Annotated in this window: 841 protein-coding genes, 2 tRNA genes, 3 rRNA genes and 14 pseudogenes (2 of these 860 running past the window's edge); 449 read left to right on the forward strand and 411 right to left on the reverse strand. The window is 71.5% G+C overall.

Annotated elements, in window-relative coordinates; translation table 11 throughout:
- The 4 genes from O7635_RS21970 to O7635_RS21985 form a co-directional block, all read left to right on the forward strand.
- A protein-coding gene (locus O7635_RS21970; protein ID WP_278082334.1) for a DHA2 family efflux MFS transporter permease subunit crosses the window boundary here: on the forward strand, positions 1-914 show its 3' portion. The gene continues 511 nt to the left of window position 1, outside the view; the window shows 914 of its 1,425 coding nt (coding positions 512-1,425); its start codon lies off the left edge, out of view; it ends in the stop codon at positions 912-914.
- Between the two features lie 10 nt (positions 915-924).
- Positions 925-1,284, forward strand: a complete 360-nt coding sequence (locus O7635_RS21975) for a PadR family transcriptional regulator (RefSeq protein ID WP_278082335.1) — start codon at positions 925-927, stop codon at positions 1,282-1,284.
- Positions 1,285-1,337: 53 nt separating this feature from the next.
- Complete coding sequence (locus O7635_RS21980) at positions 1,338-1,478, forward strand: hypothetical protein (RefSeq protein ID WP_278082336.1); 141 nt, start codon at positions 1,338-1,340, stop codon at positions 1,476-1,478.
- A gap of 65 nt (positions 1,479-1,543) precedes the next feature.
- Positions 1,544-2,308 carry a 5-formyltetrahydrofolate cyclo-ligase gene (locus O7635_RS21985; protein WP_278082337.1) on the forward strand — a complete coding sequence of 255 codons (765 nt, stop codon included), beginning with the start codon at positions 1,544-1,546 and terminating at the stop codon, positions 2,306-2,308.
- Here the strand turns inward: O7635_RS21985 and O7635_RS21990 are convergent.
- Positions 2,295-3,239 (reverse strand): NAD(P)-dependent alcohol dehydrogenase, encoded by a 945-nt coding sequence (locus tag O7635_RS21990; RefSeq protein WP_278082338.1) that lies wholly within the window; start codon positions 3,237-3,239, stop codon positions 2,295-2,297. The two genes, O7635_RS21985 and O7635_RS21990, sit on opposite strands and share 14 nt — an antisense overlap.
- A gap of 108 nt (positions 3,240-3,347) precedes the next feature.
- Between O7635_RS21990 and O7635_RS21995 the strand changes: the two genes are divergently transcribed.
- The 7 genes and pseudogenes from O7635_RS21995 to O7635_RS22025 all read left to right on the forward strand — a co-directional run bounded on the left by O7635_RS21995 (position 3,348) and on the right by O7635_RS22025 (position 14,963).
- Positions 3,348-3,986, forward strand: a complete 639-nt coding sequence (locus O7635_RS21995) for an FKBP-type peptidyl-prolyl cis-trans isomerase (protein ID WP_278082339.1) — start codon at positions 3,348-3,350, stop codon at positions 3,984-3,986.
- 42 nt (positions 3,987-4,028) lie between these two features.
- Positions 4,029-5,288 (forward strand): tyrosine--tRNA ligase, encoded by a 1,260-nt coding sequence (gene tyrS / locus O7635_RS22000; RefSeq protein WP_278082340.1) that lies wholly within the window; start codon positions 4,029-4,031, stop codon positions 5,286-5,288.
- Between the two features lie 530 nt (positions 5,289-5,818).
- Positions 5,819-7,334 (forward strand): 16S ribosomal RNA (locus tag O7635_RS22005).
- 352 nt (positions 7,335-7,686) lie between these two features.
- Positions 7,687-10,797 (forward strand): 23S ribosomal RNA (locus O7635_RS22010).
- Positions 10,798-10,887: 90 nt separating this feature from the next.
- Positions 10,888-11,004, forward strand: a 5S ribosomal RNA gene (gene rrf, locus O7635_RS22015).
- The 16S, 23S and 5S rRNA genes sit together here, the layout of an rRNA operon.
- A 1,815-nt stretch (positions 11,005-12,819) precedes the next feature.
- Positions 12,820-13,428: pseudogene (locus O7635_RS22020) on the forward strand (Replicase polyprotein 1ab); the annotation flags it as partial.
- A gap of 533 nt (positions 13,429-13,961) precedes the next feature.
- Positions 13,962-14,963: an HAD-IIA family hydrolase gene (locus O7635_RS22025; RefSeq protein ID WP_278082341.1), complete on the forward strand. Its 1,002-nt coding sequence runs from the start codon at positions 13,962-13,964 to the stop codon at positions 14,961-14,963.
- Here O7635_RS22025 and O7635_RS22030 read toward each other — a convergent pair.
- Positions 14,960-15,295, reverse strand: a complete 336-nt coding sequence (locus O7635_RS22030; RefSeq protein WP_278082342.1) for an alkyl sulfatase C-terminal domain-containing protein — start codon at positions 15,293-15,295, stop codon at positions 14,960-14,962. The genes O7635_RS22025 and O7635_RS22030 overlap by 4 nt on opposite strands.
- Positions 15,296-15,443: 148 nt before the next feature.
- Between O7635_RS22030 and O7635_RS22035 the strand changes: the two genes are divergently transcribed.
- Genes O7635_RS22035 through O7635_RS22050 form a run of 4 tightly spaced genes read left to right on the forward strand, consistent with a single transcriptional unit; the run spans position 15,444 to position 18,156 of the window.
- On the forward strand, positions 15,444-16,217 hold the full coding sequence (locus O7635_RS22035) for a hypothetical protein (RefSeq protein WP_278082343.1): 774 nt from the start codon (positions 15,444-15,446) through the stop codon (positions 16,215-16,217).
- Entirely contained in the window at positions 16,214-16,441 is a 228-nt protein-coding gene (locus tag O7635_RS22040) for a hypothetical protein (RefSeq protein ID WP_278082344.1), read from the forward strand. Before O7635_RS22035 ends, O7635_RS22040 begins: the two co-directional genes overlap by 4 nt.
- Positions 16,442-16,450: 9 nt before the next feature.
- Positions 16,451-17,272 carry a TlyA family RNA methyltransferase gene (locus O7635_RS22045; RefSeq protein WP_278082345.1) on the forward strand — a complete coding sequence of 274 codons (822 nt, stop codon included), beginning with the start codon at positions 16,451-16,453 and terminating at the stop codon, positions 17,270-17,272.
- On the forward strand, positions 17,269-18,156 hold the full coding sequence (locus O7635_RS22050) for an NAD kinase (protein ID WP_278082346.1): 888 nt from the start codon (positions 17,269-17,271) through the stop codon (positions 18,154-18,156). Before O7635_RS22045 ends, O7635_RS22050 begins: the two co-directional genes overlap by 4 nt.
- On the opposite strand, the gene O7635_RS22055 is transcribed toward O7635_RS22050, so the two are convergent.
- Together O7635_RS22055 and O7635_RS22060 are read right to left on the reverse strand one after the other, a co-directional pair.
- The gene (locus O7635_RS22055; RefSeq protein WP_278082347.1) at positions 18,153-19,625 is read right to left on the reverse strand and encodes a hypothetical protein; all 1,473 of its coding nucleotides are present in this window, start codon (positions 19,623-19,625) and stop codon (positions 18,153-18,155) included. The two genes, O7635_RS22050 and O7635_RS22055, sit on opposite strands and share 4 nt — an antisense overlap.
- On the reverse strand, positions 19,622-20,674 hold the full coding sequence (locus O7635_RS22060) for a glycosyltransferase family 2 protein (protein ID WP_278082348.1): 1,053 nt from the start codon (positions 20,672-20,674) through the stop codon (positions 19,622-19,624). The genes O7635_RS22055 and O7635_RS22060 overlap by 4 nt, the downstream gene beginning before the upstream one ends.
- 165 nt (positions 20,675-20,839) lie before the next feature.
- Between O7635_RS22060 and recN the strand changes: the two genes are divergently transcribed.
- The 22 genes from recN to O7635_RS22170 all read left to right on the forward strand — a co-directional run bounded on the left by recN (position 20,840) and on the right by O7635_RS22170 (position 47,664).
- The gene (gene recN / locus O7635_RS22065; protein WP_278082349.1) at positions 20,840-22,546 is read left to right on the forward strand and encodes a DNA repair protein RecN; all 1,707 of its coding nucleotides are present in this window, start codon (positions 20,840-20,842) and stop codon (positions 22,544-22,546) included.
- A gap of 201 nt (positions 22,547-22,747) precedes the next feature.
- The gene (steA, locus tag O7635_RS22070) at positions 22,748-23,929 is read left to right on the forward strand and encodes a putative cytokinetic ring protein SteA (RefSeq protein WP_278082350.1); all 1,182 of its coding nucleotides are present in this window, start codon (positions 22,748-22,750) and stop codon (positions 23,927-23,929) included.
- 37 nt (positions 23,930-23,966) lie between these two features.
- Positions 23,967-24,914: a copper transporter gene (locus O7635_RS22075; protein ID WP_278082351.1), complete on the forward strand. Its 948-nt coding sequence runs from the start codon at positions 23,967-23,969 to the stop codon at positions 24,912-24,914.
- Positions 24,911-25,747, forward strand: coding sequence for a hypothetical protein (locus O7635_RS22080; protein WP_278082352.1), 837 nt, complete (start codon positions 24,911-24,913; stop codon positions 25,745-25,747). The genes O7635_RS22075 and O7635_RS22080 overlap by 4 nt, the downstream gene beginning before the upstream one ends.
- A gap of 5 nt (positions 25,748-25,752) precedes the next feature.
- On the forward strand, positions 25,753-27,387 hold the full coding sequence (locus tag O7635_RS22085) for a lipid II flippase MurJ (protein WP_278082353.1): 1,635 nt from the start codon (positions 25,753-25,755) through the stop codon (positions 27,385-27,387).
- A gap of 338 nt (positions 27,388-27,725) precedes the next feature.
- A complete protein-coding gene (locus O7635_RS22090; RefSeq protein ID WP_278082354.1) occupies positions 27,726-28,844 on the forward strand; it encodes a glycosyltransferase family 4 protein in 1,119 nt (372 codons plus the stop codon).
- Positions 28,841-30,985, forward strand: a complete 2,145-nt coding sequence (locus tag O7635_RS22095) for a hypothetical protein (protein ID WP_278082355.1) — start codon at positions 28,841-28,843, stop codon at positions 30,983-30,985. The genes O7635_RS22090 and O7635_RS22095 overlap by 4 nt, the downstream gene beginning before the upstream one ends.
- 75 nt (positions 30,986-31,060) lie before the next feature.
- The gene (locus O7635_RS22100; protein ID WP_278082356.1) at positions 31,061-32,788 is read left to right on the forward strand and encodes a CTP synthase; all 1,728 of its coding nucleotides are present in this window, start codon (positions 31,061-31,063) and stop codon (positions 32,786-32,788) included.
- Complete coding sequence (locus tag O7635_RS22105) at positions 32,785-33,387, forward strand: NUDIX hydrolase (RefSeq protein ID WP_278082357.1); 603 nt, start codon at positions 32,785-32,787, stop codon at positions 33,385-33,387. The genes O7635_RS22100 and O7635_RS22105 overlap by 4 nt, the downstream gene beginning before the upstream one ends.
- Before the next feature lie 173 nt (positions 33,388-33,560).
- Positions 33,561-34,676 carry an alanine dehydrogenase gene (ald, locus tag O7635_RS22110; protein WP_278082358.1) on the forward strand — a complete coding sequence of 372 codons (1,116 nt, stop codon included), beginning with the start codon at positions 33,561-33,563 and terminating at the stop codon, positions 34,674-34,676.
- Positions 34,673-35,653 (forward strand): site-specific tyrosine recombinase XerD, encoded by a 981-nt coding sequence (locus O7635_RS22115; RefSeq protein ID WP_278085550.1) that lies wholly within the window; start codon positions 34,673-34,675, stop codon positions 35,651-35,653. Before ald ends, O7635_RS22115 begins: the two co-directional genes overlap by 4 nt.
- A gap of 114 nt (positions 35,654-35,767) precedes the next feature.
- Entirely contained in the window at positions 35,768-36,697 is a 930-nt protein-coding gene (locus tag O7635_RS22120) for a ParA family protein (RefSeq protein WP_278082359.1), read from the forward strand.
- Positions 36,698-36,834: 137 nt separating this feature from the next.
- The gene (locus O7635_RS22125; protein ID WP_278085551.1) at positions 36,835-37,779 is read left to right on the forward strand and encodes a ScpA family protein; all 945 of its coding nucleotides are present in this window, start codon (positions 36,835-36,837) and stop codon (positions 37,777-37,779) included.
- Between the two features lie 518 nt (positions 37,780-38,297).
- The gene (gene scpB / locus O7635_RS22130; RefSeq protein ID WP_278085552.1) at positions 38,298-39,122 is read left to right on the forward strand and encodes an SMC-Scp complex subunit ScpB; all 825 of its coding nucleotides are present in this window, start codon (positions 38,298-38,300) and stop codon (positions 39,120-39,122) included.
- Positions 39,109-39,834, forward strand: coding sequence for a pseudouridine synthase (locus O7635_RS22135; RefSeq protein ID WP_278082360.1), 726 nt, complete (start codon positions 39,109-39,111; stop codon positions 39,832-39,834). Before scpB ends, O7635_RS22135 begins: the two co-directional genes overlap by 14 nt.
- Before the next feature lie 47 nt (positions 39,835-39,881).
- Positions 39,882-40,550 carry a (d)CMP kinase gene (gene cmk, locus O7635_RS22140; RefSeq protein WP_278082361.1) on the forward strand — a complete coding sequence of 223 codons (669 nt, stop codon included), beginning with the start codon at positions 39,882-39,884 and terminating at the stop codon, positions 40,548-40,550.
- Positions 40,547-41,935, forward strand: a complete 1,389-nt coding sequence (der, locus tag O7635_RS22145) for a ribosome biogenesis GTPase Der (RefSeq protein ID WP_278082362.1) — start codon at positions 40,547-40,549, stop codon at positions 41,933-41,935. The genes cmk and der overlap by 4 nt, the downstream gene beginning before the upstream one ends.
- Before the next feature lie 12 nt (positions 41,936-41,947).
- Positions 41,948-42,361 (forward strand): OsmC family protein, encoded by a 414-nt coding sequence (locus O7635_RS22150; RefSeq protein ID WP_278082363.1) that lies wholly within the window; start codon positions 41,948-41,950, stop codon positions 42,359-42,361.
- 25 nt (positions 42,362-42,386) lie between these two features.
- Positions 42,387-42,920 carry an FUSC family protein gene (locus O7635_RS22155; protein ID WP_278082364.1) on the forward strand — a complete coding sequence of 178 codons (534 nt, stop codon included), beginning with the start codon at positions 42,387-42,389 and terminating at the stop codon, positions 42,918-42,920.
- Between the two features lie 416 nt (positions 42,921-43,336).
- Positions 43,337-44,917 carry a Na+/H+ antiporter gene (locus tag O7635_RS22160; protein WP_278082365.1) on the forward strand — a complete coding sequence of 527 codons (1,581 nt, stop codon included), beginning with the start codon at positions 43,337-43,339 and terminating at the stop codon, positions 44,915-44,917.
- Positions 44,918-44,932: 15 nt separating this feature from the next.
- Positions 44,933-46,276, forward strand: coding sequence for an FAD-binding oxidoreductase (locus O7635_RS22165; RefSeq protein ID WP_278082366.1), 1,344 nt, complete (start codon positions 44,933-44,935; stop codon positions 46,274-46,276).
- Positions 46,277-46,449: 173 nt separating this feature from the next.
- Complete coding sequence (locus tag O7635_RS22170) at positions 46,450-47,664, forward strand: alcohol dehydrogenase catalytic domain-containing protein (protein ID WP_278082367.1); 1,215 nt, start codon at positions 46,450-46,452, stop codon at positions 47,662-47,664.
- A 54-nt stretch (positions 47,665-47,718) separates the two neighbouring features.
- On the opposite strand, the gene O7635_RS22175 is transcribed toward O7635_RS22170, so the two are convergent.
- A complete protein-coding gene (locus O7635_RS22175; RefSeq protein WP_278082368.1) occupies positions 47,719-49,734 on the reverse strand; it encodes a hypothetical protein in 2,016 nt (671 codons plus the stop codon).
- Positions 49,735-49,910: 176 nt separating this feature from the next.
- Positions 49,911-51,278 (reverse strand): hypothetical protein, encoded by a 1,368-nt coding sequence (locus O7635_RS22180; RefSeq protein ID WP_278082369.1) that lies wholly within the window; start codon positions 51,276-51,278, stop codon positions 49,911-49,913.
- A gap of 119 nt (positions 51,279-51,397) precedes the next feature.
- Between O7635_RS22180 and O7635_RS22185 the strand changes: the two genes are divergently transcribed.
- Complete coding sequence (locus O7635_RS22185) at positions 51,398-51,889, forward strand: hypothetical protein (RefSeq protein WP_278082370.1); 492 nt, start codon at positions 51,398-51,400, stop codon at positions 51,887-51,889.
- The gene (locus O7635_RS22190; RefSeq protein WP_278082371.1) at positions 51,886-53,055 is read left to right on the forward strand and encodes a zinc-dependent alcohol dehydrogenase; all 1,170 of its coding nucleotides are present in this window, start codon (positions 51,886-51,888) and stop codon (positions 53,053-53,055) included. Before O7635_RS22185 ends, O7635_RS22190 begins: the two co-directional genes overlap by 4 nt.
- On the opposite strand, the gene O7635_RS22195 is transcribed toward O7635_RS22190, so the two are convergent.
- Positions 53,045-54,181 (reverse strand): sigma-70 family RNA polymerase sigma factor, encoded by a 1,137-nt coding sequence (locus tag O7635_RS22195; RefSeq protein ID WP_278082372.1) that lies wholly within the window; start codon positions 54,179-54,181, stop codon positions 53,045-53,047. The two genes, O7635_RS22190 and O7635_RS22195, sit on opposite strands and share 11 nt — an antisense overlap.
- A 197-nt stretch (positions 54,182-54,378) precedes the next feature.
- Here O7635_RS22195 and O7635_RS22200 point away from each other — a divergent pair, with 197 nt between their 5' ends.
- Entirely contained in the window at positions 54,379-55,047 is a 669-nt protein-coding gene (locus O7635_RS22200) for a glycerophosphodiester phosphodiesterase (protein WP_278082373.1), read from the forward strand.
- 474 nt (positions 55,048-55,521) lie between these two features.
- Here O7635_RS22200 and O7635_RS22205 read toward each other — a convergent pair whose 3' ends face one another.
- Genes O7635_RS22205 through O7635_RS22215 form a run of 3 tightly spaced genes read right to left on the reverse strand, consistent with a single transcriptional unit; the run spans position 55,522 to position 57,024 of the window.
- A complete protein-coding gene (locus tag O7635_RS22205; RefSeq protein WP_278082374.1) occupies positions 55,522-55,935 on the reverse strand; it encodes a hypothetical protein in 414 nt (137 codons plus the stop codon).
- A 46-nt stretch (positions 55,936-55,981) separates the two neighbouring features.
- Positions 55,982-56,812 carry a glucose 1-dehydrogenase gene (locus tag O7635_RS22210; RefSeq protein ID WP_278082375.1) on the reverse strand — a complete coding sequence of 277 codons (831 nt, stop codon included), beginning with the start codon at positions 56,810-56,812 and terminating at the stop codon, positions 55,982-55,984.
- A gap of 23 nt (positions 56,813-56,835) precedes the next feature.
- Positions 56,836-57,024, reverse strand: coding sequence for a hypothetical protein (locus O7635_RS22215; protein WP_278082376.1), 189 nt, complete (start codon positions 57,022-57,024; stop codon positions 56,836-56,838).
- A gap of 90 nt (positions 57,025-57,114) precedes the next feature.
- Here O7635_RS22215 and O7635_RS22220 point away from each other — a divergent pair, with 90 nt between their 5' ends.
- The 3 genes from O7635_RS22220 (at position 57,115) to O7635_RS22230 (ending at position 59,607) form a co-directional block, all read left to right on the forward strand.
- On the forward strand, positions 57,115-58,200 hold the full coding sequence (locus O7635_RS22220; RefSeq protein WP_278082377.1) for an NAD-dependent epimerase/dehydratase family protein: 1,086 nt from the start codon (positions 57,115-57,117) through the stop codon (positions 58,198-58,200).
- A 34-nt stretch (positions 58,201-58,234) separates the two neighbouring features.
- Complete coding sequence (locus O7635_RS22225) at positions 58,235-58,840, forward strand: NAD(P)H-dependent oxidoreductase (RefSeq protein ID WP_278082378.1); 606 nt, start codon at positions 58,235-58,237, stop codon at positions 58,838-58,840.
- A 146-nt stretch (positions 58,841-58,986) separates the two neighbouring features.
- A complete protein-coding gene (locus O7635_RS22230; protein ID WP_278082379.1) occupies positions 58,987-59,607 on the forward strand; it encodes a hypothetical protein in 621 nt (206 codons plus the stop codon).
- 3 nt (positions 59,608-59,610) lie between these two features.
- On the opposite strand, the gene O7635_RS22235 is transcribed toward O7635_RS22230, so the two are convergent.
- The 4 genes from O7635_RS22235 to O7635_RS22250 form a co-directional block, all read right to left on the reverse strand.
- On the reverse strand, positions 59,611-60,990 hold the full coding sequence (locus O7635_RS22235; RefSeq protein ID WP_278082380.1) for an MFS transporter: 1,380 nt from the start codon (positions 60,988-60,990) through the stop codon (positions 59,611-59,613).
- 72 nt (positions 60,991-61,062) lie between these two features.
- A complete protein-coding gene (locus O7635_RS22240; protein WP_278082381.1) occupies positions 61,063-61,644 on the reverse strand; it encodes an alkylhydroperoxidase AhpD family core domain-containing protein in 582 nt (193 codons plus the stop codon).
- Positions 61,634-61,948 carry a hypothetical protein gene (locus O7635_RS22245; RefSeq protein ID WP_278082382.1) on the reverse strand — a complete coding sequence of 105 codons (315 nt, stop codon included), beginning with the start codon at positions 61,946-61,948 and terminating at the stop codon, positions 61,634-61,636. Before O7635_RS22245 ends, O7635_RS22240 begins: the two co-directional genes overlap by 11 nt.
- 13 nt (positions 61,949-61,961) lie before the next feature.
- Positions 61,962-62,708, reverse strand: coding sequence for a class I SAM-dependent methyltransferase (locus tag O7635_RS22250; protein WP_278082383.1), 747 nt, complete (start codon positions 62,706-62,708; stop codon positions 61,962-61,964).
- A 49-nt stretch (positions 62,709-62,757) separates the two neighbouring features.
- Between O7635_RS22250 and O7635_RS22255 the strand changes: the two genes are divergently transcribed.
- The 3 genes from O7635_RS22255 (at position 62,758) to O7635_RS22265 (ending at position 66,669) form a co-directional block, all read left to right on the forward strand.
- Positions 62,758-63,168 (forward strand): VOC family protein, encoded by a 411-nt coding sequence (locus tag O7635_RS22255; RefSeq protein WP_278082384.1) that lies wholly within the window; start codon positions 62,758-62,760, stop codon positions 63,166-63,168.
- Between the two features lie 76 nt (positions 63,169-63,244).
- Positions 63,245-64,930, forward strand: coding sequence for an ABC transporter ATP-binding protein (locus tag O7635_RS22260; protein ID WP_278082385.1), 1,686 nt, complete (start codon positions 63,245-63,247; stop codon positions 64,928-64,930).
- Entirely contained in the window at positions 64,927-66,669 is a 1,743-nt protein-coding gene (locus O7635_RS22265) for an ABC transporter ATP-binding protein (RefSeq protein ID WP_278082386.1), read from the forward strand. The genes O7635_RS22260 and O7635_RS22265 overlap by 4 nt, the downstream gene beginning before the upstream one ends.
- On the opposite strand, the gene O7635_RS22270 is transcribed toward O7635_RS22265, so the two are convergent.
- The 5 genes from O7635_RS22270 to O7635_RS22290 form a co-directional block, all read right to left on the reverse strand.
- A complete protein-coding gene (locus tag O7635_RS22270) occupies positions 66,666-67,439 on the reverse strand; it encodes an ABC transporter ATP-binding protein (protein ID WP_278082387.1) in 774 nt (257 codons plus the stop codon). The genes O7635_RS22265 and O7635_RS22270 overlap by 4 nt on opposite strands.
- Complete coding sequence (locus tag O7635_RS22275) at positions 67,436-68,506, reverse strand: iron chelate uptake ABC transporter family permease subunit (protein ID WP_278082388.1); 1,071 nt, start codon at positions 68,504-68,506, stop codon at positions 67,436-67,438. Before O7635_RS22275 ends, O7635_RS22270 begins: the two co-directional genes overlap by 4 nt.
- Positions 68,507-68,508: 2 nt before the next feature.
- The gene (locus O7635_RS22280; RefSeq protein ID WP_278082389.1) at positions 68,509-69,546 is read right to left on the reverse strand and encodes an iron ABC transporter permease; all 1,038 of its coding nucleotides are present in this window, start codon (positions 69,544-69,546) and stop codon (positions 68,509-68,511) included.
- A complete protein-coding gene (locus tag O7635_RS22285) occupies positions 69,539-70,552 on the reverse strand; it encodes an ABC transporter substrate-binding protein (RefSeq protein WP_278082390.1) in 1,014 nt (337 codons plus the stop codon). Before O7635_RS22285 ends, O7635_RS22280 begins: the two co-directional genes overlap by 8 nt.
- A 101-nt stretch (positions 70,553-70,653) precedes the next feature.
- A complete protein-coding gene (locus tag O7635_RS22290; RefSeq protein WP_278082391.1) occupies positions 70,654-70,941 on the reverse strand; it encodes a YiaA/YiaB family inner membrane protein in 288 nt (95 codons plus the stop codon).
- Between the two features lie 117 nt (positions 70,942-71,058).
- On the opposite strand from O7635_RS22290, the gene O7635_RS22295 reads away from it, so the two are divergent.
- From O7635_RS22295 to O7635_RS22305, 3 genes are all read left to right on the forward strand, one after another.
- On the forward strand, positions 71,059-71,385 hold the full coding sequence (locus tag O7635_RS22295; protein WP_278082392.1) for a hypothetical protein: 327 nt from the start codon (positions 71,059-71,061) through the stop codon (positions 71,383-71,385).
- Positions 71,386-71,477: 92 nt separating this feature from the next.
- On the forward strand, positions 71,478-72,809 hold the full coding sequence (locus tag O7635_RS22300) for an FAD-binding oxidoreductase (RefSeq protein ID WP_278082393.1): 1,332 nt from the start codon (positions 71,478-71,480) through the stop codon (positions 72,807-72,809).
- 33 nt (positions 72,810-72,842) lie between these two features.
- Entirely contained in the window at positions 72,843-73,607 is a 765-nt protein-coding gene (locus tag O7635_RS22305; RefSeq protein ID WP_278082394.1) for a hypothetical protein, read from the forward strand.
- Here the strand turns inward: O7635_RS22305 and O7635_RS22310 are convergent.
- Genes O7635_RS22310 through O7635_RS22325 form a run of 4 tightly spaced genes read right to left on the reverse strand, consistent with a single transcriptional unit; the run spans position 73,604 to position 76,078 of the window.
- The gene (locus O7635_RS22310; protein ID WP_278082395.1) at positions 73,604-74,152 is read right to left on the reverse strand and encodes an isochorismatase family protein; all 549 of its coding nucleotides are present in this window, start codon (positions 74,150-74,152) and stop codon (positions 73,604-73,606) included. The two genes, O7635_RS22305 and O7635_RS22310, sit on opposite strands and share 4 nt — an antisense overlap.
- Before the next feature lie 50 nt (positions 74,153-74,202).
- Positions 74,203-75,000, reverse strand: a complete 798-nt coding sequence (locus tag O7635_RS22315; protein ID WP_278082396.1) for an ABC transporter permease subunit — start codon at positions 74,998-75,000, stop codon at positions 74,203-74,205.
- On the reverse strand, positions 74,988-75,719 hold the full coding sequence (locus O7635_RS22320; RefSeq protein WP_278082397.1) for an ATP-binding cassette domain-containing protein: 732 nt from the start codon (positions 75,717-75,719) through the stop codon (positions 74,988-74,990). Before O7635_RS22320 ends, O7635_RS22315 begins: the two co-directional genes overlap by 13 nt.
- Positions 75,716-76,078, reverse strand: coding sequence for a hypothetical protein (locus tag O7635_RS22325; RefSeq protein WP_278082398.1), 363 nt, complete (start codon positions 76,076-76,078; stop codon positions 75,716-75,718). The genes O7635_RS22320 and O7635_RS22325 overlap by 4 nt, the downstream gene beginning before the upstream one ends.
- A gap of 91 nt (positions 76,079-76,169) precedes the next feature.
- On the opposite strand from O7635_RS22325, the gene O7635_RS22330 reads away from it, so the two are divergent.
- Positions 76,170-76,700, forward strand: coding sequence for a helix-turn-helix domain-containing protein (locus O7635_RS22330; RefSeq protein ID WP_278082399.1), 531 nt, complete (start codon positions 76,170-76,172; stop codon positions 76,698-76,700).
- A gap of 31 nt (positions 76,701-76,731) precedes the next feature.
- Here the strand turns inward: O7635_RS22330 and O7635_RS22335 are convergent, their stop codons facing one another.
- Positions 76,732-77,355 (reverse strand): dihydrofolate reductase family protein, encoded by a 624-nt coding sequence (locus O7635_RS22335; RefSeq protein ID WP_278082400.1) that lies wholly within the window; start codon positions 77,353-77,355, stop codon positions 76,732-76,734.
- Positions 77,356-77,430: 75 nt separating this feature from the next.
- Here O7635_RS22335 and O7635_RS22340 point away from each other — a divergent pair, with 75 nt between their 5' ends.
- The 3 genes from O7635_RS22340 (at position 77,431) to O7635_RS22350 (ending at position 80,173) form a co-directional block, all read left to right on the forward strand.
- Positions 77,431-78,294 (forward strand): LysR family transcriptional regulator, encoded by an 864-nt coding sequence (locus O7635_RS22340; protein WP_278082401.1) that lies wholly within the window; start codon positions 77,431-77,433, stop codon positions 78,292-78,294.
- Between the two features lie 114 nt (positions 78,295-78,408).
- Complete coding sequence (locus tag O7635_RS22345; protein ID WP_278082402.1) at positions 78,409-79,605, forward strand: glycosyltransferase; 1,197 nt, start codon at positions 78,409-78,411, stop codon at positions 79,603-79,605.
- Positions 79,606-79,615: 10 nt separating this feature from the next.
- Entirely contained in the window at positions 79,616-80,173 is a 558-nt protein-coding gene (locus tag O7635_RS22350) for an AAA family ATPase (RefSeq protein ID WP_278082403.1), read from the forward strand.
- Here O7635_RS22350 and O7635_RS22355 read toward each other — a convergent pair.
- Positions 80,131-80,721 (reverse strand): class I SAM-dependent methyltransferase, encoded by a 591-nt coding sequence (locus tag O7635_RS22355; RefSeq protein ID WP_278082404.1) that lies wholly within the window; start codon positions 80,719-80,721, stop codon positions 80,131-80,133. The two genes, O7635_RS22350 and O7635_RS22355, sit on opposite strands and share 43 nt — an antisense overlap.
- Before the next feature lie 67 nt (positions 80,722-80,788).
- On the opposite strand from O7635_RS22355, the gene O7635_RS22360 reads away from it, so the two are divergent.
- A complete protein-coding gene (locus O7635_RS22360) occupies positions 80,789-81,238 on the forward strand; it encodes a MarR family transcriptional regulator (RefSeq protein ID WP_278082405.1) in 450 nt (149 codons plus the stop codon).
- 37 nt (positions 81,239-81,275) lie between these two features.
- Complete coding sequence (locus tag O7635_RS22365) at positions 81,276-81,947, forward strand: DNA alkylation repair protein (protein ID WP_278082406.1); 672 nt, start codon at positions 81,276-81,278, stop codon at positions 81,945-81,947.
- Here the strand turns inward: O7635_RS22365 and O7635_RS22370 are convergent.
- From O7635_RS22370 to O7635_RS22380, 3 genes are read right to left on the reverse strand one after another with little or no spacing between them, the layout of a single operon-like run.
- A complete protein-coding gene (locus tag O7635_RS22370) occupies positions 81,944-82,249 on the reverse strand; it encodes a hypothetical protein (protein WP_278082407.1) in 306 nt (101 codons plus the stop codon). The two genes, O7635_RS22365 and O7635_RS22370, sit on opposite strands and share 4 nt — an antisense overlap.
- A 27-nt stretch (positions 82,250-82,276) precedes the next feature.
- A complete protein-coding gene (locus O7635_RS22375) occupies positions 82,277-83,155 on the reverse strand; it encodes a hypothetical protein (protein WP_278082408.1) in 879 nt (292 codons plus the stop codon).
- Positions 83,148-83,663: a sigma-70 family RNA polymerase sigma factor gene (locus O7635_RS22380; protein WP_278082409.1), complete on the reverse strand. Its 516-nt coding sequence runs from the start codon at positions 83,661-83,663 to the stop codon at positions 83,148-83,150. The genes O7635_RS22375 and O7635_RS22380 overlap by 8 nt, the downstream gene beginning before the upstream one ends.
- Positions 83,664-83,886: 223 nt before the next feature.
- Between O7635_RS22380 and O7635_RS22385 the strand changes: the two genes are divergently transcribed.
- A complete protein-coding gene (locus O7635_RS22385; RefSeq protein ID WP_278082410.1) occupies positions 83,887-86,091 on the forward strand; it encodes a hypothetical protein in 2,205 nt (734 codons plus the stop codon).
- 57 nt (positions 86,092-86,148) lie between these two features.
- On the forward strand, positions 86,149-86,571 hold the full coding sequence (locus O7635_RS22390; RefSeq protein ID WP_278082411.1) for a hypothetical protein: 423 nt from the start codon (positions 86,149-86,151) through the stop codon (positions 86,569-86,571).
- 6 nt (positions 86,572-86,577) lie between these two features.
- Here O7635_RS22390 and O7635_RS22395 read toward each other — a convergent pair whose 3' ends face one another.
- Entirely contained in the window at positions 86,578-87,330 is a 753-nt protein-coding gene (locus O7635_RS22395; protein ID WP_278082412.1) for a metallophosphoesterase, read from the reverse strand.
- A gap of 42 nt (positions 87,331-87,372) precedes the next feature.
- Here O7635_RS22395 and O7635_RS22400 point away from each other — a divergent pair, with 42 nt between their 5' ends.
- Positions 87,373-87,888, forward strand: a complete 516-nt coding sequence (locus O7635_RS22400) for an AAA family ATPase (protein WP_278082413.1) — start codon at positions 87,373-87,375, stop codon at positions 87,886-87,888.
- On the opposite strand, the gene O7635_RS22405 is transcribed toward O7635_RS22400, so the two are convergent.
- Together O7635_RS22405 and O7635_RS22410 are read right to left on the reverse strand one after the other, a co-directional pair.
- Positions 87,885-89,045, reverse strand: a complete 1,161-nt coding sequence (locus tag O7635_RS22405; RefSeq protein ID WP_278082414.1) for an MFS transporter — start codon at positions 89,043-89,045, stop codon at positions 87,885-87,887. The genes O7635_RS22400 and O7635_RS22405 overlap by 4 nt on opposite strands.
- Positions 89,045-89,596 (reverse strand): Chromate resistance protein ChrB, encoded by a 552-nt coding sequence (locus O7635_RS22410; RefSeq protein ID WP_278082415.1) that lies wholly within the window; start codon positions 89,594-89,596, stop codon positions 89,045-89,047. Before O7635_RS22410 ends, O7635_RS22405 begins: the two co-directional genes overlap by 1 nt.
- 67 nt (positions 89,597-89,663) lie before the next feature.
- Between O7635_RS22410 and O7635_RS22415 the strand changes: the two genes are divergently transcribed.
- Positions 89,664-90,338, forward strand: coding sequence for a VOC family protein (locus tag O7635_RS22415; RefSeq protein ID WP_278082416.1), 675 nt, complete (start codon positions 89,664-89,666; stop codon positions 90,336-90,338).
- Here the strand turns inward: O7635_RS22415 and O7635_RS22420 are convergent.
- Positions 90,335-91,105 (reverse strand): EAL domain-containing protein, encoded by a 771-nt coding sequence (locus tag O7635_RS22420; protein ID WP_278082417.1) that lies wholly within the window; start codon positions 91,103-91,105, stop codon positions 90,335-90,337. The genes O7635_RS22415 and O7635_RS22420 overlap by 4 nt on opposite strands.
- 172 nt (positions 91,106-91,277) lie before the next feature.
- A complete protein-coding gene (locus O7635_RS22425; RefSeq protein ID WP_278082418.1) occupies positions 91,278-94,031 on the reverse strand; it encodes a LuxR family transcriptional regulator in 2,754 nt (917 codons plus the stop codon).
- 105 nt (positions 94,032-94,136) lie between these two features.
- On the opposite strand from O7635_RS22425, the gene O7635_RS22430 reads away from it, so the two are divergent.
- A complete protein-coding gene (locus O7635_RS22430) occupies positions 94,137-94,688 on the forward strand; it encodes a hypothetical protein (protein ID WP_278082419.1) in 552 nt (183 codons plus the stop codon).
- Here O7635_RS22430 and O7635_RS22435 read toward each other — a convergent pair whose 3' ends face one another.
- Entirely contained in the window at positions 94,689-95,123 is a 435-nt protein-coding gene (locus tag O7635_RS22435) for a hypothetical protein (RefSeq protein ID WP_278082420.1), read from the reverse strand.
- A 124-nt stretch (positions 95,124-95,247) separates the two neighbouring features.
- On the opposite strand from O7635_RS22435, the gene O7635_RS22440 reads away from it, so the two are divergent.
- From O7635_RS22440 to O7635_RS22450, 3 genes are all read left to right on the forward strand, one after another.
- Positions 95,248-96,201, forward strand: coding sequence for a HAMP domain-containing sensor histidine kinase (locus O7635_RS22440; RefSeq protein WP_278082421.1), 954 nt, complete (start codon positions 95,248-95,250; stop codon positions 96,199-96,201).
- Between the two features lie 2 nt (positions 96,202-96,203).
- On the forward strand, positions 96,204-96,854 hold the full coding sequence (locus tag O7635_RS22445; RefSeq protein WP_278082422.1) for a response regulator transcription factor: 651 nt from the start codon (positions 96,204-96,206) through the stop codon (positions 96,852-96,854).
- Between the two features lie 138 nt (positions 96,855-96,992).
- On the forward strand, positions 96,993-98,285 hold the full coding sequence (locus O7635_RS22450; protein ID WP_278082423.1) for an ArsB/NhaD family transporter: 1,293 nt from the start codon (positions 96,993-96,995) through the stop codon (positions 98,283-98,285).
- On the opposite strand, the gene O7635_RS22455 is transcribed toward O7635_RS22450, so the two are convergent.
- Positions 98,282-99,916, reverse strand: coding sequence for a Na+/H+ antiporter (locus O7635_RS22455; protein WP_278085553.1), 1,635 nt, complete (start codon positions 99,914-99,916; stop codon positions 98,282-98,284). The two genes, O7635_RS22450 and O7635_RS22455, sit on opposite strands and share 4 nt — an antisense overlap.
- Positions 99,917-99,918: 2 nt before the next feature.
- Positions 99,919-100,158 (reverse strand): hypothetical protein, encoded by a 240-nt coding sequence (locus tag O7635_RS22460; protein ID WP_278082424.1) that lies wholly within the window; start codon positions 100,156-100,158, stop codon positions 99,919-99,921.
- 108 nt (positions 100,159-100,266) lie between these two features.
- Between O7635_RS22460 and O7635_RS22465 the strand changes: the two genes are divergently transcribed.
- The 4 genes from O7635_RS22465 (at position 100,267) to O7635_RS22480 (ending at position 102,451) form a co-directional block, all read left to right on the forward strand.
- Positions 100,267-101,250 carry a HAMP domain-containing sensor histidine kinase gene (locus O7635_RS22465; RefSeq protein ID WP_278082425.1) on the forward strand — a complete coding sequence of 328 codons (984 nt, stop codon included), beginning with the start codon at positions 100,267-100,269 and terminating at the stop codon, positions 101,248-101,250.
- Positions 101,251-101,284: 34 nt separating this feature from the next.
- Entirely contained in the window at positions 101,285-101,599 is a 315-nt protein-coding gene (locus O7635_RS22470; RefSeq protein ID WP_278082426.1) for a hypothetical protein, read from the forward strand.
- Between the two features lie 170 nt (positions 101,600-101,769).
- The gene (locus tag O7635_RS22475; protein WP_278082427.1) at positions 101,770-102,273 is read left to right on the forward strand and encodes a hypothetical protein; all 504 of its coding nucleotides are present in this window, start codon (positions 101,770-101,772) and stop codon (positions 102,271-102,273) included.
- A gap of 40 nt (positions 102,274-102,313) precedes the next feature.
- Entirely contained in the window at positions 102,314-102,451 is a 138-nt protein-coding gene (locus tag O7635_RS22480; protein ID WP_278082428.1) for a hypothetical protein, read from the forward strand.
- Between the two features lie 2 nt (positions 102,452-102,453).
- On the opposite strand, the gene O7635_RS22485 is transcribed toward O7635_RS22480, so the two are convergent.
- The 6 genes from O7635_RS22485 to O7635_RS22510 form a co-directional block, all read right to left on the reverse strand.
- Positions 102,454-103,806, reverse strand: coding sequence for a DUF808 family protein (locus O7635_RS22485; RefSeq protein WP_278082429.1), 1,353 nt, complete (start codon positions 103,804-103,806; stop codon positions 102,454-102,456).
- A 102-nt stretch (positions 103,807-103,908) separates the two neighbouring features.
- Positions 103,909-104,565 carry a GPP34 family phosphoprotein gene (locus O7635_RS22490; RefSeq protein ID WP_278082430.1) on the reverse strand — a complete coding sequence of 219 codons (657 nt, stop codon included), beginning with the start codon at positions 104,563-104,565 and terminating at the stop codon, positions 103,909-103,911.
- Positions 104,558-105,313, reverse strand: a complete 756-nt coding sequence (locus O7635_RS22495) for a MerR family transcriptional regulator (RefSeq protein ID WP_278082431.1) — start codon at positions 105,311-105,313, stop codon at positions 104,558-104,560. The genes O7635_RS22490 and O7635_RS22495 overlap by 8 nt, the downstream gene beginning before the upstream one ends.
- Positions 105,310-106,029 carry an ABC transporter permease gene (locus tag O7635_RS22500; protein WP_278082432.1) on the reverse strand — a complete coding sequence of 240 codons (720 nt, stop codon included), beginning with the start codon at positions 106,027-106,029 and terminating at the stop codon, positions 105,310-105,312. Before O7635_RS22500 ends, O7635_RS22495 begins: the two co-directional genes overlap by 4 nt.
- 20 nt (positions 106,030-106,049) lie before the next feature.
- Entirely contained in the window at positions 106,050-106,946 is an 897-nt protein-coding gene (locus O7635_RS22505) for an ABC transporter ATP-binding protein (protein WP_278082433.1), read from the reverse strand.
- 67 nt (positions 106,947-107,013) lie between these two features.
- On the reverse strand, positions 107,014-107,985 hold the full coding sequence (locus tag O7635_RS22510) for an aldo/keto reductase (RefSeq protein WP_278082434.1): 972 nt from the start codon (positions 107,983-107,985) through the stop codon (positions 107,014-107,016).
- A 108-nt stretch (positions 107,986-108,093) separates the two neighbouring features.
- Between O7635_RS22510 and O7635_RS22515 the strand changes: the two genes are divergently transcribed.
- Positions 108,094-108,732 carry a TetR/AcrR family transcriptional regulator gene (locus tag O7635_RS22515; RefSeq protein ID WP_278082435.1) on the forward strand — a complete coding sequence of 213 codons (639 nt, stop codon included), beginning with the start codon at positions 108,094-108,096 and terminating at the stop codon, positions 108,730-108,732.
- A gap of 15 nt (positions 108,733-108,747) precedes the next feature.
- On the opposite strand, the gene O7635_RS22520 is transcribed toward O7635_RS22515, so the two are convergent.
- Positions 108,748-109,101: a nuclear transport factor 2 family protein gene (locus O7635_RS22520; RefSeq protein ID WP_278082436.1), complete on the reverse strand. Its 354-nt coding sequence runs from the start codon at positions 109,099-109,101 to the stop codon at positions 108,748-108,750.
- Positions 109,102-109,185: 84 nt separating this feature from the next.
- On the opposite strand from O7635_RS22520, the gene O7635_RS22525 reads away from it, so the two are divergent.
- Positions 109,186-110,349, forward strand: a complete 1,164-nt coding sequence (locus tag O7635_RS22525; protein ID WP_278082437.1) for a S8 family serine peptidase — start codon at positions 109,186-109,188, stop codon at positions 110,347-110,349.
- Here the strand turns inward: O7635_RS22525 and O7635_RS22530 are convergent.
- Positions 110,336-111,142, reverse strand: a complete 807-nt coding sequence (locus tag O7635_RS22530; RefSeq protein WP_278082438.1) for an arylamine N-acetyltransferase — start codon at positions 111,140-111,142, stop codon at positions 110,336-110,338. The two genes, O7635_RS22525 and O7635_RS22530, sit on opposite strands and share 14 nt — an antisense overlap.
- A 157-nt stretch (positions 111,143-111,299) precedes the next feature.
- Here O7635_RS22530 and O7635_RS22535 point away from each other — a divergent pair, with 157 nt between their 5' ends.
- A complete protein-coding gene (locus O7635_RS22535; protein ID WP_278082439.1) occupies positions 111,300-112,052 on the forward strand; it encodes a methyltransferase in 753 nt (250 codons plus the stop codon).
- Between the two features lie 50 nt (positions 112,053-112,102).
- Here the strand turns inward: O7635_RS22535 and O7635_RS22540 are convergent, their stop codons facing one another.
- Both O7635_RS22540 and O7635_RS22545 read right to left on the reverse strand, forming a co-directional pair.
- Positions 112,103-112,846: a 3-keto-5-aminohexanoate cleavage protein gene (locus tag O7635_RS22540; protein ID WP_278082440.1), complete on the reverse strand. Its 744-nt coding sequence runs from the start codon at positions 112,844-112,846 to the stop codon at positions 112,103-112,105.
- A gap of 20 nt (positions 112,847-112,866) precedes the next feature.
- Positions 112,867-114,009: a DUF5925 domain-containing protein gene (locus tag O7635_RS22545; protein ID WP_278082441.1), complete on the reverse strand. Its 1,143-nt coding sequence runs from the start codon at positions 114,007-114,009 to the stop codon at positions 112,867-112,869.
- An 88-nt stretch (positions 114,010-114,097) separates the two neighbouring features.
- Here O7635_RS22545 and O7635_RS22550 point away from each other — a divergent pair, with 88 nt between their 5' ends.
- The gene (locus O7635_RS22550; protein WP_278082442.1) at positions 114,098-115,489 is read left to right on the forward strand and encodes a hypothetical protein; all 1,392 of its coding nucleotides are present in this window, start codon (positions 114,098-114,100) and stop codon (positions 115,487-115,489) included.
- Positions 115,490-115,505: 16 nt separating this feature from the next.
- On the opposite strand, the gene mnhG is transcribed toward O7635_RS22550, so the two are convergent.
- Genes mnhG through O7635_RS22580 form a run of 6 tightly spaced genes read right to left on the reverse strand, consistent with a single transcriptional unit; the run spans position 115,506 to position 121,281 of the window.
- Positions 115,506-115,835: a monovalent cation/H(+) antiporter subunit G gene (gene mnhG, locus O7635_RS22555; protein ID WP_278082443.1), complete on the reverse strand. Its 330-nt coding sequence runs from the start codon at positions 115,833-115,835 to the stop codon at positions 115,506-115,508.
- Complete coding sequence (locus O7635_RS22560; RefSeq protein WP_278082444.1) at positions 115,832-116,080, reverse strand: monovalent cation/H+ antiporter complex subunit F; 249 nt, start codon at positions 116,078-116,080, stop codon at positions 115,832-115,834. Before O7635_RS22560 ends, mnhG begins: the two co-directional genes overlap by 4 nt.
- Entirely contained in the window at positions 116,077-116,616 is a 540-nt protein-coding gene (locus O7635_RS22565; RefSeq protein ID WP_278082445.1) for a Na+/H+ antiporter subunit E, read from the reverse strand. Before O7635_RS22565 ends, O7635_RS22560 begins: the two co-directional genes overlap by 4 nt.
- Positions 116,613-118,115 carry a Na+/H+ antiporter subunit D gene (locus O7635_RS22570; RefSeq protein ID WP_278082446.1) on the reverse strand — a complete coding sequence of 501 codons (1,503 nt, stop codon included), beginning with the start codon at positions 118,113-118,115 and terminating at the stop codon, positions 116,613-116,615. Before O7635_RS22570 ends, O7635_RS22565 begins: the two co-directional genes overlap by 4 nt.
- On the reverse strand, positions 118,112-118,525 hold the full coding sequence (locus O7635_RS22575; protein ID WP_278082447.1) for a Na(+)/H(+) antiporter subunit C: 414 nt from the start codon (positions 118,523-118,525) through the stop codon (positions 118,112-118,114). The genes O7635_RS22570 and O7635_RS22575 overlap by 4 nt, the downstream gene beginning before the upstream one ends.
- The gene (locus O7635_RS22580) at positions 118,522-121,281 is read right to left on the reverse strand and encodes a Na+/H+ antiporter subunit A (protein ID WP_278082448.1); all 2,760 of its coding nucleotides are present in this window, start codon (positions 121,279-121,281) and stop codon (positions 118,522-118,524) included. Before O7635_RS22580 ends, O7635_RS22575 begins: the two co-directional genes overlap by 4 nt.
- 139 nt (positions 121,282-121,420) lie before the next feature.
- On the opposite strand from O7635_RS22580, the gene O7635_RS22585 reads away from it, so the two are divergent.
- The gene (locus tag O7635_RS22585; protein WP_278082449.1) at positions 121,421-122,050 is read left to right on the forward strand and encodes a DivIVA domain-containing protein; all 630 of its coding nucleotides are present in this window, start codon (positions 121,421-121,423) and stop codon (positions 122,048-122,050) included.
- A gap of 10 nt (positions 122,051-122,060) precedes the next feature.
- Here the strand turns inward: O7635_RS22585 and O7635_RS22590 are convergent, their stop codons facing one another.
- The 3 genes from O7635_RS22590 to O7635_RS22600 are packed head-to-tail and all read right to left on the reverse strand — an operon-like array spanning position 122,061 to position 124,728.
- Positions 122,061-123,377, reverse strand: a complete 1,317-nt coding sequence (locus tag O7635_RS22590; RefSeq protein WP_278082450.1) for a lanthionine synthetase LanC family protein — start codon at positions 123,375-123,377, stop codon at positions 122,061-122,063.
- Positions 123,378-123,386: 9 nt separating this feature from the next.
- Positions 123,387-123,770 (reverse strand): DUF6069 family protein, encoded by a 384-nt coding sequence (locus O7635_RS22595; RefSeq protein ID WP_278082451.1) that lies wholly within the window; start codon positions 123,768-123,770, stop codon positions 123,387-123,389.
- Positions 123,763-124,728, reverse strand: coding sequence for an RNA polymerase subunit sigma-70 (locus O7635_RS22600; RefSeq protein WP_278082452.1), 966 nt, complete (start codon positions 124,726-124,728; stop codon positions 123,763-123,765). The genes O7635_RS22595 and O7635_RS22600 overlap by 8 nt, the downstream gene beginning before the upstream one ends.
- Before the next feature lie 120 nt (positions 124,729-124,848).
- Between O7635_RS22600 and O7635_RS22605 the strand changes: the two genes are divergently transcribed.
- Entirely contained in the window at positions 124,849-125,406 is a 558-nt protein-coding gene (locus O7635_RS22605; protein WP_278082453.1) for a hypothetical protein, read from the forward strand.
- On the opposite strand, the gene O7635_RS22610 is transcribed toward O7635_RS22605, so the two are convergent.
- Together O7635_RS22610 and O7635_RS22615 are read right to left on the reverse strand one after the other, a co-directional pair.
- On the reverse strand, positions 125,403-126,362 hold the full coding sequence (locus O7635_RS22610) for a DUF4034 domain-containing protein (protein ID WP_278082454.1): 960 nt from the start codon (positions 126,360-126,362) through the stop codon (positions 125,403-125,405). The genes O7635_RS22605 and O7635_RS22610 overlap by 4 nt on opposite strands.
- Before the next feature lie 74 nt (positions 126,363-126,436).
- Positions 126,437-127,639 carry a winged helix DNA-binding domain-containing protein gene (locus tag O7635_RS22615; protein ID WP_278082455.1) on the reverse strand — a complete coding sequence of 401 codons (1,203 nt, stop codon included), beginning with the start codon at positions 127,637-127,639 and terminating at the stop codon, positions 126,437-126,439.
- Between the two features lie 54 nt (positions 127,640-127,693).
- Between O7635_RS22615 and O7635_RS22620 the strand changes: the two genes are divergently transcribed.
- The 5 genes from O7635_RS22620 (at position 127,694) to O7635_RS22640 (ending at position 133,450) form a co-directional block, all read left to right on the forward strand.
- Positions 127,694-128,548 carry an alpha/beta hydrolase gene (locus O7635_RS22620; protein ID WP_278082456.1) on the forward strand — a complete coding sequence of 285 codons (855 nt, stop codon included), beginning with the start codon at positions 127,694-127,696 and terminating at the stop codon, positions 128,546-128,548.
- Between the two features lie 78 nt (positions 128,549-128,626).
- Complete coding sequence (locus tag O7635_RS22625; RefSeq protein ID WP_278082457.1) at positions 128,627-129,940, forward strand: sugar ABC transporter substrate-binding protein; 1,314 nt, start codon at positions 128,627-128,629, stop codon at positions 129,938-129,940.
- Positions 129,937-130,809, forward strand: a complete 873-nt coding sequence (locus O7635_RS22630) for a sugar ABC transporter permease (RefSeq protein ID WP_278082458.1) — start codon at positions 129,937-129,939, stop codon at positions 130,807-130,809. Before O7635_RS22625 ends, O7635_RS22630 begins: the two co-directional genes overlap by 4 nt.
- Positions 130,806-131,642 (forward strand): carbohydrate ABC transporter permease, encoded by an 837-nt coding sequence (locus tag O7635_RS22635; RefSeq protein WP_278082459.1) that lies wholly within the window; start codon positions 130,806-130,808, stop codon positions 131,640-131,642. The genes O7635_RS22630 and O7635_RS22635 overlap by 4 nt, the downstream gene beginning before the upstream one ends.
- The gene (locus O7635_RS22640; protein ID WP_278082460.1) at positions 131,639-133,450 is read left to right on the forward strand and encodes a beta-L-arabinofuranosidase domain-containing protein; all 1,812 of its coding nucleotides are present in this window, start codon (positions 131,639-131,641) and stop codon (positions 133,448-133,450) included. Before O7635_RS22635 ends, O7635_RS22640 begins: the two co-directional genes overlap by 4 nt.
- On the opposite strand, the gene O7635_RS22645 is transcribed toward O7635_RS22640, so the two are convergent.
- From O7635_RS22645 to O7635_RS22655, 3 genes are all read right to left on the reverse strand, one after another.
- Complete coding sequence (locus O7635_RS22645; protein WP_278082461.1) at positions 133,439-134,512, reverse strand: LacI family DNA-binding transcriptional regulator; 1,074 nt, start codon at positions 134,510-134,512, stop codon at positions 133,439-133,441. The genes O7635_RS22640 and O7635_RS22645 overlap by 12 nt on opposite strands.
- 28 nt (positions 134,513-134,540) lie before the next feature.
- Positions 134,541-135,227 (reverse strand): hypothetical protein, encoded by a 687-nt coding sequence (locus O7635_RS22650; protein ID WP_278082462.1) that lies wholly within the window; start codon positions 135,225-135,227, stop codon positions 134,541-134,543.
- Positions 135,228-135,404: 177 nt separating this feature from the next.
- Positions 135,405-138,773 carry an indolepyruvate ferredoxin oxidoreductase family protein gene (locus O7635_RS22655; protein WP_278082463.1) on the reverse strand — a complete coding sequence of 1,123 codons (3,369 nt, stop codon included), beginning with the start codon at positions 138,771-138,773 and terminating at the stop codon, positions 135,405-135,407.
- Between the two features lie 78 nt (positions 138,774-138,851).
- Here O7635_RS22655 and O7635_RS22660 point away from each other — a divergent pair, with 78 nt between their 5' ends.
- The 7 genes from O7635_RS22660 to O7635_RS22690 all read left to right on the forward strand — a co-directional run bounded on the left by O7635_RS22660 (position 138,852) and on the right by O7635_RS22690 (position 144,282).
- Entirely contained in the window at positions 138,852-139,610 is a 759-nt protein-coding gene (locus O7635_RS22660) for an alpha/beta hydrolase (RefSeq protein WP_278082464.1), read from the forward strand.
- Between the two features lie 45 nt (positions 139,611-139,655).
- Positions 139,656-140,045, forward strand: a complete 390-nt coding sequence (locus O7635_RS22665; RefSeq protein ID WP_278082465.1) for a VOC family protein — start codon at positions 139,656-139,658, stop codon at positions 140,043-140,045.
- A 133-nt stretch (positions 140,046-140,178) separates the two neighbouring features.
- Positions 140,179-140,481 carry a hypothetical protein gene (locus O7635_RS22670; RefSeq protein ID WP_278082466.1) on the forward strand — a complete coding sequence of 101 codons (303 nt, stop codon included), beginning with the start codon at positions 140,179-140,181 and terminating at the stop codon, positions 140,479-140,481.
- Positions 140,478-142,061, forward strand: coding sequence for an amidase (locus tag O7635_RS22675; RefSeq protein WP_278082467.1), 1,584 nt, complete (start codon positions 140,478-140,480; stop codon positions 142,059-142,061). Before O7635_RS22670 ends, O7635_RS22675 begins: the two co-directional genes overlap by 4 nt.
- A 49-nt stretch (positions 142,062-142,110) precedes the next feature.
- A complete protein-coding gene (locus tag O7635_RS22680) occupies positions 142,111-142,281 on the forward strand; it encodes a hypothetical protein (protein ID WP_278082468.1) in 171 nt (56 codons plus the stop codon).
- 56 nt (positions 142,282-142,337) lie between these two features.
- Positions 142,338-143,936: a ubiquinol-cytochrome c reductase cytochrome b subunit gene (locus O7635_RS22685; protein ID WP_278082469.1), complete on the forward strand. Its 1,599-nt coding sequence runs from the start codon at positions 142,338-142,340 to the stop codon at positions 143,934-143,936.
- Between the two features lie 19 nt (positions 143,937-143,955).
- Entirely contained in the window at positions 143,956-144,282 is a 327-nt protein-coding gene (locus tag O7635_RS22690; RefSeq protein ID WP_278082470.1) for a hypothetical protein, read from the forward strand.
- Here O7635_RS22690 and O7635_RS22695 read toward each other — a convergent pair.
- The 9 genes from O7635_RS22695 to O7635_RS22735 form a co-directional block, all read right to left on the reverse strand.
- A complete protein-coding gene (locus O7635_RS22695) occupies positions 144,231-145,046 on the reverse strand; it encodes a class I SAM-dependent methyltransferase (RefSeq protein WP_278082471.1) in 816 nt (271 codons plus the stop codon). The genes O7635_RS22690 and O7635_RS22695 overlap by 52 nt on opposite strands.
- A gap of 41 nt (positions 145,047-145,087) precedes the next feature.
- The gene (locus O7635_RS22700) at positions 145,088-145,867 is read right to left on the reverse strand and encodes an SAM-dependent methyltransferase (RefSeq protein WP_278082472.1); all 780 of its coding nucleotides are present in this window, start codon (positions 145,865-145,867) and stop codon (positions 145,088-145,090) included.
- A gap of 42 nt (positions 145,868-145,909) precedes the next feature.
- The gene (locus tag O7635_RS22705; RefSeq protein WP_347405340.1) at positions 145,910-146,254 is read right to left on the reverse strand and encodes an MmcQ/YjbR family DNA-binding protein; all 345 of its coding nucleotides are present in this window, start codon (positions 146,252-146,254) and stop codon (positions 145,910-145,912) included.
- Between the two features lie 15 nt (positions 146,255-146,269).
- On the reverse strand, positions 146,270-146,554 hold the full coding sequence (locus O7635_RS22710; protein WP_278082473.1) for a DUF427 domain-containing protein: 285 nt from the start codon (positions 146,552-146,554) through the stop codon (positions 146,270-146,272).
- Between the two features lie 15 nt (positions 146,555-146,569).
- Positions 146,570-147,739, reverse strand: coding sequence for an ROK family transcriptional regulator (locus O7635_RS22715; protein WP_278082474.1), 1,170 nt, complete (start codon positions 147,737-147,739; stop codon positions 146,570-146,572).
- A gap of 49 nt (positions 147,740-147,788) precedes the next feature.
- Complete coding sequence (locus O7635_RS22720) at positions 147,789-149,285, reverse strand: glycoside hydrolase family 36 protein (RefSeq protein WP_278082475.1); 1,497 nt, start codon at positions 149,283-149,285, stop codon at positions 147,789-147,791.
- A 70-nt stretch (positions 149,286-149,355) separates the two neighbouring features.
- Positions 149,356-150,708, reverse strand: a complete 1,353-nt coding sequence (locus O7635_RS22725; protein WP_278082476.1) for a sugar ABC transporter substrate-binding protein — start codon at positions 150,706-150,708, stop codon at positions 149,356-149,358.
- A gap of 25 nt (positions 150,709-150,733) precedes the next feature.
- Positions 150,734-151,618, reverse strand: a complete 885-nt coding sequence (locus tag O7635_RS22730; protein WP_278082477.1) for a carbohydrate ABC transporter permease — start codon at positions 151,616-151,618, stop codon at positions 150,734-150,736.
- A gap of 11 nt (positions 151,619-151,629) precedes the next feature.
- The gene (locus tag O7635_RS22735) at positions 151,630-152,511 is read right to left on the reverse strand and encodes a sugar ABC transporter permease (RefSeq protein WP_278082478.1); all 882 of its coding nucleotides are present in this window, start codon (positions 152,509-152,511) and stop codon (positions 151,630-151,632) included.
- Between the two features lie 133 nt (positions 152,512-152,644).
- Between O7635_RS22735 and O7635_RS22740 the strand changes: the two genes are divergently transcribed.
- From O7635_RS22740 to O7635_RS22765, 6 genes are read left to right on the forward strand one after another with little or no spacing between them, the layout of a single operon-like run.
- Positions 152,645-154,009 (forward strand): DUF4832 domain-containing protein, encoded by a 1,365-nt coding sequence (locus O7635_RS22740; protein WP_278082479.1) that lies wholly within the window; start codon positions 152,645-152,647, stop codon positions 154,007-154,009.
- 48 nt (positions 154,010-154,057) lie between these two features.
- A complete protein-coding gene (locus tag O7635_RS22745; RefSeq protein ID WP_278082480.1) occupies positions 154,058-156,724 on the forward strand; it encodes a fibronectin type III domain-containing protein in 2,667 nt (888 codons plus the stop codon).
- A 12-nt stretch (positions 156,725-156,736) separates the two neighbouring features.
- Positions 156,737-159,244: a DUF4832 domain-containing protein gene (locus O7635_RS22750; protein ID WP_278082481.1), complete on the forward strand. Its 2,508-nt coding sequence runs from the start codon at positions 156,737-156,739 to the stop codon at positions 159,242-159,244.
- 42 nt (positions 159,245-159,286) lie between these two features.
- Positions 159,287-160,573 carry an alpha-glucosidase/alpha-galactosidase gene (locus tag O7635_RS22755; protein ID WP_278082482.1) on the forward strand — a complete coding sequence of 429 codons (1,287 nt, stop codon included), beginning with the start codon at positions 159,287-159,289 and terminating at the stop codon, positions 160,571-160,573.
- Positions 160,570-161,484: a carbohydrate kinase family protein gene (locus O7635_RS22760; RefSeq protein WP_278082483.1), complete on the forward strand. Its 915-nt coding sequence runs from the start codon at positions 160,570-160,572 to the stop codon at positions 161,482-161,484. The genes O7635_RS22755 and O7635_RS22760 overlap by 4 nt, the downstream gene beginning before the upstream one ends.
- The gene (locus O7635_RS22765) at positions 161,484-162,533 is read left to right on the forward strand and encodes an amidohydrolase family protein (RefSeq protein ID WP_278082484.1); all 1,050 of its coding nucleotides are present in this window, start codon (positions 161,484-161,486) and stop codon (positions 162,531-162,533) included. Before O7635_RS22760 ends, O7635_RS22765 begins: the two co-directional genes overlap by 1 nt.
- On the opposite strand, the gene O7635_RS22770 is transcribed toward O7635_RS22765, so the two are convergent.
- From O7635_RS22770 to O7635_RS22780, 3 genes are all read right to left on the reverse strand, one after another.
- Positions 162,522-164,549 carry a prolyl oligopeptidase family serine peptidase gene (locus tag O7635_RS22770; RefSeq protein WP_278082485.1) on the reverse strand — a complete coding sequence of 676 codons (2,028 nt, stop codon included), beginning with the start codon at positions 164,547-164,549 and terminating at the stop codon, positions 162,522-162,524. The genes O7635_RS22765 and O7635_RS22770 overlap by 12 nt on opposite strands.
- A gap of 33 nt (positions 164,550-164,582) precedes the next feature.
- Positions 164,583-165,245 carry a pyridoxamine 5'-phosphate oxidase family protein gene (locus O7635_RS22775; protein WP_278082486.1) on the reverse strand — a complete coding sequence of 221 codons (663 nt, stop codon included), beginning with the start codon at positions 165,243-165,245 and terminating at the stop codon, positions 164,583-164,585.
- A gap of 91 nt (positions 165,246-165,336) precedes the next feature.
- The gene (locus O7635_RS22780; protein ID WP_278082487.1) at positions 165,337-165,897 is read right to left on the reverse strand and encodes a hypothetical protein; all 561 of its coding nucleotides are present in this window, start codon (positions 165,895-165,897) and stop codon (positions 165,337-165,339) included.
- Between the two features lie 156 nt (positions 165,898-166,053).
- On the opposite strand from O7635_RS22780, the gene pstS reads away from it, so the two are divergent.
- From pstS to O7635_RS22805, 5 genes are all read left to right on the forward strand, one after another.
- Positions 166,054-167,157, forward strand: coding sequence for a phosphate ABC transporter substrate-binding protein PstS (gene pstS / locus O7635_RS22785; protein WP_278082488.1), 1,104 nt, complete (start codon positions 166,054-166,056; stop codon positions 167,155-167,157).
- On the forward strand, positions 167,157-168,116 hold the full coding sequence (gene pstC / locus O7635_RS22790; protein ID WP_278082489.1) for a phosphate ABC transporter permease subunit PstC: 960 nt from the start codon (positions 167,157-167,159) through the stop codon (positions 168,114-168,116). The genes pstS and pstC overlap by 1 nt, the downstream gene beginning before the upstream one ends.
- 163 nt (positions 168,117-168,279) lie before the next feature.
- Entirely contained in the window at positions 168,280-169,329 is a 1,050-nt protein-coding gene (gene pstA / locus O7635_RS22795) for a phosphate ABC transporter permease PstA (protein ID WP_278085555.1), read from the forward strand.
- 26 nt (positions 169,330-169,355) lie between these two features.
- Positions 169,356-170,132 carry a phosphate ABC transporter ATP-binding protein PstB gene (gene pstB, locus O7635_RS22800; RefSeq protein WP_278082490.1) on the forward strand — a complete coding sequence of 259 codons (777 nt, stop codon included), beginning with the start codon at positions 169,356-169,358 and terminating at the stop codon, positions 170,130-170,132.
- Positions 170,133-170,907: 775 nt separating this feature from the next.
- A protein-coding gene (locus O7635_RS22805; RefSeq protein WP_278079640.1) for an IS3 family transposase occupies positions 170,908-172,076 on the forward strand; the annotation gives its coding sequence in 2 pieces (ribosomal slippage) (positions 170,908-171,157 and positions 171,157-172,076; 1,170 coding nt in all).
- 914 nt (positions 172,077-172,990) lie between these two features.
- Here the strand turns inward: O7635_RS22805 and O7635_RS22810 are convergent.
- Positions 172,991-174,037 (reverse strand): phosphotransferase, encoded by a 1,047-nt coding sequence (locus tag O7635_RS22810; RefSeq protein ID WP_278082491.1) that lies wholly within the window; start codon positions 174,035-174,037, stop codon positions 172,991-172,993.
- 90 nt (positions 174,038-174,127) lie between these two features.
- On the opposite strand from O7635_RS22810, the gene O7635_RS22815 reads away from it, so the two are divergent.
- From O7635_RS22815 to O7635_RS22835, 5 genes are read left to right on the forward strand one after another with little or no spacing between them, the layout of a single operon-like run.
- The gene (locus O7635_RS22815; RefSeq protein WP_278082492.1) at positions 174,128-176,512 is read left to right on the forward strand and encodes a response regulator; all 2,385 of its coding nucleotides are present in this window, start codon (positions 174,128-174,130) and stop codon (positions 176,510-176,512) included.
- A gap of 12 nt (positions 176,513-176,524) precedes the next feature.
- Positions 176,525-177,559 carry a PIG-L family deacetylase gene (locus tag O7635_RS22820; RefSeq protein ID WP_278082493.1) on the forward strand — a complete coding sequence of 345 codons (1,035 nt, stop codon included), beginning with the start codon at positions 176,525-176,527 and terminating at the stop codon, positions 177,557-177,559.
- Entirely contained in the window at positions 177,556-178,515 is a 960-nt protein-coding gene (locus O7635_RS22825; RefSeq protein WP_278082494.1) for an ATP-grasp domain-containing protein, read from the forward strand. Before O7635_RS22820 ends, O7635_RS22825 begins: the two co-directional genes overlap by 4 nt.
- Positions 178,512-179,168, forward strand: coding sequence for a PHP domain-containing protein (locus O7635_RS22830; protein ID WP_278082495.1), 657 nt, complete (start codon positions 178,512-178,514; stop codon positions 179,166-179,168). The genes O7635_RS22825 and O7635_RS22830 overlap by 4 nt, the downstream gene beginning before the upstream one ends.
- The gene (locus tag O7635_RS22835; RefSeq protein ID WP_278082496.1) at positions 179,165-180,640 is read left to right on the forward strand and encodes a glycosyltransferase family 2 protein; all 1,476 of its coding nucleotides are present in this window, start codon (positions 179,165-179,167) and stop codon (positions 180,638-180,640) included. Before O7635_RS22830 ends, O7635_RS22835 begins: the two co-directional genes overlap by 4 nt.
- Positions 180,641-180,726: 86 nt before the next feature.
- On the opposite strand, the gene O7635_RS22840 is transcribed toward O7635_RS22835, so the two are convergent.
- From O7635_RS22840 to O7635_RS22850, 3 genes are read right to left on the reverse strand one after another with little or no spacing between them, the layout of a single operon-like run.
- Positions 180,727-181,824 (reverse strand): hypothetical protein, encoded by a 1,098-nt coding sequence (locus O7635_RS22840; protein WP_278082497.1) that lies wholly within the window; start codon positions 181,822-181,824, stop codon positions 180,727-180,729.
- A 43-nt stretch (positions 181,825-181,867) separates the two neighbouring features.
- Positions 181,868-182,533 (reverse strand): response regulator transcription factor, encoded by a 666-nt coding sequence (locus tag O7635_RS22845; RefSeq protein WP_278082498.1) that lies wholly within the window; start codon positions 182,531-182,533, stop codon positions 181,868-181,870.
- Positions 182,530-183,630, reverse strand: a complete 1,101-nt coding sequence (locus O7635_RS22850) for a sensor histidine kinase (RefSeq protein WP_278082499.1) — start codon at positions 183,628-183,630, stop codon at positions 182,530-182,532. The genes O7635_RS22845 and O7635_RS22850 overlap by 4 nt, the downstream gene beginning before the upstream one ends.
- A 172-nt stretch (positions 183,631-183,802) precedes the next feature.
- On the opposite strand from O7635_RS22850, the gene O7635_RS22855 reads away from it, so the two are divergent.
- Positions 183,803-184,222, forward strand: a complete 420-nt coding sequence (locus tag O7635_RS22855; RefSeq protein ID WP_278082500.1) for a DUF6069 family protein — start codon at positions 183,803-183,805, stop codon at positions 184,220-184,222.
- Positions 184,223-184,382: 160 nt separating this feature from the next.
- Here O7635_RS22855 and O7635_RS22860 read toward each other — a convergent pair whose 3' ends face one another.
- Positions 184,383-187,286 carry an EAL domain-containing protein gene (locus tag O7635_RS22860; RefSeq protein WP_278082501.1) on the reverse strand — a complete coding sequence of 968 codons (2,904 nt, stop codon included), beginning with the start codon at positions 187,284-187,286 and terminating at the stop codon, positions 184,383-184,385.
- 363 nt (positions 187,287-187,649) lie between these two features.
- On the opposite strand from O7635_RS22860, the gene O7635_RS22865 reads away from it, so the two are divergent.
- On the forward strand, positions 187,650-188,636 hold the full coding sequence (locus O7635_RS22865) for a helix-turn-helix domain-containing protein (RefSeq protein ID WP_278082502.1): 987 nt from the start codon (positions 187,650-187,652) through the stop codon (positions 188,634-188,636).
- Here O7635_RS22865 and O7635_RS22870 read toward each other — a convergent pair.
- Genes O7635_RS22870 through O7635_RS22885 form a run of 4 tightly spaced genes read right to left on the reverse strand, consistent with a single transcriptional unit; the run spans position 188,597 to position 191,299 of the window.
- Positions 188,597-189,316 carry a DinB family protein gene (locus O7635_RS22870; RefSeq protein ID WP_278082503.1) on the reverse strand — a complete coding sequence of 240 codons (720 nt, stop codon included), beginning with the start codon at positions 189,314-189,316 and terminating at the stop codon, positions 188,597-188,599. The genes O7635_RS22865 and O7635_RS22870 overlap by 40 nt on opposite strands.
- Positions 189,317-189,327: 11 nt before the next feature.
- Positions 189,328-189,849, reverse strand: a complete 522-nt coding sequence (locus O7635_RS22875) for a hypothetical protein (RefSeq protein WP_278082504.1) — start codon at positions 189,847-189,849, stop codon at positions 189,328-189,330.
- Positions 189,849-190,643, reverse strand: coding sequence for an SAM-dependent methyltransferase (locus tag O7635_RS22880; RefSeq protein WP_278082505.1), 795 nt, complete (start codon positions 190,641-190,643; stop codon positions 189,849-189,851). The genes O7635_RS22875 and O7635_RS22880 overlap by 1 nt, the downstream gene beginning before the upstream one ends.
- Before the next feature lie 47 nt (positions 190,644-190,690).
- A complete protein-coding gene (locus tag O7635_RS22885) occupies positions 190,691-191,299 on the reverse strand; it encodes a CatB-related O-acetyltransferase (protein ID WP_278085556.1) in 609 nt (202 codons plus the stop codon).
- A gap of 45 nt (positions 191,300-191,344) precedes the next feature.
- Between O7635_RS22885 and O7635_RS22890 the strand changes: the two genes are divergently transcribed.
- The 3 genes from O7635_RS22890 (at position 191,345) to O7635_RS22900 (ending at position 194,782) form a co-directional block, all read left to right on the forward strand.
- Positions 191,345-192,484, forward strand: coding sequence for an epoxide hydrolase family protein (locus O7635_RS22890; RefSeq protein WP_278082506.1), 1,140 nt, complete (start codon positions 191,345-191,347; stop codon positions 192,482-192,484).
- A gap of 751 nt (positions 192,485-193,235) precedes the next feature.
- Positions 193,236-193,565 carry a YciI family protein gene (locus O7635_RS22895; protein ID WP_278082507.1) on the forward strand — a complete coding sequence of 110 codons (330 nt, stop codon included), beginning with the start codon at positions 193,236-193,238 and terminating at the stop codon, positions 193,563-193,565.
- Complete coding sequence (locus tag O7635_RS22900; protein WP_278082508.1) at positions 193,565-194,782, forward strand: DUF6596 domain-containing protein; 1,218 nt, start codon at positions 193,565-193,567, stop codon at positions 194,780-194,782. The genes O7635_RS22895 and O7635_RS22900 overlap by 1 nt, the downstream gene beginning before the upstream one ends.
- A gap of 1 nt (position 194,783) precedes the next feature.
- On the opposite strand, the gene O7635_RS22905 is transcribed toward O7635_RS22900, so the two are convergent.
- A complete protein-coding gene (locus O7635_RS22905) occupies positions 194,784-195,758 on the reverse strand; it encodes an alpha/beta hydrolase fold domain-containing protein (protein WP_278082509.1) in 975 nt (324 codons plus the stop codon).
- A 65-nt stretch (positions 195,759-195,823) separates the two neighbouring features.
- On the opposite strand from O7635_RS22905, the gene O7635_RS22910 reads away from it, so the two are divergent.
- Together O7635_RS22910 and nadE are read left to right on the forward strand one after the other, a co-directional pair.
- Positions 195,824-196,366, forward strand: coding sequence for a TetR/AcrR family transcriptional regulator (locus O7635_RS22910; RefSeq protein WP_278082510.1), 543 nt, complete (start codon positions 195,824-195,826; stop codon positions 196,364-196,366).
- Positions 196,367-196,412: 46 nt separating this feature from the next.
- A complete protein-coding gene (nadE, locus tag O7635_RS22915) occupies positions 196,413-197,255 on the forward strand; it encodes an ammonia-dependent NAD(+) synthetase (RefSeq protein ID WP_278082511.1) in 843 nt (280 codons plus the stop codon).
- Here nadE and O7635_RS22920 read toward each other — a convergent pair.
- The gene (locus tag O7635_RS22920) at positions 197,252-198,034 is read right to left on the reverse strand and encodes an SDR family oxidoreductase (protein ID WP_278082512.1); all 783 of its coding nucleotides are present in this window, start codon (positions 198,032-198,034) and stop codon (positions 197,252-197,254) included. The two genes, nadE and O7635_RS22920, sit on opposite strands and share 4 nt — an antisense overlap.
- Positions 198,035-198,091: 57 nt before the next feature.
- Here O7635_RS22920 and O7635_RS22925 point away from each other — a divergent pair, with 57 nt between their 5' ends.
- From O7635_RS22925 to O7635_RS22935, 3 genes are all read left to right on the forward strand, one after another.
- Positions 198,092-198,709: a winged helix-turn-helix transcriptional regulator gene (locus O7635_RS22925; RefSeq protein ID WP_278082513.1), complete on the forward strand. Its 618-nt coding sequence runs from the start codon at positions 198,092-198,094 to the stop codon at positions 198,707-198,709.
- A 25-nt stretch (positions 198,710-198,734) separates the two neighbouring features.
- The gene (locus tag O7635_RS22930; protein ID WP_278082514.1) at positions 198,735-198,956 is read left to right on the forward strand and encodes a hypothetical protein; all 222 of its coding nucleotides are present in this window, start codon (positions 198,735-198,737) and stop codon (positions 198,954-198,956) included.
- Positions 198,957-199,528: 572 nt separating this feature from the next.
- On the forward strand, positions 199,529-199,990 hold the full coding sequence (locus tag O7635_RS22935) for a hypothetical protein (protein ID WP_278082515.1): 462 nt from the start codon (positions 199,529-199,531) through the stop codon (positions 199,988-199,990).
- 13 nt (positions 199,991-200,003) lie between these two features.
- Here the strand turns inward: O7635_RS22935 and O7635_RS22940 are convergent, their stop codons facing one another.
- A complete protein-coding gene (locus O7635_RS22940) occupies positions 200,004-201,122 on the reverse strand; it encodes a hypothetical protein (RefSeq protein WP_278082516.1) in 1,119 nt (372 codons plus the stop codon).
- Between the two features lie 163 nt (positions 201,123-201,285).
- Between O7635_RS22940 and O7635_RS22945 the strand changes: the two genes are divergently transcribed.
- Positions 201,286-203,055 carry a CocE/NonD family hydrolase gene (locus O7635_RS22945; protein ID WP_278082517.1) on the forward strand — a complete coding sequence of 590 codons (1,770 nt, stop codon included), beginning with the start codon at positions 201,286-201,288 and terminating at the stop codon, positions 203,053-203,055.
- Between the two features lie 65 nt (positions 203,056-203,120).
- Here the strand turns inward: O7635_RS22945 and O7635_RS22950 are convergent, their stop codons facing one another.
- A complete protein-coding gene (locus O7635_RS22950) occupies positions 203,121-204,380 on the reverse strand; it encodes an EAL domain-containing protein (RefSeq protein WP_278082518.1) in 1,260 nt (419 codons plus the stop codon).
- 114 nt (positions 204,381-204,494) lie between these two features.
- On the opposite strand from O7635_RS22950, the gene O7635_RS22955 reads away from it, so the two are divergent.
- Entirely contained in the window at positions 204,495-204,674 is a 180-nt protein-coding gene (locus O7635_RS22955; protein WP_278082519.1) for a hypothetical protein, read from the forward strand.
- A 77-nt stretch (positions 204,675-204,751) separates the two neighbouring features.
- Positions 204,752-206,365 carry an alcohol dehydrogenase catalytic domain-containing protein gene (locus O7635_RS22960; protein WP_278082520.1) on the forward strand — a complete coding sequence of 538 codons (1,614 nt, stop codon included), beginning with the start codon at positions 204,752-204,754 and terminating at the stop codon, positions 206,363-206,365.
- Positions 206,366-206,379: 14 nt separating this feature from the next.
- Here O7635_RS22960 and O7635_RS22965 read toward each other — a convergent pair whose 3' ends face one another.
- On the reverse strand, positions 206,380-206,712 hold the full coding sequence (locus tag O7635_RS22965; RefSeq protein ID WP_278085557.1) for a helix-turn-helix domain-containing protein: 333 nt from the start codon (positions 206,710-206,712) through the stop codon (positions 206,380-206,382).
- Between the two features lie 164 nt (positions 206,713-206,876).
- Here O7635_RS22965 and O7635_RS22970 point away from each other — a divergent pair, with 164 nt between their 5' ends.
- Complete coding sequence (locus O7635_RS22970) at positions 206,877-208,271, forward strand: MFS transporter (protein WP_278082521.1); 1,395 nt, start codon at positions 206,877-206,879, stop codon at positions 208,269-208,271.
- A 45-nt stretch (positions 208,272-208,316) separates the two neighbouring features.
- On the opposite strand, the gene O7635_RS22975 is transcribed toward O7635_RS22970, so the two are convergent.
- The gene (locus tag O7635_RS22975) at positions 208,317-208,592 is read right to left on the reverse strand and encodes an SDR family NAD(P)-dependent oxidoreductase (protein WP_278082522.1); all 276 of its coding nucleotides are present in this window, start codon (positions 208,590-208,592) and stop codon (positions 208,317-208,319) included.
- 143 nt (positions 208,593-208,735) lie between these two features.
- On the opposite strand from O7635_RS22975, the gene O7635_RS22980 reads away from it, so the two are divergent.
- Positions 208,736-208,888, forward strand: a complete 153-nt coding sequence (locus O7635_RS22980) for a hypothetical protein (RefSeq protein ID WP_278082523.1) — start codon at positions 208,736-208,738, stop codon at positions 208,886-208,888.
- Here O7635_RS22980 and O7635_RS22985 read toward each other — a convergent pair.
- Positions 208,885-209,064 carry a hypothetical protein gene (locus O7635_RS22985; protein ID WP_278082524.1) on the reverse strand — a complete coding sequence of 60 codons (180 nt, stop codon included), beginning with the start codon at positions 209,062-209,064 and terminating at the stop codon, positions 208,885-208,887. The two genes, O7635_RS22980 and O7635_RS22985, sit on opposite strands and share 4 nt — an antisense overlap.
- A 98-nt stretch (positions 209,065-209,162) precedes the next feature.
- On the opposite strand from O7635_RS22985, the gene O7635_RS22990 reads away from it, so the two are divergent.
- On the forward strand, positions 209,163-209,612 hold the full coding sequence (locus O7635_RS22990; protein ID WP_278082525.1) for a VOC family protein: 450 nt from the start codon (positions 209,163-209,165) through the stop codon (positions 209,610-209,612).
- Here the strand turns inward: O7635_RS22990 and O7635_RS22995 are convergent.
- A complete protein-coding gene (locus O7635_RS22995) occupies positions 209,609-210,151 on the reverse strand; it encodes a GNAT family N-acetyltransferase (RefSeq protein WP_278082526.1) in 543 nt (180 codons plus the stop codon). The two genes, O7635_RS22990 and O7635_RS22995, sit on opposite strands and share 4 nt — an antisense overlap.
- A 131-nt stretch (positions 210,152-210,282) precedes the next feature.
- On the opposite strand from O7635_RS22995, the gene O7635_RS23000 reads away from it, so the two are divergent.
- From O7635_RS23000 to pepN, 3 genes are read left to right on the forward strand one after another with little or no spacing between them, the layout of a single operon-like run.
- Positions 210,283-210,900 carry a dihydrofolate reductase family protein gene (locus tag O7635_RS23000; RefSeq protein ID WP_278082527.1) on the forward strand — a complete coding sequence of 206 codons (618 nt, stop codon included), beginning with the start codon at positions 210,283-210,285 and terminating at the stop codon, positions 210,898-210,900.
- Between the two features lie 32 nt (positions 210,901-210,932).
- Positions 210,933-211,949, forward strand: coding sequence for a DUF5937 family protein (locus tag O7635_RS23005; RefSeq protein WP_278085558.1), 1,017 nt, complete (start codon positions 210,933-210,935; stop codon positions 211,947-211,949).
- 23 nt (positions 211,950-211,972) lie between these two features.
- Positions 211,973-214,357 (forward strand): aminopeptidase N, encoded by a 2,385-nt coding sequence (gene pepN, locus O7635_RS23010; protein WP_278082528.1) that lies wholly within the window; start codon positions 211,973-211,975, stop codon positions 214,355-214,357.
- 2 nt (positions 214,358-214,359) lie between these two features.
- On the opposite strand, the gene O7635_RS23015 is transcribed toward pepN, so the two are convergent.
- From O7635_RS23015 to O7635_RS23025, 3 genes are read right to left on the reverse strand one after another with little or no spacing between them, the layout of a single operon-like run.
- Positions 214,360-215,133 (reverse strand): ABC transporter permease, encoded by a 774-nt coding sequence (locus tag O7635_RS23015; RefSeq protein WP_278082529.1) that lies wholly within the window; start codon positions 215,131-215,133, stop codon positions 214,360-214,362.
- Entirely contained in the window at positions 215,130-216,653 is a 1,524-nt protein-coding gene (locus tag O7635_RS23020; RefSeq protein ID WP_278082530.1) for an ABC transporter permease subunit, read from the reverse strand. The genes O7635_RS23015 and O7635_RS23020 overlap by 4 nt, the downstream gene beginning before the upstream one ends.
- On the reverse strand, positions 216,650-217,582 hold the full coding sequence (locus tag O7635_RS23025; protein ID WP_278082531.1) for an ATP-binding cassette domain-containing protein: 933 nt from the start codon (positions 217,580-217,582) through the stop codon (positions 216,650-216,652). The genes O7635_RS23020 and O7635_RS23025 overlap by 4 nt, the downstream gene beginning before the upstream one ends.
- Before the next feature lie 145 nt (positions 217,583-217,727).
- On the opposite strand from O7635_RS23025, the gene O7635_RS23030 reads away from it, so the two are divergent.
- Positions 217,728-218,861, forward strand: a complete 1,134-nt coding sequence (locus tag O7635_RS23030; protein WP_278082532.1) for a sensor histidine kinase — start codon at positions 217,728-217,730, stop codon at positions 218,859-218,861.
- Positions 218,858-219,523, forward strand: a complete 666-nt coding sequence (locus tag O7635_RS23035; RefSeq protein WP_278082533.1) for a response regulator transcription factor — start codon at positions 218,858-218,860, stop codon at positions 219,521-219,523. Before O7635_RS23030 ends, O7635_RS23035 begins: the two co-directional genes overlap by 4 nt.
- Before the next feature lie 346 nt (positions 219,524-219,869).
- Here O7635_RS23035 and O7635_RS23040 read toward each other — a convergent pair whose 3' ends face one another.
- Positions 219,870-220,328, reverse strand: coding sequence for a hypothetical protein (locus tag O7635_RS23040; RefSeq protein ID WP_278082534.1), 459 nt, complete (start codon positions 220,326-220,328; stop codon positions 219,870-219,872).
- A gap of 70 nt (positions 220,329-220,398) precedes the next feature.
- Between O7635_RS23040 and O7635_RS23045 the strand changes: the two genes are divergently transcribed.
- On the forward strand, positions 220,399-221,502 hold the full coding sequence (locus O7635_RS23045) for an NAD(P)/FAD-dependent oxidoreductase (RefSeq protein WP_278082535.1): 1,104 nt from the start codon (positions 220,399-220,401) through the stop codon (positions 221,500-221,502).
- Here O7635_RS23045 and rho read toward each other — a convergent pair.
- Complete coding sequence (rho, locus tag O7635_RS23050; protein ID WP_347405298.1) at positions 221,416-222,591, reverse strand: transcription termination factor Rho; 1,176 nt, start codon at positions 222,589-222,591, stop codon at positions 221,416-221,418. The genes O7635_RS23045 and rho overlap by 87 nt on opposite strands.
- A gap of 264 nt (positions 222,592-222,855) precedes the next feature.
- On the opposite strand from rho, the gene O7635_RS23055 reads away from it, so the two are divergent.
- Entirely contained in the window at positions 222,856-224,058 is a 1,203-nt protein-coding gene (locus O7635_RS23055) for an acyltransferase (RefSeq protein WP_278082536.1), read from the forward strand.
- 88 nt (positions 224,059-224,146) lie between these two features.
- A complete protein-coding gene (locus O7635_RS23060; protein ID WP_278082537.1) occupies positions 224,147-225,430 on the forward strand; it encodes a serine hydrolase in 1,284 nt (427 codons plus the stop codon).
- Here the strand turns inward: O7635_RS23060 and O7635_RS23065 are convergent.
- Positions 225,399-226,292, reverse strand: a complete 894-nt coding sequence (locus tag O7635_RS23065; RefSeq protein ID WP_278082538.1) for a cysteine synthase family protein — start codon at positions 226,290-226,292, stop codon at positions 225,399-225,401. The genes O7635_RS23060 and O7635_RS23065 overlap by 32 nt on opposite strands.
- Positions 226,293-226,397: 105 nt before the next feature.
- Between O7635_RS23065 and O7635_RS23070 the strand changes: the two genes are divergently transcribed.
- A tRNA-Pro gene (locus O7635_RS23070) sits at positions 226,398-226,471 on the forward strand.
- Positions 226,472-226,524: 53 nt separating this feature from the next.
- Here the strand turns inward: O7635_RS23070 and O7635_RS23075 are convergent.
- Positions 226,525-226,935, reverse strand: coding sequence for a Rid family detoxifying hydrolase (locus O7635_RS23075; RefSeq protein ID WP_278082539.1), 411 nt, complete (start codon positions 226,933-226,935; stop codon positions 226,525-226,527).
- A 16-nt stretch (positions 226,936-226,951) separates the two neighbouring features.
- Here O7635_RS23075 and O7635_RS23080 point away from each other — a divergent pair, with 16 nt between their 5' ends.
- The 4 genes from O7635_RS23080 to O7635_RS23095 all read left to right on the forward strand — a co-directional run bounded on the left by O7635_RS23080 (position 226,952) and on the right by O7635_RS23095 (position 229,460).
- On the forward strand, positions 226,952-227,779 hold the full coding sequence (locus O7635_RS23080; RefSeq protein WP_278082540.1) for a hypothetical protein: 828 nt from the start codon (positions 226,952-226,954) through the stop codon (positions 227,777-227,779).
- 22 nt (positions 227,780-227,801) lie between these two features.
- Positions 227,802-228,311: a SigE family RNA polymerase sigma factor gene (locus O7635_RS23085; RefSeq protein WP_278082541.1), complete on the forward strand. Its 510-nt coding sequence runs from the start codon at positions 227,802-227,804 to the stop codon at positions 228,309-228,311.
- Positions 228,304-229,026 carry a hypothetical protein gene (locus O7635_RS23090; protein ID WP_278082542.1) on the forward strand — a complete coding sequence of 241 codons (723 nt, stop codon included), beginning with the start codon at positions 228,304-228,306 and terminating at the stop codon, positions 229,024-229,026. Before O7635_RS23085 ends, O7635_RS23090 begins: the two co-directional genes overlap by 8 nt.
- A 65-nt stretch (positions 229,027-229,091) precedes the next feature.
- Positions 229,092-229,460 carry a hypothetical protein gene (locus O7635_RS23095; protein ID WP_278082543.1) on the forward strand — a complete coding sequence of 123 codons (369 nt, stop codon included), beginning with the start codon at positions 229,092-229,094 and terminating at the stop codon, positions 229,458-229,460.
- A gap of 5 nt (positions 229,461-229,465) precedes the next feature.
- Here the strand turns inward: O7635_RS23095 and O7635_RS23100 are convergent, their stop codons facing one another.
- Positions 229,466-230,635 carry a glycoside hydrolase family 3 N-terminal domain-containing protein gene (locus O7635_RS23100; protein ID WP_278082544.1) on the reverse strand — a complete coding sequence of 390 codons (1,170 nt, stop codon included), beginning with the start codon at positions 230,633-230,635 and terminating at the stop codon, positions 229,466-229,468.
- Between the two features lie 64 nt (positions 230,636-230,699).
- A complete protein-coding gene (locus O7635_RS23105; protein WP_278082545.1) occupies positions 230,700-231,161 on the reverse strand; it encodes a hypothetical protein in 462 nt (153 codons plus the stop codon).
- Positions 231,162-231,292: 131 nt separating this feature from the next.
- Between O7635_RS23105 and O7635_RS23110 the strand changes: the two genes are divergently transcribed.
- The gene (locus tag O7635_RS23110; RefSeq protein WP_278082546.1) at positions 231,293-233,554 is read left to right on the forward strand and encodes a tetratricopeptide repeat protein; all 2,262 of its coding nucleotides are present in this window, start codon (positions 231,293-231,295) and stop codon (positions 233,552-233,554) included.
- A gap of 13 nt (positions 233,555-233,567) precedes the next feature.
- On the opposite strand, the gene O7635_RS23115 is transcribed toward O7635_RS23110, so the two are convergent.
- The 3 genes from O7635_RS23115 to O7635_RS23125 all read right to left on the reverse strand — a co-directional run bounded on the left by O7635_RS23115 (position 233,568) and on the right by O7635_RS23125 (position 235,570).
- The gene (locus tag O7635_RS23115; RefSeq protein WP_278082547.1) at positions 233,568-234,299 is read right to left on the reverse strand and encodes a DUF2470 domain-containing protein; all 732 of its coding nucleotides are present in this window, start codon (positions 234,297-234,299) and stop codon (positions 233,568-233,570) included.
- Between the two features lie 81 nt (positions 234,300-234,380).
- Positions 234,381-234,677, reverse strand: a complete 297-nt coding sequence (locus O7635_RS23120) for a DUF1540 domain-containing protein (protein ID WP_278082548.1) — start codon at positions 234,675-234,677, stop codon at positions 234,381-234,383.
- A 215-nt stretch (positions 234,678-234,892) separates the two neighbouring features.
- The gene (locus O7635_RS23125) at positions 234,893-235,570 is read right to left on the reverse strand and encodes a phosphatase PAP2 family protein (protein WP_278082549.1); all 678 of its coding nucleotides are present in this window, start codon (positions 235,568-235,570) and stop codon (positions 234,893-234,895) included.
- A gap of 131 nt (positions 235,571-235,701) precedes the next feature.
- On the opposite strand from O7635_RS23125, the gene O7635_RS23130 reads away from it, so the two are divergent.
- The gene (locus O7635_RS23130; protein WP_278082550.1) at positions 235,702-237,258 is read left to right on the forward strand and encodes a SpoIIE family protein phosphatase; all 1,557 of its coding nucleotides are present in this window, start codon (positions 235,702-235,704) and stop codon (positions 237,256-237,258) included.
- Here the strand turns inward: O7635_RS23130 and O7635_RS23135 are convergent.
- From O7635_RS23135 to O7635_RS23145, 3 genes are all read right to left on the reverse strand, one after another.
- Positions 237,248-237,643 (reverse strand): ATP-binding protein, encoded by a 396-nt coding sequence (locus O7635_RS23135; RefSeq protein ID WP_278082551.1) that lies wholly within the window; start codon positions 237,641-237,643, stop codon positions 237,248-237,250. The two genes, O7635_RS23130 and O7635_RS23135, sit on opposite strands and share 11 nt — an antisense overlap.
- Positions 237,636-237,971 carry an STAS domain-containing protein gene (locus tag O7635_RS23140; RefSeq protein ID WP_278082552.1) on the reverse strand — a complete coding sequence of 112 codons (336 nt, stop codon included), beginning with the start codon at positions 237,969-237,971 and terminating at the stop codon, positions 237,636-237,638. Before O7635_RS23140 ends, O7635_RS23135 begins: the two co-directional genes overlap by 8 nt.
- A gap of 67 nt (positions 237,972-238,038) precedes the next feature.
- A complete protein-coding gene (locus O7635_RS23145) occupies positions 238,039-239,349 on the reverse strand; it encodes an MFS transporter (RefSeq protein ID WP_278082553.1) in 1,311 nt (436 codons plus the stop codon).
- 69 nt (positions 239,350-239,418) lie between these two features.
- Between O7635_RS23145 and O7635_RS23150 the strand changes: the two genes are divergently transcribed.
- Both O7635_RS23150 and O7635_RS23155 read left to right on the forward strand, forming a co-directional pair.
- Positions 239,419-239,793, forward strand: a complete 375-nt coding sequence (locus O7635_RS23150) for a DUF2255 family protein (RefSeq protein ID WP_278082554.1) — start codon at positions 239,419-239,421, stop codon at positions 239,791-239,793.
- 241 nt (positions 239,794-240,034) lie between these two features.
- A complete protein-coding gene (locus tag O7635_RS23155) occupies positions 240,035-240,595 on the forward strand; it encodes a dihydrofolate reductase family protein (RefSeq protein WP_278082555.1) in 561 nt (186 codons plus the stop codon).
- 6 nt (positions 240,596-240,601) lie between these two features.
- Here O7635_RS23155 and O7635_RS23160 read toward each other — a convergent pair whose 3' ends face one another.
- The 4 genes from O7635_RS23160 to O7635_RS23175 are packed head-to-tail and all read right to left on the reverse strand — an operon-like array spanning position 240,602 to position 243,312.
- Positions 240,602-241,402, reverse strand: a complete 801-nt coding sequence (locus O7635_RS23160) for a hypothetical protein (protein WP_278082556.1) — start codon at positions 241,400-241,402, stop codon at positions 240,602-240,604.
- The gene (locus O7635_RS23165) at positions 241,399-241,998 is read right to left on the reverse strand and encodes an RNA polymerase sigma factor (RefSeq protein ID WP_278082557.1); all 600 of its coding nucleotides are present in this window, start codon (positions 241,996-241,998) and stop codon (positions 241,399-241,401) included. The genes O7635_RS23160 and O7635_RS23165 overlap by 4 nt, the downstream gene beginning before the upstream one ends.
- Positions 241,999-242,035: 37 nt before the next feature.
- Positions 242,036-242,983: a hypothetical protein gene (locus O7635_RS23170; protein ID WP_278082558.1), complete on the reverse strand. Its 948-nt coding sequence runs from the start codon at positions 242,981-242,983 to the stop codon at positions 242,036-242,038.
- The gene (locus O7635_RS23175; RefSeq protein WP_278082559.1) at positions 242,980-243,312 is read right to left on the reverse strand and encodes a PadR family transcriptional regulator; all 333 of its coding nucleotides are present in this window, start codon (positions 243,310-243,312) and stop codon (positions 242,980-242,982) included. The genes O7635_RS23170 and O7635_RS23175 overlap by 4 nt, the downstream gene beginning before the upstream one ends.
- A gap of 68 nt (positions 243,313-243,380) precedes the next feature.
- On the opposite strand from O7635_RS23175, the gene O7635_RS23180 reads away from it, so the two are divergent.
- The 3 genes from O7635_RS23180 (at position 243,381) to O7635_RS23190 (ending at position 246,337) form a co-directional block, all read left to right on the forward strand.
- Entirely contained in the window at positions 243,381-244,385 is a 1,005-nt protein-coding gene (locus tag O7635_RS23180; protein WP_278082560.1) for a class I SAM-dependent methyltransferase, read from the forward strand.
- Between the two features lie 62 nt (positions 244,386-244,447).
- Positions 244,448-245,176, forward strand: a complete 729-nt coding sequence (locus O7635_RS23185; protein WP_278085559.1) for an aminoglycoside phosphotransferase family protein — start codon at positions 244,448-244,450, stop codon at positions 245,174-245,176.
- A gap of 60 nt (positions 245,177-245,236) precedes the next feature.
- Positions 245,237-246,337 carry an S-(hydroxymethyl)mycothiol dehydrogenase gene (locus tag O7635_RS23190; RefSeq protein ID WP_278082561.1) on the forward strand — a complete coding sequence of 367 codons (1,101 nt, stop codon included), beginning with the start codon at positions 245,237-245,239 and terminating at the stop codon, positions 246,335-246,337.
- Here O7635_RS23190 and O7635_RS23195 read toward each other — a convergent pair.
- A complete protein-coding gene (locus O7635_RS23195) occupies positions 246,334-246,774 on the reverse strand; it encodes a hypothetical protein (protein ID WP_278082562.1) in 441 nt (146 codons plus the stop codon). The genes O7635_RS23190 and O7635_RS23195 overlap by 4 nt on opposite strands.
- A 197-nt stretch (positions 246,775-246,971) precedes the next feature.
- Here O7635_RS23195 and O7635_RS23200 point away from each other — a divergent pair, with 197 nt between their 5' ends.
- Positions 246,972-248,435: a von Willebrand factor type A domain-containing protein gene (locus tag O7635_RS23200; protein WP_278082563.1), complete on the forward strand. Its 1,464-nt coding sequence runs from the start codon at positions 246,972-246,974 to the stop codon at positions 248,433-248,435.
- Here the strand turns inward: O7635_RS23200 and O7635_RS23205 are convergent.
- On the reverse strand, positions 248,428-249,486 hold the full coding sequence (locus tag O7635_RS23205) for a Gfo/Idh/MocA family oxidoreductase (protein ID WP_278082564.1): 1,059 nt from the start codon (positions 249,484-249,486) through the stop codon (positions 248,428-248,430). The two genes, O7635_RS23200 and O7635_RS23205, sit on opposite strands and share 8 nt — an antisense overlap.
- 33 nt (positions 249,487-249,519) lie before the next feature.
- Between O7635_RS23205 and lpdA the strand changes: the two genes are divergently transcribed.
- The 3 genes from lpdA to O7635_RS23220 all read left to right on the forward strand — a co-directional run bounded on the left by lpdA (position 249,520) and on the right by O7635_RS23220 (position 254,457).
- On the forward strand, positions 249,520-250,908 hold the full coding sequence (gene lpdA, locus O7635_RS23210) for a dihydrolipoyl dehydrogenase (RefSeq protein WP_278082565.1): 1,389 nt from the start codon (positions 249,520-249,522) through the stop codon (positions 250,906-250,908).
- A 107-nt stretch (positions 250,909-251,015) separates the two neighbouring features.
- Positions 251,016-254,009: a pullulanase-type alpha-1,6-glucosidase gene (pulA, locus tag O7635_RS23215; RefSeq protein WP_278082566.1), complete on the forward strand. Its 2,994-nt coding sequence runs from the start codon at positions 251,016-251,018 to the stop codon at positions 254,007-254,009.
- A gap of 67 nt (positions 254,010-254,076) precedes the next feature.
- Complete coding sequence (locus O7635_RS23220; protein ID WP_278082567.1) at positions 254,077-254,457, forward strand: nuclear transport factor 2 family protein; 381 nt, start codon at positions 254,077-254,079, stop codon at positions 254,455-254,457.
- Between the two features lie 31 nt (positions 254,458-254,488).
- Here O7635_RS23220 and O7635_RS23225 read toward each other — a convergent pair whose 3' ends face one another.
- On the reverse strand, positions 254,489-255,133 hold the full coding sequence (locus O7635_RS23225) for a M15 family metallopeptidase (protein WP_278082568.1): 645 nt from the start codon (positions 255,131-255,133) through the stop codon (positions 254,489-254,491).
- 162 nt (positions 255,134-255,295) lie between these two features.
- Here O7635_RS23225 and O7635_RS23230 point away from each other — a divergent pair, with 162 nt between their 5' ends.
- Genes O7635_RS23230 through O7635_RS23240 form a run of 3 tightly spaced genes read left to right on the forward strand, consistent with a single transcriptional unit; the run spans position 255,296 to position 257,499 of the window.
- The gene (locus O7635_RS23230) at positions 255,296-256,336 is read left to right on the forward strand and encodes a LacI family DNA-binding transcriptional regulator (RefSeq protein ID WP_278082569.1); all 1,041 of its coding nucleotides are present in this window, start codon (positions 255,296-255,298) and stop codon (positions 256,334-256,336) included.
- Positions 256,337-256,393: 57 nt separating this feature from the next.
- The gene (locus tag O7635_RS23235; RefSeq protein WP_278082570.1) at positions 256,394-256,933 is read left to right on the forward strand and encodes an NUDIX domain-containing protein; all 540 of its coding nucleotides are present in this window, start codon (positions 256,394-256,396) and stop codon (positions 256,931-256,933) included.
- Complete coding sequence (locus tag O7635_RS23240; protein WP_278082571.1) at positions 256,930-257,499, forward strand: DinB family protein; 570 nt, start codon at positions 256,930-256,932, stop codon at positions 257,497-257,499. Before O7635_RS23235 ends, O7635_RS23240 begins: the two co-directional genes overlap by 4 nt.
- Here O7635_RS23240 and O7635_RS23245 read toward each other — a convergent pair.
- From O7635_RS23245 to O7635_RS23255, 3 genes are read right to left on the reverse strand one after another with little or no spacing between them, the layout of a single operon-like run.
- Positions 257,463-258,392 carry an RNA polymerase subunit sigma-70 gene (locus O7635_RS23245; RefSeq protein ID WP_278085560.1) on the reverse strand — a complete coding sequence of 310 codons (930 nt, stop codon included), beginning with the start codon at positions 258,390-258,392 and terminating at the stop codon, positions 257,463-257,465. The two genes, O7635_RS23240 and O7635_RS23245, sit on opposite strands and share 37 nt — an antisense overlap.
- Before the next feature lie 2 nt (positions 258,393-258,394).
- Positions 258,395-259,276, reverse strand: a complete 882-nt coding sequence (locus O7635_RS23250) for an alpha/beta hydrolase (protein ID WP_278082572.1) — start codon at positions 259,274-259,276, stop codon at positions 258,395-258,397.
- Positions 259,194-260,534, reverse strand: a complete 1,341-nt coding sequence (locus O7635_RS23255; protein ID WP_278082573.1) for an MFS transporter — start codon at positions 260,532-260,534, stop codon at positions 259,194-259,196. Before O7635_RS23255 ends, O7635_RS23250 begins: the two co-directional genes overlap by 83 nt.
- A gap of 59 nt (positions 260,535-260,593) precedes the next feature.
- On the opposite strand from O7635_RS23255, the gene O7635_RS23260 reads away from it, so the two are divergent.
- On the forward strand, positions 260,594-261,583 hold the full coding sequence (locus tag O7635_RS23260; protein WP_278082574.1) for a DUF5937 family protein: 990 nt from the start codon (positions 260,594-260,596) through the stop codon (positions 261,581-261,583).
- Positions 261,584-261,597: 14 nt separating this feature from the next.
- Here the strand turns inward: O7635_RS23260 and O7635_RS23265 are convergent, their stop codons facing one another.
- The gene (locus O7635_RS23265; RefSeq protein ID WP_278082575.1) at positions 261,598-262,569 is read right to left on the reverse strand and encodes a sugar kinase; all 972 of its coding nucleotides are present in this window, start codon (positions 262,567-262,569) and stop codon (positions 261,598-261,600) included.
- A gap of 44 nt (positions 262,570-262,613) precedes the next feature.
- Between O7635_RS23265 and O7635_RS23270 the strand changes: the two genes are divergently transcribed.
- The gene (locus tag O7635_RS23270; RefSeq protein ID WP_278082576.1) at positions 262,614-263,207 is read left to right on the forward strand and encodes a bifunctional 4-hydroxy-2-oxoglutarate aldolase/2-dehydro-3-deoxy-phosphogluconate aldolase; all 594 of its coding nucleotides are present in this window, start codon (positions 262,614-262,616) and stop codon (positions 263,205-263,207) included.
- Positions 263,208-263,211: 4 nt separating this feature from the next.
- Here the strand turns inward: O7635_RS23270 and O7635_RS23275 are convergent, their stop codons facing one another.
- Positions 263,212-263,490 (reverse strand): hypothetical protein, encoded by a 279-nt coding sequence (locus O7635_RS23275; RefSeq protein ID WP_278082577.1) that lies wholly within the window; start codon positions 263,488-263,490, stop codon positions 263,212-263,214.
- A 59-nt stretch (positions 263,491-263,549) separates the two neighbouring features.
- Here O7635_RS23275 and O7635_RS23280 point away from each other — a divergent pair, with 59 nt between their 5' ends.
- From O7635_RS23280 to O7635_RS23290, 3 genes are all read left to right on the forward strand, one after another.
- Positions 263,550-264,746, forward strand: a complete 1,197-nt coding sequence (locus O7635_RS23280) for an amidase (RefSeq protein WP_278082578.1) — start codon at positions 263,550-263,552, stop codon at positions 264,744-264,746.
- Between the two features lie 95 nt (positions 264,747-264,841).
- Positions 264,842-266,434, forward strand: coding sequence for an ABC-F family ATP-binding cassette domain-containing protein (locus tag O7635_RS23285; RefSeq protein WP_278082579.1), 1,593 nt, complete (start codon positions 264,842-264,844; stop codon positions 266,432-266,434).
- Between the two features lie 4 nt (positions 266,435-266,438).
- Positions 266,439-267,464, forward strand: a complete 1,026-nt coding sequence (locus O7635_RS23290) for an aldo/keto reductase family protein (protein ID WP_278082580.1) — start codon at positions 266,439-266,441, stop codon at positions 267,462-267,464.
- A gap of 133 nt (positions 267,465-267,597) precedes the next feature.
- Here O7635_RS23290 and O7635_RS23295 read toward each other — a convergent pair whose 3' ends face one another.
- From O7635_RS23295 to add, 5 genes are all read right to left on the reverse strand, one after another.
- Entirely contained in the window at positions 267,598-268,086 is a 489-nt protein-coding gene (locus O7635_RS23295) for an integrase core domain-containing protein (RefSeq protein WP_278082581.1), read from the reverse strand.
- Positions 268,083-269,251, reverse strand: a protein-coding gene (locus O7635_RS23300) for an IS3 family transposase (protein ID WP_278082582.1) whose coding sequence is annotated in 2 segments (ribosomal slippage) — positions 268,083-269,002 and positions 269,002-269,251 — 1,170 coding nt in all. Because the reading frame shifts where the segments join, the coding sequence is not laid out codon by codon here. Before O7635_RS23300 ends, O7635_RS23295 begins: the two co-directional genes overlap by 4 nt.
- 62 nt (positions 269,252-269,313) lie before the next feature.
- Positions 269,314-269,661 (reverse strand): leucine zipper domain-containing protein, encoded by a 348-nt coding sequence (locus O7635_RS23305; protein ID WP_278082583.1) that lies wholly within the window; start codon positions 269,659-269,661, stop codon positions 269,314-269,316.
- A 227-nt stretch (positions 269,662-269,888) separates the two neighbouring features.
- A complete protein-coding gene (locus O7635_RS23310) occupies positions 269,889-270,110 on the reverse strand; it encodes a cold shock domain-containing protein (RefSeq protein WP_278082584.1) in 222 nt (73 codons plus the stop codon).
- Positions 270,107-271,072 (reverse strand): adenosine deaminase, encoded by a 966-nt coding sequence (gene add, locus O7635_RS23315; RefSeq protein ID WP_278082585.1) that lies wholly within the window; start codon positions 271,070-271,072, stop codon positions 270,107-270,109. Before add ends, O7635_RS23310 begins: the two co-directional genes overlap by 4 nt.
- A 23-nt stretch (positions 271,073-271,095) precedes the next feature.
- Here add and O7635_RS23320 point away from each other — a divergent pair, with 23 nt between their 5' ends.
- The 5 genes from O7635_RS23320 (at position 271,096) to O7635_RS23340 (ending at position 275,957) form a co-directional block, all read left to right on the forward strand.
- On the forward strand, positions 271,096-272,427 hold the full coding sequence (locus O7635_RS23320; RefSeq protein ID WP_278082586.1) for an aldehyde dehydrogenase family protein: 1,332 nt from the start codon (positions 271,096-271,098) through the stop codon (positions 272,425-272,427).
- 154 nt (positions 272,428-272,581) lie between these two features.
- A complete protein-coding gene (locus O7635_RS23325; protein WP_278082587.1) occupies positions 272,582-273,397 on the forward strand; it encodes a hypothetical protein in 816 nt (271 codons plus the stop codon).
- Positions 273,394-273,801 carry a phage holin family protein gene (locus O7635_RS23330; protein WP_278082588.1) on the forward strand — a complete coding sequence of 136 codons (408 nt, stop codon included), beginning with the start codon at positions 273,394-273,396 and terminating at the stop codon, positions 273,799-273,801. The genes O7635_RS23325 and O7635_RS23330 overlap by 4 nt, the downstream gene beginning before the upstream one ends.
- Positions 273,798-274,448, forward strand: coding sequence for a DUF3618 domain-containing protein (locus O7635_RS23335; protein ID WP_278082589.1), 651 nt, complete (start codon positions 273,798-273,800; stop codon positions 274,446-274,448). Before O7635_RS23330 ends, O7635_RS23335 begins: the two co-directional genes overlap by 4 nt.
- A gap of 81 nt (positions 274,449-274,529) precedes the next feature.
- Positions 274,530-275,957: an MFS transporter gene (locus tag O7635_RS23340; RefSeq protein ID WP_278082590.1), complete on the forward strand. Its 1,428-nt coding sequence runs from the start codon at positions 274,530-274,532 to the stop codon at positions 275,955-275,957.
- Here O7635_RS23340 and O7635_RS23345 read toward each other — a convergent pair.
- Positions 275,954-276,985 carry a hypothetical protein gene (locus tag O7635_RS23345; RefSeq protein ID WP_278082591.1) on the reverse strand — a complete coding sequence of 344 codons (1,032 nt, stop codon included), beginning with the start codon at positions 276,983-276,985 and terminating at the stop codon, positions 275,954-275,956. The two genes, O7635_RS23340 and O7635_RS23345, sit on opposite strands and share 4 nt — an antisense overlap.
- A gap of 283 nt (positions 276,986-277,268) precedes the next feature.
- Here O7635_RS23345 and O7635_RS23350 point away from each other — a divergent pair, with 283 nt between their 5' ends.
- From O7635_RS23350 to O7635_RS23360, 3 genes are all read left to right on the forward strand, one after another.
- Positions 277,269-280,976 carry an alpha-L-rhamnosidase gene (locus tag O7635_RS23350; protein WP_278082592.1) on the forward strand — a complete coding sequence of 1,236 codons (3,708 nt, stop codon included), beginning with the start codon at positions 277,269-277,271 and terminating at the stop codon, positions 280,974-280,976.
- Positions 280,977-281,056: 80 nt separating this feature from the next.
- Positions 281,057-282,121 (forward strand): LacI family DNA-binding transcriptional regulator, encoded by a 1,065-nt coding sequence (locus O7635_RS23355; RefSeq protein ID WP_278082593.1) that lies wholly within the window; start codon positions 281,057-281,059, stop codon positions 282,119-282,121.
- Between the two features lie 13 nt (positions 282,122-282,134).
- On the forward strand, positions 282,135-282,344 hold the full coding sequence (locus O7635_RS23360) for a hypothetical protein (protein ID WP_278082594.1): 210 nt from the start codon (positions 282,135-282,137) through the stop codon (positions 282,342-282,344).
- Positions 282,345-282,397: 53 nt separating this feature from the next.
- Here the strand turns inward: O7635_RS23360 and O7635_RS23365 are convergent, their stop codons facing one another.
- The 9 genes from O7635_RS23365 to O7635_RS23400 form a co-directional block, all read right to left on the reverse strand.
- Positions 282,398-283,795 carry a cation:dicarboxylase symporter family transporter gene (locus tag O7635_RS23365; RefSeq protein ID WP_278082595.1) on the reverse strand — a complete coding sequence of 466 codons (1,398 nt, stop codon included), beginning with the start codon at positions 283,793-283,795 and terminating at the stop codon, positions 282,398-282,400.
- Between the two features lie 39 nt (positions 283,796-283,834).
- A complete protein-coding gene (locus tag O7635_RS23370; RefSeq protein ID WP_278082596.1) occupies positions 283,835-284,344 on the reverse strand; it encodes an LURP-one-related family protein in 510 nt (169 codons plus the stop codon).
- A gap of 17 nt (positions 284,345-284,361) precedes the next feature.
- Positions 284,362-284,976: a CE1759 family FMN reductase gene (locus O7635_RS23375; protein ID WP_278082597.1), complete on the reverse strand. Its 615-nt coding sequence runs from the start codon at positions 284,974-284,976 to the stop codon at positions 284,362-284,364.
- Positions 284,973-286,079, reverse strand: coding sequence for an LLM class flavin-dependent oxidoreductase (locus O7635_RS23380; protein WP_278082598.1), 1,107 nt, complete (start codon positions 286,077-286,079; stop codon positions 284,973-284,975). The genes O7635_RS23375 and O7635_RS23380 overlap by 4 nt, the downstream gene beginning before the upstream one ends.
- Before the next feature lie 64 nt (positions 286,080-286,143).
- Positions 286,144-286,587 (reverse strand): DUF5709 domain-containing protein, encoded by a 444-nt coding sequence (locus O7635_RS23385; protein ID WP_278082599.1) that lies wholly within the window; start codon positions 286,585-286,587, stop codon positions 286,144-286,146.
- A gap of 123 nt (positions 286,588-286,710) precedes the next feature.
- The gene (locus O7635_RS38150) at positions 286,711-287,709 is read right to left on the reverse strand and encodes a hypothetical protein (protein ID WP_347405299.1); all 999 of its coding nucleotides are present in this window, start codon (positions 287,707-287,709) and stop codon (positions 286,711-286,713) included.
- A 320-nt stretch (positions 287,710-288,029) separates the two neighbouring features.
- Positions 288,030-288,188, reverse strand: coding sequence for a hypothetical protein (locus tag O7635_RS38155; RefSeq protein ID WP_347405300.1), 159 nt, complete (start codon positions 288,186-288,188; stop codon positions 288,030-288,032).
- A gap of 52 nt (positions 288,189-288,240) precedes the next feature.
- Positions 288,241-289,098: a tetrahydrofolate dehydrogenase/cyclohydrolase catalytic domain-containing protein gene (locus O7635_RS23395; protein ID WP_278085561.1), complete on the reverse strand. Its 858-nt coding sequence runs from the start codon at positions 289,096-289,098 to the stop codon at positions 288,241-288,243.
- A gap of 110 nt (positions 289,099-289,208) precedes the next feature.
- Entirely contained in the window at positions 289,209-290,603 is a 1,395-nt protein-coding gene (locus O7635_RS23400) for a PLP-dependent aminotransferase family protein (RefSeq protein WP_278082600.1), read from the reverse strand.
- A gap of 46 nt (positions 290,604-290,649) precedes the next feature.
- Between O7635_RS23400 and O7635_RS23405 the strand changes: the two genes are divergently transcribed.
- The gene (locus tag O7635_RS23405; RefSeq protein ID WP_278082601.1) at positions 290,650-291,591 is read left to right on the forward strand and encodes an aldo/keto reductase; all 942 of its coding nucleotides are present in this window, start codon (positions 290,650-290,652) and stop codon (positions 291,589-291,591) included.
- On the opposite strand, the gene O7635_RS23410 is transcribed toward O7635_RS23405, so the two are convergent.
- Positions 291,588-292,115, reverse strand: coding sequence for a S1 family peptidase (locus tag O7635_RS23410; RefSeq protein WP_347405341.1), 528 nt, complete (start codon positions 292,113-292,115; stop codon positions 291,588-291,590). The genes O7635_RS23405 and O7635_RS23410 overlap by 4 nt on opposite strands.
- Before the next feature lie 210 nt (positions 292,116-292,325).
- Between O7635_RS23410 and O7635_RS23415 the strand changes: the two genes are divergently transcribed.
- The gene (locus O7635_RS23415) at positions 292,326-295,724 is read left to right on the forward strand and encodes a family 16 glycoside hydrolase (RefSeq protein ID WP_278082603.1); all 3,399 of its coding nucleotides are present in this window, start codon (positions 292,326-292,328) and stop codon (positions 295,722-295,724) included.
- A gap of 46 nt (positions 295,725-295,770) precedes the next feature.
- Here O7635_RS23415 and O7635_RS23420 read toward each other — a convergent pair whose 3' ends face one another.
- Both O7635_RS23420 and O7635_RS23425 read right to left on the reverse strand, forming a co-directional pair.
- Complete coding sequence (locus tag O7635_RS23420) at positions 295,771-296,562, reverse strand: hypothetical protein (protein ID WP_278082604.1); 792 nt, start codon at positions 296,560-296,562, stop codon at positions 295,771-295,773.
- Positions 296,563-296,597: 35 nt separating this feature from the next.
- On the reverse strand, positions 296,598-297,218 hold the full coding sequence (locus O7635_RS23425; RefSeq protein WP_278082605.1) for a hypothetical protein: 621 nt from the start codon (positions 297,216-297,218) through the stop codon (positions 296,598-296,600).
- Between the two features lie 120 nt (positions 297,219-297,338).
- Between O7635_RS23425 and O7635_RS23430 the strand changes: the two genes are divergently transcribed.
- The 5 genes and pseudogenes from O7635_RS23430 (at position 297,339) to O7635_RS23450 (ending at position 300,772) form a co-directional block, all read left to right on the forward strand.
- Positions 297,339-298,130: a class I SAM-dependent methyltransferase gene (locus tag O7635_RS23430; protein ID WP_278082606.1), complete on the forward strand. Its 792-nt coding sequence runs from the start codon at positions 297,339-297,341 to the stop codon at positions 298,128-298,130.
- Positions 298,131-298,133: 3 nt separating this feature from the next.
- Positions 298,134-298,756, forward strand: a pseudogene (locus tag O7635_RS23435) (DUF6596 domain-containing protein); the annotation flags it as partial.
- A 67-nt stretch (positions 298,757-298,823) separates the two neighbouring features.
- The gene (locus O7635_RS23440) at positions 298,824-299,030 is read left to right on the forward strand and encodes a hypothetical protein (protein ID WP_278082607.1); all 207 of its coding nucleotides are present in this window, start codon (positions 298,824-298,826) and stop codon (positions 299,028-299,030) included.
- Between the two features lie 132 nt (positions 299,031-299,162).
- Positions 299,163-299,774, forward strand: a complete 612-nt coding sequence (locus O7635_RS23445) for a hypothetical protein (protein WP_278082608.1) — start codon at positions 299,163-299,165, stop codon at positions 299,772-299,774.
- 35 nt (positions 299,775-299,809) lie between these two features.
- Positions 299,810-300,772: a hypothetical protein gene (locus tag O7635_RS23450; RefSeq protein WP_278082609.1), complete on the forward strand. Its 963-nt coding sequence runs from the start codon at positions 299,810-299,812 to the stop codon at positions 300,770-300,772.
- Here O7635_RS23450 and O7635_RS23455 read toward each other — a convergent pair.
- On the reverse strand, positions 300,708-301,952 hold the full coding sequence (locus tag O7635_RS23455) for an MFS transporter (protein WP_278082610.1): 1,245 nt from the start codon (positions 301,950-301,952) through the stop codon (positions 300,708-300,710). The genes O7635_RS23450 and O7635_RS23455 overlap by 65 nt on opposite strands.
- Entirely contained in the window at positions 301,949-302,416 is a 468-nt protein-coding gene (locus O7635_RS23460) for a MarR family transcriptional regulator (protein WP_278082611.1), read from the reverse strand. The genes O7635_RS23455 and O7635_RS23460 overlap by 4 nt, the downstream gene beginning before the upstream one ends.
- A gap of 65 nt (positions 302,417-302,481) precedes the next feature.
- On the opposite strand from O7635_RS23460, the gene arfB reads away from it, so the two are divergent.
- From arfB to O7635_RS23475, 3 genes are read left to right on the forward strand one after another with little or no spacing between them, the layout of a single operon-like run.
- Positions 302,482-302,907 carry an alternative ribosome rescue aminoacyl-tRNA hydrolase ArfB gene (arfB, locus tag O7635_RS23465; RefSeq protein WP_278082612.1) on the forward strand — a complete coding sequence of 142 codons (426 nt, stop codon included), beginning with the start codon at positions 302,482-302,484 and terminating at the stop codon, positions 302,905-302,907.
- Between the two features lie 25 nt (positions 302,908-302,932).
- On the forward strand, positions 302,933-303,979 hold the full coding sequence (locus O7635_RS23470) for an ROK family protein (RefSeq protein ID WP_278082613.1): 1,047 nt from the start codon (positions 302,933-302,935) through the stop codon (positions 303,977-303,979).
- Between the two features lie 17 nt (positions 303,980-303,996).
- Positions 303,997-304,728, forward strand: a complete 732-nt coding sequence (locus O7635_RS23475) for an enoyl-CoA hydratase/isomerase family protein (protein WP_278082614.1) — start codon at positions 303,997-303,999, stop codon at positions 304,726-304,728.
- A 476-nt stretch (positions 304,729-305,204) separates the two neighbouring features.
- On the opposite strand, the gene O7635_RS23480 is transcribed toward O7635_RS23475, so the two are convergent.
- A complete protein-coding gene (locus O7635_RS23480) occupies positions 305,205-306,398 on the reverse strand; it encodes a DNA polymerase domain-containing protein (protein ID WP_278082615.1) in 1,194 nt (397 codons plus the stop codon).
- A gap of 13 nt (positions 306,399-306,411) precedes the next feature.
- Positions 306,412-307,401 (reverse strand): NADPH:quinone reductase, encoded by a 990-nt coding sequence (locus O7635_RS23485; protein WP_278082616.1) that lies wholly within the window; start codon positions 307,399-307,401, stop codon positions 306,412-306,414.
- A 164-nt stretch (positions 307,402-307,565) separates the two neighbouring features.
- On the opposite strand from O7635_RS23485, the gene O7635_RS23490 reads away from it, so the two are divergent.
- Positions 307,566-308,936, forward strand: a complete 1,371-nt coding sequence (locus tag O7635_RS23490; RefSeq protein ID WP_278082617.1) for a glycosyl hydrolase family 18 protein — start codon at positions 307,566-307,568, stop codon at positions 308,934-308,936.
- Positions 308,937-308,994: 58 nt separating this feature from the next.
- On the opposite strand, the gene O7635_RS23495 is transcribed toward O7635_RS23490, so the two are convergent.
- On the reverse strand, positions 308,995-309,615 hold the full coding sequence (locus O7635_RS23495; protein ID WP_278082618.1) for an NAD(P)-binding domain-containing protein: 621 nt from the start codon (positions 309,613-309,615) through the stop codon (positions 308,995-308,997).
- Between the two features lie 72 nt (positions 309,616-309,687).
- Here O7635_RS23495 and O7635_RS23500 point away from each other — a divergent pair, with 72 nt between their 5' ends.
- Together O7635_RS23500 and O7635_RS23505 are read left to right on the forward strand one after the other, a co-directional pair.
- A complete protein-coding gene (locus O7635_RS23500) occupies positions 309,688-310,287 on the forward strand; it encodes an iron transporter (RefSeq protein WP_278082619.1) in 600 nt (199 codons plus the stop codon).
- 42 nt (positions 310,288-310,329) lie between these two features.
- The gene (locus tag O7635_RS23505; protein WP_278082620.1) at positions 310,330-311,301 is read left to right on the forward strand and encodes a phosphotransferase; all 972 of its coding nucleotides are present in this window, start codon (positions 310,330-310,332) and stop codon (positions 311,299-311,301) included.
- On the opposite strand, the gene O7635_RS23510 is transcribed toward O7635_RS23505, so the two are convergent.
- Entirely contained in the window at positions 311,298-312,074 is a 777-nt protein-coding gene (locus tag O7635_RS23510; RefSeq protein WP_278082621.1) for a class I SAM-dependent methyltransferase, read from the reverse strand. The genes O7635_RS23505 and O7635_RS23510 overlap by 4 nt on opposite strands.
- A 26-nt stretch (positions 312,075-312,100) precedes the next feature.
- Here O7635_RS23510 and O7635_RS23515 point away from each other — a divergent pair, with 26 nt between their 5' ends.
- A complete protein-coding gene (locus O7635_RS23515) occupies positions 312,101-312,682 on the forward strand; it encodes a TetR/AcrR family transcriptional regulator (RefSeq protein WP_278082622.1) in 582 nt (193 codons plus the stop codon).
- A gap of 302 nt (positions 312,683-312,984) precedes the next feature.
- Here the strand turns inward: O7635_RS23515 and O7635_RS23520 are convergent.
- The 5 genes and pseudogenes from O7635_RS23520 to O7635_RS23540 form a co-directional block, all read right to left on the reverse strand.
- A pseudogene (locus O7635_RS23520) lies at positions 312,985-314,610 on the reverse strand (glycosyltransferase); the annotation flags it as partial.
- Positions 314,610-314,993 (reverse strand): hypothetical protein, encoded by a 384-nt coding sequence (locus O7635_RS23525; protein ID WP_278082623.1) that lies wholly within the window; start codon positions 314,991-314,993, stop codon positions 314,610-314,612. The gene O7635_RS23525 and the pseudogene O7635_RS23520, both read right to left, overlap by 1 nt.
- Positions 314,990-315,538: a hypothetical protein gene (locus O7635_RS23530; protein ID WP_278082624.1), complete on the reverse strand. Its 549-nt coding sequence runs from the start codon at positions 315,536-315,538 to the stop codon at positions 314,990-314,992. Before O7635_RS23530 ends, O7635_RS23525 begins: the two co-directional genes overlap by 4 nt.
- Positions 315,535-316,122 carry an RNA polymerase sigma factor gene (locus O7635_RS23535; RefSeq protein WP_278082625.1) on the reverse strand — a complete coding sequence of 196 codons (588 nt, stop codon included), beginning with the start codon at positions 316,120-316,122 and terminating at the stop codon, positions 315,535-315,537. Before O7635_RS23535 ends, O7635_RS23530 begins: the two co-directional genes overlap by 4 nt.
- Before the next feature lie 37 nt (positions 316,123-316,159).
- Positions 316,160-317,251: an IS630 family transposase gene (locus O7635_RS23540; protein ID WP_278080110.1), complete on the reverse strand. Its 1,092-nt coding sequence runs from the start codon at positions 317,249-317,251 to the stop codon at positions 316,160-316,162.
- A gap of 138 nt (positions 317,252-317,389) precedes the next feature.
- Between O7635_RS23540 and O7635_RS23545 the strand changes: the two genes are divergently transcribed.
- Positions 317,390-318,865 carry a long-chain fatty acid--CoA ligase gene (locus O7635_RS23545; RefSeq protein WP_278082626.1) on the forward strand — a complete coding sequence of 492 codons (1,476 nt, stop codon included), beginning with the start codon at positions 317,390-317,392 and terminating at the stop codon, positions 318,863-318,865.
- A gap of 85 nt (positions 318,866-318,950) precedes the next feature.
- On the forward strand, positions 318,951-320,099 hold the full coding sequence (locus O7635_RS23550; RefSeq protein WP_278082627.1) for a sigma-70 family RNA polymerase sigma factor: 1,149 nt from the start codon (positions 318,951-318,953) through the stop codon (positions 320,097-320,099).
- Here the strand turns inward: O7635_RS23550 and O7635_RS23555 are convergent.
- From O7635_RS23555 to O7635_RS23565, 3 genes are all read right to left on the reverse strand, one after another.
- Complete coding sequence (locus O7635_RS23555) at positions 320,077-321,099, reverse strand: DNA topoisomerase IB (RefSeq protein WP_278082628.1); 1,023 nt, start codon at positions 321,097-321,099, stop codon at positions 320,077-320,079. The two genes, O7635_RS23550 and O7635_RS23555, sit on opposite strands and share 23 nt — an antisense overlap.
- 21 nt (positions 321,100-321,120) lie before the next feature.
- Positions 321,121-321,795, reverse strand: a complete 675-nt coding sequence (locus O7635_RS23560; protein WP_278082629.1) for a DUF6766 family protein — start codon at positions 321,793-321,795, stop codon at positions 321,121-321,123.
- 81 nt (positions 321,796-321,876) lie between these two features.
- Positions 321,877-322,281 (reverse strand): hypothetical protein, encoded by a 405-nt coding sequence (locus O7635_RS23565; protein ID WP_278082630.1) that lies wholly within the window; start codon positions 322,279-322,281, stop codon positions 321,877-321,879.
- 124 nt (positions 322,282-322,405) lie between these two features.
- On the opposite strand from O7635_RS23565, the gene O7635_RS23570 reads away from it, so the two are divergent.
- A complete protein-coding gene (locus tag O7635_RS23570) occupies positions 322,406-322,822 on the forward strand; it encodes a CBS domain-containing protein (RefSeq protein WP_278082631.1) in 417 nt (138 codons plus the stop codon).
- Positions 322,823-322,829: 7 nt separating this feature from the next.
- Positions 322,830-323,234 (forward strand): ChaB family protein, encoded by a 405-nt coding sequence (locus O7635_RS23575; protein ID WP_278082632.1) that lies wholly within the window; start codon positions 322,830-322,832, stop codon positions 323,232-323,234.
- Between the two features lie 49 nt (positions 323,235-323,283).
- On the opposite strand, the gene O7635_RS23580 is transcribed toward O7635_RS23575, so the two are convergent.
- From O7635_RS23580 to O7635_RS23595, 4 genes are all read right to left on the reverse strand, one after another.
- Positions 323,284-324,204, reverse strand: a complete 921-nt coding sequence (locus tag O7635_RS23580; RefSeq protein ID WP_278082633.1) for a carbohydrate ABC transporter permease — start codon at positions 324,202-324,204, stop codon at positions 323,284-323,286.
- Positions 324,201-325,127, reverse strand: coding sequence for a sugar ABC transporter permease (locus tag O7635_RS23585; RefSeq protein ID WP_278082634.1), 927 nt, complete (start codon positions 325,125-325,127; stop codon positions 324,201-324,203). The genes O7635_RS23580 and O7635_RS23585 overlap by 4 nt, the downstream gene beginning before the upstream one ends.
- On the reverse strand, positions 325,127-326,476 hold the full coding sequence (locus O7635_RS23590; RefSeq protein ID WP_278082635.1) for an extracellular solute-binding protein: 1,350 nt from the start codon (positions 326,474-326,476) through the stop codon (positions 325,127-325,129). Before O7635_RS23590 ends, O7635_RS23585 begins: the two co-directional genes overlap by 1 nt.
- 92 nt (positions 326,477-326,568) lie before the next feature.
- On the reverse strand, positions 326,569-327,786 hold the full coding sequence (locus O7635_RS23595) for a cytochrome P450 (protein ID WP_278082636.1): 1,218 nt from the start codon (positions 327,784-327,786) through the stop codon (positions 326,569-326,571).
- Between the two features lie 76 nt (positions 327,787-327,862).
- Here O7635_RS23595 and O7635_RS23600 point away from each other — a divergent pair, with 76 nt between their 5' ends.
- Both O7635_RS23600 and O7635_RS23605 read left to right on the forward strand, forming a co-directional pair.
- The gene (locus O7635_RS23600) at positions 327,863-330,181 is read left to right on the forward strand and encodes a nitrate reductase (RefSeq protein WP_278082637.1); all 2,319 of its coding nucleotides are present in this window, start codon (positions 327,863-327,865) and stop codon (positions 330,179-330,181) included.
- A gap of 1 nt (position 330,182) precedes the next feature.
- Complete coding sequence (locus O7635_RS23605; RefSeq protein ID WP_278082638.1) at positions 330,183-330,638, forward strand: hypothetical protein; 456 nt, start codon at positions 330,183-330,185, stop codon at positions 330,636-330,638.
- Between the two features lie 43 nt (positions 330,639-330,681).
- On the opposite strand, the gene O7635_RS23610 is transcribed toward O7635_RS23605, so the two are convergent.
- Together O7635_RS23610 and O7635_RS23615 are read right to left on the reverse strand one after the other, a co-directional pair.
- A complete protein-coding gene (locus O7635_RS23610) occupies positions 330,682-331,176 on the reverse strand; it encodes a hemerythrin domain-containing protein (RefSeq protein WP_278082639.1) in 495 nt (164 codons plus the stop codon).
- 62 nt (positions 331,177-331,238) lie between these two features.
- Positions 331,239-332,030: an SDR family NAD(P)-dependent oxidoreductase gene (locus O7635_RS23615; protein WP_278082640.1), complete on the reverse strand. Its 792-nt coding sequence runs from the start codon at positions 332,028-332,030 to the stop codon at positions 331,239-331,241.
- Between the two features lie 165 nt (positions 332,031-332,195).
- Here O7635_RS23615 and O7635_RS23620 point away from each other — a divergent pair, with 165 nt between their 5' ends.
- Positions 332,196-332,399 carry a hypothetical protein gene (locus tag O7635_RS23620; RefSeq protein WP_278082641.1) on the forward strand — a complete coding sequence of 68 codons (204 nt, stop codon included), beginning with the start codon at positions 332,196-332,198 and terminating at the stop codon, positions 332,397-332,399.
- Here O7635_RS23620 and O7635_RS23625 read toward each other — a convergent pair.
- The 4 genes from O7635_RS23625 to O7635_RS23640 form a co-directional block, all read right to left on the reverse strand.
- A complete protein-coding gene (locus tag O7635_RS23625) occupies positions 332,396-332,842 on the reverse strand; it encodes a nitroreductase family deazaflavin-dependent oxidoreductase (protein WP_278082642.1) in 447 nt (148 codons plus the stop codon). The genes O7635_RS23620 and O7635_RS23625 overlap by 4 nt on opposite strands.
- A gap of 63 nt (positions 332,843-332,905) precedes the next feature.
- Complete coding sequence (locus O7635_RS23630; RefSeq protein WP_278082643.1) at positions 332,906-334,078, reverse strand: monooxygenase; 1,173 nt, start codon at positions 334,076-334,078, stop codon at positions 332,906-332,908.
- Between the two features lie 49 nt (positions 334,079-334,127).
- Positions 334,128-334,250 carry a hypothetical protein gene (locus O7635_RS23635; protein ID WP_278082644.1) on the reverse strand — a complete coding sequence of 41 codons (123 nt, stop codon included), beginning with the start codon at positions 334,248-334,250 and terminating at the stop codon, positions 334,128-334,130.
- A gap of 74 nt (positions 334,251-334,324) precedes the next feature.
- Positions 334,325-334,864, reverse strand: coding sequence for a GNAT family N-acetyltransferase (locus O7635_RS23640; RefSeq protein ID WP_278082645.1), 540 nt, complete (start codon positions 334,862-334,864; stop codon positions 334,325-334,327).
- A 75-nt stretch (positions 334,865-334,939) separates the two neighbouring features.
- Here O7635_RS23640 and O7635_RS23645 point away from each other — a divergent pair, with 75 nt between their 5' ends.
- Positions 334,940-335,389 carry a MarR family transcriptional regulator gene (locus O7635_RS23645; RefSeq protein WP_278082646.1) on the forward strand — a complete coding sequence of 150 codons (450 nt, stop codon included), beginning with the start codon at positions 334,940-334,942 and terminating at the stop codon, positions 335,387-335,389.
- A gap of 160 nt (positions 335,390-335,549) precedes the next feature.
- Here O7635_RS23645 and O7635_RS23650 read toward each other — a convergent pair whose 3' ends face one another.
- On the reverse strand, positions 335,550-335,948 hold the full coding sequence (locus O7635_RS23650) for a nuclear transport factor 2 family protein (protein ID WP_278082647.1): 399 nt from the start codon (positions 335,946-335,948) through the stop codon (positions 335,550-335,552).
- A gap of 59 nt (positions 335,949-336,007) precedes the next feature.
- Between O7635_RS23650 and O7635_RS23655 the strand changes: the two genes are divergently transcribed.
- A complete protein-coding gene (locus O7635_RS23655) occupies positions 336,008-336,586 on the forward strand; it encodes a TetR/AcrR family transcriptional regulator (RefSeq protein ID WP_278082648.1) in 579 nt (192 codons plus the stop codon).
- 257 nt (positions 336,587-336,843) lie between these two features.
- Here O7635_RS23655 and O7635_RS23660 read toward each other — a convergent pair whose 3' ends face one another.
- Positions 336,844-337,224, reverse strand: coding sequence for a VOC family protein (locus O7635_RS23660; RefSeq protein ID WP_278082649.1), 381 nt, complete (start codon positions 337,222-337,224; stop codon positions 336,844-336,846).
- A gap of 27 nt (positions 337,225-337,251) precedes the next feature.
- On the opposite strand from O7635_RS23660, the gene O7635_RS23665 reads away from it, so the two are divergent.
- Positions 337,252-338,277 carry a D-2-hydroxyacid dehydrogenase gene (locus tag O7635_RS23665; RefSeq protein ID WP_278082650.1) on the forward strand — a complete coding sequence of 342 codons (1,026 nt, stop codon included), beginning with the start codon at positions 337,252-337,254 and terminating at the stop codon, positions 338,275-338,277.
- A 6-nt stretch (positions 338,278-338,283) separates the two neighbouring features.
- Here O7635_RS23665 and O7635_RS23670 read toward each other — a convergent pair whose 3' ends face one another.
- Together O7635_RS23670 and O7635_RS23675 are read right to left on the reverse strand one after the other, a co-directional pair.
- The gene (locus tag O7635_RS23670; RefSeq protein WP_278082651.1) at positions 338,284-339,162 is read right to left on the reverse strand and encodes an RNA polymerase sigma-70 factor; all 879 of its coding nucleotides are present in this window, start codon (positions 339,160-339,162) and stop codon (positions 338,284-338,286) included.
- Between the two features lie 26 nt (positions 339,163-339,188).
- Positions 339,189-339,932 carry an SDR family oxidoreductase gene (locus O7635_RS23675; RefSeq protein ID WP_278082652.1) on the reverse strand — a complete coding sequence of 248 codons (744 nt, stop codon included), beginning with the start codon at positions 339,930-339,932 and terminating at the stop codon, positions 339,189-339,191.
- A 192-nt stretch (positions 339,933-340,124) separates the two neighbouring features.
- On the opposite strand from O7635_RS23675, the gene O7635_RS23680 reads away from it, so the two are divergent.
- The 6 genes from O7635_RS23680 to iolD are packed head-to-tail and all read left to right on the forward strand — an operon-like array spanning position 340,125 to position 346,376.
- Positions 340,125-341,072 carry a Gfo/Idh/MocA family oxidoreductase gene (locus O7635_RS23680; protein ID WP_278082653.1) on the forward strand — a complete coding sequence of 316 codons (948 nt, stop codon included), beginning with the start codon at positions 340,125-340,127 and terminating at the stop codon, positions 341,070-341,072.
- Positions 341,069-341,902, forward strand: a complete 834-nt coding sequence (locus tag O7635_RS23685) for a TIM barrel protein (protein WP_278082654.1) — start codon at positions 341,069-341,071, stop codon at positions 341,900-341,902. Before O7635_RS23680 ends, O7635_RS23685 begins: the two co-directional genes overlap by 4 nt.
- Complete coding sequence (gene iolC, locus O7635_RS23690; protein WP_278082655.1) at positions 341,899-342,840, forward strand: 5-dehydro-2-deoxygluconokinase; 942 nt, start codon at positions 341,899-341,901, stop codon at positions 342,838-342,840. The genes O7635_RS23685 and iolC overlap by 4 nt, the downstream gene beginning before the upstream one ends.
- A complete protein-coding gene (locus tag O7635_RS23695) occupies positions 342,833-343,708 on the forward strand; it encodes an aldolase (protein ID WP_278082656.1) in 876 nt (291 codons plus the stop codon). Before iolC ends, O7635_RS23695 begins: the two co-directional genes overlap by 8 nt.
- Positions 343,705-344,538, forward strand: a complete 834-nt coding sequence (iolB, locus tag O7635_RS23700) for a 5-deoxy-glucuronate isomerase (RefSeq protein ID WP_278082657.1) — start codon at positions 343,705-343,707, stop codon at positions 344,536-344,538. Before O7635_RS23695 ends, iolB begins: the two co-directional genes overlap by 4 nt.
- Entirely contained in the window at positions 344,535-346,376 is a 1,842-nt protein-coding gene (gene iolD / locus O7635_RS23705; protein ID WP_278082658.1) for a 3D-(3,5/4)-trihydroxycyclohexane-1,2-dione acylhydrolase (decyclizing), read from the forward strand. Before iolB ends, iolD begins: the two co-directional genes overlap by 4 nt.
- A 4-nt stretch (positions 346,377-346,380) precedes the next feature.
- On the opposite strand, the gene O7635_RS23710 is transcribed toward iolD, so the two are convergent.
- Positions 346,381-347,424, reverse strand: coding sequence for a serine/threonine-protein kinase (locus O7635_RS23710; RefSeq protein WP_278082659.1), 1,044 nt, complete (start codon positions 347,422-347,424; stop codon positions 346,381-346,383).
- Between the two features lie 79 nt (positions 347,425-347,503).
- On the opposite strand from O7635_RS23710, the gene O7635_RS23715 reads away from it, so the two are divergent.
- The 4 genes from O7635_RS23715 to O7635_RS23730 all read left to right on the forward strand — a co-directional run bounded on the left by O7635_RS23715 (position 347,504) and on the right by O7635_RS23730 (position 351,147).
- A complete protein-coding gene (locus tag O7635_RS23715; RefSeq protein ID WP_278082660.1) occupies positions 347,504-348,976 on the forward strand; it encodes a glycosyltransferase family 39 protein in 1,473 nt (490 codons plus the stop codon).
- Positions 348,977-349,026: 50 nt separating this feature from the next.
- The gene (locus O7635_RS23720; protein ID WP_278082661.1) at positions 349,027-349,533 is read left to right on the forward strand and encodes a cupin domain-containing protein; all 507 of its coding nucleotides are present in this window, start codon (positions 349,027-349,029) and stop codon (positions 349,531-349,533) included.
- A 19-nt stretch (positions 349,534-349,552) separates the two neighbouring features.
- Positions 349,553-349,843 (forward strand): antibiotic biosynthesis monooxygenase family protein, encoded by a 291-nt coding sequence (locus O7635_RS23725; RefSeq protein WP_278082662.1) that lies wholly within the window; start codon positions 349,553-349,555, stop codon positions 349,841-349,843.
- A gap of 233 nt (positions 349,844-350,076) precedes the next feature.
- On the forward strand, positions 350,077-351,147 hold the full coding sequence (locus O7635_RS23730; protein ID WP_278082663.1) for a helix-turn-helix domain-containing protein: 1,071 nt from the start codon (positions 350,077-350,079) through the stop codon (positions 351,145-351,147).
- Here O7635_RS23730 and O7635_RS23735 read toward each other — a convergent pair.
- From O7635_RS23735 to O7635_RS23745, 3 genes are all read right to left on the reverse strand, one after another.
- Positions 351,083-351,598, reverse strand: coding sequence for a hypothetical protein (locus tag O7635_RS23735; protein WP_278082664.1), 516 nt, complete (start codon positions 351,596-351,598; stop codon positions 351,083-351,085). The two genes, O7635_RS23730 and O7635_RS23735, sit on opposite strands and share 65 nt — an antisense overlap.
- A 92-nt stretch (positions 351,599-351,690) precedes the next feature.
- The gene (locus tag O7635_RS23740) at positions 351,691-355,155 is read right to left on the reverse strand and encodes a S8 family serine peptidase (RefSeq protein ID WP_278082665.1); all 3,465 of its coding nucleotides are present in this window, start codon (positions 355,153-355,155) and stop codon (positions 351,691-351,693) included.
- A gap of 123 nt (positions 355,156-355,278) precedes the next feature.
- Positions 355,279-356,385, reverse strand: a complete 1,107-nt coding sequence (locus O7635_RS23745; protein ID WP_278082666.1) for an AI-2E family transporter — start codon at positions 356,383-356,385, stop codon at positions 355,279-355,281.
- 182 nt (positions 356,386-356,567) lie between these two features.
- On the opposite strand from O7635_RS23745, the gene O7635_RS23750 reads away from it, so the two are divergent.
- The 10 genes from O7635_RS23750 to O7635_RS23795 all read left to right on the forward strand — a co-directional run bounded on the left by O7635_RS23750 (position 356,568) and on the right by O7635_RS23795 (position 367,417).
- Positions 356,568-357,140 carry an LPXTG cell wall anchor domain-containing protein gene (locus tag O7635_RS23750; protein ID WP_278082667.1) on the forward strand — a complete coding sequence of 191 codons (573 nt, stop codon included), beginning with the start codon at positions 356,568-356,570 and terminating at the stop codon, positions 357,138-357,140.
- 113 nt (positions 357,141-357,253) lie between these two features.
- Complete coding sequence (locus O7635_RS23755) at positions 357,254-357,577, forward strand: hypothetical protein (protein WP_278082668.1); 324 nt, start codon at positions 357,254-357,256, stop codon at positions 357,575-357,577.
- A gap of 127 nt (positions 357,578-357,704) precedes the next feature.
- Entirely contained in the window at positions 357,705-359,783 is a 2,079-nt protein-coding gene (locus tag O7635_RS23760) for a galactose oxidase early set domain-containing protein (protein ID WP_278082669.1), read from the forward strand.
- Positions 359,784-359,803: 20 nt separating this feature from the next.
- The gene (locus O7635_RS23765; RefSeq protein ID WP_278082670.1) at positions 359,804-360,322 is read left to right on the forward strand and encodes a hypothetical protein; all 519 of its coding nucleotides are present in this window, start codon (positions 359,804-359,806) and stop codon (positions 360,320-360,322) included.
- Positions 360,323-360,369: 47 nt separating this feature from the next.
- A complete protein-coding gene (locus O7635_RS23770) occupies positions 360,370-361,917 on the forward strand; it encodes a glycosyltransferase family 39 protein (protein ID WP_278082671.1) in 1,548 nt (515 codons plus the stop codon).
- A complete protein-coding gene (locus O7635_RS23775; RefSeq protein WP_278082672.1) occupies positions 361,914-363,452 on the forward strand; it encodes a glycosyltransferase family 2 protein in 1,539 nt (512 codons plus the stop codon). The genes O7635_RS23770 and O7635_RS23775 overlap by 4 nt, the downstream gene beginning before the upstream one ends.
- A complete protein-coding gene (locus O7635_RS23780; RefSeq protein ID WP_278082673.1) occupies positions 363,449-364,579 on the forward strand; it encodes a hypothetical protein in 1,131 nt (376 codons plus the stop codon). Before O7635_RS23775 ends, O7635_RS23780 begins: the two co-directional genes overlap by 4 nt.
- 104 nt (positions 364,580-364,683) lie before the next feature.
- On the forward strand, positions 364,684-365,034 hold the full coding sequence (locus O7635_RS23785) for a hypothetical protein (protein WP_278082674.1): 351 nt from the start codon (positions 364,684-364,686) through the stop codon (positions 365,032-365,034).
- A 5-nt stretch (positions 365,035-365,039) separates the two neighbouring features.
- Positions 365,040-366,911: a RiPP maturation radical SAM C-methyltransferase gene (locus tag O7635_RS23790; protein ID WP_278082675.1), complete on the forward strand. Its 1,872-nt coding sequence runs from the start codon at positions 365,040-365,042 to the stop codon at positions 366,909-366,911.
- Positions 366,908-367,417: a DUF5825 family protein gene (locus tag O7635_RS23795; protein WP_278082676.1), complete on the forward strand. Its 510-nt coding sequence runs from the start codon at positions 366,908-366,910 to the stop codon at positions 367,415-367,417. The genes O7635_RS23790 and O7635_RS23795 overlap by 4 nt, the downstream gene beginning before the upstream one ends.
- Here O7635_RS23795 and O7635_RS23800 read toward each other — a convergent pair.
- From O7635_RS23800 to O7635_RS23830, 7 genes are read right to left on the reverse strand one after another with little or no spacing between them, the layout of a single operon-like run.
- A complete protein-coding gene (locus tag O7635_RS23800) occupies positions 367,405-368,031 on the reverse strand; it encodes a TenA family protein (RefSeq protein WP_278082677.1) in 627 nt (208 codons plus the stop codon). The two genes, O7635_RS23795 and O7635_RS23800, sit on opposite strands and share 13 nt — an antisense overlap.
- A complete protein-coding gene (locus tag O7635_RS23805) occupies positions 368,028-368,603 on the reverse strand; it encodes a hypothetical protein (RefSeq protein WP_278082678.1) in 576 nt (191 codons plus the stop codon). Before O7635_RS23805 ends, O7635_RS23800 begins: the two co-directional genes overlap by 4 nt.
- Positions 368,604-368,613: 10 nt before the next feature.
- Positions 368,614-369,120, reverse strand: coding sequence for a hypothetical protein (locus O7635_RS23810; RefSeq protein ID WP_278082679.1), 507 nt, complete (start codon positions 369,118-369,120; stop codon positions 368,614-368,616).
- Complete coding sequence (locus tag O7635_RS23815; protein ID WP_278082680.1) at positions 369,117-369,695, reverse strand: hypothetical protein; 579 nt, start codon at positions 369,693-369,695, stop codon at positions 369,117-369,119. Before O7635_RS23815 ends, O7635_RS23810 begins: the two co-directional genes overlap by 4 nt.
- Positions 369,696-369,720: 25 nt before the next feature.
- Positions 369,721-370,440, reverse strand: coding sequence for a helix-turn-helix transcriptional regulator (locus tag O7635_RS23820; RefSeq protein ID WP_278082681.1), 720 nt, complete (start codon positions 370,438-370,440; stop codon positions 369,721-369,723).
- A gap of 20 nt (positions 370,441-370,460) precedes the next feature.
- A complete protein-coding gene (locus tag O7635_RS23825) occupies positions 370,461-371,216 on the reverse strand; it encodes an SDR family oxidoreductase (RefSeq protein ID WP_278082682.1) in 756 nt (251 codons plus the stop codon).
- 44 nt (positions 371,217-371,260) lie between these two features.
- Positions 371,261-372,145 carry an erythromycin esterase family protein gene (locus tag O7635_RS23830; RefSeq protein ID WP_278082683.1) on the reverse strand — a complete coding sequence of 295 codons (885 nt, stop codon included), beginning with the start codon at positions 372,143-372,145 and terminating at the stop codon, positions 371,261-371,263.
- A gap of 80 nt (positions 372,146-372,225) precedes the next feature.
- On the opposite strand from O7635_RS23830, the gene O7635_RS23835 reads away from it, so the two are divergent.
- Positions 372,226-372,900 (forward strand): TioE family transcriptional regulator, encoded by a 675-nt coding sequence (locus O7635_RS23835; RefSeq protein WP_278082684.1) that lies wholly within the window; start codon positions 372,226-372,228, stop codon positions 372,898-372,900.
- On the opposite strand, the gene O7635_RS23840 is transcribed toward O7635_RS23835, so the two are convergent.
- From O7635_RS23840 to O7635_RS23860, 5 genes are read right to left on the reverse strand one after another with little or no spacing between them, the layout of a single operon-like run.
- On the reverse strand, positions 372,897-373,286 hold the full coding sequence (locus tag O7635_RS23840) for a VOC family protein (RefSeq protein WP_278082685.1): 390 nt from the start codon (positions 373,284-373,286) through the stop codon (positions 372,897-372,899). The two genes, O7635_RS23835 and O7635_RS23840, sit on opposite strands and share 4 nt — an antisense overlap.
- On the reverse strand, positions 373,283-373,564 hold the full coding sequence (locus O7635_RS23845; protein WP_278082686.1) for a metalloregulator ArsR/SmtB family transcription factor: 282 nt from the start codon (positions 373,562-373,564) through the stop codon (positions 373,283-373,285). Before O7635_RS23845 ends, O7635_RS23840 begins: the two co-directional genes overlap by 4 nt.
- Positions 373,565-373,598: 34 nt before the next feature.
- On the reverse strand, positions 373,599-374,183 hold the full coding sequence (locus O7635_RS23850; RefSeq protein WP_278082687.1) for a dihydrofolate reductase family protein: 585 nt from the start codon (positions 374,181-374,183) through the stop codon (positions 373,599-373,601).
- A gap of 12 nt (positions 374,184-374,195) precedes the next feature.
- Positions 374,196-374,420 (reverse strand): hypothetical protein, encoded by a 225-nt coding sequence (locus O7635_RS23855; protein ID WP_278082688.1) that lies wholly within the window; start codon positions 374,418-374,420, stop codon positions 374,196-374,198.
- Between the two features lie 9 nt (positions 374,421-374,429).
- Positions 374,430-375,167: a GntR family transcriptional regulator gene (locus tag O7635_RS23860; protein WP_278082689.1), complete on the reverse strand. Its 738-nt coding sequence runs from the start codon at positions 375,165-375,167 to the stop codon at positions 374,430-374,432.
- A gap of 126 nt (positions 375,168-375,293) precedes the next feature.
- On the opposite strand from O7635_RS23860, the gene O7635_RS23865 reads away from it, so the two are divergent.
- Genes O7635_RS23865 through O7635_RS23890 form a run of 6 tightly spaced genes read left to right on the forward strand, consistent with a single transcriptional unit; the run spans position 375,294 to position 380,736 of the window.
- Positions 375,294-376,298, forward strand: coding sequence for a Gfo/Idh/MocA family oxidoreductase (locus O7635_RS23865; protein ID WP_278082690.1), 1,005 nt, complete (start codon positions 375,294-375,296; stop codon positions 376,296-376,298).
- A 56-nt stretch (positions 376,299-376,354) separates the two neighbouring features.
- The gene (locus O7635_RS23870) at positions 376,355-377,344 is read left to right on the forward strand and encodes a sugar ABC transporter substrate-binding protein (RefSeq protein WP_278082691.1); all 990 of its coding nucleotides are present in this window, start codon (positions 376,355-376,357) and stop codon (positions 377,342-377,344) included.
- The gene (locus tag O7635_RS23875) at positions 377,341-378,384 is read left to right on the forward strand and encodes an ABC transporter permease (protein ID WP_278082692.1); all 1,044 of its coding nucleotides are present in this window, start codon (positions 377,341-377,343) and stop codon (positions 378,382-378,384) included. Before O7635_RS23870 ends, O7635_RS23875 begins: the two co-directional genes overlap by 4 nt.
- Positions 378,381-379,202: an ATP-binding cassette domain-containing protein gene (locus O7635_RS23880; RefSeq protein ID WP_278082693.1), complete on the forward strand. Its 822-nt coding sequence runs from the start codon at positions 378,381-378,383 to the stop codon at positions 379,200-379,202. Before O7635_RS23875 ends, O7635_RS23880 begins: the two co-directional genes overlap by 4 nt.
- Positions 379,199-380,152 (forward strand): Gfo/Idh/MocA family oxidoreductase, encoded by a 954-nt coding sequence (locus O7635_RS23885; RefSeq protein ID WP_278082694.1) that lies wholly within the window; start codon positions 379,199-379,201, stop codon positions 380,150-380,152. The genes O7635_RS23880 and O7635_RS23885 overlap by 4 nt, the downstream gene beginning before the upstream one ends.
- Before the next feature lie 8 nt (positions 380,153-380,160).
- Positions 380,161-380,736 (forward strand): class I SAM-dependent methyltransferase, encoded by a 576-nt coding sequence (locus O7635_RS23890; protein WP_278082695.1) that lies wholly within the window; start codon positions 380,161-380,163, stop codon positions 380,734-380,736.
- On the opposite strand, the gene O7635_RS23895 is transcribed toward O7635_RS23890, so the two are convergent.
- On the reverse strand, positions 380,717-381,130 hold the full coding sequence (locus O7635_RS23895) for a RidA family protein (protein WP_278082696.1): 414 nt from the start codon (positions 381,128-381,130) through the stop codon (positions 380,717-380,719). The genes O7635_RS23890 and O7635_RS23895 overlap by 20 nt on opposite strands.
- 124 nt (positions 381,131-381,254) lie before the next feature.
- Between O7635_RS23895 and O7635_RS23900 the strand changes: the two genes are divergently transcribed.
- A tRNA-Leu gene (locus O7635_RS23900) sits at positions 381,255-381,338 on the forward strand.
- Here O7635_RS23900 and O7635_RS23905 read toward each other — a convergent pair.
- The 5 genes from O7635_RS23905 to O7635_RS23925 form a co-directional block, all read right to left on the reverse strand.
- Positions 381,294-382,997, reverse strand: coding sequence for a recombinase family protein (locus tag O7635_RS23905; protein ID WP_278085562.1), 1,704 nt, complete (start codon positions 382,995-382,997; stop codon positions 381,294-381,296). The genes O7635_RS23900 and O7635_RS23905 overlap by 45 nt on opposite strands.
- Before the next feature lie 285 nt (positions 382,998-383,282).
- Complete coding sequence (locus tag O7635_RS23910) at positions 383,283-385,043, reverse strand: FtsK/SpoIIIE domain-containing protein (protein ID WP_278082697.1); 1,761 nt, start codon at positions 385,041-385,043, stop codon at positions 383,283-383,285.
- A complete protein-coding gene (locus O7635_RS23915; RefSeq protein WP_278082698.1) occupies positions 385,040-385,354 on the reverse strand; it encodes a hypothetical protein in 315 nt (104 codons plus the stop codon). The genes O7635_RS23910 and O7635_RS23915 overlap by 4 nt, the downstream gene beginning before the upstream one ends.
- Positions 385,351-386,091, reverse strand: a complete 741-nt coding sequence (locus O7635_RS23920; protein ID WP_278082699.1) for a DUF2637 domain-containing protein — start codon at positions 386,089-386,091, stop codon at positions 385,351-385,353. Before O7635_RS23920 ends, O7635_RS23915 begins: the two co-directional genes overlap by 4 nt.
- Positions 386,092-386,130: 39 nt before the next feature.
- Positions 386,131-386,325 (reverse strand): hypothetical protein, encoded by a 195-nt coding sequence (locus O7635_RS23925; protein ID WP_278082700.1) that lies wholly within the window; start codon positions 386,323-386,325, stop codon positions 386,131-386,133.
- Between the two features lie 501 nt (positions 386,326-386,826).
- Here O7635_RS23925 and O7635_RS23930 point away from each other — a divergent pair.
- The 3 genes from O7635_RS23930 to O7635_RS23940 are packed head-to-tail and all read left to right on the forward strand — an operon-like array spanning position 386,827 to position 388,374.
- Positions 386,827-387,420, forward strand: a complete 594-nt coding sequence (locus O7635_RS23930; RefSeq protein ID WP_278082701.1) for an XRE family transcriptional regulator — start codon at positions 386,827-386,829, stop codon at positions 387,418-387,420.
- A gap of 8 nt (positions 387,421-387,428) precedes the next feature.
- Positions 387,429-387,905: an NUDIX domain-containing protein gene (locus O7635_RS23935; RefSeq protein WP_278082702.1), complete on the forward strand. Its 477-nt coding sequence runs from the start codon at positions 387,429-387,431 to the stop codon at positions 387,903-387,905.
- A 7-nt stretch (positions 387,906-387,912) separates the two neighbouring features.
- On the forward strand, positions 387,913-388,374 hold the full coding sequence (locus O7635_RS23940) for a hypothetical protein (RefSeq protein WP_278082703.1): 462 nt from the start codon (positions 387,913-387,915) through the stop codon (positions 388,372-388,374).
- Here the strand turns inward: O7635_RS23940 and O7635_RS23945 are convergent.
- Both O7635_RS23945 and O7635_RS23950 read right to left on the reverse strand, forming a co-directional pair.
- The gene (locus tag O7635_RS23945; RefSeq protein ID WP_278082704.1) at positions 388,371-388,919 is read right to left on the reverse strand and encodes an HD domain-containing protein; all 549 of its coding nucleotides are present in this window, start codon (positions 388,917-388,919) and stop codon (positions 388,371-388,373) included. The genes O7635_RS23940 and O7635_RS23945 overlap by 4 nt on opposite strands.
- Before the next feature lie 26 nt (positions 388,920-388,945).
- Complete coding sequence (locus O7635_RS23950; RefSeq protein ID WP_278082705.1) at positions 388,946-389,398, reverse strand: GntR family transcriptional regulator; 453 nt, start codon at positions 389,396-389,398, stop codon at positions 388,946-388,948.
- 68 nt (positions 389,399-389,466) lie between these two features.
- Between O7635_RS23950 and O7635_RS23955 the strand changes: the two genes are divergently transcribed.
- From O7635_RS23955 to O7635_RS23985, 7 genes are all read left to right on the forward strand, one after another.
- Complete coding sequence (locus O7635_RS23955; protein WP_278082706.1) at positions 389,467-389,595, forward strand: hypothetical protein; 129 nt, start codon at positions 389,467-389,469, stop codon at positions 389,593-389,595.
- A gap of 407 nt (positions 389,596-390,002) precedes the next feature.
- Positions 390,003-390,482 (forward strand): hypothetical protein, encoded by a 480-nt coding sequence (locus tag O7635_RS23960; RefSeq protein ID WP_278082707.1) that lies wholly within the window; start codon positions 390,003-390,005, stop codon positions 390,480-390,482.
- A gap of 601 nt (positions 390,483-391,083) precedes the next feature.
- Entirely contained in the window at positions 391,084-392,685 is a 1,602-nt protein-coding gene (locus tag O7635_RS23965) for an AAA family ATPase (protein ID WP_278082708.1), read from the forward strand.
- A 135-nt stretch (positions 392,686-392,820) separates the two neighbouring features.
- Positions 392,821-393,231 (forward strand): hypothetical protein, encoded by a 411-nt coding sequence (locus O7635_RS23970; RefSeq protein ID WP_278082709.1) that lies wholly within the window; start codon positions 392,821-392,823, stop codon positions 393,229-393,231.
- Positions 393,228-394,283 carry an ATP-dependent helicase gene (locus O7635_RS23975; protein ID WP_278082710.1) on the forward strand — a complete coding sequence of 352 codons (1,056 nt, stop codon included), beginning with the start codon at positions 393,228-393,230 and terminating at the stop codon, positions 394,281-394,283. Before O7635_RS23970 ends, O7635_RS23975 begins: the two co-directional genes overlap by 4 nt.
- Positions 394,284-394,461: 178 nt before the next feature.
- Positions 394,462-394,911, forward strand: a complete 450-nt coding sequence (locus O7635_RS23980; RefSeq protein ID WP_278082711.1) for a 3'-5' exonuclease — start codon at positions 394,462-394,464, stop codon at positions 394,909-394,911.
- Positions 394,912-395,268: 357 nt separating this feature from the next.
- On the forward strand, positions 395,269-398,073 hold the full coding sequence (locus tag O7635_RS23985) for an NACHT domain-containing protein (protein ID WP_278082712.1): 2,805 nt from the start codon (positions 395,269-395,271) through the stop codon (positions 398,071-398,073).
- Between the two features lie 215 nt (positions 398,074-398,288).
- Here the strand turns inward: O7635_RS23985 and O7635_RS23990 are convergent, their stop codons facing one another.
- The 4 genes and pseudogenes from O7635_RS23990 to O7635_RS38160 form a co-directional block, all read right to left on the reverse strand.
- Entirely contained in the window at positions 398,289-398,801 is a 513-nt protein-coding gene (locus O7635_RS23990; protein ID WP_278082713.1) for a hypothetical protein, read from the reverse strand.
- 200 nt (positions 398,802-399,001) lie between these two features.
- A protein-coding gene (locus O7635_RS23995) for an IS5 family transposase (protein WP_278078570.1) occupies positions 399,002-399,873 on the reverse strand; the annotation gives its coding sequence in 2 pieces (ribosomal slippage) (positions 399,002-399,513 and positions 399,513-399,873; 873 coding nt in all).
- Between the two features lie 743 nt (positions 399,874-400,616).
- Entirely contained in the window at positions 400,617-401,318 is a 702-nt protein-coding gene (locus O7635_RS24000) for a zinc ribbon domain-containing protein (protein WP_347405342.1), read from the reverse strand.
- Positions 401,301-401,711 (reverse strand): annotated as a pseudogene (locus tag O7635_RS38160) (recombinase family protein); the annotation flags it as partial. The gene O7635_RS24000 and the pseudogene O7635_RS38160, both read right to left, overlap by 18 nt.
- Here O7635_RS38160 and O7635_RS24005 point away from each other — a divergent pair.
- Positions 401,634-402,059 (forward strand): bacterial transcriptional activator domain-containing protein, encoded by a 426-nt coding sequence (locus O7635_RS24005; protein WP_278085563.1) that lies wholly within the window; start codon positions 401,634-401,636, stop codon positions 402,057-402,059. The pseudogene O7635_RS38160 and the gene O7635_RS24005 sit on opposite strands and share 78 nt — an antisense overlap.
- A 1,294-nt stretch (positions 402,060-403,353) precedes the next feature.
- Here O7635_RS24005 and O7635_RS24010 read toward each other — a convergent pair.
- Positions 403,354-403,980 carry a TetR/AcrR family transcriptional regulator gene (locus O7635_RS24010; protein ID WP_278082714.1) on the reverse strand — a complete coding sequence of 209 codons (627 nt, stop codon included), beginning with the start codon at positions 403,978-403,980 and terminating at the stop codon, positions 403,354-403,356.
- Positions 403,981-404,058: 78 nt separating this feature from the next.
- Here O7635_RS24010 and O7635_RS24015 point away from each other — a divergent pair, with 78 nt between their 5' ends.
- Positions 404,059-404,904, forward strand: a complete 846-nt coding sequence (locus O7635_RS24015) for an alpha/beta fold hydrolase (RefSeq protein ID WP_278082715.1) — start codon at positions 404,059-404,061, stop codon at positions 404,902-404,904.
- Positions 404,901-406,073: a YbfB/YjiJ family MFS transporter gene (locus O7635_RS24020; RefSeq protein WP_278082716.1), complete on the forward strand. Its 1,173-nt coding sequence runs from the start codon at positions 404,901-404,903 to the stop codon at positions 406,071-406,073. Before O7635_RS24015 ends, O7635_RS24020 begins: the two co-directional genes overlap by 4 nt.
- Before the next feature lie 260 nt (positions 406,074-406,333).
- Here the strand turns inward: O7635_RS24020 and O7635_RS24025 are convergent, their stop codons facing one another.
- From O7635_RS24025 to O7635_RS24040, 4 genes are read right to left on the reverse strand one after another with little or no spacing between them, the layout of a single operon-like run.
- On the reverse strand, positions 406,334-406,849 hold the full coding sequence (locus tag O7635_RS24025; protein ID WP_278082717.1) for a hypothetical protein: 516 nt from the start codon (positions 406,847-406,849) through the stop codon (positions 406,334-406,336).
- A gap of 50 nt (positions 406,850-406,899) precedes the next feature.
- Entirely contained in the window at positions 406,900-407,217 is a 318-nt protein-coding gene (locus O7635_RS24030; RefSeq protein ID WP_278082718.1) for a sodium-independent anion transporter, read from the reverse strand.
- Between the two features lie 40 nt (positions 407,218-407,257).
- Positions 407,258-407,923: an STAS domain-containing protein gene (locus O7635_RS24035; RefSeq protein WP_278082719.1), complete on the reverse strand. Its 666-nt coding sequence runs from the start codon at positions 407,921-407,923 to the stop codon at positions 407,258-407,260.
- Between the two features lies 1 nt (position 407,924).
- Positions 407,925-408,260 (reverse strand): STAS domain-containing protein, encoded by a 336-nt coding sequence (locus O7635_RS24040; protein WP_278082720.1) that lies wholly within the window; start codon positions 408,258-408,260, stop codon positions 407,925-407,927.
- 147 nt (positions 408,261-408,407) lie between these two features.
- On the opposite strand from O7635_RS24040, the gene O7635_RS24045 reads away from it, so the two are divergent.
- Genes O7635_RS24045 through O7635_RS24055 form a run of 3 tightly spaced genes read left to right on the forward strand, consistent with a single transcriptional unit; the run spans position 408,408 to position 411,000 of the window.
- Positions 408,408-409,091, forward strand: coding sequence for a response regulator transcription factor (locus tag O7635_RS24045; RefSeq protein WP_278082721.1), 684 nt, complete (start codon positions 408,408-408,410; stop codon positions 409,089-409,091).
- Between the two features lie 26 nt (positions 409,092-409,117).
- Positions 409,118-410,446 (forward strand): HAMP domain-containing sensor histidine kinase, encoded by a 1,329-nt coding sequence (locus O7635_RS24050; RefSeq protein WP_278085564.1) that lies wholly within the window; start codon positions 409,118-409,120, stop codon positions 410,444-410,446.
- Positions 410,443-411,000 (forward strand): GerMN domain-containing protein, encoded by a 558-nt coding sequence (locus tag O7635_RS24055; protein ID WP_278082722.1) that lies wholly within the window; start codon positions 410,443-410,445, stop codon positions 410,998-411,000. The genes O7635_RS24050 and O7635_RS24055 overlap by 4 nt, the downstream gene beginning before the upstream one ends.
- A 135-nt stretch (positions 411,001-411,135) precedes the next feature.
- On the opposite strand, the gene O7635_RS24060 is transcribed toward O7635_RS24055, so the two are convergent.
- Both O7635_RS24060 and O7635_RS24065 read right to left on the reverse strand, forming a co-directional pair.
- Positions 411,136-411,405 (reverse strand): hypothetical protein, encoded by a 270-nt coding sequence (locus tag O7635_RS24060; RefSeq protein ID WP_278082723.1) that lies wholly within the window; start codon positions 411,403-411,405, stop codon positions 411,136-411,138.
- A 103-nt stretch (positions 411,406-411,508) separates the two neighbouring features.
- Positions 411,509-411,787, reverse strand: coding sequence for an adhesin (locus O7635_RS24065; protein WP_278082724.1), 279 nt, complete (start codon positions 411,785-411,787; stop codon positions 411,509-411,511).
- A gap of 130 nt (positions 411,788-411,917) precedes the next feature.
- Between O7635_RS24065 and O7635_RS24070 the strand changes: the two genes are divergently transcribed.
- Positions 411,918-412,250: a hypothetical protein gene (locus O7635_RS24070; RefSeq protein ID WP_278082725.1), complete on the forward strand. Its 333-nt coding sequence runs from the start codon at positions 411,918-411,920 to the stop codon at positions 412,248-412,250.
- A gap of 34 nt (positions 412,251-412,284) precedes the next feature.
- On the opposite strand, the gene O7635_RS24075 is transcribed toward O7635_RS24070, so the two are convergent.
- The gene (locus O7635_RS24075) at positions 412,285-412,554 is read right to left on the reverse strand and encodes a hypothetical protein (RefSeq protein ID WP_278082726.1); all 270 of its coding nucleotides are present in this window, start codon (positions 412,552-412,554) and stop codon (positions 412,285-412,287) included.
- Between the two features lie 664 nt (positions 412,555-413,218).
- Here O7635_RS24075 and nhaA point away from each other — a divergent pair.
- Positions 413,219-414,529: a Na+/H+ antiporter NhaA gene (nhaA, locus tag O7635_RS24080; RefSeq protein ID WP_278082727.1), complete on the forward strand. Its 1,311-nt coding sequence runs from the start codon at positions 413,219-413,221 to the stop codon at positions 414,527-414,529.
- Positions 414,530-414,555: 26 nt separating this feature from the next.
- On the opposite strand, the gene O7635_RS24085 is transcribed toward nhaA, so the two are convergent.
- The gene (locus O7635_RS24085) at positions 414,556-414,996 is read right to left on the reverse strand and encodes a response regulator (RefSeq protein ID WP_278082728.1); all 441 of its coding nucleotides are present in this window, start codon (positions 414,994-414,996) and stop codon (positions 414,556-414,558) included.
- 149 nt (positions 414,997-415,145) lie between these two features.
- Here O7635_RS24085 and O7635_RS24090 point away from each other — a divergent pair, with 149 nt between their 5' ends.
- The 6 genes from O7635_RS24090 (at position 415,146) to O7635_RS24115 (ending at position 422,433) form a co-directional block, all read left to right on the forward strand.
- Positions 415,146-416,414, forward strand: a complete 1,269-nt coding sequence (locus O7635_RS24090; protein WP_278082729.1) for an EAL domain-containing protein — start codon at positions 415,146-415,148, stop codon at positions 416,412-416,414.
- A gap of 36 nt (positions 416,415-416,450) precedes the next feature.
- Positions 416,451-418,814, forward strand: a complete 2,364-nt coding sequence (locus O7635_RS24095; RefSeq protein WP_278082730.1) for a glycosyl hydrolase family 65 protein — start codon at positions 416,451-416,453, stop codon at positions 418,812-418,814.
- Positions 418,815-419,031: 217 nt separating this feature from the next.
- The gene (locus tag O7635_RS24100) at positions 419,032-420,330 is read left to right on the forward strand and encodes an ArsB/NhaD family transporter (protein WP_278082731.1); all 1,299 of its coding nucleotides are present in this window, start codon (positions 419,032-419,034) and stop codon (positions 420,328-420,330) included.
- A complete protein-coding gene (locus O7635_RS24105) occupies positions 420,327-421,235 on the forward strand; it encodes an ABC transporter ATP-binding protein (RefSeq protein ID WP_278082732.1) in 909 nt (302 codons plus the stop codon). The genes O7635_RS24100 and O7635_RS24105 overlap by 4 nt, the downstream gene beginning before the upstream one ends.
- A complete protein-coding gene (locus O7635_RS24110; RefSeq protein ID WP_278082733.1) occupies positions 421,228-422,031 on the forward strand; it encodes an ABC transporter permease in 804 nt (267 codons plus the stop codon). The genes O7635_RS24105 and O7635_RS24110 overlap by 8 nt, the downstream gene beginning before the upstream one ends.
- A gap of 54 nt (positions 422,032-422,085) precedes the next feature.
- Positions 422,086-422,433: a hypothetical protein gene (locus tag O7635_RS24115; protein WP_278082734.1), complete on the forward strand. Its 348-nt coding sequence runs from the start codon at positions 422,086-422,088 to the stop codon at positions 422,431-422,433.
- Between the two features lie 3 nt (positions 422,434-422,436).
- Here O7635_RS24115 and O7635_RS24120 read toward each other — a convergent pair whose 3' ends face one another.
- The 6 genes from O7635_RS24120 to O7635_RS24145 all read right to left on the reverse strand — a co-directional run bounded on the left by O7635_RS24120 (position 422,437) and on the right by O7635_RS24145 (position 427,308).
- On the reverse strand, positions 422,437-422,853 hold the full coding sequence (locus tag O7635_RS24120) for a hypothetical protein (RefSeq protein WP_278082735.1): 417 nt from the start codon (positions 422,851-422,853) through the stop codon (positions 422,437-422,439).
- Positions 422,837-423,307: a PRC-barrel domain-containing protein gene (locus O7635_RS24125; protein ID WP_278082736.1), complete on the reverse strand. Its 471-nt coding sequence runs from the start codon at positions 423,305-423,307 to the stop codon at positions 422,837-422,839. The genes O7635_RS24120 and O7635_RS24125 overlap by 17 nt, the downstream gene beginning before the upstream one ends.
- A 43-nt stretch (positions 423,308-423,350) precedes the next feature.
- Positions 423,351-424,742, reverse strand: coding sequence for an RNA polymerase sigma factor (locus O7635_RS24130; protein ID WP_278082737.1), 1,392 nt, complete (start codon positions 424,740-424,742; stop codon positions 423,351-423,353).
- Positions 424,743-424,822: 80 nt separating this feature from the next.
- Positions 424,823-425,902, reverse strand: coding sequence for a serine hydrolase domain-containing protein (locus O7635_RS24135; protein ID WP_347405343.1), 1,080 nt, complete (start codon positions 425,900-425,902; stop codon positions 424,823-424,825).
- A 21-nt stretch (positions 425,903-425,923) separates the two neighbouring features.
- On the reverse strand, positions 425,924-426,781 hold the full coding sequence (locus O7635_RS24140; RefSeq protein ID WP_278082738.1) for a hypothetical protein: 858 nt from the start codon (positions 426,779-426,781) through the stop codon (positions 425,924-425,926).
- A 155-nt stretch (positions 426,782-426,936) separates the two neighbouring features.
- The gene (locus tag O7635_RS24145) at positions 426,937-427,308 is read right to left on the reverse strand and encodes a DUF1330 domain-containing protein (protein WP_278082739.1); all 372 of its coding nucleotides are present in this window, start codon (positions 427,306-427,308) and stop codon (positions 426,937-426,939) included.
- A gap of 105 nt (positions 427,309-427,413) precedes the next feature.
- Here O7635_RS24145 and O7635_RS24150 point away from each other — a divergent pair, with 105 nt between their 5' ends.
- The 6 genes from O7635_RS24150 (at position 427,414) to O7635_RS24175 (ending at position 430,954) form a co-directional block, all read left to right on the forward strand.
- The gene (locus tag O7635_RS24150) at positions 427,414-428,220 is read left to right on the forward strand and encodes a potassium channel family protein (protein WP_278082740.1); all 807 of its coding nucleotides are present in this window, start codon (positions 427,414-427,416) and stop codon (positions 428,218-428,220) included.
- Between the two features lie 77 nt (positions 428,221-428,297).
- Positions 428,298-428,648: a GntR family transcriptional regulator gene (locus O7635_RS24155; RefSeq protein WP_278082741.1), complete on the forward strand. Its 351-nt coding sequence runs from the start codon at positions 428,298-428,300 to the stop codon at positions 428,646-428,648.
- Entirely contained in the window at positions 428,645-429,592 is a 948-nt protein-coding gene (locus O7635_RS24160) for a DUF1648 domain-containing protein (RefSeq protein ID WP_278082742.1), read from the forward strand. The genes O7635_RS24155 and O7635_RS24160 overlap by 4 nt, the downstream gene beginning before the upstream one ends.
- Positions 429,593-429,694: 102 nt before the next feature.
- Positions 429,695-429,967: an adhesin gene (locus tag O7635_RS24165; RefSeq protein ID WP_278082743.1), complete on the forward strand. Its 273-nt coding sequence runs from the start codon at positions 429,695-429,697 to the stop codon at positions 429,965-429,967.
- Between the two features lie 13 nt (positions 429,968-429,980).
- Positions 429,981-430,277 carry a BON domain-containing protein gene (locus O7635_RS24170; RefSeq protein ID WP_278082744.1) on the forward strand — a complete coding sequence of 99 codons (297 nt, stop codon included), beginning with the start codon at positions 429,981-429,983 and terminating at the stop codon, positions 430,275-430,277.
- 17 nt (positions 430,278-430,294) lie between these two features.
- Positions 430,295-430,954 carry a DUF998 domain-containing protein gene (locus O7635_RS24175; protein ID WP_278082745.1) on the forward strand — a complete coding sequence of 220 codons (660 nt, stop codon included), beginning with the start codon at positions 430,295-430,297 and terminating at the stop codon, positions 430,952-430,954.
- Here the strand turns inward: O7635_RS24175 and O7635_RS24180 are convergent.
- Positions 430,904-431,368 (reverse strand): DUF6069 family protein, encoded by a 465-nt coding sequence (locus tag O7635_RS24180; protein WP_278082746.1) that lies wholly within the window; start codon positions 431,366-431,368, stop codon positions 430,904-430,906. The two genes, O7635_RS24175 and O7635_RS24180, sit on opposite strands and share 51 nt — an antisense overlap.
- Before the next feature lie 157 nt (positions 431,369-431,525).
- Positions 431,526-431,936, reverse strand: a complete 411-nt coding sequence (locus O7635_RS24185) for a PRC-barrel domain-containing protein (RefSeq protein WP_278082747.1) — start codon at positions 431,934-431,936, stop codon at positions 431,526-431,528.
- Between the two features lie 101 nt (positions 431,937-432,037).
- Between O7635_RS24185 and O7635_RS24190 the strand changes: the two genes are divergently transcribed.
- Positions 432,038-432,526: a nitroreductase family deazaflavin-dependent oxidoreductase gene (locus tag O7635_RS24190; protein WP_278082748.1), complete on the forward strand. Its 489-nt coding sequence runs from the start codon at positions 432,038-432,040 to the stop codon at positions 432,524-432,526.
- 109 nt (positions 432,527-432,635) lie between these two features.
- Here O7635_RS24190 and O7635_RS24195 read toward each other — a convergent pair.
- Positions 432,636-433,665: pseudogene (locus tag O7635_RS24195) on the reverse strand (cation:proton antiporter).
- Positions 433,666-433,775: 110 nt separating this feature from the next.
- Here O7635_RS24195 and O7635_RS24200 point away from each other — a divergent pair.
- Positions 433,776-434,261 (forward strand): hypothetical protein, encoded by a 486-nt coding sequence (locus tag O7635_RS24200; RefSeq protein ID WP_278082749.1) that lies wholly within the window; start codon positions 433,776-433,778, stop codon positions 434,259-434,261.
- Positions 434,262-434,318: 57 nt separating this feature from the next.
- A complete protein-coding gene (locus O7635_RS24205; protein WP_278082750.1) occupies positions 434,319-435,149 on the forward strand; it encodes a sigma-70 family RNA polymerase sigma factor in 831 nt (276 codons plus the stop codon).
- A 38-nt stretch (positions 435,150-435,187) separates the two neighbouring features.
- Here O7635_RS24205 and O7635_RS24210 read toward each other — a convergent pair whose 3' ends face one another.
- The gene (locus tag O7635_RS24210; protein ID WP_278082751.1) at positions 435,188-435,448 is read right to left on the reverse strand and encodes a BON domain-containing protein; all 261 of its coding nucleotides are present in this window, start codon (positions 435,446-435,448) and stop codon (positions 435,188-435,190) included.
- A 504-nt stretch (positions 435,449-435,952) separates the two neighbouring features.
- Here O7635_RS24210 and O7635_RS24215 point away from each other — a divergent pair.
- Both O7635_RS24215 and O7635_RS24220 read left to right on the forward strand, forming a co-directional pair.
- Positions 435,953-437,752, forward strand: a complete 1,800-nt coding sequence (locus O7635_RS24215) for a GGDEF domain-containing phosphodiesterase (protein ID WP_278082752.1) — start codon at positions 435,953-435,955, stop codon at positions 437,750-437,752.
- Between the two features lie 68 nt (positions 437,753-437,820).
- Positions 437,821-438,033 carry a hypothetical protein gene (locus O7635_RS24220; protein WP_278082753.1) on the forward strand — a complete coding sequence of 71 codons (213 nt, stop codon included), beginning with the start codon at positions 437,821-437,823 and terminating at the stop codon, positions 438,031-438,033.
- Here the strand turns inward: O7635_RS24220 and O7635_RS24225 are convergent.
- Positions 438,019-438,357, reverse strand: coding sequence for an STAS domain-containing protein (locus O7635_RS24225; protein WP_278082754.1), 339 nt, complete (start codon positions 438,355-438,357; stop codon positions 438,019-438,021). The genes O7635_RS24220 and O7635_RS24225 overlap by 15 nt on opposite strands.
- Positions 438,358-438,511: 154 nt before the next feature.
- Here O7635_RS24225 and O7635_RS24230 point away from each other — a divergent pair, with 154 nt between their 5' ends.
- Complete coding sequence (locus tag O7635_RS24230; RefSeq protein ID WP_278082755.1) at positions 438,512-439,018, forward strand: MarR family transcriptional regulator; 507 nt, start codon at positions 438,512-438,514, stop codon at positions 439,016-439,018.
- 55 nt (positions 439,019-439,073) lie between these two features.
- Here O7635_RS24230 and O7635_RS38165 read toward each other — a convergent pair.
- Positions 439,074-440,294 (reverse strand): annotated as a pseudogene (locus O7635_RS38165) (NF041680 family putative transposase); the annotation flags it as partial.
- A 210-nt stretch (positions 440,295-440,504) separates the two neighbouring features.
- Here O7635_RS38165 and O7635_RS24245 point away from each other — a divergent pair.
- Together O7635_RS24245 and O7635_RS24250 are read left to right on the forward strand one after the other, a co-directional pair.
- Entirely contained in the window at positions 440,505-440,756 is a 252-nt protein-coding gene (locus tag O7635_RS24245; protein ID WP_278082757.1) for a hypothetical protein, read from the forward strand.
- Positions 440,757-440,954: 198 nt separating this feature from the next.
- Positions 440,955-441,533 carry a sigma-70 family RNA polymerase sigma factor gene (locus O7635_RS24250; RefSeq protein ID WP_278082758.1) on the forward strand — a complete coding sequence of 193 codons (579 nt, stop codon included), beginning with the start codon at positions 440,955-440,957 and terminating at the stop codon, positions 441,531-441,533.
- A 68-nt stretch (positions 441,534-441,601) separates the two neighbouring features.
- Here O7635_RS24250 and O7635_RS24255 read toward each other — a convergent pair whose 3' ends face one another.
- Positions 441,602-442,030 carry a RidA family protein gene (locus O7635_RS24255; RefSeq protein WP_278082759.1) on the reverse strand — a complete coding sequence of 143 codons (429 nt, stop codon included), beginning with the start codon at positions 442,028-442,030 and terminating at the stop codon, positions 441,602-441,604.
- The gene (locus O7635_RS24260) at positions 442,030-442,488 is read right to left on the reverse strand and encodes an Hsp20/alpha crystallin family protein (protein WP_278082760.1); all 459 of its coding nucleotides are present in this window, start codon (positions 442,486-442,488) and stop codon (positions 442,030-442,032) included. The genes O7635_RS24255 and O7635_RS24260 overlap by 1 nt, the downstream gene beginning before the upstream one ends.
- 217 nt (positions 442,489-442,705) lie before the next feature.
- Between O7635_RS24260 and O7635_RS24265 the strand changes: the two genes are divergently transcribed.
- Genes O7635_RS24265 through O7635_RS24280 form a run of 4 tightly spaced genes read left to right on the forward strand, consistent with a single transcriptional unit; the run spans position 442,706 to position 444,443 of the window.
- The gene (locus O7635_RS24265) at positions 442,706-443,137 is read left to right on the forward strand and encodes a DUF2267 domain-containing protein (protein ID WP_278082761.1); all 432 of its coding nucleotides are present in this window, start codon (positions 442,706-442,708) and stop codon (positions 443,135-443,137) included.
- A 19-nt stretch (positions 443,138-443,156) separates the two neighbouring features.
- Positions 443,157-443,591, forward strand: coding sequence for a thioredoxin (trxA, locus tag O7635_RS24270; RefSeq protein ID WP_278082762.1), 435 nt, complete (start codon positions 443,157-443,159; stop codon positions 443,589-443,591).
- A 32-nt stretch (positions 443,592-443,623) separates the two neighbouring features.
- A complete protein-coding gene (locus tag O7635_RS24275; RefSeq protein ID WP_278082763.1) occupies positions 443,624-444,187 on the forward strand; it encodes a type 1 glutamine amidotransferase domain-containing protein in 564 nt (187 codons plus the stop codon).
- 22 nt (positions 444,188-444,209) lie between these two features.
- On the forward strand, positions 444,210-444,443 hold the full coding sequence (locus O7635_RS24280) for a hypothetical protein (RefSeq protein ID WP_278082764.1): 234 nt from the start codon (positions 444,210-444,212) through the stop codon (positions 444,441-444,443).
- Positions 444,444-444,451: 8 nt separating this feature from the next.
- Here O7635_RS24280 and O7635_RS24285 read toward each other — a convergent pair whose 3' ends face one another.
- Complete coding sequence (locus O7635_RS24285; RefSeq protein ID WP_278082765.1) at positions 444,452-445,480, reverse strand: FUSC family protein; 1,029 nt, start codon at positions 445,478-445,480, stop codon at positions 444,452-444,454.
- Positions 445,481-445,605: 125 nt separating this feature from the next.
- The gene (locus tag O7635_RS24290; RefSeq protein ID WP_278082766.1) at positions 445,606-448,104 is read right to left on the reverse strand and encodes a LuxR C-terminal-related transcriptional regulator; all 2,499 of its coding nucleotides are present in this window, start codon (positions 448,102-448,104) and stop codon (positions 445,606-445,608) included.
- Between the two features lie 194 nt (positions 448,105-448,298).
- On the opposite strand from O7635_RS24290, the gene dnaK reads away from it, so the two are divergent.
- From dnaK to O7635_RS24325, 7 genes are all read left to right on the forward strand, one after another.
- Entirely contained in the window at positions 448,299-450,209 is a 1,911-nt protein-coding gene (gene dnaK, locus O7635_RS24295; RefSeq protein ID WP_278082767.1) for a molecular chaperone DnaK, read from the forward strand.
- A gap of 7 nt (positions 450,210-450,216) precedes the next feature.
- A complete protein-coding gene (locus tag O7635_RS24300) occupies positions 450,217-450,744 on the forward strand; it encodes a nucleotide exchange factor GrpE (protein WP_278082768.1) in 528 nt (175 codons plus the stop codon).
- Between the two features lie 3 nt (positions 450,745-450,747).
- Positions 450,748-451,686, forward strand: coding sequence for a J domain-containing protein (locus O7635_RS24305; protein WP_278082769.1), 939 nt, complete (start codon positions 450,748-450,750; stop codon positions 451,684-451,686).
- The gene (locus tag O7635_RS24310) at positions 451,671-451,976 is read left to right on the forward strand and encodes a chaperone modulator CbpM (protein WP_278082770.1); all 306 of its coding nucleotides are present in this window, start codon (positions 451,671-451,673) and stop codon (positions 451,974-451,976) included. The genes O7635_RS24305 and O7635_RS24310 overlap by 16 nt, the downstream gene beginning before the upstream one ends.
- Before the next feature lie 20 nt (positions 451,977-451,996).
- Positions 451,997-454,588 (forward strand): ATP-dependent chaperone ClpB, encoded by a 2,592-nt coding sequence (gene clpB, locus O7635_RS24315; RefSeq protein ID WP_347405344.1) that lies wholly within the window; start codon positions 451,997-451,999, stop codon positions 454,586-454,588.
- Positions 454,588-456,267 carry an FAD-dependent oxidoreductase gene (locus tag O7635_RS24320; RefSeq protein ID WP_278082772.1) on the forward strand — a complete coding sequence of 560 codons (1,680 nt, stop codon included), beginning with the start codon at positions 454,588-454,590 and terminating at the stop codon, positions 456,265-456,267. The genes clpB and O7635_RS24320 overlap by 1 nt, the downstream gene beginning before the upstream one ends.
- A 66-nt stretch (positions 456,268-456,333) precedes the next feature.
- Positions 456,334-457,443: a hypothetical protein gene (locus tag O7635_RS24325; RefSeq protein WP_278082773.1), complete on the forward strand. Its 1,110-nt coding sequence runs from the start codon at positions 456,334-456,336 to the stop codon at positions 457,441-457,443.
- Between the two features lie 22 nt (positions 457,444-457,465).
- Here O7635_RS24325 and O7635_RS24330 read toward each other — a convergent pair whose 3' ends face one another.
- On the reverse strand, positions 457,466-457,621 hold the full coding sequence (locus O7635_RS24330; RefSeq protein ID WP_278082774.1) for a hypothetical protein: 156 nt from the start codon (positions 457,619-457,621) through the stop codon (positions 457,466-457,468).
- Positions 457,622-457,812: 191 nt separating this feature from the next.
- On the opposite strand from O7635_RS24330, the gene O7635_RS24335 reads away from it, so the two are divergent.
- From O7635_RS24335 to O7635_RS24350, 4 genes are all read left to right on the forward strand, one after another.
- Positions 457,813-458,724 (forward strand): SRPBCC family protein, encoded by a 912-nt coding sequence (locus tag O7635_RS24335; protein WP_278082775.1) that lies wholly within the window; start codon positions 457,813-457,815, stop codon positions 458,722-458,724.
- Positions 458,721-459,896: a zinc-dependent alcohol dehydrogenase gene (locus O7635_RS24340; RefSeq protein ID WP_278082776.1), complete on the forward strand. Its 1,176-nt coding sequence runs from the start codon at positions 458,721-458,723 to the stop codon at positions 459,894-459,896. The genes O7635_RS24335 and O7635_RS24340 overlap by 4 nt, the downstream gene beginning before the upstream one ends.
- Before the next feature lie 215 nt (positions 459,897-460,111).
- Positions 460,112-460,468 carry a hypothetical protein gene (locus O7635_RS24345; protein ID WP_278082777.1) on the forward strand — a complete coding sequence of 119 codons (357 nt, stop codon included), beginning with the start codon at positions 460,112-460,114 and terminating at the stop codon, positions 460,466-460,468.
- A gap of 211 nt (positions 460,469-460,679) precedes the next feature.
- On the forward strand, positions 460,680-461,510 hold the full coding sequence (locus O7635_RS24350; protein WP_278082778.1) for an alpha/beta hydrolase: 831 nt from the start codon (positions 460,680-460,682) through the stop codon (positions 461,508-461,510).
- A 15-nt stretch (positions 461,511-461,525) separates the two neighbouring features.
- Here the strand turns inward: O7635_RS24350 and atpB are convergent, their stop codons facing one another.
- Complete coding sequence (gene atpB, locus O7635_RS24355; RefSeq protein WP_278082779.1) at positions 461,526-462,323, reverse strand: F0F1 ATP synthase subunit A; 798 nt, start codon at positions 462,321-462,323, stop codon at positions 461,526-461,528.
- Between the two features lie 116 nt (positions 462,324-462,439).
- Positions 462,440-462,604 (reverse strand): zinc-binding dehydrogenase, encoded by a 165-nt coding sequence (locus tag O7635_RS24360; RefSeq protein ID WP_278085567.1) that lies wholly within the window; start codon positions 462,602-462,604, stop codon positions 462,440-462,442.
- 29 nt (positions 462,605-462,633) lie between these two features.
- Between O7635_RS24360 and O7635_RS24365 the strand changes: the two genes are divergently transcribed.
- From O7635_RS24365 to O7635_RS24390, 6 genes are all read left to right on the forward strand, one after another.
- The gene (locus O7635_RS24365; protein WP_278082780.1) at positions 462,634-462,879 is read left to right on the forward strand and encodes an HNH endonuclease; all 246 of its coding nucleotides are present in this window, start codon (positions 462,634-462,636) and stop codon (positions 462,877-462,879) included.
- Between the two features lie 13 nt (positions 462,880-462,892).
- On the forward strand, positions 462,893-463,375 hold the full coding sequence (locus O7635_RS24370; RefSeq protein ID WP_278082781.1) for an SMI1/KNR4 family protein: 483 nt from the start codon (positions 462,893-462,895) through the stop codon (positions 463,373-463,375).
- A 461-nt stretch (positions 463,376-463,836) separates the two neighbouring features.
- Entirely contained in the window at positions 463,837-464,745 is a 909-nt protein-coding gene (locus O7635_RS24375) for a hypothetical protein (protein ID WP_278082782.1), read from the forward strand.
- A gap of 427 nt (positions 464,746-465,172) precedes the next feature.
- Positions 465,173-466,078, forward strand: coding sequence for an IPT/TIG domain-containing protein (locus O7635_RS24380; protein WP_278082783.1), 906 nt, complete (start codon positions 465,173-465,175; stop codon positions 466,076-466,078).
- Positions 466,079-466,184: 106 nt separating this feature from the next.
- The gene (locus O7635_RS24385; RefSeq protein ID WP_278082784.1) at positions 466,185-467,060 is read left to right on the forward strand and encodes a hypothetical protein; all 876 of its coding nucleotides are present in this window, start codon (positions 466,185-466,187) and stop codon (positions 467,058-467,060) included.
- 883 nt (positions 467,061-467,943) lie between these two features.
- Positions 467,944-469,335: a protein kinase gene (locus O7635_RS24390; protein WP_278082785.1), complete on the forward strand. Its 1,392-nt coding sequence runs from the start codon at positions 467,944-467,946 to the stop codon at positions 469,333-469,335.
- Here O7635_RS24390 and O7635_RS24395 read toward each other — a convergent pair.
- Positions 469,332-470,132 carry a zinc ribbon domain-containing protein gene (locus tag O7635_RS24395; protein WP_278082786.1) on the reverse strand — a complete coding sequence of 267 codons (801 nt, stop codon included), beginning with the start codon at positions 470,130-470,132 and terminating at the stop codon, positions 469,332-469,334. The genes O7635_RS24390 and O7635_RS24395 overlap by 4 nt on opposite strands.
- A gap of 466 nt (positions 470,133-470,598) precedes the next feature.
- On the opposite strand from O7635_RS24395, the gene O7635_RS24400 reads away from it, so the two are divergent.
- The 3 genes from O7635_RS24400 (at position 470,599) to O7635_RS24410 (ending at position 472,925) form a co-directional block, all read left to right on the forward strand.
- Entirely contained in the window at positions 470,599-470,814 is a 216-nt protein-coding gene (locus O7635_RS24400; protein ID WP_278082787.1) for a hypothetical protein, read from the forward strand.
- Positions 470,815-471,048: 234 nt separating this feature from the next.
- Positions 471,049-471,354 carry a hypothetical protein gene (locus O7635_RS24405; RefSeq protein WP_278082788.1) on the forward strand — a complete coding sequence of 102 codons (306 nt, stop codon included), beginning with the start codon at positions 471,049-471,051 and terminating at the stop codon, positions 471,352-471,354.
- A gap of 1,025 nt (positions 471,355-472,379) precedes the next feature.
- Positions 472,380-472,925: a MauE/DoxX family redox-associated membrane protein gene (locus O7635_RS24410; RefSeq protein ID WP_278082789.1), complete on the forward strand. Its 546-nt coding sequence runs from the start codon at positions 472,380-472,382 to the stop codon at positions 472,923-472,925.
- Here O7635_RS24410 and O7635_RS24415 read toward each other — a convergent pair.
- Genes O7635_RS24415 through O7635_RS24425 form a run of 3 tightly spaced genes read right to left on the reverse strand, consistent with a single transcriptional unit; the run spans position 472,863 to position 475,835 of the window.
- Positions 472,863-473,447, reverse strand: coding sequence for a S26 family signal peptidase (locus O7635_RS24415; RefSeq protein ID WP_278082790.1), 585 nt, complete (start codon positions 473,445-473,447; stop codon positions 472,863-472,865). The genes O7635_RS24410 and O7635_RS24415 overlap by 63 nt on opposite strands.
- Positions 473,444-475,306, reverse strand: a complete 1,863-nt coding sequence (locus O7635_RS24420) for an ABC transporter ATP-binding protein (RefSeq protein ID WP_278082791.1) — start codon at positions 475,304-475,306, stop codon at positions 473,444-473,446. Before O7635_RS24420 ends, O7635_RS24415 begins: the two co-directional genes overlap by 4 nt.
- The gene (locus O7635_RS24425) at positions 475,275-475,835 is read right to left on the reverse strand and encodes a TlpA disulfide reductase family protein (RefSeq protein WP_278082792.1); all 561 of its coding nucleotides are present in this window, start codon (positions 475,833-475,835) and stop codon (positions 475,275-475,277) included. Before O7635_RS24425 ends, O7635_RS24420 begins: the two co-directional genes overlap by 32 nt.
- Before the next feature lie 675 nt (positions 475,836-476,510).
- Between O7635_RS24425 and O7635_RS24430 the strand changes: the two genes are divergently transcribed.
- The 5 genes from O7635_RS24430 (at position 476,511) to O7635_RS24450 (ending at position 483,326) form a co-directional block, all read left to right on the forward strand.
- Positions 476,511-478,433 carry an AfsR/SARP family transcriptional regulator gene (locus tag O7635_RS24430; protein WP_278082793.1) on the forward strand — a complete coding sequence of 641 codons (1,923 nt, stop codon included), beginning with the start codon at positions 476,511-476,513 and terminating at the stop codon, positions 478,431-478,433.
- Between the two features lie 435 nt (positions 478,434-478,868).
- Positions 478,869-479,084 (forward strand): hypothetical protein, encoded by a 216-nt coding sequence (locus O7635_RS24435; protein ID WP_278082794.1) that lies wholly within the window; start codon positions 478,869-478,871, stop codon positions 479,082-479,084.
- Between the two features lie 157 nt (positions 479,085-479,241).
- Entirely contained in the window at positions 479,242-480,810 is a 1,569-nt protein-coding gene (locus O7635_RS24440; protein WP_278082795.1) for a VCBS repeat-containing protein, read from the forward strand.
- A gap of 94 nt (positions 480,811-480,904) precedes the next feature.
- On the forward strand, positions 480,905-482,638 hold the full coding sequence (locus O7635_RS24445) for a GH25 family lysozyme (protein WP_278082796.1): 1,734 nt from the start codon (positions 480,905-480,907) through the stop codon (positions 482,636-482,638).
- A 79-nt stretch (positions 482,639-482,717) separates the two neighbouring features.
- Positions 482,718-483,326: a GNAT family protein gene (locus tag O7635_RS24450; protein WP_278082797.1), complete on the forward strand. Its 609-nt coding sequence runs from the start codon at positions 482,718-482,720 to the stop codon at positions 483,324-483,326.
- Positions 483,327-483,934: 608 nt separating this feature from the next.
- Here the strand turns inward: O7635_RS24450 and O7635_RS24455 are convergent.
- From O7635_RS24455 to O7635_RS24475, 5 genes are all read right to left on the reverse strand, one after another.
- Complete coding sequence (locus O7635_RS24455) at positions 483,935-484,495, reverse strand: GNAT family N-acetyltransferase (protein ID WP_278082798.1); 561 nt, start codon at positions 484,493-484,495, stop codon at positions 483,935-483,937.
- Positions 484,492-485,916 (reverse strand): glycoside hydrolase family 16 protein, encoded by a 1,425-nt coding sequence (locus tag O7635_RS24460; protein ID WP_278082799.1) that lies wholly within the window; start codon positions 485,914-485,916, stop codon positions 484,492-484,494. The genes O7635_RS24455 and O7635_RS24460 overlap by 4 nt, the downstream gene beginning before the upstream one ends.
- 49 nt (positions 485,917-485,965) lie before the next feature.
- The gene (locus tag O7635_RS24465) at positions 485,966-486,574 is read right to left on the reverse strand and encodes a hypothetical protein (protein ID WP_278082800.1); all 609 of its coding nucleotides are present in this window, start codon (positions 486,572-486,574) and stop codon (positions 485,966-485,968) included.
- Positions 486,575-486,649: 75 nt separating this feature from the next.
- Positions 486,650-487,264, reverse strand: a complete 615-nt coding sequence (locus tag O7635_RS24470; protein ID WP_278082801.1) for a response regulator transcription factor — start codon at positions 487,262-487,264, stop codon at positions 486,650-486,652.
- Positions 487,261-488,424: a histidine kinase gene (locus tag O7635_RS24475; RefSeq protein WP_278082802.1), complete on the reverse strand. Its 1,164-nt coding sequence runs from the start codon at positions 488,422-488,424 to the stop codon at positions 487,261-487,263. Before O7635_RS24475 ends, O7635_RS24470 begins: the two co-directional genes overlap by 4 nt.
- A 296-nt stretch (positions 488,425-488,720) precedes the next feature.
- Between O7635_RS24475 and O7635_RS24480 the strand changes: the two genes are divergently transcribed.
- Positions 488,721-490,076 (forward strand): S8 family serine peptidase, encoded by a 1,356-nt coding sequence (locus tag O7635_RS24480; RefSeq protein WP_278082803.1) that lies wholly within the window; start codon positions 488,721-488,723, stop codon positions 490,074-490,076.
- A gap of 669 nt (positions 490,077-490,745) precedes the next feature.
- Here O7635_RS24480 and O7635_RS24485 read toward each other — a convergent pair.
- Positions 490,746-492,050: an MFS transporter gene (locus O7635_RS24485; RefSeq protein ID WP_278085568.1), complete on the reverse strand. Its 1,305-nt coding sequence runs from the start codon at positions 492,048-492,050 to the stop codon at positions 490,746-490,748.
- Between the two features lie 58 nt (positions 492,051-492,108).
- Here O7635_RS24485 and O7635_RS24490 point away from each other — a divergent pair, with 58 nt between their 5' ends.
- Positions 492,109-493,116, forward strand: a complete 1,008-nt coding sequence (locus O7635_RS24490; protein ID WP_278082804.1) for a winged helix-turn-helix domain-containing protein — start codon at positions 492,109-492,111, stop codon at positions 493,114-493,116.
- Here the strand turns inward: O7635_RS24490 and O7635_RS24495 are convergent.
- Positions 493,057-494,424 (reverse strand): MFS transporter, encoded by a 1,368-nt coding sequence (locus O7635_RS24495; protein ID WP_278082805.1) that lies wholly within the window; start codon positions 494,422-494,424, stop codon positions 493,057-493,059. The genes O7635_RS24490 and O7635_RS24495 overlap by 60 nt on opposite strands.
- On the opposite strand from O7635_RS24495, the gene O7635_RS24500 reads away from it, so the two are divergent.
- Complete coding sequence (locus O7635_RS24500; protein WP_278082806.1) at positions 494,423-495,295, forward strand: winged helix-turn-helix domain-containing protein; 873 nt, start codon at positions 494,423-494,425, stop codon at positions 495,293-495,295. The genes O7635_RS24495 and O7635_RS24500 overlap by 2 nt on opposite strands.
- Positions 495,296-495,644: 349 nt before the next feature.
- On the opposite strand, the gene O7635_RS24505 is transcribed toward O7635_RS24500, so the two are convergent.
- The gene (locus O7635_RS24505; protein WP_278082807.1) at positions 495,645-496,571 is read right to left on the reverse strand and encodes a LysR family transcriptional regulator; all 927 of its coding nucleotides are present in this window, start codon (positions 496,569-496,571) and stop codon (positions 495,645-495,647) included.
- A 96-nt stretch (positions 496,572-496,667) separates the two neighbouring features.
- Between O7635_RS24505 and O7635_RS24510 the strand changes: the two genes are divergently transcribed.
- Positions 496,668-497,837, forward strand: coding sequence for a nuclear transport factor 2 family protein (locus tag O7635_RS24510; protein WP_278082808.1), 1,170 nt, complete (start codon positions 496,668-496,670; stop codon positions 497,835-497,837).
- A gap of 405 nt (positions 497,838-498,242) precedes the next feature.
- Here the strand turns inward: O7635_RS24510 and O7635_RS24515 are convergent.
- Positions 498,243-499,081, reverse strand: a pseudogene (locus tag O7635_RS24515) (IS5 family transposase).
- Positions 499,082-499,195: 114 nt separating this feature from the next.
- Here O7635_RS24515 and O7635_RS24520 point away from each other — a divergent pair.
- The 3 genes from O7635_RS24520 to O7635_RS24530 all read left to right on the forward strand — a co-directional run bounded on the left by O7635_RS24520 (position 499,196) and on the right by O7635_RS24530 (position 501,326).
- Complete coding sequence (locus tag O7635_RS24520) at positions 499,196-499,573, forward strand: GNAT family N-acetyltransferase (protein WP_278082809.1); 378 nt, start codon at positions 499,196-499,198, stop codon at positions 499,571-499,573.
- Positions 499,574-499,634: 61 nt separating this feature from the next.
- Positions 499,635-500,573 carry a sigma-70 family RNA polymerase sigma factor gene (locus O7635_RS24525; protein ID WP_278082810.1) on the forward strand — a complete coding sequence of 313 codons (939 nt, stop codon included), beginning with the start codon at positions 499,635-499,637 and terminating at the stop codon, positions 500,571-500,573.
- A 3-nt stretch (positions 500,574-500,576) separates the two neighbouring features.
- Positions 500,577-501,326 (forward strand): alpha/beta hydrolase, encoded by a 750-nt coding sequence (locus O7635_RS24530; protein WP_278082811.1) that lies wholly within the window; start codon positions 500,577-500,579, stop codon positions 501,324-501,326.
- Positions 501,327-501,377: 51 nt separating this feature from the next.
- Here the strand turns inward: O7635_RS24530 and O7635_RS24535 are convergent, their stop codons facing one another.
- The 4 genes from O7635_RS24535 to O7635_RS24550 all read right to left on the reverse strand — a co-directional run bounded on the left by O7635_RS24535 (position 501,378) and on the right by O7635_RS24550 (position 504,479).
- Positions 501,378-502,085: a carbon-nitrogen hydrolase family protein gene (locus O7635_RS24535; protein ID WP_278082812.1), complete on the reverse strand. Its 708-nt coding sequence runs from the start codon at positions 502,083-502,085 to the stop codon at positions 501,378-501,380.
- A gap of 69 nt (positions 502,086-502,154) precedes the next feature.
- The gene (locus O7635_RS24540) at positions 502,155-502,511 is read right to left on the reverse strand and encodes a LacI family DNA-binding transcriptional regulator (RefSeq protein WP_278082813.1); all 357 of its coding nucleotides are present in this window, start codon (positions 502,509-502,511) and stop codon (positions 502,155-502,157) included.
- 18 nt (positions 502,512-502,529) lie between these two features.
- On the reverse strand, positions 502,530-503,405 hold the full coding sequence (locus tag O7635_RS24545) for an aldo/keto reductase (RefSeq protein WP_278082814.1): 876 nt from the start codon (positions 503,403-503,405) through the stop codon (positions 502,530-502,532).
- A 12-nt stretch (positions 503,406-503,417) separates the two neighbouring features.
- Entirely contained in the window at positions 503,418-504,479 is a 1,062-nt protein-coding gene (locus tag O7635_RS24550; RefSeq protein ID WP_278082815.1) for a hypothetical protein, read from the reverse strand.
- Positions 504,480-504,734: 255 nt separating this feature from the next.
- Between O7635_RS24550 and O7635_RS24555 the strand changes: the two genes are divergently transcribed.
- Together O7635_RS24555 and O7635_RS24560 are read left to right on the forward strand one after the other, a co-directional pair.
- A complete protein-coding gene (locus O7635_RS24555; protein ID WP_278082816.1) occupies positions 504,735-505,877 on the forward strand; it encodes a sugar efflux transporter in 1,143 nt (380 codons plus the stop codon).
- A 148-nt stretch (positions 505,878-506,025) separates the two neighbouring features.
- Positions 506,026-506,604 (forward strand): TetR/AcrR family transcriptional regulator, encoded by a 579-nt coding sequence (locus tag O7635_RS24560; protein ID WP_278082817.1) that lies wholly within the window; start codon positions 506,026-506,028, stop codon positions 506,602-506,604.
- Here O7635_RS24560 and O7635_RS24565 read toward each other — a convergent pair.
- Both O7635_RS24565 and O7635_RS24570 read right to left on the reverse strand, forming a co-directional pair.
- Entirely contained in the window at positions 506,601-509,078 is a 2,478-nt protein-coding gene (locus tag O7635_RS24565; protein WP_278082818.1) for a helix-turn-helix domain-containing protein, read from the reverse strand. The genes O7635_RS24560 and O7635_RS24565 overlap by 4 nt on opposite strands.
- A gap of 404 nt (positions 509,079-509,482) precedes the next feature.
- Positions 509,483-510,241, reverse strand: coding sequence for an SAM-dependent methyltransferase (locus O7635_RS24570; RefSeq protein ID WP_278082819.1), 759 nt, complete (start codon positions 510,239-510,241; stop codon positions 509,483-509,485).
- Positions 510,242-510,973: 732 nt separating this feature from the next.
- Here O7635_RS24570 and O7635_RS24575 point away from each other — a divergent pair.
- The 9 genes from O7635_RS24575 to O7635_RS24615 all read left to right on the forward strand — a co-directional run bounded on the left by O7635_RS24575 (position 510,974) and on the right by O7635_RS24615 (position 531,733).
- Positions 510,974-511,663, forward strand: a complete 690-nt coding sequence (locus O7635_RS24575) for a nucleotidyltransferase domain-containing protein (protein ID WP_278085569.1) — start codon at positions 510,974-510,976, stop codon at positions 511,661-511,663.
- Between the two features lie 230 nt (positions 511,664-511,893).
- Positions 511,894-513,639, forward strand: coding sequence for an ABC transporter substrate-binding protein (locus O7635_RS24580; protein WP_278082820.1), 1,746 nt, complete (start codon positions 511,894-511,896; stop codon positions 513,637-513,639).
- Between the two features lie 227 nt (positions 513,640-513,866).
- The gene (locus O7635_RS24585) at positions 513,867-515,393 is read left to right on the forward strand and encodes an AfsR/SARP family transcriptional regulator (RefSeq protein ID WP_278082821.1); all 1,527 of its coding nucleotides are present in this window, start codon (positions 513,867-513,869) and stop codon (positions 515,391-515,393) included.
- 947 nt (positions 515,394-516,340) lie between these two features.
- Positions 516,341-520,489: a LamG-like jellyroll fold domain-containing protein gene (locus O7635_RS24590; protein ID WP_278082822.1), complete on the forward strand. Its 4,149-nt coding sequence runs from the start codon at positions 516,341-516,343 to the stop codon at positions 520,487-520,489.
- 310 nt (positions 520,490-520,799) lie between these two features.
- Positions 520,800-526,790: an RHS repeat-associated core domain-containing protein gene (locus O7635_RS24595; protein ID WP_278082823.1), complete on the forward strand. Its 5,991-nt coding sequence runs from the start codon at positions 520,800-520,802 to the stop codon at positions 526,788-526,790.
- A 197-nt stretch (positions 526,791-526,987) separates the two neighbouring features.
- Entirely contained in the window at positions 526,988-527,509 is a 522-nt protein-coding gene (locus O7635_RS24600; RefSeq protein WP_278085570.1) for an RNA polymerase sigma factor, read from the forward strand.
- On the forward strand, positions 527,506-528,138 hold the full coding sequence (locus O7635_RS24605; RefSeq protein ID WP_278082824.1) for a hypothetical protein: 633 nt from the start codon (positions 527,506-527,508) through the stop codon (positions 528,136-528,138). Before O7635_RS24600 ends, O7635_RS24605 begins: the two co-directional genes overlap by 4 nt.
- A gap of 119 nt (positions 528,139-528,257) precedes the next feature.
- Positions 528,258-529,958, forward strand: a complete 1,701-nt coding sequence (locus tag O7635_RS24610; RefSeq protein WP_278082825.1) for a VCBS repeat-containing protein — start codon at positions 528,258-528,260, stop codon at positions 529,956-529,958.
- Between the two features lie 71 nt (positions 529,959-530,029).
- Entirely contained in the window at positions 530,030-531,733 is a 1,704-nt protein-coding gene (locus O7635_RS24615; RefSeq protein WP_278082826.1) for a VCBS repeat-containing protein, read from the forward strand.
- A gap of 42 nt (positions 531,734-531,775) precedes the next feature.
- On the opposite strand, the gene O7635_RS24620 is transcribed toward O7635_RS24615, so the two are convergent.
- The 4 genes from O7635_RS24620 to O7635_RS24635 form a co-directional block, all read right to left on the reverse strand.
- Positions 531,776-532,495 carry a BTAD domain-containing putative transcriptional regulator gene (locus O7635_RS24620; protein WP_278082827.1) on the reverse strand — a complete coding sequence of 240 codons (720 nt, stop codon included), beginning with the start codon at positions 532,493-532,495 and terminating at the stop codon, positions 531,776-531,778.
- Between the two features lie 182 nt (positions 532,496-532,677).
- Entirely contained in the window at positions 532,678-535,200 is a 2,523-nt protein-coding gene (locus O7635_RS24625; protein ID WP_278082828.1) for a helix-turn-helix domain-containing protein, read from the reverse strand.
- 131 nt (positions 535,201-535,331) lie between these two features.
- Positions 535,332-536,909 carry an MFS transporter gene (locus tag O7635_RS24630; RefSeq protein WP_278082829.1) on the reverse strand — a complete coding sequence of 526 codons (1,578 nt, stop codon included), beginning with the start codon at positions 536,907-536,909 and terminating at the stop codon, positions 535,332-535,334.
- Between the two features lie 2 nt (positions 536,910-536,911).
- Positions 536,912-537,412 (reverse strand): pyridoxamine 5'-phosphate oxidase family protein, encoded by a 501-nt coding sequence (locus O7635_RS24635; protein WP_278082830.1) that lies wholly within the window; start codon positions 537,410-537,412, stop codon positions 536,912-536,914.
- Positions 537,413-537,570: 158 nt separating this feature from the next.
- Between O7635_RS24635 and O7635_RS24640 the strand changes: the two genes are divergently transcribed.
- The 4 genes from O7635_RS24640 (at position 537,571) to O7635_RS24655 (ending at position 544,660) form a co-directional block, all read left to right on the forward strand.
- Positions 537,571-537,981: a helix-turn-helix domain-containing protein gene (locus tag O7635_RS24640; protein WP_278082831.1), complete on the forward strand. Its 411-nt coding sequence runs from the start codon at positions 537,571-537,573 to the stop codon at positions 537,979-537,981.
- 1,054 nt (positions 537,982-539,035) lie between these two features.
- Positions 539,036-543,766, forward strand: coding sequence for a caspase family protein (locus O7635_RS24645; protein ID WP_278082832.1), 4,731 nt, complete (start codon positions 539,036-539,038; stop codon positions 543,764-543,766).
- Positions 543,753-544,061 carry a hypothetical protein gene (locus O7635_RS24650; RefSeq protein ID WP_278082833.1) on the forward strand — a complete coding sequence of 103 codons (309 nt, stop codon included), beginning with the start codon at positions 543,753-543,755 and terminating at the stop codon, positions 544,059-544,061. The genes O7635_RS24645 and O7635_RS24650 overlap by 14 nt, the downstream gene beginning before the upstream one ends.
- Positions 544,058-544,660, forward strand: coding sequence for a hypothetical protein (locus O7635_RS24655; protein WP_278082834.1), 603 nt, complete (start codon positions 544,058-544,060; stop codon positions 544,658-544,660). The genes O7635_RS24650 and O7635_RS24655 overlap by 4 nt, the downstream gene beginning before the upstream one ends.
- On the opposite strand, the gene O7635_RS24660 is transcribed toward O7635_RS24655, so the two are convergent.
- The 3 genes from O7635_RS24660 to eccCa are packed head-to-tail and all read right to left on the reverse strand — an operon-like array spanning position 544,648 to position 549,208.
- Positions 544,648-544,929, reverse strand: coding sequence for a WXG100 family type VII secretion target (locus tag O7635_RS24660; RefSeq protein ID WP_278082835.1), 282 nt, complete (start codon positions 544,927-544,929; stop codon positions 544,648-544,650). The genes O7635_RS24655 and O7635_RS24660 overlap by 13 nt on opposite strands.
- Positions 544,926-545,255 carry a WXG100 family type VII secretion target gene (locus O7635_RS24665; protein WP_278082836.1) on the reverse strand — a complete coding sequence of 110 codons (330 nt, stop codon included), beginning with the start codon at positions 545,253-545,255 and terminating at the stop codon, positions 544,926-544,928. The genes O7635_RS24660 and O7635_RS24665 overlap by 4 nt, the downstream gene beginning before the upstream one ends.
- 17 nt (positions 545,256-545,272) lie before the next feature.
- Positions 545,273-549,208: a type VII secretion protein EccCa gene (gene eccCa, locus O7635_RS24670; RefSeq protein ID WP_278082837.1), complete on the reverse strand. Its 3,936-nt coding sequence runs from the start codon at positions 549,206-549,208 to the stop codon at positions 545,273-545,275.
- A 156-nt stretch (positions 549,209-549,364) separates the two neighbouring features.
- Between eccCa and eccD the strand changes: the two genes are divergently transcribed.
- The 4 genes from eccD to O7635_RS24690 are packed head-to-tail and all read left to right on the forward strand — an operon-like array spanning position 549,365 to position 553,144.
- The gene (eccD, locus tag O7635_RS24675) at positions 549,365-550,693 is read left to right on the forward strand and encodes a type VII secretion integral membrane protein EccD (RefSeq protein ID WP_278082838.1); all 1,329 of its coding nucleotides are present in this window, start codon (positions 549,365-549,367) and stop codon (positions 550,691-550,693) included.
- Between the two features lie 5 nt (positions 550,694-550,698).
- Positions 550,699-552,114 carry a type VII secretion protein EccB gene (gene eccB, locus O7635_RS24680; protein ID WP_278082839.1) on the forward strand — a complete coding sequence of 472 codons (1,416 nt, stop codon included), beginning with the start codon at positions 550,699-550,701 and terminating at the stop codon, positions 552,112-552,114.
- The gene (locus O7635_RS24685) at positions 552,111-552,470 is read left to right on the forward strand and encodes a hypothetical protein (RefSeq protein WP_278082840.1); all 360 of its coding nucleotides are present in this window, start codon (positions 552,111-552,113) and stop codon (positions 552,468-552,470) included. The genes eccB and O7635_RS24685 overlap by 4 nt, the downstream gene beginning before the upstream one ends.
- Positions 552,467-553,144 (forward strand): hypothetical protein, encoded by a 678-nt coding sequence (locus tag O7635_RS24690; RefSeq protein ID WP_278082841.1) that lies wholly within the window; start codon positions 552,467-552,469, stop codon positions 553,142-553,144. The genes O7635_RS24685 and O7635_RS24690 overlap by 4 nt, the downstream gene beginning before the upstream one ends.
- Positions 553,145-554,663: 1,519 nt before the next feature.
- On the opposite strand, the gene O7635_RS24695 is transcribed toward O7635_RS24690, so the two are convergent.
- The 12 genes from O7635_RS24695 to O7635_RS24750 form a co-directional block, all read right to left on the reverse strand.
- Positions 554,664-557,432 (reverse strand): glycoside hydrolase family 38 C-terminal domain-containing protein, encoded by a 2,769-nt coding sequence (locus O7635_RS24695; RefSeq protein WP_278082842.1) that lies wholly within the window; start codon positions 557,430-557,432, stop codon positions 554,664-554,666.
- Entirely contained in the window at positions 557,429-558,556 is a 1,128-nt protein-coding gene (locus O7635_RS24700; protein ID WP_278082843.1) for a Gfo/Idh/MocA family oxidoreductase, read from the reverse strand. The genes O7635_RS24695 and O7635_RS24700 overlap by 4 nt, the downstream gene beginning before the upstream one ends.
- Positions 558,553-559,464 carry a sugar phosphate isomerase/epimerase gene (locus tag O7635_RS24705; RefSeq protein WP_278082844.1) on the reverse strand — a complete coding sequence of 304 codons (912 nt, stop codon included), beginning with the start codon at positions 559,462-559,464 and terminating at the stop codon, positions 558,553-558,555. The genes O7635_RS24700 and O7635_RS24705 overlap by 4 nt, the downstream gene beginning before the upstream one ends.
- Positions 559,455-560,663, reverse strand: a complete 1,209-nt coding sequence (locus tag O7635_RS24710; protein ID WP_278082845.1) for a CehA/McbA family metallohydrolase — start codon at positions 560,661-560,663, stop codon at positions 559,455-559,457. The genes O7635_RS24705 and O7635_RS24710 overlap by 10 nt, the downstream gene beginning before the upstream one ends.
- 2 nt (positions 560,664-560,665) lie before the next feature.
- On the reverse strand, positions 560,666-561,802 hold the full coding sequence (locus tag O7635_RS24715) for an ABC transporter ATP-binding protein (RefSeq protein ID WP_278082846.1): 1,137 nt from the start codon (positions 561,800-561,802) through the stop codon (positions 560,666-560,668).
- A complete protein-coding gene (locus O7635_RS24720; protein WP_278082847.1) occupies positions 561,802-562,671 on the reverse strand; it encodes a carbohydrate ABC transporter permease in 870 nt (289 codons plus the stop codon). Before O7635_RS24720 ends, O7635_RS24715 begins: the two co-directional genes overlap by 1 nt.
- Positions 562,668-563,615: a sugar ABC transporter permease gene (locus O7635_RS24725; RefSeq protein ID WP_278082848.1), complete on the reverse strand. Its 948-nt coding sequence runs from the start codon at positions 563,613-563,615 to the stop codon at positions 562,668-562,670. Before O7635_RS24725 ends, O7635_RS24720 begins: the two co-directional genes overlap by 4 nt.
- On the reverse strand, positions 563,590-564,993 hold the full coding sequence (locus O7635_RS24730; RefSeq protein ID WP_278082849.1) for an extracellular solute-binding protein: 1,404 nt from the start codon (positions 564,991-564,993) through the stop codon (positions 563,590-563,592). Before O7635_RS24730 ends, O7635_RS24725 begins: the two co-directional genes overlap by 26 nt.
- Positions 564,994-565,145: 152 nt before the next feature.
- A complete protein-coding gene (locus O7635_RS24735) occupies positions 565,146-565,883 on the reverse strand; it encodes a GntR family transcriptional regulator (protein WP_278082850.1) in 738 nt (245 codons plus the stop codon).
- A 163-nt stretch (positions 565,884-566,046) separates the two neighbouring features.
- Positions 566,047-567,417: an FAD-dependent oxidoreductase gene (locus O7635_RS24740; RefSeq protein ID WP_278082851.1), complete on the reverse strand. Its 1,371-nt coding sequence runs from the start codon at positions 567,415-567,417 to the stop codon at positions 566,047-566,049.
- A complete protein-coding gene (locus tag O7635_RS24745; RefSeq protein WP_278082852.1) occupies positions 567,414-567,539 on the reverse strand; it encodes a hypothetical protein in 126 nt (41 codons plus the stop codon). Before O7635_RS24745 ends, O7635_RS24740 begins: the two co-directional genes overlap by 4 nt.
- Positions 567,526-567,993 (reverse strand): hypothetical protein, encoded by a 468-nt coding sequence (locus tag O7635_RS24750; RefSeq protein WP_278082853.1) that lies wholly within the window; start codon positions 567,991-567,993, stop codon positions 567,526-567,528. The genes O7635_RS24745 and O7635_RS24750 overlap by 14 nt, the downstream gene beginning before the upstream one ends.
- A 153-nt stretch (positions 567,994-568,146) precedes the next feature.
- Here O7635_RS24750 and O7635_RS24755 point away from each other — a divergent pair, with 153 nt between their 5' ends.
- Positions 568,147-568,875 (forward strand): DUF1772 domain-containing protein, encoded by a 729-nt coding sequence (locus O7635_RS24755; RefSeq protein ID WP_278082854.1) that lies wholly within the window; start codon positions 568,147-568,149, stop codon positions 568,873-568,875.
- A gap of 82 nt (positions 568,876-568,957) precedes the next feature.
- Positions 568,958-569,809: a metallophosphoesterase gene (locus O7635_RS24760; RefSeq protein ID WP_278082855.1), complete on the forward strand. Its 852-nt coding sequence runs from the start codon at positions 568,958-568,960 to the stop codon at positions 569,807-569,809.
- Positions 569,810-569,817: 8 nt separating this feature from the next.
- Here the strand turns inward: O7635_RS24760 and O7635_RS24765 are convergent, their stop codons facing one another.
- From O7635_RS24765 to O7635_RS24775, 3 genes are read right to left on the reverse strand one after another with little or no spacing between them, the layout of a single operon-like run.
- Entirely contained in the window at positions 569,818-570,468 is a 651-nt protein-coding gene (locus tag O7635_RS24765; RefSeq protein ID WP_278082856.1) for a response regulator transcription factor, read from the reverse strand.
- A complete protein-coding gene (locus tag O7635_RS24770) occupies positions 570,465-571,688 on the reverse strand; it encodes a histidine kinase (RefSeq protein WP_278082857.1) in 1,224 nt (407 codons plus the stop codon). The genes O7635_RS24765 and O7635_RS24770 overlap by 4 nt, the downstream gene beginning before the upstream one ends.
- The gene (locus O7635_RS24775; RefSeq protein ID WP_278082858.1) at positions 571,688-572,740 is read right to left on the reverse strand and encodes an NAD(P)/FAD-dependent oxidoreductase; all 1,053 of its coding nucleotides are present in this window, start codon (positions 572,738-572,740) and stop codon (positions 571,688-571,690) included. Before O7635_RS24775 ends, O7635_RS24770 begins: the two co-directional genes overlap by 1 nt.
- Positions 572,741-572,919: 179 nt before the next feature.
- Here O7635_RS24775 and O7635_RS24780 point away from each other — a divergent pair, with 179 nt between their 5' ends.
- Positions 572,920-573,402, forward strand: a complete 483-nt coding sequence (locus tag O7635_RS24780; RefSeq protein WP_278082859.1) for a hypothetical protein — start codon at positions 572,920-572,922, stop codon at positions 573,400-573,402.
- A gap of 1 nt (position 573,403) precedes the next feature.
- Here O7635_RS24780 and O7635_RS24785 read toward each other — a convergent pair whose 3' ends face one another.
- Positions 573,404-573,820: a DinB family protein gene (locus tag O7635_RS24785; protein WP_278082860.1), complete on the reverse strand. Its 417-nt coding sequence runs from the start codon at positions 573,818-573,820 to the stop codon at positions 573,404-573,406.
- 622 nt (positions 573,821-574,442) lie between these two features.
- Between O7635_RS24785 and O7635_RS24790 the strand changes: the two genes are divergently transcribed.
- Both O7635_RS24790 and O7635_RS24795 read left to right on the forward strand, forming a co-directional pair.
- Positions 574,443-575,087, forward strand: a complete 645-nt coding sequence (locus tag O7635_RS24790) for a thioredoxin domain-containing protein (RefSeq protein ID WP_347405301.1) — start codon at positions 574,443-574,445, stop codon at positions 575,085-575,087.
- 11 nt (positions 575,088-575,098) lie between these two features.
- On the forward strand, positions 575,099-575,662 hold the full coding sequence (locus O7635_RS24795) for a vitamin K epoxide reductase family protein (protein WP_278082862.1): 564 nt from the start codon (positions 575,099-575,101) through the stop codon (positions 575,660-575,662).
- 5 nt (positions 575,663-575,667) lie between these two features.
- Here O7635_RS24795 and O7635_RS24800 read toward each other — a convergent pair whose 3' ends face one another.
- The gene (locus O7635_RS24800) at positions 575,668-576,468 is read right to left on the reverse strand and encodes an aminoglycoside phosphotransferase family protein (protein ID WP_278082863.1); all 801 of its coding nucleotides are present in this window, start codon (positions 576,466-576,468) and stop codon (positions 575,668-575,670) included.
- Between the two features lie 50 nt (positions 576,469-576,518).
- Positions 576,519-577,490, reverse strand: a complete 972-nt coding sequence (locus O7635_RS24805; RefSeq protein ID WP_278082864.1) for a DJ-1/PfpI family protein — start codon at positions 577,488-577,490, stop codon at positions 576,519-576,521.
- 149 nt (positions 577,491-577,639) lie between these two features.
- On the opposite strand from O7635_RS24805, the gene O7635_RS24810 reads away from it, so the two are divergent.
- The 6 genes from O7635_RS24810 to O7635_RS24835 all read left to right on the forward strand — a co-directional run bounded on the left by O7635_RS24810 (position 577,640) and on the right by O7635_RS24835 (position 585,287).
- Positions 577,640-578,332: a DJ-1/PfpI family protein gene (locus tag O7635_RS24810; RefSeq protein WP_278082865.1), complete on the forward strand. Its 693-nt coding sequence runs from the start codon at positions 577,640-577,642 to the stop codon at positions 578,330-578,332.
- Positions 578,332-579,327: an ABC transporter substrate-binding protein gene (locus tag O7635_RS24815; RefSeq protein WP_278082866.1), complete on the forward strand. Its 996-nt coding sequence runs from the start codon at positions 578,332-578,334 to the stop codon at positions 579,325-579,327. Before O7635_RS24810 ends, O7635_RS24815 begins: the two co-directional genes overlap by 1 nt.
- Positions 579,328-579,419: 92 nt before the next feature.
- Complete coding sequence (locus tag O7635_RS24820; protein ID WP_278082867.1) at positions 579,420-580,391, forward strand: iron ABC transporter permease; 972 nt, start codon at positions 579,420-579,422, stop codon at positions 580,389-580,391.
- Complete coding sequence (locus O7635_RS24825; RefSeq protein WP_278082868.1) at positions 580,388-581,227, forward strand: ABC transporter ATP-binding protein; 840 nt, start codon at positions 580,388-580,390, stop codon at positions 581,225-581,227. Before O7635_RS24820 ends, O7635_RS24825 begins: the two co-directional genes overlap by 4 nt.
- Positions 581,191-583,416 carry a heavy metal translocating P-type ATPase gene (locus O7635_RS24830; protein WP_278082869.1) on the forward strand — a complete coding sequence of 742 codons (2,226 nt, stop codon included), beginning with the start codon at positions 581,191-581,193 and terminating at the stop codon, positions 583,414-583,416. Before O7635_RS24825 ends, O7635_RS24830 begins: the two co-directional genes overlap by 37 nt.
- Positions 583,413-585,287 (forward strand): cytochrome c oxidase assembly protein, encoded by a 1,875-nt coding sequence (locus O7635_RS24835; protein WP_278082870.1) that lies wholly within the window; start codon positions 583,413-583,415, stop codon positions 585,285-585,287. Before O7635_RS24830 ends, O7635_RS24835 begins: the two co-directional genes overlap by 4 nt.
- Before the next feature lie 24 nt (positions 585,288-585,311).
- On the opposite strand, the pseudogene O7635_RS24840 reads toward O7635_RS24835, so the two are convergent.
- Positions 585,312-585,534: pseudogene (locus O7635_RS24840) on the reverse strand (MFS transporter); the annotation flags it as partial.
- Complete coding sequence (locus O7635_RS24845; protein WP_347405302.1) at positions 585,500-586,054, reverse strand: pyridoxamine 5'-phosphate oxidase family protein; 555 nt, start codon at positions 586,052-586,054, stop codon at positions 585,500-585,502. The pseudogene O7635_RS24840 and the gene O7635_RS24845, both read right to left, overlap by 35 nt.
- A 113-nt stretch (positions 586,055-586,167) precedes the next feature.
- Here O7635_RS24845 and O7635_RS24850 point away from each other — a divergent pair, with 113 nt between their 5' ends.
- Complete coding sequence (locus O7635_RS24850; protein ID WP_278082871.1) at positions 586,168-586,779, forward strand: helix-turn-helix domain-containing protein; 612 nt, start codon at positions 586,168-586,170, stop codon at positions 586,777-586,779.
- Here O7635_RS24850 and O7635_RS24855 read toward each other — a convergent pair.
- From O7635_RS24855 to pgi, 3 genes and pseudogenes are all read right to left on the reverse strand, one after another.
- Entirely contained in the window at positions 586,695-587,060 is a 366-nt protein-coding gene (locus O7635_RS24855; RefSeq protein WP_278082872.1) for a hypothetical protein, read from the reverse strand. The genes O7635_RS24850 and O7635_RS24855 overlap by 85 nt on opposite strands.
- 79 nt (positions 587,061-587,139) lie before the next feature.
- Positions 587,140-588,087 (reverse strand): annotated as a pseudogene (locus tag O7635_RS24860) (glucose-6-phosphate dehydrogenase); the annotation flags it as partial.
- A gap of 91 nt (positions 588,088-588,178) precedes the next feature.
- Complete coding sequence (pgi, locus tag O7635_RS24865) at positions 588,179-589,807, reverse strand: glucose-6-phosphate isomerase (protein WP_278082873.1); 1,629 nt, start codon at positions 589,805-589,807, stop codon at positions 588,179-588,181.
- 215 nt (positions 589,808-590,022) lie between these two features.
- Here pgi and O7635_RS24870 point away from each other — a divergent pair, with 215 nt between their 5' ends.
- The 6 genes from O7635_RS24870 to O7635_RS24895 all read left to right on the forward strand — a co-directional run bounded on the left by O7635_RS24870 (position 590,023) and on the right by O7635_RS24895 (position 595,985).
- On the forward strand, positions 590,023-590,397 hold the full coding sequence (locus tag O7635_RS24870) for a hypothetical protein (RefSeq protein ID WP_278082874.1): 375 nt from the start codon (positions 590,023-590,025) through the stop codon (positions 590,395-590,397).
- 55 nt (positions 590,398-590,452) lie between these two features.
- Positions 590,453-590,914, forward strand: coding sequence for a hypothetical protein (locus tag O7635_RS24875; RefSeq protein WP_278082875.1), 462 nt, complete (start codon positions 590,453-590,455; stop codon positions 590,912-590,914).
- A 61-nt stretch (positions 590,915-590,975) separates the two neighbouring features.
- Entirely contained in the window at positions 590,976-591,389 is a 414-nt protein-coding gene (locus O7635_RS24880; protein ID WP_278082876.1) for a hypothetical protein, read from the forward strand.
- Between the two features lie 230 nt (positions 591,390-591,619).
- Positions 591,620-592,192 (forward strand): hypothetical protein, encoded by a 573-nt coding sequence (locus O7635_RS24885; RefSeq protein ID WP_278082877.1) that lies wholly within the window; start codon positions 591,620-591,622, stop codon positions 592,190-592,192.
- Positions 592,193-592,793: 601 nt separating this feature from the next.
- On the forward strand, positions 592,794-595,598 hold the full coding sequence (locus O7635_RS24890; protein WP_278082878.1) for a BTAD domain-containing putative transcriptional regulator: 2,805 nt from the start codon (positions 592,794-592,796) through the stop codon (positions 595,596-595,598).
- A gap of 96 nt (positions 595,599-595,694) precedes the next feature.
- Positions 595,695-595,985 carry a hypothetical protein gene (locus tag O7635_RS24895; protein ID WP_278082879.1) on the forward strand — a complete coding sequence of 97 codons (291 nt, stop codon included), beginning with the start codon at positions 595,695-595,697 and terminating at the stop codon, positions 595,983-595,985.
- Positions 595,986-595,996: 11 nt separating this feature from the next.
- Here O7635_RS24895 and O7635_RS24900 read toward each other — a convergent pair whose 3' ends face one another.
- From O7635_RS24900 to O7635_RS24915, 4 genes are all read right to left on the reverse strand, one after another.
- Positions 595,997-597,274: an MFS transporter gene (locus O7635_RS24900; protein WP_347405303.1), complete on the reverse strand. Its 1,278-nt coding sequence runs from the start codon at positions 597,272-597,274 to the stop codon at positions 595,997-595,999.
- A gap of 17 nt (positions 597,275-597,291) precedes the next feature.
- Positions 597,292-600,069: a BTAD domain-containing putative transcriptional regulator gene (locus O7635_RS24905; protein WP_278082880.1), complete on the reverse strand. Its 2,778-nt coding sequence runs from the start codon at positions 600,067-600,069 to the stop codon at positions 597,292-597,294.
- A gap of 178 nt (positions 600,070-600,247) precedes the next feature.
- The gene (locus O7635_RS24910) at positions 600,248-601,309 is read right to left on the reverse strand and encodes a nucleoside hydrolase (protein WP_278082881.1); all 1,062 of its coding nucleotides are present in this window, start codon (positions 601,307-601,309) and stop codon (positions 600,248-600,250) included.
- A 137-nt stretch (positions 601,310-601,446) separates the two neighbouring features.
- Positions 601,447-604,293 carry an AfsR/SARP family transcriptional regulator gene (locus O7635_RS24915; RefSeq protein ID WP_278082882.1) on the reverse strand — a complete coding sequence of 949 codons (2,847 nt, stop codon included), beginning with the start codon at positions 604,291-604,293 and terminating at the stop codon, positions 601,447-601,449.
- Between the two features lie 308 nt (positions 604,294-604,601).
- Here O7635_RS24915 and O7635_RS24920 point away from each other — a divergent pair, with 308 nt between their 5' ends.
- Together O7635_RS24920 and O7635_RS24925 are read left to right on the forward strand one after the other, a co-directional pair.
- Entirely contained in the window at positions 604,602-605,279 is a 678-nt protein-coding gene (locus O7635_RS24920; protein WP_278082883.1) for a hypothetical protein, read from the forward strand.
- Between the two features lie 95 nt (positions 605,280-605,374).
- The gene (locus O7635_RS24925; RefSeq protein ID WP_278082884.1) at positions 605,375-606,151 is read left to right on the forward strand and encodes a maleylpyruvate isomerase family mycothiol-dependent enzyme; all 777 of its coding nucleotides are present in this window, start codon (positions 605,375-605,377) and stop codon (positions 606,149-606,151) included.
- 114 nt (positions 606,152-606,265) lie between these two features.
- On the opposite strand, the gene O7635_RS24930 is transcribed toward O7635_RS24925, so the two are convergent.
- On the reverse strand, positions 606,266-606,439 hold the full coding sequence (locus O7635_RS24930; protein WP_278085573.1) for a CsbD family protein: 174 nt from the start codon (positions 606,437-606,439) through the stop codon (positions 606,266-606,268).
- Positions 606,440-606,491: 52 nt separating this feature from the next.
- Entirely contained in the window at positions 606,492-606,752 is a 261-nt protein-coding gene (locus O7635_RS24935) for a hypothetical protein (RefSeq protein ID WP_278082885.1), read from the reverse strand.
- A gap of 308 nt (positions 606,753-607,060) precedes the next feature.
- Between O7635_RS24935 and O7635_RS24940 the strand changes: the two genes are divergently transcribed.
- Positions 607,061-608,530 (forward strand): multicopper oxidase domain-containing protein, encoded by a 1,470-nt coding sequence (locus O7635_RS24940; protein WP_278082886.1) that lies wholly within the window; start codon positions 607,061-607,063, stop codon positions 608,528-608,530.
- Positions 608,531-608,547: 17 nt separating this feature from the next.
- Positions 608,548-609,078 carry a hypothetical protein gene (locus tag O7635_RS24945; RefSeq protein ID WP_278082887.1) on the forward strand — a complete coding sequence of 177 codons (531 nt, stop codon included), beginning with the start codon at positions 608,548-608,550 and terminating at the stop codon, positions 609,076-609,078.
- A 22-nt stretch (positions 609,079-609,100) separates the two neighbouring features.
- On the opposite strand, the gene O7635_RS24950 is transcribed toward O7635_RS24945, so the two are convergent.
- The 3 genes from O7635_RS24950 to O7635_RS24960 all read right to left on the reverse strand — a co-directional run bounded on the left by O7635_RS24950 (position 609,101) and on the right by O7635_RS24960 (position 616,714).
- Positions 609,101-610,120: a DUF3068 domain-containing protein gene (locus O7635_RS24950; protein ID WP_278082888.1), complete on the reverse strand. Its 1,020-nt coding sequence runs from the start codon at positions 610,118-610,120 to the stop codon at positions 609,101-609,103.
- 64 nt (positions 610,121-610,184) lie between these two features.
- Positions 610,185-615,035, reverse strand: a complete 4,851-nt coding sequence (locus O7635_RS24955) for an alpha-(1->3)-arabinofuranosyltransferase family protein (RefSeq protein ID WP_278082889.1) — start codon at positions 615,033-615,035, stop codon at positions 610,185-610,187.
- Positions 615,032-616,714, reverse strand: coding sequence for a substrate-binding domain-containing protein (locus O7635_RS24960; protein ID WP_278082890.1), 1,683 nt, complete (start codon positions 616,712-616,714; stop codon positions 615,032-615,034). The genes O7635_RS24955 and O7635_RS24960 overlap by 4 nt, the downstream gene beginning before the upstream one ends.
- Positions 616,715-616,850: 136 nt before the next feature.
- On the opposite strand from O7635_RS24960, the gene O7635_RS24965 reads away from it, so the two are divergent.
- Positions 616,851-618,062: a glycosyltransferase family 4 protein gene (locus tag O7635_RS24965; protein WP_278082891.1), complete on the forward strand. Its 1,212-nt coding sequence runs from the start codon at positions 616,851-616,853 to the stop codon at positions 618,060-618,062.
- Here O7635_RS24965 and O7635_RS24970 read toward each other — a convergent pair.
- Genes O7635_RS24970 through O7635_RS24985 form a run of 4 tightly spaced genes read right to left on the reverse strand, consistent with a single transcriptional unit; the run spans position 618,047 to position 622,547 of the window.
- Positions 618,047-618,205, reverse strand: a complete 159-nt coding sequence (locus tag O7635_RS24970) for a hypothetical protein (protein WP_278082892.1) — start codon at positions 618,203-618,205, stop codon at positions 618,047-618,049. The two genes, O7635_RS24965 and O7635_RS24970, sit on opposite strands and share 16 nt — an antisense overlap.
- Before the next feature lie 38 nt (positions 618,206-618,243).
- Positions 618,244-619,923, reverse strand: coding sequence for a hypothetical protein (locus tag O7635_RS24975; RefSeq protein ID WP_278082893.1), 1,680 nt, complete (start codon positions 619,921-619,923; stop codon positions 618,244-618,246).
- 3 nt (positions 619,924-619,926) lie between these two features.
- On the reverse strand, positions 619,927-621,792 hold the full coding sequence (locus O7635_RS24980; protein WP_278082894.1) for a hypothetical protein: 1,866 nt from the start codon (positions 621,790-621,792) through the stop codon (positions 619,927-619,929).
- Positions 621,789-622,547 carry an FkbM family methyltransferase gene (locus O7635_RS24985; RefSeq protein ID WP_278082895.1) on the reverse strand — a complete coding sequence of 253 codons (759 nt, stop codon included), beginning with the start codon at positions 622,545-622,547 and terminating at the stop codon, positions 621,789-621,791. The genes O7635_RS24980 and O7635_RS24985 overlap by 4 nt, the downstream gene beginning before the upstream one ends.
- A gap of 104 nt (positions 622,548-622,651) precedes the next feature.
- On the opposite strand from O7635_RS24985, the gene O7635_RS24990 reads away from it, so the two are divergent.
- The 4 genes from O7635_RS24990 (at position 622,652) to O7635_RS25005 (ending at position 626,063) form a co-directional block, all read left to right on the forward strand.
- Entirely contained in the window at positions 622,652-623,851 is a 1,200-nt protein-coding gene (locus O7635_RS24990; RefSeq protein ID WP_278082896.1) for a nucleotide sugar dehydrogenase, read from the forward strand.
- Entirely contained in the window at positions 623,848-624,642 is a 795-nt protein-coding gene (locus O7635_RS24995) for a glycosyltransferase family 2 protein (RefSeq protein WP_278082897.1), read from the forward strand. Before O7635_RS24990 ends, O7635_RS24995 begins: the two co-directional genes overlap by 4 nt.
- Positions 624,635-625,660, forward strand: a complete 1,026-nt coding sequence (locus tag O7635_RS25000) for an NAD-dependent epimerase/dehydratase family protein (protein ID WP_278082898.1) — start codon at positions 624,635-624,637, stop codon at positions 625,658-625,660. Before O7635_RS24995 ends, O7635_RS25000 begins: the two co-directional genes overlap by 8 nt.
- A gap of 106 nt (positions 625,661-625,766) precedes the next feature.
- Positions 625,767-626,063, forward strand: a complete 297-nt coding sequence (locus O7635_RS25005) for a DUF1330 domain-containing protein (protein ID WP_278082899.1) — start codon at positions 625,767-625,769, stop codon at positions 626,061-626,063.
- Positions 626,064-626,238: 175 nt separating this feature from the next.
- Here O7635_RS25005 and O7635_RS25010 read toward each other — a convergent pair whose 3' ends face one another.
- Genes O7635_RS25010 through O7635_RS25040 form a run of 7 tightly spaced genes read right to left on the reverse strand, consistent with a single transcriptional unit; the run spans position 626,239 to position 634,352 of the window.
- Complete coding sequence (locus O7635_RS25010) at positions 626,239-627,489, reverse strand: iron-containing alcohol dehydrogenase (protein WP_278082900.1); 1,251 nt, start codon at positions 627,487-627,489, stop codon at positions 626,239-626,241.
- Position 627,490: 1 nt separating this feature from the next.
- A complete protein-coding gene (locus tag O7635_RS25015; RefSeq protein ID WP_278082901.1) occupies positions 627,491-628,966 on the reverse strand; it encodes an NAD-dependent succinate-semialdehyde dehydrogenase in 1,476 nt (491 codons plus the stop codon).
- Positions 628,967-628,989: 23 nt separating this feature from the next.
- Positions 628,990-630,066, reverse strand: coding sequence for an ABC transporter ATP-binding protein (locus O7635_RS25020; RefSeq protein ID WP_278082902.1), 1,077 nt, complete (start codon positions 630,064-630,066; stop codon positions 628,990-628,992).
- The gene (locus O7635_RS25025) at positions 630,066-631,133 is read right to left on the reverse strand and encodes an ABC transporter ATP-binding protein (RefSeq protein WP_278082903.1); all 1,068 of its coding nucleotides are present in this window, start codon (positions 631,131-631,133) and stop codon (positions 630,066-630,068) included. The genes O7635_RS25020 and O7635_RS25025 overlap by 1 nt, the downstream gene beginning before the upstream one ends.
- On the reverse strand, positions 631,133-632,044 hold the full coding sequence (locus O7635_RS25030) for a carbohydrate ABC transporter permease (RefSeq protein ID WP_278082904.1): 912 nt from the start codon (positions 632,042-632,044) through the stop codon (positions 631,133-631,135). The genes O7635_RS25025 and O7635_RS25030 overlap by 1 nt, the downstream gene beginning before the upstream one ends.
- Positions 632,044-632,994: a sugar ABC transporter permease gene (locus O7635_RS25035; protein WP_278082905.1), complete on the reverse strand. Its 951-nt coding sequence runs from the start codon at positions 632,992-632,994 to the stop codon at positions 632,044-632,046. The genes O7635_RS25030 and O7635_RS25035 overlap by 1 nt, the downstream gene beginning before the upstream one ends.
- Positions 632,991-634,352, reverse strand: a complete 1,362-nt coding sequence (locus O7635_RS25040) for an extracellular solute-binding protein (RefSeq protein WP_278082906.1) — start codon at positions 634,350-634,352, stop codon at positions 632,991-632,993. Before O7635_RS25040 ends, O7635_RS25035 begins: the two co-directional genes overlap by 4 nt.
- 212 nt (positions 634,353-634,564) lie before the next feature.
- Here O7635_RS25040 and O7635_RS25045 point away from each other — a divergent pair, with 212 nt between their 5' ends.
- The 3 genes from O7635_RS25045 to O7635_RS25055 all read left to right on the forward strand — a co-directional run bounded on the left by O7635_RS25045 (position 634,565) and on the right by O7635_RS25055 (position 636,894).
- Positions 634,565-635,422, forward strand: a complete 858-nt coding sequence (locus O7635_RS25045; protein ID WP_278082907.1) for a GntR family transcriptional regulator — start codon at positions 634,565-634,567, stop codon at positions 635,420-635,422.
- A gap of 78 nt (positions 635,423-635,500) precedes the next feature.
- Positions 635,501-636,064 carry a DJ-1/PfpI family protein gene (locus tag O7635_RS25050; RefSeq protein ID WP_278082908.1) on the forward strand — a complete coding sequence of 188 codons (564 nt, stop codon included), beginning with the start codon at positions 635,501-635,503 and terminating at the stop codon, positions 636,062-636,064.
- Complete coding sequence (locus O7635_RS25055; RefSeq protein ID WP_278082909.1) at positions 636,061-636,894, forward strand: alpha/beta hydrolase; 834 nt, start codon at positions 636,061-636,063, stop codon at positions 636,892-636,894. The genes O7635_RS25050 and O7635_RS25055 overlap by 4 nt, the downstream gene beginning before the upstream one ends.
- On the opposite strand, the gene O7635_RS25060 is transcribed toward O7635_RS25055, so the two are convergent.
- The 8 genes from O7635_RS25060 to O7635_RS25095 all read right to left on the reverse strand — a co-directional run bounded on the left by O7635_RS25060 (position 636,888) and on the right by O7635_RS25095 (position 646,472).
- Positions 636,888-637,808, reverse strand: a complete 921-nt coding sequence (locus tag O7635_RS25060) for a bile acid:sodium symporter family protein (RefSeq protein ID WP_278082910.1) — start codon at positions 637,806-637,808, stop codon at positions 636,888-636,890. The two genes, O7635_RS25055 and O7635_RS25060, sit on opposite strands and share 7 nt — an antisense overlap.
- Before the next feature lie 119 nt (positions 637,809-637,927).
- Positions 637,928-640,318, reverse strand: coding sequence for an RICIN domain-containing protein (locus O7635_RS25065; protein WP_278082911.1), 2,391 nt, complete (start codon positions 640,316-640,318; stop codon positions 637,928-637,930).
- A 148-nt stretch (positions 640,319-640,466) separates the two neighbouring features.
- On the reverse strand, positions 640,467-641,228 hold the full coding sequence (gene kduD, locus O7635_RS25070; RefSeq protein ID WP_278082912.1) for a 2-dehydro-3-deoxy-D-gluconate 5-dehydrogenase KduD: 762 nt from the start codon (positions 641,226-641,228) through the stop codon (positions 640,467-640,469).
- Complete coding sequence (locus O7635_RS25075; protein WP_278082913.1) at positions 641,225-642,253, reverse strand: alcohol dehydrogenase catalytic domain-containing protein; 1,029 nt, start codon at positions 642,251-642,253, stop codon at positions 641,225-641,227. Before O7635_RS25075 ends, kduD (O7635_RS25070) begins: the two co-directional genes overlap by 4 nt.
- Positions 642,250-643,440 (reverse strand): mandelate racemase/muconate lactonizing enzyme family protein, encoded by a 1,191-nt coding sequence (locus O7635_RS25080; protein WP_278082914.1) that lies wholly within the window; start codon positions 643,438-643,440, stop codon positions 642,250-642,252. Before O7635_RS25080 ends, O7635_RS25075 begins: the two co-directional genes overlap by 4 nt.
- A gap of 1 nt (position 643,441) precedes the next feature.
- Entirely contained in the window at positions 643,442-644,269 is an 828-nt protein-coding gene (locus O7635_RS25085; protein WP_278082915.1) for a carbohydrate ABC transporter permease, read from the reverse strand.
- Positions 644,269-645,243 carry a sugar ABC transporter permease gene (locus O7635_RS25090; RefSeq protein ID WP_278082916.1) on the reverse strand — a complete coding sequence of 325 codons (975 nt, stop codon included), beginning with the start codon at positions 645,241-645,243 and terminating at the stop codon, positions 644,269-644,271. Before O7635_RS25090 ends, O7635_RS25085 begins: the two co-directional genes overlap by 1 nt.
- A gap of 2 nt (positions 645,244-645,245) precedes the next feature.
- A complete protein-coding gene (locus O7635_RS25095) occupies positions 645,246-646,472 on the reverse strand; it encodes an extracellular solute-binding protein (RefSeq protein ID WP_278082917.1) in 1,227 nt (408 codons plus the stop codon).
- A 187-nt stretch (positions 646,473-646,659) separates the two neighbouring features.
- Between O7635_RS25095 and O7635_RS25100 the strand changes: the two genes are divergently transcribed.
- On the forward strand, positions 646,660-647,427 hold the full coding sequence (locus tag O7635_RS25100) for a FadR/GntR family transcriptional regulator (RefSeq protein WP_278082918.1): 768 nt from the start codon (positions 646,660-646,662) through the stop codon (positions 647,425-647,427).
- Positions 647,428-647,431: 4 nt separating this feature from the next.
- Here O7635_RS25100 and O7635_RS25105 read toward each other — a convergent pair whose 3' ends face one another.
- Genes O7635_RS25105 through O7635_RS25120 form a run of 4 tightly spaced genes read right to left on the reverse strand, consistent with a single transcriptional unit; the run spans position 647,432 to position 651,688 of the window.
- Entirely contained in the window at positions 647,432-648,589 is a 1,158-nt protein-coding gene (locus O7635_RS25105; protein WP_278082919.1) for a serine hydrolase domain-containing protein, read from the reverse strand.
- The gene (locus O7635_RS25110) at positions 648,586-649,410 is read right to left on the reverse strand and encodes a carbohydrate ABC transporter permease (RefSeq protein ID WP_278082920.1); all 825 of its coding nucleotides are present in this window, start codon (positions 649,408-649,410) and stop codon (positions 648,586-648,588) included. Before O7635_RS25110 ends, O7635_RS25105 begins: the two co-directional genes overlap by 4 nt.
- Complete coding sequence (locus O7635_RS25115; RefSeq protein ID WP_278082921.1) at positions 649,407-650,339, reverse strand: sugar ABC transporter permease; 933 nt, start codon at positions 650,337-650,339, stop codon at positions 649,407-649,409. The genes O7635_RS25110 and O7635_RS25115 overlap by 4 nt, the downstream gene beginning before the upstream one ends.
- Positions 650,336-651,688 (reverse strand): extracellular solute-binding protein, encoded by a 1,353-nt coding sequence (locus O7635_RS25120; protein ID WP_278082922.1) that lies wholly within the window; start codon positions 651,686-651,688, stop codon positions 650,336-650,338. The genes O7635_RS25115 and O7635_RS25120 overlap by 4 nt, the downstream gene beginning before the upstream one ends.
- Positions 651,689-651,872: 184 nt before the next feature.
- Between O7635_RS25120 and O7635_RS25125 the strand changes: the two genes are divergently transcribed.
- Genes O7635_RS25125 through O7635_RS25135 form a run of 3 tightly spaced genes read left to right on the forward strand, consistent with a single transcriptional unit; the run spans position 651,873 to position 654,931 of the window.
- Positions 651,873-652,904 carry a LacI family DNA-binding transcriptional regulator gene (locus tag O7635_RS25125; RefSeq protein ID WP_278082923.1) on the forward strand — a complete coding sequence of 344 codons (1,032 nt, stop codon included), beginning with the start codon at positions 651,873-651,875 and terminating at the stop codon, positions 652,902-652,904.
- Between the two features lie 35 nt (positions 652,905-652,939).
- On the forward strand, positions 652,940-653,896 hold the full coding sequence (locus O7635_RS25130) for a glycoside hydrolase family 68 protein (RefSeq protein ID WP_278082924.1): 957 nt from the start codon (positions 652,940-652,942) through the stop codon (positions 653,894-653,896).
- Between the two features lie 21 nt (positions 653,897-653,917).
- On the forward strand, positions 653,918-654,931 hold the full coding sequence (locus O7635_RS25135; protein ID WP_278082925.1) for a LacI family DNA-binding transcriptional regulator: 1,014 nt from the start codon (positions 653,918-653,920) through the stop codon (positions 654,929-654,931).
- Positions 654,932-654,961: 30 nt separating this feature from the next.
- On the opposite strand, the gene O7635_RS25140 is transcribed toward O7635_RS25135, so the two are convergent.
- Complete coding sequence (locus O7635_RS25140) at positions 654,962-656,782, reverse strand: RICIN domain-containing protein (RefSeq protein ID WP_278082926.1); 1,821 nt, start codon at positions 656,780-656,782, stop codon at positions 654,962-654,964.
- A gap of 186 nt (positions 656,783-656,968) precedes the next feature.
- Between O7635_RS25140 and O7635_RS25145 the strand changes: the two genes are divergently transcribed.
- From O7635_RS25145 to O7635_RS25185, 9 genes are all read left to right on the forward strand, one after another.
- Complete coding sequence (locus tag O7635_RS25145; protein ID WP_278082927.1) at positions 656,969-658,216, forward strand: extracellular solute-binding protein; 1,248 nt, start codon at positions 656,969-656,971, stop codon at positions 658,214-658,216.
- 7 nt (positions 658,217-658,223) lie between these two features.
- On the forward strand, positions 658,224-659,126 hold the full coding sequence (locus O7635_RS25150) for a sugar ABC transporter permease (RefSeq protein WP_278082928.1): 903 nt from the start codon (positions 658,224-658,226) through the stop codon (positions 659,124-659,126).
- Positions 659,123-659,941, forward strand: coding sequence for a carbohydrate ABC transporter permease (locus O7635_RS25155; RefSeq protein ID WP_278082929.1), 819 nt, complete (start codon positions 659,123-659,125; stop codon positions 659,939-659,941). The genes O7635_RS25150 and O7635_RS25155 overlap by 4 nt, the downstream gene beginning before the upstream one ends.
- A 28-nt stretch (positions 659,942-659,969) precedes the next feature.
- Entirely contained in the window at positions 659,970-661,685 is a 1,716-nt protein-coding gene (locus O7635_RS25160; protein ID WP_278082930.1) for a trehalase family glycosidase, read from the forward strand.
- Positions 661,686-661,915: 230 nt separating this feature from the next.
- Entirely contained in the window at positions 661,916-663,211 is a 1,296-nt protein-coding gene (locus tag O7635_RS25165; protein WP_278082931.1) for a PHB depolymerase family esterase, read from the forward strand.
- 110 nt (positions 663,212-663,321) lie between these two features.
- Entirely contained in the window at positions 663,322-664,293 is a 972-nt protein-coding gene (locus tag O7635_RS25170) for an ABC transporter substrate-binding protein (RefSeq protein WP_278082932.1), read from the forward strand.
- Between the two features lie 4 nt (positions 664,294-664,297).
- Positions 664,298-665,089 (forward strand): ABC transporter permease subunit, encoded by a 792-nt coding sequence (locus O7635_RS25175; protein WP_278082933.1) that lies wholly within the window; start codon positions 664,298-664,300, stop codon positions 665,087-665,089.
- Positions 665,086-665,856: an ABC transporter permease gene (locus O7635_RS25180; RefSeq protein ID WP_278082934.1), complete on the forward strand. Its 771-nt coding sequence runs from the start codon at positions 665,086-665,088 to the stop codon at positions 665,854-665,856. The genes O7635_RS25175 and O7635_RS25180 overlap by 4 nt, the downstream gene beginning before the upstream one ends.
- 25 nt (positions 665,857-665,881) lie before the next feature.
- Complete coding sequence (locus O7635_RS25185) at positions 665,882-666,760, forward strand: PaaX family transcriptional regulator C-terminal domain-containing protein (protein ID WP_278082935.1); 879 nt, start codon at positions 665,882-665,884, stop codon at positions 666,758-666,760.
- On the opposite strand, the gene O7635_RS25190 is transcribed toward O7635_RS25185, so the two are convergent.
- The 13 genes from O7635_RS25190 to kduI all read right to left on the reverse strand — a co-directional run bounded on the left by O7635_RS25190 (position 666,675) and on the right by kduI (position 683,567).
- On the reverse strand, positions 666,675-668,186 hold the full coding sequence (locus O7635_RS25190) for a long-chain fatty acid--CoA ligase (RefSeq protein WP_278082936.1): 1,512 nt from the start codon (positions 668,184-668,186) through the stop codon (positions 666,675-666,677). The two genes, O7635_RS25185 and O7635_RS25190, sit on opposite strands and share 86 nt — an antisense overlap.
- Before the next feature lie 24 nt (positions 668,187-668,210).
- Positions 668,211-668,663, reverse strand: a complete 453-nt coding sequence (locus tag O7635_RS25195) for a MaoC family dehydratase (protein ID WP_278082937.1) — start codon at positions 668,661-668,663, stop codon at positions 668,211-668,213.
- Positions 668,663-669,556, reverse strand: coding sequence for an amidohydrolase family protein (locus tag O7635_RS25200; RefSeq protein WP_278082938.1), 894 nt, complete (start codon positions 669,554-669,556; stop codon positions 668,663-668,665). The genes O7635_RS25195 and O7635_RS25200 overlap by 1 nt, the downstream gene beginning before the upstream one ends.
- A 149-nt stretch (positions 669,557-669,705) precedes the next feature.
- Positions 669,706-670,554, reverse strand: coding sequence for a PaaX family transcriptional regulator C-terminal domain-containing protein (locus tag O7635_RS25205; protein ID WP_278082939.1), 849 nt, complete (start codon positions 670,552-670,554; stop codon positions 669,706-669,708).
- A gap of 108 nt (positions 670,555-670,662) precedes the next feature.
- A protein-coding gene (locus O7635_RS25210) for an IS5 family transposase (protein ID WP_278078570.1) occupies positions 670,663-671,534 on the reverse strand; the annotation gives its coding sequence in 2 pieces (ribosomal slippage) (positions 670,663-671,174 and positions 671,174-671,534; 873 coding nt in all).
- Positions 671,535-671,572: 38 nt separating this feature from the next.
- Positions 671,573-675,817, reverse strand: a complete 4,245-nt coding sequence (locus O7635_RS25215) for a LamG-like jellyroll fold domain-containing protein (protein WP_278082940.1) — start codon at positions 675,815-675,817, stop codon at positions 671,573-671,575.
- A 70-nt stretch (positions 675,818-675,887) separates the two neighbouring features.
- Positions 675,888-677,375: an aldehyde dehydrogenase family protein gene (locus O7635_RS25220; RefSeq protein ID WP_278082941.1), complete on the reverse strand. Its 1,488-nt coding sequence runs from the start codon at positions 677,373-677,375 to the stop codon at positions 675,888-675,890.
- Between the two features lie 18 nt (positions 677,376-677,393).
- Positions 677,394-678,359: an ABC transporter permease gene (locus O7635_RS25225; protein ID WP_278082942.1), complete on the reverse strand. Its 966-nt coding sequence runs from the start codon at positions 678,357-678,359 to the stop codon at positions 677,394-677,396.
- Positions 678,356-679,873, reverse strand: a complete 1,518-nt coding sequence (locus O7635_RS25230) for a sugar ABC transporter ATP-binding protein (protein WP_278082943.1) — start codon at positions 679,871-679,873, stop codon at positions 678,356-678,358. Before O7635_RS25230 ends, O7635_RS25225 begins: the two co-directional genes overlap by 4 nt.
- Positions 679,870-680,871 (reverse strand): ABC transporter permease, encoded by a 1,002-nt coding sequence (locus tag O7635_RS25235; RefSeq protein ID WP_278082944.1) that lies wholly within the window; start codon positions 680,869-680,871, stop codon positions 679,870-679,872. The genes O7635_RS25230 and O7635_RS25235 overlap by 4 nt, the downstream gene beginning before the upstream one ends.
- Positions 680,868-681,959 (reverse strand): sugar ABC transporter substrate-binding protein, encoded by a 1,092-nt coding sequence (locus tag O7635_RS25240; protein WP_278082945.1) that lies wholly within the window; start codon positions 681,957-681,959, stop codon positions 680,868-680,870. Before O7635_RS25240 ends, O7635_RS25235 begins: the two co-directional genes overlap by 4 nt.
- A 40-nt stretch (positions 681,960-681,999) precedes the next feature.
- Positions 682,000-682,755, reverse strand: a complete 756-nt coding sequence (kduD, locus tag O7635_RS25245) for a 2-dehydro-3-deoxy-D-gluconate 5-dehydrogenase KduD (protein WP_278082946.1) — start codon at positions 682,753-682,755, stop codon at positions 682,000-682,002.
- The gene (gene kduI / locus O7635_RS25250; RefSeq protein WP_278082947.1) at positions 682,752-683,567 is read right to left on the reverse strand and encodes a 5-dehydro-4-deoxy-D-glucuronate isomerase; all 816 of its coding nucleotides are present in this window, start codon (positions 683,565-683,567) and stop codon (positions 682,752-682,754) included. The genes kduD (O7635_RS25245) and kduI overlap by 4 nt, the downstream gene beginning before the upstream one ends.
- A 188-nt stretch (positions 683,568-683,755) precedes the next feature.
- Here kduI and O7635_RS25255 point away from each other — a divergent pair, with 188 nt between their 5' ends.
- Positions 683,756-684,547: an IclR family transcriptional regulator gene (locus tag O7635_RS25255; RefSeq protein WP_278082948.1), complete on the forward strand. Its 792-nt coding sequence runs from the start codon at positions 683,756-683,758 to the stop codon at positions 684,545-684,547.
- Positions 684,548-684,568: 21 nt separating this feature from the next.
- Here O7635_RS25255 and O7635_RS25260 read toward each other — a convergent pair whose 3' ends face one another.
- From O7635_RS25260 to O7635_RS25270, 3 genes are all read right to left on the reverse strand, one after another.
- Positions 684,569-684,793: a tautomerase family protein gene (locus O7635_RS25260; RefSeq protein ID WP_278082949.1), complete on the reverse strand. Its 225-nt coding sequence runs from the start codon at positions 684,791-684,793 to the stop codon at positions 684,569-684,571.
- A 149-nt stretch (positions 684,794-684,942) separates the two neighbouring features.
- Positions 684,943-686,397, reverse strand: coding sequence for a glycoside hydrolase family 76 protein (locus tag O7635_RS25265; protein ID WP_278082950.1), 1,455 nt, complete (start codon positions 686,395-686,397; stop codon positions 684,943-684,945).
- A 74-nt stretch (positions 686,398-686,471) separates the two neighbouring features.
- On the reverse strand, positions 686,472-689,948 hold the full coding sequence (locus O7635_RS25270) for a discoidin domain-containing protein (RefSeq protein ID WP_278082951.1): 3,477 nt from the start codon (positions 689,946-689,948) through the stop codon (positions 686,472-686,474).
- A gap of 259 nt (positions 689,949-690,207) precedes the next feature.
- On the opposite strand from O7635_RS25270, the pseudogene O7635_RS25275 reads away from it, so the two are divergent.
- A pseudogene (locus O7635_RS25275) lies at positions 690,208-691,046 on the forward strand (IS5 family transposase).
- A gap of 15 nt (positions 691,047-691,061) precedes the next feature.
- On the opposite strand, the gene O7635_RS25280 reads toward O7635_RS25275, so the two are convergent.
- Positions 691,062-692,228 (reverse strand): PP2C family protein-serine/threonine phosphatase, encoded by a 1,167-nt coding sequence (locus O7635_RS25280; protein ID WP_278082952.1) that lies wholly within the window; start codon positions 692,226-692,228, stop codon positions 691,062-691,064.
- Positions 692,229-692,498: 270 nt separating this feature from the next.
- Positions 692,499-692,861 carry a DUF1801 domain-containing protein gene (locus tag O7635_RS25285; protein WP_278082953.1) on the reverse strand — a complete coding sequence of 121 codons (363 nt, stop codon included), beginning with the start codon at positions 692,859-692,861 and terminating at the stop codon, positions 692,499-692,501.
- Positions 692,862-692,992: 131 nt separating this feature from the next.
- On the opposite strand from O7635_RS25285, the gene O7635_RS25290 reads away from it, so the two are divergent.
- The 5 genes from O7635_RS25290 (at position 692,993) to mraY (ending at position 698,111) form a co-directional block, all read left to right on the forward strand.
- Positions 692,993-694,528, forward strand: coding sequence for a hypothetical protein (locus tag O7635_RS25290; RefSeq protein ID WP_278082954.1), 1,536 nt, complete (start codon positions 692,993-692,995; stop codon positions 694,526-694,528).
- 46 nt (positions 694,529-694,574) lie between these two features.
- Entirely contained in the window at positions 694,575-694,862 is a 288-nt protein-coding gene (locus tag O7635_RS25295; RefSeq protein WP_278082955.1) for a hypothetical protein, read from the forward strand.
- The gene (locus O7635_RS25300; RefSeq protein ID WP_278082956.1) at positions 694,859-696,259 is read left to right on the forward strand and encodes a hypothetical protein; all 1,401 of its coding nucleotides are present in this window, start codon (positions 694,859-694,861) and stop codon (positions 696,257-696,259) included. Before O7635_RS25295 ends, O7635_RS25300 begins: the two co-directional genes overlap by 4 nt.
- Positions 696,246-696,791, forward strand: coding sequence for a hypothetical protein (locus tag O7635_RS25305; protein WP_278082957.1), 546 nt, complete (start codon positions 696,246-696,248; stop codon positions 696,789-696,791). The genes O7635_RS25300 and O7635_RS25305 overlap by 14 nt, the downstream gene beginning before the upstream one ends.
- Before the next feature lie 216 nt (positions 696,792-697,007).
- Positions 697,008-698,111 carry a phospho-N-acetylmuramoyl-pentapeptide-transferase gene (gene mraY, locus O7635_RS25310; RefSeq protein ID WP_278082958.1) on the forward strand — a complete coding sequence of 368 codons (1,104 nt, stop codon included), beginning with the start codon at positions 697,008-697,010 and terminating at the stop codon, positions 698,109-698,111.
- 309 nt (positions 698,112-698,420) lie between these two features.
- Here mraY and O7635_RS25315 read toward each other — a convergent pair whose 3' ends face one another.
- From O7635_RS25315 to O7635_RS25325, 3 genes are all read right to left on the reverse strand, one after another.
- Complete coding sequence (locus tag O7635_RS25315) at positions 698,421-699,110, reverse strand: LPXTG cell wall anchor domain-containing protein (protein WP_278082959.1); 690 nt, start codon at positions 699,108-699,110, stop codon at positions 698,421-698,423.
- 435 nt (positions 699,111-699,545) lie between these two features.
- Positions 699,546-700,058 (reverse strand): flavodoxin, encoded by a 513-nt coding sequence (locus O7635_RS25320; protein ID WP_278082960.1) that lies wholly within the window; start codon positions 700,056-700,058, stop codon positions 699,546-699,548.
- Positions 700,059-700,165: 107 nt separating this feature from the next.
- Positions 700,166-701,023 (reverse strand): aldo/keto reductase, encoded by an 858-nt coding sequence (locus O7635_RS25325; RefSeq protein ID WP_278082961.1) that lies wholly within the window; start codon positions 701,021-701,023, stop codon positions 700,166-700,168.
- A 104-nt stretch (positions 701,024-701,127) separates the two neighbouring features.
- On the opposite strand from O7635_RS25325, the gene O7635_RS25330 reads away from it, so the two are divergent.
- A complete protein-coding gene (locus tag O7635_RS25330; protein ID WP_278082962.1) occupies positions 701,128-702,024 on the forward strand; it encodes a helix-turn-helix transcriptional regulator in 897 nt (298 codons plus the stop codon).
- A 113-nt stretch (positions 702,025-702,137) separates the two neighbouring features.
- Positions 702,138-702,749, forward strand: coding sequence for a TIGR03086 family metal-binding protein (locus tag O7635_RS25335; RefSeq protein ID WP_278082963.1), 612 nt, complete (start codon positions 702,138-702,140; stop codon positions 702,747-702,749).
- 67 nt (positions 702,750-702,816) lie between these two features.
- Here O7635_RS25335 and O7635_RS25340 read toward each other — a convergent pair whose 3' ends face one another.
- The 4 genes and pseudogenes from O7635_RS25340 to O7635_RS25355 form a co-directional block, all read right to left on the reverse strand.
- Positions 702,817-703,461, reverse strand: a complete 645-nt coding sequence (locus tag O7635_RS25340; RefSeq protein ID WP_278082964.1) for a nitroreductase — start codon at positions 703,459-703,461, stop codon at positions 702,817-702,819.
- A gap of 25 nt (positions 703,462-703,486) precedes the next feature.
- Positions 703,487-704,449 (reverse strand): hypothetical protein, encoded by a 963-nt coding sequence (locus O7635_RS25345; protein WP_278082965.1) that lies wholly within the window; start codon positions 704,447-704,449, stop codon positions 703,487-703,489.
- A 75-nt stretch (positions 704,450-704,524) separates the two neighbouring features.
- Positions 704,525-705,460, reverse strand: coding sequence for an NAD(P)-dependent oxidoreductase (locus tag O7635_RS25350; RefSeq protein ID WP_278082966.1), 936 nt, complete (start codon positions 705,458-705,460; stop codon positions 704,525-704,527).
- Between the two features lie 86 nt (positions 705,461-705,546).
- Positions 705,547-706,235: pseudogene (locus O7635_RS25355) on the reverse strand (sigma factor).
- A gap of 125 nt (positions 706,236-706,360) precedes the next feature.
- Here O7635_RS25355 and O7635_RS25360 point away from each other — a divergent pair.
- The 7 genes and pseudogenes from O7635_RS25360 (at position 706,361) to O7635_RS25390 (ending at position 713,433) form a co-directional block, all read left to right on the forward strand.
- Entirely contained in the window at positions 706,361-707,221 is an 861-nt protein-coding gene (locus O7635_RS25360) for a phosphatase PAP2 family protein (protein WP_278082967.1), read from the forward strand.
- A gap of 9 nt (positions 707,222-707,230) precedes the next feature.
- Complete coding sequence (locus O7635_RS25365) at positions 707,231-709,567, forward strand: ATP-binding protein (protein WP_278082968.1); 2,337 nt, start codon at positions 707,231-707,233, stop codon at positions 709,565-709,567.
- A gap of 73 nt (positions 709,568-709,640) precedes the next feature.
- The gene (locus O7635_RS25370) at positions 709,641-710,429 is read left to right on the forward strand and encodes an alpha/beta fold hydrolase (protein ID WP_278082969.1); all 789 of its coding nucleotides are present in this window, start codon (positions 709,641-709,643) and stop codon (positions 710,427-710,429) included.
- Positions 710,426-711,604 (forward strand): M20 family metallopeptidase, encoded by a 1,179-nt coding sequence (locus O7635_RS25375; protein ID WP_278082970.1) that lies wholly within the window; start codon positions 710,426-710,428, stop codon positions 711,602-711,604. Before O7635_RS25370 ends, O7635_RS25375 begins: the two co-directional genes overlap by 4 nt.
- A 95-nt stretch (positions 711,605-711,699) precedes the next feature.
- A pseudogene (locus tag O7635_RS25380) lies at positions 711,700-712,092 on the forward strand (trehalase-like domain-containing protein); the annotation flags it as partial.
- Positions 712,093-712,339: 247 nt separating this feature from the next.
- Positions 712,340-713,044 carry a glycoside hydrolase family 15 protein gene (locus O7635_RS25385; RefSeq protein WP_278082971.1) on the forward strand — a complete coding sequence of 235 codons (705 nt, stop codon included), beginning with the start codon at positions 712,340-712,342 and terminating at the stop codon, positions 713,042-713,044.
- A gap of 206 nt (positions 713,045-713,250) precedes the next feature.
- Positions 713,251-713,433, forward strand: a complete 183-nt coding sequence (locus O7635_RS25390) for a hypothetical protein (RefSeq protein WP_278082972.1) — start codon at positions 713,251-713,253, stop codon at positions 713,431-713,433.
- Between the two features lie 42 nt (positions 713,434-713,475).
- Here O7635_RS25390 and O7635_RS25395 read toward each other — a convergent pair whose 3' ends face one another.
- Positions 713,476-714,201 (reverse strand): SDR family oxidoreductase, encoded by a 726-nt coding sequence (locus tag O7635_RS25395; RefSeq protein WP_278082973.1) that lies wholly within the window; start codon positions 714,199-714,201, stop codon positions 713,476-713,478.
- Positions 714,202-714,258: 57 nt separating this feature from the next.
- On the opposite strand from O7635_RS25395, the gene O7635_RS25400 reads away from it, so the two are divergent.
- Positions 714,259-714,639: a MerR family transcriptional regulator gene (locus tag O7635_RS25400; protein WP_278082974.1), complete on the forward strand. Its 381-nt coding sequence runs from the start codon at positions 714,259-714,261 to the stop codon at positions 714,637-714,639.
- On the opposite strand, the gene O7635_RS25405 is transcribed toward O7635_RS25400, so the two are convergent.
- Entirely contained in the window at positions 714,636-715,037 is a 402-nt protein-coding gene (locus O7635_RS25405; protein ID WP_278082975.1) for an ester cyclase, read from the reverse strand. The two genes, O7635_RS25400 and O7635_RS25405, sit on opposite strands and share 4 nt — an antisense overlap.
- A gap of 162 nt (positions 715,038-715,199) precedes the next feature.
- On the opposite strand from O7635_RS25405, the gene O7635_RS25410 reads away from it, so the two are divergent.
- Both O7635_RS25410 and O7635_RS25415 read left to right on the forward strand, forming a co-directional pair.
- Positions 715,200-715,562, forward strand: a complete 363-nt coding sequence (locus O7635_RS25410) for a metalloregulator ArsR/SmtB family transcription factor (RefSeq protein ID WP_278082976.1) — start codon at positions 715,200-715,202, stop codon at positions 715,560-715,562.
- Positions 715,559-716,041 (forward strand): SRPBCC family protein, encoded by a 483-nt coding sequence (locus O7635_RS25415; RefSeq protein ID WP_278082977.1) that lies wholly within the window; start codon positions 715,559-715,561, stop codon positions 716,039-716,041. Before O7635_RS25410 ends, O7635_RS25415 begins: the two co-directional genes overlap by 4 nt.
- 134 nt (positions 716,042-716,175) lie before the next feature.
- Here the strand turns inward: O7635_RS25415 and O7635_RS25420 are convergent, their stop codons facing one another.
- Positions 716,176-717,651 (reverse strand): sugar transferase, encoded by a 1,476-nt coding sequence (locus O7635_RS25420; protein WP_278082978.1) that lies wholly within the window; start codon positions 717,649-717,651, stop codon positions 716,176-716,178.
- Between the two features lie 132 nt (positions 717,652-717,783).
- Between O7635_RS25420 and O7635_RS25425 the strand changes: the two genes are divergently transcribed.
- Complete coding sequence (locus tag O7635_RS25425) at positions 717,784-718,887, forward strand: LCP family protein (RefSeq protein WP_278082979.1); 1,104 nt, start codon at positions 717,784-717,786, stop codon at positions 718,885-718,887.
- Positions 718,888-718,910: 23 nt separating this feature from the next.
- On the opposite strand, the gene O7635_RS25430 is transcribed toward O7635_RS25425, so the two are convergent.
- The 11 genes from O7635_RS25430 to O7635_RS25480 all read right to left on the reverse strand — a co-directional run bounded on the left by O7635_RS25430 (position 718,911) and on the right by O7635_RS25480 (position 731,150).
- Positions 718,911-720,434: a glycosyl hydrolase family 28-related protein gene (locus O7635_RS25430; protein WP_278082980.1), complete on the reverse strand. Its 1,524-nt coding sequence runs from the start codon at positions 720,432-720,434 to the stop codon at positions 718,911-718,913.
- A complete protein-coding gene (locus O7635_RS25435; protein ID WP_278082981.1) occupies positions 720,431-721,642 on the reverse strand; it encodes a hypothetical protein in 1,212 nt (403 codons plus the stop codon). The genes O7635_RS25430 and O7635_RS25435 overlap by 4 nt, the downstream gene beginning before the upstream one ends.
- Positions 721,639-722,892 carry a hypothetical protein gene (locus tag O7635_RS25440; protein ID WP_278082982.1) on the reverse strand — a complete coding sequence of 418 codons (1,254 nt, stop codon included), beginning with the start codon at positions 722,890-722,892 and terminating at the stop codon, positions 721,639-721,641. The genes O7635_RS25435 and O7635_RS25440 overlap by 4 nt, the downstream gene beginning before the upstream one ends.
- Positions 722,889-724,010, reverse strand: coding sequence for a glycosyltransferase family 4 protein (locus O7635_RS25445; RefSeq protein ID WP_278082983.1), 1,122 nt, complete (start codon positions 724,008-724,010; stop codon positions 722,889-722,891). The genes O7635_RS25440 and O7635_RS25445 overlap by 4 nt, the downstream gene beginning before the upstream one ends.
- Positions 724,007-725,041, reverse strand: a complete 1,035-nt coding sequence (locus O7635_RS25450; protein ID WP_278082984.1) for a glycosyltransferase — start codon at positions 725,039-725,041, stop codon at positions 724,007-724,009. Before O7635_RS25450 ends, O7635_RS25445 begins: the two co-directional genes overlap by 4 nt.
- Before the next feature lie 6 nt (positions 725,042-725,047).
- A complete protein-coding gene (locus O7635_RS25455) occupies positions 725,048-726,148 on the reverse strand; it encodes a glycosyltransferase (RefSeq protein WP_278082985.1) in 1,101 nt (366 codons plus the stop codon).
- Between the two features lie 134 nt (positions 726,149-726,282).
- On the reverse strand, positions 726,283-727,338 hold the full coding sequence (locus tag O7635_RS25460; protein WP_278082986.1) for a hypothetical protein: 1,056 nt from the start codon (positions 727,336-727,338) through the stop codon (positions 726,283-726,285).
- A 170-nt stretch (positions 727,339-727,508) separates the two neighbouring features.
- Positions 727,509-728,978 carry a sensor domain-containing diguanylate cyclase gene (locus tag O7635_RS25465; RefSeq protein ID WP_278082987.1) on the reverse strand — a complete coding sequence of 490 codons (1,470 nt, stop codon included), beginning with the start codon at positions 728,976-728,978 and terminating at the stop codon, positions 727,509-727,511.
- Position 728,979: 1 nt separating this feature from the next.
- Positions 728,980-730,155 (reverse strand): FIST N-terminal domain-containing protein, encoded by a 1,176-nt coding sequence (locus O7635_RS25470; RefSeq protein ID WP_278082988.1) that lies wholly within the window; start codon positions 730,153-730,155, stop codon positions 728,980-728,982.
- Between the two features lie 106 nt (positions 730,156-730,261).
- On the reverse strand, positions 730,262-730,564 hold the full coding sequence (locus tag O7635_RS25475) for a hypothetical protein (protein ID WP_278082989.1): 303 nt from the start codon (positions 730,562-730,564) through the stop codon (positions 730,262-730,264).
- 37 nt (positions 730,565-730,601) lie between these two features.
- Positions 730,602-731,150 (reverse strand): hypothetical protein, encoded by a 549-nt coding sequence (locus O7635_RS25480; protein ID WP_278082990.1) that lies wholly within the window; start codon positions 731,148-731,150, stop codon positions 730,602-730,604.
- Positions 731,151-731,250: 100 nt separating this feature from the next.
- Between O7635_RS25480 and O7635_RS25485 the strand changes: the two genes are divergently transcribed.
- Positions 731,251-731,847: a TetR/AcrR family transcriptional regulator gene (locus tag O7635_RS25485; RefSeq protein WP_278082991.1), complete on the forward strand. Its 597-nt coding sequence runs from the start codon at positions 731,251-731,253 to the stop codon at positions 731,845-731,847.
- On the opposite strand, the gene O7635_RS25490 is transcribed toward O7635_RS25485, so the two are convergent.
- Both O7635_RS25490 and O7635_RS25495 read right to left on the reverse strand, forming a co-directional pair.
- Positions 731,844-733,124 carry a M1 family metallopeptidase gene (locus tag O7635_RS25490; RefSeq protein ID WP_278082992.1) on the reverse strand — a complete coding sequence of 427 codons (1,281 nt, stop codon included), beginning with the start codon at positions 733,122-733,124 and terminating at the stop codon, positions 731,844-731,846. The two genes, O7635_RS25485 and O7635_RS25490, sit on opposite strands and share 4 nt — an antisense overlap.
- 1 nt (position 733,125) lies before the next feature.
- Entirely contained in the window at positions 733,126-737,028 is a 3,903-nt protein-coding gene (locus O7635_RS25495; protein ID WP_278082993.1) for a Pls/PosA family non-ribosomal peptide synthetase, read from the reverse strand.
- A gap of 107 nt (positions 737,029-737,135) precedes the next feature.
- On the opposite strand from O7635_RS25495, the gene O7635_RS25500 reads away from it, so the two are divergent.
- Positions 737,136-737,888: a 4'-phosphopantetheinyl transferase superfamily protein gene (locus tag O7635_RS25500; RefSeq protein WP_278082994.1), complete on the forward strand. Its 753-nt coding sequence runs from the start codon at positions 737,136-737,138 to the stop codon at positions 737,886-737,888.
- Here the strand turns inward: O7635_RS25500 and O7635_RS25505 are convergent.
- The 3 genes from O7635_RS25505 to O7635_RS25515 all read right to left on the reverse strand — a co-directional run bounded on the left by O7635_RS25505 (position 737,879) and on the right by O7635_RS25515 (position 740,954).
- Positions 737,879-738,955 carry a glycoside hydrolase family 19 protein gene (locus O7635_RS25505; protein ID WP_278082995.1) on the reverse strand — a complete coding sequence of 359 codons (1,077 nt, stop codon included), beginning with the start codon at positions 738,953-738,955 and terminating at the stop codon, positions 737,879-737,881. The two genes, O7635_RS25500 and O7635_RS25505, sit on opposite strands and share 10 nt — an antisense overlap.
- A 132-nt stretch (positions 738,956-739,087) precedes the next feature.
- Positions 739,088-739,843: an NAD(P)-dependent oxidoreductase gene (locus tag O7635_RS25510; RefSeq protein WP_278082996.1), complete on the reverse strand. Its 756-nt coding sequence runs from the start codon at positions 739,841-739,843 to the stop codon at positions 739,088-739,090.
- Between the two features lie 91 nt (positions 739,844-739,934).
- A complete protein-coding gene (locus tag O7635_RS25515) occupies positions 739,935-740,954 on the reverse strand; it encodes a glycoside hydrolase family 11 protein (RefSeq protein WP_278082997.1) in 1,020 nt (339 codons plus the stop codon).
- Positions 740,955-741,432: 478 nt separating this feature from the next.
- Between O7635_RS25515 and O7635_RS25520 the strand changes: the two genes are divergently transcribed.
- Both O7635_RS25520 and O7635_RS25525 read left to right on the forward strand, forming a co-directional pair.
- Complete coding sequence (locus O7635_RS25520; protein ID WP_278082998.1) at positions 741,433-741,987, forward strand: DUF6529 family protein; 555 nt, start codon at positions 741,433-741,435, stop codon at positions 741,985-741,987.
- 74 nt (positions 741,988-742,061) lie between these two features.
- A complete protein-coding gene (locus O7635_RS25525; protein ID WP_278082999.1) occupies positions 742,062-743,867 on the forward strand; it encodes a glycosyltransferase in 1,806 nt (601 codons plus the stop codon).
- Positions 743,868-743,882: 15 nt separating this feature from the next.
- Here the strand turns inward: O7635_RS25525 and O7635_RS25530 are convergent, their stop codons facing one another.
- The 3 genes from O7635_RS25530 to O7635_RS25540 all read right to left on the reverse strand — a co-directional run bounded on the left by O7635_RS25530 (position 743,883) and on the right by O7635_RS25540 (position 746,995).
- A complete protein-coding gene (locus O7635_RS25530; RefSeq protein WP_278083000.1) occupies positions 743,883-745,100 on the reverse strand; it encodes a DUF3592 domain-containing protein in 1,218 nt (405 codons plus the stop codon).
- Positions 745,101-745,246: 146 nt separating this feature from the next.
- On the reverse strand, positions 745,247-746,359 hold the full coding sequence (locus tag O7635_RS25535) for a serine hydrolase domain-containing protein (protein WP_278083001.1): 1,113 nt from the start codon (positions 746,357-746,359) through the stop codon (positions 745,247-745,249).
- A 3-nt stretch (positions 746,360-746,362) separates the two neighbouring features.
- A complete protein-coding gene (locus O7635_RS25540; RefSeq protein ID WP_278083002.1) occupies positions 746,363-746,995 on the reverse strand; it encodes a dihydrofolate reductase family protein in 633 nt (210 codons plus the stop codon).
- Between the two features lie 228 nt (positions 746,996-747,223).
- Between O7635_RS25540 and O7635_RS25545 the strand changes: the two genes are divergently transcribed.
- The 3 genes from O7635_RS25545 to O7635_RS25555 all read left to right on the forward strand — a co-directional run bounded on the left by O7635_RS25545 (position 747,224) and on the right by O7635_RS25555 (position 749,265).
- Entirely contained in the window at positions 747,224-748,090 is an 867-nt protein-coding gene (locus tag O7635_RS25545) for a M15 family metallopeptidase (protein WP_278083003.1), read from the forward strand.
- Between the two features lie 144 nt (positions 748,091-748,234).
- A complete protein-coding gene (gene panD / locus O7635_RS25550) occupies positions 748,235-748,669 on the forward strand; it encodes an aspartate 1-decarboxylase (protein ID WP_278083004.1) in 435 nt (144 codons plus the stop codon).
- 35 nt (positions 748,670-748,704) lie between these two features.
- A complete protein-coding gene (locus tag O7635_RS25555) occupies positions 748,705-749,265 on the forward strand; it encodes a DM13 domain-containing protein (protein ID WP_278083005.1) in 561 nt (186 codons plus the stop codon).
- An 18-nt stretch (positions 749,266-749,283) separates the two neighbouring features.
- On the opposite strand, the gene O7635_RS25560 is transcribed toward O7635_RS25555, so the two are convergent.
- Positions 749,284-750,582 (reverse strand): ArsB/NhaD family transporter, encoded by a 1,299-nt coding sequence (locus tag O7635_RS25560; protein WP_278083006.1) that lies wholly within the window; start codon positions 750,580-750,582, stop codon positions 749,284-749,286.
- A complete protein-coding gene (locus O7635_RS25565) occupies positions 750,579-751,025 on the reverse strand; it encodes a CBS domain-containing protein (protein ID WP_278083007.1) in 447 nt (148 codons plus the stop codon). The genes O7635_RS25560 and O7635_RS25565 overlap by 4 nt, the downstream gene beginning before the upstream one ends.
- A gap of 341 nt (positions 751,026-751,366) precedes the next feature.
- Here O7635_RS25565 and O7635_RS25570 point away from each other — a divergent pair, with 341 nt between their 5' ends.
- Both O7635_RS25570 and O7635_RS25575 read left to right on the forward strand, forming a co-directional pair.
- The gene (locus tag O7635_RS25570) at positions 751,367-752,281 is read left to right on the forward strand and encodes an ABC transporter ATP-binding protein (protein ID WP_278083008.1); all 915 of its coding nucleotides are present in this window, start codon (positions 751,367-751,369) and stop codon (positions 752,279-752,281) included.
- A complete protein-coding gene (locus tag O7635_RS25575; protein WP_278083009.1) occupies positions 752,278-753,855 on the forward strand; it encodes an ABC transporter permease in 1,578 nt (525 codons plus the stop codon). The genes O7635_RS25570 and O7635_RS25575 overlap by 4 nt, the downstream gene beginning before the upstream one ends.
- A gap of 9 nt (positions 753,856-753,864) precedes the next feature.
- Here the strand turns inward: O7635_RS25575 and O7635_RS25580 are convergent, their stop codons facing one another.
- On the reverse strand, positions 753,865-754,716 hold the full coding sequence (locus tag O7635_RS25580; protein ID WP_278083010.1) for a helix-turn-helix transcriptional regulator: 852 nt from the start codon (positions 754,714-754,716) through the stop codon (positions 753,865-753,867).
- Positions 754,717-754,895: 179 nt separating this feature from the next.
- Here O7635_RS25580 and O7635_RS25585 point away from each other — a divergent pair, with 179 nt between their 5' ends.
- Positions 754,896-755,828, forward strand: coding sequence for an SDR family oxidoreductase (locus tag O7635_RS25585; protein ID WP_278083011.1), 933 nt, complete (start codon positions 754,896-754,898; stop codon positions 755,826-755,828).
- Here the strand turns inward: O7635_RS25585 and O7635_RS25590 are convergent.
- Entirely contained in the window at positions 755,825-756,100 is a 276-nt protein-coding gene (locus O7635_RS25590) for a hypothetical protein (protein ID WP_278083012.1), read from the reverse strand. The two genes, O7635_RS25585 and O7635_RS25590, sit on opposite strands and share 4 nt — an antisense overlap.
- Before the next feature lie 238 nt (positions 756,101-756,338).
- Between O7635_RS25590 and O7635_RS25595 the strand changes: the two genes are divergently transcribed.
- A complete protein-coding gene (locus tag O7635_RS25595; protein ID WP_278083013.1) occupies positions 756,339-757,340 on the forward strand; it encodes a ThuA domain-containing protein in 1,002 nt (333 codons plus the stop codon).
- A 13-nt stretch (positions 757,341-757,353) separates the two neighbouring features.
- Positions 757,354-760,014, forward strand: a complete 2,661-nt coding sequence (locus O7635_RS25600) for a PQQ-binding-like beta-propeller repeat protein (RefSeq protein WP_278083014.1) — start codon at positions 757,354-757,356, stop codon at positions 760,012-760,014.
- Positions 760,015-760,062: 48 nt separating this feature from the next.
- Here the strand turns inward: O7635_RS25600 and O7635_RS25605 are convergent, their stop codons facing one another.
- Together O7635_RS25605 and O7635_RS25610 are read right to left on the reverse strand one after the other, a co-directional pair.
- On the reverse strand, positions 760,063-760,863 hold the full coding sequence (locus O7635_RS25605) for a citryl-CoA lyase (protein WP_278083015.1): 801 nt from the start codon (positions 760,861-760,863) through the stop codon (positions 760,063-760,065).
- A complete protein-coding gene (locus O7635_RS25610) occupies positions 760,860-762,038 on the reverse strand; it encodes a CoA transferase (protein ID WP_278083016.1) in 1,179 nt (392 codons plus the stop codon). The genes O7635_RS25605 and O7635_RS25610 overlap by 4 nt, the downstream gene beginning before the upstream one ends.
- A gap of 120 nt (positions 762,039-762,158) precedes the next feature.
- Between O7635_RS25610 and O7635_RS25615 the strand changes: the two genes are divergently transcribed.
- The 5 genes from O7635_RS25615 (at position 762,159) to O7635_RS25635 (ending at position 768,240) form a co-directional block, all read left to right on the forward strand.
- Entirely contained in the window at positions 762,159-763,613 is a 1,455-nt protein-coding gene (locus O7635_RS25615; protein WP_278083017.1) for an aldehyde dehydrogenase family protein, read from the forward strand.
- Entirely contained in the window at positions 763,613-765,373 is a 1,761-nt protein-coding gene (locus tag O7635_RS25620) for a thiamine pyrophosphate-binding protein (RefSeq protein ID WP_278083018.1), read from the forward strand. The genes O7635_RS25615 and O7635_RS25620 overlap by 1 nt, the downstream gene beginning before the upstream one ends.
- A gap of 11 nt (positions 765,374-765,384) precedes the next feature.
- A complete protein-coding gene (locus O7635_RS25625; RefSeq protein ID WP_278083019.1) occupies positions 765,385-765,831 on the forward strand; it encodes a type II 3-dehydroquinate dehydratase in 447 nt (148 codons plus the stop codon).
- A gap of 2 nt (positions 765,832-765,833) precedes the next feature.
- Positions 765,834-766,883: a Gfo/Idh/MocA family oxidoreductase gene (locus tag O7635_RS25630; RefSeq protein ID WP_278083020.1), complete on the forward strand. Its 1,050-nt coding sequence runs from the start codon at positions 765,834-765,836 to the stop codon at positions 766,881-766,883.
- Between the two features lie 67 nt (positions 766,884-766,950).
- Positions 766,951-768,240 carry a family 43 glycosylhydrolase gene (locus O7635_RS25635; RefSeq protein ID WP_278083021.1) on the forward strand — a complete coding sequence of 430 codons (1,290 nt, stop codon included), beginning with the start codon at positions 766,951-766,953 and terminating at the stop codon, positions 768,238-768,240.
- A 9-nt stretch (positions 768,241-768,249) separates the two neighbouring features.
- Here O7635_RS25635 and O7635_RS25640 read toward each other — a convergent pair whose 3' ends face one another.
- Together O7635_RS25640 and O7635_RS25645 are read right to left on the reverse strand one after the other, a co-directional pair.
- The gene (locus O7635_RS25640) at positions 768,250-768,897 is read right to left on the reverse strand and encodes a TetR/AcrR family transcriptional regulator (RefSeq protein WP_278083022.1); all 648 of its coding nucleotides are present in this window, start codon (positions 768,895-768,897) and stop codon (positions 768,250-768,252) included.
- A 125-nt stretch (positions 768,898-769,022) separates the two neighbouring features.
- Positions 769,023-769,832: an IclR family transcriptional regulator gene (locus tag O7635_RS25645; protein ID WP_278083023.1), complete on the reverse strand. Its 810-nt coding sequence runs from the start codon at positions 769,830-769,832 to the stop codon at positions 769,023-769,025.
- A gap of 203 nt (positions 769,833-770,035) precedes the next feature.
- On the opposite strand from O7635_RS25645, the gene O7635_RS25650 reads away from it, so the two are divergent.
- From O7635_RS25650 to O7635_RS25665, 4 genes are all read left to right on the forward strand, one after another.
- Entirely contained in the window at positions 770,036-770,596 is a 561-nt protein-coding gene (locus O7635_RS25650; RefSeq protein ID WP_278083024.1) for a TRAP transporter small permease subunit, read from the forward strand.
- Entirely contained in the window at positions 770,593-771,873 is a 1,281-nt protein-coding gene (locus O7635_RS25655) for a TRAP transporter large permease (protein ID WP_278083025.1), read from the forward strand. Before O7635_RS25650 ends, O7635_RS25655 begins: the two co-directional genes overlap by 4 nt.
- 40 nt (positions 771,874-771,913) lie before the next feature.
- Complete coding sequence (dctP, locus tag O7635_RS25660) at positions 771,914-772,951, forward strand: TRAP transporter substrate-binding protein DctP (RefSeq protein WP_278083026.1); 1,038 nt, start codon at positions 771,914-771,916, stop codon at positions 772,949-772,951.
- Positions 772,952-773,013: 62 nt separating this feature from the next.
- Positions 773,014-773,877, forward strand: coding sequence for a shikimate dehydrogenase (locus O7635_RS25665; protein WP_278083027.1), 864 nt, complete (start codon positions 773,014-773,016; stop codon positions 773,875-773,877).
- Positions 773,878-773,881: 4 nt separating this feature from the next.
- Here the strand turns inward: O7635_RS25665 and O7635_RS25670 are convergent, their stop codons facing one another.
- The gene (locus O7635_RS25670; RefSeq protein WP_278083028.1) at positions 773,882-776,593 is read right to left on the reverse strand and encodes a TIM barrel protein; all 2,712 of its coding nucleotides are present in this window, start codon (positions 776,591-776,593) and stop codon (positions 773,882-773,884) included.
- Positions 776,594-776,710: 117 nt separating this feature from the next.
- Here O7635_RS25670 and O7635_RS25675 point away from each other — a divergent pair, with 117 nt between their 5' ends.
- The 4 genes and pseudogenes from O7635_RS25675 (at position 776,711) to O7635_RS25690 (ending at position 780,484) form a co-directional block, all read left to right on the forward strand.
- Positions 776,711-778,630: a hypothetical protein gene (locus tag O7635_RS25675; RefSeq protein WP_278083029.1), complete on the forward strand. Its 1,920-nt coding sequence runs from the start codon at positions 776,711-776,713 to the stop codon at positions 778,628-778,630.
- 98 nt (positions 778,631-778,728) lie between these two features.
- Positions 778,729-779,523 (forward strand): annotated as a pseudogene (locus O7635_RS25680) (SLC13 family permease); the annotation flags it as partial.
- 67 nt (positions 779,524-779,590) lie between these two features.
- Positions 779,591-779,923 (forward strand): SLC13 family permease, encoded by a 333-nt coding sequence (locus O7635_RS25685; RefSeq protein ID WP_278085574.1) that lies wholly within the window; start codon positions 779,591-779,593, stop codon positions 779,921-779,923.
- A gap of 18 nt (positions 779,924-779,941) precedes the next feature.
- On the forward strand, positions 779,942-780,484 hold the full coding sequence (locus tag O7635_RS25690; RefSeq protein WP_278083030.1) for a GNAT family N-acetyltransferase: 543 nt from the start codon (positions 779,942-779,944) through the stop codon (positions 780,482-780,484).
- A gap of 49 nt (positions 780,485-780,533) precedes the next feature.
- On the opposite strand, the gene O7635_RS25695 is transcribed toward O7635_RS25690, so the two are convergent.
- The 9 genes from O7635_RS25695 to O7635_RS25735 all read right to left on the reverse strand — a co-directional run bounded on the left by O7635_RS25695 (position 780,534) and on the right by O7635_RS25735 (position 791,080).
- A complete protein-coding gene (locus tag O7635_RS25695; protein WP_278083031.1) occupies positions 780,534-781,379 on the reverse strand; it encodes an SMP-30/gluconolactonase/LRE family protein in 846 nt (281 codons plus the stop codon).
- Entirely contained in the window at positions 781,372-782,328 is a 957-nt protein-coding gene (locus tag O7635_RS25700) for an ABC transporter permease (protein ID WP_278083032.1), read from the reverse strand. Before O7635_RS25700 ends, O7635_RS25695 begins: the two co-directional genes overlap by 8 nt.
- On the reverse strand, positions 782,325-783,257 hold the full coding sequence (locus tag O7635_RS25705; protein WP_278083033.1) for an ABC transporter permease: 933 nt from the start codon (positions 783,255-783,257) through the stop codon (positions 782,325-782,327). Before O7635_RS25705 ends, O7635_RS25700 begins: the two co-directional genes overlap by 4 nt.
- Positions 783,250-784,800, reverse strand: coding sequence for a sugar ABC transporter ATP-binding protein (locus O7635_RS25710; RefSeq protein ID WP_278083034.1), 1,551 nt, complete (start codon positions 784,798-784,800; stop codon positions 783,250-783,252). The genes O7635_RS25705 and O7635_RS25710 overlap by 8 nt, the downstream gene beginning before the upstream one ends.
- The gene (locus O7635_RS25715; RefSeq protein ID WP_278083035.1) at positions 784,797-785,921 is read right to left on the reverse strand and encodes a sugar ABC transporter substrate-binding protein; all 1,125 of its coding nucleotides are present in this window, start codon (positions 785,919-785,921) and stop codon (positions 784,797-784,799) included. The genes O7635_RS25710 and O7635_RS25715 overlap by 4 nt, the downstream gene beginning before the upstream one ends.
- Before the next feature lie 151 nt (positions 785,922-786,072).
- Entirely contained in the window at positions 786,073-787,260 is a 1,188-nt protein-coding gene (locus tag O7635_RS25720) for an ROK family transcriptional regulator (RefSeq protein WP_278083036.1), read from the reverse strand.
- A 187-nt stretch (positions 787,261-787,447) separates the two neighbouring features.
- Positions 787,448-789,595 (reverse strand): SulP family inorganic anion transporter, encoded by a 2,148-nt coding sequence (locus O7635_RS25725; protein ID WP_278083037.1) that lies wholly within the window; start codon positions 789,593-789,595, stop codon positions 787,448-787,450.
- A gap of 262 nt (positions 789,596-789,857) precedes the next feature.
- The gene (locus O7635_RS25730) at positions 789,858-790,805 is read right to left on the reverse strand and encodes an alpha/beta hydrolase (RefSeq protein ID WP_278083038.1); all 948 of its coding nucleotides are present in this window, start codon (positions 790,803-790,805) and stop codon (positions 789,858-789,860) included.
- Positions 790,805-791,080, reverse strand: coding sequence for an antibiotic biosynthesis monooxygenase (locus O7635_RS25735; protein ID WP_278083039.1), 276 nt, complete (start codon positions 791,078-791,080; stop codon positions 790,805-790,807). The genes O7635_RS25730 and O7635_RS25735 overlap by 1 nt, the downstream gene beginning before the upstream one ends.
- A 121-nt stretch (positions 791,081-791,201) precedes the next feature.
- Between O7635_RS25735 and O7635_RS25740 the strand changes: the two genes are divergently transcribed.
- The 8 genes from O7635_RS25740 to O7635_RS25775 all read left to right on the forward strand — a co-directional run bounded on the left by O7635_RS25740 (position 791,202) and on the right by O7635_RS25775 (position 799,320).
- Positions 791,202-792,104 (forward strand): AraC family transcriptional regulator, encoded by a 903-nt coding sequence (locus O7635_RS25740; RefSeq protein WP_278083040.1) that lies wholly within the window; start codon positions 791,202-791,204, stop codon positions 792,102-792,104.
- Positions 792,105-792,223: 119 nt separating this feature from the next.
- Positions 792,224-793,936: a GAF domain-containing protein gene (locus O7635_RS25745; protein WP_278083041.1), complete on the forward strand. Its 1,713-nt coding sequence runs from the start codon at positions 792,224-792,226 to the stop codon at positions 793,934-793,936.
- 71 nt (positions 793,937-794,007) lie between these two features.
- Entirely contained in the window at positions 794,008-794,868 is an 861-nt protein-coding gene (locus O7635_RS25750) for a class II fructose-bisphosphate aldolase (protein WP_278083042.1), read from the forward strand.
- The gene (locus tag O7635_RS25755) at positions 794,865-795,644 is read left to right on the forward strand and encodes an HAD-IA family hydrolase (protein ID WP_278083043.1); all 780 of its coding nucleotides are present in this window, start codon (positions 794,865-794,867) and stop codon (positions 795,642-795,644) included. The genes O7635_RS25750 and O7635_RS25755 overlap by 4 nt, the downstream gene beginning before the upstream one ends.
- Positions 795,641-796,279: a dihydroxyacetone kinase subunit DhaL gene (gene dhaL, locus O7635_RS25760; protein WP_278083044.1), complete on the forward strand. Its 639-nt coding sequence runs from the start codon at positions 795,641-795,643 to the stop codon at positions 796,277-796,279. The genes O7635_RS25755 and dhaL overlap by 4 nt, the downstream gene beginning before the upstream one ends.
- 11 nt (positions 796,280-796,290) lie before the next feature.
- Positions 796,291-797,286 (forward strand): dihydroxyacetone kinase subunit DhaK, encoded by a 996-nt coding sequence (dhaK, locus tag O7635_RS25765; protein ID WP_278083045.1) that lies wholly within the window; start codon positions 796,291-796,293, stop codon positions 797,284-797,286.
- A gap of 930 nt (positions 797,287-798,216) precedes the next feature.
- On the forward strand, positions 798,217-798,852 hold the full coding sequence (locus tag O7635_RS25770; RefSeq protein WP_278083046.1) for a hypothetical protein: 636 nt from the start codon (positions 798,217-798,219) through the stop codon (positions 798,850-798,852).
- 63 nt (positions 798,853-798,915) lie between these two features.
- Positions 798,916-799,320, forward strand: coding sequence for a hypothetical protein (locus O7635_RS25775; RefSeq protein WP_278083047.1), 405 nt, complete (start codon positions 798,916-798,918; stop codon positions 799,318-799,320).
- Between the two features lie 4 nt (positions 799,321-799,324).
- Here O7635_RS25775 and O7635_RS25780 read toward each other — a convergent pair whose 3' ends face one another.
- The 11 genes from O7635_RS25780 to O7635_RS25830 all read right to left on the reverse strand — a co-directional run bounded on the left by O7635_RS25780 (position 799,325) and on the right by O7635_RS25830 (position 810,920).
- On the reverse strand, positions 799,325-800,128 hold the full coding sequence (locus O7635_RS25780; protein WP_278083048.1) for an SDR family oxidoreductase: 804 nt from the start codon (positions 800,126-800,128) through the stop codon (positions 799,325-799,327).
- 12 nt (positions 800,129-800,140) lie between these two features.
- Positions 800,141-801,328, reverse strand: a complete 1,188-nt coding sequence (locus O7635_RS25785) for an MFS transporter (protein WP_278083049.1) — start codon at positions 801,326-801,328, stop codon at positions 800,141-800,143.
- The gene (locus tag O7635_RS25790) at positions 801,325-801,735 is read right to left on the reverse strand and encodes an OB-fold domain-containing protein (RefSeq protein WP_278083050.1); all 411 of its coding nucleotides are present in this window, start codon (positions 801,733-801,735) and stop codon (positions 801,325-801,327) included. The genes O7635_RS25785 and O7635_RS25790 overlap by 4 nt, the downstream gene beginning before the upstream one ends.
- Complete coding sequence (locus O7635_RS25795) at positions 801,732-802,871, reverse strand: acetyl-CoA acetyltransferase (RefSeq protein ID WP_278083051.1); 1,140 nt, start codon at positions 802,869-802,871, stop codon at positions 801,732-801,734. Before O7635_RS25795 ends, O7635_RS25790 begins: the two co-directional genes overlap by 4 nt.
- Positions 802,868-803,986 (reverse strand): ABC transporter substrate-binding protein, encoded by a 1,119-nt coding sequence (locus O7635_RS25800; RefSeq protein ID WP_278083052.1) that lies wholly within the window; start codon positions 803,984-803,986, stop codon positions 802,868-802,870. Before O7635_RS25800 ends, O7635_RS25795 begins: the two co-directional genes overlap by 4 nt.
- 19 nt (positions 803,987-804,005) lie before the next feature.
- Positions 804,006-805,169: an acyl-CoA dehydrogenase family protein gene (locus O7635_RS25805; protein WP_278083053.1), complete on the reverse strand. Its 1,164-nt coding sequence runs from the start codon at positions 805,167-805,169 to the stop codon at positions 804,006-804,008.
- A gap of 17 nt (positions 805,170-805,186) precedes the next feature.
- Positions 805,187-807,286, reverse strand: a complete 2,100-nt coding sequence (locus O7635_RS25810; RefSeq protein ID WP_278083054.1) for an acetate--CoA ligase family protein — start codon at positions 807,284-807,286, stop codon at positions 805,187-805,189.
- Positions 807,287-808,081, reverse strand: coding sequence for an enoyl-CoA hydratase-related protein (locus O7635_RS25815; RefSeq protein ID WP_278083055.1), 795 nt, complete (start codon positions 808,079-808,081; stop codon positions 807,287-807,289). It lies immediately after the preceding gene.
- Between the two features lie 81 nt (positions 808,082-808,162).
- Positions 808,163-809,254 (reverse strand): ABC transporter ATP-binding protein, encoded by a 1,092-nt coding sequence (locus O7635_RS25820; RefSeq protein WP_278083056.1) that lies wholly within the window; start codon positions 809,252-809,254, stop codon positions 808,163-808,165.
- Complete coding sequence (locus tag O7635_RS25825; protein ID WP_278083057.1) at positions 809,251-810,141, reverse strand: ABC transporter permease; 891 nt, start codon at positions 810,139-810,141, stop codon at positions 809,251-809,253. Before O7635_RS25825 ends, O7635_RS25820 begins: the two co-directional genes overlap by 4 nt.
- Before the next feature lie 5 nt (positions 810,142-810,146).
- Positions 810,147-810,920, reverse strand: a complete 774-nt coding sequence (locus O7635_RS25830; RefSeq protein ID WP_278083058.1) for an ABC transporter permease — start codon at positions 810,918-810,920, stop codon at positions 810,147-810,149.
- Between the two features lie 355 nt (positions 810,921-811,275).
- On the opposite strand from O7635_RS25830, the gene O7635_RS25835 reads away from it, so the two are divergent.
- The 4 genes from O7635_RS25835 to O7635_RS25850 all read left to right on the forward strand — a co-directional run bounded on the left by O7635_RS25835 (position 811,276) and on the right by O7635_RS25850 (position 816,247).
- Positions 811,276-812,538: a helix-turn-helix domain-containing protein gene (locus tag O7635_RS25835; RefSeq protein ID WP_278083059.1), complete on the forward strand. Its 1,263-nt coding sequence runs from the start codon at positions 811,276-811,278 to the stop codon at positions 812,536-812,538.
- 114 nt (positions 812,539-812,652) lie between these two features.
- On the forward strand, positions 812,653-814,077 hold the full coding sequence (locus O7635_RS25840; protein WP_278083060.1) for an aldehyde dehydrogenase family protein: 1,425 nt from the start codon (positions 812,653-812,655) through the stop codon (positions 814,075-814,077).
- The gene (locus tag O7635_RS25845; protein WP_278083061.1) at positions 814,074-815,714 is read left to right on the forward strand and encodes a thiamine pyrophosphate-binding protein; all 1,641 of its coding nucleotides are present in this window, start codon (positions 814,074-814,076) and stop codon (positions 815,712-815,714) included. The genes O7635_RS25840 and O7635_RS25845 overlap by 4 nt, the downstream gene beginning before the upstream one ends.
- A 17-nt stretch (positions 815,715-815,731) precedes the next feature.
- A complete protein-coding gene (locus O7635_RS25850; protein ID WP_278083062.1) occupies positions 815,732-816,247 on the forward strand; it encodes a nitroreductase family protein in 516 nt (171 codons plus the stop codon).
- Positions 816,248-816,251: 4 nt separating this feature from the next.
- Here the strand turns inward: O7635_RS25850 and O7635_RS25855 are convergent, their stop codons facing one another.
- The 3 genes from O7635_RS25855 to O7635_RS25865 all read right to left on the reverse strand — a co-directional run bounded on the left by O7635_RS25855 (position 816,252) and on the right by O7635_RS25865 (position 818,958).
- Positions 816,252-816,989 carry a VOC family protein gene (locus tag O7635_RS25855; RefSeq protein ID WP_278083063.1) on the reverse strand — a complete coding sequence of 246 codons (738 nt, stop codon included), beginning with the start codon at positions 816,987-816,989 and terminating at the stop codon, positions 816,252-816,254.
- A gap of 80 nt (positions 816,990-817,069) precedes the next feature.
- The gene (locus tag O7635_RS25860; RefSeq protein WP_278083064.1) at positions 817,070-818,089 is read right to left on the reverse strand and encodes an aldo/keto reductase; all 1,020 of its coding nucleotides are present in this window, start codon (positions 818,087-818,089) and stop codon (positions 817,070-817,072) included.
- 14 nt (positions 818,090-818,103) lie between these two features.
- Positions 818,104-818,958, reverse strand: coding sequence for a helix-turn-helix transcriptional regulator (locus O7635_RS25865; protein ID WP_278083065.1), 855 nt, complete (start codon positions 818,956-818,958; stop codon positions 818,104-818,106).
- Positions 818,959-819,097: 139 nt separating this feature from the next.
- Between O7635_RS25865 and O7635_RS25870 the strand changes: the two genes are divergently transcribed.
- A complete protein-coding gene (locus O7635_RS25870; protein WP_278083066.1) occupies positions 819,098-820,114 on the forward strand; it encodes a zinc-dependent alcohol dehydrogenase family protein in 1,017 nt (338 codons plus the stop codon).
- On the forward strand, positions 820,114-820,518 hold the full coding sequence (locus tag O7635_RS25875) for a cupin domain-containing protein (RefSeq protein ID WP_278083067.1): 405 nt from the start codon (positions 820,114-820,116) through the stop codon (positions 820,516-820,518). Before O7635_RS25870 ends, O7635_RS25875 begins: the two co-directional genes overlap by 1 nt.
- A 36-nt stretch (positions 820,519-820,554) precedes the next feature.
- On the opposite strand, the gene O7635_RS25880 is transcribed toward O7635_RS25875, so the two are convergent.
- Positions 820,555-821,589 carry a LacI family DNA-binding transcriptional regulator gene (locus O7635_RS25880; protein WP_278083068.1) on the reverse strand — a complete coding sequence of 345 codons (1,035 nt, stop codon included), beginning with the start codon at positions 821,587-821,589 and terminating at the stop codon, positions 820,555-820,557.
- Positions 821,590-821,832: 243 nt separating this feature from the next.
- Here O7635_RS25880 and O7635_RS25885 point away from each other — a divergent pair, with 243 nt between their 5' ends.
- The 7 genes from O7635_RS25885 to O7635_RS25915 all read left to right on the forward strand — a co-directional run bounded on the left by O7635_RS25885 (position 821,833) and on the right by O7635_RS25915 (position 832,634).
- Positions 821,833-822,663: a sugar ABC transporter permease gene (locus O7635_RS25885; RefSeq protein WP_278083069.1), complete on the forward strand. Its 831-nt coding sequence runs from the start codon at positions 821,833-821,835 to the stop codon at positions 822,661-822,663.
- Complete coding sequence (locus tag O7635_RS25890; protein WP_278083070.1) at positions 822,660-823,481, forward strand: carbohydrate ABC transporter permease; 822 nt, start codon at positions 822,660-822,662, stop codon at positions 823,479-823,481. The genes O7635_RS25885 and O7635_RS25890 overlap by 4 nt, the downstream gene beginning before the upstream one ends.
- Positions 823,478-826,150 (forward strand): alpha-L-rhamnosidase, encoded by a 2,673-nt coding sequence (locus tag O7635_RS25895; protein WP_278083071.1) that lies wholly within the window; start codon positions 823,478-823,480, stop codon positions 826,148-826,150. The genes O7635_RS25890 and O7635_RS25895 overlap by 4 nt, the downstream gene beginning before the upstream one ends.
- 26 nt (positions 826,151-826,176) lie before the next feature.
- A complete protein-coding gene (locus tag O7635_RS25900; RefSeq protein WP_278083072.1) occupies positions 826,177-827,445 on the forward strand; it encodes an extracellular solute-binding protein in 1,269 nt (422 codons plus the stop codon).
- Entirely contained in the window at positions 827,442-828,650 is a 1,209-nt protein-coding gene (locus tag O7635_RS25905) for a family 1 glycosylhydrolase (RefSeq protein WP_278083073.1), read from the forward strand. The genes O7635_RS25900 and O7635_RS25905 overlap by 4 nt, the downstream gene beginning before the upstream one ends.
- A gap of 27 nt (positions 828,651-828,677) precedes the next feature.
- A complete protein-coding gene (locus O7635_RS25910; RefSeq protein WP_278083074.1) occupies positions 828,678-831,860 on the forward strand; it encodes an alpha-L-rhamnosidase in 3,183 nt (1,060 codons plus the stop codon).
- Positions 831,861-831,995: 135 nt separating this feature from the next.
- Positions 831,996-832,634, forward strand: a complete 639-nt coding sequence (locus O7635_RS25915) for a DedA family protein (protein WP_278083075.1) — start codon at positions 831,996-831,998, stop codon at positions 832,632-832,634.
- On the opposite strand, the gene O7635_RS25920 is transcribed toward O7635_RS25915, so the two are convergent.
- Both O7635_RS25920 and O7635_RS25925 read right to left on the reverse strand, forming a co-directional pair.
- Entirely contained in the window at positions 832,603-834,054 is a 1,452-nt protein-coding gene (locus O7635_RS25920; protein WP_278083076.1) for an alkaline phosphatase PhoX, read from the reverse strand. The two genes, O7635_RS25915 and O7635_RS25920, sit on opposite strands and share 32 nt — an antisense overlap.
- 106 nt (positions 834,055-834,160) lie before the next feature.
- Complete coding sequence (locus tag O7635_RS25925) at positions 834,161-835,405, reverse strand: prolyl oligopeptidase family serine peptidase (RefSeq protein ID WP_278083077.1); 1,245 nt, start codon at positions 835,403-835,405, stop codon at positions 834,161-834,163.
- Between the two features lie 124 nt (positions 835,406-835,529).
- On the opposite strand from O7635_RS25925, the gene O7635_RS25930 reads away from it, so the two are divergent.
- The 4 genes from O7635_RS25930 to katG all read left to right on the forward strand — a co-directional run bounded on the left by O7635_RS25930 (position 835,530) and on the right by katG (position 841,887).
- A complete protein-coding gene (locus O7635_RS25930) occupies positions 835,530-836,579 on the forward strand; it encodes an SDR family oxidoreductase (RefSeq protein ID WP_278083078.1) in 1,050 nt (349 codons plus the stop codon).
- 10 nt (positions 836,580-836,589) lie between these two features.
- On the forward strand, positions 836,590-839,052 hold the full coding sequence (locus O7635_RS25935) for an excinuclease ABC subunit UvrA (RefSeq protein WP_278083079.1): 2,463 nt from the start codon (positions 836,590-836,592) through the stop codon (positions 839,050-839,052).
- 127 nt (positions 839,053-839,179) lie between these two features.
- Positions 839,180-839,617 (forward strand): Fur family transcriptional regulator, encoded by a 438-nt coding sequence (locus O7635_RS25940; protein WP_278083080.1) that lies wholly within the window; start codon positions 839,180-839,182, stop codon positions 839,615-839,617.
- Positions 839,617-841,887 carry a catalase/peroxidase HPI gene (gene katG / locus O7635_RS25945; RefSeq protein WP_278083081.1) on the forward strand — a complete coding sequence of 757 codons (2,271 nt, stop codon included), beginning with the start codon at positions 839,617-839,619 and terminating at the stop codon, positions 841,885-841,887. The genes O7635_RS25940 and katG overlap by 1 nt, the downstream gene beginning before the upstream one ends.
- A gap of 69 nt (positions 841,888-841,956) precedes the next feature.
- On the opposite strand, the gene O7635_RS25950 is transcribed toward katG, so the two are convergent.
- The 3 genes from O7635_RS25950 to O7635_RS25960 all read right to left on the reverse strand — a co-directional run bounded on the left by O7635_RS25950 (position 841,957) and on the right by O7635_RS25960 (position 844,197).
- Entirely contained in the window at positions 841,957-842,664 is a 708-nt protein-coding gene (locus O7635_RS25950; RefSeq protein WP_278083082.1) for a GNAT family N-acetyltransferase, read from the reverse strand.
- Between the two features lie 87 nt (positions 842,665-842,751).
- On the reverse strand, positions 842,752-843,285 hold the full coding sequence (locus O7635_RS25955; RefSeq protein WP_278083083.1) for a phospholipase: 534 nt from the start codon (positions 843,283-843,285) through the stop codon (positions 842,752-842,754).
- A 192-nt stretch (positions 843,286-843,477) separates the two neighbouring features.
- Complete coding sequence (locus O7635_RS25960; RefSeq protein ID WP_278083084.1) at positions 843,478-844,197, reverse strand: ABC transporter permease; 720 nt, start codon at positions 844,195-844,197, stop codon at positions 843,478-843,480.
- A 60-nt stretch (positions 844,198-844,257) separates the two neighbouring features.
- On the opposite strand from O7635_RS25960, the gene O7635_RS25965 reads away from it, so the two are divergent.
- A complete protein-coding gene (locus tag O7635_RS25965; RefSeq protein ID WP_278083085.1) occupies positions 844,258-844,758 on the forward strand; it encodes a DUF4395 domain-containing protein in 501 nt (166 codons plus the stop codon).
- Positions 844,759-844,826: 68 nt separating this feature from the next.
- Here O7635_RS25965 and speB read toward each other — a convergent pair whose 3' ends face one another.
- Complete coding sequence (speB, locus tag O7635_RS25970; RefSeq protein WP_278083086.1) at positions 844,827-845,939, reverse strand: agmatinase; 1,113 nt, start codon at positions 845,937-845,939, stop codon at positions 844,827-844,829.
- Between the two features lie 125 nt (positions 845,940-846,064).
- Here speB and O7635_RS25975 point away from each other — a divergent pair, with 125 nt between their 5' ends.
- Positions 846,065-846,940, forward strand: coding sequence for a pentapeptide repeat-containing protein (locus tag O7635_RS25975; RefSeq protein ID WP_278083087.1), 876 nt, complete (start codon positions 846,065-846,067; stop codon positions 846,938-846,940).
- Positions 846,941-846,997: 57 nt separating this feature from the next.
- Here O7635_RS25975 and O7635_RS25980 read toward each other — a convergent pair whose 3' ends face one another.
- On the reverse strand, positions 846,998-847,573 hold the full coding sequence (locus O7635_RS25980; RefSeq protein ID WP_278083088.1) for a DinB family protein: 576 nt from the start codon (positions 847,571-847,573) through the stop codon (positions 846,998-847,000).
- Positions 847,574-847,701: 128 nt separating this feature from the next.
- On the opposite strand from O7635_RS25980, the gene O7635_RS25985 reads away from it, so the two are divergent.
- Entirely contained in the window at positions 847,702-848,472 is a 771-nt protein-coding gene (locus O7635_RS25985; RefSeq protein WP_278083089.1) for an aminoglycoside phosphotransferase family protein, read from the forward strand.
- Here the strand turns inward: O7635_RS25985 and O7635_RS25990 are convergent.
- On the reverse strand, positions 848,469-849,122 hold the full coding sequence (locus tag O7635_RS25990; RefSeq protein ID WP_278083090.1) for a response regulator transcription factor: 654 nt from the start codon (positions 849,120-849,122) through the stop codon (positions 848,469-848,471). The genes O7635_RS25985 and O7635_RS25990 overlap by 4 nt on opposite strands.
- Positions 849,119-850,288, reverse strand: a complete 1,170-nt coding sequence (locus tag O7635_RS25995; RefSeq protein WP_278083091.1) for a histidine kinase — start codon at positions 850,286-850,288, stop codon at positions 849,119-849,121. Before O7635_RS25995 ends, O7635_RS25990 begins: the two co-directional genes overlap by 4 nt.
- A 164-nt stretch (positions 850,289-850,452) precedes the next feature.
- Between O7635_RS25995 and O7635_RS26000 the strand changes: the two genes are divergently transcribed.
- From O7635_RS26000 to O7635_RS26010, 3 genes are all read left to right on the forward strand, one after another.
- Positions 850,453-851,724 carry a hypothetical protein gene (locus O7635_RS26000; protein WP_278083092.1) on the forward strand — a complete coding sequence of 424 codons (1,272 nt, stop codon included), beginning with the start codon at positions 850,453-850,455 and terminating at the stop codon, positions 851,722-851,724.
- A gap of 145 nt (positions 851,725-851,869) precedes the next feature.
- Positions 851,870-854,020: a sensor domain-containing diguanylate cyclase gene (locus O7635_RS26005; protein ID WP_278083093.1), complete on the forward strand. Its 2,151-nt coding sequence runs from the start codon at positions 851,870-851,872 to the stop codon at positions 854,018-854,020.
- 24 nt (positions 854,021-854,044) lie between these two features.
- Entirely contained in the window at positions 854,045-854,398 is a 354-nt protein-coding gene (locus tag O7635_RS26010) for a DoxX family protein (protein ID WP_278083094.1), read from the forward strand.
- 57 nt (positions 854,399-854,455) lie between these two features.
- Here the strand turns inward: O7635_RS26010 and O7635_RS26015 are convergent, their stop codons facing one another.
- Complete coding sequence (locus O7635_RS26015; protein ID WP_278083095.1) at positions 854,456-854,920, reverse strand: hypothetical protein; 465 nt, start codon at positions 854,918-854,920, stop codon at positions 854,456-854,458.
- Positions 854,921-854,962: 42 nt separating this feature from the next.
- Between O7635_RS26015 and O7635_RS26020 the strand changes: the two genes are divergently transcribed.
- The gene (locus O7635_RS26020) at positions 854,963-855,379 is read left to right on the forward strand and encodes a hypothetical protein (RefSeq protein ID WP_278083096.1); all 417 of its coding nucleotides are present in this window, start codon (positions 854,963-854,965) and stop codon (positions 855,377-855,379) included.
- Positions 855,380-855,382: 3 nt separating this feature from the next.
- Here the strand turns inward: O7635_RS26020 and O7635_RS26025 are convergent, their stop codons facing one another.
- A complete protein-coding gene (locus tag O7635_RS26025; RefSeq protein WP_278083097.1) occupies positions 855,383-856,045 on the reverse strand; it encodes a GntR family transcriptional regulator in 663 nt (220 codons plus the stop codon).
- 50 nt (positions 856,046-856,095) lie between these two features.
- On the opposite strand from O7635_RS26025, the gene O7635_RS26030 reads away from it, so the two are divergent.
- From O7635_RS26030 to O7635_RS26065, 8 genes are read left to right on the forward strand one after another with little or no spacing between them, the layout of a single operon-like run.
- Positions 856,096-856,887: an FAD binding domain-containing protein gene (locus O7635_RS26030; protein ID WP_278083098.1), complete on the forward strand. Its 792-nt coding sequence runs from the start codon at positions 856,096-856,098 to the stop codon at positions 856,885-856,887.
- Between the two features lie 16 nt (positions 856,888-856,903).
- The gene (locus O7635_RS26035; protein ID WP_278083099.1) at positions 856,904-857,401 is read left to right on the forward strand and encodes a (2Fe-2S)-binding protein; all 498 of its coding nucleotides are present in this window, start codon (positions 856,904-856,906) and stop codon (positions 857,399-857,401) included.
- Positions 857,401-858,789 carry a molybdopterin cofactor-binding domain-containing protein gene (locus O7635_RS26040; RefSeq protein WP_278083100.1) on the forward strand — a complete coding sequence of 463 codons (1,389 nt, stop codon included), beginning with the start codon at positions 857,401-857,403 and terminating at the stop codon, positions 858,787-858,789. Before O7635_RS26035 ends, O7635_RS26040 begins: the two co-directional genes overlap by 1 nt.
- On the forward strand, positions 858,786-859,802 hold the full coding sequence (locus O7635_RS26045) for a molybdopterin cofactor-binding domain-containing protein (RefSeq protein ID WP_278083101.1): 1,017 nt from the start codon (positions 858,786-858,788) through the stop codon (positions 859,800-859,802). Before O7635_RS26040 ends, O7635_RS26045 begins: the two co-directional genes overlap by 4 nt.
- The gene (locus O7635_RS26050; protein ID WP_278083102.1) at positions 859,799-860,668 is read left to right on the forward strand and encodes a MoxR family ATPase; all 870 of its coding nucleotides are present in this window, start codon (positions 859,799-859,801) and stop codon (positions 860,666-860,668) included. The genes O7635_RS26045 and O7635_RS26050 overlap by 4 nt, the downstream gene beginning before the upstream one ends.
- Positions 860,655-861,809 (forward strand): VWA domain-containing protein, encoded by a 1,155-nt coding sequence (locus O7635_RS26055; protein ID WP_278083103.1) that lies wholly within the window; start codon positions 860,655-860,657, stop codon positions 861,807-861,809. The genes O7635_RS26050 and O7635_RS26055 overlap by 14 nt, the downstream gene beginning before the upstream one ends.
- Positions 861,802-862,728 carry an amidohydrolase family protein gene (locus tag O7635_RS26060; RefSeq protein WP_278083104.1) on the forward strand — a complete coding sequence of 309 codons (927 nt, stop codon included), beginning with the start codon at positions 861,802-861,804 and terminating at the stop codon, positions 862,726-862,728. Before O7635_RS26055 ends, O7635_RS26060 begins: the two co-directional genes overlap by 8 nt.
- A gap of 7 nt (positions 862,729-862,735) precedes the next feature.
- Positions 862,736-863,011 carry a YciI family protein gene (locus tag O7635_RS26065; protein ID WP_278083105.1) on the forward strand — a complete coding sequence of 92 codons (276 nt, stop codon included), beginning with the start codon at positions 862,736-862,738 and terminating at the stop codon, positions 863,009-863,011.
- Positions 863,012-864,358: 1,347 nt separating this feature from the next.
- On the opposite strand, the gene O7635_RS26075 is transcribed toward O7635_RS26065, so the two are convergent.
- The 4 genes from O7635_RS26075 to O7635_RS26090 all read right to left on the reverse strand — a co-directional run bounded on the left by O7635_RS26075 (position 864,359) and on the right by O7635_RS26090 (position 873,549).
- On the reverse strand, positions 864,359-867,466 hold the full coding sequence (locus O7635_RS26075; protein WP_278083106.1) for a glycoside hydrolase N-terminal domain-containing protein: 3,108 nt from the start codon (positions 867,464-867,466) through the stop codon (positions 864,359-864,361).
- A 19-nt stretch (positions 867,467-867,485) separates the two neighbouring features.
- The gene (locus O7635_RS26080) at positions 867,486-869,813 is read right to left on the reverse strand and encodes a beta-L-arabinofuranosidase domain-containing protein (protein WP_278083107.1); all 2,328 of its coding nucleotides are present in this window, start codon (positions 869,811-869,813) and stop codon (positions 867,486-867,488) included.
- Positions 869,814-869,827: 14 nt separating this feature from the next.
- On the reverse strand, positions 869,828-871,879 hold the full coding sequence (locus O7635_RS26085; RefSeq protein ID WP_278083108.1) for an RICIN domain-containing protein: 2,052 nt from the start codon (positions 871,877-871,879) through the stop codon (positions 869,828-869,830).
- Positions 871,880-872,130: 251 nt separating this feature from the next.
- Positions 872,131-873,549, reverse strand: coding sequence for a sigma-70 family RNA polymerase sigma factor (locus tag O7635_RS26090; RefSeq protein ID WP_278085575.1), 1,419 nt, complete (start codon positions 873,547-873,549; stop codon positions 872,131-872,133).
- A gap of 238 nt (positions 873,550-873,787) precedes the next feature.
- Between O7635_RS26090 and O7635_RS26095 the strand changes: the two genes are divergently transcribed.
- The 3 genes from O7635_RS26095 (at position 873,788) to O7635_RS26105 (ending at position 878,553) form a co-directional block, all read left to right on the forward strand.
- Positions 873,788-875,257: an endo-1,4-beta-xylanase gene (locus O7635_RS26095; RefSeq protein WP_278083109.1), complete on the forward strand. Its 1,470-nt coding sequence runs from the start codon at positions 873,788-873,790 to the stop codon at positions 875,255-875,257.
- Between the two features lie 10 nt (positions 875,258-875,267).
- The gene (locus tag O7635_RS26100) at positions 875,268-876,908 is read left to right on the forward strand and encodes a ricin-type beta-trefoil lectin domain protein (RefSeq protein WP_278083110.1); all 1,641 of its coding nucleotides are present in this window, start codon (positions 875,268-875,270) and stop codon (positions 876,906-876,908) included.
- Between the two features lie 142 nt (positions 876,909-877,050).
- Complete coding sequence (locus tag O7635_RS26105) at positions 877,051-878,553, forward strand: non-reducing end alpha-L-arabinofuranosidase family hydrolase (RefSeq protein ID WP_278083111.1); 1,503 nt, start codon at positions 877,051-877,053, stop codon at positions 878,551-878,553.
- Between the two features lies 1 nt (position 878,554).
- On the opposite strand, the gene O7635_RS26110 is transcribed toward O7635_RS26105, so the two are convergent.
- Positions 878,555-879,448: an intradiol ring-cleavage dioxygenase gene (locus O7635_RS26110; RefSeq protein WP_278083112.1), complete on the reverse strand. Its 894-nt coding sequence runs from the start codon at positions 879,446-879,448 to the stop codon at positions 878,555-878,557.
- Between the two features lie 224 nt (positions 879,449-879,672).
- On the opposite strand from O7635_RS26110, the gene O7635_RS26115 reads away from it, so the two are divergent.
- The 4 genes from O7635_RS26115 to O7635_RS26130 are packed head-to-tail and all read left to right on the forward strand — an operon-like array spanning position 879,673 to position 884,233.
- On the forward strand, positions 879,673-880,233 hold the full coding sequence (locus O7635_RS26115; RefSeq protein WP_278083113.1) for a DoxX family membrane protein: 561 nt from the start codon (positions 879,673-879,675) through the stop codon (positions 880,231-880,233).
- 56 nt (positions 880,234-880,289) lie between these two features.
- Positions 880,290-881,183, forward strand: a complete 894-nt coding sequence (locus O7635_RS26120) for a nitroreductase (protein ID WP_278083114.1) — start codon at positions 880,290-880,292, stop codon at positions 881,181-881,183.
- A 7-nt stretch (positions 881,184-881,190) separates the two neighbouring features.
- The gene (locus tag O7635_RS26125; protein WP_278083115.1) at positions 881,191-882,507 is read left to right on the forward strand and encodes a cytochrome P450; all 1,317 of its coding nucleotides are present in this window, start codon (positions 881,191-881,193) and stop codon (positions 882,505-882,507) included.
- Between the two features lie 22 nt (positions 882,508-882,529).
- Positions 882,530-884,233 (forward strand): GAF domain-containing protein, encoded by a 1,704-nt coding sequence (locus tag O7635_RS26130; protein ID WP_278083116.1) that lies wholly within the window; start codon positions 882,530-882,532, stop codon positions 884,231-884,233.
- Here the strand turns inward: O7635_RS26130 and O7635_RS26135 are convergent.
- Positions 884,223-885,176 (reverse strand): nitroreductase, encoded by a 954-nt coding sequence (locus O7635_RS26135; protein WP_278083117.1) that lies wholly within the window; start codon positions 885,174-885,176, stop codon positions 884,223-884,225. The genes O7635_RS26130 and O7635_RS26135 overlap by 11 nt on opposite strands.
- Before the next feature lie 110 nt (positions 885,177-885,286).
- On the opposite strand from O7635_RS26135, the gene O7635_RS26140 reads away from it, so the two are divergent.
- Positions 885,287-885,922 carry a response regulator transcription factor gene (locus tag O7635_RS26140; protein ID WP_278083118.1) on the forward strand — a complete coding sequence of 212 codons (636 nt, stop codon included), beginning with the start codon at positions 885,287-885,289 and terminating at the stop codon, positions 885,920-885,922.
- On the opposite strand, the gene O7635_RS26145 is transcribed toward O7635_RS26140, so the two are convergent.
- The gene (locus tag O7635_RS26145; RefSeq protein WP_278083119.1) at positions 885,908-886,582 is read right to left on the reverse strand and encodes a CBS domain-containing protein; all 675 of its coding nucleotides are present in this window, start codon (positions 886,580-886,582) and stop codon (positions 885,908-885,910) included. The genes O7635_RS26140 and O7635_RS26145 overlap by 15 nt on opposite strands.
- Positions 886,583-886,774: 192 nt before the next feature.
- On the opposite strand from O7635_RS26145, the gene O7635_RS26150 reads away from it, so the two are divergent.
- Both O7635_RS26150 and O7635_RS26155 read left to right on the forward strand, forming a co-directional pair.
- On the forward strand, positions 886,775-887,620 hold the full coding sequence (locus O7635_RS26150) for a universal stress protein (protein WP_278083120.1): 846 nt from the start codon (positions 886,775-886,777) through the stop codon (positions 887,618-887,620).
- Positions 887,621-887,709: 89 nt separating this feature from the next.
- The gene (locus O7635_RS26155; RefSeq protein ID WP_278083121.1) at positions 887,710-888,612 is read left to right on the forward strand and encodes a universal stress protein; all 903 of its coding nucleotides are present in this window, start codon (positions 887,710-887,712) and stop codon (positions 888,610-888,612) included.
- 127 nt (positions 888,613-888,739) lie between these two features.
- On the opposite strand, the gene O7635_RS26160 is transcribed toward O7635_RS26155, so the two are convergent.
- Both O7635_RS26160 and O7635_RS26165 read right to left on the reverse strand, forming a co-directional pair.
- Positions 888,740-890,104: a sodium:proton exchanger gene (locus tag O7635_RS26160; protein WP_278083122.1), complete on the reverse strand. Its 1,365-nt coding sequence runs from the start codon at positions 890,102-890,104 to the stop codon at positions 888,740-888,742.
- Positions 890,105-890,114: 10 nt separating this feature from the next.
- The gene (locus O7635_RS26165) at positions 890,115-891,005 is read right to left on the reverse strand and encodes an RNA polymerase subunit sigma-70 (protein ID WP_278083123.1); all 891 of its coding nucleotides are present in this window, start codon (positions 891,003-891,005) and stop codon (positions 890,115-890,117) included.
- Positions 891,006-891,085: 80 nt separating this feature from the next.
- On the opposite strand from O7635_RS26165, the gene O7635_RS26170 reads away from it, so the two are divergent.
- A complete protein-coding gene (locus tag O7635_RS26170) occupies positions 891,086-891,790 on the forward strand; it encodes a DUF899 family protein (RefSeq protein ID WP_278083124.1) in 705 nt (234 codons plus the stop codon).
- A 56-nt stretch (positions 891,791-891,846) separates the two neighbouring features.
- Here O7635_RS26170 and O7635_RS26175 read toward each other — a convergent pair.
- From O7635_RS26175 to O7635_RS26215, 9 genes and pseudogenes are all read right to left on the reverse strand, one after another.
- Positions 891,847-892,374 (reverse strand): annotated as a pseudogene (locus O7635_RS26175) (CbiX/SirB N-terminal domain-containing protein); the annotation flags it as partial.
- Positions 892,371-893,462, reverse strand: a complete 1,092-nt coding sequence (locus O7635_RS26180) for a uroporphyrinogen-III synthase (protein ID WP_278083125.1) — start codon at positions 893,460-893,462, stop codon at positions 892,371-892,373. The pseudogene O7635_RS26175 and the gene O7635_RS26180, both read right to left, overlap by 4 nt.
- On the reverse strand, positions 893,459-893,782 hold the full coding sequence (gene nirD / locus O7635_RS26185) for a nitrite reductase small subunit NirD (protein ID WP_278083126.1): 324 nt from the start codon (positions 893,780-893,782) through the stop codon (positions 893,459-893,461). The genes O7635_RS26180 and nirD overlap by 4 nt, the downstream gene beginning before the upstream one ends.
- The gene (gene nirB / locus O7635_RS26190; protein ID WP_278083127.1) at positions 893,779-896,232 is read right to left on the reverse strand and encodes a nitrite reductase large subunit NirB; all 2,454 of its coding nucleotides are present in this window, start codon (positions 896,230-896,232) and stop codon (positions 893,779-893,781) included. Before nirB ends, nirD begins: the two co-directional genes overlap by 4 nt.
- Positions 896,229-897,629 (reverse strand): FAD-dependent oxidoreductase, encoded by a 1,401-nt coding sequence (locus O7635_RS26195; RefSeq protein ID WP_278083128.1) that lies wholly within the window; start codon positions 897,627-897,629, stop codon positions 896,229-896,231. The genes nirB and O7635_RS26195 overlap by 4 nt, the downstream gene beginning before the upstream one ends.
- Positions 897,626-899,641 carry a molybdopterin oxidoreductase family protein gene (locus O7635_RS26200; RefSeq protein ID WP_278083129.1) on the reverse strand — a complete coding sequence of 672 codons (2,016 nt, stop codon included), beginning with the start codon at positions 899,639-899,641 and terminating at the stop codon, positions 897,626-897,628. The genes O7635_RS26195 and O7635_RS26200 overlap by 4 nt, the downstream gene beginning before the upstream one ends.
- 96 nt (positions 899,642-899,737) lie before the next feature.
- Positions 899,738-901,036: an MFS transporter gene (locus O7635_RS26205; RefSeq protein WP_278083130.1), complete on the reverse strand. Its 1,299-nt coding sequence runs from the start codon at positions 901,034-901,036 to the stop codon at positions 899,738-899,740.
- Positions 901,037-901,136: 100 nt separating this feature from the next.
- Positions 901,137-902,162, reverse strand: coding sequence for an alpha/beta hydrolase-fold protein (locus O7635_RS26210; protein WP_278083131.1), 1,026 nt, complete (start codon positions 902,160-902,162; stop codon positions 901,137-901,139).
- Between the two features lie 14 nt (positions 902,163-902,176).
- The gene (locus tag O7635_RS26215; protein WP_278083132.1) at positions 902,177-903,547 is read right to left on the reverse strand and encodes an MFS transporter; all 1,371 of its coding nucleotides are present in this window, start codon (positions 903,545-903,547) and stop codon (positions 902,177-902,179) included.
- 36 nt (positions 903,548-903,583) lie between these two features.
- On the opposite strand from O7635_RS26215, the gene O7635_RS26220 reads away from it, so the two are divergent.
- The 6 genes from O7635_RS26220 to O7635_RS26245 all read left to right on the forward strand — a co-directional run bounded on the left by O7635_RS26220 (position 903,584) and on the right by O7635_RS26245 (position 910,626).
- A complete protein-coding gene (locus O7635_RS26220; protein ID WP_278083133.1) occupies positions 903,584-904,783 on the forward strand; it encodes an NAD(P)-binding domain-containing protein in 1,200 nt (399 codons plus the stop codon).
- The gene (locus O7635_RS26225) at positions 904,780-905,586 is read left to right on the forward strand and encodes an SDR family NAD(P)-dependent oxidoreductase (protein ID WP_278083134.1); all 807 of its coding nucleotides are present in this window, start codon (positions 904,780-904,782) and stop codon (positions 905,584-905,586) included. Before O7635_RS26220 ends, O7635_RS26225 begins: the two co-directional genes overlap by 4 nt.
- A gap of 542 nt (positions 905,587-906,128) precedes the next feature.
- Positions 906,129-907,277 (forward strand): zinc-dependent alcohol dehydrogenase, encoded by a 1,149-nt coding sequence (locus tag O7635_RS26230; RefSeq protein WP_278083135.1) that lies wholly within the window; start codon positions 906,129-906,131, stop codon positions 907,275-907,277.
- A gap of 17 nt (positions 907,278-907,294) precedes the next feature.
- On the forward strand, positions 907,295-907,861 hold the full coding sequence (locus tag O7635_RS26235) for a hypothetical protein (protein ID WP_278083136.1): 567 nt from the start codon (positions 907,295-907,297) through the stop codon (positions 907,859-907,861).
- Positions 907,862-907,953: 92 nt separating this feature from the next.
- The gene (locus O7635_RS26240) at positions 907,954-909,156 is read left to right on the forward strand and encodes a zinc-dependent alcohol dehydrogenase (RefSeq protein ID WP_278083137.1); all 1,203 of its coding nucleotides are present in this window, start codon (positions 907,954-907,956) and stop codon (positions 909,154-909,156) included.
- Positions 909,157-909,165: 9 nt separating this feature from the next.
- Positions 909,166-910,626, forward strand: coding sequence for an aldehyde dehydrogenase family protein (locus tag O7635_RS26245; RefSeq protein ID WP_278083138.1), 1,461 nt, complete (start codon positions 909,166-909,168; stop codon positions 910,624-910,626).
- Between the two features lie 3 nt (positions 910,627-910,629).
- Here the strand turns inward: O7635_RS26245 and O7635_RS26250 are convergent, their stop codons facing one another.
- Complete coding sequence (locus tag O7635_RS26250; RefSeq protein WP_278083139.1) at positions 910,630-911,616, reverse strand: hypothetical protein; 987 nt, start codon at positions 911,614-911,616, stop codon at positions 910,630-910,632.
- A 103-nt stretch (positions 911,617-911,719) separates the two neighbouring features.
- Positions 911,720-911,887 carry a hypothetical protein gene (locus tag O7635_RS26255; RefSeq protein ID WP_278083140.1) on the reverse strand — a complete coding sequence of 56 codons (168 nt, stop codon included), beginning with the start codon at positions 911,885-911,887 and terminating at the stop codon, positions 911,720-911,722.
- A gap of 81 nt (positions 911,888-911,968) precedes the next feature.
- Here O7635_RS26255 and O7635_RS26260 point away from each other — a divergent pair, with 81 nt between their 5' ends.
- Together O7635_RS26260 and O7635_RS26265 are read left to right on the forward strand one after the other, a co-directional pair.
- Positions 911,969-912,202 (forward strand): DUF2795 domain-containing protein, encoded by a 234-nt coding sequence (locus tag O7635_RS26260; protein ID WP_278083141.1) that lies wholly within the window; start codon positions 911,969-911,971, stop codon positions 912,200-912,202.
- Between the two features lie 116 nt (positions 912,203-912,318).
- On the forward strand, positions 912,319-914,316 hold the 5' portion of the coding sequence (locus O7635_RS26265; RefSeq protein ID WP_278083142.1) for a glycoside hydrolase family 9 protein. Its footprint extends 273 nt past the window's final position; 1,998 of the gene's 2,271 nt are visible here — the first part of the coding sequence; its start codon is at positions 912,319-912,321; its stop codon lies off the right edge, out of view.

Below are 914,316 nucleotides of genomic sequence, written 5' to 3' on the forward strand. Positions count from 1 at the left end.
TGGCCGAGGGCCTGCACTGGACCTGGATCTTCTGGCTCAACGTGCCGATCGGCGTGCTGGCCATCGTCGTGGCGCGGCTGGTGCTGACCGAGTCCCACGGCGGCTCCCGCCGGCTCGACCCGCTCGGCCTCGTCCTCGTCTCGCTCGGCATGTTCGGCCTGATCTGGGGCGTCGTGCACGGCGCGGACGACGGCTGGACCTCGTTCGGGGTGCTCGGCACGCTGCTCGGCGGCGCCGCCCTGCTGGTCGCGTTCGTGGCCTGGGAGCGGCGGGCGCCCGCGCCGATGCTGCCGCCGCGGCTGTTCCGCTCGCGCGGCTTCTCGGTCGTCAACGTGGTCGCGTTCCTGTTCTCGGTCGGCGTCTTCGGCTCGGTCTTCCTGCTCGCGCAGTTCTTCCAGGTGGTCCAGGGGCTCGGGCCGTTCGGCTCCGGTGTCCGCACGCTGCCCTGGACGGCGGCGCCGATGGTGGTCGCGCCGATCGCGGGCCTGCTGGTCGGCCGGGTCGGCAGCCGGGCGCTGATCGTGCTCGGCCAGGTGCTGCTCGGCGCCGGCCTGCTCTGGATCGCACTGCAGTCCGCGGTCGACGTCGGCTTCGGCTCGCTGGTCCCGGCGTTCGTCCTCGCCGGCATCGGCATGGGCCTGACCTTCGCGCCGTTGAGCACGGTCGCGCTGGCCAGCGTCGACACCGGCGCGCAGGGCGTCGCGTCCGGGACGCTCAACATGGTCCGCGAGTTCGGCGTCGCGGTCGGCGTCGCCGCGCTGGCGTCGGTCTTCGCGAGCCAGGGCAGCTACGGCACACCCATGTCGTACGTGGACGGCCTCGTGCCCGCCGTCCTCGTCGGCGCCGCGGTGGTCGGCGGGGCGGCGCTCACCGGCCTCCTGCTCCCCGGCCGTCGCCAGGAGACCACTGTTTGAAATCTCTCGCATGACACCGGTCGAGGGCGCCGAGCGGCAGACGCAACTGCTGCGCGGCGCCCTCGACAGGTGCATGCTGGCGCTGCTGGCCAAGGAGCCGGCGCACGGCTACGAGCTGGTCCGTCGGCTCGACGAGGCGGGCCTCGACGCCGGCGGCTACGGCACGGTCTATCCGCTGCTGACCCGCATGCGCCGGCTCGGTCTGGTCGTCGACGAGCTCCAGGCCAGCCCGAGCGGGCCGCGCCGCAAGGTCTACGCGGTCACCCCGGCCGGCCACCGCCGGCTGGCGGTCTGGCGGCAGCAGTGGCAGCGGTTCGTCACCACCGTCAACGCGACCCTCGCCGACCCGCCCGGAGGCGGCCATGACTGAGTTCCAGATCGACCAGTTGGTGACGACCGCCGAGCGCGAATGGCGCCGCCTCCATGTGGTCCCCGCCGACCTCGACCGGGCTGAGCCGCGACCTCCGCGACGACCTCACCGCCGCGGCCGCCGACGGCATCGACCTGCGCGGCTGGGGCACGCCATCGCCGCGCCAGGCCACCACCCCGCCCGCCACGGCCTGACGACCCGCGCCGGACGGTTCCGGAGATTCCCGCGGCGGGCGTAGCGTCGTCGGCGGGGGTGGCCGATGGCGAGGCGGGTGCGGCGGCACGACGGTGACGCGGGAGGGTCGGCCGGCCTGCTCGCGGCCAAGGCCGCACTGCGCGACGAGGTCTGGGCCGCCATGCGGGCGGCCAAAGTGGCCCGGTTTCCCGGCGCCGAGGGGCGCATCCCCAACTTCGTCGGCGCCGAGGCCGCCGCGGAGCGGTTGCGTGGGATGGCGCAGTGGCGCCGGGCCGGCACGGTCAAGTCCAATCCGGATAGTGCGCAGCTGCCCGTACGCCAGCGGGCGCTCGAAGACGGCAAGGTCGTCTACATGGCGGTGCCGCGGCTCACCGACGCCGACCCGTTCTTCCTGCTCGACCCCGACGACCTGGCCGAGCCGCCGCGCCGGGCCGCCTCGATCCGGGGTGCCGCCCGCTCGGCCCGGCGGGTCGCGGTGGCCGACCTCGCGCCCGTCGACCTCGTGGTGATGGGCTGCGTCGCGGCCGGTGCGGACGGTGCCCGGCTCGGCAAGGGCGGCGGGTTCGCCGACCTCGAGTTCGCCGTCGCCGCCGGGGCGGGGCTGATCGGGCGCCGCACGGTGGTCGTGACGACCGTGCACGAGATCCAGGTGAAACCCGCCGGCGCGATTCCGACCGGCGCGCACGACGTACCCCTGGATTTCGTCGTGACGCCCGACCGGGTCATCGCCTGCCGGCCCGACCGACCTGCCGCCGGCATCCGCTGGGACGAACTGACCGAGGCGAAGATCGCCGCGATCCCGCTGCTCGGCGCGCTCAGGGGACCGTGACGACGACCTTGCCCAGCGCGCGGCCCTCGCCCACGTGGCGCAGCGCCGCCGGCACCTCGTCGAGCGGGTAGCGCCGGTCGATGTGGGTGACCAGCGTGCCGGCCGTGCACAGGGCCGCCATCGTCAGCAGGTCCGCCGTGCTCGCCCGCACGACCAGCAGCCGCTGGCGGCCGACCAGCGGCCCGGCGATCAGCACCTGGAACAGTGTCCCGACCGAGCCGCCGACCCAGAGATAGCGTCCGCCCGGGGCCAGGGCGCGCCGGTGGGCCAGCACCGAGCGGTGGCCGGCAAGGTCGAGCACGAGGTCCCAGCGCTGCCCGGCCCGGGTGTAGTCGACGCGCGTGTAGTCGACGACGTGGTCCGCGCCGGCCGCGCGCATGAAGTCCTGCTTCGCCGTGTTGTCGACGCCGGTGACTTCGGCGCCCGCGCGCTTCGCGAGCTGGATGGCGTACGCGCCCGTCCCGCCGCCGGCCCCGTTGACCAGCACCCGCTGGCCGGCGGTGACCCGACCCCGGATGCCCTGCAGCGCGATGACGGCAGGCTGGGGGAGCGCGGCGGCGTCGGCGAACGACAGCTCCGGCGGCTTGACCGCGAGGACCTTCTCACGCGCGACGGCGTACTCCGCGAAGCCGCCCTTGCGCTCGAGGTTGTCGCCGAAGACCTCGTCGCCGACGGCGAGCCTGGTCACATCGGGGCCGACCGCCTCGACCCGGCCGGCGACGTCGGAGCCGAGCGTCGGGATCCGTGGGCGGCGCAGCCCGCCGACCCGGGAGTAGAGCGGCCGGCCGACCAGCGTTTCCCAGTCGGACGCGTTGACGCCGACCGCATGCAGCTTGACCAGCACCTCGTCGGCCCGGGGCTCGGGCCGGGGCACATCCGCCAGGCGGAGAACCTCGGGCGGCCCGTACTCGTCGTACACCCACGCCTTCATGGCACCGCAGTATCTCGTCCTTTCGGCGTTCCGGTGGCCCGCTACCGCGGGTAGCGTGTCCGGAGCGGTCCGGGCCGGCCGGGCGCACACCGTGAGGATGCGAACACTGTGAGCAACCGCGTCGTCGAGACGAAGAACGATCGCCGGGTCGCCGCCAAGGCCGCCCGCAAGGCCGCCGCCGAGCGTGCGGCCAGGGCCAAGCGCCGCCGCCAGCAGTTGGCGATCGTGCTGGCGGGGCTGGCCGTCGTCGCCATCGTGGTGGCGATCGTGCTGTTCGCCCGCGGCGGTGACGACGACTCGGGCCAGCAGGTCGCCTCGGCGCCCGGCGCGTCGGCCTCCGCGGCGCCGCCGGCGGGCGGGATCCCGGCCGACGCCGACCCCGCGCTGAAGACCAAGCCGGTCGTCCAGAAGGGCGAGGGCACGGTCACCGAGCTCAAGGTGACGCCGCTGATCGAGGGCACGGGGCCGGCGGCCCAGAACGGGCAGACCGTCACGGTCAACTACGTGGGCGTCACGTACGCCGACGGCAAGGAGTTCGACGCCTCCTGGAACGGCGGGAAGCCGTTCCCCGTGCAGCTCGGGTCCGGCGGCGTGATCGAAGGCTGGGACAAGGGCCTCGTCGGGGCCAAGCAGGGCAGCCGGCTGCAACTCGACATCCCGGCCACCATGGCGTACGGGGAGCAGCCGCCGGCCGGCTATCCCCCGGGCGCGCTGCGGTTCGTGGTCGACGTGCTGTCCGTGCAGTAAACCGGGTGCGGACCGCGCCGGGTGGTGGGAGACAATCCAGGCGTGAGCGAATTCATCGACGACCTGCTGTGGCGGGGCCTGCTGCAGGACTCCACCGACCTCGACGAGCTGCGCAAGCATCTGGACTCGGGGCAGGTGACGTTCTATGTCGGCTTCGACCCGACGGCCGCGAGCCTGCACCTCGGTCACCTGATGCAGGTGCTCACCGCCCGCCGGCTCCAGCTGGCCGGCCACCGGCCGCTGCTGCTCGTCGGCGGGGCGACCGGGCAGATCGGCGACCCGCGGGAGAGCAGCGAGCGCACGCTCAACTCGCCCGAGGTGGTGGCCAGCTGGGTCGACAAGATCCGCGAGCAGGTGCGGCCGTTCGTGACCTACGAGGGTGACAACGCCGCCACGCTGGTCAACAACCTCGACTGGACCGGCTCGATGTCGGCGATCAGCTTCCTGCGCGACGTCGGCAAGCACTTCCCGGTCAACAAGATGCTGGCCCGCGAGGTGGTGAAGGCCCGGCTCGAGACCGGCATCAGCTTCACCGAGTTCAGCTACCAGCTGCTCCAGTCGCACGACTACTACGAGCTGCACGAGCGGCACGGGTGCACGCTCCAGTTCGGCGGCTCCGACCAGTGGGGCAACATCACCGCGGGGGTCGACTACATCAGGCGGCGGGGGGCCGGGCCGGCGCACGCGTTCGTGACTCCGCTCGTGACCAAGGCCGACGGCACCAAGTTCGGCAAGACCGAGGGCGCCTCCGTCTGGCTCGACCCGCAGCTGACCAGTCCCTACGCGTTCTACCAGTTCTGGCTCAACACCGACGACCGCGACGTCATGCGCTACCTGCGCTACTTCAGCTTCCGGCCGCACGCCGAGATCGAGGAGCTCGAACGGGCGACGGTGGAGCGGCCGGGCGCCCGGGAGGGGCAGCGGGCCCTGGCGGCCGAGCTGACCACGCTCGTACACGGGGAGGCGGAGACCGCCCAGGTGCTCGCGGCGAGCCAGGCGCTGTTCGGGCGGGGGTCCCTCGAAGGGCTCGACCCGGGCACGCTGCGGGCCGCGTTGGCGGAGGCCGGTCTGGTCGAGGTACGCGGTGAGCTGCCCCCGGTCGCGGTCCTGTTCCGCGACGCCGGGTTGGTCGGCAGCCTCAACGAGGCCCGGCGGGCCATCACCGAGGGCGGTGCCTACGTCAACAACGAGCGGGTGTCCGATGTGGAGGCCGAGGTCGCGCCGGATGCCTTGCTACACGGGCGATTCCTGGTGCTGCGGCGTGGCAAGCGCACGTTCGCCGGCGTCGAGCTCGTCTCCTGACCGAGCTCTTTGATCATGTGACGCGGGACGCAGCCCCCCGATTTGACGATCAACTCGGGGGCTGCGTATCTTTCTTTCTGCACGGCGGGAGCAACACGGAACGATCCGGACAACGGGTCGATTTGGTGAGGCGAAACCGACGGGGTAAGCTTTGCGAGCCGGTAGGGAACCGGGCGAGCACGCGGCGAGAGCCGCGGCGGCCGGCCTACCAATCCCTTGAAGCGACGTTCAGCAGGTTGACTGCTGCGCGCCCGCGGACGGGGAACCCGCCCAAGGCGCGACAAACCGGGAAACACCGGGTTGACAACGCCGAAAGGACCGGGTAACGTAGTAAAAGTGCCCAGCGCGAGAGCGCCGGACACGGAGCACCAAAACAAAAGCCCCGACGATGGGCTCGGAAATCGAGCCGGTTGCTTGGTGTGTGTTTGTTCTTTGAGAACTCAACAGGGTGTTTGATAAGCCAGTGCCAATTGTGATTGTTTTTGGCATCCGTTAATAATGGTTGCCGGGACACTTTTTAACAAAGGTTTTTGTTGGAGAGTTTGATCCTGGCTCAGGACGAACGCTGGCGGCGTGCTTAACACATGCAAGTCGAGCGGAAAGGCCCTTCGGGGTACTCGAGCGGCGAACGGGTGAGTAACACGTGAGTAACCTGCCCTGGACTTTGGGATAACCCTCGGAAACGGGGGCTAATACCGGATACCTCCTTCTGGCCGCATGGTTGGTTGGGGAAAGTTTTTCGGTCTGGGATGGGCTCGCGGCCTATCAGCTTGTTGGTGGGGTGATGGCCTACCAAGGCGACGACGGGTAGCCGGCCTGAGAGGGCGACCGGCCACACTGGGACTGAGACACGGCCCAGACTCCTACGGGAGGCAGCAGTGGGGAATATTGCACAATGGGCGGAAGCCTGATGCAGCGACGCCGCGTGAGGGATGACGGCCTTCGGGTTGTAAACCTCTTTCAGCAGGGACGAAGCGTAAGTGACGGTACCTGCAGAAGAAGCGCCGGCCAACTACGTGCCAGCAGCCGCGGTAAGACGTAGGGCGCGAGCGTTGTCCGGATTTATTGGGCGTAAAGAGCTCGTAGGCGGCTTGTCGCGTCGGCTGTGAAATCCCGTGGCTCAACTGCGGGCTTGCAGCCGATACGGGCAGGCTAGAGTTCGGTAGGGGAGACTGGAATTCCTGGTGTAGCGGTGAAATGCGCAGATATCAGGAGGAACACCGGTGGCGAAGGCGGGTCTCTGGGCCGATACTGACGCTGAGGAGCGAAAGCGTGGGGAGCGAACAGGATTAGATACCCTGGTAGTCCACGCTGTAAACGTTGGGCGCTAGGTGTGGGGGGCCTCTCCGGTTCTCTGTGCCGCAGCTAACGCATTAAGCGCCCCGCCTGGGGAGTACGGCCGCAAGGCTAAAACTCAAAGGAATTGACGGGGGCCCGCACAAGCGGCGGAGCATGCGGATTAATTCGATGCAACGCGAAGAACCTTACCTGGGTTTGACATCACCGCAAAACTTCCAGAGATGGGAGGTCCTTCGGGGGCGGTGACAGGTGGTGCATGGCTGTCGTCAGCTCGTGTCGTGAGATGTTGGGTTAAGTCCCGCAACGAGCGCAACCCTCGTTCGATGTTGCCAGCGGGTTATGCCGGGGACTCATCGAAGACTGCCGGGGTCAACTCGGAGGAAGGTGGGGATGACGTCAAGTCATCATGCCCCTTATGTCCAGGGCTTCACGCATGCTACAATGGCCGGTACAATGGGCTGCGATACCGTGAGGTGGAGCGAATCCCAAAAAGCCGGTCTCAGTTCGGATCGGGGTCTGCAACTCGACCCCGTGAAGTCGGAGTCGCTAGTAATCGCAGATCAGCAACGCTGCGGTGAATACGTTCCCGGGCCTTGTACACACCGCCCGTCACGTCACGAAAGTCGGCAACACCCGAAGCCGGTGGCCCAACCCTTGTGGAGGGAGCCGTCGAAGGTGGGGCTGGCGATTGGGACGAAGTCGTAACAAGGTAGCCGTACCGGAAGGTGCGGCTGGATCACCTCCTTTCTAAGGAGCACCTCCCGGCGAAGGTCGGGTAGGAGCCCGCGGACCGCGAATGACGGTCCGGGGTGCTCGATGGCGGAGACACTGGCGAGTTTTGGTCGGCAACGGCCACCTTCTCTAGTACGGCCTCTTGAGGCATGGAACGAGTGTGGGGTGGTGCGGCCGGCCGGGATGATGAACACCCTGTTGGGTCCTGAAGGAACAAGCATTGTGCTTGTTTTTTCGGATCGGAGCTGCCAGGCATGGCCTGGCTCCACATACCGCTGGCGCCTGTGGGTGCTGGGTTTGGTGTGGGGTCTGGGGTTGTGGGTTGGTTGTTTGTTGAGAATTGCACAGTGGACGCGAGCATCTTTGTGGTCAAGTTGTCAAGGGCGAACGGTGGATGCCTTGGCACCAGGAGCCGATGAAGGACGTGGGAGGCCGCGATAGGCCTGGGGGAGCTGTCAACCAAGCTGTGATCCCAGGGTGTCCGAATGGGGTAACCCGGCACCAGTTATGTGGTGTCACCTGCACCTGAATTCATAGGGTGTGTGGAGGGAACGCGGGGAAGTGAAACATCTCAGTACCCGTAGGAAGAGAAAACAACAGTGATTCCGTGAGTAGTGGCGAGCGAAAGCGGATTGAGCCTAAACCGGTTGCGTGTGATACCTGTCAGGGGTTGCGTGGTCGGGGTTGTGGGACATCACGGACTGGGCTGACAACCAGTCAAGGAGTTACAAAGCCAGTTGCTAGTCGAATGGTCTGGAAAGGCCGACCGTAGACGGTGATAGTCCGGTAGGTGAAAGTGGCTGGTCTTCTGTGGTTGTTCCCGAGTAGCGGCGGACCCCTGTAATCTGCCGTGAATCTGCCAGGACCACCTGGTAAGGCTGAATACTTCCTGGTGACCGATAGCGGACGAGTACCGTGAGGGAATGGTGAAAAGTACCCCGGGAGGGGAGTGAAATAGTACCTGAAACCGTTCGCCTACAATCCGTCGGAGCCTTGAGGGGTGACGGCGTGCCTTTTGAAGAATGAGCCTGCGAGTTAGTGGCATGTGGCGAGGTTAACCCGTGTGGGGGAGCCGTAGCGAAAGCGAGTCCGAATAGGGCGTTTGAGTCGCATGTTCTAGACCCGAAGCGGAGTGATCTAGCCATGGGCAGGCTGAAGCGCGGGTAAGACCGCGTGGAGGGCCGAACCCACCAACGTTGAAAAGTTGGGGGATGACCTGTGGTTAGGGGTGAAAGGCCAATCAAACTCCGTGATAGCTGGTTCTCCCCGAAATGCATTTAGGTGCAGCGTCGCGTGTTTCTTGCCGGAGGTAGAGCACTGGATGGTCTAGGGGGCCTACAAGCTTACCGAAATCAGCCAAACTCCGAATGCCGGTAAGTGAGAGCGCGGCAGTGAGACTGCGGGGGATAAGCTTCGTAGTCGAGAGGGAAACAGCCCAGATCACCAGCTAAGGCCCCTAAGCGTGTGCTAAGTGGAAAAGGATGTGGGGTCGCTTAGACAACCAGGAGGTTGGCTTAGAAGCAGCCACCCTTTAAAGAGTGCGTAATAGCTCACTGGTCAAGTGGTTCCGCGCCGACAATGTAGCGGGGCTCAAGTACACCGCCGAAGCTGTGGCATTCACACATGAACCCCGCCCAAACTTTCGGGTTTGGGTGCAGGTGTGTGGATGGGTAGGGGAGCGTCGTGCCGCGGGTGAAGCAGCCGAGTGATCGAGTTGTGGACGCGGTGCGAGTGAGAATGCAGGCATGAGTAGCGCAAGAAGGGTGAGAAACCCTTCCGCCGGATGACCAAGGGTTCCAGGGCCAGGCTAATCCGCCCTGGGTGAGTCGGGACCTAAGGCGAGGCCGAGAGGCGTAGTCGATGGACAACGGGTTGATATTCCCGTACCCGCGAAAGAGCGACCCTGATGAACCTCACTGTGCTAACCACCCGAGCCTTGGAAGGTCTTCGGACTGACTGAGGGGAGCGTGGGAACCTGGTGGGTAGTAGTCAAGCGATGGGGTGACGCAGGAAGGTAGCTGATCCCGGCCGGTGGTTGTGCCGGGGTAAGCGTGTAGCCCGCGCCATAGGCAAATCCGTGGCGCATTGAGGGTGAGACGTGATGCCGAGCCGATTCAGGTGAAGTCAGTGATCCTATGCTGCCGAGAAAAGCCTCTAGCGAGTTCTTAGCGGCCCGTACCCCAAACCGACACAGGTGGTCAGGTAGAGAATACCGAGGCGACGGGCGAACTGTGGTTAAGGAACTCGGCAAATTGCCCCCGTAACTTAGGGAGAAGGGGGGCCGGACACGTGAAGCAACACGCTTGTGGAGCGTGGTATGGCCGCAGAGACCAGGGGGAAGCGACTGTTTACTAAAAACACAGGTCCATGCGAAGAAGTAATTCGATGTATATGGACTGACGCCTGCCCGGTGCTGGAACGTTAAGGGGACCTGTTAGCTCTTCGGGGCGAAGCGGAGAACTTAAGCGCCAGTAAACGGCGGTGGTAACTATAACCATCCTAAGGTAGCGAAATTCCTTGTCGGGTAAGTTCCGACCTGCACGAATGGCGTAACGACTTCCCTACTGTCTCAACCACAGGCCCGGCGAAATTGCATTACGAGTAAAGATGCTCGTTACGCGCGGCAGGACGGAAAGACCCCGGGACCTTTACTATAGCTTGACATTGGTATTTGAGTTAACTTGTGTAGGATAGGTGGGAGCCGGTGAAGCTCTAACGCCAGTTAGGGTGGAGGCAATCTTGAAATACCACTCTGGTTGATTCGGGTATCTAACTTCGGACCGTGATCCGGTTCAGGGACAGTGTCTGGTGGGTAGTTTAACTGGGGCGGTTGCCTCCTAAAGAGTAACGGAGGCGCCCAAAGGTTCCCTCAGCCTGGTTGGCAATCAGGTGTTGAGTGTAAGTGCACAAGGGAGCTTGACTGTGAGACTGACAGGTCGAGCAGGGACGAAAGTCGGGACTAGTGATCCGGCACCGGCATGTGGAAGCGGTGTCGCTCAACGGATAAAAGGTACCCCGGGGATAACAGGCTGATCTTCCCCAAGAGTCCATATCGACGGGATGGTTTGGCACCTCGATGTCGGCTCGTCGCATCCTGGGGCTGTAGCAGGTCCCAAGGGTTGGGCTGTTCGCCCATTAAAGCGGTACGCGAGCTGGGTTTAGAACGTCGTGAGACAGTTCGGTCCCTATCCGCCGTGCGCGTAGGATACTTGAGAAGGGCTGTCCCTAGTACGAGAGGACCGGGACGGACGAACCTCTGGTGTGCCAGTTGTCCCGCCAGGGGCACGGCTGGTTAGCTACGTTCGGAAGGGATAACCGCTGAAAGCATCTAAGCGGGAAGCTCGCTTCAAGATGAGGTATCCCACCCACGTTCGCGTGGGGTAAGGCCCCCAGCTAGACCACTGGGTTAATAGGCCGGAAATGTAAGCCCGGTAACGGGTTCAGTTGACCGGTACTAATAGGCCGAGGACTTGACCTACAAAGCTGCTACGCGTCCACTGTGCAACTCCCGACAAACAAACACCCGAGACCAGCACCTCTGGTCGGTTGTTTGATATGTCGATAGAGTTACGGCGGTCATGGCGGAGGGGAAACGCCCGGAAACATTCCGAACCCGGAAGCTAAGCCCTCCAGCGCCGATGGTACTGCACCCGGGAGGGTGTGGGAGAGTAGGACACCGCCGGACATTCATTCCAGTCGAGGGCCGACCCATAGGGGCGGCCCTTGACTGCGTGTGCCGGTAAATTCGGCATCAGGAAGGATGTGCCCCGTGAGTGCAGACCAGGGCGGCGACGGCCCGCGCGATCGTCGCGACGACGAACGCGGCGGCGAGGGCCGGCGCGACTCGGGCGACCGGGGTAACCGCGACGACCGCGGCTTCCGTCCCCGGCGCGACGACGACCGGGGCGGTTACCGGTCCGGTCCCCGTGACGGCGGCGCCGGCGGGCGCGACCGGGGCTATGGCGACCGTGGTGACCGTGGCGGCTTCCGCTCCGGTCCGCGCGACGGCGACCGGCCGTCCCGCGATCGGGGTGACCGGCCCGGCTACGGCGACCGCCCCAGCTATGGCGACCGGCGCGGCTCGGGCGACCGGCCCTATCGCGATCGCGACGACCGCGGCGGCTTCCGTTCCGGCCCGCGCGACGGCGACCGCGGTGGCTTCCGCCCTGGGCCGCGTGACGGCGACCGGGGTGGCTTCCGCTCGGGTCCGCGCGACGGCGACCGGGGTGGCTTCCGCTCGGGCCCGCGCGACGGCGACCGGGGTGGCTTCCGCTCCGGCCCGCGTGACGGCGACCGGGGGGGCTTCCGCTCGGGGCCGCGCGAGGGCGATCGGGGCAACTTCCGGTCCGGTCCGCGTGACGGCGATCGGGGTGGCTTCCGTTCGGGTCCTCGCGACGGCGGCCGGGACGACCGCGGCGGCTTCCGCGGCGGTCCGCGTGATGGCGACCGGCCTTACCGCGACCGTGAGGACCGTGGCGGCTTCCGCTCCGGCCCCCGCGATGGCGACCGCCCTTACCGCGACCGTGACGACCGGGGTGGTTTCCGCTCCGGCCCGCGTGACGGCGATCGGCCCTACCGCGACCGCGACGACCGGGGCGGCTTCCGCTCGGGTCCGCGCGACGGCGGCGGCCGCTCCTACGGCGACCGCGACAATCGTGGCTTCCGTTCCGGACCCCGCGACTTCGACCCGCGCTCCGGCTCGGGCCGGCCCGACGACCGCGGTGCCTCGGGCCCGCGTGGCGACCGGCCGTTCCGCGGGCGGGACGAGGGCTTCCGTCCCGGCCAGCGCGGCGACCGCCCATACCGGGACCGGGACGACCGTGGCTCCCGCGACAGCGGTGGCCGGGGCGACCGGCCCTTCCGGGGTCGCGACGAGGGCTTCCGCCCCGGCGACCGGGGCGACCGCCCGCAGCGCGACCGCGACGACCGGGGCGGGTTCCGCTCGGGTGGCCCGGGCCAGCGCGGCGACCGGCCGTTCCGTGACCGGGACGACCGCGGCGGTTTCCGGTCCGGTCCGCGCGACGGCGACCGCGGTGGCTTCCGCGGCGGCCCGCGCGACGGTGACCAGCGTGGTTTCCGCGGACCCCGCGACGGCGACGACCGTGGGTTCCGTTCCGGGCCACGCGAGAGCTTCCGCGGCCCGCGGGACGGCGACGACCGCGGCTACCGCGGCCCGCGCGACGGTGACCAGGGTGGCTATCGCGGACCCCGCGACAGCGACGACCGTGGCGCCCGGGGACCCCGCGACGGCGACGACCGTGGCTTCCGGTCCGGCCCGCGTGGTGGCGACGACCGTGGCTTCCGGTCCGGCCCGCGTGGCGACCGCGACCAAGGCTCCTACCGCGATCGCGACGACCGCGGCCGTGGGCCGGCCGAGGGTGGGCACGACGAGCGCTCGACGGTCACGGGTCCGCAGATCCCTGACGAGATCAGCGCGAACGACCTCGACAAGGACGTGCGGGCTGAGCTCCTCGGCCTCAATCGGCCCGTGGCCGACACCGTGGCGCGGCACCTCGTCGCGACCGGCCAGCTGATCGACGAGGACCCGGACGAGGCGCTGGCGCACGCGCTGGCCGCCCGCCGGCTCGCCTCGCGGATCGCGGCGGTGCGGGAGGCGGTCGGGCTGGCCGCATACCACGCCGGTGAGTGGCAGGTGGCGATCGGCGAGCTGCGCACGTACCACCGGATGACCGGGCGCCAGGACCACCTGGCCGTGCTCGCCGACTGCGAGCGCGCGCTCGGCCGGCCGGAGCGGGCGATCGACCTCTACCGGGGCGCCGACCGGGCCGCGATGCCGCCGGCCGAGGCCGTCGAGCTGCTGATCGTGGCCGCCGGCGCCCGTGGCGACCTCGGCCAGAAGGACGCGGCCGTGGCGATGCTCCAGGTCCGCGAGCTGACCAGCGGCAACGAGGAGCCGTGGGCGGGGCGGCTGCGCTATGCGTACGCCGACGCCCTGCTGGCCGCCGACCGGCGCGACGAGGCCCGCGAGTGGTTCGCCCGTGCGGCCGAGGTCGACGAGGACGGCGAGACCGACGCGGCCGAGCGGCTGCTGGAGCTCGACGGCGTCGCCATCGAGGGCGACGACGAGGACGAGTCGGACGACGCGGCCGGCACCTACGCCGCGCTGGGCGACGACCCCGAGGCGGACGACGAGATCCTGGCGGAGGCCGAGGAAGCCGACGACGCCGACGACGAGATTCTCGCGGAGGCCGCCGAGGCCGAGGAAGCCGACGATGCCGACGACGGGGACGACGACGTCCTGGCCGAGGCGGCCGAGGTCGAAGAGGCCGACGACGACGCCGACGACGAGGACGACGAGGCGGGCCTCGAGCTCGACTCCGAGGGCCTGATCGACGACGACGCCGCCGTGGACGCCGAGATCGACGAGGAGGCCGACGACAACGACCTCCCGGTCGAGGCCGTCGTGCCCGCGGACCGCCCCGCCGGGATGCCGGCGGAGGTCGGCGCCGACGACGTGCCGGTCACGGCCGCGACCGAGGCCGACGACCCGACCGTCGAGGTCGACGCCGAGGGGCAGCCGGACGAGGAGGTCCCCGTGGACGCGGAGATCGACGCGGACCCGGACGCCGACCTCGACGCCGACGACCGCAAGGTGCTCCCCGAGATCGACGACGACCGGCGATGACCACGTCGCCGCCGGCGTCGGGCCGGCTCGCTGACGCGTACGACCTCGTGATCTTCGATCTCGATGGCGTCATCTACCTGTCCGACAAGGCCGTGGCGGGCGCGGTCGACGCGGTCAAGCGGCTGCACGGCGAGGGGCGCTCGATCGCGTACGCGACCAACAACGCCAGCCGCCGCGCCGCCGAGGTGGCCGACCTGCTGGTGGGGCTCGGTGTGCCGGCCGTGGCCGACGAGGTGCTGACCTCGGCCGCGGCCGCCGCGCGTCGCCTGGCCGACCGGCTGGAGCCCGGCGCGCGGGTGCTCGTGGTCGGGGCCGACGCGCTCCGGGCCGAGGTCACCGAGCGTGGCCTCACGCCGGTGAGCAGCGCCGACGACCAGCCCGTGGCCGTCGTCCAGGGCTACGGCCGCGAGGTCGGCTGGGTCAGCCTGGCCGAGGCGGCGCTGGCCGTGCGGGCCGGCGCGCTCTGGGTCGCCACCAACACCGACCGCACGCTGCCGAGCCCGCGTGGCCCGCTGCCCGGCAACGGGTCGCTGGTGGCGGTGCTGCGGACCGCGCTCGACCGCGAGCCCGACGAGGTCATCGGCAAGCCGGAGGCCGTGCTGTTCGAGGAGGCGGTCAAGCGCGACGCCGCCACCCGTCCGGTGGTCGTCGGCGACCGGCTCGACACCGACATCGAGGGCGCGGTGCGGGCCGGGCTCGACAGCCTGCTGGTGCTGACCGGCGTGAGCCAGCCCCGCGACCTGGTCGCGGCGGCGCCGCACCAGCGCCCGACGTACGTGGCCCGGGACCTCAGCGGACTCTTCAAGGACGTGGAGACGCTGGCCATCGGCGCCGAGGGCACGGGCTGGCGGGTCGCCGACGGCCGGCTCGAGGGCAAGGGCGACCCGATCGCCGCCCTGCGCACCATCACCGCCGCCGCCTGGGCCGGCACGGACGTCAGCGAGCTGAAGGCCGCCGGCGACGACGCCCGCGCGGCGCTGGACGAGCTGAAGCTCTAAATCAGCTTGCGCAGCTTGAGCAGGTCGAACGGGTTGGCCTTGATCCGCATCTGACCGCCGGCCAGCGCGCGGGCGAGGTCGAGGTCGCCGCGGACCAGCGCGAGGAAGTCGTCGCTCTTGAGGGTGAGCGCGATCTTCGCCTTGGGGTCGTCGCCGTCGGTGATGTCGACCAGGTTGCCGTTGTGCAGGCGGCCGTGGAAGGCCGCGCCCAGGTCGGTCAGCCGGCAGGCCACGGTGCGCTCGAGATCGAGCCGGCTCTGCGCCTCGGCGTTGCTGGCGAGCCGCGCGGCAAGCTGGTGCATCGCGTCCCGGCACTCGTCGACGGTGGCCAAACCACTGCTCCCCTCGCGCCACGTGATCTCCCGGCACGGTACCGCACAAGCCCGACATTGGCGCCCGGTAGCGTGGAGCCGGAGCCGACGGATTCCGGTTCCCCCACGTGAGCGAGTGAATCCGGACCATTGGGAGAGGACGCAGACGATGCAGGACGCGTGGCGGGCATACCTCGAACTGGCGCTGGGCGCGACGGAGACGTCGCGCAAGAAGGCCCAGAAGGTCGCCCGCAAGCTCGTCGGCAAGAGCGGCGCCACGGCGGCCCAGCTGACCGCCATCGCCGAGGAGATGGTCACCACGAGCGCCGCCAACCGCGAAGCGCTCGTCAAGCTGATCCGGTTCGAGATCGACCGGACCCTCGGCCGGGTGGGCCTGGCCACCGCCGACGAGGTCGCCGAGCTGAACACCCGGGTGCGTGACCTCGAGGTCGAGCTGCGGGCCGAGCGGGCCCGCGCCGACGCGGCGGAAGCCGCCACGACCACGACCCCGTCCGCGGCCCTGGCCGAGAGCGCCGCGTCGGCGGCAGCGGCGGCGGCCCCGGCCAAGAAGGCGCCCGCGAAGAAGGCGCCGGCCAAGACGACCGGCACGACCACGGCCGCGCCGCCGGCCCCGGCCCCGGCCGCGGCGCCGGCGCCGGCGAAGAAGGTCGCCGGGAAGAAGACCGTCGCGAAGAAGACCGCGGTCAAGAAGACGGCGCCGCCGGCGGCCGAGTCGATCGCGGCCGACCTCGAACGCGACGAGCCGGTCGCCACCCCGGCGCCTCCGCCGGCCAAGAAGGCGGCCACCAAGGCGACCAAGGCCACCCCCGCGACCAAGGCCACCCCCGCGACCGCGACCCCGGCGACCAAGGCCGCCGAGGCGGCGAAGGCCACCAAGGCGGCCAAGAAGACGCCGGGCAAGAAGGCGGGTGGCACGTCATGACGGCGCCCGTCCCCAACCCCGGCATGTTCGCGCGACCGGCGCCGCCGGCCGCGCCGGTCGAGCTCACCCCGCCGGCCGACGGCCTCTCCGGGCACCCGGCCGTCGACGCCGCGATCCGCTCGATGACCAACGCGGCCGAGCTGTCTCCGGCCGACCAGATCGCGGAATACGAGGCGGCCTACCGCACCCTGCAGGAGACCCTCGCCACCATCGACCAGGGCTGACCCACCCCCATGGCTCGTCGAAACCGACTCGACACCGAGCTGGTCCGGCGCGGGCTGGCCCGGTCGCGCGAGCAGGCCGGGGAGCTGGTCGACGCCGGCCGGGTCAAGGTGCGCGGCGTGGTGGCCCGCAAGGCCGCCGCGATGGTCGACCCCGCCGACCCGGTGCTGGTCACCGGCGACGACCCGAGCTGGGTCTCCCGCGGCGCCCACAAGCTGCTCGGCGCGCTCGCCGGCTTCGGGCCGCGCGGGCTGACCGTCTCGGGTCGCCGCTGCCTCGACGCGGGCGCGTCCACGGGCGGGTTCACGGAGGTGCTGCTGCGCGCCGGCGCCGCCGAGGTGGTGGCGGTCGACGTCGGCTACGGCCAGCTCGCCTGGTCGTTGCGCACCGATCCCCGGGTACGCGTCCGCGAGCGCACGAACGTGCGTACCCTCGAGCCCGATCAGATCGGTGGCCCGGTCGCGTTGACCGTCGCCGACCTGTCGTTCATCTCGTTGCGCCTGGTCCTGCCGGCGCTGGCCGGCTGCACGGAGCCCGGGGGAGACCTGGCGCTGATGGTCAAGCCGCAGTTCGAGGTCGGCAAGGAGCGGGTCGGCGCCGGCGGCGTCGTCCGCGAGCCGGAGCTCCGGGCCGAGGCGGTGCTGGACGTCGCCGCCACCGCCGCCGACCTGGGCCTGGGCGTGGCCGGCGTGGTCGCCAGCCCGCTGCCCGGCCCGAGCGGCAACGTCGAGTTCTTCGTCTGGTTCCGGCGCGCCGCGCCACCCGTCGACCCCGACGAGGTGCGCGCCGTCGTCGCCGCCGGACCCGCCGCGGTCCGTGAGGAGGCCGTATGAGTCGCATCGCGCTGCTGGTGACGCACACGGGGCGGCGGCGGAGCACGGAGCATGCGCGTACGGTCGCGAATGACCTGATCCGGGCCGGGTTCGAGGTGCGGGTCGTCGCGGACGAGGTCGACGACCTCGAGGTGCCGGGCGTGGTGCCACGCAGCGACCTCGACGCCGCCGACGGTGCGGAGATCGTGTTCGCGCTCGGCGGCGACGGGACGTTCCTGCGCGCCGCGGAGCTGGCCCGCCCGGCCAAGGCCCCGCTGCTCGGCATCAACCTCGGGAAGGTCGGCTTCCTCGCCGAGGCCGAGATCGACGACATCGATCAGGCCGTCCGGGACGTGGTCAACCGGAACTACACAGTGGACGAGCGGCTCACCCTCGACGTGCGGGCCGAGCTGACACCGGGCGGCCGGGTGGTCGAGTCGTGGGCGCTCAACGAGGTGAGTGTCGAGAAGGGACAGCGGGCCCAGATGCTCGAGCTGCTGGTCGACGTCGACGGCCGGCCGCTGTCCCGCTACGGCTGCGACGGCGTGGTCTGCGCGACCCCGACCGGTTCGACGGCGTACGCCTTCTCCGGTGGTGGCCCGGTCGTCTGGCCCGAGGTCGAGGCGCTGCTGCTGGTGCCGATCAGTGCCCACGCGCTGTTCAGCCGGCCGCTGGTGACCGCGCCGACGTCGACGTTCACGCTCACCGTCGACCCGTTCACCACCCTCGCCGTGCTGTGCTGCGACGGCCGCCGCGTCTACGACCTGCCGCCCGGCGCCCGGGTGACGGTCAACCGGGGCACGCTCCCGGTGCGGATCGTCCGGCTCAGCGACCGCCCGTTCACCGACCGGCTCGTCGCCAAGTTCGGCCTGCCCGTCGACGGCTGGCGCGGGGGCCGAATCTAGGCCAACCCGTCCGGCGGGATGGCGGACCAGGTCGCCGAAGCGTTGCGCAGGAAGTACTCCTCGCCCGGATCCCAGGTGTGGCCGGTGGCCCGGCGGTGGTAGACGTAGCCGAGCGGGTGGGTGCGGTAGATCGTCCCGCCCGCGCGGGTGAGCCGCTGGATCAGGCCGAGGTCGACCGAGCGGGGCACCGGCCGCCAGCCGCCGACGGCCTCGACGTCGCCCTTGGCCAGCAGCATCGTGCCGCCGGAGACCATCTCGCCGAACTGCTCGGGCACGCCCGACCGGCGCCGCAGCACGGTGCCCTTGTCTTCCAGGAAGACCAGCTCGCTGCCCTTGCCGACCAGCGTCGCGCCGGAGTAGTGCCGGGCCAGCACGAGGTCCCAGACGTGTTCCGGTCCGTAGGTGTCGTCGTCGTCCACTTTGGTCACCAGGGTGCCGGACGCGCGCGCGGTGGCCAGCCCGAGCACCGTGCCGAAGCTGGCGTCGCCGGGCACCTCGACGATCTGGTGCGGCCGGTCGCCGAGCGCCGCCGCCAGCCCGGCCGGCGCGGCCACGCCGTGCAGGCAGAGCACGACCTCGAGCCGGGGGTACGTCTGCCCGGCGAGCATCGCCAGCGCCGGCCCGAGCAGTTCGGGGCGGCGGGTGGCGAGGATGGCCGTGACGGTCGGCGGCTCGCCGAGCGCGGCCGCGTGGTGGCGCAGGGCCTCCCGGCGCTGCCGCACGCTGCGGGCCTCGATGGCGAGCGGGTCGGCGGCCGGCGCCGGTTCGTCGAGCACGGCCACCAGTTCCGGCGCCAGCAGCGCGCGGGTCGGTGCGGGCAGGGCGGCGGCGTCGACCAGCACGCCGGTCGCGCAGAGCGCGGCGACGGATGCGGCCCCGGCCCGAGCGCCGACGGTCACGGTGCCGGTGTCCCGCAGCTTCGCCAGGGTGGCCGCGTCGAAGCGGGGCACGTCGAGCACCAGGCTCGCCGCGTCGGGGAGGTAGGCGACGGGGCGCCGACCGCGGGGGTTGACCCGGGTCGCATCGAACCTCGCGGCCGACTCTCGGTCGCGAGGGTTGATTCCGGTGTCACCGAAGCGGGCGGGAGCGGTGGAGACCGGCGCCCGAAGCGGTGCGGTGGGTGCCAGCGCGGTCAGGGCGCTGCGGACCGCGTCGCCGAGCGGCACCGGCCGGTCGTAGCGCAGCGACACCACGGCCGACCCCCGGCGCAGGTGTGGCCGGGCGACCCGGTGCCGCACCAGGTGGGGCGCGGGCGCGACCGGCGCCGACCACGGGGTGTGCCGCCAGTACGCGACGACGACCCGGACCCGGCGGGCCGGCTCACCGGCGTAGGGGCCCGTGGCCACGTCGCGGAGCTGGTCGGTGGAGCCGGCGACGACCAGCGCGGTCTCGCCCACCCGGACCACCCGGGCGCCGACCGCGCCGGCGAGCCGCTCGGGGCCCGTGGTCCGCAGAGCGGCGGGGATCAACCGGGGACCCGTTCCCGTGGCGGCGGCGCGACGGCCGGGGCGGCCGCGACGGGCGCCGGCCGGCGGTTGCCGGACAGGCGCTTCCCGGCGCTCCAGGCGGCCATCAGACCCTCGTAGAGGTTGTAGGCGCCGGCGGCGACCAGCCGCTGCTTGACGCCCTCGTTGCCGCCCGGCAGCGGGGCGCCGGCGGCCGGCTGGTGGCGGTGGTACTGCGCGCTCACCCGAAGAAAGTACGCCCGCCGGCGGCTGCGCGCGATCCGCTGCTCGTGCCCGAGGACCTGCAGGCAGTGCCAGATCATCCGGCGGAAGACGGCCGGGCGGACCGCGGCGTGCCGGCCGGGGTCGGCGTCCATGAACGCGAACACCCGGTCCCACTGCGTGAACACGTCGAAGTGCCGGTCGTCGACGGTACGGGTGATCTGCCGCTCGCGCTGCCGGTAGGCGTAGCAGTCGCGGTCGAGCAGGGCGATCCGCTCGGCGGCGAGCAGGGCGGGCAGGACGAAGGCCACGTCCTCGTACCAGCCGGTCGGGAAGGCCACCGGCAGGAACGCGCGGCGGAAGACCTTGGTGCAGGCCAGCCACAGGTGCTCGACCAGGCGGGGCGCGGTGGCCAGGGTGACGGCGCCGTCGGTGGCCACGCCGGCCTCCACGCCGGGCAGGTGCGTCTCGACCCGGCCGTCGGCGTAGACCCGCCCGTAGCCGAGGACCAGGACGTCGGGCTCCGTGGCCCGCAGCCGCCGCGTCACGGCCGCCACGCTGCCGGCCGGCAGCCAGTCGTCGCCGTCGACGAACCAGACGTAGTCGCCCGTCGCGGCCGCGACGCCGGCGTTGCGGGCCGCGCCGAGGCCGGCGTTGTGGGCCAGCGTGACCACGCGGACCCGGTCGTCGCGTGCGGCGTACCCGGCCAGGATCTCGGCGGACCCGTCGTCGGAGGCGTCGTCGACGGCGATCACCTCGACGTCGCCGGGCTGGCCGAGCACCGAGTCGAGGCAGTCCGCCAGGTAGGCCTCCACCCGGAAGACCGGGATGACGACGCTGATCAGAGCCATGACGACAGAGCATCCGCAACCCGCCCGGCAGGATCGTGAGCGACAGACGAACGGCGGGTGACGAGGCGGCTGCCATACGGTTTACCGGCAAAGCGTGCTACCACTTTCGGCTGACAACGGGCACGGCTGGTCAACTGTCGGACCCCGCCACTACTGTCGTGTCCTGTGCTGGAAGAGTTGCGGATAACCGGTCTCGGGGTCATCGACGACTCCACGCTGCCCCTGGCCGGCGGCATGAACGTGATCACCGGTGAGACCGGCGCCGGCAAGACCATGGTGGTCACCGGCCTCGGCCTGCTCTTCGGCGGCCGGGCCGACGCCGGCCGCGTGCGGGCCGACCCGGGTCGCGCCGTCGTCGAGGGCCGGCTGCGGCTCGCGGGCGCGGTGGCGACCACTGTGCACACCCGCGTCTCCGACGCCGGCGCCGAGCCCGACGACGACGGCTCGCTGCTGCTCAGCCGCACCGTGACCGCCGAGGGTCGGTCGCGGGCCCATGTCGGCGGCCGCTCGATGCCGGTGGCCACGCTCGGCGAGATCGGCGAGCAGGTCGTCGCCGTGCACGGCCAGTCCGACCAGCTCCGGCTGCTCCGCCCGGCCGAGCAGCGCGCCGCGCTCGACCGGTTCGCCGGTCCCGAGCACGAGAAGCTGCTGGGCGAGATGCGCGAGACCTACACCCGCTGGCGGGCGGTGGCCGACGACCTGGCCGACCGGCGGCGCAACGCCCGCGAGCGCAACCAGGAGGCCGACCTGCTCCGGCTCGGCCTCGACGAGATCACCCGGGTCGATCCCCAGCCGGGTGAGGACGACGACCTCAAGGCCGAGGCCCAGCGGCTCGAGCACGCCGAGGGGCTGCGGGTCGCCGCGATCGCGGCCTACCAGGCGGTGGCCGGCGACGGCGCCGACGAGGCGCCCAACGCCACCGGCCTGCTCGGCGCGGCCAAGCGGTCGCTCGAGGGCCAGTCGAGCGTCGACGCCAAGCTGGGCGACCTGGCCCTGCGGCTAGACGAGGCCGCCACCCTGATCGGCGACGTGACCGCCGAGCTCTCCTCCTACGTCGACAGCCTCGACGCCGACCCCGCCCGGCTCCAGACCATCTACGAGCGGCGGGCCGAGCTGCGGGCGCTGACCCGCAAATACGCCGACGACGTGGGCGGGGTGATCGCCTGGGCCGACCGCGCCCGCGGGCGGCTGGGGGAGCTCGACACCTCCGACGACCTGCTCGACGAGCTCGACCGCGAGCGACAGCGGCTCGAAGACGAGGTGACGGCGCTGGCCACCCGGGTCACCGCGGCCCGCAAGGAGGCCGCCGGCCGGTTCTCCGAGCAGGTCAGCGTCGAGCTGGCCGGCCTCGCCATGCCGCACTCCAGGGTGGAGGTGGCGGTCGTGCCGGCCACGGCGACCAGCGCCGAAGGCGCCGACGACGTCGAGCTGCGGCTGCTCGCCCACCCCGGCGCGCCCGCCCTCCCGTTGCAGAAGGGCGCCTCCGGCGGCGAGCTGTCCCGGGTCATGCTGGCGATCGAGGTGGTGTTCGCCGGCGCCGGCGGGCCGCCCACGCTGGTCTTCGACGAGGTCGACGCCGGTGTCGGCGGCCGGGCCGCGGTCGAGATCGGCCGCTGCCTGGCCCGCCTGGCCCGCACCCACCAGGTGCTGGTGGTGACGCACCTGCCCCAGGTCGCCGCGTTCGCCGACCGGCACCTGGTGGTGGCCAAGGACACGGGCGGCGCGGTGACCACCAGCGGCGTGCGGGTCGTCGAGGACACCGAGCGCGCCCGGGAGCTGGCCCGCATGCTCGCGGGTTTGCCCGACTCCGATCTGGGTATCGCGCACGCGGAAGAACTGCTCGCGGTGGCGGCCCGGGAACGCCGCGCTTGAGGGGCCGGATCGCACAGCGTGGGTGGGCGGACACGACCGCGAAAGGGCAAGGTGTGACGGGGGCCACCGCCGCGGGTGGCGTCCGCATGGTTCGCTAAAGAGCCGGCGCGCAGCCGCGACACCACGCGTGCCACAGCTAGCACCCCTGCTCAGGCATGTCGCGACCGCAATTGGCTCGCCGGACATGCCAGGATGGTCACGATGCGTCTACCCACCTTGCGCCGGACCCGGAGCGCCGAACCGGGCACAATCACCGGCACCGCGCGCCTCGACCGCCGGACCAAGCGTCTGGTCGGTCGCCTGCGCCCGGGCGACGTCGCCGTCATCGACCACGTCGACCTCGACCGGGTGGCCGCCGACTCGCTCGTGGCCGTCGGCGTCACCGCGGTGCTCAACGCGAAGCCCTCGATCTCCGGCCGCTACCCCAACCTCGGGCCCGAGGTGCTGGTCAAGGCCGGCATCCCGCTGATCGACGACCTCGGCGAGGGCGTCTTCCAACAGATCCGCGAGGGCGAGACGGTCCGGATCGACGGCAACACCGTGTTCGTCGGCGCGGAGCCGATCGCGCACGGCACGCGGCAGGACACGGAGACCGTCGTCAAGGCCATGGCGGACGCCCGCGAGGGGCTCTCCGTGCAGCTGGAGGCCTTCGCGGCCAACACGATGGAATACCTCAAGCAGGAGCGCGACCTCCTGCTCGACGGCGTCGGGGTGCCCGAGATCGAGACCAGCATCGCCGGGCGTCATTGCCTGATCGTGGTGCGGGGTTACGAATACAAGGACGACCTCGACGTGCTCCGCCCGTACATCCGGGAGTTCAAGCCGGTCCTGATCGGTGTGGACGGCGGCGCCGACGCGCTGGTCGAGGCGGGCTACACGCCCGACATGATCATCGGCGACATGGACTCGGTCACCGACGACGTGCTGCGCTGCGGCGCCGAGGTGATCGTCCACGCCTACCCCGACGGGCGCGCGCCGGGCCTGGCCCGGGTGCACCAGCTCGGGCTCTCCGCACTCACCTTCCCGGCCGCCGCGACCAGCGAAGACGTCGCGATGCTCCTGGCCGACGAGAAGGGCGCCACGCTCATCGTGGCGGTGGGCACCCACAACAACCTGGTCGAGTTCCTCGACAAGGGGCGCGGCGGAATGGCCTCCACGTTCCTCACCCGCCTCAAGGTCGGTGGCAAGGTGGTCGACGCCAAGGGCGTCAGCCGCCTCTACCGGCAGAGCATCTCCGGCTCGTCGCTGCTGTTGCTGGTGCTCAGCGCCGTTTCCGCCATGGCCTCCGCAGTGGCCGTCTCCACCGTGGGCAAGGCCTATCTCGGTGTGCTTTCGGAGTGGTGGAACAATTTGGTCTTCCAACTGGGACAGCTCTTCAGCTAAGGGCGGGGCCTCCCGACCGAATCAGAAGGCAAACAGCGTGATCAATTTCCGGTACCACGTGGTGTCACTCACCGCGGTGTTCCTGGCACTCGCCATCGGGCTGGTCGTCGGCACCGCGGCGCTCAACGGCCCGGTCGCCGACTCGCTCAACCAGCGCGTCTCCGAGCTGCGCAAGGACAACACCCAGCTACGGGACTCGGTCTCCAGCCTTCAGGAAGAGGTCAAGCGCGAGGAGGACTTCGCCACCGAGATGGCCCAGGTCGCCCTCCCGGGCCGGCTGACCGGCCGCAAGATCCTCATGGTCACCCTGCCGACCGGCCGTGACCAGGCCGACCAGGTCCGCACGATGCTGACCACGGCCGGCGCGACCATCACGGGCCGGATCGACATGCAGGACTCCTTCTTCGACCCCAACAACGCCGAGGAGCTGCTCTACCTGGCCGCCTCGGCCGCCCAGCCCAACATCCCGACCACGGGCCTGCCGAGCAACAGCGACGGCGTCGAGACCGCGAGCGCCCTGCTGGCCAGCGCCGTCCTCGACCGCACCCAGGGCGTCGCGCCGCCGGCCGCCGAGCTGACCGCGCTGCTCACCGCCTACGAGAAGGCCAAATACCTGGGCTACGCGGACGCGGGCAAGGACAAGGTGACCGAGCCGGCGCAGGCCGTCGTGATCGTCAGCGGGCTGCCCTACGTCGACAAGGACTCGGCGCAGAAGGACCAGGCCGTCGTCACGATGGTCAGCCAGTTCGACAAGCAGGGCGCCGTGGTCGTGGCCGGCAACGGCGCGAGCGACGGCAACGTGGTGGCCGCGATCCGCAGCGACGGCGCGCTGGTCAAGTCGATCAGCACGGTCGACAACGCCAACACGCCGCAGGGCCAGCTCGTCGCCGCGCTGGCCACCGCCGAGATGGTCAACCAGGGCAAGGCGGGTCAGTACGGCCTGGGCGCCGGCGCCGCGTCGATGATGCCCCAGCAGCCGCAGTGAGCGCCGTCCGTTCGCTGGCGCTGGCGACCGCCGGCGGGCTGGTCGCCCGGGCCGCCCTGCGCGTGCTGCGGGCCGTCCCGGGTGTCGACGCGCTCGACCGCACCAACTTCCGCGGCAACACGGTGACCTTGGCCGCCGGCCCGGCGCTCGCGATCGGCGCCGCGACCAGCGCGGCCGCCGGGGCGGGCAGCGTCCCCGCGGCCGGCGCGGCGCTCGTCGCCGGTCTCGGCTCCGGCGCCGTCGGCTTCTACGACGACGTCGTCGGCGGTCGGCCCGAGCACAAGGCCAAGGGCTTCAGGGGCCACCTCGGCGCCCTCCGTGAGGGGCGGGTCACCAGCGGCTTCGTCAAGATCGCCGGCGTCGGCGCGGCCGCTCTCGGCGCCAGCGCGCTGCTCGCCGCCGACCGGCCCGCCCGCGGTCGGCTCGGCACGGTCGTCGACGTGGCCCTGGGCGCGGGCGTGATCGCCGGCACCGCCAACCTGTTCAACCTGCTCGACCTGCGCCCCGGCCGGGCGATCAAGGCCGGCGCGCTGGTCGCGGCCCCCTTGGCCGGCGGACCGGCGGGCGGGCTGGTGGCCGGCCCGATGGGCGCCGCCGCCGGCATCCTCCCCGACGACCTCGACGAGCGGGCGATGCTCGGCGACGCCGGCGCCAACGCGTTCGGCGCGCTGCTCGGCGTGGCGCTGGCGGCCCGCACCGGCCCGGCCGGCCGGGCCGCGCTGCTCGCCGGGCTGGCCGGCCTCACCGCGGCCAGCGAGAAGGTCAGCTTCACCCAGGTGATCCAGCGGACCCCGGTGCTGCGCGAGGTCGACGCGCTCGGACGGCGCCCCTGACCGACGTGAGCGCGTCCACCCCTCCCAGCACCGCCGCACCCCCGCCGGTCCCTGGCCCGCGCCTCGCCCGCGCCGCCGGTCTGATCGGCGGGCTCACCGTGCTGAGCCGGATCGCCGGCTTCGGGCGGACCGCGGTGCTCGGCTGGTTCGTCGGCTCCACGGTGCTCGGCAGCGCGTACGTCACGGCCAACACCGTCCCCAACATCATCTTCGAGATCGTCGCCGGCGGCGCGCTCGCGGCGCTGGTCGTCCCGCTGCTGGCCGGCGCGGTCGCGGCCGGCGACCGGCGCACCGAGGCGGGCACCGTCGCCGCCCTGCTCACCTGGACGCTGACGGCGCTGATCCCGCTCGCGGTGGTGGTGGCCCTGCTGGCCGGCCCGATCATCGACGGCCTCGCCGGCGACCTGTCGACCCCGGCCCGCGACGCCGGCGTGCTGATGCTGCGGATTTTCGCGCCCCAGCTACCCCTGTACGGGATCGGCATCGTGCTGACCGGCGTCCTGCAGGCCCACCGCCGCTTCGCCTGGCCCGTCATCGCTCCCTTGCTGTCCAGCGTGGTCGTGGCGGCCACCTACGGGCTGTTCGCGGCCGTCGAAGGGGCCCGGGCCGACGTCCCCGCCGTCGGCGTGGGCGGCCAGCTCATCCTCGCCGTCGGCACCACCCTCGGCGTGGTGGTGCTCTCGCTCTCGCTGGTCATCCCGGCCCGGGGCCTCGGCCTGCGGCTGCGCCCGACGTGGCGGTTCCCGGGCGACGCGGGCCGGCACGCGGTCAAGCTGGCCGGCGCCGGCGTGGTCACCGTCGGCCTGCAGCAGGTCGCCGTCCTGGTCACGCTGAAGCTGGCCAACCTGGGCCCGCAGGGCACGGTCGTGGTCTTCACCGTGGCCCAGGCCGTCTACCTGCTGCCGTGGGCGATCCTCGCCGTCCCGGTCGCGACCGCCGTCTACCCGGCCCTGGCCACCGCGCACAGCACCGGCGACCACAGTGGCTACCGCGACCGGCTGGCCCCCGCCGCCCGCGGCGTGCTGCTGCTCAGCTGCCTGGGCGCCGCCGCCCTGGCCGCCGTGGCCGAGCCGGTCGCCGGCTTCTTCGCCCTGTCCGGCCTGGCCGCCGCCGTCGCCGGCTTCGCGCCGGGGCTGCTCGGCTACGGCCTGTTCGCGATCCTCACCCGCGCCCTGTACGCCCGCGGCCTGCCCCGCCCCGCCGCCACCGCCACCGCGATCGGCTGGGCCACCGTCTCCGTCGCGGCCGTGGTGCTCTCGCTCGCCCTGGCCGACCGCGACCGCCTGCTCGCCCTGACCCTGGCCAACTCGATCGGCATGCTCGTCCTCGGCGCCCTGCTGGCGCTGGCGGTGCACCGCCGGGCCGGCGCGGCCGCCCTGGCCGGCTTCCACCGGGCGCTGCTCGTCGGCCTCACCGCGGGCGCCGCGGCGGCCGCGGCCGGCTGGGCGGTGGCCGAGGCGCTGGGCAGCGGCGCCGCCGCGAGCAAGCCGGCCTCCCTCTGGCACGGCGCGGTGGCCGGCCTGGTGGTCCTGCTGGTCTTCGCCGCCGTCGCCTACCCGCTGGACCGGCACGACGTCCGGCCCGCGGTGGCCGCGGTCCTTCGCCGCCTGCGCGGCCGCCGCCGCCGCGCCACCGGTTAGATCCGTGCCTCGCCGGGCATGCCCGGCTGATCCGGCACCGCTGCTCCGCGTCCATCGGCGCAACGCCCGGGGACCGGACACGCCCGCCTCTGCTCTGCAGCCATATACGCAACACCTTCGCGCCAGGGTGTTGCGTATATGGCTGCAGAGCAAAGGCTGGCGAAACCGGGTCCGGGTACGGGCGGCCCAGCGCATCACCGACAATGAACGGCGGGCGGCGTACGAATGACCGAACACCGACAGCGATCGGCCCGGACCCGCCGCATCGGCGCCGTCAGCGGCCACGGTCCCGATAGCATCGCCGCACGCGGCAGGGCACGGGGGAGGGAGTTGGGGGCGTGACCGACGCCGAACGGGGGCAGCGCTGGACCGGCGCCATCTGCCTGGTGCTGGCCAGCAGCACCGGCGGTGTGGGCCAGCACGTCGTGTCGCTCGTCCGTGGGCTCACCGCGGCCGGCGCCACCGTCACCGTGGCCGGACCGGCCGCCACCGAGGCGCAGTTCCACTTCACCGCCGCCGGCGCCGCCCGGTTCGTGCCCGTCGAGATCCCGGCCAACCCGACCCTCAACGACCGCCGGGCCATCGGCGCCCTGCGCGCCGCTCTCAACGCCGACGGCGTCGACCTCGTGCACGCGCACGGCCTGCGCGCCGGGCTGGTCGCGGTGCTGGCCAAGCCGCACCAGCCGGTGGTGGTCACCTGGCACAACGCGGTGCTGGCCCGGCGGCTGCGCGGCTACGCGTCGCGGTTCGTGGAGCGGATGGTCGCCCGCAACGCCGACGTCTGCCTCGGCGCCTCCGAGGACCTGGTCGAGCGGGCCCGCGCCCTCGGCGCCCGCGACGCCCGGCTGGCCCCGGTCGCCGCCCCCGAGTTGCCGGAGCCGCGCCGCGGGCGGGCCGCCGTCCGGGCCGAGTTCGGCCTCGTCAAGAACCAGGCGATGGTGCTCTCGGTCGGCCGGCTGCACCCACAGAAGCGCTACGACGTGCTGGTCGAGGCGGCCGCCACCTGGCGCGACATCCGTCCCGCGCCGGCGGTGCTGGTAGCGGGCTCCGGCCCGGCCTACCTGCCGCTGGCCGCGCTGATCTCGCAGACCCATGCGCCGGTCACCCTGCTCGGCCACCGCGGCGACGTCGCCGACCTGCTCGAGGCGGCCGACGTGGCGTTGGTCACCAGCGACTGGGAGGCCCGCCAGCTGTTCGCCCAGGAGGCGCTGCGGGCCGGCGTGCCGCTGGTCGCCACCGCCGTCGGCGGGCTGCCGGACCTGGTCGGGGACGCCGCCGTGCTGGTCCCACCGGGTAACGTCGCGGCCGTGTCCGATGCGGTGCGTGACCTGCTGGGCGACGAGGCGAAGCGCGCCGAATACCGGGCGCGCGGGTTCCAGCGCGCCAAGACGTGGCCGTCCGAGGAAGCCATGCTGAGCCAGCTCGAGGGGATCTACGGAGAGCTCGTGCCGACATGATCCGCCGGCTCGCCCCGTACCTCCTCGTGGTCCTGTCCCTCGCCGGTGGCCTGGCCGCGCTGTCGATCCGGCCCGCCACGGCGGAGCCCAAGCGCTCCGCCGACTACGTGGTCGTCGTCGGCATCCCCGGCCTGCGCTGGGAGGACGTCACCGAGCAGGGCACGCCCAACCTGTGGCGGCTGGCCGGGCAGGGCTCGATCGGGTCGCTGTCGGTGCGCTCCGCCCTCAAGCCCACCTGCCCGGTCGACGGTTGGCTGACCCTGGGCGCCGGCAACTTCGCCGGCTGGCGGCGCGGCACCCCGGTCACCGGGGCCTGCCCGCCGCTGAGCGTCGACGTGCAGCGCCCCGACGGCATCGGCGCGTTCCTGCCCGACCTCGACAAGCAGGCCGTGCAATACAACCAGCAGTCGCTGACCTGGGGCGCCGTACCGGGCGCGCTGCCCGAGGCGGTCCGCTGCACGGTGGCCGTCGGTCCCGGCGCCGCCGTCGCCGCGGCCCGGCCCTACGGGCGCGTCGACAACTACGAGCCCCAGCTGCCCGCCGACGCCAAGAAGCTGCTCGAGCGGTGCACGCTCAGCATGGTCGATCTGGGCACGGTCAGCGGCGACGATCCGGCCGTACGCCAGACCGCCGCGGCCCGGGCCGACGCCGCGCTCGCCCGGGTGCTGGCCGCCCGCCCCGACAAGTCGCTGCTGCTGGTCGCCGGCCTCGCCGACACCGACCAGGCGAGCCGGCTGCACGTGGCGATCGCCGACGGCCCCGGCTGGCAGGGCGGCTGGCTCACCTCGCCGAGCACCGGCCGCGACGGCTACGTGCAGCTCGTCGACCTGGCGCCCACCGCGCTGACCGCGCTCAACAAGCCGCGACCCGGCCGGCTGTTCGTCGGCCAGCCCGCGACCTCGGTGCCGGGTCGCCCGGAGCAGCTGCCCGACGCCGTGACGTTCCCGGCCGACGCCGACCGCGAGGCCGGCGCCCAGGAGACCGTGGCGACCTGGTTCTTCGGCGTGCTGGCGGTGGTGCAGCTGGGGCTCGCGATCGCCGTGGTGCCGCTGTTGCGCAAGGCCCGCCGGCACGTCGGCGACGAGGAGCACGTCCACCGGCCGATCACCGGCATCGTGGAGATCCTGCTGGTCGCCTCGGCCCTGGCGATCCCGGCCGCCCTGGTCGCCGACCTGGTGCCCTGGTGGCGGGGCAGCCAGCCGGGCTGGCTGTTCGCCGCCGTCCTCGCGTTCCTCCTGGCGGCCGGCACGGCCGCGGTGCGGTTCGCGCCGGGCTTCCGGCGGACCCTCGGCCCGCTGGCGATGGTGGTCACCGTCGCCGCGGTGGTGGTCGGCCTCGACCTGTGCACCGGCGCGCGCCTGCAGCTCAACGGCGTGGCCGGCTACTCGGTCCTGGAGGGCAACCGGTACGCCGGCGTCGGCACCGTCGGTCTGGGCGTGTTCGTCACCGGCGTCCTGCTCGGCTCCGGCGCGCTGGCCCAACGGTTCGCCCGCCCGTGGCGCCCGCTGGTCATGGTCGCCGCCGGCGGGATCGGTGTCTTCCTCGTCGGCAGCCCGTTCCTGGGTGCGGACCCGATCGGCGCGGTCGCTCTGACCGCCGGCGTCTGCATCGCCACGGCGCTGAGCACCGGCGGCTGGCTGACGCTGGGCCGGCTGGCCGCGGCGACGGTGGCCGGGGTCGCGGTGACCTCGGTGTTCGCGTGGATCGAGATGCACCGCCCACCCGCCGAACGGGGCAGCCTGGGCCGGTTCGTCGAGGCCCTCGGCGGCGGCACCGGCGGCACCACGCTGCAGCGCACTAGCAAGTCGATCCTCGACGCGCTCGTCGGCAGCCCGTTGACGCTCCTCGCGCTGATCGGCGCCGGCCTGCTGTGGCTGGCCCTGCTGCGCACCTGGGGCGGGCTGCGCCGGGCCTACGGGCTCTATCCGTCCGTGCGGGCCGGCGCGATCGGCATCGGGGTCGCCGTCGTGCTCGGCGGGGTGCTCGGCGGCACCGGGCTCGACCTCGCGGGCGCGGCCGCCGCGGTGGCCGTGCCGATGGCGGCGCTCACCGCGCTGCGTGTTCTCGACCACGCGACCGACTTCACCAGGCCACCCGAGCCGGTGCCGGAGGTCGATGCCCAGGGTGTCGGCGCGGCATGACCGCGACGACGTGTTACCGTGGAATCCCGTGGATCGCATGATCTCGACTTTGACAAACGACCACGGGAGCAGGCCTTGGCCCCTTCAGGACGGCTGACCAAGCACATCTTCGTCACCGGGGGTGTCGCCTCCTCTCTCGGCAAGGGCCTCACCGCCTCCAGCCTCGGCAACCTGTTGAGCGCGCGCGGCCTCCGGGTGGTCATGCAGAAGCTGGACCCCTACCTCAACGTCGACCCCGGAACGATGAACCCGTTCCAGCACGGTGAGGTGTTCGTCACCGAAGACGGTGCGGAGACCGACCTCGACGTCGGCCACTACGAGCGCTTCCTGGACCGTGACCTGTCCGGGAAGGCCAACGTCACCACCGGCCAGATCTACTCGGCGGTGATCGCCAAGGAGCGGCGCGGCGAATATCTGGGCGACACCGTCCAGGTGATCCCGCACATCACCAATGAGATCAAGGCGCGGATCCGGGCGATGGGCGACCCCGACGACGAGGGCCGTACGCCGGACGTGGTGATCACCGAGGTGGGCGGCACCGTCGGCGACATCGAGTCCCTGCCGTTCCTCGAGGCGATCCGCCAGGTGCGCCACGAGGTGGGTCGTGACAACTGCTTCTACCTGCACGTGTCGCTGGTGCCCTACCTCGCGCCGTCGGGCGAGCTGAAGACCAAGCCGACCCAGCACTCGGTCGCGGCCCTGCGCAACATCGGTATCCAGCCCGACGCGCTGGTCTGCCGCTCCGACCGGGAGATCCCCGACAAGCTCAAGCACAAGCTGTCGCTCTACTGCGACGTCGACCGCGAGGCGGTCATCGCCGCCCCGGACGCGCCGAGCATCTACGACATCCCCAAGGTGCTGCACCGCGAGGGTCTCGACGCGTACGTGGTGCGCCGCCTCGGCCTGTCCTTCCGCGACGTCGACTGGTCGGCCTGGGACGACCTGCTGGAGCGGGTGCACCACCCGAAGCACACCGTCACCGTGGCGCTGGTCGGCAAGTACGTGGACCTGCCCGACGCCTACCTGTCGGTGAGCGAGGCGATCCGCGCCGCCGGCTTCCACCACACGGCCCGGGTGCAGATCCGCTGGGTGCCCAGCGACGACTGCAAGACCCCGCAGGCCGCGGCGGCCGCGCTGGCCGGCGTCGACGGCATCGTGATCCCCGGCGGCTTCGGCGTCCGCGGCATCGAGGGCAAGATCGGCGCCGCGCACTTCGCCCGCGAGAACGGCATCCCGACCCTGGGCCTGTGCCTCGGCCTGCAGTGCATGACGATCGACGTGGCCCGCAACCTGTCCGGTCTCGCCGACGCCAACTCGCTGGAGTTCGACGACACCGCCGGCCACCCGGTGATCGCCACGATGGCCGACCAGGAGCAGATCGTCGCAGGCAAGGGCGACATGGGCGGCACGATGCGGCTGGGCGCCTACCCGGCCAAGCTCACCCCGGGTTCGCTGGTCGCCGAGGCGTACGGGACGACCGAGGTGTCCGAGCGGCACCGGCACCGTTACGAGGTCAACAACGCGTACCGGGACGCGCTGACCAAGGCCGGCCTGCAGATCAGCGGCACCTCACCGGACGGCCGGCTGGTCGAGTTCGTCGAGCTCGACCGGGAGATCCACCCGTTCTTCGTGGCCACCCAGGCGCACCCGGAGCTCAAGAGCCGGCCCACCCGGCCGCACCCGCTGTTCGCGGCGTTCGTGAAGGCGGCGGTCGGCTACTCGCTGGCCGACCAGCTGCCCGTCGACCAGCTCACGGCCGAGCCGCAGCCGGAGTTGGCCGGCAACGGGCGGGCGGGCGCGTGACCTCGGCGCACGCGTACGCCGTGCTGGACCGGATCGAACGGTTCCAGGGCAAGATCTTCAGCGTGGTCACCGACCGGGTCACCATGCCCGGCGGTGGCCAGGCCGAGCGCGACTACGCGCGGCACGTCGGCGCGGTGGGCGTGGTCCCGCTCGCCGACGACGGCCGGGTGCTGCTGGTCCGCCAGTACCGGCACCCGGTCGGCAAGGTGCTCTGGGAGCTGCCGGCGGGCCTGGTCGACGTGGCGGGCGAGCCGCCGGCCGACACCGCCCGGCGCGAGCTGGCCGAGGAGGCCGACCTGCGCTGCGAGCGGCTGGACCTGCTGCTCGACCTGCACACCTCGCCGGGCTTCACGGACGAGCTGATCCGGATCTTCCTCGCCCGCGGGCTGTCCGCCGTGCCGGACGCCGACCGGTTCGCGCGCTCCGACGAGGAGGCCGAGCTGACGGTCGAGTGGGTGCCGCTGGACGACGCGGTCGCGATGGCGCTGCGCGGCGAGATCACCAACGCGGCGGCGGTGGGCGGCCTGCTCGCCGCGGCCCGGGTCCGCGACGAGGACTGGCACCCCCTGCGCGCGGCGGACACCCCGTTGGTCCGCTGACACCACGCGGATCACACCGGGCGCACGGCCCGTGTGCCGATCGGCGACGCCGGGCAATACTGAACGCGCGGAGGCGGTGCGGGCCCGTGACCCGGGCACCCTAGACTCGCCGCCGACGCGGCTGACGACCCTGTCAACGGTGACCGGGCGCACGCGGGAGAGAAGGTGTCGATGTGAAGGTCGGAATCCCACGCGAGGTGAAGAACCACGAGTACCGCGTGGCGATCACGCCGGCAGGCGTCCACGAGTTCGCCCGCGCGGGCCACGAGGTCTTCGTCGAGTCCGGCGCCGGTCTCGGCTCGTCCATCACCGACGACGAGTTCGCCGCCGCCGGCGCCACGATCCTGCCCGGGCCCGACGAGGTCTGGGGCACCGCCGACCTGATCCTCAAGGTCAAGGAGCCGATCGCCGAGGAGCACCACCGGATGCGCGCGGGCCAGGTGCTCTTCACCTACCTGCACCTCGCCGCGTCCAAGGAGTGCACCGACGCGCTGATCGACCGCAAGGTCACCGGCATCGCCTACGAGACCGTCGAGACCGCCGACCGCGCGCTCCCGCTGCTCGCCCCGATGTCGGAGGTCGCCGGTCGGCTGGCCCCGCAGGTCGGCGCGTACACCCTGATGCGCCAGGGCGGTGGGCGCGGCATCCTGATGGGCGGCGTCTCCGGCGTCTACGCGGCCAAGGTCGTCGTCATCGGCGCCGGCGTCTCCGGCATGAACGCCGCCGCCATAGCGCTCGGCATGCAGGCCGAGGTGCTGCTGCTCGACCGCAACATCAACAAGCTGCGCCAGGCCGACGCGATCTACCAGGGCCACCTGCAGACCGTCGCGTCCAACGCCTACGAGGTCGAGCGGGCCGTGCTCGACGCCGACATGGTGATCGGCGCAGTGCTGGTCCCCGGGGCCAAGGCGCCGACGCTGATCTCCAACGAGCTGGTCAGCCGGATGAAGCCCGGCAGCGTGCTGGTCGACATCTCGATCGACCAGGGCGGCTGCTTCGAGGACTCGCGCCCGACCACGCACGCCGACCCGACCTACAAGGTCCACGAGTCGATGTTCTACTGCGTGGCCAACATGCCGGGCGCGGTGCCGCACACCAGCACGTACGCGCTGACCAACGTCACGCTGCCGTACGCGCTGGAGCTCGCCAACCGCGGCTGGCGCGACGCGCTGCGCCGTGACCCCGCCCTCGCCCTGGGCCTCAACACCTACGACGGCCAGGTCACCTACGGCCCGGTCGCCGAGGCCCACGGCATGAAGCACCTCCCGCTCGCGGAGGCGCTGGCCTGACCTCCTCGACCGCGACGTCCGGCGCCGGTGACGGGCCCGAGCCCGCACCGGCGCTGCGGCGCGCGGTCCGCACCTACCTCGACCACCTCACCGTCGAGCGTGGACTCTCCGGCAACACGCTCGCGTCGTACCGCCGTGATCTGGATCGCTATCTCGTGACGCTGGCCGCGCGCGGGGTCGAGGACCTCGCGGCGACGACGCCGGCCGAAATCGCGGGGCACGTGGCGGCGCTGCGCGACGGCGACGAGGCGCACCCGCCGCTGTCGGCGGCCTCCGCGGCCCGGGCCACCTCCGCGGTCCGCGGCCTGCACCGGTTCGCGGTACGCGAGGGCCTGGTCGCCGACGACGCCAGCCGCGACGTGAAGCCGCCCAGCCTGCCCCGCCGGCTGCCCAAGGCCCTCGAGGTCGACGAGGTGCTGCGCCTGCTGGACTCGGTCGGCGGCGACGGGCCGCTGGAGCTGCGCGACCGGGCGTTGCTGGAGTTCCTCTACGGCACCGGCGCGCGGATCTCCGAGGCCGTCGGCGCGGCGGTCGACGACCTCGACCTGTCCGCGGGCGCCGTGACGTTGCACGGCAAGGGTGGGCGGACCCGGATCGTGCCGGTCGGCGGCTATGCGCGCGCGGCGCTCGACGCGTACCTCGTGCGGGCCCGGCCCGGGCTCGTCGCCGCCGGCCGCGGGACACCTTCCGTGTTCGTCAACGCGCGGGGCGGCCCGCTGTCCCGGCAGAGCGCGTGGGCGATCCTGCGCAAGGCGGCCGGCGTCGCGGGGCTGCCGGTCGACGGCGCCCGGGCGGTCTCGCCGCACACCCTGCGGCACTCGTACGCGACGCATCTGCTCGACGGCGGCGCCGACGTTCGGGTGGTCCAGGAACTGCTCGGGCACGCGTCCGTGACCACGACGCAGGTATACACGTTGGTCACGGTGGAACGGCTGCGCGAGGTCTACGCCACCGCTCATCCGCGGGCACATAGCTGACACGCGCTTCTTGGCGTGTCGACACGCCGATATGGTGCACCCGGGGCTCGTGGGACGTGGCGTACAGTCGGGGCTCCGGCGCGGGACGTTCGTCGGGAGGGGGTAGGCAGGGACATGGCTGGCAACGGTGACCGTGCCGAGGCATGGACCTCGCAGCTCCGCGAGCAGCAGTCTGCGCTCGATCTCGGCGCGGAGCTCGGCCCCGCCGACCCGGCGGCCTACACGATGCGCAAGCCGATCCCCGAGCCGATGCCGACCGACCGGCACGGCCCGGCGCGGATCATCGCGCTGGCCAACCAGAAGGGCGGCGTGGGCAAGACCACGTCGACCATCAACCTGGGCGCCGCGCTCGCCGAATACGGCCGCCGCGTGCTGCTCGTCGACTTCGACCCGCAGGGCGCCCTCTCGGTCGGCCTCGGCGTCAACCCGCACAACCTCGACCTGTCCGTCTACAACCTGCTCATGCAGGACGACGTGACCGCCGAGGACGTGCTGATCAAGACGGACGTCGCCGGCCTGCACCTGCTGCCGGCCAACATCGACCTGTCGGCCGCCGAGATCCAGCTCGTCAACGAGGTCGCGCGCGAGATGGCGCTGGCCCGCGTGCTGCGGTCCGTGCGCAAGGAATACGACTTCATCCTGATCGACTGCCAGCCGTCGCTCGGCCTGCTGGCGATCAACGCGCTGACCGTGGCCCACGGCGTGCTGATTCCGCTGGAGTGCGAGTTCTTCAGCCTGCGGGGCGTCGCGTTGCTGCTCGACACGATCGACAAGGTCCGCGAGCGGCTCAACTTCGACCTCGAGCTCGAGGGCATTCTGGCGACCATGTACGACAGCCGCACCACCCACTGCCGCCAGGTGCTGCAGCGTGTGGTCGAGGCGTTCGGCGACAAGGTCTACCAGACCGTGATCACCAAGACGGTGAAGTTCCCCGAGTCGACGGTGGCCGGCGCGCCGATCACCACCCTCGACCCGGCGTCGTCCGGTGCCCGCAACTACCGTCAGCTCGCTCGAGAGGTCATCGCCGCCCAGTCCGAGCGGTGATCTTCGGTCGTTGTCGCTGGTGCTGATGGTGTTCGTGAGGTGTGGGCGTGAACGTCGCCGTTCCGGCGGTGGACTACGGTCGAACGGTGAGTGAACCCGGCGCGGCTGACCTGTCGCCCGTCGTCGTCTCGGGGACGGTGCCGGCTGATGCCGTTGCCTCGGCCGACGCGCCGACCACCGGCTTCACCGTGCGGCTGGCCAACTTCACCGGCCCGTTCGACCTCCTGCTGCAGTTGATCGGCAAGCACAAGCTCGACGTCACCGAGGTGGCGCTGAGCCGGGTCACCGACGAGTTCATCGCCTACATCCGCGCGATGGGCGACGACTGGCCCCTCGACGAGGCCAGCGAGTTCCTGGTCGTGGCCGCGACGCTGCTCGACCTCAAGGCCGCCCGCCTGCTGCCCGCCGCGTCGGTCGAGAACGAAGAGGACCTGGCCCTGCTCGAGGCCCGCGACCTGCTGTTCGCGCGCCTCCTGCAATACAAGGCGTTCAAGGAGGCGGCGGCCCACATCGCGGTGCTCGAGCAGGAAGGCGCCCGCCGCTACCCGCGGGCGGTGACCCTGGAGCCGCGCTACGCGGAGGCGCTCCCCGAACTCGTCCTCGGCATCGGCCCCGACCGCCTGCTGAAACTGGCGATCAAAGCGATGACCCCGAAGTCGGCCGGCGCGCAGACGGTCTCGATCGCCCACATCCACGACGTGAAGGTCAGCGTCCGCGAGCACGCGATCATCCTGCGGGACCGCATCCGCCGCTCCGGCACGGCGACGTTCCAGGTGCTGACACTGGATTGTCAGAGCACGCTGGAGGTGGTCGCTCGGTTCCTGGCGTTGCTGGAACTCTATCGGGAGAACCTGATCGGGTTTGAGCAGGTGCAGGCGTTGGGGGAGCTGACGGTCCGCTGGATCGGCGGAGACAAAAACGTCGAAATCAAGGTCGACGAATACGCGGGTACGCCGGAGCAGCCGACCCAACCGGACCAGCCGCCTGGAGCGGGGGCGCCGTCTGACGCGGAGCAGCCGCGTGAAGCGGGGGAGCCGCTTGATGCGGAGCAAACGGCACAATCTGAGGAGCAGCCGAAATGACCGACCGCGGCGGCGCCGAGCCGAGCCGCGAGGCCTCCCTGGCGGAACAGGCCGCAGCCTGGGTTCCCCCGTGGGAACGAGCCCGCCCCGCCAAGCCGGAGGCGGACGAACCGGCTTCCAAGGGCACACCTCCTTCTCCGGCTGCATCCGACATTTCGGATTTGTCCGAAGGTGAGGATAGGCAGCCGGCCATTGCCGAGGGCGGGGATGGGCAGTCGGCCAGTGTCGAGGGCGGGGCTGGGCAATCGGGCACTACCGAAGTCGGCGACGCAGCTGAGCCGCAGCCGGCCGGGCTGTCCGAGCTAGCGGCTGAGGCCGAGACGATTGAGGCTGCCCAGGCGACGGAGCCAGAGCTGGCTACCGAAGAGAAGGCGGCGCAAGGTCTCCTCGCCACTCCTTCCTCTTCCAGCCACCCGAGCAAATCCGATTTGTCCGACTCGTCGGCAGATCGAGAAGAGCAAGTTTCCGCCGCCGAGTCCGACGGCACAGCGGATCCCGCGCCGACCGGCGAGCCGGATCTGGAGACCGAGGCCGAGACGGTCGAGGCGGCGCGCGCGGCTCAGCCGGCGGAGCCGGAGCTGGCGGCCGAGGCCGAGACGGTCGAGGCGGCCCAGGCCATCGGCTCGGTCGAAGACCTCACCCGGATCGAAGACCAGGACCCGCTGGCCGAGGCGCCATCGGACACCGCCGACCTCGCCCAGGCCGCGGCCGCCACGGACCGGAGTGCGGCCGAGGCCGCCGGTCCCGCGACGGCGCGCGTATCCGATGGGGATTCACCCGCCGCCGTGGCCATGATCGATGAGGATGAGCTGCGCGGCGCGTTGGAGGCGATCATGCTCGTCGTCGACGAGCCCGTGCAGGAGATCGTGCTGGCCCAGGTCCTCGAGCAGCCCACCGAACGCGTGGCCGCGGCCCTGGAGGCGATCTCGGCGGGCTACACCCGGGACGGGCACGGGTTCGAGCTGCGCCGCGCCGCCGGGGGGTGGCGGCTTTACACGCGCCCCCAGTACGCGGGCTATGTCGAGCGTTTCGTCCTCGACGGCCAGTCCGTGCGGCTGACCCAGGCCGCGCTGGAGACGTTGGCGGTGATCGCCTACAAGCAGCCCGTCACCCGCGGCCGGATCTCCGCGATCCGGGGTGTGAACTGCGACGGCGTTGTGCGCACGCTCACCTCGCGCGGTCTGATCGAGGAGGCCGGCACGGAGCCGGAGACGGGCGCGTACCTTTACCGGACGACGGCGTTGTTCCTGGAGAAGCTCGGCCTCGACTCGGTCGACCAGCTACCCGACCTGGCGCCGTTCCTTCCGGACGACGTCGACGAGGTGGCAGATGGCGAACGCTGAGCGCCTGCAGAAGGTGCTGGCCAGCGCCGGTGTGGGGTCCCGCCGGGCCTGTGAGGACCTGATCTTCCGTGGTCGGGTGACCGTGGACGGCAAGGTCGCCCAGCTGGGTGACAAGGTCGACGCGGACACGGCGGAGATCTACGTCGACGGGCAGCGGGTGATCGTCGACCAGAACCTGGTCTACCTGGCCTTCAACAAGCCGCGTGGCGTCGTGTCGACCATGGCCGACGAGAAGGGGCGCACCGCCCTGGCCGAGTTCCTCGATCGGGTCGACCAGCGGGTTTACCACGTCGGCCGCCTCGACACCGACTCCGAGGGGCTGCTGCTGCTGACCAACGACGGGTCACTGGCCCACAAGCTGATGCATCCGTCGTACGGAGTGCCGAAGACCTACGTGCTCGAAGTGCCGGGCCCGCTGCCCCGGTCGGTCGGCCGGCAGCTCCTGGCCGGCGTCGAGCTCGACGACGGGCCGGCCAAGGTCGACAAGTTCCGGCTCATCGACGCGTTCGGCCGGTCGGCGCAGATCGAGGTCGTGATCCACGAGGGGCGCAACCGGATCGTGCGGCGGCTGATGGACGCGGTCGGGCACCCGGTCAACCGGCTCGTGCGCACCGCGATCGGGCCGATCCGGCTCGGTGACCTCAAGCCGGGCCGCACCAGGCGCCTCACGAACGCCGAGGTCGGGGCACTGTTCAAGGCCGTCGGCGAGTGATTCTGCCCGACCAGGCAGAATAGGAGCCGACGGCGCGAGGAGGAACGGTGGCAGACGAGTTGGCGAACGGTCGGTGCGTGGTGGCCGTGGACGGACCGTCGGGTTCCGGCAAATCCACCGTTTCCCGGCGGCTGGCGACCGCCCTGGACGCGCAGTACCTCGATACCGGCGCCATGTACCGGGCGGTGACCTGGGCCGTGCTGCGCTACGGCGTCGACCTGACCGACACCGAGGGCATCGCCAAGGTGGCCGGGGCGCTCGACCTGGTGATCGGCACCGACCCGGCCGCGCCGCACGTGCGGGCCGACGGGGTCGACGTCGACGCCGACATCCGCGGCCCCGAGGTGACCGCCGCGGTGTCCGCGGTGGCGGCCGTTCCCGCCGTGCGCCAGCTCCTGGTCGCCGAGCAGCGCGCGTTGATCGACGCGGCCGGCCGGATCGTGGTCGAGGGCCGCGACATCGGCGCCGTGGTGGCGCCCGACGCCGACCTCAAGGTCTATCTGACCGCGTCGGCCGACGCCCGGGCCCGGCGCCGTTCGCTGGAGACCGCCGCGTCCGTCGACGACACCCACGCCGACCTGCTGCGCCGCGACACGCTCGACTCGACCCGGGCCACCGACCCGCTCCAGCAGGCGCCCGACGCGGTCGCGCTGGACACCACGACGATGGGCATCGACGAGGTCGTCGAGCGGTTGCGCGCCATGGTGACGGCATGACCTCCTCCTACCCGGAAGTGTCCGACGTGGACACTGCCGACGGCCCGGTGCCCGTGGTGGCCGTCGTCGGCCGCCCCAACGTCGGCAAGTCCACATTGGTCAACCGGATCATCGGCCGGCGCCAGGCCGTCGTCGAGGACACGCCGGGCGTGACCCGCGACCGGGTGCCCTACGACGCCCAGTGGAACGGCCGGCAGTTCACGGTCGTCGACACCGGCGGCTGGGAGCCCGACGCCCGCGACCGGGCCCGGGCCATCGCCACCCAGGCCGAGATCGCCGTGCAGACCGCCGACGTGGTGCTGTTCGTGGTCGACGCCACCGTCGGCGCCACCGACGTCGACGAGGCCGCGGTGCGGATGCTCCGGCGCAGCAACAAGCCGGTGATCCTGATCGCCAACAAGGCCGACAACCAGACGATCGAGATGGAGGCCGTCTCGCTCTGGTCGCTCGGCCTCGGCGAGCCGCACCCCATCTCCGCCCTGCACGGCCGGGGCAGCGGCGACCTGCTCGACCTGATCCTCGACGCGATGCCGGCCCCCGCGCCGCGCATCCAGGAGGAGGGGCCGCGCGGCCCGCGCCGGGTGGCCCTGGTCGGCCGCCCCAACGTCGGCAAGTCCTCGTTGCTCAACAAGCTGGCCAAGGAGGAGCGGGCGGTCGTCGACTCGGTCGCCGGCACCACCGTCGACCCGGTCGACTCGCTGGTGGGCATCGGCGGCGAGACCTGGCAGCTGGTCGACACCGCGGGCCTGCGCAAGCGGGTCAGTCACGCCAGCGGCACCGAATATTACGCGTCCCTGCGTACCGCCGGCGCGATCGAGGCCGCCGAGGTGGCCGTCGTGCTGCTCGACGCGTCCGAGCCGATCAGCGAGCAGGACCAGCGGATCCTGTCGATGGTCGTCGAGGCCGGGCGGGCCCTGGTCATCGCGTTCAACAAGTGGGACCTGGTCGACGACGACCGGCGCTACCAGCTCGAGCGCGAGATCGACCGCGAGCTCAAGCGCATCCCGTGGGCGATCCGGGTCAACATCTCGGCCAAGACCGGCCGGGCGGTCGACAAGCTGGCTCCGGCGCTGCGCAAGGCGCTCGCGTCGTGGGAGACCCGCGTGCCGACCGGCCAGCTCAACCAGTGGCTGGCCGCCCTCGTGCAGGAGACGCCGCACCCCGTCCGGGGCGGGCGGGCGCCGCGCGTGCTCTTCGCCACCCAGGCCGGCACCCGGCCGCCGCGCTTCGTGCTGTTCACCACCGGCCCGCTTGACGCCGGCTACCAGCGCTTCGTCGAGCGCCGCCTCCGCGAGGAGTTCGGCTTCGAGGGCAGCCCGGTGTCGGTGACGGTCAAGCCGCGCAAGAAGACCGGGCCGGGCGGCCGGGGTCGCGCGCACGGGTGACATGATCCAACGATGGGTTACCACGTTGAGGTCGAGCGCACCGACGACGGCGGCTACGTCGCCCGCAACGGGCGCGGCGCCGAGATCCGCTTCGGCACCAAGGACGGCGCCGACTTCACGCCGGTCGAGCTGCTGCTGGCGGCGCTCGGCGGCTGCAACATCGTCACGGTCGAGCCGCTGACCGCCCAGCGCGGGCACCGGCTGGCCCGGCTGGCCGCGGTGCTCGAGGCGGAGAAGGTCAAACCCAACCGGCTCGGATCGATCACCATGACGTACGACGTGACCCTGCCGCCCGACGACGCCGAGGCCGAGCCGGTGTTCCGCGCCGTCGCGGAGCGGGTGCACGAGCGGCACTGCACGGTCAGCACCGCGCTGCGCGAGCAGACCACAGTAGACGTCGAGATTCCGGGAACCCTGACGGCGTAACGCTTCCCGGCGGTAGCCTGCGGGCATGCCGGGATGGCGGGCGCCCACGCCGGGGCAGGCCCGGGTGGCGATCGTCGAGAGCACCGTGCTGGGCCTGGCCAGCGTGCTGACCTTCTGGCTGGCCAGCGACGTCTTCACCCAGGTCTACGTCGACAGCCGCGACAGCGACCTGCTCGGCGGGATGTGGGCCGCGCTCTCGACGATCTTCGTGAGCCGGGCCACCTTCCGCGACAGCCTGTCCGCCGGCCTGTCCCGCCTGTCGGCCACCTTGATCAGCTTCGTGATCTGCCTGGTCTACCTGGTCTTCCTGCCGTTCCACCTGTGGGCCTTCGGCCTGCTGATCGGCCTCTCGGCCCTGGTCGGCCTCCTCCTCGGCCGCCGCGGCGACGCCACCACAGCCGCCATCACCACGGCGGTGGTGCTGGTGGTGGCGGCGATCAGTCCGGCAGCCCCGTGGCAGCAGCCCATCCTCCGCCTCGCCGACACCGTGATCGGCGCCGTGGTCGGAGTGGCCACGGCCTGGCTCTCCCTCCGGTTGATCCACTCACACCTCCGCTGAACCTCGACCGCCCCTCATGCCCGCATTCGGCGCGCCGGCCGGCGCCCGGCTCGCATCCGCGCGCGGGCTGGCGCCCGGCTCGCATCCGCGCGCGGGCTGGCGCCCGGCTCGCATCCGCGCGCGGGCTGGCGCCCGGCTCGCATCCGCGCGCGGGCCGGCGCCCGGCTCGCATCCGCGCGCGGGCCGGCGCCCGGCTCGCATCCCCGCGCGGGCCAGCGCCCGGCCCGCATCCCCGCGTGGGCCAGCGCCCGGCCCGCATCCCCGCGCGGGCTCGCATCCGGCGTGCGCGGCCACGGCTGGCGGTCGCCAGACCCAGCCGGTGCGGCGACGGTGCGCTTGCGCGAGATCACATCTGGTCATCGTCCCTTTCGCGGCATTCTGGACTCGGGTCCAGCACGCGTGCGGGGGGAGAAGCGGTGTTGGAAGGGTTGTTGGTGGTCGTCACGCTGGCCGCGACGGTCATCGTCGGCACCACCATCGGGCGCCGTTACAGCGTGGCCCCGCCCGTACTCCTGATCGTCATGGGTGCGCTGCTGGCCCTCATTCCCCAGCTCTCCGACATCCGGTTGCCGGCCTCCGCGGTCCTGTTGATCTTCCTCCCGGGCATTCTCTACTGGGAGAGCCTCAACACCAGCCTGCGCGAGATCCGGGCCAATATCAGGGTCATCTTGCTGTCCGCCATCGGCCTGGTCATTGCAACCATGGTCATCCTGTCCTACTCGCTGCAGGCGATCGGCGTCGCCGCGGCCGCCGCCTGGATCCTCGGTGCGGTGCTGGCGCCGACGGACGCGGCCGCCGTGGCCGGCCTGGCCAAGCGGATGCCCCGGCGCAACCTCACCACCCTGCGGGCCGAGAGCCTGATCAACGACGGTACGGCCCTCGTGCTGTTCGCGGTCGCCGTCGGCATGCTGGTCGACGGCACCTCGCCCAGCCTCCTCGCGATCACCGGGGACCTGATCTGGTCGATCGTCGGCGGCCTGATCGCCGGCCTGGTCACCGGGGGCTTCCTGATCTGGATCCGCCGCCGCATCGACGACCCGCTGCGCGAGGGCGGCCTGTCGATCCTCACCCCGTTCGCGGCGTTCTTCGTGGGCGAGCTCATCCATGCCAGCGGGGTCGTCGCGGTCGTCGTGGTCGGGCTCGTCATCTCGTACGCCGGACCGCGGGTCATCCGGGCCCGGTCCCGGGTGCAGGCGTTCGCCTTCTGGAACCTCTCCACCTTCATCGTCAACGGCAGCCTCTTCGTGCTCGTCGGCCTCCAGATCCCCGCCGCCGCCCGGCGGATCGACGGCGATCAAATGAGTCGGGCGGTGGGCATCGCGTTCGCCGCCGCCGCGGTCGTCATCGTCACCAGGCTGGTCTGGATCCACCTGATGGCCGTGCTGATCCGCATCTTCGACCGGCGGGCGGTGCAGCGCACCCGGCGTCTCAACTGGAAGGTCCGCACGGCGTACGGCTGGGCCGGCTTCCGTGGCGCCGTATCGCTGGCCGCCGCCCTGGCGGTGCCCTCCGTGCTGAGCGACGGCACGCCGTACCCGGATCGGGATCTGATCGTCTTCGTCACCTCGATCGTGATCCTGGTGACGATCCTGCTGCAGGGCCTGACTCTGCCGATGGTGGCCCGCTGGGCCGGGCTGGCCGGCGACCGCGCCCGGATCGACGAGGCCCGGCACGCCCGGGTCCGCGCCGCCGAAGCCGGCCTGGCCGCGCTGCCGGCGGTGGCCCGCTCGTTGCACGCGCCCGCCTTCATGACCGACCGGGTGCGGGCCGACTACGAGGCGGCGGCCAACGAGGCGCGCGGCGGCGACGGGCGCGCCGAGCTCACCAACGCCGAGCAGCTCGAGCGGCGGCTGCGGCTCGGGGTGCTGGAGCACGAGCGGCTCGCGGTGACCGCGATGCGCGACCGGCGGGAGATCGACGACATCGTCATGCGCGAGTTGCAGGCGGGACTCGACGCGACGGAACTGGCGCTGCTGGGGCCGCCGCAGAACGACTGAGAAAGGAGCCAGCAGATGAGCACGAACCTAGCCGACAAGGTCGGCGGCACGGTGTACGAACGCGGCGACGACGGTTTCGCCGCCGCGGCGGCCGGTTTCAACCTGGCCCTCCAGCCCAGCCCGGACGTGGTGGTCGCGGCCGGCTCGGTCGCGGACGTCGTGGAGGCGGTGCGGTTCGCCCGCGCGGCCGGCCTGCGGGTGTCTGTGCAGAGCACCGGACACGGGTTGGAGAAGCCGATCGACTCGGGCCTCCTGCTGACCACCGCACGTCTCGACCACGTGCGCGTCGACCCCGAGACCCGGACGGTGGCGGTTGGCGCCGGCGTGCGCTGGACGGCCGTGGTCGAGGCCGCGGCCGCCTACGGGCTGGCCCCGGTCACGGGTTCCTCGCCGGTGGTGGGCGCGGTGGGCTACCTGCTCGGTGGTGGCGTCGGTCCGCTCGCCCGCAGCCACGGGTTCAGCTCCGACTACGCCATCGGCTTCACGGTCGTGACGGGCACCGGCGAGGTCGTCGAGGCGGACGAGCATCGCAACCCGGACCTGTTCTGGGCGCTGCGCGGCGGCAAGTTCGGCCTCGGCGTGGTGACCGAGATGCGGTTGCGACTCGTCGAGCTCACGTCTGTCTACGGTGGATCGTTCTTCGTGGACAGTCCTGACATCGAGCGGATGCTGCGGGCGTGGGTCGACTGGACCGACGGGGCCGACGACCGGGTGACCACGAGCGTCCAGGCGGCCGCGTACCCGCCGCTGCTCGAGGTGCCCGAGCCGATGCGGGGCCGGCGGCTGCTCAGCGTGCGGTTCGCGTTCCCCGGCGACCCGGTCGAGGGGGAGCGGCTCGTGGCGCCGTTGCGCGCGGCCGCGCCGGTTTACCTCGACATGCTGGGCGAGCTGCCGGCCACCCAGCTGGGCCGCATCCACAACGACCCGACCGACCCGATCCCGGCGTACCTGCACGGAACGATGGTCGACCGGGTCGACCAGGGCTTCGCGACCGTCTTCCTGTCGGCGCTGACGGGCGACTCGCCGTTCTTCGCCGGCGAGCTGCGCCACCTCGGGGCGGCCACCGCCCGCGACGTGCCGGGCGGCTCGGCAGTTGGCGGGCGCGAGTCGGAGTACGCGGCCGCGCTCGTCTGCGCCCAGCCCGAGCTGTTCGACACCGTGGCGCCCGCGGCGGCCGCGCACTGGGACAGCGTGGCGGCACCCTGGATCTCCGAGGTCAACAACGCCAACGTGGTGACCCAGCCGATCACCCCGGAGCGGGTCGCGGCCTGCTGGCCCGACGACATCCGCGAACGGCTCGGCCAGGTGCGCCGCCGCTACGACCCGGACGGCGTCACGCTCGGCTGGTGGTCACCGTGAAAGGAACGGCCCGTTCCTAACGTTGGGAGGGCGCGACCGGCGACGACCTTCGCCCAATCGCCGGAACGGTGGGCAGGGGCGTGACATGGTGGGGGAGACGGGCCCGCCCATCGCGCCCCGTCGACGTGATGCGGTCGGCCCGCCCCGAAACCCGATTCGAGAGGCGGTCGACGATGAGAGGCGTCGTGTTCCACGGCGTGGGCGACATCCGCGTGGACAACGTGGCCGATCCGAAGCTGGAGACACCGTCCGACGCGATCGTGCGGATCACCACCGCGGCCATCTGTGGCACGGACCTGCACTTCGTGCGCGGTACGGCCCCCGGCATGCGGCCCGGGACGATCCTCGGGCACGAGGGCGTCGGTGTGGTCGAGGAGGTCGGTCAGGGCGTGCGCAACCACGTGCCCGGCGAGCGGGTCCTGCTCTCCGCGGTGCTGGGCTGCGGCTCGTGCGTCTACTGCCGCGCCGGCTATTTCGCCCAGTGCGACGAGATCAACCCCGCCGGCCGGCGGTCGGGTACGGCGTCCTACGGCTCGCCGGCCGCGATGGGTCCGTTCGACGGCACGCAGGCCGAATACATCCGGGTGCCGTGCGCGCACACCAACATGTTCACGCTGCCGGACTCCGTCTCCGACGACCAGGCGATCCCGCTGTCCGACATCTACCCGACCGGCTACTTCGGCGCGGTGATCGCCAACGTCTCCGACGGCGACGTGGTCGCCGTCTTCGGCTGCGGCCCGGTCGGGCAGTTCGCGATCCTGTCGGCGTTCCAACGCGGCGCCAACCGCGTCATCGCGGTCGACCACCACCCGGACCGCCTCGAACGGGCCCGGGCGCTGGGCGCCGAGGTCGTGAACTTCGACGAGGAGGACCCGGTCGAGGCGCTGCTCGACCTGACCCTGGGAATCGGTCCGGACAGGGCGATCGACGCGGTGGGCGTGGACGCGCAGAGCGCCCAGGCGGGGCCGGCGGCGGCGCAGGCCCGGGCCCACGACGCCGTGCACCGCGACGAGCTGCGGGAGATCGCGCCGGTGACCAACGCGCACGACGGCCAGTGGCAACCGGGCGACGCGCCGTCGCAGGTCGGCGAGTGGGCGGTGGAGAGCCTCGCCAAGGCCGGCACGCTCGGCATCGTCGGGGTCTATCCGACGACCGACCGGTTCTTCCCGATCGGCGCCGCGATGAACCGCAACCTCAAGGTCAACATGGGCAACGCCAACCATCCGCGCTACATCCCGCGGTTGCTGTCCATGGTGGAGCAGGGCGCGGTCGACCCCGAGCGGATCCTCACCCAGCACGAGCCGCTGACCGACGCGCTGACCGCCTACCGCGAGTTCGACCGGCGCAGCCCCGGCTGGCTCAAGGTGGCCGTCACGCCGGCGGCCTGAGACAGTCGCCGCCCGCGGCGCCGGACGGCGACCGCGGGCGGCGGGAGTGCGGGTCTAGCCGACCGCGGGCTTGGCCGCCTTCGCGGTCTTCGCGGTCTTGGCCTTGGCGGCCTTGGCCGCCTTGGTCTTGGTGGCCTTCTTGGCCGGCGCCGCCTCGGCGTCGCTGTCGCGGCCCGCGGCGCTGGGCAGCCAGCTGATCGCGCCGGGCTCTTCGGTGCGGGTGGGCTCGATCACCTGGATCGGCTCGGCCGGGGCGGGCTCTTCGGCCGCCCCGGGCTCGGCCGGATCGACCGGCGCGGGCGCGACCTGCACCGGCTCGGCCGCGGCCGGCTCGTGCTGCGGTGCCGGCTCGTGTCGCGGTGGGTCGTCCGCATAGGACTGCTGCGGTACGTACTGCGGCTCGGCCTGCTGCGGCGCCGGCTCGTGCCAGGTCTGCGGCTCCTGGGTCTGCGGCGCCGGCTCGTGCCAGGTCTGCGGCTCCTGGGTCTGCGGCGCCTCGGACTGCGGCTCCTCGTAGTACTCCTCGGCTTGGTACTCCGGCTCGGCCAGGCCGAACTCCTCCAGCGCCGCCTGGTAGCCCGCGTCGTAGCCCTCGCTGTAGCCGTGGCCGTAGGGGTCGGTCCACATCTCCGCGTGCGGGTCGGTGTAGGGGTCGGCCGGCGGCTGGCAGGCGTCGCCCGTCGGCGCCTGGAACGAGTCGACGGACGGCGCGCCACCGGCCGCCGGGCCCTCACCGGCCCAGACGTGGCCGGTCGCCGGGTCCTGGCTCCAGCCGTTGTCGTCCGGCTGCGCCGACCAGCCCTGGGCCGGCGCGACGGGCGCGACGGCGTCCGGGCTCGCGTAGGGGTCGACCGGCGTGCCGAGGTCCGCGGCGGCGGCCGGCGGGGCGCTCGGGATCGGGCCCGACGGCTCGGGCGTGACGGTCACACCGTGGGCGGCGCCTGGCGCGACCGGGGCCAGGGCCGGATCGGTGGGCGCCGGAACGGCGTCGGCCAGCGGCGGCACCGGCTCGGGCGTGGCGGTGACCCCGTAGCCGGCACCGGGCGCGGCCGGGGCCAGGGCCGGGTCGGTGGGCACCGCAGCGGGGTCGGTCAGCGCCTGTGCCGGGTCGGGCGTCGCCGTGACTACGGGCAGCGGCTCAGGAGTGGCGGCGCCGGCGGCGAGCGGGTCGGGTGCCACGGCCATCGGGTCCGGCACCGCGGCGCCCGCGGCCAGCGGGTCGGGTGCCGCGGCCAGTGGGTCGGACACCCCGGCGCCCGCGGTCACCGGGTCGGGTGCGACGGCCAGTTGGTCCGGCGCCACGGCGCCCGCCGCCGGCGAGTCAGGTGCCACGGCCAGCGGGTCAGCCACCCCCGCGCCCGCGGCCAGCGGGTCAGGAGCGCCGGGCACGGCCGGCTGCGCGCCCGGAACGCGGACGCCGCCGCCTGTCCCGCCGGGCACCGCGCTCGGGTTCGGCACGGTCAGACCGGGCACAGTCGTGGCGCTCGGCAACGTCAGGCCCGGCAGCGCGGACGGATCCGCCAACCCGGACGGACCCGGCAGGGCAGACGGGTCCGCGGTCGCCTCGGGCGCGAGCGGGTCGACCGGCGTCGACGGCGCCACGGAGGCCTCGGGCGCCAGCGGGTCGACCGGCGCGGACGGCTCCGGAGTGGGTGAGGCATCGGGCGCGAGCAGCACCGGCGGGGCCGACGGGTCCGGGGTGACGGTCGGCGCGGGCGCCACGGCCGACGGCGCCACCGCGGGCGCCGCGGTCGCCGACGGGTCGACGGTGAGGCCCGGCACCGCGGGCGCCGCCGACGGGGTCGGCGCTGGAAGCTGGCCGCTCGGCGCGGGCGCCGGCACGGCCAGGCCAGGAGCGGGGGAGGCGGCGGCGGGCGGGGTCACGGCCAGCGGCGGCACCGGCACGTCGGTCGGCGCGGGATCGACGGGGACCTCGCCGTCGCCGGCCGGTTCGGCCTGGTCGGCGGCCGGCGCGTCCGTGGTCGCGCACTGGTCCGTGCCCGTGCCGCTCATGTGGGTCTGGACCCGCGCGAACGCCGGGACCTGGGCCAGCAGGCCCATGGCGCTCATCACTGCCACGGCACCGAGCCGCGCTCTTCTCTTCATCCTCATCCCCCGGTAGTCGGCCCGCGTCACTCGGGTCCCGAGCCGGACACTCCGCCCGCTCAGGCCCGTAGGCCCGATGTTGCCGGACCGAAGTCGCAAAAGATGAGAATCCGGAGAATCTGTCTCACATCCGGCGCAGGCTACAGAACGAGCATTCCCTGGCCGAGAGTGGCCAGCACGTCGGCCAGCCGCGGGCGGGGCACCTCGCGGCGCGGCTTCGCCAGCCGGCGCAGCGCCTGGGTCGCGTGGCTGGTCGGCAGCGGCAGCTGCGGATAGCGGCGCAGGGCGGCGTTGTCGACCAGCCCTTCGCGGCGGGCGAACCAGGTCAGCGCCCGCCACTGCGCGGCCGCCGCGAACGCCGGACACGTGGAGCCCGGCGGCGCGGGGAGCACCCGCAGCCGGTCGAAGCGGCGGCTGCCGGCCAGCCACCACTCGGCGCCGGCGACGGCCCGCCGCGACGCCGACTCGCACCAGTACGGGACGATCCCGTGGCGCAGCGCCAGCCAGGGATCCAGCAACCCGTCGCACTCCACCACACAGGCCGCCCCGCGATCACCCCCGAACCACTCGCGGTGCAGGTCGGCGACGTACCCGCTGAGCGTCTCGGGCCGTGGATAGATCACGCGGTGCACCCGCCGACCCGGCGTCTCCCGCAGGTGCTGCTCGAAGGCCGGCTCACCGGCCAGCTCGGCGTAGTGCCGGGGCAGCTCGGCGTCGGGATCGGCCCAGTCGAGGCAGCCCGCGTGGTGCAGCACGTGCCGGAACGCCGCGTGCTCGGCGCGGTAGTCGCCGGGCTGCCAGCCGGTGGTCGGGCTGCCCACCTGGAACGAGTGCCCGTCGGCGACGGTGGACACGGGCCAGGTCCGGGCGTCCCGGAACACCACGGCCGGGCCGCCGGCGCGTACCCGCTGGTCCAGGAACTCGCGATAGGCGGCGGGGACCCGGCGCCAGCGCACGTGGAAGGTCAGCGTCGTGGCGCACAGCCGGCCGCGCAGCACGGGATCGTGCACCTGCCGGACCGTCACCGACGGGTTGCTGGCGAGCAGCCGGCGCGCCACCTCCCGGCCCGCCTCGCGGGCGGCCCGCCAGTCCCGCCCGGCGCCCGCCGGCCAAGCCACGCTGAGCACGAAGCCGGTGGGCAGCCACGGCGCGCCGAGCGCGGCGGCGAGGTGCACGACGCCGCCGTGCGGCGAGCCGAACAGCACAGCGGGAAAGTCGTCGCCCGTGTAGCGCCCGCAGATCCACGACGCCACGGCCTCCGCGTCGACCGCGCCGGCGTCCTCCGGGCGGATCGCCTCCGCCAGCGCCTCCCGGTCGACGACCTCGGGCCGCAGCAGGCTCACGATGTGCGGGTTACGACCGCGGACCGGGACCCGGTCGAGCCCGGCGCAGTCCCGTTCGGCGACGGCCAGGACGGCGGCGTCCAGCAACCGCCGTTCGATGCTCTCCGGACTCATCACCCGGCTGACCGCGACCCGCGCCGCGGCGGTCGAGAGGCCATCCGCCATCCCGCACCTCCTTCGTGGTCCGGTGGCGTTCCCGGCGGCGGCCGCACGTAACACCGAGTCGCCGGTTTAGCCGGCCCCCTTCCTGGTATGCACCCCGAACCGACGGAGGGGAGTGGCGGATGAGATCGACGGCACGGCTCGTGCTGGTGACCGGCGCGGTCGGCGGCGCGCTGGTCGGCGTGGTGCGGGCGGCCCGCCGCACCGGCGCCGGAAACGGTTGGCGGTCGCCGGTCGGCACCCCGGACGTGCGGCCGCGCTGGCACGTCGCGACCGTGGCGCGGCCGGCCGATCAGGTCATGCCCGACGGTCGTCCGCCGGAGCCCCTGGCCGACCTCGGCGACAGCGTGGAGGTCCAGGTGCGGCCGGCGCCGGGTGACAAAGGCACGGAGCTGGCGGTACGCCTGCGCGACGGCGACCGCCCGGGCCCACTGGCCCGGCTGCGGGGCGAGGACCCGGACCAGCACCTGCGACGGGCGCTGCGGGAGGCCAAGGCCCTCCTGGAGGGCGGCGAGGTCGTGCTGCCGTCGCGGCCCGCGACCACGGAGCGGACCCTGCTCAACCGCCCACTGGAATGGGCCACCACGCACGGCCGCGAGGAGGGGCTGCGATGAAGGCGTTGCAGTGGCACGGGGTCAACGAGGTCGTGGTCGGCGACGTGCCCGAGCCGGAGCTCGTCAACGACCACGACGTGCTCCTCAAGGTGCGCCGGACCACCACCTGCGGCTCCGACCTGCACCTGCTCGGCGGCTACATCCCGTTCATGCGGCGCGGTGACGTGCTCGGCCACGAGTTCCTCGGCGAGGTCGTCGAGGTGGGCCCGGAGGTGCGCCGGCACCGGCTCGGCGACCGGGTCGTCGTCAGCTCGTTCATCTGCTGCGGCGGTTGCTGGTACTGCCGGCAGGGCCTCTTCTCCGCCTGCGACAACACCAACACCAACCCGGCGATCACCGAGGTCGCCTGGGGCCAGGCGCCCGGCGGCTGCTTCGGCTACTCGCACGCGATGGGTGGCTTCGCCGGCAGTCACGCCGAGTACGTCCGCGTGCCGTTCGCCGACGTGGGCGCCTTCCGGGTGCCCGACGGGGTCAGCGACGAGCGGGCGCTGTTCGCGTCCGACTCCGCCTCGACCGGGTGGATGGGCGCCGACCTCGCCGGTGTCGCCCCGGGCGACGTGGTCGCGGTGTGGGGCGCCGGCGCGGTCGGCCAGCTGGCGGCGCGGGCGGCGATGCTGCTCGGCGCCGAACGGGTCATCGTGATCGATCGCTACGACTACCGGCTGCGGATGGTCGAGCAGCACGTGGGGGCGGAGACGCTCAACTACGAGCGGGTCGACGTGCAGGGCGAGCTGCGTGAGGCGAGCGGCGGCCGCGGCCCCGACGTGTGCATCGAGGCGGTCGGCATGGAAGCGCACTCGCCCGGCCCGCAGTTCGCGTACGACCAGGTGAAACAGCAGCTGCGGTTGCAGACCGACCGGCCGACGGCGGTCCGGGAGGCGATCTACGCCTGCCGCAAGGGTGGCAGCGTGTTCGTGCTCGGTGTCTTCGGCGGCGTGGTCGACAAGTTCCCGCTCGGCGCGTTGATGAACAAGGGACTGACCGTCCGCGGCGCGCAGATGCACGGCCCGCGCTACATCCCGATGCTCCTCGACCGCATGGAACGCGGCGAGCTGGTCACCGAGCACCTCGCCACGCACGTGCTGCCGCTGTCCGACGGCGCGCGCGGTTATCAGATGTTCAAGGACAAGGAGGACGACTGCCTGCGGGCCGTCTTCACTCCGTGACCAGGTGGGGGCCCAGCCCCGTCAGCGCCAGCACGCGCCGGACGTAGGGCTGGGCGCCCAGCACCCGGATGCCCACCCCGGCCGTCCGGGCCGCGGCCATCCCGGCGACCAGGGCGTTGACGCCGGCGACATCGAGCAGCGGTACGCCGTGCAGGTCGACGTCGACGCGGCTGATGCCGGCGACCGCCGTCGCCCGGACCAGGCCCCGGCGGAGGCGGTCGGCGCAGTCGACGTCCACCTCGCCGCGCACCCGCAGGACGACCGTCGGGCCCTGTCGCTCCTGCTCGACGGAGAGCGAGTCCCACTCGTCGCGCGGCGGCCACGGTGGCGGGTTGTCGGTCAGCAGCGCATGCCGCAACCATCCCAGAGCCCGGCCCAGCAACCGGGAGACGTGCATCTGGGAGACGGCGAACTCCTCGGCGATCTCGGCCTGGGTGCGGTTGCCGTAGAACCGCATCACCAGCATCCGCCGCTCGCGGTCGGGGAGGCGGCGCAACAGCCGGGTCAACGCCACGTGGTCGTCGACCGCGTCGAGGTCGGCGTCCCGCTCGCCGACCAGCTCGCCGAGCTCCGCCGCGTCGGCACCGACCCGCGCGTTGAGTGAGCCAGGGTGGTAGGCCGCGGTGGAGGTGATCGCCTCGCGCACCTCGGCCACCGTGGTGCCCAGCTCCTCGGCGAGCTCGGCCTCTGTCGGGTGCCGGGCCAATGTGGACGTCAGCAGCGCCGTCGCCCGGCGGACCTCCACCGACCGGTCGCGCAGGCGGCGCGGGACGTGGAAGCTCCACGAGCAGTCGCGGAAGTACTTCTTGATCTCACCGTGGATCGTGGTGGCGGCGTAGGCCGTGAACGAGCCGCGTTCCGGGTCGTAGCCCTTGACCGCCTTGACCAGCGCGAGGCGGGCGACCTGCTCGAGGTCTTCGACCGGCTCGCCGCGGTCGCGATATTGCCGGGCCAGCCGGCCGGCGAACGGCAGCGCGAAGGTGGCCAGCTCGTCGCGGGCGGCCCGCAGGCGCGCCGGCGTCTCGGCGCCGTCCCACAGGCGGCGGGCGGCGCCGTCCAGGTCCTCCAGCCCGCGATCGGCGGCGCGCGCTCTCGCGTACGCCGCGGGTCTTTCGTCGCTGGTCACGAGCGTCTCCCTCGGTTCGCGGTGCCGTGGGCTACGGAGCACCGCCGGTCGACGGTGGACCAATCACTGTGGCGTTACCCCCGCGGCTCACGCTAAACCCTTCCAGGGCCATCGGCACCGGTGGTTCGCCCGCTGCTCAACCGCCGGTCGCCCGCACATCGGCGATTGGGCATCTCTCGACCGCTAACCTCCCGGTCATGAGCCTGCTCTCCGTCGCGCACCGCGCCGGCAACTCGCTGACCGACCTGCGGGCCGCGCTGGCGGCCGGGGTCGACCTCGTCGAGGCCGACGTGCACCTCTACCGCGGGGTGCTCGAGGTCCGGCACCGCAAGGCGATCGGCCCGCATCTTTACTGGGAGCAGTGGACGCAGGTCGACCGCCGGCGCGACCTCGTGGTGCCGACGCTGCCCGAGGTGCTGGCCACGGCCGCCGGCGACCCACGGCTCATGCTCGACCTCAAGGGCCCGTCACTCGCCGTCGCGCCCCAGGTCGCCGAGACCCTGCGGGCGTACGCGCCGGGCGTGCCGTTGGCGGTGTGCACCAAGCAGTGGGCGATGCTCGACGCGTTCGCCGGGCAGCCGCACGTGCGCCGCGTCCTGTCCGCCAGCGACCCGGTGCAGCTGGCCCGCCTGCGCGCCCGGCTGCGCCGCGGCCGCGTGGACGGCGTGTCGATCCGGCTGCGGCTGTTGACCGAGGCGGTGGTCGAGGAGCTGCGCCGGTCCACCGACACCGTGCTGGCCTGGCCGGTGGACACGCCGGCGGCGCTGGAGCAGGCGCGGCGGATCGGCGTGACCGGCGTGATCAGCAAGAGCCTGCCGCTGCTGGCGGAGCTGCGGCCGCGCCGCAACGTCGACCTGGCCGCCTGAGGTCAGCGGCGACCGCGCGAGCCCCCAGGCCCCGGCCAGCAGCAGCACGGCGGCGCCGGCCAGCGCGGCCCGCGGCGCGGTGCCGTGCGGGAGCGCCGCGTGGAACGCCACGACGCTGAGCAGATAGCTGGCCACCGGGTTGGTCACCGAGCCCGCGGTCACCGCCGCGGTCAGCGAGCCGGAGGCGAACGCCTGCTGGCCGAGCAGCAACGCGCCGAGGGTCGCGCCGAGGAGGGCGTACGGCGGCCAGCTCTGCGCCGTGGCCGCGACGCCGCGCTCCGTGACGCCTTCCGCGGTCACCTTGAGGAGGACCGCCGCCAGGGCCGAGCAGAGCGCACCGCCGATGGCGAGCAGGGTGGCGTACCCGAAGCGGGTGGTGGTGGCCACCGTGGCGAGGAGGACGGCGGCCGACAGGCCGAGCAGCACGACGAGAAGCATCCGCACCTCCTCGCCGCGAACGATCTCACAGCGGGTTCACTCGGCGCCCCATCGGTGCTGATCGGTCATCCGATGTTCATCCGGTGCCGCCGGGTCGGCGTAGTCGCCGCTCAGCCCGGTCGCCTCGTCGCCCTGCGGGTCGTAGACGACGAGCCCGTGCTTCTCGGCCAGCCGCAGCACGAGGTCGACGGCGTCGTCGCCGACGGGGGAGTGCGCGATCGACAACGCGACGTGGTCGACACCGACGACGACAGGCGTCACCCAGGGCGACTCGCCGTCGTCCGTCAGGTCGTCGGCGGCGCCGGCCCGCAGGTCGGCGTAGAACGCGGCGATCCGCGGGTCGGGTTCACCCTCGACCCGCGGTCGCCCGACCGATCGGTCCGCCATCGCCCGCACGTCGTCCAACGTCGCCGCGCCCGCGGTCGCCAGCACCACAAGATCGAAACTCACGACCCAATGATCCCTGACGGACCGCGGCGACGGTCACGGCGGGTGGTCAGAGGATCGGCTTGCCGCCGGTCACCGGCACGACCGCGCCGGAGATGTAGCTGCCCTCGTCGGAGGCGAGCAGGACGTACGCGGGCGCGACCTCCTTGGGCTGCCCGGGGCGGCCCAGCGGCGTGTTCTTGCCGAACTCCTCGACCTGCTCGGGCGGCATCGTCGAGGGGATCAGCGGTGTCCAAATAGGACCCGGCGCCACCGCGTTGACGCGGATGCCACGGTCGCCCAGCATCTGCGCCAGGCCGGCGGTGAAGTTCGCGATCGCGCCCTTCGTCGTCGCGTACGGCAGCAGGGTGGGCTTGGGCGTGTCGTAGTTGATGGAGCTGGTGTTGATGATCGACGCGCCCGACGTGAGGTGCGGGAGGGCGGCCTTGACCAGCCGGAACATCGCGGTGATGTTGATGTCGAAGGTGCGCGTCCACTCCTCGTCGCTGACCTCTTCGAGGGTCTCGTGGGTCATCTGGAAGGCGGCGTTGTTGACCAGCACGTCGATGCCGCCGAGCTCCGCGACGGCGCGGTCGACGACCTCGCGGCAGTGCGCGGGGTCGGCCAGGTCGCCGGAGACCAGCACGGCCTTGCGCCCGGCCTCCTCGACCAGCTTGGCGGTCGCCCGGGCGTCGTCGTCCTCGCTGAGGTAGGCGATCAGCACGTCGGCGCCCTCGCGGGCGAACGCGATCGCGACGGCCCGGCCGATGCCGCTGTCGCCGCCGGTGACGACGGCCCTCTTGCCCTCGAGCCGGCCGCTGCCGCGGTAGCTGTCCTCACCGTGGTCCGGCTTCTCGCGCATCGCGGTGAGCGTGCCGGGTGGCTGCTGCTGCGGTTCCATGGTCTCCCCCTGGTGGTTCCGGCTCAGAAGAATCGGCGGCGGCGCTGGCGGCGGCCCGCGTTGAGCAGGTCGGCGACCTGGCGCATGCCCTTGGTCACGCCGCTCGGTCCGCGACGGGCCTCGACGACCTGGCTGACCTTCCGGATGCCGGCGGCGGCCAACGGCAGCGCGACCGCGACGACGGCCCAACGCCGGACTACGGTGGCGAACATTTGCCTGTCTCCTTCCCGTCGAAGTGCTGACCCTTCCGCATACCCGCGCAGCGGGCGATTACGCGCGGGTGTGCGGGGTAGCCCGTAGGCATGAAGGTCGTGGTGGTGGGCGCGTCCGGAAACGTCGGCTCGGCGGTGCTGCGACGCCTGGCCCAGGAGCCGGACGTGACCGGCATCGTCGGTGTGGCCCGGCGGGTGCCCAAGGACGCGGCCGGGCCGCCGTACGCCGGTGTCGACTGGTGGTCAATCGACGTCGCCGGGCCCGGGGCCACCGGAGCGCTGACCGAGGCGGTGCGCGGCGCGGCCGTGGTGATCCACGTGGCCTGGCAGATCCAGCCGAGCCACGATGCGCAGCGGTTGCGGCGCACCAACGTGCAGGGGACCGCCAACGTCGCGGTGGCGGCGATCCGGGCCGGCGTGCCCGCGCTGGTCGTCGCGTCCTCGGTCGGCGCGTACGCCCCCGGTCCCAAGGACGAGCGGGTGGGCGAGTGGTGGCCGGTGACCGGGGTGCGCTGGTCGAGCTACAGCCGCGACAAGGCGCATGTGGAGCGTCTCCTCGACGAGGTGGAGCGCGGCTACCCGGCCCTGCGGGTGGTGCGGATGCGACCTGCGCTCACCTTCCAGCGGGCGGCGGCGTCCGAGATCGCCCGGCTGTTCATCGGACCGTTCGCGCCGCTCGGACTGCTGCGCTACGGGCGGCTGCCGGTGGTGCCCGGCGGGCCGCGGCTGCGGGTGCAGGGCGTGCACGCCGACGACGTCGCCGACGCCTACGTGCGGGCGGCGCTGGCCGACGTGCGCGGGGCGTTCAACCTGGCCGCGGACCCTGTGCTGGACGGGCCGGCGCTGGCCCGCCGCTACCACGGCCGGGTCGTCCCGCTGCCGGTGCCGCTGCTGCGGGCCGCGGCCGGCGCGACCTGGTGGGCCCGGCTGCAACCGATCGAGGCCGGCTGGATCGACCTCGCCACCGGCGTGCCGCTGCTGTCGTCGGACCGCGCGGCGGCCGAGCTGGGCTGGACGCCCCGGATCGACGCGCTGTCGGCGATCGACGAGCTGTTCACCGGGATGGCCGACCGGGCGGGCGCGCCGACGGCGGCCCTGCGGGAGCGGCTGCCGTTCCCGGCCCGGCTGGCCGCACTGGCCGCGGGCCGCCTGCCCGGCCACGGCGACCCGTACTGAGTTTCGCTTCCGCGGCGTGGGGTACGCCTCGGGCATGAAGGCTCTGGTGATCAACTGCACGCTCAAGCCCAGCCCCGCGCCGTCGAACACCCAGGCGCTGGCCGACGTCGTCATCGAGCAGCTGCGCAGGTCCGATGTGGAGGTCGAGGTCGTCCGCGCCGTCGACCACGACATCCGCCCCGGCGTCGAGGACGACATGGGCGACGGCGACGAGTGGCCGGCGATCCGGGCCAAGGTGCTCGCGGCGGAGATCCTGGTGATCGCGACACCGACCTGGGTCGGCAAGCCGTCGTCGATCGCCCAGCGGGTCATCGAGCGGATGGACGCGCTGATCAGCCAGACCGACGACGACGGCCGCCCGGTCGCCTACAACAAGGTCGCGGGCGTGGTCAACACGGGCAACGAGGACGGCGCCCACCACGTGATCACCGAGATCTGCGGCGCGCTGGTCGACATCGGCTACACGATCCCGGCGCAGGCGTGGACCTACTGGCACCTGGGCCCCGGCGCGGGCCCGAACTACCTCGACGACGAGCGCGGCCACGAGTGGTCCGACAAGACCGGCCGCGCGATGGCCGCCAACCTGGCCACCGTCGCCCGCGCCCTGCAGGCCAACCCGCTGGGCGCACCGCCGAGCTGAGCCGCGTTGCCGCAGGGGTGTTGGGGGCCCGCTGGTGCCGGTGAGGTCGCGGCTTCGCCTGCGCCGGCGCGGCGGTTCGGAGGACGCTGGAGATGAACCCGCGGCGCCGCGGGATAGCGCCGCGCCGAACCTCGTACGGGGGAGTCATGTTCGCGCGTTCTTCCACCATCAACGCCCAACCGTCCTCGATCGACCCCGGCATCACGTTCGTGGGTGACGAGTTGATGGACGAGATGCTCGCCATCGACGGCTGTGTCGGACTGTCCCTTCTGGTCGATCGCCGGTCGGGCCGGTGCATCGCCACGTCGTCGTGGGCGGACGAGGCGGCCATGCACGCCAGCGAGAGCCGGGTGCCGCCGCTGCGGCAGCGCCTCATGTCGGCCTTCGGCGCCACGGACATCACCAACGAGGAATGGGACGTCGTGGTCATGCACCGCGCCCACCGCGCCCCCGACGGCGCCCAGGCGCGGCTCGGCTTCATCCGCAGCGACCCGGCGCGGACCGAGGAGTCGATCGACATCTACAAGTCGGTCCTGCCGGACCTCGAGGCCTTCGACGGCTTCTGCAGCGCGAGCCTGCTGCTGAACCGCTCCTCGGGCCGGGCGGTCTCGAACGTGATCTACGACAGCGGCGCCGCCCTGGCCGCGTCCGCGGACCGGGCGCAGCAGCTACGCACCCGCGCCACCGGCCGGATGGGTGCCGACGTCACCGAGGTCGCGGAGTTCGAGCTCGCCTTCGCCCACCTCCGCGTGCCGGAACTCGTTTAGGGCCTATGCGGACGCGCGGTGGCCGGCTATGACGTCGGTGGTCGCGGCGGCCAGGGCGATGGCCATGAAGCCCATCGTCACGAAGACGCCCGTGCGGAACGCCACCTCATAGTCGCCGCCGCTGGCGGCCAGTTGGCTGAAGAAGACCGCGCCGATGGCGGCGATGCCGACCGCCGAGCCGATCCGTTGGCCGGTCTGCAGCACGCCGCCCGCGCTGCCCGCCTCGGCCACCGGCACCTGGCTCAGCGTCAGGTTCTGGTTGGGGCTGATCACCAGGCCGCTGCCGATGCCCGCCCACAGCAGCGGCAGCGCCGTCGCGAAGCCCGCCCCGCGGCCCGTGACGATGTGCAACGTGAGGAGCACCAGCGCCAGCCCGCTGAGCACCATGCACAGGCCGGTGACGACCAGGACCCGCCCGTAGCGGTTGACGATCCGGCCGCCCAGCATCGCGCCGGAGGCCGAGCCGAGCGCGAACGGCGTCACCGACAGGCCGGCCTCCAGCGGCGAGTAGCGCAGCCCGTTCTGCAGGAACAGCGTGAAGATGAAGAACGTCGTCGTGAAACCCGCGAAATAGGCCAGGGCCACGAGCGATCCGAGGGCGTACGAGCGCCGCCTGAACAACCGCAGGTCGACCAGCGGCGACCCGCCCCGCCGGAGCTGGCGCACCTCCCACGCGACGAAGAGCCCGAGCACCACCAGGCCGGCCAGGATCAGCAGCCAGACGATCGCGCCGTGCCACTGGCGTTCCTGCACCAGCGGGAGCAGCACGAGGGCGACCCCGCCGCCCAGGAGCACGACGCCGAGCGGGTCGACGCCGCGCCGCGGGCGCTCCTGCGCGGGATGGCCCGGGATCCACCGGGAGCCGAGCACGATCGCGACCACGCCGACCGGGATGTTGATGTAGAAGATCCACCGCCAGCCGTCCTCCACACCGGCGATCGCGATGACCGCGCCGCCGAGCAGCGGCCCCAGCGCCGTCGAGACACCGATCGTCGCGCCCAGCGCGCCGAACGGCTTGCCGCGTTCCCTCGGCGTGAACATTTGTTGGACGAGCCCGGACACCTGCGGGTTGACCACGCCGGCCGAGGCGCCCTGGACCAGCCGGGCGCCGACCAGCCACAGCTCGCTCTGCGCGAGGCCGGCGGCGGCGCTGGCCACCGTGAAACCGGCCAGCCCGAGCACGAACAGCCGCCGCCGGCCGTGCGCGTCGCCGAACCGGCCGGCCGGCACGAGCACGAGACCGAACGCGAGCGCGTACCCGGAGAGCACCCACTGCAGGCCCCCGGAGCTGAGCCCCAGGTCGTCCTGGATCGACGGCAGCGCCACGTTGACGATGCTCACGTCGAGCAGAGTCATGAAGGCCGCCATGAGCGCGACCGTCATCGCCCGCCAGCGTGCGTCCACCGCACCCCCCCGCCGTGTCCCGAATGGGACATTACCGGCGGGGCGGGGAGCTCAGCGGTATCCGCGCTTGAGGAGATACTTCGCTCCCGCGTCGAAGCCTTCCGGGCTCAGCACCTCGAAGCCGAACGCGTCGGCCAGCCGGTCGGTGATGTTGAACGCGGCGCAGACCGCCAGCGCGTCCTCGATCTGCCGCGGTGTCACGCCGGCCGCGAGCACGGCTCGCATGTCGTCGGCGCCGACCGTGCCGTCGCGGGTGAGCGTGCCGAGCATCCGCAGCGTGGCCCGCAACGGCTCGGCGATCGGCGCGGTGTCGAGGTCGGCCAGCACCGCCGCGACCCGCGGGCCGTCCCGCAGCGCCAGGCGGGAGGTCGCGGAGTGCGCGGCGACGCAGAACGCGCTGTCGTTCACTGTGGACACATAGGCCGCCATCAGCTCCCGGTCGCCCACGGACCACTCCGACGGGCCGCGCATCGCCTCGTGGGTGAACTCCTTCGCCCGGTCGCCGTAGAAGTCGGGGCGGTAGAAGACCAGCTTGGCGGCGTCCGGCACGGGTTGCCGGGTGACCAGCTTGATGACCGCGAACAGCGCCTTCGCGCGCCGGGTGTAGCCGCTGTTGAGAATCTCAAGCCGCATCGTCCGGCCCTCTCGTCGCCTCGGCCAGCGCCGCGAGCCCCGCCTCGTACTGCCGGGTCGCCTGGCCGACCGCCGCGCACACCACGAGCTCGAAGATCTGGTCCTCGGTGAGACCGGCGGCCCGGGCGGCCGCGAAGTCCGCCGCGGCCGGCCGGTCGGCGACCGTGTCGACCAGCGTGGCCAGCGGCGCCGGCAGGCCGTCGTTGGCGAACGCCCGGGCGCGTTGGTCGGGAGACGTCCGGCCGTCCCCGGTCAGGAGACGGTCGACCAGGGCGCGATGGGCCGCGCGTTTGTCATCCGGCACGACGGGGTTCCTTTCAGTGGCGGCGGGCGGTGACGAGCCAGGCGCGGGAGTCGAACCACACGCCGTCGTCGGTCAGGTGCGCCGAGAGCATCGCGCGCAGCCGGTCGACCGCTCGCGCGGCGGCCGCGGGGTCGAGGCGGTTCAACAGCTCGCTGGTGCAGGTGAAGCCGCGGACCCAGGCGAGCGCGGCGGCCACGTCAGCACCGTAGTAGACCGGCTCGTCGACGTCTGTGAAGCCGACGTCGGTGAAGCCCGCGCCGGCCAGCAGCCGCCGCACCGCGGTCGGGTCGGCGAGCGTGAACGGGTCGGGGCCCTCCGCGGCCGTGCCGCCGAGGACGTCGTGCAGCGCGACGTCCCACTCGTTGCGGTCGTGGGCCTGCCAGACCAGCATCACGAGGCGGCCGCCCGGGCGCAGGGCCCGGTGGATGTTGGCGAACGCGGCGGCGGGATCGGCGAAGAACATGGTGCCGAACCGGCTCATCGCCAGGTCGAAGCGCGCGGGTGGGAACGGGTGGACCTGCGCGTCGGCCGCCACGAAGGTGACGTTGTCCAGTCCGGCGGCGAGCTCGCGGGCCCGTTCGACGGCGCGCGCGGAGATGTCGACGCCCAGCGCGGCCCGGGCGGTGCGGGCAGCCTCCCGGGTCGTGTGCCCGGTCCCGCAGCCGATGTCGAGCACCTGCTCGTCGGGTGCCACGCCGCAGGCCGCGCGCAGCACCGCGTCGTGCCGCCGCAGCTCGGCGTCGTAGTCACACGCGGTCACCGTAAGATCGTGCAACCGGCGCGTTCCCGACCGCAAGCGAAGGAGCCAGATGAGGACCTTGCACTTCGGCCTGATGGTCGCCGACCTGGACCGCTCGCTCGCCTTCTACACCGCGGTCGGCTACCGGGTGCTGGGCACCGTGCCGGAGACCCCGTTCGGCAGCCTGACGATGATCAAGCTGCCCGGCGACGACTACGTCACCATCGAGCTCGTACACGACCCGGCCAAACCGCCGAGCGGCCGCAACATCAACCACTTCGTCATCCAGGTCGAGTCGATGGCCGACACGGCGGCCCGCCTCGCCGGCGAGGGCGTCGAGGTCGAGGGCCTGTCGTCACCGGACGGCTCCGCCGACTTCCTGACGGCCTGGATCACCGACCCCGACGGCAACCGCATCGAGCTGGTCCAGTGGCCGCCCGGCCACGCCGACGGCCTGACCGAGGCCGACATGAGGGCCTGACGCCGCTGGGAACCGGCTTGACGGCTGCCCCGACCCGCAAGTTAGCCTCTCCTAACTTGTCGTAGGTGGGGTGGGAATGGCAGCGGCGAAATCCCCGGCCCGCCGGCTGATCGGTGAGATGTTCCGGCGTCAGCGCCGTGGGGTCGCGCTGACCGCCGGCTTCTGGTCGATGCATCAGGTGTGCGAGGCGCTCGTGCCCGTGGCCATCGGTCTGGTCGTCGACCAGGCGGTCGGCACCGGCTCGGGCTGGGCCATGGTCGCCTCGGTGCTCGGCATCTTCGGTCTGTTCACGGCGCTCACCATGGGTTGGCGCACCGGGCTGTGGTTCGTCACCAGAGCCGAGCTCGACGAGGCCCACCTGCTGCGCATGCAGGTGGTCCGCCGGGTCGTGACCGGGCGCGGGATCAGCACCGACCGGCAGACCGGCGAGCTGCTGTCGATCGCGACCTCCGACACGGCCGCCTCGGCCGAGCTGCTGGAGCTGGGCAGCCGGGTGGTATCGGCCTCGCTCGGGCTCGTGGTGTCGACCGTGGTGCTGCTGCGCATCGACTGGTCGCTCGGGGTCGGCCTGGTGGTCGGCATCCCGATCCTGGTGCTGGCCCTCAACGCGCTCGGGCCGATCGTCGAGCGGCACGTCTCGGCGCAGCAGGAGGCCCTCGGCCAGGCCGCGGGCACCGCCTCGGACCTGCTCACCGGGTTGCGTCCGCTGCGCGGGTTCGGCGGGGTCGACGAGGCGGCCCGGCGCTACCGCGGCGCCAGCCGCACCTCGCTGCGGGCCAACATCGGCGCCATCAAGGCGGGGTCCGCGTTCGTCAGCGTCTCGACGTTCACCACCAGCCTGCTGATCGCGGTGGTGGCGGCCCTTTCCGGTTGGTACGCGCTGCGTGGCCGGATCACCATCGGCGAGCTGATCACGATCGTCGGCCTGGCCGCCTTCATCACCGACCCGGTGCTCAACCTCGCCGACTGCGTCTTCCGCCTCGCCACCGCGCGGGCCAGCGCGGCCCGGGTCGCCGAGGTCCTCGCCGCGCCCGAGCGGGCCGCGCCCGGGCACACCACCGCGGTCCCCGGCCCGCTGGTGCTCGACGAGGTGCACACGCCCGGCCTCGACGGGCTCAGCCTCACCGTCGCGCCCGGCGAGCTGCTCGGCGTGGTGACCGCCGACCTGGCCGCCGCCGAAGCCGTGACCGACCTGCTCGCCGGCGCCCGGGCGCCCGATCGCGGCCGGGTGACGCTGGCCGGCACGCCACTGCCCGAGCTCGACATCGCCTCGCTGCGCCGGGCCGTGCTGGTCGAGCCGCACACCGTCGACCTGTTCGGCGAGACCGTCGGCGAGGCGTTGCGCACCGACGACGCCCAGACCGACGAGCACGCGATGGCGGCCGCGATGACGGCGGCGTCCGCCGGTGAGCTGCTGGCCGCCGACGGGCTCGACCACGCCCTGCTCGACCGCGGCGCCAACCTCTCCGGCGGCCAGCGGCAACGGGTCGCGGTGGCCCGGGCGCTGCTCGCCGACCGCCCGCTGACCGTCTTCCGCGACCCGACCACGGCCGTCGACGCCGTCACCGAGCACGCCATCGCCGAGGGCCTGCGCGCCCACCGGGCCGGCGACGGGCGGGCCACCGTGCTGGTCACCACCAGCGCGCCGTTGCTCGACCGCTGCGACCGGGTGGTCTTCGTCGACGCCGGCCGGGTCGCGGCCGGCGGGCGCCATCGCGAGTTGCTCGACCTCCCGGCGTACGCGGATGTGGTGCTGCGATGAAGGCCATCCTGCCGATCGCGAGCCGGCGCGCCACCGCGGCCGCGTTCGGCCGCAAGCTGCGCCGCTATCCGCTGCTCGGCCTGACCGCCGTGCTCGTGTCGGCGGCCGCCAGCGGGGCCGCGGTCTGCGTGCCGATCCTGCTCGGCCGCCTGGTCGACCTGGTCGCCGACCGGGGGAGCACCGGCGCCATGCTCGGCATCGCCGCCTGGATCCTGGCCGCCGGGCTGGGCGCCGCGATGCTCACCGGCGCCGCCCGGTGGCTGGTCGCCGAATGGGGCGCCCGGGCCAGCGCCGACCTCCGCGAGGAGGTGCTCGACCACGCGCTGCGGATGGACGCGGCCCGGCTCGAGGCGGCCGGCGCGGGCGACGTCGCCTCCCGGGTCACCGACGACGTCGAGAAGGTCACCGACGCCACCCAGCTGGCCGCCGACGTTTTCGGCGCACTGGTCACGGTGGCCATCACGTTCGCCGGCTTCGCCACCCTGGACTGGCGGATCGCGCTCGCGTTCCTCGCCGTCTTCCCGGTCTACGCGGTCAGCCTGCGCCGGTTCCTGCCGCAGGCCGAGACCCGCTACGCCGTCGAACGGCGGGCGGTCGCGGTGCAGACCCAGAGCCTACTGTCCACATTCCACGGTGCCCGCACGGTCCACGCGTACGGCATGGAGGACCGGCAGGGCGCCCGCGTCGAGCAGGCGTCGCGCGGCGCCGTCGATGCCCGCCTCAAGGCGGTCCGGGGTTTCCTCTGGTTCGCCAACTCGATGAACTACGCCGAGGCGACCGGGCTGACCGCGGTGCTGCTGGCCGGCTTCCTGCTGGTCCGCGCCGACGCCAGCACCGTGGGTGAGGTGACCGCCGCGGCCCTGCTGTTCCACCGCCTGTTCGGCCCGCTCGGCCTGCTGCTGTTCTCCTTCAACGACATCCAGTCCGCCGGCGCCGCGCTGGCCCGGCTGGTCGGCGTGGCCGACCTCGCGCTGCCCGCCTACGCCGGCGTCGACCGCTCGGCGCCGCGCCCGCCGACCGGCGTCGTGGCCACCGCGGTGCGGCACCACTACCTCGACGGCCCCACCGTGCTGCACGACGTGTCGCTGGAGGTGCCGCCGGGGCGGTCGCTGGCCGTCGTCGGCGAGAGCGGCGCGGGCAAGACCACGCTCGCCGCGATCCTCGGCGGCGTGTTCCCGGCCACCGGCGGCGAGGTGCGGCTGGGCGGCCGGCTGATCGGCGAGCTGGCCCCCGACGAGCTGCGCCGGCTGGTCGGCGTGGTCACCCAGGAGGTGCACGTCTTCGCCGGGACGCTCGCCGACGACCTGCGCCTGGCCGTGCCGGACGCCTCGGACGACGACCTGCGCGCGGCGCTGAAGCTGGCCGGGGCCGACGAGTGGGTGGCCGCGCTGCCGGACGGGCTCGACACCCGGGTCGGCGACGGTGAGCACAAGCTGACCGCCAGCCAGGCGCAGCAGCTGGCGCTGGCCCGGATCGCCCTGGTCGACCCGCCGGTGGTCATCCTCGACGAGGCCAGCGCCGAGGCCGGCAGCGCCGGCGCCCGCCAGCTCGAACAGGCGAGCGCGGCGCTCCTGCAGGACCGCACCGCGATCGTGGTGGCGCACCGGCTGACCCAGGCCCAGGCCTGCGACCGGATCGCCGTCATGGCCCAGGGCCGCATCGTCGAGATCGGCACACCGGCCGACCTCATCGCCGCCGGCGGCGCGTACGCCAAGCTATGGGCAGCCTGGCACAGCTAAGCGGGGACAATCATCGGGGTCCCCGCGACCGGGTCCGGGACTACCAGGCAGCTCAGGCCGAAGACGTCCTCGACCAGGTCCGCGGTGACCACCTCGGTCGGTGGGCCCTCGGCGACGATGCGGCCGCCGGACATGGCGATCAGGTGGTCGCAGAAGCGGCAGGCGAGGTTGAGGTCGTGCAGGACCACCACGATGGTCTTGCCGGACTCGGCGTTGAGCTCGCGCAGCAGCCGCAGCAGCTCCACCTGGTGGTTGATGTCCAGAAAGGTCGTCGGCTCGTCGAGCAGCAGCAGGTCGGTGTCCTGGGCCAGCGCCATCGCCACCCAGACCCGTTGCCGTTGCCCGCCGGAGAGCGAGTTGATCGGCCGGTCGATCAGCTCGGCCGTGCCGGTCGCCGCCAGCGCCTTGGTCACCGCCTCGTGGTCGGCGTCGGTCCACCGCCGGAACCAGCCCTGGTGCGGATAGCGGCCCCGGGACACCAGGTCTGCGACCGTGATTCCGTCCGGCGCGATCGGCGACTGGGGCAACAGGCCCAACACCTTGGCCACGTCCTGCGTACGCACGTCCGCGAGCGACCTGCCGTCGAGGTAGACCGCACCGCCGCGGGGCGTGAGCAGGCGGGCCAGGCCACGCAGCAAGGTGGACTTGCCGCAGGCGTTGGCGCCCACGATCGCGGTGACCCGGCCGTCCGGGATGGTGACGTCGAGGTCCCGCACGACGTCCCGGTTCTCGTAGCCCAGGGTCAGCTCGCTCGTGCGCAGTCGGCTCATCCGCCCGCTCCTTGCCGGTTCGTGGTGGCCAGTAGCCACAGCAGATAGGGTGCGCCGACGGCGCCGGTGACCACGCCGGTGGGCAGCGCGGTGGGCAGCAGGTGCACGGCGACCAGGTCGGCGGCCAGCAGCAGCGCGGCGCCGACCAGCCCCGCGGCGACGATCCCGCCGGTGGCCGGGCCGAGCAGGCGGTTGGCGATCGGGCCCGCGACCAGGGCGACGAACGCGATCGGGCCGGCGACCGAGACCGCGAGGGCGACCAGCACCAGCGCCACGCCGAGCAGGGCGGCGCGGTTGCACTCGGCCCGCGTGCCCAGCGTGCGCGCCGTGTCGTCGCCGAGCTCCAGGGCGCGCAGCGGGCGCTGCAGCAGGACGGCCAGTGGCAGCAGGACGACCAGGCCGCCGAAGAGGAGCTTGAGCTCGGTGTCGCTGGCCTGCCCGACCGAGCCGGTCAGCCAGTGCATCGCCTGCCGGGCCTCGAACAGCTGGGCCCGGGTGAGCACGAAGCCCACCAGGCCGTCGAAGAACGCGGCGATGCCGATGCCGATCAGGATGAACCGGTAGCCGCTGACGCCGTCGCGCCAGGCCAGCACGTACATCAGGGTGGCGGCGAGGATCGCGCCGCCGAGCGCGAGCCCGGTCACCACGAGGCCACCGGCCTGCAGCAGGACGATCCCGAACACCGCCGCGAGGCCGGCGCCGGAGGTGATGCCGACGAAGTCCGGCGAGGCGAGCGGGTTGCGCAACAGCTGCTGGAAGATGGTGCCCGACGCGCCCAGCGCGAGGCCGACGCCGACGGCGGAGGCGGCGGTCGGCAGGCGCAGCCCGCGGACCACGAAGTCGACGCCGGTGTTGTCCGACAGGTGCAGCACCGAGGCGATGACGTCCAGGGCGCCGATCCGGAAGCTGCCGACCATCATCGTGACGACGAAGAGGGCGAAGGTGAGCAGCGCGAGGGCGCTGAGCACGGTGGTGGATCGAGCGGCCCGGCGGCGCCGGTTGCGGCGCAGCGCGGCGCCGACGTCAGGTGTCGTCCTGGTGTCCTCTTTGGACATCGTCACGGTCATCGTCAGACCTCCGACAGGCGCGCGTAGCGGACGATCGCGACGAAGACCGGCGCGCAGACCACGCCGAGGACGACGCCCACCTGCAGCTCGTCGGGCGCGGCGACGACCCGGCCGAGCACGTCGGCCAGCAGCAGCACGACAGGACCGAGCACCATCGAGTACGGCAGGATCCAACGGTAGTCGGGCCCGCAGATGAACCGGGCCAGGTGCGGCACGACGAGCCCGATGAAGACGATCGGTCCGCAGGCGGCGGTGGCCGCGCCGGCGAGCACCGCGACGACGGCGAACGCGGCCATCCGGGTGCGGCCGACGTGCTGGCCGAGGCCGCGGGCGACGTCCTCGCCGAGCGCGAGGCCGTTGAGCGAGCGGCCGAACCCGAGCGCGGCGACCAACCCGAGGACGAGGAACGGCGCGACGCCGGTCAGGATCGGGGCGTAGCGGCCGGCCAGCGAGCCGACCTGCCAGAACCGCAGCTCGTTGAGCGCGTCCACATTGGTCATCAGGACGCCGGTGGTGACGGAGGCGAGCCCGGCCGTGACCGCGGCGCCGGCCAGGGCCAGCTTCACCGGGGTCGCTCCCTCGCGACCCAGCGAGGCGATCGCGTAGACCAGCACCAGCGCGACGATCGCGCCGGCGAAGGCGAACCAGACGTAGACGCCGACCCCGCGCAGGCCGAGCACGGTGATGGCGAGCACCACGAAGGCGGCGGCGCCGGAGTTGATGCCCATGATGCCGGCGTCCGCGAGCGGGTTGCGGGTGACGCCCTGCAGCATGGCGCCGGCCACGCCGAGCCCGGCGCCGACCAGGATGCCGAGCAGTGTGCGGGGCACCCGCAGCTCCAGCGTCACCGTGCTGTTGATGGAGCCGTCGTTGCTCAGGTCGCGCAGGGCGTGCAGCACCTCGGACAGGCCGATGTCCCGCGAACCCTGCGTGACGCTCAGGAACGCGACCGCGGCGAGCACGGCGCAGAGCGCGACGAGCCCCGGCCCGAGGGCGGAGGCTCGCCGCGCGCGGCGCGTGGTCGCCGGTCGGCTAACCACCGACATTCGGATCCGCGGCCTTGACGGCTTCGGTCAGCTTGTCGAGCTCGGTGGCGAAGTCGCCGTAGGTGTGGAGCCAGAACGCCGGCCACGCCACGGTCGCGCCGGCCTTGGCCGCCTTGATCTTGAACCAGGTCGGCTGCTTCTTGCCCCATTCGTCGTTCGCGGTCGGGGTGTACGAGCGGCCGTCCCACAGGATCAGGTCCGGCTGGTATTTGTCGGCGTTCTCCCAGCTGAGGTTCTCCCAGTAGGGGAAGGCGGGGTCGGGGCTCTTCGGGTTGAGCACGTCCATGCCCCAGCTCTGCAGGTCGAGCAGCTCGGGAGCGTACTCCGGGTTGGCGACGTAGACCTTGTCGTCGGCCGGCGACATCGCCGCGATGCTGAGGCCGGGCTTGGCCGCCACCGCCTCCTTGAACTTGGCGACCGACTCCTCGAAGCGCTTCTTGTTGGCCGCGATCTCCGGCTTGTCGACCTCGGCGCCCAGGCTCTCGGCCAGGTCCTCGTAGCCCTCGGCCAGCGCGACGATCGACTTGCCCTGCGAGACGCCGGTGATCGGGGCGAGCTCCTTGAGCTTCTTGCTCTTCTCGTCGACGCCTTCCTCGAGGCCGCTGTGCGCCTTCTCCGCCGGCCACCAGTCACCGACGATCAGGTCCGGCGCCAGCGAGGCGGCCTTCTCCACGTCGATCTTGCCCCACTCCTCGCCGAGGATCGTGATGCCGGAGAGGTCTAGGTTCTTCAGGTTGGGGTCGGTCTTGACCGACTCGTCCGCATAGATGCCGACCGGCTTGATGCCGAACGACATCAGCGCCGCCGCCTCACCGGCGTGCGCGATGATCCGGGTCGGAGTCTTGTCCGCCTTGACGACCTCGCCGGAGCCGCCGGTGAACGACCAGGGGCCTGCGGCTTTCGCGGATTCGTCGCCGCCGTTGCTGTCGGTGTTGCTGCCACAACCCGCGAGGGCGGCGCTCAGCACCGCCACCGCGAGGACCGGACGCCACGCACGCATGAGGGGTTTTCCGTTTCTCGATCCGACAGGCTCCAGCGGCCCGACGGTTAGGGTAGGCTAACCATCGCTTCCGCTGTTGGCTAGTCGGGGTGCGACGTCTCTCAGGACGGCACCTTGTAGGGATCGTGTTCGGACAGCAGCTTGTCGAGGCGGGCCTGGTCGACCCGGCTGACCACCTCCGATGTCTCCTGGTTGTCACGGATGCACTTGGCCAACGTGAACGCGGACGTCACGACGTAGAGCAGGCTGAGCGCCAGGAACGCGCGGATCCACGCGCCGGCCGGCAGGTAGGCGATGGCGGCCGCCGCCGCGAACAGCGAGAGGCCGAAGGACAGGGCCGCCTGCACGAAGAACGCGGTCGTGGGCTTGCGAACAGGAGTGCTCGTCATGCCCTCCGACTCTGGCCTCCCGCCCGCGCCCGCGCCTGAGCCGCCGTACTCAAGCCCTGTAACGTTTCCGCCCCTGTCGACGCTGGATGGGTGGGCGTCTGCGACGGGGAGGAAAGAGTGCGGAAGCTGTGGTGCGCGCTGGCCGCCGCGCTGGTGGCCGGTTTGCTGGTCGCGGGCCCGGCCGCGGCGCGACCGGTGAGTGCGGAGGCGGCGCGCGGCACTGTCCACATCAGCATGACCACGGCCCCGCCGGGCGGCACACCGGCGGCGGCGCCCGAGGTGACGATGGCCGATTCGGTGCGTGACGCGCGGCTCGCGGCGACCCTGCTGCGGGACGGCACCTTCGTGCGGCGGGCGCTGATCGCCGCGGGAATCCTGATGCTGGTCGGCGCCGTCGTCCTCTGCCTCGTGATCGCCGGCGTCCTCCGCCACGTCCGCCGCTGAGCGGGGAGACCCGCGTCACCCTCGCGGCGCCTCACAAATCGCCACCGCACTTCGTCAGAGGAGTGTTGTCGGTCTGTGTGGGGGTAAAGATCATGAGTTCTGAGCAGCTTCGCCGTGAGTTCGGTGGGGACGTCATCGAGCCGGGTGCGGCCGACTACGCGGCGGCCAGCCGGTCGTTGCTCGCGTCGGGCAGTCCGGCCGTCGTGCTGCGGCCCAAGACCGTCGAGGACGTACGGGCGGCGGTCAGGTTCGCGGCCGGGGCGGGGCTCGTGCTGTCCGTACGCGGTGGTGGTCATGGTTTTCCGGGTTTCGGCACCAACGACGGGGGCGTGGTCATCGATCTCGGCGCGCTCGCGGACGTCGCGGTCGTCGACCCGCAACGGCACGTCGTCCGCATCGGCGGCGGGGCCACGTGGGGTCAGGTCGCGGTCGCCCTGGCGCCGCACGGGCTGGCGATCTCGTCGGGCGACACCCGCAGCGTCGGCGTCGGCGGGCTCACGCTGACGGGCGGCATCGGTTGGAAGGTCAGGAAGTACGGGCTGGCGCTCGACAGCGTCGTCGGCGCGGAGGTGGTCACGGCCGACGGGGGTGTCGTGCACGCGTCCGCGACGGAGCACCCGGACCTGTTCTGGGCGATCCGCGGCGGCGGCGGCAACTTCGGCGTCGTGACGGCCTTCGAGTTCGTGGCGCACCCGACGACCGAGGTCTTCCACGGCCGGATCGCCTTCCCGGCCGCGGAGGTCGGCGCGGTGTTGCGGGGCTGGGCCGACTACCTGCGCACCGCGCCCGAGGCGCTCACCTCGATCGCGAGCTTCGCCAACCCGTTCGCCGGCGGGGCGCAGGCGCCGCTCGAGGTGTTCGTGGCCTTCGACGGCGACGACCTATCCGCGGCGGCGGCGGCCGTTGACCCGATCCGCCGACTCGGCACGGTGCTCGACGACGACGTGACCCGCAAGGCGTACGCCGACGTGCTCGTCGAGGGAATGGTCCCGCCGCCGGGAGTCCAGCTGGTGACCCGCAGCGGCTTCGTCGGCACGGAGTCGGTTCCGGAGGTGCTGCGCATCCTGACCGAGGCCGGCGCGTCGGGGCGGTCGCCCTACATCGCCGTCCGCAGCGTCGGCGGCGCGGTGGCCCGGGTCGCTCCGGAGGCGACGGCCTACGCCCATCGCCAGGCGGAGCTGATGGTCGCGACGACGACGGGCGGACCGCAGCCGGTGATCGACGCGGCCCGGCCGGGCCTGACGGCGCTGTGGGACCGGCTGGCGCCGCACCTGGACGGCCTCTACGCCAACTTCCTCTCGTCGGCCACGGAGGACGACGTCGCGGGCATCTATCCGGCGGAGACCTACGAACGGTTGGCGGCGGTCAAGCGCTCCTACGACCCGGAGAACCTGTTCTCCCGCAACCACAACGTCCGTCCTTAGTGGAATGCGCCTGCGGGCGGTAGGGTACGGCGCGTGTCCGATGCGCGTACCGTCGCGGTCGAGTTCGTCGACGCCGCGACCGGCCAGCCCTTCGCCCGCAGCGACATCCCGGTCGGGCAGCTACCCGAGACCTTCGCCGTGCACACGAACCTCGATCTGGCCGGCCAGTCGTGGACGGTGGTAACGGCGGAGCCGCCTACCGCGGCGGAGTTCCGCGCCAGCGGCCGGCTCGTGCTGACGCTGAGCCGCGCGATCCTCTACTCGTTGCCGACGCTGTGCGCCGAGTTGCCGCCGATCGGCCCGGCGGCGCCCGACGCGCTCGTCCTCCACGAGGACGACTGGCGGCAGGTGGAGCTGGTGACGGCCGGCCTGGCCGAGGTCGTGACGGCCGAGCTCGCCGAAGTCCGCCGGGTCTGGGAGGAGGAGGCGGTCGGCCACGGGTTCCGCAGCCTCCATGTGCGTGCGGCACCGGTGGCGCCGTTGGTTCCGCCGCTGCCGGAGGGTGAGCTTCTCGGCCTGCTGCCGCGCGGCCGCCGCCGGGCCGGCGTCGCCTTCGGCGGCGCGGACGGGATCGTGGTCGACTCGTTCGCCGTCGACTGCGGTCCGCTGCGCGTCTACGGACTGACCGCCGGCAGCCACGTCACCGTGCTTGGCCTGCAGATCGGCGGACCCGGCCCGGTGTCCGGCGACACCGCGGCCGCGCTGGCCGGTGTGCTGCGCCGGTTCGACCTGAACCTGGTCGACTGGTGCCGCTGCGCTGTGGTCGGCCCGGACTCGCTCGCCGCCTACCTGACCTAGAACTCGACCTCCTTGGTCGTGAGCGTGCCGGCCGTGCGGCCCGGGGCCCGGTGGGAGCCCCAGTAGAGGTTGGTGAAGGCGATCACCTGGTCCGGCGGGGGATGGCCCCACGCGCTGTTGTCCTCGGTCGTGTGCGCGTCGCTGACGAGGGTGGCGTCGTATCCGCGGACGACGGCGCCGTGCAGCGTGGCCCGGATGCACTCGTCGGTCGACGCGCCGACCACGACGAGCCGCCCGACGCCCAGGGCCGCCAGCGTCGTCTCGAGCGTGGTCTCCTCGAACGAGTCGGCGTAGCGCTTGCGGACCGTCGGCTCGGCCCCGGCCGGGGCCAGCTCCGGCACGATGCGCCAGTCGTCGCTCTCCTCGGCCAGGTGCTCGTCGGAGTGCTGCACCCAGACGACCGCCGTCCCGTGGTGACGGGCCTTGTCGACCAGGGCGCCGATGTTCGCGACCACGGCGTCGCGCTCGTGCGCCTGCGCGACGACGCCGTTCTGCACATCGACGACGAGCAGCGCGGTCTGCGGCCGGTTCGTCAGTGTGGTCATGCGCCCCACCCTAGCCGCGGGACGGGCCCGCACGCCGCCCGGACCGCAGCTCACCGGACGTCCCGGCGCAGCGGCAGCACCATCGCCACCAGCGACGCGAGCGCGGCATAGCCGAACAGCACGAGGCCGCCCTGCAGCGTGCCGAGGAGATCGGTCGCCGCGGCGCCGGTCTGGGCCGACACGCTCTCGGTGACGTAGTCGAACCGCAGCAGGGACGAGGTCGCCCCGCCGGGCAGGAACGGGTAGGCCAGGTTGACGCCGGGGATGAGAACGAGGAGGAGCTCGAGGAAATAGAAGTAGCCGACCACGACGGCCAGCGCGACGAGCTGGTGCCGCGCCAGCGCCCCGACGCCGACACCGATCAGGGTGTAGACGGCGCAGGCGGCGACGAGGCGCAGCGTGAAGCCTGCCACCTCCGAGGGCGGCAACCCGAGGGAGGTGCCGTGCGTCGCGGCGGCCAGGTAGAGCGTGGCCGTCGCCGTGCAGGCCAGCACCACGCCGTAGCCGATCCCGGCCGCGGTGTGCACCGCCAGCTTGGCCACGAGCACCTTCCACCGCACCGGCGAGAACAGAAACGTGGTGGTGATGGAGCGGTGCCGGTACTCACCGGTCACGGCCACCGTCCCGAACAGCGCGGGCAGGAAAAGGGTGACGCTGACGAGACCGAGCACCGCACGGGCGCCGTCCGGCGTGTCCAGCCCCGGCAACGGCGGATCGACGTGCTGCGGCCCGATCCCGGCCACGAGTCCGACGAGCCCGCCACCACCCAGCACCGCGGCGACCAGCGCACCGACCCACAGCCGCGTCGAGAACAGCCGGACGGTCTCCGCCCTGATCAGGTCGCGCATGCCGGCTCCACGGTCGAGGCGGTCAGGTCCAGGAATGCCTGTTCGAGGGTGCGGTCCGGGCCCGTCAGATCGCGCAGCGGGCCGGCGGCCAGCAGCCGTCCCGCGGCGATCAGGATGACGTCGTCGGCGGTCTGCTGGACCTCGCTGAGCACGTGGCTGGAGACCAGGACCGTGCGACCCTCGGCGGCCAGCGTGCGCAGGAAGCCGCGCAACCAGGCGAGTCCCTGCGGGTCGAGGCCGTTGGACGGTTCGTCGAGCAGGAGCACGCCCGGGTCGCCGAGCAGCGCGACGGCGAGGCTCAGCCGCTGGCGCATGCCGGTGGAGAAGCCGCGGGTGCGCCGGTCCGCGTACGTCCCGAGGTCCAGCAGGTCGATGACCTCCTCGATCCGGGACGCGCGGTGGCCGCCCATGGCCGCGTAGATGCGCAGGTGGTCACGCGCCGTGCAGGCCGGATGCGCGTCGGAGGAGTCGAGCACCGCCCCGACCACGCGCGACGGGCTGGCCAGAGCGGCGTAGCGGGAACCGCCGAACGTCGCCTCGCCACGGTCGGGGCGGATCAGTCCGAGCATCGCCCGCAGCGTGGTCGTCTTGCCGGCCCCGTTCGGCCCGAGGAACCCGGTCACCAGCCCCGGTCGCACCCGAAATGTGAGGTCCGAGACGGCGGTGACCGTCCCGAACCGCTTCGTCAGCCCGGCCACGCCGACCTCGACGCCGGTCATGGCACCCGGTGGGTGTTGAGCGCGTCGGCCGCCGACCGGGCGTCGGGCGTACCGATCAGAAGCTCGTCAAAGTGCCCACCGGACCGCCGCCGGTCGACGGTGACGCGCAGGATCGGCTCCCCGCGCCGGATGCAGACCAGCCGGGTGATGCCGGGTGACCGCCAGGTGCCGACCTTGAGCAGGCCGCTGACGACGAGGCCGGCCCGGACGCCCAGCGGTCGGTAGAGCCACCCCTCGACGACGTCGGCGCCCGACACCGCCGCGAGCGGCACCACCTCGATCGCGCGGCGCACGAACAGCTGCTCCCACCCGGAGAACCGCAGGGTCAACCCCTCGTTGTGGACAGATACAGCGCTCACGCCACACTTCCTTCCGTCGTCCCACTTCGCTCGTGAGACGAATGCTATCACTCACGATATTAATATCAAGCGCGATAACGATGGAGGCGGCATGGCCGATTCGCGTACTCCCTTGGCCGACCTGCTGCTCCACCCCGTCCGCTGGCGGATCCTGCACACGGTGATGGGCCGGGAGGTCACCACCACGCAGCTGAAGGAGGACCTGCCGGAGATCCCGCCGGCGACCCTCTACCGGCATGTGGCGGCCCTGATCGAGGGCGGCTACCTGGTGGTCGTCAGCGAGCGGCGGGTACGCGGCACCACTGAGCGGACCCTGGCGCTCAACGACACGGCGGCCCGCATCGGCGACGACGAGGCGCGCACGATGACCGAAACCCAGCACCGCCAGGCGTTCCTGATGCTGCTGGCCCGGCTCGCGGAGGAGTTCGACCGGTTCGTGGACCGCGGGGAGCTCCGCGACCGCATGCCCCAGTTCAACTACAACCAGGTGCCGCTGTACGTCGACGACGCCGACGTGGCCGCGATCGGCCAGGGCTTCCTCGAGGTGCTGCAGCCCTACCTGGAGGAGAACCCCGCGAAGTCCCGCGTCATCCTCTCCCTCATCTCCCTGCCAACGGCCTGATCACCCCCACGGGGGTACGCGTTCGGGCGCGCTAGCGGGTGAAGGTCAGGTGGGTGACCGCGCTCGGCGACGACGTGGCCTCCACGCGGTAGTCCTTCTCGACCCCCTCCAGGCCGTCCCAGAGGCGCACGCCCCGGCCGAGCACGATCGGGACCACCACCACGTGCAGGTGGTCGACGAGGCCGGCCGCGAGGAAGTCGCGGATCATCGTCGGGCCGCCGCCCAGGCGGATGTCGCGGTCGCCCGCGGCCTGGCGGGCCGTGGCGAGCGCTTCGGCCGGCGGCGCGTCGAGGAAGTGGAACGTCGTGCCGCCTTCCATCTCGATCGACTCGCGCGGGTGGTGGGTGAGCACGAAGACCGGCGTGTGGAACGGCGGGTTCGGGCCCCACGCGCCCTTCCAGTCCGGGTCCTCGTGCCAGCCCGGGTGGCCGAACTTGCCCGCGCCCATGATCTCGGCGCCGATCCCGTCGTCGAAGCGTCGGACGAACGCGTCGTCGACGCCGCCGCTCCCGCCGGCCGCCCAGTAGCGGGTCGCGAACATCCATTGGTGCAGCCGGTCGCCGGCGTGACCGAAGTGCGCGTCGGCGCTCTGGCCCGCGCCGGTGCCGTAGCCGTCGAGGGAGATGGAGAAGTTCTGGACGCGTACGAGTGACATGACCCGATGCTGGCAGGGCCGCGGTCATGACGTCCAATGCCAACTCACCGCAAGTCTCATAGATAAACTTGATCGATGCTGAACGTGACCCACCTCAGGGTGTTGGAGGCGGTCGCCCGGCTGGGCTCGGTGACCGAAGCCGCGAAGGAGCTTCGCTACTCCCAACCGTCGGTCAGTCACCACTTAGGACGGTTGGAGGCCGCCACCGGCGCCAAGCTGATCCAGCGCGTCGGCCGCGGCGTCCGGCTCACCCCGGAGGGCGAGCTGCTGGCGCGGCGGGCGGCCGAGATCCTCGGGCGCCTCGACGCCGCGTCGGTCGAGCTGGCCGCCCGCGTCGGTCTGCGCGCCGGCCGCGTGCGCCTCGCGGGTTTCCAGACGGTGCTCAGCACCCTGGTGCCGAAGGCGGCCGCCGTGCTCGCCCAGTGCCACCCCGGGATCGAGCTCAACATCGTCGACGCCCACCCGGCCGACGGCCTGCGGATGCTGCGGGCCGGCAAGGTCGACATCGCCCTGATCTTCCGCAACGCCGACACCCCGCCGGACGAGGCCGACGGCTTCCGCCTCACCCACCTGCTGGACGACCCGCTGTTCCTGGTCAGCGACCGGCCGCGGCAGCGGCTCGAGGACCACCGCGACTCGGCCTGGGTCGGCGGCTGCGAGCGCTGCCGGGCCGCCACGACCGCCGCCTGCGCGCGCGCCGGCTTCACGCCGCGCATCGCCTACTTCTGCGACGACACCGTCATCACCCAGGCGCTCGTCGCCGCGGGCATGGGCGTCGCGATCGTCAACGGCCTCGCCCTGCGCGCCCACCGATCGCCGGGCGTCCATGCCACGCCGCTCCCGGACACACCCCGAAAGATCTACGCCGCGGTGTACGGGGATCCGCCCGACCCACCCGCCACCACCGCGCTGATCGACATCCTGGCGGCGCTGCCCTGATCGTGGCCCCTCTTCAACATATAGCGGACCCCCGGCCTTGCCGCAAGACCGGGGTCGGGGCGCAGAATCGCTGCTCGAAGCCCACAACAGCAAGCAATCCGGGGGGATGCAGACATGCGTGTTGTCCTGTCCACGTTCGACTCGCGCGGGGGAGTCGAGCCCTACGCGGCGCTCGCGCGGAAGCTGCGGGAGCTCGGCGCCGAGGCGGTGGTGTGCGCACCGCCGGACTGCGCCGACCGGCTGGCCGAGGTGGGCGTGCCGTTCACCCCGATCGGTGACCCGGTCCGGACCCTCGTGCACACGACGCCGCCCCCGTCGGTCGCCGAGGTCGCGGCCAAGCTGATCGCCACCCAGTTCGACGCCCTGGCGAAGGCGGCCGAGGGCTGCGACGTCATCGTGGGCAGCGGGGTCCTGCCGGCCGCGGCCGGCGCCCGCTCGGTGGCCGACCTGCTCGGCGTGCCGTCCGTCCACGTGACCTACTGCCCGATCTTCCTGCCCTCGCCGCACCACCGCCCGCAGCCGCTGCCCGGCCTCCCGGTGTCGGCCGACGTGACCGACCCGGCGGCCCTGGAGCAGCTGAGCATCGACAACTACAACGCGTTCCTGCGCGAGCCGCTCAACGCGGCCCGGCTCGGCGCGGGCCTGCCGCCGGTCGACAACGTGCGCGACTACATCCACACCGCCCGTCCGTGGTTGGCGGCCGATCCGGTGCTGGCGCCGTGGCCGGGCGACGGGGTCGACGTGCTGCAGACCGGCGCCTGGGTCGCGCCCGACGAGCGGCCCCTGCCGGCCGACCTCGCGGCGTTCCTCGCGGACGGCCCACCGCCGGTCTACGTGAGCTTCGGCAGCATGGTCGCGCCCGACGGCATCGCGGGTCTGGCGATCGAGGCGATCCGGGCCCAGGGCCGGCGCGTGATCGTCGGTCGCGGGTGGGCCGAGCTGGACGGCGTCGACGACCGCCCTGATTGCCTCGTCGTCGGCGAGGTCAACCAGCAGCAGCTGTTCCGGCGCGTGGCCGCCGTCGTCCACCACGGCGGCGCGGGGACCACGACGACCGCCACGCTGGCCGGCGCGCCGCAGGTGGTCGTGGCGCAGTGGGCCGACCAGCCGTACTTCGCCGACCGGGTCGCCGCCCTGCGCATCGGCGCCGGCATCACCGTGGGGCACGGTCCGGGGCCGACCGCGGAGGCGTTCGCGGCCGCGCTGGCGACGGCGTTGGCGAGCCGGGAGCGGGCGACCGCCGTGGCCGCCACGATCCGCACCGACGGCACGACCGTCGCGGCGGAGAAACTGCTGGAGCTGGCTGCGTAGGGTTGGCACGGTGGCGCGACTCGTACACCTGAACGGCCCGCCCGGGATCGGCAAGTCCACCCTGTCCGGGCGCTACGCGGATCGGCATCCCGGCGTGCTCAACCTCGACGTCGACGCCGTGCACCGGCTGGTCGGCGGGTGGGCGGACGACGACAACCGGACGTGGGACGTGGTGTGGCCGCTCGTGCGGGCGATGGCGGCGGCCCACCTGGACGGCGGGCGGGACGTCGTGCTGGCGCAGTACTTCGGCCGTCTCGACGAGGTGACCGCGTTCGCGGAGCTGGCCCGTGCGCACGGGGCCGGCTTCGTCGAGGTCGTCCTGGTCGACGAGCGGGCGGCCGCGATCGAGCGGTTCGCGCGCCGGGCCCGCCGGGACGCCGACGATCCATGGGTACGCCACCACCACCGGCTCGTCGGCGCGCGCGGCGGGCCGGCACTGCTCGGGAGGATGTACGACGACCTGATGACGCTCGTGCGACCGGACACGGTGGTGGTGTCCAGTGTGGAGGGCGCCGTGGCGGAGACCTACGCCCGCCTGGTGGAGGCGCTGCGCGAGCCGGGCGCCTGAACGACGAACCGGGTGAACCCGCGGAGGATCGGGATGCCGGTGCGGAAGCGGTCCCGCTGCGCCGCACCGGCCCGGTCAAGGGCGGAGAACGGCGCGAACGGCATGTCGTAGATCTGGATCCGGCCACCGGGCCGCAGCGTCCGCGTCAGTTCGGGCGCCGCGGCCTCGGGGTGGTCCCAGTGGTGCAGGCTCAGCGACGACACGATCAGGTCGAACGACCCGTCAGGGAACGGCAGGTCGGTGACGTCGGCGGTGCGGACCCGCGCCCGGTCGCCGAACGGCGCCAGGTGACGGCCGGCCGTGGCGACCATGTCGGGCGACAGGTCGATGCCGGTCAGGTCGAGGTCCGGCCGCAGCCGGGCGAGCTCGAGCAGCAGGATCCCGGGCCCGGTGCCGACGTCCAGCACGCGGGCGCCACGGGGTGCCGTGGCGTCGACGTCGGCCGCGATCCGCCGGTACATGCGCCGGAACACCCGGCGGGCCATGAAGTCGTAGAACCGGCTGGGATGGCCCATGAAGAACGTGGGCAGGTTGCGGTGACCGGCCATGGAGACCCACTCCTAGATCAGTTGTAAGCTACAACTCTCCCGACCCACTGTAGGATGTCGAGTTGCAATGCGCAACTCTGAGTCCGACGCCCGCCGCCTGCATGAACTGATCATGGAGTTCATGCGGGTCGGTGGCGCGCTCCAGCCCGACTACCCGATCGCCGGATTCCAGGTCTCGATGACCCAGGCGTTCGCGGTGCACGTGCTCGACACCGACCCGCCGCTGTCGCAGCGTGACCTCGTCGACCTGCTCGGCCTGGAGAAGAGCACGGTGAGCCGGATGGCCGCCGAGCTCGAACGCAAGGGCCTGCTCGTCCGTGAACGCGACGCCCGCAACCGCAACTTCTACGTGCTGCGCCTGACCGACGAGGGCCGCCGCCTGCACGCCGCGATGGCGGAGGGCTTCCACCAGCAGTACGAGCGGTGGGTCGCCGCGATGACCACAGCGGAGGTCGACGCGGCCCTGGTCGGCCTGTCCGCCCTGGTCCGGGTGATGACCGGCGAGCGGTCGCCCTGACCCGGCCGCTAGGCTGCTGCACTGACGGGAGGTCGAGGTGGCCGGGACGACGGTTTCCGAGGTGATGGCCGAGCTCGCGGAGCTCGAGGACCCCAGGGCCTGCGAGGTCAACGAGCGCCACGGCGACGACCACGGCGTCAACCTCAGCAAGCTGCGGGCGGTCGCGAAGCGGCTCAAGACCCAGCAGGACCTGGCCCGCGAGCTCTGGCGCACGGGCGACAGCGCGGCCCGGCTGCTGGCCCTGCTGATCTGCCGCCCGAAGGCGTTCGACCGGGCGGAGCTCGACACCATGCTCCGCGAGGCCCGCACGCCCAAGGTGCACGACTGGCTCGTCAACTACGTCGTCAAGAAGAGCCCGCACGCCGAGGCGCTGCGGGTGGCCTGGTTCGCCGACCCGGACCCGGTGGTGGCCAGCGCCGGCTGGGCCCTGACCACCGAACGCGTCACCGCCGAGCCGGAGGTCCTCGACCTGACCGGCCTGCTCGACGTGATCGAGGCCGACATGAAGGGCGCCCCGGCCCGGCTGCAGTGGGCGATGAACCACTGCCTGGCGCAGATCGGCATCGACCACGCCGCCCACCGCGCCCGTGCGCTGGCGATCGGCGAACGCCTCGAGGTGCTCAAGGACTATCCGACCTCGCCGGGCTGCACGTCGCCGTACGCCCCGATCTGGATCACCGAGATGGTCCGGCGGCGACAGGACGCCTAACGCCGGAGCACCGGTGTGTCCAGCTGTGACCAGGAGCGGCCGTCGGTCGACAGCCACAGCCCGACCTCCGGCTTGAGACCGGTCGCCAGGTAGCCGCCGCCGGGCACGGGCAGGATCCGGGCGTACGGCCGAGGACCGTCGCGTACCTGGCCCAGCGACCGCGCATCGACGCGCCACAGCTTCTCGGACGCGGACAGGTAAGCCGTGCCGTCGGCCGTCCCGAACATCCGGGTCCGGCCGGAGGGCAGCGGCACGTCGGTGCCCTCGTCCCAGGTCCGGCCGCCGTCGGCGCTGCGGTACAACCGTTGCTCGTACGCCGCGTTCGTCTGCTAGATCGCGTATGCCCGCCGGCCGTCGGCGACCGCGACGTCGGCGAACACGTCGTCCTTGGGCAGCTTGCGCACGCTCCAGGTGCGCCCGCCGTCGCGCGTGACGGCGAGCGACTTGCCGACGTAGCGCAGCTTCCCGCGCCTGGCCGTCGGCTCCGTGCCCGTGTAGCCGAACACCCAGCGGTCCGTCGCCGTCCCCACCACGCGGGCCTCCAGGAGCGGCAGCGCGACGCCGGCGAGGTCACCGGTGCGCGGGTCGACCGCGATCAGCCGGTCGCCCCGCGCCTCGACCGACACCCAGTCGGCGGGCAGTGCGGCGACCTCCGCGACCGGCGCCGGGCGCCAGGTGCGGCCCGCGTCGGTGCTGGTGCGGTAGTCGTCCGGCCGGTCCGCTCGGCCCCGGACGACGGCGACCACCGTGGCGCCCGCGGCCGCGACGACGAACCGGGACGAGTTGATCCCGCCACCCGGAAGCTCCGCCGCGCTCCAGGTGCGGCCCCGGTCGGCGGTGGCGGCGACCATGTCGACGCACCGGCCGCGGCAGTCACGAACCGGCACGTAGAGATGGTCGAGGTCGCCGGCGACGGCGTACGAGGTCACGGAGATCTGGGGGATGGGGCTGCCGCCGGGCTTCGGGTTCTCGGCCGCGTGCCGCAGCGCATAGGGGCTGCCCGCCGGGGTCGGCGTCGGCGTCGGGGCGCCGCCCAGGGTGCCGGTCGCCAGCCCGCCGCCGGCGGCGACCACCGCGGCCACCACGGCCGCCCCGAACGCCCGCAGGAGCCGGCGGCGGCGGGCGGCCTTGGCCACCACGTCGGCCCAGTCGGGCCGGAACGCCTGCCGGGCCGCCTCGGCCAGCCCGGCGAAGTCGGGTTCACGCACGGGTCGCCTCCTGGTCGGTGATGGCCGCGGCCAGGGCCCGCCGGCCCCGCGACAGCCTGGTCTTGACCGCCTCGACGCTGCAGCCGAGCGTCCCGGCCACCTCGGCCACCGGCTGGTCGGCGATGTAGTGCAGCACCACCGCCTCCCGGATCGGCCGCGGCAGGGTCTGCAACGCCGCGACCAACGCGACATGGTCCGGTGAAAGGGGCGCGACCACGTCGTCCCGGCGAAGCCGCCCCGTCCGGGCCAACCGCTCGAAGAGCACCCGCCGCCGGTGCCGGGACCGTGCCACGTTCAGCGCCACGGTCCGCAGCCACGCCTCCGGGTTGTCGACGCCCCGCAGCCGTCCCGGCCGGGCGAGCACGCGCGCGAACGCCTCGTGCACCGCGTCCTGCGCCTCCGCGTAGTCGCCGGTCACGCCGAACAGCTGCGCCGTGAGCCGGGCCGCCGCCACCCGGTAGAGCTCGTGCAGGTCGACATCGCCGTCCACCGTCACCTCCGTCTTCACCCCCTACGACCCACGGCCGGCGCCGGAGGTGACAGGTCGCGTCCGCTCCAGATGGCGAAAACTCCGTCCATTCAGGACGGGTTCCGGCGAACATGACAACCCGTGGTCGGGCGGTCACATGGTGGCCACGGTTGCCGCATACGCTCCCGTCGTTCGGTCGACAGATGGGAGTACGTGTATGCGAGCTCATGCTGGTCCACGACGAAGAAGCCTGGCCGCGGCGGTGGCGATCGCGGTCGTGGCGCAGTTGGCGATGTTCGCGGGCGAGGCGTCGGCGGAGGAGACGCCTCGTTGGCAGGACGGCGTCGCCGCGATTCCGACCACCGAATACACGCGCGACGCGCGCCAGTCGATCACCGATGCCATCGACGCCGTACGGCCGTACCTCGGTGACGGGTTGGGCGAGAGCCGCGTCGACGCGGTGGCGGCCGACGTGGCCAACCGCTACTTCGACGGCGCGCGCTTCAAGGGCGCCGGCGACGGCGGCGCTTCGTTCGACAACCTGAAGCACCTGGCGTCCTATCTCAAGAGCCGGCTCAGCGGCAACCAGGTGCCGGACGGGCCGGCCACGGAGGCGCACGCCACGGCGCTGGTCAACGTGCTGACCGCGATCCGGCTCCTGGCCGACGCGGCGATCCAGGACGCCGAGGCGACCATCGGGCCGTTCCGGCGCACCCCGCCGCCCGCGCCCGCGCCGCCCGGCCTCAGCGCGGCGTTCGGCGACCTCGACGCGGCGCGGTCCGGCCTCGACAAGGCCGACAAGATGCTGGAGAAGGCCAACCCCACGTCCGCCACGGTGCACGCGGAGAAGGCCTGGGCCGACGGCTTCCACGTGCTGACCCGCCTCGGCATCACCTACGACGGCGACCACGACGGCGACGGCGTGGTCGACGTGGTGGAGCTGCGGTTCGGCGCCAGCCCGCTGCTCGTCGACTCCGACGGTGACCAGCTGACCGACAAGTTCGAGATCACCGAGCTGGCCGGCCTGGCGATGCCCGGCCTGGCCGACACCGACCGCGACGGCGTCTCCGACGCGGCCGAAGACCCCGACAACGACGGCCTGACCAACCTGCAGGAGCAGGAGCTGGGCACCAGGCCGACCGATCCCGACACCGACGGTGACGGGGCCAGCGACGGCGCCGAGGTGGCTCAGGGCAGCAACCCGCTCGTGGCCGACCAACCGCGCGCCCCGCCGGCGCCCGGCGACGTGCCGCCGATCGTGGCCACGCCCAACGCGACGGACACCGACGGCGACGGGCTCATCGACGTCGCCGAGGAGGAAGCCCTCACCGACCTCAACAATGTGGACAGCGACGGCGACGGCCTGTCCGACGGCGACGAGGTCAACGAGCGGGGGATCAACCCGCTGGCGCAGGACACCGACGGCGACGGCCTGCGCGACGACTACGAGGTCCAGCACGCCGAAGACCAGGGACTCGACCCGGCCCAGCCGGACGAGCAGATCGACAAGTGGACGTACGTCAGCGACTTCCTCCTCGGCATGTTCGCGGGCGACTTCGCGCCGCGCGACTCGATCGCCTGGCTCGCCGGCAACCTCTGCTCGGGGGGCCTGAGCGCCATCCCGGTCGTGGGCTGGATCCTCGGCGGCCTGGCCGACCTGCGCGACACCATCGCCGGCCTGATCCACGGCGACTGGGTCGGCGCGGGGCTGAGCATCCTCGGCGTGGTGCCCTACGCGGGCGACGCGATCGCGATCCCGGGCAAGGCGGCCCGGTTCGTCATCCGCTTCGCGCACCGGCTCGAACAGGTCGTGCTGATCGTCGCGACCTACGACAGCATCCCGGACAGCATCAAGGAGTCGGCGCTCGAGCTCATCCTGGGCGACGACTGGACCGCGATCCAGGAGGCCGGCACCGCGGCGGCCCGCGCCGACGTCGGCATCATGGCGGTCCGGCCGGGCATGCTGCGGCTGGCCAAGGGAAAGCGGACGAGCTTCGCGCGACTGCGGGCGGCGTACCAGAACCCGTTGCACGTGCCGGGTCCGCGGGTGCGCTACATGTTCAACTGGCGCGACGGCGAGAACTTCGTCGCCGACAACCTGCTGACCGGCGTACGCCATCGGGACCTCCGGGTGTCCACACCGCAGGTGCCGACGCCTCGGTCGGTCGCCCGCAAGCCGGACATCGCGGTCGAGGATCCGCCGGGCGAGCTCACGCTGCACGAGGTGAAGACCGGCGTCCCCGACTACGGCGGCGAGGTCGCGGAGTGTGAGAAGGACGCCTGGATGATGAAGCAGGCGAGCATCGACGCGAAGGACGCGACCGGCACGACGAAGAAATACAAGGTCCGTGCGGTGCACTGGCACTTCCTGCCGCACAATGCCTACGACACCCTGGGCCCCACCCAGGACGTGCTCGACTGCCTGATCCGAAACGGCATTCCTTACACGTTGCACTTCCCCGAGTGATGCGCTGAGGAGGTGAGCGGGTCGGGCCGGCCGCGAGGCCGACCCGACCCGGCTCCTATGGGTGACCAACTGGTCGTCATGCGATTCGACGAGACCGGCAAGCCAGGCACCGACCTGCCGACCGACACGGTGGTACGCCACCTGCGCGAGCTGTTCGACGATGATCCAGAGCTGGACCTGCCGATGGCCGACGGCGACATCGTCGAACTGGAACGGACGGGCTCACGGGCGGGCCTCGACGGGTTCGTCTACGTGGGGTCGTCCGGCATCCAACGGGTGGTCATCGAGTTCAACGACACCTCGTGGGACGAGCCGGTGGAGGGCTTCCGCCAGGAGATCAGGCGGTGGCTCGAGGCGCTGGTCGCACTGGCGGCGGAGACCGACGCCCGCCTGTTCGACGTCGCGGACCCGGACACGACCAACCTGACCACGTCCCGCGCCCTCGACCTGCTGGCCCCGACCATCCCGCCCGACGCCTGAGGTCGCTCAGGCCAGCAGGGTCGCGTCGGGGAGGGTCAAAGGTGACCAGGTGGGGGCGCCGGTGCGGCCGTGTTTCGGGTCTATCGCGTGGAAGTGGCCCGTGCCGATGCGGGTGACCGTGTGGCGCGCTGCCCAGTCCACGGTGGAGCGTTGGCGGATGCGTTCGCCGCAGGTCCAGGTTCGGTGGCGGTAGTTGACGATCGTCGAGTGGCCGTGGATCTGCGAGAACGGCATCGGTTGCGAGGCGTGCAGCCAGCCGTCGTAGAGGTCCGGGCCGGCTTCCGCCCACAACGGGCCCCGGTCGTGCCAGAGGAGGTCCGCCGGCCGCGTGTTCAGCAGATCCGCCGCCGTCGTGGCGGTGACCGGCTCGCCCAGCTCCCGCCACGCCGCCGGGGTGAGGCCGGCGTGGGTGACCAGGAACTCCTCGCCGTCCGCCGTGCGCACCGCCGCGGCCACGCGCAGCTGTTCCGTGAGCCACCACTCGCCCAGCAGCCGCGCGTCGCCCTCCGCGAGCGGATGCGGCCAGAACGGCTCCGCGCCCACGTACGGCGCCTCGTGGTTGCCGATCAGTTGGATCCAGCGCCGCCCCGGCAGCTGGTCGCCGACGAAGGCCAGGACACCCGGACTGTCCGGACCGCGGTCGACGAGGTCGCCGACCTGGATGAAGACCGCGTCCGGATCGGCCAGCAGCGGCGCGACCACCCTGGTGAGCTCGGCCGCGCAGCCACCGACGTCGCCGATGAGCACGATCTTCGGCATGCTGCCTCCTGGAGTGCGGTCGTGTTGCTCGGCGGTGGCACGATGCTCGCCATGATTGTCTGGGTCAACGGCGCGTTCGGGGCGGGGAAGACGACGACCGCCGGTCTGGTGGTCAAGGGGCTGGACGGGGCGACGCTGTTCGATCCCGAGTACGTCGGTTTCATGCTGATGCCGTTCGTCAAGTCGCCGACCGGGGACTTCCAGGACCTTCCACTGTGGCGTCACCTCGTGGTCGAGACCATGGTCGGCCTGGCGCAGCAGTACCCGCATCCCTGGGTCGCGCCGATGAGCCTCATCAACGCCGGATACCGCGCCGAGATCCTGGGTGGCATCCGGCGGGCCGGGGTCGACGTGCGCGAGTTCGTGCTGGCCGTCCCGGAGGAGATCCTGCGCCCGCGGATCGACGCCGACCAGGTCGAGGCCAAGGCGCGGCAGTGGCGGCAGGACCATGTCGCGCAGGCCCTCACCACGTTCGCCGCGCTGACCGACGCCACCTTCGTCGACGCGACACGGCCGCCCGAGCGCGTCGCCGACGACATCCTGACGCGCCTGCGCTAGGCGCCCACCGCCCCGGTCCGGGCGCGCGGCGCACGCCGGCTGCGGGCCAGCGCGAGCCCGGCGCCCGCGGCGACGAGGGCGGCCAGCACTCCGAACCCGGAGGACAGGGAGAACGCCGAAGCGACCCCCGCGACCAGCAACGGCCCGCCGGCGTCGCCGAGCTCCCGACCGAGCTCCGCCGTGCCCATCGTCTGCCCCAACCGGGCGGCCGGTGTGCTGGCGGCCAGCGCCGCGAAGCCGACCGGGGTGATCAAGCCGGTGCCGACGCCGATCAACGCGGCCGCCGACAACACCCCGGCCAGGCCGGGCAGCATCGCGCACGCCAGGCCCGCCGCCGTGACGAACAGGCCCACGGTCAGCCCGCGCGCGGTCGAGATGCGCCCGGCGTCCAGCGCGCGGCCGGTCCACGGCTGGACGAGCGCCGCGCACGCCGCCAGCAGGGAGACGGCCGCGCCGGTGGCGATCGTGCCGAGGTCGGCGGCGCGGCCCGTGACCGGGAGGAACCCCACGCCGACCGAGAGGGCGGCCGTGGCCGCGGCCAGCGCGCCGGTCGGGGCCAGGAACGCCGGGTCCGCCAGGCGACGGGCGAGGTCGACCACGTTCTGGCGGCGCTTGGGCAGCGGCGGCACGACGGGCACCGCCACCGCCGCCCAGATCGCGACCGCGACGCCGAGCCCGGCCAGCACCGCGAACAGCAGCCGCAGGTCGCCGAGCCACACCAGCAGACCGCCGAGCAGCGGGCCGAGCGTGTAGCCGATCGACTTCCAGAAGCCGTACGAACCGTACGCCCGGCCGTGCGAACCCGCCGGATTCAGCCGGGCGACCAGCGCCGACGCGGCGGGGGAGAAGGCGGAGGCGGCGGCGCCCTGCGCGAAGCGGGCCACCCACAGCCAGGCCGGGCCGTCGGCGACCACGTACACAGTGGACGCCGCGGCGAACGCGACCAGGCCGCCGAGCAGCACCGGGCGGGCGCCGATCCGGTCGGCGAGCGTGCCGAAGAGCGGCTTGAGGAGCACCTCGGCGCCGTCGTAGAGGGCGAGGAGCCCACCGAGCACGAGCAGCGAGGTGACCGCGTCGTCGGAGAAGCCGCCGAGGTTGGCGGCGATGCCGTGGGCGCCGAAGGCGGTGACGAAGCCCGCCGCATAGAGCGGCCACATCACGGCCCGTCCTCCGGTGTGGCGTGCAGCGCGGCGAAAACCCGCTCGGCGTAGTCCTCGCAGGCCGCCGTCACCTCCTTGAGCCGCGCCGTGGCCGCCGCCGCCTCGGGCGCGCCGAACACGTCGCGGGCCGTCAGGTCGCGGTGCCAGCGCCGGAGCCGCTCCAGCGACTGCTCCTCCTCCTCGAGCTCGGCCAGGGTGAACTTGGCGATGCGGATCTCCTTGGCCAGCTCCTGCGCGTATTTCTCGCAGTCGGCGCGGAACTCGGTCCAGTCGGCCGTGCGGGCCGCGGTGAACAGGGCCTGGAACGCGGCGGCGTCGGAGGGGGAGCGGCCGGTCGCGTCGAGGGTCATGGCCCGGCCGCCGGCCTGCTCGGTCAGCGCGATCGCCCGCGCGACGCCGTCGGCGAAGACCGGCAGGTCGGGCACCGCCCAGACACCGGCGCCGAGGGTGATCGCCCCGAGCTTGCGCAGCTCACGCCACACCGCGACCCGATGCCGGGACGGCGTCGCGGGCACCTTGAGCACGAGCAGCAGCCAGCGCGTCGACACATCCGAGATTGTAGCGACGGTTACAAATACATCGACAGCGGCGACGGAAGCGTCCTACCGTACGACGATGATCTCCGGACCGCTCACCATCGTCCTGGACGCGCACGATCCGGCCCGGCTGGCGCGGTTCTGGGCGGACCTGCTCGGTCGGGAGGTCGTCGACGACGCGCTCGTGCCGGGTGACGAGACCCAGATCGGCCTGCGGTTCGTCGCGAGCGAGAGCGAAAGGGAAGGGCTCGACCGCCTCCATCTCCACCTGACCAGCGCGGTCGAGGCCGACCAGCAGCGCACGGTGGAGCGGGCGCTCGCGCTCGGCGCCCACCACCTCGACGTCGGCCAGCTGCCCGAGGAACCGCACATCGTGCTGGCCGATCCCGAGGGCAACGCGTTCTGCGTGATCCCGGCGGGCAACAAGTTCCTCGCCGGCTGCGGGTTCCTCGGCGAGGCGTCCTGCGACGGCACCCGGGCGGTCGGCCTCTTCTGGAGCGCGGCGCTGGGCTGGCCGCTGGTCTGGGACGACAACGAGGAGACCGCCGTCCAGTCGCCGGCCGGCGGCACGAAGGTCTCGTGGGGCGGCCCGCCCGTCGCCCCGAAGACCGGCCGCAACCGGCAGCGCCTCGAGTTCACGGTCGACGACCCGGCAGACCTCGACCGGCTGGTCGCGCTCGGCGCCACCCGGCTGGCGGACGACACCCTGGCCGACCCCGACGGCAACGAGTTCCACGTCCACGTCGCCGGCTAGCCGGCCAGCACGGTGCGCGTCAGCTCGGTGAGCGCCAGCGGCGGCGCGAGATGATAACCCTGCACATTGGACACACCCAGGCGCGCGAGCGCGGCCAGCTGCTCGGCGCTCTCGACGCCCTCGGCCGTGACGTGCAGGCGCAGGCTGTGCCCCAGGCTGGTGAGCAGCGTGACGATGGCGTGGTCGCGCGGGTTGTGCAGCATGCCGGCGACGAACTCCTTGTCAATCTTGATGCCGTGCACCGCGAGCCGCGACAGGTAGCGCAGGTCGGTCGCCCCGGTGCCCATGTCGTCGATCGCGACCGCGACGCCACGTTCGATCAGGCGGGAAAGGCGCGGTCCGGCCCGGGTCAGGGTGGCCAGGTCGGCGCCCTCCGACAGCTCCAGCTGCAGCCGCCGGGCGCACAGTCCATTGTGGTCGAGCGCCGCGGTGACGAGCTCGGTGAAGTCAGTGGCCAGCGTCTGCGCCGAGAGGTTGACGTTGACGTGCGCCGGCCGGTGCACGGCATCGCGCAGTGACGCCATGTCGCGGCAGGCCTGGTCGAGCACCCACCGGTCCAGCAGCGGCAGGTGTCCGGCCTCGTGGCCGGCCGGGAGGAACTGGTCCGGCGTGATCAACCCGCGGACCGGATGCTGCCAGCGCACCAGGGCCTCCACGGCGACGACGGCGCGGTCGGCTATCCGCACGATGGGTTGGTACAGCAGCCGCAGCTCGTCCTGCGCGACGGCTTCGGCGACGGTGGGATCCGTGGGCAACTGGCAGGTCATCACCTGAGGGCTCCTGGGGATCGGCTGTGGCGGGGTCGCCAACGACGGACCCCACTGTCGCCGCGCGCCCACCGCGTCGGGCCTGTCGTCGACCCGGGTGGCGGCAGGCCCCGGGTACCCGGGGATCGCGCCGGGGCCGTCCCGAAGGCGCCCAAATGTCCGGCGCCAGGGACTACCGGGGGGCGGCCGCGGTGACCAGGTCCGCGTCCCGCAGCTCCCGGCGCGACCCGATGGCGAGCTTCGCGAAGACCTTGCGCAGGTGCCACTCGACCGTCCGCGGGCTGATGAACAGCTCGGCCCCGATCTCCTGGTTGGTGCGGCCGTCCCGGGCCAGCGACGCGATCAGCGACTCCTGTGGCGTGAGGTCCAGGGCGGTGTCCGAGGTGCGCTTGCGGACGGTCTCGCCCGTGGCCTGCAGCTCGTTGCGCGCCCGTTCGTCGAACGCCTCCGCGCCCATGGTGGCCAGCAGGTCGTGCGCCCGGCGCAGCTGGTCGCGGGCGTCGGCGCGGCGGTCGCGGCGGCGCAGCCACTCACCGTAGACGAGGTGGGCCCGGGCGAGGTGGGCGTTCATGTGGCACTCGGTGAGCCGGTCGATCGCCATGCGATAGAGCCCGTCCGCCTCCGGTCCGTGGCTGAGCAGCGCCCGCGCGCGGGCCTGCGTGCCCAGCGCCCACGGCGTCCCGCTCGCCCGCGTCCGGTCCACCAGCTCGTCCAGCGCCGCCTCGCCGACGTCCCACCGCTCCAGCCGGGCGGCCGCCTCGACCAGCTCCCCGAGCGCCCAGGACTTGGCGACGAGCTGGTCCCCGCTGGTGGCCCGCTGGGCCGCGGCCAGCGCCGTCTCGTAGCGGCCGAGGCCGTTGTTGAGCAGCGCGGCCGCGTACTCCGTCAGCACCAGGGCGCTGCCCTCCCCGCGCGGGAACGCGTCCTGGACGCCGATCTCGGTCAGCCTCGCGGTTTCCGGCTGGTCGCCGCGCCAGGCCGCCAGCATGATCGGGGTGTACGGCGGCGGCACGACATGCAGAGCGGCGTTGAGCGCGGCGGCCTCCTCCGTCAACGCCGCGGCGGTGACGAAATCCCCGACCTGGAGGTGGAAGCTGCCGAGGTAGTCCAGTGCCATCGGCAGCAGGCTCAGCGTGCCGGTCTCGCGGGCGCCGCGGACGTTCCGCGTCAGCAGGTCGAGCCAGGCCGGCCCTTCCCACAGCTCGGCCGCGACCAGCGAGGCGATCAGGCAGATCAACGTGTTGCCGTCACGGGCCCGGATGACCTGCACCGCCTGGCGCAACGTGGGCGCGCCGGCCGCGTACCCCTGGGTGAACTGCGCCGACAGCCCGTCGAGCAGGAGGTCGACCGGGTCGCGCGAACCGGGGTGGCCGGGCGCCGCGCGAGCCGCCTCCGCGACGGTACGCACGCCGTGGTCGGGCTCCAACCGGCCGGCGCCCGCGAACACGGCCGCCAGCAACGCCTCCAGGTAGGTCTCCCGGGCCAGCGGCACGTCGAGCGGGGTCAGCCGGCGCGCCGCGTCGAGCAGCAGCACCGGAGCGTCGGTGCCCCGGCTGCGGGTGAAGACGAGCTGGGCGCGCAGCCGTTCCAGGCGGGCCTTCTGCAGGCCGTCGAGCTTGGCCAGCTCGGCCGTGGCGAGCAGCTCCTCGGCCCCGTCGGCGGCGCCGGCCGCCAGCGCGGCCTCGGCGGCGGCCAACGCGCGCTGCCCACGCCGGGCCGGATCGGGCGTGAGCTCCGTGGCCCGGCGCAGGAACGCCGCGGCGGCCGCCGCGCCACCCCGGGCCCGCGCGCGGTCGGCGGACCGCTGGAGCTCCCCGGCCAACTCCTCGTCCGGCGCCGTCGCCGCGGCGGCGAGGTGCCAGGCGCGCCGGTCGGGGTCTGTCGGCGGGCACACGTCGGCCAGCGCGCGGTGCGCCCGCTGGATGTCCGACCAGTCGGCGGCCCGGTGCACGGCGGACCGCATCAGCGGATGGCCGAACCGCACGCGGATCGCCACGGTGATCAGCCCGGCCGCCTCGGCGGGCGCCGCGACGTCGTCGCCGAGGCCCAGCTTGGCGGCGGCGCGCCACAGCACGGTCGGGTCGCCGACGGGCTCGACCGCGGCCAGCAGCAGGAACAGCTGGGTCTCCGGCGGCAGGGCGCGTACCCGCCGCACGTACGCCTGTTCGATGTGGACGGTCCGGCTTTCCGTCTGCCAGGTCCTCGACGAGCCGAACCAGCCGCCGAGCTCCGTGGCGGTGAGCTCGGCCGGCAGCTCCAGCAGGGCCAGCGGGTTGCCGCGGGCCTCGGCGAGGATCCGGTCCCGCAGACGCTCGTCGCGCAACGCGGGCGCCACCGAGTCCAGCAGGGCGCGCGCGTCGGCGTCGTCGAGCCCGGTCAGCACGAGTTCCGGCAGCCCGAACAGCTCGCGGTCGTCGCTGGGCTCGAGCTCCGCGAAGACGAGGCCGATGGGGTCGGCGCCCAACCGCCGCGCCACGAAGGCCAACGCCTGCACCGAGGCCCGGTCCAGCCACTGGACGTCGTCGACGAGGCAGATCAGCGGGCCGCTGCCCGCGGTCTCGGAGAGCAGCGTCAGCACGGCCAACCCGACCAGGAACCGATCGGGCGCGGGCCCGTCGACGAGCCCGAACGCGACCCGCAACGCCTCCCGCTGCGGCGCCGGCAGGTCGTCCAGGCGGTCGAGCATGCTGACGCAGAACTGGTGCAGACCGGCGTACGCCAGCTCCATCTCGGACTGCACGCCCGTCACCCGGATGAAGCGCCCGCCGGGGTCCTTGTCGCCCAGATAGTCGAGGAGAGCGGTCTTGCCCTCACCGGACTCACCGCGCAACACCAGCACCATGTGCCGGCCGGCCTGTACTTCTCCGAAGAGCTGATCGAGCACCCCACGCTCGGCGCGCCGACCATGAAGCCCATGCCCTGCCATGCGGACATCTCCCTGGAGCGGTTCGCGGTGGTTCGAGCCTAATCCGCCGAGCCCCGTCCCTCTCCCGTGCTGGCAGGATCGCACCGAGAGAGAGGACCGGCGCGGATGCTCACCGACGCACAGCGCACCGCGGTGTGGGACTTCCTGCTGGCCCGGACCTCCGAGGCCGAGTTCGTCGCGGCCGTCGGCGCGGACCCACGGACGGACGCGGACTTCCTGCCCGGTGTGCTGTCCGACGCCGTCCGGCGCGCGGACGGGGACCAACTCGAGGCCGCGCTGAGCCTGATGGTGTTCTTCGACCAGTTGGGCGCCGACCCGGTGCCGCTGCTGTGCCGGCTGCTGGTCGCCGATTGGCACCGTGACCACGAGAACATCGCGAGATTCCTGCAGGAGTACGCGGATCCGCGTGCCGTGCCGGCGCTGCGGCGCGCCGCCGACATGGAGTTCGCGTACCGCGACTTCGACGACTCTCGGGCGCTGTCGCGCAAATGCATGTGGGCGCTCAGCGACATCCGCACCGCCGAGGCCGTCGCCGCGCTCGAGTCGTTGACCGGCTCGGCCGACGAACGCGTCCGCGACCTGGCGGCCTACCACCTGGCCAAGGTGCGCGACGGCGAGCCGCCGTCACGCGTGAGCGGCCGTAGGCGGGCGCGTTGATCAAGCACCGGTAACGGTGTGGATCAAGGCGTCGACGGCGGGGCGGGTGGCGACGACGAGGAGTTCGTCTCCTGGCCGTGGGATCGGGTCCTGGACCGGGCGGCCCGACCGGATCACGACCAGCGCCGGCAGGTCGTGGGGGAGCGGGCGGCCGGTGTACGCGGCCGGGACGCGGATCCGGCAGACCGTCAGCTCCGGGGCCGGGGCGGTGAGGTGGTCGACGACGACCGCGCCGGTCAGCAGGTCGGCGACGTGGTGGGCCTCCCGCCCGTCCAGCGTGACCGTGGCCGCGGCCCGTGTCGGGTCGTCCGGGTCGTAGAGGACCACGTCCCGCCGGCCCGTGTGGTGCAGGACCACGCCGATGCGTTGATGTCGGGTTGTGGTGACGGCGTGGCAGACGCCGATGCCGGGCAGCGGGGTGCGTTCGACGATCATGGCGTCCTTTCCGCCGGGAGCTTCCCACCATCGCCCGCCGGGGGAGCGCGGCGCCATCCGTGTGGACACCCAATGGGTGCCAGCCCCGATGCACGGCGTCGCCCGCGCACCGCAGGCTTGCAGCGTGTCCTTGTTCTGGCGGATTTTCCTGCTCAACGCCGCCGTGCTCACCGTGGCGACGGCGCTGGTCCTCGCCGGGCCCGTGACCGTCTCCACACCCGTGCTGCTCACCGAGGCCGTGGTGCTCTCGGCCGGGCTCGGCGCCATGCTCGTCGCCAACGCCGTGCTGCTGCGGGTCGGGCTGGCGCCGCTGTCCCGGCTGACCCGCACGATGGCCACCGTCGACCTGCTCCGACCCGGGCACCGGCTGGCGGTCGGTGGGCGGGCCGGCGGGATCGCGGAGCTGATCCACACGTTCAACGCCATGCTCGACCGGCTCGAGGCCGAGCGGGCCGCCAGCACCGGGCTCGCCCTGCGGGCGCAGGAGGACGAGCGGCGGCGGATCGCCCAGGAGTTGCACGACGAGGTCGGGCAGACGCTGACCGCGGTGCTGCTGGAGCTGAAGCGCGTGGGTGGGCACGTTCCGCCGGACGTACGGGCGGAGTTGCGCGAGGTGCAGGAGACGACCCGCAACAGCCTCGACGAGATCCGCCGGATCGCCCGCCGGCTGCGGCCCGGCGTGCTGGCCGAGCTCGGGCTGGAGAGCGCGCTGCGGTCGCTGGCCACCGAGTTCTCCACCGGCGGGCTGCACGTGCGCCACCACATCGACACGGACCTGCCCGACCTGGGCGACGACCGGGAGCTGGTGCTCTACCGGGTGGCCCAGGAGGCGCTGACGAACGCGGCGCGGCACAGCGGCGCCCGTACCATCGAGGTGTGCCTGCGCCGGCACGGTGGCGAGGTGCGGTTGCGGATCAGCGACGACGGCCGGGGCTTCGGCCGTGCGCCCGAGGGCGCCGGGATCCGCGGCATGCGGGAGCGGGCGTTGCTGGTGGGCGCCGCCCTGAGTCTGGGTTCCGCCGTGGGCGGCGGCGCCGACGTGCGCCTGCGGGTGCCCTGCGACGCGGGAGGTCGCTGACGATGTCCGAGACCCGGATCCTGCTCGCCGACGACCACGCCCTGGTGCGGCGCGGTGTGCGGCTGATCCTCGACGGCGAGCCCGACCTGACGGTGGTGGCGGAGGCCGCCGACGGCGGGGAGGCGATCGACCTGGCGCTGGAGCACCGGCCCGACCTGGCGGTGCTCGACATCGCGATGCCGCGGCTGACCGGCCTCCAGGCCGCGCGGGAGCTGTCCCGCTCGTTGCCGGAGCTGCGGATCCTGATCCTGACGATGTACGACAACGAGCAGTACTTCTTCGAGGCGCTCAAGGTCGGCGCGTCCGGCTACGTGCTGAAGTCGGTCGCCGACCGCGACCTGCTCGCCGCGTGCCGGGCCGCGATGCGGGGTGAGCCGTTCCTCTATCCCGGTGCGGTCAACGCGTTGGTGCGCCACTACCTGGAGCGGGTACGCGACGGCGAGGGCGTGCCGGCCCGCGCGATCACCGATCGGGAGGAGGAGGTGCTGAAGCTGGTCGCCGAGGGCCACTCGTCGCGCCAGATCGCCGACCTGCTCTACATCAGCGTGAAGACGGTCGAGCGGCACCGGGCCAACCTGTTGCAGAAGCTGGGTTTGCGGGACCGGCTCGAGCTGACCCGCTACGCCATCAGGGTCGGACTCATCGAGCCATAGGGGTCGCCGCCCCGCCGATGTGGGTGTCCGCACCGATGTTCCGCGAGCGCCGCCGCGCGCGATCGTGTCGGGCATGGCCAACACCTCTTTCGAACAACACGGCAACGCGTCCGAGACCGGTCCGCCGGGGCGCCGCGCGTGAGCGGGCTCGCGCCCGTCGCGGCCATCGTCATCTTCTCCGTCGCGTTCTTCCTCATCGCCACCGAGCGGCTCCACCGGGTCGCGGTCGTGCTCGGGGCCGCCGGGTTGATGGCCGCCCTGGGGCTGGTGCCGGGCCACGACGTCTTCTACTCGGAGCACGCCGGCATCGACTGGGGTGTGATCTTCCTGCTGCTCGGCATGATGATCATCGTCGGCGTGATCAAGCAGACCGGCGTCTTCGAGTACCTGGGCATCTGGGCCGGAAAGCGGTCGCGCGGGCACCCGTACCGGCTGCTGGTGCTGTTGATGGTGATCACCGCGGTGGCGTCGCCCTTCCTCGACAACGTCACCACCGTCATGCTGGTCGCCCCGGTCACGATCGCCGTCTGCCAGAAGCTGCACCTGCCGGCCGCGCCCTATCTGATCGCCGAGGCGCTGGCGTCGAACATCGGCGGCGCCGCGACCCTGGTCGGTGACCCGCCCAACATGATCATCGGGACCCGGGCCGGGTTGACCTTCAACGACTTCATCGTCCACATGAGCCCGATCGTCGTCGTGCTGTTCGTGCTGTTCGTCGTCATGTCCCGCTTCATGTTCCGCAAGGCCTTCGTTCACTATCCAGATAGGATAGACGCGGTCATGCGGCTCGACGGCAACGCCGCCATCAAGGACAAGCCGCTGCTGTGGCGCTGTCTCGCCGTGCTGCTGCTCGTCACCGTCGGGTTCGCGCTGCACAGCGTGCTGCACCTGGAGCCCGCCATCATCGCGCTGCTCGGCGCCGGCCTGATGGTGCTGGTTTCCGGCGTCCGCGCCTCCGACTACCTGGCCGAGGTCGAGTGGACGACGCTCGTCTTCTTCATGGGCCTGTTCGTGATGGTCGGCGGCCTCGTCGAGACCGGCGTCATCCACGCGCTCGGCGGTTGGGCGGTCGACGCGATCGGCGACAACTACTTCGTCGCCGCCACGGGGCTCGTCTTCGGCTCGGCGATCCTGGGCGCGTTCTTCGACAACATCCCGTACGTGGCGACGATGGCGCCCGTGGTCGAGGACCTGGTGGCCCGCGCGCCGGATCCGCGGACCGGCGAGTCGCTGTGGTGGGCGTTCGCGCTCGGCGCGGACCTCGGCGGCAACGGCACCGCGGTCGCCGCGAGCGCCAACGTGGTGGTCATCGGCATCGCCGCCCAGCACGGCCATCCGATCTCGTTCTGGCAGTTCACCAAGTACGGCATCGTCACCACCGCGGTGACCGTCGTCGTCGCCTGGGGCTACGTATGGCTCCGCTATTTCTAACGCCGCTCGGGCAGCAGCCCCTCCTCGTGGTCGAGCTCGCGCTGCAGGACGCGCAGGCCCTCGTCGGGGAGGCGGCCGGCGTCGCGCCAGCGGATGACCTCCTCGCGCTGGGCGTCGATGGCCGAGCGCCGCACCCGCAGCGCGGCCTCGTAGCGCTCCGAGACCGGCAGCTCCGTCGAGTCCGCGTCCCGCAGCAGGTCCAGCCGGCCCTGGTAGCGGGCCAGCCGGGCGCTCAGCTGGGCCCGGGTGACCTCGACCGCGCGTACCTCCTCGGCATCGCCTTCCAGCGCGATCTCGTCGAGCCGCTCCAGGGCCGCCTCGACCGAGGCGGCCCGGGCCTCGTTGCGCAGCCGCGCCTGGTCGGCCCGGTTGGCCCGCAGGCCGAGCATCCGCACCAGCGGCGCGAAGGTCAGGCCCTGCCCGACGAGCGTGACGAGCACGACGATGAACGTGCAGAACAGCAGCAGGTCGCGGTCCGGGAACGGCGCGCCCGCGTCCGTGGTCAGCGGCAGCGCGAAGATGGCGGCCAGGCTGATCACGCCGCGGGTGCCGGCCCAGCTCAGCGCGACCACCTCCCGACCGGCCAGGCCCCGGCGCGGCTCGCAGTCCTCGGCCTCGTCGGCCTCGTCGCGGATCAGCCGGGTGTGCAGCGAACGGGGCAGCGACTGGGTCAGCAGCAGCCACAGCGGCCGCAGCAGCAGCACCACGCCGACGCTGATCGAGACGGCGATGACGATCGTGGAGAGCGCGTACTGCTCGAGGCCGCGGATCACCCGGGGCAGCTGCTGGCCGATCAGCAGGAAGACGAAACCCTCGAGCAGGAACTCGACCAGCCGCCAGACCGCCGTGGTCTGCAGCCGGCTCGCGCCCGACGACGCCGGCGCATGGTGGCCGAGGATCAGGCCGGCGATGACCACGGCCAGCACGCCGGACACGTGGATCTCCTCGGCCAGCAGGTACGCGCCGAACGGGGTGGCCAGCGAGATCGCGTTGGCCGTGAGCGGGTCGTCGCGGAGGCGGCGGAGGAACCGCACGAGGTACGCGACGGCGACGCCGACCAGCACGCCACCGACGGCCGCGAACACGAACTGGCTGACCGCCGAACCCCACGAGAACCCGTCGCCGACGGCCGCGGCGACCGCGACGCTGAGGATGGTCAGCGCGGTCGCGTCGTTGAGCAGCCCCTCGCCCTGGATGATCGTGAGCATCCGGGGCGGCAGCCCGACCTTGCGGCCCACGCCGAGGGCGGCGACCGGGTCGGGCGGCGCGATCGCGGCGCCGACGGCGATGCCGGCCGCCAGCGTGGCGCCCGCGACGAACCAGTGGAAGCCGACCCCGATCACCAGCGCCGTGATCAGCACCAGCACCACCGACAGGCTGACCACGATGCGCAGGTTGCGGCGGATGGCCAGCAGCGACGAGTCCAGGGCGGCGCTGTAGAGCAGCGGCGGGATGATGAACGTCAGGATGATCTCGGGGTCGAGGCTCAGGTTCGGCCCGGGGAGCACGGAATAGAGGATGCCGATGAGCGGCAGCAGCGCGGCCGCCGGCAGGCCGGTGCGCTCGGCCACCCACCGCACCGCGACGACCACCGCGACCGCGGCGAGGACGAAAATCAGGATCGTTTCCATGCTCACCGGTTGAATTCTCCAGACGGCGGCCGAACCGGCCGATGGGCGCGGGCCGCGCGACGGCCCGCGGACGTGGTGACGATCACGGCGACAACCGACGCGACCAGGGCGACGGACCCGGCGAGCAGCGCGAGCGGGTCAGGGTCCGGCCGGGCGGCCAGCAGGCCGATGGCGGCGGCGTCCGCGGCGGCAGCGGCGAGGACGGCGGACACGGCGGCGGCGCCGATGTGGATCCTGCGCACACCTGTCCCTTCGTCGCACCCATCAAACGTGATCAAGGGCGGCCGCCGCCATGGGTGCCACCACCCATTTCGTGGACGACGGGCCGGTCGGCCCCGCAAGCTCGTCGGGTGACCCTGTTCTGGCGGATCTTCCTGCTGAACGCGGCCGTGCTCACCGCGGCGACCGCGCTGCTGCTGTTCACCCCCGCGACCATCTCCACGCAGCCCAAGGCCGGCGAGGTCGCGGTGGTCTTCGCGGGGCTCGCGGCGATGCTGGTCACGAACGCCGCGTTGCTGCGGCTCGGCCTCGCCCCGCTGTCGCGGCTGACCCGCACGATGGCCACCGTAGACCTGCTGCGGCCGGGGCGCCGCCTGGCCGAGGCCGGCAACCCGGGCATCGGCGCGCTGGTCCGCACGTTCAACACGATGCTGGAACGGCTGGAGGCCGAGCGGGCGACGAGCGCGGGCCGGGCGCTGTCGGCGCAGGAGGCCGAGCGGCGGCGGATCGCGCAGGAGCTGCACGACGAGGTCGGCCAGAGCCTGACCGCGGTGCTGCTGGAGCTCAAGCGGGTCGGCGGCCACGCGCCGGCGGAGGTGCGGGCGGAGCTGCAGGAGGTGCAGGAGACCACCCGCATCAGCCTCGACGAGATCCGCCGGATCGCCCGCCGCCTGCGGCCCGGTGTGCTGCACGAGCTGGGCCTGACCAGCGCCGTGCGCTCGCTGGCGACCGAGTACTCGACGCGGGGCCTGAGCGTCCGCGCGCGGATCGGGTCGGACCTGCCGGCGCTGGGCGAGGAGGCGGAGCTGGTCGTCTATCGCGTGGCGCAGGAGGGGCTGACCAACACGGCCCGGCACGCGCGCGCAGAACTGGTCGAGCTGAGCCTCCGGCGTACGCCCGGCGCGGTGGAGCTGGTGGTCCGCGACGACGGCCGCGGCCTGCGTGGCGCGCCCGAAGGGGCCGGCCTGCGCGGGATGCGCGAGCGGGCCCTGCTCGCGGGCGCCGACCTCACCGTCGGCCCGGGGCCGGGCGGCGGCACGGAGGTGCGGCTGCGCGTACCCGTCGATATGGGTGTCGCCACCGATGCGGCGCCCGCCCATCGACCGGGAAGCTGAAGGTGCGTTCATCCCCTCGATCGGGAGGCCCACCATGACCGTGTCAGCGGAACCCCTGATCGGCCGCGACCTCCGCGACCGTGACAACCGTCCGTCGGGCAAGATCCGCGCGATCTACCGCTATCCGGCGGACCTCGGCATGCCCTGGGGCGTGGCGGCGGTGGCGAGCGGCTGGCTCATGCGCACGATGCACCTGGTCGACCTCAAGGACGCCGACATCGACCCGGACGGCGTACGCGTGCCGCATGCGCGCCAGACCATCACCAGCGCGCCGCACTTCAGCCCGCTGGTCGGCGACACCCTCTCGGAGGGCCACGCGGCCCAGGTCCGGGACCACTATCTCGGCTGATCCCCTCCCCAGCTCAGTCACTGAGCCGCGGCTGTCGCTGCCGCGGCTCAGTGACTGAGCCTAGTGGTAAGATGTCCACTTTGGACCTTCGTCGGTGGAGGTCGCGGTCTGCGCCCGGGCACTTAATTGATGCAGCCCAGTTTCGCCGTTACTGGTAGCGTGCCCCCGACATGACGATCATGGGGGAAGCATCAATGTTCAGGAACCGGCTCGTCCTGACCGGCGCGGCCGTCGTGGCGGTGCTCGCGATGTCGGCGTGCGACACGGAACCGGCGGCGGAGAGTGCCGCGACCTCGGCGCCAGCGGCGCCGACGAGCGCCGCGCCGACCACGGCCGCGGCCACCACGGCCCCGGCCGTCGACGGCGTCACGGCGAAGGCCTGTGCGGACATCAAGAAGGACATCGAGGACAACGCGGACAAGGTCGCCGAGGCCGAGAAGATCGGCCCGCCGGCCGGGCACATCGCGGTCAGCGCACAGTGGACCGCTGGTTCGGCCGCGGTCATCGCCCACGCGATCGGCGCCAACCCGACGGTCAGCGCCGCCGCCGACAAGGTGCAGCAGGAGATGATGGCGCTGGGGGACGCGTACAACAAGTCCGCGAAGGCCAAGCCCAGCAAGAAGAAGCTCGAAGCCGCCATCAAGGAGCTGAACATCGCCTGCTCGGCGGCATGACCCTTCGGGCCGGCGTCTGGATCGCAGGCCGTGTCCGCGCGTGAGCTCGGACCCAGGTCTACCTCGCCGGCGGCCCGGGCTCGACGTCGGCCTGCAGGCGGCCGACGTCGACGGGTGGCCCGGGTTGCTCGGTGAGGTGCTGGACGAGGCCGGCCGGGTCGGCGTCCTCGCGCCGTAGGGCTACTCCTCGGTCTCGGTCCCCGCTCGGCTGCGGGCCGTCTTCGCCGTCGGCGGCTCGGTCGCGAGCGCGGCCTCCTCGCGGGGCTCGCCCTTGTCGCTGAGCTCCGCCGCGTCGCCCGGCCGACCCGCGTCGTGGGGTGCGGCGGCTTCGCTGGGCCGGGCCGCGTTGTGGGGTGCGGCGGCGTCGCTGGGCCGGGCCGCGTCGTGGGGTGCGGCGGCTTCGCTAAGCCGTTCTGCGTCGTTGGGCGCGGCGGCCTCGCTGGGCCGGGCCGGGGTGTCGCCGGCCGGGGCCGCGTCGTGGGGTGCGGCGGCGTCGCTGGGCCGGGCCGGGGTGTCGCCGGCCGGGGCCGCGTCGTGGGGTGCGCCGGCGTCGCTGGGCCGGGCCGTGGCGTCGCCGGCCGGGCCCGCGTCGTGGGGCGCGGCGGTGTCGTGGGACTTCTTGCGGTGGAAGGTCACGCTCATGATCGCGACGATCACCGCGCCCACGATCAGACCGAGGATCGCGCTGGCCACCGTGTTGACGATCCAGCCCACCAGGCCACCGAGCGGGCCCGTGGCGTCGTGGGCGGCTTCCTCCAGGTGGTGGACGGCCTCGTACAACGCGTGCAGGCCCAGCTCGTCCGCACCGACCAGCAGGATGTGGCCGCCGACCCACAGCATCGCGGCCGTGCCGACCACGGTGAGCACGCTCAGGACCCGCGGCATCGCCTTCACCAGGCCCCGCCCGAACCCGGCGGCGCCGCCCTCGCGCTGCGCCAGGCGCAGGCCGACGTCGTCCATCTTGACGATCAGGCCGACCGCCCCGTAGACCAGCACGGTCATCGCCAGCGCCACGATCACGAGGATCACCAGGCGGGACACGAACGACTCGTCGGCGACCTCGTTCAGCGAGATCACCATGATCTCGGCCGACAGGATCAGGTCGGTGCGGATCGCGCCGGACACCAGCGTCTTCTCGTCCGGCTGCCGCTCCTCGGCCGCGCTGTGGTCACCACGATGCGCGATCTTGTGCCAGACCTTCTCGGCGCCCTCGTAGCACAGGTAGGCGCCACCGATCATCAGCAGCGGGGTCAACAGCCAGGGGAGAAACTGGCTGAGCACGAGGATCACGGGCAGGATGATCAGGAACTTGTTGCGCAGCGAGCCCACCGCGATGCGCTTGACGATCGGCAGCTCGCGCTCGGCCGCCAGGCCACGCACGTACTGCGGGGTGACGGCCGCGTCGTCGATCACGACCCCGGCGGCCTTCGACCCGGCCTTGGCCGCAGCCAGACCCACATCGTCGATGGACGCGGCCGCGGCCCGCGCCAAGACCGCCACATCATCCAGCAGTGCTGCGAGTCCCGCGCTCACCGAAGCTCCTTTGCGATCGACACGTGCGTGTGCCGGCTATTCTCGCCCGCCACCGCAAGACACGCAGAACTCGCCCCACCGCACGCGTCGGTCAGCCGCGGGTCAGCCGCGCGGGATCACCGCCGTGGCGACGACGACGTTGTTGACGATCGTGGCGGTGACCGTGCGGGTGACCGCTTCCGCCGCGGCGCCGGCGCCCCAGTTGCCCCGTTCGAGCTCCTTGGCGCGGGTGATGACCGGAGTGGTCCATGGGATCTCCGGGTCGAACTGGGGGAGCGTGCCGCTCGCCGAGAGCAGCGCACCGAGCACCGCGACCCGGGGCTGCGGTTCCGCGCCGTTGACCAGTACGTCCCGGACGTCCGCGAGCAGGCCGGCCCGGCGCCCGCCGTCCTCCAGCACCGTCCGGTTGAACAGGCCCAGCGTGCGGCGGCGCGTCCGGCGGAGGTCGCCGCGGGCGACCAGCCGCTCGAGCAGCGGCCCACGCAGGCGCGGCCCGACCGCGGCGAGCACGGTCTGCACGTTCCTCGGCTTCTCGGCGACGTAGTCCCACGCGGAGCGCAGGATGTCGTCCGACGGGGCACGGTCGGCGACGGCGCTCACCTTGGCGCCGTTCGCGTCCACCCGCCCGTCCAGGGCCAGCTCGGCGACCACGGCGCCGCCGAGCACGTAGAACAGGGTGTTCTCCCCGGCGATCGTGCCGGAGCGCGGCTGGAAGAGAAGCAGCAGAAGATCTTCGGCGAGTGTCGGCGACTCAGTCATCGGTGGTGCCTTCCTCGGTCGTGCGCAGCTGCTCGTTGGCGAGCCCGCTGGCGCGGGCCAACACATCCAGCTGGGCGGGGTTGTAGAGCTCGACGATCGCCTTCACGAACGTCTCCTGCGCGACGCTTTCGCTCTTCGACAGGTGCTTTCCAGGATCGGTCAGCCACGGGTACGCGGCCAGGTTGCGCGCCAGCGTCGGCGCGAGCCGCTCGGCGAGGCGCTGCCGGGTCGCCTCGTCCGCGTCGGGTGGCATGGCGTCGATGTCCGCGCTGACGTCGTCGTCGGCCTCCACCATGCGCCGGAGGTCCGCCATGGCGTCCTCGTCGTAGAGCTGGGTGTAGATGTGGATGATCGAACTGTCCGCTTCGGACAGTCGTGATGCGACGGACTCGAACCCGGGCGGCGTGTCGGCCGGAGCGCCGTCGCGCAGGATGACCGCGATGGCGGCCCGGGCCTTCTGGAGGCGCTCGATGCCGGCCGCGAGCTCCGCGTCGAGGCGCCGCAGCGCGTCCGGGGCGCTGTCCGCGCCGTCGGCGACCGCGCCGATCTGCGACAGCGGCACGCCCAGCTCGGCGAGCCGCCGGATGCGGAGCAGGCGCACGAGGTGCCGCACGCCGTACTCCTTGTATCCGTTGGTCCTGCGTTCGGGCTCGTCGAGCAGGCCGAGCCGGTGGTAGTGCCGGATGGTGTTGACGGTGGTCCCGGCGAGGTCGGCCAGCTCGCGCGTGCTCCACCCGCCGTCGCTCATCGGCCCGGCTCCCAGCGGAACATGCGCGTGGCGAGCGCGACCGCCACGACTACCCAGGCGAACGTCGGCCCCAGCAGCGCCAGCGACTCCGTGACCGGGACCCCGCCGTTCCAGGTGTCCATGACCAGCTCGGTGGCCGCGCCGCCGGGCAGCAGCCGCTTGACCAGGGTGAGGCTCTCGGTGCCGGTGATGCCCACCCAGTTGGCCACGGCGATGGTGCCCAGGCTCAGCGGCAGGGTGGTCACCTGGGCGTGCTCGGGCGACCGGGTCAGGCCGGCCGTGGCCATCGCGAGCGCGAGCAGCATCGTGAACGACGCCACGATGGCCACCACGAGCAGGGCGGGGTTGGCCGGCCCACCGCCGACCGCGGCGAACACCGCGAGGATCACTCCGACCTGGACCAGCGCGATCGCGCTGACCGGCAGCACCAGGCCGGACAGGATGGCCTGGTCGCCGGCCGTGGTGGAGCGCAGGCGCTTGAGGAACAGGTCCTGCCGGCGCGCGGCCAGGGTGGTCACGGCCGTGGTGTAGAGGCTGAACGCGCCGATGGTGAAGACGATCACGGCGGCGACGTACCCGAGGCTGCCGAGCTGTGCGAACGCGTCGCGGTTGTAGATGAAGAACGCGCTCGCCAGGACCGGCATGACGAGGTTGGTGACCAGCACGGCCCGGTTGCGCAGGATCTGGACGAGCTCGCTGTGCGCGATGGCAAGCACGATGGCTCCTTTCGGCGTGGTCAGGCGACGGGTTCGGCGTCGATGGCCCGGAAGACGTCGTCCAGCCGGGTGGGCGCGGCGGACAGGCCGGCCAACTCGACTCCGTGCGCGTCCGCCCAGTCCAGCAGCCGCTTGAGGTCCGCCTGCAGGTCGAAGGTCTCGACGAGGTACGTCGGCCCGGGCAGTTCGGCGGCCCGCATCGGCAGCGCCGGCGCGGCCGCCGGCAGTCCGAAGTGGATGGACGCGGGCAGGGCGCCGGTCAGCTCCGACACCGTTCCCTGACGGTGGAAGGTGCCACGGTGCATCAGCCCGATGCGGTCGGCCCGCTGCTGCGCCTCCTCCAGGTAGTGCGTGGTCAGGACGATCGTGGAACCGTCCTCGCGCAGCTGCTCCACGGCGGCCCAGAGGGCGTCCCGGGACGCGATGTCCAGGCCGGTCGTCGGCTCGTCGAGGAAGAGCAGCTCCGGTCGCCCGTACACCGCGGTGGCGAAGTCGAGTCGGCGCTTCTCGCCGCCGGACAGCTGCGACACCCGGTTGGCGGACTTGCCGGTGAGGTCGACGAGGCCGAGCACCCGCTCGACCGAGTCGGTGCGCCCGCTGAGCCGGCCGATCAGCCGCACGGACTCGGCGACGGTGAGGTCAGGCGAGAACCCGCTCTCCTGGAGCATGATTCCCATCCTGGCCCGCACCGCCCGCCGGTCCGTCGGGCTCGTGCCGAAGACGCGCACCGTTCCCGACGTCGCCTTCCGGTGCCCCTCGATGATCTCCAACGCCGACGTCTTGCCGGCCCCGTTCGTGCCCAGCAGCGCGTAGAGCTCCCCCCGCTCGACCTGGAACGACAGGTCCTTGACGGCATGGAAATCGCCATATGTGAGGTTCAGCCGATCGACCTCGATGACGGGTGACTGACGCATCATCGTTCTCTCCCCGTGTGCGGAACTGCGGCGACTGAACACCCTGTTCCTGGAACAGGGTCAAGTCCCGTCAGCGATCGATGGCGGCCATGTTGCCCATGTCATAGCGCTCGCCCTTCGCCGCGGCCAGGTTGCTCAGCCGGGCGATCTGGTCCGCGCTGAGCGCGATGCCGTCGACGGCGGCGTTCTCCTCCACCCGGGCGACCCGCTTGGTGCCCGGAATGGGGGCGATGTCGCCGCCCTGGGCGAGCAGCCAGGCCAGGGCCACCTGTGCGGGCGTGGCCGCCACCTCGGCCGCGACGGCCCGTACCTCCTCGACGATATGCAGGTTGCGTTCGAGGTTGCCGTCGGCGAAGCGCGGGTTGGTGCGGCGCCAGTCGTCGGTGTCGAGGTCGGCCAGCGAACGCATGTGGCCGGTGAGAAAACCGCGACCCAGCGGGGAGTACGGCACGAAGCCGATGCCCAGTTCCCGCAGGACCGGCAGGATCTCGGCCTCGGGGTCGCGGGTCCACAGCGAGTACTCGGTCTGGACCGCGGCCACCGGGTGCACGGCGTGCGCGCGCCGGATCGTCGCCGGGCCCGCCTCCGACAGCCCGATGTGCCGCACCTTGCCCTCGGCGACGAGCTCGGCCAACGCCCCGACCGTGACCTCGATGGGCGTGTCGGGGTCGACCCGATGCTGGTAGTAGAGGTCGATATGGTCGGTGCCCAGCCGGCGCAGCGACCCTTCGACGGCCAGCCGGATGTTGGCCGGGCTGCTGTCGGCGCCCGGGCGGCCCAGGTGCGAGACGAGGCCGAACTTGGTGGCCAGCACGACCTGGTCCCGGCGCCCCTTGACGGCCCGGCCCACCAGCTCCTCGTTGACGTAGGGGCCGTAGAGCTCCGCGGTGTCGAGGTGCGTGACCCCGAGGTCGATGGCGCGGTGGATGGTCCGGATCGACTCGTCGTCGCCTTGGCCGGCGCCGGTGTAGTAAGCGGACATGCCCATCGCGCCGAGTCCGATGCGCGAGACGTCGAGTCCGCCGAGCGAGACGGTTCGCATGATGGTGGCTCCTTGCGGTCGCTGATTAAGTACCGATCGGTACACAACCGTAGCACCCTTCCCGACCGATCGGTACGGAAGTCGCTGACCTCGGCGTACGCTGATGCCATGGGTGATGTCCGTGGTGCCGTCGTCGGCCGGCCCAGAGGATTCGACGTCGACGAGGCGCTGGAACGCGCGATGCAGGTGTTCTGGGCGCGCGGCTACGAGGGCGCGAGCCTCACCGACCTCACCGGCGCCATGGGAATCACGAAGACCAGCATGTACGCGGCGTTCGGCAACAAGGAGCAGCTGTTCCGCAAGGCGCTGGCGCGATACGCGGAGGGGCCGGCGTCGTACGCGACCCGCGCGCTGGCCGAGCCGACGGCGCGCGCGGTGGCCGAGGCGTTCCTCCAGGGAGCGGTCCGGACGACGACCCGCCCCGGTGGCCCGGCCGGCTGCCTGACGGTGCAGGGCGCGCTGGCGGCGAGCGACGAGGGGCGATCGGCGCACGACGTGCTCGCGGACTGGCGCAACGAGGCCACCGCCCGGCTCGCGGAACGCTTCCAGCGGGCGGTGGACGAGGGCGACCTGCCGAGCGACACCGACCCGGCGCGGCTGGCCCGCTACATCATGACGGTGGGCAACGGCATCGCGGTCCAGGCCGCCGGCGGCGTCACCGCCGCGGAGCTGCTCGAGGTGGCCGACACGGCGATGCTCAGCTGGCCACTGTCGCCACGACCGCGGCGGCGATCCGGCCCGCGCTGAGCGCGGGTTCGGTCGTCAGCTCGGCAGTTCGACGGTGTACGAGGTGATGGCGACCAGCTGGTTCTCCGCGAAGCGGTAGATGTCGCAGGACGCCACGACGGATGGTGGTTCGTCGGCGGTCACGTATTCCGCTGTGGAGTCGACCACGACGAAGTCGGGCCCGGTCAGGACGTCGAACTTCGTGAAGGTCGTCCTGGCGTCGGCGAGCCAGGCGGCCGACGCCTCGCAGGTTTCGCGTACCGCCGCGCTGCCTTCGTGGGTCCGGTCGCCGACGACGTCCCAGCGGACGGTCGGCGCGAGATGGGCGTAGGTCCGGTGGAACTCGTGGCGGGAGAACGCCTCCGCCACCTCGGCATCGACCTGGGTCATGTGACCGAGCCTCTCATGGTGCGGCGCCCGGCCCTCGCTCCTCACTAGACTGGGCCGCCGCGGCACCCATAGGGGAGGGTTCACATGGTTACGCGTCAGCTGCGGAGCACGGCCGTCCTGGCGATCGTCCTGCTGTCGATGGTCATCGCGACGCCGGCCGCGCACGCCGACGACGACGTGCGCGGGCTCTCCTGGCACCTCGACGCGTTCAAGATCAGTCAGGTGCACCGGGTCAGCCAGGGCGAGGGTGTGGTCGTCGCCGTCGTCGACACCGGTGTCAACGCCAACCACCGCGACCTGCGGGGCCAGGTGTTGCCGGGCAGGGGATTCGGGCCGGCCGCGGGCACGGACGGCCGCACCGACGTCGACGCCGCGGGCAGTCACGGCACGTCGATGGCCAGCATCATCGCGGGCAAGGGCGGCGGGTCCGGCCACATGTTGGGCATCGCGCCCAAGGCCCGGATCCTCCCGGTCAACGCCGGCGCCGGCAGCAGCGGCGCGGGCTCGGAGGCGCTGGTCGAGGCCGTCCGGTGGGCCACCGCGCAGAAGCCCGACGTGCTCAACCTGTCCATCGGCACCGACGCCACCGGCACGCCGGACCCGGAGCTGCTCGCCGCCATCGCCGAGGCGGTGCGCCAGGACATCGTGGTGGTCGCGGGCGCCGGCAACAGCGGTGCCGACGTCGCCGACACGGCCAAGGTCCCCGGCGTCATCTCCGTCAACGCGGTCGACTCGCGCAACGAGGTGTCGCCGCTGACCAACCACGGTCCGTCGCTGGCCATCGCGGCGCCGGGCGCGAAGATCCCGGTCGCCGTCAACCGCGGCGCCACCAACTACGCCTACATCACGGACGCGGCGACCAGCCCCGCGACCGCGATGGTGTCCGGCGTCGCCGCACTGGTGCGCGCCCGCTACCCCGACCTGGACGCCGCGAACGTGGTCAACCGGCTCGTCGAGACGGCGACGGATCGAGGGCCGAAGGGACGCGACGAGTCGTACGGCTTCGGCGTGGTCAACCCCCTCGCGGCCCTGACGGCGGAGGTGCCCACGGTCGACGAGAACCCCCTCGGCACGCCGGCGGCGGCCACCACGGCACCCGCCACCGACCCGGCGGTGGCCGCCGACGAGGACGACACCGGCTTCCCCACGCTGCTCATCGCGATCGCGACAGCCGCCGTCGTGATCCTCGCCCTGCTCGTCCTCGGCGCCGTCCTCCTGCTGCGCCGCAGATCCGTCAGCGGGCGCTGAGGATCCCGTCAACCCTCGCCAGCAGTCGGGTGGTCTCGTCCGCCGTCAGTCCCGCTTCGACGTCCGCGAGCAGCTTCTCCAGCTCGCCCGGCTCGAGCGTCCGGTGTTCGGTGGGTTCGCCGGGCCGCCGGACGGTCACCGTCTCGTGCGTGATCGAGATGTGGCGGTCCGGCCGGTGGCGCGTCAGCATCAGTCCACTTCGGAAGTGCGAGCTCGGGTACGTGCTGGTGAAGTGATGCCCCACGCGCACGTCGACCTGGTGCACGGGAAGCTCGTCGACCGTGTGCATCGCCTCCCAGGTGCCGCCGCGGAACCGCTCCAGCCGCCACGCCCGCCCGGTGTCCGGCGTGTCGACGGCGGCGAGGCGGAACGGCCACCCGCGGTAGTCGTCCTGCGCGCCGTCGGCCAGCAGGATCGGGCGCAGCAGGCTGTGCCCGAACCCCGGATCCGCCAGCCATCGCGCTCCCTCCGCCGAGACGATGACGACGCAGTGCGTACGCGGGGCCGTGCGCACGTCCCCGACCCGCCCCAGCCGGCGCTCGACCTGGTAGCCCAGCGCTTCCAGCACGGCGGCGAAGAGCGTCGCGTGCTCGAAGCAGTAGCCGCCCCGCCCGCGCCCGACGAACTTGGCCTCGAGCGCCGGCAGCTCGACGCCCGGATGCTGGTCGAGCAGCACATCGATGTTGTCGAAGGTGAACGTACGCACATGCGCCTCGTGCAGGGCCCGCAGGAACGGCAGCGTCGGCGCCGACCGGTCCAGTCCGACCCGCTCGAGATATGCCTCGAGATCCACGATCGCCTCCTCGCTCATGGGTTGACGGCGGCCTCTGCCACGGCGATCCTCCACCGGGCCGGTTCGCCGCGTCCTCCCGGAGGTTAGACGGTCGACGTCACGCGTGGGCCCCGGCCGCGAAGGATGGCCCACGTGCGCGGTTCGTAGACTTCGATCCATGAGCATCGGGTGGTACGGCGGTCTGGTCGCGCTGGAGTTCGGGCTCGCCGTCGTGACCGTGGTCGCTCTCTTGTGGATCCGCGCGCCGTACGGCCGTTATCAACGCGGCGGTTGGGGTCCGACGGTTCCGGGCCGGGTCGGGTGGGTGGTGATGGAGTCGCCCGCGGTCCTGGTCTTCGTCGCCGTGTTCGCCGCCGGATCGCGTTGCGCGGACCTGGTCCCCCTGGTGCTCCTGGCGCTGTGGCTGTGCCACTACGTCTACCGGGCCTTCGTCTACCCGGCGTTGATGCGCCCGGGCGCCCGCATGCCGTTGCTGGTCGTGGCGCTCGCGATGGTGTTCAACGTGCTCAACGCGACCGTCAACGCCTGGTGGGTGGCCGACCTCGGCGGTTACGCCGACGGCTGGCTCACCGATCCGCGCTTCCTCGCCGGGGTGGTGCTCTTCTTCGCCGGGCTGGTCGTGCACGTGCGCTCGGACTCCACGTTGCGCCGGCTGCGTGGGCCGGGCGAGACCGGCTACCGCATCCCGTACGGGGGCGCGTTCCGCTGGGTCAGCAGCCCGAACTACGCCGGGGAGATCGTGCAGTGGTTCGGGTGGGCGTTGGCGACCTGGTCCCCGGCGGGACTGGCGTTCGCCGTCTACACGACCGCCAACCTGGCCCCGAGGGCGATCGACCACCACGCCTGGTACCGCGAGCGCTTCCCCGACTACCCGGCCGAGCGGCGGGCGCTCGTACCCCATCTGCTGTAGCGCAGCACGAGCAGGTCCAGGGCGTCGATCACCGGTCGCGGGCAAGGGACTCAGGCGGCGGCGTTCCAGACCGTCAGCGCGTGCCGGACCAGGTCGGCGTTGTCGCTGATCGGTTGGCCGGCGGGGCCCGTGAGGGTGTCCTCGAGTCCGATGCGTGTCGGCAGCCCGAGCCGACCGGCGTGGGCGACCATCGGCCAGCAGGTCTCGTCCTCGCCGTGCAGCAGCCGTGGCCCGCCGACGCGACCCTCGTCGAGGATGGCGAGGATCGCGTCGGCTGTCTCGGCGGTGCCGTCCATGATCTCCACCAGGACGCGGGTCCACGAGCGGCGGGCGGCGGTGGCCAGCGTCCGTGCGTCGGCGGTCGACCACACGCCGGCCTCGACGCCGATCCCGGCTCGGTCCAACGCCTCGACCAGGTCGTGGAAGCCTGGCTCGCTGACGTTGACCGACGCGAAGTCCGGTCGGGCTGCCGCGGGCAGGTCGGTCCACCTGGTCACGGTCGCCAACCGTCGGCCGGTGTCGCCGTCGCTGATCCACAGGCCGGTGGTCACCCCGACCGGCACGCCTGGACAGGCCCGGCGGACGGCGGCGACGGCCGCCGCCACGTCGTCGGGCTCCAGCGACTGCGCGCCGTCCCGGTCGCGCGGATGCAGGTGCACCGCCTCGGCGCCGGCGGCGACCGCTGCGGCCGCCGCCGTGGCCAGCTCGTCGGGCGCGGTCGGCACGGCCGGGTGCTCGTCGCGGCGCCGGCCGCCGTTGACGCACGCCTTGATGCGGGTGATCTCGGGCCGCACGAGGATCCTTTCGCAGGTGGCTAGAGATAGAGGCCGGTGGCGACCGGCTCCCGGCCCTCCGTGCCGCCGTAGCCCTCGCGCAGCGCGTAGAGCTCGGCCAGGGTCGCGCCGCCGGCGGGCACCCCGGCCGACGTGCCGAGCCAGGTCGTGGCCTCGCCGAACGGCAGCGCCGGCACCTCGACGCGGGCCAGGCACCGCCCGGGCCGCACGACGGCCGGGTGCAGGCGGGCGAGGTCCTCGTTGGTCGTGATCGCCACGAGCACCTTGCGTCCCTGGCCGAGCAGCCCGTCGGTGAGGTTGAGCAGCCGCGAGAGCGCCTGGCCGGTGTTGTGCTTGGCCTCGCCGCGGATCAGCTCGTCGCAGTCCTCGAGCAGCAGGAGCCGCCACTTGTCGTGCCGCTTGTCGGGGCACCGGCAGTCACCGGAGCTGCTGAGGGCCACTTCCATCAGGTAGGCCGGGCTGCTGAACAGCGACTCCGGGTCGAGCACGCAGTCGAACTGGCACCACTCGTGCCACTCGCGCGCGAGCGCCCGCAGCACCGTGGTCTTGCCGGTGCCGGGCGGGCCGTGCAGCAGCAACAGCCGGCCGTGGACGGACTCGCGGTCGACCTTCATGAGGCGGTCGAAGCTCGCCGCCGCGACACCGGCGTAGTTGGCCCGGATGTCGGCCCACGAGCCCGCCGTGATCGGTCGGGGGTGGCGCTGCGGGCCCTGCGTCCCGGCGTACCAGAAGCCCATCTGCACCGCTTCCTCGACCGGCGCGGGCTCCTCGGTCATGCCGTCGAGCGCACGCTCGAGGATCTCGGCGCCCAGCTCGGCCGTGACGGCGGTGACCGAGACCTGGGCGCTCTTGTTGCGTGGCCAGTGCACGGACCGCAGCGTCCAGCCGTCGCCGGAGGCCAGCCGGGCGTGCTCGGTCGCACTGACGCTCTCGCGCAGCGGGCTGACGCCGGCCGGCAGCAGCGTGGCGTCCGCGCGCACGTCGGTCAGGTCGCGCGTCGTCGCGTGCGGCTGGTGACCGGCGACGAACGCGGTCAGCGCCAGCGCGTCGATGACGTCCCGAGGGGAGTCGGTGTCGTCGACGGTGAGCACGACGGGCAGCACCGACTCCGGCGCGACGCCGGGGGCGCCGAGCTCGAACGGAAACTGCCGCGGGATACGCACCCCTCAATGATCACCGCTCAAAGCCCTTGTGGATAGCGGATTTCCCGCAGCGTCGCACGGACTTGACATTCATCCCGATGATGAGCCGGTGAAGCTGCGTCGTCGCCGGGCCGACCGGGCCTTCGTCGCCATCGTCGGTCTGCTCCTGGTGGCCGGCGTGACGGTGACCGCGCTGCTGTCCCTGCGGGCCGCGGGGTCGGACGGGGACTGGTTGGGCTGGGTCGCGCTCGCTGCCTGGCTGGTGCTGTTCTTCGTGCTCGGGCTCCGGTTGATCCGGCGCGCTGCGAGCCGGTTCGCCGTCGATGTCGACGCCGACGGCTGGTCGTTGCGCCTGCCGTCGCTCGAGCGCCGGCTGGGGTGGGGCCAGATCGCGGCGGTGGTCGTGGCCGACGTCCCGGACAGCGGCGGGCGGCACGGCGGCGCGCCGGACGCGCGGCTGCTCCTGGTGCCGGCCGACGCGGTCGGATTTCAGGACGCGGCCGCCGAACGCAGCCCACTCGACGGGCGGCCGGCGCTGAACCTGTGCCGGGTGGACGAGGTGACCGGGGACGCGGACCGTTTCGTCGAGGAACTGGCGGCGTTGGCGGGCGGTCGGCTGCACGACCTGCGCAGTGCCCGGCCGCCGGAGGGAGCGGTGCGCCTGAGCGAGTTTCCCGCCGGGTCCGACCTCGCGCGGTGGCACCTGCGGCTGGACCGGCGCAAGGCGGTGGTGTTCGCAGGGTGGTATCTCATCGTCCTCGTACCCGTCCTCGTTCTGGTGGTGCTGGCGACCCGGTGGCACCAGGCGGTGGGGTTCGTCGTCCTGTTGACCGGCGGGGTCGCGTTGATCCTCGGCTTCTTCGTGGCCATGGACCTGTACGGCGACGGGCGGTTCCTGACCGACCGGGCCGCGCTGGTCGACGGGTCGACGCTGCGCATCACGTCCGAAGGTTGGGGGACCTCGGTCGACCTGCATTCGGGGACGATGCTCGTGCTGCCGCCGGGGAGGCTGAAGGGAACCGGTCGGGCCTGGGTGCTCGCGCACCGAGGTCCGAAGGGCAACCCCATCCCGGATCTCCTGCTGACCGATCCGCGCACCGGCCGCCCCCGTCGGCGGGCCGATCTCACCGCGCTGACCGAGGCCCTGCGCGCCTCACCACACGAGCCGGACCGGGTCGCCGGCCGAGACCTGGCCGACCTGGCCACGCGGACCTCGTACACCGACGCGCCCACCCCACCGTGGGAGGCCGACTCGCGGACGCGGATCGCATGGGACCTGTGGCGGGCGGTCAAGGGCCTGATCCGGACAGTGCCGCTGGCCCTGGTGGTCGCCGCCGTGGCGATGGCCGGCGGCGCGGTGTTGGACGCCGCGCCGTTCACCGGGCCGGCGATCCTCATCACGGCGACGGTCCTGGGCAGCGTGTGGCTCGCCTACGCGCTCTACCGCGTGTACGCGTTCGTGACCCAGGTCATCTGGACGGTCGCCCAAGCGTTCCGCTGAGGGTGGCTGCAGCGCACTACCCACGGTCCGCGAGCTCGTCGATGACCAGGAGGTCGTCGCGGCGGAGGCCCGAACGGTAGGCCACCCGGCCGACCATGTGGGCCGCCACCGGCGCCGTGGTCAGTTGGAACGCGCCGATCAGCACGAGCGTCGTGATGTCGACCGTGTTGCGGAAGCGCAGCGCGCACCCGAGCAGCACCAGCAACAGGCCCAACACCTGGGGCTTCGTCGCGGCATGCATGCGGGACAGGATGTCCGGGAACCGGTTCAGGGCAACCCCGGCCGCCAAACTGAACAGCGCCCCTGCGATCAGGCACGCCGACGCGGCCGCGTCCAGGGCGCTCATTTCATGTTCCGCGCGACGCTGACCGACCCCACGAAGCCCAAAATGGACAGCACGACGAGCACCGGCAGGGCGGTGGCGTCCTGCGTGTAGGCGGCCTCCGCGGCGATGGCGGAGACGATGACGGCCAGCACCACGTCGGTGGCGACCACGCGGTCCAGGATGGACGGTCCGCGCACGATGCGGACCAGGGCGAGCAGCGCGGCGACCGCCAGGATGACGGTCACGGTGATGGCGACGATGGTCATGGGACAACTCCGTTGGAGACACGGGCGACCTCGGCCGGCGCGCCGATCGCCTCGACGATCCGGCGTTCCAGGGCGAGCACGTCGCGGTGGAAGTGTTCGGCGTCCACCCGGTCGCGGACGTCGAGGACATGGACGTAGAGCACCCCGGCCGCGCGGTCGACCTCGAGGATCAGGCTGCCGGGGAGCAGCGTGAGCGCCTCCGCCGTCAACGTCAGGTTGAGGTCCGTGTTGACGCGCAGGCGCACGCCGATGATGGCGCTGCGGGGCGGCTCGCCGGGCCGGAACGCCAGCGCGGCCACTTGGACGCTGGCCAGGACCAGGTCCCACAGGAACAGGGCCGCGAAGCGCAGCAACGGGATCGGGCGGAGGCGGCCGCCGAAGACGACGGGCGGCAGCGGGAAGGCAATCAGCACGACACCGGCGACGAGCAGGCCGCCGATCAGGTTCGCCCAGCTGAACGTGCCCCACAGCAGGATCCAGACGAGGGTCATGCCGAGCAGGGCACCGATGGTGTTGTTGCGCCGGGTCCGGTTCACCGCGCGGCCCCGCGGACGGCCTCGACGTAGGGCACCCGGTCGAGCAGGTCGCCGGCCGCGTCGGTGGTGACGTCGAACAGCGGACCGGCGACGACCGTCAGCCCGACGCCGAGCACGACGAGCACGACGGTCGAGCCGAGCATCAGCAGTGACATCGGCCCGCGGTCGGTCGGCGGCGTGGCGGGCGGGCGGCGCCAGAAGGCCAGGTTCCAGACGCGGGCGATGGCGTACAGCGTCAGCAGGCTCGTCGCCAGTGCGGCGGCGACCAACGCCCAGCGGAGCCCGCCCCCGGCCGCGCTGCCGGCCTCGATCAGGCCCAGCTTGCCGAGGAAGCCGGAGAACGGCGGGATGCCCGCGAGGTTGAGCGCCGGCACGAAGAACAGCACCGCCAGCATCGGCGACAGGGTCGCGAGGCCGCCGAGGCGTTCGAGGGCCGTGGTGCCGCCGTACCGCTCGACCAGGCCGACGACGAGGAACAGCGTGGTCTGGATGGTGATGTGGTGCACCACGTAGAAGATGGCGGAGGAGAGCCCGAGCTGGTTGGCCAGGCCGATGCCGAACAGCATGTAGCCGATGTGACTGACCAGGGTGAACGAGAGCAGCCGCTTGACGTCGGACTGCGCGATCGCGCCCAGGATGCCGACCAGCATCGTCAGCAGGGCCAGCACGAGCATCAGCTCGCGGGTCGGGCCGCCGGGGAAGAGCAGGGTCTCGACGCGGATGATGGCGTACAGGCCGACCTTGGTCAGCAGGCCGGCGAAGACGGCGGTGACCGGCGCGAGCGCGGTCGGGTAGCTGTCCGGCAACCAGAACGCGAGCGGGAAGACCGCCGCCTTGATGCCGAACGCCAGCAGCAGCACGCAGTTGAGCATCAGCCGCAACCCGTCGGGCAGCGCGTCGAGCCGGCCGGCGAGCTGGGCCATGTTGAGGGTGCCGGCCGCGGCATAGACCAGGCCGACCCCGGCCAGGAAGATCAGGGACGAGAGCAGACTGACCACGACGTACGTCGTGCCGGCGCGCACCCGGTCCTCGGTCGCGCCGACGGTGATCAGCACGTAGCTCGCGACGAGCAGGATCTCGAAGCCCACGTAGAGGTTGAACAGGTCGCCGGAGAGGAACGCGTTGGTGACGCCGGCCGTCAGCACCAGGTAGCTCGGGTGGTAGATCGACAGCGGCGTGTCCTCGCTGCCGTCGGCCATGCCCTGGCCGATCGAGTAGACGAGCACGCACAGCGTCACCGCGGCCGAGACGACCAGCATGAGCGCGGAGAACTGGTCGGCCACCAGCACGATGCCGGTCGGCACCGGCCACGCGCCGACGGCGACGACCAGCGGTCCGTCGGCCGAGACGATCGCGAGCAGCGCGATGGCCACGCCGAGCACGCCGGCCAGCGCGGCCAGGCTGACCAGCCGCTGCGCCTGCGGGAACCGGGTGAGCATGAGGGTGATCGCCGCGCCCAGCAGCGGGATGACGACCGGCAGCGGGACGAGCGCGGTCACGGCGCCACCTGCGGCTCGTCGTCGTCGAGGTCCTCGACCTCGGGGCCGGCGTCGCGCTCGGCGAGCTCGACGATCCGGCGGTCCTCGACGTCGTCCTGCACCTCGTCGTGGCCGACCAGCCGCCAGCTCCGGTAGGCCAGCGCCAGCAGGAACGCCGTCAGGCCCAGCGTGATGACGATCGCGGTGAGGATCATCGCCTGCGGCAGCGGGTCGGCCATCTCGCCGTCCGGTGTGGTGCCGACGATCGGCGGCCCGCCGAACCGCCCGCCCGCGAGGATCAGCACGTTGACGCCGTTGGCCAGCAGGACCACGCCCATCAGCACCCGGGTCAGGCTGCGCTCCAGCAGCAGGATCACGCCGGCGGCGACGAGCACCCCGACCACCGCGACGTACGTCAGGTTCGGCGTCATCCGGCGGCCACCCCCTGCCGGTCGATCTCGCCGCCGAGGCTGCGCAGCACGTCGAGCATGAGGCCGACCACGACCAGGTAGACGCCGATGTCGAAGAAGATCGAGGTGACCAGGTGCACGTCGCCGAGCACCGGGACGTGCCGGTCGACGATCGCCGACTGCAGCACCTGGCCGCCGGCCAGCATCGCCAGCACGCCGGTGCCGACCGCCACGACGAGCCCGGCGCCGAGCACCGCGCCCGCGTCGACCGGCGCGGCGGCGTGCAGCTCGGCCTGGCCGCCGGCGAGATAGCGGACCGCGAGCGCGAGCCCCGCCACCAGACCGCCGGCGAAGCCGCCGCCGGGGGCGTTGTGGCCCGAGAACAGCAGGAAGATCGAGAACAGCACGATCGTGTGGAAGACCAGGCGGGTGACGACCTGCAGGATGATCGACTCCCCGCTGGGACCGGCCCGCAGCCAGCCCGGCGGCGCCTCCGGCCCGGGCACGCCCCGGCGGCGGCGCAGCGCCTCACTGCGCCGGAAGATCAGGCTGGCCACACCGGTGGCCGCGACGACCAGCACCGCGATCTCGCCCATCGTGTCCCAGGCCCGGATGTCGACCAGGATCACGTTGACGATGTTGTCGCCGCCGCCGAACGAGGGGGCCAGCTCCGCGTACACCTCGGAGACGGGCGCCGCCTCGCGGGCGCCGACGGCCACGTAGGTCATGCCCGCCGCGACCGCGCCGACCCCGATGCCGACCGCGATCCGGCCGAGCCGGCTGGTGCGGATGGGCCGCTCCGAGAACTTAGCCGGCAGCCGGCGCAGCACCAGCACGACCATCGCGATCGTGGCGGTCTCGACCAGGAACTGGGTGAGCGCCAGGTCCGGCGCGCCCTGCAGGATGAACAGCACGGCCACGCCGTAGCCGGACACGCCGACGAGGATCATCGCGGTCAGCCGGCGCAGCGCGCGCACGGCGGCCACGGCCGCGACGACGATCCCGCCACCGACGATGACCTGCAGCGACGTGTCCCAGGCCCGGGCGTCGTCGGGCCACGGCGCGGCGCCGATCAGGATGCCGCCCAGCCCGGCGACCAGCGCGAGCAGGATGACGACGAGATAGAACGGGAGCGAGCCGCGCTGGGTGGCGCCGGTCAGCTCGACGGCGGTCCGGTCGAGACCGCCCATCACCTTCCAGTACGCGGTGTCGCCGTCGAACGGCAGCGCGGCGCGCGGGATCCGGTGGCGGACGGCGAACAGCGCGGCGCCGGCGACCAGCGCGAGGACGCTCAGCCCCAATGGGCCGTTGAAGCCGTGCCAGACCGCGAGGTGGTAGTCGCCGCCGTCCGGGAACAGGTCGGCGTAGGGCGCGAGGGTGCCGCCGAGCGGCGCGGCGGCCGCGCCGACACCGAGGCCGGCCACGGCGAGCACCGCCGGACCGGCCAGCCAGTCGGACGCGATGGGCCGCGGGGTGGTCGTGGCGACGCCGGGTTTGTCGGCGAAGGCGCCCCAGAGGAACCGCAGGGTGTAGGCGACGGTGAGCACCGAGCCGAGCACCAGCGCGGCCAGCACCACGAGGTCGCCGGCGCCGTTGCCGTGCAGGAAGGCGGCGTACGCGGCCTCCTTGCCGACGAACCCCGCGAACGGCGGCAGCCCCGCCATCGACGCTCCGGCCAGCACCGCCACGGCGGCCAGCCAGGGCGCCCGGCGGCCGAGACCGGAGAGCTCCCGCAGGTCGCGGGTGCCGGTGTTGACGTCGATGATGCCGACCACCAGGAACAGCGTCGACTTGAACAGCGCGTGGGCCAGCAGCTGGGCGGCGCCGGCCAGGCCCGCGTCGTGGGTCGCCCCGCCGAACACCGCCGTCAGCAGGCCCAGCTGGCTGACCGTGCCGTACGCCAGGAGCAGTTTGAGGTCGTGCTGGCGCAGCGCGGTCCAGCCGGCCAGCAGCATCGTGACCACGCCGGTGACCAGCAGCAACGGCCGCCAGGGCTGATCGGCGCCGAGCGCGGGACCCAGCAGCGCGACCAGGAAGACGCCGGCCTTGACCATGGCCGCGGCGTGCAGGTAGGCGCTGACCGGGGTGGGCGCGGCCATGGCACTCGGCAGCCAGAAGCTGAACGGGAAGATCGCCGACTTGCTGAGCGCGCCGATCACGATCAGCACGACCGCGGCCGCGATCAGGCCGCCGCCCGGCGGTGGGTTCCGCTCGATCTCGGACCAGCGGAAGGAGCCGGCGACCTGGCCGAGGATGACGAAGCCCGCCAGCATCGCCAGCCCACCGAGCGTGGTGACCAGCAGCGCCTGGGTCGCCGCCCGCCGGTTCTTGCGCCGGGTCGGGTCCTGGGCGATCAGCAGGTACGAGAAGATCGTGGTCAGCTCCCAGAACACGTACAGCAGGAGCAGGTTGTCGGACACCACCAGGCCGAACATGGCGCCGGCGAACGCGACGAAGACACCCGCGTACCGGCCGAGTCCTGGTGTCCCGGCCGGGAAGTAGCGGGCGCTGTAGATCAGCACGAGCGCGCCGATGCCGCCGACCAGGACCACCATCAGCCAGGACAGGGTGGCCATCCGCAGGTCGACCGCGAGGCCGAGGTCGGGCACCCAGGTGTAGGTCTCGACGACGGCGGCGCGGTTGGTCAGGGCCAGTGCCCAGCAGAGGGCGGCCAGGGGTGCGAGCGCGACCAGGTAGAGCGCCCTGCGGCCCAGCCAGCGGACCAGCGCCGGGGCAGCCACCGCCACGACGGCGTGGACCACCACGAGCGCGAGCACACGCCCAGGGTAGGCGCAATGCCGCATTTAGGACGTTAGGTCGGCTCATGACGCGTGTGTCGCGCTGGCGGGTGGTAGTAGGCTCGGCACGTACGAGACGTCCCCGTCATGGCGTCTGTCCATGGTGGAAGGAGTCTCGATGCCGCTCACTCCGGCCGACGTCCACAACATCGCCTTCAGCAAGCCCTCGATCGGCAAGCGCGGCTATGACGAGGAGGAGGTCGACGCGTTCCTGGACTCGCTCGAGCAGGAGCTCGTCCGCCTCATCGAGGAGAACCACCGGCTGCGGGCCCTGGCCGCTCGCGAGCCGGCGGGCGTCGATCCGCGGCTGGCCGAAGCCGTCGACGAGGCCGCTGCCGATCTTGGCCGTGCCCAGCGGGCGGCCCGGGCGATGGAGGCCGAGCTCCACGAGGCGCGTTCCGCGCGGCGGGGCCCGGACCGTCCCGCGGTGTCGCCGCAGGTGCTGACCATGGCCGAGCGCAGCGCCGACAGCCACGTCGGCGAGGCCCGCCGGGCCGCCGACGACCTGCTGTCCGAGGCCCGCGCGACGGCGCGGCACATCACGGACGAGGCGCTGGCCGCGGCCGCCACCTTGGACCTGGACGCCCGCCGCCGGCACCAGGAGGCCATCGACGCCGTCGACGCCGAGCGCGCCGCCACGCTCGCTCAGATCGAGGAGCTGGAGGCCCTGGGGGGTCAATATCGTGCCTTGCTCCGCGGGCACGTGGAGAGCGAGATGCGGCGCCTCGGCGGTCGCGAGGCGCCCTGAGCCGCCAGCGTCAGCCGGATCGGGTGACGCACAGCCGTTCGGGGACGGTCCACCACTGGTCCGGGCGGTCGATGACGGGGGCGGTCGGGCCGTCCTCCAGGACGCGGGCGAGACGCAGCAGGAACGCGGCGATGCCCGCCGCACCCTGCATCCACGCGGTCCCCGGCGGCAGCAGCGGCGGATCCTGCCGGTGCTCGACGAACCGCCAGCGCGCCCCGTCGCCGTCGCGCACGGCCCGCTCGACCAACGCGTCGGCCATCGTCTCGGCGCCGCGCAACAGCCGTGCCGCGTACGCTTCGTCGGTCGTGTCCTGGGCGGCGTCCAGCAGGATGTCGCCGACGCCCGCGGTGCCGCAGCAACGCCCGTCGTTGTCCCAGAAGCCCGGCCGGAGGCGCTGCGGCACGCCCGACGTCAGCACCGAGTGGAGGCAGCGCCGCCGCAGCTCGCCGACCTCGTGGCCGCCGACCTGCTCGACCCCGGCCCGGGCCAGCGCGGCGAACACCTGCGAGGTGCCGGCCGGGCCGTGGCACCAGTTCCAGGTCACCGGCTCCACCTCGCGCGTCGACCGGGGGATGGTGTGCTCCACGACGAACCCGCCGTCGTCGAGGGCCGCGATCCGCACCAGGTGCTCGGCGCCCCGGCGTGCGGCGGCCACGAAGTCGGCCCGGCCGAGGGCGTGCCCGGCCACCGCGAGCGCCGCGGCCACACCGGCGGTGCCGTGCGAGAAGTTGGGGTTGCTCGAGCGGTAGCCCGGCCACATCCGCCAGTCCAGGCCGCCGCCTTCGGTCGGCTCGGCCACCCGGAGCAGCGCCTCGCCCCCGGTCGTCATGATCTCGGTGGCCGTGTCGCCCCCGGCCCAGGCGGCGGTCAGGACCACCCCGGCGCTGCCGGAGACGACGTCCGTGACGGGGCCGTGCGACTGCTCCCGCATGGCGGGCGCCGGTTCCCAACCCGCGGGGGTACGCAGCTCCGCGAGCCGCGCCATGGCCGGCCGCTCCCGGCCCCGGTCCAGCAGGCGTAGGGCCGTCACGTCACCGCCGAGGCCGTCGTACAGGGAGGGGTCGACGCGGTCCGATCTCGCGAGCCGGTCGACGATGGCCGCCCGCAGGGCCTGCTCCCCGTCGTCGAGCGCGCGCGTGCGGGTGAGCTCGACGAGCACGGGCGCGAGCCCGGCGATGCCCGCGTAGAGGGAGTCGCGGTCCTCGGCGGGTCGCGCCGGTTCGCCGTCGACGACCTCGGGGAGCCACGGCCCGTCCTTGTCCCGGACCTGGCGACGGACCCAGGCCCAGCCGGCCTCACCCAGCTCGCGATACGTCTCACCAGACACGCCGCCAACCTAGCGGGGTGTCCCGAGGCGTCGCGTCAGGGTCGGGATCATCACCGCCGCGGCGACGAGGTGGAGCCCGAGGAGGGTCGCGACGGTGGCGGTGTCCGCTCCGGAGAGGAAGGGCGGGACCAGCGAGATCGCGGTCAGCGACGCCGCCGTCCAGGCGAACCGCTCGGCGGGGCGGGCGCTCCACCGGCGCAGGGCGACGGCGATGGCGACACCGACGAGCGAGAAGAAGCCGGTCACCACGGCGAACCCGGGCAGCGGGATGGTCTCACCGCCGTCGGGGATCTGGAAGTCGACCCCGGCGGCCCTGGCGATGGCGGCGGCGAGCGTGGTGGCCACCATCGCCGCGAGCGTGGCGACGATGCCGGTGGCGGCGAGCCTACGCATGCAGCCGCTCCGGCAGGTCGAGCCGCGCGAACTGGTCGGCGTCGAACGTGACGATCTCGGTGATCGCTCCGCCGGTGACGCGCAGGACGTCGAGCGTCAGCGGCAGGTAGGCGCCCTCCTGCGGCCGCCAGTGATAGAACGCGACGGCCGGCTGCCGGTTCACCGACGTGGGAATGGCGCGCAGGCCCGTCATGCCCGGGAAGCCGCTCTCGACCCAGTCGCCGATCACGGCGTCGCGGCCGATGTGCAGGCCCGGCGTGGGTGGCATCGAGCAACGGACGTCGTCCCGCAGGAGCGCGGTGAGCGCGTCGATGTCCGCGGCCACGCTGGCCTCGGTGAAGCGCCGCACGAGCTCGCGTGTCGCGGCGTCCTCCTCCTCGGCGCCGGTCCAGTCCTGCCGCTCGGCGGGCAGGTGCTCCCGCATTCCGGCGCGGGCCCGCTGCAGCGCGCTGTTGACGGAGTTGACGGAGTCACCGAGGAGCTCAGCGACCTCCTTCGCCGACCAGCCGAGCAGGTCCCGCAGGATCAGCACGGCCCGCGGGCGCGGTGCGAGGTGCTGGACCGCGACGACGTACGCCAACTCGATCGTCTCCCGCGCGACGGCCAGGGTCTCGGGCTCGTCCGCGTCGCGCGCGGGCAGCTCGTCGAGCAGCCGATCCGGATAGGGCTGCAACCACCGCACCTCGCCGCCGCTCGCGGGCTCGGGTCGGCACGTGGCGAGCAGGTCGAGGCAGGCGTTGGTGGCGATCCGATAGAGCCAGGCCCGGAACGTCGACCGCCCCTCGAACGTCTCCCGCCGCCGCCAGGCCCGGAGGAACGTCTCCTGCACGGTGTCCTCGGCGTCCTCGAACGAGCCCAGCATCCGGTAGCAGTGCACGTGCAACTCCCGCCGGTGCCGCTCCGCCAGCCCGACGAACGCCGGCTCGTCGATCTCGCGCAGCCGCGTGTCCGTACCCATCACGTCATCCTTCCGCCTCGTCGTCTCCCGTCTTAGGTGTGACGGGTGCGAGCACGAAAACTCATCACCGCCGCCGCCCCGGTTGGCCTTTACGATCTTCTCGCCGACTAGGAGGGCGTGTTGAGCGGTCAGTTGACGAAGCGCCTCGCGCTGATGGCGGCGTTGCTCGTGGTGGGTTCGGCGATAACCGTCTCCACGATGTTCGGGCCGAACGACGTCGCTCGGCGGGGGAGCGCGATCCGGGAGACGGACCCGGGCACCATCTCGGTGCGGAACCCGCGCGTCGGCGACGTCGTGATGTTCCACATGGACATGCCAGACATCAAAGACGGCAAGGCCATCCGTGTCACCGAGGTCGCCGCGCCCGACAACGACTTGAAGCTTCTCGGCGCACGCGTCTATCACCGGCGGGACTTCGGCGGCGCCGCTCTGCTCGGCTGGCAGACCAGCAACGGCGGCGACCAGGATCCCCACCAACAGCCCTCGACTGACCTGGTGGGCGCCACCCTCAGCGGCAAGCGGAATCCGGAGCGCTTCGTGCTGTTCGAATTCACCGTCGGCGCTGCCGGCAACCATGCGATCGAAAGGATCGACATCCGGTACGAGTCGGCGTCCACCACGTACCAGCAGAGCCTCAAGGTTTCCTTCGAGGTTCGCGACGCGTTGCCTGACAGCTAAGCGCGGTTGGCGTACGCCGCCTTTCGGGCTTCGGTGAAGGCCTTGACCGGGTCGCCGAGGTATCGCCAGGTCCACCCGCCGACCTGGTCCCCGAGCAGGTCGAAGACCCGCGCGGCGGCGTCGAGCTCGCCGGCCATCCGCAGCCCCATCGCGAAGGCGTTCGTGCGGGGCACCCAGCCGAAGTCGGGCGTGAAGGCCGGATGGAGGACCGACCTTTGCGCCGCGGCCAGGATCTCGGCGCGCACCTCGGGCGAGCGGAGGTAGGCGTCGTCCTCGCCCCGCGGCAGCGACAGCCACTTCTCGAGGTGGGCGATCACGACTAGCTCCGGCAACAGGCTGCCGTCGGGCGCCTGCGCGGTGGCCTCCCGGGCCAACGCGAACATCTGCTCGTGGCTGCCGAACCACTTGGCGCACAGGTACTGCAACCGGTGCTCGTGCGCGACCACGTGGCCGGGGTGTCGCTTCACCACCTCGTCGAACCGGGCCTGGGCCTCCTCCGCGGCGACCTGGCGCCCCCGCGACGACATGACCAGCCAGGTCCAGCCGGCCACCTCGTCCGGATCGCGCGCGACCACCTCGTCCAGCAGGTCCTCCGCGATGCGCAGCCGGCGGAAGAACGCGCGGAACTGCTCGTCCTTGGTGCGATCGGCGCCCTGGGCGCCCCGGGCCGCCCAGGCCCAGTAGACCGCGTGGCTGCCCCGCACCAGCAGCGGAAGCGTCGACCCGGGCTCGGCCTGCGCCCATTCGCCGATCCAGTCCTGCACACCGTCGACGTCGCCCGCGATCTCCAGCAGGTAGGCCCGCGTATCCGGATCCGTCGCGGCGGCGAGGATGTCGCGGGTCGCCTGCCAGTCCCGGGCGCCGAGCGCGTCGATGAGCGCCCGCGCCCGCGGATCACCCTGCGCCGGATCGATGACGAGCCCGGCCTGCTGCCGACGCTTGCCGAACGGCCACATCTGGACCACCCTCCCCGTTTCAGGCGCGTGAGTCTACGGCTGCGCCCGAGCCCTTGGGGGGCACGGTCAAAGGGTCAGCCGGGCGGGTCCACGTCGCTGGCGGGCCGCATGGCCGGTGACGGGTAGACGGTGAAGACACGCTGGCCGTCCAGCCAGGCGGTGAGACGCCGGGCTTCGGCAAGCAGCGCCTCGTGGGCTGTGGCGGGGACGTCCTCGAGCAGGCGCAGCCGCACCGCGCCGGTCGGGTCCTGGACCCATGCGCCGACCACGCGGCCGTTCACCCAGGCCGTGGTTCCGGCGTTGCCGGCGCTGTCGAAGAGGTGGGGTGCGTGTGGGCCCAGGTAGAACGCGCGTGCCTGCCAGCCCATGACGGTCGGGTCGAGCAGCGGTAGGAGCGCGACCCATGGCTCGGGCGCGGCGACCGGCTCGAGATCGTCGGCGCGCAGCCAACCGACCGCACCGTCGGCGAGGGACACCGGCGAAGCGCCGACGTCGTCGAGGGCCGTCCGCACCACGGACTTGGTGGCGCCGAGCCACCAGGCGATGTCCTCGACCGTGCCCGGTCCGTAGGACCACAGCCACCGGCCCACCAGCTCCGCGTAGCCCTCGCGCGACGTGAGCGCGCCGGGCACCCGCTGACCCCACCACGCCTGCGTCGTCGTCCAGGTCGGGCGGCTCGTGTGCCAGGCGCCGGCGTTGCCTGCCCGGGCCACCGCGCCGTCGAGGCTCAGCTGGGTGAGGATTTTGGGAGCGATCGCCACCCGTCCGCCCCAGGTCCTGCCCGGCGCCTGTTCCAGGACGCCGCCGGCCTCGGGCACCGACTCGCGGATCTGCTTCGACGACCGCGGCTCGCCGTCGGCGAGCCGGGCCAGCACCGCCTTCTCCACGGTCGCGAGCCAGGCGGCCCCGTGGGAGGCGCCGTTCGCCGCCCATCGTTCGAGGTCCTTGAGGAGTCGTTTGCGATGGACCGCGGCCACCCGGGCCGCCGCGCTTCCCCACACCGCCGGCACCAGGTCGCGCGGGAAGACGAACAGCGTCTCGCGCATCGACTGCTGCCTGACGAGGGTGCGGGTCTCATACAACGCCCGCTCGACGTCGTCGACGGTGACGCCGTCGACCCGCGCCCAGCACGACAGGTGCACGCTCGGCGGCTCGGTCGCGTGCAGGCACACCACCGCGCGGGCCGCCTCCTCGGGCGAGCTCACCCTGGCCGACCCCGCGAGTGCGTGCCGCACACCCAGCCGGGCGCGGCGCTCCTCATCCGTCACGGTGCGCACGAGCCCCATTCTGGCCGACGCGGCAGACTAACCCGCGACGAAGGAGCGGCCGGAGTGGACGTCAGGACGGACGACGGGTGTCGGTTGTGGGTCGAGCGGACCGGTGTCGGGCCGCCGCTGGTGTTCTGTCACGGCGGGCCAGGATTGTGGGACTACTTCGAGCCCGTCGTCGCGCAGCTCGGCGACGTCGCCACCTGCGTGCGCTGGGACCAGCGCGGCTGTGGCCGGTCGCAGCGCCGCGGCCCCTACACCGTCGCGCGGTCCGTCGCCGACCTCGACGCCGTGCGTCAGACGCTCGACGAAGACCGGATCGACCTCCTCGGCCATTCCTGGGGCGCCATGCTCGCCCTGCGGTACGCCCTCGCGCATCCCGATCGCGTACGCCGGCTCGTCTACGTCTCCGGCACCGGCGTCGACCCGGGGGAGACCTGGCGGCCCGCGTTCGCCCGCGCCTTCGCGCAACGCATCGGCGCCGACGGGCCCCGCTGGCGCGAGCTGCTCGACCGCGACCCGAGGACACCCACCGAAGATCGGGAGTACGCGGTCCTGCAGTGGTCCACCGACTTCGTCGACCCGACCACCGCCCACCAGCACGCCAGGGAGCTCGGCTGGCTCGGCATCGGCTGGGAGTGCGCGACAGCCATCAACGCCGAGATGCGCCGCTACCTGGACCAGACTGATGTCCTGACCCTGTGCCGCGGCCTGCGGACACCCACCCTGATCGTCGACGGCGATCACGACCTGCGCCCACGCGCCGCGGTCGACTCGCTGGAGCAGGCCCTCCCCGACGTGCGCCGGGTTCACCTCGCCGACGCCGGCCACATCCCCTGGGTCGAGGATCCGGACGGCTTCCGCAGAGCCGTCGCCGGCTTCCTGACGGACCACACCACATCGAACATCTCAACTTGAAAACGAATGAGTGCAATCGTATGCAGTAGCGGGTAGCGTTCCGAGCCATCCGGACCCCCTCGGCATGGAGGAGGCGTGATGGTGACCCGTTCCTGGCGGCCCGTCCTGGCCGCCGTGGCGACAGTCGCTCTGGTCGGAGCCTGCGGCTCCGGCGACGAACGCTCCGAAGAGGAAGTCGTCCAACCCGCCACGACGTCGTGCGCGAGCAGCGGCGAGCTGACCATGTGGGAGCGATCGGGCGGCAACAAGCAGATGGTCGACCTGCTGGTCGAGGCCTGGAACACGAAGAACCCCGACTGCAGGATCAACCTCACCTACATCCCGCACACGGAGATGGTCGGCAAGATCGCCCAGGGCATCGCCTCCGGCGAGGTGCCGGACCTGATGGGGATGGACCTGATCTACGCACCGCAGTTCGAGAAGGCGCAGCAGCTCGTCGACCTGACCGACCGGATCAGGAGCTGGCCGGAGCTGGCCACCGCGAGCAAGGGCCACATGACCGTGGCGACCTTCGAGGACCGGCTCTACGGCGTGCCGCTCTACGCCGACGTCTCCGCGCTGTTCTACAACAAGGACCTGTTCGCCCGGGCCGGGCTCGACCCGGAGAAGCCGCCGACCAGCCTCGCCGAGCTGCGGGCGTACGCGGACAAGATCACCGCGCTCGGTGGCGACGTCAAGGGCTACTACCTGCCCGGCAACTGCGCCGGCTGCAACATCTTCACCGTCGGACCGCTGATGTGGGCCTCCGGCGCGAAGATCGAGGCGACCGACGCCGGTGACGAGCCGCTCACCGGCGACGGCGTCAAGCAGGTGCTGCAGTTCGCCCGCGACATGGTCCAGGCCGGCAACGTCCACGATGGAGACCGGGCGGAGAACGGGGAGACCTTCCACCTCCAGTTCGGCACCGGCAAGGTCGGCATGATGGGCACCGGCAACTTCAACATCACGCTGGCCCGCCAGCAGAACCCCGGCATGAAGTTCGGCATCGGGCTGCTGCCTGGTGTCGCGCCGGGCTCGTCGGCCTCGTTCATCGGCGGCGACCTCGTCGTCGTGCCGCGGGGCAGCGAGCGGGTCGCCGACGCGGTCAACTTCATGAAGTTCCTGCTCTCCGACGAGGTGCAGGTCGAGGTCTACGCGAAGGCGCTCAACCTGACGACGCGTACGGACATGGTGCGGAACAGGTACTTCGAGGCGGAACCGCTGGTGCAGGACGTGGCGAAGGCGCTCGACGTCGGTCGCACGCCCTACACCCTCACGTTCTTCGAGCAGATCAACTCCCCGCAGGGGCCGTGGCTGCAGATGCTGCAGAAGGCCTACTACTCCGACGAGAACCTCGACACCGTGATCGCCGACGCCAAGACGGCCATGAAGGCCGTCGCGAAACAGGGATGAGGCGGCGCGACAGCCTGGTCGGGCTGGCGTGGGTCAGCCCGGCCCTGCTGTTCGTGCTGGTGTTCACGGTCTATCCGCTGCTGCGGATGGCGTGGATGTCGCTGCACAACTGGTCGCTGATCACACCGCCGAGGTGGGTCGGCCTCGACAACTACACGCGCGCGTTCGACGACCGGCAGTTCTGGGTGTCGTTCGGCTTCACGCTCGAGTACACGCTGATCATCACGCCGATCCTGATCGTCGGCGGCTACCTGCTCGCCCTGCTGACCGCCACCAACACGCCGGTACGGCGGCTGACCCGCACCGTGGTCTTCACCCCGGTGGTGATCGGCCTGGGCGTGTCCAGCCTGCTGTGGTACTGGCTGTTCAGCACCGACTTCGGCTTCGTCAACCGGCTGCTGCTGGACGTCGGCGTGATCGACGCTCCGGTGGTCTGGCTCGGCGTCGACGCGGACCGGTCCAACATGGCCATCATCGCCTCGGTGGTGTGGAAGGTGATCGGCTTCGGCATGGTGCTGTTCGTCGGCGCCATCCAGGCCATCCCGCACGAGATCACCGAGGCCAGCCTCGTCGACGGGGCCGGCTGGCGGCACCGCGTCACCCGGATCGTCCTGCCGCTGACCCTGCGCACCGTGCTGCTGGTGACCCTGCTGAGCGTCATCGGCTCGCTGCTGGCCTTCGACCAGTTCTACATCATGACCGCCGGCCAGCCGCAGAACGAGACGGCGACCTCGGTCTTCTTCGTCTACCTCAACTCGTTCCCCTATCTCAGGCTGGGCTACGGCGCGGCCCTGTCGATGGTGCTCGCCCTGACGATCCTCGCGTTCACGGTCGTCCAGCTGCTGCTGACCCGGCGGAGCCACGCATGACCCGGCGACGCGGCGCCTATCTGGTCGGCGCGGTGTGCCTGGCGATCTGCGCCGTGATGCTCGCGCCGCTGCTGCTGTCGGTGCTCGCCTCGCTGAAGCCGACCGCCGAGGCGGCCGCGTCGCCGCCGACCTACTGGCCCGACGCGTTCAGCCTCGACAGCTACCGGCGGCTCTGGGACTACCAGCAGGGGCTCCCGGTCTACTTCTTCAACAGCCTCGGCACCGCCGCGCTGACCATCGCGTTCACGCTGCTGCTGACCGTGCCGGCGGCGTACGGCCTGGCCCGTTTCCCCGTGCCCGCCAAGGAGTTCATCTTCGTCGTGCTGCTGCTGGCGCTGATCGTGCCCTACCAGGCGCTGCTGACACCGATGTTCCTGATGTTCGCCGATCTCGGCCTGACCAACTCGCTGGTCGGCCTGGCCATCGTGCACACCGCGATCCAACTGCCGTTCAGCCTGTACGTGCTGCGCAACAGCTTCGCGGCCGTCCCACGCGAGCTGGCCGAAGCGGCCATTGTGGACGGAGCGTCGTCCGGGCAGGCGCTGCGCCGGGTGTTCCTCCCGGCCTCCGTCCCGGCCGTGGTCACGGTCGCCCTGTTCGCGTTCATCATGAGCTGGAACGAGTTCCTCGGCGCGCTCGTGATGATGAGCAAGAGCTCGAAGTTCACGCTGCCGGTGGTGCTCGCCGCGGCCCGCACCGAGACGAGTTTGGGCGGCACCGACTGGGGCATGCTGCAGGCCGGGATCACCATCTCGATCATCCCGTGCGTCGGGGTCTACCTGCTGCTGCAGCGCTACTACGTGTCCGGCCTGATGAGCGGAGCTGTCAAATGACCGAAAGCGCGGTGTGGCCGGCGCGGTCGCGGATGCGTCCGTTGGGCGGCGACCAGACCACCATCCACGATGGATTCTGGGCGGAGCGGCTGCGCGTCAACCGGGAACGCACGATCCCGCACGGGCTCGGTCAGTTGCGCCGGGCCGGCACGCTCGACAACCTGCGGCTGGCCGCCGGCGCGGCGGCGGGGGACTACCGCGCCGACGCCGACTCCGGCGGCGCCGTCCTGCCGTTCCTCGACTCCGACGTCTACAAGTGGCTCGAGGCGGTCGGCTGGGCCGGCGACGACGGCCTGCGCGCCGCGGCCGACGAGGTGATCGCGGTGGTCGCCGCGGCCCAGCGGCCCGACGGCTACGTCAACAGCTTCGTGCAGGTCGTCCGCGACGGGCGGCCCTACCAGGACCTGGCCTGGGGGCACGAGCTCTACTGCCTCGGCCACCTGGTGCAGGCCGGCATCGCCTGGCACCGGGCCCTGGGCGACGACCGGCTGTTGGACATCGCGACGCGGGCCGTGGACCACGCCTACGACGCGCTTGGCGAGGAGGGGATCGACGGTCACCCGGAGATCGAGATGGCGCTGGTGGAGCTGGCCCGGGTGCGGGGCGAGCCGCGCTACACGGAGTTCGCGGCGCGGATGCTCGACCGGCGCGGCCACGGCCGGCTCGGCGAGGGGCGGTTCGGGCCGGCGTACTGGCAGGACCACGCACCGGTGCGCACGGCGACCGAGGTGGCCGGGCACGCGGTGCGGCAGCTCTATCTCGACTGCGGGGCCGTGGACGTGGCCGTCGAGCGCGGCGACACCGAGCTGCTCGACGCGGTGCGGCGACGGTGGGACGACATGGTGCGGACCCGGCGCTACCTGACGGGCGCGTTGGGCAGCCGGCACCGCGACGAGGCGTTCGGCGACCCCTACGAGCTGCCACCCGACCGGGCGTACGCCGAGACGTGTGCGGCGATCGCGAGCGTGATGCTGGCCTGGCGGCTGCTGCTGGCCACCGGCGAGCCGGCCTACGCCGACGACATCGAGCGCGCGATGTTCAACGGGGTGCTCTCCGGCCTGTCGCGCTCGGGCACCGAGTTCTTCTATACCAACCCGTTGCACCGCCGGACCCACCGGACCTACGAGCCGGCCGGGCACGGGCAGCGGGCGCCCTGGCAGGCCTGCGCGTGCTGCCCGCCCAACCTGATGCGGCTGCTCAGCTCCTGGCCGCACTATCTCGCCACCGGCGACGAGACGGGCCTGCAGATCCATCAGTACGCGACCTCGACCATCCGGGTGGGCGAGGCCGAGATCGCGGTGCGGACCCACTATCCCTGGGACGGGCGGGTGGACGTGTCGGTGATGCGGTCGCCGCAACGGCCGTGGACGCTGGCGCTGCGGGTGCCGGGCTGGTGCGCCGGCGCCACGCTCGCGGTCGCCGGGCAGGAACCGCTGCCGGTGGCGGCCGGCTACGCGGAGCGGACCCGGGTGTGGGCGCCCGGCGACCGGGTCACGCTCGACCTGCCGCTGCCGGCGCGGTGCACCGAGCCGGATCCGCGGGTCGACGCCGTGCGCGGCTGCGTGGCCTTCGAACGCGGCCCGATCGTCTACTGTGTCGAGTCGGCCGACCTGCCGGAGACGGTCGACGTCGACGACCTGCGCTGGGATCCGGCGCGCGAGGTCGTCGCGGTGCCCCGGCCCGAGCTGGGCGAGGAGTGGGTGGGCCTGGACGTGCCGGTCACCGGCGGCGGGGTCGCGTCCGCGATCCCCTACCACGCCTGGGCCAACCGGGGCCCCGGCGGCATGCGCGTCTGGCTACCCCGCTGAGCCGGCGGGCGGGGCGGTCGAGTCGCGGACGACCAGCTCCGGCGTGAAGATCTCCAGGCCCGGCTCGCGGGTGGCGGCCGGGTCGCGGGCCAGCGCCACCGCGAGGTTGATCGCGTGGCTCACGATCCTGGCCGTCGGCATCCGCGACGTGGTCAGGGCCGGCACCGTGTGACTGGAGATCTGGATGTCGTCGAAGCCGACCACGGACAGCCGGTCGGGCACGGTCGCGCCCAGGCTGTGCGCGGCGTGCAGCACCCCGACCGCGATCAGGTCCGTGGACGTCGCGATCGCGGTGGGCGGCTCCGGCAGCGCCAGGAGCCGGCGCAGGGCCGCGTCGCCGCCGGCCATCGTGTTGGGGCACCGCTCGACATAGCCCGCCGGGACACCGCCGAGCCTTGACCGCATGAAGTCGGCGTACGCCGCCTCGCGGACCCAGAAATCGCCGGGCAGTTCCGCGCTGACGAAGGCGATCCGGCGGTGCCCGAGCGCGACGAGGTGGTCGAGGCCGGCCTGGATGCCCGCCCGGTCGTCGGTGTCGGCGCTCGGGAACTCCAGCGGGCTCGTGCCCTGCCAGAGCGCCACCACCGGCACGCGCGACCCGCGCAGGTCGTCCAGCAGCTGCGGGTGCACGCGCACGTCGCCGAGCAGCACGATCGCGTCGGTGTGCCGGGTCTCCAGCACGGAGGTGAGCGGGATGGCCTCCTCGAGGCCCGGGTGCACGTGGCCGAGCACGACGTTGTAGCCGTGCGCCATCGACTCCTTGACCAGCGCCTCGATCGCCTCGGCGAAGAACGGGTCGCTGAAGTCGCGCACGACGACGCCGATCAGGTTGGTCGACGCGCCGCGCAGGCCGCGGGCGAGCGGGTTCGGCCGGTAGCCCAGCCGGCGGGCCGTCGCCAGCACCCGCTCCCGGGTCGCGGCCGCGATCGGCACCCGGGTCTCGACGCCGCTGAGCACCCGCGAGACCGTGCTCTGCGAGACCGCGGCCGCGTCGGCGATGTCCTGCATCGTCGGCACGGCGCCATGCGTGGTCGCCGGACGGCGGGGACGCGGCGGCGGCATGGGAGAACCGTACCGCGCCGTGTTGCGGTCATACGATTGCGCGCACGCGCCCGAACCGGAAGGTCACGTCCGGCATGCGGCGCAGGGAGCGGATGCCCCAGGCCGCGCAGACGGCGACCATCACCGCGGTCAGGATGCCGCTGAACACGCCGCGCGACAGCAGGGCGAAGTCGACGCCCATGTGCAGGAACCCGATGCTCATCCCGGCGTCGATCAGCCGGCCGAGGCCCCACAGCGCCGCGGTCTGGGTGAACACGCGCTGCAGGCCGCGGTGGTCGCGCAGGCCGGCCGGCAGGGCCACGAAGTCGCGGGCCAGCCGCATGGTGATCGGGCGGCCGAGCAGGGCGCTGCCGAGGAACAGGACCGCCATGAACAGCGAGCCGATCACCGGCTGGACGAGGTAGACCAGGGCGCTGGACAGGGCCAGGGCCACGGTCGCGCGGGCGCACAGCGAGCCGGCGCAGACCAGCAGCGTGCCGGGCAGGTGCCGGCCGGCGATCCAGCGGATCGTCACCGTGATCGCGCACCAGCCGAGCACGGCGATCAGCGCGGGGAACAGCCCGGCCGTGTGCAGCAGGATGTAGAGCAGGCCGGTGGGCACGAGCACGGTCTCCGCGAAGAGCCGGGCCGCCCGCACGAGGGCCGGCTTGAGCTCGCCGACCTCGATGACGTGAGGCGCCGCTATGACAGGGGTGGCTTCATCACTGACAGTCATTTTTCCCGGGGGGATCGGGGGCGGGAGCCTCACCGTAACCCAGCTACCTGAGCCGCGCGAGTGGGGAAGGGGCATCTTGACGGAGCTCTGACCAGCGCCGGGAGGGTCTCGACCCGTCTGGGTAGTTCAGCACTCTGTGCACGACGACGATTCGCCGATGCGCACGGAGAGTGCGACTCAGCCGACGGGCGTCAACGGTTCCGTGGTCCATCGCGACCGCAGGGCGGCCAGCTGCGCGCGATAGCGGGCGGCCGCCTCGACCTTGATCTCCTCGTAGCCGCGGACCTGCTCCGGCAGCCCGGCGATCTCCACGGCCAGCGGATGGTTTGCGGCGGTGAGCCCGGCGAGCAGCTCGCCGACGACGGCCACGTACTCGGCGACCAGCGACCGTTCGAGCCGCCGGACCCGGGCGTAGCCGAACACGTCGAACGGCGTGCCGCGCACCGACCGCATGGCCCGCAGCGCCCCGAACGCCGGCCGGAACCAGCGACCGAGGGTCAGCTTCCGCCGCAGGCCCAGCGCCCGGAACACCGGGGGATGCAGCCGGTACGCGTAGCGGGCCCCGGGACCGAACTCGGCCGCCACCGCCGCGTCCACCGCCGGGTCGAGGCTGAGCCGGGCCACCTCGTACTCGTCCTTGTAGGCCATCAGCCGGTGCAGCTGCCGGGCCACCGCCCGGGCCAGCTCGCCGTCGCCGCCGACCGCCTGCTCGCGCTCGCGTACCCGGGTGACGAGGTCGAGGTAGCGACGGGCGTAGCCGGCGTTCTGATAGGCCGCCAGGTCCGCGACCCGGACCTCCAGCAGCCGATCGAGCGAAGGCTCGACCTCGACAGCGCCCGGCGACACCGCCGCCCGCACGGCGGCCGGGTCGGCGACCACCGCCCGACCCCAGCGGAACGCGGCCAGCGACGGCTCCGGATCGCGGACGCTCTCCTTGATCGCCCGCTCCAGCGACTCCCGTGACACCGGCAGCAGGCCGCGCTGCCAGGCGGCGCCCAGCACGATCAGGTTGGCCGGCAGGCCGTCGCCGAAGAGCCGCTCGGCCAGCGACTCGGCGTCGAGATAGACGTTGCGGTCGGCGTCGGTGCGCTGGTCGACGGCGCCGACCAGGGCGTCCAGCTCCGGGAACCGCTCGGCCGGCGAGATGACCATGGCGCCCGTCGGCACGGCGCTGGTCGAGACGATCGCGACCGAGCGTTCCGGTGACAGCACGGCCAGGTTGTCGGCGGCCGTCGCGCCGAGCAGGTCCAGCGCCAGGTAGACGTCGGCGCCACCGGCCGCGGCCCGGTTGGACCGCGGTGCGCCATCGGCGTGGATCCGCACGTCGGACACCACCGGCCCGCCCTTCTGGGCCAGCCCGGTCTGGTCGAGGCCGCGCACGTGGTGGCCGTCGAGGTGTGCCGCGGTGCTGAGCAGCCGGGCGGCGGTGACGACGCCGGTGCCGCCGATGCCCACGAACCGGACCGTCGCGTCGGCCTCCGCCGGCAGGTCGGGATCGGCGACCGACGGCGGCGCCACGGCCATGGGCTCCCGGGCGCCCGGCGTGACGGTCACGTCCAGGAAGGCCGGGCAGTCGCCGTGCACGCACGAGTAGTCGGTGTTGCACGACGACTGGTGGATCTGGGTCTTGCGGCCGAACTCGGTCTCCACCGGGCGCACCGACAGGCACTGCGACTTGTGCCCGCAGTCGCCGCAGCCCTCGCAGACCCGCTCATTGATCATGACGCGCCGGGTCGGCGCCGGGAGGTCGCCACGGCGGCGCAGCCGGCGCTTCTCGGCGGCGCACTGCTGGTCGTGCACGAGCACCGTCACGCCGGGCGTGGCGGCCAGGTCCTCCTGGGCCCGCATCAACTCGGCCCGGTCGCGCACCTCGGCGATGCGGGCGAGTCGCACGCCGCGATAGCGGCCGGGTTCGTCGGTCGTCACGATCACCCGGCGTACGCCCTCCGCCTCCAGCCACCGGGTCAGGTCCGGCACCGACAGCGCGGGCCGGACCTCCTGGCCGCCGGTCATCGCGACCGCGGCGTTGTAGAGCAGCTTGTAGGTGATGTTGGTGCCGGCCGCCACGGACGCCCGCACGGCCAGCGAGCCCGAGTGGTGGAACGTGCCGTCACCCATGTTCTGGAAGATGTGCCCCGTCCCGACGAACGGCGCCTGCCCGATCCACTGCGCGCCCTCGCCACCCATCTGGGTCGCGCTGACCACCTGGTCGCGCCGCTCCGGGTGCAGCAGCACCATCGTGTGGCAGCCGATGCCGGCGCCGACCAGGGCGCCGTCGGGCGCGGCGGTCGACAGGTTGTGCGGGCAGCCCGAGCAGTAGAACGGCGACCGGGCAGCGCCGGCCGCGACCAGCGGCAGCGCGACCCGCCGGCGCACCGGGGTGGCCGCGGGCAGCAGGCCGCGCCGGCGCAGCCGGGTGGCCACGGCCCGGGCGATGGTGTCGCTGTCGAGCCCACCGCCGGCCGGCAGCAGCGGCGTGCCGTCCTCGTCCCGCTTGCCGCGGACGACCGGTCGGCGTTCCAGGTCGTACAACAGGTCCCGGATCGCGGTCTCGACGAACGGGCCCTTCTCCTCGACGACCAGGATCTCGTCGAGGCCGTCGGCGAACGCGCGGATCGCCTGCGGCTCCAGCGGCCAGACGACGTCGAGCTTGAGCACCCGAACGGGCGCCGGCACGTCGAGCCGGCGCAACGCGTCCCGCAGCTCCAGGTAGGCCGCGCCCGACGCCACGATGCCGAACCGGTCGGCGGGCGAGCCCAGCACGGTCCGGTTGAGCCCGTTCTCGCGCAGATAGGCCAGGAGCACCGCCAGGCGCGGGCCGACCAGCGTCGCCTCCTTGTCCAGCGACGCCTTGCCGAGGACGTCGGCGCTGGGGCGATGGACGTACGGGCGGCCGTCGTGCAGCACGGTCGGCCGCACCGGCCGGACGCGGTCGGGGCCGGCCAGCACCGACTCGACGCCGTCGGCGACCTGGGTGGTGACCTTCAGCGCGGTCCACAGCCCGCTGGCCCGGGACGCGGCGATCGCGTGCCGGCCGAGGTCGAGGATCTCCTGCACGTCGGCCGGCTGGAAGACGGGCATGCCGAGCGCGGCCAGGATGCCCTCACTGGCCGACGGCAGCGTCGAGGACTTGTTGGTCGGGTCGTCGCCGCAGAGCGCGAGCAGGCCGCCGAGCGGGTGGGCGCCGGTGAAGTTGCCGTGCCGCAGGGCGTCCGCCGCGCGGTCGACGCCGGGCGCCTTGCCGTACCAGACGCCGAGCACGCCCTGCCGGCGCGGGTTCGGCAGCAGCGGGGCGAGCTGGCTGCCCCAGACCGCCGTCGCGCCGAGCTCCTCGTTCTGCGCCGGCTCGTGCACGACGTCGAGGTCGGTCCAGCCGCGCCGGGCGCGGGCGATCTCGAGGTCGAAGCCGCCGATCGGCGACCCCGGATATCCGGAAACCAGCGCGGCCGTGTCCAGGCCGGCGGCGGCGTCCGCGCGAAGCTGGTCGGCGACGAGGCGGACCATCGCCTGGGTGCCGCTGAGCACCGTGCTGCCCTCGGGTGTCACGAGACAATTCCTAACCCATAGCGGCCCTACCAGGCTATTTGAGTAAACGTTAACTTCAGCCGGGCTACCGTCGGTGGCGTGACACTCTCCTACGAGGTCGTCGGTTCGGGCGCGGGCCTGGTGCTCGTGCACGGCACCGGCAGCACGGGCCGGAAGAGCTGGGGGACGGTCCTCGACGGCCTCGCGGCGGGGCAGACGGTCGTGCTGCCCGACCTCCCGGGCTCGGGCGCCAGCCCGCTGCCGGACGACCCGCTCGACGTCGCCGCGCTGGCGGACGAGATCGTGGCGACGGCGGACGCGGCCGGCCTGGACACCTTCGCCGTCGTCGGCGCCTCGCTCGGCGCCCCGATCGCGGTCACGGTCGCGGTCCGCCACCCCCAACGGGTGACCCGCCTGGCCACCGTGGTCGGCTTCGCCCGGGCGCGACCGACGTTGCGCCTCAACCTCGAGGTGTACGCCGCGATGTTCGCGCGCCAGGCGCCGGAGCTGAGCAAGCTGTTGGTCAACCTGTCGTTCGCCGAGCACTTCCTGGCGGCGCTCTCCGCCGAACAGGTGGAGCAGTACGGCGCGCTGCTGACCAACGACCCGGCGCCGGGCACGCTGGCGCAGATCGACCTCGGCCTGCGCCTCGACGTGCGTGCCGACCTGGCCGCGGTGCGGGCGCCCACGCTGGTGCTGGCGGCCACGGGGGACCGGTTCGTGGCGCCGGCCCACTCGCGGGAGATCGCGGAGGGAATCCCCAACGCCCGCCTCGTCGAGGTGCCCGGCGGCCACGCGGCCCGCTTCGAGGACCCGGGCCCCACGCTGACGGCCCTGCTGTCACACCTCGCCGGTTAGCTCCGTCAGCCTGGTGTAAGGGTTTCCCAAGCGAAGGAGTTCACCGTGTCGATCGCGGTTACCACGATCATGCTCGGCGTGCAGGACCTCGACCGGGCGAAGAAGTTCTACACCTCGGGCCTCGGCGCGACGGTCAAGCAGGACTACCCAGGGTTCGTCCATCTCGACCTCGGCGCGGGGTCGTCGTCGCTCGCGCTCTACGACCGGGCGGCGGCGGCCGCGGAGGTCGGGATGTCGCCCGAGGGCACCGGCTTCCGGGCGGTCTCGTTCCACCACATCGTGTCCTCCCGGGCCGAGGTCGACGAGGTCATGGCGGCGGCGGAGGCGGCCGGCGCCGAGGTCGTCAAGGCCGCGGTCGCGGCCGAGTGGGGCGGCTACGACGCCTGGTTCGCCGACCCCGACGGTCACCTGTGGAAGGTCGCCACGGCGTCCTGACGCCGGCCCTCGCGGGGTGGACCGGGCCACGGACCGTGAGCGCGGTTCACCCCGCCGTGATCTTGGCGTAATCGATCCGAGATGGACGGATCGGAGATTGGCTTGCACCTGTCCTTCGGTGCAAGGAGAGCCAATGGCGCCCACCCCGCCCACCGACGCCGAGCTGGATGTGTTCATCCGGGCCCGGCTCGCCTCCCTCGGAATCGACCTGGACCAGCTGCCGCCCGGCACCGCCGACGACCCGGAGACCGGCGCGCCGGGCCGTGACTCCGTGCTCGCCTCGCTGCGCTCGTTCGTGCGCTCCACGATCGGCACGCTCGCCGCCTACCAGCTGCCCACGCCGGCCGGCACCGACCCGGCCGTCGCGCGGGCGCTGTCGCAACAGCCGGCGCCGCTGCTGTACCCGTCGATCAGCACCGCCTGGCGGCAGTCATGAGCCTGGCGCCGACCGACCGCACCGTCGACCGCCGCGCGTTCCTGGCGCGGGTGGGGACCCTGGCCGCCGTCACCACCGCCGGCGGGGTCGCCCGGCCGGCCGTCGCCTCGGCGGCCGCGAGGCACCGCCCCGGCGACGGGCTCGACAACCCGAACGCGTACGTCCGGCCCCGGCCCGAGGCGCTCGCCGACCCGACCGAGCTGACCATCGCCGAGGCGGCCTGGCTGATCCGGGAGCGTCGGCTGCGGCCCGAGGAGCTGTTGGCCGCCTACCTGGCCCGGATCGCCGCCTTCGACGACACGTACCAGGCGTTCAACCTGGTCGTCGCGACCACCGCCGCCCGGGCCGCCGGCGGGCGGGGCGCGCTGCGGGGCATCCCACTGGCCATCAAGGACAACTACTGGACCCAGGGCGTACGCACGACCGCGAACTCGTGGCTGTTCCGGGAGTTCGTGCCGCCGCAGGACGCGACCGCGGTGGCCCGGCTGAAGGCGGCCGGCGCGATCGTGCTCGGCAAGACGCAGATGGGCCCGCTGGCGACGACGCGAGCGACCACACCGGACGGTGTCGTCACCACGGTCAACGCGTGGACCCCGACCAACCCCGACACCGACCCCGGCGGCTCGTCGACGGGCACCGCGACCGCGGTCGCCGGCCGGATGGCCACCTCGGGCATCGGCACGCAGACCGGCGGCTCGATCACCGCGCCGTCCAACGCGCAGAACCTGACCGGCCTCAAGCCGACCATGGGCCGGGTGTCGCTGCACGGCATCATCCCGCTCAGCTACACGCGGGACCACCCCGGCCCGCTGGCGCGGGACGCCAAGGACGCGGCGATCATGCTGACCGCGATGGCGGGGGAGGACCCGGCGGACCCGCGTACGCAAGGGTTGCCGGACGTGCCGAACCTGATCGACGCGGCCACCCCGGTCCGCCGCCGGGGCGCGGTGCGGCTGCGCTGGGAAACCCGGATCGGTGTGCCGCCCGGGTTCGCCACCGGCACGTCGGCGACCGCGCTGGCCCGGCAGGCCTTCCTCACGGCGCTGGATGCGATCCCCGGCGCGACGCTGGTCGAGGTGCCGCTGCCCGACGACTGGGCGCTGCTCACCGGGAACGCGTTCAACAACGTGCGGTTGCCGGAGCGCAGCGAGCCGTTCATGCCCTACCTGCGGGACGACCTGCGTGGCTTCGGCGTCTCGCTGACCGGCTGGCTGCAGGGCGCGCTGTTCGGCGCCAACGAGTTCCTGACCGGCCAACGGGCCAAGGTGCTGCTGCTGGAGCGGGTGCTCGACCAGATCTTCGGCCAGTGCGACGTGGTGCTGCAGACCGGCCCGGTGCCGTTCGACATCGTCGGGCTGCCGGAGATCGCCTTCCCGATCGGCTTCACCGCCGCCGGGGTGCCGATCGGCACGATCCTGGGCGGCCTGCCCTACGCGGAGGACCGGCTGCTCTCGGTCGTCGCGGCCTACCAGGCGGTGTCCGACTGGCACACCCGCCGCCCGGCCGACCCGCCGGCCTCGGCGGCCCGCATGGCCCGCCCCCGCCTGACCGCCGACCAGGTCGCCGACCTGTCCCAGTGACCACGATGGACCGGGCCGCGCGCGCGGCCCGGTCCTATACTCGTTGGCCGTGGACGCCTTGGATCCGAAGGCGATCGCCGCGAAGCTGCTCGGCGAGCCGATCGCCGCTGACGACGACGCCCGCGCGGCCGACGCCCGCCGGCGCTTCGACCGCCACCAGCGCGAGCGCGAGAACCTGCGCCGGCAGGCCGAGAAACCCGCTCCCCACGACAGCGTGTAGTAGAGTAAGCTCCGCCACGACAGCGTGTAGTAGACGGTCTGCGGACGGAGTCAGCGATGCGACGTCGGGCGAAGTCTCTTGCGTCCCTGCCGGCCAAGGCGGGCAACGAGGTCGAGGACCGGCTGGGTGTCGCGACGCCGCTGCGGGGGATTCTCAACAAGGTCTTCCCCGACCACTGGTCGTTCCTGCTGGGCGAGATCGCGCTGTTCTCGTTCATCGTCCTGCTGTTGACGGGCACGTTCCTGACGCTGTTCTTCGACCCGTCGATGCGGGAGGTCGTCTACGACGGCAGCTACACGCCGTTGCGGGGCGTGCACATGTCCGCCGCGTACGCCTCGTCGCTGGACCTGTCGTTCGACGTGCGCGGCGGCCTGGTGATGCGGCAGATGCACCACTGGTCGGCGCTGCTGTTCATGGCGTCGATCGTCGTGCACATGCTGCGGGTCTTCTTCACCGGCGCGTTCCGCAAGCCGCGCGAGATCAATTGGATCATCGGCTCGCTGCTGTTCTGGATCGGTTTCCTCGCCGGCTTCACGGGCTACTCGCTGCCGGACGACGCGCTGTCCGGCACCGGCCTGCGCATCGCCTCGGGCATCCTGCTGTCGATCCCGGTGATCGGCACCTGGGTGACGTCGTCGCTGTTCGGCGGCGAGTTTCCCAGCGACATGATCATCGGCCGGTTCTTCATCCTGCACGTGCTGCTGATTCCGGCCCTGCTGGTGGCGCTGATCTCGGTCCACGTCGGCCTGGTGTTCAAGCAGAAGCACACCCAATGGCCGGGACCCGGACGCACGAACTCCAATGTGGTCGGTGAGCGGATGTTCCCCCGCTACGCCATCAAACAGGCCGGTTTCTTCGTCACGGTCGCCGGCGTGATCGCCCTCCTGGCCGGGCTGCTCCAGATCAACCCCATCTGGCTCTTCGGCCCGTACGAGTCGGCGGTGGTGTCCGCGGCGACCCAGCCGGACTGGTACGTGATGCTGCTCGACGGCGCCATCCGCCTGATGCCGGCCTGGGAGATCGTGCTGCCCATCGGGGACGGTTACGTCATCCCGCCGATGTTCTGGCCCGCCATCGTGCTGCCCGGCCTGTTCACCACGCTGCCGATGGCGTACCCGTTCATCGAGGCCCGGCTGCGCGGGGACACCCTGCGGCACAACCTGTTGCAGCGCCCGCGTGACGTGCCCGCCCGCACGGCGCTGGGCGCGATGGCCGTGACCTTCTTCCTGGTGCTGACCCTCTCCGGCGGCAACGACGTGATCGCCGACAAGTTCCAGATCAGCCTCAACGCGCTCACCTGGGCCGGCCGGATCGGCATGCTGGTCCTCCCGCCGATCGCCTACTGGGCCACCTACCGGCTCTGCCTGGGCCTCCAGCAGCACGACCGTGAGGTGCTGGCCCACGGGGTCGAGACCGGCATCATCCGCCGGGCCCCCGACGGCCGCTTCTACGAGGTGCACCAAACCTTGGACTCCGAGGAGCTGGAGTACGTCGGCTGGGTCGTACCGAAGAAGATGAACCGGCTCGGCGCCCTCGGGCCGGCCCTCAAGGGCTTCTTCCGCCCACTGGAGCGGCCGGTGGAGGCACCCGTCTCACCGGGCCACCCGCCGGTCGAGCCGCGCGACGCACGGCGCGAGATCTCCCACCGTCCCTGAGATGCCGAGGACTCAGACGATGACAGAAGCGGCGGTCACGGGCGCGCGGCCGACGGCGTCGATCCGGCACAGGAGAACACCGGCGGCGCCGGGCGCCTCGCGGTTCACCGTCATGGACCCGTCCGGCAACTCCATCGTGTTCATCCAGCGCGACGAGCCGGCAGAGCTGGACTACGGCGGCGACTTGGCGATGGCGCTGGCCATGCTGGTCGAGCTGGCGGTGGCCCTGGGCGAGCCGGACGCGGACTGGCGCGCCCGGTTGGCCGGGTTGACCCTCACCGCCGAGGAGCGCGATCAGGTCAGGGCCGTCGTGGCCGATCCGGCGCTGCTCGACCGGGCGGTGTAGACGACCGTCAGCCGGGGGTCGTCGACCTGGCCGCCGGGTTCGTCGGCGACGAGCGCCGCGAGGCGGCTCAGGAACTCCTCCCGGGCCGGCGGCGCCAGCTCGCGGATGTTCGGGAAGGTCGACCAGAGCGCCCGCGCGCCCTCGGGCGTCAGGGTCTGCGACCACCTGATGACGTCGACGGTCACGTCGGCGAACCAGCCGCCGGCGGTCAGCACACCGGTCCACCGGTCGGTGTCGAGCATGTGGGAACGGCTCTCCCGGTAGCCGGGCTCACCTGGCAGCCGGTCGTGATAGACCACGTCGAGCCGGTCCCGGAACCGCGACGGTCGCTCGACGTCGCCGAAGTCCGTCCACCACGCGGCCAACCACCCGCCTGGGCGCACGAGCGTGCCGAGCTTGGGGATCGTGACCGCCGGGTCGAGCCAGTGCAGCGACGTCGCCGCCACCGCGAGGTCGAACGGGCCGTCGACCTCGGCCGTCTCGAAGTCGGCGACCCGCACCTCGAGGCGGTCGCCGGCGTGCTCGGCGGTCAGGATCTCGGCGAGGTCCGCGCCGGGCTCCACCGCGAGCACCCGCGCGCCGGCAGCCAGGAGCGGCCCGGTCGCCAGGCCGCTGCCGGCACCGATCTCCAGCACCCGCGCGCCGGGCCCGAGCCCGCAGCGGCGCTCGAGCAGCGTGAACACCGCGTCCGGATAGGGCGGCCGACCGCGCCGGTAAACCTGGGCGGCGGCGTTGAACGACATCCGGCGGTGGGCAAACGTCACGGCCGCCAGCCTGCCGCCGCGGCCGCCGCCCGGCAACGCGTTTACGGCTTGCGGGCCACTCCGCAGAACCCGTCGAGAGTGGGCGCGTCGGTCTCGCCGGTCGGCCGCCAGCGGGTCGTCGGCACCAGGCCGGGCTCCTCGAGGTCGAGACCCGTGAAGTAGCGCGCGAACTCGTCGGTCGTGCGCAACGCGTAGGCGTGGCCGCCCTGGCTGGAGACCTGGGCGCCCGCGGCGATCTCCGCACTGGCCGCGGTGCCGTCGTTGACGACGAGGTAGCTGCCCGACGGGATCGCGTCGACGAACGCCCGCACCACCGCGCACGCCTCGTCGTAGTCGGGGATGTTGCCGAGGATCCCCAACATGACGACCGCGACGGGCCGGTCGAGGTCGAGCACCTTCCCGGCCTCGCGCAGGATCGTCTCGGGATCGCGCACGTCGGCGTCGACGTAGTCGGTGACACCCTCGGGGCTGCTGGCCAGCAGCGCGCGGGCATGCACCAGCACCAGCGGGTCGTTGTCGACGTAGACCACCCGGGACTCCGGCGCCACGGACTGCGCGATCTCGTGGGTGTTGTCGGCCGTGGGCAGCCCGGTGCCGAGGTCGAGGAACTGCCGAACGCCGCGCTCGGCGGTCAGGTGGCGGACGGCCCGCCCGAGAAAGGCCCGCTGCGCGCGGGCGTTGTCGACGATCGCGGGGAACACCTCGCGCACCCGGTCGCCGGCCGCCCGGTCGGCGGCGAAGTTGTCCTTGCCGCCGAGCCAGTAGTTCCAGATCCGCGCGCTGTGCGGCACGCTGGTGTCCACCTCAGGCACCTGGTCCATGGCGGGCAGCATAGTCCTTCGTGGACGGCCCGCGATGCCCCGTCAGCGGCCGTCGTGGGCCGCGGCGACGCGCTTGGGGACGCGGTGCCGCCAGGCGTGCTCGATCAGCTCGCGCAGCCGCGGGCCGTCGACGCGGGCGAGGTCGACCCGCAGCCCGACGAAGATGCGGCCGTGCTCGCGCCACACCTCCTCGAAGACCTGCGGCTCGCCGGCGGCCGCCGCCTGAGCCTCGGCCTTGGGAACGCAGACGATCGCGTGCGCGTCGCCCTTCTCCAGGTGGACGATGAGCTTGTCGGCCGCCCGGAAGCCGGGGAGCCGGAAGTGCGTCTTCTCCTCGACCGCCGGAAGCGCCAGGGCGTACCGCCGGATCTCGGCCAGCTCGATCAGGGTGCCCCCAAGGGGTCAGTCGACGACCTTGACATCCTTCCAGAACGCCACGCGGTCGCGGACCATCTCGGCGTCGGGCTTGGGCTCCGGGTAGTACCAGACGGCGTCGGCGGAGCGCCGGCCCTCGTGCTCGAGCGTGTAGTAGGACGCCGTGCCCTTCCACGGGCAGACGGTGTGCGTGTCGGAGTCCTTGATCAGGTCGTCGCGGAGGGCCGCGCGGGGGAAGTAGTGGTTGCCCTCGACCATGACGGTGTCCGCGGACTCGGCGATGACGATCTCGTTCCAGACAGCTTTAGGCATGAACCCAACGTACGTTCACTTGCGCCGAGGTGCGACCGGGGCCGAGAGGCCGGCGCTGAACAGGCGGGTGTCGACCTCGTTGAGCGACAGCTTGAGGGCGCCCAGGGCGACCGAGTCCGCGCCCAGCGTCGAGGCCCGCACCTCCGGCATGCGCAGGCAGAGCCGCTCGAGCTCGGTGCGCAGCGGGTCGAGCACCAGGTCCGCGGAGCGGGAGAAGCCGCCGCCGAAGATGACCACCTGCGGGTCCAGCGTGAGGACCAGCGCGGCCGCGCCGACGGCCAGGTCCTTGACGTAGCGGTTGACGGCCGCCCGGGCGGCGCGGTCGCCCTCGCGCGCGGCGTTGAACACCCAGGCCGCGGCGTCGTCGGGGGAGACGGTGTCGGGCACGCCGCGGCAGTTCTGCAGGTGCTCGGGCGCGTTGAGCCAGCGGACCTGCTTGAGCGCCCCGATCTCGCCGGCCGCGCCGCCGTAGCCCCGGCGCAGCACGCCGTCGATGATCAGACCGGCGCCGTTGCGCATGCCGGCCAGCAGATAGACGATGTCGTCGGCGTCGCTGGCCGCGCCCTTCCAGCGTTCGGCCAGGGCGGCGAGCTTGCAGTCGTTCTCCACCACGATGGGGCAGGAGAACCGCTGGCCCAGGTGCGTGACCAGGTTCACGCTCTTCCAGCCGGGCAGCGGGGTGAAGAAGCTGGTCTGGCCGGCCGCGTCGACGGCGCCGGTGACCGCGACCGTGACGGCCCAGATGTCGGCGGGGGCCTTGCCCGCCTCGGCCACGCACGCGTCGATGACCTCGTCGACCTCCGCGAGCCGCTCGGCCGGGCCGGCGTCCGCGGCGACGGAGTGCCGGACGCTGTGCACGATGTTGCCGTCGAGGTCGGCCAGCAGCGCCAGGATCTTGTGGGCGCCCACGTCGACGCCGAGCACGTGGCCGGCGCCGGACCGGAACTGGTAGCGCCGGGCCGGCCGCCCGACCGCGCTGCTGGCGCCGGGCTCCAGCACGCTGGCCCACCCGTCGGTGACCAGACCCTGGGCGATCACGTCGACGGCGGGACGGGACAGCCCGGTGCGCTGGGAGAGCTCGGTGACGGTGGACGGCGGGTGGTCACGCAACGCCCGCACGATGGTCAACGAGTTGAGCTCGCGCAGGCGCGACAAGTCGGTGCCGGTCGTCGCCAGTTCTGTCACGTCTGTCCCTTTTCAAAATACACTTTGACCTTTACAAAATAGCCGAGCCTCAGCTGATCGGGTACGCCGCCGAGGTGGGCGAGATCGCCGGGGTGAAATCCGCCTCGCGTCCGTCGACCGTCCACACGTAACGGCCGCGCCGCCGGACCTCGGGCCGGGCCGCCAGGTAGGTGGTCATCGCGTCCAGCTCGGTCGGCGTAAGCCAGCTCGGCGGGTCCGACACGGCCCGGAAGCGGCAGACGTCGGCGAGGTCGCGCAGCCACGCCAGCTGTTGGTCGGTCAGCAGGTTGAGCCGGCTGCGGAAATAGACGACGTCCGGGTCGACCTCGGCCAGCGGCTGGTGCCACAGCCGGTGGAGGCTGTTGACGACGGCGTTGCGCGCCATCGCGTCCGACGGGTCGTCGCTCGCGTAGTTCTGCCACATCGGCGCGACGTCGGGCCCGCTGCGCAGCCCGTCGAGGATGCCCAGCGACGGCAGCAGCATGGCCCCGCTGCCGAGCAGGTAGACGTCGTCGCCCGCGACCCGCCGGATCAGCGTGAGGGCGTCGCGGTAGACCTGCTCCCGCTCCGCGCCGTCCGCCCGGGCGCCCGGCACCGCCCCGGCGTTGACGAAGTCCAGCTTGAGATAGCGGAACCCCCACTCGTGCACCATCCGGTGGGTCAGCTCCGCCACGTGGTCGAGCGTGGCCGGCCGCGACAGGTCGAGGGCGTGGTAGCCGGTGCCCCAGTTGTGGCCGGCGACCACGAGCTCGCCGCGGGCGTCGCGCAGCAGGAGGTCGGGCCGGCGGCGGGCGAACTCCGAGTCGGGCAAGGCGATGAACGGGGCCAGCCACAGCCCGGCGGTCATCCCGGCGTCCTCGATCCGGTCGACCAGCGACCGCATGCCCGACGGGAACTTGTGGTTGGGCTCCCAGTCGCCCACCATCCGCTCCCAGCCGTCGTCGATCTGCACGACGTCGAACGGCAGGCCGCGCAGGTCGGCGATGTCCTTGGTGAGCTGCTGCTCGGTGATGGTCTCGTAGTACGCGTACCAGGAGCACCAGACGTTGCCCGCCCGCCGGGAGCTGCTGCCCAGCCGCGTCGCCAACTCCCGGGTGTAGGCGGCGAACACCTCCTCCTCGGGCCCGTACGCCGCGAACCAGGGCTGCCCGCCGTGCTCGTACCAGCCGGCGAGGGTGTCGCGGTCGGCCGCGAGGCGGGGCGTGCCCAGCCCGAGCGCGCCGAGCAGAAGCACGTTGCCGTCGCCGGCGTCGAGGGCGGCCACGGCGGAGGAGTGGTGCCGGGCCGGGTCGTCCCAGACGTCGTCGTCGGCCGTGACGCGGCGCTGCGGGTTGGCGATGCGCAACGGCGGCTCGCTCAACCGGCGCCAGCCACACGGGCTCCACGAGTTGTGCCCGTGCCGGTAGAACAGGGCGTCGCCCAGTCCGTGCAGCAGCGCGACGCGTCCTGGGGGCAGGATCAACCCGCCGTCGGCTGGCTGCGGGCCGCCGGAGCCGTCGTGTTCGAGGGCGAAGGTGCGGCCGGCCAGCTCGATGAGCAGTGCCATTGTTCTCCTTGGCGGGTACGGGGGTGCGGCGGGCCAAGGCGGTCCCGCCGCACCGGATCGTGGGTCTGTCCTACTTGAACAGTGCGTTCACCTGTTCGTTGGCCTTCTTCAGCGCGGTCGCCGAGTCGGTCTGGCCCAGCACCGACGACTGGATCGCGTCCTCGACGATCTTGCTGACCTCGCTGCCGTGGTCGGTGATCGGCAGGAAGAACGTGCCGCCCTGCGCGGTGGCCTCGTCGATGAACGGCCGCACGTCCCGGCCCTTGGCCTCGTGCGCCGCCAACGCCTTCTCGCTCGCGGTCTTGATGGCCGGGAAGACGACGGCGTTCTTGGCGACGATGTCCTGGCACTCGCTGGACGCCAGGAACTTGACCCACTTCCAGGCCTCGTCCTTGTGCTCGGTGCCCGACCAGATCGCGTCCGAGAGGCCGTTGATGGCGGACTTGCGGCCCTGCGGGCCCGCCGGCAGCGGCGCGAACGCGAACTTCACCTTCGCCGTGTCACCGAGGTAGCTGTTGATCATCCAGGAGCCGGTGACGGTGATGGCGCCGGCGCCGGCGTTGAGCAGCGCGTCGCGGGCGAGCGTGGAGGACTTGTCGAGCGCGGGGCTGTAGCCCTTGGCGATCAGCGACTTCAACCAGTCGATGACCTGGGCCAGCCGCGGGTCGTCGTACTTGTACTGCGTGCCCCACGGGTTCTTGTCGAGATAGGTGAAGCCGAGCATCGCGGCCAGGTTGCCCCAGCCGTTCTGCCCCTGCGAGCCGTCCTTCCACTCCGGCAGGAAGCCGTACGTCTTGACCTTGCTCTTGTCGAACGCGGGGTCCAGGCCGTTCTTGCCGTTCTTGTCCACAGTGGCCTTGGCGATGACCTGTTCGAAGGTGCCGCCGTCGGTCGGGTTCCAGGTCAGGTCGGCGAGCGCCGCCGCGTCGATGCCCTGGGCCTTGAGCTGCTCGGTGTTGTAGACCAGGGCCATCGTGTCCCAGTCCTTGGGGAGCCCGTAGCGCTTGCCGTCCTTCTCGAACAGCTCGGCCAGCCCCGCCTGATATTGCGTGAGGTCGACCTTGTCGGCGTCGACGTAGGGCTGCAGGTCGAGGATCTGGCCGGCGGTCACGAACTGCGGGTAGTAGGAGCCCTGGTTGGTCCACACGTCCGGCGCCTCGCCGGCGGCCACCTGGGTGGTGAGGTTCTGCCAGTACTGGTCCCACGCGGACTGCGTGATCTTGATCGTGATGTTCGGGTTGGCGGCGTGGAACGAGTCGGCGCACGCCTGGTACGACGCCTTCTGGTTGTCGTCCCAGAGCCAGTAGTCCAGGGTGACGGCGTCGCCGCTGCCGGCGTCGTCACCCGATTTCGAGCAGGCGGCCAGGCCGGCCACGACGGCCAGTGACAGGAGTGCTGCCCCGGCACGTGATCTGCGGATCATCTCATCCTCTTCTCTGCGGGGTGGGTCACTTGCTACCGGTGAAGTTCAGCGACTGGACCAGCCGCTTGCCCATGAAGACGAGCAGGACCAGGACGGGCAGGACCGACAGCGTCGAGGCGGCCATCAGCCCGGTCCAGTCCGGTTGGGTGTTGGGCGACTGCTGGAGGAACACGCCGAGCGCGACCGTGACGAGCCGGTTGTCCTCGCTGCGCCCGACCAGCAGGGGCCAGAGGTAGTCCTTCCAGGCCCAGACGATGGTGGTGAGCCCGATGGTGATGAGCGGACCGCGGCTCATCGGCAGCGCGATGCGCCAGAAGATGCCCCACGGGCCGTTGCCGTCGAGGATCGCCGCCTCCTCCACGTCGCGCGGCAGCGAGAGGAAGAACTGGCGGAGGAAGAACACCGCGAACGGCGTCATCAGGATCGTGGGCGCGACCATGCCGGCCATCGTGTTGATCAGGTCGAGCTCCTTGACCAGCACGAAGTTCGGCAGCAACGTGAAGATCGGCGGCACCATCAGGGCACTGATCAGCACGCCGAACAGCACGTCGCGGCCGGGGAAGCGCAGCCGGGCGAAGGCGTAGCCGGCCATCGCGCAGAACAGCGTCTGGAACCCGGCGATCAGCGAGCAATAGATGATCGAGTTGAGCAGGTAGCGCGCGAAGTCGACGTGCGCGCCGGAGCCGCCGGCCGCGCGCGCCTCGGCCTCGCTGGTCAGGCCGAGCACCCGGGTGAAGTTGACGAACGTCGGGTGCTGCGGCAGCAGGCCGGTGTGGTCGGTGTACATGTCGGCGGCCGGGGTGAGCGCCGTGCGGACCATCCACCAGAACGGGAAGACCGTCGCGACGACGATGACGGCCAGCACGACCCACGCCACCAGGCGGCTGGGAGTGAGATTCCTCCGGCGCACGCGTCCGCCCTTCATGCCAGGTCCGACCGGGAGGCGCGCAGCAGCCGCATCTGCACCGCGGTGAGCACGCCGAGGATGAGCGCGAGGCAGATCGCCGCCGCGGCGGCGTAGCCCAGGTGGAAGAACCGGAACGCCTCTTCGTAGATGAAGTAGTAGATGGCCCGGGTCGCCGATACCGGGCCGCCCTTGGTGGTGACCGCGATGGTGTCGAAGATCTGGAACGACCCGATCAGCGAGACCACCAGCACGAGCGCGAGCACCGGCCGCAGCAGCGGCAGCGTGATGCGGCGGAACATCCGCCACTCGGTGGCGCCGTCGATCGCGGCGCTCTCGTAGAGGTAGTGCGGTATCTGCAGCATCCCGGCGTAGAGCAGCAGCGCGGTGTAGCCGGTGTAGGCCCAGGTGTTGATGGCCGCGATCGACGGCATCGCCCACGTCGCGTCGGTGAGGAAGCCGACAGGTCCCACGCCGACCACGCCGAGCAGGTGGTTGAGAAACCCGAGGTTGGTGTCCAGCAGCCACATCCAGAGCAGGCCGATGGTCACGTTGGGCACCAGCCACGGCAGCAGCAGCGTCGCCCGCAGCACGACCGAGCGGGTCAGCCGGTGCATCAGCGCGGCGATGCCGAGGCCCAGCAGGGTCTGCGAGCCGATGTTGAGCACCACGTACCAGGCGGTGACCAGCAGCGAGTGCCAGAACTCGCCGTCGCGCAGCAGCTCGGTGTAGTTCTCGGCGCCGACGATCGACGGGGTGTTCAGCATCGTGTAGTCGGTGACCGAGTACCACAGGCCGCGGACGGCCGGGTAGCCGTAGAAGACGGCGAACCCCACCAGCACGGGCAGCAGGAACCACCAGGCAGCGCGCCGGTCGTCGCGCCGTTTCGTCGTACTCATCGATCGCCTCTGATCTTTCTCCCGGGTTGGCTCTTGCCAGCCGGCCCGTTCCCGAATAATGATGTAGACCTTCGAAATTTTGTCAACACCTCTTCGTATTACGTGAGAAACCCGCCGGGGAGGACGACCTGTCATGATCCGCCGTGCCCTGCGCCTGTCAATCGCCCTGCTGGCGACGCTCGCCGTCGCCGCGGGAACGCCCGCCTCAGCCACGCCCGCACGCACTCCACAATGGACGCAGCTCGACTACGCGCCCGCGCCCGCCGACAACCCGCTCAAGGGCTTCCTGCCGTACGCCGGCAGCTACCAGACGTTCCCCTACAGCATGGAGTGGTTCTATCTCCCGCTCCGGGACGTGATGACCGGGCCGCGCCAGTTCCGCTGGGACGCGCTCGAGCGCCAGCTCAACGACATCGCGGCCCGCGGCCACCAGGCCGTGTTCCGCTTCTACCTCGACTATCCGGGCAAACCGACCGGCATCCCGCAGTACCTGCTGGACCAGGGTCTCGTCACCCGCCCCTACCCGGACTTCGGCAACAACGGCGTCAGCGTCTCGCCGGACTACAGCGACCCGCGGCTGGTCGCCGCGCTGGAGAACTTCATCACCGCGTTCGGCCGGCGCTACGACGGCGACCCGCGGATCGGCTTCGTCACGCTCGGCCTGATCGGCTTCTGGGGCGAGTGGCACACCTGGCCCTACGACGGCTGGACCCAGCCCGAGAACTGGATGCCGAGCAACGAGATCCTGACCCGCGTCCTGAGCCGTTACGACGCCGCCTTCGACGAGACCCGGCTGCTGGCCCGCTATCCCAGCCCGGAGAACAAGGAGCTCGGCATCGGCTACCACGACGACTCGTTCGCGTTCGAGACGCTGCCGCCCACGTCGTGGCACTTCGTGCAGCGCCTGATCGACCAGGGCGTGACCGAGAAGTGGCGTCAGGAGCCGATCGGCGGCGAGCTGCGCCCCGAGATCCAGTCGTGTTTGTGGGACGAGCCGGTCAGCTGCGGCCAGTACGAGGACTTCGCCGAGTCCGTGGCGCAGACCCACGCCTCGTGGCTCATCAACCACGCGGCGTTCGCCGGCGCCGGCTACACCGGGGACAACTACTTCCGCGCGCTGGCCGCGACCCGTTCGCTCGGCTACGAGCTGACGGTCACCGAGGCGGCGCTCGACCGTGACCGCGTCTCGGTGCGCATCGCCAACCGCGGCGTCGCCCCGTTCTACTACGACTGGCGGGCCGAGCTCGCCGCGGTCGACGGCCAGGGCCGCGTCGTGCGGCGCTGGCGCACGCCGTGGACCGTCGCCGGCATCCAGCCCGGCCAGGACCCCGCGCAGCTCTCGACCCGCATCGACACCCACGGACTGCGGGCCGGCAGCTACGACATCGTCATGCGCGTCCCCAACCCTCTGCCCAACGGCATCCCGTTGCGGTTCGCCAACACCAGCCAGGACAACCACTCCGGCTGGCTGCGCCTCGGCACCGTCTCCACCCGCTGACGGCGCCGGCTGTTGTTCCTGCACTCCGCCCAGAAGGGAACACGGTTCATGCCATCCGCACGCAAGCTGCTCGCCGCCCTCGCGGTGACAGCACTGACGCTCGTGCTGGCCCCGGCCGGCGCGGTCGCGGCGCCGGCCGGTCCGCCGCCGCGCCCGCCGGCCGGGCCCGGCCCCGACACGAGCCTGACGACCCGCACCTACGCGTACGCCGACGCACCGCTCGGCCAGCCGTTGAAGGGCTTCGCGCCCTACTACTTCCCCGGTGACAACCTGTCGACGAAGTACCCCGGCGGCCTGGTCTGGAGCTACTTCGCGCTCAACGAGGTGATGAAGGATCCCAGCAGCTGCGGCGTGTTCGACTGGAGCGTCTTCGAGAAGGCGCTCGACGAGGCCGCCGTCTGGGGCCGCCAGGTCGCCTTCCGCTTCTACGTCGAGTATCCCGGCGGCAGCGGCACCCACCCCGGCAACGGCATCCCGCCCTGCCTCAACGGCAAGATGGCGTTGCGCACCAACGGATTCTGGGGCACGGTCAGCCCCGACTACGACGACCCCGACGTCATCGCCGCGCTGACCAGCTTCATCAACGCCTTCGCGGCCCGCTACGACCACGCCGGCGCCGGCGGCACGGCCGATCCCCGCATCGGGTTCATGACGATGGGCCTGGTCGGGCTGTGGGGCGAGTGGCACACCTGGCCCTACGACCGGGACACCGCTGACGGCTACCCCAACCTGATGCCCACCGACGCCACCATCCGCACGCTGATGGGCGCGTTCGACAGCGCCTTCGACAACATCCAGCTCGAGGTCCGCTACCCGCTGGCCGGCACCGAGAACGCCAACATCGGCTTCCACGACGACTCCTGGCCCTACAAGGAGATCCGCGGCGGTCAGCTCAAGGGCATGACGCTGCCGATGTCGATGAACGGCTGGGACGACGCGTTCCTCCAGCTCCAGCTCAACACCGGCACCGAGAACCGGTGGGTCACCCAGTCGATCGGCGGCGAGGCCCGACCGGAGATCCAGGGCAGCCTCTACACGAACTGGCCCGGCGGCTCGGGACAGGTCGACGACGTGCTGGCCGCGACCGAGCTGACCCACATCAGCTGGATGATCAACCAGACCGGGGCCGGCGGCTACAGCACCGGCGACGCGAAGGTCGCCGCGGGCGTCCGCAAGATGGGCTACAACCTGCACATCCCGCAGGCCAACTTCAACGCCACCGCCGGCGGCTCGTCGTTCAAGGTCGGCGTCACCATGCAGAACAACGGCGTCGCGCCGTTCTACTACCCGTGGACGACCGTCGTCGGCCTGCGCAACTCGGCCGGCGCGATCGTCAAGACCTGGGACACCAACTGGGACCTGCGCCAGGTGCAGCCGCTGAAGATCCGGGCGTTCCCGGACTGGAACGTGGGCGCGGACCCGACGTACCTCGACTTCGGTCGTCCGGTGAACTTCTCGGCCACGCTCAGCACCGCGGGCGTCCCCGCCGGTTCCTACAGCCTCGTGCTGAAGGTCCGCAACCCGCTCGAGGCGGTCACACCCGAGGTGCTGCGGGCCCGGCCCGCCGCGAGCCGGCTGACCGACTGGATCATCGACCAGTGGCGCCCCGCCCTGCCGCTGTCGTTCGCCAACGCCAACCAGGGCACGGACGGCTGGGTCAACCTGGGCGCGCTGACCACCGGCGGCTGCACGGGCGACTGCACCGCGCCGTCGGCGCCCTCGGGTCTCGCGGTGTCGGGGGTGACGAACACGTCGGTGTCGCTGTCGTGGTCGCCGTCCACCGACAACGTGGGCGTGACCGGCTACCAGGTGTCGCGGGACGGCGCGCTCGCCGGCACCGTCACGGGCACGTCGTTCACGGACACCGGGCGCACGGCCGGCCGCACCTATCAGTACTCGGTGCGGGCGGTGGACGCGGCGGGCAACGTGTCGGGGCCGTCGGCGACGGTGTCGGCGACGACGACCGGGTGCTCCGGTGACTGCACGGCGCCGAGCGCGCCGACGCTGTCATCGCCGGCGAAGACCGACACGTCGGTGTCCTTGTCGTGGTCCGGCGCGACCGACAACGTCGGCGTGACGGGCTACGAGGTGTTCCGCGGCACGACGCTCGTGGGCAGTCCGATCGGAACGTCCTTCACGGACAGTGGGTTGACCGCGTCGACGGCCTACAGCTACACCGTCCGGGCCCGGGACGCGGCCGGGAACCGGTCGGCGGCCAGCAACACGGTCACCGTGACGACGAACGCCACCACTCCGCCACCGACGGGCCTGGTGCTGGACAACTTCGACGGCACGCCCGCCTATCCGTCCCAGAACGACCTGGGCAAGTGGACCGGCGGCAACTGCTTCCTCGACGGCGGCGGTTCGGGTGTGGTCACCGGTGGGGCGTTGAGCCTGCGCTACAACAACTGTGGCTGGTTCGGCTCGGATGTCGGGGTCGACCTGAGCAACCGCACGTACCTGGTGGTGCGGATCAAGGGTGCCGCCGGCGGCGAGCAGGCCCACTTCAACCTCGGCCTGGGTGGCGCCACCAAGGTGTTCGGCGACTTCACCTTGGACGGCGGCGCACGTCCGGTGATCACCACGTCCTATCAGGACATCAGGATCCCGATGGCCGCCAACGGCATCAACCGCAACTCGCCGTCCCAGCTGGCCATGGGCTTCTGGTACGGAGGCAGTTCGACCATCTCCATCGACCACATCTCCTTCCAGTAGGGGAAGGCCATCATGCTCGCTCGCACGCTGCGGCTGCTCGCCGTGACGACGCTGATCGCGGGCCTGGGTGTGGTGGCGGCCGGCGCTCCGGCGCAGGCCGCCACCGTCACCTACCAGGCCGATCTCGCCACCGCGTTCCCCAACCCGGAACGCGGCTACCACAACCGTTACGAGATCATCAACGACCCGGCGGTCAACGACTACGTCAACGCCGCCACGATCCCGGGCTTCAACCCGGACCTGCTGGACCGGACGTTCGCCCGCGCGCGGGCCAACGGCAACCGGCTGATCCACAGCTACGTGCACCTCGACAAGTACCGGACCGCCCCGTTGCCGCAGGCGCTGCTGGACAACCTGGCCTCCGGGCTGGCCGCGGTGCGGGCCGCCGGCATGAAGGCGGTGCTGCGGCCGGCGTACACCTGGGACGGTTATGTCAGTGTCGACGAGGCGCGGATCCTCGCGCACATCGAAGCGCTCAACGCCGTCATCGCCGCCAATGCCGACGTGGTGCTGCACCTGGAGGTCGGCTATCTCGGGGCGTGGGGTGAGTGGCACACCGGCGGGCTCACCAACCCGTCGGCGGTCGAGGAGGCGCCGGCCCGCTACCGCATCATGAAGCGGATCGCCGACACCACCCCGGCCACGGTCCCGCTGGCGATGCGCTATCCCATCTACATCAAGGAGGTCGTCGACCCGACGTCGTGCGTCGTGCCGACCGGCTGCACGCTGACCCAGGCGCAGCGGGACCGCATCGGGTTCCACAACGACTGCTTCCTGGCCGACTACAACGACATGGGCACCTACGACAACCCGTCCTGGATGGGTTGGTACACCATCGAGCAGAAGAAGCAGTGGATGTACGACCTGGCCACGTCGGCCGGGCACAACAAGATGGTCGGCGGGGAGACCTGCGGCGCCGACGGCTACAACGACGCCGCCTGTGTCAACGCGCAGACCGAGATGCAGAAGCTCAACTTCACCGAGATCAACGAGGACTACGCGGCCGTCAACACCGACAAGTGGAAGGCGACGACGCTGGCGGCCGGCGGCAACGACCCGGCCGAGACCTGCTTCGTGCGGATCAAGCGTAAGTTGGGCTATCGGTTGCGGTTGCTGGACGCCACGTTCCCGACGACCGTCGCGCCCGGTGGCGCCCTGAGCTTCACGGCGCGCCTCCACAACGACGGCTGGTCGGGGCTGGTCAAGACGCGACCCGTCTATCTCGTGCTCGACAACGGCACCAACCGCTACAACCTGCCGCTGTCGGGCGTCGACCCGCGCAGCTGGCTCGCCGGCCCGGCGACGGTGACCGCGAACGTCACCGTGCCGGGCGGCGCGGCGGCGGGCGCCTACAAGCTGGCGCTGTGGTTGCCGGATCCGGTGGCCGCGCTGCAGTCGCGGCCGGACTACTCGATCCGGCTGGCCAACACGGGCACCTGGGACGCGGCCAAGGGCTACAACGTGCTGGCCTCCTCGGTCACGGTCGGATCGTGCTCCGGCGACTGCGCCGCGCCGTCGGCGCCGACGGGTCTCGCGGTGTCGGGGGTGACGAACACGTCGGTGTCGCTGTCGTGGACGGGCGCCACCGACAACGTCGGGGTGACCGGCTACCAGGTCTGGCGCGGCGGCACCCAGGTCGGCACCGTCACCGGCACGTCCTTCACCGACACGGGCCGTTCGCCGGGACAGACCTACCAGTACTCGGTGCGGGCCGTCGACGCGGCCGGCAACGTGTCCGGACCCTCCGCCACCGTGTCGGCCACGACGACCGGGTGCTCCGGTGACTGCACGGCGCCGAGCGCGCCGACGCTGTCGTCGCCGGCCAGGACCGACACGTCGGTGTCGCTGTCGTGGACAGGCGCCACGGACAACGTCGGGGTGACCGGCTACGAGGTGTTCCGCGGCACGACCCTGGTCGGCAGCCCGACGGGCACCTCGTTCACGGACACCGGCCGCACCCCGTCCACCGCCTACAGCTACACGGTGCGGGCCCGCGACGCGGCGGGGAACCGGTCGGCGGCCAGCAACACGGTCACCGTCACCACCGATGCCACCCCGCCTCCGCCGACCGGGTTGGTGTTGGACAACTTCGACGGCACACCGGCCTACCCGTCACAGAATGACCTCGGCAAGTGGACGGGTGGCAACTGCTTCCTGGACGGCGGCGGTTCGGGTGTGGTCAGCGGTGGGGCGTTGAGCCTGCGCTACAACAACTGTGGCTGGTTCGGCTCGGACGTCGGCGTGGACCTCTCGTCCCGTACCTATCTGGTGGTGCGGGTCAAGGGCGCCGCCGGGGGAGAGCAGAGCCACTTCAACCTGAGTTTGGGTGGCGCGACCAAGGTGTTCGGGGACTTCACGTTGGACGGTGGTGCGCGCCCCGTCATCACCACGGCCTATCAGGACATCAGGATTCCCATGGCGGCGAACGGCATCAACCGCAACTCGCCGTCGCAGCTCGCGATGGGTTTCTGGTACGGCGGCAGCTCGACCATCACCATCGACCACATCACCTTCCAGTAAGCACGACCGCGACGCTGGCCGCGTCGGATCCACGGAGGACAGTTGACCACCATCGTCTTTCTCGGCGCGGGCAGCGTCGTCTTCACCCGCGAGCTGTTGACCGACATCTTCGCCTTCCCGGAGCTGGCCGACGCCCGCATCGTCCTGCACGACATCGACAACGAACGGCTGGAGACCGCGTCGGCCCTGGCCGCCCGGGTCGCCGAGGCCAGCGGCGCCCGCCCGGAGGTCCGAGCGACGACCGACCGCCGGGCCGCGCTCGACGGCGCCGACTTCGTGATCAACACCATCCAGGTCGGCATGTACGCGGCCACCCGCACCGACTTCGACGTGCCCGCCCGGTTCGGGCTGCGCCAGACGATCGGCGACACGATCGGCGTCGGCGGCATCTTCCGCGGGCTGCGCACGTTCCCGGTGCTGGCCGGCATCGCCGCCGACATGGCCGAGCTGTGTCCCGACGCCTGGCTGCTCAACTACACCAACCCGATGGCCATGAACGTCACCTACCTGGCCCGGGTGGCGCCGCGGCTGCGGGTGCTGGGCCTCTGCCACTCCGTCCACTGGACGGTGCACGGCCTCTGCGAGCTGATCGGCGTGCCGTTCGAGGAGGTGTCCTACGACAGCGCCGGCGTCAACCACCAGGCGTGGATCCTGCGCTGGGAGCGGGACGGCGCCGACCTCTACCCGGCCCTGGACGAGGCGATCGCGGCCGACCCCGAGCTGCGCCGCCGCGTCCGCGTCGACCTCTACCGGCGGCTCGGCTACTACCCGACCGAGACCAGCGAGCACTCCGCCGAGTACGTGCCGTGGTACCTGCGCCACGACGCGGAGATCGCACGGCTGCGCATCCCGGTCGGCGCCTACCTGGGCATCTCCGAGGACAACCTGCTTGTCTACGCCGCCACCCGCGCCGATCCGGGGCCGGTCGAGCTGCGCCGGGACGCGACGGAGTACGCGCCGCAGGTCATCCACAGCATGGTCACCGGCACGCCGCGGCGGATCGTGGCCAACGTGGCCAACCGCGGCCTGATCGGCAACCTGCCCGACGGCTTCGCGGTCGAGGTGCCGGCGGTCGTCGACGCGACGGGCGCCCGGCCGCAGCCGATGGGCGACCTCCCACCGCAGCTCGCCGCCGTCAACCGCCCCTACGCCAGCGTCGGCGAGCTCACCGTCGCCGCGGCGGTCACCGGTGACCCCCGGCTCGTCCGCCAGGCCGCGATGGTCGACCCGAACACCGCGGCGTCGCTGACCCTCGACGCGATCTGGGCGATGTGCGACGCGCTCACGGAGGCCCACGGCGACCTGCTGCCCGAGGCGCTGCGGGCATGACGGCCGACCTGCTCGTCGTCGGGGACGCGAACCCCGACGTCGTGCTCTCGGGGGCGCCGGCCGCGCTGCCCTACGGGCAGTTGGAGCGGCTGGTCGCCGGCGGCGCGCTGACGCTGGGCGGCTCCGCCGCGATCACTGCCTGCGGCGCGGCACGGCTCGGCCTGCGCACCGCCTTCGTGGGCCGGGTCGGCGCGGACCCGGCGGGCCGGTTCTGCCTGGACGCCCTGCGCGAGCGCGGCGTCGACGTCGCGGGCTGCGTCGTGGACCCGTCGGCGCCGACGGCGCTGACCGTGGTGCTCGCCTGCGGCGACGATCGCGCGATCCTCACCGCGCCCGGCTGCCTGCCGCTGCTGGACACGTCCGATGTGGACGCCGCCGGCGCCCGGCACGTCCACGTCGGCTCCTACTTCCTGCAGCCGCGGTTGGCCGCCGGCCTGCCGGCGTGGTTCGCCGCCCTGCGTGCCACCGGGACGACCACGTCGCTGGACACCAACGACGACCCGTCGGGTGGGTGGGACCGCGCCGGCGTCGCGGCCACGCTCGCGCACACGGACGTCTTCCTGCCTAACCAGGCGGAGGCGCTGGCCCTGACCGGCGCCACCGACGTGGCCGCGGCGGCCCGGTCCCTCGCCGCCCTGACGCCCGGCATCGTCGTGGTCAAGCGCGGCGCGGAGGGCGCGCTGGCCTGGACGGCTGACGGCCCGGCGCGCGTGCCCGGCCTGCCCGCGGCGCCGGTCGACACGGTCGGCGCGGGCGACAGCTTCAACGCCGGCTTCCTCGCGGCGCGCCTGGCCGGGCGGGACCTCGGGTCGAGCCTGCGCCTGGCCGCCGCCTGCGGCGCCCTCTCCACCCGGTCCGCCGGCGGCACCGCCGCCCAACCGACCCTCGACGAAGCCCGCGGAGCGCTGTGATGAGCCTGGCCGACCTGCGACTGCGGGACTACACGCCCGTGGCGGCCATCCGCCGCGAGCTGACCCACGTGCCGCGGGCCGCGGTGCCGGCCGTCGATGTGCACAACCACCTCGGACGGTGGCTGGGCGACGGGGACTGGCTGGCGCCCGACGTCCCGGCGCTGATCGACCTGATGGACGAGGTGGGCGTCCGCACGATCGTCAACCTCGACGGCCGCTGGGACGTCGAGCTCGACGCCAACCTCGCCCGCCTCGACCGGGCGTACCCCGATCGGTTCGTGACCTTCTGCCATCTCGACTGGTCGCTTCTGCACGGCCCCGACCCGACCGGCAAGCTGATCGCCGGCCTGCGCCGCGCCCGCGACGCCGGCGCCCGCGGCGTCAAGGTCTGGAAGGACCTCGGCCTCACGGTGACCGACGCGAGCGGCGCGAAGGTGCTGCCCGACGACCCGCGCCTGTCCGACGTGTTCGCGGCCGCGGGCGAGCTCGGCCTGCCGGTGCTGATCCACACGGCGGACCCGATCGCGTTCTTCGCCCCGCTCGACGCCCGCAACGAACGGCTCGAGGAGCTGGCCGCCAACCCCGACTGGTGGTTCGGCGCGCCGGGTTACCCGAGCTTCGACCGCCTGATGGCCGCGCTGGAGGCGGTGGTCGCCCGGGCGCCCGGCACGACCTTCGTCGGCGCGCACGCCGGCTGCGCCGCCGAGGACCTGGCCTGGGTCGACGGGATGCTGACCCGCCACGCGAACTTCCACATCGACCTCGGCGGCCGCCTCGCCGAGCTCGGCCGCCAGCCGCGCGCGACCCGCCGGCTGATCCTCGCGCACCCGGACCGGGTCCTCTTCGGCTCGGACGCCTTCCCGCCGACCCGCGCGGCCTACGAGCTGTGGTGGCGGTTCCTGGAGACCGAGGACGAGTGCTTCCCGTACGCCCCCGGCGAAGCCGTGCCACCCCAGGGGCGCTGGGACATCTCGGCGATCGGCCTGCCACCCGAGATCCTGCCGCGCGTCTACGCCACCAACGCGCTCCGGGTCATGTCACCCCAGTAGCTCCGGGCGTTGCCACTTCTCGCCTCGCACGTGGGTCGCCAGGAAGGCCAGCACGGTCTCGTACCAGATCCGGGCGTTGCCGGGTTTGAGGATCCAGTGGTTCTCGTCCGGGAAGTAGAGGAACTTGTGCGGGGTCGCGCCGTCGTCGTCGGCCGACCGCGACAGCAGGTCCCACCAGAGCCGCAGCGCCTCGCCGATCGGGACGCGGTAGTCCTTGTCGCCGTGGATGACCAGCATCGGCGTCGTGACGTTGTCGAGGAACCGGTGCGGCGAGTTGGCTTCGAGGCGCTCCGGGGTGAGCTCGCGCTCCCAGAAGAACGGCGCGTCGGTGGTCGTCATCATCTGGTCGAGCGCCCAGAGCGACGCGTGCGTGACGATCGCGGCGAAGCGGTCCGTGTGCCCGGCGATCCAGTTGGCCATGTAGCCGCCGAACGAGCCGCCCATCGCCGCGGTCCGGGTCCCGTCGACGGCGGCGTGCTCCTGCGCGGCGTCGGTGAGGGCCAGCAGATCGGTGTACGGCGCGTCGCCCCAGTCACCCCAGCCGCGCTCGATGAAGCCCTGCCCGTATCCCGTGGACAGCGCCGGGTCGGGCAACAGCACCGCGTAGCCGTGCGCCACCGCGATCCACGGGTTCCACCGCCACGTCCACGAGTTCCACGAGCCGACCGGGCCGCCGTGGATCCATAGCAGCAGCGGCGCCGCCGGGCCGTCGGCCGGCAGCGCGAGCCAGGCCCGCAGCGGTGTGCCGTCGACGGCGGTCGCGGTCACCTCGGTCAGCCGGCCGGGCACGGACAGCGTGGCGCCGGGCGGACCGGGCAGCGGCTCCGGGGCGCCGCCGGCCCCGTCCAGCGCGACCCGGACCGGCCCGGGCGGGCTGTTGATCGCGCTGCGCAGCGCGTAGACCCAGGCCCCGTCGGGCGAGATCCGGACGTCGGTGTAGGCGCCGTCGTCGTCGGTCAGCCGGGTCACGGCCCCGGTCGCGCCGTCGACCCGCCAGAGCGGCGCACGGCCCTGGTCGTCGGCCGCCACCACCAGCGCCGCGCCGTCCGGAGTCCACCGTGGACTGCCGGGCAGCCGGTCCCAGGCCCGGGTCAGGTCCCGCGCCGGTCCGCCGGCCACCGGCAGCACGGCGAGCCACGCGTCCTCCGGCACGTCCAGAGTGGACCGGCGGCGCACGACGACCGCCACCTCCTCGCCGGAGGGCGACACGCGCGGCGCGCCGTACTCGTGGTCGGCGTCGTCGGCCAGCACGCGCCGCTCGCCGGTGGCGACGTCGATCGCGACGAGCGTGACCCGTTCGGACCCGCCCCGCTCGGCCACCGTCCAGGTGGTGACCACGGTGCGGCCGTCCGGCGCGACGTCCCACTCGCCCTCGTCACCCAGCGCGCGGCCGGCGTAGCCGGTGAGGTCGCGCAGGGTGAGGTCCGCGTCGTCGGTGCCGAGGTCGGCGGCGAGGTCGGCGGCGAGCAGGCGCGGCCGGTCGGGACCGAGGTCGTGGTCCCAGAACCGGACCGGATATTCCTCGTGCAGGATCGCCGAGACGCCGGCCTCCTTGCGCCGGGTGCGGAGCTCCTTGTCGCCCGCCAGGTCGGCCGAGGGCAGGAGCGCGGCGCCGGCCACCACCGTTCCGCTCGCGCTGACCACCACGCCCTGGATGCCGCCGGGCGGCTTGGCGATCACCCGCGCGTCGCCGCCGCCGGCGGGCTGCAGCCACAGCGCCGGCCCCGCGTCGTCGTCGTCCTCGCCCTCGGCGCCGGGCCGGGTCGAGGTGAACAGCAGGTCGCCGGCAGGGGTGAAGGCGGCCGCCGCTTCGCCCTTGCCACTGCGGGTCAGGCGCCGAGCCGGCCGCTGACCGTTCGGGTCGACCTCCCACAGCGCCGTGCTGTAGCGGGCGTTCTTGGCGTCCGGGGTCGCCACGCCCACGACGAGCCGGCGGCCGTCGGGGGAGAGCCACAGCCCGGCCAGTCGCGGCAGCCGCACGTACGCGTCGAGGTCCAGAAAGGGGTTGGCGGTCATCGGGCCTTTCTACCACCGTGCCGCCGCGCGGGTTCAGATCCGCAGCCGGTGCCACCAACGACGGGGTCCGGTGTCCGGCGCCGGCGGCGGGGCGCCCGGGTCCCGGTCGCGGGCCGCGTCGAAGTAGTCGCCGCCCTTGGACCGGACGTTGTCGGTGCCCCAGTTGCGATCGCGGGGCACCTTGACCATGCGCGGGATGTGCTTGCGGCAATGGATGAAGGCCTCGTCGACGTCGAGCCGCACCCACCGCTCGGGCGCGCGCCCGGCGTCGTCCACCCAGGGGTACGCGTCGCGCATCTCGCCGTTCTCCACGATGGTCGCCCGGCCGTTGACGTGCAGGCCGATGAGCTCCTGGAAGTCGACGAAGAGGAGGCCGGCGTGCCGGTTGGTCGAGATGTTGCCGAGCCCGGCCATGACGCCGTTGCCCCGGTATTCCGGCCAGGCCAGCTGGCCCTCGTTGAGCACCACGACGAAGCCCGGCGGCCCCGCCCGGAACGTCGCGTCGCAGTTGCCGCCGCGGTCGGCGGTGGCCACGAACATCATCTCCTGGCGGCCGACGAACTCCCGCATCGCGTGGTTGAGGTGGTCGAGCAGCTGCGTGTCGTAGAAGCGCCGGGCCCGTTCCTCGGTGCCGTAGACGACCTGGAGCAGCCGCTCACCGACCAGGTCAGTGCTCACGTCCGTGGAACCCCGCACGCCGCCTCCCCGCCACCAGCTCCCTGACCAGCAGGTTCGCATCCGAGGCGGCCGGCGGTCGCACACCGTGTGCGATGCCGCCTGATCGGCGTCAGAGGTGCGCCACGACCAGGGTCGCCAGCTTCGTGGTGTCGGCCTGACTGCGCGCGTCCTGGGGTGCGTCCCGGACGCCCGTGGAGATCAGCAGCAGGTCGTCGCCGACCAGCACGAGGATCTGGCCGTTGGGGGTGTCCCAGTAGGCGTCGCTGCCGAGGCCCGGGATGGCCACCGCGTCCGCGGTGCGCTGGCTGGCGAACTGCCCCTTGTTGTCGGCGGCCCCGGCCGGCGTCAGCGCCGCCCGGTGACCCACGTTGGCGTAGCGGGTGTCGTCGGCGGTCCAGTAGACGCACGAGAGGAACTCGGTGTCGGTGGCGTCCGGCTCGACCTCCTTCGTGCGCGGCGTGGGGTTCATCGGCGCGTTCAGCACCGCGGCCGCGTCCTCGAAGCGGTGGAAGCCGCAGCCGGCCGCCGGCGAGGCTGGGGTGGCGGGGGCGGCCGTGGTCGCGACCGCCGCGGTGGTGGCCGGAGCGGCGGTCGGGTCGGCCGCCTCGCCGGCGCAGGCGGTCAGGGCGACGAGCGCCACCACGGGCACCGCGAACCTGATCGATCGCATGGGTCCTCCGTCCGTTGGGGACCGCCACGGTAGAGAGCGCGGAGGCCGGCGCCACGGATCAGTCGGCAGCCCGACGGCGTACGCGATGAATGTTGCAATTTGTCCAAAACCCGGCGGCCCCGTCCGCGTCTGCTCTTAACTGCGAACGTGGCAGGGATGAAGCTCCAGCGGCACGGCACCGTGGTCTCCGTGGCGCTGACCGCGGCTCTCGCGCTCGCCGCGTGCGGCTCGGACGGCGGTGAGACCGACGCGACGGTGGGCGCCGGCGCGGCGCAGGCGATCAACTGCGCGACCGGCACCCTCAACGCCCAGGGCTCGTCCGCCCAGAAGAACGCGATGGACGAGTGGCGCAAGAACTACCAGCAGCAGTGCAGCGGCTCGACGATCAACTACGAGCCGTCCGGCTCGGGCGCGGGCGTCCAGGCGTTCATCTCCGGCACCGCCGACTTCGCGGGCTCGGACACGGCGCTCACGTCGGCCCAGCAGCCGCAGGCCAACGGCCGCTGCGGTGGCAACCCGGCGGTCAACCTGCCGATGGTCGTCGGGCCGATCGCGGTCGCGTACAACCTCTCCGGCGTCGACAACCTCCAGCTCGCGCCGGCCACGCTGGCCCGGATCTTCAGCGGCGACATCAAGCAGTGGGACGACGACGCGATCAAGGCCGACAACCCCGGCGCCTCGCTGCCCTCGTCCCAGATCCAGACCGTGCACCGGTCCGACGAGTCCGGCACGACCGGCAACTTCACCTCCTATCTGACGGCGGCCGCCGGGTCCGCGTGGACGTTCGGGTCGGGCCAGGCGTGGAAGGCGCCTGGCGGCACCGGATCCAAAGGCTCCGACGGCGTCGCGCAGTCCGTGAGCAGCACCGACAGCTCGATCGGCTACATGGAGCTGTCGTTCGCCGAGAACGCCGGGCTCACCATGGCCAGGATCCGGAACGGCGCCGGCCAGTTCCAGGAGCTGACGCCCGAGGCCGCCAGCAGGACCATCGAGGGCGCCCAGATCACCGGCACCGGCAACGACGTCACGCTCAGCATCGACTACGCCACCACGACGCAGGGCGCGTACCCGATCGTGCTCGTGACCTACGAGATCGTCTGCAGCAAGGGCGGGCCGGCCGACAGGACCGCGTTGATCAAGGGCTTCCTCGACTACACCGCCAGCGGCGACGGGCAGGGGCTGCTCAACGGCCTCGGCTACGCGCCGCTGCCGGGCAACGTCCAGAGCCGCGTGCAGTCCTCGGTCAACAACATCTCCTGATGAGCCGCCCGGTCGGTGGGTGGCTGCCCCGCCGCAGAGGTTTCGGCGCGGAGTCGGTCTTCGGCGCCCTCACCTTCGCGGCCGGCACGATGGTCCTGCTGATCATCGTCGCGATCACGGTCTTCCTGATCACGAAGGCGATCCCGGCGCTGCGGGCCGACGAAGCCAACTTCATCACCGCGACGGAGTGGTTCCCCAACGAGGTGCCGCCGATGTTCGGCATCGCGGCGATCGCCTGGGGCACGCTCGTCACCTCGGTGATCGCGCTCGTGGTGGCCGTGCCGGTCGCGCTGGGAATCGCCCTCTACCTGTCGCACTACGCGCCGCGGCGCATCGCGACCACCTTCGGCTTCCTCATCGACCTGCTGGCGGCCGTGCCGAGTGTCGTGTTCGGCCTGTGGGGGTTCACCGTCTTCATCCGGCCGGTCCGGGAGTTCTCGATCTGGCTCAACCAATTATTCGGCTGGCTGCCGTTCTTCGGCGGCGAGGGCCCGTTCGGCCGCTCGTTCCTGCTCGGCGGCCTGGTGCTGGCGATCATGGTGCTGCCGATCATCACGGCGCTGTCCCGCGAGGTGTTCCTGCAGACGCCGACCGCCAACGAGGAGGCGGCCCTGTCGCTCGGCGCGACCCGCTGGGAGATGATCCGGACCGCGGTGCTGCCGTACGGGCGACCGGGCGTCATCGCCGCGGTCATGCTCGGCCTCGGCCGCGCCCTCGGCGAGACCATCGCGCTCGCGTTGACGCTCGGCTTCATCAACGAGATCACATTCAACATCATCAAGAACGGCGGCAACTCGATCGCGGCCAACATCGCCAACGGGTTCGGCGAGGCCGGCGAGATCGGCCGTTCCGCGCTGATCGCCTCGGGCCTCGTGCTGTTCGCCATCACACTGCTGGTCAACGTGGCGGCGCGAGCGATCATCTATCGGCGCCGCGAGTTCACGGAGGCCGCTGCATGACGCCGGCGCAGGCCGCGGTCGATCGGGGCGGGGGCTGCGGCATGACGCCGGCGGGGGCCGCGGTCGATCGCGGCGGAGGCTGCGGCATGACGCCCGCTGAGGCGCTGCGCATCGGGGCGGAGGCCGCCGCATGACGCCGGCGCAGGCGCCGCCGACCGCGCCGATGCCGAGCCCGCCGCTGCGTGGCCGGCGGCTGTCGCCGCTCGTGCTCGTCGGCATCGCCGTCGTCGCGCTTGGGGTGGCGGCCGCGATCTGCTACGGCACGGGCATCGGCGGCTGGGTGCTCATGCTGGTCATGGGCCTGGCCCTCTACCTGGTCGGCGTCTACGTCGTCGTCCGCCGGTTCCAGGGCAGACGGGCCGCGCGCGACACCACCTGGAGCGCCCTGATCCACTCGGCGTTCGTACTCGCGCTGCTGCCGCTCGTCTCGGTGGTCTGGACGTTGATCTCCAAGGGCTACGAGCGGTTCGACCTCAACTTCTTCACGACCTCGCTCAACAACATCGGCGCCCGCGACCCGGACGGCGGTGCCGTGCACGCGATCATCGGCACGCTCGAGCAGGTCGCCATCGCCGCCGCGTTGACCATCCCGCTCGGCATCCTGGCGGCCATCTACATCGTCGAGTACGGCCGCGGCCGCTACACGTTCCTCATCCGGTTCTTCGTCGACGTGATGACCGGCATTCCGTCGATCATCGCCGGCCTGTTCATTCTCTCCTTCTGGGTCTTGATCATCACGCCGCTCTACAACGACGGCCAACCGGCGTTCTCCGGGTTCGCGGCGGCGCTGGCGCTCAGCGTGCTGATGCTGCCCACGATCGTCCGCTCGACCGAGGAGATGCTGCGCCTGGTGCCGGCGCCCCTGCGCGAGGGGGCGTACGCGCTGGGTGTGCCCAAGTGGAAGACCATCCTGCGGGTCGTCCTGCCCACCGCGTTACCAGGAATCGTCACCGGCATCATGTTGTCCATAGCACGTGCCGCGGGCGAGACCGCGCCGGTACTTTTAGTGGCAGGCGGCAGTTCCGCCGTCAATATCAACCCATTCCAAAACAACCAGTCGTCGCTGTCCCTTTTCGTGTTCCAGCAGGCCAGCGAGGCTTCGCGGTTCGCACCGGCACGCGCCTGGACGGCGGCGCTCACGCTGGTCGCACTGGTGCTGATCCTCACCATCACCGCCAAGCTCTTCGCCCGGCGCAACCGAATAGCTCGTTGACATCTGTCACGGAAAGTGCGCAAGCCATGGCCAAGCGCGTCGAAGCGAACGGGGTCTCCGCCTACTACGGCTCGTTCAAGGCGATCGACACCATCAACCTCACCGTCGAGCCGAAGACGATCACCGCGCTGATCGGCCCCTCCGGCTGCGGCAAGTCGACGTTCCTCCGCACGATCAACCGGATGCACGAGGTGCTCCCGGGCGCCCGGGTCGAGGGTTCCGTGACGGTCGACGACGAGAACATCTACGACAAGGACGTCGACGTCACGGCCGTACGCCGGATGATCGGCATGGTCTTCCAGCGGCCCAACCCGTTCCCCACCATGTCGATCTTCGACAACGTGGTGGCCGGACTCCGGCTCAACGGCGTCCGGCGCAAGCCGGTGCTGCAGGAGGCGGCGGAGAAGGCGCTGCGCTCGGCCAACCTGTGGGACGAGGTCAAGGACCGCCTCGGCAAGCCCGGCGCGGGCCTGTCCGGTGGCCAACAGCAGCGGCTCTGCATCGCCCGCACCATCGCCGTCGAGCCCCAGATCGTGCTCATGGACGAACCCTGCTCAGCGCTCGACCCGATCTCCACGCTGGCGATCGAGGACCTGATGATCAAGCTGAAAGACAGCTACACGATCATCATCGTCACGCACAACATGCAACAGGCGGCCCGCGTCAGCGACCGCACGGCATTCTTCTCGATCGACCGCACGGGCGACCCGGGACGCCTGATCGAGTACGACACGACCCAGAAGATCTTCAGCAAGCCGGGCCAGCGCAAAACCGAGGACTACATCACGGGCCGCTTCGGCTGATCACACCCGCCCGAACCACGCGCCTGCAGCGGGCGGTGCCGCGCGAGCGGGCGGTGCCGCGCGAGCGGGCGGTGCCGCGCGAGCGGGCTGCGCTGCCGCGCGGCACTGCCCTGCCGGCGGTTCCCTGCGGGCGGTGCCGTGCGGGCCTTGCGGGCGGTCCCGTGCGGGCCTTGCGGGCGGTGCCGTGCGGGCCCTGCGGGCGGTGCCCTGCGGGCGCGTTGCCCTGCGGGCGCAGCCTGCCCTTGCGGGCGCGGTGCCCCGCGGGCCCTTCGGGCGGTGCCGTGCACGCGGTGCCGTGCAGGCGCTGCTCTGCGGGCTCTTCGGGCGGTGCCGTGCGGGCGGTGGCGTGCGGGCGGTGCTCTGCGGGCCCTTCGTGCGGTGCCGTGCGGCGGTGCCGTGCGGGCGGTGGCGTGCGGGCGGTGCTCTGCGGGCCCTTCGTGCGGTGCCGTGCGGCGGTGCCGTGCGGGCGGTGGCGTGCGGGCGGTGCTCTGCGGGCCCTTCGGGCGGTGCCGTGTGGCGGTGGCGTGCGGGCGGTGCTCTGCGGGCGCTTCGGGCGGTGCCGTGTGGCGGTGCCGTGCGGGCGGTGGCGTGCGGGCGGTGCTCTGCGGGCCCTTCGGGCGGTGCCGTGTGGCGGTGGCGTGCGGGCGGTGCTCTGCGGGCGCTTCGGGCGGTGCCGTGTGGCGGTGCCGTGCGGGCGGTGGCGTGCGGGCTGAGCTTGACCCGCTTTCCCGGACACCTGATCTGAGGCGAGACTGTCGCCGAGGGAGGAGTTCGGATGCCTGCACCACACCCGCCGGAGTTCCGTGAGCGTGCGGTCGAGTTGGCCCGGTTGAGGGAGCAGCCGATCGCGCAGGTCGCGAAAGGCTTGGGGATCTCCGAGTCGTGCCTGCGTAACTGGTTGGCCCAGGCTGACCGGGACGCCGGCAGGCGTGAGGGGTTGACCAGCGAGGAACGCAAGGAGCTGGCCGCGCTGCGTAAGGAGAAGCGGCGTCTGGAGGTGGAGAACGAGATCCTGCGCCGGGCCGCGGCCTATTTCGCGCGGGAGAACGTCCTCCCAAAATGATCTACCCGGTCGTCGTAGAGCTCACCGCCGACGGCATACCGGTGGCGGTGTGCTGCCGGGTGCTGGGCGTGTCGAGGGCCGGGTTCCACCACTGGCGCCGGCGTGGGCCCAGCCGGCGGGCGATGGCCGATGAGGCGCTCACCCGCACGATCCGCGAGATCCATCAGATGTCCCGCGGTAGCTACGGCGCGCCGCGGGTCCATGCCGAGCTGCGCCTGGCGGCCGGGGTCCGATGCGGCCGTAAACGGGTCGCTCGGCTGATGCGCGCCGACGGCCTCGAAGGGGTGTATCGGCGGCGGCGAAGGGGTTGCACCGTCAGGGATCCGGCCGCCACACCCTCAGCGGATCTGGTCAACCGCCGGTTCGTCGCCAACCGTCCAGACGCGCTGTGGGTCACCGACATCACCCAACACCGCACCGGGCAGGGCTGGGTCTACTGCGCGGTCGTCCTGGACGTGTTCGCCCGCCGGGTCGTGGGCTGGTCGATCGCCGACCACCTACGCACGGAGCTGGTCGTCGACGCCCTGGACATGGCCCGCTGGCGCCGCCGACCGGTGGCCGGACAGACCGTGGTCCACTCCGACCACGGCACCCAATACACCAGTTGGGCGTTCGGGCACCGGCTACGCACGGCCGGGCTGCTCGGCTCGATGGGCTCGATCGGTGACTGCTACGACAACAGCCTGGTCGAATCGTTCTTCGGCTCCATGCAGCTCGAGCTCCTCGACCGCCAACCTTGGGGCAACCGTCAGGAGCTGGCCAACGCCATCTTCGAGTGGATCGAGGCCTGGTACAACCCACGCCGACGGCACTCGGCCCTTGGCAACCTGTCCCCGATCGACTACGAACGACACCACACCGATCTAGCCACCGCGGCGTGATCACCACACCAGAAGTGTCCGGGAAACCGGGTCAAGCTCAGGCGGTGCTCTGCGGGCCCTTCGGGCGGTGGCGTGCGGCGGTGCCGTGCGGGCGGTGCCGTGCGGGCCCTGTGGGCTGGCCGACGGGCGGCGCGGGCGAGGTCTTTCGAGCGCTCCACCCCGTTGTTGACGGCGCCGCTAGGGAGGTGCTCGGCTCGCGGCCCTTGCTGGCGGCGTCAGGCGGTGGCCTTCGAGCCGGGCGCGCGAGTGCGGGTCTTGCTGGCGGGGTTCGGGCGGTCGCCTCTGACGCGGCGCTCCGGCGGGGGTTCTTCCGATGATGTTCGAGCGGTGGCCTCCGCGCGGGCTTGCCAGCGGCGTTCGGGCGGCGCCTTTGGCGCGGGTTCGCTGGAAGTGTTCGGGTGGTCGACTCTGACGCGGCGCTCCCGCCCCGGTTTTTCCGGTGGTCTTCGGGCGCTGGCCTGTGACGGGCGGTCGGCCTCGGCGGGCGCGCGGGCGTGGCCTACATGGGCGGGGGCGCTCGGACCCGAGCATGCCATTGAGCCTGTGCGCGTCGCGAAGGGCGGAAACGCCACGCGGCGTCGGGACCGCGGCCGTTATCCGTATGCCTCTTCGCCGATCGCTGGGCCAGCCTCCGAATCGCCGCACCTCGAATGCAGATCTTCTGCCTGAGCGGTGCGGATGACATTCTTTGATCGGTTTGTGTTTGTTATCCTTCGGCATCTCGGTCGCGGTCGGCCTCGTCTTATGTGTTTCATCGCCGCCCGCCCGGGTCGTGCAACAGGGACGAGCGGCGGAGCACGCCCGAGAGCTACCGCAGCGCGGCGTAGCTCAAGCGACCGGACCCGGCGACGCCGCATCGGGTACGAGTCGGCACAGAGGATCTTCCGTGGGGACGAGGACTACGTGAACGGCCGCTATCGACCCCGCCACCGCCGCGCGAGCGATGCGCCGCGCGCCCGGACGCGGGCGACGCCCTCCTGGCTGTTGTACGCAGCGAACGGCGGCCACAGGAACACCAGCGTGGCGAGCTCCTCGGTCAGCACCGCGCGGCGCAGCCCCACGGGATCCGAGCTCGGATAGGCGTCGAGGAACGCGTCCGGCATGGTCACGCCGGCCGGGGTGGCGCGCACGCTGACGAACGCCAGATCGGTCGCCGGCCGGCCGAGGCCCGCCGACTGCCAGTCACAGAAGATCAGCGCGCCGTCGACCACGGTGATGTTCTCGGTGTGGCAGTCGCCGTGGATCAAGGCCGAGGGTCGCCCCGGTGCGGCGGCGCGCAGCCGTGCCACGAGATCGTCCAGCCCCGGCAACGATTCGGCCCAGAACGCGCGGATCGCCGCCAGGTCCGGCGCGGCCAGGGCAGCGCCCAACGGGTCCGGCGCGACCCAGCTCGGCGGGGCCGGGTTCGCGGCCGACGGGTCCGGGACTGCCCAGCTCGGCGGGGCCGGGTTCGCGGCCGACGGGTCCGGCGCGACCCATCCCGGAGAAGTTGGGTCCGCGGCCGACACGTCCGGCGTCGCCCAGCCCGGGTCGGCGGCCGACAGGTCTGGCGCGATCCAGCCCGGCGTGGACGGTGACGTGTGCAGAGCCGCCAGGTCGCGGCCCAGCGACGCCCACATGTCGATCGTCCAGGTGCGGACGTCGCGGGTCCGGCCGGCGTCCGCCAGTAGCAAGGCCACGCCGGCCGCGGTGTCGACGTGATCCAGCAGCGCCGGGGTGCGCACCGGCGCGGTCGGTGCCAGCTCGCGGTAGAAGCGCAGTTCGCGGCGGGCCGCGGCGAGTGCGTCCGGGCCGAGCGCGGCCGGCACGAGCTTGGCGTAGGCGGCCGCCCCCGCGGCGGTCGTGACCGGACGGACGCCCGCGCCCGATCGCGACTCGAGGAGCCCGTCCGCGCGGCGCGGCGTAACCCGCCAGGCCCGCAGCGTCTCGTCAGCGAAGCGGGGGTGAGGGGAGTCGATCATGCTGAAAACAGGATAGCGAGGGCAGTGGTCGACCGAGGATTCCGGCGATGTCCGCGAACCGTCCGGTGATCGACACATACGGTGACCATCATGAGCGTGACCACCGCCGAGGCGATCGTGGTGCTGGTGCTGCTGATCGCCCTCGCAGCCGTCGTCGCGCTGCTGTCCGTGCTGCTGCGTCGCCAGCGCCGCGCCGAGCGCACCTTGCGCCTGCTGATCGACACGGCCCGCGACCCGTTCATCAGCGCCGACGACAACGGTGTCCTGACCGAGTGGAACCGCAGCGCCGAGCGGACCTTCGGCTGGACCCGGTCCGAGATGGTCGGTCGGGACGCCGAGCTGCTCGCCGCGCCGGGCGAGGTCGACCGGCACCGCGAGATGGCCGAGGCCGCCCGCCGCGGCGAGGCTGACACCGTGGGGCCGCCGATGGAGGAGGAGGTGCGGCACCGCGACGGCCGGATGGTGCCCATCGAGGCGACGATCTGGTCGGTGCCGGGCGGCGGGCGGTTCGCGCACAACGCGTTCCTGCGCGACATCACGGTGCGTCGCCAGGTGGAGGAAGCCCTGCGCGCGGCCCGCGACGAGGCGGTCGCCGCCTCCCGGCTCAAGTCGGAGTTCCTGGCGACGGTCAGCCACGAGATCCGTACGCCCATGAACGGGGTCATCGGCCTCTCCGGGCTCCTGAAGGACACCACCCTCGACCAGACGCAGCGGCGCTACGTCGACGGGATCGCGCTGGCCGCCGAGGCCCTGCTGACCGTCATCAACGACATCCTCGACTTCTCCAAGCTGGAGTCCGGCGGCATCGAGTTCGAGGACGCCCGGTTCGACCTCGACGACCTGGTCGACAACGTCGTGGAGATCGTCGCCGGGCGGGCCGACGCCAAGCGGCTCGACCTGCTCAGCAACCGGGACCCGGCGCTGGCGCCCACGCGCCGGGGCGATGCCGGCCGGCTCCGGCAGGTGCTGGTCAACCTCGTCGGCAACGCGGTCAAGTTCACCGCCGAGGGCGAGGTCGTGCTCAGCGCGGAGCCGGCCGCGGACGGCTGGGTGCGCTTCGAGGTGCGGGACACCGGTGTGGGCATCGCCGAGGCCGACCAGGAACGCATGTTCGACGCGTTCACCCAGGCCGACTCGTCGACCACCCGGCGGTACGGCGGCACGGGGCTGGGCCTGGCCATCTCCCGCCAGCTCGTGGCCGGCATGGGCGGCCGGATCGGCGTCGACAGCACACCGGGGGTCGGCAGCGTCTTCTGGTGCGAGCTGCCGCTGCCGGAGGCGCCCCGCGCCGCGCCCGTCCGGGGCGACCTGGCGGGCACCAGGGTCCTCGTGGTCGACGACAACGCCACCAACCGGCTGGTGCTGGTCTCCGAGCTGACCATCTGGCGGACCAGCGCCGAGGCGGTGGACTCCGGCGAGCACGCGCTGGCCGAGCTGCGGGCCGCGGCCCGCGTCGGCACGCCGTACGACCTGGCGGTGGTCGACGGCGCGATGCCGGGCATGGACGGGCTGGAGCTGGTCCGCCGGATCCGCGCCGACGCCGACCTGCCCCAGCCGGCGGTGGTGCTCTGCACCTCGATGGCGGGCGTGGATGCCGAGGAGGCGGCGGCCGCCGGGATCGCCGCGTCGCTGACCAAGCCGGTGCGCCGGTCGGTCCTCTACGACGCGCTCGTGACGGCGCTGGGGGCGCGTCCCGCGCCGGCACCGGCGGCCCCCGCAGCCCGGGCAGCCGCGGTGGCGGCCGGCGAGCGTGGGCACGTCCTGCTGGCCGAGGACAACGAGATCAACCAGGAGGTGGCGGTGGCGATCCTCACCCGGCTCGGGTGGACCGTCGACGTGGCCGGGGACGGCGCGGCGGCGCTCGCCCGGGCCGCGCGGCGCCGCTACGACGCGATCCTGATGGACGGGCACATGCCGGAGCTCGACGGGTACGACGCGACGGTCGCGCTCCGCGGCCGGGACGGGCCCAACCGGGCAACGCCGGTGATCGCGCTGACCGCCAGCGCCGCGGCCGCGGACCGCGACCGGTGCCTCGCGGCCGGGATGGTCGACTACCTCACGAAGCCCGTGACGCCGGACGCGCTGCGGGCGGCACTGGACCGCTGGGCGCCGGCCGACCCGGTGCGGGCGGCGGTGCTGCGCCGGCTCGACCAGGTGACCGGGGGCGACCCCGACGCCGCCCCGCTCGTCACCGCGCTCGTCGGCTCGTTCCTCGCCCGTGGCCCCGGAGACCTGCTCGACGCGGTCGACCGGTGCAACCTGCCGGCGGTGGCGGCGTGCGCGCACAAGCTGCAGGGCGCGGCCGCCAACATCGGCGCCGACGAGCTGGCCGCGGCCTGTGCCGACCTGTGTGCGGCGGCCCGCGCCGGACGGCTCGACGAGGCGGCCGCCGGGCGGATCCGCGACGCGTACGCCCGGGTCGAGCCTGTGCTCCAAAGCCTGGTCAAAGGCCGGACCGACCTGAACGAAGCATGACAAACTGGTCCCGTGCGGGGGACTGACGGCGACGCGAAGCCGCTGCGGGCGCTGCTGATCGACGACGATCCGGACGCGTTGCTGTTCATGCGCGACGTCCTCGATCGGCGCGGCGGCATGGACGTCGCGACCGCGGGCGACGCCGAGACGGCGCTGCGGTCGCTCGACGGCGTCGACGTCGTGGTGACCGACGTCGAGATGCCCGGCATGACCGGGCTGGAACTGCTGACCCGCATCCGGGCCGCGCGGCCGGACCAGCCGGTCGTCGTGGTGACCGCCCACCCGAGCCTCGACTACGCCGTGGAGGCGCTGCGCGGTCAGGCCGCCGAGTTCCTGCGCAAGCCGCTGGACCCGGCCGAGCTCCTGCGGGTGGTGACCGACCTCGGCCGGACCGCCCGGGAGGCGGCGGCCGCCGCGCGGCACGTGGTCCTGGCCGTCGGCGCGCACCCGGACGACGTCGAGATCGGGGTCGGCGGGCTGCTGAGCGCCCACGCCGCCCGCGGCGACGAGATCGCCATCGTCACGCTGACCCGGGGTGCCCGCGGCGGCACCACCGCCACCCGCGAGGACGAGTCCCGGGCGGCCGCCCGGATGCTCGGCGCCCGGCTGTTCCTGGAGGACGGCGAGGACACCCGGCTGCCGGTCAACGACCCGACGCTGAGCGCGGTCCAGCGGGTCATCGAGGAGGTCCGTCCGCAGACGGTCTACGTGCACTCGTTCCACGACCTGCACCAGGACCACCGGGCGGTGCACCAGGCGACGATGGTCGCGGCCCGCAAGGTGCCGACGATCGCGTGCTACCAGAGCCCGTCGGCCACTGTGGACTTCAAGCCCAACCGGTTCGTGGGCATCGACGACTACGTCGAACGCAAGCTCGACCTGTTGGCCTGTTTCGGCTCACAGGTCAAGACCCGCGACTACCTCGAGTCCGAGGTGATCGTGGCGACCGCCCGCTACTGGTCCCGCTACGGCGGGGGTCGCTACACCGAGCCGCTCGAGGTGGTGCGGGACCGCACCGACGCGATGCCCGTGGTGGAGGAGCGATGACACCGACGAGGGTGCTGGTCACCGGGGCGGGCGGGCCGGCCGGCATCGCCGTGATCCGCTCGTTGAGCCGGGTGCCGGGCGTGACGCCGGTGGCGGCCGACATGGACCCCTACGCGGCCGGTCTCTATCTCGTCGACGACCGCGCGCTGGTGCCCGCCGGCGCCGCGCCGTCGTTCGTGCCCGAGCTGCTGGACCTGTGCCGGCGCGAGCGGGTCGACGTGGTGGTGCCCACCGTCGACGACGAGCTGCTGCCGCTGGCCGGCGCCCGCGGCATCTTCCGCGACATCGGCGTGCGGCTCGCACTGACCGGCACGCCGGCGCTGGAGTGCACGCTGGACAAGCTCGCGCTGGCCCGGCGGTGCGCCGCGACCGTCCACACGCCACGGACGGAGATGCTCTCGGCGGCGTTCGACCCGGCCGCCTGGGAGTTCCCGGTCATCCTCAAGCCCCGCCGGGGCAGCGGCTCCCGCGGCGTCCGGCTCGTCACCGAGCCCGACGCGCTCGGGCCGCCCGACGAGGCGCTGATCGTGCAGGAGCACCTGCCCGGCGACGAATATTCCTTGGACGTGCTGGCCGACGTCGAAGGCCGGGTGGTCTCCGTCGTGCCGCGCCGGCGCACCCGGGTCGACTCCGGCGTCTCCGTGGCCGGCGAGACGCTGCACGACCCGGAGCTCGACGCGCTGGCCCGCGGGGTGTTCGCGGCCGTCGGCCTGAGCCTGGTCGCCAACGTCCAGTGCCGCCGGGACCGGTCCGGCCGGGCGGCGCTCCTGGAGGTCAACCCGCGGTTCTCCGGAGCGATGCCATTGACCATCCACAGTGGCGTCGACATGCCACTGCTCTGCCTGGACGCGGTGCTCGGCGGCGAGCTGCCCGACGCGGTCCCGCACCGCCCCGTCACGATGGTGCGCTTCCTGGAGGAGCGGTTCCTGGGCGCGACGGAGCTGGTGACGGTGTGACGGCGCCGCTCGAGGACCATCACGTGCACTCGCGCTGGTCGGACGACGCGGTCGACACGGTCGACGACAACCTGGCCGCCGCGGCGGCGCGCGGGGTGCGGGTCGTCTGCATCTCCGACCACGTCCGCCGGGCCACGACCTGGGTGCCGGACTACGTGGCCGACGTCCGCCGGGCGGCCGCGACCAGCCCGGTCACCGTGCTGTGCGGGGTCGAGGCGAAGCTCCTCGACGCCACCGGCCGCCTGGACCTCCCGCCGAACCTGCCCCCGCTCGACCGGGTGCTGATCGCGGACCACCAGTTTCCGGGGCCGGACGGTCCGGTGCCGCCGGAGTCGGTCCGGCTGCCGCCGGCGGCGGCGATCGACGTGCTGGTGGGCGCCACGGTCGCGGCGATGCGGCGTACGCCCTGGGCGCAGTTGGCCCACCTGTTCAGCCTGCTGCCCAAGATGGGGATCGACGAGGACGAGGTCGGCGCGGACCACCTCGCGCTGCTCGCCGCGACCGCGCGCGACACCGGCACGGTCGTCGAGGTCAACGAGAAGTGGCGGTGCCCGGGCCCCGCGGCCGTGGCGGCGTTCCGGGCCGCCGGCGTGACGGTGGTGACCAGCACCGACAGCCACCGCGCGGCCGACGTGGGCGTCTACGGGCCGTGAGCGTCGTCCTCCTGGCGTTCGTGTTCGCGGGCCTGGTCCCGGTGGTGGCCGGCGCCTACCAGATCCTGCTGGCGGCGCTGCACGGCTGGCGGCACCACTACGACCGGTGGGGCCCGTTCCAGCCCAACATCGCGGTGCTCGTGCCCGCCTGGAACGAGGCGCCCGTGCTGCGCGCCTCCATCGACCGGCTGATGGCGCTGGACTACCCGCCCACCCGGCTGCGGGTCTACGTCGTCGACGACGCGAGCACCGACGACACGCCGGCGGTGCTGGCCGCGGCGGCGCGGGAGTACCCGGGCCGGGTCGTGCACCTGCGCCGCGAGAAGGGCGGTGAGGGCAAGTCGCACACGCTCAACCACGGCCTGGCCCACGTGCTCGCGGACTCGTGGATGGAGGCGCTGCTCATCATGGACGCCGACGTCATCTACGCGCCGGACTCCGTCACCCTGCTGGCCCGGCACCTCGCGGACCCGGCGGTCGGCGCGGTCACCGCGTACATCCGGGAGGGCAGCCATCCCGGCACGGCGGTCAACCGGTTCATCGGCTTCGAGTACATCGCGGCCCAGGCGGCCGCCCGCCGTGGCCAGAACGTGCTGGGCGTGCTGGCCTGCCTGGCCGGCGGCGCCCAGCTGCACACGCGGGCCAACCTGGAGGCCATCGGCGGCCGGATCGACACCACGTCGCTGGCCGAGGACACGTTCACCACGTTCGACACGCAGCTCGCCGGGCACCGGGTGCTCTTCGAGCCACACGCGACGGTGCTGGCCGAGGAGCCGGGCGGGATCCGCGCGCTGTGGAAACAGCGGCTGCGCTGGGCCCGCGGCAACCTGCAGGTCACCTGGCACTACCGCCGCGTCTGGTTCCGGCCTACGCGGGCCAACGGCGGCCTGGGCGGCATCGCGTTCGGCGTCATCTGGTGGGGCCTGCTGCTGCAGCCGGTGCTGATGGTGCTGGCGGCGGCCGGGCTGCTCACGCTCCACTACACCGACGCCGACCTGGCGGCCCGGGCGTTCGAGGTGCTCTGGGTCGGCACGGGCCTGGCGTTCGTGTTCACCACGACGTTCGTGCTGTCGGTCGACCCGTCGACGGCGCGCCGGGTGTGGCCGCAGGCGTTGCTGTTCCCGGGCCTGGTGGCGCTGGCCCAGATCGCCTACGCGCTGTTCACCGGCCCGCTGCGGTGGGCGGCGACCCAGGTGTGGGACGCCCTCGGCACCTCACCGGGGCGCGGGGTCGCGGAGGCGGTGATCGTCTTCACGTACGCCTGGGTGGCCGCCTCGATGCTCGTCTCCTATCTCGCCAAGGTGGTCGAGGGGCGGCGGTTCGTCGGCTGGCTCGCGCCGGTGCTCCTCTACCTCGGCGGCTACGGCTCGCTGCTGTGCGCGGTGACGGCGACGGCGTACCTCAATCAGCTGCGCGGCGCGGAGATGCGCTGGGACAAGACCGAGAAGAGCGGCAAGGTGCTGGTCCGATGAACTTCGTGGCGTACGAGCGGCGCCTGCTCTGGAAGGCGTTGCTCTGCCTGCTGTTCGTGGCGCTGCTAGCGGCCGGCCGGATCTGGCTATGGGGCTAGCGGGTTGACGCCGGCGGCGGCGAGCAGGTACCAGGCGGTGGCGCCGGTGTGCAGCGAGGCGTAGTGGTCGGTCGTCGCCTCGTCCCGGGACGCCGCCAGGACTCCGGGGCCGTGCGCCCGCTGGACCTTCTCGATGGTGTCGAGGAGCGCGGGATCCGGGTCGCCACGCAGTCGCCGGGCCAGCGCGAGGTGGGCGGTGCCCTCGAACCACACCTGGTCGTGCACGCCCTGCCGGGACGAGATGCCGCGGTAGGGTCCGTCCACCGCGGACATCTCGCGGGCGGCGTAGTCGAGGGACGCGGCGAAGCGGTCGTCGCGCAGGGCGAGATATGTCCAGGTCTGCGCGTCCGCGGGGACGAAGGCGCGGTTGGGCGTGACACCGTCGACGTCGGTGCCGGTGTGGAAGTGGTCACCGTCCCACATGGAGCTGACGAACCCGCGGGCGGCGTCGGCCCGCTCGCGCCATTTCCCGTCGCCGGCCGCCAGCCGTTCGAAGAGGGCCACCAGATCGGTGTTGTGCTCGGTCGCCTTCCACGTGAGCGGCGTGCCGTCGGCCCGGAGCCCGCCGGTGTAGCCGCCGGCGCCGCGGGTGTCCCGCGCGGTCCGCTCGACCCACTCGCCCATGGCGACGGCGGCGTCGAGATAGCCACCGCCGCCGAGCGTGGCGAGGGCATGCGCGGCCCACGCGACGGCCCCCACATCACTGGCGGCGTTGGTGGCGGTCGTGAACGGCGGATCGGGACTGTAGGCGGCCCGGACCCGCCCGTCGGCGGCGGGGTCGGCGGCCTGTGCGGCGACCAACCCGTCACCCAGCACCCGGGCCCGTCGCTCGTCACCGGCGGCCAGAAACGCGTGCAGCATCACCGCGTTGTCGTAGGTGGTCGCGTCGGTGAACCCCCGCGCCCCGAGCGCCCCGCCGAGATAACTCCGCGCGAGCCGCGGCGTGGACCCGGTGACACGCAGGTCCATCATCCGCCGCAGAAACCCGAGGGCCTCGTCCCGCGGCGTCCGCCCACCAACCCCGAGGACGGCCGCCACCACAGCCCCGACGGCCAACCCACCCACCGACCGCCGCGTCCACCCCACCACCCGAGCCTCGCACGCCCATCGACGGCGCGGGCGCTGATCGTCAGCTCGGGGCGCCGGGGCGGACGAGGCCGCTCTCGTAGGCGAAGACCGCTGCCTGCAGGCGGTCGCGGAGGCCCAGTTTCGTCAGGATGGCCGAGACGTGGGTCTTGACCGTGCCCAGGCTCAGGAAGAGCGTCTCGGCGATCTCCGTGTTCGAGCGGCCCCGGGCCACCAGCGTCAGCACCTCCTGCTCCCGCGCGCTCAGCTGGCCCAGCGCCCCCGCCAGCGCCGGCGGTGCCGCGGCCTGGCCCGCGAACCGGTCCAGCAGGCGGCGGGTGACCGGTGGCGCGAGCATCGCGTCGCCGCGGGCGACCGCGCGGATGCCGTCGGCTATCTCGGTCGGGCGCATGCTCTTGAGCATGAAGCCGCTCGCGCCCGCCTGGAGCGCGGCGTAGACGTGCTCGTCCAGGTCGAAGGTCGTCAGCATGACCACCTTCGCCGGGTTGCCGCTCGCGACGATGCGCCGCGTCGCCTCGATGCCGTCCATGCCGTCCATCCGGACGTCCATCAGCACCACGTCCGGCCGCTTCTCCTCGGCCACCGCGACCGCCGCGTGGCCGTCGGCGGCCTCGCCGACCACCGACAGGTCGTCGCGGGCGTCGACGATCAGCACGAGCCCTTCGCGGACGGCGTGCTGGTCGTCGACCACCACCACCCGGATCGTCATGCCGCCGCCCGCAGGGGCAGGCGGGCCGAGACCTGGAAGCCGCCGTCGGCCAGTGGCCCCGCGTCCAGCGTGCCGCCGAGCAGCCGCGCCCGCTCGCGCATCCCGGTCAGGCCGTGGCCGTCACCGCCGCCGCGGCGGGCGGTGACGCCGGCGCCCGGTCGGCCGTCGTCGACGATCTCGACCCGCAGCTCGGCGGCCGAGAACCGGAGCCGGACGTCGGCCCGCCGCGCCCCGCCGTGCCGCAGGCTGTTGGTCAACGACTCCTGCACGATCCGGTACGCGGACAGCTCCACGTCCGGCGGCACCGGCCGGGCCGGGGCGCCGCTCCGGTCGACCGCGACCCGCAGGCCGGTGGCGGTGAGCGTGCGGGCGAGCGAGTCGAGCTGGTCGAGCCCCGGCTGCGGCGCCCGGGAGGACTCAGTGTCGGAGGGGCGCATCGTGCGCAGCATGGCATGGAGCTCGTCGAGCGCCGTACGCCCGGCGTCCTGGATCGTGTCGAGCGCCGCGCGAGCCTTGTCGGGGCGGGTGTCGAAGACGTCGGCGGCGGCGCCGGCCTGCAGGAGCATCACCGACACCGTGTGGGCGACCACGTCGTGCAGCTCCCGCGCGATCCGGGCCCGCTCCGCGTCGATGATGCGCCGGCGTTCCTCGTTCCGCCGGATCACGCGGGTGCGGCCCAGCTCGCCCCACGCCCAGCCGAAGCCCGACGCGAAGACCGCCAGCATCAGGTCGCGCCAGCCCCCGGTGACCAGCGTCCACGGCGACAGCCCGACCAGCACCGCAAGCGCCCACAGCGACACCCGCGGCGGCCGCAGCCATGCGTAGTAGCTCAGCGGCGCCGCCGCCAGCCCGAGCCAGCCGACGTGCGGCGCGAGCGCCTGGAGCCCGGCGCCGGCCGTGAGCGCGGTGATCATCGCGATCTCCGGCGCGCGGCGCATCCACAGGACGGTGCTGGCCTGGGCCGCGGCCAGCGCGAGCGCGGCGGCGAGCGGAACCGTGGAGTCGGGGCCCACGACGACGATCAGCGCACCGAGCCCGCCGGCCATCGCGACCGCGACCACGACGTCGACCCAGCGCAGGAGGGGAGGACAGGACATGCCACGAACGTACGTGTCGGCCCGGCGCCCGGTCATCGGTCGCGAGACCGACCCCCGGGCCGCGGCGCACCGGTCGCGCGACCGAGCCACGGTCCGGTCCGTGGCCCGATGTGGGCCGACCCCGCGCCGGCGGAGGGTGGTCACCGACCGATCCGCTCGGAAGGAGCACTCCATGTCGACCATCGCCCGCCCCCGCACCGACTGGCGCGCCACGCGCCGCACCCGCGTCGTCGCCGTCTTCGGCACGGTCGCCGCCAACCTCGTCGTCTGGGCGGTCGCCGTGCCGGTGCTCGGCGTCGACCTCGCCGTCCGCAGCGGCGACGGCACCACCGAGATCTCGCCGGCCGCCGTGGCGGTGACCACGATGCTCGCCGGCCTGCTGGGCTGGACCCTCCTGGGCCTCCTGCAACGCCGCACCCGCCGCCCGGGGCTCGTCTGGACGTGGATCGCCTGCGCCGTCCTGGCCGTATCGCTGCTCGGCCCGCTCGGGGCCGCCTCGGCCGCCGCGGGAGCGACCCTGGCCGCCATGCACCTGGTCGCCGGCGCCGGCCTGGTCCCGGCCCTCGCCCGCACCGCGGCGCCAAGGGCCTAGGGTCTGTCCTGCCGATCAACGCGGCCTGCGCCGGGCCCAGCCGCCGCCTGGCGGCGCCCCGGAATCACCCGGATACAACACCGGTATCCGGCCAATTCCGGGCCACCACCAGACGACACCTGGACTCCGTCTCGGCTCACGTTGATCGGCACGACAGACCCTAGCCGTCGGTGAAGGACCAGTGGGCGGCCGTCTCGACCGGCAGCGGGGCGCTGAACAACGGGCCCTGGGCGTACGTGCAGCCGAGCTCGGCCAGCATCGCCCGGGCCGCGTCGTCCCGTACGCCTTGGGCCACCGGCTCGAGGCTCAGCGCGGCGGCCAGGTCGGTGACCGCCTGCACCAGCCGGCGGGAGCGCGGCGATGCCGTGTCGGCGATGAACGACGCGTCGAGCTTGATGACGTCGATCACGGGCTGGCGCAGGTGGCTGAGCGACGCGCTGCCGGTGCCGTAGTCGTCGATCGCCACCCGCACGCCGGTGTCCCGCAGGGCGCCGAGCTGGTTCCACGCGCGGTCGGCGTCCTCGCCGAGCTCGGCCTCCGTGATCTCGAGGACGAGCCGGCGCGGGTCGGCCCCGGACCGGTCGATGGCGTCCTGGACGCGGTCCGCGAAGTCGGGCAGCCGCAGGTGAAGGGCCGCGACGTTGACGGTGACGAACGGCCGGCGGCCGTTGGGAGCGTCCAGCCGGTGCAGGTCGGCCAGCGCGCGGGCCAGCACCCAGTCGCCCAGCTCCACCGTGAGCCCGCTGGCCTCGGCCGCCCGCGCGATCTCGGCCGCCGACATCGGCTCACCGCCGTCGTCGAGGCGGGGCAACCCTTCGAAGCCGGCCACGGTGGCCGAGGAGGTGGCGACGATCGGTTCGTAGTGGAGGCTCAGCCGGCGGGCCGCGAGGGCCGTGGCCAGCCGGCCCTGGATGCCGGGGCGCTGCCGGCTCGGGGTGGGCATGCCGGGCGCGAACTGCCGCCAGCGGCCCTTGCCGGCCGCCTTGGCCGCGTACAACGCGGTGTCCGCGTCGCGCAGCAGGGTGTCGGCGTCGGCACCGGCCGACGCGATCGCCAGCCCGATGCTGGCCTGGGTGCTGACCATGGCGTCGGCCAGGGCGGCGGGGCGGCCCAGCGTGTCGGAGATCCGCCGCGTGATGCCCGCGGCCCCCGCGGCGTCGACGTCCCGCAGCAGCACCGCGAACTCGTCGCCACCGATCCGGGCGGCCAGGTCGATGTCCCGGATCCCCGCCGCGATCCGCGCGGCCACGACGGTCAGCAGCTCGTCGCCGACCTGATGGCCGTACGTGTCGTTGACGAGCTTGAAGTCGTCGATGTCGATGATGAGCACGGCGCGGGCCCCGGCCGCCCGCAGCGACTCCCGGAACAGCGCCGCGTTGGCGAGCCCGGTGAGCGGGTCGTGGGTGGCCCGGTATTCCAGATCCCGGCGCAGCTCCCGTTCCGCCGTGACGTCCCGCAGCGTGGTGATGACGCCGCGGATGGTCTGGTCGTGGGTGAGGTCGCGCCGGTGGACCAGCGCCGTCGCCCGGGTCCCGTCGGGCCGCTCGACCACGGCCTCGTCGCCGTCCCCGGTGTCGGCCCAGTCGCGGCGGCTGCCGGTCGGCGTCCGCACGAGGTCGTCGAACCGGTCCCCGCGCACGTCACGCCCGAACATCCGGGTCGCCGACGGGCTCACGTAGACGATCCGGTCGTCGCGGCTGATCAGGATGACCTCCTCGCTCGACGCGACGATCCGCTGGAAGAACTGCTCGCGGTCCTTCTCGTTGAGGCGGTTGGCGAGGTCGATGCGGGCGAGGCTCGCGCCCGCCTGGTCGAGCAACGAGACCATCGACGCGTAGATGTCGTCGAGGTCCTTCGGGGGCGCCGTCACGTAGGCGATGCGGCGCGGCGCCGTTCCCGGCTCGGTCGAGCCCGTGTCGAGCGGGTAGACGAGCTCGCCCTGCTTGTCGCTGAGCACGTGCAGTTGACGTTCGACGCCGGGCTGGTCCGTGGGGGACAGGTGGATGCCGGACCGGGTCCCGGGCGGCAGCATCCCGTCCAGCGCGTCGCGCAGCGCGTCGAGGATCTGCTCCTCGGTGGCGGCGAACGCGAGGCGGCGCAGCCCCGACCGGGCGACGGCGATCCGCGCGGCTCTGCGCCGGCTTTCGGCGACGGCGATGGACAGCCGGGTGAGCACGAGCACCGCCTCGATGATGGCGATCGCCGCGATCGCGGTCGCGGTGTTCACCGATCCCGTGGTGGCCTCCACGAGCAGCACCGTCGGGGCGACCAGCAGCGCGGCGGCGATCGTGACGAGGCTGGCGGGGCGCAGCGTGCGCCGGGCCCGGGTGACCTGGACCGGCTCAGGTTCGGGGAGCAGGGCGGCGACGCCGGCCGCGACGACGCCGGCCAGGAGCAGGAACCCCGCGGCCACCGAGGCGCCCCACGAGTCGAGCACCCGAGCCCGGATGAACACCAGATTGGCGACGAGGAACGAGGCGACTCCGATGGCGATGACGAGCACCGGCAGCCGACCCCGCGCGGACGCCAGCGCGCCTATCGCGGCGGCCAGCACGGCGACGTAGCCGACGCACGAGGCGATCGCCACCGAGACCGAGAACGTGCTCTCGGCCTCGCTGGTCAGGGCCGGCCGCAGCACCGTGATCCAGATGAGCAGGGAGCCGGCCAGGCTGAGCAGGCAGACGTCGATGATCGTCGGCGCGGAGCGGTAGGCCGGTGGCCCGGCGAGGCGCAGCACGCCGATGGCGAGCGGGAAGTAGGCGAGCAGGAAGAACAGGTCGGTCCGGCCCGGGAAGTCGGCCGCCTCGACGGTGCCGGTGGTGGCGACGCCGAAGATCGCGTCACCGACCGTCATCAGCGTCGCCGCGACGGCGATCAGTATCCAGCCGGACCTGGCCCGCGGCGGCGCGCGCGTGATCCGGACGATGACGACCAGGACGCTGGAAACGCCTGCGAGCAGCACACCGGCCACCCGCGTCTCGGCGAAGAGATAGAGCACAGGGGCGACCAGGATGATGGCCACGAGGTACGACAACCGGGCCACGCCAAGAGTCAGCAACGGCACCCCACAGACCAAAACGTCCGCAATTGTCCGTGTTCAGGCTAGCACGGTCGGGGAGTGTGCGCCCAGGTCCAAGCATCGAGCACGGTGCCCCAACGACGCCCGCGCCGGCGGCGCCGACACTGGGCTCGGCGTCGATGTCTGGAGGCCCGCATGCTGACGGTGGTGTCCTGTCCGGAGCCGGGTTGTGGTGTCCCGGCTGAGGTCCTCGACCGGGTCGCGGTGCCGTCGACGGCCGGCCCGGTGGAACACGCGAAGGTCCAGTGCGTGCGCCGGCACGTCTTCTTCATGCCGACACCCGGCGCGGCTGTCGTTGACCGGACCACACCGGTGACACGCGCCGTGTCCTAGTGGTACGCAACCTCCATGGCGTCGGTGTGGCGCGCGGCCGGCCTGGCACCGTCCGAACGAACGGACTCGTTCGTCGATCTCGTCTGCCGGTCGATCGTCCCCTATGGAGACCCGGTCGGGATGGTGCTGGGCCCGCGCGACGAGGTGCGCACGGCCGAGGTCGGCGCCCTGCGGATCCTGACGCTGGCCTGGACCCGGGGTGCGGCGTCCCGGGCGGTCCGGGAGCTGCGCCGGTCGGACCCGGAGCTGTGCAAGATCGACGTTTCGCTCGCCGGGCGGTTCGCGCTGGAGCAGTCCGACCGGCAGGCCGTCCCGGGCGCCGGCTCGTTCACCTTCGTCGACCTGTCGCGGCCGCACCGCGTCGCGGCCCGCCGGTGCGAGCTGACCGTCGTGATGTTCCCCCGCTCGGCGCTGCCGCTGCGCGACCGGGACATCGGCGACCTGGCCGGGACCACCTTCGACCGGACGCAGCCCGGCGCCGCGCTGGTGAGCAGCGTCGTCCGGGAGATGACCGACAACCTCGACGCCTACGAGGGCCCGACCGGCGCCCGGCTCGGCGCGGTGCTGCTCGACCTGATCGGGGCGACGCTCGCGGGCCGGGTCGACCGGCCGCCGGCCGCGCCCTCCGAGTCGCGGCGCCGGGCGCTGGTGGTCGCGATCCGCGCCTACATCGAGGAGAACCTGTCGTGCCCGACCCTGGGTCCGGCGGCGATCTGCGCCCGGCACCACATCTCGCCGCGCTACCTGCACAAGCTCTTCGAGGACCAGGGCACGACGGTGGCGGCGCTGATCCGGTCGCGCCGCCTCGAACACTGCCGGCGGGACCTCCTCGACCCGGCCCTCGCGGCCACGCCGGTCAGCGCGATCGCCCACCGGTGGGGCTATCCCGACCCGGCCTATTTCAACCGGGTCTTCCGCGCCGAGCACGGGCTGCCGCCGGCGGAGTTCCGGCGGGTGACGGGTCAGCCGGCCGCGACCGCGTCGAGGTCACGCTGGGCGTAGCGGAGGTGCTCCCACTCCTCCTCCAGGATCACGTGCAGGCAGGAGAGCGTGGTCTCCGGCTCGTCCGGGGCCCAGGGGTTCCGGCGCTTCGCGGCCAGGTCGTCCGGCGTGACGGTGGCGAGGAAGTCGCGGACCATCGCCACCCGCCCCGCGCGGGCGTCGACCACCTCGGCGTACGACGGAGTGGTGGTCGTGAAGACCGACATGTCGAGCCCGTCCTCCGCGGCGTGGGGGCCGGCCAGGCCGACGGGGTGGAAGGGTTGCTCGACCTCCAGGATCCCGCGGCGCAGCCAGGTGTCGGTGGCGAGCACGAGATGCCGCAGCGTCTGTGCGAACGACCACTCGCCGTCGACGGACACGTCCACCGAGCCGGCCGGCATCGCCGCGGCCCGGTCCATTGTGGTCGCCCACGCGCGCTCGAGCGCCGCCCAGGCGGCGCGCAGGCCGTCGGGGTCCGTGGCGCGCCGGTCGGCCCGGCCGGGGAAGCGGCGGTTGAGCTCCGCCTCGACGAGGGGGATCACGTCGACACCGTTGACGCGCAGGAACGTCTCGCCGTTGGAGAGCCACGGCGCGTCGATCTCGGCGCCGCGGATCTCGACCCCGCGCATCACGACGCCGGACAGGTCGGCGCCGACGAACCGGGCGCCGCTCAGGTCGGTGTCGACGAACTCCTTGGTCATGGCTTCCTCCTTCATCGGTGGCGGAGGGCGCGCAGCAGCCCGTGCCGCTTCAGCAGCCACACCAGGCGGCGGGCGGGCCGGTGGCGGGCGAGCAGGGCGACCACGTCGCCGATCATCCGCAGGCGGCGGTCGCGGTACTGGTCGTCCACCGCCCGCCACACGGTAGCGCGCAACGGCTCGGACTCGAGGGCCGCGGCGAGCTCGGCCCGCACGGCCGGGTCGTCCAGAGCGGACGCGATCGCGCGGGCCAGCTCCGGACGGTCGGCGAGCGCGTCCGTGATGATGGGCAGCACGTCCTGGCGGACGTCGTCGGTGTCGACCAGCAGCAGCACCGCCCGCCGGATCTCGGCGGTGTCCAGGGCCGAGCGCAGCAGGCCGCGCACCCGCTGGTCGACCTCGTCGGCCCGGTCGTCGACGGCCAGCGCAGCGAGCAGGGCCGTCACCTCGTCGAGGTCGATGAGGTGCTGCAGGCCGTCCCGGAACGCCGGCCGATCCCAGACGGACAGCAGCGCCCGGACGATATTGCGATCCATCAGGGTTTGCGCGCGACGGCGCCGTACGCGTCGGTCTGCTCGGTGTCGCCGTCGGCGTGCCAGGCGGTGATCTGCGCGAGCCCCGGCTCGACCAGCTCCAGCCCGGTGAAGACCGAGGCCAGCTCGTCGCGGCTGCGCAGGTGGTATTCGGCGCCGCCGCTCTCGACCAGTCGTTGCGCCCCCTCGACCGCGGTCGGGGTGCTGTCGGTGCTGTCCCAGAACACCAGGTAGCTCCCGGACGCGGTCGCCGCGACGACGGTGTCCACGATGGACCGTACGACCGCGAGGTCCGGCTCGTAGCCCATCACGCCCATGAACATCACGGCGATCGGCTGCGTGAAGTCGAGCGTCTTCGCGGCCTCGGCGAGGATCGTCTCGGGCTCGTAGTAGTCCGCCTGCAGGTAGGTGACCCGCCCGTCGGAGCCGGCGTCACCCAGCAACGCCTTGGCGTGCACGAGCACGAGCGGATCCTTGTCGACGTAGACGATCCGCGTCTCGGGGGCGATCTCCTGCGCGATCTGGTGCGTGTTCTGCATGGTGGGCAGGCCGGTGCCGATGTCGAGGAACTGCCGGATCCCGCGCTCGGTGGCCAGGAACCGCACGGCCCGGTCCAGGAACCGCCGCGAGTGGCGGGCCATCAGCCGGATCTCCGGGTAGACCCCGGCCACGGCGTCGCCGGCCGCCCGGTCCGCCGGATAGTTGTCGGTGCCGCCCATCCAGTAGTTCCAGATGCGGGCCGCGTGCGGGATGTCGGTCCGCAACTGGGCCGCGAGCTCGGACTCGGAGGTTGTCATCCACGATCTCCTATGGCGAGGCAGAGCTCGATCGTACGGGTGCGGTGTCATCCCCGCGTTGGCGCTGCGGCCTCCAGGTCGTCGACCGTGCCGGACATGATCGTGCGCACGTGGGCGGTGATGTGCTCCGCCGGCCAGTCCCACCAGGCGACCGCGAGCAGGCGGGCGATCTCGTCGGCGTCGTACCGCAGGCGGATGAGCTTGGCGGGGTTGCCACCCACGATGCCGTAGTCGGGGACGTCGTCGACGACCACCGCGCCGGAGGCGACGATCGCGCCGTGGCCGATGCGCACGCCGGGCATCACCGTCGCGTGATAGCCGAGCCAGACGTCGTTGCCGACCACCGTGTCACCCCGGCCGGGCAGCCCGGTGATCAGGTCGAAGTGCTCCGCCCAGGCGCCACCCATGATCGGGAAAGGGAACGTGGACGGGCCGTCCATGCGGTGGTTGGCGCCGTTCATGATGAACCGCACGCCCTCGCCGATCGCGCAGAACCTGCCGATGACCAGCCGCTCGGGCCCGTAGTGGTAGAGCACGTTCCGGGTCTCGAAGGCGGTCGGATCGTCCGGGTCGTCGTAGTAGGAGAAGTCGCCCACTTCGATCAGCGGCGACGTCACCAGCGGCTTGAGCAACACCACCCGCGGCTGGCCGGGCATGGGATGCAGAACGTTCGGGTCGGCCATCGTCCTACCGTATAGATCATGCTCCAGTCATTTTCCCCGCACGCGGACCCCGCCGTCCTCGACGACCTGCGGGCCCGGCTGCGCGCGACGCGGTGGCCCGACGCGCCCGAGGACGCGGGCTGGTCGATGGGCGCCGACGTGGCCTACCTGCGTGAGCTCGTCGCGTACTGGGCCGACGGCTTCGACTGGCCGGCGCAGGAGGCGGCGCTCAACCGCCTGCCGCGCTTCCGGACCACGGTCGGCGGGCACCGCATCCACGTGGTCCACGCCCGCGCGCGCGGCGGGCCGGCGCTGCCGCTGATCCTCAGCCACGGTTGGCCCGACTCGTTCTGGCGCTACACCAAGGTCATCCCGCTGCTGACCGACCCGGGCGCCCACGGCGGCGACCCCGCCGACGCCTTCGACGTCGTCGTGCCGGACATGCCCGGCTACGGCTACTCCGACCGCCCCGTCGGCCCGCCCCTGGACACCGTCGCGGTCGCCGGCCTGTGGGCGGAGCTGATGAGCGGCCTGGGCTACGACCGGTTCGCCGCGGCCGGGGGCGACATCGGCAGCGGGGTGAGCCGCTACCTCGCCCTCGACCATCCCGCCCGGGTGGTCGCCGTGCACCGGATGGACGCGGGCCTGCCCGTCTACACCGGCGACCGTGCCGACCTCGCGCCGGAGGAGCGGGCGTTCCTGGACACCGCCGCGGGTTGGGGGGCGACCGAGGGCGCGTACGCCGCGATGCACCGCACCCGACCGCAGACGGCCGCCGTCGGGCTCACCGACTCACCGGCCGGCCTGGCCGCCTGGATCGTGGAGAAGCTGCGCGCCTGGAGCGACTGCGGCGGCGACGTCGAACGCGCCTTCACCCGCGACGAGATCCTCACCAACATCACCGTCTACTGGCTCACCGGCACGATCGGCTCGGCCATGCGCATGTACCACGCGAACGGCGCCATCCCGCCGGCCCAGCACGCGCGCCGGGTCGAGACCCCGTCGGGCTTCTCGCTGTTCCCCGCCGATCTCGTGCGCGCACCGCGGGCGTGGCTCGACCGCATCGCCAACACGGTCCGCGTCACCGAACACCCGCGCGGCGGCCACTTCGCCCCGATCGAACAACCCGAGGCGTACGCCGAGGAACTGCGCGCGTTCTTCCGCCCCTACCGAACCTGACGACCGAGCGTTCCGGCCGCCCACGTGGGGTGGGCGGCCGGACAGCTCTGTCAGTCGAGGAACGAGTTGATCCAGGCGAGCACCGGCGCGAGGTCGACGCGGGCCGCGTACGTTGACGGCCAGGACGGTGTCACCGAGCAGGATCGGGCCGCCCGAGTCGCCGAAGCAGGTGCCGCCGCTGCCGCCGCCCGGGTTGGCGCGGAGCTTGGGGAACTCGTCGCCGGTCTTCTGCTGTCCGCCGAAGACCTCGCTCGGCGCGTAGAGGCGGACCCGCGGGCCCGTCCACACCGGCTTGCCGCCGCCGCGCTGGTTGACCTGCACCCCGTAGCCGACGATGGCGACGCCGGTGCCGTTGGCGAGCGTGTCGACCAGGTCGACCGACGGCAGCTGGCCGTAGCGGCTCACCACCGACGTCGGGACCGGCTCGGAGAGCACGATCAGGCCGACGTCGAAGTGCGCGAAGTTGGGCAGGCCGTTGCCACACGGCGAGTCGCAGTAGCCGGGGTACGTGTACGGCGTGCCGTCGTACGACGTGGTCCCGCTGTTCGGGTACGCGGTGTTGCTCTGGACGTCCTCCGACAGCCACACGCGCGCCCGGACCGCGCCGTCGGTGCAGTGGCCGGCGACGAGGAACAGGGGTGTGGTCGAGGGATAGCCCTCGGCGTGCTCGAAAATGGTGGGGAAGACCCTGTCGGATCGGGGCGGCGGCGTTCGTAGCAGGGTCGAAGCGACGACAGGAGAGATGATCACGATGGCGCAGTACCTGATGTCCGTGCTCGACAACCGCACCCCGTCGGCCACCGACGAGGAGATGGCCGCGATCGACGCCTACAACGAGCGGCTCCGGGCCGACGGCAACTGGGTCTTCGGCGGTGGCCTCGGCGCGCCGAGCACGTGCGCGGTCGTCGACGGCCGCCCCGAGGAGCCGGTGTTCACGGACGGGCCCTACCTGGAGTCCAAGGAATACGTCGGCGGCTTCTGGATCATCGAGGCGCCCGACCTCGACACGGCGCGCCGGCTCGCCGCCGAGGGGTCGAAAGCCTGCAACCGGCGGGTCGAGCTGCGGCCGTTCCTGGGCTGATGACCGACGTCCACGAGGAGATCACGGCGGTCCACCGGGCGGAGTGGTGCCGGGTGGTCGCGACGCTGGCCCGGCGCTTCGGTGACCTCGACGTCGCCGAGGAGATGGCCGCCGAGGCGTTCGCGACGGCGGTCGAGCGCTGGCCGGTCGACGGCGTGCCGCCGAACCCAGGCGCGTGGCTGACCACCACCGCCAATCGCAAGGCCATCGACCGGCTCCGCCGTGAGGTCAAGCGCGAGGAGAAGCAGAAGGAGGCGCTGATGCTGGCCGACACCCCGGAGCCGCTCGGCGTCATCGACGACGACCGGCTCCGCCTGGTCTTCACCTGCTGCCATCCCGCGCTGGCCATGGAGGCGCGGGTCGCGCTCACGTTGCGGCTGGTCGGCGGGCTCACCGTGGCCGAGATCGCGCGGGCGTTCCTCGTGCAGGAGGCCGCGATGAGCCGGCGGATCACGCGGGCCAAGGAGAAGATCAAGGCGGCGCGGATCCCCTATCGCGTGCCGGCCCGGGCCGACCTGCCGGCCCGGCTCAGCGGCGTGCTCGCCGTCCTCTACCTGATCTTCAACGAGGGCTATCTGGCCTCCGACCCCGAGCGGGAGGCGATCCGCGGCGACCTGACCGCCGAGGCGATCCGGCTGACCCGGCTGGTCCGCGACCTGCTCCCGACGTCCGGCGAGGTCGCCGGCCTGCTGGCGCTGATGCTGCTGACCGAGGCGCGCCGTCCCGCGCGGCTGTCGGCCGGCGGTGAGCTCGTCACCATCGACGAGCAGGACCGCGGCGCCTGGGACCGGGAGCTGATCGCCGAGGGCCACGCTCTGGTCCGCGCGCGGCTGGTGTCGGGGGAGGCGCCCGGGCGCTACCAGATCCTCGCCGCGATCAACGCCGTGCACACCGACGCCCACGACGCCCGGGCCACCGACTGGTCGCAGGTCGTCGCGCTCTACGACCAGCTGGTCCGCGTCGACCCGTCGCCGATCGTGCGGCTCAACCGGGCCATCGCGGTCGCCGAGATCGACGGGCCGCAGGTCGGCCTGGCCGAGGTGGACGCGCTGCCGCTGGACGGCTACCACGCCTTCCACGCGACCCGGGCCGACCTGCTGCGCCGGCTGGGCCGCAGCGCCGACTCGCGGGCGGCCTACGACCGGGCGATCGCGCTGGCCGGCAACAGCGCGGAGACGGCCTATCTCACCCGGCGCCGCGACCAGCTCGGTCGCTGAGTCACCCCGCCAGGTGGCGGCCGAGGAACGCGGCGATCTGGGCCCGCGCCGCCTTGGCCTGCGCGGGCACCATGCCGGGCATGCTCAGGAACGCGTGCCCCGCGCCGGGGTGCACGTGAAGCGTCGCCGACGTGCCGGCCGCCCGCAGCGCCCGCGCGTACGCCCGTCCCTGGTCGGCCAACGGGTCGAGGGTCGGCACGACCACCAGCGCCGGGGCGAGCCGGCCCAGGTCGTCGGCGTGCAGTGGCGACACCGCGCCCGCGTCGGCGCCGTCGGGCACGGCCAACCGGCGGAGCAGCGTCAGCTGCGCCAGGGTCAGCGTGGGGCTGTCGCCGTGCGCGGCCATCGACGGGTAGTCGAGCGCCGTGGCGGTGAGATCGACGCAGGGGTTGACCAGCACCTGGGCCGCGACGTCCAGATCGGACTCGCGTGCCCGGATGGCGCTCACGGCGGCGACCGCCCCGCCGGCGCTCTCGCCGAAGAGCGCCACGCGGGAGGGGTCGACTCCCCAGCGCGCGGCGTCTCCCACCACGTGCCGCAGCGCGTCCCAGCCGTCGTCGACGGCGGCGGACATCGGCACCCCGGGCGCGACGAGCCGGTGCTCCACCGACACCACCACCGCGGGCAGCCGCCCGGCCAGGTGACTGTTGATCCAGTCGCTCTGCGCCGCGGTCCCGACGAAACCGCCGCCGTGCACGTGCAGCACCAGCGGCAGGGCGTCGGCGCCGACCCGGGCCGGGGACGGCCGGTAGACCCGGACCCGCAGCACCCGGTCGGGCAGCGGCAGGTCCTGCCAGGTGATCATGGTGCCGCGGTCCGGGAAGCCGGTGACGACGCGCATCAGCGGGGAGGAGCGCCGGCGGTTCTCGGCCTCGCGAAACGCGTCGAGCGTCGCGGCCGGCATGGTCAGCCAGTCCGGCTCCTTGCGCACGGCCTGGAGCAGTCGCACACCCAGTGGTGGTTGATGGGTTCCCATGACGCCTCCCTTTTCGATACCGGCAGTATCGAAACCGACGGTAGCATAATTGGTAGGGTGTGGCCATGCCGAAGTCCCCGGGCCGCCCGCGGTCGAGCGTCGACGACACGGTCTTCGCGGCGACGCTGCGCACGATCGACGAGCTGGGCTACACGCACGCCACGGTCGACCGGATCGCGGCCGCGGCCGGCGTCGCCAAGACGACGATCTATCGCCGCTGGCCGTCGAAGGGCGCGCTGATCGCCGCCTGCCTCCTGGACGCGTTCGGCCCGGTGCCGGTGCAGGGGCAGACCCGGGAGGAGCTGATGTCGTACGCCATCCGCTGGGCCGCGGCGAGGATCAGCGAACCGGGCGTCGGCGCGGCCTTCGCGGGCGTCTTCACGGACGCGATCAACGACCCGGGGCTCCGCGAGATCCTGTCGACGCAGTTCCAGGACCCCTACCGGGTGGCGCTGCAGGAGGCGCTGGACGAGCCGGAACAGCGGGTGCTGTTCTTCATCGACGTCATCGTGGGCACCCTGCTGCACCGCATGGGCATGACCGGCGAGCCGATGGCCGAGGCCGACGTCGACGCCCTGGTCGACCTGGTCCTGCCCGCGCTTGGTTAGCCGGCTCGAGGTGCGGGAGCCGCCGGGCACTCCGTACCCTGTGTCGGTGGCGGAAACCCGGCAGCGCATCCTGGCCGAGCTCGGTGTCAGGGCGACCATCGTGCCCAAGGTCGAGATCCGGCAGCGGGTCGAGTTCCTCAAGGACTACCTGCGGTCGACGCCGGCCGCGGGTTATGTGCTCGGGGTCAGCGGCGGCCAGGACAGCACGCTGGCCGGCCGGTTGTGCCAGGTGGCGGTCGAGGAGCTGCGGGCCGAGGGGCGCGAGGCCGTGTTCGTGGCGGTCCGGCTGCCCTACGGCGTGCAGGCCGACGAGGACGACGCGCAGGTCGCCCTGCGGTTCATCCGGCCCGACCGGTCCGTGGCCGTCAACGTCAAGCCAGGCGCGGACACCGTCGCCGCAGAGACGGCGTCCGGCCTGGGTGAGCTGCTGGGCGGCGAGCCGAAGCTGCGCGACTTCGTGCGGGGCAACATCAAGGCCCGCGAGCGCATGGTCATCCAGTACGCGATCGCCGGCCAGCTCAACCTGCTCGTCGTCGGCACCGACCACGCGGCCGAGGCGGTGACGGGCTTCTTCACCAAATACGGCGACGGCGGCGTCGACCTCACCCCGCTGACCGGCCTCACCAAGCGCCAGGGCGCCGCGTTGCTGCAGGAGCTGGGCGCGCCGCCGAGCGCCTGGCAGAAGGTGCCGACCGCCGACCTGGAGGACGACCGGCCCGCGCTGCCCGACGAGGTGGCGCTCGGCCTGACGTACGCCCAGATCGACGACTATCTCGAAGGTCTCGACGTGCCGCCCGAGCTGGCGGCGAAGGTCGAGGCGGTCTACCTCGCCTCGCGGCACAAGCGCGCCGTCCCCGTCTCACCGCTAGACGACTGGTGGCGACGCTAGTCGACCAAGGCCCCCGCTGACAGGTTGGCGATCGTCCCGGTCATGACGCCCGCGCGATCCGACGCCAGGAACGCGGCGGTCTCCGCGAGCTGGTCCAATGTGGGCAGTCGCTTCAGCAACGTCCCCTGCGCCAGCCCGCCCTCGAGGAACTGCTGGACCGACTGGTCGCCGGCCATGCGCGTGAAGAGCTCCCCGGTGTAGGAGCCGGCCGCGGGACCGTCGGCGAGGGCGTGTGGCCGGATGCCGATGACCCGGATGTCGCGCGGCGCCAGCTCGGCGGCCAGGACGCGGGCGAAGGCCTCCTTGGCGGCCGCGCTCGCGGCGTGCCCCGAGATGCCGGGCACCGCCAGCTTGGCGCCGGGCTCCGACAGCACGAGGATGACGCCCTTGGCGCCCATGTGTGCCGTCACCGCCTTGGTGGTGATGAACAGCGTCCGCATGAATCCGTCGATCGGCCGCATGAACTCGTCGAGGGTCAGGTCAGTGAGCAGTGTCCCCTGGTCGTGCATCACGCTCGCGGCGTTGAGGGCGATGTCGACGCGGCCGACCGCGGCGGCGTGCTTCTCGACCGCCGCCTGGTCGAAGACGTCCACCTGCGCGGTCTCCACGATGCCGCCCGCGGCCTCGATGTGCCGGGCCACGGCGTCGAGCTTGGCCTGCGTGCGCCCGGCGATGAAGACCCGTGCCCCCTCACGGGCGAACACCCGCGCGACAGCGCCGCCGACCGCGCCACCGCCCCCGTAGATCACAGCGTTCCTGTCCTGCAGCAGTCCAGTCATTCCTGAATGCTAACCACGATTGGTTGTTAAAAACAACCAAGTGGTACGGTGGTGCCCGTGCCGACGACCCGCAGCTACCGCGACGAGTGCGGGATCGCCCGCGCCCTCGACGTCGTCGGGGAGCGCTGGGCCCTGCTGGTCGTCCGCGAGCTTCTCCTGGCGCCGCAACGCTTCTCGGAGCTGCGGCGCGCGCTGCCGCACGTGAGCTCCAACCTGCTCGCGGACCGCCTGCGCGAGCTCGAACACAACGGGGTCGTCCACCGCGGCCCTTCGTCGGTCTACGAGCTCACCGACCGGGGCCGGCGGCTCGAACCGGTGCTGCTGGCGCTGGGCGAGTGGGGGATCGAGGTCCCGCAACCGCCGGCGCCGACGGCGCTGAGTGCGACCTCGGTGCTGATCTACCTGCGGCACGCCGCCCGCCCCGACCCGGCCGGGCCGCCTCTGGTGTGCCGCCTGGAGCTCGACGGTCGAGTGTGGACGGTGAGCGTGGCCTCGGGCCGGCTGTCGGTCTCGGCGGGCGAGCCGCCGGCGGCCGACGTGTCGCTGCGCACGGACGCCAAGACGTTCAGCGCTCTGCTGGCCGATCCGTCGTCGCTCGACACCGCCGGCGGCGTCACCGTCGTGGGCGACCGGTCGGTCCTCGACCGCCTGCTGCGCACGGTCTCCGGTCCCTGATGGCGGGTGCGCCATACTTGGCGCCGTGCGTTCGCCGCTGGAGACCTTCGCCGGACTGCTCGACCGGTCCGTTCACGAGATCGCCGCGATGGCCGCTGACGCTCGTGGCTTCGAGGTCGGCCGCGTCGGCCTGATCGCCGACATCTGGGACAACAACACCCTCCCGCTGGTCGGGGCGGCGGTTGCCCCGCGGCCCCTGCGCGCCCGCCGTGCCCGCGCGGCCTCGGGGCGGCAAGGCGGGCGCTGATGGTGGACCTGGACCCGACGCTGGACGCGATCGTGCCTCCTGTGGCGCCTGACCGCACCGTGCGTCGTGACTACCGCGGGCAGGTGCGCCCGGGGTGTTCCCGGTCACCGCGGAGGTCATCGCCGACCTGGTCTCCGACTACGACGTCACGGCCACGAGCGTGCACCATCTCGCCGTCCAGCGGACCCGATCCAATCTGCGGGTCGCCATGACGCTCGCCGCTCCGCGCCGTATCGTGCCGAGCACCGGTCGCGTGGCGGGGGACGGGTCCCGGAACCATGGCCGCCCGCGCCGCTGCGGTTCACCTTCGGCGGCGTTACGGATCTTCGGTTCGACGCGCACGACCGGCGCGGGATCGCCGTCAGCGTTGCCGAGCACGGCGTGACCGTGTCGCTCGGGCGGCGCGGCGGGATCCTGGTCGCCACGAGTGCCACTGTGTGGCCCGACGATCCGCTATGGCACGAGTCCGCCGCCGGCCGCGCCGCCGACGTGGTGACACCCCACATTCCGCGGCCGCCGCGGGACGATTCCGGCCCTCGCTTGGTCTCGAGCGGGCCGCCGCGCGAGCGCTGATGGACCTGATGCTCCACAGCAGACTCGCGTACTACTATCCCCAGCTGGCCGCCCGGACGCCCGTCCGCGAAATGTGCCGGATGGCGACGGGCGCCGGCACCGCGATCCTGTCCGCGGGCGCCAGCCTCGCACGCGACCGTGCATTCGCGGCACTCGAGCAGCGCTGGCAACCGGTTCCCGACGAGCGCCAGCCGGCACCGATCCCCACCGGCCCGGTCCAGCTGCGCTACGTCAGCTACACCGAGCCGCACGAGGACTACGACGTCCACCGCGAAGGCTCGGCCGTCGTGCTCGCGGCGGCGCCGGAAAGCGACCTGGCGGCACCATGGCGCCTCGCCGGTCAGGAGATCACGGACCCATCCCGGCTCGCCTTCAGGGCCACCGCCCTCCACGGTGTCCAGGAAGCCCGCCGAGCGGCCGGCAGCCTCTCGGTCGGGGATCTCCTGGCCGAAGCACGCTAGCCGGGCACGCGCATCAGAACTCGCGCTCGTCGTCTAACCAGCTCAGTGCGACGTTCTCGTCGATTCCCGCCCTGGCGGCGAGCTGAGCGACGGCTTCGCCGGCGTCTTCCCGTTCGATCGTCTCGATGCCCGGAAGGCCGTTGATCACCCGGGCGAAGGCACGGATTCCAGCTTCGGGGTCGGGGTTGGTTTCGGCGGCCCGGAATGCCGTGACCGCACGGCGTCCGTTCGCGGTGGACCACTCCCCGAATGGCAGTCCGGATTCGTTCTCGAACCAGTCAGCCGTCCGCAGGCGCGTCACCGACGCCTTCGGCAGCGGCTGGCTCTTCAACTGCGACCGCAGCGCGGTCCCCGCGCGCTGCTCGATGTTCGACGCGTGGAATTCGGTAAGGCGTGGCCAGTTCGTCAACGGCGGAAACTCGCGAAGGTCCGGACAGTCGCCGAGTTGTATGCGCTCCAACTGCGGAAGGTCGGCGATCGCGCGCAGGTTGGCGAGCTGACCGAAGAGCCGCAGGTCCGTCACGTGCGGGAACTGCAGCAGGCTCGCGCAGTCGAATGGCTGGCGCAACGGTTTGGCCCCAACGTACACCGACTCGGCCCCGCCCAGCGCGTCGAGATGCGGCAACACCAGCGGTGTCGAATCTCGGGATGGGAGGGTTGCCGGATAGAAGAAGAGCATGGGGACGGATGCGCCGCTCGCCAATGTGGCCCGGAGAGTCGACACGTTTCCGGATGCCGTGAACGACCTGGCCTCGGCCGGTAGTTCCATCCGCCATGACTGGCCGCCGAGCGTCACCGAGATATCACTGATGCGCGCATGTCCGGCGTCGACGGCCGTCGCAGCCGTGGGTATCCAGTGAAATCGCTCTATGGGGCGGCGTTCGGACCAGCGTAGGAATCCGGTGTCGTTGCCCCGATAGCGAAAGCCCCTGGGCCAGGGTGTGCCCGATGGAGTCGCGAATGCGTCGAAGGTGGACGAGTCGAGCACGTCATCGACCGCCACCACCACATCGGGGCGGGGGGCGCCGGCGACCACGGGTCCGATGCTGAGCCTGCCGTGGCCGGGCGAGCGCTCGATCTGGTGACTCGCGGCTCCTGTCAGCGACAGCACGACGGTTTGGGAGCTGGGCACCGACGAATCATGGCACCGGACGCGGGTACAGAAAACCACTTCGCGGGCGGTCGAACAGGACCATGACGCGATAGCGTCAACGGGCGCAGAGATACTGCTCTATCGCTCGGGAGGTCAAGTGACCATACGCAGGCGGACAACAGCCGCTGCCGGTGCGCTGATCATGGCTGTGACGCTCACCCTCAGTGGCACGGCGAACGCCGCCACCGCGGCGCCGGCCCAGACGGGGATCACCCACGACGAGAACCCCCGCGTCCCCGAGGGCGCGGTGTGGACGGAGGCCTACTTCCCGTCCGCCGACCACAGTGGCGTCGAGCTGCACGCCGACGTGCTCCGGCCGGCCAACCTGTCACCGCGCGCGAAAACGCCGGTGATTCTCGCCGTCGGGCCCTACTTCAGCCACGCCGGCCAGACCGGGCCGGAAGGGTGGACGCAGACCGGGCCGTCCAGTCGCTTCGCCGACTTCACCAGTGGCACCGACCTCTTCGCCCGCGGCTACACCTACGTCATGGTCGACCTGCGCGGCTTCGGCGGCAGCACCGGCTGCCTCGACTGGGTGGGTCCCGGCGAGCAGGCGGACGTGAAGGCCGCGATCCAGTGGGCGGCGAGCCAGCCGTGGTCGACGGGCAAGGTCGGCATGTACGGGAAGTCGTACGACGCCGTGACCGGTCTGGTCGGCAACAACCTGCGTCTGGGCGCCCTGAAGGCCGTCGTCGCCCAGGAGCCCGTGTGGAACATGTACAACTACCTGTTCAGCAACGGTGTCCCGCGACCCAACGTGACCGGCACGCCCAACGCGTACAACAGCATCGCGACCTTGGCGCCGTTGGCCGACGACACGGAGCGCTACCAGGCCAACGCGACTTACGAGGCGAGCCACCCGGAGTGTCTCGCCGACAACCTGACCAACAACAACAATCCTGACCTGGACTCGCGCTACTGGCGGGCGCGCAACCTGGCGGAGCGGGCGCGGGGCACGAACACTCCGCTGTTCGTCACGCAGGGTTTCATCGAGAACAACACGAAGCCCGAGGACATGCAGGAATACCTCGACAACCACCACGGCGTCGAGCGCGGGTGGCTCGGGCAGTGGGAGCACGTCCGCGGCAACGAGACCAACGAGCAGGGTCAGCTGCTGATGGGCCGCGCCGGGTTCTTCGACGAGGTCATGCGCTTCTACGATCGCTACCTCAAGGGCATCAAGCCCGCGATCGACGACCCGGCGTACGCCATCGAGGACAACACCGGCGCATGGCGCGCGCAGCGGACGTGGCCGACGCCCTCCGCGCGCACCGCGGCGAAGCTGGCGGACGGACAGTATGTCGACGACGGGATCGCCTCGACGCTGGCCGCGCCCGCCGGCCAGCGGTGGGACATGGAGCACTACACGGATCCGGCCCCGCCGGCCGCCCGCGGCCCGGCCCCGCCGGCCGCCCGCGGCCCGGCCCCGATGGCCGCCGGCGACACGCACAGCTACTTCAGCTGGTCCACGCCGGTCACGTCCCGGGTGCGGATCACCGGAACCCCGCGGGTCAGCCTGCACGCCGGCGCGCCCGGCAATGTCATGGTGCGCCTGTGGGACGTCGCACCGGACGGGACCGCGGTCATGTTCGACGAGAACGTGGCCCTGATCGAGCGGGCCGGCCGGGTCGCGTTCGACCTCAAGTCCACCGACTGGACGTTCGAGGTCGGCCACCAACTCGGCGTGCAGCTCGGCACGATCGGCAGCGGCAGCTGGCGCGACACCCCGAGCGGCAACACGATCCAGGTCACCCGGGCGCGACTGGACCTGGCGCTGCAGAACCCCCGGTTCGACGTGCCGACCCAGGGCGACCGGTCGCCGTTCCTCGACACCTACCTGCGGCAGTACACGCGCACCCTGACCGAGGTCGGCGAGGGCACCTTCCCGCTCGGCGTCCGCGGCCACCACTGACCGACCCGGACGGCCCGGCCCCGCGGCCGGGCCGCCCGGCCACTGCCTACCGCGGCCGAGCCCGCTCAGGTTCGCAGCGGCGGGAGGCGGCGCGCGAGGGTGGCAGCGGCCGAGAGGACCAGGTCGCGGTCCTCGGAGGTGACGACGTCGTAGGTGTCGGTGTCGCGTTCGCGGCCGAACACGCCGCCGGCGAAGCGGCTGCTGACCACGATGACCGTCCACTCGTCGCTCAGCGGGTCGCCGGCCGGGACGGCGCAGCCGCGTACCCGGCCCGCCGGACGCGGTGGCATGTCGCGCCCGAAGGCGGCGGTGACGACGCCTTCCGCGGCGATCTCCGCGTAGCGGCGGCGCGTGTGGCCGTCGAGCCTCCGCGCGTCCTGGAAGGACGTCAGGATCAGGGCCGGCTCGGTCGCGCCGACGCCACGGTCCTCCAACGTGCGGCTGAGCCGGAGCATGGCCACCCGGGACGCCTGCTCGACCCGGCGCTGGGCGGAAGCGACGCCGAACGGTGTCGTGCCGGCCGGCGCGTGCCGGGCCGGACGCCCCGGCGGCAGCGCCACCGGCGGCGGCGCGAGACGGGCCGGCAGCGCGCCCGGGCGGCCCAGCAGCCAGCCCTGCCCCAGTGCCGCCCCGACTGCCCGTACCGCGGTCAGTTGCTCTGGTGTCTCGATGCCTTCGGCGAGGATCAGCGCGCCGGTGTGGGCGGCCTCGGCACGGGCGGCGTCGACCACGCGCTGCGCGTGCGGCGTCGTCAGGTCGCGGGTCACGGTGCGGTCCAGCTTGATGATGTCGGGCCGCAACAGCGGCATCATGGCCTGGCTCTCCGCGTCGGCGCCGACGTCGTCGAGCGCCATCCGGTTGTCGTCCGACCGCCAGTCCTGCAGGGCGGCCAGCAGGCCGGCCGTATCGTGCGACACCGACCTCTCCGTCACCTCCGCGACCAGCCGCAACCGCTCCTCCGCCTGCGCGAGCACGGGGGCCAGGTCCGGCGGGCATTCGGCGCGGGCGGCCGCCGGCTCGATGTTGACGAACAGCGGCAGCGTCGGCGGGAGGCCGGCGGCGAAGGCGCCGCGGAAGGCGGCGGCGCGGCACACCCAGTCGAGCTCGTCGAGCCGGCCCACGGCCTGCGCCGCGTCGAGCATCGTCTGCGGACTGCTCCAGGGGGTGCCGTCAGGGCCACGGGCCAGCGCCTCGTACGCCACGACCTCGTCGCGGGCCAGGTCGACGATCGGCTGGTACACGCTGTGCACCGCGCGCTCGGCCAAGATCACGTCAAGGTCGGCCACCCGCGCGTGCGATGGCCGGTCGCCGGCAACAGACGCCATACCCCCCGCACCCCCGCAGCTGGTCCCGTCGCCGACGCTACCCGCATCCCCGCCGGCGACCGGGGCGCAAGGTGCCCTTGACATCGATGCGATCCGTGTCGTGCACTGTCGCGCATGGGCCGCAAAGGGACCGTCGTCCTGCTCGCCGTCGCGGCCGTCGCCGGGCTCGCCAGTCTCGCGTTGGGTCTGCTGGAGCCGGCCCGGGTCACGCCGTGGGCGATCGCCTTCGCCATGAGCTGCCTCGTCCTCGCCCAGCTCATGCGGCTGCGGGAGCTGCGGAAGCGCGACGGTTGACCGACGGTGCACCCGTTCGGGCAGACTTTCGGCGTTCGCTCGTCGGCGATCGGTGCGATGGGCTTACGGTTCGGCGGGTGGGGGATCTTCTTGCCGAATACCGCAGTGCGGCCGGCCCGCTGCCCGGGCAGCACCGGCTCTGGCGACTGACCGGCCCGGGACTGTCCGATCTGGATGCTCCGGTGACCGAGCCGCTGCCCGTGCCCGGCCGCTCCGAGCTGCTCGTGCGGCACGACGCCGTCGGCGTGTGCCATTCCGACGTCACGATCGCGCGGCTCGGCCTGGACCACCCGCGTATCCACCGCTTCCCGGTCGTCCCGGGCCACGAGGTGAGCCTCACGGTGGCCGCCGTCGGAACCGACCTGCGCGACGCGTACGCCCCGGGTGATCGCTTCGTCGTCCCGGCCACCATGGCCGAGCGCGCCTACGGCTGCGACATCCCCGGCGGTCTCGCCCAGTATGCCGTCCTGGGGCAGGAGCTGACACCCTGGCTCCTGCCGCTGCGCCCCACCACGGGGTACGCCGAGGCGGCGCTGGCCGAGCCGTGGGCCTGCGTCGAGGCGTCTTACGCCGCGTCCTATCGCACCACCTGGCGTCCCGGCGGCACGGTCTGGCTGACCGGTGACGGCGCCGGGGTCGCGCTCGGTGCGGCCGCCGCGTGGCGCCCCGGGCGGGTGCACCTCGACGTGCACGACGCCGCCTTCGCCGCGCAGGTGACCGACTGGGCGCGGGCGGCCGGCGTCGAGATCGTCGCGGGGCCGCCGGAGTCCGCGGACGACGCGGTGGTTCTGGGCCCGGAACCCGCGCTGGTCGAACGGGCGCTGGCCGTGCTGGCGCCGCACGGGACCTGCGCGCTGGTCACCACCCAGCCGCTGCCTCGCCCGGTCCAGGTCGACGTCGGGCGGCTGCACCACGACGGCCTGGCCCTGTTCGGCACGGCGGGCGGCGACCTCGCGGCGGCGTACGCCCCGATCCGCACGGAGCTCACCCCCGGCGGACGCCTGTGGGTGCTCGGCGCCGGCGGCCCGATGGGCCGGATGCACCTGCGGCGGGCCGTGCAGCGCCCCGGGGGACCGGCGCGGATCGTCGCGACCGACCGCAGTGGACGCGCGTCGAAATGGTTCGGCCGCGTCGCGCCCGGCGTCCTGACCTTCCTGTCCGAACGCGAATGCGGCGACGCCGAAACGCTGGCGAAGCGGCTCAACGACGAGACGGCCGGGCTCGGCTTCGACGACATCGTGGTGACGGCGCCGGCCGTCTCGGCTGCCGAGCAGGCGTTCGAGCACCTGGCCGACGGCGGCGTGATCAACCTGTTCGCCGCGCTCCCGCGGGGCACGATGTGCGCCTGGGACCTGACCGCCGTGGCGCACCGCGGCGTGCGCGCCGTCGGCACGAGCGGTTCGTCGGCCGACGACCTGCGCCGCGTACGCGACCGCATCGAGAACGGCATCATCCAGCCCAACCGCTCGGTGGCCGCGATCGGCGGGCTGGAAGCGGCCCCGGACGCCCTACGCGCGGTAGCCGAGGGCCGCTTCGGCGGCAAGGTGGTCATCTTCCCGAACCTGCGGGCGCCGCTGCCGCTGACGGCGCTGACAGATCTGGCGAGCGTGCTCCCGGAGGTCGCGAGCCGCCTCGAGTGGGGCCACTGGAGCCAGGCGGCCGAGGAGGAACTCCTCCGCACCCTGACCTGACGGGCTCCCGTCCGTCAGAGGGTGGCGGCCTCGGCTTCGCGTTTGTCGTAGGCCGCTCGCGCGGCCGCGATCTCGCGTTGGTTCGCGTCCGTCCAGGCGACCAGGGTCTGCACCGTCGCGTGCAGGGTGACGCCCAGCGGCGTCAACTCGTAGTCCACCCGCGGCGGCACCGTCGGGTGGACCGTGCGGCGGACCAGACCGTCGCGCTCCAGGTGGCGCAGCGTCACGGTCAGCATGCGCTGGCTGATGCCGTCGATCTCGCGGCGGAGCTCGGTGAAGCGCAGCTTCCGGTTGTCGAGCAGCGCCACCACGAGCAGCGACCACTTGTCGGCGATGCGGTCGAGGATCTGGCGTACGTCGCAGTCCTCCCGCGTGTCCCATTGAAAGGCGTCGTTGAAATCGCCGTCGGTATCGCAGCAGTAACCAGGTGACGTTGAAGTGCCTTCTTCCACAGTTCCCAATAGTGACCAACCATGGACTCAGTTACAAGAGGTAACTGAGGGGGGACCACGTGCCGACGAAGGCAAAAGCGCTGCTGCTCGTACTCTGCGGAGCGATCTTTCTCGAGGGCGTCGACATCTCGATGATGGGCGTCGCACTGCCCGCGATCCGCGCCGACCTCGGCCTGTCGACCGCCGCGCTGCAATGGGTGGTGAGCGGCTATGTGCTCGGGTACGGCGGGTTCGTGCTGCTCGGCGGTCGCGCGGCCGACCTGCTCGGGCGGCGGCGGATGTTCATCGGCTGGCTGGTCGTGTTCATCGCGTTCTCGGGCCTCGGCGGGCTCGCCACCGAGGGCTGGATGCTGATCCTGGCCCGGTTCGCGACGGGGGTCGCGGCCGCGTTCCTCGCCCCGGCCGGCCTGTCGATCATCACGACAACGTTCCCGGAGGGACGGGCCAGAGACCGGGCGGTCCTGGTGTATGCCGGTGCGGCCGCCGGCGGTTTCTCGCTCGGCATGGTGGTCGGCGGGCTGCTGACCAGCGTCGACTGGCGCTGGGTGTTCTTCGCGCCGGTCGTCATGGCCGCGTTGCTGCTGGCCGCGGCGGTCCCGCTGGTCCCACGGGACACGCCCGCCACCGGCCGGGCCCGCTTCGACGTGCCGGGCACGCTCGCGCTGACCGGGGCGATGCTGCTCCTCGTCGTGACCGTGGTGCACCTGCCCGAGGTGGCGCTGTCGGTCACGGTCGCGACGCTGGCCGGCAGCGTGGCGCTGTTCGCCGCGTTCGTGGCCGTCCAGCGCCGGTCGGCGGCGCCCCTGATGCGGCTGGGGATCCTGCGCTCGGCGCCGCTGCTTCGGGCCAACGTCGGCGCGTTCCTGCTCGTCGGCGGGTTCATGGGCTTCCAGTTCGTCGCGGTGCTCTACCTCCAGGAGCTGCGCGGCTGGTCCGAGATCGAGACCGGCCTGGCACTCGCGGTGATCGGCATCGACGCGGTCCTCGCCCCGACGCTGACGCCGCGCCTGGTCGCCCGCTACGGCAACCAGCGCGTGATCGCCGCCGGGCTGGTGCTGGTCGCGCTGGCGTTCGCCTGGTTCCTGCCGCTCGGCCTGACCTGGAGCTTCGTGACGCTGCTGCCCGGGCTGCTGGCGATCGGGTTCGGCTTCGCGCTGGCGTACGGTCCGCTCACCATCGCCGCCACCGACGACGTCGCCGCCGGCGAGCAGGGGCTGGCCAGCGGCATTCTGACCACGTCGTTCCAGTTCGGCTCGGCGCTGGGCCTGGCGGTCACGACCGCGGTGGTGGTCGCGAACGGCTCGTCCACGCTGGACAGCTATCGGGCTGGTCTCCTGGTGCCGGTGGTGGCGCTGGCCATCGCGAGCCTGGTCGCTCTTGCGGGCCTGCGGCGGGTGTCCACAAAGGTGGATCAGCCGGTCGCTGTCACCACGGCACCGGGCCGTCCGCACTGAGGAAGGCGGCGGTCGGCTCGTCACCGTCCACAGTGGCCGGCGTGCCTATTCGGGCGCCACGGCGTTGATCAGGAAAACGTCGTTGCGCAACTCGTTGGCGTACTGGACGGTCAGCGAGTTCAACGCAGCCTTGGACGGGGTGTAGGCCGCCGACGCCGGCAGCATCGTCGCCATGGGGTTGGCCGGGTCGCTGGCCAGCGCCAGCGAGGCGGCGCCACTGCTGACGTTGACGATGCGCGGCGCCGGCGACCGCCGCAGCAGGGGGAGCATGGCGTTGGTCACCGCGATGACGCCGAACCAGCACGATGGCGTACGCGTCACCGCCCGCGCCCCGTATCGCCGCAGCCGCCTCCGCTCCGCGCCGACCGTCCCGCGCGCCGACGAGGACCGTCATTCCCAGCCCGGCTTGCTGCTCGGCGACCGCGCTCGACATTTCGCGTTGCATCGGCTACACGGACAACGGGGTGAGCCTCACCGCGTCCGGGCGCGGCCTGGTCGAGGTGCGGCACATGCGGATGACCGCCGAGCAGTGGCAGGCGGCCGGACCCGGCGGCAAGGTGTCCGTCTCCGGGCTCCGGGCGTGCCTTCCCTGGTTCGGCCTTGAGGTTGACGGCTAGTCAGGCTCCTGTTGCTCGGCGGTGTGGGCGCGGTAAAGGGTGCCCGCGGCGAGTGCGGCGCTGCCGAGCAGACCTGAGGTCTCCCAGCTGATCCACCCGACCCACCAGGCGGCCAGGACGGCGACGGCGGCCGCCGGCGCGCCGTAGGTGGCGGCCAGGTAGGCGAACCGTCGCATGTGAAGAATGGTCGCACCGGCCGGCCCTTTCATGTTGCCTTGGCCACTCGGTGGGGATGAGCCGTCACGTGGACCGGGTGCGGGGCGGTCTTTGCGTCATGACCGATGACATCGCGACCGCCGGGGATCCGGCGCCCGACGAGGGCTTCCTCGTGACCCTGTTCATCACCGTCCGCGACGTGGCGCGGGCCCGGGACTTCTACTCACGTGTGCTCGGCGGCACTGTCGTCGTCGACGAGAACCCGTGCATCGTCAGGCTCGCCAACTCGTGGATCATCATGAATCCCGGTGGCGGGCCGACGCCTGACAAGCCGGGCGTCTCGGTGGTCGAGTACGAGCCCGGCGACACCACGTCGATCTTCCTCAACCCGCGGGTCGCGGACGTCCAGGCGCGGTACGCCGAGTGGAGCGCGAAGGGCGCCGAGTTCCTGACGCCGCCGATCGACCGTGGGGCGGAGATCCGCTGCTACCTGCGTGACCCGGACGGCTATCTCATCGAGGTCGGCCAGTCCACCGGGCTGCTGCGCGGCCGGCACGCGGCGACCTAGTCGTCGGTCAGCGCCTTCGTCACCGCGGGCGGCAGGTCGCGGTCGGCGTAGAGCAGGCGCACGGCGTGCGGGTCGGGGTTGCCGGCGTCAGGGCCGCGCCACACCAGGCGCAGGCCCGCCCGCTCCGTCGTGCGCTGGGAGCGGGTGTTGCCCTCGACCAGGTACGCGGTCAGCGGCAGGTCCGGGCGCACCTCGCCGGCCCGGTCGACCGCGGCCCGGATGAGCTCCTGCGCGTAGCCCTGCCCCCAGAAGGCCGGCACCAGGCGAAATCCCAGGTTCCACGCCACCCCGTGCCGGATGAAGCAGCCGCCGATGCCGACCAGCCGGCCCTCCGTCGCGGGCAACGCGCTGCGGGCCACCCACATGCCCAGGCCGTCGCGTTCCCACGCCGCGCGCCAGCGGTCGACCATCGCCTCCGTCTGCGCCCGGGTCTCGTGGCGGCTCACCGGGTCGTCGCGCCACACCCGCGGGTCCGCGTACAACTCGTGCAGCTCCGCCACATCGTCGGAATGCGGCACCCGCAAGGAGAGGCGGTCCATGCGGTAGATCCTCACGGCGACGCGGCCGGCGCGCCACCGCATTTGTTCGAACCCGCTCGAATGTCTTGCGGCGACGGCCGATCCCCACGACCGTGGTGGGGACAACGGCGACGGGGACCGGGAGGACAGCGGTGGGGACACCAGGCAAGGTGATCGTCAACCAGACGATATCGACCGACGGGTACGTGGCCGGGCTCAACCAGAGCGAGCAGCGGCCGTTCGGCGAGGACGGCGGCGACGGCTGGGGCGGCGGGCTGCACGCCTGGATGTTCGACACCGGCGACGAGAACAAGGCCGAGGTCGACCAGATCAACGCCGCCGCAGCGGTGATCATGGGACGCAACATGTTCGGTCCCGTACGCGGCCCGTGGGATCGCCCCTGGAACGGCTGGTGGGGCGACGACCCGCCGTTCCACGCACCGGTGTTCGTCTTGACCCACCACGCGCGCGACCCGGAGCCGATGCGGGGCGGCACGACCTACCACTTCGTGACCGACGGCATCGAGTCGGCGCTGGAGCAGGCCCGGGCCGCGGCGGGCGATGGCGACATCTCCATCCACGGCGGCGCGGAGACCATCAACCAGTACCTGACCGCCGGCCTTGTCGACGAGCTGCGGCTGCACATCGTCCCGCTCACCATCGGCGCTGGCCCCCGCCTGTTCGAGGGCGTCCCGCCGCTGAAGCTGGAGCAGGTGGCGGCCCGGGCCGCCAGCACGGTCGTCCACGTCACCTACCGCGTGCTGTCCTGAGCCCGATCCGGATCCGCACCGACGTCGCCACCCTGGCCCGGTCCCGGTTCGCCACGTCGCCCGCGTTCGAGGTCGCGGCGACGCTGCGCGGCCGGGCGACGGCCGGCGACCAGCACTGGCGGCACTGGTACCCGCGGGCCCGCGCGCGCCTCGACGCCGCGACCATGGATCTGCTGCACGCGCTCGTCCCGTTGGACCACCCGTACGTCCCCGACTTCCTCACCCCGCATCCGCAGCAGTCGCGCGAGACCCGCGACCGCATGGTCGAGGCCATCGCCGCCACGGCCGCCGACGAGCTGGCGCTCCAGCTCGACTTCGCCTTCGACGGCCGTCCGGTGCACGAGGAGTTCGCGGCGTCCTTCGGTGGCGAGGCCGCGTACCGCCGGTGGCGCCGGCGCCCACCGCCGTTGCTGCGGGGCCTGCTCGACGCCGGAGACGCGGTGCTGGCCGAGGAGGCCGCCGCCGCGTTCGGGCGGTTCTTCGACGCCGCGATCGCGGAGGACTGGCCGCGCGTGTCCGCCGTGCTGGACGCCGACGTCGCGTACCGCGCCGAGGTCATGGCCGCCCACGGCATCGCCGCCGTGCTCACCGACCTGGGCCCGGAGATCTGCTGGGACGGTCTCGACCTGACCCTGCCGCGGCCGTACGACGTGCTGGTGGACTGGGCCGACGACGGCGTCCTGCTGGTCCCCTGCACCGCGCACACCGGCCCCGTCCTGTTCGTCGCCGAACGACCCCGGACGCCCGTCCTCACCTACGCCGCCCGGGGCACGGCCGCCCTGGGCGTCCCACCGTCCCGGTCCTGCCATGAGGCGCCCGTCGGCGAGCTCATCGGCCCCACCCGGCTGAGCATCCTGCGGCACCTCGCGGAACCCCGCACGACCACCGCCCTGAGCCGGCTCGACGGGCATTCGACGGCGACCATCTCCTACCACCTGGGGGTGCTGAGCCGGGCGGGGCTCGTCACCGGCCGCCGGGGCAGCCGTGGCGTGCTCTACCGCCGGACGGCGCTCGGCGACGCGCTTCTGCACGGCGAGCTGCCGGCGTGATCTCGGGACAGTAGCCTGGCCGGATGTCGCTGACCCTCGACGAGGCCCGCGCGCGGGCGGCCATGCTGTCCGCCGTCTCCTACGACCTCGCACTCGACGTGACCTCCACCCAGACATTCCGTAGCCGGGTCGCCGTGCGGTTCGAGTGTGGCGGCGGCGACACGTTCCTGGAGCTGCATCGGGCCGAGGCGCTCGAGGTGACGATCGACGGCAACACCGTGGCACCGGCGTACGACGGTCGTCGGGTCCCGTTGGTGGGACTGGCGCCGGGCGCCCATGAGGTCGTCGTGGACGCGACGATGCGTTACGTCACCGACGGCGAGGGCATGCACACGTTCACCGATCCGGCGGACGGCGAGCGCTACGTCGGCGCGTACCTCGGTCTCGACATCACCCAGCGGTTGTTCGCCTGCTTCGACCAGCCCGACGTCAAGGGTCCGATCACCGTGACGGTGCAGGCCGATCCAACGTGGACGGTGCTGTCGAACGGGCGGCTCGTCAAGGCCGACGGTGGCACGTCCGTGTTCGCGGCCACCCCGCCGATCCCGTGCGCGCTGTTCGCCGTCGTGGCCGGTCCGTACCATTCGGTGCGGTGGGAGCACCGCGGTCTGCCGATGGGCTGGCACGCCCGCCGCTCGCTGGCCGCCGAGCTCGAGCGCGACGCCGCCGAGCTGCGGCAGCTGACCGAGGTCTGCTTCGACCACTTCGCCGAGATCTTCACGGAGCCCTTCCCGTTCGACTCGTACGACCAGGTCTTCGTGCCCGAGCTCAACTGGGGCGCGATGGAGTGCCCGGGCTGCGTCACGTTCGACGAGTCGGTGCTGCCGCGCGTGCGGATCACCGACGACCAGCGCCGGCGGCGCGCGATGGTCATCGCGCACGAGATGTCGCACATGTGGTTCGGCGACCTGGTCACCCCGGTGTGGTGGGAGGACGCGTGGCTCAACGAGTCGTTCGCGGACTACATGGGGTTCGAGGTGGCCGAGACCGTCGCCGGGTACGCGGGCACGCGCGCGTCGTTCGAGGCCGCTTACAAGCCCAACGCGCTGCTCGCCGACCGTCGCCGTTCCACGCACCCGGTCGCGCCGGCCACCACCGACGTGCCCGATGTGGACACCGCTACGACCATTTTCGACCACATCTCGTACGGCAAGGGCAATGCGGTCCTGCGCCAGCTGGTGACGTGGCTCGGCCCGGACGACTTCCTGGCCGGGGTGAACGCGCACCTGACCCGGCACCGGTTCGCCAACGCCACCCTCGAGGACCTGCTGTCGGCCCTCGACGCCGCCTCGCCGCGTGACGTGCGGGGGTGGGCGCAGGTGTGGCTGCGCCGGTCGGGCCACGACACGATCCGGGTCGGCCGCGAGGGCGACGTGCCGGTGCTGACCCGCGACGGCGTGCGCCCGCACCGCTTCACCGTCGCCGCCTACTCGCCGTCGCTGGAGCTCGTCGGCACGCTGCTGGTCGACCTGGCGGACGAGCCGGTGGCGCTGCCGGACTGGGCGGGCCTGGTGGTGGTGCCCAACGCGTACGGCGAGACCTTCGCCCGCCTCCAGCTGGACCCGCTGTCCCACGAGGTCCTCACGCGCGACCTGGCGGCGCTGCCCGACCCGCTCGTGCGAGCCGTGCTGTGGGCGGCGCTGCTCGACCGGGTGCCGCCGCCCACGCACCTGGACCTGCTGGCCCGCCAGCTCCCCCGCGAGACGTCGGCCACCCTGGTCGGCGCGGCCCTGGCGCGGACCGCGAAGGACCTGGTCCGCCGTTTGGCGCCGGGCGAGGTGGCCGGCGCGCTGGAGGTCGTCGCGTCGGCCTGCGCGGTCGACGCCGACCAGGACGAGCAGCGCGCGGTGGCACTGGCCCGCGGGCTGGCCTGGTCCACAAGGGACGCCGGCCTGTTGCGCCGCTGGCTGGACGCGAACGCGACCGACAACGGTCTGACGCTCGACCCGGAGCTGCGCTGGGCGGTCGTGCACCGGCTGGCCGAGCTGGGCACGCTCGACGGCGACGAGATCGAGGCGGAGCGGCGCCGGGACGGCACCACCACGGGCGACCTCGGCGCCGCCACGGCCCTGGCGGCCCGCCCGACGGCCGACGCGAAGGCGGCCGCGTGGCGGGAAATGACCGAGGATCCGGAGGTGTCCGTGCGCCGGTTCCGGGCGCTGGCCACCGGACTCTGGTCACTGTCGCAGCGCGAGCTGGTCACGCCCTATGTCGCCGCCTATGTCGAGGCGGCGCCGGCCCTGGCCCGGCGGGGATCGGCGTTCGCGGCCGCGGTCGGCGCGGCCTTCCCGGCGGTGCCGCTGTCGGCCGAGGAACTGGACCTGGTCCGAGACCGCCTGGGCGGCGACGTCCCGACGGTCCTGCGCCGCTTCTGGGACGACGAGCTCGACGACCGCTCGGCCGGCTGAGCTCACCGGGCGTCACGCAACGCGAAGACGAGCAGGCCGAGCAGCAGGGCGCCCCCGGCGTACGCGGACAGCATGCCCAGGCCGGCCCACGGTCCGATGTGCTCCGCGGCGAAGTCGCGGGTGGCCTGGATCGACAGGCCGGCGTCCATCGGGGAGAACCGGAGCAACCGGTGCTCCCAGCGCGGATCGCTGACCAACGACGCCGCGACCGGGGTGCCGTAGAGTACGAGCAGGCCGGTGGTGATCGCGCCGGCCGTGTCGCGCAGCAGGAGCCCGAGACCGGCCGAGAAGGCCGCGATCAGTCCTAAGTAGAGGACCGTGCCGACGGCGGCCCGCTGGTCCAGGCGATCCGACCACGTGGGTACGTCAAAGCCGCTGCCGTCCAGTGCGAGGCCGGCCGCGGCGTAGGACGCGGCGACCCCGAGCGCCCCGGCGGCCAGTGTCAGCGTGACGAGGACCACGGCCTTCCCTAGCACCACCAGGGCGCGGCGGGGCACGGCCGCCAGCGTCGGTTGGATCGTGCGTGTGGCGTACTCGGCGGTCACCGCCAGCACCGCCAGGATCACCACCGCGACCTGGCCGAGGCGTACGCCCGCCAGGCTGAGCTTGACCGGGTCGGTCAGGCAGGGGGCGGCGCAGTGGCGCTGGTCCAGGGAGGCCGTGATGGCCAGGCCCAGGGCCACGGTCCCGACCACCACGCCGACCAGGAGCCACCCGGTGCTCGGCAAGGTGCGCAGCTTTGTCCACTCGCCCCGCACCGCCCGCAGCGCCGTCATGCGTCGGTCCGCCGCAGGCGCCACCAGGCCAGCCCGAGGGCGGCGCAGGTGTAGGCGGCGACGATGCCGATGCCGGCCCAGGGTCCGATCATGGCCCACGGCTCGGCCAGGGTGACGGTCGGCGGCTTGGCCCGTTGGGTGGCCATCCCGCCGGCCAGCGTGGTGTACATGAGCCAGCGGGGCGACGTCCCCGGCAGCACCATGCCGACGATCAGCGGCAGCAGGACCAGCACGATGGTGGTGGTGATCGCCGCAGCGCTGCGGCGCACGAGCATCCCCACCGCCATCGCGAACAATGCCACCAGGGTCATGAAGGCCGCGCTCAGCAGTAGGGCCCGCAGCACCGGGCCGTCCGAAAAGGATGGTGTGGGGAAGGCCGGCGGCGCGAAGCCGTGCTGCTTCATCGTCGGCAGCGCCAGCGCCAGCGCCGTGACGACGCCGACGAGGCTGACGGCGTACGCGGTCGCGCCGAGAACGACGGCCTTGGCGGCCAGGACCCGTCCCCGCCGCGGGGTGGCCGCGAAGGTCGTGCGGATCATGCCCCGGCGGTATTCCGACGTCGCGAACAGGGCGCCGACCGCGACCAGCGCCATGAGTCCGGCGATCACGCCGATGAGAGCGCCCTCGACGATGTCGTCGTCCGGCGCCTGGGGGCCGACCTTGCCGGTGCCGGTGACCGTGAAGCCGGCCCCGGACCCGGCCCCGGTGGCGGCGAACCGGCCGCCGGCGACACCGCCCTTGCCCATGCGGCCGTCCGCGTTCGCGTCGACGACCTGGGTGCCCCGCCACTGCCCCGACCCGGTCAGCGTCACGTTGTCGAAGGTCGCGTCCGTGCTCGTCGGGCGCTCGCCGACCGACGAGCTAGCGCCGCCGCGGGAGACGTAGACCGCCGGCGCGGACGACACGTAGAAGCCGATCTCCGCGGTGGCCGGCAGGTTGCGCGGCGTGACCGAGCCGACCGGCGTCCACGTGGCGCCGTCGGCCGACTCGTACCCGGTGATCGTGCTCCCCGCCCGGACCAGCCGCAGCCAGCGCGTGCCACTGCTCGCGCTGCCCTCGTGGTCCTGCGTGAAGTCCGACTGCACGCGTACGCCGCGATCCTTGGTCAGCAGCACCGAGGCGTACGACGAGCCGGACCGCGTGCCGTCCTTGATCATGATTCCGGCGGCGGGCGCGGCGTACGGGCTGGGGTCGTCGAGCAGCGTCGTCGGCTCCCCGTCCACGCGCCGCTCGTCCGGCTGCCGCGTCGGCGCCAGCGACGCGACCCGGACCGTCATCGTCGTGTCCCCGGTGACCGACTGGTGCACGAAATAGAACATGTCGGACACCGGGTCGTTGTGCGGGCCGACGACGAAGTTGCGGTGGACGTTGGCGTCGCTGCGGTTGGCCGAGGCCAGCAACGCGCTCAGGCCGATGGTCAGCGCCATGGCCGCGAGGAACGTGATGACCCACCGGGACACCGACCGCAGCTTGGTCCATTCGCTGAGCAGCAGGCGGGGAAACGACTCGCGGGCGTTCACCGGGCGCTCCCCTCGACGGCCTCGGGCGCGTACTCGATCGATCCCCGGGTCAGGTCCATGTAGGCCTCTTCCAGCGAGGCCCGGTGCCGGCGCAGCTCGGAGAAGGGGACACCGGCCTCGGTCAGCAGCGTCGAGACGCGGTCGCCGGGCAGGCCCTCGACGGTCATGGTTTCGCCGCCGATGACCGTCACGGTCGCGCCCGCGCGGGCCAGCACGGTGGTGGCCTCCTCGCGCCGCACGGTGACGACCTCGGTGCGCTCCTTGGACGCGGCGGCGAGCAGCTCGGCCACGCTGGTGTCGGCGACGAGCCGGCCGCGGCCGATGACGATCAGGTGGTCGGCGGTGCCTTCGAGCTCGCCCATGAGGTGGCTGGAGACCAGCACCGCCCGCCCCTCCGCCGCCAAACCCGCGAGCAGGCCGCGGATCCAGACGATGCCGTCGGGGTCGAGCCCGTTGACCGGCTCGTCGAAGATCAGCACCGGCGGGTCGCCGAGGAGGGCCGCCGCGATGCCCAGCCGCTGCTGCATGCCGAGCGAGAACCCACCCGCGCGACGCCGCGCCGCCGCGCCCAGACCGACCTCTTCGAGCACCTGGTGTACGCGACGCCTGGGGATGCCGTTGCTGTGGGCCAGCCAGAGCAGGTGGTCGCGAGCCCGGCGGCCGGGGTGCACCGCCGACGCGTCCAGCAGCGCGCCGACCTTCGTCAGCGGGGTGCGCAGCGATCGGTACGGCTTGCCGCCGACCAGGGCCGCGCCGCCGTCCGGTGAGTCGAGCCCGAGGATCAGCCGCATCGTCGTGGACTTGCCGGCCCCGTTGGGCCCGACGAACCCGGTCACTTCGCCCGGACGGACCGTGAACGACAACCCGTCCACGGCCACGGTGGTCCGGTAGCGCTTGTGCAGGTCGCGTACCTCGATGGTGGGTTCCATGGCACGCAGACTAGGCAGCGCGACCCGATCGGCGCGTCACGGCGGAGAGGGGTTCCGGTGGCCGCCCCGCCTCCCCAAAACGAGGGAGAGCCGCTCCCCGACGGGACGGACGACGGACGGCGGCGGGCCCGTCACAATGACTGGTGTGACAGGGCTGCGGGTACGGCCGGGCACGCTGGTCGGCGCGGCGACGGCGGTCCTCGGCGTGGGCGCGGCCATCGAGTCACTCGGGTCCACCGGCGGTCCGCTCGCGCCCGCCCTGCACGCGCTCGTCGCCTGCGCCGTGGTGGCGCCGCTGGCCCTCGCGCGACTCTGGCCCGTCATCGCCGCCGTCCTGTCGACCATCGCCTGCCTGTCGGGAGTGCTCCTGGCGACCCCGGCCACGGTCGCCGGGACGCTCGCGTTGATGGCCCTGTTCTGGACGGTCGGCCACGTACGGCCGTTGCCGTGCCCCGCCCTGTTGGTGCTCCCGTACGCGCTTCTCCTCTTTGTGGCCGATGGCGCCGGTGACCGGGTGAGCGCGGTCGTGTTGCTGGCGCTGGTTCTCGGCGCGGCGGCGGTCGGGGCGGCCATGCGGCTGCGGGCCGAGACGCGTCGCCGGCAGGTCTCGGCGCGATCGGCGGAGGCGTCGCTTCTGGAGTACGCGGCCCGGGGCGAACGGGCCCGCATCGCCCGCGAGCTGCACGACGTGGTGGCGCACCACATCACCATGATCGCGCTGCAGGCGGACGCGGCCCGGCTGGCGACGCCGGGCCTCCCGCCCGACGGCGCCCAGCGGCTGACCGCCATCGGCGACACCGCCCGGACGGCGCTGAGCGAGATGCGCCGGCTGCTGGGCGTACTCCGGGAGGATGTCGACGCGGAGGACGAGCTTCGGCGGCCGCAGCCGGGGTTGCGGCAGCTCTACGCGTTGCTCGACGAGGTGCGCGACGCCGGCTCGGTCAGTGTGCGGCTGATCGTGTCGGGGCCGGTGCAGCCGCTCGACCAGGGGCTGGAGCTGACCGCGTACCGCATCGTGCAGGAGGCCCTGACCAACGTGCGGCGGCATGCGCCGGGCGCGTCCGTCGACGTGGAGCTGCGCTACTGCGCCGACGAGTTGTGGGTGCGGGTGCACGACAACGGACCGGGCGCGCCGCCCTCCGGTGCGGCTGCCGGCCACGGGTTGACGGGAATGCGGGAGCGGGCCGCCATGGCCGGGGGAACGCTCGTTGCCGGGCCGGGGCCGACGAGCGGATTCCTGGTCGAAGCGGTCCTGCCCAGGAAGGGAGCGGCGGCGTGATCTCGATAGTCGTCGTCGACGACCAGGACGTCGTCCGGTCGGCCTTCGAGGTGTTGCTGGGCACACAGCCGGACTTCGCCGTGGTGGGATCGGCGGCGGACGGGGAGCGGGCGGTGCGGCTGTGCCGGGAGCTGCGTCCGGATGTGGTGCTGATGGACATCCGCATGCCCGGCATGGACGGCATCGAGGCGACGCGGCGCATCCTGGCGGCCCGGGTCGACGACCGGCCCCGCATCCTGATACTGACGACGTTCGACCTGGACGAGCACGTCTACGACGCGCTGGACGCGGGCGCCAGTGGCTTCCTGCTGAAGGACGCGACCGCGGAGCGGCTCTTCGACGCGGTCCGCGTGGTCGCGTCGGGGCAGGCGCTGCTCGCCCCCACGGTCACCCGGCGCCTGGTGTCGGAGTTCTCGCGCCTGCGCCGCCGCCGCCAACGACACGACGGCACCCTGCGTACGCTGACCGCGCGCGAGACAGAGGTGCTGCGCCTGCTGGCGGAGGGCCTGTCGAACACCGAAATAGCCGCGCGCCTGGTGGTCGGCGAGGAGACTGTCAAATCCCACGTGAGCCGCCTCCTGGCCAAACTGGGCCTACGCGACCGAACCCAGGCGGTCGTCGTCGCCTACGAATCAGGCCTGATCGTCCCGGGCGACCGCTGAGCCCGGTCGCTGCGGCGCCGACCAGAGTGCGGCCGGTGCGCGTCGACAAACGCTGCGGCAGCGTCGCGGACGTCTGTGCTGACGTGCTGCTCAGACAGTGGCGCCCTGCGGAGGGCCTCGGCCAGTTGGTGGCGTTGCTCGGCGGCATCACGCCAAGCCGACTCCGGAAGCCTTACGACGGCATGAAGCAGGTCACCGCAGTAGTGGTCGCCCTCCGCGATCGGATCGTCGACGAGAACCTTCACGGCCAGGGGAAGCAGAATGGACCCAAACTCCGTCGCCCTTCGAGGGGGAGAACGACACACGGCGACAGCTCAACCGCAGGCCGAACAGCGGCCACTCGAAATCAGCCGTAACTCGCCAGGAACTCCTCGACGGCGTGGGGGCTGCGGAGGATGTGGAGGTCGGCCTGGCCGGCGTAGCGGTCGACGGCCGCCAGCACCACCGGCAGGCTGTGGCGGCGATAGCCGACCAGCCACCGCCAGAACGCGACATTCTCCCGCGACCGCCGCAGCGCCCGCCAGGCGCACCGCCACAGCGGAAAGTCCAACACGACGACCAGGTCCGCGACCCGCAACCGCACGTCGAGGACGTCGTACGGCCCCAGATCGCCGTCGATGACCCACGCCGCACCGGCGACGAGGTCAGCCTGGACCCGCGCCCACCGCTCCGGCGGCAGCGGCCTCAGCGACGGCGACCAGAAATGCGCGTCGAGCTCGATCACCGGCAACCCGGACAGGGCACCGAGCCGCGCGGCGAGGGTGGACTTCCCCGCCGCCCCACGGCCAAGGACGACGATCCGCACCGCGACAGGCTAACCGTGTGACAAAGGCCCCACGGGGATGGCGCGGGCGGCGCGCGGCGTTGCAGACAGCGTGCCGGATACCGATGTCGTGGTGATCGGAGCGGGGCAGGCGGGGCTTTCCAGCGCCTACCACCTGCGCGGCTCCGGGCTGGACCACGTCGTGCTCGACGCCAACCGCGGTCCCGGCGGCGCCTGGCGCCATCGCTGGCCGACGCTGCGGATGGCCACCGTGCACGGCATCTTCGACCTGCCCGGCATGCGGTTCGAGCCGCCCGACCCCGACGAGCGGGCCGCCGACGCCGTCCCCGCTTACTTCGCCGAGTTCGAGCACCGGTACGACCTCCCCGTGCGCCGTCCGGTGAAGGTCGACGCCGTACGCGAGAACGGCGACGGCCGGCTCCTCGTCGAGTCCGACGCCGGGGCGTGGCGGACAAGGGCGCTGGTCAACGCCACCGGCACCTGGACCCGGCCGTTCCGGCCCTACTACCCGGACCAGGAGACGTTCGCCGGCTGGCAGCCGCACACCGCCGACTACCGTGGGCCGGCCGCGTTCGCCGGGAAGCGGGTCGTGGTGGTCGGCGGCGGCACGTCGGCCGTCCAGAGCCTGCTGGAGATCGCCGAGGTCGCCGCGGAGACCACCTGGGTCACGCGCCGCGAGCCGGTGTTCCGGGAGGGACCCTTCGACCACGAGTACGGCCGTGCGGTGATCGCGAAAGTCGAGGCCCGAGTGCGCCAAGGGCTGCCGCCGCGCAGCGTGGTCAGCGTCACCGACCTGCCGTGGACGCCCGAGACGGCGGCTCTCCAGGCGCGCCGGCGGCCGATGTTCGCGCGGATCGTGCCCGACGGCGTCGTCTGGGCCGACGGCGAGCACCGCGCGGCCGACATCATCCTGTGGGCCACCGGCTGGCGGGCGGCGCTGGACCACCTGGCCCCGTTGCGGCTGCGCGGACCCGGCGGCGGCATCGTCATGGCGGGCACGCGGGTGGCCGCGGACCCGCGGATCCACCTCGTCGGGTACGGCCCGTCGGCCAGCACGGTCGGCGCGAACCGGGCCGGTCGCGTGGCGGTGCGGGAGCTGCGGACGCTGCTAGGCGACCCGGGCGTGGCCGGCGGTGCGGAGCAGGAACTCGGCGTTGCTGCCGGTGCGGGCGAGCTGCTCGAGCAGCTGCGGTAGGGCCTGCACGGTCTCCCGGCCCGCGAGCGCGCGGCGCAGCAGGTGGGTGGCGGCCAGCTCGTCCGGCGGCAGCAGCAGGTGCTCGTTGCGGGTGCCGGAGGCGTTGAGGTCCACGGCGGGGAAGATGCGGCCGTCGGCGCTGGCGCGGTCGAGGGTCAGCTCGGCGTTGCCGGTCCCCTTGAACTCCTCGTAGATCAGGTTGTCGCCGCGCGAGCCGGTATCGATCAGCGCGCTGGCGATGATGGTCAGCGAGCCGCCGCCGTCGATCGCGCGGGCCGCGCCGAGCAGCCGCTTGGGCGGGCCGAGGGCGGAGGCGCCGACACCGCCGGAGAGCGTACGGCTGTTGCCCGAAGCGCTGTTGTTGTAGGCGCGGCCGAGCCGGGTCAGCGAGTCGAGCACGATGACGACGTCGCGGCCCATCTCGACGAGGCGCTTGGCCCGCTCGACGGCGAGCTCCGCGACCGCGGTGTGGTCCTGCGGCGGCCGGTCGAACGGCGACGCGATGACCTCGCCGCGGACCGAGCGGCGCATGTCGGTGACCTCTTCGGGCCGCTCGTCGACGAGCAGCATCATCACGTGGCACTCGGGGTTGTTGCGCAGGATCGACTGGGCGGCGGCCTTGAGCACGATGGTCTTGCCGGCCTTCGGCGGTGACACGATCAGCGCCCGCTGGCCCTTGCCGATCGGCATGACCAGGTCGATGACGCGGGTCGTGAGCAGCCGCGGGTCGGTCTCCAGGCGCAGGCGCTCGTGGGGGTGGACCGGCGTCAGGTCGTAGAAGTCGGGGCGGCGGCGGGCCCGCTCGGGGTCGAGCCCGTTGACGGTCTCGACGCTGTCGACGGGGCGGGGGCGGTCCTTGCCCGGTTGCTTGCGCTGGCCCTTGGCGGCGGCGTCGGCCTTGAGCGTGCCGGTGATCCGGTCGCCGGGACGCAGTCCGAGCCGGCGGACCAACGGCGGCGGCAGGTACGCGTCGCGCGGACCGGGCGCGTAGCCCTGCGTACGCACGAAGAACTGGTCGCCGCGCTGGTCGACGATCCCGTCGACGGCATCGTCTGTCTCTTGTGGATCGGTTGATGGGGTAGCGCGCACGCGCGTCTCCTCATGGGGATGAACTCGCCCCTGGCTCCGGGGCGGTGGGCGTCGATCGGCGGTGCGATCATGAATAGCCTCCCCGGGGGGCAGCAGACAGCTGCGCACATCCGCGGGTTGGAACGGCCTGGATCAGACGGTAGCGCGCTGTGACCAGCTACCGCAAGCACCCCGGGCTTTCCCCCTACGGGTGGGGCTGGCACCACCACGGATCCGGTTGGCCGCCGGATCGATCCTCCCGGGGTCGAAACCTAGCGTCGAGGCATGACCGTGACGGCTTCCCCCTCGCCGGTCGCCACCGCCGCTCCGGTACGCGAGCGCGCCATCGACGGCTTGCGGGCACTGGCGATCCTGGGTGTCGTGTGTGGACACTGGCTGGTCGGCGGGCTGAGCCCCGGTGCCGCCGGCGGCCTCGTCGTCGACAGCCCGCTGCGTACCGCGGAATGGCTCGCGCCCTTGACCTGGGTGCTGCAGATGCTCGGCGTGTTCTTCCTCGTCGGCGGCTACGCCGCGGGCCAGAGCCTGACCCGCTGGCGGGCCGGCGGTGGCGGCGACCTGGGGTGGCTGCGGCGGCGGTTCCTGCGGCTGGCCTGGCCGGTGGTCGCCGCTGTCGCGCTGGTCACCACCGCCCTGCCGCTGGCCGCGCTGGCCGGCGCGGCGCCGGCGACCCTGCGCACCTGGGCGGTGCTGCTGGTGCAGCCGTTCTGGTTCATCGGCATCTACGCGGTCGTGACGGCGCTCACGCCGGTGGCGATGTGGCTCGACCGGCGCTGGGGCTGGGCGGCCGCGCTGCCGATGGCGGGCGCCGTCGCGGTGGTCGACATCGCGCGGTACGGGCTGCACGTCGTGCCCGACTGGGCCGGCTACCTGACCGTCGTGCCGGCCTGGATGTTCACCTACCAGCTCGGCGTGGCGTGGGCCCGGGGCGGCGTCACCCGCACCACGGCGTGGCGGCTGCTGCTCGGCGGCGCCGCCCTGTTCGCGGCCCTGCTCGTGGTGGCGCGCTATCCGGCCAGCATGGTGACCGTGCCCGGCTCGGGCCGGTCCAACTCCAACCCGCCGTCGCTGCTCGTCCCGGCCCTGGCCGCGGTGCAGTCGGGCGCCGCCATCCTGCTTCGGGAGCGGTTCGACCGGCTGCTGCACCGCCGGGCCGGGCTGTGGACGGCGGTCGCCGTGCTCAACCTCTGCGCCATGTCGATCTTCTGCTGGCACCAGACCGCGCTCGTCGCCGTGTCGGCCGGGGCGGCCCGGCTGGGCAGCTTCGCCGGCCTGACCGACCCGCCGTTGACGGACTGGTGGGTGGCGCAGCGGCTCGGCTGGTTCCCGGTGCTGGCGCTCGCGCTCGGGCTGCTGGTCGCCCTGGTCCGGCGGTTCGAGCGGCCGGCCACGGTGGTCACCGCCCGGCACCGGGCGTTCGCGGTCGCGGCCACGGCGGCCTTCACGGCGTACCTCGTCCTGGTCTATTGACCCTGACCCTGCGGCGTGCCGCCCTCCGAAGAACTACGCTTCGTGTTCTTGTGAGCACGTAGCGTCGTTCTTCGTCTCGGGGGTCCGGATGACGCGGTGGTACGCGGCCCTGGTCGCGCTGATCGTCCTGATCGCGCCGCAGCCGGCGCTCGCCGACGAGCGGCCCGGCGGCGGGCCTCGGGCGGCCGACCTGGTGTGGATGCCGGCCGGCGACGGGATCTTCTCGCTCGACGCGTCGGCGCGGACGGTGCGCTTCCGGTCGTGCTCGGTCGACACGGGGCGCGTCTACAACCCGGGAATGCGGGTGGCCGGGGGAGTGGCGAGCGGGCGGATCTCGTACGAGGGCACGGTTTACCGCTTCCGGGTCCCGCTCGTGGGGCGGTCGACCGGGCTGCTGGAGATCGGCCGGCGGCGGCTGACCGGGCCGACGGTGACCAGCCCGCAGCCGCCGACGGATCCGGCCCGCGGGCGCCGGCTGCGGCCGCTGACCGACCGGCTGCGGGCGATCGTCGACGCGGCGCCGGTCACCGCCGGCGTGTCGGTCCGCGACCTGTCCGGCCGCTACGGCGACCAGCAGATCGGGGTGGCCGGGCGGCTGCGGCCCAAGGCGGCCAGCCTGATCAAACTGTGGGTGATCGCCGAGCTCATGCGGCGCGTCGACTGCGGCCAGGCCGCGTACACCGACACGGTTCTGGTCCTGCCCTCCGATGTCGTCGGGGGCACCGGCGAGCTGCAGCACGAGGAGTTCCCGCAGTACGTGACGCTGTTCCGGCTCGCGCAGTACACGATCAAGTACAGCGACAACACGGCGACCAACGTGCTGATCGACTACCTCGGCGGGTTCGCGCCGGTCAACGCGCTGATCGACTCGATGAACCAGCGCGAGACCGTGCTGGCCCGCAAGATGGTCACGCCGGGTCCGGAGAACTACACGAGCCCCGACGACGTGATCTCGCTGCTCGGCGCGGTCTGGGACGGCGACGTGCTGCGGCAGGTCAACCGCGACCTGCTGCTCAGCTTCATGCTCGAACAGACCCTCAACGGCAAGATCCCCGCGGCGCTGCCGTCCGGGGTGCCGGTCGCGCACAAGACGGGCGAGCTCACGGACGTGTCGCACGACGTGGGTTACTACCTCATCCCGGGTACGGAGATCGCGGTCGCCTTCCTGACCGCCGGCCCTGAGCCACTGGGGTCGGAGACGGTGCGCGAGCTGGCGCGGGCGGTCTACGACTACGTCGAGGAACCGCCGCCGGTGGGTTCGCTGCCGATCACCGGCGCGCCGTTGGCGCCGCTGTCCCTGGCCGGTTCGGCGCTGGTGTTGTGCGGGCTGCTGCTGGCCTTCAGCTGTAGAGGTCGCCGGTCAGGTACTTGAGTCCACTGTCGACCTGCACGGTGACGACCGTTCTTTCGTGCGCCAGCCGCAGGGCGGCGAACAGGTTGGCGCCGGTGGACGGGCCGCTGAAGATGCCGTGGACGCGGGCGGCGTGGCGAGCGGTGGCGAAGGCCTCCTGCTCCGGGACGGCGACGACCTCGTCGAAGTCGTCCGCCGTGAGCTGTGGCGGCCAGTAGCCGATGCCGCCGCCCTCGATGTGGTGGGTGCCGGCCGCGCGCCCGGACAACACGGCCGACTCGGCCGGCTCCACGGCGACCCGATGCGTGTGTGGAAGCCGTTCCCGGATGGCCCGGGTGACTCCGAGGAACGCGCCCGCCGTGCCCACGTACCCGGCGAAGGTGTCGAAGGTGTTGACCTGCTCGAGGATCTCCTGACCCATCCGCCGGTAGCCGTCGGTCATGTCGGTGTTGTGGAACTGGTCGGTCCAGTAGGCGCCGGTCTCGGCCGCGATCTGCCGCGCCCGCTCGACCATCGCGGGGATGAGCCCCGGCGTGATCCCACCCGGGCTGTGGATCAGCTCGACCTCGGCCCCGAACGCCCGCATGGTCCTGATCTTCTCGTCCGCGAAGGCATCGGACGACACGATCCTGAGCGGGTAGCCCTTGACGGCACACACGAACGCGAGCGACGACCCGGTCGACCCACCGGTGTATTCGACGACGGTCTGGCCGGGTCGCAAGCGCCCGTCGCGCTCGGCCGCCTCGATCATCGCGAGCGCCATGCGGTCCTTGTAGGAGCCGGTCGGGTTGGCGGCCTCGAGCTTGACCCAGATAGCCCCGTCCCGGTCGCCAAGGTCGAGCGCGACCAGTGGCGTGTTGCCGATCCCGTCCAAACCGCCCATGAGGCCCTCCCACCCCTCCACCCGCAGCCGACACTACGGACCGCGCCGCACGCCCGGCACCCCCGGTGCGCTACTCTGTATCGGCTGCCGCGCAACACGCGGCAACGGGACGTGGCGCAGCTTGGTAGCGCACTTGACTGGGGGTCAAGGGGTCGTGGGTTCAAATCCCGCCGTCCCGACAGCGTGAGGGTTTCCGCAGGTTGCGGGAGCCCTCTTCTCTTTAGCCCGCTCCTCAGGTCTGCTGGAGCGGTTCGTCGGTCGGGCCGGGTAGCGCGGCCGTGGCCTCGATCGATACGAGCAGGCCGTGGGGGAGTCGGACGTTGGCCGGCGCGGAGCGGGCCGGCGGCGGGTCCGGCATGTGCCGCGCGTAGACGGCGTTGAGCTTCGCGAAGTCGTCCACGTCGGCGTAGAAGATCGTGGTTTTGACGAGGTCGGCCATGGACGCGCCGGCGGCGGCGAGGACGGCGCTGAGGTTGACCAGCGCCTGCTCGGTCTGGGCTTCGATGCCCTCCGGGATCGTGCCGGTCTCGGGGTCGATCCCGGCCATGCCCGAGCAGAAGACGAATCCGCCGGCGACGATCGCCTGGCTGTACGGCCCGAGCGCGGCCGGCGCCTGCTCACTCGAGATCGCTTGTCGCGTCATGGTTTCCTCCTCGGTCGTGTCCGCACCGGTCACCTTGCTGCAGGAAGGTGGGCACCTACAAGTAGCCGTTCTCCTGAGCGCGCGTCCGGAACGAGGCCCTGCCGCCGCCGTTCTTGACCATTTCGTGATCGTCAGCTTGCAATCAACCGCAGCCTTTCCGACGTGTACGGGGCACAGTTCGCCTTTCGATGGGGGAAGCACGATGCCTCGCACCCGACTGTTCGTCCTCGGAGCGGTCGCGTTCCTCACGGCCGCGCTCGCGGCCTGCGGCGCCGACCCGCAGCCCCGGGTGCCCGCCGCAGCACCGACGCCTGTCTCGCCCGCCGGCGGAACCGGCGCAGCGGCCGCGGACCCCGTCGCGTCGGCCACCCCGGCGCGGCGCGCGCCGGCAAGGGGAACCTCCGACCTCGCCGCGCTCGAGCGGGCCGGAATCGACCTCGGCGTCACGGTTCTCATCGACGTCGCCGACGACGGCGTCGACAAGTTCCTCGAGGTCGGGACCGATCGTGTCGTCGACTTCACCGGTCACGCCCGGACGCCGTCGACGATGATGTCGCTCTGGGCCGCCCCCGTCCTGGCGGAGAACCATGTCGTGATCAAGCCCTCCTACTGGAACACGAAGCCCGGCGACGACAACTGCGTCGCGGACACGCTCGCGAAGCCCCTGGTGCTGGAAACGTGCGAGCCGGGCAAGGCGTCGCAGATCTGGCGGGTCTCGCTCGCCGGCGACTCAGGCCAGTTCGAGCTACACGGCGCGTACGGGGTCATCCGAGTCCAGGACGGCGCGATCAACTCGGCGGACGGCGGTCGTACCGGTCTGCAGACCGTTCCTTTCAGAAAATGACGAGCGGCTAGTGTCGCGCTCGATGCACGACGAAGACTTCGACGCGTTCTACGCGGCGTCCGCCAGCCGGGTGGTCGCCCACGTCTCCGCGATGGTCGGCAGCCAGGGCGAGGCGGAGGATGCGGTCGCGGAGGCCTACATGCGGGCCTGGAACAGATGGAAGAAGATCCGGGAGTACGACGATCCGGAGGCCTGGGTACGCCAGGTCGCCTACCGGCACGCGGTCAGCACCTGGCGCAAGGCCGTCAACAGCCTGCACGCCCACCGCCGCAACGTCACCGACCGGCCCGTCGAGGCGCTCAACCCGGACCACGTGGCGATCGTCGGCGCCCTCCGCAAGCTCCCGGCCGGCCAACGCAGGGTCATCGTCCTGCACCACCTGGTCGGGCTGACCGTCGCGGAGATCCACGACGAGACCGGCATCGCGCCCGGGACCATCAGCAGCTGGCTCGCCCGGGGGCGCCGCGCGATGGCCGAGCACCTGACCGACAGGGACGACTACGCCATGGGCGGGGAGCGCCGGGATGTCTGACGAACGCATCGAGGAGGACCTGCAGGCGTACGCCGGGCACGTGCGGCGCACCGCCGTCATCCCGCCGGCCGAGCGGATCCGCCGCCAGGCCGGGCTGCGCCGCCGTCGCCGCGCCACCGCCCTCGCCTTCACCGGCGTCCTGGCCGCCGCGGGCGTCGTCGGCATTCCGCTGGCGCTTGTCCCGGCCAGCCCGTCGGTTCCGGCCGGGCCGATGGCGAGCGCGTCGCCGACGGTCAGCGCCGCGCCCTCGCCCAGCGCCACACCGCCACCCTCGAGCACCGTCGAGTCCGACCTCACCCAGTTGACCGCGATCGGAATCGACCTCGGGACCGGCGTGCTGCTCGACGTCGCCGACGACGGCTTGGACCTGTTCCTCGAGGCCCGCGACGACGGCTCCGTCGACTTCACCGGCACGCCGAGATCCCGATCCACGACGATGGAGTTGCGCCCGGCCCAGGTCACCGCGCGGAACCGGGTCGTGATCATGCCGCCGTCGCACATCGGCTCCTGCGTCACCGACACGCCGGGCTCAGCGCTGACGCTGGCCCCGTGCGTGCCCGGCGACGAATCCCAGACCTGGCGCATCGTTCCGGCAGGGGACTCCGGCCAGTTCGAGCTCGAGGGCCGCTACGGCATCATCCACGTCGGCGACAGGGGCATCACCGCTGACGGGTCCGGCCGCACGGGCCTGCAGACCATCATCGCCGACCGATAAGGCGTCGAGGCAGTCAGTGGGACTGCCCGCCGCTGTGACGCCGGGGCTCCGCATATGATCCCGCGATGGCTCAGAAGGCGTTGGTCGCGCGCGGCGGACTTACCTATCTCGATCGCCGCGACTACGACCGTGGCGAGTCGACCGTCGTCAAGCGGATGCGCTGGCCGTCGGTGAGCCTCTGGGTCGCGGCCAGCACGCTGACCTTCTCGTCGCGGGCCGGATCCGACGCCCTGCACCACCACGAGGTCACCGCGGTGCCGCACGGGCCGGTCATCGCCCGCTGGCTGCCCAGCCCTGCCTTCGCCGTCGAGTTCTCCACCGACGAGCGTGATCAGGTCCTGCTCTTCTGGACACATCGGGCGCGCGCGGTCGTCCGGGAGCTGGCTCGGCTCGGATGGGACGCCGACCCCCGCGCCGACGACTTCGTGAGCTAGCCAGGTCAGCGCGGTGGGCGAAGCGTGTCCACCCGCGCCACCGCCTGGTCGATCTGGGCCTGCGTGATGCGTCCGTCGCGGACCAGGTTGACGACGTTGTCCAGGGTTTCCTCGACGATGTTCGGGTTGTAGACCTGCTGGTTCGCGAACACGAGCAGATCGAGCCCGGCCGCCAGCCCCAGCGCTACCGCTTCGTTCTGGCCGTACCGGTTCAGGATCGCCGCCGCCTGCATGTCGTCGCTGACCGTCGGGCCCGTGAAGCCCAGCTGGCCGCGGAGCAGGTCCGTGACGACCGCGCGGGACAGCGACGCCGGGAGGGTCGGGTCGAGTTGTCTGTTGAGCAGGTGGGCGACCAGCACGGAGTCGGCCATGCCGGTGCGGATCAGTTGTTGGAACGGTTCGAGCTCTCGGCGCTGCCACGTGTTGCTGACGTCGACGACGGCGAAGTCGGTGTTGCCGGTCGCGGTGCCGAAGCCGGGGAAGTGCTTGATCGACGTCTTGACGGCGGCGGCCCGGTGGACCTGGATCTCCTCGGTCGCGTTCGTGACGACGACGCCGACGTTGTCGGAGAAGCTGCGGCCGAGTTGGCCGATCGCCGGGTTGTTCGGGTTGATGTCGAGGTCGACGACCGGCGCGTAGTTGAGGTTGGCGCCGATCGACGTCAGGCTGCCGACGATCTGCTGGGCCCAGGCCCGGGTGGCGGCGGGGGAGTTCCGCGCCCCGATCTCGGCCTCCGACTGCGTCGCGGGGAAGCCGTTGGCCGGGTTGAGGCGGGCGACCTGGCCGCCTTCCTGGTCGATCGAGACGATGAGCCGGCCGGGCGAGGCCTGGCGCAGGCTCCGCACGAGCGCGGTGACCTGCGCCGGCGAGACGATGTTGCGCGGGGCGTTCGTCGGCAGGTCGCGGTCGAAGAGGATGACGCCGCCGAGGCCGTCCCGGATCGCCCGCACGATCCAGTCGTTGTCGTCGACCGTCTCGCCGCGGAAGCCGACCACGAGCAGGCTGGCGATCTTGCGTCGGAGCGCGGCCTCGTCGAACGTGGGCGATGCGGTCGGGCTCGCCGGCTGCCGCGGCGGAGTCTCGGCCGTGCTGGCGCCGCAGCCCGCGAGCCCCGCCACCACGGCCGAGCCGACGCCCGTGAGCAGCCGCCGCCGGGTCACGGATACATCCTTCACCCGATCAACGCTACGGCCGATCTTTGTGCCCAGCGGGCAATATCGATGGACTCCAGCCCTGTCGTCAGCCGTTGTTCTCGCGGGTGGCCTCGGTGGAGCAGAATCCGGCGCAGACGTACCACCGCAGCCGGCTGCCGTGGCCGCCGAACTCGTTCTCGTTCGAGCTCTCCCAGTAGTCCATGTTGCACACGCCCCACCGGCCGCGCGCCAATTCCGAGCCCTCGCAGGTGCCACGCCGGTGCTCGCGGTAGGTGCCGTTGTAGTCCCGCAGTTCGTTGACCCAGGTGATCGTCGCCGGCCAGTTGCTGTCGCTCTTGAGCCACCACTGGTCGCCGTACCACTTGAAGCACGACTGCGCGTCGGGACTGTCGTTGCACGTCCACCCGCCGGACGGCGGGGTGCCCGGCGTCGCCGTGGTCGGCACGCTCGCCGCCGCCTGCGCCGGCCCGGCGACTCCGGCGACCCCGGCGACCGCGCCCAACGTCGCCAACACCGCGGCCGCGGCCATTCGTCGTAGCGCCCGCATCGCTGCCCTCCGATCGTCATGAGGCAGGCCGTCCCACCCCGTGGTCGCAGCATGACGGCGTGCCGTTCCAGGATCCGGGCGGCCTGGACGGTTCTGGATGCTTCTGGACGGCACATGCGAGGCTGACATCCATGGTCGCGAATCGACCCGACCCGCGGGCCGCGGCCGATCTCCGGGATCTCCTGGCCGCGCTCGACCGGCTGCGGATCGCGGCGGCGCGTCGGCGCGGCAAGGTCCGGCTCTCGCTGGTCGACCTGCAGGCGTTGACGGGCATTCCCAAGAGCAGCCTCGCCAACTACCTCGCTGGCCGCACGGCGATGCCGGCGGACGTGCTCGACCGCCTGGTGCTCGCCCTCGGCGTCCCACCGGCGGAGGCCGGCGCCTGGGCGGCCGCGTGGGAGCGGCTGACCGTGCCACCGGCCGGTCCGGTGCCGCGCCAACTGCCGCCCCCGCCCGGGCTCCTGGTCGGCCGGGACGAGACCGTCGCCGAACTGCGCGCCGCCTTGGCCGAGCCGTGGGCGCTGTGCCTGCTGGAAGGCTCCGGCGGCATCGGCAAGTCGGCGCTCGCGCTGCATGTCGCGCATCTGGAGGCGGGACGCTTCGACGGCGGTTGCCTCTACGCCGACCTGGCCGGGGCCGGCGACGAGCACGACATCGGCGTGGTGCAGGGCCGGTTCCTGCGCGCGCTGGGAGTGACCTCGGCGCCGGCCGCGCCGGAGGAGCGGACCGCGCTGCTGCGCACCGTGACCGCCGACCGGCGAGTGCTGGTGGTGCTCGACAACGCCGCCGCGGCAGCCCAGGTGCGGCCGCTGCTGCCGGCCGGACGGGCCTGCGCGACGGTGGTGGCCAGCCGCCGCGCCCTCGTCGACCTCGACCGGACCGCGGCGGTCGCCGTCGCGTTGCTTTCGGACGATGCGGCACGGGAACTGCTGACGCGGCTGGTCGGCGCCGGACGGGTCGCGGCCGACGAGTCCGCCGCCACCGGCATCGTCGCCGCATGTGGCGGGCTGGCCCTCGCGCTGCGGATCGTCGGCGCCCGGATCGCCGCGCGTCCGGCCGTGCCGCTGCGGGAGTTCGCCCAGCGGCTGGCCGACCAGCGCCGCCGGCTCGACGAACTCGAGGTAGGCGAGCTGTCGGTGCGTAGCAGCTTGCGCGTCTCCTACCGCGGCCTCACCACGGACTCGGCCTCGGCCGCGCGGGTCTTGCGACTGGCGGCGGAGCCCGACTGGGAGGACTTCACGGCCCGCTCCTGCGCCGCCCTGATGGCGGTCACGCCGCGCGAGGCGGGGCGGGCGCTGGACCAGCTTGTCGACGCGCACCTGCTGGAGGCCGGTGGTGAGGGCAGGTACCGCTTCCACGACATGGTGCGGCTGTTCGCGCGTGAGGTCGCCGCCGAGGCCGGTCCGGATGACGCCGCCGCGCCCGACCGGCTCGTCGCCGCCCTCGTCAGCACCGCCGCGACCGCCCACGGACAGCTGTTCCCGCACGACCCTCCGGTGTACGACGGCGACGCGCCGCACGGGCCGGCGGCGTGGCCGGCCGACGATGTGACCGCGTGGCGCTGGTTCGATCAGGAGTTGCCGAACCTCGTCGCCGTGGCCCGCCAACACCTTGCCGCGCGGCGCTCGCTCGCGGAGGTGCGTGACCTCGCCACCGCGGTCGTGCGGTTCACCCAGTCCGCCGGCTACGTGGCGGAGCAGGAGGAGTTCGGCCGGCTCGCGGTCGAGGCGGCGGAGCTGCTCGGCGACAAGCCGGGCGTGGCCCGATCTCTCATGATCCTGGCGGTGGCGATGCTGCGCTGCGACCGCACCGCCGCGGGCATCGACCTGTTGCGGCAGGCCCTCGCGGTGCAGATCGAGCTCGACCACCTGCCTGGCCAGGCGGCCTGCCTCAACAATCTCGGCAACGCGCTGCGCGACGCCGGCGACCTCGACGGCGCGGTGGAGTCCCTGAGCGAAAGCCTCGCCCTGCGCCGCCGGCTCGGTGACCGGCACAAGGTCGCGTCCACACTGGACAACATCGCCCTGGTGCGGCGGCGCATGGGCGCGTTCGAGGCGGCGCTCGTTTACCACCGCCAGGCGTTGGCGATCAACCGCGAGCTCGGCGACCGGCGACGGGAGGCCCTCATGCTCACCAACTTCGCCGAGACCCTCGTGCACGCCGGGCGCCCCGAGGAGGCGGCTGAGCGGGCGCGGGAGGCGGTGGCGCTGGCCGGCTTCGTCGGCAACACCTACGGCGAAGGGCTCGCGCTGGCCGTCCTCGGCCATGCCAGCGCCGCACTGGACCGTCCGAGGGAGGCCGCCGCCCATTGGCGCCGCGCACTGCCGCTGCTGGCCGGTCGGGACCCGTCCGCCCACGCCGCCGTGGCTGAGACGCTGTCCCGGCGCGACTGAGCGGCGAAGGCCCTCAGCGGGGAAGCGGGGCTCCGAGCAGCGCCAGTTCCCGGGCCAGGTCCGCCTCCGCGGACACCGGGCAGGCGAACGGCAGGCGTACGTCCTGGTGCTCGCCGCTGGTCTCGGCCCGCACCGTCAGCCCGTCGCGGTCGATTGCGACCGCCACGAGCCGGGCGTTCGGGGAGGAGATCGGGATCGCCAACCGCTCGATGCCCGGGCGCCGGGCGAGCTGATGCAGATGGGTGGCCTCGACGGCGGCCACGGGGTCGGGCCGGGCGGCCCGGTACGCGGTGAGCGCCACGTCGCCGGCGGTCGAGTGGCGGCGGAGGTGCACGGTGATCGGCTCGACCGCCCACAGCGCGACCGGGGGCAGCTGGAGCAGGGACTCGATGGTGCCGGCGTCGCAGCCGTCCAAGGCGGCCGGGTCCAGCGCCCGGACGGTTCCGGTGATGGTGACCCGGGCCCGCACCCGGCACCGCACCGGCACGGGCACGACCGAGGTCACGTCGAGGCGCACGCCGCCGGGCCGGCCGCGGGCGGCGACGAGGTGGCCGCCGGCCGGCGTCATCGGGTCGACGGCGACCGCCACCGAGCCGTCGGGCAGCACCGCGTGCGCGGCCAAGAGGTCGCAGGACGTGTCGCCGATCGTCATGCGCAACGAGTCGGCGACCGCCAGGACGGAACGCGTCGCGACCGCGTCGCACACGGGCATGCCGTCGGCCGTCCGACAGGCGTCCGACGCCATGCGGCCTCCTTCGAGGGAACAGGTAGAGGCATCTAGGGTAGCCTTACCTAATTCCCCCTGTGAAGGAGGCCGGCGCGCTGGTCAGGCGGGCTGGTATGTCAGGCAGTCGCTCGTCGTGGCGCCGGGGCCGACGCGGACCGACTCCGCGGTGCAGGCCAGCTTCTTGTTGTGGACACAGTCAGTGCGCGCGCACGCACCGACGGTGCCGGTGACGTCGGCGATGCCGCCGCGCACCGACGACTCGACGAATGTCGCGCACGACGCCGCGTCGCCGGCGGAGGCGACGGTCACGGCCGGCGCGTGACACCCTCCGTCGTTGAAGCTGCACGCCGTGGCGGCGCATTCACGGACGGCGGGCATCTGCAGAAGAGTTCTCATGGCGTCCTCCGTATTGCTTTATGTCGATGGATTCGCCTTTCGTCAAGCGTAGCAATAAATGGCCGGCCGCTCCCGCCCAACGATGCCGGTGCCGGTGTGTCGCATGGGATATCCGCAGGTCAGAGCCCGATTCAAAGGAATTCGGAAAAGCCTTCTGCGGGGACTAAAGGTTAGCCTGCACTAATTCGCAATAGGTTAGCCTAGGCTAATGGCACCTACCGAATCAGCTGCCGAGGGCGAAAGCGGGCGTCCGACGGTTTCCGCAGCTGCCCGCGGGCGTCGTCGAGCGGCAGGAGGCCGCGCAGCGCGGCGCCGAGGAACACGCCGGCCACGCAGTCGGTGACCCAGTGGTAGCCGAGATAGGTCACCGCGGCGAAGACGATCAGCACCGGGCCCAGCAGCACGGCCCGCCGGATCCCCGCGGGCAGCGTGCGGCGCAGGGTCAGCTCGACGAGCAGCAGCAGGACCGGGTACCAGATCAGCGTGTTGACGACGTGCCCGGACGGGTAGGACCAGCCCGCGTCGTGGGCGAACAGGTCGACCGCCCGTGGCCACGGCGCGTGCGGCGCGGACCGGTCGGTCCAGATCTTCAGGGGTACGACCACCGCGTAGCTGACGGCCGCGGTGCCCACGACCAGCAGGGCGGGCCGCACCGTGCGGTCCCGAAGACCCAGCAGCACCGCCGCCACCAGCAGGATCGCGGCGATGAGGTTGGCCGAGCCCAGGAAGTAGAGGGCCTTGGCGACGTGGAACGCCGACTCGGGCCGGTGCGCGTCGCTCCAGTCGCGGACGGCGACGTCGAGGTCGAGGAACGCGCCGCCCGCCAGCAGTGTGGTGAACACCGCGAAAGCGGCGAACCAGGCCGCCGCCGACCGCCACCGCCGCTCGCGCATCCGCACTCCCCGGTGTGCCCGCGCCCGTCATCGGATCAGCAGCCCGTAGCGTACCAATCGACGGTGGTCCACATTGTCCCTTCGAGAGACGGGCCTCGGCCGGCGCGCGCCGCCGCACTAGGCTGCTGCCCATGGCACCCAGCGGCGCCGGCTCGACGCGGGTCGACCAGGAGGAGATCACCTCGGTCGTCCGCGAGCTGCTGGCCGCCGTACCCCCGGGGTGTTCGTGGCTTCTGCCCGTGACGAACGCCGACGGCGACGTGGCCGACTTCGTCGTGGCGGCGGTCAGCGACGACGGCGCGGACCTGCACCGCCGCGGTTCGAGCCGGGTCGGCCAGCCGTTGAGCCAGCTCTACCCGAGCATGGTCGACGGGCCGCTGTGGGACCTCTACCGGCGCGTCCTTTCCACCGGCAGACCGATGGACGGCGTGGACTTCCGCTACGCGGAGCGGCGGGCCGGTGTCGTCGCCGACGCGGCGTTCGAGGTCAGCGTCTATCGCGTGCTGGGCGGGCTGCTGGTCCGGTGGCAGCGGGTCGACGAGGCCCGGCAGCGGCTCGAGCGCACGGAGCTGCTGGGGCGGCTCGGCTGGGCCGAGTACGACCTGGCCACCGGGCGCAGCGACTGGTCACCGGGCATGTTCCGGATCTTCGAGCGCGACCCGTCGGCCGGTCCGCTGTCGCGGGCGGAGCAGGGCGCCGCGATGCTGGCGGAGGACCGCGGCGTCGCCGAGACCGCCTGGCAGACGCTCGACAGCGGCACGGCGTCCGACGTGACGGTCCGGTTCCGGGTCGGCGCCGCGATCAAGCACCTGCGGATCCTCTCCGACGTCGTCCGCGACGGCGAGGGGACGCCGCTGAAGATCAACGCGGTCGTGCAGGACGTCACCGCCCGCGAGAACACCCGCTCGGCGATCGAGCTGCTGACCGACCAGCTGCGCCGGCGCGAGACGACCGCCGTGGCCGAGCACCGACTCGCCGCCCAGTTGCAGAACCTCATCCAACCGGTGCCACGCCAGCCGTTGCGGATCGGCAATTTGCGGGCGATGGTGACCTACCTGCCGGCGGAGAGCGCGATGAACGTCGGCGGCGACTGGTACCACGCCGCCGCGCTCGCCGACGGTCCCGTGGTGCTCGCCGTCGGCGACGTCGCCGGCCACGGCCTGCAGGCGGCCAACGGCATGGCCCACCTGCGGTTCTCGTTGATCGCCTGGCTCTCGATCGGGATCCACGATCCGGGCAGGCTGCTCGGCCACCTCAACCGGCTCTGCGCCCAACTCAAGATCACCGCCACGGCGCTGGTCGCGGTGTACGACCCCGCGGGCTCGACCCTGACCTGGTCGCGGGCCGGGCACATGCCGCCGATGCTCGGCCGGGCCGGCACGGCGCACGACCTCGGTGGGCCGGCCCAGCTCCTCCTGGGCGCCGAGGACACCACGCTCTATTCGAGCGCCTCGGTGCCGCTGCGGGCCGACGACCTGGTGCTGCTCTACACCGACGGGCTGGTCGAACGGCGCGACGGTGGCACGGCCGGCCGGGTCGAGGAGCTGCGGCAGGCGCTGTCGGACGTGTCCGGTCGCGCCGAGGCCACGCGGCTCGACGGGCTGCGCGAGGTGCTCCAGGTCGCGAGCCCCGACGACGACACCTGCGCGCTCACGGTGGAGATCCTCCCGCCCGACGTCACAGGGTGAGGCCGAGCCGCACCACGGTCCCGTGCGCCCCGGTCGTCGACGACACGTCGTCGCACACCCGCTCCACGATCGCCAGCCCGCGCCCCCGAACGGCGTCGGCCGGCGGCATCGCGCGGCCGAAGTCCCGCGCCGGGCCCTGGTCGAGGACCTCGCACACGAGCTGCCCGTCGCGCGCCCACACCGTGACCCGGCCGCCACCGGTGCCGTGCTGCAACGTGTTGGTCGCGAGCTCGCTGACCGCCAGCACCAGGAGATCCGCCCGGTCCGGCGCGAGCCCGTGCGCCTCCGCCCGGGTCCGTACGAACGCCCGCACCGCCGCCAGATCGCCGGCCTCGGAATAGTCGACCTCGGCGGTGTGCCCGCCGGGCCGGCGCACGTCAGACATCCTCCACCCCGACGCGGCCGTCGAGCGGCGGCCGCAGCAGGTCGGCGAGCCCCGTCAGCGCCAGCACGCGGGCCACCTCGCCCGCCGCGTTGACGACATAGAGTCGGCGCCCTTTGTCACGGGCGGCGTGATGCCCGACCACCAGGCCGTGTACGCCGCTGGAGTCCATGAACCGCAGGTCGGCCAGGTCGACGACCACGACGGCGGCCTGGTCGACGGCGCCCACGAGCACCGACGTGAACTGGTCACGAACGGTCAGGTCGCACTCGCCGGAGACCGCCACGACCGTCCGGCCGGGTTCGGCGAACGTCCGCGTCTCGAACTGCATCGCCCTCCGTTCGCGCGCCGCCGGGCAGCGGTCGTCATCATCGCATCCAAGCCGCCCGAACTGTAGATCACCGCTCGACTGCCACCCGGACAGCGTCGTCGTCGCCCACCTCGGCCGGGCCGGCGGCTGCGGTGCGCCCGTCCTGCTCGGCGGTGATCACCTTGCGCAGCGAGGCCGCCAGCACCGCCGCCGTCAGACAGCCGGCCACCGTGAGGGCCAGCCAGATCGAGCTGTGGCCGCCGCCGATCAGCGGCGCCGCGGTGATCGGGCCGACGATGCCGCTGGCGCCCCAGACCATCGAGCCGAGCGCATTGAACCGGCCGCGTAGCTCGTCGTTGGCCAGCGCGTTGAGCAGGGTCGGGTTGATCGGCGACAGCAGCGTCTCGCCGACCGCGAACACCGCGGCGCAGGCGATCACCGCCACGGCCGACGCGGCCGCGTGCCGGCCGTCGATCGCGCCGGCCACGCCGAGGATCAGCCACGACGCGGCCATGATGACGCCGACCACGGACAGCAGGATCGTGCGGCTGCGGCCCTGGATCACCCGCACGACGAACAACTGGGCCAGCACGATGACGAGCGTGTTGGCGGTGAACGCGTAGGCCACCGTTTGTGGGCCGACCTGCGCCACGTCGATCGCGAAAGCGGTGAAGCCGACCTCGATCTGGGCGTAGCCGCTGATCGTGAGCACGATGCTGAAGGCCAGCAGCCGGCGAAAACCACGGTGGGCGAACACCTCGCGGTAGCCGGGCTGGCGTAGTCGCGTCGCCTGGTCGTCGGTCGTGGCCGGGGCGAGCCGCCGCCCGACGCCGGGCATCGTCAGGAGGTTGACGAACGGCACCAGGTAGAGCGCCGCGTCGATCAGGTAGATGACCTGGAACGTGCCGGGCCGGTCGAGGTCGACGATCGCGCCCGCGATCACCGTGCCGGTGCCGATGCCGAGGTTGAGCAGCGCGAAGTTGAGGCCGAACGTCTTCTGCCGTTCGAGGCCGTCGGTCACCGACGACAGGATCGTCGTGTTGGCCGCCCAGATCACGCCGCCGCCGGCGCCGATCAGCGTGACGGACAGGAGCGCCTGCCAGTGCGTGTGGGCGAAGCCGACGCTGCCCACGCCGACGGCCTCGACGAGCAGCATCGGCAGGACGATCCGGCGTGCGCCGAACCGGTCGACCGCCCAGCCGCCCACCGGCCCGATCACCAGCGCGCACACGGCCATCCAGGCGATGATCAGGCCCGCCGTGCTGGCCGGCACGTCCCTGACCTTCGTCAGGTAGATGAACATGAACGGCAACGTCAGGCCGCGTCCGGTGGCCGAGAACAGGGTCGCCGCCAGCAGCCGGCGCGCCTCGGGCCGACGGGGAAGAGCATCACCGAACATGGGGCCCATCCTGACGTCCGGGTACGACAATCCGCCTCGCATTTACCGGCGGCGGGTAGCGTCTGGATCATGACTGCCGGTTGGTCCGCCGACGACCTGCGCCTGATCGACGCGAGCGCCGAGTTGCGGATCGCCGTGCGCGGCGTCGACGGCAGCCTGCGGCGGGCGGTCCCGATCTGGGTCGTGACGACCGGGGGACGGGTGTACGTGCGGAGCTGGCACCGCCGCGACACCGGCTGGTTCGGTCGGGCGGTGCGGTCCGGCCGGGCCCGGATCAGCGTGCCGGGTCTGGCGGCCGACGTCACGGTGACGGACCTCGGCGACACGTCGGCCGACGTGACGGCGGCCGTCGACGCCGCCTACCGCACCAAGTACGGCGGCGGCGCCGACTCCATGGTCACCCCCACGGCCGCGACGACCACCCTCCGCCTCGACCGCGCCTAGCTAGACGTACCAGACGCGCGGGCTGGTGTAGAGGCCGTGCGGACTTCTGCTCTGCGTGTAGACCTGCACCTTCCCGACCGCCGACCCCTGGCTCGGCAGGCCCTTGCTGGTGATCGAGCAGTAGTGGCGCCCGCTGCTGCCGACGTGGCGCTGGATAGATCGGTGACAGGTCTTCGGCGGTGGTGTCGAAAGGCGGTGGGCGGCTCCGACGTAGCCGTGACCGCACAGAGGGAGGCAGGCAATGGGCAAGATCATCTACTGGGTGCACACGTCGGTGGACGGGTTCGTCGACGGGCCAAACGGGGAGTTCGACTGGCCGACGATGGGGCCGGAGCTGTCCGCGTACTCCGACGGTTTGGATCGTCGGGTCGACACGCTGCTGTTCGGGCGGCCGGTCTGGGAGATGATGGTCGGCTTCTGGCCCAATGCCGAGTCGATGTCGGACGACCCGCACGTCACCGCGTTCGCGCCGTTCTGGCGGGCGACGCCGAAGATCGTCTTCTCCCGCAGCTACGAGGGCGACGAGTGGACCAGCCGGGTGATCAGCGGCGACCTGGCCACGGAGGTGGCGGCGCTCAAGGCCCGACCCGGCCGCGACCTGCTGCTCACCGGCGGCACCGCGCTGGCGGCCGCGCTGACCGAGCGCAGGCTGATCGACGAGTACCACGTGGCCGTGCATCCGGTGGTGCTCGGCGGCGGCCGGCCGCTGTTCGGCGCGCCCGAGCAGCGCAGGAACCTCCGGCTGGTGGAGACGCAGACTGTGGACGGCCAGGTCGTGGTGTCGCACTACCAGCTCGGCTGAGCGTCGTCAGCCGAAGTGGAGGCGCACGGTGTCGGGGTCGATCGTCGCCGTCCCGCCGCTCGTGCGCACCTCCAGGACGCACCCGTCCGGCTCGCCGCGGTCGCTCGGCCACCACACGCCCCAGATGCCGCCGCGCAGGGAGGCGGTGACCCGGAGGCCGTTGGCGAGGACGAGGTCGACGCCGGTCACGTCCGGTCCGCTCAGGCCGTACAGCTGGAAGACCTCGAGGCTGTCGACCCCGGGCTCCCGAGGTGGGTTCGCCAGGCTCGCGCCCAGCACGAGCACGTCGGCGGCGCCGGGTCGGGTGAACGGTTTGTCGTAGACGGTGGCCGCCGCCGCGCTGAGACCGCCGCGCGCCTTGATCCCGGAGAGGGCGATCAGCGGGTCCCGGGCGGTGCCGCGGCCGAGCGACACGTCGACGCAGTAGGTGAGGTCGCCGCGCCGGTCGACGAGCACCTGGCGGCGGTCCGCCTCCGCCCGGCGGGCCGGCACGCCCTCGATCGCCACGCCGCCCACGCCGAGGTCGGTGCACTGCGACGCCCACTCCTCGATGTCGTCCGACGAGCTTTCCGGCGGTGGGGCGGCCTGCGGCACGGCGGTCCAGCCGGCGTAGCTCGGCGGCGGATCCTGGGCATCGGCGAGGACGACGGACCCGGCGACGACGACCGCCGCCGCGGCGACCGTGGCCAGTCCGGCCCGCCGGTTCCGCTGCCACGCCGACACGGGTGGGGCCGATGCGGTGGTCACCAGCAGCTGCCGGATGTCGGCCTGGCGCACGGGGTCCATCCCGGACCGCAACGACGTCATGGCGTCTCCTCTCGTGGTGCCGGGCTGATCAGGTTGGGGGTTCCGCCGGCGAGCGCGTCGAGCCGGGCCCGCGCCCGCGACAGCCGCGACCGCACGGTCCCGACGGGCACGCCGAGCGCGACCGCGGCGGCCGCGTAGCTCAGGCCCTCCCAGACGCACAGCAGGAGCACGTCGCGGTCGGCGGGCGTAAGCCGTGCGATGGCGGCGCGGAGCTGCTCCAGCCGCCGCTCGTCGTCGAGGCGGGCGGCCACGTCGTCGGCGTGGTCCGGCACGGCCGGCGCCGCGGGCAGTCGGGACAGCGCCCGCCGATGCCGCAGGGCGGTGCGCCAGCGGTGGTGGATGGTGTGGCGGGCGATGCCGTAGAGCCACGGCAGCGCGGCCCCGTCGACGAGCTCGACGTCGGCCCGCCGCCGCCAGGCCTCGAGGAACACGATCGAGACCAGGTCGTCGGCGGCGTCCAGGGAGCCGGTGCGGCGGGCGCAGAAGGCGCGTACCGCCGCGCAGTGCCGGTCGAAGAGCACGCCGAAGCACTCGGCCTCGCCCTGGACGGCCCGCCGCCACAGCTCGCCGTCGCTCGTCTCGCTCGTGTCCGCCACACCCTCCTATGCCCGCAGCGGCGGTCGAGTTCCCTCGCTAGATCCGGGCCTGGCGGCGCAGGACGAGGGTCCCGCTGACGACCAGGGCCAGCGCGCCGACGACCAGGGTCCAGAAATATCGGCTGGGGGAGCTGTCCGGCTGGTCCCAGGCGCCCAGGGCGTGGAGCCCCAGCAGGGCCAGCATGATCGGGACCAGCAGCACCCCGGCGGCGATGGTCGCGCGGGCGTCGACGGCGACCCACAGCAGGAACCCGGCCATCACGACGGCGGTGGCGGCGGGTTGCAGGCCGATCGTCACGTCGTAGTCGGTCGGCAGCAGGACCACCGCGACCGGGACGGCGAGCAGCCACGCCCCGGGGCGGCGGGCGCCGGACGCGGGCCAGCGCAGCAGTGGCATGAGCAGCAGCGCGGCCAGCGGCAACGGCCAGATCGTCGGCTCGGTCATCACGAAGGCGCGGGTGGACGCGAACTCCGGGTAATAGCGGGCGCCGGTGACGACGTCGATGCCGACGAGGCTCAGGTGCGTGACGATCAGTGTGGCGGCGAGCGCGGCCACGGTCGCCAGCAGCCCGAGCACGTAGCGGCCTCCGGCGACCAGGACGACCGCGGCGGCGGCCAGCACTGTCGCGAGTGGATGGATGAGGTCGCTGGGGTAGGCCACGGTGCGGTCGGCGACGATGGGCACGAGGATCCTGCCGGTCTCGGCGAGGCTGCCGGCCGCGGCGTAGGCCACCAGCATCAGCACCGCCAGCCGCAGCGCCCCGCGGAAGCCCCGGCCGTCGGCGGGCAGGTCGTGTGTCCCGGCGCGGGCCTGGAGCCCACGCAGGACGAGAGCGGTCGCCTCCCGGACCGTCGGGCGTCGCTGACCGTCGCCGGCGGCCTCCATCAGCGTGCCGATCATCTCGGCGCCGCGCTCGCGCCGGTAGCGCTTCGGATAGGCTCGCAGCAGCCGCCGGTAGCGCGCCTCCAACATGTCCGCGGTCATGCCGGCTTCACCGCCCGCAACCGCCGCGCCGGCCGCTCCGTCACGACGCGGGCCGCCTCGACCATCCGGTCGGCCTCGGCACGCAGCGCGGTCACCCCCGCGTCGGTGAGGTCGTAGTAGCGTCGCGCCCGCCCGTTGACCACCTCTTCGTCGACCACGCCGACGAGTCCCTCGGTGCTGAGCCGGTCGAGCGCCGCGTAAAGAGTGCCGGCCGCCATCCGCACCCGACCGCCCGACAGCTCCTCGGCCCGCCTGATGATCGCGTAGCCATGCAGCGGACCGTCCATCAACGAAGCCAGCGCGTAGTAGCTCTGCTCGCGCATAGTCATGTCAACAGAGTATGCAGCCAGGCTCCCTATGGCAACGGCCCCACGCCGTGCTCCTTAAGATCCAGATCATGGCCAGCGTGTACGACAGCGAGCGGCTGGCGGCCGCCTATGCGTTCGATCGGCCTCCGTTGCATCCGCGGATCCTAGGGTCCGCCGGGCTCGCCGGCGGCGCGCGGCGGGCGTTGGACGTCGGCTGCGGCGCCGGGCTGTCGACCGCTGCCCTGGCGCCGTACGCCCGTGACGTCGTCGGTGTCGAACCCGTGCCGGCGATGCTCACCCACGCCCGGACGGTCGCGCCGCACGCCCGGTTCGTCGTCGCCGCCGCCGAGTGCCTGCCGTTCGCGTCGGGCTCGTTCGACCTGGTCACCGCGGCCGGTTCCCTCAACTACGCCGACCTTCCCGTCGCGTTCGGTGAGGCCGGCCGGGTCCTCACCCCGGATGGGCGACTCGTCGTCTACGACTTCTTCGACGCCCGCCGCACCGGCACGGGCGACGCCCTCGCCAACTGGTTCGCCGCCTTCGAGGCCCGGTTCCCGTTCCCGCCGGGTTGGCGACCGCTGGACGTCCGCGAGCTGCCCCTGACCGACTGGGGCTGGCGGCTGGTCGGCCACACGCGGGTCGAGGCCCGACTGCCGATGACGTACGACGCGTACCTGCGCTACACCTTCAGCGGGGTCAACGTCGACGACGCCATCGCCCGTGGCGTGTGCACCGCGCGGGAAGCGCACGAATGGTGCCGCGACACACTCGAACCGGTGTTCGCGCGCGGGGCGTTGACCGTGCTCGTCCCCGGCTACGTGGCCAGTGCCGTTAAGCTGGGCGGCGACCCGTCACCGCGAACCATCTCGGGAGAGCTCATGTCCGCCGACGACGAAGCCGCCACGCCGGACGAGACCGCTACGCCCGAAGAGGGCGCCGAGGAGGAGACGCCGGTCTTCGCCAACCGGGCCGAGCGCCGCGCCAAGGGCAAGAGCAAGGGCAGCAACCCGCGCGGCCAGGGCTCGGGCGGGTTCGTCGGCAAGGGCGGCACGTTCCAGCCGCCCCGCAACTACGGCAACCGCCGCAGCGGCTGAGCGCGCTGCGCCGGCTGCTGGGCCGGCACCTGCCCGACCTTGACGTCCGCGCGGTCCGGCCGCTGGGGGCGGGCTACGACCACGCCGCCTACGAGGTGAACGCCGAGCTGGTCGTCCGCCTCGCCCGGACGCCGGACCCGGCACAGGTGGACCGCGAGGCCGCGATCCTGGCCGCCGTGCGTGCGGCGACCGACGTGCCGGTCCCGGAGCCGATCGTGGTGGACCCGGATGCCGGGCTGCTCGTCTACCGGAAGCTCCAGGGCGTTCCGGCGGCGACCCTGCCCGACCCGAGCCGCGTGCCGCCGACCCTGATCGCGGCGCTCCGCCGGCTCATGCGCGACATCGAAGCCATCACCGGCGCGAAGGACGACGACGCGCCGCCGAGCGAGTGGCTCGACGAGGCCCGCACCCACTACGGCGACATCCGGCACGCGATCCCGGCGACCCACCACCGCGCCGTCGAACTGTTCCTGAGCCAGGCGCCGCCACCGCCGTACGCCGGTGAGCCGGTCTTCTGCCACAACGACCTCGGCATCGAGCACGTCCTCGTCGACCCGGCGACCCGGACGCTCACCGGCGTCATCGACTGGGCGGACGCCGCCCGCACCGAGCCGGCCCACGACCTCGGCCGCCTCTTCCGGGACCTCGGCCCGCGACTCGGCACCGTCGACGACCGGGCGCTCTTCTTCGCCCGCTGCACGACCCTGGAGGACCTGCACTACGGGCTGAGCGAGAACCAGGAGACGTACGCTAGGAACGCCCTGGCGGCGCTGGGCCGGGTCTTTCCGTAGAGCGCCACGTTACGGTGGTGTCGTCCGCGCGCGTCGTCCGTGCAGCAAGGGGGCAACAGAATGCAGCAGGTCCGGGGTGTGATCGCCCGCGAGAAGGGCGCGCCGGTCGAGATCGTGACGGTCAACGTGCCCGACCCCGGCCCCGGCGAGGCCGTCGTCAAGGTGCTCTCCTGCGGCGTCTGCCACACCGACCTGCACTATCGCGAGGGCGGCATCAACGACGACTTCCCGTTCCTGCTCGGCCACGAGGCCGCCGGCATCGTCGAGTCGGTCGGTCCGGACGTCTCCGGCGTCGCGCCCGGCGACTTCGTGGTGCTCAACTGGCGGGCCGTCTGCGGTGAGTGTCGCGCCTGCAAGCGCGGCGACCTGCACTACTGCTTCGCCACCCACAACGCGAAGCAGAAGATGACGCTGGAGGACGGCACCGTGCTCTCGCCGGCCCTCGGCATCGGCGCGCTGGCGGAGAAGACGCTCGTCGCGGCCGGGCAGTGCACCAAGGTCGACCCGGAGGCGCGACCCGCGGCCGTCGGGCTGCTCGGCTGCGGCGTGATGGCCGGCATCGGCGCCGCGATCAACACCGGCGGGATCACCCGCGGCCGGAGCATCGCCGTCATCGGCTGCGGTGGCGTCGGGGTGGCCGCGGTCGCTGGCGCGGCGTTGGCCGGCGCGAGTCCCATCATCGCGGTCGACATCGACGCCCGGAAGCTGGAAACCGCCACGAAGCTCGGCGCGACGCACACCGTCGACTCCTCCCGGGTCGACCCGGTCGCCGAGATCAAGCGGATCTGCGCGGAGACGTTCGAGGGCGCGGACGGCGCCGACGTCGTGGTCGAGGCGGTGGGCCGCCCGGAGACCTGGCAGCAGGCGTTCTACGCCCGCGACCTCGCCGGCACGCTGGTCCTCGTCGGCGTGCCGACACCCGACATGAAGGTGCCCGACCTGCCGCTGATCGACGTCTTCGGGCGCGGCGGGGCGTTGAAGTCCAGCTGGTACGGCGACTGCCTGCCGAGCCGCGACTTCCCGATGCTGGTCGACCTCTACCGGCAGGGCCGCCTGGACCTCGACGCGTTCGTCACCGAGGAGATCGGCCTGGCCGACGTCGAAGCCGCGATCGACACCATGCACCACGGCAACGCGCTGCGGTCCGTCGTCATCTTTTAGAGCCGCTCCGCGCAGACGTACGTGTAGTCGCTCGTCGACGACGGCAGCAGCGGGCTGATCGTGAACGTGATGTGCCGGTCGTCGTCGGGGCACTCGGCCCGATCGCCGAGGTTGACCACCTTCCACGCGTTGGGCCGGTCGGCCATCGCCTCGCGGCACGACCGTTCGCCGTAGTTGATCCGCTCCAGCACGCCGCTCGTCGACCGGGACGTCTCGATCACGCAGTCGCCGAACACCAGCGGCGGCGTGCCGTCGCCCGGCTCCGCGCGGGGCACCGTGGTCCGGCTCGGTGTCGGGCGGCTCAGGATGCTCACACCCGGTCCCGGGGTCAGGCCGATCTCCGGGGCCGTGGCCGGCGGGTCATCGGTGGCGGAACAGGCCAGCAGCGCGCCGAGCGCCAGCGTGCCGGCGACGACCGTCGATGCGATTCGCCTCACCCGCGGCACCGTACCAAGCGGTGTCAAAGGTCTCGGGCCGGCGGCGTAACGGTCTCGGCGGCGACTCGCCGCGATCACGAAAGGACACGCCCCGGTCACGGTTGTCGCGCTTGCGCAACGGCTCGGCCACAACGGGAGCGCCCGCCGCGCCTCGTTTGTCCAATGGCGAGAGTGACCACGACATGCGGGGAGGAACGATGAGGCGCAGGACGATAGCGGTCGCGCTGGCGGCGTTGCTGGCACTGGCCGGCTGCACGGCCGGCGGCGGTGACGCGACGGGCCGGGAGGCCTCGGCACCGAACCACTCGACCGCCGAGCGCGACAACCAGGGCGGCGACCGCAACCCGCTCGAGGATCCACAGTCGACATTTGCGGTCGACGTCGACACCGCCTCCTACGGCTATGCCCGCCGGGTCATCACCGAGGGCAGCCTGCCCGACCCGACGATGGTCCGGCCGGAGGAGTTCGTCAACGCCTTCGACCAGGACTATCCGGAGCCGCGCGGCGACGGCTTCGCGATCCACGCCGACGGCGCGCGTCCACCCGCCGCGCACGAAACGGGCGACGACGTGCGCATCATGCGCGTGGGCCTGCAGACCCGCGGCGAGGAGGCGGCCAGCCGCCCGGACGCGTCCCTGACGTTCGTCGTCGACGTCTCCGGCTCGATGGCCGAGCCCGGCCGCCTCGACCTGGTCCGGGACGCCCTGCACACGTTGGTCGACCAGCTGCGGCCGACCGACTCCGTCGCGATCGTGGCGTTCAGCAGCGAGGCGGACGTGCTGCGGGAGATGACCCGCGTGTCCGAGAAGGACGACCTGCACGCCGCGATCCGCCGGCTGCGGCCCGATGCCAGCACCAACCTCGCCGCCGGCCTGACGCTCGGCTACCGGGTGGCCCGCGACGGCTTCCGCGAGGGCACGTCCAACCGGGTGATCGTCCTGTCCGACGGCCTGGCCAACACCGGCTCCACCGACGCCGACACGATCCTGCGGCGCGTACGCGACGAGGCGGCCAAGGAGATCGCCCTGCTCGGTGTGGGCGTCGGCAGCGACTACGGCGACGCGCTGATGGAACGGCTCGCCGACGGCGGTGACGGGTTCGCGGTCTACGTCAGCGAGCCGGACCAGGCCCGCGACGTCTTCGTGCACCGGCTGCCGGCCACGCTCGAGGTGCGCGCGCTGGACGCCAAGGTCCAGGTGACGTTCGACGGGCGGACGGTGCGGGACTACCGGCTCATCGGCTACGAGAACCGGGCGGTCGCCGACGAGGACTTCCGCGACGACCGGGTCGACGGCGGCGAGGTGGGACCGGGCCACAGCGTGACCGCGCTGTACGAGGTGCGGCTCGCCGGCGACACCGACCTGCGCGCGCCGGTGGCCACCGTCCGGGCGCGCTGGCTCGATCCGGCCACGCGCGAGCCGTCCGAGGCGTCCCGCCCCGTCACCGTGGCCGACCTCGACGCGGGGTTCGAGGCCGCGGCGCCCCGGTTCACCGTCGACTACGTGGCGGCCTACCTGGCCGTGGCGTTGCGCGGCGACCGCGGGTCGGCGATCGCCCTGGCCGAGCTGCGCCGGATCGCCGACCGGGCCGCGGACCGCACCGAGGACCCGGCCGTGCGGGAGCTGGCCGACCTGGTCGACCGGGCCGCGTCGCTCAACTGAGGAACGGCGAGGGGCGCTCGACCGTCGTCGCGACCGGCAGTCGGGCGCCCCGGGCCGCCGCCGCGTGCACCGTCTCCATCGTGTCCAGCACGTGCAGGGCGAGCGCGGCCGACGCCCGGTGGTCGCGGCCCTCCTCGATCGCGGTGACCATCTCGGCGACGCCGAGGCCGCGGGAGTTCGCCGACCACGGCGTGCGCAGCGGCGCCTCCCGCCAGTCGGTGTCGGCCGGGCCGCGGACGAGCACCGGTCCGCCGAAGTGGTTGGGGTCGTGCACCGCCAGCGTGCCGGAGCTCCCGTAGAGCTCGATGCCGTGCGGGATGGTCGAGGCCGGCACGTCGAAGCTGAACACGGCCGTGACCGCGGCCCCGCTCGCGAACTCGAGCACCGCGGTCACGTGCGTCGGCACCTCGACCGGGATCTCCCGGCCCTGCGGGGTCACCCGGGTCGGATAGCCGGCACCGGCCGCCGCCGTCACCGCCGCCACCGGGCCCAGCAGGGTCACCAGCGCGGTCAGGTAGTAGGGCCCCATGTCGAAGAGCGGCCCGCCGCCTGGCTGGTAGTAAAAGTCCGGCGCCGGATGCCAGTGCTCGTGGCCGGGGGAGAGCATGAACACCGAGCCGGCCAGCGGCCGCCCGATCGCGCCCTCGTCGACCAGGGCCCGGGCGGTCTGCAGGCCGGCGCCGAGGAAGGTGTCCGGCGCGCTGCCGACGCGTACGCCGTGGTGGGTCGCCGCTTCGAGCAGCTGGCGGGCGTCGGTGACCGTCAGGGCCAGCGGTTTCTCGGCGTAGACGTGCTTGCCGGCCCGCACCGCGGCCAGCCCGACCCCGACATGGGCGGCGGGGATGGTGAGGTTGACCACAAGCTCCACGGATTCGTCGGCCAGCAGCTCCTCGACCGTGCCGGCGGCGGCTATCCCGTGCCGCTCGGCCGCTTCCTTCGCCCGCGCCACATCCAGATCCGCGCAGCGTACGACCTCGGTCTGTGGCAGTCGGGTCAGGTTCTGAAAGTAGATCCCACTGATCCGCCCGCAACCCACCACACCGATCCGCATGGCCGGATGCTAACCCCGGCCTAGGCTTCAGTCATGACAGAGCATTTCGATCTCGTCGTTCTCGGCGCGGGCCCGGGCGGCTACACCGCCGCGGTCCGTGGCGCCCAACTCGGCCTGCGGACCGCGGTCGTGGAGGAGCGCTACTGGGGCGGCGTGTGTCTCAACGTCGGCTGCATCCCCTCGAAGGCGCTGCTGCGCAACGCGGAGCTCAACCACATCTTCACGGCCGAGCGGAAGACCTTCGGCATCAACGTCACGGGCGAGGTGACGTTCGACTACGGCGCGGCCTTCACCCGCAGTCGCAAGGTCGCCGACGGGCGCGTGCGGGGCGTGCACTACCTGATGAAGAAGAACGGCATCACGGAGATCAACGGTCGGGGTACGTTCGTCGACGCGCACACCCTGGCGGTGGGCGACCAGACCGTGACGTTCGACAACTGCATCATCGCGACCGGCGCGTCGACCCGGCTCATCCCGGGCACCTCGCTCTCCGACCGGGTGGTCACCTACGAGGAGCAGATCCTCAGCTCTTCGCTCCCCGCTTCGATCGTCATCGCCGGCGCCGGGGCGATCGGCGTCGAGTTCGCCTACGTGCTGCACAACTACGGCGTCAAGGTCACGATCGTCGAGTTCCTCGACCGGATGCTGCCGCTGGAGGACGCCGAGGTCTCGGCCGAGCTGCTCAAGCGCTACAAGCGGCTGGGCATCGAGGTGCTGGTGTCGACCAAGGTGGAGTCGGTGTCGTCGTCGTCCTCCGGTGTCACGGTGACCGTGTCGTCGACCGAGGGGGAGACCCGGGAGCTGTCGGCCGACAAGCTGATGCAGGCCATCGGCTTCCAACCCAACGTCACGGGGTACGGGCTCGAGAACACCGGCGTGGCGCTCACTCCGCGCGGTGCGATCGCGGTCGACGGGCGTGGGCGCACCAACGTCCCGGGCCTCTATGCGATCGGTGACGTGACCGCCAAGCTGATGCTCGCGCACGCCGCCGAAAGCATGGGCATCATCGCCGCTGAGACGATCGCGGGCGCGGAGACCATGGAGCTCGACTTCGTGATGATCCCGCGGGCGACGTTCTGCCAGCCGCAGGTGGCCAGCTTCGGCTACACGGAGGAGCAGGCGCTGGCGGCGGGGTACGACGTGCAGGTCGCCAAGTTCCCCTTCACCGCCAACGGGAAGTCGAACGGACTGGGTGACACGGTCGGGTTCGTCAAGATCTTGTCGGACGCTCGTTACGGCGAGCTGCTGGGCGCCCACTTGATCGGGCCCGAGGTGACCGAGCTGTTGCCGGAGCTGACGTTGGCGCAGCAGTGGGATCTGACCGTGCACGAGGTGGGGCGCAACGTGCATTCGCATCCGACGCTGAGCGAGGCGGTGAAGGAGGCGGTGCACGGTCTGGCCGGGCACATGATCAATATGTAGGTTCCCTCTTCCCTCGGCGCGACTCGCCGGTAGCGGGTTGACGCTCGGTCGCGGGGCGACTCCAATGCGAGGAGCGTCAATGTTGTCGCTGCCTTGGGGAGGGTCCGATGCGTCGTGCTCGCCGGCGGGTTGCCGTTGTCGGTGTGGTCGGTCTGCTGCTGTCGCTCGTCGCGGCGCCGGCGTTCGCCGACCACACGCCGCTGCCGTCGCAGGTCACGCTGGTGGGCTCGCTCCAGTCGGAGCTCGGCTGCCCCGGTGACTGGCAGCCGTCGTGCGGCGAGACCGGGCTCGCTCCGGTGGCCGGGTCGCCGGGGCTGTTCCGGGCGTCGTTCACGGTGCCGGCGGGCGCGTGGGAATACAAGGTCGCGCTCAACGGGTCGTGGGACGAGAACTACGGCGCCGGCGGCGCGCCGGGCGGGGCCAACATCCCGCTGACGGCGCCCGGCGGCGTGCTGACCTTCACCTACGACCACGCGACCCACCGGATCGTCGACGACGCGCCGCGGGCGTTGGGCGCCGAGTCGGCGGCGCACTGGGTGCGGCGGGGGCTGATCGCCTGGCAGCCGCCCGCGAGCGCGGTGCGGTTCGCGCTCTACACCGCGCCGTCGGGCGGCATGTCCGTGGCCGACGGCGCGGTGGTCGGTGGTGTCGCTGTTCCCTTGGCCCCGGCCGGCGGGTTGCCCGGCTTCGTGGTGCGCGACTTCCCGCATCTGGCCGAGCTCTCGGGCTTCACCGTGCCGGCGTCGGTGCCGGTGCCCTCCGTGCTGACGGGGCAGGTCGCGGTGGCCGCCTTCGACGCTTCCGGCGCGCTGGTCGACGCGACCGGGGTGCAGATCCCGGGGGTGCTCGACGATCTCTATGGTGGGGCCGCCCGGCGGTCACTGGGCGTTGCCTGGTCCCGTGGTGGGGTGCCGTCGTTCGCGTTGTGGGCGCCGACGGCGAAGTCGGTCTCGCTGGTGGTTTCCGGCGCCGGCGTCGTGCCCATGCGGCGCGACCGCGACGGGGTCTGGACGGCGGTCGGCTCCCGGTCCTGGCGTGGGCTGTCCTACGTCTACGAGGTGCGGGTGTACGCGCCGACCACCGGGCGGGTGGAGACCAACACGGTCACCGACCCGTACTCGGTGGCGCTGACGGCCGACTCGACCCGGTCCGTGCTGGCCTCGCTGGCGGATCCCGCGCTGGCGCCGTCGGGCTGGAGCCGGTTGCGCAAGCCGGCCGCGCCCGCCTTCACGGCGTCACACGTCTACGAGCTGCACGTGCGCGACTTCTCGATCGATGACACCAGCGTGCCGGCGGCGCACCGGGGCACCTACGCGGCCTTCACCGACCGGTCCAGCGCCGGCGTGCGGCACCTGCGGTCGCTGTCCTCGGCCGGGGTCACCCACCTGCACCTGCTGCCGGTGTTCGACTTCGCGACGGTGCCGGAGCGGCGGGCCGCGCAGTCGGTGCCCGCGTGCGACCTGGCCGCGCTGCCGCCGGCGTCCGAGGAGCAGCAGGCGTGTGTGGAGCCGGTGCGGCCGACGGACGGGTTCAACTGGGGTTACGACCCGTGGCACTACACCACGCCGGAGGGTTCCTACGCGGTCTCGCCCGACGGCGCGGCGCGTACCCGTGAGTTCCGGTCGATGGTGGCCGGGATCAACGGCGCCGGGCTGCGGGTCGTGATGGACGTGGTCTACAACCACACCACCGCCTCGGGCCAGTCGCCGAAGTCGGTGCTCGACCGGATCGTGCCGGGCTACTACCACCGGCTCACGCTCACCGGGCAGCAGGAGACGTCGACCTGCTGCGCCAACACGGCGACCGAGCACCGGATGATGGAAAAGCTGATGGTCGACTCGGTCGTCACCTGGGCCCGCGACTACAAGGTCGACGGCTTCCGCTTCGACCTGATGGGCCACCACTCCAAGGCCAACATGCTGGCGGTCCGGCGCGCCCTCGACCGCCTGACGCTGTCGCGCGACGGCGTCGACGGCCGGTCCGTGCTCCTCTACGGCGAGGGTTGGAACTTCGGCGAGGTGGCCGACGACGCGCGTTTCGTGCAGGCGACCCAGGCCAACATGGCCGGCACGGGCATCGCGACGTTCTCGGACCGCCTGCGCGACGCGGTCCGCGGCGGCGGCCCGTTCGACGAGAACCCGCGCCTGCAGGGCTTCGGCTCGGGCCTGTTGACGGACCCCAACGGCGACCCGGTCAACGGATCGCTTGACGAGCAACGCGCCCGGTTGCTGCTTTACCAGGACCAGATCAAGGTGGGCCTGGCCGGCAACCTGCGCTCCTACCGGTTCCCGTCGCGGACCGGCGCCGTCGTCTCGGGCGCGGAGGTCGACTACAACGGCCAGCCGGCGGGCTACGCGGCGTCGCCGGCCGAGACGGTGACCTATGTGGACGCCCATGACAACGAGACGTTGTTCGACAACCTGCAATACAAGCTGCCGCAGTCACTGCCGATGGCCGACCGAGTCAGGATGAACACGCTGTCGCTGGCCACCACGACGCTGTCGCAGGGAGTCGGCTTCTGGCACGCCGGCACCGACCTCCTGCGCTCGAAGTCCCTGGACCGCAACTCGTTCGACTCGGGCGACTGGTTCAACCGCGTCGACTGGACCGGGACGTCCTCGACGTGGGGCTCGGGCCTACCCCCGCGCGGCGACAACGAGGCCAAGTGGCCCTACATGCGGCCGCTGCTGGCCGACCCGGCGCTCGAGCCGGGCCCGTCGGACATGGCCGCGGCCAGGGCCGGCGCCGCCTCTTTCCTGCGGATCGGTTCGTCGCCGTTGTTCGCGCTGCCGTCGGCGGAGGAGGTGCAGCGGCGGGTCGCGTTCCCGCTGGGCGGCCCGGCCCAGACGCCGGGCGTCATCGTGATGACCCTCGACGACACGGTCGGCAAGGATCTTGATCGGCGCTGGGAGCGGATCGTGGTGGTCTTCAACGCGACGCCGTCGGCGACGACCCAGACGGTTCGGGGGGCGGCTGGCCGGACCTATTCGCTGCATCCCGTTCAGGCGGGCGGCTCGGACCCGGTGGTCAAGACCGCCCGCCACACGGGAGGCGGCACCTTCACGGTGCCGGCCCGCACGGTCGCCCTCTTCGTGTCCTAGGCGATTGTGCTGGTTCGCTGAGCTGCCGGGGCGCGGCGAGGCGGGTGGCGGGCGTAGCCTCCCTCGCGTGACGGAAGACGAGTTCTTCGCCCTCCTGGCCAAGCTGGCCGACGCATGGACCGCCGGACGATCGACCGAGGCCGCCGACTGTTTCACCGACGACATCATCTACATCGAGCCGCCCGACCGGCAGCGCTACGTCGGCCGCGCCGCCATCTATGAGCTCTCCGGCGGCGACGCGCCGCCGCCGATGTGGATGACCTTGCACAATCTGGCGTTCAACGAGGCCACGCAGTCCGGCTTCGCCGAGTACACGTTCCGCGGCCGCCGCCAGTACCACGGCATCACCTTCGTCTCCGTCCGCGACGGGCGGATCCATCGCTGGCGCGAGTACCAGTACGCCAACGACCAGGACTGGCCGGCCTTCGCGGGTGAACCGAAGCCCTAGCCGCCCTTCACCGTTCGGAGATGAGAGACGCTCACCCGAACTCGACCGGCCCGTAGCGGGTCTCGGCCGCGCCCGTGCCGAGGGCCCAGTACCGGTCGCCGTAGGACCAGTGCCACCACTCCGTCGGGTAGTTCACGAAGCCGGCCGATCGCAGCGCGGCGCCCAGGACGTAGCGGTTCCGGCGGGCGGGCGGCGAGATGTGCACGGCCGCGGTGAAGCAGGCGTTGCCGCTCGCCACCGGGCTGTCGTTGACCGCGGTGCCCATGTCGAGCTCCCGCCCGTCCGGGCCGGCCAGCGTCAGGTCGACCGTGCCGCCGGAGCTGTGCGGGGCGACCGACGGCGGCGACACGAACTTGCTGGCCTCGACGTGCAGCCGCTCCTCGTCCCAGTCGGGGAAGCGGGCCCGCAGCTGGTCCTGGTAATCCGAGAAGTACGCGCGTTGGAGCCGCAGCGGCCGGTACGCCTCCACGACCAGCAGCCGCAACCCGCGCGGGAGCGCCCGTTGCGCCGCCAGCAGCCGGTCGACGGCGCCGGCGCGCAGGCGGGCGTACGCGCCGGATGGATCGGCCAGCCGGTCGTCGACCCGGAGGCCCGGGACGGCGCGCAGGTCGACCAGCGGCTCACCGTTGTCGCCCACGGGCACGGCGGCGACCCGCGGATCGGAAATCAGGATCATCTGGGCTCCAGTCGGTGCGGGGGGACTACCGCAAAGCTCGCAGGACCATGTCCCCGACCCATCCGCACATTGTCACGAGCCGGTAATGGCCGTGCGTGACGACCGCCACAGCCGTACGTCGCTGTCACATTGATCGCCGGCTGTGGCACCCTGGTCACAGCTATGACGGACCTCAATGGCGGTGTGCGGATCAAGGACGTGGCGGCGGCCGCCGGCGTCTCCGTCGGCACCGTGTCCAATGTGCTCAACCGGCCGCATCTGGTCGCCCTGCCGACCCGGCGCCGGGTCAGCGCGGTGATCAGCCGGCTCGGGTTCGTCCGCAGCGAGTCGGCCCGCCAGCTGCGCAGCGGATCCAGCCGCACCGTGGCAATGCTGGTGCTCGACGTGGCCAACCCCTACCTGACCGACGTCGTGCGCGGCGTCGAGGACGAGGTCAACGCGGCCGGCCTGGCCGTCATGCTGGCCGGCAGCGGCGGCCTGCTCGGCCGCGAGCAGCGCTATCTGGAGATGTTCCAACAGCAGCGCGTACGCGGCCTGCTGTGGAACCCCACCAACCTCGAACCGCCGGCCGCGGCGGCGTTCGACCGGCTCGGGATTCCGGTGGTTTTTCTCGATCGGCACCTGGCCCGCACCCACTCCAACGTCGCGGTCGACGACGTCGCCGGCGGCCGGATCGCCGCCGAGCACCTCCTCGCCCGCGGCCACCGCCGGATCGCCGTGGTCGGCGGCCCCGCCACGCTCGCCCAGATCGAGGACCGCCGCGACGGCGCCTACGACGCGATCCGCCGGGTCGACGACGCCGCGACCACCTTCTCGACCATCCCGACCCCCGACCTGACGCTCCGCTCGGGCCGCGGCGCCGCCGACCAGCTCCTCGCCATGCACCCGGCCAGCCGACCGACCGGCGTCTTCGCCGCCAACGACCTGGTCGCCATCGGCCTGCTGCAGGGCCTGCTGGCCCATGGCGTACGCGTGCCCGACGAGGTGGCCATCGTCGGCTTCGACGACATGGAGTTCGCCGCCGCCGCGGCGGTCCCGCTGACCTCGGTGCGGGCGCCCCGCGCGGACCTGGGCCGGCACGCGGCCCGGCTGCTGCTCGCGGAGATCGAGGCCCGCGAAACCGGCGCGCCGATCACCCCGCGCCACCTGCGCTTCGCACCCGACCTCGTGCCCCGCGCCTCCACGGCGATCCGACGCCGATAGCCGAGCCGGCCGCTCGCCTCGCACCGTTTTGTCGTACCTCGCTCGTAAGATGCCCGGGTGATCTCACGAGCCCACGTCGCCGAGGTCGTCCAGGCCTACCTCGCCCGGCATCCGCAGGAGAGCGACCGCCTGCGACCGCTCACGACCGCGCTGGCCGCCGAGGCCGACCTCACCTCACGAAAGACGTTCACGCCCGGCCACGTGACCGCCTCCGCGGTGGTGCTCGACCCCGCCGGCCGGATGCTCCACGTGCGGCACAACGTGTTCAACCGATGGCTCCAGCCCGGCGGCCACCTCGAGCCCGGCGACCCGACGCTGCTCGACGCCGCCCGGCGTGAGGTCGAGGAGGAGACGGGCATCGACCCGGCCCTGCTCACCCTGGCCGACTACGTGCCCTGCGACATCGGCGTCCACGCCATCGCCGCCAACCCCGCCAAGGGCGAGGCCGCGCACCACCACTTCGACGTCCGCTACCGTTTCACCACGCGAGCCGATCCGGAGACGCGGGTCCAGGCCGACGAGGTGCACGGCATCGCCTGGCTGCCACCCGACGAGGTCGACCTCGACTTCCGCCACAAGGTGCGGGCCTGGGCATGACCGTCGACTATGGACGCCTGCTGATCGGGCAGCTCGAGTTCTACTGGGACAACCGCCTGCGGCCCAGGCTCGACGGCCTCACCGACGACGAATACCTGTGGGAGCCCGTCGCCGGCTGCTGGACGGTCCGCCGCCACGCCGACGGCCGGCGCCGCGCCGACGGGCCGTGGCCCGCGGAGCGGCAACCGCCGCCGGTCACCACGATCGCCTGGCGGCTCACCCACATCGCGGTCGACTTCCACACCCGGGTCAGCACGTTCTTCGAGGAGAACGACGACGACGCCGACATGTTCGACCCGCGGCACGTCCCGGCCGACCTGCCGGTGACGGCCGCCGCCGCGACGCGCTTCCTCGACGACGCCTACGGCCGCTGGCACCGCGCCGTCACCGGCCTCGACGCCGACGACCTCGCCCGCCCGCTCGGGAAACGCGGCGTCTACTTCGCCGACGAGCCCATGGCCGCGCTGATCGTCCACGTCAACCGCGAGACCATGCACCACGGCGGCGAGATCGGCGTCCTCCGCGACCTCTACCGCGCCGGTTTCGCCGGCGACACCGCCGGATAGCCGCACCGCGCCACCTGGTCCGCGCCCGTGAACAGCACAATCCCGGCGAGCCCGGTCGGCGTCGGCGACAGCAGCACCACCCCGAACGCCGCTCCATCGCGATAGACCACCACCGCCGGCTGGTCGTTGGCGGTGACCGGGAACATCGCCCACTCGCCGGGCGAGCCCAGCACCGACGCCAGGTAGGGCACACACGTCGCCTTGCCCGCGAACCAGGTCCGCGACGGCACGACCTCCAGCGTCGCGTCCTTGCGCAGCGCCGCCTCCAGCGCCCGCAGATCACCGTTGACGAACGCCGACATGTAGGCAGCCAACTGTGCCCGGGCCTCCGGCGAGGAGGGATCGGACAGCGGCTCCCCACGCGCCGCCGCCAACCGGGAACGGGCCCGCTGCAACGCACTCTTCACCGCCGCCACAGACATGTCCAACATGGACGCCACCTCGGCGGCGGGAAACTCCAGCACCTCCCGCATCAACAGCACGGCCCGCTGGCGCGGCGGCAGCAACTGCAGGCTGGCCACCAACGCCAGCCGCAGGCTCTCGCGCCGCGTCACCACATCGGCCGGATCGTCGGGCAAGGGCTGCAGCCACGGCACGGAGAGATCGACCTCGGCCGGCGCGTCGATGGAAGCGGCCGGCGCGCCGAGGCCGGACGGCAGCGGCCGCCGGGACCGCTGCGCGAGCGCGTTCAGGCAGGCGTTGGTGGCGATCCGGTAGAGCCAGACCCGCACCGACGCCCGCCCCTCGTAGGCCGCGAAGCCCCGCCACGCCCGCAGGAACGTCTCCTGCGCCACGTCCTGCGCCTCCTCGGCCGAGCCGAGCATCCGGTAGCAGTGCGCGACCAGCTCCCGGCGGTGCGGCTCGGCCGCCGCGGCGAACTCCGACGCGTCCATCCTCACCGCTCCAGTCTGGGCCGTACCCACGACGCGAAGCGCGCGATCGCGTCATCCGCCTCCGGCGCGCGCCCGGCCGCCATCTGGAAGGTGTGCTGCTGCTCCGGGAACACGTCGCGCCGCACCTCCACACCGAAGTCCCGGGCCTGCTTCTCCAGCATCCGGCTCTCGTCGAGCAACGTCTCGTCGGCACCGACCTGGATGTACATCGGCGGCAGCCCGGCCAGGTCCGCGTACAACGGGTTGATTGCCGGATCACGCGGGTCCCGCCCGGCGAGATACATCGCCGCCAGCCCTTCCACCACCTCCCGGTAGAAGAACCCGTCGCGCGCCGCGTTGGTGGCGAAGCTCTCCCCGCTGACCGCCATGTCCACCCACGGCGAGATCAGCAGCAGCGCGACGGGTGCCGGCAGGGCCGGTGGGGCGGCGAGAGTCGTGGTCACCGCCAGCCCACCGCCCGCCGAGTCACCGACCAGCACGACCCGATCGAAACCCTGCCCCACCAACCAGGCGTACGCGGCCAGCGCGTCCTCCTGCTGCGCCGGGTACGGATGTTCCGGTGTGTGCCGCTGGTGCGCGATCAGGGCCGGCACGCCGACGGCCTTGGCCAGATGCCCGTACAGCTTCCGGTGGGTGAACACCGACCCGCTCACGAACCCGCCGCCGTGCAGGCAGAGCAACGCGGTGCCCTCGAAGGACAGCGCCTTGGGCGCCAGCCGGAGCCCGTGCTCGACCTCGGTGTAGTCGACCCCGCGCGGCTCGGCGGTCAGGTCGCCCCAGTGGTCGTCGGTCTCCCGCGGCTCAGGCTCGGGCGGCGGGTCGCGCCGGTCCTGGGTCCAGGTCCGGTACATGCGCTCCACCGCGCGCGACTGCGTGCTGGCCATCGTGCTCCTCCTTCTCGGCGCCCTCGACGTTCCCGATACCGGTGTTGACCGGTCGTGGGCCGAGAAGGAATCGGTGCGCCGGCACCAACAGCGCGGTGGTGACCGTCGTCACGCCGGCGAGCGCCACCGCCCAGCGCGGCGCGCTCAGCGCGGCGACCGCGCCGAACACCGCCGGCCCGACGCCCTGCAGCGTCATCAGGCCCGTGGACAGCAGCCCGAACGCCTGTCCACGCCCGCGTTCCGGCACGGCGTCGACGAAGGCCCGCTGCAACCCGAGGGAGTACGCGAACCCGCAGCCACTGGCGACCATCAGCGCCGCGCACACCGCGAGCGGCGGGTCGAACGCGAAGCCGACCGGCGGCAGCCCGAGCAGCAGCACCAGCGGCGCGACCAGCCGGGTCCGCGCCTCCGGGGACACCAGCCGGCCGATCACGAGATGCCCGACCAGCATGCCGAGCGGCGAGCCGGCCATCAGCAGCCCGACCGCGCCGGCCGGGAAGCCCCGGGTCGACGCGTACGCCACCATCAGCGCCTCCGCGCCCACCACGAACGCCGACGGCAGCCACTGCAGCAACAGCAGCCGCCGCACCCACGGGTCGGCCAGCAGCGTGGCGTTGGTCGACCAGCTCTGCCGCACCGCGCCGCCGCCGGCCGTCGGCACCGCCGGCAGGTCGGCCAGCCCGACCCGGACGATCAGAGCGGCCAGCAGGTGGCTTCCGGCGGTCACCAGCAGGGCGTGCTGCGCGCCGAGCGCCGCGACCGCGACGCCGCCGACCGCCAGGCCCAGCAGCTGCGCGCCGCCCGAGGCCATGCTGGTCAGGGAACGGCCCAGGACGTACGCGTCGCCGGTCAGCACGTCGGCGACCAGCCGGCTGGAGGCGCCGTTGAACACGGGCGTGCCGATCGCGACGGCCGCCACCAGCGCCAGCCGGGCCCACGTGGGCAGCGGCGCCAGCGCCAGCGCGAGCGCCGCCAGGCATTCGGCGCCGTAACCGGCCACGATCAGCGGCCGCGGCCGGAGCCGGTCGGAGAGCGAGCCGAACAGGGCGCCGCCGAGCACCTGCGGCAGGAAGCCGATCCCGAACGTGATCGCGGACAGCCAGGCCGACCCGGTGGCGGTGAACACCAGCACGGACAGCGCGACGATGCGCAGCGCGTCGGCGGCGATCGCGATCGTCCGGCTGGCGAACAGGACGCGGAAGGCCGGCACCGCGAACACCTCGCGGTAGGTGGCGGTCTGGGTGCTCACACCAGGCATCCTGCGGCGACGGCTGCCAGGCTGGCCAACGTTACGGCCCACACCGTAACGTCGGGGCCGTGCTCCGCTATCTCGTCGACCAGGCCGACCTGCTGCACAGCCGGTTCGCGCTGTCGCCGAGCTTCGAGGTGGAGAACCTGCTGCGGCTCTTCGACGGCACCGGCCGGCACGGCCCGCTCCCCACGGGGGTGGCGGCCCGGCTGCGTCCCGCCTTCGAGCACCTCCGCCGCACCGACCCCGCGATGCGCGCCCTGCTCGCCCTGCACCACCCGCAGGGCGGCGCCGACTTCGTGGCCCCACCGCCGACCAAGGGGATGCTCCAGACCATCGACGACGACATCGCGGCGGTACGCGCGGCCCCGCTCGCCGTGGCCCGCGCCGAGATCGCCGTCAGCCTGGCCGCCCGGCCGGCCGCCGATCCCGACGCCCGCGCGATCCTGGCCTCGCCGGACGTGACCGACCTGCTCGCCGACGGCCTGCGGCGGGCCTGGGACGCCCTGCTCGCCGCCGACTGGCTGCAGCTGCGGGCGATCTGTGAGCGCGACATCGTCTACCGGTCGGGCCTGCTGGCCCGGCATGGCTGGGCGGCCGCCGTCGACGGGCTGCACTCCCGGCTGCGCTGGCGCGACGGCGGCATCGAGGTGAGCCGGATCGCCGACCGCGAGGTGGTGGTCGGCGGCCGCGGCATGACGTTCGTCCCGTCGGTGTTCATCTGGCCCGGCATCGCGGCGCACTTCGACGACCCGTGGGACCGCTGCGTGATCTACCCGGCCCGCGGCATCGGCGAGTGGTGGGGCGCGCCGGCCGCCCCGCCGTCGTCGGCCCTGGAGGAGCTGATCGGCCGGACCCGGGCCCGGATCCTGGTCGCGTTGCGGGAGCCGGCCAGCACCACCCAGCTCGCCCGCGCGCTGGCCCTGCCGGTCGGCTCGGCCGGCGACCACCTCCGTGCCCTGCGCCGCGCCGGCCTGCTGGACGCCGCCCGCTCCGGCCGCTCGGTGCTCTACCACCGCACGCCCCTCGGCGACCTCCTCGCCGGCGCGGGCGGTTGATCAGCCGGCCCCCGTCACCGTGGAGAGGATGCGCGCTCGGCCGAGCTGAGCAGCTCTCGGGCCTGCTCGGGCGTCGGGAGGCCCTCGCTGTCGCCCGGCGCGGCCACCACGCCGGCCGCGAACTGGCTGCCGAGCCAGGCCGCGCCGCGGGTGCCGACGCCGGCCAGCCGGGCGGCGAGGTAGGCGCCGGCGAACGCGTCGCCCGCGCCGACCGGATCGACGACCCGCACGGCCGCGGTCGGCAGGTGCGCCGGACCGTCCTCCGTGGAGTGGTAGCAGCCGTCGGCGCCGGCCTTGAGCACCACCTCGCCGACGCCCGCCGCGCGGGCCTGGGCGAACACCTCGGCCGGATCCTCCGTGCCGAACAGCACCGGCGCCTCGTCCTGCCCCAGCACCAGGAAGTCGGTGTGCGGCAGCAGGCCGACCAGGGTCTCGCCCACCGGCCGCAGGCCCGGCCGGAGGTTCGGGTCGAGCGCGACCGCGATGCCGCGCGCGTGCGCCTCCCGGGCCAGCCGCACCACCGCGCGCTCCGGACCCTCGCCGAGCGCCGCGGTCAGGCCCGACACGGCCACCAGCCGGGGCGCGACGGCCAGCGCGCGGTCGGCGTCGGCCTCGTCCATCGTGGACGCCGCCGAGCCGGCGCGGTAGTAGTGCACCCGGCGCGCGCCGTCGGGGCGCACGTCCTTGAAGTAGACGCCGGTCGGGAAGCGCTCGTCGACGGCCACCAGCTCGGTCGCGACCCCGAGCTCGGCCGCGGCGGCGACGACCCGGCGACCGAAGGGATCGGCGCCGACCCTGCTGCAGTACGCCGCCCGCGCCCCGGCCCGGGCCGCCGCGGCCAGCAGGTTGAGCTCGGCCCCGGCCACGTGCACGGACGCCGTCGTGCAGCTGTCGAGCGGCGCGCCGTCGGACGGCTGGAAGAGCACCATCGGCTCGCCCAGACCCAGGATGTCGACGGCGGGGGCGGCATTGACCGGGTCGGGCATGCGGGTTACTTTGCCATCTCCCGCACCGCGAGACCACGGTTGAGATGACGGACTTCCCGACGCTGCTCCACGGCAGGCCACTGCTGGCCATCCTGCGCGACGTGCCGGTCGAGCGGGCGGTGGCGCTCGCCGAGACCGTCTGGGACAGCGGCCTCGGCGCCGTCGAGGTCCCGATCCAGACGCCCGAGGCGGTCGCCTGCCTGCGCGCCGTGGCGGCCGCGGCCGCCAACCGCGGCGCGGTGGTCGGCGCCGGCACCGTGGTGACGGTCGAGCAGGTGCGGGTGGCGGCCGACGCCGGCGCGGCGTTCACGGTGGCGCCGGGGCTCGACCTCGACGTCGTCGCGGCCAGCGCGGCCGCGGGCCTGCCACACCTGCCGGGGGTGGCGACGCCGTCCGAGGTGCACCACGCGGTCAAGGCGGGCTGCGGGTGGCTCAAGGCGTTCCCGGCCGCGTCGCTCGGGCCGGGCTGGTTGCGCGAGCTGCGCGGGCCGTTCCCCGACGTGCGGTTCGTGGCCACCGGTGGGATCGGCGCGCACAACGCCCGCGACTTCCTGGCCGCGGGCGCGAAGGCGGTCGGTGTCGGCGGCGCGGTGACCCGCGCGGGCGGGCTCGACGAACTGCTCGCGGCCTTGCGTTAAGGCGTTAAGGCAGCACGTCCTCGCCGGTGCGCAGGCGGCGGCCCCAGGTGAGGTAGGCGACCGCGCCGACCGGCTGCACGAACAGCGCCGGCCACCACAGGGCCTTGGGGCCCCGGACGAGGTGCTGCGGCCGGCGCATGAGGTCGAGCGCGGCGGCGGTCGTGCAGACCACCTCGAACGCGGCGAGCGTGACCACGCCGGCGCGCTGGAACGTGCCCAACCCCGCCCAGAACTCGCGCAAACCGTCGGCCTGGCTCGGGCCCAGCTCGGTGTCGTCGGCCATGTCCCGAACGTACCCCCGGATCGGCCCGCCATCCGCCCGCTCGCGTAGTTTGGTGCCCGATGGCACGCAGCGACCTGGTCCGGCCGCGGTCGTTGGGCGACCCGGTTCCGCTGGCCGCCTGGCTCGACCGCATCGACGCCGTCGACCCGGAGGTGCACGCGTTCCTGCCCGACCCGGGACGCCGCGCCCGCGTCACCGAGGGAATGCCGCTCGGTGTGAAGGACATCTTCCGCGTCGACGGGCTGCCGACCCGGGCCGGTTCCGCGCTCCCGCCCGAGGTGTTCGAGGGCCCGGAGGCATCCCTGGTGACCCGGCTCAGGACCGCCGGCTATGTGGTGGTGGGCAAGACCGTGACGGCCGAGTTCGCCAGCGCGGCGCCCGGACCGACCCGCAACCCGCACGACCTCGCGCACACGCCCGGCGGATCCAGCAGCGGCTCCGCCGCGGCGGTCGCGGCGGGGATGGTGCCGGTGGCGCTCGGGTCGCAGACGCTGGGCTCGGTGGTGCGGCCGGCCGCGTTCTGCGGCGTGGTGGGCTTCCGGCCGACGCACGGGCGGGTGCCGGCGGACGGGATGGTCCCGCACTCGCCGTCGCTGGACACGGTCGGCTGGTTCACCGCCGACGTCGCGAGCGCGGCCACCGTGGCGGCCATCGCCTGTCCATCGTGGACACCGGCGCCGCCGCGCGCGCCGGTGCTGGGCGTCCCGGCGCCGGCCTACCTGGAGCGCGCCGAGCCGGTGGCGCGGGCCGCGTACGACCGGACGATCGACGCCCTGCGGGTGGCCGGCTTCGACGTGCGTACCACTCAATGGTTGTCCGATGTGGACGCGCGAGCGATGTGGGTGATCAACCGGTTCGAGCTGGCCCGCACCCACGCCGAGTGGTTCGGGGCCTACGGCGACCGCTACCGCCCCCAGACCGCGGCCGCCGTCCGCGAGGGTCTCGCCCTCAGCGCGGACGACTACGCCGCCGCCCGACGCTGGCGGCGGGACTTCGTCGCGCGGTTCGACGCGACCGGCACCGACGTCTGGGTCACCCCGGCTGCGCCCGGACCGGCGCCCCGCGGCCTCGACCACACCGGCGACGCCGCCATGTCGGTGCCGTTCAGCGTCGTCGGCGCCCCCGCGCTGAGCGTTCCCGCAGGTCAGGCCGGTGGTCTGCCGCTCGGCCTCCAGCTGGCCGGCGCTCGCGGCGCCGACGAGGCGCTGCTCGCCTGGGCCGCCACGATCGCACCGGTGGTCGCGGACCCGCTATAGTGGTCGGCGATGTGAGCCGCTGACACCACCCGCGCCCGCGACCGAGGCCCTCTGCCCGGCGGGCGAAAGCTCCCATTTCTCCCGGTGGTGCCGCCATGTCCAAGTCTCCTCTGCTCGCCCATGACCTCGTCCGCACCTACGGCGGTCGCCGCGTGCTCGACGGCGTTTCGCTGACCGCCGCTCCCGGTGACCGGATCGGCCTGATCGGTGAGAACGGCACCGGCAAGTCGACGCTGCTGCGGCTGCTCGCCGGCGTCGACGAACCGGACGGCGGCACCGTGACCCGGCCGCCCGACCTTGGCTACCTGCACCAGGAGATGCCGTTCGACCCGGCCGCGACGATCGCCGACGTGGTCGACGACGCCCTCCGCGAGTCCCGCACGCTGCTGGCGGAGCTGGATCGGCTCAGCGCCGCGCTGGTCGACGACCCGATCGGCCCGCTGGAGGCCTACGGCGAGCTGCTCGACCACGCCCAGGAGACCGACGCCTGGGACGCCGACCGGCGGGCCGGCATCGTGCTGGCCGGCCTCGGCCTGGGCGACCTGCCGCTGGACCGCACGCTCGGCGCCATCTCCGGCGGGCAGCGCGGCCGGCTCGCGCTCGCCGCGATGCTGATCCGCCGCCCCACGGCGCTGCTGCTGGACGAGCCGACCAACCACCTCGACGACGCGGCGGCCGCGTTCCTCGAGGAGCAGCTGACCGGCCTGCCGGGCGTGGTGGTGCTGGCCAGTCACGACCGGGCGTTCCTCGACGCGGTCTGCACCGATCTGGTCGACCTCGACCCGGCCGTCGACGGACCGACCCGGTTCGGCGGCAACTACACGGCCTACCTGGCGGAGAAGCGGGCCGAGCGCGACCGGTGGGAGCGCCGGTTCGCCGACGAGCAGGCGGAGCTGGCCGAGCTGCGCCAGGCGGTGGCGGTGACCGCGCACCAGGTCGCGCACGGCCGCCCGGCGCGGGACAGCGAGAAGATGGGCTTCGGGCGTACGACCGGCCGGGTCGAACAGCAGATCTCGCGGCGGGTGCGCAACGCCCGGGGCCGGCTCGAGGACCTGGAACGGTCGCAGGTGCGCAAGCCACCGGAGCCCCTGCGGTTCCGCGCGCCGGCGCTGGCCAGCGCGGGTGCCGATGGGTTGCTGGTCTCGGCCCGCGACCTCGTGGTGCCCGGCCGCCTGCGGCTCGACCGGCTCGACGTGTCCGCCACCGACCGGTTGCTGGTCACCGGGGCCAACGGCACCGGCAAGTCCACCTTGCTCGCCGTGCTCGCCGGGGCGCTGACCGCACAGGGCGAGCTGCACCGGCGGCGCGGCCTGCGGGTCGGACTGCTCACCCAGGACACGGTGTTCGACCGGCCGGACCGCACGGCGCTGGAGACCTATCAGGACGTCCTCGGTCCGGATAAGGCCGAGGCGGTGCCGCTGCGCGCGCTCGGCCTCGTCGGCCCGCGCGACGCGGCCCGCCCGGTCGGTGAGCTGTCGGTCGGCCAACGCCGCCGGCTCGCGCTGGCGCTGCTGCTCGCCGACCCGCCGGAGCTGCTCCTGCTCGACGAGCCGACCAACCACCTGTCGCCGCGCCTGGCCGACGAGCTGGAGGACGCGCTCGGCCCGGGCCCCGGCGCGGTCGTGGTGGCCAGCCACGACCGCTGGCTGCGCGAGCGCTGGCCCGGCCGCCGGCTTTCGCTAGATTGATCCGATGGAGCATCGCGCGCTCGGCCGGTCGGGCCTGTGGGTCAGCGAGATCGTCTACGGCAACTGGCTGACCCACGGCGAGACCGTCGACCGGGCGGCCGCCACCGCGTGCGTGCGGGCGGCGCTCGATGCCGGGATCACCACGTTCGACACCGCCGACGTCTACGCGATGGGCGAGGCCGAGTCGCTCCTCGGCGCCGCCCTGCGCGGCACGCGGCGGGACGCGGTGGAGATCGCCACGAAGGTCTGCCTGCCGACCGGCGACGGCCCCAACGACCGCGGCCTCTCGCGCAAGCACGTGCTCGAGTCGTGCCACGCGTCGCTGCGCCGGCTCGGCACCGACCACATCGACCTCTACCAGGCCCACCGCTTCGATCCGCGTACGCCGCTGGACGAGACTTTGATCGCGTTCGACGACCTGGTCCGCCAGGGCAAGATCCGCTACATCGGCGTCTCGGAGTGGACGGCGCCGCAGATCGCGCAGGCGCTGGCCGTGGCCGACGAGCTCGGCCTGGCCCGCCGCATCGTCGCCAACCAGCCGCAATACAACATGCTGTGGCGGGTCATCGAGCCCGAGGTGCTGCCGCTGTGCCGGCGCGAGGGCATCGCCCAGATCGTTTTCCAGCCGCTGGCCCAGGGCGTCCTGACCGGCAAGTACGCGCCCGGCGCGGCGCCACCGGCCGGCTCACGGGCGGCCGCCACCGGCCGCGCGCCGCGCTTCATCGGCCGCGTCCTCGGCGCGACGCTTCTGGAGCGGGTGCAGGCCCTGCGCCCGCTCGCCGACGAGGCCGGCCTGACGATGGCCCAGCTCGCGATCGCCTGGACACTGGCCACCGACGGCGTCAGCGGCGCCATCATCGGCGCCACCCGCCCGGAACAGGTCACGGAGAACGCGGCCGCCGCGGGCGCCCGCCTCACCCCGGACCTGCTGGCCGCCATCGACCGGACCCTCGGCGACCTGATCGACATGGACGCCACCAAGACCGCCGACATGTTCGCCGTCAAACCCGAATGGCAGGCCGCGGCCTGAATCATGTGCGCCGGATCCGGTACCGAGGTGGGCGCCCTCAGATTCGTGCCCGGTGAGATCTAGGTAAAGAAATGTCGCTATAGGAGCTGTCATGTCCCGGGAGATGTGTCAAGGGTGTGTCCCGGTTGATGTGTCACGGTTTTGATGTTGGTTGGGTTGGTTGTAGGGGGACGTAGGTTTTGCCGGGGGTCAGGGTGGCGGTGCCGATGGGGTGGCCGTCGGGGTCGTAGATGGTGGCGTGGCCGTTGTGGCGGATGACGGTCAGGGTTTGGCCGAGACGGGCTATGCCGACGCCGATGCGGTGGGAGCCGGCGTTGATTTTTCCGTAGTCGGTGACGCGGCAGCGGTGGACGGTGGCGTCGGTCTGGATGGGCAGGGCGGCGGGTCCGCCGTGGCGGGTCGCGGAGGTCCAGGCGTGGTGTGGGGTGGTGCGGCGGGCGAGGGCGGAGTGGGCCCGTCGGGTGTGGTAGTAGTCGCGGTAGTCGTCGAGTAGGCGTTGGAGCTGCGCGATGGTGGTCGGGATGCGGTGGTGGGTGAGCCATTTCTTGAGGGTTTGGTGGTGGCGCTCGACCTTCCCGTGAGCTTGACCCGGTTTCCCGGACACTTCCGGTGTGGTGATCACGCCGCGGTGGCTAGATCGGTGTGGTGTCGTTCGTAGTCGATCGGGGACAGGTTGCCAAGGGCCGAGTGCCGTCGGCGTGGGTTGTACCAGGCCTCGATCCACTCGAAGATGGCGTTGGCCAGCTCCTGACGGTTGCCCCAAGGTTGGCGGTCGAGGAGCTCGAGCTGCATCGAGCCGAAGAACGATTCGACCAGGCTGTTGTCGTAGCAGTCACCGATCGAGCCCATCGAGCCGAGCAGCCCGGCCGTGCGCAGCCGGTGCCCGAACGCCCAACTGGTGTATTGGGTGCCGTGGTCGGAGTGCACGATCGTCTGCCCGACCGCTGGCCGGCGGCGCCAGCGGGCCATGTCCAGGGCGTCGACGACCAGTTCGGTGCGTAGGTGGTCGGCGATCGACCAGCCCACGACCCGGCGGGCGAACACGTCCAGGACGACCGCGCAGTAGACCCAGCCCTGCCCGGTGCGGTGTTGGGTGATGTCGGTGACCCACAGCGCGTCTGGACGGTCGGCGACGAACCGGCGGTTGACCAGATCCGCTGAGGGTGTGGCGGCCGGATCCCTGACGGTGCAACCCCTTCGCCGCCGCCGATGCACCCCTTCGAGGCCGTCGGCGCGCATCAGCCGAGCGACCCGTTTACGGCCGCATCGGACCCCGGCCGCCAGGCGCAGCTCGGCATGGACCCGCGGCGCGCCGTAGCTACCGCGGGACATCTGATGGATCTCGCGGATCGTGCGGGTGAGCGCCTCATCGGCCATCGCCCGCCGGCTGGGCCCACGCCGGCGCCAGTGGTGGAACCCGGCCCTCGACACGCCCAGCACCCGGCAGCACACCGCCACCGGTATGCCGTCGGCGGTGAGCTCTACGACGACCGGGTAGATCATTTTGGGAGGACGTTCTCCCGCGCGAAATAGGCCGCGGCCCGGCGCAGGATCTCGTTCTCCACCTCCAGACGCCGCTTCTCCTTACGCAGCGCGGCCAGCTCCTTGCGTTCCTCGCTGGTCAGACCCTCACGCCTGCCGGCGTCCCGGTCAGCCTGGGCCAACCAGTTACGCAGGCACGACTCGCTGATCCCCAAGCCTTTCGCAACCTGCGCGATCGGCTGCTCCCTCAACCGGGCCAACTCGACCGCACGCTCACGGAACTCCGGCGGGTGTGGTGCAGGCATCCGAACTCCTCCCTCAGCGACAGTGTCGCCTCAGATCAGGTGTCCGGAAAAGCGGGTCAAGCTCACCCGCAGGTTTGTGGGTGGTAGGGGCTTGAGTGGATCAATCGGGTGCCCCGGCCGTTGAGCGTGGACGCGAACTGTGACGCTGCGGTGGTGGCGCAGGACCAGGTGTTGGTGAACGCGGCGCCGTTGTCGCAGAGCACGATCGCACGTAACTTGCGGATCCACGCGTCGAGGTCCGGGCCGGCCATGCCCGGGCTGTGGTGTGGGCGGCGGGACCGTTCTCGCCACGCCCCTTCGGCGGCCACGCGGGCCTTGTGTCGGTAGAACGTCCGCGTCGTGACGCCGTTCTCACGGCACCACCGCGCCACATTGTCGATCTTCACGCCAGCGGCCAGGACCGCGTCCATCGCGTTCAGCATTTGACGCCGTATCGCCATCCCGCAGTCAACCCGGTGTGACACATCTACCGGGACATCAAGTGCGACAGATGTCATGGGACTGAAGAGTCGCTATAGGAGCAACTTTTTACCAAGATCTCCATGCGTTGGCCGCGCGGCGGCGGGTCGCTCGCGACGCGGCGGTGTGCCGGGGGCCGCACCGGGCCTCCCGAGCGGACCCGGAGGGCAGAAGATCGTTAGGGCACGACGCGGACGGCGCGGTAGGCGTAGCCGTCCTGGCCCGGGGACTCCCAGTCGAGGCGGACCCGTTGGCCGGCGGTCAGGGCGCGGTAGCCCGGCATCTCGATCGCGCTGAAGTGGGCCCAGCAGCCGCCCGGGGTGTCGGGGGAGTCGAGGACGCCCCAGCCCTCTTCCTCGCGCCACTCGCGGGTGGTCGCCGTCGTCGTGCCCGTGCTCACGGGACGATCGTAGGTGCCCACCCCGCGATCCCGGCCAGCAGGCGGGCCTTGACGTCGGGCGGGGCGGCGCTGGCCGTCACCGCGCAGCGGGCCAGGTCGGCCTGCTCCGCCGGGTCGGCGGTGACCAGCGTGTACTGGGTCGTCAGGTCGCCCCCGAACAGCAGCGGGTCGTCGGTGCCCAGCGCGACCGGCACCCCGGCCGCGCGCAGCGCGCCGATCGGCAGGTCGGCGATCGTGGCGACACCCAGCGGGGGATAGGACGTCGGGCAGACCTCCAGCGCCACCCCGCGCGCCGCGAGCAGGTCGCGGGTCGCCGGGTCGCGCATCGCTGCCAGGCCGTGGCCGATCCGGTGCGCGCCCAGCAGCCGCACGCAGTCGGCGACGTGCGCCGGCGGCGTGTAGAAGCCCCCGTGCGGCACGATCCGCAGGCCCGCCTCGGCCGCCGCCCGGCACGCCGGCGCCAGGTCCGCCACCGTGCCCAGACGCTCGTCATTGGACAGTCCAAACCCGACAACACCGCGCCCGGCGTACGACGCGGCGAGGCGGGCCAGGCGCAGCGCGTGGTCGGGCGGGGCGGCCCAGCTGGCCGCGACCACCACGCCGACGGGGATCGGCGCGGCCGCCGCACCGGACAGCGCCGCCTCGACCGCGCCGGCCAGGCCGCCCGCCACACCGGCGTACGACGTGGGGTCGATCTGCAGCTCGATCCAGCCGGCGCCGCAGGCCGCGTCGTCCTCGGCCGCCTCGACCACGACGCGCGCGATGTCGGCCGGGCCGCGGATCGCCGCCCGCGCCAGGTCGTAGCGCTCCTGGAAGGCCGCCCACTCGTGCACCGCGTCGGCCACGAACGGCGGCGGCAGCGGCAGGCCGTCGCGGGCCGCGAGCTCCGCCAGGGTGGCCGGTCGCATCGCGCCCGTGAGATGCAGGTGCAGGTTGGTCTTGGGTAGCGTCGCGACCGTCACCCCGCGAGCCTACGGAGGCAGTCATGTCGCTAGAGAGCAGCACCGCCGCGGCCGGGGTCGCCGCGCGTGAGCTGGCCACCTGGTCCGGCGCCCGCCGCCGGGACGCCCTGCACGCCGCCGCCGACGCGCTGTCGGCCGCGGCCGATCGCGTGCTCGACGCCGCTGTCGAGGAGACGGGCCTGACCCGCCAGCGGCTCGAGGGGGAGATGGCCCGCACCACCGGTCAGCTGCGGCTGCTCGGCGACTTCGTGGCCGACGGCCGGGACCGGCCCGTGGTCCGCTCGGCCGGCGCGGCGCCGGGCGGTGGCGACATCGTCGCGGTACGCGTGCCGATCGGTCCCGTGGCCGTCTTCGCCGCCTCGAACTTCCCGCTCGCGTTCGGGGTGCTGGGTGGCGACACCGCATCGGCGCTGGCCGCCGGCTGCCCGGTGGTGGCCAAGGCCCACCCGGCGCAACCCGAGACCGCCCGGCTGATCGAGGAGGCGGTCGTGCCCGCGCTCGGCGGTCCGGCCGGCACGTTCGCCGTCGTGCACGGCGGCGCCGACGTCTCGCTGGCCCTCGTGCGCGCCCCGGAGATCCGCGCGGTCGGCTTCACCGGCTCCGCGGCCGGCGGCCGGGCGCTGATGGACGCGGCCGCCGCCCGACCCGACCCGATCCCGGTGTACGCCGAGATGGGCGCCCTCAACCCCGTGTTCGTCTTTCCGTCGGCGCTCGACGACGAGCGCTGGCCGGCGACGCTGGCCGCTGCCGTCACCGGCTCGGCCGGTCAGCTCTGCACGAAGCCGGGGCTGGTCGTCGTGCCGGCCGGCGAGGCGGGCACCGCGTTCGCCGACAAGCTCGCCGCCGAGGTCGCCGAGACACCGGTGTTCGACCGGATGCTGACGCCGTCGATGGCCTCGGCGCACGCGGCCTGGCGGGACCGGGCCCCGGGCGCCGACGGCGAGGCGACCGCGCCCGACGGCGGGGCCGCGCCCTTCGCCGTCCGGGTCGACGGCGCCGCTCTCGACGGCGAGCTGCTGGAGGAGCACTTCGGCCCGACCGTCGTGATCGCACAGTCGACCGTGGCCGGCTACGGCGAGCTGGCCGCCCGGTTGGAGGGCAGCCTGACCGCGACCGTGCTGGCCGGCGACGGCGACGACGACGCGGTCCGCGCCCTGCTGCCGGCGCTGGTCGACCGGGCCGGTCGGGTGATCTACAACGGCGTGCCGACCGGTGTCGCGGTCGTCGACGCGATGCAGCACGGTGGGCCCTGGCCGGCGGCTTCGGGCGCCTTCACCTCGGTCGGCACCGCGTCCGTCGAGCGGTTCCTGCGCACGGTGGCGCTGCAGAACCTGCCGGAGCGGCTCGCGCCCTGAGAGCACGGCCTTACCCAGCGGGTGGGCGGTGAAACTGGTTGCCGGCAAGCAATTAATTAGGGTGATTGCTGGCATTGATCGGCCGTGACCGGGTACCGACCGGCAATCGGCACCCCTTCAGCACGGGTGCTCCATTCCGGAAGGGATCCCCCCGATGACGGACATCGCCACCTCCCGGTCGCCGTCCGGCGATCAGGAGTCGACCACACAGAAGGCGAAGGACGAGGCCAGGGACGTGGGCCAGACGGCGGTCGCCGCCGGTGGCAACGTCGCGCAGACCGCCAAGGAGCAGGGCAAGGAGGTCGGCCGGGAGACGGCGCGACAGGCCCGCAACCTCTACGGCGAGGCCCGCGGGCACCTGCGGCAGCAGGCCGGTGACCAGCAGCGGCGGGCCGCGGGCGGCATCCGCACGCTCGGTGACGAGCTGCGGTCCATGGCCGAGAACAGCAACGGGTCGGGTCCGGCGAGCGAGCTCGCCCACCAGGCCGCCAGCCGCGTCTCCGGCGTGGCCGACTGGCTCGAGTCGCGTGAGCCCGGCCAGCTGGTCGACGAGGTCAAGCAGTTCGCGCGGCGCCGCCCGGGCACGTTTCTGGTCGGTGCGGCCGTGCTCGGCATTCTCGCCGGCCGGCTGACCCGTGGGCTGGTCGCCGACGCGCACGACCAGAGTGACGCGACGGCGGCGTATCCGACGACCGAGCCCTCCGGTGTGTACGGGAGCGGCTACCAGGCTGGTGACCCCACCGCCGCGTACCCGACGACCGCGGCCCCGACCGGCGGCGCCGCCACCACGTACCCCGGTGGCGCGGACCCGATGGTCGGTGCGCCCGCGTACCCGACGGTCGCCGACGTCGAGCCGGACAGCACCGTCTACCGTGGCTCGACCGTCGACCCCGGCGTCGTGCCGGAGCAGCCGATCGAGCGCGGCCCGTGGGACGGCGGCACCAACGGCACCACCGGGAACCGGCCATGACCGCCGCTCCCGAATCACCGGCCGAACGGTCGTTCGGTGACCTCATGGGTGAGGTCACCCGCGACCTGTCGACGCTGGTCCGGCAGGAGGTCGAGCTGGCCAAGGCCGAGCTCAAGCAGGAGGGCGCCAAGGCCGGCAAGGCCGCCGGGATGTACGGCGGCGCCGCGCTGGCGGGCTACATGGTCCTGCTGTTCCTCTCGATCGCGCTCTGGTGGGGTCTGTCCAACGTGATGGACCAGGGCTGGGCCGCGCTCATCGTCGCCGTGATCTGGGCGGTCGCCGCCGCGGCGCTCTACGTGGTCGCTCGCAACCAGATGCGCGAGGTCCGCGGCCTGCCGCGCACGGCCGAGACCGTCAAGGACATTCCCCCAGCCCTCAAGCCCGACACGGGAGGCTACTCATGAGCACCGACCCGGACCAGATCCGGCGCGAGATCGAACAGACTCGGTCCAACCTCAGTGACGACGTCGACGCGCTGGCGTACAAGGCGAGCCCACGCCGCATGGTCGACGACCGCAAACGGAAGGTCCGCAACATGTTCAGCAGCGCCCGCGACAGCGTGATGGGCACGGCGTCCCACGTGGCCGACCGCACCGGCAACGCCGCGTCGTCGCTCAAGTCGACGGCGTCGGACCAGGCGTCCACCGTCTCCGACAAGGCCTCGGACGCGGCGTCCACCGTGTCCGACGCGGTCCAGGAGGCGCCGGCCGCGATCCGCCGGCAGACCGAGGGCAACCCGCTCGCGGCCGGGCTGATCGCGTTCGGCATCGGCTGGCTGGCCTCGTCGCTGCTCCCGGCGACCGATCGTGAGCAGCGGGCCGCCGGCGCGGTCAAGGAGAAGGTCCAGGAACACGCCGACACGATCAAGGAGGAGGCGCGCGAGCGCGTGCAGGAGGCCAAGGAGAACCTGGCCCCCACCGCGCGCGACGCGGTCGACTCCGTCAAGTCCACGGCGCAGGACGCCGCGTCGACGGTCAAGGACGAGGGCCGTTCGGCCGCCGACGACGTGAAGGTTCGTGCCCAGGAGGCTCGCGACGAGGTGCGCTCGTAACGCGGGCTCGCGAGGCCGGCCACCGGTTCGGTGGCCGGCCTTTCGCGTCGTGGGCCCGGTCCCGGCAATTAGGGTGGAACGGTGCAGCAACTGCGCGGACGTTCGCTGCTGGTCCTGCTGATCTGCTGCTGCAGCATCTTCATCGTCGGCCTGGACACCAGCGCGCTCAACGTGGCGCTGCCGTCGATCCAGCGGGAGCTGGACGCGTCGATCCAGGGCGCCCAGTGGACGATCGACGCGTACACCCTGGTCCTCGCGTCCTTCCTGATCCTGTCGGCATCGACCGCGGACCGGGTCGGGCGCAGGCGGGTGTTCCAGGTCGGGCTGGCGGTCTTCGGTCTCGGCTCGCTGCTCTGCGGGCTCGCGCCGTCGCTCGGGTGGCTGATCGCGTTCCGGGTGCTGCAGGCCGTCGGCGGCAGCATGCTCAACCCGGTCGCAATCTCGATCATCACCAACACGTTCACCGAGCCGGGGGCGAGGGCGAAGGCGATCGGCGTGTGGGGCGGCGTCGTGGGCGTCAGCATCGCCGCCGGCCCGGTGCTCGGCGGCCTGCTGGTGCAGGCGTTCAGCTGGCGGGCGATCTTTTTCATCAACGTGCCCATCGCGCTCGCCGCGATGATCCTGGCCGGACACTTCGTCGAGGAGTCGCGGGCTGCCGGGCACCGCCGCTTCGACCCGTTGGGCCAGCTGCTGCTGATCACCGCGGTCGGCTCGCTCACCTTCGGGATCATCGAGGCGCCGATGCGCGGCTGGGGCTCGACCGCGATCATCTCGTGCTTCGGCCTGGCCATCGCCGCCTTCGTGATGCTCGTGCTCTGGGAGCTCCGCCACCGCGAACCGTTGATCGACCTGCGGTTCTTCCGGTCTCCGCCCTTCAGCGGGGCCGCGGCCATCGCGCTGCTCGCGTTCACCGCCCAGGGCGGCTTCCTGCTGCTCAACACGCTCTACCTGCAGGACGCGCTGGGCTTCTCGCCGCTCGAGGCCGGGTTGGCCATCCTCCCGATGGCGGCGGTGATGGCCATCGTCGGACCGGTCTCCGGCCGGTTGGTGGCCCGCTACGGCCCCCGTCCCTCACTGGCCCTGGGCGGCTCGTCGGTGCTGCTCGCCGGGCTGATCACCGTCATACCGCGCGGCGACCCGGCGTACTCCCGGCTGTTCGTGGTCTACACGCTGATCGGGTTCGGTCTCGGCTGGATCAACGCGGCGATCACCAACACGGCCGTGGCCGGCATGCCCAACCGCCAGGCGGGCGTCGCGGCCGGCATCACCTCGACCATGCGCCAGCTCGGCCAGACACTCGGCGTCGCGATCATCGGGTCGATCATCGCGGCGCACGTGACCCAGGTGGCGGAGACGCCCGCCTTCATGTCGGCCTACCACGTCAGCTGGGCCGTGATCGCCGGCATCGGGCTGGCCAACCTGGTCATCGGCCTGGTCACCACGTCACCGCGCGCCCAGCGGTCGGCGGCGCGCAACGCCGATCGCATGGGCGCGGCGGCCCGGGACTAGCGCACCCGCAGCGTGGCCTTCGCGGTGTCGGACTTCCCGTCGACGGTCAGGCGGTAGACGAAGCTGTCGTCGTGCTTCGTCGTGTTGCGATAGACGAAACCCTTGCTGGTGGTACGCACGATCGTGCCGTACGCCGGCGGGGTCACGATCTCCAGCGTGGCCGCGCTGGTGGCGGCGTCGTTGACCAGCACGCTGATCGTCTTCTGCTCGAGGTGGCGCACCTGAACCGTGTCGTCGACCGCGGTCGGCGCCTCGGTGAAGTGCCCGCGCCCGTCGCCGATGAAGTGCGACACCACATTCCCGGCGGGGTCGTAACGCTCCAGACGCACATCCAGCTTGTGGTCGCCGTTGGCGTCGAGCGCGTCGACCTCGTAGACGTCGTCGTCGCGCAGGACGATCCGCTCACCGTCGTCGAGGACGACGACCGCGCCGAAGCCCGGCGTCTCCGGCCACGCGCCGTCGAACCCGGCGACGAGGTCGGTGGCGCCGTTGCGGTCGAAGTCGGCGAACTCGAAGTCCATCGAGATCCCGCCCTGGTGGACCGGACCCGCCACGAGCTGACCGGACGGTGTGTTGAGCCAGGTGACGACGCCGTCGCTGTCATCGGTCCACTCGTAGACGTCGACCAGGGCGTCGGTGTTGAAGTTCTCCAGCCCGATGTAGCTCGGCCGCGTGATCGCGTCGAAGCCACCGGTCGGCGTGAAGCTCTCGAGGATGATCACGTCGCTGTCGACACCCGGCGTGCGGCCGTTGAAGTACGCCAGCAGCAGCTCGGCCGTCCCGTTGCCACCTAGATCGACGATCACGCCCAGGTCCGGGCAGTAGCCGACCTCGGACGGGTCCGGCCACGTGTATCGCGTCGCCGGGCCGAAGCCCCCGCCGGCCTGGCCGAGCTCGACGTCGACGCCGCAGTCGCCTTCGAGGTCCACGAGCGTGGCGCGGTCGGTGCGGCCATCCGCGTTGACGTCCCCGAGCAGCGGTTCGTACTGGCCACCGGCGAACGCCGGCTGAGCCAGAACCATGGTCATCGCGGCCGCGGTCGCGCATGCCGCAAGAAGTCGCTTAGCCCTCAATTCCGCTTCCTCCCCGTGACGATTCCGGCCTCTGCGGACCGGGACGATGGCGGACCGTAGCGCACTCCACGCGGCGGGTGACACCGCCCTGACCGGATTCCGACTCCGGGCAACCGCGACCGGACATGGATGACCGTCATTGCACGCCGACCCACAGATCCGTAGCATGACGTTTACGGCTGTCAATGAAACGTTTCACAGCCGAGATCCGCCCGTCCCCGGATCGGTTGGAGGAACCATGCCACCCACCACACCGCGCCGCCTCGCCGGCGCGGCCACCACCCTCGTCTGCGCCGCCGCACTGCTGGTCGCGGGCGCCGCGCCCGCGCACGCCGCGCCGGTCAACCTGGCCGGCGCCAACTGGATCTGGTACCCGGAGGGCAATCCGGCCGACAGCGTGCCGGCCGCGACCCGCTACCTGCGCCGCACGTTCACCGCACCGTCCGGTGTGGTCAGTGAGGCCCAGCTCGTCGTGACCGGCGACGACAGCGTCGACGTGTGGCTCAACGGCGTCCCGCTGGCCAGCTCGGCGCAGGCGGTCGACTCGTGGCAACGCGCGCTCTACGTCGACCTGGCCAGCGCGCTGCGGCCCGGCGCCGCCAACACGCTCGCGATCGCCGCCCGCAACACCGCCGCCGGACCGGCCGGCGTGCTCGGCCGGCTCCGGGTGGTCGCCGCGGGCGGCACCGTCGAGCTCGTCACCGACAGCGCCTGGAAGGCCGCCAACAGCGTCGGTCCGGATTGGACGGAGCCGGCGACCAGCGACGCCGCCTGGCCCGCGGCCCGGGTCGCGGCCGGCTACGGCGCGGGACCCTGGGGGAGCGCGGTCGCGGGCCCCGACGTCGCCGCCGCCTCGCCGCTGGCGGTGACCGCGCCGACCACGGAGCGCCGGGTCACGCCGATCGGCATCGACGCCGCGCGGCCGCGGTTCGGGTGGAAGGCGGGCGCGCCGGCGACCAGCGAGCTCGTGCAGGGCGCCTACCAGGTGATCGTCTCGAACACGGAGGCCGCGGTCCAGGGCGGCACCGGTGACGTGTGGGACAGCGGCCGCGTGGTGTCCGGCCGCTCGGTCGACGCGACCTACGGCGGTCCGGCGCTCGCGTCGCGCGCCCGCTACTGGTGGCGGGCCCGGGTCTGGGACACCCAGGGCCGGCAGGGCGCGTGGGGACCGGTGAGCTGGTTCGAGACCGGGCAGTACAACCCGGCCACCGGCTGGCAGGCCGCTTTCGTCGGGTCGAGCGCCGGTGCGCCGGCCCTCACCGGCGCGAGCTGGATCTGGTATCCCGAGGGCGATCCGGGCGCGAGCGCGCCGATCGGCGCCCGCTACCTGCGGCGGACGTTCACCCTCCCGGCCGGCACGACCCGGGCCACGCTGACCGTCACCGGCGACGACACCGCCGACGTGTGGGTCAACGGCACGCAGGTGACCACCTCGCCGCGGGTCTACGAGTCGTGGAAGAGCGCGGCCGTCGTCGACGTGACCGCCCGCCTGCAGACCGGTAGCAACACGATCGCCGTGGCGACCGAGAACACGACGGTCTCGCCGGCCGGCATGGTCGCCGCGCTCGAGGTGACCGGCGCGACGCCGACCCGGGTCGTCACCGACGGCGCGTGGAAGGCGAGCCAGACCGCGCCCGCGGGCTGGCAGAACCCCGGCTTCGCCGACGGCGGCTGGCCGGCGGCGCGGGCGATCGCGGGCTACGGCGCCGGGCCGTGGGGAAGCCAGGTCTCCGTCGCGCGCGGTGCGCCGTACGTCCGGAAGGGTTTCTCGCTCGCCAAGCCCGTGGCCAGCGCCCGGCTGATGGTGACGGCGCTCGGGTTGCACGAGACGCGGATCAACGGCGCCAAGGTCGGCGGTGAGGCGCTCGCTCCAGGGTGGACGGACTACAACCGGCGCGTGCAGTACCGGATCCTCGACGTGACGGGGCAGGTGCGGCAGGGCGACAACGCGATCGGGGCCTACCTCGGCAACGGGTGGTACTCCGGCTCGCTCGGCATGGGCGGCAACCAGCGTTACGGGACCCAGCCCTGGTATTCGGCCGATCTGGTCGTGCGGCACACCGACGGCACCACGACGACCGTGCGGACCGACGGGTCCTGGAAGACGGCGGCGAGCCCCATCCGATTCGACGACATCTACCACGGCGAGGAGTACGACGCCCGGAGCGCGCAAGCGGGCTGGGACCAGCCGGGCTTCGACGACGGCGCCTGGGCGGCCGTGACCGTCCGCGGTGGAGCGAAGCCGAACCTCGTCGCCGCCGTCGACCCGGGCGTCGCGGTGCAGGCGTCCGTGCCCGCCGTGTCGGTGGCCCAGCCCAGGCCGGGCGTCTGGGTGGTCGACCTCGGGCAGAACTTCGCGGGCTGGAACCGGCTGCGCGTGCGCGGTCCGGCCGGCACGACGGTGACGATGCGGCACGCCGAGGTGCTCAACCCGGACGGCACCGTCTACACCGCCAACCTGCGGGCGGCCCGGGCCACCGATCGGTTCACCCTGGCCGGCACCGACGCCGACGAGGTCTGGGAACCGCGGTTCACGGTCCACGGCTACCGCTACGTCGAGCTGACCGGGTTCCCGGGCACGCCGACATCGTCGACCGTGACCGGGCTGGCGGCGTGGACCAACGGGGCCTCCTCAGGCACGTTCACCACCTCGAACGCGTTGGTCAACCAGGTGCAGCGCAACATCCTGTGGGGACAGCGGTCCAACATGCTGACGATCCCGACGGACTGCCCGCAGCGCGACGAGCGGCTCGGCTGGACCGGTGACATCGCGGCGTTCGTGGGCACGTCGACGTTCAACATGGACGTGCACGGGCTACTCGACAAGTTCACCGACGACCTGACCGACGCACAGCGGGCCGACGGGGCGTTCACCGACGTGGCGCCGGCGGTCTGTTGCGGCGCCGGCACGGCGGGTTGGGGCGACGCGGGCGTGATCGTCCCGTACACCGTGTGGCAGCGCTATGGCGACCTGCGCATCGTCGACGAGAACTTCGAGGCGATGCGGCGCTGGGTCGACTTCTCCCGGGCCACCTCGGGCGCCGACCTGATCCGCAACCAGTGGACCTACGGCGACTGGCTCAACGTCAACGACAACACCGCCAACGACCTCATCTCGACCGCGTACTTCGGCTACACCGCGCGGCTCGTCTCGCGGATGGCGGCGGCGACGGGCCGCACGGCGGAGGCGTCCTCCTACGGCGCCCTGGCCGACCAGGTGGCGGCGGCGTTCACCAACCGGTTCGTCGCGGCCGACGGCACGGTCTCGGGCAACACCCAGACGGGGTACGTGCTGGCGCTCTCGTTCGGGCTCGTGCCGGCGGCCCGGGTGCAGGCGGTGGCCGACAAGCTGGCCGCGAAGGTGGCCTCCCGCAGCGGGCACCTCAGCGTCGGGTTCCTGGGCGTCGAGAACCTGCTGCCGGTGCTGGCCGAGAACGGGCACCTCGCGACGGCGTACCAGGTGCTGCTGCAGCCCGACTATCCCGGCTGGGGTTACATGAGCGCGCGCGGCGGCACGACGATCTGGGAGCGGTGGGACGGGATCCGCACCGACGGGTCGTTCCAGGACGCGGGGATGAACTCGTTCAACCACTATGGACTGGGCTCGGTCGGTGACTTCCTCTACCGGTCGGTCGGTGGCGTCGGCCCGGATCCGCGGGACCCGGGCTACCGGCGGTTGGTGATCGCGCCGCGGCCCGGTGGCGGGCTCACGTCGGGGCGGGCCGACCTCCAGACGCCGTACGGGCGGGCGTTGTCGGACTGGTCCCTCGCCGGCGGGACGCTGACCCTGCGCGTGGAGGTGCCGCCGAACAGCACGGCCACCGTCCGGGTGCCGGCGGCGTCGCCGGGGGCGGTGACGGCGCCGGCCCAGGCGGTGCCGATGGGCTACGCGTCCGGCGCGGCGGTGTTCCACGTCGCGGCGGGGTCCTACACGTTCACGGCTTGAGGGGTTGCGCTTCTCCGCGAACGGCGTACTGTATCGATCCAGAGGCGCTCTGGATCGATACAGTACCGGAGGTGGTTGCGGTGCGGCCCACGTTGCAGACCGTCGCGGACGCCGTCGGGGTGTCCCGCAGCACGGTGTCCAACGCCTACAGCCGGCCGGACCAGCTCTCCGCCGACCTGCGTGACCGCATCCTGTCGGCCGCGGCCGACCTGGGTTACGCCGGTCCCGACCCCACGGCCCGGTCGCTGCGCAAGCGCCGGGCCGGGGCGATCGGCGTGCTGTTCACCGCCACCCTGTCGTACGCGTTCACCGATCCCTACGCCGTGCAGTACCTGCGCGGTCTGGCCGGCGCGGCCGAGGAGGGCCGCACCGGCCTGCTGCTCCTGCCGCTGTCGATGGACGACGAGGAGGCGGCGGTCGCGGCGGTCAACGACGCCGTGGTCGACGGGTTCTGCGTCTACTGCATGCCGGAGTGGCACCCGGCGCTCGCCGCGATCCAGGCGCGCGGGCTGCCCGTGGTGGCGGGGCAGCGGCGCCCGGAGGACGGCCCGCAGACGTCGTTCGTCGGCATCGACGAGGCGGCGGCGACCCGGGCCGCGGGCGACCACCTGGTCGCGCTCGGCCACCGGCGGCTCGCGGTGCTGGGTGAGTACTTCACCGTGGCCCAGGTGACCGGGCCGGCGCGGATCGCGTCGCCCGGCGACGTCCCCTACTACTCCGACCGGGAGCGGCTGCGCGGCTACGCGGAGGCGCTCGCCTCGGTCGGCGTGCCGTGGTCGGCGGTCAGCACGGTCAACGCCGCCCGCAACGGCCGCGCCGAGGGCGCCGCGGCGGCCGCCCAGCTGCTCGACCGGGCGCCGCGACCGACCGCGATCGCGGCGCTGAGCGACATCCTGGCGCTCGGCGTGCTGGACGCGGTGCGGGCGCGCGGCCTGCGACCCGGGCACGACATCTCGATCGTCGGCTTCGACGACATCCCGGACGCCGCGACCGAGGGACTGACCACCGTCCACCAACCGGCGGCCGAGCGCGGGCGGCGCTCCGGCCTGCTGCTGCTCGACCCGCCCACCGATCCCGCCGACCGCACGGTCGTGCTGCCGACGAAGCTCGTCGTCCGCGCGACCACCGGCCCGGCACCGTCCTGAGAGGAGCACGCTCATGTGGGAAGTGTCCGGCATGGTCCAGGCCATGAACGAGACCCGGCGCGAGGTCAACTCCGCGCGCCCGAACGCGCCCGTCGTCACACCCCGCCAACGCGGCCAGGGCCGCGGCGACCCGTTCCGGCTGGGCGCGGCGGCCCTGCTGCGCCGCCTCGCCGACCGGGTCGAACCCCGCCGCCGCCAGCCCTGCTCGACCGCCGCGGCCTAGCGCGACCTGAGAACCAAGGAAGGGCCCTTCTCGTCGGAGGGGCCCTTCCTTCGCTAGATCGGTTCAGAAGCGGGGCGGTCCGCGGCGGTGCGTTGGGCGGCGACCACCGGCTCGCGGTCGGTGGGGGGTTCCGGGTCCTCGTCGAGCATGGTGGTCTCGTCGAAGGGGTCCTCGCCGTGCAGGACCCGGTGGGCGCGGTCCTTGTCGAGCTCGCCCGCCCAGTGGCCGACGAGGAACGTCGCGACCGCGTTGCCGGCGAAGTTGGTGAGGGCGCGGGCTTCCGACATGAAGCGGTCGATGCCGACGATCAGCCCGACGCCCTCGACCAGGTCCGGGCGGTGGGACTGGAGGCCGCCGGCCAGGGTGGCCAGGCCCGCTCCCGTCACGCCGGCGGCGCCCTTCGAGGCGATGATCATGAAGAGCAGCAGGCCGATCTGCTCGCCGACCGCGAGCGGCTTGTTGAGCGCGTCCGCGATGAAGATGGAGGCCATCGTCAGGTAGATGGCCGTGCCGTCGAGGTTGAACGAGTAGCCGGTCGGCACCGTGATGCCCACGACCGGCCGCGAGACGCCGACGTGCTCCATCTTGGCGATCAGCCGCGGCAGCGCCGACTCCGACGACGACGTCGAGAGGATCAGCAGGAACTCGCGGCCGAGGTAGCGCAGCACCGCGAAGATGTTGAGCCCCGTGACCAGCTTGAGCAGCAGGCCGAGCACCACGAACACGAAGATGAGGCAGGTCAGGTAGAAGCCCAGCATGATCTGCAGCAGCCCGGCCAGCGCCTTCCAGCCGGTCTCGCCGACCACGGCCGCGATGGCGCCGAACGCGCCGATCGGGGCCACCCACATGATCATCGCGAGGATCCGGAACACGAGCTTCTGCAGGTAGCCGACCGCCCGCAGGATCGGCTGCCCGGTCGCGCCCATCGCCTGGATCGCGAAGCCGACCAGCAGCGCCACCAGCAGGGTCTGCAGCACCTGCGAGTTGGTCAGCGCGGAGAACAGCGTGGTCGGGATGATCCCGAGCAGGAAGTCGACCGTGCCCTCGGACTCCGAGGTGTCGGGCGCCTCGCCGCCGGACAGGTCCAGGCCGCTGCCCGGGTGCAGGATGTTGCCGACCACCAGGCCGATCGCCAGCGCCACCGTGGACATCACCAGGAAGTAGCCCAGCGCCAGCCCGCCGACCTTGCCGACCTTGGCCGCCTGCCGCACCGACCCGATCCCGAGCACGATCGTGCAGAAGATGATCGGCGAGATCATCATCTTGATCAGGTTGACGAAGCCCTCGCCGAGCGGTTTGAGCGACTCACCGACCCCGGGCGCGACCAGCCCGACCAGGATGCCGGCCAGCACCGCGACGATGACGGCGAGATAGAGGTACTTGGTCCGGTCCGGCCGGCGCGGCGCATCAGCCTCGGGCGACTGCTGGGCGATCGACATGTGGGCATTCATGCCCGCACGTGACCGCCCTCACACGCCATACTTCAGAGGTCAGTCGCGGCCGGCGTCTTCGGCGCGCTTGCGCTCGGCCCGCGACTCGGCCAGGTCCAGCGCCAGCACGCCGGCCAGGATCAGCAGGTCGTTCTGCCCCGGCGCGATGTCCACGGCGTACGTGTCGCGAATCGAGAACCACTTCTTGGACACCGTTGCCACCCGCTGCCCGCCCAGCTCCACCTCGTATTCGTGGTCGAGCAGGTCGCCCTTCATCTCCAGGTCGTCCGGGCCCGGCACGTCGATCGTGTACTTGTCGCGGAACGGCGTGAACAGCTTCTTGCGCACCTCGGCCGCCTCTTCGCCGCCGATGCTGATGCGGTAGGTCGGCCGCAGCGCGACCAGCTTGCGGTGCACCGCCGCGACCTCGCGGCCGGACAGGTCCTCGATGACCAGCTTGTCGCGGACGCTGAGCACCTTGCCGTCGACGTGGAGCACCTTGTTGCCCGCGTCGTCGTGGATGTCGAAGTCGTCGCCGATGTCGAAGAGCTTCTCGCGGATGAGGTACATGACCCCATCCTCGCGCATCACTCGCCGGCCAGCAGGTCCTCGAACGAGGTCCGGAGCGCGAACGGGTCCTCCGGCGTGGCCGGGGGGCGCCGGGCGACCTCGGCCGCCAGCTCCGCCGCCGCCTGCCGTACCCGCTGGTCCAGGCGCTCCGCGGCCTCGTCGCCACCCCAGTCCTCGGGCGCCGCGAACACGCCGGTCGGCATGACGATCGACCGGGTGTACGCGAACAGGGGCCGCATCGCGTGGTCCAGCGCGAGCGAGTGCCGCGCGGTGCCGCCGGTCGCGCCGATCAGCACCGGCTTGCCGGCCAGCGTGCCGTCGGGCAGCAGGTCGACGAACGACTTGAACAGCCCGCTGTACGACGCCGTGAAGATCGGTGACACCGCGATCAGCCCGTCGGCCCTCGCCACCGTCTCGACGACGCGCGCGAAGGCGCTGGCCGGGAACCCGGTGAGCAGGTTGTCGACGATCTCGTGGGCGTGGTCGCGCAGCTCGACCGTCTCGATCTTCGGCGTCACGCCGAGCCGGGTCAGCTCCTCGCCGGCCGCGGCCGCCAGCTTGTCCGCCAGCAGCCGGGTCGACGAGGGCTGACGCAGGCCACCCGAGACCACCGCCAGGGTGCGCTCGGTCATGCCGTCACCGGCGCCTCGCCCGCCGTGGCGGCCGCGGCCGCGGCGACCAGCGACTCGTGCGTGGGCGCGTCCGGCACGTCGGCCGGCCGGTTCTTGGCGAACTCCTTGCGCAGCACCGGCACGACCTCCTCGCCGAGCAGGTCGAGCTGCTCGAGCGCGGTCTTCAGCGGCAGGCCGGCGTGGTCGATCAGGAAGAGCTGCCGCTGGTAGTCGCCGACGTAGTCACGGAAGCCGAGCGTACGGTCGATGACCTGCTGCGGGCTGCCGACGGTCAGCGGCGTCTCGCGGGTGAAGTCCTCGAGCGACGGACCGTGCCCGTAGACCGGCGCGTTGTCGAAGTACGGCCGGAACTCCCGTACCGCGTCCTGCGAGTTCTTCCGCATGAAGACCTGGCCGCCGAGGCCGACGATGGCCTGCTCGGCCGAGCCGTGGCCGTAGTGCGCGTAGCGCTCCCGGTAGAGCCCGATCATCCGCTGGGTGTGCTCCTTCGGCCAGAAGATGTGGTTGGCGAAGAAGCCGTCACCGTAGAACGCGGCCTGCTCGGCGATCTCCGGGCTGCGGATCGAGCCGTGCCAGACGAACGGCGGCACGCCGTCGAGCGGGCGCGGCGTCGAGGTGAACGACTGCAAGGGGGTACGGAAGCGGCCCTTCCAGTCGACCACGTCCTCGCGCCACAGCTGCCGCAGCAGCGCGTAGTTCTCGATGGCCAGCGCGATCCCGTTGCGGATGTCCTGCCCGAACCACGGGTAGACCGGGCCGGTGTTGCCGCGTCCCATCATCAGGTCGACCCGGCCGTCGGCCAGGTGCTGCAGCATCGCGTAGTCCTCGGCGATCTTCACCGGGTCGTTGGTGGTGATCAGCGTGGTGGCGGTGGAGAGCAGCAGCCGCTCCGTCCGCGCCGCGATGTAGCCCAGCATGGTGGTCGGCGACGACGGCACGAACGGCGGGTTGTGGTGCTCGCCGGTCGCGAAGACGTCCAGGCCGACCTCCTCGGCCTTGAGCGCGAGGGCGACCATCGCCTTGATCCGGTCGCGCTCGCTGGGGGTCGTGCCGTTGGTCGGGTCCGGCGTCACGTCGCCGACGGTGAAGATCCCGAACTGCATGTCTGCACACCTCTCTTCGTCCGTCACCGACAACTTATTTGACGCGGCAACTATTCCGGAGGGGTCAGCGGAGAGGTCCGTCACCTTCGTCGTCAGGACCGTCGACCACGTGGATCGCGGCCTCCTCGGCGCTGGCGCCCCCGGCGTCGATCCCGGCGTCCCACGCTACCGAGTCGGCCTGCTCGTCCTCGCCGAAGCCCTCGTCGTCGGCGACCAGCCGGCCGGCGCGCGGGTCCTGCTCGTAGCCCCGGCGGCTGATCTCGTCCTCGTCGTCGGCCACCTCGGCGTACGGGTCGACGTCGGGCTCCTCCTGCGCCAGGTACTGCTCGAGCGACTCGCCGGCCCGCTCCTCGGCGGCCGTGGTGCCGAAGCGGTCGGCGCCGCTCCACCGGTCGGCCGGCGCGATGCCCACGTCCAGCGGGTCGGCGACGCGGTCGTCGTCGAGCGTGTCGGACGCGTCGAGGACCCCCTCGTCCTCCACCACCTCGTACTGCGGCTCCTGGCTCATGTTTCTCCCCCAACCTCGACTGGATCGGGTGTCAGCCTAAGGACCCGGCGCGCGGTGCCCGGTCGCGGTCCGGCCGTCGGCTAGCCTGCCCCCATGCCGAGGGTGATACGTCCGCTTCTGGGCTCAGTGCCCGGAATCGTGTGGTTGATCCTCGTCGCGCACCTCGCCGTCGTGCTCTGGCACACCGCGCTGTTCCCCAACTTCCGCTCCCCGGACGAGCGGCAGCACGTCGACCTGATCGCCGCCGTCCAGCGGGGCACCGCCTGGCCGTGGCCCGATCCGGGCCGGCTGCCGGTCGCCCAGGGCAGCGCGGCGGGTGGCTTCACCGAGGCCGACCGGATCGACCAACCGCTGGCGCTCGCGGAGCAGCCGTTGCCGCCCCGGGCGGACCGGCCGTCGTACGCCTCCGCCGGTGGCGCCGCGCCCGACCCGGACCAGCGGGCCAACCAGCTGGTCCAGCACCCGCCGCTCTACTACCTGCTCGGCGCCGCCGCCCTGGGGCCCGGCTGGGACCGGGTTCCGTTCGACCGCGCGTACCTGGCCCTGCGGTGGTGGAACGTGCTCTTCGCGGCCGCGTTGCCGCTGCTGCTCTGGGCGGTGGCGCGCCGGCTGGGGCTGCCCGATCCCGTGCCGGTGGCGGCCGCGCTGGTCCCGCTGGCGATCCCGGAGCTGACCCACACCGAGTCCGCGGTCAACAACGACAACCTGCTGGTGCTGCTGTTCGCCGTGCTCACCCTGCTGCTGGCCCGGGTGCTGACCGGCGACACCACCCGGCGCACCGCCCTGCTGGTCGGCGCGGTCGGCTCGCTCGCGTTGCTCACCAAGGGTTTCGCGTTGCTGACGCCGGTCTGGATCGGCCTGGCGTACGCCGTCCGCCGTGAACGGGCCGCGCTGCTCCCGCTCGCCGTCGCGTGGCTGGCCTGCCTGCCCGGGCTGGCCTGGTGGATCCGCAACCGGATCGTGTACGGGTCGGTGCAGCCACACGGTCGCTACACCGGTATTCCGGAGCTCCCCGCCCGCCACTCGTTCGCCGACGGCGGCCCGACCTGGCTGCTGCGCCTGCTCGAACGGGTGAACACCCTGTTCTTCGTGCACGACCAGACCGGTGACCGGCTGCACCACTGGCCGTGGAAGCTGGCGGTGGTGGCCGCGCTGCTGATCGCCGCCGGCATCGCCGTGACCCTGTTCCGCCGGGTGCTGCCGCGGGGCACCACGCTGGTGCTGCTCGCGCCGACCGTGCTCCTGCTGGCCATCGTGACCAAGGGCTCCTACGAGCAGTTCGCGGCCAGGCACAGCTACGCCGGCATGCAGGGCCGCTACCTCTACGGCGGCCTGGTCGGGTTGGCCGTGGTCGCGATGGCGGCCACCGCGCGCCTGCCGGACCGCTGGCGGCGCGCCACCCCGCTCGCGGTGCTGCTGTTCGCGGCGCTGATGCAGGCGGTCTACGTCGGATACACAGTGGACCTGTTCTGGACGCCGGCCGACGGTGACCGGGTGGCGGCGCTGGCCGCCATCGTCAGCTGGTACGCCTTCCCACCGGCCGTGCTCGGCCTCGTGGTCGCGACGCTCCTGGCCGCGTCCGCTGCGACGCTGGTGGGCACGGTTCGCCTCCTGACGCCTCGTGGCGGCTCGGCGCGCGGAGGGTGCGGGCGCTCAGGCCGTGGCGCGTTCGGCGGCGCTGACCGCGTTGCGGAACAGCATCGCCACCGTGGTCGGGCCGACACCGCCGACCCGGGGCGTGATCGCGCCCGCGACCTCGGCGACCGACTCGTCGACGTCGGGCAGCAGCCGCCGGCCCTCGTAGCGGACGCCGCCGCCGATGACCGTCGATCCTGGACGGACGTGCTCGGGCTGGATGATGCCGGGCACGCCGGCCGCCGCGATCAGGATCTCGGCCCGCTGGGTGTAGCGGGGCCAGTCCTTGACACCCGTGTGCACGACGGTGACCGCGGCGTTGGCGGTGGGCCGCTTCTGCGCGAGCAGCATCGCCAGCGGACGGCCGAGCGTGGCGCCACGGCCGAGGATGACCACCTCGCGGCCCGAGACCGGGATCTCGTGGAAGGCGAGCAGCGCCTCGATGCCGGCCGGGGTGCAGGGCAGCGGCCCCGGCAGGCCGAGCGCGAGCCGGCCCATGTTGACCGGGTGCATGCCGTCGACGTCCTTGTCGGGATCCATGACGGCGAGGGCCTGGTCGTAGTCGAGGTGGCCGGGCACCGGGTGCTGCACGAGCAGCCCGTGCACGGCCGGGTCGCCGCTGAACTCGGCGATCACCCGTTCGAGCTCGGCCTGGGTGGTGTCGGCCGGCAGGTGCGCGTGCGGCGAGACGAAACCGAGGTCGGCCGCCTGCCGCTGCTTGATCCGGATGTAGCCGGCGCTGGCGTCGTCGTCACCGACCAGGATTGTGGCCAGGGCCGGCGTGACGCCCTTGTCGCGCAGCACGCGTACCCGGTCGGAGACGTCGGCCAGGATGCTCTCGGCGACCGGACCACCGGGCAGAAGACGCGCGGACATGCTTGATCCCCCCTCGACCGAGGGCACCCAGGCGGTCGATGCCCACGGGCGGGCTCCCCGATGGTCGATGCCATCCCGTGCCGCCAGTCGCGCTCCACTCCCAATATGCCCTATCTCCGGTCGAGCGTCCGCCGGAGGGTGGCCACCGCGGGCGCGATCTCGCCGTCGGCGAGGTTGCCGTAGCCGAGGACCAGCACGGGGGCCGGACGGGTGGACGGCTCGGCCCGGTAGGCGTCCAGCGCGACCAGCTGCAGCCCGGCCCGGGCGGCGCGGCGGACCACCGCTGCGGTGTCGGTGCCGTCCGGCAGGCGCAGCAGCACGTGCAGGCCGGCGGCGGTGCCCTCCAGCCGGCCCTCCGGGATCGCCTCGCGCAGGGCGGCCAGCAGCAGGTCGCGGCGGGTGCGGAAGCGGCGGCGGGCGGCGCGGAGGTGGGCGTCGTACCAGCCGCGGTCCACGAAGGTGGCCAGGGCCAGCTGGTCGAGCACGGGCGGGGCGGTGGCCACCGGGTCGGCGGCCGCGGTCAGCCGGCCCGGCGCCAGCAGCCAGCCGAGCCCGAGGGCGGGGGAGAGGGTCTTGCTGACCGAGCCGAGCAGGGCCACCCGGCCGGGGTCGAGGCCCTGCATCGCGGCGATCGGCCGCCGGTCGTAGCGGAACTCGGCGTCGTAGTCGTCCTCCACCACGAAGCCGTCGACGGCGCGGGCCCAGCGCACCAGCGCCGCCCGGCGGGCGGGAGAGAGCACCACGCCGCTGGGGAACTGGTGCGCGGCGCCGGTGACGACCGCGCGTACGCCCGCCAGCGCGTCGACCCGCAGGCCCTCGTGGTCGAGCGGCACCGCGCGCACGTGGAGGCCGGCGCCGGCGAGGGCCGCCCGGACCCGCGGCCAGCCCGGCTCCTCGACCGCGACCGCGTCGACGCCGAGCCGGCGCAGCGCCCGGGCCACCCGGGTCAGGCCGTCGGTGATGCCGGCGCAGATCGTGACCGTGTCGGCCCTGGCCACCGCGCCGCGAGACCGCTGGAGGTATTCCGCGATGGTCCGCCGGGCCCGCGGGTGGCCGCGCGGGTCGGGCAGGCCGAGGTCCGCGACCGAGACGTCGCCCGTGACGGCCGCCACGCTGTCGGCCCACCGGCGCCGGGGGAAGGCGCGCAGATCGGGCAGGCCCGGCGCCAGGTCTAAGCGGGGCGCGGGGGTCTTCGCCCGTTGGCGGGGCGGGCGGCGGTTCCCGGCGGGCGGGTCGTCGGGAACCCAGGCGACGCGGGTCGCCGACCCGACGCGGGCGGCCAGGTAGCCCTCGGTGACCAGCTGCCCGTACGCCTCGGTGACCACCCAGCGCGAGCAGCCGAGCTCCTCGGCCAGCGCCCGGCTGGGCGGGACGGCGGACCCGGTGGGCAGCCGGCCGGACCGGATCGCGCCGCGCAGGGCCCGGGCCAGCCGCTGGTGGGTGGGACCGGCGCCGGAGAGGTCGAGCAACGTCGCCCACGCAGAATTGGTCTGGGAATCCGCCACGACATTGGAGCGTACGGCCTGACCGATCGTCACTAGCGTCGAAGCCATGATGGATCAGCTGGTACTCGGAGCGATGATGTTCGGCACGACCACCGACGAGCGGCGTGCCTTCGCGATCCTCGACCGGTTCGTCGACGCGGGCGGCCGGTGGATCGACACGGCGAACTGCTACGCGTTCTGGGCCGACGAGAGCGGCTTCGGCGGGCAGAGCGAGGCGCTGCTCGGCCGCTGGCTCGCCCGCCGCCCGGGGGTGCGCGACCGGGTCTCGATCGCCACCAAGGTCGGCTGCGAGCCGCTGGAGGCGAACCGGTTCCCGGAGACGGCCGAGGGGCTCGGCGCGCAGACGATCAAGACCGCGATCGAGGGCAGCCTGCGCCGGCTCGGCACCGACCGGGTCGAGATGTACTGGGCGCACCGCGACACCCGGCGCACCCCGGTCGAGGAGACCGTCGCCGCGTTCGGCGAGCTCGTGTCGGCCGGGCTGGTCGGGCGGCTCGGCTGCTCCAACTTCGCGACGTGGCGGCTCGAGCGGTCACGGCGGGCGGCGGCGGACGCGGGCGTGGCCGGCTACACGGCGGTGCAGCAGCACGCGACCTACCTGCAGCCGCGGCCCGGCACCCGCCCGACGGTGGTGCACCGGTTCGGCTTCCTCTCCGACGAACTGGTCTCCTATGTGGAGAGCCACGACGACATGGAGATCTGGTCCTACACGCCGCTGCTGTCCGGCGCCTACACCCGACCCGACAAGCCACTGGCGCCGGAGTACGACCACCCGGGCACCGTGCGCCGGCTGGCCGCCCTCGACGCCGTGGCCGCCGAGACCGGCACGACCCGCAACCACGTCGTGCTGGCCTGGCTGACCGGCGGCTGCCCGGCGATCAAGCCGATCGTCGGTCCCAGCACGGTCGCCCAGCTCGACGACGCGATCGCCGCGATGCCCCTGCGGTTGACGGCGGCGCAGCGGTCCCTTCTGGACAGTGCGGCCTAGTAGGTGCTGACGCCGTAGGTGGTGGCGGCCGCGCGGGCCGAGGCGTAGTAGCTGGTGCCGCCGGTCGTGCAGGAGCCGCTGCCGCCCGAGGTGATGCCGATGCCGACAGTGGCGGCGAACAGGGGGCCGCCACTGTCGCCGGGCTGGCTGCAGATCGTGGTGCGGATCAGCCCGGTGACGGTGCCGTCGGCGTAGTTGACGGTCACGTTCAACGCCGTGACGGTGCCGGAGCGCACGCCGCTCGGGCCGCTGCGGTGGACCCGCTGCCCGACCGTGCCGGGCCCGAACGAGGTGATCGGTTGCAGGCCAGGGTAGGTGTTGACGGCGCTCGGCTTGGCGATCGTCGCGTTGGTGTAGCGGACCAGGGCGGTGTCGCGGCTCGGGGTCACGGCGGCGACCACGCCCAGCGGGACGGTGGCGGCGGCATCCGCGTGGACGCTGGCGCCGACCGCGCCGACGCAGTGCCGCGACGTGATGGCGGCGGTGACGGCGAGGACGCGGGCTAGGCGCATATCGATGACTATCCCTGAATGGGCCGTCGTCCGGCAACCCTTTCGGCAGCATCGGTGCTACTTCTGCTGGGTTCGACGGAAGTTCTGTCGCATCGAAGTTTAGATATGGACAGACGAACGGAAGACCCCTACCGTGTGCGCAACGCGGTGACCCGCGTCGATCCCCCCTTCGCTTTGTCCCTCTCCCGTCCCGGAGGAACAATGAGCAGACAATTACGTCCCTTGTCCTGGTTCGCGGCGGCCGGCCTGCTCGTCGGGGGCCTGCTGATGGCGCCGACCACCGCCACGGCCGCCCCGCCTCCCCAGGAGCCCGGCGTCACCCTGCGGGTCTTCGACGTGCAGGTGCCGCTCAACGAGATCTGTGACCTGAAACCGGGCCAGACGCCCAATGTGGACAAGCTGATGCCCACGATCAACTGGACGACGACCGCCGACTTCGGCGGGTTCAGCGACAACTTCGTCAGCCAGGTGATCGGCAACATCAACATCGCCACCGCCGGCAGCTACACGTTCCGGTTGACCAGCGACGACGGCTCCCGGTTGCTGATCGACAACGCCGTCGTCATCGACCATGACGGGCTGCACAGCGCCCAGCCGCCCAAGGAAGGCACGGTCAACCTCACCACCGGCTACCACTCGCTGCGGATCGACCACTTCGAGCGCAGCGTCGACCAGCAGATCACGCTGGACTGGCGTACGCCCGGCTCGTCGTCGTTCGTCCTCGTGCCCAACAGCGTGCTCTCCACGGACGCCGGCGTCGTGCGGGTGACCGCGCCCGGCCGCAAGGAGTGCGAGGGCGTCACCGACGCGCCCGGCGACGGTCTGCCGCTCACCGGCGTGCACCCCAACTACACGCTGACCAACCTGCGGCCCACCGGCTTCCAGCCGCAGGTGTCCGCGATGGACTGGCTGCCCGACGGCCGGCTGGCCATCACCACGTGGGGCGGCACCGACAACGTGCTCGGCGAGGTCTACCTGCTGTCCAACGTGCAGACCGCGACGTCCCCGTCGCAGGTGACCTATCAACGGATCGCCACCGGGCTGCGCGAGCCGATGGGCATCAAGTACGTCGACGGCAAGCTCTACGTGTCGGAGAAGCACCGGTTGACCGAGCTCAACGACACCAACGGCGACTGGGTGACCGACAACTACCGGCAGGTGGCGACCTGGCCGTGGGGCGGCAACTTCCACGAGTTCGCCTTCGGGCTGCTCTACCAGGCGCCGTACTTCTACCTGAACCTGTCGATCTCCATCAACTACGGCGGCGCCACGACCAACCCGCAGCCTGCGCCCAACCGGGGCAGCACGATCCGGGTCGACAAGAACACCGGCGCGGTGCACTACGTGGCGGGCGGCCTGCGTACGCCCGACGGCATCGGTTGGGGTCCCGAGGGTGGCATCTTCGTCACCGACAACCAGGGTGACTGGCTGCCGTCGTCGAAGCTGGTGCACATCAAGCAGGACCGGTTCTTCAACCTCTACATGAACCCGGCGGGGCCGTTCCAGAGCCAGCCGGTGACCCAGCCGGTGCTGTGGATGCCGCAGAACGAGATCGCGAACTCGCCGAGCACGCCGGTGATGGTCCAATCAGGACCGTTCGCCGGGCAGATGCTGATCGGCGACGTGACCTACGGCGGCCTCCAGCGGGCGTTCCTGGAGAAGATCAACGGTGAGTACCAGGGCGCGCTGTTCCGGCACACCCAGGGCCTCGAGATGGGCGTGCTGCGCACGTCGATCGGTCCCAACGGCGCCATCTACGTCGGTGGCCTCGGCGCGGACGGCAACTGGGGCCAGGCCGGCAAGCTGAAGTACGGCCTGCAGAAGCTGACCCCCAACGGCGGCAACGCGTTCGACATCCTGGCGATGCGGGCGGTGGCCGGCGGCTTCGAACTGGAATACACGCAGCCGCTGTCGGCCGCGACGCTCGCCTCGCTGGCCACGAAGTTCACGGTCAAACAGTGGCGCTACGTGCCGACGCAGAACTACGGCGGCCCGAAGGTCGACGAGCAGACGCTGTCGGTGACCTCCGCCACCGCGTCGGCCGACGGCAAGAAGGTGACGCTGAAGATCAACGGCCTCCAGGCCGGCCGTGTGGTGTACGTGCGCTCGCCGCGTCCGTTCACCGCCGCCAACGGTCAGGAGCTGTGGAGCACGGAGGCCTGGTACACGCTCAACGCGCTCGTCGGCGGCCCGCAGCAGCCGGGCGGCGTGCTCGAGGCCGAGTCGGCGGTGCTGAGCGGTGGGGCGTCGGTCGCCAACGACCACCTGAACTACACGGGTTCGGGCTTCGTCGCCGGCTACGGCACCCAGGGCGCCACGACCACTTTCTCGGTGTCGGCGGCGGCCGCGGGCTCCCACAACGTGAACCTGCGCTACTCCAACGGCCCCGACGGCGGCACGGGCACCAAGACGGTGTCGCTCTACGTCAACGGCGCCAAGGTGCGGCAGGTCGCCCTGCCGACCACCAACAACTGGGACACGTGGGCGATGAAGACCGACGCGGTCAACCTCAACGCGGGGACGAACACGATCGCGTACAAGGTCGATCCTGGCGACATCGGGCACGTGAACCTGGATCACATCACGGTCACGGGCGGCCCGTCGACGGTCAACCTGGCGCTCAACAAGCCGGCGACGTCGGACAGCTCGTGCAACGCCAACGAGGGCGCGGCCAAGGCCGTCAACGGCAGCGTCACCGGTGGCAACACCGACAAGTGGTGCTCGCTGGGTTCGTCGAAGTGGATGCAGGTCGACCTCGGCGCGGCCACCTCGGTGAGCCGGGTGGTGCTCAAGCACGCGGCGACCGGTGGTGAGAACGCGGCGTGGAACACCCGCGACTTCACCGTCCAGGTGTCGACAAACGGCACCTCGTGGACGACGGTGGCGACGGTCACGGGCAACACGGCCGCGACCACGACCCACACGTTCACGGCGGTCCAGGCACGCTACGTCCGGCTCAACGTGCAGACTCCGGCCAGCGACGGCAACGGGGCGGCCCGGATCTACGAGCTCGAGGTCTACGCCTCGGCGTCGGGCCCGACGCGGACGGTGCTCTTCGACGGCACCGCGGCGTCGATGACCGCGAACTGGCAGCACACCGACGGCCGCAACCCGACCTGGACCATCACGGGCGGCGGCATGCAGGTCAACGGCGGTGACATCCGCACGCGGCAGAGCTACGGGGACTACAAGCTGCACGTGGAGTTCTGGTTGCCGTTGTACGGTCCGGACGTGACCGGCCAGGCGCGCGCCAACAGCGGCGTCTACCAGCAGGACCGCTACGAGCTGCAGGTGCTGGACTCGTTCGGCGACACGTCGCTCGGCAACGACGAAGCGGCGGCCATCTACCAGAAGAAGGCGGCGGACACGAACGCGGCGACCGCACCGGAAACCTGGCAGACCTACGACATCACCTTCCGCGCGGCCCGCTTCAACGGCACGACGAAGACCGAGGACGCCCGGATGACGGTGGTCTGGAACGGCGTCACGGTGCACAACAACGTAGCGGTCAACGGACCCACCGGCGGCGGCGCCGCCGAAGCCAACACCCCGGGCCCGATCCGCCTGCAGGACCACACGAACCCGGTCCGCTACCGCAACATCTGGATCGAACCGATGTAACGGGACGCTCGGGCGCCGGTTCCGTGAAAGGGCCGGCGCCCGACCGTCAACGAGGGGCGAGCGCCCAACACGTGATGTTGAAGACGGCCGACTGGCGTTCGGCGTCGTAGTCGACGAACTCCAGGATCGCGACGCGACCCTCGTCGGTCTTCACGCAGATGGCCACCGAGGACGCGAGGTCGACCGCATCGACCGGACGCGTGCTGGGGATGGCCTGGCGACACCCCTCATAGGACACCGCGTAGACCCCGTCCGTCACCGTCGCCCGGTCGACGACCGATACGGTGACCGAAGCTTGCGCCGCTTCCAGTTGGCTGGCGCGCATCGACAGGTCGGCGCCCTTCTTCGGGTTCGCGGCACGCGTCGACGTGTCGTCGATGTCGATCGACTCGCCGTCGGCGATGGAGTGGCGCTGGCAGTCGTGTACCCGCCGTGCCGGTTCCGACTTGTATGGCTTGATCTCACACGCGCCCGGATTGGCCACTTCGGTGGTCTGTCGGTTGGCCGAGCCGAACGCGAAGCCGCCGAGGGCCGCAAGCAGCGTCGCACCCCAGACGAAGAACGTAATTGTGCGATGGCTTCTCCAGTAGAGCAGCGCCGAAGCGCCCACCGGCAGCGCGACCAACCCGCCGCACAGGACCCATTGGGTCGGTCCGAACTCCTCTGACTGGATCACGTCGAGGATCTGCAGGAAGTCCGCCGCGACGCCGAGGACGGCGATCAAGGCGAAGGCCGCGGCCAGATGTCCGGTCACCTGCCGCAGGCGTTCCGCCGCCGCGGTTGCCGGATCGGTCTGCGTCGACGTCGCCTGACCGCCGTTGGGCGGCGGGGACTGCATAGGTATCTGCGACCCACCCGAATTGGTGGCTCGGGTCAACTCTTGTTCCAGACCGTGAGGCGGACGCTCGCCTGGTCGCTCCCGGCCGTGACCGTCTCCGGCTGGATGATGCCGATGCGACCTTCGTCGGACCGGACACAGATCGTGTGCCCGGGCAGTTGCGACAGGCTCAACCAATAGCTCTTCGGGAGGAGATCCGAACCGCATTTGCGGAACGTCGGTTGCTCGTCGGGATCCAACACGACGAACCAGGACCGCTCGCCGGCGGTGAGGATGCCTCGATCAGCAATCACGTCCGCGGATCGCTCGGCGTCGGGGGGATAGTCGAGATCCAGGCCGCGGTTGCGGAGTTCGACCTTCTCGCAGTCGACGAGCAGCGCGGGGTCCGTCTCGACCACCCTGATCTCGGCGCAGATGCCGTTCTCGCCGACCCCGGCGACGCCGTATGCGGGTGCGTAGGCAGGAGCGCTCGCGGACGTCCGTGGTGCCCGAGCCTCCTCGGTGTGGTTGGCGATGCGGGCGACCCAGTAGCCGGTCAGCGTCATCAGGACAGCAGCGAGTGCGGCGCCGAGGCTCGTCCATTCCTGACGGGTCGCGAACGTGCCTTGCCTGCCGTTGAGCGAACTCACTTCCCAGCCTCGGTTCTGATCATCCAAAAAGGTGCGAACGCCATGTTAACCGGCGTTCCATGGTCGAATCCGTCGTGGGTCGGACAGCTGAACGAGCCTTCACTCGTTGGGGTCAATTGATGGCGGTGAGCGGATATCGTTGCTGCCGTGGTGCCGGAGCGGTGGTCCGAGCGGGACGCGTACGAGGCCTATATGGGCCGATGGAGTCGGCGTGTCGCGCCGTTGTTCCTGCGGTGGTTGACCGCGCCGGTCGGGCTCTCGTGGGTCGACGTCGGGTGCGGGACCGGGGCGTTGAGCGGCGCCGTCGTCGCGGGCGCTGCGCCCGTCGAGGTGACCGGGGTCGACAGTTCACCCGCGTTCGTGACCGCGGCCGCCGAGCGGGTGGGTGATCCGCGGGCCCGTTTTCGGGTCGGTGACGCCCGTGAGCTTCCGCTCGCCGATCACGCCGTCGGCATCGCGGTCAGTGGGTTGGCGCTCAACTTCGTGCCCGAGCCCGCGCGGGCCGTCGCCGAGATGGCGCGGGTGACCGCGCCCGGTGGGACGGTCGCCGCCTATGTCTGGGACTACGGCGACGGGATGGAGATGCTGCGATATTTCTGGACCGCCGCCACCACGGTCGACGCCGCCGCGCCGGACGAGCTCGACCGGTTCTCGGCCGTGTGCCGGCCCGATCCGCTCCGGACAATGTGGACCGGCGCCGGGCTGCAAGGGGTCACCGTCGACGCCGTCTCCATTCCGACGACGTTCACCTCGTTCGACGACTACTGGACGCCCTTTCTCGGTGGTCAGGGGCCTGCGCCGGGGTTCGTCGCCCGGCTCGAGCCCGTCGACCGCAACCGGCTCCGCGACCTCCTGCGCTCCCGGCTCCCGGCCGCTCCCGACGGCTCGATCAGGCTCACCGCCCGCGCCTGGACCGTGCGCGGTACGACCCCGGCCTGACTGTCCGGAACGCGGCTGCACCGGCCGGAGCTGTCGCGCGAGGCGATCCGGCTGACCCGGATGGTGCACCGGCTGCGCCCCGACGATCCGGAGGTGGCCGGCCTGCTCGCGCTGATGCTGCCCGCGCGGCCGCCGACGGCGAGCTCGTGCCGCTGGCCGAGCAGGACCGCACCCGGTGGGACCGCGGCATGATCGCCGAGGGCACCGCGCTCGTGGACGCGGCGTTCGGGCGCGGCGCGGTGGGGGAGTACCAGCTCCAGGCCGCGATCGCCGCCCTGCACGGCCGGGCCGACCGCGCGGCCGACACCGACTGGCCACAGATCCGCGCGCTGTACGGCGTGCTCGAACGGATGACCGGCAGTCCCGTGGTCGCGCTCAACCACGCGGTGGCGACCGCGATGGTCGACGGGCCGCGGGTCGGCCTGGCCCGGTTGGCCCCGCTGGACGAGCGGCTCCCGGGCCACCAGCGGCTGCACGCGGTCCGCGCGCACCTGCACGAACTGGCCGGCGACGAGGCCGCCGCGCTCGACCACTACCGGGCCGCCGCGGCCCGCGCGACCAGTGCCGCGGAGCAGGGCTACCTCACCCTGCGGGCGGCCCGATTGGCTCGGCGCGCCGGTTCGTGAGCGGCGGCGAAATCGGATCAAATGGAGACACGACGCCCCGCCGGCGTCGCGGTAACGAACGGGGGCGGTGCGGATGCAGGCGAACGGCGCGGCGAGCGATCTCCGCTGGGTCTACCGGCCACCTCGCGGCCGCCGCTCACCCGAGTCCACCCTCGCCGGCGCCCCGGTCTTCGGCGTCAGCGCCGCCGACGCGGCAGGCCTGGTCGACGTCATCCTCGCCGACGGCACCCGCCTGACCGCGCCGGCCGCCGACGTGGTCGCCGAACCGATCTAGCGGACGCGTACGTCTCCCCGGCGGGGGTACAGACGCGGCATGGGAGTCCTCGTCGCCGGTGCTTTTCGGCTGCTCGCGCGGGTGCGGCGCGGGCGGGCCGTGCATCCGAAAGGTGGCACGCACGATGCGACCGTGACCACCGTCGGCGGTCGTCGCCTCGGAGTGGCGTTGTTCGACGAGCCCCGTGAGTACGCGGCCCTGGTGCGGCTCTCCCGCGGCGCCGGGTTGCCGCGCGGGTGGCCGGACGTCCTGGGGGTCGCGGTGCGCATCCGCGACGGTGGCGGGCCGGGGCGCGACCTGGACCTGCTGTTCTCGACCGCCGCCGGGGCCGTGCCGCTGCTGCGGCAGGTGCCGTTTCCGCGGCGGTCGCCCGTGACGTTCTACAGCAGCGTCGCCGGCTATCGGACCGCGCGGGGCCGGTACTACCTGGCCGCGCTGCCCTGGCCCGGCGTCGGGCCCGAGCAAGGGTTCCGGATCGCGGCGGCGCGGCGGTTCGGCCGGTGGCGGACCGTGGCGCTGGTGACGCTGGGCGCGCCGGTGCCCGCGGCGGTGGATCGGGCGGTCGGCTTCGACGCCGTCCGCCACGCGGCGCCGGGGCTCGACCCCGACGGCTGGCTGTGGGGAGTGCGGCGGGCGGCGTACGGGGGCAGTCGTCGCGGCCGGGACCCCGTGGCGCCCGTCGAGGACGAGCCGGGTGACGCCCCGACCCGGTGGCGCGTCCGGCCGGTAACGCGAAACCGGTGATGGCCGCCGGGATTGCCCCGGATAATCCCATTGTGATGATCGGGCTACCGTGGGAGGTCACCCCGACGCTCGCGGTCGGGCCGGACCAATCGGTGCTGGGCGCCGGTCGGCACGCCTGGGTGAGCGAGGTCGCGGACCCGGACGGCGCCGTGCGCGATCTCACCGCCCGGTCCGGCGTCACGCCGGAGGTGGTCGCGGTCGACCTGCATCCCGCCGCGGCGCACGCCGTCCGCGGGCTGGGCCTGCCGATCCGCGCGGTGGGTCGGCACCACGCGCTGGTCGCGGCCGTCCTGGCGGCCCACGGGCTCGGCCCGGACGACCAGGTGATCGGGTTCGCGTTCGACGGCGGCGGCTACGGTCCGGACGGCGCCACCTGGGGCGGCGAGGTGCTGGTGGCCGGCTACAAGGGCTTCCGCCGCTTCGCCCACCTCGACTACGTGCGCTGCGCCGGCGCGACCGCCGGCCGGCCGCACCGGGCCGCGCTGGCGCACCTGCACCACGCGGGCGTGCCCTGGGACCTGGATCTGGCGCCGGTGCGCGCCTGCTCGACCCGCGAACGCCGCGTCCTGGCCCGCCAGCTGGAAACCGGCTACGGCTGCGCCACCACCTCCAGCGCCGGCCTCCTCCTCGCCGCCATCCGCTCCCTCCTCGGCCTCCCCGACGATGTCATCGCTCGAACGGGCCCCGGCGGTGCGCGCCCCTATGCGGTCCGCGGGCTCGACCCGGCGCAGCTGGTGCGGGCCGTCGTAGCGGATCTCCGCGACGGTCGGGGCGAGGCCGAGATCGTCGCTCGCGTCGACGCGACCGTCGTCGCGCTGGTCGCCGACGAGGCGCGGCGGTGTGCGGAGGAGACCGGGTTGCGGACCGTCGTCCTGGCCGGCGACGTGTTCGACGACCAGGTCGCAGCCGCGGTCACGGCCGAGCTGACGGGGCTCACGGTGCTGGCTGGGCCGTCGTCGCCGGCGTTGGGGCGGTTGCTGTGCGCAGCGGCCGGATGAAGACCGCCAGCAAGGACGTGCCCACGACGCACGTCAGGCCGCCGATCGCCATGGCCGCGCCGCCCGTGGTCACCGAGGCGACCAGGCCCGCGCGGAGGTTGCCCAGCTCCGGGCCCGCAACGCCGACCACGTGTTCCAGGGCGGCCACCCGCCCCAGGTAACCGTCCGGTGTGGACGACTGCACGACCGTGCCACGGGCGACCACCGCCCACGTGTCCGCCGCGCCGGCCACCGCCAGGCAGGCCAGCACCGCGGGAAGGGAGCCGACGAGGCCTGCGGCGCCCAGCGCGAGACCCCAGATCCCGCCGCACGCCAGCAGCACCACGCCGGGTCGGCGGCGGCGCGTCGACAGTCCGGAGAGGACGGACGCGATCGCGCCGCCGACGCCGATGGCGGTCAGGAACAGGCCCAGGCTCGCCGGCGATCCATTGAAGCGCTCCTGGTTGACCACCGGGAACAGCGCCACCGGCATGGCCAGCAGTGTGGCGCAGAGGTCCGCGAGCAGCGCGCCGGCGACCGGGCGGGTGCGCACCGCGAACCGGATCCCGTCGGCCACCGCCCGCAGGCCCGCGCCGCCGCCGGGCGTGCCGGTGACCCGGGGGAGGCCGGCGATCCCGGCCAGCGCCGCGCCGAAGGAGACCGCGTCCACCACGAAGCACGCGGTCGGGCCGGACAGGGCCGTGAGCAGGCCGGCGGCCGCTGGGCCGAGCAGCATCGCCAGTTGGAACGACAGGTGGTTGAGGGCCAGCCCGGCGGCCAGCCGCTCGGGTGGGAGCAGCACGGGGGTGAAGGCGCGCAGCGCCGGGTACGCGAGGGCGGCCAGCGCCGAGTGCACCGCCGACAGCGCCAGCATCACCCCGACCGGGCTGGCCGTCGCCGCCGTGACCGCCATCAGCAGGCTGGTCGCCAACAGGCCCCAGGTCGCGCCGCTGGCCAGGCGGCGCCGGTCGACGTGGTCGACGAACGCGCTGCCGAGCAGCGCCACCGTGACCAGCGGAACCGCGGAGACCAGGCCGAGCAGGCCGACCAGCGCGGGGTTGTGGGTGCGGTCCCAGACGTAGAAGACGACGGCGAAGCCGCCGAACTGCCCGCCGAAGCCCGACAGCGTGCTGCCGAGCCAGAGCCGGCGGAACGTGGGATGGTCGCGCAGCGGACGCAGGTCGGCGAGCGCGCCCCTCACAGTTGGAAGTTGGCGCGCAGCCGGTCCCGGAACGACCGCCGCTCCAACGCCCGCCGGATGTCCTCGACCACAGTGGACAACGCGTACGGCAGCTCCGCGTCGAGCTGGCGCACCGTCGCCTCGGTGGCCCGCCACTCCGCGGCGAGGAACGGCACGAGCTCGCGGCCGCGGTCGGACAGCCGGATCCGTCGGGTGCGGCCGTCGACGTTGGGCGCGTCGTCGACCAGCCCGGCCCGGCGCATCGCGGCCACGGTCTGGCTCATCGCGGAGTGCGTGACGGCGATCCGGTCGGCCAGCTCCTGGATCGACTGAGGCTCCTGCCGGGAGAGCTGGATCATCGGCCCGACGAACCGCGTACGCACGTCCCCGATGCCGGCCTCGGCGTAGAGCTCGGCGATCTCCCGGTCCATGCCGTGCAGGAGGGCCCAGACCGGTCCCCAGTGACTGCTGTCGAGAAGGTCCACGACGTACGATGTAACAGCACTTATATAAGCACTGTCAAACTCGCTGTGGTCCTATCCTGGGCGGCATGGCGCCACTGATGATCAGACCCGGCGTGGAGATTCCCGAAGCCGAGCTGCGCTGGCGCTTCTCCCGCTCCTCCGGCCCGGGCGGTCAAGGGGTGAACACCTCCGACTCGCGGGTCGAGCTCTCCTGGGATCTCGAGGCCACCACCGCTCTCGGCCCCGTGCTCAAGGACCGCGCCCGGGAGCGGCTGGCCAACCGCCTGGTCGACGGCGTGCTCACGATCGCCGCGTCCGAGCATCGGGCCCAGCTGCGCAACCGCGAGGCGGCCCTCGCCCGGCTGGCGGCCCTGGTCGCCGGGGCGATCGCGGCCCCACCGCCACCACGCCGGGCGACCAAGCCGTCGCGCGGCGCGAAGGAACGGCGGATCGCGGCCAAGAAACGCCGCGGCGAGGTCAAGCGCCTCCGGCGACCGGACGAGGGCGGTTGACCCGCAGCCGTGACAGGATCGCCTCATGAACGACAGCGTGCGGGCGGTCGAGGGCTGGGTCGTCGTCGGTCTCGACAACGGCGGCAACGCCAACAACGCGACCGTGGTCGACTCGGCCGGCGGTTTCCTGGTCGACGGGCTGCTGGAGAGCCCGAGCCGGGTCAAGGAGGGTCCCGTCGTCGCCGTCGAGGCGCTGGCCGAGGCCTTCGACAACGTGCTGACCCACACCCGCGTCCCGCGCGCGGCGGTACGCAGCGTCGGGCTGGACACACCCGGCCCCGCCAGCGCGACCGGCGTGATCTCGGCGAAGGGCTCGACCAACTTCGTCGACCCGGCCTGGCGCGGCTTCGACGTGCGCGGCGCGCTGGAGGAGCGGCTGGGCCTGCCGGTCGTCTACAACAACGACGGCAACGCGGCGGCGCTCTACGCCCACCACGTCCACTTCGGACTCCTGGGCGCCACCCGGTCGTCGGTGTCGGCGATCGTCGGCACCGGGCTGGGCGGGGGAGTGATCGAGGCCGGCCGGATCGTCTCCGGCGCGGCCGGCATGGCCGGCGAGCTGGGCCACGTGCATATCCCGATGCGGGGGCTGCTCGACGGCGACCAGCCGATCCCCAGCTGCAACTGCGGCTTCGAGGGTGACGCCGAGAGCATCGCCTCGCTGACCGGCATCGAGCGCAACCTGCTGCCGTACTGGTTGGCCCAGCACCCCGACCACCCCCTGGCCGCGGAGGCGTCGCCGGCCACGGCGGCCAAGCTGGTCCGCGGGCTCGGCGAGGCCGGCGACCCGCTGGCCCGCGCCATCTTCGAGCAGCAGGCGATGGCGATCGGCCGGCTGTTCACGATCGCGGCCAACTTCACCGACCCCGACGCCTACTTCGTGGGCGGCGGCGTCGTGCAGGCCTCCGCGGAGTTCGGGCAGTGGTTCCTCGACCGGGTCCGGCACCACACCCAGCTCCGCGACGAGCAGCGCCGGGTCGCGACGTTCGCGCTGGTGCCCGACCTCGACATGGCCGGCGCCCGGGGGGCCGCCCTGGCCGCCCGGCAGGCGGTGCCGCGCGACACCATCTGAGATGCGATGATCCCGAGGTGATCAGCGTCGAGGAACGCGGTGCGGTGTCGGTCGTACGGATCGAGAACGGTCCGGTCAACGTGCTCGACCTGGAGACCCTGCGCGAGCTGACGTCGACGCTCGCGGGGCTGGAGCGGGCGCCGGCCCTGGTGGTCACCGGCGCGGGCCGGGCGTTCTCGGCCGGCGTCGACCTGAAGCGGCTGGTCGAGGGCGGCGAGACCTACACGCGGGAGTTCCTGCTCGCCCTCGGCGGCGTGTTCCAGGCGGTGTTCGACCACCCCCGGCCGCTCGTCGCGGCGGTCAACGGCCACGCGATCGCCGGCGGCTGCGTGATCGCCGCCGGCTGCGACTACCGCTTCATGTCGGCCGGCACGATCGGCGTCACCGAGCTGCTGGTCGGCGTGCCGTTCCCGGGGGCGGCCCTGGAGGCGATCCGGTTCGTGCTCGGGCCACGCACGGCGTCGCTCGTGCTCACCGGCCGCACGCTGGCCCCCGCGGACGCGCAGGCCGTCGGCCTGGTCGACGAGGTGGTCGCGCCGGCCGACCTGCTCGACGCGGCGGTGGCCCGGGCAGAGGCGTTCGCGGCGATCCCGGCGGCCAGCTTCACGATGACCAAGGTGGCGCTGCGCGCCGACGCCAGCCGCCTGATGGCCGGCGGCTCCATCGACGAGATCATCGACGCCTGGACCAGCCCACCCGTCCGCGAAGCCATCACCGCCTACCTGACCCGCCTGGCCAACCGCGCGTAGCTCCGCCGGCCTTGCCCGCGGCGGGCCCTGCCCTGCGTGGCGGGTCCTGCCTGTGTGGCGGCCCTGCCCTGCGTGGCGGGCTTTGTCCCGCGTGGCGGGCCTTGCCCTGCGGCGGGCTTTCCCCCGGCAGGCCTCCCCCCGCCTCGCCCCCGGGGGGGAAAGCCTCCGGGGGGAAAGCCTCCGCCACCGCCCGGCGGCCCCTTCGCCAGGCGGCCCGTGCCGCCCGGCTGGCGGGTCGCTGGATCTCGGGCGTGTCGCTGTAGCCGGAGGGTGGTTGTTCGGGCGCACATGCCAAAGCATGTGCGCACATGCTTTGGCATGTCGGCTCCGGGAGTGACCCACGGCGGACCCGGCAAGCGCAGCGAAGCGGAGCGGACCCTGGCGGGAGCGACGGTCGCGCCCACCGCGAGCCCGAGCAGGGTCAGAGCTCTTTCACGATCCCGCCCACCGCGAGCCCGAGCAGGGTCAGAGCTCTTTCACGATCCCGCCCAGGGGTTGTAGTCGACTTCCAAGGGCTCCTGGTCCGGGCGCTCCGCTTCGGGGACGTGTTGGAGGTTGACGCGGATGCGGTACCAGATGGAGCTGCGGCCGCGCATGCCGTCGACCAGGATGTCGGCGGGTTGCAGGTAGCCGACGATCGCGGCGTGGCGGGCCTTCCAGCGGTCGAGGGCGGCCAGGGACTCGTGCTTGGTCTTCGAGCGGGCGATCTCGATCAGTGGCCGGGTCTGTAGGCGGCGGCCCTCGCCCTTGGGGGGTTTCTCAGCCGGGCCCAGGCGTTTGGCCAGGTCGAGCAGGGGTTCGAGAGAGCCGCGGGCGTGTTCGATGCCCGTCCAGGCGTCGCCGCGTTCGGCCCAGCGGGTGAGCACGGTGGTCAGGGTGAAGTCGGCGGGCCGGCAGTCGGGAACCTCGTCCCAGGTCAGCGGCGTCGACACGCGGGCGTCGGGGAGGGGGCGCACCGAGTAGGCCGACGCGACCGTGCGGTCCTTGGCGTTCTGGTTGAAGTCGACGAAGACGCCCTCGCGCTCCTCTTTCCACCAGCGGGCGGTGGCCAGGTCGGGGACCCGGATCTCGACCTCGCGCGCCACGGTCTCGGCGGCCAGCCGCACCTCGCGGTAGGTCCAGTGTGGATCGATGCGGGCGTAGATGTGGAAGCCGCGCGAGCCCGAGGTCTTGGGCCAGGCGGTGAGGCCGTGCTCTTCGAGCACCTCGCGGGCGACCAGGGCGACGTCGACGATCTGCCCCCACTCGACGCCGGGCATCGGGTCGAGGTCGACCCGCAGCTCGTCGGGATGGTCGAGGTCCTCGGCGCGCACGGGGTGTGGGTTGAGGTCGATGCACCCGAGGTTGACCACCCAGGCGAGCCCGGCCGCGTCGCGGACCACGGTCTCCTCGGCGGACGTGCCGCGCGCGTAGCGCAGCTCGACCGTGTCGATCCAGTCGGGCCGCTTGGCCGGCGTGCGCTTCTGCCAGATCGCCTCTTCGGAAAGGCCCTTGACGAAGCGCTTGAGCACCATGGGCCGGCCCTCGACGCCGCGCAGCGCGCCCTCGGCCACGGTCAGGTAGTAGCGGACCAGGTCGAGCTTCGTGTGGCCGGCCTCGGGGAACACCACCCGGTCGGGGTTGGTGATCGTCACCTCGCGCCCACCGACCTCCAGCTTTTCAGACGCCACAGGCCCACCCTAGCTAGGTCACGTCGGGGTCGACGGCGATCAGGACCTTGCCGACCGCGCCGCCTTCGACAGCGTCGTGGGCCGCGGCGGTGTCGTCGAGCGGGAAGACCGTGGTGGGCGGGGGCGTGAGGAGGTTGGCGGCCAGGGCCGCGGTGAGGTCGGCGGCCGCCTGCCGGAACGCCTCGTCGGGCATCGTGTAGAGCAGCACGAAGCGCAGCAGCAGGTTGCGGTTCATCAGCTCCCGGACGGGCAGCTCGGCCGGCCGCGGCTCGGCGGCGTAGCTGGCGATCACCGCGTTCGGCGCGGCGACGTCGAGGTCGAGGCGCAGGTTGCTGGCCAGCGCCACCTCGACGAACCGGTCGACGCCCTCGGGCGCGATCGCGCGGATCTGGTCGGCCGCGTCGGGCGACCGGTAGTTGACCACGTGCGGCGCGCCGGCCTCGCGGGCGAGCGTGGCCTTGGCGTCGCCGGAGACGGTGCTGATCACCGTGGCGCCGGCGGCGACGGCCTGCTGGATCGCGTAGCGGCCGACCGCGCCCGCGCCGCCGGCCACCAGCACAGTGCGGCCGTCGAGCGGGCCGTCGGCGAAAAGGCACCGGTGCGCGGTCACGCCCGGGACGCCCAGGCTGGCGCCGAGCGCCATGGACGCGTTGTCGGGCAGCGGGATCGCCTGGTCGGACGGCAGCACGGTGAACTGCGCGGCGGTGCCCCACGGCCGGCCGTGGGCGGCCAGGTAGAGCCAGACCCGCTGGCCGATGCGGCCGGGGTCGACGCCCGGGCCGACCTCGTCGACGACGCCGGCGCCGTCCATGTTGGGCACCTGGAGATGGGCTGACCGGTTCTGCGGGACCGCGCCCGAGCGGGCCTTCCAGTCGGTCGGGTTGACGGCCGAGTAGGCGACCCGCACCCGCACCTCGCCGGGGCCGGGACTCGGCGTGTCCACCTCTTCGATCCGCAGCACCTCGGCGGCGGGGCCGTGGTCGCGGTAGACGACTGCGCGCATGGTCGCCAGCTTAACGATATGCCCAGACATCCATTGACTTGAATAGTAAAGTTTCCTAAGCTTTTGCCACCTCGAGGCCCATCGGCGGGACACCCACCGCCGCCCCACCAGCGCGCCCTCCGCACGACTCCACGCACATCGCCCGTGCCTCGAAAGGTCCGACCATGACCAAGAGACTCGCCGCGGCCGCGTTCGCCGCCGTGACCGCGGTGGCCGCCGGAACGCTCGCCGTGCTGGCCGCACCGTCGCCCGCCCAGGCCGCCGTGCTGCCCAACGGTTTCAAGAGCGTCGGCTACATGCCCTCCTGGGCCGGCAGCGCCGGCAACATCCAATATTCGAAGCTGACCCACATCAACTACTCGTTCGTGCTGCCCACCGCCGGTGGCGGACTGACCGCCGTCGACAACCCGAGCAAGCTCCAGCAGATCGTCAGCTCCGGCCACGCCGCCAACACCAAGGTGCTGATCGCGATCGGCGGCTGGAACGACGGCAACGACTCCGGTTTCGAGCAGATGGCCGCCAACGCCGGCGCTCGTAACACATTCGTCACCAACGTGGTCAACCTGGTCAACCAGTACAACCTTGACGGTGTCGACATCGACTGGGAATACCCCGACCCGGGCACCTCCGGCAACAACTTCACGACACTGATGTCGCAGCTCAGCTCGGCCATGCACAGCCGCGGCAAGCTGCTCACCGCCGCGGTCGTCTCCGGCGGCGGCACCGCGCAGGGTGTGCAGCCGGCCGTCTTCGGGATGGTCGACTTCCTCAACATCATGACGTACGACGGTGGCTCGCCCCACGCCAACTACAACTGGACGATCAGCAGCATCAACGAGTGGAAGTCCCGCGGGCTGCCGGCCAGCAAGGCGGTCGTCGGCGTGCCGTTCTACAGCCGGCCGGGCGGCATCCCGTACAACCAGATCATCGCGCAGAACCCGGCGTTCGCGAACCAGGACTGCGCGACGATCAACGGCGTCCAGCAGTGCTACAACGGCCTGCCGACCGTGCGCGCCAAGACGCAGTGGGCGATGGCCAACGCCGGCGGGATCATGAACTGGGAGCTGTCCCAGGACCCCAACAACGCCAACTCACTGGTCAGCGCGATCTATTCGGTGGCGACCGGTGGCAGCAACCCGAACCCGCCGACCGGGCGCACCGGGCGGATCACCGGCCTGGCCGGCAAGTGCGTCGACGTCGCGGCGGCCAGCACGGCCAACGGCACCGCGGTGCAGCTCTACACCTGCAACGGCACCAACGCCCAGACCTGGACGGTCAGCTCCGACGGGACGCTGCGGGCGCTGGGCAAGTGCATGGACGTCGCCAGCGGCTCGACCGCCAACGGGGCCAACGTGCAGCTGTGGGACTGCAACGGCTCCGGCGCGCAGGTCTGGCAGGCGCAGTCCAACCAGACGCTGCGTAACCCGCAGTCCAACAAGTGCCTCGACGTGCGCGACAACAGCAGCGCCGACGGGGCGCGCCTGCAGATCTGGGACTGCTTCGCCGGCGCCAACCAGCGCTGGGTGCTTCCCTGACGAAGATCCGGCATCGGGTACGGCGGGAGCACCCTCCCGCCGCACCCGATGCGTCAGCTCAGCGGACCGCGGCGGCCAGCGCCTCGCGGGCGCCGTCGGCGTCGCGGTTCGCGCCGTACACCGGCGTGCCGGGCTCCTGACGCCAGCTCTCGTCGAGCGAACCGGTGTCGACGGGATCGAACCCGAGCTGGTCGATCAGCTCCGCGACGACCTGCTTGGCGTTGGCGTCGTCGCCGGCCAGCGGCAGGGCGATGCGGCCCGGCGTGCCGGCCGGCTGCCCGGCCGCACCGAGCGGCTTCCAGTTGATCGTGTTGAACGCCTTGACGACGCGCGCGCCCGTCAGGTGGTCGGCCGCCCAGCGCGACGAGGCGGTCCCGCCGTCGATCGCCGCGATCTGCCCGTCCCGCTGCGGGTAGTAGTTGTTGGTGTCGACGACGACCTTCCCGGCGAACGCGTCGCCCGGCAGGTCAGGCACCGCCCTGGTCGGAATGGAGATGACGACCAGGTCGTGGTCGGCCGCCTGCGCGACCGTGCCCACGCTGACCCCGGGCTCGGCGGCCAGCTCGTCCAGCGTGTGCGGGCCGCGGGAGTTGGCCACCACCACGCGGTGACCCAGTGCGCCGAGCCGCCGGGCAAGGGTGCCGCCGATCAGACCGGCGCCGATTATTCCGATATCCATATGAACGGGAACGCGTACGGCGGCGATGATCTTCCCGGGTTATCCGGTTCGTTCCGTGGGTAGGTGGCGGCCATGACCACCGAACCGACCTATCCGCCGATGGAAGAGAGCAACGAGGCGACTCGGGACGAGCTTCGGGTCGCGCGGGAACAGGGTGACGCCTACGGGCACGCGATCGGCGCGATGGCCGACGAGGACGGCGCGGCGACCGCCCGGGCCGGCGACTATCTCGTGGCGCTCGTCAACGAAGAGGCCGAGGGCATGTACATGCTCGACGACGGCGTGCTGGTCTGGCGCGAGGCGGCCCCCGACGCCAACGTGCACCTGGAGGTCGCGGTGGCCGACGCCGGCGACGGCCGGTTCGTGCCGGGCCTGCGGGTGCACGTCGACGTCGAGCGCGCCGGGAAGCCGATCCTGACCAACGTCGAGCTGCCGTTCCTGTGGCATCCGTTCCTCTACCACTACGGCGGCAACGCCAAGGTGCCCGACGCGGGGCCGTTCGAGGTGACGGTCCGCATCGCGGCGCCGACGTTCATGCGGCACGATCCGGTCAACGGCAAGCGGTACGACTCCCGGGTCGACGTGCGCTTCGAGAACGTGACGTTCGCCAACGGTCGCAAGGAGAGCCCGGAGGCGTCGCCGCGCGGGGCGGACGCGCCGACCGCGGGATAATTCCGGTGCCGGCCGGGCCGGGCGTAGCTAGGGTTGGCGCCCGTGCGGACGGCGATTTCCACCATCGACGGCAACGACTGGCTCGACCCGGTCTGGCGGGCTGGCGCCGAGGCCTGGGCGACCGAGCGGCTCGCCGCCCATGGCACGCCGGTCACCGGCCCGTTCGAGCAGACCCGGGTGCGGCCCTGGTCGGTGAGCCTCAGGGTGCCGACCACCCGCGGCGTGCACTGGTTCAAGGCCAACACCCACGGCTGCCGCTACGAGGCGGCCCTGGCGTCGGCGCTGGCCTGGTGGGCGCCGTCCGAGGTGCTGGTGCCGGTCGCGGTCGACGCCGATCGGGGCTGGCTGTTGACGGCCGATGCCGGGCAGATCCTCCGCGAGACCGCGCCGACGCTCGACGACTGGGCGCGGATGCTGGCCGCCTATGGCGCGCTGCAGCGGGTGCTGACCGAGCGGGCCGACGAGATGGTGGCGTTGGGCGTGCCCGACCTGCGCCCGGAGCGGCTGCCGGCGCAGTTGGCGGGCCTGCTCGACGACCCGGCGGTCCGCGCCGACCTGGGGGAGCAGCGCCTGGCCGCGGTCTCGGCGGTGGCGCCCGCCTATGCGGACTGGTGCGCCGAGCTCGCCGCCGATGGTCTCGCCCCGTCGCTGCAACACGACGACCTGCACGACGGCAACGTCTTCGTCAACGGCCGCTTCTTCGACTGGGGCGACGCCAGCGTGGCCCACCCGTTCGGCACGCTGCTGGTCACGCTCTCGTCGGCGGGCCACACGTTCGGCCTGCGGCCCGGCGCGCCGGAACTGCTCCGCCTGCGCGACGCCTACCTGGCCGACTGGCCGGGCGACCCGGCGGCGCTGCGCCACTCGGCCACCCTCGCCTGCCGCGTCACCCGGGTCAGCCGGGCCCTCTCCTGGCGCCGGTCGCTCGACCGCTCGTCGCTGCCGCTGGACGACGACGTCCGCACGGCCCCGGCCGAGTGGCTGGGCGAGCTGACCGAGGCCGACGTGATCTAAGGCCGCACCGCGGTGACGGTCACGGCGCTGTAGTGCACGGTGAGGGCGCCGCCGAGCTCGTCGATGGCGGCGCCGGTCTCCGACAGCAGCGGCCCGAGCCGGTCCGCGGGCAGCCGGGTGAAGATGCCCTGCGTCGGCAGCACGTCGAGCCACTCGTCGCGGGTGTAGGTGTGCTGCCAGTCGTCGCGCCAGTGCTCCACGGCTTCGAAGCCGGCTTCCGTCAGGCCCGCGGCCGCCGTGTCGGCCATGGACCCGTAGGCGGCCAGGGCGTCCGCCGGCATCGCCGGCAGCTCCGGGACCAAGCGGGCGGCGATCCCGGCGAAAGCCGTTCCCGCGTCGGGCGTCGGCTGTCCCGCGTTCCAGAAGAGCGCGACGCGACCGCCGGGACGTAGCACGTCGAACGCGGCGTGGGCGCCGGCCCGCGGATCCACCCAGTGCCAGGCCTGCGCGGCCACCACCGTGTCGAAAACGCGGCCGGCCGGGTCCCAGCCCTCGATCTTCGCCACCTCGACCTCGACACCGTGCCGGCGGGCGTGGGCGGCCATCCGCGGGTCGGGCTCGACGCCGAGCACCCGGCAGCCGACCGCCTGGAACTGGCGGGAGGCGATGCCGGTGCCGCAACCGACATCGAGCAGGTCGGAGCCCGGACTCGTGGCGACGATCCGCTCGATCAGGGCGGCGGGGTAGCGGGGCCGGGCGCGGTCGTAGCGTTCCGCGTCCACTCCGAACGACTCGGCGACCTCACGATGGTGATGCACGGGTAGAGTGGGCATGCGCCCACTCTAAAGGAAATGACGATTTGCCGACCGGTGTGTTCCTCCGTGACCCGCGCGAGCAGCTGTTCGGCGCCGCCGAGCGGGTCCTGCTCCGGGCCGGCCCGAGTGCCCTGACCAGCCGCGCAGTGACCGACGAGGCCGGCGTGGCCAAGGGCGTGCTGCACCGGCACTTCGCCGACTTCGACGACTTCCTCGCCGACCTCGTCCGCGACCGGATCGTCCGCCTCGAGACCGACGCCGCGGCGCTGCAAGCGGCCGCGGGCACCGGCAGCGTGGTGGACAACCTGACCCGGGCGCTCACCGACCTGTTCGGCTCGGTCGCCGTCGGCATCATCGCGTTGATCACCTTCCGCGACGGGCTGCGAGCCCGGTTGCGCCGTGACCGGCCGCACGGGCTCCCCCTGCTGAGCGAGGCGGGCGCGATGATCGCCGACTACCTGGCGGCCGAGCGCGACCTGGGCCGCCTGCGGGCGGACGCCGACCTCGACACCCTCGGCCTCACCCTGATCGGCAGCGGCCATCTGGTCTTCGCCGGCGGTGACGCGCCGGAGCCCGGCGCGGTGCGGCGGATGGTCAGCGAGGCGATTCGGGGAGCGGTCCCGTGACCTCCGGCGCGAGCGCCGCCGCGGCGCCCGTGCGGGCCATCCGGTGCCAGCGCAGCCGGCTGCCGAGCACGGCGGTGACCACGGCCTGCACCACCACCAGGTACATGATCTGGCGGTAGAGCACCTGCTGGAACGGCAGGCTCCACAGTGGCCCGAGGGACTCGCCGTCCAGGCGCAGGGCGTACCCGGCGGTCAACGCCTGGAGCAGCAGCAACAGCAGCCAGCCCGTGGCCAGCTTCGAGGGTGCCGTATCCCCAGCGGTAGCGCTGCCGCCACAGTTGCCGCAGCGTGGTCGGCGCCTCCGTCCAGGCGATCGCCCGCTCCGCGTAGGCGACCTCCCAACCCGCGCGGTGCACGGCCATCGTCAGGTCGGTGTCCTCGGCGAGCGTGTCACCGGGTACGCCGCCCGTGTCCCGCAACGCCGCCCGCCGGAACGCGCCGACCGCGCCGGGGATCGTCGGCATGCAGCGCAGCATCGCGTACATCCGGCGGTCGAGGTTGAAGCCGATCACGTACTCGAGGTGCTGCCAGCGGCCGAGCAGCCGGCCCCGGTTGGCCACCTTGGCGTTGCCCGACACCGCGCCGACCCGCGGGTCCGCGAACGGCTGCACGAGGCGGTGGATGGTGTCGGGCTGGAACACGGTGTCGCCGTCGACGAGCACGAGCAGGTCGGAGCGGGCCGTCCGGATGCCGGTGTTGAGGGCCGCGGGCTTGCCGCCGTTGCGCTGCCGGACCACCCGGACCCGGGGCAGCCGCATCCGCTCGACGATGTCGGCCGTGCCGTCGGTGGAGCCGTCGTCGACGACGATCACCTCGACCGACGGGTGGTCGCCGCCGAGCAGCGAGAGCACGGTCGCGCGGATGTTGGCGGCCTCGTTGAACGCCGGCACGATGACGGAGACCGGCGCCCACACGCCGCGCAGCGGGGGCCGGCGCCCCCGGGCGTGCCGCCAGGCGCAGCCGAACTGGAACGCCAGCCGGCCCACGCCGAGCACCAGGGCCACGCCCAGCAGCCAGGTCATCGCCGTCGAGAGGCCGGCCCCGAGCGCCTGGAACCAGCGCAGCGCCGTGCCCCGCAACCGGTCGCCGGTCGGCGCGGCGGGCGCGGGCACGCCCAGCGCGGCCGACACGGTGGTGAACCGGTAGCCCGCCTTCCGCAGCCGGGGGATCAGCACGTCCAGGGCGGCGACCGTTTCCGACCGGTCGCCGCCGCCGTCGTGCAGCAGGAGGACCGCGCCGGCGCCCCGGGCGGGCAGGCCGGCGCGCACGATGGCGTCGACGCCGGGGCGGCGCCAGTCGTTGGTGTCGAGGTCGGCCAGCACCGCGATCTGGCCCTGGTCGGTGGCCGCCCGCAGCGCCTCGACGTCGTCGGGACCGGTGGCGGTCGGCAACGACGAGTACGGCGGCCGGAACAGCGCCGCCTGCCGGCCCGTGGCGCCGGCGATCGCGTTGCGGGTCAGGGCCAGCTCGAGGCGGCGGCGCCACGGGGCGGCGGTGGCGAGGTCGGCGTGGGTGAAGGTGTGCGACCCGAGGTCGTGGCCCTCTGCCACGATCCGCCGGGCCAGGGCCGGCTCGGCGTCGACCCGCGAACCCACCGCGAAGAAGGTGGCGGGCACCCGGTGCCGGCGCAGCACGTCGAGCACCCGCGGCGTCCACTGTGGATCCGGGCCGTCGTCGAAGGTGAGCGCCACGGTCCGCGCCGGCAGGGCCCGGGTCACCAGCTTGTCGCCGTCGGCCCGGATGAACGGGCCGTCGAGCGGGGACGACGTGGCGGGCGCGCCCGGCCGCCCCGAGCCGCCGCCCCCGCCCTGCGCGTACCCGTCGAAGGTCCGCGCGGCCAGCAGCACGACGAGGGCCAGGCCGAACAGCACCCAGTGCGCGCGCGGATCACGCCGCGCGACGTGGCGCGGCCGGTGGGCGGTGGTCATCAGCCCGCCTTGGGTCTCGGGTGGCTGGGCTTGGCGGTCGGCCGGTTCCCGCGTCCGTTGCCGCGTCCCGGCCGCTCGCCGGTGGTGGGGATGGCGGTGGCCGGAGTGCCGGTGGCCTGCGGCCGGCCGGTCGGCGCGGTCGTCGAGCGGGGGGCCGGGGGCGCCGCGGGCTCGGGCGCCGGGCCGATGACGGCGGTCTCCGCGGCCGGGGTCGTCTCGGCGCCACGGTCGGTCCAGCCGCTCAACGGCACGGGACCGCCGCCGAACAGGCCCGCGCCCAGCAGGCCGAGGGCGCCGACGAGCACGGCCGCCGCCACGACCGCCAGCCAGGTGAGCGCCCGCCGGCGCCGCCCGGTCCGGTCGACGAAGACCTCCGTGCTCACCGGCGGGTGCTCCCGGGAATGACGGTCTGGTTCTTCCGGCGCGGCGTCTGGGGCGCGGTGTTGCCGTGCGAATGCGGCGACCGCGTGTGCTCGTTCGGGCCCTTGCCGTGCCCGGTCGGCGAGGCGGTCGGCGGCGGGCCGGGCGTGCGGGGCGCGACCGCGGGCCGGCTGCGCTCGTCGCGGACCTCGCTGGACCGCTCTGGACGGACCGGCCGCTCGGCGGGCGCCGGCCGGGGCGGGTCGCGGGGTGGTGGGCCGGGCAACGTGCCGGTCACGCCGGCCACCGCGAGACCCGAGCCGGTCAGCAGGACGCCGGCGACCGCCACCTTCACCGCGAGGACCCGGGACACCGCCCGCCGCCCCCGGGCCGGCGCCGGCGCGTCGCGACCCGCTCGGAACACCGCCGCGGCGTCGACCTCGCCGAGCAGCTCGTGGGGTGCCGCGGGCCCGCGGGCGTGCGTCAGCACCCGCCCCAGCGGCGTGTCGGTGTGCTCGCCGTCGAGGAGGCGTTCCGCGGTCGCCCGGTCGGGCCAGCGCGTCGTCACGGCGCCTCCTCCGGCGGCATGAGCTCGGCCAACCGGCGCAGCCCCCGGTACGCCGCGGTGCGTACCGCGCCGGGCCGCTTCCCGAGGATCCGCCCGACGGTTTCCGCGTCGAGCCCCATCACGACCCGCAGCAGCACGGCCTCGGCCTGCTGGGCGGGCAGCGACGCGAGCAGCGCGACGGCGGCGCCGGTGGCCACCGCGTCGGCGGCCTCGTGCTCGGTGTCGGCCGCGCCGGCCAGGTCGGCGAGCGCCTCGACCGGCACCGGGACGCTGGGCCGCCGGCGCAGCTTGCGGACGTGGTCCATGGCCCGGTGCCGGGCGATGGTCGCCGCCCAGGCCCGGAAGTTGTCGTAGTCGCCGGCGAACCGCGGCAGGTCCCGGCAGATCTGCAGCCACGTCTCGGAGGCGACGTCGTCGGCGTCGTCGCCGATCAGCCCGCGCAGGTAGCGCAGCAGCGCGGGCTGGACCGCCCGGAACAGCTCCCGGAAGGCCCGCTCGTCGCCGGCCTGGGCGGCGGTGACGGCGGCCGACAGGTCGGCGGGTCCGGCGGTCACCGCGGGCTCCGCCGTCACGTCCAGCTTCACGCGATGGAGAGCGCCGCCGAGTGGTGCGCTGTCACAGCTAGTGTCGTGAGTCGTTAATTCGAGTGCAGTAGCGGGCGATGGATTCGAGGATCTGGTCGGCGGTCTTGGTCCAGACGTAGGGCTTGGGGTTGTCGTTCCAGGTTCCGATCCATTCGCGGATGTCTTTGTTGAGGGCGCGGACCGAGCGGTGGGTTCCGCGTTGGAGTTTCTTGGTGGTCAGTTCGCCGAACCAGCGCTCGACGAGGTTGAGCCAGGATGAGCTGGTCGGGGTGAAGTGCAGGACGAAGCGAGGGTGGGCCGCCAGCCAGCGTTTGATCGCTGGTGTCTTGTGTGTGGAGGCGTTGTCCAGGACCAGGTGGACCTGTAGGTCCGCGGGGACTTCCCGGTCGAGGGTGGTCAGAAACTTGCGGAACTCGATCGCCCGGTGTCGGGCGTGCAACGAGCCGATCACCTTGCCGGTGGTCAGGTCCAGGGCGGCGTAGAGGCTGGAGGTGCCGGCGCGGATGTAGTCGTGACTGGCCCTGGCGGGTGTGCCGGGCAGCATTGGTAGGACCGGCGCGGTCCGGTCGAGGGCTTGGATCTGAGACTTTTCGTCGACGCAGAGCACGACCGCCCGTTCCGGCGGGTCCAAGTAGAGACCGACCACGTCGCGGACCTTGTCAATGAATTGCGGGTCTTTCGACAGCTTCCACGAGTCCTGCCGGTGCGGCTGCAGCCCGAACGCCCGCCAGATCCGCGATACCGCCGTCTGTGACAGGCCGACCTGCGCGGCCAGCGACCGGGTCGACCAGTGCGTGGCGTCCTTCGGCGTGGTCTCCAACGTCGTGGTGATGACGCGCTCGACGTCGGTGTCGGTGACCGTGCGCGGCCGGCCCGGCCGCGGCTCGTCCAACAACCCGTCGAGCCGGTCGACCGCGAACCGATTACGCCACTTCTTCACCGTGTTCCGCGAGATCCCCAGACGCTGCGCGATCTGGCCGTTCGACTCGCCGGGACCATCGGCACAGGCCAGCACGACCCGTGACCGCGCCGCCAAAGCCTGCGCACTGGTCGGCCTTCGTGACCAGGTAACCAACTGCTCACGCTCGTCATCAGTGAGCACGATCGACACTGCTATCGGAGACGGCATACGACCACCGTACCCACTGACAACGATTTAACGACTCAGGACACTAGCGATGCGTGACCGGCCGATGACGGATCAACGGCCCTCGACCCGTGCGCCGCCGGGCGTAAGAATCGACGGACATCTCCCGGGAGGCTGCCGATGACCTTCAACCTGAGCGTGATCCTGCGTGAGTCCGCCCGCCGCGACCCCGACAAGACGGCCGTCATCTTCGGCGACCGCAAGGTCAGCTACGCGGAGCTGGACGCGGCCGCCGACCGGGCCGCCGCCGGCCTCCTGCGGTACGCGCGGCGGGGCGACCGGGTCGCGCTGATGCTGCCCAACCGGGTCGAGTTCCTCGAGTGCTACTTCGGCATCCTCAAGGCCGGCCTCGTCGCGGTGCCGATGAACCCGCTGCTCAAGGCGGCCGAGGTCGACCACATCCTGACCGACAGCGGCGCTCGCGTGCTGATCGCCGGCGACGTCTCCCGTGCGGCGGTCGCCCACGCGGGTGTCCCCGTGCTCAACCCCGACGAGTCCGACTTCCTGGCCGCCGACGCGCCCCTCCCGTGGGCCGCGAGCACCGACAGCGACGACACCGCGGTGATCATCTATACGAGCGGCACCACCGGCCGGCCCAAGGGCGCCGAGCTGACCCACTTCCAGCTCTATCTGAACTGCTCGCTGGCGGGCGAGCGGTTCGACACCCGCCCCGACGACGTCTCGCTCGCCGTGCTCCCGTTCTTCCACGTGTACGGGCTGTCCAGCGTCGTCAACGTCGTGATCCGCAAGGGCGGCACGATCGTGGCCGTTCCCAAGTTCGACGTCGACCTGGTCCTCGACGCGCTGCACGACCACCGGGTCAGCGTGCTGGCCGGCGTGCCGACCATGTACCACGCGCTGCTGCACGCCGACCTCGGCGGCCGGGACCTGTCCGCGCTGCGGATCGGCTCGTGCGGCGGCGCCTCGATGCCGGAGGCGGTGCTCAAGGGCGTCGAGCAGCGGTTCGGGATCACGGTGCTGGAGGGCTACGGGCTGTCCGAGACCGGCAGCACGGCGACGATGAACCACAGCGTCGACGACCGGCGGATCCGTTCGATCGGCAAGCCGATCTGGGGCGTCGACGTGCGGGTCGCCGGCCCGGACGGGGCCGAGCAGCCGGTCGGCGAGGTCGGCGAGCTGCTGGTCCGTGGCCACGTGGTGATGAAGGGCTACCACGGTGACCCGGCGGCCACCGCGGCGGCGATCCAGGACGGCTGGTTGCACACCGGCGACCTCGGCTACCGTGACGCTGACGGCTTCCTCTACGTGGTGGACCGGATGAAGGACCTGATCATCCGCGGCGGCTTCAACGTCTATCCCCGCGAGGTCGAAGAGGTGCTCTACACCCATCCGGCGGTGGCGGAGGCGGCCGTCGTCGGGCGGCCCGACGAGCGGGTCGGCGAGGAGATCGTGGCGGTGGTCACCGTGCGGCCGGGCGCCGACCTCGACCCGGCCGAGGTGATCGCGTTCTGCCGGGAGCGGCTGGCCGACTACAAAAGCCCCCGTGAGGTGCGCGTCCGGGACAGTCTGCCGAAGAGCGCGACCGGCAAGTTGCTCAAGCGGGAGCTGCGGGGGCTCGTGTTGCCACGTCCGTGACGTGCGGTTGGCCGTTGAGCGAGCTAAGGTCCGAGCAAGCGGACGGTTGTCGCGTGACAACTGTTGCCCGCTTGGAGGTGTCCAGATGATCGCTCAGGGTGGTGTGTCCATTACGGACGGCGCGTTGGATGCGGCTGCCCAGCGATATCAGCTGGCGGTCGGGCACGACGGTGCGGCGGTCGGCCGCGCGCGCGACGAGTTCGTCACGGCCCTGGTGCCGTTCGCCGACCGGTTGGCCAGCCGCTACCGCGGCCGCGGGGTGCCCTACGACGACCTGTGCCAGGTGGCCCGGCTCGCCCTGATCAAGGCGGTCGACCAGCTCGACACCGACCGGGGCTCGTTCACGGCGTACGCCGTCGTGACGGTCCGCGGCGCCCTCCGCCGGCACTTCCGCGACACCTCGTGGGACGCCCACGTGCCCCGCCCGGTGCAGGAGCTGACGCTGCGGCTCTGGGGAGTGGCCGACGACCTGACCCGGGAACTGAAGCGGCCGCCGTCGCGGGCCGAGCTCGCGGGCCGGCTCGGCGTCGCCACCGAGGAGCTGACCGCCGCGCTGCTGGCCAGCGACGCCAAGGCGGCCCGGTCGCTCAACGCGCCGGTCACCGGCGACGACGGCGCGGCCGAGCTGGGCGACCTGCTGGGCGGGCCCGACCAGGAGCTCGACGGCATCGACGACCGGGTGACCATGCGCGACCTGCTGGCCCGGCTGCCGGCCCGCGAGCGGCGGATCCTCGCCCTGCGGTTCTACGGCAACCAGACCCAGATGGAGATCGCCGAAGCCACCGGCCTGTCCCAGATGCACGTCTCCCGGCTGCTCGCCCGGACGCTCGCCTGGCTGCGCGAGGCGATGCTCAGCGACACGCCTCCGCCGTTCCCCGGCGTCGACGAGCCGGTCGACGGCGACCTGGCGATCGAGGTGACCCACTCCGGCGGCCTGACGGTCGTCGCGGTGCGCGGTGAGGTCGACGCCGACAACGCCGACCGGCTGCGGGCCGCGGTGACGCACTGCTGTCGGCACGCCGGCACCGGCGTACGGGTGGACCTGCGCCGGGTGCCGCTGGTGGATGCCGCCGGCGCCGCCGCGCTGGCCCGGGCGTACGCCGTCGCACACGCCCGTGGGGTGGATCTCGCCCTGCTCGAGCCCAACCCGACGGTCACCCGGATCCTCCGGGTGACCGGGCTGGGCCACCTCGTCGCCCGGACCCGTCGCGTCAGTCCGTCCGCAGCAGGCTGAGCACCGCCGCCTCGATCCGGTCCCGCACGGCCCGGTCGTCGAGGTCGGGCGGGCCGCCGTCGAGGGCCGCCGCGATCGTCGTGCCGTCCTGGAACAGGTCGACCACGCGCGGGTCGACATAGGACGATCGGGCCACCGCCGGTGTGTTGCCCAGATAGTCGGCGACCTCGCGGATCGCGGCCGGCACGGCCCGCTTCCGGGCGGCGCGCGACCGCCGGCCACGGGCGCCGGCCTCGTCGACGGCGAGCGCCACCGCGGCCAGCACCGTGCCGTTCCAGGTGCGGAAGTCCTTGGCGGTCACCTCGACGCCGCTGATCTCGCGCAGGTAGGCGTTGACGTCGGCGCTGCGCACGTCGACCCAGGCCCGGCCGTCGCGGTAGGCGAGCAGCTCCGGCTGGTCGCCCGGGCGGCCCAGCAGCGAGCGGACGACGGCACGCACGTCGTCGTCGCGCACGTCCAGGGTGCGCTGCAGTCCGCCCTTGGCCGGATAGCAGAACCGGACGACGCCCTTGGCCAGCGTCACGTGCTCGCGGCGGACGGTGGCCAGGCCGAAGCTGGCGTCGTCGCCGTTGGCGTACTCCTCACCGCCGATCCGGAAGCAGCCCACGTCGAGCAGCCGCACCGCGGCGGCGAGCACCCGGTTGCGGGTGGGGCCCCGTTCGGTCAGGTGCTTGTCGACCGTCGATCGGATCTCGGGCAGGTGGCCGCCCACCTCGAGCACGTGGTCGAACTTGGCCGCGTCGCGCTTGGCCCGCCAGGCGTCGTGGTAGCGGTACTGCCGCCGGCCGGCCGCGTCCGTGCCGGTCGCCTGGATGTGGCCGCGCGGATCGGTGGAGATCCAGACGTCCTGCCACGCGGGCGGGATGACCAGGGCCCGGATCCGGTCGAGTTCACTCCGGTCGGTCAGGGGCCGACCGTCGGGGCGCAGATAGCGGAAACCCTTGCCCTGCCGCCGCCGGCCGTAGCCGGGCTTCGTCGTGTCACTGCGTCGTAACCGCACGGGGCCCGGGTACCCCGGATCTCAGCCTTCCACCCCTGTGGTGTCGTGGGCGGAACCGACCGGTTTGGACTCCGGGGATCCGCGCTGCCGGAGGTAGATCGAGAGGATGACCATCGACGCGACGGCCAGCAGCTCCGACTGCCAGTTCTGCAGCGTCCGGTTCCAGAAGTCGGGCTCGCCGAGGTAGCGACCCCAGGAGACCGTGTCCTCGAGCCGGCTCAGCTGCTCCTCGTTGTAGGCCGCGACGCCGGCGATCGACTGCGCCGTCCAGGAGGCGATGAAGATGGCGCCCATCACCAGGCCGAGCGAGTTGGAGAACAGCAGCCGCCGGAACCCGGGCTCGCGCGCCCACCGCGGCGACTCCGGCTGGGCGTGCTCGCCCATCTTCTGGTCCTTGTGCGTCTCGCGGCCGACCTTGTCGAGCTCCTTGGACTCCGGCGAGCCCCGCTGCACCAGCCAGACCGTCAGGAAGATGTAGAGGAAGAACTGGAGATATTCGGACTGCCAGTTCTCGGAGACGTCGGTGGCGAAGCTGGCGGAGCTCACGTAGCGGCCGAGCGAGATCGGCTCCAGCCCTTCCGCCACCTGCTCCTGGTTGAAGTTGGCATGGCCGGCGAACGCCTGTCCGACCAGGACGATCAGGAACAGGACGCCGAACACCAGGCCGAGCGAGTTCTCCCGCAGGAAGCGCTTCACCGGTGCAGCACCCCCAGCGTGATGACGTACGCGAGCCCCAGCGTCACGACCGTCAGCAGCGTCCAGAACAGCACCCGCATGTCAGCCTCCCTGCAGCGTGCAGTCGTACGGGCGGTCGCCGCGGGACCGGCAGCCGGCGGCGACGACCTTCCACCCGCCGGGGAAGACGGCGAGGAAGAGCGTGTCGGTCTGGAGCCGCACCTGCGCCCACTGTCCGTAGACATTCGTGGTGGTGACGCCGCTCGGACCCGGCAGGTCCTCGTCGAGGATCGCCTGGTCGCACGGCTGGTCGGCCGACTTCTCGAGGTCGGCCAGCGTCTCCGGCGCGAGGGTGGCGCACGCTCCCGCGCCGTCACGGTCGTCGACGGCGTCGAGCAGCCGGATCGCCACGGCCGCGGCCGCGTCCTCGCGACCGCCGGGACCGCCGCAGCCGGCCGCCAGGAGGGCCACCGCCACCGCGGCGGCGACGAGTCCCATCGGTCTCATGAACCACAGTCTTCCCAAACGCGCCTTCACTTATGCGACGCCACGCAGGAGGTCACGGGGTTGACGCGGCCCCGTCCGGGTACCTCCATGGCGGAACGATCCCGACAGAGAGGAGCAGACCTCCATGGCCACCGCGAGGGAAATCATGACTCCCGACGCCACCTGCGTCGGCGAGGACGAGAGCGTGGCGACGGCGGCCCAGAAGATGGCCGACCTGAACGTCGGCTCGCTGCCGATCTGCGGCAACGACAACCGGCTCAAGGGCATGCTCACCGACCGCGACATCGTGGTGAAGGTGCTCGCCAAGGGACGGGACCCGCAACAGGTCAAGGCCGGCGAGCTCGGCCAGGGCAAGCCCGTGACGATCGGCGCGGACGACGACGCCGAGGAGATCCTCAAGACGATGGGCAGCCACCAGGTGCGCCGGCTTCCGGTGATCGACGGGCAATCGCTCGTCGGCATGGTCGCGGTCGCCGACGTGGCCCGGGCCCTGCCGGACAAGCCGGTCGGCGCCCTGCTCGACGCGATCAGCGAGAAGTAGCGCCGACATGCCGGCCCGCGAAGACCTGCCAGGCACCATTCGGCGCTCGCCGAAGAAGGCGCAGGACACCTACGCCAAGACGCTGGACTCGGCCATCGAGCAGTACGGCGAGGGCGAGCGTGCCCGGCGCACCGCGATGTCGTCGCTGAAGCACTCGTTCGAGAAGGTCGGCGACCACTGGGAGCCCAAGGGCCGCAAGGGACCGAGCGATGCCCAGGCCGCCCGCAGCAACCGGGCGCGCCCGGCGGAGACGGCGTCCGGCGTCGACGCCAACGCGTCGAAGACGCACCTGCTCGACATCGCGAAGCGGCTCGAGATCAGCGGTCGTTCCCGGATGACCAAGGCGGAGCTGGTCGACGCCATCCAGAAGGCCAACGCACGCGCCGACCGCAAGGCCCGCGCGCGTTCCTGACCGACCCCCACGACCGTGCCCCGGCTCCCCGGCCGGGGCACCGTCGTGTTCAGCCCTTCCGGCCGGTGGTGGCGATGCCCTGGATGAAGTGGCGCTGGGCGAGGAAGAACACGATGATCATCGGTACGGTGGCGATGACGCTGCCGGCCAGCACGACGTGCCAGTCCTGCTCGCCGCCGTAGCCGAAGCGGTCGAGCACCACCTTGAGCCCGCGCGGCAGCGTGAACAGACTCTCGTCGCGCAGGTAGATCAGCGGTTTCATCAGGTCGGTCCAGCTCGCCTTGAACTCGAAGACCAGCACGACCAGCAGGGCCGGGCGGATCAGCGGGAACGCCACCCGCCAGAACAGCCCGGGATAGCTCGCGCCGTCGACCCGGGCCGCCTCGAACAGCTCGCGCGGCAGCGAGAGCAGGAACTGGCGGAGCAGGAAGATGTAGAACGCCGAGCCGAACAGGTTGCCCGCCCAGAGCGGCACCTGGGTGTCGGTGAGCCGCAGCTCCGACCAGATCAGGTAGGTCGGGATCATGGTGACCGCGAACGGCAGCATCATCGTCGCCAGCACCAGGCCGAAGAGCAGGTCCCGACCGGGGAACCGGAAGTACGCGAAGCCGAACGCCACCCAGGCGCTGGACAGCGTGACCGACACCGCCGCGGCCACCCCGACCACCGCGCTGTTGAACAGCCACAGCGGCAACGGGACCGCCTCGAACGCCTCGCGGTAGTTGTCGGGGTGGAACGGCAGCGGCAGCAGGCCGGTGGAGAACACGTAGCCGGGCGCCCGCAGCGACGCGCTGACCAGCCAGACGAACGGCAGCAGGAAGACCACGGCCGCGGCGACCAGCAGCGCGATGAAGACGAACCGCCACGGCCCGCGGCGCTCGGGCTCCGCCGGCGGCCGGGCCGGAGCGGCCCGGTCGTCGAGCGGAGTGGGCAGCGGAGCGACCTCGGTCGAGGGCGGCAAGGTGGTCACGACTCCTCGCTTTCGTAGTAGACCCACCGCTTCGACAGGCGCACCTGCACGAGGGTGATGACGAGGATGACCAGGAACAGCAGCCAGGCCAGGGCGGACGCGAATCCCATGTGGAGGAACTGGAACGCCTGCTGGAACAGGTAGATGACGTAGAACGTCGCGGCGTCGGCGTCGAAGCGCTGCTGGGTGGTCTGGTTGCCGAAGTACATCGTGTAGACCTCGGTGAACATCTGCAGCGCGGCGATCGTGTTGACCACGAGCGTGAAGAACAGCGCACCGGAGATCATCGGCAGGGTGACCGACCGGAACCGCTGCCACGGGCCGGCGCCGTCCACAGTGGCCGCCTCGTGCAGCTCGCGCGGCACGTTCTGCAACGCCGCGAGATAGATGATGACCGTGGAGCCGAGGCTCCACAGGCTCATCAGCACGATGCCGGGCATCACCCAGGCCGGGTCGGTCGTCCAGCTCGGCCCGTCGATGCCGAACCAGCCGAGGAAGCCGTTGACCAGCCCGTCCTGGGTGTTGAGCAGCAACAGGAACAGGATGCCTACCGCCACGGCCGGCGTCATCACCGGCAGGTAGAACACGGTGCGGAAGAAGCCCGACAGCCGGCCGACCCGATTCAGCAGGAGCGCCAGGCCCAGTGAGAGGGCCATCGCCAGCGGCACGTGCAGCACCGTGTAGTAGACGGTGTTGCGCAGGCTCCGGGCGACCATCGGGTCGGCCAGCATCTGCCGGTAGTTGTCGAGCCCGACGAACTCCGGCGGGTTGACGATGTCGTAGTCGGTGAAGCTCAGCCACAGGCTCGCTATCATCGGCCCGGCGTAGAACACCAGGAAGCCGACGATCCACGGCGCCAGGAACAGCAGCGCCCACCGCGCCTCCCGCCGGGCGAGGACCGACCGGCGGCGCCGTGCCGCCATCAGCCCGCGGCGCGGCTCAGCGCGGCCGAGGCCTCCTGCTGGCCGCGGGCGAGCTCCGCGCTGCCGTCGCCACCGCCGGACAGGGCCCGGTTGGCGGCGTCGTACCAGGCCTTGTCGAACTCGGCGCCGGCGGGCGACGCCGGCAGCGAGAAGCCCTTGTCCTGCACCGAGAGGATGGTCTGCACGGCGTCGTCGAAGCGCTGGTTGCCGCTCGGCTTGTAGAGCTCGGCGAAGATCCGCTTGTCGGCCTCGATGTTGCCGGTGTAGAGCCCGGTGAACGGCGTCTTCTCCGCCGCCCGCTTGTCGGCGCGCACCTTCGCGGCCGCGTACCACGTGTCGGTCGCGGTCATGGTCTTGGCGAACGTGCATGCGGCGTCGGGGTTCTTGGCGCCCTTGGGCACGACCCAGGCGGAGCCGGACGCGAAGGTGATCGGGTTGCCGGACCGGTCGACGAACGGCCGCACCGCGAGCTCGGCCTTGGGCGTCTCGCGGCCGGCGACGTTGAGGTACCAGTCCTCCATCGGCCACACCGCGATCTGGTTCTTGGCCAGTGGGCTCTGCGCGCCGAAGAAGTCGAACGTGTCGCGGAACGCCTTGAACTTGCCCCAGCCGCCCTGGTCGCGGATCAGCGACAGGCCCGTGGCGAGCGCCTCGGCCACCTTCGGGTCGTCGAGCTTGGCGGTCTTGCCGTCGGGGGAGAGCAGGTCGGCGCCGTTGGCCTTGGCCCACATCGGCAGGAACTCGGGGATCTTGGGGTCGATGCCGATCCGGGTGAGCTTGCCGCCCTCGACCTTGGTCAGCTTCGCGTTGATCCCGGCCAGGCCGGCCCAGTCGGCGAGGTTGACGTCGTCCGGCGTCAGGCCGGCCTCCCGCAGCAGCGCCTCGTTCATGTAGACGACGCGGACGCTGTAGAACTCCGGGATGCCGTACACCTTGCCGTCGAGGGTGACCTCGTCCTTGGCCGCCGGGCGGTACTGCGCCATGTCGATGCCCTGCTTGGCGATGCAGTCGTCGAGCGGCAGGACCGAACCCTGCTTGGCGTAGGTGCCGATCAGCTTGCGGTTCATGTAGACGAGGTCCGGCGGGTTGCCCGACGCGACCGCCGACAGGAACTGCTGCTCGTCGAAGGCGCCCTCCGTGATCGTCACCGGGATGTCCGGGTGGGCCTTCTTGAAGGTCTCGACCCGGGTCGTGGCGATCTCGTCGGGCAGGCTGAAGCCGAGCGTGGTGATGGCGCCCTTGCCGGCCGCCCCGCCGCCGCTGTCGTCGTCACCGCCGCCGACGCCGCCACAACCTCCGACCGCCAGTGTGACCGCCGCGAGCACCGCTATGCCGCGCATCCTTGCCATCTCTCGCCTCCCCAAGCGACCAGGGCGGCCGCATTGCCGCCCGGAGCGGGCGATGGGTTCCCTATGACAAGAGTTTGAAACGCAGCGTTGTTTCACGATGTGACGAGCATGCCGTCCCGCGGTCGGGTCGGGATGCGGCTCAACGGAATGGCCAGGTCCTGCGGCGGCACGGCGTAGTCGAGCCGGGCCACCCGCATCGCGAGGTCGCTCAGCAACGCGACCGTGTTGGGCTCGCCCGGGCAGCGGTGACCCGTCGCCGGGTTGCCGCCGCCCTGCGGCACGAACGTGAAGGCCTCGAGCGCGGCCTCCGCGTCGGGCCCGAGGAACCGGTCGGGGGAGAAGAGATAGGGGTCCTTCCACAGTGCGGGGTCGTGGCTCTGGCCGTAGAGGTCGAGCAGGACCAGCGCGTCCTCCGGGATCGCGTGCCCGGCGAACTCGGCGCCGCCCGGGGCCGCCCGGCCGCCGACGAACGGCGCGAACGGATAGAAGCGGCGGACCTCGTGCGCGAACGCCCGGGCGTACGCCGGGTCGCCGTCGCGCAGGGCCGCCCGGTGCGCGGGCCAGTGGTGCAGGGCGTGTCCCGTGAACGCCACGAACCAGCTGACCGCGACCGTCGGCCGCACGATGTTGAGCAGCTCGACGGCGGCGGTCCGTGGGCTCAGCAGGTGGCCGTCGTCGTCGCGATGGTGGGTGACGACGTCGACCGCGGTGTCGCCGCCCGCGCCGCCCTGCCGGCGGAGGCCGGTGACCAGCTCGGCGAGCCGGTCCTCCTGGCGCCGGCGGGCGATCCGGGCCCGCCAGTGCCGTGGCCCGGCGGTCGCGAACCCGTCGACCATGGCCACGCAGTCGTGCGCGAGCTCGTAGTCGCGGGGCAGGCCCACCCAGCGGGCCACCCCGTCGGCCAGCACGCGGGCGGACTCGTCGAACAGCGACACCGGCCGGCCGGCCCAGGTCGGCACGGCCGCGTCCCAGGCGGCACCGGTGTGGGCGACCAGGTCGGCGATCCGGTCGTCGGTGAACAGGGCGAGGAACATCGCCTTGCGGTGCCGGTGGGACAGGCTGTCGAGCGTGTGCACGGCGCCGTGGCCGAAGAGCGTGGACTGCACGAAGCCCGGGACGGCGCCGGACCGCCGGACGTGCCGCTCGTCGTAGAACCAGCGGGCCGCGGCCGGGCCGGCGATTCCGAAGGCGGGCTGACCCATCAGCCGGGTCACCACCACCCCGTCGGGGGATCGGCGGCGCTCGTCGGGTAGCCAGGCGTAACCCTTGAGCAGCAGTGCGGCGGAGCTGTCCCGAATCGACACCGTCATGCCGACAACGCTTCCCGGTCGCCCGGTGCGCAAACCCCGATGTTGACGTTGGCCCCGGGCGGGGTACCCGAACCGGATGGACAGGATCGCCGACCCCTGGGGTGCCCGTACGCCGTACGGGTCCGGATCGGAGTGGCCGTCGCGCGTCGACGTGCAACTCGCCGAAGGCCTCACCGAGGGTGACGTCGACCGGTGGGCGCAGTCGGCGTCGCTGCTGCACTCCAACGGCGACGCGATGGACATCGCGGTCAAGGACGGTCGGATCGCCGGGGTCCGGGGCCGGGCGGTCGACCGGATCAACCGCGGCCGCCTCGGGCCCAAGGACCTCTTCGGCTGGCAGGCCAACAACAGCGCCGATCGGCTCACCCGGCCGCTGGTGCGCGAGGGCGGTCGGCTGGTCGAGACCGACTGGGACACCGCCATGGGCCGCGTCGTGGACCGGTCACGCGAGTTGCTCGACGGGCCGGGCGGCTGGGGGCGGTTCGGCTTCTACACCACCGGGCAGCTGTTCCTGGAGGAATACTATGCGCTCGCCGTCATCGGCAAGGCCGGCATCGGCACGCCGCACATGGACGGCAACACCCGGCTGTGCACCGCCACCGCCGCGGCGTCGCTGAAGGCCAGCTTCGGCACCGACGGGCAGCCCGGCTCGTACGCCGACGTCGACCACTGCGACGCGATCGCCCTGTGGGGCCACAACGTCGCCGCCACCCAGACCGTGCTGTGGAGCCGGATGCTCGACCGCCGGCGGGGCGGTGACCCGCCCGCGATGCTGGCCGTCGACCCGCGCGACACGCCGGTCGCCCGTGAGGCCGACGTGCACCTCGCTGTCCGCCCCGGCACCAACGTCGCGCTGGTCAACGGGCTGCTGCGCGAGGTCATTCGGCGCGGGTGGGTCGACGAGTCCTATGTGGCCGCCCACACGATCGGGTTCGAGGCGCTGGCGAGGACGGTCGAGGGCTACCCGCCGCGGCGGGTGGCGGAGATCTGCGACGTGGCCGCGGCCGACGTCGAGCGGGCCGCGGAGCTGCTCGGTGGCGCCCGCCGGCTGCTCTCCACCGTGCTGCAGGGCTTCTACCAGTCCAACCAGGCCACCGCCGCGGCCTGCCAGGTCAACAACCTGCACCTGCTGCGCGGGATGATCGGCCGGCCGGGCGCGGGGCTGCTGCAGATGAACGGCCAGCCCACCGCGCAGAACAACCGCGAGTGCGGCGCCGACGGCGACCTGCCGGGCTTCCGCAACTGGGCCAACCCGGAGCACGTGGCCGAGCTGGCGAGGCTCTGGAACGTCGACCAGCGGATCATTCCCAGCTGGTCGCCGCCGACCCACGCCATGCAGCTGTTCCGCTACGCCGAGCAGGGCTCGATCCGGTTCCTGTGGATCAGCGCCACGAACCCGGCCGTGAGCATGCCGGAGCTAGCCCGGATCCGCCGGATCCTCGCCCAGGAAGGGCTCTTCCTCGTCGTGCAGGACCTGTTCCTGACGGAGACCGCCGAGTTCGCCGACGTGGTGCTGCCCGGGGCGACCTGGGGCGAGAAGACGGGCACGTTCACCAACGCCGACCGCACGGTGCACCTGTCGGACAAGGCGGTCGAGCCGCCCGGCGAGGCCCGCGCCGACCTCGACATCTTCCTCGACTACGCGCGCCGGATGGACTTCCGCGACCGGGACGGCCCGCCGCTGGTGCCCTGGACCTCGCCCGAGGAGGTCTTCGCCGCGTGGCGTGCGGCGTCGCGGGGCCGGCCGTGCGACTACTCCGGGCTGTCCTACGCGAAGCTGCGCGGCGGCAGCGGCGTGCAGTGGCCGTGCACGGACGAGGCGCCCGACGGCACGGAGCGGCTCTACACCGACGGCACCTTCCACACCGATCCCGACTTCTGCGAGACCTACGGCCAGGATCTGGTCACCGGGGCCGAGTTCACCGCCTCCGAATATCGGGCCAAGCAGCCGGGCGGGCGGGCGTTCCTGCACCCGGCCGACTACCAGCCCTCGCCGGAGGTGCCCGACGAGGCGTATCCCCTCCAGCTGACCACCGGGCGCACGGTCTATCACTTCCACACCCGCACGAAGACCGGCCGGGCGCCGGAGCTGAACGCGGCCGCGCCGGACGTGTGGGTCGAGCTGCACCCGGACGACGCCGCGGCGGCCGGCATCGGCGACGGGGACCGCGTCCGGATCGAGTCACCCCGGGGCGCGGTGGTGGCGCCGGCGCGGCTCGAGGGCGTACGCCGTGGTGTGGTCTTCGTGCCGTTCCACTATGGATGGTGGGACACGACGGGCGACCGGCCGGACGGGCGGGCGGCCAACGAGCTGACGCTGACCGCGTGGGACCCGGTGTCGAAGCAGCCGCTGTTCAAGACCGCCGCCGTGCGGGTCACCCGGATGGAGGACTGAGATGCACGTGGCGCACTATCTCGGCCTGCTGCACCGGGCGGAGGGCAACCTGGCCTCCGCCTATCGGGAGGTGGCGCAGGCGCACGCGGAGGAGGCGGACGTGTTCCACCTGACCGCGCGGCTGGCGGCGCAGTGCGACCAGCACGTCGAGAAGCTGGCGCCGTTCGTCGAACGCTACTCGGAGGAGGCCCCGGCGGAGCCCGAGCGGCTGCACGCGGACCTGTTCGCCGGCGCCCGGTCCGGCGGGCTCGGCCTGCTGCGGGACCTGCACGACCTCTACCTGATGGCCAGCTACGCCGACATCACGTGGACGGTGCTCGGACAGGCCGCCGCGGGCCTGCGCGACGACGACCTGTCGACGGTCGTGGAGGAGTGCGAGCAGCAGACCTCGATCCAGCTGGCCTGGCTGCGCACGCGGATGAAGGCGGCGGCGCCACAGGCGCTGGTGGTGGCGTAGGCGCTGGTGGTGGCGTAGGGCTGGGGACCCTACGCCACCAGGCTCATGCGGTCAGCGCGTCGATCGCCTTCTTGAGCGCGCCGGGCTCGCTGGGCCGGCGCGGCGCCTTCTCCTTGAGCTCGAGCATCCGCGCGCCGATCTCCTGGAGCTTCTTGCGCCCGAGGCCCTCGCGGACCTTGGGGAACCACTCCTCTTCCTCTTCCTCGATGTGGTGCGTGACGTTCTCGATCAGCACCATCGTCTTGGCCTCGAAGCGCTCGTCGTCGGGCGACATCGAGGCCAGCTCGATGCAGAGCACGTCGGCGACGTGGTGCTCCTCGTAGGACTCGAGCACGTCGTCCTCGAGGTCCGGCAGCAGCTGGCGGGTCTCCGGATACATGCACTCGTTTTCGATGTACGTGTGCACGGTGAGCTCTTCGATGATCTTGTCGACCAGCTCGCCCTTGCGCTTGTCGCTGTCGGTGTCCTGGAACGCCTTGAACAGCTTCTTGATTTCCTTGTGATCCTGCTTGAGCAGCACGATCGCGTCCGTCGACATCGGTCCTCCGGGGGAAGCGTCTGGTGCGACGGCCGTTACCCGCGCTCGTGCCCGGCAAACGTCTATTCGCCCGAACCGGGCTCGGCCATCTTCCGGTGCATCTCCGCCTTGGCCGTGTCCGGCGCGACCTTCGCGGCCACCGCCTGCACCTTGTTCATGAACGAGCCGGCCACGACGTGGTCGTCGCCCTTCATCAGCGCCTTGAAGCCCTGCTCCGCGACCTTCGCCGGGTCGTCCTTCCTGCCGGAGCCGACCTTGGTGTCCTGCATCTCGGCGCGGTCGAAGAACTCGGTGTCTGTCGGGCCGGGCATCAGCGACGTCACGGTCACGCCCGTGTCCTTGAGCTCGTTGCGCAGGGCCTCCGCGAACGACTGCACGAACGACTTCGAGGCGTTGTAGACGGCCTGGAACGAGCCGGGCATCGCGGAGGCGATCGACGAGGTGAACAGCACCCGGCCCGCGCCGCGGTCCACCATGTCGGGGACGACCCGCTTGGCCAGGTGCACGGTCGAGCGGACGTTGAGGTCGACGATGTTGAGCTCGTCGTCGAGCGTCGTGTCGGAGACGAACGCGCCGCCGGCGCCCCGCCCGGCGTTGATCGCGATCGCGTCGACGGGCCGGTCGATGGCGGACCAGAGCCGCTCGACCCCCTCGGGTGTGGCCAGGTCGACCTGGACGGCCTTGACCTGGATGGTGCCGTCGCGGCGCAGCGCGTCGCCGGCCCGCTCGATGTCGGCGTCCTCCGCGGCGACCAGCACGTCGAAACCGTTGGTGGCGAACTGGCGGGCCAGCTCGTAGCCGATGCCGCTGGACGCGCCGGTGACCACCGCGAACGGGCGCTCGGACGTAGTCATGATGGGGAACCTCCTGGTGTCCGTGAACCCACCCGGGGTGCCCGGGATCCCCTGGGCTAATCCTGCGGTTCGGCGCGGTCGTCCGCGTTTCGCCGCCGTGGGGCAGGGCACTAGAAGGGCGAAACAGGCGTATCGGGCATCCGAACTCTGGGGGAGGTTTCGGTCATGGACGAGAAGCCGGGCAAGCACCTCGAGGAAGAGCCGCAGTCGGCGCGCGGGCCGAAGGGCTCACGCGACGCGGGCACCAGCAAGCCGTCGGGCGACCAGGCCGGCCGTCCCGCGGGCAAGGCGGACGAGCGCTCCGACACGTCCGTCCTGCCGCAGGGCGCCACCGACCCGGACGCGCCGAACCTGCAGTCCGGGAACTAGTCCTTCGGCTCCTTCGGCGTCAACACGAAGACCGGGATCACGCGGTCCGTCTTGGTCTGGTAGTCGTCGTAGTCGGGCCAGGTCGCGGTGGCGCGCTTCCACCACAGGGCGCGCTCGTCGCCGGTCACCTCCCGGGCGACGTAGTCCTTGCGGACCGCGCCGTCCTGCAGCTCGACGTGTGGGTGGGCGACCAGGTTGTGGTACCAGACGGGGTGCGTGGGAGCGCCGCCCTGTGATGCGACGACCGCATATTCGCCGTCGTGCTCGACCCGCATCAGCGGAGTCTTGCGGATCTTGCCGCTCTTCGCGCCTAGCGAGGTCAGCAGGATGATCGGCCGGCCACGCAGGGTGTTGCCCTGCTCGCCGTCGGTGCTTTCGAACAGCTCGGCCTGCTTGCGGGCCCAGTCGCTGGGGCTGGGCGCGTAGTCACCGGTCAGAGGCACAGGGGGCTCCTCGTCGTGCGATCGGGGGGTGAACGTGAAGCTACCTCGATTTCCCCGGACCGGCTAAGCGGCCGGCGCCTCGACGACCACCGCCAGGCACATCTCGTCGGCGGTGCCCTCGCCCCAGACCACGTAGCGCGGCGGCAGCTTGCGCAGGGCCGGCAGTCGCTGCCGCAGGCCCGCGTCGTGGGTGCAGGTCACCCGGTACGTGTCGCCCGGCTTGACGGTGACGTCGCCCCCGACCGGACGTACGGCCTGGTCGTCGAAGTTGAACGTCGGCACGTCGAGCAGCGTGCGGGCCTGCGGGGTGCCGGGGTTGAGCTCGACCTTGATCGACCGGCCGAGCAGGTGCATGTGGCCGCCCACGCCGTAGAGCTTGGCCGTGCGGGTCACCCGCCGTTCGCAGGACTGGGTCGGCCCGGGCCGGGCGGCGCCACCGCAGAGCCGGCTGAGCCCGTCGGCGGTCTGCCCCGCCTGGTCGCCGAACCGCCGCACCACGTCGGCCACCGCCCGGTCGCGGTCGCACAGTTCGCCGCTCTCGCCCGGCGCGCACGGCAGCTCCACGGGGGCCGGCAGCAGGGTGGTCCGCAGGGGAGTGCGGTCGCCGCCGGCCAGCCGCAGCTTGATGCCGGACCGGTCGGCCGCGCCCGCCTTGCCGCCGGTGGCCAGCAGGCTGTAGTGGATCTGCATCACCAGCAGGCTGCCCGCGCCCAGCTCGAAGCCGACGCCCGCGGGATAGATCGACTCGCCGCTGCCGGGAGCCCAGCTCGCCACCCACTCGGGCGAACCCCCGATCCCCGCGTCGCCGAAACACCGCCACCCGTCGCCGTCGGTCGCGGCGTCGTGGGCCCGCACCCGCTTGGCGTCGTCCGGCGACACCCGGAAGAAGATCGCGTGGTGGACGATGTCGCGGTTCTGCGGCAGGAACTCGCTGCCGGTCAGAAACGCTGGCGCGGTGAGCTCGGGGTCGACGACGAAGCACCGGTATTCGTCGGCGTCGTCGGCCGGCGGGTCGGGGGTGAACGGCCGGTCCAGGCCGGCCTCGACGAACCGCTCACCGGCGCGCAGCGGCTGCGCGGGCGGCGGCGTGCCGCCGTGACCGGCATGCGCGGACGCCGGCCCGCTGGGCGGCGGCGGGCTCGCGCCACCGCCGCCGTCACCGCCGTCGGCACCGCAGGCCACGAGGGCGAGTGCGCAAATGGTCAGGACCGCGACGAGCACGGAACGTCGGGACATGGATGGCAATATATCCCGAACCGCTCCGGCGAGACACTGCGCGCGAGCGTCAGGACTTCCGGTGGTGAGTCAGGCTCAGGTGCAGCTCGGCGGGCTCCGGTGGCACGTCGGCGATGCCCATGGCCACCGCCTGCTCGTGGCGCTTGCGGGCCGACGGCAGGGTCAGCACCACCAGCACAACGACCGCGCCGAACAGCGAGACGGGTGCGCCGTTGTGTGGACGGCAAGTCGTCGCGGCTGACGGTCTCAGGTGCTCGGTAGGTGGAGCACCTGCACGACGTTGCGGGTCGGGGCGTTAGCCCGCTCGTCGTTGTATTCGCCAACCGGGGTGTAGCCGTGCTTGTGGTAGATGCGCTGGAGTTCGTCGCTGCCGGCCCAGTGGTCCAGTGCCACTGCTGGTGCTGAGGCGGCTCGGGCCTGCCGCTCCGCCTCTTGCATGAGTAGGGAACCGACGCCTCGCCCGCGCGGTCCGCGCTCGGTCATCACGGTATGCACGAACATGGCGCTCGCCGGCACGAGTCCTGCGGGTATGCGTTGTGGGACGACGGGTGCCATGGCGAGTATGCCGACGCAGTCAGTGCCACGTTCGGCCAGCGTGATCACGCGTTGGGCGATCCAGTCCGCGACCCGGTCGGGGAAGCCTGGGATTCGCGAGAACGGCACGTCGCCCCACTGCTGCGTGCGGCCGCGGGCGACAAGCCAGCTGAGGACCGAGTCCATGAGCTCGAGCAGGCGGGGTAGGTCGGCCGGGGCGGCGACGCGCAGGCGGATCGGTTGCTCTGACATCGGACCTCCAGCAGGGTAAGCTTGCCTCATCGGATAAACTTTAATTATCTAAGGATTAGATTGTCAAAGGAATCCATGCTGGGTTCGACCACGGCGGCGGTGCAGGAGCTGCAGGATGCGACGGATCTCATCGATGAGCTCGCGGCCCGTCGCCTGGGCATCAACCGGACCGATCTGCGTTGCCTGAGCCGACTGAGCGCGCGCGGCCCGCAGACGGCGAGCGAGCTGGCTGTCGCCGCCGGACTGACCGGTGGGGCGATGACGACAGCTGTGGACCGGATGGAGCGTGCCGGGCTGGTCCGGCGGGTCCGCGACACAACTGATCGCCGGCGTGTCCTGGTCCACCTCACCGACGAGGCGGAACGGCTCAGCGCGGAAATCTGGGGGCCCATCGTGGCCGATGCGCATACCGAGCTGGCGGGATTCACCCTGGCCGAGCTAGGCGTGATCGAGCGGTTTCTGAGCGTCGCACTGGCCAATCAGCGTCGGCACGCCGCCCGTCTCAGGACGGATCTCGGCACCTGATCCAGGCAGTCCTCCGGCACGGCGAGACCTGCCCGCACATCGACGACGTTCCGAAGGGGACAGATATCGCTGCGACCGGGCGCTGTCACCGACCCCTCGGTTGCGTCCAGGACGGCCCAACACCCCAAAGAAGATCAAAGGGCTTTTCAGGCGGGCGTCGTCATGGTTGGAGTGGAACGCGGCGCGGGCGAATGACCCGGTGTGTGATTCGCCAGCCTTTGTGGCCGTGTCGGAGAGTGTCGTCGTAGGTTCCGCTGGCGACGGAGCCGTCCGTCGCGACGCCGAGATATTTCGACATGGCGTGGACCGTTCCGTCGGGTGCTTCCCGCAGGACGATGTTCGTGACGTGGTGGGCGAGGGGGTTCGCCTCGCCGAGTTCGAGCGCGGCAACCCGCAGGTCCGCCAGCCCGGTGAGCACGCCACCGCCGAGGGCGCTGACGTCGTAGGTGACGTCCTCGGTGAACAGCGTGGGCATGGCGTCGAAGTCGCCACGGTCGGTCAGGTGCCCGTGCATGTTGATCACGTCTGCGATGGCGAACCGGTCCTCGGTGCTGAGCATCATGTACCCCTTCGCCGAAGTGGGGTCATCCCCGTTTATTTGCCGTACCATATGTGGGGATGTCCCCGGATAGCAAGCGCCGACCTCGATCCGACGCACAGCGCAACAGGGAACGCCTGATCACCGCGACTCGTGAACTCGTGGCGGAGTTCGGTAGTGAGGTCCCGCTCGATGAGGTCGCCCGGCGTGCCGGCCTCGGCAATGCCACGCTGTACCGGCACTTCCCGACCCGCGCTGAGTTGCTAGCCGCCCTCTACGCCGACGAGGTCACGGCACTATGCGACTACGGCAACCGGCTCCTGGCCGAGCCCTCACCGATCAAGGCGCTCTTCAGCTGGCTCGACGCGTTCGTCACGCACGTGGCGACCAAACGACCACTCGCCTTGGCGGCGACCGACATCCCGGACGGACGGCGTACGCCGATGTTCGAGCAATGGCACGCCGACATCACCACCACCGCAAGCGCTCTCGTGCGGCGTGCTCAACCAATGCTCCGCCAGGGCGTCACCGCCACCGACGTTCTCGCACTGGCCAGCGGCGCAGCGCTCACCACCGACGTCGACAACGCACGCCGCCTGGTCGCGATGCTCCACACCGGCTTAGCCACCCAGACCCACCAAGACCGCCACCGCGGGTGACGTGGACGCCGGCTGGGCGACCCTCCCGACACATGAGGGGCCGATCCGCTCATCGGCACTTCTGGAAAGTCGGCGGGACCGGAGTCCAGCCATTCGATTCGTCAAGCGACGTAGCGCGCCACGACTGCCGCTCGTTCGTGGAAGGCTTGAACGCGGGTCTCGGCCGCGCTGACCTGCACGACGAAGCACTCGTCATGCAAATGCCGTCCACCGAGCACCGCAAGGGAAAGCTGGCGCCCAGGCCGACTGACCCGCGGTCACGGCTCGTGGAACGGCTCCGGCTCGGCGGGGATGCGTTTGGCCATCAGGCAGAACTCGTTGCCCTCCGGGTCCTCCAGGACCACCCACGAGCCGCCCGCCTGGATCGGTGAGTGGCGGGCGCCCAGGGACAGCAGGCGGGCCAGCTCCGTGTCCTGGTCGCCGTCCGTCGGGCAGACGTCGAAGTGCAGCCGGTTCTTCGTCATCTTGGGCTCCGGCACCCGGATGAACAGGATGTCGGGGCTGACGGTCGCGCCCCGGATGGCGACGCCGGTCTCGTCGCGGGCGAAGACGCGGTAGCCGAGCACACCGCTCCAGAAGCCGGCCAGCAGCTCCGGGTCGGCGCAGTCGATGACGATGTCGCCCACCCGGCTGGTCATGCGCGGCAGCCTAATACGGTCTTGGGCATGTCTCCCCGGCTGAACGTGCTGATCGCCACCTATCTCGAACCCGATCTCGTGCGGCGGATCGCCGACGCCGACCCTCGGGTCGACGTGATCTACGAGCCGGAGATCGTGCCGGTGCCGCGCTACAGGTGCGACCACACCGGCACGCCGCGGCAGCTCACCGCGGCCCAGCAGGAGCGGTGGGAGGCCGCGCTGGCCGCCGCGGACGTGTCGTTCGACTTCGACTGGCAGGCGCCGGCCGAGCTGCCGGTCCGGGCGCCGCGGCTGCGGTGGGTGCAGGGCACCAGCGCCGGCATCGGCGAGAAGGTCAGGCGGGCCGGGCTGGACCTTAGCGACCTGGTCATGACGACCGGCGCGGGGTTGCACGCGGTGCCCCTCGCCGAGTTCGCGGTGCTGGGCGCGCTGCACTTCGTCAAGGGCGTGCCGCAGCTGCGGGAGCGGCAGGTCGCGCACCGCTGGGAGCGCTACACGACCGCGCAGCTCGCCGGCCGCACCGTCACCGTCGTCGGGCTCGGCGGGATCGGCCGCCGGGTGGTCGACAGCTTCGTCGCGCTCGGCACGCGCGTGCTCGCCGTGGGTCGACCCGGCCGGGCGTACGACCTGCCCGGTCCGGTCTTCTCCACGGACGAGCTGGACGACCTGCTGCCGCGCACCGACGTGCTGGTGCTGTGCACCCCGCTCACCGACGAGACGCGGGGCCTGCTGTCCGCGGCCCGGATCGCCCGCCTCAAACGGGGCGCGATCGTCGTCAACATCGGCCGCGGCCCCGTGGTCGACGAGGCGGCGCTCGTCGACGCGCTGCGCAGCGGCGCCCTGACCGGCGCGGCGCTCGACGTGTTCGAGACCGAGCCGCTGCCGCCCGGGTCCCCGTTGTGGGACCTGCCCAACGTGCTCGTCTCACCGCACTTGGCGGCCACTGTGGACACCGAGAACGCCGCCCTCACCGACCTGTTCGTCGACAACCTGCACCGCTGGTTGGACGGCCGGGAGCTGCGCAACCTCTACCGGCGCGACCTCGGCTACTGAGCCCGCTCAGGCGAACTGGCGGAGCTTGTCGGGGTTGGCGACGATGAACAGCTGGTCGATGCCGCCGGCGGAGGCGGTCAGGGCGATCAGCGCCTCCGGCGTGCCCTCGGCGGTCAGCACCAGGACGCCGGTCTCGCCGTTGGCCTCGACCGGGCGGAACGTCGACGTGCTCCAGAACTTCCGCAGCACGTTGTCGAGGAAGTTGCGCACGCGGTCGGGGCCGGCGATGTCCTTGCGGGCCGCGTGCACCCGGCCGCCGCCGTCGTTGCGGGCCACCACGTCGCCGGCCAGCAGCTGCTCGAAGGCGGCCAGGTCGCCGTCGCGCGAGGCGGCCAGGAAACCGTCGATCAGGCGGCGGTGCTGGACGCGGTCGACCGGCGACGTGCGCTCCGCGGTGATGTGCCGGCGGGCCCGGCTGACCAGCTGCCGCGCGTTGGCCTCGCTGGTCTCGAGGACCTCGGCCACCTGGCGGTGCGCGTACCCGAAGGCCTCGCGCAGGATGTAGGCCGCCCGCTCGGCCGGCGCCAGCCGCTCCATCAGCAGCAGCACGCCCATCTCGAGCGCGGCCGCCCGTTCGGCGCCGAGCGCGGGGTCGGCACTGGTGTCGACGGGCTCGGGCAGCCACGGCCCGACGTAGGACTCGCGCCGCGCCCGCGCGCTCGTGGCGGCGTTGATGGCGAGCCGGGTGGCGGTGGTGGACAGGAACGCGGCGGGGTTGTCGACCTTCCGGCGATCGGTGCGCTGCCAACGCATCCACGCCTCCTGGACGACGTCTTCGGCATCGCTGACCGAACCCAGCATCCGGTACGCGATGCCGAAGAGCCGTCCGCGTACGGCCTCGAACTGCGCGAGGTCCTCGGCGGTAACGTCGTCGGCGCCGGTCACCCGACAACCCTAGCCACGCTTGGGCCCTACTGCCGGGCGCGCCAGTCGGCCAGTGTGACGGCGCCCGCGCGGTAGTCGCCGGTCGGCACGATCGTGTCGTCGGCCATGACCTGCCCGAAGTACGGGGCCGCCGGGTCGGCGACGACCTCGCGCGGGTCGCCCTTGGCGGCCAGCGCCTCCCGGATCACCTCGTCGAACCGCATGCGCTGCGGCCCGGCCACCTCGACCGCCCCGTTGACCGCCGGCGCCGTCGCGGCGTCGGCGACCGCCCTGGCCACGTCGGCGGACGCGATCGGCTGGAACGACACCGGCGCGATGCGCACCGTGTCGCCGTCGGTGGCGGAGTCGGCGATGCCGCCCAGGAACTCGAAGAACTGCGTCGCCCGGACCACGGTGTACGGGACACCCGACTCGGCGATCAGCCTCTCCTGCACGACCTTCGCGGGCAGGTAGCCGCTGTCCGGGCTGCGCTCGGCGCCGACGATCGACAGCGCCACGTGGTGGCCCACCCCGGCCGCCCGCTCCGCGGCGAGCAGGTTGCCGGTCGACTTCGTGAAGAACTCCATCACGTCATCCGGCGCGAACGACGGTGAGTTGGTGACGTCGACCACCACGTCGGCCCCGTCGAGCGCGCCGGCCAGACCCTCCCCGGTCACGGTGTTGACGCCGGTCGACGGCGACTGCGGCACCGCCTCGTGCCCCGCCTGCTTCAGCAGGCTCACCACCTGAGAACCGATCAGCCCGGTCCCGCCGAAAACCACGATCTTCATCTGAAAACCCCTCCGGTCAGTCTCGCGCGGCACGGTGTCGCGCCGCCGAGAGTTCGACCGGATAGGCGTCCCGATCTGTGACAGCCGGGCCGAACGTGACGCCCGTCGCAGGAGAGCCGGCTCAGTTCAGAACGTCAGTATGTCAGTACAAATGCTTGACAACATTTCCGCGGCGCGGCGAGACTCGCTGGCATGCGCATCGGACTCGTCGGCGCGGGGCGCATCGGCGCATTGCATGCCGCCACCTTGGCTTCGCTGCCGTCCGTCACCGGCCTCGTGATCAGTGACGTCGATCCCGATCTGGCCCGGGTGCTCGCCGACAAGGTCGGCGCGGAGGTCGCGACCGGCCTGCCGGCGGGGGTCGACGCGGTCGTCGTCACCACACCCACCTTCACCCACCGTGAGCTGGTCGAGCAGGCGGCCGCCGCCCGGCTGCCGGTGTTCTGCGAGAAGCCGGTGGCGCCCGACGTCGCCGGGACAGTCGCCGCCCTGGCCGCCGTCCGCGCCGCCGGCGTGCCGCTGCAGGTCGGCTTCCAGCGCCGCCACGACGCGGGCATCGTCGCCGTCCGCGACGCGATCGCCGATGGCCGGCTCGGCCGTCTCCATCTGGTGCGCTCGGCCACCCACGATCCCGCCCCGCCGCCGGCCGGCTACGTCGCCACCTCCGGCGGCATCTTCCGCGACTGCGCGGTGCACGACTTCGACGCGGTCCGCTTCGTCACCGGCCGGGAGGTGGTCGAGGTGTCGGCCACCGGGGCCAACCGGGGCGCGGGGTTCTTCGCGGCGGCGGACGACGTCGACACCGCGGTCGCCACGCTGACCCTCGGCGACGGCACACTCGCGGTCTGCACGGCGACCCGCTACAACGGCGCCGGCTACGACGTCCGCCTCGAGGCGCACGGCGCGGCCGGCACCCTGACCGCGGGGCTCGACACGCACGCGCCGCTGCCGCCGGGCTTCGGTGAGCGGTTCGGCGACGCGTACGCCGCCGAGCTCTCCGCCTTCTGCGCCCTGGTCGCCGGCGCCGGGCCCAACACCTGCCCGGGCGAGGAGGCCCTGGCCGCGCTGCTGGTCGCCGAGGCCGCCGACCGCTCCCGCCGCGAAGGCCGGCCGGTGCGCGTCGCGGAGGTGGCCGCATGATCCGCGTGGCCGGGGCGCCGATCTCCTGGGGCGTCTGCGAGGTGCCCGGCTGGGGGCACTGTCTTCCGCCCGAGCGGGTGCTCGCCGAGATGGCCGCCCTGGGGCTGACCGCGACGGAGCTCGGCCCCGACGGCTACCTGCCGGCCGACCGCGGGCCGCTGCTCGCCCGGCACGGCCTCGCCGTGGCCGGTGGTTTCGTGCCGGTGGTGCTGCACGACCCGGCCCACGACCCGCTGCCGGCGCTCGCCGAGGCCCTGCCGAGCTGGGAGGGTGTGCTGGTGGTGGCCGCCGCCACCGGCGTCGACGGCTACGACGCCCGGCCCGAGCTCGACGCCACGGGTTGGCGCACGCTGCTGTCCAACCTCGACCGGATCGCCGCGCTCGGCGTGACCGCGGCCCTGCACCCGCACGTCGGGACGATGGTGGAGCGCGCCGACGAGGTGCGCCGCGTGCTCGACGGCTCGGCGATCCCGCTCTGCCTCGACACCGGCCACCTGCTTGCCGGCGGCACCGACCCCGCGTCGCTCACGCGGGAGGCGCCGGACCGGATCGCGCACGTCCACCTCAAGGACGTCGACGCGTCCCGGGCCGCCCGGGTACGCGCGGGCGAGGTCACCTACACCGACGCCGTCCGGGCCGGCATGTACCGGCCGCTGGGCGACGGCGACGTCGACGTGGCCGCCATCGTGTCCACCTTGACGGCCGCCGGCTACGCGGGATGGTACGTGTTGGAGCAGGACACCATGCTCGACACGGACCCACCGCCCGGCCAGGGCCCGGTCACCGACGTCCGCCGGAGCCTGGAACACCTGCGGAAGGTGGCGGCATGAGCGCTTTCGACGTCGTGGCTATGGGGCGGCTGGGGGTCGACCTCTATCCGGAGCAGGTCGGCGTCAAGTTGGCCGACGTGCGTACGTTCGCGAAGTCGTTGGGCGGCACCGCCGCGAACGTCGCGGTCGCCGCCGCCCGGCACGGCCGCCGGGTCGCGCTGGTCAGCGGCACCGGCGCGGACCCGTTCGGCGACTACCTGCACGACGAGCTGCGCGGCTACGGCGTCGACGACCGCTGGGTCGCGATCGTGCCGGACCTGCCGACCCCGGTGACGTTCTGCGAGATCTTCCCGCCGGACCACTTCCCGATCTACTTCTACCGCTACCCGAGCGCGCCCGACCTGCAGATCGCGGCGGCCGACCTCGACCTCGACGCGCTGCGGGCCGCCGGGGTGCTCTGGCTGACCGGCACGGGCCTGTCCGTCGAGCCGACCCGCGGCACCCATTTCGCCGCCCTGCGGGCCCGGGACCGGGCGCCACTGACCATTCTCGACCTCGACTACCGCGCCGCGTTCTGGCCGGACCCGCAGAGCGCCGGCGCCGCCTACCGGGAAGCGCTGCCGCTGGTGACGGTGGCGGTCGGCAACGCCGAGGAGTGCGCGGTGGCCACGGGCGAGCGTGACCCGGAGCGGGCCGCCGCGGCCCTGCTCGGGTTCGGCGTCGAGATCGCGGTGGTCAAGCTCGGCGGCGACGGGGTGCTCGGCGTGACCGCGACCGAGGCGGTCCGGGTGCCGCCCGTCCACGTGGAGGTCGTCAACGGCCTCGGCGCCGGTGACGCGTTCGGCGGCGCGCTCTGCCACGGCCTGCTCGCCGGCTGGCCGCTGGCCCGGGTGCTGGCCTTCGCCAACGCGGCCGGCGCGCTGGTCGCCGGCCGGCTGGCCTGCGCGCCCGACATGCCGACGTCCCGCGAGGTGGAGGAACTGGTGGCCCATGCGTGAGGAAGCCCTGCGGGAGCTGGTCCGCACCCGCGCCGAGGAGCCGGAACGGCTGGCCGCGACGGCCGCCGCCCGGCGCCGCCGGCCGCGGCTCACCGAGACCGGCCGCCTGATGCTGATCGCGGCCGACCATCCGGCCCGCGGCAACCTCGCGGTCGGCCGGCGGAGCATGGCGATGGCCGACCGGATCGACCTGCTCGACCGGCTGCGGGTGGCGCTGTCGCGGCCCGGCGTCGACGGCGTGCTCGGCACCCCGGACGTCATCGAGGACCTGCTGCTGCTCGACGGCCTCGACGGCAAGGTGGTCATCGGCTCGATGAACCGCGGCGGCATCCCGGGCACGGCGTTCGAGATCGACGACCGGTTCACCGCCTGGACCCCGGGCGCGCTGGCCGCCGCCAACCTCGACGGCGGCAAGATGCTGCTGCGCATCGACCCGACCGAACGGTCCACGGTGGACACCTTGGAGAGCGGCGCCGCGGCCGTCTCCGCGCTGGCCGCCCGCCGGCTGATGGCGATGGTCGAGCCCTTCTGGGTGCGCCGGGACGCCGCCGGCAAGGCCGTCAACGACCTGTCGCCCGACGCGGTGATCCGGTCGATCGCGGTCGCGCAGGCGCTCGGCTGCACCTCGGCCTACACGTGGCTGAAGGTCCCGGTCGTCGCCGAGATGGAGCGGGTGATGGCGGCGTCCACCCTGCCGGCGCTGCTGCTGGGCGGCGACCCGGGCGAGGCCCCCGACGAGGCGTACGCGGCCTGGCAGAAGGCGTTGCGGCTGCCCACCGTGCGGGGCCTGGTCGTCGGCCGGACGTTGCTCTATCCGCCCGGCGACGACGTGGCCGCCGCGGTCGACACGGCGGTGAGCCTCCTATGAGCGACTGGTTCCGTCCACAGTGCACCTCGGTGGACCCCGACGGCGCCGGCTGGCAGCACGCCGGGCTCCGGATCGTCACGCTGGCGCCCGGCTCGACCACGAGCTGGCGCACCGAGGGCAACGAGGCCGTGGTCGTGCCGCTGGCCGGCGCCGCTTCAGTCAGCTGCGCGGGCGCCGAACTCACCCTGCACGGCCGGGCCGACGTGTTCACCGCCGCGACCGACCTGTGCTACCTGCCACCGGGGGAGCACGTCACCCTGGCCAGCCCGGCCGGCGGCCGGTTCGCGGTCGCGTACGCCGCCGCCGAGCCCGGCCTGCCCGTGCGCTACCGGCCCGCCGCCGACGTGCCGATCGAGGTGCGCGGCGCCGGCCTCGCCACCCGGCAGGTCAACAACCTCGCCGACGCGGTGTCCTTCGAATGCCGCGCCCTCATCGTGGTCGAGGTGCTGACCCCGGGCGGCAACTGGTCGAGCTATCCGCCGCACAAGCACGACGAGCACCGCGCCGACGAGACCGCGCTCGAGGAGATCTACTACTTCGAGGTCGCCCGCGGCGGCCCCGGCTACCAGCGGGTCTACGCCAGCGCGCCGGACCGCCCCATCGACGTGCTGGCCGAGGTGCGCACCGGCGACGTCGTGCTGGTGCCGCACGGCTGGCACGGCCCGTCGATGGCGGCGCCCGGCTACGACCTCTACTACCTCAACGTGATGGCCGGGCCGGGCGAGCGGGCCTGGCGGTTCCGCGACGACCCCGCCCACGCCTGGATCCGCGACACCTGGGCGGACCAGCCGACCGATCCGCGCGTTCCGCTCTACGGGAGGTCCGCATGACCCGACTGACGGTGGCCCAGGCGCTGGTGCGGTTCCTCGCCGCGCAGGAGACCGAACGCGACGGCGTGCGGCGGCGGTTCATCGCGGGCGCGTTCGGCATCTTCGGCCACGGCAACCTGGCCGGCGTGGGTCAGGCGCTGCGCGAGCACGCGGACACGATGCCCTACCACCTCGCCCGCAACGAGCAGGCGATGGTGCACACCGCGGCGGCGTACGCCCGGATGACCAACCGGCTGGCCACGTTCGCCTGCACGACGTCGATCGGGCCGGGCGCGACCAACATGGTCACCGGGGCGGCCGGCGCGACCATCAACCGGCTGCCGGTGCTGCTGCTGCCCGGAGACACGTTCGCCACCCGGGTCGCCGACCCGGTGCTGCAGCAGCTCGAGGCGCCGTACGCCGGTGACGTGTCGGTCAACGACTGCCTGCGCCCGGTGTCGCGCTGGTTCGACCGGGTCAGCCGGCCAGAGCAGCTCGTCGAGGCGGCGCTGCGGGCGATGCGGGTGCTCACGGATCCGGTGGAGACCGGCGCGGTCACGCTGGCGCTTCCGCAGGACGTGCAGGCAGAGGCGTACGACTGGCCGGACGAGTTCTTCGCGCCGCGGGTGTGGCACGTGCCGCGGCCGGTGCCGGAGCCGGCCGCGCTGGAGCGGGCCGTCTCGGCCATCCGTTCCGCGCGGCGGCCGCTGATCGTCGCGGGCGGCGGCGTCATCTACTCCGAGGCGACGGCGGCGCTGGCGGCGTTCGCGGAGCGCACCGGCGTGCCGGTCGGGGAGACCCAGGCCGGCAAGGGGGCGTTGCACCACGAGCACCCGTCGGCGGTCGGCGCGATCGGCGCGACCGGGACGACGGCGGCCAACCAGCTCGCGGCCGAGGCCGACCTGGTGATCGGCGTCGGCACCCGCTGGTCGGACTTCACCACGGCGTCGCGCACGCTGTTCACCACGCCGGACGTGCGGTTCGTCAACCTCAACATCGCGTCGTTCGACGCCGCCAAGCACAGTGGACTGTCTCTTGTGGCCGATGCCCGGGCCGGCATCGAGGCGCTCGACGCGGCGCTGGCCGGATGGTCGGTCTCCGCCGGCCACCGGGCGTCGACGGCACAGCTCGTGGCGGCGTGGAACGACACCGTCGACCGGGCGTACGCCGTGGAGCGGTCGCTCGCCGCCCAGAGCGCCGTGATCGGGGCGGTCAACGAGGCGGCCGGCGACCGCGGCGTGGTGGTCTGCGCGGCCGGGTCGATGCCGGGCGACCTGCACAAGCTGTGGCGGCCCCGCGATCCGAAGCAGTACCACGTCGAGTACGGCTACTCCTGCATGGGCTACGAGATCGCGGGCGGTCTCGGCGTCAAGCTGGCGGCACCGGACCGCGACGTGTTCGTCATGGTGGGCGACGGCTCGTACCTGATGATGTCCAGCGAGATCGTCACCGCCGTGGCCGACGGCGTGAAGCTGATCGTCGTGCTCGTGGTCAACCACGGATTCGCGTCGATCGGCGCGCTCTCGGAGACGGTCGGGGTGAACCGGTTCGGCACCTGGTACCGCGACCGGGACGGCGCGAACCTGCCGACGGACCTGGCCGCCAACGCCGCGAGCCTGGGCGCCGACACCATCACCGTGGCCGACGTCGACGGGTTGCGGGCGGCGCTGGCGGCAGCCAAGGCGGCCGACCGCACCACCGTCATCCAGATCGAGACCGACCCGCTGGTCTCCGCGCCCGACTCGCAGGCGTGGTGGGACGTGCCGGTGGCGGAGGTCTCCCGGACGGCGGGCACGGACGCGGCCCGGGCGGACTACGACAAGGCGCGGCGGGCGCAGCGGAACTACCTGCTGCGGTAGCTGCTCAGGACGAGCCGGAACGCCGGCTCGTCGCGCGGCCAGTCGGCGTCGTCGGTGTGCCAGCGCCAACCGGGCGGAAACGCGGGTCGTCGCCCCGCTGGGTCGGGGTTGGGGTCGCCGTGCCCGACGGGCTGGGGTGGACCGCCGGTGGGGGTGGTTTCTGCGTGACGGCCGCGGCGGTGCCCGCCGTCGCCAGGGCGAGCGCCGCGACACCGGCGACCGCGGCACGCCAGCCGAGGCGGGACCTCGGCGCCGGCTCGCCCGCCGTCTGGAGTCTCGCGCGCAGGGCGGCGGCGTCCGGCCGGCGGCGAGGGTCGCGGTCCAGGAGGCGCAGGATGACCGGCGCCAGCGGCCCGGCGCGGAACATCGGATCGGGTGGGCCGGCGGCCAGGGCGGTCAGCGTCGCGACGACGGTCGGCCGATGGAACGGCGCACGCCCCTCGACCAGGGCGTAGAGCGTCGCGCCGATTGACCACAGGTCGCCCGCCACGGTGGACGCGCCGGTCAGGGCACACTCCGGGGCGACGAAGTCCGCGGAGCCGAGCACCTGGTCCGGCACGGTGACGCCGCCGTCGGCGACCACCGCGAGGCCGAAGTCGGTCAGCACCACCCGGCCGTCGTCGGCGAGCAGGACGTTCTGCGGCTTCACGTCCCGGTGGATGATGCCGGCGTCGTGCGCGGCCTCGAGCGCGGCCAGGATCTCCAGCCCCAGCCGGGCGACCTCGGGCGGGTCGAGGGGGCCGCGCTCCGCGACGACGTCGTGCAGCGACCGGCCCGGCACATACTCCATGACGATCCACGACCGGTCCGTGCGGAGCACGTCGAGCACCGCGACCACGTTGGGATGCCGCAGCCGGGAGGCGGCGCGGGCCTCCCGCAGGGTGGTCTGCCAGGCGTCGCCGCCGGGCAGCCAGGGCGCCGGCCGGATCTCCTTGACCGCGACCGTCCGCCCGAGCACGAGGTCGCGGGCCCGCCAGACCCGGCCCATGCCGCCCGCGCCGACCACCTCGTCGAGGCGGTAGCGGCCGGCGAGCTCGGTCTGCGTCACACCAGTGGTTCGGCGCCGGTCCCGCCATGGATTGGTCACCGCCCCCCACCACACCCGCCGGAGGGTTACGGTCGTGGCCGTGAACGGGGGAGCGACGGCCGTCGAGCGGCCGGCCATGGCGTGGGGGCCGGTCGGGATCCTCAGCGTGCTGCTGGGCGCCGTCGTCGCGGCCGACAGCAACGCCTACGGCTACCACCGCGACGAGCTCTACTTCCGCCTGCTCGGGGAGCGTCCGGCCTGGGGCTACGTCGACCAGCCGCCGCTGACGCCGCTGCTCGCGCGGCTGATGACCGAGGTGTTCGGCGACCACCTGTGGGCCCTGCGCATCCCGGCTTCGCTAGCGGTGGTGGCGACCGCGATCCTGACCGCGCTGTTCGCCCGCGAGGTGGGCGGCCGGCGCGGGGCGCAGCTGCTTGCCGCGCTCGGCGCGGCGGGCGTGTTCCCGCTGGTCTTCGGGCACGTGCTGCTGACGGCCAGCGTCGACCTCGTGGTCGTCGCGGCGGTGCTGCTGTGCGTGGCGCGGGCGCTGCGCGGCGACCCGCGCTGGTGGCTCGCCGCCGGTCTGGCCGTCGGCATCGGCCTCTACAACAAGCACCTCGTGCTGCTGACGCTGGTGGCGATCGGCGTGGCGCTGGCCGCGGTCGGCCCGCGCCGCGTGCTCGCGTCGCCGTGGCTGTGGGCCGGCGTCGCCGTCGCCCTCGTCGTCGGCTCGCCCAACGTGATCTACCAGATCACCCACGACTGGCCGCAGCTCAAGATGGCCGAGGCGATCCGCGACGACAAGGGCGCCGAGTCGCGGGTCCTGTTCGTGCCGTTCCAGTTCGTGGCCATCGGCCTCTTCTTCGCGCCGGTCTGGGTGGCGGGTCTCGTGCGCCTGTGGCGCACGCCGGCGCTGCGGTCGCTCGCGTTCGCCTACCCGGTGTTGTGCGTGCTGGTGCTGGTGACCGGCGGGCAGCCCTACTACACGCTCGGGTTGCTGCTGGCGCTGTTCGCGGCGGGCTGCCCGGCGGTGGTGGCCTGGGCCGCCGACCGGCGCGGCCGGCGGGTGCTGCTCGGCGTCGGCGTGGGGCTCAACCTGGTGGTGTCGGCGGTCACCGCGCTCGCGCTGCTGCCGGTGTCGGTGCTGGCGAAGACGCCGATCGCGGACATCAACCAGGGCACCAGCGACCAGATCGGGTGGCCGGTCTACGTCGACCAGATCTCGTCGGTCTACGCCGGTCTGCCGGCCGTCGACCGCTCCCGCGCGGTGATCCTGACGGCCAACTACGGCGAGGCGGGCGCGCTCGACCGCTTCGGCTCGGGCCTGCCCGCTGTCTACAGTGGCCACAACGAGCTCTGGTATCGCGGGCGTCCGCCGGACGATGCCACCGTGGTGGTCGCGGTCGGCTTCGGCAACCCGCTTTCCGCGCTGTTCGGCTCGTGCCAGGTCGCCCTCGACCTCGACAACGGCGTCGACATCCCCAACGAGGAACAGGACAACGACGTACGCGTCTGCCGCGACCCGGTCGCACCGTGGTCGACGCTGTGGCCGCGCCTGCAGCACTACTCCTGAGCGGCGTTTTCCGGTCGCTTTCCGACGACTGACGATGGACGATCGTGGCCATGACAGCAGCAGATCCACCACCGTTGACGGTGGTCCAGCCCGGCGCCGGCCCGACCGGCGAGCTCGGGTCCATCGGCGTGCAGTTCAAGGTGTGGGGGCAGGACACGGGCGGCGCGCTGTCCATCGTCGAGCATCCGTTCCCGGTCGGCGCGCTGGTGCCACCGCACCTGCACACGCGGGAAGACGAATACTCCATCGTCACGGCGGGCGAGATCGGGTTCCGGTCGGGCGACCGCGAGGTCGTGCTCGGCGCGGGCGGCTACATCACCAAGCCGCGCGGCGAGCTGCACGCGATGTGGAACGCCGGCAGCACGCCGGCCCGCATGATCGAGATCATCAGCCCGGCGGGCTTCGAGCACTTCTTCCGCGAGGTGGCCGAGCACGTCGCGGCCGGCACCGGCGACCCGGAGGAGGGCGCCCGGCTCGCGGAGCGCTACGGGCTGCGGTTCGGCCAACCGGACTGGCTGCCGGGGATCGTCGAACGGTACGGACTGAATCCGCTCTGACGTCGGGAGAGCTCACCACATGCTGATCGTCGCCGGACACCTGATGGTCGCGCCCGACGAGCGGTTGTCCTATCTGGCGGGTTGCGAGGCCGTCGTCGCCGCCGCCCGGCGGGCGCCGGGCTGTCTCGACTTCGCCATCGCCGCCGACCTGCTCGACCCGGGTCGCGTCAACGTCTACGAGCGCTGGGAGTCCCAGGCGGACGTCGACGCGTTCCGGGGCAGCGGGCCGAGCGACGAGCAGGGCGCCGCGCTGCTGTCGGCATCGGTGGCCGAATATGACGTCGGCGACACCCGCTCATTGACCGACTGACCTCCGCGCGATTCGCCTAGGCTCCATCCTAGGACGCTGTAGGAAGTGTGCTCTGGACCGAAGACGGAGCCTAGGACACGACCGACGACGTCCAGCGGTTGATTGGGCGAGTGCGAGCCTCGAACGGACCGGACCACGACCGCGCTCTCGCCGGCAGCCGGACAGCCGTCGAGACGGCGATGCCATGGCGGGAGCGCACCACGCCGCGAAGATCGTTTCGTACAGTGGCCGGCATGGATGAGCTGCTTTCGGCGGCCGAGCGGGACGCGTACCGGGTGCTGGTCCGGCTCGGAGCGGCCGACGCCGCGCAACTGGCGGCGACCATGTCGGTGCCCCCCGCGACGGTCTCGGCCGTGCTGGCCGCGCTGCGCCGGAAGGGCCTGGTGAGCACCGGCCCGCAGGTCCGGCCGCTGGCGCCCGACGTGGCACTGGGCGACGCGCTGCTGCGCCGGCAGGAGATGCTCGACGACGCCCGGCGGACGGTGGCGGCGCTGAGCGAGGACTACCGGCGGCACAGCCGGCGCCGCGACGCCGACCACCTCGTCGAGGTCATCGTGGGCCGCGACGCGCTGCGCGGGCGGCTGCGCGAGATGCAGGACACGGCCCGCACGGAGATCCTCTGGTTCTGCCGCGCGAACCCGCTGGCGATGGCCGGCCCCGAGAACACGGAAGAGGACTCGGCCCTGGCCCGCGGCGTCCGCTACCGCGCCATCTACGAACGCGAGCTGCTGGAGCGGCCGGGGGAGCTGCCCAGCATCCTGCAGTCGATGGCGGCGGGCGAGGAGGCGCGTACGCTGCCGACCCTGCCCGTGCGCCTCGCCATTGCCGACCGCGAGCTGGCCATCTGCCCGCTGGTCCCGGACGAGGCCCGCGGCTTCGGCGAGCCGACGGCGGCGCTGATCCGCTCGAGCGAGCTGCTCGACGCCCTGGCGGCGTTGTTCGAGAGCTTCTGGGAGCGCGCCACGCCGCTCCGCGCCGACGGCGGCCCGGCGGACGAGCTCGGCGAGGCCGACACGCTGTTGCTGTCGCTGGTCGTCTCCGGCCTGCCGGACAAGTCAATCGCCACCCACCTGGGCGTCAGCAAGCGCACGGTCCAACGCCGCCTGGACCGCCTGATGACCCTGGCCGGCGTCGACACCCGCACAGGCCTGGCCTTCCAGGCCGCCAGCCGCGGCTGGCTGAGCGACGACCGCTCGCCCGGCCCGGCTAGCCACGCCGGCATCGGGCCAGCCGCTCACGTCAGCGCGCCGCCGTCGGCGCCGTCTCGGCGCGTTCCGCCGTCACCTCGTCGAGGATGGCGGTGAGGCGCTCGGAGTACCAGGAACGGTGGTCGTCGAGCCATCCGCGCAGGAAGGCGCTGTGCCGGAACGAGTCGTAGGTCCATTCGCGGAGCAGGTCGGCGGGCTCCGACAGGCCGCGCCGCTCGAAGTTCAGGGCGCGTTCGACCGCGTCCAGGAGTGCCTCGGCCAGTGCGCACGCTCGGTAATGGGTCTCCGGATCCGCCAGGCGCAGCGGCTCCAGCGCCTCTCGTTCGTTGAAGATCGGTCGCAGTTCCGGGTGCTCCAGGTAGAGCTGCGTGACGTTGAGCAGCAGGCCGTCGAGCGCCGACTCCGCCGAGATGGACATCGCGTCCCTGAGCTGGCGCGTCTGGTCGTTCATCAGCATGACCTGCCGCCGGACCAGCCACAGACTGAGCACCACACCGAGCAGCGCGCCGGCGGCGATGACGACCGAGAGGAATTCGTAGACACTCACCGCCCCACTGTGGGGGCTGCCGGCGACGCCCGGTGTCACGATCGCGACAGACGGGCCCGCCGGGGTGGTGCACACCCCGGCGGGCCCGATTCTCAGGCGCGCGGGTAGGCGCGGATGACGGTCTGGTCCACCGTGTTCCCGGCGCGGTCCGTCGCGCCGACCCGCAGCGAGACCGGCGTGTGGCCCGGCGGAACGAGGGCGACGCCGTCGCGGACCACGGCCGTGCGCCACGTCCCACCGTCGTTTGTGGACACGTCGACCCGCAACGTGCGCGGCTGCGCCGAGAACCTCAGGGCCACCCCGTTCTGACGGACGTCATAGTTCACGTTCAGAAGCGGCAGGTCGCCCGCCGCCGCCGACCGGAACGTCCACGACGTCTCCGTCCGTGTGCCCAACGTCCAGTCCTCGCCGCCGTGGTCGGTGCGCACCCGCAGCCGGTACGACGCCGCGCCGGTGGGAACGGTCACGTCCTGCCAGCCGTCCGGCAGTTCCGCGAGCACCGCCCCGTCGCGCCACAGGGTGGCCGACGACTCGGCGATGTGCGCGTAGTGGCCGTCCCTGTCGACCAGCGCCGGCACCCGCAGGCGCAGCACGTCGCCGGCGCGGGTCGAGCCCACGTCCGCCGGCCGGACGACCGGCGCGCCCCACGACTCGGTGGCCCGCCCCGCCGTCACCGCGTGCGGCGCGTCGCGGAAGCCGCCCTGCAGCGGACCCCAACCCCACGGGTAGCCGTCGGACACGTAGTGCTGCCACAGCGAGTCGCCGGCCGACACCCACTCCTCGCGGACCGACGGCGTGCGGGCGTCGCGCGACGTGTCGTTCCACGCGTAGTCCTGCCAGGGGCGCCAGCCGAACCGCTGCTCGCGTACCCAGTCGAAACCGCCGTTGTGCGCGTAGCGCGTCGTGATCCGTCGGCTGTTGGCCGGGGTCACCCGGTGCGTGATCTGGTCCGGGATCCGGCCGGGCGAGACCTGGATGACGTCGTAGAGGTACGGGCTCGAGGTGGTGAGCGTCAGCGACAGCGTGCCGCGAGTGAGCCGGCGGGCGGTCGCCTCGTCGAGCACCAGCGACACGATCGGGAGCCGCTCGCCCTCGGGGCTCCACGACGTCCAGGTCGAGAAGTCCGGCGGCCGGACCACGAGCGCGACCGCCGCCCCGGCCTGCGCCGCGGCCGCGATCTTGACCAGCTCGTCCTGGTCGTCCGGCGGGATCAGCACCGCCTTGCCGCGGACGTCCCGCGACCCCGGCGCGGCGAGGGCGAACCGGCGCGTCCCGTCGTACGCGGGGGAGTTGCCCATCAGGTTGAGGTCCAGCGGCCCACCGGAACCGGCGACGCGGGCGGCGACCATCGGCGCGACCAGCTGCCAGCGCGACGAGAACTCGAAGCTGCCCGACCGCACCGGCTTCGTCGGCACGACGTTGACCTTCTCGACGTTGCTGAAGTGCATGACGCCGTGCCCGACCGACCGGCCGTTGCCCGCCACCCGGTGCACGTAGTAGCTCAGGATCGCCTGCTGCTCCGAAGGCCGCGGCGTCTCGATCCGGATCGGCCGGCCCTTGCGCCCGTCGACGACCACCTCGAGGTCACGGTCGACGACCAGCTCCGGGATCGTGGTCAGGTTGGCCTGCTCGTCACCGGGCCCGCCGTCCTCGAACAGGGCGTCCAGCAGGTAGCTGCCCTCCCGCACGTCGAACGAGGCGCCGCCCTCGCCGGCCCAACCGAGCACGTCGTTGCGGGCGTCGTCGCCGGTGAGGATCAGCGCGGGTACGGCGGTCGGCGCGCCCGCGCGGTCGACGGCGCGCACGGTGAGCCGGTGGGTCGGCCCGTCCTTGACCGCCCCGACGGCGGTGGTGACCCGGACGTCGCCGGCGGTGGCGGTGATCCAGCCGCTCAGCGTGCCCAGCGGCAGGGCGGCGAAGTCGACGGTCGCGTCGACGGTGGCGGCCCCGCCGGCCGGCACGGTCACGCTCGCCGCGCTCAGCTTCACCCCGGCCGGCGCGGCCAGGCTCAGCGTCACCGCGGCCGCGCCGGCGTTGGCGTAGCGGACCGTGCGCGTCGCGGTCGTCGGCGTCCCGCCGACCGTGTGCAGGCCGAAGTCGGCCACGCCGGTGCCGGTCACCGCCTGGGCGCTGGCCCGGGCGACGTCGACCCGGCCGGCGCCCTGCGCGTACACCGGCAGGTCCGGCGCCGTCCTAGCCGTGCTGACCAGGGCGTCCTTGAGGCGCGCGCCGGTCCAGTCGGGGTGCTCCTGGGCCAGGATCGCCGCGGCGCCGGCCACGTGCGGGGTCGCCATCGAGGTGCCCGACGCCGCCGTGTAGCGCGCGTCGACCGGGTTGCCCATCGTCGTGCCGGCCGCCCGGGCCGCCACGATGTCGACGCCCGGCGCGGTGATCTCCGGCTTGAGGCCCTGGTCGCCGAGGCGCGGGCCCCGGCTGGAGAAGGTCGCCAGCTTGTCGGCCCGGTCGACCGCGCCGACGGTCAGGGCGCTGCGGGCCGTGCCCGGCGAGCCGACCGTGGCGGCGCCACCGGCGTTGCCGGCCGCGATGACGAACAGGGAGCCGGTGCGCTCGCTGAGCTCGTCGACGGCCAGGCTCATCGGGTCGAGGCCGTCGGTCGGGTCGCCGCCGAGGCTCATGCTGACCACCTTGGCGCCGCTGTCCACGGCCCACTGCATGCCGGCGATGATCTGCGACTCGTACCCGGAGCCGTTGTCGTCCAAGACCTTGCCCACGAGCAGGTTCGCGCCGTACGCGATGCCCTTGCGGCTGCCGCCCGACGCCTGGCCCGTGCCGGCAATGGTGGCCGCGACGTGCGTGCCGTGCCCGTGGTGGTCGACGGCGTCGGCGCTGTCGCTGAAGTTGCGGGCCTCGACGACCTGGCCGGCGAGGTCCGGGTGGGTGGCGTCGACGCCGGTGTCGAGCACGGCGACCGTGACGCCGCGCCCGTCGAGGCCGCGCTGCCACGCCGCGGGCGCGCCGATCTGGGCGGCGCTGCGGTCGAGGGACGCGCGGACCTTGCCGTCGAGCCAGATCGTCGAAGGGCCGGCGGTACGGGCGGTCGGGTCGGTCTGGCCCCGCCAGAACTCGGCGAGGGTGTCCTTGGCCGGAGCGATCGCGCTGGCGCCGATGCTGGGCAGGTTGGGGGCGATGCGCCGGCCCGGGCCACCGCGGACGATCAGCGGCAGGGTCGTCGAGGCGGCGTCGCCGTAGCCGTCGGCGATCAGCCGCTGCACGTCGAACAGGTCGGCGTCGACGGTGCCGGCGGCGATCAGCGGGATGGCGTCGCTGGGCAGCACCCGCAGGCCGCCGTCGGCCTCCAGCGTGTGGAAGGTGATGCGCTCGCGGCCGGGCGCGGGGTCGACGCTGGCCGCGTACCGGCCCTGCGCGGCCCGGACGAGCTCGACGGTGTCGCCGGTGACGAGGGTGATCCGCGCACCGGCCGGTGCGCTGGCGGCGGGGGTGGCCGTGGTCCCGGGTGTAGGACCATGGGCCACCGCGACTCCGGGCAGGACCGCCACGCCGACGGCAACGACGCCGGCGAGCAGACGACTGAACATGGGGGACGCCTTCGCGCGGTGGTTCGCTGCACGCATCCTGGAGTCCGGATATTCACGTACGTGTAACCGCGCCCTGCCGCGTTGCGGACATGGCGCGATGTGGACACCCCGCGGGGGGTCAGCTCATTCGTTCCACGGGCTTTGGCGGCGGCGGCGTCGGTGTGGCATCCAGCGCCGCTGGCGTTCCGGTTTGCGGTCGGGGCGCCAGCGGGCCTCGGCGCGGATGCTGCCGCCGCCGGCCAGGAACAGGTCGGCCCAGCGGGTGCCGGGGGACGCGTCGACCAGCAGGGCGCGGGCCAGCAGGGTGAGCGGCACGGCGAGGACCGCGCCGACGCCGCCGAGGATGAAGGTCCAGAAGATCAGCGACAGGAACGTGACCGTGACCGAGAGGTTGACGCTGTCACCGACGATCTTGGGTTGGACGATCGACTGCAGCACGAAGTTGATCACGCTGTAGACGACGATGACCACGATCATCAGGCCGAGCCCCCCTTCGAAGAGGGCGAGTACGGCCGGCGGGGCGAGGCCGATGACGAACCCGATGTTGGGGATGTAGTTGGTGACGAACGCGAGCACGGCCCAGAGCGTGGCCAGCGGGATGCCGAGGATCCACAGCGCGATGCCGTCGAAGACGGCGACGATCAGGCCGAACACCGTCGACACGACGAGGTAGCGGCGGGTGCCCTGGACGAACTGGCGCAGCGCCCGGGTCAGCGACGGCCGCACGAGGTCGGCGCGGGCCATGCGGGCGGGATAGCCGCCGGTCTCGACCGCCATGAACAGCAGCAGGGTGATCAGGAAGACGGTGTTGGTCAGCAGCGAGAGCACCGCGCCGGCCGCGGTCTGGGCGATGTTGGCCAGCGTGCTCGGGTCGAGGCGGGTGACCAGCTGCTGTGCGCTCTCCGACTCGACACCCAGGTCCTGCAGCCAGCGCTGCACGTCGTCGACGATGTCGCTGGCCCGGTCCGCGTACCGCGGCGCGATCGACGCCAGTTGGATGCCGGCGGCCACCAGTGACCCGACGCCCGCCGCGAGGATGCCGTAGAGCAGGAGGATCAGGACGGTCGTGGCCAGCCAACCAGGAATCCAGCGGGTGAGGTACGAGCGGACGGGGCTGAGCGTGACGACCAGGATCAACGCCAGCACGATCGGGCCCAGCAGGCCGCTGGCCGCCCGCATGCCGGCGATCACCACGACCAGCGCCGCGGTGGCGTAGAGGGCACGCGTCACGCCCGCGGTGCTCCGCCGGTCCTCCCCGCCCTTCCGCACAACTCATCTCATCACGGACCGCCATTTTCAGGCACAAATCGGGTCGACTCCTGATAAGGCCCGCGAAGATCGGCCCCACATGGTTGTCTGACAGCGGCTCGCGAGGTTTGCTCGCATTGCGCATACTTTGGGGTGATCTTGTGGTGAAACCTTTCCTCACCCGACTCGGCGCGGTCGCCGTGGCCGCCGCCGCGATCGGCCTGACGGCCACCCCGGCCTGGGCTGACACCACGATCAACATCGACCCGGCCGACACGGGCCAGACGGCGGCCGCGTTCCCGGTGCACCGCTGCGATCCCGGCCTCGGCGGCGGCCCGTTCCCGGGCCAGGACGTCTGGGTCTTCGCGCTGCCGCGGGACGCCGGCGAGTTCCGGTCGGTGACCGTCGAGTTCGCCACCGAGGGCGGCCCGGTCACCGAGACGATCACGACCGCACCGGCCGGCGACCGCGCGATCGTCGGCGACCATGCCTGGATCCGCACCTCGGCCGGCCAGAACGCCGCCGGCGAGCTGGTCAACCCGTTCTCGATCATCTCCGCCAGCGCGGTCGTCACCGGCCACGACGGCGCCTTCGACCTGGCCCAGACCTGCCCGGCCACCGGCGGCAGCCTGCCGGTCACCGGCGCCTCGGTCACCCAGCTCGCCGGCATCGGCGGCGCCCTGACCTTCGCCGGCCTCGCGCTCGTCGCCCTGCGCCGCCGCCGCGCCACGGCCTGACCCGGCCACCGGACACCCCGGGGGCGGCGCCCGGGATGTCCGGCGCAACTCGGCGCCCGCGGGCGCCTCCTTCCCCGCCGATCTGACCATGTCGCCGGTTGTCTGTCGGCGACATGGTCGTTTTGCTGACCCGCGTGGGGTTCCCGGGCGAGCTGGGCGGCCGCTGGCGGCACGGCTTCGTGACGATCAGCCCGCACCACCTCCACTGGCGTCCGCGCCGCCCACGCCCCGGCCCGCCGTTGAGCCTGCGCGGCGTCACCACCCACGGCCGCCCCAGAAGCCAGGAATGGCACGAGCATTGGTGGCTCGCACCCGGTGTGCGCATCTACCGACTCACCGCGACCAACACTGGGCACGCGGAGTGGGAGCTGGCCGTCGTCGCCGAGTCGGTGCGGCTTTTCGACGACCTGGTCGTCAGAGAAAGACCGAATTGGTAACCGAGCTATTCGGACAGTTGCCTTCAAACCCATATTGGCCGGGATGGGAATGACCGGTAGCCTGCGGAACGGTCCAGCCAGAGATGAATCGACGGGAGCTGCCGTGTCTCACCCGGAAGCCGTTCCGATGTTCAGCCCGGAACTCCGCAGGGGACTCGGCCGCCTGCTCGCGCTCGTGCTCGTCGTGACGGCCGGTCTGGTCGTCGCCGGGCCGGCGCGGGCCGCCACCAACCTCGTGCAGAACCCGGGCGTCGAACAGGTTGACGGCAACGGTTTCCCGGTCTGCTGGGAGAAGTCCGGCCAGGGCACCAACACCTCGACCATCGCCACCACCAACGACGCGCACAGCGGCGGCAAGGCGATGCGGATCACCATCTCCGCGTTCACCAACGGCGACCGCAAGGCGATGATGACGGAGAACGCGCAGTGTGCGCCCCGCGTCAGTCCAGGCCGCCAGTACGACCTCTCGGTCTGGTACAAGTCGACCACCGCAGCCAACGCGGTCACGCTGTTCCGGCACGACACCAAGCTCGGCTGGCAATACTGGCTGGACCCGGCGACGCTGCCGGCCACCAACGCCTGGACCCGCAAGACGGTCCGCACGCCGCCGGTGCCGGCCAACACCGACCAGATCACGTGGGGCGTCTCGATCTACAACCTGGGCACGCTGACCACCGACGACTACGAGCTCGTCGACGCGACGGCGGGCCAGGGCGTCGACGCCTGCACCGACGCGATCGGCTGCGTCAAGGGCAAGTGGCAGGTCATGCCCTACCAGTCGGCGGTCCGCGGCATCCACGCCGTCGTGCTGCACAACGGCAAGGTGCTGCTCGTCGCTGGTTCCGGCAACGACCCCAAGGCGTTCGCCGCCGGCACCTTCAAGACCGCGGTGTACGACCCGGCGAACGGCACCTTCACCAACGTCGCCACCCCGGTCGACCTGTTCTGCGCCGGTCACGTGCAGCTCAAGGACGGCCGCGTGCTGGTGATGGGTGGCAACAAGGACTACCCGACGGCCGACGGCACCGTTGGCTACAAGGGGTTGAAGAACTCCTACATCTTCGACCCGGCCACCAACAAGTACACGCGGACCAACGACATGCTGGCCGGCCACTGGTACCCGTCGGCCACCGCTCTCGGCAACGGCGACGTCCTGTCGCTCGGCGGTCTCGGTGAGGACTCCACCGGCACCACGACCACCGACTACTACAGCGCCGCGCAGAACAAGTGGCTGCCGATGGACCAGACCAAGCAGACCTGGGCGTGGTGGGGCCTCTACCCGGCGATGGTGCTGATGCAGGACGGCCGGCTGTTCTACACGGGCAGCCACACGTTCGGCGTCGGCCTGCCGGGCGGCGGCGCCTCGATCTACAACTACGGTTCCGGGGCCATCACCGACGTGCCGGGCCTGCGGCGCAAGGACGAGCGCGACCAGTCGATGAGCGTGCTGCTGCCGCCGGCCCAGGCGCAGCGGGTGTGGACCGTGGGCGGCGGCAACGGTGACGCCGGCGCGACCGCGCACGGCCTGACCGACCTGGTCGACCTCAAGGCCGCCAACCCGCGCTACACGGCGGGTCCCGTGCTGCCGCAGGGCACGCTGACCGGCGGCGTGCCGCAGACCGGCGAGCAGGGCAAGATGTACGTCTCGCTGGTGCTGCTGCCCGACGGCACGGTCTTCGAGACCGGCGGCGCCCTGCACAACCGGGCCGACCCCGTCTTCGAGGCCTCGGTCTTCAACCCCAACACCAACACGATCCGGGCCGGCATGGCCACGGACCCGGTGCCGCGCACCTACCACTCGTCGGCGTTCCTGCTGCCCGACGGCCGGGTCATGGCGGTCGGCGACAACCCCGGCAACGGTTCGTTCGACACCCGGATCTCCGTCTACTCGCCGACCTACCTGTTCAAGGGCGCCCGGCCGGCGATCACCAACGTGGCCAGCACCAACTGGAAGTACGGCACCACGCAGCGCATCACGGTCAACGGCGCGGTGACCCGGGCGTCGCTGATCCGGCCGGCCGCCGTCACGCACTCGTCGGACCCCAACCAGCGGTTCGTCGAGCTGCCGATGACGGTCAGGAACGGCACCACGATCGACCTGAACGTGACGAACAACCCCAACATGGCGCCCGCCGGCTGGTACATGCTGTTCGTGCACAACGCCAAGGGCGTACCGTCCGTCGCCAAGTGGGTCAAGCTCGGATGAGTCGGTGGTATCAGGCCTTCGTGACATGGGTCCGGGGCCGCAGCCGGCGTGAGCGCATCGGGCTCGCGGCGGCGCCGGTCGTGCTCGTGGTCGCGGTGGTCGGTGTCCTGCTGGCCGGCGGTGGCGGCGACGCCGGCCGGTGGCTGGCCGGTTCCCCGACGGACACGCAGAGCGACGAGGCGGTCGAGACCGGTGGTGGCGAAAACCCCGACACCGCACCGGAAAGCGAGCCGCGGACCGGGCCGACGGGCGTGGTGCCGCCCTACGTGCACTCGTTCGCCGAGCAGCCCGGCACCAAACCGCGGGCCCCGGAGGCCTCGCCGACCGCGGGCGTGGACGTCGCGGAGGGCACCGACGGTTGCGACCACGCCTACGGTGACCGTAACGTCTGCGTGCCGTGGGAGTTCCCGGCCGGGGTCGGCGACCGGTGCGGGTGGCTGCGGGAGCGGGGCTTCGAACCGCTCAAGATCACTGGTGGGCGCGACCGGCACGGCCTGGATCGCAACGGCGACGGGACGGCTTGTGGCTCCGGCGACTGACAGCACAACGACCGATGACTAGGGCGGCGCGCTCGCAGCTGCCCGTCGTGACCCCCAACGGTCCGGTCCACATCCCCCTGCCCCGGCGGGTGGGCGTCCCGGACACGACGGACCCGCCGACCGATGCGACCATGCTGCTGCCGCGGTCGCCGAGCCAGGAGGAGGCCGAGCGGGCCAAGCGGCAGGCGGTCTGGCTCGACCGGATCGCCTGGATCGCGCCCGCGGCGCTGACCCTGGCGCTGTGCCTGATCAGCCTGACCCGCGCCGGGCTCTGGGCCGACGAGCTGGCCACCTGGGGCAACACCACGGTGTCCTGGGGCGAGTTCTGGCACCAGCTCAAGGGCACCGACGCCAGCATCGGCCCGTTCTACGTGCTGATCCGCATCTGGACGGCCGTCTTCGGCGACTCCGACCTGGCGCTGCGGCTGCCCTCGGTGCTGGCGATGGCCGGAGCCGCCGCGATCATCGGCCGCCTCGGCATCCGGCTCGGCTCGTGGCGCGTCGGCCTGCTCGCCGGCATCACGTTCGCCATCCTGCCGATCGTCACCCGCTTCGGGCAGGAGGCCCGGCCGTACGCGCTGGCGACGTTCTTCGCCGCCCTCGCCACGCTGCTGCTCCTGCGCATGCTCGAGGGCTTCACGCTCGGCATCGCGATGGCCTACGCCGCCGCGGTCGCCGCCGTCGGCCTCATGCACCTCGTCGCGCTGCTGCTGCTGGCCGCGCACGGCCTCGCCGTACTCCTGCTGAAGCGGAAGTTGTTGTGGCGCTGGATTCCCAGCGCGTTCGCCGGTCTCCTCCCGCTGATCCCGATCGTGCTGATCGGCCGCCGGCAGCAGGGCAACCAGATCGGCTGGATCCCCTTCACGGACCTGCACCAGATCCAGGCGTACGGCCTGGAGTTCTTCGGCGGCGCGCTGATCGGCGGCGCGATGCTCGCCCTCGGCGTGGCGGCGGTCTCCCGCGAACGCGGCGCCGTGGTGGGCATCAGCATCGGCGTCGTGCCGGTGGTGACGCTGATGGCCCTCGGCTCGGTGGCCCACCTGTGGCAGCAGCGCTACGTGCTCTACACCGTCGTCGGCTGGGCGGTGCTGGTCGGCCTGCTGCTGGCCAAGCGCAGCGTGGTCGCCGCGGTCTCGACGCTGGCCGCGCTGGCCATCCTGGCACTGCCGGGGCACGTCGAGGTGCGCAAGCCGTCGTTCCGCTACCAGGACACCAAGGCGGTCGTGGCCCTCATCGACCGGGACTTCCAGCCGGGCGACGGCATCGTCTACGGGCTGAAGGACCGCGGACCCGGCGTGCTCAACCGCGACGTGATCGCCCACTACCTGCCGCCGGAACGCCGGCCCGTCGACCTGCTGATGGACCGCCCGATGCGCACCGACGGCTGGATGGTGTCCAGCGAGCACACCGACGTTGCCGCCCGGCTCGGCACCACGAAGCGGATCTGGGTGCTGCGCCTGGGCGAATACGGCGATCCGCTCGACGAACTCGACGGAAACAAGAAGGACGTTCTTAACGAACGTTATGATGTCGCGGGCAGCTGGTGGACCACCGGCTACACCGTCGCATTGTTGACCCGGAAGGACGCTGTGTGACGACGCACGTCGAGGCCTCACGCCGCGACGAGCCGGGGGAGCGGACCCAGATCATCCCGCGCCAGCAGGCACACCCCGGCGAGACGCACGTGATGCCCGCCGTGCGCATGCCGATCACGCCCGGTGCGACCACCATGGCACAGCGTCACGCCAGTTGGCTGCCGCGGTTCTGGCCGCTGGTGCTGTGGTTCGTCGTCGTCCTGGCGGTCACGCTCATGCTCAGCGTGAAGTCGACCGGTCCGCTGGGCGCCGTGGTGACGGTCGTCTGGACCTATCCGGTGATCGGCACGATCGCGGGCCTGGTCGGCGCCGTCATCACCCGCCGCCGGCTGCGCCGCGACCGGCTGACCGCCGCCGACAACCGGGTCATCCAGTGCCGCGACCGGCTCGTGGTGGTGGTGCCGACGATCGGCCGCCACGACACCTATCCGGCCCTGGACCGCGTCGTCCGCTCGTACATCACCTATCTGCCCGAGTGTTTCGCCAAGCTCCGGGTCGACGTGGTCATCGAAGAGGGCTGCGAGGCGGCGGAGAAGATCTATCGGCTGGGCGAGATCAGCCGCTACATCCGGGTCGTCACGGTGCCGCAGAGCTACCACACGGTCAACGGCACCAAGTTCAAGTCGCGCGCCAACAACTACGCCCACGAGCTGCGGATCGCCCAGCACGAGGACCGCGACGACGTCTGGGTCCTGCACATGGACGACGACACCGGCGTCGGGCTCGACACCGCGATCGCGCTCGCCCGGCTCATCGAGCAGCAGCGCGGGCTCGGCGACGAGGCCTGCCACCTGGCGCAGGGCATCCTGACCTACCCGCGCGAGCACGCCAACAACCGGTTGACCTGGCTGGCCGACGCGAGCCGGCCGATCGCCGACGTGACCGTCTACTCGGCGTTCACCGGCAGTGGCCACCCCCTGGCCGGCGTCCACGGCGAGTTGCTGCTGGTGCGGGCGTCGGTCGAGGCCGAGATCGGCTGGGACTTCGGCCCGGAGGCGATCGTCGAGGACGCCCAGTTCGCGCTGATCTTCAGCCGGCGCTATCCCGGGCGCAGCGCGTGGTTCGCCGGCCGCTGCTACGGCGCGTCGCCGGCCACCGTCCGCGACTTCTTCCGCCAGCGGGAACGCTGGGCCTGGGGGCTGATCGGGCTCGCCCTCGACGACCGGCTGCCGCTGCGCGACCGGCTCTACATTGGATATTCCACGTTCACGTGGGTGATCAGCCCGCTGCAGCACCTCGGCACCATCCTGCTGGTCGGCTGGGTGCTCGGCTCGTTCGACACGGTGCCGCTCACGCTGATGGTGCTGCCGATCTGGGCGCTCAACATGGCGTACGCCATCTGGCTCTACTCCGAAGGCCTGCGGATCAACGTCAGCGTCTCGCGCCGGGCGAAGTACCGGTGGTGGGAGGGCATAGCGGTGATCCTGCTCGTGCCGCTGTTCTCGCTGATGGAAGGCGTCGGCGCCGTTCGCGGCCTGATCAAGCACATCCGCGGCGGCCAGCAGCAGTTCGTCGTGATCGCGAAGCCGATATGAGGCGCGCCCTCGCGGCGCTCGCCGCTGTCGCCCTGTTCGCCGGCGGCTGCTCCTCCGGCGACGGCGACGACGACCCGATCGGCCGGATCTCCGAGACGCCGCCCGGCGCCACCTCGTCGGCCGGGCCCGCGGAGAAGCCGGTGGTCAAGGTCCGCGACCCGTGGAAGCCAGGGATGCGCCAGCACGGCATCGCGATCTACTGGGAGAACAACCCCGACGACACCGACCAGGTCGTACGCGCGAAGGCACAGAAGATCCTCGACCACGTGGTGGCCCTGGGCGCCAACGCGGTCTCCGTCTCGTTCTCCTTCACCATGGACTCGGCGTACGCCAGCGCGGTGCGGATGGACCACGAGATCACCCCGTCGCCGGCCCGGCTGGGCATCGTGCTCGACGAGGCCAACAAGCGGGCCCTGCGGACGGCCGTGCGGCCCATGCTCAGCGAGCGCAACCTGACCGACGACGACCCCGACATGTGGCGCGGCGCGATCAAGCCCGACAGCCGCACGAAGTGGTTCGCCTCCTACCGCGACATGCTCGTCAAATATGGCAGGGTCGCCGAGGAGGCCAAGTCGGCGACGTTCGTCATCGGCACCGAGCTCAACTCGATGGAGACGAGCTCGACGGGCTGGGGCACGGTCGCCACCGGGGTCAAGAAGGTCTACTCGGGCGAGATCGACTACAGCGCCAACCACGACCGGCTGCGCGAGTCCGGGCCGGCCGACGGCATCACGCTCTCCGTCGACGCGTACCCGCCGGTCCGGGTCTCCGACAGCGCTTCGGTGAGCCGGCTGGTCGAGGGCTGGAACGACTGGCTCGACGACAACCGCGGCGACGGTGAGCTGCCCGACCTGGTGCTGGCGGAGGTGGCCATCGCGGCCCGCACGGGCGCCTATGCGGAGCCCTGGTCGCCGCACGCCAAGGGCTCGATCAAGCCGGAGATCCAGCAACACTGGTTCGACGCGGCCTGCCAGGTGATGCGCGACCGCGACCTGGCCGGCATCTACTTCTGGATGATCAACCTCGACGCCGACCCCAAGGCGAAGCCTTCGAGCAAGTCGCCGATGGACTTCCTCGGCCGGCCGGGCGAGAAGAACATCAGCAAGTGCTTCAAGAACGACGTCTGATCTCCTTTATGGGGTGATTGCCGGATCTTCTCCGGGCGGACAGCGCAGGCCATCTTCGCGCAGAATTGTGATGGCTGTGTGACCGACCGAGACGGGGGTCTGGAATGTCCATCAAGAAGGTCGTGGTCGCCGACGCGCTGGCCGACGAGGGCAGCCACGAGTGGGGCGCGCCCCGCAGGACCGAGATCCACGCCGACGCGGATCGCGGCCACTCCTGGGAGGCTCCGGTCAAGACGGAGAGCCGCGACTGGAACTGGCTCGCGCCGCGCAGGACTCCGGTCCGGGCCGAGGTTGACCGCGGCACCGACTGGCTCGCGCCGCGCAAGACGCCGGTGGTCGCCGAGTTCGACCGCGGCACCGACTGGGAGGCGCCGCTCAAGACACCGATCGAGGGTGAGTCGGCGCGGGACCTCAACTGGGTGGCGCCGCGGACGGCGCCGATCGACGCGGCCTGACGCCGATGCGGCTGTGTCTGGCCGCGATGCCCTGGCTGGCTCTCGACACGCCGTCGTTGCCGATCGGGATCCTGCGCCGGCGGGTCGCCGAGACCCGCCCGGCGGACACCGTCGTGGAATACCACGGCGGCCTCCGGTGGGCCGAATACCTGCTTTCGGCCAGCGCGGGTGAGCTGACGCCCAACGACTACGTGCGGCTGGGCGACCAGGGTCTCGGGCACGGGCTCGGCGACTGGGTGTTCGCCGGCGCCCTCCACGACGATCCACTGTGGCGGGTCACGGAGCTGCGCGACCACGCCACCCGGTGGTCCTTCGACCTGGGCCTCGCGGAACGGATGCGGGCGCACGCCGGCGACTTCGTCCGGCTGGCCGCCGACGAGATCCTGCGCGCCGAGCCCGACCTCGTCGGCTTCACCACCACGTTCATGCAGACGGTGCCGAGCCTCGCCGTCGCAGCCGAGCTCAAGCGCCGCCGGCCCGGCATCGTCGTCGTGCTCGGCGGCGCCAACTGTGAGGGGCCGATGGGCGCGGCGTTGCACCGCAACCACAGGTTCGTCGACTACGCGGTGCGGGGCGAGGGCGAGATCGCCTTCCCCGCGCTGCTCGACCACGTCGAGGCCGGCACCGCCCCCGCCGACGTCGCCGGCCTGTGCTGGTGGCGCGGCGCGGAGTCGGTGGCCAATCCCGAGACGACCGCGAGCGTGCCGCCGGCGCTGATCCCGATGCCCGACTACGACGAGTGGTTCGCCCTCGTCGAGCGGTCGCCGCTGAGCGCCTACCTCAGCCCCTACGTGTTCATCGAAGGCTCCCGCGGCTGCTGGTGGGGCGAGAAGCACCAGTGCACGTTCTGCGGCCTCAACCCGGAGTTCATCGCCTTCCGCAGCAAGCCGGCCGAGCGGTTCTGGACCGAGCTGTCGACCCTGGTCGAGCGGCACCAGGTCCTCGACATCATGACCGCCGACAACATCATCGACATGGCCTACTACCGCGACCTGCTGCCCCGCCTGGCCGCCGCCGACTGGGATGTCCGGCTGCAGTTCGAGGCCAAGGCCAACGTGCAGGCCGAGCACATCGCGATGCTGGCCGACGCCGGCGTCTCGTCGGTCCAATATGGAGTGGAAAACCTCGACAGCCGGGTCCTGAAGATCATGGACAAGGGCGTCACGGGCGCCACCAACGTCCGCGTACTGCGCGACAGCGAGGACAACTCCATCACCGTGCGCTGGAACTATCTCTACGGCTTCCCGGGGGAGGCCGAGTCCGACTACCTCCCGGTGATCGGGCAGATCCCGGCGCTGGTCCACCTGCAGCCGCCCTCCGGCGCGACCCGGATCGCGCTGGAGCGGTTCAGCCCCTACTTCGAGCGGCCCGAGCTCGGCTTCCCGCGCCGCGAACCGGCCGAGTTCTACCGCTTCAGCTACGACCTGCCCGACTCAGAGCTGCACGACCTGGCCTACTTCTTCGAGTGTGACGACCAGGGCATCGGCGGCGAGGTCGAGCGGCGGCTCAGCGACGGCATCGAGTGGTGGCGCGACAACTACCCGACCTCAGCGCTGCTGCGGGTCGACGGGGACGACGCGCTGACGATCAAGGACCGCCGGGCCGGCTGGCCGCAGCGCGACCACACGCTCACCGGCGTCGCCCGGATCGCCTACGACGCCCTGCGCCGCCCGCGCACCGCGGCCGCGCTCGGGCGACACCTGCGCGAACAGGGCCATGACGCGGACCTGGTCCCGGAATGGTTGGCCGCGTGGCAGGCCGACGGGTTGGTCTTCCTCGACGGCGCGACGTTCGTGGCCCTCGCGCTGCGGAACCTGCCGGTCAAGATCGCCCGGCAGCGTGGGCGAACCCGGCAGCCCGCCGGAGCGCCGGCATGACGACCCATCCGCACCCGCACGTCGTGGCCGAGCCGATCGTCCTCGCGGCCGATCCGGCGACGCTAACCTTCCTCGCCTGGCTGCGCGACCAGCACTCGGCGACCACCGCCGTGGCCTGGCGGGCCACCGTCGACCCAGCCCTCGACACGGCACCGCTGCACCACCTGCAGCCGCCCGAGCCGGTCGGCCCGCTGCCGGCCGAGGTCGCCCGATGGCGGGCCAGCCACCGGCCGGCGCTGCGCTACTACCGGCGCGGGCCGGGCTTCATCCAGGTCAAAGACGTCCGGCGGCCCAGTGCCGGCGCCCGCTTCGTGCTCGACCACCCGCCGCTGATCGAGGCGTTCGACCGCTGCCTCGCGCCGACCCGCCTGAGCGACCTCGCCGAGCCCCACCGCCGCGCCGCCGAGGCGCTGGTCGACGAGCAGCTGTTGATGCTGGTCGATGGCTGGGCTCTCACCCTGCCCTATCGCATGCGCCGCTGGCCCGTCCCCAGTCAGGTCGCCTGAGCCCAGGCCGCCTCGAAGAAGCCGACCTCGAGCCGCATCGCTCGGCGGTAGACGATGGGCACACGGGAGTCGTCAGGTGCGGCGTAACGGTCGAGGAGGGCTTCCAGGGTCGCGGCGAGGTCGGCGAAGCCCGGATCGGCGTACGTCCGGATCCACTCGCCGTAGCGGTCGGCCGGTTCCGCGGCGGCGAGCGACCGCCCGAGGTGCGCGTAGAGGCGCATGCACGGGGTGAGCGCCGCGCAGGTCTGGCCGAGGTTGCCCAGCGCGGCGGTGGCGAGCAGGAAGTCGGTGTAGGCGAGCGTGGCCGGCAGCGGCTCGACGCGGCCGAGGTCGATGGCGAGGCGCCGCGCGTACCCCTCGTGCAGCCGAAGTTCGTCGCGCACCCCCGACAGCAGGTCCGCGAACGCGTCGAAGCCGGCACGGTCGGGGCTGTGGGCGATGGCCAGGGCGTACGCGCGGGCGAACGACTCGAGATAGAAGGCGTCCTGAGCGACGTAGCCCGCGAACACGGCCTCCGGCAGCGTCCCGTCCCCGAGGCCGCGGACGAACGGGTGGTCCGACGCGGCCGAGGCCAGGTCGGCGTTGTCGCGCCACAGCGCCGCGGCGAGGCTCATGCCGCGTCCCAGAACGCGGTCTCGGCGGCAGCGACCGCGCGGAACACCTCGTCGTCCCCGGCATCGCCGGCGGCCGCCGCCAGCCCGGCCACGTAGTCGGCGAACGCCGGCGCGGTCCAGTGCGCGACGTACTCCCGGTAGGCCGGCGCGCCCGGCGCGGCGAACGTCCACGCGTCGAGATAGGCCCGCTCGATGGCCCACAAACCGACCAACGCCTGGGGCACCGGCGCGGCGTCGAGCCGGCCCAGCAGGTCCCGGTAGGCCAGTGTCGCCGACCCCGGCGCGGTGGCCAGGTCGAGCCCGTGCTGCGCGGCCCGGTCCTCGAACCAGCTCAGCTCGTCGACCAGGGCCACCAGCCCGGCGGCCAGCACCGCCTGCGCCGGCCGGGGCGCGCGGGCCAGCAGGCGGGCCTGGAACACCAGCAGGTCGGCGACGAAATGGTGGTCCTGCACGAGCCACGCGGCGAACGCCTCCGCCGGCAACGTGCCGTCGCGTACGCCGGTCAGGAAGGGGTGCCGGGTGGCCGCGGTCCAGGCGTCCGCATGCCGGTCGAGAAGATCATCCAGCCGCACCCCGCCGACCTTACCCGCTGGCGGCTCGCCGCTGGATCTCCGCCCGCAGCTGACGCACGCCAGGCGTCACGCCCACCAGGGACACCCGGATCCCGTACGGCCGCTCGATCCCCGCGGCGCGCGTCCCCTTGGCGGCCTCGGCCCATCCCCATCGTTCGAGCGGCGGATGTGCGCGGTCCCCGTCGGCCAGCTCGCACAGCAAGGCGGGGCTGAGCCATCGGCGTACCCGTGCCGTCTTCACGTTGTCCCACGGGGTTTCCAGCGTCTCGCCGTCGGCGCCGGTCAACGTCAGGCTGTCCGCCGTCAGCCGCATCGGCAGGCCCGGCTCGCGCCGGATCGGCAGGTAGACGGCGGCGCCGACGATGGCGACGACCACGAGGGCGAACGGATCGCGCCACGACTCGTCGAACACGAGGCCCATGAAGCCGGCGAAGATCAGGGCAGCCAACGCCACGACGACGGCGTACGTCAGGACGCGCGCGGTGGATCGCCGGAAGGTGATCTCGCTCGGGGTCACGACTGCTGCCGCTGACGTAGGTAGCGTGCGCTCCGTCGGCGGGTGACCCACACCAGGGCCACGAGAGCCGCCCAGAGAACAACGTTGGCCGCCGCCAGGGCCGTCTTCCACGCCTCGTCCTGGTCGGCGATCCGCAACACGAGCAGTGCCACGTTGAGGGCCAGCAGTCCGCTGTAGAGCCACAGGAGCCAGGATCCGCGGAGCGTGCGCTGGGCTGCCTCGCGCGCGAGCGCGTCGATGCGGGCGTCGTGGGGCTGCCCGGTGCGCAATGCCTGCTGCACCGCTCGCCGGGTGGTCCGGCTCGTGCCGGCGAGCAGCGGCGGTCGTGGCCTGAGCCGGTGAATTCCCCACGCCACGACGGCGCCGAGCGCGGCCACCACCCACAGCATGCCGACGAGGCCGACGGCTTCGCGGCTCGAGAGGGAGCCGCTGCTGCCGGCCATGAGTGCCATCGGTGTGAGCACCAGGGGCAGGACGACCAGCACGATCGTCGCGATGAACCTGCCGTTGCGGGACCGGCGTGCGGCGGTCCGGGTCAGTTCCGCGCGGTCGGGTATCGCGTCGTCGGCTGCCACGACGCCATCCATACCCGTGTGCGGCTCAGGCGAACCCGATGTGGACGAGGACCCGCAGGCCGTCCTGAGGCAGTTCCAGCACTTCGTAGTCCGGCGCCTTCGTGGGCGACGGCGGCGCCGACCAGCGGGCGGTGAAGGCCGGGCGGTCCGCCAGCTCCGCGGCCAGGGCCTCGGCGTGCGGGTCGTCGGTGCGGGCCGCCGCTTTGAGCGCTGCGACCTGATCGGTGGCGACGGCCGGCCAGTCGGCGAAGGCGTGGTGGGCGCGTGGATCCGTGAACAGGTAGCGGACCAGGTTGGGGCGGTCGTCGTCGAACAGACCGGTCATCAGCTTGGCGTAAGCGGGGTTCCAGGCCAGGACGTCGCCGAGTCGGTTGAGCAGCACCGCCGGTGTCGGGTCGAGGCTGTCGACCACCTGGCGCACCGGAGCGCGGACCGTTGTCGCCGGGTCGGCCGCGCGGGGGCAGCGGACGCCGGCGGTGGTCTTGGCGGCCAGCCTGAGCAGGGCGCGGTCGTCAGTGTCGAGGCGCAGCGCGTCGGCGAGGGCGTCGAGCACCTGAAGGGACGGCCGGCGGTCCGTGCCCTGCTCGATGCGGGCGAGGTATTCCACGCTGACGCCGGAGAGGGTGGCCAGCTCGGACCGGCGCAGTCCGGGCGTGCGGCGGCGGCGACCGGCCGGGAGGCCGACCTCGCCCGGGGTGATCGCTTCTCGCCGGCTCCGCAGGAACGGGCCCAGCTCTCCGCTCATGCCACCGAACGTAGCGCGGCTCAGGCGCCGCCGGACACGGCGATCGCCTGGCCGGTGATGCCGGTGTTGGCGGCCGAGCCGAGATAGACGACGGCGTTGGCGACCTCAGCGGCGTCCAGCAGGCGGCCGAGCGGGGTGTGGGCCGCGATCTGTGCGCCGGCCGCGTCGACGATCGCGCCGTTGCGGTCGGTGCGGGTCAGGCCGGGCATGGCCACATTGGACAGGATGTCACCGGCCCGACCCAGGCTGTACGCGGACGAGCGGCTGAAGCCGTGCAACGCCGACTTGGCCGCGACGTAGTACTCGCCACCGGCCATGCCGTTGACGGCGGCGACCGACGAGACGTGCACGATCCGGCCCCAGCGGTGGCGCCGCATGACCGGGGCGACGGCGCGCGTCAGGTCCAGGGCGCCCTCGATGTTGGCGCGGAGCACGGTCCGCCAGGCGTCGCCCGGCTCCTCCTCGAACGGCCGCTCGTCGTCGGGCGCGCCCATGCCCCAGACCACGGCGTTGTTGACCAGCACGTCGACGCGGCCCGTCCGGGCGGTGGCCGCCTCGACCAGTGCCGTGGCGGCGCCCGGTTCGCCCAGCGCGTACCGCACCGCCAGGCCCCGGCCGTCGAGGTCCCGCACCAACCGGTCGGCCTCGTCGCGGGCGTGCAGGTAGGTGACGACCACGTCGGCCCCTTCCGCGGCGAAACCCCTGGCGATGTGCCTTCCGATGCCGCCGGTGGCGCCGGTCACGATCACGGTGCGGCCCTTGAGTCCCAGATCCATGCGTCTCAGCCTGCGGTGCGGTTCGGATCGGAGACAGGCCGCCGTTATCCGCGCCCTGCGGGGGCGTGGCTGATCTGGCTCACGTCGGCGAAGTGGTAGCGGCCGATGCCCAGCGCGTCGACGATGGCGCCGGCGCTCGTCCCCTCGCCGGCCGGCAGCAGGTGGAAGGTGTGTGCGAAGAGCATCGTCGGGCCGCGGCTCGCCTCGGCGTCGCGGATGTCGAGCAGGTTGTGGGCCATCAAGGTCGAGCGGGTGGACATCAGGAGGGGGATCCGCTCGTCCCGCGGGAGGGGCCGGGCCGCCTGCCAGTGGTAGTGGAGCAGGCCGAGGCCGGCGTCCAGGTGCGTCCTGGCGCGGCGCCACGCGTCCCGCGAGGTGTGCGCGACCAGCTCGGGGGCGCGGGCGTACAGGCTGGTGCGCAGGTCCGCGCCGATCGCCTTCAGCCGCTCGGCCTCGGGGGTGGCGCCCATCGACTGTCCGAAGTCGAGGATCGCCTCGTCGCGGCTCCAGCGGTGGTCGTCGCCGGCCATCGCGGCGATGTCGAGGTGGTCGAGGCCGAGGTAGTCGCGGGCGTACTCCAGATAGCTTCGCGGGCTCGGCGCGCTGGTGTTCTCGGTCGGGGGGTCGAAACCGTGGAAGGTCAGCTGCTCCGGGTGGTCCCGCATCCAGACGACCAGTCGTCTATTGGCGTCGAGGGCGCCGAAGTCGTGGGAGAAGCCGGCGCGCATGACGTCGTCGAGGTCGCCGATGCCGTGCGACACGTAGTCGTTGACGGCGAGGGCGGCCACGCGGTCGGTTTCGAGGGCGATCGACCGGAAGCCGGCGTCGACCAGTCGGGCGAAGATCTGGTTGCGGACCGCGCCGAACGCGGGATTGTCGTGGGCGGGCTCGCCGAGGGCGAAGAGGTCACACTCGCTGTCATAGCTCATGTGGTTCAACCGTACCGTTGAAGCTTCGGTTGAGACTTTACTCGTTGTGCGCGTGAGGCGGCTCGGTAAAGTCTCAAACCGTGCGACCGGCTGACCTCGCGCGTGAGCATGGGCTGTCGACCCAGGCGGTACGCAACTACGAGCGGGACGGGTGCCTCCCGCCGGCGGAGCGCACGGCCAGCGGCTACCGGGTCTACACCGCGGTGCACGCGGCCGCGTTGCGGGCCTACCTGGCCCTGGTCGCGGGGCACGGCCATGCGGCGGCGGGCCAGATCATGCGGCTGGTGCACGACGGCGCGCTGGACGACGCGTTGGCGGTGGTCGACCAGGGACACGTCCAGCTGGTGCGGGACCGGGCCACGCTAGACGCGGTGCGGTCAGCGCTGCCGGTGACGCCGGTCGACGCTCCGCGCGCGGGCGCCTGGACGGTCGGCGAGCTCGCGCGCCGGCTGGTGATCACGCCGGCCACCGTACGCAAGTGGGAAAGCGCCGGGATCCTCGCGCCGGCCCGGGATCCGGCGACGGGCCACCGGGTCTACGGGGCGAGCGACGTCCGCGACGCCGAGCTGGCGCACCTGCTGCGGCGCGGGGGATACCCGCTGGACCACATCGCGACCGTGGTCCAGCAGGTCCGCACCGCCGGCGGCACCGAGGAGCTCGCCCGTGCCCTGGCCGACTGGCAGCGGCGGCTGACCGCGCGAGGCGTGGCCATGCTCGACGCCGCCGCCCGCCTGAGCGACTACCTGCGCGTCTAGCCGTCGTACTGGGCGATCTGGATGAGGTTGCCGCACGTGTCGTCGAGGATGGCCGTGGTCACCGGACCCATTTCCGTCGGCTCCTGGAGGAACCGCACGCCGAGCGCGCGCATCCGCTCGTACTCCGTGCGCACGTCGTCGACGGCGAACGAGGTGACCGGGATGCCGTCGGCGACGAGCGCGTCCTTGAACGGCTTGGCCGCGGGGTGCTCGTCGGGCTCGAGCACGAGCTCGGTGCCGTCGGGCGCCTCGGGGGAGACCACGGTGACCCAGCGGTGCTCGCCCAGCGGCACGTTGTGCTTCTCCTTGAAGCCCAGCACCTCGGTGTAGAAGCGCAGGGCCTTCTCCTGGTCGTCGACGAACAGGCTGGCCAGGTTGATCCTCATGGTGCCCCTTCCCGCCGGAGCCAACGATCCACAATGGACGTCAGTGGCGTGGTGTCGATGTGATGGAACTTGTAGCGGCCCTCGCGCCTGGTCTCGACCAGACCCGCGGCCTCCAGCACGTCGAGGTGCTGCGAGATCGCCTGCCGCGACGAGCCGAGCCCGTGCTTGCTCGCCAGGCGCGCGCAGATCTCGAAGAGCGTCTGACCGTCGCGCTCGGTCAACTCGTCGAGAATCGTGCGGCGCGTAGGGTCCGCCAGGGCCTTGAAGACGTCACCCACACCACGGAACGTTATGCAAGCAGCTACTTGCCTGTCAAGCCCGGCGGCGCCGATAGGTCGCGATGATGACGCCGGTGGTGGTCGGGACCGTGTCGGTCAGGTCCAATGTGGTCCACACGCCGTCGAGGAGTCGCGTGCCTGTGCCGAGCGTGAGTGGGTGGATCGACAGCGTCAGGACGTCGACCAGGTCCGCCCGCAGCAGGGCGCGCACCAGCTCGCCGCTGCCCAGCACCGCCAGGTTGCCGTCGAACTCGCGCTTCAGGGCCGCCACGGCCGCCACGGCGTCCCCGTCCAGCAGGGTCGAGTTCTGCCACGGGAGCGGGTCGCGCAGCGTGCGCGAGGCCACGTACTTCCGCCGGCGGTTCAGCACCTCCGTGTAGGGGTTGCCGTCCGTCCGGTCGGCCCATGCGCCGCGCAGGTGCTCGTAGGTGCGGCGGCCGAACAGCATAGCGCCCTCGGCGCGCATGCCCGTGCCCATCGTCTCGGCCATGACCTGGTCCATGTAGGGGACCGCCCAGCCGCCGTACGCGAATCCGCCTCGCTGGTCCTCGTCAGCGGCCGCCGGCGCCTGCATCACCCCGTCGAGCGTCACGTTCTCCACGACAACGACGTTGCCCATCGCTTGGTCTCCTCAGGTGGGTGGCCGGTCCGTCGCCGGCCTCTCCTCACCTACCCGAACGAGCCGGGCCCGGATCGACACCACGAGAAGCACAGTCGCCACAAGCGTCACGAGCAGCATCACCACGAAGCCGCTCCAGCGGCCGGGTGCGCTCAGCGCGTTGCGGAGACCGGCCGCCGTCATCCCCACCGCGGCCAGCCAGACCAGGGCGAGGAAGCCAACCACCGCGTGTCGCATCGGCGCAGCCTAACGCTCGTCGATGGTCACGTCGATGGTGTAGTCACGGGCCCGGTACGAGTGGTCGCCGTACTCGACGGCGAGCCCCGCCGCGTCGAAGGCGGCCCGGGTCATCGTCAGCACCGGCTCGGACGGCTTGAGGCCGAGCTGCCGCCGCTCGGCCGCGGTCGCGCTGCGGGCGCCGATCTCCTGGTGCGCCACCACCGCCCGCACGCCGCGCGCCCGCAGCAGGGAGTAGAGCCCGTGTGACTCGAGCTCCGCGGCGGTCACCTCGGCCGAACGTGGCGGCAGCCAGTTGCGCAGGATCGCCAACGGCTGCGGGCCGGCCATCCGCAGCCGCACGATGGCGAGCAGCTCGACGTCCGCCGGCAGCTCGAGCTCCGCCGCGATCCGTTCGTCCCTCACCACGTGGTACGCGAGAACGACCGTCCGCGGGCGGCCGCCGGCGCGGTCGAGGTCCTCGTAGAGGCTGGTCAGGCCGGCCCGGCGGTGCACCTTGCGGGTGGCGACCGTCGTGCCCCGGCCCCGGCGGCGCAGCAGCAGGCCCTGGCCGACCAGCTCCTGGATCGCGCGGCGGACCGTCGGCCGCGACAGGTCGAGCCGCTCGGCGAGGGCGATCTCGTTCTCGAACGGGTCGCCGGGCTGGAGCCGGCCGTCATCGATCGCCGAGCGGAGCTGCTCGGCGAGCTGATGGTAGAGCGGCACGGGCGACGACCGGTCGATCGTCACACCCACCTCGAGCGCCATGGGCGCACTGTACAGGCTCAACAGCATGACGTTACGTAAAAATGTTGGAACAAAAACTTGACCGCCATATTGACGCGCGTGCACGCTACGTCCAGCCCTTCGAGCCCGACGGGACAGGTGACCGCGATGCGCATCGGCCTGGTAGGGGTGGGAAGGATCGGCGCCTTCCACGCCCGCACACTGGCCTCCCTCGACGCCGTCGACGAGCTCGTCGTCACCGATGCCGACCAGACCGCGGCGCGCACGCTCGGCACCGAGCTCGGCATCCCGGTCGCCGAGGGCACCGAAGCGCTCCTCGGCGCCGGCATCGACGGCCTCGTGATCGCCGCCGCCACCCCGGCCCACGCGAGCCTGCTCGCGGCGGGGGTCGCCGCCGGCGTACCCACCTTCTGTGAGAAGCCCCTCGCGGCCACCCTGCCCGAGACGCTCGCGGTGGCCGCGCTCGTGGAGGACAGCGGCGTCCCGGTCCAGATCGGCTTCCAGCGCCGGTTCGACGCCGGCTACCTGCGCGTGCGGCAGGCGGTCCGCGGCGGCGTCCTCGGCTTCGTCCACACCATCAGGGCCAACACCCACGACCAGGCGCCGCCGCATCCCGCCTACATCCCGACCTCCGGCGGCATCTTCCGCGACTGCTCGGTGCACGACTTCGACATCATCCGGTTCGTCACCGGCCGCGAGGTGTCCACGGTGTACGCCACCGGCGCCAACAAGGGCGCCGACTTCTTCACCGCGGCCGGCGACGTCGACACCGGCGCGGCCGTCCTCACCCTCGACGACGGCACGATCGTGCTGGTCTCGGCCACCCGATACAACGGCGGCGGGCACGACGTGCGCCTCGAAGTGCTCGGTGAGAAGGGCGCGCTCGGCGTCGGGCTCGACCACTCGCTGGCGCTCGACTCCGCCGAGGCGGACGTCGACTTCCCGGCCGGCCCGCGGCACTGGTCCTTCATGGACCGGTTCCAGCCGGCCTACCGGGCCGAGCTCGCCGCGTTCGTCGACGTCGCACGCGGCGAACGGCCCTCGCCGTGCACCGTCCGCGACGCCCTGGAGGCGTTCCGTGTCGCCGAGGCTTGTGAGCTGTCCCGGGCCGCGCACCGTCCGGTCGCGCTGGCCGACATCAAGGGCGCATGATCAATCCACCACCGACACCGCCCCGAGGACGCGGCGGATGGAGAAAGGCTACCGAGATGACGCACAGACTTCGGATGTCCCTGCTGGCCGTCGGGGCCGCGGCCGCGCTGACCCTGGCGGCGTGCAGCTCCAGCGGCGGCCGGCAGGACAACGACGAGCCCGAGAACAGCGGCGGCGGCGCCAACACCCCGCGGATGACGGTCGCGTTCATCACCCACTCCGCGCCCGGTGACACGTTCTGGGACCTGGTCCGCAAGGGCGCCGAGGACGCGGCGCGCAAGGACAATGTGGAGCTGCAGTACCAGGCCGATCCAGACGGTCCGGCCCAGGCCAACCTGGTGCAGTCGGCGATCGACAAGAAGGTCGACGGCATCGCGGTCACGCTGGCCAAGCCCGATGCGATGAAGGCCAACGTGACGGCGGCCGCGCAGGCCGGCATCCCGGTCGTCGCGCTCAACGGCGGCATCGACGCGTGGCAGGGCATGGGCGTGCTGGGCTACTTCGGCCAGGACGAGCGGATCGCGGGCCGCGCGGCCGGCCAGAAGCTCACCTCCGACGGCGGCAAGAAGGCCCTCTGCGTCATCCACGAGCAGGGCAACGTCGGCCTCGAGGCGCGCTGCGACGGCGCCAAGGACAGCTTCGCCAACACCGAGAAGATCTACGTCACGGGTACGGACATGCCCGGCGTCCAGGCGGCGGTCACCTCGAAGCTCCAGCAGGACAAGGCGATCGACCGGGTGCTGACGATGGGCGCGCCGTTCGCGCTGGCCGCCGTGCAGTCCGTCAAGGACAGCGGCAGCTCGGCCAAGGTGGTCACCTTCGACACCAACAAGGAGCTCGTCGCGGCCATCAAGAGCGGCGACGTGCAGTGGGCCGTCGACCAGCAGCCCTACCTCCAGGGCTACCTGGCCGTCGACAGCCTGTGGCTCTACAAGACCAACGGCAACACGATCGGCGGCGGGCAGGCGACGCTGACCGGCCCGGCGTTCATCGACAGCAGCAACGTGGCGTCGGTCGAGCAGTACGCCAACAACGGCAAGCGGTGAGCACCGCGACCGACGTGGCGGCGACCCGGGACGACCGGGTCGCCGGCCGGTCGCTCGGCGCCCGGCTGTTCAGCCGGCCCGAGGTCGGCTCGCTGGTCGCCGCCGTCGTCATCTTCCTGCTCTTCATGGCCGTCGCGGAGCCGTTCCGCAACGTGGCCAACATCGGCACCATCCTCTATGGAGCGTCGACGATCGGCATGATGGCCGTGCCCGTGGCGCTGCTGATGGTCGGTGGCGAGTTCGACCTGTCGGCCGGTGTCGCGGTGACCACCGCCGGCCTGTCCGGGACGCTGCTGGCCTGGAACTTCGGCCTCAACGTGTGGGTCGGCGTGCTGCTCTCGCTCGTGCTGGCCGTGGCGATCGGCGCCTTCAACGGCTGGCTGCTCCTGCGCACCGGGCTGCCGAGCTTCCTGGTCACACTCGGCACGTTCTTCATCCTCCAGGGCGTCAACCTCGGCGTGACCCGGATCGCCACCGGCAACGTGGCCAGCGCCGACATCAGCGACATGGACGGCTTCGCCAGCGCGCGGTCGCTGTTCGCCTCGCAGGTCACGATCGGCCTCGTCAACCTGAAGATCACTGTCCTCTACTGGGTGCTGCTGACGGTCATCGGCGCGTACGTGCTGCTGCGTACCCGGATCGGGAACTGGATCTTCGCGGTCGGCGGCGACGCCCCAGCGGCGCGGGCCGTCGGCGTGCCCGTGCGCGCGACGAAGGTCGGCCTGTTCATGGCGGTCGGGTTCTGCGCCTGGCTGTCGGGCATGCACCTGCTGTTCCAGTTCAACACGGTGCAGTCCGGCGAGGGCGTCGGCAAGGAGTTCATCTTCATCATCGCCGCGGTCATCGGCGGGTGTCTGCTCACCGGCGGGTACGGGTCGGTGGTCGGCGCGTCGATCGGCGCGCTCATCTTCGGCATGACCCAGCTCGGCATCAACTACGCGGGCTGGAACCCGGACTGGTTCCGCACGTTCCTGGGCGTGATGCTGTTGCTGGCGACGATCGTCAACCTGTACGTGAAGAGACGGGCGGACCTGCGATGAGCATCCTCGCGTTGTCGGACGTCGGCAAGAGTTATGGCAACGTCCACGCCTTGCGGTCGGTGTCGTTGACCGTCCGCCAGGGCGAGGTGACCTGCGTGCTGGGTGACAACGGCGCCGGCAAGTCCACATTGATCAAGATCGTTTCCGGGCTGCATCAGCACACGTCCGGGACGATGGTGCTGGACGGGTCGCCGGTGTCGTTCGGGTCGCCGCGCGAGGCCCAGGCGGCCGGGATCGCGACCGTCTACCAGGACCTGGCGTTGGCGCCGTTGATGTCGGTGTGGCGGAACTTCTTCCTCGGCAACGAGCTGCGGCGCGGTTTCATGCGCATGCTCGACATCGCGGCAATGAAGCGGATCTGCGCCGACGAACTGTCCAAGATGGGCATCGTCATCCCCGACCTCGACCGGCCGGTTGCCAGCCTGTCGGGTGGGCAGCGGCAGTGTGTGGCGATCGCCCGCGCCATCTACTTCGGAGCCCGGGTCATCATCCTCGACGAGCCGACGGCGGCGCTGGGCGTCAAGCAGTCCGGGGTGGTTCTCCGCTACGTGGTGAAGGCCCGCGATGCCGGGCTCGGCGTCATCTTCATCACCCACAACCCGCACCACGCCTATCTGGTCGGCAACCACTTCGTGATCCTGAAGCTGGGGCGGGTCGTGCTGGACGCGCACCGCGACGAGCTGACGGTCGACCAGTTGGCCGCGGAGATGGCCGGCGGGGACGAGTTGGTGTCGTTGAGCCATGAGCTGCGCGGGGTGGATGCCGGGAAGGTCGTGTCGCCGTCGTCGGTGACGCCGGGGTCGGTCGAAGCGCCGTGAGCCGCCTACGGGTCGGCGTGGTCGGGGTCGGGGTGATGGGCGCCGACCACGCGGCCCGGGTGGCATCGCTGCCGTCCGCGTCGTTGGTGGCGGTGTCGGATCCTGCTGCGGACCGGGCGGCGGCGGTGGCCGCGGCCGTGCCCGGTGTGCAGGTTTTCCCGTCGGCCTTGTCCCTGATCTCATCGTCCTCAGTGGATGCTGAGCTGATCGCGTCGCCGGGGTTCGCGCACGAGGAACAGGTGTTCGCGTGCCTGGCCGCCGGGAAGCCGGTGCTGTGCGAGAAGCCGCTCACGGACTCGGTCGCCTCCGCCGCTCGGCTGCTGGCGGCCTCGCGGGATCTGGCCCGGCCACTGGTGCAGGTCGGCTTCATGCGGCGCTTCGACCCGGCGTACGCCCGGCTCCGCTCGGATCTGGCATCGGGCTCGATCGGGCGGCTGCTTCTGCTGCACAACGTGCACCGCAACAGGTCGGCGCCGGCCTCGTTCTCGACGGAGCTGATCGTGCGGGACTCGCTGGTGCACGAGGTCGACGTCTGCCGGTGGCTGTTCGACGACGAGATCGCGTCGGTCCAGGTGCTGACGCCGGCGTCCTCCGGGCTCGCGCCCGCGGGGGTCCGGGATCCGCTGGTGGCGGTGTTCAGGATGGCGGGCGGCGGGGTGGCGACGACGGAGGTGTTCGTCAACAGCCAGGTCGGCTACGAGGTGCGGTGCGAGGCGGTGGGGGAGTCGGGGAGTTTGTTCGTCCCGGCGCCGCGGCCGCTGCCCGCTGACTTTCTCGCGCGCTTCCGGACGGCGTACGACCTCGAGGTTTCGGCCTGGGTCTCGGCGTGTCTCGGTGGCTTCAGCGTCGGACCTGGGTTGGCGGACGGTTGGGCGGCCACCGCGGCAAGCGAAGCAGGCGTACGGTCACTGCAGAACGGCGGCGCGCCGGTCGCCGTCGACTTGTCGTGAGGTGGCCGATGGACGAGCCGCTCCAGGCGCTGTTAGCTTCGCTCTACGCCGACGGCGTGCACCATGACGCCGCGGAACCGGACCGCCTTCTGCGCCGGCGCAACCTCGAGCCTGCCACTGCTGAGTTGCTGGCCCAGTTGGTCCGCATCGTCGGGGCCCGTCGGGTGGTCGAGATCGGGACGTCCAACGGTTATTCAACGATCTGGCTGGCGGTCGCGGCCCGGGACGTGGGCGGCCGGGTGGTGTCGGTGGACGTGCAGGAGTGGCCGGAGCTCCGCGCCAATTTGCGGCGCGCGGGCGTCTCGGTCGACCTGCGCCTGCTGGAGGGCGGCGCCTACCTGGCCTCGTTGCCGTCCGGGAGCGTCGACCTGCTGTTCCTGGACGCGGAACGCGAGGAGTACGCGGGCTGGTGGCCGGACCCGATCCGCGTGCTGCGGCCCGGGGGAGTGCTGGCGGTCGACAACGTGCTGTCCCACCCGGGCGAGGTGGCGTCGTTCCTGTCGTTGATCGCTTCGGACCCACGCTGCCGCTCCGCCACGGTGCCGGTCGGCAAGGGCCTGTCTCTTACGTGGCGCGGCCACTGAGCGCGGCGGTGACGTCGAGCTCGATCAGCTGGCCCGGGAAGCCGAGCCGCGAGACGCCGAGAAGCGTGCTTGCGGTGGTGAACGCGGGCGCGAGCTCGGAGTCGAGCAGGCGGCGCCAGACGTCCCCGAGGCTGCGATCGGCGTCGTCGGTGACGTAGATGACGGTGCGTACGACGTCGTGGGGTGTGGCGTCGACGCTGGCGAGGGCGGCTCGCGTGTTGGCCACGACCTGGTCGACCTGAGCGAACACGTCCCCACCCCCGACAAGATCGCCACCGGCGTTGAGCGGACACTGCCCGGCGAGATAAACGGTCGTCCGCCCCTCCACGAGAGTGACATGGTGGTAACCGGGCGTAGCGTGCAGTCCGTCAGGGTTGAGTCGGGTGATCGTCATGCCGCCCAGTCTGTGCTGGTGCTGGAGTGACACGCGACCGGTTTTGCCCCCCGAGAGCCGGCCCCGGACCCGTCGTGTACAGTTAGCGCCCGTGCGTCCCGGTAAACTGGGCTGCACAAAGCAAGTCCGGGTGGCGGAATGGCAGACGCGCTAGCTTGAGGTGCTAGTGCCCGTATAGGGCGTGGGGGTTCAAGTCCCCCCTCGGACACGCAGAAAGCACACGGCCGAAGTCGTTGGACACGACTTCGGCCTTGATCGTTTCTGCGCCAGGTTCGTATCGCATCCGCAGACCGATGCGGCTGTAGATCTCCGCCTTGTCGCGCGGGTCGGCCCGATTCAGGATCGCGAGCAGCCCGCCGAGCCCTTCCACGATCGCGGCGATTTGATCTTCGTTGAGCCGCTGTGGCGGGCCGTCGGCGACGCCGATCCGGGCCACGGTGGCGGTCCGGATCGTCGCGGTTTCCCGGATCCAGCCGGCGATGAGCGCCGGGTCGCCTCCGGCGTCGAGGGTCGCTCGGTATCGGGCGATCTTCGTGTCGCAGTCGTCCACGATCTTCTGGAGGCGCGCGGTTTCGTCGTTCGCGCGGTACTCGGCGAGTTGGGCGCGGTGGTGGGCGTCGGCGAGCTGGCGCAAGGTTGCGGTCAGCTTCTCGGATCCCAACTCTTCGAACAGGAACCGGTCGATCTGGTTGGCGATGGCGTCCTCGCGGAGATAGAGGACCGGCGGGTGCGCGATGCCGTGCTGGCGCACGAAGTCACGCGTTGCCTTGCAGCGGTAGTAGAGGCGGCCGTGGTTGGAGTTGCCGACCATTCGCCTTTCGCAGAGGCCGCATGTGATCAGACTGCGGTAGAGGTAGGGGCGCTCGGTCCTGCGCGGCGCCTTGCCGCTCTCGCCTGATGTGCCGCGGTGTTTGATGGTGTCCTGGACGCGTTCGTAGAGGTCGACGCTGACGAGCGGTGTGTGCGCCTCGGCTTTCGACCAAACCCAGTCCTCCGGGGCGTTCCACCGATGACGGTTCTCGTGACCGAGTGCGATGTCCTCGACGTCGAGGAGTACCTCATCGGTTCGTTGGCGGTTCCAGACCTGTCGGCCGGTGTAGCGCGGGTTGAGGAGGATCGCGCGGATGGCGGTCGTCTCCCAGACCTCGGCACGGCGGTGCGGGTTGCGCGCCCGGTCGTAGGCGGACGGGCACGCGATCCCGTCTTGCGTTAGACCGCGCGCGATCGACGTCATTCCGCGGCCAGCGACGTACTCCACGAAAATGCGCTCGACGACCGGTGACGTGACGGGATCGGGTTCCAGCTTGTGAAGCCGCTTGCCTTCCGCGGCCTTCCCCGGGTTCGGGTGCGGTCCGGCGTCGGCGAGCCGGTAGCCATAAGGCGGGCGCCCGCCGAGGAAGCGGCCCTCAGTCTCCGTTTGCGCCTTCATGGCTGACCGGACGCGAATCTTGATCCGGTTCCGCTCGCCCTTGCTCATGCCGCCGTAGAGCGCCATCACGAGGTCGTGCGCGTCGCTTCCGGGGTCGACGGCACCGCCAACCTCGGGCACCCAGAGCTGAACGCCGTAGTGCACGAAGACGGGGAAGGTCATGCCGAACTGGCTTCCGTAGAACGCGCGCTGCGGCTCGCCGATGACCACAGCGTCGAAGGTGCGAGCCGGACTCTTGATGGCGTCGAGCAGGCGGAGCGCGTCGGGGCGTCGCTTCCATGGCAGCGATCGGGAGAGGCCGACGTCGAAGAACTCTTCGACGATCGCTCCGCCCGCTGGTGCGATGAGGCTGCGGGCGCGGGAGAGCTGCCAGCCCTTCGACGCCTCTGGGTCCTGCTGGTCTTCGGTCGACACGCGTCCGTAGAAGACGAACCTCATGTCTGTCGATTCTTCCGGGCGCGGTCGATGATTCGCCACAGAGCGTCAGCGGCTGCGTCCGACATATGGACGTCTACGGACGCCTTGACCTGCCCATCCTCGATGACCAGCGTTTTCGTCTTTCGCGATGTGCGCATTTCGGCGGTGCTCGCCGCTTCGTCGTCGATGATCGTTTGAGCCTCCTCTCAGTCGTGGTGGGTGCCGCGCGGACGTCCGTCCGTCGTTCGTCCGCGCGTTGATGTGCGCAGACGCGCGCGCGGGAGCGGACGTCCGCGCGGACGATCGCTACCTTGCGGTGCCTCGCCAACGCCCGCGGGACACTTGCTGGGCGTGGTTGTCGGCGGCGAGCACTTGTAGCCGGTCGTAGATCCATGTGCGTCCCATTCCGGTGAGTTGCATCAGGTGCGGGATGGTCAAGCCCTCGTCCGGTGCGTCTCGCAACGCTTGCCGCAGCGCTTGTTCCGGATCGTCGCTCTTCGGTGGCGCGATGACTTCGGTGGGCTCGATCGGCGTTGGCCGGTCGATCGCGGCGGCGGAGAGCGGGTCGAGGTGCGGCCTGGTGGCCGCGTAGCGGTGGGCGGTCGCGTTGACGTGGTCGTCGGTAACGAGGTAGCCGCGGGCGCGGCGTGGTTGGGTGTGTCCTTCGGCGAGGACGTAGAACTTGCCGGGCGCGTCGAGGGTATGGGCGTGCCAGCCGGCGGCTAGCAGCCCTTGGTCGAGGATGAGGTCGACGTCGCGGCGTTCCCGGACGCGTAGGCAGATGCGCACGCTCATCTGCGAGCGCAGTGCGCCACCGCCCATCGCCTTCTGCGTCGGTCGTTGGGTGGCGGCGAGCAGGTCGACAGCGACGGCTCGGCCGCGCCGGGCGATGGACTCCGCCCGGTTGACGGCGTCGGGCGCAGTGTCGACCAACTCGGCGTACTCGTCGATGATGATCACGAGGGCCGGTCGGTCTGGGCTTGTCTGCCACACGCGGACGTTGTGTTCGGCCGCGTGGTGCGCCCGTGCTTCGAGGATGGCAACGGCGTCTGTCAGGAGGGTGGTCGCCTCCCCGGGTGTGGTGGCGAGCCGGTCGAGGCAAGGTGCCCAGGGGCGAAGCTCCATGCCGCCCTTGAGGTCGATGCCCCACAGGACGACGTCGTTGCAAGCGGCGAGGTTGCCAACGATGACGTTGACTACGCCGCTCTTGCCCGAATCGGTAGTGCCGCCGATGAGCGCATGTCGGCGTAGCAGCGAGACGCGGACATTGCTGGCGTCTTCGAAGACGCCGAGGTCGATCGGGTCGGCGATTGAGCGTGCGGTCGGGCCTGACCATGGGATGGCGCCCGCGTGCGGGTCGGCGGCGAGGACGCGCATCATGAACCGTCCGGCGTGGGTTGGGTCCTGCTCGACGCGGACGGCGCCGGGTCGTGTTCCGAGCGCGGATTCGATCGCCGGCACGTGGGTCACCACGTCTTGGAGCGTCTGGCCGGGCCGTAGTGCCATCCGAGCGCGCCAGCCCCAGGTGTCGACGACAGCGGACATGACGCGTGAGCCGGCAAGGCCGATCGCTTCGGCGATGTCCGGCCATGCTTGGATCGTCCGGTCAACTCTCACGCGAGCCCGGCGACGACGGTGTGTCCACCATGGAACGCCGAGCAACACAACGGATGCCAGCAACAGCAACGGGAGCGGTTCCCGTCCCGGACCGACTGCGGTTGCTGTCGCGAGCCACCCGCCCGCCGTGACGGTGGCGACCGTAGCGAAGGCGCGTTCGGTTGTGCGGGAGATCCCCCAGGGCAGGCCACGGAACGCCGCCAGGATGGCTGCTGCGCCGGTTGTGAGGGCAATCCAGGGCCACGTCCCCGGGTTGGTGCTGTGGAGCACCGCGGCGGCGACTGCGAGGGTGAGCGCGAGGCTGAACGGAGCCAACTCCGATCGGTATCGGAACACTGCCCGACCGACGGCCGCGAGTCCCATGAGCACGAGAGGCTCACGGTCGATGATGAGCAGCGGTTGGGCGTTCTTTCGGCTCCATCGGCGATGCCGCCTGCTGTAGGCCCTCATCGGCTCGGCTCACCCAGCCCGGCATCTGGGTCGTGCTGCGCGAGTTCGTCGCGGAGGTAACTGAGGGGGTCGCTCTCACCCTCGTGCTCGGCCGCGAGGGTTGCACGACCCGCGGCGAGGACGTTGGCCAACTCGGTCCTGGTCCACGCGAGAAGCGTCGCCAGGCGGCGCAGCTCGGCGAGCATGACCGGGATGTCGGCAAGCGCGGTGCGGACGGCGATGGGCGTTCGCCGCGCGATGGCTGCTTCGAGGTGGCGGGTGATTACTGTCCGATTGACGGTCGTCCTGGGTTTGTCCGATGAGGACTTCATGGGGTCGGCGTTACCTCCTTTCGTTCTGGCGTAACGGTGTCGTCGGCCGCGGTTCCGGACTCCGATGCGAGCTGTCGGCGGATCTCGGTGGCTTTGGGTCCGGCGACGCGGAGCTTCTTGCGGAGGGCGTCGCGGGTGATGGGTCGGCCGTTGTGCGCGGCACGGTGTTCCGTGTCGGCGCGGCGAGCGGCTTCCATGAGTGCGTCGTCGGTGCGTGGCGCAACGCGCCGACGGGGACGTGGCCGGGGACGATCGGTGGGACGGGACTCGGTCCGGTCCTGAGTCCGGTCCTCGATCGGGAACCGCGCTGGTGCTGCGGCCTGGTCGCGGGTGCCTGGGTCGGTACCGCCGTGCGTTGGGGCGCCGCGGGCGATCGTTCGCAGCGCGTGAAGGTGTGCCGTGAGCCCGAGGACGGCCGCAGGCACGGCACCGACGAGAACGACGACTGGCCACGAGATGAGGACCAAGCCGGCGGCAACCAAGTGGTAGACGGCGTTGCCGACGATGCTCGCCATGATGGCGCCGATGGCGTTCGCACGGGCGAACCGGCGAGCGCCGCGCTCGCCGTGCGGACCGGAGAGCCAGACCCGAGCGGCGGTCATCGCGTACGCGTCGATGGTGATCGGCAGCAACCACGCCAGCCGCTCAGGCCAACCGGCGAGCAGCGCCAGCCCGCGCAGTCCGGTGAAGCTCGCCGTGGCAGCGGACGCTGCCGCGACCGCCATGCCGACGATCACCCATGCGTCGCGGTCGGACCGCTTGTGTCTACCCACCACTCAGAGCTCGATCCCGGCGACGAACCGCGCGACGGAGCGCAGCCCGTTGCCGATCTCAGGACCGATCGAGGACGACGCCAGGAAGTAGCCGAACGCGGCACAGATCGCGGCCTGCCAGAGCGGCAGTCGGGCGTACCGCCAGAGCAGGTAGACGAACACGCCGAGCAGGACGACCGCGGAGACGGAGACGATCATTCGGCACCCCCGTCCGATCGCCGGGTGCGGCGCCGACGACGGCGGGCCGTACGGTCGACACCCTCGTGCGAGCCGCGAGCCTGCCGGCGGCTCTGCCACCGCAACCGGGCGGAGCACTTCCGGCAGCGACCCGCGCCGGTCCGGTCGTCATCGAGCCGCGCCCCGCACGCGCATGCCGGGCCGTCCGATCCCAAGTTGACGTTGATCGTGGACCTCCTCTCGTCACGTCACCGCCGTGATGCGGCGACGCAAACGAGAGTGCGGCGAAAGCACGAGACGTAGTCACTACGTGGCTGGACGTATCGAAGATGTCTTGACTAATGTGGTCACGCCTGCGAGACGTCCTGTCCTGGGGAGACGATGGCCAACGACCGACTACGCAGCGCCATGCTCGAAAAAGGTGTGTCGACCTCCGAGCTGGCGACTGTCTTGCAGGTTGATCCAAAGAGCGTCGAGCGCTGGGTCGGCGGACGGACTCCGTACCGTCGCCACCGCTACACCGTGGCCGCTCACCTGGGCGTCGACGAGGACTATCTCTGGCCCGACGCGCTGACACGCGACCAGATCGCCAACGCCAGCGAAAGCGAGATCGTCAACATCTACCCGCACCGCTGGATGATGCCGTCGGACATGTGGCGCAACTACTTCGACAATGCCGAGCGCGAGATCGGCATCCTGGTCTACGTCGGCCTCTCGCTAGCCGAGGACGAGGGATTCCAGCGCATCCTGCGGAGGAAAGCCGGCGACGGAGTCAACGTCCGCATCCTCCTGGGCGACCCGGACTCGGAGAACGTCAAGCTACGCGGCGAGGAGGAGGGCATCGAGTCGACCATCATCGCCAAGGTTCACAACGCGCTGGTCCTCTACCGGCCACTGATGTCGGTCGACGGGGTGGAGTTCCGCCTCCACGGCACGACGCTCTACAACTCGATCTACCGCGCTGACGACCAACTGCTGGTCAACACTCACATCTACGGCTTCCCGGCGTCGCACGCGCCCGTGTTGCACCTGCGCCGGGTAGCCGGTGGTGACATGGTGTCGACGTACATGGAGAGCTTCGAGCGGGTCTGGAACCTCGGCCGCCCGCTGGACTGAGGAGAACCGTGGCGAGCCGCATCGACTTCTACGACGACCCGACCGCACCCAAGCCGAACAGCATCGTCCTGTCGACCAACGTCGTCGTCACCAACGAGGCAGGCGAGATCCTGCTGATCAAGAGGAGCGACAACGACAACTGGGCTCTGCCGGGCGGCGCCATGGATCTTGGCGAGTCGCTTCCCGATGCCGCAGTGCGCGAGACCTTTGAGGAGACGGGAGTGTCCGTGGAGATCACCGGCCTGGTCGGGATCTACACCGACCCGAAGCACGTGATCCTCTACACGAGCAACAACGAGGCGCGTCAGGAGTGCGCGGTGGTTTTCGCCGCGCGCTCGCTCGGCGGGGCGCTGACGCGCAGCTCGGAGTCGCGCGAGGTCGAATGGGTAGCACCGGCTGCGGTCGACGGCTTGGCCATGGACCGATCGATGCGCCTGCGCCTCGGCCACTTCCTCGCCGGCGGCGACGCGCCGCACCTCGGGTAGCGACGCCTTGGACCCAGACTGGCTTAGCGCGAGCGCGGACATCTTCTCCGCGGTCGGCACCGTCGGCGCATTCGTGGTCGGGTTCACGATCCTGCGCCGCGAGCTGCGTCGCGAGGCGGACCGAGCCGACGACCAGCGCCGTGCACAGGCAGAGCGCATCAGCGCGTGGGTAGAAGCATCCCGCAAGCCCGACGGCACCCGCGAGCTGGCGTTCCACATCCACAACGCGAGCGCGATGCCGATCTACGACGTCGAGCTGCCGCTCCCTAGCCACCCTGGGGAAGAGAACGGCGCCGAGTTCATCGGCCTGGTGCCGCCTGGTCAGACGATCCGCCGCGCCGCCCCGCCTGAGTGGATGCGGTCATACGTCGAGCCAGAGCCAGTGCAGATCGAGTTCCTCGACAGCGCCGGCCGCCGCTGGGCGCGAGACGAACAAGGATCGCTCGCCGAGGCGGATGCCGACCGCTAAGCGTGCGCCAGCGCTGCCTCGACGGCGCGCACAGACGCGAAAATGACCGGCGTCGCCTCCTGCATCGTCAGCGTGACGAGGTGGCCGTCGCCGTACCGAGCGACGATCTCGGAGAGCCGGTCACGCGCTTCGACGGGCTCGCCGTCCGGGCTCGTCGTGATGTCCGCGTAGGTGATGGCGTCGGCCAGAAGCCCATCGACCGCTGGGAACTCAGCGATGAGCTCCTCGTCCAAGCCGCGGTTTCGCGCCTCGATCACGGCACAGGTGTGGTGGGCGATAAGCCGGCAGAGACCTGGACTGGCCCCGACGACATCACGCAGGTAGCGCGCGCCATCGAGCTGATGCATCCCGGTCCGGACAAGCGCAGGCGCGTAGCCGATGTCATGGAGCCACGCGGCGGCGACCAACAACTCGGCCTGGTCGCCCACGACATGAGCCACAGCCTCAGCCTTGATCCCCACGCCGCAGCAGTGCGACCACCGCCGCGGAAGCACCTCGCCGAGCACCTCGCGCGCCAGGTCGCGCGCCCATTGGATATCCCCCACGCAAGGAGACTAACGATCGGCGCCAATCACTCCGAGCGGACGAACCATCCGACGCCATGAACAGCGCGGATGAGCCCGGCGCCCTCGAGCTTTGCCAACCCGATGCGGACGGTGCTGCGAGTGACGCCATATTGCCGCGCGATGGCCGCTTCGCTGGGGAGAACGTCAGCCGGTCCGAACTCGCCGCGCTCGATCCTCGCCAGCAGGTCACAGCCGATGAGCCGGTGCCGCGCTTGCGCCAGGCTGTGATCGCCTTCCGCCACGGTCACGAACCATCCTCGGCCGCTGGTCGCGGTAACGAGGCCCTCGTTCGCGAGCGTGCGCAGCGCGCGGCGGAGCGTGTTGCGTGCGACGCCATACTGCCGCGTCAGCGTGATCTCCTTGGGCAACTGTTTGTGCAGCTCGCCGCGAACGATCCGGGTTCGCAGACTGGCCGCGATGTCCTTGTACGGTGCCGGTCTATCGGCCGAGCGCGCCATCACGCGACGCCGTCAGGCGGAAGAACGATGCCCGCTGCGGCAGCTCGCGACAGGACGGTGGTGAGTCGTTGAGCGGTCGATTCGGCTATCTGTCCAAGGTCAACGGCCGGCCGCGCGCGGTAGTCGACAGCGCTCCGCAGCATGCCGAACTCGCGACCGACGTCGAAGCCGACGTTCTCCAGCGCCAGGGCGAGTAGGTCTGCTGACATCCGCGCAGCCTGACGCGGGTCGGATGGTCCTCGTGTCATACCTGAAGCGTTGACGCTCCGTAGCTGTCGCTGAACCACGCGGTAGGGACGTCTCCGGACGAGTTCGGTACCATCGAACGACCATCGCCGATGGGAGCGACATGGAGCATCCGCTTGCCGACGCTCTCCGCAGCGTCGGGGTAAGCAAAGTCGAGGTCGCGCACCGCCTGAGCGTCGATCCGAAGACAGTAGAGCGGTGGATTGCCGGCCGGACGCCATATCCCCGCCATCAGCGGGCGCTCGCCGGACTAGCCCGGCGAGACGCTAGCGACCTGTGGCCGAATGCCACTGCCGCTGGGCCACATCGAAGGCGGCGTGCGACTGCGCCGAGCGCTGCCTACCCGCATCGTTCCGAGGTGCCGACCGACGCCTGGCTCCGGCTGTTCAGAAACGCGCGAGCGGAGATCGATGTCCTGGCATACGGCTGTCTGTTCGTGGTGGACGAGCCAGAAATCCAATTGGCGCTCGTCGACCGCGCCAAGGCCGGCGTGACCGTTCGTGTGGCTCTCGGCGATCAGAGTGGCGATCGAATCCGGGCACGCGGGGTAGAAGAGTGGGGAGGACGCGGGATCGAGACACGTGTTCGCACGGCACTAGCGACGTTCAGGATCCTCGGCCGTCAGCAAGGGATCGAGGTGCGCACCCACAATACGACGCTGTACAACTCGATCTACCGCGCGGACAACGAGATTATGATCAACATGCACGTATTCGGGACGCCGGCTGCGGATGCACCAGTTCTTCGCCTCAACGCTGACCTCAGTCCGGAGACGGCGAGCGTCTACCAAACATCCTTCGAGCGGGTGTGGGTCAACGCTAGGCGACTGACGTGGTGACCGGGCGAGGGTGATCCTCGATCATCGACATTAAGGCAAGGATTGCCGTAGCCAGCTTGCGTGCCTGGAGGATGGGAAGTTGACGAGTGCTGTCAACACCGTCCTCGACGAACTCGATCTCCACCACTGTCACCGGAATCCGAGAGCCGAGCGAGACGAGCCGAACGTTGGTGCCCACGAGGTCGTTTGGCGACGAGGCCGTCCGGCCCTCAGACCGATGTCATCCCCAAGTTGTTCGTTCCCCCCGCACCATCCAGGGTGTCGAGTGAGCATCTCGCCTCCCTTCGCGACCTACTTCCCTACCATCTGTACTCGCCTCGCATGGCTGGAGAGTAGGGCCTACTTCAGACGTCCTCGGTCACCGCGCGTCCCTACTTGGAACCGTCGCCATCCAGCCATCCGGACGCCGGAGGCGAGTGGTTGCGAGGAGCACCTGTCGGTCAGGCTCCGACCCACGGGACCGGAACACGTAGCTCATCGACCTCTTCGCACCACACGATGGGCCTAAGTCACCATCACGTGTAACCCATTCGTATGAGGACACACAGCATTCATTCGGTAAACTTTCCGTACGAAGATCGCAACCTCGGGAGCAGCGGCGATGCCACTCCACATTAGCCGTATCGAGATCGAAAACTTTCGGAACTTCAAGCGTCTGCTAATTGACCCGTTTCCCTCGACCGCAGTCGTAGTCGGTGAGAACAACGTAGGAAAAAGCAACCTCCTAATGGCGATTAGGTTACTGCTGGACCCTGATCTTCCCGACAGCGCGAGATCGCTGCGCGAGGAGGACTTCTACGATAGTGGCCAAGGCCCCTGTCTGGGCGAGAGCATTCGGATCGCGGTGGAGCTGAAAGGGTTTGATGAGGATGTAAAGGCAATGGCCGTCCTGGCCGACTGCCTAATTTCCGACGAACCCGCGCATTCGCGAATCGAGTATGTGTACGAACTCAAGTCGTCTATTGATCTTCCCGACGATGAACTCGATGACGAAATCGGGGATGACGATGACGAGGCAGACGACGAGGACGACAACGAGGGGGACGACAACGAGGAGGTCCAGGAGCCATCGATAGACGACTACGAGTGGGTCGTCTACGGCGGACCTGAGGAGGAGTGCAGAGCCGTTCGGTTTGAGCCGCGCCGATACATTGGTGTCCGCGTTTTGCCAGCGATGAGGGACGCAACCGACGAACTCCGCAGCAGGAGGTCACCTCTCCGGGAACTTCTCTCTCGGACACGGCCTGAGAGCCAGGTATTGTCGAGCGTTGCTTCCGAGGTCACCGCGGCAGTCGAGGAGCTTCTGGAGGACGACGCAATGTCCTCCCTGCAAGACGCGATCCGAATGCAAACAACAGAGATGGTCGGACCGGCATTCCCTGCCCTGCCGACACTCGGCATCGCCCCCGCGGTCCCAGCGCAGCTACTACGTCAAATTCGGCTGTATACCGATCAGACTCGCCGCCGCGGGATGCTAGATACAAGCCTTGGTATCGCAAATATTCTCTACTTGGCCTTACTCCTCCAGGCGGTCTCGGAGCGACGGGGAACCGACAGCCACGTAACAACCATTCTTGGAGTGGAGGAACCCGAGGCGCATCTTCATGTTCAGATTCAGAGGAGGCTATTCGGCTATCTGCTGCGCGCGGAGCCAGCCATTCTCTTGACGTCCCACAGTCCGCACATCGCAGCGGTCGCCCCACTCGACAGCATCGTGCTGTTACGGGAAACCGATGAAGGAACTGCTGCCACAACCGCAATGAACGTCGGATTTACTGAGGAGGAAAAGGAGGACATCGAAAGATACCTGGACGCGACTCGCGCTGAATTGTTGTTCGCTCGCTTCGTGATTCTCGTCGAAGGCGACGCGGAGCGGCATGTTATTCCTGCCATCGCCTCCGCGTACGGGTTTGACCTCACGGAGTATGGAATTAGTGTAGTATCCGTGCAAGGAACCGATTTCGGTCCTTACCGATCGCTTCTCGGAGCTAGTGGACTAGACATTCCGCACATCGCAATAACTGATGGCGACCGGCGAGACCAGGTTGGCCCATCCACGACTGACGGGATTCTTCGAGGTCTTCGCCTGATGTCCAACCAAGTCCTGGCAAAGTCACTCCGGGCGGAACTCGGGTTTCCTGCAAGGCCGCGGGCCGTTGGGCACGTCAGGCTCACCGGGACTTTCCGTCGGTTGCGAGGGTAAAGAATAGCGATCTCGTGCGCAGGGACGCCGGCCTGGAGGATTCCCTGCGTTACCTCGACGCATTTTTCCGCATGATCGGCGACACCGCCATCAACAGCCTGGAAATCGACGAGCCCGGAGCAAGATTACGGTCGTGTGCTTGAGGCGCTGGAGCAGGACGGAATATTCGTTGGCGACACGACCTTGGAGACGGATCTCGCCCGAGTGTTCCCGAGTGCGTTCAAGGCCGCGGGGGATGAAATTTTCAGTACAGCGATTGCCGCCAAGATGCGGGACGAGATTGACCGGCTCTGCGCCACTGATGATTTTCAGATTCGCAAGGAAATCGTCCGCCGTATCGAAAGCAGGGGAAAGGGCCGGTTCGCTCAGCGACTCGCGAGCCACCTTGTCCGCGAACTCACCTATCCAACTTCAGAGGAAGCTCTTGGGAACAGCGTTTTGCGCGCGCTAGATTATGCAAGCGTGGTATGTCGTGGGCACCCGTTGAACGACGGGGACGATGACTCTGAACGCGTAGGCGCCGAAGCGCGAGCCGCTAGACCGTGAAGCGACTGTATGTAAGCCGCGTACTCGCTTCCGAGATCGGCCGCCTAAATCAGGAGCAGCGCGACGCTGTCCTGTACGACAAGAGTTCTGCTGTGCTAGCGGGACCCGGCAGTGGAAAGACCCGGCTTCTCGTGACTAAGGCGGCATACGTTTCTGAAACCTCGGTAAGCGCGCCCGGGCGAGTAGCGTGTATCACCTATGGGAATCAAGCTGCTGACGAGATTCGACTGAGACTAGCAAAGTTGGCCCCCGGCGCTCTTCGGTCGGGCGTGGTGTCGACCGTGCATGGATTCTGTCTGTCCGAAGTGATCGCCCCATTCTCGGCGCTCTCTGGGTACGCCCCCTTCGTGAGCGGATGCGTACTGAACCAGCGGCAGGAACTGCGGCTCAGAGGAGCCGCGTACGATGCTGTCGGCCTTTACCAGGACCCCACGTGGAACCGCGAGAGAGACACAGCCTGCAGGCGTGCGCTCTTCGCCGGAGAAGACACGAGCTCGCTCAGCGTTGACGTGGTTGCAGCGGCGGCAAAGTACGACGAAATGCTGGTTGCTACCAACAAACTCGACTTCGAAGCTATGGTGGGCCGGAGCCTCGGAATACTTCGATCCCGCGAGAAGGTTCGGCGGATACTTGCGGCCCGGTTCCCCTGGATCCTTGTAGACGAGTATCAGGACTTGGGTCCGGTCTTACACGGCATCGTAACTCTACTGAATGAGGCGGGGTCGCGGATCTTCGCGGTTGGGGATGCGGACCAGTCAATCATGGGGTTTACGGGGAGTGATCCGAAACACCTCATCGATTTTAGCAGGAGCGTCAGGTGCTTCACACTGTCCGTCAATTATCGGTCGGGAAGCGCAATCGTCTCTGCAGCCACGAGGGTGCTTGGCGAAGAACGCGGCTACTCTTCAGGAGCTGACATAGGGGACGTTAAGAGATTGGCTTACAAAACAGTTAGATTTGGCGGGCCTGCCGGTGTTATCCGAGCAAGCGGACTCATGGCCTTACGGACGTATCGTCCGATTCCTCCAGAGTGCCGCAAGCTGGCAGCTTGACCGGCGCCTAGAGCATTCGGCCGGCGCCTCGCGGTTTGGGTTTGATGATTTGGTGGACAGCTACCGCCGCGTTACTCGGCCAGCGTCCGGCGCTGTACCGTCACTAATCTCAGATAGGCTTAGTCTTTGGCGTTTTCTCTCTAAAGTGCCAAGTGGCGCAATCACATTGCAAGGTTGGTTGAGCGAAGCAGAGGATCATTTGAAGCTCGCGGTGCGGTTAGGAGACGCTGCGGAAATTCAGGAACAGTCCGCTCTTAGAGAGCTATCTAGCTCAAAGTTTAGCAAGGTATCCCTCGCCGAATTTGCGGGCGATGCTGCCTCAGTTGGGAAAGTGCGAATAGCGAACTACTATGCATCTAAGGGGCGCGAGTGGCGTTACGTCATCCTCCCTTACCTCCAAGAGGCGATCGTCCCAGGATGGCCACTGGACTACGGTCGACCATACAGGCCCGACGAAAAGTACGTGCAGCAGGAGCGTCTCCTCTTTTACGTTGCGATGACACGAGCGAAAGAGGCGGTGGTCCTAATTTACTCTCCGGAGTATCCAGTAAGAGCGCAGCCTGTTGCCTACCTAAGCCCGTCCCGCTTCCTTGCCGGGGTTGGCGCGGTGAGTCTTCCGACGACGTAGTATTTCCGTCCCGCAGAGGCTAAAACGAGGCGGGGAGCGTTGCATGCTGCTACCGCGATGTGTCGAGATCCTTACAACGGAACCTGACTAAGCAAAAGAACCTCCAGGTTCGGCATTAGCCGGAGCGCGGCGGTCGCTGCGCTCTTTCGCTCCTCGATCTGCTGTGCCTTATAAGGGTTGAGGGCGTTCGTACGTGGTATCAGTTGCAGCATGGGACCGCGAGCGTCAGAGGTCCCAAGTCGGCTGCCTGCTCGGCTCGTTGAGGCGTCTCGCGATGTGTCCGATGCCTATGACGCTCGTGGGACAACGTTCCACTAGGATCCTGAACGAGGAACGATTCAAGGGGGGAGAGGCTCCATGGACATGGCGACTCTCAGCGGACTCGCCACGAAAGCAGTGATCAGCGGCAGCGCTCTGGTTGGTCGCAAGCTCTTGACAACCCATCAGCGCAACAAGATCGCCACGGAGGCGGCAAGTGTTGTGGTCGCCGGAAACACCGAGCGTTTCGTCGAACATCTTGAAGGGCGCCAACTCCGAAGTTTTAAGGAGTTCGTGCAGTCTGCGCAGTTCGAGAGCCTCGTCCGCCAAGCGATGATTGCGTCGCTTGCGGCGAAGAAGGATGAGGCGCACAGCTCCATTCGAGAACAACTCCGCCATGGCCTTCGACTCAGAGCGTTCACTGAAGCCGACTTGTTACAAGCCACCGACATCCTTCACGAACTCGTTGATGCCGCTGTCCACGCAGTGCGTCAATCGGCGACGCCGGGCACGCTTGACACTGCCCTAGCGGTGGCGATGGCCGGAAATGTCGCCATTGCTGGTGTGCGTAATAGCGAGCTTTTACGTCAGATCGGATCCCTAGACGAGATTGATCGCTTTGTGCGGGCGGCTCGGGCGGCGGCCAAGTCTGGCCACGCCAAACTACGCTTGGCTGCTCATGACATGAATAGACACGTCGACTATTCGCAGCTTTACGTCGCACCGACGTTTTTATTGAATTCCTCCTTCACGCGAGAAGGCGTTCCGCCTTCTGGGGCTGAGCGTTGTTCGCTTACCGACGCGCTGTACAACAAGATGAGGTTCGTCGTTCTAGGTGACCCGGGCGCAGGGAAGTCGACGCTGGCGGGAAAGCTGGCCCATGACCTGGCGACCGACAAGATCGCCGGGCTTGAAGGACAGGTTCCGATACTGCTCGTCGTGCGAGCGCATACCCAGTCTTTACGGACGGACCATCAAACTCTGCTGCACTACCTTGAGGCAGCCTGCCGCAGGCCCGGCAATGTGACTCCTCCGCAAGGATCACTTGAACATCTTCTGCTAAATGGTCGAGCAACAGTGATAATAGACGGAGTCGACGAACTCGGCGAAGGCGCGTTTCGGAAGTCGTTCGTACAACTTGTTGAAGGATTTGCGCATCGCTACCCACTCGCTCGCGTCGTCGTAACTTCGCGAATCGTTGGATACCCAGAAGCCTCTCTCGACGCGGAGCTATTCCCAACAGTTAACATCGCACCATTTGATGAAACGCAAGTTGCCTCGTATGCCAGCCGATGGTTCCGGCTAAATCCGTCGTTGAACGCAGAGCAGCGGAAGCAGCTTACGCAATCGTTTATGCGTGAAAGTGCCGCCGCACATGATCTGCGAATCAATCCGCTGCTGCTTTCGCTTTTATGCGGACTATATTCTACAGTCCATTATATTCCGCGCAACAAGCCGGAGATTTACGAGAAATGTGCCGAGCTGCTATTCGAGACGTGGGACCGGTCAAGGGGGATTGAAGTAACCCACCGCTACGCCGCGCATATTCGGCCGGCTGTTCAGCGGCTCGCGTGGAGGCTTTTCACAGATGAACGGGGTCGACAGGCACTGCCACGATCGGAGATCGTCGGGTTCCTCGCCGAGTATATGCGGGCTAAAAGGTTCGAAGATCCTGATGAGGCCAGTCAGGCTGCTACCGATTTCCTGGACTTTTGCGCAGGTCGCGCATGGGTACTCACGGAGGTCGGATCCGACGCTTTGCAGCCCCGTTACGGGTTCGTCCATCGTACGTTTCTTGAATACTTCGCAGCGTCGCAGCTTGTAAAGCAAGACCCCAACCCCGCGGGAATCTGGGAGCGGCTAGAGCCGCGCTTGCGAAATGGCACTTGGGACGTCGTTGGGCAGCTTAGTGTCCAGATCCTGGACCGCAATATTGAGGACGGAGCGGATCGCATACTCCAACTAGCCTTGGACCACCTCGACAGGGCTGTTTCCAATGTCGACAATCACCTGTCCTTTGTTGCTCAGTGTATGGACAATATTGCGCCGGATAACGCCACCGTGCGCGGAGTCGCCTACGGCATTCTCAAGAAGGTCTGCGAGGTTCCTGCGTCCGCGCGTCGTACCACGAGCATGACGGTGGCTCGGTCTGTGAATGATGATTCCTTGAGCCGCCTCTTAAGCGTCAATTCACCAGACAACGCCGATCGCCTCGTGCGAGGAATCGCCGAAGCGGTGATCCATTATGCGGAGGAGATGCCGTCGTCCCGTTCGGCTGGATTAGTGTACCAATTCTTTCTAGGCAAATTGTTCAAAGCAACCAACCCTCTGCCATTGCAGGCCCGAGTGGCTGAGGAAATTGAGAAGTACCCGGTACCTGAGGCTGCGGCGCTCTGGCGTCGTCGCCTTGTCGGCCCCAGCGTGGAGGATTTGGCGGCAGGCGGGTTGTCTTTGCTCTACGAGACCTCACATGTTTGTCTTACCATGAGAGGGCCCACGTTACGTTTCTTACTGCCCCGAGCGCCGTCAGATTTTGCTGGCGCGGAAGGCGACCCTGATGTTGCCGCGAATGCAACTCTTGAGAGTTACTACTCACAGGTTGTCGCGGGGTTACATTGGCTTGAACGAGCGGAACTATCTCCGCATCCATGGGGGTACGCCCTCACGCTCATTGACCTCACCGCGTTCAAGTCATTGTCGCAGCGAGCGCGAGGTTCGCTTTTACTACTCCTATTACCGGTTTTGAGGATAGCCGACGCACAGCGTGACCATGGCTTGTTCAATCAGTTCATTTCGGCAGTCCAAGGCCGCTACGCGGAGGCCGCCATCGAATCCGTCAATTCGTGGGCTTTGCCAACTGAAGCACATGATTTCATGGTCGACTGGGTGCGCCGGCCCCGATAGTCGCCTAGGCTCGCCCGAGCGGTGTGTTGCTGTCGAGTGCATAGGCCCCTGACAGAACCGTCAGTTTAGAGAATTCTGGCCTGCGGCCAGGTTCCTGAATGTCCCTCGTATCGATCCTCGGACACTTGATCTTGGCGGTGCGCTAGACGACTGTGCGCCGCTTTGTTACTCGCCGACTTGGCGCAGCGGCTGTGCGCCCCGCCCTGTGATGTCGTTCATATTGGTCGCCATTCGGTAAACAGTTCGCCGAGTCGGGCCTTGGTCTGGTCCGTCAGGATCTTCGCTGCATCGTCTCCGAGTGGCTTTAAAGCGTACCGCCGTACGTCCCGATGCTTCTCAGGTGCAGGGCAGATGAACACGGCCATAATCCGCAGCGCGCGTGTGGCTTCTTCGCTTGTCACAAGGTCAAGGAGTGGGAAACCGGCGAACGTCGCTGCCTCGAAACCCTTCCAAACCTTGTCTACAACAAGGACGACGACGGCGTCGGTGACGTACGAGCGTTCGATATGCGAAGGCGAAGCTAGGATGGCGCCTTTGACAATGTCCGGGATGCTGTTGAACGCCCGTCGCGCCGTTTCCGTCGCTCGCGCCATTGCAACGAACAGTTCGCACCAGCCGTGGTCTGCGAGCTCGCGCCTTGCGCCAGCAGCGTCCCGGGCTGCTCGGTCGAGCTCACTCGCGATCTCATGCCAGGTGTCCTTCGTCATCGCTTCAGCGAAGAGCGTCACCTGGTCAACGGGAGAAGGGTGAGCTGAGGCCGGTTCCGGTCGTCGCGCTTCGGCCGGAAGCGCAAGCCAGTCTGCGATGTCGAGCCTCGCAAGGTCACTGGTGAGCTCACGGTTCCGATCGTTCTGGGCCAGTAGCCTCGTAGCCGGACGGATGCGGAGTGCCGTCTCACACCGCTCGCGACTAGGGCGTGTCCTGGCGATCATCGGAGCCAGATCAACGCGGCGACGAGGAGCAGGCTTGACCGGTAGAGGGCGGCGCGTTTGGCGAAGCGGGTGGCCAAGGCACGCCATTGTTTGAGCCGGTTGAAGCAGCGTTCCACGACGTTGCGTTGTCGGTAGACGTGCGGGTCGAACGTGGGTGGGCGTCCGCCGCGGCTGCCTTTGGCAGCCCGGCGGGCGACCTGGTCGGACCGTTCCGGGATGGTGTGTGGGATACCGCGCCGGCGTAGCCCGCTGCGGGTCGGGTCATGGGCGTAGGCCTTGTCCGCGATCAGCATCCGCGGCTTCTTACGCGCCCGACCGCGTCCAGACGTGTGGACCGCGATGGCGTCCAGCAGCGGGAACAACAGCGGATTGTCACCGGCTTGCCCGGCGGTCAGCAACACCGACAACGGCCGCCCGCGGCCGTCGACCGCGAGGTGGATTTTGGTGCTCAGGCCGCCCCGGGACCGGCCCAACGCCTCACCATCCGCCGCTGGTATGGCCACACCACCGGCAGATCCCCTTTTTTGCGTGCCCCGGCGGCGTGCTGGTGGGCACGCACAACACTGGAGTCCACGCTGATGATCCATTCGACTGGTTGGCCGTCGTCGTAGACCTGCGCCCGGGCCAGGATCAGTTCCCAGGTGCCGTCCGTGGTCCACCGCCGCAGCCGCTCGTGGCAGGTTTTCCACGGCCCGTAGCGTTCCGGCAAATCCCGCCAGGGCGCCCCGGTCCGCAACTTCCACAAGATCCCGTTGATCACCTGACGGTGATCACGCCACCGCCCGGACCGACGACCAGGCTCGGGCAGCAACGGCCCGATCACCGCCCAAGCCTTGTCCGTCAACTCACCACGACCTACACCCGACACATCAACCAGAAACGATCAACTGATCGCCAGGACACGCCCTAGCCCGACGGTCTGTCTGACCGCTGCCGGCTTGATCGAGCCATCCCTGCCAACCGTGCTGCGACCCACCACAGCCGGTGCAGCGACACGAACGGCCCGTTGCGGTCGCACAGTTGGAGTTGTGGTTGCCGTTCTCCACAGTGCGATCACCCCACGCAGCTGTGCTTGACGGTCACGAGGGAGCAGGTCTGTCCTGGCGCACCCTTCGTACACATGTAAATACGTTACGTGGCGAGCGCCAGACTGAGCTACCGCTGAATCGACATCACGTTGGTCGCAGTCGCCCAGTTGACGCGGTTGTGGCCGGATCCCTATCGATCTCGCTGTGACCTGCGGCGTATGCGAGCTGACACTGCTGGGTGGACGACCCAGCCGGCAACCCGATCGGGCGGGCTTTGCGCAAGATCTTGGCTGGCTGGACGTCATCGGCGGCGCGGCAGAGGTACGGCGGGGTGCCGCCGCTGTCTCCCCTAGCCGGAGCGGGTCGTGGCGGAGTTGTCAGTGGACCGAGGCTGCGCCTGACCGCTGCTCGTTCTGCATCAGATCGCGATCTCGGCCGCGGCGATCCTGGCGCGAGCGCCAACTCCCTGGCAGCGACCACCGTGTGAATGCTCCTCGTGTTGAGCCTCGGACACCAACCGAATCCCAACGGTGCGGCCCAAGATCGATCTGGGCGCGCACCGTTCTTGTTTTCGGTTCGTAGGTCAGGTGCAGGCCGATGGTCCGTAGACATCGAGCTTATGTTCGGGTTCTGCCTCGCGGAGCGCGCTGACCAGGTCGCCCAGCTCCTCGACGATGCTGGTGATCTCTTCTGCGTTTGGTAGATCGACCTTGTTGGTCGCTTCCCGAGCAGGTCCGGTTCGCCTTTCCAGAGCCTGTTCACGGTCGGCTTGGGTTTCGGCGATCCAGCTGGCGACTACGGCTGGGTCGGCGCCTGCGTCAAGGGCTCGGCGGTAGCGAGCCAGTTTTGCGTCGCAGTCGGCCACCGTCGGTCCGTCCGGAAGTCGGATTTCTGAGGTGGGGATCTCCCTCTGGGCCTGCTCGACGAGCTTGGCGACGGTTCGCATTCGCTGGGCCGGGTTGAGCTCCTGGACGAGCCATGTGTCTAGGGGGCGGATGAGCGCTTCTTCCCGCATGATGACGTTCCGCGGGTGATCAAGGGAGTTGGCGACGGCGTATTCCTGCGGGTAACGGCACCGGTAGTAGGCAGTGCCGTGCGCGTGCAGGCCCTGCATTTTTCGCTGGCAGATGCCGCAGTGAACCAGGCTCTTGAAGATGTAGGGATGGCGGCCGCTGTTGGTCCGGCGGGCCGAGGTCGCGGTTCGGGCCCGCTTGGCGAATGTCGCCTGGGTTTGCTCAAAGGCGTGGTCGTCGACGAGCGGTTCGTGGACAACATCCTTGGACAGGACCCATCGCTCGCGGTTGTTCCATCGCATGACCGCGGTGTGGCCGAGTGCGACGTCATCCACGTCCAGGAGCACCTCGTCGGTGCGCTGTTTGTTCCATACTTGCCGGCCGGTGTAGCGGGGGTTTCACAGGATGGTGCGGATGGCGCTCTTGGACCAGCCTTGACCGTCGCGGTGTCGGCTCCGGGCTCGGTCCTGTGCTGACGGGCAAGGGATGCCGTCCTTGGTGAGCGCTTCGGCGATCGCGAAGATGCCATATCCATTTAGGTAATCAGGGCCAACGGCAGGTACCAACTGGACCGCGAAACCGTCGACATCGACCTCTGGCAGCTCCGCGACCGGCTTCGCAACGCCTCCACCGCCCGAGCCGGCAACCGGAGACGTCTTCTCCAAGCCGCATGCGACCTCTACACGGCGCCGTTAGCGGCGACGGCCGACTACGACTGGATCCAGCCGCACCGCGAGGCCGTCCGCCGCTGGGGCACCGAAGCCCACCTCCAGCTGGCAGAACTGCTGCTGCCGGAGGACCCCAGCGCAGCCTCAGGCCTCCTGGACAAGGCCATCGCGCTCGACCGGTTCAACGAGGCGTTATATCGGCTCGCGATGCGAGCTCTTCACGCCCTTGGGGAAGCGGGGTCTATCGGCACGCTCCTGAACGCGTTGAGTCGGACCCTGGCAGAAATCGACGCCGCACCCGCCGACGAGACCACCAGCCTCGCGAATCAGCTGTTGAGGAGGTGAGTGGCCCCCGGCGGCCGCAGCGTGTCGGGAGAAGCCGGCTCCGCGCCTCGGTCGCGGAGAATGACGCGATAACGCAGCGAGCGCTTTGTGCCTGGCATTTCGCCCATCCTCGCCCGCCAGGCTCATACCGGCTGTCGAGGCGTTTGATCGCGACGCCTTCACGCCAATCTTCTGGGATATTGGGCATCCACCACCACTGTGTGAGCGAAGTGGTGCATGAACGGGCCACGGGGACGCGTGGTTAACCAGCAGTAGCTGAACATTGACAAATCTGGAGGCCACCGTGGACTCAAGCGCCGAGCGAGCGCCACGCTCAACAACGAAGTGGGTCATCGGCGGTGTGGTCTTACTGGCAGCCGCGATCCTCATCGTCGGCGCGATCATCGCCGCCGCAACCGGTGATGACACAAGATCGGACTTTGGTCCCAGTGGGGTAAGTCCAGCGCCCGCATCCAGTTGGTAGCGAGCGATCCGCATGACGGCCCCGGGCGACGCGCGCGTTGCCCGGGGTCTTCAGACTGCACTGGCCCGGTCGCTGCCGCCGCCTGACGGGTACACAGTCGATCTTCTGGCGCGACGGCTCTCCCAGGTAGAGGGCATTTTGAGCGCCTGGGCAAGCCAGTGCAGGTGGGAGAGGTCGACGCCGGCCTGGCGGAAGTGGGCGGCGAGGGTGTGATGGGTGTGCAGGGCCGTCCCTGGCGGGTCAGGGAGCCGGTGTCGGCGCTGATCAGCCGGCGAACCGCCTGCACGACCCTGACCGACCGGCCGGCGGTGCGGTCGACGGTCCGCACACCTAGGGCGACCCCGGGGCGATCCACCACCGCCCATTCGTCATGGTCGACGAACTGCCCGTTTACGAAGGTGGAGTCGACACCGCAGACCGGCAGGTGCTCAGCGACGAAGGTTGCCAACCCGAATTCCTGCCGATGGCGTCTGCCCGCACCGTCGTATACCGGGCGGGAGTCGCTGGTTATGAAGATCGGCTGATGTCGCGGCAGCGCGGCGCGAACGTCAGCCAGAAGATCAGCACGTTGCGGCAGCGTTCGTTCAGCGTCGTCGAAGCGCGTTCACCCGGTCGGGCCCGGTGTCCGTGTCATCTCCTGCAAACACACGAGGCTCGCCTCGCTGCGGGGCAGCGTCGAGCAGCTCGTCGGACAATGCGCCGCCCGAGGCGTTCACACTCGCGATGCGCACCACGGTCCACCTGCCGTCTCGTGCCATCTGCCGGCGGCGGCGATGCCGGCAGCGGTATCGGTGACGGCGCCGGACGGGCGGCCGGCGAACGACGGCGGCTTCACGCGGCTGGCCCGGCCGATCCCGGCTGGCCGGGGGCGGCGTGTCGCTGCTGCGCCGCGAGAAGCGTGAGCGCCGCGGCCTTCGCGAGGCGGGCCGCGTCCGGGTCGCCGTGATGGTCGGCCAGAACCGTGGCGCCGGATCGCAGTGCCAACAGCTGTTTGGCGGTGGCGACCGGGTCGGCCACCGCGGCACGGCGGGTGATGTCGGTCAGCACGTCGAGCTGGCGGTCCAGGTGCTGGCGGGCAACCGCGCGGGCCGGGCCATCGTGATGCTGAGTGGCGGCATTGAGGATGGCGCAGCCTCGGAAGGTCGGCTCGCCGTGCCACTGCGTGAGGGCGTCGAAGGCGGCCGCGAGTTGGGCGGTGGGGTCATCGCCGGCTGCCGCCACGGCCTCGTGCACCCATCGCAGAATGCGGTCGCTGCGGGCCTGCAGCACCTCGCAGACGAGGCCTTCCTTGGAGCCGAAGTGACGGTAGAGCGTCTCCTTGGACACCCCCATCGTGGTGCACAGTTCGGCGACCCCGATGCCGTCCAGGCCACGCTGGTAGAGCAGGTCGGTTGCCGCGCGCAGGATCGTCGCGCGGGTCTGGCCCGGGTCGAGCGCGGCGCCCTTGGGGATCGGCATGGCAACGATCATACCGATCGGTTCGATCTCCTGCTACGTTGCTTCGAACCGATCGGTTCTATCTCCCACGAGGCGGTCATGAGCATCGACTTTCTGTACACGGACCCGTCCCCCACGGCGAGCCCATCGGCGTCCACGCCGGCGGTGACGATCGTGAGCGGTGGCGAGACGCTGCCCGGTGTCCTTCACATTCCGGCCGGCCCCGGTCCGCATCCGGTGGTGGTCCTGCTTCATGGCTTTCCCGGCATCGAACGCAACTTCGACCTCGCCCATGCGTTGCGCCGGGCCGGCTATGCGGCGCTGGTGTTCCATTACCGCGGCTCGTGGGGCACGGGCGGAGTCTGGTCGTGGGGCAACGTGCTCGGCGATGCCCTGCGAGTGGTCGCCGCCGTCGGCGAGGACCGCCTCTGGGCCACACACCGGCTCGACCCGCGGCGGGTGGCTGTGGTCGGCCACAGCCTCGGCGGCTTCGCGGCGCTGATGACCGCCGCCGTCGCGCCGGGGGTGCGGGCGGTCGTTTCGGTAGCCGGTTTTGATTTCGGCGCCGTGGCCGCAGCCCTGCGTGCCGACCCGCGCATGCGGAAGTCCTTGGTGCAAGCCTGGGACGAGGAGCTGCTGGCGTTACGGGGCACCAGCGGCGAGGCGCTGGTAGCGGAGATGGAGGCGGCGGACGAAGCGTGGCGGCTGGACCAGCTCGCGCCGCGCCTGGCGGACCGGCCGGTGCTGCTGGTTGGCACCGCCCGCGACCCGGTCACTCCCGCCGCGACGCATCACCTGCCGCTCGTGGAGGCTTACCGGGCATACCCGCTGGACTGTCTGGAACACCGGCTCTTCCCGACTGACCATGCGCTATCCGACCACCGGGTGGCGCTGGCCCGTACCGTCGCGGAATTCCTCGACCGGCACTTGGCGCCATTGCCGTGACCGCGCCGGGGAGGAGGGCGCTGTGTCTCGCGCTCGGCACGGCCTCGGCGCTCGGTTTCGGACGCTTCGCCTATGGGCTGGTTCTCCCGGCGATGGCCGAGGACCTCCACTGGGATCTGGCCCGCGCCGGCGCGATGACCGCGGCGAACGGGCTGGGGTATCTCGCCGGAGCGGTCGCCACGGCAACGCTGGCACGACGGATAGGCGTCGCGGCGACGTTCCGGCTCGGCATGGTGCTTTGCACGGTCGCGCTCGCCGCTACCGCTGCCGGCGGCCACTACACCGCGCTGCTCGCCGCCCGGGTACTGGCCGGGATCGCCGGCGCCTTGGTGTTCATCGCCGGCGCGGTGCTGTCGCCGACCGCGATCTACTTCGCTGGCGCCGGCGCCGGGATCCTGATCAGCGGGATTGCCATCCCCCCACTGGTCGACTACGCCCCGCAACGCTGGCCGCTCGCCTGGCTGGGACTCGCGGTCGCCGCAGGGCTGGCCACCGTAGCGAGTTGGACCGCCGCTCACCCGGCCGGCTCGGTCGGCGAGGCCCCCACCACCGCCCCCGTTCGTCGACTGTGGCCGGTCGCGACCGTCTATCTGCTGTACGCCGCCGGCTACCTCGCCTACATCACGTTCCTCTCGGCGTACCTGCAGGACCGGCACGCCTCGACGGCACAGACCATGCTCGTCTGGATCCTGCTCGGGGTCGCCGTCATGGCCGCACCGCGCCTGTGGCAACGACCGATCCGGCACTGGCCGGGCGGGCGGACCCTCACCGTGCTGCTGGGTGTCATCGCCGTCGCCACCACGCCCTTGCTGCTATGGCCGACTCCCGCGATCGTGATGATCTCGGCCATCGCCTACGGCGTGACCTTCATGGCAGTGCCGGCCGCGGTCACCGAGATCGTCCGAACATCCACGCCGCCGGAGAGCATGACCCGCACATTGTCGACCTTCACCGTGATCTTCGCCCTGGGGCAGATGGCCGGCCCGTGGCTCGCCGGAGCATTGGCCGACCGCACCACCCCCGGCACCACGCTTGGCTGGACCGCCGCATGGTGCGGTGCCGCCGCGGCGCTGGCCGCCGCGGCCGTGCGGGCTGCTCCAGATGGAAGCAGCCGCGTCCGGGGCTCGCCGCCCGTCGACCACGAAAGTATCCTGCGGCAGCGATCGTGACAGACACTAAGGCGTTTGGCGCCTGTCGAATTCGATCTGGGTCTCGGCGATCCAGCCAGCTACGACAGCCGGGTCGGCGCCGGCGTCGAGTGCGGCGCGATATCGGGCCAGCTTCACGTCGTACTCAGCGACGGAGGGTCCCGGAGGCGTCGTGATGCTCGGCGCGGAGACCCCGGCGGTGGGTGGCAACATACCTAGTACGCGAGGGCCCGCCCGGTGAGGTCGAACGCCCAGCCCGCATTGCCTGGCCGTCGCGTGCCTTACTGTTCGGGCCAGAACCGGGCCAGTCGGTGCTCGGCACGTTTCGGGTCGACGTGGCGGATGTCCACCTGAACCTGGTACGTGTCGGCCCGAACTCCTCCGCGGGTGAGCCCGTCGCGGCTGGTGAGCAAGCGGTGCCGCAGATAGCCGACAGCGGCCCCGAGCCCGGCCCCCAGCGCAATCCCGGAAAGGGTCACGTACGCCGCTGCGGGCGGCAGGACGTCGATGAGTCCGAGCAACGCGCCGAGCAGGCCGAAGATCGCCGCTCCCAGGGCGGCGGCGCGCCCGGTCGATCGCCATGCGACAAGGCGGTCGGCAGCGGGCGAGGGAACCAGGCCGCGGCCGACGATGGTGACGTCTTCGGATGAGACGCCCAGGCCGTGGAGGTGATCAGTCGCCTGCTCCGCGGAGACAAAGGTCGGATAGCGCGCGACGGTACGGAAGGCCGGTGCGCGATCCAGGCGCTGGGGCGGCTGCGTGGGCGCGCTGTGGGGATGGTCGATGGACGTGGTCATGGCTTTGCTCCTCTCGTCGTACCTCATGCCCGTGCTCTCGTTTGGGCGGGCTATTCGTCCAGTGCGGCCGCCCGGCCACGGCGCTCGAGCTTTTCCCGCACCCGTGGTTCCGGGTCGGCGAGCATGAGCCGCGCGTGTTGGGCGGCGGCGAGCTTCTGCCCGTCCCGCAGGGCGTCGATGCCGGCCTCGTCGATGTCGGGCACCGCGTGCAGGTCGACCACGATGTGTTCGGGGTGGGTGGCTGCCAGGACTGCGATGATCCTGTCGCGGAGAAGCTGCGCATCGGGTGACCGGAACTCGCCTTGGGGTGTGATCGCGATGGTCATCGCGGGCGCGGGCACGCGGTGGGTCGTCACCAACAAACTCATCTCGTCTCCGTCCGTCGGGAAGCAATCGCCTCGGGGGCTGTCACCGTCCAGATTTCCCGCCGGTCATGGCGATCGGCGGTCGGAGGTGCTGCGGTCTCATGACAAAAACGTCCGCATCACTCGCTGTGGTCCACGCCATCGCGGAGAGCGCGCTGGCGCGGCTGGGGAAGATCGGAAAGGCGTTTCGAAGGCGCATCGTGTGGAGCACCGCGAGCATGAAGCGGGATGGACAGGCCAGGCACAGGGGCACCTCCTGCGCGCGGGCAGCCTGCCGAGCTCGGACCAGGACCCCCAGGCCGACGGAGTCGATGAGGTTGACCCCTTCGAGGTCCAGCAGCACCGGCCGGCCCGTGCCGATCGCGGCCGCGAGCAGGGTGCGCAGGTCGTCGGCCGTCTGCATCTCGATGTCGCCTTGAGCGGCGACGACGACCACGCCTGCCTCGTGGCGAACCGTGAAACTCGCCGGCGGGCCCACCCGCTCGTCGGCACCGGGGTCGTCAGCCGGCGGGCGCTGGGTCCGGGCCGCGCATCGGGGGCAGCTGTGCCGGCCGGCGGCGAACGGCGAGCCCGTCCAGCCCACCTCGATCAGCACCGTCCAGACCAGGTCCTCGTCGTGCGCGTACGCGCTCGTCGCGGTGGTGACGGTGCCGCAGTCATCACAGATCAGGTCGACGGTCGTGCCGTTGGTGCTGGGTACGGCGGTCATGTCACCTCGTCCTGTCGTCCTCGTCGGGGCTGATGTCCAACACCTGTGCCGCCCGGGCGATCGTCAGCAGACGGCGTAGCCGGGGGCTGGTCGATCGCAGCGTCAACCGGGCGTTCTGGCGCCAGAGCGTGCGGTGCACGTCGAGCAGCAGGTCGATGCCGGCGGCGTCCAGGGCCTGGCAGGCCGCGAGGTCCACGACGACGTGCTGGGGTCGCAGCGCGAGGATGTCCCGAAAGGCCTTCGTGAGACGTGGAACGGCGGTCTGGTCGACGTCCTCGGTCACGCTGACCTGGACCAGCGGCACGGTGCAGGTCGCCGGTCGTGTCGTCGTCTCCATCGGCCCTCCTCTCATGCGCCGAACGTGCCTGCAAGGCTGGTGGGCCGGTATGGCGGAGATCCCGCGGCCCTGTGTCGATTCGGTGACAATCACCGTTGCGGGCGCCCACGGGTGGGGAACACCCCGGTCAGTGGGCATGATGCGATGGTGACGGCCGTACTGGTGATCGAAGACGACAACCGGATCCGCCTGTCGCTGGTGCTCGCGCTCGAGGACGAGGGCTACACGGCGCAGGGCGTCGGCACCGCGGAGGAGGGCCTGCTGCTGCACCGCCGCGCGCCGGCCGAAGTGGTGATCGTCGACCTGATGCTGCCGGGTCTCGACGGCTTCGAATGCATCAAACAGCTGCGCGACGGTGACGACGACGTGCCGATCGTCGTGGTCAGCGCCCGGGACGACAAGAGCGACATCGTCGCCGCTCTCGAGGCGGGCGCCGACGACTACGTGGTCAAGCCGGTGGCGATCGAGGAGTTGACGGCCCGGCTGCGCGCGCTGCGGCGCCGGGCGCGCCGCCCGGTTGCCGCCGAGGAGATCCCTGCGCTGGTGTTCGGGGATCTGGAGGTGCGGCCGGAGGCGGGGGAGGTGCGGCTGCGTGGGCAGCAGGTGGCGGTGACGCGCACCGAGTTCCGGCTGCTGTGCGAGCTGGCGGAGCACTCGGGCCGGGTGTTGTCGCGGGCGCAGCTGCTCCAGCGGGTATGGGGATACGACATGGGTGACGAACGGGTCGTCGACGTCCATGTCGGCCGGCTCCGGAACAAGATCGAAGAAGACTCGGGGTCGCCACGGCATCTCGTGACGGTCCGCGGTCTGGGTTACAAGCTGCAGCGGTGAAACGGCCGAGGGGCCTGCGGGCCCGGATCACCGCGGGCTTCGCCGCCGGGGCGTTGCTGCTCTCGGCGTGCCTGGCGCTGGCCTCGTACGAGCTGATCCGCACGTCGCTGATCCAGGAACGTGAGCGGACGGCGGTCCGCGCCGCCTACTTCAACGCGACGATCGTCAACTCCGGCATCAGCGGGGATCAGCCCGACCTGCTGGCGGTGCTGCGGTCCCTCGATACCGGCAGCGCGCGCCGGCCCGTCCTGCGGCGGGACGGGCGGTGGTACGCCCGCGGCGCCGACAGCGGGGTGACGGACGCGATCCCCACGGGCTTGCGCGAGGTCGTTGAGGGCGGCCGCCCGGCCGTCCAGCGGATACAGGCGGCGGACGGCCCGGCGTTGGTCGTCGGCGTGCCGTTGGCCGAAGGGACGGCGTTCTACCAGGTCGATTCATTGACGGAACTGGCGGGAACCGTCCGTACGCTCGGAGTGGTCCTGCTCCTCGTGGCGCTCGCGACGACGGCGGCCGGGGCGGCGGTCGGCTGGTACGCCACGCGGCGGGTCCTGCGCCCCCTCGCCCAAGTGACGCGGGCCGCCCGGGACATCGCCCGAGGTGACCTGTCAGCCCGCCTCGACGCCGCCTCCGATCCGGACCTGATCAGCCTGACCAGCTCCTTCAACGACATGGTCGGCGAGCTGTCCCACCGGCTCGAACGTGACCGCCGGTTCGCCGCCGACGTCGCCCACGAACTTCGCTCACCGTTGCAGACGCTCGCCGCCTCGGCCAGCGTGCTGACCCGGCGGCGGGACGGTCTCGACGCGCGCACGGCCACGGCGGCCAGTCTGGTCGCCGCCGAGATCCAGCGCTTCCAGGCGCTGGTCAACGACCTGTTGCATCTTGCCCGAAGCGATCAGCCCGCCCAGCGCGAGCACGTCGCCGTCGCCGAGCTCGCGCGGAACGTCTGTCGCTCGCGCCGGCTCCCGGATGAGCTGGTGACGCTCGTCGACGGCACGGCGGAGCAGTGGCACGTCGACCGGAGCCGGTTCCAGCAACTGCTCGGCAATCTGCTCGACAACGCCGTCCAACACGGGGGAGGGCCGGTCGCGGTCCGTCTCGGCGCCGCGGGGGACATCTGCTATCTGGAGGTGGATGACGAGGGACCCGGCGTACGGGCCGAGGACCGCGAGATGGTTTTCGCGCGGTTCGTCCGCGGGTGGGCGGCGACGGCACGCGGTGACAGCGAGGGCACCGGGCTGGGGCTGGCGCTGGTCGCCCAGCATGCGGCCGCGCATCAGGGACAGGCGGTCATCCTCGACCGGCCCGGTGGCGGCGCCCGCTTCCGCGTCGAGCTGGCCGGGTGTCTGCGATGAGGCGCCGACTGGCCGTGTTCGCCGCCGCGATCGCGTTGCTGGGCGGGTGCGGTGTGGCTGCCGAGAAGACGCCGCGACAGATCGAAGCGCCGCCCGGTCCGTTCCCGACCTATGCGGCGGCCACGCCGGCGCCGCCCGGTGCCGCGGACGCGGTCGAGCGGCTGTGCTTCGTCCGCGACGCCCGCCTGGTCGCCGTGACCCGCCGGACGACGACGGTGCCGACCCTCGCCGAGCAGTTCACGCATCTGTTGGCCGGTCCGACCGACGCGGAGCGCGACCAGGCACTGACCACCGCCTTGACGGGCAGCCCCACCGTGTCGCGGACGGCCGGGAGCACACTCGTCACCGTCGAGGTCACCGCCGACGGCGTGGGCGCGGGCCGCAGCGACGAGGCGGTCGCTTACGGACAGATCGTCTGCACCCTCGCCGGCCGCACCGACGTGAGCGGGGTGGTCTTCACTCGCGACGGCCAGCGACGCGGGGTCCCGCGCGGAGACGGCTCGTTGTCGGAGGGTCCCCTGACCACCGAGGACTACCGCGCGATCATGGACTGAGATCGGGGGCGTGACGCGCGGACGGGCCGCTTTTGAACGGGGCCCACGCCCGGGCGGCGGCGATCTTGGAGCCGGGCGCCGCGGGTGCCGCCCAGCCCCGTGGAACGTCCCGGGCCGCCGCCCAGGTCGCTGCGACTAGCTGGCCGGCTCGTCGACGGCGAAACGCACGCCGCCGTTGCCGTCCATCTGGGCGTCGAGCCGCTTGCCGTCAAGCTGTCGGACCGCGTCACCGTCCAGGAAGACCAACGCTCCTGATGCGTTGAAGACCGCGTCGCCTTCGTGCGGACCGCGAGCCACGGAAACCCGCAGCGCGTCGCCGTCCGCGGAGATCCGCACGCCGGAACCGGCCGGCAGATCCTCTGCCGTCGTCAGAGTGGAGATCGCGGTCACCGCGTCCTCGGTCACCGTCAGCATTCGTGAGCCTCCTCGTCTGGGTCTGGCCAACTCCCGGTGCGGGAGCGCGGGACGGCTGCCCGACCGCGCCATCCGCGAAACCCGCCCGGCTGTCTCAGCCCGGACGACGGACGGCGAACCGCACCCTGCCCACCCGATCGGCCTCGGCGTCCAGCGTCCGGTCGCGGAGACTCAGCACGGCTTCGGCATCGAGGAAAACGCGCGCACCCGCCCGGTCGACGACCGCGTCGCCCGCGTCGGGTCGAGGTGCGAAAGTGAGGCGGAGCCGCCGGTGTGGATTCGTCGAAATCCGCAGGCCTGCGCCCTGGGGAACGTCGTCCTGCGCCAGCAACAGGCAGATCGCCGCGATGGCCCGTTCAGTGATGCTCAGCACGAGGCGCGTCCCCCATCCCTGCAGATACCCGCCGCGTCGAGGCGGCGACTTCGTCCTCGATCGTGAAGGTCGTCGCCGTCCATGCTCCCGGCTGATCATGGCGATCGCTGCTCGGAAATACTGCAGTCGGATGACAGACGGCGTCCGAACTGGCGGCGCGAGCGGGATTGGAAACCACAGTGCCGGGCACCAGACGAACATGGAAGAACGCCGAGAGCCCAGCATCGTCGACACGCCACAGGCCAACACTCCGACGGAGGACCGGCGCTCGGGCGAGGCCGACGACCACGCCAAATGGCGCGACGAAAAGACGCCCCACACCGGTCCAGACCAGGAGTTGGATCCGCCCGACGCCGCTGACCCCGACGGCGACGAGCGTGAGCGAAACGACCGGATCGGCTCGGCGGGCGGGGGCGCCTACCATCCGTCGTCGCCGCAACACGACCACGGTGATGCGGGCTGAGCTGTCACAGCACTCGGTTCCCGGGCTGCGGCCCCTACTTCGGCTTCAGGGCCTTGGCCAGCTCGTCGCGGCCCATCTTCGAGCGGCCGGGTAGATCCCGCTTCTTGGCCAGCTCGTACAGCTCGGCCCGCGTCTTCGGCTCGCTGGAACCGGTGCGCTTCCGCTGCGCCACCGCCGCGCCCTGCTTGCCGAGTGCGGAACGCGTCTTGGCCGGCACCTTCGAGATTGTCTTCTTGGCCTTCGCGCCGGCCTGCGCCTTGCGTACGTTGGTGCGGGCCGCGTCGGTCTGTTTATTGGTCGCCATGATGACGGGTTACCCACGCTCGGGCACACTCAACATCGCGAGGAAGCCGCGTCCGCTGGTGCTCAGCAGCCGACGAGCGGCGCAGGTCAGCGCGTCCAGCGGCGCCTGCGGCGTGTAGGCGAACGGCGATCCGCGCTGGAGCCAGCAGGGACCCGACTGTCGAGACCGCACACGGAAGCCAGCCGATGCCGAGGACCACGACCGCCACGACGAGCAGCACGGCGGGCAGGTAGCCGGGGGGACGCCGAGCAGCCGGCGACCGCGACGCTAAGGTGGCTGCCGATAGCCCGAGGACGGCGACCGATACTCCGAAGAGGACAGAGCCGGCCGGCGGGCCGTGCCGGCGGTCACGGCGGACAGCACCGCGACGGCCAGGTTGGCCAGCCCGAGGCCCGCAGCGGCGCCCGACCCGGGCCGAGCGGACGAGCTCGGCCCGGCCGGACTCCTCGTCGGCGCGCGTGTGCGACTGACGAGAATGCTCTGGGTCGACTGGATGAGCACCAGAACGTTGCGCCCAGCAGCCAAAGAGACGCCGGCGAGGTGGCCGGCGCGCAGGCCGCCACCGACGCGGTCGAGGGTCGCCTCGGCATGCCGTAGAATCGATGGTTAGGAGCGCCGGGAAGCCTGGTCGGCATGTTGTCGTCGACCGGAAAGGCTCCCGTTCATGCCCAAAACGATTCAGGACCGGCTTTTCGCCCGTGGCAGCTGGGCCGAAACCCGTCGCATCGGCGACATCCTCCGGACCGAGACCGCGGGCGGTGTTCTCCTGCTGCTCGCGGCGATCGTGGCGCTGGTGTGGGCCAACTCGCCCTGGGCGGACGGCTACCGCTCGCTGTCAGCCATCGAGGTCGGCCCCGCGGCCTGGCATCTGGACCTGACGCTCGCCGAGTGGGCGGCCGACGGGCTCCTCGCCATCTTCTTCTTCGTCGCCGGCCTCGAGCTCAAACGCGAGTTCGTCGCCGGCGACCTGCGGGACCCGCGTCGGGCGACCCTGCCGGTGGCGGCCGCCGTCGGTGGCGTCGCGGTTCCGGCCGGCGTCTACCTCCTCGTCAACGGACTCAGCTCGACCGGCGCACCGATCGGCTGGGCGATTCCCACGGCGACCGACATCGCGTTCGCCCTCGCCGTGCTGGGTCTACTCAGCACCCACCTGCCCGCCGCGTTGCGCACCTTCCTGCTGACCCTGGCCGTGGTCGACGACCTGCTCGCGATCACCATCATCGCCATCTTCTTCACCAGCTCCCTGGCCTGGGCGCCGCTCCTGCTTGCGTTGATCCCATTGGGCGCCTTCACCCTGCTCGTGCAGAGGCGGATCCGGTCCTGGTGGCTGCTGCTGCCACTGGCCGCCGCCACCTGGATCCTCGTGCACGCGTCGGGCATCCACGCCACGGTCGCGGGCGTTTTGCTGGCCTTCGCGGTTCCGGTGGTCCGTCGCTCGGCCGGTCCCGGCCCGGGCCTCGCCGAGCATCTCGAACACCGTTGGCGCCCGCTGTCCGCCGGTGTCGCCGTGCCCGTGTTCGCCTTCTTCGCCGCCGGAGTGGCGCTGACGGGTGCCGGCGGTGTCAGCGGCGCCCTGCGCGACCCCGTCACCATCGGAATCGTCCTCGGCCTTGTCGTCGGCAAGACGATCGGCATCACCGGTGCGACCTGGCTGGTGCAGCGGTTCACCCGGGCCCAGCTCGCCGACGGGCTGTCGTGGTGGGACGTCATAGGGTTGGCCCTGCTCGGCGGCGTCGGGTTCACCGTCTCGCTGCTCATCGGCGAGCTGGCGTTCGGCGCCGGAACCGCCCGGGACGACCACTCCAAGCTCGGCATCCTGCTCGGCTCGGTCCTGGCCGCGGTGTTCGCGGCGATGGTCCTGCGCACCCGCAACCGTCACTACCGGCAGCTGTGCGCGGAGGAGGAACGCGACCTGGACGCCGACGGCGTGCCGGATGTCTACGAAGTCGGGTTCGAGCAGCGCGCCCACGGCTGAGCCGGGACGACGAACGTCACCGGCGGTCACTGAGGCAGGACGGCGGTGTCGCGATAGAACTCGTTGATCTTCTGCACCGCGGACTCGAAATCGTCGAGTTCCAGTGGCTTGGTGACATAGGCGTTGGCCTGGCGCTGATAGCTGGTGATCACGTCGTCCGGCGCGCCCGAGGTGGTCAGCACCACGACGGGAATGGAGGTGAGCTCGTCGTCGGTCCTGATCTCGATCAGCGTCTGCCGGCCGTCCATCCGCGGCATGTTGAGATCGAGCAGGATGATGTCCGGCCGGCTGGCGTCCCGGTGCTGATCCTGTCGTCGGAGAAAGCGAAGCGCCTCCTCACCGTCACCGACGCGGTCGATGTGGACGTCGGCATCGCCCATGTGCAGCGCCTCCTCGATCATCAACGCATCGGCGTCGTCGTCCTCGACGACCAGGATGTGGAGTGCCCGACGACCGGTCGCCTGCATGGGTGGCCTTTCCGCTGATGATTTGCAGGATGAATGCTACTGCCGCGAACGATCGTCGAGTACCACGGCATGAGTTCGACACCGTTTGTCCCGGGCAATAGTGGTAATCACTCACTTACAGGTTCCATGACGCCAGCCGGGGGTGGACGGTGGCGAACGAGGCTCGTTACCCCGATGATGTCGGATTCGACGCCGTCCTCGCGGGGCGGCTGGTCGAACCCGTTTTCCAGCCGGTCGTCGCGCTCGCGGATCGACGACCCGTCGGTTTCGAGGCGCTGGCCCGCGGTCCCGAAGGACGCTTCCACGAAGCGACCGCGCTGTTCGCGGCCGCCGCGCGGGCGGGCCGGTCGGCGGAACTGGACTGGCTCTGCGCCGACCAGGCGCTGCGACGCTTCGGCGAGGCGGGATTCCCGGGACTCGCGCTGTTCGTGAACCTCAACCCCGACACCTTGGCCACCGACGCGCCTGAGGAACTCGTCGAGGCGTACGAACAGCTGCGGCAGGAGCGGGACGTGGTGCTGGAGATCACCGAGCGGTCGGTGATGGGGCAACCGGCTCGCCTGCTCGACGCGGTGCTGGACGCCAGGCGACGGACCGCCCGTATCGCCCTGGACGACATCGGAACCGAGCCGGCCAGCCTGGCCGCGATGCCGCTGATCAATCCCGACATCATCAAGCTCGACCGGTCGATCATCCAGAGCCGATCCGAGGCGTGGGAGGTTTCCCGCGTCGTCAACGCCGTGCTCGACGAGGCCCAGCGGCGCGGCGCGCAGATCCTGGCGGAGGGCATCGAACGACCCGAGCACGTCGCGGTGGCCCGCTCGCTCGGCGCGACCCTCGGGCAGGGCTGGCTGTTCGGGCGGCCGGGACCACTCCCGTCGGCGGTCGACCCCTCGCCCGAGCCGCTGGCCCGGGTCGAGCGCTACCACCCGCGCGTCTCTGACACCACCCCGTTCGACGTGCTGGCCGAGACCGCACAGGTCGCGCCCACCCCTACGGACCTTTACGCGTCGATGGCCGCGCACGTGGAGAACCAGGCGGCACAGACGGCCAACCCGGCGATCCTGGCCGTCAACCTCGGCGACGACGGCCTCGGCGACGCGGCTCGCATGCGCTACAGCTACCTGACCAACCGGGGGATCGACGTCTTCCTGTTCGGCACTCGCGTGTCGCCGACGCCGGGTGGCCGCATCCGCGGTGTCACCCTCGACCACGACGACGTCCTCGCCCGGGAGCGGACCGTCCTTTTCGCCGGCACCCGATATGGCAGCGGCGCGTTCGGCCGGCGGCCCACCCACGACCGCGGCGACGACTCGCTCGATGCCGGCACCTGCTACGACGCGGAGTGCGTCATCGAAGCCATGCTCGCGCTCGTCGGTCGCCTGCCGGCCATGTCGACGGACACCGCGCCGAGCTGACCTGCGGCCGCCGCCCGGTTAGGAGACCATGGGTCGATGATCGGACGCGCGGTCTTTCCCGTCGAGCCCTGGTCCGTGCGCGAACCCGCGCTGCACTCGGAGCTGCTGGCGCAGACCGAGTCGGTGTTCGCGCTGTCCAACGGTCACATCGGCCTGCGCGGCAACCTCGACGAGGGCGAGCCGCACGTCGTGCCGGGCACCTACCTCAACTCGTTCTTCGAGGAACGTCCCCTGCCGTACGCCGAGGGTGGTTACGGCTATCCCGAGCAGGGGCAGACCGTCGTCGACGTCACGGACGGCAAGATCCTGCGCCTGGTGGTGGACGACGAGCCGTTCGACGTGCGCTACGGCGAGTTGGTCGCCCACGAGCGGGTCCTCGACCTGCGCGCGGGACTGCTGCGACGCGCCGCGGACTGGGTCTCGCCGACCGGCAAACGGGTGCGCGTCCGGTCGACCCGGCTGGTGTCGTTCACGCAACGTGCGGTCGCCGCTATCGAATACGAGGTCGAGGCCGTCGACGACGAGGTGCTGGTCCGGGTCCAGTCTGGTCTCGTCGCCAACGCGCACGAGCCCGCGCGTTCCGCGGATCCGCGGGCGGCCGCCGCTCTCGATCGGCCCTTGGTCGCGGTGGACCAGGACCAGGAGCAGCACGGCGCGATCCTGCTGCACCGCACCCGCCGGAGCGGCCTGCTGATGGTGGCCGGCATGGACCACATCGTCGAGGCGCCCGCGGCGTGCGACGAGGAGACCGACGTGCGACCCGACTGGGCCCGCACCACGTTCACCTGCGTGCTCCAGCCGGGGGAGCGGCTGCGGGTGGTCAAGTTCCTCGGATACGGCTGGAGCGCCCGGCGGTCTCCGCAGGCGTTGCGCGACCAGGCCGCCGCCGCGCTCAGCGGCGCCCGGCACACCGGCTGGGACGGGCTGGTCGCGGCGCAGCGGGCCTATCTCGACGAGTTCTGGGACGCCGCCGACGTGGAGGTCGACGGTGATCCCGTGCTGCAGCAGGCGGTGCGGTTCGCGCTGTTCCACGTCCTGCAGGCGGGCGCCCGGGGGGAGCGGCGCGCCATCCCGAGCAAGGGCCTGACCGGCCCGGGCTACGACGGGCACGCCTTCTGGGACACCGAGGGCTTCGCGCTGCCGCTGTTGACCTACACCCGGCCGGAGGCAGCGGCGAACGCCCTGCGTTGGCGGTTCGCGACCCTGGCCAAGGCCAAGGCCCGGGCGGCGACGCTGCGGCTGGCCGGAGCGGCGTTTCCCTGGCGCACGATCGCCGGCGAGGAGTGCTCCGGCTACTGGCCGGCCGGCACCGCGGCGATGCACGTCAACGCGGTCATCGCGTACGCCCTGGAGCGGTACCGGATCGTCACCGGCGACCTGACGCTGGACCGCGAGTGCGGCACCGAGCTGCTCGTCGAGACGGCCCGGCTATGGGCGTCGCTCGGCCATCACGACAGCGAAGGCGCCTGGCACATCGACAAGGTGACCGGGCCCGACGAATACAGCGCGATCGCCGACGACAACGTCTTCACCAACCTGATGGCCGCCCGGAACCTGCGCGCGGCCGTCGACGCCTGCGCCCGCAACGAAGACGTCGCCGCGCGGCTCGAGGTGACCGGGGAGGAACGGGCGGCGTGGGCGCGGGCCGCCGAGGCCGTCCACCTTCCCTACGACGAGGGTCGCGGCGTGCACCCGCAGTCCGCGGGATTCACCCGCTACGCGCCGTGGGACTTCGAGGCCTCGCGGGACCAACGCCCGCTGATGCTGCACTCCCCGTACTTCGTGCTCTATCGCAGCCAGGTCGTCAAGCAGGCCGACCTGGTGCTCGCCATGCACTGGTGTCCGGACGCGTTCACCGCCGAGCAGAAAGCCCGCAACGTCGACTACTACGAGCGCATCACTGTCCGGGACTCGTCGCTGTCCGCCTGCACCCAGGCCGTGATGTGCGCCGAGGTCGGCCACCTCGAGCTCGCACACGACTACGCGTACGAGGCTGCCCTCGTCGACCTGCGGGACCTGCACCACAACACCCGCGACGGTCTCCACATGGCGTCGCTGGCCGGCACCTGGTCGGCCCTCGTCGAGGGCTTCGGCGGCCTGCGCGAGCACGACGACCTGCTCGCCCTCGACCCGAGGCTGCCGGCCGGCATCGACCGGCTCGCGTTCCGCCTGCGCCGGCGCGGCGCGCGCCTGCTGGTCGAGGTCGACCACACCACGGTGCGGTGCAGCCTCCGCGACGGCCCGGGCGACCCTCTGGCCCTGCGGCTCTACGACGAGGTCGTCGAGATCCGCCCGGGCGCGCCGGTCGAGCGGGCCGTGGCTCCGCTGACGCCGCTTCTTCCGCCACCCGGACAGCCACCAGGGCGTGCGCCGCGGCCGCACGCGGAGGTGGTGGACTGAGCAGATCGTCGAGCCCGCTCTGCTCCACTGTGGACGCTGGGCGAGGAGCGTTGGGCTCGCGCTCGGGCGGCGGGATGGGTATGGTGCCCGCAGGTGTGCCGGGAAGTCTGGTCGGCGAGGCGACCCCCACTGTCCGGAGGCCGGTCATGCGCGCACCTCTTCGTCACGCACCCTTCTCCTGTGTCGAGTCGTCGACGCCCGCGATGCGGGTCGACGCGTGAGCGTCACGGCATGGCTCGCCATCGCCATCTTCGCGGTGGCCTACGCGTTCATCGCGACCGAGAAGATCCATCGCGTGGCCGCCGCGCTCGGCGGCGCGGCGCTGATGTTGGTGATCGGGGCGACCGACGCGGAGCACGCCTTCTTCTCCGAAGAGGCCGGCATCGACTGGAACGTCATCTTCCTGCTGCTCGGGATGATGCTGATCGTCGCGGTGCTGCGCCGGACCGGAGTGTTCGAGTTCGTCGCGATCTGGGCCGCGAAACGGGCGCGTGGCCACCCGTACCGGCTGATGGTGATCCTGGTCCTGGTGACGGCGGTGGCGTCGGCGTTCCTCGACAACGTGACCACCGTGCTCCTGGTCGCGCCGGTGACGTTTCTCGTGTGCGATCGCCTCGGCGTGCCGGTCGCCCCGTTCCTGATCGCCGAAGCGCTGGCGTCGAACATCGGTGGAGCGTCCACGCTGGTCGGCGACCCGCCGAACATCATCATCGCCAGCCGGTCCGGCCTGTCCTACAACGACTTCATCGTCCATCTCGCGCCCATCGTCGTGTTGCTGTTGCTCGCGTTCCTGGGCCTGTGCCGGTGGTTGTTCCGCGACGCGTTCCGCTATGACCCGCAACGGGCGGCGTCGGTGATGGCGCTGCGGGAACGCGACGCCATCACCGACGTGCGCCTGCTGGTCGTCTCCCTCACCGTGCTCGGCCTCGTCACGGTCGCGTTCGTGCTGCACACGGTGCTGCACCTGGAACCCTCCGTGGTCGCGATCGTCGGCGGCCTGGTGTTGCTGGCCGCGTCCCGGCTCGATGCCGGCGAGGTCGCCCGGGACGTCGAGTGGCCGACACTGGCCTTCTTCGCCGGCCTGTTCGTCATGGTCGGGGCGTTGGTCTCCACCGGCGTGATCGACCGCGTCGCGCAGGCCGCCACCGACGCGGTCGAGGGCCGCCTGCTGCTTGCCTCGATGGTGCTGTTGTGGGGGTCGGCGGCGCTGTCGGCGATCGTCGACAACATCCCCTACGTGGCGACGATGAGCCCGGTCGTCGCCGAGTTGGTGCAGGCCGACTACGGCGGCCAGGACCCGCAGGTGCTGTGGTGGTCCCTGGCCCTCGGCGCCGACCTCGGCGGCAACGCCACCGCCATCGGCGCGTCGGCCAACGTCGTCGTGCTCGGCATCGCCGAACGTGCCGGCCGGCGGATCAGCTTCTGGGAGTTCACCAAGTACGGCCTGGTCGTCACCGTCATCACGGTGGCGCTCTGCATGCCGTACCTCTGGCTGCGCTACTTCGCCTTCGCATGAGCGAGGCGGTGGTGACCCTCGCCCGGGTCAGCAAGCGGTACGGCGACGTGGTGGCCGTCGACGACCTGTCGCTGCGGATCAACCGTGGAGACATCTACGGTCTGCTCGGCCTGAACGGCGCCGGCAAGACCACCGTCATCCGGATGCTGCTCGGCATGGTCCGTCCGACGACGGGCACGGTGTCGGTGTTCGGCGTGCCCGTGCGCCCGGACGCGCGGCGGGTCTGGGCCCGGGTCGGCTACCTGGCCGGGCCCGCGAGCGCCTACCCGGAGCTGACGGTGCGGCAGAACCTGGAGCTCCACGCGCGGCTGCACCACCTGCCCGACCGCCGGGCAGCCGCGGACGACGTCATCGCCACCCTGAACCTCGGGCCCTATGCCGGCCGCCGGGCAGGGACGATCTCGCTCGGCAACCTGCAGCGGCTGGCCCTGGCCAAGGCCTTGCTGCACCGCCCGGAGCTGCTGGTGCTGGACGAGCCGGGCAACGGCCTCGACCCGGCGGGCGTGGTCGAGTTCCGTGCCCTGATCCGCGACCTCGGCGTCACGGTGCTGCTGTCCAGCCACGCCCTGGGCGAGGTGGCGCGGGTCGCGTCGCGCATCGGGATCATCCACACTGGACGGCTCCGGCGTGAGTTCGACGCGGCCGCGCTGGCGGCGGCCACGCGGCCCGAGCTGTTCGTCTCGACCCGCGACGACGGGGCGGCGACGACCGTCCTCCAGGCCGCCGGATATCAGCCGCGGACGGGGGAGAACGGGATCCGCCTCGGCGACCCGCGGGCCGTCGAGGCGCCCGAGGCCGTGTCGGCTCTGTTGGCCAGCGCCGGGCACCCACCGACCCGCCTGGTGGTGCGGGCGGATGACCTCGAGACGGTGTTCCTGCGCACCATCGGCGGCGAGCATGCGTAACGCCGTCCTCGTGGAAGCGTGGAAGCTTGGTCGCTCGCGGCTGGCCTGGCTGACCGTCGCCGCGTTCAGCCTGGCGGTCGCGGTGTGCGGGCTGTTCACCTATCTGCAGGCCGCACCCGGTCGCGCCGACCGGCTGGGGCTCGCCGGGGCGAAGGCGCAACTGGCCGGCGTCAGCGCCGACTGGCCGTCGTACCTCGGGTTGCTTGCCCAAGCCGTTGCCGTCGGCGGATTCCTGATCTTCGGGCTCACCGTCATCTGGATCTTCGGACGCGAGTTCAGCGATCGCACCGTCCTCGATTTGCTGGCGACCTCGACCTCCCGGGCTTCCATCGTCCTGGCGAAGTTTCTCGTCGCGGGAACCTGGTCCGCTCTCCTGGCGGTCTACGCCGCGCTGCTCGGCCTGGCCTTCGGTGGTGCCCTGCGGCTGCCCGGCTGGTCCTCGCAGGTCGCCGGGACAGGGCTCGGCCGGCTGCTCGGCGCCGCCGTCCTCACCGCGCTCGTGGTCACCACTCTGGGGCTGGCCGCCAGCCTCGGCCGGGGATACCTGGCGGCGGTCGGGGTGTTGTTCGGCGTCCTGTTCGCCGCGAGATCACCGCGGCGCTGGGCTTCGGCCATTGGTTTCCGTACGCCGTGCCTTCCGTCGTCAGTGGCGCGGCGGGTGAAAGCGCGGCGCACGTCGGCGCGGTCGGCTATGGCCTGGTGCTGCTGGTCGCGGTGGCCAGCGTGGGCGGCACGGCGGCGGTCTGGCGGCACGCCGACCAGTCCGGCTGACGTATCGATAGGGCACGGACCCTAGCGGCACGGGAACGGATGCGGTGGTATAGAGAAACCCCTTCTTTGGATCGGTCCGATGTCCACTGACGAGAAGCACCCCTACTCGATCATCCCGGCGACGCTCGGCGGCTGCGTCGCGGTCGCCCTCACCGCGCTCGCCGTCCGCGTCGCCGTCCCGGGCACCGCCGAACGAGTGGTGATCGTCGCCGTCGCGGTGGGCGTTCTCTCGGCGTTGTTGCGCGACACGCGGCCGTGGTTGGCGGTAGTCGCCGTCGGGGCGGTCGCAGTGGTCGTCCTCGCCGGTGCCGCCTACCTCTTCACGATCGGCGTCGCCGCGTTCCTGGGCCGCGGACAGCGCTGGATCCGTTCGCCCCGAACTCTCGCCCTCGATTGGCACACGCCGCCCGACGCCCGACGCCGGTGAGCGTCACCTGTGCGAGATGCGTCCGGCTCCCGCCGGGGGCCGGGTCTGGCCTGCCAGCGCGAGCGAGGCGATGAGGACCCCGGCCAGGACGCCGCCCCAGGTCAGCGACTCCCGCATCGGGAACGCGAGCGAAGCGACCACGAGCCACGCCCCGGCGATGATCAGAGCTCGGCCCAGCACCACCCGATGTCTGGTCAGGACGCCGAGCAGGGCGGCCAGCAGGAGCACAACAAGGCCGGTCACGAAGGTGATCCAGCGTCCGGCGGCCCGCTCGCCGAGTACGAACGGTGAGACCATCACCCAGCAGGCGACCAAGGCGATCACGGCGGCCGCCACGGTCGGGTAGCCCACGCGGCTGAGTCGCCGGCGCGGCCGCTCCGGTATCCCGGCCCGGTTCGTGGGGCTAGCGTCGCTGGTCATCTGGCCTGTCCTCGCGAGAGACTGGCGGCGGCTCGAACGCGACGGGGGTGGGGAAGCCCGGGTACAGGTAGCCGGGGCTCCAGTAGGGCATGTATCCGTAGTAGCCGTAGAGGCTCTCGAAGTAGGGTCGTTGGTCGACGAGATCGGGGTCGTACGCCGGCGCCTCCGCGACGTCCTTGCCCGCCCGCGACAGGTGCACCTCGTCGTCGGTGACCCGCGCCACCGCGTCGACCGGCACGAACGATGGCGTCGCGCCGAATCCCAGGATCCCGCCGTGTTCGACGCGGAGGAAGCGCACCTCCCGCGCATCTGCGTCGATCAGGAGATCCTCGACCTTCCCGACCTCTTCACCGGCGTGGTCGCGAACGGTGCGGCCGCGTACGTCCTCCGCAGGGTCGGCGACCGTCTGCCCGCTGTCGCTGAGCCGGACGAGTGTCCCGGTCCGGTCCGTCATGCCTCTGCCCTCCTTCGTTGTCGGGTGGGCTCTTCTCGACCGGCTACCCGGATCGGCCGCGCCTTACACCGCTGGTCGGCGAGGGGCACGGGTCGGTGACCGTGTGCTGGGCCGTTCGGGCGGCGGCGCCGTCGGCGGCCCGGACGGCCACCCACCATTCCGTGGTGTACCGCAGGGCCGGGCGTTCGCCCCGCGCGGTCGTCCCGGCGTGGACCAGGGCCGTGCGGGTCGGCGTGGTGGCGGGACCGCGCAGCACCAGGGTGGCCGAGGCCAGCTGTCGGGTGGCGTCGACGAAGACGGTCAGCCGATAGGAACGGGCGCCGGCGGAGCACGCGACGCGGGCCGTGGCCGCGACGGCGAAGGGCACCGACGGTCCGGGGGAGTCCAGGCTTGCCGCCGGGCTGGCAGGCCTGGGTGGCGGTCCGGTCGCAGGTGGGGGGAGCAATCGCGGCTCGGCCTCGTCGGCGGCCGTTGCCGGGCTCTCGGTGGTCGAGGGCGTGGGCGCGGGGGAGCGGGCGGCGACCGGAGGGGTCCGCGAATCGGCCACGGCGCTCTCCACCGGCGGCGGAGCGGGTCTCGAGAGCAGCAGCGCCAGCGCGATGACGACGGCGGCGGCCGCCGCGACGGTCATGCCCCCACGACGGTGCCGCCGGCGCACCGGGAAGCCGGTTGCCCGGTCCAACTCGGGTGCGTCGGGCGCCGGTCGGTCGCGCACGGTGACCACCACGGCGAACGGACCCGCGGTGTACGCGCCGATCAGCGCCGACGGGCTCAGCAGAGCGCCTCGGGTGGCGCGGCATCGGTCGCAGTCGTCGATGTGGCGCGACAGCCGCTTGCGCAGCAGCGGGTCGAGTCGACCGTTCCAGCCGACCAGCAGCGCGCGCAGCGGTGGGCAGGTCGCCGACCGCGCGACGAGCAGGACGCCGAGCGACCGCTCGAGGGCGGCCCGGGCTCGGGAGAGTCGGGCGTGGACGTGGTTGGCTGGCAGGCCGAGGACGGCGCCGAGGTCGTCCGGCCGCAGCTCGTGCCGCAGCGCCAGGTGCAGGATCTCGCGGTCCCGGGCTGCCAGGCCGTCGATGGCGGCGTGCACCAGCTGACGGACGTGCGCCGTCTGGACGTCCCTGGCGAGGTCGGGGTCGGTCGATGGCTCGTCGAACTCGGCGGCCGCCTCGCGGCGACGGGCCCGCGCCTGGCGCAGGCACTCGTGCCGGGCGATGGCGTACAGCCAGGCGAGTAGCCGCTCGGGCGCGCGGAGTTGGGCCGCCCGCTGGCCGGCGATCAGGAAGGTGTCCTGGACGACGTCGGCGGCCAGGTCGGCATCGCGGAGCAGCGAACGGCAGTAGGCGTGCAGCCGGGGCGCGTAGCGGTGGTATGCGTGTTCGAGCCCGCGCGGATCACCCGCCACCATCGCCGCCACCACGGCCCGGTCGTCCATCCCTGGCACGGTAGGTGCTCGCTTCTCGCGGGGCGGCGGCCCTGCCTGCTTTCCGACAGGCAGGACCGCCGGCGTGCCGGTCAGAGGATCAGCTCGCCGATGTACTCGGCGATATCGGTCGCATGGTCCGCCGGGTCGGTCAGCTCCGCCCGGTTGATCATCACCGCGACGACCACGTCGTCGTCGGGGTAGACGATCAGGTGGGTGTCCGAGCCCAGCTGACCGCCGTTCTTGGCGGCCGCCCGATGACCGTCCTGTGTATACGTTCCCCAGCCGTACGCGTAGCTCCAGCCGTTGGCGCCGCCGTTCCACACGTACTCGGTGTCGGCGTACACCTGACCCTGGACCACCGCCCGGCCGAAGCGCGCGAGGTCACGGATGTCGCTCTCCACCCCGCCCCCGAGCGTCTTCCAGGTGGTCTCGTCCGGGTCGGCCGCGTCGTTGTCCGCGCCGGTGTAGAGCGTCGCGCGCCGCACGCTGGTGTCGGTGATCTGCTCCTGGCGCAGCGTGTCCAACCCGAGCGGCTCGCTGATCTCCTCGCGCACGAGCTGCTCCACGGTCCGGCCGGTCGCTGCCTCGAGCCCGGCGCCGAGCACGGTGTAGCCGTGGGTGCTGTAGAGCGACGAGGCGCCTGGCACGCAGGTCGTCGAGACGGTGTCCGTGCCGCTGTCGTAACTGCGCAGCGGGTCGTCGTCGAACTCCTCGACCGCGGTGGCCGCGTCCGGGTACCAGGTCTGCGCGAGCTGACTGTCGGTGGTCTTCTCCTTCTCCCACTGGACAGCGTCGACGTCTTCGAGCGTCGAGCTCTCGTTGTTGGCGTAGTGCCGGACGCAACCCCGGTTGGCGGCGAGTTGTTCGAAGGTGGCGGAGTGCTGGACGGCCAGCCCGGTGGCGTGGTCGCGAACGGGATCGTCCCGCTGGAGGGCGCCCTGTTCGTGCAGGCGCATCGTCAGCGCGCCGCCGGCCGCCTTGCTGATCGACGCCCAGCGCAGCACGTGACCGGAGTCGAGCCAGACGTCGTCGGCGATGTCGGCGTGGCCGAAGCCGCGGGTGTAGGTGAACTCGCCGCCCTCCAGCACGGCCACGGCGACGCCGGGCACGTCGTCCTCGGCCATCTCCTGGGCGATGTGGTTGTCGACGGCCCGCTTGTGTTTCCATATTGGACGATCGCTGTTCTGGCGCTAGATGGCGGCGTAACGCACGCCGGCGGTCGTCTCGTACCGGCCGACGAAGATCTGCCGGTAGCCCTCGTCGGCGTCGCGGTGCCAGTTGTTCGCGTAACTGTGCGCGGACATCTCGCGCCGTTCGATCCAACCACGGTGGGTGCGGTTCTCCACCCAGATGCCGCCGAACAGCTGGGTGCCCGCCGAGGCCCCGGCCGCGGCGCCGATCGCCGAGTCGAACGACAGCATCCGGAACTCGCCCTGGTATGCCGCGAACGTGGTCGCGAACTGGGCATCGGTGAGATCGTCGTGCAGGTGCCAGGCGAGGTGCTCGGGATTGTCGAGCACGACGACGCCGTAGCGCAGACCGGCGCTCGTGCGGAACATGTCGAAGTCGATCGGCATGCGACCGGCGCGCTTCTGGTCCTTGACGAAGGTGCGCAGCTCGCCGACGGTCAGCCCGTAGCGGGCCGCCCACCCGAGTCCCTCCTTGTTCTCCACCCAGGCCGCGGCGACGTACCACTGGCCCTTCCACGGGTAGAGCTCCCGGTCGACGAGGCGCAGCCCGTCCCGCTCGGCTTCGGCGAAGGCGGTGTCGTACTCGGGTTCGGTCATCACCGTGTCGACGAACCAGCGGCGCTTGTCGGCGTTGTGCTGGAAGGCGCCGCCGAAGGACGGCTCTCCGGTGAACGTGTCGACCTCGAGGTCGACGGGCAGAAACCCGCCCTCGACACCCCATTTCTGCAGATCGGCGTCGAACTCGACCATCGTGCGGTCCCGCAGGCCGGCCCATGCGGTCTCGTCAGGGTCGAAGACGGCGGACGGCTGGCCCGGATGCCCGCTCGCGGCGGGCGCTCCGACCAGCAGAGCGGTCATGGTCGCTAGGGCCACGCCGAAGCGGACGGCCCGTCTGGACCCGATGTGGATCATGGTGTTCTCCCGGTTCGGTCGGTGTGTGGACACCGACATGAGCCGGGGTAACGCCGGTCGCCAACGAGTTCTTCGTGTCCGCTAGCCGACAGCTTGTGGGATCACCCGCCGCCCCACGGTCGGGTCGGCTGGAGCACGGCCTCGCTCAGGGCGCGTGTACGCAGGTGCGTGATCCGCTGGTATTCCGGGTCGGCCACCATGGCGCTGAACGCCCGGCGGGACGGGTAACGCACGAGCAGCACCGCGTCCCACTGCTGTCCGTCCTCGGCGACGAGCGGCGAGGCGCCGTTGCCGGCGTAGAGGACCTCCGCTCCGTGCCGTGGCGCGATCGTGTCGCGGAAGGCCTGCGTGTACTGGCGGTAGAGGGCGCGTCCGCCCTCGGCGAACCGCAGCAGGTTGAGCATCACCACCGGTTCGTCGGGGCTGTCGGCCAGAAACTCTTTGAGGGCGGAACCGGTCGGATCGACGGCCATTGCCAACCTCCGGACGCGTGGAAGAGCAGTAGGCCGCAGTATATGCACTGGCGATGCAACAATGCGCCCACGCCCGGTGTGCGGGCGTGCGGCATGCTGGTCCGCATGTCCGACGACGCGCGACTGGTCCGCTGGGAAGATCGGACGGCGGCGGCCCTCACCGCGTTGGCGTTGCTGTTCATCGTGGTCTACGCGGCGCCGATCCTGCGGCCGGACCTGCCCGCGGGATGGCGCGTGGCCTGCGAAGCGGCCAACCTGGTGATCTGGGGGCTGTTCTGGCTCGACTACCTCGTGCGGTTCGTGCTGAGCCCGGACCGCCGCAGGTTCATCCGGACCCACCTGTTCGACCTCGCCGTTCTCGTGCTGCCGGTGCTGCGACCGCTGCGGATGCTGCGGCTCGTGACGGCGCTGCTGGTGCTCAACCGGCGCACCGAGCGGTGGACCCGCGGCCGGCTCGCCCTTTACGTCGGCGCCAGCACCGTCCTGCTCGTGCTGGTCTCCGGGCTCGCCGTGCTCGACGCGGAGCGGGGCAGTCCGGACAGCAACATCGGCAGCTATCCGCAGGCGCTCTGGTGGGCGGTCGTCACCATCACGACGGTCGGATACGGCGACCACTATCCGGCGACGGGGGTCGGGCGGCTCGTCGCGCTGGGCCTCATGATCGGCGGCATCGGGTTGATCGGTTTCGTCACCGGGTCGCTCGCGAGCTGGATCGTCGAACGCATCTCGGAGGCGGATCGTCCGGGCGAGGCCACCAAGGACGACATCGCCAAGGTCCTCGCTGAGCTCAGCGCGCTGCGGGCCGAGGTCGCCGCACTGCGTGGCGAGGCGGACCCGGCGCCGGTCACCCGGCCACCACCGGCCCGGCCAGCGGCCGGTGGCGAGCGCTTCGTCGACGCCGCCGAAGGCTGACGCTCGCCGGCGGCGGGGCCCGCACCGGGGTCCAACCGTCCCTGCGAATGTGGGCATTGTTCTAGTATCATACAAACATGTTGATCGTCGTGGACCATGCGGCTCGCGAGACGCTGGCCGATCAGATAGCCGCGCAGGTCAGGCGCGGAGTGATGAGAGGCGAGCTCGAGGTCGGCGAGCGGCTGCCCGCCGCACGCGAGTTGGCGTCCGCGCTCGGCGTCAACATGCACACGGTGCTGCGCGCCTATGCGGTGCTGCGTGACGAGGGCGTCATCGAGCTCCGCCGAGGTCGGGGGGCGGTCGTGCGCTCCGGGGACGCCGCCCGGCTGCGGCTCGAGGACCAGGCTCGGACGTTCCTGCGCGACGCACGCCGGTTCGGCCTCGACGACGCCGACATCGCCGCGTTGCTGCGGCGGGCACAGTCATGAGCTCGCATTCTCGTCGGCAGATCGGCCGAGTCGTCGCCGCCGCGACGGCGGCCTGGCTGCCGGCGGCGCTCCTCATCGCTGTCGGACCCGGCCGCTGGCCCGATCTGCCCGACGTGCTGCCCACCCACTGGGGCGGTTTCGGGCAGGCCGACGGGTTCGCGCCCGCCGGCAACGTGTGGTGGACGCTGTTCGGCCTCGCCGCCGCCGGCGGCGGACTCGCCGTCGTCGGCGCGCTGGCCCATGTCCGGCGCCGCGCCGCGGCAGGCATGGCGCTCGCACTGGCCGGTGGGCTGGCGGGCGGCGCCGCCGCCGTCTGGTGCATCTCGGCATCAGCCGCGACCAGTGGCACGCAACTGGGTTGGCGGTTGGTTCTCTACCCGGTCGGCTTGAGCTACGCCGCGGTTGTCTACGCGCTCGCCGGCCGCGGCCACCTGCGCAGGGCAGACGGGACGCCCAGACCGCCTGGCGATGGCGCCGGGGCGCTGTCGGCGACGCAACGGGCCGCGTGGTCGGTGGTGTCGCGGTCGCGGTTGTTCGTCGTCGTCGCGGGGGCGGCCCTGCTCGTGACGACTTTCCTGGCCGCCTACGTCGCCCCCGGCGCCTGGTTGGGAGCGGCCGCGGCGGCCGTCACGCTGATGTTGTTCGCCGAGACCCGGATCACAGTGGACAGTCGCGGGTTACGCCTCACGGCCGGCATCGTGCACGTGCCGATCACCCGGATCCCCTTGACGGAGATCGTCGAGGCGCACGCCGCGCACATCGACCCGATGGCCTGGGGCGGCTGGGGCTACCGGGTGGCGCCGGGCCGCTCCGCGCTCGTGCTGCGGGCCGGGCCCGGGCTTGTCGTCCACCGTCGGGACGGGCGGAAGTTCGCCGTCACCGTCGACGATCCGGAGACCCCGGCCAGGTTGCTCAACGCGATGCTGTCGAACGGGCGCCCCTGAGGTCGCTGGTTTGGCCTGTCTGCGATCGGGGTAGCCGCCCCGCCCTGAGCGACACACCGTTAATCGCTCACTGCCCGACGGAGGCCCCCGACTGTGTTGACCGTGACCGACAAGGCGCTGGCGGCGATCTGCGTGCTGCTGACCCAGGACGGCGTGCCCGACGGTGCCGGCCTGCGGGTTTCGACCCACCCGGAGCACGGTCTGCGCCTCGGGCTGGTGGGCGAGCCGGCCGCCGGCGACTCCGTCTTCGACCGGTCAGGCGCGCGGATCTTCCTCGATGCCGAGGCTGTCGAGATCCTGCGCCACACGGCGCTCGACGCCGAGCCCGACGGTGCCGGCGGCGTGCGGTTCGCGGTCATGCCCGCGGTGTCGTGATCGAGGAGGAAACGTGATCTTCCCGTTTCCGCCGCCGATGCCCGGCGACGGCTGGTTCCAACGGCCGCAGGGCGCCCGTCGTCCCAGCCAGGACGACCTGCTTGCGATCGCGGTGCTGAACGAGCTCTCAGCGGACACCCGACTCGCCGGCGGAGAGATTCTCGTCGAGGTGCAGAACCGGGTGGTGATCCTCGACGGTGTCGTCCCGTCGACGTACACGCGGCACGCCGCGGGGGACGCGGCGTGGCGCGTCGACGGGGTGTTCGACGTCGCGAACCGGATCGCGGTGGAGTCGCCCCACCGCCGCTGACGAACGGAGGGCACACGATGAAGGCTCAGCGCGTGGACGTGTCCACCGCCCTGGTGAGCGCCGTCGCCGGTCAGGTGCTGCTCGTCGGAACGGTGTGGCTGCTGCCATTCGCCTCCGCGCACCGCGTTACCGACGACACCATCGGCGAGCTCGTGCTCGGCCCGTACGGGTTCCTCCTGACACTCGCCTTCGCCGTCGCCGCGCTCGGCCTGGTGACCCTCGCGATCGCCATCCGCAAAGCGATCCCGCTGACGGCGGGGGCGCGGGCCGGCAGCGGGTTGCTCGCGACGGCCGGTGTGGCGCTGCTGATCGGCGGCCTGTTCGACACCGACCGGCTGGACGGCGCGATCGACTGGGATTCGTTGAGCGCCAACGGCGTCGTACACCTGCTGGCGGTGGCGGTGTCCTTCATCTGCGCCGTCGCGGCGATGGTGGTGCTCACCTGGACCTTCGCCCGGAGCGCGCGATGGCGACCGTTCACGCCCTGGTCCGGCCTGCTCGCCACCGGATCGGTGAGCCTGCTGCTGGCTCAGGGTGGCCAGCAGGACTCGTCCACCGGGCTGCTGCAGCGTCTGCTGGTCACGTTGGTCGCCGCGTGGGTGGTCGCCGTGGCCTGGCGGGTGCGGTCATCGGCCACCGACGCGCATGAGGCGCGCTCCACCGTCGCGCGGCCATGACCGCTGCCACGAAAGGGCGAGCCCCGGAACGAGTACGGCCGCGACGGCCAGGTGCATGCCCGCCAGAGCCAGCATCGCGGCCGTCGTGGTGGCCATGAACGGGCCGGCGAGCGAGAGGATGAAGGCGGGCAGCGCCACTCCCAACCAAACGGGTCCGGCCAGCGGCGTCAACCGCTCCAGCAGGGAGAACAGCACCCAGCCGGCCAGACTGGCGGTCGCGGCGGCCACGACGACGGCGGGCAGACCTACTGTCACCGCGTGCCGCGCGGCGGTGCCCGGAGTGGCCGGTGCGGGCATCGACGCCACGATGTCGAGGCCGCCGATCGGCACGGCTGCGAGCCAGACGACGGCCGGCGCCGCGGTCGCCGCCACCGCGACCGCACCGCGCCGCCTCGTCTCCCGTCGCAGCACCATGCGTCTCCACGATTCGACTCGAAGGGTTCTCGGGGGCGGGCGGCTACCCGAGTGCCCATGCCGCCAAACGCCGTCGCTGGGCCGTGTTCGCCGATGACCATCCACAGTGGTAGGTGCGTCGGCTGGCCCACCCGAAGCCGGGAGCTAGGACGGTTATTCAGCGGTGCTGGGGGAACGGCGGGTACACGTGGCCCGGCGACCAGAACGGCGGATAGTCGTAGTAGCTGTAGAGGACCCGGTAGAACGGCAGCTGGTCGCCACTTTGCGCGTCGGAACGCGGCGCGCCGGTGATCCGGGTCAACGTCTGGTCGACCTGGATCTCGTCGGACCGCACCAGCGTCACCGCCTCGACCGGCACGCAGACCGGTAGCCGTCGGGGCCCGGCGGCGCCGGAATCGCCGACGCGAAGGAACCGCACCTTGCCCTCGCCGGTGTCGACGAGCAGGTCGGTGACCGTCCCGACGAGCAGGCCGTCGCAGTCGCGCATCCGGCGGCCTCGCACGTCCTCCGCCGCCGAGACGGTTCGCTCGGTGTCGCTCAACGTAACCAACATCGCGTCGGCTGTCATCGTGCTCCTTGCCCGCGGTCGAAGGGCTGGGCGGCTACCCCGTCCGCGGCCGCGCCAAACGTGAGCGTTTGAGCATTGGAGCGCTCGGGTAGCTGCCCGCCGTGCGTGTTCGCGAACCCGGGCACCGTCCCGGCCGTCTCCTGCGTGCGCTGTTCCGCGTCCCCGTGCCCCTGCTGCGGTGGCGGCTCGGCGCGATCTTCGGCCACCGCGTCGTACTGATCGAGCACTTCGGACGGCGGACCGGTGTCCGCCGGCAGACGGCGGTGGAGGTGATCGGGCGGGACCGGCGGTCGGGCACGATCACGGTCGCGTCCGGCTACGGTGGCCGCGCCGACTGGTACCGCAACCTGCGTGCCAACCCGAGGGCGACCGTCGTCGACGGCGCACGGCGGCGGACCGTCGAGGCTTTCGTGGTGTCACCTGACGACGCCGCGGGCACCATGGTCGGATACGCCCAGCAGCATCCCCGGATAGCCCCCCGCGTCGCGCGCATGCTCGGCTACGAAGTCGACGGTACCGACGAGGACTATGCCGCGCTCGGCCGGGCACTGCGCTTCCTCGAGCTCGCGCCGGTGCGTCGGCTCACCTGAACTGCCGGCGGCAGCCGGCACAGTGCCGGGCGGAAACTGGCCACTGTGGATCGTGCCTTGGTGGTGGTGTGACAGCCGGTCCGACTGCTGGACAGGGGTCACGCCCCGATCAGTCGTCGCTGCCGCTCTCGGGCCGGACCTCGCGCTTGCCGATGCCGAGCCGGTGCAACGGACCGTGCCACGCGGGGGCTTCGGCCGGATCGTCGAAGCCGCGGGCGACGACGACGTCCGTGGAGGAGTGCAGCAGGATGGACAGCACGATGGCCGCCGCGACGACTTCGAAGATCTCGAAAGCGCTGGCGATGCCCGAGGTGAGCACCAACAGTCCGTAGACGACGGAAGCGAATCCCTTGGGGCCGAACCACATGGCGGCGAGTTGCTCGCGCGCGGTCAGGCGGGCGCCCAGGAACGACACCCACAGTGCGATCGGGCGGGCCGCGACGATCGCGAAGAGCACGAACAGCCAGCCCTGCCAGCCGATGTCGCCCAGCAGCGCCGGCGTCAGCAGAGCCCCGAACACCAGCAGCGCCGCGAGTTTGAACAGCTCGGCGATCAGCTCCCCGAACTCCTCGAACGCCTCCCTCTGCCGTGGCCCGAAGGAGGCGACGGTCATGCCGGCGGCGAACGCGGCCAGGAACAGGTTGCCGTGGGTGACCTTGCCGAGCGCGAGCACGAGCAGCCCGATGGCCACCGCGTTGAGCGGCAGGTACTGCGTGGACGCGGCGAAGAAGCGGCTCTGCTCCAGCCGCAACGCCAGCCACGGCACCGCCACGCCGATGACGATGCCGAGGATCAACTCCAGGGCCAACGAACCGAGGTGGAGATCGTCGGTCCCGGCCGCGACGGCCAGGAACACGACCACGAACGGCAACGCCAAGCCGTCGTTGACGCCGGACTCGACGTTGAGCAGCTGACGCAACCGGGCGGGTACCCGTTCGTTGCCGACCAGCGCCGCCGCGAACACCGGGTCGGTGGGCGCCAGCACGGCGCCGATGAGGCACCCAACCGAGCACGCCCTCGCCCGCGAGGAACCCGGCGACGAGGAAGACCACCGCGGTCGAGAGCACCGTGCGGTTGGCGAGCGCGGACACCAGGACGGCCAACAGCAGCACCCCGGCGAAGACGAGCAGGAGTGTCATCGAGGTGAGCCCTTCGCCGGTGGTGGGGCGCCGGCGCGCATCCCGGCGGACGACACCGTACGGGATGGGACCGCTTCCTACGAACGATGTATGTGTGCAATAGTTGGCTCATGGCCGGCCAACGGAGCGTCCGGGAACGCCCGTGGCCCAGCCTGCGCACAGTGCCCCCGTGGCTCGGGCTGGTGCTGGCTCTCGTCACGCTCTTCGCGCCGGCGCTGCCGAACTCGGCCGCGGCGCGGGCTGACGCGGTGCCCGCGGGGGCGGAGGCGCCGATTCGACCGGGCGCCGCGCAGGCGATCCGGCAAACGGGACCGGACGTGCACGCCGTCGCCAGGTCTGCGGAACGGCGGCTCGCCGCCGCCGTGGCGGGCTCCAAGGACGACGACGCGGGGGAGGGTCCGCACGACGTCCAGCGGGTGCGGCAGCCACCGGCGACGCCCGGGCTCGTGAGCCGGGCCGTGCTGCCCGACCCGTGCGCCGCCGGCGACCCGCCGCACACCGGGGCGGGGTCACGGCGCACCGTGGCCGATGAAACACCGCCAGATTCGGTGTTCCGCTGCAATCCGGACGGACGAGGACCACCGCGGCGTTCGTGACGCCCCAGGTCCCGTCCACCAGCCGCCAACCGCCGGCGGCCCTGTCCCGGAGAAACCATGCCTTCCATCACCCGACAGTCCCGCGTGCCCGCGCCCAGGTCGTGGCAGCGCGAGCGGGTCGAATCCAACCAGGTCGCCACCGCCGCGTTGAGCGCGATGGCCGCTCTGCCGGCCGACGATCCCAGCCGCGAACGGTTGCGCGAGACCGTCATCTCGACCTATCTGCCCATGGCGCGTCGGCTGGCCAAGCGTTACCACTCCGGTCGCGAGCCGCTCGACGACCTCAACCAGGTCGCCGCCGTCGGACTGATCCACGCGGTGGATCGGTTCGACCCGGGTCGGTGCGACGTCTTCCCCGCCTTCGCGGTGCCCAACATCGTCGGCGAGCTGCGTCGGCACTTCCGTGACAAAGTCGGTGACCTCCGGATCCCGCGGTCCGTGCAGGAGCTCGGGCCCAAGCTGGCCAACGCCCGGGAGGCGCTCGCCCAGGAACTCGGGCGTGAGCCGACGTCCCGGGAGGTCGCTGAGCGGGTCGAGGTGACCGTTGGCGAGGCGGCGGAGGCGAATGCTTACGCCGGTGTGCACCGCAGCGCGTCGCTCGACAAACCCGCCGAGTCCGATCCGGTCGGCGCGGCCGGCCCGGACCGCCTCGGCGCCGACGATCCCGAGTTGGCCCGGGCCGACCTGCGGCTCACAGTGCACCCACTCGTCGCCGGGCTCCCGGCCCGTGAGCGGAGCATCGTGTGGCAGCGGTTCTGGCTCGACCGCAGCCAGTCCGAGATCGCGGCCGATCTCGGCATCTCCCAGATGCATGTCTCGCGGCTGCTGGGGCGGGCCATCGAGGCCATGCACCGGCAGGCAGACGGTCCATCCATCCAGCCACGCTGATCGTCGGTCCGGCGGTCGCGCCCACGCGCGGCCGCCGGTCACCGGACGCGTAGGAGGTTGCAGACGTCGAACACACCGGCCACACGCCACGCGGAATCGCCGGCGTGGATCCGCACCTCGGGAGACGGGACGACGCCACCGAGCAGCACCACCCGGTTCTGCACCGCAACCTGGATCTCGGCGTCCACCAGGCCCGGGTCGACGGAGAGCCGCCCGACCACGGCGGTTGCCAGTTCCACGTCGTCGGCGTTGCGGTGGGGCCGTGGCGTCGGCCGCCACGAACCGTCGTCGGGAAGCATCGAGGGAAACATCAGCGTCCTTCGGCAGCGGGGGTCAGGCCGGCGGACGGCTACCGCCAGGCATGGCCGCCCAAACATCCAATTAGCCCTACAGGTCGGGGCCGATCGGCAAGGTCGCATCCCGCGTATGTCGGCTCCTTCCGCGCCCGACTGGGCGCCGCGGTATGCGAGCTGGCGACACCGCGGCATGGTCGCCGACCCGTGCGTACGTCGTGATGGGCGACGGACGGACGCGCAGACGGCCGGCGCCGTCGGCAGATGGCCGGCGACGTGCCCAAAGGACTCAGCCACCTCGCCTTGACCAACGCCACCTTCGCCGTTCGGCGCCTACCCCAGTCGAAGTAGAACGCGTTTCACTGCCAGGCAGCGGGGTAGGCGATCTTTCTGGTGGAGTTCGAGGCGGTGACCGTGCTTCAGGCTGGATTCTGGATCCTCGCCGCCATCGCTGTCGTCTCCGACCTTCGACCGCTGGCCGGATGGGATCGGCGGCACGTGGCGAGTCCCGTGTTTCTTTCGACCTGTTTCAGCTTCGGGATCCTGCTCGTCTGGGGACTGGGCCCCGCCTTGGCCGTCCAGGCCACCGCGAACCTCGTCGGCTGCGCGCGCCTGCGGCTCTCGCCGTGGGAGTCCGCGATAGTGCTCGTCCGCAACGCCGCGGGGATCGGGGCCGCGGGCGGCCTCCTGCTCGCCACCGGCGTTGGCCCGTTGCGCCGCGCCGAAGGCGTGGACGGGTCGATGATCGGTCAGGTCGTGGTGGCGGTGCTGGCGGCGTTGCTGGTGAGCTACGGGATTCTGGTGATCGCGGACCGGTTCGCGACCGGGCGGCCATGGCACACCAGTTTCACCCGTGGCCTCGGTCTCAACGTGCTCGCCAGCGCATCACTCCTGTTCCTGGGTCCGGTGATCGTCGCCGAGCCACGTGGTTGGACGTTCGCACTCCTGTTGCTGCCCATCGGAGCGCTGACTGGCATGGTCCGGCTGATCGACCGACAGAACCGAGCGCTGCGGCGGGATGCGTTGACCGGCGTGCTGAGTCAACGCGGCCTGGACGAGGTGGTCAACCGGATGCTCGGACGCGACGACGCCCGCTCCGAGCCCGTCGAGTTCGCGTTCCTGTTGTTCCACGGCGCGCGGCTGCGGGACATCAGTGAGTCGTACGGCCGGCGCATCGGGGACCGGATCGTGATGGAGATCGCCCGCCGCCTGCGAAGCGCTGTCGGTCCGCAGGATGCGGTCGGCCGTCTCGAGGGCAACGAGTTCGGGATCGTCCACGCCGGTCGCCGCGACGCGGACGCCGCGGTGGCCGTGGCGAGGACGACCGTGGCGTCGCTCGAGGAGCCGGCGGTCGTGGCCGGTGTGCCGTTCGACATTCGTGGGACGGTCGGCATCGCGCTGGCGCCCGAGCACGGCGCTGACCTGACGACCATCGTGCGGCACGCCGACTCCGCGGCCCACGAGGCCGCGCGGGCTGGTGTGCCGGCTCTGGTCTACACGCCGGCGCCGGTCAGCGACCCGGCGCGCCGTCTCGAGATCCTCAGGGACCTCAGCGCGACCCTCGACGGTCGCTCCGGCGGCGGAACGATCAGTTTCGTCTACCAGCCCCAGGTCGATCTGGCCAGCGGCGAACTGGCGAGCGTCGAGGCGTTGCTGCGGTGGCAGCACCCCCGACGCGGCGCCGTCGACACCGGCACGATCGTGGAGGTCGCGGAGCCGACCGCCTTGATGGGCCGGATCACCGAGCGGGCGGTGGAGGAGGTGACGGCCCAGCTCCGACGATGGAACGCGGAGCACCGGCCGATCGCGGCCGCGGTCAACGTCAGCATGCGCGACCTCCAGCGGTCCGGCTTCGTCGACCACCTGCTCGCCACGGTCGCCGGCGGCGGCATCAGGCCGGATCAGCTGACGGTGGAAATCACCGAGGGCGAGCTGATCTCCGAGGCCGGGCATGTCGAGCGAGCCGTGGCCCGCATCGCGGACGCCGGCATCGGCCTCGCCGCGGACGACTTCGGCACGGGGTTCTCGTCTCTGCAGCACCTGCGCCGGCTGGCACTGACCGAGGTGAAGATCGACAAGAGTCTGGTCGGCGGCATCGCCGATCGACGGGACGACCGGGCGCTGGTCCGCTCCGTCATCGAGATGGCTGCCACCTTGGGGCTGCGAGTCGTCGCCGAAGGAGTGGAGGACGAGCGAACCCATCAGGTGCTGCTGGATCTCGGCTGTCCCACGGCGCAGGGTTGGTACTACGGCCGGCCGCGGACGGCGGCGGGTATCAGTGACTGGATCGGCGGGGAACGGGTCGGCTAGGGGGCCGAGACCGGCGAAAGCCTTGGTTTCCGCTCCCCCGGACGATGTACGTATGCAAGAATCGGTCGATGAGCATGCGGTCCCGGCCATCGCCCGGCGTGCCCGCCGCAGTCGTGCTCGTGTGCGACGGTTGCGAGAGCGAGCTGTCCGCCGCGGTCCATCTGCGCGACTGGTACGTGCTGTGGCCGTTGGCCGTCGGCGCGGGCTGGCAGGGGGAGCCGCACCCGTTCGGCGCACACCGGTGCGCGCAGTGCGCGGGATCGGACTCAGCCTCGGGGTGAGGCAACGACCGCCGGCGGCGCCAACCCGAACAGGCCCAGCAAGCCGGAGACCCACAGCACCCGGCGCACGAACGGCGACGGCGCCTGGATGGTCAGCGTGGCCCCGGCGGCCGCGGCCGCCCGATGGCAGGAAACCAACGTGCCCAACGCCGTCGAATCAACCAGTGTCACCAGGTGCATGTCGATGATCATCCGGCTCAGCTGATCGCGGGAAAGCAGGGCGAGAACCTCATCGAGCAGCAGGCCCGCGTTGGCGGTGTCAAGCTCGCCCGCGACCCGGATCCGGGCGGTGCCGGCGCCGACGTGCGCGCTCTCGATCTGCATCGTGGCAACCTCCTCGTGGTGCGACGCACGAGTGTCCTAGCGCCTCGGGGTGCTGCCGGAGCGTAGCATGTATTCATACAAATACCCTGTGCCGGTTCGTCGGCCACGACGATGGAGACAGCCGAGGAGGGCTCCCGTATGCGAGCATGGGCCCGTGGCCGTGTCTGAGACGATCAACCGGGGTGGCGCCCTCGACGCGCTGGTCGACGACCTGCTGGCGTTGTCCCGCGTGCTGGTTGGCCTGACGGCGCGCACACTGGCGGCGCTCGACACCGACGTCACGCTGCCGCAATACCGGATGCTGGTTGTGCTCGCGGGACGGGGTCCGCAACGCCCGGTCGACCTCGCGACCGAGCTGGGGTTGCATCCGTCCACCATCACCCGCACGTCGGACCGGCTGGTGCGGCGCGGCTTGGTGCACCGCCATCGCACTGAACACGACCGCCGGACCATCCGGCTCGGCCTGACCGACGCAGGGAAAGAGCTCATCGGCGAGGTGATGCGCCGTCGCGCGGCCGACATCCGAGAGCTGATCGAGCCGTACGGTCCGGATCTCGACCTCCCCCAAGCGGTGCGCGCGGTCGTGTCCGCCACCGGCGAGCCCTCCGAGGCGGAATGGTGGCGCCGCTGGTCGGAGTCGGCCCGGCCCGCGCCAGCCTGAGCGCTCGGCGATGTTCATTCAGAACCTCGGTGAGGCCGCGGCACTAGCTTGATTTTTAACCTGTGCGGCGTGGTCTTGGAGCCGTCGATTTCGTGGGTTTCTTGGTGCCAGGGCCGGGTTTCGGGCTGGTGGCTGCGTGGACGTCGTGGCGGGTGGCGGGGTGGTGGTTGCGGTGGCCGGGTGGGCGGCCGGGTCTTGGTCGGGAGGGTTCTGGTGCGGTGGCGGGATTGCCGGCTGTGCCGCGTAGGTTCCGAAACCCTCGCCAGACGCGGTCGTGGGGATAGTCGGTTGGCTGGCGGGCGTCGTTCCCAGGGGCGGCGTCGGCCGGTGACGGCGGTGCGGGCGAGGCGGAGTTGGGTGTAGGCGGCCAGCACGAGCCAGGTCCACCGGTCGGCGGCATCGGGGTCGCGTAGTTTCGGGGTGGTCCAGCCGAGGGTCTGTTTGAGCATGCGGAAGGTGTGCTCGATGTCGCACCGGCGCAGGAACGCCTGCCAGAGCAGGTCAACCTCGGCGGTGGTGGCCTCGGGTTGGGACCACCACAGCCAGACCGGTTTCGCGGTCGCGCCCGAGGGCAGCCGGTCAACATTCAGCAGGACCACGGTGCCTTCGATGATCGGCAGCGCACCGGCATGCGCGACCCAGGCGGTGCGGTGGGTCAGCCGGGGATGCAGCCGATGCCAGGCCCGCGCGGTCGCGGTCCTGTAAAGGCGGGTATCGGTACGGTCGCGGTGTCCGGGTCGCTCCAGCTGGCCGGGTCGCCGAAGACGAACTCGCCGCCGTGGCGGGGTTTGCGTCCGCCACCCGCGCGCGGTGTCCAGGGCGGTGGCGGCCGGCGCAGGACCCGATCCGAACGCATCCGCACTAGCATCCGGACGGGCAGATCGGCCAGCAGGAACGCCAACCGCGGGCCGTCATAGCCGGCGTCGGCGACGATCCAGATATGCGGATCGCCGGGCCGCCATTGCCCGGCAGCGATCAGCCGCGCCACGACCTCGCGTAGTTGGCTGGCGGTGACGGTCGCCGCGTCCGCGCCCGGCGCCAGGCGGCGGGCATCCAACGGCGCGGTCCACGAGCCGCGGCCGGTCTCCAAAGTGGTGACCAGCGAATACGGCCAGCCCGGAACCATGATGTGGGTGTCTTTGCCGCGGCCGTAGGTGTGGCAGAGGACCCGCTGCGGGCTGGTATGGGCCTCCGGCCGCAGCCAGCACGTCACGTCCACCGCCAGGACGATCCGCCCGTCCGCGGCCCGGGGCACCGCCACCGCGGCCAGGCTCGTCTTCTCAGCTGCCCGGCACATCCTCCGACGCAACCTGACCACCGTGCCGTGGAAACAGCTTCGCTTTCAGGGCGGCCGCGTCGCCCTTACCTGACCGCGCGACGCTGTTGTGTAAGTTCCCGCGCGGCGGGTACGCCGACCCAACAGCGACGGGCAAAGGAGCACCGTGCAAGCTGATGGCGGCGAGCAAGCGGAGACCTTCTACCGGATTTGACCGAACAGCTCCTGCCGGTGCGAGGAGCTGGCCGTCGTGCGCGCGAGGTGGTCACCGAGGCGTGCCTGCTGTGGGACCTGCCGCCTCTGATTAGTCCCGCCTGCATCGCGGTATCGGAGTTGGTCGCCAACGGCGTGGTCCACGCCGGCACGATGCTCACGCTCACTGTGGCCCGGCAGGGCGAGCAGCTCTGCGTCGCCGTGGAAGACGGCTCGCCGCACCACCCCGCAGCCGGACACCGGCCGTGATTTCAGCGGTCTCACCCTCGTAGCGGCCGCCGCGACCGCCTGGGGTTCCCGCCCACCGACGGGGGGAAGGTCGTATGGGCGGCGGTTGGACCGCAAGGGTAAGACCTGATCGAGTTCCGGGAAGCGCTCGACGGGGCGTATCGTCGCTGCGCTTTGGGTAGGACAGCCTGGACCGGCGCGTACCGCCAGCCAGGAGGCGTGGATGGTGGCAGCTCAGAACGGCTCGGTCGGTGGCTTCGACCGCTCGCTGGACGAAGCGGCGCTCGTTACGTTTCGGCGGTCGCTGACGGTGAGATCGCGAGGCGACAGGCGCGCGATGCGTTGATTTCGGAGGCGCTGCCGCTTGCCGACCGGCTCGCGCGGCGTTACTTCGGACGTGGCTTGGCCGACGACGACCCACGGCAGGTGGCTCGCCTGGGGCTGGTCAAGGCGGTCGACAACGTCGACCCGGACCTGGGCTCATTCACGGCTTATGCGGCGGCCACGGTGCGCGGAGAGCTACGCCGGCATTTCCGTGATGCGGGCTGGGACGTGCACGTCGCCCGGCCGATCCAGGAGCTCGCGTTGGCGGCATGGCGGGCCAAGGAACAGCTGACGCAGGAGTTGTCCGGCGCTCCGACGCGTCGGGAGATGACCGTGCGACGGGGCGTTCCCTTGTCCGAAGTGGACTTGGCTGCGCAGGCGGTGCTCGGCTACAGCTTCCTCACTAGTCACGGTCCGGTGCAACGGTGGGACAACGGCCTCGTTCGTAGAAGCCGACGGCGTCTGGTCAGGTGATCGCGAACCCGAGTGGTGGTACTCCTTCGGCAGTGATTGCTTGACGCTACTTCGCCGTCATCTCCCGGCTATCGGCGGGCCACAAACTTGATCTCCACGACCTGCCCGGGCAGCGGCAGCGCAGGCGTGCCGACGATGGTGTTCGTGACCTTGGGCTTGTCCCCCAGGTAGAACTGCTGGCGCACCTCGCGCATGACCGCGAGCGCGGCCCCGATGTCGACGGCGAACACCACCTCCTCGACGACGTTGTCGAAGGTGCAGTCGAAGTGTGCGAGCACGGCACGGGCGTTCAGGTACGCCTGGATCATCTGGTCCTTCATCCTCGACTGCTCGTCGCCCTGCTGGCCGTCGATGGCTGGGGAGACCAGCGTTCCGTCCGCTCGGTGGCCCGATTGTCCGGAGATGTAAAGCCAGTTGTCGACCAGCACGGCCTGGGCGTAGCCGGCCGTGTCCTCCCACGGGACACCGAGGTCGAAGGTGGTCTTCTGAATAGCCATCAGCTCGCTTGCTGCCCGCCCTGGGTCTCGTGGATCTCGATCCGGCGCGGTTGCGCGTCCTGCGCCTTGGGCACGCTGATCCGCAGGACACCACGGTCGTACGTCGCGTCGACGCGGTCGGGATCGAGGTCGCTGGGTAGGTCCACCACATATTCGAACTCGCCCTGCTGGCGATTCTGCCGGCGCATCACGCCGGAGCGCTCGCGCTGCTCGAACCGTCCTGAGATCCGCAGTTCCTCGCCGCGCATCTCGATGGTGACGTCGTCCGGGTTCACGTTCGGAAGGTCGACGTCGACGACGTAGGCGTCGTCGGTCTCTTCGATGTCGACCGGAATCGCCAGGGCGCTCTGCGCGGTGAGGCCCGGTGCATCGGCGAAGAGGGTGCGGACCAGCTGGTCGAACCGGTTGGCGTCACGGTACGGGTCCCAGCCGACCTGTCCACCGCCGCGACGTTGCATGGATGTAAAGGGTGCCAGTGACATGGTTGGATCTTCCCTTCCGGAGTCCGAACAGCTACGCCACCCATGCTCGTCGGGTGTGGGTGAGCGCGGTTCCCCCGCACCGGATGACCAGTGCCGCCGGACGGTCCCGGAACCGGTTCGCCACCCTTGCGGGGTGAGCCTCCTTCACCCCGTGACATGCGACCGTCGAGACCTGAAGGCGGGAGGTTGAGCGATGGTCGATGCCGGTTACGCGGCCTTCAGCACGACGGTCGATCGGACGAATCGCGTGCTCAAGGAGATCGAGCAGGCCTACGGATGGCCGAAGGAAAGGCGCAGCCAGTCGTACGCCGCACTGCGCGCGGTGCTGCACGCGTTGCGTGACCGGCTCGGCGTCGACGAGGCGGCACAGCTGGCCGCCCAGTTCCCCGTCTTGATCCGTGGCGTCTACTACGACGGCTGGGACCCCAGTCGCGTCCCGCAGCGAATGAACCGGGACGAGTTCCTGGGGCGGGTGCGTCGGGAGTTCTCGTACGACGTCGACGGCGGCATGCCGCGGCTCGTCCAGACCGTGCTGCACGCTCTCCGGCCGCACGTGAGCCACGGCGAATGGGATGACATCCGCGCCGGAATGCCGAGCGACCTGGCAGCCGTCGTCGCTGTCTAGGCAGTCGTAAGAGGAAGCGATGGACTCCCGCGTGATCGAGTGCGTCCACTGCGGGCGCAAGAACAGGGTGCCGGCCGTCGCCGACGGGATTCCGCGGTGTGGGAACTGCCATGAGCCGCTGCCCTGGGTGGCAGACGCACACGACGACGACTTCGGCGATGTTGCCGAGCGCGCGCGGCCGTTGGTGCTGGTGGACATGTGGGCGACCTGGTGCGGCCCGTGCCGGCAGGTGAGCCCGGCGCTGGAGCAGGTGGCCCGCGATCTGGCCGGGAAGGTCAAGCTCGTGAAGGTCGACGTCGATGCCGCACCGTCGCTCGCACAGCGGTTCTCGGTCCAGGCCGTGCCGACGCTCATGCTGATGCGCGAGGGTCAGGTCGTCGCGAGGCGGGCGGGCGCCGCACCGGCGCCGGTCCTGCGCAGCTGGGTGGAACAGACGCTGCAGAGCGCGGCGTGAGGGCATTACTCACACACATCGGGAGGTTTCCCATGCCACAGGCACTGCAAGGCAAGAAGATCGCGATCCTCGCCGCCGACGGCGTCGAGCGCGTCGAACTCGAGCAGCCGCAAGGCGCGGTGCACGGCGCCGGCGCCACGACCGAGCTGCTTTCCATCCATCCGGGCGAGATCCAGGCGCGCCAGTTCGACCTCGTCTCCGCCGGCACCTTCCCGGTCGACAAGCAGGTGCGGGACGCCTCGGTCGACGACTACGACGCGCTGCTGCTGCCCGGCGGCACGGTCAACCCGGACCAGTTGCGCATCAGCAGCGACGCGCTCGGCTTCGTCAAGGCATTCGTCGCCACCGGCAAGCCGGTTGGCAGCATCTGCCACGGCCCCTGGACACTGGTCGAGGCCGACGTCGTGCGCGGGCACCGGCTGACGTCCTGGCCCAGCGTCCGCACTGATCTGCGCCACGCCGGCGCCGACGTCGTCGACCAGGACGTCGTCGTCGACCGCCAGTTCACGACCAGTCGTGGGCCACAGGACCTGCCGGCCTTCTGCGCCGCGATCGTCGAGCAGTTCGCGAAGACACCGCAGCGCGCGTCCGGCTGACCTGAGCGACGGGAGACCCGCGATGGCCCGCTCGGATGGGACGGCCGGTTCGCCGATGCAGGCGCTCCGCACGTTCGTTCATCGCCGCGACACGCTGATCGCCGCCTTGGAAACCGCGGTCGCCGCCTATGGCGAGGAGTCGGACGAGGTCAGCGCGGCGCACAAGGCCGGGATCGAATATGCGTTGCGCATGGTCCGCCAGTTCCTCGACGTGGACGTGATCGACATTCCGGGTCTTGACCCGTTCCGGCCGTGAGCCGCTGGTCAGACCGGCCCACGCCGACCGCCGCCAGGCCAGGCTGTGCGAGAGGCTGGGAGCAGTTCGCCCGCCGCGCGCTGGCGATCGCCCACGGCCAGGCCCACGAGGTCCTCTGCTCGGGCGGCCGCCCGCTCCGCCGCGGCGGAAGCCGACGGCCCCAGCAGCGTCGTCAAGGCCTCGTCCACGGCCCGCGCCAGCCTCGCCAGCGCCTCGACCATGCCGTTCGGCGCCACGGCGGCGATCTCCTCGGCCTCGATCCACAGCGCGACCTGCGCCCTGTCGATCGCGCCGTCGAGGTGGGCCAGGGTGGCTCGGGCTCCCGCCAAGCTCAGCCGCGAGCGCCGGTGCAACAGCGCGACCGAGATCATGTTCGCGGCCCGCTCGGCATCCTCGGTCAACTGTCGCAGCAGCGGCTCCGCCGACTCGAGTCGCGCCGCAGCGGCCCGCGTCACTCCCCGGTCGGCCGCGTCGAGTCCCGCCCGGCCGCCGGCGAACGCCTCCGCGAGCCGCTCGCGCAGCACGTCCGCCGAGCGGCGCACGGCGGACAACGGCCGGAGCGGCACGATCGCCAGGCGCACGCCGAAGGCCACGCCCGCGCCGATCAGCGCGCCCAGCCAGCGCTCGTAATAGACCCCGTTTCCGGCCGACGGATACAGCGCGACGATCAGGACCGCCGTCGTGGTGGCCTGGTTGAGCACCATCTTCCCGCCGCTGACCAGCAGCGCCGCGCTGGCCGCCAGCACCACCACCAGAGCGAGCTGCAGCGGGCCGTGCCCGAGCAGGTGCACCAGCCCATCGGCCAGGATGAGCCCCACCGTGACGCCCGCGACCAGCTCCAGGGTTTGCCGCAGCTGCCGGCCGATCGAGCTGCTGACCACGAGCACCGCGGCGGCGGGCGCGAAGAAAGCGCTGGTGTGGCTGATCGCGCCGCGGGCTACGAACCAGGCCAACCCGGCGGCGACCCCGATCTGCAACACGATCCACCGGTCGGCCCAGGTGGCGGCCAGGCGTTGCCGCAGCCACCCGTTGGACACGCTGCCTCCCAGTTCCCACCTTGCCGCCCAGGCACCTGGACAAGCGACGAGATCTGTCGGTCAGGAACAGCGTCCGCGCTGGACGGGTGAGCGGGCCTCACCCACCGCGGGCGAGGCGTGGAGCCTCAGAGCAGGTGCAGCTCGCGGGCGCGGCGCACGGCGTCGCGGCGGTGGTTGGTGTCGAGCTTGCGGTAGATGTTGCGCAGGTGCGTCTTGACCGTGTTGACGGAGACGGTCATCTCGGTGGCGATCTCGCCGTTGGACAGGACGCTCTGCAGGTACCGCAGCACGGTGAGCTCACGGTCGGTCAGCGGATCGGATACGGCCTTCGGCGCGGCGGTGGGCAGCACAGGCGCGCCCATAGCGCCGATCAGGCTCTGCACGGTCGCCCAGTACGCCGTGCCGGAGTCCAGGTGGTCGAGGAGCAGATCCCGCAGCGGTTGACCGGCTCGGGTGAAGACCCGCCGGTAGCCGTCGGGTTCGGCCATCCGCAGCAGGCTCTCCAGCAGTCGGGACGCTTCCTTCCGGCGGCCGCATGCCCGCTGTGCGAGGGCGGCGACGACCCCGGCCTCCAGCCGCGGGCCCAGCGGGCCACCCGACCCGGTTTCCCAGCTCGGTAGCAGCTCGAGAGCCCTGGTGGGCTCGCCCTCGTCGAGCTGGGCCCGGGCCGCGTCAACGGCCGATCCCGGTTGACTCCGGTCGTGGAAGCCGGCCGGGAGGCGCTCCGGCGGGGGCCGCTGAGCTACCTGGATGGCAGCCCTGTCGCCGATCTGGGCACGCAGCGTCGCGGCTGGTCCGGTGATCTCCGGCGGCGGGAGGACCCCACCGGCGCGGGCGGCGATGTCGAGGTGGGCGAGAGCGTCGGGCACCAGGTCGCGGTGTGCGTCGACGATCGCCTGCGCGAGGTGGGCATGGGCGCGATGGACGGGTGGCGCCTGGCCGGGGCATGGGGACAGCCGGCGGGCGGCGTCGACGGCCTGGTCGGCCACGGACAGCTCGCCGCGTTCCGCCTTGATCAACGCGAGCCGGCTAGCGCAAATCAACTGCTGGCAGCGCAGGCCGGACCGTGTCGCGGCTGACCAGCCCGACGACAGGTCGTCTTCGGCGTCCACGACGTTGCCAAGTCCGAGCTGGGCCGCGCCGTGCGCGGCCAGCGCGATCGCCGCGACCGCGTCTTCGCCGGGACCGCCCGGCCAGTTGGCCGAGTCCAGCTGGTCGAGCAGCCGGTCCGCGGCTGTGTAGACGGCCGCCGGGTGGCCGCTGCGCTGGGCGCGGAACAGCCGGACAGCCTCGACCGCCCGGCCCAGTGGCGGGCACCGGTCGGCGGTGGCTTCCAGCGCCTCGTCGCTGAGGCCGGGCTCGTCCTGGTCCAGCCGGTCAGTCGCGTACGCCAGTGCCAGCGCCGGGTCGTCCTCCGGCGCGGCGCTCGGAACCGGGACGGAGGCGGCCGCCTCGCCCGGGTGCTCCGCGGTGCCCAGCCAGGGCCAGCAGCGCAGAACGAGATCCACGGCAGCGTCGCGGTCACCGGCGTGCAGCGCGTGCCGCAGCGCTGGCCGGAGCATGCCGCTGGCCGCGAACCAGGCCGCCGCCCGGCGGTGCAACGGAACTACCAGGTCGGGATGGCGACGCGCCAACTCGGCGCGGAGCACGTCGCGGAACAGGTGGTGGAAGCGGTGAGTGGTCGGAGTTCCCCCGGTCGGCACGACGTAGGTGTCCGAACGGTTGAGGTCGGCGAGGACCGCCGCTCCGTCGTTGCGGCCGGTGAGCGCATTGATCAGCCCGCCGCTGAGCTGGTCCGTCACCGAGCTGCGCAGCAACGCCTCGCGGAGGTGGGACAGGCGCCGCTCCAACACCTCGGTCACCAGGTAGTCGACCGCCGCGTCGGGCGCGTGGGCGACCGTCTCCGCCGGGTCCGCCGGCTCTGCCCGGTCGAGGAGGTCGAGGACGGTCAGCCGCACTCCGGCCGGCCAGCCCTCGGTGTGCCTCCAGAGATCGTCGACGGTTTCCGTCGTCACCGCCGCCCCGTGCATGCGCAGCAGCTCTGCGGTCTCGTCACGGGTGAGTGCGAGCTCCCGGGTCCGCAACTCGGTCAGGTGCCCGGTCAGCCGCCAGCGTTGGAGCAAGTGGGTCGGTTCGACCTGGGTGGCGGCGACCAGGTGGAGTCCGCCGGATGCGTGACCGACCGCGAACTCCAGGCCGGCAAGGGCCTCGTCGTCCGCTTCCTGGAGGTCGTCCAGGGTGAGAATGATCGGGCGGGGCAGGCGGCTGAGCCCGTCGGCGAGGTGCTCGTAGTAGGCGTCGGCGGAGACCGCGGCCGGAGCCGGCACCCCGGCGACCGCCTCCGGCGACGCGGTGCGCAGGGCGGCGTGCAGGTAGGCCCGGAATCGGCCGCCCCGGTCGTCCGCCTCGACCGACAGCCAGGCCGGCGTGCCCAGCTGACCTGCCACGGATCGGCCCCAGGAACGCAGCAACGTGGTCTTGCCCCAGCCCTCAGGCGCCACGAGCAGGGTGAGCGCCCGTTCCGCGGCGCGGTCGAGCGCGCGGTGCAGCCGCGGGCGCTCCAGGAGATAGGCGGGCCCGGGCGGCGGCGCGAGCTTGGCGAGCAGCAACACCGAGTCAGACATGCCCCCGACCCCCGGCAATGGCGAGAGGTCCGGGCCGGGCGTCCGGACCCGAGATGTGGCTACCCGCTCCCGCCGCGCTGAAACGACGCCGGCGGCGGGGTCGCGCGGGGATTCGCCCGCTGCGGGGGAGACGCACTCACCCGGACCGCGCCAAGGGTTGGTGGTGCACAGCTCGAGCGGAACGGGAGCGCATGATGGCCAAGGCGGTAGGAATCGATCTCGGCACGACCAACTCGGTGATCGCGGCGCTCGAGGGCGGGCAGCCGGCGGTCGTTCCCAACGCCGAGGGCTCGCGGACCACCCCGTCGGTGGTCGCGTTCGCCGACAACGGCGAGCGCCTCGTCGGACAGCTTGCCCGCAGGCAAGCAATCCTCAACCCGAAGGGCACCATCTATTCGGCCAAGCGATTCATCGGGCGCCGCTACGACGAGGTGCGGCAGGAGGCGGAGACCGTCACCTTCGACGTGGTGCCCGGACCCGACGGCGTGGCCCGCTTCGACGTGCGCGGCAAGCAGTACACCCCGGAGGAGATCAGCGCGCAGATCCTGCGCAAGCTGGCCGACGACGCGGCCAAGGCGCTCGGTGAGAAGGTCAACCAAGCGGTGATCACGGTTCCCGCGTACTTCAACGACGCGCAACGGACGGCGACCAAGGACGCCGGCCGGATCGCCGGTCTGGAGGTCCTGCGGATCATCAACGAGCCGACCGCGGCGGCCCTGGCCTACGGCCTGGACAAGAAGGGCCACGAAACGGTCCTCGTCTTCGACCTCGGCGGCGGCACGTTCGACGTGAGCATCCTCGACGTCGGCGACGGGGTGGTCGAAGTGCGCGCGACCTCGGGCGACACCCACCTCGGCGGCGACGACTTCGACCGGCGACTGGTCGACCACCTGGCCGGTCAGTTCCAGCAGGAACAGGGCATCGACGTCCGCACCGACCCGCAGGCCCTGCAGCGGCTCTACGAGGCGGCCGAGAAGGCCAAGGTCGAGCTCAGCTCGGTGACCCAGACGCAGGTCAACCTGCCGTTCCTGACGGCCGACGCGAGCGGACCCAAGCACCTCACCACGAGCGTGACCCGCTCGACGTTCGAGCAGCTCACCGCGGATCTGGTGGAACGGACGTTGGAGCCGGTCCGGCAGGCGATGGCCGACGCGAAGGTGACCGACAACGACCTCGACGAGGTCATCCTGGTCGGTGGCTCGACCCGGATCCCCGCGGTGCAGGCGCTGGTGCGCCGGCTCACCGGCGGCAAGGAGCCGAACATGTCGGTCAACCCGGACGAGGTGGTCGCGCTCGGCGCCGCCGTCCAGGCCAGCGTGCTCACCGGCACCGGGCCCGACGTGCTGCTGCTCGACGTCACACCGCTGTCCCTCGGTCTGGAGACCCTCGGCGGTGTGATGAGCAAGGTGATCGAGCGGAACACCACCATCCCGGTGCGCCGGACGGAGACCTTCTCGACCGCGGAGGACAACCAGACCGCCGTCGACATCGTGGTGCTGCAGGGCGAACGGGAGCGCGCCGCCGACAACCGGGTGATCGGCCGGTTCAGGCTGGAGAACATCCGACCGGCGCCGCGCGGCGTGCCGCAGATCGAGGTCACCTTCGACATCGACGCGAACGGCATCCTCAACGTCTCGGCCCGCGACCGCGACACCGGCGCCGAACAGACGATCACGATCACCGAGACCAGCAACCTGGACCGGTCCGAAGTGGAGCGGATGGTCGCGGACGCCGAACAGCACCGGCAGGAGGACGCCCAGCTGCGCGAGCTGGTCGATGCGCGGAACATGCTGGAGTCGCTGGCTTACCAGACCGAGCGCCGGTTGGGCGAGTTGGGCGATGCGGCGCCGAGCCACGAACGCTCCCGTGCCGAGATGCTGATCACCGACGCCCGGCAGGCGCTGCAGGACCAGGCGGGGTTGGACCGGGTCCGCGAGCTGACCGGCGAGCTGCAGCAGGTGCTGCAGGGGCTGATGGCCCGCCAGCCCGGCGAGGGCGGTCCCGGCCCGGGCGACGCCGGTCCGCAACCGGGGCCGGCGGCCGGTGACGACCGTGGCCCAGGTCCGGACGACGACGTGATCGACGCCGATTTCACCCCGCGGTGAGGTAGCCATGCGCGCAGGCGACGAGCCGGTCACCCCGAACGGTGGGAACGGCGGGCAGCCGGTGGACGTGCCGGCGCCCCCTGAGGAGGAGCACGTCGAACCCGCGGTGCTCGATCTCGAGGACCGGTTGCGCCGCACCCTCGCCGACCTCGACAACCTGCGCAAGCGGTACGCCCGGGAGCTGGCGGCCGAGCGCGCGGCGGAACGGGCACGCGTGTGCGCGCAGTGGCTGCCGGTGATCGACAACCTCGAACTCGCGCTCGGGCACGCCACCGGCGACGACGATCCGGTGATCCAGGGCGTGCGCGCGGTCCGCGACCAGGCGGTCGCCGTGCTGGCGATGCTCGGCTTCCCGCGGTACGGGGACACGGGTGTGCCGTTCGACCCCCGCCTTCACCAGGCGGTGGCGACCAGGCCCGCGCCGGACGTGCCGCCCGGCACGGTGGTGGAGGTCCTGCGTCCCGGCTACGGCGACGGAGACCACCAGCTGCGCCCAGCCACGGTGGCGGTCGCGGTCCCAGCCGGCGAGGAGTAGGCGATGGCCCGCGACTACTACGACGTGCTCGGCGTGAGCCGCGACGCCGACCCTGACGAGCTGCAGCGGGCGTTCCGGACGCTGGCCCGGCGGCACCACCCCGACATCAGCAAGGCCCCGGACGCCGAGGAGCGGTTCAAGGAGATCAACGAGGCGTACCACGTCCTGTCCGACCCCGAGACCCGCCGCCGCTACGACCGCTTCGGCCCGGACTTCCGCAAGATCCCGGAGGGCTACGAGGGCGCCGCGCGGCCGGGCGGCGGCGGGCGGCCGTACGAGGACGGTGAGTGGACGTTCGACACCGGCGGCGTCGACATCGGCGACCTCTTCGGCGATCTCTTCGGCGGTCGGACCGGTGGCGGCCGGCGCCCATCGTGGACGGACGCGACCGGCGCCGACCGCGAGGCCGAGCTGACCCTGACCGTCGAAGAGGCCTACCGGGGCGGGCGCCGGACGATCAGCCTGCGCGGACCGGGCGGCGTGCGCTCCTACGACGTCGACATCCCGCCCGGTGTCGTCGACGGCCAGCGCATCCGGCTGGCCGGCCAGGGCGCACCGGGCCGCGGCCAGGGCGCCGCCGGCGACCTCTACCTGGTCGTGCGGATCGCGCCCGACCCGCGGTTCCGGCTCGACGGCCGGGACGTCGTCGTCGACCTGCCGGTCGCGCCGTGGGAAGGCGCGCTCGGCGCCGAGGTGCCGGTCGAAAGCCCCGGCGGCCGACCGAGGGTGACCGTCCCACCCGGCAGCTCCTCGGGGCGCCGGCTGCGCCTGCGCGGCCAAGGCATGCCGAACTCCAACGGCCCGCCCGGCGACCTGTACGCGGTGGTCAAGGTGATGGTCCCGCGGGACCTCGCGCCACGTGAGCGGGAGCTGTTCGAGGAACTGGCCAAGGTGTCCACTTTCGACCCACGACGGGAGGGTGCGGCATGGCGTTCGCGTTGATCCGCAGTCCGATGCTCAGCCTCGACGGCTTCGCCGCCCGCTGCGAACTGCACCCCGACCTGGTGCGCCGGTTCGTGGCGCTCGGGCTGCTGCGCGCCGACCGGGACCTGGCGGGGCGGCTGTGGCTGGCTCCGGCGGAGCTGGTCACGGTGGCCCGCGTCCAGCGCCTACATGACGGCCTCGCCCTCAACTACGCGGCGATCGGCGTCGTGCTCGACCTGCTGGCCCGTATCGACGAGCTGGAAGCAGCGCATCAAGGAGGAGGCCCACAGTGGACGCCAACAAGCTGACCGAACGGTCCCAGCAGGCGATCCAGGAGGCGCAGAGCGTCGCCGCCCGGCACGGGCACACCGAGGCCGACGCCGAACATCTGCTGGTGGCGCTCATCGACCAGGACGACGGGCTCGTACCCCGGCTGCTGTCCGGTCTGGACGTCGATGTCGCGGGTCTGCGGGACGCCCTGGAGCAGGAGCTCTCCCGCCGGCCGAAGGTCACGGGACCCGCCGGCGCCCCCGGACAGGTCTTCATCACGCAACGACTGGCCCGGATGGTGGAACAGGCCGACGCGGAGGCCAAGCGGCTCAAGGACGACTACGTCTCCGTCGAGCACCTGCTGCTGGCCCTGGTCGACGAGGGCGCCGCGGGCCCGGCCGGCAAGCTGCTGGCCGACCGGGGCGCGACCCGCGACGCGCTCCTCGGCGCCCTGCAGCGCATCCGCGGCAACCAGCGGGTCACGTCGCCGACTCCGGAGGCGGCCTACGAGGCGCTGGCCAAGTACGGCCGGGACCTGATCGCCGACGCCCGCGCCGGCCGGCTCGACCCGGTCACCGGCCGCGACGGAGAGATCCGCCGGGTCGTGCAGATCCTGTCCCGCAAGTCGAAGAACAACCCGGTGCTGATCGGCGACCCGGGCGTCGGCAAGACCGCGATCGTCGAAGGCCTGGCCCAGCGGATCGTCAACGGTGACGTCCCCGACGGCCTGCGTGACAAGAGCGTCTTCGCGCTCGACATGGGCTCTCTGGTCGCCGGGGCGAAGTACCGCGGCGAGTTCGAGGAGCGGCTCAAGGCCGTGCTGTCCGAAGTGGACGCCGCGGCAGGGCAGATCCTGCTGTTCATCGACGAGCTGCACACCGTTGTCGGCGCGGGCGCCGCGGAGGGCGGGATGGACGCGGGCAACATGCTCAAGCCGATGCTGGCCCGCGGCGAGCTCCACATGATCGGTGCGACCACGCTCGACGAGTACCGCCGGTACGTGGAGAAGGACGCGGCGTTGGCCCGCCGGTTCCAGCCGGTGATGGTCGACGAGCCGACCGTCGAGGACACCATCTCGATCCTGCGCGGCCTGCGGGAGCGCCTCGAGGTGTTCCACGGTGTCCGGATCGTCGACGCCGCCTTGGTCGCGGCGGCCACGCTCAGCCACCGCTACATCTCCGACCGGTTCCTTCCCGACAAGGCGATCGACCTCGTCGACGAGGCCTGTGCCCGGCTGCGCACCGAGATCGACTCGATGCCCGCGGAGCTCGACGAGCTGAACCGGCGCGTGATGCGGCTGCAGATCGAGGAGGCCGCACTGTCCAAGGAGGATGATCCGGCCTCGGTGGCCCGGCTCGACCAGCTCCGCCGTGAGCTGGCCGATCTGCGCGCCGAGCTCGACGCGAAGAAGGCGCAGTGGGAGGGCGAGCGGCAGGCCATCCGCCGGGTCCAGGAACTGCGCGCCGAACTCGAGCAGGTCCGACACGAGGTGGCGGAAGCGGAGCGGCAGTACGACCTCAACCGGGCCGCCGAGCTGCGCTACGGCCGGCTGGCCGAGGTGGAGCGCCGGTTGGCGGCCGAAGAGGAGCGGCTCGCCGGCAAGCAGGGCGAGCAGCGGTTGCTCCGGGAGGTGGTCACCGAGGAGGAGATCGCCGAGGTGGTGTCGGTGTGGACCGGCATCCCGGTGGCCCGGCTGCGCGAGGGCGAGCGGGAGAAGCTGCTGCGCTTGGACGAGGTGCTGCACGAGCGCGTCGTCGGGCAGGACGAGGCGGTGCAGGCGGTCGCCGACGCGATCATCCGGGCCCGCGCTGGAATCAAGGACCCGCGCCGCCCGATCGGGTCGTTCATCTTCCTGGGACCGACCGGTGTCGGCAAGACCGAACTGGCGCGTGCGCTGGCCGGATCGCTCTTCGACAGCGACGAGAACATCGTCCGGCTGGACATGAGCGAGTACCAGGAGCGGCACACGGTCAGCCGACTGGTCGGCGCGCCGCCCGGCTACGTCGGCTACGAGGAGGGCGGGCAGCTCACGGAGGCGGTGCGTCGTCACCCGTACTCGGTCGTGCTGTTCGACGAGATCGAGAAGGCGCACGCCGACGTGTTCAACACGCTGCTGCAGATCCTCGACGACGGCCGCATCACCGACGCCCAGGGCCGCCGGGTCGATTTCCGCAACACCGTAGTGATCATGACGTCGAACATCGGCGCCGAGTACCTCATCGCCGACTCCGGCGCCGACGAGATCGGCCCGGCGACCCGCGACCAGGTGATGGCCGAGCTGCGCGGCCACTTCCGTCCGGAGTTCCTCAACCGGGTCGACGACATCGTGCTGTTCAAGCGGTTGTCCCTCGACCAGATCGAACAGATCGTCGACCTGCAGTTCGCCGAGCTGCGCGAGCGCCTCGCCGAGCAGCGGCTCGGACTGGAGATCACCGAGCCCGCCCGGCGGCTGATCGCCGAACGCGGCTTCGACCCGGTGTACGGCGCCCGACCGCTGCGCCGGTACATCGCCCGCGAAGTGGAGACCCGGATCGGCCGCGCGCTGCTCGCCGGGAACCTGCCGCCGGAGCCGGTGGTACGGGTGGACGCCCGCGACGGCCAGTTGCTGGTCGACTTCGTGACCGCCCGCCAGGATCAGGGGGTCGCGTGATGGACGTCGCCCGGCTGACCGAGAGCCCGGACGACGGCGGGGCGTTCGCCCGGCTGTCCCCGGAGCAGATCGAGCACCTCGCGCGGTTCGGACGGCGCCGCCCGACCCGCACGGGCGAGGTGCTGTTCCGCGAAGGGCAACGGGACCGGCCGTTCTTCGTCGTCACCGCTGGGCTGGTCGCCGTGGTCGAGGACTACGGCGGTGACCGGGAGCGGGTGGTCCGGGCACACGGCGCCGGCCGTTTCCTCGACGAGCTCGGCCTGCTCACCGGGCAGCCGTCGTTCGTGACGGCGGTGGTCGCGGTGCACGGAGAAGTGGTCGAGGTGTCCGTCCCCGCGCTGCACGAGGCGGCTCGGCAGGACCTCCGCCTCGGCGACCTCCTGCTCAGTGGCTTCGTCGCCCGGCGCGAGCTGCTGCTGGGCAGCATCGCCGGAATCACCATCATCAGCTCCCGATTCAGCCCGGACACCCGCCGGCTGCGCGAGCTGGCCGCCCGCAACCGGGTCCCGCACACCTGGATCGACCTCGAGCAGGACGCCCAGGCCGAGCGGCTGCTGCGGGAGCTGTCGATCGCACCGGAGGACACCCCGGTGGTGATCTGGCGACACCGGGTGCTGCGGAACCCGTCGAACGCCGAGCTGGCCGAGCTGGCCGGGCTGCGCGCGTTCGAGGACGACCCGTACCGCGATCTCGTCGTCGTGGGCGCGGGGCCGGCCGGGCTGGCGGCAGCGGTCTACGGCGCCTCCGAAGGGCTGCGGACCGCGGTCGTCGACGCCGTGGCGACCGGCGGACAGGCCGCCAGCTCGTCGCGGATCGAGAACTACCTGGGCTTCCCCGCGGGCATCTCGGGCGCGGAACTGGCCGACCGCGCGGCGGTGCAGGCCCGCAAGTTCGGCGCCACGTTCACCGTCCCGGCCGAGGCGGTCGGCCTGGACAGCGACGACGGCGGTCACGTCGTACGCCTCGACGACGGCACCCGGCTGCACTGCGGCGCCGTGGTCGTGGCGACCGGCGCCCGCTACCGGAGGTTGGACGTCGACCGGCTGGCCGAGTTCGAGGGGACCAGCGTCTACTACGCCGCGACGATCATGGAGGCCGGCGCCTGCGCCAGCCGGGAGGTGGCGATCGTCGGCGGCGGCAACTCGGCCGGCCAGGCGACGGTCTTCCTCTCCGGGCACGCGTCGACGGTCCACCTGGTGATTCGCCATGCCGACCTCGGCCGGGACATGTCCCGATACCTGGTCGACCAGATCGCGCGGCTGCCCAACGTCGAGCTGGTCACCGAGGCCGAGGTGCGCAAGCTCGACGGCGACCGCGGCCAGCTGCGGTCCGTGGTGATCGAGCACAAGGGCGAACGCCGTACCCTGCCGGTCTCGGTGTTGTTCGTGTTCATCGGCGCCGAGCCGCGCACCGGTTGGCTGGCCGACTCCCTGGCCCTCGACGAACGCGGGTACGTGCGCACCGGGCCGGACGCAGACGGCGGAGCGACCACGTTGGAGACGAGCCGGCCCGGCGTGCTGGCGGTCGGCGACGTGCGCAGCGGCTCGATCAAACGGGTCGCGTCCGCGGTCGGCGAGGGCGCGATGGCGGTCCGGGTGATCCACGAACTGCGCAGCGGTACCGGTCCCCTCGGGTACGCCCGCGCAGCGGGACCAGGCGCCCGGCCGGCGTTATCCTGACCTTGCGCGACGGGCACGGTGAGCGCCGACGGGTGGTTTGTGCTCGGCCACCGGTGAGGAGCACAGGTGACCCACAGTGAACAGCACCGGCCGGAGATCGTCGTCGGACTCGTCGCGACGCCCCCGGACTATCCGGCTCGCGTGGCCACGAAGCTCGCGGCCGAACTGGCTGGCCGGCTCAGCGAGCAGGTGGGCGCGAATGTGCGGTGGACCGTCCGGGAAGGCTGGGGTGAGGTGGCGCCGCGCCGCGACGGCGGCGTCGAAGCGCTGCTCGACGACGTTGCCCGCCGGCGCGCCGACGAACGGTGGGACGTCGCGATCTGCCTGACGGACCTGCCGCTGCACGTGGAGCGGGCGCCACTCGTCGCGCAGACGTCCGCCGGGCGCCGCGTCGCGCTGGTCTCTCTGCCCGCGCTGGGACTGCGCCAGCTGCGCGCCGTTCGCATCGTCGTTCCGGACCTGGTGGGTCGGCTGCTCACCGAAGCGTCCGAGGAGCGGTTGCCGCGACCCGGCCGGGAGCCGGCCGAGATCGCGAGCCGGGTTTCGCCGATCCACCGGGTGGTCGGCGAGACCGATGCCGGAGAGGTGCGCTACGTCGCCTCGCGGGTGCGCGGCCGGGTGCGGCTGTTGACCGGGATGGTCCTGGCCAACCGCCCGGGACGCGCGCTGCTGGGCCTGTCCAAGCTGCTGGTCGGCGCGTTCGGCACGGCCGCGTTCGCGCTCACCACGAACACCATCTGGCAGATGGGTGATGCGCTCGGCGGACTCCGGCTCGCCGTGATCATGCTGCTCGGGCTGACCGCGTTGGTGGCCTGGCTGATCGTCGCGCACGACCTGTGGGAGAAGCCTGACCGGGATACGTCCGCCGAGTTGGCCCGCATGTTCAACATCGGCACGGTGCTCACCCTCGGGCTGGCCACGGCGGTGTCCTACCTGGTGCTGTTCGCCGGAACGGCGCTGGCCGGAGCGCTGCTGATCGACACGTCCGTGCTGGAGCAGACCCTCCAGCGGCCGGTGGTGTGGACCGACTACCTGACGCTCGCCTGGATCATCAGCTCGCTGGCCACCGTCGGCGGCGCGATCGGCTCCGGGCTGGAGGACGAGAAGACGGTACGAGCCGCGGCGTACGGCTATCACCCAGAGCCCAGCGGTTGGCGGGACGAGCAGGACAGGTAGCCCGGGTTCAGCGCTTGGGCGGTCAACACGGCACGCGGACGGGGTCGCGGATGCCGTCCATCGCGACCATCCGGTTCGCGACGATCGTGAACGCGATGGCGGTTAACGGTCGACCGTGGAGGGTGATGACCGTCCCGGTCGTGCCGTTGACGGCCCGCGCGGTCGGCGTCGGCCTCACCGCGGATCGGGTGGGTTTATGTGGTGTCTCGACGGGTAGCCGGCCCCAGATCAGAACTGCCCCCGCCGGGGCCTACCCGGACGTTCAGGGGCGGTCGGATGCGGAGGCCCGCCATGCCTCGAATGGCAACCGTACAGATGACGAAAACAAGGCAGGACAAGGTCGCGCGGCGCGGGCGCGGACTCGGCTGGATGAGTCTCGGTCTCGGCGTGGCACAGCTGGCGGCGCCGGACACGATGCGCCGGATCAGCGGCGTGGACGACTCCGCGACGTCGCGGGCGGTGGTGCCGTTGGTCGGTGCGCGCGAGCTCGTGCACGCGGCCGGGCTCCTGACCAGCCGGCGCAAGGGGGCCTGGACGTGGTCCCGGGTCCTGGGTGACGCGATGGACCTGACCGCGCTCGGGATGGCCATCGCCCACCGTGACGGGCAACGCCAGCGGCGGCTCGTCGGTGTGACCGGCATGATCCTCGGAATCACAGTGCTGGACGTACTGACCGCCGTGCAGGCGACGCGGGCGAGAGAGACCGTCGTGCCGCCGGGCACGCGCAAGGGAGGATCCATGGAACTGACGGCCACGACCACCATTCGTCAACCCGTGCACGTGGTGTACGAGTTCTGGCGCGATCTGGAGAACCTACCCACGTTCATGGCGCACCTCGAGCGGGTCCGCGTCACCGGCGACCGCACGAGCCGCTGGTCCGCCGCCGCACCGTTCGGCACGGACGTCGCGTGGGACGCGGAGATCATCGAGGACGTGGCCGCGGAAGTGGTCGCGTGGCGCTCGACCGGCGACGCCGACGTGCCGAACACGGGCGCCGTCCGGTTCGTGCGCGCCCCGGACGGGGTGAGCACCGAGGTCCACGTCGTGCTGGCATACGACATCCCGGGCGGCGCGATCGGCAAGGCGGTCGCCAGGTACTTCGGCGAGGAACCGCACCAGCAGCTCGACGACGACCTGCGCCGCCTCAAGCAGGTGCTGGAGACCGGCGAGGTGGTCCGTTCCGACGGCGCCCCGTGGGGCAAGCGGGCCCGAAAGGAGTTCCCGCAGCGTCCGGCGCAGCCGCTGTCGGACGCCGAGCTCGAGAAGGGAGCGGACCAGTGAGGGCCAACACCTGGGCGGGCCGCAACAAGGTCGAGGTCCGGGACGTGCCGGACCCGAAGATCCTGAACAACCGCGACGCCATCGTACGGATCACCTCCACCGCGATCTGCGGCTCGGACCTGCATCTCGTCGACGGGTACGTACCCACGATGCAGGACGGCGACGTCCTGGGTCACGAGTTCATGGGCGAGGTGATCGAGGTCGGCCCCGACGTCGACCCTGACCGGTTGCGGGTCGGCGACCGGGTCGTCGTGCCGTTCCCGATTGCCTGCGGCGCGTGCGCCGCCTGTGCCGCCGGGTTGTTCTCGTGTTGCGAGAACAGCAATCCGAACGCCGGGATCGCGGAGAAGATGTTCGGGCATCCGGTCGCCGGGATCTTCGGCTACTCGCACCTGACCGGCGGTTTCGCGGGCGGCCAGGCCCAGTACGCGCGAGTGCCGTTCGCCGACGTCGGCCCCCTGAAGATCGAATCCAATATGGCCGACGAGCAGGTGCTGTTCCTGTCCGACATCCTGCCCACTGGCTACATGGGCGCCGAGATGTGCGACATCCAGCCCACCGACGTGGTGGCGGTGTGGGGTGCCGGCCCGGTCGGCCAGTTCGCCATGGACAGCGCCGCCATGCTCGGCGCGGCCCAGGTGATCGCGATCGACAAGGAGCCGTACCGGCTGCAGATGGCCGAGGACGCGGGCCACACGCCCGTGAACTTCGAGGACGTCGACGTCCGGTCCCGGCTGCTGGAGCTCACCGGCGGGCGAGGACCGGACAAGTGCATCGACGCCGTGGGCCTGGAAGCCACGCACGGCAGCGCGCACATCGCCGCGTACGACCGCGTCAAGCAGGCCGTCAGGTCGGAGACCGAACGCCCGCACGCCCTGCGCCAGGCGATCATGGCGTGCCGCAACGGCGGAATCGTCTCGGTCATCGGCGTCTACGGCGGCCTGATGGACAAGTTCCCCGCCGGCGCCTGGATGAACCGATCACTGACCCTGCGTACCGGCCAGTGCCACGTCCAGCGCTACATGAAGCCGCTGCTGCAGCGCATCGAGCGCGGAGAGATCGATCCCACTCGGATCATCACCCACACCCTCCCGCTCGACGAAGCGGAGCGCGGCTTCGACATCTTTAAGAACAAGCAGGAGAACTGCGAAAAGGTCGTTCTGAAACCGTGACGGGCACCCACCTGCGACCCGGATCCGCTTGGCGGACCAGCCGCCGACAACAGCTGAACAGGATCTAACCGCGCCCGGATCCGCTGCTAATCGGGCGACGCGGTCAGGCCGCGTTGAGCCAGGCGACAGCGACGCTGACGTGGTCTGCGGACGGGCCCGCCGCCGTTGGCGGCGCTCGCGCCGGAGGCAACCGGGCGGGCCGACACCGTCTACGCATGACCGCGGTTGACCGCAAAGGGCGGGTTGCCGCCCGCGGCATCGTCGCTGCGCTTGGCTGGCCGCCGGGGACCCAGCTGGATGTTCGGGAACGGGCCGGGCTGTTCACGCTTAACGCGCCGCAGAGCCAATCCAACTCCGCCGCCCTGCCCTCTCGAGCGGCGGCGGCGAACAACGCCGACGCCTCATGGAAGCGTCCTTCAGGGCCGCGGGCCAGGGCCTCGAAACCGACCGGCCGCGCGTCAGCCAGCGACACGATGGGCTGGAAGACGGGCTCGATCAACCGCCCGGCGAGAACCGCCGCGAAGCCCTCGTCGTCGCGATACCGGACCTCGGTGGGCAATACTCCTCCCTGACCGAACCGTCGTCCCGTGGGCCTCATCGACCACAGGCATTTGATTTGCTTGCTACGCGTGGGTCTTTCCCTCTAGCCGGCAAGCAAACCGCAGCGCGGGTCAAGACGGAGGTACGGCGCCGCGAGGCCTCGGGTGGACGGCCGAAGCTGAGGTCCTTACGTTGGAAATGCCGCCTTAGCCAACTGGCGCGGCTTAACCAAGGGACTGAGCGATGACTGAGTTTCTGACCGTGGATGCCGGCCGTATCGCCTACGAGGTAACGGGTGAAGGGCCGTTGGTCGTCCTGGCGCCGGGCATGGGTAACAGTCGTGATGCTTACCGCTTCGTCACGCCGAAGTTGGTGGCTGCCGGCTACCGCGTCGCCGAGGTCGACCTTCGGGGGGCCGGCGAGTCGAGTGCGCGGTGGCCGTCCTATACCCGCTCGGACATGGCCGGTGATCTGGTCGAGGTCATCCGTCACCTCGGTGGCCCGGCCGTGCTGGTCGGTCACTCGATCTCGGGCGGCGCGGCCACCATCGCGGCAGCCAAGGAACCCGGCCTCATCCGTGGCGTGGTCGAGTTGGCGCCCTTCACCCGTAAACAGGCGATGAAGCTGGGTGACTTTCGCAGCTCCGGATACCGCAAGGGCGCGCTGCGGCTGGCGGGCACCACGTTGGGCAGCGTGGCGTCGTGGAGGAAGTATCTCGACCTGGCTTACCCGGGTGCCAAGCCTGCTGACTGGTCCGCCGACCAGGCCGCCACCGAGACGATGTTGCGCGAACCCGGTCGGATGAAAGCGCTGCAAGGCATGTTGAAGTCGACACCGGCCGATGCCGGTACGCAGCTGGGAAACGTACGCTGCCCGGTGTTGATCATCGAAGGATTGCTCGATCCGGACTGGGTGGACCCCAGGGCCGAAGGTGAGGCGATCGTGGCTGCGATGCCGGCCGGCGTGGCTCGGCTCGAGGTGGTCGCGGATGCGGGTCACTACCCGCATGTTCAACAGCCGCAGAAGGTGGTGAACCTGCTACTGGGCTTCCTGCGGGCGAACGCTCGAGGCTAGCGAGCCACGCCAGGGTCAGTGCTCCTCGGATACCGCGCCCTGGATGTAGCTCGCGGTCAGCACGGTGAAGACGTAGGCCTGCAGAAGGATCACCAGTAGCTCGAGCAGTGTCAGCGCGATGGTGGCGAACCAGGACAGCACCGAGATAGGGACGAATGCCACATTCGCCTGCAGTAGCGCGAACCCGCCGAGGGTGAAGACGAGCAGCAGCATGTGCCCGGCGAACATGTTGGCGAACAACCGGACGGCCAGCGAGAACGGCCGCACGATGAAGGTTGAGAAGAACTCGATCGGGATGAGGATCGGCAGGACGAACCACGGCGCCGGCGGGATGAGCGAGTTGCGCATGTATTTGCGGAACCCGAACTTCTTGATGCCGACGTAGTTGAAGAGCACGTAGCTGATCAGCGCCAGGAACGCCGGGAACGCGATGTGCGAGTTCGGCGAGATCTGCGCGATCGGAACGATGCTCCACAGGTTGTTGAAGACGATGAACAGGAAGAGCGTGGCGAGGTAGGGCGCGAATCGTAGGCCCAGCGGGGAGCCCAGCATCTCGACGCTGATGTTGTTGCGCACGAACCCGTACGCCGACTCGGCCAACCACTGTGCCCGCCCCGGAACCAGCTTGGGCTTCCGATAGGCGACCAGGAAGAAGACGATGAGCAGTGCGGTGGTGACCCACACCAGTGCCGTGATCTTGGTCAAGAACAGGGAGTTGGGAGCGCCGTAAGGCACGATCGCGGGCAGATAGAAGTCGCCCACACCAGGTGGAAAGGGAACGTCGCTCCTGAGAGCGACCACCTGACCGATCACCGCGTCCCTACCCTTGTGAACTACTGGGCCAGGTGGTGGGGCCTGACGCCCGGCGCTTGATCACCACACTCCTGCACTGCCACCCAGACAACGACCACACCATCGCCAGGTCATGCCTATGGCGTGACCGCGATGACGACCTTGCCGTGGACGCCGCCGTCCTCCAGGCGCCGGTGAGCGGCCGCGGTGGACGCCAGCGGGTAGACCGTTTCGACGACCGGGCGGATCGTGCCCGATTCGACGCTTCCGGTGGCCCACCGGTCGGACCCCGCAACGCCCATCGACACGGCAACACGCACCCGCGACGGGCGTGCCCTTCGACGCGCAGGGCTTCCCCGACTTCTCGGCCCGGCGCCATCCCACAGTCCCCGACGTCCGGATCCCGCTGTCCGGATCGCGACCGGTCGACTTCAGGTTGGCGAACGCCGCCGCCGGGCTCAAGAGCACACCCGTCGGCTATACGTGGCACCGTCACCAGGACTGCGGCCTCATGCAGCTCGTCGACAGCAAGGTGCACGGCAAGACCGGCCACACAGGTGGGTTCTCGATATGTTGAGTGGGCAGCCAGAATGATCGAGTTTGAAGACGAGGACTACTACACCGGCGCTCCGCTCAATCTCGAGACGGTGCGGCGGGCGGAGGAGACGTTGGGCGTGCGACTGCCGCGCGCCTACGTCGAGACCCTGTTGGTGCGCAACGGCGGCATCCCGAAGCGGCGGTGCGTGCCGACGTCGTTCGCGACGTCGTGGGCGCCGGACCATTTCGAGATTCGCGCACTGCTCGGCATCGGTGGCGATTGGGGGATCGACACGTTGGCTACGCAGGAAGGCGGCGGCATTCTTGCCGAGTGGGGATATCCGGACATCGGAGTGGTCATCTGTGATCTGCCGTCCGGTGGCCACGACACGGTGATGCTCGACTACTCGGACTGCGGCCCGGACGGTGAGCCATCCGTCGCGTACGTGGACGAGGACCGTGTTCCGCGCCGTGCGGCCGCGTCCTTCGACGACTTCGTGAACCGCCTGGTCGAGTGTGACGGGCTCGCCGGATGAGGGCCCGGTTCCTCGCGCTCGGGCTGGTGCTGACGGCCGCCGTTACGGTGTGTGCCTGCGCACGGCCGACGGACGGGTCGACGGTGTCCGCCGGTGGACCGCGCCGCGGCGTGCCGCTCGGCGGTCGCGGCGATCGACGACGCGGAGCGGGACCCATACCCAACGGCAGCTCAGAGCGCTCGCGTCGTCATCGAGTTGAACCCCCGCCTCGGCTTCGAGCCGGCTCCGAGCCTCGTACGTGACCCAAGTCGCAGCCCGTAAAGGACCTGCTAGCCCGTAGCTTGCGGGCTCGCCAACGCGAGGCGGCGCAGGACCACCGGGCGCGCCTCTGCTTCTGGCCTTGCGGCGCCGCTGAATCGGCGGTCAGTCTCACTGGTGTGCTCGGACCGCTGTTCCACTAATCGGCTGGAAGCGCGATGGTGTGCGCCATGCGGTCAACTTCGCCTCCCTATGTTTTTGCAATGGGTGACATGAGTTTGCGCGCGCCGTCGCGGGCATCTTTGCTCCTCAAGGTGGTCACCACGGACGGCGAGCTGCTAGTGCTGCAGGACAGCGCCACCGGTTTGTTCGCGCGGCCATCGGTGTTGCAGCCCGACCGGGATATGCAGGTGCTCGCCCTGTCGGCTGATGGCGCTCAGGTGGTGTTGTCGGCCTACACGTCTGACGGGACGCGTGTTGGTCTACACGACCTCGCTACCGGCCGGGAGCGGTGGGCGGACCTGCCCTACAGCGGGTGGGTGCCCAATGGGGGTGCTGCTGTTGACGGGGACACCGCGGTCGTCCTGGCATACACGGACGACGAATCGAAGTCGGACGACCCGGACGCCACGGTCGTCATGATCAGCCTCGTGCATGTCGACTCAGGACGCTCCGAGGTTCTTTACTCAACGCCAGGGGGGTTCCGAGCCGAAAGCACCATCGCGCTTTCCCCGGACCGCACCCATCTCGCGGCGTCGATCGACACGCCCCTGTCCGCGGACAACGGCCCTGAGTCACACACGGTCATTGTCAATCTAGGCGGCGCCGTGATTAGAGACATCGTCCGGTCTGAGATGGTGCCACCCGGTAACACCGGATGGCTGAGCGAGACGAATTTGGCGTGCGTTCGCTACGACGAGAACGACGTCATGGAGGCGCACCTCGCGAACGTCGACGTCTTCTCCGGGAGACGGCAACCATTGCGGTCTTCAGCCCGCAGGCCGATCGCCCGTCTCGACGACCGATTTCTCTTCCAGGTGGGCGCGCAGCAGGGCGACCTGGCGACGCGGCTCGAAAGCGCCGCCCTCGAAGGTGACGACTGGCGACCCTTCCTCGCCTTCGACAGACCGGGCTTCATCGCTCATGCGGATGTAGCGACCAGCGACGTGTAACCCTCTTACAAGGTTTCGTCCTATTCGTTGGATCCCGCAGATGAGGTGGCGCCGGGCAACACCCCACGCTGGCACGTAGCAGCGTGCTGCCAAGGCTGTGCCTGTCACCCGAGCGTTAATCGTTGACGGGACCTCCGTTGCTGATCCCCCCGGCTGCCGCACGCCGCCGCTGCGCGGCGGGCCCACAGTCGGACTGGACGGCATCCATCGACGGTGACTAGCGCCGCCCGGCGGTGACCGTCGATGTGCGGTTGCCTCTGATGAGCGGGTATTCGTCCGCTTTTCAAACTCTGAAATATGGACGACCTGGGAGGCGATTAGCGGGACTATCACGTGAAGCCGCATCCACACCAGCCGTTCCGGCCGGTACGGCGCTCCTGCGGCGTCGAGGTGAGATCCGATGTGGACGCCTTCAGATCGAAGCAGGTTGCCCGTCGTCGTGGTCGCGGCGGTGGTTCTGGTGCTGACGCTCTCCACCGTCGGCTACACCGTGTTCGTTGCGGAGAACCAGCCGGTCGACACCGGCGGTGGCCAGGCGCTGCCGCCTCTGCAGGAGAGCCCGACCGTGGACTCGTCGACCATGTCGAACCGTGGCGGGCCGGCGGCCACGCAGCCGCCTGAGCCGGACGACGAGGAGCACGCCACCAGCGCGCCCCGCAAGGAGCCGAAGCCCGAGGGCTCCGTCCTGATCAGGTGGCTACGGAAGTTCACGCCTGCCGGCGGCGGTGACCTCGACCTGTCGTACGTGTACGCCGCCTTCATGCAACGTGACTGCGCCGATGTTCTCTTTGTCGCACAGAAGACGGCGGAGGAAGGCTTTGTGCCTCTCGAGGAGCCGTATCGGACCCTCTATGAGGGAGCGGGTGCCGCGTGTCTGGCCGGGCTGGACGGCGTCAGCGAGATGTGGGATGTCGCCATGGCCCGCTTCCCGGAGGTGGACGTCAACGCGCTCGACTGCTGGAACCAGCAGGTCTACACGGTGTTCCAGGCGCTGGTCGAAGCCCACCGCGCGGGACAGCGCGCTGTGTTCCGCAGCGATGCGACCCTTCCCGGGAACTGTCCGGAGCTGACCGGATTAGATCCCGACCACGGACCGCGGTCCGGCGGCTATACGGTCCTCGTCCACGGCCGCAACCTTCCGGAGTTCCTGCCCCTGTACTGGTGGGACGCGAATCAAGAGGTTATCGCCGAACGCCAACCGGACGGGACGATGACCGTGGTCGTTCCTCCAGCGGCCGAGGAGACCGAGTCAGGCAAAGACGGCGTCGTCAAGATCTCAGGAGCGCCGCGGATCGACGCACCGCTCTATGCCAACTTCCGATATGACGATTGAGCACACGCCAGCGGACCATGGCCCGTCGCGGAGCGCCCGAAGCGTTCAGCGGCGGGCTCGCCGGCAGCAGGCTCGCGGACGGACCCCCGGAACGTCCCTTCAACCGGTGCGCCAGCCGCGCCGGTCGGCGCCGGAGCAGGCGGCTGGTGACACCGATGACGGCATGCGTCAGCTTCTGGTGGCGATCGGGTCAGAGCTGACGGTCATCACCGCGCTGCTCTACTACTTCGGCTGGGTTCGCACGCGAGTGCAGGCGGAGAATCTCGGTTTCCCGTCCGGCGTACTCAACCTTTCGATCGCCGATTACCTGCTCAAGAGCGTGAACGTTCTCTTTCCACTCCTGACCGCGCTGCTCGTGCTGTTGATCATCGGCCATGTTGTCTTCGACGTTGTCCTGCCCAGGCGGTGGCGGGTGGGTATCAGCCCCAGTCGGCTACGCCGTTACGCCCGAGTCGCGAAGGGTGCTGCCTTCGGATGCGCGGTCCTCGCCGTCGTGGGCTCCCTGCCACCGGCGAACAACCGCTACTCGCTGCCGGCTGGCTTGACCATGGCCGTCCTGCTCGCCATCGCGGCGCGCGGGTTGGAGACGCGTGTTCTGGGTCGCGATCCGTGGACCAGACCGAGGCGCTGGATGGTCACTCTGCTGCTCTTGCTCCTGATGTTCTGGAACACCGAGCGGGTGGCGCTCTTTCTGGGGGAGCAGTTCGCCGCCGACTACAAGGCACGACCGGAGCAGTTTCCGGCGATCGTCCTGTACAGCAAGGACGATCTTCGCATCGACGCCGATGGCGTCGTTGCGGAACCGCCAGTCGGTGAACCGGGTTCGTACCGGTACCGCTACACCGGCCTGCGCGTCATGGAAAGCGTCGCGGATCGCTACGTGCTGATAAACCCAGAGTGGACCGGTGGAAACGGTCGGGTGTATGTGATCACGCACAGCGACGCGATCCGTGTCGAGTTCGTCGGTCGCGACGCCGGGTGACGATTGCACGTGCCCGCGCGCAGATGCCGGGGCCCCTATTCCAGAGAGGTTTCGACAATGGCCGGCGTCAGGCCGTCGTCGCGGCGCCATTGACCCGGCACCAGCCCTCACCGATGTGGGCGAGGACCTCGCCTTCGGGTCCTTCGAGGGACGGCGCGTCCCGCACGGTCTGAAGACCCGGACGCTCAGCCCAACGCGAGCGTCTCAGCCGCTTGCACCAGCGGATCGCTGCGGTCATCGCCGGTGCGCCCGGTTCCGAGACGATCAGCTGGTCTACGACCCAGCAGTTGCTGCCATTCATCACTTTCGCCAAACTCCTTCCACCGGGCCAGCAAGCGGCCGACTAATCGATGTTGGAGGAGGCTCTCCAAATGCACCGCGGTGGCCGTGGGCGATCGAGATGTTGACGGCCCGCTAGTCGGGCAGCAGAATCCTGCCTGTCAACCGATACCCCGGTTGGGTATCGGTTGTTGTCGCCCCTCGATATGAACCCAAACCCAACGCAGCTCAGAGCATGTCCTCGTCAGCGAGATGAACCTCCACGCCTCGGCCTGATGCAGGCTTCGAGCCTTGGATGCGGAGACCTTCCGAAGCAAGCCGGGACCCGTGGAGGACCACCTGCCCTGAGTTCGCCGGCGTGCCATCGCGAGGCCGCGCAGAACCACCATTGGGCGGCGCTTCTGCTTCCACCGTAGGGCGGATCGTTGTGTACTGGCTCGACGTTGATCGAATCGATCGCCACCCGCACCGCTGCGCGCGAGTTGGAACCGAGTTGCCTTAGGATCCTCTGAACGGCTCGCTCAGCGGCGAGATCTCTCGCAGTGCGCGAGTCCCGAGGCACAACGCCATGACGTTGGCGCCAAGTTTGGTCCTGGAGGGCGCAATGAACAGCGGCGAACGACTCGGGCGCTGGCACCTTCTGGAAAAACTCGGCCAGGGTGGCAACGGTGAGGTGTGGCGCTGCCGTGGCCAAGACGGCATCGATGCAGCTATCAAAGTGCTTCTCAAGCAAGGGAACCGAGAGCGGCTCGGCCGGTTTCGCAATGAGATCGAGTTTCTCCTAGGTCCCGGCCAGCGCAAAGGCGTGGTGCCGATCCTTGATCACAACTTAGGCGGCATCGGCAAGATCTGGTATGTAATGCCCCTGGCGGTTCCAATCCGCTCGGCTCTCGGTGCTGACCCCACCCCAGAACGGGTAGTTGACGCCATGGCGGCCATCACTCAGACGCTGGCAGCGCTCGCCGAAGAGGGGATCGCTCACCGGGACGTCAAACCGGACAACCTGCTTTCGCTAAGGGGCGTCTGGTCCATAGGGGACTTTGGCTTGGTCAAGTACCCTGCTGGTCAAGCGCTGACGGAGCACGGCCGCAAGCTCGGCCCGACGGACTTCATGGCTCCCGAGATGCGCGAGTCACCCGACTTAGCTGATCCCGAGGCGGCCGACGTCTACTCGGTTGCGAAGACGTTGTGGGTTCTACTCGCTGGAGTCAACCTGCCCCTTCCCGGCCAGCACCGCGCCGACGACGACATCTGCCGCTTGACCGCTCGACTCGACTACCGGTGGGCGCCTCAGCTCGACCTGCTCATCGAGCGTTGCACGGTCAATGACCCCGGCAGGCGTCCGCGGATGCGGGACGTTGCGAACGAACTGGTTGCAATGATCAAACCCAACATGGAGCCGGTGGTAGTGGGAGATCTGGCGGACCTGGAACGGCGCATCGCGGCGATGACTGAGCTGCACCGCCGCCGGGACGAAAGCCGAGACGCCTTCAACAACCGCGTGGCCCAGGCGCACAACCGCCTCGTCGACGAAGTCGCCAAGCCAGCCTACTGGGACTTATCGCGCCGGTTGCCTACGTTCGGAACCCAGCACCCAACCCAGGTCGCAATGCCTCGAGCCTTGGTCACCTCGCCCTCTCGGGGTTTCGGCAGCCACGTGTGGGGCGGCATGATCGTCGCGCCCGGGAGCGCTGGCGTTCGAATTGAGCTCGGCGTGGCGCTGCAGGTGGGTGACGGTTCGGGCAACTCCACAGTCGCGGCCGTCCTGAACGTTCACCGGCGAAACCAAGGCCGCGGATGGAGCTTCTCGATCCTGGAACGCATAGCCGAGACCACCATCGACTCGGCGCATTTCGCCACACTACTGACCGAGTTCCAGGACGCCTATGCTCGGTGCCTGCCTCAGGCGCTAACCGCGGTAGCAAAGGCGTTGGAGGACGAAAGCGTCAACGGTGCAGCGGCGGATGGAGCCATGTCGCCCTTGCGGCTGGACTAGTCGGGCAGCAGGATCGTGCCTGCCAGACGATATCCCGGTTGCGTATCGGTTCGTGTAGCTCCTCGGACACCAACCGAATCCCAACGGTGCGGCCCAAGATCGATCTGGGCACGCACCGTTCTCGTTTCTGCCTCGTAGGTCAGGTGCAGGCCGAGGCTGCGGTAGACCTCGAGTTTGTGTTCGGGCTCGGCGTCGCGGATCGCGGTGACCAGATTGCCGAGGTCTTCGACGATCGCGGTGATCTGCTCCGCGGTTGGGATGGTGGTCGTCGACTCCGGCGGTGCTTGGTTGGTTTGGCGCCGAAGCGCCTGTTCGCGTTCGAGCTGGGTCTCGGCGATCCAGGTTGCGACCACGGCGGGGTCGGCGCCGGCGTCGAGCGCGGCGCGATACCGGGCGAGCTTCGCATCGCACTCGGCCATAGATGGCCCGGGTGGCGTCGAAGTGCTCGGTGCGGGGATCCCGGTTTTGGCTTGTTCGATGAGTTTGGCGATGGTGCGTTGCCGCTGGGCTGGGTTGAGCTCTTGGACGAGCCAGGTGTCCAGCGGCCGGATGAGTTTGTCTTCGCGCATGATGACGGTGCGAGGGTGGTTGATGGTGTTGGCGAGGGCGTATTCGCGCGGGTAGCGGCACCGGTAGTAGGCGATGCCGTGGGCGTGCATGCCCTCCATCTTCCGGTGGCAGGCGCCGCAGTGAACGAGGCTCTTGAAGATGTAGGGATGGCGCGAGCGGTGTGCCCGCTTGGGTGAGGTCGCGGTCCGGGCGTGGATGCCGAGCATCGTTTGGGCTTGGTCGAACACGGCTTCATCGATGAGGGGCTCGTGTGCGATGTCTTTGGAGACTATCCACCGTTCCCGGTTGTTCCAGCCCGGGCCAGGGGCGAGGTGAAGGAAGGGTCGCTGCAGGGGCGTCGGCGGTGAAGACAGGTTCGTATCGGCAGGCCTCGGTCGGGTCATTCAGGCTTAGATAGCGGCGCCACGCATCGGGCCCCGTTCTGTTTCGGTGAGCGTCCGGGTTGAGGTATCGCTCGTAGGGCCCGCGGGCGCTGCGCCATGCGTGCCTAACCGAGCAGATCTGCAACACCCACCTCGTGGAGCACCTACGGTTCCCGCCGGGTGCCCGCCGACCTACGACTCGGTCACGGCGCCATGCTCGGCAGCCGCGCGGTGACAATGCTGATGCACCGGCCGGCATCCGTAGCTGCCTGGCAGCCGCTGTAGACGACGGTCAAAGCGTGGTTGGCAGGGACCCTCTACAGTGGCGTGTATGAGCCGACGGCAGCGAGCGTGGCGGACGCCCCCGCTGCTCGTCGCTGCCCTGTCGGTCCTCGGGCTTACCGGGGCAGAGGCCGCCAAGATCGTGGCTGGATTCGAAGAGCAGCCGACCGCGTTGCAGGTTAGTTGCCTGCTGGCAGCGATGGCTTTGACCGCCGCCTTGGCCGCCGCGTCGCTCAAACGATCAAAAAAAACCACCGCCATCTGAAATCCAACTTGGCTGTTCGGTGTCGCAAGCTCGCGGACTTGAGTTAAAACCTTTGCCCTCGAACGAGCCACCATTTCCTGGGCGATCTGTCCGGCTTTGGGACCGTCCCTCGCAGATAGTCAACCCGATTTCCGCCGCCATGCTCATCCTGGCGTTCATCGCTGCGATCGGAGGCGCGAGTGGCCACCTTCGGCGTCTCGATGGCCAAAGGACGAGCCGACGTCATCGAGCGGCGTGCTTACCAGCACCGGCGTCCACGTCACGCCGGTCGTGCTGACCAACCACTTCTGCACCGCGCTGGATCCGGCCGGCCGCGACCCGTCCGTCACCATGGGGCGGCGGTCGCCGAAGCCAGGCGACCTGGCGAAGGTCACGTTCCGGTGGCGTTGCGACGCGGTCATTCACCAGGGCAACCACGGCGTCACTCTGCCCGACCGGAGCGGTGGGGCTACCGGCCTCGTCGAGGTGTGGCATTTCCCGTACCGGTCGGCTAAACAGCTCGTCAGCATGCGGTCAACGGCGCGGCTGCGTACCGCCTGACCGACCTCCCGCCGACCGAGGGCGCGCACTGGCGCGCCTACGGCGACACGCACGAGCAGCACCGAGCCGTCGACGCCCTCGTCGACGTCTTCCGCGCCCATTTCCGGCACCGCGACCCGGTCGCTGCCGGACTGGTCGACGACCCGGCGCCGTACCGGAGGTTGCAGGCATTACCGCCGCTGGGTGAGGCATTTCCCCGTCCGGCAGGTCGTCCGCGCGGGAGCTTGTGACGGCCCGCAGCGGAAACGGCGTGCCCCGTTGCTGGTGCGATTGGAGCCAGATGGTGCCGGGTCGACCTGCTGGATCGGGCACCCAGAGCTAAACGCCGTAGTGCGAAGAGGGGGATACGTCATGCCGAACTGGCTGCCGTAGATCACGCTGCGGCTCGCCGAATAGGGCAAGCTCAGCGCCGCTCTCTCGCGGCGTTGAGCGGGAGGTTGAGCGGCTCGCCGAGCGGCCCACGGTTGATGGCCTCCGTGGCACCCGCGACGACCCGTGCGAAACCGGACCGCCCAGCGGGCCAAGCGATGAACCAGACCCGCGCCATCTCCCTCGCGGTACAAACTGGCGGGCGGCGGACGCTAGTATCCCGGAGGGATCGCCGGCCGTCGTCAGACCAGATCCTGTGTTGGTGCGCGGCGGCCTGCGCGAGGTGTGCGAGGAAGGGCCAGTCGCCAGTTGGTGGGCCTGCCGCCTCGTCGTGGACGATCGAATTTCCGGTTGAACATCTCCCTCAACGACCTGGTGCCGTGCTGGCTCCTGCGGTCAGATGAACGAGTCTCTTGCGATGCTCCATGCGTTGATTCGGTTTCTTTCGACGATGAGGGAGAGTGACCGGCACCTTCGTAAGATATTCGACGTAAAGACGCCGCACGTGGAAAAAATTGGACCACGACACCCGGCGCGTACCTAGTGTCTCCGTTCGGCAGCGGTGCGCCAGATCGAAGCGATTCCGTCAAGTTCAAACCGCCGGGGATCCAGGACGCAAACGTAAGAAACCATTTCTGATCCTCTCGGAGCAAATCGTGTCGTATTTCGCGGAGTTTGGCCGATGCCTCGTCTGGGCGGTCTTTGTCGTCGCGGTCATAAGCAAGTCGCGAGGTCGCCGGCAATTTCGAGAATTCGTCGACTCTCTCGCCGCGCTTAATTACATTCCAAATCGTCTTGTCGCGGCCGTAGCTGCCGGCGTGGTCGCGGCCGAATGGGCCGTCGCGGTGCTGCTCGTCGTATTGCCGGTGCCGGAGCTGAGGACTTTTGGGCTGGGTCTGGCCGCCGCACTCCTGACGTGTTTCGCGGTGGCGATCGGCTTGGTCCTCCGCCGAGGGACGTCGGCGGCGTGCCGCTGCTTCGGCGGCAGCGCGTCCGCGCCATTCGGGTGGCATCACGTGGTCCGCAACGGGGCTCTGGGCCTGATCGGCCTGGCAGGGTGCTATGCCGGTTGCCAGCAGACCGCTCTCGACCTCGGGGCGCTAGCCGTCATGGCGCCCTTCGGCTTGTTGGCCGCATTCTTAGTGATTCGGTTGGACGAGGTGGTCGCGCTCTTCAAGCCGGCGTCGGCGGCTGGCCGTTAGCTGGCCTTGGCGAAGGTCGTTGGCTGGTCCGCTGCTCGAGCGCATGTCGGCCGTCGCCGGGCGCGCCAATGGGCCGCCGCCGAACCTGCGCACCACGACTCCGAGAATGCCCGCTGCCGGAACCGCGCCGAAATGACGTGAGTCGTTGCTCGCCTCAGGGTTGTCACCCAGCACCACGAACGTGGCGGGCTCGACCAACCCAGAGGTCTGCGCCCAGGTCGGCAGGGCTGCCGGCACCGGCTCGCCCGGGCCGGCAGCGACACGCTTGATAAGCAGAGGTGCGTGCCGGTCACCTTCCGGGTCGCCGGGCCGGCACGGCCCTGCGACGCGCAGCACGACAACATCGCCCTGGCGGATCCGCGCCATCGGCACCCGGCGCACCACTACCCGATCTCCTGGCAACAACGTCGGCGCCATGCTCGGCCCGAGCACTGTTACCACCATCGTCCGGCGGCGCAATACGATCAGACCGCCCGCGAGCAGCATCGTCGCCCCGGCGCCTAGCAGCAGCATCATCATCATGCTATGACCTCCTTGGTCGAGGCGCGGTATCCGGCCGCTTGCAGGGCGAACAGGCCAGCGTAAGCGCCATCCGCCCCGACCAGCTCGGCGTGAGTGCCCCGTTCTGTGATCTCGCCGTCCGCGAGCACGACGATCATGTCGGCCTCCCGAACAACGCCTAAGCGGTGGGAGATAAGCAGGCCGGTTCGGCCTCGGCGGTGCTCACGCAATCTGCCGTGAACGTCGTGTTCTGCCTCGGCGTCCAGTGCCGAACTGGGTTCGTCCAGGATGAGCAGATCAGAATCTTCGAGGATCAGTCCGCGCGCGATGGACAGACGCTGCTGTTGACCCCCAGATAGCACCACACCCGTTCCGGGCTCATCTTGATCGGACTCACCGAGGAAGACCCGAGTCAGCAATGTCTCGTACGCACGGGGGAGGTTCGCCAGGACGTCGTGCACACCGGCCGTGCGTGCCGCTGCCTCGATGCGATGCTGATCACTCAGAGCGGTGAGGTCGCCGATGGCGATGTTCTCGCGGACCGTCAGATCGTAGGCTGCGGCGTCTTGAAAGACGGTGCGGATCCGTCGACGCAGTTCGGCCGGATCGACGTCCCGCAGATCGACGCCGTCCCAGAGCACAGCCCCGCGGGTCGGGTCGTAGAGCCGGCACAGCAGCTTGACCAACGTCGACTTCCCCGCTCCGTTGAGCCCGACCACCGCGGTCGTCCGACCCGCGGGAAGAAACAGGTTCACGCCGCGAAGGACCCAGGGCTGGTCGTCCGCGTAGCGGAACCACACGTCCCGTAACTCGACTCCGGTGCGTAGCGGGGGCACCGGGTGCGGACGTGGGCGAACGATGAGGTCGGGTCCGGTGTCCACCACGATCATGAAATGACGGAACAACAGCAGCGCCTGGTATCCGGAGACGGTATCGGTGATCATGCCGGCAAGAGCGCTCTGGACGCTGCCTACCGCGGCTACCACCAGCACAACGTCACCGACCGAGAGCTCACCACTCACCGCGGACCGCACCGCGAACAACAGCAGTCCGCCGATCACGGACGCACTCAGCAGAGCCAGCCCGGTTTGGACGGCCAACTCTCGGCGGTCGACCCGGGCGTGTTGCAGGTTGATACCGCGGATCTCAGCGGCCATGCGTTGCCACAGATAGCGGCCCACTCCGAACAGGCGCACCTCTTTGGCCGCGTCTGGGTTGGTGAGCAGGCTGGAGTAGAACACCTCTCTCCGTTGCGCTGGCCCTATCCGCGCCATCATCGTGGCTCGGCGACGGCTGACAGCTACCTCGGCGAGCATCACTGGCACGGCGCTGGACAGCACTACCACGGCTACCCATGGCCCAAGGCCGAACAGTGTGCCGGCAAAGCCGAGCACGATGAGCAGTGACCGCAGCATGCCGAGTCCACTGTCCACCACCTCGCCAGGTCCGTTGACACCAGCGGATTGGGCGGTCTGCAGGTGGTCGAGAAAGGCCGGGTCCTCGAACCGGCGCAGGCCGACGAACCCGTCGACGGCGGCGTACAGCTGGCGTGTGCATTCCAAACGTACCCGGCGGTCCAGCTCCAGTCGTAGGTAGCGGATGGCATGTGGAGCGAGCGTGGCCGCGACGCCCACCGAGGCGAGTGCACCGGTGAGCCCCACGATGTCCGCCCAGCGGACCTGCCCCGTCGCTAGTCGATCCACCACCGCCTTTGTCAGCCAGGCCACTGCGAGTGGCGTCAGACCAGCAATCGTCTCGACGGCCAGGTAGCCGGTGAGGTGCGCAGGGGCGGCCCGTCGGGCAAGCGTCGCCGCCCGACCAGCGGCGCGAGCAATCATTGGGGTCAGTTCAATTCGCGGGTAGGCCGGCGTCGTCCGCATCCGTGATCGAGATGAGCTCGAAGGTCGACACCTCGACCCTGCCATCCTTCACCAGCACGAATGCGGGGAAACCGGTGACCGCGAAAGCTTGCTGCACCGGGCCTTGGTCAGCTTCCACCACCACGGTTGCAACGGGTCGTAGCTGATCGACCAGGACCGCGGACTCCTCGGGGCTGCCGGCGACGACGGCCAGGATGCTGTCTCGTCCGCCGGGGCGCGCTGCGGCGTACGCGACGAAGGCGGGAAGCCGTTCCTTGCACGGTCGGCACGTCGGGGAGAAAAACGCCACCAGGGGCCGCGTTCCCAGACTGGAAAGTTCGACCGAGTGTCCGTCAATGCTTTCCGCGTGGATTGGACCGACAGAGGTGCCGACGGGCAGCGCGATGGCGCTGTCAGGACCGAAGGTGTCGCCTCGTCGGGCCAGTTGTTCGGTGTGCTCGCGCAGTCGACGGACGACGCCGAACGTGAACAGGAGATTCGCTGCTGCCAAAAGTCCAATTAGGATGGTTGTCATCGCCAGGTAGAACATGGGGCTCCTATGCGGACGTGCGGGTGTTTACGACCGGCGGCGATCACCGGAGCCGGCGGGTTTGCCCGGCTCCGGTGATCTGCTTTAAGGTCAGCAGCCGTCACCGACGCGTCGGCAGGCCTTGCACCCGAAGCCAGGGCAGCAGTACTGCGTGTACAGCGTGATGCCGCGGCAGTAGCAGAACTTCTCGTAGCACACGTTAGCTGCGCGAGCCTCCGTTCGGGGCACCACGACGCCGACGACGCGGTCGGCAAGCATTGTCACCATCCGACTCACCGGAACCTCCTTGAGTTGGGTCGCGAGAATCGCGACCGCATTGATCACTGACGACTCATCACACCGCGCGGATCACAGTTGAGCCAGGACGTTCAACACGACGTTGAACAGGCTTTTTAAGCGGCGCCCTATGCCGCAGACGTCGGTGGCGGCAGGTAGGTCCTCAGCCCGCGACTGGCCAACGTCGCGCGGTCATGGCCGAGAAATGTCCAGATCAATTTCCTGGATCACCTTCCCGCCTCGCGTTTTGATACGTCGAGCCGGGGCGCGAATACCGCGTCCGGTGGAAGTGGTGGGACGCGCACCCGAGTGGCGTTCCGCCGCTCGCCAGCAACACCGTTGACCTGCCCACCAGGGCTGGCCACAGCTGTGCGGCGGTATAACAGGCGGGGCGATGTGGTGAATCTGCGCGTACTCGGTGACATGCAGGCGTTGGTGGGCGGCCGCGCCTTGGAGTTGGGGCCGGCGAAACAGCGATTGGTGTTCGCGGTGCTCGCCGTCGACGCGGGTCGCAATGTGTCTATCGAGGCGCTGCTCGACCGTGTCTGGGATGATGCGCGGCCGGCCGATGCCCGAGGGGCGCTCTACACGTATCTCACCCGGATCCGCCGGATCCTGACCGACGCGCAGCCCGGTGCGGCGGCGCCGATCACCGTAGTCCGGGGGCGCGCCGGCTACCGCCTGGACACCAACCCGGACAACGTTGACCTGCACCGGCTTCGTCGACTCGCCGAGCGGGCCTTGGCGCTCCCACCAGGGGATGCCGGCCGCTCGGCGCTCCTTCGCGAAGCAATCGATCTCTGGCGTGGGGAGCCGCTGGACGGCCTGCCGGGTGGATGGGCGGCCCGCGTCCGCGAGAGTGTGCGGCTGCAGCTCATGCGGGTTCTGCTCAGCTGGGCCGACGGGGAGCTCCTCCAGGGCCGGCCTTGCCCGGTCGCCGACCGCCTCGCCGAGGCCGTCGACCACCATCCATACGTCGAACCGTTGGTGCTCCGGCTGATGCGCGCCTTGTATGTCGGGGGGCGCCGCGCCGAGGCGCTTGAGCTGTACGCCCGCACCCGCGCGAACCTGGCCGATGAGTTCGGGGTGGATCCGGGAGCGGAACTTCAGGAACTGCACCGGGAAATTCTCCGCGGCACGCTGCGTGGGCCCCTGACCGCTGTCTCGGCCGGCCAGCCGCGGGCCGCCGCCGCCCTGCCGCTGGTTACGGTTCCGTCGACCGCGGGGATAGGGGAGACCGCGCACTCGCTCGGCTGTCACCTGCCGGCCGACCTGCCCGATCACGTCGGATGCGATCCAGAGATCTTGTGCGCGATGCGTGTTCTCCAGGTCGAAAGTCCCCGTTCCGGAGCCGCGGCCGGGCCGGTAGTGGTCCTGTCCGGACCGAGTGGAGTGGGCAAGACCGCATTGAGCGTTCGGTTAGCGCATCTACTGCGACCCTCTTATCCGGACGCCCAGATCTTCGTGGGTCTTAGTGGTCGCCGCAGCGATCCGGATGATGCTCTGGACCAGGTGCTGAGGGCCCTTGGCGCGACGGACTTGGCAGGTCTGTCCACACTGGATCAGAAGGTCGGGCGGTATCGATCTTTGCTCAGCCACCGGCGGGTGCTCATCGTGCTCGACTCGCCGTTCAGCGCCGACGAGGTGCGGCCGTTGATGCCTGGAGGCCCGGGTAGCGCACTCATCGTGTCCAGCCGGACCCTGCTGACCACCCTCCCGGGGGCCGAACATATCGACGTGCCCCTGCTCGACAGAGCCAACGCCACCGCGCTGTTGGCTAGCATCGTCGGACCGCAGCGGTTGCGAGCCGAGCCAGAGGCGACTGACGCGCTTGTCGCGATGTGCGCCGGACTCCCGCTGGCGCTGCGCATCGTCGGCGCTCGTATCTCCGCCCGACCGCACCGCCTGATGGCCCGGCTCGTCGAACGGATGAGCGATGATCACGCGCGCTTGCACGAGCTGACCGCTGACGGGCTGAGCGTGCGGGCCAGCATCGCGATCGGCTACCGGGCGCTCAACTCGGCCGCCCGGCGGACGTTCCGGCTCCTCGGTTACCTGGGCGTGCCAGCGGTCACCGGAGAGGTGGCGGCGGCGCTTGTCGATGGTTCGGTGGACGAGGCCGACGAACTGCTTGAACAGCTTGCGGACGGGCGTCTCGTAAGCGCGATACACGGCCCGGTCTTCGGCGTGCCCTCTTACCGGATGCACGATCTCGTGCGGATCTTCGCCCGCGAGCGCGCGCTAGCGGAGGAGTCACAGGAGTCGCTGGCAGCGGCGATAGCCCGAACACAGGCTCTGGGAGTCGTCGACGACACCGCGTGATCAACACATCAAGGTTTCGTCCAGATCTGAGACAGATCGTCTCTCTACCGTCGGTGCCTCGTCGGGCATCGCTGCGGTGCTTGCCATTCGAACGAAGGGTCGTTTATGACGCTCCGACTCAAGCTTCTGCCAATCCTGGCCATGGCTACCATCCTCGGTCTTGCGGGATGCGGTCATCCGGACAACCGGACCGCGGGGGCCTCCAGTACGCCTAACGCGTCTAGCCCGTCGGGTGCGGACGATCCCACTCCGGAGCTGTCCGCGGGGACGACGAACACCTTGCCGGCGGCTTCCCCCGCTGCGAGCGGGCCAGGGCCGACCGCCACGAGCACCGAGCCAACCGTCGCCGCCGCTGCGCCCACCATCGACTCGGATCCGGCGTGCCGGCCCCAGGTACTTCAGGAAGCGGTCGCCGCCGCGGTAAGCGGGCAGACGGTGAACGGTGTAGAGGTGTTCGCCTGCCGCAACGGTTTCGCGAGGCTCATCGCGACCGTCGCGAGTTCCACCGAGCTCGCCGGCGGCAACCAGGTCTTTCTGCGGCGAGATGGCGACCGACAGTGGCGTGTGGTGGCGCGCGCCCCGGCGTCGGTGGACTGTGGAGACGCCTCTGTAACGGTCGAGATGAAGGCCGTTTGCGCTGGCCTGCGCTGAGCCGATAGTCGGCCCGTGATCATCAAGAATCCGTTCAGATTCGCTACCGGATCTCGCCGCGATGATTTGCCCAGACACAGCCTAGGCCTCGTCACCGTCGCCGATCCGATGCTGCGTCTGTCCTTTTCGGATCAACTCCTTGCGAAAGGAAGCCTTCGTGCAACGAACTTTCCGCCGCGCTCTCGGCCGCTCGGCAGCTTTCTCCGCCCTGGCGCTCGTCGCAGGAGGTTTGGTCGGGTTGACGCCCGCGCCTGCCCAAGCCTCGTCGATCGACGGACCGATCGGTCGCAGCGAGATCCTTTCCCGCGCGCAGAACTGGGTCGACCGTAAGATCACCTATACCCAGACCGGTCCCTATGCCAGCGACCCTGAGGGCGCGCACACCTACCGGCGCGACTGCTCCGGCCTGGTATCGATGGTGTGGCACCTGAACCGAAGCTACGTGACGGGCGACTTCCAGAAGAGCAACTCCCGGTGGACCACTCTCGCCAGCATCGACGCTTTCCAGCCTGGCGATGCGATGGTCCGCACCGGCCACATTGAGTTGTTCGCCTTCTGGAAGGACAAGGGCGACCACAGCAAGGGCGCCTATGTCTACTCGTTCAACTCCGATGGGCAGACAGTCCAGAACCCTTACGCGAGAAACAACGCCGGCGCTCTAGGTTTCAATGACGCGGACGACCTGCGGACGTACAAACCGATCAGGCGGACGGGACTGACGAGCGGGCCGGCCGGGCGGAAGGCGCCGGCGCTGGTCCGAGACGACGGTGACGGGACGATGAGCATCTACCGGTGGAACTCCACCGGCAGCGCCTTCGACCACACGACCGACTACAAGGGCGATGGTGGTTTCAACGTTTCGAACGTCGGTGAACGAGTCGCTTCCGGCGACGTCGACGGCGACGGCAACGATGACATCGTCATGGCCTACCAGCTCGCCGACGGCAGCTTCGGCTTCTACGTCTTCGACGAGGGCCTGTCCAGCAAGGGCCGCTGGTACACCTCGGGCCCGTTCGGCCTGGGCAGCGTCGGCGGCCGTCTGGTGGTGGGTGACTTCACCGGTGACGGCAAGGCGGAGCCTGCGCTGGTCCGTGACAACGGTGACGCCACGACGACCATCTATCGGTGGGTCTCCACGGGTAGCAGCTTCGCGCGTACCACTGACTATGTCGGTGAGGGTTCGTTCTCGCTGGGGAACGTGGGTGACCGTGTCGCGGCCGGCGATGTCACCGGCGACGGCAAGGCCGACATTGTGATGGCGTACCAGATCAGCGACGGCACGTTCGGCTACTACGTGTGGAGTGCCGGCCTGACCAGTCTCGGCCGCTGGTACACCTCGGGCCCGTTCGGCCTGGGCAGCGTCGGCAACCGCCTGGTGGTGGGTGACTTCACCGGTGACGGCAAGGCGGAGCCTGCGCTGGTCCGTGACAACGGTGACGCCACGACGACCATCTATCGGTGGGTCTCCACGGGTAGCAGCTTCGCGCGTACCACTGACTATGTCGGTGAGGGTTCGTTCTCGCTGGGGAACGTGGGTGACCGTGTCGCGGCCGGCGATGTCACCGGCGACGGCAAGGCCGACATTGTGATGGCGTACCAGATCAGCGACGGCACGTTCGGCTACTACGTGTGGAGTGCCGGCCTGACCAGTCTCGGCCGCTGGTACACCTCGGGCCCGTTCAACTTGGGCAGCGTCGACGGTCGCCTGGTCCTCGGCAACTGGTGATCCCCGCCGTGGGGTGGCCTCGCCGCCACCCCACGGCTTTCCCCGCAATCACCCCTTCCGGCCTAGCTGGCCAGTCCGTGAGATGGGACAACTCATGCGTTTCCGATCCTGGTTAACCAGGTTTCTTCCGCTGCTGGCCCTGTCGGTGGTCGGGTTCGCGTCGCAGCCCGTAGCCGCACAGGGCGCTCCCACCGGCTATTCCGTCACCGGCATAGATGTGTCGCACTACCAGGGCGCCATCAACTGGGAGGCGGTCGCCGACTCCGGTGTGGACTTCGCGTACGCCAAGGCAACCGAGGGCACCGGCTTCACCGACCCGACGTATGTCACCAACCGGAGTGGTGCTCGCGCCAACGGCATCTACTTCGGGGCGTACCATTTCGGCCGGCCCGACCAAGGCGACCCCCGCGGCCAGGCCAACCGGCTGGTCGACACCAGCAGGTACAGCTCGGACGGCACCACCCTGCCGCCGATGCTGGACATCGAGTGGTCCGCGAGCCAGCCCACCTGCTTCGGCCTCTCGACCAGCGCGATGGTGTCCTGGATCAGCCAGTTCCTCGACCAGGTCAGGGCCCGCACTGGCCAGAAGGCGATGATCTACACCAACCCGAACTGGTGGAATCCGTGCACCGGCAACAGCACCGCGTTCGGCAGCTACCCGCTGTTCCACTCTCGCGATGCCGACACCCCGGGAGCACTTCCGTCTGGTTGGTCGCGCTTCACCCTGTGGCAATGGACCTCGAGCGGCAGCGTGCCCGGAGTGTCCGGTCGCGTTGACCGGGACGTCTTCAACGGCTCACTCGCCGGCCTCCGCGCACTGTGCAACGCGACGACAGGGCGTAACGCCCCGGCGTTGGCGCACGATGACGGCGACGCCACGATGACGATCCACCGTTGGCGGTCGACCGGCACGTCTTTCGCACGCACCGCCGACTACTCCGGAGAGGGGGCATTCTCGCTGGCGAAGGTAGGTGACCGGGTCGCTTCCGGCGACGTCGATGGTGACGGGACGACCGACATCGTGATGGCCTACCAGATCAGCGATGGCACATTCGGGTTCTATGTGTTCGACGAAGGCTTGTCCAGCGCGGGGCGTTGGTACACCTCCGGCCCATTCGGCCTCGACAGCGTCGGCGGCCGCCTCGTAGTGGCTGACTTCACCGGCGACGGCAGGGCCGAACCCGCTCTTGTCCGTGACAACGGCGACGCCACCGTGACCATCTACCGCTGGACGTCGACTGGCAGCAGCTTCGTCCGCACGACCGACTACGTCGGTGCTGGCGCCTTCACGATGTCCAATGTGGGTGACCGTGTCGCGGCCGGCGACGTCACTGGGGACGGTAAGGCCGACATTGTGATGGCCTACCAAATCAGCGATGGCACGTTCGGCTATTACGTGTGGAGCGCTGGTTTGTCCAGCCTCGGGCGCTGGTATACCTCTGGCATCTTCAACCTCGACAGGGTCGCCGGCCGGTTGGTCGTGGACGACTTCACCGGTGACGGAAAGGCTGAACCCGCTCTGGTGCGCGACGACGGCGACGCGACCATGAGCATCTACCGCTGGACCTCCACCGGGAGCGGATTCGCACGCACGACCGACTACCTGGGCGACGGCACCTTCATGGTGTCGAACATCGGCAACCGGGTCGCGGCCGGTGACGTCACCGGCGACGGCAAGGCTGACATCGTGATGGCCTACCAGATCAGCGACGGCACTTTCGGCTATTACGTCTTCAACGCCGGGCTGACCGACGCTGGCCGCTGGTACACCTCCGGCCCGTACAACCTCGATCCCGTGGCCGGACGCCTCGTCCTCGGCAACTGGTGAACGACCTACGTGGGGCCTCGACCATCGTCGGGGCCTCCACCTTGTCCATGTCAAACGTCCGTTATCGATGGAGGTTGTGATGTTCGTGCTGTCCCTCACGAGGTCAGCTGTCCTGCGTCCGCTTGAGCCTTGGCATGCCGAGGAATTCTTCGAGCACCTGGGCCGCGCTCGCGAGCACATCCTGCCGTGGGTTTCGTCCAGCTTCGTCGCCCGCGACGTCGCCGCGGCTCGTGTTGTATTGCAGCGTTACGCGGATCGACGTGCTCAGGACGGCGGCGGAATCTGGGGCATATGGCTGGACGGCGCCCTTGTCGGCGGTGTCCTTTTCGTGTCCTTCGACAGCGCGTTGGGTTTCTGCGAAGCCGGCTGCTGGTTGGAGCCCGGTGCGCAGGGCCGTGGGCTGGTCACTCGTGCCGTTGAACGGATCATCGACTGGGCTGTCAACGAGCGCGGCATCGTCCGCGTGGAGTGGCGCGTCAAGTCAGGCAACGAGCGCAGCGTCGCGGTCGCGCGGCGACTCGGGATGAGGCACGAGGGCACGTTGCGTGAGGTCTTCCCGGACGCGACCGGCGAACGCATCGATCTCGAGATTTGGGCCATGCTGGCCAACGAATGGCGGGCCCGCCACAACGCGAGCGATGAAGAGGGAGCGGTCAAGTCCGTCGTAAAGGGGATCTTGACGGCCTGACACACGCACGTTCTTTGGCGCATCCCGTCACGATGAGCCACGCGCCTCCGAGGAAGCGCCACCGACATCCGGCACAACGTCCGGTTGAACATCCTAATGTGCTGGAGCTGCGGCGCTTGGACCGGCATTGAGCAGTCCGCCGGCGCGCGGACGATTCCTCCGGCGCGTCGACTCTCGGGTCGGACTGGATGATCGCGGACAAGGCGGCCCATAGGGGAGGGGATGGGCTAGCGGCGGGACCTGCGGTGTGCGTGCCCGCGGGGGAAGGTAAGTGCGGCCCAGAGCCTCCGGATCCTGTTCGAGTTGCTGGCCCATCAGGATGGCCGTGTCGTCGAGGCGGAGGAGATGCTGACCGCGGCCGTGGCGACCTTCAGCGAGTGGTACGGGCCTGGAGCGTGGCGCGTCGGAGCTGACGCTCGGAGAGATCGAGGTTCGCCGTGGCTCGCCGCAGGGGGTGAATCGGCCCAGACGGTTGCTGCGGTACTGGGCGGACAAGAACGTACCGCGAGCTCGGCGCCCCGGAAGCCGCCGAGCTCGCGGACCGTCTCGGCTTGACAGGATCGGCGCTGTCAGCCGGACGTTGAACCCTCGAACGCGGTCACGAACGGTCAGGTCAAGCCCGATGTCGATGTCTTCTGATGTATCCATGTTCGGAGGGGATCCTGAAGATCGCCCACCTCGTCGCGAACCGGCTTGAATCCGGTTGCGCGGGCAACCCCCACGCTCGCGGCGTTAGCAGGATCGATGCGCAGGAGGACTTTCTCCATTTGCAATCGTCGGTAGGCGTAGTCGGTCATGAGACGAACCGCGCGGCTGGTCAGGCCTTGGCGACGATGTTCCGCGCCGACCGCGTAGGCGAGCTCGGCGCTCGCGCCCGCCGGGTCTCGTCCGCCGGGTCCAGTAGGGAAAAGGAGAATCTCCCCGAGCGCTGTGTGTCCGTCCGTGGTGATGGCGAGTTGGATGCTGCGACTTTCGGCACGGCGGTGTCGCGCGTTATCGAGGTACTTCTGAGCGATCGCCAGGTCGAACGGACCCCGCAACGGCGTCCACCGGTCGACCTCGCCGTCGTCGAAAAGTCGTCTCATCGCGGGCACGTCGGCGTCGGACCACTCGCGGAGCTGGATCCCCAGCCCAGTGATCTGGATCGCCGTCTCGAAGCGGGCGCTCATCGCGTCGTGCTCCGCTGGTACACCCGGACGTAGTCCACGACGAAGTCGGCGGGGAAAACGGTGTTGCTGTCCGGGTCGCCGAGCCAGCCGCCGACCTGGAAGTTGAGGCGCAGGTGGTAGGGCTTGTGGAATACCTCGTTGAACCACGGGGTGGTCGCGGGGCTCCGGGTCCAGATGAGCTGTCCGTCGACGTACCAGCGGATGGAAGTGGCGTCCCACTCCGTCGTATACGTGTGGAAGCCGTCGCCCGGGTAGCCCGTACCAGGGAAGGTCCATCGGAAGTCCTGTTTGGTGGGTGTGTAGTCCCTGAAGATCGCGGAGGTCGAAGCCCGGTAGTACTGGCTGCCGCCGGGGAGCTCGGTCACGTCGATCTCGCCGTTGAGTCCGTCGTCCGGTCGCATCCAGAAGGCGGGCCAGAGTCCTCGGGAGTTATTTGGTCCGTTGGGGGACTTCGCCCTCATTTCGAATTTGCCGTAGGTGAAGGACTTCTTGCCGATGGTGTCCAGGTAGCTCGTCGTGAAGGCGCGCGGTTGGCTGCCGCAGGTGTAGTTCTCGCGCTGCGCCCGGATCGTGAGCGTGCCACCAGAGACGAAGACGTTCTGGGACCGGCTTGTGGCACAGGAGCGGTCGTAGTCCGTCCACGCGTTGTGTCGTGCCCGCCACTTCGATGTGTCCAGGGTGGAGCCGTCGAACTCGTCGCTCCACGCGAGGCTCCAGCTCGGCGGAGCGGTGTCGTAGGCGATGACTATTCGTGGGCGATTGGCCGCCGCCGTGTTGTCGGCCGCCGCCCAGTAGGTGCGGTCGGCCGGGCTCGTCTGTTGCAAAGCGAACGTGACCGGCCCGTTGCCCGCGACGGCGGCGGTCACGTCGAAGGAGTTGAACCCGCTCGTGACCGAGGTTCGCTGGGCCAACGCTGGCCCGAGCGTCGGCCTCCTGGACCACAACCCCGGATCGTCCGCGCCGCCTGACGCCGAGTGCGCGGTGACGGAGGCCGTTCGTGCGGTCCATGAGTAGACCTCGAGGCTCGCACGGGTGACGCGCGCACCAGCGGGTACGCCGGCGATGGAGAAGCGGACGAGGGCGTCACGCTGGCCGTTGTTGTTTCCTTCGCAGACGCGCGGGCACGTCGCGAGGGTCGTCTTGACACTGTTGTCGCCGTCCTGCGGCACCATGGTGAACGTCGTGTCCGCCGCGGCGGACACGGTCACAGTGCCGGTGGCGGCATGAGCGGTAACGCCGGGCAGCAGGCCTGCGAGCAGTGCCGCGCCCACTCCTGCCATCAGCCACCGAGATGCGCTGCGCATGGTCACCCTTTCTGATTGCGGGCTTTCGTCAGATGGGATCCCACATCGACGAGTGAGGCCAGGAGTTTCAACGGGACGTTGTGCTGGATCTTGCGCGGCGAACGCTTCATCGGTCATCACCGCCGGCCGGCGGATCGGCGCCGGTCTGGTCCGGGGCTGCGGTCCCTCAGAGCTGCGGCGCTGCGGACGCGGTCAGCAGGAGGGCGATTGCCAGGCCGAGGTCGAGGACGAAGCAGGCCTCGGTGAGCGAGCGGGTGACGACCTTGTCACGGACAAAGTGGATAACGTCCCAGACAGTGTGTCCGAGCGCGGTAGCGGCGGCCAGGTAGATGGCCACCGTCGGACTGGACATCATGGCGGTGAGGGCGATGGCACTGAAGCCCACGAATGCGAGCGCCTGCCGGCCGACCTCTCGGCGATCCTCCCCGGTGCCGCGAACGAGTCCGAAGACCGCGAATGCCGATCCCAGGACGAGCACCGTCGCGGTCGGGTCGAGTCCCGTGAGGCGGGCGAGGACGACGGCGACGCTGACGACGGCCACCACCACCCACGCGCTGCGGCGCGAGCCGACAGCGGCGGCGGCAAGGTAGCACGTTGATGCCAGAATGATGATCATCGCGGTCACATGGGAATCGGTTCCGTTCGTGATGTTGAAGAGCAACGCGACGATTCCGAGCACCAACGGCCAACGTGAGAGCAGGTGAGCGCCGACGGCCGCCGCGCGACCGGCGGGGCGAGTATGGGCATGCGTGTCGACTCGAGCCGTGTTGTTCATACACGACAGCTTCCGCCCGAGCCGCGCCCGGGTGACCCGTGCGTTGCGCACAGATATTCATGCGCCTGCGCTGTCTCAGACCCAGCCGTTCTCGCGCGCGACCCTGTATGCATCGGCGCGATTCTCTGCCCCAAGTTTGTGCGCGATGGCGGCGAGGTAGTTGCGTACGGTGCCAGGTGAGAGAAAGAGTTCGCGGGCAGCCTCCCGGACCGGTCTGTCTGCTCGCGCGGTCACCAGCACGTCAGTCTCCCGCTGCGTCAGCGGTGACGGCGGCGTGGTGAGCGCGTCCGCGGCGAGCACCGGGTCGACATAGCGTTGTCCTTCGTGCACGCGCCGCACGACGTCCGCGAGCGCGGTGCCGGGCGCACCCTTCGCGAGGAAACCGCGCGCTCCCGACGACAACGCCTGCCGGAGCACGTAGGGATGGCCGTGGGCGGTCAATATCACCCCGGCGCAATCGGGCAATGCCCGGCCGAGTTCGTCGATGACGCCCATGCCGTCGAGCTGCGGCATCTGGAGGTCGATGACCGCGACATCCGGCCGGCTCGACAACGCCTGTTCAATTGCCTGCCTACCGTCACGAGCCGTGCCCACGACCGTGATGTCTGGCTCCCGCACCAGGAGTCCCACGAGCGCCTCGCGGATCAGCTCGTCGTCCTCGGCGAGGAGAACTCGGATGGGCATGTTCATCGAAACCAGTCCACGATTCCGGGGCATTCCACGCGCAACTCGAAGCGGTCCCCGGTGCTCCGGTCGACGGCTAGACGCGCGCCCACCGCCGTGCATCGGTCGGAGAGAGCGGCCAGGCCGGTGCCTCCGGAGGTGCCGTTGCGGCCTGACCTACGGACTCCGTCGTTCACCACGACCAACGCAGGAACCTCCTCGTCGGCGGCAACCGAGATCGACACAAGCTGTGCGTCACTGTGCCGCAACACGTTCGTAACGGCCTCTCGCACCACGGCCGCCAGAATCTGTGATCGCGGCTGGGGTATTCGTGCGAGAAGGTCCTGGTCGGCATCGATCCTGGTCTCGATTCCAGCCGAGCGGAGGACTAGGTCCGCGGCTTGGAGCTGGGTCGCGAGGTCAGCGACAGTATGGCCACGAAGGGCCCGTCGGACTTCGACGACCGTCTCGGTCGCGATTGCGCGAATGCCGTCACATTCCACGGTCGCCCGGCCAGGATCGCGGACCGTGAGGCCTGCGGCGAGCTCTGCCTTGAGCGCGATGATGCCAAGGCGCTGCCCGAGGACGTCGTGGAGCTCGCGGCTGACTCGTAGACGCTCCTCGGCGATCGCCAGCTCGGTTTGCGCTTGCTTTCCGGCCTGGACCGTCCAGAGCAGCCGCAGCAGCCACACGAACGCTTGGCACATCGTCCACACGACCGCCGCGCATCCGAGCAGCGTCGCAACGCTGGCCGCGATCGCGCCGTCGAACAGCCCGCTGCCGATCGCGGCGGCCGCCGCGAGGAGGACTGCGCCGACTAGCCCCGTCCGCCAGCTCAGCAGGGCACACGCGGCAACCGTGAAGCCCGCCAACCATGCCCATGGTTGCTCGCCATGCTTGGCCCAGGCGTGCGCGGGCACAAACAGTAACATCGACATGCTGATGAGCAATGTGGGCTCGCGCCAAGCGGTGGCTGTCGTGAATCCTGCGTTCACCGCGGTCCACAGGACCAACGCCAGAGCGGCACCGAACACGGCCATACCAACCAGGAAGGCGGCGCTGAGCACCGTGGTCGGCGGTTCCGTTTGCGATATCGGCACGATCACGGCCCACGCGAAACTCACGATCAGCATGCCCAGCACGATGAGACGAGGGCTGGGTCTGATCGCGGCCGCAGGATCGGCCATCGCTGCCCCTTTCCTTCGCCCTGTCATGAGGGTCGCGCCGGCGACACCGAGCACAGCGCCCCGCTCGCCCGGCGACCGGGGTTCGCCGCCCCTGCGCGGACAATCGCACACGCTTTTCCGGGCGGCCAGCCGATGGCGAGTTCTTGCCACGGTCGACGTCTTGGTTCGTTCCGTCGGCGCTTCCCGTGGCAAGCTTCCGCATAGATCTTGAACATCGTGGCGCCGCGGGCATTGCTCGCGAGAGATCCGCCAGTCGATTGGCGGCGCTGTGCATCGAAAGTTCACGGGGAAGAATCATGAGTTTGCGTAGTCCTTCGCGGCCTAAACTCCGGCTGGCGGTCGCGGCACTCACCGTGCTCGTCGGCGGCGGCGTCGGCGTCGGCGTCGGCTCACTGGCCGCGCCCGCTCCGGCACGGGCCGACACGGTTCGCGGCCTGCAGTGGTACCTCGACGAGCTGAAGATCCCAAAGGCCCACAAGCTAACGCGGGGAGAGGGCGTCGTCGTCGCGGTCCTGGACACCGGGGTGGAATCCGGTCTGCCGGATCTGCGCGGTCAGGTGCTGCCGGGCACGGGTGTCACCTCCGACGCCGCCCCGGATGGCCGCCGCGACGACGACACCACGAAGGCGCATGGCTCGGCGATTGCCGGGATCATCGCGTCCCGGGGCGGCGGCGCGATGCGCCACCTGGGTATCGCCCCTGATGCGAAAATCCTGCCCGTCGCGTTGGGCGGTAGCTTCGACTCGGCCGACCTCTCGGCGGGCATCCGTTGGGCGGCCGATGCCGGCGCCGACGTAGTGAACATGTCGGTCGGGACCGGCACGACGGCGACGCCCGACCTGATCGCCGCCGTCCGCTACGCCTTGGACAAGGATGTCGTGCTGGTCGCCTCAGCTGGCAACAGGATGCAGAACGATCACGTCGTCACCAGTCCCGCGAACATCCCCGGCGTCATCGCCGTGACGGGCCTGGCGAAGGACGGCGGATTCTTCGCGGAAAGCGTCGCCGGTCCGGAGGCCGTGCTCGCCGCGCCGATGGAGGAGATCATCGCGCCGCGCCCCAAGGCGGTCTCGTCCAACGGCTACGGCGTCGGCAGCGGCACAAGCGACGCCGCCGCCATCGTGTCCGGTGTGGCGGCGCTTGTGCGGGCGAAGTACCCCGAGCTCGACGCGGCCGACGTGGTCAATAGGCTCATCCGCACTGCCCGTGACACGGGCAGGAAGGGTCGGGACAACCAGTACGGCTTCGGCGCCATCGACCCGCTCGCCGCGCTGACCCGTTCCGTGCCGGCGGTGGACGCGCACCCGCTACTCGCCGCCGCACCCGCGTCCAGCGCGGCCACGCCACGAAAGGACGAGGGGCCGGCGGTGTCAATTACCATGAAGAAGGGTACGGGCGCGCTAGTCCAAGGCGCCTTCTGCGTAGTCGTGCCGACCACGGTGCTGGTCCTCGTGATCGTGCTGATTCGCCGGTCCCGGCGGCAGGCGGCCGCAGCGGGCCTTGGCCCGTCCCGATACCCACCACCCGGATACCCACCAGTGGGTGGTCCGGACGGTACGCGGCCGGCGGGCCAGACCGGACCCTGGCCACCGCAAGGAGCCGGTGCCGCACCTCCCTCACCGCCACCAGTTCCCGGCGGACCGCGGCAGTGATCCATGGTGTACCCGACGAGCGAGATCCCAGTCGTCCATCGATCGGTGCGCGGCCGTGAGCGGATCGCGTTCGCGGGCGACGCGGCCCACTGATACCGCCGACCTGGAGCCCCGTACCCAGGCCTGGGTCGACAACGCCCTGCCGCCGGCCATGCCATCCTGAGGCTGCTCGCCGGCACCGACGTCCCAGCCGCTCGACTCGTCGCGGTCGACCCGGCCGGCGACCACTGCGACCACCCGTCCCTGCTGATGACCCTGCTGAAGGGCCGTGTCGACCTGACCGAGGACCACTCCCCGGAACTGGCCCGCCAGCTGGTGCGGATCCACGCGATCACGCCGACGACGCGGCCGCGCACCTACCAGCCCTGGACCGACCCGGACCGGGTCCGGCCACCCGGCGGCGACGACGCCCTCTGGCGCAAGGCGATCAGTGAGATCCGGCCCGGGCGAACGCGAGTGGCGCGAGCGTCCAACTCGGACGCGCCGACGACACGGCCCCGGCAACCGCGATGGCCAAGACGGACCGTCCGAAGAGGATTAATTCTGTGTGTTGTTCGAGCGCCGTGATCATCTGCTCGCTGAGGGAGGTGCTCGGCGCCTGCACGACCGCATAGCGATGCAACACCCAGAGCGGATCCAGTCTGGTCTCGCCGACGGTTCCTCGGAATCTCAAGATCGTTGCGGCTGAGCCGGGTCAGGTTCGTAAGTAGCCGCCGCGCGGGCCTGCACCTGTCGGAACTCGGATGATGTTACCGTCCGCAACGTCGTTGCGAGCACGAGAACGCTGAGCGCTGTTCCGCCCCAGAAGACCGCTTTCAGGCCGATGAGTTCCGCGGTGAAGCCGGCGGCCAACGCCCCGAGCGGCATGGCTCCCCAACTCGTGAGGCGGCTGACGCCGCTGTAGCGGCCCATCATCTCGTCGGGCACGACGAGCGCGCGCAGTGAGCTGTAGGTGACGTTCCAAGCGCCAGCGCCGGCGCCGCCCAGCAAGGTCGTCACCGCGATCAACGGAGGGGACGAGGAGATCGCTGGTCCGCCCAGCAGCACAGCGAAGCAAACCACGGAAATGGCGAGGACGACCGGCCGGCCAAGCCGGCGGGTCAGCGTGGGCGCCGCGGCGGCACCCACGACGCCGCCGACTCCCACGGCGCCGATCAGTAGTCCGTACTCCGAACGGTTCAGGTCCATCGGTCCGGGTGTGACCGCGTAGACGGCGATGACCGACATCCAGGCCGACCAGCATCCGCTCGCCCCGCCGGCCACCAGTAGCAGCGTCCGCAGAACCCGCTCCCGCCACACGTATTGGACGCCTTCCCAGATGTCGGCGCGGAGGCCGGGCGCGCTCGCCATCGATCTGGGGTTGCGTTCGCTGCGGTAGCGGCCGGTCATGACCGCCAAGGCGAGCAGCGCCGCTACGTAGCCGGCGCCGCCGGCTCCGAGCGCGACGGCCAACCCAGCGGCGGCCAGCAGGCCACCGAGTGGCGGCCCGATGAACTCGTTGGCCACAGTCTCCGTCGCGGTCAGCTTCGCGATCGCGGACTCCATGCGATTGCGGGGCACGACCATCGGCACGACCGACATCCGAGTGGTGTCCGCGAACACCTCGGCGGTGCCGAGGAGCAACGCCCCCGCGTAGAGGCCGGCCAGCGGCAGCATGTCCGCGAGGATGCCACTCACGAGGGCGGCAAGGACCAGGGCGCGCACGGCGGCCATCGTCATGATCAGGAGTCGCCGATCGACCCGGTCGGCAAGGGCACCAGCGTGCAGCGAGAACAGCAGCCACGGCAGGGTGTTCGCGAGGGTTGTCCCGGCGACCAGCGCCGGGGAGTCAGTCATCGAGACGGCCGCCAAAGGCAGCGTCAGCTTGACGATGCCGTCGGCCACGTTGGTGACCGCGCTACCGGCCCAGAGAGTCCTGAAGTTGCGCGGGTCCAGGCTCGTCAGGTCGCGTCCTCGGGAATCTGACCGTTGCATGGCCAGCAGCGTGCGGCGCCTAAGGTTTGTCCCATAGCTTTTCGACTGGAGGCGAAACGTGGCGGTGTTACTGGTCGACGCCGAGGTGATGGCGCAGGCGCGGTTCGGCACGTCGCAGCTCGCCGAGACGTTGGGCGCGCTCAATATCCTGCGCCGCGGACAGCCCCTGCCGTGGCACCGGGAATGGCGGGACCAGCACGTCGATGCCTTCCACGGTTACCTCGACGGCGACCCGGTGACGGCGGCGATCGTGACACACGCGATCTCGTCGTCCTGGATGGCTGATTTCTTGACGGTGCCGCCTGCCCGTCCGGATATGACGCTGGATGACGAGCTCTTGGCGCTGGAGTCGCTGCCGGACGAGCGGATTCGTGAGGACCTGGCCTTCGTGCGTTCCCCGCTGACCAAGGAACTACGGGGTACGGGTCTAGCCAGCCGAACGGCGGCCCTGCTGCGCTGGGTTTGGCACCACACGATCGAGCGGGACTGGCCGCGCCGTCAATCGGTGCTCCACGCCGATGTGGTATCCCGAATCTCCCGGCTGAGCCGAGATGGCTGGTCCGGAGTCCTCAACGACATGCGGCCCGGCACGCGCTGGCTCGGCGACGGCCGGCTGCAGTTCGAGGAGCGGCCATACCCTCCGTACGACCTGCGGGGCGGAGAGTTGAGATTCTTCGCGGCCCACTGCCGAGGAGGCTGGACCTCCTGGAGGTTGCCCGACCGCTTCGGGATCGTCTACCCGGTGACGGGCGTGTTCGCTGCTACGGCTTCCGATGCACCCGACCCCCTGCGTCGCCTCCTGGGAAACGCCCGAAGCGAAATCCTCTTGCAGGCGGCTGAGCCGGTCAGCACCACGGCCATTGTCGCCAGGACCGGACTGCCCCTTGGCACGGTCGGCGGCCACCTGCGGGTGCTGACCGAAGCGGGTCTGCTCCAAAAGCGCCGGTCGGGCAGAGAAGTCTTCTACTGGTGGACAGATACGGCCCAGGCGCTCATCGCCGGCGCCTCAACCCGACCACCGAGCCTCGGCCCGGACGGCGGACTCAGCCTGCACCGGGGCGCCTGAAGCCCGCCGTAGTCCCAGCGCCAGCCAGAAGGTGCTACCGATCGTCAGGGTCGCCATGGCCACGATGGCCACCGATACCGACGTCCACTGGGCGATGGCCCCCGCGATCGACGCGCCGACCGCCTGCAGGGTGAACATCCCCGCTGAGTGAAGTCCCAGCGCCTGTCCTCGTAGGGCCGGCGGGGTCACGTCCACGGTCCGTTGTTGCAGAATCAGCCCGCTCGCGTACCCGCCCGAGGCCGCCGCCACCGCCGCCGCGGCCACCGGGACCGCCAAATCGAAGACGAACAACAGGTACGGCGCCCCGAGCAACACCAGCACCGGCGTCAGCACACGGCTTCGCCACGCCGGCGGCACCCACCGGCCGATGACCAGGTCCCCGGCCAGCATCCCGGCCGCGCCGGCGATGAACAGGACGCTCGCCGCAGCCGGATCGTACGGAACGAACAACGCCTCGTTGCCCACCGCCAGCCCTTGTGGCACCCACGCTGCCAGGTACAGCCACCGCCGGACCGGCGTCCGCAGCAACGCGACGTTCACCCGCCACGTCTCCGTGACCGACGGCCGGCCGGACGCGCGTGCCGGCGTCCGTGCCAGCCCGAACCGGGCGATGGCCGCTGACATCAGGCCCACCCCGACCGCCGCCATCAACGCCGGACGGGCCCCGACCAGCGCCACCAGCGCGCCGCCGGCCGCGAACCCGGCTATCTGCATCGCACCGACCGACATGTTGAAGATCGACCGTCCGACCATGTAGTGGCCCGCCGGCAGGATCTCGCCGAGCAGGCCCCACCGGACCCCGCCGTGCACGGAGCCGACCAGTCCCATCACGCCGATCACGACGAAGATCCAGGCGACCGGTAACCCCGGGGCGGCCAGCACCACCGTCCCCACGGCGCCGATCAGGTGGATCGCGACCAAGGCGAGGCGGGGCGGCACCCGATCGGCCACCGACAACAGCGTCATCGCCCCGGCGACCTGCGCGAAGTGTGAGCCGAACAGGCTCAGCGCGGCCAGCAGCGGGGAATCGGTGGCGTCGTAGACCAGCACCGCGAGCGCGAGGCCCCGCAGCGTGCCGGCGCCCACGCTGCCCGCTGTAGCGAGGAACAACGGCGTGAACTGCGGTGTGGCGAAGCAGTTCCGGTAGGTTGGCACGAGCGGAGTCTGAGGCCGGGTCGCGCTTGGGCCACAGCTTTTCGCACACACGCGAAAGATGGTGGTCCGGTTGGGTGTCTGGCTCGTCGACGCGGATGTCCTCGCCTCGAGCCGGTTCACGGTCTCACCGCTGATCGAGACCGTCGCCGCCATGAAGGCCTTCGCCGGCAACGGCGCCCATCCCGCACAACACGACTGGATCGGCGTCCACGCCCCCGCCTACCGGCGCATGCTCGCCACGGATGCGTTCGCCGCTGCGCTGACGACAGCCGCCTTACGCCCGAACTGGGTAGCGGACTTCCTCGTCACGCCACCGGACGACGCCGATGCCACCCTGGACGGCGACCTCGCCGAGCTGCGGGCCACCACGCCGGACGAGGCCCGCGCCCAACTCGCCGCCGAGGGCATACCCATCCCGGGCGTACTCAGTGGGCCCGACCTGATCGACCGCACCATCGCCCTGCTCACGTGGGTGTGGGACGAGGTGTTGAGCGACACCTGGCCCCGCCACCGGCGGCTGCTCGAAGCCGACATCGTGACCCGCTCCCAGCACCTCGCCGCCGGCGGCTGGTCGGCCGCCCTGCCCCGGATGCGTCCCGACATGAGATGGGAAGGCGACGGGCAGTTGCGGGTCAACCCGTACGACCACCCGCCGGTCGACCTCGCCGGCGCGCGACTGTCGTTCATCCCGACGATGTCGCGCCGCGGCTGGATCGGCCTCGACGCCCCGCACCGGTACGTCGTGGTCTACCCGTGCGCGGGTTTCCTCATCGACCCGGCGGCCGTGCCCACACCGCAGGCGCTGCGGCGGTTGCTGGGGCCGGTCCGCGCCTTGGTCCTGGCCCAGTTGGACGCGCCGAAGACGCCGACCCAGCTCTGCGCGATCACGGGAAACGGCCTGGGCACGATTGGCGGCCACCTGCGGGTGCTCCACGACGCGGGCCTGGTCCACCGCCGGCGCGCCGGCCGCATCGTCCTCTATTACCGCACCGCCCGCGGCGACGACCTCGCCGACTCGCAATAGCTCGGGCTGTGCCGACAAATGGCCAGAGCCTTCATCGGTAGCTTCTTCACGGCTACGGTCCCATGTCACTGGCAGGGTCGCCGTTGTTCGATGTCAGCATCCGCTACCACTGGGCCCACGTCGCGGTGCACGGCCTATTCCTGGTCGTCGGCTTCGCGTTCTGCTGGATGGTCGTCGCGGACGACCCGCTGCCGAGGCCGGCCAACAACCTGTTCCGGCTCGGCGCGCTGATGGTGGCCATGCCCCTGTGCGTCGTGTTCGGCGCGTTGGAGTCGCCGGATTCGGGCCGGCGGATCCTCTGTAGACGTGCAAGCGAGCCAGTCCGATGCGGGCCGGGTGACAGTTCCGCTCAGCGTGTCTGCGTCGCTGCGTGCGGGGCCTCGGGAGGGCGAAGCTCGCCGAAGGCGAGCCTGAGCTGGTCGAGCAGCGCGGCGGTGGAGGGATGCGGGTCGCGACGTGGCGAGATCAGATAGATGCCGCGGGTCGGGGGGTCGACCAGGTTCACTGTGGTCACGTCGGCGCGCAACGCGCACGTGAGTGCCCCGGGAACCAGTGCGATGGCGTGGCCGGTGGCGACGAGGGCGACCTTGCCGGGCAGGTCGGCGGCGGTGAGATCGATGCGGGCGGTGACGCCGGCCCGGGCGGCGTGCTGGCGGAGCAGGGTAGCCGAGCCGTCGTTGTCCTCGACCCAGGTCTGGTCGGCCAGCGCGTGTATGCGCACTCGGCCGGTGCCGGCGCGCGGGTGGCCGACGGGCAGGACGACGACCATTTCGTCCGTACCCAGGAATCGCCGTTCCAGGTCTGGTTCGTCGGGTAGCCCTGGCGGCGCGTCAGTGACGACAGCGACGTTCAGGTCGCCGGCGACCACGCGGTCGTGAAGTTGTGCGCTCAGCCCGGGCAGCAGACTCCACCGGCGGGGTCCGCCCGTATCCAGCAGGCGGCGGATCGCCGTCGGCACGATCCCGGCGGCGAGCGATGGTGTCGCGCCGATGGCCAGTGGGCGGTCGAGCGTCCCGTCGCCAACCTCCCGTGCCGCGCGGACGCCGCGGTCGATCGCGTTGAGCGCGGCGAGCGCGTGGTGACGGAACACCTCGCCGGCGGGCGTGGGACGCACGCCGCGTGCGTGTCGCTGCACCAGAGGCACGCCGAGCTGGCGCTCCAGCCCGGCGATCTGTCGAGAAACGGCTGACTGGGTGTGGTGCAGCTCGGCGGCGGCCGCCGACATCGAGCCGAGACGACAAACCGTCACGAAGGTCAGACACACGGCCAGGTCCACGGCCCGAGTATGGCGGAGAGGTATGCGCACGAGGCACGGCTGGGCTGCGAACTTCGCGCTTGTCCGCAACCAAGGGCCTGTTCCACCCTGGTACGCATGTCCAAACCGCATACGATCGCCGTTCTCGGATTAGGCCGCATGGGCACCGCGATCGCCACCCGACTCGCTGCCTACGACTGGAAGGTCCTGGGCTGGACACGATCCGGACGCACGGCAGGCGCTGTGGAGACCATGGGCGATCCGAACGACGCCGTGGCGAGCGCCGACGTCGTCCTGCTGGCGTTGTTCGACGGGGTGGCCTGCGAGCAGGTTGTCGATCATGTGCGGAGCGCCCTGCGATCGGACGCCATCGTGGTGAACACCAGCACCATCGGTCCGGCCGAGGCAGCCAGGTTGGCCAGCCGGCTCGGCCCCTCCTACGTCCACGCTCCCGTGCTCGGCTCCGTGTCCGCCGTGGCCGCCGGTGCCCTGCGGATTCTCGCCGCCGCTGACCATGATGCGCTCGATCGGGTCCGGCCGGTTCTGGAGGCGCTCGGCACCGTCCGACGCGTCGAGGACGCTTTCACCGCCGCTGCGCTCAAACTGGTCGCCAACAACAGCCTTGCCGGTGCTGTGCTCGCGCTGCGCGATGCCCTGCGGCAAGCGGACGCCTTGGGCCTGCCCCGAGCGCAGGCGCTGGACATCCTCGAGCTGGGCCAACTCGGTGGCCTCGTCGCCCGGAAGCGATCCATCCTCGCCGGCCAGCCGGCTGCGGCCGATTTCACGGTCGGCGCGCTGCTCAAGGACATGGCATTGTTGGCCGCCGCCTCGAACACACCTCTCCGCGGCGCCGCCGGCCTGTCCGCCGAGACCGCTGCCGACCAGCAAGCTGACATCGCCGTTGCCGCCACCACCCCCTCCGTCGATGACGCCGTGCTCGAACCGCTTCGGTCCTACATGCGCGGCCATGCCACCGGAGACGCCGCACACTTCCGCGCGGCTTTCCAGCCCACGGCCCACATCGAGGGACTCCGAGACGGCGTTTTCACCTCGTGGCGACTGGACGACTACTGCGCTCTCTTCGACGGCGCGCCAGCCGCGGACGAACCGATCCGCTCTCGCCGCATCGACTCCGTCGACGTCTACGGCACCGTCGCGACAGCAACCATGACGCTCTGGCACGGCGTGGACACCTTCACCGACATCTTCCTGCTCGTCCGCGTCGACGACCGGTGGCGTATCGCCAACAAGGCGTACCACCGACATTCATCCGTCGCCGGCGCATGAATCGGAGAAGGACCGTCCTCACGGAGCCGTCGACGCCATCGCGGACGTCTTTCCGGCATTTGTGGTGCAGGTCATAGCCCGCGCCGGATGAACCTTGTCAGGCAAGCGCCGTTCGCTGACGGAAAGCCTTGACCGAGGTGTCCTCGGTCGCCCTGGAGCGCCGCGCAGCCGCCGGCTGTGCCTCCCCATCGGGTGTCGTCATGTTCGCGCCCGGAGCGGGCGCTGAGCGGATTCGATCTTGATTCTGCGCAGGCTGGCCGGCCGACTGGGCCGGTAATACGGTCGCTCCCATGCCAGAACTCATACTGCCGACCACCGACCTGCACGCCGCTTTTCTCGACTGCCGCAACGAATGGGGGCCTGGCGCGCACGAGGACGGTTTCGGCCTAGGTCGCGTCTCTCGGATCATGGCCGGGTCCAGAGCAGGATTCCGGCCAAGGTAAGCGCGGCCTGGTAGTGCACGGCGAGTTTGTCGGTGCGCATGGCCAGGCCGCGCCATTGTTTAAGCCGGTTGATACATCGCTCGGCCACGTTGCGTTGCCGGTACGCCTGCGGGTCGAAGGCCGGTGGGCGGCCGCCTCGGCTGCCCCGCCGCCGGCGGTGCGATTTTTGATCGTCCGGTTGCGGGATCGTCGCGGCGATGCCGCGCTGGCGCAGCCAGCCGCGGATGGCCCGTGACGAGTACGCCTTGTCGGCCAGCACCCGCATCGGGCGTTGGCGGGGTCGTCCAGGGCCCCGGCGGGGCACCGCGATGGCGTCCATGACGGCGGTGAACTGTGGTGCGTCACCGGCCTGCCCCGCGGTGACGAGCAGGCTCATCGGCCGGCACCCGGAATCGGCGGCGAGGTGGACCTTCGTGCTCAGACCGCCACGCGAGCGGCCGAGGCCGTGGTCGTCGGGCTCACCGACGCGTGGGTGTCTTTTCCCGGCCGTAGCCCGGCCGCGTGCTGGTGCGCACGCACGACGGTCGAGTCCACCGCGGCGACGAGCCAGTCCATCTCCCCGGCGGCGTCCGCGTCGGCCTGCACCGCCGTCAGCAACCGTTGCCACGTGCCGTCGAGAGTCCAGCGGCGAAACCGCGAGTACGCGCCTTTCCACGACCCGAACTCGGTCGGCAGGTCCCGCCACGGTGACCCGGTGCGGTATTTCCACGCGATCGCCTCGATCACCTCACGGTGATCCGCCCACCGGCCACCGCGCTGCGGCGACCGGTCCGGCAGATACGGCTCCAACCGCGCCCACATGTCATCAGTGATCCATCGACGAACCGGCACCCTGGACCAACGAGTCAGTGATCCGAGAGACGCGCCCTAGCGGCCGACGACGATGTGGACTCACCGGACGGGTTCGCCGCCTGGGTGCGCCAGCGAGTCCGGCTGGTCCACCCCGCGGGCACCCCATGTCCGGACGAGCAGCACGGCTCGCCCAGGTGGATCGTCGAAGACGGCCGGATCCTCGGTGGGATCGCCCTACGGCACAAGTTCGACGACGACATCGGCCAGATCGGTTACGGCGTGCGCCCGTCCGCGCGTCGCCGTGGCCTGGCCGGCTGGGCGCTCGGCGAGATGCTCAAGGAGGCTCGGGAGGCGCTCGACCTGGATCGTGTCCTCATCCCGTGCCTGGCTGACAACGCGGCGTCGGCGCGCACCATCGAGCGCAACGGCGGTTTCCTGGAATGCATCCGGGACACCGAATACGGCCCGGTGAGACGCTACTGGATCACCTTGGACCGTTGACGACGCGGCTGGTGTCAAGCGCGCCACGATGACCTCGGTCTCCGACGGATAGCGTGGACGGATGGCGTTCGAGGATCGGTTGGAAGCGCACCGGGTCGACCTGACCGGCTATTGCTACCGCATGCTGGGGTGCGCCGCGGAGGCCGAGGACGCCGTCCAGGAAACCCTGTTCCGCGCCTGGCGGAACGCCGACCGGTTCGACGAGCGGGAGGCTGGTCTGCGAACCTGGCTGCACCGGATCGCGACCAACATCTGCCTCGACATGACCCGTAGCGTCCAGCGGCGTGCACTCGCGATGGATCTCGGCCCGTCGTCGCCCGTCGGGGGGCTCCTCGGGGCTCCGCTGAGTGCTGCCGCCTTCGTGCGACCGATTCCCGACCGGCTCGTGCTCCCCGCCGACGGCGACCCGGCCGAGCTCGCGATGCGGCACGAAACCATCAGGCTGGCGTTCGTCGCAGCCCTGCAGTGCCTGCCGCCACGTCAGCGTGCGGCGCTCATCCTCTGTGACGTGCTGTGTTGGCCGGCGCAGGAGGTGGCGGCACTGCTCGAGAGCAGCCCGGCCGCGGTCAACAGCGCGCTGCAGCGCGCGCGGGCCACCATGTCCGCGCGCCGCCTGTCCAGCGGGAGCGGCGTGGTCGACGAGAGCACACTGGCGCGGTACGTCGACGCGTTCACGAACTCTGATGTCGACACCCTGGTAGGGCTGCTCCGCGACGACGCGGTCATGTCGATGCCGCCGTTCGCATGGTGGATCGAAGGGCGGGCCGCGATTCGGGCCGCGCTGCTGGGCGCCGCCGACGTATGCGCCGACGACCGGCTGGTCCGCACCGCGGCCAACGGCTCACCGGCGTATGCCCAGTACCGCGATGGGGAGGCGCTGGGCCTCGTCGTCCTGGATTACCGGGACGGACTGATCGGGGGGTTGACCACGTTCCTCGATCCGGCGCTGTTCGCACTCTTCGGCCTACCGATGAGTTTGCCGTCGCCGGTCCGTATGTAGTGCATGAACATCGTTGACATGTGGCATGACGTGCGGGGCGCGGGCGAGCCGGTGGTGCTCCTGCACGGCGGGATGACGGACAGCAGGTGCTTCGACGGAAACCTGGACGGGCTCGCGTCCACCTTCAGGACTTTCCTGCCGGACCGACGCGGCCATGGCCACACACCGGATGCGCCCGGTCCGCTGACCATCGAGCTGATGGCTCGGGACACCATCGCGTTCCTGGAGAAGACAGTCGGCGGGCCGGCCCGGTTGGTGGGCTACAGCGCCGGCGGCGCGGTCGCGCTGCGGGTGGCGATGCACCGTGCCGACCTGGTCGAGCGTCTGGTCCTGATCAGCACCGCGTACGACGTCGATGGCTTGATCTTCAAGCCACAGGCCGGCGGCGAGCTACCCGCCGAGGTTGTCGACGCCTACGCCGAGGTGTCACCGGACGGCCGTGATCACTTCCCCGTCGTAACGGAGAAGATCGTGCGTGCCGCGGCGACCGAGCCGAGCCCGTCCGCGGACGACCTGGGCGCGGTGACCACGCGGACCCTCGTCCTGGCCGGCGACGATGACCTGGTAACGCTTGATCACACGGTGCGGCTCTACCAGGCGCTGCCGACCGCCGAACTGGCCGTGCTGCCGAACGCGAGCCATCTGCTGCTGATGGAACACGCCGAGACGGTGCGGGCCATGGTCCTGCGCTTCCTGACGACGGACGCCGCTCCGACGTACCTGCCCATCGCCCGGGCCCGCCGAGGCTCCTGAGACAGCCTGGCCGGCCGAGCGGTCACGCAGCCGCTCGGCCGGCGCTGGCCTTCACCGGTGGACGACAGCCTTCGCGATCTCGCCGGGCTGGGAGCCCGCACGGGCGCGGATGCCGCCGTCCGGCGCCCAGATGCCCGACCTGCCCGCCGCGTCGGCGAAGCCGCCGCCGGTCGACCCGGCGAAACTGGACACGGCGACCCAGGTTCCATGATCGCTCGTCACGCGCTGAGCCCGTTCACACGCCGTGTCCGCGTCGAAGCTGTGGTCGAGCACGCTGGCCACGTATACATCCATGCCCAGCGCCGCGGCGGCCGCGTCGTGCTCAGGGAAAGCGGTGTCCCGGCAGATCGCCAGGCCGAGGCGCCAAGCATCAATCACGAGCACCGCCGGCCCATCGCCCGGGCTGAACCGCTCCTCGGAGTGGTGCAGGTGAGTCTTGCGATAGACGACCCGGGCACCGCCGCCGTCGATGGCCAGGGTGGCGATGTAGGTTCTGCCGGCGTCATCGTCGACCGGGGCGCCCGCCAACGCCGTCGTTCCCGTGGCGGCGCAGGCGGCGACGATCGGCGTGAGCCGCGGATCATCCAGCGCGACGGTTGGCGCGTCCAAGGCATACCCGGTCAGCGACAGTTCGGGGAAGACGACGACGCGCGCGTTGGTGGTGCGTATCGCGGTGGCATGCTCGGTTGCGTTGGCGGCGACATCTGTGGTGACCGTGTGCGGCTGCGCGACAGCTATGGTGAGTGGGGCTCGTTGCACTGTTGGCTCCCCGAACTGGTGACCCCGCGGGGTGCAATCTCTCCTCAGTGAATCCATGCCGCTCCACGATTAGCCGCCCTTCGCTCGCCGCGAGAGGCTTTCGACCACGACATGGACTCGTACCTTATCCTCGATTCCAGCCAGTGCCTCGGCTATCCCCGAGGCCAGGCGGTTGATGTACAGATCGCGGTCGAATTCAATGTGCTGGTCGCCGTCGATGACGACATCGATCACGTCGTCGTTTCCCTTGGCCAACGTCCGTGCGGCGATGTTCGGCCGATAGCCCAACTGCTTGACGGCGTGCCACACCCGGTCACGGGCATACGTCGAAACCCGCTGATGACCGTTGATGACGCGCGAGGCCGTGGCGCGGGAGACGTCCGCCATCCGGCCGACGTCTTCCAGAGTGGGCTTCTTGGTCTCCATCAGGTGCCTCCCGGCGAGCTAGGCGCTTTCAATCTCGTCCAGGTCGTCAGCTGTGAGGCGTACGCCGGCGGCGGTGATGTTCTCGATCAGATGATCGAGTGTGCTGGAGCCGGGGATGGCCAAAATCGCGGGGGAGACCTCGAGTAGCCAGGCCAGGGCCACCTGAGCGGCGGTCGCTCGATGGCGGGCCGCGACATCCGTGATCGGTGGCCGGTTGAGCCTTTCCCTGCCGCCGCCGAGCGGAAAATACGGGACGTACGCTATGCCGTCCTGCTCGCACCGCGTGACGAGCGGGGCGTCGCCGCGGTCGTTGAGGTGGAAGCGGTTCTGGACCGCGGCGACCGGGGCGATGGATTGTGCGTCGGCGAGTTGATTGGCGTCGACGTGGCTTACGCCCAGGTGCCTGATCAGTCCTTCGTCACGTAGGACCGCGAGAGCGGCGAACTGCTCTCCGATCGGCTCGCCGCCAGGTTGACCCATGCCGTTCGTGCGCAGATAAACGAGGTCGAGGTGGTGTCGGCCGAGCCGGCGCAGGTCCTGTTCGACCAGGTGTCGCAGGTGCTGGGCTGTCGTGCGGCCGGTCGCCGCCGTGCTTCCTTCCTGCGGCGCACTGACCTTTGTGGCGATCACGAGCTCGTCGGGGTAAGGGGTAAGACCGATCCGGATCATCTCGTGCGACTGAAGGTGGCCGATGCCGTACGCGGCAGCCGTGTCGATATGGTTGACTCCAAGGTCAACGGCTCGGCGCAATATCTCGACCCCCTCGGCGGGTTCGCGCACCTGGCCGCCGAGTGCGAGTCGCATGGCACCGAAGCCGAGCCGGTTGACGCGTAGCTCACCGCCGAGGAGAAGGTCGCCTGCTGCCACCGCTGTGGTCGGGTTCGTCTTGGTCACTGTGGACAGTCCTTATCGTTTATTGCCGGGTCGACATGTCGAATCTGCTGTGCCCTGGGAGTGGCCGAACGCGGCCAGCGCATCGAAGGAGGCCTTGGGTTCCCAGGGCAAGTGGGGATAGCGGGTGCCAGTGGTCCGCTCGAGGACCTTGACGATGCCGTAGCTGACCAGGTCGAGGTCATCCTCGAGGTGGCCACCGCGGTGAGGAAGGTCGTAACGGGCGAACGTATTGACGAATGCGGTGTGCACACCTGCGACGGCGAAGATTTCCAGCAGCTCCGAGACGTAACGGGCCTGTTCCTGCTCGTCGCGGATGTGCTGTCCGCGCAGTCGAAGCGGAGCGCCGCCAGGACCCCATTCGATGACCGAGTCGCCGCGTCCGCCCATGGCCGCGGCGCCACGGTATGTTGTGCATCCGAACTCGGTGACCGCGAACGGCTTACCCTGCGCGACGGCGTCGCGAATGCTGCTGGCAAACCCACCAGCGGTCTCCGCCGACCGGTAACCCGCGTCGGACGAGATGATGTCGAATGGCGTCCAGTCGACACCGTCGACGGGCAAAGAAGCGTAGCTGACTCTGCCACCGAACCTGGCGCGAACGACTCCGACGGCCTCGGCCAGGAAATCGTTGATCCGGGCTGGCACCTCGGGCACGGCCTTGCGCAGGCGGTCCGGCTGGCCGAGCAGCGCGAGCCGGTCATCCAGGGTTGGGCCTGGCAGGAACCCCGTGGTGAACAGGCTGAGTTCCGAACCCGTGAGGAGCACGACCTCGGCGCCACGCTTGCGGAGCCGCTCTGCGCGCTCGGCGCTCTCGGCGAGGAACTCGACCAACTCGTCTGGGCTCAGATCGCACGTGAATGGCGAGTACCAGACTTCGAGCCCGGCGTCGGCAGCGCATCGCGCCGCGAGCGCGAGCCGATCCTGATCACCGCCGGTGATGCGGACGGCGTCGCATCGAAGATCCCGGCGGATGATCTCCATCTCCTGCCGCACCACGTCAGGATCGAACGCTGTGCGTGTGCTCCGCCGACCACGGCCGACGAAGCCCGTGTCGTACGTGACGCCTGTCTGCATCTCGCCCCTTGTCTAGGCGGCGGGTGGGTGCCGCGCTGCTGTAGCGTACTGACCGTACCCTATTGCTCGGGAGGAGTCGGTGATGGTCGGCTGTTTGGCTCACGCCGCGTACCGCAAGGGCCCGGTTTGGCAGCTAGCCGGGACCGGGCGGGAGGACGGTCGCGCCGCACCGGCCGAAGGCGGCGCGGGAACGTGCGGTCGATGAAGGCCAAGCGGGATGCTGGCGCGTCCAAGGTGTCGTAGCTGCTGGTCAGTGTGCTGCTGCTGGGAATCGCCGACTCGATGGTGGGGCCCTATCTCGTGCTGTTCGGCACGAAGGAAGTTGGACTTTCGCCGTTGCGGGTCGGCATCTTCATGTCGCTCGTGGCGGCCAGCGGCCTGGTGTTGAGCGCATGGCTCGGCGGCCGGTACGACCGGTCGGCAAGCCGATGGCCAGCATTTGTCGCCGTGGTCGCCCCGGCGCTGGGCTATCTAGCCTTGGCCGAGGCCAGAAGCTACCCACTGTTGCTGTTCATCGCGGTGGGGTTGCTTGGCGCTGGCATGGCGGCCTTCGCGCAGTTGTTCACCCTGGCCCGGACCCATCTGGATCGGTCAGGGAGCACATCCGGTCGGCGCGGAACGCCGGCGCTCCGGTCGGTGTGGTCCGTAGCCTGGGCCATCGGCCCGCTCATCGGTGCGGCGGTGTTGGAGGCGCGGGGATTTCGGGGTCTGATGGGCCTGACCGCCCTGGCATTCGCACTCGTCAGCGTGCCGTTGCTGTTGCTCGGCGCGACACCGCCCGCCCCGGTTCGACTCGCGGCGCGCGACACCGATGGGCGCCTGAGGGCGCCGGTCCTGTTGGCGGCAGCGGCTTTCACGCTGTTCCACACTGCCATGCTCTCCGGTTCGGTCGTTCTGCCGTTGTTTCTGACCCGGACGCTGGACCGTGCTGACTCCGATGTCGGGCTGCTGTTCAGCGTGTGCGCACTGGTAGAGATCCCGGTGGCGCTGAGCCTCATGTTCCTGCCGGCGAAGGTTCGCAAGGAGCGGCTGATCGACATGGGCATGCTGCTGTTCGTCGCGTACTTCGCGCTCGTCGCGGTCAGTTCGAGCCTGCCCTCGCTCGTCGTCACCCAGGTGGCCCGGGGGGCGGCGATAGCCGTGGTCGGTGCGCTGGGCATCACGCACATGCAGGATCTCCTCCCACAAGCCACCGGCCGGGCAACCGCGCTGTTCGCCAACACCCTCGCGATCGGCTCGCTGGTCTCTGGAGTCCTGGCCGGCGCCGCGGCACAGCTGCTTGGCCACCGGCCAGCACTGCTACTGTGCGGCGTGCTCAGCGCAGTCGGATCCGGGCTGTTGATCGCCGGTCGTCGGGCGCCCTCGGGAACTGGTCCACGCACGGACGGCGCCCAGTGAGGCCGCGACCCAACCGGGACGAATGCCAGTTAAAGGACACCACTGCGGTACGCTTCGTACCGGAAGGGAAGCGCGTATGACAGAGCGTCCGCAGCCTGGCTCCGCGCCACCTCCGCGGCACGGGCCGAGCAGACGGCGGGGCGCGGCGTTGGAAGAGGCCATTCTCCGCGCCGCCATGGAAGAACTCACCACCAATGGTTATGCGGCTATGACAATGGAGCGCGTGGCTCAACGCGCCGGAACCAACAAGAACGCGATATACCGCCGCTGGCCGACGCGGGCTGCGCTCGGCATCGCGGCCTACACCCAGTTTGTCAGCACCAACACCCAGGTGCCCGATACCGGCAGCCTCCGCGGGGACGCGCTTGAACTACTCCGCCGGGCCAACAGCACTTTCGCCTCACCAATCGGAGGCATCCTGCGCGCCTTGCTGGCCGGAGCTCGCGACGACCCGTTGTTGCTCGCCCAGCTCCAGGAACGCACAGCCGACGCGGGAAGCGCCCCCTGGCTGACGATTCTGGCCCGCGCGGTGGCCCGCGGCGAACTTCGACCGGAAGCGCTGCATCCCCGCGTCGCGACCGTCGCCGTCGTGCTGCTGCGTGACGAGTTCATCACCCGTGGATATCCCGCCGTCCCCAACAGCGTCCTCGCCGATATCCTCGACGAGGTTTACCTCCCGCTCCTCCGCGGCCGCGGCACCGCTCACCCACCTGATCCGTCCGGCTAGGCCCCGGCGCTGGGTACGCCAAGGTCCCGGTAGAGCCGGTGGGCCTCCATCTCGAGTCGTCGTGCTTTCGGATCCCCCGCATGTTCCGCCGCAACGGCGAGCGCCATCAGCGCACGCGCCCGCAGCGCGGGCACCTGCTCGTCAGTCCAGTAGCGCAGGGAGCGTTCGAGAAGGTCGACGGCGTCGTCGGCACCGTGTCGGGCGCCGATCTCACCCAGCGTGAGGTCGGTGAGGGCAAGACCCCAGTAGTTCATTCGGTCGCGGAACATGGTCGCTGCCGCGGACAGCGCTTTCTCGGCGTCCGCCCGCCGCCCGGGCGACTGGGCGAGTGCCTCGCCGAGGACGCGTAGGCTTTGCGCCGCGCCGATTGGATCACCGATGCGGGTGAACAGCTCAGCGGCCGTCTCGGCCGCCTGCTCCGCCTCCCGTCTGCGGCCGGCGGGGAGAAGCGCGCCGGCGAGCACCCGCAAGGTGTACGCCTCGGCAAACAGGTCGTTTTCCGACCGCGCGATGTCTCGTGCGGTCCGGATCAGCGCCACGGCTGCGGCGGACTCGCCCTTCTGCCGCAGCACGAAGCCCAGATTGGTCAGCGCGAGGGCTTCGGTCGATCGCCGATCGACGCGACCTAACTCCTCGACCGCGTTGCGCAGCTCAGTTTCGGCTTCGGCGAGATGACCACTCAGCGCGAGCACGAAACCGATTTCCTTACGGGTCATCGCCGCTCCGGCCCGGTCGTCGACTTCCACCGCGAGCGAATGCGCTTCCCGTAGGGTTGACAATGCCGCCTGCTGGTCGTCGAGCTCGACCAGGCATCCGCCGAGCCCGCGCAGCATCGACGCCTCTCGACGACGGTCGCCGGTGCGGCGGCAACACCGTAACGCGGTGAGCATTGTGCGACGCCAGTCGTCGTAGTAGCCGCGCAGCTCGAAGAAGTCGGCGCTCGCCCCGGTGATGGCCTGGGCCAGACCGGACAGGCCGGCATCGGCGCAATGGTCGACGATGGTGACCAGCGCCTCGCGTTCCGACTCGAACCAATCTCTCGGATTCGCCTCGGCCAGGATCACGGCTCGGGAGTCGAGTGCCGCTGCCGGTTGGTCGCCGTCGTCGAGATGCAGCCGCTCACAGTGCAGGCGATCGCGGGCTTTCCGAACCAGGGCGAGCCAGCCCTCCGCGGCCCGAGCCAGCGCGCTCGTCCAACGCCCGGGGTCGTTCTCAGCCGCCTGTCGTTCTGCCGCGTACAGCCGGGTGATCTCGTGGAGCCGGTAGCGGCGGTGGCCGACACTGTCCGGGCCGAGGTCGTCCAACAGCCGGGCGTCGACCAGTTCCTCAATTACGGAATCACCGATGCTCGGTTCGAGGCCAAGCATCGCTGTGACGAGCCATCCTGGAACGTTTGCCATGTCCAGTCGACCGAGGAGCGCGAATGCGTCGGCGGCGGTGGGCGACAGGCTCTTGTAAGCCAGCTCGAGTCCTGGTCGCACGGCAAGATCGCCGTGGCGCAGTTCGTCGAGCCGGTGCTGTGCGGCCGCCAATCGCTCCGTCAGCGCCGCGACGGTCCAATGCGGCCGTGCGGCGAGGCGCGCCGCGGCGATGCGGACCGCCAACGGCAACCCGCCGCAGATCCGCACGAGCTCCTTCGCTGCCGCCGGCTCGGCCCGCACTCGTTCTGTGCCGGCGACCCGGCACAGCAGGTCGACCGCGGCGGCGGTCGGCAGTGGGGACAGGTCGATGCTGGTCGCACCGGGCAGCCCGGTCAGCGGCATGCGGCTGGTGACCAGCACGGCGGTGGAGCCGATCGGCATGAACGGCTCGACTTGGCGGTAACCGCGTGCGTCGTCGAGCACGAGCAACATGCGCCGGCTCGCCAGACGTGTCCGTAGGAGCCCGACTCGCTCGTCGACGCCCGCCGGCAGCGCGGACCGGTCGGTGCCGAGGTCCCGCAGCAGGCGGCCCAACACGTCGACTGGTGCGATCGCGTGGCCGCCGGCGTCCTGCAGCGCTACGTAGAGGTGCCCGTCCGGAAACCACGCGGAGACCCGATGGCTGGCGTGCACCGCCAGCGCCGTCTTTCCCGCGCCCGCCGGTCCGGACAGCACGACGAGCTTGGCTGGTGCGGAGTTCGGGTCGAGCACGCTCTGGATCAATGAGATCTCGTCCTGGCGAGCGACGAAGTCCGATAGGTCCGCCGGCAGCTGGCGCGGCGTTTTCGTGGCCGGGCTCGGGAAGCCGGCCGGCCGGGTAGCCGGCTGGTCGCGGTCGGGCCGGCTGTCCCAGAAGAGCGCGCGGCCGGCGCTCGCGAACTCCTCCAGCGTTGCTCCGGTCAGGTCGAGCGCATTCGCGAGCTGCTCCACCGTGCGGAGGCGTGGGCTGCGTCCGCCCTCCATCGCTCCCACAGAACGCGAGGTGATTCCAGCCCGTTCCGCAAGCTCCTCCTGAGTCAGGTGACGGTGCAGCCGATGCCGTCGCAGCAGCACAGCGAAATTCTCCTGCAGCTCGGTGAGCTGCCCATTATCGTCAGGATCACGGCTGACCCGCATTTCACGCCGGCCGGCATCGCGTCGACCGGCTCACCGCCGCCGTGGCCGGTGCGGGCGACAGGCCCGTGCCGTCAATCGTCCTCGTGCCCCACATGCGCGTCCCCCCGTGAGTCCCGTGCCATACGGTACGAACTGTACCCTATCTTGAGCATGCGCGTCTCAGTCGGGCCTCAGCTGCGGGTAACGCACCACTTCGGTGTGCTGTGCTTGCCAACGTCGGACGCAACGTCCAGTCGGATGTCCTGGCATCGAGCGCCATCGTGGGTTGCATGTATTCACGACCCTGTCGCTCCGCGACGAAACCGCGACCGTCCCGCCGGCGGATCAGCTGCGGGCGCTCGTCATCGCGGAACCCGTCGGGCCTCGATGAGCGTCCGAGTCGAGTGGGCTACGAACTGCCCGTGCGCACGGATGTGAGCGTCGAGGCGATGCAGCGCCTGGCGGTGACCGTCGACCGTGAAATCGGGCACCCACCAGACGCATTTCCGAAGCAGGTAGACGATCGCGCCGATGTCGAAGAACGTCATCCGGCAGCGGGCGGTGCGCAGGCGGACGACGCGCAAGCCGGCCGACTCCGCCGCCGCGGCCTCCCGCTGCGGATCCCGGTCGTGCCGCTGGCGTGGCAGCGGGCCGCGGAACTGCTCGATAAGTTCGAAGGCGGACGCCGGCCCCACGTGTTGGGCCAGGTAGGTGCCGTCGTCGACCAGGACCCGTGCGATCTCGATCCAGTTCGGACGCACCGGATGGCGGCTGCTGACCAGCTCGAAACTCGCGTCGGAGAAGGGCAGGGCGGCGCCTTGCTCGAGCGGAACGACCTCCACTCCGCGAGGCGTCAACAACTCCCGGGCCCGTTCCACGTTAGGCGGCCAGCCCTCGGTAACGGCGGTTCTCCCGGGAAGCCGTGGCGCGCCGTTGACGACTTCGCCGCCTCCGGTGTCGATGTCGAGCGCTGAGGAGACTTCCGCCAACCGCGTCGCGAGCAAACGGGAATATCCCCACGGTGGCCTTTCCTCAGTCGCCCGACCGTCGAGCCAGTCGAAGCTCCAGCCGGACACGTCCACGGAGGCCGCCTCGGCAACCAGATCATCGAAAGTACGCACGCCAACATCCTTTCGTGAAGGTCAATCCAATTCCGCGGACGGCGGCGAAGACCGTCGGGACGACGGGAACGTCCGATGCGGTGACGGCGAACGGAAGTCCTCCCCGCGCTTCGCGCCGGGAGGACTTCCGTTGCGGATCTTTAGTTCCACTCGAACTCGCGCTGCATGCTCACCACCCCCTAGCGCGTGGCGCCGGCCTGAAGAACCGCGGCCGGCGAGACTCGCACCATCAGACCGTGGTCCGGCCCGGCGAGCCAGGACGCCCGACTCGACGTTTCGGCCGACGTCGCGTCGAGGTGCTACCGCCCGGCGTCCCCGAACGGCAAGCGAGCCCGCAATTCGAAGACGGGTGCGTCGCGCCGAACAGTGAGAGTGCCGCCAAGGTCGGCGCCCCGGGCCGCACGACCGGCCAGTCCGGTTCCGCGGCTGACGGAGGAGTGGCAACTCGGCGCGCGAGGCGCTGTCGTTCCGCGTCGCGCGCCCGGGTTCCTTGCGATCGGCTGGCGAATACTGGCCACTGAGTCGCGACGAGCCCCGCGAGGGCTATACCGTCCTGCCGGTGCCTATTCGTTGGACGCTCGAATACCCGACGTAATACCGAGGACAGCGGTGGACCCCAACAGTGATACGCCTGGCCTCTCAGGCTGGGCGCGGCTGGGAAAGAGGACGCCACCAGCGATTGTTATCGAGTTCGGCAACGATCTAACGGCCCTCGGGTGGGTGACGGAACTCATGGTCGCGGGCTCGCTGGCTACCGGCGACTACCTGCCACACATCAGCGATCTCGATCTGGTCGCACTTGTCGACGGGCCCGTCGACATCGGTCGACAGGCTGCGTTGACTGCGCTTCATCGTCGCCTGGACGACGGGAGGGGCGCCGGGTTGAATCTGGGCTGCGTGTACGTCGACACCGACAGCATTTCGCGGGTCGAGACGCTGCACCTGATGTGGACCCATGGGCACCTCACGCATCGGACGCTCTCCGGCATCACCAGAGAGGAACTGGTCCTGCACGGTTACTCGGTTTTCGGTCGCCAGCCCCGCGACGTCCTCCCACCCATGTCCGCCGCGGACATTCGCGCCGCCGCCCGGGCCGAACTCACCGGATACTGGAATTGGGCAGTTAAGCGACCGTGGATCTGGCTCGATCCCACCATTGCTGATCTTGGCCTCACGTCCATGGCTCGTGGTCGGTACGCGTTGTACAACGGTGAACTGCTGACCAAGACACAAGCGATCAGACACGCGCACGCTCCGAGCTGGTTGGTCGATCAACTCACTGCGAGACGCCAAGGGATCTCCGTCTCTTCGCCTCGCATCCGCACGGCCTTCATCGCGTGGCGAGACGCCCGACGGACCGTCGCCTACGCCAAGCGCGCCCAGAGATACCCGCCGCCGCTCCAACCGACCCCCTCGCACTGACGGCGGAGAGTTCAGCACCACGGGCCCGCATAGGACCGATGTCGCGTTCATGTCGCCCTGGTGATCCCGACCGCCAAACTGTGTGGCGGCTTGATCTTCCTTCCGGCGACGGCGTGCAGGCGCTCTCAACCAGGCCACGCGACGAATCGCGATCAAGTGTTCAGGTATCGCAGTCTCGCTCGGATTCCCAGGGAGTGAATCGCTCCGTCCGAGCACGAAAGGGAGAAATTGTGAGACTCAAGGGAGGGGCGCTGATCGTCGGCGCTCTTGCCGTGGCGTTGACCGCCGCGGGTTGTTCAGAGACAACGTCCGGTGGCGACAGCGACACGCAGAAGGCCAAGACGCAGACGGGTTCGATCTCCTACGAGGCCGCCGACAACACTGGCCCGGCCAAGGCCGTCGATGGCGCCACCAGGGGCGGCACCATCACGGTCCTGCTGAACTCGGACTTCGAGCACCTCGACCCGGCCCGTAACTACGTCAATCTGCAGCAGCTGACCGGCAGTCTGATCTACCGGTCGCTCAACGGTTACCAGGAGGACGGCAGCGGCAAGATGACGCTGGTCGGCGACCTGGCCACCAACCCGGGCACCGACGTCAACAAGGACTGCAAGGTCTGGGAGTTCAAGCTCCGCGACGGCCTGAAGTACGAGGACGGCTCGGCGGTCACCTCGAAGGACGTCGCCTACGGTCTGGCCCGTAGCTTCGCCCCCGAGCTCAACGAGGGTTCGCACTACATCCAGCAGTGGCTCTACCCGGGTGGCACCTACAACGCCTCCTACAAGGGCCCCTACGAGGGTGGCCAGATGCCGGCCGGCGTCGAGACCCCGGACGACAAGACCATCAAGTTCACCTTCGCGGCTCCGCACTGCGACATGCCGTACGCGGCCGCGCTGCCGGCGACCGCGCCGGTTCCGCAGGCGAAGGACACCAAGGGTCAGTACGATCTGCGTCCGTTCTCCTCGGGCCCGTACAAGGTCAAGAGCTACACCCGTGACAACCTGCTCGAGCTCGAGCGCAACCCCAACTGGGACGCCAACACCGACCCGATCCGCACCGCTTACCCGGACAGTATGAAGTTCTCGTTCGGTCTCGAGCAGCAGCAGATCGCGGAGCGGCTCGTCGCTGACGCGCCGGCCGACCAGATGTCGCTGACCTGGGGTGACACGCCTCCGGCCGTCCTGCCTCGCACCACCGCCGCAGGTGTCGCGGAGCGGGTCGCCAAGGGCCCGACGCAGTACGTCTGGTACCTGGGTGTCAACAACCAGCGGATCAAGGACAAGAAGATCCGTGAGGCGCTCTACTACGGCCTCGACCGCGACGCGGCGCTTAAGGCGATCGGTGGCACCTCGGCCGGCACGCCGGCCAGCACGCTGATGTCCCCGACCACCGCGGGCTTCGAGAAGTACGACGCCTACAACGCTCCGGCGACCGGTGACGTCAACAAGGTCAAGGAGATCCTCGGCGGCACCACCCCGCCGCCGCTGGTGCTCGCCCACAGCAACACCCCGCTTCGCACGGCGCAGGCCGAGGCGATCCGGGCCAGCCTGGTCAAGGCCGGCTTCCAGGTGACGCTCAAGGCGATCGAGGCGACCAGCTACTACGACGAGGTTGGCCGGAAGAACACTCCGTTCGACCTGTACCTGCACGGTTGGGGCTCGGACTGGCCGACCGGTTCGACGATCATCCCGCCGCTGTACGACAGCCGCGAGATCGTCGACGAGGGCAACCAGAACCTGGCCTACTTCGCCGAGCCGACCGTCGACGCGGAGATCGACCGGATCAAGACCCTGCCGGCCGCCGAGCAGGACGCCGCGTGGATGGCTCTCGACAAGAAGATCATGACTGACTACTTGCCCGAGATCCCGGCCTACTACGACGCCACTCACGAGCTGTTCGGCTCGAAGGTCGGCAATGCCTTCCTGAGTGACGCGTTCGGCGCCATCCAGGTCAGCAAGATCTACGTCAAGCAGTAGAGAAGCGCCGTCACCGAGCGGGGTGTCGGTGGTCTCCGAGTGGAAGCCACCGGCACCCCCGTCTCGTTGGCATCACCTCAGCGCCGCCTCAATCGCACCTCAGTGTCGTAGGCCACCCTGAACCCTCGTCCGGACCGAACAGCCCGTTCGCGAGGGATCGCAGGGAGGAACTTCACGTGGTGGGCTGCCCCACTCCATCGACACTCCACTTTGGCATTCTCGGTCCGGTGCGCGCGACAGGACCGCAGGGGCCTGTTGCCGTGGGCGGAGTCAAAAGCCAGAGCATCCTCGCGGCGCTCCTGCTGGAGGCCAACCGCGTGGTGCCGATGCAGCGCCTCATCGCCGCAGCCTGGGACGACGATCCCCCCGCCGGCGCGCAGACCCAGGTCCGCAACAGAATCTCCGCCCTACGACGTGCGTTCCGGGATGTCGAAGCGGCGACGGAGGTCATCGTCACCAGCGGGTCAGGCTACGCGCTGCGGACACCGGAACAACGATTCGACCTTGGGACCTTCGAGGCCGAGCTCGCCCGCGCCCGCTTCCTGCGCTCGGCCGGGGATGCGCCGCGAGCGCGGGAGGCGCTCGCCGACGCGCTGGGCCTGTGGCGAGGTTCCACGCTGGACGGGTTGACCGCACCACTCATGGTGGAGGCGGCGGAGCGGATCGACCAACGCCGGATGGGCGCGGTCGAGGTGCGCATCGAACTGGACCTGGAACTCGGCCGCGCGGCGGAGCTCGTGCCCGAACTGACCGAACTGACAGTCGAGAACCCGTACCGCGAGGGTCTGCACGCGCTGCTCATGCTCGCTCTTCACCGAGCCGGTCGACAAGCCGAAGCGATGGCGGTGTTTCGCCGCATCCGTCGCGAGTTGGTCGATCAGCTGGGCGTCGAGCCGGGTCCCGAACTCCAGCGGCTGCACCGAGCGCTGCTGGACGGCGGGCCGGTGACCCTGTCGAAGGCTGCGCCGTCTCGGCCGGCGATGGCCGTCGAACCGGCCCGCACGGTCGTCCCTCGTGAGCTTCCGGCGGCCGTTCCAGGTTTCGCCGGGCGCCACGCGGCGCTGCACCTGCTGCGGCAACGGCTTCCTCAGCCGTCCGCACCCACCACCCTCACCGTGATCACGGGGATCGCGGGAATTGGCAAGACGGCCCTCGCGGTGAAATGGGCACACGAGATGGCGACCGCGTTCCCCGACGGTCACGTCTACCTCGATCTGCGCGGGGACTCGCTGAACCGGCCGATGGACAGCGGCGAAGCGCTGGGGCGCCTGCTTCGCTCGCTCGGCGTGTCCGCCGAGGCGATTCCTGTCGACGTCGCCGAGGCAGCCAACCGGTTCCGCTCCGTCGTCTCCGGTCGACGCGTGCTGCTGCTGCTCGACAATGCTGTGTCAGAGGATCAGGTGCGGCCATTGCTGCCAGGAAACAGCGGGTCCGTTGTGCTGGTCACCAGCCGGAGCCAGTTGACCGGCCTGGTCACGCGCGAAGGGGCGGCGGCGATCCCGCTGCACGGACTCACCGGGGGCGAGGCCCAGGAGGTGCTGACGCACTTGGTGGGTGCGCAGCGGGTGCACGCCGAAGCCCACGCGGCCGGCGAGTTCGCGAAGCTCTGCGGAGGGGTGCCATTGGCGATTCGAAGCGCTTCGGCAACGCTGATTCGCCACCACGACCTGACCATCGCGTCCCAAGTCGAGGTTATGCGCGTCGCGGCGGAACGCGAGCCGTTCGACGCGGTGACCGGGTCGTCCCTCGCGTGAGCCGAGGCGACGAGGTTGTGGTGGACCGACGGGCAAACCCCCCAACCCGCCGATCCACCGCTGGTCGCGACCCGCCACGAAGGGAGGGATCGGGCCGCGAGCGCCGTGCTGGTCCTGTGAAGGGGACAGAGGCCAGCACCGCGTTCGTCGATTTCTTTGACGTCATCTCTTCAGTTACTCGGAAACGTACAAGGGGTGGTCATCGATTCATCATCGGTCGCTCATCGCGCGCGATCGAACAGGCGCCCGGGGGCAGCCCAAAGTTCCGGTGCAATGTCCGGTTGAACATCCTGGTGTCTCTCGGCCGGTTGCGATCAGATGGGTCGGGCCCCGCCGGCTGCGGATCGTCGCTCCGGCTTCGACCGGTCGCGAGGAGTACGGCATGTGGCAGCCCGGTCCGGTGGACGACCGCCTGCTTGTTCGTCTCGAGACGATCCCGTCGCATCTGCGGCCGGTCCTCCTCACGCTGCTGTCTGGAGCGACCGATGCCACCGCATGTCATCGGCTCAGCATGTCGGCACGCACCTACAGCCGTCGACTGGCGGAGTTGTCCGACTACTTCGAGGCCCGGAGCCGGTTCCAACTGGGAGTGAAGGTCGGCCTTTCGGGACTGGTCGTTCCGGCCGAGGTCCGGAGCGGCCGCCGTGACGGGGAAACGCGGCGCCCGTCTGATCCGGTCGACGAATGCCGGGTTGAACCACGGCCTGGTCGACGAACAGTGCTTCGCGACCCGGTTGGCGATAGATCGCGACATGTCGAGTAGGCGACGCCGGGCACTATAGCTCCCCACCGCGTGGGATCCGGCGCGGGTCCACCTCCTACACAGGACTGTCGCCGCCGAGCGTCATTCTTCGCCCGAGGTTGCGTCGCTGAGCGACTGCTTTTCACCGTCTTAGACCCTAGGTTTACGCCCGTCACCATCGATGATCATTACGGGGCAGGTTCATATGGCAGGTTTCCGCAAGCTGCGTGGATCAGGACGTCGACTCGGGGCGCTCGGCTCCGCACTACTGGTCACCGGTCTTCTGGCCGGACCGGCGCCGGCGGCGTCGGCCGCTCGCGGCGGGCCGGCCTGCGCGGCGGAGGCGGTCGACCCGGCTGCGGCGGTCGCGCTGGCCGCCGCCTGCGATCGCCGGGTCGAAGTGCGCTCCGCCCGCACTGAGACGACCCGGGTCTTCGCCGACCCGGACGGCAGCGGTGTCGTCGAGCAGTACGCGCAGCCGCAGCGAGTCCGCCGCGCCGACGCCTCGTGGGTGGCCCTGGACACCACCCTGACGACCACCAAGGACGGTCTTCTGGTGCCCAAGGCGGCGGCAGTCGACGTGTCGTTCTCCGGCGGCGGCGCGGGCCCGCTGGTGCGGGCCCGACGCGACGGTCACGAGGTCAGCCTGACCTGGCCGGCCGGTCCGCTGCCGAAGCCGAGGATCGAGGGCGCCAGCGCGGTGTATCCCGACGTCCATCCTGGCGTGGACCTCGTCGTCACGGCCTTGAAGACCGGGTTCCGCGAGGTCCTGGTCGTGAAGAACCGCGCGGCGGCGGCTGACCCGGCGCTGCGCCGGGTCACCTTCGGCACCGCGCTCCGCGGACTTCGGTGGGACCGGACCGGCGATGGCATGGCTGCTGTCGACAAGGACGGCAGAGCCGTTCTCGCCGCCTCCGGGCCACGGATGTGGGACTCCGCCGCAGACGACGGAGCGGCGGCCGCCGACGGATCCCGCGCGCACAGCTCGACGGACCGCCCGGCCCTGGGCGCCAGGAACGCCGCGATGCCGGTGACCATCGACGGCGGGACGCTCGCCTTCACGCCGGACCTGGGCCTGCTGGCCGACCCGGCGACGGTGTACCCGGTCTACCTCGACCCCACGGTGACGTACAGCTCCTGGACGATGATCAACTCTCGGCACAGCAGCCAGTCCTACTGGAGCTACGACAAGAAGGACTGTCCTGGCAACTACACCGGTGAGTGCGCGAAGGTGGGCTACACCGACTCCGGCACGACCATGACGTACCGCTCGATGTGGCAGTTCCCCACCTCGTCCTTCCGCGGCAAGCAGATCCTGGACGCGCAGTTCTCGATCGACCTGCTCTACTCGTGGGAGTGCGCCAAGAGCACGACCGAGCTGCGAACGGTCAGCTCGACCCTCAGCTCGGGCACGACATGGAGCAACACCGCCGGTCGCTGGAGCGGCAGCAACGCCGCCACGGTTTCCAACGAGTCGTGCGACGGCGCGCGCACGCCGACCGAGTTCGCGATCAAGTCGCTGATCACCGGCATCGCGGCCGGCTCCGCCACCTACACCACGCTCGGCCTGAAGGCCGCCACCGAGAGCAGCCACGCCGGTTGGAAGAAGTTCGACGCCGACACCGCCCGGCTGGTCGTCTCCACCAACACGGTCCCCGGCGTGCCAACCGCTGTGACGGTGGACAACAAGGCCTGCGCGACGGGCGCGGGTCGGCCGTTCACCTCGACCGCCACGCCCAGCCTGCGGGCCCGCGTCCAGGACGGCGACGGCAACTCGCTGACCGCATCGTTCGAGTGGGCCCGTGTGCGGAGCAACGGCAGCTACGGTCCGACGTCCGATCCGCGTACGCAGTCCCGCGTCGCTTCCGGCAGCACAGCGCTGGTGACGCTGCCGGCCGGCGTGCTGGACAAGGGTGACCAGCTGGTCGGCACCGGCGACTGGGACGCGGACGGGGCCCCTGATGTGATCGTCCGCGACCCGAACGGATACCTCTACCTGTTGCCGGCCAAGGGCAGCACGCTGACCTCGCGGGTACTGATCGGCACCGGCTGGTCGCCCTACACCTTCGCCGGCATCGTCGACTGGGACGGTGACGGCCATCGCGACATCGTCGCCAGGGACTCCGCCGGCGTGCTCTGGCTCTATCCCGGGCAGAGCACCCGGAGCGCCCCGGGGATCCCGCGGGTGCAGATCGGGGATGGCTGGAGCTCCTGGACGTTCGCGGGGATCACCGACTGGGATCGTGATTCGCACCAGGACCTGGTGGCCCGCGACTCGGCCGGCCTGCTGTGGCTCTTCCCGGGCAGGGGAGGGCGGGCCGCCATCGTCGCGGCGGACCGGGTCCAGCTGGGAACCGGCTGGGCCAACTGGACATTCCAGGGGACGATCGACTGGGACCGCGACGGCAACCCGGATGTGGTGGCCAAGGACAGCACGGGCAACCAGTTTCTCTACGTCGGCAACGGACGACGGGCGGCGTTCACCCCGTACGTCCGTTATCAGATCGGTTCCGGTTGGACCAGCTACACCGCGCTGACCACGTCGGACATGAACGCCGACGGCAAGGCCGACCTCGTCGCACACAACGGGATCACCAACTGGTACGGCTATCCGGGCAGCGGCGGCCACACCGTCGGCGGCGCCAGGTGGACGGTCGGCAGCGTCGGCATCTCGGACGGGGTGTACGCCTTCCGGGCCAAGGCCACCGACGCCTACGCACCCGGCGGCTACTCGGGCTGGTGCGAGTTCGAGGTGGACCAGACCAATCCGTTCCCGCCGAGCATCACCTCGGACGTCTACCACTCCGACCCGGCCGACTGCCCCGCGCAGGGCTGCGGTTCTGTCGGGCAGACAGGGCGCTTCACCTTCGGCAGTGGTTCACCCGACGTGGTCTCCTACAAGTGGGGCTTCTCGGACCCACCGTCGACCACCGTGAGCCCGGCCGCCCCCGGTGGCAGCGTGACGGTGGAATGGACGCCGCCCACCGGTGGGTCCAAGACGCTGTACGTGCACGCCGTCGACCGCGCGGGCCGGTTCGCGCCGCAGGTCCACCAGTTCGTCGTGGCGCCACCCACCCCGGCGCTGGCGCGGTGGTTGCTCAACGAGCCGACGGGTGAGGCCGCGTTGGCCGACGACACCGGAAACGGTCACGCGCTGTTGGCGCACGGCACGCCGACGGCCGGCCCGAGCCGGATCATCGACCCAATCACGACCGCGCTGCGGTTCGACGGTGTCGACGACTACGCGGCCACCGGAACGCCGGTGCTGGCCGACTCGAGCCGCAGCTTCACGGTCATCGGCTGGGCCCGACTGGGCGACAAGACCGCCAACCGCACCGTGATCAGTCAGGCCGGCGCGAACACCAGCGCCTTCCTGCTCGAGTACGAGAAGACCCAGGACGTCTGGAAGTTCACCACCACGTCGGCCGACGTCAACCTGCCGACCTATCGGGCGGCGATGTCGCCCGGCGGCGCTCCGCGGGTCGGGGTCTGGACCCACCTGGCCGGCGTCTACGACTCGGCGTCCGGTGAGGCCAAGCTCTACGTCGACGGGGTGCTCGTTTCCACCGCCGCCGGCGTGACCACGTGGGACGCGGATCGTGAGACGCGGGTCGGCGGGTTCTCGCCGGCGCAGTGGGCAGGGTCGCTGGCCGAGGTGCAGGTGTGGGATCGCGTGGTCTCGGCGGCAGAGGTCGCCGAACTGGTCGACCCGGTCTCGCGCTCACTGATCGGTCGCTGGGACCTGGAGGACGTCGGTCCCGGGCCGAGCTTCGACGGCTCCAACTACGGCCACGACCTGTCGTTCCGCGGCGGCGCGAAGATCCCGCCGAGCGGGTCCGGTCACACCGGCACCGGCCTGCTGCTCGACGGTGTGGACGACTACGCCGAGACCGACGGGCCGGTGCTGCAGACCGACCAGTCCTTCACGATCTCCGCTTGGGCCTATCTGCCCACGGGGGTCACCGGCAACCGGACCGTGGTGGCTCAACGCGGTGCGGTGGAGAGCGGCGTCTTCCTCAAGTACGAGGCCAGCAACGGCGCGTGGAACTGCACCTACGGCGATGTGGACAACACCACCGGCACCGGGACGGTGGCCGCGTCGACGGGCGCTGCGAGCAAGGGCGTCTGGACCCAGCTGACCTGCGTCTACGACGCGCAGGCCAGAACTCTCACGTTGTACGTGAACAAGGCGTTGCAGCGCACCGTCGGGGTGCCCAATCCGTGGCACGCGAACGGCCCGCTGATGTTGGGTCGACTCCAGTGGCGCGCGGGCATGATCGAGCACTGGTCCGGCTCGGTCGACGAGGTTCGGGTCTATCAGGGCGTGATCCGTGATCTCACCCGGATTCCCTAGCGCGTTCCGGTCGACCACTTCTCATACCAGCATCCTTGGGAGAAAGGCTGTGCGTCGCGTGCCCAGTTTCGCGAGTTCAGTTTCAGGGAGGGCCGTCAGGCGGGCCGGCGCGGTCATCGCCGGCGCCGTCGTGATGGTGTCCATGGTGCACGTGCCGCCGGCTCAGGCCGCGCCTTACCGGCCGGCCGGCGCGCAGCAGGAAGAGCCAGTGGGTGGCCAACCTCAGCGACCGTCGACGCCACGCGCGGCCCGGACCGCCGACCCCTTCACAGGAAAGGCTCCACAATGGCCAGCGGCGACCGTGGTCGACGTGGACCTGCCGCCACCCGACGCGCGGGCCTCGGGCGACGCGGAGCGAACCCGGGTCGCCGGCCTGCCGGCCTGGGTCGACTCGGCGGACGTGCGCCGGGTCCGGGTGCGATCGTTCGACCGGAAGGCGACCGCCGCGGCCAAAGTGGATGGTGTGTTGTTGGCCGTGTCCCGGTCCGACGGGGGTAATGCGGCGGGAGTCGCCACGGTAACCGTCGGATACGGCGACTTCCGATGGGCGTACGGCGGTGACTGGGCGGGCCGGCTGCGCATGCGGGTGCTCCCCGGGTGCGCGGCGACCACTCCTGACGCACCGGCCTGTGCCGGCCATGACGTGGCGAGTCACCACGACTGGCGGGCCGGCACGATCACCGCCAGCGTCCCGTTGCCGGAGGCCGCCGCGGGTGTGCTGGTGGCGGTCACGGCCGGGTCGGAAAGCCCGGCCGGCGACTACAAGGCCACGTCGCTGGCCCCGGCGACCACGTGGACCGCCGGCGGCAACTCCGGCGACTTCAGCTGGACGTACCCGCTGCGTACCCCGCCCGGCGCGGGTGGACCGGTGCCCACGATGGATTTCGCGTATTCGTCGTCCGGTGTGGATGGCCGCATGGTGGCGGCGAACAACCAGGCGTCCTGGCTCGGCGAGGGCTTCGAATGGTCTCCCGGCCACATCGAGCGCCGTTACACCACGTGCGCGGAGGATATGGGCAAGGCGCCGGACGGCTCGGCCGCGAACAACACCACCAAGACCGGTGACCAGTGCTGGGACACCGACAACGCCACCCTGAGCCTCGGCAGTCGCTCCGGTGAGCTGATCAAGGACGGTTCGGACGGCAACCGCTGGCACCTGCGCAACGACGACGGCACCTACGTCGAGCGGCGCACCGGTGGCAGCAGCGGCGACGACAACGGCGAGTGGTGGGTGGTGACCACGCCCGACGGCACCCAGCACTGGTTCGGCGGCAAGCCGGGGCGCGACTCGACGCTGGTGTCGCCCGTGCACGGCAACCACAAGAACGAGCCGTGTTACGACTCGTCGTCGTTCGCGTCGTCCTCCTGCTCCCAGGGGTGGCGCTGGCAGCTTGACCACGTCGTCGACCGGCACGGCAACACCATGGACCTGTTCTACGCCAAGGAGACCAACAAGTACGGGAAGAACGGCAGCACGACCAAGCCGATTTCGTACGACCGGGCGGGCCAACTGACAAGGATCGACTACGGCACGCGTACCGGTTCCACCGGCAGCGCCCCGATGCAGGTGCTGTTCACGCCGGCCGACCGGTGCCTGTCGGACTGCACCATGAAGGACGCCGTCCACTGGCCCGACGTGCCGTGGGACCAGGAGTGCACCGGCACCACGTGCGACTCCACTGCGCCAACCTACTGGAGCACCAAGCGGCTGCGTGAGGTGAAGACTCAGGTGTGGGACCGGGCCGCCGCACGGTACCGCGCCGTCGAGTCGTGGACGCTGACCCACTCGTTCCCGGACCCGGTGGACAGCCAGCCCGGGGGGCTGTGGCTCGAGAAGATCTCGCACCGCGGCCTGGTCGGTGACGCCGCCAGCGTTCCGGACATCACGTTCGTCGGAGAGGCGCGGGCCAACCGGGTCGACACGTTCGGCGACCAGTACCCCGCCATGAAGCGGTTCCGCATGAAGACCATCAACACGGAGTCCGGCGGAAAGCTCGACATCACCTACAGCGACCCGGACTGTGTGAAGGGCAGCCGAGTGCCCGATAAGGACAATGTGCACGCCAACGTGCTGCGCTGCTACCCGGTCAAATGGACTCCGGCGGGCCACGACAAGCCGATCGATGACTTCTTCCACAAGTACGTGGTCACCGACGTCGTCGAGGCCGACCTGAGCGGCTCGTCCTCCCGCGTCCGCACCCACTACGACTATGTCGGCGATCCGGCCTGGCATTACACCGACGACGACGGACTGGTCGACAAGAGATACAAGACCTGGTCGACCTGGCGCGGATACGGCACGGTACGCGTGACCAAGGGCGACCCGGGGGAGCAGACCCGCACCGAGTCCCGCTACTTCCGCGGCATGCACGGCGACAAGCTGCCGAGCGGCACCCGGACCGCGACCATGCCGGCGATCAGCATCGGCGGCATCCCGGCCGTCGCCGATGAGGACGCCTACGCCGGCATGCTCCGCGAGGAGATCACCTACAACGGCCCGGACGGCGCCGAGGTCAGCGCCGAGGTCTTCGAGCCTTGGCGGTCCGGCCCGACGGCGAGCCGCACGGTGAACGACTTCACCGTGCACGCCCGGTTCACCGGAACGGTCGCCGCGCACACCCGGACCGCGCTCGACGGCGGACGCGCCCCGCGCACCACCACCGTCCGCACCACGTTCGACCCGTACGGCATGCCGTCGAAGGTCGACGACCGCGGCGACAACGCGGTCACCGACGACCAGCGCTGCACCATGACCGACTACGCACGGAACACGGCGCTGTCGGTCTGGATTCTGGACCGGGTGTCCAGGGAACGGGTGTTCGCCGTCGACTGCGCCCGGGCCGCCCAGTCCGGGCTGACTGACGACGACATCGTCGAAGACGAGAAGACCTCGTACGACCAGGCGGCCTGGGGCACCGCGCCGACCCGCGGACTGCTCAGCAAGGTCGAGACCATCAAGGCGTGGAACGGTGGCAGCCCCACCTACCTGACCGCGGAGCGAGCCACGCACGACGCCAACGGCCGGGTCGACGGCAGCTGGGACATCCGTGGCAACCTGACCGACACTGACTACACGCCCGCCACCGGAGGCCCGGTCACCGCCGTCACCGAGACCCGGAAGGGCACCGCGGCCAGCCCGTTGACGTGGGTCGACACCAAGGTCGTCGAGCCGGCCTGGCAGCTCCCGCTGACCACCACCGATCCCAATGGCCGCAAGATCGATTACGCGTACGACGGGCTCGGTCGCCTCACGAAGGTCTGGTTCCCGGGCCGCGACCGCGCCCAGTCCGCGAACCTGGCGTTCGACTACCTGGTCCGCACTGACGGTCCACTGGTCGTGACGACCAAACGGCTGAACGCCGCCGGCGGCTACGCCACGTCCTACGAGTTCTTCGACAACCTCGTCCGCGCGCGGCAGACGCAGCAGGCCGACGGGGCCGGCGGCCCGAGCTCCGTGGTCACCGAGACGTTCTACGACTCGGCGGGCCGGGAGACGAAGACTCACGGGTCGTACCTGGCGTGCCGTCGGGTCAGCGCCACCCGATGCGATCCCGTGCCGCCGAGCACCACGTTGTTCCAACCCAGCGACGTCATCCCGACGGTCATCGAGACCCGTTTCGACGGCGCGGGCCGGGAGATCGCCGAGACCCACAAGGTGGACGCACCTCCGGCCAGTCCCGGCGGCACGGTGAAGCGGCAGACGGTTACGTCCTACGGGGGAGACCGGACCCACGTCACCGAGCCGACCGGCGGAGTCAACAGCTCGACCATCACCGACGCCGACGGCAGCGTGGTCGAGCGACGTCTCTACCACTCGGGGGTCGCCGTCGGCAGCGCCGCCGGTTACGACCGGACCACCTACCAGTACGACCGCAAGGGGCAGCTGCAGCGGCTCACCGATCCGACCGACGCCGTCTGGACCTACGGCTACGACCTGCTCGGCCGGCAGATCCGGATGGTCGACCCGGACAAGGGCACGATCGAGACGACGTTCACCGAGTACGGCGACGTCGAGACCACAAAGGACGGACGCGGCGCCACCGTCGCCTACACCTACGATTCGCAGGGCCGCAAGGCCACGCTGCGGGACGGCTCGACCACCGGCGCCAAGCGGGCCGAGTGGGTTTACGACACCCTCTCCAACGGCGAGTCCGTCAAGGGCCATCTGGTCAAAGCGATCCGTTACGTGGGCGCCGCGCAGTACGTCAAGGAGCACGTGGGTTACACGGCCGACTATCTGCCGACCAGCGTGCGCCACACCATCCCCGACACGGAGGCCGGCCTCGCCGGCAGCTACAACTACGTCTACACCTACAACCAGGACGGCACGGTCGCGACCGTCCGGCTCCCCGCCATGGGGAACCTGGCCACCGAGACCCTCACCCGCGGTTACGACAGCCAGGGCGAGCCGACCACGCTGGGCACCAGCATGGGCGCCACCTACGTGACCGGCACCGACTACACCAGCTTCAGCGAAGTCGGCGCCATCCATCTGCGCAACAACGGCGGCCAGCTCGCCGACATCCGGCGCACCTACGAGACCCACACCAGGCGCCTGGCGCAAATCTGGACCACCAAACAGCAGTCGCCGACCACTGTCGCCGACGTCCGGTTGTCGTACGACCTGGCGGGTAACGTCGAGAAGGTCGCCGACCTGGCTTCGGGCGACAGCCAGTGCTTTACCGTCGACCACGCCCGGCAGCTGCGGGAGGCGTGGACGCCGGCCAGCGGCGACTGCGCCGCGGCGCCCACCGCGGCCGGGCTCGGTGGTCCCGCGAAGTACTGGCACAGCTACCGGCACGACGGGGCCGGCAACCGGACCAGCGTCACGGAACACGCTACGGCCGCTGGAGACCGGACCACCACCTACACCGTCACTCCCAGGACGCACCGCCTGACCGGCACCTCGGCCGCGGACAACAGCGGAACCAAGGCGGCATCCTACGGTCACGACCAATCCGGCAACATGACGAGCCGTCCGACCGCGGCAGCCGGGACCCAGACGTTGACCTGGGACGCCGAAGGGCGCCTGGCCACCAGCCAGGACACCAGCGGCACGACGGCCTACGTCTACGACGCCGAGGGCCAACGGCTGATCCGCCGCGACCCGACCGGCAAGACGCTCTACCTGCCGGACCAGGAGCTGCGTTACACCACAAGCACCAAGGCGCAGACCTGCACCCGCTACTACACCCACGCCGACCAGGTGGTGGCCACGCGTACCGTTGGCGGGGTCACCTGGCTCTCGGGCGACCACCACGGAACGGCCCAGATCAGCATCGGCGCGGTCAACCAGAGTGTCGCCACCCGCCGGGAGACACCGTTCGGTGCGCCGCGGACCGGCACCGGCGCCTGGCCCGCGGCGACGGACAAGGGCTTCGTCGGCGGTACCAGGGACAACACCGGCCTGACCCACCTCGGCGCGCGCGAGTACGACCCGTCGATCGGCCGATTCGTGTCCGTCGACCCGGTCATCGACGTCCAGGACCCCCAACAGATGAACGGGTATAGCTACGCCGCCAACGCGCCGCTGACCGCCAGCGACGCCGACGGGCTCTGGCCCAAGTGGATGAAGAACGTCGCCAACAACGTCGGGGAGGGACTCAAGAAGAACGCCGGCCTGATCTCCTCCGTCGCCGGAGTCGCCGCACTCGCCTGCGTGGCCATACCGCCGCTGACAGCAGCCGCGCCGGTACTCGCCGCGGTGTCGCTCGTGGCCGGTGCGGTCGACACCTACAGTTCCTGCAAGGACGGAAAGCGTCTCGACTGTGGGTTGGGGATCGCTGGCGTGATTCCCGGCGGCAGGGCTCTCAAGGCCGGCGTGTCCGGCGGCAAGGCGCTCTACAAGGGATACAAGGCCGCCAAGGGAGCGGAGGAGGCGGCGTCCCTGATCAAGACCAATAAGGCGCTCAAGGGTACGCCCGGGTTCAAGGACATGGACCGCGCCCTGCGCCGCGAGTATCGAGACGCCAACGAGGCGGCCGCACACTACCGCCAGCAGGCCAACACACAGCTGAACCCGTGGAGCAAGTCTGGCGTCGCCGACCACCGGGGTTGGAACTGGTACGAGCGTGTCGTGCTCAGCGAGAACGTCGTCTGGGAGGGATACAAGCTCGGTCGGTACGACAAGTACAACTACGGGGAGTCGAGCCGGCATGGTCGAGGCGGTCACGGCCGGTCATCCTGGGGTATCACCGCCAAGCATTCGCCTCATCCGGGGAAGAAGGCGTCGAAGGGCGCTAACACCAAGGGCGGCGAGAAGGCCGGCACGTCAGGAGCCAGCTACTGGCGCGGCATCTAGAGACACCGTCTGAGTGACAAGGCGTAGGGCGTCCGGCGGTCGGCCGGGCGCCCTACGTGTGTAAGAAACGGCGGGCTGGCGTCATTTCCCAGCGACAGGGGATTTCAGGACTGAGAGGCTGCGCGCTTGTGCCCGAACCTGATGACGTCGAACGGTTCAGACCGGTCACACCCGACGAGTTCGAGCGATTCACCGGCGTGTACGAGGAGCACCGTGACCGGGTGTACGCCTACGCGGTCAGCCGTGCGGGCCGTCAACTCGCGGAGGACGTGGTAGCGGAGACCTTTGTGGTGGCGTGGCAACGAATCGACGCGCTCCCTCGCCACACGCCACTGCCTTGGCTGCTCGGCGTGGCACGCAACGTCGTGCGCGAACGCTTCCGCAGCGAGGCTCGACTCTCCGCTCTGGTCGTCGAGATGCGGGCCTGGGTCACCGAGGAAGAGCTGCGGACCGCCGACGTGGCGGATGGGGTGGTCGAGCGGGCAGCGATGCTGGCGGCCCTGGCGCGACTGTCCGAAGAGGACCGCGAGTTGCTGACACTGGTGGCCTGGCACGGGCTGTCGCCGAAAGAGGCCGCGCGGGTCGTGGGTTGCACCACCGCGACCTACTTCGTGCGCCTGCACCGCGCCCGCCGCCGCCTCGAAGCCGCTGTCGCCGCCGAACCAGACGTGTCCAGCTCTGTTTCCATTCCGCTTCTGCCGGAGGAGTCGACCCGATGAATCGACACCGTGACATTCTCGACCAGCTCGCGAGGGCGCGGCCGAACCGGCTCGATCGCTCGCCGCGGCCGTCCGGCCACACGGTGGATCCGGCCGGCGCCGACGTCGCGATCGCCCGGCCAGTCGATCGACCACGGAGATTGAGGCGCTTGAGCGTGCTGCTGCCGGGAGCCGGCGCCGCGTCGGCCGCAGCCGTAGCGGTGCTGTTCGCCGTCGCCGCGGATACCCCGGCGGCATACGGGGTGGCCTCCGACTCGGCGGGCACGGTCACGGTGACCGTCAACCGGATCGACGATCCGGCACAGGCGAATCGCGCGTTGCGTGACATCGACGACCGGGTGATCGTCATGCGGCCCTCGGCCGAGGCCGACTGCCCGCCGGCCGATCGTGGCAAGTCCGCGCCGATCCGCATCGCATCCCTCAGCGAGGTGTGGCACAAGCAGCAGCGGGCGAAACGCTTCGAAGACAGCGGCGTGGCGCTGATCTACCCCGACACGATCGCCCCAGGCACGGTTCTGGTGCTGGTGCCATCGGGCGATCCCGCCAACCCGGTTCTCGTCAGGAGGGAGTACGTCGCGCCCGGCCCCAAGTGCGTCATAGATCCATTCATTGGCCTGCGAACCCGCTAGAGCCGCGGTGAGGGTTGCTACCCGAACAAGCCTCAGCGCAGCCTCATCCGGGCCTCACCGTTCGATGTCATCGTTCCCGCCGGGGGTGCACCAGATCCTCGGCAAAGGGAAGGACATCCATGCCACGACAATCCCATTCCGCGACGCGGATGGTCATCGCCGCGGTCGCGGCCATCGTCATGGTCGGCACCCACCAAGCCGCGGCTGCGGCCGCCACTGGTTCGCCGGGGCCCGCCGAACCGCCGATGCCGGCGGACGCTGCCTTGTACATCGACTACGACCAGTGTGTGACCGGCGGCGCCACCGCGGCTGACGACGCCATCGCCGACCAGGTCCGTCCGCAGATGAACGGACCTCGGCTGGGCAAGGCGGTCAACGCCTATAACGTCTCGTGCGCCCGGATCATCACGGAGACCGCCCGTGGACGCGGACTCGCGAAGCGAGCGGCTGTCATCGCGGTCACCACGGCGATCGCCGAGAGCACGCTGCACAACTACACGCAGGCCGTGGACCACGACAGCCTCGGACTGTTCCAGCAGCGCCCGTCGATGGGTTGGGGCACACCGAGTCAGCTCACCGATCCGGTGTACGCCACCAACGCGTTCCTGAACGCGATGGTGCGCAAATATCCCAACAACTCGTGGATGAGCGGTGACATCGGGCAGATCTGTCAGAAGGTGCAGGTCTCCGCGTATCCAGATGCCTACGCGAAGGAAGCGCACGACGCACAGCTGCTGGTCGACCAGCTGTGGGACAAGCCCGTGCCCAAGCCCTCGACGGATTCGTCCCGGCTGCGGGCGGACTTCACCGGCGACGGGCTCGATGATGTCGGGCTGTTCTACGACTACGGCGGCGGCCGGGTGGCGCTCTGGGTGCTCCGCGGCGTGGCCGGGGGCGCCCTCGCGGCGCCGGTCCGCTGGTGGGAGGACGTTGACTGGGGCAGCAACACGCGCTACGTCTCGGCAGGAGACTTCAACGGCGACGGCAAGGCCGACATCGCCTTGTTCTACCAGTATCCGACGCCTGGCCAGGTCGCCCTGTGGACGCTGACCTCGTTGGGTGATCGGTTCGACGCCCCCACCAATCGCTGGTCGGACTCCGACTGGGGGAGCAACACCTCGTTCATGACGATCGGTGATTACAACGGCGACCGGAAGTCCGACATCGGCCTGCTCTATGACTACCCGGGCAGCCGCGCGGCGTTCTGGACGCTCACCGCTGACGGCAGCGACGCTGACGGCAAGGGGCTCAGCCTCCCGTCGATGCGCTGGGACGACAGCGACTTCGGCAGCAACACCAGGTTCGCGGGTAGTGGCGACTTCAACGGTGACGGCCGCAGCGACCTCGCGCTGTTCTACGACTACGGCGACCGGCACGTGGCTATGTGGACGCTGACGAGCACCGGCGGCGGGTTCAGCACGCCGGTCCGACGCTGGGACGGACCCAGCTGGGGCGGCGGCACGCAGTTCATGACCGTCGGCACGTTTGTCAACGGTGACGACAAAGCTGACATCGCCCTGTTCTACGACTACGGCGGGGGCCACGTGCGCCTCTTCACGCTCGCCGCCGATGCCACCGGCACCGGCCAGTTCGGTGCGCCGGTCGGCCGCTGGGATGACGTCGACTTCGGCAGCGGCACCGCCTACCTGACCGCCACCCAGCTCAGCTCGACCACACACGACGACATCCAGCTCTTCTACCAGTACGACGGGGCCCGGGCCGCGATCTGGAGCATCAATCCCGGTGGCGGCGCGTACAACACCGTCACCCGTCGCTGGTACGACACCGACTGGGGCACCCGCACTTTCACCATGCTCTGACCCCCATGTGCCGCCGGGTCCTCGGTTCCCCCCGTTCCGGGGGCCCGGCCTTCCCTTGCCGAGAGGATTCAATGCCGAGACGAACGATCCGCAAGGCGGCAGTCGCGATCAGCGTCATGCTCGCCGCCCAGGTGTGCCTCGTGGGTGTGGCCGCGAGCCCTGCCTCCGCCGCCCTACGGGACGACATCGTGACCACCGCCAAGCGGGAGCTCAACGACAGCAGCCGCAACTACGAGGACGGCAACAACTGCACCTACTACAGCGGTCAGGTGACCGGATGGCCGGTGTGTAACAGCCGCGGCTGGCGGGGCGGCGGCGACGACTACCAGTGGTGCGCCAACTTCGCCAAGTTCGTCTGGCAGGACGGTGGTGTCGACGATCTCGCCGGGCTCAACGCCTGGGCGTTCTCCTTCGCCAAGTACGGGAACGCGCGAGGCACCCTGCATCCGGTCGGTGACGGCTATCGCCCCAAGCCGGGCGATGCCGTGGTGTTCGACTGGGAGGGCACGAGGATCAACCTCAACAACATCGGCAACATGTCCGACACCGCGCTCCGCGACATCGACCACGTCGGAATCGTCGTGTCCTACAACGCCAGCACAGGCGGAGTGAACACGATCGAGGGCAACACCGACGACGCGGTTAAGGCGCGCAGCCGAACGACACCCGACATTCGCGGCTACATCGCTCCCGCCGGCGCCGAGGAGCCCGTCGAATACCGCCCCTCGACGGATTCGTCGCGGCTGCGCGCCGACTTCACCGGCGACGGCTTGGACGATGTCGGGCTGTTCTACGACTACGGCGGCGGCCGGGTGGCGCTGTGGGTGATGCGCGGCGTCGCCGGCGGTGGTCTGACACCGCCGGTGCGTTGGTGGGAGGACGTGGACTGGGGCAGCAACACGCGCTACGTCTCGACCGGTGACTTCAACGCCGATGGCAAGGCCGACGTGGCGATGTTCTACCAGTATCCGACCCCCGGCCGCGTGGCCCTCTGGACGTTGACGTCGTTGGGCGACCGCTTCGAGGCGCCGAAGAGCCGGTGGGATGACACCGACTGGGGCAACAACACGTCGTTCATGACCACGGGCGACTACAACGGCGACGGCCGGGCCGACATCGGTGTCCTGTACGACTACCCGGGCAGCCGCACGGCGTTCTGGACGTTGACCGCCGACGGCAGCGACGCCGACGGTCGAGGCTTCGGCGCCCCGGTCGTGCGGTGGAACGACACCGACTTCGGCAGCAACACCAAGTTCGCCGGCAGTGGAGACTTCAACGGCGACGGCCGCAGCGACCTGGCGTTGTTCTACGATTACGGCGACCGCCATGTGGCCGTCTGGACGTTGACGAGCACCGCCGGAGGCGGGTTCGCGACACCGGTCCGGCGATGGGACGGCCCCGTCTGGGGCGGCGGCACGCAGTTCATGACCGTCGGCAAGTTCGTCAACGGCGACAACAAGGCAGACATCGGGCTGTTCTACGACTACGGCGACGGCCACGTTCGCCTGTTCACGCTAGCCGCGGACACCGCGGGCAGCGGCGCGTTCGGTCCGCCCGTCGGGCGCTGGGACGACGTGGACTTCGGTGGCAACACCGCGTTCATGACCGCCACGCAGATCAGCTCGACCAGTTACGACGACATCCAGCTGTTCTACCAGTACGACGGGCCGCACGTCGCGGTCTGGACCATCACCCCGGGTGCCGGTGCGTACAACACCGTCACCCGTCGTTGGGACGACATCGACTGGGGTGGCCGCACACGCACCATGCTCTGACCGCTCGGCCCCTGGGCCCCCGGCGACCGCCGGGGGCTCAGGTCATCGCAGCTGGCCGCGGAGAATCTGCGCGTGCAGGCCACGTAGCAGGTGGCCCGGCTCGGCGCCGACGGTATCGATGATGCGTTCACGGACCTGGGCGTATCGCTCGAGCGCCTCGGCGTCGCGTCCACAGCGGCTCAACGCGATCAGCAGCTGGGCCGCCAACACTTCGGACAACGGCTCACGTTCGGCGGCGGCCCACAACTCGTCGACCACCGCGCGATGGCGACCTACGCGCAGTTCCAGATCGAACAAGGTGGCCAACGCACTGACTCGTTCACGACGCAGTTCCTGACGGGTGCGCTGCGCCCACGTGCCACCGACGTCGGCCAGGGCCGTTCCCCGCCACAACGCCAGCGCCTGCCGCGCGTAATCGACGGCGACATGATCGTCTCCTCGACTTCGAGCGATTGTCATGAGCTCGCGAAAGCGGCACAGGTCCACGTGATCGGAACAGCCGGACAGTCGATACCCGGTTGGCGTGGTGGCTAGCATCGGCCCGGCAGGCTCGCGCGAGGCGTCGCGGAGTCCACGGCGGAGGGTGGATACCAACCATTGGAGACTGTTACGCGCGGTTCGTGGCGGTCGTTCGTCCCAGACCGCGTCGACGAGGTCCTCCACGGTCACCGGTTGATTGAGGTTGACCGCAAGCACGGCGAGGACGATCCGCGGCTTCACCCACCGCCCGGCGATATCAGTGCTTCCCGCCCATAGCCGCACCGGCCCCAGGAGACAGACCACCGGTGACAGCGAGCTACCGATCACGGCCCATGCCGATCGAGTCCATGCACACGCGTCTACCTCGATTCCAGGTCGTTCTCGTCGTGCGCGACCGACTCATGGAAACCCGGCACTCGGTGTGGAGCCAGGATTTTCTGCTGGACGTTCTGCTGGACGTCCGGTCAAAGGCCCAGATGTTCCGCCAGGTCCGCCGCGTCCGGTGTGTCGAGCGCCCGGTAGAGGTCATAAGCCTCGAGTAGCAGCTGTCTGGCACCCGGATCCCCGGCTCGCTCAGCCTCGTGGCCGAGGGCCAACAGCGCCCGGGCCCGGAACGCCGGGACCCGCTTCTCGGTCCAGTACGTCAGCGAGCGCCTGAGCCGCTCGACTCCACGCCGATCGCCCCGCGCCAGCTCGACCTCGCCCAGTGTCAGATCCGTCAACGCCAAGCCCCAGGCGCTTCCCCGCTCGTCGAACACGGCCGCCGCTTCCGACAGCGTCTCCTGGGCCTCGGCCGACCTCGTGGGTTCGCCCGCGAGTGATTCTCCGAGGATCCGCAAGCTCTGTGCCGAACGGATGGGATCCCCCATGCGCGCGAACAGGCTCGCGGCCTGGCGGGCCGCGCCCTGTGCCTCCGCCGGCCGGCCGGCTGACCTGAGAGCTCCGGCCAGGCCGCGCAGGCCGTACGCGTGGGCGAAGAGGTCACGGCACCATCGAGCGACGTGCAGCGACCTGCGCGCGGTGTCGACGGCCTCGTCATGTCTGCCCTGTTGGCGCAGGACGAAACTGAGGCTGGTCAGCGCCGTCGCTTCGGTCTGCCGCCGGCCGACTGCCCGCAACTGCTCGACCGAGGCGCGAAGCTCGGTTTCTGCCTCGGCGAGCTGACCGGTCAAGCCGAGCATGACGCCGATGTAACTGCGGGCCATCGCCGCTCCGGCGCTGTCACCGACCGCCTCGGCGAGCGACCGCGCCGCGCGCAGGGTTTCCACCGCCGCCGGCGAATCGTCGAGCTCCACCATGCAGGCACCCAATCCGCGAAGGATGGCCGCCTCCCGAGCCGGCTCACCCGCACGCTGGCACGCCACGAGCGCCACCCGCATGACTCGACGCCAGTCGTCGTGATGGCCCCGTGCCTCGTAGAAATCAGCGGTGGTGCCGGCGATGGCGAATGCGTTGGCCGTCAACCCGGCTTCGACACAACCGTTGACGACACCGGCGATGGCCTCGCGCTCAGCTTCGAACCACTCGACCGGCTGGTTCACGGCCCGCGCGACCACACGCGGGTCGGCGACGACCGCGGCCTGGCTTCGGTCGTCGATATAAAACCGCTCGCATCTCAGGTGGTCCTGGGCGTGGCGAGCCAACGCGAGCCATCCGGACGCGGCTCGATCCAGCGCGGTCGTCCACTCCGTGCTGTCGATCGCGCTCTCCTGCCGCTCCCGTGCGAAGATTCGCGTCAGCTGGTGAAAACCATACCGCTGCTGACCCGCCGCATCGGGGCCGAGACTGTCGAGAAGATGCGCGTCGAGCAACTCGTTGAGTACGCGGTCGCCGTCCGCTGGTGACACGTCGAGCAGAGCGGCCAGCGGCCACCCGGGAAACGTGGGCACCCGAAGGGCGCCGAGGAGCGCCAACCCGCGGGCGGCCGGTGGCGACAGCGCCTCGAAGGCGAGCTGCAGGCCAGGGCGTACCGCCAGGTCGACGTGCCGAAGCTCGTCGAGTCGGCGACGTTCGTCGGCCAGCTGTTCGCCGAGAGCCTCGATTGTCCAATGTGGCCGGGCGGCGAGTCGTGCGGCGGCGATCCGGACGGCCAACGGCAGCCCACCGCACATCTCGACCAGCTCGGCCGCCGCTCTTCCCTCGGCGCGCACCCGCTCGGGGCCGGCCACGCTGCCGAGGAGGGTCAGCGCCGACGGGGTGTCCAGCGGTCGCAGGTCCACGACGGTGGCTCCAGGCAGCGCGGTGAGCGGCAGGCGGCTCGTGACCAGGACAGCGCTGCCGGCGGGCGGCGCGAACGGGATCACCTGGCGATGACCGCATGCGTCGTCCAGGACCAACAGCACTCGGCGCCCGGCCAGGCGTGCGCGAAACAGTCCGGCGCGCGCGTCGGCTCCGGCCGGCAACGCCGATCCGTGGTCGCCGAGCGCTCGCAGCAGGTTGGCGAGCACGTCGGCGGGATCGGCCGGCCGGCCGTCGGCGTCGCGCAGTGCCGCGTAGAGCTGTCCATCCGGGAAGCGGGATGCGAGCCGATGAGCGGTGTGGACTGCCAACGCGGTCTTTCCCACGCCGGCCTGCCCACCGACGGCGACCAAGCGGGCGCCGGCAGAACCAGGGTCCAGCGTCCGGCAGATCGCCGCGATCTCATCCGCACGGGCGACGAAGTCCGGAAGGTCGGCAGGAAGGTGCCGTGGCCGGATGCCGGCCGAGCTGGCCGCGTGCGGCACGTCGCCGCTGGGATGGGACTGGCCCGGGCGATTCGCCCAAAAAAGCTGGTGCGCTGCGGCGGTGAACTCCTCCCGCGCCTCGCCGGTCAGATCCAACGCCGCCGCGAGTCGTTCGACGGTGCGTGGCCGAGGGCTGCGAGCGGGCCCGCGCTCCATGTCTCCCACGGAACGGCCACTGATACCTGCCCGCTCGGCGAGCTGCTCCTGAGTGAGCTGACGGTCGAGCCGGTGCCGCCGGAGCAGCACGGCGAACGTGTTCGTCAACGCGGTAGACCTCCCCCTGATCCACGGGGAACGATACCGAAATCGGGCTCGGCGCGAGCAGACCCGCCCGCCAGCCGGGCGGTGAGCGCGGTCGCATGCTCACCGCCCGGCTGGTCATCCGTCATGGGTCGTCACCGCGAAGCGGGAGCACTGGTGCCGTCCGGGCCTCGCCCGCCGCCCGCGCCGATCCGACGCAACACCGTCGACGACAGCACGATCAGGACGACCGCCGCCGCGGCGCTGACGGCCGCAGCGGTGTTGAAGCCGTCCGTGAACGCCGCCCGGGCCACGGTCAACACCTCGGTGCCGGTCTCCACCGGCAGTTCGGCGGCGACCGCGGCGGCGCCGGCGAGTGACTCGGTGACGGCATGGTGGGCGGGGCTGGGCAGGTCGAGCTCGGCGGCCCCGGTCATCTCGCCCCGGTAGATCGCAGTGCCCAGCGAGCCGAGCAGGGCGACGCCGACCGCGACGCCGAGCTCGGTGCTGGTCTCGGATATCGCCGACGCCGAGCCGGCCCGCTCGGGCGGTGCGGCGCCCACGATGAGGTCAGTGCCGAGCACCGCGGCGGGTCCGAAGCCGAGATAGACGATGGCCAGTCCGGTCACCGCCAGCTTCGGATCGCCGACCGCGCTCACCTGACTCAGCACGGCGTATCCGACGGCGGCGACCGCCATTCCACCGGCCACCACCCGCGCTGGGCCCCAGCGCCGGACGAGGTGAGGAGCGAGCATCGCGCCGACGAGCATGGTGCCCGCGTAGGGCAGCATCCACAATCCGGCCCGCAGCGGCGACAGCCCCTGTACGAGCTGGACGTACTGCGCGAACAGCAGCGCGATGCCGCCAATGGTGCCTCCGCCGACGAACATGATGCCGAGCGCGCCGCTGAAGCCGCGGTCCGCGAACAGCCGCAGGTCCAGCAGCGGGTGGTCCAGGCGGCGTTGTCGACGCACGAATGCCACACCCGCGATGGCACCCGTCGCCGCTGCCAGCACGGTCGGCGCGCCGAGGCCATCCTGCGCGACCTCCTTCACGGCCCAGATCAGCGGCAACACCGTCAGCAGGGAGAGCCCGACGCTGACGAAGTCCAACGAACCGGCGCGCGGGTCGCGATGCTCGGGCAGCAACGCGGGCGACGAGACGAGCAGGAGGACCATCACGGGTACGCCGACCAGGAAGCCGGAGCCCCACCAGAAGTGCTCGAGCAACGCCCCTCCGACCAAGGGTCCGATGATCGCGCCGATCATGAAGCAGCTCATCCACACGCTGATCGCGGTGGTGCGCTGTTGAGGGTCGCGGAACATGTCGCTGATCAGGGACAGCGTCGACGGCATGAGGGTCGCGCCGGCGACGCCGAGCACCGCCCGGGTGCCGATCAGCATTTCGGCGCTGGTGGAGTACGCGGCGACGACCGAGGCGACGCCGAACACCGCGGCGCCGATCATCAGCAGCCGCCGTCGCCCGATCCGGTCGCCCAGCGTACCCATGGTGACGAGAAACCCGGCGATCATGAACCCGTAGATGTCCATGATCCAGAGCAGTTGGGCGGCGTCGGGTGCAAGGTCGGCGGTCAGTTGGGGGAGTGCCAGGTAGAGCACGTTCAGGTCAAGGGCGAGCAGGAGGGTCGGCAGTGCGAGTACGCCCAGCGCGATCCACTCCCGCCGGCCGGCGCTCGTCGGGATGGGCCGGACATCCGCGTGTCGTCCTCGCACGGCTACTCGGCGATCCATCGGGTGGGCTCCACGTCGGCGTCGGTCGCGAAGCCGTCCGCTCGGGTCGGCGTGATGCCGTAGACGTCGTAGGGCGGGGGGCCCGCTGTCGGAGCGCCTTCGGCATCGTGGAACGCGCCGTCACGTGGTGTGACCTGCCACCCGTACTTGCTGGCATAGGTGTCGGCGAGCGCGCGGAGGCGGTCCTCGTCGGCCACCTTCGTCGCCGTGCCGTAGACCACCATGTCGACCGACGGTCCACTCGCGCCGATCACACAACGCGGGTCTGCGGCGAGGTCTCGTGCCTTGCGGGTGCGGCCGGACGCCGCGAAGTGCGCGGTGCCGTCCAGGACCACGGCGAGCACCGGCACCAGGTGCGGCCGGCCTTGCGCGCTGGTGGTCACGAGCCAGTAGGTGCTCGCGTCGCCGAATCGCCTCAACGCCTCGGTCCAGGATGTCGTCGATCGGCCGGCGAGTAGTGGTCGGGCGCGCATCGGTGTTGTCATGTGAACGTTCTCCCCCACGGGTATGGCGTCCGGCTTCACGACCGGCGCCAGCACGGTTAGTCTCCTCAGGGAACGGACGTTACCAAAGACCGTTCCCTGAGGGAACTCTGTGGAGGTGATCGGTGCAGCGAACCAACATCGCCGACCGTGCATGCTCGGTGGCGCGCACGTTCGACATCATCGGCGAGCCGTGGACGGCATTGATCGTCCGGGACGTGTACGCCGGCATCGTTCGCTTCGAGGACCTCAAGCGAGATCTCGGGATCTCCCGCAAGGTGCTCGCCGAGCGACTCGGACGGTTACTCGAAAAGGAGATTCTGCGACGACATCAGTATTCAGACAGGCCACCCCGGTTCGAGTACCTGTTGACGGAGAAGGGCTTCGACCTGTGCGCCGTCCTGCTCGCCGCGATGGCGTGGGGCGATCGCTGGACCGCCGGCCCGGCCGGGCCACCGGTCCTCCTGCGCCACCAGGCCTGCGGTGAGGTGACGCACGCGGTGCTTCGCTGCGCCGGGTGCGGGCAACCATTGGACGCCACCGACGTGGACCTCGAAGACGGCACGCGGTAGATCCGTCAGGGATTGAGATCTGGCGATCTGGTGGCGACAACTTGCCATCAGGAGGCGAGAACGTGGCAAGAAGAACAGCGCTCGTGACGACCCGTACGCGGATCAACGGCGTCCATGTCCGCCCGGTACGCGATGGCGGGGCCGTCAGCGGAACCGTCGAGAACCGCGACGACTCCGTGCCCCGTAACCGCCTCAACCGCATGCGGGACGACGGCGTACTGCGGGTCTTCGCGCTCGTAGATCCCGCTTTGATGAGCCTCTCGGCAACCGCTGCCTTCTGGTTTTCCGTCCACCTGAAGACCGTCCTGCCCGGGTTGGCCGGCGTGAAGTGGAGGTGGTCCTGCACAACTTCAAGGGTGCGGGGACTAGCGGGAAGGTCATCGCCCAGAGACAAGCCATCTCGGCCCCGTCGGACACGGCGCCGGCTCCCGGTCGGATCGTGGCTTCGGCGAGCAGATATCCGCCGGTTGACGGGTTGCGACGTTGGCGATCGGGCTAGTCGGGCAGCGCAATCGTTCCCGCCAGGCGATACCCCGTTTGGGTATCGGTTCGTGTGGCCCCTCGACATCAACCCAAACCCAACGCAGCTCAGAGCATAGCTGCTCGTGTCGAGTCGAACCCCGACACGCTTAGGGCTAACGTCCACTTGCTGAGCTTCTCGCCCGCCTGTGGACGGTCGCTGACTGGGGCCGGTGCGGTCCAGGGAGGTCGGGGCAAGACCTTGAGCAAACCGAGGCCCCTGCTGTCGCATCCGGCTGCGCCGCATAGAACCCGCTCTGAACGTCGAACTCCCACTTGGACAGTGTTTGGTCGATCGTGCTCTGCGCCCGCGCCGACGGGGTGAAGCTCCTCCGCATCTAGCTCCTCAGCGATCGGACCCGGTGATCATCGCCGGCCATGTCACCGACGCCGCGCCTGCCAGAGCCGGACGCTCTAGAGATCGCCACTCTCCTGTGGACGGGACTATGGACCGCGGTTGTGGCAAGATGTGTCTCACCTCTCGTACCCGGCGTTTAGGTGATCCGTGTCCGGTCGGCATGCCCTCCTCATTGGAGTGCCCAAGTGCGACGACGCAGCTGCTTTTGCGCCGATTCCGGATCGCGTCGTCCACGACGACCTCACCCGAATGCGCGACGCGCTGCTCGAATCCCGCTATGAGCTGACCATCCTCGGCGTCACCGTCGAGGAGCGTGCCCATCAGACCAGCCTGATCGGCGAGGCGTCGAGGAACCGCTGCCTCACGGCGATCAAGAACGTCTGCGAGGCGGCCGACCCCGGCGGCGTCGTCGTGATTTACTTCTCCGGCCACGGGATCCGGGTCGGCGACCGCGACTACTTGGTGCCCGCCGACTTCAAGCCGAGCGGCAACGCCGAGGCCGACCAGCAGGCGTTGATCTCTGTCGACGTGACGCACGCCGTCAAGGATTGCCGGGCTCGTTTGGTTGTGCTCTTCGTCGACGCCTGCCGGGACGGCGGCGAGGAGATCAAGCGGCACGGCCTCGGCCAGCCACTCAGCCAGCTCTCCGACGGTACGTTCGTGCTGGTCTCCGGGTGCGAGCCGGGCCGGACGTGCGGCTACGACCCCAACGGGGGTAGCTATTTCGCGCAGGGCCTCGCAGAGGCGATCGGCCGCCTTAACCCGGCGCGTACCTTGAAAGAGGTCATCGTGGCAGCCGGCCAGCGGCTCAACCGATACGGCCAAAAACCGACGGCCCGGGGAAGCCACGATTACTTCGTCGGATCCGACGAAATCGTCTGCGACGGCGTCGCCACGGTCGTGGAGTGGGAAAGGGCGGCGGAACAGACCCGGCTCTGGGCGCTGATCGACGGCGCGGCGGTCGGCGACATAGCTGCGTTGAAGAAGGCCCTCGCCAACCGCGTCGCAGAGCTCGCCAAGGAGGTCGTGCGGCAGCGCGACCGGTTACGCACCGTCGTGTCGCTGGTCGACGCCTGGACTGACGACCGCTACCCGGCCCGGGTCCTCGACCGGTTGGCCGACCTACTCGGCGTCGGAGAGCAACACCCGGTTATCCTGCAGCCGGAGGAGACGTGCGCGCTGATCCTAGCCCCGTTCCTGCGCGAGTCGATTCTGGCGCTGGGCATGTACGACCTGTCCGCTATCGATCCGACCGACCTGCGCCAGACGTTCGGCACCGGGCTGCGCTACGAACTCGAATCCGTGTACGCGACTTACGACCAGCTCTGCCGGCACGTTACGCGCCTGCGTGGCGACCCGGAAAGCGAGTCCACAGTGATCATGTGGATGGTCCACCGGTGGCTCGCCGGCCGGCAGGACATCTGGAGCGCCCCGACCGCGCGAACGGGGTGGGTGCTCGCCGCTACCGAAATCCTCGCGGTCTGCCGCCCTTACTCTGGGCAGGGCGATAAGGAGGAGATGGCCGACCTGCTGCACAGCCTCGCGCAGGGCGTGGGTAGCGCGGCCGGTGCCCGCCAACCGGACGAGCCCGAGGCCATCGGCCGCGCATGGTCGTTGCGGCGCCTTGCAATGCTCGCCGGTTTGCTCGCCATCGACCTGCGCCGGTTGAGCCGGGCCGTGCCGGACCATGTAGGGGTCCGGGATCCGGTCAGCATGGTTGACGTGCGGGAGACCGTGGCCGGCGCCCGCTGGGACGGCCCGAGTCGGCGGGACCTGAGGGCCACCTGCCGTCACCACGCAGTGCACGTGGCACTCGTCGACGCGGCCGACGAGGCGGAGAAGATCCGGCGCGACATCGCTGGTGTTCCGGGCGCCAAGGAGGACGACCTGCTGCGCCTCGCGCTCGCCACGCCGATTACCGGGGCCTCGGTCCACCCTCTGTCGACGAAGGCCGATGGTCTGGCCTATCAGGTGCCGGTGCCCCGGTTCTCCCTCGACTCCGAGCGGGTGCGAAACCTCCTGATGGGCACCCAGCTGTACGGGAACCGGTCCGTCGCGCTCCGGGAGCTCTACCAAAACGCGCTCGACGCCTGCCGGTACCGCAACGCGCGCCGCCGGGCGATGTACCGCAACGCCCCGGACTACGAGCGGTATCCCTTGCGGATCATCTTCCGCGCTGGGGTCGAGGGCGGGATGCCCTACGTCGAGTGCGAGGACAACGGCGTCGGCATGACGGAGTACGTCATCGGCCGGGTCTTCGCCGAGGCCGGCACCCGCTTCGTTCACACCGAAGCGTTCCGGCGCGAGCAGGCCCAGTGGCGTCAGCTCCAGGGCGAGCTTCGGCTTTACCCGAACAGCCAATTCGGCATCGGGGTGTTCAGTTACTTCATGCTTGCCTCGGAGATCTCCGTCTGGACCGTCCCCACGGACGAGCACGGTGCCACCACCGGCAGCAAGTTCGAGGTGCGAATCGCTGGAAGCGGCAACCTCTTCCGGATCAAGCCCACCGACGACGTACCCACGGGCATCCTCGACGGGGGCACGGTGGTCCGCTTGCACTTGGCGGCCGACGACTCGATTTCGCTCGAGGCGACCCTCCGCCAGCACCTGGTGCTGCCCGAGTTCCCCGTCCATGTCCGGGAAGGCGATCGGGACGTGGTACTGGCGGCCGACATGCTGCACCTCGACGGCGCGCACGATCCGCTGAAGGTGGAACGCAACCTGTGGTGGGTGTCAGGCCCCGGTGCCCTCCTCGCCGACGGCATCAAGGTCAGGAAGCAAACTGATCCTTTGTCGTCTGCGCCGTTCGGGTATGTGCTCGACATGACCGGCCCGCACCGCCCCACCCTGAGCGTCGATCGCGCATTGGCGCTGGAGTGGGACCAGCAATGGGCCAGCGACTCGTTGCGGAACGCGATCCCCGCACTCGACCGGTGGGACGGTCTCACCCTGGAGTGGCTCTGGCAGCTCGCCGCGTCCGAGCCGGAGTTGGCCGACGAAGTGGTCCGGTGGCTCGGAGACCGGCGCATCCCCTATGACGCGCATCTGCGAGGCCTGCTCGTCGCCGTGTCGGAGGTCGGTTGCTTCCCCGGCGACGGAGAGCTGTCGCCGAACCGGCCGTGGTATCGGGAGAGCCGCGACCTGGCCCGGTGGCTGAAGCCGTGGCGGAGCCGAATTTGGGGAGAACTCTTCGGAATGACGGTCGACGAACTTGCCCCAGAGCGGCTTGACGGGTATCCGACGATCCAACCTTCGGATTACAAATGGCTGGCAGCGGTGTACGGATACCGCGCCGCCGCGCGAGTTTTTCGGAGGGCTCAAGGCGGAGCCATCGAGGAAGTGAATCGTCAGCTTCAGCAGCTCCGGCGGTTCGTCATCGCGGGGATGGACATCCGGCCACCGGGCCTCACATCGGTGGAGTTGGAGATGTTGACGAGCGGCAGCCGAAACTCGGCGCCTATGCTGGACGACGGCCGGCTCGTCCCGGCGTTCCAGGAAGCAGCGCTGACCGGCCTGAGCGTCGGCCAAATCTGGCGGGAGTGGTGGCCCCGCGACGATGTTCCGGCGCAGGCCAGCGACTACGTGCCGTCGAAGGTGGACATGCTACTTCTGACGGACCCTAGCGGACACTCGTTGCGAGCGCTCAAGAAGTGGGTCGAGGACGGGTCGGCGTCGCCGCAAGAGATCGCCGAGGCCGCTCGGAGTCTGCGCAGGTTCGGTTCTTGGACTCTGGTGCCGTCCGGCTGGGACGGCACCGTGCCTGATGTCCAAAGCGCGGTAGGAAGGCTCGTCGCCGAGGCGTCGCGCCCGCTGTCAGTCCTCGATCTTGCCGCAGTGGCGGGCGCCGAGGGGCGTTCGGTCGGCGAGGTTGCAATCGAGGTCGAAGATCTGCTCGTCCGACTTGGCACCGAATCGGCAGCGCCTGACGTCGACGCCTTCGATGATTTCAGGCCAAACGATCTCGAATTGCGATTGATCGAGCGCGTTCGCAATGCACGCGGTTTCGTCGAGACGTTGGCCGGATTGCTGTCCGTCGCGCTCGATGACGTCGGCGACCCTGAGCTGTTGGTCACCGCGATCGGGCGGATAGCTCCCGTCCTGGGGTTGTCTGGTGAGGTGACCACGGCGGATCTGGTTGCCGTGACGGCACAAGGCACAAATACATTGGGCGCGATACGCGACTGTCTGGAAAGCTACTTCGCCGGCTGTCTCGACCTCACCTGGATCAACAATCTGCCGCCTGATCTCGGGCGGCGGACGCCTCAATACGATCAGGCCCAACTGCTCCTCGTTAATGTCGACGGTCGCCCCCGCTGGCAGGCGCCTACGCCGAAGGCGTTGGTAGTAGCGGCGGTCCACCAACGCCGCTTGCCGTCTATCAATGGCCTTCTGGAACGCCTCGCCCTGTACAAGGAGATCGGCGCCATCCTCCCGGCCGTCGAGGTGCCCGACGATCTCAAGATTGACGGCCGCGACGCGGTGATCCTTGCCGAGGACCTGATCACCAGCGAGATTTTCCCGGTCAATGCGGCCTTGAACGATCGGGCAATACCCAACAACCTGGTGACGCCGCTCCACCTCGTCCGGTCCGCCGGCCGGTTCGGCTGGACGCTTGAGGAGACCTACGACCGATTCGTTCGCTTCGCGCCGCTCGGACTTCGGATGGCGATGTCGAGGAATGCCTGCACAGCGGACGTCGTCCGGTGGCAGGACCTGATCGTGCTGAGTGTTGGACACGACGGGTGGCCGCCCGCCTTGCCGCCTGGTCCAATCACCACCGAGACGGTGCGTGCGGCCGCCAATGCCATCGGCACCGACTCCGCCTTCGTCGTGGGCCGGCTCCGCCACTACGCCACGTTGTTCGGCTTCGACCTGTCCGCCCTGGAGGACGACCATGACGACTCCTGACCACGACGAGAAGACCCCGTTTCGCGAGCTCTCCGTCACCTTCGCGGGGTCCGTCGAGGTTCTCAGCCGGACTTCGGACCAGATCCGGGTGCGGATGCGCTGCCCCGCCTGTCGCGGCTCCACGGAGGACGACATCGTCTATGGCGTAGCGGGCACTAAGGGCGGTACGACGACCCTGCCTCTGAGCGGTGAGCAGCCGTTCATCTGCGCCTGCGGCTATCCACACGATGGCCGGCCGCCGGAGGCGCTCGACACCGGCTGCGGCGCCTACTGGTCCGCCACGGTGCCGTCGTGAACCTCGATGACAAGCGTTGGGAACAGCTCGCTCAGCAGGCCAAGTGGCGCCAGCTGGAGGTCGCGCGTAAGCAGGCCGAGGGTTGGCGGACCGCCCTCATCGGCCTGACGGCGCTCCTCGCGGTGATCACGATCGTCAAGGGCCCGGCGGACCTGGCCGCGTTGAGTGACACCGCCCGATTGGCCGTGCTGGTCACCTTGGCGCTGGGGTTTATTGCTCTGGTCGCCGGCTCGCTAACCGCGGTCCGGGGAAGTAGCGGCCGGCCCGAGAACATTCCGCTGAAGGGTCCCGCGTTGAAGGCGTGGACGAACGACGAGGTCAAAGCGATCGGCCGAATGATCAAGTGGACGGCCGGCCTGCTGGTGGCCGGTGTCGCGCTCGTCGCCATCGCGACGGGAGTCACCTGGGTAGCGGGCGGCAACGCCCCAGGCACCGCCGTCAAGGTCGTCACTACCAACGCCGAGGCGTGCGGAGAGATCATCTCGATCGATGCCCGCCAGCTGGTGCTCGACACCGACCCTGGCCCAGACCGGAACCGTCTTGTACTTGACACGCGCAGCCTGGTCAGCGCCACCCCGGGCAGCTGTCAGCCGAAATAGCCGCGGGTGTCCTCCTCAACCCGCGCGATGCGGTCGCGAACCTCGGCCACGGCGTCGGTCAGCTGGCGCAGTGTGGCGGTGAGGTCGTCGGCCGCCGATTCCCAGCGCGCGCGGGTGGCGTCGAATTGGTCGCGCGCGATTCCGTCCCAGGCGATCCGGTCGAGGTTGGTACGCAGCCGGTCGAGGCGGTCCTGCACTGCCCGTGCCGCGTCCCTGAGATCCGCTTCGAGCTGGGCCAGCTGGCCGAGATCGGCACGGAAGTCTGTCATAGCGGCCCGCGCCGGTCGAGGCTACGGGCGATCCGGTCGAAGCTCTCCCGCGCCGTGGTGTCGGCCGCGACGTAGTTGGCATCCATGCGGCGCAGCAACCCGGCCATCGTATCAAGCTCGCCTATGAGCCTCGTGTAATCGGCGTGGAGCAACCTGATAGCTTCCTCGAACGCCGCGGCGCCGGCGCCGTGCCATCCGTCCGTGACGGCGTCGACCGATGCCCGCACCCGCATCAACTGGTGCTCCAGGTCGGAGCGCGCCGCCTCGACCTCCGCGGCCGCACTACGCAACGCCTCCGCGTCAGCGTCAGCGTCGAAGCTCCCCATTGCCCACCTCGACCGGCTCAGGATTCATCCGGTTCCGTCAAGGCTACCCCGGGGTCCGCCATTGCTGTCTGCACAAGTCGGTCCGCTTCCCGCCGGCGAACCAGCCAGCCCCTGCCCGGGGGTAACCGGTCGAATCTGCGGTTGCCGAGCATGGGACCCTCCTCCGGGCGGCCGGACATCAGCAGGGTGGGCGTGTCGACCTCAACCATGGTCTGTAGGAGGCGCTCGTACAGCGCCCGCGACGTGCCGGCCGCTCGGCGCGCGACGATCAGATGGAGGCCGATGTCGACGGCCTGCGGCACTAGCGGCGCAAGCGGCGCAAGCGGATTGGTGGCGCCGCTGCTTACCAGGTCATAGTCGTCGACGACCACGAACAACTCCGGCCCGTGCCACCAACTACGGTTACGGACCTGGTCAGGCGTGATGTCCGGGCCTGGCAAGCGGCCCTTTATCGCTTCATTCACGAAGGAGACGATCTCGGTGGCGACGCTCGCAGACGGGGCGTAAGCGAGCAGGTGCTCGCCAGAGACCGCGTCGAGCAGGCCGCGGCGGTAATCGATGATCACCAGGCGGACCTGTGCCGGCGGATAGCGGTTTACGAGCGACTGGACGACGAGCCGGAGGAGGTTGGTCTTGCCGCTCTCGCCGTCGCCGAACACGAGCAGGTGTGGATCCTGGACGAAGTCGAGGACGACCGGCTCGTGTCGATAGACGTCAAGCCCAACCGGCAGACCACGCGAGTCGTTGGCGGCCAAGGCGACCAACGCGGCTGCGGTCAGGCGGGCCGGCATCGGGTCGAGGCGGGGCGCGGGCGGTCCTGGCCAGGCGTTGGCGATCGTCTTCACCAGGTCACGAGTCGCCTCCGCGCTCGGCGCACCGACCAGGTCGCCGCCCTGTGCTACCGCCGCCAAGAAATGGGCGCCGCCGCTAGCCAGGCCCCGACCCGGCGTCGCCGGCACGTCCCGCGCGACGCGGCGGTTGATCTCCGAGTCGACCGGATCACCCAATCGCAGCTCAAGTCGGGAACCGAAGAAGTCACGTATGCCGGCGCGCAGCTCGACCCAACGGTTGGCGGTGACGAGAACGTGCACGCCGAAGCCGAGGCCGCCGCGAGCAATGCCGGTGACAGCGGCTTCGAGGTCGTCGAAATCTTTGCACAGAGTGCCCCACCCGTCGATGACCAGGAAGATGTCACCGCTGTCGCCGGTGTGTCGTCGGCGGTAGGTCTCGATCGAGTCGATGCCCTCCGCGGCGAATGAAGCCTCCCGGCGCTCCAGCACGTTCTTCACGTGTGCGACGACGCGCCGAACCTGGTCGGGGTCGCGCCGGTCGACCACGCACGACACATGTGGCAGCTCCGCGAGCGCGGAGAGCCCGCTACCACCGAAGTCGAGGCAGTAGAACCGCGCTTCGCGTGGCGTGTGGGTCAAAGCGAGTGCCGCGACCAAGGTGCGCGTCAGCGTGCTCTTGCCCGACCGTGCCGTGCCGACCACCGCGGCATTGCCGGTGGCACCGGCCAGATCCACGAGCAGCGGCTCGCGCCGTTGTTCGAACGGCAGGTCGACAATGCCAACCGGAACCTGGAACCGGCCGTTGCCGGGCCAGGCGGGCGCGTGCAGGCCGCGTTCGGCGTCGGCGTGCAACGGTGGTAGCAGCTGGGTAAGGGTGGGCGGCGTCGACAAGGGTGGAAGCCAGATTTGGTGGGCATGCGAGCCCTGCCCGGCCACGCGTGCGCCGATCGCCTCGAGCAGCGATGGCCGGAGGTCGTCCGGGGTCGGCGTCAGGTCGGCCGGCCCCGAAGCTTCCAGGAGCGGTCGCCGGCCGACGACCACGAATCCGTCGACCTCGGCTGGCAATGCAACGGCCGCGCGGGAAGTGCGGCGCGGGGGATAGGGGCCGGAGACGTAAGCGGCCCGGAATCGACGCAGCGGCTCGGTGCCATAGCGGAGATAGCCGTGGCCTGGCGCGCTGGGCAGCTCGTATGCGTCGGGCACACCCAGCACCATGCGGCTCTCGGCAGCAGAAAATGTGCGTAGGCCGATGCGGTAGGAGAGGTGGGTGTCGAGCCCGCGCAGCCGACCCTCTTCTAGACGCTGGCTGGCGAGCAGCAGGTGAACGCCCAGTGACCGGCCCACTCGGCCGATTTGCACGAACGTTTCGATGAAGTCGGGTTTGGCGGAGAGCAGCTCGCTGAACTCGTCGACGATAATCAGCAGCGACGGAAGCGGCGGGAGTGCCTCGCCGGCCCGGCGGGCCATTTCGTAGTCGCGCTGGCTGACGTAGTTGCCGCTGGCCCGCAGCAGTTCTTGGCGCCGCAGCAGCTCGCCGCCGAGTGCCTGCTGCATACGCTCGACGAGCCCGAGGTCCTCCGCGAGGTTGGTGATCACCGCGCTGGTGTGTGGCAGCTGGTCGAGCGACGTGAACGTCGCACCGCCCTTGAAGTCGACGAGCACTAGGTTGAGGTCGGCCGGCGAGTGCCGCAGGACGAGACTGGCGACGATCGTCCGCAGCAGCTCGCTCTTCCCCGACCCGGTGGCGCCGACAAGCAGACCGTGAGGGCCATGGCCACCTTGAGCCGACTCCTTCAGATCGATCTCGACAGGTTGGCCGGTCGGACCGGTGCCGAGCAGGACGCGCAGCCGGTCGGCAGGCGGCCGTTCGCGCCAAGCCCGCTCGATATCGAAGCTCGCGAGATCACTCAAGCCGAGCAGGTCGCTAGCGTCGGAGTCGAAGAGCGGAATGTCCGACTCCGCCGGGCCCGGCATGCGATAGGGAGCGAGGCTACGCGCCACCGCGCGCGCCTGCGGCTCGCTCAGCTGGTCGGGAGACCCGATCGTCGTGGTGCGCGTGCCCTGATCGACGGTGAGTTTGGTGTCGGAGACGGACAGCTTAAGCAGCCAACGGCCTACGTCTTTGGGCACCCGACCGGAGAGGTCGACCACCGTGGTGCCGAGCAGGCCGGGCGCCGCCAACAGCTCGCCGCGCCCGGTATCTGCGCCGTCGACAATTAGGACTACGTGCGGTTCGGAGGTGAGTTCTTTGGCCGACGGACTGAATCTGGGCCTTCCGGGAAGCAACCCGCCGAGCTCCGACTCGGCGGCCGTCACGTCGGTGTGGAAGATGCCTTGGCCACGGGACCCGACCGGCAGCGCCCCGGTGTGCGGCAGCCACTTGACCCAGTCCCAGTCGGCGCGGCGGTCCGGGCTGGTAACGACGAGAATCCGCAGGTCCTCTGGGCTGTGCAGCACTGCGGCGGCGCACAGCATCGCGCGCACGAGGTCGAGGCAGTCGGGCCTCGGGCCGGCGACGACGACCCGGCTGAACGCGCGCAGGGACAATGAGACCGGGAGGTCTGGCACGACGGCATGGGCGGCGACGAACCGCCGCATTGCCGCCGCCGACATTGGCTCGAGGTCTTCGACCGGACCGGTCTCCGGCGTGATCAGATCGACGGCGAGCCTCTGCGGGCCGGTGCCGATCCGCACGTGCCCGAAGTCGTCGTCGTGCGAGCGACGCTCCCACATCCTTTTGCCACCGGCGAAGGACCAGAGCGCGGCGGGCTCCGGGTGACGCCAGCGCTGCGATGCGGATTGCTGCTCGGCGGCCTTCCGTACCCGTCGGCGGACCGAGGCTAGATATCGAAGGTAACGTCTACGGTCAGCATCGAGGGTGCGACCGGCGCGGTCGACCGGCCTACCCATTTGATTCACCAACTGGCCCAAGGCGGCGATCCCGACGAGAGCTCCGGCGACGTAGGTGACGCCACCACTGGCCGGGATCGCGAAGATCACCGCGACGCCCGCGAGCGCCACGATGGACGGCAGCATGGTCATCAGCAGTGCTGAATCGGGCGTCTCCTGCGGAAGCTTCGGCGGGGATTCCAACAGAATTTCGCCACTGGGCATAGCGGGACCCGACCGCCGCGGCGGACGGCGTATGGTCACGATGCTCACGCCGCCTCCTTCCGCAGGCTTGTGCGGCTCGAAGTGGCTCGTAACGCCGCCACGTAGCGTTTCGTAGTGTCCGCCATCATAGGTAACGTGGCGCGTGGCGTGGGTGGTGCCGCAGACGGAGGTTCAGCTGACGTGGCAGACAATACAGTGGACAGCTTGTGCCGGCTGACAGTGATCACGCCGGACCGCCGCGTCGATGTCGCCGTTCCTGACGACATTACGCTCGCCGATTTAGCGCCGTTCCTCCTGCCGACGATCTCGGGTGTGGAAAATGGACTCGACGCGGGTGGGTGGATCCTGGTACGCCCCGACGGCAGGCCACTTGACACCGGACGAACCCCGGTTGCTGCCGGTCTGGTGGACGGTGATCTGATCATGCTGACCCACCCCGACCGCGCACCGTCCGTCGTGTTCGATGACGTCGCCGACATGGTGGTGGCGGCCCGGGTCGAAGCCGAGCCCCTGTGGACCCGCTCGATCGCCCGCGTGTCAACCGTCGCAGCCATCGCCATCGGTGAAACGGTGATGATCTCGATCCCACTGGCGCGACCGTCCATGATGTTGGGTGCGATCGGGTTGGTCGCCGTCGTCACCGCCGTCGCAGTGGGCATCCTGCTGAGTCGGGCCCTGGGCGACGCGATGCTCGGCGCGGCCGCCGCCGCCGCCGCGCTGCCGATGGCGGTGCTCACACTGCCGATGGCGATGGGCATCGAACCGCTACGCGCGCCCGGACTGCTCGTCGGTGCTGCGGCGTTGATCGTCCTCGCCGCAACGGGCCTCGTCGGGGTGGGCCAGTCGTCGGCGGTCTTCGTCGCCGTCATAGGCGCCGGCATGGCCCTCGCTCTCGGCGCAACGCTGACCATGTCTGTGATGACCGCGGTGCAGGCGGCTGCGATCATGATGACGGCCGCCGTAGGCCTCGGCCTCGCCGCGCCGTTCCTCGCCCTCCGGTTCGTCGCGGTGCCGATCGCCACCGTCGAGACCGACACCGCCGAACTCGCGGCGCCCGATCGGGTATCGGTTTTCCGCCGGGTCCACCTCGCCGGTCACGTGCTCAACGGCATACTTTCCGCCGCTGTGCTGACCATCGTCGGCTGCGCGACTGTGGGCGCGATCACGCCCACCCGCGCCGGCGCTGCCCTGTCGGCTACCGCGGGCGTGCTGCTGAGTCTCCGGGCGCGCGCCTACCTGCACGCCGCACCGCGCCTGATCCACCTCGTGGGCGCCGCCGCGACGATCTTCCTTGCGGGTGTGGCCTGCCTCCGGGCTCTCCCGGCCGCGACGCCTGTCGTACTGGCGGTTCTTGCCTTGGCCAGTGGCATCACGGCGGTGTCGGTCGCCGCCACCCACCGGGACCAGCGCGGGTCGCTCTTCTGGCCGAGGGCCGGTGACATCGTCGAGGCGCTGTGCGTGATCGCGCTGATCCCCTTGACCGCACTCGTGTGCGGGCTGTTCGACGCCGTCCTAGCGACGGCTGCAAGGTAGGCGCGATGCCGAGCCGCCAGCAGCAACTCACGGCGTACCAGAGCGCCATGCGACGAGTTCAGAGCGCGTTCGTCGCCGGTGACGCCGACGCACTCTCGCCGCGTCGCACATACCTGCTCTTGGCCGGCGTGTTCGTCACCGCGATCATCGCGGCTGGGGTCGCGGTGTACGGTCTCACCGGCGCTGCGGTGCCGACCTGGCGTGACGAGTCCGTGCTGGTCATCGACCGCGACACCGGAAGTCGTTACGTCTACCGCGCGCAGCTGCTACGCCCGGTGATCAATTACGCATCCGCACGCCTCATTCTCGGCGACGCGTCGGTCGACACCCGTCGGATTCCGCACCGGGTTCTCGTTGAAGCGGCGATCGGACCCCCGATCGGCATCCTCGGCGCGCCGGACGAGGTGCCGACCGCCGACCGGCTGCGAGCGTTGCCTTGGACCGTGTGCCGGTCGTCGACGGGGGGTGGGCACACAACCAGCACCGCGATCATCGGCACGCCCGTGCTGCCCAGCGCGGCGCCTTTGGCCGGCGGCCTGTTAGCTGCGGCGGGGCCTAGCGAGGGATACCTGCTCTGGGAGGGCCGCCGGCTGCGCTATGACCGCAGCGACGCCGCCGTCCTGGCTGCGCTTGGTTTCGCAGGGATAACGCCCGTCAGCGTCCCACAGACTTTCGTCGATGCTCTGCCCGAAGGTCCGGCCCTCGCCGCCCCAGCAATCCCAGGTGCAGGGAGTGCTGGCCCCAGGGTCGGTGGCGAGAATGCGCCGATCGGTCAACTGTTCCAGCTCAGCGGCGAGCAGGAATACTACGTCCTGCTCGGCGACGGCCTCGCCCGCGTGGCGGAGCCGACCTATCGCCTGTTGCGGCTTCGGGGCACACCTGGCAGCGAACCGCGCACCATTACTGCCGCCGCCGTCACCCTGCTGTCCCAGACTTCCCTGCTGCCAGTCGGACTGCCGGCGACCATGCCCGAAATAGCCCGGCCGGCCGATCCGGACACGGCCGTGGTCTGCGCGGAGCACCGGGAATCCGGTGACGCGCAGACGTCGACGACGGTGAGGCTGCTCGAGTCCCTGCCGGCGGCCGTCCGCCCCCCGCCGTCCGGTCGCCCGGCCGCCCGGGGCACGGTTGACGGTGCGGTTATTCCGGAGGGTCGTGGGGCGTTGGTGCGAGCGGCCAACGGTGACGAGATTTGGCTGGTCGACAACCAAGGGGTGCGCTATCGGGTGATCGACCGAGCGTCGCTGCACGCACTCGGCCTGGGTGAGGCGGCCGTCGTGAGCGTTGCGCCGGGATTGATCGACGCGCTTCCGCGCGGGCCCGATCTTAGCCGGGCCGCGGCGACCGAGACCGTCTCGGTGCAGGGCATCGGCGGCGACCCGAACCCGAGCCCGACGCCGTCTGCAGAGGTCGGGCGGTGACCGACCACGGCACCACCCCCAACCTGGCGGAGCTTCAGCGCTTCGCCGACCGGCTGCGGGGCCAATTGCGCGATCTCAGCTCCCAGCTTCCCGTCCTTGAGGCACTGCAACAGCAGCCTCTTCCGCTCCTCGACACCCCGCGCTCCCAGCAGCGGGCCCGTGAGTACGCCGAGATCTGCGCGGCCTATTACGGGCAACTAACCCGGCTCTGCGACGTCTACTCGGCCGCCATTACATTGACCGCTACCTTTATCAACTACTACCGCGTCGTCGACGAGGCCTCCCGCCTGCAGGTCATGCAGGCCTACGAGAGATTTGATTCAGCTACCCGGCATCTCAAGGGGCGTGACACATGACCGACGAACCAACTCTCCCCGAGATCCACGCGCTCGCCCAGACGGCGGATCACAACGTCGTCGCCAACATCGCGAACATTTGGGGCTCGCTCGGTGACCTCGCGCTGAATATCAGGGACGATCTGGAACGCGATCTCCAACGGCTGGCAGACGAGTGGACCAGCCAGGCCGGTGACCGATTCCGCGATAATGTCACAAACATCAGGCAGTCGTGCCGCGACTTCGGGGAGGGTGCCCACTCGGTGCGCAGCGCGCTCATGCGGATGGCCAACCACATCGACGAAGCCCAGTTCGAGATCGAGCGCGAACGTCTCTCCGAGGGGCTGCCCGAATTCGACGACTACCCCGGTGTTCGTCCCGGAGCGGTTCCCGCCGTGATCGGCGACGCCGACGAATATGGCGGCGCCGGAATCGGCGTCATCGGTGGCGGCGTGCTGGGTGGCGACGACGCGGGAGGAGACGTCATCGACGGCGGTTTCGGCGCGAGTGAGAGCGGTGGTATCGATGCCAGCGTCGGTGTGATCGGGCAATTTCTCGGGCATCAGCGGTCGGCCGATATGAGCAGCGCAGGCCTTGAAAGGGCGAAACGGCGTCTCGACGAACTCGATGACCAGCTGCACGACCTGATGGCATTGGTGATATCCGCCGGACCGGATATCAACCGCCGGCACTGAACGTCTCCGTAAGACCCTTGCGGTCCGCTCGGTGAAGGTTTCGGACGACATCGCCGAGGGCCGCCAAGATCAGTAAGCAGACTGGCCAGTCGTAAGGCGAGCCGGTTCCCCCGGCCGACGGCGTGCGATGTTGATGGCTGGACTAGTCGGATAGCAGAATCGTGCCAGCCAGGCGATACCCCCGCTGGGTATCGGTTCGTGTGGCCCCTCGGACACTTTAACCCCGCCAAAGGCTTTCACGTTTCGTGGATGTCTTCGGTGGGGACTTCGTCGACCCCAAGATCGAGGGTGACGCCGACAGCGGTGCAGACGATCGTGATGCCGCGGACGCGTAGCGGTATGGCGAGCCCGGCGGAGTCGCTGCCGTAGGTTTTTTCGACTATGCGCGGTGCCAGCTGGGCGCGGGCCCGCTGGAGAAGGTGGTCTTAACGGACGTACAAGGTCTTGGACCGGTCGGGTCGTGGGGCGCTGGCGCTCGTGTGGCCATGTCGGCAGCGGTAACGCGCCCTGCCGTGTGCCCAATGACCTTCGGCGCGACGTCCGCAGATTACGCAGATGACAAGGGCCCGTCAGCTGAGGAAGTCGGCTTCGCTGATTAGGGCTGGGTGGGCGCCGGGCGGGGAGAATTCCCATTGGTCGCGGGGATTCCAGCCGCGTGTGGGTTGTCCCGCGGCGGGCTGCTCGTGTCGCCGGGTTGGCTTTCGTGGTGGTCGACGCTTTCGGTGTAGCGAGGGTTCGCCCGGATCGAGGCGACGGTCCGCAGCGTCCACGCCGTGCCGGATCGATGCGGGCTTCGGGCCCGGTCGTGAGCTGAGGGAGGCGGCACGCCACGTGTGTTGAGGGCACGGGCGATGCCGGCGGTGCTGTGCAAGCGCCGATCCCAGCGGGCATGCTGCACATTCGGATGCGGACCGGGGTCGACCAACCGGTATCCATACGGTGGGCGGCCGCCGAGGTGACGTCCCTGGGTGCGTACCTGTGCGGCCATCGCTGCTGTCGTGCGCCGACGAGCGCGCAGCATCTCCGTGCGCCTGATGGCCCAGCAGCTGCAGCACCGCCTGGTGGGTGCTGTCACTCAGATCGACCGGCCCGTCGAGCTTGGCCGGCCACTCACCGATCCCGTACGCGTTGAGCGGGGCGGTGATGCCGCGCGCGTGGCCGGCGGTGAAGGCCCGTTCGAACTCGCCGATCACCACAGCGTCGAAGGTGCGCTCGGGCGCGGAGGCAGAACGCAACAGGGCGGCAGCCGCTGGGCGATGATGCCAAGGCAGAGCCGTCGAGCAGCTGGACGGCGTTGTCACGCTGCCATTCGCGCGATGACGCCGGATCCTGGAACTGCTCCGTTGACGTTCGCCCGTAGAAGGCGATCTTTTCGGCACCAGGGACCGACGCCGCAGCCGACCGCCTAACGACCAGTGATGATGCTCCGATTGCGGTCTGACAATGGTCGTGGCTGATCCGCCGAGCGACGGCCGTCGCCCTGCCACGAGAGCAGAGGCCGCGTCCTGCCCGGGCAGGGTCAGCCGGAGATGTCGAGTTGCACCGTGGCGATCTCCCAGGCCCGCAGTCGTAGCCGGACCAGCCCGTCCGCGTCGACGGCGAGCGCATCGCCGGCCCGCCCGAGCAGGTCGGCTCGCCATGCCGCGCGGATCGTCGCGCCCCCGAGCACCGCGGTTGTCTCCGCCGGTGTCTGTGCCACCAGCCGCGCCTCGATGCGGCCGGCGCGGTTCCGGACGCTGGTCAGCGTCACGCCCTCGCCGTCGACGGACAGCCCGATGGCCGGCGTAGGCAGCGCGGAGGCCACGGCGTCCGTGCCGGGAAAGGCCAGCAGTTCATGGCGGTACGCCTCGGCCTGCGCCAGCAGCCCGGCCTCGTGCCAGGTGCCCCGGTGCGGCAGTATCGCGAGCTCGACCGTGCGGAGCCCGCGGCACTGCGCCTCCGGTGTCGGCAGTTGCGGGCCGGCGGGTTCGTCGCGCAGGGCGTGCCGGTTGCGGGACAGCATCCCGATGGCGCGCAGCATCGTCACCGCCAGTTCGCGGCCGGAGTCGGTCAGCTCGTACTCGGTGGGCTGGGTCAGCAGCACTGCCAGCCCGCCGGCGGCGACGAACCCGTTGGCGGGGAAGGTCGGCAGGGGGACCTCTCCGCCGCCGCCCTCCGCGGTCGACCCGCGCTCGATGACGGCGAACTGGCCCTCGGCGTACGAGGTGTCGGCGGGCGACGGCAGCGGCAGGTGGAGCCGGACCCGGTGGTCGTCGCAGCGGTTGTCGAACTCGACCCGCAGGCGGGCGAACCGTTCGCCGCAGCGCAGTTCCACGCGGGTGGTGACGGTGATCGGCTCGCGGTCCACGGCGCGGGAGCCGGCGTCGACGTCAGCGCGGGCCGGCCAGCGGTACTCCCGCACGACGTCGAGCACGGCGACCAAGGGCCCGTCGTGTCGCACCGCCACGCGTACGGCCGTGGGCTTGTCGACGAGCTCGTCGGCGGCCGGCGGCGCGTAGTTGTAGCTGTCGCCCACGTCACCCCCGTCGACGATCCGCCCGATCCCGCCCGTGGTCACTCCGTCCGGGGTGGTCAGCGTGAGCGTGCCGTCTTCCGCGACCTCGACCCGTAGCAGGCCGTTGTCGAGGGCGGCGCCGGCCACCGTGCGCGACGCGCTCCCGAGGAACGGTCCGTGCGAACCGGAATCCGATCGGAGCGGCTCGTAGCTCACGGGCGCCGGTCGGACAGCGGTGCGTCCCAGTGGCGGCACCTCGACCAGGGCGGCCACGGTGGCCCGCGGCGCGGCCAGGATCCGTACCCGCCAGGTTTCGCTCGGCTCGGCGGAGTGCAGCGCCAGCCGGACGTCCGCGACGTCGAAGGTGGGGTCGCCGTCCCGGGCGACGTGGAAGGTCAGGGTGGCGTCGCCAGGTGCCACGGACCACGCGGCGACCTCCTGACCGTAAAGCTCCCGACCGTGCACCCGGGTCAGCACCTTCGCCAGATCTGCCGCCGGCACCACCTCGTCGGCGAGGGTGGTGGCGTCCCGGGCCAGGACCTGTGCGGGCACCCCGCGGCCGACGGCGTCGACAAGGGACACGGCGCCGTCGACCGGCGCGTCGACGTCGAGGTGGACCAGCGCGGTGCGGACCGCCGGGGTGGGGTTGAACAGCAGGTAGCCGTCCCGGGGCACGGCCGCGGCCAGCCGCGCGCCGACGAGGTCGCACACCGCCCGGCCGAGCTGGTCGCCCTCGGCGAGGCGCACGGCGACCTGCTCGGCGGTCTCGTCGCAGCCGCAACCGGTCACCGAATCGTGGCAGCTCGCGTCGATCAGCCGCGTCCAGGCCATGTCGAGGAAGCGCTGCACGGACGCGTCGTTGGTCAGAGCCGCGAGTGGCTCGGCATAACGCTCGACGCGTCGCTCGGCGCGGCCCATGGCCCGCTTCAGGTGGCCGCGCACGGAGAGCACGCCCGGCAGGATGTTGGCCCGGGCATGCGAGCGCAGCTCACCGCGGACCACCGGCAGTCGGTCGACAGTAGACGGTTGGGTGGCGAAGTACTCGGTCAGCGTGCCCAGACGCAGCGTCGTGGCGGGGAGGTCGGCGGCGGCGAGCAGGTCGGGGGCGCCGGGTGCCGGTGCCGCGTGATCGGTGCCGTACATCGCGAGCGCGGGGGTCGTCTCCCCGTCGAACCGCCACGCGGCGAGCATGCCGGCGAGGTCGCCGGCCCGGCGGGTGACCTGCGCGGGATCGTCCAGCAGACCGGCGGCGTTGCCGTAGCCGCCGGGCAGGTACTCCGTGCGGACCGTGGTGCCGTCCGGCGCCTGCCAGGCGAAGGCATGCCGGTGCAGGGCTTGCGGAGCGCCGCGGAAGACACAGGCGTGGGCCAGCCCGGCCCCGACGAGAATCTGCGGCATCTGCGCGATGTGGCCGAACATGTCGGGCAGGTAGCCGACCGGCATCGCGCCGCCCAGCTCCGCGCTGCGACGCAGCCCTCGCTCCAGGTTGCGCACGATGTTCTCCCCGGAGCACAGGAACTCGTCGAGCAGGATCTGCCACGGTCCCACCGCCAGGCGGCCGGCCTTGACGAGGGCGATGACCTGCTCACGCCGTTCCGGGCGGACCTCGAGGTAGTCGTCGACCGCGGCGAGCTGCCCGTCGAGGGTGAACCGTTGCCTCGGATCCCGCTCCATCCGGTCGAACACGTCGTCGAGCAGCGCCACCAGCCGCAGCCGGAACCGCTGGAACGGCTCGTACCACTCCCGGTCCCAGTGCGTATGCGGCACCACGATGATCTCGGCCGGTCCTGTCATCGGCTCTCCGCCTCTCCGCCGATCGGCGCCCCGGTCAGCTCACCGAAGCGGCGCACCACCTGCTGGCTGGTCCTGATGTCGGCCGCGCCCTCCAGGACGCCGGTCAGTGGGGCCACACCCGCGGTGACCATCGCGTGGAACGCGACCAGCTGCTCCTCGAACGCCTCGGTCACCGAGCGGAACGCGGTGCGTCGCTCGGCGTCGCCCTGGGCTTCCACGACGGTCAGCGTGGTCGGCGTGTTGAGCAGGTAGGGCGACGGGAACACGAGCTCCAGCGAGCCGCGGGCGTGGTGCAGGGTGACCGTCTCGCGGTACGCGGGGTAGTCCGGCAGAAGCAGCCACCGGATCCCGTAGCGGGCGCCGCCGGTCAGCCGCCCGCTGATCTCGACGGACGGCTCGGCCGGGGCGTCGGGAAGGGGCCAGACGGCCACGTGGTCGACGGTGGCCGGCGGCCCGGTGAACAACCGCAGCAGCGACAGGTCGTGGGAGATGCTGTTGATCAGAATCCGGTAGAGGGCACGGGCACCGGGGTCGGTGCCGACGGCAGCGTCGAGCAGCGCCCGGTCGGCGGCGGCGAGCCGGGCGGCGGTCGTGGCCGGCACGTCGGCCGGTGCTGGAGGCAGGTTGGCGAAGCGCAGCTGCCGGTCTCCACTGGGGTGCAGCACGGTCACCTCGACCGCGTGCACCGCCTGTGCGCCGCCGAGCTCGGCCAGCAGCCGCGCGGCCTCGACCACCGCCGGGTCGTACTGCTTCATGTAGCCGACCATCAGCGCACGGGTGCTGGTGGCGGCCAGTCGGGCCGTCTCCGCCAGCGTGTACGCCAAGGGCTTTTCACAGAGCACCGGAAGGCCTGTGTCCAGCGCCGCCGCGGCCAGCTCGCCGTGCGAGCCGGAGGTGGCCAGCAGCAGCCCGTCGCAGCCGCCCTCGGTCACCATCCGGGCCGCGTCGGTGTAGCGGCGGGACGGCTCGACCCCGTACCGCTCGCCCAGCTCGGCGACCCGGGACGGGGACACGTCGGCCAGCGCCACGAGCTCGAACAGGTCGTCGCGGCGGCGCAACAGCGGCAGGTGCACGGTGCGGGCGATGGTGCCCAGTCCGGCCACCGCGACCCGGATCCGCTTCATCGCAACGCCTCGTCGAGCCACCGCCGGTTGGCGTGCTGGTCCGCGCGGATCCGGCCGAGATCGCGACCTGCGGCGGGGCTGTCCTGCTCGATCACCAACCAGCCGAGGTAGCCGATCTCGTCGAGACCGGCGAGCACACCGGCGAGGTCGACGTCGCCGCGGCCCAGAGCGCAGAACCCGCCGGCCGCCACCACATCCATCAGATCGCCGCCGGCCGCCCGGACTCGCGCGTGGGCGGCCAGGTCCGCGTCCTTCAGGTGCACCTGGCCGATCCGTCCGGCCCAGCGGCGCACGGCGGCGACCGGGTCACCGCCGGCGAGCGCGAGGTGCCCCGTGTCCAGGCAGATCGCGAGGTCGGTGAGCTCGAGCAGGCGGTCGGCCTCCGCCGCGGACTCCACGTCGGTGCCGAGGTGGTAGTGGAAGACCGGCTCCAGGCCGCGGTCGCGGCAACGATCGGCGGCCTGCTGGATCCGGGCGGCGAAGTCCGGCCAGGCCCCGTCGGGCAGCGCTGACGCCGGGTCGGCCGGGATGCCGGGTCGGGCCATCCGCGCGGGATTGCCGGGGCAGGCCAGCGTCGGCCGGGGCGCGAACCGCGGGTCGTCGCCGCGTGCGGCGGTGAACACGTCGAGCGCGGCGTCCAGCAGAACAAGATCCTCGGCGAACCCGTCCGGATCCGCGAAACGCAGGTCGACCCACCCGCCGGCGAGCGCGATGCCGGCCCCTTCCAGTCGCCGGGGAAGGGTCGCCACGTCACCGAGGTAGCCGATCGGGCCGGAGTCGACGCCGGTATAGCCGTCTTCGGCGAGCGCTGCCAGCAGCTGGTCGGGACCGACGGGCGCGGTCGCGGTCTGGTAGATGCCGTAGTTGACGGGGGCGCCGGCCACCCGGGTGCGTGCGCTCAGCCGCACAGTGCGATCACCTCCATGCGGTAGGACTCCAGGATGTGCAGCCCCTCGGTGGCCGGTAGCAGGCACCGGTCGCCGCGGACCAGCCGGTGCCGCCCGTCCGGATAGGCCAGCAGGGCGCCGTCGGCGTCGAGCGCCAGCAGCTCGTCGTCCAGCCGCAGCAGCAGTGGTCCGTCGGGATCGGCGGAGATGGCGGTGCGGCCGGCGCGCAACGCGTCCAGCACGGCGTCGCCGGGCGGGGCGTCGCGGTCGGCGAGCAGCCAGGTGGTGGGGGAGCCGGGCAGCGCGTCGGCGCCGGGACGGTGAAAGTCGCTGCCGCCGATCGGGATGACATCGGGCCGCCAGGCCCGCGCGAAGGCCAGCGGCGCGCCCCAGGTCCGGTCCCACCAGCCGGAGTGCCACACCTCGACCAGGCGGGTGCGGTCGGCGAGCGGCTGGCGCCAGGCGCAGTCGCCGCCGAGCGGGTGGTTGACCGACATCACGCCGCCGTCCCGCTGCGCGGCCGCGCTCCAGTCATCGGGCGCCCGCCGGAAGTCGATCCAGCGCACCGGGCCGAAGACGTTGGCGTGCCCGCGGTCGGTGGTCACCTCCTGGCCGGGCACCAAGGTGATGCCGTAGCGGTCGGAGGCGGCCGGCAGCCACGGGTGGTGGCTGACGGTGTTGTGGTCGGTGACGGCGAGGAAGTCGAGGCCGCGGGAGGCGGCGAGCGCGGCGAGCTCGTCGATGGTGTGGGCCCCGTCGCTGTGCACCGTGTGCGCGTGGAGGTCGCCGGCGAGCCACCGCCGGCCGTCGACGTCGGGTAGGTCCCGCCGGGGCGGCCGCCATGGGCGAGGCGGCGCGGCCGGCGGCTCGGGCGCCGGGGGAGCGGCGCCGGTGGTGGTGGCGGTCACCTCGTAGTCGAGGCCGCCCGGTGGGATGCGGTGCAGCCGCAGCAGCACCTGCCACTCGCCGGGTGGCAGCTCGCCGGGCAGGTAGCCGGGCGTGGCCCAGCCGGCGGCGATGGTGTAGCTGTCGCGGGCGCCACCCGACCAGCCGCGGAAGCCGGCCGGGTCGAGGCAGCCCAGGTCGAGCACGCCCGCCTCGCGGGGATAGTCCAGCCGCACGGTGAGCGCCGCGGTGCCGGGCGGGACGGTGACCGGCAGCGTCCGCAGCACGTCGTCGGCCCGATGCTGCAACGTCCACCGGCCCCGGTGCACGACCATGCTCAGCTCCGCGCCGCAGCGGGCACGCCCGCTTCGGCGCCGGCGGTGACCAGGTCACCGTCGCGGTAGAGCAGCGACCGGCCCGGGCGGGGAACCACCCACCCGACATCGCCCGCGTCCGGTTCACGGCCCTCCGCCACGACGACCTGGACGCTCGTGGTGTCCCCTTCGGTGCCGTCAGGGGCGCCGGTCGGGACGTCGAGCGAGACCAGGGACAGGCTGCCCAGGTTCTCCACCACCACGACCTGCCCGGTGAGCGCGCCCTCGACCCGCGTGGGGGAGTAGTCGAGGTACTCCGGGCGGACCGCGTAGACCAGCCGTTCCCCATCGGTGACCTGGCCCCGCGCGTCGTCGGGCAGCGGGAGCCGGGCGGCGCCGACGGCCAGTTCGTCGCCGCGCACCTCCGCGCCGATGAGGTTCATCGGTGTCGACCCGATGAACCCGGCGACGAACGTGTTGGCCGGGCGGCGGAACACCTCGGTAGGGGTGCCGACCTGGCGGATCCGGCCGCCCTCCATGACCGCGATCCGGTCGGCGAGGGCGAGCGCCTCGGCCTGGTCGTGGGTGACGAAGACGGTGGTGACGCCGAGCTCACGTTGGAGCCGCTTGAGGAAGGTGCGTGCCTCCAGGCGGAGCCGAGCATCCAGATTGGACAGTGGTTCGTCGAGTAGGAACACCTGCGGGTGGCAGGCCATCGCCCGGGCGAGTGCGACGCGCTGCTGCTGACCGCCGGAGAGCTGCCCCGGGCGCCGTTGCAGAAGCGCGGACAGGCCGAGCTCGTCGGCGGTCTCCGCGGCCTTTTCGGTGCGCTCGCGCCGGTCGACCTTCTTGATCCGCAACGGGTAGGCGATGTTGTCCTGGACCGTCATGTGCGGGAAGAGCGCGTAGTCCTGGAAGACCATGGCCACGTCGCGCTTGCCCGGCGGCAGGTTGGTGACGTCGCGCTCACCGATGTGCACAGCGCCGCCGGAGGCGACCTCCAGACCGGCGATGGTGCGCAACAGCGTGGTCTTGCCGCAGCCGGACGGGCCGAGCAGGGCGAAGAACTCGCCGTCGGCGATCTCGAGGTCGAGGGCGTCGAGGGCGCGTACTCCGCCGGGGTAGACCTTGGTCAGCTCGCGCATGGTGATGGCGGACATCAGCGCTTGATCCCTCCGTGGAAGCGGAATCCGTATCGGCTGCTGACGAAGACGAACATCAGCGCCACCGGCAGCGAGTACAGCAACGAGAACGTGGAGAGCAGCCGAAGGTCGGCCTGGCCGCCCTCGGTGTAGAGGGTGTACATGATGACCGCTGCCGGCGCCTTGTCCGGGCCGCGCAGCAGCAGGAACGGCACCAGGAAGTTGCCCCAGACGTTGGCCACGGCCCACACTCCGACGGTGGCCAGGCCGGGGCGGACCAACGGCACCACGATGTGCCGCATGATCTGCAACGGGCTGGCGCCGAAGACGCGGGCAGACTCCTCATAGGACGCCGGAGTGGAGTCCATGAAGTCCTTGAGGATGAAGATGGCGGCCGGCAGCAGGCCTCCGCTGAGGATCAGGATCACGCCGAGTCGGGAGTCGATCAGGTTGAGCCGGAAGGCCAGCTCGAACAGCGGCACCATGGTGGCGGTGCCGGTGACGATCGACGAGAGCAGCAGCAGACCGTAGAGCAGCGCGTCCCGGCCTGGCACCCGGACCCGGCTCAGCGCGTACGCGGCGAGGGCGGCGAACGTCACCACCAGCACGGCGGTGCCGGCGGCGAGGTAGACCGAGTTGAGCAGCGACCGCAACGCGTACGGGTTGTCCAGCAAAGCCCGGAAGTTGTCCAAGGTGAACCGGGGCAGCGAGGCCGTTACCGTCGGTGTGTCGTCGAACGGGGCGGTGGCCAGCCACAGCAGCGGCAACGCGAAGAAGGCCAGGACGACGCTGAGGAACGTGTAGCGGCCGATCTGGGCCAGCAGGTGCCGCACCGCGACGGTCGGACGCTGCCCGGTCGGTGCGCTCGGGGCGGTGGTGACGGTCACGAAGGCTCCTTCCGCCGTCCCAGCAGGCGCAGGTAGACCAGCGCGATGACCAGGTTGATCAGCAGCATGACGAACGAGATCGCGGCGCCGAAACCGAGCTCACCGCCGGCGAGCGCCACCTTGTAGACGTACACCGGCAGGATCTCCGAACGCTGCTCCGGCCCGCCCGCGGTGATCAGGAACGGCGCGAAGTCGTTGAACGTCCAGAGGCTGATCAGCAGGAGGTTGGTCAGCACGTGCCCGCGAATGCGGGGGAACACCACATCGCGCAGCTGTTGCCAGGTCGACGCGCCGGCCAGGCGGGCGGTCTCCAGGTGCGAGCGGGGGACGTTCTCCAGCGCCGCGGCGTAGAGCATCATCGAGAACGCGGTGCCGCGCCAGGTGTTGAAGATGATGATCGACAGCATGGGGTAGTCGAGCAGCCAGGCCATGCCGGGGATGCCGAGCAACGCGTTGAGCGTGCCCGCGTCCCGGTCGAGCAGGGCGATCCACAGGAAGGCGACCACCGAGCTCGGCAGGATCCACGAGAGCAGGATCAGCCCTTCAACGACCCGACGCAGCGGGCCGCGGCGGTCGCGCAGCGCGTACGCGATGGCGAAGCCCAACCCGGCCTGGCCGATGACCGCGGAACCGAGGACGAACTGGAGTGTCAGCAGCAGCGAGGTGCGGAACCGCTCGTCGCCCAGCGCGTTGGTGAAGTTGTCCAGCCCCACGATCTCCGGACTGGCCGCGGCCAGTCCCGTCAGCCGGTAGTTGGTCAGTCCCAGGTAGATCGTCCAGACGGCGGGCACCACCAGGAAGACCAGGATCAGCACCATGGCCGGGACGAGGAAACCGGCGGCCCGGGCCCGGCCGAGGCCCGCGGCGTCGGGGGCGGGGGAGGCGCCCGGGATGGGGCGCTCTCCCTCGACCAGCTCGTCAGGAGGCGACGTTGCCTGCGCCACCGACGATCCCTTCGAGCTTTTGCTGGTAGGCGGTGGCCACCTCGTCGACGCTCTTGCCACCGGTCACCTCGGCGGTCGCCTCTTGCAGCGCGACCGACACCTGCGGGTAGACCGCCAGCGGCGGCCGGTACGCGGTGATCGGGAGCACCTTCTCGGCGACGAAGTTGAGCATCGGGTCGGCCGCGAGCACCTCCTTGTTGACGTCGGTGCGGGCGGTGATCCGGGTCGCGCCGGCGAGCTCGGCCTTGACCGCCTCCGCCGAGTGCATGAAGGACAACAGCTCCCACGCCTGCGACGGGTACTTGGAGTTGGGGTTGAGCGTCCGCACGCCGCCGCCGGACATGCTGACGAAGTCCTGGCCGTTGATGCCCGCGCCGGGCTGCTTGGCGGGGATCAGCGCGTAACCGACGGTGGCGTCACGATCGCCCATCTTGGCGATGCCGTCCGTGGGGTGCACCACGCTGCGCCAGAAGTAGTCGCCCTCGGCGAGGATGCCGATCTTGCCAGCGGCGAACTCGGTGAATGACTTGTCCCGACCCTTCGCCTCCTGCTGCAGCTTCGGGTCGCCCAGGCCCCCAGCGTAGATCTTGCTGTAGAGGTCGAGCATGTCCTTGACCGGCTGGCCGGCGCCCGCCCACTTGCCGTCCTGGTAGATCTCGCCGCCGGCGCCGGCCAGCATGGGCAGCGCACCCTGCATCGAGGTCGCCTCGCCCATGGCCGTGCCGGCGTTGAGCTGGATGGGAGTGACGCCTGGTAGCGCCTTGAGTTTGGCGCCGGCGTCAAGGATCTCCTGCCAGCTCTTGGGCTGCCATTCGGCGGGCAGACCGGCCTGGGCGAACAGCTTCTTGTTGTAGTAGAGGACCCGACCGTCGGTGCCCAGCGGGATGCCGTAGCGCTTGTCCTCGAAGGTGCCGAGACCCTGCACCGTCTCCGGGATCTGCGACCAGCCCTCCCAGGTGTCCACCTGGTCGCCGGCCACCTCGCCGAGGGGCTTGAGATATCCGGCCTGTACGAACTCGCCGACCCAGATGCCGTCGACGGCGATCACGTCGGCGCCGCCCTTGGACCGCAGGTCGAGGGCCAGCTTCGTCTTGAACTGCTCGTCATCGACGCCGCTGGGCACGAAGGTCACCTTGGCGGTGACACCCTTGGCCTTCTGCGCCTCGACGAACCGCGGGATGACCCATTGCTCGATCCACTCCGCGCCAGCGGCGTTCTTGCCGCCGGCGATCGCGTTGGCGGAGATGGTGAGCGTGATGTTCTTGGCGTCCTTGCCCGCGGGCTCGGACGAGTCGCCGCACGCCGTCGTGGTGAGGCCGACGGCGAGGGCGGTGCACGCGGCGAGCACGCGCGTCGCGTGTCTGGGCTTGGCTGACATGGGCTGCTTCCCTTCGCAAGGAGAGGCTTCGAAGAGACTCGCGAATCGCCCGCCGACCGCGCGATGTGCCGCCAGCGGTACAAGCGCCACAATGTCATGACAGCCTGACGACGTAAATACCTGTCATTGAAATGATCCGGAAACACGTCGGGTCACCGCTCGGCGACGGACACCTCGAGCGAGTACCGGCTGCCGCGGTAGATGTGCGCGCCGTGTTCGACGCAGATGCCCAGGTCGTCGTATCCGGTGCGGCTCATCGTGAGCACCGGTGCGCCGCGCCGCTCGCCGAGCATCTTCGCCTCCACACCGGTCGCCGCCCGGGCACCGATGCGCTGGTGGGCGCCGCGAATCCGGATGCCGCTCGCGCGCAGGATCGTGTAGAGACCGTCGCGCTGCAGTGCGTCGATCGTGAGCTTGACCCGGTCGACAGGCAGCCAGTTCTCCATCACGGCCAAGGGCTCGCCGTCGGCGAGCCGTAGCCGTCGCAGGTGCTGCACATCCTTGCCGGCGGCGATGCCGAGCGCGACGGCGATCTCGGCCGGACAGGGCACGGTCGCCAGCTCGAGCACCGACGTGGACGGTCGCTGCCCGCTTCGCAGCAGGTCGTCGTGCAGGCTGGTCAACTCGACCGACCGTCGCACCTCGACCCGGACGACCTGGGTGCCGACGCCACGGCGACGGACCATCAGTCCCTTGTCGACGAGGTGTTGGATGGCCTGTCGGACGGTCGGGCGCGACAGCCCGAGCCGGTCGGCCAGCTGCAACTCGCTGTCGAGCCGGTCACCGGGCGCCAGCTCGCCGCGCCGGATCGCCGCGGCCAGCTGCTCGGCGACCTGGAAGTAGAGCGGGACCGGGCTGCTCCGGTCGACCGCGATCTCGGGACGGCTCACGGTACCTCCTCGCTGTGCGCACGCGGGGATCATGTGGGCGTCACTGTACCTATCCGGTCACCTGACGGTAGGCGCGGATGTCATGACAACATGATGATGTACGACTTCGCGGCAAGTACGCGGTCCGCGAGCTACGCGGGATTCCGTCCGCCTGAGCTCCTTGCTAGCTACGGTCCATGTCACGCTCCAGGTCGCCGTTGTAAAGGTCGCGGACGATCGCCCGGACGAGCCGGGGTACGCCGGTGCGCAAGCTCGCGATGTCGCCGACCAGTCGCCCGAAGCTGGGACTGGCCGCCGCGGTGAACGTGTGCACGTCCCGGAGAAAGGGCGCGTCGCCCGGGCGCTTCTCGCACAACTGGTAACCCGACCCGACGTAGGGGTAGCCGCTCAGACGGGACGGAGCGGCGGCGGCGGGCGGGTGCCGGTCGTGCCACATCGCGATGTCGCCGGCGATCCGGCGCAGTTCGACACGCGTATGCGGGTCGTACTGGTAGCCCGTGCCGGCGATGACGAAGTCGAACAGGTGGGAGCCGTCGTCCGTGTCGACCCGGACCTTCCCACGGCGGACCCGGACGGCCCGCCACGTCGTGCCGACATGGAGGTGAAAGGCGCGATGGACAGTGGCTCGCCGCACCGCCTCCAGCGGGACACTGGCGCCGCCGCGGTGCGCGCGCGTCCACGTCTCCCAACGGAAATCGTCGGGCCGCAGGTGGTACGCCTCCTCGGCACCGGCGTTCGGTGGGATGCTGTTCGGCCGCGCGATCACGACGTCCGGCCGTCGGCAGAAGAGACGGACCTCCGCCGCTCCTGCTTCGAGCGCCGTAGCGGCGGCGTCGAACGCCGACGAAGCCGCGCCGAGGATGCCGACGGAGGCGCCGGCGAGCCCCGCGAAGTCGATCCGGTCCGCCGTGTGGGCGCGCAGGTGGCGGGGGAGCGTGGCGAGGGCCGGCGGCACGAACGGCCCACCGGTGCCGTCGACGCCGTTGGCGAGCACCACCTTGCGGACGGTCTCCACCGTCGCCGCTCCGTCGCGGAGGAGGTGCAGGCGCAGGTGTCCGCGCGCCGGTTCGATGTCGACGAGCCGGGTCCGGTGCCGCACGGCGACACCGACCTGGCCGGTGAACCAGGTCAGGTAGTCGGCCCAGTCGGTCCGTGCGATCCGGTCAACGGCATGAAAGGCCTCGACGCCGTGCGACGCTTCGTACCACGCGCGGAAGCTGAGCGCCGGGATGCCGATCTCCGGGCCGGACCGGTCCTTGGGTGTGCGGAGCACCCGCATCCGGGCCGTCGTCCGCCAGCCACCCACCTCGGCCGGGTCGGCCGCGTCCAGCACCGTGATGTTGCGGACGCCGGCGCGGCGTAGGGCGAAAGCGATGGTGACGCCGCACTGGCCGCCGCCGACGACGGCGACGTCACGGTCGACACCCGCTGGCTCGACCCAGTTGGCGGGCTCAGGGCCCAGGAGGCGCAACGCCTCCTGGGCCCTGACGTCGGCCAGCGCCGCTCGGTGCGGGCGCGGCCCGGCGGCGTTCACCGCTCGGCGAAGGACCAGCAGAAGTCGAACTCCTCGCCGAACTCGACGAATCGGTCGAAGTAGTGGGTCTGGATGAGCTCCGCGAGCTTCTCCGCCGTCATGGTCGCCTCAGTTGTTGACATGCCGTTCCTCCAGTTGGGTTTTGTTCCCGGCCGTGTTCCGGCCAAGCTCGTTGATCTCGGGCAGGCTCAGGCCGAGTTCGTCGCGGAGAAAGGTGCACACCCGCCAGTACTGCGCCCGCTCTTCGGTGAACTCCCCGAATCGGCTGACGTACCGCGGAATCCAGGCGACGAACTCCCGCACGGCCGCCGTGCGCCCGACCGCTTCGATGTAGGCGGAAAGCTTCAGCGACTCGTGATGGACGAAGGTCCCACCCGGCAGGCTTTCGCACAGCCGCGCATACGAGCGGGTCTGCACGACCAACGCGTGCCAGATCTCGTCGACCTCCTTGCTCAGCGGGATGAAACACCCACCGAGTTCCGAGGCGATGCTCAGAAACCTCAGGCATTCCTCGACCTGCACGCCGAGCGCGACCGGTGACCGGTCGGAGAACTCCTCGCGGAGGAGCTCCCACATGCGGGCGCTGATCAGTGAGCTGGTGAGCGTGTCCTGCGTAACGCGGCCTCCACTGTGCACGGCCACGAGGTTACGCACGGGCGCGCCGCCGCCGCTGTCGCCGGCAGGCGTCGCTTCGCGCCGTCGTTTACGTCGAGAGGCGACTGTGCGGCGGTGATCCGCGCCGTCGCGCCGCGGCGGAACGCCATCACCGGGCTGATGCGCGGGTGTGGCGATCGTCAGGAGGCGACGCCGCGCCCCGTCGAAGGCGACCGGGACCGCGCTTCCGCTCGGCAGACGAGGGAGTCGAGCACCCCTAGCGTTCGAGTCGACCGGACAGCAGCGGCGCAGGGTCGCCGCGACCTAGTGGAGGACGCAATGTCTCGTACGAGACTGACGACAATCGCGCTCATCGTGTTCGTGTGGGCGTCGATGATGGCATTCGGCGGCGTCGCCGCCGAAACCGTGATGCTCTATCCCAATATCTTCGGCGATGCGCCCGCGTCGCTGGACCGCGCCCGGGATTTCCTGGTCGACGGCGGCCCGAGCGACTACTTCCCGCCGCTCGGTGCCATGACGGTGCTGGCCGCCGCGGCGAGCGTCGTGCTGACGTGGCGGGTGCGCCGCATCCGCTGGTTCGTGGTGGCCGCGACGGGCGTGTTCGTCGCCTGTGACTTCCTCTTCTCTGTGCTGTTCTTCTGGCCGCGCAACGACATCATGTTCGTCGACCCGCCCGGCACCCACACGGCGGAGTATCTGCGCCAAGTGGCGGAGGAGTTCGTCGCCGGCCACTCCGTCCGACTCGTCGGTGGCGCGGTGACCTCGGCCCTCGCCTTCACGGCGCTTCTGGTGTGGGTCCGCGACAACGCCCGGACGCCTGTGGCGGCTGACGCCGTCCCGTGAGCGCACGTGCGGGACCGGGCCGGCGACGCCAGCCCGGTCCCGCAACGACTTCTGCTCTACCAGACATTCCAAAAGGGACACCGTGACGGCATTTCGCATTCTCCATCTCTCCGACCCGCACCTGACCGGCAGCGGATACGACGAAGACGGCGTGGACGCCGCTCGAGCGCTCGACTTGGTGATCGCGGCGGCCCGTGACGTCGACGACCTCGATCTGATCGTGACCACCGGTGACATCGCGGACGACGGATCTGTCAAAGGATGCCTGCGGGCGCGCGACGCGATCGGCGCGTTCGCCGGCGAGCGGGGCGTGCCGCACGTCTACACCACCGGAAACCACGACCGCCGGCCGGCATTCGAGGAGGTGTTCGGCAGTGGTCACCTCGGCGCCGACGGCCGGGATGTCGCCACCGCCCGCGGTCCCGCGGGCGCGTGCGCGGCCGTGAGTGAGGTCCTGGGCCTGCGGGTCGTCACGCTGGACAGCCTGGTGCCCGGCTCGGGGCACGGACTCCTCGGTGGCGCTCAGCTCCAGTGGTTGGGTGACCTGCTCTCGACGGACGCGCCGCGCGGGACGATCGTCGCGCTGCATCACCCGCCCATCGCTCTCACCCGGCATCCGCTGTCACACCTGCTGCTGCACGATCCGCAGCCGTTGGCGGACGCCGTCGCCAACAGCGACGTCCGTGCCATCCTGTGCGGACACCTGCACCACGACCTGGCCGGCGCGCTGGGACCGGTGGCGGTCCACGTCGCACCCGGCATTGTCACCCGGGTCGACCTGGCAGGGCCGAGCACCGAGCTGACGGCCGTGCTGGGCCCGCGGGCATCCATTGTGGAGCTGGGCACCGAGTGGGCTCCGACGACCTGCACCCTGACGGCCCGCGATCCGTGGGCCGGGAGGCTGGTCTACCGCGTCGACGCCACCGCCGTCTGAGTCGGCCCTCACTCCACCAGGCCGGCGCGATGCGCCAACACGACCAGTTGGGACCGGTCGCGCGCCGCCAGCTTGGTCAGCAGTCGACTCACGTACGTGCGTGCCGTGTCGGGACTCAGGAACAGTGCCCGGCCGATCTCCTCATTGGACATGCCGCGGCCGACGTGGGCGAGGATCTCGCGCTCGCGTTCGGTGAGGCCGGCGAGCTCGTGGTCGCGCGTCCGGCGTGACGGGATACGGGCGAGTTGCGCCATCATCTGCCGGGCGACTGACGGCGTCACGGGCGACTCTCCGGCAGCGGCCGTGCGGACGGCGGCCCGCAGCGCGTCCGCGTCCATGTCCTTGAGCAGGTAGCCCGTCGCCCCGGCCCGGACGGCGTCCAGGACGTCGTCCTCCTCGTCGAAGGTCGTCAGGATGAGCACCGGGGTGTCGCGCAAAGTCGGGTCGGCGCGAATGGCCGCCGTGGCGGCGACCCCGTCCATGACCGGCATCTTCAGATCCATGAGGAACAGGTCGGGACGCAGCGCGCGCCCCTGCGTGAGCGCGTCGCGGCCGTGGATGGCCTCGCCCGCCACCGCGATGTCGTCGGTGTTCTCGATGAGCGCCCGCAATCCGGCCCGGACGAGTTCCTGGTCGTCGACGATGAGCAGTCGGATCACGGCAGCGCCTTTCCGGGAAGGGTCGCGTGGACGCGCCAGCCGCCCGGGCCGGCGTTGACGTCGAAGGAACCACCCAGGTTGGCCACTCGTTCCCGCATTCCGCGGACGCCGTGGCCAGGGGTGAACCGTGGTACCCGCGTGGCGCTGCCGTTGTCGTCGACCGCGACCTCCACCAGGTTGTCCTTGCGCCGAACCTTGGCTTCGATGCGCGTGGCGTTGGAGTGCCGCATGGTGTTGGTGACCGATTCCTGGATGATGCGGTAGACGCACGCCTGGACCTCGGGGCTGGCGACCACATCGTCGTCGACAGCGATCGTCACGTCGTAGCCGGCAGACGCGGGACCGTCGAGCAAGCGGTGCAGATCCTGGAAAGCGGGGTTGACGGCCGGGTCTCCACTGGAGGAACGCAACAGCGTCACGGTCGAACGCAGCTGGGCCATCGCATCGGAGACCGCGGATTTCACCCTGTCCAGAGCGGTGGCCTGACCGGCCTCGTCAGCCTCGCGAGCCACGTCGGCGAAGAGCGAGGCGACCGACAACGAATGCCCCATCGAGTCGTGGAGCTCGCGGGCCAGCGCGATCTGCTTGTCGCGGGCATGAGCAGCGGTGTCCATGGCGGTCTGTCGGCTCACCAGCCGGACGACCTGATCGGTTCTGCGCGCGAGACTCCGTCTGGCCCGCACGCTGTAGCCGAGCGCGATGACGGCAGCGATCAGCGCGGCGTGGCTGAGGAGTTCGTAACCGAGCACAAACGACGCCGACTGGCCGGACACGAGCCGGAACGTGGTCGAGGCGGCCAGCACCACCACGCCGGTGAGCACGGACGCCCGCAGGAAACCGGCTTCGGTCGCCGAGAACAGCGCCGCGGAGACGGGCAGCGCCACGCCGACGGCCGGATACCCGGCGATGTAGTAGGTGAAGAACCCCAACGCGGTCAGGACGAGCACGATGCGCGGCATCGTGCGGCGGACCAGCATGAGCGCGCCGAGCCCGACCGCCCACAGGTATGCCAGGAAGTCCGGCGAGCGCGATCCGGCCTCGCCGTAGCGGCTGTCGAACAGGTCCGCCCACGGATCGGAGTAGACCACGACGGACAGCACCACCGTGACGCCGACGAACAGCCCGATATCGACCATACGGTCGCTCGGTGAACGCTGGTTCCGCGTCATGCTCCGATCGTATGCGGGAGTTCCCGCTGGTGACACGCGCATCGGAACCATCACCGCGGTGCCAGGGGGAGCAGCGCCCTCATCGCGGCGTTGCGCAGCCCGGCGAACCAGTTGGCATGCTGGACCCGCAACAGCCGCCGCGAGCGGCGCACCAGGCGGGCTCCGGCCGGCCGCATCGCCGCGTCGTACTGCCGCAGCGCGCGTCGAGTGTCCTGATCGGCGTCAATCAGACCGACCAGCGTTATCGCGTCCAGGATGGCCTGGCAGGCGCCCTGGCCGAGGCTCGGCGCCATCGCGTGCGCGGCGTCACCCACGAGCGCGACCGGCCCTCGGACGTAGCTGCGTAGCGTCGGAAGGTCGTACAGATCATGATGCAGGAGGTCCGCGTCGGGTGTCCGGGCGATGGCGTCGGCGAGCTCCCCAGGCCAGCGGCGCACGAGCGCGCGCAGGGCGTCGCGGTCGGGCACGTCGCGACCGGCGTGGCAGACGTACCAGTTGGTGCGTCCGCGTCCGGCCGGGGTCAGCCCGGCGAAGACGCCGCGACCCCAGATTTCGCCCCACTGGTCGGCAGATCCGGCGCACGAGCCGCGCCAGGCGGCGGCTCCCAGGCGTCGCGGCTGATGGTCGCCGGGGAACACGGCCGTCGGCACGGAGCTGTTGATGCCGTCGGCGCCGACGACGAGGCTGTGCCCGCGCATGGACGCGACATCGGCGAGCCGCACTCCGAATCTGATCGGCTCGTCGCTGCTCTGCGCGTAGGCGGCGGCGAGTGCCGTCATCAGATCCGGGCGGGACACGAGCATGACCGGTCGCCCGTACCGCTTCTCGATCTCGCGCAGCGGAAGGTGACCGACGAGATCGCCCGAGTCCGTGCGGATGGTTGCTCGCGTGTACGGCTGGCAGTCCCGCAGCCGTTCGGTCACGCCCAGGCGGCGCAGGCCGGTCCACGCGTGCGGCCAGATCCCGAGCGCGGCGCCCCGACTGTCGATTCCCTCGCCACGGTCGACGACGGTGACGTCCCAGCCGGCCTGGCGCAGCGCGATCGCGGTGGTCAGGCCGCTGACCCCGGCACCGACGACCAGGGCTGTGCGTCGCGTGGTCATTGGCGTCACCATCCTGTCCGTCCGACGGGTCGTCTGGTCGAACGGTACGGCGGGCGGAAGCTCTCCGCGTACGCCGGAGAGCGTCGGCGGAGTCGCGGGCGAGCGACGCGCTCCTGAGCGACGTGGATGACGCTTCCGGACGGATGGCCGGCGCTGTGCGCGCTCCTAGCGTCGGACGCATGAACTCGAACGATCATCCTCGCGCTCCGCGACGCTACCGCCTGGGCCTGCCGCTCTGGCAGGTCGCGGCCCTGGCCGCGCTGGCGATGCCGCGGGTCTTCGTCCACGACCTCGGTGTGTCGGTCTCCGGGCCGGTGCAGGCGCTGCTGGTCTTCGTGCCGCCGGCGATCTGGGTGGCCGTTGCGGTGTTACGCCAGATCTCGGCGCCGGTCGTGACGCTGTTGTCGATCGGCGGCCTCTACGGTGTCGGGCTCGCGGTGGTCCACAACATCTACTGGTCCAGCGTCTTCGAATCACGGCCTCCGGAGCTGGGCGGCAACCTGGCGGGGCAGTTGGCGCCCGGCACGGAAGAGCTGATCTTCCGGATCGCCACCGGGGCCAGCAGCCTGCTCACCGGACTGGTCGTCGGCCTGATCACCGGACTGGTCGCCTCGGTCATCCTCAGGAAGATTCGCTGGCGACGTCCGCCTCACCAGGCGTGACCTAAGCATCCGGTCCCGTCGCGAGCTGCTCGCGGAGGATGTCCGCATGGCCGCAGTGCCGGGCCAGCTCGCGGATCATGTGGACGTAGACGTAGCGCAACGACACCCTCCCCAGCCGGGGATGAGGCACGGTGTGGTCGAGGTCGATGCTCGCGGCCAGGCGCCTCGACCGCTCGCAGACGTCTTCGTAATCCGCCACGACCTCCGCCATCGTCTCGGTCGGCCCGACCCTCCAACTGCCGAGCCCGAGAACGGTCGTCAGCGACGGTACGAGACGGCGCCGCGCCTCCTCCTCCGACAGTCCCCGCAGCGCGTCCGTGAGCTCTTCCCGGTAGGCGTCGAGGAAAGCCTCCGGCACCGCGCGCTCCGGCGCTGTGCTGCACCGTTCCTCGCTGTCGAGCGGTCGCTGGGCCGTCACGGCGCGGACCCCGGCCGCAGCCGTTCGCCGTACTCGCGGGCGACGGGCCGGATGAGGTCGCGGCTGCTGTGCTGGAATTCGCCGAGTGGATTCCTGCCGTCCGGCTCGAGCAGGCTCGTCTCGCCAGCTGGAGCGGCTCGTCGCCGGCCGCCGTCTGGACAGCGCCCAATTCTGCATCGCATGACGGTCTCCTCGCGGCGGGTGTGTAGGGGACGCCACACCGGGCAACGGGGGGAGACCCGATGTGGCGTCCGTATGACGCCTGGCCTTGCACGGCCAGGACGCCAAGCCGTCGTACACCCCGAGCGGGCACGCGAACGCGCATCACCCGCGGAGCCGGTGTTTCGTTGCGTTCGCCAATCTAACGGCGGTCGGCGCGCCTCGCCGTCGCCTGGAAGCGACAGTCGCGGCCGCGATTACGTCCACGAGCGACGCTTCGCCCTGCCGGCTTTCGAGCGGGAACTCGCGGCCGCATGCGAACGACCGACTCAGGGGCGTGTCCCTACGCCTCCCGATCGAGAAGGCCAGGATGTCGAAGAAGAACGCCAGTCCACGTGGTGTCAACGGGGCCAGGTCGCCGCGGGTGAGGCACGCCAACAGATCCACGACCGGTTTGCGGGGCATGAGCACGAACGCCAAATTGACGGTTTCCTTGCTGGCCGCCGTGCTGGTCGGCCTCGTCAGCCTGTTCGTCTACGTCGAGCGCACCGGCGACGAGACCCTCAGCGGAGCCGAATTGGTCACCGCCGAGAATCACCGCCTGTCCAACGCCGACGACGGCAAGGTGACTCTCGTCGAGTTCCTCGACTTCGAGTGTCCCTCCTGCCGTCAGGTGTTCCCCTTGGCCGAGCGATTGCGCGCGGAGTACGACGGGCGGATCACCTATGTGGTGCGGCATTTCCCGCTGCCGTCGCACCGCAACGCGGAGAACGCGGCCAGGGCGGCCGAGGCGGCGGCGCTGCAGGGCAGGTTCGAACCGATGTACCTCAAGCTCTTCGAGAATCAGCAGGCGTGGGGCGACGCGCAGGACGACCGGTCCGAGACCTTCGTCGACTACGCACGACAGATCGGCCTCGACGTCGACCGGTTCAGGTCCGACCTCGCGGGCACGGAGGTGGAACGGCGCATGCGCACCGACGTGGCCGCGGCGGAGGCGGCCGGCGTGACCGGCACGCCGACGTTCTTCCTCAATGGAGAGCGGCTGTCCACCCCCACGTCCTACCAGGCCTTCAAGGACCTCATCGACCAGGCGCTGGCCGCCCGGTGACGGTCGGCTGGGTGCTGACCGTCGGCGGGGCGTGCGGGGTTGTCGCGTCGGCGGTCCTGGTCGTCGAGAAGATGCGTCTGCTCGCCGATCCCACCTACCGGCCGAGTTGCAGCATCAACCCGATCCTGTCCTGTGAATCGGTGATGACGACCCCGCAGGCGGAGATCTTCGGTTTTCCCAACCCGGTGCTCGGCCTGGTGGCTTTCCCGGTGGTGGCCGCACTGGGTGCCGCGGTGCTGACAGGGATTCAGCTCAACCGCCTTTTCTGGCTTGGCCTGCAGGCCGGCGGCCTGGGCGGAGTCGCGTTCGTCCATTGGCTGATCGTCCAGAGCCTCTACCGCATCGGGGCACTGTGCCCGTACTGCATGGTCGTCTGGGTCGCGACCATCGCGATCTTCTGGTCCGTCACCGTGCACAACCTGCGCACCGGTCAGCTGCGGCCACCGCGCTCGCTCGCGCCCGTCGCGCGGCTCGCGCTGGCCGGTCACACGTTCGTCCTTCTCCTGTGGTACCTGACGATCGTCGTGTTGATCGGCGTCCGATTCTGGAGCTTCTGGCGGACCCTGCTCGACTGAGCGCGTCAGCCGGCGAACAGGTCGTGGAGAGCCGCCAGTGCGTTCTCCGCGTACGCCTGGCGGCCTGGCCCCATGCCGTAGGCCAGGTCTTCGAGCGCCTGGCAGCGCGCGAAGAACACGGCTCGCGGATCCGGCTGGATCGTCCGCATCCCGAAGTCGCGCAGGAGCCGGCCGGTGTCCGACGCCGGGTCCGCCATCGCCGCGTCGGCCCAGTCGATGATGCCGGTGACCCGGCCGGTGCGGGTGTCGACCAGGATGTGCTCGGCGCCGAGATCGTTGTGGCAGAAGACGAGCTGGTCGGACGGAGCCGGCCCCGCATCGTCGGCGAGGAAGCGCTCGACCGCCGGCCTCAGCCGCACCGGCACGCGGTCCGCGGCGACGCGGTAGGAGGCGCGGGCGTCGGCCAGCCACTCGGCGGCCGACGCCACGTCGGTGCGACCGACCCGGATCGGCGCGATGTCGCGGCGGAGTCGGTCCAACGTGGACACCACGTCGCCCACCGCGCGCCTGTCGCGTGGCAGTTCCGACAGGATGGATCCGGGCAGCTTGCGGTAGACGGTCAGCCCAGCGTGCGCGACCACCACCAGCGGCTCGGGCACCGGCGTGTCCGTGGCCGCGCGCACGGTAGCCAGCACGTCGACCTCATAGCGGGTATCTTGCTCGTCCGGCTGTCGCGCGACGCGGGCGACCAGGTCGCCGTTCACCTCGTAGGTTCGGTTCGTCACGCCACCGCCCAGCGGCGTGACGGTCCGGACGGAGAAGTATTCGCGCAGTGTTTCCCGCAACTGATCGACCTCGGCACTCATGTGGATCGACGGTAGCCGCCCGGTCCGACCGGGCCATTCGTCCCGGAGCGTCATCGCGGTCGCCCAGCAGCGCGCGGCACGGTGGCCTGTCGGCCGGGAACGGGGGCGCGGAAACGAGCCCGGTACGCGGTCGGCGTGACGCCGGCGACGCGCACGAAGGCCCGGCGCATCGTGTCGGTCGATCCGAAGCCGCATGCGCCCGCGACGGCGGCGAGGCCGCCGTTGCCGCGCTCGAGCCGCCGCTGGGCGGCGTGGACGCGGAGCTGCTCGATCTGCCGAACAGGGCTGACGCCGAGGTCACGCTGGAACAGCCGGGTGAGATGCCGTTCGCTGACCGCCACCCGGGCAGCCATGGCGGCGAGGCTGTGGTCACCGGCGGGGTCGGCCGCCGCCGCTTTCAGCACCTGGCGGACCACCGGGTCCCGCGGCTCGGGCCCACTGGGCAGGTCGAACTGAGCCTGCCCGCCCGGTCGTTGGAGGAAGACGACGAGGTGCTTGGCGACGGTTCGGGCCCGCTCGACGCCCATGTCCTCAGCGACGAGGGCGAGCGCGAGATCAATGCCGGCCGTGACACCGGCGGAGGTGAAAACCGGCCCGTCGCGGACGCAGATGGCATCGGGCTGCACTGTGACGTCCGGGTACCGAGCCAGGGCGGAGCAGGCCCGCCAGTGGGTCGTAGCGCGCCGGCCGGCCAGGAGTCCGGCTTCGGCCAGCACCAGCGCACCCGTGCAGACCGAAGCGACGCGTCGTGCCTGAGCGGCGAGGCGGCGTACGTGTTCAGTCACATCGTCCGGTGGGCGGTGACCCTTCCTGGTCGGAAAGCCCGCGACGAGGACCGTGTCGACCGGCGATCGCAGCTGCGACAGCGCCAGGTCGACACCCATCGGCACGCCGACGTCCGTGCGGACGGGGCGACCGTGGGGTGAGGCGAGCCGCACCCGGTAGCCGGCCGCGCCGTTGAGCACCTGCAGTGGTCCGGCGATGTCCATGAGGACCGCGCCGTCGTAGAGGACCAGGACCACCTCTCGCCGATCTTTCGTCACAATCATCCAGTCGCGCTGACCGTCGGCCCGGTTCCCCGAACCGCCTGATCCGGACCAGCCGGCCGCACATCCGGACCAGGACCGGCCTGCACGGAACCGGTCGGGCCGTCGGGGCCGACCAACGGACCATGAACCACTCGATCAACCGCCCTGCGCGTAGCGGATCTGGGCCCGTCGTCGCGCTTCTGCTCTTCGACGGGCTCACCGCGATTGACGCCGTCGGACCGTACGAGGTGCTCAGCCGGGTTCCTGGAGCCTCGGTCGTCACCGTGGGCAAACGGACCGGCCTGGTCCGGACCGACAGCGGCATGCTCGAACTCGGTGTGGGCCACACCCTGGAGCAGGTCTCCCACGCCGACGTGCTGGTCGTGCCCGGTGGAGACGTGCGCGAGCTGCGGGCCGACGACCAGGTTCTCGAATGGGTCCGACGGATACATCGGCGCTCCACGTGGACGGCGTCCGTCTGCACCGGTTCGCTCGTGCTCGGCGCCGCCGGCCTGCTGCGCGGGTTGCCGGCGACCACGTACTGGGCCATGCGGGCCGAGCTCGCCGGGTTCGGTGCCCGCTACGTCCAGGACCGGTTCGTCGAAGCCGATCGGATCATCACGTCCGCGGGCATGTCGGCCGGCATCGACATGGCCCTGCACCTGGCCGCCAAGCTGACCGATGACCGGGTGGGGCAGGCGCTGCAGCTCCTGGTCGAGTACGACCCCGCGCCGCCGTTCGACACCGGAAGTCCGGAGAAGGCGGGAGCGGATCTGCAACGCCTGGCGCTGGACCTGTTGGGGCTGCCCGATGCCGCACGGACGGGGACCCGATGATGCTCCGCAGGCGCGCGTTGCTCCTCCTGGCCGTGACAGTGCTGACGAGCGGCTGCGGGTCCGGCGCGCCCGCTGCCACCGACCGGGCGGCTGCGGCGGTGGCCGTGACCGACTGCGAGGGCGAGGATGTCAATGTTCCCCGTGCGCCGCGCCGTGTCGTGACCTTGGACGGGTACGCCGCTCAGGTGCTGGTCCGGCTCGGCCTCGCGGATCGGATCGTCGGCACCGGGGCGCCGGCTCCGTTCACCGCCGAGAACGGGGCGTTTCGCCAGGAGCTCATGGGTATCCCGGTGCTGTCCCGGACCCTGGCTCCGACCGAGATGGTCGCGGCCCAGAACCCGGACCTGGTGTTGACCGGGTTCGCGGACTTCGGTCTGGCCCCGGGCAGTCCCAAGGCGGCCGACCTGCGGAGCATCGGAGTCCCCGGCCTGGCCGCCTGCCTGCCCGACGGTCCGGCTGGGCCGTCGGTGACCGACCTGTCGCCCACCTACGACTTCGTGCTCAAGTTGGGCCAGGTCTTCGACGTGCCGGACCGAGCCGAACGCCTGGTCGCCGAACTGCGTGAGCGCGAGCAGGCGGTGCGGAAGCGGGCCGGTCCGGACCGCCCGCGGGTCCTCATCCTCCAGGACAATCCGGTCGCGGGGCGGCCGATCAAGACCTCCGGAACGGGCACCATCGCACACGCCCTCATCCTGCTGGCCGGCGGGGAGAACGTCTTCAGCGACGTGACGTCGATGCACGCCGACGTATCGCCTGAGGAAGTGCTCAACCGGGATCCGCAGGTCCTCTGGGTCATCACCGACTACCCGTTCACCACCAGCACCGGCGACGAGCTCGTCCGGCTCGTGAAGTCCAACCCGCTGCTGGCGTCGACCACCGCCGGTCGGCAGGGGCGTGTGTTCGCCACGTCGCAGTACCTCGTCGCCTTTCCCACGCCGTTGAACGTCGACGCGCTGGAGCGGCTGGGGGCACACCTGGGAACGACCGGATGGTGACAGTCGCACCACGGGCGCCTGATCGAATCCGTCGGCCGGCACTCGGATATCCGGCGATCGTCACGGCGCTCGCCGGGGCGCTCGCTGTCTCGGTGGTCATCGCCACCGGCATCGGGCCGGTCGCCGTCCCGGCCGACGAGGTGGCGCGGATCCTGCTCCACCACCTCACGGGCGTGGGAGAGAACCACCCGACCGCGGACGTGATCGTCTGGCGGATCCGCTTCCCGCGAGTGCTGCTCGGCGCGGTGGTCGGCGCCGGCCTGGCGCTGGCGGGTGCCGTCGTCCAGGGCGTCGTACGCAACCCGGTCGCGGATCCGTACCTGCTCGGCCTGTCGCACGGGGCCTCGCTGGGCGCCGTCGTCGTGCTGACCTCCGGGGCCGCCGCCCTCGGGGCCCTCAGCGTGCCGGTGGCTGCCTTCGTCGGCGCCGCGGTGGCCATGGTCGCCGTGCTCGCGATGGCCCGGCACGGCGGCCGGCTGCTGCCGCTGCGGCTGGTGCTGGTCGGCGTCGCCTTCGGACACCTCTTCGCGGGAGCGACCTCCTTCGTGCTGGCCCGCGCGGAGAGCTCGGCCGCCCAGCAGCAGATCATCTTCTGGCTGCTCGGTGGTCTTTCCGGCGCGCAGTGGGCCAGCCTGCCGGTGCCGGCGGCCGTGGTCGTGGGCGGGGGCGCGCTGCTGTTCCTGCGCGGCCGTCGGCTCAACGCGCTCGTGCTGGGGGAAGAGGCCAGCGCCGCTCTCGGCGTCCACGCCAGCCGGCTCCGCCGCCAGCTCCTGGTGCTCACGACGCTGCTGACAGGCACGGTTGTGGCGGTGTCCGGCGGCATCGGTTTCGTCGGCCTGATCGTGCCGCATCTGGCCCGCATGGTGGTCGGCGCGGACCACCGTCGAATGCTGCCGGTCACCGCCCTGCTGGGGGCTTCCTTTCTCCTGTGGGCGGACGTCGCCGCTCGAATGGTGATCTCGCCGACCGAGCTGCCGATCGGCATCCTGACCGCCTTTCTCGGGGTGCCGTTCTTCCTGCTCGTCATGCGCGCTCGAGGCCTGGCCGGACAGGAGAACGGATGAGACTCGACATCGAGTCCGTATCGGCGACGCTCGGCGGCCGGCGCGTCCTCGACGACATCACGATGTCGGTTCCGTCCGGCCGGTTCGCGGCGCTGGTCGGACCCAACGGCAGCGGCAAGTCGACCCTGCTCCGGGCCGTCTACCGGGCGCGGCGACCCGATGCCGGCAGCATCAGGCTGGACGGCGCCGACGTGTGGCGGATGTCCGCCGCGGACGCCGCACGCCACACAGGTGTGCTCATGCAGGAGTCGCACACGGGATTCGAGTTCACCGTTGCCGAGACCGTCGGGTTGGGCCGCAGCCCGCACCTCGGCCTCTTCGATCGCCTCACCCGCAGCGACCGGGCAGTCGTCTCCGACGCGCTGGGTCGCACCGGCCTCACGGCCTTCGCAAGCCGGCCAGTCGGTGAGCTTTCCGGCGGTGAACGCCAGCGTGTGCTGCTCGCTCGCGCGCTGGCCCAGCAACCGCGGCTCCTCGTCCTCGACGAACCCACCAACCACCTCGACATCCGACATCAACTCGAGCTGCTCGAACTCGTCCGAGACCTGGACGTCACCGTCCTCGCCGCCCTCCACAGCCTCGAACTCGCGGCCGCCTACGCCGACACGACCGCCGTGCTGCGCGCCGGTCGCCTGGTGGCGCACGGCCCGACCGCCGAGGTGCTCACGCCGGCGCGGATCGGCGAGGTGTTCGAGGTCGAAGCGTCGCGCACCGGGGCCACCTTCCACCTGCGGCCCCGATGTGTGTGTCCAATGCAGTCCTGCCATTGGAGCTGCCGGCGGCGGGAGGTGACACCACAGTGGACAGCATCGTCCGGCTCGACGTCAGGGGAATGACCTGTGCCGCCTGTGCGGTGCGGGTGGAACGGCGGCTCAACCGGATCGACGGGGTGACGGCCACGGTCAACTACGCCACCGATCGGGCGACCGTCACCCTCGCGCGTCCCGTGCCGACGCGACGCCTGATCGCATCGATAGAACAGGCCGGCTTCGGTGCCGAGCCGGCGACCGAGCCGTTGGCGGGTACGGACGACGTCCACGTCCGGGACCTGTGGCGACGGCTCGTCGTCGCGCTGTTGGTCGGCGTACCGTTGGCCGACCTGTCGATCGCGCTGGTGCTGGTGCCGTCGTTGCGCGTCCCCGGCTGGCAGTGGCTCCTGATCGCGTTGGCGGCGCCGCTCGTCACCTGGTGCGCGTGGCCCATGCACCGCAAGGCCGTCACGGCCGCGCGGCACGGCGCGAGCTCGATGGACACGCTCGTATCGCTCGGAATTCTCGCCGCCACCGGTTGGTCGGTGTACACCGCGTTCGCCCGTGACGAGCTGATCGGGCACGCCGACCTGTGGGGGCTGCTGTTCCGGCCCGCCGGCTCGATCTACCTCGAGGTCGTCGCCGGGGTCGTGATCTTCGTCCTCGCCGGCCGCTTCGTGGAGGCCAAGGCGAAGCGCACGGCGGGTGACGCCGTGCGAGGTCTGGCCCGGCTCGGCGCCAAACACGCCGTCGTCCTGCGGGGCGGGAAGGAGACGTTCGTACCGGCGGGGGAGCTGGCCGTCGGAGACCACCTGGTCGTCCGGCCGGGCGAGGTCATCGCGACCGACGGTGTGGTCGTCGCGGGCGGTGGCGCCATCGACACCAGCGCGATGACCGGCGAGTCCGTCCCGGTCGAGGTGCGGCCCGGCAGCGAGGTGATCGGTGCGACCACCTCGTTGACCGGCCGACTCGTCGTCCGCGCCACCCGGGTCGGCGCCGACAGCCAGCTGGCCCGACTCGTCGACATGGTCGAACGGGCCCAGAGCGGCAAGGCACGCGTCCAGCGTCTCGCGGACCGGATCGCCGGCGTCTTCGTGCCGGCGGTCGTCGTCGCCGCCGTGGCCACCGGCCTCTGGTGGAGCGTCGGTGGAGCGGGAGCGGACCAGGCGATCAGCACCGCCCTCGCGGTGCTGATCATCGCCTGCCCCTGCGCCCTCGGGCTGGCGACCCCGACGGCCCTGCTGGCGGCCACCGGCCGCGGCGCCCAACTCGGCATCTTCGTCAAGGGTCACGAGGCGTTCGAAGCCGCTGGCGCCGTCGACACCGTCGTGCTCGACAAGACCGGCACGGTGACGACGGGCGAGCTGACGGTGGCGGAACTCTGGCTGGGCGACGGGGTCGACCGGCGGACGTTCCTCGCCCGCAGCGGTGGCGTCGAACACTGCGCCGAACACCTCGTCGCCCGCGCCGTCGCTCGCTTCGCCCGGGACGAGGTGGGCTCATTGTCTGATGTGGACGGCTTCCGGGCACTGCCCGGGCTGGGCGCGGAAGGGACCGTCGCCGGGCACGTGGTGCTCGTCGGCTCGCCGCGGCTCCTCGTAGCGTCGGACATCGACCTGCCACCGGACCTGTCGGAGTTCCGTTCCCGCTGGGAGGCGCAGGGCCGGACCGTGGTCGCCGCCGCGGTCGACGGTCGGGTTGACGGCGCGTACGCGCTCGTCGACACCGTCCGGCCCAGCGCCGCCGACGCGGTACGCGAGCTGTCGGAGGCCGGGATACGGACGATTCTCATGACCGGCGACCATCAGGGGTCGGCCGAGGCCGTGGCCGCGCTGATCGGCGTCGACGAGGTGGCCGCCGACGTGCTGCCGGCCGACAAGGCCCGCGTGATCCAACGGCTCCGCGACGGCGGCCGCGTGGTCGCGATGGTCGGCGACGGTGTCAACGACGCACCGGCGCTGGCCACCGCCGATCTCGCGATCGCCATGGCGCGAGGCGCGGACGTCGCCGTCGGAGCGGCGCACGTCATCCTGGTCCGCGACGACCTGCGCACGGTGCCCGCGGCGATCAACCTGACCCGACGCACCATGGCGACGATCCGCGGCAACCTCTGGTGGGCCTTCGGCTACAACGTCGCCGCCATCCCGATCGCCGCGGCGGGTTTGCTCAACCCGCTGGTCTCCGGCGCGGCCATGGCGCTGTCCTCCCTGCTGGTCGTCTTCAACAGCCTCCGCCTCAACGCGGAGCCAGCGGCCGGGAGGTCCGCCCAACCGTGAACGGGCGACTTCAGGCGCGAACGACCCTGCTCGGCGCCGGCCTCGGCGTCGCCGCTGCCGGGTTGGCCGTGCTGGCCGTGACCGTCGGGCAGCCGTACGCGCCTCTCGGCGTCGCCGACCCCGGGCTGCTGGTCCGGCTGGCCACCCCGGTCGTCCGGCTGGTCACCGACGTCGCCGCGACGATCGTCGTCGGCGCGCTGGTGTTCGCCACCTTCCTGACCCGCGCGCAATCCACCGGCATCGTGTCTCCCGCGGGATACGCCGCGTTGCGCACCGCGACCAGAGCGGCCGCGATCTGGCTGCCCGGCGCGACCCTGATGGTCGCGTTGGACGCGGCGGACAAGGCCGGCGTCCCGATCACGCGGCTGACAGAGCCGGACGCCCTGCCGATCCTGATCGACGCGCTCGAGGCGCCCAAGGCGTGGGCCGTCAGCGCCGCCTGCGCGGCCGTTGTCGCGCTGGGCTGCCGGTGGAGCCTCCGGCGGACGACCGGCGCGGTCCTCCTCGTCGTCGCCACCGTCGGCCTGGTCGCGCCGTTGACGACCGGCCACTCGGCATCGGAAGCCGATCACGACGTGGCCACCGTGGCCGTCATCGTGCACGTGGTCGCGGCGGCGACCTGGCTCGGCACGCTGTGGTCCCTGCTGCGGGCTCGCGGTGGTCTGGCCCAGCAGGCGTGGGACCGCTATCGCCGGCTGTCCTCGGCGTGCGCCGTCGTGGTCGCGGTGTCGGGCCTCGTCGACGGGACAGTGCTGGCTCCGGGCGCCACCCCCGTCACGACGGGGTACGGCTGGCTGCTCCTGGCCAAGGGGGCCGTCCTCGTGGTGCTCGGCAGCGTGCTGTTCCGGCTCAGGACCGGCGTCCACACCACGCGCCGGCGATTGGTCGCCGGCGAACTGCTGTTGGTGCTGGCGGCGTACGGCCTGTCGGTCGCGCTGACCCGCATTCCGGCGCCGAAGTTCCTCCTCGGCCCGGCCACCGGTCACGAGACGCTCATCGGCTACGACCTGACCGGTCCGCCGACGCTGGTCCGGCTGGCCGTCGACTGGCGGATCGAAATACTGTTCCTGCCGCTGGCGGTGCTGGCGGCGGTGGCATACGCCCTCGGCGTGCGCCGCCTGCGCCGCGACGGGCGCCGCTGGCCGACCTGGCGGACCGTCGCATGGTGGTGCGGATGTGCGGTCATCGTGGCCGCCACGTCCTCCGGCCTCGGGCGGTACGCACCGGCCATGTTCAGCGTCCATGCGGTCTCGCACATGGCGATGGGCATGCTGGCGCCGCTGTTGTTGGTGCTGGGAACGCCCTTCACGCTTGCTCGCGCGGCCTTGCCCGTCGCCCCTCCCGACAGTCTTCCCGGACCACGCGAGTGGCTCGAGGCGGTGCGCGCGTCGGCCCCGGCGCGGTGGCTCACCCATCCCGTGGTCGGCACGCTGGTGTTCAGCGCGGCGCCGTTCGCGCTCTACTTCACCGGGCTGTTCGACGTCAGCATCCGCTACCACTGGGCCCACGTCGCGGTGCACGCCCTGTTCCTGGTCGTCGGCTTCGCGTTCTGCTGGATGGTCGTCGGGGGCGACCCGCTGCCGAGGCCGGCCAACGACCTGTTCCGGCTCGGCGCGCTGATGGTGGCCATGCCCCTGTGCATCGTGTTCGGGGCGGCGCTGGTCAACCACCGAGCAGTGCTCGGCGACGGCAACGCCAGCGGCAACCTCTACACCGCCCTCGCCCTGCCCTGGGTGCCGGACCTTCAGGCGGAGCAACGCCTCGGCGGATACGTCTCCCTAGCCCTCGGCGAGGCGTGCATGCTGGTGCTGCTGATCGTGCTCGTCATCCGTTGGAGTCGCCGAATCGGGGCGCGCGAGGATCCACCGTAGACGCCGTAGCGGGTCAGCGGCCGTGGGGTCGCGGAACATGTCGCTGATCAGGGACAGCGTCGACGGCATGAGGGTCGCGCCGGCGACGCCGAACACCGCGGCGCCGATCATCAGCAGCCAGCGTCGCCCGATCCGGTCGCCCAGCGTACCCATGGTGACGAAACCCGGCGATCATGAAACCGTAGATGTCCGTGATCCGGAGCACGTTCAGGTCAAGCGCGAGCAGCGCGAGTACGCCCAGCGCGATCCACTCCCGCCGGCCGGCGCTCGTCGGCGGTCCATCGGGTGGGCTCCACGTCGGCGTCGGTCGCGAAGCCGTCCGCCCGGGTCGGCGTGATGCCGTAGACGTCGTAGGGCGGGGGGCCCGCTGTCGGAGCGCCTTCGGCATCGTGGAACGCGCCGTCACGTGGTGTGACCTGCCACCCGTACTTGCTGGCATAGGTGTCGGCGAGCGCGCGGAGGCGGTCCTCGTCGGCCACCTTCGTCGCCGTGCCGTAGACCACCATGTCGACCGACGGTCCACTCGCGCCGATCACACAACGCGGGTCTGCGGCGAGGTCTCGTGCCTTGCGGGTGCGGCCGGACGCCGCGAAGTGCGCGGTGCCGTCCAGGACCACGGCGAGCACCGGCACCAGGTGCGGCCGGCCTTCCGCGCTGGTGGTCACGAGCCAGTAGGTGCTCGCATCGCCGAATCGCCTCAACGCCTCGGTCCAGGATGTCGTCGATCGGCCGGCGAGTAGTGGTCGGGCGCGCATCGGTGTTGTCATCTGAACGTTCCCCCCGCTTAGTCTCCTCAAGGAACGGACGTTACCAAAGACCGTTCCCTGAGGGAACTCTGTGGAGGGTGATTGGTGCAGCGAACCAACATCGCCGACCGTGCATGCTCGGTGGCGCGCACGTTCGCTTCGAGGACCTCAAACGAGATCTCGGGATCTCCCGCAAGGTGCTCGCCGAGCGACTCGGACGGTTACTCGAAAAGGAGATTCTGCGACGACATCAGTATTCAGACAGGCCACCCCGGTTCGAGTACCTGCTGACGGAGAAGGGCCTCGACCTGTGCGCCGTCCTGCTCGCCGCGATGGCGTGGGGCGATCGCTGGACCGCCGGCCCGGCCGGGCCACCGGTCCTCCTGCGCCACCAGGCCTGCGGTGAGATGACGCACGCGGTGCTTCGCTGCGCCGGGTGCGGGCAACCATTGGACGCCACCGACGTGGGACCTCGAAGACGGCACGCGGTAGCTCCGTCAGGGATTGAGATCTGGCGATCTGGTGGCGACAACTTGCCATTGGCTTGTCCTGGGTCGCACAACAGTGTGGTTTGGCGCGCCGGTCGGCGGTCACGACTGGCTCGGCGCGGCCGCCAATGCAATGGGTTCGGTTCCTCATGGTCCACGTGGGTGAGCCCGTCTCAGCTGGCGCTCGGATCGTGCCAGCCGCCGTGGTGGGCCGTGAGGCGCTGCGCCTCGTCCGGTCCCCACGTGCCCGGTTCGTAACGGTGCGGGGCCGACGGGTCGTCGAGCACCGGCTCGACCACCGCCCACGCCGCTTCCACGCTCTGCTCCGTCGTGAACAGCGAGGCGTCCCCGGCCAGGGCGTCACCGAGCAGACGTTGGTACGGCGGCAGGTCCGGTTCCGCGGGGCGGTTGAGCGCCGCGAGCTCGACGGCGGTGCCCGTCATCGCCGCGCCCGGGGCCTTGACCGTCACGCCGAGAGAAATGGCGCCGTCCGGGCCGAGCCGGAACCTGACGTAGTTCGGCGGGTGGTCGCGGTCCACTGAGGCCAGTGCGGCCGGCGGCCGGCGGCCGGCGCAGGCGGACGACGACCTCGGTGGCGGTCACCGGCAGCCGCTTGCCGGCCCGGATGTAGAACGGCACGCCGGCCCACCGCCAGGTGTCCACGTGGGCCCGCAGCGCCACGAAGGTCTCCACGGTGGAGCCCGCCGCCACGCCGTTCTCGTCGAGGTAGCCGGTGAACTGGCCGCGGACCACGTCGTTGTGGCGGAGCGGCGGCATGGCCCGCAACACTTTGGCCTTCTCGACGCGGATGTCCTGATGCCCGTAGCCGCCCGGCGGTTCCATCGCCACCAGGCTCAGCACCTGGAGCAGGTGGTTCTGCACGACGTCGCGGATCACACCGGTCTTGTCGTAGAAGGCGCCCCGCCCGGCGACGCCGAACTCCTCGGCCATGGTGATCTGCACGGAGTCGACGTAGAACCGGTTCCAGAACGGCTCGAGCAGGGCGTTGGCGAAGCGGAAGTACAGCAGGCCAAGCACGGCGTCCTTGCCGAGGAAATGGTCGATGCGATAGATCGCGTCGTCGGGGAAATAACGGCGCAGCAGCGCGTTCAGCTCACGCGCTTCGGCGAGGTCGCGGCCGAACGGCTTCTCCACGACGACCCGGCCGCCGTCGGCGGACCCGGAGTCGTGCAGCGCGGTCGCGACCGTTCCGAACAACGCCGGCGGGATCGCGAGGTAGAACAGCGGCGCTCGGGCGGTGCCGAGCGCTGTGCGGAGGGCCTCGAACGTGGAGGCGTCGCGGTAGTCACCGTCGACGTATCGCAGGCGTTCGATGAGCTGCCGCACGGTCGGCTCGTCGTGGAGACCGGCTTCGGCCAGGCTGTCGCGCGCCCGCTGAGCCAGCTGGTCGCGGTCCCAGCCGGCCTTCGCGACGCCGATCACCGGCATGTCCAGTCGACCCTGAGAGATCAGGCCCGCGAGGGCAGGAAAGATCTGCTTGTACGCGAGGTCGCCGGTGGCGCCGAAGAAGACCGGCGCGTCGGCGCGCCCGGTCGGTGTGCCCACCCACGCTCCTCCTCACCGGCGACGACCTGGTCCGGCTCATTCTCGCGCGTGTCAGGTCGTCGCGACGCCGAATCGGAGGGATCGCCCCGGGTCAGCCTCGCATGGCGAGGTAGCGCCGGATCAGCTCCCGCGTCGAGGAGTCGTGCTGGGCGGACGGCTCGGCGGCCCCGGTCAGCTCTGGAATGATCTTCGCCGCGAGCACCTTGCCGAGCTCGACGCCCCACTGGTCGAAGGAGTCGATGCCCCAGATCGTGCCCTGGGTGAACACGCTGTGCTCGTAGAGCGCCACCAGCGCGCCCAGCACCCGCGGGGTGAGCCGCTCGGCCAGCAGCACGTTGCTCGGGCGGTTGCCCTCCATGACCCGATGGGCAACGACGTCGTCGGCGGTGCCTTCGGCCCGTACCTCCTCCTGGGTCCTGCCGAACGCCAACGCCTGCGCCTGCGCGAACACGTTGGAGGAGAGCAGGTCGTGGTGGTCGCGCAGCGGGTTGAGGGTCTGGCCGAAGCCGATCAGGTCGACGGGGATGAGCCGCGTGCCCTGGTGGAGCAGCTGGTAGAAGCTGTGCTGGCCGTTGGTGCCCGGTTCACCCCAGTAGACCGGGCCGGTGTCGTAGTCGACCGGACGGCCGTCGCGGGTGACGTGCTTGCCGTTGGACTCCATGGTGAGCTGTTGCAGATAGGCCGGAAAACGCTTCAGATACTGCTCGTACGGCATGACGCCGACACTCTGCACATTGAAGAAGTTGACGTACCAGACGGTGAGCAGGCCCATCAGCGCCGGCAGGTTCCGGTCCAGCGGGGTGGTGCGGAAGTGCTCGTCCATCTCGTGGAAGCCCGCCAGCATCTCGGCGAAGCCCTGCGGACCGACGGCGACCATGGTGGACAGTCCGATGGCGGAGTCCATCGAGTAGCGGCCGCCGACCCAGTCCCAGAACCCGAACATGTTGGCGGTGTCGATGCCGAACTCGGCGACCCGGTCCGCGTTGGTGGACACGGCGACGAAGTGCTTAGCCACCGCGGCCTCGTCGCCGAGCTGGCCGACCACCCAGTCGCGCGCCGAATGGGCGTTGGTCAGGGTCTCGAGCGTGCCGAACGTCTTGGAGGAGACGATGAACAGCGTCTCCTCGGCGCGCAGGTCCCTGGTGGCCTCGACGAAGTCGGTCGAGTCCACATTGGACACGAACCGGAACGTCAGATCCCGGCGGGTGTAGTGCCGCAGAGCCTCGTACGCCATGACCGGTCCGAGGTCCGATCCGCCGATGCCGACGTTGACGATCGCCTTGATCGGCTTGCCGGTGTGCCCCAGCCACTGTCCTGAACGGATCCGGTCGGCGAAGGCGGCCATGCGGTCCAGCTCGCCGTGGACCTGGGCGACCACGTCCACGCCGTCGACGACCAGGGAGGCGCTCTTCGGCATCCGCAGGGCCACGTGCAACACGGACCGGTGCTCCGAGGAGTTGATAGGCGCGCCGGAGAACATCAGGTCGCGGCGCTGTTCGAGCTCGCACTCGCGGGCGAGCTGAAACAGCAGCCGCAACGTCTCCTCGGTGATCCGGTTCTTGGAGTAGTCGAGGTAGAGCCCGGCCCCCTCGGCCGTCAACCGCTCACCCCGCGCGGGGTCGTCCGCGAACAGTTCTCGCAGGTGCCGGCCACCGAGGTCGGCGTGGTGCGCGGCGAGGGCCTGCCAGGCGGCGCGTTCGCGCAGCGGCATCGTCGACATCGTTCCTCCGATCGGCCGACGGGCTGAGCCGGCGCCGCTGGTGATGCTACCGGCGCCGACGGCCTGAGGAGATGGTTGGTAAGTCTTGGCCGCAACACTCTGAAGCGGTTATGAAGTCGAGACGTGCTCTCATTGGGCGGCCATCCGGTGTGGAGTGAAAGGGAACAGGCACCTTGAAGAGAGTTAGATGGGCAGCCATCGTCGGGCTGACGGCTGTGCTCCTGGTCAGCCTGACACCGGGAGCCGCCTTGGCGGACAGTAAGGAGATTCGCAATACGGGCAGGTACGCCATCGGTGCCGTCAAGGACTTCGACGGATACTTCGACCAGGGCAAATACGATGCTCTGATCCCGCCCGGGCGATTCTCGGGCTGGGCGAGCACCGCGGGCATCTGGATCGGGCCGAACTACTGCGTGCGCGTTCGCTACTGGCGTTCGGGGACGGAGGCCAACCCGCCCGGTCCGGCGCAGCTCACGGATCCCTCGATCGCTTACGGCGGCTCAAAGGGGAAGTACCAGAGCCTCACTACTCATATCGGCGTCGATGTGCGCGCACTGCCGTACAGCGAACCCGACTGTTGGCGGCTCTGAGCCTTCGAGCCCCCTTGTGCGAGCAGCGTACGGCGCGGCAGAGGAGAAGTAGCCAATGCGGAACCTTCGGACAGCTCAGATCCTGGCGTTCGCCGGCGCGGTCATCGCGCTGGCCACCGCCGCGCCTTCGCCGGCGCACGCGGCCACCACATTGGAGGTGAGGCCGGGGCTGAGTCCGTTCTATCCCAATGGCAAGAACGGCAGCGGACCCAGGGAGTACGTGACCCGCAACCTGACCACGGAGTCTCGGAACCTGTACCTGCGCAACTGCCGGTCGGGTTACTCCTGCTATGCCGTGGGAGAGGGCGACGGCCAACACACGTTCTTCGAGCTCTACTACTGCGACAAGCGGAGCATCACCAACTTCCTGGGTCGCGGCGCCGCCGTCAACCACCAGACGGGCAGTGCGGTGGCGGAACTCCGCGACCGGCACGGTTGGTTGGTCCAGTCGGTCAACGCGGACAACAAAGCGGTTTCGGTCGACTGGGATCCGATCTGGAGCATCGTTCCGTGTTGATCCGCTGACCGCGCCCGCGCCGTCTCCGACGCAGCTGAAAGGAAGAGTCGAAGTGAAGAAAATGAGATGGGCGACCACGTTTGCCCTGACCGCCGTACTTGTCATCGGTCTGACACCGGGATCCGCCTCAGCCGCCACCAAGGAGATGCGCAATACAGGCGACTATGCCATCGGTGCCATCCAGGTCTTCGACGGCACTTACGCTCAGGGCGGCGGCCGATACGACGCCCTGATTCCCCCTGGCCGATTCTCGGGCTGGGCCAGCACTGACGGAATCTACATTGGGCCCGGGTGGTGCGTGCGAAGGCGCTTCTGGCTGTCGGGAACCGAGGCTTCTCCTCCCGGTCCGGCGCAGCTCGGCGACCCGAAAATCCATTACGGCGGGGCAAACGGGTTGTGGGTCAGGTTCCATTCGGAGATAGGCGTCGACATAAAGGCACTCCCCTACAGCCATCCCGACTGCTGGAACGAGTAACCGGATCGTTCCGACCTCGGCGCTGAAACCGTTTCTCGTACGTTGGAGACTGGTCAGGACGAGCCGTTCGGTGGTGATGGTCCTCGGTTCGAACGTGGTCACGTCGGTGACGAGGCTCTACAAGATCACCTACGTGCCAGCATCGTGATCAGGTGGCTGAAGTAGATGTGAAGTCGGCAGCGGATTGGATGACGGAAAGTCGGCACGGGTACGCGAGGTAAGGAGCCGCTATGGCGTCGGACGCGCTCGCCGCACCTGAGGAGGCGCCGTCGCGCCGGTGGGCGGTCCGCCATCGCTGGCCGACCGCGTTGGGTCTCGCGGCGGCTGCGACACAACTCGCCTTCGGCCCGGATGCCGAGACGCTGGCGACCGTGATCGCCGTCGCGGTGTTGTGCTATCTGGGTGCCGCCGCCCTCGATCGCCGCTGGGTCGGCTGGGCCGGTTGCCTGGCCTTTCCCGCGGTGCTGGTAACCAGCCAGGTCGTCGGTGTGACGTGGTGGGTGGTCGGTTCGGCGGTCGCGGTCGTTCTGCTGGTCGTTGGTCTGGCGACTCGCGCTCCGCGGCCGCCGCTGACCGCCCAGAGCCTGGCGCTGCTCGGCTACGGCGTGGTCGCCGTGACGGCGCTGTTCCTGAGCCCACGGACGGGTCTCGTCGTCGCCGGGTTCGCGCTTGCGAGTCATGGAATCTGGGACGTCATCCACTATCGACGCAACCAGGTCGTCAACCGGTCTCTGGCCGAGTTCTGCATCGTGTTGGACGTGCCGCTGGGCGTGGCAGCCATTCTCGTAGCCCTGGCAGGCTGATCGGGTGTGAGGCCGCACTCCACCTTCTTGACGGTTGGTCGAACCGCCCGTCGCTGGCCGCTTCGCCCACGGTGGCGGCCGCTGGCTCATCCTTGCCGGTGTTGCGCTCGACGGTGTCGGCACCGCGACCGCCGGTGGCCGGAGCGATGGCGGTCAGGACGCTTGGCGGAGCTTTGGCTCGACGTGACCCATGTGCCCTTGTCCTGAAGCGTTGTTGAAGCGCGTGTCGGCGCTTCCCCACCACCGCGGGTGCAGAACGCACATCTGCGAGTGTGCGAAACCCACATCGATCCCGTGCTCGTCACACTGGTCGGCCGACGATCGCTCCTTCCACACTTGTGCCGTGTCAGCGACGTCCCGGCGCAGGACGTTCGAGAGCCCCCTGCGGCGCCGGCCCGCGAACGATCGGGTGGGGGACCGGCGCCGCAGGGTAATCCCGAAAGGGCTCCATCATGCAGACAGCTGGCCGCCTGGCTGCGCATCGCGGTCAACCCGACCGCTCGGCGTGCGCTCGACCGCGTCCGCAGGCAGAGCCGAAGTGGCGCCGTGAAAGCCGGCCGGTGAATGCGGCGCGCCGGTCGTACGCCACGGGATGTGACTGATGTCCGGCATCGACATTCGCGTTCTCGGCCCGCTGTCGGCGCTCAACGAGGGCCGGGAGGCGCACCTGACCTCGCGCCGCGTCCGGGCGTTCGTCGCCGCGCTGACGGTGAACGTCGGCCGTCCGGTGACGGTGGCGGAGCTGGTCGACGCGGTTTGGGGTGACGCACAGCCGGAGAACCCTCGCCGGGCTCTCCAGCTCGCCGCCTGGCGCGCCCGTGCCATTCTCGGTCAGATCGACGCCGCAGAGATCATCGTCACCAGTCCCGATGGCTATCGGCTCGACCTGCCGATCGAGCGAACCGATCTCGGCCGGGTGCGGCGCTTCCTCCAGGACGCCGACCGTGCGGCCGAAGCGGGCGACCTCGAACGAGAGCTCACCGCTGTCAGCGGCGCCCTCGACCAGTGGCGCGCGGAACCACTGTTGGACGTACCGTCCGACGTGCTGCAGCGGGAGGTCGCGCCGTGGTTGCGGGAGCAGCGGTTGCAGTTGGCCGAGCGGCGTGTCGACATCATGCTGCGGCTCGAACGGTTCGCCGAGATCACCGATGAGCTGATGGTCCTGACCGCACAACATCCCCTGCGGGAGCGGTTGTGGGGTCAGCTGATGGACGCCCTGCGTCGCCGCGGTCGGCGCGTCGAGGCGTTGAACGCCTATCACACGCTGAGGCGCAACCTGGCCGACGAGCTCGGCATCGATCCGAGCGAGCCGATCCGGGCACTGCACACGGCGATTCTCACCAGCCAGCCCGTCGGCGCGCGCCGGCCGGCGCCGCTGCCGTCCGTTCCGCGCCAGTTGCCGCCGGACATCCGCGGCTTCACCGGCCGGCAGCGTGAGCTGTCGAAGCTCGACGAGCTGGCCGCCACGGTGGATACGACCTCCGGGCCCGTCGTCGTGGTGATCACCGGCACCGCCGGCGTCGGCAAGAGCACGCTGGCCACGCATTGGGCGCACCGCGTCGCCGACGACTTCCCCGACGGCCAGTTCTTCGTCGACCTGCGCGGCTATCACCCGGCCCAAGCGTTGACGCCGGCCCAGGCGCTGGCCCGTTTTCTGCACACCCTGGGCGTACGCGGTGACGACGTGCCCGCCGACGTCGAGGAACGGGCGGCGTTGTATCGGTCCTTGATGGACGGACGTCGGGCGCTGGTGCTGATCGACAATGCCAACAGCGCGGCACAGCTTCGGCCGCTGCTCCCCGGCGCCGTGGGCTGCCTCGTCCTGGTTACGAGCCGCGACCAACTGGTGAGCGTGGTCGCCAGCGACGGCGCCTGTCCAGTGCCACTCGATCTGCTCAGCGTCGGTGACGCCGGTCGGCTGCTCGCCGAGCGGCTCGGCCGTGAACGACTGGCCGCGGAGCCGGAGGCCGTGCGGCACATGATAGCCGCGAGCGCGCGGCTGCCGCTCGCGTTGGCGATCGTCGCCGCCCGGGCCGCGGTCCGCCCGGACGCCCCGCTCGGCAAGATCGCCGCGCGGCTTCGCGACGGTCTCGACGCCTTCGACACCGCCTCTCCGGCCACGGACGTGCGCGCCGTTTTCTCGTGGTCCTATCGTGAGCTCGACCCCGCCGCGGCCCGCCTGTTCCGGCTGCTGGGCCTGCACCCCGGTCCGGACCTGCCGACGGCGGCGGCGGCGAGCCTCGGCGGCCTGTCACCCGGCGCGGCGAAGCGCGTGCTGGGCGAGCTGGTGCGCGCCCACCTCGTGGTCGAGCACGAACCCGGTCGGTTCAGCCTGCACGACCTGCTCCGGGCCTACGCGGCCGAGCTGGCACACGCAGCGGAGCCCGAGGACGGGCGCTACCAGGCCGCCCGGCGACTGCTCGACCATTACCTGCACACCGGCCACGGCGCCGCGACGATCCTCAACCCGCAACGCACCGAGCTGGTGCTGGGCCCGCCTCTACCGGGCGCGGTGCGCCACCACCTCGCCGGGTACGACGAGGCGATGGGCTGGTTCAACGCCGAACGCGAGACGATGCTGAGTCTGCTGCGCTGGTCAGCGACCACCGGACGCGACGTCGAGACGGGTCAGCTCGCCTGGGTCCTGGCCGGCTTCCTCGAGCGCCAGGGCTACTGGGACCAGTGGACACAGACCCAGCGCGCGGCCATCGCCGCCGCCGAGCGACTGGGTGACGGCGTGCTCGAGGCGCACGCGCACCGCGGGCTCGGCCGTGCGTACGCCCGCCGCGGGCAGGCCGTCGACGCTCACCACCATTACCGCCGTGCCCTGGAGCTCTACCGGCTCACCGGCCACCTCGGCGGTCAGGCCCGCACGGAGACGAACCTCGCGCTCCTGCATGAGCAGCATGGCCGCCACCGGGAGGCGCTCGCACACGCGCTGCGGGCGCTCGCCCTGCAGCAGCGTCTGGGCGACGACCCGGTCGGTCACGCCAACGCGCTCAACACCGTGGCGTGGTGCCATGCCCAGCTCGGCGAGTACGAGCCGGCGGTCCGCTACTGCCGGATGGCGATCGAGCGGCACGAGAAGATCAGCGATCTCGACGGTCAAGCGGCGACTCTCGACACGCTCGGATACGCCCTGCACCACCTGGGTCGATACGACGAAGCGGTCATCAGCTACCGGCGGGCCATCGACCTGTACGTTCAGTTGGGCGACAGCTACTACGCCTCGGTCAGCCTGGTGCACCTGGGCGAGACCTTCGAGGCGGTGGGCGACGTGGCCGTGGCCCACACGCAGTGGCGCCAGGCGGAGACCATCCTCGCTGAGCTCGACCATCCCGCCTTGGAGCAGGTGCGCCGGAAACTGGCCGGCGCGGCCACCGTCAATCCGGCGATGACGCGCTGAGCCGGGGCGCCGATGGTCTGGTCGCCGTGCTGGGTCTCGAGGATGACATCGAGGTGGTCGCCGAGGTCGCGACCGGGAATTGGGTAAGGACGCGCCGTGACCAGGCTCGATGCGCGTAACCGCGTGGACGCCATCCACATCGCTCGTCGCGCGGGCTGGCTCCGAGCCGCAGTGATGGCCGGCCAGCAGCGACCGCAGGCGATGGCGCTGCTGGCCGACGGACCATGGACTTCGGAGTATGAGCGGGCGGGCGCGCCCGCAGGTCATCAGTACTCGCGGTCGCGCATCGCCGCACCTCCTCCCGTATGCCGACGGTCCAACGCTCGACCCGCCGGCAACGTATCCGGCACCGATTTCAAAACGACTTCGGTCAAGATCGGCGCCTGACCTCGACGATGTCACGTCACGACGCCGTGGTCGGCCGGGAAGGCGCGCAGACGGGGGATCGGCGACAACAGGATCGGGATGATGGCAAGGGCATATCCGACTGCGCCCAGCCACAGCGTTGCTCTCAGGCCAATCATTTCCCCGAGTACGCCGCCGGCGAGGGCGCCGAGCGGAAGGGCGCCGAAGACGAGCGTGCGGACACTCGCGTTCATTCGGCCCCGCAGGTGCTCGGGCGTCAACGCCTGCCGCAGACTGGCGTTGATCACGTTGGTGTTGGCCAGGCTCGCCTGCCAGACGAAGAAGCTCAGCATGCAGATCCCGACCACCACGGGCGTGGGACCAACGGCGAGCGGCAGGAGCAGCGTGCCGCCGGCGCCCACGGCGCGGGCGGTGACATAGAGGCGGCCCAGCGGAAAGCGCCGGCAGAGCCAGTTGGCGAACGCCGCACCGAGCACCCCGCCCGCGCCGATGGCCGACAGCGTCAGGCCCAGGAGAGCCGGCGTCAGGTTCAACTGGCGCAGGGAGTACACCAGGAAGACGGTCTCGGTGAGGTTCGCGAAGAGGTTGCCAAGGGCGGCGGCGTACGCGGTGGCGCGGATATGTGGCTCGGTGAAGGCGAACCGCAAGCCTTCGACAAGCTCGCGCCTGACCGTGCGCCGCCGTGCGGGCGGGACCCGATGCGGCTCCGGCGCCCGCACCAGGATCAAAGCGACCGTCGCCACGAGATAGGTGACCGCGTCCACGATGAGGGCGATGGGCGCGGTCACCAGCTGCACCAGCAGACCGCCGGCGCCGGGCCCGGCGACCTCGGCGGCGGCGTGGCTGGCGGAGACCTTGCTCATCGCATCCACGAGGTGGTCGCGGTGCACCAGGTCGGGAACGTAGGACAACCAGCAGACCTCGAACATGGCAGCGCAGGTGCCCACCGCGAATGCGATCACGACGAGCAGCGGAAGTCGCATCAGCCCCAGAGCCGTGCACAGTGGAACGATCGCCAGCAGCGCGCAGCGGGCCGCGTTGGAGACGATCATCAGGGTGCGGCGGCGGAGGCGGTCGGCCACCACGCCGAATGCCAGCGTGAACACAAGGAACGGCAGGTACTCCGCGAATCGCAGCAGGCCCAGCTCGGCGGTGCTGACGTCCAGGGCGACCATCGCCAGGAGCGGCAGCGCGACGAAGGTCACCTGACTGCCGACGAGCGACACGGACTCGCCGAACCAGAAGGTGATGAAGGCGCGGTTGTGCCACAACGACGAGGGCGGGATGTGGCCCCCGGTCAGTGACCGCAACGGACGTACCCCACCGATCAGAGCCGCACGGGCTGGGCGATCTCGTCGAGGATGGTGACGGCCGCGCGCCAGGATGCTTGCGCGGCCGCGGGTTGACCGGCTTCGTAGTGTGTGTCGCCGATGCGCCGAAGGGTGCCGGCCGCGCCTTCCCTGTGCCCGACCGCCGTGCGGATCTCCAGCGCCCGCTGGTATGCCGCCAGGGCGTCGCGATGGTCACCCAGGCGATGGCGGATGAAGCCCAGGCTGTCCCACGTCGCGGCCTCGGAGATCTGGTCCTTCGCCTCGACCGCGAGGGCAACGGCTCGCTCGCAGGTGGCCAAGGCCTCATGCAGCTTGCCAAGCTGTGCGAGGCACCAGCCGGCCGAGTTGAGCAGCCGGCCGAGGCTCGACCTCGGACCGTTCGGCGGGAACAGTTCCAGAGCCCGCTGCGCGTGTGCCAGGGCGGCGTCGTGATCGCCCTGTCGCTCGAGCGTCGTCGAGAGGTTCTCGTGGGTGTGGACCTGGCCCATCCGTTCGTCGCTGTCCCGGTAGAGCGTCAACGCGTCGCGCAGGTGTGCGTGGGCAGAGACGTAGTCGTCCAGGTGGGCGTACGCCAGTCCCAGACAGCGGTGAGCGCGGGCCTGTTCGATGCGGTCACCGAGCCGCGTCGCAGCGGCCAGAGCGGTGCGCAGCGTCGCCGCCCGGTCTGGCCAACGGCCCTGCCACTGCAGGTAGTTCTCCAAGGACCACGCCAGCTGCCAGACGTGGCGGTCGAACCGGCCGACCCACGCCGACGTGACCGCCGCCAACAGCGCTGACCGCTCCACGTCGAACCACGCGAGGGACTCTTCGCGGCTCTTGAAACGCTCGGCCGTGACGGTGGGATCAAGCGGTGGAAGGGGGATCGGATCGCGAAGCGGTTCGATCAGAAGGGCCGAGTGCGCGGCCGAGCTGAGATAGTGGTCGAGGACGCGGCGCTGGGCGGCCTGCCGCTCCTCCTCGGTGTCGTGCCGGTGCAAGAGCTCTCCGGCGTAGGTCCGGAGCAGATCGTGACAGCTGTAGCGACCCGGAAGGTGCTCCTGGAGCAGGTGGGCTCGGCGAAGCTCCGTGAGCGACTGCCGCACCTGGGGTACGGGCACGCCGCTGAGGCTGGCCGCCGCGTGCACACCGGTGCTCGGCAGAATGCTCAGCAGCCTGAACAGTCGTTTGGCCGGCGTGCTGAGCCGTCCGTAGGACCAGGAGAAGACTCCGCGGATGTCGGTCGCCGCGTCCGGGCTGGCGAGTGCGTCAAGGCTGGTGTGGAACTGTCCTAGCTCCTCGGCGAGCGCGGGCAGGCTCAGGCGACGGAGACCGTTGGCCCGGGCCGCCGTGATCGCGAGGGCGAGCGGTAGCCCAGCGCAGATGTCGACGATTCGCCCCGCCACCTCGGGGTCGGCTTCGACGACGTCGGCCCCCAGCCGCGAGGCCAGCAGCTCCGTCGACTCGGCCGCGGACAGCACGTCCAGGGTGACCGGTTCGGCGCCCGCGGCCACCAGCTCGGGCATCTGCTGGCGACTGGTGACCACGGCGGCACTGTGCGGCGCGCCCGGAAGCAGCGGACGCACCTGCTCGGCGTCGAGGGCGTTGTCCAGCACGATGAGCACTCGCTTGCCGGCCAGCAGGCTGCGGAACAGACCCACCTGGGCGGCGAGGTCGGTGGGCACGTAAGCCGGAACGATGCCGAAGGCTTCGAGGAACCCGCGGATCGCGGTCTCGGCCCGGACAGCCTGGCCATCGGGGGCGAACCCGCGAAGATCGACGTAGAGCTGCCCGTCGGGAAACCGTGGCGAGATCTCGTGTGCCCAGTGGACGGTCAGCGTCGTCTTCCCGACTCCCGCGCCCCCGGTCACGATCGCGACCGGGGCCTCGTCGTCGAGCCGATCCAGCGCATGGTGGAGCTGAGCCAGGCTTGTCGACCGCCCCGCCAGCCGGCCGACCCGGGCGGGCAGCTGCCGCGGAACAGGCACGTGCCCGGACGTTGTCGCCGGTGGCAGTGGCGCCTGCTCGCCGGCGAGCATCCGTTGATGGAGCTCCTGGATCGCGGCGCTCGGGGCGATACCCAGCTCGTCGGCGAGCAGGCGGTAGAGCCGTTGGTAGACGGACAGCGCCTCAGCCTGCTGACCGCACCGGTAAAGGGCGATCATCAGCTGCCCCCACGGCCGTTCGCGCAGCGGGTGCCGGTTCACCAGCTGGCGTAGGTCCTCGACGACGGCGCTGTCCAGGCCGGCGGCGAGGTCGAGGTCGATGCGTCGTTCCATCGCGGCTAGGTAGCGGTCGATCAGCCTGGGGCCCTCGATCTGCTCCAACCACGAGGCGTGCAGGCCTTCGAACGGGTTGCCCCGCCAGAGGGCGAGCGCTTCGCCGAGCAGGACCCGCTCCTTGGCTGGTTCGGCCGCGGCGGCCGCGTCATCGAGGAGGTCGGTGAACCGCAGCGCGTCGACGTCGTGGGCCTTGAGGACGTAGCCGTCCGGTTCGGTGTCGATCGCGCGGCCACCCAACAGGCCGCGCAGCCGCGTGACGTACAGCTGCACGCTGCGGCGGCCGTCGCCCGGAAGCTCCTCGCCCCAGATCCGGGCGGCCAGGCGTTCGGGCGCGACGGCACGTCCGTGGCTCATCGCCATGACCGCCACCAGCGCTCTCAGCCGACCGGTCTTGACGGTCACCGGTCGACCGTCGACCCGGACCTTCAGCGAGCCCAGCACGCCTACGTGCAGTCCGCCCCCGCCGGGGCGGCTGGGGGCGTCCTGGTGTGCACCACGCCACTCTGCGATGCGCATCGCAATCCCCGTATCCATCGTGGCCGCGCAGCGCCGAGTCCTGACACCATCGCTCGAACGAGCCTGTGCGGCCGAACTGAACCGCCCAAGACCGAATCACAGACCCCCTTCATTTCCGTTTCGCGGCTGCTTCAGCATCGGGCGACGGGGCTCGCGCACCGCTCGCAGGCGAGGCTCGTCACCTACGACCGTTCAGCGAGTCGAGGAAACGCCGTTCGAACGCGGTGGCGTCGGCCCCCAGCGCCGCCCGGATCCGTGCGCCACCTGGGGTGACGACGGTGCGCCCACACTGCACGCCGTCCTGCACGACCGCGACGTCGGCGCGCTCGAACCTCGCTACGGCCCCGTCGTCGTGCACGGCGGACACCGCGGCCAGCGCGTCCCACCAGTACATGATGCCCAGGTCGATCAGGGCCGCCAGGTCAGGATGGGTCAGGATCCGGTAGGTGAGCGCAGCGCCCGGTCTCACCTGGTCGGCAGCCAGCCGTGCGACGAAGGAGTCGGTGATCGGCGCCGCCGCGGTCGCGTCCAGCGGGACCAGGTGGACGCTTCCCGGCCGAGCCCGACGGAAGACCTCGCTCGCCGCTGCCGGATCGAGCCACATGTTGAACTCCTGGGAGTTGTCGAACCCAGGCAGTGCCGAGCCGTAGAGGTTGCCCGGCACGTGGAGAGCCCCGCCCATGATCTGGATCCGCTCGATCCGGGCGGCCACACCGGGTACCCGCAGCGCCGCCGCGAGGTTCGTCAGCGGGCCCGTGGCCACCACCGTGACCGGCCGCCGGGCCGCGGTGACCGTTCGCACGAGGAGGTCGCGGGCACTCAGCGGCGCCTGGTGCGGCGGGCGGTCCCCGTCGCCGAGCGCGTCACGCAGGACGGTCTCGATGGTGGCGACCAGCTCGGCGGGCGCGGGGTTGCGGCCCTCGCCGGTCGCGCCCTCGGCCACCGGAACCGACGGCAGCCCACACTCCTCCAGGATGGTCACGGCATGCCGCGACGTCCGTCCCGGCTGGCCGAAGCCGTTGTTGGCGACCGTGACGGCCCGCAGGTCGATGCGGCCGAGCTTGTGCTCCTCGCACAGGTAGGCCAGCGTCGACGCGTCGTCGAAGTCCAGATCGCTGTCGTAGATCACCGGGGTCGCCCGGCGTTTCTCGACGGCCCACGACGGCGCGGCGCCGCCCACGGCGGAGGTGACGGCGGCGGCCGCGACCGTGGCGATCGCCTCCCGCCGTGACAGACGCATGGGGGGCCGCTCGACCCGACGACGCATTTCTCGACCTCCGCACGACCGGGGGATGCGATGCGACGGGAGCCTATGCCTGGCAGGCTTCATCGCGGCTTCATCGGGGCGCGCGCCGACCACGGTCGGCGGCGTGCCGACTAGAGCCGTTCGGTCAGGTGGATCCGAATGGCCTCGGCCGTCACTTCGCCCTCCTCGGTCGTGCTGGCGTCGATGCCCGCGAGAAGGTCCAGCGCGCGTTGCCAATGTCGGCGGGCCGGCGCCGATCGGCCGATGCCCAAGCTGGCTTTCGCCAAGGCGTCATGGGCGCGCGCCTGGTCGGCGTGGTGGCTCAGCTCGCCGGCGATGCGAAGGGCCGACTGGTGATACTCGACGGATCGCCCGGGCTGGCCCGTTGCCCGGTACAGCAGGCCGAGGCCGTGGGCGGACTCCATCTGCCAGTTGCGGTCGCCCAGGCTTTCGGCGGACGTGGCCGCCCGTCGGTAGTGCGTTTCCGCCGACCGGTGGTCGCCCAGGAGTCGGAACGCGTCACCGAGGCCGGAGACGGCGTTGAGCCCGGGCGAGCTCGCACCGATGCTCTGCCCGAGGCGGTCCGCCCGCGCGAAGGTGCTCAACGCGGTCCGGAACCGTCGTCGCAGCAGGAGCGTTCGGCCGAGACCGGTCAGAGCGTCCAGCTTGTCGAGTGGTCGCTGGGTCAGCTCGGCGAGCGCGAGCGCCGCGTGGTAGTGGCCGGTCGCCGACTCGAGTCGGGACAGCTTCCGCTCGACATGGCCCAATCTCGTCAGGGCGGCCAGCTCGCCGGCGCGATCGCCGATCTCGCGGGCCAACCGCAGGGCCCTGGTCAGGATGTCCACGGCATCCGTCGCACGGTCCTGGCGGCGGAACAAGGCGCCGAGCCCCAGCATCGCGGTCAGTTGGGCCGGCTGATCGCGCAGTTCCCGGGCTACGGCCAGCGCGCGACTGTGCAGCAGCTGCGCGTCCGCGTACCTGTTGCGTGTCTCCAGGTGTCGGGCCAGCAGGTCGGACAGCAGCAGCAGGTGGTCGGGCCGGCAGTTGTCGGCCGCGTAGTGACCGGTCGCCAACAGGTTGGACAGCTCGGCATCCAGCCAACGCCGCGCCACCTCGTTGTTCGGAAACTGGCTGTCGCGACCCTGTCGCCGGGACACGACGCTCGTCGCCGCCGCGGCGGTCAGCCCGTAGTGGTCGAGAAGCCGGTCGATGGACGCCGCTCGATCGGCCTGGGACGCGTGCCCGAGCGCGGCGGCGTGCCGGCGGACGAGCTCCCGGAAGCGGTAGCGACCGGAGTGCGGCTCGTCCATCAGGTGCGCGTCCAGCAGATCTTCGATGACGCGGGTGGTGGCGGTGCTCGACATACCCGTCAGGGCGGCCGCCGCCGCGGCGTCGAAATCCGCTCCGGGGTGCAGACCCAGCAGCCGGTACGCTGTCCGGCTGCGCTCGACGAGGTTCCGGTAGGAGCCGTCCAACGCCGTGGCGATGCCGCTCGTGGGTTCGACCTCGAGTGCGGCGACACGCCGCTCCTCGAGGTCCAGCCGAGCGGAAAGGTCAGCGGGCGTCCAGGCCGGGTGCGTTCGCAGCCGGGCGGCGGCGTCGAGCAGCACGAGCGGAAGCCCGCCGCACATCCGGACCAGGCGGATGAGGTCGCGGCTGGGACTGGCGGCCAGTCGTCGCCGGCCCACCGCCCGGCGCAGCAGGGCCAGCCCGTCGCCGGCCGGCAACACGGGCACGTCGATGCGGTGTGCGGAGCTCAAGGACCCCAGCCGGCGGCGGCTGGTGACGATGACGCGGCTCTCCGGGGTGCCGGGCAACAGGGGCACGACCTGGTCCTCGCCCGCCGCGTCGTCGAGTACCAGCAAGATTCGCCGGCCGGCGACGCAGGTGCGGAACAGGGCGGACTTCTCGGCCAGGTCCGGCGGAATCTCGCCGTGCTCGACGCCGAGCGCCCGCAACATCCCGTCGAGCGCTCGCGCCGGCTCGACAGCCTCCTGGCCTGCGCTGTGGCCGTGCAGGTCGACGAAGAGTTGGCCGTCCGGGAACCGGGAGCTGACCTGGTGCGCGACGTGCAACGCCAGTGCCGTCTTGCCCACGCCGGCCATGCCGTTGACGACCGTCACGGCCGGCCCGACGTCGCTGTCGATACCCGCGAGGTCCGCCGCCTCCGGGCGACGTCCGGTGAAGAACGCCGCCGCGGCCGGCAACTGATGTGGGGTGTGGAACGGCTTCGGCGGCGGGGGGTTGCCGGGGATCGCGCCGGACAGCAGATCGGCGTAGATCGTCTTCAGCTCGGCGCCAGGATCGGTGCCCAGCTCCTCGGCCAGGTGGCTGCGCACCGCTTCGTAGGCGGCCAGCGCGTCCGCGGGCCGGCCGCTGCGGGCCAGGGCGACGAGCAGCCGTGCCCAGAGAGTCTCGTGCAGGGGGTGGAGCCGGGTCAGCTTCCTTAGATCGGCGACGAGTCCTTCGTGACGGCCCTCAGCGAGATCCAGATCCGCCTTCCTGACGACGGCCGCCAGGTAGCGCTCCACCAGCGCGGGCGCCTCGACCGCACTGAGCCAGCTGGAGCCGAGGTCTTCGAACGGTGCGCCCCGCCAAAGTCCGAGCGCCTCGGTCAGGAGCGCACGCCTGCGCTCCGCATGGTCCGCACTGTCTGCCGCGTCCACCAACTGGCCGAAGCGCAGGGCGTCCACCGCGGACGGCGTGATCCGCAGGCGGTAGCCACTCGGCTCGGTGTCGATGCGGTCGCCGCCCAACGCGTTACGCAGCCGTGTCACGTACGTCTGGATGCTCCGTCGCGGGTTCTCCGGTTGCTCGTCTGCCCAGAGGGCCGTCGCGAGGGTTTCCAACGTCACCGGCCGGGCGGGGGACAACGCCAGCAGCGTGAGCAGCACGCGGAGCCGGCCGGCCGTGAGGTCCAGGTCCCGACCGTCCAGGGAGACACGTAGCGGGCCGAGGAGATCGATCGCCAGTGGCACACAGCAAGCCTAGGACCAGTTTGGTCCAGATACCTCGCCGACCAGGCTGACCTCGTTCGTCGGGCGCCGGGACGACGCTTACGGCCGACGACGAAGACGTCGTCCTGCGGGTCGCCAATGACGGCGCCTCGTCACCCCGTCCCACGGCGCCGACCGAGGGCTATCGCTCGGGACGACCGGTCGCCACCGCGGGCTAGACGGCTTCACGACGGCTTCACGACGGCTTCATCGGGAAGATCGGGCTGTCAGGCCGGCGGAAGGCGCCGATCTCGTACGTATATTCGGCAATGCGGTCTTGACTGATCGATGTGAGACAGGAGAGCGACGTGCCCGAACCCGTGCCGGCCGACCCTGCGGCGCAACCGGTCTCCGCCGCCGTGCGCACGCAGATCCTGGCAACCGAGCATTGGAGCCTGCTGGCCACCCGGAACCTGGCGTGGAGCGAAAGCTTCAACCGCGCCAGCTGGTTCGTTACGGTCCTGTCGGCCGCCGTCGTCTCGCTGGCTCTGGTGGCTGACAGCAGTGAGTTCGGCGCCGGCTTCCGCGTTTTCGCTCTCCTGCTCATCTCCCTGCTGATCATGATCGGCGTCGCGACCGTCGTCCGCCTGGTGTCGCTCAACAGCGAGGACGTCGAGCTGGTCGTCGGCATGAACCGGTTGCGACGCGGCTACCTCGATCTCGCTCCGGAGCTCGAGCAGTACTTCGTCACGAGCCCGCACGAGGACTTCGCCGGGATCATGCAGACGTACGGGGGCGCCCGATCCCGCCTTCCGACCGCCCAGTTCGTGACCAGCATCCCGTTGCTGCTCAGCGTCATCGTCGCTGCCCTCGTCGGCGCGTTGGCCGGCCTCGTCGCCGACTCCCTCGGTGCCGCGACCGCACTGGCCGTCGCCATCGGCGTCGTGGCCGCCCTCGCCGCTCTGGCCACCTTGACGCTGATCGTGGTCAGGCAGGCCCGCCGCACCTGGTTCCGCTCGGCAGGGTGACGCCGTCACGGCCGTCTCGGCGCTGAAGGACGAACACACCGGCAACCGCCCCGGCGGGGCTCAGGACATACCCGGATCACCTGGAGGTCGAAAGAATGGACAAGACCGCGTACCTGGATGCCGTCGTCGAACAGACACGCACGTTCGCGGACTGGGTGCAGGACAAGGACGCGTCCGCTCCCGTGCCGACGTGTCCGAAATGGACGCTCGGTGACCTGGTCGACCATGTCGGCGCCACCCAACGGATGGTGGCGATGCTCGTCGGTGAGCGGTTGGACGACCCGAGCAGCGCGTACGCCAGATACGTCCCGGGGCCGACGGACTCCGCGCAGTGGCGTGCGTGGTTGACCGAAGGCGCGGGCGAGGCGAGGCGGGCGTTCGCGTCGGTCGCCGATGACACAGCGGTCTGGGACCCGTCCGGCGGGGACGCCGGCGTGCCGTTCTGGTCTCGACGGCTGCTCGGGGAGGCGTGCGTGCACCGCGCCGACGCGGCCGCCGCGCTCGGCACGCACTACGAGCTGGCGCCGGAGATCGCCGTCGAGGCCATCGAGGACTGGTTGGACACCATGACGTCCCGTGGGTACTGGGAGAACCGGCCCGACTTCGCCGATGCGATGCGCGGCGACGGCCAGACCCTCCATTTCCACGCGACCGACGCGCCGGGGGAGTGGCTGGCCCGCCGGGAACAGGACGAGGTCGTCCTGGAACGCACGCACGCCGAGGCGGACGTCACCGTCAGCGGCCCAGCCACAGACCTCCTGCTCGCGATCTGCCGGCGACGTCCGCTCACTCGATCATCCACACTGGACGTTGAGGGCGACCACGCGTTGCTCGAACATTGGATCGAGCACATGGACTGGGTCACGGACTGAGTCACGGCGCGCGGACCACGGTGTGTAGGGCGGTCCGTGGCCGCCGATGTGGCCGACAAACGGGGCGGGGCACCGAGATCAGGTGCCACCGCCCCAGGACGCCATGTGCCGCGGTCAGCTCTTGAAGGCGTCCTTTATTTTCTCGCCGGCCTGCTTGACGTTGGACTTCGCCTGGTCGAGACGACCTTCGGCCTCGAGGTCCTCGTCGCCCGTGGCTTTGCCGACGCCCTTCTTGACCTTGCCGGCAACTTCTTCCGCTTTGTTGTTGATCTTGTCGTCGAGACCCATGTCGAGTTCCCTTCGGGTTGCTGGCACCAGAACGGCCACGCTGGAAGCAGATCTACGGTTCGGTCGACGTTTCGGAATTGGCCGCGAGGTAGCCGCGGATCCGGCGCAGTAAGCGATTCGCTTCCATGGCGTGGGCCGTGCCGGTGCGATCACCAGCGCGGTAGATGGTTTCGGCCAGGGCCACCGCCTCCCTTCGTAGCCTTGCCGGCGCCGAATGTTCGGCTGCGGCGGGCAATTGGCGGACGGCGTCGTCGAGCTGCCCGAGCGTCAGAGTCAGCGGGCGGCTGGGCGGCAGTGGAGCGATGGGTTGCATCTCTCGCCACCTTCTCGTGTCAGTTTCGACCTAACCCTGTCCACGTCGTACTCCATCAGTATGCGGGATATACCTCCCAAATGGACCGGAACGCCCGATCTGCCCGCAGCCGCACCGGTTCGAGCCGTCGCTTGCACGACGTGAGATGGGAGGGAGACTCATGATGTCAGTCAACGATCATGCAGACGCCGCCCGCGACGCGATACCGTCCAAAGGGGAGGTCAGACGTTATCCGACATGTGCGACCTGTCTGGATGACTCTGCGTGTCGTTCGCTGTGCTGGTGGGTTGGTCTTGGAGACTCAGCGGGTGGAACGGTCAACGGTCAGCAGACGCGACGCCATCCTCAACGTGACAGCGGGCCTGGCCGGCCTCGTCGCCGGCGGTGCCTCTGCCGCGCGGGCCACCGCCGCGGAGGCGGCCACCGCCCCGGCGCACCCGCCGCACAGCGGACCGCGGCGCCCGTCGGGGCGGGCCGTCGAACCGTTCAGCGTCCGCATGCCCGTCCCGCAGGTGCTGCGACCGCAGTCCGTTCGCGGTGACACCGATTTCTACCTCATGACCTCCCGGAAGGCGCGGATCGAGATCCTGCCGGGTACGCGCACCGAGATGCTGACGTACGCCGGGATGTTCCCCGGGCCGACGTTTCGCGTGCGCGCCGGACGCAAGGCGGTCGTCAGGCACACCAACGACCTCGACATGGCAACCTCGGTGCACGTGCACGGGGGCTGCACTCCGGCGAGCAGCGACGGGTTCCCCACCGACACGCTGGAGTCGGGCAGCAGCCGCAACTACACCTATCCGAACCAGCAGCGCGCCGCAACGCTCTGGTACCACGACCACGCCCACCACATGGAGGCCGAGCACGTCTTCCGCGGGCTCGCCGGCGTGTATCTGATCGAGGATCCGGACGAGGCCGAACTGCGTCTGCCCAGCGGCGACCACGACGTCCCGATCATGCTCCGCGACGCCCGGTTCGACGAGAAGGCCCGCCTGGTCTTCGAACCGCATGACTTCCAGAACCGCACGATGATCCTCGCCAACGGGCGGCCATCGCCGTACTTCCCGGTCGCGGCACGGCGCTATCGCCTGCGGTTCGTCAACGCCGCCAACCTGCGTACGTTCACGCTGCGGTTGGGTAGGGACACCGAGGTCGCGCAGATCGCCAGCGACGGCGGTCTGCTGCGGGCGCCGGCGGCCGTGCGGTCATGGCGGATGACGCCGGGGGAGCGGGTCGAGGTCGTCGTCGACTTCGGCCGGTTCCCGGTCGGCAGCCAGGTCTTCCTCACCGACGCTGAGGTCGGACCGGTGTTGCGATTCGACGTCACGCGCGCGAGCGCTGACACGAGCCGCGTCCCGGACCGCCTCAGCACGATCCCGGCGCTGCCGGCGGCCACGGGCAAGCGGCGCATCGTGCTCAGCTTCGACCGGTCCTCGGGCCGTTTCCTCATCAACGGCCGTCAGTTCGACGCCAACCGGGTCGACGCGCAGATCAAGCTCGGGACGACCGAGGTGTGGACGGTGACGAACGACAGGTCCGGTTTCGCGGTCCCGCACAACTTCCACGCCCACCTCGTGCAGTTCCGGATCCTCGACCGCAACGGCCGCCCGCCGGCAGCGGGCGAAGCCGGCGTCAAGGACACGGTCGCCGTCGCTCCAGGCGAGACGGTCCGACTGCAGGCGACGTTCGGGCCGCACACGGGGAACTACGTGTACCACTGCCACATGATCGACCACTCGTCCACCGGCATGATGGCGCAGATGAAGATCGTCGCTTGAAGCGTGGCTCTCGCACCGTGCGTTCACGGGTGGTGTCCCGCAGCGCCGACGTCGTTCTCGTAACGGTGCGCGAACTGCGTCTCCTGCTCGGGCTCCTGCTGATCCTGTTCTTGACGGCAGAGACGTGGCGCTTCGTCGGCCAGCTCACCACGTTGCGCCTGCTCGTTTTCATAGCGCTGACGTTCGCCGCGGCATTTCTGGTCGTGGGAGTGGGACTGCGGCGGGTACTGCGAAGATCGATCGCCAGGCGGGCCGCCGTGCGCGTCGGGCTCGAGATCCTTGCGTTCGCCACGGCCATCTTCGTCACGTTCGCCACGGCCGGGGTGGCATCCGTCGATGCCGAACTGGTCACCGAGTGGTCGGGCAGCCAGGGCGGGGTGCTGGTGTCGCTGGGAATCGGACGGCCGCCGCTGGTGATCACGCGACAGCTCCTCCAGGTCGCGGCATTCCTGGCCGCTCTGGGCGCCCTCGTCTTCGCCATCGAGGTCATCGCGGACGAGGACACCCGCCACACCCTCACCCATGACCTGGCCGGGCCACCGGATTGATGTCACCTGCGTCCGGCACCGGTCAGGTATTTGCCTTGACCGTGCCGTCCTCGCTCACGTCGGCCGCCGTCTCGTCCGCGACGTGCCGGCCCTGCGGGCGGCGCGTGGCGAACCTGAGCCCGAACCCCACCAGGACAAGACCGATCACGACGAGGGCGAGCGGCCCCCACAGCTTGACGATCTGCAGCAGCTGCCGGTTGGACGAGGCGGTGTCGGCGCTGCGGGCGACCGTGTCGTCGGTGTAGGTGAACAGCGCGTCGAGGATCGTCACGGACTGGCCGTTGTTGCCGACCAGGCTCTTCTCCTGGTCTTCCTGGACCTTGATGTATTGGCCGGTGGTCGGCTCCACCCACACGGTGCGGGTGTTGTTGTAGACGATGTTGCCGGAGGTCGCGCCGGGCAACAGCGCGGCGAGCAGCGCCTGCATCCGGTCGGCCGGCACCTCCTGGCGACCCTCCCGGATCTCCTGCGTGAACTGGTAGGTCTCCAGGCCGTTGATCTCCTCGGTCTTGACGAAGTTCGCCGGCTGGGTGGCGAGCACGTCGCGGTCGAAGATCGGGTAGGCCTTCTGCTCGGTGCCGAAGGGGAACTTGTACATGTGGCCCGAGTAGTCGACGCTCTGCCGGTTGCTGCCGGTGTCGAGCCATTGGCCGTTCCAGGGCACCGCCGCGGCCGTCTTGCGATCCAGCGCCAACTTCGTGCTGTACGCGCTGATCAGCGCGTTGTTGTCGATGCGCACGACCTCCTGGCCGACCTGCCAGACGACCGCCTTGCCGTCGAGGTCGCCTTCGAGCTTGGCGGTCTCCGCCCGGTCCGGCTGCACCGTGATCGTCGAGCGCAGGTCGCCGGTCTCCACCTTGGCGCCCTGGTCGGTGATGTGGAGGAACGTGGCGTCCGGCGCCTCGGCGACCGACTGGGTCAGCTCGAGGTCGTAGGGCAGCTGCGCGACCCGTGGACCGACGACGAACGCGAGACCCGCGGCGAAGATCAACGCTAGAACACCGAGGCCGAACAGAACGGCGCCGATGACGCGAGACCTCATGGTGCCTCCACTGTGTAAGGACGGACGGGTGGGGGTGGACGTCCGCTGGCTGGCGAGCAGGTTACTACCGAGTACCATCCGGACGCGACCCTTGATTCGGCTTCCGTCGCAAGACCATCGTGTAGTTCCACGTGAGGGCCTCCCGCAGCAGCGGCACACGGGCCACCCAATGCGCCCATCGCGGGTGGTATCGGGGCAGAACATCGATGATCACAATTTGGCCTCCACGCCGGGCAGCGCGCGCCCAGCGATGGGCCCGGGCCGCGCTAACCGGGAACAGCGTGTCGAGATAGCGGTTCTTGGGCTCGTGTCCCATGCGCCGCACGTAGCGCCGCCGGGCCCGCGCCCCGCCCAGGTAGTGCCACGGCGCGGTCTCGTGACCGCCCCAGGGTGACAGCCACGGCGTGAACGAGACGAAGATCGTGCCGCCCGGACGCGTCACCCGCACCATCTCGTCGAGCATCGCTTCCGGCGTCGCCACGTGCTCGAGCACGTTCGACGTGTAGCAGACGTCGACGACGCCGGACCGCACCGGCAGCGCGGTGCCACCGCCGCGCACCATGCCCGACACCGCGGCGCCGTCGGTGGCGAAGTCTCCGACCGCCGGATCCAGACCGACGTACGTCGCGCCCGCGTCCCGGAACGCCGCAGCGAAATAGCCGGGTCCGCCGCCCACGTCGAGCACGACCGCGTCCCGCAGGGCCACGTACGACGCGAGCTGGGCCACCGAGTCCCGGGCCAGCAGCGAATAGAACAGGTCCGGATCGCTCTGCTCGCGCAGGAAGGCCCGGAACAGCCGCACCGAGCGGCCGAGGGTCGCGCGCTGCGGCGGCAGACCCGGCGGCTCGAACCACGGGGACGGCGGGTCCGCGGGCTGCCGGGGTGACGGCGCCAGGGTCGCGGCGACCGCGCAGACGGCGGTCAGCATCGCCGCCTGGACCACCGCGCCGTACGCCCACTCCTGCCCGTACCCCTGGACCCGGCCCAGCACCGCGACCGCCGTGCCGCCGCCCGCGGCCAGCAGCGCGATGCCGGGCAGCGCGCCCGGCCGCAGTTGCCGCACGAGCATCGCGGCGACCAGCAGCGCGAGCGCCGCGACGCCGCCGAGCGCGACCGCGATTACGCCCAGCGGCACGGCGATCCACCACGACGAGAGCGCGGACGGGGCCGTGGCCGGCGGTCCGCCCGCGGGCGCCACCCGACGCCGGCGGGCCGGCACGGCCGCGAGCAACACGACGAGCACCACCGCCGCCGCGCCAGCCAGGAGACCGAGGCGGTACGGCTCGTCCGGCGCGAACGTCAGCGTCACCGTGCCACCCGCTCCGGGCGGCACCTCGAACGCCTGCTGCCACCCGTCGACCCGCACCGCGGTCAACCGCGTGCCGCCGAGCGACGCCGTCCAGCCGGCGTTGAAGTTCTCGGGCACGACCAGCAGCGCGGCCTCGCCCGGAGCGACGGTCACGGTGCGCGCGGTCGGGTCCCAGCGCGTGACGTCGACCGCGCGCACCCCGGCGGGCCGCGGCGCCGCCGGAGCGGCCAGGGGCACGAGCGCCGCGGAGTCCACCAGGAACGACTCCGACGGCTCGGTCCGCAACCGGTGCTCGCCCGCGACGAGGTCGACCGACTCGCTCGCGAAGTCGTCGCACACGGTCACCGGCAGCGACCGGCCCGCGCGTACGTCCGCCAGCGTGCCCGCGACCGACGTCGGGAGGTCCACGCCGTCGAGCGTCACGGTCGGTCCCTGCCCGCACGGTGCGACCACCCGGGCCGCGGCGGCCGCCCCGAGCAGGTCGGTCAACGCGGGCACCTCGACCTCGGCGATGCCGACGGGCGCCGGCCATCCGTTGCCCCGGTCGTCGGCGAGCTTCTCGTCGAACCGGGCGACCATGACCGACAGCCGGTCGGTGGTGACCGCCGGGAACCGGACCCAGCCGTCGTCGCCGACCCGCGCGTCGCGCGTGCCCGCGGGGGTACGCACGACGACGTCCCGGGGGATCGAGGCCGCCGGCGCGGTCGGCGCGACCAGCCGCAGCCGGTCGATCCTCCGTGGCCCGGCCCAGGACAGCTCCACGGTGGGCTTCGCGTCGACCGGCTCGGCGAGCCAGGCGGTGGAGGGATCACCGTCGACGGCCGCGTCGGCGCCGACCTCGACGTCGCCTTCGAGCACCGAAGTGGCCGACGCGGTGACCGGGCGGTCCAGCGGAAGCGGACCACCGACGCGCGGACGCGCCGCCAGCCGCAGGTGGTACGGCGAGTCCACCGGCGTGGTGAAGATGCGGTCCAGGCCCAACGGCTCCTCGCCGGTCCGGGCGAGGAACTGGTCGCAGCGGGTCGCGCCGTCGCTCGCGAAGCAGGCGCCCCGGTCCTCGGGGGCACGACCGAACGCGTAGGTCGGCGCCGGCCCGCCGCTGACGTCCGACGGCGCGCGCAGTGCCCGCTGCGCGGCGAGACCCGGAATGCCGAGCTCGCGCAACGCGACCGTGCCGCCCTCGTGGCCCGGCCGCAACGCGAGCACGGTGATCCGCACCGACGTCGTGAGGCCGGGCAGGGTGGCCAGCCGGTGCGGACCGGGCGTCTCGGGCAGCGCGCGGTCCACGGCGCCCTGATCGGTCCTGATCCGCACGTACGCGACGGGCGACGCCACGCGCAGGTCGTCGACGAAGTCGACGGTCAGCCCGTCCACCCGGCGCGGCGTGTCGAACGTGACGTCCAGCCATTGGCCGACCGGCTCGCGCAGCGGGTCGGAGCGCCACGCGCTGCGCGGATCGCCGTCCAGCGCGGCGAACGGCGGGTACGACACCTCCGTGGCGCCGACCGTGTCGGCGAAGGCCGCGCTGCTCGACGCGTCCACCGCGCGGATCCCCTGGAACGTGGCGACGGTGTCGTGCCCCTCGATCGGGAACGGCACCAGGTCGGTGCGCTGCCGTCGCTGGCGGGTCTCCTCGTCGGGGGTCAGCGTGTAGCTGAGGTTGTCCCGCATCCGGCCGACGTTGAGCTCGCGCCGGCGAAGCCCGTCGGTGACGATCCGCGTCGCCGAGGGGGTCGCGGCCGAGGCGTCGCCGGTCAGGATCGTCGGCGTACCACCGTCGATCAGACCCTGCTCCAACAGGCCCAGCAGCGACTCGGGCCCGCCGCTGACGGTCGGCACGTCCGCGCGGGCCACCGCCGACACCACGGGCACCGGTCGCCGCACCTCGAAGATCTCGATCGACGGTACGGCCACCCCGGCGTCGACCGGGCTCTGCAGGGCTCCCGCGTGGACGTCAGGCCCGAACGTCGCCACCGGAGTGAGTCCGGGCGACTGGGCGACGGCCCGGCGGATCACGGCGATCGGCGGCACGCCGGTGGCCGCGCGGTCGACGTCGTGGCGGACCAGCAGGTAGCGGTAGCCCGCGCGGGCGAGGAAGTCGGCCAGACCCGGCGACCCGCGGCCCTGTTCGAGCACCGCCTCGACCGTGTCCATCACGCGGATGTTGCCCTCGGATCCGAGTGGGATCTGGTGGCGGGTGGACCACGGCGCTCCCGCCAGCGGCTGGATCGGCTCGTCGACGGTGCGGCCCCACCGGTTCTGCGCGAACCCCATACCGGGCACGACCAGCGTGCGCGCGTGCGGGTCCTGGTCGGCGAGCCAGCCGGCCGCCTGCTTCCAGTGCGCCGGCACGTCCGACCAGCCCGGGCCGGGCCGGAGCAGCAGCAGCCAGGCGGGCGCGGCGGCGGCGACCACCAGGGCCGCCACGACCGGCGCCGCCGGCACCCGCAGTCGCGGAAGCGCGATCCGGGTCGCGGCCGCGTGCGCCAGGCCGAGGACGATCGGCAGTCGCAGGACAGGCTCGAACTTGTGGACGTTGCGCAGCGGGGCGAGCGGGCCGTCGAGCAGGTCGCGCACCGGGCCGGCGAACGGGCTGTCGACCGTGCCGACGTAGCCGATCGTCAGCAGGGTCAGCCCGGTCAGCATGGCGAGCACGAGGAACCGTCGCTCCGGCAGGCCACGGCGGGCCAGGCCGGCGAGCCCGACGACCGCGACCAGGGCGGTCACCGCCATCAGCGCGGCGTTGTCGACGAGCACCCAGCCGGCCGGCCACCAGGGTTCGCCCTGCACGACGTAGCCGACCCACTGGTTGGTGCCCCGGACGGCCTGGAACAGCGACGTCACGGCGGTCGTCGTCGCCGACGACTCGATGTAGTCGAGGAACGGAAGGCTGTACTGGCCGAACAGCAGCAGCGGCACGACCCACCACAGGCTCGCGGCGGCTACGCACGCGGTCCACCAGGCGGCCAGCGCGGCCAGGTGCCGGTCCCAGCGCCGGGTCAGGAGCCAGAGCGCCGGCAGCACCAGCGCCATGACGACGGCGGCGGCGTTGATGCCACCCATGCCGACCACCGCGAGCCCTGACAGGGCGGCGGCCCGCCGGGGCGAACCCAGCCGCGGCGCGAGCACCAACGGCAGCAGCACCCACGGCAGCATGACGACGGGCAGGATCTCCGACGACAGCGGGCCGACCTCGGTGAGCATCCGGGGCGCCAGGGCGTAGGCGAGCGCGGCGATCAGGCGCCCGGGCTCCGAACCGATCCGCATCGCTCGCGCGAGCAGGAGCACGCCGAGGTACGCGGTGCACAGCAGCAGCGCGCACCAGGCCCGCTGGGTGATCCACGGGGGCACACCCAGCGCGTCGCCGGCCGCGAAGAACGGTCCGATCGGGAACAGGTAGCCGTACGCCTGGTTCTGCAGCTCGCCGGAGGTGGCCTCCGGGTTCCACAGATGCAGGGCCCGGGCCATGAAGCCGAGCGGGTCCACGGCCAGGTCGAGCTTCGTGTCGAAGGTGACCTCGCCCGGGCGCTGGAGGGCGGAGAGCACGACGAGCAGCAGCGCGCCGGCCGCCGTACCGAGCCGGCGTGCGCGCGTTCCGGCGGTCATCGGCGGCACTTCGGTGGCAGGCAGCTGAACTCGGCCAGCGCGGTGAAGAAGATCTGCCGGATGCCGGCGGGGTTCGGGGTCAGCGCGACCCGTCCCCCGGTGGCCTTGGCGATCTGGTTGAGCTCGCCCGGGTCGATGTCCGGGCCGACGCCGATGAACAGGATGGGCAGCGGGCGCCGCGGGTCCTGCAGCGCGCCGAGCTCCCGCAGCAGCTCGGCCCGGCCGATGCCGCTCGCGTTGTCGTCCTTGCCGTCGGTGAGCACCAGGACGAGGTTGATCCGGCCCGCGGTCCAGTTGCGGGCGCCGTCGCGATAGGCCGCGAGCGTCGTGTCGTAGAGGCCGGTCGCGCCGTTGGGCTTGACCTTGACCTGGCCGAGGCGCGACACGATGTCGGCCCGGCGGGGTCCGACCGGTCCGACGGGCACGACCTCGCGGTAGTCGCGGTTGCCGTCGAGGTCCGTGGAGAACGTCCAGATGCCGATCTCGGTCGTGCCGAGGAGCAGCTGGACACCGCCCTGTGCGGCCTTGACGGTCGCGGAGAGCCGGGTCTCCGTCGTGCCCGGTATCGCCGACTCCATGGAGCCGGAGACGTCGAGCACCGCCAGCAGCCGCGCGCTGATGTGCACGCCGCCCCAGGCGTTGAGCAGCGCCGTCGTCTCGGTCTCGGCGGGTACTGGCGCCGGTGCGTAGGTCGTCTCCCGGATCCGGCCGGCCTCGGGTGACCCGGCCGGCGGTGCGCCACCGGCGGTGCGCAACCCGTGCCGGGCGAGCGCCGAGACGCCCTCGTCGGCGAGCATGGCGCGCAGGAACGCCGCGGTGCCCTCGTGCGGCGGGCCGGACGACAGGACGGCGTACGGGTAGTCGGGGCCGGGAACGGGTCGGGCCGGATACACCGCGACCTGGCCGCCGGCCCGCAGCACCTCCTGCTCGGTGCTGATCACGGCCGACTCGCCGTCGGGCGCGCCGGGGCCCCCGGGCGCGGGCGGCGCTTCACCCGACATCGGCACCGTGCGGGGCGCGAGCCGCCGCATGATCGCTGCCGCGCCGGCGGCGGCGCCGGGGCCGTCGCCGGCGAACGCGCGGATGCCGGCCAGCCCACCGAACCCGAGGGGGCTGGTCGCCGGGTCCGGCAGCACCACCGGCACCGGCGGGCGTTCGGCCACGACGAGGGTCTTCCAGTCGAGCGCCCGCTCCGGCCAGCCGAGCCGGCGGGCGGAGCGCTCGTCCAAGGCGAGCACCACCGGCGTGCTCGCCACCGATACACCGGCCTCGGGGACCTGGTAGGCGCCGGAGGCCCGGGCCTTGCGCAGCCAGAGCGTCGACTCGGGCAACCAGACGTCGGGCAGCGCGGCCGGCGACGGGGCCGCGTCGGGGGAGGGGGTCGCGCCGGGGGCGGTGCCGGCGAGCTGGCGCAGCACGTCGGCCGACTCGCGCGCGTCGATCGCGATGTCGAGGCAACGGTCGCGCGCGGCGAGCTGCTGGCCGACCTCCCGCGCGGGCGCCGCCACGCTCGGCGCCACCGCGATCCGCACCGAGGCGCGGTGCGTACACGCGGGATCGCTGCGGGTCCGGTCCAGATAGGTGAACCCGGCCCACCCGGCCAGCACCAGCACGAGGGCGGAGCTCAACACGACGACCGGCCAGAACTCCGGTCGTCGTCGGACGCCACTGTCCGCCAAGAGTCTCTCCCCTGAGTTGTGTACGGCTCTCACCGCGCAAGACCGCTTGCGATCGGGCGTTGCGGATCATCCGGTGGGCACCCTAGTGTGACGCGATCGCGAATCGTACTCGCCGGTAGGAGTGAACGAGTAGACCATGGCTGCCGCTCCCGCTCATCACGTGCTGTTCCTGAACTGGCGCGACACGATGCACCCGGAGGGCGGGGGCTCCGAGGTCTACATCCAGCGCATGGCGGCCGAGATGGTCGCGCGCGGCTACCGGGCGACGATGTTCTGCCAGGCGCACGCCCACGCGCCCGCGCAGGAGACGAAGCCCGACGGCGTGCACGTCGTCCGGCGCGGCGGCCGGCACACGGTCTACCTGTTCGCCGCGCTGGTCTACCTGCTCGGCGCGGTCGGCGTGGGTCCGCTGTCGAGGGGCCGGCTCGGCCGGCCCGACCTGGTCGTCGACGTGTGCAACGGCCTGCCGTTCCTCAGCCGGCTCTGGTCCCGCCGCCCGGTCATCGCGTTGGTGCACCATGTGCACCGCGAGCAGTGGCAGGTGCTCTTCGGGCCGGTGCCCGCCCGGGTCGGCTGGTGGATCGAGTCGCGCCTGGCCGTCCGGGTCTACCGCGGCTGCCCCTATGTGACGGTCTCGGAGTCGACCCGCACCGAGCTCGCCGGCCTCGGCGTCGACGAGGGCGCGATCAGCATCGTGCACAACGGAACCCCGGCGGTCGTCGGCCCGCCCGTGCCGCGCACGGCCCACCCGAGTCTGGTCGTGCTCGGCCGCCTCGTGCCGCACAAGCGGATCGAGCTGGCGATGCGCACGGCCGCGCTGCTGTCGCTCGAGCTGCCGGGTCTGGAGCTGGTGATCGCCGGCCAGGGCTGGTGGGAGGCGCCCCTGCGGCGGCTGGCGGCCGACCTGGGCATCGAGGAGTGCGTCCGGTTCACCGGGTTCGTCAGCGAAGCGCACAAGCACGAGCTGCTGGGCGCTTCGTGGCTGGCCCTCGCGCCGTCGCTCAAGGAGGGCTGGGGCCTGACGATCGTCGAGGCCGCCGTGCACGGCACGCCGTCGGTCGCGTTCCGGTCGGCGGGCGGCGTCTCCGAGGCGATCCTCGACGGTCGGACGGGCGTGCTGGTCGACGACGAGGTGGACTTCCTGCGGGCCGTCCGCCGGCTACTGCGCGACGCGGACCGGCGCGCGGAGCTGGGCGTCGCCGCGCGCGACTACGCCCAGCGGTTCCGGTGGGAGGCCTCGGGGGCGGCGTTCGCCGAACTGGTCGCGGCCCAGCTTCCCGGGGAAGCTGAGCCGCACGACGCCCTGTCCCGCGAGCCGGAGCCCCTGCGGCGTCAGCGGGTGCCGTAGACCGTCATCGCGGGATCCTCGTCGACCTGTTCGGCGACGTGGTCCGCGGACGGGCTGACCGCACCCATCGTGGCGAAGATGCCGATGATGCCCAGCGCCGCACCGAGGACGGCGGCGACGACGAAAGTGGCCAGCTTGGCCATGGATACCCCTCCCCGGAACCGTGAGTGCGCGGACCGTATCACGGCTCCCGCCGCCCGCGCAGCACCGCGAAGGCACCAATGATCACGACGAGCGCCGCGAGCAGATGTGCGCCCACCGCCGGCCAGCGCCGGTCCTGGCCGGGCGGGGCCGCCGTGATCTGGTCGTTCTCCCACAGGGCCAGATATTCGCCGGCGTAGACCGGGCGCAGTCCGGAGAGGATGGTCGCGGGCAGGTCGACGCCCGGCTCCTGGCGGACGAGGACCCACCGCACCCCCAGACCCGCGACCGGCTGTCCCGCGTCCAGGGCGGCCCGCACCCGTGCGGCCCGCGGGTTCTCGCCGTCGACCATCACCGCGCCCACCCGCAGGGCGTCGTTCATCAGCACCGGCGCGTCGAGGTAGCGCGGCGCCGGGTCGCGGACGATCTGCCCCCGGTTCCACCGGTAGCGCTGGTAGCCCTCGAACGGCAGCGAGAGCACCTCTCCCGGCGCGGCGGCGACCCGCTCCGCCACGGCGTCCCAATCGGTCGGATAGCGCACCGGTCGCAACTGGCCGCCCGCGCCGAGCGCGAGGTCGGGCAGGATCGCCACGGGCAGCAGGGCGGCCGCGACCAGCGCCACCCGCCCCGCGCTGGGATCGAGGCGGCCGGCGAGCCGCTGGGCCAGCGCCTCGGCGCCGACGGCGAACGTGGCCGCGACCAGCACCGCGTACGGGATCAGGAACTTCTGCCCGTCGCGCAGCAGGCCGGCGCCGGGGACGGTGGCGACGAGCCACTCGAGGACGGGTGCACCCGGGCCCGTGCCGCCCAGCGCGACGACGAACGCGCCGGCGGCCAGCCAGGCCAGCCGCGCCGCGCCGCCCGGCCACCGCCGGCGCAGCGCGCGGAAACCCACCACGCAGACGGCGAGCAGGACGAGGGTGGCGATCGGAACGAGCGCCGACGAGCGGCTGGCCGGCACGGTCTGGGCGTTCCAGATTCCACCGGTGCCGGCCAGCGCGCCGGCGGCGCCGCTCCAGTTCTCCGACCGCGCCGCGAAGGCGGCAACGCCCTCGGGGTCCGAGCGACCACCGGCGGCGCTGGTCAACGCCGCCAGCACCCACGGCGAGCACAGCGCCGCGACCGCGCCGACGCCGAGCGCGGTCGACCGCCGCCACGCGGGGAAGCCACCCGGCAGCAGCACCAGCACGGTCGCCAGCGCGATCAGCCCGCCGGTCGGCGTCACCGCGGCGGGCGCCGCCGCCAGCACGAGTCGGCCCCACCCGCCGGGCCGGCCGGCGCGTACGTCCCGGACCGCCGTCACCAGCCACGGCAGCGCGGCGTAGGCCAGCAGCAGGCCCCATTGACCCAGCAGCAACCGCTCGGCGAGGTACGGCGTCCACGCGTACGCGAGGGCGCCCACGACCCGGGTGAGCGTCCGCTCGGTGGGCACCAGCCGCGCCATCCCCAGCGCCGCGAAGTAGACGATCGCCACCAGCACCACGCGCTGCAGCAGCCAGCCCGGGACGGCCAGGTTGGCCACGGACACCAGCGCGTCGAGCGGCACGGCCCGCGGAAGCTCGTCGGCCGGCGCGACCAGCTCCCAGCTCAACGGCTGCCGCGGCACGAACACCATGTCGTAGCGGAGCACGTAGCCGCTCGCGCCCAGCGGCGCGAGCACCACCGCCGTGATCGCGGCCGCGGTGGCGTGCGGCACGAGCCGGTTCGTCAGGCGCCGCACGGGCTATCCGGTCGGTTGCGGCACGAGCTCGCCGATCTCGATCTCGTCGGTGCAGAAGCTGGTGGCCGGGTCGGCCACGGCCAGTTCGACGGAGCTACCCCCACCGTGTACGAGCAGGAAGATCGCGTTGAGTCCCCGGTGCACGTCGAACGTGGTGGCGTCGCCCGCGCCCAGCCGGAACGTGCCGGTGGTGTCCCGGTCGCTGAGGTAGGCGATCCGGACCGCCTGCCAGTACTCGGTCACGGTGCCGGCCAGGGCGATCGTCGTCGTCCGCCCGCCGGTGATCTGGTAGCCGCAGCCCGGTTTCGGCCCCGGTCGGGCCTTGACGCCCTTGACCCACGCCGGCCGCACGTTGCCGGAGGAGTCGAAGACGTAGAGGTGCTGCGCCTTGGTCACGAAGACCGGGTCCTGGTCGAGCGGGGCGAAGAAGCGCGACTGCATGTTCCAGGGCGCGGATAGCGGGTCGACGATGCTCGGCGGCACCGGCTGGTCCATGAACACCGTGCCGGGAGCGGCGTTCTCCAAGCCGTCCCGGGCGGTCGTGAGGTAGTCCCGGCCGAGCTTGGACCCCCAGTCGGTGGCGAAGTCGATCCCGCTGTAGAGGCTGCTGGCCACGAGCAGGACCGTGCCGGTCGCGAGCGCCGCACCGAACGCGCGCGGGCGTGCCCGTACCGCCGCGGGCAGTTTGGTGGTCGCCTCGTCCTCGTCCTCGTCGATGCGGCGCAGGCCGCACAGGGCGACGCCGACACAGATCGCGGCGACGAGCAGCACGTCGGCGATGTAGCGGGGCACGAGGCCGGCGACGCCACTGAACGCCGAGCCGAGGCGGGTGGCGCCGATGAGACCGGCGGCGAACCCGGCGTAGAGCAGCAACAGCAGCCAGGCCCGCAGGGCCACGGTGCGGCGCAGCCACAGCGTGCAGACGACCAGCGCCGCCACGAGTACCCACGAGATCCACTGCAGCGTGACCGTCGGGGCGGCGACGGCCGGGCCGTCCGCGGCGTCGAGCCAGGTCCACGGTCCGCCGAGGAGCCCGGTCGTGAGCGACTGCCCGAAGAACTGCTGGGCGAACGTGCCCACCTCGGCGGCGGACAACGGTGGGCGCAGCGACGAGGTCGACCCCGTGAGGTAGAGGGCGAGGAACGCCAGCGAGATGCCCGTGAGCACCAGCCAGGCGGGCCACCAGCGCCGGATGGTCGTGAGCACCGCGCGGATCGGGTTGCCGGGCGCGTACAGGCAGGCGGTCAGCAGGAAGACCAGGGCCACCACCAGCAGCGACTTCTCGAAGAAGGCCAGGCCGAAGACCACCCACAGCCCGAGCGCCACCAGGTGCCGGCGTTGCCGGTCGCGGAGGTAGCGGACCTGGCTCGTCACCGCCATGATCATCGCGAGCTGCATCGGCAACAGGTTGAGGCCGACCGCCCACCAGGCGCTGACCTCGAGTGTCAACGGGTTGAACAGGAACAGGCACAGCGGCACGAGCAGGGCCCAACTGGGCGGCAGCATCAGCCGCAGCAGCCGATAGAACGCGATGCTCACCACGAGATTGCCGATGATCATCAAGGTGGCGTACGGCCAGTAGTCGAACTCGGTCAGCCGGTGCGTCACCCAGGTGACCAGCCGGCCCGCCGGCATCAGGTGGTTGTTGTAGAGCTCGAACAGATGGCCGGGGCTCAGGCGGCTGGCGTCGGCCTGGGAGATGATCGGGAAGTCGTCGGCCGTGAGATAGCCGCGGGTGGTGATCGCGGCGCGCCACGCGGCGCTCGCGACGATCAGCACGGCGGCGACCGCCCGCAGCGGATCCCGGACGATCCAGGTGGGGATCGCGACGGTCGCCGGCGTATCGGCCTCGGCCGCGGTGGCGCTCATCGGGATCCTTCCGGCCGGAACAGCACGAGGTTGACGTAGCGGGGCCACGGCGCGACCACCCGCCGCGCGAAGCTCTGCCGGACCCGGCCGACCGTCGCGCGCTGGTGGGCGACCAGGTCGAACTCCTCCAGCGGCAGCCACCGGTCACGCGGCAGCACGAAGGGCCGGTAGCCCCACTCCGCGAGCAGCGCGAGGACCGGCTCGATCGGCTGGATCCGCTCCTCGACCTCGACGAGCAGCAGGGGCCGGTCCCGCCGGACGGTCTGTTCGGCCCCGCGCAGGGCGGGCAGCTCGTGGCCCTCGACGTCGATCTTCATGAACCGCACGTCGGCCAGGTCGAGGCTGTCCACAGTCACCCGGCGGACGGTGGTGCCGACACCCGCGCCGCCCTCGATCGACGACGTGCCCACGCCGGAGCCGCCGGCCGGGAGCCAGAGCGTCGCGGCGCCGAGGTGGTCGGAGGCCGCCGCCTCGACGACCCGGACGTCGGGATAGGCGGTGGCGACCCGGTGAGCCAGGTCGGCGGCGGGCTCCAGCGCGACGACCCGGTCGGCGATCCGGCGCAGGCCGCGGGTCCACGGCCCGTACCAGGCGCCGATGTCGACCGCCGTCCCGCCGCGCGGCGCATAGGAGGCCAGCCGGGCGAGCTCGGGCTCGATCCGCGGGTAGACCGCTCGCACCGCGGCGCCCACCGCGCCGGCCGGCATGGCCGCGGCCACGCGCGTGCTGATCTGAGTTGACAGGGTGCCGGCCATGCCGGGGACCTTAGCCCCTGTCACGCGGGTGGGTAGACCCGAGGTTTCCTCACCAGTAACCTGCACAGGATCCGCGCCCGGCGGAGAGAAACTGTGAGGTCGCGATGGCAGCTGCGGAGACCGCGGTCGACGTGTGCGTCGTGGGCGGCTGCGGGCGGGTCGGCCTGCCGTTGGGCATCGCGCTGGCCTCGCGCGGGCTCTCGGTCGTGCTCTACGACATCGACGCCGCGGCCGTCGAGCTCGTCAACGCCGGCCGGTTGCCGTTCGCCGAGACCGGCGCCGGCGAAGCGCTGACCGCCGCGCTGGCCGCCGGCCGGCTGCGGGCCACGACGGCGGCGTCCAGCGTCGGCCTGGCCGACGCGCTGGTCGTGGTCGTCGGCACCCCCGTCGACGAGCACCTCAACCCCGACCTCGGCGCGGTGCCGCGCGCCCTGGAGCGCTGCGCCGAGCACCTGCACGACGGCCAGCTGGTCGTGCTGCGCAGCACGGTCTACCCCGGTGTCACCGCGTTGACCGAGAAGCTGCTGACGAGCAAAGGCCTCGCCGTCGACGTGGCGTTCTGCCCGGAGCGGATCGCCGAGGGCAGGGCGATGACCGAACTGTTCACGCTGCCGCAGATCGTCGCCGCCCGCACTCCGGGCGCGCTGGCCCGGGCCGGGCGGCTGTTCCGCCACCTCACCGACACGATCGTCGAGCTGGAGCCCGAGGAGGCCGAGCTCGCGAAGCTGTTCACCAACACCTGGCGCTACATCAAGTTCGCGACGGCCAACCAGTTCTGGATGATGGCCAACGACTTCGGGCTCGACTTCGCGCGCATCCGGCACGCTGTCGCCCACGAGTACCCGCGGGCCGCGGATCTGCCGATGCCCGGGTTCGCCGCCGGTCCGTGCCTGCTCAAGGACACGATGCAGCTGGCGGCGTTCAACCGCAACAACTTCGTGCTCGGCCACTCCGCGATGCTCATCAACGAGGGCCTGCCGCTCTATCTCGTCTCGCGGCTGGAGGACCGGTTCGACCTCGCGGAGCTGACCGTCGGCATCCTGGGCATGGCGTTCAAGGGCGGCAGCGACGATCCGCGCGACAGCCTGGCCTACAAGCTGCGCAAGATCCTGACGCTGAAGGCGCGCGAGACGTTGTGCACCGACCCCTACGTGGCCGACGACCGGTTCCTCCCACTCGACGACGTGCTCAAGCGGGCCGACCTGCTGGTCATCGCGGCGCCGCACCCCGACTACGGCCGGCTGGACACCGACAAACCCCTCGTCGACATGTGGGGCCTGACCGGACGGGGCGTGCGGGTGTGAACCCGCGGGTCACCGTCGTCATCCCGGTCTACAACGAGGGCGAGGCGGTCGTGCGGTGCCTCGACCGCATCCTGCGCGAGGTCATGCTGCCCGCCGAGATCCTCGTCGTGCACGACATGCCCGAGGACACCACGGTCCCGTACGCGGAGGAGATCGCTCTGCGGGATCCGCGGGTCCGGACGGTGCTCAACACGTACGGGCCCGGGCCGGCCAACGCCGTCCGCTTCGGCATCGACGCCGCCCGCGCGCCGGTCACGGTCGTCACGATGGCCGACGGCTGCGACGATCCCCGCCAGATCGACGACCTGGCCCGCCTCGTCGACCGTGGCGTCGTGGTCGCCGCCGCCTCCCGCTACATGCCCGGCGGCCAGCAGGTCGGCGGTCCCCGCTTCAAGCGGATGGCGTCGCGCTGGGCCGGTCGCAGCCTGCGACTGCTGGCCCGGGTCGGCACCCGCGACGCGACCAACAGCTTCAAGGCGTACGACACCGCGTTCGTCCGCGAGGTCGGCATCGAGTCCCGGGTCGGCTTCGAGATCGGGATCGAGCTGACCGCCAAGGCCACCCGCCTGCGCCTGCCCGTCGCGGAGGTCCCCACGATCTGGCTCGACCGCCAGCTCGGCGAGTCCCGCTTCGACGTCGGCCGGTTCCTGCCCAGCTACCTGCGGTGGTACTTCTTCGCGTTCGGGCCGCGGCTCACCGTCGAGCAGCTCGCGGCGCGGTGGGAGCGGATGCGCCCGGAGGTGCTGCCCGAGCAGGATCTCGACAACAGGAAGGCACGACCTCGTGGCTAAGGTGCTCGTCACCGGTTCGGCGGGTTTCATCGGCGGTTACCTGGTCGAGGAGCTGCTCGACCGGGGCCACTCGGTGGTGGGGCTCGACAACTTCTCGAAGTACGGCCCGGTGTCGCACGGCTACGACGACCACCCGCTCTTCTCGTTCGTGGAAGGCGATGCCCGCGACTCCGGCCTGCTGGCCGACCTGCTCGCCGACTGCGACCACTTCGTCGCGGGCGCCGCCATGATCGGCGGAATCTCCTACTTCCACGCGTACGCGTACGACCTGCTCGCCACCAACGAGCGGATCATGGCGGCCTCGTGCGACGCGGCGATCGCGGCCCACCGCGCCGGGCAGCTGCGCAAGGTCACCTACATCTCGTCGTCGATGGTGTTCGAGTCGACCGACCACTGGCCGAGCCGGGAGGGCGACGAGCGGCGCATCCCGCCGCCCGTGTCGTCGTACGGGTTCCAGAAGCTGGCGGTGGAGTATTGGGCGCGGGCGGCCTGGGACCAGCACGGGCTGCCGTACACGATCGTGCGGCCGTTCAACTGCGTCGGCGTGGGCGAGGGACGCGCGCTCGGGTCGGCGGAGGTGCTGTCGGGCAACGTCAAGCTGGCGATGTCGCACGTCGTACCCGACCTGGTGCAGAAGGTCCTCAAAGGACAGGACCCGCTGCACATCCTGGGCTCGGGCGAGCAGGTGCGGCACTACACCTACGGCGGCGACCTGGCCCGGGGCATCGTCACCGCCATGGAGCACCCAGCCGCGCACAACGACGACTTCAACCTCTCGACCGCGGAGTCGACGACCGTGCTGGCGCTGGCGGAGCTGATCTGGCGCAAGATCAAAGACCCGGACGTGCCGTTCCGCCACACCAGCGACGAGCCGTTCGCGCACGACGTCGCCAAGCGGGTGCCCGACGTCGCCAAGGCCCGCGAGGTGCTCGGATTCACGGCGACGACCACCCTGGATACGATGCTGGACGAGGTGATCCCGTGGATCACCCGCGCGGTGGCGGAGGGTCGGCTCTGAGCCGTGGCCGTCACACGGACCGTCGACGCCACCACGGCGTGACCTCGGTCGCGCGGCTCAGGTCGGGTTCGAAGGCGCGGACGCCGCTCGCGACACTGGAGGTTCCATGCCCAAGGGCTACTGGGTCAGCGTCTACCCCACCATCGAGGATCCCGAAAGTCTTGATGTCTACAACAGGCTGGCGGGTCTGGCCGTCGCGGCCGCGGGCGGGCGGGTGCTGGCGAGCATCGGCAGCCGGATCGAAGCACACGAAGCCGGAATAGCCGAGCGCGTCGTGCTGATCGAGTTCGACAGCTTCGAGCAGGCGGTCGCCGCACGCGCGAGCGCGGCCTACCAGGAGGCGCTGGCCGCGCTCCCCGACGGCTTCGAGCGCGACTTCCGCATCGTCGAGGGCCTCGACTGACGGGGACGCTGGCTCGGTCGTTCGCGGGCGATGACGGCAGTGGCTCAGGCCGAGGCTCGGCGGCCACGGCCGCTTCGCGTCGGCGGCGAGGTCGTCGCAGCGGACGACGAGCATCGGCTTGGCTTCCTGACGATGGTGAAGAGGGCCTCGACCCCCGATCTTCTCGAGGCCCTCTTCACGGGGTCGACGAACCGCACCCGCTCGGGGTGCGGGCGGGTCGGGTCCGGTCCCCGGTCCAGGCCGCTTCGAGGATGGCGGTCAGGCTGGCGGTGTCGGTCGGGCCGGGATGGTTCTGGATCAGGCGGGTGACGCCGGTGGCCATCTCCGCGAACCGGGGGAGGTCGGCCCGGGCCACGCCGATGTCCGCCAACGTCGGCGGGATGCCGATGTCGGCGAGGAGGTCGTCGAGCCAGGCCAGGAACCTGTCCGCGGCCTCGGCCTCCGAGGTGCCGGTCACGTCGAGCCCACACACCCCGGCGAGGATGGCCAACCGGTCGCCGATGGCATCCTTCGCCGCGGCCAGCGCGTAGGGGAGCAGCAGCCCGACGCCCAACCCGTGCGGCGTGTGGGTGGCCGCGCCGATGGGGTACTGGAGCGCGTGCGGCGCCGCGTTACCCGCATGGGCGAAGGCGAGCCCGGCGAGCATGGAACCGTACGACATGTCCGCGCGCGCATCGGTGTCGTGGCCGTCCCTGACGGCGCGGCGCAGGCTACGGGCGATCCGCTCCGCGGCCAGGAGCGCGTAGTGGTCGGTGATCGGGTTGCGGCCGAGGAAGACCTGCTCCACCGGGTCCCGCGGTCCATGGGCCCGGGGTCGGGCGGTGAAGCTCTCCACCGCGTGACAGAACGCGTCGATACCCGAGTGGGCGGTGACGGTCGCCGGGCAGGTGTAGGTGAGCTCGGGGTCGACGATGGCGAAGTCGGGCACGATGTGGACGCTCGAAACCCCCACCTTCAGCTCGCGTTCCGGGTCCGTCAACACCGAGACCGGTGTGAGCTCGGAGCCGGTGCCGGACGTCGTGGGGACGGCGACAAGGGGGACAGTCGGCCCCGGCACCTTCGACTCGCCGTAGAAGTCGCGCGGCGTCCCGCCGTGGCAGCGGATGACGCCGACGATTTTCGCGAGGTCGATCACCGTTCCGCCTCCGACGGCGAGGATCACGTCGGCGTCCACCTTCGCGGCGGCCGAGACGGCCAGGTCGACATCGGCGAGTGGCACGTCGGGGTTCGCGTCGGCGAACACCTCGACGGCCGCGACCCTGTCCCGCACGGCGGCCACGATCTCGGCCACTCCGGGCTGCGCTAGCAGCACCTGGTCGGTCACGATCAGCACCCGTGAGCCACACTCGGCGACCACCCGCGGGATGTTCTGCGCGACGCCTTCGCCCACGATCAGCTGGCGTGGTCCGCGGACCGTCTCGAGCATGTCAGTGCCCCCCGGGAAGCCGCAGGTCGATCGCCGCGTACGTGAGGTCGAGATACTCGAGGATGCCCTCGTGCGAACCCTCCTTGCCGATCCCGGACTGCTTCACCCCTCCGAACGGCGCCGACGGGTCCGAGATCAGGCCGCGGTTGATGCCGACCATCCCTGTTTCCAGGCCTTCGACGAACCGGAGCGCCCGTTGGAGGTCGCGGGTGAAGACGTAGCCGACCAGGCCGTGCTCGGTGTCGTTGGCCTTCGCCAGCACCTCGTCGTCGGACGTGAACGAGATGATCGGGGCCACAGGGCCGAAGATCTCCGCCTGCAGCATCCGCGCGTCGTCCGGCACGTCGACCAGGACGGTGGGCGGGTAGAAGTGCCCCGGCCCGGCCGTTCGCGCGCCGCCGACCAGGACCCGCGCCCCGCGGTCGACGGCGTCGGCGACGAGCTCGTCGATCTTGGCGACCGAGGGTTCGTCGATCAGCGCTCCGACGTCCACGCCGTCGTCGAGACCGTGACCCATCGACAGCGCGGACATCCGCTCGGCGAAGCGCGCCGTGAACTCCGCGCGCACCGGCTCCTCGACGTAGATCCGGTTGGCCGCGATGCACGACTCCCCGATGTTGCGCATCTTGGCCACCATGGCGCCGTCGAGCGCGACGTCCAGGTCCGCGTCGGCACAGACGATCAGGGCGGCGTTACCACCGAGTTCCATGGACGTACGCAGCACGTTGTCCGCGGCCTGGCGCAGCAGCACCCGCCCGACCTCGGTCGACCCGGTGAACGAGAGCTTGCGGGTGCGACGGTCGGCCAGCAGGGCCGAGACCACCTCGCCGGGGCGCCTGGTGGTCACCACGTTGACGACGCCCGGGGGGACGCCGACCTCCTCCATGAGGCGGGCCAGGAACAGCATGGTGAGCGGCGTCTGCGCGGCGGGCTTGGTGATCGTCGTGCAGCCCGCCGCCAGCGCGGGAGCGATCTTGCGGGCGCCCATGGCCAACGGAAAGTTCCAGGGCGTCACGAAGACGCACGGTCCGACCGGCTTCGGCACGGTGAGAATGCGGTATCCACCTCCCGGAGCGGTGCTGTAGCGCCCCTCGACGCGTACCGCCTCCTCGGCGAACCAACGGAAGAACTCGGCGCCGTAGGCCACCTCCGCCCGCGCCTCGGCGAGCGGCTTGCCCATCTCGAGCGTGATCAGCCGGGCCAGCGCCGCGGACCGCTCGGTCAGTGCCCGGTGCGTCGCGGTCAACAGCTCCGACCGTTTCCGCGGCGGGGTCGCCGCCCACTGCGCCATCGCCTCGGTCGCCGCGTCCAGGGCGGCGAGCCCGTCGACGACGCCGGCGTCCGCCACCTGGGCGATGGTCTTGCCGGTGCCCGGGTCCTCGACGGCGAAGGTGGCGCCGTTCGCGGCGTCGCGCCAGGCGGCGCCGATCCGGAGCCGCCGGTGCTCGGGGGCCAGCACGTCCATGGGGTCACTCATCGCGTCGGCTCCTGTGAAGTCTGTCAACGCCCGGCCCCGGACAGCGACACCCCGGTGTCCGCGTCGAACAGGTGCGCCCGGTCGAGGTCGACCGTGACCAGCAGGCGGTCGCCCGGCGTGCCGGTGGCGGTGGGTCGTGCCTTGACCTTGAGGATCGCCGTGCCCACCCGGACGTCGACCACCGTCCGGTCGCCGAGCGGCTCGAGCCCGTAGAGCTCTCCCGACAACGACGCGTCTCCGCGCTGCTCGACGGACAGGTGCTCCGCGCGCAGGCCCAGCACGAGGGGACGACCGTCCTGCGCCGTGCTCCAGCGGGGCCGCGGCAGCGTCCAGCCTTCCGCACCGACCAGACGATCACCTTCGGCGTGGCAGGCGAGCAGGCTGATCGGCGGGCTCCCGATGAATCCCGCGACCCACTGGTTGGCCGGACGCTCGTACACCTGCGTCGGCGTGCCGACCTGTTGCACCTTCCCCTCCTTGAGGACCGCGACCTGGTCGGCCATCGACAGCGCCTCGACCTGGTCGTTGGTCACGTAGACGAAGGTCGCGCCGAGGCTGCGGTGGATGCGGGTGAGCTCGGTGCGCATCTCGACGCGGAGCTTGAGGTCGAGGTTCGTCAGCGGCTCGTCCATGAGGAACGCGCGGGGGCTGCGGACCAGCGCCCGGGCCAGCGCCACGCGCTGCATCTCGCCGCCCGACAACTGTGCGGGCCGCCGCTGCAGCAGCCGTTCGATGTGCAGCAGGCTCGCCATCCGCTCTACGGCGGCGGCGATCTCGCCGGCGGAGCAGCGACGGGCCCGCAGCGGGGAAGCGATGTTCTCGTACGCCGTGTGTCGCGGGTAGAGGGCGTAGCTCTGGAAGACCATGGCCAGGTCGCGCGCGGCCGGGGTGTCGCCGGTCGCGTCCCGCCCGTCCAGGTGCACCGACCCGGCGTCGAGCTTCTCGAGGCCGGCGATCGCGCGCAGCGTCGTGGTCTTGCCCGCCCCGGACGGCCCGAGCACGACGAAGAACGACCCGTCCGGCACGTCCAGCGTGACTCCGTCCAGGGCCTGGACCTTGCCGAAGGACTTGCGCAGCCCGTGCACCGCCACGGTTCCCATCAGGCCACCAGCTCTTCCGTGCTCGCGTCGTAGACCACCGGGATCCCGCCGGTGTGCCGCAGCCCCACACCGTCGTCAGCGGCGAACCGGCCGGTCGGTGGCATCCGAACCCGTACGTCGCCCTGGCCGCCGTGGTCGACGACGTAGATGATCTCGTCGCCCAGCCACTCCGCCGAGACGACACGGGCCGGGACCGAACCGTCCGCGCCGGGCGCGGTCACTTCCAATGCCTCCGGCCGGACGCCGGCCAGCAGGGAACGGCCCAGCGGCACGCCGGACGGTGGCGCAAGGACCAGCCCGCCTTTGCTGCGCAGCTTCCCGTCCTCCACCTCCACCTCGATCAGGTTCATCGGGGGCGAGCCGATGAATCCGGCGCAGAACAGGCTCGCCGGACGGTCGTAGACCTCCAGCGGTGTGCCGATCTGCTCGACGCGGCCGTTGTTGAGGATGGCGATCCGGTGCCCGAGCGACATCGCCTCGACCTGGTCGTGGGTGACGTAGACCATCGTGGTCCCCAGCTCACCCTGGAGGTGCTTGATCTCCGTGCGCATGTCCGCCCGCAGCTCGGCGTCCAGGTTGGTCAGTGGCTCGTCCATGAGGAAGGCCCGCGGTCGTCGCACCAGCGCGCGCGCCAGCGCGACGCGCTGCTGTTCGCCGCCGGACAGCCGGCGCGGCCGTCGGTCCAGCAGCGGGCCGAGCCGCATCAGCCGGGCGGCCTCGTCGACCCGCGCGCGCACCTCCGCCTTGGGCAGACCCTCGGCCCGCAACGGGAACGCCAAATTGTCGCGGGTACGCAGATGCGGGTAGAGCGCGTAGAACTGGAACACCATCGCGATGTCGCGCTCGGCCGGCGGCAGGTCGTTGACCAGCGTGTCGCCGATGCGGATGTCGCCGGTCGTCTGCCGCTCCAGGCCGGCGATGGCTCGCAGCGTGGTGGTCTTGCCGCAACCGGACGGGCCGAGCATCACGAACAGCTCGCCGTCGCCGACGGACAGGTCTACGTGGTCGACCGCGACCGTCCCGTCCGGGTAGCGCTTGTGCAGGGCGGTCACCTCGATGCCGGCCATCAGCGTCGCACCGCCCCGAGCGTCACACCGGCGACGAGATGCTTGCGCACCAGATAGGCGAAGACGAGCACCGGTAGGGCGAACACGACGGAGGAGGCGGCGACGAGACCCCAGTCCACAGTGGTGCCGCCGATTAGGCCCGCGATGGCGGGTGGCGCCGTGCGCACCTCGTCGCTGGAGGTGAGGAAGATGGCGAACACGAACTCGTTCCACGAGAAGATGAGCGCGAACACCGCCGTGGCGGCGATGCCGGGCACGAGCAGGGGCAGGGTGAACTTCCGGAACGCCTGCAGGCGGGTGTAGCCGTCGAGCATCGCGGCATCCTCGTACTCCGCCGGCACCTCGTCGACGAATCCCTTCATCATCCAGATGGTGAACGGCAGGTTGAACGCGGCGTAGATGAGGATCAGGCCGAGCTCGGTGTCGATGAGTCCGACCTGTCGGTACATCAGGAAGATCGGGATGACGACCACCACGGGCGGCATGAAGCGGGTGGACAGGATGAAGAACAGCTGGTCCTTCTTGGCCTTCACCGCGAAGCGTGAGTAGGCCCAGGCCGCCGGGACGCCCAGCACGGTGGCCAGCAGCGTGGAGACCCCGGCGACCACGACGGAGTTGAGGAACGAGACCGACAACCCCGAGCGACCGCCGCCGGACGCGACGAACACGTCCTTGAAATGGTCCATGGTGAAGTCGAAGTCGAAGAACTTGGCCGGAATGGCGTAGACGTCACGGTTCTCCTTGATGGACGTCTCGACCATCCAGAGCACGGGAAAGAGCATCACGACGGCCAGTACGGTCAGCAGCGCGATCTCCACAACGGAGCGGCCCCGGCCGCCGCGGCGACGCGCGGGAGGGGTGCGGTCCCGGACCGGTTCAGGGGACACGGTCTCGTTGACGGAGACGCCCATCAGTCCTCCTTGAGCTTGTTCAAGTAGCGCAGGTAGAGCTGCGTGAGGACGATGACGACGAGGACCATGAGGATCCCGTACGCCGAGGCCGTTCCGGTGTTGAAGCCCAGGAACGCGACCTTGTAGACGTGGAACGACAGCGTCTCGGTGGAGACGCCCGGACCGCCGTTGGTGAGGATGTAGACGAGGTCGAACAGGCGGAAGGCCTCGATGGCCCGGAACAGCACGGCGATGAGCAGCAACGGCCACACCAGTGGCAGCGTGATGGTGCGGAACCGGAACCACTCGGACGCCCGGTCGATCGAGGCGGCCTCGTAGAGGTACTTGGGAACCGCGGTGAGGCCGGCGAGCGCGATGAGCATGATGAACGGCGTCCACTGCCAGGTGTCGACCACGATCAGCGAGACCAACGCCGTCCGCTGCCGGGTGAGCCACTCCACCTGCCCCAGGCCGAGCGAGCCGAGCATGCTGTTGACCACGCCGAACTGCGCGTCGAGCATGAACCGCCAGAACAGCCCGACCACGACCGGCGACAGCATCATCGGCACGAGGAACACCGTGGTCAGCAACCCGCGGCCGTGCGTGCGTCGCGAGATCAGGTAGGCGATCGCGAAACCGAGCACGGTCTGCAGGCCGACGGCGCCGACCACGTAGATCAACGTGGTCAGCGCCCGCTGGTGGACCTGCGCCGAGGCGAGGACGGCAGTGTAGTTCCCGAACCCGACCCAGCGGGCCGGACCGCCGCGGGTGGCCGAGTAGTCGGTGAACGACAGGTACAACGCCCACAGCAACGGGAACACCGACATGGCGAGCAACAGCAGCAGCGCGGGGGAGATGAAGGCCACCGCGAGCCCGCGGTCGCTCAACCGGCCGGACCGACCCGGTGCGGGCGGCGCCGCGGACGCCGCCTGCACCGGGTGGTCGGTGGTCGCGGTGACGGGGTCACTCACAGCCCGCCGCCGCCCTTGCTGCTGGAGTCGAGCACGCTCTGCTGCTGCTTGGCGATCTCGTCAAGGGCCTCCTTGGGGCTCTTGGCTCCGTTGAGAGCGGCGTTCACATTGGTGTTCTCGATGTCGACGAGGCGCGCGTACTCGGGCACGTTCCACATGTCCCGCATCCGCGACACCGAGTCGGCGTACACCTGGTTGAACGGCCCGGCGTTGAGGAACTCGGGCGACTCCAGGGCGTCCGTACGCGACGGCACGCCACCGGCCGCGGCCCACTTCTTCTGGATGTCAGGCTGTTCGAACCACTTCATGAAGTTGAGGGCCTCCGCCTGGTTCGCCTCAGCGGCGTAGGCCGACACGTGCATCCCCATGCCGCCGAGCGGGACCAGGTTCGTCTTCTGGCTCGGCAGGGTGGCGAAGCCCAGCTTGTCGAGGATCTGCTCCCGCGTGGTGCCGAGCGTCGACTGCTTCGGGTCGAGCAGGCCGCCGCTCGCGGCGATCCAGTTGAACGCGATGCAGGCCTTGCCCTGGGCGACCGCCGCGTTCACCTCGTCGATGAACCAGTTGCCGGAGCCCGTCGCGGTCAACGGCTTCATCTTGTTGACCAGGACGTCCATCGCCTCCTGGCCCGCGGCGTCGTTGAGGACGCCCTCGATCTTGCGCGCCTTGGCGTCCCAGAGGTTGCCGCCGTAGACGCCGTTGACCGTGTTGTAGGTGACGGCCGCGGCGTCGGAGCCGTTGGCCTGGTGGAAGGCCAGCCCGCTGACCCCGGGGTTGTCCTGCTGGCACTTCGCGGCGACTGAGATCATCTCGTCCCAGGTCTGCGGTGGCTTGTCGCCGATCAGGTCCTTGCGGTAGATCATCGTCCAGGTGTCGCCGAGCAGCGGAAGTCCGTAGAGGCTGGCGTTCTCGTCGCGCTGGCCGGTCTCCGCCTGGGGGAACTGACCATAGGCAGCCAGGAGGTACGGGTTGTAGGCGTTGACGTCGATGTTGTTCTTGACGAAGTCGGTGATGTCGAGGATGTTGCCGTTCGTCACCGCCTCGCCGATGTGTTGTGAGTCCAGGATCGCGATGTCGAAGTCGGTCTTGCGCGCGGCGAACTGGGTGAACATCGCGTCGTGCCAGTTCGCGTTCGGCACGGTGTTGACTTTGACGGTCACGTTTGGACGGTCCTTTTTGTACTCCGCGTTCGCGAAGGCCTCCAGCGCCTGGGCGGGCGGCCATTCGAACCAGATGAAGCTGAGGGTGAGCGGGTCCTTGGTGAGCTCCGGGATGGTCGCCGGCGCCTTGGGGGCGCTCGCCTGGCCGCCGCCGTTCTCGCTGTCGCCGCACGCCGCCACGGTCGTGGCCACCAGCAGCATGGCCGCCGTCGCCAGGCGCGCCTTTCGACCGGGAGCGGACAGTCGTCCTGTTCGCTGGGGATACCGCATCTTTGCCCTGCTTTCTGGGTGGGGACGTCTAGAGCCTCGCTACGTGCTTCGCCGAGCAGGTGCCGGCGGCGTTCGGGCTTGTTCGCAGGGCCGACCTAGGGGCCGGCGGCCCGACCGACCGCGCCGCGACGTACGGGTATCGGATGGCGGGCATCCGTCAGTTTTCCTATACGATTTCCCTGGGGGCGTCAGAATGCCGCAGCGTTGTGACTGATGTCAACAGTTCGCGAACACGCCGGAGAGGACCTCAGGTCACGATGGACGACGAAGCGATGACCGCGCCGGGCCGCCGGGTCGTGCCGGGCGGACTGCCGCCGGGAAGATCTGGCGGCCGGCTGGCCGACGAGGTCTACGACACCCTCCTCGGGCAGCTGATGTCGCTGCGGATCGAGCCTGGCTCCCGCGTCACGATCGACGTCCTGGCGCGTGAGCTGGGAGTCTCGCAGACGCCGATTCGAGACGCGCTGAATCGCATGGAGGCCGAAGGCCTGGTCGTGCGGGTGCCGCACGCCGGCTACCGCATCCCTCCCCAGATCACCCGCGCCCGATTCGAGGACATGGTGGAGGTCCGCCTGCTGCTCGAGCCGGCGGCGGCGCGCAGATCCGCCGAACGCGCCTCCTTGGCGCAGGTGGCCGGCCTGCGCCGGATGCTGGAGGAGATGGCGGAGCTGGAGGGCGGCAGCGGGCTCATGGCCTACGGCGCCTTCGGGCTACGCGACGCCGCGTTTCACGATCTTGTCGCCCTGAGCGCGGAGAACCAGGTCATCCGGGAAGTGCTTGCTCGCCTGCACAGCCACGTGCACCTGTTCCGGCTGCACCACGACACCCAGGTCACGCACCTGGCCATGGCCGAGCACGAGGAGGTCGTGGCGGCGATCGCCGCGCGCGACCCGGACGCCGCCGCCTACGCGATGCGTCGACACATCCTGCGGTCCGGCGAGCGTTTTCGGCGGTTCTTCGACGAGGTCGAGCACGCGGACGCGGTGCCGGCAGAGGGTTGACGGGCGGGCTGGGCGCGGGAATGCTGATCGGATCGGATTGGATCCGCCTCACCCGGCCCCTGACGCGAGGAGAAGAAGGTGCCCAGAGCACTGCTCCTGACCGGCGATGCCGCCGAGGAGCTCGACACCATGTACCCCTACTACCGCGTGCAGGAGGGCGGCTGGGACGTCGACGTCTCGTCCCGGACCATGCGCGACGTGCAACTGGTCATCCACGAGTTCGACCCCAACTCCGACGCATACGTGGAGAAGAACGGCCGGAAGCTGCCGGTCGACGTGCCGTGGGCCGACGTCGACGTCGAGCGCTACGACGCCCTCATCATCCCCGGCGGGCGTGCCCCCGAGTGGATCCGCGTCGACGCGGATGTCCGGCGCATCACCGAGCACTTCTTCGCGCGCAACCTGCCCATCGCGCTCGTCTGTCACGGCGCCCAGGTGCCAGCGGTCTACGGGCTGCTGAAGGGTCGAAAGACAGCGTGCTTCCCGCCCATCACCGGTGACATGGAGAACGCGGGTGCGACGGTCATCGACGCTCCCGACGTCGTGGACGGCAACCTCGTCTCCTGCCGAGGCTGGCCCGACATGCCGCAGTTCGGCCGGGCGATGATGGAGCTCTTCGCGAAGTCCGTCAACTCCGCATGAGCCCGCCGGGCCTGGCCCGGACGGTCACAGTGGACGGTTCGCCCGTCCACGTCCTCGACAGCGGCGCCGGGCCCGCCGTGCTGATGCTGCACGGCTCCGGACCCGGCACGACCGGCGCCGGTGCCTGGGCGACGACGGCCGAGGCGCTCGGCCCGTCCTGGCACGTGGTGGCTCCGGACCAGGCGGGTTTCGGCGGCACGCCGGTCCCCGCCGGCGCCGGCCGGGGTGGGCTCCGGCTGTGGACGGAGCAGGCCGCGGGTCTGATGGACACGCTGGGCGTCGGGAGTTACGCCGTCGTGGGTCACTCCATGGGCGGCGCCGTGGCGCTGGCGTTGGCCGCCGCGCACCCCCAGCGGGTCACCCGGGTCGTGGCGGTCTCGACGATGGGCGCCCCCGGAGCGCCGCTGTCCGCCGCGCTCGACGCGATCTGGGCCGCCCCCGCCGGCCAGCCGGGGGCACGGGACATGCTCAGTCGCCTCGTCCTCGACCAGGCGCTGGTGACCGACGCGGCCGTCGAGGCGCGTGCGGCCGCGATGCGAGCGGGGGCGGCCGCGTACGCGTCGTTGTTCCCTCCACCCAGGACCCGGTGGGTCGAGGACCTCACCCTCCCGGCGCGGACGCTCGCGGCGATCCGCGCGCCCGTGCTGCTCGTCCACGGGGCCGACGACCCGGTCACCCCGCTCGGGACGGCGGCCCTGCCGCTGCTCGAACACCTGGCCGATGTCCGTCTGCACGTGCTCGGCCGATGTGGACACGTACCGGCGATCGAGCAACCGCACGAGTTCAGGCAACTCCTGTCGTGGTTCCTCGGGGCCGGTGGGGGTTACTGACCTGCTCCTTCGGCGCGTGCGCGGTCCGCCCGTTCCGCCGGCGTGGCGTCGGCTGGCTCCTGGCGGCGGCTTACCACGTAACCGAAGGCCGCCGCGGTGAAGAACATGACGATGCCGTAGACGGCGGCCGGGATCGCGATCCGGGTGTTGTCGAGCAGTGCGGGGCTGACCGCGATGGCGATGGCCAGCGTGCTGTTGTGGATGCCGATCTCCATGCCGGCGGCGATCGACTCGGGCTTGCCCATGCCGGCCAGCCGCGGTGCGCCGTACCCGATGGCGAGGCTGATGAGGTTGAAAATCAGGACGATGGCGCCGACGGCGACGAAGTAGTCCGCGAGGTTGGCGCGCTCGTTGAGGATGGCGCCGGCGATGACCGCGACCAGCAGGACCGCCGAGAGGATCTTGACGGGCTTGGCGAGGCGGTCGGCGAAGGCGGGGAAGCGTGACCGGATCACCATGCCGAGCGAGACCGGGACGAGGACGATGGCGAAGACCTGCAGGACCTTGTCGAACTGGAGCCCGACCGCCTGGCTGTCGGGTCGGAAGTAGTCGGTCGACAGGTTGACGACCACCGGCAGGGTCACGACCGCCAGGACCGAGTTGACGGCCGTGAGGGTCACGTTGACCGCGACGTGGCCGCCGAAGAGGTGGCTGTAGAGGTTCGCGGTCGTGCCGCCGGGTGACGCGGCGAGCAGCATCATCCCGACTGCCAACTCAGGCTCCAGGCCGAAGGCGAGGACGAGCCCGAAGCAGACCGCGGGCAGGACGACGACCTGGCAGACGAGGGCGATGAGCATGAGCAAGGGGTACGCGGCGACGCGCCGGAAGTCGGCGACCGACAGCCCGAGCCCGAGGCCGAGCATGACGATCGCCAGAGCGATCGGGAGCCCCACGGTGGTCAGCCAGGAATCCATGCACGGATTCTGGCCGCCAGGTGGGCCGCTGACCATCCACTGGATCGACGATCTTGCGTGCTACTGGCGCTGACCGGCCCGCGACCCGGTCGAGGGGCGCGGGCCGGCCGGAGCGTCGCTCAGCCGCGCAGGCTCCACTGCTGGTTCGTGCCACCGTGGCACGACCAGAGGTGGAGCTTCGTGCCGTTGGCCGTGCCGTTGCCGCTCGCGTCGAGGCACAGCCCGGACAGCGCGCTGGTGATGGTGCCGTTGCTGTTGACGTTCCACTGCTGGTTGGTCTGACCGTTGCAGTCCCAGATGATGGCCGCGGTGCCGTTGGTGGTGCCGTTGCCGCTGGCGTCCAGGCACTTGTTGCCGTACACCGTCAGCTGCCTGCCCGACGTGTGGGTCCACCGCTGGTTCGGGCCGCCGTTGCAGTCCCAGAGCTGCGCCTGGGTGCCGTTGGTCGTGCTGGCGTTGGGGATGTCGACGCACCGCTGCGAGGCGCCGCCGACGATCGTCACGCTCTGCGGGTTGGTCGAGCCGCCGCCCTGCGGGCCCGCGGCGGCCATGACCGCCTGGGCGCCCGAAGGCCAGTTGCCGTTGGTCACGGTGACGTTGCCGGACACCACGTTGCCGCGGTCGCCGTTGGTCACGTTCGTGCTGCCGTTGGTCGACCAGTTGTTGGTGACCGTGAAGTTGCCCATGTTCTCCGCGAACCAGTAGTTGGCCGTCGCCCACGTGCCGGTCGAGGAGAACACGTTGGTGCGGGCCGTGTAGTAGCGCGAGCCCTCGTCGAAGTAGATACCGAAGTAGCCGTTGGTCCGCAGGCAGTAGTTGTCGCTGATCAGCCCGCCGGGATTGGCCGACAGTGTGTAGATGCAGCCGCCGTCGTTCATCTGCTGCATCACGTCGTGCACGTAGTTGCCGACCAACCGGTTGTTGGCTGCCGTCGTCGCGGTCGTGTAGCGCGGCTGGTAGTTGTAGAGACCCCGGTCGGCGTAGTGGTTGCTGCCGCCCGCGTCGTTGGAGCCCCAGCCGTAGCCGATGGACATCCCGGTGTACGGCATGTTGTAGACCTCGTTGTGCGAGATCGTGGCCGTGTTGACGTACGTCGTGAGCACCGAGACGATGCCGCGGTACTCGATGCCCAGGTCGTGCAGGCGGTTGTCGCTGATCGTGATGTCCCGGTTGACCATCCGCTGGTCGCTCGGGTGGTGCGCGTCGGCGCGGACGCCGCCGACCACGATGCCGCCGGCGGCGCTGCGGGCGATCTCCGACCGGGTGACGGTGATGTTGCTGGCGCCCAGGCCCACGCCGCTCGTGTGCCCGTTGGCGTCGTTGCCGATGCCGATCGCGGTCTGCCCGAGGTTGAGGAACCTGGAGTCGCTGAACGTGATGGTGTTTGCCGCCGAGACCTGGACGGCGGCCGGCATCTGCTGCCAGTTGGGCCGGGTGGCCTCGAACTGCGGGCAGCCGTTGTGGCACGAGCTGAAGCTGGGCCAGCTCCAGTTGCCGGCGATGTACGCGCCGGTCTGCTGGTCGACGTAGCCCTGGTTGCTGCTCGCGCCGAGCCAGCTCGTGCCGGTGAAGGTGATGCCGCGCATGGCGATGTGGTGGGCGGGCGCGGCGTAGGTGCCGCCGATGTTCACCAGCGACGCCAGGGTCGGCAGCTCCACCGGGACACTGCTCATGTTCTGACCGCTGAGCGGGATGTACGACAGCGCCCCGGTCCCTGGATCGAGGTGCCACTCGCCCGGCGCGTCGAGGAACTCGTAGGCGTTGCTGAGGTAGAGCGGCCCGGCGCGGTGCGGGCTGGTGAAGGTGTCGTACCCGAAGTTGTTGTTGCTCCAGCCCGGTTGCTGCATCGTGATCATGTTGCCGCTGATGTTCTGCACCGACACGTAGCGGTCCGTGAAGGAGTTGACGCTCTCCATCTGCACCCGGCTCTTGTTGGCCAGGTTGTTGAGATAACCGAGGGCCGGGTTGGTGAAGCTGAGCCCGGTGCTGGACGCGGTGAAGTCGGCCCGGTTGACCTGGGTGCGGGCCCGGGCGGCGAGCGCGCCGTTGACATAGAGCTGGCGGCTGTCGATGCCGGCGCCGACGTTGGCGCGCCAGATGTTCCTACCGGAGTCCACAAGCGACCATCCGGTGACGGCGCGCGCGCCGCTGATCACGGGCTGGGCGGACGGCGCTGCCTGCCAGGTGACCGTCCAACCGTTGGTGCCGGAGTCGGCGGCGGTGAACCGCAGCGGCGTGGTGAGCCGGTAGGTCCCGCCGGCGAGCTGCACGACGATGTCGCCGGTCATCGCGCCGGCCAGGGAGCGCACCCTGGTCTGGGCGGCGGACAGCGAGCACGGTTGGGCGGCTGTGCAGGCGGTGTCACCGCCGGACGGCGCGGCGTAGAGGGTCGTGGTGGCGGCCAGGGCGGGGGCGGCCGGGCCGAGGAGGACGAGGGACGCGGCGGTGAGACCGGTGGCCGCCGCCGCGGACGCCAGCCGGCGGACGGCGGCGCGTGGGGATCCGAACATGGGACCTCCTGGTGCGTTCTGGGACGGGAAGGCGGTGCCGGCCTCCGCGGGGATCACCCGCGAGCCGCACCCCCGGCGATGCGGGCCTGGTCGGCGGCGTGGTCCTCTCCGATGCACTCGTAGTAGCCGAAGAGCGTGTGTCCTCCCATCAGCGGCCCAGCCAGCCGCCGTCGACGGGGAGGACGATGCCGTTGACGTAGTCGGACGCCGGCGCCGCCAGGAAGACCGTGGCGCCGGCCAGGTCGTCGGGTCGACCCCAGCGGCCCGCTGGGATCCGCGCCACGATCGCCTGGCCGCGGGCCGGGTCGTCGCGCAGCGCCTGGGTGTTGTCGGTCGCGACGTAGCCCGGCGCGATCGCGTTGACGTTGACGCCGTGCGCGGCCCACTCGTTGGCCAGCGCCTTGGTGAGCCCGGCCAGACCCGACTTCGAGGCCGTGTACGCCGGGACGGTGATGCCGCCCTGGAAGCTCAGCAGGGAGGCGGTGAAAATGATCTTTCCGTGGCCCCGGTCGAGCATCCGGCGGCCGATCTCCCGGCTGAGCACGAACTGGCTGCTGAGATTCACCTCCAGCACGTGGTCCCAGAGGTCGTCGCCGTGGCTGGCCGCCGGCGCGCGGGCGATGGTGCCGCCGTTGTTGACCAGGATGTCGATCGGCCCGAGCGCCGCGACCTCCCGGGCCAGCCGGTGCACGTCGCCGCGGTCGGCCAGGTCGGCCCGCAGGGCGGTGAACCGGCGTCCGGCCGCGCGCACGCGCCGTTCCACCTCGCTCCCGGTCGCCTCCAGCCGCGCGGACACGCCGACGATGTCAGCGCCAGCCTCGGCCAGTGCGGTGGCCATGGCCAGGCCGATGCCGCGCCGGGCGCCGGTCACCACCGCGGTCCGCCCGGACAGGTCGAACAGTCCGGTCACCGGCCGGCCTCCCGCCAGTCGAGCAGGACCTTCATGACGCCCCCGCCCTGCTCGAGGGCCGCGAACGCGGCGTCGACGGCCGCCACCGGCTCCACCCGTGAGATCAACCGCTGCACGGGAACCGCGCCCGAGGCCACGAGCCGGACGGCCTCGGCCATGTCCTCACGCTGGTAGAGCCGGGCGCCCAGCAGGTCCAGCTCCCGCCAGAAGAACCGGTGCAGGTCGACGGGCCGCGGTTGGGGATGGATGGCCACCAGGACGAGCCGGCCCCGGGTGGTCAGCACGGCGACCGCCGTGCCCACCCCGCCGGCCGAGCCCGACACCTCGAACGCCACGTCCGCGCCGGCGCCCGCGGTGCGCTCGTCGACCAGCGCGACGACATCGGTGGCGCCGGGGTCGACGGCATCGATGCCCACCCCGGCGGCGACCGACCGCCGGAAGGGGTCCGGCTCCACCAGGAGAACCCGGGCGCCGCGACCCTGTGCCACGGTGGCGATCAGCACGCCCACCGGTCCGCCGCCGACCACGACGACGTGCTCGCCCGCGCCGACGCTGGCCCGCCGGACGTCGTGCACCGCGACCGCGACCGGCTCGACGAGCGCCGCCCGGTCGAGCGGCAGGTCGTGCGGGAGCGGTAACACCAGGTCCGCCGGAATTGTCCACGACGCCTGCATGGCGCCCGGCGAGTCGATGCCGAGGAAGTTCATGGCGTGGCAGACGTGCGACTGCCCGCGCCGGCAGGCGACGCACCGCCGGCAGACTCGGGTCGGCATGACAGTGACCGGCTGCCCGACGCGATGGGCGCTGACGCCCTCGCCGACCTCGGCGATCCGCCCCGACATCTCGTGCCCGATGACCGCGGCGTCGCCGACCCGGGCGTCCATGTCGCCGTGGAAGATGTGCAGATCCGTGCCACAGATCCCGGTGTACGCGACGGCGATGCGCACCTCGCCCGGCCCGGGCGCGTCCACCGGCCGCTCCTCGACCACGAACCGCCGCGCGCCACGGTAGACCACCGCCTTCACCGGACCACCTCGTTGCGGGAGGAGGCGGCCGTGGCCGGCGCGTGCGTCGCCGCCAGAAGCCGGCGACCGGCCGCCGCCGGCCGCACGTTGGGCGTGGCGGGGTTGTTGCCGTCGACGTAGCGGGCCGAGGCCGCGACGGCGGCCTCGTCGATCGCCAGCCCGAGCCCGGGGGAGTCGCCGAGCACGAAGGCGCCGTCCTCGACGGAGACGTCGACCGAAACCCCCACCGGTGGCGCCAGGTCCTGCAGCTCGCTGGAGATGTGGTTGGGCACCGCCGTGGCCGCGTGCAGCAGCCCGATCGGCGTCGTGCCGATGGGGCTGACCGGCAGGTCGTACGCGTGGGCCAGCGCGGCGACCCGCAGGAAGTGGGTGATGCCCCAGACCGCGGCGGTCTGGACGACGTCGACCGCCCCGGCGGCGACGAGCGGGCGGAACTGTTCGAGCCCTGTGAGGTTCTCGCCCGTGGCCACCGACGCCTGGACGCCCCGGCTGACCGCGGCGAGCCCTTCGGCGTCCCACCGTCGCACCGGCTCCTCGACCCAGGTGAGGTCCAGGCCGCGCTCGATCTCGCGGACGTGGCGCACGGCCTGCTTGCGGGTCCAGCACTCGTTGGCGTCGAGCATCAGGGCCGGCCGTCCGGCGCCGTGGGCCGCGGCCAGCACGTCCCGGACCAGCAGCAGCCGGCGCAGGTCGTCGTCGACGTCCAGACCGCCCTTGAGCTTGGCCGCCCGCAGCCCGCGCTCGGCGTATCCCTTGTAGACGGACGCAAGCTCGTCGTCGGTCAGGCTGATGTCGAGGCCCGACGCGTACGCCGGGACGGTGCGGTCCCGGCCGCCGAGCATGCGCCACAGCGGTTCGCCGGCCGCCTGTGCCTTGATGTCCCACAGGGCCGTGTCGAGGGCGCCGATGGTTCCGAAGACCCCGCCGGCGTGACCGGCCTTGAACGTCTGCCGGAGCATGCGGTCGTACAACGCCGCGACGCCGCGCGGGTCCTGGCCCTCGATGGCCGGGAAGACGGCGTTGACGTGGGCGTGCGGCCCCAGCCCGATGCCGGTGATGCCCTCATCGGTGTCGACCATGATGATCGGCACCGGGACACCACCGTCGGCGAAGACGCCGTTGGCGTCGCCGACGGCGCGGCCCCACTCGTGGACCGTCGTCAGCGTGCGAAATCCGGTGATGCGCATGTCAGCCTTTCGTGGCGCCGGCGGTGACCCCGTCGGCGATCTGGCGCTGGAGGAACAGGTAGAGCAGGAGGACGGGCGCCGCGGCGATCAGCACGCCGGCCGCGAACGTCGGGATGTTGGCCGAGTACTGGCCGCGCAGCGCGGTCACGCCGACCATCAGCGTGCGGTGGTCGGCCGACGGCATCATCAGCAGCGCGATGAGCACGTCGTTCCAGCAGAAGAGAGCGTTGAGGATGCCCACGGAGAGCAGCGCGGGCGCGCCGATGGGCAGCATGATCCGCCGGTAGACGCCGTAGAGGCTGTTGCCGTCGATCCGGGCCGCGTCGATGATCTCGGGCGCCACCGTGCGGTAGTAGCTGGTCATCAGAAAGACCGTGAACGGCAGGAACTGGGCAACATAGGCGAGCACCAGCCCTGGGTACGTGTCGATGAGCCCCGTGTCGGCCATGACCCGGGCCAGCGGCACCATGATCACCTGGAAGGGGATGAACAGCGCCGCCAGGCAGCCCAGGAACAACACCGACGAGCCGCGGAACCTGATCTGGCTCAGGGCGAAGCCGGCCATCGAGCCGAGCAGCAGGAGCACGACCACCGCGGCGGCCACGACGATCACCGAGTTGAGGAAGTAGCGTCCCATGCCGACGCTGGTCCACGCGGTGGTCACGTTGTCCCAGCGAACGGCCTCGGCGAGCGAGAACCGGTCCAGGACGTACTCCCGTCGGGTCTTCATCGCCACGTTGCCGGTGAACAGCAGGGGATAGATCGTGGCCAGGGCGAGCAGCCCCATCGGCAGGGCGAGCAGCCAGCGGGTCACCCGGGCGTGCGGCATCAGGACTCCTTCACGGCACGGCGCAGCAGGCTGAGCTGCAGCAGCCCGACGACGAGCATGATCACGAAGAGCACCGTCGAGGCTGCGGAGGCGAGCGCCGGACGGTTCATCTGCCCCTGCTGGATCCAGATGTAGTACTCGGGCAGGTAGGTGGACCCCTCCGGCCCGCCGCTGGTCATCACGTAGAGCAGGCCGAACATCGACGTCAGCATCCCGATCATCGTGGTGACGAAGACGAACTGGATGGTGCGCGACAGGCCCGGGATGATCACGTGCCAGATGACCTGGGCGAGCGACGCGCCGTCGACCCGCGCGGCGTCCAGCAGCGCACCGTCCAATGTGGCGAACCCGGCCAGGAACACGACCAGGGCCATGCCGAACGTCGCCCAGATGTGCACGCCGACCACGGCGAACATCGCCACGTCCGGATCGCCGAGCCAGTCGACCGGCCCCAGCCCCACCCGCCCGAGGACGGCGTTGACCGGCCCGTCGAAGGCGAGCAGGAGGTTGAAGATCGCCCCGACGATGACGGGGGACAGCACGGCCGGGAAGAAGTAGACGCTGCGGAAGAACCGGTGGCCGGGCACGCGCAGGTAGATGAACGTCGCCAGCAGTCCCGGGATGGCGACTGCGATCGGCAGCAGCAGGACGAGCAGGCCGACGTTGCGCAGCGCGGTCTGGAACAACGGGTCGCGGAACAGGTCCGCGTAATTGTCGAAGCCGACCGGGGCGCCGTCGAGCTCGCCGTCGCCGGTGAACGAGAAGTTCACACCGAGGGTCAGCGGCCACAGCCGGAGCCCGACGATGATCAGGATCGCCGGTGCCACGAGCACGTACGGCGCGAGCCGCTCGCCACGCAGGCCGCCCCGGGCCCGGCGGCGCGGGGCGGACCGCGTCGGCGACGGCGTCGACGGGCCGTCGGCCCGCCCGGCCGGAGCCGGGCGGAGCGACGGGTGCGAGGTGCGGTTGGCCACGGTCAGGCCGGCTTGTCCGAGGCGGCCAGCTGCTTGAGCGCCTCGTCCACCGTCACGGACCCGCTGAGCAGCTGCTGCGAGAGGCGGCCCATCAGCTCGATGGTCTTCGACGAGAGGGCGACGTGCAGCGCCGGCTTGCCGGACTTGAGGTCGGCGACGATCGTGGCCACCGCCGGGCCGGCCGTGGACACGTCGATGGTGGTGTCCGAGGCGATCGCGCCCGCGTCGGCGTAGAACGCGGCGAGCGCGTCAGTGGACGTCAGCGAGCGGACGAGGTCGGCGGCGACCTTGGGGTCCTTGGTCCACTTGGCGACCGCGTAGCCGATGCCGCCGTCGTAGGGGAGGCTCGGGGTGGCGCCCTGGGTCACGACGGGTGCGGTCATGACGCCGACGTTGGCCGGCTCGAGGAACTCGTTGAAGTCCTTCCAGTGCCCGATGTCGGACATGAGGCCGATCATGTGGGCCGCCTTGCCCGCCTCGAACACCGCGAAGGCGTCGTTGAACATGGCGGTCGAGTTGGCGCCCTCGCTGTTGAGACCGGCGTCGTTGACCTCCTTCCACAGCTGGAAGAGCCGCTTGACGTTGGGCGCCTGCCAGTTGCGCTTGCCGGCGATCCAGTCGTCGTACTCCTGCGGGGTCAGGATCCCGGAGCCGAGGCCGGACATGAAGAACTGGATGCCGATGCCCTCCTTGTTGCCCTGCGCGAAGCACTTGGCGCCGGCCTTGGCGATGGCGGCGCAGTCGGTGAGCAGGTCGGCCCAGGTCGTGGCCGGGGTCTCGGGGTCGAGCCCGGCCTTCTTGTAGAGCGCCTTGTTGTAGTAGATCGGGTGCCCCTGCAGGGTCACCGGCGCCGCGTAGGTCTTGCCTTCCTTGCCGAACGCGTCCCAACCGGCCAGGCGCTGCTTGTCCGGCGTGAGGTACTCGTCGAGTGGCACGAGCGAGTCCACCCGGTCGCGGATCTGCCCACCGCCGTTGAACAGCATCACGTCCGGGCCCTTGCCGGACTGGATCGCCGCCCCCAGCAGCGTGTAGTACTGGTCGAACGGCTGGGCGACGAACTCCACGGTGACGTTCGGGTGTTTCTTGGCGAAGTCGGCCTTCGCCTTCTCCACATAGGAGGCGGCGGTGGCGTCGCCGGACTTCCAGTCCCAGACGACCAGCTTGCCGCTGGCCTCGTTCTTCTCCGCTTCCTTGGTTCCGGACGCGCTGCCGCACCCGGCTGTTGCCAAAACCGCTATCAGGACCGCCGACCACAGTGCTCGCTGCTTCATCGCTGCTCACTCTCCAGAAGGTGCGGGGGAGGGCCATCGGGCTCAGAGTGCGCAGAACGTAACTCGTATGACGTTAGACGTCAACACAGTGCCGTATACTCTGCGGATCGGGCCACAAGAGCCTCCCCCGGGCCGGAGGAATCAGATGACGGCAGCACGGCAACTGAGCGTGGAAGCGGCGGCGCCGCCGGCGTGGGCGCGCCGATCCACCAACCTCGCCAAGGCGATCACCGCTGAGCTGGTGCAACGCATCGTCCGGGGGGTTCACCAGCCGGGCACGCCGCTGCCGCCGGAGCCCGCCCTGTGCGAGACGTTCGCCGTGAGCCGCACCGTCGTCCGTGAGGCGGTCAAGATCCTTCAGGAGAAAGGGCTGGTCCAGGTCCGGCAGGGCACCGGCACCATCGTGACCGCCCCCGCCGAGTGGGACATGCTGGACGAACTCGTGCTCGGCGCCACGATCGAGGAGGACGACACCCTGGCCATCCTCGACGACGTGGTGGTCACCCGGCGCGTGCTCGAGTCCGACATGGCCAACCTCGCCGCCCGCCAGGCCGACCCCGAGACTGTGGAGCGGCTGCGGGCCCAGGTCGACCGCATGGACGAGCTCGTCGGCGACCACCGGACCTACGAGGAACACGACCGGGCGTTCCACGACACGATCATGCAGGCGTCGGGCAACCGCATCGCCCGCGCGGTCGTGCGGTCACTGCAGAGCCAGGTGATCCGGACCGCGGCCTACCTCGGCCGCACCGAGCGCGCCCTGTGCGTCGCGTCCAACCAGGGCCACCGGCGGATCTACGAGCGGATCGCCGCCCACGACCCGGCCGGCGCCGCCGATGCGATGTTCACCCACATCACCGACGCCTGGCTGGTCCGCCGCAGCGGACCCGACCCGGTGCGCCTGCAGCGCTGACGCCTCAGGCCCCGAGGCAGGACCGCAACGCGGCCGTGAGCCGGATGGCGCGGTCGTCGGTGCTCGGGCCCATCTGGTTGACCACGTACGCGAAACCCACCTCGTGCTCGTCGTCGCCGAAGGCCAGCAGACCGCCGGCGCCGTCGTGCCCGAAGCTGCGCGGGCCGAGCATCGGGCGGGCCGGTCGGGAGTCCAGCATGAAGCCGGTGCCCCAGCGGTGTCCCGTGTCGGCGCCGCCGTAGACCTGCCGCCCCGCCGAGCGGACCGTTACGGCGTCGTCGATCGAGGCCCGGCCCAGCAGGCGCTGGCCGTCCACGTCGGACACACAGGCGGCGTAGAGCCGGGCCAGGCCGTCTGCCGTGCTCATTCCGCCCGCGCCCGGCACGCCGGCGGCCTGGATCGCCGGGTCGTTGAAGCTCACCACCCCGTCCGCGTCGGCCGGGAACGCGAACGCGCCGCCCATCGTGAGCCCGCGTTCGGCCACCGGGTCCAGGGCCAGGTCCGGGTCGGGCGGCGGCGCCAGGGTCCACGCGACGGTCGACCGCTGGCTCGCCGGCAGCCCGATCCAGGTCCGCAGGCCGAGCGGGCCGGCCACCCGCTGCGCGAAGAACGCGCCCGGCAGCAGGCCGGTGATCCGCCGGATCACCTCGCCGACCAGCCAGCCATAGGTCATCGCGTGGTAGCTGTGCGCCGTTCCGGGCGTCCACAGTGGGCGCTGCGCCTCGATCGCCGCGATCACCGGCCGCCATGCCAGCACGTCGGCGCGCCGCATCGGCTCGTCGAGGGCGGGCAGGCCGGCCCGGTGGGCGAGCAGCCACCGGACCGTGGTGTCCTGCTTGCCGTGCCGGCCGAACTCGGGCCAGTAGCGCACCACCGGCGCGTCGAGGTCCAGGGTGCCCGCCTCGACCAGGAGATAGGCGCAGACCGCCAGGACGCCCTTGGTGCAGGAGAAGACCACCGCCGGGGTTTCGGCGGTGAACGGCCGGGCGGACCCGGGCTCGGCCACCCCGCCGCTGAGGTCGACCACCTTGTGGCCGCCGACGTAGACGGCCAGCGCGGCGCCGACCTCCTGGCGGGACGTGAAGTTGTCCGCGAAGACCTCGGCGAGCGGCCCGAACCGCTCGTCGACGTCGCCGCGCACCGGCTGTGGGGTCACGCTCATCCCTTCACGGAACCCTGCAGCAGGGCCTTGATGAACTGGCGCTGGAAGATCAGGAAGACGATCAGCGTAGGCGTCAGGATCAGCAGCGACCCGGCGCAGAGCAGCACCAGGTCGGTGCCCCACTGGCCCTGGAACGCGCCCAGGGCGCCGGCCATGGTGCGCTTGGCCGGGTCGTCGACCAGCACGATGGCCAGCAGGAACTGGTTCCAGGTCCAGAGGAACAGCAGGATCGTCAGGGACGCGATGGCGGGCCGGGCCAGCGGCACCTGCACGCGCCAGAACAGTTGCCAGGTGTTGCTGCCGTCGACGCGGGCGGCGTCGGAGAGCTCGGCGGGCACGCCGACGAAGTGCGCGCGCATCCAGAACACGCCGAACGGCATGTAGAGCCCGACGAGCGGCAGGATGAGCGCCCACCGGGTGTTGAGCAGGCCCAACTCCTGGATCTGGTAGTACAGCGGCGTGATCACGGCCTCGAACGGCAGCGTCAGCCCGAGCAGGAACAGCGCGAAGACGATCCGGGCGCCCGGGATGCGCAACTGGCCGAGGCCGTAGCCGGCCATGGTGGCGATCAGCACGGCGACCGGCACGACGCCCGCGACGATCAGCAGGCTGGATCGCAGCAGGGCGCCCATGTTGGCCACGGTGAAGGCCTCGGCGAAGTTGCCCCACCGCGGATCCGACGGCCATTCGAGGCCGGTCGGCACGGTGCCGCGGGGCTGCAGCGCCGCCGACAGCATGCTCAGGAACGGCAGCAGCGTGACGACGACGAGCGCGACGAGGAACAGCTGGCCCGTCAGGCGTTCGGCGCGGCCTACCTTCATGACCTGTCCTCCCGGGCCAGCCGCTGGATCGGCAGGACGCAGACCAGGACGAGCAGCATGAGCACGACGGCGAGGGCCGAGGCGAGGCCGACCTGCCGGTGCGCGAAGGCCAGGCGGTAGATCTCGAGGCCCGGCACGGTGGTCTGCCGGCCCGGACCGCCGCCGGTGGCGATGTAGACGATGTCGAAGCTGGCCAGGGCGGCGATCACCGTGACCGTGAGGCAGACGCCGATCTCCTGGCGCAGGCTCGGCAGGGTGACCGCGAAGAACTCGCGGACCGGTCCGGCGCCGTCGAGGCGGGCGGCCTCGTACAACGCGGGGTCGATCTTGTTCATGCCGGTGACGAGCAGGATCGTGCACAGGCCGAGCAGCACCCAGGCGCCGATCACGCCGACCGCCGGCAGGGCGGTGTCGAACTCGCCCAGCCAGGCCCGGGCCAGGCCGCCCGCGCCGACGGCATCGAGGGACTGGTTGACGAGGCCGGTCGTCGACAGCACCCAGCTCCACGCGATGCCGGCGGCGACCAGCGGGATGACCTGCGGGAGGAACAGCACGGTCCGCACGACCGTGCCGAAAGTGCCGGTGGTGACCCGGCGGACGAGGCTCGCCACCAGCAGACCGAGGCCGACGGGGATGAAGCTGAAGAACAGGATCAGCACGAACGCGTTTCCGATGATCTTCAGCAGGTCGCGGTCGGTGAAGACGGTGACGTAGTTGTCGAGGCCGGCCCAGCGCGCGACGCCGATGCCGTTCCAGTGGTAGAGCGAGTACTGGACCGTCAGCGCCAGCGGGCGCAGCACGAAGAAACCGTAGACCAGCAGCGCCGGCAGGACGAACAGCCAACCGCTCCAGCGGGCCGTGCGGGCCCGCCGATTCCGGCGGGCCCGCACGGTGCCGCGGGGTGGTGCGCTGCCGAGGGCAGGCGTCATCGAGACAGTTCCTTCTCGTACTCCGCCTGCACCGCCTTGACGTAGCCCTCCGGGGTCTGCTGGCCGGCGACGAGCTTCTGCATCTCGGGTGTGATCGCGGCGGCGAAGATGGCGCCGGTCGCGTTGGCGGTGAAGTCCACGGCGCCGTTGTCGGCGCCCAGTTGCGCCGACGCCCGCAGCGTCTCCGCGAGCACGGTGCCCTCGGCCGCCGGCGGCACCGGGAGGTCGGCGGGCCCACCCGGGCTCGATCCGCCCACGGTCACCGAGATCTCGCGGGCCTTGGCGTTGGTGTGCACCCAATTGAGGAAGAACGCGGCCGCGTCGGCGTGCTTGGCCTTGGCGCCGACCCCGAACGTGTTCGGCGCCGACATCGCGACGTGCTTGGCGTCGGCGGTCTCGCCCGGGAAGAGGAAGAAGCCGACGTTGCCGGGCATGCCCTTGTCGAGGTTCGCGGACTCCCAGTCGCCGTTGAACATGAACAGGCCGTTGCCCTTCTGGAACTCGCCGACCATCGCGGTGTAGTCGATGGCGTTGGCGTCCTTGGGGAAGTAGCCGGCTTGGGCCCACTGCTGGATGGTCTGGGTGGCCTTGAGCGCCGCCGGCGTGTCGAAGGTGGCGCCGGGCTTCTGGAAGATCCAGTCGGCGACCTGGGCCGGATCGCCGAACTGGTTCTGCAGCGCCTGGTGCGGGAAGTTGATGCCGGCGGTGTTCTTGTTGAACTGCATGATGGGCTGGACGCCCGCGGCCTTGGCCTTCGCCAGCAGCTGCTCGAACTCGGCGACCGTCGCGGGTGGCTGCGTCATGCCGACCTGGGTGGCGAGCTTCTTGTTGTAGAAGACGCCGGTGACGCTGTAGCCGAGGCCCATCCCGTAGAGCGAGCCGGTGCCGCGCGGCGCACCGCCGTCGGCGATCCGCAGCTGGACGAGCTGGGAGGCCGGGAACTTGTCCCAGCCGTACGCCTGGAAGTAGGGGTCGAGGTTCTTCAGCAGGCCGTCCTTGACGAGGTCGACCATCGTCGGGAGGCGGATGATGTCGGGGGCGTTGTCGGAGGCGAGCACCCGGGGCGCGTTCTCGACGATCACCGTGAACTGGTCCTCGCGGACGTTGAAGGTCACGTTCGGGTGCTGCTTGGTGAACTCGTCGGCGAGCGCCTTGGCCAACGGAAAACCGGTCTCGGCGTACATCTCCAACGTGATGGGCTCGGTGCCGAGCTCGGTGCTGACGGCAGCGCCGGTCTGCTCGGCCGAGGGCTGCTCGGCGCCCGGGGCGCTGCAACCGGCGGCGACGAGGGACGCCGTCGCCACGGCCGCGATGGCCAGCAGGCGCGGGCTTCGCAGGTGTACGGACATCGTAAGGGCTCCTTGGGGTCGAGGCCCGGAACTTGTTCGCTGAACTGATTTAGCAGAGCATGCTCGTGATCATGAAGGCTGTCAAGAACGAGTCGCGGCCCCGGGCTGGGACCCGCCGGCCGGCTGGCCGCATCATGATGTGGTGGGTCGTGCGAGCGCCGCACGCCACGGATTCGGAGGATCGATGGTCCGCAACAGGGCGACCCTGGCCGACGTCGCGCGCCTCGCGGGGCTGTCGAAGGCGGCCGCGTCGATGGTGCTCAACGGTCGGGAGGGGACGCGGCTCTCGCCGGAGGCGCACCAGCGGGTGTTCGCCGCGGCCGAGGAGCTCGGTTACCGGCCGAACGTGGCCGCCCGGAGCCTGCGTACGCAGAAGACCTCGACGATCGCGTTCGTCTCCGACATCGTCGCCAGCACCCGGTTCGCCGGCGGCCTGATCCGCGGCGCGATCGACGCGGCCCGCGAGCGCGACCACGTCCTGCTCATCACCGAGACGCAGGGAGACGCGGCGTTCGAGAAGCAGGCCATCGACGCGATGCTGGACCGCCAGGTCGACGGCGTGGTCTACGCCGCGATGGCCACCCGCCGGCTCGACGTGCCGTCGGGCATCGGCTCCGGGCCGGCCGTCCTGCTCAACGCCGTGAGCGCGGACGACTCGGTCGCCTGCGTCCTGCCGGACGACGAGCGCGCCGGGCGCGGGGTGACCGCCGCCCTGCTCGACAAGGGGCACCGGGACCGGATCGCGCTGATCGGCCGGAACCGGCTCAAGGAGGGCGAGCCGGAGGTGTCGCTCGCGGCCCGGGCGCGGATCGACGGCATCGAAGCGACCCTGGCCGCGGCCGGCGCCGGCATCTTCGCCGAGGCGTACTGCTCCGAATGGCTTCCCGAGCACGGCTACCGCGCGATGGGTTCGCTGCTGCGCCGGCCGACCCGGCCCACGGCGGTGATCTGCATGAACGACCGGCTCGCGTTCGGCGCCTACCAGGCGCTCGGCGAGGCCGGCCTGTCCGTGCCGGCGGACGTCTCCGTCGTCTCGTTCGACGACGACCCGATCGCGGCGTGGCTGCGACCCGGCCTGACCACCGCCGCGCTCCCGCACGAGCAGATGGGCCGGCGCGCCGTCGAGCTGCTCCTCGACGGCCAGCCGCGGGGCCGCACCATGGTGCCGATGCCGTTGCGCCGCCGCCGGTCGATCGCCGAGCCGGCCACCGGCTGACTCGCTAAACCGATTTATCTGGTACGTTCCGCGCCATGCTCAGATTGCCGGACCACTGGGTGTGGGACAGCTGGTACGCCCGGGACGACGCCGGGCGGTGGCATGTCTTCTTCCTGCGCGCCTCCCGGGCCCTGCTCGACCCGCACCGCCGCCACCGCCGCGCCGCCATCGGCCACGCCGTCTCGGACGACCTGCGGTCGTGGCAGCTGGTCGCCGACGCGCTGGTGCCCGCGGACGCGCCCGCCTGGGACGACCTCGCCACCTGGACCGGCAGCACCGTCCGCGGCCCGGACGGTCGCTGGCACCTGTTCTACACCGGGGTCAGCCGGGCCGAGGACGGCCTGGTGCAACGGATCGGCCTGGCCACGTCGGAGGACCTGACCACCTGGCGCCGGCACGGCGACACGCCCCTCGTCGAGGCCCACCCCGCCTGGTACGAGCTGCTCGACCGGCAGGCCTGGTACGAGCAGGCGTGGCGCGACCCGTGGGTCTACCCGGACCCGGACGGCGACGGCTGGCACATGCTGATCACGGCCCGGGCCAACCACGGCCCGGCCGACGGTCGCGGCGTGATCGGGCACGCCACCTCGCCGGACCTGCTCACCTGGACGGTCCGGCCGCCGCTGACCGTGCCCGGGGGTTTCGGCCACCTCGAGGTGCCGCAGGTCGAGGTCGTCGACGGCCAACCGCTGCTGCTGTTCTGCACCAACGCGGCACAGCCGCGGCACGGCACGAGTCGCATCTGGGTCGTGCCGGCGCCGACGGTCCGCGGGCCATGGGACCTCGCCGCCGCGCGGCCGGTCGACCGACCGGGCCTCTACGCGCCGCGGCTGGTCGCCGACGCCGACGGCCGCTGGCAGCTCGTCGGCTTCCTCGACGAGGTCGACGGCGCGTTCGTCGGCGAGCTCGCCGGGCCGGTGCCCGTCTCCTGGTCGCCGGTCGACGGTCTGCGCGTGGAATCGGCGGCGACCGCTGTGGGGTACCCTGCCTAGAATCGATTCGACAGGAGCCGGATGAACATCGGTGAGATCGCCCGGCGTGCGGGCGTGTCGCGCAGCACGGTCTCGTACGTGCTCAGCGGCAAGCGAACCGTGTCCGAGCCGACCCGGGCGCGCATCCAGGCGGTCATCGACGAGCTCGACTACCGCCCCAACGCCACGGCCCGGGCCCTGCGGGTGGGCCGCACGCACACACTGGGTCTGGTGATCCCGCCGGCCACCCAGCGGCTCACCGACATGCAGCTCGGTTTCGTCGCCAGCGTGGTCGAGGCGGCCGCCCGGGCCGATCTCGACGTGCTGCTCTCGCCCTCCGGCGGCGACCACGACCGCTCCTTCGAGCGGATCGTCACCACCCGGCGGGTCGACGGCGTGATCCTGATGGAGATCCGGCTCGAGGACGACCGGGTGAGCCGGCTGCGACAGACCGGGCTGCCGTTCGTCACCATCGGCCGCACCGCTGACCCGAGCGGCATGTCCTGGGTGGACGTCGACTACGCCGGCCTGATCGCCAACTGCGTCGGCCATTTGGCCGACCTGGGTCACCGGCACATCGCGCTGGTCAACCGGTCGGCCGAGCTGGTCGCGGCCGGCTACGGGCCGGGACACCGGGCCCAGGCCGGCTTCTCCGCCGCGCTCGCCGAGCGCGGTCTGACCGGCGTCGACGTGTGCTGCGGCGACGACGCCGCCGCCGGCGAGGCCTGTGTCGAACAGCTCCTGTCGGCGCACCCCGACGTCACCGCCATCGCCACCGTCAACGAGGCGGCCCTGCCCGGCATCCAGCGCGCGCTGGACGCGGCGGGCGTGGTCGTCCCGCGGGACTTCTCGGTGACCGGCGTGGCCGCGCGGCACTGGGCCGAGGACTTCCGGCCCGCGTTGACCGCGGCCGACCTGCCCATGCTCGAGATGGGCGCGGACGCTGTGGCGCTGTTGCTGGAGAACATCGCCGCGCCGTCGACGCCGCCCCGGCACCGGCTCTACCGGCCGCCGGTCTCCCTGCGGGCGAGCACCGGGCCGGCGCCGAGACGCTGAGCGCCCCGGCGCCGACCTCGACACAACAGCTCAACGGCCCCAGAGCCGCCAGGTCTGGTTGAGTGGGCTGCCCTGGCCGACCGGGTTGCAGGTCCACTGGTGGATCGGCGCCCGTGGCGCAGTGGAGATCGTGCTGACGTCGACGCACTTGCCGCTGTGCCGGGCCACCAGCTGGTAGTCGTGGCCGTCGTTGCCGGCGTAGGTCACCCGGCGCAGCGTGAACTGCTGGTTGGCCGCGCCGGCCAGGCACGTCCACTGGTGCACGGCCGCGCCGTTGGCGGTCGACACTCCGGCGACGTCCAGGCACTTGCCGGTCTGCTGGTTGACCACGGTGTACGTGTCCGCCACCCCGCTGACCGGCCGGAAGTTCCAGAGCTGCTGATCGCCGCCCTCGCACCAGAACTGCTGCTGCACGTTGCCGTCGGTCGTGGCGAGGTTGGTGTTGTCCAGGCACTGCTGGGAGTGCTGGGCGACGGCCACGGACTGGAAGCCGCCGTCCGACGGGGGCAGCAGCGTCACCGTGAAGGTGTCGTTGACGGTGGTGTGCGGCAGGTTGACAGTCGCGCCGTTGTTCGTGAGCGTCACCACCGTGTTCTGCACGGTGACGGGGCCCTGCACCGCGCCGCCGCCGTTGTCCGGGATCCGCTGCACCCGCACCCGCACCTGGTTGTTCTGCACGATACCGCTGGTGGTGTCGAGGCGCTGCAGGTTGACGGCGATGTTGCCGGTGGTGCGCCCGCCGCCCACCAGGATCCGGGCCGACCCACTGGCCTTGGTCGCGAAGGCGTCGTAGGAGGCGCTCGGCGTGACGGCGACGATCTGGCCCGTCTGAGCGCCGTAGAAGCGGTAGGCCCACCACTCGCCCTTGGGCACGTGCTGGCCCGCGCTGTTGCGCAGCAGCAGGTTGCCGAGGAAATCGTGGAGGTTGTTGCCGCCCGCCCAGTTGGCGCGCAGCCCGTCGGCGTTGGCCCGTTCCAGGCGCGCGATGTACCAGGCGCCGTCGGCCGGGTTCTGCTCGTCCGGCGCGCCGTACTCGTTGATCTGGTAGGGGCGCGGGTGGGGGATGCCGCGCGGGTCCAGCGTCGCGTTGGCCGCGGCGACGTTGGCGACGGGGTCCCCGGGCAGCGAGTGCCAGCTGACGATGTCCGGCACCACGTTGTTGGCGCGGACGTAGTCGAGGTACTGGTTCCAGAAGGCGTGCGTCGTGGACGGCACGCAGGCACAGCTCGGTCCGACGATCAGCTGGTTCGGGAAGGCCGCGCGGATGCGCTGGTAGCTGCGCCGCCACAGCTCGAAGTACTGCGCCTGCGGTCGGTTCCAGAACAGCGTGATGTTGGGCTCGTTCCAGATGTCCCACTGCACGGCGATGCCGGCGGCCCGGACGTCGTCGATGACGCGGGTCAGGAACGCGTCGTAGTCGGTCCAGTCGCCGTTGTCGCCGGGGAACCGGGAGATGGGATAGCCGTCGGCGCCCCACAGGTCGTGCGGCAGCAGGACGAACTGGCCGCCGAGCGCGATCGTGCGGCGGGCCTGCGCGAGCGTGGAGTTCCAGCGCCGTTGGTAGCCACCGCTGACCCAGCCGCCCGGCGAGCCGAGCTGCGCGCCGCCGGCCCGCATGTAGCGGAACTTGACGTCGCGGTAGAAGTGGTCGGCCGGTCCCGAGGCGTTCTCGGTCATGCCGTAGATCCACCCGGAGGCGCGGTGGGTCGGCGCGGCGCCGGCGGACGCGAAGTTGACGGTGATCGACTCGTCGGCCGCCCGGGCGGGGGTCGGCGCGATGCCGACCACGGCGCCGGCGGCGACCAACCCGACGGCGAGGCGGGCGAGCCTGGTGCGGAACGGGGATCTCACGGGCAGCTCCTTCGGGGACGGGCGAGCGAGCGAACCGATTCGCGGGGAGCCTAGGGCCGCACCATCATGGATGTCAATGCGCTAGCTGAAGGTCCTTGACCCGCGCGTCCGAGGGGTCCTATCTTCTTGCGAACCGATTCGTCGAATCGGTTCGCTCAGCACGATCGACTCAAGAGTGAGGCACCCGTGCAGACATCCATCCCGCGGCGGCGTGTGGCCGCCGCCGCCGTCGTGCTCGCGGTCGCGGTCGGCGCGCTGTCGACCGGCTGTTCGTCCAGCCCCGAGAAGTCGGGAGAGGGCGGCGGCACCTATGCCATCTGGGACCCCTACCCGCAGTTCGCCGACGACTCCGACTGGGCCAAGCTGCTCCAGGAGTGCGGCACGGCGGCCGGCGTCACCGTCGAGCGCACCGGCTACGACACCACCGACCTGACCAACAAGGCGTTGCTGGCGGCCCAGCAGGACAACTCGCCCGACGTGCTCATCGTGGACAACCCCGTGATCTCCACGCTGGCCGAGGCCGGCGCGCTGACCACCACCGAGGAGAACAAGCTCGACACCTCGGCCATGGAACCGAACCTGCTGGGCGCGGGCCAGACCGGCGGCAAGACCTTCGGCGTGCCGATCGGCGCCAACACGCTCGCGCTGTACTACAACAAGGACGTGCTGGCCAGGGCCGGCGTCGACGTCGCCACGGTCAAGGACTGGCCCTCGCTGACCGCCGCGCTGGCCAAGGTCAAGGCGGCCGGCAAGAAGGGCATCACCTTCTCGGCGATCGGCACCGAGGAGGGCAGCTTCCAGTTCCTGCCCTGGTTCTGGGGCTCGGGCGCGCAACTGACGGCGCTCGACTCACCGCAGGCGGTCTCCGCGCTGACCCTGTGGACCGACTGGCTGAAGCAGGGCTACGCGCCCAACTCGGTCATCAACAACACCCAGACCACGAGCTGGCAGGAGTTCGCCAGCGGCGACTACGCGTTCAGCGAGAACGGCACCTGGCAACTGGCCAACGCGGAGAAGCTCGGCTTCGAGTACGGCATCATCCCGATCCCGGGCGCCTCGGGCGGCACCGCGCCGGCGCCGACGGGTGGGGAGTTCGTCTCCATCCCCGTCCAGAGCGACACCGGCCGGTACGCGACGTCGCAACAGCTCGTCGCCTGCCTGACCAGCGGCGACAAGCTGCTCGCGACCGACACGACCCTGTCCTACATCGCGCCGACGGCGGCGGTGCAGGCCAAGCAGGTGCAGGCCGACCCCAAGCTGCAGGTCTGGGTCGACGCCGTCAAGGCGGCCAAGGGGCGCACCGGCGACAACCTCGGCACCCGCTATCCGAAGATCTCGGAGCCACTGTGGACGGCGGTGCAGGCCGCGCTCAGCGGGGCGAAGCAGCCGCGGGCGGCCCTGACGGCCGCGCAGGCCGCGGCGGGCGCGAAGTAGCCGGACCGTGCCGCACAAGAACCCGTCCCGGCGGAGTGGCCGGTGGGCCGGTTGGCTGTTCCTGGCCCCGGTCACCGGCTACCTCGTCGCGTTCTACGCCTACCCGCTCTACCGCAACGTCGAGCTCAGCCTGCGCGAGTACACGGTCCGGTCCTTCGTGCAGGGCGGCGCGCCGTTCGCCGGCCTGGACAACTACGCCAGGGCGCTGACCGACCCGACCTTCGGGCCGGCGTTGCGGCACACCGTCGTCTTCACGCTGGCCTCGCTGGCCTTCCAGTTCACCATCGGGCTGGCGTTGGCGGTGTTCTTCCACCAGAGCTTCCCGCTGTCGCGCACCCTGCGGGCGCTGTTCCTCGTGCCCTGGCTGCTCCCGCTCATCGTCTCCGCGTCGACCTGGTCGTGGATGCTCAACAGCGACGCCGGCATCGTCAACGCCGCGCTCGGCCTGCTCGGTCTCGGCCCGGTCAACTGGCTGACCTCCCCGCAATGGTCGTTGGCCTCGGTGGTGATCGCGAACATCTGGATCGGCATCCCGTTCAACCTCATGGTCCTCTACAGCGGGCTCCAGTCGATCCCGGCCGAGGTGCACGAGGCGGCCGCCCTCGACGGGGCCACCGGCTGGCAGCGGTTCCGCCGGATCACGTTGCCCCTGCTGCGTCCGGTCTCCGCCGTCACGCTGCTGCTCGGGCTGATCTACACGCTGAAGGTCTTCGACATCATCTGGATCATGACAAAGGGCGGCCCGACCGACTCGTCGACGACCTTCGCCACCTGGTCGTACCGGCTCGGGTTCGGCAACCTGCTGCCGGCGTTCGGGCCGGGCGCCGCGGTCGGCAACCTGCTCATCGGCATGGCGCTGGTCGCCGGCCTGGTCTACGTGCGCGCGCAACGACAGCAGCGGCCGGCATGACCGCCCGGCGCCGCTGGTGGAAGACCGCGCTGGGCCTGCTGCTCACCGCCGTGATGCTGTTCCCCGTCTACTGGATGGTCAACGTCTCGTTCACCCGCGACGAGGACATGCGGCGCGACCCGCCCCGGCTGTTCCCGGTCGGCGGCACCCTCGATGGCTACCGGGCCGTGCTCGACCAGCAGCTCCCGTACCTCGGGGTCAGCCTGCTGATCGGTCTCGGCACCGTCGCCCTCACGCTCGCGCTGTCGGCGCCGGCCGGCTACGCGCTGGCCAAGCTCCGGCCGCCGGGCGGCGGCGCGCTCGGCTTCGTGCTGCTGATCGCGCAGATGATTCCGGGAATCATCATGGCGATGGGCTTCTACGCCATTTACCTCAACCTCGGCGTGCTCAACACGGTGCCCGGTCTGATCCTGGCCGACTCCACCTTGGCCGTGCCGTTCGGCGTGCTCATCTTCGCCGCGTTCATGTCGGGCATCCCGGGCGAGCTCATCCAGGCGGCGGTGGTCGACGGCGCGGGCGTCCTGCGGACGTTCTGGTCGGTGGTGCTGCCGGTCAGCCGCAACGCGGTGGTCACCGTGTCGCTGTTCGCCTTCCTCTGGTCGTGGTCGGACTTCGTCTTCGCGTCCACTCTGGACGGCGGCGGCGACCACCAGCCCATCACCCTCGGCATCTACCACTACATCGGCAACAACAACCAGCAATGGAACGCGATCATGGCCACCGCCGTCGTCGCGTCCGTCCCGGCCACGGTCCTGCTGCTGCTGGCGCAGCGCTACGTGGCCGCCGGCGTGACGGCCGGCGCCGTCAAGGACTGACCAGTTCCAGGAGAGGCAGCCACCACCCATGACCGTCGTACCGCCCGGTCCGTCCTTCTCGGTCCAGGACATCCCGTTCAGCTACCGCGGATCCTGGCTCAACATCTCCCCGGTGGTCGCGGCGCACACCTACGCCGACGACCTGCATCTGGTTTCGCACCAGACCGGCCTGCACGCGGTCCTGCGGCTGCGGCCCAGCGCCACCGCCACCGTGCGCGCCACGGCGACGTTGCTGACGTGGAGCACCGTCGACGGGCGGATCGAGGCGGTGTTCGACGGGCCCGGCGCCGTCCGGCTCCGGGGCCGGCGGCTCGGCCTGGCGTTGTCCGCCGCGAACCCGACGCTCACCCCGTTCAGCGGCACCTACCTCTACCGCGACCCCGTCGACGGCGCCCACGTCTTCACCTCGTACGAGACCGGGCGGCGCTACCGCGTCACCGTGCTCGGCGGGTCGGCGGCGGCCGACGGGGACCAGGCGCTCGGGACGGCCGAGCGCGGCGTGACGCTCCCGGCCGACCGTGACTGGGAGGTGGTCGTCGAGGAGCACGCCACGGCCCGGGCGAGTTACACCGACCCGACTCCCTTCGACGAGCTGCGGCACGCGAACGCCGCCGAGTTCGCCGCGTTCGTCGACTCCGTGGCGCCCTGGCGCAGCGCGCGGACGCCGGCCGCCGAGCTGGCGGCCTACGTGCTGTGGTCGGCGAGCGTCGGGCCCGCCGGTTTCCTGGCCCGGCCGGCGGTGCTGATGTCGAAGCACTGGATGAACAAGGTGTGGAGCTGGGACCACTGCTTCAACGCGATCGCCCTGGCCGCCGGCCAGCCCGAGCTGGCCTGGCACCAGTTCCAGCTGCCCTTCGACCACCAGGACGAGAGCGGCGCGCTGCCGGACTCGGTCACCCACTCCGAGGTGCTGCACAACTACGTCAAGCCGCCCATCCACGGCTGGGCGCTGCGTGAGCTGCGCCGCCGGCTGCCCGCATTGGACCGGGCGGAGGTGGCCGAGACCTACCGGCGGCTGGCCCGGTGGACGGAGTTCTGGCTCGAACGCCGCCGGGCGCCCGGTTCGGCGCTCGCCCACTACCAGCACGGCAACGACAGCGGCTGGGACAACGCCACCACCTTCGACGACGACCGCGTGGTCGAGACCGCCGACCTCGCCGCCTTCCTGGTGATCCAGCTGCGGTGCCTGGCGGACCTGGCCGCCGAGCTCGGCGAGCCCGGGCACAGGTGGACCGCGGCGGCCGACGCCGTCCGCGCCGCCATGCTGGAGCAGCTGTGGGACGGTGACCGGTTCGCCGCCCGCAGCGTGCGGACCGGCCGGCGCCGGGCCAGCACCAGCCTGCTCGACCTGATGCCGATCGTGCTCGGGACCGAGCTGCCGGGCGAGGTCACCGGCGCGCTGGCCCGCGGCATCGGGTCGCACCTGACCACCCACGGGCTCGCGACCGAGCCGGTCGGATCCGCACATTACGCCGCCGACGGCTACTGGCGCGGGCCGATCTGGGCGCCGTCCACGGTGCTGATCGAGGACGGCCTGCGCCGGGCGGGCCACACGGGCCTCGCCGACGACGTCAGCCACCGGTTCCGGGCGCTGTGCGAGAAGTCCGGGTTCGCCGAGAACTTCGACGCCGAGACCGGTGTCGGCCTGCGCGACCGCGCCTACACCTGGACCGCGAGCGGCTATCTGATCCTCGCCGCGGCCCACGAGCGCCGCGCCGCACACCCATCGCCCGACGTCGATTGACGATTGGGTGTCCGAGGGGGACACTATGTGTCATGTTTCTGGCGGCGCGGGAGCCGGCGTCGCCAGGCAGTTGACCGACCATCGCCGGGCGGCGGACACCGGGCGCGCCGTGCGGTGACGGTCGACGCCCTTCAGGTGGGCGTGCCGCGTCCGCGCACGCCGGGCCCTGCCCGCGCTGATCGTCCGGCGGCGATGCGCCATGCCCCTTGACGCAATCGAGGAAGTGACGCATGAGAGTTCGTCGAATGCTTCTCGGCGCGACCGCCGTGTGCCTCGCGGCGGCCGCATCCGCGCTCGTGGTGCCGGGACTCGCCACGCCGGCCGCCGCGGCCACGTTGACCGAGGTGACCAACTTCGGCAACAACCCGGGCGGAATGCGGATGCACGTCTACGTGCCCGACAACCGGCCGGCCCAGCCGGCGATCGTGGTCGCCATGCACGGGTGCGGCGGGTCCGGGCCCGGCTTCTATTCCAGCAGCGAGTTCGCCTCGCTGGCCGACCGGCTCGGGTTCGTCGTCATCTACCCGACCGCGACGCAGCAGGCCGGTTTCGGCAACTGCTTCGACACGTGGTCGGAGGCAGCCAAGCGGCGCGGTGGCGGGAGCGACCCCGTGTCGATCGTCTCGATGGTGACCTACGCCCAGCAGCAGTACGGCGGTGACCGAAACCGGGTCTACGCCACCGGAAGCTCGTCCGGCGGCATGATGACCAACCACATGCTCGCGCTCCATCCCGACGTCTTCCGGGCCGGCGCGGCGTTCATGGGCGTTCCGTTCAACTGCTTCGCGAACGCGGCCGACTACCCGCCGGGCAGCAGCCGGTGCACGGGCGGCAGCATGGACCGCACCCCGCAGCAGTGGGGCGACGCGGTCCGGCAGGCCTACCCCGGCTTCACCGGCGTCCGGCCGCGGGTGCAGCTGTGGCACGGCACGAACGACACGCTGGTGCCGTACCAGCTGTTGCAGGAGTCCATCGAGCAGTGGACCGACGTGTTCGGCCTGAGCCAGACGCCGACGTCGACCGACACGCCGCGGTCGGGCTGGAACCGCCGCCGTTACGCCGACTCGTCCGGCACGGTGCAGGTCGAGGCCTACAGCATCCAGGGCGCCGGGCACAGCCTGCCGTCGGCCGGGATGGCGGCGACCGCGGTCGAGTTCTTCGGCCTGAGTGGCGCGACCCCGACGACGCCGCCGGCGACCACCCCGCCCGCCACGACTCCGCCGCCCGCCAACGGAGCCTGTGCCGCGAGCTACCGGCAGGTCAACTCGTGGAACGGCGGGTTCCAGGGTGAGGTCACCGTGCGGGCCGGCGCCAATGCCGTCAACGGTTGGCGGGTGGGCCTGACCTTCGCCGCGGGCACGACCGTCACGCAGGTCTGGAACGGCAGCCTCTCGGGCAGCGCCGGCAGCTACACCGTCCGGAACGTCTCCTACAACGGCACCATCGGCGCCGGCGGCTCGACCGTCTTCGGCTTCCTCGGGGCCGGGAACTCCGCGACGCCCACGCTCACCTGTGCGAGTCCTTGATATTCAACCTATCCCTGACGGGCGTCAGAATTTCTTGACATATCCGAGCGCGTCATCGACCATGGCCACACGTCTATGTGATCCGACTCACATGTCGAAGGGCCTCGTCCATGAAGAAGGTCATCGCTCTCGGGCTCGCCGCGGCGGCCGCGGTCGCCCTCACCGGATGCACGGACTCGGACGCCACAACGACCACCGAGGGCGGCGGTGAGCTGCGTGCGGTGCGGGTGGCCGCGTTGCCGATCACCGAGACCGCCGCGCTGTGGGGCGGCAGCAAGGCGGGGATCTTCGCCAAGCACGGGCTCCGGGTCGAGGTGCTGCCGGCCCAGGGCGGCGCCCAGGCCATCCCGGCGCTGATCAACGGCGACATCGACTTCGCCATCGGCCAGCCGTTCGGACCGTTCCGCGCGGATCTGCAGGATCTCGGGGTCGTGATGATCGGCAACTACGCGTCGTCCTACGCGACCGGAGACGACATCAACGCCGTGGTGGCCTCGGCGAAGTCCGGGATCAAGCGACCCGCGCAGCTCGCCGGCCGCCGGGTCGCCGTCAACAGCCTGGGTGCGGCCGGCGACGTGACCATCATGGCCGCGGTGGAGAAGGACGGCGGCGACCCCAAGGCCGTGCAGTTCGTCGAGGTCGCCTTCCCCGACGCGCCGGCCCAGCTCGCGGCCGGCAACATCGACGCCGCCTGGGTGCCGGAGCCCTTCGTCACCCAGCTCCGGGCCCGCGGCGACACCTTCGTCGTCGCGCCCTACCAGGCGACCGTGCCGGGGCTGGCGACCCTGACCACGATCGCCACGAAGAAGCGCATGGAGTCCGACGCCGACCTCGTCGCGGCGTTCTCGGCCGCGATGAAAGAGACGCTGAGCTGGGCGGCCGATCCCGCCAACGATGCGGCGGTCCGGCAGTCCATCAAGGACAATCTGGAGCTGCCCGACGCGGTGGCGGACTCGGTCAAACTGCCCACCTTCGGCTGGGAGATCGACCGGGCGAGCCTGACGGCGCTCGCGACCCTCGCCGGGAAATACGGCGTGCTCGACCGCCAGCCCGACCTCGACCGTCTCGTCCAGCAGCAGTAGTCGGGTGCGCTCCGTCCACCGCCGCCGTTGGCCGCGCAAGGTCCTGCTGGGCGGCTGCGGTCTGCTGGGATTCCTCCTCGCCTGGCAGCTGGCGCCGGCCACCGGTCTGGTCGACGCGCAATACCTGCCGTACGCGACGGACGTGCTCGCCCGGCTCGCCGAGGAGCTCCGCGACCTCGCCTTCTGGCGCCGGCTCGGCTTCACCATGACGTCGTGGGCGATCGGGCTCGCGCTGGCCACCGCCGCGGCGGTCGTGCTCGGCACGGTGGTCGGCCTGGTGCCGTTCCTGCGCCGTGCGACGCACACGGTGGTCGAGTTCCTGCGCCCGATCCCGTCGGTCGCGCTCATCCCGCTCGCGGTGCTGATGTTCGGCATCCAGCTGCGGGCCGCCCTGGTGGTCATCGTCTACGCCGCGTTCTGGCAGGTGTTCGTCCAGATGATCTACGGCGTCGCCGACGTCGACGCGGTCGCCCGGGACACGGCCCGCACCTACGGCCTCAACCGGCGGCAGCGGCTGACCCATCTCGTGCTGCCGACCGCCCTGCCGTACCTCATGACCGGTGTTCGCCTCGCCGCGGCGGTCGCGCTCATCCTGGCCATCACGTCGGAGATGGTGATCGGGAATCCGGGACTCGGGCGGATGATCGAGCTCTCCCGGTCCGCCGGCGACGCCGAGGGCCTGTACGCCCTGGTCGTGCTGACGGGTCTGCTCGGCCTGCTGGTCAACATCGTGTTCCGGTCCGTCGAACGGCGCTCCCTGTCCTGGCACCAGTCCGTGCGGGGGGAGGCGCCGTGACCGCCGGGCGCCGCGTCCTCTATCCCATCGGCTTCCCGTTCCTGCTGCTGGTGGTCTGGGGCATCGCGACGACGGGCTCGACCAACCGCTTCTTTCCCGGCCCGCTGGCCATCCTGGACGCCTTCGAGGACACCTGGATCGGGCCGGCGTTCGTCCACGACGTGCTGCCGAGCCTGGCCCGGCTCGCCCTCGGCATCACCGCGTCCATCGTGGTCGGTGTGGCCGCCGGCACGCTCATCGGGCTGTTCGGCGGCCTGCGGGACGCGCTCGAGCCGCTGCTGGAGTTCTTCCGCGCCATCCCGCCACCGGTGCTGATCCCGGTCGGCATGCTGCTGCTGGGCATCACCGACACGATGAAAGTGGTCGTGATCGTGTCCGGCGCGGTCTGGCCCATCCTGCTCAACACCATCGACGGCGTACGGGGGACCGACAGCGTGCTGTCCGAGACGGCAGACGTGTTCCGCATCGGGTGGTGGCGGCGGCTGTGGTTCCTCGTCCTGCCGGCGGCCGGCCCGCGCATCATGACCGGCGTACGACAGGCCCTGTCGGTCGCGCTCATCCTGATGGTCATCTCGGAGATGTTCGCGTCGTCCGCCGGGCTGGGCTACCGGATCGCCTACTTCCAGCGCAACTACCTCGTCGCCGAGATGTGGAGCGGCATCCTGCTGCTCGGCCTCGTCGGGGTGCTGCTCGCCACCACCTTCGGCGTCGTCGAGCGGCGCGTGCTTGCCTGGTACCACGGGATCAAGGGGATCGACCGGGCCTGACCGGTCGAGGCGGGTGAGGGGGACCGTGCGCAGCCGACAGCCGAGGCAACTGCTGCTCGCCCTGTTCGGCGAGCACGTGGTCGACGACGATCCCGGCCCGGTCCGGGCGAGCGTGCTGATCCGTGTGCTGGAAGGGGCCGGCGTCGCTCCGCCGGCGACCCGGGCCACCCTCGACCGGCTCGTGCAGACCGGCATCCTGGCCCGCAGCCGCAGCGGGCGGGAGATCCGCTTCGCGCTGACCGAGCACGGCACGGCCGTCCTGCGCGAGGCGACCGACCGGGTCCGCGGCCCACGCCCGTTCGACCCACAGGGCACGGGGTGGACGCTCGTCACGTTCACGATCCCCGAGGACCAGCGGACGCTGCGGCACCGGCTGCGCTCGACGCTCACCTGGGAGGGCTTCGCGCCGCTGCGCGACGGGCTGTGGCTGGCGCCCGGTGAGGTGGACCTGGCCAGCGCGCTGGCCCCGCTGCGGCCGGACCTGCCACCGCACACTGTCGTCGGCTTCCACGCCCGCGAGCTGCCCGCGTTCCCCATCGCACAGAGCGTCCGGGCCGCCTGGGACGTCGAAGCTATCCGGCGCGAGCACCTCGCGTTCATCGAGGCCTGGGCGGACCCGGCGGCGACCATGCGGGCGACGAGCCCACTGACGGTGCGGACGATGCTCGTGGCGGACTGGTTGGCCCTGCTGCGCGCCGACCCCCGACTGCCGCGCGAGTTCATGGACGACACGTGGCCGGCGCAGCGGTCCGTCGACGTTTACCGCCGGGCGCACGCGCGTCTGGCCGAGGCGTCGGCCGCGGAGTTCGCCGGCCTGGTCACCGCGCCTGGTCGCCGTAATGCTGCCGCAGGTCGGCCTTCCGCACCTTCCCGGACGCCGTCCGCGGCAGCTCGTCCACGATGACCACCCGCGCGGGCAGCTTGTAGCGGGCCAGCTTGCCGGCCAGGCGCGCGCGTACGGCCGCGGTGTCGAGGTCGGCGCCGGGCCGCAGCGTCACGATCGCCCACGGCACCTCGCCCCAGCGCTCGTCGGGCACGCCGATGACAGCGGCGCCGCTGATCCCGTCGATCTCGCCGAGCAGGAGCTCGACCTCGGCGGGGTAGACGTTCTCGCCGCCCGAAATGATCATGTCCTTCAGTCGGCCGGCGATGAAGAGGTAGCCGTCGGCGTCGAGGTAGCCGAGGTCGCCGGAGCGGAACCACCCGTCTGCCGTGAACGCCTCGGCCGTCGCGCCGGCCTCGCCGAGGTAGCCGGCGAACACGTTGGGGCCCGCGATCTGGATCTCGCCGACCGTCCCCGGCGGGGCCGGCGCACCGTCGGCGTCGACGACGCGCACCTCGGTGAAGAAGTGGGGGAGTCCCACGCTGCCCTGCTTCGCCAGCGTCATGGCGGGCGGGAGGGACGTCGCGCCCGGCGACGTCTCGGTCATGCCGTAGCCCTGCGAGAACGACAGCCCACGGGCCTCGTAGGCCCGCAGGATCCGGGTCGGCACGGCCGATCCGCCGCAGGTCAGCTTGGCCAATGTGGACAGATTGGTGGTGGCCCAGTCGGGATGGTCGGCCATGAGCTGGTACGTGGTCGGCACGCCGCTGAGCATCGTGACGCCGTGCCGTTCGATCTGGGCGAGGGCCCGGCCCGGCTCGAAACCCTTCTCCAGCACGAGCGTGGCGCCTTTGAGGATGACCGGCAGCGCGCCCATGCCCAGCGATGCGACGTGGAACAGCGGGGAGATCATCAGCGCGACGTCGGTCGACACGACGTCGTAGTCGACGACGCAGTTCAGCGCGACCCAGGTGAGGTTGCCGTGGGTCAGCACGGCGCCCTTGGCCCGGCCGGTCGTCCCCGACGTGTAGATGACGGCGGCGGGGTCGTCGGAGCCCACCTCCGCGGGCACGCCGGGCGTCCCGGGCAGCCGCGCGAGCCCCGGCCGGTCGGCCGTGCCGGCGCCGGTGGTCAGGTGCGGCACTCCGGCGGCGGCCGCGAAGCCCGCGGCCGGACCCGGGTCGTGGATCAGCAGCCGGGCGTGACAGTCGGCCAGGATGTGGTCGATCTCGGCGGGCGCCAGGCGGGTGTTGACGGGCACGAAGACCGCACCCAGCCGCGCCGCGCCGAACATCACCTGGAGCAGGTCCGGGCTGTTCTCGCCGAAGTACGCGACGGAGTCGCCCCGGCCGACGCCCAGGCGCCGCAGGGCCGACGCCACGCGGTCCGTGCCGTCCGCGAACTCCCGGTAGGTCATCGTGGCCTGGTCGCCGTGGACCAGGGCGGTCTTCTCCGGCGACGCGAGCCGGCGCTTGGCCGGCCACGCGCCGATCCCGTGTCGGTGCATCCGCGACCTCCCGATGGCGTGCGGTCAGGCGTAGAACCGGTACAGGCCACGGGCGACGACGGCCGGCTTCGCCCCGCCCTCGATCTCGATCGTCTGGTCGACGGTGACCTGGTAGCCGCCGGCCACCGCGCCCACCTCCGCGACGACCGCCCGCATCCGGACCCGCGACCCCACGGCGACCGGCGCCGGGAAGCGCACCCGGTCGAGGCCGTAGTTGACCTTCGTCGTCACGCCCCGCACGTCGAGCAGCTCGGTCCACAGGGGAACGGCGAGGGACAGGGTGAGGAAGCCGTGGGCGATCGGCGCTCCGAACGGCCCGTCCTTGGCCCGTTCCGGGTCGACGTGGATCCACTGGTGGTCGTCCGTGGCGTCGGCGAACAGGTCGACCTGGTCCTGGCTGACCGTCCGGTAGGCGCTGTGACCGAGGTCGGCGCCGCCGAGCTCCGGGAGCCGGTCGTAGTCGATGGTCGTCGTCATCAGCCTTCTCCTCGCGCGGTCAGGCCGACCAGCCGGGCGGCGTTGTCCTTCAGGATGCCGGGCAGCACGTCGGCCTTCAGGTCGGTGGCCGCCACGTCGCGCAGCCAGCGGTCGGGGGTGAGCAGCGGATAGTCGGTGCCGAAGAGCACCCGTTCCTTGAGCATCGAGTTCGCGTAGCGCACCAGGTTGGCCGGGAAGTATTTCGGGCTCCAGCCCGACAGGTCGATCCAGGTGTTGGGTTTGTGCGTCGCTACCGCGAGCGCCTCGTCCTGCCACGGCACCGACGGGTGGGCCATGACGATCCGCAGGTCGGGGACCTCGGCGGCCACGACGTCGAGCAGCATCGGGTTGGACAGCCCCAGCCGCAGGCCGTAGCCCCCGGGCAGGCCGGCGCCGATGCCCGTCTGTCCGGTGTGGAACAGCGCCGGCACGCCGAGGTCCGCGATCAGGCGCCACAGCGGCGCGTACTCCGGCTGGCTCGGGTCGAAGCCCTGGACGGTCGGGTGGAACTTGAAGCCCCGCACGCCCTCCTCCCGGACGAGCCGGGCGGCCAGGTCGAGCGCCGCCTCGCCCGTGCGCGGATCGACCGAGCCGAACGGGATCAGCACGTCGGCGTGGTCGGCCGCGGCGCGGGCGATGTCGACACTGGACAGCGGCGGATGGGCCAGCTGCGTACGCGCGTCCACGGTGAACACCACGGCGGCCATCCCGCGCTCGCGGTAGTAGCCCGCCACCGCGTCGACGGCCGGCCGGGGCCCGTCGGTCCGGAAGTAGCGGGACGCGGCGGCCACCAGCGGCTCGGGCAGCGAGGTGTGGCCGTCCGCGTCGACCTCGATGTGCACGTGCATGTCGATGGCGGTCACGGCGGCGAGGTCGATCGCGGGCTGGTACATGCGGGGGCACCTTCCTCGGGGGTCAGGACGCGGTGCGGAACGCCATGGGCAGCTCCGCGACATCGGGACTCCTCCGCGTCGGTACCCGGACGGAACATAATGCGAAATCCGCGCGACCGTCAACGAGTGTGCAACGTATCGATGCGCCGTCACTCTGGTGTCTCGACGAGCTCCTCGAAGCGCAGCTGGGCCGGTCGGGCAAGCGCGGTGGAAGCCTGCAGGAACATCTCCCGGGCCTTCGCCCGGGGAAAGGACCGCGGCAGGAACTCGGCCGGGAGGTCCGGGTCGTTGCCGACCAGAGCGCGCCAGTCGTCAACGAGCTCGGTGCGGTGGACCAGGGCGGCCCGGGCCGGGATCCCGCCGTTGGCGGCCCGCCGCGCCACGCCGCGGTGGCGGGACAGGAACTCGTGGTAGCCGGCCGCCAGGTCGTCGATGCGCCAGGCGGACTCGAGGCGGGTCCGTCCGCCGGGGAGCAGCTCGAGGTCGCGGGTCCGCAGCACGACCGCGTCGGTGACGCCCAGCTCGCGCAGCTGCTCGCGGGCCTCGTCGAACCGGTCGTGCGGGCTGACCCAGGTGCCGTCGTAGAGCGGCCAGAAGGTCAGCCAGCGCAGCCGGGCCCGGAGCAGCCGGCGTTGGCTGGCGTCGTCGAGAGGGAGCGTGAACGCGATCAGCGTCCAGACCCCGTCCCAGGCGGCCTCGTCGGTGCTGGCGAAGATCCGGCGGGCCCCGCGGCGCAACAGCTGCGACCCCGGCTCGGTCAGCCGGTAGCTGGTGCGGCGACCGTCCTTGGTCCGCTCGATCAGCCCGCGCTGTGTCAACCGGCTCAGCGTCGCCCGCGCGTTCGCCGGGGCGATGCCGAACTCGGCCAGGGCCGCGACCAGGCCGCCGGACGGCAACGGCGCCCGGCCTGGCTGCCAGTAGTCGCCGAGCAGCGTCACCAGCAGCCGTTGCGCCCGGGCCCGCCCGATCGCCGGCCGACCCGCCCGCGACGTCGTCATCCTTGAGAAGCTACCGTCCGGCTGCCGTCTGGAGCGATGACCCAGCGACGTGGGCCCTGGAGAGTTCCAGGGCCCACGTCCTGAATCGACTAGGGCGTGTCCTGGCGATCATCGGAGCCAGATCAACGCGGCGACGAGGAGCAGGCTTGACCGGTAGAGGGCGGCGCGTTTGGCGAAGCGGGTGGCCAAGGCACGCCATTGTTTGAGCCGGTTGAAGCAGCGTTCCACGACGTTGCGTTGTCGGTAGACGTGCGGGTCGAACGTGGGTGGGCGTCCGCCGCGGCTGCCTTTGGCAGCCCGGCGGGCGACCTGGTCGGACCGTTCCGGGATGGTGTGTGGGATACCGCGCCGGCGTAGCCCGCTGCGGGTCGGGTCATGGGCGTAGGCCTTGTCCGCGATCAGCATCCGCGGCTTCTTACGCGCCCGACCGCGTCCAGACGTGTGGACCGCGATGGCGTCCAGCAGCGGGAACAACAGCGGATTGTCACCGGCTTGCCCGGCGGTCAGCAACACCGACAACGGCCGCCCGCGGCCGTCGACCGCGAGGTGGATTTTGGTGCTCAGGCCGCCCCGGGACCGGCCCAACGCCTCACCATCCGCCGCTGGTATGGCCACACCACCGGCAGATCCCCTTTTTTGCGTGCCCCGGCGGCGTGCTGGTGGGCACGCACAACACTGGAGTCCACGCTGATGATCCATTCGACTGGTTGGCCGTCGTCGTAGACCTGCGCCCGGGCCAGGATCAGTTCCCAGGTGCCGTCCGTGGTCCACCGCCGCAGCCGCTCGTGGCAGGTTTTCCACGGCCCGTAGCGTTCCGGCAAATCCCGCCAGGGCGCCCCGGTCCGCAACTTCCACAAGATCCCGTTGATCACCTGACGGTGATCACGCCACCGCCCGGACCGACGACCAGGCTCGGGCAGCAACGGCCCGATCACCGCCCAAGCCTTGTCCGTCAACTCACCACGACCTACACCCGACACATCAACCAGAAACGATCAACTGATCGCCAGGACACGCCCTAGCGCCGGCCCGCGTACAGCTGGGTCACGTGCTCGGCGTTGAGCTCGTAGCCGTAGAGCCGGAAGTCGTCGATGAGCCCGTCGAACCGTGGGTCTCCCCAACTCGTCCCACCGAGGAAGTTGGCCGTGGTGCTGCCGCCCACCCCGACGTTGCCGATGCCGATGGGGAAGTCGGAGCGGGTGGCGTGCAGCACGCCGTTGAAATAGATCTTCGCCGTCGAGCCGCTCATCGTGAACACCACGTGGGTCCACTGGTTGAGCGGCAGGTCCCTTCCTGCGCCGAGGAGGAGCCGTTCCTGCGCCGGCGCCCCCGCCGCCTTGAACGTGGCCCCGAACCCGGTGGTTCCGCTGTTCGTCGCCGACTGGAGCAGGAAGAACGTGTCGGTGCTGCTGCCGATCTGCAGCAACGGCACCCAGTTCGGCAGCGTGTCCGGGCGGGCCCAGAAGGAGACGGTGAACTGGTTGGTCAGCCCGGCCTGGATGTTGTTGGGCAGCCTGACCTCGTTGCCCGAGGTCGCGGCGCCGCCCGGCAGGTTGACCGCGCTGCCGATCCGGCCGGCGGCCCAGGACGCGGTGGCCGGCAGCGTCGCCGCACCGAGAGACGTCCTGGTGCCCGAGTTCCCGGCGGCGGTGCCGGTGTTCTCGTCGAACGTGTAGCGGACGGCGTTGCCCTCGTTGTACATCGCCGCCACGTCCGCGGCGGTCAGCGTGGACGTGTAGACCCGTACGTCGTCGATCAGACCGTCGAACGCGGCGTCGGGGTATCCGTTGCGGCCCAGCCAGTTGTTGGCCGTCGGGCCGACGGCGGTCATGTCGACCGTCAGGTCGGCCCGGCTCGCGATCGCCACGCCGTTGAGGTACAGCGTGCCGATCGAGCCCTGGCGGGTGAAGGCCACGTGGTTCCACTGGTTGGCGACGACGTCCTGGGCCGGGCTGGCGTACACCCGCTCCTCGGGGCCGGTCTTGCCCTTGAAGGTCGCGGCCAGGCCGGTGCTCCCGGAAGCCTGCGTCTGCATCTGGATCTGGAAGTAGCTTCCGGCGGAGCCGAGGCCGTCTCCAATGTGGAACAGGCCGGTCCAGTTGTTCTTGGTGTCCGGGCGCACCCAGAACCCGGTGGTGAAGTTCGCCGCGTTCTGCAGCAGGTTGTCCGGCAGGTCCACCGCGTTGGCCGTGCTGCCGCCGGGCAGGTTGACCGCCTTGCCGATGATGCCGTTGGTGGACCAGCCCGTGGTGCCGGTCAGGACGGCCGCGCCCGGCCCACCGGCGCCACCGGTATTGGCGGCCGAGGTGCCCTGGCCCTCCTCGAACTCGTAGCGGACCGGGACACCGACGGGTGTCGGCGGCGGGTCGTCGCCCACGACCACCAGGTCGTCGATCATCAGGCCGGCGCCCGTTCCCGGACCCCTCAGCGTGAGGGTCTGCGTGGCCGTCGCCGCCGTGAAGGTGCCGACGTACGTGCCGTAGGCGCCGGTCGAGGGCAGGCCGGTCGTGGCGGTGATGGTGGCGTTCAGGTTGCCGACCGTCAGGTTGGCCGTCGCCGCGCCGGCGCCCGCGGCGGACCGGCTGTCGCGGGCGTAGCGCAGTGACACCCGGTACGTGGTCCCCGGTGTCAGCGAGCTGAGTGTGCGTCTGACGGCGCCCGCGTTGCCCAGGCTGAGCTGGTAGCCGGTGAGCCCGAGGCCACCCTGGCCGGAAACCGTGCCGCGGACCAGCTGGACCTGGCTGTCGACCGTCCACGGCGACATCCGGGTGTTGCCGGCGGCGACGTCGACGGTCGCCGGCGGGTTGGCCGTGCGCCACTCCGCGGGCAGGCGCGGGTACTCGAACTGGTCGACGACCCGGGGGTTGAGCTGGCTCAGCTTGACCGCCGGGTCGACCTTCAGGATCTTCGCGATCGACGGCGTGCCGGCCGAGTCCCAGACGAACAGCATGTAGGAACCGGGAGGCGCGTAGGTGCCGTTGGCCGGCGCGTTGACGGTGACCGTGCTGCCGGACTGGCTGAACGCCAGGTCCTGGAAGTTCTGGTCGTTGTTGAAGCCGTGCGTCACCGAGCCGTTGCGGACCAGCGTGACCCGCGAGACGGTGCCGGACGTGGTGATGCCGAAGCTGCCGTTGTAGCCGATGGTGGCGGGCGCGGTGTTGATCACCGGGCGCGGGGCGGGCTGGTCGCCGTTGAACAGGTACGCGGGGGAGTAGTACTCGACGTCCGTGTAGTTGCGCGGGCCCGGGGTGCCGCCACCGCCCATCATCACGCGACCGTCGGGCAGGAGCAGCGCGGCGGAATGATAGAGCCGGGCGTGCTCGTACGGCACGGCGACCTCGGTCCAGGTCCCGGAGTCCGGATCCCAGATCTCGGCGTTCGTGACGTACCCACCGTTGCCGTTGTTCTCGCGGCCGCCACCGGTGACCAGCACGTCGCCGTCGGGCAGGACCGTCGAGGTCGCCCAGTGGCGCTGGTACTTCATCGGCCTGGTCGCCGTGACGACCGGGCTGGCCGTGCCGCCGGTGATGTCGACGGTGAAGCCGGCGCGCGCGCCGTCGGGGCCGCCGCCGTTGGCCCACCAGCCACCGCCGACCTGCAGGATCTTGCCGGGGCGGTACATGGTGGCCGTGGACGTCGCACCGACCGGGTTGCCGTTCGCGCCCTGGTTGGCGATGGCGGCGGGCAGCGTGCCGCGCAGCGTGACCTGTCCGGTGCCGCCGTTAGCCGCGGGGTTGAGCTCGTACATCTGGGTGCCGGTGATGTTGAACAGGGTGCCGCTGCCGGGAGCCACGAACGCCCGGGGGTACCACCAGCGGTTCTCGTCCTGGCCGGCGTGGTCGGACCCGCCGTCGCCGTACGCCGCCGGGCTGCGGGCGCCGTCGAGCGTCTTCCAGCCCGACCCCGACTGCGGGGTGTAGATCTCCGGGGTGAGGACACCGGGTCCACCCGGGCCGCCGCGGAGGCTGCCGCCCTGGACCACGATGTCGCCGTTGGGCATGGTGGTGCCGGTCGGGTACCACCGGGGATAGTTCATAGGGGCCTTGTTCTGCAGCCCGTTGTTGGTGGAGTAGCTGGTGACGCCGATCGCGGCGTCGTTCGGGCTGTTGCCGCCGAGTCCGTCGTCGCCGCCGACCGTCATCGTCGAGTGGTCGTGCGGGTTCTGCACCTGCATCGCGCAGAACAGGTCGGTGTAGGTGGTGTTCGGCAGTATCCCGGCCCGCAGGTTGGCGAGGTTACGCGGCTGGGCCGGATCCCAGATGTCCACCTCCATCTGGCCGCCCTGGGTGAGCGAGCTGTCGCCGGTCCAGTCGTACGGCGTGGCGTCGGTGCTCCAGCCTCCGACGCTGCCGAACGACTGCACCTTGCCGTCGGAGGTCAGCGACATGTTGATGGGCACCAGCGGCCACGGCGTGACACCACTCCACGCGCCGGCCCGGTCCTTCACCGGCGGCGAGCAGTCGGCGGGCAGCAGCCCCGCGGCGTACGCGAGACCGTTCTTCATCTGGGCGCGCATGTAGGACTCGGCGTAGGCGGTGCCCTCGTGGCCCATCGAGGTGTACCAGGACCGGCCGGAGTCGATCTTCTGGCACCAGGTGACCGGGTGCGAGGTGCCCTGCCGGCCGCCGCCGTACGACGACTCGTCGGCCTCGATCAGGGTCCGGACGTTGGGCGCCGGGTTGACCACCCAGTCGTACCACTCGTCGCTGCGGGTGAGCGAGGCGGTCACGCCCTGGGTGAGCGGGTGGCCGGTGTCCCTGACGAACACCCGGCCCGGCCGGACGCCGGGGTCCTCCGGATGTCCCTCGGAGGCGGCGCCGACCAGCCGGGCGTAGAACGGGTTGACGTCATGCTCGCTCTCGCCGACCGACCAACCGGTGTAGTGCAGGCCCATGAAGCCGCCGCCACCGCGGATGTAGGACTCGAGAGCGGTGCGCTGCGCCACGTTGAACAGCACTCCACCGGTCTGCGCGAAGACCACGGTGTCGCGGGCGGCGAGGTTGGCGGTGTTGAAGACCGCGGGGTCGTCGGTCTCCTGGATCTCCACCGGCTGGTTGTACTGCGTGCCGAGCTGGGCGGCCAGGTCGCGCACGGCCTGCCGGGCCTGCACGTTCGAGGCGTGGAAGTTGGGCTTGTAGAACAAGAGGACGTTGAGCCGGCCGTCGTCGACGGCGGCGGCCCGGGCGGCGGCGGGAACCGCCAACCCGGCGACGACGAGCATCAGGGCGAGAAGGGAGTGGGCAGACCTGCGGGGCACTTTCATCAGAGCTCCCTCGAGGTACGGCTGACGTGACAGTGAGGACGGTCACTGCCACTGATGGGCTGTCCCGAAATCAACGCAGCTCGGCGATGACGGTCTTGAGCTCGGTGTAGTCGTCCAGGCCGAACGAGCCGAGCTCGCGGCCCCAACCCGACTGCTTGAAGCCGCCGCGGGGCAGGGTGACGTCGTCGGCGTGCCACGTGTTGAGCCACACCGTTCCGGCCCGCAGTCGGGCGCCGACCCGATGCGCCGTGCCGATGTCGGTGGACCAGACGCCCGCGGCAAGGCCGTACACCGTGTTGTTCGCGGCCGCGACGCCCTCGTCCTCGGTGTCGAACGGGATCGCGGTCACGACCGGGCCGAAGATCTCGTCGGTCTGCACCGCCATCCCCTCGTCGACGCCGGTGATCAGGGTCGGCTGCACGAAGAAGCCGCGGTCACCGACCCGGTCGACGCTTCCGGCGGTCAGCACCGCGCCGTCGCGGACCGCACCGCGGATGTAGCCGAGCACCTTCTCGTGCTGCTCCTGCGAGACCAGGGGACCCATCTGCGAGGCGGGGTCGAACCCGTCGCCCACCTTGATCGCGGCGGCGGCCGCCGACACCCCCTCGACGACCTGGTCGAAGACGCCGCGCTGGACGTACAGGCGTGAGCCGTTGACGCAGCACTGCCCCTCGTTGAAGTAGCCGCCCAGCACCGCGCCGGCGATGGCCGCCTCGATGTCCGCGTCGGCGAAGATGATGTTGGGCGCCTTGCCGCCGAGCTCGAGGGAGACCTTCTTCAAGTTGCCGGCGGCCGCCGCGGCGATCTTCTTGCCGACCTCGGTGCTGCCGGTGAAGGCCACCTTGTCGACACCGTCGTGCGCGACCAGCGCGGCGCCGGTGTCGCCGAAGCCGGGCAGCACGTTGACGACGCCGGCCGGCACGCCGGCCTCGAGCAGCAGCTCACCGAGGCGCAGCGCGGTCAGCGGCGTCTGCTCGGCCGGCTTGAGGATGACCGTGTTGCCCGCGGTGATCGCTGGGATGATCTTGAAGCAGGCCATCAGCAGGGGGAAGTTCCACGGCACGATGCCGGCCACGACGCCGACCGGCTCGCGGCGCGTGTAGGCGTGGAACTCGCGACCCGGCACGGACATCGGGATGGTGGTGCCCTCCATCTTGGTCGCCCAGCCGGCGAAGTACCGGAAGAGCTCGGCGGAGGTCGCGATGTCGCCGTCCCGGGCCGCCTCGACGCGTTTGCCGTTGTCGAGGGCCTCGAGCTGGGCGAGCTCGTCGGCGTGGGCCTCGATCAGGTCGCCGATGCGCCAGAGCAGGTGCGAGCGGTCGCGCGGGGTCATCCTCGACCAGGGCGAGCGGGACTCGAACGCCGCGCGCGCCGCCCCGACCGCACGGTCCACGTCGACGTTCGACGCGTACGCGACCTGGACCAGTTCCTCCTCGGTCGACGGGTTGACGGTGGCGAAGGTCCGGCCGTCCTTCGCGTCCACCCACTCACCGTCGATGAGCAGCTGCTTCGGCGAGGACAGGAACGAGCGGACGGCGGGCAGGAGCGCGGAGTTCATGGTGGCCTTCCGTAGGAGTTATTTGACGGTCGAGACTTTCGAGCGGTCGAGGGTGAGCGCGACCGCGACGACGATGATCGCGCCGTACAGGATCTGCTCGTACGCGGAGGGCACGCCGACGATCGGCAGGCCCACCCGCAGCAGCGTCACGACGAGCGCGCCGGCGAAGCTGCGCCACACGCTGCCGTGGCCACCGGTGATGGCGGTGCCGCCGACCACGATCGCCGCTACCGCGGGCAGCAGCAGGTTGTCGGCCATCGTGGGGCCGCCGCTGAACTGCCGCGACACCAGCATGACCGCGGCGAGCCCGGCGCAGGCGCCCGAGACGCAGAACGCACCGATCTTGACCAGGTCGACCGGTGTGCCGGCGAGCCGCGCGGCCGACTCGGAGTAGCCGGTGGCCGAGATCCAGCTCCGCAGCGGGGTCACCTTGAGGACCACGGCGATCAGGGCGACGACGATGATCGCGACAGCGGCCGACATCGGCACGTAGCCGCCGAGATAGAGGTCGAGCCAGTGGATCGTCGAGTCGTCCACGACCCGCACCGTGCCGGCGCCGGAGACCACCAGGGCGACCGCGGACAGGATCGCCATCCCGCCCAGGGTGACGATGAACGACGGAATCCGCAGCAGCACGTGCGCGACCCCCTGCACCGCGCCGATCGCCGCGGCGACCAGGATGACGGCCGGTGTGGCCAGGCCACCGAGATCCGGCAGCCACAGGGCCAGGAAGACGGTCGACAGCGAGGCCAACGCCGCGATGGACAGGTCGATGCCACCGCAGAGCACGACCAGCGTCGCACCCGCGGCCAGCACGATGAGCGGAGCGGCGGTCCGCGCCACCGCGATCAGGCTCCGCTGCGTCAGGAAGTCCGGGTCGGCGACGGTGAGGGCGGCGACCAGCGCCGCCAGGGCGATGAGCGGCATGAGCCCGGTGAGCCGGTGGACCCGGACGGTGGTGGGCATGGCGACGTGAGTGCTCACACCATCTCCTTCACGAGGTCCAGCGGGCTCGGCTTGCCGCCGTGGGGGCAGGCGACCTCGGTGGCGACCCGGCCGTCGCTCATCACCAGGATGCGGTCGGCCATGCCGATGGCCTCCTCGAGGCTGTCGCCCAGCAGCACGGTGGCCACGCCGGTCGCGGCGAGCTCGCGCATCAGCCGGTAGACCTCCGACCGGGCGCCGATGTCCAGGCCGCGCGTCGGGTGGTCGAGCAGGAGCAGCCGGACGTCGCCGGCCACCAGCCAGCGCGCCAGGATCACCTTCTGCTGGTTGCCGCCGGACAGCCGCTGGATCGCGGTGTCGCGGCCCGGCGTGCGGATGGAGAGCCGCCGAATCCACGCGTCGACGAGGGTGGCCTGCTTCTTGGGCGCCACGAAGGGTCCCGCGCAGCGGGCCTGCTGTTTGGCCAGGGTCATGTTCTCGGCCACCGACATCGGGCCGACCATGCCCTCGATCTTGCGCTCCGCCGGCACGTAGCCGATGCCGGCGGCGCAGGCGGCCCGGGTGCTGGGCAGGTCGATCTTCCTGCCGTCCATCCGGATCTCGCCGGCGGTGGTCGGCTCGGCGCCGAACAGGGCGCGGCAGACGTCCTCCCGGCCGGAACCGTGCACGCCGACGATGGCCACGATCTCGCCGGGCGCCACGTCGAAGCTGACGTCCTGGAACGTCGCTCCGGACAGGCCGCGTACGGACAGCCGGGGCTCTTGGGAGTCGACCGTGGCGGCCGCGTTCTCGTGGTAGTGGTCGTCGGATCCGCTGGACCCGATCATCATCCGGTGCAGCTCGCGGGGGACCGCGCCGGCCGTGGCGACCTCGCCGACCGACCGGCCGCCGCGCAGCACGGACACCCGGTCGCAGACGTCCAGCACCTCGTCGAGGCGGTGTGAGACGAAGATGACCGTGGCGAACTCGCGCAGCCGGCGGATCTGCGCGAACAGCGCGTCGATCTCCTTGGACTCGAGGACCGACGTCGGCTCGTCCAGGATGACGACCGGCGGATGCTGGCTGCGCTCCTCGATGCGCAGCACCTTCGCGATCTCGACCATCTGCCGGTCGGCGAAGGACAGCGAGTCGGTGCGCGCGAGCGGGTCGATGGGTGAGCCGATCTTGTCGAGCTGCTCCTGGGCCAGGCGGCGCATGACGTCCCAGCGGTAGAAACCCCGGCGGACGGCCGGCCCCTCGCTGCCGAGCACGATGTTCTCCGCGGCGGTCAGGTTGGGCACCAGGGACTGTTCCTGGAAGACCATCCCGATGCCGTGGTCGGCGGCGTCGACGACACTGCGCAACCGGACCGGCTCGCCCCGGACGTGGATCGTGCCGGCGTCCGGGACGACGAGGCCGACCAGCGCTTTGAGCAAAGTGGACTTGCCCGCGCCGTTCTCCCCGGCCAGACCGAGGACCTCGTTCTGCCGGACCACCAGGTCGACCCCGTCGAGGGCTCTCACCCCTGGGTAGTGCTTGACGAGGCCGCGTACCTCCAAGGCCGGCACGCTCATTTGACCACCTGGTTCCGTCGACGTTGCGGGATGACGGCGGCGGCGACCGCGGCCACCACGATGAGGCCCTCGACCCCGCCCTGCCAGTACGGGCTGACCCCGACCTGGACGAGACCGTTGGTGAGGACCATGACGAGCAGGACGCCGACGGCGGAGTGCAGGATGCCGCCCCGACCCCCGGTGAGCAGCGTGCCGCCGACGACGGCGGCGGTGATGGCCGAGAAGTCGTATCCGTCGCCGGCCTGGACGAGGCCGGCGCCGAGCTGACTGGTCACCATCACGCCGCCGAGCCCGTAGAACGCGCCGGCGAGGGCGAAGACCGCGACCTTGTACGGCTTCACCTTGACGCCCGAGAGCAGGAGCACCTCCTCGGCGCCGCCGATGGCGAAGGCGTAGCGCCCCAGCCGGGTGTAGCGCTGGACGAGCCAGCCGACCAGGACACACCCGGCGGCGATCCAGGTGAGGTACGAGAATCCGAGGAACCGCTCGATCGCCAGGCCCTTGACCACGGTGTCGGAGACGTTGGGCTGCACGCCGGCGAACATGAGGGTCGCGACGCCGAGACCGATGGCCGAGACACCCAACGTGGCCATGAACGAGGGCACCTTCAGCAGCACCAGGGCCAGCCCGCTCAGGCAGCCGAACGCGCAGCCCAGCAGGACGGCGGCCGCGACGCCGAGCAACCCGAAGTCGTTGTCGTTGCGATTGTTGGCCACCAGCAGCGACACGGTCAGGGCGCAGGCGCCCATCACGCCGGCGGCCGACAGGTCGATCGACCCCATCATCAGCACGAACGTGATGCCGCACGTGACGACGGCGAGCACGGCGGCCGCGTCCACGATGTTCCGGACGTTGTCGGCGCTGCGGAACTGCGGGCTGAGGGCCGCGAAGATCAGGAAGATGACGATCAGTGCGACCGGTGGACCAGCATCCCGGAACGACGCGCCTCGCCGGGACTGGCGGCGAGGCGCGTTGACGACCTCGGATGTGATGGTCACGTCAGAGGCCCTGCCACACGCTTGAAGACGTTGCCGCACTCGAAGTCGGCCGGGTTCGTCTTCGGCTGGGTGAACTCGCCGGCGTTGTCCTTGGTGATGAGGAACTGCTCGGCGAAGAAGGCCCGGTTGTCCTTGGCGATGTCCGCCACCTTGAGCTTGCCGGTGGCGACGCAGAAGCCGATCGCCAGACCGACGCCGCCCTGCCACGAGCCGTCGCTGGAGACGGTGGCGGTCATCGTGCCGTTCTGCACGGCGGTGACGGCGTCCGGGACGGCGTCGATGCCGACGACCGCGACCTTGCCGGCCCGACCCGCCTGCTGCAGCGCCTCCAGAGCGCCGAGAGCCATGTCGTCGTTGGCGGCCCAGATGCCCTTGACGTGGTCGCCGTGCTTGGCCAGCAGGGTCTTGGTGACGGTGAGCGCCTCGGCGCGCGAGAAGTTGGCCGCCTGCTGGTCCAGCAGCGTGACGCCGGTGTTCTTCTTGAGCGACGCCTGCAGCCCGGCGAACCGGTCCTTGGCGGCCGCGGTGTCGAGCACACCCTGCAGCGCGATGATGCCGCCCGAGCCGCCGATCGCGGTGGCGAGCGCGTCACCGATCTGCTGGCCCGACTCGACACCGTTGTAGGTGATGTGGCTGAGCCAGGTCTGGTAGTCGGCCGGGTTCAGGTCGGCCGGCTTGTTCCACTGCGTGACCAGGTACGCGCCGGCCTGGTCGGCGCCCTTGACAATCGGCGCGGTGTCCGAGTCGCCGTTGGGGAGCACGTTCATGACCAGGCACTTGGTGTCGCCGGCGAGGATCTGGCTGATCTGCTCCTGCTGCTTGGTGGAGTCACCGTCGTAGGTGAGTCGCTCCTGGGTCAGGCCGACCGACTTGGCGAAGGCGTCGCCACCCGCGAGCCACGAGGCCTCGTACGGGTTGGACTCGTTGCGGACCTGGCCCACCAGCCGGACCTTGGACGCCTCGCAGGCGGCCTCGCCGGCGGCAGCGGTGTCGTTGCCTCCGCCGGCCTGCTCGCTGCAGCCGGCGAGGACGGCGGCGGCCAACGACAGGCTCATGATGGCGGCGGCGGAACGAGGGGTGACATTCATGGTCGATCCTCAATTCTTCGTAGGGGAGGGGAATGCTGGGTCAGCGGGCCATCCACCCTCCGTCGACGACCAGGACGTGGCCGTTGACGTAGTCGGCGGCGGCGGAGCTCAGGAAGACGGCCGCGCCGGCGACGTCGGCGGCGTCTCCCCAGCGACCGGCCGGGATGCGCGCGAGTATGGCCCGGGACCGGTCGGGGTCGGCCCGCAGCGCGGTGGTGTTGTCGGTGGCCATGTAGCCGGGCGCGATGGCGTTGACCTGCATGCCGCACGGACCCCACTCGTTGGCCAGGGCCTTGGTGACGCCGGCGACACCGTGCTTGCTGGCGGTGTAGGCCGCGACGCGGATGCCGCCCTGGAACGAGAGCAGGCTCGCGACGTTGACGATCTTGCCGTGCCCGCGCTCGGCCATCGGGCGGCCGAACTCCTGGCAGAGGAAGAACAAGCCGTTCAGGTTGACGTCGACCACGCGGTGCCAGGCCGCCCGGTTCACGTTGACCGCGTCCTCCCGGTCGATGACGCCGGCGTTGTTGACGAGGATGTCCACCTGACGGCGGCCGGTCACCTCGGCGGCGACCCGCTCGATGGCGTCGTGGTCACTGACGTCGAGGTCGACGATCTCGACGTCGCCGCCGAGTTCGGCCACCTGGTCGCCGGTCTCCGACTGGCTGCCGGACCGGCCGACCAGGACCAGATCGGCGCCGGCCCGGGCGAGCCCCAGCGCGATGGCCTGACCGAGGCCGCGGCCCGCGCCGGTCACGACGGCGCGGCGGCCGTGCAGGTCGAACGACGTGGTCACAGGTCCTCCAGCGCCACGGGGGTCAGGTCGGTGTACTCGTTGTTCTCGCCACCCATCGCCCAGATGAAGGCGTACGACCCGGTGCCGACGCCCGAGTGGATCGACCAGGGCGGCGAGATGACCGCCTCGCGGTTGCGCACGACCAGGTGGCGGGCGGCGCCGGGCTGGCCCATCAGGTGGAAGATCCGCTCCTTCTCGTCGAGGTCGACGTAGAGGTAGACCTCGGTGCGCCGGTCGTGCAGGTGCGGCGGGAGCGTGTTCCACACCGAGCCGTCGGCGATGACGGTGACGCCGAACTGCAGCACCGCGGTCTGCGGCTGCTGACCCCACGCGTAGCGGTAGAGGCTGCGTTCGTTGGCGCCCTGCGGCGTGCCGAGCCTGACCGGCTCGATCGAGGCGTGGCTCAGCAGGGTGGTGGGGTACGGCGCGTGCGCCGGAGCGGAGACGAAGTAGAACGCGGCGTCCGGACCGGCGAAGGTGACCTCGTTGCCGCGGCCGACGAACAGTCCGTCGAGGTGGCGCAGCTCGAACTTCTCGTTGTTGACGAGCACGTGGCCCGGCTGACCGACGTTGACGATGCCGAGCTCGCGGCGGGCCAGGTGGGAGGGAGCGCCGAGCACGTCCCAGGCGGGAAGCTCGAGCTGATCGGTGCCCGGAACCGCCGCGCCGACGACCAGCCGGTCGTCGTGGGTGTACACCCCCCGCACCTCGCCGGTGCGGAACAGCTGCTCCACGAGGAAGTTCTTGCGCAGGTCCGCATTCGTCGCCGTTTCCACCTCGGACGGCGATGCGGAGTACCTAACTTCGATCAACACTCGCTCCTCGTTTGTGAACCGCGTTCAGCTACGTGAACTGAGCGCGACGATACCTATGGCGCCGATCACAGGTCAAGGGGTTGAAGTCGGTCCCTCCATGTGAACCGTGGTGTAGTTTGGGACGACCCCGCCGTGGTCGTGGCGGGTGACGGCAAGGCCGCGCCATGGTTTACGAGGAGGTCCGCGTGGACAAGGACAGGACGGCCAACGGCAGCTCCGCCGCCTCGCAGGTCAAGTCGGCCGCACGCGTCCTCGACGTCCTGGACGACATCGCCGCCAACGGCCCCGGGACCCAGCTGCAGCTGGCCACGCGCCTCGGGATCCCGAAGAGCAGCCTGCACGCGCTCCTGCGCACCATGTGCGCCCGCGGCTGGCTGGACACCGACCAGACCGGCAGCATCTACCGGCTGGGCGTGCACACCCTGACGGTCAGCTCCGCCTACCTCGACGGCGACCCGGTGCTGTCGCGCGCCAGCTCGGTGATGGACGAGATCGCGGCGGCCACCGAGGAGACGGTCCACCTCGGCCGTCTGGAGGGTGCGGAGATCATCTACACCGCCAAGCGTGAGTCCAAGCACCCGCTTCGGATGTACTCGGCCGTCGGTCGCCGCCTACCCGCCTACATGACCGCGCTCGGCCGGGCGATGCTCGCCGAGCAGCCCGAAGACGTCCGGGAGGCGCTGGTTCCCCACCAGATCAAGCCGGTCACCACCCAGACGATCACCGACCGGGACGCGCTGCTGGCGATCATCGACAAAGCCGGCCAGCTCGGCTACGCCGAGGAGAGCGAGGAGTCCTGCCTGGGCGTGCGCTGCTTCGGGGTCGCGCTGCCCTTCTCCCACCGCCCGGTCGACGCGCTGAGCGTCGCGGTCCCGATCAGCCGCCTCGACCAGGCTCGGGAAGACTTCATCATCGAGATGCTGCTGAGTGTGAAGGCCCGCCTGTCCGCGATGCGTGACAACCGGTTGGTGCGCTGACCCGTCGAGGTCGCGCGGTGGTCAGCTCTTGTCGAGCGCCGCGAGCACGCCGGCGCGGCTCGGGTCCTCGCTGGCCAGCACGCCTCCGTTGGCCACGATGTCCGGGGTGATCTCGTTGAAGACCATGCGGACGTCCTGCGGACGGGCGCCGAGGATCTCGACCGCGTGCTCGGTCACGGCGCGAGCGAAGGCCCGGCGCTGCTCGACGGACCGGCCCGCGAGCAACTCCACGGTGATGTTTGGCATGACGGCCCCTCTTCGCCTCGTCCAGAGTGTGGACTTCGGTTCACCAACGTGAACGCACGCTACCGTGACACACTTCGAGCCGCAATGGACGGGCGGGCTCGTGTTCACATGCTTGACATCGATTCAGCTGGTTGCTGCTCCGATCGCCCTCAGGGCGCGGCGTTGAGCAGGTCGACGGCGCTGTGCTGGCGGGCCCCGTCCGTGGCGTCGACCGGGCCGGTCCAGCGCAGGCCGTAGAGGTCGAGCGGCGTGCGGTCCCGGGCGTACGCGGCGTCGGCCTGCCGTCGCAGGTAGGCGTCGTAGGGCCGGCCGGCCAGCAGCGCGTTGAGCCGGGCGAGGCCGCGGACGTGTGCGCCTTTGAAGGAGGTGCCGTCGGCGCCGCAGTTGCCGGATTCGCACGGGTCGCGCAGGATTCCACCGGAGTGCAGCTGTGCGGTGGTGGTCGCGGCGTCGGCGAGCTGGCGGGCCCGGTCGAGCAGGCTGCTGTCGCCGGTCGCCCGGTGGAGCTCGGCGAGGCCGGCGATGAGCACGCCCTGGTTGTAGGTCCAGACCGCGGAGCCGTTGTTGCGGCAGGTGGTGAGACTGATGCCGTCGTTCACCAGGTTGGAGCTGTTGATCATGCCCGTGTTCTGGAACCAGGTCCACTCCTGCCGGGCCCGCTGAAGATGTCGGGTGTCGCCGGGCAGCCGGTTGTGCAGGGCGGCGTTGACCTGGAGGTAGAGGCTGTTGGCGATGGCCGCCTTGTAGCCGCGGGCGGTGCTCCACCAGATCCCGCCGCCGCAGGTGTTGTCCCAATAGGCGGCCATGTGCTCCGCCGCGGCCCGCGCGGTGTCGAGGTAGCGGGTCTCGCCGGTGAGGTCGTACGCGCCGATCCAGGCCATGGCCCACCAGCCGGTGTCGTCGAGGTACTCGTTGCGGAACTGGCCCTGGCCCCGGTTGACGTTGCGGTCGTAGGTGTTCGCGATCGCGTACCGGTAGCTGCCCATGCCGGAGACGCGGATGTTGTCGATGACGGCGGTGAGCGCGTTGGCCGAGTTCCACCAGCCGGTCGTGTCGAACAGCCCGGTGCCGAGGTTGTAGTGCATCATCAGGCCGGTCGCCGCGGCGGTCCGGCGGGTGCCGGCATTCCAGGTGCTGCGGGCCCAGGCGGTGCAGGCGACTTCGGGGCGGTCGCCGGCCTTGCCGCACGCGCGCACCGCGCCGACGCCGAGGCTGACCCAGTTGTCGACGTTGAACATCGGGCTGCGCGCGGTGCGGCTGCCGGACGGGGTCGTGGCGGTGCCGAGCCGCCCGTCGGCGGACCAGGTGCGGCCGGCGTCGAAGGACCGCTCCAACCAGGTCTGGTCACCGGGGTTCCCGTTGCCGACGACGGCCCACGCCATCGCGTCGGCGTCGTTGACGTGCAGGGCGATCTGCCGACCGTAGATCGCGGCGGTGACCGGGACGCGGTCCGAAGTGGACAAAGAGGCGTCGCGGCCGTCGCAGAACCGGTTGCAGATCAGGGCGAGCGGCCCGGGGGAGGCGAAGGCGACGGCCGGGACGCTGACGGCGGCGAGCGAGGCCGCGACCGTCGCGATGGCGAGGGCGGTGGGCGTACGGGTCATCGGGACCCTCCGAATCGGATGGCGGCCGTGGGGTCGCCCGGGGAGGCGGCGCACCGCCTCCCCGGGAGGGTGGGTCAACTCAGGGGTTCGACCCAGATGTTGCGGTAGAACAGGTTGGCGCCAGGGTCGCCGTGGTCCTGGAGCCGGATCCGTCCCGCGGTCGGGCCTTCGGCGGCGCCGTTGCCGGTCGGCCCGTCGATCGCGACGTTGTTGTGCACGGTGACGCCGTTCCACACCACGGTGACCCGGGCGTTCTCCGTCTTGGCCCCGGAACTGTTGAACCGGGCCGCGCGGAAGGTGACGTCGTAGGTCTGCCACGTCTCCGGTGCGGTGGCGGCATTGCTGGTCGGCGCGATCTTGTTGTAGATCGAGGCGCACTCGTCGATGCCGATCGAGCTGTCGCCCCACGAGTCCAGGACCTGCAGCTCGTAGCGGTCCTGGAGATAGATGCCGCTGTTGGCCCGGGCCTGTCCCGTCACGGTGGACGGGAGGTTGGGCAGCCAGAACTCGATGTGCAGCCGGAAGTCGCCGAAGCTCTCCTTGCTGCGGATGTCGCCACCGAGGACCTCGACGCCGCCGTTGCCCAGCGGCCACGTCACGGCGCCGCCGCCGGTCTGCTCGAAGTTGTTCATGTTGGCGCCGTTGAACAGCACGACCCGGCCGGGGTTGGCACCCGATTGGGCGTACGCCTCGAGCTCGTAGATCCGTGCCGCCAGGTTGCCGTCGCTGGCCGGGGTGGTGACGTTGACCCGCACGTAGCGCGCCTGCACGGCGGTGAAGTCGTGCGCGGTCGTGCTGAGGGTGTTCGCGGTGACGGTCGCGACCGTCGACCAGCTGGTCCCGTTGGTGCTCACCTGGACGGTGAAGTCGCGCGTGTTCCAGGAGCTGCTCTCCCCACCGGAGCCGGCGTGTTTCAACACCACCCGGCTCAGGCTCTGGCTGGCGCCGAGGTCGACCTGCAGCCACCTGGTGGCGCCCAGCGAGCACCACTTGTCGGCGTTGCCGCCGGACACGCTGCCGTTGACGGCCTTCTCCGGACCCTCGGTCGCGCCGCAGGAGCTGTCCGCCGTGGCCGGCCTGCCCAGCGCGAGGTTGCCGGAGGCACTCGGCGTGCCGGCGTAGACCTCCAGGTCGTAGATCCGGGCTGCGGCGTTGGTGTCGTTGGCCGGGACGGTCACGTTGAGCCTGACGTACCTGGCCTGGGTCGTGGCGAAGGTGTGGTTCGAGGTGCTCGCGGTGTTGGCGGTCGCCGACGCGACCGTCGTCCACGACGTGCCGTTGGTGCTCACCTGGATGGTGAACGCCTTGGTGTTCCAGGCGGTGTTCTCGCCGCCGGCGCCCGCGTGCTGCAGCACGACGCGGTTCACGTTCTGGTTGGAGCCGAGGTCGACCTGCAGCCACTTGGTGGCGCCGAGCGAGCACCACTTGTCGAGGTTGCCGTTGGTGACGGTGCCGTTGACCGCGCGGGCCGGGTTCTCGTTGACGGAGCAGGAGCTGTCCGCCGTCGCCGGCTTGCCCAGCGCGAGGTTCACCGGCGGGACCTGGCCCGGGATGTTGTTGAGCGTGTACCAGACCTCGGTGCTCCACAGCGACTGGCCGTTGCTGGCGGCGAACGGCCTGGGCGAGCGGATGTGCACCACCCGGCCGGCCTTGAGGCCGTTGACGACCAGGGTGACCTTCTTGCCGTCGGCCGAGAGCGTCGCGGCGGACACGCTCAGCGTCTCCTCGTCGATCTTCGGGCCGCCGTAGGCGGCGGTCGGCACGTAACGCCACTGCTTCACCCGGTACTTCGACGCCAGGGCGCTGGCGGTGGCGGCCGACAGCGGCTGCGTGTACTCGATCTCGAAACCGTTGGACGTGGCCCGGGTGGCCAGCATGTCGAAGTGGTTCGCGCCGTTCGGGGTGAGCTTCTGCAGGCCGTGGTCGAGCTTGCCGGCCTGGCCCCAGTTGCCGCCCGCACCCAGGCCGCCGACATAGATCGCGCCGTCCGGGCCGACGTTGACCTCGGAGACACCGGCCTCGAGGCCCTGGGTCATGCGGTAGAGCGCGCCCTGGTACTCGCCGTTGACCTTCTCGACGAACGCCCGCTGCAGACCGCCGTAGGTGACGTCGCCGATGAGGAACTGGCCATTGTAGAGACCGCTGGTCAGGTACATCGGGGTGCTCGGCGAGTTGCCGATCTCGTTCTGTGGCAGCCACAGCACCGGCTGGCTGACCGGGGCGTTGTCGTACGGGCCCTGCGGGTTGAGGTAATGGTTGAAGAAGCGGCCCTGCTTGATGTGCAGCAGCTTGGAGGCCGGCTGGTAGCCGCCCTGGTTGTCGGTGACGAAGATGCCGTTCTCCGGGCCCCAGCCGATGCCGTGCGGCGTACGCAGGCCGCCGGCGACGTACTGGACCGCGCCGTTGCTCGCGTTGATCTTGATCGTGGTTCCTCGGCTCGCCGCGGGCTGTGGGTCCGTCGTGTTGCCGCCATAGTTGATCGACACCGACAGGTTCACGTAGAAGAACCCGTCCTGGTAGAGCAGGCCGAACGCGAACTCATGGAAGTTGCCGCCGTAGGGCCAGGTGGCGACCGTCTGGTACTGGTCGGCGACCTCGTCGCCGGTGGTGTCGACGAGCCGGGTCAGCCGCTGCTTCTCCGAGACGTAGACGACCCCGTTGACCACCTTCAACCCCATCGGCTCCTTGAGCGCGCTGGCGATCCGCTTGGTGCTCACGTTGCCGGGCGAGGTCGCCCCGCCGGTGTTGGCCAGGATGTGGACCTCGCCGTCCTGCGAGGTGCCGGACTGGTCGCTGCCGCCCCAGGTCGAGATGACCAACCGGCCGTCGGGCAGCCAGTCCATGCCGGTCACCTTCGGCTGGAAGCCGTTGGGCCGCAGGTTGGTCAGGGTGAAGTTGGGGTGCACCGAGGTCAGCGGGAGGCCGTCGCCGGGCGAGTCGCCCGCGGTCTCGCACTCCTTGCGCCCGGGGGCGGTGACGCGCACGACGCCCGCGTCGGTGCTGAGCACCGAGTTCGGCACCGTCACGAACGACGTCGAACCCGGCGGCTGCCACTGCAGGGTGAGCTGCTGCCCGCCGCCGGCCTCGAAGAAGTCGATGTGCAGCGAGTGGTAGCCGGTGCTCAGCGCGACCGAGCCGTCCTTGGGGGTCGCGCCGTGCAGGCCGTCATGGTTGACGATGAGGTTGTTGTCGACGATCAGGCGCGAACCGTCGTCGCTGATCAGCCGGAACGCGTAGGTGCCGGCCGTGGCGATGTTGATGTTGCCGATCGCCTGCGTGTAGAAGTTGTCCTCGAATCCGAAGTCGGCGGCGGTCGTCCAGTTGATTGTCGGCATGAGCTTGTCGACGTTGGGCGTCTGCGCCGGCTTCAGGGTGCAGAGGCTGCTCAGCGCCGTCTGCAGGTCGAACGTGCGCAGCGTGATGCCGGGTGTCTGCGGGGGCGGCGCGGCTGACGCGCCGGCGGCCGGCAGCAGCACGCCGGTGACGGCGAGGACGGCGGCGGCGAACGCACCCAGGATCGGGATGCGCCTGCGCCGAGGCGGGACGGACACGGTTCCTCCAGGGCGAGCGGACGGACGACGCGCCGCCCGCGGCGCGGCAGCCGCTCACACGGCGTGCTCGGGCGACGGGCGGGGCATCGCTGTGGATGTCCTGCGGGTCACCTGGCACGCCGCTGCCTGGTGGTGTGACGATACGATTCGCGAGCATCAATGTCTAGAGGCGGAAAACCCCGCGCCGGCCTAGGGCGCGTCTCTCGGATCACTGACTCGTTGGTCCAGGGTGCCGGTTCGTCGATGGATCACTGATGACATGTGGGCGCGGTTGGAGCCGTATCTGCCGGACCGGTCGCCGCAGCGCGGTGGCCGGTGGGCGGATCACCGTGAGGTGATCGAGGCGATCGCGTGGAAATACCGCACCGGGTCACCGTGGCGGGACCTGCCGACCGAGTTCGGGTCGTGGAAAGGCGCGTACTCGCGGTTTCGCCGCTGGACTCTCGACGGCACGTGGCAACGGTTGCTGACGGCGGTGCAGGCCGACGCGGACGCCGCCGGGGAGATGGACTGGCTCGTCGCCGCGGTGGACTCGACCGTCGTGCGTGCGCACCAGCACGCGGCCGGGCTACGGCCGGGAAAAGACACCCACGCGTCGGTGAGCCCGACGACCACGGCCTCGGCCGCTCGCGTGGCGGTCTGAGCACGAAGGTCCACCTCGCCGCCGATTCCGGGTGCCGGCCGATGAGCCTGCTCGTCACCGCGGGGCAGGCCGGTGACGCACCACAGTTCACCGCCGTCATGGACGCCATCGCGGTGCCCCGCCGGGGCCCTGGACGACCCCGCCAACGCCCGATGCGGGTGCTGGCCGACAAGGCGTACTCGTCACGGGCCATCCGCGGCTGGCTGCGCCAGCGCGGCATCGCCGCGACGATCCCGCAACCGGACGATCAAAAATCGCACCGCCGGCGGCGGGGCAGCCGAGGCGGCCGCCCACCGGCCTTCGACCCGCAGGCGTACCGGCAACGCAACGTGGCCGAGCGATGTATCAACCGGCTTAAACAATGGTGCGGCCTGGCCATGCGCACCGACAAACTCGCCGTGCACTACCAGGCCGCGCTTACCTTGGCCGGAATCCTGCTCTGGACCCGGCCATGATCCGAGAGACGCGACCTAGCCCGCGGTCACGTCGGTGGGGCGCCATTCGAGGAGCACGGCGGTCGCGTCGTCCTGGAGGCCCTGGCCGTGGTGGGTGAGCACCGCCTGCACCAGTCGCCGCATGGTTTCCGGGGTGGGTAGCTCGTCGTTCAGGGCCCGCTGGACCAGATCGAGCAGGCGCTCCAGCCCGAACCGCTCGCCGGTCCGGTTGACGGCGTCGGTGACTCCGTCGGTGTAGAGCAGGACGCGGTCGCCCGGGTGCAACAGCTCTTCGTGCACCCCTGGCGGTTCGTCGGAGAAGTAGCCGAGGCCCAGCGGCAGCGCGGTCGGGCCGGGCAGCTCTCTGATCGCCTTCCCGTCGCGGACGAGCTGCGCGCCGGGATGTCCGGCGTTGATCGTACGCAGCGTGCCGTCGCGCCGGTCGAGCTCGATCAGCACGGCGGTGGCGAACAGCCCTCGGTGTTCGGAGCTGAACCACCGGTCGAGGCTGGTGGCCGTGGCGGCCAGGTCGAGGCCCGTGCGGCGGGCGTTGCGGTAGGCGCCGACCGCGAGCGAGGCGAGTGCGCTGGCTTTGATCCCGTGGCCGCAGGTGTCGAAGAGCCCCACGCTGAGCAGGTCACCGTTGAGCGCGTAGTCGAAGACGTCGCCGCCGACGTCGTAGCAGGGCTCGAGCACGGCGGTGACCGCCACGTCGCTCGCGGCGAAGGTCAGCGGCGGCAGGAGACCCCAGACGATCTCGGCGGCCACCTGCATCGGTTGTCTGCGACGCAGCCGTTCGACGATGTCACCGTACGCCCGCCGGCTCTTCAGGAGCTGGGCCACGCACGCGGTCACGTGGTGGGCCGTGGTCTCGTCCAGGTCGCCGTCGCCGGCGAACTGGACCACGCCGAGCCGTTCACAGCCGTCGACCAGCGGCATCCAGCACCGCCCCGGGCCGCGTTGGGCTTCGAGCGTCGTGAACGCGCGGCCGGCCAGGGTGGAGTCGATCGCCGCCGGCTCGACGGACCGGCCGGGCGGAGCCAGCGGCACCAGGCTCAGCTGCGCGTAGTCGGCCAGGAAGATGGTGATGTCGTCGGCGCCGACCAGCGGCGCGACCCCGGCGACCAGGGCCGGCAGCTCGTCGGGCCCCGCCAGTGGGGCCTGCGTCAGCAGCCGGCCCACCGCTTCGTCGACCCGCGCCACGCCATCACCCTAGCCCCGCGTCCGGAGCCCGTCCCGGCGTCACCCCCGCCGGCGGTCCGGTGCCTGTGCGAAGACGCCCTCGGCCACCAGACCGAGCGCCGCGACGATGCGGCTGCGGCTGATGCCGAGCACCCGTCGTTGGTGCTGGAACACCTCTAGTACGGCCTGCTCCGCCTGCCGAGTCGCCGCCTGACCCCGACCCGCCTCGGCGGGCTGGTCGTCCTCCTCGGCGGCTCGGTGCTGGTGCAGCTGCGCTGACCAAATCCGTGGTCAGTGCCTGTCGGCGTCGATGTCTCGCTTGTGGTTACGAACAAGTGTCTCGATCAGCTTGTCGGAGAGCGGGTTGTCCAACGTGAATTTGATCGAGTGCTCGGTGGTCTCATAGTCCTCGAGCTTGTCCGTGTGTTCTTCGATTGCCCACGAAGACGGCATGAAGCTCATGTGCTTCTTGGAAGCGGGGAAATAGACCAGCGCCCGCTTCTTGTATTTCAGGGCCGGCATGCCGTAGTAAATAGCTTCTTCGGCTTCGGGCACGAGTTTCTTGACCAGTGCGCGAATTCGTTCGAGTTCCGCACGCTGTGGTGGATCGACATTACCGAGATACTCGTCGATGGTTTTTGGCTTGGCGCCCATGGCTCGCAGGCTACAGGATTCATCCGCGGCCGCGCCGTGTCCGCAATCCGGGCCCTCGGTCGCGTGCGGGTCGATGGCCGCGGAACGCGGCCGAGCGGTCTTCGATCAGCCGCAGCGCGACGGTCGTCGCGTTGTTCTCCACCCGCGAGGCCTCGCCGGCGGCGGAGCCAGCCGATGCCACCTTGCCGGCCGCGATGCCGACCCCGACCCCGTCAACCGCCGCCGCGCCACCGGAGATCGTCGCCGTGCCGTCGCCGACGCCCGCGCCGGTCCCGCACGAGACCGGCGCACAGGTGGTCATCCCCGCGGAAGCCTGGACACACCATCTCGAGCGACACGGCGTCTCCGAGGGTCTGCTCCGCGGCGTGGCCGCAGGCGTTCTCTCGTCCGCGCTTGCCCCGCTCGACGACTTCCTGGGCCGCTCGCTGCCGCTCGTCCGCGTCGACATCCGCACCGCCTACCGACCGCGTACCGTCCATGCCGGATCGGTGGACCAGTTCTGGACCGTCCTGCTCGTCGACTCGATCCTCAACGATGGCGGCATCGGCCTCAAGCGTTGGCTGTTGCGCGAGACAGACCTGATCCTGCGTGTGGAGCGCGAGCACGTTCCGCGGCTCACCGAGGTATGGGAGTGGCTCTTCACGCACCACCTCGCCGCGACCGCCGACGCACCCGCCGACCGGCTTATGGCGACGCTCGTGACGGAGGCCATCCAGCAATCCGGCGACGACCACAAACGGCTTTATCCCATCATCGACTTTCTCATCGGGATCGCCCGCGACGACCCGGCCGCGCTGCGGATCATCCGCGACGCGCTGACGCGGCACGACGACGTTCTTCGCGAACGTGGCAGCAGCCCCGCCATGTTGAAGCGCGTCCAGGTCCTGCTCGGACGGCTCGGTGCGGCGGTCGGCCCGGCGCCGTTCAAGCCCGCCCTCGTTGCGTTCGCACCCGACGCGACCTGTCCCTACCCGTTCCAGGCGATGCAGGTGCCGCTCACGGTCGGTGACGTCGACGCCATCCTCCGCCGCCCCGGCGGTGTCGACGCCGCCATGCCCCACGTGCTCACCCAGGACCACACCGACGGCACCGCGTTCGGAGGGCTCTGGCGGGAGCTGACCGACATTCTCGGCTCGTTGCCGCGCGCCGACTCCGGCGATGAGTGGCGTTGGGACATCCCGACGGTCGTGGAGTGGGTGAAGCTCGCCGGTTGCGTCGACCAGCCCTACCCATGGGGGTACGACCGCCCGACAGCCCTGCACGCCAACCTCAAGTTCGACCGGGGCAGCCGGTTGAGCCCGGTCCGCACCTACATCGCGGGACGGTCGCCGGCCGGCATCTACGACTGTTGCGGCGGCGTACACGAGATCGTCCGTGAGTTGCCGCACGACAGGTTCGCCACCGACCAGCAGTTCGAGGGGGCTTTCCGCCTCGCGGGCGGCTCGTATCTGAGCCCACCCAACGGTGTCACCGGGCAGTGGTTCCGCCACCTGTCGCCCCGGGAGCGCGGAACCCGGCCGAGTTGTGTCGGCCTGCGCCTGATCGCCTACCGCGACGTCGACGAGGCGCGACGATGGCAAGCGCTGCGCGCCTACCGGTTGAGCCGCCAAGCACCGCCGTTGCCGCGCACCCCACCCCAGCGCCGCGCGACCCCGGCCAACTTTTAGTAGCGTGCCGGGTGATGACTCTCGCTGAGGGTGGTGGGCGCGGCCGGTGAGTGGTTTCGAGGTGCAGATCGGTCAGCTGCGGGCCGCGGCCAAGGCAGCCGGGTCTGCGGCGGACCAGGCGAAGGTCGTGGAGCCGGGGACCGGCCTGGACGCGGTCGCGACGGCGTTGCCGGGCGGTGTCGCGGCAACGACGGCGCCCACTCTGGCGTCGACGTTCAACGAGCGCGCGACGGGATGGGCGGGCGAGATCGATCGATGGAGCGAATCGGTCACGTCGAACGCTGACGCGTACGCCGAGAACGAGGATGCGGCGAAGGTGGCTTTCGGGGGATGACCGTCAGCTACGACGACGTCCGCAGGTGGGACGCGGCGGCACTCGATGCGTCGGCGACCGGGCTGCGTGGCCGGCGGGACAAGCTCATCGGACTGCAGGACGAGCTCGACGACGCCAGGAAGCTGCCCGACTGGCGCGGCGTCGCGGCCGACGGGGCGCGCACGTCGTTGGGGGACACGCGGAACAACGCCGAGCTCCTCGTCGCGGAACTGTCCGCTGTGGAGCAGGCCCTGCGGAACGCGTCGGACGACGTGACCCCGCTGAAGACCCGGGTCGCCAACAACGACTCTCTCGCGCAGACCTATCAGTTCCGCATCGCCGCTGACGGGGCCATTGTGGACGTCAAGCCACCGGACCCGCCGCCACGGTCGCGGTTCGAGGCCGAGGAGCGCGCCGAGGCCCAGCGCTACCGGCAGACCATCGCCGAGCAGTTGGCCCAGGAGACGAAAGCGATCCTCGCCACGGCGAACACGATCGACGCCACGCTGGCCCGGGTGCTGCGGCTCGCCCTGGATCGCCAGGTCAGTGACCACGACGCGACCACCCTGGCGGGCGCCCGTAAGGGTGGGGAGCTCGACGCCGGAGTGGCCGAGCTGGAGCAGGCGCTGCGCGACGCCGGCCTGCTGACCGGGCCGCCGGCGTCCGGCCGCTACCGGCAGTGGCTCGAGAACGCCGTGCTCCGGGGCGTGCCGATCGACACGATCAAGAAGATCGCCGCCGATCATCACATCACGCCGGAGGATTTCGCCGTGCTCGACGGGATGGAGGAGATCCGGGAGGACGAGGACGGCGACGGGATCTTCAAGTCGTACTTCCTGATGCCGACCGACATCAGTGGGGACGACGCGGCCAAGGCGGTGCGGATGACCTACATCCTGAACGCGGGCACCGACTACGGCGCCGAAGGGGAGACGACCGACTTCACACCGACGCCGTACGGGTCCGAGGAGCTGCGGCGCATCACCGACCGGCAGCGGGACAACTCGTGGAGCTACGACGACGACGTGGGGTTCGTGCACGACAACGGTGGGCGCCTCGTGACGACCCCGAACGGCATGATGATGGGCCTGGGCGGGAACCTCGTCCAGGACCAGTTCAGCCAGCGCGGCGGCACCACGTGGGGCGACACGTTCATGCTCAACATCGACGACCCGAAGGACCCGGCGCAGCAGCTTCGCGAGGTGGCCGCGTCGGGCCACGCGTGGTACGAAGCCGACGACGGCGCCTATCGTGGTGATCTCGACATGGACCGGCTGCTGCACCACGAGGAGCGCCACTCCCAGCAGTGGGCGAGCGAGGGCTACACGGGTTTCCTCGCTTCCTACGCGTGGGAGGCGATCACCGGCGGCAACGAGACCGAGGAGGACGCGGGGCTTTCCGATGGTGGATATCGCTAGATGGCTGCGCGTCGCCTGCGCCGCCCTGCTGGTGGCGGCAGCGAGCGCGGCGTGCGACACCAAGGCGCAGTTCGAGCCGTCGCTGCCACCGGCGGCCGGGTTCCGGGTCGACGACGGCGTCCTGAAACTGTGGACCGGCACCCCGTGCGAGGGCGTCATCCGCCTGACGCTGATCTTCGACTCCGGCACCCAGCAGAGCACGCAGCAGGTGTGGACCGCGCCGAAGCCGGGAGTGGTGCTCGAGCGGATGGACCTGCTCCGCACCGCCGGCGGATCCACCGACGGGCCCCTCCAGGTGGAGAAACCGCTGCCGGCGGACTACGACTGGACCAAGGCCGGCTCCGTCCACTTCTCCGTCGACGGCCCGAAGGCGTACGGGGCCAGGGTCGACGTCGCCGCGGTGCTGCGCGCGTCGGCCGAGCATCCGTCCGGCAGCTACCTGTTCGGCAAGCAGGGCTGGCTGGACGCGTCGGACGTCCAACGCGAGAACGGCAAGTCCTTCCTGACCATCTGCACCGCTGACCCGAAGTGATCGCCACGCCCGGCGGGCCGTACTGGCCGCTCTCTTCCTGTTGACCGGATTGGCGGCATTTGGCCGCGTCTGGGCGGCATCGCGAGCGGCAGCTGCCGGCACCGAAGGTCGCGCCCGGGTCGGCTCCGCTCGCCGACGGATGGCAAGCTCGTGTCCCGTGACTGATGATCTCGCGAACTGCCGTGTGCGGAGTCTCCTTCTCGTGGAGGTTCGCCCGTGAGGGCGGTCATCGTCGCGGCGGCGGTCGCGTTCATCATCTCGCTGTTCGGCACGCCGGTGGCGATCCGCGTCTTCACCGCGCTCAAGGCCGGCCAGCCGATCCGGTCCATCGGGCCGGCCAGCCATCTGACCAAGAAGGGCACCCCCACGATGGGTGGTGTCGCGTTCATCGTGGCGACCGTGTTGGCCTACGTCGCCGGGCACATCGCCCTGACCACCCTGCCCGACCGGCAGATCGCGCAGGAGGGGCCGACGATGACGTCCCTCGTCCTGCTCGGGCTGCTGGTCTTCTGCGGCGTGGTCGGTTTCTTCGACGACTTCCTCAAGGTACGCCGGCGCAACTCAGACGGGTTGTCCGCCAAGGGCAAGCTGCTCGGGCAGGCGATCGTCGGTGGCGGGTTCGGCGTCGCCGCGCTCTATGTCGCCAGCACCAACGGCGAGACCGTCGCCAGCGAGCACATCTCGCTCTTCCGCGACATCAGTTGGCTGGACGTGGGCAAGATCGGCTCGGTGCTCGTGTTCGTCTTCGTCATCACGGCGATGTCGAACGGCGTGAACCTCACCGACGGCCTCGACGGCCTGGCCACCGGCGCGTCGGTGCTGGTCTTCGGGGCGTACGCGATGATCGGCTTCTGGCAGTACCGACACTGGTGCGCCGACGAGGCGTACGCCCGGGTGAACGACTATTGCTACCAGGTCCGGGATCCGTTGGAGATCGCCATGATCGCGGCCGCGGCGGCCGGCGCGTGCGTGGGCTTCCTGTGGTGGAACGCGTCGCCGGCGCGGATCTTCATGGGTGACGTCGGCTCGCTCGGGCTCGGCGGGCTGATCGGCGGGCTGGCGGTGGCGACCCGCACGACGCTGCTGTCGATCGTGATCGGCGGGCTCTTCGTCCTCGTCACGACCACCTGGGTGATCCAGATCGTCTCGTTCCGGACCACCGGTCGACGTGTGTTCCGGATGGTGCCGCTGCACCACCACTTCGAGCTCGGCGGCTGGAGCGAAGTCAACATCGTGGTCAGATTCTGGATCATCGCCGGCGTCTGCGTGGCGGTCGGCCTGGGCCTGTTCTACTCGGACTTCCTGGCGGCCGAGGGATAAGGCCGCGCCCGGCTCGATCTTTCGTCGAGCCGGGCGCTTTGCCTTGCTGCGCTATGGCGGGGCTCAGGTGATTCGCGGGCCACGGCGCCGCAGACCGCCTGGCGGCCCGGCCGCGCGAGCCGCGGCCGCGACGTCGCGGCGCCACCGGCCGGCGACGGGCCCGCCGCGCGAGCCGCGGCCGGTGCCGCGGCCGCGACGTCGCGGCGCCACCGGCCGGCGACAGGCCCGCCGCGCGAGCCGCGGCCGGTGCCGCAGCCGCGACGTCGCGGCGCCACCGGCCGGCGACAGGCCCACCGCGCCTAGCGCGCGCTATGCCACGAAGCGGGAACGGCGGCGGCGTCCGATCACGTAGCCCATGCCGCCGAGGAGCAGCAGCGCACCGCCGACGGCCGCGACGATCGCGGTGTTGGCGCCGGTCACCGGCAACCCACCGCCTTCGCCGGGGGCGCCCTCGCTGCCGGAGGGAACGGGGGTCGGCACAGCGGTCGGCGTGGCGGTCGGTGTCGGGGTGGGCTGTGCCGCGCAGTCGAGCGCACGTGCGTCCCACAGGCCGACGTTCAAGTAGGCCAGGTAGGCGTCGATCGTCCCGGCTTTGAGGGCGTCGTCCGCAGCCGCCTGCACGTTGGTGCCGGCGTCCGTCAGCGTCCGGAACACGGCGAGCCGAAGATCGGCCGACCAGGCGCTCTGCACGTTCTCCTTGAGGAACGCGCGCAGATCCTCCGGGGTGCCGTCCAGTCGCTCCTGGATCGCGCCAGGCAGGACGGCCAACGAGTCGGTGTTCGCGGCGGCCAGGATCTGGTTGGCCAGCACGCGAATCTCCACATCGGTGGCCGCGTCCAGGTCGATGGTCATCAGCTCGCGGATGTCCTTGTACTCCTTGCGCTCGACCGTCTGGCAGGACTCGTTGAGCCCGGGCCGTTCGGTCTGCGCCAGTGCCGGTGCCGCCGGAATCAGAAAGGCCAACGCCACCAGGACGCCGGCCGGTATCTTCCATCGCATTTCGGTCTTTCCTCCCCGCTGTCAAGCCAAAACACGGAGATATTACCGTCGGCGCGCAGCGAAGCAAGAAGGGGTTCGATGTGGTCGAGGGTGGGGGCCGCGCGAGTCGCCGCACAGTGACCACATTGGACTCACGATGGCGCCGGCCCGGACCTCTGGCGTGCAGATCCCCTCGTCGCCGTCCGGACGTGCTGCAGGTAGGTCGCGGACGCCACCACAGTGGCGCTCGTCGCCGCCGGGGGTCGGGTCGACGTCGACCTAGAGGCGAGACGGGACGCTGAAGCCGAAAAGCGTAGGGGCGAGCCGGCGCGGCTTACCTCGCCCGCGCCCGCCCAGCCAGCTGGACACGGACGGACGGGTCGGGAAGGTCGACGGAGTGGACGCCGCGACTCATCTGTCCACAAAGGATGTGTTCCCGGCGGGCGCGGCGCCGGGTCAGAGCAGGCCGATGCGGCGCAGCCAGGCTTCGACGTCCGGTTGGGCCGCGGTGACTTCCTCGCCGCGAACGGCCAGGCCCTCGCCCAGGGTCGCGCCGGGGCACGACGTGGCGTAGTCGCGTTCGGTCCGGCCGAGGCCGCTCATTGCGTGCGTGGTGAAGGGATGGAGCGTCTTGCCACTGAGGTCGAGCGCCTCGGTGAAGGTCGACATGATCATGGGGGCGCGGACGTTCCAGATGGGGGAACCGAGAAGCACCGTGTCGTACGGCTCGACGGCTGGCAGTGGGTTGGCGATCGCCGGTCGGGCATCGTCCTCCTGTTCGCGGACGTTGCGGGCGACGGTCGGGTCGTAGGCGTCCGGGTACGGTTCGGCGGCCTCGATGCGGTGGACGTCGCACCGGATGAGCCGGGCGATCAGGTCGGCGACGCGTTGGGTGTTGCCGACCTCGAGCCACCGTCGGCCGCCGTCCCAGTAGTTCTCGCCGGCCCGCGAGAAGTAAGCCAACAGCACGGAACCGGGTTTGCCTTCCGCACTGCCGGTGCATGCGGTCAGTGCCGCTCCCGCGGCGCCGAGGAGGACGGCCCGTCGCGTGGCGCCGGAGCTTCGCATCGGCGACATCAGTCGACGCGGCGGCTGCCGAGGCAGGCGACCATCTCGGGGTCGCGGTGGTCGAAGAACATGCTGGCGCCGGTGTCCAGGGCGGCGATGCTCGTCATCTCGTCGTCGGTGAGGTCGAAGTCGAAGACGGCCAGGTTCTGCGCCATCCGATCGGGGCGGACGGACTTGGGGATGACCACCACGTCGCGCTGGATGAGCCAGCGGAGGACGACCTGGGCGACCGATCTGCCGTGCGCGTCGCCGATCCGGGTCAGCACCGGGTTGGTGAACAGGTTGTTCCGGCCCTCGGCGAACGGCCCCCAGGACTCGATCTGCACGCCGTGTTCGCGCATGACCCTTTGGTCGGCGGCGCGCTGGAAGAACGGGTGGGTCTCGACCTGGTTGACGGCGGATGTGATGTCGTTGTGCGTGACGAGATCGACGAGCCGGTCGCGGTGGAAATTCGAGACCCCGATCGCCCGGATCAGGCCCTCGGCCTGCAGCTTCTCCATGGCGTGCCAGGAGCTGTAGTAGTCGCCCAGGGGCTGGTGGATCAGGTACAGGTCGAGGTAGTCCAGGCCGAGCCTGCGCAGGGACTGGTCGAACTCGCGCCGGGCGGTTGGTTCGCCGGTGTGCTGGATCCACAGCTTGGTCGTGACGAACAGCTCGTCCCGCGGGATGCCGCTCCGGGCGATCGCCCGGCCGACTGCCTCTTCGTTGCCGTACGAGGCCGCGGTGTCGATGGCCCGGTAGCCGGCGGCGAGGGCGTCGGCGACGACCCGCTCGGTCTGGTCGTCAGGCACCTGGAACACCCCGAAGCCGAGGATCGGCATCTGAACACCGTTGTTGAGCGTGACGAGACGGTTGGAAGCGGCCATGACGTCCACGTAACCGCATTCCCGGAGCGGCAGGCAGTGACGGTCGTGCCCGGTAACGCCAGACCCTCCCTGCCGCACGGCCGAACGACGTACGGTCGAGAACCGTGGACAACCGGAGCGAGGTGCGCGACTTCCTCACCAGTCGCCGCGAGCGGCTCACGCCCGAGCAGGCCGGGGTGCCGCTCTTCGGCGGCAAGCGACGGGTGAAGGGCCTGCGCCGGGAAGAGGTCGCGATGCTCGCCGGCATGAGCACCGACTATTACACCCGCCTCGAACGGGGCAACCTGAGCGGCGTCTCCCCGGCCGTCCTCGAATCGCTGGCCCGGGCGCTGCAGCTCGACGAGGCGGAACGCGCTCACCTGCTCGACCTGGCCGACAGCGCCCAGCCGGCCGTGGCGGGCCGACGGGCGGGCCGCTCGTCGAGCCGCGCCGGCGTACGTCCTGGCGTGCAGCGAATCTTGGACACGATCCATGCTCCGGCTTACGTCCGGAACGGACGCATGGACATCCTGGCCACGAACCGGCTCGGCCGGGCCCTGTTCACCGAGGCCGTGGGCAGCGGCACCACCTTCAATCTCGCCCGCTACCTGTTCCTGGACCCGCGCTCCGCGGACTTCTACCGGGATTGGCGAACCGTCGCCTCCGACGCTGTGGCCGCTCTGCGCACCGAAGCAGGCCGCAACCCGTACGACCGCGGCCTGACCGATCTGGTCGGCGAGCTCAGCACCCGCAGCGAGTGGTTCCGCACCTGGTGGGCGACCCACGACGTGAAGCTGCACCACACCGCGGCCAAGAGCATCCACCACGCGGTCGCCGGCGAACTCGAGCTGACCGGCGAAGCCCTCCACCTTCCCGGCGAGCCCGGCCTGACCATCATCACCTACACGTGGGAGCCGGCCAGCCCCACCGCGCAGGCACTGGCTTTCCTCGACAGCTGGAGCGACCGGCCCGCGAGCGGCGCGGACGGGACCAGCTCCTCGGGCCGACCCGCCGCAAACTGAGCCGCCGCGAGCAGAGCCGGGCACGGCGACCCAGGGCTTGAACGGAACCGTCTGTTCCGCTAGGCTCAGGTTCGGAACGGGCCACTCCGTTCCGAACCTCAGGGGAGCTGATCATGAGCGGGAACATCCAGCGCGAGAATGTCGTCGTCAGCGGCTGGGACGTGCTCGACGAGGCGCATCGCGTGCTGCGTCGGACGGTCGCGGGCGTCGGCGCGGACGCCTGGGACCGGCGCACCCCGTGCGCCGAGTGGAACGTCACCCAGGTGCTGCAGCACGCCGCGGGGGACCAGCTCGGCTACGCGGCGGCGATCACCGGCCAGGGTGGTCCGACCGAGAACCCGTTCGCCCCGTCCGGTCAGCTCGCGCAGGAGCCGATGGCCTACCTGGACCCGGCACTCAACGCCGCGGCCGCCGCATGGGCCACCGTCGGCAAGGACGTCGAGACCGCCATGACGCCGCTGCCGTTGGGTCCGTTGCCGACCTGGGTCGGATCGGGTGCGGCCGCCCTCGACGCCGCGGTGCACGCGTGGGACATCGCCGTGGCGTCCGGGCAGCCGTCGCCGCTGACCGAGGAGCTGTCCCGGTCCCTGATGGCGGTCGCGGTCGAGATCGTCGAACCGCTGCGGGCCTTCGCCTTCGCTCCCGCGATCGAGCCGGCGCCCGGCGACGACCACACCACCGCGCTGCTGAAGTACCTCGGCCGCCGCGCCGACTGGACCGCCTGATCCGCGACGCTGTCCCAGCGGCCGCCGGCCGCTGGGACGGCTCGAGCAGCCAAGCCCAGGTGGAGCGTCAGTCCAGGAAGGTCACGGTCTCCGAGACCGGCGCGTGGCGGACGCGCGGATGCATGACCGCCGGATCGGCGAAGCCGATCGACATGCCACAGAACAGCAGTCGTTCGGGCGGCGGGCCGGTCACCTCGGCGACGGCGCGGTGGAACTCCGCCCACGCCTCCTGCGCGCAGCTGTGCAACCCTTCGGCCCGCAGCAGCAGCATCACCGTCTGCAGATAGATGCCGACGTCAGCCCATCGCGGCGCCGGCATGTCGCGGTCCAGGTAACAGAACAGGGCGGTGCCGGCGCCGAAGCAGGTCCAGTTCCGGGCCCGGATGCGTGCGCGACCCGCGACGTCGCCGCGTGCGACTCCCTGCGAGCCGTAGAGAACATCGCCCAGCGCCGCCATTCGTTCGCGGTATGGCGGGCGCAGGTGCGGCGGGTAGATCGCGAACTCCCGCTCGTCACCCGAGTCGCCGACGGCGATTCGGTCGGCGACTGCCTTCTTCAAAGAAGCCAGCGGATCACCGCTCACCACGTACACGTGCCAGGGCTGCAGGTTGCTGCCCGACGGGGCATCGGCGGCCGCGGTCAGCACCCGCTCGAGCACCGCACGCGGAACAGGCTGATCGGTGAATCGACGAATCGACTGCCTCGTCCGCACCGCATGATAAACGTCCAAAGTGGTCTCAGCTCCGATCGGTGGCCAGCCGCGGGCACGGCGGCCGGGTCAGCCTGGCGTACGACGCGGCGGCCACCAGCAGTCCCACGCCCCAGAGCGAGTAGCCGCCCATCTCCAGCAGCAAGGGCAGGAACGGCCCGCCGAACGCGCCGCGGATCCAGGCGGTCATTCCGGCGATGCCGAAGTACGCCGTCAGGCTCGCCCCGATGAACAGGCCGGTGCCGAGCACCAGCCACCGCGGCACCGCCCGGCCGCGCAGCGGGACCACCCAGGCCGGCCAGAGCCGACCCCAGCGGTGCGCCAGCGCCAAGGGCAACAGCGTGCCGGTCAGGCTCATCAGCACCACGAAGACCGCCAGCGCGGTCCAGGAGACGTCCGTCGTCGCGGACGGCCACCGCCCGGCGAGCGTGTCGACAAGCCACACGCTCATCCGGGCCACGTACCCGGCGACGGCGAGGTAGGCGCCCGCGAACGCCCAGCCGGGCGCCGGCTCCGCCCGGCTCTCCGGCGACCTGCCGTGGACCCGCCCGCACGACTCGCAGGCATGCGCGGCCAGCCTCCGCTCGCGGGCGGCGATGACCAGGCAGAAGACGCCACCGGCGGCGCCGCTGCCGGTCGCCAGCAGGCTGGTGACGCTGCCGGGCCGGGCACCCTCGAACAGCAGCGACACCACGACCACCGGGAACAGGAAGGAATAGACGCACAAGGCGGCGCCGGCGACGGCGTTGAGCACCGCGAGCGCGTGGCGGCCGGTGTCGCTCACGTCGCGGCGGGCGGCAACCGCGGCGCAGAGGCACGCCACGGCCGCGAGAACGCCGAGGACGACCGGCACCCATCCACCCGGAAAGTACGACTCGCGGCCGTTCAGCAACCGAGGCTCGCCCACGACGGCCCACCACGCGTGCACCAGGGCGTACGCGATCTGCCAGACCACCGCGGCGATTCGGGCCCCGTAGACATCGCTGCGCACCTCGCTGACGCTAGGCACGGGTGCGCCGGGCCACCTCCCACTGTGGAGGGAGCGACCTCCCCCACAGAGGTGAGGTCACGGCGCGGGGCGGAGGCCCTGGCGCCAGCTCGGGTGCGCCGGCTGCCAGCCGAGCTCGCGCTTGGCCTTGGCGTTGGACGCGCCGCGCAGTTCCGTCATGAGCACGACGCCCGCCGCTCCGGCGGCCAGCCGGCCGACGAACCGCGGCACCCGCATCGGTTTCCTGGCCCTCAGCATCGCCGCGAGCTCCGGCAGCCATTCCGCGACCGGGGCGGGGTCGTCGTCGACGATGTTGTAGACACCGCGGCCACCGTGGTGCACCGCCGCGACCGTGGCCTCCGCGGCGTCGGCGACGTGGACGAACGACCACACCCCGCCGCCGTCGCCGACGATCGGGAACTTGCGCGCGCGGATCATCTCGACCTGTGCCGACCCCGGTGCCATGGAGGTGCCGGGTCCGTAGAACGCGCCGTACCGCAGCACGATCCCTTCCGTCCAGGCGGCGCCGAGCACGGCCGTCTCCAGGTGCTCGATCGCGGCGATCATCGGTGCCATCTGGCGGACCGGCGCGCGGTCCAGGGGATCCCGTTCGGTCTTGACCGGCCCGCCGGTCCGGCCGTAGGTGAACGCGCCGTTGCTCTGGGCGACGAACCGCCGCACCCCGGCCGCACGCGCGGCCGCGAGCAGGTTGTCGGTGCCCTCGACCCGCAACCGGTTGGTGGCGGCGAAGCTGCGGTCGAAATGGCGTGTGTCGACATGCCCGATGGCGGTCAGCTGGTGCACGACCACCTCCGGCGCCGCCTCGCGCACGGCGGCCTCGACCTCGGCGCGGTCGAGGGCGTCGGCGATGACCGGAACGGCGCCCAGCTGTGCCGCCCGGCCCTTGTTGGATTCGCCGCGGACCATGGCGAACACCTCGTGTCCCGCAGCTACCAGGCGGGGCACCAGTTCCTTGCCCATCGCTCCGGTCGCTCCTGCCACCAGCACTCGCATCGTCGGCTCCCTCGCTGTCCGGTTCGGTTTCGTCACTTGAACCGGATGGCGTGCCGATCCCTGACAGGATCCGACGGAGACGCGCGTCACAGCACCAGCAGGGGCTCCCCGTGGTCGGCGGCCGCCCATTGGCGGGTCGCGCGTTCGAGCTTGTCGGGGTTCGCTTGCGTGCGGCAGGCGCGGATGCCGTCCGCGGTGACCTCCAGGCACATGATGGCCACGACCCGGCCTTCGACGACCGCCACGACGGCGGGTTCGCCGTTGGCGGTCCAGGCGTAGATCTCCGGTGCGCCGCCGACGACGGCATGCTTCGCCGCGCCCGGTGTCACCATGCCCCACACGAACTTCGCGACAGCGACGGCTCCCTCGAACGCCTTGGTGCGCGCCGGAACCTTCCCTCCGCCGTCACCGACGGCGACGGCGTCCTTGGTGAGCAGGCGCACGAGCTCGTCGGTCCGGCCGCTGGCGGCGGCCGTGAGGAACTCCTCGACGATCCGGCGGGCGGCGGTCCGGTCGATGTCGGTGCGGGCATCGGCGGAACCGACATGCTTCCTGGCCCGGTGGAAGATCTGCTGGCTGCCGGCCTCGGTGAGAGGTTGGTCAGCACCTTCGTCAGCCAGGCCTCGGGCACCTCGATGCGGTCGACGTCGGCGGCGTGCCAGCGCAGGAACGTCTCCTGCACGGCGTCCTGCGCCTCGTCCGCCGAACCGAGGAGCCGGTAGGCGATCGCCTCCAGGCGTGGCCTCGCCAGCTCGAACCGCTCGACGTCACTCATCGGAGGCGATCGTATTGGACGCCCGCCGGACCCGGATGTGATTGACGGCTCACCACCTCGCGAACGCTCGTTGATTCGGCGCATGATCCGATCTCGGGCGGCGCTCGTTTCGGGGAGGGCGTGCGGTGGGTCGGCTGCGTGCGGCGACGGGCGAGGTGCTGCTGGTCGCCGTGCTCTTCCTGGCCTACAAAGGAGCACGCTTCCTGGTCGCCGGCCACGCGGCCGAGGCGACGGCCAACGCCACGACCATCTGGCACCTCGAGCGGCTGCTGCGCCTGCCGAGCGAGCTCGCCGTGCAGCATGCGGTGGCCGGCCAGCACGCGCTCGTGGTCGCCGCCAACTGCTACTACGCGTACGTCCACTTTCCGGCGACCGCCGCCGCCCTGATCTGGCTGTACGTGCGGCGGCGTGCGCTCTACCTGCGTACCCGACGGATCCTGGCCGGTCTGACCGCCGCGGCGCTGGCGCTGCACGTCTGGTTCCCGCTCGCACCGCCCCGCCTGGTCGCGAGCACCGGCCTCGTCGACACCGGCGCCGTCTACGGACCGGCGGTCTACGGCCCACCCGACACCGACGCCCTGAGCAACCAGTACGCCGCCATGCCGTCGCTGCACGTCGGTTGGGCACTGGCCGTCGCGGTGGCCCTCGTCGCGGCCGGCCGTGGTCGGCTGCGCTGGCTCTGGCTGGCCCATCCCGCGACCACCCTGGCCGTGGTGGTGGCCACCGGCAACCACTACTGGCTGGACGCCGCCGTCGCCGTCACGTTGCTGGCCGCCGTCAGCGCGGTCGCGTCGCGGTTCCGGTGGTTGGTCGCGCTCGCCGGACCACCGATCCGCCGGTACGGGCCGCGCGCCCTCGCCATGGCGGTCGCGGCGGTCGCCGTGGTGGTCTCGCTGCGGGGACACGTACCCGATGCGGCGGATGTCGTCGCGGACCCGGCCGCCTCTCGCAGCTGCCTGCGGCCGGCGTGTGACCTGTGGATCTAGGCTGGTCAGGTGGCTCTGGTGGGGCGTCGGCGTGAGCTCGGGGCCATCGAGCGACTGCTCGACCGGGCCGCCGGTGGGGTGGGCGGTCACCTGGTGCTGACCGGTCCGGCCGGCGCGGGGAAGACGGCGCTCGCTGACGCCGCCGCGGTGTCGGCCGCTCGGCGCGGGCTGACCGTGCTCCGGGTCGCCGGTGTGGGTGCGGAGTCCGGCCCGTTGGCGTGGAACCAGGTCCTGCGCGATGTCGGTGCCACGGAGTTGCCGGACCAGCCGGCCGACGCCGACCTGGATCGAGCGGCGCGCGACATCGCCGCCGGCGGGCCGCGGTTGCTGCTGATCGACGACGTCGACCGGTGGAACGGCTGGGCCCTGTCGCTGCTCACCCGCCTCACGTCCCGGCTCGCGACCGGCACGACCGCCGTCCTCGTGACCTCCGGCCGTCCGCTCGGAACGGCACCGGAGTTGCACCTCGGCGGGCTTCCCGAGGCCGACCTCCGCCGCCTGCTCGCCGACCTGCCGCCCGCGGCGGTGCACGCGGTGTGGCTCGCGACCGGCGGCCAGCCCGGGCCCGCCCTCGGCCTGGCGGCGGCGCTGTCGGCGTTGCCCGACACCGCCGACGCGCTGACGCACCTGGCGCTGGAGACGTCGTCGCGGGCCGGGTTCCTCGACCTCGACGCCGGCCTGGTGCGGCTCCTCGAGGTCGCGGCCGGCCGCGACCTGCCGCCCACCACCCGCGCGCGTGTGCTGGCCCGGCTCGCCCGCGAGCTGCTGGGCGACCGATCGGCGCAGGGTCGCCGCGAGGAGCTGACGGACGAGGCGGTGCGGCTGGCCCGGGTCGCCGGCGATCCGGAGACGCTCGCCGAGGTGCTCGACGCCCGGTTGCACGCGCTGTGGGATCCGGCCGCCGCCGAGGATCGGCTGGCCGTCGCCGACGAGATCGTGGCGCTGGCCCGGCGGGCCGCCGACGCGCGGCTGGAGCTGCGTGGGCTGTTCTGGGGCTTCGTCGCCCGCGCCGAGCTCGGCGACCTCGCCGAGGCGGAGGAAGCACTCCGGGCGTACGCCCGTGCCGGTGAGCTCGCCGGCGACGCCGAGGCGGCGGTCGTGGTGGTGGCCCGGCAGGCCATGCTGGCCACGATCCGCGGCCGTTTCGACGTGGCCGAGGAGCTGATCGCCCGACTGGAGGCGCAGGGGCACGTGATCGGCCTGGCCGACACCGAGCGCCTGGTCGCCTCCTTGCGCGGCCGGCTCGCGCTGCTGCGGGGCGACGCCACCGCGGGGGAGGTCGAGACGTTGCGCGAGCTGGCCCGGCGGTTGCCGGGCAGCTACTTCGAGGCGACCGCCGCCCGGACGCTGGCCGAGTCCGGCCGGGATGACGAGGCGGCCCTCGAGCTGGAGCGGGTGCTGCCCGCGGTGTTGGCCGGCACGGGCCCGCGGTGGCTGGGAGCGGTCGCCGACCTCGGTTTCGTGGCGGCGCGGCGCGGCGACCCCGAGGCGGCGCAATCGTTGTACGACGCCCTGCTGCCGTACCGGGGACGCCTGGTGGTCTGGGGCGGCGCCAACACGATCACCGGACCGGTCGACGACTACCTGGGCCGGCTGGCCGCCCACCTCGGCCGCCGCGACGACGCCCGCGGCCACCTCGATCGCGCGGTCGACCTGGAGCAACGCACCGGCACGTTGCCGTGGCTGGCCTACACGCTGGCCGCCCGGGCCGAGGTCACCGGTGCGCCCGACGATGTGGCCCGGGCCCGCGGGATCGCCGAACGGCTCGGCCTGCGTGGGTTGCTCACCGCGCTGACGCCGCCGGCCGACGAATGGCGGCTGGTCCGGGACGGCGCCGACTGGGTGCTCGACGCCGGCGCCGAGACGGTCCGCCTGCGCGACAGCCGGGGTGTGCACTACCTCCGCGCCCTGCTGGCCGTGCCGGGGCAGGAGATCCCGGCACTCGATCTCGTGGCGGGCGGCGCCGGGCTGCGGGTGCCGCCGGCCGAACCGGTGCTCGACGACACCTCGCGCGCGGCCTACCGGCGCCGGCTCGCGACGCTCGACGAACAACTGGACGCGGCGGACCGGGCCGGCGACACGGAACGCGCGGCGGCGGTCGAGGCCGAACGCGCCGCGCTGCTCGCGGAGCTTCGCCGGCACACCGGGCTGGGCGGGCGGCCCCGGGTCCAGTCCGGCGAGGCCGAACGCGCCCGCGTCAACGCCACCCGCGCGCTGCGGGCCACCGTCGACCGGATCGCGGCGGGCGCCCCGTTGGCCGGCGCCCACCTGAGCTCCTCGCTGCACACCGGCCGGCTCCTGCGCTACCAGCCGGCGCCCGGTGGCCCGGCCCGCTGGCGGGTGTGACCGTCGCCACGAACGGGTTGTGCACCCCGTTGTTACGCCTCCCCGGGCGTACATCGACGACGGGAGCGCACTCATGATCGAGACAACTTTCGGGGAGCTGGCCGCCGACAGGTACGGCGATCGGGCCGACGAGCGCCCGCCGCTGGTTCTGCTGCACGGGCTGACGTACGACCGGCGCCACTGGGGTCCCTTGGTGGCCGCGCTGGCGGATCGCGAGCCCGGACGCCGGGTGGTCGCGTTCGACCTGCCGGGCCACGGTGGGTCGCCGCGGCGCGAGACCTACTGCCTCGACGAGGTGGCCCGGCTCGTGCACGAGGCCGTGACGGACGCCGGACTCGACGCGCCGGTGGTCGTCGGCCACTCGATCGGCGGCGTCGTGGCCACGATCTACGGCGCGACGTACCCGGCGCGGGGTGTCGTCAACATCGACCAGCCGCTGTCGGTCGGTGGGTTCGCGGACCTGCTGCGCCGGTCGGCGGCCGACCTGCGCGGTCCGCATTTCGCGCGGGTGTGGGCGTCGCTGCGCGCCGGGATGGGCGTCGACCAGCTGCCGCCGGCCGCTCGGCGGCTGATCGACGCGGCCAGCACACCGGACCAGGACCTCCTGCTCGGGTACTGGCACGAGTTGCTGTTCCGGCCCGCCGCCGAGCTCACCGTCCGGCGCGAGCGGGAGCTGGCCACGATCAGGTCCCGCGGCGTCGGCTACCACCACGTGGCGGGTGTCGAGCCCGATCCGGCGTACCAGCGATGGTTGGTCTCGGCCCTGCCCGACGTCGCCGTGTCCGTGGTGGCCGGCGGCGGCCACTTCCCGCACGTCGTGCGACCCACCGACGTCGCCGAGCTGCTGGCGGGCGACCGATGACCAGCCTCCAGGAGGACCTGGTGCGGCTGCGTCGCGAGCTGCACCGGCGGCCCGACGTCGGACTCGACCTGCCGCTGACGCAGCGCGCCGTGCTGGACGCGTTGGGCGGGTTGGGGCTCGAGACCACCGTCGGCGCCGGTCTCAGCTCGGTGACCGCGGTGCTGCGCGGCGGCCGACCGGGGCCGGCCGTGCTGCTCCGCGCCGACATGGACGCGCTGCCGATCAAGGAGCTGACCGGACTGGCGTACGCCAGCGAGGTCGACGGGGTGATGCACGCCTGTGGTCATGACCTGCACACCGCGATGCTGGTCGGTGCGGCCCGCCTGCTGGCCGCGCGGCGCGAGGAGTTGCGGGGCGACGTCGTCTTCATGTTCCAGCCGGGCGAGGAAGGCTGGGACGGCGCGGGGCGGATGATCGCCGAGGGGGTGCTGGACGCCGCCGGCCAGCGGGTCAGCGCCGCGTACGCGATGCACGTGCGGTCCTACGGGACGCCGCGCGGGCACGTGACCAGTCGGCCGGGCACGGTCATGGCGACGTTCGACGAGCTGCGCGTGACGGTACGCGGCCGCGGCGGACACGGCTCGCTGCCGCACCGGGGCCGCGACCCGGTGGTGGTCGCCGCGGAGCTGGTTACGGCGCTGCAGACGATGGTCACCCGCCGGTTCGACGTGTTCGACCCCGTGGTCCTGACGGTCGGCACCTTCCACGCGGGCGTCAGCGCGAGCACGATCCCCGACACCGCCTCGTTCGCCGCGACCGTCCGGACCTTCTCCGCCGCCGCCCGCGCGGCCGTGCGCACGGAGACCCGACGCCTCTGCGAGAGCATTGCCAACGGGTACGGGCTGACGGCGGAGGTGGAGTACGCCGAGCACTATCCGCTGACGGTCAACGACGGCGCCCGGTACGAGTTCGCCCGCGCGGTGGTCTCCGACGTCCTCGGCCCGTCCCGGTTCCGGCCGATGCCGTTCCCGGCCGCGAGCGCCGAGGACTTCTCCCGCGTCCTGGCCGAGGTCCCGGGTTGCTACCTGATCCTGGGCGCGAGCGCGGCCGAGGACCCGGAACAGGCGCCGGTGAACCACAGCCCCCGCGCAATCTTCGACGACACGGTCCTCTCGGACGGCGCCCTGCTGCTCGCCGAACTCGCCCGCCGCAGCGGGATCGAAGCCGAAGCCTGATCGGTCCGGGCCGGGGCACGGGTCGCGTTCGGCCGGCGTGTGGTCGGCCGTCGCGGGGTATCACCGCTGCAGCCCGTCTCCTGGGGAGGATCGCGATGGCGCTGCGGATCGAGGACTACGCGTTGATCGGCGACACGCAGACCGGGGCGCTGGTGGGCAAGGACGGGTCGATCGACTGGCTCTGCGTGCCCCGGTTCGACTCGGATGCCATCTTCGCCGCGCTCCTCGGCACGGAACAGCACGGTCGGTGGTTGCTCGCGCCCGCCGGTGAGGTGCGGGCGGTCCGCCGCCGCTACCGGGGTGACAGCCTGGTCCTCGAGACGGAGTTCGACACCGACGAGGGAACCGTGCGGGTGCTGGACTTCATGCCGCCACGCGGGGAGGCGCCCGACCTCGTCCGGATCGTCGAGGGGGTACGCGGCCGCGTGCCCATGACGATGGAGCTGCGGCTGCGGTTCGGCTACGGGCGGGTCGTCCCGTGGGTCTACCGCGAACAGGGCGACCTCGTCGCGGTGGCCGGCCCGGACGCCGTCTGGCTGCGTACCCCGGTCGAGACTCATGGCCGTGACCTGGCGACCCGCGCCGACTTCACGATCGGGGCCGGCGACCGGGCGCCGTTCGTGCTGACCTGGCGCGCGTCGCACCTGCCGCCGCCGAAGCCGATCGACCCGGTCGTCGAGCTCGGCGCCACCGAGGGCTACTGGCAGGGTTGGATGGCCGCTGCAGGTCAAGTTGATGGACTTCGTCGAACAGCACTGGCAGGACCCCGACGAGGGCATCTGGGAGGTCCGCGGCGGCTCGAAACACTTCACCCACTCCAAGATCATGGCGTGGGTGGCGGCCGACCGCGCGGTCAAGGCCGTGGAGGACTTCGGTCTCGACGGCCCGGCGGCCCGGTGGGCGGCCCTGCGCGACGACATCAAACGCGACGTGCTGAAGAACGCGTACGACGAGCGGCGTGGCACCTTCACCCAGTTCTACGGTTCGTCCGAACTGGACGCGTCGATCCTCATGGCCTCGCTGGTGGGCTTCCTGCCCGCGACCGACGAGCGGATGCGCGGCACGGTCGCCGCGATCGAACAGGAGCTGCTCCGCGACGGTTTCGTGCAGCGCTACACGCAACCGCCGGGCGAGGGAGTCGACGGGCTGCCCTCCGGGGAAGGCGCCTTCCTCGCCTGCTCCTTTTGGCTCGCCGACAACTACGCCCTGATGGGCCGCCACGACGAGGCGCGGGTGCTGTTCGAGCGGCTGCTGGCGCTCCGCAACGACGTCGGGTTGCTCGCCGAGGAGTTCGACCCCCGCGCCGGCCGCCTCGTCGGCAACTTCCCGCAGGCGTTCAGCCACGTGCCGCTCATCGACACCGCGCGCAACCTGTCCGCCGGGACCACCGGCCCGTCCGAGGAACGCCAACGCGAGGGCCGGCGCAGCCCACGCGAATAGCGGTGCGACCACCACCAAGATGTCGGGAGCGCGAGGAGCGGACGCAGACCGTCACCAGGTCGCCGGCCGTGCGGTCGCACCTGGGCACGTCTGCGGCTCGCTGGTCAGGGGAGGCCACAGCTACCAACCGACCCTCGATTGTCATCGCCGGGAGCCCGCGGTGAGCGGCGTTATCGGGCGCGACACGCTGCCCGTACCCGCTGCCGTTGAGGAGCTCGCCGCGGTCGGCGTCGCCACCGCGCACGAGGCAAAGGTCGCGGGTCCGGGAAGCCAACGAGGCGGTCAAGGGGGCGAGGCTCGCGGCCGGGGAGCTCGGGCTCGACCGTTACAACCTGCGGCCGCTGCTTGAGAAGCTCGGCGTCGTCTACCGCGACGCGACCGAGTCCTGAGCCAGCACCGCTCTGGATCGCGGCCGCCAGGCGGCGTCATAGCTAGCTTCCGGTGGTCTGGCCGAAGAGGGCCGCCTGGATGTCGGCGTAGAAGGTGGCCGGGTCACCGGCGAGGGCGGCCTTGACGTTGGCGGTGACGGGGTCGCCGATGACTTCCAGTGCGCCGGCTTCGAGGCCGTCGAGGGCCGCGGCGACGACCTCGGCCGGTGGGAGCTTCGGGACGTCGTACGCGGCCATCATGTCCGTGTCGGCGATCGCGAGGGCCAGCGCGGTCACCTGGGTCCGCTGTCCGGCGAGCTCCATGCGTACGCCGTTGGTGAGGGACCATTCCGCCGCCTTCGCCGCGGCGTAACCGTTGCTCGCGGGGCCGTAGACGTACCAGGACAGGGCGGAGATGACGTTGAGGATGGCGCCGTCCGCGAGGCGGGGTGCGAAGGCCCGGGTGACGTTGAGCGTGCCCCAGAAGTGGGTGTCGAACTCGCGGCGGACGTTGTCGAGGCTGTCGCCGAGCAGCGGGGAGTGCGTCGAGATGCCGGCGTTGTTGACGAGGATGTCCAGCTCGCCGACCTGGGACGCGGCCGCCTCGATGGAGGCCGGGTCGGTGATGTCGAGGCGCAGCGGGGTGACGCCGGGAGTGTCGACGAGCTCCGGGCGGCGCGCGGTGGCGTAGACGGTGGTGGCGCCGCGGGCGACCAGTGCCTCCACGAAGGCCTTGCCGAGGCCGCGGTTGGCCCCGGTGACGAGCGCGATTGATCCCTTGATCTGCATGCGGCTACGCTAGAACCTGACGTTGACGTCAGAGGCAAGGGGCGAGACGGGGGTCACATGCGGATCGGCGATGTGGCGGCGCGGGCGGCCGTGAGTGTCCGGGCCCTGCGCTACTACGAGGAGCAGGGGCTGCTGGCGTCGACGCGCAGTGCGAGCGGGCAGCGGCACTACGCCGAGGCGGCGGTGGAGCGGGTGCGGCTGATCCAGTCGCTCTACGCGGCCGGTCTGTCCAGCAGGACGATCGCCGACCTGCTGCCGTGCGTCGACGCCCAGGTCAGCACGCCGGAGTCGCGGCGGCTGCTGGCGGCCGAGCGGGACCGCATCGACCGCCAGATCGCCGAGCTGACGCTCACCCGGGACAAGCTGGACGCCATCATCGAGCAGACGTCCCGCCCGAACCCGCAGTGTGCCTACGTGCCCTCCGGCGGGGCCGTTTAACGGCCCTGTCCCGCGAGCTGCCTCCGCAGCTCTTCCGCGTCGTGCAGGGCGGACATGTGCCGGAACCTGCCGTCGCTGAGGGTGTAGATCGCGAACTCGACGATCGTGATCGGGCGGCCGGTGGGCGCGACGCCGAGCCACTCCTTGACCGGCGTGCCGGTGTTGATCAGACGCGCGGCCAACCGGTCGCCGCTGACGGCGATCTCCTGGGTCTCCCAGTGGAAGTCGGGGACGGCGTCGGCGATGCCGCGCAACTGGGCGACGACGTCGTCGCGGGTGGCGGGCTCGCTCTGCAGGGTGATCTTCTCGTGCACGAACTCGTCCATGCGCTCGAACTCGTGGGCGTTGAGCGCCGCGATGTAGCGCTCGTAGAAGTCGCGGACGTTGTTGTCGGCCATGGCCACTCCAACCGCGCGCCTTCGAGTTCTATTCCGATCGGTACAGAAGTCGGCGCTCGGGCGCACGCCGGAGAGCCAGCGAAGCGGACAGGGCGCAGCGCAGACCCGGCGGTTCGAACCAACGGGTCAGCACACGCGTAACCAACGTGTTACGCTTCCGGCGTGGACGAGGTGGCCGGGGCGATCGCGGACGGGGTGCGGCGGCAGATCCTGCTGATGCTCCGCGACGGGCCGCTCGCGGCCGGCCAGATCGCGGACCGGTTCGCGATCAGCCGGCCCGCCGTCAGCCGCCACCTCCGTGTGCTGCGCGAGGCGGGCCTGGTGCGCGACGCGGCCGACGGGCGCCACCGGGTCTACGCGCTCGTCACCGCGCCGGTCACCGAGTTGATGGGCTGGCTGGAAGAGCTGACCCGGCCGTCCGCCTGGCAGAGCCGGTTCGACGCGTTGGAGACCGAGGTTTACCGCACCCGGCGCGAGCGGCGCACGGCCGCCGCGCCCGACCGAACCCAGGAGAGGACCGCATGAGCCCGACACCTACGGGACGACTGTTCGGCAACGACCTCGTGCTGACCCGCACGTTCCGCGCGCCCGCGGAAGACGTGTGGGCGAGCCTGACCGATCCCGAACGCACGGCGCGCTGGTTCGGGCCGTGGAAAGGCGACGCGGCGCCGGGACGCACGGTCCAGGTCCAGCTCATGCAGGAGGACGGCCAGCCCTGGATGGACTTCAGGATCGACGCGTGCGAGGCGCCGAGCCGGCTGGCCCTGTCGGCCGTCGACACGCACGGCAACTGGGAGCTCGACCTGGTGCTGGGGGAGAGCGAGGGCGTGACCGAACTGCGTTTCACACAGCACCTGGCCGACACCGCGGGCGTCGGCGAGATCGGACCGGGCTGGGAGTTCTATCTGGACGCGCTGGTCGCCGCGCGCGAGGGTCGCCCGCTGCCCCGGTTCGACGACTACTTCCCCTCGATGAAGGACCACTTCGACGCCCAGGTGGTCTAGGTTCTACGCGTGCTCGGCACGTCCGATCGTCCTGAGCACTTCTCGCTGCAGGACAGCCTCAGCGCCATGACGAAGTCCGATCGCTCGGATGGCCGAAGCCCGTGCCGCCGATTGAGGCGAACAGGCGAGACTACCTAGCGGCCACGGGCCCGGAAGACCTCGGACAGCGTCCGGATGACCACCTTCACGTCGAGCCAGAGAGACCAGTTCTCGATGTAGTAGTTGTCGAACCGGGCGCGGTCGGAGATCGGCGTGTCGCCGCGCAGGCCGCTGACCTGGGCCAGGCCGGTCAGGCCGACTGGCACCCGGTGGCGCATCGCATAGTCCGGATAGTCGGCGGAGAACTGGTCGACGAAGAACGGGCGTTCCGGGCGTGGACCGACGATGGTCATGTCGCCGCGCAGGATGTTCCACAACTGCGGCAGCTCGTCCAAGGAGGTGCGGCGCAGGAACCGGCCCACCGGACCGACCCGTGGATCGTCGGCGATCGACCACGTCGTCTGTGCCTCGGTAGCGGTGCTCGGCCGCATCGACCGGAACTTGACCAGATGGAACGGCTTTCCGTAGCGGCCGATCCGCTGTTGCCGGAAGAAGATGCCCGGCCCGCCCTCGATCAGCACGGCCAGGGCGCACAGCAGCATCACCGGGCCGAGGACCACGAGGGCGATCGAGGCGGCCACGATGTCGGAGGCGCGCTTGACCCACCAGCGCGGGCCGCTCAGGGACGACCGGTGCACCCGGACCACCGGGATGGCGCCGATGTGGTCGGGGATGCCGCCGTCGGAGTGGAACTCGCGCAGGCGCGGCACCATCCACAGGTCGCAGTCGAGCATGGCCGGCAGCCGGGCGATCCGCAGCAGGGTCGCGTCGGTGCAGTCGATGTCGGCGATCAGCACCACGTCGCACTCGACCAGGCGGATCAGCGTCTCGAGGTCGTCGAGGTGGCCGATCAGCGGCATGCTGTCGCGCAGCACGTGCTCGGTGGACGCCACGTCGACGAAGCCCGTGAAACGCAGGCCGTATTCGGGGTAGCGGCGCAGCAGCCGGGCCACTTCGATCGCCACCGGACCGCCGCCGAGCACGATCGCGCTGTGTTCGACCCACCGCCGGCGCCGGGCCAGGATCGCGATCTGCCGGGTGACCAGGCGGCCGACGATCACCAGCAGGGCGGAGACCGCGATCGTACGCAGAAGCTTGTCGGCGGCCGACACCGAATCGTGCCGGAGCGCTCCGACGATCGCGACCATCGCGGCGGCGGCGAGCAGCCGGCCGCACAGGGTGGGCAACTCGTCGAGGAAGGAGATGTGCCGGCGCCCACGGTAGAGGCCGCCGAGGGCGAACAAGGTCACCGTGGCGACCGCACCGGCCACCACTCCCTTCCAGCTCTCCTGGGTGTATGCCAACGGCGCGAGATAGGCCAGCAGGTCGACCGGCAGCGACATCATCCACACGCGCAGCGACCGGGTGCGCGAGGAGGTGGGTGTGCCCACATAGGGCAGCACGACGGTGGGACGGTCGCGATCGGACTCGACCGGGACGGGCTCACGCGGGCGCGGCACCGCGTCGCCGGTCTCCTGGCGGCCGGTCGGCGGAGCGCCGAACTGAACCATGTGTTTCCCCCGTACGTGAGACAGGAACGCATCCACCTGTCATCGCACGATGTTACGACCATCCATGGGAGCCGGGACACCCCGCTCGCGCCGGGATGATGAGGCTTCCTCGTGGTCAGTACCATCGGCGCCATGTCCAGTCGCCCGCCCCACGCCGACCCCGACTCGACCGCGGTGATCAGCCCGGTCCCCACCGACGGTTCGGACGGTCCGGACAAGCCGGGCGACCCGCCGGTGCGGCACGGCCGGCGGCGCCGTTGGCGGCGCGTCCTCGTGATCGTGCTCGCGGCCGTGCTGCTGCTGGTCGGCGGCGGTGCGCTCGCGGCGACGCTCTACGTGCGGTCGGTCGACGGCGACATCGAGCGCATCGAGGCCTTCGACGCGGTGCCCGAGGCGGCCCGTCCGCCGAAGGTCGAGGCGGCCAAGGACGCGTTGAACTTCCTCGTGCTCGGCAGCGACTCGCGCGACCCGGCCAACGCGTCGGGCTCCCGCAGCGACACCATCATCCTGCTGCACCTGACGAAGGACCGGTCCAGTGCGCAGATGGTGTCGATCCCGCGTGACACCTGGCTGCACGTGCCGCCCACCAAGGACGGCAAGCGCGGCGACGCCGACGCCAAGATCAACGCGGCGTTCGCCTGGGGCGGCGTCCCGTTGATGGTGCAGACGGTCGAGAGTTACACGAAGGTGCGCATCGACCACGTCGCCATGGTCGACTTCGCGGGCTTCAAGGAGATCGTCGACGCGCTGGGCGGCGTCGAGATCGACGTCGAGGAGTCCTTCACCTCGACCCACTCACTCAATCCCGACAGCATCCGGCATTTCCGCAAGGGTCCCCAGACGATGGACGGGGCGGCGGCGCTCGACTACGCCCGCGAGCGGTTCGCCTTCAAGGACGGCGACTTCGCCCGCATCCGCCACCAGCAGCAGGTCATCAAGGCGATTCTCAACAAGGCGTCGTCGGGTGGCATCCTGACCAACCCGGGCCGGCTCAACGGGTTTCTGCGCGCCACGGCCGACGCCGTGGCCGTCGACGGCACGCTGAACCTGTTCGACATGGCGATGGAGCTGCGCCACCTGCGCAGCGACAACCTGTCGTTCTTCACGAGCCCGTCCAAGGGCACCGGCATGGTCGGCGACCAGAGCGTCGTGCTCCCCGACCCGACCAAGGCCAGGGAGCTGTTCGATGCGGTCCGGCGCGACGACGTCGCGGCGCTGACCAAAGCCGGCGGCTGAGCGAGAACGACGGCGAGCCGACGTCAGCCCTCGCTGCCGAGCACGGTGATCGACCCGTCGGGGAAACGCGCGCACAACTGGGTGCGGCCGTCCACCGTCCGCACGAACATCCGCACGGCCGCGGCGGACGGCCTGGGCGGCACCCCCTCGGAGCGCAGTTCGAACGACGGCCGGATCACCAGGTTGCGGGTCACGTCGCCGATCCCGCTGGTGAGCTCGACCTGCGTCGTGGGGGAGGGCCGGCCGAGCCAGCCGAGCCCGCTGCCGGCCACGATGGACCCGCTGGCGTCGAGCACCCCGGGCTGGGCGAGCAACGCCTTTATCGACGACATGCCGCGTTCGGCGCCGAAGTCGACCGCCGCGGTGCCACAATTCATGATCTTGGTGTCGATGGCGCTGCCGGCCGGCTCCTCGGGTCGCGAGCCCGGTGCGAACTGGATGCCGATCTCGGTGCCGGGCCCGGGGTGGTTGTGGCCCAGCACGAGGCCCCCAAGCCACCGGCAGTCGTTGCGGCTGATCCGGACGCCGACGCCGCCGGACAGGTCGGCGAAGCAGTTCATGCAGCCGATGCCGTTGGCCGCGAGCTCGAACGATACGGTCTGGCCGATGCCCCAGGCGTGACAGTTGACCATCAGCGTGCCCAGCGCGGCGCCTGCCATCCGGAAGCCGGTGCCGGCGTTCTTGAAGGACAGGCAGTCGAGCAGCATCGAGTCGTGCGGCCCGGTGAAGTGGAAGCCGTGCCCGCCGTTGTCGTGTGACCGCACGCCGGTCAGCCGGGCCTCCATCTGGTGCGAGGGGGACGGCAGGTCGCCCGCGGTGCCCCAGTCGCTGAACACCCCGTCGTCGCGACAATTGAAGGTGATGACGTCGGCCACCAGGAAGCCGTACCCGTAGATCCGCAGGCCCCAGCCGCGCTCGTTGTGCTGCTTGTTGCCGTCGAGCGCGAGGTCGCGGACGCTGAACATCGTGATGCCGCCGTCGGAGCGGGCCGCGGTCTCCTCGTCGAACCTGTGCGACTCGAGGATCGCCGAGTTGGCGCCCGGCGCCAGCCGCAGCGTGGTCGCGTCGCCGCCGGCGCCGCGCAGGTGCACGCGCGAATAGAGCGTCAGTTTGCGGGTCACGTAGGTGCCCGGCGGCAGATACACCAGGCCACCGTCCTCCCGGACGGCGTCGATCGCCTTCTGCAGCTGCTCGGTGTCGTCGGTCTCGCCGTCGCCGGTCGCGCCCACCTCCCGCGCGTCGACGGTCGGGGCGTCGTCGGGGGCCAGGCTCTTGCCGTAGGCGCCCGCGCCCACGCCGACCACACCGGCGCCGACCACCATGGCGCCGATCCGGGTCAGCGCACGGCGACGGGCGATGACGGCCGCGTCCTCACCGGGCAGCCGAAGGTCGTCGAGGCGCAGATCGTCCACGTTGGGCGGAGAGTTGAGTCCCGGCAGGTGCGGCAGCTCTCGAATGCCGGGAATGCGCCGGATGCCCGGCAGCCGGCGGAGCGCGGCGAGTCGGGGGGAGTCGACGAGGCGGCGCGGGTCCCAGGCGTTCCTCACGGCGTCACCCCGGCCGCGACCGGATCGCCGGCTGGCGCCTCCTTGCGTGCCGTGCGCATCCGTACGGCGTACCAGAGCGCCACCGCGACCTCACATCCGAACAGCAACAGGAACAGGTCCTCGGCGGTGCTCACCCACAGGGTGGCGAGGGCGAGGCCGCCGAAGGCCAGCACGCGGGAGCCCAGGGCGGAGAACAGGTACTGGCCCGGCCGCGCGCGGATCATGTGCCGCGTGGCGATCCACGTGGAAACCATCAACGCCGCCTTGTATCCGCAGTAGAGGATAACGGCCGTGCGGCCGAGCGTCGCCAGGTCGTCGGCGAGCAGGCGCCGCACGTCCACACTGCCGACGATCACCGCGGCGACAGCCACCAGGCAGGCGACGGTGAGCAGGCGGGTGGCGCTCATGAACCGCCCCCTGGCACTGGACACGATGTCTTCGCGAGTGGTGGCCGACAGGGCGACGTGGAACGGCCCGAACGCCAGGTCCATCGCCCGCAGCACGACGATCGCGGCCTGGCCGGCGAGCGCGCCCGCGGCCGCCGGCAGGGCGACCACGTAGAGCAGGTCGACGCCGGCGGCGACGCAGTAGACCGCGCCGATCCGGACGCTGGCCCAGGGACTGGGTCGCGTCTCGCCCGCTGCGACCGGTAGGCGGGTGGCCAGCGCCCAGGCCAGCACGAGCAGCTGGGCCGGCAGAGCCGCGGCCGTCAGCGGCAGGTCGATGGCGGCGAAAAGGCCGGCGCCGGCGAGCGTGCCGAACGCCGTGAGCTGCGGCACCAGGTTGGTGCGGCGGCGGGAACGGGTGTGCGCCATGGCCCAGAACAGCGCCTCGAGGGGCAGTTGGAGCAGCACCGGCGCGACGACGAGCAGGCGGTCGGCGACGGACGACGTCGGCAGCGCGACCCAGACCGACAGGTAGCCGATCACGCCGACCGGCAGCGCGACCGTCGTCGCGGCCCGCCTCGCCCAAGCCTCGACGCTCCACGTCGCCGGCACGACGCCGGCCGACAGCGGCCGCCCGACGAGGGCCTCGATCAGGGTGTACGGAATGGCCAGGAGTGCGCCCTGGAACGCCACGAGAGCCAGGTTGCCGGTGTCGACCCAGGACGCCAGCAGGAAAACGACCACGTTGCACAGGCGCGTCAGGGCCTGCACCGAGAGTTGCGAGGACTGGAGGCGGCCGGCGGCCCGCAGCAGCGCTCTCATGGCGCCGCCGGCCACAGTGTGCGGGCCCGCCGCTGTTCGAGGCGCAATGCGTGGGCCACGAACACGGCCAGGGTCGCCATCGCGGCCGCGTACTCCCATGACTCGATGAAGAGCGACGCACAGGCCAGCCCGGCGAGCACCGCGATCAGCACCACCGACGTCGGCTTCGCGGCCGAGCGTCGGGTCAGCATGACGAGGCCGGCGACCACGGCGGCGACCAGCGCGGCCATCACCACCGGCCCGAACTGCAGTCCTACGCTGATGAAGTAGTTGTCGACGAACAGCTGCGGGCTGTCGGCGACCCGGGAATACGTCGCCGCGCCCGCACTGCCGATGCCCCGGCCGATCACCGGCACGCCGTGCAGCCGGTCGGCCCACACCTGGAAACGCTCCACCGCGCTGCTCGAGCCGGTGGCGCCCAACACCGCGAAGCCGCCAGCCACCGCCACCACGAGCACGGCGGCCAGGGCGAGCGAGAGTCGGCGGCGCGCCCGGCCGCCCGACCGGTCGAGCAGCACGGCGGCCGCGACGCCGGCGACGACCAGCAGGGCTCCGGACCGGCTCGTGCTGAGCCCGAGGCAGACGACGGCCGCAGCGGCGCCGGCGTGCCACAGCCACTCCCGCGGGCGAGCGTCGACAGTCAGCCAGAGCGCGACGTAGCCGAGCAGGTAGGCGCCGGCGAACATGCCCAGTTCGGCGTTGAACTCGGTGAGGCCGGGCACCCGGAACGTGCCGTCGATGTAGCGGATCGCGCGGTTCTCCTCGAACCCCCACCCCACCAGCCGGGCCGGCCCGACGGCCAACTCCGCCAAGGCGGCGACCGCGTTCGCGACGACGAGACCCGCCACGACGGTGATCAGCTGGTGCACCGCACGCGCGGGCAGGAACGCGACGGCCGCGAGGAATGCCAGTGGCAGCAAGGTGAGCCGAAGCCCGACCAGCGTCTGCGTCGGCCCGTGGTGGGCCAGGCCGATCGCGCCCCAGACAAGGGCGGCGGCCAGCACGCCCAGGCCGACCGTGACCCAGCGCATCGGCAGGTCGCCGCCGCGGCGGAGGACGAGCACCGTCACGAGCCCGTAGACGGCGGCGCTCGCGGCTAGGCTCAGCACATAGTCGCGACCACCGGCCGCTAGGCCGGCCAGGTGTTGGATGCCCAACAGCCACAGGCCCAGCGGCGCCGCGAAGACGACGAGCGCGAACGCCAGCAGCACGGTCGGCAGCCGGTCACGCACTGCGGCCCAGCGGGTCATCCGCGCACCGACTCGTAGGCCCGCAACACTCCGTCGACGTGGTCGTCCCAGTCGAGCCGCCGTCCGTCGGCGGCCGCCGAGGCCGAGAACGCGCCGTGTTCGGCCGGCGACATGGCCGCCGCCGTTTTGAGCAGGCCGGCCAGCTCGGCGGGGTCGTGGAAGACCAGCATCGAAGTGTCGGCGGCCATCGGGGGCGTGGCCGAGGCGCTCGCGATGATCGGCCGCCCGGCCATCAGCGCCTCCGCGCAGACCAGCCCGTAGGTCTCGGCGCCCCGGCTCGGGAACACGAGCCACCCCGCCTGCGCGAACGCCGCACGCTTGGCCTCGCCGTCGACGAAGCCAAGGTAGCGCAGCGCGGGCGTGGCCGTCGCGGCCCGTTCGACCGCGTCACGCAACGGGCCGTCGCCGGCGATCAACAGCGTGCCCGGCGCTCCCGCGGCCCACGCGTCGAGCAGCAGGTCGACACCTTTGTGGACGGTCAACGCGCCGACGAAGAGGAACACGTCGGGCCGGGCCGCCGGCCAGCCGCGCCGGTGCCAGTCGAGCGGCACGGCGAGCGGCAGCAGTTGGCCGGTCGCGGCCGGTGCGCAGCGCCGCACCTCTGCCCGGACGCGGTCGGCCGCGAACAGGAGGGTGACCCGGCGCAGCCGGCGGACGATCCAGCGGGAGCGCAGGCCGAGCAGCGCGTCGAGAGCGCGCGACCGGCCCAGGTTGGCCCGGCCGTTGTTGGGATCGCAGATGGCGTGGTCGTGCACGGAATGACAGGTCGGATAGGCGGCCGCGATCCGCGCCACCGGCAGCACGCCGAGCTCCTGCCAGTTGTGCACGTGCACGACGTCAGGTGCGAACGCCCGCAGGTCGCGCGGGCCCATGCCGGTCGGATCGACCAGGTCGCCCAGGTGTACGAGGGCCTTGCGCGCCAGTCGCGGCAGCCGGGCGCCGAACCTGGTCGACAGACGCTCCCGCACGCGTTGGTCGGCCGGCTCGCCACCGGGAACGTCGCGGCAGAACACCCGCACCTCGTGCCCCCGCGCCCGCAGCGCCGCCGTCAGGTTCCGCAGGTAGCTCTCGGCGCCGCCGCGGACGGCGAACGACGAGTGCACCATCGCGATCCTCATCGGCCGGCCTCGGCCGGCTCGCCGTCGAGCAGGGCGACCAGCTCGGCGGTGGCGTCACGCCAGGAGCGCCCAGGCCGGGGCGCAGGCCGGGGCCCGGTCAGCGCGGCGGTGGTCGCGGCGGCCAGCGCCGGCGCGGACCAGGTGGTCATCCGGACGGCGGCGCCGCCGGTCGCCTCCAGCAGCGCCGGGTCCGGCGAGATCACGGTCGGTGTGCCGAGTGCCAGTGCCTCAGCCGCCGGCAATCCGTACCCCTCGAAATGGCTGGGCATGAGGAACGCGGCCGCGCCGGCCACGGTGGCCACGTAGGCGGCGTCGTCGAGGCGGTCGAGGAACAGGACGCGGTCGGCGGCCGCAGACCGCCGGGCCGCGTCGGCGAAGCTCGCGACCGGAGTGCCGCCGGTCAGCACCGCGAGGGTGTAGCCGGGCAGGTCGGGCAGCGCCTCGATGGCGAGCTCGACGCCCTTGTGCGGGGCGTGGCCCGCGACCAGCAGATAGCGGCCGCTCACGGGGGACGGGCCCGGTGCGCACTCGTAGTCGCTGCCGGGGTGCCAGACGTCGGCGCGCGCGGCGGTTTCGTCATAGAGACCAGAGAGGTCGTGCAGCGTACGCGCGCTCACGCAGAGCAGGCGCGCGGAGCGGGCGATCGCGGTGCCGTAGCTGACCCGCCGGTAGTGCAGCTGGGCGGCGCCAAGGCCGCGCGGCCACAACCGGAAGGCCAGGTCGTGCACGATGGTCGTGACCGGGGCCCGGCTACCCACGATGGCGAGGCTCGGGCTCAGCGACAGCACCCGGCCGGCGCCGGCCGTCTCACGCCGCAGCGCGGCGGTCGCGGCGGCGATCGTGCGCTCCCGTCCACCGTTCTGTCGACTGCGGACGGATACGGCGGCGGTCGTGCCGGCGGGCGGCTCCCAGCCAGCCGGCACGGCGACCAGGGTCAGCTGCCGACCGTTCGGCCAGTGGCGGACGACCGCGGTCAGCACGCGAGTGATCCCGCCCGGCCCGACGCCGCTGCAGTCGACGACGGTGGTCATCGGCGGTTAACGGGTCGCATCGGCCACCCACCCCGCCATCCGCTCCTGGAACCGGGTGGTCGCGAAACCGGCGGCGTGCCGGCGGATCCGGTCGGTGTCCAACTCCGGCAGGCGCGCGAGCGCGGCGCGGTAGGCGGCCGGGTCGAGCGAGTCGACGAGGAAGCCGGTCTCGCCGTCGACGACCGTCTCGCACAGGCCGCCGCGACGCAGGCCCACCACCGGCGTGCCCGCCGCCTGCGCCTCGACCGGCACGATGCCGAAGTCCTCGTGGGCGGGGAACAGCAGCGCCCGGGCGCCCTGGTAGAGCGCGCGGAGCCGCTCGCGGGTGGGCCGGTGCTCGAAATGGACCGGGGTCGGCGCGGCCTGCGCCGACCGGCGCAGCGCGACCTCCTCCGGCCCGCCGCCGGCGATCACCAGCGGCAGTCCGGCCCGTGCGGCGATCTCGATGATCAGGGCGAAGTTCTTGTAGGGGATCCAGCGCCCGACGCCGAGCAGATAGTCCCGGTCACCGGCCGGCCCCTCGGGCGCCGCGGCGGCGAAGAAGTCGGTGTCGACCGGCGGGTGCACGACGGTGGCGTCGCGCCGCCAGTAACGCTGGATCCGGGCCCGGACCTCGGCGGAGTTGGCCGCGTAGGCGTGCACGTGCCGGCTGGCCCGCCGGTCGACGCCCTGCAACACGCGGCGGGGCAGCGCGAGCACCGGGTTGGCGCCGCGGCCGTCGAACGCCGGGCTCCACAGGTAGCGCGCGGGGGAGTGCACATAGCTCAGGTGCCTCGTGGCATCGGGTTCGCCGAGCTTGACGGTGTGGGCGAACGCATGGCTCGATGAGATGACCACGTCGGGCGCCGGCCGGCCCAGCGTGCGCCAGGCCAGCGGCATCAGCGGCAGGGCCAGCGCCTTCGATCTGCGCAGCGGCGTGCGGGCGAGCCAGGACTGCCGCAGCGCCAGCCCGTCGATCGGCGCGTCGGGTTCGGCCCACAGCACGTAGCGGGTGGCGTGCGGCACCAGGCCGGCGATCGCGAGGAAGACGTCCTCGGAGCCGCCGTGCGCGCTGAACCACTCGTGCACGACCGCCACCCGCCGCCCGGCCAGCAGCGGCGATCGCACCGACGACCCGTTCGTTGCCGACTGCACCGCATTCCCCCGCGCACTGACGAAGCCGGGACGAGACGCTGACGGCCACCGGCTGTGAGACCGACTCAGATAATTGGGTTCGGTCCCGCCGATGTCAACTCACGCGGTCAGCTGTGCCTCTGCCACAGGTCGCGCAGGGGTCCCCAGTCGCCGCCGAGCGTCTCCTGGCACAGCGCCTCGAGGTAGACCGCCGCGGCGGCGCCGTCGCGGTCCCACCAGATGCCGCAGAGCGGACGGCCGTCGCTGCCCTTGAACGCGTACTCGATGTAGAGGCCCTGCGCCGACGTCACTTCGCCGGTGCGCCGCTGCGGCTGTGTGAGGCCGGGTGCGAGCTCCGGACCGACCAGCGCGAGTTGCTGCCGGTAGTTGCGGGCCACCTCTTTCTGGGCCGCGTCGCGATAGGAGGCGAAGTGGAGGAACACACCGCCGTTGCGGCACAGCACGTGGGTCAGCTCGCCCGGGGACAGCCCGGGACCGCCGGTGTCGGTGTTAGCGGTGCAGCCGCCCATCGCCGCGAGCCAGGGTTCGGCCAAGGCGGCCGCCTCGCCGCTGAACTTGGTCTTGTTGAGTGCGACCAGGTTGGCCTCGTAGGGCGGCAGGGAGGCGGACGGGGTGGCCCCGGGCGGGACGGGCCCAGCCTCATCGGCGGTGCCCCGGCCGATGAAGAAACCGCCCGCGCCGGCCGCGAGGACCCCGACCACCAACCCGGCGATCAGGGCGGGCACGAGCTTGCCGCGCTTGGGTGCGGGCTGTGACCACTCGATCCGGGACGGGCCCGACGTCGAGACGGGATCGGCGAAGGCCGGATCGTCGGCCCAGCGGGAGTCGTCGTACGCCGTGGGCTCGGCCTGCTGGTAGGGGTCGGCCTGCCACGCCTCCGTCGGAGCGTCGTCGGGAGCGGTGTAGGCGTCACCGGGATAGCCGGCGGGCGAGTGCGGCGTGGCGTAGGGCGGGCCTGACTGCGGTGTCGCGTAGGGCGGGCCTGACTGCGGTGTCGCGTAGGGCGGGCCTGACTGCGGTGTCGCATAGGGCGGGCCTGACTGCGGCGCAGGAGTTGGCGCAGGCGGTGCCGGCGGCCATGACGGATGCTGCGGCGGTATGGCCTCGTGCGCACCGGGCTCGGGCTGCGTGTCCGGGCGACCCTGGGACGCGTCATCACTCACGAGCGGCAGGGTATCAGCGGCCCACGATGTCCTATCGACGCAGTCAGGGACACTGATCATCGCCGGCGGGCAGCGAAGTGGGGCTCCAAGCCGGCCACCGCCGGGTTCGCCGACAACCCGAGCCGGAGCGCCAGCGTGGGCGGCGTCGGCCGGCTGACCTGACACTTGGTTCAGTCGCCGGCGACGGCGTCGCAGTAGATCGCGTAACCCCCGGTGCCGCGGTTCTTGGCCTCGTACATGGCGAGGTCGGCGCGGGCGACGAGCTCGGTGGGGTCATGGCCGTCCGTGCCGCTCAACGCGACGCCCACGCTGACACCGACCCGCAGCCACCGTTCGCCGACCCGCATCGGCTCGGCCAGGGCGCTCACGATGCGCCGTGCGACGGCGGCGGCGTCGTGCGGACCATCGACCCGGGCCAGCATCACCGCGAACTCGTCACCGCCGAAGCGCGACGCCGTGTCGCCCGCGCGCAGCTGCGCGGTGATCCGGCCCGCGGTCAGGGTGAGCAGTTCGTCGCCCGCGGCGTGCCCGAGTGAGTCGTTGATGTCCTTGAACCGGTCGAGGTCGAGGAACAACACCGCCAGCGCGCGGCCGTCGCCGTCCCTGATCGCCAGCTGCTGCGACAACTGCTCGAGAAACAGCCCGCGGCTGGCCAGGCCGGTCAGGGGGTCGTGGTGCGCCTGGCGCATGCGCACGAGCGTGTTGGCGTCGGTGAGGGCCAGACTGACGTTCTCCGCGAAAGCGCTCAGCGTCTGTTCGTCGGCGGGGCCGTACCTGCGGTGCGGGTCGCAGGACGCCACGACCAGGGCGCCGGTGGCCACTCCGCTGTCGTGCACGGGGGCGGCCATCGACGCGTGGACGGTGCGGGGGCCGAGCAGCCGGAGCATCCGGGACTGGAGCTCGTGGCCGTGCCGCACCGCCACCCGCTCGGCGACCAGCGCTTCGCCCGCGGTGGACGCGGCGGAGAGGTCGGCCACGGGACGGTCGGCCGGGTTGACGGGCCGCGTGCCGGCGGCGGCCGCCAGGCGGACCCGGCCCGAGTCGGGCTCCTCGCGCAGCCACAGCAGCCCGATCTCGTCGCCGAGCAGGTCACGCGCGCCGTCGGTGATGGTGTCCAGGATGTGCTGGAGGTCCTCGCGGTGGGAGATGGCGCGCTGGATCGCGGACAGATGCTCCAGCAGCCGCTGCCGTTCCTGCAACGACTCGCGGATGGCGTGTTCGGCGACCAGCGTCCGCAGCATCGTCAGCGTCAGCTCCAGCACCCGGGCCATTCCGCGGACGAGGTTCTGCTCCTCGACCTCGAACGACGCGCCCCACCGGGCCAGCACCAGGTGTCCCGGGTGGCTGCCGCCCCAGGACGCGGTGACCGCGGGACAGCCGCCCAGCCCGGGAACGTACAATGTGGAGCGCGGTCGGCGGGTCATCGCGAGGATCTCGGCCTGCGGAACGGCGCCGGGCGGAAAGCCGATCGACGCCACCACCTTCCCGTCCACGACGGCGGCGGCGACCTCCGCTTCCAGCGCCTGAGCCGAGCGCTCGACCGCGTTCTGCACGGCGGTGGCCTCGTCGGCGGAGGAGGACACCACGGCCAGCAGCTCCACCAGCTGCTGGATGTGCAGCGACTCCGCGGGTCCGGCCACGTCAGCTCAATGCCAGCACGGCGAGGGTCTGGTTGTGGAAACCGTCGATGCCGTGGTTACGAGCGATCTCGCCGTAGGTGTAGAAGCCGGCGAACGGCATCGTGCCGGCCCACCGCTGCAGGCGCTCGCACTCGCGACGGATGCCGTCGTCGCCGAGCACGGCGCGCAACGCGGCACAGCTGAACGTGAGCATCCCGATCGGCTCGTTCCCGGCGAGGCGGTCGAGCGCGTCCTGGCAGACGGTGTCCACCGCGTCCAGAATGGACTCCTCGTCGCCGGTCATCACCCACGTCAGGCCGCCCGGGTCGATCGCGCCGCCCCCGCCGATGGACCGGCCCTCGAGGTCGACCTCGGTCGAGAGATTGCGGGCCTCGACGCCGCTGCGCCGTTGCACGCCGAGGGGGCGGGGGAGCGCGAAGGCGGTGAACGCCGACGGATCCGTGTAGGCCTCCGGCGGCGCGTTCACCCGTTCCAGATAGACATCCAGCGCCGGTCGGTCGTCGAGGGTCAGCACGCGTCCGTCGGCGGCGCGCGTCACGATCATCGGCTGGCCGACCGTGCGGTAGCCATGGCCGACCCCGACCGCGATCGGCGCCTCGGACGCGATCGCCACGCCGATCACCGCGTCGGTGAGCACGCGCCCGTCCGTGAAGAGGTACGCCCCGCTCATCCGCCAGCCGTCGGCCGCGGCCCCGCCGAACAGGGGTGTGCCCGCACCCAGCGCGCGATAGCACCCGCGCACGATGCTCTCCTGGTCGCGGACCAGGCCATCGGTGAGCATCATGAGAACCCGGTGCGGCTGTCGGACGTCGCGCATGCAGGAGGCCACCTCGTAACCCGCGTCGGCCTGGCGACCGGAGACGTGCTCGGCGGCGCAGGTGGCGATCTCCAGCCCGGCGCCGCCGATCGCGGCCACCGTGACCGTTCCGTCGGCGGGCCCGCCGACGCCGATCTCCCCGTGCGTGGTGCAGCCGATGACGGGCACCCCTGGCGCGGCGCGTGCGACGCCGGCCAGCACTCCCGCGGTGTCGTGGGTGATGGCCGCGAACACGATCAGCAGCTTCGGGTCGGGTCCGATCTGCGCCTCGACCACGGCTTCGGTTGCCGCCGCGGCCGAATCGGCCAGCCGGCTCCGGCCGACCCCCAACCAGCGCCGGTTGTGAACCTCTTTGCCCAAGACTCGCACCTCGCCTACATGTCCGAAGGCTTTCCGGTAGGCAGCGGCTCCCGACTAATACCGTACTACCAGGCATTTCGTCGCAAGCCAGGTGCGGCGTGGGCCACTATTGCTCGATGTCCGAGAACAGCCCCATGAAGGTCGCCTGTGTGCCGGCGAGGGCCCCGAAGAGCGCGGCGGCCGCGGGTGTCGCGACCGCGGCGGAGGCGTCGTCGTAGCTGTCGAAGTAGAGGTCGAGCGTCCGGTACGCCGGCGTGGCCGTGCCGTCCTCCTTCGGCCAGACCTTGGCCGACTCCAGCCGCTGGAGCTTCGGCAGCTGTTCGGCGGCCTGACGCACCTCCGCGTACGCCTTCTCGAACTCGTCCGGATTGGCGGGGTTGTCGATGATCAGTGCGATCTTGGTCGGCATAGGTCGAACGTACGCCCACCATTGGCGCGGTTCCGGGTCATGGCCGTTTCGCCGCCCGGCCCAGCCGGATCGCGGCGACGAGGAAGAAGATCGCGCCCGGGATGGCGTACGCGATCGCGCTGCCCAGCGCCGGGTCCTCCGCCGAGGCCGCGGCGGCGAACGAGGCGCCGGCGAGCACCGACAGGCCGCCGCTGATGATCATGGGCCACTGGCCGCCCAGGGCGCGGCGGCGCACGCCCACGATCAGCTGCACCAGCCCCGCCACGACGGCCCAGGCGCCCCACACCCGCAGGACGGCCGGGATGCCGGACGTGCCGGCGACGCCCAGGCCGGCGGCGGCGAGCAGGCTGACGGCGAGGTTGACGCGCAGCAGTGCGCCGCGCGACGCCCGCAGGCCGACGACCGCGGCCGCCGCGTCGACCAGGGGATAGAGCACGAACAGCGCCACCACCAGCGGGCTGAGGTCGTCCGCGACGGCGAACGTCACGGCGGCCCAGGCGAGGGCGAAGGCGAAGCGGGCGAAGTACAGCCGCCGCAGGGCGGCCGCCGTCGTCGAGAAGCCGGCGGGTGCGGCAATGGTGGTCATGATCGAGCACTCCGAGGGGAGAACGAACGTTCTGTCTCGGCTAACGATGGCGAAGGAAGCGGGCCTTGTCAAGACCGAACGTTCTATCTACCATCGGAGCATGACGCGCAGCGATACCGAGACCCGGCCGTCCGAGGCGCGGCTCCGCCTGGTGTGCACGGCGACCCGGATCTTCTACGGGGAGGGAATCCACGCGGTCGGCGTCGACCGGATCATCGCGGAGGCCAAGGTCACCCGCGCCACGTTCTATCGGCACTTCCCGGGCAAGGAAGACCTGGTCATCGCCTATCTGCAGGGCGTCGACCAGGGGATCCGCGGTCAGGTCGAGGCGGCCATCGCGACCGGAGCGTCGGCGAGCGACGCGGTCCGGGCCGTGGCGGCGTCGATCGCGGAGGGCATCCAGTCACCCGGCTTCCGTGGGTGCGCCTTCCTGAACGCCGTGGCCGAATACCCGGATCCCGCCCACCCCGTGCACCAGGCCGTCCTCGCCCACCGGCAGTGGTTCCTCGACACGATCAACACCCTGATGGCCCGCATCGACGAGACCAAGGCCGAGGCGGCCGCCCAGCACTTCGTCATGCTCCGCGACGGCGCGATGGCGGCCGGCTGCCTCTTCGACCCGGCCCTGATCTGCGAGACCTTCCTGCGCGGCGTCGACGGCCTCGTCGAGATCCACGGCTCGCGCGCCGAGCGCTAGGGGAGGTCCGGCTCGTAAAGCCAGGCCGCGAAGAGCCCGTCGAGCGCGCGCGAGGTGTGCCGCTGCGCCAGCGTCGTGAACTGCTCCGTGGTCACCGTGCCGTGCCGGTGCGACTGCGTCCAGTCCCGCAGCAGGGCGAAGAACGACGCGTCGCCGATGGCCAGCCGCAGCGCGTGCAGGGTGAGCGCGCCGCGCTGGTAGACCCGGTCGTCGAACATCCGCCGCACGCCGGGATCGGCCACCCGCAGGTCCTGCGGCTGGGTGGCCAGCAGCGCGTGCGACCGGGCCGCGTGCGCCTGGGCCGGTTCGCCGCCGGAGCGCTCCGACCACAGCCACTCGGCATATTTGGCGAAGCCCTCGTTGAGCCAGATGTGGCGCCAGTCGGCCACGGTCAGGCTGTTGCCGAACCACTGGTGCGCGAGCTCGTGCGCGACGAGCCGCTCGGAGCCCCGCCGCCCGTCGACGTGGTTGGCCCCGAAGATGGACAGCCCGTGCGCCTCGACCGGCACCTCCAGCACCTCGTCGACCACCACCACGGCATATTCGCCGAACGGGTACGGCCCGAAGAGGCGCGCGAACGCCGTCACCATCTCCGGCTGCCGGGCGAAGTCGTGCGCCACCGCGGCGCGTAGCCGGGGCGGCACGGCCGCCCGTTGCGGTATCGGGCCGGCGGCGAGGTCGACCAGCGCGTACCGTCCGATCTGGACAGTGGCGAGGTAGGTCGGCATCGGCGCGGGCTGCTCGTAGACCCAGGTGGTCCGGTTGGCGGCGGTCGACCGGGAGACGAGCGCGCCGTTGGCGACGACCGTGTGGCGCGCGTGGGCGGTCACCGCGATCCGGTAGCTCGCCTTGTCCGAGGGGTGGTCGTTGCACGGGAACCAGGACGGCGCACCGGTCGGTTGGCTCGCCACGAGCGCGCCGTGGTCGATCCGCTCCCACCCGAGGTCGCCCCACCGGCTGGGGATCGGTCGCGGCGCGCCGGCGTAGCGCACCGTGACCGTGAACAACGCCCCGGCGGCCAGGGGCTGGGCCGGCCGGATCCGCAGCTTGCCGGCGCGATGACGGTAGCGGGCCGCCACGCCGTCGACGAGGACCTGCTCGACGCGGAACAGCCCGAGGTCCAAGCTGACCTCGGCCAGCATGCGGTCGGCCGTCGCGGTGATCGTGGCCCGCCCGGAGAGCCGGCCGGGACCGACCCGGTAGTCCAGGTCGAGGTCGTAGTGCGCCGTCCGGTAGCCGGCGTTGCCGTTGCCGGGCAGGTAGGGATCCGGGCGCACCTCAGTCCGCCGGCCAGGCGGCGATCGGGTTGCCCAGCCAACGGCCGCCGCCGGGCACGGTCTCGCCGCGCATCACCAGCGACGCCGGGCCCACCGTGGCATGCGCGCCCACCGCCGCGCCGGGCAGCACGATGCCGTGCGGGCCGAGCGTCGCGCCTTCGTCGAGGGTCACCTGGTCCATCCGCATGATCCGATCATGGAACAGGTGGGTCTGCACGACACAACCGCGGTTGACCGTGGCGCCGTCGCCGATCCGGATCAGGTCGGCCTCCGGCAGCCAGTAGGTCTCGCACCAGACGCCGCGGCCGACCCGCGCGCCGAGGCCGCGCAGCCAAAGGCTCATCAGCGGTGTGCCGCCGACCGCGCCGGCGAGCCACGGCACCGCGAGGACCTCGACGAACGTGTCGGCCAGTTCATCGCGCCACACGAAACTGCTCCACAGTGGGCGTTCGCCGACCCGGAACGCGCCGACCAGCAGCCACTTCGCCAGCGCCGCGACCACACACGCGACGACGCCGGCGGCGAGCAGCAGCGGACCGGCGGCGGCGAGCGCGGCGGCGTACCCGTAGCGGACGAGCAGCGCCTCCAGCCCGGCGAGCGTGACCACGGCGAGCGCCACCGTGGCCATCACGGGAATGACGCGGCACAGCTCGACGGCCGCCCGCGCCAGCATCAGGCGCGCCGGCGGGTCGAACGTGCGGCTCCGGTCCGCCTCGTCCACCGCGCGGGGCACCCGCATCGGTGGCATGCCGAGGTACGAGCTGCCCGCCTTGGCCTTCTTCGGCGTCGCGGAGAGCACCCCGACCAGGCCGCGGTTGGGCACGGCGCGGCCGGGCGCGGTCATGCCGGAGTTGCCGAGGAACGCCCGCTTGCCCACGCGGGCCTCGCCGATCCGCAGCCAGCCACCGCCCAGCTCGTAGGAGGCGACCATGGTGTCGTCGGCCAGGAACGCGCCGTCGCCGACGGTGGTCATCGCGGGCACGGCGAGCACCGTCGACGCCTCCACCCGGCGGCCGACCCGCATGCCGAGCGCCCGCAGCCACACGGGCGTGGCCAGGCTCGCGTAGAGCGGGAACAGGCCGACCCGAGCCATGTTCATCAACCGCTCCGTCGCCCACGCCTGCCACGCGACCCGCCCGTGCACCGGGTGATGACCGGCCCGCAGGCCGACGCTCAGCGCCCGCACGAGCAGCAGGATCAGCAGGGCGTACGCGGCCATCGCGGCCACGGTGGCCAGCGGCACGCCGGTCAGCGCCCGGCCGAGCGCGGTCTGCAGCGTGGTGGCGCCGTTCAGGAACCAGCCGAGCACGAGCAGCCCGGGCACGGCCGCGATCGCGGGGAGGAAGCCGAGCGCCAGCGACGTCAGCCCGTACGCCAGGGTCCAGCGGGCCGCCCGCCCAGGGCGGCGCTGGGGCCAGCGGCGGGCCGCGCGACCGGACCGGCTCGCCGGGACGCCGGCCCAGCGCTGCGCCGCCGACACCGAACCCAGCACGCACGACCCGGGCGCGACCTCGGCCCGCTTGCCGATCCGCGCTCCGGGCATGAGCGTGCTGCGGGCGCCGACCGTCGCGCCGGCGCCGATCCGGATCCGCCCGACGCGGACGACGTCACCGTCGACCCAGTGACCGGACAGGTCGACCTCCGGCTCGACGGCGGCGCCCGGCCCGATCCGCAGCAGACCGGTCACGGGCGGCATTGAGTGCAGGTCGACGCCGCCGGCGATCCGCGCGCCCAACGCCCGGGCGTACCAGGTGATCCACACCCCGGCGAGGCTGGTCGCGCCGCTCGCCGCCGCCAGCCGCTCGGCCGTCCACAGTCGCATGTGGACGCCCCCACCGCGCGGATGGCTGCCGGGTCGCACACCGCGCAGGAGCAGGCGGGCGCCGCCGGCCGCGATCGCGATCCGGCCCGGGGGACTGATCACCAGCAGCCAGCCCAGCAGGACCCACCACCAGGAGACGGCCGGCGCCCACGGGTACGAGCCGACGAGCGCGAGGACGTTGTTGAGCGCCGCCAGGGTCACCACCCAGCGCAGTCCGACGACGCCGAGCAGCGGCAGCATCAGCACCGTCTGGGCGACACCGGCACGCCGTGGCGTCGGGCGCACAACGCGGTTCGTGGCCGCCGCGGCCTCGAACTCGTCGAGCCTGCGGGCCAGCGCGCGCACGGTCGGGTGCTGGTAGACGTCGTTGACCGACGCGCCCGGACAGCGCTCGCGCAGGAGCGTGAGCAGCTGCGCGGCGCTCAGGCTGGAGCCGCCGCAGGCGAAGAAGTCGTCGTCGGGGCCGCCGGGCGGGACACCGAGGATGTCGGCCCAGCACTCGGCGACCCACGCCTGCGTGCCCGCCAAGACCGGCCGGGCCGCGGCCGACTCAAGCTCCGGCAGCGGCCACGGCAATGCGGCCCGGTCCACCTTGCCCGACGTCCGGGTGGGCAGGCCGTCCACCACGGCGATCAGCGGAACCAGCGCCGCCGGCAACGCGGCGCGCAGCCGCTCGACCGCGGCCGCCTTGTCGAACCCGGCGTCCGGCGCCGGCACGACGTAGCCGACCAGCAGCTGGTTGCCGTGCCCGGTCGTGCGCACCGCGGCCGCCGCGGCGGCCACCCCGGGCAGCGCCTGCAGCGCGGCGTCGACCTCACCGAGCTCGATCCGGCGCCCACCCAGCTTCACCTGCTCGTCGGCCCGGCCCAGGAACAGCAACCCTTCGGGTTGGGCCCGGACCAGGTCGCCACTGCGGTACGCGCGCGACCAGCCCAGCGACGGCAGCGGCGCGAACTTCTCCGCGTCCTTGGCCTCGTCGAGGTAGCGGGCCAGCCCGACGCCGCCGATGACGAGCTCGCCGACCTCGCCCATCGCGGCCGGGTGACCCCAGGGGCCCATGACGGCCAGCTCCCAGCCGTCGAGCGGCAGGCCGATGCGCACCGGACCCTCGCCGGTCAGCTGCGCGGCGCAGGCGACCACCGTCGTCTCGGTCGGCCCGTAGGTGTTCCACACCTCGCGGCCTTCGACGGCCAGCCGCTCGGCCAGCTCGGGCGGGCAGGCCTCGCCACCGAAGATCAGCAGCCGCACCTCGTCGAGGGCCTCGGCCGGCCACAGGGCGGCCAGCGTGGGCACCGTCGACACGACGGTGATCCGCTGCTCGACGAGCCACGGTCCGAGGTCCATCCCGGCGCGCACCAGCGAGCGGGGCGCGGCCACGAGGCAGGCGCCGTGCCGCCACGCCAGCCACATCTCCTCGCAGGACGCGTCGAACGCCACCGACAGCCCGGCGAGCACCCGGTCGCCGGGCCCGATCGGCTCGTCGCGCAGGAAGAGCCCGGCCTCGGCGTCGACGAACGCGGCCGCGGAGCGGTGGGTCACCGCCACACCCTTCGGCCGGCCGGTCGACCCGGAGGTGAAGATGATCCACGCGTCGTCGGTGAGGCCCGGCCGGCGCGCCTCGCCACTGGCCGCGTGGCGCGGGGTCAGCATCCGGTCGGGTCCGAGCACCGCGCAGACGTCCGCCTCGGCGAACACGAGCGCGGCGCGCTCGTCCGGGTCGTCGGCGTCCACCGGGACGTAGGCGGCGCCGGCGGCCAGCACCGCGAGGATCGAGACGTAGAGGTCCACGGTGCCGGACGGCACGCGTACGCCGACGCGGTCTCCGGCGCCGATACCCGCCGTGCCGAGCCGCTGCCGGAGCTCGCTGATCTCGGCGGCGAGCTCTCGATAGGTGAGCCGGGTGGCCCCGTCGTCGACGGCCGGCGCGTGCGGGTGCTGTGCGACGGTCTGCTCGAGGATGTCCAGCAACGTGCGCGGCGGCGGGGCGGCCGACGCGGAATAGACCGCGCTGGGGGCGACGGGAGCCGGCGGCAGCACCAGCACGGGCGCCTCGACCCGATCGACGTCCGCCAACGCGCGCATGCCCCACCCTTCGCCGAACCGACCGAGCAGCTTAACGCGGAGTGAACCGTTGATGTCGGATCAGAGCCGGGGCGGGTGGTTGGTGTCACAGGGGTTGAATTGTCGGTGTGGAAGCCTGGGTGCCGACGACGACCGTCCCCGCCTTGCCGCCGGGCACGTGCCAGGTGTGGTGGGCGCGCCCGAGCGAGCTGCCACCCGATGTGGACGGGCTGTTGGGCGCCGACGACCTCGCACGCCGGTCGCGGCTCCGCCGGGGAGAGGACCGCGACCGGCTCACCACGGCGTGGGCCCTCGCCCGCGTGGTGCTCTCCCACCACGTTGGACCGGCCGCCCGCGACCTCCGGTTCGAGCGGACCTGCCGGCACTGCGGGGGGCCGCACGGGAAACCTCGCCTGATCGAGGCCGACGCGCCGCTACTGAGCCTCTCGCACGCCGGTGACCGGGTCGCCGTCGCGGTGCTGCGCGGCGCCCAGGTCGGTGTCGACGTCGAGAGCCTGGCCGCACGCGTCGACATCGACACGGTCGCGGGCAGTGTCCTGTCGGGGGAGGAGGCCCGCGCGCTGGCCCGCACGGCCGCCGACGATCGGCGCGCGGCGTTCCTGACCTACTGGACGCGCAAGGAAGCGGTTCTCAAGGCGACGGGCGACGGCCTGCGGGTGCCGATGACGGACCTCACGGTGTCCGGGCCCGGCCAGCCGCCGCGCTTGCGCGACTGGACGGGTGCCCCGGACCACCGCGTGGATCTTTACGGCCTGCGCCCCGGCGCCGGGTATCTGGCATGTCTGGCCACCGTGGACAGTCCGCCGGTCGAGGTGGTCGAGCTCGCCGGCGCCGGCGTGCTGGCCGGCGCTCAGCAGTAGAGGTTGTTGCCCGCCGCCACCCCGAGGATGCCGACGAACTGCTGGTAGCGGGTGACCCGGCTCTGCACCTGGCCGGGGTTGCCGCCGTTGCACTCGATCGAGCCGTTGATGCTGCGGATCGTCTCGCCGAAGCCGGCGCCGTTGACCATCGCGTTGTGCGGGGTCATGGTGCCCGGCCCGCTCTGGGTCATCCAGTACCAGATGGCGGTCTTCCAGGCGACCGCGGCGTCGGTCTGGACCAGCCACGGGTTGGTCAGCAGCGGCAGCCCGAGCGCGTTGCCGGCGGCGTTGTAGTTGAAGTTCCAGCTCAGCTGGATCGGCCCACGGCCGTAGTACGCGGACTGGCCGGCCGGGCAACCGTACGGCTGGCTCGCGTCGCAGTAGTGGGGGTAGTTCGCGGTGTTCTGCTCGACGATGTGGACGAGCCCGCCGGTTTCGTGGTGCACGTTGGCGAGGAAGGCCGCGGCCTCCTGGCGCTGCACGGTGGTGCTGCCGGTCTTCGCGAACGCCGGGTACGCGCTGAGGGCGGCCACCAGCCCGGAGAACGTGTAGAACGTGTTCCGGCCCGGGAACATCTGGTTGAACTGCGCCTCGCTGACCACGAAGCCGCCCGTGGGTGGCGGGTCGGTCGGGTTGCCGCCACCGCCGCAGCTGTAGGGCTCCCAGTACCAGGTGCTGACGATCGGGTCGTAGCCCGGGTTGTCGTGCTCGGCGATGTAGTACTGGCCGTTGGTGTAGCGGACGATGGAGCCGGCCGCGTACCAGGTGCCGGCGACCCAGTTCGGGTGGTTGCAGACGGTGCCGCCACCGCCGCCACCACCGCCGCCGCAGGCGCCGAGGTCCTGCCACACGCCGGTGTTCCCGGGCGGCGCCTCGTTCTGCGTCCACCACTTCGCCTGGTAGTTGCGACCGTTGCGGGAGGCCTGGTCGCCTCCCCAGTAGACGGTCGAGGCCTGCCACGGGGCCGCGCAGGCGGCGGCCGACGCCGCGGAGGCGGGGATGATCGCGACCAGTCCGCCGGCGACGGCCACGGCCGACGCGACGAGAAGGGCACGCAGTCTCGACATGCGATCACTCCTTTCGGAGGGGACGGGAATCGATGTCCGTGACTGTAGCACCTTCTGTTCACAAACTTTACTAATGAGCGTGCGCCCAGGATTCGCGGCCGCGCTCCCCGGGATCCGGACATCGACGCCGGCTCAGCTCCGGTGCAGCAGCCCCCAGCGCGGTCGGGCGGCCGGATCCGGGGCCGGTGGGGTGTCGTCCGGCACGGTGGCGGCGTAGGCCGCGGCGTCGTCGACCGGCGCATAGCCGAGGGTGGCCCGGGTCGCGTCGAGCCCGAACACGGTGGGTGTGTTGGCCGACGTGCCGGAGAAGACGCCGAAGTTCACGTCGGCCGTCAGCGCCGCCCGGACCAGCCGGATGAGGTCGCCGTGGCTCAGCCAGCCCGGCAGCCAGCTGCGGGCCGGCGGCGCCGCCGCCACGCCGCCGAGCCGCAGGCACACGACCCGCATGTCCCACTGTTGGGCGTAGGCATGCCCCAACGCCTCCGCGAACGCCTTCGTCGCGCCGTAGGTGCAGCACGGGAACGGCGTGATCCCGTCCGGAATCGGCTCGTCACCCTGGTCGCGATAGCCACCCACCGCGTGCAGCGAGCTGGCCAGCACCAACCGGGGCACGCCCACCGCGGCGCACGCCTCCAGCATTGCGACCACCGCGTCGGCGTTGGGCCCGCGCAGCCGCTCCCACCCGTGCGCCGGATCGGGATCGGCGGCCAGGTGCACGACCGCGTCGACCCCGTCGCACACCGCACGGGCGAAGCCGGGCGTGCACAGGTCCCCGACGACGAAGCCGGTGCCCGGCGCCCGGTCGGTCAGGCGCAGGTCGAGGTCGGCGAGCCCGGGCAGCAGCGCTGTCGCGACCCCGCCCGCCGCACCCGTGATCAGAACCGTCATCTCAGCGTGAACGTCCATTCGTCACAGTGACCTGGCCGCACACGCCGGCGTGGCGCAGCCGATGGGCGGCTGCGCCACGCACGCGACCTGGTCAGCCTGTTCTGCAGGTGACCGTCGGCCAGGTCCAGTTGCCGTTGGCCATGATTGTGACGCCGAAGTTGTTGCCGTTCCCGTTCGGCCTCGCGGTGATGCTTCCGCTCGTGCCGCTGACCGAGGCGTTCCAGCTGTTCTGCAGGCTCTGGCCGCCGTTGAGGTTGAGCGTGACGACCCAGCTGCTGGTGCCGCTGACGGCGACGTTGAGGTTGAACCGGTCGCCGAACTGCTGGCCGGCGGAGAGCGTCGCGGTGCAGTTGCCTCCGCCGCCGCCCGGGGGCGGGGTGGTCGGGTTGCCGCCACCGCCGCCGCTGCCTTCGCGGACGGTGATGTCGGAGCTGCCGCTGCTCTGGTAGCCCTCGGTGGCCATGATCTGGTAGCTGTGGTTGCTGCCGAGGTTGAGGCCGGCGCGCGCCCACGCGTCGAAGTGGGCGGAGGTGGTGATCGTGCCGCCGGTGCGCTTCTGCTGGCGGACGCTCCAGAACTGGTAGAACGTGGCGGTGCCGTCGATCGACGGCTGATTGACCCGCTGGCTGCGGTAGATGTCGTAGGTGCTGCCGTCGGTGGTCACGGAGCCCATCCGGGTGGCGCCGCTGCTCGGGTTGTAGGTGCCGAAGTTCTCGACGACGTAGTACTCGATGAGCGGGTTGCGGGTCCATCCGTACAGGGCGAGGTAGCTGTTGCCGTTCGGGTTGTAGCTGCCCGAGTAGGTGATCGTCCGCCGGCTTCCGGTGGCCCAGCCCTTGCCACCCACCCAGTTGTTGGTGCTGTTGTTCCACTGGCTGGAGTAACGGCCGTCGGCGCGCAGCGTCATGCTGGCGCTACCGCTGTCCTTCCAGAACGAGAAGAAGTATCCATTGTGGGTGCCGGTGGTGTTGGAGCTGACGGTCCGGTCGGCCTCGGCGTAGGCGTTGGTGGCTGTCGCGGTGCCGGCGACGGCCAGCGCGGCGGCACATGCGGCGCCGAGGAGCAGCCGCATGCGCCCGCGCCTGCTCGGTCTGGTGGGGGTGTCGTTCATGCGCTCACGTCCTCCTTCATGACGGTTCCGGCATCGACCGTTGTGGATCCGGAGTATTGCAGCGGGATTTCGTACGCGTCAATAAGTTCCGGAACCTTTCGAACGCCGAGCGGTGCGGCGTACGCAGGCTGGATGGTCTTGTTCGGCCGCGGCTGTCGGCGCTGGACCCGGCCTCGGGTTGCCGAAACTTCCGGAAACCCGTGTCTAGCTGGTCGACTGTGCGTGGGTCGGGCCGGGAGACTCGTGCCATGACCGGGCACGGCGACTGTCCACTTTCGACAATCCTGTCATGGTGGTGTGGGCCCGTGGCGACCGGGTCATGCCGCCCGACCACGGCCGCCGGCTGGCGTCGCTGTTCCCGAACGGCCGCCTGGTCGAGGTCGACGACACCGCGACGCCCAGCGGGCGCGGCGGAGTTCGATCGTCTAGACCGGCGCGGTTTGTTCGGTATTGCCGGGATACGGCGGATACTGGCGCGGTGTCCGACCGAGCGGCTGCCGTGCGCCCCAGACCGTGGCTCGTCCTGATCCCGCTGTTAGTGGGCGCGGCGGTCTCGGTCGCGCTCGGTGTGTTCGGCAGCGTGCACGAGCCCGCGGGGGAGGTGCCCTGGCAGCGACCTTTCCCGTCGATCTACGCGATGAAGGTCTGGTTGAGCCTGGGTGTCCTGCTGCTCGCCGCCGTTCAGCTGGTCACCGCACTGTGGATGTACGGCAGGCTCGGCCTGCGCCGGCGACCGTGGCTCGGGCCGGTGCACCGCGCCACCGGGTTCCTGGCGTTCGTCGTGAGCCTGCCGGTGGCGGCCGCCTGCCTGTGGGCGTTCGGCTTCGAGACCTACGACGCCCGGGTGCTCACCCACGGCATCCTGGGCGCGATGGTCTACGGCGCGTTCGTGGCCAAGGTGCTCGTCCTGCACAGCAGACGCCTGCCGGGCTGGGCGCTTCCCGCGGTCGCCGCCCTGCTCCTCGCCACCGTGGTCGGCGCCACCGCCAGCAGCGCGCTCTGGTGGGTCGCGACCATCGGGCTGCCGAAGTAGCGCCGGCCCTGGCACCGAGGGGCATGACCTGCCAAGATCCGGAGGTACACATCCCGGGGAGTGGCGGGGCGGCGATGATCATCACGTTGGTCACCGACACGTTCGATGTCGGCAACAACGGAATTACCGTATCGGCGAAGCGCTTCGCCGCGAACCTCATCTCGCGCGGCCACACCGTGCGCGTCGTCGCGTGCGGTGACCCCGGCGACGCCGCCGAGCCGCAGCCGGACGGCCCGGAGATGTTCTGGGTCCCCGAGCTCGTGGTGCCGCTGGCGTCCCGCCTCGCGCACCGCCAGAACACCGCCTTCGGCAAGCCCGACCGGGAAACGCTGATCGCGGCCATCAAGGACGCGGACGTCGTGCACATCTACCAACCCTGGCCGCTCGGGCGCGCCGCGGAACGGGTCGCGCGGGAGATCGGCGTGCCGGCCGTCGCGGGCTTCCACATCCAGCCGGAGAACATCACCTACAACCTCGGCCTCGGCTGGTTCCCACCGGCCGCGCACCTCGTCTACCTCCTGCTGCGCGTGCTGTTCTACGGCCGGTTCGCCGACATCCACTGCCCGTCCACGTTCATCGCCGCGCAGTTGCGGCACCACGGCTACCGGGCCCGCCTCCACGTGATCTCCAACGGGGTGAGCAGCGCGTTCCGGCCCGGACCGCCCCGGACGCGGCGCCCGGGCGAGCCGTTCCGCATCCTCATGGTGGGCCGGTTCTCGCCCGAGAAACGGCAGGAGGTGCTGATCCGGGCCGTACGCCGGTCGCGGCACGCCGCCGACATCCAGCTGCACTTCGCCGGGCACGGCCCGCGCGAGAAGCGGCTGCGCCGGCTGGCCGAGAGGCTGCCCCGGCCGGCCGAGTTCGGCTACTACTCCCAGGCCGAGCTCGTCGCGCTCATCCAGGGCTGCGACCTCTACGTGCACGCCTCCGACGTCGAGATCGAGGGAGTGTCCTGTCTGGAGGCGTTCGCCTGCGGCCTCGTACCCGTCATCTCCGACAGCCCGCGCAGCGCGACCGGCCAGTTCGCGCTCGGGCCCGGGAACCTCTTCCGCTCCGGCGACCCGGCGTCGCTCGCCGAGCGGATCGACGGCTGGATCGACGACCCGCGGGCCCTTGCCGAGGCGTCGGACACCTACGCCCGCTACGCGGACCTCTACGCGGTCGACCGCACCGTCAAGGCGATCGAACGCGTCTACGCCCGCGCCGGCGACGCGCCGCAGGCCCCGACCGGCTACACCGGGCGCGCGTACCGGTGGCTGTCGAACGCCTTCTACTACGGCGTCTTCATCCCGGTGATGTTCCTGTGGACCCGCGTGGTCCTCGGCGCGCGCAGCGAGGGCGCCCACCGGTTCCCGCGCACGGGCGGCCTGCTGACGGTGTGCAACCACGTGCACCCGCTCGACAGCGTCCTCGTGGCGATCGCGATGTTCCCGCGCCGGCTGGTCTTCACCTCGGCGCCCGTCAACCTCCAGAACCGGGGGTACGGGTGGATGGTGCGCCTGCTGGGCGGCGTCGCGGTCCCGACCACGGCCGCGCAGCTGCCGCGTTTCTTCTCCGAACTGGAGCTGTTCCTCGCCAAGGGCAGGGGCGTGCACTTCTTCCCGGAAGGCGAGCTGGTGCCCTACGACACGGAACTCCGGGACTTCAAGCGCGGCGCGTTCCACCTGGCCGCGCAGGCCCGCGTGCCCGTGGTGCCGCTGTCGATCCGGTTCACGCCGCCGACCGGGCTCGGCCGGCTGTTCCGACGCAAGCCCACGATGGTCATCGTCATCGGCGACCCCATCGACCCGACGACCACCGACCCCCGCCGGGACCGCGGCGCCCGCCTGGAACTGGCCCGACGCCGCATGCACGAACTGATCACCCGCAAGGCGTCCTGAAGGCCCGGGTTCGGCTCACCGACCCGCGGCGAATCCGCGCCACGGCACCGCGCCGGACCAGAGCAGGTAGGTGAGGACGAGAACCACGGCGAGGACGCCGGTGGCCGGGCCCGCGAAGAGCGCGAAGATCCCGCCGACGCCCATCAGGCCGGCGCCGAGCCGGAGCAGCCGCGACGACGGCCGCGCGGACCGGAGGTCGCGGAGGTCGAACGGCGTCAGCACGTAGTTGCGCGGCGGGCGACGCCGGGCCGTGCTCGCCGGAAGGAGGCGACCGACACCCGGGACGTCCACGAGGTACATCCGGCGGAAGCCCGGACAGCGGCGCACCAGCACGGCCCGGTCCCCGGCGCCAGCCTCGAGCAGGCGCCGGTCCCACAGCACCCGTTGGTGCCACCGCGTTCCCTCGCGGTCGGTGAGGATGACCCAGAACGCCGACGGCCCAGCGCTCATCGACACGAACTCCGCTGTCAGCACGGCCATCGCCATCGGTTCGGTCCGCCGCCGCGCCGCACCGAGGACCCAGCGCAGCAGCCGCCAGGTCCACGCCACGACGAAGACGAAGCCGATCGCGATGAGTGCTCCGGCGAAGAACGTGCGGCTCCGCGGCATGACGGCGAACGGGCTCTGGTCGGCCGGTATCGCCTCCTCCGGAGAGTCGGGCAGGTAGCGGATCGGGACCTTCGTGCCGACCGGGTAGTCAGCCGGCGTGACCGGCGTCAGCCGCACCGTCCGGACGCTTCCGTCGCCGCCCGGATAGCTCACCTCGATCCGGCGCTCGGCGCCCAGCCGATCGGCGGTCACCGTGCCCTCGGCAGCCGCGGCGTACCGCGCGTCCTCCCGCAGGTTCCAGCGATCCAGCGACCACGAGGTGACGACGACGGCCACGACGAGGCCCAGCCAGCCCGCGACGATCCGCCAGACCACCCGGTTGGGACGCGGATGACCCATCGCGGCCGGTGCGGCAAAAGCCGGATGGGCCACGGGCTCCGGCGCGGTCAAGGGCACGGCCGCCGCTGCTCTCCGGCCGCGCCACCACGCCGTCACGCCGAGTCCGCCCACACCGAGGAAGAACAGGGCGCCGAAGAGCTGGAGCCCGATCTGCTCGCGTTTCGACCGCGCGGTGTCGGCGTCGGGGCCGCTCACCCGGGCGTCGACGACCGGTGGGTCGGGCCACTCGTCCAGCAGCGGGTTGATGGTGATGGCCTCGATCCGGACCGTGCTGTCGAACGACACGAACGTGCCGGAGCACCGCCAACCGTCCTCCGTGGAGACACAGTCCTCGACGACGACCTGCCCGCCGATGCCGGCGTACTCCGCCCGCAGGCCGTCGACGGCATAGCCGAGCAGGTAGAGGCCGCCGATGAAGCCCGCGACCGTGCTCAGCCGCTGCTTGCGCGGAACTCCTCGATCAGCGCACCCGTCTGCTCGCCGACCTCGACCTGGGTCAGCAGCACGCCGACGGTGCCGTCCGGATCCACGAAGAAGGTCGTGCTCAGGCCCCCCGACCAACCGTAGCGGCCCGACTTCTCGACGCCGACCCCGAAGCCCCAACCGGATCCGTCCCAGAAGCCAGGGAAGAAGCTGTCCGGTGTCTTGGCCGCCGCCGGCACCTGGTCGGTGGTCATCAGGCGCAGGTGTTCCGCCGAGAGCAGCTGCCGCCCCGCGGACCGGCCGCCGTCGGCGAGCATGCGGGCGAAGCGCGTGTAGTCGCCGACCGTCGAGACCAGCTCGCCGTGGCTCACGTCGTGGGGCGGGCGACCGGCGTACGTGCCGCCGCCGGCGGGTTCGATCTCTTCCAGGCCGGTGTCGGTGTGCCAGTAGCTGGCCGGCAGCCGGCCGAGTGCGGCGTCGGGCGCCCACAGGCCGGTGTCGTCCATGCCGAGCGGGCCGAGCAGGTCGTCGGTCAGGTGGTCGTGCAGGGGCCGGCCGGTCACGCGGGAGACCAGGATGCCGAGGATGCCGAACGAGTGGTGGTAGCGCCACCCCTCGCCCGGCTGGAAGGCGAGGGGAAGCGCGGTCAGCCGGGCGAGCCACTCGTCGGCCGGGAGCGTCCGCGGGTCGACGCCGACGTCGACGCCGCTGTCGGCCAGCGCCCGCCGCAGCGGCGACTCCGCCACCACCATGCCGTACCCCGAGGTGCTGGTCAGGAGGTGCCGCAGGGTGATCGGGCGAACGGCCGGCGTGGTGTCGGTGAGGGCCGCGGTGGGACTGGTCAGCACCGGGCGCCCGCTCAGCTCCGGCAGCCAGCGGTCCACCGCGTCGTCGAGCGCCAGGTGGCCGGCCTCGACCAGCCGCAGGGCCGCCACCGCCGTGACCGCCTTGGTCATCGACTTCAGGCGCATGACGGCGTCGGGCGCCATCGGCGGGCCGCCGACCGACAACGTGCCGGCGGCCGCGACGGTCGGCCGCGCCGTCCCGAGGCTCGCGGTGACACCCGGGACGGCGCCGTTCGCGACATGCCGCTCCAACAGGCCCTGCAGCGCGGTGGTCATCCCTCAGCGCGCCCGGGTCGACTCGGTGGTGGCGTCCTCGTAGCGCGGGCGCCCCTTGGGCCGGAACACCTGGATCGTCACGCCGCTCGGGGTGGTGCGCGTGTCCAGCAGGTCGAGCGCCACGTCCGGGCCGGAATCGGCGAACAGCCGCGTGCCCTGGCCGAGAATGATGGGGCAGACGAGCAGGGTGATCTCGTCGACCAGGTCGTTCTCGAGCAGCCAGCGGACCAGGGCGCCGCTGCCGTGCACCTGGAGCTCGCCGTCCCGCGAATCCTTCAGCTCGCGCACGGCGGCCGCGAGGTCACCGGACAGCACGGTCGTGTCCGTCCACTTGGGATCGGTGAGCGAGCGGGAGGCGACGTACTTCGGGCGGTTGTTCAACGCCGTCCACACCGGATTGTCGCCCGGGTCGGCCCACGTCCCCCAGGAGGCGGCGAAGATGTCGTAGGTCCGCCGGCCGAACAGGAACGCGTCCGCCCGCGCGTAGACCTCGTTGAGGAACCGCCCGCCCTCCTCGTCGAACATCGGCGTGATCCAGCCGCCGCGCTCGAACCCGCCGCTGCGGTCCTCGTCGGCCCCGCCGAGCCCCTGCAGGACGCCGTCCAGGGTGACCATCGTGACGGTCGTCAGCTTCATGATCGTGGTTCCTCTCTCGTTGGTAGCTCTCACGTCAGCTACGAACGCCGCTGAGCCGATCCGACACGGACCTCCTGGATTCTTTCGCAGAACTACGCCCCCTGCGCGCGGAAGTCGACGGCCTGCCGAGCCGAGGGTAGCCAAATAAACACTCAGCGTAGTCAGATCCCCGCGCGAAGGCACGTAGGCTTCGAAGCTGCCTGTCAGCGGGATGGACGGAGTTCGACGATGCCGCGTCGCGGTGCCCGGGCGGCCGCCCTGGTCGCGTGCGTGGGCCTGGCCCTGGGTGGCTGCGCCGGCGCCCCGGCCGGGCGGGCCGCGCCCCCGGTCTCGACGTCAGCCGCTCCCACGGTGTCCCCGAGCCCCGTGGTCGCCACGCCCGACAGCGGCGCCACCGCCGCGCCGAGCTGGCTGGGCACCCGGGTCCTCCCGAAGCGGGCCGACGGTTCGGTCGCGGCCCAGCCCACCCCGCCCGAGCTGCGCGACCGGTCCATCGTCACCGTCGACGACCTGCCGCCGCCCGCCGACGGCCGCTTCCATTCCACGGTCGAAGCGGTGCCCGCCGCCGTGCTCGCCCGCTCCAGCTGGACCACCGCCTGCCCGGTGGCCTCTTCCGACCTCCGCTACCTCACCGTCAGCTTCCGCGGCTTCGACGGTCTCGCGCACACCGGCGAGCTCCTGGTCAACAAGCGGGCGGCCGACGACCTCGTCAGCGTGTTCCGCCAGCTCTTCGCCGCCGACTTCCCGATCGAGCGGATGCGCATCTCCAGCACCACCGACCTCAACGCGCCGCCCACCGGCGACGGCAACACCACCGAGGCGTTCGCCTGCCGGCCCGTACGCGGTCAGAAGGCGTGGTCGCAGCACGCCTACGGGCTCGCCGTGGACCTCAACCCCTTCCAGAACCCGTACCGCAAGGGTCAGGTGGTCCTGCCGGAGCTCGCCAGCTCCTATCTGGACCGCGCCGAGAAGCGGCCGGGAATGATCGAACCCCGCGAGGCAGCCGTACGCGCGTTCGCCTCGATCGGTTGGCCGTGGGGCGGCGACTACCACGCCCTGAAGGACTACATGCACTTCTCCGCCTCGGGCGGCTAGTAGCGGTCCAGCTCGGCGGTGGGCGCCATCACAGTGGCCGATGTCACCCCGGTCGCCCTGCGTGACCGGGGCGCGGAATCAGTGCCGCACCATTGGTTGTTCTCGTCAGAGTCGCCTCCGGCCGGTCAAGGGAAGGTCCGCTCAGTGTTCAGGTCGATGATGAAGTCCAAGATCCACCGGGCCACGGTGACCCAGGCCGACCTGCACTACGTGGGGTCGGTCACGATCAGCGCCGACCTGATGGAGGCGGCGGACCTGCTGCCCGGTGAGCAGGTCGACGTGCTCGACGTGAACAACGGGGCGCGGCTGACCACCTATGTCATCGAAGGCCCGCGCGGCTCCGGCGTCATCGGCATCAACGGCGCGGCGGCCCGCCTCATCAGCCCCGGCGACGTGGTGATCCTCGTCGCGTACGCCTGGGTGCCCGACGACGAGGCCCGCAAGCTCACGCCGAGCGTGGTGTTCGTCGACGAGAACAACGCGATCGTCACGACCGGGGACGACCCGGCCGCCGTCCCGGACGGCTACGGCCTTCTCCCGGGAGACGCGGACCGGTCGGGCGCCGTCATCACTCGGTAAGAACTTTCCTGACCGGAGTGCGGTGTACTCATGGCGTGATCGCGCGCCTTCTTCGCCGGCCGTTGGCCTGGGTCGTGCTGGTGGTCCTGGTGTTCGGCGCCGGGGCGGGCCTCTATTGGTTCCAGCCGTGGAAGCTGGTCACCGACCGTGAGGTCAACGAGTCATTGGCAGTCGTGCCGGCCCTCACAGGCTCGCCGGCGCCCGAGCCGGCGGTGACGGCGTCGCCGTCCCGACCGGCGGTCGTGCGGCAGGGCCAGTTCATCAGCCACGAACACGACACCAGCGGGCTGGCCCGGATCGTCGCGCACACCGACGGATCCCACGTCCTCGAGCTGGTCGGCCTCGACACCTCCAACGGCCCGGACCTGCGCGTGTGGCTCTCCGACCAGCCGGTGCGCGCGGGCGCGCGGGGATGGCACGTCTTCGACGACGGGACGTGGGTCGAGCTCGGCAGGCTCAAGGGAAACAAGGGCGACCAGACGTACGCCATACCGGCGGACACGAACCTCGACCGGCTCACGAGCGCCGCGATCTGGTGCAAGCGCTTCTCGGTGTCGTTCGGCGCGGCGAGCCTGGAGCCCGCGCCGAGCCGCTGACCAGCAGCCCCCACGCGCTCAGGCGAACGCGAAGTAGCGCAGCCAGAGGTACGGCACGCAGAGCGCGACGGTGATGACGGTGACGACGAGGCCGTACTTGGTGAACTGCCAGAAGGAGATCGGCCGGCCCGCGCGCTCGGCCATGCCCAGGATGACCACGTTGGCCGAGGCGCCGATGGCGGTGGCGTTGCCGCCCAGGTCGGCGCCGAGCGCCAGCGACCACCACAGCACCTGGGGGTCCTGGCCGCCGTAGTCGGCGCGGACGAGCTCGGCGACGACCGGGCTCATCGTCGCCACGTAGGGGATGTTGTCCACGATCGCGGACAGCGCCGCGGAGCCCCACAGCAGCACCATGGAGGCCGTCAGCAACCGTCCTTCCACCGCGTCGGACGCGGCCTGGGCGACCCGGTCGACGACCCCGGTGTTCACCAGCGCCCCGACCATGACGAACAGGCCGGCGAAGAAGACCAACGTCGGCCATTCGACATCGCGGGCCACCTCGTCGGCGTCGACGCGGGACGCGGCGAGCAACGCCAGCCCGCCGACGACCGCGACCACCGAAGGCTCGAGGTGCAACACCGTGTGCAGCACGAACGCGGCGGTGACGAGGGCGAGGACGACCAGCGAGACCACGAGGAGACGGACGTCGCGGATGGCGTCGCGCTCCCGCAGCGCCAGGACGGAGGCCGCGCGCTGCGGGTCGTACCGGAAGGCGTCCCGGAACAGCCACCGGCACAGCACGATGAACGCGACCAGCAGGAGGGCCACGATCGGCGCGAGGTGCACGAGGAAGTCGTTGTAGGACAGCCCGGCCCGGCTCCCGATGATAATGTTCGGTGGGTCACCAACCAATGTGGACGTTCCACCGATGTTCGACGCCAGCGCCTCGGCGATCAGAAACGGGGCCACCGGCACCGCCAGCCGGTCGCAGACCAGGAACGTCACGGGAGCGACCAGCAGCACCGTGGTCACGTTGTCGAGAAAGGCCGACGCGACCGCGGTCACCAGGACCAGGATCACCATCAGCCGGTACGGCCGCCCGCCCGCCCGCTTCGCCGCCCAGATCGCCACGAACTCGAACACGCCGGTGCGCCGCAGGACCGCGACGATCAGCATCATCCCGAGCAGCAGGAAGATGACGTTCCAGTCGACGCCGGCGTCCGTGGAGAAGAAGGCGTGCTCGGCGTCGGTGGCGCCGATCAGCAGCATCAGCACGGCGCCGCCCAGCGCGGCCGCCACCCGGTGCACCTTCTCGGTGGCGATCAGCACATAGGCGACGACGAAGACAGCGATGGCGAGCCAGGCGGTGATGCTCACGAGGCGACCAGTCGGTCGAGGAGCGCGTCGAGGGTGACCGCGCCCAGCAGGCCCTCCTTCCGGTCCACCACCGCGACCAGCGGACTTCGGGACCGGGCCATCAGCGCCGCGATCTCCAGAACGGTCGCGTCGGGGTCGACGACCGGCAGCTCCCGCTCCCGCTCGGGCAGGCAGTCGCGTACCGTGCGGTCGCCCAGCTCACGCAGGAACAGGTCGGCGGCCGCCTCGTCGATCACCCGGGCCAGCGCCGGGTCGTCCTGGCAGTAGGTCGGGATCGCCATCCGCAACACCTGCGTCCCCGGCAGGATCGTGGACGGTCGACCCGAGTTGTCGACGACGATCAACCCGGGCAGATCCTGCCCGGCCAGCAGTCGGGCGGCTTCGATCGCCGGCGTGCCGAACTCGACGACGGGGAACGGTGCCGCAAGGTCACGTGCGCGCATGGCGGCCTCCGAACGCGGACGTACGCTTCGCCGGTCAGGTGTCCTGACACAGCCATCGGCACCATACCCGCGAGCCCGGATCTTGACGAGTTCTTGACACATCGACACCGGCGGAGGTCTATGCCTCGGTTGCGCGAGTGTCTAGCCTCAGGGTCATGCCGCCCGCGTCGGAGCTTTTCGCGCAGGGCCTGCTGGCCGACCGGTCGATGCTCGACGACTACCTGATGTACGTGCCGGATCCGCCGTCGTCCGCGGTCCGTTAGTCGTCTCTCTCCCGTCGTCGCGCCCTGCGCGCGATCAATGCCGCCCATCCCTCGCCTCGTGACATGAGGAGCTTCGACGTGAACGCATCCAACGGGCCGGCGATCGAGATCGCCGGTCTGACCAAGACCTTCGGCCGCGCCATCGCGCTGGACGGGCTCGACCTGACCGTCCGGTCCGGGGAGGTGCACGGCTTCCTCGGCCCGAACGGCAGCGGCAAGACGACCACCATCCGGATCCTGCTCGGCCTGCTGCGCCCTGACGCGGGCACGGTGCGGATGCTCGACCAGGACCCGTGGCGGGACGCCGTCGCCCTGCACCGCAGGCTGGCGTACGTGGCCGGCGACGTCACGCTGTGGCCGAACATCACCGGCGGCGAGGTGATCGACCTGTTGGGCCGGATGCGGGGCGGCCTCGACCGCGGCCGCCGCGACGAGCTGCTGGAGCGGTTCGACCTCGATCCGCGCAAGAAGGCCCGCACCTACTCCAAAGGCAACCGGCAGAAGGTGGCGCTGGTGGCCGCCCTCGCCTCCACCGCCGAGTTGCTGCTGCTCGACGAGCCGACCTCCGGCCTGGACCCGCTGATGGAGGCCGAGTTCCAGCGGTGCATCCGCCAGGTGAAGGAGGAGGGCCGGACGGTCCTGCTGTCGAGCCACATCCTGGCGGAGGTCGAGGCGCTCTGCGACCGGGTCAGCATCATCCGCCTGGGCCGCACGGTCGAGAGCGGAACGCTGCGCGAGCTCCGGCACCTGACCAGGACCTCCATCGCGGTGGAGACGGAGCGGCCGTTGGCCGGCATCGACGCGCTGCCCGGCGTGCACGACCTGGTCGTCGACGACCGCCACGCGCGCTTCGACGTCGACACCGCCGCCCTCGACGCCGTGGTCCGCGAGCTCGCTCCGTTGGGCGTTCGCAGCCTGACCAGCACGCCGCCGACGCTGGAGGAGATGTTCCTGCGCCACTACGGCGAGTCCGCGAAGGTCGCGGCGCGATGACCGGGGCGGGTGGCCTGCTGCGGTTCATGCTGCGCCGGGAGCGGATGGCGCTGCCCTGGTGGCTGCTCGGCGCGACGGTGCTCGTGCTCGTGCAGTCGACGCAGAGCCAGAACCTCTACGACACGCCTGAGGACCTGGCCAAGCTCCGCCAGACCCTGGGCGGGAACGCCGCCGTCATCGCGATGAGCGGGCCGGTCCGGCTGCTGGAGACCATCGGCGGTGAGGTCGCGTTCGAGATCCTCGCGTTCGTCTCCATCGTCGTGGCGCTGATGAACATGTTCCTCGTCGGCCGGCACACGCGCGCCGACGAGGAGTCCGGTCGGGCCGAGCTCGTCCGTTCGGCCCGCGTCGGCCGCCGGGCCCCGCTGGCCGCCGCGCTGGCGCTGGCCGGCCTGGCCGACCTCGCCGTGGCGGTGCTGCTATTCGCGGTGACGGCCGGCACCGGCCTACCGGTCGGCGGCAGTGTCCTGTTCGGAGTGTCGGTCGCCACCGTCGGGCTCACGTTCGCGGCACTGACCGCCGTGGCGGTGCAGGTGTTCGAAAACCTCCGGGCCGCGTACGGCGCGGTCGGTCTCGCCATCGGCGCGGCATTCGTGCTGCGGGCCGCCGGCGACGCGGGCAATGGAACGCTGTCGTGGCTGTCGCCGATCGGCTGGGCCCAACGCACGTTCCCCTACGTCGACAACCGATGGTGGCCGCTGCTGTTCCCCGTGGCGACCACCGCGGTGCTGACGGCCGCGGCGATGGCGTTGCTCGAGCGCCGGGACTTCGGCGCCGGCCTGGTTCGGTCCCGTCCCGGTCGCCCCTACGCGTCGCCGGCGTTGCGCTCGTCGTTGGGCCTGGCGTGGCGACTGCAGCGCGGCTCGCTCGTCGGCTGGGCACTCGGACTGTTTCTGCTGGGCACCGCCTACGGATCGATCGGCGACAGCATCGAGCAGTACGTGGCGGACAACCCGGAGGTGGTCCAGTTCCTTCCCGGCGGCGCTGCCGACATCGTGGACGCGTTCCTGGGCCTGACGCTGCTGACCCTGGCGGTGATCACCGCCGCCTACGCGGTGACGGTGGCGCTGCGGGCCCGCGCCGAGGAGACCTCCGGCCGGGCCGAACCGGTGCTGGCCACCGCGACCAGCCGCGCGGCCTGGATCGGGAGCCACCTGAGCGTCGCCGTGGCCGGGAGCGCGCTGGTCCTCGTCGCGGCCGGCGCGGGGGAGGGACTCGCCTACGGCCTGACCGTCGACGACCTGGGCCAGGTCCCGCGCCTGCTCGGCGTCGCCCTCGGCTACCTGCCCGCCGTGCTGCTCGTCGCCGCGGTCGCGGTGCTCGCCATCGGCTGGCTGCCCCGCGCGGCGTCGGTCGTCGCCTGGGTGATGGTCGCGTACTGCGCGGTGATCGCCCTGTTCGCCGACTCCTTCGACATCCCGGAGTGGCTCCAGCGGGGATCGCCGTTCGCGCACACACCGCAGGCACCGTTGGACGCGCTGACACCGACGCCGCTCGTGCTCATCGCACTGGTCGCCGTGGTGCTGGCCGCCAGCGGTTACGCCGGACTGCGCCGCCGCGACCTCGGCTATTGATCCCGCTCATCAAGCGGGCCTACGGGACAGGTGTTGCGTGCCGATGACGGAGAGGAGCTGGAGTTTCTCGTAGCTCTCGGTGCCCGGTGCGGCCGTGTAGACGAGCAGGTAGTGCGACTGCTCCGGGTCCAGGAGCCGTTGGCAGGTCAGCTCGAGCATGCCGACCTCCGGATGCACGAAGCGCTTGACGTCGTCGTACCCGATGCCGATCTCGTGCTCGTTCCACAGCGACCGGAACTCCGCGCTGCGGTCGAGCAGCAGCTGCTGGAGGTGCGCCGCCCAGGAGTCCGGGCCGCGGAGCGTGACCACGCCGCGCAGGCCGGAGGCGAACACGCGGGAGTGCAGCGCGTGGTCGTCGGGGTGGTAAAGGGCCCGGGTCGCCGGGTCGGTGAACCACCGGTAGCCGATGCTGCGGGCCGGGCCGGTGAATCGCGTGAGGTCGCCGGTGAGCGCGACGCCGACCGGTGTCTGCCGCAACGTCTCGCCGAGCTCCGTGACGATCTCGGCCGGGGTGTCGGCGAGCCGGTCGAAGATGCGCAGCAGGCCCGGGCTCACGTGTGAGCTGAGCGCGCCGCGGCTGGGCGGGTTGTGGCCGGCGAGGCGGAACAGGTGGTCGCGCTCGTCGAGGGACAGGTGCAGTCCCTGCGCGATCGAGGCGATCATCTGCGGCGACGGGTGGGGGCCGCGCTCGCGCTCCAGCCGGCTGTAGTAGTCGGTCGAGATGTGGCAGAGCGCGGCGACCTCCTCGCGGCGGAGACCCGCGGTGCGCCGCCGCTGCCCGCGCGGGAGGCCGACGTCTTCAGGCTGCAGCGCCTCGCGTCGCCGGCGCAGGAACTCGGCGAGCCCGGCTCGATCGATCATGGTTTTCCTCCCGACTTCCGTTCTATCACCGCCGCCCGAGCGCAGCCTCGGCCTGTCGATCCCCCCTTGGCGCGGCCGGGCACGGATCGCGGAGCCGGTGATCGACGGGCCCTGGTTGGCGCCCCGGAGCGCGGGCAGCCTCGAATCGCAACGACATTCGCGAGACGAGGAGCAGCGCAATGGCACGCACCCCTTCGGACATCACGGTTCCCGACCTGTCCGGGAAGCTCGCCGTCGTCACGGGCGCCAGCGACGGCGTCGGTCTCGTCCTGGCGAGCCGCCTCGCCGCGGCGGGGGCGGAGGTGGTGATGCCGGTGCGCAACCGGCGAAAGGGCGCTGCGCCGGTGGCCGCGATCAGGCAGCGGCACCCGGACGCCGTCGTGTCGCTGCGCGACCTGGACCTGTCCTCATTGGACTCGGTGGCCGCGCTCGGGGCCACCCTGCGCGGCGAGGACCGCCCGATCCACATCCTCGTCAACAACGCCGGCGTGATGACGCCGCCGGACCGGCAGACCACCGCGGACGGCTACGAGCTGCAGTTCGGCAGCAACCATCTTGGACACTTCGCCCTGGTCTCGCACCTGCTGCCGCTGCTGCGGGCGGGTCGCGCCCGGGTCACCTCGCAGATCAGCGTGGCCGCCAACGAGAACGCCGTCAACTGGGACGACCTCAACTGGGAGCGGACCTACCACGGCCGCCGCGCGTACAGCCAGTCGAAGATCGCTTTCGGCCTGTTCGGGCTGGAGCTGGATCGGCGCAGCCGGGCCGGCGGGTGGGGGATCACCAGCAACCTCGCCCACCCGGGCGTCGCACCGACCAACCTGCTGGCCGCCCGCCCCGAGTTGGGCCGGTCCCGGGACACCGCCGGCGTGCGTCTCATCCGCGTGCTCTCCCGCACCGGCCTCCTGGGCACGGTCGGGTCGGCGGCCCTGCCGGCCCTGTTCGCCGCCACGTCGCCGGACGCGGCCGGCGGGCGGCTCTACGGCCCGAGCGGTTTCCAGCACCTGTCCGGTGCCCCGGCGGAACAGGCCGTCTATTCGCGACTCCGCGGCCTCGACGACGCGCAGCGCATCTGGCAGGTCTCCGCGGACCTGACCCGCACGGAGGCTTAGGCCTCGCCGAGAACCAGCAGGGTCTCCGGCCGCACGCCGTCGTGCTTCATCGCCTCGGCGGCGGCCGGGCTCCGCATGAACGCGCGGAAGGCGGCCATGTCGGGGATCTCGGCGATCAGGCCGACCCGGTTGGAGCCCTCGGGGTCCGTGAAGGTCCGGACCGTGATGCCGAGTGGACCGAAGGCCTCCGCCCGCGCGGGCGAGGCCTTCCAGGCCTCGACGTCGTCGACCTCGTGCGTGATCAGGTACGTGGCCACAGTGAACTCCCTCATGATCGGCTGGCTCAGCGTATAGCCGCGAACCTGGCGCAAACCCGCATTTGGCGCCTGTGTCGCTGCGGTGGCGCTTCCGCGCCTTGTGGGACGACCAGGGCGAGGCTATGGTCTGTCCAGCGGTCCGCCGAGTCCGCCACGTGGACCTGGACGCATCCCTCCAGACGGGAGTTCCAGCATGAGAGGCACCTGGTTCAAAACGGTGTTGCCGTGGGCGGCACTCGCGGTTCTGACACCCATGTCCGCCTTCGCCATCGCCGGCGATCGGCCGGGTCGGCCGTCCGGCATCGACCCGGTGTACGGCGTGTGCCGGGGAGTGGACCCGGACTGTTACAGCGACTGGGGCACCCAGCGCGACAACAAGGTCCTGGTGTACTCCCGCACCGCGGGTCCCCGCCACGCCAACCTCGGACAGAACCTCGACCCCGACAACCCGGCCAACGCCGGCGTCGCGCTGCCCCGGCCCTATGTGATCACGCACGACCACACCGACCCGGCCGCCTGGCCGCGCCCGCTCAACAGCTCCAACGTGGCCCAGACCGAGTTGGTCCGGATGCTCACTGCGGAGGGCATCGAGGTGCACGTCACCGAGGACGTCCAGGCGATCGAGCGCCTGTCGGCCAGCTACAAGGCCGTGATCTTCATGAGCCCGACCCGGGACACACTGTGGAACCACGCGCGGGGCGCGGAGGGCGGCACGCGTCTCGACTACGCCCGCGAGTCGTTGCGCAAGTACATCCAGGGCGGCGGCGGGTTCGTCGGCGTCCACAACGCCTTCGGCACGGAGTACGGCTGGCAGTGGTACGAGGGGCTGCTCGGCAACGCGAACTACTACAACCACGGCCGCAACCAACCGGGCGACGTGGTCGTCGTCAACGACCGCGACGTGTCCACCAAGGACCTGCCGCGCCGGTGGGCCTTCTCCGACGAGTGGTACAACCTCGTCCCGTTCCCGACCGACGTGAACTTCCTCGCCACGGTCGACGAGCGCACGCTCGCGGACGGCGCCGGCGGTGAGGGCTCGCACCCGGGCCACGGCGACTTCCACCCGGTCACCTGGTGCCAGTACTACGACGGCGGCCGGTCCTGGGTCACCACGCTCGGGCACGACGCCCGCGCGTTCCAGCAGAACTCCGGTTTCCCGGGCGCCGCCGAGTTCCAGGCGCACCTCGTGCACGGCATCAAGTCCGCCATGGGCAACGAGCCGTTCTGCACGCCGGCCAAGCGCAAGAAGCCGTGACGGGAGGGCAGCGATGAGACGACGCGTTCTCGCACCGATCCTGCTCGCGGTCGCGGTCGCCGCGGGACCGACCACCGCCGCCGCCCACGGGCGCGGTCCGAACCCGCCGGAGGGCCTCGCGCCGACCGGCGCCGACATGCCGACCGTCGGGGGCAACCTGGCCAACCAGCACTACTCCGGACTCACGCAGATCAACCAGCGCAACCTCGACAAGCTCGGACCGGCCTGGCGTACGCACGTCTCGGCGGTCGCACCGGCCAGCGACGACGTCGGGCAGCAGACGACGCCGATCGTCGCCGACGGGGTCATCTATCTCGACACGCCGCGCGGTGAGGTGATCGCCGTCGACGGCGCGACCGGCGCGCCCAGGTGGAAGTGGTCCCCCGAAGGCTTCGAGCCGGCGGGCACCAGGCGCGGCGTCTCCATCGGCGAGGGCAAGGTCTTCACGCTCGCCGACGGCGACCGGATCGTGGCGCTCGACAAGGACACCGGCCGACAGGTCTGGGCCGTGCAGCCGGCGGTGCAGGCCGGCGTCGACCTGGGCAGCATCGATCGGGTGGCGACGGTCTACCACGACGGCATCGTCTATGCCCATGCCGCCAACGGCGACCGGGCCGCGGTGGTCGCGGTGCGGGCCAGCGACGGTGGCCACCTGTGGCACTTCTTCGGCGGGCCGGACCGCGGCACCGTCTTCACCGACGTCGACGGCGACTCGGTCGACGCCGGCGCCACCTGGGGACCGGTGCTGCCCGACGGCACCGACTGCGCCCTCGAAGGTGGCGCGACGCCGTGGATGCACGGCGCGGTCGACCCGGGCCTGGGCTACTACTACATGACCTTCGGCAACGCCCGCAGCTGCCGCAGCTCGCAGGACGGCTCCCAGCGCCCGGGCGACAACCTGTTCTCCAGCACCATGGTCGCGGTCGACGCGAAGACCGGGAACTACAAGTGGCACTACCAGTCGATCCGGCACGACGTGTGGGACATGGACAACGTCCACCCGCCGACGCTGGCCGACATCAAGGTGCGGGGCCACGAGCGCAAGGTGGTGTTCTACGGCAGCAAGTCGGGGCACCAGTTCGTGCTCGACCGCACCAACGGCCGGCCGGTGCTGCCGGTGCACCAGCCGATGATCCAGGACTCGCGGCAGCACCACGCCCCGACCCAGCCGTTCCCTGCGCACCGCCTGCTGCCCGAATGCGTGGTCTGGCAGAAGCTCGACCCGGACAACGTGCCGGGCGACCCGTGGCGCGCCGTGCCGAACTACAACGGCTACCAGCCGGACGCCGACGGCAACCTCGTCTTCAACCCGGACAGCTACGTGGCGGCGGACGAGCCGTTCCTGACCTACCCGCAGGGATATCCCACGAACCACCGCCGGGGCTGCATGTACGACCCGCAGTGGGACCTGCCCATCCTGTCGACCACCAGCCAGAACGGCGGGGCCGACTGGTCGAACAACGCCTACAGCCACCGCACCAACCTGGTCTACTACCCCTACGGCACCAACCCGGTCGCGCACTGGAACGGCGCCGGCGCCAACGGGCAACGGGCGATCGGCCAGTACCAGACCGGCGGCATCCTCGCCTACGACGCCTCGACCGGGAAGGTGCGCTGGCGCAACCATCTCGGCACCGACATGTCCCACGGCCAGGGCCCGCTGACGACGGCCAGCGACCTGCTCTTCGTCGGGCAGATCGACGGCCGGTTCCTGGCGATGGACGCCCGCGACGGCGACGTCCTGTGGGAGTTCCAGACGGGCACCGGCATCGCCGGCGCGCCGATCACCTACGAGGTCGACGGCGAGCAGTACGTCGCCGTGTTCGCCGCCGGGTCGACCAACCCGTACGGCGGCTCGGTGACGCAGGGTGACTCCCTGTGGGCGTTCAAGCTCGGCGGGGCCTACCGGACCGGGTCGGGCAGCCAGGAAGGGCCGGAGCCGGCGCCGCTGGCGATCCGCCGGCCGGTGCAGGGCGGTCCGGTCGAAGGGTCCACGGTGGACAACACCGTGCTGCTGGCCCGGCGGGACCGCACGACCGACACCGCGGCGGCCCGCGACGGCACCGCGCAGAACGCCATGTCGCCCACCCACCTGCGCGTCCCGGTGGGCACGACGGTGACCTTCCGCAACCCGGGCGCGGAGACGTTCCCGAACTTCCCGAACCAGTTGCCGCACTGCGCGACCCAGTACTTCGAGGGGTTGTTCAACGCCAAGCTGGACCCCGGAGAGAGCTTCCGGTTCACCTTCGACCGGGCCGGCGACTATTACTTCAACGACTGCACGGACCCACGGCCGGCCGGCAAGATCGAGGTATACCTGACGCCACAGGACCTGCCGGGCGCCGCGCGGTTCCTGCCGTCGACCCTCGACCTCGGTTCGCGGACCGGAGTCTTCACCGGCGTCCGCGGCGCCGCCGTCGCGACGCTGACCCTGCCGGCCGGCCACCGGCTCGACGGCGACGTCGTGCTGCGGACGCCGTTGTCGGTGACTCCGGTGCCGGCGCGAGGCGCGACAGCGATCGGTCGCACCGTCCTCGTGTGGTTCGACAAGGCGGACCTCGACAACAACGTGCCGGCGGGCGAGGCCGTACCGCTGACGCTGGTGGCCAACGTCCTGCGCGACGGACAACAGCAGCAGGTCACGTCGACCGCGACGGTCCGGATCACCAAGTAGACGGGCGCGCGTGAGGACCGGTGCGGGCGCCGCACCGGTCCTTTCGCGTCAGGCGGGTCCAAGGTACGTGGGCCGGACGGCCGGCGGCATCGGGCCCTTGTTACGGCGGCCCTGGTTCGCCTCCTCCCACGCGTGGGCGAGGATGCCGACCGAGCGGCCGAGCACGAACAGCCCGCGGGCCAACGGCGGCGCGAAGCCCAGCTCCGCGTAGACCACCGCCGTACAACCATCCACATTGATGGGAATCGGTCGGTCGCGACCGGCCGCCAGCCGGCGTTCGATCGCCTCGGCCGCCCGCAGATGGGCGCCGGCCACGACGCCCTGGTCCACCGCCTCCCGGACGAGGTCCAGCAACGGGTCGCGGCGCGGGTCCGTGCGGTGGAACCGGTGGCCGAACCCGGGCAGATATTTGGAGCGGGCACGCCACTCGTCGACCGCCGCAGCGGCCGCGTGGTCCGCGTCGGCGCCGTCCGTCGCGCGGCGCAGCACGTCGTCCAGCAGTTCCATGCACTGCTCGCCCGCACCGCCGTGGACGTCGCCCAGCGTGTTGACCGCGCTCGCCATCGCGCTGTTGAGGCCGATGCCGCAGGTGACCGCCATGCGCGCGACCGCGATCGACGGCGCGTGCGGCCCGTGGTCGACCGAGGAGACCAACGCCGCTTCCAGCAGCCGCTCCTGGCCCGGGCTCGGCAGGTCACCGCGCAACAGCAGCCAGACGACGCCGACGAAGCTGGTCCGGCCGATCAGCTCCTGGACCGGCCGGCCGCGCAGCTCGATGACGTCGGGCTCCACCCTCGAGACCGCCGTGGCCCACCAGTCCGACACGTCCGAGAGCGTGGGCTCGCTCATCGGCCGGACACCTCCCGGACAGCCGGCGCGGGCTCAGGGTCGTTGTGCTCGCCGAGCAGCGGTGGCGGCGTCGTCGGCCGGCAGGGCGCGCCGTTGACGAGCACGCCGTTGCCGCTGACCCGCAGGGTGCGACCGGGCTGCGTGGGGAACGGAAGGTCCGTGAAGAAGCCACGCGAGCGCAGCTGCTCAAGCTGCACCGCCTGGGGGACGGTCAGGATGCGCGCCGCCGGAACGCCGGCCCGGGAGAGCAGGTCCTCCCACTCCACCGCCGGGCGGTGGCGCAGCGCGGCGTTCAGCTCGCGGTTGAGGGCGGCCCGGTGCGCCTTGCGGGCCTCACGGTCGGCGAACCGTTCGTCGGTCAGCAGGTCCTCCCGCCGCACCAGCCGGCACAGGACCTCGAACTGCTCCTGCCGGTTGGCCGCGATGTTGAGGGGACCGTCCGCGGCGTCGAAGGTGCCCGACGGCGCGGCGGTGGCGTTCTGGTCGCCCATCGGCTCCGGGGCGACGCCGCTGACGAGGTAGTTGGACGCGGCCCAGCCCATCGCCGACAGCGAGGCCTCGAGCATCGAGACGTCGAGGAACACGCCCTCGCCGGTGCGGGCGCGACCGGCCAGCGCGGCGCAGATGGACATGGCCGCGACGAGGCCACCGATCGAGTCGGAGACCGGGAACCCGACGCGCAGCGGCACCGTGTCCGGCGTACCCGTGATGCTCATCATCCCGGACAGGCCCTGGATGATCTGGTCGTACGCGGGCGCCTGGCTCATCGGCCCCGTCTGCCCGAAGCCGGAGATGGCGCAGTAGACGAGCCGGGGGTTCGCGGCGTGCAGGACGTCCCAGCCGTAGCCCATCCGGTCGAGCACCCCGGCCCGGAAGTTCTCGAGCAGCACGTCCGACTCGCGCACGAGGTCGTCGAAGCGGGCCCGGTCGGCGAGCGCCTTCAGGTCGAGCTCGATCGACTTCTTGCCGGCGTTCTGGGCGAGGAACGACGCGCCGACGAGGTTCTCGTTGAGCGCGGGATCGGGGCCCAGCCGGCGGGCCAGGTCGCCCTGCCCGGGCCGTTCCACCTTGACGACCTCGGCGCCCAGCAGCATGAGCTGATAGCTGCAGTAGGGGCCGGCCAGCACGTTGGTCAGGTCGAGGACGCGTACGCCGCGCAGCGGTCGGTCAGCCATACGTTGCCTCTCGACGGATTCGGACCCGGCTATTGCCACGGGACCTCGCCGCCCGTACGTTACACGTAGTCCGCAGAACGGTCCAGAAGTGCCGCTCAGTGGTCCACGGAGAGGAGCCGCATGTCGTCGACGTCGATCGGATGCCTCGTCGCCGGAGAATGGCGCACGGACGGTCCACACGTCGAGCGGCTCGGCCCGTGGACGCGCGACGTCGTCAGCACCGCCCGGCAGGCGGGCGACGACGACGTCCGCGCGGCGCTGGACTACGCGCGCGGTGGCGCCCGCGCCGTCGCCCGGATGTCACCGGCCGCCCGGGCGGCCGTGCTCGACCGCGCGGCCACGGCGGTCGCCGGGCAGCGCGAGAGCCTCGCCCGGCTGCTGGCGCTCGAGCTCGGCAAGCCGCTCAAGGACGGTCGCGGCGAGATCGACCGGGTCGCCGACACCTTCGCCGTGTCCGCCGCCGAGGCGCGGCACATCGGGGGCGAGGTGCTGCCGGTCGCCGGCTGGGCCCGGGGCGTCGGCAACACCGCGCTGACCCACCGGGCGCCCGTCGGCGTCGCCCTGGCGATCACACCGTTCAACGCGCCGGCCAACCTGCTGGCGCACAAGCTCGCGGCGTCCTTCGCGGCCGGCAACAGCACGCTGGTCAAGCCGCCGCCGCAGGCGCCGGCCGTCTCGGCGGCGCTGGTCGCGCTCCTGCTCGAGTGCGGGCTGCCGCCCGAGGCGGTGCAGGTGCTGCACGGCGACGGCGCGCTCGGCGCGACGCTGTGCGCGGCGCCCGAGGTCGGCGTCATCAGCTTCACCGGGAGTGCCGCGACGGGCGCGGCGGTGGCGCGGGCCGCCGGCGCCAAGCGGCTGGTGCTGGAGCTGGGCGGCAACGCGGCCACGATCGTGTGCGCGGACGCCGACGTCGCCGCGGCCGCGCGGGTCTGCGCCGCCACCGGCTACAGCAACTCGGGACAGAGCTGCATCTCGGTCCAACGGGTCTATGTGCAGCGGGCCCGCTTCGACGAGTTCGTCGACGCCTTCACCGCCGAGGTCGAGAAGCTCACGGTCGGCGACCCGCTGGGGGAGGGCACCGACGTCGGCTCCATGGTGGACGACGAGGCCGCCGAGCGCGTGGTGTCCTGGGTGCGGGCCGCCGGCGCCGGCGGGGCCCGGATCACCACGGGCGGCCGCCGGGAGGGGGCGACGGTGCTGCCGACGGTGGTCGCGGCGCCGCCGGCCGACGCCACGCTCGTCCGGGAGGAGGTGTTCGGCGCGGCCGTCGCGGTCCTGCCCTACGACGACTTCGACGACGTGATCGCCGTCTGCAACGACAGCCGTTACGGCCTGCAGGCCGGCCTGTTCACCCACGACGTGCGACGGATCGTCACGGCATGGCGGGAGCTCGAGGTGGGCGGTCTCGTGGTCAACGGGTCGTCCAACTTCCGGCTCGACCACGTGCCGTTCGGCGGGGTCAAGGACTCCGGTTTCGGGCGCGAGTCCCCCCGTTGGATGATCGACGACTACACCGTCGTCAAGACGTTGCTGCTGCGCGGGATGTCCCTGTTCGGCGACCAGGAGAGTGTGTGATGAGCAGTCAGCTCACCGGAGCCGATACGACCACTGCCGCGGATGCCCTCGTCGCGCAACTCCGGTCGTACGGCGTCGAGCATGTCTTCGGGCTGTGCGGCCACACCAACATCGCCCTGCTCGACGCGCTGGGCCGCAGCGACATCCGGTTCGTCATCGCCCGGCACGAGCAGGCCGCGGCGCACGCGGCCGACGGCTACGCGCGCGCCACGGGGAAGCCGGGCGTCGTGCTGGTGCACGTCGGCCCGGGCCTGACCAACGCCGTCACCGGCGTGCTGACCGCCGCGATGGACTCGGTGCCGCTCGTGGTGATCAGCGGCGACATACCGTCCTACTACCACGGACGGCACCCGCACCAGGAGGTCAACCTCCACGCCGACGCCGACCAGACCGCGATCTACCGGCCGTTCGTCAAGCGGGCCTGGCACGTGCACCGGGCCGCCGACCTGTCCCGGTTCGCCGAGCGCGCGTTCTGGACGGCGACCGCCGGCCGCCCGGGCGCCGTGCTGCTCAGCGTGCCGATGGACCACTTCTCCCGTCCGGTGCCGGCGGACGCGGCGACCGCCTTCCCCCTCGCCGCACATGAACCGCCCGCCCTCGCGGCCGACGTCGCCGGGCGCATCGCCGACCTGCTCGTCGCGGCCGAGCGTCCGCTGGTCTACCTGGGCGGTGGGCTGCGCCGGGGGCCTGGGCTCGACGCGCTGCGCCGGCTCGTCGAACACCTCGACATCCCGGTGGCGCATTCGCTGATGGCGAAGGGCACCCTGCCCGACACGCACCCGCTCCTGCTGGGCATGCCGGGCTTCTGGGGTCTGGAGCTGACCAACCGGCACACCCGCGAGGCCGACGTGGTCCTCGCCCTGGCCACCCGGTTCGCCGAGACCGACGCGAGCTCGTGGGACCGCCGCTTCACCTGGCAGTTCCCGCCCGGCCGGCTCATCCAGATCGACATCGACCCGGCCGAGATCGGTCGCAACTTCCCGGTCGCCGTGGGGGCGGTCGCCGACGTCAGCGACGCCGTCCAGGCGATCGACGCCGCCGTCCGGGAGCGGCAGCCGGCGCCGCGGCAGCGCACGGGCTTGCGGGACACGATCACGGCCGCTCGCCGCACCCTGTTCGCCGAGAGCCGGCAGCGCGGCGCTAGCGAGCAGTTCCCGCTGCGCCCCGAACGGATCCTGACCGACCTGCGCGCCCACCTGCCGACCGACGCCATCCTCGTCACCGACGTCGGCTGGAACAAGAACGGCGTGGCGCAGTGCTACGAGCTGCCCGATGAGGGCCGGTTCATCACACCGGGCGGCGCGTCGACGATGGGGTTCGGGCCGGCTGCCGCGGTCGGCGTGCAGATCGCCCGACCCGACCGCACCGTGGTCGCCCTGGTCGGCGACGGCGGGATGAGCGCGCAGCTGCCGGCCGTTCCGATGGCCGTCGAGCAGGGCGCACCGGTGCTGTTCGTGGTGATGAACAACCGGTCCCACGGCACCATCTCCGACCTCCAGTCGGCCAACTTCGGGCGCAGCTTCGGCTGCGACTTCCAGGGACCGGACGGCCAGCCCTACAGCCCGGACTTCGCCGCCTACGGCCGCGCCTGCGGCGCCGACGGCTACGCGATCGACAGCGCCGCGGCCTTCGGCGACGCGCTGAAGGCCGCGCTGGCGGCCAGGCGGCCGGCGGTGATCGACGTTCCGATGGTCAACGAGCCCGTGCCCACGCCGGGCCACTGGAACATCAAGGACATCTATCAGGGCGTCTTCGAATAGGGGCGGGCGACGTGGACCGCTTGTTCATCCTCAACGGGCCGAACCTGAACATGCTCGGTCGCCGCGAGCCGCAGACCTACGGCCGCACCACGTTGGCGCAGATCGAGACCCGCTGCCTCGGCCTGGCCGAGGAGCTCCGCTTCGACGCGGTGTTCCGGCAGTCCGACAGCGAGGCGGACCTGATCGGCTGGGCACACCAGGCCTTCGCCGAGTCAGCCGCGGTCATCGTCAACCCGGCCGGGCTGTCGACGCGCTCGGTGGCGCTCTATGACGCGCTGCGCATGCTCGACCGGCCGGTCGTCGAGGTGCACCTGACCAACGTGTTCGCCCGCGAACCGGTCTACCACACCGACCTGGTGACCGCCCGCGCGGCGAGCGGGTTCGTCGCCGGCTTCGGCGCCGACGTCTACGAGCTGGCCATGCGCGGCCTCCGGGACCGCCTCGACCACCAGGGCTGACCATGCGCTTCGGGATCGCCGGCTGCGGCCGGATCGCGCGCAACCACGTCGCCGCCCTGCGGGACGTGGCCGGCGTCGAGGTCGTCGCGGTGGCCGATGTGGACGGTGGGCGGGCACGCGCCTTCGCGGAGCGGCACGGCGTGCCGCGGGCGTACGACGATGTCGAGGCGATGCTGGCCGCCGGGCTGGACGCCGTGACGATCTGCACGCCGCACGGCGCCCACGAGGCCGGCGTGCTGGCCGCGGCCCGGCACGGCGTGCACGTCCTCTGCGAGAAGCCGGTGGCGTTGCGGGTGGAGCAGGCCGACCGGATGGTCGCCGCGACCGCGGCCGCCGGAGTGCGGTTCGGAGTGCTGTTCCAGCGTCGGTTCTGGCCGGCCGCCATGCGCATCCGGGCCGCCATCGACGACGGCCGGCTGGGCCGACCGATCTGCGGCGCCGTCGTCGCGCGGCTCAACCGCGACGCCGCCTACTACGCCGAGCCGTGGCGGGGACGGTTGGCCACGGAGGGCGGTGGCGTCCTGATGACCCAGGCGATCCACCACGTCGATCTCCTGCTGTGGTACCTCGGGCCGGCCCGCCGGGTGACCGGTCGGTGCGCGACGCTGGTGCACCGCGGCGTCATCGAGGTCGAGGACACCGCGGCCGCGATCGTGGAGTTCGCCTCGGGGGCCATCGCCACGATCCAGGCCGGCACCACCTTCCGCCCCGGCCTCGGCGTCCAGGTGTGGGTCGGCGACGGATCCGGGCACACGCTCGGACTCTCGGAGTTCCCGGAAGGCGTCGGCGCCACCGACGTGTCGACACTGGACGGTGAGCGCGTGCTCGATGCCGGACCGGCCACGGCGGCCATGGCCGACCTGCCGCTGGGGGACATTCACGACCGGCTCGCGCCCTACCACGCGCTGCAGGTGCGGGACTTCGTGGCGGCGCTCCGGGAGGACCGCGAGCCTGCTGTCACGGGCCTGGACGCGATCCGGTCGCTCGAGGTCGTCGAGGCGATCTACCGCTCCTCGCGGACCGGGGAGGCCGTCGAGGTCGGCCGGTGGTAGGCGTGCGTGCTCCGCCGCACCCGTGGTAGAAAGATACATGCGTCGATGTCTTGCGCGTCTGGCGGTCGTGCTGACGGCCCTCCCTCTGCTCGCGGTCGCCGCGCCGGCCGCGCTGGCGGCCACCGTGGCACCCGCGCTCGTCGTCAACGGCGACTTTCCCGACCCCGACGTGTCGCGGTTCGGCTCGACCTACTACGCCTACTCGACCAACAACGGCTTCGGCAACGTCCCGGTGGCCTCGGCCCCGGCGTTGAGCGGGCCCTGGACCAGGCGGGGCAATGCCCTGCCGACGCTCGGCGCCTGGGCCAGCGGCGGTCTCACCTGGGCGCCCGACGTCTCCGTGCGGGCCGACGGCCGCTACCTGCTCTACTACACCGCCCGCAGCACCGCGACGGGGAGGCAGTGCATCGGCGCCGCGCTCGCCACCTCGCCGCTCGGCCCGTTCAGTCCCGTCGGCTCCGGTCCGCTGGTCTGCAACGCGGGCGAGGGCGGCGACATCGACGCGTCGAGCTTCACCGACTCGACCGGGCTGCGCTACCTCCTCTACAAGGACGACGGCAACGCGATCGGGCAGCCGACCAGCCTCTGGTTGCAGCGGGTCGCGGCCGACGGCGTGACACTCCAGGGCGCGCGGGTGGAGCTGCTGCGCAGCGGCCGGTCCGAGGAGAACGGCGTCATCGAGGCGCCGGCGCTGACCAAGGTCGGCAACAGCTACGTGCTCTTCTACTCGCTCGGCGGGTACGGCGGTGACGCGTACCAGACGAGCTACGCGACCGCGACGGCGTTGACCGGGCCCTACACGAAGGCCTATCGGTCCCTGCTGACGACCGCGAGCCTCGACGGCGCGGTGCGGGGACCCGGCGGCGCCGACGTCGTGCGCGAGAGCGGCGGTGACCACATCGTCTTCCACGGCTGGATCAACAACAACACCGCCCGGGGCATGTACGTGGCCGCGCTGGGCTGGTCGGGCGGCTATCCGGTCGTGCGCGGCAGCCGGGTCCGCTACGAAGCGGAGCGCGGGGTGCTCACCCGCTGCTCGGTGCGCGCCACGGCCGGCGCGTCGCAGGGCCAGGTGGTCGCCTACATCGACTACGCCGACAGCGCCGTCGACATCTCCGTCTTCGCGCCGCGGGCCGGCGCCTACACGGTCCACATCGGATATGCGGCCGGCTTCGGCGATGCCCAGCACACGCTGGGGGTCAACGGCGGCGCCGCGCAGGTGGTCGCCTATCCGAACACCGGTTGGGAGACCTGGCGTGAGGTCAGGGCCGACGTCACGCTCGTGGCCGGCGCCAACACGGTCCGGCTCGGCTTCCAGAGCCGATGGGCCGAGCTCGACTACATCGAGGTGGCCTGAGCCTGGTGGTCAGGCGGCGAGATAGCGGACGATCATGTCAGCGCACATCGCCCGGTAATGGTCGTGGCGGGCCGGGTCCACCAGGTCCCGGCCGAAGATGGTGCCGAACGTGTGGCGGTTGGCCACCCGGAACACGCAGAACGCGCTGATCATCATGTGGACGTCGATCGCGTCGACGTCCGCCCGGAACACGCCCTGGGCCCGACCGCGCCGCAGGATGCCGTCGAGCAGCGAGACGACCGGGCCGGCGAGGTCGACCATCTCGACCAGTTCCTTGACGTGCTCGGCGTTGTGGATGTTCTCGATGCTGACGAGCCGGATGAACTCCGGGTGGGCGCCGTGATGGTCGAAGGTGACCCCGGCGACCCGCCGCAGGGCGTCGACGGGGTCGAGGTCGTCGACGTCGACGCCGCGCTCGGCCGTCCGGATGCGGGAGTAGGCCCGCTCCAGCACGGCGATGTAGAGCTGCTTCTTGCCGCCGAAGTGGTAATAGATCATCCGCTTCGTGGTGCGGGTCAGCGCCGCGATCTCGTCGACCCGTGAGCCGTCGTAGCCGCGCGCCGCGAACTCGGCGGTGGCCACGTCGAGGATCTCGGCGCGGGTCCGGGCGCTGTCCCGCACCCGTTCCGGCGCCGCCGTGCTCGGCGTTCGTGCCATCCCAGCTCTCCGTTCCGGTCGCACAGGCCTTGACTTCGCCTCAGCGCGGTGGCTAACTAACGTACCAGTTCGTATAACTCACGTGATCGGACCTGACGCGGGAGGGATCCGTGTCGCTGGGGCAGTCAGGCGTCGCCGAACGGGTGGGCGAAACCGCGTTCCGACATGTCGCGGGCCACCTGCTTGAGGTCGGCCGCGAACTCGCTCACCCGGTCTTCCGTGAACCGGATCGCGGGACCGCTCAGCCCGAGCGCGGCGATGACCGTCCCGGACCGGCCGAGGATCGGGGCGGCGACGGCGGCCAGGCCGTCCTCGCGCTCGCCATGGCTCTCGGCGTAGCCCCGCGTCGCCGCCTCGTCGATCCACTCCCGCAGCCGCCGCACGTGCCCGGCGCCGTAGGGGGAGCTGCGGGCGATGCGTTCGAGCAGCCCGGCGGAGGCGTCGCGGAGCAGCACCTTCGCGGACGCGCCGGCCCACATCGGCAGCTCGTCGCCGACGTGGACGACATGCCGCAGCGGCTGGGGGCCTTCCTGGCGGGCGATGCAGACCCGCCAGATGTCGCGGGCGACGTAGACACTGACCGTCTCGCGGTGGCGTCCGGCGAGCTCGCGCATGACGCGCTGGGTGTCGGGCGGGAGCTCCCAGCTGCGTTGCGCGAGATGGGCCCAGCGCCAGAGCCCCGGGCCCGCCATGTATCCGCTCGGGGTCGCCCACAGCAGACCGCTCTGCTCGAGCGTGGATACCATCCGCAGCACCGTGGTCTTGGCGAGGCCGGTGGCCTCGACGATCTCCCGGACCGAGATGGCGGGGCGGTCGACGGTCAGCAGCCCGAGGATGTCGAGCGCGCGCTGGACACTGCGGACGCCTTGCTGGTCGGCCGCGTCACCGGCCGGCATCGGCTCGGCGGGGACTTTCCGCTTGCTGGGCGCAGCCACGCAGACCCACCTTCCTCACGCTCCGCGCAATGGTACCGATCGCGCCGATTGCCGCCGACGTAACGGTCCGGACTCGACACCTTGCCACGACCGACCGCCGGCCCGTACTTTACACGCAGTCCACGGTATGGCTCTGAAGGTCCATCTAGTGGACCGCCGTCCCTCTCGAGAGTGAGGCCCATCGTGTTGACAGGAGACAGGCGATGACGGGCCAGCCGCCGCCGGTCGTGGAGGATCCGGCGTCCGGAGCCGCCGAACCGGCCCGGCGGCGGGAGCCGGCCGTGCTGCGGGCGTGGGCCTCGGTGGAGCTGGCGATCGCCTGCGCCGCACTGGTGCTGATCTTCGTCAGTGTGCTCTGGCAGGTCGTCAGCCGGTTCGTCCCGGGGCTCAACTGGCCGGGGGTCGGTGAGCTGGCCGGCTACTCGTTGATCGTCCTGACCTTCATCATGGTGGGCTACCTGATCGGCAACAACGGCCACATCACCATCCAGATCATCGACTACGTCGTCAAAGGCCGGGCGATGGTGGTGGTCAAGGTGATCTCGGCGGCCTGCACGGCGGTCATCTGCGCCCTGCTGGTCTGGGAGGCGATCGAGCTGATCCAGGCCTACCCGAACCGGCGGACCGCCGCTCTCGAGATACCCATCTGGATCATGTACGCGTTCCCCCTGATCGGGTTCGCGTCCGGGACGGTCCGCGCGATCGTACGCATCTTCTACGCCAACCAGGACGACGTGGCGTTCGACGCGGCGGAGGCCCGATGATCCTCGAGCTCTGGATGGTCGGCGTCGCGATCGCGTTCCTGCTGCTGATCCGCGTGCCGGTCGGGCTGGCGTTCATCGGCCCGAGCCTGTGGTGGGCGCTGGCCGACGGCACCTCGAACGGCTTCGCGCTCAAGACCACCTTCGACGGCCTCAACAGCTTCCCGCTGCTGGCCGTGCCGCTGTTCATCCTCGTCGGTGTCATGGCCAACCGGCTCGGCATTGCCGACCGGCTCTACGAGTTCTGCCTCGCGGCGCTCGGCCGGGTACGCGGCAACCTCGCCTACGTCAACGTCGGGTCCGCCGTCGGCTTCTCCTGGATGAGCGGCTCCGCCCTCGCCGACGTCGCGGGCCTCGGCAAGTTGCAGATCCCGCAGATGGTCAAGGCCGGCTATCCGTTCGGGTTCGCCGCCGGACTGACCGCGTCGTCGTCCCTGATCAGCCCCGTGATGCCACCCAGCATCCCGGCCGTCATCTACGCCGCCACGGCGACGGTGTCGACCGGCGCCCTGTTCGCGGCCTCGGTCATCCCGGCGTTCATCATGGCGGCCGGCCTGTGCGTCTACATCTTCTTCTGGACCGCGCGCCGGCCCGACCTGGCCGCGGTGCCGTTCGACCGGAGCCGCTTCGCGCGCGCGTCGGTCGGCGCCGTCGGCCCGATCCTCACCCCGGTCATCCTGCTCGGCGGGATCCTGTCGGGTCTGTTCACGCCGACCGAGGCCGCGTCGGTCGCCGTGCTCTACATGCTCGTGCTCGGTGTCGTCTACCGCACGCTGCGGGTCAGGCTGCTCCTGCAGGCCCTGCGTGAGACGGCGGTCATCACCGGCGGCATCGCGCTCATCCTCGGCGCGGCCGCGCTGCTGGGCCTGATCCTCACGCGGGCCCGGGTCTCGCAGAACGTCGCCGAGTTCCTCACCTCGGTCTCCGAGAACCCGATCGTCTTCATGATCCTGGTCAACGTCATCCTGCTCGTCCTGGGCGCCCTCATCGACGCCACCGCGATCATCCTCGTCACGGTGCCGGTGCTGCTCCCGATCGCGATCGACCTGGGGATCGACCCGGTCTACTTCGGCGTCGTGATGATCATCAACCTGATGATCGGCCTGTTGACACCACCTGTCGGCAGCGTCCTCTACATCACCAGCTCCGTCACCGGTCGCCCGGTGGATCTGGTCTTCCGCGGCGTCGCCCCGTTCCTCGTCCCGCTCGTCGCCGTTCTCGTCCTGATCTCCGCCTTCCCCGACCTCGCCCTGTGGCTGCCCGGAGTGCTCGGGTTCTGACCCGGTCCCGGAAGCCGTCCCGACCGAGAGGTAGACCCCCATGTCGCACACGTCCGTCGGCTGGCGCCGGATCGCCGCGGCGCTCGCCCTCACCCTGCCCATCGCACTGGCCTCCGCCTGTTCCACCGCGAGCAACACGCCCGCGGCCGAAGGCGAGAACCCGACGCTGACGCTCAAGATCGGCAGCTCGCAACCGGAGACCCAGCCCAACTTCTACTGCGGCATGAAGCTGCTCAAGGAACGGATCGAGGGTCAGAACCTCAACCTGACCCTGGACCTGTTCCCGAACAGTCAGCTCGGGCCGGACGCCGAACGCTTCGCCGGCGTCCAGGCCGGTGACATCGACATCGACCTGCAGGGCGGCTCGGCCATGTCGACCGCCTTCCCGAAGATCGGTGTGCTCGACGCGGCGTACGCGTTCAACGACATCGATCATTTCTTCAAGTGGGTCGACTCCAACGGGCAGGACTTCTTCACCGAGTTCAACGCGGCCACCGACACCACGATCGTCGACGCGTGGTACTTCGGGATGCGCACGTTCACCGCGACGGCGCCCATCCGCAAGCCCGAGGACCTGGCCAGCCTCAAGATCCGCTTCCCGAACACGCCGCAGTTCCTGGCCAACGCCAAGGCGCTCGGCGCCAACGCGGTCTCCGTCGCGCTGGAGGAGCTCTACCTCGCCCTTCAGCAGGGTGTCGCGCAGGGCCAGGAAAACCCGGTGGTGGCCACCCACGCGCAGAAGTTCGACGAGATCCTCAAGGTGGCCAGCCTGACCAACCACCAGGTCGGCACCCACTACGTCGTCCTGGCCGACAAGACCCTCGACAAGATGAGTCAGGCCCAGAAGGACGCCCTGTTCAAGGCCATCAAGGACATCCGGGCCGAGAACCGCAAGTGCGTCGACGAGGAGACCGAGAAGGTCATCGACGGCTGGCGGGCGGAGTCGGGCCGCACGGTCGTCGAGATCGACCAGGTCGACCGCCAGGCCTTCATCAGCAAGGCCGAGGCCTACTTCAACACCTACTTCAAGGGCGCGGACCTCGAGCTCTACAAGTCCATCCGATCGTCCGCCGCCTGAGCCCAGGCGAGGTGACCGGAGGGCCGGCTGTGACGCCGGCCCTCCGGCGAAGGGGAGGCACCGTGTCGGAGTCCGTCCTCATCGGACTCGTCGGTGACGGCATCCAGCGGTCGCACACGCCGCTGCTGCACCAGCGCGAGGCCGACCGGCAGGGCATCCGCCTCGTCTACACGACGATCGACAGCCGGATCCGCGGCGTACGCGCACAGGACGTTCCGGACCTGCTCCGGTGGGCCCGCGTGCTGGGTTACCGCGGTCTCAACATCACCCACCCGTTCAAGCAGACGGTCGCCGCGTTCGTCGACGAGCTGTGTGGCGAGGCCGCCGTGCTCGGCGCCGTCAACACGGTCCTGTTCGACGACGACGCCACCCGGGGATACAACACCGACGCCTCCGGGTTCCGGCGCAGCTTCGCGCACTCCTTCGCCGACGCGGCCCGGGCGCGGGTCGTGCAACTCGGCGCCGGCGGAGCGGGCTCGGCCGTCGCGCACGCCCTGCTGGCCCTCGGCGTCGGCCGCCTGACCATCGTCGACGTGGACCGCGCGCGCACCGATCGCCTCGTGGCCCTGCTGGCCGAGGAGTACGGCCCGGAGCGCATCGCCGGCGCCACCTCGGACCACCTGTCGCGCCTGCTGGCCGTGGCCGACGGCGTCGTCAACGCCACCCCGCTCGGCATGGCGCACCACCCCGGCTCGCCGATAGCGGACACCGACCTGCGCGCCGACCTGTGGGTGGCGGACATCGTCTACCGGCCGATCGACACCGCGCTGCTGCGGGCGGCGCGGGCGGTGGGCGCGCCGACCCTGCACGGCGGCGGGATGAGCGTCTTCCAGGCCACCACGGCGTTCGAGCTCTTCACCGGCCGACCGGCCGACGCCGCGGCGATGCTCGCCCACTCGGGTGAGCTCGTCGACGCGGAGCGCTGACGGCTCAGGCGGCCGCCGGCTGCGCGGCGTCGAGGTGGTCGCGGGCGGCCGCCAGCGCCAGCCGGGCGTGCTCCTTGGCGCCCACCTGGGCGACGAGGGTCGCCCGCGGGATCTCCAGGGCGAACGGAAGTCCCGGCGGCAGGGCGTCGAGGATGCCGTGGACGTCTATGCCGCCCTCGCCAGGGAACAGCCGCTCGAAGCGGGCCGTGTGGATGATCTCCTCTGTCGTGGGCGGGACCCCCGGCGGCGCGTCGCACACGTGCACGAAGTGGAACCAGTGCCCGGGCAGCTGCCGCAGGTCGGCGACGCTCGACCCCGAGCGGGCGAAGTGCAACAGGTCGACCAGGATCCCGGCGTTGGGCTGATCCGCGCCTCGCAGCACTCGCACGGTCTCGCGGAGGTCCGGCGTCTCGGTCCACGACGGGAACTCCAGGTCGACCGTCAGGCCCAACGGCCGGGCCAGCTCGCACAGCCGGGCGAACCGGTCGGTCTTGCGCGCGCGGTCCGGGTCCGGCAGCTGGGCGATGACGTGCCGCGCGCCGAGCTCCGCGCCGGCCTCCAGGAACCGCTGGAACTCGTGCGGGTCGTCGTCGGGGCCGATGCGGGCCAGCTCGATGTCCAGGACCTCGATCCCGGTCGCGGCCAGGCGGGCCTTGGTCGACCGCATCAGCGCCGGATCCGTCGCGAGTGGATAGTGCGGCTCCTGGGGCGTGACCCGGCGCAGGCGCAGTCCCACGTAGCGGTAGCCGGCGTCGGCGGCGGCGTCGACGAGCTCCGGGGGCGACAGGCTCAGCGCCGTCAGGTGGGCCAGCGAGTAGTCGTGCCGTCGCGTCGGCGTGTCCCGCAGCGTACGCAGCCGCCGCTCGCGGTGCGCCGCCATCCGCACCGGCGCGCTGGCCGGGTCGCCGAGCCCGCGATAGCCGTCGACGCGCTGCACGACCGAGAAGAAGACGCGCGAGCCCAGCAGCTCGGTGTAGAAGTGCAGCAGCGCCCCGTGCTCGTCCCGGTCATAGAGGATCGAATGCTCCCGGAGGGCGTCGAGCTGGTCGGCCGGCAGGTCGAGGCGCGCGCCGAGGTCGGCGTAGTAGTTGTCGGGGATGGCCAGGATCGGCGCGCCGTGGGCGCGCAGGGCCCGGGCGCTGGCGATCGCGTCGTCGGTGCGGAAGGCGACGTGCTGCGGGCTCGGCACGGCCGGCGCCCAGTCTCCGCGCCGCAGCGGTGCGGTGTTGAGCGCGATCGTGACCAGGTGCTCGGGATCGGCGGCGGCCCGGCCACGGATCAGGCCGAACGGAGCGGCGATCTCGGTGGCCGCCTCGGTGCGCAGGCCCAGCACCGCCCGGTAGAACAGCGTGCTCTCGTCGAAGTCGTCGACCGAGTCGGTCAGCGACACGTGGTCGGTGCCGAGGATCCGGCCGTGACCCGGCGCCAGGTCGCCGGTCGGCCCGAAGTCCTGCAGCCAGTTGTCACCGTCCTGGCCGGCGCCGACCAGGAAGACGGCGGTGCCGTCAGGCGCGGCGACCGACATCAGCTCGGCCTCTTCCGGTTGGCGCAGCCGCGGCAGGACCGGCACCAGCAGTCGGTCGGCGCGGCGGGCCGACGCCGCCGGGTCCGCGCTCTCCAACCCCAGCGCGCAGATCGCCGCGGTGCCGGGTGTGACCGTGCGGTGCGGCGCGTGGTTGAGCAGAATCCGTGCGGCGCCCTGCTCCCACAGCTCAACCGGCTTCGAGCGGTGCTGGCCGGTGTGGGCGAAGCCGAGCGCGGTCAGGGCGCCGGCCACGACCGGCCCTGAGCGGTCGTCCACGGCGAGCTCGGTGAAGACGTGGCCGCCGAGCCGCGGCGCCGGTGGCAGGCCGGCCGGTCGGATGCGGTCCCGGCTCGCGGGTGGTGCGGAGACGCTCACCGCCTCCCGCAGCGCGATCAGCGAGCGCATGCCGTCGATCGCCGCCCGCCGGGGTTCGGCCTGCCGGTAGACGTCGTTGAACACCTCGAGCGAAAGGGGTCCGGTGTAGCCGGTCGACAACACGTGACCGAGGAAGCCGGTGAGGTCGAACGAGCCGAGACCGGGGAAGAGCCGGTGATGGCGGCTCCACTCGACGACGTCGACGGTCATCCGTGGCGCGTCGGCGAGCTGGACGTGGAACAGCTTGGCGCCGGGCACCACCCTGATGCCGGCGGGATCGTCGCCGCGCGACAGCACGTGGAAGCTGTCCAGGCACAGCCCGAGCGCCGGGTGGTCGGCCCGCCGGACGATCCGCCAGGCATGGGCGTACGTGTTGACGAAGCGGCCCCAGGCCAGGGCCTCGTAGGCGACGCGCAGGCCGCGCCGGTGCGCGCGATCGGCGAGCTCGTGCAGCTGTTCGGCCGCGAGGTCGTCGTCGTCGACCGCGTCCCGCGCGACCGTCGAGCACACCAGCAGCGTCGGCGCGCCGAGTCGCTCGAGGATGTCGAAGGTGCGCTCGGCCCGCTTGAGGTTGGCGGCGAGCAGGTCGGGCGGCACCGCCTCGAAGTCACGGAACGGTTGGTAGAGGTCGATCGAGAGACCTCGGCGCACGCACTCGGCCCGCACCCGCTCGGGCGACCACGCCGATGCCACCAGGTCGCTGGCGAAGATCTCGACGCCCCGGAACCGCGCGGCGGCGGCCGCGGCGAGCTTGTCCTCGAGTGTCCCCGAGAGGCTCACGGTCGCGACCGCCGGATGAAGGATGTCGTGGGTCATGCCAACCCCTGCCTCGTTGCCGGGCCATTGACGACCAGACTAAGGTCTGCCTAGCAGTTCGGAAAGTCCGCTAGATGGATCGCCGCCAACCCGTCCCCTCGCGGAAAGGCCTGCCTCATGTCCGCAATCGACCGACGCCGGCTGCTCCAGGGCGCCGCGGCCGTCGCGGTGACGGCCACCCTGACCGACCAACTCCGGTCCGCGCCGGCGCGGGCGCACGGCGCCGGCGCGCCCGCTGACCCGCTCGGGCCGCCGGGATCGCTGGACGAACGCCCCTTCCCGGCCTACGACTACTCCCGCGCCAACAAGCTCCCACGCGAGATGACCGGCTATTGGTCGAAGTCGTTCGAGGTTGCCGGCGCGACGCGGACGGCCAAGGTCTACATCTCCGCCGAGACGCCGATCCGCTCCTACTACACGGTCATCGCGGTGCCTGACGGCGTGCGTACCGCCGAGTTTCTTGCCCGGTCAGGCTGGGTCGACGTCGCCGACCGGCGCGCGGAGGGGCTGTTCGTGCTCGAACCGGGGCCCGGCGGGTGGGGTCCGCACGCCGACGAGGCCGTTTACGTCGAGGCAGCCATGGCCTTCCACCAGAACAACCGCTACTTCTCGATCTTCGGGCTGCACTATCTCGTGGGATACGGCGCCGGCGCGCCCGCCCTCGAGGCGTGGGCCGTCGCCCACCCGCTGCGGGTCATCGGCCAGGTGTTCGTCGACTCGACCGGGCTCGACGCGGACCACCTGGCCGCCTACGCCGACCGGGTCTTCGACGGCGAGACGGACGGCAGCTACACCACTGTGGAGTTTCCGCCCGGCTTCGACCTGATCCGGTACGCGGAAACCGTGTTGCCGACGTGGTTCATCCACCCGGACCGGCGGACGGTCGGGGCCAGCCTGGCTTACTGGAAGCAGGCCAACGACGCGGTCGGGCGGCCAGTCCGGGACCGGACGCTCGGCACCGTGTACCCGCAACGGCGCGGCTCCGACCGCTGGATGACCTCCTACGCGGGCCCGATCTCGCAGGTCGCCGTCCAGGAGCGGCCGGTCGGGGCCACGAGCCGCGTCGCGACCGGGCAGATCGTCGAGTTCCTCACCGCGTACACGCGCTATGAGAACTTCTTCGCCTATGGAAACCAGCTCTACGAGCGGGCCGACTACGCCAAGCTCGGTGTCGAGGTGCGCACCATGATGGTCGAGGGCTTCGTGCGCGAATATCTCGTGCACGTGCCCCGCTCGGCGCACCGCCGGTGGGGTGATCGGGCGCCGGTCCTCTTCGTGTGGCCGGGCAACAGCCAGACCGACAAGGTGTTCTTCGACGCCGCCCAGTGGTGGAAGGTCGCCGAGCGCGAAGGCATCGTCGTCGTCACCGTCTGCGAGCAGTACAGCAACACCTCGGTCTCGGTCAGCCACCGCGACTCGCACGCCTTCTATCGCCAGCTCCGCGAGGTCGTCACGGCCGAGTACCCGGTCGACCCGACCCGGTTCTATTCCACCGGGCAGTCCGCCGGCAGCTCCGTGACCCAGAACTTCGCGATCGCGTTCCCCGAGTATTTCGCCGCTGTCGCGTCGACCTCGTTCACCGCCGCGCCGAGCGCCGCGGGCACCGTGAGCATCGACGGCGTCGAGCATCCGGCCAGCGGGCGGATGATCCCCAACTACCAGATCTACGGCTACGGCGACCTCGCGTTCCTGGAGGGCACGCTCTGGGACGACATCGAGAACTCGCTCGACAGCTGGGCGCGGTATCACCTCCACACCAATGATCTCAGTCTGTCCGATGTGGACGACGTCGACGGCGAGCGGAGCGGTTGGCACGATCGGTTCGTGACCTGGACCTGGCGCGGCCGCGACACGGGCATCCCGGTGCTCAAGGTCACCAGGAACGTCTACCGCTCGCACAACACGATGCCCGAGGAGTCCCCGCTGATGTGGGACTTCCTGAAGCACTACAGCAGCGAGACCGGCGCGGACGGGAGCGTCGTGCGCTACTACAGCCCGTCCGGCTTCCGCCGGCCCCGGGACAGGAAACGGATCTGAGCACGGCGGCGTGGGCGGCGGTGGCGGTGTTCGCCGTCGCCTACGCGCTGATCGCCACCGAGAAGGTGCACCGCGTCGCCGCGGCGCTCGGCGGCGCCGTGGTCATGCTGCTGATCGGCGCGACCGACGCCGAGCACGCGTTCTTCTCGGCGGACGCGGGCATCGACTGGAACGTCATCTTCCTGCTGCTCGGGATGATGCTGATCGTCGCCGCCCTCAAGCGGACCGGGGCGTTCGAGTACCTGGCCATCTGGGCGATCAAGCGGGCCAGGGGCCGCCCGTTCCGGGTCATGGTCGTGCTCATCGTGGTGACCGCGGTCATCTCGGCCGGCCTCGACAACGTGACCACGGTGCTGCTCGTCGCCCCGGTCACGTTCCTCGTCTGCGAGCGCCTGGCCGTTCCGGTCGCGCCCTACCTGATCGCCGAGGCGATGGCGTCCAACATCGGCGGCACCGCGACGCTGGTCGGCGACCCACCCAACATCATCATCGCCAGCCGCGGCGGGCTGTCGTACAACGACTTCCTGGTGCACCTGGCCCCGTTCGTCGTCGTGGCGCTGGCCGCGTTCGTCGCGCTGAGTCGGGTCCTGTTCCGCACGGCGTTCCGTCACGACCCGGGGCGGGCGGCGGAGATCGCGACGCTGCGGGAGCGCGACGCCATCAAGGATCCGCGGCTGCTGGCGGTCAGCCTGGCGGTGCTGGCCGTGACGATGGTCGCGTTCATGCTGCACACGGTCCTCCACCTGGAACCGGCGGTGGTCGCCATCGTCGGCGGCCTGGTCCTGCTGGCGCTCTCCGGGATCGACGCCGGCACGGTCGCGCGCGACGTGGAGTGGCCGACCCTGGTCTTCTTCGCGGGCCTGTTCGTGATGGTCGGCTCGCTGGTCAACACCGGCGTCATCGAGCAGCTGTCGCGCGCGGCGGTGGAGGCGACCGGTGGCCGGCTGTTCGGTCGCGTCGATGGTGCTGCTGTGGGGATCGGCCGTGCTGTCGGCGATCGTCGACAACATCCCCTACGTGGCCACCATCAGCCCGATCGTGGCGGAGATGGTCAACGCCGACGGCACCTCCCAGGCGCGGGTGCTGTGGTGGGCCCTGGCCATCGGCGCCGACCTGGGCGGCAACGCCACCGCGATCGGCGCGTCGGCCAACGTCGTCGTGCTGGGGCTGGCCGAACGCGCGGGCACGAAGATCACCTTCTGGGAGTTCACCAAGTACGGGCTCGTCGTGACGCTCGTCACCATCGCGCTGGCCACCCCGTACCTCTGGTTGCGTTACTTCGCGTTTCCATGAGCGGCCTAAGGTTGAGGGGTGGCCGGTGAACTGAAGACGGATCGCCTCAACCTGCGGCCGTGGCGGGTCGACGACGCGGAGGCGGCGCTGCCGATCTACGGGGCGTCGAACGTGGCGCGGTGGCTCAGCCCCGCGATGGACAGCGTTCCCGACGCCGACGCGATGCGGCTGGTGCTGCAGCAGTGGGTCGCCGAGGACGCGCGCCTGCCGGAGCCCGCCGGGCGCTGGGCGGTCGAGCGCCGCGACGACGGCCGGCTCGTCGGCGGCGCCATTTTGCTGCCGCTGCCGCCGCGCGGCGAGGACCTGGAGATGGGCTGGCAGCTCCACCCCGATGTCTGGGGCCAGGGGTACGCGGCCGAGGCGGGGCGGGCCATCGCCCGGTGGGCGTTCGACCAGGGCTGGGACGAGGTCCTCGCGGTCGCCCGCCCGGCGAACTCCCGAGCCCAGGCGACCGCCCGCCGCATCGGGATGGACTGGGTCGGCGAGACGGAGAAATACTACGGCCTGCGCCTCCAGGTCTTCCGCCTCCGCCCGGCCGACCTGACCGACCCGGCGGTCTGACCGTCACCGAACGTGCGACAGTTGTCCGGGCCCGCGCGCTCATGTTCGGTCACCCGGCGAACCGGGGCGTGGCCAGGCCGCGGGCGCCGGGGTTGAGCAGGAGGGTCTGGCCGGCCAGCGGCGACGGGTCGCCGCCGACGCGGGCCGAGGTCACCGCCAGCTGGTCCAGGTGCGGCCCGACGAACGCGCAGCGCGTGGGGTTGGCCACCGGAAGGGGCACGACCCGGTCGACCGTGCCGTCCGGGGCGTAGCGGACGATCCGCGCGCCGCCGAACTTGCAGTTCCAGACGTAGCCCTGGGCGTCCACCGTCACGCCGTCGGGGAACCAGTCGTGGTCCACATCGGACATGAACACCCGGCCCGGTCCGACGTCGCCGGAAGGGGAGACCGGATAGGCCCGGATCAGCCGGACGGTGGAGTCGACGTGATAGAGCGTCGAACCGTCCGGACTCCAGGCCGGACCGTTGGAGCACACGATGCCGCCGAACGCGCGCCGCACCGTCAGCGCACCGTCGAGGCGATAGAACGAGCCGCTCGGCGTCCGCTCCGCCATGTCCATGGAGCCGAACCAGAACGCGCCCGAGGGGTCGACGGCGCCGTCGTTGAGGCGGGTGCCGGGTGGGGTGTCGACGGCGCGTACGACCTCGACCGTGCCCGCGTCGACGTCGCAGAACGCGATCGCGTCCCGCAACGCCGCGACCAGGCCGCCACCGGCGCGCAGGGCGACGCTGCCGACCAGGTCCGGCAGCACCACGGTCACGACGGGACCGGCCGGCCACGCCATCGCGTGCACGCGACGTTCGAGGATGTCGACCCAGTAGAACCGCGATCCGTCCCACAGCGCGCTCTCGCCGAGCGTGCACGGGATGTCGCTCAGCACCGTCACGTCAGTCATGAGCCTTCTCCCGGCCGTACGCGAAGAGGATGGCGAGGATGACCAGGCCGTAGATGACCAGGCGGCCGTACTCGGGGACGCGTTGCGCCTGCAGGAACGTCGTCACGGCCACCAGGGTGAGCGAGCCGGCGATGACACCCAGGTAATGGCCGCGGCCGCCGAGGATGGAGACGCCGCCGACCACGACGGCGGCGATCGACTCGAAGAGGTACGGGTCGCCGAGTCCGAGCGACGGCTGGCCGCCGTAGGCGACGAGCGCGATGCCGGCCAGCGCGGCGAACACGCCGCTGAGCGTGTAGAGCGCCACGGTCACGCCCCGCACGCCGACACCGGACAGGAAGGCGGCGCGGGGGTTGACGCCGACGGCGTAGACCCGGCGGCCGAAGGTGGACAGGGTCAGGAGCACCGTCATGAACAGGCCCACCCCGGCCCAGAGGAACAGCTGGGCGGGCAGCGCGCCGGAGAACAGGCCGCGCAGCGGCTCCGGGGCGTACGAGCCGCAGGACGCGCAGGTCAGCCCCTTCGAGAGGCCGAGCGTGAGGCCCTGCATGACCCCGTTCATGCCGAGCGTCATGACGACCGCGGGCACGCCGAGCCACGCCACGCCCAGGCCGTTGCCCAGACCGACCAGCGCGCCGACGCCGAGCGCGAGGGCGATCGCCAGCGGCGCTCGCGAGGTCTGGCCGAGACTCGACGTGGTGAGCACGATCGCCGCGCCGTTGAGCACCCAGGGGATCGACAGGTCGATGCCGCCGACGAGCACGACGAGCATCTGCCCGGCCGCGACGAAGCCGGTGAAGCTGGCGACGACGAGCATCACCCGCAGGCTCGACCAGGACGCGAAGCCGGGGTGCAGGATCGCGCCGGCCAGCAGCACGGCGACGGTGCCGCCGAGCGCGTAGAAGATGCGCCGGGCGCCGGGGGAGTCGAGGACGGTCGGGAGCCTCATGGCAGCCTCCGGCGGCGGGCGACCAGGGCGCCGGCGGTGCCGAGCAGCACCGCGACGACCAGGAACAGGCCCTGGAACAGCGCCTGGTAGAGCGGGTCGATGCCGGCGAAGAAGAGGATGTCGATGACGAGCGTCAGGGAGACCGCGCCGGCGACGGCGCCGAGCGCGGTGCCGCGGCCGCCGGTGAACGCGACGCCGCCGACGACGACCGAGGCGATGGAGGTGAGGATGAACGGCGTGCCGGCGTTGGCATCACCGGCCGTCGTCGTGGACACGTAGAACACGGCGGCGAGCGCGCTGCACAGGCCGGACAGCGCGTACACCTTGAGCTTGACGGCCGCCGCCGGCACGCCGATCGCGCGAGCGCTGCTCTCGTCGCTGCCGACGGCGTAGACCCGCATGCCGAACCGGGTGCGGCGCAGCGCGAGCCAACCGGCCACCGCGAGGCCGAGCCAGATCAGGGCGGTCGGGGCCGCCGGGTTGGTCAGCACCAGCCGCACCTCCCGCGGGATCGCGCCGCCGGGCACCGGCAGCACCCGCAACGCGAGTCCGCTGAAGATGGACAGCGTCGCCAGCGTGGTGAGGATCGGCGCGATCCGGCCGTAGGCCACGACGAGGCCGTTGACCGCGCCACAGAGGGCGCCGAGCGCCAGGACCGCGAACATCCACGGAACCGACGAGGTGGCGGCGGTCACCGCGACACAGAGGCTGACGATGCCGCCCACCGACAGGTCGATGCCGCCGGTCAGCACGACCAGGCTCTGGCCGAGCGCCACGAACACCAGTGGCAGCGTGGTGTTGAGGATCGACAGGTAGTCGAACGAGCTGGGGAAGCGGCCCAGCCGCGAGGTGTAGACGACGAGGTAGGCGACCGCGGTCGCGGCCAGCACGAGGTAGCCGAGGCTGACCCGGCGCAGCGCGTCATGCATCGTGACCCTCCTTGATGGACGCCGCGACGATCCGCTCGGCGTCGCCGACCGGGCCGGCCAGCTCCGCCGTCACCCGGCCTTCGCGCAGCACCAGCACCCGATGGCAGAGGTGGGCGATCTCCTCGGTCTCGCTGGAGTAGTAGAGGATCGCCCGGCCCTCGGCGGCCAGCTGACCGACCAGTTCGTAGATGTCGTGCTTGGTGGCCGCGTCGACGCCACGCGTGACGTCGTAGAGCAGCAGGATCCGGGCGTCGGTGAGCAACCACCGGGCCATCAGCACCTTCTGCTGATTGCCGCCCGACAGGGTGTCGACCGCGCGGCCGGTGGACCGCCCGGCGCCGATCGCGAGCCGGTCCACGATGGACGCCACCGCGGCCCGTTCGACGCCGCGGTTGACAAAGCCGCCCCTGGACCGGCGCGACAAGGTGGCGGCGGCGATGTTGTCACGGATCGACAGCGGCAGGAACAGCCCTTCCGCCTTGCGGTCCTCGGGCACGTAGGCGATCCCGACACCGGCCCGGACCGCGTGCTTGGGCGACCGGATGCTGACCGGCCGGCCGTCGACGGAGACGGCGCCGGCGGCCCGCCGCGCCCCGAAGAGGCTCAGGAACAGGTCCCGCTGCCCCTGGCCCGCGAGGCCGCCGATGCCCAGGATCTCGCCCCGGCGCAGGTCGAACGAGACTCCGCGCAGGCGGCCGCCCGAGAGACCGGTGACGCGCAGGGCACTCTCGTCCGTGGGCCCGGTGCCGATCGACGGGTACGCCGCCGCGAAGCTCCGCCCGCTCATCAGCGTGACCGCCTCCGCCTCCGAGAGCCGCTGCCGGGTGGCGACGTGAACGCCGTTGCGGAAGACGGTCACCCGGTCGGCGAGGGACTCGATCTCCCGCCAGCGGTGGGAGGTGAAGATGACACAGCAGCCGTCGTCGCGCAGCCGCCGCATGTGGCCGGCCAGCCACTCGACCTGCTTGTCCGCCAGCGCCGCGGTCGGCTCGTCGAGGATGACCACCCGCGGCTCGGCGGCCAGCACCCGCACGAGCTCCACCACCTGCCGTTGGGCGACCGACAGGTCGGCGGCGGTCGCCCGCGGGTCGATGTCGTCCACCCCGAACCGGCGCAGGATCGCCTCGGCCACCGGCGCCAGGCGGCTCCGCCGCACCAGACCGAGCGGCCCCCGCGGCGGATCCTCCAGCAGCAGGTTCTCCGCCACGGTGAGGTCCGGCAACAGCGACAACTCCTGGAACGCGGTCGCCACCCCCATCCGGCGCCGCGCGGCCGGCCGCACCAGCCGGCTGACCTCCGTACCGAAGATCTCGACGGTGCCGCGGTCGGCGCTCAGCACTCCACACAGGACCTTGATGAGCGTGCTCTTGCCGGCCCCGTTCTCGCCGGCGAGCGCGTGGATCTCGCCGGGACGCGCCGCGAACGACGCGTCCCGGAGCGCCTGGACCCCGCCGAAGGCGCGGTCGACGCCGGATGCCCGTACCGCCAGGGTCTCGGCGTCCGAGCGCGTCGGCGCCGGCGCCATCGACGGGGTCCCGGTCACGGCGTGCCCAGCTTGACGTCGAGGGTCTTGCCGGGGCACGGCGTGCCGTCGGTCGCCGCCTCCTGGCAGAGCACGACCGTGGCGTTGGGTCCCGAGTCGGTGAAGTCGGCGAAGAAGCTGTCCGGCAGGTCGGGGAAGACCGTCTCGCCGGGCACCATGTTCTCCGACGTGGCCACCGGGAACGGGATCGTGATGCTCTCCCTGGGATGCTCGCCCTTCACCACGGCCCGGGCGAGCTCGAGCGAGATGACCGACAGGAACGGCGGTTGCCCGATCGACATGCCGGTCACCTTGGGCGTGAGCAGGCCGGCCATGAACTTCCGGAACCCGTTCTCGGCCTCGCCACCGACGACCGGCATGGGCCGGTTGGCCGCGGCGAACGCCTTGATGACACCGTCGGTGCCGCCGGAGACCCAGACACCGTCCACCTTGGGCAGGTTGGGCAGCTGGGCGGAGGTGTTGCGCTGGGCGGTGGCCGAATCCCACATGCCGGTGTAGGTGGCGACCACCTTGATGCCGGGGTTGGCCGCGAACACCTCCTTGGCGCCCTTGTTGCGGTCGTTGTCGGCGCCGGTGCCGGCCACGCCGGTCACCATCACCACGTTGCCCTGGCCCTTGAGCTGGTCGACGATGAACTGCGCGAGCTGCTGGCCGAACTTGACCTGGTCGGTGTTGACCGTCAGGCCGCACGGGTTGTCGACGGTGTTGTCGAAGGAGACGACCACGATGCCGCGGTCGCAGGCCTGCTGCACCACTCCGTTGAGGCCGCTGGTCGAGGCGGCGTTGATGACGATCGCGTCGACGCCCTGCGAGATGAGGTTCGAGATCTGGCGTGACTGCGTCGAGACGTCGTTGCCGGCGTTGTAGACGCTGCACTCGACCTCATCGACGTACGGCGGCATGGCGCACGCCGCCTTGTAGACGTTCTCCATCTCCACGCGCCACTGGTTGCCGATGAAGGAGTTGGAGAGAGCGATCTTGATCTTGCCGCCGTCGCCGGCCGCGCCGTTGCCGGTCGCGGCGGGACTGCCGGCGTCGCTGCACGCGCCGGCGAGCAGCAGCGAGGCCGCGGCGACGGCCGTGAGCACGGCGCGGGCCGTGGGGTGTCGAGGTAGATTCATGGTTGCTCCACCGTGAAGGCGCGGCGGGTCCGACCCGCGGCGCTCGAGGTCTGGTCAGCGGCTGCAACCGCCGGCCAGGTGTGGTGTGAGTGCCCCGCACTGGCGTGTGGCTGGGCGGCCAGGGCTTCGCGGCCCTGGCCGTTCTGGGGCGCTATCTCGTGGGGTGGGTGGGCAGGGGAAACCGGTCGGCGTCCCGCAGCACCGCCGCCGCGGCGCCCAGGACGACCACGCTGTGCTCGTCCAACGCGCCGACGACGACCGGAGGCAGCACTTCCCCGGCGTGGATCGCACGCCGGGCCATCGATTCGCGCAACGGAGCCAGCAGGATCTCGCCCGCGGCGGCGAGGTTGCCGCCGAGGACGATCAGCTCCGGGTCGAGCAGGTTGTACATGTTGGCGGCGGCCAGGCCGATGTGCCGGCCGGCGTCGGCGATCACCCGCCGGCAGCCGACATCGCCCAGCTGGGCCATCCGGATCACGTCGGCGATCGAGAGCCGGTCGTGGTGGCTGCGCCACAGCTTGCGGGTGATCGAGTCGGCGTTGGCCAGGGTGTTGAGGCACCCGCGGCCGCCGCACTGGCAGACCTCGCCGTTCTCGTCGATCGTCGTGTGGCCGAGCTCGCCCGCGGTGCCGTTGGCGCCCACGTAGAGGGCGCCGCCGAGGATGAACCCGACGCCGATGCCCGACGCCGTGTAGACGTAGGCGATGTCCCGCATGCCGCGGGCGACGCCCCAGGTGGTCTCGGCGAGCGCGGCGAAGTTGGCGTCGTTGCCGACCACGAGGGGCAGCCGCAACACCCCGGCCGCGGTCGCCTGCGGGTTGACGTTGACCCACGGCTTGAGCGTCGTCGCTCGGCCGTTGACACCGGTGTTGCGCTGGATCGGACCCGGCATCGCGACCCCGACGCCGAGCACGCGGTCCTTGCCGATCCCCAGCCGGTCGAGCATGGCGCCGACCAGGGTGGCGGCCGTCATGAGCGTCGCCTCCGGCGGGGTGTGGTCGTCCACCGGCACCGCGTCGTGCAGGAGGAGGTCCTGGGCGGTGTCGCAGATGCCGGCCCGGACGACGCCGTTGGCGATCTCGATGCCCACCGCCACGCCGAGGTCGCCCTTGAGCCCGACGAGCGTGGGTGGCCGCCCGGTGCCCACCGGCCGGTCGCCGCCGGACACCTCCCTGATCGTGCCGTCGTCGAGCAGCTCCTCGATGACGCTCTTGACGGTGGAGCGCGACAACCCGATCTCGGTCAGCGCCCGCCGGCTCAGTGCCCCCCGCTCCCGCAACGCGCGGACCACCCGGGCACGGTTGGCCGAGCGCTGCGCGGACGGGACGGGAGACGACATCGCACCTCTTCCCTCAAGGTGGGACCGAGTATCGAGGCGAATGCCGATAGCAGTCAATACTGCGGCGCGGTTAGCGCGAAATCGGCCTTCATTTTGGCTGGTCTATTCAAAATGGATCGCTGCGCTTCGGGCCGATCCAGGCAGAATCCTCAGGCAGAGAGCGCGATCCGGTACGCGCTATTGACGGTTACGCGCCGACGAACGGCCGGCCGCCCTCGTCGTGCGCCGCATCGGTCACCACGTGCATGTCGGCCTTGGCGATGTCGAAGTACATGCCGACCAGGCGGAGCCGGCCGGCGGCCGAGGCCCGGCGGACGCTCGGATAGGTGCGCAGGTGATCGAGCTGCCGGCGGATGTTGGCCAGGCAGTGCTCCTGCTCGTCGCCCGCGACAGCCACGTGACCGGCGTGCCGCAGCCACTGGCCGAGCGCCGCGTCCGGTTCGGTCGAGTCCGCCATCAGCGCCCGCACCGCCCCACAGGCGGAGTGACCGCAGACGGTGATGGTGGCGATGCCCAACACGTCCACGGCGTACTCGACGGCGGCGCCGACGGAATGGTCGCCCGCGCCGTGCGGCGGCACGATGTTGCCGATGTTGCGGACGCAGAACAGGTCGCCGGGTCCGCTAGCCGTGATGAGGTTGGGCACGACCCGCGAGTCGGCGCAGGTGATGAAGAGCTGCTGCGGCCGTTGACCCTTGGCCGCCAGGTCGGCCAGGTGCGGGCGGACGAGCGGCGCGACCGAGCGCTGGAACTCGTCGATGCCCGCCGCCATGGCGCGGACCGGCCGGTCGGCCGGCGACAACCCCGCGGCGTGTACGGCCTGCCACTGCGACCACGACGCGATGAACCGTGGCAGGTGCGGCGGCGTGCTCTTCCCGGCACCGAGCCGGCCCGAGTGCGCGCGGTGCAGCCACCCCCGCTGGACCTCGTGGATCCGCACCTCGCCGCCGCCGCGCTCGTACGCCTGCCGCCAGTCCTCGATCGCCTCGAACGCGCCGTGGTCGAGATAGTCCAGGTGCAGGTCGAGCTCGACGGTCTGCCCCGGCGGCACCGCGGACAGCTCGCGGGCGAGCCGGCCGGCGGCGACGAACGCCAGCGTGCCCGTGATGGTGACCGCCCACTGGCCCGGCTCGCGTTCCGCCCGGCGGATGTCGCAGCGGGCCAACCGGAAGAGCGTGAGCACCACGGCGACGCCGATGCCGGCGGCCACGCCGACCATCAGATCGGTGACCACGACGCCGACCGCGGTGACGAGATAGACCGGCAGCTCCCGGTGCCGGGCATAGGTGCGCAGGTGGGCCAGGCTGACCAGGCGCACGCCCACGACCACCAGGACGGCGGCCAGCGCCGACATCGGGATCAGCTCGAGCACGTCGGTGAAGGCCAGCGCGAAGACCGCGATCCACAGGCCGTGCAGCACGGCCGAGGCCCGGGACCGGGCGCCGGCGGCCACGTTGGCCGAGCTGCGCACGATGACGCCGGTGACCGGGAGGCCGCCGAGCGCGCCGGACACCATGTTGGCCGTGCCCTGCGCCACGAGCTCCTGGTCGAGGTTGGCCCGCGTACCGTCGTGCAGCTTGTCGACCGCCACCGCCGACAGCAGCGACTCCACGCTGGCCACCAGGGCGATCGTGACGACCGCCATCGCCACCTCGGTAAGGGGAGCGTCCGGCCATCGCGGCAGGGTCAGCTGGCTCAGCGGCGCGTCGGGCAGCGTGACCCGCGGCAGGTCGAGATAGGCCACAGTGGACAGCGCGGTGGCGGCGGCGACGGCCACCAGGGCGGCCGGCAGCAGCGACGTCTTGACGAGCCGGGGCCAGACCACGAGGACCACCATCGTCAGCACGCCGATCAGCACCGACGCGTCGTGATGGCCGAGCGCCTGCCGCGGCAGGTCGCGCAGGTTGGCCAGGGGCGAGCTCAGCGCCGCGCCGCCGAGCACGACGTGCACCTGGCCGATCACGATCACGACCCCGATGCCGGCCAACATCCCGTGTACGACGGCCGGCGAGAGCGACAGGGCCGCCCGCCCGAGCCGGCTGAGGCCGAGCCCGACCTGCAGGGCGCCGGCCAGCGCGACGACGGCCACGGTGCCCGCCCAGCCGAACTCCGCCACGGTGCCGGCGACGATCACGGTCAGGCCGGCGGCGGGCCCGCTGACCTGCAGGGGCGCGCCGCTGATGGCGCCGGCCACGACACCACCGACCACCGCGGCGATCAGCCCGGCGAACAACGGCGCACCGGACGCCGCGGCGATGCCCAGCGACAGCGGGATCGCGATCAGGAACACCACCACGGAGGCGGGTACGTCGTGCCGGAGCGCCGATCGGATCATGACGACAGCATGCCCGATTTGTCCGTTACGGCGGAACATCTGGGCCTGGGACGTTCCTGAGAGTCGGTGATTGGCGGGGTCGACCCGGGGCTGGCCGCGCTGCTGGTGTCGGTGACCCGCTTCGCGCTCGTGCTGCACAATCCCGACGCGTCGTTGCGGTCTTCGCCCCGGCCAACGTCGTGCTGGGCGTCCTGGTCTGCGTCGCGGGCCTGCGGTACGCCCGGGACGGCCGACGGGCCCGGGCGTACCTCGCGCGATACGGTCACTGATCCTTCGTCGCCAGCAGCCGGGCCAGCCACGCGGTGCGGGCCCGGCGCGCGGCCGCCGAGATCGGCGCCTGCGGGTGCAGGGCGTCGAAGCCGTGGAAGCCACCCGCCCAGACGTGCAGTTCGGCCTGGCCGCCCGCCGCCCAGATGCGGCCGGCGTAGGCGACGTCCTCGTCGCGGAAGACCTCGGCCGAGCCGGCGTCGATGTAGGTGGTGGGCAGTCCGGACAGGTCGTCGGCCAGCGCGGGGGACACGTACGCCGGAACGTCGGACGGGTTGTCGCCCAGTAGCGAGCGCCAGCCGTACGCGTTCATCTCGCCGGTCCAGACGCCGGGCGCGCCCGAGTACTGCCGGGCGGAGACGCTGTTGTTGCGGTGGTCGAGCATCGGGCCGATCAGCACCTGCGCGGCGATCGCCGGGTTGCCACGGTCGCGGGCCAGCAGCGTGACCCCGGCGGCGAGGCCACCGCCGGCACTGGCCCCGGCCACGATGACGCGGGTCGGGTCGACGCCGAGCTCGGCGGCGTGCGCGGCGACCCAGGAGAGACCGGCGTAGCAGTCGTCGACCAGTGTCGTGCCGGTCGCCTCGGGCGCCAACCGGTAGTCGACCGAGACCACCACCGCGCCGAGCTCGCGCAGCCAGTCGAGCGGGATGTCGATCTGCGAGTAGCGGTCGCCCATCACCATGCCGCCGCCGTGGATCCAGTAGACGCACGGTGCGGCGGTGGCGCCGACCGGGCTGATGACGGACAGCGGGACGAGCGCGCCGTCGCCGGCCGGGACGGTGACCTCGCGGCGCGAGACGGCGAGTCCGGCGAGCAACGGCTCGACCGGCGCCGAGGCGTACGGGCGGATCTGGGCGAGCGTCTCGTCGTCGAGGCGGGACACCATCGGCAGGTCGGCGATCAGCGCCCGCAGGTCCGGGTCGAGGTCGGGGCGGGCCATCAGAACGCCGCCTTCCCGCCGACGGGCACCTCGTCGACGTAGTCCGAGTCGCCGGTCAGCAACGGCTGCAGCCTGGCCACCAGGGCCTGTGCCGGCGCGCTCGCGAAGAACGCCGCGTGCGCCTCCTGGCTGGTCCAGCCCTCGGTCACGTAGACGACGTCGGGGTTGCCGGCCGACCGGCCGACGAGGAACACGACGCAGTCCTCGTGAGTCAGGGACGGGGCGTCGAGCAGCAGGGCGATCAGCTCGGCCGCCTTGCCGGGTTGCGCGGTCATTGCGGCGCGAAAGCCGTGGTTGACATTCATGCTCCCAATGGAAGCAGTGTGAGTAGGCGAAACGTTAGGGCTATGCTCCTGATTGCTTGCCTGATCCTGCTGAGCGAGGGAGGATCGGGTCATGAGCATCACCGCGCTGCGCGACCTGCTCGCCCGGCATGCCCGCCCCGACATGACCACCGCCATCGACGACGTGCTGATCTCGAGGGTCGACCGGTCGCACCCGTCCGCGCCCTCGATGTCCGGCACGGTGTTGGCGCTGATCGCGCAGGGCGCCAAGCGGATCGCGCTCGGGGACCGGGTCTACGAGTACGGCGCGGGCCAGTTCCTCGTCGCTTCCGTCGACCTGCCGGTGACCGGCCACTTCATCGCGGCCAGCCCCGAGCGGCCGGCGCTGGGCTTCGGCCTGATTTTGCGCCCGGAGGCGGTCGCCGAGCTGCTGCTCAGTGCCGCGCCCGGCGATCTCCCGTCGGCCGGCGGCACCACCGCGCCGTCGGGGCTAGCCGTCAGCGACGCCTCCGAGGAGATGGTCGACGCGGTGATCCGGCTCGTGCGCCTGCTCGAGCGCCCGCGCGACGCCGCCGTGCTCGCCCCACTGGTCAAACGCGAGATCCTGTGGCGGCTGATCACCAGCGACCAGGGCGCCGTGGTGCGCCAGCTCGGCCTCGCCGACAGCCACCTGAGCCACATCGCCCGCGCCGTGCGCTGGATCCGCGAGCACTACGCGGAACCCTTCCGCGTCGACGACCTCGCGCGCCTGGCCGGCATGAGCGTCTCCGCGTTCCACCGCAACTTCCAGTCCGTCACCGCGACCAGCCCGATCCAGTTCCAGAAGCAGATCCGGCTCCAGGAGGCCCGGCTCCTGCTCGCCGCGCGCCCGACCGACGTCACCGGGGTGAGCCGGCGCGTCGGCTACGACAGCCCGAGCCAGTTCAGCCGCGAATACCGCCGCCAGTTCGGCACGCCGCCGAGCCAGGACACACCACGCGTACGGGCCCGCGACACCGCTCCCGCCCTGCTGTAGCCGCCGTTTCGGTTGCACGCGGCCCCGATCCGGGACGACGATCGAGGAGGGAGCCGTTCCGCCGGCGACCGGAGTGTCCAGCGTCCAGCGTGGCCGGCGGGAAAGCTGGGGGTAGTGGTGTGAGCGACGGGCGGCTGGAGGCGATCGCCGAGGATCTGGCCGGCGAGCTGTTGTCCCGGCCGCTGCTCGAGCGCATCCTCCGCCGCTGTGTCGAGCTGCTCGGCGGTGACGCCGGGTCGGTCTCCAGCGTCGACGAGGCGGCCGGCACCTACCGCAAGGAGGCCGAGGTCGGCGTCACGTGCCAGCCCGGCCGGGTGTTCCCGCTGAGCGAGGGGATGACCGGCGAGGTCGTCCGCCGGCGCGCTCCCGTCCGCTACGACCGCTACGCCGACGTCCCCGGCGGCCATGTCGGCGAGTCCGACCGGGCGACCCTGCGCGGCGTCATCGGCGTGCCGATCGAGTGGCACGGCCGGATCATCGCCGCCTGCGTCGTGTTCAGCCGCGTCGAGGGCCGCGTCTTCACCGACCAGGACGCCGAGCTGCTGCGCGCGTTCGCCCGGCACGCCGCCGTCGCGCTGGTCAACGCCGGCTCGCACGAGGCCGCCGAGGAGCGGGCCCGCCTGCAGGCCGCCGGCGCCGAACGGGAGCGGCTCCTCGTCGAGGTGCAGGGCCTGCTCGACAAGGGACTCGTCGACCTCAACGCCGAGCTGGAGCAGGCCGAGCGGTGCGCGCCGGCCGCCGTCACCGGGCACCTGCGGCGGGCGCGGGCGGAGGCCGAGAGCACGATGACCGAGGTACGCCGTTCGCTCGGCGCGGCCGGACACTCCCCATTGGAGGATCGGACCCTCGAGGACGCGTTGCGCGCCGAGCTCGGCTGGGCGCGGCGGGCGCGGGGCGCCGACGCGCGGTTGGTGATCGCCGGCGCGCCCGTGCCGCTGGATCCGGCGCTCGCCGAGCACGTGCTGAGCGTCGCGCAGGAGGCGGTGTCCAACATCGTCCGGCACTCCGGCGCCTCGACGATCCGGCTCGGGCTGGTCTACAACTCGGCCGCGCTGGCGTTGCTCGTGCAGGACGACGGTCAGGGCTTCGAGCTCGACGCCGGCGACCAACGGGCCGGGCTCGGGCTGCGCCGGATGGCCGAGCTGGCCGGCAGCGTCGGCGGGTCCGCCACCGTCGAGTCGGTGCCGGGCTGGGGCACCATCGTGCGGGCCTCGTTCCCCTACCAGCGGACGGCCGGAGCCGCGAGTGACCGCATCGACGTGCTCGTCGTCGCGGCCCAACCGCTGACCCGCGCCGGGATATCCCGCCTGCTCGCCTGGTCGGGCCAATCCGTGGCCGTCGTCGGCGAGGTGGCCGGCGCGGGCGGCGCGCTCGCCGCGTACGACCCGGACGTCGTCGTGGTGGGCCCGGACGTCGCCGACCAGGCCGACGCCGTCAGGAGGATCAGCGCGGCCGTGGTCGCGATCTGCCCCGCCGGTGACCAGCACGCCGTCGCCGAGGCCCTGCTCGCTGGGGCGCACGGCTGCGTCGAGACGACCGCCGACGGCCCGACCCTGGCCCGGGCGGTCGTGGCCGCCTCCCGCGGCGAGTCGCTGGTGCCGGACCACGGCATCTGGGCGGGCCGCCTCACCAGCAACGCCAACCCGTCCGGCCTCACCGCTCGCGAGCTCGAGGTCTACGCGCTGCTCGGCCAGGGCCTGTCCGACAAGATGATCGCCGCCCGGCTCACCATCGCGGTCAAGACCGTGGAGAAGCACGTCGGGGCGGTGCTCCGCAAGACCGGTTGCCGGGGCCGCGCCGAGCTGATCGCCCGCGGCCGCCGCGCGGGGTAGGGACGTTCCCCATTCCGTGGGAGTGTTTTCCCTGATGCTGCCGGCCCCGCCGCGCCTCTAGCGTCGCACTCATGGGTGTGGTGCCGCTCAAGGAGATCGTCGACCGGGCGATGCGCGACGGGTACGGCGTCCCCGCGATCAACATCGTCAACGACCTGACGCTGGAGAGCGTGCTGGCCGGCGCGGTGGAGCGACGATCGCCCATCATCGTCCAGACGTCGGTCAAGACGGTGAAGTCCATCGGCTCCGACGTGCTGTTCGCGATGTGGAGGGCGATGACCGCCGGCATCGAGGTGCCCGCCTGCCTCCACCTCGACCACTGCCCGGAGCGCGCGGTGATCACAGAGTGTCTGGACAAGGGCTGGAACTCGGTGCTCTTCGACGGCTCGACCCTGCCCGTCGAGGAGAACCTGCGCCAGGTCATCGAGGTGGCCGCGGAGGCCCGCGCGCACGGCGCCCACGTCGAGGGCGAGATCGAGGCCATCAAGGGTGTCGAGGACGACGTCGGCTCCGACGAGGCGTCCAAGCGCGAGTCGCTCGACGTGTCCGTCCACTTCGTCCGGACGTCCGGCGTGGACGTGTTCGCGCCGTCGATCGGCAACGCGCACGGCGTCTACTCGTCGGCCCCCGACCTCGACGGCCAGCGGGTCAGCGACCTGGTCGCCGCGACCGGCGTGCCGATCGCGCTGCACGGCGGCACCGGACTGCGCGACGAGCAGTTCAAGGACCTGATCGCCCGCGGCTGCGCCAAGGTGAACGTGTCGACCGCCCTCAAGGTGACCTACATGCAGTCGAACCTGGCCTTCCTGCGCGAGGCCGAGGAGCGCGGCAAGTGGGACCCGCCGTCGCTGTTCCGGCACGTGGCCGCCGACGTCACCGCGATGACCGCCGGCTACGTCGACCGCTTCGGCAGCGCGGGGCGGGCCTGGTGACCGCGCTCATCTTCGACTGCGACGGCGTCCTGGCCGACACCGAGCGCTACGGCCACCTGCCGGCGTTCAACCAGACGTTCGAGGAGTTCGGCCTGCCGGTGCGCTGGAGCGAGGAGGAGTACGGCCGCAAGCTCGCCATCGGCGGCGGCAAGGAGCGCATGCGCAGCCTGCTGACGCCCGAGTTCGTCGCGGAGGCCGGCCTGCCCACCGATCCGGAGGGCCAGGCCGAGGCGGTCGCCGCGTGGCACCGCCGCAAGACCGAGATCTACACGGCCATGGTGGCGGCCGGGAAGCTGCCGGCCCGGCCCGGCGTCGCGCGGGTCGTCGAGGAGGCCCACGAGGCGGGCTGGCCGCTGGTGGTCGCGTCCACCTCGGCCGAGAAGTCGGTGCGGGCCGTGGTGGAGCACGACGTCGGCGCGGAGCGGGCCAGGGACTTCACGGTACTCGCCGGCGACGTCGTGCCGCACAAGAAGCCGGCGCCCGACATCTACCTCCTCGCGCTCGACCGGCTCGGCATCCCGCCGGAGGAGGCGGTCGTCGTCGAGGACTCGCACAACGGGCTCGTGGCCGCGCACACGGCCGGGATCCCGTGCGTGGTCACGGTCAACGGCTACACGGCCGACGAGGACTTCACCGGCGCCGCGTTCGTGGTCGACTCGCTCGGCGACCCCGGCGCCGCGCCGATCACCGTGCTCGCCAACGACAGTCCGGCGCGGCCCGGTCCGTACGTGACGCTGGCCGACCTCGCGGCCGTCTTCGAAGGGGACAGGCGATGACCGAACTGCTGCTGCCGGTCGAGTTCGTCACGCGGACGATCGCGCAGACCGCCGTGGCCAACGAGAAGTACTTCGGCGACCTGGACGCGGTCGTCGGCGACGGCGACTTCGGCTACTCGCTCGCCCGCGGCTTCGAGCTCGTCGTCCGCGACTGGGACGGGTTCGACCGCGCCGACGCGGCCACCTTCCTGCGCAAGGTCGCGGTGGTCGTCACCGGCCGGATCGGCGGCACCTCCGGCCCGCTGTGGGGCACCGCCTTCCTGCGCGCGGCGACCGTCGCGAGTGGAAAGTCCGAAGCGGACGGTGCGACCGCCGTCGCCATGCTGCGCGCGGCGATCGAGGGCATCCAGGCCCGCGGCAACGCCAGCCTCGGCGACAAGACGTTGCTCGACGCGCTCGTCCCGGCCACCGACGAGATCGAGCGGCAGGTCGAGGCCGGCAGCGACGGGCCGACGACGGTCCGGGCGGCCGCGGCCGTGGCGCGGGCGAGCGCCGACGAGACCGCCAAGCTGCAGGCCCGGCGCGGGCGGGCCGCGTACACCGGCGAGCGCAGCATCGGCAGCGTCGACCCGGGCGCCACCGCCGTCGCCGTGATCCTCGAAGCCCTGGCCGAGACCTGGCCCGCCGGACTCTGAAGGGAACCACTATGAAGAAGTTCGTCAACGACCCGAACCAGTACGTGCCCGAGATGCTCACCGGCATCGCCCTGGCCAACCCGGACACGCTGCGCTACGTCCCCGATTACAACCTGATCATGCGGGTCGACGCGCCGAACGACAACAAGGTCTCGATCATCCAGGGCTCCGGCTCCGGGCACGAGCCCGCCCACGTGATGAGCGTCGGCAAGGGCATGCTCGACGCCGCCTGTCCCGGTGACGTGTTCTCCGCGCCGCCGATGGACTACGTGCTGGAGACGAGCAAGATGCTCGCGTCGCCCAAGGGCGTGCTGCACCTCATCAACAACTACACGGGCGACCGGATGGCCTTCGACATGGGCAAGGAGATGGCCGAGGCGGAGGGCGTACGGATCGAGACGGTGCTGGTCGACGACGACGTCGCGGTGTCGGACTCCACGTACACCGTGGGTCGGCGGGGTGTCGCCGGGAACTTCTTCGTCATGAAGGTCGTCGGCGCGGCCGCCGAGCAGGGCGCCGACATCGACGAGCTGGTGCGGCTCGGCGACAAGGTCAACTCGGTCACCCGGACCATGGGGATGGCGCTGACGTCGTGCACCCCGCCGGCCAAGGGCTCGCCGCTGTTCGACCTCGGCGAGGACGAGATGGAGATGGGCGTCGGCATCCACGGCGAGCCGGGCCGCCGCCGCGAGAAGCTGCACAACGCCAACGAGATCGTCGACGAGCTGCTCGACGCGGTCGTGCCCGACCTGCCCTACGAGAAGGGCGACGACGTCGCGCTGATGATCAACGGCCTGGGCGGCACGCCGATCAGCGAGCTCTACCTGCTCTACGGCCACGCCCACGAGCAGCTCGAGGCCCGCGGCATGCACGTGCGCCGCAACTACGTCGGCGAGTACTGCACCTCGCTCGACATGGCCGGCGCGTCGCTGACCCTCGTCAAGCTCGACGACGAGATCGTCAACGGCCTGGCCGCCCCGGCGGAGACCGCGATCCGCACCTTCTGAGCCGCCGCGCCGGCCAGATGGCTGCCATCCGGACGCCGGACCACCGGCTGCGGGTGTTCGTGTCGTCGACGCTGGTGGAGCTGGCCGCGGAGCGCGGCGCGGCCCGGTCCGCCATCGAGCGGTTGCGGCTGGCCCCGGTGATGTTCGAGTCCGGGGCCCGGCCGCACCCCGCCCAGGCCGTCTACCGCTCCTACCTGGCGCAGTCGGACATCTTCGTCGGCATCTACGGGGAGAGCTACGGCTGGGTCGGGCCGGGGATGGCGATCTCCGGGCTGGAGGACGAGTACGAGCGGGCGGCGAGCCTGCCGCGCCTGCTCTACGTCAAGGCCCCGGCGCCCGGCCGCGACCCGGCGCTGACCCGGATGCTCGACCGGATCCGGGCGGGTGGCCAGCCGGCCTACAAGCGCTTCGGCGACGCCGACGAGCTCCGCGAACTGCTGCTCGACGACCTCGCGACGCTGCTCGCGGAACGGTTCGAGGAGCCCCGGCCCGAGCGGCCCACGCCGCACGGCATGGCCGTCCCGGCGCCGGCCACCCCGCTGCTCGGACGCGACGAGGAGGTCGACCGGATCGCCGCCACGCTGGCCGGCGACCAGCGGCTCGTGGTGCTGACCGGCGCCGGCGGGATCGGGAAGACGAGTCTCGCGCTGGCCGTCCTGCGGCGCGACGCGGCCGCCTGGCGCGACGGCGCGGCCTTCGTCGACCTGTCGGCGCTCACCGACGGCGAGGTCGTGCCGGACGCGATCGCGTCGGCGCTCGGGGTGGTCGGGCAGGGCCGGGAGCGGCCCGTCGACGCGCTGCGCCGGGCCCTGGCCGGCCGGCACACGCTGCTGGTGCTCGACAACTTCGAACGCGTACGGGAAGCGGCGCCGATGGTGGCCGACCTGCTCCGCCGCGCGCCGGGTCGAACCGCCGGCGCGCGTCGCGCTGGTGGTGTCGGCCCGCGCGATCGTCCGGCCGCCCGACGACGCCGACCGGGCCCGGGCGAACTTCGACGAGGCGCTGGCGGTCGCCCGCGCGGCCGACGACCCGCTGGTCTCCGGCTACGTCCTGTCGCACTACGGCCTGCTGCTCGCCGCGCGGGGCCAGGTGGCCGCTGCCCAGAGCCGCCACCAGGACACGCTGGCGATCGCCCGGGCGGTCGACGACGAGAACCTGCGGGCGGAGGCGCACTACGACCTTGCCGTCGACGCCACCGCCCTCGGCCATCGCGGGTCGGCGCGCCACCACCTGGCGGCGGCGCTGGAGGGCTACCGCGGGATCGACCACCTCGACGGCCTGACGCGGTGCCTGGGCGCGCTGGCCGCGATCGCCGTCCACACCGGAGACCCACGGCTCGCGTCGCGTCTGGTCGGCGCGGCCGCGGCGGCCCGGGACCGCATCGGCCTGCGGCCGTGGCCGTCGGTCGCGGTGGTGGAGGGCCGCACTTCGGACGGCATCGCGGAGCTGTTGCCCCCGGCCGAGGTCGCGGCGCTCGCCGGCGCCGGGCGCGAGCTGACCATCGAGCAGGCGTTGCGCGCCGGGGGACACCTGCTGCCCCAGGTCGCCGTCGCGCGCCCCCGATGACACGTCGGGCACCGGGGCGCCCGGGTGTGGCTGCGCCGGGGTCCTGGGGGTCATGCTGTCAGGGTGAGCGGCGATCGTGACGAGTCGAAGGCGCAGCGGCTGAGCCGGGCCGCCGAGGCGCGCGAACGGGCCGAGGTGGCCAGGCAGCGGGCCGAGGAGGCGCAGGCCCGGCTGGCCGAGCTCCGGGCCGCCGAGCGGGAGCCGGCCGAGGGGTCGGCCCCGTCGCCGTCCCGGCGGGCCGCCGAGCTCGCCGAGGAGGCCATCCGCCGGGCCGCACGGGCCTACGCGACCGCCGCCGAGGCGCACGAGCGCGCGGCCCAGATGCACCTCGGCGCCGCACAGATGCACGACCAGATCGCCGACCGGGGCGGCCCCGAGGCGGCCGAGCACCGCGAACGCGCGCAGGACCATCGGGACGCGGCGGAGGTCGACGAGGCGGAAGCGCGGCACGACAAGGACGAGGCCTAGCCGGTCAGACCGTCGGCACCGGGGCGTTCAGCGGCGGGCCGTAGAACTGGCGGCCCAGCGACTGTCCACCGTCGGCGGTCAGCACCTCGCCCGTGACGTAGCCGGCGCGGTCGCTGAGCAGCAGGCCGCACAGGTCGGCGATCTCGGCCGGCTCGGCGAAGCGGGCCGCCGGGACCGAGGAGAGCACCCGCGCGTGGTCCTCCGGAGTCGCCCACAGCGCGGCGCCGGCGCCGTCGGTGGTCGTCGGGCCGGGCGCGATGCAGTTGAGCCGGATGCCGTAGCGGGCCCACTCGGCCGCCAGCGTCCGGGTCATCGTCACCACACCCGCCTTCGCGGCCGCGCTGTGCACGGTGCCCGGGTGACCGATCCAGGCGTACGTGGCGACCACGCTCAGGATCGCGCCCGGGCGGCCCGACTCGATCAGGGCGCGGCCGACGGCCGACGTGCAGTACCACGTGCCGTTGAGCACGATGTCGACCACCGCGCGCCAGCCGTTGGCCGACAGCTTCTCGGCCGGCACCACGAAGTTGCCCGCCGCGTTGTTGACCAGGCCGTCGACCTGGCCGAAGCGGTCGAGGGCGCGGCCCACCAGCGCGTCGACCTGGTCCGGCTGCCGGACGTCCGTCGGCACCGCCAGGGCCTGACCCCCGTGGGCGGCCACCTCGGCGGCGACCGCGTCGAGCTTCTCGGCGCGCCGGCCGGCGATCGCGACCGCCGCGCCCAGCTCGGCCAGGCGCAGCGCGACGCAGCGGCCGATGCCGCTGCCGCCACCGGTCACCACGAACACGCGGCCTTCGAGCGACTCCATCACAGGTACTCCTCACATTGTGCAGTCGGGCCCGGCGTACGCGGGGCGGCGCAGCCAGTAGCGTCCGACCAGCGCGGCGGCGCCCAGGACGCCGGCGAGCGCCCCGGCCAGGAATGCCGAGCGGTAGGAGCCGGTGGCCGAGACGACCATGCCGAGCGCCACGGCGCCGAGACCGGCGCCGACGTCATAGGAGATGCTGTACGCGGCGACGACGGAGCCTTCCCGGGCGCGCGGCACCCCGGTCAGCGACATCTTCATCAGCAGCACGTACTGCAGGGCGATCGCGACCGCCATCAGCGCGGCGGCGACGTAGAGGGCGGCCGGCGCGGCCCACAGCCCGGCCACCAGGAGGCCGAGCACGTTGGCGACGCAGCCGGCGAACACCACGGTCACGATCGGCAGGCGGTCGAACAGCCCCGCGCCGGCGATCCGGATCGTCAGCGTCAGGAACGAGTAGACGAAGAACACGGTGCCGGTGGCCGGCAGCCCGATCTCGGGTCCGTAGAGCGGCACCAGCGCCTGGAAGCCCGCGTAGCCGACGATCGACAGGGCGAGCACGAGGGCCGGCCACACCGCGGTCGGCTGCACGAGCGTGGCGAAGAACGGCTCGGGCGGCGGCGGGGGACCGGCCGGGACGGTCCGGGCGCGGGTCACCGTCACCGGCAGCGCGAGCAGCAGCACCACGGCCGACACCAGCCAGGTCGGGTCGAGGCCCTGCCAGCCGATGATGGCGTCGCCGAGGACCGGGCCCATGGCGGTGCCGAGGAACAACGGCACGGAGAAGTACGCGAGCACCCGGCCGCGCCGCCCGTGCGGTGTCTCCTGGACCACGCTGGTCGCCGCGGCGGTGTAGAAGATGCCCACGGCGGCGCCGTCGATCACCCGCAGCACGAGCATGACGGGCAGGTTCGGGGCCAGCGGGGTGAGCGCCAGCGCGGCCGCGCCCACCACGACCGACAGCGTCATCAGCCGCCACGGGTCGCCGGTGCGCAGGTAGCGGCCGGCGAGCGGGCGCCCAGCCACGCTCGCCACGCCGTAGAGCAGGACGGTCACGCCGACCGCGGTGGGCCCGGCGCCGTAGCGGTCGTGGATGTAGCGGGGGAGCAGCGGGGTCAGCATGCCGACCGACGCGTACACCCACCACATGCCGACGATCGCCCGCGCCACCAGGCGCCAGGGCACCACCACGACGTCGGTCACGGGCCGGCCGGACGGAACGCGGGCAGGTGGTAGCCGTCGGCGACCGGCGTCCAGGTCAAGGCGACCCGGTCACCGACGGCGAACGACTCCGGCGCCGCGCCGACCAGGTTGGCCAGGACGCGCACACCCTCGTCGAGGTCGACGAACGCGACCACGTAGAGACAGTCCTCCGGTCCCATGGCCTCGAACGGTCGATGATGGATGGACAGGGCGTGCACGGCCCCGTCGCCCGGGCTCTCCCGCCACGACAGATCGGTGCCCAGGCAGCCCGGGCACGCCTCCCGCGGGTGGTGCACGAAGCGGGCACATGCGGCGCACCACTGCAGCAGCAGCCGCCGCTCCCTCGTGGCGGCCCAGTAGGGACCGGTGGCGTCGCTGGGCTTCGGGCGGAAATCGGCCTGGCTCACAGCGTCTCCTCCGTGCCGAGCACCACGGTCGACATCGCCGACAGGTACTGCCCAGAACCGTGCGCGACGGCCACCGAGGCGCCCGGCACCTGGCGCGGCCCGGCCTCGCCGCGCAGCTGCCGGGTCGCCTCGGTGAGCAGGAAGATGCCGTACATGCCCGGATGGGTGTACGACAACCCGCCGCCGTTGGTGTTCATCGGCAGCGACCCGCCGGGCCCGGTGCGCCCGCCGGCCACGAACGCCCCACCCTCGCCCTTGGCGCAGAACCCGAGATCCTCCAGGTGCAGCAGCGCGGTGATGGTGAACGAGTCGTAACCCATCAACAGGTCCACATCGGACGGCGTGATGCCGGCCGCCTTGAACGCCCGGGCGCCGGAGACCGCGCCGGGCGTCACGGTCAGGTCGGGCATGGCGTGGATCATGTTGTGGGTGTGGCAGGACGCGGCGCCGAGCACATACACGGGCGGCCGGCGCAGCGACCGGGCGCGCTCGGCCGACGTCACCACGACCGCGCCGGCGCCGTCGGTGACGAGGCAGCAGTCGAGCTGGTGCAGCGGCGAGCAGTAAACGGGGGAGGCCAGCACGTCGTCGACGGTCAGCGGGTCGCGGAACCGGGCGTCCGGGTTGTACGCGGCCCAGGCCCGGGTGCTCACCGCGATCTCGGCGAGCTGCTCGGGCGTGGTGCCGTAGACCGCCATGTGCCGGCTCGCGGCCAGCGCGTAGGAGCCCATGAGGCCCAGCCCGTAGGGCACCTCGAACTCGTCGCGGGGGCCGGGCGGCTCGTACCAGCCGCCCGTGCCGCGCCTGCGGTCGCCGCGCGGGGTCGCGGCGTAGACGATCACCACGACCTCGCACTGCCCGGCGGCGATCGCGGCCGCCGCCTTCTCCAGGTAGAGCTCGAACCCGGAGCCGCCCGTGTAGGTGGACTCCGTGAACACCGGCGCGATGCCGAGGAACTCACCGAGGTCGAGGGACGAGCCGGCGTGGCACAGCCCGTCGACGTCGGCCAGCGTCAGGCCGGCGTCGGCGAGCGCCTCGCGGATCATCCGGGCCTCGAGCGCCCGTCCCCAGTCGGGCAGCTCGCCGGTCGGCGCGGCCGCCTCGGCCACGCCGACGATCGCGGCAGCGCCTCTCACAGAACGAACTCCTGGAACCGCTTGAGGACGGCGTCGGTGTGCTCGCCCCACCACTTGTCGTCGCGGACGAACTGCAGCTTGGCGTTGTCGGGGTGGGTCGGCAGGCCCTTGGCCCACTTCTCGTCCATGAACTCGACGGCCTTGCTGTTGGTCGGACCCTCCAGATAGGAGCCCCAGAGCTTGCCCTGCACCTCCGGCTGCACCGAGTACTCGATGAGCTGGAACGCGGCGTCCTTGTTCCGGGCGCCCTTCGGCACGATCCACGAGGCCGGCATCAGCATGCCCTGGTTGTAGGTGTAGCCGATCGGCGCGCCCTCGTCCTGCAGCGTGCGGATCCGGCCGATCCAGATGCTGGCCGCCGACACCTGCCCGCTGACCAGCATCTGCCCCGGCTGCGAGCCGGAGCTCCACCACTGGCTGACCCGATCCTTGATCTTCGCGTACGAGGCGAACGCGCGGTCGACGTCGAGCGGGTAGAGCTGGTCCACCGGCACGCCGTCGGCCATCAGCGCGAACTCGAGCTCCGGCACGCTGCCGCCCTCGATGCCGGCCAGCGTGCGCTTGCCCGGGATCGATCCGCTCCAGAAGTCGGCCCAGCTGCCCACCTGCTGGCCGCCGAGCGTCTTGGTGTTCCAGCCGATGTTGCTGGAGAAGACGTAGTAGGCCAGGGCGTGGGTGTCGACGTACTCCTTGGCGATGCCGTCGATGGACATGAGCTTGTCGGGCAGCGGCTCGAAGTAGTCGCGGCCGAGTGAGAGCACATTGGACAGACCGCCGGCCACCACGTCCCACTCGACGTTGCCGGAGTCGACCATCGCCTTGATCTTCGCGTTGCTGGGCGGACCCGAGATGACGACCTCGATCCCGGTCTCCTTGGTGAACGGCTCGTAGAGGTTCTTCTTCTCGGCGTCCTGGATGGCGCCGCCCCAGTCGGCGACGACGACCCGCTTGCTGCCGCCCGACCCGGAACCCGAGCCGGAGCCGGCGCCGGCGTTGCTGGGCGTGCTGTTGCCGCAGGCGGCGAGGATGGGCGCGGCGGCCAGGCCGCCACCGAGTAGGGCCGCGTGCCGGAGCATGTCGCGGCGGGTGTAGCGGAAGCGCGGATCGGGAGTCATCGTTGTCTCCAAGCGTGGGTTACGCGAACATGCCGCGTTTGAGGAGGTTGCGGGCGAGGACGCCGCGCTGGATCTCGGAGGTGCCCTCCCAGATGCGCTCGACGCGCGCGTTGCGGTAGGCCCGCTCGACGTACATCTCGTTCATGTAGCCGGTGCCGCCGAAGATCTGCAGCACCCGGTCCGCGACGCGGCCGTAGGCCTCGCTCGCGAACACCTTCACCGCCGACGCCTTGGCGCTGACCACCTTCGGGTCCACGCCCTGGTCGTCGTCCCACGCCGCGTTGTAGGTCATCATCCGCGACGCGTACAGGTCGATCGCCGAGTCGGCGAGCATGAACTGGACCGCCTGGAAGTCGGCGATCGGCCGGCCGAACTGGACCCGCTGCTTGGCCCACTCGGTGCCCTCGTCGATCAGCCGGGCCATCGGGCCGAGGCAGCGGGCGGCGGTCATGATGCGGCCGTTGCGCAACCAGTCCCGGCCGAGCTCGAAGCCCTTGCCGGGCTCGCCGAGGATCTGCTCCGGGCCGACCACGCAGTCGTCGAAGACCAGCTCGGCCTGGCGGTAGCCGCGCTGGCCCATCGTGCGGTGCACCTGGCCGACGGTGAACCCGGGCGTGCCCTTGTCGACGAGGAACGCGGTGATCCGGTCGCGCTCGCGGTCAGGATGGGTCACCGCGAACACGATCGCGAAGTCGGCCGTGTCGCCGTGGCTGATGAACCGCTTCTGCCCGTTGATCACCCACTGGCCGTCGCGCGGCTCGGCCCGGGTCCGGATGCTCTGCGCGTCGGAGCCGGCGCCCGGCTCGGTCAGCGCGAAGCAGTCCTGCTTCTCCCCGCGGATGCAGGGGATCAGGTACTTCTCCTTCTGCTCCGGCGTGCCCTCCAGCAGGATGTTGGACGCGCCCGGGATGGTGCCGCTGGAGACGCCCGGGGCCGCGCGGGAGATCTCCTCGGTGAGCAGGACGTGGGCGAGGGTCCCGTGCCCGCCGCCGCCGTACTCCTCGGGCATCTCCAGGGCGTTGAGGCCCATCGCGATCGACTTCTTCTTCAGGTCGCGGACGATCTCGTCGGGCAGGCCGTCGTTCTCCTCGGCCAGGTCCTCCAGCGGGATCAGCTCGGTGTCGACGAAGCGGCGCACGGCCGCGCGGAACTCCTGCAGCTCCGGTGGGATCGAGAAATCCATGTGTCCTTCCTCCTGTCTCAGGCCGCGTGCCGGACGACCAGCGCGTCCAGGGCGACCGCGCCGGCGGGGCCGACCCGCACCGGGTTGACGTCGATCTCGGCGACCTCGGGCAGGTCGGCGAGCAGCCGGCCGACCGCGACGGCGACGGCGGCCAGCGCGGCCACGTCGGCCGGTGGCGCGCCGCGGTAGCCGGCCAGCAGCCGGCCGATCCGCAGGGCGCGGACGGCCGCGACCACCTGGTCGGCGGTGAACGGCCAGAGCAGCTGGGCCGCGTCGGCGAGCAGCTCGGTCAGCACGCCGCCGGCGCCGATGACGACCAGCGGGCCGGCCACCGGGTCGGTGCGGCCGCCGACGATCAGCTCGACGCCGGGTCCCTCGGCCATCCGCTCGATCCGGACGCCGCGCACGGGTCCCGTGGCCGCCGCCCGCCCCGCGGCGAGGACCCGGTCGACCGCGGCCCGGACGGCGTCCTCGTCGGCCAGGCCGACCTCGACGCCGCCGATGTCGGACTTGTGCGCCAGCCCGTCGGCGTCGATCTTGCAGACCACCGGGAAGCCGACCTTGCGGGCCAGCAGCACGGCGCTCTCCGGGTCGGCCGCGTCGCCGCCGTCGGGCACGGGCACGCCGTAGTGGGTGAGCAGGCGCTTGGCCGCGCTCTCGGGTAGCACCCGGCCGTCCGCGGCGGCGAGCACCTCCCGGGCCGCCGCGACCGGTCCCGCCGCGGTCGCCGCCGCCCCGGCCAGCGACCGGTGCGCCCACGTGCCGGCCAGGGCCAGCGCCCGCAGCGCCGTCCGCAACCCCGGGAGCAGCAGCACGCCGTGCGCCTGGGCCAGCGTCGCCAGCTCCGGCACCGTGTCGGTCGTGGTGGTCACCAGCGCCACCGGCACGTCGAGGCCGGCCGCGCCCTCCGCCGCCCCGCCGAGCATCTCGGGCCAGCCGGACTCGGCCAGGTCGCCGGAGTTGGCGGGGGCGTCGCCGACGAACGCCACGAGGTCGACGCCCGGCACGCGGCCGAGCCCCGCGGTCGCGGTCGCGTAGACGGAGTGCTGCCCCCACCCACCGGCGGTCAGGTCAAGCGGGTTGCCCAGCTGCCCGTACGCCGGGAGGATCGGCGCCAGCGTGGCCCGCGCCGGCTCGTCCAGCGCCGCGAGCTCCACGCCGGTGTCCTCGGCCAGGTCGGCGATCAGCCCGCACTCGCCGCCGGAGCTGGCGAAGATGCCGAGCCCGGTGCCGCGCGGGCGGCGCGGGCCGGCCAGCATCGCGCAGACGGCGACCAGCTCCTCCAGGTCGTCGACCCGGATCGCACCGGACTGCCGGAAGGCGGCCGCGTACGCGGCGTCGACACCGGCGAGCGTGCCGGTGTGCGCGATCGTCGCCGCCTCGCCCTTGGCCGACCGGCCGACCTTGAGCACCACCACCGCGACGTCGCGCTCGGCGGCCGCCGTGGCCAGGGCACGGAACCGGGTCAGGTCGCGCAGTCCTTCGACGATCACGCCGATGACCCGGACGGCCGGGTCGGTCAGGAAGTACTCGACGCAGTCGGTCACGTCGAGGACGGCCTGGTTGCCGGCGGACACGGCGTACGCGAGCCCGGGCAGCCGGCCCGAGCCCATCGTGGTCAGCGCCATGTTTCCGCTCTGGGCCGCGAGGGCGATCGTCCCGTCGGGCCCCGGGCCGCCGGGCATCCCGATGCCCCAGAGCGCGGCCCGGTGCCGGTAGGAGACGACGCCGAGGCAGTTCGGGCCGACCACGCGTACGCCGGCATCCCGGACCTCCGCCTGCAACGCCTTGCCGGCCTCGTCGAGCTCGGCGAAGCCACTGCCGTAGACGACACCGGTCGGCACGCCGGCCGCCGCCGCGTCGCGCAGCACCCCGGGCACGCCGGCCGCCGGCACCGCCACGGCCACCGCGTCGACGGGCTCGGGCAGCGCGCCGACACTCGGGTACGCCGGCACGCCGTCGACCTCGTCGCGGGTCGGGTGCACCACGTACAGCCGGCCCGGGTAGCCGAGGTCCCGCAGGTTCCGCAGCGTCGTCAGGCCGTAGCCGCCCTTGGGCGAGGCGCCGACGACCGCGATGCCGCGGGGCGCGAACAGGCGATGCAGCGGGTGTGCCATCTAGCGCCCCACGTAGTGCGCCGGGCGCTTCTCGATGGTGGCCCGCAGGCCTTCGACGTGGTCCTCGGTGCGGCCGCAGATGTCGCCGGCCCGCAGCTCGTTGCGCAGCGCCTGCTCGAATCCCACCAGCGCGTTGGCCCGGATGTTCTGCTTGGCCAGCCCGATCGCCACGGTCGGGCCGGCGGCCAGGGCGCCGGCCAGCTCCATCGCCGCGCCGAGCAGCTCGTCGGGCTCGACGACCCGGCTGACCAGCCCGATCCGGTCGGCCTCGGCGGCGTCGATGATCCGACCTGTGTAGATCATCTCGGCGGCCCGGGTCTCGCCGATGATCCGGGGCAGCAGGAACGAGCCGCCGGCGTCCGGCGCGAAGCCGAGCTTGATGTAGACCTCGCCGAACCGGGCCTTGGTCGAGGCGACGCGGAAGTCGCAGACCAGCGTCAGGTCGCAGCCGGCGCCGACGGCGACGCCGTTGACGGCGGCCACGACCGGCTTGGGCAGCCAGTAGAGGCGGGCCATCAGCTTGTGCATGAGCGCCGGCCAGCTCTCCTCGTCGGGCTTGCTGCTGGTGCCCTCGTCCCAGTCCTTGACGTCGGCGCCCGCGCAGAAGCCGCGGCCCTCGCCGGTGATGACCAGCGCCCGGATCTCCGGGTCGCCGGCCACCGCGGCCACCACGCGGTCGAGCTCCGCGATGGTGGCGGTGTCGATCGCGTTGAGCCGGTCCGGCCGGTTGAGGGTGGCGACGCCCACCGCTCCGTCGAGGCGCCACGTGACGTGCTTGAGGTTGGCCAGGTCCATCGTCTTCGCCTTTCGAGGGCAGGGTCGGGCCGCACGACGGGTCCACGCCGTCGCGCGCTGTCGGGCCGGTCGGATCTCGGGTCAGGTCACTACGGGCAAGAACAGGGAGTCGGTCGGGGACCAGGTCAGCCACCGGCGGGCGCCGGCCTCGACGCGGGCGTCACCGGCCGGGGCGTGCACCTGGACGCGGGCGCCGGAGTCGGCCCGGATGTAGAGGTGCACCACGGATCCGAGGTAGACACTGGCCTCGACGACGCCCGGGATCCGGTTGAGGTCGGTCGCGTCCGGCTCGGCGGCCGCGACCCGGAACTTCTCCGGGCGCACGACCAGCACCCCCTGATCCGTGTCGGCCATGTCGTTGGCCTTGTCGACGACCACCTTGCCGAGGCCCTCGACGTCGAGCACGCTGTGCGCGCCGCGCTCGACCCGGGCGGCCGGCAGGCACACGGAGTCGCCGAGGAACTGGGCGACGAAGGAGTTGACCGGCCGCTCGTACATTTCGACGGGTGAGGCCACCTGCTGCAGGCGACCCTTGTGCATCACGCCGACCCGGTCGGAGAGCGCGAGCGCCTCGTCCTGGTCGTGGGTGACATAGAGGACGGTCGCGCCGATCCGCTGCTGGAGGGACTTGAGCTCCAGCCGCAGCCGGTCGCGCAGGTTGCGGTCGAGCGCACCGAGCGGCTCGTCCATCAGCAGGATGCTCGGGTCGTAGACGAACGCCCGGGCCAGCGCGACCCGCTGCTGCTGGCCGCCGGACAGCTCCCGCGGGTAACGGCCGCGGAAGTCCTCGAGCTGCGTCATCTCCAGCACGCGCTGCACCTTGCCGGGCATCTCGGCCTTGGGCGTGCGGCGCATCGACAGCGGGAAGCGGATGTTGTCGGTGACGGTCATGTGCGGGAACAGCGCGTAGTTCTGGAAGACCAGGCCCACGTTGCGCTTCTCGGGCACGACGTTGGTGACCGACCGGCCGTCGATGGTGATCTCGCCGGCGCTGGCCGCCTCCAGGCCGGCCAGCATCCGCAGCGTGGTCGTCTTGCCCGAGCCACTCGGCCCGAGCAGGGTGAAAAACTCTCCACTCTGGATGGTGAGGTTGAGGTCGACCACCGCCGGGAAGTCCCCGAAGTACTTGTCGATGCCGGTGAAGACGACCTGGCCGCCGATGCTGCCGCTCACGAGAGGTCCTTTCCGCTTCTGCCGAGGGCCGGTTCGCCGTCGGCGGCCAACGCGCGCCGGCGGCGCCGGGCCCGCACGGACCCGGCCACCTCGACGAGCAGGAAGAGCCCGACGGACACCACGATCAGCACGGTGCCGGCGACGGCCAGGGTCGGGTCGAGGTCGTAGCGCACGCTGTCCCAGAGCTTGCGGGGCAACGTGATCGCGTCACTGCCGGCGACGAAGAGGATGACCACCGCCTCGTCGAACGCGGCCACGAAGGCGAAGATGGCGCCCGCCCCGATCGCGCTGGCCAGCCGGGGCAGGGTGATCTTCCACAGGGTCCGCACCGGGCCGGCGCCGAGGGTCCGGGCCGCGTTCTCCAGCTCCGGATCGAAGTGCTGCAGCGCGCCGGAGACCGCGACGAGCACCATGGGGATGCCCATCACGGCGTACGCGGCCGCGATGGCGAACTCGTTGCCGATCAACTGGAGCTTGGCGAAGAAGAAGTAGTAGCTCATCGCCAGCACGATCAGCGGCACGATCATCGGCGACAGCATGAGCGCGAAGATCAGGCCGCGGCCGCGCATCTTCGAGCGGGCCAGCGCCCAGGCCGCCATCGAGCCGATCAGCGTGGCCAGGATGGCCGCCATCAGCGCGATCCGGGCACTGGTGACCGTCGCGTGCACCCAACTGCTGTCGCTGAAGAACGCGCGGTAGAACTTCAGCGAGACGCCCTCGAGCGGGAAGCTCAGGTAGGCGACGCCGTTGAAGGACTCCGCGACCACGATCGCGATCGGCACGACGAGGAAGGCGAACACCGCCCAGACCAGGATCCGGAAGGCCCAGCCGAGCGTGCGCTCCAGCGGAGTGCGCGGCAGCTTCGCCCGCCGGCGTCTGATCGTCATGTCGGTCATACCCGTCCCACCAGCCCTTCGACGCGGGTGAAGCGGCGCACCAGCAGGTAGAGGCCGACCGAGAGGACCAGCAGGATCGTCGCCATCGACGCCGCCATGCCCCACTCGAACGTCGTGTTGACCTTCTGCTCGATGAGCATCGCGAACGTCGTCTCGCCGGGCCCGCCGACCAGCGCCGGCGTGATGTAGTAGCCGAGCGCCATGATGAACACCAGCAGCGTTCCGCTGGCCATGCCGGGCAGCGCGAGCGGCAGGTAGACCCGCACGAACGCGCGCACCGGCCCGGCGCCGAGCGTGCGGGCGGCCCGCAGCAGGGTCGGGTCGATCTGGTCGAGCGTGCCCTTGACGGTCAGCACGAGGAACGGCAGCAGCACGTGCACCATCGCCACGACCACCGCGCCCTCGCTGTAGAGCAGGCCGGTCGTGTTGCCCGTGAACGGCGAGAGCAGCTTGGCCACCAGGCCGTTGTCGCCCAGCAGGACGATCCAGGCGAACGACCGGACCAGCACGCTGGTCCAGAACGGGATGATCACGAACAACGCGACGATCCGGGCCTTCCGCGGTGGCAGGCCGCTCATGTAGACCGCCACCGGGAAGCCGAGGAGCAGCGTGACCACGGCGACCTCGATGGAGATCCGCGTCGTGATCCACAGGACCTTGAGCATCACCGGGTCCTGGAAGGCGGCGGTGAAGTTGCCGATGCCCGGCACCGGGTCGGTGAACGACTGCACGAGGACCCGGCCCAGCGGCACCGCGTACAGGAATGTCATGAAAACGACCGGGATGGCCAGCACCACGGTCGTGAAGCTCGGCCGGTACGCCCTGCGGCGTCGGGGCGGCGCCGGCGGCGGGGCCGGCTGCCCGGTTCGGACCGGTGTCGAGACCGACGAGACCACGCCTGGTCCACCTCCAGTCGCTGACTCGGGTGGCCGCCGCGGTGACGGAGGCCACTTATGAACGGGAAGTAAAAGCTGACCTTGGGTCGATGTCATCGGGACCGCAGGGCAAAAGTCGGTCAGGTGCGCTGTGGTCGGGGCACAAACCTGCACGTCGAGTGGGTGACAGCGCTGTGAAAGGGGTGTAAACACAGGTCACGGGATCGCACAAACCCCCGGGAGCGCAGGTATGCCGACCACCGCGACCACGTCCGCCCTCGCCGACCAGCTCCGTGCCGCCGCCCCGCAGATAGCCAACGAGCTGGGCCATCGGGCCTCCCGGGCGGCCGCGCTCGACCCCGGGGGAGTGGCCCGTCCGCGGGAGCCGTTCGACCTGGCGATGCTGGTCGTCGAGCTGTGCAGCGCCGCGCTGGAGGACGACGCCGACGTGCGGGACTACGTCAGGTCACGGGTCGACTCCTGGGAGTCGAGCGGCGCACGGCTGGCGCTGCAGGGCGTGCCGGTCACCGAGACGATCGAGTGGCTGCGCTGCCTCGAGCACGTGATCAGCGACCGGGTGCTGTCCTGCGACGGCCTCGACATGGTGCGGGCCCGCACGGCGCTCGGCCGGATCACCGCGCTCTTCGACGCGCTCTGCGACCGGGAGCTGCGCTCCTACACGTCGACCTACGACGACCTGTCCAACTGGTACTCGCGGGTCGGCACCGACCTGGTCACCTGCCTGGCCTCGGGCGGTCCCGTGGAGCCGCACACCGTCAACGGCCAGGCGCGGGTGCTCGGCATCGACCCGCACCAGCCGTTCCGCGCGGTCACGGTCTACCACGACGGCGACCCGTCCCCGGCCCACTGGGCCCGCGTCCGGCAGCGGGTGCTCGACCTGCTGTCCCGCTACGACCCCAAGCGCGAGTCGGTGCTCCGCGACCGGCCCGGCATGCTGCTGGCCATCGTGCCCGTCGACCGGCCCGGGCCCGCGCTGCCCGAGGTGCTCAACCGGCTGCTGGCCGACGAGGAGCTGGCCGCGACGCTGTTCGTCTCGATCGGCGAGCAGGTCGACTCGCTCCCGCTGGCCGGGCGCAGCTGCCGGCAGTCACTGTCCGCATTGGAGATCGGCATCTACCGCGCCCAGCGCGGCAAGGTGGTGCAGTGCACCGAGGTGATCCTCGAGGTGTTGCTGGCCCACAACGCCTGGGTCTCCAACCGGATCGTCACCACCCGGCTGTCGCCGCTGCTGGAGAAGCCGCACCTGGTCGACACGCTGCGGGCCTACATCAGTGCCGAGATGTCGTTGCAGCGCACCGCCGAGCTGCTCGTCGTGCACCCCAACACGGTCGCCTACCGGCTGCGCCAGATCGCCACCCTGACCGGGCGCGACATGCGCAAGCTGACCGACATGGCCGACCTGGTCGTGGGCCTGACCGCGCTCGACGTCATCGAGATGCGCCAGGACTCCGGCCCGGACCGGGTCGACCTGCGCGCCAAGCTGCTCGGCTGACCCCGACTCTGTGCCGGCGCCATCAGCGGCCGGTCGCAAGTTTGGGTGACGCAACCGAAGACGTGATCGTTCCCGCTCCCTATCGTCGATGCGTCGAGACGTGCGGGAGCCGCCATGAACGATCGAAGCATCTTCGTCAACGGTGAGTGGGTCGCGGCACACGGCCGCGAGCTGATCCCGGTGATCGATCCGAGCACCGAGCAGTGCGTGGCCACCGTGCCGGAGTGCAGCACCGAGGACGTCGACGACGCGGTGCGGGCCGCCTGGCTGGCCCGGCCGGCGTTGCGGGCGCTCACAGTGGACGATCGGGTCGCGTCGCTGCGCCGCCTCGCCGACGAGCTGGAGCGCCGGGCCGGCGACCTGGCCGACCGGATCTCGCTGGAGATGGGGATGCCGCGGCACCTGTGCGGGCCCTACCAGGTGGCCTCGGCCATCGGGGTGCTCCGCACGACGGCCGACGAGCTGCCCACCGTGGCCTTCCGGGAACGGATCGGGCACTCGTGGGTCGTGCGCGAGCCGGTCGGGGTGGTCGTGGCGATCACGCCGTGGAACTACCCGCTGCTGCAGACGACCTCGAAGATCGGGCCCGCGCTGGCCGCCGGCTGCCCGGTCGTGCTCAAGCCCAGCGAGCTCGCGCCGCTGGACGCCTACCTGCTCGCCGAGGCGGTCGCGGCGGCCGGCCTGCCGCCCGGCGCGGTCAACGTGGTGATGGGCACCGGGCCGCACGTGGGCGAGAGCCTGGCGCGGCACCCGCAGGTGGCCATGGTGTCGTTGACCGGGTCGACCCGGGCCGGGCGGCGCGTGGCCCAGGTCGCCGCCGCGTCGGTCAAGCGGGTCGCGCTGGAGCTGGGCGGCAAGAGCCCGTCGGTCGTGCTCGCCGACGCCGACCTGGCCGCCGCGGTGCGGCACACCGTCGACTCGGTGCTGGTCAACAGTGGACAGACGTGCACGGCGCTGACCCGGCTCGTGGTGCCCTATCAGCGGTTGGGCGAGGTGGAGGAGCTGGTGTCGGCGGCGATGGCCGGCTACCGGGTCGGTCCCGCGGCCGAGCCGACGTCCGACCTCGGGCCGGTGGCCAACGCCGCGCAGCTGCAGCGGGTGCGGGAGCACGTCGAGCGGGCCGAGGTCGACGGGGCGCGGCCGCTCTGGGCGTACCCGGGGGATCGCCTGCCGGAAAAGGGTTTCTTCGCCGCGCCCGCCGCGTTCGTCATCCCCGACCCGACCATCGACCTGGCCCGCTCCGAGGTCTTCGGGCCCGTGCTCAGCGTGATCCCCTATGTCGACGAGGACGACGCGGTCGCGATCGCCAACGCCACCGACTACGGGCTGGCCGCGACGGTGTGGTCCGCCGACGAGGAGCACGCCCTGCGGGTGGCGGAGCGGATCGAGAGCGGGACGGTCGACCTCAACGGCGCGCCGTTCAACGGCCGGGCGCCGTTCGGCGGTTACAAGCAGTCGGGCCGCGGGCGGGAGCTCGGCCGGTTCGGCATCGAGGAGTTCACCGAGCTCAAGTCCATCCAGACGGGGGTAGGCGGATGACCGGCTTCACCGGTGGCGACGCGGTCGTCGAGGCGCTGCGGGCGCTGGGCGTCGACCGGGTGTTCGTCGTGGCCAGCGTGCACAACCTGCCGATCCTCAACGCGCTGCACCGCGACGGCGGCATCGCCGTGGTCAACGTGCGGCACGAGCAGGCGGCGGTGCACGGCGCCGACGGGTACGCCCGGGTCACCGGCCGACTCGGCGTCGCGATCACCTCGACCGGGCCGGGCGCGGCCAACGCGATGGGCGGGCTGTTCGAGGCCGGCTTCGCGTCGTCGCCGGTGCTGATGCTGACCGGCCAGGTGGAGACCGGGTTCTACGGCAAGGGGCGCGGCTATCTGCACGAGGCCGAGCGGCAGCTGGAGATGCTGCGCTCGGTGACCCGCCAGGCCTGGTCGGTGCGGCGGGCGGCCGACATCGCCGAGGTCGTGGTGGCGGCGGGGCGGGAGGCGTTGACCGGGCGGCCGCAGCCGACCGCGGTGGAGATCCCGGTCGACCTGCAGTACGCCGAGACGCCGCGGACCGGTGTCGTCGCGGCGCCCGTGCCGCGGGCCGCGCCCGATCCCGCGCGGGTGGCGGCCGCGGCCGCCCTGCTGGCCGGGGCGCGGCGGCCGTTGGTCTGGGCCGGCGGCGGGGTCAACCACGCCGGCGCGGCGGACGCGTTGCGGGCGTTCGTCGAGCGGCTCGGCATCCCGGTGGTCACCTCGACCGAGGGACGCGGCGCGCTGCCCGAGGACCATCCACTGTGCCTGGGCTCCCTGGCCACCTACAAGCCCCTGCGGGCCCATGTCGAGCGGGCCGACGCCGTGCTCGTCGTGGGCAGCCGGTTCCAGATGTATCCCACCGGCTTCTGGCGCCTGCGCCTGCCGCCCGCGCTGGTGCACCTCGACGCCGACCCGACCGTGATCGGCCGGAGCTACCCGGCGCGGGTGGCGCTGGTCGCCGACGCCCGCGACGGCCTCGCCGCCCTCGACGCGGCCCTGCCCACCGGCGCGGTCGAGCCGGGCTGGGCCGACGAGGGTCGCGCGGCGGCCGACGCCACCGTCGCCCGCGCCCGCGAGCGGCTCGGCCCGGACCACCGCGGCATCATGGACGCGATCCGCCGCCACCTGCCCCGCGACGGCGTGGTGGTGCGGGACTCGACCGTTCCCGCGTACGTCTGGGGCGACAGTCTCCTCCCCATCCTCTCCTCGCGGACCTCGCTGCGCCCGGTGTCGTCGGCGATCGGCCCCGGCCTGCCGCTGGCCATCGGCGCCGCCGCGGGCGCCGGAGAGCGGACGGTGGTCATCCACGGCGACGGCGGGATCATGCTCACGATCGGTGAGCTGTCGACGCTCGCCCAGACCGGCCTGCCGGTGACGGTGTGCGTGTTCAACGACCGCGGCTACGGCATCCTGCGTGGCATCGAGGCGGCCACGTTCGCCGGGGCCCAGCACGACGTCGACCTGGCGACGCCGGACTTCGCCGCACTCGCGGAGGCGATGGGCGTGCCGGCCGAGAAGGTGTCGGACGCGGCGGGCTTCGAGAAGGCGTTCGCGGCGTCGGTGGCGCGGCCCGGGCCGGCGCTGATCGAGGTCGACCTGCTCGCCCTCGCGCCGATGGATTATCCGATCGGCGGGCACGAGAACGTCGCCTGAACCTAGACTCGGGCCTGATGGAAACGTTGGACGCGATCCGGGCCAGGCGCAACGTCCGCGACTACACGGCCGACCCGGTGTCCGATGAGGATCTGAGTCGCATCGCGGAGGCCGGATGGCGGGCGCCGTCGGCGTCCAACCGCCAACATTGGGACTTCGTCGTCGTCACCGACCGGGGGCAGCTGGCCGAGCTGGCCACCGTGTGGCAGTCGGCCAGTCACATCGCCCGGGCGGCGGCCGCCATCGCGCTGGTCGTGCCCCGGCCGGCCGACGACCGGCAGGCGGCGCTCGACCAGTACGACCTGGGCCAGGCCACCTACGCCATGATGCTCGCCGCGACCGACCTCGGCATCGGCACCGGCCACTCGTCGGTCGGCGACCATGACAAGGCCCGCGCTCTGCTCGGCGTGCCGGCGACCCACGACGTGGCCTACCTGCTCGGCGTCGGCTATCCGGCCGACCGGCCGCTGCGGCCCGTCGCCCGCCCCAACCGCCGCCCGTTCGACGAGGTCGTCCACCGCGGCCGCTGGTGACCGTTCACGTCAGCACGATGTCGACGCCGAGGTACGGGTCCCGGAACGGGATCCCGGCCCCGCCGGCGTAGGCCACCCGGGTGACCGGGTCCGCGCCGGTGAACTCCAGCCGCGCGGGGCTCGGCTCGGCGCCGGGCGGGCAGACCCGGATCCGCACGCCGGGGCCGCGGAACGCGACGTCGGTCGGTGCTCCGCCGGTGATGCCGGTGACCTGGCCGCCGAGCAGCCGGAGCAGCCCCACGGCCCGGGCGGGGTCGGTGGCCTGCCAGGCGACGGCCCGCAGCGCCGCCGTCGTCGCGCCGGCGGGCGGCAGGTCGTCCGGTGGCGGTGGCAGCGGGGCGGGGCCGGCCTGGGCGAGCTGCACGAGGGTGCCGCCGGCCACCTTGGGATGGATGAACGCCTCCTGCCACGACGGGTCGACGGTCCGCACGCCGAAGCAGGGGTAGCCCGCCCTGGTCGCCGCCTCGACCGCGGCCAGCAGGTCGGGCACCTTGAACGTCAGGTGGTGCAGGCCCGGCCCGGTATCGAGAAAGCGCGCCACGAACGGGTTCTCGTCCGTCCGATGTGGTTCGAGCAGCTCCAGGCACATGCCGTTGGCGTAGCGCAGGGTGCTGAACCGGAAGCCCGGTGCGTCGCCGCTGATCGCCCACTCGCCGCCGAGCTGCGCCCGCAACAGCGGCCAGGCGGGCCGCGCCCGGGAAACCGCGATCGAAACATGATCGAGTACGGCGGGAGGCATCATTCCGACAGCCTGCCGGACGTGGCGCCCCCGCGCATCAGGCGGCGTCGACACATCGGCCCGCGAGGGGTTGTGCGTGGACGCTAGCGGCGGCGCGCGGCCGGCTGCAGGGACGGGCTGACCCAGCCGTTGTCGGCGGGGTTGAGGGTGACGCCGGGCGGCACGATCTCGTCGATGCGGTCCAGCACGTCGGTGGTGAGCGCGACGTCGGCCGCGGCGAGCTGTGACTCCAGGTGCGCCATCGTGCGCGGGCCGATGATCGTGCTGGTGATCGCCGGGTGGCGCAGGACGAACGCGATGGCCATCTCGATCAGGCTGATGCCGGTCTCGTCGGCGAGCCGGCCGAGCCGGTCGGCGGCGTCGAGCTTGCGCTGGTTGCCCGGGGTGTCCATGTCGAAGCGGACCTGGGGTCGGGCGGCCGAGGTCGGGCCGGCGCTGTCGCCGTCCTTGCGGTAGCGGCCGGACAGCCAGCCACCCGACAGCGGGCTGTAGGAGAGCACGCCCATGCCGTACCGCTGGGTCAGGGGCAGGATCTCGTTCTCGATGTTGCGGGTGAGCATGGAGTAGGTGGGCTGCTCGGTGACGAACCGCTCCCGGCCGCGGTCGCGGGCGACGTATTGCGCGTCGACGAGCGCGGAGGCGGGGAAGGTCGAGTGCCCGAGGTAGCGGACCTTGCCGGCGCGGACGAGGTCGGTCAGCGCGCCGAGGGTCTCGTCGAGGTCGACGTCCGGGTCGTACCGGTGCATCTGGTAGAGGTCGATATGGTCCGTGCCGAGCCGGCGCAGCGAGTTCTCGACGGCTTGCATGATCCAGCGGCGGGAGCCACCGCGGTGGTTCGGGTCGTCGTCGAACGGCATGAAGAACTTCGTGGCGAGCACGACGTCGTCACGGCGGCCCTTGAGCGCCTTGCCGACGATGACCTCGGACTCGCCCTGCGAGTAGACGTCGGCGGTGTCGACGAAGGTGACGCCCGCGTCGAGCGCCCGGTGGATGATCCGGACACTCTCGTCGTGGTCCTTGGTGCCCCACTGCCCGAACATCATGGTGCCGAGGCAGAGCTTGCTGACCGAGACGCCGGTGCGGCCGAGCGGACGGTGTTCCACGGTTTGCCCTCCTGTCAGGCCGGCGCGGTGGTGGCCGCCCACGTGGCGAGCAGCCGCAAGGCGTCGCCGGCCGGGGTGTCGGCCGCGGCGCTGTAGGCCGTCAGCGTGAGCCCGGGATCGGCGGGCAGCGGCATGGCCTCGAAGGCCACGTCGAGCCGGCCGACGACCGGGTGGTGGAAGTGCTTCGTGCCGGTGTGGTGCAGGCGCACGTTGTGCGCGGCCCAGCGCGTGCGGAAGGCGTCACTGCGCGTGGCGAGTTCCCCGACCAGGTCGGTGAGGGCCTTGTCGTACGGGTCGCGGCCGGCTTCGGTGCGCAGCAGCGCGACGGTGATGTCGGCGGCCTCGTCCCAGCTCGGGTAGAGGTCGGCGGACCGGGCGTCGAGGAAGCAGAACCGGGCGAGGTTGACCGGCCGGTCGGCGGTGTCGAACGCGGGGGCGTAAAGGGCCCGCCCGAGGCGGTTGATCGCCAGGACGTCGAGCCGCCCGTTGCGGACGAACGCCGCCGCGTCGGTCATCGCGTCGAGCAGGGTCCGCACGCCGGGCCGGATCTGCTGCCGCTGGGGCCGCCGCCGCACCTGGGCGCCGCTGTTGGCGGCCCGGGCCAGGTCGAACAGGTGGGAGCGCTCCGCCTCGTCGAGCCGCAACGCCCGCGCGACGGCGTTGAGCACGCTGTCGGAGACGCCGGCCAGGTTGCCGCGCTCGAGCCGCGTGTAGTAGTCGGGGCTCATGCCGGCGAGCAGCGCCACCTCGGCGCGCCGCAGCCCGGCCACCCGGCGGGTGCCACCGAAGTCGGGCAGCCCGGCCTGCTCCGGCGTGATCCGGGCCCGTCGCGTGGCCAGGAACTCGCGTACCTCGTCCCGGGTGTCCATGACAGCCACGTTACGACCCTCGCCACGGGGTAGAGGGGTTCTGCCATTACCTGCTTCGACAGCCACTCCCATCGGCGCCGTCGCCCGGGTTCCATGGACACCGTCACCCCCTGTGAAAGGACCTTCCGTGCTAGGAGCGATGTTGTACGCGCCCGGCGACGTTCGCGTCGAGGAGCGGGCCGCACCCCGGATCGAGCGTCCGACCGACGCCGTCATCCGGTTGGCCGCCACCTGCGTCTGCGGCTCTGACCTGTGGCCGTACCGCGGCATCGAGGACGTCGACGGGCCGAGCCCGATGGGTCACGAGTACGCCGGCGTCGTGGAGGAGGTCGGCGGCGAGGTCCGCGATGTCCGGCCCGGCCAGTTCGTCGTCGGGTCGTTCTTCGCGTCCGACAACACCTGTGAGATCTGCCGCGCCGGCTACCAGTCGTCGTGCGTGCACCGGGAGCCGGTCGGGGCGCTCGGCGCGCAGGCCGAGCGGCTGCGTGTGCCGCTGGCCGACGGGACGCTGGTCGCGACGCCCGAGATGCCGTCGGACGACCTGGTGCCCAGCCTGCTGGCGGCCTCGGACGTGCTCGGCACCGGCTGGTTCGGCGCGGTCGCGGCCCAGGTCGGCCCCGGCAAGACGGTCGCGGTCGTCGGCGACGGAGCGGTCGGGCTGCTCGGCGTGCTGGCCGCGAAGCACCTCGGCGCCGAGCGGATCATCGCGATGAGCCGCCACGCGCCGCGGCAGAAGCTGGCGCTCGACTACGGCGCCACGGACATCGTGACCTCGCGTGGCGATGACGGGGTCGCGGAGATCAAGGAGCTGACCGGCGGGCTCGGCGCGCACTCGGTGATCGAGGCGGTCGGCACCCACGAGTCGATGATGCAGGCGATCCGGGCCACCCGACCCGGCGGGCACGTGGGCTACGTCGGTGTCGCGCACGGCGTCGAGCTGCCCGGCACCGAACTGTTCTTCTCGCACGTGCACCTGCACGGTGGCCCGGCGCCGGTCCGCCGCTTCCTGCCCGAGCTGATCGACCTGATCGTCCGCCGCGAGATCGACCCGGGCCGCGTCTTCGACCTGACCCTGCCGTTGTCCCAGGCGGCGGAGGCGTACCGGGCGATGGACGAGCGCCGCGCGATCAAGGCCCTGCTGCGAGTGGAGAGCTGATGGAACTGCGACCCGTGAGCCCGACCGTGAAGACACCCGCGCAGAACTTCACCGGCGACGTCTACCTGACCCCCGTATACACCGGGTCGGGGCCGTCGCGGATGACGGTCGCGCTGGTGCGCTTCACCCCGGGCGCCCGCACGAACTGGCACAGCCACGCCGTCGGCCAGACCCTGCACGTGACGGAGGGCGTCGGCCTGGTCGGCACCCGCGACGGCACGGTCCTGCGTATCCGCGCGGGCGACACGGTCGTCTGCCCACCGGGCGAGGAACACTGGCACGGCGCGACCGCCGAGACGTTCATGGCCCACCTGGCGATGCTGGAGGCCAAGCCGGACGGCGGCGACCCGACGACGTGGCTGGAGCCGGTCCCCGACGACCATTACCGGTCGACGACCACGTAGCGCGCCGGCCGACTCCCCGCGACAGAATGGTGGCGCTCAGCGCGGCGGCGCGGTCGTGGTGCGGACGACGAGCGTGGGGGAGAGGGTGACCTGGGCCGACCGGCGGCCGCGGTCGCCGATCCGCGCCAGCAGCAGCCGGGCCGCGTCCACGCCGATCTGGCGGCCGGCCTGGTCGACGCTGGTCAGCGACACCTGGCTGAAGGCGGCGAAAGGCGTGTTGTCGTAGCCGGCCACGGAGATGTCGCCCGGCACCGACAGCCCCGCCTCGGCCACCGCGTCCAGCGCGCCCATCGCAGCGATGTCGGCGCCGGCGAAGATGGCGGTCGGTCGGACGGGCCGGGTGAGCAGTTCGCGGGCACCGGTGTAGCCGCCCTCCCGGGTGTACGTCGTCGAGACCACGTCGATCTCGTCGCCGAGCCCGTGCCGGCGCATCGCGAGCCGGTATCCCTCGGCGCGGATCATGTTGGGCATCTCCTCGACGCACGACGGCTCGGTCTCCGGATGGGCGATGTGCGCGATGCGCCGGTGCCCCAGGCCCACCAGGTGGTCGACCACCAGCGCCGCGCCGACGGTGTCGTCGTCGGCGACCATGTCGAAGGTGGCGCTGCGGGCGTGCCGGCCGACGATCACCGTGGGGACGATGCCGGCGACGTGTTCGAGGTGCGCGCGCGGTGAGATCGGCGCGATCAGGATGATCCCGTCCATGCTGCGGTCGATCATCGACTCGATGGTCCGGGCCTCCGCCTTCTCGCCGGCGCAGCCTGGGGCCAGCAGCACCTGGTAGTCCGTGTCGCGCAGCTGGTCGGTCACACCGGCCAGCACCTCGGGGAAGAACGGGTTGGCGATGTCGGGCACCATCACGCCCACGGTGTACGTCTGGCCGCGCAGGCCACGGGCCGCGGCGGACGGGCGATAGCCGAGGTCGGCGATCGCCCGGTGCACGCGGTCGCGCATCGCCGGGCTGGTGCCGTACGCGTTGCGCAGCACCTTGGACACGGCCGTGGTCGACACCTGCGCGTGCCGCGCGACGTCGACGATCGTGACCCGTCGTCGCTGCGCCGGGCGCGTCATGTCCACCTCCCCGCCGCTGTGGAAAACGTTGCCGACCGGCGTGAGGCTACGGACGGGCGGCGGCAACGGCAAGACCCTTGACGTCGTACAGGTGAACTCCTATGGTCGGGCGAAACATTTGGGCAACGTTACCCACGACATCCTCATCGGCCGAGGGATTGGCTGGCACGTTCGATGAAACGTTTCAAAAGACCGGCGTCATCGTCCCGCCCGGGCCCGCCATGGTGGTTCGCCGCCCCGGCCATGGCGCTGTTCGCGTTCGTGGTCCTGGTCCCCAGCGTCCGCGGCGTCTACTACGCCTTCACCGACTGGGACGGGCTCGACCCGAGCTTCTCCTTCGTCGGCCTGGACAACTTCGTGGAGATGTTCCGTGATCCGGACGCGAAGGCGGCGATCTGGCACACGCTGCTGATCGCGTTTTCGATCACCCTCATCCAGAACGGGTTCGGCCTGGCGCTCGCCCTCGGCGTCAACACGATGATCAAATCGCGCCACCTGCTCCGTGTCTTCCTGTTCGCTCCCGCCGTGATCACGCCGATCGTCACCGCGTACCTCTGGCGCAACCTGCTCGCCCCCGACGGCGCCGTCAACAGCTTGCTGGGCGCCGTCGGCCTGCAGTCCTGGCAGCAGAACTGGCTCGGCGACCCGGAGCTGGCCCTCTGGTCGATCGTCGGCGTGATCGTCTGGCAGTTCGGCGGCTACTCGATGGTCATCTTCCTGGCCGGCATGCAGTCGATCCCGCGTGACATCTACGACGCGGCCGCGATCGACGGCACCGGCCCGGTCAGACGGTTCTGGTCGGTGACCCGCCCGCTGCTCGCGCCCGCGTTCACCATCAACCTGATGCTCTCGATCATCGGCGGCATCAAGCTCTTCGACCAGGTGTACGCGCTGACCGGCGGTGGGCCCGGCCACGCCACCGACACGCTGTCCACCCTCATCTACAAGGACGCGTTCACGCTCGGCGAGTTCGGCTACAGCATCGCCCTCGCCGTCGTCCTCACCGCGATCGTCGCGGTCGTCTCCACCGGCCAGTACCTCTTCCTGGCTCGCAACGAGAGGGCGGCGTCGTGAACCGCTACACCCGGCGTACGTTCGGCCTCGAGCTCGTCATGGTCGCGATCGCGCTCGTCGTCGCCTTCCCCGTCTACGTCCTGGTCAACCTCGCGGTCCGCCCACCGTCGGACACCTCGTCGCCGCTGCGGCCGACCCTGAGCCCGACGTTCGGCAACTTCGCGCAGGCGTGGCAGCAGGGCGCGCTGGGCGGCGCGTTGGCCAACAGCGCGCTGGTGACGGTGGCCAGCGTCATCATCGTCATCGCCATCTCGGCCCTGGCCGCGTATCCCTTGGCCCGGGTCACCGCCCGTTGGTCGCGCGGGGTGTTCCTGCTCATCATGTTGGGGCTGATGCTGCCGTTCCAGCTGGCCGCCCTCCCGCTCTACCAGACGATGCGCGACCTGGGCCTGCTCGGCAGCGCCTGGGCTCTCGTGCTGTTCTACTCCGGCCTGCAGGTGCCGCTCACCACGTTCCTCTACATCGGATTCCTGCGCGCGCTGCCGCACGACTTCGAGGACGCCGCGTCGATCGACGGCGCCACGGCCTGGGAGTGCTTCCGGCACGTCGTGTTCCCGATGCTCAAGCCCATCACCGTCACCGCGGTCGTGCTCAACGCGGTCAGCATCTGGAACGACTTCTTCACCCCGCTGCTCTATCTCTCCGGCAGCACGCAGCAGACCGTGCCGGTGGCCATCTCCGGCTTCGTCGGGCAGTACGTCTCCGACTGGAACCTCATTTTCGCCGCCCTGCTGATCAGCATGATCCCGATCCTGGTCGTCTACTTCGCGCTGCAACGCAGCATCATCAACGGCTTCGCCGGAGGGCTGAAGGGATGACGCATCCGTACGGCCTGCGAGCCGAACACCTCGTCGAACCGCTCGGGCTCGACGCCCGCCGGCCGAGGCTGTCCTGGCGCCTGCGCTCCGACCGGCGCGGCGCCGCGCAGAGCGCCTACCGCCTCACCGTCGCCGCTCGCCCGGCCGACCTCGACGACCCTCGTCGCCTGCTCTGGGACACCGGCCGCCGAGCGGGGGAGGAGGGCGAGGTAACCTGGGCCGGCCCGCCGCTGCAGTCGGCGCACCGCTACCACTGGCGGGTCGAGGTCTGGGACGAGCGGGGCGAAGGCCCCCGGGCGGCGCGGAGCTGGTTCGAGACGGGCCTGCTGCACCCGGACGACTGGACCGCGGTGTGGATCGCACGCGATCCCGGCAGCCTGCCGCTCGTCGACCCGCCGACGGACGAGGACGAGCCGACCCGGCCGGCCCTCCAGCTGCGGCGGGCTTTCCAGCTCGGACAGGCGCCGGTGCGCGGCCGCCTCTACGCCACCGCCCGCGGTGTCTACGAGCCCCGACTCAACGGCCGGCGCGTGGGCGACGTCGAGCTCGCGCCCGGCTGGACCGAGTACCACCACCGCATCCAGTACCAGACCTACGACGTCACCGACCTGCTCCGCCCAGGCGCCAACGTGCTCGGCGCGCTCGTCGGCGACGGCTGGTGGTCGGGATACGTCGGCTTCGACCCGCGCCGCGCCGCCGGGCACTACGGCGACCACCCCAGCTTCCTGGCGCAGCTGGTCGTCGACTTCGCCGACGGCTCGCGACAGGTCGTCGCCACCGACGCCGACTGGGTCGAACGACCCGGCCCGATCCGCTTCGCCGACCTGCTGATGGGGGAGCACGTCGACGCCCGTTTCGCGGCGCCGGGCTGGGACGCGCCGGACGGCGCCGACGCCGGCTTTACCGCGGTGCGGGTCGACGCCACCGCGCCCGGACCGCTCGTGGCCGAGCCGGACCAGCCGATGCGCGTGACGCGCGAGCTGCGGCCGGTGGCCGTGGACCGCCGGTCACCGGGCCGGAGCATCGTCGACTTCGGACAGAACCTGGTCGGCCGGGTGCGGCTGACCGTGCGTGGCGCCACCGCCGGTCAACGGATCACCCTGCGACATGCAGAGGTTCTCGACGACGGCGAGCTCTACCTCGCCAACCTGCGCCGCGCCCTGGCCACCGACAGCTATGTCGCCGCCGGCGCCGGCGAGGAGGTTTTCGAGCCACGGTTCACCATCCACGGCTTCCGTTACGTGGAGGTGGCCAACCACCCGGACGGGATCGAGGTCGTCGCCCGGGTGCTGCACAACGACATCCCGTTCGACGGCTCGTTCGAGTGCTCGGACCCGCTGGTGAACCGGCTGCAGTCCAACATCGTCTGGGGCCAGCGCGGCAACTTCGTCGCGGTGCCCACCGACTGCCCGCAGCGGGACGAGCGGCTCGGCTGGCTGGCCGACGCGCAGATCTTCGCGCCCACCGCCAGTCGCAACGCCGACGTCTCGGCCTTCCTCGCGCGCTGGCTGCGCGACGTCGTCGACGGTCAGGACGCCGACGGGGCCTTCCGGGACGTCGCGCCGGCGGTGGGCCTGGACCGGGAGGCCGCCCCGGCCTGGGGTGACGCCGGTGTGCTCGTCCCGTGGCACCTCTGGCGCGCCTACGGCGACCGGGCGGCGCTCGAGCGCTCGTTCCCGTCGATGGTGGCCTGGGTCGACCACGTCCGCCGGCACAACCCGGACCTGCGCTGGCGGCGACACACCGGCAACTCCTACGGCGACTGGCTGCAGGTCGACGCGTTGACGCCGCGCGACGTGCTGTCCACGGCGTACTTCGCGCGCAGCACCGAGATCGTCGCGGACGCGGCCGAGGTGCTCGGCCAGCACGACGTCGCGGCGGCGCACCGCGGGTTGCACGGCGCGATCCGCGCCGCGTTCGTCGACTCGTACGTGGGCGACGACGGCACGGTGGAAGGCGGCACGCAGACCGCGTACCTGCTGGCGCTCGCGTTCGGCTTGGTGCCGGCGCCGCTCGTGCCCACCGCCGTCGGGCACCTCGCGGCCGACATCGAGAAGCGCGACGTCCGGCTCACCACGGGCTTCCTCGGCGTGGCCCTGCTCTGCCCGGTGCTGGCCGACCACGGGCGGGCCGACCTGGCGTACGCGCTGCTGCACCAGGAGGAGTTCCCGAGCTGGGGTTACACGATCCGGCACGGGGCCACGACGATCTGGGAGCGGTGGGACGGCTGGACCGAGCACGGTGGCTTCCAGTCGGCCGCGATGAACTCGTTCAACCACTACAGCCTCGGCAGCGTCGGCGACTGGCTCTTCGGCCGCGTCGCCGGCATCGACCAGACGCCCGGCTCCGTCGGCTACCGCGAGCTGTGGTTGCGCCCGACGCCGGGTGGCCGCCTCCACTGGGCCCGTGCCCAGCAGGAGACCGTGCGCGGCACGGTCGCGTGTGGATGGTCTGTGAAGGACGGTCGGATCACCGTGACCGTCGCCGTGCCGCCGGGGAGCAGCGCGCTCCTCGAGATCCCCACGTCGGATGCCGCCGGCGTCAAGGAAGGCGGCCGACCCGCCGCCGCACAGCCGGGCGTGGACACGGTCCAGCCGTCAGCCACCGGAGTCACGGTCCGGCTGGCGTCGGGGCGCTACACCTTCAGCGCCGCACGCCAGGGCGCCTAACTCAGAACGCACCAACAGGAGTGCAGATGAAGACAGTGAAACTGACGGCTCTGGTCGCGGCGACGGTCGCCGTCACCCTGGCGGCCGCGTGCAGCGGCGGCACGAACGCCGCGTCCGGCGACAAGGCCGAGGACAACACCCTCACCCTGGCGTCCGTCGACCAGGGCTCCGTCGAGGAGGTCGTCAAGGCCTTCGAGGCCCAGAACCCCGGCGTGAAGGTCAACTTCACGACCAGCGGCGCCGACCAGTACCAGCAGCAGATCCGCACCCAGCTCGCCTCGGGCACCGCGCCGGACGTGATGTCGGTGTGGCCGGGCAACGGCAACCCGGGCGCCACCTACGTGCTGGCCAAGCCGGGCTACCTGCTCGACCTGTCGGACCAGGCGTGGGCCGCGAAGTATCCGGACGCGGTGAAGAGCGTCGCGCAGTACGACGGCAAGACGTACAACGCGATCTTCGGTCTCAACGGGATCGGCGCGGTCTACAACGAGGACGCCATGCGCAAGGCGGGACTCACGGCGCCGCAGACCTGGACCCAGCTGATCGAGTTCTGCCAGGCCGCCAAGGGAAAGGGCACGCCGGCGTTCGCCCTCGGCATCCAGGACAACTGGGTGACTCAGCTCGTCCTTTACGCCCTGGTGGCCACCACCGTCTACGCCGGTGACCGCGAGTTCGACGCGAAGATGCAGGCCGGGCAGGCGACCTTCGCCAACTCGCCGTGGACGACCGCGATGGCCAGGTACCAGGACATGGACAAGGCGGGCTGCTTCCAGAAGAACCCACTGGGCACCAGCTACGAGGCCAGCCAGGAGCTCGCCGCCACCGGAAAGACGCTGGGCCTCGTGCAGGGCAACTGGGTGATCGCGCTGCTCAAGAAGAAGAACCCGAGTGGCACGTTCACCATCAAGGCGCTGCCCGCCAGCGACGACCCGGCCGGCTTCATCATGCCCGCGGCCGCCGGCGCCGGCTACGGCGTCAACGCCAAGGCGAAGAACAAGGACCTGGCGCTGAAATTCGTCAACTTCGTCATGTCGCCGGAGGGCATGAACCTCTACGTCAAGCAGCAGGGCGGCGTGCCGGCCCTCGCCGACACCGGTTATGACCTCGACCCGTCGCTGGCCGAGCTGGCGACCTTCATCAATGGCAACCGCACGGTGCCGTTCATGGACCAGCTCTGGCCCAACGCCAAGGTGCAGCAAACCATGCTCAGCGGTCTGCAGGAGATCTTCAGCGGACAGTCCACACCGGACAAGGTGCTGGCCGCGATGGACGCCGACTACAAAGCCGGCGCGTGACCGACTTTCCCACCGACTTCATCTGGGGCGCCGCGACCGCGGCGCACCAGGTGGAAGGCGGCAACGTCAACAGCGACTGGTGGGACTTCGAGCACGCGCCGGGCACGGCGGCGGTCGAACCCTCGGGTGACGCGATCGACCACTACCACCGCTACGCCGACGACTTCGCGCTGCTCCGCTCGCTCGGCCACAACGCACACCGCCTGTCGGTGGAGTGGGCGCGCATCGAGCCGGCGCCGGGTGAGTTCAGCCCGGCCGCGCTGGGCCACTACCGGCGGGTGCTCACCGCCCTCGTCGACGCGCGTCTCACGCCGTTCGTCACCCTGCACCACTTCACGCTGCCGCGGTGGTTCGCCGCCCGGGGCGGGTGGCTGGCGCCGGACGCCGTCGAGCTGTTCGGCCGCTACTGCCGCACGGTCGGCGCGGCGCTGGGCGACCTCATGCCCTTCGTCGGCACCGTCAACGAACCCCAGATGATCGCCTTGCACGGCTACCTCGAGGGCTACCACCCGCCAGGGCTGACGAACCCGGTGCTGTGGAGGCGCGTCGGCGGCGTCCTGCGCGCGGCCCACCACGAGGCGGTACGCGCGATCCGGGCGACCGCCCCCACCGCCAAGGCCGGCCTGTGCGTGCAATTGCCGCTGCTGGCGCCGGCCCGCGACGATCCCGCCTGCCACGCGCTCCTCGCGCTCATGCGACACGAGATCGCCGAGCGCTACCTCGACGACGTGTCCGGCGACTGGCTCGGAGTGCAGTACTACCGGAAGCAATGGGTCGATCCGGCCTCACCGACCTGGTTCGCGCCTCCGCCGGCGGATGTGCCCACGACCCAGATGGGTTGGGCCGTCCACCCCGACGGGCTGCGCCAGGTGCTCCACCATGCCGGCGAGCGGACCGGGCTCCCGCTGTTCGTCACGGAGAACGGCATCGCGACCGCCGACGACGTCGAACGCGTCGACTACCTCGACGGCCACCTCGCCGCCGTGGCCCGGGCCCGCGCCGAAGGTGTCGACGTGCGCGGCTACCTGCACTGGTCCGCGTTCGACAACTTCGAGTGGAGCGAGGGGTACCGGCCGACCTTCGGCCTCGTGGCCGTCGACCGCGTCCGCGACTTCGCGCGCGTACCCAAGCCGAGCGCGTACGCGTTCGGCCGGGTCGCCGCCACCGGCCGGCTCGCCGCACTGCGCGAGCCCAGCACCACCTGAAACCGACCGGCAAGGAAGGGAGAACAGGTGCCAACCAACAGACGCACGGTGACCGCGGTGATGGGTGCGGTTCTGGCCTTGACCCTGGTGGCGCCCCCGTTCACCACGGGGGCGGCCGCCCACGCGAGTGCCGGGAACGTCGAGGCCGTCAATCTCGCGGTCGACGGCCGTTACGACTCGCCGCTGGGGCTGGACAATCCCCGGCCGACACTGAGCTGGCAGATCGCGGAGACCAGGCGCGCCGGCGCGCACCCGTGCCATCGCCCGAACGCGCGGGTCGCCTGCCCGGGCGACCGGCAGACGGCCTACGAGGTGCAGGCCGCCGAGAACACCGAGAAGCTGAGCGCCGGGCGGCTCACCTGGTCCTCCGGCAAGGTCGCCGGCGCCGAACAGCGGACGGTCCTCGGCCGGGCCCTGCCCTCACGCGGCACCGTCGCGTGGCGGGTGCGGGTCTGGGACGCCGACCGGCAGCCGTCGGCCTGGTCCCAGCCGGCGACCTGGACGGCCGGGTTGCTCGCCCGAGGCGACTGGGGGAGCGCCCGCTGGATCGACTATCCGGACCGGGCCGAGAACCAGCCGCTGCCGATCTTCGCCCGCCAGTTCGCCGTGCCGCGGGGCAGAAAGGTCGCCGACGCCCGCCTCTATCTCTCGGGCGTCGGTCTGCACCACGCCACCGTCAACGGGCGGGAGATCACCGACGAGGTGCTCGCGCCCGGCAACTCCAACTACCAGCTGTCCAGCGAGTACCGGACCTATGACGTCACCCGTGCGCTGCGCAGCGGGGCCAACACCATCGGCGTCGAGCTCGGCAACGGCACCGCGTACGTCCGGCGCAGTGTCACCAACCCGGCGGTCGGCCGGACCTCGCCGTACTCGTGGTGGCAGAGTCAGCTCAAGGGCAACGGCGTGCTCGCCGCCGACGCGACCGCCGGGGCCACCACGATCAGGCTCGACAGCGTCACCGGTTACCACGTGGGCGGCACGGTCAACGTCGACACCGGCGGCGGGGGCGACCGGCTCGAGTCGCGCACGATCACCGCGATCGGCACGCCCGGGGCGGACGGCACCGGCATCACCTTCACCCCGGCGCTCGCCGCCGCGCACGAAACGGGCGCCAAGGTGACCGGCTCGGGCAACAACATCGCCGCGAGCGACCCGTCGGCGGGCGCGGCCGTGACACCGCGCTTCATCGGCCGGCTGGAGATCGCCTACACCGACGGCAGCCGCGCGGAGATCGTCACCGACCGGACCTGGCGCGCCGCGTTGGGACCGCTGGTCACGGACGCGTGGTACTCGGGCGCCGACTACGACGCCCGCCGCGAGCAGCCCGGTTGGAACGCCGCCGGCGCCAACCTCGGCCCCACGGCGACCCGTCGGGACGGCACGCCCACCGGCTGGGTCGTGGCCGGCATCGCCCCGCCGCCGAACCTGGCGACGCGGCTGGTGGCCCGGGCCGCCGAACCGATCGTCGAGCAGGAGCGGTTCAGGCCGGTCTCGGTGACCAACCCGGTGCCGGGCACGTGGGTGTTCGACTTCGGCCAGAACATCGTGGGCTGGCCCGAACTCAACCTGCGCGGCGTGCCGGCAGGCACCACCGTCAAGGTGGCGCCGGCGGAGTCGCTGAACCCCGACGGCACGGTCAACCAGGCGTCGCTCGGCCCGGGCGGCCGCGGCAACGACCTGTTCAACACCTACACGACCCACGGCGCCCGCCACGGCGAGCGGTGGCACCCGCTGTTCAACTACTTCGGCATGCAATGGGTCCAGATCACGGGCCTGCCCGCCGGCTTCGTGCCGACCCGCGACATCGTCACCGGCGTACGCCTGCAGGCCGACACCCCGGTCGCGAGCGAGTTCACCACCTCGAACGCGCGGATAAACCGGATCCACACGATGGCCCGCTACTCGTTCGCCGGCAACATGATGTCGGTCTTCACCGACTGCCCCGGCCGGGAGAAGCTGTCCTACCCGGCCGACTACACGATGCCGATGGGGTCCATCCACCGGAACTACGAGCTCGGCGCCTTCATGCGCACGTCGATGCACCACCTGGTCGAGGGTCAGTCGGTCGCCGACACCCCGATGGCCGGCAACGTGGCGTTGAAGACCCCCGTGTACGACTGGGGCTACACCGGCCGCTTCGGCGACGAGATCAACTGGGGTAACGCGATCGTTCTCGTGCCGGCATTCCTCTACGAGCTCTACGGCGACACGCAGACGATGGCCGCCCACTACGACCGGATGGTGGCGTTCGTCGACTACATAAGACGGGAGAAGGCCGTCGGGCACATCGTGGACGCGGCCCTGGCGGACTGGGTCTCGGCGGAGGACACCTCGGGCCGGATCACCGGCACCTGGGGCTACTACGTCATGATCACTAAGATGGCGATGATGGCCGGCCTGACCGGGCACGCGGCCGACGCGGCCTCCTACACGGCGCTGGCGGCGGAGATAAGGTCAGCGTTCCACGCCGCGTTCTTCAACGACGCGCTCGGCGCCTACACCGCCACCGGCAACGCCGGCACGGCCGGCGCGACCCAGGCGGCGCAGGCGCTCGCGCTCGACGCGGACCTGGTGCCCGCCGACAAGCGCCAGGGTGTGCTCGACCACCTGGTCGCGAACGTCTACGCCTTCCACCCCGAGGGCGACGGCCCGCACTTCAGCGGCGGCACGATCGGCATGGCGCCGACCGTGCGGAGTCTGGCCGCCGCGGGCCGCGACGACGTCCTGTGGGACCTGCTGCAGGAGGACGACTACCCGAGCTACGGCTACTTCATGGCTTCCACGCCCGAGAACCCCGGCGGCTTCACCACCATCGGTGAGCGCTGGACCCGGGGCAGTTCGAAGAACCACATGATCCTGGCCCAGATCGAGGAGTGGTTCCAGTCGGGCGTCGTCGGCATCCGGTCCGCACCGGACGCGGTCGCCTACGACCGGCTGGTGTTCCAACCCAAGACGATAGGTGACCTGACGTACGCGAAGGGCAGCTATCGCACGCCGAAGGGAGTGGCCCGCAGCGCCTGGACGAAGTCGGACCGGAGTCTGCGCCTGACCGTCACGGTTCCGACCAACACGACGGCGGAGGTTTGGGTGCCGACCGCTGCCGGCCAGTCGGTCGCCACGCCACCACGCGCCCGCCTCGACCGGATCGACGGGGGCTATACGGTCGTCACGGTCCCCTCCGGAGAGTTCACCTTCACCGCGCGGTAGCCCACGGTCGCCGGTGAGGTCGCCCCGCGGCCTCACCGGCACGACCATTGCGGGACAACCCCGACGGGCGGGTGGGGGAATGGGGCGGGACTCTCCCGGTGCCGGCGCCGCCGCGGAGTGTCGAGGCTGGACGGCATGGATGGCATCCTCGACGTGTTGCACGACGTCATGTCCTCGCCCTGGCTCTATGCGCTGGTTTTCGCGCTCGCGATGCTCGACGGGTTCTTCCCGATCGTTCCTGCCGAGACCGCCGTCATCACCGCCGGTGTGTTCGCGGCGAGTGGGCAGCCCGACCTGGTGCCGCTGGTCGCCGTCGCGGCCGCCGGCGCGTTCGCGGGTGACCACGTCTCCTATGCGCTCGGGCGGGCCGCCGGCGGCCGGAAACCCACGCGGAACCGGGCCGTGGCCTGGGCCCGGTCGGCCGTCGCGGAACGGGGCGGGCTCATGCTGGTCGTCGCCCGCTACATCCCGGGCGGGCGGACCGCGGTGACGCTGTCCATGGGCGCCCTCGGTTATCCGCGCGCCCGGTTCACCGCTTTCGACGCCCTGGCCGCCGTCAGTTGGGCGCTCTACTCGGCGCTGATCGGCTATTTCGGCGGGGCCGCCTTCGAGGGCGACCCGGTCCGGGGCCTGCTGCTCGGCCTCGGTGTGGCGATGTCGGTGACGCTCGTCGTCGAGGTCGTGCGACACGTGCGCCGCCGGGGCCGGGCCACGCAGGGCCCGACCCCGACGAAGGAGAGCGTCAGCCCAGGTATTTCTCCCACGGGCCGGTGATGGCCAGCGTGAGACCCGGGTCCTGCATGTTGACGAACAGCACCTTGCCGTCTTCCGTGAAGGTGGGGCCGCAGAACTCGCTGTCGTTGAGCTGGTTGCGGGCGATGGCGTAGGTCGGGCCGCCCGGGATGGAGCTGAGCACGTGCGACGCGCCGGCGCCGTCCTCGGCCAGCACCAGGCTGCCCCACGGCGTCACGGTGACGTTGTCGGGGCCGTCGAAGGTGAGGTCGGTGTACTTGGCCTCCGCACCGTCCTCGGCCGTCGCCTGGTGCGGGAAGTAGGTGACCAGCTGGATGGTCTGCTCGCGGTAGTGGTAGAACCAGACCATGCCGTCGTGCGGCGCCGCGTCGGCCGGCAGGTCGCCCTCTTCCCAGGCGTACGAGTTGACGACGTAGACGCCCTCGTCGGTGCCCCAGACGCCCTCGAACTTCTTGCCCCGGGTGACCTCGCCGTCCTTGAACTGCTCGCGCACCGGCTTGGTCTGCGCGTCACGCTCGGGCACCTCGATCCAGCGCACGGGGAACGGCCGGCCGAGCTGGGCGGAGGTCAGGTAGGCGACGTCCGGCAGCACCGAGCCGTCGGCCATGATGATCTGCATCGCGGCCAGGGTGCCCGCGTCGGGCGCGAGCCGGGTGAGCACGCCGGGGCCGAGCTTGACGCCGCGCGGCGCGGTCCAGCGGTAGAACAGGCCGTTGGGCTCGCTGTCGTCCTCGGACAGGAAGACCTGCGTGCGGTCCTTGCTGATCGCCAGCGCCTCGTGGGCGTAGCGGCCGAGGCACTTGATCGGGCGCGGGTCGGCCTTCCCGTCGGAGGTGACCTCGAAGACGTAGCCGTGGTCCTTCTGGAAGACGCCCTTGCGGTCGCCCTCTTCCCACTCGTCGCCTGCCTTGTCGTCGGTCTCCTCGCAGGTCAGCCACGACTCCCACGGCGTCGGGCCCCCGGCGCAGTTGGAGACGGTGCCGGAGATGCCGACGAACTCGCCGAGGTTGCGGCCCGCGCGGTCGGTGGTGATGACGGTGCAGCCGCCGGCGTCGATCGCGCCCGGGTCGTAGACGGTGCCCTTGACGTGCGGCACGCCGTGCTCGGCGCCCGGGTCGATCTCGTGGTTCTGGATGATCGTGTAGCGGCCGCGGCCGGCGTCGAAGACGGCCATGCCGTCGTGGTCGGCCGGGGTCAGGCCCTGGCCGCGGTCGAGCCGCGTGGTGCCGGTGCGGGTGACGATCGCATAGCTGAAGCCCGCGGGCAGCGCGAGGATGCCGCGGGGGTCGTCGACCAGCGGCGGGAACGGCTGGTGACCACCGCCGGACGGGCGGGGCTTGCCGGGGTCGGCCTGGGCCAGCGACGGGACGGCGCCCGCCACGGCGAGGCCGACGCCGGCCGCGGCACCCCCGGTGAGCAGGGCGCGACGAGAAGTAGGCACGTGGTTAGCTCCTCAACCGAATAAGAACGAACCACCTGAGCCAACTCCCGCGGGCAAACACCGCCGCGCCATCCACGTGATGGCTCGGCGACGTCGAGGTGAAGAGTCAGCGCCGCCGGCGGGCCATCCACTGCCAGATGTGCGTGCCGTGGATCGACGGGTCGTTGCGGGCGACGTAGATCCACGACCAGTGGCCGGGGAACTGGTGGCCGTTCCAGACGACGTTGTCGTAGAGGGTCAGGAGCGAACCGGGGATCAGCTCGTGCGCGTGGACGGTGTTGGGCTCGGGCGGGACCGTGTCGTCGTCACGCGAGGTGACGAGCCAGGTCGGCGTGCGGATGGCGGTGAGCTCGGCGTCGGTGATCATCCGAGGGCCGCCCGGGTCGAGCGACTCGACGACGCCGCAGATCGGCACGGACGAGGCGAACAACCGCGGGTAGACGGTCGTCATCTTCAGGCTCATGTAGCCGCCGTTGCTGGCGCCGACGACGTGGATCCGGTCGCGGTCGACCGGGTGGCGGCGCGCGACCTCGTCGACGATCTCCCGGATCAGCGGCGCGAACCGGTCACCATCCTCGAGCCAGAACGAGGTGCTCTGCGGCGCCACCACGTAGGCGCCGTCGAAGATCCGTTGCGCCTCCGGGGTGGCGAACCCGAGCGCGCCCCGGTTGGCCCGCAGCGTGGTCTCGTTGTCGTAGTAGCCGTCGGGCAGCGAGGCGCCTTCGCCGCCGCCGTGCAGCCAGACGACCAGCGGGCGCCGGCCGCGCTCCCGCCGGGGCGAGAACAGCCGGTATTTCATGCCCGACCCGGACACGTGGTGGCTGAACGCGTCGACCTCGGGGTTGACGAGCCGCCCCTGCCGGAAACCGGCGAAGGTGACCGGACGGCCGCGTACGACGATCGGGGCGTGCTGGGTGATGGTGTAGACGAGGTCGAGGCGGACGTTGCGGCCGCGGCTGAGGATGTAGCCGAGGGTGCCGCCGCCGGTCTGGCCCTCGGCGTGGCTGAGCTCGAGCACGATGTCGCCCCGCCGGTCGAGCCGGGCGGCCGTCACCGGACGGTCCAGGTCGTATTCGCTGAAGATCTGGTCGCCGGGCGCGATCGGGATGGGGCTCGTGGCCTTGGCGTGCACGGTGAACGTGCCGGTGGTCAGGCTGGCCGGGTCGACGCGGCCGAGCCGCGAGGTGTCGAGCGTGACCGAGGTGACCTGCTCGCCACCGTCGAGCGTCCGCGCGTCGAGCGTGAAGCGCACGGCGGTGCGGCCACCGGCCTGGGCGGCGGCGGCCGGCAGGGACAGCCCGGCGACGGCGCCCGCGCCGGCGGTCAGGACGGAGCGGCGGGAGATGGCCATGCGAAAACCTCCGGTCGATCATGTTTCGACGTTCATCGCAGTGAGATCGGTCTATCACACCGGGCGCCGGGTCGCCCACCGGAGGACGGCGTTTGCGCGGCGACTCGCCGGGTACGGGGCCGACATGCCGAAACCGGTATCCGAGCAGGTCGTGGTGATCGCCGGCGCGTCCACGGGCATCGGCCGGGCGAGCGCCCTGGCGTTCGCGGAAGCCGGCGCCCGCGTGGTGTGCGCGGCCCGTGGCCGGCGGGCCCTCGACACCCTGGTGAGCGAGATCGAGGCCGGCGGTGGGCGGGCCGTGGCGGTGCCGACCGACGTCACCGATCCCGCGGCCGTCAAGGCGTTGGCAGCCGCCGCCGAGGAGCACTTCGGGCGCGTCGACACCTGGGTCAACATGGCCGCGGTCGGCGTCTGGGGGCGAATCGAGGAGATCACCGCGGCCGAGTTCGACCGGGTGCTGCGGGTAAACGTGCTCGGCCACGTCCACGGTGTCCACGCCGCGCTGCCCGCGCTGCGCCGGGCCGGCGGGGGAGTCCTCATCGGCGTCGCGTCGCTGGAGGGGGTGCGGGCGGTGCCGCTGCACGCGCCCTACACGACGAGCAAGTTCGCGGTGCGCGCCCTCTACGACTGCCTGCGGATGGAGCTCGCCCAGGAGGGCGCGCCGATCGCCGTGACCACCGTGCTGCCCGCGTCGACCGACACACCGTTCTTCGAGCACGCCCGCAGCAAGCTCGGCGCGATGCCGAAACCGCCACCACCGGTGTACGCCCCGGAGGTGGTCGCGGCGGCGATCGTCCGCGCGGCGGCCCGCCCCCGGCGGGAGGTCCCGATCGGCGGCGCGGCGGTGGGCCTCTACCTCGGCCAACGGCTGTCACCGGCCCTGCTCGACGCGCTGCTCTCGATCAGAGGACTCGGCGCCGCCACGATGGCCGCCGACCGACCGGACAACGGCGTCGACAACCTCCTGGCGCCGATCGACGAGCCGGGACAGGTGCACGGCAGCTTCCCCGGCCCGGTGCTGCGCCGCAGCGTCCTCACCCGGCTGCTGGGCGCGGCGCCACGGCCCGGCGAGCTGGTCACCAGCGCCGTCGCCGCGCTGCACCGGCTGCGCGGCGGCGGAATCGTGACGCGGGCTACAGCCGATTCCGCCCCCGGCCGGCCCGACAGCGGCTAGACCGGTAGGTATGGCGCGCTCGAAGATCGCTCCTCCACCGGACACCCTGCCCCGGGCCATCCAGGCCCGCGGCGTGCGGCACAACACGCTGCGCGACCTCGACGTGGACGTGCCCCTCTGGCGGACCGTCGTCATCGCCGGGGTGTCCGGTTCCGGCAAGACCTCGCTGGCCATGGGGACCCTCTACGCCGAGGGGATGCACCGGTTCCTGGAAGGGCTCAGCACCTACAGCCGGCGCCGGCTCAGCCAGGCCGAGCGGCCCGACGCGGACCGGATCGACCACCTGCCGCCCGCGCTCGCGCTGCGGCAACGCCCGCCGATCCCCGGGCCGCGCAGCACCGTGGGCACGATGAGCGAGGTGCTCAACGTACTCCGGCTGATCATGTCCCGCCTCGGCACCCACCGCTGCCCCAACGGCCACGCGGTGCCGCCGTCCATCGCCACGCAGGCGATGGAGATCGAGTGCCCGGTCGACCATGTGCGGTTCGAGGCGCCCGGCGCGGAGTCGTTCGCGTTCAACTCGATCGGCGCCTGCCCCGGCTGCGACGGCATCGGGACCCGGTTCGAGGTCGACCCCGAGACGCTGGTGCCCGACCCGGACAAGACGATCGCCGAGGGCGCCGTGCTGCCGTGGAACGTGGGCGGGCGGCGCCTGAGCATGTTCGCGGCGGGGGAGCTGGGCGTCCGGCTCGACGTGCCGTACCGGAAGCTGACCCGCAAGGAGAAGGACTTCGTGCTGCACGGTGAGCCGGTCAAGCAGCCGGTCGTCGTGTCGGGGCGCAACGGGCGGCAGGTGCGGCTCAACGTCACCTACGACAACGCGATCACGGCGGCCGAGAAGTCCGAGAAGGGCCGGTACCTGAGCTCGCACACGTGCCCCGTCTGCCACGGCACCCGGCTGCGGCCCGAGGCGCTGCGCTCCACGCTGGACGGACGCAACCTCGCCGAGATCAGCGCGCTCGACCTGGAGCGGCTGTCCGCGTTCGCCAGCACGCTGCCGCCGCTGATGCCGGCCGAGCTGAGCCGCCTGACGACCGGCCTCGTCGGCGAGCTGACCGGCGCGATCGGCCCGCTGCTCGACCTCGGCCTCGGCTACCTGGGGCTGGACCGGGCCGGCGCCACCCTGTCCACCGGCGAGCGGCAGCGCATCGAGCTCACGTCGACGGTGCGGGCCAACACCACGGGCATGTTGTACGTCCTCGACGAGCCCTCGGTCGGCCTGCATCCGAGCAATGTGGAGGGACTGCGCAAGACGATCGCCACGTTGGCCGGCAACGGCAACACCGTCGTCATCGTCGAGCACGACCTCGACCTGATCCGCACGGCGGACTGGGTGATCGAGCTGGGTCCCGGCGCCGGCCGGCTGGGCGGCACGATCGTCGCCGAGGGCCCGCCCGACCAGATCCAGCGCAGCCGTGGGTCGATCATCGGGCCGTTCCTGGGCGGCGGTCCCGCGGTCACCCGGCCGCCGCGGCCGCTGCCCCGGGAGCGCGCCAGCATCGCGGTGCGGCGGCTCTGGAACCTGCGCAACGTGACCGCGGGCTTCCCGGTCAACCGGCTGACCGCGCTGGCCGGACCGTCGGGCGCCGGCAAGACCGCGCTCGTGCTGGACAGCCTGATCCCGGCCGCCCGCGCGCAGCTCGTCGGCGACCCGCTGCCCGACCACGTCAGGTCGCTGAACCTGGGCTCGATCCGGCAGGTCGTCGAGATCGACGCGACCCCGATCGGCTTGAACGCGCGGTCGACGCCGAGCACGTACTCCGGCGCCTTCGACGCCATCCGCGCCCATTTCGCGGCCGCGTCGGACCTGACCGCCGGCCACTTCTCCTTCAACACCAAGGAAGGCCAGTGCCCGACCTGCCGCGGGCTCGGCTCCATCGACCTCGACGTGCAGTACCTGCCCGACATCAACGTCGAGTGCCCGACGTGCCACGGCGCGCGGTTCAACGACGACACCCTGGCCGTACGCGTGGACGGGCGCACGATCGCCGACGTGCTGAACCTGACGGTCCGCGAGGCGCTGGACGGCTACGCGGACGTCGCCACGATCGCCCGCCCGCTGCGCCCCATCGTCGACGTCGGGCTCGGCTACCTGAAGCTGGGCGAGCCGACGCCGTCGCTGTCCGGCGGCGAGTCGCAGCGCCTGCGCATCGCGGCCCGGCTGCGCAGCAGCCAGCGGGACGTGCTCTACGTGCTCGACGAGCCGTCGACGGGCCTGCACCCGGTCGACATCCGCACACTGGTCGGCGTCTTCGACCGCCTCCTGGCCGACGGCGCGACGATCATCGTGATCGACCACGACCTCGACGTGCTGGCCGCGGCCGACCACGTGATCGACATGGGCCCGAGCGGCGGCCCGGAGGGCGGCCGCATCGTCGCCCGCGGGACGCCGGCGGAGGTCGCGGCCGACCCCCGCAGCGTGACGGGCCCGTGGCTGGCCGCCCACCTGGCCGAAGGAAGGGCCACTTCTTAACGCCTTCCGCTGCGCAGGGTCCCTTGTTAACGCACAGGCGGGACACCCACGTCACGTGGAGTGAGATCGGTGCACGACACCCCGACTTAACTTGATTCATTCCAGATCGTGTCCTACGGTCTTCCGAGTGACGTCCGGTCTCGAGGTGCTGCGGGCGGCCTCGTTGCGGGTGACGCGGCCGCGGCTCGCGGTGCTGGCCGCCCTGCGCGACCACCCGCATGTCGACACCGAAGCGGTGATCGGGCTGGTCCGCGCCGACGTCCCGACAGTCTCCCACCAAGCGGTCTACGACGTGTTGCGGGCACTGACCGACGCCGGCCTCGTGCGGCGCATTCAGCCCGCCGGCGCGACCGCCCGCTACGAGCTGCGGGTGGGCGACAACCATCACCACGTCGTGTGCCGCTCCTGCGGCGCCATCGCCGACGTCGACTGCGCCGTCGGCCCTGCCCCCTGTCTCACCGGCTCGAACGACCACGGTTTCGCGGTCGACGAGGCGGAGGTCGTCTACTGGGGCACCTGCCCCGACTGCGCGGCCGAGGATCTCCCCAGTTCGGAAGGAATTTGATGAGCGACATCCAGGACAACGCTCCTGCCAGCGCGCAGGGCGTCGACGAGAAGGCGGCGGCCGGCTGCCCGGTCGCGCACGACTCGGTAACCGCGCACGGCAGCGAGAGCGAGAACCCGGCGATCGACTCGCCGACCCCGAAGACCGGCGGGCGTCCGCGTACCAACCGGGACTGGTGGCCCAACCAGCTCGACCTCTCGGTGCTGCACGCCCACTCGGCCAAGGGCAACCCGTTGGGCCCGGACTTCGCGTACGCCAAGGAGTTCGCGAAGCTCGACGTCGAGGCGCTCAAGCGGGACATCGCCGACGTGCTCACCACCTCGCAGGAGTGGTGGCCGGCGGACTTCGGCCACTACGGCGGCCTGATGATCCGGATGAGCTGGCACGCCGCCGGCACCTACCGGATCCACGACGGTCGCGGCGGCGCCGGTGACGGCGGGCAGCGGTTCGCCCCGCTGAACAGCTGGCCCGACAACGCCAACCTCGACAAGGCGCGCCGCCTGCTCTGGCCGGTCAAGCAGAAGTACGGCCAGAAGGTCTCGTGGGCCGACCTGCTCGTGCTCGCCGGCAACGTCGCCCTGGAGTCGATGGGGTTCAAGACGTTCGGCTTCGGCTTCGGCCGCCCCGACGTCTGGGAGCCCGAGGAGATCTTCTGGGGCCCCGAGGACACCTGGCTCGGCGACGAGCGCTACCTCTCCGAGAAGGAGATGGCCGCCGACGTCGGCGCGACCGAGATGGGCCTCATCTACGTCAACCCCGAGGGCCCGCGCGGCAACGCCGACCCGCTCGCCGCGGCGCACTTTATCCGTGAGACGTTCGGCCGGATGGCGATGAACGACGAGGAGACCGTCGCCCTCATCGCCGGCGGCCACACGTTCGGCAAGACCCACGGCGCCGGCATCGCCGACGACCACGTGGGCGCCGAGCCGGAGGGCGCGCCGCTGGAGGCGCAGGGCCTGGGCTGGCTGAGCAGCCACGGCACCGGCAAGGGCGCCGACACGATCACCAGCGGCCTCGAGGTCACCTGGACCGACGTGCCGACCAAGTGGAGCAACCGGTTCTTCGAGATCCTCTTCGCGTACGAGTGGGAGCTGACCACCAGCCCCGGTGGCGCGAAGCAGTGGGTCGCCAAGGACGCCGAGGCGATCATCCCCGACGCCTTCGACCCGGCGAAGAAGCACAAGCCGACGATGCTCACCACGGACCTGTCGCTGCGCGTCGACCCGGCGTACGAGCGGATCTCGCGTCGTTTCCTGGAGAACCCCGACGAGTTCGCGCTGGCCTTCGCGAAGGCCTGGTACAAGCTGCTGCACCGCGACATGGGCCCGGTCAGCCGTTTCCTCGGGCCGTGGGTGGCCGAGCCGCAGCTGTGGCAGGACCCGGTGCCGGCCGTCGACCACGAGCTCGTGGGTGAGGCCGACATCGCCGCCCTCAAGGCCAAGGTCCTCGAGTCCGGCCTGACCACCAGCCAGCTCGTCTCGACCGCGTGGGCGTCGGCCGCGAGCTTCCGCTCCACCGACAAGCGCGGCGGCGCCAACGGCGCCCGCATCCGCCTCGAGCCGCAGCGCGGCTGGGAGGTCAACCAGCCCGAGCAGCTCGCCACGGTGCTGAAGAGCCTCGAGGTCGTGCAGCAGGAGTTCAACGCGGCCGGCGGCGCCAAGATCTCGCTCGCCGACCTGATCGTGCTGGCCGGCTCGGCCGCGGTGGAGAAGGCGGCGCGGGACGCCGGCGTCGAGGTGACCGTGCCGTTCCACCCGGGCCGCACCGACGCGTCGCAGGAGCAGACCGACGTCGAGTCGTTCCGCGTCCTCGAGCCGCGGGCCGACGGCTTCCGCAACTACCTGCGGCCGGGCGAGAAGACCCAGCCCGAGGTGCTGCTCATCGACCGCGCGTACATGCTCAACCTGTCCGCGCCCGAGATGACCGTGCTCGTCGGCGGCCTGCGCTCCCTGGGCGCCAACGTCGGCGGCACCGCACACGGCGTGCTCACCGACCGGCCGGGCGTGCTCACCAACGACTTCTTCGCCAACCTGCTCTCCCCGGGCACGCGGTGGAAGGCGTCGGAGACCGAGCACGTCTACGAGATCCGCGACCTGTCCACCGACGAGGTGAAGTGGACCGCCACCGCGGTCGACCTCATCTTCGGCTCCAACTCGCAGCTGCGGGCGCTGGCCGAGGTCTACGCGAGCGACGACGCCCGCGAGAAGTTCGTCACGGACTTCGTGGCCGCCTGGACGAAGGTCATGGACCTGGACCGCTTCGACATCTAGGTTTCGCTCATCCGACGAGCCCGGCCGCTTGGCCGGGCTCGTCGGCGTCCAGGCCGGGTCGGGCCTGCCCTACCCGGGACGGACCGCGGGCCGGCTGTGCCAGGTGGCGGTCACGACGGCGTGGAAGTCGAGCGACTCATAGAGCGGACGGCCGACGTCCGTCGCCATGAGAGTGAAGTCCCGGCCCGCGTGCGCGCCGATGGCCGCGGCCATGATCGCTCGGGCCATACCGCGGTGGCGATGCTCGGGCGAGGTCACCAGCCAGTAGAGACCGACCGCGGCGCCATCGTCGAACGTGTAGCCCGCCGCCGCGGGCCGGCCCTCGTGGTCGGCGAGCCAGACGCGCCAGCCGGGCACGGTCAGCACGCGGGGCGGCAGCGCGTGCGTGCGGACCAGCGGACGGTACAGCGACAGCGGAAACCCCTCGACGATGAGCCGCTCCGCCACGGCGAGTTCATCCTCGTCGGTGACCTGCCGCACGCGTACGCCGGTCGTGGGCGGGGTCGGCGCGGTCGCGGGCCGGACCATCACCGGCATCCGCAGCATCCGGGCGCCGACGTCGGACGCGGCGCCGAACACGTCCTCCACCACGACGCCCTTGTCGGCGGGCGCACCGTCCAGCAGCGTGGTCAGCACGTGGGTGGGGGCTGGCCGCTTCAGGAGGATCCTGGTGACCGTGGGCAGCTCGGCCCGCACGTGGTCGGCGCCGTTCGTTGCCTCGGGTTGGAGCGCGCACCACATCGCCGAGGCGTTCCTGAGGTAGACGACGACCGACACCCCGGCGATCTTAGCGCTGTTACACGCGACTTCAGGCGCCGGTCGAACCGGTGGGCCCACCGCGCGGCGCGGTGGGCCCGTCGTCCGTCAGACGAGCGCGTCCTGGCGGCGTTGCTCGGCCACCTGGGCGGCGAACCGGTCCAGGTCGGCCTGGCTGACGGCGACCTTGCCGAAGGTCCGCACGGCCTGGTAATAGGTCCAGGCGAGGCCGTCACAGATCGGCTTCCAGCCGGAGCTGTAGGTGGCGCACACCCGCTTGAGGTCCTCGTAGAACGCACTGTCCAAACGCGACTTGTTGGCGCTGAACCGGCCCATCGCCTTGTAGTTGCGGTAGCCGAAGTCGTGCCGGTAGCAGGAGAGCTCGAACGTGAACCCGAACGGGTTGTCGGGGCTCGTCGAGCAGTAGTCGGTGGACCAGTCGAAGTTGTAGGCCTGCCAGGGGCCACGGTTGACCCGGGCCGCGTTCCACGAGTTGTAGCTGGCGGCGCTGGTCTGGGTGAAGCTCGACAGCACGGCGAGCTTCTCGGTGGTGGTGACGGCGGCGGCGGGCGAGGCGAGGCCGAGCGTGATGAGCAGGGCCAGGCCGGTGGCGGAGAGCAGGGACAGCAACCTACGAGGCATGGGGTGGTTACCTCCGGGCAAGGCGCGGCGGGCCGCGGGGCGACACCTCGGCGGTGACCGAGGTGATCCACCCATGGTGGAACGCCACCGTGAGAAATGTAAATACATGAATGTAAGCCGCGAGGACTCGTATGCGGCCGAGCACGCCCTCGGCGCGGGTTGGGCGGTGCGGGAGGCGCTCGGCGGCTGACGTCAGTGGCGGATGGCGCCCCGGGCGATCAGCTCGACGGTCAGCACCGCGGCGATCGTTTCCACGGCCAGCAGGCCGACGAGGACCAGCAGTTGTGCGGCGCCGGCCTCGACGGGGCTCGCGCCGCCGAGAAGCACGCCGACGAACGCGCCAGGGAGAGTGACCAGGCCGACCGTGCGGGTCTGGTCCAGGGCGGGCACCAAGGCTTCGGCCGCGCTCGGGCGGCACAGCTCCAGCGCCGCGTCGCGGTCGGTGAAGCCGAGCGCGAGGGCGGCTTCGAGCTCACCGCGGCGCGTACGCAATGTCTCCAGGGCCCGCCGACCCGCCAGCGACGTCGCGGTCATCGCGCCGCCGATCAGGATGCCGGCGATGGGTACCACGGCGATCGGCGTGCGCGGGACCGTGCCGGTGACCAGGATCAGGGCCAGGACGGGTGCCGTGCCGGCGAGGATCGGCACGGCGACGGTGGGGGAGCGGCGGCCCAGCCGGCCGCCGGAGGTGAACGCCGCGATGGTCAGCATCGAGGCCACGAACACGGCAGTCAGGCCCCACGACCGCAGCACGGCAACGATCAGCAGGGAGATCGCCGCGAGCTGGACGACCGCGCGGAGGCTCGCCACGACCACGGACCGTGACACGTGCAGGCGGGCGAGCGCCGCGACGAGGGCGGCCACGCCGATCAGGGTGGCCAGCACGAACGCGTACGCGACCGAGGGTGTCACCACCCGGGAATACAACCACGGTCTTGTCGACAATCCCTATCGGGCGAGTAGGCTGGCGGCGTGTGGCGCGACCTGTTCAGTTTTCCCAACCCGGTCAACGAGGTCTCCGCGCGGCTCGTCGCCGGCGGGGTCGTCCTCATGGCCGTCGCGACGCTCGTCTTCGACCTGCGCTGGCTGACGGTCGTCATCGCCTACGGCTTCCTCGCCCGCGTCGCTACCGGACCGACCCTCTCGCCGCTCGGCCAGCTGGTCACCCGGGTCGTCACGCCCCGGCTGCCGGTCGCGGCCAAGCCGGTGCCGGGCCCGCCCAAGCGGTTCGCCCAGGGCATCGGCGCGGTCCTCACCACCACGGCCGCGGTGCTGTGGGTCGGGTTCGGCCTGGCCACCGCGGGCAAGATCCTGATCGGCCTGGTCGTCGTGGCGGCGACGCTCGAGTCCGTGTTCGCGTTCTGCGTCGGCTGCGCCATCTTCGCCGCGCTGATGCGCGCCAACCTGGTGCCCGACTCGGTCTGCACGGAGTGCGCCGACATCACACTGCGCCAACGCGCCGCCGTGCCCTGAGCGCCGCGCCGCGGGCCTTGAGCGCCGCGCCGCGGGCCTTGAACGCCGAGATGCGTCGAGCGCCGCCGTCAAGTCGACGACCGGCGGCGGCCCAGGTGACCGTGTTCCACGAGAGTGGCGAGGGTGTCCATGATGACGCGGGCGCCTAGCTGGGACGTGCCGTCGGCCACGTCGTACGGCGGCGCGATCTCGACGACGTCCATGCCGATCAGGCCCTCCCGGGCGACGGTGCGCACGGCCCGCAGCGCCTCCCGTGGCGTCATGCCGCCGGGCTCGGGTGTGCCGGTGCCGGGCGCGTACCCGGGGTCGATGACGTCGATGTCGAACGACAGGTAGACGGCGTCGGCGTCCTGCCACGCGATCTCCAGCGCGATCTCCATCGCGCGGTCGATGCCGAGCTCGTCGACGTCGAACATGCTGATGACCGTCGTGTCGATGTCGTCGGCGACGTGTACGCCCGAGTGGTTGCCGATCCAGCCGCCGATGCCGATCTGCACCAGGTTGGCCGGTGGGACGTTCGGCAGCCGCGTCGCGTGGGACCAGTGCGTGGTGTGCATCCGCTCGTCCATTGTGGTCACCGCCGTGTCGATGTGACGGTCGAAGTGGATGATGCCGAGGCGACCGTCGACGTGGGCGGCCAGCGCCGTGGCGTCCGGGAGGCCGATGCTGTGGTCGCCGCCGACGATGACCGGGAACGCGCCGGCGTCGAGGATGTGTCGCACGCCGAGCTCGACCTGGTTGAAGGTCTTCTCGATGTTCGACGGGATGACGAAGATGTCACCGGCGTCGCCGATGCTGATCTCCTCGAGCAGATCCATGCCCAGATCGGGGCTGTAGGAGTCGTAGAGCGCCGAGATGCGCCGCACCGCCTGCGGACCGAACCGGGCGCCGCTGCGATAGGTGGTGCCCATGTCGAACGGCGCGCCCACAAACGCCACGTCGTAGCCCCCGATGTCACGCACGTTCTCTACGTACGGCGATTTCAGGAAGGTGTTGATGCCGGCGAACATCGGATCCAGCGAGCGGGAGAACAGCGAGATGTCGCGGTCGTTGATCGACGGGGCGGCCGGCAGGCCCAGGTCGAGGCTGCGGTCGATGAGCTCGCGCCGCTTGGTCTCCGGCACGTCACGCAACCGGCGGCGGGCCCGCATTCCGGACAGGTTCTCGCGGTCGGCGGTCATCGGGACACCTCCATGGCTCGTCGCCCCGGCAGTGTCGTCCGCGCTCCAGCCTAGCGACCGGCCGGCGGGCACACGGCGGAATCGGCGATTGCGGCGGCGCCCCTCGGCGGCCTAGGTTCATCGACGTGCCTCGCCGGGATGTGGTCGACCGCTGGTGCACCAACGACGGCTCGGCGCTGGCCCGCGAGATCCTGCGGCGGCTGGCCGGCGGCGGCCCACTGCACGACCTCGGACTGCCCGTCGTCGACGGCCTGCTCGACCTTCGCGGCCTGCCGGCCGGCGGCCTCGACGCGACCGGCGGCGAGGTCGTCGACGCTGACCTGCGCCACTGCTCGCTGTCCCACGCGCACGTGGCGGGCGTCAGCTGGCGGGGGTGCCGCTTCGACGGCGCCGACCTGTCCCGGGCCGTCCTCACCGGCGGCGGCCTGACGAACTCCAGCCTGCGGCGCGCCGACCTGCGCGAGGCCCTGGTCGTCGACTCGGTGTGGAACGCGGTCGAACTGACCGGCGCGAGAACCCGTTATCTGCACGCCGAACGGACCACGTTCACCGGCACCGCGTTCCCGGGGCTGGCCAAGGTCGAGTTCACCGGCTGCGCCTTCGACGCGTGCCGGTTCACGGGTCCGCTGCACGACGTGCGGTTCCTCGGCCGGGTCGACCCCGGCCTGCTGCGCGACGTCACGTTCGAGTCGAGCGACGTGCGGTGGGCCGAGTTCGACGGCGTCGAGTTCGACCGCGTGACGTTTCCGGACGACGGCGCGCTGATCGTCGTACCCGCCGGGTTCCGGGCCGTCGCCGAACGCGCCGGCATGCTGTCGCTGGAGCGCCGCGACGAGGTCGGGAAGGCCTTCCGCAGCCTGCTTTCCCGAGAGTCGCTGCGCCCCGGCCTGTCCGCGACCGCCGGTTGGGCCATCGCCCGCCACGACCTGGTCGACGGCGACCCGCACGGCGAGGAGCTGGCCGACTTCGCCGCGCGGATGCTCGCCCAGGCGCAACGCTGACGCGTCAGGAGACCGCGAGCTCGCCGAGCAACGACGGGAACTTGGCGGTAATGAAGATCATCCGACTGCTTCTCTGGCGGCTGCCTCGATCCTCGCACAGTGCGCTTCGCGGGCCGCGGCGTCGACCACGTGCGCGTACGCGGGCGTCACCCCCGTCCGCCCGTCGAGCTGCTCGCGCAGGATGTCGGCGTGCCCGGCGTGCCGGCTGGTCTCGTTGAGCACGTGCACCATGACGTTGAACAGCTTGACGTCGGGCCGCGGCCACCAGGGCACGTGTCCGGGCGCGTCGACGGGCAGGGCGTCGATGGTCGCGTCGGTGTGCGCGCCCACGGCCGCGTAGAGCGCCAGGATCCCGGCCCGCGTCTCGTGCGCGGCGACCCAGTGCTCGTCCTGCCACGCGCCCGGGTCGTTCCACAGCGGCACCGGTCCGGGGAACGGCCGACCGAAGACCTCGCCGAGATAGCGGGCGTCCGCGTACGCCTTGTGCTTGACCAGACCCAGCAGGTTGGTGCCGGTCACCGTCAACGGGCGGCGGACGTCGTAGTCGGACAGGCCGTCGAGCTTCCAGACCAGCGCCTCGCGCAGGGTACGCAGCTCGTGGTGCAGATAGTCTTTCGCGAACTCGTCGAACATGGCTGGCAGCTTTCCAGACCGGGTCAACCCGTCGCTTGACAGTCGCCCCCGAGTAGTTCAGATTCGTCCAGTGCGGGAAGGGTAACGAGCTGGCGTGGGTCCAGGCTCAGCTCGGTGACATTCGGGCCGTGCGGTCGCTGCACGGCGGCGAGAGTCCATGGTGGATCGTCGGGCCCCGCTTCGCCGTCGTCCTCCGGTCGCCGAGCAGCCGGATCACGCCGGAGCAGGTCGCGACGAACGCGGCGGCGCTCACCGTCGCCGAGGCGCACGGGCTGCCGGCCCCCCGCCTGCTCGCGGCCGAGCTCGACGACGGCGCACCGCGTACGCTCGAAACGGTGCTGCCCGGCACCAGCACCTGGCCCACCGCGCCCTCCACCGCGCTGTTCCTGGCCGCCGGCGCCGCGATCGCCCAGGTGCACGCCGTCGCGCTCGACCCGCGGCCGCACCTCCCGATGCGGCCACGCCCGATCGCGGTCGACGACTTCGCCCGCGACCGCCGCCTCGGACTGATGCCCACCACCCCGCTGCTGGAGCGCGCTGACGAGGTGGTCCAGCGGATGGCGGCCCCGGCGGCGCCGAAAGGCTTCGTGCACGGCGATGTGTGGCCCGGCAACACGTTGCGCATGGGCATCCGCGTGCGCGCCCTCATCGACTGGAAGACCGCCGGCGTCGGCAACGCGGGCGTGGACCTGGGCGAGCTGCGGAAGCAGGTCGCCATCCTGTACGACGACGACGCGCCCCGACACGTCCTCGCCGGCTGGGAACGGGCGAGCGGCCGGCGGGCCGACGACCTCGCCTACTGGGACGCGGTGGCCGCCCTCAACACCCCCGACTCCTGGAGCCCGCACGTCACCCGCCGCCGCGACGACTTCCTCCGCGCCGCGTTGGCCGACCTCTAACTCTCGCCGGGCCGCACCACGCCGTGCTCGTAGCACCAGATGATGACCTGCGCCCGGTCCCGCAGGTCGAGCTTCATCAGGATGCGCGCCACATGCGTCTTCACCGTGGCGTCACCGAGCTCCAGTCGCCGTCCGATCTCGACATTGGACAGTCCGCGGGCCAGCAGCGGGAGCACCTCGCGCTCGCGCGGCGTCAGCCGGTCGAGCGCCGCCGGTGCGGCCGGCGCCGGCTGGCGGGTGAAGGCGGCGATCACCCGGGTCGTCACCGCCGGGTCGAGCAGCGACGCGCCCCCCGCCACGACCCGGATCGCGTTGACCAGCTGCTCGGGCGGGGAGACCTTGAGGAGAAAGCCGCTCGCGCCGGCCCGCAGCGCGGCATACAGGTTCTCGTCGCTGTCGAAGGTGGTGAGCACGATGACCCGCGGCGGGTCCGGGATCGAGGCGAGCTTTGCCGCGGCCGTCACGCCGTCCATGCGCGGCATCGCGAGGTCCAGCAGCACCACGTCGGGAGCGGTGCGCCGGGCGACGGCCAGCGCGTCGACGCCGTCGCCCGCCTCGCCGACGACCACGATGTCGGGCTCGGTCTCCAGCACCATCCGCAGCCCGGCCCGGATCATCGCCTGGTCGTCGGCGATCGCCACGCGGATCACGCGGTGACCGCCGCGGCCCGCGCGACGGCGGTGCGGGCCGGCACGGGCAGGACAGCGGTGACGCGGAACCCGCCGCCGGGCAGCGGTTCGGCCGCCAGGGTGCCACCGAACATCGCGGCGCGTTCGCGCATCCCGACGATGCCGTGCCCCGCGCCGGCCGGTCCTGCCGCCGCCTGGCCGTCGCCCGCGTCCGTCACCGTCACGGACAGCACGTCGGGCCCGTGCGCGATCGCCACCTCGGCCCGGTCGGCGCCCGAATGCTTGAGCACGTTGGTCAACGCCTCCTGGACGATCCGGTACGCGGACAGGTCCAGGCTCGGCGGCAGCGCCGGGATGGGCCCTCCGTCGACCGTCACCCGCACCGCGACGCCGGCCTCCGCGAGCTGGGCGACCAGGTCGTCGAGCCGGCCCAGCCCCGGTTGCGCGTCCAGGCCGGGCCCGGCGCCGCCGCGCAGCAGCCCCAGCGTCCGGCGCAGCTCGGCCACGGCGTCGCGGCCCGCGTCCTCGACGCCCGCGAGCAGATCGCGTTCGGCCTGCTGCGCGGGGTCCAGCCGCCGGCGGACGACGCCGGCCTGCAGCACCATCACCGTCACGCTGTGGGCCACGATGTCGTGCAGCTCCCGCGCGATCCGGGCCCGTTCGTCGGCCAGCGTCTCGCGGAACCGCAGCGCCGCCGCGGTGGCCACGGCCGCGTTGCGCTCGGCGATGCGGCGGGCCTGGATCTGCAGCAGCAGCCCGGACACCCACGCCGCAAGCAGATAGCCGACCGTCGCGACGTAGTCGGAGCGCATCGCCATGTCCTGGAAGACCAGGAAGACGACCGAGCCGGCGACGACGGCCACCGCGCCGAGCCGGCGCCACAGCGGGTCGCGGTCGGGGCCGCTCAGGATGATCTCGCGGCCGATCGTGTGCATGCCGACGAGTATGCAGAACGCCTGCCAGACCCGGTAGTTGTCGATCGACACCGGCATCAGCAGCGTCTGCAGCACGACGACGTCGACCACCAACGTGCCCAGCGGCGCCGCCCGCCGCAGCAGCACGAGCGCCGCCGCGAACCCGAGCCGGGCCCACCACCACGAGAGCCGCTCGGGCGCGGAGAGCTCCTCGGCGAGGCCGATCGTCACGAACACGACAGCGACCACCACGTCGACCCGCCGGACCACCATTTTCACGAGGGTACGGACGGTCCTCCGGCCCAGCGCCCCTCCCGCGGCGGACCACCCGTCCCCCGTGCGGCGGACGGCGCCCGACGGCGATGAGGACGACCGGTGGCCGGCGGTGCGCATACGGTCCCGTCGCTCCGGCAGGTCGCCGGAGGAGGGGGAGAACCATGAACGCACCGACACTCCTGCGCCGCCGGGCCGGCCTCGTCTGCCTGGCCGTCGCACCCATGCTGCTGCTGCTCGCGACCGCCGCCGACCCAGGCCTCGGGGAGGGGGCCTGGGACCGGATGGTCGCCGCCGACCCGGACGGCGCCGTGCTGCACACCGTCCTGCTCCACTGGGCGTACGTCCTGTTCGTGCCCGGCTTCCTCGCGGTGCTCGGCCCGATCCGCGCTCGGGGACGCGTGCCGGCCACGATCGCCTGGGCGGCGACGCTGTGCGGGCTGGCGACGTTCGCCGGCCTGGTGCTCACCGACGTCACCGCGATCGCGGTCGCCGCCACCGTCGCGCCGGAGACGTTCGCGTCGTTCGAGGCGCGCGTCGACACGTACACCTGGATGTCGGTGGGTTGGCAGCTGCCCGGCCTGGTCGGTTGGGTGCTGGCCTTCGTGCTCACGCCGATCGCCGCGGTGCGCGCGCGCCTGACCGGATGGTGGTACGCGGTCGCGGCGCTCGCCGGCTTCGGGCTCTACTTCCTGTTCGCGATCTCGCCGGTGCCGCTGTCACTGACCGGCCCGGCGCTGCTGAGCGTGGCCAACGTCGTCCTGGCGATCCGGCTCTGGCGCGACCCGGCGCTGGCCGGCGAGGCCCCGGCCTGGCGGGCGACCGCGGGCGCGGTGTGCCTGGTCGCGGCGCCCGTCGCACTGGCCGTCGGCGTGCTGACGATGCCGGGCACGGCGACCCGGATCGACCCGTTCCACACGGCGCCGGACGTGGCCCAGGCGAGCGCCTTCTTCCTGCACCTGGGCTGGCTGCTGTTCGTGCCGGGCGTCCTGGCGGTGACGCGGCGGATCGCGGGCCGTTTCGGTCTGGTGGCCGGCGGGGTCGCGGTGCTGGGCCTGCTCCACTGGAACGGGCTGATGATCGGCGACTATCTGGGTTTGGCCGTGGAACAGACACTCGATCCCGCGACCCAGGACCAGGTGACGGCGGCGGCGGACGGCTACGCGCTGTTCGCGCTGGCGGTTGCGCTGCCGGCGATGATCGGCGCCCTGCTGGGGCTGATCCTGGTCCCGCTGGCCGCGGCCCGCGCGGGCCTGACCCGCTGGTGGGCCCCGGCCCTGGCGGCGCTCGGCGTGGCCGCCTTCCTGATGCTCACCACCGGCCGCCTGACCGGCCTGCTCGCGCCGGCCCTGCTCCTGGCCGCTTACGGCCCGCTGGCCTGGAGTTTGCGTGCGTCACGCACCGCGCCGCCGGCCGTGGTGCCCGCGGCGGCGTGACCCTCCGGGGGCGGGGATCGAGATCCCGCCCCCGCCAACCTCGCTGGCCTCGTTCGTCCCAGCGGACTCGGGCCTATACGACCTTTCGGTCTTAACCGTTATGGTGGGCGTCTGGTCTTCCGAAGCATCGAAGCGGAGACAGGTGGTGGGGTCGGGCAGGGCAGTCGGCTGGTACACCGGGTGGATCGGGCTCCTGACTGCCGTCTACCTCGTGGTCCGGGTGCCGATCGCGGACGCGGCGCTGTGGGGAGTGATCGCCCTCAGCGGCGTCGTCGCCATGGCGCTCGGCATCGTCCGCAACCGCCCCGCCCGGCGCAGACCGTGGTTGGTGCTGACCGCCGGCACGCTGCTGCTCGGCGTGGGCGACACGACCTCGCTCGTCCTGCGGGCCGTGGGCGCGCCGCGGGACATACAGCCGCTCGCTCTCGACGCCGTTTACTTCGTCATGTTCTGCGCCTATGTGGTCGGGCTGTTGGCCCTGTCGCGGTCCGGCGTACGCGAGCGCGACCGGGCCGGGCTGCTCGACGCCGTGACGTTGACGATCGGCGTGGGGCTGTTCGTGTGGCTCTTCCTCGCCGCGCCGCGGCTCGACGCGGCCAACGATTCCGCCGTGGACATCGTGGGCGCCGGCGCTTACCCGATCGGGATCCTGCTGCTCGTCGCCTTCACCGTGCGGCTGGGGTGGCGGCGGCCGTCGGCGGCGCTGCTCAGCGCGGGCATCTACGCGCTGGCCATCGGCGAGTTCATCTACCTGACCAAGCTCCTCGACGGCCGGTCGAGCACCGCATCCGGGGTCGACGTGTTCTGGAGCCTGTTCTACGTCGCGTGGGGCGCGGCGGCGCTGCATCCGTCGATGGCCAGGCTCGGCCTGCGGCGGGAGGGGAGCGAGGCCAGCAACGGCCCGCAGCGGCTGGCCCTGCTGTCGTCGTGCGCCCTGGTGCCGAGCGGCCTGCTCATCGGCATGGCCGTCAGCCACCACGTGCGTGACCTGATCGTCGTCGGCGTCGGTGGCGCGTTGATGGGCGCCATGGTGCTGGTCCGCCTGTTCCTGGTGCTCCGACAGCAGCGCCAGGCGCTGGCCCGTGAGCGGCAGGTGCGCCGGGCGGGCGCCCGCATGCTGGCCGCGACGACGACCGGTGAGCTCGAAGCCGTCGTACGCGACACCGTCGCGCACCTGATGCCGTCGGTGCCGCACCGGGCGGTGCTCTCGGTGGACGACCCGCCGGCCCCGGCCGCGTACCCCGCGGTGCGGCGTTTTCCGCTCGTGGCCAACGAGTCCGATCGGCAGGCGCTCGGCACGCTGCTCGTCGCCGGGCCCCGGCAGGCGCTCCAGCGGGTCGAGGGCGCGCTCGAGATCCTCGCCGTGCAGACGGCGCTCGCGCTCACCCGGGCCCGCCTCACGGAGCAGATCGCCCAGCGCGACGCCGAGGTCTATTTCCGGACCCTGGTGCAGCACTCCTCCGACCTCATCGTGATCATCGACGAGCGCGGGACCATCCGGTACAGCAGCCCGTCGGCCGGCCAGGCGCTCGGACCGCGTGCCGCCGAGGGCCGCCAGCTCATCGACGTGGTGTGCGCCGACGAGCGCGCCACAGCCGGCCAGGTGCTCGCCCGGCTGACCGGCGGCGAGGCGGTGCCCGACCACTTCGAGTGGACGGTGCGGGGTGCGGCCGGCGCGCCGGTCCGCGTGTCGGCGTCCTGGCAGGACCTCCGCGACGACCCGACCGTCGGCGGGTTCGTGCTCACGCTCCGCGACGTCACCGAGCAGCGGCGGCTGGAGGCGGAGCTGCGCTACCGGGCCGACCACGACCCGCTGACCGGCCTGGCCAACCGCGCGACGTTCAACGAGGAGGCCGACCGCGCCCAGCTGGGCGACGCGCTCGCCGCCGTGCTCTTCGTCGACCTCGACGACTTCAAGGAGATCAACGACACCCGCGGCCACCTGGCCGGTGACCAGGTGCTGCAGGAGCTCGCCGCCCGCCTCGCCGCCGCCGTGGGCGAGGGCGACCTGCCGGCCCGCCTGGGCGGCGACGAGTTCGCGGTGCTGATGCGCGACGCCGGCGACGTGAGCCGGGTCGACGACCTGGCCCGCACGGTGGTACGCGAGCTAAGCCGGCCGATGGCCCTCGGCCGCGACCGGGTCGACGTGTCGTGCAGCGTGGGCGCCGCGACCACGCTCGACAGCGCCCCGGGCTGCCTGATGCGGGACGCGGACCGCGCCCTCTACCTGGCCAAGCAGGACGGCAAGCGCCAGTGGCGGCGGCACCGGCGAGCGCGGACCGGCGTTCGCGGGTGACCGGCTTCTGCCATCCTGTGAGTGATGTTCGTCCTCGTGGTCCTGTGCTCGCTGGCGCTCGCGCTCGCGCTGGCGGCGTCCGCCGTGCGCAAGGCCCGCTCCGCCCGGACGTCGGTGGCGCTGCGTGACCGGCTCGGCGTACCGCCGGCGGTGTGGTCGGGTGTCGCCGTCCCAGAGGCTGTCGCGGCCGCCGGCCTCGTCGCCGGGCTGTGCTTCCCGCCGCTGGGCATCGCCGCGGCGGCCGGGGTCGTGCTGCTGATGGCCGCGGCGGTGCTGGTCCACCTCGGCGCCGGCGTGCGGGGGGTGGCGCTGGCCCCGCCGGTCGGCGTGTCCGCGCTCGCGGTCCTGGTCGTGGTGCTGCACCTGGCCAACACCTGATCTCTTGGCGGCAACCCGGCGGGCCGGCCCGGCTGCTCGCGGGCGGCCGAAGTCGGGTCAACTGGCGCGTCGCCGGCGGCTGGGATCGAGGGCGGCCAGGGCGGCGCTGAACTCGTCCGGCGGCAGGACGATGTGGTTGCCGCTGCGGGCAGCGGCGCGGGAGCCGCGCCGCCAGACCGGGGTGGGGATGTCGCGGTGCGGCTCGCGGGCGGTGACCCAGATCTGCCACGCGTCGTAGCCGTCCGCCGGCCCCGCCCACACACGCTCCACCCGCGCCCAGGGCACCACAGAGGTCCGCCAGTGCGACCGGACCTTGATGCCGTCCTCGCCGACGTAGATGCCGATCAGCATGCTCCGCCAGACCACGACCTGCCACAGCGCCGCGAACGGGACGGCGACAACCGCCCACCCGATGTCGCTGAACACGCCGCAGAGGGGCAGGAGACCCACGACCGACCAGGCCGCGGCCGCCACGAAGCGCGGGTTGTCGGACTCACCGTCGACCCGCTCCCACACCGGCATGGCCGGGAGCGTAGATCGGCCCCGCCACCTACGGTCAGGTGTGTGAGCCGGCGGGCGAAGGGCGATACGTTCGAGTCCGAAGTGGAGCGGCAGTTCGGGCCGGTGGCCGCGCGGTTCGGGCTGACCGGGCCGACGGCCGGTGGGTTCGTGCTGCCCACGGTCGCCTGGGCCGCCGGGACGCTGGCCTACACCTGGATGCTCGACGACGAGGACCAGGCTGTCATGGTGAGCGCTGGCCTCGACGTCCCGGAAGGGCGGCTGGCCACCTTCGTGGCCGACCTGGTGCCCGCGCTCGGCCTGGGCAAGCCGCAGGACGTGCGGACCTCGGCGCGGACCTGGCACAGCCTGCGCCAGGCGGTCGCGTCCCATGTCGAGTGGATCGCGCGGCTGCATCCGGACCTGTCCGGCGACGACGCGCGCGCCACCCTCGAGCGCGCCGCCGCGCGGCTGCGCCGATAGGCGCTACGGGAAGCGGACCGTGCGGGCGGCGCCGTGCATGTCGTGGGGGAGGTCGGCATAGGCCCACTGGTGGGCGCGGGTGTGCAGGCAGGCCGCCTCCACGTCGCCCGTGGCAAGGATGTCCAACAGCGCGGCGTGCTCGTCGGCGACGTCCGTCAGTTGCGGCTTCGTGACGACCAGGGCGATCGCCGTGCGGGCCTCGATCTGCAGCGCCTCCCACGCCCGTTCCAGGAGGCGGTTGCTGCTGGCCACGACCACCCGGCGGTGGAAGCGCGTGCTGGCCAGCCCCATGCCTCGGACGTCGTCGGCTGACGCCGAACGCCGCATGTCCGCCACGTCGCCCCGCATCGCGTCGAGGGGGAGGCGCTGGTTGAGCATCGCCAGCCGGGTCGCCGCCTCTTCCAGGGCCGCGCGGACCACGTACGCCTCGCGGATCGTCTGTTCGACGAACGGCACCACGATCCGGCCGCGGCGGGGGCGGCTCTCGACCAGGCCGAGGCCTTCGAGCTCCCGGAGGGCCTCGCGGACGGGGGCCTGGCTCGTGCCGAAGTCCGCGGCGATCTTCGTCTCGATCAGCCGCTCGCCGGGCGTGAGCCGCCCCGAGACGATCAGCTCGACCAGCCCATCGCGGATGTTCTCGCTGAGCGTCGGCTTGTTGACCCGCATGTGAACGATCGTATACGTTCATTATCGATATCGATAAAAAGGGGCCGCGCATGCTGACCGAGGTTCATGTCCCTGCCGACGTAACCACCGCGGTGGGCCTCATCGCCGCAGGTGGCAAGGCCCTGGGTGGCGGCACGAGCCTGCTGCCGTGGCTCAACGACTACGCCTCGCCGCCTACCGAGCTCGTCAGCCTGCGCCGCGCCGGGCTGGGGGAGATCCACCTCGTCGGCGACACGGTGACGATCGGCGCCGCGGCGACGCTGGCCCAGGTCGAGCACGACCCGAGACTCGACTTCCTCAACCCGGTCGTACGCTCGATCGCCTCGGTCCCGGTCCGCAACCTCGCCACGGTCGGCGGCAACCTGTTCGCGCACCAGCCGCACGGCGACCTCGCCGTCGCCCTGGTCGCCCTCGACGCCCGCGCGACCGTGCGGAGCCGGGACGGCGCCCGTGAGGCGCCGGTCGACGAGCTGACGGCCGGCCACGGCCTCGTCACCGCGGTCACCTTCGCCAAGCCGGCCCCCGGCACCTTCCGCTACCTGAAGGCGTCCCGCCGCGTCTGGAACTCCGCGTCCATCGTCACGGTCGCCGCGACCATCACGGAAACGGCCGGCAGCGTCACGCTCGCCCGCGTCGCCCTCGGCGGCGTCGCCCCGACCGTCGTCCGCGCCCCCGCCGTCGAGGCCGCGCTCACCGGGCAGCCCCTCACCGCCGAGACCGTCGCCGCGGCCGCCGAGCGAGGGCTCGCCGACATCGCGCCGGCCGACGACGCCTACGCCTCCGCGTGGTACCGCACGCGCGTCTTCCCCGTCCACCTCCGCCGAGCCCTGCTCGGCCACTGACCGCGAGCGAGGCGCCATGCCGGTGCGGATCGTCAATCTCAAAGTCAACGGCGTCGAACAGGCCCTCATGGTCAAGCCGGACACGACGCTGCTGCTCGCCCTGCGGGAGCGGCTCGGCCTGACGGGCGCCAAGCGCGGGTGCGCGCAGGGCGCCTGCGGCTCGTGCACCGTCCTGCTCGACGGGGCACCCGTCGTCTCCTGCCTCGTCCCCGCGGTCACGGTCGACGGCGCCGACGTCGCGACCGTCGAAGGGCTCGCCGACGGGCCGCGGCTCAGCGACGTCCAGCAGGCCTTCCTCGACGGCTTCGCCACGCAGTGCGGCTTCTGCACGCCCGGCATGATCATGTCGGCCGAGGCGCTGCTGGCCCGCAACCCGGACCCGACCCGGGACGAGGTCAACGAGGCGATCAGCGGCAACGTCTGCCGGTGCACCGGCTACGCACCCATCGTCGACGCCATCCTCGACGCCGCCCAGCGGCGCCGCGCCCGCACGCAGACGGAGGCGACGTCCTGATGCCCAAGACGAACCCGATCGACCCTGACTACTTCAAGGACGAGCGCGGCACCGCGCCGTTCTCCGTCATCGGCACCACCGTCCCGCGCTCCGACGCGCTCGGCCACGTCACCGGCCGCACCGAGTACTTCGAGGACCGGACCTTCCCCAACCTGGCCCACCTCAAGATCCACCGTTCGCCGCACCACCACGCCCGCATCGACAGCGTCGACTGCTCCGACGCGCTCCAGGTCCCCGGCGTGCTGCGCGTCATCACCCACCAGGACGTGCCGGCCAACTGGTACACGGTCCTGCGGCTCATCGGCATCGGCCCCGACGACGAACCGGTCCTGGCCGAGGACCGCGTGCTCTACAAGGGAGAGCCGATCGTCGCCGTGGTCGCCGACTCGGAGGCCGCCGCGCTCGAAGGCGCCAGCCGCGTCAAGGTGACCTACACCGAGCTGCCCGCCGTCCTCGACGTCGAGGAGGCGCTGGCCCCGGACGCCCCGATCATCAAGCAGTCCGGCACCAACTACTTCGTGTACGAAGGCCACCACGCCCGCCGGATCCGGTTCGGCGACGTGGAGGAGGGTTTCGCCCAGGCCGACCGCATCTTCGACTGGCGCTACAGCTCCGCCCCGATCGAGCACGCGCCGACCGAGACGACCGGCTGCATCGTCGTGCCGCAGCCCAGTGGCCGGCTGCTCATCCACAGCAACACCCAGGCCGCGTTCTTCACCCTCGACAACACCGCGCTGATCCTCGACCGGGCGCCGACCGACCTGCAGGTCAAGGGCGGCACCGTCGGCGGCGGCTTCGGCGGCAAGGTCGACGTGATGGTCGAGCCCCTCGCGTGCATCGCGGCCACGCTCACCAACCGGCCCGTGAAGTTCGTCTACACGCGCGAGGAGGAGATGCAGGTCTCGTCGCCCCGGGCGGCCGAGCGCATCTACATCAAGGACGGTGTCATGAACGACGGCCGGATCGTCGCGCGCAAGATCATGCTCTATGTGGACGCCGGCGCGTACTCCCGGCACTCGCCCTATGGCGCCACCAAGGCGGCCGCGCACCTGCCGGGGCCCTACACGATCCCGCACGTCTACGCCGACACCCACTGCGTCTACACCAACCGCACGCCGTCGAGCGCCATGCGCGGCTTCGGGGTCACCATCGCCGACTTCGCCATCGAGTCGCAAATGGACAGGGTGGCGCGGGAGCTGGGCCTGGACCCGCTGGAGTTCCGCCTGATCAACGCCTACCGCGACGGCGACATGAAGGCCCACCGCAAGGTCGCGTCCGGGACCGCGCTCATCGAGGTCATCCAGCGGGCGGCCGAGCTGGTCGGGCACGAGCTGCCGGAGAGCTGCCGCGCCCTGTCGTCGTCCACCCCGAGAGGAGCCGGAGCATGACCCTGCTGCGCGGCCGCGGCTACGCCTCGGTCAACTACCCCACGGGCATGAACCTCGGTGGCGACCCGTCCCAGGCGCTCATCCACGCCACCACCATGGGCGGCTTCGTGGTCAGCCTGTCCTCGGTCGACCTCGGCCAGGGTCTCAAGACCGTCGTCGCCCAGTGCGCGGCCGAGACCCTGGGCATCCCGATGGACAACGTCATCATCGACACCGCCGACACCGACACCGGACCACACTGCATGGGTACGTTCGCCAGCCGCGGCACCCACCGCATCGGCAACGCGGTCATCATGGCCGCCCGCGAGGCCCGTGAGGTGATGCTCCAGGTGGCGGCCGACGAGCTCGAGGTCGACGCCGGTGACCTGGAGACCGACGGCTCCGGCTACGTGCTGGTCAAGGGCGCCCCGGCGAAGAAGATCCACATCTCGGACGTCGCGCTGGCCGCCCACTTCAAGCAGGGCCGGACCATCTCCGGTCGCGGCATGTACCTCAAGGAGCGCAGCTACCCCGTCCCCGAGACCGGCGAGATGGACCCGGACTCGTGCCAGGCCCACGCCTGCACGGTGGCCGAGGTCGAGGTCGACGACGAGACCGGCGTGGTCACCGTGCTGCGCCTCTGGAACACCTACGAGATCGGCCGCGCCCTCAACCCCGCGATGGTCGCCCAACAGGTCGAGGGCGGCGCCTGGATGGGCGTCTCGCACGCCGTCTTCGAGTCGACCGAGCCCTACTACCCGGCGTCCCGGGCCCACGGACCGGTCGACTTCTCGGAATACCTGATGCCGGGCCCCGGCGAGAGCCCTGCCCAGACCAGCGTCATCCTGGAACGCCCGAGCGCCAACGGGCCGTTCGGCGCCAAGGGCATCGGCGAGATGACCGCCAACGCGCCGATCCCCGCGATCGCCAACGCCATCTTCGACGCCTGCGGCGTGCGCCTGACCACGATGCCGTTCACCCCGGAGTCCGTCCTGCGTGGACTCGACGCGCTGCGCGCCGAGACGACACCGTGACGCTGCTCGACCACGAGACGTTCAGCCGGCAGCTGCGCGAGCGGAACTACTTCGCCGACGACGGCCTGCTGACCGCCATCCGCCTGGCCATCGCCCTCGAGCGGCCGTTACTGCTGGAGGGCGAACCCGGCGTCGGCAAGACCCAGGTGGCGTACGTGCTGGCCGACGCGCTGGCCCGCGAGCTGATCCGGGTGCAGTGCTACGAGGGCATCGACGTGTCCCAGGTGCTCTACGAGTGGGACTACCTCAAACAGCTGCTGCGCCTGCGGTCCGCCGAGGTCGAGGGCGGCGCGGTCGGTGACCTCTACGCCGACGAGTTCGTCATCGAACGCCCGCTCCTGCGCGCCCTGCGCAGCGCCGCCGGCGCCGTGCTGCTCGTCGACGAGATCGACCGGGCCGACAGCGAGTTCGAGGCGTTCCTGCTCGAGTTCCTCGACAGCTTCCAGATCACCATCCCGGAGCTCGGCACCGTCACCGCCGCCGTGCCACCCCTGGTCGTGCTCACCTCCAACCGCACCCGCGAGCTGCACGACGCGCTCAAGCGCCGCTGCCTCTACCACTGGATTCCCTTCCCGGACGCCGCACGCGAGCGCGCCATCGTCGAGGCGCAGACGCCGGGCCTGCCCGCCCGCAGCGCCGAACGCCTCGTGCGGTCGGTCAACGTCATCCGCTCGCTGGGCCCGATGAAGCGCCCCGGCATCGCCGAGTCGATCGCCTGGGCGCAGGGTTCGCTCGCGCTGGCCGACGAGGGCGCGGACTGGGACGAGGCGCTGCGCGCGTCGCTGGGGCTGCTGCTCAAAAACGAGGAGGACGGCGCCCTCGTCGCCGCGCACGCCACCGAGGTCTTCGCCGATGACGACCGTTGACCCACGACTCGTCGCGCGCACCGAGGACCACCTCTTCCGGTTCCTGCGGGCCCTGCACGACCACGGCGTACGCGTCCCCGCCAACAAGCAAACGTCGTTCTTCGCGGGCATCGACGCGCTGGCGCCGTCCACCACGGGCCAGCTCTACTGGGTCGGCGCCGCGACGCTGGTCACCTCGGAACCCGACCTCCAGGTCTACGAGGCGGTGTTCCAGCGGTTCTTCGGCGCGGCGGCCGACGCGCTGGTGGTCGGTGACGAGCCCACGGCCGGCGACACGGAGGACGAGCCCACCGGCACGCCGGGGGAGAGCCCGACCGACGACCTGGCCGTCGCGGAGGCCGGCGGGGCCGGGCTGGCAGCCGCCCGGGTCAGTCCCGACCGCGTCCGCCGGTTCGCGTCCACCGGGCCCCGGGCGCACGACCTGATGCGGCAGCTCGGCCACGAGCTCCCGCACGCGCTGCCGAACACCCGGTCCCGGCGTCGCCAGTCCGGCGGCGCCCGCCAACGCCTCGACCTGCGGGCCGTGTTCCTCGACTCCCGGCGCACCTACGGCGAGATCACCCGGCTGCACTGGCGCCACCGGCCGCCGCGCCCGCGCCGGGTGCTCGTACTCGTCGACGTCTCGGGTTCGATGAAGCAGCACAGCGCCGACTATCTCCGCTTCGCGCACGCGGTGGTCGCGACCTGTCCCCGGGCCGAGGTCTTCACCTTCGGCACCCGGCTGACCCGGGTCACGGCGGCGCTGAGACGGTCCGATGTGGACGAGGCGTTGGCCGGGCTGGCGCAGCTCGTGCTCGACGCCGACGGCGGCACGCTGATCGGCCCGAGCCTGCGGGCGTTCCTCGACAACACGCACCACACGGCGATGGCCCGCGGCGCCCTCGTGCTCGTGCTCTCCGACGGCCTCGAACGCGGCGACGCCACCGCGATGGTCGCCGCCGTCCGCCGGCTGTCGCTGCTCGGCCACCGGCTCTGCTGGTGGTCGCCGCTCGCCTGTGACCCCGGCTACCGGCCGGTGACCCGCGGCATGGCGGCCGTGCTCGGCCACCTCGACGCGCTCACCGGCGTCCAGGACCTCGACACCGCGCTCACCGCGGTCCGCGCGAAGTTCGCGACACAGCGAAGGGGAGGACATGGCTGACTACGCGGGCGACATCGTCGACGCCCACCACCACGTCTGGCGGCAGGCCGACATGCCGTGGCTGTCCGGGCCGATGGTGCCGCGCATCTTCGGCCCCTACGAGCCGATCCGGCGTGACTACCTCATCGACGAGTACGTCGCGGACGCACGGTCGGCCGGCATCGGCGCCTCGGTCTACGTGCAGCCGAACTGGCCGCTGGACCGCGTGGTCGACGAGGTCCGCTGGATCGCCGACCTGCACGAGCGCACCGGCTGGCCGATGGCGATGGTGGCCTGCGCCGACCTGTTCGCACCGGAGGCCGTCGAGGTCATGCGGGCCCAGCAGGCGATCAGCCCCCTCGTCGTCGGCGTCCGCCTCCAGCTGCACTGGCACGAACGCCCCGAGTTCCGCTTCGCCGAAGGCCCGGACCGGATGAAGGACCCGGTGTTCAACGACAACATCGCGGCGCTGCGCGACCTCGGCTGGCTCTTCGAGCTCCAGGTCTTCGCCGGCCAGATGCCCGACGCCGCCGCGTTCGTCGCCGACCACCCCGAGGTCCAGTTCGTGCTCGTCCACGCGGGAATGCTCGTCGACCGCACCGACGCCGACGAGGTCGCGCAGTGGCGGGCGGGGCTGCGGTCACTGGCCGCCCATTCCCACGTCGCCGTCAAGCTGACCGGCCAGGGCACCTTCGTGCACCGCGTCGACGCCGACCTCAACCGGTTCGTCGCCGACGAGGTGCTCGGCGAGTTCGGCGCCGACCGGGCGATGTTCGGCACGAACCTCCCGGTCGAGAAGCTGTGGACGACGGCGGCCGAGCTGACCGACGCGTGGCGGCAGGCCCTGCGCCACCGCACCGCCGACGAACAGGCCGACGTGTTCTCCCGCACCGCCCGGCGGGTCTACCGCCTCGACGACCCCGCAACCCACGAAAGGTGACACCCCGATGGCCCACTTCCTCCTGACGTACGGCTACAACGACACCCCGCTGCGCGCCGAGCGCCGCCCCGACCACCTGGAGCACCTCGCCAAGCTCAAGGCCGACGGCGCGCTCCTGCTCGCGGGCCCCCTCGCCGACCTCAGCGGCGGCGTCATCGTGCTGGTCGCCGACGACCTGGCGGCGGCGCAGGCGCTGGTGGAGCAGGACCCCTACACCCGGCACGACGTGACCAAGGACCGGCAGCTCCAGGAGTGGAAGATCACCGTCGGCCTGCCCGCCTGACCGGCGCGGCGCCGCCCGGCCCGCGGCGACGCGCCGCTGGCCGGGCGACGACCGCCTCTAGACGATTTACTTCGAGTCGTCGGCCGGTCTGTGGCCGGCCGTGTGAACGGCGCACCCAAGATCATGTGGGCTGGATCTGTTGTCCGGGTTGGTGTCCTCATGGTCATGTGCAGCGCAGCGGTGAACCTGACGGCGTGCCGCACCGACCTGATGCACACGATCGTCCACCGGCCCTCGTGCTTACCGGATCCCGCGCACAGGATCAACGAGACTGGTGTCGACCGGCCCTCGAGCCCCTGCGGAACCGCCCCTTGCCTGGCCCCCCTTTGCGCCGCACCCCTGCGGGTATCGGCCTCGGCGGGGCTCCCCCAACCACCAACTGCCACCGCCGCCGCCCGCCCGGGCACGGTCGCTGGGTGGGGTGGGTCACGGTCGCCGCACCGGGCAGCACCGTCGCCGAGTCGGCGGTATCAGGAGCAGGCCCGCACGCACGGCACCACGGTGAGCGAGAGCTCTTCGATGTCCAGCTCCCTTACCCACCCGTCGATCCAGGTAAAGAAATGTCGCTATGGCAGCATTCTTTTACCTAGATCTCCACCGGTCGTGCCCATAGCGGCGTGGCGGACGCGACACGCCGCTACCCGCCGACCCCGGCCTTGGAATAGATCTTCTAGAGTCTGGCCCGGCGTTGGTTGGCGCCGCCGTGGCAGGTCCACAGGATGACTGCCGAGCCGTTGTCGGTGGCGCCGCCGTTGACGTCCAGGACAAGCCGGTCTGGCCGCTGCTGATCGTGCAGTCGCCGTTGAACATCCAGCGCTGGTGGCGCCGCGTGGCAGTCCCAGATCTGCAGCCGGTCCGGTGCCGGCGTGCTGCCGCCGAACTGTGCGAAGAACCTTCACGCCTCGCCGTTGGTCCAGGTCCGCGCGCCGTCCCACAGCCGGAGCAGCCGTCCACCGGGCCCGGCCCGTGTCCTCCGTCGAACGCGGCCCCTGCACCGGGTACCCCGTTGCGCACGAGCAGGCGGTGGTGACGTGTGACCCGCTGCCCGGGGGTCTGCGCGCGCAACCGTGGTCGCGCACGAACGTGTCGCGCAGCGACCGTCTCATTGGAGATGGGCAGGACGTTGTCGGAGGTCCCGTGGATTCCGAAGTAGGCGATGGCTGCGTGCCCCCGCCGCATCCGCTCAGCTGCGCACCGGCCTACACGGCGACCGCGCGGAATAGGTCGGCCCGGGCACACGCGATCGCGTAGCTCATGTCGCCCCCGTAGCCGAAGCCCATGGCGGAGCGTCGACGCAGCAGGCGAGGCGACGTCGTTCATGGTCCCACCACGTCAATGGAAGGCGCCCTAGACAAAGGTCACCCTCCATTGCAGATTGGTGCTGCCGTCCCAGGGCCACTGTTTCAGCGTCGACCCGGACGCGACGTTGCCGCCGCTGTCGAGGGCCAGGCCGGTGGTCCGGTTGGCGATCCGGAAGCGGCCGTCGCCGAGGTGGACGAGCTGCCATTGCTGGTTGGCGCCGCCGTTCCAGGCCGCCTGGCGGGCGGGCGATCCATTCGCGGTGGCGCCCCACCCGTCGACGACCATGCCGTTGGCCCGGTTGACGATGCGGTAGTAGCCGCTGCCCAGCTCGACCAGCTGCCACTGCGTGTTGGTGCTGGAGTTCGAGGCCCACAGCACCAGGTTCGCTCCCGACGTCACGGCGCCACCGCTGTCGACCACCAGGCCGTTGGTGACGTTGACGAGCCGCACGTAGCGGGACGGGGCGAACGTGACCCGCGCCGAGGCGATCGCGTCGTTGTTGCCGGTGGTCCGCAGGTCGGCGTTGTCCGTCGGAAAGGTCCAGCTGGTGCCGGTGAGGTTGTCGTTGGCGTAGCCGACGACCTGGTACCCGGCTGTCACCCGCAGCGATGAGGTCGCTCGCGGCCCGATGCCGGCGGCCCGCAGCTGTGCGGCCGGGTAGTCGCCGACCGCGAGCGCCGCCCCGGCGCCCGCGTAGTTCACGTCGGGGTAGAGCACCGCGGTCCCCGAGACGGGCGGCTGGGCCGCCGCGGTCACCCGGTAGGTCCGGCCGGCCAGAACCGGAATGGCGATGACGTCGCCCTCCGGTCGGGTGACCGGAACGGCCGCGCCGTCGGAGGTGACCTGGAACGCGCCGGTGAAGACCCGGCCGCGGACGTTGACGGTGCCGGCGCGGTCGGCCCGGATGAGGACCTCGGTCGCCTGGCCGGCGGTCCAGGTGATGCCCACGGTGTAGCCACCGCGGCCACGGAGCCCCTGCACGCTGCCGGTCGGCCAGGCGGCCGGCAGCGCCGGCAACACGTGCAGCTCGCCGGCGTGGCTCTGCAGCAGCATCTCGGCGATGCCCGACGTGGCGCCGAAGTTGCCGTCGATCTGGAACGGCGGGTGCAGGTCGAACATGTTGGGCGCGAGCCGGGCCGGGGTGACCAGCAGGCGGAGGAGGTCGTGCGCGCGGCCGCCTTCCTCCATCCGGGCCCAGTAGTTGATCTTCCAGGCGAGGGACCAGCCGGTGCCGTCGTCACCGCGCAGCTCGAGCGTGCGTCGCGCGGCGTTGAACAGCGACGGCGTGCCGCGCTTGGTGATCTGGTTGCTGGGGTGCAGCCCGTAGAGGTGTGAGACGTGCCGGTGGTTCGTCTCCGGCTCGGTCCAGTCGTAGAGCCACTCCATGATGTTGCCGCGGGCGCCGACCCGCATGGGCGGCAGCCGGTCGCGGGTCGCCAGGACCCTGGTCCGGAAGTCGGCGTCCACACCGAGCACCTGGCTGGCCTGGGCGCAGGCGTTGAACAGGTCCCGCAGGATCTGGTTGTCCATGGTGGGGCCGGCGCAGACGCTGACGCCGGAGTGGTGCGCCAGCTCCGGCGAGTTCGACGGGTTGGTCACCAGGTAACCGAGTGTCGGCTCGGGCACCAGCGTGTCGAGGAAGAACTGGGCCGCGCCCTTGAGGGCGGGATAGTACTGGCGCAGGAAGTCGAGGTCGTCGGTGAAGCGGTAGTGGTCCCAGATCAGCGTGGCGAGCCAGGCGCCACCGGTCTGCCACATGCCCCACAGCGCGCCGTCGACGACCGAGCTGCCGCGCCAGCCGTCGGTGTTGTGGTGGGTCACCCACCCGCCGGCGCCGTACTGGACCTGGGCCGTGCGGGCGCCCGTCACCGTCAGGTCGCTGATCATCCGGAACACCGGCTCGAAGCACTCGGCCAGGTTCGTCGTGTCCGCCGGCCAGTAGTTCATCGGCAGGTTGGCGTTGATCGTGTATTTCGAGTCCCACGCGGGCGCCAGCGAGTCGTTCCAGATGCCCTGCAGGTTGGCCGGCTGGGTGCCGGGCCGCGACGACGAGATCAGTAGATAACGGCCGTACTGGAACAGCAGCGCCGAGAACTGGGGGTCGTTCGTGCCGGCGTGCTGCGAGATGCGCACGTCGGTCGGCTGGTCGGCCGCGGCCGTGCGGCCCAGGTCGAGCGTCGTCCGGCCGAAGAGAGCCTGGTAGTCGGCGACGTGTCGGCTGCGCAGCTGGTCCCAGGTGCGGGCCTGGGCGGCGTCGAGGTGTCGCCGCGCGATGCCCTGGTAGTCACCGCTCACGTTGGCGTGGTTCACGTAGCTGGTGCCGATGGAGATCAGCAGCGTCACGCTGGTGGCGTTGGTGACCGTGAGCGTGCCCCCGGAGCTGCTGGCGCTGCCGCCGGTGACGACGGCGCGAGCCAACGCCAGGAAGCGGACCCGGCCGGTGACGCCCTCCATGTCGCCGGTGACGCCGTCGATGCCGATCGTCGCACCGTCCGGACTGGACACCGTGGTGCGCTGCGGGCTGTCGAACCGCGCCGAGAACGTGACGGCGCCGGCCCGGTCCGCGGTCAGCCGCACGGCGATCACCTGGTCCGGCGCGCTGGCGAAGGCCTCGCGGTTGATCCGGACACCGTTCTGGAGGTACGACACCGCGGTGGTCGCCGTCGTCAGGTCCAGGTGGCGGGAGTAGTCCGAGACCCCGCCTCCGCTGGGGAACGTCAGCCGCAGGTTGCCCACGGTCTGGTAGGCCAGCTGCCCCGCCGGCCGGCCGAGCATGGCCTGGTCGACGAGGCTCTGCGCCTGGCCCCACTGGTTGGCGAACACCAGCCGCCGGATCTCCGGCAGCGCCGCGGCGCCCCGCGTGTTGCTGGAGTCGTAGGGCCCGCCGGCCCAGACCGTGTCCTCGTTGAGCTGCAGCCGCTCGACGTCGACGTTGCCGAACACCATCGCGCCGAGGCGCCCGTTGCCGAGCGGCAGGGCCCGCAGCCAGTCGGTGCCGGCGCTCTCGTCGTACCAGAGGGCCAGGTCGTTGACCGCGCGGACCGCGACGGGCGCGGCGGACGCGGGGCGGGGCCGAGCGAGCCAGGGCAGCGCCGCGGCGCCGGCGCCGGCCGCGCCGAGCTGCAGCACTCGCCTCCGGGTCAGGTCAGACATGCGATCTCCAAGCATCAGCTCAGCTGTTGGCGAGCAGCCGCCAGCGGTTGTCGGCGGTGCCGTTGTCGGACTCCTGGACGGCCTCCGCGCCCCAGGCGGTGGAGCCGTTGAGGATGCCCAGCAGCTTGCCGCTGTTGACGTTGCGGATCCGGTAGGTGCCGTCGCCGTTGGCGAGCAGCTGCCAGCGGTGGTCGGCGGTCCCGTTGTCCGCCCACTGCAGGACCCGGGCGTTGTCGGCGGTCGACATGTTCTCGACGCCGAGCACCTTGCCACTGTGGACGTTGCGCAGCTTGACCGCGTCGCCGTCCGGCACGACGACCCAGTTGTGGTCGGCGGTCCCGGTGTCGCCCCACTGGACGGCCCGCCCACCGTCGGCGGTGGACATGTTCTGGACGCCCAGGACCAGGCCGGTGCCGGCATTGAGCAGGCGGTGGCTGCCGGCGCCGCCGCCGACGTTCCAGTAGACGGTGTAGTTGAAGCCGTGGGCGTCCTGGAACGGGCCGAGGTTGACGGTGCTCCCGTTGGCGGTGGCGGTGAACGCCAAAGATCCCGTCCCGGTACGGGCGATGGAGGAGGGGACCAGCGCGGGCAGGGCGGTCAGGGCGCTGTTGCCGTAGTTGCCGCACAGGACGACCGGCCCGTAGGTCGCCGCCGCGACGCTCGGGTTGTCGTTGGCCGCGAGCATCGTCACCCGCATCGGCAGCCGCACGACGATCGTGTCCCCGGCGGCCCAGGTGCGGGTCACGGTGGCGTAGGTGCCCGGCGTGGTGGCGACGTTCTGGAGGGCGCCGTTGACCGTGACGGTCGCGCCACTCGTCCACCCGGGGATCCGGATCCGGATGCTCCACGAGCCGCTCATCGTGCCCGACAAGCTCAGCGTGGTGGTGTCGCTGACCGGGTAGCTGGTGTTCTGGGTGACGACCACGCCCCGTTGCGACCAGGTCAGCACCGACGGCACGAACAGGTTCACCGTCAGCGTGCTGCCGTTGTGGAAATAGATGGAGTCCATCAGCTTCGTGTTGGTCTCCAGACCGGTGCCCTGGCAGCACCAGAACGAGTTGTAGTCGGTGCTCCAGGTCCCGCCGCCCCACGCCGGCCCGACACCGCGACGTCCGCCCGGGCGCAGCGGGGTGAAGTAGGTGATGTGACCGTTGGCGTCGGCGGGGTTCTGGGCCCCGACGAGGTGGTTGAGCAGGGCCCGCTCGTAGTAGTCGACGTAGGCCACGCGGTCGGGGGTGAGCAGCCACAGCTCGCGCGTCAGCTTGAGCATGTTGTAGGTGTTGCACTGCTCGCAGGTGTCGTTGGTCAGGTACCCGGCGATGGCGTTCGGCGCGCGGAAGTGCTCGGCCTGGCTGTTGCCGCCGATGGCGTACGTGTGCGCCCCAACGGTGATGTTCCAGGCGTTGGTGGCGATGTCGCGGTAGCGCGTGGTCCCGGTCGCCTTGAACTCGCGGGCCGCGCCCACCCACTTGGGCACCTGCGTGTTGGCGTGCAGGCCGTTGAGCTGGTCCTGGCCCGCCGCCAGTGGGTTGAACACCGCCGCGTGGTCGAACCGCTGTGCCACCGACAGCCACCGCGCGTCGCCGGTCTGCTGGTAGATGTCGGCGAGCACCTCGTTCATGCCGCCGAACTCCGTGCCGAGCATGGCCTGCATCGCGCTGGAGCTCAACCGGGCGGTGCGGGTGTCGACCCAGCCGGCCAGCGCCAGGAGCACGGTCCGCGCCTGCGTGTTGCCGGTGTGGCGCCAGACGTCGAGCAGCCCGGCGAGCGTCTTGTGCACGCAGTAGTAGGGCACGTTGCCGTTCGACAGCGTCCGGGCCTCCAGCGCGGTGAAGTCGGACTCCGGGAAGCCGGACAGGTATCCGGTGGCGAACCCGGCGGCTCCGTTGTTGGCCTGGCACCGGGCCAGCTCGGCGACCAGGTAGGCGGCCTTGTCCCGGCAGACGGTGTCACCGAGCACCGCGTAGGCGTGCGCCCAGGCGGTCAGGAAGTGACCCTGCACGTGGCTGCGGAACGGGAAGCTGGGCGCGTCCCAGCCGCCGTTGGGAGCGGCGCCGTTGGTGGACAGGCGGTGGTTGGCGCGGAAGTTGTAGAGCAACCGGTCCACGTTGACGGCGCGCAGGTAGTTCAGCGTGCGGTTCTGGTTGTCCAGCAGGCGCCCGGACGTGAGCCGCACCTGGCCAAGGTCGAACGGGTACGCCGCGACACCGATGTCCGCCCGCGCGGGCGGGAGCGTGGCCGCCGCGGCCGGACCGGCGTCGGTCAGGCCGGTGCCGGTCACGGCGACGGTCGCGGTCGCGCCCGCCGCCTGCAGCATCCGACGCCGGCTGATCGGCAGAGCTGGCACGTGGGCCTCCTCGCTCAGGGTGTGGTGAGGTCGAAGCGGCGCACGGTGACGGACCCGCCGAGTGCCTGGGTGGCGTAGTTGAACATCCCGAACCGGTAGCCCATGAAGAACTGCCAGGCGTTGTTGAGCGTGAACGCGGGACCGAGTCCGGTGAACGTGGTGCCGTCGGTGCTGTAGGAGAAGCGGGCCTGGCGACCGGACCCGGGGCGGATGTCGGCATTCACCCGCAGCCAGATCCGGCCGCCCGACACCGGCACTCCGGCCTGTTCCGTGCCGGTGCTCGTGGTGTTCCAACTGCTGTTCATCGTCAGGTTGTTGGCCATGACGACGCGGGTCGCCCCGCTGTCCCGGCGGACGCCGATCCACGCCGACGAGTCGCGCAGCATGGCCAGGCCCGCTCGGTCGCCGTCGGCCATGGTGGAGTAGTCGAGCTCGATGGTCGCGGTGGACGACGGCCCCTGGATGCGGTGCGTCAGCGTGTTCCGGGCCGCGTACAGGTCGTTGGTGACCGTCGCGGTCTGCAGCCGCAGGCCGTCGCCCGCCGACCACCTGCTGTTGTCGGGGTTGTGGTTCCACTCCCAGCGATGCCCGAGCGTCGTGGCGCCGAACGTGTCGGCGCCGGTCATCGGTTGCACGGTGCGTCCCGACGCGGGGATGTTCGGCTTGGGATAGGTGGTGCCCCACGCGCCGTTGACGGTCTGGACCGTCGGCCAGCCGTCGGCGCTCCACGAGATCGGCGCGAGGGCCGGCATCCGGCCGCCGGGGTACGCGTCGACGAAGGCCATGTAGTACCAGTCACCGTTCTGCGTCTGGACGAGGCCGCCCTGGTGCGGCACGCCGCCGCCGGCGATCGGGCCGGGCATGTCGAGCAGGACCTGGCGCATCTCGTACGGGCCGAACGGGCTGCTCGACTTGAGCACGTACTGCCCGTTGGCGGGCCGGGTCAGCCAGATGTAGTAGCTGCCGTTCCGCTTGTAGAAACGGGCACCTTCGAGGGTGCCGACGCTCGACGGGGTCTGGAACACCTGCTGTGCCCGCACCTGGCTGAAGCCGTCGGCCGAGAGCTGGGCGACACTGATCGTGCCGTTGCCGTAGGCGACGTACATCGTGTCGTTGTCGTCGACCAGCAGCCCGGCGTCGTAGTAGCAGTTGTTGATCTGTGCCCGCTTCTGCCAGGCCCCGTCGACCGCCGCGGCGGTGTAGACGTAGGTGCGGTTGAACTCGACGCAGCCGATCCAGTAGTAGGTGCTGTTGCTGCGCCGGTAGTTCAGCGTCGAGGCCCAGATGCCCTTCACGTAGGCACGGCCGCCGGTGAGGTTGTACGCGTTGGAGCCGAAGTCGAGACTGGGCACCGAGTGGCCGGCGTACTCCCAGTTGACCAGGTCGTAGGAACGCAGGATCGGCGCGCCGGGGGAGTAGTGCATGGTGGAAGCCGAGTAGTAGTAGGCGTCGCCCACCCGGATGATGTCGCCGTCGGCGAAGTCCTGCCACACCACCGGGTTGGTGTAGGTCCCGGTGCCGCCCGACGAGCCGACCTGGACGAGCTGCCATTGCTGGTTGGCGCCGCCCCAGTCGGCGTACTGCACGACGTTGGCGCCGTCGGACGTCGACGCGTTCTGCACCTCGACCACCTTGCCGCTGTTGCGGTTGACGAGCCGGACGTAGCCGCCGGCCGAGTCGGCGAGCCGGAACTGCTGGTTGGCACCGTTGCCGTCGGCCCACTGCACGACGGCCGCGCCGTCGGCGGTCGAGCGGTTGTAGACGTCGAGCACCTTGCCCGAGTGCCGTGACTTCAACCGGTAGTAGCCGCCGCCGGAGTCCACGAACTGCCACTGCTGGTTGGCGCCGTCGTTGCGGGCCCACTGCGTGATCCGCGCCCCGTCGGTGGTCGCGAGGTTGTAGACGTCGAGTGCCTTGCCGCTGTTCCGGTTGACCAGCACGTACCACGCGCTGGTGTCCACCGTCGCCGCCGCGGCGCCGGTCGCGCCGAGACCGAGCAGCACCCCGCTGGCCAGCGCTGTCACGATCACGGCAGCCAGTCGGCGCCGCCACGCCCGAGTTCTCATCCGAGCTCCTTCCGAGATGGACTCCGGGCATGCGCCAGCGCCGCGGCACGGGACCGCGTTGTTAGCGCTCACACCAGTCATCAGGCAGTGGGCACAGCCAATTCTTGGTGTGGGAGATTTATGCCCTCATCGAGGTGTGACGATGTTGCCAGATTATTTCGGCGGATATCAAGTGGTCCGGTGGAGGAAACTGAAGCGCGCTTTTCTGTTATATCGACGGGCCCGCGCTGGTCGCATGGCCGCCGCGCGGGTCACCGCAGGGCGGCCCGGACGCGGAAGGAGGAGTCGGCGCCGACGGGGACCAGATCGACCCAGAGCTCCCCATGCCGGTGGCGGAGATGCCAACCCGGGTAGTTGGCGGACTCGAGGGCGACCGAGCCCGGCGCCACGCCCGGGCGGGCGCAGAACGTGGCGTCGCCGCGGAACAGGGCGCTGCCGTCCGGCCAGCTCAACCGCACCCGCCAGGACATGTGCCGCAGGTAGCGGCCGTCGCGGGCCCGCAGCGTGAAGCAGTCGGGATCGGCCAGGCCCGGCGTCACGTCGAACGCCGCCGACTGCCCGCCGGCCTCGTCGACCGGGACCAGCACCCCGACGCTCGCGGCGATGGCCGCGTACCGGCCGGGTCGATCAACCGACTCGAGCGAGACGGGTCCGGGTGGGAGTCCGGCGGCGTTCGGCGACGGGGCAGGAGGAGCGGCCACGGTCGGCGCCGGCGGCGTCGGTTCGGGCGACGACTGTGGCACCAACAGGGCCGCACCCGCGGCGATCACGCCGGCCGCCAGCAGCGTCAGGGCGGGACGCGTGCTGACGGTGCCGGCGAGCTTGCCCAACAGCGCGCGGCCCGGCGACGCGACGACGCCGGCCGGCGCCGCCTGGACCTTGCCGAGGGTCGCGGCCGTCACGACCGCGGGCACCGGCAGCAGTGCGGCCGGGAGCAGCCGATCGGTGGGAATCAGGCCCGCCGTCGTGCCGCGGCACGCCGGGCAGGACCGCACGTGCCGGCTCAGGCGCTTGCGCCACAACGGTCCCGGGACCCCGTTCCAGCCGGCGCAGGCCGCGCGCAAGATCGCGCACCGTGGCCGCGCGTCCAAGGCGACGACCACGGCCCGGCTCACCTCGAGTTGCTGGCGTGCGCGCTGGAGCCGAACACCCGCGTGGGCGGCGGACAGGCCGGCCGCCTCCGTCAGCTCCGCCCGGGTGAGCTGGCCCGCCTGCTCGAGCCACCACAGCGAGACCAGCATCCGGTCCGCCGGGTCGAGCCAGCGGCTGGCCCGGGCCACCTGCCGGCGTTGACCGGTGAGGGCTACGTGCAACATCGTCCGGTCGTCCACGTCGGCGTCCGGGTCGGGCAGGTCGGCGGCGTCGGCCAGCGGCACGGTGCGGCGTTCGGCGATCCCGCGGCGGTGCAGGTGCGTGCCGACCTGGCGGACGGTGATCGCCAGCAGCCACGACCGGAAGCTGGCAGGCTCGCGCAGAGCTGGCAGATCGCGTACGGCCCGCAGCATCGTCTCCTGCACGACGTCGTCGAGATCCGGATCGCCCCGCAGCGCCCGGCCGACCACGGTGTAGACCAGCGGCAGGAACCGCACGACGAGCTCGTCGCGCGCGGCGTGGTCGCCGGAGCGCGCCGCGGTGACCAGCTCCGTGACGTCCACACCGGAGGCGCGCATCTCCACCTCGCGAGCCTAGCCCTCGAATCCGTTGCCGGTAGGTTACATCTTGACGTCCCGCGCATCGATAAGTCACAGTGCGATGAGGGCACGCGATTAACGTCGGAAGGGTTCGTCCGGGCAACGGACCCGATAGCCGGCGCACTCAATCATCTTTATTTCGACCGATTGCTCCGCGTAACCATGTGAGCGCTCACATCTGAGATCGCCGGTCCACCCCCGGAAAGGAACCCGTCCCATGCGACACGCGACCCCCCGTGCCCGTCCGTTCCGCCTCGCCGTGTCTCTGCTGGCCGCGGCGTTGGCCGTGCTCGCCGCTCTCGTCCCCGCCGGACCAGCCGCCGCCGGCACCACGCTCGGCGCGTCGGCGGCGGAGAAGGGCCGCTACTACGGCGCCGCGATCCCGGCCTTCAAGCTCTCCGACAGCCAGTTCGTCGGCATCCTCAACCGCGAGTTCAACTCGGTGACTCCCGAGAACGAGATGAAGTGGGACGCCACCGAGCCGCAGCAGGGCCAGTTCACCTTCGGCAACGCCGATCGGATCGTCAACCACGCACAGGCCAACGGCATGCTGGTACGCGGACACGCGCTGCTGTGGCACGCGCAGCAACCCGGCTGGGCGCAGAGCCTCTCCGGCACCGCGCTGCGCAACGCGATGGTCAACCACGTCACCCGTGTCGCCGCGAACTACCGCGGCCGGATCCACTCCTGGGACGTGGTCAACGAGGCGTTCGCCGACGGCGGCAGCGGTGGCCGGCGCGACTCCAACCTGCAGCGCACCGGGAACGACTGGATCGAGGTCGCCTTCCGCACCGCGCGCGCGGCCGACCCGGGCGCGAAACTCTGCTACAACGACTACAACACCGACGGGATCAACGCGAAGTCGACCGGCATCTACAACATGGTCCGCGACTTCAAGGCCCGCGGCGTGCCGATCGACTGCGTCGGCTTCCAGTCGCACCTCGGCACGACGGTGCCCGGTGACTACCAGGCCAACCTGCAGCGGTTCGCCGACCTCGGTGTCGACGTGCAGATCACCGAGCTCGACATCGCCCAGGGCGGCAACCAGGCCAACGCCTACGCCCAGGTGACGCGGGCCTGCCTCGCCGTCGCCCGGTGCACCGGCATCACGGTCTGGGGTGTGCGCGACAGCGACTCCTGGCGCGGCAACGACAACCCGCTCCTGTTCGACCGGTCCGGCAACAAGAAGGCCGCGTACGACGCCGTGCTCAACGCGCTGAACGCCGGCGGCGGCAACCCGAACCCGTCCGGTCCGGTCGACACCACCGCCTGGTACGTGGTCGTCAACCGCAACAGCGGCAAGGCGCTCGACGTCTACAACCTCGCCACCAACGACGGCGCCCGGATCGCTCAGTGGGCCCGCAACGACGGGGCCAACCAGCAGTGGCAGTTCGTCGACTCCGGCGGCGGCTACTACCGGGTCCGCTCGCGACACTCCGGCAAGGTGCTCGACGTCTACAACTTCTCCACCGCCGACGGTGGCGCCATCGTCCAGTGGAGCGACGTCAACGGGACCAACCAGCAGTTCCGGCTCGCCGACTCGAGTGGCTACGTGCGGCTGATCAGCCGGCACAGCGGTAAGGCCGTCGAGGTGCAGGGCGCGTCGACGGCGGACGGCGGCGCCGTCGTGCAGTACGCCGACTGGGGCGGCGCCAACCAGCAGTGGCAGCTCGTGCGGGTCGGCTGAGGGGGACCTGATGAGACGACACCGCCGGTTGGCCGCGCTCGGGGCCGTCGTGCTGGCCGGCCTGCTCGTGGGGGGAGCGGCCGTGGTCCTGCGGGCGCCCTCCGCCACGGCGCTGGCCAACGGCGTGGCCCGCGTGCCACCCATGGGCTGGAACAGCTGGAACAACTTCGGCTGCAACATCAACGAGTCACTGATCCGGCAGACCGCCGACGCGCTCGTCGCGAGCGGTATGCGCGACCTCGGCTACCAGTACGTGGTGGTCGACGACTGCTGGTTCAACCCCAACCGCGACTCCGCCGGCAACCTGCAAGGCGACCCGACCCGCTTCCCGAGCGGCATGCGGGCGCTCGGCGACTACCTGCACGCCCGGGGACTGAAGTTCGGGCTCTACCAGGTGCCGGTCGACAAGACCTGCGCGCAGTACTTCGGCGCCTATCCGGGCGCGACCGGGAGCCAGGGGCACGAGGCGCAGGACGCGCGGCAGTTCGCCGCCTGGGGCGTCGACTACCTCAAGTACGACTGGTGCTCGCCCAACGGGACCATCCAGGACCAGGTGGCCACGTTCGCCAAGATGCGCGACGCGCTGGCCGCCACGGGCCGGCCGATCGTCTACAGCATCAATCCCAACAGCATCCACGCGAAGACGGGACCGTTGCGCAACTGGAGCGACGTGGCGAACCTCTGGCGCACGACCGAGGACATCACCAACGCCTGGGACACCGGGCAGAGCAACGGATACCCGATGGGGATCCAGAACATCGTCAACGTCACCGTCCCCCTGGCCGACTACGCCGGTCCGGGCGGCTTCAACGACCCGGACATGCTCGAGGTCGGCCGCGGTGGGATGTCCGACACCGAGATGCGCAGCCACTTCGCGCTGTGGGCCATGCTGGCGTCGCCGCTGATCGCGGGCAACGACGTGCGGTCGATGACCTCCGCGACGCAGACGATCCTCAAGAACCAGAACCTGATCGGGATCAACCAGGATTCCCTGGGGCTCCAGGCCCGCCAGATCAGTGGCGACAGCACGCGCCGGGTGTTGGCCAAACGCCTGGCGAACGGGGACGTTGCCGTCGCCCTGTTCAACCAGAGCGGGTCGGCGGCCACCATCTCGACCACTGCCGCGGCAGTGGGTAAGACCGGGTCCTCGTTCACCCTGCGGGACGCGTGGACCGACGCGACCACGAGCACGACCGGCGCGATCAGTGCGACGGTGCCGGCACACGGGACCGTCGTCTACCGGGTGTCCGGCGGCGGGACCACGCCGTCCAACACGGGCACCCTTGTCGGCGCCGGGTCGGGCAGGTGCCTCGACGTGCCGCAGGGCAACACGACCAACGGCACGCAGCCCGTCATCTGGGACTGCAACGGCGGGGCCAACCAGCGGTGGACGTTCGACGGCCAGACCCTCCGGGCGTTGGGCAAGTGCCTGGACGCCCCGCTCAACGCCACGGCCGGGGCCAGAGCGCAGATCTGGGACTGCAACGGCGGGGCCAACCAGCGCTGGACCCGCAACGCGGACGGCACCGTACGCGGCGCGCAGTCCGGTCTCTGTCTCGACGTCGACCGCAACCTGACCGCGAACGGCACCGCGGTGCTCCTGTGGACCTGCACCGGCGCCGTCAACCAACGCTGGGCGTTCGCGACGTGACCACCGGACCGTTCCACCCACGACTCGCCAACCAGTAGGACGCCGACCGGCTGGACGGCGAGGACCGGTCCCCGCGGGCGTGACCCCGCGGGGACCGGCAGCCGGGCAGCGCGGTCAAGCCCCAGGAACAAGGAGGAGAGCCATGTCAGATCTCGTCACGGGCGCGCCACCGACGCGGCGACGGCGATGGTTGCCGCGGATCGCCGCCGCCGGCGTGGCGGCGGTGCTGGCCGGCACGGGCGCGGCGGCGGTGGTCGCCACCCCCGCCGCCGCGGCGACGGTCGACACGACCGCGTGGTACGTGCTCGTCAACCGCAACAGTGGCAAGGCCCTGGACGTCTACAACCTGGCCACCAACGACGGCGCCCGGATCGTGCAGTGGGCGCGCAACAACGGCAACCAGCAGCAGTGGCAGTTCGTGGACTCGGGCGGCGGCTACTACCGGCTGCGATCGCGGCTGTCCGGCAAGGTGCTCGACGTCTACAACTTCTCCACCGCCAACGGCGCCAACATCGTGCAGTGGAGCGACCACAACGGGACCAACCAGCAGTTCCGGCTCGCCGACTCGGACAGCGGCTACGTCCGGCTGATCAACCGCAACAGCAACAAGGTGGTCGAGGTCCAGGGCGCCTCGACCGCCGACGGCGGCAGCATCGTGCAGTACGACGACTGGAACGGCAGCAACCAGCAGTGGCAACTGGTCCGCGTCGACGGCGGCGGGGGCAACCCCGGCGGGCCGTGTGCGCTGCCGTCCACGTACCGCTGGAGCTCGACCGGTCAGTTGGCCAACCCGCGCTCAGGCTGGGTGTCGCTCAAGGACTTCACCCACGTGCCCTACAACGGCCGGCATCTCGTCTACGCCACCACGCACGACAACGGCACGTCGTGGGGCTCGATGAACTTCAGCCTGTTCACGAACTGGTCCGACATGGGCTCGGCCAGCCAGGTGGCCATGCCCTTCTCGGCGGTGGCCCCGACGCTGTTCTATTTCGCGCCACGCAACATCTGGGTGCTCGCCTACCAGTGGGGCGGCCCGGCGTTCTCCTACCGGACGTCGAGCGACCCCACCAACGTCAACGGCTGGTCGGCGCCACAGACGCTCTTCTCCGGTAGCATCTCCAACTCCGGCACCGGTCCCATCGACCAGACCCTCATCGCGGACAGCACGAACATGTACCTGTTCTTCGCCGGCGACAACGGCCGGATCTACCGCGCGAGCATGCCCATCGGCAACTTCCCGGGCAGCTTCGGGTCGAACTACACGACGATCATGACCGACTCGACGAACAACCTGTTCGAGGCGGTCCAGGTCTACAAGCTCCAGAACGAGAACCGGTATCTGATGATCGTGGAGGCCATCGGCGCACAGGGCCGGTACTTCCGCTCGTTCACCGCCACCAGCCTGGGTGGCTCGTGGACGCCGCAGGCGACCACCGAGAGCAACCCGTTCGCGGGCAAGGCCAACAGCGGCGCCACCTGGACCAACGACATCAGCCACGGCGACCTGGTCCGCAGCACCGCCGACCAGACGATGACCGTCGACCCCTGCAACCTGCAGCTGCTCTACCAGGGCCGCGCTCCCAACTCCGGCGGCGACTACGGCCTCCTGCCGTACCGCCCCGGCGTGCTGACCCTGCAACGCTGAATCACGTCGGCGCACCCGGCGGCGGTCCACCCGGGCCGCCGCCGTCCGGCATCCCGCCGCCGGTCGGCGTGGTCGTCGTGTCGACCCCGACCCGCAACGACACCGCATAGCCGCGCGTGACGTCACCGGTCACGGTGCCGAGCTGCAGAGCGCCGCCGTCGTCGCCGAAGACGTTGTCGCTCCGCAGGGTCACCCGCGACAGGTTGGTCACCGAGGTCTCGTACCCCGGCTGGGCGTACACCCGCTCGCAGGCGTCCTGTGGCAAGGCGACCTGGGACGTGGCGATCGCGTTGGCCGGGTCGGTGAGGCTCGCCTGGTCGGGGTAGACCTCGAAGTGGATGTGCGGCCACCGCCCGTCGTAGCAGGCGGGGAAGATGCTGGTGAACCGCACCGTGCCGGCCGCGTCCGCGACCTGGACCCCGCGGAGGTAGTTCTCCGCGGTCACGCCGTCCGAATACATCGAGTAGCGGCCTTCGCGGTCGCAGTGCCACACGTACACCGCGGTCCCCGCGAACGCCTTCCCGCCGTTGGCGAGGTCCTGGATCGTCAGCTCCAGAGTCATCGGCACGCCCTGCGCCGTCCCGCTCGCGCCGCCGAAGCTCGACCGGATGTCGCCGCGCACGATGCCGCTGCGGTCCAGCGCGTCCGGCCCGTTGGACCCGTCACCCGGGTACGGGCCCGCGGTCTCGTCCGGGATCTCCCCGCCGGCCGCCCCCGCCGTCGCCGGCGTGGCCGTTTCCGTCGAGCAGGCCGCGATCCCGACGCCGGCGACGCCGAGCCCCAACGCCTGCAGGATCCGCCGCCGGCTCACCACGGTCCCGAGGTCGAACCCGAGCCCCTGGTCGACCACCTCCTCGTCCGGCCGGGGCAGCGGACGACCTTCGTACATCGGCATGATTCCTCCATTTCACCATCGACGACCCCGAGTCTTGCCGGCGAACCGACGAGGACGTTGTGTGCCGCCTGTGCGTCCCCTGCGAAGACACAGGGCCCGGGACGAGGGGCCGATGGTCCCGGGCAGGTGCGGACCACCGGCACTGCTGCGGGGCCGCGCAACCGCGTGCAATGGATGTGGGTCCAGAGAGGACCAGGAACCGACAGGAGAGGACGTGGAACGCCATGACCGCGATGGCGCAGCGGCGCACCCCCCGGACGACCGCTCCGGCGGTCACTCGAGACCGGGTCGAGACCACCACCCAGAAGGCGACGCGGTACGTGTGGGCCGGCGCCCGCCTCGGCTTCGCGTTCACCTTCCTGTGGGCCTTCCTGGACAAGGTCTTCGGCCTCGGTTTCGCCACCCCGCGCGAACGTTCGTGGCTCAACGGCGGCAGCCCGACCAAGGGCTTCCTGAGCGGGTCCGAAGGTCCGTTCGCCGGGCTCCACCACAACCTGGCCGGCACCGCGTTCGCCAACTGGGCCTTCATGCTCGGCCTGCTCGGCATCGGCGTGGCCTTCGCCCTGGGCATCGGCATGCGCGTCGCGGCCGCCGCCGGCGCGCTGCTCTACGTGCTGATGTGGTCGGTGGTGCTGCCGCCCGAAACCAACCCCTTCCTGGACGAGCACCTGATCAGCGCCGCCGTCATGGTCGGCCTGGCCCTGGTCGGTGCCGGCCACACGCTCGGGCTGGGCCGGCAGTGGGACCGGCTGGCGATCGTCCGCCGGCTGCCCTGGCTCAAGTGACCCGATCGGGGCGCCGCCACCCGGCGGCGCCCCGCCCGGCGTGAAAGGACCTGATGATGTCGAACCCGCCGCTCGCCGAGGCCGCCGAGGCGGCCGTTCACGCGCCGTCGATCCACAACACTCGGCCGTGGCGCTGGGAGGTGCGGGCCGACCGGCTGGCCCTGCACGCCGAGCGCGGCCGGCAGCTCGCCGCCACCGACCCGGACGGCCGGATGCTGGACCTGAGCTGCGGCGCGGCCCTCCAGCACGCCCGCCTGGCGCTGCTGGCGCGGGGCTGGGAGACGGAGGTCCGTTACCAGTCCGACCCGGACCTGCTGGCCGAGCTCGTCCCGACCGCGCGCGTCGAGCCGGCGGCGCCGGCGATGCGCCTGGTGCGGGCGATGCCGGCACGGCACACCGACCGGCGGCCGCTGGCCGACGTCCCGCTGCCCGCCGGCACGATCGATGCGCTGCGGGCGGCCGCGGCCGGGCTGGCCCGGTTCCACCTCCTCACCGCCGACCAGGTTCTGCTGCTGGCCTCGGCGGCGCACCACGCCGCCGAAATCGAGGCCGAGGACCCGCGGATCCGGGCCGAGCTCGCCTACTGGACGAGCCGGTCCGACGGCACCGGCCTGTCGCCGGCCGCCCTGCCGGCCCGTCCGCCGCGGACCACCGTGCCGGCCCGCGACTTCGGCCGGCCCGGCACGCTGCCGGTCGGCGACGGGCACGACAAGCACGCCCGGTTCGCCTTGCTCTACGGCGACGACGACGAGCGCGCCTCCTGGCTGCGGGCGGGCGCGGCGTTGACGAACGTCTGGCTGACCGCGGTCGGGCTGGGCGTCTCCCTGGTTCCGCTCAGCGGCGCGATCGAGGTGTCCGCCACCCGGGAGCGGCTGCGGGGGATTCTGGCGGGCCTCGGCCACCCGTACCTCGTGCTGCGGTTGGGCGTCCCGGACCCGGCCACCGCATAATCGACCCATGGAGACGGATCGATGGGTCCGGACGAAGTCGGCGGTTCCGGTGATCGGTGGCTCGCTGGCCTACATGCACGACCCGCTCACGCTGATGCGCCAGCTCTTCCAGCGGCACGGGCCGGTCGCCCCGGTCCGGATGCCAGGCCCCGGGCCGGCCGCGTTCGTGCTCGGCCCGGATGCCTGCGGCGCGGCCCTGCAGAACGGTGACAAGGCCTTCGTCAACGGCTGGGAGCTGCTCGTCGGCCCGTTCTTCCACCGGGGCCTGATGCTGCTCGACGGCGCTGAGCACCTCCAGCACCGGCGGATCATGCAGCAGGCGTTCACCCGCGAGCGGCTCGAGGACTACACCGCCGCCCTGCACCCGGCGGTGGCCGCGGAGCTCGACGACTGGCAGGCGGCGGGGCGCTTTCCGGCGTACCCGGCGCTCAAGCGGTTGACCCTCAACCTGGCCACGCAGATCTTCATGGGCGGGCACCGGATCGCGGACCCGGCGGAGCTCGAGCGGGTCAACCGGGCATTCGTCGACTGCGTGCAAGGGGCGGGGGCGATCCTGCGCGTCGCCGTGGCGGGCAACAAATGGCACCGTGCGACGCGGGGGAGGGTGATCCTCGAGCGGTTCCTCACCGCGCACCTGCCGGCGGCGCGGGCGACCGGCGGAGACGACCTGTTCTCCGTGCTGACCCGGGTCGAGGACGAGGACGGCGCCCGGTTCGGCGACGCCGACGTCGTCAACCACATGATCTTCCTGTTGATGGCGGGGCACGAGACGACCACCTCGACGGTGTCGACCGCGATCTACCAGCTGGGCCGGCACCCGGACTGGCAGGAACGGGTCCGGGCGGAGGTGGCCGCGCTGGGCCCGGCGCCGAGCGTGCGGCAGCTGGGCGAGCTGCCCGAGCTGGACATGGTCATCAAGGAGTGTCAGCGCCTGGTCGCGCCCGTGCCCGTGCTGGCGCGGCTGGCCGTCAAGGACACCGAGGTGGCCGGCCGTCGCGTGCCGGCCGGCACGCGGGCGATGGTCTGCCTGCAGCTCTCGCACTACCTGCCGGAGCTGTGGACCCGGCCCGAGGCGTTCGACCCGGAGCGGTTCTCGCCGGGGCGCAGGGAGGACCAGTCGCACCGCTACGCGTGGACGCCGTTCGGCGGGGGCGTGCACAAGTGCCTCGGAATGGCGTTCTCGAACCTGGAGGTGCGCACGGTCCTGGCGCAGATCCTGAGCCGGTTCCGCTGGTCGGTGCCGGCGGGCTACGTGCCGCCGATGAGCAACGTGTCGCTGCCGTACCCCCGGGACGGCCTGCCGGTCGACCTCCAGCCGGCCTGAGCGCTGACGTTAGGCTGGGCCGATGCCTGGACCAACGGGCGACGACCTGACGTTCCCCGACGCGCCCCGGCTCGAGCTCGACCAGCTGTTGCGCCAGTTGGTCGACCGGGCCCAGGAGGTGATGGCCACCCAGGGGCGGCTGCGCGGGCTGCTACGGGCCAACCAGCTGATCATCAGCGACCTGGCCCTGCCGGCCGTGCTGCGCCGGATCGTCGAGGCGGCGCGCGAGCTGGTCGGCGCCCGCTATGCGGCGCTCGGCGTGGTGGCGCCCGGCGGCGGACTGGCCGAGTTCGTCCACAGTGGGATGCCGGCCGACGCCGTCGAGGTCATCGGTCACCTGCCGGAGGGCAAGGGCCTGCTGGGCGCGCTGATCGACGACCCGCGCCCCATCCGGCTGCGCCGCATCGCCGACGACCCGCGCTCGACCGGCTTCCCGGCGGGCCATCCACCGATGCGCAGCTTCCTCGGCGTCCCGATCCGCATCCGGGACACGGTGTTCGGCAACCTCTACCTGGCCGAGAGCGCGGCCGGCGCGTTCAGCGCCGAGGACGAGGAGCTGGTCAAGGCGCTCGCCGCGACCGCCGCGGTCGCCATCGAGAACGCCAACCTGTACGCGTCGGCCCGCCTGCGCGGCGAATGGCTCCAGGCGTCGGCCGCCATCACGCGCCAGGTGCTGGCCACCGAGGTCTCGCCGGCGCACGCCTTGCGGCACATCGCCGAACGCACCAGGCAGGTCGCGGACGCCGACCTCGTGGCGGTCGTCCGGCCCGATCCCGACGACGAGGCGGACCTCCGGGTCGAGGTGGCCGTCGGGTTGGCGGCGGAGCGGCTGACCGGCGCCCGGGCGGCCGCCCACGACACGCTCTCCGGCGAGGTGCTCGCCACCGGCCGCCCCGTGCGGCTGGCCGAACCCGGCGACGGCCGTGACCCCGTCGCGGCGGTGGAGGTCGGCCCGGTCCTCGCCGTGCCGCTGCACGGCTCCGCCCGGTTGCACGGCGTGCTCTGGACCGCCCGCGCCCCGGGCCGCCCGCCCTTCACGGCCGACGACGTCGACATGGCCGGCAGCTTCGCCAACCAGGCGGCGCTGGCGATCGAGCTCGCCGAGGCGCGCGCCGAGCAGCAGCGGTCGGCGATGCTGCACGACCGCGAGCGGATCGCGGCCGACCTGCACGACCACGTCATCCAACGGCTGTTCGCGGCTGGCCTCTCGCTGCAGGGCGCCGCCGCCCAGCTCGGTGCGGGCGCCGCCGCCGACCGGATCGTCCGCGTCATCGACGATCTCGACACCACGATCAGCCAGATCCGCACCACGATCTTCCAGCTCCAGCGGCCGCCGAACGCGGTCGCGCAGAGCATCCGCGCCCGGCTGCTCGACGTCGCGTCGCAGGTCGCGCCGGCGCTCGGGTTCGAGCCGGGCGTGCGGTTCGACGGCGTCATCGAGAGCCAGGTCCCCGCCGACCTCGTCGAGGACCTCGAGGCGGTGCTCCGCGAGGCGCTGACCAACATCGCCCGGCACGCGCAGGCGCGGTCCGCCGACGTGGAGTTCACCGTCACCGCCGACACGGTCACGCTCGAGGTCCGCGACGACGGCCGCGGGATCGGCGAGCCCACCCGCACCAGCGGCCTGGCCAACCTGCGGGCCCGGGCGGAACGGCGCGGCGGCACGCTCACGGTGCGGGCGGCCCGGGGCACCCTGCTGCGCTGGTCGGTGCCGATCAGTCGATGACCGCGGCCGCCGGCCGGCGCAGGCTCGGCTGCCCAGGGTGGCCGTAGCCGACCCGCAGCACCATCTGCGGCACGCCCTGACGGCCCAGGGCCGACCGCAGCCGCTCCCGCGCCACCGGCACCTCGATCGGCTGCGAGAACAGCGAGACGGCCAGCCCGGCGTCGGTGGCGGTGAGCAGCACCCGCTGCAGCGCCTGGCCGGCGGTCACCTGGTCGGCCGGGCCGTCGGTCGCGGTGCCGAGCACGGCCACCAGCGGCTCGGGCTCGTAGTCGCGGCCGGGCGGCCGGGTGCGGCCACCGAAGGCGCGCATCGGCAGGAGGTCCTGCGGCTCCGGGGCATAGCCGGCGGCACGGACCGGGACGCCGTCGGGGGAGATCGTGTCGCGACGCCAGCGGGCCAGCTCGTCCGCGTACGCCTCGTCGCGGCGCAGCACCCGGTTGGCCGCGTTGACCACCTCGGCGAGGGCGTCGACCGCGCTCGTTCCGATGATCAGGTCGAGCCAGCCGCCCTCGGCCCGGGCCGCCTCCCGCAGCCGGAACCGCAGGTCGGCGGGGACCTTCGCCGTGCTGAACGGCGCTCGGTTGCTGTGCCGGCGGGGGATCGCGGCGCACAGCGCCCGCTCCGCGCCGGACGGGGGCCGGGGCGCGTCGGGCACCAGCCGGGCGACCAGTGCGGCGTCGCCTGACGGGCGGACGACCGCGACCGCCGGCCGGCCCAGCGCGGCGAGCGCCAGGCGCAGGTTGAAGACGGCCGCGCCGCAGCTGACCAGTCCCGCCCAGTCCCGGGCCGGGATCGCCGGGAGCCGGGCCGGGTCGACGAGCACCTCGATCGCGCCGCCGGCCAGCCCGAACCGCCACGGCTGGCTGTTGTGCATCGACGGCGCGCGGACGGCCAGCTCGACGGCGGCGGACAGCTCGGCCGGGCCGTACCCGTTGTGTTCCATGCCCCCGATCGTTCGCCGCCCGGGGTGGGCCCGGCAGGGGCGGAGGTCCCGAGCCGACGGGCCGGCCGGCCCGGTGCGTCGGCCCCGCGCCGCGGTAGAGAATGGGGGCCGTGATCCGCGTCTACCTGCTCGACGACCACGAGGTGGTCCGCCGCGGCCTGACCGACCTGCTGGAGAGCCACGACGACATCGAGGTCGTCGGCGAGTCCGGGCTCGCCAAGGAGGCCACGGCCCGCATCCCGGCGCTCCGGCCGGACGTGATGATCCTCGACGCGCGGCTGCCCGACGGCAGCGGCATCGACGTGTGCCGCGACGTCCGGGCCGTCGACCCGTCCATCAGGGGACTGATCCTGACGTCGTACGAGGATGACGAGGCGCTCTTCGCGGCCATCATGGCGGGCGCGGCGGGCTACGTGCTCAAGCAGGTCCGCGGCACCGACCTGGTCGAGGGCGTGCGCCGGGTGGCCGCCGGCCAGTCGATGCTGGACCCGGCGGTCACCCAGCGGGTGCTGGACCGCATCCGCAGCGGCGTCGAGGAGCCCCACGAGCTCAAGGCCCTCACCGACCAGGAACGCCGGATCCTCGAGCACATCGCGCAGGGCCGCACCAACCGCGAGATCGCGGCGGAGATGTTCCTGGCCGAGAAGACCGTCAAGAACTACGTCTCCAGCCTGCTGGCCAAGCTCGGCCTCGAACGCCGCACCCAGGCCGCCGTCCTGGCCACCCGCCTCCTAGGCGACAAATAGCGGTGTCACGTCGTCGACGTCGAACGCGATCCGGTCGACCACCTCGACGACGCCGCTGACCTGGGCGGCCAGGTGCGCCGCGAGCTCGGCCGAGCTGCGCCGGTCGAGCCGCCCGGTCAGCGTGACGACGCCGTCGGTCACGGTCGCGGCGACCGCGTCGTCGCTGACGCCCAGCACGCGGTGGAGCACCTCGGTGACCACGTCGTGGCGGATGTCGTCGTCGTGCCGCAGGTGCACCTTGAGCAGGTCGGCGCGGGACACGATCCCGACGAGCCGGCCGAGGTGGTCGACCACCGGCAGGCGCTTGACCCGTTCGCGGTCCATGGTCCGGGCCGCCTCGACCAGCGTCGCGTTCTCCATCGTGGTGACGGCCGGCGCGGTCATCAGCTCGCGGGCGTCGTGCGCGTCGGCCTTGACCCGCGCCGCGTGCCGGCGCTTCCCCTCGAACAGCCGCGGCTCGTGCGGCCGGCCGACCAGCTCCACCTTGTGCAGCAGATCGGCCTCGGACACCACGCCGAGCACGCGCCGGTCCTCGTCCACCACCGGCACCGCGCTGACGTGCCGGGCGGTCATCACGTCGACGATCCGCCGGTACGGCGTGCCCGCGTCCACCGCCGCGACGTCGTTGGTCATGACGTCGCCGACCTGCCAGGTCCTCATGGTCCGTCTCCTTCGTCGATTGGCCTCGACTCGAACGTAGGTCCGGTCCCCGCCGCCCGGTCAGGGCCGCCGGACCGGGACGGGGAGGACCTCGGACCGGTCCACAGTGGGCCGATGGTCCCGACCGGTCGGCGCATGGAGATGTGTCCAAACCCCGTCCGGCCGCGCCCCTGACCCGCGAAGCTGGAGGTCGTGACGGATGACGAGCCGGTCCGCGTGCTCGCGGGCTTCGACGGTTCTCCGGCCGCCGGCGCGGCGATCGACGCGGCCGCCCGGCTGTTCCCGCGGGCCCGGGCGTGGATCCTCCACCTGTGGACCGCCCCGTTCGCCAGCGCCGGGCTCCGCCAGCGGCTCTGGACCGCGAGCGGCGACGTCAAGGACTTCATGGCGGCGGTCGAACGGGAGGGCGCCCGCGAGGCCGAGCGCACGGCGGCGACCGGGGTCACTCTCGCCCAGGCCGCCGGTTGGCGGGCCGAGCCGGTCGTCGCCCGCAGCTACGGCGGCGACGGGCTGCGGGTCAGCGAGCTGGCCGAGGAGCTCGACGCCGACGTGGTGCTGCTCGGCTCCCGGGGCCTCGGCGGCACCAAAGCGGTGCTGGGCAGCGTGTCCGACATGGTCGTGCACTACACGCCCCGACCCGCTCTGGTGGTGCCGCACCCGCTGCTGTCGGCCGAGGAGGACGCCCTCGACGCGGGACCGGTGGTGGTCGGCTGGGACGGCTCCGACGGCGCCCGCGGGGCCATGGCGGCGGCCGCACGACTCTTCCCCGGCCGGCGGCTGCTGGCGGCCGGTGTCGGCGACCAGGAGACGACCGCCGACGTCACGGTGACCCACCTGCTCGCCGGTCGCCGGCTTGGGGCGCCGGGCCGGTCGGTCGCCGACGCGCTCGCGACGTACGCCCGGCAGGAGGCCGCCGCCGTCATCGTCGTCGGTTCCCGGGGCCGATCGGCGATGCGCGAGATCCTCCTCGGCAGCACCGCCATGGCCGTCCTGCATCACGCCCACCGACCGGTGCTGGTCGTGCCCACGCCACGCTGAGCCCCGGCCACACGGGCCACTCCGGCACCACGATTGGCGTGGCGGCCGGCCCTTCCGAGCGGGGAAGCTGGAGGGCAGGGGTGATCGTCATGGACCACGGGACGATCCTGGTCGGGTACGACGGCTCGGCCGCCGCGCGGGCGGCGGTGGGGTGGGCACTCGACGAAGCGCGCCGGTCGTACGGCCGGGTGCGGCTCGTCGAGGTCGTCGAGTGGCCGGTACGCGTCGGACCGGCGACCCCGCGTGCGGAGAACTGGCCGCGGAGCGAGACGTACCGCGACGCCGAGCGGGCGGTCGCGCGGACGGTGTCGGTGCTCGCCGAGGCCAACCCGGACGTGCCGGTGGACGGCCTCGTCGTGGAGGGCCCGGCGGCCGCGATGCTCGCCGACCTCTCATCGGGAGCGCTGCTGGTCGTCGTGGGCAACCGCGGCCGCGGCGGTGTCGCAGGGCTGCTCATCGGCTCGGTCGCCGCCGAGGTCGTCACCCACGCCGCCGGTCCGGTCGCGGTGGTCCGGGCCGCCGACGCCGGCCGGCCGGCGCGCGGCCTAGTGGTGGTCGGGGTCGACGACTCGCCCGGCGGGCGGGCCGCCGTGTCGACGGCCTTCGCCGAGGCGTCGGCCCGGAACGCCCCGCTGACCGCCGTCCGGGCGTGGCCGCCACCGGGCCGGCCGCGCGGCGCCGTGGCGGACCCGGAAGCCGCTGAGGTGCTGACGGACCTGCTGGCGGAGGGCCGGCGGGCCCATCCGGCGGTCACGGTGACGACCCGCGTCCCGTCGGCGGACCCCGCGGCCGCGCTCGTCGACGCGTCCCGCGACGCCCAGCTCGTCGTCATCGGATCCGGGCGGCGCGGCGGGTTCCGCGGGCTCCGGGTGGGCGCGACGGCCCGCCAGCTGCTGCGCTACGCCCACTGCCCGGTGCTGGTCGCGCGGGCGGCGGACGCGACCGCGGACCTGGCGAGCGCGACCGTTCAGGCGCCGCGCAGCAGAGTGTAGAGGCGGGCGATCACGCCACCCTCGACCAGGGCGATATCGAGGCCGCGCGCCACCGGGTCGCCCCCGGGCGTGAACTCTGCCGCCTTCGCCGCTTGATCAACGCGGTCCCACTGCCCGGGGTGACGCTCTACTGATCGGCGCCGGCGCGCACCGGGGACCGGCGTTCCCGCAGCCGCAGGTTGCCGGCGGTCATCGTGCAGCACATGTCGCCGCCGAGCACGCGGTACGGCGTGACCAGCCCGTCGCGGAACAGCGGCACCACGTGCCGGCGGTTGCGGACCAGCGCCGCCACCGCCAGCGCCAGGTAGACCAGCGACAGCACGATCAGCTCGCTCCCGCGCCACGACGCCGGCACCGCAGCGCTGAGCGCGAACTGGGCCACGAACAGACCCAGCAGCAGCATGGCGGCGCGCAGGGTCAGCTCGCGACCGACCAGCAGCGAGACGGCCAGGATCGACTGCGCCGCGGTGAGCAGCAGCTCCTCGCGCTGCGCGGGCTCGATCGGCAGGCCCGACCAGCCACCGCTGGACGCGGCGAACACGATGGGCAGGGTGCCGACCAGCAGCGTCCACTGGTTGACCTTCGACGACACCAGCGCGCCGAGCGCCTCCGTGGTGTGCAGCCGCCACGCGTAGAGGCCGGCGACGAGCAGCTCGGGCGCCTCGGAGGCGAGCGGGGCCAGCCACTGCACGAGCAGGAACTCGCTGATCCCGAGCTGCGCGCCGGTGTCCACCAGCGACTCCGCGAACCGTTCGGCGGTGAGCAGGATGACCGCGGCCGCCGCGACGAAGAGGGACACGACCGTCAGCCGCCGCGGGCGGCGGGGCAGGCCACCGACCCAGGCCGACGGGCCGATCAGGTCCGGCTCACCGGCGGGGGCGCGGGAGACCCGCCAGCTGTACGCGACGAAGACGGCCAGCAGCACCACGGTGTCCACCAGCGACAGGGTGCGCTTGAACGGCAGCACCAGGCAGTAGACCGACGCGAGCGCGAGGAAGGCCAGCGGCACCGCGTCCGGGCGGGCGAGGGTGACCCGGGTCGCCCGTTCCGGCGGGTCGCCCCGGCGCCGCATCCGCCGCCACGCGATCAGCACGACCAGGGCCCAGCCGACGCCGACCAGGATCCGGTTGGCGCCGGTCATGTTGGCCAGCGCCAGCGAGCACGACGAGGTCTCCTCGCCCGGTGGGAGGCAGGACGGGCCGTACGTGGCGACCGCCTCGCCGCCGCGGGCGGTGAACACGAAGTCGACGGCGTACTCGGGGAGCACCGCGATCAGCGCCAGCACCGCGACCGCCAGGCCGGCGGAGATGTCGACCTGCGCCGCCTCGGCCGCCCAGGCCAGCAGGAACGCGGCGCCGACGATCGCCACTCCGAAGACGACCGCGGCGACCGGTGGCGCCGGGTGCAGGCCGGCCAGCGCCACCACGACGCCCGGCAGGGTCGCCAGCAGGGCCACGAGGCCGAGGGCCGGTGGCCGCTGCCCGGAACGCATGGTGTGGACCTTAACCCGGGGCGGTCGCCGGCAGACCGAGCGCGGCCACATGGTGGGCGCCGACGAACGCGTTGATCTCGACGATCCGGCCGTCGACGACGCGGAGCACGTCGACGACGAGGGCTTCGTGGACCGGGCTGCCGGGGTGCCGGAGGTAGTTGGCCAGCGCCGGACGCCCGTTGGCGCGCGTGGGGACGGTGCGCCAGTCCAGCGGCCGGGTCAGGAACCCGGTCACCGCGTCGATGCCGACGACCGGCGGGTCGGGCGGCATGGTGATCCGCACGTCGTCGGCGAGCAGCAGGCGGATCGACTCGGCGTCGGAAGCTGCCGCGTAGCGCCGCAGGATCTCCTCGTCGTCGGCCGTGAGCGCCGGTCGGCGCCAGTCGCCCGGGTCCGCCGGGGCGTGCTCCCGGATCGTGCGGCGGGCCCGCTGGACGAGGCTGTTGGCGGCCGGCACGGCCACGCCGAGCGACTCGGCGACCTCGGCGGGCGTCCACCCGCTGACGTCGCGCAGCACGAACGCCGCCCGCTGCCGCGGCGGCAGGTGCATGAGCGCCGCGATCAGCGCGAGCTCCACCAGCTCGGCGTCGGCGACGCCGGCCGCCACGTCGGGGTACGGGCCGATCGTCGCGTCCCACTCGAGCACGTCGCCGGCCGGGGTGGTGCGCCGCGCGGCGGCCTTGCGGCTGTCGAGGAACAGGTTGGTGGCGATCCGGTAGAGCCAGGTCCGCGCCGACGCCCGTCCGTCGAACCGGTCCCGGGCCCGCCACGCGCGCAGGAACGTCTCCTGCGTCAGCTCGTCGGCGTCGGCCACGTTGCCGGCCAGCCGGTAGCAGTGCGCTTGCAGCTCCCGGCGATGGTCGTCGTACGCCGCCGCCAGCCACGCGTCCCGGTCCCGCACGCCGCAAGGCTAACGCCGGCGATGACGAATCGCCGGTCGCTCGTCAGTACTCCCGACGACACCGATCCGAGGAGGACGAGATGCGACCACCGATCGTCGACCGGGACACCTGGCTGCGCGCCCGCGCCGAGCTGCTGACCCGCGAGAAGGCGCACACCCGGGCGGGCGACGCCCTCGCCGCCGCCCGTCGTCGGCTGCCGATGGTGGAGGTCGACGCCACCGTCGAGCTGGTCGGCGCGAACGGCCCGACGAAGCTGCTGGACATCTTCGAGGGCCGCGACCAGCTGCTGGTCTGCAAGCACATGTGGCATCGGGGCAAGGACTTCGCCGACCAGTGCCGAGGCTGCACGGCCACGATCTGGAACTTCCAGGACGCCACCTATCTCGAGGCCCGCGACGTGACGTTCGCGATCTGGTGCCAGGGCCCGTACGCGGAGTTCGCGCCGTTCCGCGAGTTCATGGGCTACCAGGCGCCGTGGTACTCGGTCGACGGCGTCGACTCGCCCGGCGTCTCCGACGGCTGGATCACCACCTACCTGCGCGACGGCGACCGCGTGTTCCAGACCTACGAGACCGACGGCCGCGGCGTCGAGGCCATGATGCCGGCACTGCAACTGCTCGACCTCACCGTGTACGGGCGACAGGAGCAGTGGGAGGACTCGCCCGAGGGCTGGCCGCAGGACGAGACGATGAGCTGGTTCCGCCGCGACGGCCGCCCGATTCCACAGTGGACCCGACTGGCCGCGGCCGCGAGGTCCACGACGATGTCGACGACGGCGGGGTGACCGGCCAGTGGCGGCGTGACCACGTCGGCGCCCGACCGGCCCAGGGTGCGGTGGAACCGGCCGTCGGCCAGCAGGTAGGCCAGGGCCACCACCCGCCGCGCGCCCCGGGCCCGCAGGTCCTGGACCGCTTCGGGGACCGTCGGCGCGGCGGTCGCGGCGTACGCGACGACGGTCGGCGCCGGCAGTGCCGCCGCCACGGCCGCCACCTCGGCCCGGGACCGAGGGTCGCTGGAGCCGGCCGCCGCCAGCACCACCGCGTCGGCCGGACCGGCCGCGGCGAGCCGGTCGGCCAGCACGTCCAGGAGCCGCGCGTCCGCCCCGAGGGGTGGCGTCACCGCGGCGTCGACGCCGTCCGTCGCCTCGGCGATGTCGACCCGCACGTGGTAGCCGCTGGTAAGCAGCAGCGGCACCACGACGGCCGGGCCGTCCAGCGCCGCCGCGACGTCCCGGACGTGTGGCGCCTGGACGTCGACGTAGGCCAGCCGCACGTCCGGGCCGCGGCGGGCGACCCGCCGGGCCAGGCGGCGGATCTGCGCCTGGCCGGCGGGCACCCGGGTGCCGTGCGCGACGAGCAGCAAGCTCATGCCGACACCCGCAGTCGGTAGCCGCGCTTGATGACGGTCTCGACCAGGTCGGCCGCGCCGAGCGAGGACCGCAGGCGGGCCACGGCCATGTCGACGGCGTGCCCCTCGGCGCCGCGGGGGAGGGCCGCCGCGAGCCGGGCCCGGGGCACCACCGCCCCGGGCTGGTCCGCCAATGCCCGCAACAGCGCCATCGAGGCCGGCGCGACCGCACGCAGCTCGCCGTCGACGAGCACCGCGTGGCCGCGCAGCTCGACCGGCAGGCCGGCCACGGTGAGCCGCCGCGCCCGCTCCGGCAGCGCCTGCGTGACGGCCCGGACCAGGGCGCCCAATCGGGCCCGGTCGGGCACCAGCGCGGGCACCCCCCGGTCCCGCAGCGGCGCCGCGGTGACCGGCCCGACGCAGGCGGCCAGCACCCCGGCGTGGAACGCGTCGAGCAATGCGCCGGCCCGGTCGCCGCCGGCGTCGAGCAGCGCGGTGACGGCGGGCGCGCTGGTGAAGGTGACCGCGTCGACCTGGCCGGTGACGATCTGCTCGACCAGCCGGCGCACCGGCTCGGCGTCGTCGCGGGCCGTCCAGCGGTAGACGGGCACCTCGACGACCTCGGCGCCGGCCGCCCGCAGCGCGCCGACGAACTCGTCCTGCGGGCCGCCGTGGAGCTGCACCGCGATCCGCCGACCCGAGACGCCCTCGGTGCGCAGCTTCTCGAGGATCTCCGCGCACGACTCGGTGGGCGCCGACCACTGCTCGGACAGGCCCGCGGCGCGGATCGCCCCGCACGGCTTCGCGCCGCGGGCGATGATCCGGGCCGCCCGCAGGCCGCCGCGCAGCGCGTCGCCGACGCCCCAGCCCTCGGCCGCCTCCAGCCAGCCGCGGAAGCCGATGCCGGTGGTGGCGACCACGACGTCCGGGGCGTGCGCGACGCAGGCGAGCGTGGCGGCGTGCAGCGCCTCGTCGTCGAGCAGCGGGACGATCGTGATGACCGGCGCCGACACCACGCGGGCGCCCCGGCGTTCGAACAACGCCGCCAGCTCCTCGCGCCGGCGCTCGGCGGTGATCGCCACGGTGAAGCCTCGCAGGTCCGCGGTCACGGCGCCCCGATCTCGACCACGCCGCCCCGGACGCGGACGGGAAACACCGGGACGCTGGCCGCCGCGTCGAGGCACTCGCCGGTGTCGAGGTCGTACGCCTGCTTGTGCATGGGTGACGCCACCACCGGCCGGCTGCCGCGGGTGCCGACCACGCCCCGGGACAGCACGTGCGCGCCGCTGACCGGGTCGCGGTTGCCGATGGCCCGCAGCCGGTCGTCGTGCAGCCGGAACACCGCCACCTGCTCGGCGCCGACCAGTGCCGCGACGCCCCGCTCCGGCAGCAGGTCGGCGAGCCGGCAGACCGGCGTCCAGCGGGTCACCGCCGCACCTCCGGCACGGGGAGCGCCACGGCCGGCACGGGCTGACCGCGCTCGCGGCCGAACGAGATGGACGGGTCCGGCGTGTCGGGCGCGTTGACGAAGGAGGCGAACCGGCGCAGCTTCACCGGATCGTCGAGCACCGCCCGCCACTCGTCGGTGTAGGAACCGATGTGCCGGGCCATCGCCGCGTCGAGGTCGGCGCAGAGCCCGAGCCGGTCGTCGACGATGACGGCCCGCAGGTGGTCGAGGCCACCGTCGAGCCCTTCGAGCCAGGCCGCCGTGCGCTGGAGCCGGTCCGCGGTGCGGATGTAGTACATGAGGAACCGGTCGACCGTCCGGACCAGGGTGTCGGTGTCCACATCGGACAGGAACAGCTCCGCGTGCCGCGGCCGGAAGCCGCCGTTGCCGCCCACGTAGAGGTTCCACCCGCTCTCGGTCGCGATGATCCCGAAGTCCTTGCTCCGGGCCTCGGCGCACTCCCGCGCGCACCCGGACACCGCCGACTTGATCTTGTGCGGCGCCCGCAGGCCGCGGTAGCGCAGCTCCAGCGCCACCGCCAGCCCGACCGAGTCCTGCACCCCGTAGCGGCACCACGTCGACCCGACGCACGACTTCACCGTCCGCAACGCCTTCCCGTACGCGTGGCCCGACTCGAACCCCGCCGCCACCAGCCGCCGCCAGATCTCGGGCAGCTGCTCGACCCGCGCCCCGAACAGGTCGATGCGCTGCCCACCGGTGATCTTCGTGTAGAGGTCGAAGTCGCGCGCCACCTCGCCGATCACGATCAGCTTGTCGGGCGTGATCTCGCCACCCGGAATCCGCGGCACGACCGAATAGGTGCCGTCGCGCTGGATGTTGGCCAGGAAGTGGTCGTTGGTGTCCTGGAGCGCCGCCTGCTCGCCGTCGAGGATGTGCCCCGTGCCGAGCGACGCCAGGATCGAGGCCACCACCGGCTTGCAGATGTCGCAGCCACGTCCGGTGCCGTGCTCGGCCACCAGAGCCGAGAAGGTGCGGATCCCGCGCACCTGGATCAGATCGAACAGCTCCTGCCGCGAGTACGCGAAGTGCTCGCAGAGCGCCGTCGACTGCGCGACACCGGCCTCCGCCAGCAGCGACTTGAGCAACGGCACGCAGGACCCGCAGGTGGTGCCGGCCCGCGTGCACGCCTTGACCGCCGGCAGGTCGTGGCACCCGTCGGCCACCGCCGCCAGCACCGCGTCCTTGCGCACGTTGTTGCAGCTGCACACCTGGGCGTCGCCCGGCAGCGCGACCTCCGGGGCGCCGGTCGACAGGAAGTCGGCCAGCTTGCCCGGCACGGGCCCGCCGACGGCGGCCCGCAGCGAGGCGTACGCGCTCGCGTCGCCGACCAGGATCCCACCGAGCAGCGTCCGCGCGTCGTCGGTCAGCGCCAGCTTGGCATAGAGGCCGTGGGCCGGGTCGGCGTAGACCACGTCCAGCGGTCCGGCCGGCTCGCCGAAGCTGGCCACGTCGACGCCGAGCAGCTTGAGCTTGGTGGAGGTGTCGGCGCCGCCGAAGCGGGCGTCGCCGCCCAGCAGCCGGTCGACCACGACGTCGGCCATCGCGTAGCCGGGCGCGACCAGGCCGTAGCACCGCCCGTCGACGGCCGCGCACTCGCCGATCGCGTAGACGTCCGGGTCGCCGGCCCGCATCGTCGCGTCGACCAGGATCCCGCCACGGTCCGCGACGGCGAGCCCGGCCGCCCGGGCCAGCTCGTCGCGCGGCCGCACACCGGCCGCGAACACCACCACGTCGGTGTCGAACGCGGCCTCGGTGGTGGTGTCGACCCGCAGCCGTGGGCCGGCCGGCGCGACCGAGGACACGGCCGTGCCCGTGTGCACGTCGATCCCGAGCTCCTCGATGCGGCGGCGCAGCATGGCGCCGCCGGCGGCGTCGAGCTGCATCGGCATGAGGTGCGGTGCGAACTCCACGACGGAGGGCCGCAACCCGAGCAGTCGTAACGCGTTGGCGGCTTCCAGCCCGAGCAGTCCGCCTCCGACGACCACCCCGGCGCTCCGACCGGAAGCGTGCGCCCGCAACGCTTCCAGGTCGTCGAGCGTCCGGTAGACGTAGCAGCCCGGCGCGTCCCGGCCCGGCACCGGCGGCACGAACGCCCGCGACCCCGTGGCGAACACCAGCACGTCGTAGGGATAGCTCCCGACCGCGGTCCGCACCACCCGCCGCGCCCGGTCCACCGCCAGCGCCGGCTCACCGAGGCGGATGTCCACACCGGACGGGACACCGGCCGGCGCGAGCGTCAGGTCCTCCGCCGTGGCGCCGTCGAAGAAGGCCGACAACCGCACCCGGTCGTACGCCCGCCGGCGCTCCTCGGCCAGCACGGTCACCGACCAGCGCCGGTCGGTGTCCCGGGCGGCCAGCGCCTCCACGAACCGCTGCCCGACCATTCCGTTGCCCACGACGACGAGCCTCATGCCGCGACCTCCGTGCTCGGATCCACAGACGACAGCCAGGACACGAGTCCGCAGACCGCGTCCTGGCAGCTACCGCACCCGGTGGTGGCCCGGGTCGCCGCCACCACGTCGCCGACGGTCCGCCCGCCGGCCCGCCACGCCGCGGTGATGGCCGCCTTCCGGACCGTGTTGCACCGGCAGACCACCGCGCTGTCCGGCATCAGCGCCGGCGACTCCACCGCGGCCGCCGGCTCGCCGCCGTGGGCCCGGCCCAGCAGCAGCGACCGCCGGTCGGCCGGCACCTCGGCGTTGCGGTCGAAGAGCTGCACGACCGCGCCGACCATCGGGTTGTCGCCGAGCAGCACCGCTCCGGCGACCCGGTTATCCTCGATCACCAGCCGGGCGTACGTGCCGCGGGCCGGATCGGCGAAGCTGACGACCTCGGCGCCGGCGCCGGCGTGCGGGGAGCCCATCGCCGCGAGGTCCACGCCGCTGGCCTTGAGCCGCGTCACCACCCGCGATCCCCGGTAGGCGGCACCGCCCCCGGTGAGCTGGTCCGCGACGGTGGCGGCCTGGTCCCAGGCCGGCGCGACGAGCCCGTAGACGGTGCCGCGGTGCTCGGCGCAGTCGCCGATCGCGTAGACGCGCGGGTCGCCGGTCCGCATGGCGTCGTCGACGACCACCCCGCGACCGACCGCCAGACCGGCCGCGGCGGCCAGCCGGGTGTCGGGGCGCACGCCGCAGGCCACCACGAGCACGTCGGCCGGGAGCTCCGCCCCGTCGGCCAGCCGCAGCGCCCCGCCGGTCCACTCGCGAGCGGTCGCGCCGACGTGCGCCCGGACGCCGAGGTCGGCCAGCGTCCGGGCCAGCACCCGGGCGCCGTCGCCGTCGAGCTGCCGGTCCATCAGGTGCGGTCCGACGTGGACGATGTCGACCGCCAACCCGCGCAGGGCCAGGCCCCGGGCCGCCTCGACACCGAGCAGGCCGCCGCCGAGGACCACCGCCCGGCGGGCGCGGGACGCCGAGGCCACGATCCGGCGGCAGTCGTCGAGGGTGCGGAAGGCGTGCACGCCGGGCCCGTCCAGCCCCGGCAGCGGCGGCACCACGGGCGCCGAGCCGGTGGCCAGGACCAGCGCGTCGTACGCGTGCTCCTCCTGCGCCGTGCGGACGACCCGGCGGCCGCGGTCGACGGCGACCACCGGCTCGCCGAGGCGCACGTCGGCGCCGGCCGGCGCGGCCGCGATGGCCAGGTCGTCCTCGCCGACCTTCCCGGCGAGCAGGTTCGACAGCAGGATCCGGTTGTAGGGGCGGTGCGGCTCGGCGCCCAGCGCGGTCACCTTGACGTCGGCGGCCCGGGCCCGCAGCTCGGCCACCACCCGCGAGCCGGCCATCCCGTAGCCCACCACCAGGACCCTCATGCCGGCGTCACCCGGGCCGCGCAGACCTTGAACTCCGGCATCCGCGAGACCGGGTCGAGCGCGGCGTTGGTCAGCGTGTTGGCCCGCGCCGCGCCGGCGTAGTGGAACGGCATGAACACCGTGTCGGCCCGGATCGCGTCGCTCAGCCGGGCCGGCGCCGTCGCCGTGCCCCGCCGGGTGGCCACCCTGACGGGCGCGCCGTCGGCGACACCGAGCCGCTCCGCGAGGTCCGGATGCAGCTCGACGAAGGGCTCGCCGGGCAGCGCCGCCACGCGCCGGGTCTGCGCTCCCGACTGGTACTGCGTCAGCACCCGCCCGGTGGTCAGGTAGAGCGGATAGTCGGCGTCGGGCTCCTCGGCGGCCGGGCGGTGCTCGACCGCCACGAACCGGGCCCGGCCGTCGGGCGTGGCGAACCGGTCGAGGAACAACCGGGGAGTGCCGGGATGCGTCTCGTCGGGGCACGGCCAGAACACGCCACCCTCGGCGTCGATCCGGTCCCAGGTGATCCCCGCGTAGTCCGCGACGCCGCCGGCGCTGGCCCGCCGCAGCTCGTCGAAGACCGCCCGCGGGTCGTCGGAGGTCGGCGCGCCCAGCCGGCCCGACAGCTCGGCCAGGACGGCGAGGTCGGTCCGGACACCCGGCGGCGGCGCGGCCGCGCGCCGCCGCCGGATCACCCGCCCCTCGAGGTTGGTCATCGTGCCGTCCTCCTCGGCCCACTGGGTGGTCGGCAGGACGACGTCGGCGAGGGCGGCCGTCTCGGAGAGCACGAAGTCGGCCACCACGAGCAGGTCGAGGCCGCGCAGCCAGCGCTCGACGCCGGCGGCCCGGGGAGCGGAGACGGCCGGGTTGGAGCCGAACACCAGCAGGGCCCGCACGGCGTCGGAGCTGAGCAGCTCGTACGCCGAGGGTCCCGGCCCCGGGATGTCCTCGGGCGGCACGCCCCACACCGCGGCCACGTGCGCCCGCGCGGCCGGGTCGTCGATCCGCCGGTAGCCGGGCAGCTGGTCCGCCTTCTGCCCGTGCTCCCGCCCGCCCTGCCCGTTGCCCTGCCCGGTCAGGCACCCGTAGCCGCTGCCCGGCCGGCCGGGCAGCCCGAGCGCGAGGGCGAGGTTGACGAAGGCCGTCACGGTGTCGGTGCCCTTGGCGTGCTGTTCGGCGCCGCGGGCGGTCAGCACCATCGCCCGCCGCGCGCCGGCGAGCCGCTCGACGGTCGCGTGGAGGTCGGCCACCGGCACCCCGGTCAGCCGTTCGACCCGGGCCGGCCACCACTGCGCGACGGCCGCGCGGACGGCGTCGAAGCCGGTGGTGCGCGCGTCCACGTACGCCCGGTCGAGGTGTCCCTCGGTGACCGCGATGTGCAGGAGACCGTTGGCGAGCGCGAGGTCGGTGCCCGGCGTCGGCTGCAGGTGCAGGGCCGCCTGCCGGGCGGTGGCGGTGCGCCGCGGGTCGACGACGACCAGGCCGGACCGGTCGAGGTGGCGCAGAAAAGGGGGCATCGTCTCCGCGGGGTTGGCGCCGACCAGCAGGACCGCGTCGGCGGCCGCGATGTCGTCGACCGGGAACGGCAGCCCGCGGTCGACGCCGAACGCCCGCGCGCCGGCCGCCGCGGCCGACGACATGCAGAACCGGCCGTTGTAGTCGATCGTCCGGGTGCGCAGGGCGACCCGGGCGAACCGGCCGAGGGCGTACGCCTTCTCGTTGGTCAGCCCGCCGCCGCCGAAGACGGCGACCGAATCGCGTCCGTGTCGCCGCTGGATGGCGTCGACACCGCCGACCACCCGGTCCAGCGCCTCGGCCCAGGTCGCCGGCCGCAGGCCGCCGCCGGCGCGGACCAGGGGAGTGGTCAGCCGGTCCGGATGGCGCAGCAGGTCGGCCGAGGTCCAGCCCTTCTGGCAGAGGCCGCCCCGGTTGGTCGGGAAGTCCCGGCCGTCGACGGCCACCCCGCCGGGCCCGGCGCGCAGCGTCATCGCGCACTGCAGGGCGCAGTAGGGGCAGTGCGTGTCGGCCGGCATGCTCGTCAGGGTCCCCAGCGGCGGTTTCGCGGCCGCCTCCCGGCTGTTACCGGGTTGAAAATCACGCATCACATCGACCTCCCCGCGGCCGTGAGATCAGACGGCGGTGGGCCGGCGGAGGTAGACCGACCAGGTCACCGCCACACAGACCGCGTAGGCGGCCAGGAAGACGAGCAGCGCCGGTTCGATCGAGCCCGTGCGGGCCAGCGAGATGCCGAAGCCCCGCGGGATCAGGAACCCGCCGAGCGCCCCGACGGCCGCCGCGATGCCGATGACCGCGGCGGCCCGGGTGCCGGCGCCGTCGCGACCCCGGAAGATCGCCGGAATCATCCGGTACGTCGAGCCGTTGCCGACCCCGCTGGCCACGAAGAGCAGCAGGAACGCGGCGAGGAACGGCGCGAAGCGGTCGAACCGCAGGCTGGCCAGCACGGCGACCACGCCGGCGGCCATGACGACGAACGTCGCGACGGTCACCACGGCGCCGCCGAGCCGGTCGGAGAGCCAGCCGCCGACCGGCCGGGCCGCCGAGCCGACCAGCGGGCCGAGGGCCGCGAACAGGACCCCGGACACCGCGGGGAACTCGTGCTTGATCAGCAACGGCAGGGCCGCCGAGTAGCCGATGAAGCTGCCGAACGTGCCGATGTAGAGGAACGACATCACCCAGGTGTGCGGGTCCCGCAGCACGGCGGCCTGCGTCCGCAGGGGCGCCCGGGACACGGCGAGGTTGTCCATGCACAGCCAGGCGCCGGCAGTGGCCAGCAGGACCGGCAGGAGCCAGAGCAGCGGGGCGTACGCGAGGTGCAGTCCGGCGCCGGCGACGACCACCAGCGGCACGACGAACTGCACGACGGCGACGCCGACGTTGCCACCGGCCGCGTTGATCCCGAGCGCCAGGCCCTTGTGCCGCTCGGGATAGAAGTACGAGATGTTCGCCATCGACGAGGCGAAGTTGCCGCCACCGAGCCCGGCCGTGGCGGCCGCGACGGCGAACGCCCAGTAGGGCGTGGCCGGGTTGGTCACGCAGGCCACCATCAGTCCGAGCGGCACGAGCAGCAGCGCGGCCGAGACCGTGGTCCAGTTGCGGCCGCCGAACCGGGCCACGGCGGCCGTGTAGGGGATCCGCATGACGGCGCCGACCAGGTTGGGCAGGGCGACGAGCCAGAACAGCTGGTCGACCGTGAACGCGAAGCCGGCCGCCGGCAGGCTCACCGCGACGGCGCTCCAGAGCAGCCAGATCGAGAAACCGAAGTGCTCGACGGCGATCGACCAGACGAGGTTGCGGCGGGCGACCCGCCGGCCGGTGGCGGCCCAGAACTCCGGGTCGTCGGGGCGCCAGTCGGTGATCCAGCCCCTGGTTGGCGCCGGCGCGGCCGTGGTGACAGTGGTCGTCGTCATGGCGGCCACTCTCGGGCGCGCGCGTTGCGCGGTCGTGACCGCCGGTGTGCGGGCGCGGTGAAATCACGCTCACCGCGCCCGCACCCTGGATGTGAGGCGCCTAGCGGGCGAGCCGGTGCGCGAGCCACTCCACCGCGAGCGGGTAGCGGTAGTCGATGCCGCCGTGGGCCGCCGGGAACAGCTCGAACGAGATCTTCTCGGCCGGCACGCCGATGCGGCGCAGGCCCGCGTTGAACGCCTCGGCGCCGAGGTCGAGGAACCACTCGTCGCGGGTGCCGGCATCGATCCAGACCGCGCGCAGCGAGCGCAGCTGCTCGGCGTACCGGTCGATCATGCGGATCGGGTCCCAGGCCAGCCAGCGGTCCCACAGCTCGGGGATGACCTGGCCGGAGCGCGGGTCGACCGGCAGCCGGGGCGTGCCGTCGGGGTCCGGCGAGAAGGCGGCCGCGCAGCCGAGCACCAGGCAGAGCAGCGTGTCCTCCTCTTTGGTGAACGAGACCCGCTGCTGGAAGTCGGCCCACCAGCGCATGATGTCGCCGTCGTAGTCGCGCAGCGCCCGCACCGACTTGGCGAACTCGTTGAGGTAGCAGTACTCGTAGAGCGCGTCGCCGGCGTGCGTGGCCAGCGAGCCGAACAGGTCCGGCCGCAGCATCGGGGTGATCATCGCGCCGAAGCCGCCCGACGACTTGCCGGAGATGGCCCGCGACTCCCGGTCGGCGATCGTCCGGAACCGGGCGTCGACCCAGGGCACGACCTCGTCACAGAGGTACGTGTGGTAGTTGCCGGTGCCGACGGAGTCCACGAACTGGGAGCCGCCGTAGGCCGTCCAGGCGTCGACGTAGACCAGCACGCAGCCCGGCGCCCTGCCGCTCGCGAACACCTGGTCCGCGGTCTCGATGAACGGCTGGCGGAACGGCTGCCGGTTGGCCCACATCGCGACCTGGCCGGTGTAGCCCTGGATCACGTAGATGCTGGGGTAACGCTCCGTCGAACCGTCGTAGCCGGGCGGGGTGTAGACCCACAGGGGCCGCACGTGCGGGTCGCCGAGGGGGTTGCCGCGCAGCACCTCCGACTCGATCGTCTCCTGGTGCAGTGTGCCGGCGAGGTCAGTGAACGGTTGGCTCATGCCCTCATTCAATATCAGCTCGCGGGGGTTGCGGCCCGGTCGAGGGTGTAGCGGCGTTGGATGAGGAACGCGGCCAGCAGCAGCACGGCGGGGACGATCGCGAAGCCGTAGCGGACGGCGTCGAGCGCGGAGGCGGTCTGCGCGACGTCGTCGCCGCTGCCGCTGCCGACGAAGCCGCCGATGGCCAGGCACGCGGCGTAGAGGTAGGGACCGAGGGCGCCGCCGGCGGAGTCGGCCGCCGTCCAGACGCCGGTGTAGCTGCCGGCGTCGGCGATCTTGCGGCCGGCCGCGGCGGCCACCACGTCGGGCAGCATCGAGAAGGCGAGCAGCTGGAGCGCGGCGAACGCGATGCCCAGCACCGCCACGACGGCGACCAGCACGGCCAGCGGGGCGTGGTGACCGAGCGCCACGACGAGGCAGCCGCCCGCGAAGACGGCCTGGGCGAGCAGCAGGCCGCGCTGCTTGCCGATCCGCCGGGCGACCGCGAGCCAGGCCGGCGTGGCCAGCAGCGCGGGTGCCAGGAAGGCGGCGATCAGCACGCTGGTCAGGCCGGAGTCGCCCAGCTCGTAGGTGGTGAAGTAGGGGACCGCGGCCAGCACGAGGTGCGTCGCGGTGGAGGTGAGCAGGAACGCGATGACCAGCGGGCGGAAGTGGGGGTCGCGCAGGGAGGTGAGGAGCACGCGTACGCCGCGCAGGGGTGGTGGTGCCGGGTTGGCCGGCGTGCCGGCGACCGCGGCGAGCCGGCGCACGCCGGTGATCCCGACGGCCATCGCGCCCAGCATGGCGGCGGCCAGCACGACGCCCATCAGCAGGTAGCCGCGACGGGTGGGGTCGTCACCGCCGACGATCTCCGGGGCGAGCACGCCGCTGAGCAGGATGCCGACCGTGAGCACGACCATCCGGAACGACATGAGCCGGGTGCGCTCGTGGTAGTCGATGGCGAGGTCGGCCGGCGTGGACAGGTAGGGGACCTGGTAGGCGGCGTAGAGCAGGTTACCGAGGACGTAGAACCCGGCCACCCAGATCGCGGCGCCGTTGCCGTGCAGAGCGCCGGGCACGGCGAACATGCCCGCGAACACCAACGGCAGCAGGCAGGCGACCAGCATCAGGGCCAGCCGGTGGCCGTGCCGGGCGCGCTGCGCGTCGGAGAAGTGGCCGACGAACGGGTGCAGGAGCACATCGGCGATCTTCGGTACGAGCAGCGCGAACCCGGCCACCAGCGGGGAGACGGCCAGCACGTCGGTGAGGAAGTAGAGCAGCAGCAGACCGGGTACGGTGATCCACACGCCCATCCCGATCGACCCGCCGGCGAAGGCCGCCAACCGGCCGCGTGGCAGCGCCACGGTGCTGATGCCGACGGCCGGATCGAGCGGGGTCCGGGTCATGCGCGCGACGTTAGATGTCGATGGATCGGATGTGCAATGGCTGACGGGCCGGGTTCGGGCGCCTACCGCACGCTGCACCTCGACACCAGCCGCACCCGCACGCAGTTCGCCGACTTCCCGATGCCGGACGACTGGCCCGACTACCCGCGGCACGACCGGATTCTCGGCTACCTGACCGACTACGCCGACCACTTCGGACTCCGGCCCGCGATCCGGCACGGGCACGTCGTCACCGGGGTCCGCCGCTCGCCGGACGGCGACTGGTCGGTGACCGCTTCCGGGCCGGCAGGCCCCGTCTCGGTGCGCACGAGCGCGGTCGTCGTGGCGTCCGGACACAACAGCGTGCCCCGCTCGCCGGATCCGGTGCTGGCCGGGCTGACGTCGAAACAGCTGCACAGCCACGACTACCGGGAGCCGGCCCAGCTCGCCGGGCAGCGGGTGCTGGTGGTCGGCGGCGGCAACTCGGCCATGGACATCGCCGCCGACGCGGCGCAGGTGGCGGAGCGGACGATCCTCTCGTTGCGGCGCGGGGTCTGGGTGGTGCCGAAATACCTGTTCGGCCGCCCGTCCGACACGCTCAACGGCGCCTTGGCCAAGCGGCTGCCCTGGCGGCTGCGGCAGGTGGTGAGCCAGGCGACGCTGCGCCTCGCGGCCGGCGATCCGCGTGCCCGCGGCCTGCCCGCGCCGGCGCACGGGTTCCTGCAGGACCATCCGACGCTGTCGGACCTGCTGCTGACCCGGGTCGGCCACGGCGACATCGCCGTCCGGGGCGCGATCGCGGGCGCGGACGGCGCGGTCGTCGAGTTCGCCGACGGCCGCCGCGACGAGGTCGACCTGGTGGTGTGGTGCACCGGCTACCGGGCCGAGATCCCGTTCCTCGACCCGCCGGCGGCCGGCGACCGGGTGCCGCTCTACCGACACGTCTTCCACCTCGACGAGCCGGGCCTGTTCCTCGTGGGACTGATGCAGTCGACCGGCGCCGCACTGCCCATTGTGGAGGCTCAGGCCCGGCTTGTCGCGGCCCACCTGGCCGGCGACCACGCCCTGCCCACCCCGGCGGAGCAGCGGGCCGATCGGGCGGCCCGGCTGCGTCGGGCCCACCAGCGGTGGGGCGACCGGCGCACCGCCATGCGCATCGACTTCGACGCCTACCTCGCCCTCGCGGCCGACGAGCTGCGCCAGGGCCGGCGCCGCCGGGCCCGGGGCAGGGGAGTCGCCTGGACGGAGGTCCCGTGAAGCTGCACGGCAGGCGCGTCGTCGTGACCGGCGCGGCCGGCACGATCGGCCGGGCGCTGACGGCGACCCTGGAAGCCGGCGGCGCGCGGGTGGTCGGCCTCGACCTGGCCGGCGCGACCATCCACTGTGACCTCACCGACGCCGGCCAGGTGCGCGCCGCCGTGGCGACGGCGGTCGACCGGCTCGGCGGGCTCGACCTGCTCGTCAACAACGCCGGCATCGGCGGCCCCGCGCCGGCCGAGCTCGCCCCGGACGCGGTGGTGCGGCGGCAGCTCGAGGTGAACCTGCTGGCCGCCTGGTCGACGACGGCGGCGGCGATCCCGGCGCTCGAGGAGTCGCGGGGCCGGATCGTGTTCATCGCCAGCCGGATGGCGCTGCTGCCACTGCCGCTGGCGGCCGCGTACGGCGTCAGCAAGCGTGCCCTCGTCGCCTATGCCGACGCCCTGCGCCTGGAGGTCGGCACCCACATCGGCGTCAGCGTCGTCTATCCGAGCATGGTCGCCTCGCCGATCCACGACTCCACCGCGGCCGCCGGCCTGTCGCTGGACGGGGTGTCCCGCTTCGAGCCCGTCGAGGGCGTGGTCGCCGCGGTGCTGCGGGCGGCCACCGCCCGCCGCGCCCCGGCCGACCTCGCCACCACCGGGCGGGGCCGGGTGGAGCTGGCCGTCGCCCGGCACTTCCCTGGCCTGGCACGCCGGCTCGTCACCCGGACCGTCGCCGGCCGCCTCGCTGCCGGCGCGTTCGACAGCGCCCCGCTCGCCGCGGGCCTGCGCCGGCGCGGCCTACCTCCCGGCTCGGCGTAAGGCGGCCACTGAACAGCTGGGTCGCGGTCGTCGCGCCGGCCGCCCATACCATTTGGCGGCAGGCCCAGCTGGCGGGTTCGCCGCCCGACCGTCCGTATATCTCCGATGCGGACACTTTGTGCGTCCATCGAGGACAGTCGGTTGCGGCTGATGGACGAGCGGGGGTGTCGACCTCACGATCCTCTCGCCGCGGGCGTCGGCCATGGGCCACCACGCGGGCGACGAGGCGACCAGTGCGGCCTCGGCCCGGCATCGCAACGACCTCGTGGCCCGGGTGACGGGGCGGTTCGCCGGTGTGTGCCAGCTGCCGCAGTCGCGCGACACGCGCCATCGCCCGGTCGGTGCCCGAGCTGCGGCGCTGCGTCGCGGAGCTCGGCTTCGTCGGTTGCGTCTGGCACCCGCCGATCGGGCCAAGGTCTACGAGCACAGCGCCCGCCGCGTCTGTCCCCGCCTCGGGGCGCTCACCGGGTGACCGCTGTTTGCGACGGGTTCGAGCGGGTAGCCACCGCCTGGACGCCCGTCCGTGACAGCGGAGGTTGCTGATGCGTGCCATGGTCTACCGGGGCCCCTACCGGATCCGCCTGGAGGAGAAGGACCGGCCGTCGATCGAGCATCCGAACGACGCCGTCGTGCGGGTGACCCGGGCGGCGATCTGCGGCTCTGACCTGCACCTTTACCACGGCATGATGCCGGACACCCGGGTCGGCACGACCTTCGGGCACGAGTTCATCGGCGTCGTGGACGAGGTCGGTCCGTCGGTCGAGAACCTGAAGCCCGGCGACCGCGTGATGGTGCCGTTCAACATCTTCTGCGGCTCCTGCTACTTCTGCGCCCGCGGTCTCTATTCGAACTGTCACAACGTCAACCCGAACGCGACGGCCGTCGGCGGCATCTACGGCTACTCGCACACGACGGGCGGCTACGACGGTGGCCAGGCGGAGTTCGTCCGGGTGCCGTTCGCCGACGTCGGGCCGACGGTCATTCCCGAGTGGATGGACGAGGACGACGCCGTCCTGCTCACCGACGCCCTCGCCACCGGCTACTTCGGCGCGCAGCTCGGCGACATCGTCGAAGGGGACGTGGTTGTGGTGTTCGGCGCCGGGCCGGTGGGCCTGTTCGCCGCGAAGTCCGCCTGGCTGATGGGCGCCGGCCGGGTCATCGTGATCGACCACCTCGACTACCGGCTGGCCAAGGCGGCCGAGTTCGCGCAGGCGGAAACCCTGAACTTCGTCGAGTACGACGACATCGTGGTGCACCTGAAGCGCCTCACCGACCACCTCGGGGCCGACGTCGTGATCGACGCCGCGGGTGCGGAGGCGGACGGCAACTTCCTGCAGCACGTGACGGCCACGCGCCTCAAGCTGCAGGGCGGGTCACCCATCGCGCTCAACTGGGCGATCGACTCGGTGCGCAAGGGCGGCACCGTCTCGGTGATGGGCGCCTACGGGCCGATGTTCAGCCTGGTCAAGTTCGGCGACGCGATGAACAAGGGCCTCACGTTGCGGATGAACCAGTGCCCGGTGAAGCGGCAGTGGCCCCGGCTGTTCGAGCACATCCGCAACGGCTACCTGAAGCCCAGCGACATCATCACCCACCGCGTGCCGCTCGAGCACATCGCCGAGGCGTACCACATCTTCTCGGCGAGGCTCGACGGTTGCATCAAGCCGATCATCATGCCCAGCGCCGCCTGAGACCGCCGGAGCGAACCATGGCCTACACGCCCGACAAGCCCAAGCTCGCCGAGTCGAGCGACGAGCTGCGCGCCCGCATCCCCGGTTGGGGCGTCGACCTCGACCCGAGCGACCGGCCGTCGGTGCCGCAGGAGCGGTTCGACCCGATCGCGCGGTGGGAGTTCCCGGAACGGCAGCCCGAACGGCGGCCGCGGGAACGCTCGGTCGAGCACAAGTTCCTGACGCCGGTGTTCGGCACCACCTGCCCGCCCCGCGGCCTCTCCGGGGTGATCCGCCGGCACGCCTACCGTGCCTACAGCGAAGGCCGGGCGGCGCACTGGCTGCTCCTGCTCGCCGCCGACCGGGTGGACACGGTCGAGAGCATCCTGCGGTCGTTCGCCTCGACACGGCCCGACAACCCGATCACCGAGACCGGCCTCCGCGGTGAGATCACGGGCCACGGGGTGGCGTCGCGCCAGGACCAGCAGCGCGCCGACCGCGTGCACCAGGCGCTGGACCCGTTCTTCAACGCGGCACCCTGGCTGTTGGCCGGCGCAATCGCATTCGCCGTCGTCCGGCGGGCCGCGCGGCGAGCCTCGGACTGAAGCGGCGCGCCCGGCAGCGGGCCGCATATCGGCGGTGATGCCGGGTAGGCACACCGCACCGGGCGGACCGGTCACGATCGAGGGAGTCAGGCATGAAGGCAGTGGTGTGGCACGGCGTCGGCGACATTCGGCTCGACGACGTGCCCGAACCGAAGATCCAGTCCGACACCGACGCGATCGTGCGGATCACGACCAGCGCCATCTGCGGCACCGACCTGCACCTCGTCCGGGGCACGATGCCCGGGATGCGCGACGGCACGGTGATCGGCCACGAGGCCGTGGGGGAGGTCGTCGAGGTCGGGTCGGGCGTGCGCAACTTCTCGACCGGCGACCGCGTCGTGATCCCGTCGACCATCTCCTGCGGCTACTGCTCCTACTGCCGGGCCGGCTACCAGGCCCAGTGCGACAACGCCAACCCCGGCGGCAAGCTCGCCGGCACCGCCTTCTACGGCGGCCCCGAGGCGGCGGGGGCCTTCGACGGCCTCCAGGCCGAGTACGCGCGCACCCCGTACGCCAACTCGAGTCTCGTGCCCGTGCCGCCCGGTGTCAGCGACGCCCAAGCGATCATGGTCTCCGACATCTTCCCGACGGCCTGGTTCGGCGCGAAGCTCGCCGAGGTCAGCACCGGCGACACCGTGGCCGTGTTCGGTGCCGGGCCGGTCGGGCAGCTGGCGATCCTCTCCGCCTACCTGCAGGGCGCCGGCCGGGTCATCGCCGTCGACCACAACGCCGACCGGCTCGCGCTCGCCCAGGCCCAGCACGCCGAGACCGTCGATTTCGACACCGAGGAGCCGGTGGCCGCGATCCAGGACCTGACCGGCGGCATCGGCGTCGACCGGGTGATCGACGCCGTCGGGGTCGACGCGGAGCGGCCCGCGACCGGCGTGCCGGCCGAGCAGGCGGAGCAGTTCGACGCCGAGCGCGACCAGACCGCCCCCGAGAGCGACGCGCGCAGCGGGCAGTGGGCGCCCGGCGACGCGCCGAGCCAGGTGTCGCGGTGGGCGGCCCAGGCCGTGGCCAAGGCCGGCACGATCGGCATCATCGGCGTCTATCCGCAAACGGTCAGCAGCTACCCGATCGGTGTGGTGATGAACAAGAACCTCACCGTCAAGACCGGCAACTGCAACCACCGCCACTACATGCCGCACCTGCTCCAGCTCGTCGCCGCCGGCGCGGTGGACCCGGCCCTGCTCCTCACCGAGCAGGAGCCGATGAGCGACGTCCTGGCCGCCTACCGCGAGTTCGACCGCCGCGAACCGGGATGGATCAAGGTCGCGCTCAACACGGCCACGTGAGGACCGGCCATGGGACTGTTGGACGACGTGACCGTGTGGGGTGGCAAGGTCTTCACCGGTGAGTGGACCGCCACCGGCCACACGATGCCGGCCACCGAACCGGCGACCGGTGACGTGCTCGGCGAGGTCGGCACCGCCGACGCCAAGAGGCTCGCCGAATCCGCGGAGCGGGCGGCCGAGGCCGGTCGGGCCTGGGCCGGCGCACCGTTCCAGGAACGGGCCGACGTCCTGCGCCGGGCCGCGACACTGTTCGACGAACATCGAGCGGAGATCCTGACCTGGCTGGTACGCGAGGCCGGAAAGGCGGCGCCGGCCGCTCAGCTGGACTTCGACCTTGGCCTCGCCGAGCTCCGAGAAGCGGCGGCGCTGCCGGCCGAGCCGTGGGGCACGCTGTTGCGAACCACCCAACCCGGCCGGATCAGCCTCGCTCGGCGCGTCCCGCACGGCGTCGTCGCGGTGATCGCGCCGTGGAACTTCCCGTTGGTGCTCGCGCTGCGGTCGGTCGCTCCCGCGCTGGCCACCGGGAACGCCGTGGTCCTCAAGCCGGCCAGCGAGACGGCGGTGTGCTGCGGCGTGGCCATCGCCCGGCTGTTCGAGGAGGCCGGCCTGCCGCCGGGGGTGCTGCACATGCTGCCGGGCAAGGGCAGCGAGCTCGGCAACGCCGTCGCGGAGGACCCGCACATCGACATGGTGTCGTTCACCGGCTCGACCCCGGTCGGCCGGAAGCTGTCCGAGGCCGCCGGCAAGCATTTCAAGAAGATGGTCTCGGAGCTGGGCGGCAACAACGCGTTCGTGGTGCTCGAGGACGCCGACGTGGGGGCGGCCGCGGCCGCGGGCGCCTACGGCAGCTTCGCCCACCAGGGTCAGATCTGCATGGCCACCGGCCGGCACCTGGTCGCGGCGCCCATCGCCGCGCGCTACGTCGAAGCGGTGGCGAAGATCGCCGACGGGTTGACGGTCGGCGACCCGCGCGACGACGTCGACCTCGGCCCCGTCATCAACGAGTCGCAGGCGGAGCACATCACGGACATCGTGGAGCGCAGCGTCGAAGCGGGCGCGCGGGTCGTGGCCGGCGGCACGCGGGACGGGCTGTTCCTGCGGCCCACGGTCCTGGCCGACGTCACGCCCGACATGCCGGCGTTCACCGAGGAGATCTTCGGACCGGTCGCGGTGATCACCTCGGTGCGCGACGACGATGAGGCGGTTCGCCTGGCCAACGCCACCCCGTACGGGCTCGTGGCCGGGATCCATGCCGGCTCGGCCGGCCGCGCCCGAGCGGTCGGGGAACGCCTGCGCGCCGGCATGATCCACATCAACGACCAGACGGTGAACGACGAGACGCCGGCGCCGTTCGGCGGCATCGGCGACTCCGGCGGCAGCAGCCGCTTCGGCGCGCTGACCAACCTCGACGAGTTCACCGTCTGGCAATGGCTGACGGTGCGCGACACTCAGAGCCGCCCGACCCTTTAGGGCCTATGCGCGTGGTGGCGGAAAGGGGTCGCCGCCCGGGGTGCGGCCGCGGAGGCGGGCGGCGACGAGCAGGGAGCCGAGCAGGAACAGGAGCCAGGCGGCCAGCACGAAGATCGGGCCGGCGTGTGGGGCGTCGCGGTAGTAGAGCAGGTTCCGCAGCGTGTCGACGGCGGCGCCGGCCGGGAGGAGCTCGGCCAGGATCCGGAAGAAGCCGGGGAGCAGGGGAGGGGCGACGGCGCCGCCGGAGGACGGCAGGCCCAGCACCATCAGGAACAGGAACGTGGGTACGAACGTCCACGGTCCGGTGAGGATCTGCATGGTGGCCGCCCACAACGCCGCCACCATGATCATGCCGGCGACCGTTGCCCAGACGGCCGGGAACGGGCCTGCCTGCGCGCTGATCAGTGGTCCGGTCACGACGGTCATGACGCCGCCGGCCACCACGGCGAGGCCGACCATGCAGAGCAGCCAGCGGCGCAGCGACAGTGTCGCGGCGTGGGCCCGGAGCTGGAGCATGCTCACGAAGCCGGTGACGGTCGCGGCGACGGTGAGATAGAAGGGCAGCAGGCCGGCCGAGTCACCCGCCGGCAGCGGCCGCACGTCCACGACCGGGATGCCGGCCGCGGCCCGCTCGAACACGCGCGCGACCGAGCTGCCCGCGGCGCTGGCCACCAGCAGCCGCGCCTCCGCCCCGAAAGGCACCAGCGCCGCGTAGATGTCCTGGTCGCGCAGGGCCTCCTCCACCGCCGCGGCCGTCCCATAGGGCCGGAAGGCGAACCCGCCACGCGTCCGGGCCTGGAGCTCCGCGGCGGCGCGCTCGGTCGCGGTCGTGACCACGATGCCCGCGGGCACGTCGCGCGGCGTCGGCCGGTCGAGCGCCAGCGTGAACGAGGCGTTGAACAGCGGTCCGATCACGCACGCGACGGCGATGACGATGAGGGCGTTGCGGTGCGTGGGGTCCATCGGCGTGCCGCGTCGGATCCCCGGCACTGCGTCGCTCCCCGCCTCGAGCCGACCGGTCGCGCGCCGGAAGCGGCGGCGCCTCACGGACCATAACCCCGACGGGTACGCCGGCGCGGTGAAACAGGCGCCGTTACCTCCCCTCGGTGTTTTCCTCCTGCTTTCGGGACCGGGACCGGGGCCGGTCGCGCTCGTCGAGGTCCTCGCCCTCCTTGAGGCTCTCCAGATCCTTGAGAACGGGCTTGAGCAGGACGTCGTCGGTCTTCGAGGTCTTCTCGTAGCTCTCTTCGGGCTCACTCATGCCGCCCGCCTACCCGCCTGCCCGCCGGACATGCGCGTTGGGACAGTCGTTAGCGATGGTGCCAGGCGGGTAGCGGCGGCCATGGAGAAGAAGAGATGGGAGGCCGTGGCCGCGGTGCTGCGCGACGCCGGCTTCCCCGTCAACCGGCAGGATCTCGTCAACCACGCCCGGCTGCAGGGCGCCGACGACGCCACGCTGTGGCTGATCCGGCAGCTGCCGATCGGCGTCTACCGCAACCTCGTCGAGGTGCGCGACCGGGCCGAGCGACTCCCGGACGTCGCCGCGACCGGCGCCGTCGCCGCGCCGGCGCGCTGACCGGATCGAACCATTGACATGCGACACGGTGAGATGTCAGCATCCCATCAGTTGGGAGCGCTCCCAATGATCTCATCACTTTCGATGCACCGTCCACCCTCATCGGAAGGACATCCGTGTCTGTGCTCAAGCCATGGCGGCGCCGGTTGGCCGGCGTCGTCGGTGTCGCGTTGGCGGCCACCGCGCTGTCCGGGGCGCCGGCCGCCGCCGAGGGGCCCGAACAGATCGTCAACGGCACCTTCGACAACGGCCACGCGCCCTGGTGGGCGACCGGCAACCTGACCCTCGACTCGACCAGCGGCCAGCTCTGTGCCGACGTGCCCGGCGGGACCGTCAACCCCTGGGACGCCATCATCGGCCAGGACAACGTGCCCCTCGTCGCGGGGGAGACCTACGAGTTCCGGTTCTTCGGCACCGCGACCCCGGCCCGGGTCGGCAAGGCGCTGATCCAGCTGCCGGTCGACCCGTACACCCAATATCTGTCGGCCAGCCCGGAGCTGAGCGTCTCGGGCAACGACTACACCTACACGTTCACGTCGCCGGTCAGCCTGCCCAACGCGCAGGTGGCGTTCCAGATCGGCGGCAGCGCGACACCGTGGCGGATCTGCCTGGACAACGTCTCGCTGCAGGGCGGCGCCGAGCCGGAGGAGTACGTGCCGGACACCGGGCCGCGGGTGCGGGTCAACCAGGTCGGCTACCTGCTGACCGGGCCCAAGAACGCGACCGTGGTGACCGAGGCGACCACGCCGCTGCCGTGGCAGCTCAAGGACGCGGCCGGCGCCGTGGTGGCCAGCGGCACCTCGACGCCGCGCGGGGTCGACGCCTCGTCCGGCCAGAACGTGCAGACCATCTCCTTCACCGGGTTCAAGCGCAAGGGCACCGGCTACACGCTGGTCGCCGACGGCGAGACGAGCCGGCCGTTCGACATCGGCACGGACTTCTACGAGCAGCTGCGGCTCGACGCGCTGAAGTTCTACTACACCCAGCGCAGCGGTGTCGCGATCGACGACGCCCTGCGCCCGGGCTACGGCCGTCCGGCCGGCCACGTCGGCGTCGCGCCCAACCAGGGCGACACCGACGTGCCGTGCCAGCCCGGCGTCTGCGACTACCGGCGGGACGTCTCCGGCGGCTGGTACGACGCCGGCGACCACGGCAAGTACGTCGTCAACGGCGGCATCTCGGTGCACCAGCTGATGAGCGAGTACGAGCGCTCCCTGCTCGCCCGCACCGGCGAGTTCTGGACCCTGCGCGACGGGACGCTGGCCGTGCCCGAGAGCGGCAACAAGGTGCCGGACATCCTCGACGAGGCCCGCTGGGAGCAGGAGTTCCTGCTGAAGATGCAGGTGCCCACCGGCCAGCCGTACGCCGGGATGGCCCATCACAAGATCCACGACGCGGCCTGGACCGGCCTGCCGCTGCTGCCGCACCAGGACCCGCAGCCGCGCGAGCTGCACCCGGTCTCGACCGCGGCGACGCTCAACCTGGCCGCCACCGCGGCCCAGGCGGCCCGGGTGTTCGCGCCGTACGACTGGCGCTTCGCCCAGCGCAACCTGGCCGCGGCCAAGTCGGCGTGGGCGGCGGCGAAGGCCAACCCGGCGCTCTACGCTGACCCGGCGGACGGGGTGGGCGGCGGTGCCTACAACGACGACGACGTGACCGACGAGTTCTACTGGGCGGCCGCGGAGCTGTTCATCTCCACGGGCGGCAGGGAATATCGCGACGCGATCCTCGCCTCGCCGCACCACACCGGCGACATTTGGCGTGACCGGGGCTTCGACTGGGGCCACACCGCCCAGCTCGGCCGGCTCGAGCTCGCCACGCTGCCCAACCTGCTGCCCGACCGGTCGCGGGTGCGCCAGTCCGTTGTGGAGGGTGCCGACACCTACCTGGCGACGGCCAGGGCCCACCCCTACGGCATCCCGTACGCGCCGGCCGAGAACACGTACGACTGGGGCTCCAACAACCTGGTGCTCAACAACGCGGTCGTGCTCGCGGCGGCGTTCGACATCACCGGCAAGGACCGCTACCGCGACGCCGTGCTGGAGACGATGGACTACATCTTCGGCCGCAACGCGCTCAACCAGTCCTATGTGACCGGTTACGGCGAGGTCGCG

Source organism: Asanoa sp. WMMD1127, from assembly GCF_029626225.1.
Lineage (GTDB): Bacteria > Actinomycetota > Actinomycetes > Mycobacteriales > Micromonosporaceae > Asanoa.

Coding starts and splice junctions, on each gene's coding strand:
- O7635_RS25325 (WP_278082961.1), bottom strand. CDS start 701,023: ATGGCCGCTTCCAACCGTCTCGTCACGCTCAACAACGGTGTTCAGATG.
- O7635_RS23915 (WP_278082698.1), bottom strand. CDS start 385,354: ATGAAGTCCTCATCGGACAAACCCAGGACGACCGTCAATCGGACAGTA.
- O7635_RS23685 (WP_278082654.1), top strand. CDS start 341,069: ATGATCCGCGTGGCCGGGGCGCCGATCTCCTGGGGCGTCTGCGAGGTG.
- O7635_RS25880 (WP_278083068.1), bottom strand. CDS start 821,589: ATGACGCGCCCGGCGCAGCGACGACGGGTCACGATCGTCGACGTCGCG.
- O7635_RS25870 (WP_278083066.1), top strand. CDS start 819,098: ATGTTGTACGCGCCCGGCGACGTTCGCGTCGAGGAGCGGGCCGCACCC.
- dctP (WP_278083026.1), top strand. CDS start 771,914: ATGTCGCACACGTCCGTCGGCTGGCGCCGGATCGCCGCGGCGCTCGCC.
- O7635_RS25125 (WP_278082923.1), top strand. CDS start 651,873: ATGGTCCGCAACAGGGCGACCCTGGCCGACGTCGCGCGCCTCGCGGGG.
- O7635_RS23290 (WP_278082580.1), top strand. CDS start 266,439: ATGGAGCATCGCGCGCTCGGCCGGTCGGGCCTGTGGGTCAGCGAGATC.
- pulA (WP_278082566.1), top strand. CDS start 251,016: ATGCGTCGTGCTCGCCGGCGGGTTGCCGTTGTCGGTGTGGTCGGTCTG.
- O7635_RS24525 (WP_278082810.1), top strand. CDS start 499,635: ATGGCGTTCGAGGATCGGTTGGAAGCGCACCGGGTCGACCTGACCGGC.
- O7635_RS24290 (WP_278082766.1), bottom strand. CDS start 448,104: ATGTCTGACTCGGTGTTGCTGCTCGCCAAGCTCGCGCCGCCGCCCGGG.
- O7635_RS22675 (WP_278082467.1), top strand. CDS start 140,478: ATGAGCCTGGCGCCGACCGACCGCACCGTCGACCGCCGCGCGTTCCTG.
- O7635_RS22515 (WP_278082435.1), top strand. CDS start 108,094: ATGGGTGATGTCCGTGGTGCCGTCGTCGGCCGGCCCAGAGGATTCGAC.
- O7635_RS24800 (WP_278082863.1), bottom strand. CDS start 576,468: ATGAGTGCCGAGGTCGATCAGTTGCGGGAAACACTGCGCGAATACTTC.
- O7635_RS22585 (WP_278082449.1), top strand. CDS start 121,421: ATGCCGCTCACTCCGGCCGACGTCCACAACATCGCCTTCAGCAAGCCC.
- O7635_RS23230 (WP_278082569.1), top strand. CDS start 255,296: ATGACGGACCTCAATGGCGGTGTGCGGATCAAGGACGTGGCGGCGGCC.
- O7635_RS23015 (WP_278082529.1), bottom strand. CDS start 215,133: ATGACGGCGCTGCGGGCGGTGCGGGGCGAGTGGACAAAGCTGCGCACC.
- O7635_RS23330 (WP_278082588.1), top strand. CDS start 273,394: ATGACCGCCGCTCCCGAATCACCGGCCGAACGGTCGTTCGGTGACCTC.
- O7635_RS24825 (WP_278082868.1), top strand. CDS start 580,388: ATGAGACTCGACATCGAGTCCGTATCGGCGACGCTCGGCGGCCGGCGC.
- O7635_RS24455 (WP_278082798.1), bottom strand. CDS start 484,495: ATGAGCGCCCGCTTCGAGACGGCGATCCAGATCACTGGGCTGGGGATC.
- O7635_RS24300 (WP_278082768.1), top strand. CDS start 450,217: ATGCGCGCAGGCGACGAGCCGGTCACCCCGAACGGTGGGAACGGCGGG.
- O7635_RS22150 (WP_278082363.1), top strand. CDS start 41,948: ATGGGTTACCACGTTGAGGTCGAGCGCACCGACGACGGCGGCTACGTC.
- O7635_RS22725 (WP_278082476.1), bottom strand. CDS start 150,708: ATGATCCGCAGATCACGTGCCGGGGCAGCACTCCTGTCACTGGCCGTC.
- O7635_RS22290 (WP_278082391.1), bottom strand. CDS start 70,941: ATGACGAGCACTCCTGTTCGCAAGCCCACGACCGCGTTCTTCGTGCAG.
- O7635_RS24475 (WP_278082802.1), bottom strand. CDS start 488,424: ATGGCCGATCCTGCGGCCGCGATCAGACCCAGCCCTCGTCTCATCGTG.
- O7635_RS24775 (WP_278082858.1), bottom strand. CDS start 572,740: ATGACCACGCGACGCACAGCCCTGGTCGTCGGTGCCGGGGTCAGCGGC.
- O7635_RS23090 (WP_278082542.1), top strand. CDS start 228,304: ATGTCTGACGAACGCATCGAGGAGGACCTGCAGGCGTACGCCGGGCAC.
- O7635_RS23150 (WP_278082554.1), top strand. CDS start 239,419: ATGACTGCCGGTTGGTCCGCCGACGACCTGCGCCTGATCGACGCGAGC.
- O7635_RS25265 (WP_278082950.1), bottom strand. CDS start 686,397: ATGACCCGTACGCCCACCGCCCTCGCCATCGCGACGGTCGCGGCCTCG.
- O7635_RS22495 (WP_278082431.1), bottom strand. CDS start 105,313: ATGAGCGACGGCGGGTGGAGCACGCGCGAGCTGGCCGACCTCGCCGGG.
- O7635_RS23450 (WP_278082609.1), top strand. CDS start 299,810: ATGATCGGGCTACCGTGGGAGGTCACCCCGACGCTCGCGGTCGGGCCG.
- O7635_RS25630 (WP_278083020.1), top strand. CDS start 765,834: ATGCGCTTCGGGATCGCCGGCTGCGGCCGGATCGCGCGCAACCACGTC.
- O7635_RS24700 (WP_278082843.1), bottom strand. CDS start 558,556: ATGAAGCGGATCCGGGTCGCGGTGGCCGGACTGGGCACCATCGCCCGC.
- mnhG (WP_278082443.1), bottom strand. CDS start 115,835: ATGAGCGCCCTGGACGCGGCCGCGTCGGCGTGCCTGATCGCAGGGGCG.
- O7635_RS25525 (WP_278082999.1), top strand. CDS start 742,062: ATGATCATCACGTTGGTCACCGACACGTTCGATGTCGGCAACAACGGA.
- O7635_RS23380 (WP_278082598.1), bottom strand. CDS start 286,079: ATGCAGTTCGGGATCTTCACCGTCGGCGACGTGACGCCGGACCCGACC.
- O7635_RS22700 (WP_278082472.1), bottom strand. CDS start 145,867: ATGGACCAGGTGCCTGAGGTGGACACCAGCGTGCCGCACAGCGCGCGG.
- O7635_RS22890 (WP_278082506.1), top strand. CDS start 191,345: ATGCTCCAGTCATTTTCCCCGCACGCGGACCCCGCCGTCCTCGACGAC.
- O7635_RS24400 (WP_278082787.1), top strand. CDS start 470,599: ATGAGCCGACGGCAGCGAGCGTGGCGGACGCCCCCGCTGCTCGTCGCT.
- O7635_RS22220 (WP_278082377.1), top strand. CDS start 57,115: ATGAAGGTCGTGGTGGTGGGCGCGTCCGGAAACGTCGGCTCGGCGGTG.
- O7635_RS26045 (WP_278083101.1), top strand. CDS start 858,786: ATGACCCTGCTGCGCGGCCGCGGCTACGCCTCGGTCAACTACCCCACG.
- O7635_RS25855 (WP_278083063.1), bottom strand. CDS start 816,989: ATGATGCCTCCCGCCGTACTCGATCATGTTTCGATCGCGGTTTCCCGG.
- O7635_RS24810 (WP_278082865.1), top strand. CDS start 577,640: ATGAACCACTCGATCAACCGCCCTGCGCGTAGCGGATCTGGGCCCGTC.
- pstS (WP_278082488.1), top strand. CDS start 166,054: ATGAAGCTCCAGCGGCACGGCACCGTGGTCTCCGTGGCGCTGACCGCG.
- O7635_RS23610 (WP_278082639.1), bottom strand. CDS start 331,176: ATGTCGACGGACGCGATCGTGCTGCTCAAGCAGGATCACAAGGAAATC.
- O7635_RS24980 (WP_278082894.1), bottom strand. CDS start 621,792: ATGAGCGCCACCGCGGCCGAGGCCGATACGCCGGCGACCGTCGCGATC.
- nhaA (WP_278082727.1), top strand. CDS start 413,219: ATGCCCAAAACGATTCAGGACCGGCTTTTCGCCCGTGGCAGCTGGGCC.
- O7635_RS22180 (WP_278082369.1), bottom strand. CDS start 51,278: ATGGCGGATGGCCTCTCGACCGCCGCGGCGCGGGTCGCGGTCAGCCGG.
- O7635_RS25475 (WP_278082989.1), bottom strand. CDS start 730,564: ATGCCGACCAAGATCGCACTGATCATCGACAACCCCGCCAATCCGGAC.
- O7635_RS22170 (WP_278082367.1), top strand. CDS start 46,450: ATGAGAGGCGTCGTGTTCCACGGCGTGGGCGACATCCGCGTGGACAAC.
- O7635_RS22395 (WP_278082412.1), bottom strand. CDS start 87,330: ATGCCGAAGATCGTGCTCATCGGCGACGTCGGTGGCTGCGCGGCCGAG.
- O7635_RS24575 (WP_278085569.1), top strand. CDS start 510,974: ATGGTCGCGGGCTCGCTGGCTACCGGCGACTACCTGCCACACATCAGC.
- O7635_RS23640 (WP_278082645.1), bottom strand. CDS start 334,864: ATGTCAGAGCAACCGATCCGCCTGCGCGTCGCCGCCCCGGCCGACCTA.
- O7635_RS25105 (WP_278082919.1), bottom strand. CDS start 648,589: ATGAGCGTGACCCCACAGCCGGTGCGCGGCGACGTCGACGAGCGGTTC.
- O7635_RS24415 (WP_278082790.1), bottom strand. CDS start 473,447: ATGATGATGATGCTGCTGCTAGGCGCCGGGGCGACGATGCTGCTCGCG.
- O7635_RS25370 (WP_278082969.1), top strand. CDS start 709,641: ATGATCGAGACAACTTTCGGGGAGCTGGCCGCCGACAGGTACGGCGAT.
- O7635_RS22560 (WP_278082444.1), bottom strand. CDS start 116,080: ATGACCATCGTCGCCATCACCGTGACCGTCATCCTGGCGGTCGCCGCG.
- O7635_RS23780 (WP_278082673.1), top strand. CDS start 363,449: ATGAGGCGCGCCCTCGCGGCGCTCGCCGCTGTCGCCCTGTTCGCCGGC.
- O7635_RS24790 (WP_347405301.1), top strand. CDS start 574,443: ATGAGCACGAACGCCAAATTGACGGTTTCCTTGCTGGCCGCCGTGCTG.
- O7635_RS25415 (WP_278082977.1), top strand. CDS start 715,559: ATGAGCCCGACACCTACGGGACGACTGTTCGGCAACGACCTCGTGCTG.
- O7635_RS22810 (WP_278082491.1), bottom strand. CDS start 174,037: ATGATCGACTCCCCTCACCCCCGCTTCGCTGACGAGACGCTGCGGGCC.
- O7635_RS23860 (WP_278082689.1), bottom strand. CDS start 375,167: ATGGCGCTCGAGGTGGGTGTGACGATCGACCGGTCGTCGCCCGTGCCG.
- O7635_RS22995 (WP_278082526.1), bottom strand. CDS start 210,151: ATGGACCGCCTCTCCTTGCGGGTGCCGCATTCCGACGATGTGGCGGAG.
- O7635_RS23180 (WP_278082560.1), top strand. CDS start 243,381: ATGGCCAGCGTGTACGACAGCGAGCGGCTGGCGGCCGCCTATGCGTTC.
- O7635_RS22865 (WP_278082502.1), top strand. CDS start 187,650: ATGGCGTCGGTGTGGCGCGCGGCCGGCCTGGCACCGTCCGAACGAACG.
- O7635_RS22315 (WP_278082396.1), bottom strand. CDS start 75,000: ATGCGCGACCTGATCAGGGCGGAGACCGTCCGGCTGTTCTCGACGCGG.
- O7635_RS24425 (WP_278082792.1), bottom strand. CDS start 475,835: ATGTTCTACCTGGCGATGACAACCATCCTAATTGGACTTTTGGCAGCA.
- O7635_RS23785 (WP_278082674.1), top strand. CDS start 364,684: ATGTCCATCAAGAAGGTCGTGGTCGCCGACGCGCTGGCCGACGAGGGC.
- O7635_RS26100 (WP_278083110.1), top strand. CDS start 875,268: ATGAGACGACACCGCCGGTTGGCCGCGCTCGGGGCCGTCGTGCTGGCC.
- O7635_RS22595 (WP_278082451.1), bottom strand. CDS start 123,770: ATGCGTAGGCTCGCCGCCACCGGCATCGTCGCCACGCTCGCGGCGATG.
- O7635_RS25485 (WP_278082991.1), top strand. CDS start 731,251: ATGACGCGCAGCGATACCGAGACCCGGCCGTCCGAGGCGCGGCTCCGC.
- O7635_RS22520 (WP_278082436.1), bottom strand. CDS start 109,101: ATGACCCAGGTCGATGCCGAGGTGGCGGAGGCGTTCTCCCGCCACGAG.
- O7635_RS25060 (WP_278082910.1), bottom strand. CDS start 637,808: ATGGATTCCTGGCTGACCACCGTGGGGCTCCCGATCGCTCTGGCGATC.
- O7635_RS22050 (WP_278082346.1), top strand. CDS start 17,269: ATGAGTCGCATCGCGCTGCTGGTGACGCACACGGGGCGGCGGCGGAGC.
- O7635_RS24985 (WP_278082895.1), bottom strand. CDS start 622,547: ATGGCCGGCACCCTGTCAACTCAGATCAGCACGCGCGTGGCCGCGGCC.
- O7635_RS23285 (WP_278082579.1), top strand. CDS start 264,842: ATGTCCAAGTCTCCTCTGCTCGCCCATGACCTCGTCCGCACCTACGGC.
- O7635_RS24665 (WP_278082836.1), bottom strand. CDS start 545,255: ATGGGGAGCTTCGACGCTGACGCTGACGCGGAGGCGTTGCGTAGTGCG.
- O7635_RS23620 (WP_278082641.1), top strand. CDS start 332,196: ATGGACGAGAAGCCGGGCAAGCACCTCGAGGAAGAGCCGCAGTCGGCG.
- O7635_RS25830 (WP_278083058.1), bottom strand. CDS start 810,920: ATGACATTCCTGTACGCGGTGCCGCTGGGCCGGGTCCTCGTGCAGTCG.
- O7635_RS24470 (WP_278082801.1), bottom strand. CDS start 487,264: ATGAACATGCCCATCCGAGTTCTCCTCGCCGAGGACGACGAGCTGATC.
- O7635_RS22255 (WP_278082384.1), top strand. CDS start 62,758: ATGAGGACCTTGCACTTCGGCCTGATGGTCGCCGACCTGGACCGCTCG.
- O7635_RS24965 (WP_278082891.1), top strand. CDS start 616,851: ATGGCTGCCGCTCCCGCTCATCACGTGCTGTTCCTGAACTGGCGCGAC.
- O7635_RS23490 (WP_278082617.1), top strand. CDS start 307,566: ATGACCAAGAGACTCGCCGCGGCCGCGTTCGCCGCCGTGACCGCGGTG.
- O7635_RS25285 (WP_278082953.1), bottom strand. CDS start 692,861: ATGGGCGCCAAGCCAAAAACCATCGACGAGTATCTCGGTAATGTCGAT.
- O7635_RS22310 (WP_278082395.1), bottom strand. CDS start 74,152: ATGACCACACTGACGAACCGGCCGCAGACCGCGCTGCTCGTCGTCGAT.
- O7635_RS23420 (WP_278082604.1), bottom strand. CDS start 296,562: ATGCAGTCCCCGCCGCCCAACGGCGGTCAGGCGACGTCGACGCAGACC.
- O7635_RS22430 (WP_278082419.1), top strand. CDS start 94,137: ATGCTCACCGACGCACAGCGCACCGCGGTGTGGGACTTCCTGCTGGCC.
- O7635_RS22875 (WP_278082504.1), bottom strand. CDS start 189,849: ATGGATCGCAATATCGTCCGGGCGCTGCTGTCCGTCTGGGATCGGCCG.
- O7635_RS22435 (WP_278082420.1), bottom strand. CDS start 95,123: ATGATCGTCGAACGCACCCCGCTGCCCGGCATCGGCGTCTGCCACGCC.
- O7635_RS25400 (WP_278082974.1), top strand. CDS start 714,259: ATGCGGATCGGCGATGTGGCGGCGCGGGCGGCCGTGAGTGTCCGGGCC.
- O7635_RS26245 (WP_278083138.1), top strand. CDS start 909,166: ATGGGACTGTTGGACGACGTGACCGTGTGGGGTGGCAAGGTCTTCACC.
- O7635_RS24445 (WP_278082796.1), top strand. CDS start 480,905: ATGCGTTTCCGATCCTGGTTAACCAGGTTTCTTCCGCTGCTGGCCCTG.
- O7635_RS22445 (WP_278082422.1), top strand. CDS start 96,204: ATGTCCGAGACCCGGATCCTGCTCGCCGACGACCACGCCCTGGTGCGG.
- O7635_RS25510 (WP_278082996.1), bottom strand. CDS start 739,843: ATGACGGTTCTGATCACGGGTGCGGCGGGCGGGGTCGCGACAGCGCTG.
- O7635_RS25725 (WP_278083037.1), bottom strand. CDS start 789,595: ATGATCCGATCGGCGCTCCGGCACGACGTACCCGCCTCCGTGGTGGTG.
- O7635_RS26110 (WP_278083112.1), bottom strand. CDS start 879,448: ATGCCGATGTACGAAGGTCGTCCGCTGCCCCGGCCGGACGAGGAGGTG.
- O7635_RS23205 (WP_278082564.1), bottom strand. CDS start 249,486: ATGCGGATCGGTGTGGTGGGTTGCGGGCGGATCAGTGGGATCTACTTT.
- O7635_RS25170 (WP_278082932.1), top strand. CDS start 663,322: ATGAAGAAGGTCATCGCTCTCGGGCTCGCCGCGGCGGCCGCGGTCGCC.
- O7635_RS22935 (WP_278082515.1), top strand. CDS start 199,529: ATGGACCTGATGCTCCACAGCAGACTCGCGTACTACTATCCCCAGCTG.
- O7635_RS24710 (WP_278082845.1), bottom strand. CDS start 560,663: ATGGTCGTGCACCGGGGCCGGTGGACGTTGCAGCATCGGGCCGACGAC.
- O7635_RS22165 (WP_278082366.1), top strand. CDS start 44,933: ATGAGCACGAACCTAGCCGACAAGGTCGGCGGCACGGTGTACGAACGC.
- O7635_RS25845 (WP_278083061.1), top strand. CDS start 814,074: ATGACCGGCTTCACCGGTGGCGACGCGGTCGTCGAGGCGCTGCGGGCG.
- O7635_RS24305 (WP_278082769.1), top strand. CDS start 450,748: ATGGCCCGCGACTACTACGACGTGCTCGGCGTGAGCCGCGACGCCGAC.
- O7635_RS24590 (WP_278082822.1), top strand. CDS start 516,341: ATGGCAGGTTTCCGCAAGCTGCGTGGATCAGGACGTCGACTCGGGGCG.
- O7635_RS23130 (WP_278082550.1), top strand. CDS start 235,702: ATGGCACCCAGCGGCGCCGGCTCGACGCGGGTCGACCAGGAGGAGATC.
- O7635_RS22225 (WP_278082378.1), top strand. CDS start 58,235: ATGAAGGCTCTGGTGATCAACTGCACGCTCAAGCCCAGCCCCGCGCCG.
- O7635_RS24040 (WP_278082720.1), bottom strand. CDS start 408,260: ATGGAGACGACGACACGACCGGCGACCTGCACCGTGCCGCTGGTCCAG.
- O7635_RS25165 (WP_278082931.1), top strand. CDS start 661,916: ATGAGAGTTCGTCGAATGCTTCTCGGCGCGACCGCCGTGTGCCTCGCG.
- eccB (WP_278082839.1), top strand. CDS start 550,699: ATGCCGAGCCGCCAGCAGCAACTCACGGCGTACCAGAGCGCCATGCGA.
- O7635_RS23170 (WP_278082558.1), bottom strand. CDS start 242,983: ATGACCGCGGACATGTTGGAGGCGCGCTACCGGCGGCTGCTGCGAGCC.
- O7635_RS25925 (WP_278083077.1), bottom strand. CDS start 835,405: ATGGCCATCTCCCGCCGCTCCGTCCTGACCGCCGGCGCGGGCGCCGTC.
- O7635_RS24635 (WP_278082830.1), bottom strand. CDS start 537,412: ATGACAACACCGATGCGCGCCCGACCACTACTCGCCGGCCGATCGACG.
- O7635_RS23395 (WP_278085561.1), bottom strand. CDS start 289,098: ATGTCCGCGCGTCTTCTGCCCGGTGGTCCGGTCGCCGAGAGCATCCTG.
- O7635_RS23370 (WP_278082596.1), bottom strand. CDS start 284,344: ATGTACCTCATCCGCGAGAAGCTCTTCGACATCGGCGACGACTTCGAC.
- O7635_RS25065 (WP_278082911.1), bottom strand. CDS start 640,318: ATGTTCGGATCCCCACGCGCCGCCGTCCGCCGGCTGGCGTCCGCGGCG.
- O7635_RS23795 (WP_278082676.1), top strand. CDS start 366,908: ATGACGACCCATCCGCACCCGCACGTCGTGGCCGAGCCGATCGTCCTC.
- O7635_RS24175 (WP_278082745.1), top strand. CDS start 430,295: ATGAAGGCTCAGCGCGTGGACGTGTCCACCGCCCTGGTGAGCGCCGTC.
- O7635_RS24070 (WP_278082725.1), top strand. CDS start 411,918: ATGACAGACGGCGTCCGAACTGGCGGCGCGAGCGGGATTGGAAACCAC.
- O7635_RS25195 (WP_278082937.1), bottom strand. CDS start 668,663: ATGACGACGACCATCGACTACGACCGGCTCCCGGAGCTCGGCGGCGCC.
- O7635_RS25670 (WP_278083028.1), bottom strand. CDS start 776,593: ATGACCCACGACATCCTTCATCCGGCGGTCGCGACCGTGAGCCTCTCG.
- O7635_RS25220 (WP_278082941.1), bottom strand. CDS start 677,375: ATGAACTCCGCGCTCCTGCCCGCCGTCCGCTCGTTCCTGTCCTCGCCG.
- O7635_RS22510 (WP_278082434.1), bottom strand. CDS start 107,985: ATGCGAACCGTCTCGCTCGGCGGACTCGACGTCTCGCGCATCGGACTC.
- O7635_RS23145 (WP_278082553.1), bottom strand. CDS start 239,349: ATGTTCGGTGATGCTCTTCCCCGTCGGCCCGAGGCGCGCCGGCTGCTG.
- O7635_RS23600 (WP_278082637.1), top strand. CDS start 327,863: ATGGACAGGATCGCCGACCCCTGGGGTGCCCGTACGCCGTACGGGTCC.
- O7635_RS22910 (WP_278082510.1), top strand. CDS start 195,824: ATGCCGAAGTCCCCGGGCCGCCCGCGGTCGAGCGTCGACGACACGGTC.
- O7635_RS23335 (WP_278082589.1), top strand. CDS start 273,798: ATGAGCACCGACCCGGACCAGATCCGGCGCGAGATCGAACAGACTCGG.
- O7635_RS25110 (WP_278082920.1), bottom strand. CDS start 649,410: ATGAAGGTAGGCCGCGCCGAACGCCTGACGGGCCAGCTGTTCCTCGTC.
- O7635_RS24265 (WP_278082761.1), top strand. CDS start 442,706: ATGGTCGATGCCGGTTACGCGGCCTTCAGCACGACGGTCGATCGGACG.
- O7635_RS24030 (WP_278082718.1), bottom strand. CDS start 407,217: ATGAGTTTGTTGGTGACGACCCACCGCGTGCCCGCGCCCGCGATGACC.
- O7635_RS23760 (WP_278082669.1), top strand. CDS start 357,705: ATGTTCAGCCCGGAACTCCGCAGGGGACTCGGCCGCCTGCTCGCGCTC.
- O7635_RS25545 (WP_278083003.1), top strand. CDS start 747,224: ATGCCGCGTCGCGGTGCCCGGGCGGCCGCCCTGGTCGCGTGCGTGGGC.
- O7635_RS23800 (WP_278082677.1), bottom strand. CDS start 368,031: ATGAGCCTCGCCGCGGCGCTGTGGCGCGACAACGCCGACCTGGCCTCG.
- O7635_RS26095 (WP_278083109.1), top strand. CDS start 873,788: ATGCGACACGCGACCCCCCGTGCCCGTCCGTTCCGCCTCGCCGTGTCT.
- O7635_RS23245 (WP_278085560.1), bottom strand. CDS start 258,392: ATGGACGCGTCGGAGTTCGCCGCGGCGGCCGAGCCGCACCGCCGGGAG.
- O7635_RS22260 (WP_278082385.1), top strand. CDS start 63,245: ATGGCAGCGGCGAAATCCCCGGCCCGCCGGCTGATCGGTGAGATGTTC.
- O7635_RS25445 (WP_278082983.1), bottom strand. CDS start 724,010: ATGAGGATCGCGATGGTGCACTCGTCGTTCGCCGTCCGCGGCGGCGCC.
- O7635_RS24130 (WP_278082737.1), bottom strand. CDS start 424,742: ATGGACGACCGGGCCGTGGTGGCGGCGATGGTGGCGGGTGATCCGCGC.
- O7635_RS23305 (WP_278082583.1), bottom strand. CDS start 269,661: ATGGACGCGGTCCTGGCCGCTGGCGTGAAGATCGACAATGTGGCGCGG.
- O7635_RS22815 (WP_278082492.1), top strand. CDS start 174,128: ATGAGCGTGACCACCGCCGAGGCGATCGTGGTGCTGGTGCTGCTGATC.
- O7635_RS22710 (WP_278082473.1), bottom strand. CDS start 146,554: ATGCCTAAAGCTGTCTGGAACGAGATCGTCATCGCCGAGTCCGCGGAC.
- O7635_RS23645 (WP_278082646.1), top strand. CDS start 334,940: ATGCTGGGTTCGACCACGGCGGCGGTGCAGGAGCTGCAGGATGCGACG.
- O7635_RS25315 (WP_278082959.1), bottom strand. CDS start 699,110: ATGCGATGGAAGATACCGGCCGGCGTCCTGGTGGCGTTGGCCTTTCTG.
- O7635_RS24780 (WP_278082859.1), top strand. CDS start 572,920: ATGAACTCGAACGATCATCCTCGCGCTCCGCGACGCTACCGCCTGGGC.
- O7635_RS22360 (WP_278082405.1), top strand. CDS start 80,789: ATGCGCAACTCTGAGTCCGACGCCCGCCGCCTGCATGAACTGATCATG.
- O7635_RS23270 (WP_278082576.1), top strand. CDS start 262,614: ATGACGGACTTCCCGACGCTGCTCCACGGCAGGCCACTGCTGGCCATC.
- O7635_RS26055 (WP_278083103.1), top strand. CDS start 860,655: ATGACGACCGTTGACCCACGACTCGTCGCGCGCACCGAGGACCACCTC.
- O7635_RS25215 (WP_278082940.1), bottom strand. CDS start 675,817: ATGAAAGTGCCCCGCAGGTCTGCCCACTCCCTTCTCGCCCTGATGCTC.
- O7635_RS23190 (WP_278082561.1), top strand. CDS start 245,237: ATGCAGCAGGTCCGGGGTGTGATCGCCCGCGAGAAGGGCGCGCCGGTC.
- O7635_RS25005 (WP_278082899.1), top strand. CDS start 625,767: ATGCCCAAGGGCTACTGGGTCAGCGTCTACCCCACCATCGAGGATCCC.
- O7635_RS26090 (WP_278085575.1), bottom strand. CDS start 873,549: ATGCGCGCCTCCGGTGTGGACGTCACGGAGCTGGTCACCGCGGCGCGC.
- O7635_RS22780 (WP_278082487.1), bottom strand. CDS start 165,897: ATGCGATCGATCAGGTTCGCGGTGCCCGTGGTGGCGCTCGTCGCCCTG.
- O7635_RS25405 (WP_278082975.1), bottom strand. CDS start 715,037: ATGGCCGACAACAACGTCCGCGACTTCTACGAGCGCTACATCGCGGCG.
- O7635_RS22095 (WP_278082355.1), top strand. CDS start 28,841: ATGATCCGCCGGCTCGCCCCGTACCTCCTCGTGGTCCTGTCCCTCGCC.
- O7635_RS23265 (WP_278082575.1), bottom strand. CDS start 262,569: ATGCCCGACCCGGTCAATGCCGCCCCCGCCGTCGACATCCTGGGTCTG.
- O7635_RS22945 (WP_278082517.1), top strand. CDS start 201,286: ATGGCTGTGACGCTCACCCTCAGTGGCACGGCGAACGCCGCCACCGCG.
- O7635_RS23850 (WP_278082687.1), bottom strand. CDS start 374,183: ATGGGCAACGTCGTTGTCGTGGAGAACGTGACGCTCGACGGGGTGATG.
- O7635_RS22035 (WP_278082343.1), top strand. CDS start 15,444: ATGCAGGACGCGTGGCGGGCATACCTCGAACTGGCGCTGGGCGCGACG.
- O7635_RS23965 (WP_278082708.1), top strand. CDS start 391,084: ATGCCACTCCACATTAGCCGTATCGAGATCGAAAACTTTCGGAACTTC.
- O7635_RS26105 (WP_278083111.1), top strand. CDS start 877,051: ATGTCAGATCTCGTCACGGGCGCGCCACCGACGCGGCGACGGCGATGG.
- O7635_RS23675 (WP_278082652.1), bottom strand. CDS start 339,932: ATGAAGATCGTGGTTTTCGGCGGGACCGGGCTGATCGGTTCTCAGGTG.
- O7635_RS26040 (WP_278083100.1), top strand. CDS start 857,401: ATGCCCAAGACGAACCCGATCGACCCTGACTACTTCAAGGACGAGCGC.
- katG (WP_278083081.1), top strand. CDS start 839,617: ATGAGCGACATCCAGGACAACGCTCCTGCCAGCGCGCAGGGCGTCGAC.
- O7635_RS23255 (WP_278082573.1), bottom strand. CDS start 260,534: ATGCCTGGTGTGAGCACCCAGACCGCCACCTACCGCGAGGTGTTCGCG.
- O7635_RS22635 (WP_278082459.1), top strand. CDS start 130,806: ATGACCCGGCGACGCGGCGCCTATCTGGTCGGCGCGGTGTGCCTGGCG.
- O7635_RS25425 (WP_278082979.1), top strand. CDS start 717,784: ATGTCCAGTCGCCCGCCCCACGCCGACCCCGACTCGACCGCGGTGATC.
- O7635_RS23060 (WP_278082537.1), top strand. CDS start 224,147: ATGACGCGGTGGTACGCGGCCCTGGTCGCGCTGATCGTCCTGATCGCG.
- O7635_RS23585 (WP_278082634.1), bottom strand. CDS start 325,127: ATGGCGGCACGGCGCCGCCGGTCGGTCCTCGCCCGGCGGGAGGCGCGG.
- O7635_RS23680 (WP_278082653.1), top strand. CDS start 340,125: ATGCGCATCGGACTCGTCGGCGCGGGGCGCATCGGCGCATTGCATGCC.
- O7635_RS24970 (WP_278082892.1), bottom strand. CDS start 618,205: ATGGCCAAGCTGGCCACTTTCGTCGTCGCCGCCGTCCTCGGTGCGGCG.
- O7635_RS25015 (WP_278082901.1), bottom strand. CDS start 628,966: ATGAGTGACCCCATGGACGTGCTGGCCCCCGAGCACCGGCGGCTCCGG.
- O7635_RS22690 (WP_278082470.1), top strand. CDS start 143,956: ATGACAGAAGCGGCGGTCACGGGCGCGCGGCCGACGGCGTCGATCCGG.
- O7635_RS23865 (WP_278082690.1), top strand. CDS start 375,294: ATGCGCATCGGCCTGGTAGGGGTGGGAAGGATCGGCGCCTTCCACGCC.
- O7635_RS23105 (WP_278082545.1), bottom strand. CDS start 231,161: ATGCGGGCGCTACGACGAATGGCCGCGGCCGCGGTGTTGGCGACGTTG.
- O7635_RS24745 (WP_278082852.1), bottom strand. CDS start 567,539: ATGTCAACAACTGAGGCGACCATGACGGCGGAGAAGCTCGCGGAGCTC.
- pstB (WP_278082490.1), top strand. CDS start 169,356: ATGGCCAAGCGCGTCGAAGCGAACGGGGTCTCCGCCTACTACGGCTCG.
- O7635_RS24145 (WP_278082739.1), bottom strand. CDS start 427,308: ATGGCCGTCGATCCGACCGGTTCCGCCCTCAAAGAGTTTCTGGCCGAC.
- O7635_RS25130 (WP_278082924.1), top strand. CDS start 652,940: ATGCTCAGATTGCCGGACCACTGGGTGTGGGACAGCTGGTACGCCCGG.
- O7635_RS22120 (WP_278082359.1), top strand. CDS start 35,768: ATGGCTGGCAACGGTGACCGTGCCGAGGCATGGACCTCGCAGCTCCGC.
- O7635_RS26240 (WP_278083137.1), top strand. CDS start 907,954: ATGAAGGCAGTGGTGTGGCACGGCGTCGGCGACATTCGGCTCGACGAC.
- O7635_RS25780 (WP_278083048.1), bottom strand. CDS start 800,128: ATGGAGTCGCTCGAAGGCCGCGTGTTCGTGGTGACCGGTGGCGGCAGC.
- O7635_RS23280 (WP_278082578.1), top strand. CDS start 263,550: ATGGCACGCAGCGACCTGGTCCGGCCGCGGTCGTTGGGCGACCCGGTT.
- O7635_RS22470 (WP_278082426.1), top strand. CDS start 101,285: ATGACCGTGTCAGCGGAACCCCTGATCGGCCGCGACCTCCGCGACCGT.
- O7635_RS25805 (WP_278083053.1), bottom strand. CDS start 805,169: ATGGATTTCTCGATCCCACCGGAGCTGCAGGAGTTCCGCGCGGCCGTG.
- O7635_RS26155 (WP_278083121.1), top strand. CDS start 887,710: ATGGACCACGGGACGATCCTGGTCGGGTACGACGGCTCGGCCGCCGCG.
- O7635_RS24310 (WP_278082770.1), top strand. CDS start 451,671: ATGGCGTTCGCGTTGATCCGCAGTCCGATGCTCAGCCTCGACGGCTTC.
- O7635_RS24990 (WP_278082896.1), top strand. CDS start 622,652: ATGGCAGCTGCGGAGACCGCGGTCGACGTGTGCGTCGTGGGCGGCTGC.
- O7635_RS24500 (WP_278082806.1), top strand. CDS start 494,423: ATGAAGGCCTTCGCCGGCAACGGCGCCCATCCCGCACAACACGACTGG.
- O7635_RS25080 (WP_278082914.1), bottom strand. CDS start 643,440: ATGCGCATCACCGGATTTCGCACGCTGACGACGGTCCACGAGTGGGGC.
- O7635_RS23055 (WP_278082536.1), top strand. CDS start 222,856: ATGACCGTGACGGCTTCCCCCTCGCCGGTCGCCACCGCCGCTCCGGTA.
- O7635_RS24345 (WP_278082777.1), top strand. CDS start 460,112: ATGACCGCGGTTGACCGCAAAGGGCGGGTTGCCGCCCGCGGCATCGTC.
- O7635_RS25875 (WP_278083067.1), top strand. CDS start 820,114: ATGGAACTGCGACCCGTGAGCCCGACCGTGAAGACACCCGCGCAGAAC.
- O7635_RS23540 (WP_278080110.1), bottom strand. CDS start 317,251: ATGCCGTCTCCGATAGCAGTGTCGATCGTGCTCACTGATGACGAGCGT.
- O7635_RS24930 (WP_278085573.1), bottom strand. CDS start 606,439: ATGGGTCTCGACGACAAGATCAACAACAAAGCGGAAGAAGTTGCCGGC.
- O7635_RS22400 (WP_278082413.1), top strand. CDS start 87,373: ATGCTCGCCATGATTGTCTGGGTCAACGGCGCGTTCGGGGCGGGGAAG.
- O7635_RS24075 (WP_278082726.1), bottom strand. CDS start 412,554: ATGGCGACCAATAAACAGACCGACGCGGCCCGCACCAACGTACGCAAG.
- O7635_RS25115 (WP_278082921.1), bottom strand. CDS start 650,339: ATGACGCCTGCCCTCGGCAGCGCACCACCCCGCGGCACCGTGCGGGCC.
- O7635_RS23660 (WP_278082649.1), bottom strand. CDS start 337,224: ATGACCAGCCGGGTGGGCGACATCGTCATCGACTGCGCCGACCCGGAG.
- O7635_RS25740 (WP_278083040.1), top strand. CDS start 791,202: ATGAGCATCACCGCGCTGCGCGACCTGCTCGCCCGGCATGCCCGCCCC.
- O7635_RS25615 (WP_278083017.1), top strand. CDS start 762,159: ATGTCGTCGACGTCGATCGGATGCCTCGTCGCCGGAGAATGGCGCACG.
- O7635_RS22670 (WP_278082466.1), top strand. CDS start 140,179: ATGGCGCCCACCCCGCCCACCGACGCCGAGCTGGATGTGTTCATCCGG.
- O7635_RS22895 (WP_278082507.1), top strand. CDS start 193,236: ATGGCGCAGTACCTGATGTCCGTGCTCGACAACCGCACCCCGTCGGCC.
- O7635_RS25505 (WP_278082995.1), bottom strand. CDS start 738,955: ATGTCGAGACTGCGTGCCCTTCTCGTCGCGTCGGCCGTGGCCGTCGCC.
- O7635_RS25350 (WP_278082966.1), bottom strand. CDS start 705,460: ATGCGAGTGCTGGTGGCAGGAGCGACCGGAGCGATGGGCAAGGAACTG.
- O7635_RS22650 (WP_278082462.1), bottom strand. CDS start 135,227: ATGACTGTCAGTGATGAAGCCACCCCTGTCATAGCGGCGCCTCACGTC.
- pepN (WP_278082528.1), top strand. CDS start 211,973: ATGTCGCTGACCCTCGACGAGGCCCGCGCGCGGGCGGCCATGCTGTCC.
- O7635_RS23125 (WP_278082549.1), bottom strand. CDS start 235,570: ATGCGCGAGCGGCGGTGGCGGTCGGCGGCGGCCTGGTTCGCCGCTTTC.
- O7635_RS23375 (WP_278082597.1), bottom strand. CDS start 284,976: ATGACCGAGCGCACCCTGGCGGTGGTCTCGGGTGGCCTGCGTCAGCCC.
- O7635_RS25385 (WP_278082971.1), top strand. CDS start 712,340: ATGGACTTCGTCGAACAGCACTGGCAGGACCCCGACGAGGGCATCTGG.
- O7635_RS24550 (WP_278082815.1), bottom strand. CDS start 504,479: ATGCAGACAGGCGTCACGTACGACACGGGCTTCGTCGGCCGTGGTCGG.
- O7635_RS22320 (WP_278082397.1), bottom strand. CDS start 75,719: ATGACCGGCGTCGAGGTCGGCGTGGCCGGGCTGACGAAGCGGTTCGGG.
- O7635_RS24015 (WP_278082715.1), top strand. CDS start 404,059: ATGAGCATCGACTTTCTGTACACGGACCCGTCCCCCACGGCGAGCCCA.
- O7635_RS24335 (WP_278082775.1), top strand. CDS start 457,813: ATGAGTCTCGGTCTCGGCGTGGCACAGCTGGCGGCGCCGGACACGATG.
- O7635_RS22285 (WP_278082390.1), bottom strand. CDS start 70,552: ATGCGTGCGTGGCGTCCGGTCCTCGCGGTGGCGGTGCTGAGCGCCGCC.
- O7635_RS23855 (WP_278082688.1), bottom strand. CDS start 374,420: ATGCGACACGCGGTGGTTGGCTTCCTCGCCCTGGTCTGGCTGGCCGCG.
- O7635_RS26260 (WP_278083141.1), top strand. CDS start 911,969: ATGGAGAAGAAGAGATGGGAGGCCGTGGCCGCGGTGCTGCGCGACGCC.
- O7635_RS25450 (WP_278082984.1), bottom strand. CDS start 725,041: ATGACCACCGTCGTCGACTGCAGCGGCGTCGGGCCGGGCGGGATCACT.
- O7635_RS25955 (WP_278083083.1), bottom strand. CDS start 843,285: ATGCCTCGTAGGTTGCTGTCCCTGCTCTCCGCCACCGGCCTGGCCCTG.
- O7635_RS26205 (WP_278083130.1), bottom strand. CDS start 901,036: ATGACGACGACCACTGTCACCACGGCCGCGCCGGCGCCAACCAGGGGC.
- O7635_RS22455 (WP_278085553.1), bottom strand. CDS start 99,916: ATGGAAACGATCCTGATTTTCGTCCTCGCCGCGGTCGCGGTGGTCGTC.
- O7635_RS25655 (WP_278083025.1), top strand. CDS start 770,593: ATGATCCTCGAGCTCTGGATGGTCGGCGTCGCGATCGCGTTCCTGCTG.
- O7635_RS24370 (WP_278082781.1), top strand. CDS start 462,893: ATGATCGAGTTTGAAGACGAGGACTACTACACCGGCGCTCCGCTCAAT.
- trxA (WP_278082762.1), top strand. CDS start 443,157: ATGGACTCCCGCGTGATCGAGTGCGTCCACTGCGGGCGCAAGAACAGG.
- O7635_RS24140 (WP_278082738.1), bottom strand. CDS start 426,781: ATGACCGCTCTGCTGGTCGGAGCGCCCGCCGCGAGCGGGCATCCGGGC.
- O7635_RS23275 (WP_278082577.1), bottom strand. CDS start 263,490: ATGGCCGACGACACCGAGCTGGGCCCGAGCCAGGCCGACGGTTTGCGC.
- O7635_RS21990 (WP_278082338.1), bottom strand. CDS start 3,239: ATGAAGGCGTGGGTGTACGACGAGTACGGGCCGCCCGAGGTTCTCCGC.
- O7635_RS24210 (WP_278082751.1), bottom strand. CDS start 435,448: ATGCTTCCCGACGACGGTTCGTGGCGGCCGACGCCACGGCCCCACCGC.
- O7635_RS22345 (WP_278082402.1), top strand. CDS start 78,409: ATGCGTGTTGTCCTGTCCACGTTCGACTCGCGCGGGGGAGTCGAGCCC.
- O7635_RS23110 (WP_278082546.1), top strand. CDS start 231,293: ATGGTCGCGAATCGACCCGACCCGCGGGCCGCGGCCGATCTCCGGGAT.
- O7635_RS26125 (WP_278083115.1), top strand. CDS start 881,191: ATGGAGACGGATCGATGGGTCCGGACGAAGTCGGCGGTTCCGGTGATC.
- O7635_RS23350 (WP_278082592.1), top strand. CDS start 277,269: ATGCCACCCACCACACCGCGCCGCCTCGCCGGCGCGGCCACCACCCTC.
- O7635_RS25120 (WP_278082922.1), bottom strand. CDS start 651,688: ATGTCCGTACACCTGCGAAGCCCGCGCCTGCTGGCCATCGCGGCCGTG.
- O7635_RS23095 (WP_278082543.1), top strand. CDS start 229,092: ATGGCTCAGAAGGCGTTGGTCGCGCGCGGCGGACTTACCTATCTCGAT.
- O7635_RS26010 (WP_278083094.1), top strand. CDS start 854,045: ATGTTCGTCCTCGTGGTCCTGTGCTCGCTGGCGCTCGCGCTCGCGCTG.
- O7635_RS24010 (WP_278082714.1), bottom strand. CDS start 403,980: ATGCCGATCCCCAAGGGCGCCGCGCTCGACCCGGGCCAGACCCGCGCG.
- O7635_RS22490 (WP_278082430.1), bottom strand. CDS start 104,565: ATGACTGAGTCGCCGACACTCGCCGAAGATCTTCTGCTGCTTCTCTTC.
- O7635_RS24150 (WP_278082740.1), top strand. CDS start 427,414: ATGTCCGACGACGCGCGACTGGTCCGCTGGGAAGATCGGACGGCGGCG.
- O7635_RS22740 (WP_278082479.1), top strand. CDS start 152,645: ATGATCCGCCGTGCCCTGCGCCTGTCAATCGCCCTGCTGGCGACGCTC.
- O7635_RS24910 (WP_278082881.1), bottom strand. CDS start 601,309: ATGCGTCTGTCACGGCGGGAGGCGATCGCCACGGTCGCGGCCGCCGCC.
- O7635_RS25200 (WP_278082938.1), bottom strand. CDS start 669,556: ATGTACCAGCCCGCGATCGACCTCGCCGCCGTGACCGCCATCGACATG.
- O7635_RS23890 (WP_278082695.1), top strand. CDS start 380,161: ATGGACGAGCCGCTCCAGGCGCTGTTAGCTTCGCTCTACGCCGACGGC.
- O7635_RS25045 (WP_278082907.1), top strand. CDS start 634,565: ATGGCGGGCATCCGTCAGTTTTCCTATACGATTTCCCTGGGGGCGTCA.
- O7635_RS24730 (WP_278082849.1), bottom strand. CDS start 564,993: ATGTCAGCCAAGCCCAGACACGCGACGCGCGTGCTCGCCGCGTGCACC.
- O7635_RS25335 (WP_278082963.1), top strand. CDS start 702,138: ATGAGCGGGAACATCCAGCGCGAGAATGTCGTCGTCAGCGGCTGGGAC.
- O7635_RS24530 (WP_278082811.1), top strand. CDS start 500,577: ATGAACATCGTTGACATGTGGCATGACGTGCGGGGCGCGGGCGAGCCG.
- O7635_RS24255 (WP_278082759.1), bottom strand. CDS start 442,030: ATGGCTATTCAGAAGACCACCTTCGACCTCGGTGTCCCGTGGGAGGAC.
- O7635_RS23905 (WP_278085562.1), bottom strand. CDS start 382,997: ATGAGGTTCGTCTTCTACGGACGCGTGTCGACCGAAGACCAGCAGGAC.
- O7635_RS25010 (WP_278082900.1), bottom strand. CDS start 627,489: ATGCTCGAGACGGTCCGCGGACCACGCCAGCTGATCGTGGGCGAAGGC.
- O7635_RS25700 (WP_278083032.1), bottom strand. CDS start 782,328: ATGAGGCTCCCGACCGTCCTCGACTCCCCCGGCGCCCGGCGCATCTTC.
- O7635_RS24540 (WP_278082813.1), bottom strand. CDS start 502,511: ATGGAGACCAAGAAGCCCACTCTGGAAGACGTCGGCCGGATGGCGGAC.
- O7635_RS25980 (WP_278083088.1), bottom strand. CDS start 847,573: ATGTTCGACGAGTTCGCGAAAGACTATCTGCACCACGAGCTGCGTACC.
- O7635_RS23565 (WP_278082630.1), bottom strand. CDS start 322,281: ATGAGACCGATGGGACTCGTCGCCGCCGCGGTGGCGGTGGCCCTCCTG.
- O7635_RS24770 (WP_278082857.1), bottom strand. CDS start 571,688: ATGGTTCCGATGCGCGTGTCACCAGCGGGAACTCCCGCATACGATCGG.
- dhaK (WP_278083045.1), top strand. CDS start 796,291: ATGAAGAAGTTCGTCAACGACCCGAACCAGTACGTGCCCGAGATGCTC.
- O7635_RS24510 (WP_278082808.1), top strand. CDS start 496,668: ATGTCCAAACCGCATACGATCGCCGTTCTCGGATTAGGCCGCATGGGC.
- O7635_RS22735 (WP_278082478.1), bottom strand. CDS start 152,511: ATGAGTACGACGAAACGGCGCGACGACCGGCGCGCTGCCTGGTGGTTC.
- O7635_RS22270 (WP_278082387.1), bottom strand. CDS start 67,439: ATGAGCCGACTGCGCACGAGCGAGCTGACCCTGGGCTACGAGAACCGG.
- nirB (WP_278083127.1), bottom strand. CDS start 896,232: ATGAGGCTCGTCGTCGTGGGCAACGGAATGGTCGGGCAGCGGTTCGTG.
- O7635_RS25575 (WP_278083009.1), top strand. CDS start 752,278: ATGACCGGGGCGGGTGGCCTGCTGCGGTTCATGCTGCGCCGGGAGCGG.
- O7635_RS26130 (WP_278083116.1), top strand. CDS start 882,530: ATGCCTGGACCAACGGGCGACGACCTGACGTTCCCCGACGCGCCCCGG.
- O7635_RS22625 (WP_278082457.1), top strand. CDS start 128,627: ATGGTGACCCGTTCCTGGCGGCCCGTCCTGGCCGCCGTGGCGACAGTC.
- O7635_RS25935 (WP_278083079.1), top strand. CDS start 836,590: ATGGCGCGCTCGAAGATCGCTCCTCCACCGGACACCCTGCCCCGGGCC.
- O7635_RS24155 (WP_278082741.1), top strand. CDS start 428,298: ATGTTGATCGTCGTGGACCATGCGGCTCGCGAGACGCTGGCCGATCAG.
- O7635_RS25085 (WP_278082915.1), bottom strand. CDS start 644,269: ATGCCGCACGCCCGGGTGACCCGCTGGCTGCTCGCCCTGCCGATGGGG.
- O7635_RS25885 (WP_278083069.1), top strand. CDS start 821,833: ATGGCGCTGTTCGCGTTCGTGGTCCTGGTCCCCAGCGTCCGCGGCGTC.
- O7635_RS23825 (WP_278082682.1), bottom strand. CDS start 371,216: ATGGATCTGGGACTCAAGGGCCGCACCGTGATCGTGACCGGCGCCACC.
- O7635_RS24320 (WP_278082772.1), top strand. CDS start 454,588: ATGGACGTCGCCCGGCTGACCGAGAGCCCGGACGACGGCGGGGCGTTC.
- O7635_RS22575 (WP_278082447.1), bottom strand. CDS start 118,525: ATGACGCCGAACCTGACGTACGTCGCGGTGGTCGGGGTGCTCGTCGCC.
- O7635_RS23545 (WP_278082626.1), top strand. CDS start 317,390: ATGACCTTCAACCTGAGCGTGATCCTGCGTGAGTCCGCCCGCCGCGAC.
- O7635_RS25535 (WP_278083001.1), bottom strand. CDS start 746,359: ATGACCACCGCGCTGCAGGGCCTGTTGGAGCGGCATGTCGCGAACGGC.
- O7635_RS26075 (WP_278083106.1), bottom strand. CDS start 867,466: ATGTCTGACCTGACCCGGAGGCGAGTGCTGCAGCTCGGCGCGGCCGGC.
- O7635_RS25515 (WP_278082997.1), bottom strand. CDS start 740,954: ATGAACGACACCCCCACCAGACCGAGCAGGCGCGGGCGCATGCGGCTG.
- O7635_RS24115 (WP_278082734.1), top strand. CDS start 422,086: ATGTCCACTGACGAGAAGCACCCCTACTCGATCATCCCGGCGACGCTC.
- O7635_RS25800 (WP_278083052.1), bottom strand. CDS start 803,986: ATGACTCCCGATCCGCGCTTCCGCTACACCCGCCGCGACATGCTCCGG.
- O7635_RS25590 (WP_278083012.1), bottom strand. CDS start 756,100: ATGAGGGAGTTCACTGTGGCCACGTACCTGATCACGCACGAGGTCGAC.
- O7635_RS22475 (WP_278082427.1), top strand. CDS start 101,770: ATGACGATCATGGGGGAAGCATCAATGTTCAGGAACCGGCTCGTCCTG.
- steA (WP_278082350.1), top strand. CDS start 22,748: ATGCGTCTACCCACCTTGCGCCGGACCCGGAGCGCCGAACCGGGCACA.
- O7635_RS24955 (WP_278082889.1), bottom strand. CDS start 615,035: ATGACCGCCGGAACGCGCGCACGCCGGCTCGGTACGGCGGCCGGCGCG.
- O7635_RS24125 (WP_278082736.1), bottom strand. CDS start 423,307: ATGACGGACCGGACCGGGACACTCGTCCGGCTCAGCGACAGCGGGCAG.
- O7635_RS25480 (WP_278082990.1), bottom strand. CDS start 731,150: ATGACCACCATTGCCGCACCCGCCGGCTTCTCGACGACGGCGGCCGCC.
- O7635_RS22885 (WP_278085556.1), bottom strand. CDS start 191,299: ATGCCCGGCCAGCCGCGGGTGGTGTTGCTCAAGCCGCTGGTGACGTCG.
- O7635_RS26135 (WP_278083117.1), bottom strand. CDS start 885,176: ATGGAACACAACGGGTACGGCCCGGCCGAGCTGTCCGCCGCCGTCGAG.
- O7635_RS23135 (WP_278082551.1), bottom strand. CDS start 237,643: ATGTCTGACGTGCGCCGGCCCGGCGGGCACACCGCCGAGGTCGACTAT.
- O7635_RS25395 (WP_278082973.1), bottom strand. CDS start 714,201: ATGCAGATCAAGGGATCAATCGCGCTCGTCACCGGGGCCAACCGCGGC.
- O7635_RS23470 (WP_278082613.1), top strand. CDS start 302,933: ATGAACGACAGCGTGCGGGCGGTCGAGGGCTGGGTCGTCGTCGGTCTC.
- O7635_RS26230 (WP_278083135.1), top strand. CDS start 906,129: ATGCGTGCCATGGTCTACCGGGGCCCCTACCGGATCCGCCTGGAGGAG.
- O7635_RS24610 (WP_278082825.1), top strand. CDS start 528,258: ATGCCACGACAATCCCATTCCGCGACGCGGATGGTCATCGCCGCGGTC.
- O7635_RS24420 (WP_278082791.1), bottom strand. CDS start 475,306: ATGCGGACGACGCCGGCCTACCCGCGAATTGAACTGACCCCAATGATT.
- O7635_RS22645 (WP_278082461.1), bottom strand. CDS start 134,512: ATGCCGCCGCCGCGTCCCCGCCGTCCGGCGACCACGCATGGCGCCGTG.
- O7635_RS23630 (WP_278082643.1), bottom strand. CDS start 334,078: ATGTCCCGACGTTCCGTGCTCGTCGCGGTCCTGACCATTTGCGCACTC.
- O7635_RS23250 (WP_278082572.1), bottom strand. CDS start 259,276: ATGGCCAGCACGCAGTCGCGCGCGGTGGAGCGCATGTACCGGACCTGG.
- O7635_RS22950 (WP_278082518.1), bottom strand. CDS start 204,380: ATGGCGTCTGTTGCCGGCGACCGGCCATCGCACGCGCGGGTGGCCGAC.
- O7635_RS23985 (WP_278082712.1), top strand. CDS start 395,269: ATGGACATGGCGACTCTCAGCGGACTCGCCACGAAAGCAGTGATCAGC.
- O7635_RS25585 (WP_278083011.1), top strand. CDS start 754,896: ATGGCACGCACCCCTTCGGACATCACGGTTCCCGACCTGTCCGGGAAG.
- O7635_RS22405 (WP_278082414.1), bottom strand. CDS start 89,045: ATGTGGCCGCTCTATGCGGCGGGCTTCGTCACCGCCTTCGGCGCCCAC.
- O7635_RS23720 (WP_278082661.1), top strand. CDS start 349,027: ATGACAGCAGCAGATCCACCACCGTTGACGGTGGTCCAGCCCGGCGCC.
- O7635_RS22045 (WP_278082345.1), top strand. CDS start 16,451: ATGGCTCGTCGAAACCGACTCGACACCGAGCTGGTCCGGCGCGGGCTG.
- O7635_RS24885 (WP_278082877.1), top strand. CDS start 591,620: ATGGCGTCGGACGCGCTCGCCGCACCTGAGGAGGCGCCGTCGCGCCGG.
- O7635_RS25135 (WP_278082925.1), top strand. CDS start 653,918: ATGAACATCGGTGAGATCGCCCGGCGTGCGGGCGTGTCGCGCAGCACG.
- O7635_RS22135 (WP_278082360.1), top strand. CDS start 39,109: ATGGCGAACGCTGAGCGCCTGCAGAAGGTGCTGGCCAGCGCCGGTGTG.
- O7635_RS24035 (WP_278082719.1), bottom strand. CDS start 407,923: ATGACCGCCGTACCCAGCACCAACGGCACGACCGTCGACCTGATCTGT.
- O7635_RS22300 (WP_278082393.1), top strand. CDS start 71,478: ATGAGTTCTGAGCAGCTTCGCCGTGAGTTCGGTGGGGACGTCATCGAG.
- O7635_RS25810 (WP_278083054.1), bottom strand. CDS start 807,286: ATGGCACACCCGCTGCATCGCCTGTTCGCGCCCCGCGGCATCGCGGTC.
- O7635_RS23115 (WP_278082547.1), bottom strand. CDS start 234,299: ATGGCGTCGGACGCCTGTCGGACGGCCGACGGCATGCCCGTGTGCGAC.
- O7635_RS22720 (WP_278082475.1), bottom strand. CDS start 149,285: ATGGCACTGCTCATCGAGCTGGCCGGCCGCACCTTCGCCCTCGAACAC.
- O7635_RS25020 (WP_278082902.1), bottom strand. CDS start 630,066: ATGGGAACCGTGGCGGTGCACGGGCTGCGCAAGTCCTTCGGCAAGGTC.
- O7635_RS23880 (WP_278082693.1), top strand. CDS start 378,381: ATGAGCATCCTCGCGTTGTCGGACGTCGGCAAGAGTTATGGCAACGTC.
- lpdA (WP_278082565.1), top strand. CDS start 249,520: ATGACAGAGCATTTCGATCTCGTCGTTCTCGGCGCGGGCCCGGGCGGC.
- O7635_RS22025 (WP_278082341.1), top strand. CDS start 13,962: ATGACCACGTCGCCGCCGGCGTCGGGCCGGCTCGCTGACGCGTACGAC.
- O7635_RS24815 (WP_278082866.1), top strand. CDS start 578,332: ATGCTCCGCAGGCGCGCGTTGCTCCTCCTGGCCGTGACAGTGCTGACG.
- O7635_RS25675 (WP_278083029.1), top strand. CDS start 776,711: ATGTCCGCAATCGACCGACGCCGGCTGCTCCAGGGCGCCGCGGCCGTC.
- O7635_RS23160 (WP_278082556.1), bottom strand. CDS start 241,402: ATGACGTCGTTGCGGTCCGGGATGGACCCCGTGCGCCAGGCCGACATC.
- O7635_RS22265 (WP_278082386.1), top strand. CDS start 64,927: ATGAAGGCCATCCTGCCGATCGCGAGCCGGCGCGCCACCGCGGCCGCG.
- O7635_RS22745 (WP_278082480.1), top strand. CDS start 154,058: ATGCCATCCGCACGCAAGCTGCTCGCCGCCCTCGCGGTGACAGCACTG.
- O7635_RS26235 (WP_278083136.1), top strand. CDS start 907,295: ATGGCCTACACGCCCGACAAGCCCAAGCTCGCCGAGTCGAGCGACGAG.
- O7635_RS22900 (WP_278082508.1), top strand. CDS start 193,565: ATGACCGACGTCCACGAGGAGATCACGGCGGTCCACCGGGCGGAGTGG.
- O7635_RS23615 (WP_278082640.1), bottom strand. CDS start 332,030: ATGACTACGTCCGAGCGCCCGTTCGCGGTGGTCACCGGCGCGTCCAGC.
- O7635_RS24950 (WP_278082888.1), bottom strand. CDS start 610,120: ATGAGGTCTCGCGTCATCGGCGCCGTTCTGTTCGGCCTCGGTGTTCTA.
- O7635_RS26200 (WP_278083129.1), bottom strand. CDS start 899,641: ATGCCGGCCGACACGCACTGCCCCTACTGCGCCCTGCAGTGCGCGATG.
- O7635_RS24450 (WP_278082797.1), top strand. CDS start 482,718: ATGTTCGTGCTGTCCCTCACGAGGTCAGCTGTCCTGCGTCCGCTTGAG.
- O7635_RS23175 (WP_278082559.1), bottom strand. CDS start 243,312: ATGACTATGCGCGAGCAGAGCTACTACGCGCTGGCTTCGTTGATGGAC.
- O7635_RS24845 (WP_347405302.1), bottom strand. CDS start 586,054: ATGACAACACCGATGCGCGCCCGACCACTACTCGCCGGCCGATCGACG.
- O7635_RS25865 (WP_278083065.1), bottom strand. CDS start 818,958: ATGGACACCCGGGACGAGGTACGCGAGTTCCTGGCCACGCGACGGGCC.
- O7635_RS23120 (WP_278082548.1), bottom strand. CDS start 234,677: ATGAGAACTCTTCTGCAGATGCCCGCCGTCCGTGAATGCGCCGCCACG.
- O7635_RS22880 (WP_278082505.1), bottom strand. CDS start 190,643: ATGACAACCTCCGAGTCCGAGCTCGCGGCCCAGTTGCGGACCGACATC.
- iolD (WP_278082658.1), top strand. CDS start 344,535: ATGACCCGACTGACGGTGGCCCAGGCGCTGGTGCGGTTCCTCGCCGCG.
- O7635_RS25440 (WP_278082982.1), bottom strand. CDS start 722,892: ATGACCCGCTGGGCCGCAGTGCGTGACCGGCTGCCGACCGTGCTGCTG.
- O7635_RS22640 (WP_278082460.1), top strand. CDS start 131,639: ATGACCGAAAGCGCGGTGTGGCCGGCGCGGTCGCGGATGCGTCCGTTG.
- O7635_RS24185 (WP_278082747.1), bottom strand. CDS start 431,936: ATGACAGCCGACGCGATGTTGGTTACGTTGAGCGACACCGAGCGAACC.
- O7635_RS24850 (WP_278082871.1), top strand. CDS start 586,168: ATGCTCGGTGGCGCGCACGTTCGCTTCGAGGACCTCAAACGAGATCTC.
- O7635_RS26035 (WP_278083099.1), top strand. CDS start 856,904: ATGCCGGTGCGGATCGTCAATCTCAAAGTCAACGGCGTCGAACAGGCC.
- O7635_RS24460 (WP_278082799.1), bottom strand. CDS start 485,916: ATGACCGATGAAGCGTTCGCCGCGCAAGATCCAGCACAACGTCCCGTT.
- O7635_RS23950 (WP_278082705.1), bottom strand. CDS start 389,398: ATGGCGCGCTCGGCCGATAGACCGGCACCGTACAAGGACATCGCGGCC.
- O7635_RS24935 (WP_278082885.1), bottom strand. CDS start 606,752: ATGCAACCCATCGCTCCACTGCCGCCCAGCCGCCCGCTGACTCTGACG.
- O7635_RS23820 (WP_278082681.1), bottom strand. CDS start 370,440: ATGAGCGGAGAGCTGGGCCCGTTCCTGCGGAGCCGGCGAGAAGCGATC.
- O7635_RS26160 (WP_278083122.1), bottom strand. CDS start 890,104: ATGCGTTCCGGGCAGCGGCCACCGGCCCTCGGCCTCGTGGCCCTGCTG.
- O7635_RS24750 (WP_278082853.1), bottom strand. CDS start 567,993: ATGTGGGAGCTCCTCCGCGAGGAGTTCTCCGACCGGTCACCGGTCGCG.
- O7635_RS22505 (WP_278082433.1), bottom strand. CDS start 106,946: ATGATGCGTCAGTCACCCGTCATCGAGGTCGATCGGCTGAACCTCACA.
- O7635_RS25610 (WP_278083016.1), bottom strand. CDS start 762,038: ATGGCTGACCGACCGCTGCGCGGCGTACGCGTCCTCGACCTGACCAAC.
- O7635_RS24095 (WP_278082730.1), top strand. CDS start 416,451: ATGATCGGACGCGCGGTCTTTCCCGTCGAGCCCTGGTCCGTGCGCGAA.
- O7635_RS24350 (WP_278082778.1), top strand. CDS start 460,680: ATGACTGAGTTTCTGACCGTGGATGCCGGCCGTATCGCCTACGAGGTA.
- O7635_RS24480 (WP_278082803.1), top strand. CDS start 488,721: ATGAGTTTGCGTAGTCCTTCGCGGCCTAAACTCCGGCTGGCGGTCGCG.
- O7635_RS22415 (WP_278082416.1), top strand. CDS start 89,664: ATGATCTCCGGACCGCTCACCATCGTCCTGGACGCGCACGATCCGGCC.
- O7635_RS25750 (WP_278083042.1), top strand. CDS start 794,008: ATGGGTGTGGTGCCGCTCAAGGAGATCGTCGACCGGGCGATGCGCGAC.
- O7635_RS23840 (WP_278082685.1), bottom strand. CDS start 373,286: ATGAGGATCAACCTGGCCAGCCTGTTCGTCGACGACCAGGAGAAGGCC.
- O7635_RS25160 (WP_278082930.1), top strand. CDS start 659,970: ATGACCGTCGTACCGCCCGGTCCGTCCTTCTCGGTCCAGGACATCCCG.
- pstA (WP_278085555.1), top strand. CDS start 168,280: ATGCCGAGCCCGCCGCTGCGTGGCCGGCGGCTGTCGCCGCTCGTGCTC.
- O7635_RS26030 (WP_278083098.1), top strand. CDS start 856,096: ATGCTGACCGAGGTTCATGTCCCTGCCGACGTAACCACCGCGGTGGGC.
- O7635_RS23910 (WP_278082697.1), bottom strand. CDS start 385,043: ATGAGGGCCTACAGCAGGCGGCATCGCCGATGGAGCCGAAAGAACGCC.
- O7635_RS25715 (WP_278083035.1), bottom strand. CDS start 785,921: ATGAATCTACCTCGACACCCCACGGCCCGCGCCGTGCTCACGGCCGTC.
- O7635_RS23510 (WP_278082621.1), bottom strand. CDS start 312,074: ATGCCCACTCTACCCGTGCATCACCATCGTGAGGTCGCCGAGTCGTTC.
- O7635_RS25030 (WP_278082904.1), bottom strand. CDS start 632,044: ATGGGCGTCTCCGTCAACGAGACCGTGTCCCCTGAACCGGTCCGGGAC.
- O7635_RS23225 (WP_278082568.1), bottom strand. CDS start 255,133: ATGATCCTGATTTCCGATCCGCGGGTCGCCGCCGTGCCCGTGGGCGAC.
- O7635_RS24055 (WP_278082722.1), top strand. CDS start 410,443: ATGAGGCGCCGACTGGCCGTGTTCGCCGCCGCGATCGCGTTGCTGGGC.
- O7635_RS22770 (WP_278082485.1), bottom strand. CDS start 164,549: ATGACCGCCAACCCCTTTCTGGACCTCGACGCGTACGTGCGGCTGCCG.
- O7635_RS22210 (WP_278082375.1), bottom strand. CDS start 56,812: ATGGAACCGCAGCAGCAGCCACCCGGCACGCTCACCGCGATGCGCGAG.
- O7635_RS25900 (WP_278083072.1), top strand. CDS start 826,177: ATGAAGACAGTGAAACTGACGGCTCTGGTCGCGGCGACGGTCGCCGTC.
- O7635_RS24160 (WP_278082742.1), top strand. CDS start 428,645: ATGAGCTCGCATTCTCGTCGGCAGATCGGCCGAGTCGTCGCCGCCGCG.
- O7635_RS22610 (WP_278082454.1), bottom strand. CDS start 126,362: ATGTGGCCGTTCGGCAAGCGTCGGCAGCAGGCCGGGCTCGTCATCGAT.
- O7635_RS21985 (WP_278082337.1), top strand. CDS start 1,544: ATGGCGAGGCGGGTGCGGCGGCACGACGGTGACGCGGGAGGGTCGGCC.
- O7635_RS22185 (WP_278082370.1), top strand. CDS start 51,398: ATGAGATCGACGGCACGGCTCGTGCTGGTGACCGGCGCGGTCGGCGGC.
- O7635_RS25835 (WP_278083059.1), top strand. CDS start 811,276: ATGCCGACCACCGCGACCACGTCCGCCCTCGCCGACCAGCTCCGTGCC.
- O7635_RS24715 (WP_278082846.1), bottom strand. CDS start 561,802: ATGTCCGCCATCACCATGCGCGAGCTGACCAAGGTCTACCCCGGCGGA.
- O7635_RS24280 (WP_278082764.1), top strand. CDS start 444,210: ATGGCCCGCTCGGATGGGACGGCCGGTTCGCCGATGCAGGCGCTCCGC.
- O7635_RS23595 (WP_278082636.1), bottom strand. CDS start 327,786: ATGACGGTGTCGATTCGGGACAGCTCCGCCGCACTGCTGCTCAAGGGT.
- O7635_RS24650 (WP_278082833.1), top strand. CDS start 543,753: ATGACGACTCCTGACCACGACGAGAAGACCCCGTTTCGCGAGCTCTCC.
- O7635_RS24120 (WP_278082735.1), bottom strand. CDS start 422,853: ATGACCAGCGACGCTAGCCCCACGAACCGGGCCGGGATACCGGAGCGG.
- O7635_RS23605 (WP_278082638.1), top strand. CDS start 330,183: ATGCACGTGGCGCACTATCTCGGCCTGCTGCACCGGGCGGAGGGCAAC.
- O7635_RS25155 (WP_278082929.1), top strand. CDS start 659,123: ATGACCGCCCGGCGCCGCTGGTGGAAGACCGCGCTGGGCCTGCTGCTC.
- O7635_RS23725 (WP_278082662.1), top strand. CDS start 349,553: ATGCTGATCGTCGCCGGACACCTGATGGTCGCGCCCGACGAGCGGTTG.
- O7635_RS22905 (WP_278082509.1), bottom strand. CDS start 195,758: ATGGGAACCCATCAACCACCACTGGGTGTGCGACTGCTCCAGGCCGTG.
- O7635_RS25300 (WP_278082956.1), top strand. CDS start 694,859: ATGACCGTCAGCTACGACGACGTCCGCAGGTGGGACGCGGCGGCACTC.
- O7635_RS26025 (WP_278083097.1), bottom strand. CDS start 856,045: ATGCGGGTCAACAAGCCGACGCTCAGCGAGAACATCCGCGATGGGCTG.
- O7635_RS24110 (WP_278082733.1), top strand. CDS start 421,228: ATGCGTAACGCCGTCCTCGTGGAAGCGTGGAAGCTTGGTCGCTCGCGG.
- O7635_RS25260 (WP_278082949.1), bottom strand. CDS start 684,793: ATGCCAAACATCACCGTGGAGTTGCTCGCGGGCCGGTCCGTCGAGCAG.
- O7635_RS26015 (WP_278083095.1), bottom strand. CDS start 854,920: ATGCCGGTGTGGGAGCGGGTCGACGGTGAGTCCGACAACCCGCGCTTC.
- O7635_RS25915 (WP_278083075.1), top strand. CDS start 831,996: ATGGATGGCATCCTCGACGTGTTGCACGACGTCATGTCCTCGCCCTGG.
- O7635_RS24025 (WP_278082717.1), bottom strand. CDS start 406,849: ATGACCACGTCCATCGACCATCCCCACAGCGCGCCCACGCAGCCGCCC.
- O7635_RS22855 (WP_278082500.1), top strand. CDS start 183,803: ATGTCGACCATCGCCCGCCCCCGCACCGACTGGCGCGCCACGCGCCGC.
- O7635_RS24180 (WP_278082746.1), bottom strand. CDS start 431,368: ATGGTGCTGCGACGGGAGACGAGGCGGCGCGGTGCGGTCGCGGTGGCG.
- O7635_RS26210 (WP_278083131.1), bottom strand. CDS start 902,162: ATGAGCCAACCGTTCACTGACCTCGCCGGCACACTGCACCAGGAGACG.
- O7635_RS24660 (WP_278082835.1), bottom strand. CDS start 544,929: ATGACAGACTTCCGTGCCGATCTCGGCCAGCTGGCCCAGCTCGAAGCG.
- O7635_RS22240 (WP_278082381.1), bottom strand. CDS start 61,644: ATGCGGCTTGAGATTCTCAACAGCGGCTACACCCGGCGCGCGAAGGCG.
- O7635_RS22760 (WP_278082483.1), top strand. CDS start 160,570: ATGACGGCCGACCTGCTCGTCGTCGGGGACGCGAACCCCGACGTCGTG.
- O7635_RS25595 (WP_278083013.1), top strand. CDS start 756,339: ATGTCCGCCTTCGCCATCGCCGGCGATCGGCCGGGTCGGCCGTCCGGC.
- O7635_RS23025 (WP_278082531.1), bottom strand. CDS start 217,582: ATGGAACCCACCATCGAGGTACGCGACCTGCACAAGCGCTACCGGACC.
- O7635_RS22825 (WP_278082494.1), top strand. CDS start 177,556: ATGACACCGACGAGGGTGCTGGTCACCGGGGCGGGCGGGCCGGCCGGC.
- O7635_RS22990 (WP_278082525.1), top strand. CDS start 209,163: ATGACCGATGACATCGCGACCGCCGGGGATCCGGCGCCCGACGAGGGC.
- O7635_RS25640 (WP_278083022.1), bottom strand. CDS start 768,897: ATGGCACGAACGCCGAGCACGGCGGCGCCGGAACGGGTGCGGGACAGC.
- O7635_RS24260 (WP_278082760.1), bottom strand. CDS start 442,488: ATGCAACGTCGCGGCGGTGGACAGGTCGGCTGGGACCCGTACCGTGAC.
- O7635_RS25850 (WP_278083062.1), top strand. CDS start 815,732: ATGGAAACGTTGGACGCGATCCGGGCCAGGCGCAACGTCCGCGACTAC.
- O7635_RS22985 (WP_278082524.1), bottom strand. CDS start 209,064: ATGCGACGGTTCGCCTACCTGGCCGCCACCTACGGCGCGCCGGCGGCC.
- O7635_RS26060 (WP_278083104.1), top strand. CDS start 861,802: ATGGCTGACTACGCGGGCGACATCGTCGACGCCCACCACCACGTCTGG.
- O7635_RS22235 (WP_278082380.1), bottom strand. CDS start 60,990: ATGACGGTCGCGCTCATGGCGGCCTTCATGACTCTGCTCGACGTGAGC.
- O7635_RS23500 (WP_278082619.1), top strand. CDS start 309,688: ATGACCACCGAACCGACCTATCCGCCGATGGAAGAGAGCAACGAGGCG.
- O7635_RS22920 (WP_278082512.1), bottom strand. CDS start 198,034: ATGACTGGACTGCTGCAGGACAGGAACGCTGTGATCTACGGGGGCGGT.
- O7635_RS25375 (WP_278082970.1), top strand. CDS start 710,426: ATGACCAGCCTCCAGGAGGACCTGGTGCGGCTGCGTCGCGAGCTGCAC.
- O7635_RS25600 (WP_278083014.1), top strand. CDS start 757,354: ATGAGACGACGCGTTCTCGCACCGATCCTGCTCGCGGTCGCGGTCGCC.
- O7635_RS24605 (WP_278082824.1), top strand. CDS start 527,506: ATGAATCGACACCGTGACATTCTCGACCAGCTCGCGAGGGCGCGGCCG.
- O7635_RS23830 (WP_278082683.1), bottom strand. CDS start 372,145: ATGAGCTATGACAGCGAGTGTGACCTCTTCGCCCTCGGCGAGCCCGCC.
- O7635_RS25435 (WP_278082981.1), bottom strand. CDS start 721,642: ATGAGAGCGCTGCTGCGGGCCGCCGGCCGCCTCCAGTCCTCGCAACTC.
- O7635_RS23790 (WP_278082675.1), top strand. CDS start 365,040: ATGCGGCTGTGTCTGGCCGCGATGCCCTGGCTGGCTCTCGACACGCCG.
- O7635_RS23665 (WP_278082650.1), top strand. CDS start 337,252: ATGTCTCCCCGGCTGAACGTGCTGATCGCCACCTATCTCGAACCCGAT.
- O7635_RS22535 (WP_278082439.1), top strand. CDS start 111,300: ATGAGCATCGGGTGGTACGGCGGTCTGGTCGCGCTGGAGTTCGGGCTC.
- O7635_RS23385 (WP_278082599.1), bottom strand. CDS start 286,587: ATGAGCCAGGAGCCGCAGTACGAGGTGGTGGAGGACGAGGGGGTCCTC.
- O7635_RS25495 (WP_278082993.1), bottom strand. CDS start 737,028: ATGCGCGCGTTGGCGGACGTCGATCGGGTCGAGGCGCCCGTGCTGGTG.
- O7635_RS24360 (WP_278085567.1), bottom strand. CDS start 462,604: ATGGGCGTTGCGGGGTCCGACCGGTGGGCCACCGGAAGCGTCGAATCG.
- O7635_RS24925 (WP_278082884.1), top strand. CDS start 605,375: ATGGACAAGACCGCGTACCTGGATGCCGTCGTCGAACAGACACGCACG.
- O7635_RS26085 (WP_278083108.1), bottom strand. CDS start 871,879: ATGAGAACTCGGGCGTGGCGGCGCCGACTGGCTGCCGTGATCGTGACA.
- O7635_RS24275 (WP_278082763.1), top strand. CDS start 443,624: ATGCCACAGGCACTGCAAGGCAAGAAGATCGCGATCCTCGCCGCCGAC.
- O7635_RS22335 (WP_278082400.1), bottom strand. CDS start 77,355: ATGTCACTCGTACGCGTCCAGAACTTCTCCATCTCCCTCGACGGCTAC.
- O7635_RS22215 (WP_278082376.1), bottom strand. CDS start 57,024: ATGTTCGCCACCGTAGTCCGGCGTTGGGCCGTCGTCGCGGTCGCGCTG.
- O7635_RS24495 (WP_278082805.1), bottom strand. CDS start 494,424: ATGGCGGCGACGGTCTCGATCAGCGGTGAGACCGTGAACCGGCTCGAG.
- O7635_RS23895 (WP_278082696.1), bottom strand. CDS start 381,130: ATGACGATCACCCGACTCAACCCTGACGGACTGCACGCTACGCCCGGT.
- O7635_RS25040 (WP_278082906.1), bottom strand. CDS start 634,352: ATGCTGCTGGTGGCCACGACCGTGGCGGCGTGCGGCGACAGCGAGAAC.
- O7635_RS23200 (WP_278082563.1), top strand. CDS start 246,972: ATGAGGCGCAGGACGATAGCGGTCGCGCTGGCGGCGTTGCTGGCACTG.
- O7635_RS24905 (WP_278082880.1), bottom strand. CDS start 600,069: ATGCGCATCGCAGAGTGGCGTGGTGCACACCAGGACGCCCCCAGCCGC.
- O7635_RS23405 (WP_278082601.1), top strand. CDS start 290,650: ATGATGGATCAGCTGGTACTCGGAGCGATGATGTTCGGCACGACCACC.
- O7635_RS25930 (WP_278083078.1), top strand. CDS start 835,530: ATGCCGAAACCGGTATCCGAGCAGGTCGTGGTGATCGCCGGCGCGTCC.
- O7635_RS25685 (WP_278085574.1), top strand. CDS start 779,591: ATGGTGCTGCTGTGGGGATCGGCCGTGCTGTCGGCGATCGTCGACAAC.
- O7635_RS22175 (WP_278082368.1), bottom strand. CDS start 49,734: ATGAGCGCCATGGGCCTGCTGGCCCAGGTCCCGGCGTTCGCGCGGGTC.
- O7635_RS25720 (WP_278083036.1), bottom strand. CDS start 787,260: ATGTCGTCTCCCGTCCCGTCCGCGCAGCGCTCGGCCAACCGTGCCCGG.
- O7635_RS26170 (WP_278083124.1), top strand. CDS start 891,086: ATGCGACCACCGATCGTCGACCGGGACACCTGGCTGCGCGCCCGCGCC.
- dhaL (WP_278083044.1), top strand. CDS start 795,641: ATGACCGAACTGCTGCTGCCGGTCGAGTTCGTCACGCGGACGATCGCG.
- O7635_RS23740 (WP_278082665.1), bottom strand. CDS start 355,155: ATGTTCAGTCGTCTGCTCGCCGGCGTCGTTGCCGTCGGCGTGGCGGTC.
- O7635_RS23650 (WP_278082647.1), bottom strand. CDS start 335,948: ATGCTCAGCACCGAGGACCGGTTCGCCATCGCAGACGTGATCAACATG.
- O7635_RS22955 (WP_278082519.1), top strand. CDS start 204,495: ATGGGCCGCAAAGGGACCGTCGTCCTGCTCGCCGTCGCGGCCGTCGCC.
- O7635_RS25580 (WP_278083010.1), bottom strand. CDS start 754,716: ATGATCGATCGAGCCGGGCTCGCCGAGTTCCTGCGCCGGCGACGCGAG.
- O7635_RS22600 (WP_278082452.1), bottom strand. CDS start 124,728: ATGGGTACGGACACGCGGCTGCGCGAGATCGACGAGCCGGCGTTCGTC.
- O7635_RS23575 (WP_278082632.1), top strand. CDS start 322,830: ATGCCGGCCCGCGAAGACCTGCCAGGCACCATTCGGCGCTCGCCGAAG.
- O7635_RS22750 (WP_278082481.1), top strand. CDS start 156,737: ATGCTCGCTCGCACGCTGCGGCTGCTCGCCGTGACGACGCTGATCGCG.
- O7635_RS23590 (WP_278082635.1), bottom strand. CDS start 326,476: ATGGCAAGGATGCGCGGCATAGCGGTGCTCGCGGCGGTCACACTGGCG.
- O7635_RS23755 (WP_278082668.1), top strand. CDS start 357,254: ATGGTCGTTTTGCTGACCCGCGTGGGGTTCCCGGGCGAGCTGGGCGGC.
- O7635_RS24880 (WP_278082876.1), top strand. CDS start 590,976: ATGAGATGGGCGACCACGTTTGCCCTGACCGCCGTACTTGTCATCGGT.
- O7635_RS23325 (WP_278082587.1), top strand. CDS start 272,582: ATGACGGACATCGCCACCTCCCGGTCGCCGTCCGGCGATCAGGAGTCG.
- O7635_RS25420 (WP_278082978.1), bottom strand. CDS start 717,651: ATGGTTCAGTTCGGCGCTCCGCCGACCGGCCGCCAGGAGACCGGCGAC.
- O7635_RS24225 (WP_278082754.1), bottom strand. CDS start 438,357: ATGCAGATCGAGAGCGCGCACGTCGGCGCCGGCACCGCCCGGATCCGG.
- O7635_RS22850 (WP_278082499.1), bottom strand. CDS start 183,630: ATGTCCTGTCCTCCCCTCCTGCGCTGGGTCGACGTCGTGGTCGCGGTC.
- O7635_RS22330 (WP_278082399.1), top strand. CDS start 76,170: ATGGCCGATTCGCGTACTCCCTTGGCCGACCTGCTGCTCCACCCCGTC.
- speB (WP_278083086.1), bottom strand. CDS start 845,939: ATGACCGCCGACCGCGAGAACCTGTCCGGAATGCGGGCCCGCCGCCGG.
- O7635_RS25240 (WP_278082945.1), bottom strand. CDS start 681,959: ATGAATGTCACCCCTCGTTCCGCCGCCGCCATCATGAGCCTGTCGTTG.
- O7635_RS23485 (WP_278082616.1), bottom strand. CDS start 307,401: ATGCGCGCAGTCGTCTACCGCGACCACGGCCCCGCCGCCGAGGTGCTG.
- O7635_RS23065 (WP_278082538.1), bottom strand. CDS start 226,292: ATGGGCGGTTTGGACGGGATCGGCAACACGCCACTGGTCGCGCTCGAC.
- O7635_RS25730 (WP_278083038.1), bottom strand. CDS start 790,805: ATGGCCCGCCCCGACCTCGACCCGGACCTGCGGGCGCTGATCGCCGAC.
- O7635_RS24690 (WP_278082841.1), top strand. CDS start 552,467: ATGACCGACGAACCAACTCTCCCCGAGATCCACGCGCTCGCCCAGACG.
- arfB (WP_278082612.1), top strand. CDS start 302,482: ATGGCGCCACTGATGATCAGACCCGGCGTGGAGATTCCCGAAGCCGAG.
- O7635_RS23550 (WP_278082627.1), top strand. CDS start 318,951: ATGATCGCTCAGGGTGGTGTGTCCATTACGGACGGCGCGTTGGATGCG.
- O7635_RS25620 (WP_278083018.1), top strand. CDS start 763,613: ATGAGCAGTCAGCTCACCGGAGCCGATACGACCACTGCCGCGGATGCC.
- O7635_RS25205 (WP_278082939.1), bottom strand. CDS start 670,554: ATGACGACGTCGCGGGCGGGTCGGCCGGCGATCGGGCGGGCCCGGGCG.
- O7635_RS26145 (WP_278083119.1), bottom strand. CDS start 886,582: ATGAGGACCTGGCAGGTCGGCGACGTCATGACCAACGACGTCGCGGCG.
- O7635_RS25190 (WP_278082936.1), bottom strand. CDS start 668,186: ATGCACCGACACGGGATCGGCGCGTGGCCGGCCAAGCGCCGGCTCGCG.
- O7635_RS24085 (WP_278082728.1), bottom strand. CDS start 414,996: ATGCAGGCGACCGGTCGTCGGGCACTCCACATCCTGGTCGTCGAGGAC.
- O7635_RS22355 (WP_278082404.1), bottom strand. CDS start 80,721: ATGGCCGGTCACCGCAACCTGCCCACGTTCTTCATGGGCCATCCCAGC.
- O7635_RS25230 (WP_278082943.1), bottom strand. CDS start 679,873: ATGAGCGTGCCGGCCTTGGAGGTACGCGGCCTCGTCAAGCACTACCCA.
- O7635_RS22040 (WP_278082344.1), top strand. CDS start 16,214: ATGACGGCGCCCGTCCCCAACCCCGGCATGTTCGCGCGACCGGCGCCG.
- O7635_RS25695 (WP_278083031.1), bottom strand. CDS start 781,379: ATGACTGACGTGACGGTGCTGAGCGACATCCCGTGCACGCTCGGCGAG.
- O7635_RS23320 (WP_278082586.1), top strand. CDS start 271,096: ATGTCGCTAGAGAGCAGCACCGCCGCGGCCGGGGTCGCCGCGCGTGAG.
- O7635_RS25100 (WP_278082918.1), top strand. CDS start 646,660: ATGACGGCAGCACGGCAACTGAGCGTGGAAGCGGCGGCGCCGCCGGCG.
- O7635_RS24390 (WP_278082785.1), top strand. CDS start 467,944: ATGAACAGCGGCGAACGACTCGGGCGCTGGCACCTTCTGGAAAAACTC.
- O7635_RS22420 (WP_278082417.1), bottom strand. CDS start 91,105: ATGACCTGCCAGTTGCCCACGGATCCCACCGTCGCCGAAGCCGTCGCG.
- O7635_RS25825 (WP_278083057.1), bottom strand. CDS start 810,141: ATGACGATCAGACGCCGGCGGGCGAAGCTGCCGCGCACTCCGCTGGAG.
- O7635_RS25650 (WP_278083024.1), top strand. CDS start 770,036: ATGACGGGCCAGCCGCCGCCGGTCGTGGAGGATCCGGCGTCCGGAGCC.
- O7635_RS26115 (WP_278083113.1), top strand. CDS start 879,673: ATGACCGCGATGGCGCAGCGGCGCACCCCCCGGACGACCGCTCCGGCG.
- O7635_RS22190 (WP_278082371.1), top strand. CDS start 51,886: ATGAAGGCGTTGCAGTGGCACGGGGTCAACGAGGTCGTGGTCGGCGAC.
- pstC (WP_278082489.1), top strand. CDS start 167,157: ATGAGCCGCCCGGTCGGTGGGTGGCTGCCCCGCCGCAGAGGTTTCGGC.
- O7635_RS23655 (WP_278082648.1), top strand. CDS start 336,008: ATGTCCCCGGATAGCAAGCGCCGACCTCGATCCGACGCACAGCGCAAC.
- O7635_RS22525 (WP_278082437.1), top strand. CDS start 109,186: ATGGTTACGCGTCAGCTGCGGAGCACGGCCGTCCTGGCGATCGTCCTG.
- O7635_RS22630 (WP_278082458.1), top strand. CDS start 129,937: ATGAGGCGGCGCGACAGCCTGGTCGGGCTGGCGTGGGTCAGCCCGGCC.
- O7635_RS25840 (WP_278083060.1), top strand. CDS start 812,653: ATGAACGATCGAAGCATCTTCGTCAACGGTGAGTGGGTCGCGGCACAC.
- der (WP_278082362.1), top strand. CDS start 40,547: ATGACCTCCTCCTACCCGGAAGTGTCCGACGTGGACACTGCCGACGGC.
- O7635_RS24485 (WP_278085568.1), bottom strand. CDS start 492,050: ATGCAACGGTCAGATTCCCGAGGACGCGACCTGACGAGCCTGGACCCG.
- pgi (WP_278082873.1), bottom strand. CDS start 589,807: ATGTCGACGATGCCGCTGCGCGAACGCGCCGCCTGGCAGGCCCTCGCC.
- O7635_RS24875 (WP_278082875.1), top strand. CDS start 590,453: ATGCGGAACCTTCGGACAGCTCAGATCCTGGCGTTCGCCGGCGCGGTC.
- O7635_RS26120 (WP_278083114.1), top strand. CDS start 880,290: ATGTCGAACCCGCCGCTCGCCGAGGCCGCCGAGGCGGCCGTTCACGCG.
- O7635_RS22390 (WP_278082411.1), top strand. CDS start 86,149: ATGGGTGACCAACTGGTCGTCATGCGATTCGACGAGACCGGCAAGCCA.
- O7635_RS23085 (WP_278082541.1), top strand. CDS start 227,802: ATGCACGACGAAGACTTCGACGCGTTCTACGCGGCGTCCGCCAGCCGG.
- O7635_RS23360 (WP_278082594.1), top strand. CDS start 282,135: ATGTGGGAAGTGTCCGGCATGGTCCAGGCCATGAACGAGACCCGGCGC.
- dnaK (WP_278082767.1), top strand. CDS start 448,299: ATGGCCAAGGCGGTAGGAATCGATCTCGGCACGACCAACTCGGTGATC.
- O7635_RS22870 (WP_278082503.1), bottom strand. CDS start 189,316: ATGACCAAGGAGTTCGTCGACACCGACCTGAGCGGCGCCCGGTTCGTC.
- O7635_RS22340 (WP_278082401.1), top strand. CDS start 77,431: ATGCTGAACGTGACCCACCTCAGGGTGTTGGAGGCGGTCGCCCGGCTG.
- O7635_RS24220 (WP_278082753.1), top strand. CDS start 437,821: ATGAGCATGCGGTCCCGGCCATCGCCCGGCGTGCCCGCCGCAGTCGTG.
- O7635_RS22060 (WP_278082348.1), bottom strand. CDS start 20,674: ATGGCTCTGATCAGCGTCGTCATCCCGGTCTTCCGGGTGGAGGCCTAC.
- O7635_RS23730 (WP_278082663.1), top strand. CDS start 350,077: ATGGATGAGCTGCTTTCGGCGGCCGAGCGGGACGCGTACCGGGTGCTG.
- O7635_RS21975 (WP_278082335.1), top strand. CDS start 925: ATGACACCGGTCGAGGGCGCCGAGCGGCAGACGCAACTGCTGCGCGGC.
- O7635_RS25995 (WP_278083091.1), bottom strand. CDS start 850,288: ATGGTGGTCCGGCGGGTCGACGTGGTGGTCGCTGTCGTGTTCGTGACG.
- O7635_RS23495 (WP_278082618.1), bottom strand. CDS start 309,615: ATGGATATCGGAATAATCGGCGCCGGTCTGATCGGCGGCACCCTTGCC.
- O7635_RS22425 (WP_278082418.1), bottom strand. CDS start 94,031: ATGGCAGGGCATGGGCTTCATGGTCGGCGCGCCGAGCGTGGGGTGCTC.
- O7635_RS24375 (WP_278082782.1), top strand. CDS start 463,837: ATGGGTGACATGAGTTTGCGCGCGCCGTCGCGGGCATCTTTGCTCCTC.
- O7635_RS22230 (WP_278082379.1), top strand. CDS start 58,987: ATGTTCGCGCGTTCTTCCACCATCAACGCCCAACCGTCCTCGATCGAC.
- O7635_RS23695 (WP_278082656.1), top strand. CDS start 342,833: ATGCGTGAGGAAGCCCTGCGGGAGCTGGTCCGCACCCGCGCCGAGGAG.
- iolC (WP_278082655.1), top strand. CDS start 341,899: ATGAGCGCTTTCGACGTCGTGGCTATGGGGCGGCTGGGGGTCGACCTC.
- O7635_RS25605 (WP_278083015.1), bottom strand. CDS start 760,863: ATGAGCGAGCCCACGCTCTCGGACGTGTCGGACTGGTGGGCCACGGCG.
- O7635_RS23870 (WP_278082691.1), top strand. CDS start 376,355: ATGACGCACAGACTTCGGATGTCCCTGCTGGCCGTCGGGGCCGCGGCC.
- O7635_RS22275 (WP_278082388.1), bottom strand. CDS start 68,506: ATGACCGTGACGATGTCCAAAGAGGACACCAGGACGACACCTGACGTC.
- O7635_RS25895 (WP_278083071.1), top strand. CDS start 823,478: ATGACGCATCCGTACGGCCTGCGAGCCGAACACCTCGTCGAACCGCTC.
- O7635_RS21980 (WP_278082336.1), top strand. CDS start 1,338: ATGTGGTCCCCGCCGACCTCGACCGGGCTGAGCCGCGACCTCCGCGAC.
- O7635_RS23240 (WP_278082571.1), top strand. CDS start 256,930: ATGACCGTCGACTATGGACGCCTGCTGATCGGGCAGCTCGAGTTCTAC.
- O7635_RS25055 (WP_278082909.1), top strand. CDS start 636,061: ATGAGCCCGCCGGGCCTGGCCCGGACGGTCACAGTGGACGGTTCGCCC.
- O7635_RS24205 (WP_278082750.1), top strand. CDS start 434,319: ATGCCTTCCATCACCCGACAGTCCCGCGTGCCCGCGCCCAGGTCGTGG.
- O7635_RS24200 (WP_278082749.1), top strand. CDS start 433,776: ATGGCCGGCCAACGGAGCGTCCGGGAACGCCCGTGGCCCAGCCTGCGC.
- O7635_RS26065 (WP_278083105.1), top strand. CDS start 862,736: ATGGCCCACTTCCTCCTGACGTACGGCTACAACGACACCCCGCTGCGC.
- iolB (WP_278082657.1), top strand. CDS start 343,705: ATGAGCGACTGGTTCCGTCCACAGTGCACCTCGGTGGACCCCGACGGC.
- O7635_RS23345 (WP_278082591.1), bottom strand. CDS start 276,985: ATGACCATGGTTCTGGCTCAGCCGGCGTTCGCCGGTGGCCAGTACGAA.
- O7635_RS23925 (WP_278082700.1), bottom strand. CDS start 386,325: ATGATCGTCTCCGTCTCCGCGGTCGTCCTGCTCGGCGTGTTCGTCTAC.
- O7635_RS26220 (WP_278083133.1), top strand. CDS start 903,584: ATGGCTGACGGGCCGGGTTCGGGCGCCTACCGCACGCTGCACCTCGAC.
- O7635_RS23075 (WP_278082539.1), bottom strand. CDS start 226,935: ATGACGCGACAAGCGATCTCGAGTGAGCAGGCGCCGGCCGCGCTCGGG.
- O7635_RS22845 (WP_278082498.1), bottom strand. CDS start 182,533: ATGACGATCCGGGTGGTGGTGGTCGACGACCAGCACGCCGTCCGCGAA.
- O7635_RS26255 (WP_278083140.1), bottom strand. CDS start 911,887: ATGAGTGAGCCCGAAGAGAGCTACGAGAAGACCTCGAAGACCGACGAC.
- O7635_RS24105 (WP_278082732.1), top strand. CDS start 420,327: ATGAGCGAGGCGGTGGTGACCCTCGCCCGGGTCAGCAAGCGGTACGGC.
- O7635_RS25815 (WP_278083055.1), bottom strand. CDS start 808,081: ATGGACCTGGCCAACCTCAAGCACGTCACGTGGCGCCTCGACGGAGCG.
- O7635_RS26000 (WP_278083092.1), top strand. CDS start 850,453: ATGAACGCACCGACACTCCTGCGCCGCCGGGCCGGCCTCGTCTGCCTG.
- O7635_RS24890 (WP_278082878.1), top strand. CDS start 592,794: ATGTCCGGCATCGACATTCGCGTTCTCGGCCCGCTGTCGGCGCTCAAC.
- O7635_RS23140 (WP_278082552.1), bottom strand. CDS start 237,971: ATGCAGTTCGAGACGCGGACGTTCGCCGAACCCGGCCGGACGGTCGTG.
- O7635_RS23155 (WP_278082555.1), top strand. CDS start 240,035: ATGGGCAAGATCATCTACTGGGTGCACACGTCGGTGGACGGGTTCGTC.
- O7635_RS25565 (WP_278083007.1), bottom strand. CDS start 751,025: ATGCGCGCACGTGACCTTGCGGCACCGTTCCCCGTCGTCGAGTTCGGC.
- O7635_RS24695 (WP_278082842.1), bottom strand. CDS start 557,432: ATGACAGGACCGGCCGAGATCATCGTGGTGCCGCATACGCACTGGGAC.
- O7635_RS26215 (WP_278083132.1), bottom strand. CDS start 903,547: ATGACCCGGACCCCGCTCGATCCGGCCGTCGGCATCAGCACCGTGGCG.
- O7635_RS24465 (WP_278082800.1), bottom strand. CDS start 486,574: ATGAACAACACGGCTCGAGTCGACACGCATGCCCATACTCGCCCCGCC.
- O7635_RS22765 (WP_278082484.1), top strand. CDS start 161,484: ATGAGCCTGGCCGACCTGCGACTGCGGGACTACACGCCCGTGGCGGCC.
- O7635_RS25735 (WP_278083039.1), bottom strand. CDS start 791,080: ATGACCGCGCAACCCGGCAAGGCGGCCGAGCTGATCGCCCTGCTGCTC.
- O7635_RS22155 (WP_278082364.1), top strand. CDS start 42,387: ATGCCGGGATGGCGGGCGCCCACGCCGGGGCAGGCCCGGGTGGCGATC.
- O7635_RS26195 (WP_278083128.1), bottom strand. CDS start 897,629: ATGAGGGTCCTGGTGGTGGGCTACGGGATGGCCGGCTCGCGGGTGGTG.
- O7635_RS23570 (WP_278082631.1), top strand. CDS start 322,406: ATGGCCACCGCGAGGGAAATCATGACTCCCGACGCCACCTGCGTCGGC.
- O7635_RS25025 (WP_278082903.1), bottom strand. CDS start 631,133: ATGGCCGGCATCGAGGTGACCGCCCTGCACAAGCGCTACCCGGACGGG.
- O7635_RS22200 (WP_278082373.1), top strand. CDS start 54,379: ATGAGCCTGCTCTCCGTCGCGCACCGCGCCGGCAACTCGCTGACCGAC.
- O7635_RS23365 (WP_278082595.1), bottom strand. CDS start 283,795: ATGAATGCCCACATGTCGATCGCCCAGCAGTCGCCCGAGGCTGATGCG.
- O7635_RS24615 (WP_278082826.1), top strand. CDS start 530,030: ATGCCGAGACGAACGATCCGCAAGGCGGCAGTCGCGATCAGCGTCATG.
- O7635_RS25705 (WP_278083033.1), bottom strand. CDS start 783,257: ATGCATGACGCGCTGCGCCGGGTCAGCCTCGGCTACCTCGTGCTGGCC.
- O7635_RS22685 (WP_278082469.1), top strand. CDS start 142,338: ATGCGACGTCGGGCGAAGTCTCTTGCGTCCCTGCCGGCCAAGGCGGGC.
- O7635_RS25540 (WP_278083002.1), bottom strand. CDS start 746,995: ATGAAGCTGACGACCGTCACGATGGTCACCCTGGACGGCGTCCTGCAG.